This window comes from Shewanella sp. Actino-trap-3 (genome assembly GCF_002836275.1).
Classification (GTDB): Bacteria; Pseudomonadota; Gammaproteobacteria; order Enterobacterales; family Shewanellaceae; genus Shewanella; species Shewanella psychromarinicola.
The window spans coordinates 3748644-4554090 of record NZ_PJCE01000001.1; the positions used below are offsets into that span (position 1 = coordinate 3748644).

At 42.1% G+C, this 805447-nt stretch carries 739 protein-coding genes, 16 tRNA genes, 3 rRNA genes, 11 pseudogenes and 1 other annotated feature (1 of these 770 running past the window's edge); of the genes and pseudogenes, 463 read left to right on the forward strand and 306 right to left on the reverse strand.

Annotated elements, in window-relative coordinates; genetic code table 11:
- The 3 genes from CXF80_RS16165 to CXF80_RS16175 form a co-directional block, all read left to right on the forward strand.
- Positions 1-253 carry the 3' portion of a hypothetical protein gene (locus CXF80_RS16165; protein ID WP_101033958.1) on the forward strand. 2582 nt of this gene lie to the left of the window's left edge, so only the last 253 of its 2835 coding nucleotides appear in the window; its start codon lies beyond the left edge, outside the window; its stop codon occupies positions 251-253.
- Between the two features lie 84 nt (positions 254-337).
- Positions 338-3022: a TonB-dependent receptor domain-containing protein gene (locus tag CXF80_RS16170; protein ID WP_101033959.1), complete on the forward strand. Its 2685-nt coding sequence runs from the start codon at positions 338-340 to the stop codon at positions 3020-3022.
- A 287-nt stretch (positions 3023-3309) separates the two neighbouring features.
- Positions 3310-4284 (forward strand): hypothetical protein, encoded by a 975-nt coding sequence (locus CXF80_RS16175; protein ID WP_101033960.1) that lies wholly within the window; start codon positions 3310-3312, stop codon positions 4282-4284.
- 546 nt (positions 4285-4830) lie between these two features.
- Here CXF80_RS16175 and CXF80_RS16180 read toward each other — a convergent pair.
- The 5 genes from CXF80_RS16180 to CXF80_RS16200 all read right to left on the reverse strand — a co-directional run bounded on the left by CXF80_RS16180 (position 4831) and on the right by CXF80_RS16200 (position 11322).
- The gene (locus CXF80_RS16180; RefSeq protein WP_101033961.1) at positions 4831-5427 is read right to left on the reverse strand and encodes a protein tyrosine phosphatase family protein; all 597 of its coding nucleotides are present in this window, start codon (positions 5425-5427) and stop codon (positions 4831-4833) included.
- Between the two features lie 800 nt (positions 5428-6227).
- Complete coding sequence (locus CXF80_RS16185; protein ID WP_101033962.1) at positions 6228-6617, reverse strand: DUF3718 domain-containing protein; 390 nt, start codon at positions 6615-6617, stop codon at positions 6228-6230.
- A 753-nt stretch (positions 6618-7370) separates the two neighbouring features.
- Positions 7371-9305: a B12-binding domain-containing radical SAM protein gene (locus tag CXF80_RS16190; protein WP_101033963.1), complete on the reverse strand. Its 1935-nt coding sequence runs from the start codon at positions 9303-9305 to the stop codon at positions 7371-7373.
- 316 nt (positions 9306-9621) lie between these two features.
- Positions 9622-10299 (reverse strand): monofunctional biosynthetic peptidoglycan transglycosylase, encoded by a 678-nt coding sequence (gene mtgA, locus CXF80_RS16195; protein WP_101033964.1) that lies wholly within the window; start codon positions 10297-10299, stop codon positions 9622-9624.
- 381 nt (positions 10300-10680) lie between these two features.
- Positions 10681-11322, reverse strand: a complete 642-nt coding sequence (locus CXF80_RS16200; protein ID WP_101033965.1) for a DsbA family protein — start codon at positions 11320-11322, stop codon at positions 10681-10683.
- A gap of 205 nt (positions 11323-11527) precedes the next feature.
- Here CXF80_RS16200 and CXF80_RS16205 point away from each other — a divergent pair, with 205 nt between their 5' ends.
- From CXF80_RS16205 to CXF80_RS16220, 4 genes are all read left to right on the forward strand, one after another.
- Positions 11528-12805 (forward strand): glycerophosphodiester phosphodiesterase family protein, encoded by a 1278-nt coding sequence (locus CXF80_RS16205; RefSeq protein ID WP_101033966.1) that lies wholly within the window; start codon positions 11528-11530, stop codon positions 12803-12805.
- A gap of 331 nt (positions 12806-13136) precedes the next feature.
- The gene (locus tag CXF80_RS16210; RefSeq protein WP_101033967.1) at positions 13137-14090 is read left to right on the forward strand and encodes a TAXI family TRAP transporter solute-binding subunit; all 954 of its coding nucleotides are present in this window, start codon (positions 13137-13139) and stop codon (positions 14088-14090) included.
- 103 nt (positions 14091-14193) lie between these two features.
- Positions 14194-16251, forward strand: coding sequence for a TRAP transporter permease (locus CXF80_RS16215; protein WP_198554781.1), 2058 nt, complete (start codon positions 14194-14196; stop codon positions 16249-16251).
- Positions 16251-16652 (forward strand): DUF1850 domain-containing protein, encoded by a 402-nt coding sequence (locus tag CXF80_RS16220; protein ID WP_101033968.1) that lies wholly within the window; start codon positions 16251-16253, stop codon positions 16650-16652. The genes CXF80_RS16215 and CXF80_RS16220 overlap by 1 nt, the downstream gene beginning before the upstream one ends.
- A gap of 113 nt (positions 16653-16765) precedes the next feature.
- Here the strand turns inward: CXF80_RS16220 and CXF80_RS16225 are convergent, their stop codons facing one another.
- Together CXF80_RS16225 and CXF80_RS16230 are read right to left on the reverse strand one after the other, a co-directional pair.
- Complete coding sequence (locus tag CXF80_RS16225) at positions 16766-17689, reverse strand: manganese-dependent inorganic pyrophosphatase (RefSeq protein WP_101033969.1); 924 nt, start codon at positions 17687-17689, stop codon at positions 16766-16768.
- 361 nt (positions 17690-18050) lie between these two features.
- A complete protein-coding gene (locus CXF80_RS16230) occupies positions 18051-18512 on the reverse strand; it encodes a YhcH/YjgK/YiaL family protein (protein WP_101033970.1) in 462 nt (153 codons plus the stop codon).
- 614 nt (positions 18513-19126) lie between these two features.
- Between CXF80_RS16230 and CXF80_RS16235 the strand changes: the two genes are divergently transcribed.
- Positions 19127-19705, forward strand: coding sequence for an LON peptidase substrate-binding domain-containing protein (locus tag CXF80_RS16235; protein ID WP_101033971.1), 579 nt, complete (start codon positions 19127-19129; stop codon positions 19703-19705).
- A gap of 114 nt (positions 19706-19819) precedes the next feature.
- Positions 19820-20800 (forward strand): pseudouridine synthase, encoded by a 981-nt coding sequence (locus CXF80_RS16240; protein WP_101033972.1) that lies wholly within the window; start codon positions 19820-19822, stop codon positions 20798-20800.
- 74 nt (positions 20801-20874) lie between these two features.
- Here the strand turns inward: CXF80_RS16240 and CXF80_RS16245 are convergent, their stop codons facing one another.
- The 5 genes from CXF80_RS16245 to metJ all read right to left on the reverse strand — a co-directional run bounded on the left by CXF80_RS16245 (position 20875) and on the right by metJ (position 25972).
- The gene (locus CXF80_RS16245) at positions 20875-22269 is read right to left on the reverse strand and encodes a tetrathionate reductase family octaheme c-type cytochrome (RefSeq protein WP_101033973.1); all 1395 of its coding nucleotides are present in this window, start codon (positions 22267-22269) and stop codon (positions 20875-20877) included.
- Positions 22270-22325: 56 nt separating this feature from the next.
- Positions 22326-24038, reverse strand: a complete 1713-nt coding sequence (locus CXF80_RS16250) for a DUF3373 domain-containing protein (protein ID WP_101033974.1) — start codon at positions 24036-24038, stop codon at positions 22326-22328.
- Between the two features lie 150 nt (positions 24039-24188).
- A complete protein-coding gene (locus CXF80_RS16255) occupies positions 24189-24518 on the reverse strand; it encodes a c-type cytochrome (RefSeq protein ID WP_101033975.1) in 330 nt (109 codons plus the stop codon).
- A 317-nt stretch (positions 24519-24835) separates the two neighbouring features.
- The gene (locus CXF80_RS16260; RefSeq protein ID WP_101033976.1) at positions 24836-25582 is read right to left on the reverse strand and encodes a sulfite exporter TauE/SafE family protein; all 747 of its coding nucleotides are present in this window, start codon (positions 25580-25582) and stop codon (positions 24836-24838) included.
- 75 nt (positions 25583-25657) lie between these two features.
- On the reverse strand, positions 25658-25972 hold the full coding sequence (gene metJ / locus CXF80_RS16265) for a met regulon transcriptional regulator MetJ (RefSeq protein WP_101033977.1): 315 nt from the start codon (positions 25970-25972) through the stop codon (positions 25658-25660).
- Between the two features lie 209 nt (positions 25973-26181).
- Here metJ and metB point away from each other — a divergent pair, with 209 nt between their 5' ends.
- The 13 genes from metB to CXF80_RS16325 all read left to right on the forward strand — a co-directional run bounded on the left by metB (position 26182) and on the right by CXF80_RS16325 (position 38955).
- Positions 26182-27351, forward strand: a complete 1170-nt coding sequence (gene metB, locus CXF80_RS16270) for a cystathionine gamma-synthase (RefSeq protein WP_101033978.1) — start codon at positions 26182-26184, stop codon at positions 27349-27351.
- Positions 27352-27513: 162 nt separating this feature from the next.
- Entirely contained in the window at positions 27514-29907 is a 2394-nt protein-coding gene (locus tag CXF80_RS16275; protein WP_101033979.1) for a bifunctional aspartate kinase/homoserine dehydrogenase II, read from the forward strand.
- A gap of 538 nt (positions 29908-30445) precedes the next feature.
- Positions 30446-31045, forward strand: a complete 600-nt coding sequence (locus CXF80_RS16280) for a 3'-5' exonuclease (protein WP_101033980.1) — start codon at positions 30446-30448, stop codon at positions 31043-31045.
- 389 nt (positions 31046-31434) lie between these two features.
- Positions 31435-31920: a VOC family protein gene (locus CXF80_RS16285; protein WP_101033981.1), complete on the forward strand. Its 486-nt coding sequence runs from the start codon at positions 31435-31437 to the stop codon at positions 31918-31920.
- A gap of 469 nt (positions 31921-32389) precedes the next feature.
- Positions 32390-33274, forward strand: coding sequence for a methylenetetrahydrofolate reductase (metF, locus tag CXF80_RS16290; protein ID WP_101033982.1), 885 nt, complete (start codon positions 32390-32392; stop codon positions 33272-33274).
- Positions 33275-33488: 214 nt separating this feature from the next.
- Positions 33489-34076 (forward strand): c-type cytochrome, encoded by a 588-nt coding sequence (locus CXF80_RS16295; RefSeq protein WP_164839541.1) that lies wholly within the window; start codon positions 33489-33491, stop codon positions 34074-34076.
- 10 nt (positions 34077-34086) lie between these two features.
- Entirely contained in the window at positions 34087-35205 is a 1119-nt protein-coding gene (locus CXF80_RS16300) for a c-type cytochrome (protein WP_101033984.1), read from the forward strand.
- 252 nt (positions 35206-35457) lie between these two features.
- Positions 35458-35730, forward strand: coding sequence for a cysteine-rich CWC family protein (locus CXF80_RS16305; protein ID WP_101034798.1), 273 nt, complete (start codon positions 35458-35460; stop codon positions 35728-35730).
- A gap of 19 nt (positions 35731-35749) precedes the next feature.
- Positions 35750-36115, forward strand: coding sequence for a cupin domain-containing protein (locus CXF80_RS16310; RefSeq protein WP_101033985.1), 366 nt, complete (start codon positions 35750-35752; stop codon positions 36113-36115).
- A gap of 221 nt (positions 36116-36336) precedes the next feature.
- Positions 36337-36582: a hypothetical protein gene (locus CXF80_RS20540; RefSeq protein WP_232772132.1), complete on the forward strand. Its 246-nt coding sequence runs from the start codon at positions 36337-36339 to the stop codon at positions 36580-36582.
- A gap of 77 nt (positions 36583-36659) precedes the next feature.
- On the forward strand, positions 36660-36869 hold the full coding sequence (locus tag CXF80_RS20545) for a hypothetical protein (protein ID WP_232772133.1): 210 nt from the start codon (positions 36660-36662) through the stop codon (positions 36867-36869).
- Between the two features lie 202 nt (positions 36870-37071).
- A complete protein-coding gene (locus tag CXF80_RS16320) occupies positions 37072-38436 on the forward strand; it encodes an alanine/glycine:cation symporter family protein (RefSeq protein ID WP_101033986.1) in 1365 nt (454 codons plus the stop codon).
- Between the two features lie 120 nt (positions 38437-38556).
- Positions 38557-38955, forward strand: coding sequence for a hypothetical protein (locus CXF80_RS16325; RefSeq protein ID WP_101033987.1), 399 nt, complete (start codon positions 38557-38559; stop codon positions 38953-38955).
- Positions 38956-39091: 136 nt separating this feature from the next.
- On the opposite strand, the gene CXF80_RS16330 is transcribed toward CXF80_RS16325, so the two are convergent.
- Positions 39092-40444: a flavohemoglobin expression-modulating QEGLA motif protein gene (locus CXF80_RS16330; protein ID WP_101033988.1), complete on the reverse strand. Its 1353-nt coding sequence runs from the start codon at positions 40442-40444 to the stop codon at positions 39092-39094.
- 235 nt (positions 40445-40679) lie between these two features.
- On the opposite strand from CXF80_RS16330, the gene CXF80_RS16335 reads away from it, so the two are divergent.
- Positions 40680-41657, forward strand: coding sequence for a PDC sensor domain-containing protein (locus CXF80_RS16335; protein ID WP_101033989.1), 978 nt, complete (start codon positions 40680-40682; stop codon positions 41655-41657).
- A 108-nt stretch (positions 41658-41765) separates the two neighbouring features.
- On the opposite strand, the gene CXF80_RS20315 is transcribed toward CXF80_RS16335, so the two are convergent.
- The 5 genes from CXF80_RS20315 to CXF80_RS16355 all read right to left on the reverse strand — a co-directional run bounded on the left by CXF80_RS20315 (position 41766) and on the right by CXF80_RS16355 (position 45157).
- On the reverse strand, positions 41766-41942 hold the full coding sequence (locus tag CXF80_RS20315; RefSeq protein ID WP_164839435.1) for a PA3496 family putative envelope integrity protein: 177 nt from the start codon (positions 41940-41942) through the stop codon (positions 41766-41768).
- Between the two features lie 363 nt (positions 41943-42305).
- Complete coding sequence (locus CXF80_RS16340; RefSeq protein ID WP_101033990.1) at positions 42306-42992, reverse strand: TorF family putative porin; 687 nt, start codon at positions 42990-42992, stop codon at positions 42306-42308.
- Positions 42993-43380: 388 nt separating this feature from the next.
- Positions 43381-43653, reverse strand: a complete 273-nt coding sequence (locus CXF80_RS16345; RefSeq protein WP_101033991.1) for an HU family DNA-binding protein — start codon at positions 43651-43653, stop codon at positions 43381-43383.
- A 157-nt stretch (positions 43654-43810) separates the two neighbouring features.
- Positions 43811-44608 (reverse strand): response regulator, encoded by a 798-nt coding sequence (locus CXF80_RS16350; protein ID WP_101033992.1) that lies wholly within the window; start codon positions 44606-44608, stop codon positions 43811-43813.
- A 150-nt stretch (positions 44609-44758) separates the two neighbouring features.
- On the reverse strand, positions 44759-45157 hold the full coding sequence (locus tag CXF80_RS16355; RefSeq protein ID WP_232772135.1) for a hypothetical protein: 399 nt from the start codon (positions 45155-45157) through the stop codon (positions 44759-44761).
- A gap of 66 nt (positions 45158-45223) precedes the next feature.
- Here CXF80_RS16355 and CXF80_RS16360 point away from each other — a divergent pair, with 66 nt between their 5' ends.
- Both CXF80_RS16360 and CXF80_RS16365 read left to right on the forward strand, forming a co-directional pair.
- A complete protein-coding gene (locus tag CXF80_RS16360; protein ID WP_101033994.1) occupies positions 45224-45733 on the forward strand; it encodes a DUF4240 domain-containing protein in 510 nt (169 codons plus the stop codon).
- A 184-nt stretch (positions 45734-45917) separates the two neighbouring features.
- Positions 45918-46442, forward strand: coding sequence for a DUF3016 domain-containing protein (locus tag CXF80_RS16365; RefSeq protein WP_101033995.1), 525 nt, complete (start codon positions 45918-45920; stop codon positions 46440-46442).
- A gap of 232 nt (positions 46443-46674) precedes the next feature.
- On the opposite strand, the gene CXF80_RS16370 is transcribed toward CXF80_RS16365, so the two are convergent.
- Positions 46675-46983, reverse strand: a complete 309-nt coding sequence (locus CXF80_RS16370; protein ID WP_101033996.1) for a prephenate dehydrogenase — start codon at positions 46981-46983, stop codon at positions 46675-46677.
- Positions 46984-47035: 52 nt separating this feature from the next.
- On the opposite strand from CXF80_RS16370, the gene CXF80_RS16375 reads away from it, so the two are divergent.
- Both CXF80_RS16375 and CXF80_RS16380 read left to right on the forward strand, forming a co-directional pair.
- Complete coding sequence (locus CXF80_RS16375) at positions 47036-47944, forward strand: TraB/GumN family protein (RefSeq protein ID WP_101033997.1); 909 nt, start codon at positions 47036-47038, stop codon at positions 47942-47944.
- A 277-nt stretch (positions 47945-48221) separates the two neighbouring features.
- Positions 48222-49055: a MaoC family dehydratase gene (locus tag CXF80_RS16380; RefSeq protein ID WP_198554835.1), complete on the forward strand. Its 834-nt coding sequence runs from the start codon at positions 48222-48224 to the stop codon at positions 49053-49055.
- A 99-nt stretch (positions 49056-49154) separates the two neighbouring features.
- Here the strand turns inward: CXF80_RS16380 and CXF80_RS16385 are convergent, their stop codons facing one another.
- Positions 49155-50045 carry an aldo/keto reductase gene (locus CXF80_RS16385; protein WP_101033999.1) on the reverse strand — a complete coding sequence of 297 codons (891 nt, stop codon included), beginning with the start codon at positions 50043-50045 and terminating at the stop codon, positions 49155-49157.
- A 315-nt stretch (positions 50046-50360) separates the two neighbouring features.
- Complete coding sequence (locus tag CXF80_RS16390) at positions 50361-52004, reverse strand: mechanosensitive ion channel family protein (RefSeq protein WP_101034000.1); 1644 nt, start codon at positions 52002-52004, stop codon at positions 50361-50363.
- 124 nt (positions 52005-52128) lie between these two features.
- Between CXF80_RS16390 and CXF80_RS16395 the strand changes: the two genes are divergently transcribed.
- Positions 52129-52458: a hypothetical protein gene (locus tag CXF80_RS16395; RefSeq protein ID WP_198554782.1), complete on the forward strand. Its 330-nt coding sequence runs from the start codon at positions 52129-52131 to the stop codon at positions 52456-52458.
- A 5-nt stretch (positions 52459-52463) separates the two neighbouring features.
- Here CXF80_RS16395 and CXF80_RS20645 read toward each other — a convergent pair whose 3' ends face one another.
- Positions 52464-52589: a hypothetical protein gene (locus CXF80_RS20645; RefSeq protein WP_269801264.1), complete on the reverse strand. Its 126-nt coding sequence runs from the start codon at positions 52587-52589 to the stop codon at positions 52464-52466.
- Positions 52590-52817: 228 nt separating this feature from the next.
- Between CXF80_RS20645 and CXF80_RS16400 the strand changes: the two genes are divergently transcribed.
- The 6 genes from CXF80_RS16400 to rraB all read left to right on the forward strand — a co-directional run bounded on the left by CXF80_RS16400 (position 52818) and on the right by rraB (position 57476).
- On the forward strand, positions 52818-53108 hold the full coding sequence (locus tag CXF80_RS16400; RefSeq protein ID WP_101034001.1) for an ABC-type zinc uptake system zinc chaperone: 291 nt from the start codon (positions 52818-52820) through the stop codon (positions 53106-53108).
- A gap of 87 nt (positions 53109-53195) precedes the next feature.
- Positions 53196-54392 carry a hypothetical protein gene (locus CXF80_RS16405; protein ID WP_101034002.1) on the forward strand — a complete coding sequence of 399 codons (1197 nt, stop codon included), beginning with the start codon at positions 53196-53198 and terminating at the stop codon, positions 54390-54392.
- The gene (locus CXF80_RS16410; protein ID WP_164839436.1) at positions 54376-55281 is read left to right on the forward strand and encodes a metal ABC transporter solute-binding protein, Zn/Mn family; all 906 of its coding nucleotides are present in this window, start codon (positions 54376-54378) and stop codon (positions 55279-55281) included. Before CXF80_RS16405 ends, CXF80_RS16410 begins: the two co-directional genes overlap by 17 nt.
- Positions 55282-55285: 4 nt before the next feature.
- Positions 55286-56074, forward strand: a complete 789-nt coding sequence (locus CXF80_RS16415; RefSeq protein ID WP_101034003.1) for a metal ABC transporter permease — start codon at positions 55286-55288, stop codon at positions 56072-56074.
- 140 nt (positions 56075-56214) lie between these two features.
- On the forward strand, positions 56215-56949 hold the full coding sequence (locus tag CXF80_RS16420) for a 1-acylglycerol-3-phosphate O-acyltransferase (protein WP_101034004.1): 735 nt from the start codon (positions 56215-56217) through the stop codon (positions 56947-56949).
- A 101-nt stretch (positions 56950-57050) separates the two neighbouring features.
- A complete protein-coding gene (gene rraB / locus CXF80_RS16425; RefSeq protein ID WP_101034005.1) occupies positions 57051-57476 on the forward strand; it encodes a ribonuclease E inhibitor RraB in 426 nt (141 codons plus the stop codon).
- An 82-nt stretch (positions 57477-57558) separates the two neighbouring features.
- Here the strand turns inward: rraB and CXF80_RS16430 are convergent, their stop codons facing one another.
- Entirely contained in the window at positions 57559-58515 is a 957-nt protein-coding gene (locus tag CXF80_RS16430) for a GGDEF domain-containing protein (RefSeq protein WP_101034006.1), read from the reverse strand.
- A gap of 15 nt (positions 58516-58530) precedes the next feature.
- Complete coding sequence (locus CXF80_RS16435) at positions 58531-59526, reverse strand: response regulator (protein ID WP_101034007.1); 996 nt, start codon at positions 59524-59526, stop codon at positions 58531-58533.
- Between the two features lie 310 nt (positions 59527-59836).
- Between CXF80_RS16435 and CXF80_RS16440 the strand changes: the two genes are divergently transcribed.
- The gene (locus CXF80_RS16440; protein ID WP_101034008.1) at positions 59837-60643 is read left to right on the forward strand and encodes a crotonase/enoyl-CoA hydratase family protein; all 807 of its coding nucleotides are present in this window, start codon (positions 59837-59839) and stop codon (positions 60641-60643) included.
- 34 nt (positions 60644-60677) lie between these two features.
- Here the strand turns inward: CXF80_RS16440 and CXF80_RS16445 are convergent, their stop codons facing one another.
- On the reverse strand, positions 60678-61550 hold the full coding sequence (locus tag CXF80_RS16445; RefSeq protein WP_157822244.1) for a DUF3530 family protein: 873 nt from the start codon (positions 61548-61550) through the stop codon (positions 60678-60680).
- 179 nt (positions 61551-61729) lie between these two features.
- Entirely contained in the window at positions 61730-64636 is a 2907-nt protein-coding gene (gene rapA / locus CXF80_RS16450) for an RNA polymerase-associated protein RapA (RefSeq protein ID WP_101034010.1), read from the reverse strand.
- 326 nt (positions 64637-64962) lie between these two features.
- Here rapA and CXF80_RS16455 point away from each other — a divergent pair, with 326 nt between their 5' ends.
- The 3 genes from CXF80_RS16455 (at position 64963) to CXF80_RS16465 (ending at position 73143) form a co-directional block, all read left to right on the forward strand.
- Positions 64963-66357, forward strand: coding sequence for a PhoH family protein (locus CXF80_RS16455; RefSeq protein ID WP_101034011.1), 1395 nt, complete (start codon positions 64963-64965; stop codon positions 66355-66357).
- Between the two features lie 637 nt (positions 66358-66994).
- A complete protein-coding gene (locus CXF80_RS16460) occupies positions 66995-70705 on the forward strand; it encodes a response regulator (protein WP_101034012.1) in 3711 nt (1236 codons plus the stop codon).
- Positions 70706-70746: 41 nt separating this feature from the next.
- Positions 70747-73143 carry a zinc-dependent metalloprotease gene (locus CXF80_RS16465; protein ID WP_101034013.1) on the forward strand — a complete coding sequence of 799 codons (2397 nt, stop codon included), beginning with the start codon at positions 70747-70749 and terminating at the stop codon, positions 73141-73143.
- Between the two features lie 114 nt (positions 73144-73257).
- Here the strand turns inward: CXF80_RS16465 and CXF80_RS16470 are convergent, their stop codons facing one another.
- Positions 73258-75102, reverse strand: a complete 1845-nt coding sequence (locus CXF80_RS16470) for a serine/threonine protein kinase (RefSeq protein ID WP_101034014.1) — start codon at positions 75100-75102, stop codon at positions 73258-73260.
- A gap of 298 nt (positions 75103-75400) precedes the next feature.
- Here CXF80_RS16470 and CXF80_RS16475 point away from each other — a divergent pair, with 298 nt between their 5' ends.
- Together CXF80_RS16475 and CXF80_RS16480 are read left to right on the forward strand one after the other, a co-directional pair.
- Positions 75401-75748, forward strand: coding sequence for a hypothetical protein (locus CXF80_RS16475; RefSeq protein ID WP_101034015.1), 348 nt, complete (start codon positions 75401-75403; stop codon positions 75746-75748).
- Positions 75749-75846: 98 nt separating this feature from the next.
- Positions 75847-76506 (forward strand): thiopurine S-methyltransferase, encoded by a 660-nt coding sequence (locus CXF80_RS16480; protein ID WP_101034016.1) that lies wholly within the window; start codon positions 75847-75849, stop codon positions 76504-76506.
- 82 nt (positions 76507-76588) lie between these two features.
- Here CXF80_RS16480 and CXF80_RS16485 read toward each other — a convergent pair whose 3' ends face one another.
- Positions 76589-76837 (reverse strand): hypothetical protein, encoded by a 249-nt coding sequence (locus tag CXF80_RS16485; RefSeq protein ID WP_101034017.1) that lies wholly within the window; start codon positions 76835-76837, stop codon positions 76589-76591.
- Between the two features lie 156 nt (positions 76838-76993).
- Here CXF80_RS16485 and CXF80_RS16490 point away from each other — a divergent pair, with 156 nt between their 5' ends.
- Positions 76994-77872 carry a radical SAM protein gene (locus CXF80_RS16490; protein ID WP_101034018.1) on the forward strand — a complete coding sequence of 293 codons (879 nt, stop codon included), beginning with the start codon at positions 76994-76996 and terminating at the stop codon, positions 77870-77872.
- Positions 77873-77915: 43 nt separating this feature from the next.
- Here CXF80_RS16490 and CXF80_RS20185 read toward each other — a convergent pair.
- Positions 77916-78059: pseudogene (locus tag CXF80_RS20185) on the reverse strand (helix-turn-helix transcriptional regulator); the annotation flags it as partial.
- Positions 78060-78332: 273 nt separating this feature from the next.
- On the opposite strand from CXF80_RS20185, the gene CXF80_RS16495 reads away from it, so the two are divergent.
- Complete coding sequence (locus CXF80_RS16495) at positions 78333-79307, forward strand: nucleoside hydrolase (protein ID WP_101034019.1); 975 nt, start codon at positions 78333-78335, stop codon at positions 79305-79307.
- Positions 79308-79714: 407 nt separating this feature from the next.
- Here the strand turns inward: CXF80_RS16495 and CXF80_RS16500 are convergent, their stop codons facing one another.
- Complete coding sequence (locus CXF80_RS16500; RefSeq protein ID WP_101034020.1) at positions 79715-80548, reverse strand: mechanosensitive ion channel family protein; 834 nt, start codon at positions 80546-80548, stop codon at positions 79715-79717.
- 358 nt (positions 80549-80906) lie between these two features.
- On the opposite strand from CXF80_RS16500, the gene CXF80_RS16505 reads away from it, so the two are divergent.
- Both CXF80_RS16505 and udp read left to right on the forward strand, forming a co-directional pair.
- Entirely contained in the window at positions 80907-82082 is a 1176-nt protein-coding gene (locus CXF80_RS16505; RefSeq protein ID WP_101034021.1) for a type III PLP-dependent enzyme, read from the forward strand.
- 733 nt (positions 82083-82815) lie between these two features.
- Complete coding sequence (gene udp / locus CXF80_RS16510) at positions 82816-83574, forward strand: uridine phosphorylase (RefSeq protein WP_101034022.1); 759 nt, start codon at positions 82816-82818, stop codon at positions 83572-83574.
- A gap of 126 nt (positions 83575-83700) precedes the next feature.
- Here the strand turns inward: udp and CXF80_RS16515 are convergent, their stop codons facing one another.
- Positions 83701-84453, reverse strand: coding sequence for an outer membrane protein OmpK (locus tag CXF80_RS16515; RefSeq protein WP_101034023.1), 753 nt, complete (start codon positions 84451-84453; stop codon positions 83701-83703).
- Between the two features lie 473 nt (positions 84454-84926).
- On the opposite strand from CXF80_RS16515, the gene CXF80_RS16520 reads away from it, so the two are divergent.
- The 3 genes from CXF80_RS16520 to CXF80_RS16530 all read left to right on the forward strand — a co-directional run bounded on the left by CXF80_RS16520 (position 84927) and on the right by CXF80_RS16530 (position 87358).
- Positions 84927-85388: an NfeD family protein gene (locus CXF80_RS16520; RefSeq protein ID WP_101034024.1), complete on the forward strand. Its 462-nt coding sequence runs from the start codon at positions 84927-84929 to the stop codon at positions 85386-85388.
- Positions 85389-85490: 102 nt separating this feature from the next.
- A complete protein-coding gene (locus CXF80_RS16525; RefSeq protein ID WP_101034025.1) occupies positions 85491-86420 on the forward strand; it encodes an SPFH domain-containing protein in 930 nt (309 codons plus the stop codon).
- Complete coding sequence (locus CXF80_RS16530) at positions 86420-87358, forward strand: SPFH domain-containing protein (protein WP_101034026.1); 939 nt, start codon at positions 86420-86422, stop codon at positions 87356-87358. The genes CXF80_RS16525 and CXF80_RS16530 overlap by 1 nt, the downstream gene beginning before the upstream one ends.
- 127 nt (positions 87359-87485) lie before the next feature.
- Here the strand turns inward: CXF80_RS16530 and CXF80_RS16535 are convergent, their stop codons facing one another.
- Positions 87486-88364 carry a LysR family transcriptional regulator gene (locus tag CXF80_RS16535; RefSeq protein ID WP_101034027.1) on the reverse strand — a complete coding sequence of 293 codons (879 nt, stop codon included), beginning with the start codon at positions 88362-88364 and terminating at the stop codon, positions 87486-87488.
- A 433-nt stretch (positions 88365-88797) separates the two neighbouring features.
- On the opposite strand from CXF80_RS16535, the gene uvrD reads away from it, so the two are divergent.
- The 5 genes from uvrD (at position 88798) to CXF80_RS16560 (ending at position 94045) form a co-directional block, all read left to right on the forward strand.
- Positions 88798-90981, forward strand: a complete 2184-nt coding sequence (uvrD, locus tag CXF80_RS16540; protein WP_101034028.1) for a DNA helicase II — start codon at positions 88798-88800, stop codon at positions 90979-90981.
- A gap of 37 nt (positions 90982-91018) precedes the next feature.
- On the forward strand, positions 91019-91891 hold the full coding sequence (ubiA, locus tag CXF80_RS16545) for a 4-hydroxybenzoate octaprenyltransferase (protein ID WP_101034029.1): 873 nt from the start codon (positions 91019-91021) through the stop codon (positions 91889-91891).
- A 63-nt stretch (positions 91892-91954) separates the two neighbouring features.
- The gene (locus CXF80_RS16550; protein WP_101034030.1) at positions 91955-92497 is read left to right on the forward strand and encodes an alpha/beta hydrolase-fold protein; all 543 of its coding nucleotides are present in this window, start codon (positions 91955-91957) and stop codon (positions 92495-92497) included.
- Positions 92482-92874, forward strand: coding sequence for a hypothetical protein (locus CXF80_RS16555; protein ID WP_157822246.1), 393 nt, complete (start codon positions 92482-92484; stop codon positions 92872-92874). The genes CXF80_RS16550 and CXF80_RS16555 overlap by 16 nt, the downstream gene beginning before the upstream one ends.
- 154 nt (positions 92875-93028) lie before the next feature.
- Positions 93029-94045 carry a hypothetical protein gene (locus CXF80_RS16560; protein WP_101034032.1) on the forward strand — a complete coding sequence of 339 codons (1017 nt, stop codon included), beginning with the start codon at positions 93029-93031 and terminating at the stop codon, positions 94043-94045.
- A gap of 94 nt (positions 94046-94139) precedes the next feature.
- Here CXF80_RS16560 and CXF80_RS16565 read toward each other — a convergent pair whose 3' ends face one another.
- The 4 genes from CXF80_RS16565 to ubiD all read right to left on the reverse strand — a co-directional run bounded on the left by CXF80_RS16565 (position 94140) and on the right by ubiD (position 98846).
- Positions 94140-94718, reverse strand: coding sequence for a nucleoside triphosphate pyrophosphohydrolase family protein (locus tag CXF80_RS16565; RefSeq protein WP_101034033.1), 579 nt, complete (start codon positions 94716-94718; stop codon positions 94140-94142).
- A 98-nt stretch (positions 94719-94816) separates the two neighbouring features.
- Positions 94817-96358 (reverse strand): methyl-accepting chemotaxis protein, encoded by a 1542-nt coding sequence (locus tag CXF80_RS16570; protein WP_101034034.1) that lies wholly within the window; start codon positions 96356-96358, stop codon positions 94817-94819.
- 228 nt (positions 96359-96586) lie between these two features.
- Positions 96587-97285: an NAD(P)H-flavin reductase gene (fre, locus tag CXF80_RS16575; protein WP_101034035.1), complete on the reverse strand. Its 699-nt coding sequence runs from the start codon at positions 97283-97285 to the stop codon at positions 96587-96589.
- A 79-nt stretch (positions 97286-97364) separates the two neighbouring features.
- The gene (ubiD, locus tag CXF80_RS16580) at positions 97365-98846 is read right to left on the reverse strand and encodes a 4-hydroxy-3-polyprenylbenzoate decarboxylase (protein ID WP_101034036.1); all 1482 of its coding nucleotides are present in this window, start codon (positions 98844-98846) and stop codon (positions 97365-97367) included.
- 153 nt (positions 98847-98999) lie between these two features.
- Here ubiD and CXF80_RS16585 point away from each other — a divergent pair, with 153 nt between their 5' ends.
- On the forward strand, positions 99000-99584 hold the full coding sequence (locus CXF80_RS16585) for a hypothetical protein (RefSeq protein ID WP_101034037.1): 585 nt from the start codon (positions 99000-99002) through the stop codon (positions 99582-99584).
- Here the strand turns inward: CXF80_RS16585 and CXF80_RS16590 are convergent.
- The 16 genes from CXF80_RS16590 to CXF80_RS20325 form a co-directional block, all read right to left on the reverse strand.
- Positions 99554-100324 carry a diguanylate cyclase domain-containing protein gene (locus tag CXF80_RS16590; protein ID WP_232772137.1) on the reverse strand — a complete coding sequence of 257 codons (771 nt, stop codon included), beginning with the start codon at positions 100322-100324 and terminating at the stop codon, positions 99554-99556. The two genes, CXF80_RS16585 and CXF80_RS16590, sit on opposite strands and share 31 nt — an antisense overlap.
- The gene (locus tag CXF80_RS16595) at positions 100305-101318 is read right to left on the reverse strand and encodes an ABC transporter substrate-binding protein (protein ID WP_157822247.1); all 1014 of its coding nucleotides are present in this window, start codon (positions 101316-101318) and stop codon (positions 100305-100307) included. The genes CXF80_RS16590 and CXF80_RS16595 overlap by 20 nt, the downstream gene beginning before the upstream one ends.
- Before the next feature lie 1051 nt (positions 101319-102369).
- Positions 102370-102621 (reverse strand): transposase, encoded by a 252-nt coding sequence (locus tag CXF80_RS16600; RefSeq protein ID WP_101034039.1) that lies wholly within the window; start codon positions 102619-102621, stop codon positions 102370-102372.
- A 19-nt stretch (positions 102622-102640) separates the two neighbouring features.
- Complete coding sequence (locus CXF80_RS20190) at positions 102641-102793, reverse strand: hypothetical protein (RefSeq protein ID WP_157822248.1); 153 nt, start codon at positions 102791-102793, stop codon at positions 102641-102643.
- Between the two features lie 523 nt (positions 102794-103316).
- Positions 103317-104681 carry a magnesium transporter gene (mgtE, locus tag CXF80_RS16605; RefSeq protein WP_101034040.1) on the reverse strand — a complete coding sequence of 455 codons (1365 nt, stop codon included), beginning with the start codon at positions 104679-104681 and terminating at the stop codon, positions 103317-103319.
- 465 nt (positions 104682-105146) lie between these two features.
- A complete protein-coding gene (locus CXF80_RS16610; RefSeq protein WP_101034041.1) occupies positions 105147-105422 on the reverse strand; it encodes an HPr family phosphocarrier protein in 276 nt (91 codons plus the stop codon).
- A 16-nt stretch (positions 105423-105438) separates the two neighbouring features.
- Entirely contained in the window at positions 105439-106305 is an 867-nt protein-coding gene (rapZ, locus tag CXF80_RS16615; protein WP_101034042.1) for an RNase adapter RapZ, read from the reverse strand.
- The gene (gene ptsN, locus CXF80_RS16620) at positions 106302-106745 is read right to left on the reverse strand and encodes a PTS IIA-like nitrogen regulatory protein PtsN (RefSeq protein WP_101034043.1); all 444 of its coding nucleotides are present in this window, start codon (positions 106743-106745) and stop codon (positions 106302-106304) included. The genes rapZ and ptsN overlap by 4 nt, the downstream gene beginning before the upstream one ends.
- 2 nt (positions 106746-106747) lie before the next feature.
- Positions 106748-107035, reverse strand: a complete 288-nt coding sequence (gene hpf, locus CXF80_RS16625) for a ribosome hibernation promoting factor (RefSeq protein ID WP_101034044.1) — start codon at positions 107033-107035, stop codon at positions 106748-106750.
- A gap of 25 nt (positions 107036-107060) precedes the next feature.
- Positions 107061-108545 (reverse strand): RNA polymerase factor sigma-54, encoded by a 1485-nt coding sequence (locus CXF80_RS16630; protein ID WP_101034045.1) that lies wholly within the window; start codon positions 108543-108545, stop codon positions 107061-107063.
- A gap of 142 nt (positions 108546-108687) precedes the next feature.
- On the reverse strand, positions 108688-109419 hold the full coding sequence (lptB, locus tag CXF80_RS16635; RefSeq protein ID WP_101034046.1) for an LPS export ABC transporter ATP-binding protein: 732 nt from the start codon (positions 109417-109419) through the stop codon (positions 108688-108690).
- Complete coding sequence (gene lptA / locus CXF80_RS16640; RefSeq protein ID WP_101034047.1) at positions 109416-109997, reverse strand: lipopolysaccharide transport periplasmic protein LptA; 582 nt, start codon at positions 109995-109997, stop codon at positions 109416-109418. The genes lptB and lptA overlap by 4 nt, the downstream gene beginning before the upstream one ends.
- Positions 109984-110544, reverse strand: a complete 561-nt coding sequence (gene lptC, locus CXF80_RS16645; RefSeq protein WP_101034048.1) for an LPS export ABC transporter periplasmic protein LptC — start codon at positions 110542-110544, stop codon at positions 109984-109986. The genes lptA and lptC overlap by 14 nt, the downstream gene beginning before the upstream one ends.
- The gene (gene kdsC / locus CXF80_RS16650) at positions 110541-111107 is read right to left on the reverse strand and encodes a 3-deoxy-manno-octulosonate-8-phosphatase KdsC (RefSeq protein ID WP_101034049.1); all 567 of its coding nucleotides are present in this window, start codon (positions 111105-111107) and stop codon (positions 110541-110543) included. Before kdsC ends, lptC begins: the two co-directional genes overlap by 4 nt.
- 2 nt (positions 111108-111109) lie before the next feature.
- Entirely contained in the window at positions 111110-112087 is a 978-nt protein-coding gene (locus CXF80_RS20320; RefSeq protein WP_124012480.1) for a KpsF/GutQ family sugar-phosphate isomerase, read from the reverse strand.
- A 45-nt stretch (positions 112088-112132) separates the two neighbouring features.
- Positions 112133-113095: a calcium/sodium antiporter gene (locus tag CXF80_RS20325; RefSeq protein WP_124012479.1), complete on the reverse strand. Its 963-nt coding sequence runs from the start codon at positions 113093-113095 to the stop codon at positions 112133-112135.
- A 200-nt stretch (positions 113096-113295) separates the two neighbouring features.
- On the opposite strand from CXF80_RS20325, the gene CXF80_RS16660 reads away from it, so the two are divergent.
- The 10 genes from CXF80_RS16660 to CXF80_RS16705 all read left to right on the forward strand — a co-directional run bounded on the left by CXF80_RS16660 (position 113296) and on the right by CXF80_RS16705 (position 121986).
- Positions 113296-114120, forward strand: coding sequence for an ATP-binding cassette domain-containing protein (locus CXF80_RS16660; protein WP_198554783.1), 825 nt, complete (start codon positions 113296-113298; stop codon positions 114118-114120).
- Positions 114107-114892 (forward strand): lipid asymmetry maintenance ABC transporter permease subunit MlaE, encoded by a 786-nt coding sequence (gene mlaE, locus CXF80_RS16665; RefSeq protein ID WP_101034050.1) that lies wholly within the window; start codon positions 114107-114109, stop codon positions 114890-114892. The genes CXF80_RS16660 and mlaE overlap by 14 nt, the downstream gene beginning before the upstream one ends.
- 41 nt (positions 114893-114933) lie before the next feature.
- Positions 114934-115407, forward strand: coding sequence for an outer membrane lipid asymmetry maintenance protein MlaD (gene mlaD / locus CXF80_RS16670; protein WP_101034051.1), 474 nt, complete (start codon positions 114934-114936; stop codon positions 115405-115407).
- 79 nt (positions 115408-115486) lie between these two features.
- Complete coding sequence (locus CXF80_RS16675) at positions 115487-116086, forward strand: MlaC/ttg2D family ABC transporter substrate-binding protein (RefSeq protein WP_372491505.1); 600 nt, start codon at positions 115487-115489, stop codon at positions 116084-116086.
- Positions 116083-116382 carry an STAS domain-containing protein gene (locus CXF80_RS16680; protein WP_101034053.1) on the forward strand — a complete coding sequence of 100 codons (300 nt, stop codon included), beginning with the start codon at positions 116083-116085 and terminating at the stop codon, positions 116380-116382. Before CXF80_RS16675 ends, CXF80_RS16680 begins: the two co-directional genes overlap by 4 nt.
- A 27-nt stretch (positions 116383-116409) precedes the next feature.
- Positions 116410-116661: a BolA family protein gene (locus CXF80_RS16685; RefSeq protein WP_101034054.1), complete on the forward strand. Its 252-nt coding sequence runs from the start codon at positions 116410-116412 to the stop codon at positions 116659-116661.
- Positions 116662-116676: 15 nt separating this feature from the next.
- Complete coding sequence (gene murA / locus CXF80_RS16690; RefSeq protein WP_101034055.1) at positions 116677-117936, forward strand: UDP-N-acetylglucosamine 1-carboxyvinyltransferase; 1260 nt, start codon at positions 116677-116679, stop codon at positions 117934-117936.
- 154 nt (positions 117937-118090) lie between these two features.
- Positions 118091-119503: a sensor histidine kinase gene (locus CXF80_RS16695; protein WP_101034056.1), complete on the forward strand. Its 1413-nt coding sequence runs from the start codon at positions 118091-118093 to the stop codon at positions 119501-119503.
- Positions 119488-120123: a response regulator gene (locus CXF80_RS16700; protein WP_101034057.1), complete on the forward strand. Its 636-nt coding sequence runs from the start codon at positions 119488-119490 to the stop codon at positions 120121-120123. The genes CXF80_RS16695 and CXF80_RS16700 overlap by 16 nt, the downstream gene beginning before the upstream one ends.
- Before the next feature lie 189 nt (positions 120124-120312).
- Complete coding sequence (locus CXF80_RS16705) at positions 120313-121986, forward strand: Ig-like domain-containing protein (protein ID WP_101034058.1); 1674 nt, start codon at positions 120313-120315, stop codon at positions 121984-121986.
- Positions 121987-123156: 1170 nt separating this feature from the next.
- Here CXF80_RS16705 and degS read toward each other — a convergent pair.
- On the reverse strand, positions 123157-124236 hold the full coding sequence (degS, locus tag CXF80_RS16715) for an outer membrane-stress sensor serine endopeptidase DegS (protein WP_101034802.1): 1080 nt from the start codon (positions 124234-124236) through the stop codon (positions 123157-123159).
- Between the two features lie 201 nt (positions 124237-124437).
- Positions 124438-125787 (reverse strand): Do family serine endopeptidase DegQ, encoded by a 1350-nt coding sequence (gene degQ, locus CXF80_RS16720; protein ID WP_101034060.1) that lies wholly within the window; start codon positions 125785-125787, stop codon positions 124438-124440.
- A gap of 320 nt (positions 125788-126107) precedes the next feature.
- On the opposite strand from degQ, the gene zapE (CXF80_RS16725) reads away from it, so the two are divergent.
- The 8 genes from zapE (CXF80_RS16725) to rlmB all read left to right on the forward strand — a co-directional run bounded on the left by zapE (CXF80_RS16725) (position 126108) and on the right by rlmB (position 134358).
- The gene (zapE, locus tag CXF80_RS16725) at positions 126108-127220 is read left to right on the forward strand and encodes a cell division protein ZapE (RefSeq protein ID WP_101034061.1); all 1113 of its coding nucleotides are present in this window, start codon (positions 126108-126110) and stop codon (positions 127218-127220) included.
- 264 nt (positions 127221-127484) lie between these two features.
- Complete coding sequence (gene rplM / locus CXF80_RS16730) at positions 127485-127913, forward strand: 50S ribosomal protein L13 (protein WP_101034062.1); 429 nt, start codon at positions 127485-127487, stop codon at positions 127911-127913.
- Between the two features lie 17 nt (positions 127914-127930).
- Entirely contained in the window at positions 127931-128323 is a 393-nt protein-coding gene (gene rpsI, locus CXF80_RS16735; RefSeq protein ID WP_101034063.1) for a 30S ribosomal protein S9, read from the forward strand.
- 394 nt (positions 128324-128717) lie between these two features.
- Positions 128718-128906: a DUF2065 domain-containing protein gene (locus tag CXF80_RS16740; protein WP_101034064.1), complete on the forward strand. Its 189-nt coding sequence runs from the start codon at positions 128718-128720 to the stop codon at positions 128904-128906.
- A 69-nt stretch (positions 128907-128975) separates the two neighbouring features.
- Entirely contained in the window at positions 128976-130271 is a 1296-nt protein-coding gene (locus CXF80_RS16745; RefSeq protein ID WP_101034065.1) for an adenylosuccinate synthase, read from the forward strand.
- Between the two features lie 122 nt (positions 130272-130393).
- Positions 130394-131011, forward strand: coding sequence for a tetratricopeptide repeat protein (locus CXF80_RS16750; protein ID WP_164839439.1), 618 nt, complete (start codon positions 130394-130396; stop codon positions 131009-131011).
- A gap of 37 nt (positions 131012-131048) precedes the next feature.
- A complete protein-coding gene (gene rnr, locus CXF80_RS16755) occupies positions 131049-133610 on the forward strand; it encodes a ribonuclease R (RefSeq protein ID WP_101034067.1) in 2562 nt (853 codons plus the stop codon).
- Between the two features lie 7 nt (positions 133611-133617).
- A complete protein-coding gene (gene rlmB / locus CXF80_RS16760) occupies positions 133618-134358 on the forward strand; it encodes a 23S rRNA (guanosine(2251)-2'-O)-methyltransferase RlmB (protein ID WP_101034068.1) in 741 nt (246 codons plus the stop codon).
- Positions 134359-134468: 110 nt separating this feature from the next.
- Here the strand turns inward: rlmB and CXF80_RS16765 are convergent, their stop codons facing one another.
- Positions 134469-135893, reverse strand: a complete 1425-nt coding sequence (locus tag CXF80_RS16765) for an MFS transporter (RefSeq protein ID WP_101034069.1) — start codon at positions 135891-135893, stop codon at positions 134469-134471.
- A 111-nt stretch (positions 135894-136004) separates the two neighbouring features.
- Positions 136005-136757: a DUF481 domain-containing protein gene (locus CXF80_RS16770; protein WP_101034070.1), complete on the reverse strand. Its 753-nt coding sequence runs from the start codon at positions 136755-136757 to the stop codon at positions 136005-136007.
- 215 nt (positions 136758-136972) lie between these two features.
- On the opposite strand from CXF80_RS16770, the gene rpsF reads away from it, so the two are divergent.
- From rpsF to rplI, 4 genes are read left to right on the forward strand one after another with little or no spacing between them, the layout of a single operon-like run.
- Positions 136973-137365: a 30S ribosomal protein S6 gene (rpsF, locus tag CXF80_RS16775; protein WP_101034071.1), complete on the forward strand. Its 393-nt coding sequence runs from the start codon at positions 136973-136975 to the stop codon at positions 137363-137365.
- Positions 137366-137371: 6 nt separating this feature from the next.
- Positions 137372-137674, forward strand: coding sequence for a primosomal replication protein N (priB, locus tag CXF80_RS16780; protein ID WP_101034072.1), 303 nt, complete (start codon positions 137372-137374; stop codon positions 137672-137674).
- 12 nt (positions 137675-137686) lie between these two features.
- Complete coding sequence (gene rpsR, locus CXF80_RS16785; protein ID WP_101034073.1) at positions 137687-137914, forward strand: 30S ribosomal protein S18; 228 nt, start codon at positions 137687-137689, stop codon at positions 137912-137914.
- Between the two features lie 42 nt (positions 137915-137956).
- The gene (rplI, locus tag CXF80_RS16790) at positions 137957-138409 is read left to right on the forward strand and encodes a 50S ribosomal protein L9 (protein ID WP_101034074.1); all 453 of its coding nucleotides are present in this window, start codon (positions 137957-137959) and stop codon (positions 138407-138409) included.
- Between the two features lie 948 nt (positions 138410-139357).
- Here rplI and CXF80_RS16795 read toward each other — a convergent pair.
- Positions 139358-141547, reverse strand: a pseudogene (locus tag CXF80_RS16795) (S46 family peptidase); the annotation flags it as partial.
- Positions 141548-141677: 130 nt separating this feature from the next.
- On the opposite strand from CXF80_RS16795, the gene dnaB reads away from it, so the two are divergent.
- Together dnaB and alr are read left to right on the forward strand one after the other, a co-directional pair.
- Complete coding sequence (gene dnaB, locus CXF80_RS16800) at positions 141678-143084, forward strand: replicative DNA helicase (protein ID WP_101034076.1); 1407 nt, start codon at positions 141678-141680, stop codon at positions 143082-143084.
- Positions 143085-143230: 146 nt separating this feature from the next.
- Complete coding sequence (gene alr, locus CXF80_RS16805; RefSeq protein WP_101034077.1) at positions 143231-144322, forward strand: alanine racemase; 1092 nt, start codon at positions 143231-143233, stop codon at positions 144320-144322.
- A 160-nt stretch (positions 144323-144482) separates the two neighbouring features.
- Here the strand turns inward: alr and CXF80_RS16810 are convergent, their stop codons facing one another.
- Complete coding sequence (locus tag CXF80_RS16810; RefSeq protein WP_101034078.1) at positions 144483-144959, reverse strand: chemotaxis protein CheX; 477 nt, start codon at positions 144957-144959, stop codon at positions 144483-144485.
- An 825-nt stretch (positions 144960-145784) separates the two neighbouring features.
- Positions 145785-146462: a TorF family putative porin gene (locus tag CXF80_RS16815; protein WP_101034079.1), complete on the reverse strand. Its 678-nt coding sequence runs from the start codon at positions 146460-146462 to the stop codon at positions 145785-145787.
- Between the two features lie 567 nt (positions 146463-147029).
- Here CXF80_RS16815 and nrfD point away from each other — a divergent pair.
- Genes nrfD through CXF80_RS16830 form a run of 3 tightly spaced genes read left to right on the forward strand, consistent with a single transcriptional unit; the run spans position 147030 to position 151737 of the window.
- Positions 147030-147926, forward strand: coding sequence for an NrfD/PsrC family molybdoenzyme membrane anchor subunit (gene nrfD / locus CXF80_RS16820; protein ID WP_101034080.1), 897 nt, complete (start codon positions 147030-147032; stop codon positions 147924-147926).
- 9 nt (positions 147927-147935) lie between these two features.
- A complete protein-coding gene (locus tag CXF80_RS16825; RefSeq protein WP_101034081.1) occupies positions 147936-148652 on the forward strand; it encodes a 4Fe-4S dicluster domain-containing protein in 717 nt (238 codons plus the stop codon).
- 4 nt (positions 148653-148656) lie between these two features.
- Entirely contained in the window at positions 148657-151737 is a 3081-nt protein-coding gene (locus CXF80_RS16830) for a molybdopterin-dependent oxidoreductase (protein ID WP_101034082.1), read from the forward strand.
- Between the two features lie 262 nt (positions 151738-151999).
- On the opposite strand, the gene CXF80_RS16835 is transcribed toward CXF80_RS16830, so the two are convergent.
- Complete coding sequence (locus CXF80_RS16835; protein WP_101034083.1) at positions 152000-152962, reverse strand: LysR family transcriptional regulator; 963 nt, start codon at positions 152960-152962, stop codon at positions 152000-152002.
- Between the two features lie 448 nt (positions 152963-153410).
- On the opposite strand from CXF80_RS16835, the gene CXF80_RS16840 reads away from it, so the two are divergent.
- From CXF80_RS16840 to CXF80_RS16855, 4 genes are all read left to right on the forward strand, one after another.
- The gene (locus CXF80_RS16840; protein ID WP_101034084.1) at positions 153411-153926 is read left to right on the forward strand and encodes a hypothetical protein; all 516 of its coding nucleotides are present in this window, start codon (positions 153411-153413) and stop codon (positions 153924-153926) included.
- A gap of 1303 nt (positions 153927-155229) precedes the next feature.
- Positions 155230-155541 (forward strand): hypothetical protein, encoded by a 312-nt coding sequence (locus CXF80_RS16845; protein WP_101034085.1) that lies wholly within the window; start codon positions 155230-155232, stop codon positions 155539-155541.
- 858 nt (positions 155542-156399) lie between these two features.
- Complete coding sequence (locus CXF80_RS16850) at positions 156400-157665, forward strand: ATP-dependent nuclease (RefSeq protein ID WP_232772139.1); 1266 nt, start codon at positions 156400-156402, stop codon at positions 157663-157665.
- 351 nt (positions 157666-158016) lie between these two features.
- On the forward strand, positions 158017-159309 hold the full coding sequence (locus CXF80_RS16855) for a hypothetical protein (protein ID WP_101034087.1): 1293 nt from the start codon (positions 158017-158019) through the stop codon (positions 159307-159309).
- A 995-nt stretch (positions 159310-160304) separates the two neighbouring features.
- Here the strand turns inward: CXF80_RS16855 and CXF80_RS20195 are convergent.
- Positions 160305-160475, reverse strand: a complete 171-nt coding sequence (locus CXF80_RS20195; RefSeq protein WP_157822249.1) for a hypothetical protein — start codon at positions 160473-160475, stop codon at positions 160305-160307.
- A 214-nt stretch (positions 160476-160689) separates the two neighbouring features.
- On the opposite strand from CXF80_RS20195, the gene CXF80_RS16865 reads away from it, so the two are divergent.
- Complete coding sequence (locus CXF80_RS16865) at positions 160690-162846, forward strand: TonB-dependent receptor (RefSeq protein ID WP_101034088.1); 2157 nt, start codon at positions 160690-160692, stop codon at positions 162844-162846.
- 174 nt (positions 162847-163020) lie between these two features.
- Here the strand turns inward: CXF80_RS16865 and CXF80_RS16870 are convergent, their stop codons facing one another.
- From CXF80_RS16870 to CXF80_RS16935, 15 genes are read right to left on the reverse strand one after another with little or no spacing between them, the layout of a single operon-like run.
- On the reverse strand, positions 163021-163338 hold the full coding sequence (locus tag CXF80_RS16870; RefSeq protein WP_232772141.1) for a M20/M25/M40 family metallo-hydrolase: 318 nt from the start codon (positions 163336-163338) through the stop codon (positions 163021-163023).
- A 12-nt stretch (positions 163339-163350) separates the two neighbouring features.
- A complete protein-coding gene (locus CXF80_RS16875; protein ID WP_101034089.1) occupies positions 163351-163593 on the reverse strand; it encodes a hypothetical protein in 243 nt (80 codons plus the stop codon).
- On the reverse strand, positions 163590-163916 hold the full coding sequence (locus CXF80_RS16880; protein WP_232772143.1) for a hypothetical protein: 327 nt from the start codon (positions 163914-163916) through the stop codon (positions 163590-163592). The genes CXF80_RS16875 and CXF80_RS16880 overlap by 4 nt, the downstream gene beginning before the upstream one ends.
- Positions 163917-164192: a PapB/FocB family fimbrial expression transcriptional regulator gene (locus tag CXF80_RS16885; RefSeq protein WP_101034090.1), complete on the reverse strand. Its 276-nt coding sequence runs from the start codon at positions 164190-164192 to the stop codon at positions 163917-163919.
- Positions 164189-164791 carry a hypothetical protein gene (locus CXF80_RS16890; RefSeq protein ID WP_101034091.1) on the reverse strand — a complete coding sequence of 201 codons (603 nt, stop codon included), beginning with the start codon at positions 164789-164791 and terminating at the stop codon, positions 164189-164191. The genes CXF80_RS16885 and CXF80_RS16890 overlap by 4 nt, the downstream gene beginning before the upstream one ends.
- Entirely contained in the window at positions 164788-165486 is a 699-nt protein-coding gene (locus CXF80_RS16895; RefSeq protein ID WP_101034092.1) for a hypothetical protein, read from the reverse strand. The genes CXF80_RS16890 and CXF80_RS16895 overlap by 4 nt, the downstream gene beginning before the upstream one ends.
- The gene (locus tag CXF80_RS16900) at positions 165483-166100 is read right to left on the reverse strand and encodes a hypothetical protein (protein ID WP_101034093.1); all 618 of its coding nucleotides are present in this window, start codon (positions 166098-166100) and stop codon (positions 165483-165485) included. The genes CXF80_RS16895 and CXF80_RS16900 overlap by 4 nt, the downstream gene beginning before the upstream one ends.
- On the reverse strand, positions 166097-166633 hold the full coding sequence (locus tag CXF80_RS16905) for a hypothetical protein (RefSeq protein WP_198554784.1): 537 nt from the start codon (positions 166631-166633) through the stop codon (positions 166097-166099). Before CXF80_RS16905 ends, CXF80_RS16900 begins: the two co-directional genes overlap by 4 nt.
- Complete coding sequence (locus CXF80_RS16910) at positions 166630-166998, reverse strand: hypothetical protein (protein ID WP_101034094.1); 369 nt, start codon at positions 166996-166998, stop codon at positions 166630-166632. The genes CXF80_RS16905 and CXF80_RS16910 overlap by 4 nt, the downstream gene beginning before the upstream one ends.
- Complete coding sequence (locus CXF80_RS16915; RefSeq protein WP_101034095.1) at positions 166995-167561, reverse strand: ead/Ea22-like family protein; 567 nt, start codon at positions 167559-167561, stop codon at positions 166995-166997. The genes CXF80_RS16910 and CXF80_RS16915 overlap by 4 nt, the downstream gene beginning before the upstream one ends.
- The gene (locus CXF80_RS16920; protein ID WP_101034096.1) at positions 167558-168082 is read right to left on the reverse strand and encodes a hypothetical protein; all 525 of its coding nucleotides are present in this window, start codon (positions 168080-168082) and stop codon (positions 167558-167560) included. The genes CXF80_RS16915 and CXF80_RS16920 overlap by 4 nt, the downstream gene beginning before the upstream one ends.
- Positions 168083-168103: 21 nt before the next feature.
- Positions 168104-168439, reverse strand: coding sequence for a hypothetical protein (locus CXF80_RS16925; protein ID WP_101034097.1), 336 nt, complete (start codon positions 168437-168439; stop codon positions 168104-168106).
- 26 nt (positions 168440-168465) lie between these two features.
- Positions 168466-168726: a pyocin activator PrtN family protein gene (locus tag CXF80_RS16930; protein WP_101034098.1), complete on the reverse strand. Its 261-nt coding sequence runs from the start codon at positions 168724-168726 to the stop codon at positions 168466-168468.
- On the reverse strand, positions 168723-168890 hold the full coding sequence (locus tag CXF80_RS20200) for a hypothetical protein (RefSeq protein WP_157822250.1): 168 nt from the start codon (positions 168888-168890) through the stop codon (positions 168723-168725). The genes CXF80_RS16930 and CXF80_RS20200 overlap by 4 nt, the downstream gene beginning before the upstream one ends.
- Positions 168887-169210 carry a hypothetical protein gene (locus tag CXF80_RS16935; RefSeq protein WP_101034099.1) on the reverse strand — a complete coding sequence of 108 codons (324 nt, stop codon included), beginning with the start codon at positions 169208-169210 and terminating at the stop codon, positions 168887-168889. Before CXF80_RS16935 ends, CXF80_RS20200 begins: the two co-directional genes overlap by 4 nt.
- Before the next feature lie 159 nt (positions 169211-169369).
- Between CXF80_RS16935 and CXF80_RS16940 the strand changes: the two genes are divergently transcribed.
- Positions 169370-170206, forward strand: coding sequence for a hypothetical protein (locus CXF80_RS16940; RefSeq protein WP_157822251.1), 837 nt, complete (start codon positions 169370-169372; stop codon positions 170204-170206).
- A 91-nt stretch (positions 170207-170297) separates the two neighbouring features.
- On the opposite strand, the gene CXF80_RS16945 is transcribed toward CXF80_RS16940, so the two are convergent.
- On the reverse strand, positions 170298-170990 hold the full coding sequence (locus tag CXF80_RS16945; protein ID WP_101034101.1) for a S24 family peptidase: 693 nt from the start codon (positions 170988-170990) through the stop codon (positions 170298-170300).
- A gap of 84 nt (positions 170991-171074) precedes the next feature.
- Between CXF80_RS16945 and CXF80_RS16950 the strand changes: the two genes are divergently transcribed.
- The 25 genes and pseudogenes from CXF80_RS16950 (at position 171075) to CXF80_RS17070 (ending at position 187343) form a co-directional block, all read left to right on the forward strand.
- Positions 171075-171266 carry a Cro/CI family transcriptional regulator gene (locus CXF80_RS16950; RefSeq protein WP_101034102.1) on the forward strand — a complete coding sequence of 64 codons (192 nt, stop codon included), beginning with the start codon at positions 171075-171077 and terminating at the stop codon, positions 171264-171266.
- 21 nt (positions 171267-171287) lie between these two features.
- Entirely contained in the window at positions 171288-171857 is a 570-nt protein-coding gene (locus tag CXF80_RS16955) for a hypothetical protein (protein WP_101034103.1), read from the forward strand.
- Between the two features lie 2 nt (positions 171858-171859).
- Positions 171860-172063, forward strand: coding sequence for a hypothetical protein (locus tag CXF80_RS16960; RefSeq protein WP_101034104.1), 204 nt, complete (start codon positions 171860-171862; stop codon positions 172061-172063).
- Positions 172064-172146: 83 nt separating this feature from the next.
- Positions 172147-172554 carry a hypothetical protein gene (locus tag CXF80_RS16965; RefSeq protein ID WP_101034105.1) on the forward strand — a complete coding sequence of 136 codons (408 nt, stop codon included), beginning with the start codon at positions 172147-172149 and terminating at the stop codon, positions 172552-172554.
- Between the two features lie 58 nt (positions 172555-172612).
- Entirely contained in the window at positions 172613-173215 is a 603-nt protein-coding gene (locus CXF80_RS16970; protein ID WP_101034106.1) for a hypothetical protein, read from the forward strand.
- Between the two features lie 146 nt (positions 173216-173361).
- Positions 173362-174117, forward strand: a complete 756-nt coding sequence (locus CXF80_RS16975; RefSeq protein ID WP_101034107.1) for a helix-turn-helix domain-containing protein — start codon at positions 173362-173364, stop codon at positions 174115-174117.
- Positions 174114-174776: a replication protein P gene (locus CXF80_RS16980; protein WP_101034108.1), complete on the forward strand. Its 663-nt coding sequence runs from the start codon at positions 174114-174116 to the stop codon at positions 174774-174776. The genes CXF80_RS16975 and CXF80_RS16980 overlap by 4 nt, the downstream gene beginning before the upstream one ends.
- On the forward strand, positions 174769-174990 hold the full coding sequence (locus CXF80_RS16985; protein ID WP_101034109.1) for a hypothetical protein: 222 nt from the start codon (positions 174769-174771) through the stop codon (positions 174988-174990). The genes CXF80_RS16980 and CXF80_RS16985 overlap by 8 nt, the downstream gene beginning before the upstream one ends.
- 2 nt (positions 174991-174992) lie before the next feature.
- Positions 174993-176252, forward strand: a complete 1260-nt coding sequence (locus CXF80_RS16990; RefSeq protein ID WP_101034110.1) for a tyrosine-type recombinase/integrase — start codon at positions 174993-174995, stop codon at positions 176250-176252.
- Positions 176253-176306: 54 nt separating this feature from the next.
- On the forward strand, positions 176307-176525 hold the full coding sequence (locus tag CXF80_RS16995) for a helix-turn-helix domain-containing protein (RefSeq protein ID WP_101034804.1): 219 nt from the start codon (positions 176307-176309) through the stop codon (positions 176523-176525).
- Positions 176512-176870, forward strand: a pseudogene (locus CXF80_RS17000) (hypothetical protein). The gene CXF80_RS16995 and the pseudogene CXF80_RS17000 overlap by 14 nt, the downstream one beginning before the upstream one ends.
- Before the next feature lie 3 nt (positions 176871-176873).
- Positions 176874-177446 (forward strand): hypothetical protein, encoded by a 573-nt coding sequence (locus tag CXF80_RS17005; protein WP_101034111.1) that lies wholly within the window; start codon positions 176874-176876, stop codon positions 177444-177446.
- The gene (locus CXF80_RS17010) at positions 177447-177686 is read left to right on the forward strand and encodes a hypothetical protein (protein ID WP_157822252.1); all 240 of its coding nucleotides are present in this window, start codon (positions 177447-177449) and stop codon (positions 177684-177686) included. It begins immediately after the preceding gene.
- Positions 177687-177707: 21 nt separating this feature from the next.
- Positions 177708-178007 (forward strand): hypothetical protein, encoded by a 300-nt coding sequence (locus CXF80_RS17015; protein ID WP_101034113.1) that lies wholly within the window; start codon positions 177708-177710, stop codon positions 178005-178007.
- Positions 178000-178680, forward strand: coding sequence for an oligoribonuclease (orn, locus tag CXF80_RS17020; protein WP_101034114.1), 681 nt, complete (start codon positions 178000-178002; stop codon positions 178678-178680). Before CXF80_RS17015 ends, orn (CXF80_RS17020) begins: the two co-directional genes overlap by 8 nt.
- A gap of 640 nt (positions 178681-179320) precedes the next feature.
- Positions 179321-179869 carry a hypothetical protein gene (locus CXF80_RS17025; protein WP_101034115.1) on the forward strand — a complete coding sequence of 183 codons (549 nt, stop codon included), beginning with the start codon at positions 179321-179323 and terminating at the stop codon, positions 179867-179869.
- A gap of 107 nt (positions 179870-179976) precedes the next feature.
- Complete coding sequence (locus CXF80_RS17030; protein ID WP_101034116.1) at positions 179977-180474, forward strand: hypothetical protein; 498 nt, start codon at positions 179977-179979, stop codon at positions 180472-180474.
- Positions 180475-180589: 115 nt separating this feature from the next.
- The gene (locus tag CXF80_RS17035; protein ID WP_101034117.1) at positions 180590-181348 is read left to right on the forward strand and encodes a hypothetical protein; all 759 of its coding nucleotides are present in this window, start codon (positions 180590-180592) and stop codon (positions 181346-181348) included.
- A gap of 432 nt (positions 181349-181780) precedes the next feature.
- A complete protein-coding gene (locus CXF80_RS17040) occupies positions 181781-182314 on the forward strand; it encodes a hypothetical protein (protein WP_101034118.1) in 534 nt (177 codons plus the stop codon).
- Between the two features lie 357 nt (positions 182315-182671).
- Complete coding sequence (locus CXF80_RS17045; RefSeq protein ID WP_101034119.1) at positions 182672-183442, forward strand: competence protein CoiA; 771 nt, start codon at positions 182672-182674, stop codon at positions 183440-183442.
- 159 nt (positions 183443-183601) lie between these two features.
- Positions 183602-184579, forward strand: coding sequence for a DUF2971 domain-containing protein (locus CXF80_RS17050; protein ID WP_101034120.1), 978 nt, complete (start codon positions 183602-183604; stop codon positions 184577-184579).
- Between the two features lie 438 nt (positions 184580-185017).
- Positions 185018-185422 carry a DUF2513 domain-containing protein gene (locus CXF80_RS17055; protein WP_101034121.1) on the forward strand — a complete coding sequence of 135 codons (405 nt, stop codon included), beginning with the start codon at positions 185018-185020 and terminating at the stop codon, positions 185420-185422.
- Positions 185423-185839: 417 nt separating this feature from the next.
- The gene (locus CXF80_RS17060) at positions 185840-186163 is read left to right on the forward strand and encodes a hypothetical protein (protein ID WP_101034122.1); all 324 of its coding nucleotides are present in this window, start codon (positions 185840-185842) and stop codon (positions 186161-186163) included.
- Positions 186164-186210: 47 nt separating this feature from the next.
- Positions 186211-186582: a hypothetical protein gene (locus tag CXF80_RS17065; protein WP_157822254.1), complete on the forward strand. Its 372-nt coding sequence runs from the start codon at positions 186211-186213 to the stop codon at positions 186580-186582.
- 431 nt (positions 186583-187013) lie between these two features.
- Positions 187014-187343, forward strand: a complete 330-nt coding sequence (locus CXF80_RS17070) for a hypothetical protein (RefSeq protein ID WP_101034124.1) — start codon at positions 187014-187016, stop codon at positions 187341-187343.
- 134 nt (positions 187344-187477) lie between these two features.
- Here CXF80_RS17070 and CXF80_RS17075 read toward each other — a convergent pair whose 3' ends face one another.
- On the reverse strand, positions 187478-188065 hold the full coding sequence (locus CXF80_RS17075; protein WP_101034125.1) for a Rha family transcriptional regulator: 588 nt from the start codon (positions 188063-188065) through the stop codon (positions 187478-187480).
- Between the two features lie 671 nt (positions 188066-188736).
- Here CXF80_RS17075 and CXF80_RS17080 point away from each other — a divergent pair.
- The 5 genes from CXF80_RS17080 (at position 188737) to CXF80_RS17100 (ending at position 192364) form a co-directional block, all read left to right on the forward strand.
- Positions 188737-189357: a DUF2971 domain-containing protein gene (locus CXF80_RS17080; RefSeq protein ID WP_157822255.1), complete on the forward strand. Its 621-nt coding sequence runs from the start codon at positions 188737-188739 to the stop codon at positions 189355-189357.
- A gap of 356 nt (positions 189358-189713) precedes the next feature.
- Positions 189714-190703, forward strand: coding sequence for a hypothetical protein (locus tag CXF80_RS17085; protein WP_101034127.1), 990 nt, complete (start codon positions 189714-189716; stop codon positions 190701-190703).
- Positions 190704-190814: 111 nt separating this feature from the next.
- A complete protein-coding gene (locus CXF80_RS17090) occupies positions 190815-191432 on the forward strand; it encodes a hypothetical protein (protein ID WP_232772144.1) in 618 nt (205 codons plus the stop codon).
- A 32-nt stretch (positions 191433-191464) separates the two neighbouring features.
- On the forward strand, positions 191465-191677 hold the full coding sequence (locus CXF80_RS17095) for a hypothetical protein (protein ID WP_101034128.1): 213 nt from the start codon (positions 191465-191467) through the stop codon (positions 191675-191677).
- A 33-nt stretch (positions 191678-191710) separates the two neighbouring features.
- A complete protein-coding gene (locus tag CXF80_RS17100) occupies positions 191711-192364 on the forward strand; it encodes a hypothetical protein (protein ID WP_101034129.1) in 654 nt (217 codons plus the stop codon).
- Here the strand turns inward: CXF80_RS17100 and CXF80_RS17105 are convergent.
- Positions 192361-193422 carry a tyrosine-type recombinase/integrase gene (locus CXF80_RS17105; protein WP_101034130.1) on the reverse strand — a complete coding sequence of 354 codons (1062 nt, stop codon included), beginning with the start codon at positions 193420-193422 and terminating at the stop codon, positions 192361-192363. The genes CXF80_RS17100 and CXF80_RS17105 overlap by 4 nt on opposite strands.
- 98 nt (positions 193423-193520) lie before the next feature.
- Here CXF80_RS17105 and dusA point away from each other — a divergent pair, with 98 nt between their 5' ends.
- From dusA to CXF80_RS17115, 4 genes are all read left to right on the forward strand, one after another.
- Positions 193521-194561, forward strand: a complete 1041-nt coding sequence (gene dusA / locus CXF80_RS17110) for a tRNA dihydrouridine(20/20a) synthase DusA (protein ID WP_101034805.1) — start codon at positions 193521-193523, stop codon at positions 194559-194561.
- 585 nt (positions 194562-195146) lie between these two features.
- On the forward strand, positions 195147-195308 hold the full coding sequence (locus tag CXF80_RS20210; protein ID WP_157822256.1) for a hypothetical protein: 162 nt from the start codon (positions 195147-195149) through the stop codon (positions 195306-195308).
- A complete protein-coding gene (locus CXF80_RS20215) occupies positions 195305-195448 on the forward strand; it encodes a hypothetical protein (protein ID WP_157822257.1) in 144 nt (47 codons plus the stop codon). Before CXF80_RS20210 ends, CXF80_RS20215 begins: the two co-directional genes overlap by 4 nt.
- Positions 195449-195631: 183 nt before the next feature.
- Positions 195632-195832 carry a PspC domain-containing protein gene (locus CXF80_RS17115; protein ID WP_101034131.1) on the forward strand — a complete coding sequence of 67 codons (201 nt, stop codon included), beginning with the start codon at positions 195632-195634 and terminating at the stop codon, positions 195830-195832.
- Between the two features lie 33 nt (positions 195833-195865).
- Here CXF80_RS17115 and CXF80_RS17120 read toward each other — a convergent pair.
- Positions 195866-196185 (reverse strand): annotated as a pseudogene (locus tag CXF80_RS17120) (enoyl-CoA hydratase-related protein); the annotation flags it as partial.
- A 523-nt stretch (positions 196186-196708) separates the two neighbouring features.
- On the opposite strand from CXF80_RS17120, the gene CXF80_RS17130 reads away from it, so the two are divergent.
- Positions 196709-197020, forward strand: coding sequence for a hypothetical protein (locus CXF80_RS17130; protein WP_101034132.1), 312 nt, complete (start codon positions 196709-196711; stop codon positions 197018-197020).
- Between the two features lie 183 nt (positions 197021-197203).
- Positions 197204-197404, forward strand: a complete 201-nt coding sequence (locus CXF80_RS17135) for a PspC domain-containing protein (RefSeq protein WP_101034131.1) — start codon at positions 197204-197206, stop codon at positions 197402-197404.
- Between the two features lie 33 nt (positions 197405-197437).
- On the opposite strand, the pseudogene CXF80_RS20810 reads toward CXF80_RS17135, so the two are convergent.
- Positions 197438-197767: pseudogene (locus tag CXF80_RS20810) on the reverse strand (enoyl-CoA hydratase-related protein); the annotation flags it as partial.
- A gap of 531 nt (positions 197768-198298) precedes the next feature.
- Here CXF80_RS20810 and CXF80_RS17145 point away from each other — a divergent pair.
- Together CXF80_RS17145 and CXF80_RS17150 are read left to right on the forward strand one after the other, a co-directional pair.
- A complete protein-coding gene (locus CXF80_RS17145) occupies positions 198299-198610 on the forward strand; it encodes a hypothetical protein (protein WP_101034132.1) in 312 nt (103 codons plus the stop codon).
- A gap of 183 nt (positions 198611-198793) precedes the next feature.
- Positions 198794-198994: a PspC domain-containing protein gene (locus tag CXF80_RS17150; RefSeq protein ID WP_101034133.1), complete on the forward strand. Its 201-nt coding sequence runs from the start codon at positions 198794-198796 to the stop codon at positions 198992-198994.
- Positions 198995-199062: 68 nt separating this feature from the next.
- On the opposite strand, the gene CXF80_RS17155 is transcribed toward CXF80_RS17150, so the two are convergent.
- On the reverse strand, positions 199063-199800 hold the full coding sequence (locus CXF80_RS17155; protein ID WP_101034134.1) for an enoyl-CoA hydratase-related protein: 738 nt from the start codon (positions 199798-199800) through the stop codon (positions 199063-199065).
- 35 nt (positions 199801-199835) lie between these two features.
- Between CXF80_RS17155 and CXF80_RS17160 the strand changes: the two genes are divergently transcribed.
- Genes CXF80_RS17160 through CXF80_RS17170 form a run of 3 tightly spaced genes read left to right on the forward strand, consistent with a single transcriptional unit; the run spans position 199836 to position 202036 of the window.
- Positions 199836-200315: a copper chaperone PCu(A)C gene (locus tag CXF80_RS17160; protein ID WP_101034135.1), complete on the forward strand. Its 480-nt coding sequence runs from the start codon at positions 199836-199838 to the stop codon at positions 200313-200315.
- A gap of 12 nt (positions 200316-200327) precedes the next feature.
- Complete coding sequence (locus CXF80_RS17165) at positions 200328-201299, forward strand: DUF2333 family protein (protein ID WP_101034136.1); 972 nt, start codon at positions 200328-200330, stop codon at positions 201297-201299.
- 2 nt (positions 201300-201301) lie between these two features.
- Entirely contained in the window at positions 201302-202036 is a 735-nt protein-coding gene (locus CXF80_RS17170) for a TIGR04219 family outer membrane beta-barrel protein (RefSeq protein WP_101034137.1), read from the forward strand.
- Positions 202037-202149: 113 nt separating this feature from the next.
- Here the strand turns inward: CXF80_RS17170 and tolC are convergent, their stop codons facing one another.
- Entirely contained in the window at positions 202150-203445 is a 1296-nt protein-coding gene (gene tolC / locus CXF80_RS17175; protein WP_101034138.1) for an outer membrane channel protein TolC, read from the reverse strand.
- A gap of 446 nt (positions 203446-203891) precedes the next feature.
- Here tolC and nudF point away from each other — a divergent pair, with 446 nt between their 5' ends.
- The 7 genes from nudF (at position 203892) to parC (ending at position 211971) form a co-directional block, all read left to right on the forward strand.
- Positions 203892-204518, forward strand: coding sequence for an ADP-ribose diphosphatase (nudF, locus tag CXF80_RS17180; protein WP_101034139.1), 627 nt, complete (start codon positions 203892-203894; stop codon positions 204516-204518).
- Between the two features lie 39 nt (positions 204519-204557).
- The gene (locus tag CXF80_RS17185; protein WP_101034140.1) at positions 204558-204995 is read left to right on the forward strand and encodes a DUF1249 domain-containing protein; all 438 of its coding nucleotides are present in this window, start codon (positions 204558-204560) and stop codon (positions 204993-204995) included.
- 34 nt (positions 204996-205029) lie between these two features.
- Positions 205030-205869, forward strand: coding sequence for a 3',5'-cyclic-AMP phosphodiesterase (gene cpdA, locus CXF80_RS17190; RefSeq protein WP_101034141.1), 840 nt, complete (start codon positions 205030-205032; stop codon positions 205867-205869).
- Positions 205870-205934: 65 nt separating this feature from the next.
- Positions 205935-206507 carry a YqiA/YcfP family alpha/beta fold hydrolase gene (locus tag CXF80_RS17195; protein WP_101034142.1) on the forward strand — a complete coding sequence of 191 codons (573 nt, stop codon included), beginning with the start codon at positions 205935-205937 and terminating at the stop codon, positions 206505-206507.
- 70 nt (positions 206508-206577) lie between these two features.
- The gene (gene parE, locus CXF80_RS17200; RefSeq protein WP_101034143.1) at positions 206578-208464 is read left to right on the forward strand and encodes a DNA topoisomerase IV subunit B; all 1887 of its coding nucleotides are present in this window, start codon (positions 206578-206580) and stop codon (positions 208462-208464) included.
- Positions 208465-208519: 55 nt separating this feature from the next.
- A complete protein-coding gene (locus tag CXF80_RS17205) occupies positions 208520-209668 on the forward strand; it encodes a PQQ-dependent sugar dehydrogenase (protein WP_101034144.1) in 1149 nt (382 codons plus the stop codon).
- Positions 209668-211971 (forward strand): DNA topoisomerase IV subunit A, encoded by a 2304-nt coding sequence (gene parC, locus CXF80_RS17210; protein WP_101034145.1) that lies wholly within the window; start codon positions 209668-209670, stop codon positions 211969-211971. Before CXF80_RS17205 ends, parC begins: the two co-directional genes overlap by 1 nt.
- A gap of 289 nt (positions 211972-212260) precedes the next feature.
- Here the strand turns inward: parC and CXF80_RS17215 are convergent, their stop codons facing one another.
- The 6 genes from CXF80_RS17215 to rsgA form a co-directional block, all read right to left on the reverse strand.
- Positions 212261-212452 carry a bacterioferritin-associated ferredoxin gene (locus tag CXF80_RS17215; protein WP_101034146.1) on the reverse strand — a complete coding sequence of 64 codons (192 nt, stop codon included), beginning with the start codon at positions 212450-212452 and terminating at the stop codon, positions 212261-212263.
- A gap of 231 nt (positions 212453-212683) precedes the next feature.
- Entirely contained in the window at positions 212684-213634 is a 951-nt protein-coding gene (locus CXF80_RS17220; protein ID WP_101034147.1) for a D-2-hydroxyacid dehydrogenase, read from the reverse strand.
- A 36-nt stretch (positions 213635-213670) separates the two neighbouring features.
- Positions 213671-214405, reverse strand: a complete 735-nt coding sequence (locus CXF80_RS17225) for a glycerophosphodiester phosphodiesterase (RefSeq protein ID WP_101034148.1) — start codon at positions 214403-214405, stop codon at positions 213671-213673.
- Between the two features lie 24 nt (positions 214406-214429).
- Complete coding sequence (locus tag CXF80_RS17230) at positions 214430-217669, reverse strand: mechanosensitive ion channel domain-containing protein (protein ID WP_101034149.1); 3240 nt, start codon at positions 217667-217669, stop codon at positions 214430-214432.
- Between the two features lie 306 nt (positions 217670-217975).
- Positions 217976-218842, reverse strand: a complete 867-nt coding sequence (asd, locus tag CXF80_RS17235) for an archaetidylserine decarboxylase (RefSeq protein WP_101034150.1) — start codon at positions 218840-218842, stop codon at positions 217976-217978.
- Between the two features lie 103 nt (positions 218843-218945).
- Positions 218946-220007 carry a small ribosomal subunit biogenesis GTPase RsgA gene (gene rsgA / locus CXF80_RS17240; RefSeq protein ID WP_101034151.1) on the reverse strand — a complete coding sequence of 354 codons (1062 nt, stop codon included), beginning with the start codon at positions 220005-220007 and terminating at the stop codon, positions 218946-218948.
- A gap of 112 nt (positions 220008-220119) precedes the next feature.
- Between rsgA and orn (CXF80_RS17245) the strand changes: the two genes are divergently transcribed.
- From orn (CXF80_RS17245) to CXF80_RS17370, 25 genes are all read left to right on the forward strand, one after another.
- Positions 220120-220665 carry an oligoribonuclease gene (gene orn, locus CXF80_RS17245; RefSeq protein ID WP_101034152.1) on the forward strand — a complete coding sequence of 182 codons (546 nt, stop codon included), beginning with the start codon at positions 220120-220122 and terminating at the stop codon, positions 220663-220665.
- A gap of 126 nt (positions 220666-220791) precedes the next feature.
- A tRNA-Gly gene (locus tag CXF80_RS17250) sits at positions 220792-220867 on the forward strand.
- 178 nt (positions 220868-221045) lie between these two features.
- Positions 221046-221121: transfer RNA gene (locus tag CXF80_RS17255), tRNA-Gly, on the forward strand.
- A gap of 36 nt (positions 221122-221157) precedes the next feature.
- Positions 221158-221233 (forward strand) — tRNA-Gly (locus CXF80_RS17260).
- A gap of 681 nt (positions 221234-221914) precedes the next feature.
- A complete protein-coding gene (locus CXF80_RS17265; RefSeq protein ID WP_101034153.1) occupies positions 221915-222370 on the forward strand; it encodes a hypothetical protein in 456 nt (151 codons plus the stop codon).
- 172 nt (positions 222371-222542) lie between these two features.
- Entirely contained in the window at positions 222543-223001 is a 459-nt protein-coding gene (tsaE, locus tag CXF80_RS17275) for a tRNA (adenosine(37)-N6)-threonylcarbamoyltransferase complex ATPase subunit type 1 TsaE (protein ID WP_101034155.1), read from the forward strand.
- A 12-nt stretch (positions 223002-223013) separates the two neighbouring features.
- A complete protein-coding gene (locus CXF80_RS17280; RefSeq protein ID WP_101034156.1) occupies positions 223014-224342 on the forward strand; it encodes an N-acetylmuramoyl-L-alanine amidase in 1329 nt (442 codons plus the stop codon).
- A 1-nt stretch (position 224343) separates the two neighbouring features.
- Positions 224344-226209 carry a DNA mismatch repair endonuclease MutL gene (gene mutL / locus CXF80_RS17285; RefSeq protein ID WP_101034157.1) on the forward strand — a complete coding sequence of 622 codons (1866 nt, stop codon included), beginning with the start codon at positions 224344-224346 and terminating at the stop codon, positions 226207-226209.
- Position 226210: 1 nt separating this feature from the next.
- A complete protein-coding gene (gene miaA, locus CXF80_RS17290; RefSeq protein ID WP_101034158.1) occupies positions 226211-227137 on the forward strand; it encodes a tRNA (adenosine(37)-N6)-dimethylallyltransferase MiaA in 927 nt (308 codons plus the stop codon).
- Between the two features lie 84 nt (positions 227138-227221).
- Positions 227222-227479 carry an RNA chaperone Hfq gene (gene hfq / locus CXF80_RS17295; protein WP_101034159.1) on the forward strand — a complete coding sequence of 86 codons (258 nt, stop codon included), beginning with the start codon at positions 227222-227224 and terminating at the stop codon, positions 227477-227479.
- 19 nt (positions 227480-227498) lie between these two features.
- A complete protein-coding gene (gene hflX, locus CXF80_RS17300; RefSeq protein WP_101034160.1) occupies positions 227499-228806 on the forward strand; it encodes a ribosome rescue GTPase HflX in 1308 nt (435 codons plus the stop codon).
- Positions 228807-228839: 33 nt separating this feature from the next.
- Positions 228840-230000 carry an FtsH protease activity modulator HflK gene (gene hflK, locus CXF80_RS17305; RefSeq protein WP_101034161.1) on the forward strand — a complete coding sequence of 387 codons (1161 nt, stop codon included), beginning with the start codon at positions 228840-228842 and terminating at the stop codon, positions 229998-230000.
- A gap of 2 nt (positions 230001-230002) precedes the next feature.
- Complete coding sequence (hflC, locus tag CXF80_RS17310) at positions 230003-230881, forward strand: protease modulator HflC (protein ID WP_101034162.1); 879 nt, start codon at positions 230003-230005, stop codon at positions 230879-230881.
- A gap of 399 nt (positions 230882-231280) precedes the next feature.
- The gene (petA, locus tag CXF80_RS17315) at positions 231281-231871 is read left to right on the forward strand and encodes a ubiquinol-cytochrome c reductase iron-sulfur subunit (RefSeq protein WP_101034163.1); all 591 of its coding nucleotides are present in this window, start codon (positions 231281-231283) and stop codon (positions 231869-231871) included.
- Complete coding sequence (locus tag CXF80_RS17320; protein WP_101034164.1) at positions 231871-233085, forward strand: cytochrome b; 1215 nt, start codon at positions 231871-231873, stop codon at positions 233083-233085. The genes petA and CXF80_RS17320 overlap by 1 nt, the downstream gene beginning before the upstream one ends.
- Positions 233085-233822, forward strand: a complete 738-nt coding sequence (locus CXF80_RS17325; RefSeq protein WP_101034165.1) for a cytochrome c1 — start codon at positions 233085-233087, stop codon at positions 233820-233822. The genes CXF80_RS17320 and CXF80_RS17325 overlap by 1 nt, the downstream gene beginning before the upstream one ends.
- 96 nt (positions 233823-233918) lie before the next feature.
- Entirely contained in the window at positions 233919-234548 is a 630-nt protein-coding gene (gene sspA / locus CXF80_RS17330) for a stringent starvation protein SspA (protein ID WP_101034166.1), read from the forward strand.
- Positions 234548-235018: a ClpXP protease specificity-enhancing factor gene (locus tag CXF80_RS17335; protein WP_101034167.1), complete on the forward strand. Its 471-nt coding sequence runs from the start codon at positions 234548-234550 to the stop codon at positions 235016-235018. Before sspA ends, CXF80_RS17335 begins: the two co-directional genes overlap by 1 nt.
- Before the next feature lie 97 nt (positions 235019-235115).
- The gene (locus tag CXF80_RS17340; RefSeq protein ID WP_101034168.1) at positions 235116-235685 is read left to right on the forward strand and encodes an aminodeoxychorismate/anthranilate synthase component II; all 570 of its coding nucleotides are present in this window, start codon (positions 235116-235118) and stop codon (positions 235683-235685) included.
- A gap of 128 nt (positions 235686-235813) precedes the next feature.
- Positions 235814-238300: a S9 family peptidase gene (locus CXF80_RS17345; RefSeq protein WP_101034169.1), complete on the forward strand. Its 2487-nt coding sequence runs from the start codon at positions 235814-235816 to the stop codon at positions 238298-238300.
- Positions 238301-238402: 102 nt separating this feature from the next.
- Positions 238403-239545, forward strand: a complete 1143-nt coding sequence (locus tag CXF80_RS17350; RefSeq protein ID WP_101034170.1) for an HDOD domain-containing protein — start codon at positions 238403-238405, stop codon at positions 239543-239545.
- 336 nt (positions 239546-239881) lie between these two features.
- The gene (locus tag CXF80_RS17355; RefSeq protein WP_101034171.1) at positions 239882-241099 is read left to right on the forward strand and encodes an aspartate aminotransferase family protein; all 1218 of its coding nucleotides are present in this window, start codon (positions 239882-239884) and stop codon (positions 241097-241099) included.
- Between the two features lie 115 nt (positions 241100-241214).
- The gene (gene astA / locus CXF80_RS17360; RefSeq protein ID WP_101034172.1) at positions 241215-242234 is read left to right on the forward strand and encodes an arginine N-succinyltransferase; all 1020 of its coding nucleotides are present in this window, start codon (positions 241215-241217) and stop codon (positions 242232-242234) included.
- A gap of 9 nt (positions 242235-242243) precedes the next feature.
- Complete coding sequence (gene astD / locus CXF80_RS17365; protein ID WP_101034173.1) at positions 242244-243704, forward strand: succinylglutamate-semialdehyde dehydrogenase; 1461 nt, start codon at positions 242244-242246, stop codon at positions 243702-243704.
- 68 nt (positions 243705-243772) lie between these two features.
- Positions 243773-244570 carry a DUF1338 domain-containing protein gene (locus CXF80_RS17370; protein ID WP_101034174.1) on the forward strand — a complete coding sequence of 266 codons (798 nt, stop codon included), beginning with the start codon at positions 243773-243775 and terminating at the stop codon, positions 244568-244570.
- A gap of 60 nt (positions 244571-244630) precedes the next feature.
- Here CXF80_RS17370 and CXF80_RS17375 read toward each other — a convergent pair whose 3' ends face one another.
- From CXF80_RS17375 to crp, 4 genes are all read right to left on the reverse strand, one after another.
- Positions 244631-245965, reverse strand: coding sequence for a sensor histidine kinase (locus CXF80_RS17375; RefSeq protein ID WP_101034175.1), 1335 nt, complete (start codon positions 245963-245965; stop codon positions 244631-244633).
- A complete protein-coding gene (locus CXF80_RS17380) occupies positions 245962-246636 on the reverse strand; it encodes a response regulator transcription factor (RefSeq protein ID WP_101034176.1) in 675 nt (224 codons plus the stop codon). The genes CXF80_RS17375 and CXF80_RS17380 overlap by 4 nt, the downstream gene beginning before the upstream one ends.
- Complete coding sequence (locus tag CXF80_RS17385; RefSeq protein WP_232772146.1) at positions 246617-246967, reverse strand: PepSY domain-containing protein; 351 nt, start codon at positions 246965-246967, stop codon at positions 246617-246619. The genes CXF80_RS17380 and CXF80_RS17385 overlap by 20 nt, the downstream gene beginning before the upstream one ends.
- A gap of 120 nt (positions 246968-247087) precedes the next feature.
- Positions 247088-247723, reverse strand: coding sequence for a cAMP-activated global transcriptional regulator CRP (gene crp / locus CXF80_RS17390; RefSeq protein ID WP_101034178.1), 636 nt, complete (start codon positions 247721-247723; stop codon positions 247088-247090).
- A 297-nt stretch (positions 247724-248020) separates the two neighbouring features.
- On the opposite strand from crp, the gene CXF80_RS17395 reads away from it, so the two are divergent.
- On the forward strand, positions 248021-248800 hold the full coding sequence (locus tag CXF80_RS17395; protein WP_101034179.1) for a tetratricopeptide repeat protein: 780 nt from the start codon (positions 248021-248023) through the stop codon (positions 248798-248800).
- Positions 248801-249039: 239 nt separating this feature from the next.
- Here the strand turns inward: CXF80_RS17395 and CXF80_RS17400 are convergent, their stop codons facing one another.
- The 3 genes from CXF80_RS17400 to CXF80_RS17410 form a co-directional block, all read right to left on the reverse strand.
- Positions 249040-249936 (reverse strand): phosphoribulokinase, encoded by an 897-nt coding sequence (locus tag CXF80_RS17400; protein WP_101034180.1) that lies wholly within the window; start codon positions 249934-249936, stop codon positions 249040-249042.
- Between the two features lie 128 nt (positions 249937-250064).
- Complete coding sequence (locus CXF80_RS17405; RefSeq protein WP_101034181.1) at positions 250065-250319, reverse strand: YheU family protein; 255 nt, start codon at positions 250317-250319, stop codon at positions 250065-250067.
- Between the two features lie 10 nt (positions 250320-250329).
- Positions 250330-251346 carry a hydrolase gene (locus tag CXF80_RS17410; RefSeq protein WP_101034182.1) on the reverse strand — a complete coding sequence of 339 codons (1017 nt, stop codon included), beginning with the start codon at positions 251344-251346 and terminating at the stop codon, positions 250330-250332.
- A gap of 112 nt (positions 251347-251458) precedes the next feature.
- Between CXF80_RS17410 and CXF80_RS17415 the strand changes: the two genes are divergently transcribed.
- The 3 genes from CXF80_RS17415 to CXF80_RS17425 all read left to right on the forward strand — a co-directional run bounded on the left by CXF80_RS17415 (position 251459) and on the right by CXF80_RS17425 (position 255473).
- Positions 251459-251971 (forward strand): TAT leader-containing periplasmic protein, encoded by a 513-nt coding sequence (locus tag CXF80_RS17415; RefSeq protein ID WP_101034183.1) that lies wholly within the window; start codon positions 251459-251461, stop codon positions 251969-251971.
- Positions 251972-251995: 24 nt separating this feature from the next.
- Positions 251996-253585 carry a GMC family oxidoreductase gene (locus tag CXF80_RS17420; RefSeq protein WP_101034184.1) on the forward strand — a complete coding sequence of 530 codons (1590 nt, stop codon included), beginning with the start codon at positions 251996-251998 and terminating at the stop codon, positions 253583-253585.
- A gap of 526 nt (positions 253586-254111) precedes the next feature.
- Positions 254112-255473: a glycoside hydrolase family 5 protein gene (locus CXF80_RS17425; RefSeq protein WP_101034185.1), complete on the forward strand. Its 1362-nt coding sequence runs from the start codon at positions 254112-254114 to the stop codon at positions 255471-255473.
- Between the two features lie 667 nt (positions 255474-256140).
- Here CXF80_RS17425 and CXF80_RS17430 read toward each other — a convergent pair.
- Together CXF80_RS17430 and CXF80_RS17435 are read right to left on the reverse strand one after the other, a co-directional pair.
- Positions 256141-256671, reverse strand: coding sequence for a TIGR02444 family protein (locus tag CXF80_RS17430; RefSeq protein ID WP_101034186.1), 531 nt, complete (start codon positions 256669-256671; stop codon positions 256141-256143).
- A gap of 70 nt (positions 256672-256741) precedes the next feature.
- Positions 256742-258652: an ABC transporter ATP-binding protein gene (locus CXF80_RS17435; protein ID WP_101034187.1), complete on the reverse strand. Its 1911-nt coding sequence runs from the start codon at positions 258650-258652 to the stop codon at positions 256742-256744.
- Between the two features lie 160 nt (positions 258653-258812).
- On the opposite strand from CXF80_RS17435, the gene CXF80_RS17440 reads away from it, so the two are divergent.
- Positions 258813-259010, forward strand: coding sequence for a YheV family putative zinc ribbon protein (locus tag CXF80_RS17440; RefSeq protein ID WP_164839440.1), 198 nt, complete (start codon positions 258813-258815; stop codon positions 259008-259010).
- A 47-nt stretch (positions 259011-259057) separates the two neighbouring features.
- Here the strand turns inward: CXF80_RS17440 and CXF80_RS17445 are convergent, their stop codons facing one another.
- The 8 genes from CXF80_RS17445 to sfsA form a co-directional block, all read right to left on the reverse strand.
- A complete protein-coding gene (locus CXF80_RS17445; protein WP_101034189.1) occupies positions 259058-259576 on the reverse strand; it encodes a hypothetical protein in 519 nt (172 codons plus the stop codon).
- Positions 259577-259981: 405 nt separating this feature from the next.
- Positions 259982-260836, reverse strand: coding sequence for a pantoate--beta-alanine ligase (gene panC, locus CXF80_RS17450; RefSeq protein ID WP_101034190.1), 855 nt, complete (start codon positions 260834-260836; stop codon positions 259982-259984).
- A gap of 48 nt (positions 260837-260884) precedes the next feature.
- On the reverse strand, positions 260885-261682 hold the full coding sequence (gene panB, locus CXF80_RS17455) for a 3-methyl-2-oxobutanoate hydroxymethyltransferase (protein ID WP_101034191.1): 798 nt from the start codon (positions 261680-261682) through the stop codon (positions 260885-260887).
- Positions 261683-261744: 62 nt separating this feature from the next.
- Positions 261745-262236: a 2-amino-4-hydroxy-6-hydroxymethyldihydropteridine diphosphokinase gene (folK, locus tag CXF80_RS17460; RefSeq protein ID WP_101034192.1), complete on the reverse strand. Its 492-nt coding sequence runs from the start codon at positions 262234-262236 to the stop codon at positions 261745-261747.
- 5 nt (positions 262237-262241) lie between these two features.
- The gene (gene pcnB / locus CXF80_RS17465; RefSeq protein ID WP_164839545.1) at positions 262242-263543 is read right to left on the reverse strand and encodes a polynucleotide adenylyltransferase PcnB; all 1302 of its coding nucleotides are present in this window, start codon (positions 263541-263543) and stop codon (positions 262242-262244) included.
- A 252-nt stretch (positions 263544-263795) separates the two neighbouring features.
- Positions 263796-264677 carry a tRNA glutamyl-Q(34) synthetase GluQRS gene (gene gluQRS / locus CXF80_RS17470; protein ID WP_101034194.1) on the reverse strand — a complete coding sequence of 294 codons (882 nt, stop codon included), beginning with the start codon at positions 264675-264677 and terminating at the stop codon, positions 263796-263798.
- 120 nt (positions 264678-264797) lie between these two features.
- The gene (dksA, locus tag CXF80_RS17475) at positions 264798-265241 is read right to left on the reverse strand and encodes an RNA polymerase-binding protein DksA (protein WP_101034195.1); all 444 of its coding nucleotides are present in this window, start codon (positions 265239-265241) and stop codon (positions 264798-264800) included.
- Positions 265242-265356: 115 nt separating this feature from the next.
- Positions 265357-266061 (reverse strand): DNA/RNA nuclease SfsA, encoded by a 705-nt coding sequence (gene sfsA, locus CXF80_RS17480; RefSeq protein WP_101034196.1) that lies wholly within the window; start codon positions 266059-266061, stop codon positions 265357-265359.
- Between the two features lie 144 nt (positions 266062-266205).
- Between sfsA and pepB the strand changes: the two genes are divergently transcribed.
- The gene (gene pepB / locus CXF80_RS17485; RefSeq protein WP_101034806.1) at positions 266206-267480 is read left to right on the forward strand and encodes an aminopeptidase PepB; all 1275 of its coding nucleotides are present in this window, start codon (positions 266206-266208) and stop codon (positions 267478-267480) included.
- 56 nt (positions 267481-267536) lie between these two features.
- Here the strand turns inward: pepB and thpR are convergent, their stop codons facing one another.
- On the reverse strand, positions 267537-268085 hold the full coding sequence (gene thpR / locus CXF80_RS17490; protein WP_101034197.1) for an RNA 2',3'-cyclic phosphodiesterase: 549 nt from the start codon (positions 268083-268085) through the stop codon (positions 267537-267539).
- Positions 268086-268271: 186 nt separating this feature from the next.
- Between thpR and CXF80_RS17495 the strand changes: the two genes are divergently transcribed.
- The 3 genes from CXF80_RS17495 (at position 268272) to mrcB (ending at position 275619) form a co-directional block, all read left to right on the forward strand.
- Positions 268272-270536 (forward strand): putative bifunctional diguanylate cyclase/phosphodiesterase, encoded by a 2265-nt coding sequence (locus CXF80_RS17495; protein WP_101034198.1) that lies wholly within the window; start codon positions 268272-268274, stop codon positions 270534-270536.
- Positions 270537-270664: 128 nt separating this feature from the next.
- Complete coding sequence (gene hrpB / locus CXF80_RS17500) at positions 270665-273250, forward strand: ATP-dependent helicase HrpB (RefSeq protein ID WP_232772147.1); 2586 nt, start codon at positions 270665-270667, stop codon at positions 273248-273250.
- A 68-nt stretch (positions 273251-273318) separates the two neighbouring features.
- Positions 273319-275619, forward strand: coding sequence for a penicillin-binding protein 1B (gene mrcB, locus CXF80_RS17505; RefSeq protein WP_101034199.1), 2301 nt, complete (start codon positions 273319-273321; stop codon positions 275617-275619).
- A 255-nt stretch (positions 275620-275874) separates the two neighbouring features.
- On the opposite strand, the gene CXF80_RS17510 is transcribed toward mrcB, so the two are convergent.
- From CXF80_RS17510 to CXF80_RS17545, 8 genes are all read right to left on the reverse strand, one after another.
- On the reverse strand, positions 275875-276684 hold the full coding sequence (locus CXF80_RS17510) for a potassium channel family protein (protein WP_101034808.1): 810 nt from the start codon (positions 276682-276684) through the stop codon (positions 275875-275877).
- A 329-nt stretch (positions 276685-277013) separates the two neighbouring features.
- On the reverse strand, positions 277014-277349 hold the full coding sequence (locus CXF80_RS17515; RefSeq protein WP_101034200.1) for a hypothetical protein: 336 nt from the start codon (positions 277347-277349) through the stop codon (positions 277014-277016).
- A 23-nt stretch (positions 277350-277372) separates the two neighbouring features.
- A complete protein-coding gene (locus tag CXF80_RS17520; RefSeq protein ID WP_101034201.1) occupies positions 277373-278026 on the reverse strand; it encodes a hypothetical protein in 654 nt (217 codons plus the stop codon).
- Between the two features lie 6 nt (positions 278027-278032).
- Positions 278033-278722 carry a PspA/IM30 family protein gene (locus tag CXF80_RS17525; RefSeq protein WP_101034202.1) on the reverse strand — a complete coding sequence of 230 codons (690 nt, stop codon included), beginning with the start codon at positions 278720-278722 and terminating at the stop codon, positions 278033-278035.
- Between the two features lie 10 nt (positions 278723-278732).
- A complete protein-coding gene (locus CXF80_RS17530; protein ID WP_101034203.1) occupies positions 278733-279146 on the reverse strand; it encodes a YjfI family protein in 414 nt (137 codons plus the stop codon).
- A gap of 79 nt (positions 279147-279225) precedes the next feature.
- Positions 279226-280986: a polyamine aminopropyltransferase gene (locus CXF80_RS17535; protein ID WP_232772149.1), complete on the reverse strand. Its 1761-nt coding sequence runs from the start codon at positions 280984-280986 to the stop codon at positions 279226-279228.
- Between the two features lie 3 nt (positions 280987-280989).
- Entirely contained in the window at positions 280990-281889 is a 900-nt protein-coding gene (locus CXF80_RS17540; protein WP_101034204.1) for a DUF350 domain-containing protein, read from the reverse strand.
- 13 nt (positions 281890-281902) lie between these two features.
- Positions 281903-282865, reverse strand: a complete 963-nt coding sequence (locus CXF80_RS17545; protein ID WP_101034205.1) for a hypothetical protein — start codon at positions 282863-282865, stop codon at positions 281903-281905.
- Positions 282866-283026: 161 nt separating this feature from the next.
- On the opposite strand from CXF80_RS17545, the gene glnE reads away from it, so the two are divergent.
- Positions 283027-285882: a bifunctional [glutamate--ammonia ligase]-adenylyl-L-tyrosine phosphorylase/[glutamate--ammonia-ligase] adenylyltransferase gene (gene glnE, locus CXF80_RS17550; RefSeq protein WP_198554785.1), complete on the forward strand. Its 2856-nt coding sequence runs from the start codon at positions 283027-283029 to the stop codon at positions 285880-285882.
- Between the two features lie 439 nt (positions 285883-286321).
- On the opposite strand, the gene CXF80_RS17555 is transcribed toward glnE, so the two are convergent.
- The gene (locus CXF80_RS17555; RefSeq protein WP_101034206.1) at positions 286322-287275 is read right to left on the reverse strand and encodes a sodium-dependent bicarbonate transport family permease; all 954 of its coding nucleotides are present in this window, start codon (positions 287273-287275) and stop codon (positions 286322-286324) included.
- Between the two features lie 303 nt (positions 287276-287578).
- Between CXF80_RS17555 and CXF80_RS17560 the strand changes: the two genes are divergently transcribed.
- Positions 287579-287863: a DUF3081 domain-containing protein gene (locus tag CXF80_RS17560; RefSeq protein ID WP_101034207.1), complete on the forward strand. Its 285-nt coding sequence runs from the start codon at positions 287579-287581 to the stop codon at positions 287861-287863.
- A 50-nt stretch (positions 287864-287913) separates the two neighbouring features.
- On the opposite strand, the gene zapE (CXF80_RS17565) is transcribed toward CXF80_RS17560, so the two are convergent.
- Positions 287914-289116 (reverse strand): cell division protein ZapE, encoded by a 1203-nt coding sequence (zapE, locus tag CXF80_RS17565; protein WP_101034208.1) that lies wholly within the window; start codon positions 289114-289116, stop codon positions 287914-287916.
- Between the two features lie 113 nt (positions 289117-289229).
- Between zapE (CXF80_RS17565) and CXF80_RS17570 the strand changes: the two genes are divergently transcribed.
- Positions 289230-290000 carry a polymer-forming cytoskeletal protein gene (locus tag CXF80_RS17570; protein WP_101034209.1) on the forward strand — a complete coding sequence of 257 codons (771 nt, stop codon included), beginning with the start codon at positions 289230-289232 and terminating at the stop codon, positions 289998-290000.
- A gap of 165 nt (positions 290001-290165) precedes the next feature.
- Here the strand turns inward: CXF80_RS17570 and CXF80_RS17575 are convergent, their stop codons facing one another.
- From CXF80_RS17575 to CXF80_RS17585, 3 genes are all read right to left on the reverse strand, one after another.
- Positions 290166-291083, reverse strand: coding sequence for a L,D-transpeptidase family protein (locus tag CXF80_RS17575; protein WP_101034210.1), 918 nt, complete (start codon positions 291081-291083; stop codon positions 290166-290168).
- A 152-nt stretch (positions 291084-291235) separates the two neighbouring features.
- Positions 291236-292786 carry a nitric oxide reductase transcriptional regulator NorR gene (norR, locus tag CXF80_RS17580; RefSeq protein ID WP_101034211.1) on the reverse strand — a complete coding sequence of 517 codons (1551 nt, stop codon included), beginning with the start codon at positions 292784-292786 and terminating at the stop codon, positions 291236-291238.
- Positions 292787-292931: 145 nt separating this feature from the next.
- The gene (locus tag CXF80_RS17585; RefSeq protein WP_101034212.1) at positions 292932-295220 is read right to left on the reverse strand and encodes a nitric-oxide reductase large subunit; all 2289 of its coding nucleotides are present in this window, start codon (positions 295218-295220) and stop codon (positions 292932-292934) included.
- Positions 295221-295658: 438 nt separating this feature from the next.
- Between CXF80_RS17585 and slyA the strand changes: the two genes are divergently transcribed.
- The 3 genes from slyA (at position 295659) to CXF80_RS17600 (ending at position 298370) form a co-directional block, all read left to right on the forward strand.
- The gene (slyA, locus tag CXF80_RS17590) at positions 295659-296138 is read left to right on the forward strand and encodes a transcriptional regulator SlyA (protein WP_101034213.1); all 480 of its coding nucleotides are present in this window, start codon (positions 295659-295661) and stop codon (positions 296136-296138) included.
- A gap of 1 nt (position 296139) precedes the next feature.
- A complete protein-coding gene (locus CXF80_RS17595) occupies positions 296140-297198 on the forward strand; it encodes an HlyD family secretion protein (RefSeq protein ID WP_101034214.1) in 1059 nt (352 codons plus the stop codon).
- A gap of 143 nt (positions 297199-297341) precedes the next feature.
- Complete coding sequence (locus CXF80_RS17600) at positions 297342-298370, forward strand: DUF2955 domain-containing protein (protein WP_101034215.1); 1029 nt, start codon at positions 297342-297344, stop codon at positions 298368-298370.
- A 248-nt stretch (positions 298371-298618) separates the two neighbouring features.
- Here CXF80_RS17600 and CXF80_RS17605 read toward each other — a convergent pair whose 3' ends face one another.
- The 3 genes from CXF80_RS17605 to CXF80_RS17615 form a co-directional block, all read right to left on the reverse strand.
- Positions 298619-298834, reverse strand: coding sequence for a TIGR02450 family Trp-rich protein (locus tag CXF80_RS17605; protein WP_101034216.1), 216 nt, complete (start codon positions 298832-298834; stop codon positions 298619-298621).
- 94 nt (positions 298835-298928) lie between these two features.
- Positions 298929-299534 (reverse strand): HAD family hydrolase, encoded by a 606-nt coding sequence (locus CXF80_RS17610; protein WP_101034217.1) that lies wholly within the window; start codon positions 299532-299534, stop codon positions 298929-298931.
- A gap of 24 nt (positions 299535-299558) precedes the next feature.
- Positions 299559-300167 carry a CIA30 family protein gene (locus CXF80_RS17615; RefSeq protein ID WP_101034218.1) on the reverse strand — a complete coding sequence of 203 codons (609 nt, stop codon included), beginning with the start codon at positions 300165-300167 and terminating at the stop codon, positions 299559-299561.
- A gap of 379 nt (positions 300168-300546) precedes the next feature.
- On the opposite strand from CXF80_RS17615, the gene CXF80_RS17620 reads away from it, so the two are divergent.
- Positions 300547-301680, forward strand: a complete 1134-nt coding sequence (locus tag CXF80_RS17620; RefSeq protein ID WP_101034219.1) for an endonuclease/exonuclease/phosphatase family protein — start codon at positions 300547-300549, stop codon at positions 301678-301680.
- A gap of 257 nt (positions 301681-301937) precedes the next feature.
- Here the strand turns inward: CXF80_RS17620 and pepN are convergent, their stop codons facing one another.
- From pepN to CXF80_RS17650, 6 genes are all read right to left on the reverse strand, one after another.
- Positions 301938-304601, reverse strand: coding sequence for an aminopeptidase N (gene pepN / locus CXF80_RS17625; RefSeq protein ID WP_101034220.1), 2664 nt, complete (start codon positions 304599-304601; stop codon positions 301938-301940).
- 77 nt (positions 304602-304678) lie between these two features.
- Positions 304679-305272 carry a penicillin-binding protein activator LpoB gene (gene lpoB, locus CXF80_RS17630; protein ID WP_198554786.1) on the reverse strand — a complete coding sequence of 198 codons (594 nt, stop codon included), beginning with the start codon at positions 305270-305272 and terminating at the stop codon, positions 304679-304681.
- Positions 305273-305321: 49 nt separating this feature from the next.
- Positions 305322-306692, reverse strand: coding sequence for a COG3014 family protein (locus CXF80_RS17635; RefSeq protein WP_101034222.1), 1371 nt, complete (start codon positions 306690-306692; stop codon positions 305322-305324).
- On the reverse strand, positions 306686-307198 hold the full coding sequence (gene def, locus CXF80_RS17640) for a peptide deformylase (RefSeq protein ID WP_101034223.1): 513 nt from the start codon (positions 307196-307198) through the stop codon (positions 306686-306688). The genes CXF80_RS17635 and def overlap by 7 nt, the downstream gene beginning before the upstream one ends.
- Positions 307199-307415: 217 nt before the next feature.
- Positions 307416-307628, reverse strand: coding sequence for a SlyX family protein (locus CXF80_RS17645; protein WP_101034224.1), 213 nt, complete (start codon positions 307626-307628; stop codon positions 307416-307418).
- Between the two features lie 20 nt (positions 307629-307648).
- Positions 307649-308620 (reverse strand): WD40 repeat domain-containing protein, encoded by a 972-nt coding sequence (locus CXF80_RS17650; RefSeq protein WP_101034225.1) that lies wholly within the window; start codon positions 308618-308620, stop codon positions 307649-307651.
- Positions 308621-308788: 168 nt separating this feature from the next.
- Here CXF80_RS17650 and fkpA point away from each other — a divergent pair, with 168 nt between their 5' ends.
- On the forward strand, positions 308789-309541 hold the full coding sequence (gene fkpA / locus CXF80_RS17655) for an FKBP-type peptidyl-prolyl cis-trans isomerase (protein WP_101034226.1): 753 nt from the start codon (positions 308789-308791) through the stop codon (positions 309539-309541).
- Between the two features lie 315 nt (positions 309542-309856).
- Here fkpA and CXF80_RS17660 read toward each other — a convergent pair whose 3' ends face one another.
- Positions 309857-310822: a zinc transporter ZntB gene (locus tag CXF80_RS17660; RefSeq protein WP_101034227.1), complete on the reverse strand. Its 966-nt coding sequence runs from the start codon at positions 310820-310822 to the stop codon at positions 309857-309859.
- A 200-nt stretch (positions 310823-311022) separates the two neighbouring features.
- Between CXF80_RS17660 and CXF80_RS17665 the strand changes: the two genes are divergently transcribed.
- Positions 311023-311394, forward strand: coding sequence for a YacL family protein (locus tag CXF80_RS17665; protein ID WP_101034228.1), 372 nt, complete (start codon positions 311023-311025; stop codon positions 311392-311394).
- A 54-nt stretch (positions 311395-311448) separates the two neighbouring features.
- Here CXF80_RS17665 and CXF80_RS17670 read toward each other — a convergent pair whose 3' ends face one another.
- Complete coding sequence (locus CXF80_RS17670; protein WP_101034229.1) at positions 311449-312078, reverse strand: response regulator; 630 nt, start codon at positions 312076-312078, stop codon at positions 311449-311451.
- Positions 312071-313786 (reverse strand): nitrate/nitrite two-component system sensor histidine kinase NarQ, encoded by a 1716-nt coding sequence (gene narQ, locus CXF80_RS17675; protein WP_101034230.1) that lies wholly within the window; start codon positions 313784-313786, stop codon positions 312071-312073. The genes CXF80_RS17670 and narQ overlap by 8 nt, the downstream gene beginning before the upstream one ends.
- Positions 313787-314069: 283 nt before the next feature.
- Between narQ and nrfA the strand changes: the two genes are divergently transcribed.
- The 6 genes from nrfA (at position 314070) to aroG (ending at position 321505) form a co-directional block, all read left to right on the forward strand.
- Positions 314070-315458 (forward strand): ammonia-forming nitrite reductase cytochrome c552 subunit, encoded by a 1389-nt coding sequence (nrfA, locus tag CXF80_RS17680; RefSeq protein WP_101034231.1) that lies wholly within the window; start codon positions 314070-314072, stop codon positions 315456-315458.
- Between the two features lie 334 nt (positions 315459-315792).
- Complete coding sequence (gene glnK / locus CXF80_RS17685; RefSeq protein WP_011636110.1) at positions 315793-316131, forward strand: P-II family nitrogen regulator; 339 nt, start codon at positions 315793-315795, stop codon at positions 316129-316131.
- 10 nt (positions 316132-316141) lie between these two features.
- A complete protein-coding gene (locus CXF80_RS17690) occupies positions 316142-317392 on the forward strand; it encodes an ammonium transporter (RefSeq protein ID WP_101034232.1) in 1251 nt (416 codons plus the stop codon).
- Between the two features lie 168 nt (positions 317393-317560).
- Positions 317561-317902, forward strand: coding sequence for a hypothetical protein (locus tag CXF80_RS17695; RefSeq protein ID WP_232772233.1), 342 nt, complete (start codon positions 317561-317563; stop codon positions 317900-317902).
- Positions 317903-318093: 191 nt separating this feature from the next.
- A complete protein-coding gene (locus CXF80_RS17700; protein ID WP_101034233.1) occupies positions 318094-319314 on the forward strand; it encodes a tetratricopeptide repeat protein in 1221 nt (406 codons plus the stop codon).
- A 1135-nt stretch (positions 319315-320449) separates the two neighbouring features.
- Entirely contained in the window at positions 320450-321505 is a 1056-nt protein-coding gene (gene aroG, locus CXF80_RS17705) for a 3-deoxy-7-phosphoheptulonate synthase AroG (protein WP_101034234.1), read from the forward strand.
- A 42-nt stretch (positions 321506-321547) separates the two neighbouring features.
- On the opposite strand, the gene CXF80_RS17710 is transcribed toward aroG, so the two are convergent.
- On the reverse strand, positions 321548-321724 hold the full coding sequence (locus CXF80_RS17710; RefSeq protein WP_101034235.1) for a hypothetical protein: 177 nt from the start codon (positions 321722-321724) through the stop codon (positions 321548-321550).
- Positions 321725-322075: 351 nt separating this feature from the next.
- Here CXF80_RS17710 and CXF80_RS17715 point away from each other — a divergent pair, with 351 nt between their 5' ends.
- Together CXF80_RS17715 and CXF80_RS17720 are read left to right on the forward strand one after the other, a co-directional pair.
- Positions 322076-323869: an ABCB family ABC transporter ATP-binding protein/permease gene (locus CXF80_RS17715; protein ID WP_101034236.1), complete on the forward strand. Its 1794-nt coding sequence runs from the start codon at positions 322076-322078 to the stop codon at positions 323867-323869.
- A 557-nt stretch (positions 323870-324426) separates the two neighbouring features.
- Complete coding sequence (locus CXF80_RS17720) at positions 324427-324642, forward strand: hypothetical protein (RefSeq protein ID WP_101034237.1); 216 nt, start codon at positions 324427-324429, stop codon at positions 324640-324642.
- 254 nt (positions 324643-324896) lie between these two features.
- Here the strand turns inward: CXF80_RS17720 and CXF80_RS17725 are convergent, their stop codons facing one another.
- Positions 324897-325088: a hypothetical protein gene (locus CXF80_RS17725; RefSeq protein WP_101034238.1), complete on the reverse strand. Its 192-nt coding sequence runs from the start codon at positions 325086-325088 to the stop codon at positions 324897-324899.
- Positions 325089-325236: 148 nt separating this feature from the next.
- Positions 325237-326724 carry an FMN-binding glutamate synthase family protein gene (locus tag CXF80_RS17730; protein WP_101034239.1) on the reverse strand — a complete coding sequence of 496 codons (1488 nt, stop codon included), beginning with the start codon at positions 326722-326724 and terminating at the stop codon, positions 325237-325239.
- A gap of 410 nt (positions 326725-327134) precedes the next feature.
- Here CXF80_RS17730 and CXF80_RS17735 point away from each other — a divergent pair, with 410 nt between their 5' ends.
- The 6 genes from CXF80_RS17735 (at position 327135) to CXF80_RS17760 (ending at position 333999) form a co-directional block, all read left to right on the forward strand.
- Positions 327135-327767: a DUF5610 domain-containing protein gene (locus CXF80_RS17735; protein ID WP_101034240.1), complete on the forward strand. Its 633-nt coding sequence runs from the start codon at positions 327135-327137 to the stop codon at positions 327765-327767.
- Positions 327768-327811: 44 nt separating this feature from the next.
- Positions 327812-328561 (forward strand): ferredoxin--NADP reductase, encoded by a 750-nt coding sequence (locus tag CXF80_RS17740; RefSeq protein ID WP_101034241.1) that lies wholly within the window; start codon positions 327812-327814, stop codon positions 328559-328561.
- 215 nt (positions 328562-328776) lie between these two features.
- Complete coding sequence (locus CXF80_RS17745) at positions 328777-329784, forward strand: extracellular solute-binding protein (protein WP_101034242.1); 1008 nt, start codon at positions 328777-328779, stop codon at positions 329782-329784.
- Between the two features lie 130 nt (positions 329785-329914).
- Entirely contained in the window at positions 329915-331546 is a 1632-nt protein-coding gene (locus CXF80_RS17750; protein ID WP_101034243.1) for an ABC transporter permease, read from the forward strand.
- Between the two features lie 2 nt (positions 331547-331548).
- Positions 331549-332580, forward strand: a complete 1032-nt coding sequence (locus CXF80_RS17755) for an ABC transporter ATP-binding protein (RefSeq protein ID WP_101034244.1) — start codon at positions 331549-331551, stop codon at positions 332578-332580.
- 480 nt (positions 332581-333060) lie between these two features.
- Positions 333061-333999: a Dyp-type peroxidase gene (locus CXF80_RS17760; protein ID WP_101034245.1), complete on the forward strand. Its 939-nt coding sequence runs from the start codon at positions 333061-333063 to the stop codon at positions 333997-333999.
- Positions 334000-334062: 63 nt separating this feature from the next.
- On the opposite strand, the gene argR is transcribed toward CXF80_RS17760, so the two are convergent.
- Both argR and CXF80_RS17770 read right to left on the reverse strand, forming a co-directional pair.
- Complete coding sequence (gene argR, locus CXF80_RS17765) at positions 334063-334533, reverse strand: transcriptional regulator ArgR (protein WP_101034246.1); 471 nt, start codon at positions 334531-334533, stop codon at positions 334063-334065.
- A gap of 195 nt (positions 334534-334728) precedes the next feature.
- The gene (locus tag CXF80_RS17770) at positions 334729-335202 is read right to left on the reverse strand and encodes an META domain-containing protein (protein ID WP_101034247.1); all 474 of its coding nucleotides are present in this window, start codon (positions 335200-335202) and stop codon (positions 334729-334731) included.
- Between the two features lie 122 nt (positions 335203-335324).
- Between CXF80_RS17770 and CXF80_RS17775 the strand changes: the two genes are divergently transcribed.
- The 3 genes from CXF80_RS17775 (at position 335325) to CXF80_RS17785 (ending at position 336702) form a co-directional block, all read left to right on the forward strand.
- Positions 335325-335543, forward strand: a complete 219-nt coding sequence (locus CXF80_RS17775) for a hypothetical protein (RefSeq protein WP_101034248.1) — start codon at positions 335325-335327, stop codon at positions 335541-335543.
- Positions 335544-335546: 3 nt separating this feature from the next.
- Positions 335547-336107, forward strand: a complete 561-nt coding sequence (locus CXF80_RS17780; RefSeq protein ID WP_101034249.1) for a GNAT family N-acetyltransferase — start codon at positions 335547-335549, stop codon at positions 336105-336107.
- 238 nt (positions 336108-336345) lie between these two features.
- Positions 336346-336702 (forward strand): hypothetical protein, encoded by a 357-nt coding sequence (locus CXF80_RS17785; RefSeq protein WP_101034250.1) that lies wholly within the window; start codon positions 336346-336348, stop codon positions 336700-336702.
- An 18-nt stretch (positions 336703-336720) separates the two neighbouring features.
- On the opposite strand, the gene CXF80_RS20555 is transcribed toward CXF80_RS17785, so the two are convergent.
- Together CXF80_RS20555 and metK are read right to left on the reverse strand one after the other, a co-directional pair.
- Positions 336721-337401, reverse strand: coding sequence for a GNAT family N-acetyltransferase (locus CXF80_RS20555; protein WP_101034251.1), 681 nt, complete (start codon positions 337399-337401; stop codon positions 336721-336723).
- 121 nt (positions 337402-337522) lie between these two features.
- Positions 337523-338674, reverse strand: a complete 1152-nt coding sequence (metK, locus tag CXF80_RS17795) for a methionine adenosyltransferase (RefSeq protein ID WP_101034252.1) — start codon at positions 338672-338674, stop codon at positions 337523-337525.
- Positions 338675-339447: 773 nt separating this feature from the next.
- On the opposite strand from metK, the gene tkt reads away from it, so the two are divergent.
- The 8 genes from tkt (at position 339448) to CXF80_RS17840 (ending at position 349950) form a co-directional block, all read left to right on the forward strand.
- The gene (gene tkt, locus CXF80_RS17800) at positions 339448-341442 is read left to right on the forward strand and encodes a transketolase (protein ID WP_101034253.1); all 1995 of its coding nucleotides are present in this window, start codon (positions 339448-339450) and stop codon (positions 341440-341442) included.
- Between the two features lie 190 nt (positions 341443-341632).
- Positions 341633-342652 (forward strand): erythrose-4-phosphate dehydrogenase, encoded by a 1020-nt coding sequence (gene epd, locus CXF80_RS17805; protein ID WP_101034254.1) that lies wholly within the window; start codon positions 341633-341635, stop codon positions 342650-342652.
- A 79-nt stretch (positions 342653-342731) separates the two neighbouring features.
- Positions 342732-343907, forward strand: a complete 1176-nt coding sequence (locus CXF80_RS17810) for a phosphoglycerate kinase (protein ID WP_101034255.1) — start codon at positions 342732-342734, stop codon at positions 343905-343907.
- Between the two features lie 149 nt (positions 343908-344056).
- Positions 344057-345121, forward strand: a complete 1065-nt coding sequence (gene fba, locus CXF80_RS17815; RefSeq protein ID WP_101034256.1) for a class II fructose-bisphosphate aldolase — start codon at positions 344057-344059, stop codon at positions 345119-345121.
- Positions 345122-345988: 867 nt separating this feature from the next.
- Positions 345989-346729, forward strand: coding sequence for a DUF481 domain-containing protein (locus CXF80_RS17825; RefSeq protein ID WP_101034258.1), 741 nt, complete (start codon positions 345989-345991; stop codon positions 346727-346729).
- A 401-nt stretch (positions 346730-347130) separates the two neighbouring features.
- Positions 347131-347838, forward strand: a complete 708-nt coding sequence (locus CXF80_RS17830; protein WP_198554787.1) for a hypothetical protein — start codon at positions 347131-347133, stop codon at positions 347836-347838.
- Positions 347831-348418 (forward strand): hypothetical protein, encoded by a 588-nt coding sequence (locus tag CXF80_RS17835; protein ID WP_157822260.1) that lies wholly within the window; start codon positions 347831-347833, stop codon positions 348416-348418. Before CXF80_RS17830 ends, CXF80_RS17835 begins: the two co-directional genes overlap by 8 nt.
- An 89-nt stretch (positions 348419-348507) precedes the next feature.
- Entirely contained in the window at positions 348508-349950 is a 1443-nt protein-coding gene (locus CXF80_RS17840; protein ID WP_101034812.1) for a hypothetical protein, read from the forward strand.
- 142 nt (positions 349951-350092) lie between these two features.
- Here the strand turns inward: CXF80_RS17840 and CXF80_RS17845 are convergent, their stop codons facing one another.
- From CXF80_RS17845 to CXF80_RS17870, 6 genes are all read right to left on the reverse strand, one after another.
- Positions 350093-352351, reverse strand: coding sequence for a PAS domain-containing protein (locus CXF80_RS17845; RefSeq protein ID WP_101034261.1), 2259 nt, complete (start codon positions 352349-352351; stop codon positions 350093-350095).
- 88 nt (positions 352352-352439) lie between these two features.
- A complete protein-coding gene (locus CXF80_RS17850) occupies positions 352440-353057 on the reverse strand; it encodes a TatD family nuclease-associated radical SAM protein (RefSeq protein ID WP_101034262.1) in 618 nt (205 codons plus the stop codon).
- A gap of 135 nt (positions 353058-353192) precedes the next feature.
- Positions 353193-356345 (reverse strand): efflux RND transporter permease subunit, encoded by a 3153-nt coding sequence (locus CXF80_RS17855; RefSeq protein ID WP_101034263.1) that lies wholly within the window; start codon positions 356343-356345, stop codon positions 353193-353195.
- A 2-nt stretch (positions 356346-356347) separates the two neighbouring features.
- Complete coding sequence (locus CXF80_RS17860) at positions 356348-357547, reverse strand: efflux RND transporter periplasmic adaptor subunit (RefSeq protein WP_101034264.1); 1200 nt, start codon at positions 357545-357547, stop codon at positions 356348-356350.
- A 449-nt stretch (positions 357548-357996) separates the two neighbouring features.
- Complete coding sequence (srmB, locus tag CXF80_RS17865) at positions 357997-359217, reverse strand: ATP-dependent RNA helicase SrmB (protein WP_101034265.1); 1221 nt, start codon at positions 359215-359217, stop codon at positions 357997-357999.
- Positions 359218-359272: 55 nt separating this feature from the next.
- On the reverse strand, positions 359273-360031 hold the full coding sequence (locus tag CXF80_RS17870) for a tRNA1(Val) (adenine(37)-N6)-methyltransferase (RefSeq protein WP_101034266.1): 759 nt from the start codon (positions 360029-360031) through the stop codon (positions 359273-359275).
- Positions 360032-360508: 477 nt separating this feature from the next.
- Here CXF80_RS17870 and brnQ point away from each other — a divergent pair, with 477 nt between their 5' ends.
- From brnQ to recJ, 4 genes are all read left to right on the forward strand, one after another.
- Positions 360509-361840, forward strand: a complete 1332-nt coding sequence (gene brnQ / locus CXF80_RS17875; protein WP_232772151.1) for a branched-chain amino acid transport system II carrier protein — start codon at positions 360509-360511, stop codon at positions 361838-361840.
- A gap of 89 nt (positions 361841-361929) precedes the next feature.
- Positions 361930-362835, forward strand: a complete 906-nt coding sequence (gene xerD / locus CXF80_RS17880) for a site-specific tyrosine recombinase XerD (RefSeq protein ID WP_101034267.1) — start codon at positions 361930-361932, stop codon at positions 362833-362835.
- A gap of 127 nt (positions 362836-362962) precedes the next feature.
- A complete protein-coding gene (dsbC, locus tag CXF80_RS17885; RefSeq protein ID WP_101034268.1) occupies positions 362963-363685 on the forward strand; it encodes a bifunctional protein-disulfide isomerase/oxidoreductase DsbC in 723 nt (240 codons plus the stop codon).
- Between the two features lie 102 nt (positions 363686-363787).
- Positions 363788-365512 (forward strand): single-stranded-DNA-specific exonuclease RecJ, encoded by a 1725-nt coding sequence (gene recJ, locus CXF80_RS17890; RefSeq protein WP_101034269.1) that lies wholly within the window; start codon positions 363788-363790, stop codon positions 365510-365512.
- Positions 365513-365835: 323 nt separating this feature from the next.
- On the opposite strand, the gene CXF80_RS17895 is transcribed toward recJ, so the two are convergent.
- The 3 genes from CXF80_RS17895 to CXF80_RS17905 form a co-directional block, all read right to left on the reverse strand.
- Positions 365836-365922 (reverse strand) — tRNA-Leu (locus CXF80_RS17895).
- Positions 365923-365980: 58 nt separating this feature from the next.
- A tRNA-Phe gene (locus CXF80_RS17900) sits at positions 365981-366056 on the reverse strand.
- Between the two features lie 329 nt (positions 366057-366385).
- On the reverse strand, positions 366386-367147 hold the full coding sequence (locus CXF80_RS17905; RefSeq protein ID WP_101034270.1) for an outer membrane protein assembly factor BamD: 762 nt from the start codon (positions 367145-367147) through the stop codon (positions 366386-366388).
- A gap of 134 nt (positions 367148-367281) precedes the next feature.
- Between CXF80_RS17905 and rluD the strand changes: the two genes are divergently transcribed.
- The 3 genes from rluD to clpB all read left to right on the forward strand — a co-directional run bounded on the left by rluD (position 367282) and on the right by clpB (position 371712).
- Positions 367282-368256: a 23S rRNA pseudouridine(1911/1915/1917) synthase RluD gene (gene rluD, locus CXF80_RS17910; protein ID WP_101034271.1), complete on the forward strand. Its 975-nt coding sequence runs from the start codon at positions 367282-367284 to the stop codon at positions 368254-368256.
- Positions 368256-368984: a peptidoglycan editing factor PgeF gene (pgeF, locus tag CXF80_RS17915; RefSeq protein ID WP_101034272.1), complete on the forward strand. Its 729-nt coding sequence runs from the start codon at positions 368256-368258 to the stop codon at positions 368982-368984. Before rluD ends, pgeF begins: the two co-directional genes overlap by 1 nt.
- Before the next feature lie 154 nt (positions 368985-369138).
- Positions 369139-371712, forward strand: coding sequence for an ATP-dependent chaperone ClpB (gene clpB / locus CXF80_RS17920; protein ID WP_101034273.1), 2574 nt, complete (start codon positions 369139-369141; stop codon positions 371710-371712).
- Positions 371713-371774: 62 nt separating this feature from the next.
- Here clpB and CXF80_RS17925 read toward each other — a convergent pair whose 3' ends face one another.
- Positions 371775-372218 (reverse strand): DUF4124 domain-containing protein, encoded by a 444-nt coding sequence (locus tag CXF80_RS17925; protein ID WP_101034274.1) that lies wholly within the window; start codon positions 372216-372218, stop codon positions 371775-371777.
- A 99-nt stretch (positions 372219-372317) separates the two neighbouring features.
- On the opposite strand from CXF80_RS17925, the gene pssA reads away from it, so the two are divergent.
- From pssA to CXF80_RS17960, 7 genes and pseudogenes are all read left to right on the forward strand, one after another.
- The gene (gene pssA, locus CXF80_RS17930) at positions 372318-373166 is read left to right on the forward strand and encodes a CDP-diacylglycerol--serine O-phosphatidyltransferase (protein WP_232772152.1); all 849 of its coding nucleotides are present in this window, start codon (positions 372318-372320) and stop codon (positions 373164-373166) included.
- Between the two features lie 812 nt (positions 373167-373978).
- Positions 373979-375521: ribosomal RNA gene (locus CXF80_RS17935) — 16S ribosomal RNA — on the forward strand.
- Between the two features lie 381 nt (positions 375522-375902).
- Positions 375903-378806 (forward strand): 23S ribosomal RNA (locus tag CXF80_RS17940).
- A 128-nt stretch (positions 378807-378934) separates the two neighbouring features.
- Positions 378935-379050: ribosomal RNA gene (gene rrf, locus CXF80_RS17945) — 5S ribosomal RNA — on the forward strand.
- Together the 16S, 23S and 5S rRNA genes form the textbook arrangement of a ribosomal RNA operon.
- A gap of 843 nt (positions 379051-379893) precedes the next feature.
- Positions 379894-380127: pseudogene (locus tag CXF80_RS20815) on the forward strand (DDE-type integrase/transposase/recombinase); the annotation flags it as partial.
- A 460-nt stretch (positions 380128-380587) separates the two neighbouring features.
- Positions 380588-381595, forward strand: a complete 1008-nt coding sequence (gene dmeF, locus CXF80_RS17955) for a CDF family Co(II)/Ni(II) efflux transporter DmeF (protein ID WP_101034276.1) — start codon at positions 380588-380590, stop codon at positions 381593-381595.
- A 104-nt stretch (positions 381596-381699) separates the two neighbouring features.
- A tRNA-Trp gene (locus CXF80_RS17960) sits at positions 381700-381776 on the forward strand.
- Positions 381777-381869: 93 nt separating this feature from the next.
- Here CXF80_RS17960 and CXF80_RS17965 read toward each other — a convergent pair.
- From CXF80_RS17965 to CXF80_RS18015, 13 genes are read right to left on the reverse strand one after another with little or no spacing between them, the layout of a single operon-like run.
- Positions 381870-382886 carry a tyrosine-type recombinase/integrase gene (locus CXF80_RS17965; RefSeq protein WP_101034277.1) on the reverse strand — a complete coding sequence of 339 codons (1017 nt, stop codon included), beginning with the start codon at positions 382884-382886 and terminating at the stop codon, positions 381870-381872.
- Positions 382879-383097 carry a DUF4224 domain-containing protein gene (locus tag CXF80_RS17970; RefSeq protein WP_101034278.1) on the reverse strand — a complete coding sequence of 73 codons (219 nt, stop codon included), beginning with the start codon at positions 383095-383097 and terminating at the stop codon, positions 382879-382881. The genes CXF80_RS17965 and CXF80_RS17970 overlap by 8 nt, the downstream gene beginning before the upstream one ends.
- A complete protein-coding gene (locus CXF80_RS17975; RefSeq protein WP_101034279.1) occupies positions 383081-383389 on the reverse strand; it encodes a hypothetical protein in 309 nt (102 codons plus the stop codon). The genes CXF80_RS17970 and CXF80_RS17975 overlap by 17 nt, the downstream gene beginning before the upstream one ends.
- The gene (locus tag CXF80_RS20650) at positions 383389-383514 is read right to left on the reverse strand and encodes a hypothetical protein (protein WP_269801266.1); all 126 of its coding nucleotides are present in this window, start codon (positions 383512-383514) and stop codon (positions 383389-383391) included. Before CXF80_RS20650 ends, CXF80_RS17975 begins: the two co-directional genes overlap by 1 nt.
- Positions 383511-383753, reverse strand: a complete 243-nt coding sequence (locus CXF80_RS17980; RefSeq protein WP_101034280.1) for a hypothetical protein — start codon at positions 383751-383753, stop codon at positions 383511-383513. The genes CXF80_RS20650 and CXF80_RS17980 overlap by 4 nt, the downstream gene beginning before the upstream one ends.
- Positions 383750-384052, reverse strand: a complete 303-nt coding sequence (locus CXF80_RS17985; RefSeq protein WP_101034281.1) for a hypothetical protein — start codon at positions 384050-384052, stop codon at positions 383750-383752. The genes CXF80_RS17980 and CXF80_RS17985 overlap by 4 nt, the downstream gene beginning before the upstream one ends.
- On the reverse strand, positions 384053-384328 hold the full coding sequence (locus CXF80_RS17990) for a PapB/FocB family fimbrial expression transcriptional regulator (RefSeq protein WP_101034282.1): 276 nt from the start codon (positions 384326-384328) through the stop codon (positions 384053-384055). It abuts the gene before it with no gap.
- Positions 384325-384639, reverse strand: a complete 315-nt coding sequence (locus CXF80_RS17995; protein WP_101034283.1) for a hypothetical protein — start codon at positions 384637-384639, stop codon at positions 384325-384327. Before CXF80_RS17995 ends, CXF80_RS17990 begins: the two co-directional genes overlap by 4 nt.
- Positions 384636-385172 carry a hypothetical protein gene (locus tag CXF80_RS18000; protein WP_198554788.1) on the reverse strand — a complete coding sequence of 179 codons (537 nt, stop codon included), beginning with the start codon at positions 385170-385172 and terminating at the stop codon, positions 384636-384638. The genes CXF80_RS17995 and CXF80_RS18000 overlap by 4 nt, the downstream gene beginning before the upstream one ends.
- Positions 385169-385537, reverse strand: coding sequence for a hypothetical protein (locus CXF80_RS18005; RefSeq protein ID WP_101034284.1), 369 nt, complete (start codon positions 385535-385537; stop codon positions 385169-385171). Before CXF80_RS18005 ends, CXF80_RS18000 begins: the two co-directional genes overlap by 4 nt.
- On the reverse strand, positions 385534-386094 hold the full coding sequence (locus CXF80_RS18010) for an ead/Ea22-like family protein (protein WP_101034285.1): 561 nt from the start codon (positions 386092-386094) through the stop codon (positions 385534-385536). Before CXF80_RS18010 ends, CXF80_RS18005 begins: the two co-directional genes overlap by 4 nt.
- A 25-nt stretch (positions 386095-386119) precedes the next feature.
- The gene (locus CXF80_RS20230) at positions 386120-386269 is read right to left on the reverse strand and encodes a hypothetical protein (RefSeq protein WP_157822261.1); all 150 of its coding nucleotides are present in this window, start codon (positions 386267-386269) and stop codon (positions 386120-386122) included.
- Entirely contained in the window at positions 386266-386589 is a 324-nt protein-coding gene (locus CXF80_RS18015) for a hypothetical protein (protein WP_101034099.1), read from the reverse strand. Before CXF80_RS18015 ends, CXF80_RS20230 begins: the two co-directional genes overlap by 4 nt.
- Positions 386590-386915: 326 nt before the next feature.
- On the opposite strand from CXF80_RS18015, the gene CXF80_RS20820 reads away from it, so the two are divergent.
- The 3 genes from CXF80_RS20820 to CXF80_RS20830 all read left to right on the forward strand — a co-directional run bounded on the left by CXF80_RS20820 (position 386916) and on the right by CXF80_RS20830 (position 388486).
- Entirely contained in the window at positions 386916-387215 is a 300-nt protein-coding gene (locus CXF80_RS20820; RefSeq protein ID WP_101034286.1) for a sce7726 family protein, read from the forward strand.
- 493 nt (positions 387216-387708) lie between these two features.
- Positions 387709-387846 (forward strand): hypothetical protein, encoded by a 138-nt coding sequence (locus CXF80_RS20825; protein ID WP_443019094.1) that lies wholly within the window; start codon positions 387709-387711, stop codon positions 387844-387846.
- 415 nt (positions 387847-388261) lie between these two features.
- Positions 388262-388486, forward strand: a complete 225-nt coding sequence (locus CXF80_RS20830; protein WP_198554790.1) for a hypothetical protein — start codon at positions 388262-388264, stop codon at positions 388484-388486.
- Positions 388487-388786: 300 nt separating this feature from the next.
- On the opposite strand, the pseudogene CXF80_RS18030 reads toward CXF80_RS20830, so the two are convergent.
- A pseudogene (locus tag CXF80_RS18030) lies at positions 388787-389475 on the reverse strand (XRE family transcriptional regulator).
- A gap of 116 nt (positions 389476-389591) precedes the next feature.
- Here CXF80_RS18030 and CXF80_RS18035 point away from each other — a divergent pair.
- From CXF80_RS18035 to CXF80_RS18100, 15 genes and pseudogenes are all read left to right on the forward strand, one after another.
- The gene (locus CXF80_RS18035) at positions 389592-389783 is read left to right on the forward strand and encodes a Cro/CI family transcriptional regulator (protein ID WP_101034287.1); all 192 of its coding nucleotides are present in this window, start codon (positions 389592-389594) and stop codon (positions 389781-389783) included.
- A 21-nt stretch (positions 389784-389804) separates the two neighbouring features.
- Positions 389805-390396: pseudogene (locus CXF80_RS18040) on the forward strand (hypothetical protein).
- A gap of 349 nt (positions 390397-390745) precedes the next feature.
- A complete protein-coding gene (locus CXF80_RS18045; RefSeq protein WP_157822262.1) occupies positions 390746-391048 on the forward strand; it encodes a hypothetical protein in 303 nt (100 codons plus the stop codon).
- A gap of 208 nt (positions 391049-391256) precedes the next feature.
- Positions 391257-391754 carry a hypothetical protein gene (locus CXF80_RS18050; RefSeq protein WP_232772157.1) on the forward strand — a complete coding sequence of 166 codons (498 nt, stop codon included), beginning with the start codon at positions 391257-391259 and terminating at the stop codon, positions 391752-391754.
- A 388-nt stretch (positions 391755-392142) separates the two neighbouring features.
- On the forward strand, positions 392143-392349 hold the full coding sequence (locus CXF80_RS18055; RefSeq protein ID WP_101034289.1) for a helix-turn-helix domain-containing protein: 207 nt from the start codon (positions 392143-392145) through the stop codon (positions 392347-392349).
- A gap of 539 nt (positions 392350-392888) precedes the next feature.
- Positions 392889-393550 (forward strand): annotated as a pseudogene (locus CXF80_RS18060) (replication protein P).
- A gap of 24 nt (positions 393551-393574) precedes the next feature.
- Positions 393575-393763 (forward strand): hypothetical protein, encoded by a 189-nt coding sequence (locus CXF80_RS18065; RefSeq protein WP_232772158.1) that lies wholly within the window; start codon positions 393575-393577, stop codon positions 393761-393763.
- A 4-nt stretch (positions 393764-393767) separates the two neighbouring features.
- Positions 393768-394154 carry a hypothetical protein gene (locus CXF80_RS20565; protein ID WP_232772160.1) on the forward strand — a complete coding sequence of 129 codons (387 nt, stop codon included), beginning with the start codon at positions 393768-393770 and terminating at the stop codon, positions 394152-394154.
- Between the two features lie 127 nt (positions 394155-394281).
- On the forward strand, positions 394282-394983 hold the full coding sequence (locus CXF80_RS20570) for a tyrosine-type recombinase/integrase (protein ID WP_232772162.1): 702 nt from the start codon (positions 394282-394284) through the stop codon (positions 394981-394983).
- A gap of 118 nt (positions 394984-395101) precedes the next feature.
- A complete protein-coding gene (locus tag CXF80_RS18075) occupies positions 395102-395296 on the forward strand; it encodes a helix-turn-helix domain-containing protein (RefSeq protein WP_232772163.1) in 195 nt (64 codons plus the stop codon).
- Positions 395283-395642, forward strand: coding sequence for a hypothetical protein (locus CXF80_RS18080; protein WP_101034292.1), 360 nt, complete (start codon positions 395283-395285; stop codon positions 395640-395642). Before CXF80_RS18075 ends, CXF80_RS18080 begins: the two co-directional genes overlap by 14 nt.
- 403 nt (positions 395643-396045) lie before the next feature.
- The gene (locus CXF80_RS18085) at positions 396046-396294 is read left to right on the forward strand and encodes a hypothetical protein (RefSeq protein WP_101034293.1); all 249 of its coding nucleotides are present in this window, start codon (positions 396046-396048) and stop codon (positions 396292-396294) included.
- A 396-nt stretch (positions 396295-396690) separates the two neighbouring features.
- Positions 396691-397281, forward strand: coding sequence for a hypothetical protein (locus CXF80_RS18090; RefSeq protein ID WP_232772165.1), 591 nt, complete (start codon positions 396691-396693; stop codon positions 397279-397281).
- A 2-nt stretch (positions 397282-397283) separates the two neighbouring features.
- Complete coding sequence (locus CXF80_RS18095; RefSeq protein ID WP_101034294.1) at positions 397284-397625, forward strand: hypothetical protein; 342 nt, start codon at positions 397284-397286, stop codon at positions 397623-397625.
- Between the two features lie 362 nt (positions 397626-397987).
- Positions 397988-398668: a hypothetical protein gene (locus CXF80_RS18100; RefSeq protein WP_198554791.1), complete on the forward strand. Its 681-nt coding sequence runs from the start codon at positions 397988-397990 to the stop codon at positions 398666-398668.
- A gap of 99 nt (positions 398669-398767) precedes the next feature.
- Here CXF80_RS18100 and CXF80_RS18105 read toward each other — a convergent pair whose 3' ends face one another.
- A complete protein-coding gene (locus CXF80_RS18105; protein WP_101034295.1) occupies positions 398768-399352 on the reverse strand; it encodes a Rha family transcriptional regulator in 585 nt (194 codons plus the stop codon).
- A gap of 621 nt (positions 399353-399973) precedes the next feature.
- Between CXF80_RS18105 and CXF80_RS18110 the strand changes: the two genes are divergently transcribed.
- The 29 genes from CXF80_RS18110 to CXF80_RS18250 all read left to right on the forward strand — a co-directional run bounded on the left by CXF80_RS18110 (position 399974) and on the right by CXF80_RS18250 (position 429011).
- On the forward strand, positions 399974-400501 hold the full coding sequence (locus CXF80_RS18110; protein ID WP_101034296.1) for a hypothetical protein: 528 nt from the start codon (positions 399974-399976) through the stop codon (positions 400499-400501).
- Between the two features lie 393 nt (positions 400502-400894).
- On the forward strand, positions 400895-401449 hold the full coding sequence (locus CXF80_RS18115) for a hypothetical protein (RefSeq protein ID WP_101034297.1): 555 nt from the start codon (positions 400895-400897) through the stop codon (positions 401447-401449).
- Positions 401450-401511: 62 nt separating this feature from the next.
- Entirely contained in the window at positions 401512-401817 is a 306-nt protein-coding gene (locus CXF80_RS18120; RefSeq protein ID WP_101034298.1) for a hypothetical protein, read from the forward strand.
- 270 nt (positions 401818-402087) lie between these two features.
- Positions 402088-402993: a hypothetical protein gene (locus CXF80_RS18125; protein ID WP_101034299.1), complete on the forward strand. Its 906-nt coding sequence runs from the start codon at positions 402088-402090 to the stop codon at positions 402991-402993.
- Positions 402994-403329: 336 nt separating this feature from the next.
- Entirely contained in the window at positions 403330-403668 is a 339-nt protein-coding gene (locus CXF80_RS18130) for a DUF4406 domain-containing protein (RefSeq protein ID WP_101034300.1), read from the forward strand.
- The gene (locus CXF80_RS18135) at positions 403658-404125 is read left to right on the forward strand and encodes a lysozyme (protein WP_101034301.1); all 468 of its coding nucleotides are present in this window, start codon (positions 403658-403660) and stop codon (positions 404123-404125) included. The genes CXF80_RS18130 and CXF80_RS18135 overlap by 11 nt, the downstream gene beginning before the upstream one ends.
- Entirely contained in the window at positions 404125-404505 is a 381-nt protein-coding gene (locus CXF80_RS18140) for a hypothetical protein (protein ID WP_101034302.1), read from the forward strand. Before CXF80_RS18135 ends, CXF80_RS18140 begins: the two co-directional genes overlap by 1 nt.
- Positions 404483-404716: an Rz1-like lysis system protein LysC gene (gene lysC, locus CXF80_RS20835; protein ID WP_443019062.1), complete on the forward strand. Its 234-nt coding sequence runs from the start codon at positions 404483-404485 to the stop codon at positions 404714-404716. Before CXF80_RS18140 ends, lysC begins: the two co-directional genes overlap by 23 nt.
- Positions 404700-404984 (forward strand): HP1 family phage holin, encoded by a 285-nt coding sequence (locus CXF80_RS18145; RefSeq protein ID WP_232772167.1) that lies wholly within the window; start codon positions 404700-404702, stop codon positions 404982-404984. The genes lysC and CXF80_RS18145 overlap by 17 nt, the downstream gene beginning before the upstream one ends.
- A 3-nt stretch (positions 404985-404987) precedes the next feature.
- Complete coding sequence (locus CXF80_RS18150) at positions 404988-405521, forward strand: terminase small subunit (RefSeq protein ID WP_101034304.1); 534 nt, start codon at positions 404988-404990, stop codon at positions 405519-405521.
- The gene (locus tag CXF80_RS18155; RefSeq protein ID WP_101034305.1) at positions 405496-407478 is read left to right on the forward strand and encodes a phage terminase large subunit family protein; all 1983 of its coding nucleotides are present in this window, start codon (positions 405496-405498) and stop codon (positions 407476-407478) included. Before CXF80_RS18150 ends, CXF80_RS18155 begins: the two co-directional genes overlap by 26 nt.
- Complete coding sequence (locus CXF80_RS18160; RefSeq protein ID WP_101034306.1) at positions 407478-407681, forward strand: hypothetical protein; 204 nt, start codon at positions 407478-407480, stop codon at positions 407679-407681. The genes CXF80_RS18155 and CXF80_RS18160 overlap by 1 nt, the downstream gene beginning before the upstream one ends.
- A gap of 8 nt (positions 407682-407689) precedes the next feature.
- The gene (locus tag CXF80_RS18165) at positions 407690-409249 is read left to right on the forward strand and encodes a phage portal protein (RefSeq protein ID WP_101034307.1); all 1560 of its coding nucleotides are present in this window, start codon (positions 407690-407692) and stop codon (positions 409247-409249) included.
- Entirely contained in the window at positions 409170-411236 is a 2067-nt protein-coding gene (locus CXF80_RS18170; RefSeq protein WP_232772169.1) for a ClpP-like prohead protease/major capsid protein fusion protein, read from the forward strand. The genes CXF80_RS18165 and CXF80_RS18170 overlap by 80 nt, the downstream gene beginning before the upstream one ends.
- 104 nt (positions 411237-411340) lie before the next feature.
- Complete coding sequence (locus tag CXF80_RS18175) at positions 411341-411661, forward strand: DUF2190 family protein (RefSeq protein ID WP_101034309.1); 321 nt, start codon at positions 411341-411343, stop codon at positions 411659-411661.
- Positions 411654-411959 (forward strand): hypothetical protein, encoded by a 306-nt coding sequence (locus CXF80_RS18180; RefSeq protein WP_101034310.1) that lies wholly within the window; start codon positions 411654-411656, stop codon positions 411957-411959. The genes CXF80_RS18175 and CXF80_RS18180 overlap by 8 nt, the downstream gene beginning before the upstream one ends.
- Before the next feature lie 8 nt (positions 411960-411967).
- A complete protein-coding gene (locus CXF80_RS18185; RefSeq protein WP_232772171.1) occupies positions 411968-412519 on the forward strand; it encodes a hypothetical protein in 552 nt (183 codons plus the stop codon).
- A gap of 24 nt (positions 412520-412543) precedes the next feature.
- Complete coding sequence (locus CXF80_RS18190; RefSeq protein ID WP_101034311.1) at positions 412544-412972, forward strand: hypothetical protein; 429 nt, start codon at positions 412544-412546, stop codon at positions 412970-412972.
- Positions 412969-413688 carry a hypothetical protein gene (locus CXF80_RS18195; protein WP_101034312.1) on the forward strand — a complete coding sequence of 240 codons (720 nt, stop codon included), beginning with the start codon at positions 412969-412971 and terminating at the stop codon, positions 413686-413688. Before CXF80_RS18190 ends, CXF80_RS18195 begins: the two co-directional genes overlap by 4 nt.
- Positions 413689-413778: 90 nt before the next feature.
- Positions 413779-417252, forward strand: a complete 3474-nt coding sequence (locus CXF80_RS18200) for a tape measure protein (protein WP_101034313.1) — start codon at positions 413779-413781, stop codon at positions 417250-417252.
- 36 nt (positions 417253-417288) lie between these two features.
- Positions 417289-417666: a hypothetical protein gene (locus tag CXF80_RS18205; protein WP_101034314.1), complete on the forward strand. Its 378-nt coding sequence runs from the start codon at positions 417289-417291 to the stop codon at positions 417664-417666.
- A 21-nt stretch (positions 417667-417687) separates the two neighbouring features.
- Positions 417688-420126 carry a hypothetical protein gene (locus CXF80_RS18210; protein ID WP_101034315.1) on the forward strand — a complete coding sequence of 813 codons (2439 nt, stop codon included), beginning with the start codon at positions 417688-417690 and terminating at the stop codon, positions 420124-420126.
- A gap of 14 nt (positions 420127-420140) precedes the next feature.
- Positions 420141-421148, forward strand: coding sequence for a hypothetical protein (locus tag CXF80_RS18215; RefSeq protein ID WP_101034316.1), 1008 nt, complete (start codon positions 420141-420143; stop codon positions 421146-421148).
- A 273-nt stretch (positions 421149-421421) separates the two neighbouring features.
- The gene (locus CXF80_RS18225; RefSeq protein ID WP_101034318.1) at positions 421422-422276 is read left to right on the forward strand and encodes a hypothetical protein; all 855 of its coding nucleotides are present in this window, start codon (positions 421422-421424) and stop codon (positions 422274-422276) included.
- Positions 422273-424051 (forward strand): hypothetical protein, encoded by a 1779-nt coding sequence (locus CXF80_RS18230; protein ID WP_198554793.1) that lies wholly within the window; start codon positions 422273-422275, stop codon positions 424049-424051. Before CXF80_RS18225 ends, CXF80_RS18230 begins: the two co-directional genes overlap by 4 nt.
- 33 nt (positions 424052-424084) lie before the next feature.
- On the forward strand, positions 424085-424297 hold the full coding sequence (locus CXF80_RS18235) for a hypothetical protein (protein WP_101034319.1): 213 nt from the start codon (positions 424085-424087) through the stop codon (positions 424295-424297).
- A gap of 399 nt (positions 424298-424696) precedes the next feature.
- A complete protein-coding gene (locus CXF80_RS18240) occupies positions 424697-425683 on the forward strand; it encodes an extracellular catalytic domain type 1 short-chain-length polyhydroxyalkanoate depolymerase (RefSeq protein ID WP_232772173.1) in 987 nt (328 codons plus the stop codon).
- Between the two features lie 200 nt (positions 425684-425883).
- Positions 425884-428163, forward strand: coding sequence for a TonB-dependent receptor (locus CXF80_RS18245; protein ID WP_101034321.1), 2280 nt, complete (start codon positions 425884-425886; stop codon positions 428161-428163).
- A 176-nt stretch (positions 428164-428339) separates the two neighbouring features.
- Positions 428340-429011 carry a response regulator transcription factor gene (locus tag CXF80_RS18250; RefSeq protein ID WP_101034322.1) on the forward strand — a complete coding sequence of 224 codons (672 nt, stop codon included), beginning with the start codon at positions 428340-428342 and terminating at the stop codon, positions 429009-429011.
- A gap of 103 nt (positions 429012-429114) precedes the next feature.
- Here the strand turns inward: CXF80_RS18250 and CXF80_RS18255 are convergent, their stop codons facing one another.
- Complete coding sequence (locus CXF80_RS18255; RefSeq protein WP_101034323.1) at positions 429115-432621, reverse strand: hybrid sensor histidine kinase/response regulator; 3507 nt, start codon at positions 432619-432621, stop codon at positions 429115-429117.
- A 168-nt stretch (positions 432622-432789) separates the two neighbouring features.
- On the opposite strand from CXF80_RS18255, the gene CXF80_RS18260 reads away from it, so the two are divergent.
- Complete coding sequence (locus CXF80_RS18260) at positions 432790-433974, forward strand: MFS transporter (protein WP_101034324.1); 1185 nt, start codon at positions 432790-432792, stop codon at positions 433972-433974.
- Entirely contained in the window at positions 433962-434906 is a 945-nt protein-coding gene (locus tag CXF80_RS18265) for an alpha/beta hydrolase (RefSeq protein WP_101034325.1), read from the forward strand. Before CXF80_RS18260 ends, CXF80_RS18265 begins: the two co-directional genes overlap by 13 nt.
- 156 nt (positions 434907-435062) lie before the next feature.
- Here CXF80_RS18265 and CXF80_RS18270 read toward each other — a convergent pair whose 3' ends face one another.
- Positions 435063-435863, reverse strand: coding sequence for a 3-hydroxybutyrate dehydrogenase (locus CXF80_RS18270; RefSeq protein WP_101034326.1), 801 nt, complete (start codon positions 435861-435863; stop codon positions 435063-435065).
- 951 nt (positions 435864-436814) lie between these two features.
- On the reverse strand, positions 436815-437312 hold the full coding sequence (locus CXF80_RS18275) for a helix-turn-helix transcriptional regulator (protein WP_101034327.1): 498 nt from the start codon (positions 437310-437312) through the stop codon (positions 436815-436817).
- Between the two features lie 190 nt (positions 437313-437502).
- On the opposite strand from CXF80_RS18275, the gene CXF80_RS18280 reads away from it, so the two are divergent.
- The 5 genes from CXF80_RS18280 (at position 437503) to CXF80_RS18300 (ending at position 443690) form a co-directional block, all read left to right on the forward strand.
- Positions 437503-438744, forward strand: a complete 1242-nt coding sequence (locus CXF80_RS18280; protein WP_101034328.1) for a metal transporter — start codon at positions 437503-437505, stop codon at positions 438742-438744.
- Complete coding sequence (locus tag CXF80_RS18285; protein WP_101034329.1) at positions 438741-439772, forward strand: membrane fusion-like protein; 1032 nt, start codon at positions 438741-438743, stop codon at positions 439770-439772. The genes CXF80_RS18280 and CXF80_RS18285 overlap by 4 nt, the downstream gene beginning before the upstream one ends.
- Before the next feature lies 1 nt (position 439773).
- Positions 439774-442827, forward strand: coding sequence for an efflux RND transporter permease subunit (locus CXF80_RS18290; RefSeq protein ID WP_101034330.1), 3054 nt, complete (start codon positions 439774-439776; stop codon positions 442825-442827).
- A complete protein-coding gene (locus tag CXF80_RS18295) occupies positions 442824-443129 on the forward strand; it encodes a DUF3240 family protein (protein ID WP_101034331.1) in 306 nt (101 codons plus the stop codon). Before CXF80_RS18290 ends, CXF80_RS18295 begins: the two co-directional genes overlap by 4 nt.
- Before the next feature lie 123 nt (positions 443130-443252).
- Positions 443253-443690, forward strand: coding sequence for a copper resistance protein CopC (locus CXF80_RS18300; RefSeq protein ID WP_101034332.1), 438 nt, complete (start codon positions 443253-443255; stop codon positions 443688-443690).
- Positions 443691-443939: 249 nt separating this feature from the next.
- Here CXF80_RS18300 and CXF80_RS18305 read toward each other — a convergent pair whose 3' ends face one another.
- Complete coding sequence (locus CXF80_RS18305) at positions 443940-444836, reverse strand: LysR family transcriptional regulator (RefSeq protein ID WP_101034333.1); 897 nt, start codon at positions 444834-444836, stop codon at positions 443940-443942.
- Positions 444837-444934: 98 nt separating this feature from the next.
- Here CXF80_RS18305 and CXF80_RS18310 point away from each other — a divergent pair, with 98 nt between their 5' ends.
- The 4 genes from CXF80_RS18310 (at position 444935) to rimI (ending at position 450118) form a co-directional block, all read left to right on the forward strand.
- Positions 444935-446521, forward strand: coding sequence for an NADH-quinone oxidoreductase subunit L (locus CXF80_RS18310; RefSeq protein WP_232772175.1), 1587 nt, complete (start codon positions 444935-444937; stop codon positions 446519-446521).
- A 2-nt stretch (positions 446522-446523) separates the two neighbouring features.
- Positions 446524-448953, forward strand: coding sequence for a YbcC family protein (locus tag CXF80_RS18315; protein WP_101034334.1), 2430 nt, complete (start codon positions 446524-446526; stop codon positions 448951-448953).
- A 345-nt stretch (positions 448954-449298) separates the two neighbouring features.
- Positions 449299-449673, forward strand: coding sequence for a DNA polymerase III subunit psi (locus tag CXF80_RS18320; RefSeq protein ID WP_101034335.1), 375 nt, complete (start codon positions 449299-449301; stop codon positions 449671-449673).
- Entirely contained in the window at positions 449660-450118 is a 459-nt protein-coding gene (gene rimI, locus CXF80_RS18325) for a ribosomal protein S18-alanine N-acetyltransferase (protein ID WP_101034336.1), read from the forward strand. The genes CXF80_RS18320 and rimI overlap by 14 nt, the downstream gene beginning before the upstream one ends.
- 86 nt (positions 450119-450204) lie before the next feature.
- Here the strand turns inward: rimI and lipA are convergent, their stop codons facing one another.
- The 14 genes from lipA to leuS all read right to left on the reverse strand — a co-directional run bounded on the left by lipA (position 450205) and on the right by leuS (position 464512).
- Entirely contained in the window at positions 450205-451170 is a 966-nt protein-coding gene (lipA, locus tag CXF80_RS18330) for a lipoyl synthase (RefSeq protein ID WP_101034337.1), read from the reverse strand.
- Positions 451170-451823: a lipoyl(octanoyl) transferase LipB gene (gene lipB / locus CXF80_RS18335; protein ID WP_101034338.1), complete on the reverse strand. Its 654-nt coding sequence runs from the start codon at positions 451821-451823 to the stop codon at positions 451170-451172. Before lipB ends, lipA begins: the two co-directional genes overlap by 1 nt.
- Before the next feature lie 93 nt (positions 451824-451916).
- Positions 451917-452183: a DUF493 family protein YbeD gene (ybeD, locus tag CXF80_RS18340; RefSeq protein WP_101034339.1), complete on the reverse strand. Its 267-nt coding sequence runs from the start codon at positions 452181-452183 to the stop codon at positions 451917-451919.
- Between the two features lie 154 nt (positions 452184-452337).
- Complete coding sequence (locus CXF80_RS18345) at positions 452338-453549, reverse strand: serine hydrolase (RefSeq protein WP_101034340.1); 1212 nt, start codon at positions 453547-453549, stop codon at positions 452338-452340.
- A 153-nt stretch (positions 453550-453702) separates the two neighbouring features.
- Entirely contained in the window at positions 453703-454515 is an 813-nt protein-coding gene (locus CXF80_RS18350) for a septal ring lytic transglycosylase RlpA family protein (RefSeq protein WP_101034341.1), read from the reverse strand.
- Entirely contained in the window at positions 454505-455467 is a 963-nt protein-coding gene (mltB, locus tag CXF80_RS18355; RefSeq protein WP_232772235.1) for a lytic murein transglycosylase B, read from the reverse strand. The genes CXF80_RS18350 and mltB overlap by 11 nt, the downstream gene beginning before the upstream one ends.
- Before the next feature lie 65 nt (positions 455468-455532).
- A complete protein-coding gene (gene rodA, locus CXF80_RS18360) occupies positions 455533-456654 on the reverse strand; it encodes a rod shape-determining protein RodA (protein ID WP_283107445.1) in 1122 nt (373 codons plus the stop codon).
- A complete protein-coding gene (gene mrdA, locus CXF80_RS18365; protein WP_101034343.1) occupies positions 456636-458492 on the reverse strand; it encodes a penicillin-binding protein 2 in 1857 nt (618 codons plus the stop codon). Before mrdA ends, rodA begins: the two co-directional genes overlap by 19 nt.
- A gap of 129 nt (positions 458493-458621) precedes the next feature.
- Positions 458622-459092 (reverse strand): 23S rRNA (pseudouridine(1915)-N(3))-methyltransferase RlmH, encoded by a 471-nt coding sequence (rlmH, locus tag CXF80_RS18370; RefSeq protein WP_101034344.1) that lies wholly within the window; start codon positions 459090-459092, stop codon positions 458622-458624.
- Entirely contained in the window at positions 459092-459421 is a 330-nt protein-coding gene (gene rsfS / locus CXF80_RS18375) for a ribosome silencing factor (RefSeq protein ID WP_101034345.1), read from the reverse strand. Before rsfS ends, rlmH begins: the two co-directional genes overlap by 1 nt.
- A 161-nt stretch (positions 459422-459582) precedes the next feature.
- Complete coding sequence (gene nadD, locus CXF80_RS18380) at positions 459583-460218, reverse strand: nicotinate-nucleotide adenylyltransferase (RefSeq protein ID WP_101034346.1); 636 nt, start codon at positions 460216-460218, stop codon at positions 459583-459585.
- A 21-nt stretch (positions 460219-460239) separates the two neighbouring features.
- On the reverse strand, positions 460240-461274 hold the full coding sequence (holA, locus tag CXF80_RS18385) for a DNA polymerase III subunit delta (protein WP_101034347.1): 1035 nt from the start codon (positions 461272-461274) through the stop codon (positions 460240-460242).
- The gene (locus CXF80_RS18390) at positions 461274-461768 is read right to left on the reverse strand and encodes an LPS-assembly lipoprotein LptE (RefSeq protein ID WP_101034348.1); all 495 of its coding nucleotides are present in this window, start codon (positions 461766-461768) and stop codon (positions 461274-461276) included. The genes holA and CXF80_RS18390 overlap by 1 nt, the downstream gene beginning before the upstream one ends.
- Before the next feature lie 152 nt (positions 461769-461920).
- Positions 461921-464512 (reverse strand): leucine--tRNA ligase, encoded by a 2592-nt coding sequence (gene leuS / locus CXF80_RS18395; RefSeq protein ID WP_101034349.1) that lies wholly within the window; start codon positions 464510-464512, stop codon positions 461921-461923.
- Between the two features lie 120 nt (positions 464513-464632).
- On the opposite strand from leuS, the gene CXF80_RS18400 reads away from it, so the two are divergent.
- Entirely contained in the window at positions 464633-465133 is a 501-nt protein-coding gene (locus CXF80_RS18400) for a zinc ribbon-containing protein (RefSeq protein ID WP_101034350.1), read from the forward strand.
- Between the two features lie 223 nt (positions 465134-465356).
- Here CXF80_RS18400 and CXF80_RS18405 read toward each other — a convergent pair whose 3' ends face one another.
- The 8 genes from CXF80_RS18405 to CXF80_RS18440 all read right to left on the reverse strand — a co-directional run bounded on the left by CXF80_RS18405 (position 465357) and on the right by CXF80_RS18440 (position 472365).
- Positions 465357-465647: a DUF6482 family protein gene (locus CXF80_RS18405; protein ID WP_101034351.1), complete on the reverse strand. Its 291-nt coding sequence runs from the start codon at positions 465645-465647 to the stop codon at positions 465357-465359.
- A 226-nt stretch (positions 465648-465873) separates the two neighbouring features.
- Positions 465874-466059: a hypothetical protein gene (locus tag CXF80_RS18410; protein WP_101034352.1), complete on the reverse strand. Its 186-nt coding sequence runs from the start codon at positions 466057-466059 to the stop codon at positions 465874-465876.
- A 189-nt stretch (positions 466060-466248) separates the two neighbouring features.
- Complete coding sequence (lnt, locus tag CXF80_RS18415) at positions 466249-467760, reverse strand: apolipoprotein N-acyltransferase (RefSeq protein ID WP_232772237.1); 1512 nt, start codon at positions 467758-467760, stop codon at positions 466249-466251.
- 54 nt (positions 467761-467814) lie between these two features.
- A complete protein-coding gene (gene corC / locus CXF80_RS18420) occupies positions 467815-468693 on the reverse strand; it encodes a CNNM family magnesium/cobalt transport protein CorC (protein ID WP_101034354.1) in 879 nt (292 codons plus the stop codon).
- 45 nt (positions 468694-468738) lie between these two features.
- Positions 468739-469209 (reverse strand): rRNA maturation RNase YbeY, encoded by a 471-nt coding sequence (gene ybeY, locus CXF80_RS18425; protein WP_101034355.1) that lies wholly within the window; start codon positions 469207-469209, stop codon positions 468739-468741.
- Entirely contained in the window at positions 469206-470270 is a 1065-nt protein-coding gene (locus CXF80_RS18430) for a PhoH family protein (RefSeq protein WP_101034820.1), read from the reverse strand. The genes ybeY and CXF80_RS18430 overlap by 4 nt, the downstream gene beginning before the upstream one ends.
- Positions 470271-470439: 169 nt before the next feature.
- On the reverse strand, positions 470440-471864 hold the full coding sequence (gene miaB / locus CXF80_RS18435; protein WP_101034821.1) for a tRNA (N6-isopentenyl adenosine(37)-C2)-methylthiotransferase MiaB: 1425 nt from the start codon (positions 471862-471864) through the stop codon (positions 470440-470442).
- Positions 471865-471981: 117 nt separating this feature from the next.
- A complete protein-coding gene (locus tag CXF80_RS18440; protein ID WP_101034356.1) occupies positions 471982-472365 on the reverse strand; it encodes a hypothetical protein in 384 nt (127 codons plus the stop codon).
- Between the two features lie 254 nt (positions 472366-472619).
- Here CXF80_RS18440 and CXF80_RS18445 point away from each other — a divergent pair, with 254 nt between their 5' ends.
- From CXF80_RS18445 to CXF80_RS18500, 12 genes are all read left to right on the forward strand, one after another.
- Positions 472620-473843, forward strand: a complete 1224-nt coding sequence (locus tag CXF80_RS18445; RefSeq protein WP_232772177.1) for an FAD-dependent monooxygenase — start codon at positions 472620-472622, stop codon at positions 473841-473843.
- Between the two features lie 220 nt (positions 473844-474063).
- Positions 474064-474651, forward strand: coding sequence for an aminoacyl-tRNA hydrolase (pth, locus tag CXF80_RS18450; RefSeq protein WP_101034358.1), 588 nt, complete (start codon positions 474064-474066; stop codon positions 474649-474651).
- A gap of 77 nt (positions 474652-474728) precedes the next feature.
- Positions 474729-475820 carry a redox-regulated ATPase YchF gene (gene ychF, locus CXF80_RS18455; RefSeq protein ID WP_101034359.1) on the forward strand — a complete coding sequence of 364 codons (1092 nt, stop codon included), beginning with the start codon at positions 474729-474731 and terminating at the stop codon, positions 475818-475820.
- Between the two features lie 213 nt (positions 475821-476033).
- A tRNA-Met gene (locus CXF80_RS18460) sits at positions 476034-476110 on the forward strand.
- 45 nt (positions 476111-476155) lie between these two features.
- A tRNA-Leu gene (locus CXF80_RS18465) sits at positions 476156-476240 on the forward strand.
- Positions 476241-476285: 45 nt separating this feature from the next.
- Positions 476286-476360 (forward strand) — tRNA-Gln (locus CXF80_RS18470).
- A 23-nt stretch (positions 476361-476383) separates the two neighbouring features.
- Positions 476384-476458: transfer RNA gene (locus CXF80_RS18475), tRNA-Gln, on the forward strand.
- A 5-nt stretch (positions 476459-476463) separates the two neighbouring features.
- Positions 476464-476540: transfer RNA gene (locus tag CXF80_RS18480), tRNA-Met, on the forward strand.
- Between the two features lie 94 nt (positions 476541-476634).
- Positions 476635-476719 (forward strand) — tRNA-Leu (locus CXF80_RS18485).
- Between the two features lie 54 nt (positions 476720-476773).
- Positions 476774-476848, forward strand: a tRNA-Gln gene (locus CXF80_RS18490).
- 1014 nt (positions 476849-477862) lie between these two features.
- Complete coding sequence (locus CXF80_RS18495; RefSeq protein WP_157822264.1) at positions 477863-480214, forward strand: multiheme c-type cytochrome; 2352 nt, start codon at positions 477863-477865, stop codon at positions 480212-480214.
- 183 nt (positions 480215-480397) lie between these two features.
- Positions 480398-481771, forward strand: coding sequence for a winged helix-turn-helix domain-containing protein (locus tag CXF80_RS18500; protein WP_101034361.1), 1374 nt, complete (start codon positions 480398-480400; stop codon positions 481769-481771).
- Positions 481772-481894: 123 nt separating this feature from the next.
- Here CXF80_RS18500 and CXF80_RS18505 read toward each other — a convergent pair whose 3' ends face one another.
- From CXF80_RS18505 to lolB, 3 genes are all read right to left on the reverse strand, one after another.
- Positions 481895-482842, reverse strand: coding sequence for a ribose-phosphate pyrophosphokinase (locus CXF80_RS18505; RefSeq protein ID WP_101034362.1), 948 nt, complete (start codon positions 482840-482842; stop codon positions 481895-481897).
- Positions 482843-482932: 90 nt separating this feature from the next.
- Positions 482933-483802 (reverse strand): 4-(cytidine 5'-diphospho)-2-C-methyl-D-erythritol kinase, encoded by an 870-nt coding sequence (ispE, locus tag CXF80_RS18510; RefSeq protein WP_101034363.1) that lies wholly within the window; start codon positions 483800-483802, stop codon positions 482933-482935.
- Between the two features lie 52 nt (positions 483803-483854).
- A complete protein-coding gene (gene lolB / locus CXF80_RS18515) occupies positions 483855-484466 on the reverse strand; it encodes a lipoprotein insertase outer membrane protein LolB (RefSeq protein ID WP_101034364.1) in 612 nt (203 codons plus the stop codon).
- A gap of 237 nt (positions 484467-484703) precedes the next feature.
- Between lolB and hemA the strand changes: the two genes are divergently transcribed.
- From hemA to CXF80_RS18555, 8 genes are all read left to right on the forward strand, one after another.
- A complete protein-coding gene (gene hemA, locus CXF80_RS18520) occupies positions 484704-485954 on the forward strand; it encodes a glutamyl-tRNA reductase (protein WP_101034365.1) in 1251 nt (416 codons plus the stop codon).
- A 14-nt stretch (positions 485955-485968) separates the two neighbouring features.
- Entirely contained in the window at positions 485969-487054 is a 1086-nt protein-coding gene (gene prfA / locus CXF80_RS18525) for a peptide chain release factor 1 (RefSeq protein ID WP_101034366.1), read from the forward strand.
- 9 nt (positions 487055-487063) lie between these two features.
- Complete coding sequence (gene prmC / locus CXF80_RS18530; protein WP_101034367.1) at positions 487064-487918, forward strand: peptide chain release factor N(5)-glutamine methyltransferase; 855 nt, start codon at positions 487064-487066, stop codon at positions 487916-487918.
- Between the two features lie 141 nt (positions 487919-488059).
- Positions 488060-488455, forward strand: a complete 396-nt coding sequence (locus CXF80_RS18535) for a SirB2 family protein (RefSeq protein ID WP_101034368.1) — start codon at positions 488060-488062, stop codon at positions 488453-488455.
- Between the two features lie 9 nt (positions 488456-488464).
- Positions 488465-489253, forward strand: a complete 789-nt coding sequence (locus tag CXF80_RS18540) for a transglutaminase family protein (protein ID WP_101034369.1) — start codon at positions 488465-488467, stop codon at positions 489251-489253.
- 188 nt (positions 489254-489441) lie between these two features.
- On the forward strand, positions 489442-490689 hold the full coding sequence (locus tag CXF80_RS18545; RefSeq protein ID WP_101034370.1) for a DUF819 family protein: 1248 nt from the start codon (positions 489442-489444) through the stop codon (positions 490687-490689).
- Positions 490690-490706: 17 nt separating this feature from the next.
- A complete protein-coding gene (gene kdsA / locus CXF80_RS18550) occupies positions 490707-491558 on the forward strand; it encodes a 3-deoxy-8-phosphooctulonate synthase (RefSeq protein WP_101034371.1) in 852 nt (283 codons plus the stop codon).
- A 168-nt stretch (positions 491559-491726) separates the two neighbouring features.
- Entirely contained in the window at positions 491727-492599 is an 873-nt protein-coding gene (locus tag CXF80_RS18555; RefSeq protein ID WP_101034372.1) for a DMT family transporter, read from the forward strand.
- Positions 492600-492633: 34 nt separating this feature from the next.
- Here the strand turns inward: CXF80_RS18555 and CXF80_RS18560 are convergent, their stop codons facing one another.
- Together CXF80_RS18560 and CXF80_RS18565 are read right to left on the reverse strand one after the other, a co-directional pair.
- Positions 492634-493611, reverse strand: coding sequence for a ketopantoate reductase family protein (locus CXF80_RS18560; protein ID WP_101034373.1), 978 nt, complete (start codon positions 493609-493611; stop codon positions 492634-492636).
- Between the two features lie 3 nt (positions 493612-493614).
- Positions 493615-493974, reverse strand: a complete 360-nt coding sequence (locus CXF80_RS18565; RefSeq protein WP_101034374.1) for a VanZ family protein — start codon at positions 493972-493974, stop codon at positions 493615-493617.
- A 339-nt stretch (positions 493975-494313) separates the two neighbouring features.
- Here CXF80_RS18565 and CXF80_RS18570 point away from each other — a divergent pair, with 339 nt between their 5' ends.
- Together CXF80_RS18570 and CXF80_RS18575 are read left to right on the forward strand one after the other, a co-directional pair.
- A complete protein-coding gene (locus tag CXF80_RS18570; RefSeq protein ID WP_101034375.1) occupies positions 494314-494799 on the forward strand; it encodes a YajQ family cyclic di-GMP-binding protein in 486 nt (161 codons plus the stop codon).
- Positions 494800-495389: 590 nt separating this feature from the next.
- Positions 495390-497426: an invasin domain 3-containing protein gene (locus tag CXF80_RS18575; protein WP_101034376.1), complete on the forward strand. Its 2037-nt coding sequence runs from the start codon at positions 495390-495392 to the stop codon at positions 497424-497426.
- Between the two features lie 44 nt (positions 497427-497470).
- Here CXF80_RS18575 and CXF80_RS18580 read toward each other — a convergent pair.
- Positions 497471-497791, reverse strand: a pseudogene (locus CXF80_RS18580) (GTP 3',8-cyclase MoaA); the annotation flags it as partial.
- 951 nt (positions 497792-498742) lie between these two features.
- Between CXF80_RS18580 and CXF80_RS18585 the strand changes: the two are divergent.
- Together CXF80_RS18585 and CXF80_RS20575 are read left to right on the forward strand one after the other, a co-directional pair.
- Positions 498743-499120 carry a hypothetical protein gene (locus CXF80_RS18585; RefSeq protein WP_101034377.1) on the forward strand — a complete coding sequence of 126 codons (378 nt, stop codon included), beginning with the start codon at positions 498743-498745 and terminating at the stop codon, positions 499118-499120.
- Between the two features lie 129 nt (positions 499121-499249).
- On the forward strand, positions 499250-499462 hold the full coding sequence (locus tag CXF80_RS20575; RefSeq protein WP_101034378.1) for a GDCCVxC domain-containing (seleno)protein: 213 nt from the start codon (positions 499250-499252) through the stop codon (positions 499460-499462).
- Between the two features lie 823 nt (positions 499463-500285).
- On the opposite strand, the gene CXF80_RS18595 is transcribed toward CXF80_RS20575, so the two are convergent.
- From CXF80_RS18595 to CXF80_RS18610, 4 genes are all read right to left on the reverse strand, one after another.
- Positions 500286-501686 (reverse strand): AmpG family muropeptide MFS transporter, encoded by a 1401-nt coding sequence (locus tag CXF80_RS18595; protein WP_101034379.1) that lies wholly within the window; start codon positions 501684-501686, stop codon positions 500286-500288.
- 100 nt (positions 501687-501786) lie between these two features.
- Positions 501787-502119 carry a hypothetical protein gene (locus CXF80_RS18600; protein ID WP_101034822.1) on the reverse strand — a complete coding sequence of 111 codons (333 nt, stop codon included), beginning with the start codon at positions 502117-502119 and terminating at the stop codon, positions 501787-501789.
- Between the two features lie 334 nt (positions 502120-502453).
- Positions 502454-503038 carry a peptidylprolyl isomerase gene (locus CXF80_RS18605; protein ID WP_101034380.1) on the reverse strand — a complete coding sequence of 195 codons (585 nt, stop codon included), beginning with the start codon at positions 503036-503038 and terminating at the stop codon, positions 502454-502456.
- Between the two features lie 58 nt (positions 503039-503096).
- Entirely contained in the window at positions 503097-503663 is a 567-nt protein-coding gene (locus CXF80_RS18610; RefSeq protein ID WP_101034381.1) for a YajG family lipoprotein, read from the reverse strand.
- Positions 503664-503893: 230 nt separating this feature from the next.
- On the opposite strand from CXF80_RS18610, the gene CXF80_RS18615 reads away from it, so the two are divergent.
- On the forward strand, positions 503894-504961 hold the full coding sequence (locus CXF80_RS18615; protein WP_101034382.1) for a DUF2804 domain-containing protein: 1068 nt from the start codon (positions 503894-503896) through the stop codon (positions 504959-504961).
- 188 nt (positions 504962-505149) lie between these two features.
- Positions 505150-506028: a sterol desaturase family protein gene (locus CXF80_RS18620; protein WP_101034383.1), complete on the forward strand. Its 879-nt coding sequence runs from the start codon at positions 505150-505152 to the stop codon at positions 506026-506028.
- Between the two features lie 30 nt (positions 506029-506058).
- Here CXF80_RS18620 and CXF80_RS18625 read toward each other — a convergent pair whose 3' ends face one another.
- From CXF80_RS18625 to CXF80_RS18635, 3 genes are all read right to left on the reverse strand, one after another.
- Positions 506059-506832 carry a class I SAM-dependent methyltransferase gene (locus tag CXF80_RS18625; protein ID WP_101034384.1) on the reverse strand — a complete coding sequence of 258 codons (774 nt, stop codon included), beginning with the start codon at positions 506830-506832 and terminating at the stop codon, positions 506059-506061.
- Between the two features lie 119 nt (positions 506833-506951).
- Complete coding sequence (locus tag CXF80_RS18630; RefSeq protein WP_101034385.1) at positions 506952-507893, reverse strand: sugar kinase; 942 nt, start codon at positions 507891-507893, stop codon at positions 506952-506954.
- A gap of 220 nt (positions 507894-508113) precedes the next feature.
- The gene (locus CXF80_RS18635) at positions 508114-509298 is read right to left on the reverse strand and encodes a methyltransferase (RefSeq protein ID WP_101034386.1); all 1185 of its coding nucleotides are present in this window, start codon (positions 509296-509298) and stop codon (positions 508114-508116) included.
- Positions 509299-509629: 331 nt separating this feature from the next.
- Here CXF80_RS18635 and CXF80_RS18640 point away from each other — a divergent pair, with 331 nt between their 5' ends.
- Positions 509630-510040, forward strand: a complete 411-nt coding sequence (locus CXF80_RS18640; RefSeq protein ID WP_101034387.1) for a hypothetical protein — start codon at positions 509630-509632, stop codon at positions 510038-510040.
- Between the two features lie 527 nt (positions 510041-510567).
- Complete coding sequence (locus CXF80_RS18645; protein ID WP_443019067.1) at positions 510568-512373, forward strand: ABC transporter transmembrane domain-containing protein; 1806 nt, start codon at positions 510568-510570, stop codon at positions 512371-512373.
- A 222-nt stretch (positions 512374-512595) separates the two neighbouring features.
- Here CXF80_RS18645 and CXF80_RS18650 read toward each other — a convergent pair whose 3' ends face one another.
- Entirely contained in the window at positions 512596-514194 is a 1599-nt protein-coding gene (locus CXF80_RS18650) for an AMP-binding protein (RefSeq protein WP_101034388.1), read from the reverse strand.
- A gap of 496 nt (positions 514195-514690) precedes the next feature.
- Between CXF80_RS18650 and CXF80_RS18655 the strand changes: the two genes are divergently transcribed.
- Positions 514691-517264, forward strand: a complete 2574-nt coding sequence (locus tag CXF80_RS18655; protein WP_101034389.1) for a TonB-dependent receptor plug domain-containing protein — start codon at positions 514691-514693, stop codon at positions 517262-517264.
- An 82-nt stretch (positions 517265-517346) separates the two neighbouring features.
- On the opposite strand, the gene CXF80_RS18660 is transcribed toward CXF80_RS18655, so the two are convergent.
- Positions 517347-517877 carry a thioredoxin family protein gene (locus CXF80_RS18660; RefSeq protein WP_443019068.1) on the reverse strand — a complete coding sequence of 177 codons (531 nt, stop codon included), beginning with the start codon at positions 517875-517877 and terminating at the stop codon, positions 517347-517349.
- A 138-nt stretch (positions 517878-518015) separates the two neighbouring features.
- Here CXF80_RS18660 and CXF80_RS18665 point away from each other — a divergent pair, with 138 nt between their 5' ends.
- Positions 518016-518633: a LysE family translocator gene (locus CXF80_RS18665; RefSeq protein WP_101034391.1), complete on the forward strand. Its 618-nt coding sequence runs from the start codon at positions 518016-518018 to the stop codon at positions 518631-518633.
- A gap of 225 nt (positions 518634-518858) precedes the next feature.
- Here CXF80_RS18665 and CXF80_RS18670 read toward each other — a convergent pair whose 3' ends face one another.
- The 3 genes from CXF80_RS18670 to CXF80_RS20710 all read right to left on the reverse strand — a co-directional run bounded on the left by CXF80_RS18670 (position 518859) and on the right by CXF80_RS20710 (position 519807).
- Positions 518859-519185, reverse strand: coding sequence for a DUF3144 domain-containing protein (locus CXF80_RS18670; protein ID WP_101034392.1), 327 nt, complete (start codon positions 519183-519185; stop codon positions 518859-518861).
- Between the two features lie 92 nt (positions 519186-519277).
- The gene (locus CXF80_RS20705; RefSeq protein WP_332871116.1) at positions 519278-519598 is read right to left on the reverse strand and encodes a hypothetical protein; all 321 of its coding nucleotides are present in this window, start codon (positions 519596-519598) and stop codon (positions 519278-519280) included.
- A 26-nt stretch (positions 519599-519624) separates the two neighbouring features.
- On the reverse strand, positions 519625-519807 hold the full coding sequence (locus tag CXF80_RS20710; RefSeq protein ID WP_332871117.1) for a prepilin-type N-terminal cleavage/methylation domain-containing protein: 183 nt from the start codon (positions 519805-519807) through the stop codon (positions 519625-519627).
- A gap of 87 nt (positions 519808-519894) precedes the next feature.
- On the opposite strand from CXF80_RS20710, the gene ung reads away from it, so the two are divergent.
- Positions 519895-520554, forward strand: a complete 660-nt coding sequence (gene ung / locus CXF80_RS18680; RefSeq protein WP_101034393.1) for a uracil-DNA glycosylase — start codon at positions 519895-519897, stop codon at positions 520552-520554.
- Positions 520555-520657: 103 nt separating this feature from the next.
- On the opposite strand, the gene ispB is transcribed toward ung, so the two are convergent.
- Positions 520658-521629: an octaprenyl diphosphate synthase gene (gene ispB, locus CXF80_RS18685; RefSeq protein ID WP_101034394.1), complete on the reverse strand. Its 972-nt coding sequence runs from the start codon at positions 521627-521629 to the stop codon at positions 520658-520660.
- Between the two features lie 404 nt (positions 521630-522033).
- Between ispB and rplU the strand changes: the two genes are divergently transcribed.
- The 7 genes from rplU to CXF80_RS18720 all read left to right on the forward strand — a co-directional run bounded on the left by rplU (position 522034) and on the right by CXF80_RS18720 (position 526215).
- Entirely contained in the window at positions 522034-522345 is a 312-nt protein-coding gene (gene rplU / locus CXF80_RS18690) for a 50S ribosomal protein L21 (RefSeq protein WP_011638532.1), read from the forward strand.
- Positions 522346-522361: 16 nt separating this feature from the next.
- Complete coding sequence (gene rpmA, locus CXF80_RS18695; protein ID WP_006080527.1) at positions 522362-522616, forward strand: 50S ribosomal protein L27; 255 nt, start codon at positions 522362-522364, stop codon at positions 522614-522616.
- 199 nt (positions 522617-522815) lie between these two features.
- Positions 522816-523982 (forward strand): Obg family GTPase CgtA, encoded by a 1167-nt coding sequence (gene cgtA, locus CXF80_RS18700; RefSeq protein WP_101034395.1) that lies wholly within the window; start codon positions 522816-522818, stop codon positions 523980-523982.
- 20 nt (positions 523983-524002) lie between these two features.
- Positions 524003-524761, forward strand: a complete 759-nt coding sequence (locus CXF80_RS18705) for a threonine/serine exporter family protein (protein WP_101034396.1) — start codon at positions 524003-524005, stop codon at positions 524759-524761.
- On the forward strand, positions 524761-525231 hold the full coding sequence (locus tag CXF80_RS18710) for a threonine/serine exporter family protein (RefSeq protein WP_101034397.1): 471 nt from the start codon (positions 524761-524763) through the stop codon (positions 525229-525231). The genes CXF80_RS18705 and CXF80_RS18710 overlap by 1 nt, the downstream gene beginning before the upstream one ends.
- Positions 525232-525250: 19 nt before the next feature.
- Positions 525251-525733: a type 3 dihydrofolate reductase gene (gene folA, locus CXF80_RS18715; RefSeq protein WP_101034398.1), complete on the forward strand. Its 483-nt coding sequence runs from the start codon at positions 525251-525253 to the stop codon at positions 525731-525733.
- 95 nt (positions 525734-525828) lie between these two features.
- Positions 525829-526215 (forward strand): DUF3718 domain-containing protein, encoded by a 387-nt coding sequence (locus tag CXF80_RS18720; protein ID WP_101034399.1) that lies wholly within the window; start codon positions 525829-525831, stop codon positions 526213-526215.
- 326 nt (positions 526216-526541) lie between these two features.
- On the opposite strand, the gene CXF80_RS18725 is transcribed toward CXF80_RS18720, so the two are convergent.
- The 7 genes from CXF80_RS18725 to lptD all read right to left on the reverse strand — a co-directional run bounded on the left by CXF80_RS18725 (position 526542) and on the right by lptD (position 535529).
- Positions 526542-528563, reverse strand: coding sequence for a methyl-accepting chemotaxis protein (locus CXF80_RS18725; protein ID WP_101034400.1), 2022 nt, complete (start codon positions 528561-528563; stop codon positions 526542-526544).
- A 156-nt stretch (positions 528564-528719) separates the two neighbouring features.
- Positions 528720-529538, reverse strand: coding sequence for a symmetrical bis(5'-nucleosyl)-tetraphosphatase (locus CXF80_RS18730; RefSeq protein WP_101034401.1), 819 nt, complete (start codon positions 529536-529538; stop codon positions 528720-528722).
- Between the two features lie 3 nt (positions 529539-529541).
- The gene (apaG, locus tag CXF80_RS18735) at positions 529542-529922 is read right to left on the reverse strand and encodes a Co2+/Mg2+ efflux protein ApaG (RefSeq protein ID WP_101034402.1); all 381 of its coding nucleotides are present in this window, start codon (positions 529920-529922) and stop codon (positions 529542-529544) included.
- 48 nt (positions 529923-529970) lie between these two features.
- On the reverse strand, positions 529971-530777 hold the full coding sequence (gene rsmA, locus CXF80_RS18740; RefSeq protein WP_101034403.1) for a 16S rRNA (adenine(1518)-N(6)/adenine(1519)-N(6))-dimethyltransferase RsmA: 807 nt from the start codon (positions 530775-530777) through the stop codon (positions 529971-529973).
- Between the two features lie 9 nt (positions 530778-530786).
- The gene (gene pdxA / locus CXF80_RS18745; protein WP_101034404.1) at positions 530787-531770 is read right to left on the reverse strand and encodes a 4-hydroxythreonine-4-phosphate dehydrogenase PdxA; all 984 of its coding nucleotides are present in this window, start codon (positions 531768-531770) and stop codon (positions 530787-530789) included.
- Between the two features lie 9 nt (positions 531771-531779).
- Positions 531780-533084: a peptidylprolyl isomerase SurA gene (gene surA / locus CXF80_RS18750; protein ID WP_101034405.1), complete on the reverse strand. Its 1305-nt coding sequence runs from the start codon at positions 533082-533084 to the stop codon at positions 531780-531782.
- Between the two features lie 144 nt (positions 533085-533228).
- Positions 533229-535529, reverse strand: a complete 2301-nt coding sequence (gene lptD / locus CXF80_RS18755; RefSeq protein ID WP_101034406.1) for an LPS assembly protein LptD — start codon at positions 535527-535529, stop codon at positions 533229-533231.
- Between the two features lie 143 nt (positions 535530-535672).
- On the opposite strand from lptD, the gene CXF80_RS18760 reads away from it, so the two are divergent.
- From CXF80_RS18760 to CXF80_RS18780, 5 genes are all read left to right on the forward strand, one after another.
- The gene (locus CXF80_RS18760; protein WP_101034407.1) at positions 535673-536701 is read left to right on the forward strand and encodes an aminoglycoside phosphotransferase family protein; all 1029 of its coding nucleotides are present in this window, start codon (positions 535673-535675) and stop codon (positions 536699-536701) included.
- Positions 536698-537387 carry an N-acetylmuramate alpha-1-phosphate uridylyltransferase MurU gene (gene murU / locus CXF80_RS18765; protein ID WP_101034408.1) on the forward strand — a complete coding sequence of 230 codons (690 nt, stop codon included), beginning with the start codon at positions 536698-536700 and terminating at the stop codon, positions 537385-537387. Before CXF80_RS18760 ends, murU begins: the two co-directional genes overlap by 4 nt.
- Positions 537388-537446: 59 nt before the next feature.
- On the forward strand, positions 537447-538220 hold the full coding sequence (djlA, locus tag CXF80_RS18770; protein WP_101034409.1) for a co-chaperone DjlA: 774 nt from the start codon (positions 537447-537449) through the stop codon (positions 538218-538220).
- Between the two features lie 42 nt (positions 538221-538262).
- Complete coding sequence (locus CXF80_RS18775) at positions 538263-539216, forward strand: D-2-hydroxyacid dehydrogenase (protein ID WP_101034410.1); 954 nt, start codon at positions 538263-538265, stop codon at positions 539214-539216.
- A gap of 98 nt (positions 539217-539314) precedes the next feature.
- A complete protein-coding gene (locus tag CXF80_RS18780; RefSeq protein WP_101034411.1) occupies positions 539315-539773 on the forward strand; it encodes a hypothetical protein in 459 nt (152 codons plus the stop codon).
- Between the two features lie 70 nt (positions 539774-539843).
- Here CXF80_RS18780 and purT read toward each other — a convergent pair whose 3' ends face one another.
- The 3 genes from purT to CXF80_RS18795 all read right to left on the reverse strand — a co-directional run bounded on the left by purT (position 539844) and on the right by CXF80_RS18795 (position 543362).
- Positions 539844-541040 (reverse strand): formate-dependent phosphoribosylglycinamide formyltransferase, encoded by a 1197-nt coding sequence (gene purT / locus CXF80_RS18785; protein WP_101034412.1) that lies wholly within the window; start codon positions 541038-541040, stop codon positions 539844-539846.
- Between the two features lie 273 nt (positions 541041-541313).
- Positions 541314-541946, reverse strand: a complete 633-nt coding sequence (locus CXF80_RS18790; protein WP_101034413.1) for a peroxiredoxin-like family protein — start codon at positions 541944-541946, stop codon at positions 541314-541316.
- 114 nt (positions 541947-542060) lie between these two features.
- Complete coding sequence (locus tag CXF80_RS18795) at positions 542061-543362, reverse strand: DEAD/DEAH box helicase (RefSeq protein ID WP_101034414.1); 1302 nt, start codon at positions 543360-543362, stop codon at positions 542061-542063.
- 824 nt (positions 543363-544186) lie between these two features.
- On the opposite strand from CXF80_RS18795, the gene CXF80_RS18800 reads away from it, so the two are divergent.
- Entirely contained in the window at positions 544187-544957 is a 771-nt protein-coding gene (locus tag CXF80_RS18800; RefSeq protein ID WP_101034415.1) for a spermidine synthase, read from the forward strand.
- A 217-nt stretch (positions 544958-545174) separates the two neighbouring features.
- Positions 545175-545414, forward strand: a complete 240-nt coding sequence (locus tag CXF80_RS18805; protein WP_101034416.1) for a hypothetical protein — start codon at positions 545175-545177, stop codon at positions 545412-545414.
- 98 nt (positions 545415-545512) lie between these two features.
- Here CXF80_RS18805 and CXF80_RS18810 read toward each other — a convergent pair whose 3' ends face one another.
- Positions 545513-546871 (reverse strand): NCS2 family permease, encoded by a 1359-nt coding sequence (locus tag CXF80_RS18810; protein ID WP_101034417.1) that lies wholly within the window; start codon positions 546869-546871, stop codon positions 545513-545515.
- A gap of 1168 nt (positions 546872-548039) precedes the next feature.
- On the opposite strand from CXF80_RS18810, the gene CXF80_RS18815 reads away from it, so the two are divergent.
- Positions 548040-548801, forward strand: coding sequence for a hypothetical protein (locus CXF80_RS18815; protein ID WP_101034418.1), 762 nt, complete (start codon positions 548040-548042; stop codon positions 548799-548801).
- Positions 548802-549031: 230 nt separating this feature from the next.
- Here the strand turns inward: CXF80_RS18815 and CXF80_RS18820 are convergent, their stop codons facing one another.
- Entirely contained in the window at positions 549032-549841 is an 810-nt protein-coding gene (locus CXF80_RS18820; RefSeq protein ID WP_101034419.1) for a RecX family transcriptional regulator, read from the reverse strand.
- Positions 549842-550507: 666 nt separating this feature from the next.
- Between CXF80_RS18820 and CXF80_RS18830 the strand changes: the two genes are divergently transcribed.
- Positions 550508-552574: a methyl-accepting chemotaxis protein gene (locus CXF80_RS18830; RefSeq protein WP_101034421.1), complete on the forward strand. Its 2067-nt coding sequence runs from the start codon at positions 550508-550510 to the stop codon at positions 552572-552574.
- Between the two features lie 350 nt (positions 552575-552924).
- Entirely contained in the window at positions 552925-553761 is an 837-nt protein-coding gene (locus CXF80_RS18840) for a mechanosensitive ion channel family protein (protein WP_101034423.1), read from the forward strand.
- A 422-nt stretch (positions 553762-554183) separates the two neighbouring features.
- Here the strand turns inward: CXF80_RS18840 and CXF80_RS18845 are convergent, their stop codons facing one another.
- Positions 554184-555113 carry a LysR family transcriptional regulator gene (locus tag CXF80_RS18845; RefSeq protein ID WP_101034424.1) on the reverse strand — a complete coding sequence of 310 codons (930 nt, stop codon included), beginning with the start codon at positions 555111-555113 and terminating at the stop codon, positions 554184-554186.
- A 131-nt stretch (positions 555114-555244) separates the two neighbouring features.
- Between CXF80_RS18845 and xapA the strand changes: the two genes are divergently transcribed.
- The gene (gene xapA / locus CXF80_RS18850; protein ID WP_101034425.1) at positions 555245-556069 is read left to right on the forward strand and encodes a xanthosine phosphorylase; all 825 of its coding nucleotides are present in this window, start codon (positions 555245-555247) and stop codon (positions 556067-556069) included.
- An 804-nt stretch (positions 556070-556873) separates the two neighbouring features.
- Here xapA and CXF80_RS18855 read toward each other — a convergent pair.
- From CXF80_RS18855 to CXF80_RS18880, 6 genes are all read right to left on the reverse strand, one after another.
- Positions 556874-558478, reverse strand: coding sequence for a methyl-accepting chemotaxis protein (locus CXF80_RS18855; protein ID WP_101034426.1), 1605 nt, complete (start codon positions 558476-558478; stop codon positions 556874-556876).
- Positions 558479-558856: 378 nt separating this feature from the next.
- Entirely contained in the window at positions 558857-559948 is a 1092-nt protein-coding gene (locus CXF80_RS18860) for an NADH:flavin oxidoreductase (protein ID WP_101034427.1), read from the reverse strand.
- Between the two features lie 385 nt (positions 559949-560333).
- A complete protein-coding gene (locus CXF80_RS18865) occupies positions 560334-560654 on the reverse strand; it encodes a YbjQ family protein (RefSeq protein ID WP_101034428.1) in 321 nt (106 codons plus the stop codon).
- A gap of 123 nt (positions 560655-560777) precedes the next feature.
- On the reverse strand, positions 560778-561227 hold the full coding sequence (locus CXF80_RS18870; protein WP_101034429.1) for a phosphate-starvation-inducible PsiE family protein: 450 nt from the start codon (positions 561225-561227) through the stop codon (positions 560778-560780).
- A gap of 177 nt (positions 561228-561404) precedes the next feature.
- Complete coding sequence (locus CXF80_RS18875; protein WP_157822265.1) at positions 561405-561626, reverse strand: hypothetical protein; 222 nt, start codon at positions 561624-561626, stop codon at positions 561405-561407.
- A gap of 383 nt (positions 561627-562009) precedes the next feature.
- Positions 562010-563797 (reverse strand): aminopeptidase P family protein, encoded by a 1788-nt coding sequence (locus tag CXF80_RS18880; protein WP_101034431.1) that lies wholly within the window; start codon positions 563795-563797, stop codon positions 562010-562012.
- 293 nt (positions 563798-564090) lie between these two features.
- On the opposite strand from CXF80_RS18880, the gene CXF80_RS18885 reads away from it, so the two are divergent.
- Entirely contained in the window at positions 564091-565305 is a 1215-nt protein-coding gene (locus tag CXF80_RS18885; protein ID WP_101034432.1) for a M24 family metallopeptidase, read from the forward strand.
- A 113-nt stretch (positions 565306-565418) separates the two neighbouring features.
- On the opposite strand, the gene CXF80_RS18890 is transcribed toward CXF80_RS18885, so the two are convergent.
- The 6 genes from CXF80_RS18890 to CXF80_RS18915 all read right to left on the reverse strand — a co-directional run bounded on the left by CXF80_RS18890 (position 565419) and on the right by CXF80_RS18915 (position 570579).
- Positions 565419-565889: an FKBP-type peptidyl-prolyl cis-trans isomerase gene (locus tag CXF80_RS18890; protein WP_101034433.1), complete on the reverse strand. Its 471-nt coding sequence runs from the start codon at positions 565887-565889 to the stop codon at positions 565419-565421.
- Positions 565890-565993: 104 nt separating this feature from the next.
- Complete coding sequence (locus tag CXF80_RS18895) at positions 565994-566344, reverse strand: DUF1294 domain-containing protein (protein WP_101034434.1); 351 nt, start codon at positions 566342-566344, stop codon at positions 565994-565996.
- 26 nt (positions 566345-566370) lie between these two features.
- Positions 566371-567774 (reverse strand): hypothetical protein, encoded by a 1404-nt coding sequence (locus tag CXF80_RS18900; RefSeq protein ID WP_101034435.1) that lies wholly within the window; start codon positions 567772-567774, stop codon positions 566371-566373.
- 41 nt (positions 567775-567815) lie between these two features.
- A complete protein-coding gene (locus CXF80_RS18905; protein ID WP_101034436.1) occupies positions 567816-568967 on the reverse strand; it encodes a DUF418 domain-containing protein in 1152 nt (383 codons plus the stop codon).
- A gap of 202 nt (positions 568968-569169) precedes the next feature.
- A complete protein-coding gene (locus CXF80_RS18910; protein ID WP_101034437.1) occupies positions 569170-570057 on the reverse strand; it encodes a prohibitin family protein in 888 nt (295 codons plus the stop codon).
- Between the two features lie 36 nt (positions 570058-570093).
- A complete protein-coding gene (locus tag CXF80_RS18915; protein ID WP_101034438.1) occupies positions 570094-570579 on the reverse strand; it encodes a hotdog fold domain-containing protein in 486 nt (161 codons plus the stop codon).
- 179 nt (positions 570580-570758) lie between these two features.
- On the opposite strand from CXF80_RS18915, the gene CXF80_RS18920 reads away from it, so the two are divergent.
- The 13 genes from CXF80_RS18920 to CXF80_RS18980 all read left to right on the forward strand — a co-directional run bounded on the left by CXF80_RS18920 (position 570759) and on the right by CXF80_RS18980 (position 584304).
- Positions 570759-571649, forward strand: a complete 891-nt coding sequence (locus tag CXF80_RS18920; protein WP_101034824.1) for a DUF368 domain-containing protein — start codon at positions 570759-570761, stop codon at positions 571647-571649.
- Positions 571650-571876: 227 nt separating this feature from the next.
- Positions 571877-572839, forward strand: a complete 963-nt coding sequence (locus CXF80_RS18925) for a YbgA family protein (protein WP_101034439.1) — start codon at positions 571877-571879, stop codon at positions 572837-572839.
- Positions 572840-572851: 12 nt separating this feature from the next.
- A complete protein-coding gene (phrB, locus tag CXF80_RS18930) occupies positions 572852-574285 on the forward strand; it encodes a deoxyribodipyrimidine photo-lyase (RefSeq protein ID WP_101034440.1) in 1434 nt (477 codons plus the stop codon).
- Positions 574286-574563: 278 nt separating this feature from the next.
- Positions 574564-575775, forward strand: a complete 1212-nt coding sequence (locus CXF80_RS18935) for an NnrS family protein (protein WP_101034441.1) — start codon at positions 574564-574566, stop codon at positions 575773-575775.
- Between the two features lie 153 nt (positions 575776-575928).
- Positions 575929-577338 (forward strand): ammonia-forming cytochrome c nitrite reductase subunit c552, encoded by a 1410-nt coding sequence (locus CXF80_RS18940; RefSeq protein ID WP_101034442.1) that lies wholly within the window; start codon positions 575929-575931, stop codon positions 577336-577338.
- A 339-nt stretch (positions 577339-577677) separates the two neighbouring features.
- Positions 577678-578076, forward strand: coding sequence for a nuclear transport factor 2 family protein (locus tag CXF80_RS18945; protein WP_232772238.1), 399 nt, complete (start codon positions 577678-577680; stop codon positions 578074-578076).
- Positions 578076-578825, forward strand: coding sequence for an SDR family NAD(P)-dependent oxidoreductase (locus tag CXF80_RS18950; RefSeq protein ID WP_101034444.1), 750 nt, complete (start codon positions 578076-578078; stop codon positions 578823-578825). The genes CXF80_RS18945 and CXF80_RS18950 overlap by 1 nt, the downstream gene beginning before the upstream one ends.
- 87 nt (positions 578826-578912) lie before the next feature.
- Positions 578913-580181 (forward strand): NAD(P)/FAD-dependent oxidoreductase, encoded by a 1269-nt coding sequence (locus CXF80_RS18955; RefSeq protein ID WP_101034445.1) that lies wholly within the window; start codon positions 578913-578915, stop codon positions 580179-580181.
- Positions 580178-580999 carry a DUF1365 domain-containing protein gene (locus CXF80_RS18960; RefSeq protein ID WP_101034446.1) on the forward strand — a complete coding sequence of 274 codons (822 nt, stop codon included), beginning with the start codon at positions 580178-580180 and terminating at the stop codon, positions 580997-580999. The genes CXF80_RS18955 and CXF80_RS18960 overlap by 4 nt, the downstream gene beginning before the upstream one ends.
- 164 nt (positions 581000-581163) lie before the next feature.
- On the forward strand, positions 581164-582399 hold the full coding sequence (locus CXF80_RS18965) for an SAM-dependent methyltransferase (protein ID WP_101034447.1): 1236 nt from the start codon (positions 581164-581166) through the stop codon (positions 582397-582399).
- Between the two features lie 82 nt (positions 582400-582481).
- The gene (locus tag CXF80_RS18970; protein WP_101034448.1) at positions 582482-583012 is read left to right on the forward strand and encodes a DUF2878 domain-containing protein; all 531 of its coding nucleotides are present in this window, start codon (positions 582482-582484) and stop codon (positions 583010-583012) included.
- Complete coding sequence (locus CXF80_RS18975; protein ID WP_101034449.1) at positions 583009-583695, forward strand: chalcone isomerase family protein; 687 nt, start codon at positions 583009-583011, stop codon at positions 583693-583695. The genes CXF80_RS18970 and CXF80_RS18975 overlap by 4 nt, the downstream gene beginning before the upstream one ends.
- Positions 583696-583752: 57 nt before the next feature.
- Positions 583753-584304 carry a DUF3833 domain-containing protein gene (locus tag CXF80_RS18980; protein WP_101034450.1) on the forward strand — a complete coding sequence of 184 codons (552 nt, stop codon included), beginning with the start codon at positions 583753-583755 and terminating at the stop codon, positions 584302-584304.
- 199 nt (positions 584305-584503) lie between these two features.
- On the opposite strand, the gene CXF80_RS18985 is transcribed toward CXF80_RS18980, so the two are convergent.
- From CXF80_RS18985 to CXF80_RS19000, 4 genes are all read right to left on the reverse strand, one after another.
- Positions 584504-584848, reverse strand: coding sequence for a DUF3634 family protein (locus CXF80_RS18985; RefSeq protein WP_101034451.1), 345 nt, complete (start codon positions 584846-584848; stop codon positions 584504-584506).
- A gap of 770 nt (positions 584849-585618) precedes the next feature.
- Positions 585619-586341, reverse strand: coding sequence for a TorF family putative porin (locus CXF80_RS18990; protein WP_101034452.1), 723 nt, complete (start codon positions 586339-586341; stop codon positions 585619-585621).
- Positions 586342-586862: 521 nt separating this feature from the next.
- Positions 586863-588362, reverse strand: a complete 1500-nt coding sequence (locus CXF80_RS18995) for a CoA-acylating methylmalonate-semialdehyde dehydrogenase (protein WP_101034453.1) — start codon at positions 588360-588362, stop codon at positions 586863-586865.
- Between the two features lie 40 nt (positions 588363-588402).
- On the reverse strand, positions 588403-589755 hold the full coding sequence (locus CXF80_RS19000; RefSeq protein WP_101034454.1) for an aspartate aminotransferase family protein: 1353 nt from the start codon (positions 589753-589755) through the stop codon (positions 588403-588405).
- A gap of 303 nt (positions 589756-590058) precedes the next feature.
- Between CXF80_RS19000 and CXF80_RS19005 the strand changes: the two genes are divergently transcribed.
- From CXF80_RS19005 to CXF80_RS19050, 9 genes are all read left to right on the forward strand, one after another.
- Entirely contained in the window at positions 590059-591555 is a 1497-nt protein-coding gene (locus CXF80_RS19005) for an aldehyde dehydrogenase (RefSeq protein WP_101034825.1), read from the forward strand.
- Positions 591556-591923: 368 nt separating this feature from the next.
- Positions 591924-592160 (forward strand): VanZ family protein, encoded by a 237-nt coding sequence (locus tag CXF80_RS19010; protein ID WP_101034455.1) that lies wholly within the window; start codon positions 591924-591926, stop codon positions 592158-592160.
- 70 nt (positions 592161-592230) lie between these two features.
- On the forward strand, positions 592231-593064 hold the full coding sequence (locus tag CXF80_RS19015; protein WP_101034456.1) for a sulfurtransferase: 834 nt from the start codon (positions 592231-592233) through the stop codon (positions 593062-593064).
- Between the two features lie 1946 nt (positions 593065-595010).
- Positions 595011-595352 (forward strand): hypothetical protein, encoded by a 342-nt coding sequence (locus CXF80_RS19020; protein ID WP_101034457.1) that lies wholly within the window; start codon positions 595011-595013, stop codon positions 595350-595352.
- A 126-nt stretch (positions 595353-595478) separates the two neighbouring features.
- Complete coding sequence (locus CXF80_RS19025) at positions 595479-596099, forward strand: hypothetical protein (RefSeq protein ID WP_101034458.1); 621 nt, start codon at positions 595479-595481, stop codon at positions 596097-596099.
- A gap of 34 nt (positions 596100-596133) precedes the next feature.
- The gene (locus tag CXF80_RS19030) at positions 596134-596451 is read left to right on the forward strand and encodes a hypothetical protein (protein ID WP_101034459.1); all 318 of its coding nucleotides are present in this window, start codon (positions 596134-596136) and stop codon (positions 596449-596451) included.
- Between the two features lie 464 nt (positions 596452-596915).
- On the forward strand, positions 596916-597275 hold the full coding sequence (locus CXF80_RS19040) for a nuclear transport factor 2 family protein (RefSeq protein ID WP_101034460.1): 360 nt from the start codon (positions 596916-596918) through the stop codon (positions 597273-597275).
- 138 nt (positions 597276-597413) lie between these two features.
- Positions 597414-598070: an alpha/beta hydrolase gene (locus tag CXF80_RS19045; protein WP_157822266.1), complete on the forward strand. Its 657-nt coding sequence runs from the start codon at positions 597414-597416 to the stop codon at positions 598068-598070.
- Between the two features lie 332 nt (positions 598071-598402).
- Entirely contained in the window at positions 598403-598735 is a 333-nt protein-coding gene (locus CXF80_RS19050; RefSeq protein WP_101034461.1) for a hypothetical protein, read from the forward strand.
- A 213-nt stretch (positions 598736-598948) separates the two neighbouring features.
- On the opposite strand, the gene CXF80_RS19055 is transcribed toward CXF80_RS19050, so the two are convergent.
- Positions 598949-599527 (reverse strand): TetR/AcrR family transcriptional regulator, encoded by a 579-nt coding sequence (locus tag CXF80_RS19055; RefSeq protein ID WP_101034462.1) that lies wholly within the window; start codon positions 599525-599527, stop codon positions 598949-598951.
- Positions 599528-599743: 216 nt separating this feature from the next.
- On the opposite strand from CXF80_RS19055, the gene CXF80_RS19060 reads away from it, so the two are divergent.
- Positions 599744-600544 (forward strand): DJ-1/PfpI family protein, encoded by an 801-nt coding sequence (locus CXF80_RS19060; RefSeq protein ID WP_232772180.1) that lies wholly within the window; start codon positions 599744-599746, stop codon positions 600542-600544.
- A 113-nt stretch (positions 600545-600657) separates the two neighbouring features.
- Here CXF80_RS19060 and CXF80_RS19065 read toward each other — a convergent pair whose 3' ends face one another.
- Together CXF80_RS19065 and CXF80_RS19075 are read right to left on the reverse strand one after the other, a co-directional pair.
- Entirely contained in the window at positions 600658-601851 is a 1194-nt protein-coding gene (locus tag CXF80_RS19065; protein ID WP_101034659.1) for an IS4 family transposase, read from the reverse strand.
- An 812-nt stretch (positions 601852-602663) separates the two neighbouring features.
- Positions 602664-603971 carry an NAD(P)/FAD-dependent oxidoreductase gene (locus CXF80_RS19075; protein WP_101034464.1) on the reverse strand — a complete coding sequence of 436 codons (1308 nt, stop codon included), beginning with the start codon at positions 603969-603971 and terminating at the stop codon, positions 602664-602666.
- Positions 603972-604205: 234 nt separating this feature from the next.
- Here CXF80_RS19075 and CXF80_RS19080 point away from each other — a divergent pair, with 234 nt between their 5' ends.
- From CXF80_RS19080 to CXF80_RS19145, 14 genes and pseudogenes are all read left to right on the forward strand, one after another.
- A complete protein-coding gene (locus CXF80_RS19080) occupies positions 604206-604754 on the forward strand; it encodes a cupin domain-containing protein (RefSeq protein WP_101034465.1) in 549 nt (182 codons plus the stop codon).
- A gap of 444 nt (positions 604755-605198) precedes the next feature.
- On the forward strand, positions 605199-605963 hold the full coding sequence (locus CXF80_RS19085) for a gamma-glutamyl-gamma-aminobutyrate hydrolase family protein (protein WP_101034466.1): 765 nt from the start codon (positions 605199-605201) through the stop codon (positions 605961-605963).
- A 2-nt stretch (positions 605964-605965) separates the two neighbouring features.
- Entirely contained in the window at positions 605966-607321 is a 1356-nt protein-coding gene (locus tag CXF80_RS19090) for a glutamine synthetase family protein (RefSeq protein WP_101034467.1), read from the forward strand.
- 97 nt (positions 607322-607418) lie between these two features.
- Positions 607419-608819: an aspartate aminotransferase family protein gene (locus CXF80_RS19095; protein ID WP_198554795.1), complete on the forward strand. Its 1401-nt coding sequence runs from the start codon at positions 607419-607421 to the stop codon at positions 608817-608819.
- 255 nt (positions 608820-609074) lie between these two features.
- Positions 609075-610175, forward strand: a complete 1101-nt coding sequence (locus CXF80_RS19100; protein WP_101034468.1) for a polyamine ABC transporter substrate-binding protein — start codon at positions 609075-609077, stop codon at positions 610173-610175.
- Between the two features lie 158 nt (positions 610176-610333).
- Entirely contained in the window at positions 610334-611470 is a 1137-nt protein-coding gene (gene potA, locus CXF80_RS19105; protein WP_101034469.1) for a polyamine ABC transporter ATP-binding protein, read from the forward strand.
- On the forward strand, positions 611467-612366 hold the full coding sequence (locus CXF80_RS19110; protein WP_101034470.1) for an ABC transporter permease subunit: 900 nt from the start codon (positions 611467-611469) through the stop codon (positions 612364-612366). Before potA ends, CXF80_RS19110 begins: the two co-directional genes overlap by 4 nt.
- Positions 612363-613178: an ABC transporter permease subunit gene (locus CXF80_RS19115; RefSeq protein WP_101034471.1), complete on the forward strand. Its 816-nt coding sequence runs from the start codon at positions 612363-612365 to the stop codon at positions 613176-613178. Before CXF80_RS19110 ends, CXF80_RS19115 begins: the two co-directional genes overlap by 4 nt.
- 207 nt (positions 613179-613385) lie before the next feature.
- On the forward strand, positions 613386-614672 hold the full coding sequence (locus CXF80_RS19120; RefSeq protein WP_101034472.1) for an NAD(P)/FAD-dependent oxidoreductase: 1287 nt from the start codon (positions 613386-613388) through the stop codon (positions 614670-614672).
- 68 nt (positions 614673-614740) lie between these two features.
- A complete protein-coding gene (gene gabD, locus CXF80_RS19125) occupies positions 614741-616189 on the forward strand; it encodes an NADP-dependent succinate-semialdehyde dehydrogenase (protein ID WP_101034473.1) in 1449 nt (482 codons plus the stop codon).
- 11 nt (positions 616190-616200) lie between these two features.
- Entirely contained in the window at positions 616201-617475 is a 1275-nt protein-coding gene (gene gabT, locus CXF80_RS19130; protein ID WP_101034474.1) for a 4-aminobutyrate--2-oxoglutarate transaminase, read from the forward strand.
- 394 nt (positions 617476-617869) lie between these two features.
- Positions 617870-617992: pseudogene (locus tag CXF80_RS19135) on the forward strand (methyl-accepting chemotaxis protein); the annotation flags it as partial.
- Between the two features lie 72 nt (positions 617993-618064).
- Entirely contained in the window at positions 618065-618724 is a 660-nt protein-coding gene (locus CXF80_RS19140) for an RluA family pseudouridine synthase (RefSeq protein ID WP_101034475.1), read from the forward strand.
- 107 nt (positions 618725-618831) lie between these two features.
- Complete coding sequence (locus CXF80_RS19145; RefSeq protein ID WP_101034476.1) at positions 618832-619554, forward strand: DUF599 domain-containing protein; 723 nt, start codon at positions 618832-618834, stop codon at positions 619552-619554.
- Between the two features lie 67 nt (positions 619555-619621).
- Here CXF80_RS19145 and CXF80_RS19150 read toward each other — a convergent pair.
- Positions 619622-619698, reverse strand: a tRNA-Ile gene (locus CXF80_RS19150).
- 939 nt (positions 619699-620637) lie between these two features.
- Between CXF80_RS19150 and CXF80_RS19155 the strand changes: the two genes are divergently transcribed.
- Entirely contained in the window at positions 620638-623478 is a 2841-nt protein-coding gene (locus CXF80_RS19155; RefSeq protein WP_198554796.1) for an FAD-binding and (Fe-S)-binding domain-containing protein, read from the forward strand.
- A gap of 400 nt (positions 623479-623878) precedes the next feature.
- Here CXF80_RS19155 and rpoD read toward each other — a convergent pair whose 3' ends face one another.
- The 4 genes from rpoD to rpsU form a co-directional block, all read right to left on the reverse strand.
- A complete protein-coding gene (rpoD, locus tag CXF80_RS19160) occupies positions 623879-625699 on the reverse strand; it encodes an RNA polymerase sigma factor RpoD (RefSeq protein ID WP_101034478.1) in 1821 nt (606 codons plus the stop codon).
- Between the two features lie 150 nt (positions 625700-625849).
- The gene (dnaG, locus tag CXF80_RS19165) at positions 625850-627574 is read right to left on the reverse strand and encodes a DNA primase (protein WP_101034479.1); all 1725 of its coding nucleotides are present in this window, start codon (positions 627572-627574) and stop codon (positions 625850-625852) included.
- Between the two features lie 89 nt (positions 627575-627663).
- Positions 627664-628107, reverse strand: a complete 444-nt coding sequence (locus tag CXF80_RS19170; RefSeq protein ID WP_101034480.1) for a GatB/YqeY domain-containing protein — start codon at positions 628105-628107, stop codon at positions 627664-627666.
- Positions 628108-628114: 7 nt separating this feature from the next.
- On the reverse strand, positions 628115-628330 hold the full coding sequence (rpsU, locus tag CXF80_RS19175; RefSeq protein ID WP_006080725.1) for a 30S ribosomal protein S21: 216 nt from the start codon (positions 628328-628330) through the stop codon (positions 628115-628117).
- Positions 628331-628807: 477 nt separating this feature from the next.
- Here rpsU and tsaD point away from each other — a divergent pair, with 477 nt between their 5' ends.
- A complete protein-coding gene (tsaD, locus tag CXF80_RS19180) occupies positions 628808-629824 on the forward strand; it encodes a tRNA (adenosine(37)-N6)-threonylcarbamoyltransferase complex transferase subunit TsaD (protein WP_101034481.1) in 1017 nt (338 codons plus the stop codon).
- Between the two features lie 65 nt (positions 629825-629889).
- On the opposite strand, the gene plsY is transcribed toward tsaD, so the two are convergent.
- A complete protein-coding gene (plsY, locus tag CXF80_RS19185; RefSeq protein WP_418895993.1) occupies positions 629890-630483 on the reverse strand; it encodes a glycerol-3-phosphate 1-O-acyltransferase PlsY in 594 nt (197 codons plus the stop codon).
- Positions 630484-630763: 280 nt separating this feature from the next.
- On the opposite strand from plsY, the gene folB reads away from it, so the two are divergent.
- The 4 genes from folB (at position 630764) to CXF80_RS19205 (ending at position 633455) form a co-directional block, all read left to right on the forward strand.
- Positions 630764-631117 carry a dihydroneopterin aldolase gene (folB, locus tag CXF80_RS19190; protein ID WP_101034483.1) on the forward strand — a complete coding sequence of 118 codons (354 nt, stop codon included), beginning with the start codon at positions 630764-630766 and terminating at the stop codon, positions 631115-631117.
- 38 nt (positions 631118-631155) lie between these two features.
- Positions 631156-631683 carry a 2-amino-4-hydroxy-6-hydroxymethyldihydropteridine diphosphokinase gene (gene folK, locus CXF80_RS19195; protein ID WP_101034484.1) on the forward strand — a complete coding sequence of 176 codons (528 nt, stop codon included), beginning with the start codon at positions 631156-631158 and terminating at the stop codon, positions 631681-631683.
- 23 nt (positions 631684-631706) lie between these two features.
- Positions 631707-632507: an undecaprenyl-diphosphate phosphatase gene (locus tag CXF80_RS19200; protein ID WP_101034485.1), complete on the forward strand. Its 801-nt coding sequence runs from the start codon at positions 631707-631709 to the stop codon at positions 632505-632507.
- 105 nt (positions 632508-632612) lie between these two features.
- On the forward strand, positions 632613-633455 hold the full coding sequence (locus CXF80_RS19205; protein WP_101034486.1) for an SAM-dependent methyltransferase: 843 nt from the start codon (positions 632613-632615) through the stop codon (positions 633453-633455).
- Positions 633456-633825: 370 nt separating this feature from the next.
- On the opposite strand, the gene CXF80_RS19210 is transcribed toward CXF80_RS19205, so the two are convergent.
- From CXF80_RS19210 to CXF80_RS19220, 3 genes are all read right to left on the reverse strand, one after another.
- Complete coding sequence (locus tag CXF80_RS19210; RefSeq protein ID WP_101034487.1) at positions 633826-634014, reverse strand: hypothetical protein; 189 nt, start codon at positions 634012-634014, stop codon at positions 633826-633828.
- A 54-nt stretch (positions 634015-634068) separates the two neighbouring features.
- Positions 634069-634335: an Lpp/OprI family alanine-zipper lipoprotein gene (locus CXF80_RS19215; RefSeq protein ID WP_101034488.1), complete on the reverse strand. Its 267-nt coding sequence runs from the start codon at positions 634333-634335 to the stop codon at positions 634069-634071.
- A gap of 281 nt (positions 634336-634616) precedes the next feature.
- Positions 634617-635846 carry a multifunctional CCA addition/repair protein gene (locus tag CXF80_RS19220; protein WP_101034489.1) on the reverse strand — a complete coding sequence of 410 codons (1230 nt, stop codon included), beginning with the start codon at positions 635844-635846 and terminating at the stop codon, positions 634617-634619.
- A gap of 130 nt (positions 635847-635976) precedes the next feature.
- Between CXF80_RS19220 and CXF80_RS19225 the strand changes: the two genes are divergently transcribed.
- Positions 635977-637641 carry an ExeA family protein gene (locus CXF80_RS19225; RefSeq protein ID WP_101034490.1) on the forward strand — a complete coding sequence of 555 codons (1665 nt, stop codon included), beginning with the start codon at positions 635977-635979 and terminating at the stop codon, positions 637639-637641.
- Entirely contained in the window at positions 637641-638774 is a 1134-nt protein-coding gene (locus CXF80_RS19230; RefSeq protein WP_101034491.1) for a general secretion pathway protein GspB, read from the forward strand. Before CXF80_RS19225 ends, CXF80_RS19230 begins: the two co-directional genes overlap by 1 nt.
- Positions 638775-638930: 156 nt before the next feature.
- Here the strand turns inward: CXF80_RS19230 and nhaD are convergent, their stop codons facing one another.
- The 4 genes from nhaD to CXF80_RS19250 form a co-directional block, all read right to left on the reverse strand.
- Entirely contained in the window at positions 638931-640178 is a 1248-nt protein-coding gene (gene nhaD / locus CXF80_RS19235; RefSeq protein WP_101034492.1) for a sodium:proton antiporter NhaD, read from the reverse strand.
- 571 nt (positions 640179-640749) lie between these two features.
- Complete coding sequence (hemL, locus tag CXF80_RS19240) at positions 640750-642036, reverse strand: glutamate-1-semialdehyde 2,1-aminomutase (RefSeq protein WP_101034493.1); 1287 nt, start codon at positions 642034-642036, stop codon at positions 640750-640752.
- 26 nt (positions 642037-642062) lie between these two features.
- Positions 642063-643082 carry an aspartate carbamoyltransferase gene (locus CXF80_RS19245; protein ID WP_101034494.1) on the reverse strand — a complete coding sequence of 340 codons (1020 nt, stop codon included), beginning with the start codon at positions 643080-643082 and terminating at the stop codon, positions 642063-642065.
- 504 nt (positions 643083-643586) lie between these two features.
- Positions 643587-645311, reverse strand: coding sequence for a chloride channel protein (locus tag CXF80_RS19250; RefSeq protein ID WP_101034495.1), 1725 nt, complete (start codon positions 645309-645311; stop codon positions 643587-643589).
- A gap of 313 nt (positions 645312-645624) precedes the next feature.
- Between CXF80_RS19250 and CXF80_RS19255 the strand changes: the two genes are divergently transcribed.
- Entirely contained in the window at positions 645625-646398 is a 774-nt protein-coding gene (locus tag CXF80_RS19255) for a DUF6776 family protein (protein WP_101034496.1), read from the forward strand.
- Between the two features lie 20 nt (positions 646399-646418).
- On the forward strand, positions 646419-646769 hold the full coding sequence (erpA, locus tag CXF80_RS19260; RefSeq protein WP_101034497.1) for an iron-sulfur cluster insertion protein ErpA: 351 nt from the start codon (positions 646419-646421) through the stop codon (positions 646767-646769).
- Positions 646770-646920: 151 nt separating this feature from the next.
- On the opposite strand, the gene CXF80_RS19265 is transcribed toward erpA, so the two are convergent.
- From CXF80_RS19265 to CXF80_RS19280, 4 genes are all read right to left on the reverse strand, one after another.
- The gene (locus CXF80_RS19265) at positions 646921-647391 is read right to left on the reverse strand and encodes a hypothetical protein (protein WP_101034498.1); all 471 of its coding nucleotides are present in this window, start codon (positions 647389-647391) and stop codon (positions 646921-646923) included.
- Positions 647392-647396: 5 nt separating this feature from the next.
- Positions 647397-647783, reverse strand: a complete 387-nt coding sequence (locus CXF80_RS19270; RefSeq protein ID WP_101034499.1) for a DUF2750 domain-containing protein — start codon at positions 647781-647783, stop codon at positions 647397-647399.
- Between the two features lie 114 nt (positions 647784-647897).
- Entirely contained in the window at positions 647898-649010 is a 1113-nt protein-coding gene (locus CXF80_RS19275; RefSeq protein WP_101034500.1) for an anhydro-N-acetylmuramic acid kinase, read from the reverse strand.
- Between the two features lie 36 nt (positions 649011-649046).
- Positions 649047-650567 (reverse strand): peptidoglycan DD-metalloendopeptidase family protein, encoded by a 1521-nt coding sequence (locus tag CXF80_RS19280; protein ID WP_101034501.1) that lies wholly within the window; start codon positions 650565-650567, stop codon positions 649047-649049.
- Positions 650568-650692: 125 nt separating this feature from the next.
- Here CXF80_RS19280 and tyrS point away from each other — a divergent pair, with 125 nt between their 5' ends.
- A complete protein-coding gene (gene tyrS / locus CXF80_RS19285) occupies positions 650693-651889 on the forward strand; it encodes a tyrosine--tRNA ligase (RefSeq protein WP_101034502.1) in 1197 nt (398 codons plus the stop codon).
- A gap of 92 nt (positions 651890-651981) precedes the next feature.
- On the opposite strand, the gene CXF80_RS19290 is transcribed toward tyrS, so the two are convergent.
- From CXF80_RS19290 to CXF80_RS19350, 13 genes are all read right to left on the reverse strand, one after another.
- The gene (locus CXF80_RS19290) at positions 651982-652392 is read right to left on the reverse strand and encodes a nuclear transport factor 2 family protein (protein ID WP_232772239.1); all 411 of its coding nucleotides are present in this window, start codon (positions 652390-652392) and stop codon (positions 651982-651984) included.
- Positions 652393-652459: 67 nt separating this feature from the next.
- On the reverse strand, positions 652460-653086 hold the full coding sequence (locus CXF80_RS19295; RefSeq protein ID WP_101034504.1) for a trimeric intracellular cation channel family protein: 627 nt from the start codon (positions 653084-653086) through the stop codon (positions 652460-652462).
- Positions 653083-653472, reverse strand: coding sequence for a DUF2721 domain-containing protein (locus CXF80_RS19300; protein WP_101034505.1), 390 nt, complete (start codon positions 653470-653472; stop codon positions 653083-653085). Before CXF80_RS19300 ends, CXF80_RS19295 begins: the two co-directional genes overlap by 4 nt.
- Positions 653473-653680: 208 nt before the next feature.
- The gene (locus tag CXF80_RS19305; protein ID WP_101034506.1) at positions 653681-654688 is read right to left on the reverse strand and encodes a cobalamin biosynthesis protein; all 1008 of its coding nucleotides are present in this window, start codon (positions 654686-654688) and stop codon (positions 653681-653683) included.
- Positions 654689-654785: 97 nt separating this feature from the next.
- Positions 654786-655478, reverse strand: a complete 693-nt coding sequence (locus CXF80_RS19310; RefSeq protein ID WP_101034507.1) for a 5'-methylthioadenosine/adenosylhomocysteine nucleosidase — start codon at positions 655476-655478, stop codon at positions 654786-654788.
- Between the two features lie 182 nt (positions 655479-655660).
- Positions 655661-656473: a sterol desaturase family protein gene (locus CXF80_RS19315; protein ID WP_101034508.1), complete on the reverse strand. Its 813-nt coding sequence runs from the start codon at positions 656471-656473 to the stop codon at positions 655661-655663.
- On the reverse strand, positions 656470-657165 hold the full coding sequence (locus CXF80_RS19320) for a CDP-alcohol phosphatidyltransferase family protein (protein ID WP_101034509.1): 696 nt from the start codon (positions 657163-657165) through the stop codon (positions 656470-656472). The genes CXF80_RS19315 and CXF80_RS19320 overlap by 4 nt, the downstream gene beginning before the upstream one ends.
- Before the next feature lie 100 nt (positions 657166-657265).
- Complete coding sequence (locus CXF80_RS19325; RefSeq protein ID WP_101034510.1) at positions 657266-657922, reverse strand: ATP-binding cassette domain-containing protein; 657 nt, start codon at positions 657920-657922, stop codon at positions 657266-657268.
- An 8-nt stretch (positions 657923-657930) separates the two neighbouring features.
- Positions 657931-659637 carry an ABC transporter permease gene (locus CXF80_RS19330; RefSeq protein ID WP_101034511.1) on the reverse strand — a complete coding sequence of 569 codons (1707 nt, stop codon included), beginning with the start codon at positions 659635-659637 and terminating at the stop codon, positions 657931-657933.
- Positions 659634-660908: an ABC transporter substrate-binding protein gene (locus tag CXF80_RS19335; protein ID WP_101034829.1), complete on the reverse strand. Its 1275-nt coding sequence runs from the start codon at positions 660906-660908 to the stop codon at positions 659634-659636. The genes CXF80_RS19330 and CXF80_RS19335 overlap by 4 nt, the downstream gene beginning before the upstream one ends.
- 4 nt (positions 660909-660912) lie before the next feature.
- Positions 660913-661734, reverse strand: coding sequence for a DUF547 domain-containing protein (locus CXF80_RS19340; RefSeq protein ID WP_232772241.1), 822 nt, complete (start codon positions 661732-661734; stop codon positions 660913-660915).
- 219 nt (positions 661735-661953) lie between these two features.
- Complete coding sequence (locus CXF80_RS19345; RefSeq protein WP_101034512.1) at positions 661954-664107, reverse strand: FAD-dependent oxidoreductase; 2154 nt, start codon at positions 664105-664107, stop codon at positions 661954-661956.
- A gap of 11 nt (positions 664108-664118) precedes the next feature.
- Complete coding sequence (locus CXF80_RS19350; RefSeq protein ID WP_232772243.1) at positions 664119-666401, reverse strand: TonB-dependent receptor; 2283 nt, start codon at positions 666399-666401, stop codon at positions 664119-664121.
- A gap of 319 nt (positions 666402-666720) precedes the next feature.
- Here CXF80_RS19350 and CXF80_RS19355 point away from each other — a divergent pair, with 319 nt between their 5' ends.
- Positions 666721-667134, forward strand: coding sequence for a hypothetical protein (locus tag CXF80_RS19355; protein WP_101034513.1), 414 nt, complete (start codon positions 666721-666723; stop codon positions 667132-667134).
- A gap of 151 nt (positions 667135-667285) precedes the next feature.
- Here the strand turns inward: CXF80_RS19355 and CXF80_RS19360 are convergent, their stop codons facing one another.
- Entirely contained in the window at positions 667286-669286 is a 2001-nt protein-coding gene (locus tag CXF80_RS19360) for a cytochrome c/FTR1 family iron permease (RefSeq protein ID WP_232772182.1), read from the reverse strand.
- Positions 669287-669893: 607 nt separating this feature from the next.
- Between CXF80_RS19360 and CXF80_RS19365 the strand changes: the two genes are divergently transcribed.
- The gene (locus CXF80_RS19365) at positions 669894-670565 is read left to right on the forward strand and encodes a flagellar brake protein (protein ID WP_101034514.1); all 672 of its coding nucleotides are present in this window, start codon (positions 669894-669896) and stop codon (positions 670563-670565) included.
- 179 nt (positions 670566-670744) lie between these two features.
- Here CXF80_RS19365 and CXF80_RS19370 read toward each other — a convergent pair whose 3' ends face one another.
- Together CXF80_RS19370 and gltB are read right to left on the reverse strand one after the other, a co-directional pair.
- A complete protein-coding gene (locus CXF80_RS19370) occupies positions 670745-672151 on the reverse strand; it encodes an FAD-dependent oxidoreductase (protein WP_101034515.1) in 1407 nt (468 codons plus the stop codon).
- 5 nt (positions 672152-672156) lie between these two features.
- A complete protein-coding gene (gltB, locus tag CXF80_RS19375) occupies positions 672157-676605 on the reverse strand; it encodes a glutamate synthase large subunit (protein WP_101034516.1) in 4449 nt (1482 codons plus the stop codon).
- 522 nt (positions 676606-677127) lie between these two features.
- Here gltB and CXF80_RS19380 point away from each other — a divergent pair.
- From CXF80_RS19380 to oxyR, 3 genes are all read left to right on the forward strand, one after another.
- A complete protein-coding gene (locus tag CXF80_RS19380) occupies positions 677128-678096 on the forward strand; it encodes a TIGR01212 family radical SAM protein (protein ID WP_101034517.1) in 969 nt (322 codons plus the stop codon).
- A 291-nt stretch (positions 678097-678387) separates the two neighbouring features.
- Positions 678388-678753, forward strand: a complete 366-nt coding sequence (locus CXF80_RS19385; protein ID WP_101034518.1) for an Hpt domain-containing protein — start codon at positions 678388-678390, stop codon at positions 678751-678753.
- 191 nt (positions 678754-678944) lie between these two features.
- Positions 678945-679868 carry a hydrogen peroxide-inducible genes transcriptional activator OxyR gene (gene oxyR / locus CXF80_RS19390; RefSeq protein WP_101034519.1) on the forward strand — a complete coding sequence of 308 codons (924 nt, stop codon included), beginning with the start codon at positions 678945-678947 and terminating at the stop codon, positions 679866-679868.
- 402 nt (positions 679869-680270) lie between these two features.
- Here oxyR and CXF80_RS19395 read toward each other — a convergent pair whose 3' ends face one another.
- Positions 680271-681296, reverse strand: a complete 1026-nt coding sequence (locus CXF80_RS19395) for an adenylate/guanylate cyclase domain-containing protein (RefSeq protein WP_232772184.1) — start codon at positions 681294-681296, stop codon at positions 680271-680273.
- A gap of 233 nt (positions 681297-681529) precedes the next feature.
- A complete protein-coding gene (mutH, locus tag CXF80_RS19400; RefSeq protein WP_101034521.1) occupies positions 681530-682198 on the reverse strand; it encodes a DNA mismatch repair endonuclease MutH in 669 nt (222 codons plus the stop codon).
- An 818-nt stretch (positions 682199-683016) separates the two neighbouring features.
- On the opposite strand from mutH, the gene rppH reads away from it, so the two are divergent.
- The 3 genes from rppH to CXF80_RS19415 all read left to right on the forward strand — a co-directional run bounded on the left by rppH (position 683017) and on the right by CXF80_RS19415 (position 686689).
- Entirely contained in the window at positions 683017-683535 is a 519-nt protein-coding gene (gene rppH / locus CXF80_RS19405; protein WP_101034833.1) for an RNA pyrophosphohydrolase, read from the forward strand.
- 24 nt (positions 683536-683559) lie between these two features.
- The gene (ptsP, locus tag CXF80_RS19410) at positions 683560-685800 is read left to right on the forward strand and encodes a phosphoenolpyruvate--protein phosphotransferase (protein ID WP_101034522.1); all 2241 of its coding nucleotides are present in this window, start codon (positions 683560-683562) and stop codon (positions 685798-685800) included.
- Positions 685801-685888: 88 nt separating this feature from the next.
- Positions 685889-686689, forward strand: coding sequence for a sulfite exporter TauE/SafE family protein (locus CXF80_RS19415; protein ID WP_101034523.1), 801 nt, complete (start codon positions 685889-685891; stop codon positions 686687-686689).
- Between the two features lie 77 nt (positions 686690-686766).
- Here CXF80_RS19415 and CXF80_RS19420 read toward each other — a convergent pair whose 3' ends face one another.
- Positions 686767-687618 carry a thymidylate synthase gene (locus CXF80_RS19420; protein ID WP_101034524.1) on the reverse strand — a complete coding sequence of 284 codons (852 nt, stop codon included), beginning with the start codon at positions 687616-687618 and terminating at the stop codon, positions 686767-686769.
- Between the two features lie 245 nt (positions 687619-687863).
- Here CXF80_RS19420 and nhaA point away from each other — a divergent pair, with 245 nt between their 5' ends.
- From nhaA to CXF80_RS19445, 5 genes are all read left to right on the forward strand, one after another.
- The gene (nhaA, locus tag CXF80_RS19425) at positions 687864-689039 is read left to right on the forward strand and encodes a Na+/H+ antiporter NhaA (protein ID WP_101034525.1); all 1176 of its coding nucleotides are present in this window, start codon (positions 687864-687866) and stop codon (positions 689037-689039) included.
- Positions 689036-689425 (forward strand): hypothetical protein, encoded by a 390-nt coding sequence (locus tag CXF80_RS19430; protein WP_101034526.1) that lies wholly within the window; start codon positions 689036-689038, stop codon positions 689423-689425. The genes nhaA and CXF80_RS19430 overlap by 4 nt, the downstream gene beginning before the upstream one ends.
- A 106-nt stretch (positions 689426-689531) precedes the next feature.
- Positions 689532-690461 (forward strand): transcriptional activator NhaR, encoded by a 930-nt coding sequence (nhaR, locus tag CXF80_RS19435; RefSeq protein ID WP_101034527.1) that lies wholly within the window; start codon positions 689532-689534, stop codon positions 690459-690461.
- Positions 690462-690483: 22 nt separating this feature from the next.
- Positions 690484-690732, forward strand: a complete 249-nt coding sequence (locus tag CXF80_RS19440; protein ID WP_101034528.1) for an FAD assembly factor SdhE — start codon at positions 690484-690486, stop codon at positions 690730-690732.
- 37 nt (positions 690733-690769) lie between these two features.
- Positions 690770-691186 carry a protein YgfX gene (locus CXF80_RS19445; RefSeq protein ID WP_101034529.1) on the forward strand — a complete coding sequence of 139 codons (417 nt, stop codon included), beginning with the start codon at positions 690770-690772 and terminating at the stop codon, positions 691184-691186.
- A gap of 35 nt (positions 691187-691221) precedes the next feature.
- On the opposite strand, the gene nadB is transcribed toward CXF80_RS19445, so the two are convergent.
- Positions 691222-692835 carry an L-aspartate oxidase gene (gene nadB / locus CXF80_RS19450; protein ID WP_101034530.1) on the reverse strand — a complete coding sequence of 538 codons (1614 nt, stop codon included), beginning with the start codon at positions 692833-692835 and terminating at the stop codon, positions 691222-691224.
- A gap of 233 nt (positions 692836-693068) precedes the next feature.
- Here nadB and rpoE point away from each other — a divergent pair, with 233 nt between their 5' ends.
- The 12 genes from rpoE to CXF80_RS19510 all read left to right on the forward strand — a co-directional run bounded on the left by rpoE (position 693069) and on the right by CXF80_RS19510 (position 703623).
- Positions 693069-693647, forward strand: coding sequence for an RNA polymerase sigma factor RpoE (gene rpoE, locus CXF80_RS19455; protein ID WP_011638383.1), 579 nt, complete (start codon positions 693069-693071; stop codon positions 693645-693647).
- 26 nt (positions 693648-693673) lie between these two features.
- The gene (locus CXF80_RS19460) at positions 693674-694291 is read left to right on the forward strand and encodes a sigma-E factor negative regulatory protein (protein WP_101034531.1); all 618 of its coding nucleotides are present in this window, start codon (positions 693674-693676) and stop codon (positions 694289-694291) included.
- Between the two features lie 41 nt (positions 694292-694332).
- Positions 694333-695265 (forward strand): MucB/RseB C-terminal domain-containing protein, encoded by a 933-nt coding sequence (locus CXF80_RS19465; RefSeq protein ID WP_101034532.1) that lies wholly within the window; start codon positions 694333-694335, stop codon positions 695263-695265.
- Between the two features lie 198 nt (positions 695266-695463).
- Positions 695464-695934: a SoxR reducing system RseC family protein gene (locus CXF80_RS19470; RefSeq protein ID WP_198554843.1), complete on the forward strand. Its 471-nt coding sequence runs from the start codon at positions 695464-695466 to the stop codon at positions 695932-695934.
- 314 nt (positions 695935-696248) lie between these two features.
- Positions 696249-698039 carry a translation elongation factor 4 gene (gene lepA / locus CXF80_RS19475; protein ID WP_101034534.1) on the forward strand — a complete coding sequence of 597 codons (1791 nt, stop codon included), beginning with the start codon at positions 696249-696251 and terminating at the stop codon, positions 698037-698039.
- 188 nt (positions 698040-698227) lie between these two features.
- A complete protein-coding gene (gene lepB, locus CXF80_RS19480; RefSeq protein ID WP_101034834.1) occupies positions 698228-699142 on the forward strand; it encodes a signal peptidase I in 915 nt (304 codons plus the stop codon).
- Positions 699142-699822, forward strand: coding sequence for a ribonuclease III (gene rnc / locus CXF80_RS19485; protein WP_101034535.1), 681 nt, complete (start codon positions 699142-699144; stop codon positions 699820-699822). Before lepB ends, rnc begins: the two co-directional genes overlap by 1 nt.
- Positions 699819-700823: a GTPase Era gene (gene era, locus CXF80_RS19490; RefSeq protein ID WP_101034536.1), complete on the forward strand. Its 1005-nt coding sequence runs from the start codon at positions 699819-699821 to the stop codon at positions 700821-700823. The genes rnc and era overlap by 4 nt, the downstream gene beginning before the upstream one ends.
- A 45-nt stretch (positions 700824-700868) precedes the next feature.
- Positions 700869-701582 (forward strand): DNA repair protein RecO, encoded by a 714-nt coding sequence (gene recO / locus CXF80_RS19495; protein ID WP_198554797.1) that lies wholly within the window; start codon positions 700869-700871, stop codon positions 701580-701582.
- Between the two features lie 111 nt (positions 701583-701693).
- Positions 701694-702431, forward strand: a complete 738-nt coding sequence (gene pdxJ / locus CXF80_RS19500) for a pyridoxine 5'-phosphate synthase (RefSeq protein ID WP_101034537.1) — start codon at positions 701694-701696, stop codon at positions 702429-702431.
- Positions 702431-702817 carry a holo-ACP synthase gene (acpS, locus tag CXF80_RS19505; RefSeq protein WP_101034538.1) on the forward strand — a complete coding sequence of 129 codons (387 nt, stop codon included), beginning with the start codon at positions 702431-702433 and terminating at the stop codon, positions 702815-702817. Before pdxJ ends, acpS begins: the two co-directional genes overlap by 1 nt.
- A 284-nt stretch (positions 702818-703101) precedes the next feature.
- Positions 703102-703623, forward strand: a complete 522-nt coding sequence (locus CXF80_RS19510) for an Mpo1 family 2-hydroxy fatty acid dioxygenase (RefSeq protein WP_101034539.1) — start codon at positions 703102-703104, stop codon at positions 703621-703623.
- A 59-nt stretch (positions 703624-703682) separates the two neighbouring features.
- Here CXF80_RS19510 and CXF80_RS19515 read toward each other — a convergent pair whose 3' ends face one another.
- Both CXF80_RS19515 and CXF80_RS19520 read right to left on the reverse strand, forming a co-directional pair.
- Complete coding sequence (locus CXF80_RS19515) at positions 703683-704963, reverse strand: HlyC/CorC family transporter (protein WP_101034540.1); 1281 nt, start codon at positions 704961-704963, stop codon at positions 703683-703685.
- A 153-nt stretch (positions 704964-705116) separates the two neighbouring features.
- Positions 705117-705905: a cytochrome C assembly family protein gene (locus CXF80_RS19520; RefSeq protein WP_101034541.1), complete on the reverse strand. Its 789-nt coding sequence runs from the start codon at positions 705903-705905 to the stop codon at positions 705117-705119.
- A 281-nt stretch (positions 705906-706186) separates the two neighbouring features.
- Between CXF80_RS19520 and ffh the strand changes: the two genes are divergently transcribed.
- The 8 genes from ffh to CXF80_RS19560 all read left to right on the forward strand — a co-directional run bounded on the left by ffh (position 706187) and on the right by CXF80_RS19560 (position 712994).
- The gene (ffh, locus tag CXF80_RS19525) at positions 706187-707560 is read left to right on the forward strand and encodes a signal recognition particle protein (RefSeq protein WP_101034836.1); all 1374 of its coding nucleotides are present in this window, start codon (positions 706187-706189) and stop codon (positions 707558-707560) included.
- 229 nt (positions 707561-707789) lie between these two features.
- A complete protein-coding gene (gene rpsP / locus CXF80_RS19530; RefSeq protein ID WP_101034542.1) occupies positions 707790-708041 on the forward strand; it encodes a 30S ribosomal protein S16 in 252 nt (83 codons plus the stop codon).
- A 21-nt stretch (positions 708042-708062) separates the two neighbouring features.
- Positions 708063-708593 carry a ribosome maturation factor RimM gene (rimM, locus tag CXF80_RS19535; protein WP_101034543.1) on the forward strand — a complete coding sequence of 177 codons (531 nt, stop codon included), beginning with the start codon at positions 708063-708065 and terminating at the stop codon, positions 708591-708593.
- A gap of 15 nt (positions 708594-708608) precedes the next feature.
- Positions 708609-709355, forward strand: a complete 747-nt coding sequence (gene trmD, locus CXF80_RS19540) for a tRNA (guanosine(37)-N1)-methyltransferase TrmD (protein ID WP_101034544.1) — start codon at positions 708609-708611, stop codon at positions 709353-709355.
- 33 nt (positions 709356-709388) lie between these two features.
- Positions 709389-709745 carry a 50S ribosomal protein L19 gene (gene rplS, locus CXF80_RS19545; protein ID WP_101034545.1) on the forward strand — a complete coding sequence of 119 codons (357 nt, stop codon included), beginning with the start codon at positions 709389-709391 and terminating at the stop codon, positions 709743-709745.
- A 366-nt stretch (positions 709746-710111) separates the two neighbouring features.
- Positions 710112-711203, forward strand: a complete 1092-nt coding sequence (locus tag CXF80_RS19550; protein WP_101034546.1) for a 3-deoxy-7-phosphoheptulonate synthase — start codon at positions 710112-710114, stop codon at positions 711201-711203.
- Between the two features lie 11 nt (positions 711204-711214).
- Positions 711215-712354: a bifunctional chorismate mutase/prephenate dehydrogenase gene (tyrA, locus tag CXF80_RS19555; RefSeq protein ID WP_101034547.1), complete on the forward strand. Its 1140-nt coding sequence runs from the start codon at positions 711215-711217 to the stop codon at positions 712352-712354.
- 295 nt (positions 712355-712649) lie between these two features.
- Positions 712650-712994 carry a hypothetical protein gene (locus CXF80_RS19560; RefSeq protein ID WP_101034548.1) on the forward strand — a complete coding sequence of 115 codons (345 nt, stop codon included), beginning with the start codon at positions 712650-712652 and terminating at the stop codon, positions 712992-712994.
- Positions 712995-713170: 176 nt separating this feature from the next.
- Here the strand turns inward: CXF80_RS19560 and CXF80_RS19565 are convergent, their stop codons facing one another.
- Complete coding sequence (locus CXF80_RS19565; protein ID WP_101034549.1) at positions 713171-715117, reverse strand: chorismate mutase; 1947 nt, start codon at positions 715115-715117, stop codon at positions 713171-713173.
- Between the two features lie 58 nt (positions 715118-715175).
- Positions 715176-715297, reverse strand: a sequence feature (Phe leader region).
- Positions 715298-715421: 124 nt separating this feature from the next.
- Positions 715422-715775, reverse strand: a complete 354-nt coding sequence (gene hpf / locus CXF80_RS19570; protein ID WP_101034550.1) for a ribosome hibernation-promoting factor, HPF/YfiA family — start codon at positions 715773-715775, stop codon at positions 715422-715424.
- Positions 715776-716293: 518 nt separating this feature from the next.
- Here hpf (CXF80_RS19570) and CXF80_RS19575 point away from each other — a divergent pair.
- Positions 716294-716959, forward strand: coding sequence for a cytochrome b/b6 domain-containing protein (locus CXF80_RS19575; protein WP_101034551.1), 666 nt, complete (start codon positions 716294-716296; stop codon positions 716957-716959).
- 135 nt (positions 716960-717094) lie between these two features.
- Here CXF80_RS19575 and CXF80_RS19580 read toward each other — a convergent pair whose 3' ends face one another.
- Complete coding sequence (locus tag CXF80_RS19580; RefSeq protein ID WP_101034552.1) at positions 717095-717544, reverse strand: c-type cytochrome; 450 nt, start codon at positions 717542-717544, stop codon at positions 717095-717097.
- A gap of 300 nt (positions 717545-717844) precedes the next feature.
- Between CXF80_RS19580 and trpR the strand changes: the two genes are divergently transcribed.
- Entirely contained in the window at positions 717845-718123 is a 279-nt protein-coding gene (trpR, locus tag CXF80_RS19585; protein WP_101034553.1) for a trp operon repressor, read from the forward strand.
- A gap of 302 nt (positions 718124-718425) precedes the next feature.
- Here the strand turns inward: trpR and CXF80_RS19590 are convergent, their stop codons facing one another.
- Positions 718426-718803 carry a hypothetical protein gene (locus tag CXF80_RS19590; RefSeq protein WP_101034554.1) on the reverse strand — a complete coding sequence of 126 codons (378 nt, stop codon included), beginning with the start codon at positions 718801-718803 and terminating at the stop codon, positions 718426-718428.
- A gap of 249 nt (positions 718804-719052) precedes the next feature.
- On the reverse strand, positions 719053-719613 hold the full coding sequence (gene slyD / locus CXF80_RS19595; RefSeq protein WP_101034555.1) for a peptidylprolyl isomerase: 561 nt from the start codon (positions 719611-719613) through the stop codon (positions 719053-719055).
- Positions 719614-720331: 718 nt separating this feature from the next.
- On the opposite strand from slyD, the gene thrA reads away from it, so the two are divergent.
- From thrA to CXF80_RS19615, 4 genes are all read left to right on the forward strand, one after another.
- Positions 720332-722800, forward strand: coding sequence for a bifunctional aspartate kinase/homoserine dehydrogenase I (thrA, locus tag CXF80_RS19600; RefSeq protein WP_101034556.1), 2469 nt, complete (start codon positions 720332-720334; stop codon positions 722798-722800).
- On the forward strand, positions 722797-723756 hold the full coding sequence (gene thrB, locus CXF80_RS19605; RefSeq protein WP_198554798.1) for a homoserine kinase: 960 nt from the start codon (positions 722797-722799) through the stop codon (positions 723754-723756). The genes thrA and thrB overlap by 4 nt, the downstream gene beginning before the upstream one ends.
- A gap of 48 nt (positions 723757-723804) precedes the next feature.
- A complete protein-coding gene (gene thrC, locus CXF80_RS19610) occupies positions 723805-725088 on the forward strand; it encodes a threonine synthase (RefSeq protein ID WP_101034557.1) in 1284 nt (427 codons plus the stop codon).
- Positions 725089-725270: 182 nt separating this feature from the next.
- Complete coding sequence (locus CXF80_RS19615; RefSeq protein WP_101034558.1) at positions 725271-725813, forward strand: hemerythrin domain-containing protein; 543 nt, start codon at positions 725271-725273, stop codon at positions 725811-725813.
- A 134-nt stretch (positions 725814-725947) separates the two neighbouring features.
- Here the strand turns inward: CXF80_RS19615 and CXF80_RS19620 are convergent, their stop codons facing one another.
- The 5 genes from CXF80_RS19620 to CXF80_RS19640 all read right to left on the reverse strand — a co-directional run bounded on the left by CXF80_RS19620 (position 725948) and on the right by CXF80_RS19640 (position 733150).
- Positions 725948-726133: a DUF3545 family protein gene (locus CXF80_RS19620; protein ID WP_101034559.1), complete on the reverse strand. Its 186-nt coding sequence runs from the start codon at positions 726131-726133 to the stop codon at positions 725948-725950.
- Between the two features lie 246 nt (positions 726134-726379).
- Positions 726380-728017: a glucose-6-phosphate isomerase gene (pgi, locus tag CXF80_RS19625; RefSeq protein ID WP_101034560.1), complete on the reverse strand. Its 1638-nt coding sequence runs from the start codon at positions 728015-728017 to the stop codon at positions 726380-726382.
- A 15-nt stretch (positions 728018-728032) separates the two neighbouring features.
- The gene (gene tal, locus CXF80_RS19630; RefSeq protein WP_101034561.1) at positions 728033-728986 is read right to left on the reverse strand and encodes a transaldolase; all 954 of its coding nucleotides are present in this window, start codon (positions 728984-728986) and stop codon (positions 728033-728035) included.
- Positions 728987-729281: 295 nt separating this feature from the next.
- A complete protein-coding gene (locus CXF80_RS19635; RefSeq protein ID WP_198554799.1) occupies positions 729282-730394 on the reverse strand; it encodes an OmpA family protein in 1113 nt (370 codons plus the stop codon).
- Positions 730395-730783: 389 nt separating this feature from the next.
- Positions 730784-733150: a phosphoketolase family protein gene (locus CXF80_RS19640; protein WP_101034563.1), complete on the reverse strand. Its 2367-nt coding sequence runs from the start codon at positions 733148-733150 to the stop codon at positions 730784-730786.
- A 508-nt stretch (positions 733151-733658) separates the two neighbouring features.
- Between CXF80_RS19640 and CXF80_RS19645 the strand changes: the two genes are divergently transcribed.
- Positions 733659-735095 (forward strand): alanine/glycine:cation symporter family protein, encoded by a 1437-nt coding sequence (locus CXF80_RS19645; RefSeq protein WP_101034838.1) that lies wholly within the window; start codon positions 733659-733661, stop codon positions 735093-735095.
- A gap of 101 nt (positions 735096-735196) precedes the next feature.
- Positions 735197-735973 carry a peroxide stress protein YaaA gene (gene yaaA / locus CXF80_RS19650; protein WP_101034564.1) on the forward strand — a complete coding sequence of 259 codons (777 nt, stop codon included), beginning with the start codon at positions 735197-735199 and terminating at the stop codon, positions 735971-735973.
- A 106-nt stretch (positions 735974-736079) separates the two neighbouring features.
- On the opposite strand, the gene CXF80_RS19655 is transcribed toward yaaA, so the two are convergent.
- Positions 736080-737525 (reverse strand): M20/M25/M40 family metallo-hydrolase, encoded by a 1446-nt coding sequence (locus CXF80_RS19655; protein ID WP_101034565.1) that lies wholly within the window; start codon positions 737523-737525, stop codon positions 736080-736082.
- Between the two features lie 132 nt (positions 737526-737657).
- On the opposite strand from CXF80_RS19655, the gene CXF80_RS19660 reads away from it, so the two are divergent.
- Complete coding sequence (locus tag CXF80_RS19660; protein ID WP_101034566.1) at positions 737658-737954, forward strand: ArsR/SmtB family transcription factor; 297 nt, start codon at positions 737658-737660, stop codon at positions 737952-737954.
- 645 nt (positions 737955-738599) lie between these two features.
- Here the strand turns inward: CXF80_RS19660 and rpsT are convergent.
- Entirely contained in the window at positions 738600-738866 is a 267-nt protein-coding gene (rpsT, locus tag CXF80_RS19665; RefSeq protein ID WP_101034567.1) for a 30S ribosomal protein S20, read from the reverse strand.
- Between the two features lie 258 nt (positions 738867-739124).
- Between rpsT and murJ the strand changes: the two genes are divergently transcribed.
- The 12 genes from murJ to CXF80_RS19725 all read left to right on the forward strand — a co-directional run bounded on the left by murJ (position 739125) and on the right by CXF80_RS19725 (position 753128).
- Positions 739125-740684 (forward strand): murein biosynthesis integral membrane protein MurJ, encoded by a 1560-nt coding sequence (gene murJ / locus CXF80_RS19670; RefSeq protein ID WP_101034568.1) that lies wholly within the window; start codon positions 739125-739127, stop codon positions 740682-740684.
- A gap of 135 nt (positions 740685-740819) precedes the next feature.
- Positions 740820-741755, forward strand: coding sequence for a bifunctional riboflavin kinase/FAD synthetase (gene ribF, locus CXF80_RS19675; RefSeq protein ID WP_101034569.1), 936 nt, complete (start codon positions 740820-740822; stop codon positions 741753-741755).
- 32 nt (positions 741756-741787) lie between these two features.
- Positions 741788-744610, forward strand: a complete 2823-nt coding sequence (gene ileS, locus CXF80_RS19680; protein WP_101034570.1) for an isoleucine--tRNA ligase — start codon at positions 741788-741790, stop codon at positions 744608-744610.
- Positions 744611-744622: 12 nt separating this feature from the next.
- Positions 744623-745135, forward strand: a complete 513-nt coding sequence (gene lspA / locus CXF80_RS19685; protein WP_101034571.1) for a signal peptidase II — start codon at positions 744623-744625, stop codon at positions 745133-745135.
- A 2-nt stretch (positions 745136-745137) separates the two neighbouring features.
- Complete coding sequence (gene fkpB, locus CXF80_RS19690; protein ID WP_101034572.1) at positions 745138-745581, forward strand: FKBP-type peptidyl-prolyl cis-trans isomerase; 444 nt, start codon at positions 745138-745140, stop codon at positions 745579-745581.
- A gap of 12 nt (positions 745582-745593) precedes the next feature.
- Positions 745594-746553, forward strand: a complete 960-nt coding sequence (gene ispH / locus CXF80_RS19695; RefSeq protein WP_101034573.1) for a 4-hydroxy-3-methylbut-2-enyl diphosphate reductase — start codon at positions 745594-745596, stop codon at positions 746551-746553.
- A 269-nt stretch (positions 746554-746822) separates the two neighbouring features.
- On the forward strand, positions 746823-747380 hold the full coding sequence (gene pilV, locus CXF80_RS19700; protein ID WP_101034839.1) for a type IV pilus modification protein PilV: 558 nt from the start codon (positions 746823-746825) through the stop codon (positions 747378-747380).
- Positions 747377-748342: a PilW family protein gene (locus CXF80_RS19705; protein ID WP_101034574.1), complete on the forward strand. Its 966-nt coding sequence runs from the start codon at positions 747377-747379 to the stop codon at positions 748340-748342. The genes pilV and CXF80_RS19705 overlap by 4 nt, the downstream gene beginning before the upstream one ends.
- 97 nt (positions 748343-748439) lie before the next feature.
- The gene (locus CXF80_RS19710; protein ID WP_443019076.1) at positions 748440-748871 is read left to right on the forward strand and encodes a pilus assembly PilX family protein; all 432 of its coding nucleotides are present in this window, start codon (positions 748440-748442) and stop codon (positions 748869-748871) included.
- Positions 748872-748888: 17 nt separating this feature from the next.
- Positions 748889-752422 carry a pilus assembly protein gene (locus tag CXF80_RS19715; RefSeq protein ID WP_101034576.1) on the forward strand — a complete coding sequence of 1178 codons (3534 nt, stop codon included), beginning with the start codon at positions 748889-748891 and terminating at the stop codon, positions 752420-752422.
- A gap of 17 nt (positions 752423-752439) precedes the next feature.
- Complete coding sequence (locus CXF80_RS19720; RefSeq protein WP_101034577.1) at positions 752440-752829, forward strand: type IV pilin protein; 390 nt, start codon at positions 752440-752442, stop codon at positions 752827-752829.
- Complete coding sequence (locus tag CXF80_RS19725) at positions 752829-753128, forward strand: TapY2 family type IVa secretion system protein (RefSeq protein WP_232772185.1); 300 nt, start codon at positions 752829-752831, stop codon at positions 753126-753128. Before CXF80_RS19720 ends, CXF80_RS19725 begins: the two co-directional genes overlap by 1 nt.
- A 14-nt stretch (positions 753129-753142) precedes the next feature.
- On the opposite strand, the gene CXF80_RS19730 is transcribed toward CXF80_RS19725, so the two are convergent.
- Complete coding sequence (locus CXF80_RS19730; protein ID WP_101034578.1) at positions 753143-753667, reverse strand: GspH/FimT family pseudopilin; 525 nt, start codon at positions 753665-753667, stop codon at positions 753143-753145.
- 144 nt (positions 753668-753811) lie between these two features.
- On the reverse strand, positions 753812-754333 hold the full coding sequence (locus CXF80_RS19735) for a GspH/FimT family pseudopilin (protein WP_101034579.1): 522 nt from the start codon (positions 754331-754333) through the stop codon (positions 753812-753814).
- A gap of 226 nt (positions 754334-754559) precedes the next feature.
- Here CXF80_RS19735 and CXF80_RS19740 point away from each other — a divergent pair, with 226 nt between their 5' ends.
- The 3 genes from CXF80_RS19740 to CXF80_RS19750 all read left to right on the forward strand — a co-directional run bounded on the left by CXF80_RS19740 (position 754560) and on the right by CXF80_RS19750 (position 757398).
- A complete protein-coding gene (locus CXF80_RS19740; protein ID WP_101034580.1) occupies positions 754560-754898 on the forward strand; it encodes a P-II family nitrogen regulator in 339 nt (112 codons plus the stop codon).
- A gap of 274 nt (positions 754899-755172) precedes the next feature.
- Complete coding sequence (locus CXF80_RS19745; RefSeq protein ID WP_101034581.1) at positions 755173-756459, forward strand: NAD(P)/FAD-dependent oxidoreductase; 1287 nt, start codon at positions 755173-755175, stop codon at positions 756457-756459.
- 237 nt (positions 756460-756696) lie between these two features.
- On the forward strand, positions 756697-757398 hold the full coding sequence (locus CXF80_RS19750; RefSeq protein ID WP_101034582.1) for a SapC family protein: 702 nt from the start codon (positions 756697-756699) through the stop codon (positions 757396-757398).
- Between the two features lie 141 nt (positions 757399-757539).
- Here CXF80_RS19750 and CXF80_RS19755 read toward each other — a convergent pair.
- Positions 757540-757615 (reverse strand) — tRNA-Thr (locus CXF80_RS19755).
- A 7-nt stretch (positions 757616-757622) separates the two neighbouring features.
- A tRNA-Phe gene (locus CXF80_RS19760) sits at positions 757623-757698 on the reverse strand.
- Between the two features lie 1042 nt (positions 757699-758740).
- Here CXF80_RS19760 and CXF80_RS19770 point away from each other — a divergent pair.
- A complete protein-coding gene (locus tag CXF80_RS19770; RefSeq protein WP_101034583.1) occupies positions 758741-759295 on the forward strand; it encodes a cytochrome b in 555 nt (184 codons plus the stop codon).
- A gap of 124 nt (positions 759296-759419) precedes the next feature.
- Entirely contained in the window at positions 759420-759995 is a 576-nt protein-coding gene (locus CXF80_RS19775) for a YceI family protein (RefSeq protein ID WP_101034584.1), read from the forward strand.
- A gap of 164 nt (positions 759996-760159) precedes the next feature.
- On the opposite strand, the gene CXF80_RS19780 is transcribed toward CXF80_RS19775, so the two are convergent.
- A complete protein-coding gene (locus CXF80_RS19780; protein ID WP_101034585.1) occupies positions 760160-760438 on the reverse strand; it encodes an oxidative damage protection protein in 279 nt (92 codons plus the stop codon).
- Positions 760439-760472: 34 nt separating this feature from the next.
- Positions 760473-761546, reverse strand: a complete 1074-nt coding sequence (gene mutY, locus CXF80_RS19785; protein ID WP_101034586.1) for an A/G-specific adenine glycosylase — start codon at positions 761544-761546, stop codon at positions 760473-760475.
- Between the two features lie 250 nt (positions 761547-761796).
- Here mutY and trmB point away from each other — a divergent pair, with 250 nt between their 5' ends.
- The 5 genes from trmB to CXF80_RS19810 all read left to right on the forward strand — a co-directional run bounded on the left by trmB (position 761797) and on the right by CXF80_RS19810 (position 766194).
- Positions 761797-762513 (forward strand): tRNA (guanosine(46)-N7)-methyltransferase TrmB, encoded by a 717-nt coding sequence (gene trmB / locus CXF80_RS19790; RefSeq protein WP_101034587.1) that lies wholly within the window; start codon positions 761797-761799, stop codon positions 762511-762513.
- Between the two features lie 36 nt (positions 762514-762549).
- Positions 762550-762876 carry a YggL family protein gene (locus CXF80_RS19795; protein WP_101034588.1) on the forward strand — a complete coding sequence of 109 codons (327 nt, stop codon included), beginning with the start codon at positions 762550-762552 and terminating at the stop codon, positions 762874-762876.
- A 6-nt stretch (positions 762877-762882) separates the two neighbouring features.
- The gene (gene glsB, locus CXF80_RS19800) at positions 762883-763797 is read left to right on the forward strand and encodes a glutaminase B (RefSeq protein ID WP_101034589.1); all 915 of its coding nucleotides are present in this window, start codon (positions 762883-762885) and stop codon (positions 763795-763797) included.
- Positions 763798-764035: 238 nt separating this feature from the next.
- Positions 764036-764848 (forward strand): YggN family protein, encoded by an 813-nt coding sequence (locus CXF80_RS19805; protein ID WP_101034590.1) that lies wholly within the window; start codon positions 764036-764038, stop codon positions 764846-764848.
- Between the two features lie 404 nt (positions 764849-765252).
- Positions 765253-766194 carry a LysR family transcriptional regulator gene (locus CXF80_RS19810; RefSeq protein WP_101034591.1) on the forward strand — a complete coding sequence of 314 codons (942 nt, stop codon included), beginning with the start codon at positions 765253-765255 and terminating at the stop codon, positions 766192-766194.
- A gap of 954 nt (positions 766195-767148) precedes the next feature.
- On the opposite strand, the gene CXF80_RS19815 is transcribed toward CXF80_RS19810, so the two are convergent.
- From CXF80_RS19815 to CXF80_RS19850, 8 genes are all read right to left on the reverse strand, one after another.
- Positions 767149-769005, reverse strand: a complete 1857-nt coding sequence (locus CXF80_RS19815; protein ID WP_101034592.1) for a DUF885 domain-containing protein — start codon at positions 769003-769005, stop codon at positions 767149-767151.
- A 216-nt stretch (positions 769006-769221) separates the two neighbouring features.
- Complete coding sequence (gene hemW, locus CXF80_RS19820; RefSeq protein ID WP_101034593.1) at positions 769222-770361, reverse strand: radical SAM family heme chaperone HemW; 1140 nt, start codon at positions 770359-770361, stop codon at positions 769222-769224.
- A 3-nt stretch (positions 770362-770364) separates the two neighbouring features.
- Positions 770365-770931 (reverse strand): RdgB/HAM1 family non-canonical purine NTP pyrophosphatase, encoded by a 567-nt coding sequence (gene rdgB, locus CXF80_RS19825; RefSeq protein ID WP_232772245.1) that lies wholly within the window; start codon positions 770929-770931, stop codon positions 770365-770367.
- A 503-nt stretch (positions 770932-771434) separates the two neighbouring features.
- Complete coding sequence (locus CXF80_RS19830; protein WP_101034594.1) at positions 771435-771896, reverse strand: DUF4426 domain-containing protein; 462 nt, start codon at positions 771894-771896, stop codon at positions 771435-771437.
- A gap of 49 nt (positions 771897-771945) precedes the next feature.
- A complete protein-coding gene (yggU, locus tag CXF80_RS19835; RefSeq protein WP_101034595.1) occupies positions 771946-772245 on the reverse strand; it encodes a DUF167 family protein YggU in 300 nt (99 codons plus the stop codon).
- 99 nt (positions 772246-772344) lie between these two features.
- A complete protein-coding gene (locus CXF80_RS19840) occupies positions 772345-772893 on the reverse strand; it encodes a YggT family protein (RefSeq protein WP_101034842.1) in 549 nt (182 codons plus the stop codon).
- A 238-nt stretch (positions 772894-773131) separates the two neighbouring features.
- A complete protein-coding gene (gene proC, locus CXF80_RS19845) occupies positions 773132-773950 on the reverse strand; it encodes a pyrroline-5-carboxylate reductase (protein WP_101034596.1) in 819 nt (272 codons plus the stop codon).
- Between the two features lie 426 nt (positions 773951-774376).
- On the reverse strand, positions 774377-775072 hold the full coding sequence (locus tag CXF80_RS19850) for a YggS family pyridoxal phosphate-dependent enzyme (RefSeq protein WP_101034597.1): 696 nt from the start codon (positions 775070-775072) through the stop codon (positions 774377-774379).
- 27 nt (positions 775073-775099) lie between these two features.
- Between CXF80_RS19850 and CXF80_RS19855 the strand changes: the two genes are divergently transcribed.
- The 26 genes from CXF80_RS19855 to CXF80_RS20580 all read left to right on the forward strand — a co-directional run.
- Entirely contained in the window at positions 775100-776137 is a 1038-nt protein-coding gene (locus CXF80_RS19855; RefSeq protein WP_101034598.1) for a type IV pilus twitching motility protein PilT, read from the forward strand.
- 11 nt (positions 776138-776148) lie between these two features.
- Positions 776149-777261 carry a PilT/PilU family type 4a pilus ATPase gene (locus tag CXF80_RS19860; RefSeq protein WP_101034599.1) on the forward strand — a complete coding sequence of 371 codons (1113 nt, stop codon included), beginning with the start codon at positions 776149-776151 and terminating at the stop codon, positions 777259-777261.
- Positions 777262-777488: 227 nt separating this feature from the next.
- Positions 777489-778592 (forward strand): hypothetical protein, encoded by a 1104-nt coding sequence (locus tag CXF80_RS19865; RefSeq protein ID WP_101034600.1) that lies wholly within the window; start codon positions 777489-777491, stop codon positions 778590-778592.
- A 112-nt stretch (positions 778593-778704) separates the two neighbouring features.
- Positions 778705-779238 carry a glutathione peroxidase gene (locus CXF80_RS19870; protein WP_101034601.1) on the forward strand — a complete coding sequence of 178 codons (534 nt, stop codon included), beginning with the start codon at positions 778705-778707 and terminating at the stop codon, positions 779236-779238.
- Positions 779239-779461: 223 nt separating this feature from the next.
- Positions 779462-780475, forward strand: a complete 1014-nt coding sequence (hemH, locus tag CXF80_RS19875) for a ferrochelatase (RefSeq protein ID WP_101034602.1) — start codon at positions 779462-779464, stop codon at positions 780473-780475.
- A gap of 422 nt (positions 780476-780897) precedes the next feature.
- A complete protein-coding gene (gene yciH, locus CXF80_RS19880; protein ID WP_101034603.1) occupies positions 780898-781227 on the forward strand; it encodes a stress response translation initiation inhibitor YciH in 330 nt (109 codons plus the stop codon).
- A gap of 33 nt (positions 781228-781260) precedes the next feature.
- Entirely contained in the window at positions 781261-781821 is a 561-nt protein-coding gene (locus tag CXF80_RS19885) for a YqgE/AlgH family protein (RefSeq protein WP_101034604.1), read from the forward strand.
- Positions 781822-782186: 365 nt separating this feature from the next.
- A complete protein-coding gene (gene ruvX / locus CXF80_RS19890) occupies positions 782187-782606 on the forward strand; it encodes a Holliday junction resolvase RuvX (protein ID WP_059744132.1) in 420 nt (139 codons plus the stop codon).
- Between the two features lie 938 nt (positions 782607-783544).
- Complete coding sequence (locus tag CXF80_RS19895) at positions 783545-784405, forward strand: HAD-IIB family hydrolase (RefSeq protein ID WP_101034605.1); 861 nt, start codon at positions 783545-783547, stop codon at positions 784403-784405.
- A 1-nt stretch (position 784406) separates the two neighbouring features.
- Positions 784407-785627: a glycosyl transferase gene (locus CXF80_RS19900; RefSeq protein ID WP_101034606.1), complete on the forward strand. Its 1221-nt coding sequence runs from the start codon at positions 784407-784409 to the stop codon at positions 785625-785627.
- Between the two features lie 230 nt (positions 785628-785857).
- Entirely contained in the window at positions 785858-787594 is a 1737-nt protein-coding gene (locus CXF80_RS19905) for a sugar phosphorylase (RefSeq protein WP_101034607.1), read from the forward strand.
- A 493-nt stretch (positions 787595-788087) separates the two neighbouring features.
- Positions 788088-788645 (forward strand): DUF4136 domain-containing protein, encoded by a 558-nt coding sequence (locus tag CXF80_RS19910; protein WP_101034608.1) that lies wholly within the window; start codon positions 788088-788090, stop codon positions 788643-788645.
- Positions 788646-789328: 683 nt separating this feature from the next.
- Entirely contained in the window at positions 789329-789841 is a 513-nt protein-coding gene (rfaH, locus tag CXF80_RS19915) for a transcription/translation regulatory transformer protein RfaH (RefSeq protein ID WP_101034609.1), read from the forward strand.
- A gap of 684 nt (positions 789842-790525) precedes the next feature.
- Entirely contained in the window at positions 790526-793282 is a 2757-nt protein-coding gene (locus CXF80_RS19920) for an SLBB domain-containing protein (protein WP_101034610.1), read from the forward strand.
- A 278-nt stretch (positions 793283-793560) separates the two neighbouring features.
- The gene (locus CXF80_RS19925; RefSeq protein ID WP_101034611.1) at positions 793561-793938 is read left to right on the forward strand and encodes a four helix bundle protein; all 378 of its coding nucleotides are present in this window, start codon (positions 793561-793563) and stop codon (positions 793936-793938) included.
- A 222-nt stretch (positions 793939-794160) separates the two neighbouring features.
- The gene (locus CXF80_RS19930; RefSeq protein WP_198554844.1) at positions 794161-795144 is read left to right on the forward strand and encodes a Wzz/FepE/Etk N-terminal domain-containing protein; all 984 of its coding nucleotides are present in this window, start codon (positions 794161-794163) and stop codon (positions 795142-795144) included.
- Between the two features lie 244 nt (positions 795145-795388).
- The gene (gene wecB / locus CXF80_RS19935; RefSeq protein WP_101034613.1) at positions 795389-796522 is read left to right on the forward strand and encodes a non-hydrolyzing UDP-N-acetylglucosamine 2-epimerase; all 1134 of its coding nucleotides are present in this window, start codon (positions 795389-795391) and stop codon (positions 796520-796522) included.
- Between the two features lie 4 nt (positions 796523-796526).
- The gene (tviB, locus tag CXF80_RS19940; RefSeq protein ID WP_101034843.1) at positions 796527-797804 is read left to right on the forward strand and encodes a Vi polysaccharide biosynthesis UDP-N-acetylglucosamine C-6 dehydrogenase TviB; all 1278 of its coding nucleotides are present in this window, start codon (positions 796527-796529) and stop codon (positions 797802-797804) included.
- A 13-nt stretch (positions 797805-797817) separates the two neighbouring features.
- On the forward strand, positions 797818-798762 hold the full coding sequence (locus CXF80_RS19945; protein WP_101034614.1) for a Gfo/Idh/MocA family oxidoreductase: 945 nt from the start codon (positions 797818-797820) through the stop codon (positions 798760-798762).
- A gap of 2 nt (positions 798763-798764) precedes the next feature.
- Positions 798765-799343 (forward strand): acyltransferase, encoded by a 579-nt coding sequence (locus CXF80_RS19950; protein WP_101034615.1) that lies wholly within the window; start codon positions 798765-798767, stop codon positions 799341-799343.
- Between the two features lie 8 nt (positions 799344-799351).
- Positions 799352-800428, forward strand: a complete 1077-nt coding sequence (locus CXF80_RS19955; RefSeq protein WP_101034616.1) for a DegT/DnrJ/EryC1/StrS family aminotransferase — start codon at positions 799352-799354, stop codon at positions 800426-800428.
- Positions 800429-800430: 2 nt separating this feature from the next.
- Positions 800431-801705 (forward strand): lipopolysaccharide biosynthesis protein, encoded by a 1275-nt coding sequence (locus CXF80_RS19960; protein ID WP_157822267.1) that lies wholly within the window; start codon positions 800431-800433, stop codon positions 801703-801705.
- Between the two features lie 314 nt (positions 801706-802019).
- Positions 802020-803492, forward strand: coding sequence for a hypothetical protein (locus CXF80_RS19965; RefSeq protein WP_157822268.1), 1473 nt, complete (start codon positions 802020-802022; stop codon positions 803490-803492).
- Between the two features lie 21 nt (positions 803493-803513).
- Complete coding sequence (locus tag CXF80_RS19970) at positions 803514-804032, forward strand: acyltransferase (RefSeq protein WP_101034619.1); 519 nt, start codon at positions 803514-803516, stop codon at positions 804030-804032.
- 304 nt (positions 804033-804336) lie between these two features.
- Positions 804337-805263, forward strand: coding sequence for an O-antigen ligase family protein (locus tag CXF80_RS19975; RefSeq protein WP_157822269.1), 927 nt, complete (start codon positions 804337-804339; stop codon positions 805261-805263).
- On the forward strand, positions 805250-805447 hold a 198-nt coding region (locus CXF80_RS20580; RefSeq protein ID WP_232772186.1), incomplete at its 3' end, for a hypothetical protein. The genes CXF80_RS19975 and CXF80_RS20580, both read left to right, overlap by 14 nt.

Sequence of the window (805447 nt, forward strand, 5' to 3'; positions counted from 1 at the left end):
CTTTAAGTACAGCTCTGATAATGCCGCAACAGCAGACGCTGTCAATGTTGAAACCTGGTTCATGGGCCAAGAAGGTAACTCAACAGCTGCAGTGACTCTCACCGACGGTATGCCAGCAGCTACAGATATAACGCTACTTGGCAAAGGTAAAGACTTAAGCACAGATGATAGCTTCTTCGAATCAACCAACTTTATTGGTGCATTCGATGGCCAGAATGACTGGCGTCAAGGTTGGGCTTACTTTCCACAGTAATCACCTCGATAACATTAATCTGTGACCTATTAATAGCCGCCCGCAAGGGCGGTTATCTCTGAACCGCATACAGGATAGTTAAGTATGAAAACCAAGCCGAGTTTTACCGTTAATAAGTTAAGTCTTGCCATTATCTCTGTGATTTCTGCGGCGGCACTATTAACAGCTACCCCCGTATACTCGCAAGAACCAGCGCCTGCGCGCGATCCTGGTGAAGTGATCCCAATTGAACCGATAGAAGTGATTTCAGTTACTGGGCGTTTACGCAGCTCTGCATCAGAAGCAACTGAAGAACGTCGTGAACAAATTGCTGTAGCTGATATTATGGGCTCAGAACAAATTTCAAGAACCGGTGACGGTGATGCAGCCGCAGCGCTTCGTCGTGTGACAGGTTTAACCTTAAAAGATGGCAAATTCATTTATGTTCGTGGTTTAGGTGAGCGTTATTCAAGTACCTCACTGAATGGCGCGACAGTGCCGTCACCGGATCCAACCCGTAACGTGGTGCCTTTAGATATGTTTCCTGCATCGATCATTGAATCGTTATCGGTGCAAAAGTCAGCCTCTGCCAATTCTCCAGCCGCATTTGGTGGTGGACATGTGGATATTCGGACTAAATCTATTCCAGCAGATTTCTTTTTTAAAGCCTCTGTGGGCGGTCGTTATAACACCAATGATTCAGATGACAGCTTCACCTATAATGGTGGTGGCGATGATTGGACCGGCCAAGATGATGGCACTCGCAGCATGCCAAGCAACATTAATAACACCATTAATCAATATGGTGGAATTAGCCCAATTGATATCGTGAGCAATTCTAATGGCGCTATAAGTTACCCCGCAGCACAACAAGTTAACCGCGAATTGGCACTAGACATGTATCGCGATATGACGGTACAAAGTCAAAGTACTGATCCTGCAATGCGCGGTGATATCGCCATTGGTGATCGTTGGGACATTACTGACGACATCATCTTTGGTGCATTATCAGCGGTGTCGTACAAGCAGCAAGCCGAAAACTACACTAAACGCGAAGTTGAACTGGATGGTGATAGCAGCCAAGTACAAGTTGAAAACCAAAAAGACATCGTCGGCACCGACTCGATTGTGCAAGTGTCTGGCATGCTGAATTTAGGCTTAGAAATTGGTTATAACCATAAAATTGAAACCTTCACCACTTATCTGCAAGACACCTCTGATGATGTGTCTATAGGGCTTGAAGAAACCATCGATACTCTGGGTGAGCCTAATGCATTGCAAGTTTATGCTATTGATTACGAGGAACGTTCGTTAATCAGTAACCAAATAAAAGGTCATCATTTTATTGAGCTGTTAAATGATGCTGAAGTGAACTGGAAGTTTTCTGATGCCCGCTCAGAGCGCTATGCTCCTAATGAAGTGTCGTACACCTATAATGTGATTTTAGATGAAAACAACCAGTTATTGTCACGTAACCTCAACACTCAAGATGCGCCAAAGTATGTCTACAGCCGCTTAGAAGATGACAGCCAAAACTATGCCTGGGACTTTACTTACCCAATCAATTTAGACGGCGCATTGGTTAAACTGACAACCGGTTATGAATACTTTGAGCGTACCCGTGAAAGCTATGCCACCCGTTTAGGTTTTGATGTCGATTTAAGTCCAACTGATGCTAACGGTGGCATTTTAGCGAGTGACTTTAATGATATTTTTTCGGATAAAAACATTACCGACAATACCTTAGGGCTAGAGCTGAAAGACGCATCGACCGACACTGAAGACTACATTGCTGCAGAGAAAAACGATGCCGCCTTTGTGAGCATGGACATCGACTTTGATGATGTTTGGCGCGTATATGCCGGTATTCGCTACGAAGATTTTCGCCGCGTGACTTTACCTATCGACCCTGATGGTGAAATTTCAGATGAAGGCGGCCGTTACGACTTGGCTGATTATGTGATTGCTGAAGATGGTTGGTTCCCGTCGTTGTCATTAACCTGGAAACAAACCGATACTACCCAATGGCGTTTAGGCGCGAGCAAAACCATAGTACGACCAGATCTGCGTGAAGTGTCGCCCGTTCGATTCCAAGATCCCGTTACCGGTTTTGATTTCTTCGGTAATCCAGAACTTAAAAGCTCCGACATTCTTAACCTCGACTTACGTTGGGAATACTACTCAGATTCGGGCAATAATTTCAGTATGGGCGCATTCTATAAGGATGTAGACGCACCGATTGAACCTATTCAACGTATTTCAGAAGCGGGGCGTCAGCTTAAATTTTATAACGCCGAGTCGGGTTATGTGTACGGTCTTGAAACCGAGTTTTTGCAAGAGCTTGAGTTTTTGGGTAGCGATGGCAGTATTTGGGAGGACTTCTTTGTCGCAGGTAACTTAACCCTAGGCGACTCAGAAATCGATATCGCTGCTAACGGCGAAATCGACCCAACCAATAAAACGCGCCGCATGACCGGACATTCACAATGGGTGGCTAACTTACAGTTAAGTTACGACTCGCCAGACAGTTATCACAGTGCCACATTAGTGTATAACGTGTTTGGTGAACGCATTGCCTATGGTGGCCGAGGTGGTTTAGATGACGTATTTGAAAAGCCATTTCATAGCCTTGATTTTACCTATAGTTTCTTCCCGACCGATAGCGTTACCGTAAAAGTAAAAGCGAAGAATATCTTAGGTGAAACAACGGAATACGAGCAGCAAGATATTCAAGTGTATGCCAAAGACCCTGGCACAGAATACACCTTGCAGCTTAGCTATGAGTATTAATACGTTTAATGGTCATGTGTAATTATTACGCTCAATAGTCACGTTTAAAAGAGTACTGGTTTTTAGCGGTTTTTACTCATCATTTCAATCGCTAAAAACGTGCACGGCCACTTTCTTCGGAACAAAGAAAGTGGCCTTTTTTGTTTAATAACAATATAACGCTACACAAACTCAGCTTATCTAACTGATAAATAAATTAACCTCAGTGTAAACATTGACTCTTTTTAATACCAAATTGGGTAGAATACGGATTCGTTCATGCTTAATTTCTCAATGGAACCGCCTTAATGCCCACAATATCGCCCCTGTCTATTCACCTAAAACTGGGTATTTATGTAATATTAGCGTTATCGATCAGCGCATGCGCCATGCCACTGGGGATGACACAAGCGGGTAGCATTACCGCCCCGTCTATTGACGAGGCCAGCGGTTTGGCGGTATCGAGGCTCAATGACAAGATATTGTGGGTACATAACGACAGTGGTGATTCGGCAAGAATTTTTGCCATTGATACCCAAGGTCATCAACTCGCGACAGTAAACATTAGCGGTGTAAAGAACATTGATTGGGAAGACATCGCCTCGTTTGTTTACCAAGGTGAAGCGTACTTATTGATAGCCGATGTGGGTGATAACCAAGCGAAGCGATTTCAGTATCAATTACACCTGATCAAAGAGCCTGATTTAAGCCAATTGAATGGACAAAAAACACTGTCGGTTAAACCCAGTTGGAGCATGACATTTACCTACCCAGATGGCGCACACGATTGTGAATCCGTAGCCGTTGATGTGGCTAAGCAAAAAATACTGTTACTGAGCAAACGCGATAAACTGCCGATATTATACGAGTTGCCATTAATCGCTCCGTCGGCGCAAGGCGCATCAAAGAATGCATCGGTTCAAATGATTAACAAACAAGCCAAAAGGTTGGGCGAAATAGCGCCATTACCAACGGCTATGCTCGATTATGTCAGTATCTATACTTGGGCCGGTTTTGCCGGAAAACCGACAGCGATGGATATCTCCGCGGATGGTTTATCGGCTGTAGTATTAACCTACACTCACGCGTTCTATTTTACCCAATCACAGCCTGGCGATTGGTTAACGCTGTTTTCTACAGCGCCACAAGAGATTGCTCTGCCAGCGATAAAACAAGCTGAAGCGGTTAGTTTTAGCCAAGAGGGTAGCAGCATTTTTATTACATCAGAGATGCTGCCAGCGCCTTTGTATAAAATGGATTTGAAAGGTTTTCATACTCAATAGTAGGTTTTTTTCTTTATTTTTTAGATATTGCCTGCGGCCACTAAGGTCGTGGTGCTTCACCCACACCAGACCAAGAGGAAACCAACGGCTGTTTCCTCTTTACTTTTTATTCAAAGAATTGGCCCAGCCGCCACATCAACATTATCCCAATGTGATTTAAGCAATAGAAGCGATAATTTCGCGACGTGGTACGATCCAGCTTGTGACTTCGTTTGTAGACTGCTTCGGCCCATCTTGCAGTAAAGAGTGAAAATGTTAACGCTTCCGATGGGGATCTGATGTGAATGGACTCACGAATGTCGTGGTGGCATGGTCAATAATGTTCCCGACATCAAATGACATTCCCCATGTCCATATGGGTCAGATGCCAAAGAACGACCCTTCCCCTCGAAAGCTAGCCTGACGTCCTGTCAGGCTCACGCATTCTTTTATAAAGAGTCTTCAACGGCCTCAATTTATTGAATACTGAAGGTTTCAAAGCAAAATACGCAAAAGTCGCAAACAAAAAAATTGTCTGTTTCAGCTAATGGGCTCGCGGTATTTACATTACTGTTGCTTGGTTTGATATTGCTGTTTTGTGTCTTCTATCAGTTGTTGCCACTGAGGATATTCAGCAAAGCTTTGTTGTAAGTCGCCCCAAGGGGTGAGTGCTTCGGCCATCGTCGGTGCTTTGTTTTGGCGGGTTTGGTATAAATAATAAAAGGCTGATGCTCGATAATTAGCCGCGCAATGGACTAGCACAGGGGCATCGCCATTCTGGTCCATCAGGCTAAAAAATTGCTGTAGATTTTCTGGTGTAGGCTGCTGCCAGTCCACGCTAATATTGTGATAGTTCATACCGAGTTGAGTGACGATTTGCTGCTCATTTTGTAAGGCGTTTGGGTTGTCATTGGGAATGAGATTAATCACCGTTTTGATACCAGCTTGAGCGAGTTGTGCAAATTGTTGCTCTGTGGGTAAACCTGCAGTAATCACTTGTGGATTATTAAATTTAACTGCTTTTATGTCGCCAAGTGTGTTGGTGTCAATATTCGCCATGCTGCCTGTACTGTTCACATCGGCACTGAACACTCCCGCACTAAAAAAGAAACAAGATATCAATAAGCTGGCTGACAGTAGGCGATAACGTTGCAGTATATTCATGTGGATCCCTTAGATTAATTTGATGCGTGATAACGCGTAGCGAATTTTTACCCTAATGATAATAGCCTTGTTGAATCGTATCGACTAAAACTGAATATTGTGAGTAGCTAAGACGAATGCAACGACACAGTACATCACATCTGTCACTACTGGATGCGTGCTTAAGGCTAATTCCCTAAAAATAGAGTTAAAACTAGGACTAAAACTAAAATAATAACCTCATTACCCGCTTGATATCAATCAAGCCGCTAGTGCTGCTTTGAATCTGCCGCATTGCTCACTGTTTTCCATCTAGCGCTCAGTTCGTTGATGATTTCCTTTAATTTATACATTTGAATAGTGCTGAAGGCTATCGCAATCAAAGCTAAAAAGCAGTTATGTTAATTCATCATAAAAATGGGTGGCATAGTTTCAGCATAGTTTCAGACGAGTAACCGTTGGCTAGCGTTTCGCACATTTAGCCAAACTGTTACTCGTCGCTTTAAGTGGCGTTACGGCATACTGCTGGATTCAAGTAAAATTTACACTGCCATGCATGGCTAAAAGTAACCCCATATCTTTGAGTCTGACATATTGGGTTATAGCCCAAAAAACTATCGTCGCGAGGCCACTGGGGGGGAGTGTTAATAAAAAAAGTAGGTGGCGATGTTAGTTTTCTTAGGGCTGTATGCTCCACATCTTTCACCGAAAGAAACCATACCACCCTAAGTATTCGCTTCTTACATGTTCCGACTCAAGCGTCCCGTTTTAAGCTAAAGAGACGCTAAATCGAAACCTAATCTTACAGGCTTGTCCTCCTGCTATTTTGCAGATACATAGACGAACACTGTGATGTCGTCGCTAAATCTGTCATTTGTGGCTGCGATGTCCTCGATTGTTACCGTTCCCAGTACCTGATTACTGGCCTTACTGTGACGGTTTAAAAACGCCAAGTTGCCCCAAGCTTCATATTTGTGTGAAAACTGGGCCAGACTAAGGCCATTACAGGAAATACTGTTGACGCTGTACCTTAAACTATCGCTATCAGAAAGTAGCTGGCGTCTCAACTTGGCATTGTTGTCGTGACCCGCCAAGATGCAAGTCTTGGTTTCTTGACTGTTATCCTGGGCTATAAATACATAGTTTTCTGCTTGTGCACTCAGTGCTAAGCTGCTCAGCAGCAGTGCTGGAATGGTGAGTTGAATGTTCATGTTAACCTCCAATGATGAGATCGGGAGTCTTGTTTGCCCCGAGCCCAGTGCTTCATTCTTGCCTGGTTGTTACAAACGAATGCTATGCAACACCTTGCGCACAGGAAAAGTTCGCAAGAATCACGGTAACATCCACTCCATCTTCGCCAAGAAGCGCTGTCACAGATAACCTGTCCACGATAGAAACACTCGTTCGCCTTCAGTCCGTATTCCTCGAGGTCGATGCCATAGCCAAACCAACCACATAAAACTTAATTGTGTCTGCATTATGATGGCTTATACCGGCTTAGGCTGAGGCTGGCACACAAGTGCCACAGGTACACGTAATTCTAATTTTAGTATAGCCATAGCTTGCTAAAACTGTGTTGCTAGACTGTGTGCAAGTGTAACAAAGTGTGGTTTGCTACTACCATGGCCGGGCTACTAATAAAGAATCATAATGTCGAACCAAGAACTGTCGAACCAAGCGACCCATAGTTAAATTCCCATTGTGAAATATTGACTTAGCCTTTTAAAGGCAAAAGATTAGGAAAATATCGAAAGGTGCACCATAGCCATTTGCAAGTCGACTGTCGGTGACCCTTGTCTTACATAAGTAGGGCCATGATTAGCCTGTATAGCGAAATTTTGACTGACAAGTTTTTTAGTCTTAGCGATTAAGCAAGAAGCTCACTAACACGTCTCTACCCAGAAATATGCCATCGAGCTTCTTTGCTTTGCTTATTTCAATGCAATATCCCGAGCTGAGGTTATTTACTCTTCACTGCTCAAAATAAAATTGCTAATCGCTTTTGAGATCAGGTCTTTCTTCATCGTAGTGCGTGCGAGAGGTTGGTTAAACCAAAAGCTCATTGGTTGGTCAAAGCCGATACCGTGCATATAATTGTAGAGCGCCTTACGCAGTCCTTCGCCCAGCATGTCATGATCGGTGCCGGTTGGGTCGGTGAAATCCACATCGTTTTCAGCGAATAAGATCTCTGGGCGTTCAGCAAGGGTGATACCAAACTGCTCTGGGTTCAAGCCAATAGGGCTGTGGATGGTGGCCACAAAACGATGCCAGTAGGCGGACTGGAAACAGCCTTGCTGCATCAATTGGCGCACCATTTCCAGCGAATCGATAGTCTCTTGTTCGGTTTGTGTTGGAAAGCCATACATTAAATAGGCATGCACCAAGATACCGGCATCACTAAAGGCTTTGGTGACATGGGCGACTCGCTCAACACTCACGCCTTTTTTCATTAGTTTCAATAGTCTGTCTGACGCAACTTCAAGGCCGCCGCTGACTGCGATACAACCCGAGTCCGCCAGTAACTGGCAACGCGCTGGACTAAATGTACGCTCAAAACGAATGTTGCCCCACCAGCTAATCACCACGTTGCGTTCAATGAGCCGTTTTGCAAACGCGAATAAGGTTTTTGGCGGTAGGGCTTCATCGACAAAATGGAAACCTGTTTGTCCGGTTTCTTCAATAAGCGCTTCGATGCGGTCCACCAGAATATCCGCGCCAGCAGTATCGTAGCGGTCGATGTAGTCCAAACTGACATCGCAAAAGCTGCATTTACGCCAGTAACAGCCATGGGCTATGGTCAGTTTATTCCAGCGGCCATCACTCCAAATACGGTGCATAGGATTGAGCATTTCACATAAAGACAGGTATTCGCCCAATGGCAAGCCATCGTAAATGGGCGCGCCAACGTCGACCTGTGGAATGTCGTGTAGCAGTTCGTTTTGATTTAAGTGGACGTAGGCTTGACCATTTTCATCTTCTGCGAGGAAATAGGTTCGCACTAACTCGTCTATCTCGCGCTTGCCTTCAAAGTATTCCAGCAGGGTGATAAGTGGGCGTTCGCCGTCGTCAAGACAGATAAAGTCGACAAACTCAAATACGCGAGGGTCTTTGAGTGCGCGCAGCTCAGTATTGACAAAACCACCGCCCATGACGATGGGAAGCTCAGGATTGATGGCTTTACAGGTTTGCGCAATACGCAAAGCGCCGAGCATGTTACCGGGAAAAGGCACTGTTAACGCGACCACGCTAGGCTGAGTTTCTTCTAGATACTGCTCGACCAACTGTTCCAAAATTTCCGAGCTGAAACTAGGGTCTCCCATCAAGGTGTCGTAGAGGTTGTCAAAGCTTGGGTTGGCCGACGCTAATTTTTCGCCATAGCGGCTGACTTCAAAGTAAGGATCAACCCCCTGAGTAATCACGTTCGACAGATCATTAATAAACAGGGTGGCGAGATATTTGGCTTTATCTTGTACGCCTAAATTGCCAAAGGCCGCTTGCAACACATCGCCAGATATCTCTTCCATCTGGGCTATAGTGTCAAATGCTGGGCCTTCTGGTAAAAAACGCCGTGAGTTAATCCGCATTGCTAGGCTTGGATCTTTACCCTGCAAAAAGCGAATGGCAGGCTCAACGGCTAGATGGTAACGATCGTATTCGGCTAGAAAATTAAAGATCACATCAGGTAGCTCATTGTCTTCAAAATGCTCGAAGTTTTCTTCCACATGTTGACGGATAATCTCCAGCGCAGGCGCCGTCATCATCTCAAGGAAAAGCTCAATAGCAGGATCTCGCTGAACCGCCTCATAGCCTCGTGAGCGTAAAAAACCAGTCAAATACGCTGTTGCCGGATACGGCGTATTTAGCTGGGTCATAGGTGGAGTCATTAGAAGAACGGTCATAACCTGCCTTTAAATAGTAAAACCTGAATGCTTATTGCGAAACAGAATAATGGCAGCAAATGCCGCTGCCATAAAATAATAATGAATTCTAACAAATGACCTGTAAAAAATCCCAGTAGATTAGAAAATGGTTGATTGATCACTGGTTGATTGCGCCGTCTGGATTGATCATATGCTTCGCCATTTGAGGCGGAATAGTCGTCAGTGTCGACTTTATGCTTTTTAACCGTGCGATCAGGACTGCGAGGCACGCTGATTAAGCGGTCGAGTAAGTCGAGTCAGATGGACTGAATTTTCATCTGACCCTGCTAATGCTTTAATTAAGGATGGGCGCTAGATAACCAGTGCCAAGTTGTTGCATTTGCTGTTCAACCCAGACTACTCTCTGGCGAAAATAAGGGCTTAAATTACGAGGGTCGCGATTGCGAGGGCTGGGCAATAGCACGGCTAGGCGCGCGGCTTCATTACGGGTTAGATAGCGAGCCGATTTATTAAAATAATGCTGGCTAGCCGCTTCTACGCCGTAAATCCCTTTACCAAACTCTGCCACGTTGACATACACTTCTAAGATACGTCTTTTGCCCCAAATCGCTTCAAGGCTTAAGGCCAACATGGCTTCCAGACCTTTACGAACAAAGCTTTGTCCCGGCCATAGTAAGAGGTTTTTTGCGGTTTGTTGGCTGATGGTGCTGGCACCACGAAGACCTTCGCCGTCGTCGTACTGATTAAGGGCTTTACTGATGGCGGCAAAATCGACACCGAAATGCTCTGGAAACAGCTGATCTTCTGAGGCAACCATGGCTAGCGGTATCTGCGACGGCAACTCATCAATACTTATCCAGTGTTGGGTAACCGGATAAGGGCTTTGCAGCATAAATGACGTAGTCGGTGGCGCCACAAATCGAAACACCAGTAACAATAGCGCCAGTAATAGCAACAACCGCCACATAACAAACCATGTCCAACCCAAAAAACCTCGTTTACGATTTGCCATTCACTGCCTCTGGTTATGTCAGCCTTTGAGGCTTTGTCGTCTTCGACGTGCAAGAGTATAGGATATTGAGCATCAAGACCAAACGCTAATAAACGTCGTTCAAACTTTATCTCTCGAGGGAAGTTTACCTCATATCGGTATACAGATTCATTAAGCCGCAATAATGCCTAAGGTGGTCACAATGTGATACTCATTTTAAAGTGATCCAGCGTGGGCAATCCTGCGGTTATCACTTACTCATTATTAAACGTTAATGGGGTTAATCTCGGCAAGCTTGCCAGTATCTATATTGGCCATATAATTGCTACTTCAGGTTAAGTTAACCAACAATAAGCTGCTCAACAGTAATCCATAGCGATAAAATCTTTTCATATAAGTTCCTCAACAAGGTTTGATATTTGACAAGATAGTGCGGATGTCTGCCAAGCTGGTTTGCCATTGATGATAATCAAGCCTAATAGAATAGGCGTTGTTATCGACCATCAATACCAATGATGGAAACCCTTGAATAGGAAGTTGACCAGCAAGGTTAATTTCTTGCAACAGTTGTTTGTCTATGTCATTAGCGGTTAATTGTTCAACGAAAGGTGCTTCAGGGATGCCAACTTGAATCGCGATAGCCACTAAAGTATCGAGATCAGATGGGTTTTTCGCATTCAAGTAATACGCCTGTTGAATCGCATTAATCATTTGTTTTTCAAGCCCATATTGACGAGCAATGATACTGGCTCGACACGCTGGATAAGTCGATCGCCTGGGTTGGCAGAGATGCCAAAAGTCATGATTAAATTTAGTGCCCAGTTGTTGAGTAATCTTTTGCCACGTTTGTTGTAACATTTGCTGCATCGGTCGTGGCATTGGGAGATCTGAATCTGGCGCCAACCCCCCGACCAAGTATTTGATGGTTAACTGTTGGCCCAATTGCTGCTGCAGTTGAGCTTGCAGCGTGTCCCATGTGGGGCGATATCCCCAACACCAACTGCACATAGGGTCGTGAATATAATAGAGTGTTGTGTTAGGCATTATGGACCTCGTTGTTAAGCGTTAAAACGCTACTGCTGTTATTCGCTACTATCGTTGGTATCACTATTATCGTTTTATCTATTTAGGGTTATTATTGTCATATTAATTCTATATTTTAGTCATATTCATTGCGTAAGCTGGTGGCGATAATGAGTCAATCAACCCTGCATTACAACAGACATGCATGACAATATGGAGCAAAAAGATGACAAGGAAAAACAGTGTCACACTGGGTATTATTTCGATTTTGACCAGTATGTTATGGGTCTCAGGCTGTAACAGTAACGATAATAATACCAGCGTAGCAACAGAATTGAATAAAAGTGTCAGCGCTCAAGTGGGCCCTAGACCGCTATTTTTAGTCGGTCAAATGCAAGACAGTGAGTTAAAAGATCAATTAGCGCAATGTGCTTCAAATTCATTTTACCGGACTGATTTCTCGATTGGCCACCGTGGTGCATCGATGCAATTCCCTGAACACACTAAAGAAGCCTATCAAGCAGCCATCGATTCCGGTGCTGGTATTGTTGAATGTGATGTGACCTTTACCGCAGATAAAGCGCTCGTGTGTCGTCATTCACAGTGTGATTTAGCCACTACCACCAATATTCTGTCCATTCCAGCCCTAGCCAATAAATGTTCAGAGCCATTTTTACCCGCCGATGCTGTTAACGGTGTCAGCGCTACGGCGACTTGTTGTACTAGCGATATCAGTTTAGCTGAATTTAACACCCTAAAAGGCAAAATGGACGGCTTTAACCCCAATGCCACCACAGTCGAAGAGTTTATGGACGGCACGCCAAATTGGCGCACCGATTTATATGCCGGTAATGGCACTTTAATGACTCATGCTGAAAGTATTGCCTTATTCAAAGCGGCTGGAGTAAAGATGACTCCAGAGCTTAAGTCGGCTAGTGTCAGCATGCCCTATGATGGCTTTACTCAGCAAGATTACGCCCAGAAAATGCTAGATGAGTATGCCGCAGCAGGTGTCGATGCATCGCAAGTATTTCCGCAATCATTTAATTTAGATGACGTAAAATATTGGATAGCCAATGCGCCTGAATTTGCCGATCAAGCGGTATACCTAGATGGCCGTGACGAGCAGGCTGGATTTGACTCGCAAAATAGCGCGACTTGGTCACCGAGTATGGATACCTTGGCCGCTGATGGCGTAAAAATTATCGCGCCACCGTTATGGATGTTAGTCACTTTAGATAATAACAAGGCCATCGTACCTTCTGAATATGCTAAAGCGGCTAATGCAGCTGGCTTAAAAATTATTGCATGGTCACTTGAGCGTTCAGGCCCACTGAGCCAAGGTGGCGGCGGTTGGTACTATCAAAGTATTGCCGACGTGGTTGATAACGAAGGTGACACTTTTGAGCTGTTAGATGTACTGGCAAAAGATGTTGGCGTAATCGGTGTGTTTTCCGACTGGCCCGCTACCGTGACCTATTATGCTAACTGCATGGATATGTAACGATTAACAGTATTATTGTCCCTTATTTAGCAGGGATAAACTGAACTTATCAAGAAGGTGCTGACATTGTTGGCACCTTTTTTATTCTATTCACTATACTCGTTGTGATAGAAGATTAATTGCTCACGGCTCAACCAAGCTTCGAGCGAGTGGGCGATGATAAACGCTAATGTCACTTGTTGATGTATTATCGAAGCGACCGAAATAGTGACATAAATGAGGTTTATAGCGATGTGGCTAGCCTTTAGTCTATATAGCTCGCAGAGGATGTCAGTGGTAGTGTTATAGCACAATAAGACCTATAACCATATATAAAATAAGGATATTTAGGATGAAACTAACCAAACGTTTTTGCATGATTGGCGCGGCGGCCGCGCTGTCTATTAGTACGGCTGTTATGGCGGCACCGACATTTATTAATATTCTTACTGGCGGTACCAGTGGTGTGTATTATCCTATCGGTGTTGCTCTTTCACAACTGTATAGTAATGGTATTGAAGGCTCTAAAACCTCTGTTCAAGCGACTAAAGCGTCTGTTGAAAACCTTAATTTATTACAAGCTGGACGTGGCGAATTAGCACTTGCGTTAGGTGATTCGGTATCGGCTGCATGGGCGGGTGATGCTGAAGCAGGTTTTAAGACACCGTTGAACAAATTACGTGTCATTGCCGCAACATATCCTAATTTTATCCAAATTGTCGCCAATAAAGATGCAGGGATTAATAGCCTTGCCGATTTAAAAGGCAAACGTATTTCTGTGGGGGCGCCTAAATCTGGTACTGAGCTAAACGCTCGCGCTATTTTTAGTGCTGCAGGCTTAAGCTATGACGATATGGGGAAAGTGGAATTTCTGCCTTATGCCGAATCAGTTGAGCTAATTAAAAACCGTCAATTGGATGCGACCTTACAATCGTCTGGCCTAGGTATGGCGGCCATTCGTGATTTAGCCGCCACCATGGCGATTAACTTTGTCGAGATCCCCGCAGATATCGTGGCTAAAATTAATAATCCCGCTTATCAAGTAGGGGTGATTACTGCCAATACCTATGAAGGTCAAACTACCGATATTAGTACGGTGTCGATTCAGAATTTATTGGTAAGCCATAGTAAGGTATCTGATGAAATCGCCTATCAAATGACTAAACTCATGTTTGAAAACTTGGATCGTTTAGGTACGGCACACTCTGCCGCTAAGGCTATCAGTTTAGACACAGCGACCAAAAATCTGCCTATTCCAATGCATCCAGGTGCAGAGCGTTACTACAAAGAGGTGAATGCATTGTAATCTCATTTTTACTTTGCGAGCGCTTGCTTAACCTAAGCAAGCGCTTATGTGTTTTTGTCTTTCGGCATACCATTTTTAGCTGTAGTAAGGGTAGAGGTATACCATGAGCGAGCCATCCAATAACCAGACTATTATGTCGCAACAAGGCTTAAGTGCTGATACCCGAGATTGGCCAAAAGCCCTATTTTTCGTGGCACTCATTTTTTCTATTTTCCAAATTACCACCGCAGCATTTCATCCTGTTTCAACCCAAGTGTTACGCGCCGTGCATGTGGGTTTTTTATTATTAGTGGTATTTATTAGCTATCCAGGTATCGGCAAAAGCCAGCCATGGCAACCCTTAGCCTGGATACTCGGCTTAGCGGGTATGACTACCGCGGCTTATCAATGGGTGTTTGAAGCCGACTTAATTCAACGTTCCGGTGACTTAACTCAAAATGACATGATTATTGGTGTGGTATTAGTCGCTCTAGTGTTTGAAGCGGCAAGGCGAGTGATGGGCATTGCCCTGCCGATCATTTGTGGTTTATTTCTGGCTTATGGTTTGTTTGGTGAGTATTTGCCCGGTGAACTGATGCACAGAGGGTATGGTTTTGATCAAATTATTAACCAGTTAGCCTTTGGCACAGAAGGCTTATATGGCACGCCAACCTATGTATCAGCGACGTATATTTTCTTGTTTATTCTGTTTGGGGCCTTTTTAGAGCAAGCTGGGATGATCCGCTTATTTACCGATTTTGCCATGGGATTATTTGGCCATAAAGTCGGTGGACCCGCAAAAGTATCTGTGGTGTCATCGGCACTAATGGGCACCATTACTGGATCCGGTGTGGCTAATGTGGTGACCACTGGCCAGTTTACGATTCCGTTAATGAAGCGTTTTGGTTATCGATCTGCTTTTGCGGGCGGGGTTGAGGCCACGTCCAGTATGGGCAGCCAAATTATGCCGCCGATTATGGGCGCAGTAGCCTTTATTATGGCTGAAACCATTAACGTGCAATTTATTGAAATTGCAAAAGCAGCGATGATCCCCGCTGTACTGTATTTTTGCTCGGTGTTCTGGATGGTGCATTTAGAAGCTAAACGCGCCAATTTATCGGGCTTACCCAAAGATCAGTGTCCTGATCCGTGGGCAGCGATTAAGCTACGTTGGTACTTACTCATCCCGTTATTTATTTTGATTGGCTTGTTGTTCTCTGGTCGCACGCCACTGTTTTCTGGGATGGTGGGGTTAGCACTAACTGCTATTGTGATTTTAGGTTCGGCCATTATTCTCAATCTATCATCAGCTGCGATGCGGTTTGTTTTTTGGATAGCGCTAGGGGTGTTATGTGCTGGTTTCTTTCAATTAGGCATCGGGGTGATGTTTGGGGTTATTGCGCTGCTGGTGGTTATTTGTTGGTTTGTTAAAGGCGGTAAAGAAACCCTTCAACTGTGCTTACATGCCTTGGTAGAAGGTGCTCGTCATGCAGTACCCGTTGGAATAGCGTGTGCATTGGTTGGAGTGATTATTGGCATTGTGTCACTTACGGGTATTGCCTCTACCTTTGCCGGTTATATTTTGGCGGTTGGCCAAGATAACCTGTTTTTATCGTTAATACTGACCATGGTAACGTGTCTCATTTTAGGCATGGGGATCCCAACTATTCCTAACTACATTATTACCAGCTCAATTGCTGCGCCAGCGTTACTGGATTTAGGCGTGCCGTTAATTGTGTCGCATATGTTTGTGTTTTACTTTGGCATCATGGCAGACCTTACCCCGCCTGTTGCGCTAGCGTGTTTTGCGGCAGCGCCAATAGCGAAAGAGAAAGGCTTAAAAATCAGCTTGTGGGCTATTCGTATTGCTATCGCTGGGTTTATTATTCCCTTTATGGCGGTATACGAACCAGCGTTAATGCTCCAAAGTGGTGGCGTGTTGGATACCCTTTTTGTGGTGCTTAAAGCGACGGTTGCAATTGGGATTTGGGGAATTATCTTTACTGGGTATTTATTCCAAAACCTTTATTGGTGGGAGCGTATTTTAGGCTTTATTGCCGGTGGTTGTTTAATTATGGCGACGCCATTAAGTGATGAGTTAGGTTTTGGTTTGGCACTGGCGTTTATGTTACAGCACCTGTGGCGTGCACGTAAGTTACAACGTTTAGCACAGGACAAATAATGCTAGGATTATGTTTAGGCCTAGCGGGCACAATATGGGCTCAAGTACCTGCTGAGAAAATGACTTTATCGTGGACCCACACGATTGAAAAAATTCGTTGGGCAGAAGATTATCGCTTGCAGCCTGACGGGTTTATCTTAGAGCAAGCAAGGGTAAAAGGCAGTGGTGCAGGGATGGAGATACCGTTGGATGCCGTGTTAAACAATGGCAGCTGGCATTACACCCCCCATTTACCTATCTTGCCGATGCTAAAACTTGGTCGTACCCCAGAAGCAGGTGATTACCAGCTGTGTGTTTCATCTGCTCAGCGCGAGCAACAATGTCACCCAATGAGTTTTTGGGTCGGAGAGCCGACAGTTGAACAGCCATTGATAGAGTTATGGGGCTGCGATATTGGGTAGTGACATTGTGACGTCAGTTCGCATAATGCATCATGTTGTTTGCCTCGTTTTAGACATAAAAAAAGCTGAATCAAGGATCCAGCTTTTTCTTTATGAAGCGTTTTGACAAAGACTTACTTTGAAAAAATATCTTGCAGTGCGGGTACTACTTGTTTCTTACGGCTTAATACGCCGTCTAACCACACTTTACCATCGACGGTAGGCTTACCGTAAGCGCGCTCAGTTAAGTCTGCTAAGTCAGAAATTACCAACATTTCTGAGCCTTCTTTCATGATATCGGTTAGCAGTAATAATACGCTGTGGCGATTACCTTCGGCTTTCAGTTTAACGATATCCGCGGCTAAATCTGCTTTGATTGAGTCAAATACAGATAAGTCGATCACTTCTAACTGACCAATACCGACCAAGTTACCGTTCATGTTAAAGTCTTTAAAATCACGCATAACTAAGTCGCGCGCCGGCGTGCCTTCAACCGCTGATTTGACTTTAAACATATCCATGCCGAGTGCTTTAAAGTCTTCAATACCGGCGATTTTAGCTAATGCTTCAACACAACGAATGTCTGCAGTGGTGCAGGTGGGTGATTTAAAAATGACCGTGTCACTTAAAATGGCACACATCATAATACCAGCGATGTTTGCAGGGATTTCTACTTGGTAAAAATCGTACATCATTTTAATCACAGTGTTGCTGCAACCCACGGGGCGGATCCAACACTCTAGCGGAGTCGAAGTGGTTAGGTCGCCTAATTTATGGTGATCAACAATCCCCACAATAGTCGCTTGAGCGATATCATCTGGGGCTTGAGTAACTTCTGAATGGTCAACAATATAGACTTCTTCGCCAGCATAACTGGTTTTGTATTCTGGCGCTTCAAAACCAAATTTCTCTAGAATAAATGCGGTTTCTGGTGATAATTCGCCTAAACGGGCCGCAATGGCCGGTTCATCGATTTGGTTTTTTAAATATGCTAATGCGATAGCACCACAAATTGAATCTGAATCAGGGATCTTGTGACCCACTACATACATTGCCATTGAAACACTCTCCTATAAAGTTATGATGATTTTAACAAGGATTAATCTTCATCGCATTAAAAAACAACACTTGATTGATTCAACTTACCAGATCAAGCTTATCGTTGATGATATGAGCTATCAATGGCTCAAAAAAAAGCCCCAAGCGGAGAGTCTCGGGGCCTTTCTATCTTACCAAGGGTAAATGCACATTCGTCATTAGCTCAGGTATGACACATTTGTCTCTAGCTCAGATATCACAGGGATGTTAAGAGATATGGTGTGCATGGATTAACTTTAGCAGACTTTGGTTAGATAGCGATATTTTGCCATAATATCCATAGTTGGACTGAGCTGAGGCTATCTTGATCTCGCTATTTTGTTATAGCCGAACTTTAATCACCACTTTACGGACTTTTTGTGGCGTTGCACTGGTGCCTGGCATATGTATATCGCCGGGAAAAAACAGCGCGAACATGCCCGCTTTTAGAGGAATAAATGCCGCGTCATCTTTGTTAGATTCATAATCGTATTCAGCATAGTCATGTTTGTCAAAATAGGGCTTAGAAGGCGTTTGATTGGCCAAGGGTAAATAACCAAATTCTTCTTCACCGCTGACCACATATTGCACATCAATGTATTGTTGATGAACTTCAAACGGCTCTATTTCTTTGGGTTTGGTTTCATAATCATTGACGATAACGAAAATATTTTTGCCTTCAAGCGGGTAGGTTCCCACTTCAAGCTGACTAAAGTCTGTGTCGGCGAGATGGGTTAACGCTATGGCTAATCTCGGGTTGAGCGGTGTATAAAGGTGACGATTGGCTAAAGTATCAACAATCATAAAAAATTCCGTAAAGTAAAAGCCACAAAAACATCATAGCGTGTTAGCGCTAAAGCATACTGTTTTACAAACACAACAGCATTAAAAATATAATAAGAATTGTAAATTACCTGCACGACAGAGCTGAGTTAATATCCTCATTTTTATCCATACATGAGCCTTGATTGGTTTTATACATCCCTGTTATGGCGAAAAGCCTAAGCCAACCTCAGCGCGGCAATAAGGGGTGAGTAGACTCGACAAATTAGCTTGGGAGTGAGTCTTTCAAATCAAGCTTGCTCTATGCCTTGATAGCGGGGTGAATTCATGTGTTAACAGCCGCATTGTTTATTGGCTGCAATGTGCAATAAAGCCAGATATTGTTACCTTTGGCACCATAATGGATCGTATCGAGCGTTTATAGCGCCTTAGCATATTGGATGTTTTTTGTTCTTTTTTGAAATACAGTCGTATTGAATAAGGTCTATTGAAGTAGAGCGTAGCGAGTTTAGTGGTGATGTCGTTAGTTCGCATTATTTAACCCGCTTAAGTTGTTGAATTATTAACCACTGCTACACTTATTTTATTGATTCGACTTTGGTTCAGTATCGTCACCTATGGTGTTGGAGGCTGTTATGCAAACAAAAGAAGTGGCATTACTCATCCAAGATGCAGTGCTGTTGCCGGGTGGGCGACTTGAAATTCGAGTCGTGACACCTAGCGATTTATGTATGGTTGCAGATGTATTAAAAGGCCACTATGACCTAGCATTTGCGCCATTGAAAGTGAATAGCGAACTGCCTTGTTATATTGCGGCAACCCAATGCAATATTATTGACTTCAATCAGTTGGAGGATAGTTCGTTAAGCATTGTTATTGAAGGTTCACAACGTCTTAAAATCTTATCCGCCGCCAAAAAACGTGATGGTTGCTGGATTGCTCGTGCGCTACCTTGCGCTAATTGGTGCGATGAGCCCATCGCGGGTGAGTTTGAAATTATCAGCGCGGCACTTGAACAATTTTATCAAGTGAATCCGGATTTGCTTGAGTTGTACTCACAAGTACATTTAGAAGATGCCACTTGGGTTAGTCAACGTTGGTTAGAGGTTTTACCTATGTATAACCGGGATAAGTTGATTTTAGTTGAACAACCTAATTGCCATAAGACCATGGATTTTGTGCTGCAATTACTCAAGTCGCATGTGGATGTATAACGCTTATATTGTGTTATTTTCCTAGCGATAATTAAGATACAATCTAGATTCGGCCTGATAAGATAACACTATCATTTTGTCTTTTATCGTTATCTTTATATAGCCAAGTTATTTATGCCTAATTCATCAAATTATATCGCGGGTCACGTTCTGTCTTCTTGCCAAACATCAAGCGCTGCCATTGCTGCTCAGCCATCCTATATTGTGTTGCCACGTACTAATGAGTTAGCGGGCAAGCAATACCACACTGTGATTGATTTTTTGATCGATCATTTTAAACAAATTGATCCTAGTGTGTGGCAACAAAGGATCGAAGCAGGCAAAGTACATTGGCAGCATGGTGGGTTAATTGGTATTAATACTGCCTATCAAGCGACCCAAAGAGTGTATTACTATCGAGAAGTGGTGGCTGAAACTAAAGTGCCGTTTGCTGAGCAAGTGCTGTATCAAGATAGCAACACTATTATTGTCTATAAACCGCATTTTTTACCTGTGACCCCAGGCGGTAATTACGTTAACGAATGCTTGGTGCATCGATTACGTATCGCCACGCAAATTGACACAGTAGCACCCGCCCACCGGCTAGATAAAGATACGGCAGGGGTGATGTTAATGACGCTGGATCCGCAAACGCGGCATGCATATCACCAGTTGTTTTTAGATAACAAGATTACCAAAGATTATCAGGCCATCGCCAAGTTAACTCCACAGCTATTAGCACAGTTAGCCGATAATACTTGCACCTTGCCCATGTATTGGACCGTTAAAAATCGTATCGTTGCGGCTACCCCCAGCTTTACCATGCAGGTGGTTGAAGGTGAGGCTAACAGCCATTCTGAAATCAGTTTAGTGACGGTAAAAGGCGATTTAGGCTTGTTTACATTAAGCCCAATCACGGGTAAAACTCACCAATTACGAGTGCATATGCAGAGTTTAGGTATGCCTATTTTAAACGACCGCTTTTATCCGATATTACAGCCTAAAGGGCCTGATAATTTTGGTAAGCCGTTGCAACTATTAGCGAAACGGTTACGGTTTACCGATCCTATTAGTGGTATTGAACAAGACTTTGAGTGCCAAGGATTGGATTTTTAGCTGATTTTTTAGCTAATAAAAAACCGCCATCGTAAAAGTCGATGGCGGTTTTTTTGTTTCAGCTTATCGCATTTCTAGTCTGCTTTAGTGTGTTTAATACCTTTGCGGTTTTTCATTGGGTCGCCATCATAACCAAGGGCTTTCCAGTCTAAACGCTCGCCTTTGTTATGACAGTCATTACATTGTAATGCCTTGTCTTTTGGTGACACCATGTGGTTGATACGCCACCACATTACGGTTTCCACAAAACCATGATTACCACTGTACTTGAGTCCTTTCTCTATCATGGTTGGGTTAGCTTCCATTCCCAGTTTTGCGGCTAAGTCCCAATCAAATTCACTCCAGTAGCCACCTTCACCGTAAATTTTAGGCGTCAGTAAGATGTTGAGTTCAGTGTCATAAATTTGTTTGCCTGTATGCACTTTAAATGGGTAGATTTTGGCTTTAGGATCGTTAATATCTCCTAATGGATAAGCTAATTTAAGCACTTTAGCTGGGTCCATTTTGTCGCCAGGCATGTAAGCATCGGCGTAGCCATTAAACCAAGCATATTGTGGTTTCACGTCTTTTTGCCAAATAAAGCTACCTTTCTTTTTCATATAGGTGTGCTTGCCGTATTGATCTGTCGTTACAGGAATATCTTGACCTGCGGTTGACCAATCCCAACGCATTTTGGTGGTTAGATTTTTAGCAAATGATGGAATATGACATGTCTGACACGCCACGGCTGCTGTATGAGTGTTCAGTCTTTTATTTTGATGTGGAGCTGCATCATGGCAGTTTTCACAACCAATATGATTTTCACCACCTGGCGATACTCCCATCGCATTACCGGTAATTTGATGATTTTCGGTGACATGACAAGTTTGGCATTGGAAATCGTTACCATCGGTGTCCATGTGCACATCGGTGGCTTTGTCTGGGTAAGACATGGAGGAGTCTAAATCGCCATGTTTAACACCATCACCGCCGCCGCCGTAAAAGTGGCAACTGCCGCAATTATCGCGCACTGGTGCACCCACATTTTGTGCTACGCGGGCTAAATTGACTCTTGCTAAGGCCTCGCCGGCACCAACAGGGTCTTTTATGTAAGTGCCAGTCGTGTCGTGACAGACTAAGCAGTCCACTTTGCTCATGTCTTTAAAGTCGAATGTAGAATCTTTCCAACCATAACCCGCATGACAACTGGTGCAGCGCGGTTCATTACCCGCTATCGACACACAAAAATTGTTGATGCTGTTTTTCTTTCCTCTCTTAACGGTGCGACCAGGTAATTCTTGTTCCAATTCCCAAGTCCAATGTGAAGACTTCATAAACTCTTCAGCATGTTCTTTATGGCATGTTAAGCATTGTGTCGTCACTTCAGGGCCATTGGCAAAAGGCCCTTGCAATGCCTCTTTATGATCAAATGCAGCCTGCGCGCTACTGCTTAATAACAGTAATACAGCCAGTGCTGATAATAGTTTCATGATGTTTATCCTTACCCCTGAGCTTGTGCTCAGGGGGGCCAAGTTAGAGATTTAAGTTAGAAGTTAATCGTTAGTGAAGCATTAACGTCATAGGCGGTGTCGACCACTGGCAGCATGGAGTAAGCGTTACCGGCAATCACATCGTCAACTTTCAGAGGTGAACCTACTGGTGAGCCACTTCCGGTATATTCATAGTCGTAATACAAACCGGCTAACTTGATAAACATTTTTGGATTAATATCAAAGATATAATAGGCTTCGGCAACATGACCACGGGTGGCTAACTTACTGCCAATAGGGTCATCTTGAGCTTGGGTGAAGGGACTCCAGTATTTAGAACCGTAGTTATATTCCAAGCCGAATTTACCGTATGGTGCAGGTATTTGCATACCCACATAAATGCCATAGCCATCTTTGGTGTCACTATCAACCGTTTCTTTTGGTACCATAATAATTTCTGTACCCGTGCTGTTAAGTTCTGCTTCAAATACTGCATCGCTTAACATGCCACCGAACAAACCTGCATTACCGTTAGGTTCTGCACGAGTCCAACCGAGTGAAGCAAACACTTTCATGTCGTCATCGGATTCATAGGCATAACCTAATCCACCTAAATATATATCTCCAATTACACCACTAGGCTGTACTCGGGTGACGAAGTTAAAGTTGTCAAACTTTTGCATGTCTTGATACATGGTTGGGGCAAAGATACCCGCGAGTTGAGTTGGGAATGCCATGGTGCCTGTGAAGCCATCATTGACATCTTTAGCGCCGAATAAAGTGAACTGCAAGAAGTGGTTACCGTCATTGATAACGTCGATATTAAAACCACCGAGGTGAGTGTCTTTGGTGATGATGTCACCAAACAATTCGCCATTGCCGTATTGCGACTCAAAGCCTTGACCATAGCAAAAGCGTACTACTTGACCCTCAATGCCGGTGATATCACCCAGATTGTAACCTAAGGTTAGGCCATCGAAGTTGAAATTGACTAAGTGACCTGATGGCGTGCCGCCTCTGAGTTCATTTTCACGATAATGACTTGGTGGGCCGTACGTTGAGGGGCGACGTCCGATAGAAAGGTACGTGCCGCTACCGTTAATGTCTTTCCAGTTAAAATAGGCGCGTTCTACTTTTAATTCATCACCACTGGTGCTGCCGCTACTGGTGCCGTCCATGGTGAATGAGTTCCACGAGTCAAACACTTTAACCCCACTAGAGTCTCCCCAGCTCTTAAACATGGTCAAGCGTCCGGCAAAGCTGACGTTATCCCATACTTTAGCATTAATGTTTAGGCGCAACCGCGTGGTATAAAATATATCGTTATCAATATCTTGTTGAGTTTTTTGACCTAACAGCATTGGCATAACGCCATTTAGCGCACCGCTTTGAAACGCGCTGGCTAAATCAGGGTTAGCCATCATCATTTGGCCTAATGGTGAAGTGGCACTATTAGGATCGCCAAATACTCCTGACATGGCTTTAGCGCCAAAGTCAGAAAAATTGACATTCATGGCTGGGTTCCAAGTGACATTTTGATAATGTAATGAATGTGCTTTGGTTCTAAAATCACCTGTGATTGCGACTCTATCTAAGGCCGTATGACGCTCGGTTTTGTCAACCCGCGAGCTTAAGTAGTCAAGATCATCGGTAACGCTGGCAAGTTGTTGTTTCAGGTCGGCAATTTTTTGCGAATCAGTGTCTGCCGCTAGGCTTGCACTACTCATAAAAAGAGCGTTGGCAACTAATATTGAGATGAGAGTTCTCATGGTATTTCTCTCCGTTAATTACCAAATGGTCAGTTCAATTTGGCAATTTTTTGGTGTAAGTTTCCCTGAGGCTAAGCCCCACTATTTTTTTCGGTTTGTTTATTGGCTGATATTTTCGCTTAGGACGAAAAGGTGCTCAGCATTGATGATTTAACCGCAGGTTGCTGGTTGGTCTGAATCAGCTGCGTGATCATACAAAAACTGTTGAATGTCTTTCAGGTCTTTTTCTGATAAGGCTTCAAAAATGGCGGGTTTAGCTTTGTGCATGTCACGGGTAAAAAATCGATCCCACTGGCTCATGGTTTTTGTCATTGGAGTGAGTTCTACGCCTTCACTATTGACACTGTGGCACGCTTTACATTCTTTTTTGTACAGGTGTTTGCCTTTTTTAGGGTTACCACCATCGGCTGCCATTACTTGGCTACCGAGTGATAATGCAATGGCGATTGCGATACCAAGTTTAACGTATGTGTTCATCATTTTATCCTCTATAAGGCTTTTTATGGTTGGTGTGTTTGCAAACTTATGTCTATTTCTTTGCTGTAAAGAATGTTACCTAAAAGTAGGTACTGTTAATTTGAAGTAGATCATATTCATGAGAAAAATCTAATTGAAAAAAAGTTAATTGAAAAAAATCTAATGAACAACTGTGATGCAGATCTATTGTGCAGAGGATAAAATTTTGTTAGGTAACATGGTACTAGGTAATGATAGATGTTCGGCCACATATAAGAATGTGTTGTTGTTTATGTCTGAATCGTATGCGATAAAAAAAAGGGGCTGTTAATAGGCAGAGATTAATTAGCAGAGATTAATGTGTTGACCGACATGATGACCAATATTGTTGCGCTAATGCTACATAATATTAATGTCGCCATACGGGTTTTGTCTTTATCGATGCGGCCAATTAATCGGCCAGCGACAAGGTAGCCCGCAATCACTGAAGGCAATAACAACAGTGATAACCATAAGTGCTTGAGCTCTACTAAGCCAACAACAGCTAGAATAGCTAGCGCAATTAATGAGCTAAACACGAAAAATGCTGATAATGCGGCGCGAAATTGACTGGCATCTTTGCCTGCAAGCAATATAGCCATTGGTGGACCTCCAATGGCAGCGATATTAGCAAATATGCCCGAAAATACCCCGGCGATAAATAAACTGCTGCGATTTATTGGTGCGGTAACGCGATAGGTACTCAGGATCACGGCAATAAACACAATAGCCGCAATAATTAAGCCTAATATGGGTTGGGGCGCAAACAATAATAATCCAGCACCTAAGAATCCCCCAGGAATACGGCCTAATAGCGCATATTGCAGACCATTAAACTGTAAGTGTCCGCGCTCTCGAAAAAGTGTCATGGCAGAGATAGCAAAACCCATGACAATAATAGGCACTGGGACTAATTGAGGATTAACAATGTACAGCAGCGGGCTGGCAACAACGGCTAACCCAAAACCAATTAAGCTTTGGGTTAGTGCGCCAAAAAATACGATAACTGATGCCAGTATCAAGGTTGTTGGATCGATAAATGGCATCATAAATTCTCGTTAAAAACATCACTGCTTCTTAAAAGGGCAGTTTAACAGTTTGTGAGGTAATCACTAACCAGTGAATTATTCGAGCTCTTCCCACTCGATCCCCATATCATCCATTAATTTTTTCGCTTCACTTGGAATGCTGTCAGGTTGATCTTTTGATAAATCAATATCATAAGGCAAAGGTTGACCTGTGTACGCATGCAAAAATGCTTCGCACAGCAGTTCACTGTTGGTTGCATGACGCAGATTGTTTATCTGGCGTCTGGTACGCTCATCTGTCAGTATTTTTAGTACTTTTAGAGGTATAGAAACTGTTATCTTTTTTACTTGTTCACTTTTTTTGCCGTGTTCGGCATATGGGCTGATATATTCGCCATTCCATTCAGTCATTAACTTACCCTTAACGATAAATACGGTGCAGATTTTAAACCGTTACACTCTCTAGTCAAATTATTGCGAATATTTAATCTCGATGCAAATAGATTTCTTGATGTTTAGACGTCTAAGCGTCTATTTTTGTTGACGGATGAAGATCTCTTCGGTAGATTTAGACGTCTAGACATCTCTTTGTGTGTTTGTGACATTTTTAGGAGTCAATTATGACTAAGCATCAAAGCGCCACATTGGCCGTTCGCCAGGGTATTGAAACAGACACACAGCATGGCGCCATAGTGCCCCCAATTTATTTATCAACCAATTATTCCTTCGATGGTCACAACAATCCGCGCGAGTTTGATTACAGCCGATCGGGTAATCCGACCCGCTGTATTTTAGGTGACGCGCTGGCCAAACTTGAGCAAGGTGCAACAGGCGTAGTGACCTGCACCGGCATGGCCGCCATTACCTTAGTGACTAGCTTACTTGGTCCAGATGATTTATTAGTGGTGCCGCATGATTGTTATGGTGGTAGTTATCGCCTATTTACGCATTTGGCTAAAAAAGGTCAATTTAAGTTGTTGGTTGTTGATCAAACTGATGCACAAGCATTGAACCAAGCCATTGCCCAAAAACCGAAAATGGTCTGGTTAGAAACGCCATCGAATCCACTGCTGCGGGTGGTCGATATTAGTGCTATTAGCCGAGCCTGCCATGATGTCGGTGCGTTAGTGGCGGTAGATAACACCTTTTTATCGCCAATATTACAACAACCCTTGTTATTGGGTGCTGACATTGTTATTCACTCAACCACTAAATACATTAATGGTCACAGTGATGTGGTGGGTGGCGCTGTGGTGGCTAAAGATGCTGAAATGGGTGAATTATTGCATTGGTGGTCAAATACGTTAGGGTTAACGGGATCTGCTTTTGACAGTTACTTAACCTTGCGTGGCTTGCGCACTTTAGCGGTGCGAATTCGTGAGCATCAGCGTAATGCGCAAAAAATTGTTGCGTTATTGAGTGCCAGTGCTGTGGTGTCCAAGGTGTATTATCCGGGATTAAAAGACCATCCTGGTCACGACATTGCGGCAAAACAACAACAAGGCTTTGGCGCGATGTTAAGTTTTGAGTTGTTCGGTGGTGAAGCTGAAGTGGAGGCATTTTTACAGGCATTATCCCTGTTTAGTATTGCGGAAAGTTTAGGCGGAGTGGAAAGCTTAGTCGCTGTTCCGGCCACGATGACCCACAGAGCGATGGACCCACAAGCAAGGAAAGAGGCTGGTATTAAAGAGACTTTATTGAGATTATCGGTTGGCATTGAAGATGCTGAGGACCTTGTGGCCGACATTAAAGCTGGCTTAGCTGCTGTTAACGCGATTAAATCAGCTTAATTTGGCTTAATTTGGCTTAAATTAGCTTAATTCGAGTTTAAGTTAGCTGTGGTTTCGCCCAAATTAAGTAAAATAGTAAAAATATGCACTTGCAACACTATTCATTTCAAAATAGAAGTCTAGCAGTCGCAACACAAGTCGTAGTTGTTTAAGGAGTCAGTAATGGCGCGAAGTCATTTACACAAGTTTGGTGGTTCAAGTTTAGCGGATGCAGATTGCTATCGCCGTGTTGCACATATTCTTCTTACACATGGTCAAAGTGATGATTTAGTGGTGGTATCCGCCGCCGGAAAAACGACTAACTTTTTATACAAATTACTCAGCCTGCGTGACAGTAGTCAATTGTGGCAAGAGCAACTACAAATTCTGATTAGCTATCAACAAACGTTAATTGAACAATTATTATCCAATGAACAAGCGCGAGACTTGCGCGAACGTTTGTCTTCTGACCAATCTCAGTTAGTCAGTCTGTTATCCTTAGAGCAACGCAATGATTACCAATTTAATCAAGTGGTGAGTTTTGGTGAACGTTGGTCCGCGCGCCTGATGGCGGCTTTGTTACGAGAAATGGGGGTGGCAGCCAATCATGTTGATGCTTGCTCTATTCTTGTCGCTGAGGAAGGGGCTGTACCTAATATTTTAGTGCCGCAGTCGCGTCAGAAAGTTCAAGCCTTATTGGCAGAGCATCCACAACAACGTTTAGTTATTACCGGTTTTATATGTGCTAATCGTCAGGGTGATACCTTATTATTAGGCCGTAATGGTTCAGACTTTAGTGCGACCTTGATTGCCAGTTTAGCCGACATAGAAAGAGTGACAATTTGGACTGATGTTGAAGGGGTATTTAATGCTGACCCGAACAAAATTAATGATGCAAAATTACTAAAGAGTATGTCATTAGCGGAAGCGGATCGCTTAGCGCGATTAGGTTCGCCAGTATTGCATTCTCGTACCTTACAGCCATTGTTTAATACTGCAGTGAGTTTAGCTGTACGCTCTAGTTATGCCTCACACACAGATTTTACCTTAATTGCGCCACTGAGTTCATCAGCGAGCGCACCGGTAATCACCAACTTAAATGAAGTGCTGTTGTTTAGTTTTAAAATGAACTCAAATATTGAACCATTACTGACGATTTTAGATAAAGCAGGCATCACGCCGTTAGCTTATTGGTCGTTGGCACAGCATAAGTTTGAACTCGCCCTTACCCTTGAAAGCCAGAAACAAGTGCAATCTTTGCTTACTCGGTACCGCAGTGAATTTGCGATTGAAGAATTGAGTACCCAAACTGATTTAGGCCTGGTGGCGTTAGTCAGTGCTGATGCGCACCACTTTAGACGCAGTTTTGCCCGACTACTGAGTCGTGATGCGAAACCTATTTATCAAGATGCGTTAAGTTTAGTGACCTTAGTGCCGCAAGCTCAAGTGAGTTTATTGACCCAGAAAATACATCGCCGTTGTGCCGGTCCAAGAATGCGCATTGGGGTGTTATTGCTTGGGGTGGGTAATATCGGTGAGGCGTGGATTGATTTATTTAAACGGGCTAGCCCAGCATTAAATAGTGAACTTGAAGCCTCTGTTGAGTTAGTGGGTCTAGTGGGCTCGAAAAAAGCGTTAATCTCCAATGACGGTATTAACCTTGAACGGTGGCAACTCGATTATCAACAGCAAGGCATTGAATGGGATTATGACAAACTGTTTGAGCAGTTAGCACTATTATCATGCGATGAAATTGTTGCATTAGATATCAGTGCTAGTGCCGCCTTAACCTTACAATATCCACAGCTGTTTGCCCATGGTATCCATGTGGTGAGTGCCAATAAATTAGCCGGTTCTGGGCCATTGCCATTTTATCGTGAATTAAAGCAGCAATTAAGTAATCGTCGATTATTTTGGCGTTATAACGCCAGTTGTGGTGCAGGTTTACCTATTCAGCATGCGTTAAATGACTTACGTAATAGTGGCGACACTGTTGAGGCCGTTGGTGGCATCTTTTCTGGCACCTTGTGTTGGTTGTTTGAAAATTATGACGGCACTAAACCCTTTTCTGAATTAGTGCTTCAAGCTCGCAGTTTAGGGATTACCGAGCCGGATCCCCGTGATGACTTATCGGGCCGCGACATGCAACGGAAACTGCTTATTTTAGCCCGTGAAATAGGCTTGGCGGTAGAGTTAGACTACATTAGTCTTAGTTCTTTGGTGCCTAAAGCATTAGCTGAGTTGTCACTTGAGGATTTTTTGTCTCGTATCAGCGAGTTAGATGATGATTTATTACAACAATATGTAGCCGCTGCCGAGCAAAACAAGGTACTGCGTTATGTGGCTTCACTGGATAAGGTCGAAGGCAAACTACAAGCGGAAGTGGGCTTACAATGGGTTGATAGCAATCATCCTTACGCTAACTTAACCCCAGGTGATAATGTGTTTGTTATTCGCAGTGCATTTTATCAAGGTAACCCTTTGATTATCCGCGGTCCAGGGGCTGGGCGTGAGGTGACTGCCGCGGCGGTACAGTCGGATTTGGTGCATATTTGCAAAGACCTTTTGCAAGAGTAGGTTTGTTGAGGAAGACCATTGTTAATGGTCTTTTTTTGTCATTCTTTATGATTTAGCTTTGATGGCCTGCGGCCACTAACGTTGTGGCCCTTTGCCCTATCTTATTACAAAGAGTGAAAATGCTAACGCTTCTGATAGGCAGGATGCCTGAATGCCTTGAAGCACATGGTCAATGATGTTCCCGACATCATAATGACATTTCCAATATCCATATAGGTCAGATGTGCGAGAAAGGCCTGTCAGGCTCACGCATTCCTTTATAAAGAGTCTTCAACGGCCTCAATGTTATTGAGTCCTGCAACCTTTAGATAAAACACCTCAAAACCAGCCTTAAAAGCTCTAATCAGAACAAGCAATTAGCATAAATATTGTACAAAAAAATAACTACCTTAAAAAAGTGAATTCCTATAGCATCTTAGGTTAAGTAAAGCGTTACCTAATCATTTGGATGTGGCATCGGGCAAATCCAAGAAGCGATTTATGCCTTGCAAACAGCGCAATGGATGAATACTCACTCTGTGGAAAAGAAGGATACTCAATGGAAAGGCCAACAAAGGAGAAAATTCGAGATTTACCCATTTATGAAGGTATTAGTCTAGAGAATATAATCGTTGTCACAAACAAAGCAGACTCGATAAGTGCAATAGCGGAGTTAAGATCACACTCTTGTTTAGGGTTTGATACAGAGAGCAAACCTTGTTTTATAAAAGGTGAGGTAAGTGATGGACCTCATCTAATTCAGCTAGCCACAAAATCTAAAGTATTCTTATTTCCTACAAAATTTTATGAAAATTTTACTGCAATTGCAGAAATATTATCTGATCCAACAATAAGGAAGGTAGGTTTTGGATTGAAAGAAGATAAAAAAATTCTTTTTAGAAAATTTGGAATTAAATTAGTAAATACAGAAGAACTATCTTCAAAAGTGATGCGTTTTGCGCATGTGAAACAACGCGTTGGCGCTAGAGTTGCAGTTGCAATGTTTTTTAATCAACGGCTATCGAAGAGCGCACAACAATCAAATTGGTCAATATTTCCTCTACACGAACATCAGAAAAGATACGCAGCAAATGATGCACATACAGCACTATTAATAGAACTAGAAATTGAACTAGAAATAGAAAGACAGAGCCATTAATCTCCCTAAAGCATATGATCCTCTCACCAATCAATAGACAGCATTAGCTTATTTGACTAAGTAAATATGCCTGCTGACAATTAGTTAGGTTCATCAAATTCTCTGCACTGCCTCTGCACTTACCAGCCATTTATAAAACCCGTTACTGCATTTCTACCTGATTGATCTCAAGCTTTATTGCTGTGCTGGACTTGTCTAATTGTCTCAGGCTGAGCCATTGCTTGATTAACTTCTATTTTTTCAACTAACCAAAAAATCATAAATTAAAATCATAAATTAAAGTTATTAATTTAATAATATTTGATAATTTTTATTTATGCCTCGTTCGCCGTAAGATTACTCCATCGAAACAAATGACGAATTAATCAATAGTTTTTTAGGAGTAAGTTATGAAAATGAATCACGTAGGTTTGATGGTTGGCGACATGGATAAAGCGGTTGAGTTTTACACTAAAGCGCTGGGTCTAAAAGTGGTAATGGGTAACACTAAGGTTCAAGAAGAACGTGAAACTGCGATTGGCAGAATGTGTGTGGCCGTTTTTGGTGAAGGCTTTAAAGGCTTTAACATTGCACACTTAGTCACGACTGACGGTATTGGTGTTGAGATGTTTGAAATGAAAGATCGTCAAGAACGTCATGAAGTTGATTTCACCCGTATTGGTATCTTCCACTTTTGTTTGCAAACAGATGACTTTGAAGGTGCAATTGCACGTACTGTGCAATATGGCGGTAAAGCACGTATGGATATCACGCGCTACCACCCAGAAGACGACAACAATCTAACCCAAATGGTGTACTTAGAAGACCCGTTTGGCAACTTGTTTGAACTTTACTCGCACACCTATGAAGAAACTTACTCCACTGATTACGAGTAATTTCTTAAGGTTATCCGCACTGCTTAAAAGCTACCTAAAGGGTGGCTTTTTTATGCCTGACGATAAATTTTCTCGGCTGCGTTGGTTCATTGTCAACTTACAAACTCAGTTCATGTTAACCCATCAAACAAGTGGTAAAGCTTGATCAAGGTAATGCTTAGCTTCTCATCAATCGCATACGAAACTTCCTTAGTATTAGTCCCATGGTGTTAGTCCCATGGTAGTTCTTCATGGTGTCATAAAGACTTACCGACACACACCGATGTCTGCGTAACCCACTTAGTTAGCGCTATCTGTATTGCCTGCAATTTAGGCGTAGACTTAAATTGACCGCATTGATGGTTTTTTAGCTTGACTTAGAATACAGTTAAACTAGTATATGGACATACAGACGTCCAAACGGCTAAATAATGTAAGTTTGCTGATTGGTATAGACTCCGAAGTTTTACAGAAGTTGAAGGAACACATTATGGCTTTTCATCATGCACAACATGCCCAATCGTTAAACCAGAGCTTGTCTGAGCTAAATGATATTAATGTGTCTTTTGAGTTTTTTCCGCCTTCAACGCCAGCGATGGAAGAGATCTTGTGGAACTCTATTCGTCGCTTAGAACCGTTAAACCCTAAATTTGTGTCAGTAACTTATGGTGCCAATTCAGGCGTCCGCGACCGAACTCATAGCGTGATTGAACGTATCCAGAAAGAAACCAACTTAGTTGCCGCGCCGCATTTAACGTTGGTTGATGCCAGTGATGAAGAGTTAGTTGAATTGGCGAAACATTATTGGAAATCTGGCATTAAAGATATTGTTGCCTTGCGGGGGGACTTACCTGATGGCAGTCCAAAACCAACGCGTTTTGCTAATGATTTAGTGCGCTTATTACGCTCTGTTGCAGACTTTGATATTTCGGTTGCTGCTTATCCAGAAGTGCATCCCGATGCGCGTAATGCTCAAGCTGATTTAATCCACTTAAAAAAGAAAATTGATGCTGGCGCCAACCGTGCGATTACCCAGTTTTTCTTCGATGTTGAATCTTATTTGCGTTTTCGCGATCGCTGCGTCACGGCTGGCATTGATGTGGAGATTATCCCGGGGATATTACCTGTGACTAACTTTAAGCAGACCAAGCGTTTTGCTGATATGACTAACGTGGCCATTCCGCATTGGTTACACCGCCAGTTTGAAGGCCTCGATGACGATGCTGCAACGCGTCAGCTTGTCGGGGCTAATGTTGCGATTGATATGGTGAAAGTGTTGTCTCGTGAAGGGGTTAAAGATTTTCATTTTTACACCCTAAACCGCGCTGAGTTAACTTATGCTATTTGCCATACCTTGGGTGTGCGTCCGAAGTAACAGAGTGTAGCGTTTACTCAAATTACCCCCCGTTAATGGTCTCATTAGCGGTTTTTTTGTTTAATATTAACGGTTTTTTGTTTAAATATTAGACGTTTGCCGTATTCTTTTTTCAATTTTTTTGGCCTATGGTGGTATGACAATAATTAATGACTAAAGAGGTGTGATGATGAAAACATCCTTTTACGTGCTCAGTGTGTTGGCTGGCATAACGATGGTTAATGTTATGCAAGCTCAAGCCGCAGAAACATCTTCCCCACAACAAGCTATTCCGGCAGTCGCGCAGTTGTGTGCATCCTGCCATGGCGCTCAAGGTCAAGGCATCGATATTATCGGCCCTCGTTTAGCGGGGTTGTCGGCTGAATATATTAGCAATCAACTGAAGTTATTCCACGCAAATAAACGTCAAAATCCGATCATGTTAGCCATGGCTGCGACGGTGCAGGGCGACAATATCGCCGTGGTAGCAGATTATTTTAGTCACCAGCCAGTGGATGAGATCCAGCTGCAATTTCGTGGTGATAAGGTGGCCATTAGCGATCCTTTTGAAGCAATCGCCTTTCAAGGTGATTGGTCGCGGACTATTCCGGCTTGTACCAGTTGTCATGGTCCATCGGGAGTGGGTGGCGGGCAATTCCCTCGCTTAGCCGGTCAGCAAGCCAGTTACCTTAAAACCCAACTATTAGCCTGGCAAGATGGCACTCGCAGTGGCGATGTAGACAATATGATGGGCAATATTGCCTTGAAATTAACCGCAGCCGAAATTGATGGTTTATCTCAATATTTTGCCAATTTAAAATAAGGACATGGCTATGAAATTATTATTGCTAATGACCGTTGGTGTCCTGTTTAGTGTGCCTTTACAGGCCAATGAACTGTCAACCGATCCTGCGCCCAAGCTGACAGTAAAAGCTACTGAGGCCACAACCACATTGCCCGATCGTCAAACTGCCTTGCCATCGGTAGACAAAAAATCGGCTGATATCTATCTGCAACCTGCGCCATTAACTGATATTCCTGTAGGTGATTTTGGTGACAAAGTTCGACTGGGTTACCAATTGTTTGTTAATACTCAGCAGCTGCGCGATAAGTACGTTGGCAATCAACTTAATTGTGTTAATTGTCATATGAATGCAGGGCAACAAGCTAATTCATCGCCATTATGGGCGGCCTATTTTGCGTATCCTGCTTATCGTAAGAAAAATGATAAGGTAAACAGTTTTCAAGAACGTATTCAAGGCTGTTTTACTTACTCGATGAATGGTAAAGCGCCAGCATCTGGTTCGCCCGAATTAGTGGCAATATCTGCTTATTCGTACTGGCTCGGTATGAGTGGATTAATGCAACAATATAACCTCAGTGGCCCTGTGCCTGAATTGTCTGATGCTGAGCTGGTTAAAGGCGCTAAGCGGGATGATTTTCCTATGCCAGCCTCCATCACTAAACATCTAGATATCAAAGCGTTAAGCCAGCTACCTGGGCGTGGTTTTCCTAAAGCACCTCAACCAGAATTAGTTTATTCTCCAGAACGCGGCGTGGCAGTATATCAAGCACATTGCCAAGCATGTCATGGTGGCGATGGCCAAGGACAAATAATTGCAGGTGTTGCAGTATTACCACCATTATGGGGCCCTCAAAGTTTTAATTGGGGGGCCGGCATGCATAGGGTCAATACCGCGGCTGATTTTATTTATGAAAATATGCCTTTGGGTAAAAGTGTGCAACTCACTGTTCAGCAAGCTTGGGATGTAGCCGCCTATGTTAATTCGTTTGATCGGCCACAAGATCCTCGTTTTGACGGCGATGTGAGCAAAACGCAAGCTACTTACCATAAGCATCAAGGGTTTTACGGTCAATCCGTTGCAGGTAAGCCTGTTTTGGGGACTGAGTCGTATCCTGTTTTTCCGCTTAAAAAGAGTCTTACACCTTGATATTAGTTGTTCGTAAGCTTTGAGCTATATAGGCTTTAATTTATATAAGCTTTGATTTATATAAACTTTGATTTACAAACAATGAATCGCTGTAAATGATGCCCATTGAGTTAACGCTTGGTGGGTATTTTTGTAGGTATTCAATTTATTTACTCTAATGTCATACCCATAGCGCTTATTGAGCATAATGATGCTAAATGTCATTATAGTCACTCTACCTACTCATTTATTCTCACCATCATAGGCAGGGCGATGACATTACTAATACCCACAGCGCAGACTTGTCCATTATGCCAGCAAACCAATGGCTGTGCGATGGAGCAAGGATTAGACATCAATGCTTGTTGGTGTGCTAAGCAAGCGCAGCATGTGCCATCTGTCATTGCGCAGTATAAAGCAACATCCACTTTGCCTACTTTAGCGGATAACCAATGTATTTGTCAGTCATGTATGGCTAAGCTGGTGCAACAATTCAATATCGATCCCGTCGAAACTTACTTGCCATCGCCAGAACCAGAATCATAACTCATTAGGGGAAGCCGCTATGCAAGCAAAAGTCATCAACTTCAACGATAAGTTTAACCAGTTTAGCCAACATTGGTCGCCACGTGTTATTGCACAATTGAATGATTATCAATTTAAATTAGTCAAGGTGGCGGGTGAGTTTGTTTGGCATAAACATCTTGATACTGACGAAGTATTTATAGTGATTGAGGGGACCTTGCATATTGCTTTTCGTGACAAGGATATTACGCTTCAGGCAGGTGAGATGGTGGTTGTTCCCAAAGGTGTTGAGCATAAACCTATGGCGAATGATGAATGTAAAATCATGATTATTGAACCTCAAGGTGTGGTCAATACGGGCGAGGTTGAAAGCGATCTTACTGGGTTAAATGATCAGTGGATATAGTGGTGGCTGGCGCGGATCATTTAAGACGCTTCTTAGCCAATACAATCGCACTTTTAGTATTACTCGTTGCAGGAACTTAAGCGGCTTGTTTAATGATATAGTACTGTTAAATCGGTGTTAATTTTTGTTGTTAGCCTGCTGTTAGTCGGTATACTGAGATTATTAGTTTTTGGCGAAGCCTTAAAGACTGACCTATATCTTATGTACACCAGTGGATATTAATGCTGAGAAAAACGCTCGTTATCGCCGCGGCTATTATTGCGATACCTTTTGTTATCGCGCTATTTATTCAAAAAGATTATTTAGTTACCCGCACTCTTACCATAGATAGGCCGATTGCTGAGGTTTTTGATTATGTTAACTATCTAAAAAACCAAGATAACGTTAGCAAGTGGGCGCAAAAGGATCTCGATATGGTGAAAAGCTATCTTGGTACCGATGCGACAGTGGTTTTTGTATCAGCCTAGGCAAGTGAAAATCCCAATGTAGGTTTGGGCGAGCAACAAATTATCGCCATAGATAAAGGTAAACGTATCGACTTTGAATGACGGTTTTTTCACCCTTTGAAGCGACTAAACCTGCTTATATGACCACCGAAGCCGTTAACACTAATCAAACAAAAGTTAATTGGGGTCTTAGTGGTCATTGTGCTTATTCAACAAAGGTAATGTTTTTATTTGTCGACGTTGACACCTTGATAAGTGCTGATGTAAAGCAAGGTCTGGATACGTTAAACGTCGTTCTAGAACAATAAACTATTTATGTTGATCATAGCCAGATGTCGCTACAGCGTTGTTAAGTTAACGATGATTACTACCTGTGCATGCACAGTTGCTATGGTTAACTAATATAGGGGTCATCTAAAGGTTATTATATTCCAACGCAATTGAGCCGTTTAAAAAACAATAATAATGACAACTTTCGACATAAGTCGTTACTCAATAAGAGGTTTTTACATGGAAGCAGTTACACAATTTGTCAGTATGATTAATAGTATCGTATGGGGTGTTCCCATGCTGGTTATGATTTTAGGCGTCGGGTTGTTTTTGTCGATTGGGCTAAAGTTTATGCCTATTTTGAAGCTAAACCGAGGCTTTAAATTATTATGGTCGGGTCGTCAGGTCACTGATGAAACTGAAAAAGGGGATGTTAGCCCGTTTAACGCGTTAATGACGTCTTTATCTGCGACCATCGGAACCGGTAATATTGCCGGTGTGGCCACGGCCATTTTTATTGGTGGTCCAGGGGCATTATTTTGGATGTGGTGTACAGCGCTTGTCGGGATGGCGACCAAGTTTTCGGAAGCGGTACTGGCGGTGAAATTTCGTGAGACAGACGCTAATGGTAACCACGTTGGCGGTCCGATGTACTACATCAAAAATGGCTTAGGCAGTAAGTGGGCTTGGTTAGGTACTGCATTTGCCATTTTTGGATCTATTGCTGGTTTTGGTATTGGTAATACCGTACAAGCTAACTCTGTTGCCGATGCCATGAGCAGCAACTTTGGCGTACCTAATTGGGTCACAGGCGTGGTGTTGATGGTGCTGGTTGGTGCGGTGTTAATGGGCGGTATTAAGCGCATTGCTGAAGTGGCCGGTAAGCTGGTGCCCTTGATGACAGTGTTTTATATCACCGCGGGTTTAGCGGTATTGATTGTGAATGCTGATCAAGTACCGGCGGCATTTTTATTAATTATACACAGTGCGTTTAATCCAGTCGCGGCTCAAGGTGGTTTTGCGGGGGCGGCTGTGTGGGCTGCGATCCGTTTTGGTGTGGCTCGAGGCGTGTTTTCAAATGAGGCAGGCTTGGGTAGTGCGCCAATTGCTCATGCCGCTGCACAAACCAATAACCCAGTAAAGCAAGGCTTAGTGGCGATGTTAGGCACCTTTATTGACACGCTTATTGTGTGTTCAATTACCGGTTTAGCAATTATAGTCTCTGGTGCGTGGACCTCTGGTGAAAACGGCGCGGCATTGACTTCACTTGCTTTTTCTCATGCATTGCCCATGGGTAATTACATTGTGGCAATCGCATTGGCTGTGTTTGCTTTTACCACTATTCTAGGGTGGAGTTTTTACAGCGAAAAGTGTGTTCAGTACCTTTTAGGTGATAAAGCGATAAAACCATTTCGTCTTCTTTGGACCTTAGTTGTGCCTTTAGGCGCCGTCAGCTCATTAGAGTTTATTTGGCTACTAGCCGATACATTGAATGCGATGATGGCGATCCCCAACTTAATTGCGCTAGTGTTATTAAGCCCGGTCGTGTTTGGCTTAACCCGTGAGTATTTTATTAAGCAACGTGGATTAAAAGCCAAAGCCTAGATGTTGAAAATAGTTCGGCAAAATAGCTGCGCTATCTAGTTCGTTAATCTAGTTTAACAATAGTGACTATGAGCATGTTCATCAGCACATTGATGAGTATGCTTTTTAAAAAGGATTTTTATGAGGCAGATTGTTTTTACGGTATCAAGTGCTGCAATGTTGATCGCGGTGCTAGTGTCGGGTTGCTCTAACCTGTCACTGCGAACCAATGCGGGTACACTTGCTTTAGGCAACGCTACGATAGCAGGGGTTGATACCTATACCTCTACAGGAATATCCAGGTTCAAAGCGCAGTTTCTTGGCGATGTGACCACTTCATATTGTGAAATTTCATCGAATCCTGAGAAGTTAGATGATCTCCCAAGTACGTCTTCAATGATTAAGTCACTCAAATTACAAGTGACCCAACGAGGCGGTAATGCCATTGTGTTGAAGCAATGCGGCAAAGTTAATTACCCATCTTGTGCTGTTTATTTAGAGTGTAACGGCGAGGCGTATGTCATCGACCGTGGTTTTTAGCTCGATGAGTTTTTAACGTTTATTACAGCCATGCAATAGGCGTTAGTTCAACCTTTACTAAGGTGTCTTGCTGCTCTTTGTTTAATAGGCTAAGTGCGACTATGTCACATTTAGCCTGTTAGATTTCCAGTGTGGTTTATTCGAAGTTGTTGTCAAACTCTGAATCTTCAAATAAGTCGACCGCGGAGGTTGGCGTAACATTTTTGAATTGGCGGGCAAAATGACGCTGGACCCCTTTTAAATCGATGTTGCCAATACCCGAGGAAAAACCAAACCAAGCATAAAGGCCACTAATATCTGCAAACATACGCGGTAAATATTTCGGTTGAGCAATAATGCCTTCTTGGTAGGCCTGATACAGTACCGGAATATCTTCGATGGCGAGTTTACCTAAAAATAGCATTGGGATTAACTCAGGTAATCCGGTGCTAATCGCACTTCGAATAAAGTTAATGTTTTCAACATAACCGCGCACATAAGAAATATCTTTGGTGAAAAAACTACCGCCGCTGACCATGCCACCACGAAACACCCGTTGAGTAACCCGATAGCTGTCTTTTGAGCTTAGATTAAGGTTTCTAAAGTAGCGATAGACCTCAATAAAGTCAGCTCCTTGTTCAGCCATGTCGACGGCGGATACGCGGTCACTGATACGCCGAGCACGTCCAGGATTTGAGCTAAGCGTTAGCATCTCCATTAATACTGCTAAACCTTCTTGCGACGCTGTCACACGTGGCGAGCCGACACTGAGCCAAGTTGCATGGGGTTGAGCGCGACCGTTAAGTGTGGTGCCCACATGAACCCAGCCTTCATGTACCTCATATACATTAAGATCCGACTCACTAAACATGGCGCGAGTGTTCAGCTTTACGGTATCGCCACCCACCGACGCATCAGACACAATACCATCACTCAATTGAACGTGAATCTCGTCGTCGTGAAAATACTTTACTAAGCGTTCGCTCAATACATTTACCGCTTCTGGGGCGGTAACAATCTTAGGATGACGGCTACTCATGTGGCGCGCTGCTGGCAACGAAAAGATATGGCTTAAGCGATCGCCAAGTTGGCGTAAAGTGTGACGATCGCCATGTAACTTGTGGCTCGCACTGCCGTATAGCTCTTGGCTAAGTTTACCAAACATGGGGTTTCCACGATTGTGGAGCATGTCTATCACGATCCGATATTGATCAATGTTTGCCAGTAGAATTTTAGCTAATTTATCGCGTTTACCTAAACCACGCTCAACGGCACTTTTTAAGCCTTGCAGGTCGGTTTGGGTTTGATCTGCATTAAATGCCAGAGGAATAGACTGATAGAAATCATTGCTGACATTGGGCAACGTTTTACTTTGTTTCGCTAAAAAATCATCTTCAATTTGTCTTGGCCATTTTATCGAGTCTAAAATTTTAATGGGTGCTTGGATGCGAATCAATTCATCAGAAAAACGACGAATATCTTGTTGATAACGCAATAAAGAGTCAGACATTGTCTTTTCCTAATCTAGATAAGGTTGTAAGCAGTATTAGCACCCATATTAGCAGATGTTGATCACAAAACGGCAATGATAAAAGACAGCATATTCAGCACTGTTTTAGTGCAATTTATCACTGTATTTTGCCTTTTCTCGCTGATGGTTTTTTTAAGTGCCTGAAAATAATGAATTATTATTTATGGCATTAAAACTGCTTTGTCTAAAGTAATCATAATTAAAAGGAATATTTATGGCAGCGATGAGCTATTTAAGTGTGATTGAGCGTTATCATGAATATGAACATTTGGTACACGAATTATTAGAGTCTATTTTGATCGGTGTGGGAGATATTAATTTATTCGAACAACCTATATCGGCTAAAATTTTTGAAGATATGGCAATAAGCTATCCCTTCGTGGATCTTATCTATTTACTTGATAAAAAAGGGATACAAATGTGTCCTAATATCAGCGTCATTAATCAGCAAGTTAAGTTAATGACCTGCGGTCATCATGCTGATCGAAGTCAGCGACCTTATTTTACTCAATTAGCTGCCATCGACACAGTCCATATTACCCGGCCCTATTTATCTAATTCCGGTGCGGGATTGTGTTTGTCGGCATCGCAAATGATTAAATCGACCTCTGGGCAAGTGGTTATTGTGGTTATTGATGTTAACTTAACACGATTGATCGAGTTTATGATGGGTGACAGCGCTAGGCGCAAAATGTCGCCCTTTTTTAAAAGTATTTATACTGCGATTGTACTGTGCCTTTTTGTATTGGTTAGTGTACTCATGTGGACAGTGATCCGTGATATTTACACGTTATTTAGTCAAATATCTGCAACTCATGACCCGCTAGAGCCTTTTGGTATTATCATTTTTCTTACGTTGGCATTAGCGATTTTTGATTTGGGTAAAACCATTTTAGAAGAAGAGGTGCTGATGCATAAAGATATCTTCCGCCACAGCTCCACCCGAAGAACGATTACTCGATTTATTTCAACCATTCTGATTGCGATTTCAATTGAAGCCTTATTGACCATGTTTAAAGCGTCTCTGGGAGAGAAACAATATATTGAGCCGGCAATTTTAATGATGTTGGCGGTGGTGGGATTATTGGTGGGCTTGGGTATATATGTGTATTTAGGCGCAAAAGCTGAGTTGTTGCTCACGCAAACACAAGTTGGTAAACATACGCGCAGGATACAGGCTAATAATGAATAAGGTCTTACGAGTGCATTAAGATTGGCACTCACTGACATAGTTACTCACTGACTTAGTTACTCATTTAAATAGACAGGGATAAACGATACGAGCGTTTATCCCTATTTTTTAGAAGAAGTCGTCATCGCCAATTGCTTTACGTAATTGAGCTTGTTCGAGGAAATCTTCTAATCTTCGTTTTACTTGGCGTTTATGTTGTAATGCTTCAGCGGATTTAACGTTTCTAGGCGTTGTCATCGCGTCCATCTCTGTGTCATCAGGCACTCTTTCAGTAAGATTAGCCATAACAAAAACCTCAGGTTGAATAAAAGCGTGGTATTAATTCAATGAGCATTTTCTAACTAAAAAAACGTAAATAGGGAAGTAAAATATTTTTCCTCAATTGGACAGCTATTTTTACCTTTCTCTTTGAGCTTAGCAGTAAATGTATTTCTTGCTAGTAAAATATATAACCTTGTAGGTGCAGTGTATTTATCGCTAAATATTTTTGATGTTTTGATGTTATGATGTGATGTTGTGATGTGATGTGATGTTGTGATGTGATGTCCTGAGATAATGACTCCAGATCAATACAGATAAAAAAACGCCACCTTTCAAGTAGGTGGCGTCGATATACGCAAAAAAGTGAGTGTGGGAGAGTGTTACTCGTTATAGCGTAAACCCGTACGAGTAGCCTAGAACTACTTTTGCATCATTGTCTGGTAAGTCAGTGTCAGACGCCATAAACGATACTGTACCGATATCGGTTTCAGCACTTAATGTGACGTTGTAATCTGCATAAGTGTCACCGAATAAATCTTCAACCACATCGCCTTGTGAATAACCGTAGTGGAATGCGACGCTGAGTTTTTCTGTTAACGGAAAACTGGCATTGGCTTGAATATAGTTCCAGTCAGTTTCGTCATCTGCACCTGACACACCATTATCAGCATTGATCACTTGAGAATAGCCGACATCTAACCATTTCCAACCTAATACCAGAGAGACTTCACCAAAGTCAATGCTGCCACCGGCATCTGGATAGGCATAATAAAGGTAGCTGATGTCGTAAGTTAGGTCTTCAGTAAAGTTACCACCATAACCGCCGTAAAGATCTAACTCGTAGCTGGTTTCATCACCGAAATCGACATTAGATGCCCAAGTACCAGCATAAAATCCAGAGTCATGAGCATAGTCAATGCCACCTTGAATGGCTGCTTCATTATTGGTTTGCGTGGTGCCACGCCATAAATAGTTTGATGTTGCGCCAATATTGCCAGTGACTTCAGCAAGGGCAGAGCCGCTCAGTAATAAGCCAGTTGATAATGCAATTGCTTGATATAGTGATTTTTTCATCTTCATCCCTTAACGTTTTATTATCACAGAGGCATTTATTTTTATTAAATGAACTCAATGTTGGTTTATCTGAAGATTAAATAGCGAATCGCGTGCCAACTCTGTTTTTTTAAATTAATCATAAACTTATATATTTATGGATCATTTTGTTGCATCTTTGTTGCGGCTTAATGATGCAGGGTTGCACTTTTTTTGTGCAACAATACCTTGAGGTGTAGCTATTTGCTTATGTTGTGTAGGTTCGTTTTTTTCTCGATACGATAGGGTTAAGGATGGGATCTTTTATAGTGTGTAGCTCAGGCTCTCGCAGATAATCAACCTTGGGAAATTGGCAATAAAAAACCTCCATTGAGGAGGCTTCTATCAAAAAAAGTACTACACGTAAAAATTAATTAACGCTGTCTTTTAAGGTTTTGCCAGCTTTAAACTTAGGTACTGTAGCGGCTGCAATTTGAATTTCTTTACCCGTTTGTGGGTTACGGCCAGTACGAGCAGCACGTTGAGTGGTTTCAAAAGAGCCAAAACCAACAATAGAAATCTTGTCACCATTTTTCATCGCTTCAGTAACCGCTTGTTCGAAAGATTTTAGAGCGCGGCCAGCTTCAGCTTTAGTTAACTCAGCATTTTCAGCAATTTTTGCAATTAATTCACTTTTGTTCATATTGATATTCTCTGCTTTCCATAGAAGTGATTTTGTAAAACATTATTAACATGCCACAAGCTATGCTGGTTTAAAAGCACTTTATCCCATAAATTCAGTATCTGTAATAGTTTTAAAGCAAATTATGTTGAAATAATGGCTTTATTTACGCTGTCAGTTACTCATCGAGTAGTTGGTAAAGTATTTTCTTGACTAACTTTGGTTCAAAAGGCTTATCACATAAGGCGTTAACTCCTGCACTAAAGACATTACTTAAGTGAGTTTCATTGGCTTCAGACGATACCATTAGGATCGGGATATGTGATTGATGACTTTGATTGCGGATATATTGGGTTAATGCCAGTCCGTCTACTGAGGGCATGTTGTAGTCGGTTATCACTAAATCATACATATTATCTTGCATTAGGCTGATGGCTTGTTCACCGTCGACCGCTTCGGTGATCAGTTGCATCCCTAAGTTGCCTATGGTGCGTTTGATGACATTGCGCGCCATACGGCTATCGTCGACCACTAACACCCTGATGTTATGCACATCAAAATGGCTTAAATCTAGCTCGTCGTGGCTAAGTAAATCAATGGTTGAATTAAGCGCCGTCGCTAAATGTTCGGCATTAAATGGCTTAGGCAAAATAGCGACAACGCCTGACTGCCTAAATATGTCGAGTTGTTCACGTCGACACTCACTGGAAACGAGCATAAATTGAATGTCATTTAATGCTGGGGTGCTGTTGATGTACTGCAGTAGTTCAGTTGCTTCACCATCGACAAAATGCAGCGCGCTAGCAATTAGGTCGGGTTTATGGCGTTGGATAATCTCTTTGGCTTCGGTAATCGTTGCGGCAGTTTGAATACTGGTCACACCCTCTTGCTGAAGACGAGTAATAATAATTTTGCGTTGAGTCTCTGAAGGTTCAAGTAATAGGATGGATAACTCACTCGGGGATAAACTGGTCATATTTTACGTTCCAAAAATATATTTATTATTATATTTATTATTATATTTATTATTATTCTAATGTAGCATTTATGGGTAATTTATACCCTCAAAATACTTTAAGGATGACAATCAGACCTGAGTAATATCGTCTTATATTTATGTTTGTATTTACTTTTTAATAAGATAGTCTCGAGTCACATTCGACAGCCCTACCCACCATTGAAATACCACTAGGCTCAACAGTAATAACCATAGAGGGATCAGTGGAATGTTATAACCTTGAAAGACAAGTTTTACGTCATCAGGAGTGATTTGATAGGCAATCACCGCTGTCGTTGTCATAGCGGCAAGCCCGAGTGTTTGTAAGCTGACATAGCTGAGTAACAATATCTTTGTCCATGCCGCACGTTGCACTATACCGATTAACATCGGGATCACGCCCAGTGTTAATAAATCAAATGCTTGAAAGGTTATCGCCCGCCAAATTGCAATAAGGGTGAGTACAACATACAGTGAGATGAGGAGCATGACTCTAATTGGCATACGTGGGGCAGTGTTTTGGTTCATATTAGTCATCGAGTGGGACAATTTGAGGTAGAATATCGCACAAAATAGAGTGATGGGTACATTTAGATGACAGAAACACATTTTTGGGCGCTAGTGACACGTGATCATCCTGAGCAGTCTTCTGCTGAACTCGAGCTGCGTTTACGCCAACAATTACAAACGTTAGACGATGAAGCGCTCAAATCATTCGATAAAATGTTAGGCCAACAGTTACGTCGTAGTTACTTATGGTCAGTCTGGGGCGCGGCATACATTGTTACTGGTTGTGATTCTGATTATGGCTTTGCTGAATTTAGGTGTTTTGTATTATCACTAGGTCAACAATGGTATGAAAAAATACTGGTTAATCCTGATAGTTTGGGTGAGCTTGAACAGTGGCCTCTAGTGGATCATTATGCCTATCCGTTTGTGGAAGATTATGACCTAATCCCAGGGCAGATTTATGAAGACCGCACGGGTCATGAATTACCGTTTGTCCCTTCAGGACAAAACTCGCCTGTAGGCAAAAAGTTTAGTACCAAACCTAAAGTGATGCGCCAAACCTATCCATTACTGAGTGCACGGTTTCCTTTTTAGTCATATGAGTTCCATGAAACGCGAATTATGGGACTATTAAGTATTGGTTCAGCTTAAGAGGGCTATAGTTAATGTATAAAGATGATAGTACTTATCGCTAACATTTATGTTAATCATCAAAATGCATATTGCAGCATGACAAAAAGTTGTAATGAAAGCATTTTAAGTCCTTTGGAGGTGTATTATGAATGTAAAATACTTACTGCTTGCTTCGGCATTGATGTGTCCAGTTGCGATGGCAGAAGACGTGCCAGAACCTAATCCGGTTACCGAAGTGGGTGTGGTTAAAATTGAATGGCAAAACCCAAAAGATTTCCGTGATATTAAAACCTCAAATGAACTCCAATCACGATTCGAAACCCGTTTATTTGAAACCTTAACCAAAAATATCAACAAACAAGCGCAAAAAATCTTAAAGCCGGATCAGAAACTTGACATGAAAGTGACTGATTTTGATTTAGCAGGAGATATGCGGCCTACTTTTGGCGCCGCACCAGGTGATTTGCGTATAGTAAAAGATCTTTATCCACCACGCGCAACATTCAGCTACACCATTACCGAGAAGGGTAACGTCGTTATCGCTGGTGATGAAAAAATTACCGACATGAGTTTTATGCACAACACGCGTCGTTTCAATAACAGACCCTTTCAATATGAAACCACCTTGTTTACCGATTGGTTGCAAAAGAGTGTTGCGCCAAAACTATAAACCTTGGCTATTGAGCACTAAGTACGGCAAATAGACAGACAAAGGTGGCTTAACATACGTGTTGCCTGTTTTTTATTAAGGCTTGAATTTCATCTTTAGTGGTTTGATGAGACATTGCTGATAGCCAATTAGTTTGGCCATTGATTGTCGTTAATTATGTTAGTAAAAGCATGGCGAGAAAAGTCAAACAAGGAAGGTTGCTCCTGCATGAGGCTCAGCAGGAGCATAAAGATTATTTGGACAGTTTAAACACTTGCAGCGTTTGCAATAAGGTTGCAAGTTTTTTGACAAAGGCTTCGAGTGTTTCTGGTGCCACATGAGTGCTATTTTGCATGGCATCAAATTCTGCTACCAACTCTTGGACATAGGGTAAGAAGCGGTTGCTACTTTCTGTAAAACCTTGATCTTCTGCGAAAATCGCCACAAACTTACCGTGACCGGCCTTTCGTAACTCGTCTAGCCGAGCATCTGAATCAATGGCTTGTCTATAGGCTATTTGCAGGTTTTCTTTTATCTGTAGAAAAACATTTGTGTACGACATAGTTGCCTCATAGTGCATGTGCAAAGAATAACGTTAATTATAAGGAGCTGCTATGCCGGCAACAAGCAAAAGTCCGCTTATTTTCAATATCAGTTTGATTTATCGTCGCTTACAGCGAGATTGCTACGCTTTAGCCGCGCTTATGCTGTGGTTCATGTCGGCACCGGCAGCTGCGTTGGATTCTCCGGTATTTTATAAGATTGACTATCAACAACAGCAAGCGTACTTACTGGGCTCAATTCATATTGGCCGCCAAGATTTTTATCCTTTGGCGCAGCATATTGAGTCAGCATTTAGGCAATCGGATGCGCTAGTGGTTGAAGCGGACATCAGCCAAGGGGATACCGGCGCGCTATTGCAGCAATACGGCGGTTTGTCTGCCGATATTGCTGCAGATGTTAATGCTAGCAGAAGTGTTTTTTGCCAAAGTAATCAGACCCTGTGCCAGGCATTATCACCGTATGCACCTTGGCTGCAGTCGGCGCAAATTAGTATGGGCCGTTTTGCTCAGTTAGGTTACAGTCCAGAGCAAGGCGTCGACGCTTATTTTATGGCAAATCGTCATGATAAAGCCTTGGTTGAGCTAGAAAGTATCCAGTTTCAATTTGAATTAATTTCGTCATTTTCAACGGCGACTCAGCTGCAAATGCTCGACGATTCGATTAACGCTAGCGATGGTGAAATGCTTGATTTAATCCATGCTTGGCGACAAGGGGATGACAGTGCACTGGCGACTATTATGGAATCACAACCAGGCGATGCTGATGAATTACTCGAAAAGTTGCTGTGGCAACGTAATCACACCATGACGCAAAAAATCATCCAGTTGTTACAACATAAAACCCACAAGCAATTATTTATTGTGGTCGGCGCCGGACATATTGTTGGTCAACAAGCTATTCCTGACTTACTAAAGCAACAAGGTGCAACGGTCACTCGTTGTAGCTTGTTACAATGCTAATGTCGTTGTCGCGAGGTAATATTTCAACCCCATTAGCTTAAAACAATTAGCTCATGGTGATGCCGCTTGGCCAGTAAAGTGCCGGGAAATAGTGTGTTAGTTAAGTCAATATAAGCCTTAACGACACGCTGATTTAAATGAATTAAGTAATTAGCGGTTTAGCAACACCAAGACTCTAAGGTATAATGATCCACTAACCGTTTTGCAGCCCATGCTTTTTGCTGCCAATTAAGGGTACAACATTGTGAGTCACGACTACACTATCGAATTAAAAGCGATGCCTTCGCTTTTGTCTTTGTATCGCAAAATCCTGTTTGGACGTAAACCGGGATGGGACCAACAACCGCTTCCCAATATTTATGTGCAAGCACAGAATGTGGTGTTGTCTCAAGATAAAACTCGCCAATATGCTGCCGTGTGTGGTTTTGAATACGATGGAGTGCTGTTGCCGCCAACGTATTTGTATGTCTGGGCATTTCGTTTACATGCGATGATCTTTACCCATAAAGCAGTTACATTTCCGTTACTTGGAATGATCCACTTAAAAAATAGTATCCGTATATTACGCCCGGTGCGAGTCGATGAAACATTGACAGTACAGTGTGAGCTCACTGCAAGTCGCACTACCGATGCAGGACTTGAGTTTGAGCTGGCGTCAAAGGTATTTGTCGGTGAAGAGTTGGTATGGCAAGCATTATCAACTTATTTATATCGTATTGAGTCGACAGGGCGCCGCGCTCGCCCCCCTAAAGTCTCTGAGATGGCATGGGAAAACGTACAGCAATGGCGGTTAACTGATGACTTAGGTCGTCGTTATGCTAAAGCTTCTGGCGATTATAACTTAATCCATTTACACCCTTTGTTGTCAAAACGCTTTGGTTTTGAGCGAGTGTTGGCCCATGGTATGTGGTCTAAAGCGCGTGCGTTATCTCAGTTAATGACCTTTATTGGCGAGAGACCTTTTCAGGTTGATGTTGAATTTAAATTGCCGGTGTTTATGCCGTCGGATGTAACGTTTGCATTTGAAAGTATTGAGAACGGTAAACGTTTTGAAATGCGTGACGTTAAAGGTCGTCGATCGCATTTGCAGGGTAAAGTCACCTATTTATAAGCTGATAAACCTCAAATAGAGGGGCTCAAGCGTAAGTGGTTATCAAATAACGATGATAAAAAAGCTCAGGTTAATTCCTGAGCTTTTTTTATGACAGACTTAAGGTACCGAGTGGCCCATTGCCGCTTGCCAAATACTAAACCATTGTTGGCGGTCTAGCTGAATGTTAGCTGAATTTACCGCGCTGGTTATACGTTCTAGATTGCCACTGCCGATAATGGGGGCAGGGCGACTCGGATGCATACGAACCCAGGCGTAAATGACTTGGCTAATGTCTTGTGCGCCAACTTGCTGAGCAATATCGCGCAAAGTATTGCGAATTCGAAGTGCTTGAGGCGTGTTTGCTGAAAAGAGCTCCCCACCGCCCAAGCAAGACCATGCCATTGGGGTTATGCGGTGTTGTTGACACTGATCAAGTACCCCATCATGCAAGCTTTGCATGGTTAAAGGCGATATTTCTACCTGATTGGTAATCAACGGAGCGTTGAGGCGTGATTGCAATAAATCAAATTGGCTGGTGGTAAAGTTAGACACACCAAAATGACTGACTTTACCTTGCTTATGCAATTGCTCAAAAGCTGCTGCAATCTCGTCTGCATTCATCAATGGATCAGGGCGATGGATGAGTAACACATCTAAGTGATCGGTTGTTAACTCGGTGAGTGAATTTTCTACACTTTTAATGATATGCGCTTTACTGGTGTCGTAATGATTAACATAACGGCCATCATAACCATCAAACGCTGGCTTAATGCCACACTTACTGATCAGCTGCATTTGCTGACGTAATGATGGTTTTAGGGCTAAAGCTTCACCAAACAGCGTTTCACATTGATATATGCCGTATATATCGGCATGGTCCATACAGGTTACACCAAGCTCAAGATAATGTTCAATTAAGGCAAGTCGTTGCTGTGGTGACATATTCCAAGCATCAACACGCCAAAATCCGCCAATGAAATCTGAAAAGGTAAAGGTAGATTGGCTCATAGTTTACTGTTTAACCTCAGCTCGGGATAATAAACGCTTATCAAACCGTTCTTTGCCCTGCTATCTGCGTTGCATTGACTTGCAATAGTCCGCTATTGGCGCAGTGACTAATACGTGTGGGCGCCTTGTTAGCAAAACAAATTGCAAGTTTGATGTGAAATGGATGAACTACGCTGATTTCTAACTATTTACCTCATCTCTTAACCTGAGTTGAGGCTATTTAATCATTGTTGAATCGCACTATAACAAAATGTATGACTAAATCAGACTGCATATGGATCTTGCTGATTTAGCCATAATTAACTTGGCAGCGAGTTATTTTTGATAAATATGCACATCGCGTTGTGGGAAGGGAATGCTAATACCTTCGGCATCAAAGCGTATTTTTACTTCGCGAGTGATGTCCCAGTACACTTCCCAGTAATCATCGGGGGTAACCCAAGGCCTTACAATAAAGTCGACTGACGATTCGCCCAATGTGTGTAGTTTAACCATCGGTTCTGGATGCGCTTGTACTTTTGGATGTTGCTCGACAATACTTTTTAAAATGGTTTCAGCATGCTCAACATTGTCGCTGTAACTAATGCCAAAAGTCATGTCGACCCTGCGTTGATGCTCGGCGGTAATATTATTGATGGTGTCGCCCCAGATTTTATTATTAGGCACAATAAGCCGTTGATTATCTAGTGTTTTAATTGTGGTTGATACTAAGCTCATGTGGCTGACGCGACCTGTGACATTAGCGGCATTGATTAAGTCACCAACATCAAATGGGCGATAAATTAAGATCATCATGCCAGAGGCGAAGTTTGACAATGTGTCTTGCAGTGCAAACCCTATAATCACCCCCGCAATACCAAAACCAGCGAGCAAGGGCCCAAGCTCAAACCCAAGCTGTGATAAGGCAATTAATAACCCTACAGCAAACACCATTTTACTGGACAGCGAGATAAAGAACTCTTGCAGCAATTGACTAAACTGTAATTTAGATGCTCGCACCGTTTTAGCGATAATTTTGGTGACAATTTTGGCCACTAGACTGGCCACAAATAGAATGAATAGAAAGACTAGAATTTTAAACGTTAAACTGGGGCCATTATTAATCGTTTGATCTTTTATCACTTTAGCCCAACCTTGTAGCAAGTTAGATGCGACGCTAAAATTCAATACATCCTGGGTAATATCACCTGACACACTAAACAATGTTTGTTTAAATTGCGCCACATCTTGGCCTAATGTTTCCAGTATTGCCGCTGAAACCGCTAAGGTAGAGCTGCTTTGCTCCAAGCGCTCTTTTAACGCCACCACATTGGCTTTTTGTTCGGTCGTAATGTCGACTCCAGCACTTGATGCTTCGGCAACGGATTTTTGTAATTTATGTTGAGTGTAATGCACCAAACTGTTGAATTGATCGGCCCGTTCGAGCATAAATCCAGTCAATTTCTGCAGTTGAATACTGACATCCATATCCAGCGTTTCTGCCCATTGCAGTGTGGTTAGTTGCGCCTTAAGGTAATGGTCGCGTTCAAATTCACGTTGTGAAATAGCTAAGATAATTTTACTGTCATCTTCTTGGCTCACGCCAAGACGCATAGCCATAATTTGGTCGTCTAAGTAAGTCTCGACTTTCTCTAAAAAGGCCATTTGGCTTTGCACTAAGGCTACTAGGTATTGTTGGTCTGCGTCTGGTGCAGCAATTAACTTACCAATTTTTTCGTGTAATTCAGATGATTTATCGTTAATACGATACTCAGTAAATGCACGCTGTTCACCTTTAGTCTGGAGCAGTAATAGGCTTTCTTGCTCGATAGTTTGTTGTAAGCGGTTGATTTTATCTTGAGTATTGGTTAGCGGACTCGCGGCGACAATTGGAACCACGACGTCTTGTTCAGCACGAAGAGATGGCGACGTAAACATTGCCAAGGTGAATAATAATAACGAAAGTAAAATCCGTAGCATATAAGGTCGTCCTTTGACGCTGAGTTTTGCATATAATAGTCGAAAATTCCTGTCGGAGCCAAGTACAGTAATGGGTCGGTTAATTTGTTATACTTGCTGCCATTATTGAACCGAGGGAATTCTCATGTCGCTGCAATGTGCTCATTGCTATAAATCTTTTTCAATTGCGAAAGTGACTGGCAGTCGCGGCAAAGGTTTGTCGGTAGAAGTGCAATGTCCGCACTGTTTGGCTTGGCTTGGGCATAATAAATTACTGGCAATTGCCAAAATAGTAGGGTTTTATGGTGGCGTAATCTCAGCCGCAGTAGGCTATTTTGTTGAGGGTGTTGGATTTATCACCACGCCATTGATTATTTTGGCCGTTATCATGGTTGGTATCTCGCACGTTATGGACCATTTACTGCTGATTGAAGCCCCTGAAAATGATCCAAATCTAGCGCCTACTGTTAAATAAAAACGTTATTTAACCTCAATAACTTGGCTTGCGAGTGATGCTTCAACGTAGTAAATCCCGCCTAGCACGACCGTTGCAACAATAAGCATTACTAAAATAACCCCGATGTTTTGACGAATAAATTGTGGCATGGTGTTTGTCCTGTAATGGTGATGTTTTACACATGCTTTATGGTATGAGTAATAGCTTAAGCATATCTTAAAAATAACGCTTTAGTTACTCATTATAGTCGTTAATGTTATATGTTAATTATGACCATAGTGTATACGTCACATGAATTGTCACAATCTAAAGGTTGCTTTTCCGCGACGGTCTTTTACACTTGTGCTCACTTTTATTAACCTGATGGAGTTGTGCTGGTGAGTTCCCGCATCAAAATAAGACAAACTATCGCAATCTGGCTTAGTGCCATTTTGATTGTGTTGTCTATTGCGGCGTCTGCGCACTCAGTAAAACATCTCGATGACGGCGTACAAAATCATTGTACTTTGTGTTTTCATCAGCATCAGCTTAATAAAACGCTGCACTCTTCTCCTTTTGTGTTTGCCGTTATTAAGCAAACGTTCGAGCGCCAACAATATAGCCTGCCTTTTTTATTCAGTGTATTCCAATCTTACTACCACAGCCGTGCCCCTCCCGCATCTCGTTAGTCCAACATTGTAATTAATTAATTTCCGTTATCTGCTGGTTTATTTTAAACCCAGGTAGGCGGCTACTTGTTGTATTTTGGAGATATTATGTCTGCGTTAAACACACGTGTTTCGTTACTGGCACTGGCTTGTGCTGTGAGTTCTTATTCTGCAATGGCAGAAAATTCTAGTCTAACTAATCCTAGTATTAGTGCGGTACTCGATGGTTATTATCAAACCGGCGATCGACCATTGGCTGAACGTGCCGAAGGTTTTGGTTTAGGTGAAACTGAATTGGCCTTAAGCGCCAATATTGATGAGATGTTTTACGGTAAAGTAACTGCAGTGGTTGAGTCTCATGATGGCGAAACAGAGCTCAATTTAGAAGAAGCCTTTATCCAAACGTTAGCTATGCCATACGGTTTATCGGTTCGTGCGGGGCGGTTTTTATCGGATATTGGTTACTTAAATAACCAACATCTACATACAGATGCATTTTCAGAACGTCCTGCCGCATATCGTGCATTTTTAGGTGGTCATTATTTTGATGATGGTATTCGTTTAAACTATGTTGCCCCAACGGATCTTTACTGGACCATGGGTGTTGAAGCATTTAAAGGTGAAAGCCTACGCGCTACAGATGAACACGGTGAGCGTGATTTTGATGATGTTGGCGTTTATACCGCCTTAACCAAGATCGGTGGCGATATCGGCATTGAAAGTTCTTGGCTGCTAGGCTTGAGTTACCTTCGCAATCAAAACGGTCAAGCTTATGCAGAGGATGAGCATGAAGATGTCGTGGTTGATGAAGAAGGACACACTGAACATAGCCATAGTGCGTCATATACAGGTGAAAACACCTATATTGCAGACTTTGTCTATAAGTGGGCACCCAATGGCAATTACAAGTACCAAAATTTAACCTTGAGTGGTGAATATTTTAGAGTGACTGATATTTTTGCTGCAGAGCCAGGGCATATCCTTGATGCTGATGATGAGGAGATTAATTCTGATGATTACCATCAAGGTTGGTATGTAAGCAGTGTGTATCAATTCTCGCCAACTTGGTCTGCTGGTGTTCGTTATGGCCAAATTGATACTTATGAGAATCACGAAGATCACCTAGAACCACAGAAATTAAAAGAGTCTGAAGTGAGCCTTGCTTGGCACAGTAGTCATTTTTCTACCGTGCGCTTGCAATACACTCATCAGACTGGGACCAATTTCGATGGTTTTGAAGATGATAATATACTTACTATACAATATGTTATGTCATTAGGAGCTCATGGTGCGCATCAATTCTAAATTGCTTTTAGCAGTGACTTCAATGTCGTTGCTGTTTACCGCGACAGCCAAAGCGGAACTGAATGTATTTGCTTGTGAACCTGAATATGCAGCATTAGCGCAAACCTTAGCACCTGATGCGAGAGTCTATTCGGCGACCACAGCGATGCAAGACCCACATCAAGTGCAAGCACGACCGAGCTTGATTGCCAAAATGCGCCAAGCTGATTTGGTCGTCTGTGCTGGGGCTGATTTAGAAATCGGTTGGTTGCCTATGCTACAAATGAAGTCTGCTAATCCGAAGGTTAACTCAACGGATAAAGGACTGTTTTTTGCGGCCGACCAAATTGATACCCTTGATAAGTTAGCCAGCGTTGATCGTTCAATGGGCGATGTGCATGCAAAGGGCAATCCCCATTTGCATTTAGATCCCGAGCGGATGTTGACGGTTGCACAAGCGCTGAGTGCTAAGCTCGCTGAAGTCGATCCTGATAATGCCAGTCGTTATACCCAGTCATTGAGCGACTTTAGTCAACGTTGGCAAGCTAAAATACCCCAATGGCAACAGCAAGCTAAAAACTTAGCCGGTAAAAAGGTCATTGCGTACCATTCTAGCTTTCGTTATCTATTTAATTGGATCGGCATTGAACAAGTGGCCGACCTTGAACCTAAACCCGGTTTAGCGCCGACCAGCAGTCATTTAGCTAAATTACTCACCCGCGCTGAAAAAGGTGATGTGATGGCAGTGATCGTGGCGTCATACCAAGATGAGCGGGGGGCTAAATGGTTAGGTGAACGTGCCAATCTGCCGGTCTTGGTGTTGCCTATTTCGGTGGGGGGCAACGATCAAAGTACCGACTTAATTAGCCTCTATGACAGCTTGCTTACATTATTGAATGGAGTGAAATAACACTATGTTTGATGTTGAGTTACTGTCTATTCTATTGCCTGCGTTAGTGGCAGGACTATTAGTGTTATCAACCCATGTGTTGTTAGGTCAGCAAGTGCTTAAGCGTGGCATTATCTTCATAGATTTGGCTATCGCTCAAGTTGCTGCGTTGGGCGCAATCGTATCGCACATGGATCATAGAGTAGAAGCGTTACCGTTTGCTCATGTGTGGATGCCAGCCTTGTTTGCATTAGCCGGTGCAGGCGTTATCGCTTGGATGGCAAAGCATTTAGTTGGTGAGCTTGAAGCCTTTATTGGTTGCTTTTATGTACTGAGCGCAGTGGCGGCAATGTTGCTACTCGCCAATGATCCTCATGGTGCTGAGTTACTCAAGCAGTTAATGTCTGGTCAAATCTTGTGGGTCAGTTGGTCTCAGTTAGTGTTACCTGCCGTGGTTTCAGCGGCTATAATTGGGATTATTATCGTAAAACCACGGGTGTTAGATGGCGGCGGTTTTTACTTTTTATTTGCATTAGTGATTACCTTGTCGGTAGAGCTAGTCGGCGTGTATTTAGTGTTTAGCACGTTAATTTTACCCGCGTTGGCATTAAACAAATATCAAGGTAAAACCAAGCTTGCTTGGGCTTATGGGGTCGGAGTTGTTGGGTATATTGCAGGGCTTGTATTGTCTGCTAGTTATGATTTACCCAGTGGTGCAGCCATTGTTGCGACATTAGCGTTAAGCGCATTGTTGTTTAGAACCTTTCTAAAATTGCGCTCATCGACACAGGTTGGTCAACCTGCTAATAGCTGATAGCTAACCTGTCATATAAACGATGTTATTCTGCCCCACATCACAGGGGCAGAGTATTTCAGCTTACATATGTAAACAAAACGTTGAGTCCCTAGACTGGCATCGTTATACTGTCGCCAATTTTATTGCAGGAGTATGTTGTGCTGCTTATCGCTCGTTTAATTATTCTCGCCGTGCTGTTATTTTTAGCCTTTGTATTTGCAATTGTTATTTGCCTTTTTCGGCCAATGCATCGCGACAATGTACATCTGGTTGCCCGTTTTTTTGGTTCGGTTGCACCGGTATTAGGTATTAAGGTCATTAGACGTGCTCATCCAGTCAGTGCAACATCGCAACCGTGTATTTATTTAGCCAATCATCAAAATAATTTTGATTTATTTACTCATACGTCAGTTGTGCCTAAAGGGACTGTCAGCTTAGGTAAAAAGAGCTTGGTGTGGGTGCCCTTATTCGGGCAAATTTATTGGCTATCAGGCAATATCCTTATCGATCGTAACAATCGTCATAGTGCATTTGATACTATGGCTAAAACCGTTGATAAAATGAAAAATAAACTCCTGTCAGTGTGGATATTTCCTGAAGGGACTCGTTCACGTGGTCGTGGATTATTACCATTTAAAGTCGGCGCATTTTATACTGCTGTTGCGGCTCAGGCGACGATAGTGCCAGTATTGGCTTCTTGTCAGAACCACATTAAGCTTAATCGTTGGAACAACGGCGTGGTGATTGTAGAAATGCTTGAGCCGATTGCAACGACAGGCTTAAGCAAGAGTGATGTGAAAGCGTTAAGCGCTAAGGTGCATCAAGTGATGTCAGCGCGTTCGGTTGAATTAAACAAAGAAGCCAAAGCATTAACGCTGCAAGCGAGAGCATAACACGGTTATCGGTCGCCAAAGATCGGCCATAAGCTCGCAACTTGTGTCAGTTTGGGTATAATTGACTAAATTTTTTACCAGTCTTATTTACGGAGTAATCCATGTCTGTTGAGCGTCAGTTAAAAGAACAATTTGCTGAAAATCTTGAAATTGTTGATGCCTTACTTGCTGATGGTTCAGAGCCTGATGCGGAATATACTATTGAGCATCATTTTTCGGCGACTAATTTTGATCGCCTAGAAAAAGCCGCTGTTGATGCCTTTAAGCTTGGTTTTGAAGTGAACGATGCAGAAGAAATGGAACTTGACGATGGCTCAGTTATTTTCTGTTTTGACGCCATTGCCAAGCATAAGTTAGAGGTTCCATTACTGGATAAAGCCTGTGAACAGTTGATTCTATTAGCGGCCAAGCAAAAAGTGGATTATGACGGTTGGGGCACTTTCTTTGTCGGTGATGATGAAGATGAAGACGATGATCAAGACGACGATGATGCAGATGACGATGAAGTAGATGATAAATTTCATTAACAAATCGATTATTTAATAAGATAAAAAACGCCCATCATTGATGAGCGTTTTTTTTGGTGATAGGAGCGTCGTTGATAGTCGATTATTTATAGATAATGCTTTTATTACGGCCTTGTTGCTTAGCGACATATAGGGCTTTATCAGCACCAGATAACCAGTTTGAGCTACTGTCTATTGCTGAGTCTAAATCGTTAATCCCTAAACTTACTGTTACTTTTATAAGGCGATTTTCGAATGTCACTTCAGACGCTTCAATGCGTTTTCGTAAACGTTCGGTAAAGTTCAGGGCATCTTCTGCTGTCGTTTTAGATAACACCACCCCAAATTCTTCACCGCCATAACGGCCAGCACAGTCTGTTTCACGCAACGCTTGCGTTAACATATAGGCAACATGTTGGATCACTTTGTCACCGGCAGGGTGACCATATTCATCGTTAATACGCTTAAAATTATCGATATCAATCATCACCAATGACGCCGCATCACCGTAGCGTGAATAACGATCGAATTCTTTTTCCATGCAGCTTTGCCAATGACGACGATTATGCAATAGAGTTAACCCATCGGTTTGGCTGAGTTGTTCAAGTTGCTCGTTGGCTGATTTTAGTTGCAGTTTGTTGACCGCAATGTCTGTTACATCATAGACAATAATGCTGATATGAGTGATTTGGCCGGTTAATGACGCTAATGGTAATAAGGTAATGTTTTGAAACATAAAATCGGCTCGACCCGTTACTGGACGATAGTTTTTAAATTGGAATACATAGGGACGTTGTTCCCAACTAATAAACGTACGATTTTTAAGTAAAAAAACCGATTCCATTTTTTGTTTTAACCAACTGGCCGGTAAACCTGGAAACTTTTCAAAGAGATTATCACCTTTAATCGAATTGGGTGACACGCCACTGTGGTTTTCCATAAAACCGTTCCAAAGTTGGATGTTATAGTCGCGATCGAGCACCACTAAACCCACCTCGATGGTTTGTACCATATCGATTAGCCAGTGGAGTTCGTTCATCGCACTTTGGTCATTTGACATAAAAAGTATCCAAGGTTAATCGAGTAAATAGCCAAGCTTGTAGTTTAGCGTTGGAATTGAGTCCTCAGTAAACAGCAGCAGAAGATCACATTCAATATTGTAATCTTCTATCCGATATTTGATTTCCATCGCCAGTGTTCGTTGCCATTTGTCTGAGTTGTCGTGGATGAGCTCATTGACACTACAGTGTCTGCCAAGTACGACCGGATGTGACTGACTGAATTTCATATCGAGTTGTTCAGAAATGCCATTTAAAAAGGCCCCAATGAGCACATTGCCGGTGTCCATCATCACTTCAATTTCAGTATTAATGTCTTCTGGATTCTCTAATCCCATTAGCTTGGCCATATCTTCAAAGCTTGAGTCATGGAACAGTAGTAGTGCTTCGCCCGCAATTCCTGCGCCAATAAAGCCTTGGCATAGGCCTGAGACGGTTGAATTTCGTTCTGTGGCTTTTAAGGCCATGGTCAATTCGCTGACTTCAAGCACATTAACGTTAGGGATAGGTAATACAACAAATACATCAAGAAGCTTAGCGAGTAAGTCTGCTGCTCTGCCCATCGCGACGTTGGCTATTTCTTGGCATGCATCACGCATATCCACTTTCATCATTGGAGTGTCGTTAGCTTTATTGCCCTGGGTAAGGGTTAAAATACCGTACTCTTGAAGAATATGACTGATAGCCTCTGCACTCACGGGTTTTTGAATAAAGTCCAGAGCACCTAAGGCTTTGACCCGTTCGTGAGCCTTAATTTGAATATCACCTGAGACCACAATAATTAATGCAGGTAAATCTTGTTGTTGTACCGCTTGCAGAACTTCATAGCCATCCATAACCGGCATATTGAGGTCAAGAAAGACAATCTCACCTTTACCTGCGCGAATAACATCAAGGCCTTCTGCGCCATTGGTGGCGTAGCTGATCTCGACATCCCAATCTTTGGGGAGTGTTCTTGCCATTTGTTTTCTAGCGAGTGCTGAATCGTCGCATATTAATATTGGGATGGTCATTGTTGCTGGTTTTCCTTCTTTCGCCTTTAGGAAAAAAACACTCATTAATGCAGCCGCGAGTGGTACAAGGCGGATCGTCACTATTATAAGACTTTTTACTTCGATTTTTTGCTTGTTAGATAATTATACGTATTTGCTTACAATATCGATAACGTAGATTTAATATTTGAGCGATCACTTAGTGATATTTATTCAAAAAAAGCCTGGCAATATTTTGACCTGCATCGATTATTGGTCATGTTATTACTATTCGACAGAGAGTACAGATATGTTAGTCTAAAAACTGGACTGACCAGTAAAAGGATATTTCATGGAACGAGAGTTAATTAAATTCACGGTAGATAATGGTATTGCACATGTTTGCTTGAATCGACCCACTAAGATTAACGCGCTCAATGTTGAGATGTTTACCGCGATTGATAAGGTCATTAAACAGATCCGTGCTAATAAGCAGATTAATGCGGTGATTTTATCCGGCGCCGATGGTAACTTTTGCTCTGGTCTTGATGTGAAAAGTGTGGCTAATTCCCCCACAAATGTACTGAAACTATTATTCAAGTGGTTGCCTGGTAATGCAAACTTAGCACAGCGCGTGTCTTTGGGCTGGCAACGTTTACCTATTCCGGTTATCGCGGTATTAGAGGGTTGTTGTTATGGCGGCGGAACTCAAATTGCCTTGGGCGCCGATATCCGTATTGCGACGCCAAACTGTCAGTTGTCGATAATGGAAGCAAAGTGGGGACTGGTGCCAGATATGGCGGGTCTGGTGGCGTTAAGACAAGTAATGCCGAAAGATAAAGCATTAATGTTGACCTATACCGCGGATATTTTAACGGCTGAGCAAGCGCTCGATCTAGGCTTGGTGACTCAAATAAGTGACAACGCTTACGAGTGTGCGACCTTGTTAGCGCGAAAAATCATGCTTACTTCACCCGATGCGAACGCTGCGATCAAACGCAGTATTAATCAAAGTTGGACGGCTTCTGTGCGCAGTTTATTAGCGCGAGAGTCGCTGAGTCAAATTCGGTTATTATTGGATAAAAATCGAGTGATAGCAGCGATAAGACAAACCAAAAATCCTGACAAAGCCTATCGCGCCCGCCAATCTTGGTGGTAGCAGAGTTTTGGCCGAGATCTTATATTCGCAAATATTATCTACCGATAACGGTTCTGGCGAAGCCTTCGATTTGATCGAGGGCTTCTTCCCAGCCACTGGGGTTGCTTAAATCTAAACTCATCTGATATTGGCGATAATATCGAGCCGATTTAACTTGGTTAAAATGAAGCCGAGTCGGTGCTTGTTCAATTGAATTAGGATGCGCGTCAGATGACTGAATATCGAGGATTGGAATAGACATGGCGACTAATTGTTCTGCAATCGATTTACGCTGACTTTGCGGATCAATTAAATATTCATATTCACGATAAGGGTTGATCAACACCAACATATCAGGCGTGGGAATTTTTTTATCATAAAGTAAATTGGTGATCATGCCTGCACTGTCATCAATCACAATCAGAATTTGGGCTCCAGGAAATAAACCTGTGGTGGAGCTTAACTGATTAAGGGCTTCATTTAGACTAGCTTGTTGAAAGTGTCGTAGTTCAAGTAACTGAGATGAATCATATTTTGGTATGCTTTTATTGCTACTAAGTTGTAACTGTTGGGTGCCTGCCTTGGTGATATCTTCAGGTTTTGTGGCATAGTTGGGCCGGTATAGCCCTTTTGCCGGTGTTAAGCTAATACTTGCCCAGCCGCGGCTATTAATTGTTGTTCTTAGGTAGCTAGCTAAACCTGCGGCATCAGCATCGGTGTCGGATGCGGCAATAATGGTTACTGAACCGAAGTGTTTTTTGCTCTGCCAAGACCTAACGAGAACTTTACTTTGCTTGCCGTCGATAGTGACAAATTTAATTTCATCAGCAGACAGGTGAGCATATTGTTGCTGCGCCTGTGCGAAGGGCATCGTCGCCAATATGCTTATCGATACGATTAATAACTGACTAAGTCGACCTAGTTGCACGATAACCTCGAGCGAATAACATCATAATATGATTAGCTTAATGTATTTTGGTGGCAAAAAACAATGCCCTGATAAACAGGGCATTGTTGATACAAGATTGTTGCTACAAAATTGTTGATACAAGATTGTGTAATGCTAACTCACCCCCATGGTTAATCCGAGTTGAGGTAAGCGAGTTGTTATACGTGGCTGACAAGCACCATGCGTATTGCATCAAGTTGTAATTGACTGTTGTCCATGTAGCCCGTTAACTCGACCATTTGGTTGCGAATATGTTCTAACTCGTCTTCGCGAATGTTCGGGTTTACGGCTTTTAGGGCTTCAAGTCTTGCTAATTCACCCGTTAATTGCTGAGTCATTTTGCTGCGTGCATCGATCACCAGTTGCGTTAGCGCTTGTTTTGCATATTCTTCACCTTTGGCGAGTAACGGGTGCAAAATAGGCTGCGAGGCATTCACCAGTTTGCTGGCAATATGACGGTTAATGGCACTTAGCTGCTTGTCAAAACTGGCGTAATCAACTTTATCGGCCATATTTAAGCCATTTTTATCCAGCAACACTCGGATGGGTGTTGGTGGTAAATAACGGTATAGCTGAGTGGCTTTTGGTGCAGAGGCATCGGCCATGTAAATCAATTCTAAAAACAGCGTGCCAGCAGGTAATGCCTTATTTTTTAGAACCGCGACACTGGTGGTGCCGGTTTCTGAACCGGTAATTAAATCTAAACCTGTTTGTACCAAAGGATGCTCTTGGGAGATAAACGCAATGTCGTCACGTGCCAAAGCCGTTTCACGATCAAACGTCACCGTAATACCATCTTCATTTAATCCAGGATAAGTAGGGAACATCATGTGTTCACTAGGGCGCAAGATAATCGAGTTTTCACCGCGATCTTCTTGATCAACACCAATAATGTCCCATAAGCGGATCACCGACCCGATTAGATGAGTATCGTTATCGCTGTCTGCTAACCGCTTGATTAACGCGTTGGCACGCTCGCCGCCATGGGAGTTTATCTCTAGCAGTTTATCTCGGCCTTGTTCCATTGCCTGTTTAAGCTCTTTGTAACGATGTTGAGTATGGTTGAGTAATTGGATCATTACCTCTTCATCAGCGTCGCAAAGCACATTGATCAGCTCGTCGGCAAATTCATTGAACAACACATGACCGCTAGGGCAGGTCAGTTCAAACGCGTTCAATCCTTGGTGATACCATCGCATCAATCTTTCTTGCGCAGTACCGCGCAGGTAAGGTAAATGAATTTGGATGTCGTTTTGTTGGCCAATACGATCTAAACGGCCAATACGCTGCTCTAATAAGTCAGGATTTAGCGGTAAATCAAACAGAATTAAATGGCTAGCAAACTGGAAGTTACGTCCTTCAGATCCAATTTCAGAACAAATTAATGCTTGGGCGCCGCCGTCTTCTTGAGCAAAGTAAGCGCCGGCTTTATCGCGTTCGATAATCGACATATCTTCATGGAATACCGTAGCTTGAATACCTTCGCGGGTGCGCAGCGCTTCTTCAAGGCTTAATGCGGTTTCTGCTTGGCTAGCAATAATCAGTACTTTTTTACTGCGATGCGATTTTAGAAACTCAATTAACCAGTCTACCCGTGGATCAAACTTCCACCAACTTGCGCTGTCGCTTTCAAAGGCTTGATACAGTTTTTCAGGGCTTAATGCCTGGGCGGCTTTTTCTTTTGGTTGTTTGGCGCTGCCCATCATGGCGTTAACGCGTTCAGCAGTAACGTATTGTGGAGGCATCTCATGAGGATAAGCATTAAATAAACGTTTCGGAAAGCCTTTCACTGATGCGCGGCTATTTCGATAAAGAACACGGCCTGTACCATGACGGTCGAGTAATTCTTGGAGTAATTCCTGTCGTGCTGCTTGTTGTGCTTCAACGTCAACCTCTGTTGACTGGATTAAGCGAATGCTTGGCTGTATGTCTTTTTCGCTAAGCAATTCGGTTAAACTATTAATGGCACTGTCGGGTAATTTAGTGTCTTTAGTTAATGCTTCAGCCGCTTCTGCTACATCTTTATAGCCTGATTCTTCAGCTAAGAAAGCGTCGTAATCGTAAAAACGATCGGGATCGAGCAGGCGTAAACGAGCAAAGTGACTTTGATGACCAAGTTGGTCTGGTGTTGCGGTTAGTAGCAATACGCCAGGGACCACTTCACTTAAGGCTTCGACGGTTTTATAGGCGCGACTAGGTGCCTCTTCTGACCACTCTAAATGGTGAGCTTCATCGACAACCATTAAGTCCCAATCGGCATCTAAGGCTTGTTCAAGACGCTTTTTCTTACGCAGTAAATCAAGTGAGCAAATGATCAACTGTTCGGTGTAAAAAGGATTGTCATTGTCGGCATAAGCTTCAACGCAACGATCTTCATCAAATACTGAAAAACGCAGGTTAAAGCGGCGCAGCATTTCAACTAACCACTGATGGCGGAGTGTATCTGGCACTATCACCAAAATGCGTTCAGCACGGCCAGTGAGTAATTGCTGATGAATAATTAAGCCAGCCTCAATGGTTTTACCTAAACCGACTTCATCGGCCAGTAATACACGTGGAGCATAACGACGGCCGACTTCGTGAGCAATCCATTGTTGATGCGCAATTAAGCCTACTCGTGGGCCTTGTTGGCCGAGTAAGTCTGAGGTGGCTAATTTGTGGCGTAATAACTGACATTGGTAACGCACACCAAAGCGTTCTAAGCGATCAATTTGCCCAGCAAATAAACGGTCTTGGGGTTTATTAAAGCGAATGTTGTGGTTCAGCATTGTCTCACGAAGACTGACTTTTTCTTGAGTTTCGCTATGAATACCATGGTAAATCACCAATTGATTTTTTTCTTCAAGCTCTTCAATGGTGATACTCCAACCATCACCGCTTTCAACAGTGTCACCTGGGTTAAAAATAACTCGGGTTAAGGGAGCTTCACTGCGGGAAAACATCCGGTTTTCTCCAGTGGCAGGGAATAGCAGCGTAATCATGCGGCCTTCAACTTGAACGACTGTCCCTAATCCGAGTTCTGACTCGGTATCACTTATCCAGCGTTGACCTAAGGCAAACGACATCTATTACTCTCATTTATTGCGTGAAACAAAAAAGGGGGCGTATGTTAAACCAAACCCATCCAGATTGAAATTCTAGCATTGATTTATCGTTCAGATATTCATTTTTACATCATATTGACATGTTAGCGTTATATTGACGTCATAGTGTGAAACAAAGGCGATAGTGATGATATTGAGTTCTTACTCGACAAGTGGCATATTTTATTGAGGCAAGCATTGCGCATGGCAATGGCCTGTTTTCAAAGAGGCTTTAATTATTCCTTTAATGTTATACGTTTAGCTAAGTGATATTGATAACTTTTCATTGAGAGCACTCTGGAGGCACCATGGAACAAAACGACAGAAAGTTGTTTGTACTGGATACCAACGTGTTACTGCATGAACCTTTAGCGATATATTCGTTTAAAGAACATGACGTAATTATTCCCATGACTGTGTTAGAAGAACTCGATAGCATCAAGGATAGGAAGCGAGATGTCAGTCGTGATGCACGGGTTGCCATACGTGCATTAGAAGATATTTTGGGTGGTCCCACGACTCCGGAGCAAATTTTAAAAGGCGTTGCGTTGCCCACTCGTGAAGAACATTCAGACGTTTCTGGTCATTTGTCGATTTTCCCAGATCACCAAATAGAGTTTATTATCGGCTCACTACCCGGTGATAATAACGATAACCGCATTATCAACACCGCGCTGCATTTACAAAAAATCCATTCTCCCCGCACCGTGGTGTTAGTTACCAAAGACATTAACATGCGCTTAAAAGCCAAAGGCGCGGGTATTGAGCGAGTAGAAGATTACCGCAGCGATCAGTTGATTGATGATGTGCGATTTCTCGCCAAAGGCTTTTATCAATTCTCCGGAGATTTTTGGCAAAATGTCGATAAAGTGTCGACGGATCGTAAAGATCATCATACGGTTCATCAAGTGCCATTGGAGCATCTTGGTAATGAAAACTTTTACCTTAATCAGTATTTAATTGACGACAGTTCTGATTTTTGTGGCCGTGTTGCCAGTAAAACTGAGCAACATTTGCAGATAATTGATCGCGGCCGTGATCGCTTATTACATCATCAAGCGTGGGGGGTGAAACCGAAGAATATTTATCAAGGCATGGCGTTGGATGCTTTGCTGGACCCTGACATTGAATTGATTATTTTGACTGGCCCCGCGGGGTGCGGTAAGACGCTATTAGCCATGGCGGCGGCATTAGAACTGGTGGTTGAACGCAAGCGGTATGACAAAATCATTGTCACCCGTAACACTCCCGAAATTGCTGAATCAATAGGTTTTTTACCGGGCACCGAAGAAGAGAAAATGACCCCTTGGTTAGCCGCTATTACCGATACACTTGAAGTGCTGCATAAAAATGATGTTAATCCCAGTGGCAGTGTTAATTACATTATGGAGAAGGCTAACATTCAGTTTAAGTCGATTAACTTTATGCGTGGCCGCTCTATTCAAAACTCGGTGGTCATATTGGATGAATGCCAAAACTTAACCGCATCACAAATTAAAACCATGATCACGCGGATGGGCGAAGGGACTAAATTGATTTGCAGTGGTAATTTAGCCCAAATCGATTCGACTTACTTAACCGCGGTTACATCGGGATTAACCTACATGGTTGAACGTTTTAAAGACTTTGAAGGCAGTGCCAATATTTACCTTGATGGCGTGGTACGGTCGCGTTTAGCCGAGTTTGCAGAGAAACATTTGTAACCGTTTAACCGATTGAGATAGTGATCCCAAAGAGAGGTTCTCATATCCTGTGATATCAATAAGGTTACATTGCGTAACCTTATTAACTTTCTTATCAATGGCTTAAAATCAGTCTTAATCTTTGTTGTCTGTATTATAGCCATCGCATTCATTATCGCCGCTTATAGCGGCGATTCACATTGCGCTAATCAAGGCGAAGCCTTGAAGGCATAGTGTTGTTCAGCAACCACTGCTGCGTTGTTCTACCTCCTGCGTCAGACCTACATGGGAGGTTATTTTTTATGGCACAAAATAGACCATGCAATCGTACGTTTAAAAACGTCAACCCAGAGTCAAGTGATTTGAAACTTGGCCATTGCGCGGCTCAAGCGTTCCACTTCTGCGGTGGATTAACGTAAATGGTAATCGCCACGTTTGGATTAATTCACCTTAAACTGAAAGCTTGAGTGGCTCTGAATTGTTCAGATAATTAATGTGATTGGTATCACCTGCAGGTTGGACAAGTGCCTAAGGAGCCATTAATACATGTGCTTGAGCTTATCTTCCTGATATCATAATCATTCGTTTTTTATTGCCGATTATTTGGTGTTATTCGTTCGACAGCGAGTCTTCCTTTACGCTGTATCAAGGGTGGTTAATGAAACCGACTGAGCCAGACTTACAATTAAAATCTCCTATTCAACGTAATTATAACCGAGCGGTGTTTTACACCTATATCGGCGTGATTGTGATGGCCTTATTGACGGCAGGCATTATGTTTGAACGTCAAAAAGAGCAGCAAATTCAACAAAGAGAAGAACAAGTTGCTCGTCATGTTATGCAAATCGATTTATTGCTTGAGTCGAGTATTCGAGCGGTGAAAAGTTTGCGTGATGTGGCGGTGGATCATTTACGCTTGGGTGAATTTGTGCGTAAAGAGCGATTACCTCAATATGAAAAATTTAACGAAGATGGTCAGTATTTTACCTTAGAACCCAATTATGCCAACAGCGGCGTGCCGTTTACTAATATGGGGCGTATTACTGGCGCTGGGTCGTTAGATAATCGCAGTGAGAGCTTTTATCAAGAGCTTGAAATGCTATTTGAGCTATCATTATCCTTCCCTGTCGCCAAAGAAGCCGCCCCTAAAGCCTCATCGATTTATTATATTTCTAAGCGTCGAATGATGTCATTTTATCCATGGGAAAGTAATGACTTACGCTTTAGAGACGAACTGCTCAATAAGAAACAATTTCAACTATCAACGCCTTCAATGAACCCACAACGGAGTGTCTTTTGGAGCGAGGCATATATTGATTCGGCTCATCAAGGTTTAATTACCACGCTTGGGTTGCCAGTGTATCTAGCTGATGAGTTTATCGGTTCAATTAACCTCGACATGACCTTATCGTCGCTAGATAAGCAAATTCGCACCTATTTTAAAATGCCTGGCACAGTTATTTTGCTTGACCAGCAAAATAATATTTTATCTCACAGTGATTTCGACTCCAGTGAAATGAACAAGGTTTACCACATTAGTCAGCGTATTCCGGCTGAGTTACATTCATTATCTGAATCTGAGCTATTTGATGCCCACGAAGGCATTTTGCGAAACGGTTATTACATTCATAGTGTGGCACTGCATAACGCGCCTTGGCGATTACTGTATTTACAAGATGAAGATGATTTATTTAAAGACTCGTGGGACAAACTGCAACTGAGTTTTCTGTTCGTGGTGCTGGCCTTATCACTGTTAGTGACCATAGTGCATTGGCAGACTCGCCGTGCATTCGTCAGCCCTGCTTCTCGGTTGTTAACACACTTAGAAGCATGCTCACAAACACCGATCAGACCGCCTGAAAAAATAACCCGTGGTTGGGAGCCGTGGTTTGCATTAGTGAGCCGTATTTTTGAAGAGAACCGCCAGTATACTCTCCACTTAGCTGAACAAAATAAACGTCTGGACAACCTAGTGGCGCGGCGAACTCAGCGTTTACGCGAAACCACCGAACGACGCGAACGTGAATTTGCGTTATTGCGATCACTCATTGATTCGATCCCTGAAGCGATTGTGTTTAAAGACAAAGAAGGCAAATATTTAGGCTGTAATAAGTCAGCTGAACGAATGCTGGGCTACAGCGAAAATGAGATTATTGGCTTAACGTCATCAGAAGTGGTGAGCCCAGAGAAAGGCTTGCGCATTGGTGAAGAAGACAAGAAAGTACTGAGTCAGCAACATTCATTACGTTACCAAGAACGGGTCAATATTGAAGGCAAAGCGGTATTACTCGATACCTTTAAACTGCCATTTTATAATCGCCGTGGCGAACTATTAGGCTTGATTTCAGTTTGGCGCGATATTACTCGTGAATACGATGCTGCTGAGCAATTGCGTTTGTCTGAGCAGCGTTATCATCTTGCTATGGATGCGGTAGAAGATGGTTTGTGGGATTGGTATGTTGATTCCGAACAAATCATTTGTAATCCGGCCTTTTATTCGATGTTGGGTTATCAAGCCAACGAATTTCCACCATTACTGGCATCCATTGACGAATTGTATCACCCAGATGATCGTGATCGAGTGCAAGAATACCGCGCTCAGTATGTCCGCGATCCGGTTGGCACTTATGAAATTGAATTTAGAATGCGCGGTAAAAATGACCTGTATTACTGGGTGTTATCTCGTGGTCGTGCGGTTGAGTTTTCTGAGGACGGTTGCAGCAAGCGCATGTTAGGTACTCATAAAGATATTACTCGCCAGAAGAGTAATGAAGTTGCCTTGCTTGAAGCAAAACAAGAAGCCGAATTAGCCAACATGTATAAGAGTGAGTTTTTGGCCAATATGAGTCATGAAATTCGTACTCCAATGAATGCCATCATTGGGATGTTGCAGTTGGCGCAGCGCACAAGTTTAACCGTGCAGCAGCAAGATTACCTTAATAAAGCAGGGTTTTCGGCCCAATCGTTACTGCGAATTATTAATGATATTTTAGATTTTTCTAAAATCGAGGCTGGCAAATTAGAGTTAGAAAGAGTCGCTTTTCCACTGGATAAAGTGCTTGATCATGTGATTGATATTAATGCCATTAAAGCCCAAGAGAAAGGCGTTGAACTCTTGCTATATGCACCGGTAACGGCGGGATTAATTTTAAACGGTGATCCGCTGCGTTTAGGCCAAGTTTTAGTCAATTTATTGTCCAATGCGGTTAAATTTACCCAAACGGGTGAGGTTGAGCTGGGTTGTGAAGACGTGGGTGAGCGTGACGACCGTATTACGCTGAAGTTCTGGGTGCGTGATACCGGTATTGGTATTAATAAAGATCATCAAGCAATGCTGTTTGATGCCTTTTCGCAAGCCGATGGCTCAACCACGCGTAAATACGGCGGTACAGGCTTAGGTTTGTCGATTAGTAAACATTTGGTGTCCATGATGGGCGGCACTATGCAAGTTGAGTCTGAAATGGGCACGGGCAGTAAGTTCAGTTTTACGATTAGTTTTGAAATTGCCGAGGAACAAGTCGTCGAACCACTTGTGGTTCCAGAACAATTAAATAATCTCACTACACTGGTGGTTGACGATAACCCAAGCGCATTACAAATATATTCAGCATTGATGAAAGATTTTAGTTTTGGGGTGAACTCAGCTAACAGTGGCCCAAAAGCACTGGATATGTTGCGTAAAAAACCGGTCGATTTATTGTTGTTAGACTGGATGATGCCAGAAATGAACGGCAGCGAGGTTATCACGGCGATTGATAAAATGGTCGAAGATGGTAGCTTAGCAAAACGGCCGATCATTATGTTAATGACCGCTTATGCCGCAGAGCCATTAGACCATGAGCTGCAAACAAAGTCGGTTTATGCGGTGTTACAAAAGCCGTTTAAAGCGTCGGCATTATTTGATGAGATTATTAACGCCTTTGCCAAAGAGCCTAAGCTTAATTCCATGCCGGTGATTATTGAAGCTGAACCTACTAAGGCATCGGGTTTGATCCTGTTGGTCGAAGATAACGTGATCAACCAACAAGTGGCATCTGAATTACTCAAAAGTGCCGGTTATGAAGTGGTGATTGCTGATAATGGTCAAGTCGCATTAGATATGATTGACTCTCAGCCGTTTGATGCGGTGTTAATGGATATTCAAATGCCGATCATGGATGGATTAACCGCTACTGCTGAATTACGCAAACGTTACAACAAAGAACAGATGCCCATCATCGCCATGACAGCACATGCCATGTCGGGTGATAAAGAAAAAAGTTTAGCCGCAGGTATGAATGCACACATTACTAAGCCGATAGTGCTTAGCGAATTATTTGAAACTTTATCTCATTGGATTAATTATAAAAATAATCATAAAGACGATTAGTATTTTTCGACGATAGGGTATTAACGACAGGGAAATTAATTATGATCCGCCGCAGTATTTCATTGGCATTGTTGCTGGCTATTACACCAGTAACGTTACTTTCTCACAGTGCGATAGCGGCCAGCGATGCCGCTCGAAAAATCATTAAGAGTGCTGAAGCGGCAAAAGGCTTTATTAATCTGTTTTATGACGCCAAATCTGCAGAGTTGTACCTGCAAGCGGATAAGCTTAATCAACCCTTTCTATTGATCACAAGCTTACCCCATGGCGTCGGTTCAAACGATATTGGCTTAGACCGTGGCCAGCTAGGCCAAACTCGGATGGTACAGTTTGAGCAACATGGCCCCTATGTCGTGTTAAAGCAGCTTAATACCCATTTTCGCGCCTCCAGTGATAACGTTGCCGAACGTCAAGCCGTAACACAAGCTTTTGCCGAGTCGATTTTATGGCGGGGTAAATTAGTGCAAGGTAAAACGGCGATAGTCGCAATTAATGACTTAGTGATCCATGATTTACATGGGGTGTCTGATGTATTAGCGGCAACCAAACAAGGTGAGTACAGCTTAGACAGCAGCCGCTCAGTGATTTTACCCCAAGGGATTAAGTCGTTTGAACGTAATGCCGATATTGATGTTAATTTAACCTTTAAGGCCAACAAAGCGGGCAAACAAGTGGCGCAAGTTACTCCAGACGGTAAATTGTTATCGGTGCGGGTGCGTTATTCATTTGTGCAACTCCCTGATGTTGGCTACCAGCCTCGCCGTTATCATCCCATGAGCGGTTATTGGTCCGATGAATATCTTGACTATTCAACCGCCATCGATCAACCGCTGACGCAACGTTATTTACTGCGTCACAGATTAGAAAAAGTGACCCCAGGAGACGCGTCCAGTAAGGTGGTGACCCCTATTGTGTATTACCTCGACCCAGGCGTTCCAGAGCCTATTCGAAGTGCATTACTCGAGGGTGCCCGCTGGTGGGAAACAGCCTTTACAAATGCCGGCTTTATTGATGGCTTTAAGGTTGAATTACTCCCCGAAGGCGCAGACCCTCAAGATATGCGCTATAACATGATCCAATGGGTGCACCGTGCCACGAGAGGCTGGTCATATGGCGCAGTTGTTACCGATCCTCGTACCGGTGAGATCATTAAAGGTAATGTCACGCTCGGCAGCTTAAGAGTTCGTCAAGACCATCTCATTGCGCGCGGGCTTACCGCAGGCTGGCCAGATCGACACGCCGCGGATAATGCGGCAATGGCATTATCACTTGCGCGTATTCGTCAGCTAGCTGCCCATGAAGTTGGCCATACATTAGGCCTTGATCATAATTTTGCCGCATCAACAAACGATAATGCTTCTGTGATGGATTATCCGCACCCCTATGTGAGTATTCAAGGCGATAAAATAGATATCTCAGCGCCATACAGTGAAGGGATTGGCGAGTGGGACAAATACACCATAGCCTATGGTTATGGTGACCCTTCACAGGCTGATGCGTTGTTAACCTCGACCTTGAGTAAAGGTTTTCGTTATATTGGCGAAGCAGATTCCCGCAGCGCAAACGCCAGCAATGCGTATGCCAGCTTATGGGATCGTGGTAACGATGCTGTCGCGGAGCTACTGCGGTTAGAGGCGGTGCGCCGTAAAGTCATTGACGATTTTAATTCAGATGCTTTATTAGCGGGTGAGCCTAATGGCGAATTAGCGGATGTATTTGTGCCTCTTTACTTGCTCACTCGTTACCAAATAGAAGCCGCCGCAAAGTGGATTGGCGGTGCTGATTACAGCTATCAACAGGTCGGTGCTGGTGTTCGTTGGAATTATATTCGCCCCAAAATGCAACTTGCTGCACTCGATTCATTACTGGCGAGTTTACAAAACTCAAGCTTATTGGTACCCAATAATGTGTTACAAGCATTGGTGCCTAAAGCGGGTAATTATCAAAAAACACGCGAAAGTTTCGGATCAAACTTAGGTGTTATCACCGATCCGGTGGCCATGGCAGAAGTGATGAGTCGCCATATTGTGTCGCAACTATTAACGCCTGAGCGTTTAAATCGAGTCAGTCAGGCCTATATGGGCGATAGTCAGCAGCTGTCGGTGGTTCAATTAATCGATAAGCTTGTTGGCATGAGTTTATACCAAGATTTACCGAGTGGCCAAGGCTTAGCAATACAAATGCGGGTGAATGCAGTGGTTATTGACAGTCTATTAGCGGCTTACCACAATCCTAAAACCGCCCCGGAAGTAAAAGCGCAGTTGGCCGCCAGAGTCGACTATATTGTCAAGCAGCTTAAACGGCGCAGTAATCGTGGTAGTGATTATCAATCGGCGCATTATGATTGGCTGTTCCAAGGTATTACCAAAGGAATGACGGATTCGACCTACCGATTAATTGCCAAGCCTGTGGACATGCCACCAGGTTCGCCAATTTAAGCACTACTAACTTAAGCGCTGCTGATTTAAGTGTTGCTAATTTAAGCACTGATATTACGCGACCTATAGAGGTCGCGTATTTCTGTGTATCACAGCAATAACCTAGTTTGTGTTTTAAGAGTGTGACACTTTTGTATTGAGCAAAATAGGTTCGTGAGTGATGACTTTAGGATTTTTAGGATAGAAATCATCTGCTTTACGCTCGATATGGCTAAATTGGCGGGTATTTTTGTAGGGCAGTTTCATAAACCCCGAAATGCCATGACCTTGAATTTTATTCGCCTGAGCAATAATGCGATCTAAACTAGCTCGAAATGAAGCTTGTTTACGTGGATTTAATAAACGTAAATAACTGTGAATTTTTAAATGATTAGGTAACGCTTCAAAAATAATACAACCGGTGTGATGGATTTGATTTAACCACCCTAGCTCGGTCATAATTTCTGCTGGTAGTTCCAAGTTTTCTTCCGGATCTTTACCGTCTTCAAAGTACGAGTGAAGGCGAGATTTGTCTTCTAAGGTGGGCACATCGCCGACTTCAAAAGGCATTTGCAGTTCACCGGTTATTTTATATTGATGCTCAGTACTTTTTCGCTCAAGGTGTAAGGTGTCTTTGGCATTAAAGAAGCAAGCTTTAAACACCCCAATTCGTTTAATTCCCCGCGCCATCGTCACCATATTATTAACCGCCAATATTAACGGCGCTTTCGTATCGGGATCGTAAATCGCTAAATTTGAGTCGATATACACGCCGGATTTTTGCCAATGTATCACCAGTCCACCGACAATAGGATATTGTGCCAGACGACCCACAGCGGCAATAAAGCCTTTTTCGGTATCAGCCATACCCGCCATAAAATTACGATAATATTTATCTAATTGCACATCATCCATTTTGGCAATAGGATCTTGGGTATTGTGCTCTTTTAAAAACGATTTCCGCGAACTGTAACTCACTGTTTCAACTGTTTTTGATCGCGGTTGAGCCCACACCGGAATATCTGGTGCTAACGGAGGGGTTGATAATATCGGTAAATGCATTCTATGGCTGTGGCGCAGACTTTTGAGAAAATAATCACCCGCCAGATTACGGCGTTCAACATCATCACTGAGCATTGCATCAAGTGTTTTTGCCAGTTCGATGGGCAGTCCAATGCTGGTGGCGGGAATGACTTTTTTGCCGAAACGGCTAATTTGTCCTGATGCGAGTGCATACAAGGTTGCTGCAGCGCCTTGCTCGTCAAATCTAGGGGTTGATAACGCGCCACTAAGTTGTTCGTCACCAATAAAATACACATCCCCCATGCGCGCATTAGTATGCTGTTGATCGCTTGATAGTAATGACATGACATTGTCATCAACCGCGCGGTTGTGTTCATCTCGCTGAGCAAAGACCGCAGAGCCCCAATCGATTAATGATAATTTGTCGGTTTCAATGTCATAAACTAAGTTAGACGGCTTAATATCGCCATGAACTAACGGTTTACCCTTACGCAGATAATATAAAATATTCGCCAATTGCCTTGCAATACTGACGATCATTATCGGTGGCAAAGCCCCTAATCGCTGGCAAATTTTGTCGAGGTCTTCGCCTTTAGCCCGCTCCATCACTAAAATACCCTGCTTACCGACGCGTTCAAATTTAATCGCTTCGGGTACGTTTGGATGTTTTACTTGGCTAAGCATATAGGCTTCTTCTTCTAGCCTATCTTGGACACTTTGAGGTAAATTTACCCTTGAGAATTTAAACACGTGTGACTGGCCAAACTCATTGATCCCCGCAAAAACAAAACCATAGGCACCCTTACCAATAAACTCAATGTGCTGATATCCCAGCTTACTCAACTGTTGCTTACACAGGCGGATCCAAGCCTTATGCTTGCGAGCGTCATTGGCGCTTAGCAGGTAGATAGACTGTTCTTCATTGATATAAAAATGTTGGAGTTGCGGTGTTTGCAAAGTAAACCTCCGTTGACGGTTAGTTCATTAAACCTTGATTAGCCTTACTGCGGCAAGTGCTTCTTATTTAAAACAAGCCATTTTATTCAAACACCAGCGCGGTCTATTTAAATAAAGCCACCTGTTTATCTAAAAACCACCACAGTATTTTCACCAATCAACGCTTTTTATTTACCAATGGCAGCTTCCTAGCTAAAAAAAACCGATAAGTAAACCTTGACCTATATCAAATCAAAATGGATCTACACTCGGTACTATTACAGCAAGAGTTAATTAACGCTTATGGCGAGAGGTTATTATGAATAATATCAATAAAGCTGAGCTTATTCAGCTGTTTAAGTTCCCACGGCAGCGAATTTTACAATCAATGGAAGTGACTCACTGCCCCCATGCGGTGTTTTTTAATGATAGTGATGAGCAATGCATTACCTGTCATCAGGGTGAAGAGTGTTTGTGGATTAATCATAATGATGAAATGGTCGCACTTGAGTTGAAGTCGATTGAGCAATTAACGCAGCAAATATTAATAGCGGTTGATTATATTGACTCTAATTTAAGTCCACATCATATGTCGCGCCGAAAGTGTCAATGTGAAAACTGTCGTTGGTTAAAACAAGTGCAAATGACCCTAGGCGGTAAAGCCTAGTCAGCTGAATGCCAAATCATCACTGGAGGTTGCATCCGGTTTTTTTAGTCTTTAAAGTAGCCAGTATCTCATTAGCAACTTGACTGAAGAATAGCATCATGGAACCCAGCTTTTGGCATGAAAAATGGCAATTACAACAAATCGGTTTTCATCAATACCAAGTGAACCCTTTTTTAGTAAAATATTGGCCGCGTATAGGCTTAACTGAAAATAGTAAGGTATTTGTTCCTTTATGTGGCAAATCGTTGGATATGTTTTATTTGGCCGAGAAACGTCATGGGGTGCTGGGGTGTGAATTAAATACCTTAGCGGTTGAACAATTTTTTACAGATAATGATCTTGCTTATCAAGTTACCCATACCGATGATCACGCGGTATTCTCTACAGATCAAGTGACCTTATATCAAGGTGATATTTTTACGTTGCCCACAAGTGTAACAGCATCTATTAATGGTTTTTATGATCGCGCTGCGCTGATTGCGTGGCCAGAAGCAATGCGTCAACAATATGTTAAAGCACTCGCTGCGCTTATTCCTGCCAATGTCAGTGGATTACTCATTACCCTTGATTACCCACAAGATAGCCTAAAAGGGCCACCATTTGCAGTCAGTCCAAGTTGGGTTGAAACCTATTTAAGGCCTTATTTCAATATTGAATTACTGGAGTGCGTGGACGTGTTGGCCGATAATCCGAGGTTTGTTAATAAACAGGTTCCTTGGCTTAATGAAGCTGTGTATAAATTGACTCGAAAGCCATAACATCGACCTAAAAAAACCTACCGATAAGCTCTGTAGGTTTTAATATAACGCTGATGAGGGTTTTAAGCAGCGTCTAGTGAGATTATCTAAGGATTATTTGGGGCCGTAAATCGACTTCACCGTCAGCATAAATAGCAGCAATATCATCTTGCTGGCAAATGACAGCCACAGGTCCTCTGGGCATATGACGCACAAATAATAATCGGTAGCCATAGCGATGTAAGTCGTAAAGTGCGAGTTTTTGATCCGCGGTGGTTAAATCCCAATGCTCGTCGTGATTCAGTACATCCTTGTTACGTCGATCATTAATTTGATATGCAACTTGAGTCATAATCCTTTCACCTAAGTCTTTTAAATTGTTTATTAATTGTTGACTGTATTACTATAACGATAAAACTTTTGAATGATAGTTTTTTGAACAGTTTTAGTATAAAAACTCCGAGTTATGTTAAGGCGAGCTCACATTCACATCAATATGGATATTCAGATGCTTAATTACATTGAACCAGTATTTCGCCCACCTTCAGAGGGGAAGTCATTAATTTTACAGGTCACCAATGGTTGCAGCTGGAATCAGTGTAGTTTTTGCGACATGTATACCCAACCTCAAAAACAGTTTCGAGCACAAAAGCTCGATAGAATTGAACTGGATATACTTACGGCAGCCGCATCTGGTTATCCATTTAGTCGGGTCTTTTTTGCTGACGGTGATGCGATGACGTTACCGTTTAATCGTTTAAAAGCCATTTGCGAACTCATTAATACTCATTTACCTCGAGTGACCCGGATTAGCAGCTATTGTTTACCGCGAAACCTTAATAATAAAACGGTCGAGCAATTATCCGAATTACGGGAAATGGGCTTATCCATTTTGTATATTGGCTGTGAAAGTGGTGATGACGAAGTGTTAAAACGAATTAATAAAGGCGAAACGTTTGCCTCATCCATAGCTGCGCTGCAGAAAATTAACCAAGCAGGCATCAAATCATCAGTAATGATTTTAATGGGCTTAGGTGGGGTGCCATTATCTCGTCAACACGCGATTGCATCGGCTGAATTAATGAATGCTGCTCAACCCGACTATTTATCGACACTGGTGGTGACATTACCGCTGGGAACAGAGCGAATGGATGAGGTGTTTGATGGTCAGTTTATATTGCCAGATCAAAGCGGTTTGCTGTCAGAGATGCACACCTTATTAAGTCACCTTAAGCTGGATAAAACGATTTTTCGTTCTGATCACGCCTCGAACTACCTAGTGCTTAAAGGTATTTTAGGTAAAGATAAGTCTGCATTAGTCACCCAAATCGAGCAGGCATTACACGGAATGATCCCGTTGCGACAAGAATGGCAACGGGGCTTGTAGCGGCGTTTACAATAATATTAGCCAGTTTAATCGAATAGGTGAATTAACTGGCCAGTGTTTTTCCGCTTAGTGACAGCCTTGACGATTGCTCGTCTTCAAAAATATTTTCAATGGGTAACTTAAACAATCGCGCTGCTTTAAAGGCTAATGGCAAACTAGGATCAAACTTACCTGTTTCGATCGCATTTGTCATAGCCAGTTGCACACCTGTAGTGAACCATTAAGTTCACTTACAGGTAAAAGTTTGACGAGTAATCACACTTCTTACGGCACTATTTTTGTATAGTGCCAAGGGCTTTAATGAGTCTCAGGACCCTGTAACAGTTTGTTTGTTGCAGTCGCTAATCATCTTCGAATATCTTGTTGATATGCATTGAAGGGCCTGTGAGTATCATCGCAGGATATTCAGTAACACCTTATAGTGTATCGATTCACTAAATAAAGCAGGACAGTGCTCCCCATGAAAACTAAAATTATATTAGACACAGATCCCGGTATTGATGATGTATTTGCTATTTTGTTTGCCCAAGCACATCCAGATATTGAACTTAAGGCCATCACCACGGTTTATGGTAATGCAACCATCGAAAACGCGACCCGTAACGCGCTATATATTAAGCAGAAATATCAATTACAAGCCGATGTCGTTACTGGTGCGAGTCAGCCCATTATTCGACCTCCGGTAGGTCCAACTGTGGTGGTTCATGGTGAAGGTGGTTTGGGTGATGTAAAAGTACCTGAAAATATTGAGGGCCAAGCAGACCCTCGTCCTGCCTATCAATACATTATCGATACCATTAAGGCAGAACCAGGAGAAATTACCTTGGTGGCCATCGGTCCGTTAACTAACCTTGCACTAGCACTTCAAGCCGATCCCAGCATTGTTGATTTAGTTAAAGAGGTCGTTATTATGGGCGGCGCCTTTGGTGAGAATAATCACCACGGTAATGTGACTCCGTTTGCCGAAGCAAATATTCATGATGATCCCCATGCTGCGGATATCGTGTTCACTGCCTCTTGGCCTGTGGTAGTGATTGGTTTAGATGTGACCGAGCAAAGCTTCTTCACCCGTGAGTATCTTGATCAATTGCGCGATGATGCTGGTGAAGTAGGGCAGTTTATCTGGGACATTAGCCGGTTCTACTTGAGGTTTTATAGTAAAAAAGTGGGTCTAGAGGCTTGCCATGTGCATGATCCATCGGCTATTGCCTATGTGATCAATCCCGAGCTGTTCACCCTAAGAGAAGGACCAATACGGGTCGTTACCGATGGTGTTGCCGAAGGGATGACCATTCAGAAGTTGGATAGCCGTGTTTATCCACACGATGAATGGATGGATAAGGCACCACAAAAGGTCGGTGTCGCGGTCAACAATATCGCATTATTGGAATTATACCGTCGCAGTATTATCGATTATGCAACAAGTTTGAAATAATCCATCTGGCTGATTAACCTATATGAATCGTAACCCGAATTCAGATAATAACGAGGCTGCCTACAGCTGCTAGAGCGACCTTAGGTATGCTAGATTTTAGGAATAGAGCGCCTGCGGCTGCTAGGACGACCTGCGGTCTTCGAGGACGCTACGCTTCTAGATCCTAGGTGCCTAAAACCTAGCACCTAGAAGGGGCGAAGCACCGCCTTCTGGCGAGCTTGCGAGTTCCTAGAACCTATCAGTCGCGAAGCGACGCTCTCTTATCTTCAATCACTGCCTTGTTCCATTATCCTATGGGAGCTCTGAAACGAGCATGTTGAAGTGGCTTGGTTATTTGTGCTGGTCACCATGGGAGGTAGCTATAGTGGCCTTCACTGTTAGTGCTATAAATCCTAGTGCGGTAAATACTAGTGCTGTAAATGAATTTCCTTTACTGGGCAAGGGATAGTGATATTGGCTGCTGTTAACGCTTTAATGATGGCTAAATTAGTTTGGTACTTTTGTTCATAGTAGCTTTTTGTTGGCACCCAATAACGCACGCCAACCTCCATGCCAATAGGATTAAACCCATTGATACCGACCAACGGTTTTTTGTCTTTATAAATAGCAGGAGCAGTGGCAAGTACATGGTTAATTAATTGGATCACATGATCGGCATCAGCTTGGTAATCAATATTAAACTTGTTTTCAACCAGTTTGTAAGCGAATGAATTATGTAAAATCTCCCCGACAATATGTTTGTTCGGGATGCTGATCTGCTCACCTTCTTCATTGCTTAAAATGGTTTGGCCCAATTTAATGATTTCTACAACGCCGCTGACATCTTTAATTTCAATCGTATTTCCTACCACAAAAGGGCGGGTGACAATAATGGTAATGCCGGCGGCATAATTAGAAAGCATACCTTGCAATGCCAAGCCCGCACCCAGTGAAGCAGCACCAATCGCAGCCACCATTGGTGTTACGCTAATCCCCAGTTTACCTAAACAGATCACGGCGACCATCACAATAATAATGATTTTGACCAAGTTGGAGGCAAAGTTACTTAGGGTGATATCAATATGGTGTTTTTTCAGTTGCGCGGCGACAACATTGGCAGCTTTGTTTGCAACCCAAAGTCCCAATAAGAAAATTATAATCGCCCCAGCGATTTGAAAGCTGTATTCAATAACAAACTCAGTGATGACACTATAAACATTTTGAAGTTGTTGGAGCTCTTGATCTAAACTGGGTTCGTTCATTCTATGTTCCTTATTGAAACGTATTGAGTCGTTATCAACTTGGATGATAACCACTTTTCACACTTAGGGCTAAATCTTAGCCTACAGTTAAGTGTCATTAAAGTGAAAGTATTTTCTGTCATTTATCGCGCATTTTTTTCGGTAATGTCTATACTTTTCAAGCGGAGAAACAACTCAATAACCGGGGTCATTAAGCGGGTGATGTGTTGAATATTATTGATATTCCTTCAAGAATAAAAAAGTACACTTTTTGCATAAAAATTCGTTGCGTATTAGTTGAAAATATCGTTTACTGCGCATGTTTACACCGACGCTTAATGACACTTTTACCGCCCAACTAACAGGAGGCACCGGCCTAATGAGCCAATTTCAATCGATTGATGTTGCAGATTATTATGACAAGGACACGTTTGACCGCATTGAGGCATTTGCCAAAGATAAGCCAACGCCATTTGTAGTTATTGACACCCAAATCGTTGCGAAACAATTTGATGATATGGTTAACAATTTTCCTTTCGCCACTATTTATTATGCGGTTAAGGCAAATCCGGCCAAAGAGATTTTAACCTTGTTGCGCGATAAAGGCGCAAATTTTGATATCGCATCCATTTACGAGCTTGAAATGGTGACCTCGATTGGCGTTTCGACTGATCGTGTTAGCTACGGCAACACCATTAAAAAACGTGTCGATGTGCGATCTTTCTATCAGCAAGGCGTACGCATGTTTGCTTCAGATTCTGAAGCCGATTTACGCATGATTGCAGAAGAAGCTCCAGGTTCAAAAGTGTACTTGCGTATTTTAACCGAAGGCACACACACGGCAGATTGGCCTTTGTCACGTAAGTTTGGTTGCCAGAATGAAATGGCTTACGACTTATTGGTATTGGCAAAAGAGTTAGGCTTACAACCCCATGGCATTTCTTTCCATGTAGGTTCGCAACAACGTGATATCGGTGCGTGGGACTCAGCCATCGGCAAAGTGAAAAGCATTTACGACCGTTTAAAAGAAGAACACGGTATCGTGCTAAAGATGATCAATTTAGGCGGTGGTTTTCCTGCAAACTATATTGATAAAACCAATGAGTTAGGTGTTTATGCACAGCAGATTAAGCATTTCTTAGAAGAAGATTTTGGTGATGAATTACCCGAAATTATTCTAGAACCTGGTCGTTCATTGATTTCAAATGCCGGTGTACTCATATCAGAAGTGGTGTTGATTTCACGTAAGTCGCACACGGCATTAGAGCGCTGGGTATTTACTGATGTGGGTAAGTTCTCTGGTTTAATTGAAACCATGGATGAAGCGATTAAGTTTCCAATTTATACTGATCGTAAAGGTGAGTTAGATAAGTGTGTGATTGCAGGGCCAACTTGTGACAGCGCCGATATTATGTATGAGCAGTACAGTTACGGCTTACCTGTTGATCTTGCTATTGGTGACCGCATGTATTGGTTAACTGCGGGTGCTTACACTACAACATATTCAGCAGTATGTTTTAATGGTTTTCCACCTCTCAAAGACTATTACCTTTAACTAATGGATTAGTTTGACGACAACATTATTGACAGGCTCAAAGGGCGCGCTAGCGTCCTTTATTTCTATTTGTGGCTAAACTTAGCTTTATTGTTGATGGTGCTTTAAAATCTCAACTATTTGTTATTTAAGATGTAACCTGTCAGTTTGCTTCAATTTCCATCAGTTCCCATCAATTTTCTTTAGTTTTAACTCGGTTTCTGTATCACTGCTACTGTGTGTCTCTCGTTCAGTAACGTGCTCATCAAATCTCGCAACTTTGCAAACATAAGTGACTTCTTAACGTTAGTTAGAGGATTGCGACCTCATATTGAACCGATCAATAGTGCATTTACGGCATGCTATTTCAGTAGGAATGAGTTCTAGTTGTGAATCAATACATTTTAAAAAATGAGACCTGTTTGTTGAATCGAATACTGATTAACTTTATGCTCAGTGATTATGCTTACCTTCAGCCTGAAACCATTTTTGTGAGGTTAACTTGATGTAAATCACGTTAATGGTTTTCGTATTAGATAAATAATTTGTTGTTTTTGTCGGCCTTCAACTATGATGAAACCAATGTGTTATTTATGAATTTGGCGGGATTTGGACATATATTAGTAATAATTTAACGAAAGAATATTAACTATTATGAATATATATGTGATCAAGTTAACCTTATCCCCCTAAATACTAGGTTACAGTCTGGGTTATAAGAATTTAATATTCAAAACTGAAAGGGGTTTTCACAATGTCCGATGTATTTCATTTAGGATTAACTAAAAAAATGTTAGATGGTGCTACCTTAGCAATCGTTCCTGGTGATCCAGAACGAGTTAAGCGTATTGCCGAATTAATGGACAACGCAACGTTCTTAGCAAGTCATCGTGAATATACCAGCTATTTAGCTTATATTGATGGCAAAGCTGTGGTTGTTTGTTCAACAGGTATAGGCGGACCATCAACGTCTATTGCGGTTGAAGAATTGGCTCAATTGGGTGTGACAACTTTCTTGCGCGTCGGTACCACGGGTTCTATTCAACCAAATGTGCATGTGGGTGATGTGATTGTGACTCAAGCATCAGTGCGTTTAGATGGTGCTAGTCTGCATTTTGCACCGCTAGAATTCCCTGCAGCAGCTAACTTTGATTGTACTACTGCAATGGTTGCAGCATGTCGTGATGCTGGCGTGGAGCCACACGTAGGTATTACTGCATCTTCTGACACCTTCTATCCTGGCCAAGAGCGTTACGATACTGTGTCTGGTCGTATTACTCAGCGTTTTGTTGGTTCAATGAAAGAATGGCAATCAATGGGTGTGCTGAACTATGAAATGGAATCAGCCACACTATTTACCATGTGTGCGACTCAAGGTTGGCGTGCAGCCTGTGTTGCGGGTGTTATCGTAAACCGCACAGAGCAAGAAATTCCTGATGAAGCGACAATGAAGAAGACCGAAGTTAGTGCAGTGTCTATTGTTGTAGCAGCAGCGAAAAAATTGCTAGCTTAAGTTAACGCTTTTAACCACGCGTTATAACAAGCGATGTGTTAAAACTGTTAGCGTTAAAAAATAACCATTAAAAAAGGTGCCTAGGCACCTTTTTTGTTAGCTTATTTTTATCAATTGTCGCGCTGATTAGAAATGATACTGCGCAATGATTGAGTAGGTATTTTGGTCGATACCCGCAACGCCATATTTACTCTGCCAGTAATCATATTCAAAACCCACTAATAGCTTGTTTTGTTTGTGATCACCAAACAGCGTTTTGCCTAAGTCATATTTTATTTGCGGGTTGATGTGCAGGTTTTCGTCGTAGCCGTTGTTATCGGCAGAAAATACCCAATCAATAAAGCCATCAAAGATAATATTAGCATTACCAATAGGCATGTCTATTCTAAATACCGGAGTGAACTGCCAGCCATCACTGATGTTGCCACTGCTTATTGCATCTCGACGGTAAGTGTTCAATTGTAAGTAGCTAAAAAATGGCACGTCAAAGTCTAAACCGATACCATAAAGCATGCTGTTAACTGGGCCTTCACCTTCTTCGTAAGTTAATGCTAAAGAGACATCTTTTATCGCACCAAAGCTAACGGGCTGACCCAATATTTTGCTAGCACTAAAACGAGGTGAAATTTCGCCATAAGTCGTGCTATCAACCCCATTATTATTACCGTTAAAGTTAATAAAATCTTGAAACATAAACCAATCACCATACTTCCAGCCACCGGCAGTCTCTAGGGTAATGGTTGTTTGTCTTTCTGATGGGGCTAAGTCATAGTTTTCGCCATGCAGGACAGTAGCGCTAGCATCCCACCATTGGACTAAATCGTCAGCAAAAACATTTTGTGAGAGTACAAGTGTGGCTAAAAGGCAGAGTTTTTTCATTTTTCTTCCGGTTAGTTAGCTGGCCAGATACACCAGTTTTGACAGTTTAAGAGTAAGTTTTAGATCGACCGAGGGTAATTTTATGATCTATTATTCCCAATCGTGCACAATGGGGCGCAATATATTCAATATTTTGATAAAGCACAATTAAAACTGGCAAGAATGTGACGATTTCATTGTTTTCATCATCGATATAATCATGTGACAGGTATTCATGCTGTTAATTTGATGTTACACATAATGACTATTAGTTTGTGCTGTTATGTTATATCAATCGTATAGTCGTTATAAATAAGGTGTGACTCAGCAGAAATACTGACCTTGTTAGCGGCAGCTCATTTTCGAGGAAAAGGTAAATTGATGAATCGTTTATCACGTTTTATATTAGCTGACTTGTTTGACATAATATGTCGCATTAATAAATAAAGCTGTTATAGTCAATCTACAGACATTGTCATTTTATGGGGGAGAATATGGAGATTGCCAATCCAATCGCAGTCTGGCTAGTACTTGGACTGTTATTGATGCTATCAGAAATCATTATTCCGGGTGGCATTGTTATCTTATTAGGTGCGGCATGCGTTATCGTCGCATCAGCACTGGCGGTTGGTATTATCGATGGCTTGGTGCAAAGCATGACACTATGGTTTATGGCCTCGATGGTGCTGTTGCTGAGTTTTCGTCATGTGACTCAACGTTTGGTGGGGGGAGATTCTCATGTGGATAATACCGATGAAGAAGTGGATCTCTACAATCAAGTCGCTATCGTGAAGCAAGACATTGGCCCAGGCCAACAGACAGGTCGAATTAGCTGCTTGGGTTCTGAGTGGACGGCTTTAGGAGATGGTACTGTGATAAAAGAGGGTACCCAAGTAAGGATCATTTGTCGGGAAAATATTGCGTTTGTTGTTGAACCTATCATTGATTCGGAATAGCTATTTATTGTTATCTAAAATGTTAATGTTATAAATTTAGAATATTGTGTCGTGATGACTGTTAAGCGTTATCTAGGAAAGTCAGATTAAAAGGAAGTAGATATGTTTGTGTTAACAATCGTTTTTTTATTCGTAATGTTTATTTTGTTCAAACTCATGTTAATTGTACCAATGCGTGAAGTTCATGTGATTGAGCGTTTAGGTAAGTTTCGTAGCGTGCTCAACCCGGGGTTTCATTTTCTTATTCCTTTTGTCGATCGCGTTGCTTATCGACACGACACTCGTGAAGAAGTGCTTGATGTTCCACCCCAAAGTTGTATTTCAAAAGATAATACCCAATTGGAAGTCGACGGTTTAGTCTACCTTAAGGTGATGGACGGGAAACTGGCTAGCTATGGTATAGAAAATTATCGCCGCGCGGCGGTTAACTTAGCGCAAACAACCATGCGTTCAGAAATTGGTAAGCTGACCTTGTCACAAACGTTTTCAGAACGTGACAGTTTAAACGAATCAATTGTGCGTGAGATTGATAAAGCCTCTGATCCTTGGGGGATCAAAGTATTACGCTATGAGATTAAAAATATCTCACCTTCGCAGAAGGTTATTCACACCCTTGAAAAACAAATGGAAGCAGAGCGTCGAAAGCGTGCAGAGATCACCTTAGCCAATGCTGAAAAAGCGGCAATGATCAATATGTCGCAAGGCGAACGCCAAGAAGCGATTAATTTATCGGAAGGCCAAAAACAGAAGCGCATTAATGAAGCTTTAGGTACAGGTCAAGAAATCTCGATTATTGCTACCGCTAAGGCTGAAGCCATGGAAATGATCTGTAAAGCCTTAACCGTGAATGGCGGTAATGATGCGATGAATATGTTGCTTAAAGAGCAGTTTATTGACCAAGTCGGTAAGATCCTCTCTGAAGCTCAAGTGTCGGTTGTTCCTGCAGAAATGGCCAAGTTAGAAGGCTTTTTTGAAGGTATGGAGCAAGTGACTCATGCGGTATCAAATTCATCAGCCAAAGGAGCGCGCTAATGTCGATTAACGGAATTGATACTGATTTTATTGTAATGGCAATTTGGGGCGTTATTTTTGCTATTTTTGTGCTGAAATTATTTAAGTCTATCTGTCTTGTGCCGACAAAATCGGCTTATATTGTTGAACGTCTAGGGAAATATCACAGTACTTTAGATGCAGGCTTTCATGCACTGATCCCCTTCTTTGATAAAGTGGCTTACATCCACGATTTAAAGGAAGAAACCATTGATGTACCGCCGCAAGAATGTTTCTCCAGTGATGAAGTGAATGTGGAAGTGGACGGGGTTATCTATATTTCGGTTATCGATCCCGTTAAAGCCAGTTATGGGATTACCGATTACCGTTATGCTGCCATTCAGCTAGCTCAAACCACCACACGTTCTGTGATTGGTACCTTAGATTTAGATCGCACTTTTGAAGAGCGTGATGTGATTTCTGCCAAAGTGGTTGAAGTACTCGATGAAGCAGGCTCTATGTGGGGCATTCGAGTGCACCGCTATGAGATTAAAAATATTACCCCACCTGAAACGGTTAAAAATGCCATGGAAATGCAGGTAAATGCCGAGCGTGAACGCCGGGCATTATTAGCCAAAAGTGAAGGTGATAAGCAGAGCAAAATTAATCGCTCAGAAGGTGTTATGGCGGAAACCATTAACCGCTCAGAAGGTGAAATGCAGCGGCGCATTAATGAGGCAGAAGGTAAAGCTCAAGAAATTCTGACTTTAGCTAAAGCAACATCCGAGTCAATAGAACGATTAGCTGTGGTTATTTCATCTGATGGCGGACAAAGTGCATTGCGGATGCAGCTTGGTGAGCAATATATGAAACAACTTGATGGCTTAAGAAAACCTGATAGCCGTGTTGTGTTACCTGGTAATTTAGTAAATTTTGAGTACTGGATGGAAAGTATTGGTTTAAAAGAAGATAAAAAATAATCACTAATGCAGATGTATCCGTCACACGTTGTCAAAATTAAAACGATAAAAAGGTTAGCGATTTTGCTAACCTTTTTTATTGCCTACTGCAAGATGCCAATCAGAGATAGATTTTAACGATTAACGATTAATTAGTATCAATTTCTCGAAGTAAATGTTCGCAAAAGGCTTTTGCCACAGACGATTGAGGACTTTTGGTTGAATAGGTCAAGCTGATATCAGCAAAGCCGATGCTGTGTTGCGGTAGGATATTGACTAACTGCCCCAGATTAACAGCCTCGTGAGCAATAACATGAGGTAATAAAGCAATACCAGCCCCCGCTAAACAGAAGTGATAGAGCGAGTTAAAATCACTGCAGATGACTTTATACTGTGTTGGCACATTTGCGTGTTGAAAATGCCAAGTTTGCTCTAGTTGACCATGGGCATCTCTAAAGCCTAATAATGAATGATATTGTAAGTCATCGGTATTTTCGATCAGTGATGATTTTTCTAAATAACTGGGGCTAGCATAAATTTTACGTTCAAAAGTGGTCAGTTTATGAACGGAAAAGTGAGCACCATTAACCTCACCAGCATCAATAATGAGGTCGAGTCCTAAGCGATTAAGCTCTTTACTGCCACCAGACACAATTAACACCTCTAATTGGACTTGTGGATACGCATGAATGAAGTGAGCAATATATTTATCCATAAGCTTGTCAACAAAAGGCAGTAAACCAATGCGTAATTTGCCTTGAACTTCATCATGGCGATGTTTGAACACATCACTGGCATGATTGAATTGATTAACTAAAGGTTCGATTTGAACAAGATACTGTCGACCCGCTGAGGTTAATGTCATGACTCTTGTCGTGCGGGTAAATAGCGGCGCACCAAGCTGTTTTTCCATATCACCAATACGACGACTGACTAATGCTCTGCGAGTATCTAAAGATTTTGCAGCTTTAGAAAAACTGCCTAACTTTGCTACAGCAATGAATAGTTCTAAATCTTTTATATTCAATATGGCAACCTATACAGCTTAAACTGTGGGTAATAAATGCTTTTCAAATGGAATTTTGAGTATTAATGACATTGAATATATTGATAATAAGTAGGCATGCTCGCGAGCCTTATTCGCCACAAATAACAAACTTAATTCAGTTTGTTTAGCGATGAATTTAATGATTAATCAACTATTAGGTCCCTTACTCAAGGCTAAAATTAATTAATTACTTTATATTGTATAATAATTTTTGCTTGCTCTTTTGTCAATTTAGGCTCTCATTAAAGCAGTTAGATCATCACAAGTAAGTGATTTTAGTGACTTTGATATTACCTTAGTGAGTAGGTTATCTCTCTTGTTAGGGGAATTGTTGATATAAAATAGGTGAAGTATTGCACGCCATTATCTCGCTATTTAAGATATAATGCCTCGCAGATTTCTGGGAGGAAAAATGGACGTATCATCATTATTAGACGGCCTAAACGATAAGCAGCGTGAGGCAGTCGGCGCACCACTTTCAAATATGTTGGTGTTAGCGGGTGCCGGCAGTGGTAAAACCCGTGTATTAACCCATCGTATTGCGTGGTTAATGCAAGTTGAACAACAAAGTCCATATTCTATTTTGGCAGTCACCTTTACCAATAAAGCCGCAGCAGAAATGCGTGAACGGGTTGAGAAGGTCGTGGGCACTAACATGGGGCGGATGTGGATAGGCACCTTCCATGGTTTAGCTCACCGGTTATTGCGCACTCATTATCAAGATGCCAATTTACCACAAAGCTTCCAGATTATTGATTCAGACGACCAGTTGCGTTTACTCAAACGCATTCTTAAAAGCCTTAATTTAGACGAGAAGCAGTATCCTCCGCGTCAAGCTCAGGGTTATATCAATGGTAAGAAAGATCAAGGTCTTCGCCCTAAGCATATTGATGCAGGCAGCTTTCCGATTGAGCAAAACTTACTCAACATTTATAAGATTTACCAAGAGTCTTGCGATCGTGCCGGTTTGGTCGACTTTGCGGAAATCTTATTACGTGCTCATGAGTTATGGCTTAATAAACCGCATTTACTGACCCATTATCAAGAGCGCTTCCGTCATATTTTAGTTGATGAGTTTCAAGATACCAACGCGATTCAATACGCGTGGATCCGTGTGTTAGCCGGTAAAACAGCCAATGTGATGATTGTCGGTGATGATGACCAATCCATTTATGGTTGGCGTGGCGCGCAAATTGAAAACTTACATCGTTTCTTAAAAGACTTTTCTGAGGCTAAAACGATTCGGTTAGAACAAAATTACCGTTCAACAGCGAATATTTTGAACGCTTCTAACTCTGTGATTGCCAATAATCCTGATCGTTTAGGCAAAGAGTTATGGACTGAAGATAAAGATGGCGAGCCCATTTCAGTCTATTGCGCCTTTAATGAGATGGACGAAGCCAAGTTCATTGTCAGTCGCATTAGCGAGTGGCATGAAAAAGGCGGCAGTTTGAGCGAGTGCGCCATTCTATATCGTTCAAATGCGCAATCGCGAGTATTAGAGGAAGCCTTTTTACATAAAGGGTTAGCGTATCGTATTTACGGTGGCTTGCGCTTCTTCGAGCGTCAAGAAATTAAAGATGCGATGGGCTATATGCGTCTTATCAATAACAAAGATGATGATGCCGCATTCGAACGTGTGGTCAATACCCCAGCTCGTGGTATTGGCGATCGAACGTTGGACATTGTACGCTCAACCGCAAGACAGCATGAGCTAACACTTTGGCAAGCCTGTGTGCGTTTGGTCGAAGAAAAAGTACTCGCTGGGCGTGCAGCTAATGCCATAAATGGCTTTATGGAACTGATCATCTCGATGCGAACGGATACTGCAGATATGGTGCTGTATACCATGACTGATAATGTGATTGATCGTTCAGGCTTGCGTACTATGTACGAGGCTGAAAAAGGCGAGAAAGCCCAAGCGCGAATTGAAAACTTAAACGAACTCGTTACCGCTGCCCGCAGTTTTGAAATGCCTGAAGAGCTTGAAGACATAGGCGAGCTTAATGCCTTTTTATCCCATGCCGCACTAGAAGCTGGCGAAGGCCAAGCGGATGCCTTTACCGATGCAGTGCAGTTGATGACCTTACATTCGGCCAAGGGACTTGAGTTCCCAATGGTGTTTATGGCGGGCGTAGAGGAAGGATTATTCCCGAGTAAAATGGCTCTGGATGAAGGCGATCGGTTAGATGAAGAGCGCCGTTTGTGTTATGTCGGTATGACCCGTGCAATGCAAAAACTGTACATCAGTTATGCGGAGTCGCGTCGTATTTATGGCCGTGAAGATTATGCTAGCCCATCACGGTTTATTAACGAAATTCCTGAAAAGTTTGTTGAACAAATTCGTATCCGTGCTCAGGTGAAGCCATCGATTAGCAAGCGTTTTCCTGCTCGCCCTGCGACGGTTACCACTAAACCGAATGGTTTTAATGATACCGGTTATCGAGTTGGCTCTAAAGTGAAGCACTTTAAGTTTGGTGAAGGCAAGGTGATTAACTTTGAAGGCTCAGGTGAAAAAGGGCGAGTTCAGGTTGAGTTTGTCGATTTCGGCAGTAAATGGCTGTTGGTGTCGTTAGCAAAACTAGAGCGTTGCTAATCTGTTGCGTTTGCTAAATCATGGAGAGATGACACCAATGCCATTGCAAGACAAGCTGCATGCATATGCACGATTAATGCGGATCGATAGACCCATTGGCACCTTACTTCTACTGTGGCCGTGTTTAATGGCGCTGGTGTTAGCGGCTCAAGGTATGCCAGACATTAAGGTATTGCTGATATTTATTGTCGGTGTGGTGATTATGCGTGCTAATGGTTGCATTATTAATGACTTTGCCGATCGTAACTTAGATGCCCATGTTGAACGTACCAGTATGCGGCCGTTGGTGTCGGGTGTGGTCAGCGCCAAAGAAGCCCTAGGGTTGTTTGTTGTGTTGGGGCTCGCCGCATTTAGTTTAGTCTTATGGCTCAATCTACTGGTAGTGCAGCTATCTGTCGTTGGCATTGTGTTAACTGTGATGTATCCGTTTATGAAACGGATTACCAATATGCCGCAAATGTTTTTGGGCATTGTATGGAGCTGGTCTATTCCGATGGCTTATGCCGCTCAACTCGGCGAAGTCCCCGCTGAAGCTTGGTGGTTATTTATGGCTAATTGGTGTTGGACGGTGGCTTACGACACCATGTATGCCATCGTCGATCGCGACGATGATTTAAAAGTGGGCATTAAATCAACCGCCATTTTATTTGGCCGTTACGATAGGCAGATTATCGGCTTATTTCAACTTGCCGCCCTAGGGTGTTTTGTGATGGCGGGATTGATGGCTGAGCGTGGAGTGATTTATGGCTTGGGCATTATCAGCTTTGTTGCGTTTGCTGTGTATCAGCAAGGGTTAATTTATGGTCATGAACGTGCGCCATGTTTTAAGGCTTTTTTAAACAACAACTGGGCTGGTATGGTTTTGTTTATCGCGCTAAGTGCTGACTATGTTATTTCTGCAGCGGTATAATCACGACAAAGCATGAAATGGAATTGAGTTAATGGTTTATTACCATAGGACAGGGATGCATGAATGAAAACAACTCCTTGGTTAATCGGTGCGATAATGTGTTGTTGGTTATCCCTAGCCAGTGAGTCCGCTAACAATGATGCTTTACTGGCTGGCTTACCAAGCAACGCTGTCGATGTGCATTCCACCGCTGCAGTAGTCACTATTCCTCGTACCCGGCAATTTGTGTTTAACGATGGCGATCGCCACTATCAAGTGATGATCAAACTACCTAAAGATTACCGCAACAATCGTACTCATCATTACCCTGTAGTCTATATGACGGACTCCATGTATAGCTTGCAAGTGGTGTCTGGTGCGACGCGATTTCCAATGAACAGCAACATGATGCAACAAGCTATTTTAGTCGCCATAGGCTATCAGAGGCCGAGCAAAGGTTCGGCGAGTAGGATCCGCGACTATACCCCAAGTCACGATGCGAGTTGGAAACTACCCACTGGTGAGGCCAAGCGGCACGTTGCCTTTATCAGCGAGGTTGTTATGCCCTTTATTGAAAAAACTATCGAGTCGACACACAACAAAATACCTTTGTGGGTAATTCGTTAGGCGGGTTACTCGGCGCACATATTTTATTAGAACAGCCAACGCTATTTGCGTATTACGTGTTGGGTAGCCCATCTCTATGGTTCGACAATAAACAATTGTTGCAGCAGTTTGCTCAGCGTTTTAGTCAAACACCAGCAATATCTGCCAAGGTGTTTATTGGCATTGGCGAATTAGAGAAACCACCTTATACCCATGATGGTCATCAGATGATTGCAGATGCTGAGGCTTTTTATCAAATACTCCAATCTCACCCATCAGCTAAAACCGGCACTTTACAACTCAAGCTGCTGGTGATCCCCGAGGCCGATCATTCGATGGCTTTTCCTACTACCGCCATTCATGGTTTAACTTGGCTGTTAAAGCGCAATTTATCGTGATCCCCATCTACGGCAATTTTTAGTAACAATTTTCGCGCCAATCAATAGCAGTGAAACTAATGTTTGCTGATATGTTAACGACTTGTATCATCTCGTTTATATTCAGAATAATGATATGGCGTGGGTTAATAACATCTACAGGGATAAGTATTTAATGAGAGCCACAGTTAAGTATCGGTTAGTCTTTTTAGCCTTAATGGTGTTCAGCTTTGTGATAGGCGTTCAGTGGACGCCAGAGTCGTTAACGAGTGAAGCTGACAAGCGGTCGTTATACCTTATTTGTGCATTGTATTTTGTATTACTGCCTTTGAGCTACTGGTACTGCATTATTAAAATGGGTGCTCAGAAACTGTGGAAACTGATTGTCATTTTCAGTCTAAGCAGCTTGGTTGCTCGGTTAAGTTTCCCTGCCGAAGTCGCGCACTATTTTGAGTTTATTGCATGGTTACGTTATCCGATTATTGCGGTGTTGCTGGTCATTGAATTGTACTTGGTGGTGAGTGTTGTTCGTGGCTTGATTAAGGTGCGAAAGCTTAAGGGCGATCCTAGAGTCGGGGCGGTAGAAACGTATCGGGATGGCGATGAAAAAAGCTTAACTATCGCACTTATTATGGCCAGTGAAGCGACTAACTGGTTTTATTCAATCCCTTGGTTTTCACGTCATCATCCGGTGGCCATCGCTAATATTAACCTCAACAGTGCAACGCGCTGGCATGTATGGCTTATGCTATTTGGTTGTATTACGGCATCTTGTAGCAGTTATTTATTACTGGTTTCATGGAGCGAGTGGCTGGCGATTATTGTCTCGAGCATTATTGCCTATACCTTGATGTCTATCGTGGCTAACCATCGGCTATCACGTTATTACTCTTTGTATTTAATCAGAGATAACTTAGTGATCAATAATTCATTGTGGGGATTTATGGTGGTGAACATTGCCGATATTGCCAGTGTCGCTGCTCAAGAATCAACTGAATTAAATAAAGATGAGCCTGAAACCATTATTATTGGCCGTGGGCAGAGTAATGTCACTATTACCTTAAACCGTCCGGTCATTTATCATGGTGGTATGGGCCAGTTACCCGAACCCATGATTACGATACATTTGAGTGTGGATGAGCCAAAGCTGCTAATTCAGGCGCTTAATAATAAAGTCTCAGTGGCCGCGTAGTCATAAAAAGCTCATAAAAAATGCGCTGATAAAAGCGCATTTTTTATGAGTCAATCAGTACTACCAAGTGAAAACCCAGTCGCTGATTTGTTGATTAGTCTCGTACTAGTTTTGTTAAGTCTGCAGGGCGATAATAAACTGACTTTAATACTTTGCCTTGGCGCACAACTTTACCTGCCATTTCGACGTCTTTAGCGCACTTAGCAATAATAAACTCACCTTTAGTGCTACCGACAATCTCGACACCTTGTTTAGCGTAATGGGCAATGGTTTCGTCGAGTTCTTTGTGGTTGCGGCATACTTTACTCATGTTGCTTGAGTGCACTTCATCCCAGCATTGAATAAAATCAATTTGACGGTTTTTAGCGACGTTGAGCAATAAATCGATAAGGTAACTGATCTCAAGGTGATCGCTTACCTGAGTGGCGCCTAAGTGGGCTAAGCGGCCCATTAACACGTAAACAGAGTCAACAATCGCATCGGCTTGTTCGATGCGAGAGTCGGCTTCAGCCAGCTCGGTCATTTCTTCAATAATTAATGATGTGTGTAAGGTATCTGCCTTATCATCTAAGCTATTATTATCATTAACGGCTAAGTCAAAGGTACTACGAAACTCAAAAATGTCGCGGTATAAATGGTTATAAATAGGTTGAGTTAATTGACTGAGTTGCATTGGATTACCTTAACAATAAATGTGGGCTAATTTTAAAGAATTGATGAACATAATACAAAAATTATTTACTGTTTATAGCCGTGGGGCAATAACTCTGTTTATGCCCCAAAGGTATGACGTAGTTCTTGAGCTTTGTCTGCATGGCTTTTAATATTTAATGTCGCAATTTCAATAACTTTTAAGCTAGCAAGGTTACTATGGCTTAATTCAGTAATGGTATGGATATTATTGGTCATCTCTGCAGTGACCACTTTTTGTTGTTCTGTAGCGACAGTGTTTTGCTGAGTAAATTGATTTATTTCACTTACACTTTGATAAATAGTTTCAAATTGTATTGAGGATAATCCTATATCACTGGCACATTTTTCTGCTTCAAGTTTGCTAGCTTGCATTTGTTCGGTCCAATTACTGAGCATGGTGTGCATGGATTGAACGCTTTTAGAGATTAACTCTGTTGAGAGTTGAGTCCTACTTGATAAGGCCCGAACTTCATCCGCTACGACGGCAAACCCACGACCCTGTTCGCCAGCCCTTGCTGCTTCAATGGCTGCATTGAGTGCGAGTAAGTTGGTTTGCTCAGCAATGCTTTTAATTTCTAGCATGGCATTAGAGACATTTTCGGCTTCTTTATTTAATAAGTATGCATCGGATGCCGCTGCTGAAATGGATGTGGCTAAACACTCAATACTGTCGCGATTAGATTGCATTGCCGTTCTGCTATCAAGACATACCTGTTGTGCGTGGTTAGCATGATTTGATGTTGATATTGCATGTTGTGCCATCTCGGCGACGGTAGAGTTCATTTCATCAATGGCTGTGGCAATTTTATCTATTTGATTTTTTTGCTGTTCAATACTGTGGTTGGTTTCTTGTGCGGAGTTGACTAGCTCATTTGCGATATGGTTTAAGTTGCTACCTTGATCTTGAGATCGACCAAGAACGCCTTGCATTTTTGCTTGATTCAGAACTTGCTGGAATTCAAGCACTGAAATACTGTCATTACCACAATAGACTAATCGACTGACTGAGTCATATTGTTGTTGATACTGGCTAATTTTCTGAGGTATTGAGAAAAGTTCTTTGGTAAATAATATCATGTTAATCAGTGACAAAGACATTATGATTGCCGCCATCGTCCAATTAAAAAGTAAACCGGACCCAATGCAAGCGGTTAAAGTGATCATTGCACCTAGCCATCTTTTTTGTTGGCTAGAGATATTAAAAGCGATGGTTTTACCATGTTTTATTTGGTGATAAAGTTTTTGAGCACTAGTGATGTATTCTGGTTTTGCTTTAATGCGTACGGATTGGTAACCCGTAATTTGGCCTTTTTCGTAAAGCGGAGAGATAAAGGCATCTACCCAATAGTAGCTACCATCTTTACAGCGGTTTTTTACAATTCCACGCCAGGATTCACCCGCTTTGAGCTTATCCCACAATTCCTTAAAAGCTTCTGCTGGCATATCAGGATGTCGGACAATATTGTGATTGTGAGTGACGATTTCCTGTTCACTGAAACCTGATATTCTAATAAATGTCTCATTGGCATAAGTAATGATGCCACGTTTATCTGTAATTGATACTAGCTCGTCATTGTTGTTAAGACTGACTTCTCTATCTATTACATCCTTGTGTCTCATTGTAATACTTCCATTATTATTAGTTTTAAAAAGGCAGATTGATTTCGTGAATTCCCTCGCAATTATAAAGAATTACAAGACATGGGTCATGCTAATAATTAGGTATAGTCACAACTGGATACAAAATAGCTACTCCATTTGACAATAAAAAAACCGACAAAGATGTCGGTCTATTTATTGCTTAACTATCGATTCAATATTGAATAAATTCTAACATTGAGGCTAACGCTATTTGATGAAAGCGAACGCATCACCATATAAATGAGTTTCTTCAATCCCAAGTTCACGAAAAACTTCTCGTGCAGCCCCGACCATATCAAAGCGGCCGGCTATGTAGATGTCATAACCATTTAAGCTGACAAAATCCTGCTTTATTTGCTCAAGTAAATTTGCTTTTTTGCCTTGCCAAGTACTGCCTGCAAGTTCAACCACAGGAATAAACTCTAACCATGAATGGTCTGCATGCCATTGACGAGCAATGTCTTGATAGTACATAGCATCTTCGTTACGACAACCCCAATATAGCTGAGTTTGAATCGTTTCGCCGTTAGCAATCTGCGCTTCAACGATACTTTTAATGTATGAAAAACCCGTACCGCCAGCAATTAAAATTCGCGGTCTATGGCTATCGCTACGTAAAAATGCGTCGCCAGCGGGGGCTTCAATATCAATATGAGTCGCAGTTTGAAGGCGTTCAACAACTTGCATGGGATAACTTTCGCTGACCGCAGCACCAATGTGCAATTCAATTAACGCAGCATTAGGCGCCGAAGCGATAGAAAAAGGACGTTTGTCTTTTTCACCCATGATCACAGATAAGTATTGGCCAGCCTTAAAGTCAAAGGCGGCTTCGGGTTTAAGGAACACTTGATACACAGCATCATTAAACGGGGTGACTTTTTCAATCTGACAACGAATGGTTTTCATCTAACGTCCTTTAAACCTTTTTATAATTTTTATCAATGAGTTAATTATAGCTATCTACGCCTTAATCAGATCACTGTGGTTACAATGTTGGTACATCTTCTATGCCAAGATCATCCCAAATTTGGTCAATTTTTTGTTTAACCTTAGGATCCATCACAATAGGGGTGCCCCATTCACGGGTGGTTTCGCCTGGCCACTTGTTGGTGGCATCTAAACCCATTTTAGAGCCTAAACCGGCAACGGGTGAGGCAAAATCCAGATAATCGATAGGGGTATTATCTACCAGCATGGTGTCGCGTGTTGGATCCATCCGGGTAGTAATGGCCCAAATAACATCTTGCCAATCACGGCAATTGATATCTTCATCAACCACGATAATAAATTTGGTGTACATAAATTGGCGTAGGAATGACCATGCCCCCATCATGACACGCTTAGCATGACCCGGATATTGTTTACGGATTGAAATCACAGCCATACGGTAGGAGCAACCTTCAGGCGGCAGATAAAAATCAATAATCTCTGGGTACTGCTTACGAAGAATAGGCACAAACACTTCGTTTAATGCCACGCCTAACATAGCGGGTTCATCGGGTGGACGGCCGGTATAGGTACTATGATAAATAGCATCTTTACGGTGAGTAATATGAGTCACAGTAAATACGGGGAATGAGTCGGTTTCGTTATAATATCCAGTGTGATCGCCGTATGGACCTTCTACTGCTTTCTCATCTGGGTCAATATAACCTTCAAGAATAATCTCGCTGGTGGCTGGTACTTCAAGATCGCAGCTAATGGCTTTACAGACTTCGGTACGTTCGCCGCGTAGTAAACCTGCAAAGGCATATTCACTCATGGAATCTGGTACGGGAGTTACAGCACCTAAAATGGTCACAGGATCGCTACCTAATGCCACTACGACAGGATAACGCTCTCCCGGATGAAGCTGTTTAAAGTCTTTAAAATCTAAGGCGCCGCCACGATGATCAAGCCAGCGCATAATCAGCTTATTTTTGCCCAATAACTGTTGACGGTAAATACCTAGGTTTTGTCTTTTTTGACGTGGCCCTTTAGTGATCGTGAGTCCCCAAGTAACTAATGGGGCGACATCTCCAGGCCAGCAATGTTGGATTGGTAACGAGGTTAGGTCAACTTCATCACCGGTTTTAACCACTTGCTGACAAGGCGGATTACGCACTGTTTTAGGCGGCATATTGAGTGCCTGCTTATACATAGGTATTTTGGCGATGGCATCTTTAAAGCCACTCGGTGGCTCAGGTTCTTTTAAGAATGCTAATAATTCACCGACTTCACGCAAAGCCAAAGGATCGTCTTTACCCAATGCCATAGCAACACGTTTAGGCGTGCCAAATAAGTTAACCAGTACCGGCATGGTGTGATTGGTAGGATTTTCAAATAACAGTGCGGGGCCACCCGATCGTAAAACACGATCAGCGATTTCCGTCATTTCTAAATGAGGGTCAACAGGATAGCTAATGCGCTTTAACTCACCATTTGCTTCCAAATGATCGATGAAGCTGCGTAAATCTTTAAAACTCATGTTTACCGCCTGTAAATCAAATCCAATATGGCGCGCACTATAGCATTTTTCTAATATAGGGTTAACCAATTTGATAGACCTATATTACTGATATCGACTTTAGCTATACTTAGGCTAAAATGGTAATAGTCAATAATGTGGTAGAGGTGACTTATGCGAACGAATAAGCAGTGGACTTTGATGCCATTATTCGGGCTTGGTTGTGTTGTTATACTCAGTATGGCGAGTTCAGCCAGTGCTCAGCCGTCGTTAGCGAATGAGTATTCTAATCGTGTTTCGCATTCTGTCGGCTCTCAACATAATCATTATCGCCAACACAATAATCATCACCGAAATCGTGATCCTTGGCGTTGGGGATTTGGTTGGGATCAAGGCTGGGGAGTTAACCGGCATTGGGGCCCAAGTATCGGAATTAGTTTAAGTCATGGCAACAACTGGCGATATGGCTCATATTGGGGAAATGGTTATTCCCGTAGAAATAACAACGGTTTTTATCCCTATCAACATCAGTTAACTAGCGGATATCAGCCACAAAATATTAAGCTTATCGACACCATTGTTGCGCCTCAACAGCGGACTACGACCCATATTGAGTATGCTTCGGGCTTAAGCCACCTACCTGCAAATGCTAAAGTGATCCAGCGTGCGAACGGGACAGTCTATGAGTGGCAAGGGGTTGAATATTATTTTGATTGGAACACTCAAACCTATGAGGTTGCTAAAGCAGAGACACCATGATTGCTGGTATAGAAACAAAATTCTATGCTACCGTCTGCTTTAGCTTGATACATTGCAGTATCAGCTGCGCTGATTAGCTCCCGACTATTTAAACCATGCTTAGGCAGTATACTAATCCCAATACTCGCCCCCACGTGTAAAATATGTTGGCCGATGATAATAGGTTGCTTAATACAGTCCAATAGCTGGTGTATTTTATGTTCTATATCGATAGGCCCGGTGATCATATCGAGCCATACGATAAATTCATCTCCTCCGAATCGACCGACCATATCGGTTGCTCGCAAGTTGTTTACTAAGCGTGAGGCTATGATCATTATAACGTCATCGCCAATACTGTGGCCGAGTGAATCGTTAATGTCTTTAAATTTATTCAAATCAAGAAACAATAAAGCTGCTTGATCCTCGCCACGTAAATCTCTTGCGATCGCAGTATCTATTTTTTTTATAAACGCACGACGATTGTAAATCCCTGTTAGTTCGTCATGTTCAGCTAGGAAAATGAGCCTGTCTTGTTGTTCGATCAGTTTGTGGGTTTGACTGTCTACTTCTTGTTTTAACTCTTCTTTTTTGATCGTAATTTGGGCGAGTGATTGTTTCATTTTATTAAAGTTATCGGCAAGTGCAGATAACTCATCGGTATCAGTGAAATTAATCTGGCTGGTTAAATCCCCAGCAGCAAGCGCGTTCATCCCTTGTTTAAGTGAAGCTAATCCTTTTTTAAATCGAATCAGCGTCATAAAAGACCATGCCGTAACCAAAATCGCGAGTAGTAACAGTACGGCTCCAACGAGGTATAATAATTTTTGCTGTGTTTGACTCGCTCATTTCTGTCGGAACTAATTGATTGTCGATGGCCCATTGGCTTTGAATTTGAATGTTAGAAAAAAGTGCATTACTGAGGGATAATCTAAAAGTATAGTCATTCCAAGAATATTGCAGTTGGGAAGGATCGATATTCAAGATGCGACTAATGTCTACCTGAGCAAGATCTGAGTGTGTATGAATATAGTCTATTGCGTCATTAATTGCTTTGAGTAGAGCTAACTTTTCTGAGGCTGATAACGTCGTTTGTTTAAGCTCGATTAAGTTAAAGGATAAGTGATATAGACCGCGGCTATTGATGACTTTTGTATTTGAGGTTATTTGTTGTGTTAACAAATAACTTAATGGCTCCCAAGCTGAAATAATATCAACTTCATTATTTAATAATGCTGGAATAAGCTGATCTGCACGTAAATAAATGCGCTCGATAGGCTGTTGAGTTTTATTATACATAATCAGTAAACTATCGAAAAAAAACTCACTAGCACTGCTTTTTACTATCCCTACGCGGACGTTGGCTAGATTATTCAGCTGATGATATTTTTGCGGTACTAGGCTAAGTAATTTGAGATCGTTATCTGATTCGACAAAACTGGCTAATACGGAAAAGTTTGTTTGTTTAAAACTATTAAACATCACCACAGTTTCAGAGGCAGTGGCGAGATCCACTTGTTTATTGAGCAGCGCATTGAAGCATTTCACCCCACCATCTAATCTAACTAACTCAATATTAAGATTATTACGCTTAAAATAACCTTGTTGTTCGGCAATAAAAAAGGGTGCAGAAAGTGGCGTATTAGAAACAGCAATTTTAATCGGACCCTTTGCGGTTAAGGTCTCGATGGATGAGTTTTGATTAAGATCACAACCCGCAATGCCAATCGCGATTAGGCTCCAAAAAATAATCATTAACACTTTGTGCATAAGTGAGATTTCAGTCAAAAGATAAATAATGTTAAGTGTAGTTAATGTATTATTTTTTGTGAGAAATATTGGTCAATATAATCGTTTTTTTTTAATATTATCAATTAATAACGGAAATACTAAGCTTCTCGTTAATCATTAATTTACTGAGTAAAGTGATACATAGTGGCAACCATTGTGAAAATAAATATTATTTACCATTTGATTCAGATACTTATTTGTTAAATTAGTGAGACGATCACTGATGGCCACCGAGCCATAACGGCTATATTTCGGTTAAGCTGTTTTATGCATGAGCAGAGAATGAATTCGATTGGTATTACTCCGACTAAGGTTAACTTATGAGTATGAAAAAGCCCCAATGCATCCTTTGCATTGGGGCTTTTGTTTGCATAGTTTATTTATATTATTATTTATGCTGCGATGGTATCACCACCCTAACGCAATCATTGAGTATCAATTGAAGCTTTAGGGCGTTGCTCAAGCTCATTATTATTATTTTAGCTTTGAGCTATCAGCCAAAGGCTGAAATAAAAATGACGTTATTGGCTATTACATCTGGGGAACCAATAACGCCTGAACTGTCAATAAAGCGGCAAGGATGCAAGTATTTTGCGCTTATTATTAGAATGTTTGTTGCTCTGTTATCAACTTGCTGGGGGACGAGTTGCTAACACTATCAAACATCCTTGCCAAAACGGTTTTGATATTTAGCTCTGTTAATGGTGACAATCGCGCCGTCAATGGCTAAAGCTAAAACACCTTATTAAAAATGACGTTATTGGATAATAGAGTCTGGGGACCCAATAACGCCTTAACTGTTATGTTAGCCGACTTCCTTAACGACTAACGGTGGAGCAATAAAGCGGCAAGGATGCAAGTATTTTGCGCTTATTATTAGAATGTTTGTTGCTTTGTTATCAACTTGCTGGGGGACGAGTTGCTAACACCATCAAACATCCTTGCCAAAACGGTTAACTGAATTTCCAGTCATTATTGCTTAAGATAGTTTAAACGCTATCTCAAGCGTATATGCTTAGCTTGCCATCGTATGTAACTGTTGACTTAGCTGAGTGATTTTTTGTTGTAAATGGGCTATTTCTGACACGATAGCGCTTTTGCTTCTCATTTGGCGAAGATCATTACTTCTTACCCATTGGTAAACGGTTTTAGCTGATACACCGTATTGCTTTGCTACATCAGACAATAATCTGTTATGGTTTTTGACTTCATCAATTACTTGTCTTTGTAATTCCACTGGATACTGTCTCGCATTTGACATACTCATCAAATAACCTCCTGCTGATTTATTTATGTTTGCCTGAGCGAGTTTCAACATCATCCCACTGGCTGCAACCGAGATGCGCTAAGAAAAAAATATTTTGTCGGCATTGTTGAACGATATTATTGAGCATGATACTGACCGATTTAATCTGACGACTTAAGTTTATTTTCTTCATCGCTATCTCCTACAAGTACAATGGAATGCTTTACAATAAAACTACCTCTTAGTGGGTATGAGTTGTTATATGGAAACTTTGTGCCAACGTTATATAAAAATTTAAGTTGTTATTTATCAAGTATTTAAGTTTTTGTTGTCAATGGGTTATTACTAACCTATTGGTTAGTTTGGTGCAATTGCACTAAATTGGTGAAAGATGCTATGGCGATTATTTATCGCTGAAGTGGTCGATGCTGCACAGTATGGATGACCAATATGGCAGCAAAAGGCCATCTTAATGACAAGATGAGCAAGGCGTTATAGTCGAATGAGTTATTCCGAGTGGATGGTTTAAAAAATCATACAAGGAGTGGGTTTGATGATATGGCTTCAATGGACGTCATCTTGGTAAGTGATCCGGGCGTGAAGACGCATGTTAAACAGGCTAGCGATGTATGGCGGGGGCGAAGTCGTCCGGGGAATTGCGCTAGAGTTTGCAATTTTCACTGGACGACATGATGTGCACCAATCAAATGAATGAGCTAGTGGATTAAGAACAATGTGGCTAGGCCTAAAAATGCAAATAAGCCAACCACATCTGTCACCGTGGTTAATACCATGCCACCGGCTAATGCTGGGTCAATATTTAACTTTTTTAACATTATTGGAATAGTGGCGCCAGCAAAGCCTGCAACCGTCATATTAATCAGCATAGCACAACCAATTAACCCTCCTAACGCGATGTCATCTTTCCACAGCCATACTGCAAAAAATACCAATATAGACCACATTAAACCGTTTAATAATCCAATGCTGAGTTCTTTACCAATCAACCAACGTGAGTTACTTTGGCCAATATGCCCAAGTGCAATACCACGGATCACCAGTGCTAAGGTTTGATTACCGGCAACCCCGCCCATACTCGGAACTATGGTCATTAAAATCGCGATGGTGGCAAATTGCTCTAAGGTGCCTTCGAACATGTTACTGACAGACGAGGCAAGTAACGCAGCAAATAAGTTAATCGTTAACCACAGGGAGCGTCTTAGCGTACTTTTTAGCACTGGGCCAAAGGTATCCTCATCATCATCCATCCCTGCCATCCCCATCATTGAATGCTCGGCATCTTCGCGGATCACATCGATAATGTCATCGATGGTGATCCGGCCAAGCAATTTTGCTTGGCTGTCGACGACTGGGGCGGATAGCCAATCGAGTCGTTCAAATTTTTGGGCTACATCTTTATCAGACATCTCAACCGGAATACTTTCTAACTCTGTGTCCATAATGCTTCGGACGGTTACGCTTGGATCGCAGGTTAATAAATCGACTAATCTTACTCCGCCTAAAACATGATCTTGACGGTCAACAACATATAAGGTGTCGGTAGTATCGGGTAAGTTTCCCCGTTGACGTAAATAACGTAATACCACTTCGATATTGACATCGGGTCGTAAGGTGACGGTATCGGTGTTCATGATACTGCCTGCAGTATCATCAGGGTAGCGCAGTGCTTGTTCTACTCTATCCCTGTCCTGGCTGCGCATTGACTTGAGTACTTTCTTGTAAACTCCATCGGGTAAGCTGCGAAGAATATAGGCGAGATCATCTGTGTCCATACCTATTGTGGCCTGGGCGAGCTTTTCTGGTGTCATGCTGCTAATGAGTGAATCTTTAAGCTCTTCACCTAATTCGTCAAGAATTTCACCCGCATATTGTTGGTCAATCAGTTGCCATAACACTTGTCGGTTTTTGGGGGGTGATGATTCGAGAATTAGGGCGACATCGTTAGGTGACATGGTGTGCAACATGTTACGAGCATGAACAAACAAACCACTGTCTAGCGCTTGAACGAGTTGATTGAGGCGTTGTTCGGTTATCTCATTATCTAGGTACTCTTTACCCATATATCTACTTCCTATTCATCATACTTATATCATCAAGTATGTAATCATTCTGGGCTGCTCAGGTTTTTCTGTTTAAGGCGTATTGGTGCAATAATCGTTGTCTGCTTGTAAGACAATGTAACGCCAAAATGGGATACTTGAGTCGTTTCCTTTGGACGAAATTATGCATGGTCTACGCTGCTATACATCATATTGACGGACGACTACACGGATGCAGAGTCAAACTGGATCCGTTGCTGAAAGCGGCGATATATGTATTATGTTAAACGCTAAACTCCCGCAGAGTGAACTGATACTTAATCAGATGGGTATCAACTGCGTGAGATAAACTTAAGGGCTAATATTATCGAGGGACTGATGTCTACCGTTGAGCATCAATGTCGTGACAGTTTGGTTAGGCCACGTGTAATAAGAATAATAGTGGATTAAAAAGTGAGTGACTCGCGAATCGTACTCTTCACTAATTTAACAAGATTCATCAAATTTAGCATTAATCAGATCACACACTGCATTTAATGCTACTTCGGCATCTGGGCCCTTTGCGGTCACGGTGATCATTTTCCCTATTCCACTTTCAAGCATTAATAACCCGAGCACACTTGCGGCACTGGCGTTTTTTTCGCCCTGAGTTAAGGTGATGTTCGCGTCAAAATCGGCGGCTAATACCGCGAGTTTTGTTGCTGCACGGGCATGTAATCCTAATTTGTTGGAAATGGTAACTTGGCGTTCAAGTTTGATCATTCATGCAATCCTATGCTCACTTAGCGGTTAGTTCACTTATACTTAATTCTCTGTGGCGAGCATTAACAGTGTGTTTACTGCCTTGCCTAAATCGTTTTGCTAATTGGTCTGCAATATATACCGACCGATGCTGGCCACCCGTACAACCAATCGCGATAGTCAGGTAACTGCGATTGTTACGTTCTAGATGTGGCATCCAGGTTTCAAATAGGTTTTCAATTTGCCAAATGAACTTGTTGACCAATGGCTGACGCCCTAAAAATTCTTGTACGGGTTCGTCTAATCCTGTCATTGGGCGCAATTCTATTTCCCAGTGTGGATTGGGCAAAAAACGTACATCAAACATAAAATCCGCTTCAGTCGGCATGCCGTGCTTAAAGCCAAAAGACTCAAAGTTAATCACTAATTCTTTATCGACACTGCCTAATAGTATTTGCCTAACTTGGTCGCTTAACTCGTAGATATTTAGCGCCGAAGTGTCAATGTAATGGTCAACAATTTTTGCGGTAGGCTCAAGTAAACGGCCTTCTAATTTGATCGCTTCTTGCAGTGAAATATGATTTTTAGATAACGGGTGCAATCGGCGTGTTTCGCTGTAGCGTTTAAGTAACACTTTATCATTGGAATTTAGAAAGAAGCTGATAATTTCAGTGTCATGTTCAAGTAGGGCTAATTGGTCTTGAAGCACTTTGCCTTGTTCAGCAATGTTGCGGACATCAACACTAATCGCAACTAAATCATTACTGCCCTTGAGCTGAGCGAGTAATGTGCCAATGAGGGGTAGAGGCAAATTATCGACACAATAATATCCTAGGTCTTCTAATACTCTTAAGGCAACGGATTTCCCTGAACCTGAACGTCCCGATACTATGACAAGTTTCATGCAGTTATAACCCGATAAAGTTCTGTTGCGTTGTGGCTTTTGCGAAGCTGTTTCAATATTTGCTTATCGCTGAGCTTTTTAGCCATACTCGATAACGTGCCTAAATGTTGTTGGCACTGGTCTGCAGGTACTAACAAAGCAAATAAAATATCCACGGGCTGCTTATCAATTGCATCAAAGGCAATGGCTTCTTCACATTTAACAAATATCGCGATGGGGTGATCGATGGTCGTTAATCGACCATGAGGTATCGCAATGCCATTTCCTATACCTGTGCTACCCATTTTTTCTCTCGCTAATAGGCTTTCAAAAACCTCTTGCGAAGACAGGGTTGGATACTGGGCAGCGACTAAATTGCTGATGAGTTCCAGTACTTTTTTCTTACTGCCCGGTGTGGCACAGGTAGTGCATTCCGGCTGCAGAATGGTACAAAGTTCCATCGTTAGTGTTTTGTATACTTCTCTTTGTGTTTAATTACCTGACGGTCGAGTTTATCGATCAGGGCGTCTATTGCAGCATACATATCAGTATTTTCTGACATAGCAAAAATCTCTGCGCCATTAACGTGGATTTTGGCTTCTGCTTTTTGTTGTAATTTTTCTACATGGAGTACAACGTGTACATTATGGATCTGATCGAAGTGTCGTTCAAGCTTTGAAAATTTACCATTAACATACTCACGTAAAGATTCTGTTATTTCGACATGACGTCCAGTCAGATTTATATCCATAGAAAATCCTCCACAACCTTGTAGGTTATAAACTCTTACGTTGGTTTGAGGGCGGGATTAGCATTGCTTCTCGGTATTTTGCAATCGTACGACGAGCAACGTTTATGCCTTGTTCTGCCAGAAGTTGAGCCATTTTACTGTCACTCAATGGTTTTTTCTGGTTTTCTGCGGCAACCAGCTTTTTGATAAAAGCACGAATTGCTGTTGATGAGCATTCCCCGCCATCGTCAGTGCTGACATGGCTAGAGAAGAAGTACTTTAGTTCAAATAGTCCACGTGGGGTGTGCATATATTTTTGTGTGGTGACTCGTGAAATTGTCGATTCATGCATTTCTACTGCTTCAGCGATATCATTTAGCACCATAGGTTTCATGGCTTCTTCACCGTATTCAAAGAAGCCTTGCTGAAATTGCACAATGCAATTTGCCACTTTGAGTAGAGTATCATTGCGGCTTTCGATACTTTTAATAAACCATTTAGCCTCTTGCAAATGGCCTCGAATAAATTGACTGTCAGACTGATTTTTACTGCTTCTAGCCATGGCAGCGTATTGCTGATTAACGCCAATTTTGGGCATATTGTCTGGGTTTAACTCTACAACCCAACGGCCATTTTTCTTTAGTACCGTGACATCGGGAATAACGAATTCGTCTTCGGTGGCGGTGATCAATAAGCCTGGACGAGGATTGAGTGATTGGATTAGGGTGATGGCGTCACGTAACTCATTTTCTTTTAGCTTAGTTTTGCGCATCAATAATCTAAAATCACGCCCAGCAATTAAGGTTAAATAGTCTTTAATTAGCAAACGGGCATTATCGATATAGGGTGTGGTGTTAGAGAATTGCGCTAATTGGATCAATAAACATTCACTTAAATCACGTGCAGCAACACCAACGGGATCAAAGTGTTGAATTCGTTTTAATACAGCTTCAACTTCATCTAACTCAACATTTTCGTCACCCATGGCTTCGAGAATATCGTCGGTACTTTGGGTTAAATAACCGCGTTCATCCACGGCGTCGATGATCGCTGTGGCAATGGCAAGATCGGTCTCTGAAAATGGAGTGAGATTTTTCTGCCATTCTAAATGTTCATACAGACCTTCGGTGGTTTCACCTTGAAACGGCATGTCATCATCGCGCATGCTAGCACTACCTGAACCTGACATCGGCGAGGCGGTGTACACTTCATCCCATGTAGTATCCATGGCTAAATCATCCATGGTTTCTTTGGTCATAGATTCTGCTGTGTCGACTGTTGAGGTGTCTTTTTCAATATTGACAATGCTGTTGTCACTGAAGTCTGTATCAGCTTGGTCGCGATTTTCTTTTACGGGGTCTTTTGCTTCAGAAAACTCATCTTCTATTTCAAGTAATGGATTTGAATCCAATGCTTGTTGGATTTCTTGCTGTAGCTCCAATGACGATAATTGCAGTAAGCGAATGGCTTGCTGCAATTGTGGGGTCATGGTTAAGTGTTGACCCATTTTAAGTTGGAGTGACGCTTTCATTTACCGCTTATCCCTAGATGATTTCCATAAAAGTGACAATTTATAAAACTGTAATGGATTGTCACGTACATCAATGATGTTTAACGCTGTTTAGATATCGTTCAATCAAATGAGTTAGATAGACTAAAGGCCCGTAAAGTAACTATAGCTTGAATTGTTCACCTAAGTACACCGCCCGAACTTGTTGATTGCTCAATACCTCATCAGGTGTGCCTTCGGCAATTAAATTACCTTGGCTGACGATATAAGCTCGCTCACAGACATCTAACGTTTCACGTACGTTATGGTCGGTAATTAATACTCCTAGACCTCGGCTTTTAAGTTGTTGAATGATTTTTTTTATGTCGATGACAGAAATCGGATCAACACCAGCAAAGGGCTCATCGAGTAAAATAAATTTTGGATTGGCGGCTAAAGCGCGCGCAATTTCAACACGACGACGTTCACCACCCGATAACGACATGCCTAGGCTGTCTCGAATATGGGTAATATGGAACTCTTCTAATAGATGCTCAAGCTGTTCAATACGTTGGTCTGTACTGAGTTCTTTGCGCGTTTGCAACACGGCCATAATGTTGTCATACACTGTGAGTTTACGGAAAATACTGGCTTCTTGTGGTAAGTAACCAATGCCTTTGCGAGCTCGCAGATGCATAGGATCGTCAGTGAGATCGTCATCATCAATTAAAATTCGACCCTTATCACTTTTCACTAGGCCGACAACCATATAAAAGGTGGTTGTTTTACCTGCACCATTGGGGCCTAAAAGCCCAACAATTTGGCCTGTTTTAACCGTTAAACTGACATCTTTAACAACTTGACGATCTTTATAGCTTTTAGCCAGATTTTCAGCGGTTAAGGTTATTTGGGTCATGGTTTGATCTGCTTTTTAACTGGGATTTCAGGGAGTTTTTGCTTTGGCGCAGACTCGTCTTGGAAATTCTCAGGTTGAATAATGGTGATAACCCGATCTTGCCCTGTGCCCGAACTTTCAGCAATAAGCTCTTGCGCATTGATGTTGTACTTAATTCGATTACCGGTCACTTGGCTACCCGATTGATTAAGTTTGGCATTACCTGTCAATGTTAGCGTGGTAGTCGCAAGGTCATAGGATATTTCGTCGGCACTGGCAGTACCAATTTGACCGTCATCTAATTCTTGTGAAAACGTCGCGGGTTTGCCAGTGGCGATAAGTTTCTTACTGGTGCTGTTTTCGGGGGTAAACGCCCGTAATTCATCAGCATTGATATTAATACTGCCTTGGACAATCTTAACCGGACCATTAAAAATGATTTGGTTATTTTTTATGTCAGCAAATTGGCTAACCGCAACAATTTTTAATTCTTGTTTCAGATCACCTTGTTTCGCCGTAGCAGGCAAACTCAACAGGCAAAGCATGCTGCTCAATAAAATAACATTGGCGCGAGTGTGGAGACGATTAATGTGGCTCATATGTTCCTTCTACCTGGCTCAGTAGCGATAATTGTTGCGAATTCAAGTCAGCATGTAGGCCTAAGCCTTGAATAATAAACCCTTTGCCTTTGATATACACCATCTCTTGTGAGGTGCCTATCATAGTGGTTAAGTCTACCGTCACCGCTTGGGTACTCAATGACTGCAGGGGTTCTTCTATATCAATGGCATCAATAATAACATTGTTTTCTAATATGACTTTGCTGGTGTTTTTATTCAATTGTCCTCGATCTGCACTTAGTTGCCATTGTGCTTTACCATTTTCAGGGTAAATGAGGTATATCGGTTTGGTAAAGTGAGTGATGTCACTTGAAGCATAATGCTCCATGTGCTCGGCGCTGACTCGACTTTCGACAAAACCTTGTTGATTGAATTCCGTGGTGCGTAGGTTATCTGCAATAAAGTCAGGGCGCTCAATACCAGGTACTTTCACCGAGTCCATTTCACTGCGTTTTATTTGTGCTTGCCAGTACAACATAAAAGCAAGACCAAAAAAAGCCACAATACTTAGGGTGATCCGATTCATATACTCATTCCATGAGCACTGGCAAATTTATCTTGGCTTAAGAGCAATAAGTCAGTCAGTTCACGCAAAGCTCCATGTCCGCCGTTTAAGGTCGTTGTCATGTGACAATGTCGCTTTACAAACGGATGACCATCGCCGACACAAACGGAGAGACCTACGGCTTTCATTACGGGCAGATCAACCATGTCATCGCCAATGTAGGCTACTTGTTCGGCGCTTACATTATACAGCGACATAAGTTGCTCAAAAGGTTCAAATTTATTATCAATGCCTTGATAAATATGTTTAATTCCTAATCCGGTCATTCGGGTTTCGACAATTTTTGATTGACGACCTGTAATGACGGCAACATGAATATCGCTAGTGAGAACTGAGCGTATACCGTAGCCATCGCGAGTATGAAAGGCTTTGAGTTCTTCGCCAGCATTACTGAGATAAATACGTCCATCTGAAAAGACCCCATCGACATCACAGATTAACAGTTTAATTTTCTGAGCTCGCTGCCAAATATCATTACTGATAGGGCCGTAAAATCCTTGGTGACACGAGGTTGATTCTGACATGATTAAATGACTCCAGCTTTAACCATATCGAGCATGTTTAATGCCCCGATCGGTTGGTGTTTTTCATTGACGACAACCAGTCCGTTGATGTTTTTTTCATCCATAATTTGTAGCGCTTGTGCAGCTAAAATACCCGTAGGGCAGGTCACACAGTTTTTGGTCATCACTAGGGCTATCGAAGTGGTACGAAGGTTCACTTCGGCATCGATGACCCGGCGTAAATCACCATCAGTAAAAATACCCACTAGTTTGGCTTCATGGTTGACTACCGCCGTCATGCCTAGGCCTTTTTTAGATATTTCATAAAGCGCTTCAGTAATACAAATAGCATCACTGACGATAGGCAAATCATCGCCTTTATGCATGACATCGTCTACTTTTAGTAATAATTTTCGCCCCAATGAGCCACCAGGATGTGATAAGGCAAAGTCATCACGGGTAAACCCTTTTGCTTGCAACAATGCGATGGCTAATGCATCACCCATTGCTAGCGTAGCAGTGGTGCTAGACGTTGGCGCTAATCCTAACGGGCATGCTTCTTCTTGTACTTCAATGCATAAATGAATTTTAGATAAACGCGCCATGTTAGAGTCTGGTTTACCTGTTACGGCAATAACAGGCACGCCCATACGTTGTATCACAGGCATTAACGTGAGTATTTCGCTCGATTCGCCTGAATTGGAAATCGCCAGTACAATATCGTTCTTAGCCAATGCGCCTAAATCACCATGACTAGCCTCACCAGGATGAACAAAAAATGCCGGCGTGCCGGTACTGGCAAACGTCGCGGATATTTTATTACCGATATGACCCGATTTGCCCATTCCCATGACAATCACTTTGCCTTTGCACTGCATAATGAGTTCACATGCTTGGCCAAACTCAACTGAGTCCACATATTGATATAAATTATCTAAGGCAGCTTTTTCAATATCAATGACTTTACGGCCCCATTGACGAAATTGAGTTTGATTTACCATACGGCTCTCTCTTTTAGCTTAAGACTTTACCTTTAATGCTCCAATCTAATGGGATTGAAATACAATAATTTGGTACGCAATAAAGGTGATTAATAATAGTGCGCCATGCCAACGAGTCAGTTGTTGCTTGGTGCCACTGGATAATACTAAAACGGCTAATGCAGTACTGGTGCCCAATACCATATAAAAGTCTCTTCCACTGGCAGAGGCATCTATTTCGCCAGGGGCAATTAACCCTGGTAGTGCCAGTACGGCAAGAATGTTAAATAAATTCGATCCAACGATATTACCAATAGCGAGATCGTGTTCTTTTTTTAATACGCCAGCAATACAGGCTGCTAATTCTGGTAGGCTTGTTCCCACTGCAATAATGGTTAATCCAATGACAAGATCTGACAAGCCATAAAACTTTGCAATACCCACAGCACCATCTACCATCCAACTCGCTGATAGCGGGAGGAATATAATACCGACGATTAGCCAAATGATAGCATGAAAGGTTGAGACATTTTTAGGGATATCAGATCCAAGTTCAGTATCTAAGCTGTCGGTTGTTCTATCATGAGTCGCTTGCCAAATGAAATATCCCATTAACACGAAAAGTACCACGATGAGCATGATACCTTCTGCTCGTGTTAGCACATTATCATGCAGGGTATAGCCAGCAAATACCGTGGCGGCTAGCATAATAGGTATTTCGCGTTTTAAGGTCTTTGAGGCTACGCTAATGGCGCCAAGTAAGGCGGTTAATCCTAATATTAAGGTGATGTTAGCAATGTTTGAGCCCAGTACGTTACCCACGGCGGTATCACGCATGCCATCCATTGAGGCCGTAGCTGCAACAAACATTTCAGGTGCAGAGCTACCCATCGCAACAATGGTCAATCCAATTAACATGGGAGGCAAGCCTAAATTTCGCGCAAATGCCGCCGCTCCGTAAACAAATCTATCCGCACTCCAAACTAAAACAGCAAGGCCAGCAACTAACATTAGAATATTAACTAGCATGTGATTCCGATAGTGATCATTAATTAACGAGCATTTTCGCTGGATTTTTATCAAATTGAAAGTCAAATTGAAAGCATTGCACAGTAATTGTACTCGAAATGATGTGTGGTGATATGGATATAGTTGTCGCTTAATCGACAATTACAGTACAATTTACACCTCAACTTAATGCAAGGAAGGCAGTTATCTCCTCAACGCCAATGTCTGATATGAGTAAATCAAATAATAATCCTTTGGTCGAAGTCAACCATATGGCCTTTAGCCATGGTTCGCGCGTGATTTTTAACGATATTTCTTTATCGATCCCCAAAGGCAAAGTAACGGCAATTATGGGACCTAGTGGTATTGGTAAAACCACCTTGTTAAAATTGATTGGGGGACAGTTAACCCCTAATACTGGACATGTCTTGTTCGACGGTCACGATTTACATAAGCTTAAGCGCAAGGAACTTTTTGAATTGCGCAAGCGGATGAGTATGCTGTTTCAAAGCGGTGCATTATTTACCGACCTTAATGTATTCGATAACGTGGCATTTGCATTGAGAGAACATTCTGGATTACCAGAAGATATTATCCGCTCCATTGTATTGATGAAGCTGCAAGCGGTAGGTCTTCGTGGTGCAGCGTATATGATGCCTAACGAATTATCCGGTGGTATGCAGCGTCGAGCCGCATTGGCTAGAGCGATTGCACTAGAACCTGAAATGGTGATGTACGATGAGCCATTTGCGGGACAAGATCCAATTTCAATGGGGATGCTGGTAAAACTTATTCGTGAGTTGTCGGATTCATTAAAACTGACTTCTGTGGTGGTCTCTCACGATGTGGATGAAGTATTAGGTATTGCAGATTATGTCTATGTAATAGCAGACAAAAAAGTCATTGCTCATGGTACCCCAGAGCAATTACGTCAATCTGACAATCCGCAGTTGATCCAATTTATTCAAGGCGCACCAGATGGCCCTGTGCCATTCCATTATCCTGCAGAGGATTATCAAGAGGAGCTACTTCGTGGGCGCAATTGATTATATTGCCGATATTGGCGCATATGCACTGAAACTCGTGCAGGGCTTGGGTCGGGCTGGCATCATGTTATGGCGCGCGATCGTGCGTGTTCCGAATATCAAAAAAGGCACGCCATTACTTATCAAGCAGATTTATGTGCTTGGTGTCCGTTCTATGGTTATCATTATAGTATCAGGCTTGTTTATTGGCATGGTATTAGCCCTACAGGGATATAATATTTTAGTTGGGTTTGGTACTGAAGAAAGTTTAGGCCCAATGGTGGCGTTAAGCTTATTACGAGAACTTGGACCCGTTGTTGCCGCGTTATTATTTGCCGGACGAGCGGGCTCGGCGCTAACCGCCGAAATTGGTCTAATGAAATCGACTGAACAATTGTCAAGTTTAGAAATGATGGCGATAGACCCTTTAAGGCAAATCATTGCGCCGCGCTTTTGGGCAGGTGTTATCAGTATGCCATTACTCGCACTAATGTTTAGTTTGGTGGGTATTTTTGGTGGACATTTAGTCGGTGTGGAATGGAAAGGTATTGATAGTGGTGCGTTTTGGTCTATTCTTCAAGCATCGGTTGAGTGGCGACAAGATATTGTTAATTGCTTGATAAAAAGTGTTATTTTTGGTGTGGTGGTCACATGGATAGCCTTGTACCGAGGTTATGAAGTCGAACCCAATCCAGAAGGCATTAGCCGCGCGACAACCTCAACGGTTGTACAGGCAAGCTTAGCTGTTTTAGCACTGGACTTTTTGCTGACAGCAATCATGTTCGGAAATTAAGATTTTTTCATTATTTAGATTAATTTAAGTGGTTTAATAGTATGTTGACACGGAAAATTGAGTTATTAGTAGGCGTGTTTTTATTGTCAGGTCTATTGGCATTTTGTGTATTAGTATTCAATGTTGCTAATGTTAAAGTAAAAACCGATGCCCAGACTTATACATTAGTGGCTGAGTTTAACAATATTGGCGGACTAAAAGTACGTTCGCCTGTAAAAGTCGGTGGCGTAGTGGTTGGTCGCGTGACTGATGTTGCCCTTGATAGCCATAAATTAGTGCCTATTGTGACGTTAACAATGGATAAGCGTTTCGATAAATTCCCTGAAACGAGCAGTTTGGCCATTTTGACTTCAGGGTTACTCGGGGAGCAATTTATTGGCTTAACGCCTGGGTTTATGGACGATGATATTTCGATGCTTGCCGATGGCGATAAAGTACATGACACACGTGGAGCATTGATTTTAGAAGATTTGATTGGTCAACTTTTGTACAGTATGTCATCTGCAGATAAATAGGATCCCTATTATGAAATTATTTTTTAGTCGTGTTATTGCTTTATGCCTAGTGGGCAGTGTTGTGATAAGTCAAGGTGCTATGGCTGCCAATGATGAGGTTAATACCAATGACCCTTATGAGATGATCAAACAAGTATCTAATATGACTTTTGATCGATTTAAATCAGACAACACGTTAATTAATAATGATTTAAGTCACTTGAAAGTGATTGTTCGAGAAGAGCTTATGCCTTATGTCGATTATAAATATGCCGCTTACAAAGTGATGGGGCAGTATTTAAGTGATACAACGGTAGATCAACGTAATCGTTTTGTTGAAGCTTTTGAAGGCTATTTAGTGGCGACCTATGCGCAAGCATTAACAGAATATACTGATCAAAAAGTCGCTTTTGATCCGCCGAGAGATTTTAGCGATGAGAAAATAGTTGAAGTGAACGTCCAGATCCTTGAGCAAGGTCGTCCACCGATTAAAATTCAATTTAAAGCGCGTCGTTTAAAAGACAACACTTGGAAAGCATTTGATTTAGTGGCTGAAGGCGTGAGCTTATTGGCCTCTAAGCAATCTGAAATTTCGAATTTAATCCGTCAGCAAGGTATTGAAGCGGTCATTACCATGTTGAATGATAAAACCCAGCAGAGAATTGATCGTCAACCTGCAAAAGAAGCTGCAGCTGCGTGATTACCTTTAATCAACAAGATGACCGTTGCATTGTTAGCGGTCGGTTAACTCAAGATGAGGTGAAACAATTGTGGCCTAAACGCCATGAATTGTTTACTGCATCAACCCAAGTGGTAGACTTATCAGCAGTGGAATACGTCGACAGTGCAGGTGTTGCATTGTTATTAGCGTTAATCAAACTGCATGTTTCAAGCAGTCAGGAAACAAGTGTGTCACGTCAATTGGTTAATCCAAGTGTTCAGCTCAAGAAAATGATTGAGCTTTATGATTTAGACGCTTTTTTCAGCCAAGTATAGAATTGAATAGTAAAGGTAATTGATTTCATGGAATGCAAAGATATTGAACAACTTTTAACCGAGGCGTTGTCGCTAACAGAAGCGCATGTGACCTCTGATGGTAGCCACTACAAAGTGGTCGCAGTGGGCGAATGTTTTGACGGCATGAGCCGCGTAAAACAACAGCAGGCGATTTATACCCATTTAGCGGAGCAGATTGCCAATGGTGAATTGCACGCATTAACGATTAAAACTTTTACGCCTACCCAGTGGAAGCGTGAAAAACTTTTCAATATGTAACAACTGAGATTCACATTGGATAAATTAACTATTAAAGCCAGTAATCCTTTAGCTGGCGAAGTCGTGATCTCGGGTGCAAAAAACGCAGCATTGCCAATTTTAATGGCTGGCGTACTAGCAGAAACAGATTTTATTGTTTCAAATGTACCTAAACTACGTGACGTCATCACCAGTTGCGAACTGTTACGTTGTTTAGGCGCAGAGGTTGAAGACTTAGGCGATAGCCGCATTCGTATTTCAACCACTCATTTAAATAACTATTGTGCCCCTTATGACTTAGTCAAAACAATGCGCGCTTCTATTCTTATTTTAGGCCCACTGCTTGCCCGTTATGGTACTGCAGACGTTTCTTTACCCGGCGGTTGTGCTATCGGCGCCCGTCCGGTCAATTTGCATTTGCACGGCTTGGAGTTAATGGGGGCCAAGATTGAAGTTAAAGAGGGCTACATCAAAGCGCGAGTTGATGGCCGTTTAAAAGGCGCCCATATCTTTATGGATATGGTCAGTGTCGGCGCAACAGAAAACTTGCTTATGGCAGCCGCGCTAGCGGATGGCACAACGGTTATTGAAAATGCTGCTCGTGAGCCTGAAGTGACTGATTTAGCAAATTGCTTAATTGCTATGGGTGCGAAAATCACCGGTGTTGGTTCTGCCACGTTAACGATTGAAGGGGTGGAGCGTTTATCCGGTTGTGAATATCGCGTGATGCCTGATCGTATCGAAACAGGGTCATTCCTGGTTGCGGCGGCGGTAACGCGTGGCAAAATTCGTTGTGTGTCAGCAGACCCTATTGGATTAGAGTCGGTATTATCCAAGCTTGAAGACGCCGGTGCCGAGATCACCACAGGCGAAGATTGGATTGAGCTTGATATGAAAGGCCAACGTCCAAAAGCCGTAAACATTAAAACGGCACCTTACCCTGGATTTCCGACCGACATGCAGGCGCAATTTTGTGTGTTAAATGCGCTGGCAGAAGGGACGGGTAGAGTGACTGAGACGATTTTTGAAAATCGTTTTATGCATGTGCCAGAGTTAAGCCGTATGGGGGCTAATTTAGAGCTGGAAGGTAATACCTGCATAATTCATGGTATTGAGCGTTTAAATGGTGCCCAAGTGATGGCGACAGATTTACGTGCCTCGGCCAGCTTAGTGATTGCCGGCTTAATGGCTGAAGGAACCACCACAGTGGCTCGTATCTACCATTTAGATCGTGGTTATGAACACATAGAAGCAAAATTCAAAGGGTTAGGCGGTGAAGTTATCCGCGTTAGCTAACTTATTTAATACTTGCTAATTCACTAAGACCGCACTTAACCGTGCGGTTTTTTATTTGATATGTGTCAAAAATTCTTAAATAAACCTCACCGCATCGCAAAGGAATTGCAAAGCTGATCACTTCTTCATAATGATAAACTGTTAATGTGTTGTGATGACGACTTTCATCACGTTTAACATTTATTTATTTTACGGCCTCGTGTTTTTTGCGATTGGTTGCGTGGTGGTGTTTCGGAATTTTAAATATAGTCAGCTATCTATATCTGAGACGTTATGGGCGCTGGCGCTTTTTGGTTTCTTTCATGCTTTTCATGAATGGTCTGAGCTATACGCCATCTTATTCAGTGATGATATTTCGCCAAAATATCATTCTGTGGTGCAATGGTTAAGAGTGATAAAACTGTCACTTTCTTTTGCTGGCTTGATGATTTTTGCTTGGCTTTTATTCCGAATTTGCCCTAAAACGTGTGCAAGAATAGGCCAGTTTATTACCGCAGCAATTATGGTGATTTATATTCTGGTGATGTTGTTCTTATATCAAAGGAGTTCAGTGCTGACGGAAACATTTGCACAAGCTGCCAGCTACACTCGTTTTTTACTCGGCTTTGGTAGTGCCACCTTAGCCGGAGTGGGTATTGCTGTTTATGGTCATCAATTGCGTCAGGATAGTCACGAATATGGGCAGTATTTTATTGCCACTGGTGTTGGGTTATTTATCTACGGTGTATTGGCTGGTTTAGTGCCGACAGAGCTTCATTCTTCCGTTCCAGTGTATAGAACCTTAGCGGCCACTTTTGTGTTGATCACGCTCTACAAGGCACTCAATATTTTTGATATTGAGAAAGAAATGGCCACAGAGGCTAAGCTGAAGCGAGCTATTGAAGCGGATAAATATAAAGCCATTGGGCATTTAGCGATGGGAATAGCCCATGAGATTAATAACCCTTTGGCTTCTTCTACTTTGGCATTGGATTTACTCGAACGAAAACTTCCAGTGAAGTTGGATGAATTAACGGATTATATTAATAGAGCGCGCTTAGGCATTGATAGGGCATCTGTTATCAGTAAAGAATTACTGGCCTATGCTCACACCGATTTGGGTAACGCTCAAAAGGTGTATTTTTGTGATGTCATTTATGGCGCTAAGCAATTAATGAGTCATAAAATTGTCCCTTACGTTATCAATATTGATTGTGACCCATCCTTAAGTATCATTGGTCAGAAGGTGAAGTTGGAAGAGTTATTAATTAACTTACTTAATAACGCCATGGATGCCAGTGGTCATAACTCTCATATCGATATCAGCGTCACTAGAGATGAGCATCAGGTTTTATTTGAAGTCAGAGACTATGGCGATGGAATGGATGAGCAAACGCAGCAACAAGCCACAGAATTGTTTTACTCAACGAAACCTATAGGTAAGGGAACGGGATTAGGCTTGGCTATTTGTAAGCAAATTGTCAGTGCTCATAAAGGGAAAATGAACATTATCAGTGCCAAAGGCATTGGTACTAGAGTACTTATCCGTTTTGCCACAGGGGGGGAGTGTGAATGGTTAACGTGTTAATTGCAGAAGACGATCATGAACTTAGGCGAAATATGGTCGATATTCTTCAACTTGAAGGCTATCAAGTTACCGGTGTTGACAGTGGCGAAGCTGCAATTACTGCTTGTGAGCAGCAAAATTATGATATTGCTCTGTTAGATTTAGTGATGTCTGGTATGACAGGTGTTGAGGCCATTTCCAATTTACGCCAACTTAACCCCTATATGGCGGTGGTCATTGTGACGGCTTATGCCACGGTTGATACCGCTGTGGATGCGATGAAAAAGGGTGCCGATAATGTTATCACTAAGCCTTTTAGTAGTTCGGTGTTAATTGTCACTATAAAACGCAGCATTCAAGAAAAACTATTATTAAAAACAACCAATGATATCGATCCAGATTGTGTCTATTCTGCGTTAGCAAACGCGCTTCGACGCGAAACACTTAAGCAGTTAGGTACTCATAAGCAGCTAAAGTTTATGGATCTTTGCCGATTAGTGGGGGTTGCAGACCATACCAAATTTAATTTCCATTTACGCCAGCTAAAAAAAGCAGGTTTGGTAATGCAAAATGAGAGCAAGGTCTACATTTTAACAAGTACCGGCCAATTCGTGTTACAAAATCACAACTTATCGTTATAGTTTTAATGCATTTAAATCAGTGGGTTATGCTTGTTATGATAACAATAGTTCACAAGTTGTTAGAGACTGTGAACTATCGTTATCTATCTCTTTATAGGTAATCCGCAAATACTGAGCATATGTCCAAAGAGACATATCAATCACGCCCAACATTGTGCAGTGATTGAAAGCCAATTTGAGGATAAACTGATGAAAACAATAATTCCATACAAAAAATTACTCCTAGCCAGCATGATTACCATGCTTGTGGCCTGTGGTAGTGACAATGATGATGCGGTTACTCCACCACCAGCAGATGAAAATACCCCCCCAGTAGCAACTGCTGATATTGCCAATGTTCTGGCTGCACAAGTTGTGACCATTGATGTGCTAGCAAATGACACCGATGCCGATGGCGACACCTTGGCAATTGTTTCTGTTGATTCTGATAGCGCAGTGATTAAAGATGGCAAGGTTGACTTTACCGCTGGCGCAGAAGCCGGTGAAGTGACGTTTAATTACACCATTACTGATGGCACCGACGAAGCATCAGCTGTAGCCACGGTAACCGTAGAGGCTATTCCTGAGCCAGAAGCATTAAGCTATGTCGGGTCTTCATCTTGTGCTGCCTGCCACGCTGATACGCACGAGACTTTTGTAAAAACCGGTCACAACTTCAAAATTATGAAAAACCCGGGCAATGATGCTCCGGTATTTCCGTATACCCCTGCTACAACCATTATTGGCGCTATCGATCTGTTGGTCAATTCAACAGCCAATAATGATTTAGGTGCACCAACAAGTTATGACGAGGTCTCATATACTGTTGGTGGTTACGGTTGGAAAATGCGCTGGTTAGACAAAGATGGCTACATCGTTACCGGCCAAGACGTGCAATACAATATTCGTAATGCTGCTGGTGAATTGAATATTCCTGATAATCATCCAGGTGATGTGGATGTTATGGGCGATTACAAGGGAGACCAATTCAATGTTAAATATAGCTGTGGTAACTGTCATACAACGGGGTGGAAACGTACGACTGATGTAGCAGGTGGCGATACTCGCAGCCCATTACGTCAAGATGATCTTCCTGGCATGGATGGTACCTTTGCAGAGCAAGGCGTTCAGTGTGAATCTTGTCATGGCGCGGGTAGTGAGCATGTCAAAGCACCATCATCAGAAAATATCGTTAAGATTGCCGTTGCTCGTATAACCGAAGATTTCTTAGCCGATGATATGGGCTATGGTAAAGCGGTCACATGCGCCGAGTGTCATACTCGTGATGGTGAGAAAGATTACCCAACATTTATTAGCCATTATAACGATGCCTTCCCTGATGGAAGTAAAGTCGGTGGTCGTATCATCTCTAGTGGTGGATTATCAAAGCATCACCAGACTGGCGATGAAATGTTAGGCGTTGTACCTGAAGACCATGGCACTTATAAAGCCGGTGACGAAATTGGTCCTAAGAGCGGTATGGCGTGTACCTCTTGTCATGATTCTCACAAGTCTACCTTAAATGCAGACAGTGCTGATGGTTTGCATACTGGTGCAGTTAAAGAGTGTTCTTCTTGCCATACGGGTGAATACAAGAAAGAGTTTACCGTTGGAGTACATGAGTTTGTTGCAGAGTGTACCGACTGTCATATGCCAAAATTGGCTAAGAGCGCAGTAAAACATTTCGGAAAAGATGGCACAACGGCCTTTGGTGACGTCAAATCTCACCTGTTTACTATTGACCTCGACCCTGCCGCGAAGCAGTTCACTGAAGATGGTAAGTTCCAAATGCCTTGGGCAACCGCGCAGTACTCTTGCGGTGAGTGCCATGCTGATTATGCTGATAAAGCAGCAGCACTGCCTGATGGTAAAATGCATAAGTAAACATTAGCGCTACCTTAAAGCCATGCGGTATTCTGCATGGTTTTTTTTATTGTTAAATGATGAAGCCGTCAATAATCTGGTTTTAGATTATCCATGTAACTGTTGTGATGAAACTGTTTGAGTAACTTAAATGAATTAACGAATTAACCGCTTAATGAAAAAAGCCATCAATATTAATTGATGGCTTTTTTCATTAATGTTTAACTGCCGGGGTTTATGGATCAAAGACCTTATGTTGCTCACTATTCACCAAGGCAAAATAGTTTCAAACCATCATTTGGCGTTATTGAACCATCCAGCCAGTATTAAGCGAGTGTTATTACCCAGTAGCGCTAACATGAATGAATTTACACAATATAACCATGACTTACATTGTTGAACAAACTAAAGCTCAGCTGCAAGAAGATAAAATACTTACCCCGCACTAAAAATAGTGATTGAGTTGATTTAGGTTGTCGTGGTGATGCAGGCGAATAAATTAGCGCTCAACAGTAACAATAGTCCTATCCTTCATAAGATATTAATCAACACAAACAGTCTAAAGATAAATTAGATCAACAATCGGTGGGTAAAAAGCCGTGTGGGTAAAACATCAATGCAGACGGATACACCGATGCTATAAAGGTAATTATTGTTGACCGGGACATTATTCCCAAAGGGAATTATTAATAGTTTGGTTTTCAAAAACGGCATGTCGTCGGCATCGTTATTCACTGCATAGTCAAAGCGTTTCAAGTTCAATTATTGACGACGAACAAGGTAATCGTTTTGTTGCTAAATTCCCCTAAGGGATAAATAGCCCATGGTGAAGGCGTTAAAGCCTATGGCGTTTACTTATCGCTATATCCGTTATTGCCTTATTGAGTAATATGTTAGCCACAATTATGCTGAAAATGATATCAGGATGACAAAAGTGCATCAAAAGACCTGCCTGCTTTAGGCGTTGGCAGGCCACAGATGTTTTACTTAATTCGACGTCACTAATAGACTGAGTTAATCGACTTAGCAAAAAGCTAAAATTTCAGCAACACATGGCTTAGCATTTCAGTTAAAGAATAAATTGTCTTATATATTTATATTTATCTAAGAAAATGCGGAATCGTTAGCGCTAGTGTTGTACAAAAAAAGCCATTCAATTGAATGGCTTTTTTGTCGATATTTTTAATGGTATTACTCAGGGTTAGTGACTTTTTCTGCAATAATGACTGGCAGCGTCTGCTTTTTACCCTCACGTATAATGGTCATGTTGACTTTAGTGCCCGGTGGGGTTTCTGCAATTCGGTCCATCAACATTTCAACACCAGGCACATCTTCGTCATTATACTGAGTAATAACATCCCTAGGGGTTAAACGTGCACGGGCAGCAGGTCCGCCAGGATCAATACCTGTCACCAACACGCCTTTCAAATCTGGTAGGTTAAGTATTTGTGCCATGACAGCGTTAAGCGGTTCTCCCGAAATGCCTAACGCGCCACGAATAACCCGGCCATCCTTAATTAATTTGTCCATAATACTGTGGGCTAACTTTATTGGGATCGCAAAGCTAATGCCGTTACCACCATTATCGCCACCCACTTGGAATGCCGCGGTGTTGATACCAATGAGCTCACCACCGGTATCGACTAATGCTCCGCCAGAGTTACCGGCATTAATGGCCGCATCTGTTTGTAAGAAGTCTAAGTAACCAGAACTTAAGCCGTTACGGCCGGTTGCACTAATAATACCTTGGGTAATGGTTTGGCCAATGTTGTAAGGGTTACCAATCGCCAATACCACATCGCCGACTTGGGCTAGTTTATCAAGATTAACCGGTACGATAGGTAAATTATCGCCTTCAATTTTTAATACAGCTAAATCTGTTTCGGGATCGGAACCCACCACTTCGGCAGTAAATTTTCGCCCATCTTGCAGTGCAATAACAATTTCGTCTGCTTTTTTTATCACATGGTAATTGGTTAGTACATAACCTTCGTTACTCATTATCACCCCAGAGCCTAAGCCTTGAAGCGAACTTGAATTGAGCGGATTACCTTGATCAATACTAAGACTGTAAATATTAGCAACTGCCGGTGCGGCTCGACGAACGGCTTTAGCAAAAGATAATTCTGAGCCATTGGAGCTGACATTGGATAAATTATGATTGAACGAGGAATTTTGCATCAACGAGGTTATGGCTAAAAAAACAGCTGCCATTATCAGACCAAATACCACAGCTTTAGTTATATAAATGCAAGTGTCTTTTAAATTCATGGCTTGAATAATTGTTAAAAATAATAGTTGAAATATTAACATAGCTCAAAGAAATAAGCACCGACCAAAGGCTTGGCGATGCTTCATTCTTTAACTAACACCACAGACTATAACGTAATGGTTGTTATTGCTGTGTGACTCTGTTTATAGGCAATAATAATGTAATACATGTTAGTGTAATAAATGTTAGCGTAATATATGTTAGCGTAATACAAGGTAGAGCAAATGGTTGTCTCGTAATATTTTAAGTGCCGCAGAGCTTTGATTATCTTTCAACATTTCTGTTAATGCTTTAAGGCTGGTCACTTTACTGCGGTTTAGCCCCACAATTAAATCACCTTTCTCTAAACCGCTCATTGCCGCTGGTGAGCCTTGAGCAACCTCTGTGATCTGGATGCCTTTTTTGCTGTCTTCTAACGTGGCACCTTGTAGCATAGGATGCACATTACCCGCTTCTGCTTCGACTTTATCTGCTTTACCTAATGTCGCTTCAATAGTTTTTTTATCGCCGTCACGAATAATACCAAATTCTACTTCTGCTCCCTCGCCCATAGTGGCCACTTTTGCCCGTAATTCTTGGAAGGTTTTAATACTGCGACCATTGAGGCTGACTATAATATCACCCGCTTTTAGCCCTGCTTTATCCGCAGCACTTTTTGGCATGACTTCATTAACAAAACCGCCATGTAGAGTATCTAAACCAAAAGCTTTGGCGAGTTCATTATCAAGATCGCGTCCTGATACACCTAATACCCCACGTCTGACTTCACCATGTTCAATAATTTGATCAACAAGGTTATTCACCATATTGGCAGGGATAGCGAAACCAATACCGACATTACCGCCATTAGGGGCGACAATTGCGGTATTTATCCCGATGAGTTCGCCTTTTAGGTTAACCAATGCGCCGCCAGAGTTACCACTATTTATAGCGGCATCTGTTTGGATAAAGTTTTCGAGCATTTCTATGCCTAAACCACTGCGACCTAGCGCGCTGACAATCCCTGATGTAACGGTTTGCCCAAGACCAAATGGGTTACCAATGGCAACAGCAAAATCACCAACGCGGATTTCGTCAGAATCAGTTTGCTTAATAGCGGTTAAGTTTTGGGCTTCAATTTGCAGTAAAGCAATATCGGACTCTTTATCTGCACCAATGAGCTTAGCCGTTACTTCGCGACCATCATGTAAACCAATTTGAATGTCGTCTGCACCGTTAATGACGTGATTGTTGGTAATAATGTAGCCTTTATCAGCATCGATAATAACGCCAGAGCCTAAGCCTCTAAAAGGGCGCTCTTGAACTTGTTCTTGTGGTGCGTTGGGGCCAAAGAAATAGCGAAACACATCCGGTACACGTTGCTTTGACACTTGGGTGCCCGTTACTGCTACCGACACAACTGCTGGCGTTGTGCGTTCTAACATTGGCGCTAAGCTAGGTAGGGTTTGACCGTCAACGGCTTGTGGAATGGCCGCTAGCGACAGCGTTGGTGTCATGACTAACGATGCCGTTAATAACGCAGCAGAGAGTAAGCTTAATTTGGTTTTCATCTAGGGACAGCTCCTGTATACATTCAAGCTTGATGAGAAAAATATCTGGCTTGATGACATGATGTTAAAGTTAAATATCGTTAATCATTTTGCTGATGTGTTGCCTAAAGCTCGTTTTATGATGTTCTACAATGGCGAGCAAGTCAGTACAATTATAGGTAAAGAATAAGCAAATTTACGTTAATCAATCAGAGTGGCTGTTATTATGTTAGTTCCTTTTTTATTAACAAAGGTTAATTTGATCCTTTGAAGCCATTACTCGTACTTATTGTTTAATGTTATTATCCGCAGCAATTATTTGATGTAAGAGAGTCGTAATCGTGTCGCAGTTAACCCCTTGGCAACATTATCAGCAAGACCTTACCCGAGACGACTTTTCACATGATATCGCACAAGAACAAGCGGTTAAGTCATTGCAACGCGTATATGACGAGTTGATTGTCGCCGCTAAACCCGTTTCGGGCTTGAATCAGTTGTTTGCTGCGGTGGGGATAAAATCGACATCTGCCCCAGTAAAAGGCTTGTATTTATGGGGTGGGGTTGGCCGGGGTAAAACCTATCTGATGGATACCTTTTTTGATGCCTTGCCCACGGAAAGAAAATTACGTGCTCATTTCCATCGTTTTATGCATCAAATTCATCATGACTTAGGCGAACTCAAAGGGGTACAAGATCCTCTTCTGACGATTGCTAAAAAGATGGCGTCACAATATCAAATTATCTGCTTCGATGAGTTTTTTGTGTCTGATATCACTGATGCCATGTTGTTGGGCACCTTATTTCAAGCATTGTTTAAAGAAGGGGTCGCACTTGTCGCTACCTCGAACATCATTCCTGATGAATTATACAAAAATGGCTTACAGCGGGTACGTTTTTTACCTGCGATTGCATTGATTAACCAGCATTGTGAAGTCTTAAATGTTGATTCAGGGATTGATTACCGTCTACGGACCTTAGAGCAAGCAGAGATTTATCATTATCCACTCGATGAACAAGCTGATATCAATCTATTACATTATTTTGATCAACTCGCGCCGGAATCAGATAGATTTACCACGCCGATAGAAATCGATGGACGCGCCATTCGTATTCGTCAACAGTCGCAAGGTGTACTGTTAATCGACTTCCGTGATTTGTGTGATGGGCCTCGTTCGCAACGTGACTACATGGAAATGGCTTGCTTTTATCATACTGTGCTGTTGAGTGGGCTTGAGCAAATGGGGGCGCAGCAAACGGGTGATGATATCGCCCGGCGTTTCTTAGCTATGGTCGATGAATTTTATGAGCGAAATGTGAAATTGATTATTTCAGCGCAAGTGGAATTGGAGCACATTTATACTGATGGCCTGTTAAGTTTTCAATTCAGGCGTTGCCGTTCAAGGTTGATTGAAATGCAATCGAGAGAGTATCTCGCGTTGGAACATTTGCCTTAGTTTACCAGCGCTATTTTTTTAAAAAAAGCCGAACGCTTTTTGTTCAACGTGTATAGAGCAGTTAATTTAAAATATTATCAAAAAGCAGGTGATCTTTGCTGTGGCTTTGCGTATAATCTGCGACCTGCCCGCGTTAATCCGCCAATTGGGCGGAAGTTATAAGCCAATATTCATGTTCGAAGGGGCAAGAATCGGTAATTTTGTGTTGATTGCAATCCGCATTCAGCATGTAAGACAGAAAATTAACTTTGGGTTTTTGTAATAATGAAGACTTTTACTGCTACACCAGAAACTGTAACTCGTGACTGGTTTGTTGTTGACGCTGAAGGCAAAACTTTAGGTCGTATCGCAACTGAAATCGCAACTCGCTTACGTGGCAAGCATAAGCCAGAATACACACCGCACGTTGACACTGGTGATTATATCATCGTTATCAATGCTGAAAAGGTAACTGTAACTGGTAATAAAGCTGCTGGTAAGATTTACTACTCTCATTCAGGCTTCATTGGTGGCATTAAGCAGATCAGCTTTGAGAAGCTTCAAGCTCATAAGCCTGAAATGATCATCGAGAAAGCAGTTAAGGGTATGTTACCAAAAGGTCCTTTGGGCCGTGCTATGTTCCGTAAGCTTAAAGTTTACGCAGGCACAGAACATAACCATGCTGCACAACAACCACAATTTCTTGATATCTAAACGGGAGGAGTAATAAAATGGCTGCAACTCAGTACTACGGCACTGGCCGTCGCAAAACATCTACAGCTCGCGTTTTCGCTAAAGCAGGTAGTGGCAATATCGTTGTTAACCAACTTCCACTGGATGTGTATTTTGGTCGTGAAACGGCTCGTATGGTTGTTCGTCAACCATTAGAGTTAGTTGAAATGACTGATAAATTAGACATCTATGTAACTGTTAAGGGCGGTGGTACTACTGGCCAAGCTGGTGCAATTCGTCACGGTATTACCCGTGCACTATTGCAACTAGATGAAACATTACGTCCTTCTCTACGTACCGCTGGTTTTGTTACCCGTGATGCACGTAAAGTTGAGCGTAAGAAAGTTGGTCTACGTAAAGCACGTCGTAAGCCACAGTTCTCTAAGCGTTAATTCGTTTTTTGGATTCAAAAAACCCAGCTTACGCTGGGTTTTTTATTGCCTAAAATTTAGCGCGCAAGATGTGTTTTGTGTGCATATTAATGATGTTCTATAAAATCGCTGCAGATAAGCTCGAAAACATCGGCCGAAGATGTCATGCCAATCAAATTACTTTACTCTGTGTTGACGCATTTTAACGTACGACGGCATGATCTATTTTGTTCCATACAAGATAAGACATTTCCTCCATTGTCCATGGCGGTCAGATACAAAAGGTAGATCAATGCAGAGCAGTTGCCGAACAACACTATGCCTTTAAGTCTTGGTCTTGATTAAAACAACTTGAATTCCCGCTGCATGACCCAATATTGAACACGATTGGTGTCAGTTAAAGAGAGACTACAACATGAATATACAGCTGTTAATAACCGCATTTGGCTTAGTTTTAATTCTTGAAGGGCTTGGTCCGTTACTTTTCCCTAACAAGTGGCAAAAATATTTATTAGAGCTTTCAACACAAAAGCAAAATGTTCTCAGACGCTTAGGTGGATGTTTAGTGACTGTAGGTGTCGTTTTATTGATCATTGCGCAATAAAATACTTGCCTATAACCCCCTAAAATCTGTTAAAATTCTATTTTATACCACAAGACGTTGCAGCTAATCATGGGTAAGAATGTAGTCGTGCTCGGCACTCAATGGGGTGACGAAGGTAAAGGTAAGATTGTCGACCTTTTAACAGAACAGGCAAAATATGTAGTTCGTTACCAAGGCGGCCATAATGCCGGTCATACTTTGGTAATTGATGGTGAAAAAACCGTTCTTCATCTTATTCCGTCAGGTATTTTACGTGATAACGTAAAATGTATTATCGGTAATGGTGTGGTCGTTTCTCCTGATGCGTTGATGACAGAAATCAACATGTTAAAAAAACGTGGTGTCCCTGTAGAAGAACGTTTATTAATTTCTGAAGCATGTCCGCTTATCCTTCCATTCCATTGTGCATTAGATGTTGCCCGTGAGAAAGCTCGCGGTAATAAAGCCATTGGCACCACTGGACGGGGTATTGGTCCTGCATATGAAGACAAAGTCTCTCGTCGCGGTTTGCGCATTGGTGATTTGTTTAATGCAGAACTATTTGCGACTAAGTTACAAGAAGTTATGAAATACCATAACTTTATGCTAACTGAGTACTACCATGTTGAAGCCGTTGATTATCAGCAAACACTAGATGATGCATTGGCAATTGCTGATTATCTCAAAAGCATGTGTACTGATGTCAGTGAAATGTTAGATGTTGCCCGTAAAGCGGGTGAGCCCATTCTATTTGAAGGCGCTCAAGGAACATTATTGGATATCGACCACGGTACTTATCCATTTGTGACCTCATCAAACACAACTGCGGGTGGTGTTGCGACGGGTTCAGGTTTTGGTCCTCGTCATCTAGACTATGTGTTAGGCATCATGAAAGCGTACACGACGCGTGTCGGTGCGGGTCCATTCCCAACGGAATTAACCAATGAAATTGGTGATTATATTGGTGAGAAAGGCCAAGAGTTTGGTGCTACAACGGGTCGCAAACGTCGCCCTGGTTGGTTAGATGCTGTGGCCATGCGCCGTGCCGTTCAAATCAACAGTCTTAGCGGTTTTTGCTTAACTAAATTAGACGTTTTAGACGGTCTAAAAGAAGTTAAGATTTGTGTTGGCTATCAATATGCTGATGGAACAGTTTCAAAGGTGACCCCTTTAGCTGCTGAAGGTTATGATCTAGTTACCCCAATTTATGAAACTATGCCTGGTTGGAGTGAAAACACTTTCGGTGCCACAACCATCGAGCAATTACCTGCCGCGGCAATTAATTATATCAAGCGTCTCGAAGTGTTATTAGAAACGCCCATTGATATTATCTCTACCGGTCCGGATAGAAATGAAACCATGATTTTGGTGAGTCCGTTCAAGTAAACTAAAAAGGCCGCGATAAGCGGCCTTTTTAATGAGTGCGATTAACTGTCGTAGCAGTTTCTACTCAAGAAATACGCTATACTGCCGATGGGTTAGTCATGATAGTGTCATCGAGAATCCTTATGTTGCGTATCTCTTTATTGTTGTTGAGTGTTGTGTCCATCAATGTGTTTGCGGTCACCGAAGCCGTCGATATCTATAGCGATCAACAATTGATTTCGCTCATTCGTTCAAATCAATATTTGCAACGCGTCAAAGCTGACGACTGTCAGTTAGTGCAAGACATTGAAGCCCGTGCAGAAGTGTTGCAGCAACCCATGTACCAGTTTTTATGGGGTGAAATGCTCAATAACGGTGTGTGCGTAAAGGCACATCCCTCTCGCGGTATGGCACTACTGCAAACCGCTGCAGAGCAAGGTAGCCCCGAAGCGATGGTAAAATTGGCAGATTATTATTATCGCGGTAAACTAGTGGTTAAAGATCCTAATCGTGCCGTGCAATATGTGTTGCCTGCCGCAGCGAATGGGGATTTAACCGCAAAAATGATATTGGTTCGTTTATTTGGACAAGGCTACGGAAGTCCTGCCGATTATGAACTAGGCTATCATTGGTTATATAACAGTATATTTGACGACGACGCCCAACAGAAAAAGGCCTCGTCCTTATTGCAGATGCTAGCTGCAAAAATGCCTGCCAGTATTGTGGCCAGAGCACAGCAGCCACAGCTGTACACACGTTAAAGGCTCCACGATATGGAGCGAATTATTTGGAAATTGAATGATCAACGATCCTCATTTTGAGAGAGAACAAGACAAGTACGACAATCCTATTCCTAGCCGTGAGTATATTTTAGAATACTTGCGTGCACAAAAGTCTCCTGTTACCCGCGATAAAATTGCCGAAGCATTAACCATTACTGAAGAAGTGCCATTAGAAGCGCTTCGTCGCCGTTTACGCGCAATGGAACGTGATGGGCAATTAGTCTTTACCCGCGGGCAAAGCTATGGCTTACCTGAACGGATGGATTTATTGTCTGGTACGGTTTTAGGCCATCGCGATGGATTTGGCTTTTTTAAGCCAGATGAAGGCGGTGATGACTTATTTATTAATAATCGCGATATGCTGATGTATTTCCATGGTGATAAAGTGCTCGCACAAAAAGCGGGTACCGATCGTCGTGGTCGCCGTGAAGCACGTATCGTCCGACTAGTACATGAGCGAACCGCAGCGTTAGTTGGACGTTATCACGTCGACGGCGGTATGGGCTTTGTGATTGCAGATGACCGACGTATTACCCAAGAAATATTAATCGCCAGCGAAGATACGCTTGGTGCCCGCGCCGGTGATGTGGTTGTGGTTGAATTAACTCGTCGTCCAGGTCGTTTTGTTAAAGCAGCAGCGAAAGTGACTGAAGTCTTGGGTGAGACAATGGCACCGGGTATGGAAATTGAAATTGCGTTACGTAATTATGATTTACCGAATACTTGGTCAGATGTTATTGAGAAAAAACTCAAACGTATTCCCGACGAAGTCACCGAAGAAGATAAATTAGGCCGTGTCGACTTACGTCATTTACCCCTAGTCACCATTGATGGCGAAGATGCCCGTGATTTTGACGATGCGGTTTATGCTGAAGCTAAACCGAGTGGCGGCTGGCGTTTGTGGGTCGCGATTGCTGATGTGAGTCACTATGTACGTACTGATTCAGCATTAGATACAGAGGCTCGTGCACGAGGTAACTCAGTATATTTTCCGTCGCAAGTTATCCCAATGTTGCCTGAGAAAATATCAAATGGCTTATGTTCATTAATGCCAAAAGTCGATCGTTTGTGCATGGTGGCCGAGATGACCATTTCTGCTGCCGGTAATTTATCGGGAACCAAGTTTTTCCCTGCGGTAATGCACTCTCATGCTCGTTTTACTTACACCCAAGTTGCCGCGATGCTTGAAGGTGGGCCAATCGCCTCTGAGCACCAAGCACTATTCCCACATTTGAAGTGTTTACAGACGTTATATCTCACGTTAGATAAACGCCGTGCGGAGCGTGGGGCCATTGCATTTGAAACCCTAGAAACACAGTTTATTTTCAATGAACAACGTAAAATTGAAAAAATAGTTCCTAGCGTTCGTAACCAAGCACATAAGATCATTGAAGAATGTATGATTTTAGCCAACGTGGCCTCGGCTAAGTTTGTCAAAAAACACAAAGGTGAAGTGTTATACCGTGTTCATGAAGCCCCATCAGAGCAAAAGCTCGCCAATTTCAAAGAGTTTCTTGCTGAACGCGGCTTAAGCATGGATGGCGGGCTGGAACCGACAACCAATGACTATCAAAATCTGATGTTGAAAATAGCCGATCGACCCGATTTCGAGCTTATTCAGGTGATGTTATTACGTTCAATGCGTCAAGCAATCTATAGCCCTGATAATAACGGTCACTTCGGATTGGCATTAGAGGCTTATTCGCATTTTACCTCACCGATCCGCCGTTATCCTGACTTGATTTTACATCGAGTGATCAAATATTTGCTCGCAAAAGAGCTGGGCGAGGTAAACGATAAGTGGACCCAAGATGGTGGCTATTTCTATCAACTCGAAGAGTTAGATTTATTAGGTGTAGAATGTTCCACGACTGAACGTCGAGCTGATGAAGCCACTCGCGATGTCAATGATTGGCTTAAATGTGAATATATGCAAGATCATGTCGGTGATACCTTCGACGCGGTTATTGCCTCAGTCACTAGCTTTGGTTTGTTTGTTAGACTTAACACCTTGTTTATTGATGGGCTGGTGCATATTTCCAGTCTTGGCAGTGATTACTATCAATTTGATCCTATGCGCCAACGATTAGTTGGTGAAAATACCCGCCAGGTATACCAATTGGGTGATGAAGTGACGGTCACCGTCGCTGCGGTAAACCTTGATGATCGTCAAATTGACTTGTTGATGGTGGGTGACAACACTAAAGGCGCGGGTAAACCTGCACGCAAAGGCAGCAAACCTTCAACCGCTCGTGAACGAGTGAATGCAGAAGGGGCTAAATCGGCACGGGGTAAATCGACACGGGGTAAATCGACAGGTAAATCTGATAAACCTAAATCGGATAAGCCTAAATCCGATAAACCTAAGTCGGATAAGCCTAAGTCGGATAAGCCTAAGTCAGATAAACCTAAATCTGATAAGCCTAAGCCCAGCAAGCGTCGTTCAAGTGGAAAAGCTTCATCGCCAGCAGCCAAACCTGCGGTTGCTGACAACTCTTCCGCTGTGGAACAAAAAGCTGATGCCACAAAACCCAATTCTAGTGTTAAGAAAACCCCTGCCAAGCGCAGCAAGAGATAGTAATTAAATGAAAAAACAAGATACCATTTTTGGCATTCATGCCGTTGAAGCATTGTTAAATAATAGCCCTGAACGCGTCATTGAGCTTTGGCTATTACAAGGCCGTGATGACGAACGCTTAACACCGTTGATTAATATAGCGTCTACGTTTGGTACCACACTTCAGCGTGCTGCACGTAAAGTATTAGATGACAAAGCCGGTAGTTCACATCACCAAGGTATTGTTGCGCGAGTAAAAGCGCTTAAGCCTCTAACTGAAAGTGATTTAGATGCATTGCTTGATAAAACAGAAGTGCCTTTTTTATTAATTTTAGACGGTGTTACTGATCCCCATAACCTTGGTGCGTGTCTACGTAATGCCGATGCTGCGGGTGTGCATGGGGTTATCGTGCCGAAAGATAACTCAGTCGGATTAACCTCAACAGTAAGTAAAGTCGCTTGTGGCGCGGCCGAAATCATACCGTTATTTCAAGTGACTAACCTTGCTCGTACCATGCGTCACTTGCAAGATAAAGGTGTTTGGATAGTCGGCGCGGCAGGTGAAGCTGAGAGTAATGTATACCAAGCTGACCTTAAAGGGCCGCTAGCGGTTGCTATGGGTGCTGAAGATAAAGGTTTGCGCCGGTTATCTCGCGAAGGCTGTGATTCATTGGTTTCAATTCCGATGGCTGGAAGCGTGTCGAGTCTCAACGTGTCTGTTGCTTCAGGGGTTTGTTTATTTGAAGCGGTCAGGCAGCGTTTAGGTTAATGACCAACCATTAGCTTGTTTGCTATAAAGCGCGATCAAAAAACGGCGATATTTATCGCCGTTTTTTTATTGTTCAATACATTATTTATCACATATCAAAGTAAAGAAAATTAGCGTCTATCGATTTCGTTGTCGACATCCTCGTCATCCAATTCTTCCGCGATCAAATTATCAGCGCTCACAATGCTAGCATAAGCGGTATTATATTCTGCTGGCTCATCGGTATCATCAAACTCATCATCGGTTGATTCTGGCATGATATCAAATGCACCCTCAGCAGGATTGATCATTTGCTCGTTAACCATTTCAATATCCACGCGTGGATCTAACGAGGCTGCTAGCGGCGAGCCTACCATGTCACCCGCTGCCATTATATAATCTTCGGTAGTCGTGTGCTCAGCTTTTTGACGGACATTAATCCATAGTAGTCTTACGAGTAAAGTAAACGAACAGATGGCCATAAATCCATAGAGCATTTGGTCGCCTAACGCTTGCATTAAGCCAGAAGCAACTAAGGGGCCAATACTTGCGCCTATACCGAACGTGACTAATATTGTGGCTGACAGTCCTACTCGCTCGTGTTGCTCTACGCGCGAGTTAGCTAATGCGGTTGCTAATGGATACAAGGTAAAAGCTAAAATACCAAATAGGCTGGTTAATATTAATGAATATACTGAGTGGAATGGGACGACAGTAATAATTAATACGATAACACCCAATAAAGTGCAGTTAATTCGAATTAATAAGCTACGAGAGATCTTGTCGGATAATTTACCCATGGGCCATTGAGCTAACAATCCTGCAAAAATGGTACAAGACATGTAGATCGCAACGTGTTCAGGATCAATGCCTTTGGCAGTGGCGTAAGATGGCGCCAAACCATAAAAACACCCCACTATCATGCTACCTAATGCTATCGTTGTTAGGGCTTGAGGAGCGAGTTTCCAATAACGACCCATTTGTAACGGTGCTGGCGTTAACGGTTCAGGATGAATTCTGCGGGTGATTGAAATTGGCACAATACATAATGCGAAGCATATGGCTATTAATAGTAGCGGTTCTAACCCTAGATCAGGATATAAGCTAATGGCTCCCTGGCCAGCCATTAATGCTAAATAAGATACAATCATGTAACTCGCAAAAACAGTGCCGCGTTGATTGGTTTCAGCTTGTTCGTTCAACCAGCTTTCTAACACCATGTATTGGCACATCATTCCCATACCGACAGCAAAACGTAGCACTAACCAGACAGTTAAGTTGTCTATTAAGGCATGACCCAGTGCAGAGGCGGTAACGATCCCCGCACAAGCAACAAAAGCACGAATATGGCCAACTTGAGCAATGAGTTTATGACCCACTTTAGAGCCGCAGACAAGCCCAATATAGTAGGCTGACATCATGCCACCAATCCATATCTGTGGAACTTGCATGTTAGTCAGGCTTAAGCCTAAGTAAGTGGTTAGTAAACCTGCCGCCAGCACCATTAAAAAGGTGGTGCTATATAATGATGCAAAACTGCGAAGCGGGCTGTCCATAACTGGGCCTTTATTGGTTCAAAAAGGCTTCATGGCCTTATTTAGTGGTTCAAAAAGGCCATGAGGCCTTATTTATTGAGTGTATTGCTTCGCTTCAATGAAGATCAATAACTATTGAAACGTGTATAACAAGTTGAATGTGGTAATGGTATCGGTATTTCTACTTTCATCAGGAACCACCTCGGTGTACTTGATGTTCATGCCTATTTTAAATGCCCAATCCTGAATAAAAGTATTTTTATAACTCATATCAAGAGTTAATGTATTGTTGTCTTGACCTGTTTCAGCGGTCACATCGGCATTAAAGCTAGTGTACTCTTGTAATTTAACCGTGTACTTAGCCGCAGAACGCAGAATAATATCGCGGTTTGCTTCTGGGTCAGGCACTAAGGTACTTTCTTTGGCTAAGTCATAACGATAACCCGGACCGACTTCAAGGCTTAATTTGGTTTTATAGTTTTTAATTAAGTCAAAACCATAACCTGCTGAAATAGTTGAAATTTGTGTGTATGAGCCAAATTGGTCCCAGGTAAATTCACCACGACCAAACACATAACCTCGTTCCAACTTATAGTTTGACTGTAAAAACAGCTGATATCGCTCTGCGGTCGACTCGGTTCCATCAGCAGCATAATATGCTTTTATCGTCGCTTCCTGTTTGGTACTCGGCGAGTCATAAGTTAAATAAGTGCGGCCGTTGAAGTTTTTAGTTTCATTATTGCCACTATTTAACTGAAGTCCTGCTTCAATCTCAGCATTAAAATTACTGGGTGGCTCTTGGTAATCTGGTGGAACCAATGCCCATGCTGGTGCAGACAATAGAAAGAAGCAGCATGTGGTTACTATTTTTTTGATAGACATCATTAGAGTGTTTTATTCTTAACGGCGTAAACGCGATATTTTGGACTGCCGACATCATACCTTTAATCAAGATTGCTGAAAAGAGTGAGTTAGTGCTTGAGTTTACGGCGCACTTTATGTATCATCGCGCGCTCAAATCAGTCACTTTAATTCGTTCCTTGCCTCTAACTTGGTCTGACTGAGCCAAAACGAGGCTACCTAACCGTAAGGAGCAATAGATGCGTCATTATGAAATCGTATTTATGGTTCACCCAGATCAAAGTGAACAAGTCCCAGGTATGATTGAGCGTTGCACCGGTATTATCACCGCTGCTAATGGTACAGTCCACCGTTTAGAAGATTGGGGTCGCCGTCAATTGGCTTACCCAATTCAAGACCTACATAAAGCTCACTATGTTCTTATGAACGTAGAAGCATCTGCAGAGTCTATTGAAGCACTAGAAACAGCTTTCCGTTTCAACGACGCTGTTCTGCGTAACATGGTAATGCGCACTAAAGTTGCCGTTACTGAAGATTCTCCTATGGCAAAAGCAAAAGACGAACGTGAGACACGTCGTTCACCTGCTGATGACCGTAAGGTAGAAGAAAGCGCTGAAGAAAAGGCTGAATAATTTTTTGTGAATAACCACTTAACGTTGTCAGGAACGATAACTCGTTCAAGGCGATTTGATAGCCCTAGCGGTATTGCCCATGTGGTCATAACGGTAGAGCATAAATCACAGCGACAAGAAGTAGAAATGTTGAGAAACGTCTACTGTTTGATCCAAGTGGTATTAAGTGGCCCGCGCTTTAATAGCGTTGCAAATAAATTACAAGCAGGTGTGCAAGTTGATGTTGAAGGGTTTCTTTCACTACAACAAGGGCGAAATGGCCAAAACCGTTTAGTCTTGCATGCTGAAAATGTCGAATTGAAAACTTAGGAGACTGTCAAAATGGCACGTTATTTCCGTCGTCGCAAGTTCTGCCGCTTCACCGCTGAAGGTGTTGTACAGATTGATTACAAAGATATCGTTACTTTAAAGAACTATATCACTGAAAGCGGTAAGATTGTTCCTAGCCGTATCACTGGTACTAGTGCTAGATATCAACGTCAACTAGCTCGCGCTATCAAGCGTGCTCGTTATCTTTCTCTACTGCCATATACTGATTTACATCAGTAATATTGCAGTATTAATTCCTAATCGAATATAGAGGACTTGATAATGAACGTTATTCTGCTAGATAAAGTTGCAAACTTAGGTAGCTTAGGCAACCAAGTTTCTGTTAAAGCTGGTTATGCTCGTAACTACCTTTTACCTTACGGTAAAGCAGTTGTAGCAAATGCAGCAAACATTGAAGTATTTGAAGCTCGTCGTGCTGAATTAGAAGCTAAATTAGCTACTGAATTAGCAACAGCGACAGCTCGTGCTGATAAATTAACTGTTTTAGAAGGTGTAGTTATTACTTCTAAAGCGGGTGATGAAGGTAAATTGTTCGGCTCAATTGGCAACCGTGATATCGCTGATGCAGTTACTGCAGCTGGCGTAATTCTTGCTAAATCTGAAGTTCGTTTACCTTTAGGTGCTTTACGCACTACTGGTTTCTTCGAAATTGAAGTTCAAGTACACGCTGAAGTTAAAGCCGTAGTTAAAATTTCTGTAGTTGCAGAAGCTTAATTACCTTTAGCTCCATAAAAAACACCGCCCTAGGGCGGTGTTTTTTTATGTCTGTGATTTAATCCCTAGCCTTGCTAACCATAACTGTTTAGGCCGCACGGCCAGCTGTTTGGGATCTTTCAATGCCAGAGAATATTCCAGTGAACATCTATTTGATGGTCACTGGTATATTGTTTACCAGGGTTAGTTTGGTTCTTTTCCAGCTGTTGCTTCAGGGGCTACTACAACCACTGCTTTGGTAGGTGCTCTCGTTGTAACTTCGGGCGCTGCTTCAGGTGCGACTTCAACCGCCGCCTTGGCAGGTGTTTTAGTTACAACTTCGGGCACAGCTTCAGTCGCGACTTCAACCGCCGCCTTGACAGGTGTTTTAGTTGTAACTTCGGGCACGGCTTCAGTCGCGACTTCAACCGCTGCTTTGGCAGGTGTTTTCGTTGCTACTTCAATCACCGCATCTGCTTGTGTCTCGGTTGCCACTTCGGGCACGGCTTCAGTCGCGACTTCAACCGCTGCTTTGGCAGGTGTTTTCGTTGCTACTTCAATCACCGCATCTGCTTGTGTCTCGGTTGCCACTTCGGGTGCTACTACCGTTACTGCTTCAGCCGTCGCTTTGGTAGGAACTTCAGTTGCTACTTCAATTGCAACATCGGGCGCGACTTCAGTTACCACTTTGGCTGGTGTCTCAGTTGCCAGTTTGGGTGCTACTACCGTTACTGCTTCAGCCGTCGCTTTGGTAGGAGCTTCAGTTGCCACTTCAGTTGCTACTTCAGTTGCCACATCGGGCGCAACTTCAGCTACCACTTTGGCTGGTGCCTCCGTTGCCACTTCGGGTGCTGCTATCGTTGTTGTTTCTGTCGTCGCTTTAGTAGGCGTTTCAGATGCATTTTCTGGCAATATTTCAGTTGTCGCTATGGCAGTTGCTTCCTTTGCTACCTTTGCTTCTCCTTCAGCATTGGTCACTAATGCTAACTCTTTAATCAAATTATCAGCATGATCGACCTTGTCCATCATCCACAATATATAGCGAATATCGACATGTACTGCACGGGTTATCGTCGGATTAAAGAACCAATCTTTAGTAATGGCTTCATAAGTTGAGTCAAAGTTAAGACCGACTAATTCGCCTTTACCATTAAATACCGGAGATCCGGAATTACCGCCTGTAGTGTCAGCGCTTGATAAAAAGTTAACGGGTACTGAGTTAAAATCAGCTGGCTTGTCTAAACAAGACATAAACTGACAACTACTTTGCTGTCGATATACCGATGTGACGCGATGCTTGCCCAAGTCATCAGCTTTAATGGCTGCTAATAGCTTGGCTGGGACATAGTAAGGTTCTTCTCCGGTGTTTTTAGCAAGGATGCCTGCTAAGCGAGTAAATGGTTGCTTGTATAACGCATCTTTGGATTGGTAACCATCAACCATGCCATAAGTAATGCGTAAGGTGCGATTAGCATCGGGATATACTGGCCAGTTATTTGACTTGTAATAGTCAATAATCGCCTTCATGTATTCAGGATGAACGAACGACAGTTTACCTTCAAGCAACTTTTCACTTATCTCTAATGTCATGTTGGTTTCATGAATGGCGACAGCTAAACGAATAAACGGGTCTGCGCTAATTTCAAAATCTGCAGCCGATTTAGCCATCCATGCAAGGCGTTTAGTTTGATTAGTTAGCTCAGTTAGTGCATATAAACTTTCAACTTTTGACTCTAGCTGTTCAAAACTGTCTGAGATGCTTAAGGCATTATCAAACACTTCGTTTTTTAACGGTTGGCGGACATAAGCTTGTAAGTCTTGTAACCATAAAATTTTATCGACCACTGGATCAAAGCTGCTATCGATGCGTTTGAGTGCTGCTTTAAACATTTTCATATCACGAAGCTGAAACCCTGATTCACGTTGGTCATTGGGTTTCTTTCTTTCTTTAGCCAAACGGTAAAGTTTACTCGCTACCTGAAGCATTTCGCTTGATTGGGCATTTTTAAAGAAATAATTGGTTTGCATTTGCTGATGTTTTTCGGCAAGTAGCGCTTCAAGATCGCTGATTAGATTTTGGTTAGCATTAGGGTCTTTTTTAAGCCAAGCTAAAAAGTCATTCTCGCGTTGCTGCTTAATGCCGACAATATCGGTAGCGTTAAAGCCATCTAACAAGCCATTAAGTTTTTTCATTCGATTAGCCATTGAGGCCATAGTGCCAGCATATTTAAGCGCAATATCTTTATCGATATCACCCATCAAGGTAATGGTGTCAATTTGTAATTGGTAACGTTTAGCATACGTTGGATATATCCAATCATTGGCAAATTGCAGCTCGCTGGTTAAGTTGTAACGACTGGTCGCGCCTGGATAACCGGCAACAAAGATACCGTCGCCAGCTTTTACACCGTCAGCATTAATTTTAAGGTAGCTTTTAGGGCCATAAGGAATGTTATCTTCTGAATAAGAGGCCGGTTTACCGTTTTTACCGACATAAGCGCGTAAAAATGTAAAATCACCTGAATGACGGGGATATTCGTAGTTATCGATATCACCACCAAATCCGCCAACACTTTCAGGGGGGGCATACACTAAGCGTACATCACGAATGATTAACTGTTTAGTCAGATAATATTCTAAACCATGGTGAAAACTGTTAACCGAACAGCGATAGTTGTCATCTGCTTCGCAGCTTTTGATTAATGCTTTGCTGTTGGTTTGAATGCCTTTAAAGCGTGCCAAAGGTTCAGTACTTAAGTTAGCCATCACTTGGCTGGTCACGTTGGTGACTTTCTCGGTAATGTATAAGCGTTCGTTTGGCCCTGCTGAAGGTTCCTCTGCTTGAGTGTTTGCTAAAAAGCCATCTTCGAGGTAATTATGCTCTTTTTTACTGTTATATTGTATGCCGCGATAAGCACAATGATGGTTTGTGACAACTAGGCCTTGGGGGGATACAAAACTGGCGGTACAATACCCTAGGCTGACGACAGCATTCATTGGGTATTGTCCCAAATCGGCCAGTTGTGATGCGGGAATAGCAATACCGCGTTGTTGGAGTTTGTCGGCTATGGATGGCATTTGATACGGTTGCCATTGGCCTTCGTCGGCACAGGCAAAGCCAGATGTCAGCAAAAGTGCTGCAACAAGTGCGATACGCATGTATTTTCCTTAAATTATTATTTTATTTCCGTTTGACGGGGCCGTTATTTTAATTCGTAATGATGGCAAATTAAGCTTGATCACGGTGTTATACCATATTTTGTAAAGTCGTTGTAAATTGGGAGTGTTAATGTCACAGCAAGGTGCTTTTAAAGCAAGAAACAGGCAGAGAGATGTAGAAGTTAATGCATTAAAATTGCCTCCTCACTCTATTGAAGCCGAACAATCCGTTTTAGGTGGATTGATGCTAGACGCTGAAGCGTGGGATCGTGTTTCTGAAGCGGTTGTGGCCGAAGATTTTTATTCTCGTTCTCATCGAATGATTTTCATGGCTATGCAACGTTTAATGGAGTCTAGCCAACCTCTGGATTTGATTACCGTATCCGAGCAGTTAGAAATTGAAGACCAATTAGACGATGCCGGCGGCTTTGCTTATCTTGGTGAAATTGCCAAAAACACCCCCAGTGCAGGTAACATTTTATCTTACGCTGATATTGTTCGTGAACGTGCTGTTGTTCGTGACATGATCGCTGTTGCTCACGAAATTGCTGATGCGGGTTATAACCCAGAAGGCCGTGATTCAAGTGCATTATTAGATTTGGCTGAAAGCAAAGTGTTTAAAATTGCTGAAATGCGTACTAATGCCAATGAAGGCCCTGAAAACATTAAAAGCATTCTTGAAAAAACCGTCGACAGGATTGAGCAGCTTTACAATAATCCTCATAATGGGGTTACTGGTGTTTCAAGCGGTTTTAATGATTTAGATAAAATGACTGCAGGTTTTCAGGCTGGCGATTTAATTATTGTTGCCGCGCGTCCTTCCATGGGTAAAACGACCTTTGCGATGAACTTGTGTGAACAAGCGGCTATGAATGAAGATAAGCCGGTGCTCATTTTTAGTCTGGAGATGCCATCTGAGCAGATCATGATGCGTATGTTGGCGTCGCTGGGCCGGGTTGATCAAACCAAAATTCGTACCGGTCAACTAGACGATGAAGATTGGGCGCGCGTGTCATCGACCATGGGCATTATGCTTGAACAAGGTAAAATGTTTATCGATGACGGCTCAGGACTCACCCCAACAGATGTTCGCAGTCGTGCCAGGCGTATTGCTCGAGAGCATGGTGGTTTGTCTATGATAATGATCGATTACCTACAATTAATGCAGGTACCGTCGTTAAAAGATAATCGTACTTTGGAAATTTCGGAAATTTCTCGCTCGTTAAAAGCGTTAGCTAAGGAACTGGAAATTCCGGTCATCGCGTTGTCGCAGCTCAACCGCTCACTAGAGCAGCGTGCTGACAAACGTCCGATTAACTCTGACTTGCGTGAATCGGGTGCGATTGAGCAGGATGCCGATTTGATTATGTTCATTTATCGCGACGAAGTGTATAACGATAACTCTGAAGATAAAGGCACTGCTGAGATCATTATTGGTAAACAGCGTAACGGACCCATTGGGCGTATTCGTCTAGTATTCCAAGGTCATTTTTCTCGTTTTGATAATTATTCTGGTCCACAGTTCGACCAAGATTAATCATTGATTATGTTATATTTAGTTATAGTTTTCCGTTGTTTATGATAGCAACATATCGCTGTTAGTGTGGTTGCATGTGAAGCATCAAATCATCTAACAGGCAGTAAAACGTGGCGTGTTATTTATTGTTTAATTAGGGCTATCTATTGAAACCTTTTCCCCGTGCAGAAATTAGTCGTTGTGCTTTACAAAGTAACCTAGCGCAACTGCGTCTTATTGCGCCAAATAGCAAAGTGATGGCTGTGGTTAAAGCCAATGGCTATGGTCATGGCTTATTAAATGTGGCTGAAAGTGTCGGCAAGTATAATGGCGGCGCAGATGGGTTTGGTTTAGCAAGGCTTGAAGAAGCGCTGCAGCTCAGAGACGGCGGCGTAAAAGGTAAGCTTCTATTATTAGAAGGTTTTTTTCGTCAGTCAGACTTACCAATATTGGTGACTCATAATATCGACACTGTGGTGCATCATGAATCGCAATTGCAAATGCTGGAAACTGTCAGTTTAGAGCAACCTGTTACTGTATGGATAAAAATCGATACGGGTATGCATCGCCTTGGCTTTAGCTTGGCGCAGTTTGATGATGTTTATCAACGTTTACAAGCGTGCCCTCAAGTGGCGAAACCGATTCATTTTATGACTCATTTTGCTTGTGCTGATGAGCCTGATAATCAATTAACCCAGTCGCAAATAGATGCTTTTGAACGCAAGATAAAGTCGCTTGAAGGCGATTGCACTTTAGCGAACTCAGCTGGTACTTTATTTTGGCCGTCGAGCCAAGCCGATTGGATAAGACCCGGTATTGCGCTTTATGGTGTATCTCCGCTGGCTGGTGATAAAGGGAGTAACCATAAACTTGTGCCTGCCATGGAGCTGGTGTCTAATCTCATCGCCGTGCGCGAGCACAAAGCGGGTGACAGTGTTGGTTACGGTGCATTTTGGACAGCAAAAAAAGATACCCGTCTAGGTGTGGTAGCAATAGGTTATGGTGATGGTTATCCACGCAATGCGCCAGAAGGCACGCCAGTATGGATTAACGGACGCCGAGTGCCAATAGTGGGCCGAGTGTCGATGGATATGTTAACCGTTGACTTAGGTGCTGATGCGCAAGATAACGTGGGTGATAATGTACAACTGTGGGGTAAGGCGTTGGCGGTAGAAGAGGTTGCCGAATATATTGGCACTATTGCTTACGAGTTAGTCACTAAATTAACCCCACGAGTCTTGGTTGAGCTGCTTGATTAGTCATACCATGGTCTGGTGTTATGCCCAATACGCAGTCGCGGCTTGGGCATTTTAGTTTATGGCTGTTTGACAGCATTATTGAGAGTATTTTCGAGAGTATTCTTGATGGTATCAGAGTCGGTAATCTGGCCGGGTCATTTCAATCTATCTGCAACATTGATTACACCGATTGCACATCCTCAAAACAAATTTCGATAAAGGCATTACCGTATTCGTGGGTAAACGGCATTAATATTTTTTTACCACGTGCTTTGTGGGAAATCGTATGGTTTTTACCAGAGACTACGGCGGGTGTTGCCATATCAAACTCATAGCCTTTTTCGCTGAGTAAGTTTTTAGCGCCACCGGTGACCATGTTAGTGAGCTCACCGACTAAATCAGTCACTTCATCATTAATGACCCCAGGGTTTTCAGCTAACATTTTATTCATAATTTCAAGGATTAATGTTTTTTCGAAAGTAATTGAAAGCGAACCGCGAGTTTTAGGGCCCACCATACCAATCAAGCCAGATACATCACCTTTAGCAATATCATGATTTTTTAATTGAGGTTTACCAGGTTTTAAATCCATTGTTGCCATGGTAGAGATAACATTGATTAAAGACACAAGAAATGGGTTGATGAATTCAACATTCATAGGCTAAGAGATCCTTCTACATATAAAGAGTGGTGATAAGGAGATAGTTAAGGGAATAAAGAGGGCTCACGGTACACGTCCCAATCATCATAAACCATCAAAGGTGCTGATGATGATAAATCCTTAATATATCAGTAAAGTGGAATACTGCTTCCAGCTTAAAACACAAAAATGAAATGGAAAGAGACATGTGCCGCAGAAATTACTTTTGTATATCTATTCAGCTATTTAGCATCATAAATTCATTGCCCTGATAAAGCCGAGTGGTGTTGAATATTTAAACAAAAGGCTAGGGTAGATAACATAATGATCAAGATTAACGGTCGGTATTAACTAACAGCATTAACCATCAGTATTAATTAATAACATAGACGATAAGTATCAGTCAATAACGTTAACTATCAGTATTAACTAATAACATTATTTAATACTGGGGAGCACAGGATCATGGATCGGCTGTTTAAGTTGAGCGCATAAAAATGGGTGGCATCGTTTTAATTGTAAGTTAGGCAGCTAAAACGATGCAAGAGCATCTGGTTGTTTTTGCTATAATTTACCGAATGTTGACCAAATTAAAATGGGGCGTTAATGGTAAAGTAAAATATTTTTCCCGAAAAAGAGTATATTGAAGGTTTTAATCCTACAGTGCTCATGCTGATAATTGGCTATTACGTTACTCTTTCGAAACTTATTTTAGCTAATTTAATGCTGATATTATTACGTATTTTCTTGTATTAGGATTATAGTGGAGCACATGTTATGTGTACCCCACTAGAATACTTTTAGTACTCTGAACCTACTTTCAAAGTTCTATTCTAACTAAGGTTAAAAGCTGTAGGCTAAACCAATCATATAATGATCATTGTTAAATTCGTGATAGCTGACTTCCAGCATCAAATCCAGTTTTGACAGTAAAGGATAGTTATAACGCAGTGCAATATCATAAGCGCTATCAGCCACTTCTCCATCGTCATCAAACTCATAAGCTTCGGCATCGGTAAACAGCGCTGCATGTGCGACTAGGCTGCTATCGTTAAATAGCGACAATGAGTAATTTATTTCGGTATACCAAGTTTCTAGATCTTGGTCGTAATTAACCGCCAGATTCATTGCTTGGTAATCTACTGACAATGCGTACTCGATGGTATCGCCACCTGCGGCGTAAGTGTATTTCATGGCATTAAAACCGAAACCTAAGTCGTCATTGACCATTTGATAATAACCAGCATAGTAGTCGATTTCATAATCTTTAATGACATCATCCGCGTCTTCATAGCGATAGGTTTCAAATGCGGTGCCTAAATAAAAACCGCTGTCATGTTCCACCATAAGGTCGGCTTGAAGTGATGGCTTATCATCACTAATGGTTTGTCCTCGCCAAAGGTAATTGCTCAATCCCATCATCACTCCTGACGTTGTAAATTGGCTCTCTTCGGCAGCAACCGTCTGACTGGCACTTATAGCCATTGCCATAATGCACGATGACAGTATTAATTTTTTCATTATTAACCCTTATATTAAATAGTTTTCTATTTGCTAGTTAGTATATTTATTATGTTTAATTATTTCGCTATTCACTTTACAAGCTTTTAGTTTAATTTAATAAATTGATTTTTAAAAATATCGAAATGCTTGCAACTTTATATTCGTTTGTGATTTTGGTTTTTATTTTAACTTTTTAATAAATGCTTTTTTTGTTTTGTGGGATATGGTTTAAATATAAGTTGTTATTTTTTGTTTTAAGATGATTTTTTATTATTTATCTTAAGTCATTGATTATTTTTAATTTAATCTTAAGTGTGGTTTTATTGTTTTTCGGGAAATGGTTTTTTCGAAATTTATTAAACATGGGTAGAGTCTAATAAAATAAATTGAAATTATATTTTACGGCTTTGTGTGACTTAGTGCTATTTTCGTTTTTATTAATATTAGGTATTATTTTGTCAATGGTTAGTTTTTAATTTTACAGTTTTAAACTGGCCTTGATTAATTATGCTTTCCTTTAGTTGTCGGTTTTGTGTGAATAAATAATCGTCAGTAAAGGTATAAATATTATAATAAGGGATATTTATGAACGAAGTTCATTGGGGGTTGTTAGTCGCAGCCTATCTATTTTTAGCCGGAGCAGGAGCCGGAGCACTTTTTATTAGTGGTTGTCTCGTGCTATCTAATAAAATTCAAGTGCCGCATCACTTAGATACGGCAAAAATAAGTGCCATTGTGGGTACGCTGTTATTAATTATTGGTACGGGAATGATCGTATTCGATCTCACCTCATTCCAATACGGGATTGCTCATGCTGATATGAGTAAATTCTTCCGTTTCTATCGCCTATTTATGACTTTCGAGCCAAGCTCCATGATGAGCATAGGTACTTGGTTGCTGACGTTGGCGATTATCTTTGCCTCGCTCTTTTGCCTCTCATTTAGATCGAACGCTAATCAGCCTAGCTATAGCCGATTATTGGCAACGATTAATGTGATCTTGGCTATCTGCGTTGCTTCATATACTGCATTACTTATTGGTGATATCAGCCATAACTTGGTTTGGTCAAACAGTATTCTGGTGGTGATATTTTCACTGTCGGCCCTCTCTTGTGGCGCTGCTGTAGTGCTGATGGTCAAAACTCGTCTCAAGATAACCGATATCAACCACTCCTTCGCTAAATCAGATGCTGCACTGTTGGCGCTGGAGTTACTTACCGTGTGTGTGTTCGCCTACTCGATTCGTAACATCAGTATATTCAATGGAATAGACAACCTGTTGTCGATTTCAAGTGATGCCGGTGCTATTTGGTGGATAGGTGCCGTTTTAATCGGATTAATTATTCCATTATTGCTGAATGTAACGTCAATCATTGGCAAGACCGCGGCGTCTCATAGCAAAGAGTATCTGTTAGCTGTGTTGATATTAATAGGCGCATTTTGCTTGCGCTACTCGGTTTTACTCGCTGGTCAGTATTATTAGGAGTCTACGATGCTAGATAGAAGAAGAGCCCTCAAACTATTGGCTGGCGGTGCAATTGCGACAACTGGGGTGATGTTTATGCCTGCGGGCAACGCGATTGCAGCGATTCGTCAACAAGGTAAAAAGCGTCTGGCCATGGCGATCGATCTTAGCCGATGCAACGGTTGTAAAGCCTGTGTTGTCTCATGTGGCATAGAAAATGGTACCAAACCCGATGAACATCGCACTCAGGTGATCCAAACCAGTGCGGAAATTGGTAACAAACAGTACGCATTTAATCTGCCAATCATGTGTAACAACTGTGAGGATCCCTCATGCGTGTCTGTTTGTCCAACGGGCGCGACATTCAAGCGTGAAGAAGACGGCATAGTCGTCGTGGATTCTACGCTTTGTATAGGGTGTAACTACTGCATCCAGGCGTGCCCATACAGTGGGGTTCGTTTCACTAATTCGACAACGGGTACCGTCGATAAGTGTAACTTCTGCATTCAACGTACCTCTAGAGGCTTGTTGCCGGCTTGCGTAGAGACTTGTACCGGTGGTGCACGTGTTTTTGGGGATATTAACGATGTTAATAGTGAAATATCCAAACTGCTCAGTCAGAGTAACCCTATGGTGCTGCAGGCGAGCAAACAGACTTCACCGAATGTTTTTTATATTGGCTTGACGCAAGAAGAGAGCAACACCGCGTTTAGTATACATTCTCCTCAATTGTGGCAGAGGTAGCACCATGGATCGTAGAAAATTTTTAAAGGCGGGATCGGTTGCCGCAGTGATGACAGCAGGTGCAGCAAGTACCAATGTTATGAGTTCGGCTCGCAGTAAAACAAGTGATGCAGATATTAATAAATATGCACCCACTTCATTAACGCCTGAGTATAGCTTCGATGCTGACAACAAATTGATCGCAAATCCGGAACAGCGTTTCGCGTTTTCCAAGTGTTACGGTTGTTTCAATGTTTGTGGTGCGCGATTGAGTATCGATAATAAGACCGACAAGGTTTTACGGGCTGTGGGTAACCCTTACACCTTGACCAATAATGCTGGTCAACCAATGACAATGGAAACATCGCCTAAAGATGCCATGTTCCAGCTATCTGCGGCCAGTGGTCTGAGCCAAAGCAATCGGGCCACCCTTTGTGGTCGTGGTAATGCGGTTCCTGATGCGTTTGATGATAAACACCGCATTACCGCTTGCATGAAACGGGTCGGTAAGCGTGGGGAAAACAAGTGGCAAACCATCTCATATGAACAAATGCTGCAAGAGGTCGTTGATGGCGGGGATCTCTTCGATGAAGGGCACGTTGAGGGGTTGAAGGCCATTCACGCTAATCCGGCATTAGCCAATCCGGCTTATCCTGATTTTGGGCCGGTAAAAAACCAGTTGCTGGTTTCAACGTCATCAGAGCAAGGTGCGCGCGCCGACTTTATGCATCGTTTTGTTGCTGATGCCTGGGGTACACCCAATATCGGTACCAAGGACTCCTACTGCGGTCACCAACAGGTTGCGGGTTGTGCTTTGGGTTGCTTCGACGCCGTCGATGAGATGGCGCTGCCTCAAGCCGATTATGAAGAGTCAAAGTTTGCGATTTTCATCGGCACTAACCCTGGGACCAGCGGTAATGGTTTAAATGTAGGCTCTCGTCGTTTATCTAAGGCGCGTAGCGATCGTACTGACTTTAAATATGTCGTCATCGATCCCATTCTGCGCTCATTAACCTCGGAAACCGATACCACAAATGGCGAGTGGCTACCGATAAAATCCGGTGGTGATACTGCATTAATGTTCGCTATGCTGCAGTACATCATTAATCATGATCGCTACCGCAGGCCTTATCTGGAGGCGCCCAGCCAGGCAAGTGCCGATGCTGTTGCTGAGATGAATTACACCAACGCGACCTACCTAGTGGTAAAAGATAAAAAACACCCTCTTTATAACCAGTTTTTGACTGCACAGGCCTGTGGGTTAGGCGATGCGGAAGTGAAGATGGTGATCGATAAGCAAACTGGCAAACTGGTCACGGGTGATAGCGAGCTGGCGGCAACACTATTCTATAATGACAGCGTAACCCTAGGCGATGGTTCACAAGTGCTGGTCGAAACGGCGTTTTCACTGCTCAAAAAGCGCGTCAACAGTCACTCCATGCAAGCGCTTTCTACGCGCTGTGAAATACCCGTAGCCAAGATAGAAGAGTTAGCCAAGGAGTTTACCTCCCATGGTCGCAGTGTCTCTATTGAAACCAATACTGGCTGTAACGCTACCGATGGCGGTCAATTTGCCTTTGCGATGATCATGCTGGCGACTATGGTCGGCGCGCATAATGCCAAGGGCGGCATGATGCATATGGGCGGCGTGGGCTATGCCACCATGTATGATATCTATGACGGTCCCTTATACAACTTAATGGACTTTGAACACACAGAGGTGGTCGGATTTAATGCCGAGCGTTCTGGTGATTATGAACAAAGCCATGAGTATCAGCAGAAAGTGGCGCAAGGCCTGAATCCATACCCAGCAAATGAGGCATGGAACAACACCTTTGTGCAAGATAACAGTGGCGAATTGCTGGTGGCCCATGCTAATAAAAATCCTTTCAATTTTAAGGCGTGGATCACCTGGTCAACCAACCCCATTTACGGTTGCTCAGGTCTGCAAGATCAGGTTGAAGACTCCATCAAAGATCCTAAGCAACTGGGCTTGATCATTGCGCTCGACCCTTATATCAACGAAACCAATGTTTTCGCAGATTATATTGTCCCAGATACGCTTCAATATGAGGCATGGGCAAGTTCACGTATGTGGGGCAGCGAATATATTGGTGATGTGGCTAGCGTTCCGGTTGTCGAAGCGCGCACCGCTAAAACCGCCAAGGGTGAGCACGTCAATATGGAGCAGTTCATCATTGACGTCAGTAAAGCAATCGGCTTGAAGGGATTTGGCGATAACGCATTTACTGATGTTGTAGGTAAATCATACCCGCTCAATACGCCGGCTGATTTCTATGTACCGTTATTTGCAAACATCGCTCATACAGGCACGGTATTACCCACGCCGACGGAGGAGGACATTAAGTTCACCAGTGTCGATCGTGCTTTACCTATGTTCGAAGCACGCCTGAAGCCGCAAGAGATTGGACCAACAGCGTTCATGCTAACCCGTGGTGGACGTTATGAGCGTGTTAATGAGCGTTATGAAGGCGAGTTTTTCAACGCGGCGATGCGGATGGATACTCAGTTTCAGATCTATAACGAATCATTAGCCAGAGTAAAAGACTCCTATACCGGTGAGTGCAATGATGGTCAGCCTGTTTATGATGTTGATCGATTCTGGGATGGTTCAGCGGTTCGAGATCATTGGAATGAGAAGGACTATCCGTTTAACTTCTCCACCTTTAAGTTGCACCTGCGTAGTCCCTATTCAGTCTCCTTGCCTCGCATCACAGCGTTAGGAGATACAAACTATATTCAGTTACATCAAGATGATGCCGCTAAATATAACCTGAAATCAGGCGATAAGGCTCAGGTTCTTTCACCTAAGGGTAAATATTTAGAAGGGATAGTTCAGGCGGATAAGACGGTTGCTCGGAGCACTATCGTCGTGGGTATGGGTTATGGCCATACCGCATTCGGTGCCAGTGCTGTTGAGGTGGATGGTATGGTACGTCCGGGGATCAAAGCGCGTGGAACGGGTATATGCCCTAATGCGTTCAATGTTGTCGACCCAACCCGAAAAGGTGCCAGCCTTTACCGTGACAGAACCTTTGGTTCAACGGCAAGACACGGTGTTCCCGTAGGGCTCAAGAAAGTATAAAAGTGATTGATTAAACGATAGGGTCTCCTCGTTATTGAAAATGGTAATGAGGTTGGCCTGAATTGTGTTTATTTATCCTGAACTCGGGATAATGAGTGAATATTCATCTTTGTCTACATTTAGGCGTGGGTCGTTGTGCGCTTAGCTGACGGATAAATTACTTCTCCTCACCCGTCGGCTTAACAGCTGTTTTTATCCTATAGCCTCTATTTATTGCTTTGACGAATAAATAGAGGCTTTTTCCATGCCAGCATCTGCCGGACTAAGACTCCATCGCCAGAGACCATTCATCTCTAATGGTGTTAAACAGTTGCTGCTTGAGCCAGTGGTGAGTCGGTGACTGGTTAATTTCGGAGTAAATCAGATAATTTCCTACTGTGCGTCCTACGTTAATCATACCAAGCAGTTGTTCGGTAAGCTCATGGGGCAGGGTACAAGTTTGTATAGGCGAAACTAAGTCATAATACTCGCGGGTAAAGACATTACAGCTCATCGAAATTGAATTTGTATCGATAATATGACGACTCAATGCGGCGATATTATCTGTCGCACCAGAGATTTGAAGACTCTTTCCCTGTTGTTTAGCTATCTGGTCTAACAGTGGTGAGCAGAGGTCATTAAAATTATCTAACTCAAAATAACCATACTTACATAGGTTGTCGACAGTCAGTTCATCATCGAAAACCGGATGACCAGCCTTGGCGATTAAAAACATCTCTTCAGTGGGGGAGATCATTTCGCTGATGATTTTATGGTCTTTAAAATTTTCGTATACCACGGCAAAATCGATTTCACCGTACTCGATGGCTCGGCTGCAGTCGCTGGATAAGGTTCTTATCTCGAATGTTAAATTTGGAGCCTGTGGTAACACGAATTCATTGATGACTTTATTTATTACGTAGGTAAATTCGTTGAAGGCATAGATCTTAAAATGCCCCTTAGCAGTTAGAGGATTGAACTCAGTGTGGTTGTGCTTGAGAACCTGATATCCATGCAGAAGCTGTTTAACGCAAGGTAAAACTTGTATCGCTTTATCGGTTAATACAAAACCCTGAGCCCGACGAACAAACAGTACATCCTTGAATATGTCCCTTAATATACCGAGATGGCGACTTACCGATGAAATACTCATACCTAATTCGTTAGCAACTAAGCCTGCATTCAGGTGCCGACTTACTGATTCAAAAACTATTAAAGAGTGATAATCTAGTCGTTCAACATTCATATTTACTACGCATTAATTTTTTTATATTTATCATATGCTGATAGCTACTAACAGCAAGCTTGAGAGTCTAAATTTGAGCGGTGACATTGTATTTAGACAGTCCACGAGCTCATTGGAGTTGAATTCGTTTTTTTAATGCGGTTATGAGTTGTGTTAATTCATTATCGATTAATCTTTTGTTCCGGTTGTTACTTCGAACTATGAGTTTAAGTTCATGCAAAGCAGGATAAGCATCGATGATTGGCTTATCGTCAACATCCACGTTAAACATGGATTTTGCTATGCGTAATACTTCCTTATGCAACTAATATCAACCGAGATAGTTTGTGCCGCGGGGAAGGTTGGGCGACTTTTTTCGGTCTAAGCAAAAATTAACAACAGCTCTTAACATGGCCATCCACGATTGCTGGCTGTTGTACAATAAAAATAACTAAATAAGAGGTGTTCTATGGATGGAAAATCATTAATCGTTATTTTAATAATGGTGTCTGTGTCTGTGTCTGCTTCTGCAGAAGTATATAAGTGTGCGGATGGCAAGTATCAAGCAGACCCGTGCGACGACCAAAGCGAACCGTTAGATTTAAGTAATGTAGGCAGCGTGGTTGCACAATCAAGAGGTTACCCTGAAAACCTAACTAACGAGACAATAGATGCAAGGCAGCAAGATAGTCCTGTTAATGCGCGTGATAAAAAAGCAGAAATCGCTCAATACTTACGTAAACAAAAAATTGAACGTGAAATTAGAAACCTCGAAAAAGAAAGGACAAAAGCGTTCAAAGATCGTGATGACAAAATCGAGCAACTGCGCACAACAGGTAAGCGAGCGAACAATAATTTAGCGGGTGCAACTTGGCAGCAAAGTCTAGCGCAAGAAATGACCGCTGTAATGCAACAGGGAAATACAGAAGTCGAATCAATTGACCGTCAAATATCAGTGCTTAGGTCTGAATTAAAACAACTGTAAATCAAAAACGCTAATCAATGACCGCTGCTGCCAATCGGTAGCCTTTTTTTGCGAAAATATATAAATCCATATTATTTAATCCAAGTTAAGTCATCGAGACATCTCGGTCATTTAGCTTTGTGCTGTCTAAAGGATATGCCATGAGTTTTAGAGATAAAGTCATTAACCTGATCTGGTGAGGCCTGAGACTGATAGACCCTTGATCTCCAGATCCATTTTTTTCTATTTCAGCAACTCTTTACTTTTCCCAAGTATCAGCAGTTAACTTTTTGGTAAAAGTTCTTTGCTCCGTGTATGATATGTTGCCTTTTTTCTTTACGCAAATAAGCAACGGTACTTACTTCTACCATCAGCTTTGTCACGTTTTTGAATGCTATAAGAAGCCATAATTTCGGGTTCCCCATTTCCATTTTCCCAATGAATTATGGTTCCCTATTGGTTCCCCCGTGCAACTAAAAATATCTTAAAATGTGTAACAGTAACTCAAAATATGAGAGTAGTTAATTCAGTGAATACAACGCCTAAGCTAGCCACACCAACGGATACACTCGATCGCACCTTTTCCATTGCACCTATGCTGGATAGGTTTGATTTTAATTTAAGCTTATGATTTTAAAGTTTAATGTTTTGGTGAGGATTCCTATAGGATACCTTATAAATTTTATTTAAGTTTTGGATACCTGAAATCCACTCATTTGTTTTAGCACCTTTTAGACAAAAAAATCTTTGATATGAATTAACCCCCCGTCGTTCACTGCTCCTATACATTTAAAAAAGTTTTCACTGAAAACAAAAACACTCCACTTTGGTTTTTTTTAAGCATCTAAACACGTTTTTTAAATTATTTTTAGTGATGATGCATATTTCTCTAATTCTAGTGTTTTATATCCAGTGTTGGTCAATAACTCTCAACGCAGTTTAGTCATCTAGAACAGCAATAAGGACGTAATTTTAGCTATTTAATGTTGTAGAAAAATATCAAACCCTATTCAGGCTTATTGAGTAACACTGAATTGATTTCGGTGTTGTTAATATACTTTAAAGGTACTTGATAAGTATATTTTACTTATGAATCATTGGTTTGTTATTTTGGTCTAGTTGATAAGATGATTTTAATAAGCTAAATTATTTAAAGTGAAACTATAAATAGATGAGGGTAAATCGAATAAATCTGAGCTACTTGCTATTAGCAAGTTTCAGATTGAGGTGAAAATATATAGCTGTATTCTAAAAGGTGAGCCTCGAGTGCTGTAACACTCGAGGCTCTGAAAAATCACCTAAATTTGAGTAGAGGAAATCTTTCATGAACAGTTTAGAACGAGAACTAGGTATTGAGCAAATAGATCGAATGTTACCATTTTTACGTTATGACCATTATGGAATGCATTTTTGGTGTTTGCCTGATGCGTTAAATTACAATAACGCAGTTGAAATAGGTACTGATATGGGAGCTCGTTACAGTCATTTTGTGCAACGATATCCAAATATCAGTTTACAGTTGAGCGACATATTATTAGCAATGAATCTAAAGCATGAAAATAACATTGGTTATTTGATTGGATTTGCTTATTCAATAGACCGAGAACTTCGTCAGTGTGACCGATTAGTTAGTTGATTTATTATAGAAAGCGCGAGTGTTGATACTCTGCAGTCGCGTTGTTCTTGCACGTCGTATTGGTGGCTTTAGATGTTACTTCTTTTCTGTCTCGATCAATTTCCGCTCATTCACTAATGACAAAATAGGAGCCAGAGTCTTTAAGGTAATAGGTCATTTTGTTAAAGCATGTTCAGGTTCATATCAGCATAATGTCTAATATATTCCCCATCTATAAGGCTTAATAACCTTCGAATAATCTAATCGCTTTACATCAATAAGATAGCAAATGTAGGATGAGATAAATCAACAACTAAACGGCAGACTATATCTGGACGTCCGTTGAATAAACGTCAGATTTTCAAGGAGATTAATGTGCTACTAAAAGGTTTTGGTTTTTCAGGTTATCGAAGCATTGGTGATGAGCTAGTCAAGATCGGCCCGTTAAAAAGTAAACTTGATTATTGGTCAGAATAACGTAGGAAATCTAATATTATTAATTTTCTTAAGGATCAATATTCATATTTTGTTAGTAGAGTAAAAGATCAACACCAATTTGGTTCCAACAAGCAAGAGCTCCCTTTTAAAGACATTGACCATCACATTTCAAATGTAAGAGCACAACATAGAATATCATTCCCTTTATTTGAAGATAATATTGATGATTACATTAATAAGAAACTCCCTGATGGAAGGCATAATGTTGCATATCGTCAATTAGCTAAAAAAATACTTTATTCAGATTTATTTTTTTCTGGAGGGGCCGTCTGGTTCACATATCGATCCAGTACTCCAAATGGAACTTTTAATTTAGATATTGACGTTGAACAACTACTTCATGAGCTAAGTGAAAGCGAATGGCAGAATCTTTGGAATGGCTTGACTAATGCGACTGGCGGTGGCCTCCGCGAACACTGGATACCAGAGACAATTAAGGCACTTGCATATATCCCAGACACCATACCTAATGTTGAAATAATACCTGCAATTAGGAAAATTGGAAATGCAGGTAGTGAAGCTAGTGACTTTAGTGGTGAAGGCATTATCGAGAGAATTGCAAAAATCCAAAACCCACCATTAGCTGATCGGCAGTTAAAACAAAAGTTTATTTCTATCAATGGTTTCATTAAAGAGGTTCTTGAAAACCCGACCGCTGAGATAGAAATACCTTATGAAAGAAATATGATTCTAATTCATATGGACGGGAAAACTTTGCCATTAGAATCAATGGGTACCGGGATTCATGAAGTAGTAATTTTAGCTGCGGCAGCGACATTATTAGACAAAACAATTATCTGTGTAGAAGAGCCTGAATTGCACTTACACCCTTTGCTTCAAAGGAAACTTGTTAAATACTTATCTGAGAAAACAGACAATCAGTACTTTTTTACAACACACTCCGCCCACCTATTAGACGCTGTCGAATCTGAAATATTCCATGTTACACAGGTTGACGGGATCTCTAGTGTCGAAGCGATTTCCAGTACAAAGCAACGATCTAATATCTGTAATGACCTTGGTTATAAAGCTTCTGATATTCTACAAGCCAATTGTATCATTTGGGTGGAAGGACCCTCCGACAGAATATATTTGAATTATTGGTTAGTACATCATTCCTCAGATTTAATTGAAGGCGTTCATTATTCGATAATGTTCTATGGCGGTAGATTGTTTAGTCACTTAACTGCTATCGATCAAGATATTGCCGATGAAGCTGTAGATGATTTGATCTCAGTGAGAAAGCTCAATCGAAATACAGTCATAATGTTTGACAGCGATAAAGATAAGCCAGGAGCCCGTATTAACGCAACTAAGCAAAGGTTAAAAAGTGAATTTAATTCTGGCCCTGGGTTTGCTTGGGTAACAAACGGGCGTGAGATGGAAAACTATCTGGATTTCGATAAAGTAGAAGAAAGTGTAAAAGTTGTTCATCCATCAGCAGACCATCTCGTAAACAAAGGTGTGTGGGAAAATCTTTTAAAATATAGAAAAAAACGCAGTAAAAAAGAAATAACAGCAAATAAAGTCAAGGTTGCGCGTCATTATATAGAAAACAATCCCGCTGACTTTAGAAGTTTGGATTTGGCAGAGCGTATGAACCAACTCGTAGCGTTCATAAATTTAGCAAATGGCAATGAAGTCTAACAAGGTGTAAGGCTTTGAGTTAAATCGCTGTGCAGAGTTCAATGAGAAGGAATTGAGTGTATTAACCTCATTGAATAAGCTAGACTGAAATCAGTGTGATGGAACACAATAATGAAAAAGGCATTTCAATGAAAGACTTAAACATTTCTCAGTATCAATCATTTCAAATCAGCTCTGTAGTCGTGAGACTACTCTCAAAAAACAAAATCCCCAAGGCATACACTGTACCAATAAATCTGGAAAAGGCATCGGCAAAGTCTAACAAGCGATTGGTGTAATGAAAACGGCACAACGCATAAATACTAAAAAGTTAGCTATCCGTGTGACCCATTACTTGAATAAGGAAAAAGAATGATAGATCCAGAGAAAGGTTTTACATCGGATGTAATAACTGACGCAAATAGGTTCGTTGGTAGAATAGACCTAGTTAGATCTTGTATGCAAGCTCTAAATTCTCCTAATAGTTTAATCGCAATTTATGGGAAACGCGGTTTAGGGAAGTCGTCGCTTTTGCGTCAAGTACAACAAATGGCATTAGGTGATTATACACTTGCGTCGAATGCAGGGCTTCATCACGAGATTCCAGATAACCCTAGGAAATATTTAACAGTATTCTATACGTGTGATTCAATTATAGATTCTGGAGAAGGGTTGCTATCTAGGCTTTGCAACGATCAGAATGATGAGGATGGTTTGCTAAGGTTGGTTCCGCATGATGGTAAGGAAATTGTTGAATTTTCTAGAGCAAAAGAAGTATCAGCGGGCGCTGATCTAAAGGTTGTAAATTGGGGCGCAAAAGGGGTAGAAACGTCGACATATGCGAGGGTTGTTGATGGTGATACCGTGCAGACATTCAGGAATTTTGTATCTTCAATAGTTCAACACCAAGTGAAGGGGAGAATGAATCGGGACGGGTTATTAATTCTTTTAGATGAATTTGATGTTGTATCCAATAAAAATGGTATTGGCTCACTCATTAAATCCCTTAGTTCTAAAGATATAAAATTTGGCGTGTGTGGAATAGGGCAAGACTTGACAGATTTGATCGAAGATCACGCATCTGTAGAGCGTCTTTTAGAGCAGGGGGCTATACATGTAAAAACCATGCCTAAACCTGAAGCCAGAAATGTTCTTACAAAAGCTGAAGAATTATTTGAAGGCGAACTCACAATTGATAATACGGTTAAAACAAAAATTGTTTCGGCTTCTCAAGGGTACCCTTACTTTATTCAAATGATTGGTAAATCTTGTGTTAGTAAAGCCTCTCAATTAGGACTAAATGCAATTAATGAGAATGTTTACAACCGAGTACTAGAAGACATTAAAAGTGGTGTGGCCTTCCCTACATTAGAAAGCGCATATCAACGTGCAATCGGAAATACCGAGAACCGTCAAATGCTTCTCCATCTTCTTGCTGAGCAACCTGAAGAAAATACCCTCTTTCATGAAGATGTTGGGAGAATATTTTTAAAGAATGTCCGTAAAGATGCGGAGGAGTTTGAAGTTGATTATCTAGACCAAAATCTACCCAGGTTACTTGACCGAAAATTTGGACCAATTTTACGTCGTATCCCAGAAGGACAGGGTATTTACGAGTTTATAAACCCTGTTTTTAGGTTATATGTAAATCTAAGACGAATATAGTTAACGAAGCCATGAAGTGGACTTGAGTAGCAAGTACTGAGTGGCATTTTTCTAAACTGTATAAGGTATTTCAATAGGCAGTTTTGATTCTTGGATAACTGAATTTAAAAATTTGGTTGGTTTATTTCTCTTTATGTGACGAGGCAATCCCACTTGATGATATTGATATGAGTGCGTAATCGTTCGGTGGATACCTTTAGCTAGATTGGTTAACTCATTGCCGAGTGCTTGCCAGTAAAGGCTGTCCAGCGCGCCAAGAGCAGCTGCTATCTGAACTTTGTCACAGCTATTTATTTATTCGCAAATTCATCCCCATTTTATGGCTGCGGTAGTGACCTGATAGATGTTTAAATGCTGCTGAGCTCATTTAGGCCACCTTATTGGATTTAAGCTTTTGCCAGTCCAGTTCTTTGATTTGTTCGACAGTGAATGCCACTTGTTCTAATCGTGCGATTGCCCGTGATAGATTGCATTTTTTAACGTTGTTTCGAATGGCTGCAACCGTGTCTTGGTGGCATATTGTCGTGTGGTAAGTTCCTTGCGTGACAGCCTCTAATTACATTTTTTAGCTCCTTATCAGTCAAAATCGATGCAATAAAACTTAAAAAACACTGAGGTTGTTTCTAGACGACGGGTTAATTATATAATTACCTATTATTTAGCGCAGCCCAGTTATTTTAGCCTAATTTATGATTTCCTTACCGGCTCCTTGTGCAAAAACTATTACCTAAAATACACCTAAAAAGGTGTATCAATACCGCAAATTATGAGTATAAAGAATTCAGTGAATACAACACCAAAGCTAGTCATACCAAAAGATACGCTTGATCGCACCTTTTCCACAGCGTCGATGCTGGATAGGTTTTATTTTAATTTAAGTACTGATTATAAACTGAATGATTTTAGTTGGGATTCCTATTAGGTACCCCGAAAATTTTATTTAAGTTTTGGATACCTGAAATTCCCTTATTAGTTTTCGGTTAGCATACAAGTTATTAGACACCATTTAAAAGCTCAATTTGAGCACTCAATTTAGCTGCCAGTTTATCATTAATTGTTACAACAGAACCTCCAGCATGTGTAAATTTGTGTTGAATTTTAACTAGCCTATGCCCTCTGCCTTTATTTAAATGGTTAAAAATCATCCCAACACGATTCAAAAACATTCAGATAACACCGGCACCATTGATCTAAGTCACAATTATTATCATTCGCATTAAACTAATTGGACTTTACATAGACAGCAGAGATGGGCTTCGACATAATCACCACTAACAAGAATCATTATCATTTACAATATCCGGTTAACACACGTTAAAAGATTGTTCCCCCAAGGGAGGGATTGATTTATTACGGTGTCTCCGCTTTACGGGATCTATTATGAAGTTTAAGACCTCTTTAGTAGCACTATCGATTTCGGCTGCACTACTGCCACATATTGTTCAGGCTCAAGATGAAGATATAGAAGTCATCACCGTCACAGCAAGTCGAATGGATAAGCCTGTCAGCTCCATTCCTAATACTGTTACCATCATCGACCAAGAGCAATTAGAAGAGCAATTTCGTACCACTAAAGATCTCTCAACCATCATTGGCAATCTAGCGCCGAGCTTCTCACCAAGCCGCCAAAAAATGAGCAATTCCGGTGAGACACTGCGTGGCAGAGCCCCGTTAATCATGATAGATGGTGTACCTCAATCGAATCCACTGCGCAGCGGCGGTCGTTCAGGAAAGACGATCGATCCCGCGATGATCGCGCGTATTGAGATTATTCATGGTGCAAATGCCATGCATGGTTTAGGTGCCCAAGGCGGCATCATCAACTACATCACTAAAAAACCCACCGGCGACAATGAGCACCAAGTAAGTTTTGACGTCAGCGTGCCTAACAGCTTAGATGCTGACGGCATTAGCTTTGGTACCAGCTATGCCTTTTCTGGTGAATCAGAAAACTTAGACATGATTGGTTCTGTCAGTTACCGCAATAACGGTGTTTATTACGATGCTAACGACGACATGATTGGGGTTGATACCACTCAAGGCGAGTCGATGGACAGCCAAAGTACTGATTTCTTTATCAAACTTGGCCACGATTTCGACGAGTCTCGATTAGAGCTAATGGTTAACCATTACAATATGGAAAACAACGGCAACTATATGCCCGTTAAAGGCGATAAAGAAAATGACGTGCCTACCGGTGCAATCGAACAAGATCAGCCTTGGGAAGCTGCCAACAATCAAGTCACCACCACTAGCTTGACCTATATCCATGAAAACATTGGTGGCCAGCAGCTAAACCTACAGTTTTTCAATCAAAATTTTGAAGCGGTTTACGGTGGTGGTTGTTGGGCGAGCTTTTACGACCCAAGCATGGAAGGCAGCGATCAGGTCACAGTCTGTGGCACTGGCACCAATGGCGAGTCTCTCTACTATGAGCAATCGCGTAATAAGTCAGTTAAATGGGGCATGAAAGCATCAATGCTGGCCAAAAACATCGCCGATTCAGGTGTCAGTATTGCGTATGGCTTGGATGTCTTCCGCGACACAACTGAGCAAGATATGGTGGGCATTGGCGCCTCTTGGGTACCTGAAAGCACCTACGATAACATTGCGCCTTTCGCGCAAATAGATTACGACATCATCGACAATCTAACCCTATCGGGTGGCGTGCGTTATGAATACGCTAAGCTCAATGTCGATGATTACAAAACGTTATACGGTTACGGTGACAAACACATCGAGGGTGGCTCACCCGATTTTACCGAAACGCTATTTAATATCGGCGTTTCTTATAAACTGAACTCCGCGCTACGGATCTACACCAGCTACAACCAAGGCTTTGGTATGCCAGACGTTGGACGCGTACTCAGAGACGGCGATAACTTTCAAGGCGTGAACCCAAGTATTGAAGATAGCTTAGCGCTAGAGCCTATTGTGACTGACAATATTGAGTTTGGTGCCGATTACCAAGGTGACAACTTTTCAGCCAAAATCGCTTATTACCGCTCATCGAGTGATTACGGTGCACGGATGGTCGAAAAAGGAGATGGCAGCGGCTCGTTCATGATTAAACGTGAAAAGAGTGTTATTGAAGGCATCGAGTCGAACATCACCGCTTACCTTGGTGATCATGATGATGTGGGCGTTAATATCGCAATCCAAAATGGTGAGTACGATTCTAATAATGATCAAAGCGTAGATACTGATCTAGATGGTGCCAACATGTCACCCAATCGTATTAATCTATTTTGGACCCATAACTACGACAACGATATCTCTACCCGGGTACAAGCAAATTACTATATGGATAAAGACTTTGAAGATGCGAATAACGATGTGTACGCCAACTTTGATGGCTACACCACGGTTGATGCATCTATCGCTATTCCAGTCTACGAAGGCACCCTGAGCATCGGGATCCAGAACTTGCTCAACGAAGACTATTATACTTACTATTCGCAAACAGTCGGTCAAGACACTCGCTACTTCAAAGGCATGGGCCGCACAGCCACTATTGGCTTTACCCTGCCGTTTTAATAGACGTAAAAAAGACAGAAAAGACAGAACAACCCTATCTTTTGTCTTTTCTGCTATCCCCTACCAGGCTTTAAAGTACCTCCACTTGGCCCAGCATGGGATTGCAATTATGACCTCAGCTCGACGAAAAAAGGAGTCAGAGCCTAATTAGCTCTGACTCCTTTGTTCCTTTTATCAGCGCGTAAGGTAGCAGTGAACAAACTCTGTGATTGCTATCAGATCAGTGACAGCAATGAACTCATCGGTGGTGTGCACTTTCGACATCCCCGTCGAAAAGTTAACCGTCTTCAGACCTTTTTCATTAAAGATGTTGGCATCTGAGCCGCCACCCGTAGGCTTAGTGACGCCTTCAATGCCTATGGCTTCAAACGCGGCTTTAATCTCAGTGACGTGCGTGTCATCGTCCGAGATATGGTAGGCATTGTAAGAACGACTCGAGGTAATCTCTATACCAGCGCCATGCTTTTGTGCCGCCGCCTGCGAAATTATCAATGATTAAACCATTCATGATGCTTGCCCCTGTATGCGTAGTTTTGAATCTGCAGTGCAGGCAAATAGCTCGGCATCGGCTTGGGTGAACTCGGTAACTTCAATGGCGTTGTAGGTTTTACACATGCCCCAGCCGCTGTAGTTGTTTGGCTTATAGGTTGCTTCAACTTGTTGCTGTTCGTGCATTAGTGTGAAGAACGGTGTTGATAGCGTGACGACACCTCGGAGGGTGCTGAACACTTTGGCTGGTTCGTTCATGCTGCACCTCTGATTAAGTCTTCTATATCAATTTGAGTGCCCGGTTCTGAGTTATCAGGGCGAGTTTCAATCGTGCCTTTTATTTCCCATGGATGACCTGGTAATCTGACTTGATGATATTTGTAAGAATGGGTGATGGTCCGTCGTATCCCTTTTGCAAAATTAGTTAAGCCATTGCCCAGTGCTTGCCAGTAAAGACAATCTAATGCCCCTAAAGCTTGTGCCACTTTGATGCTGTTGCCGCTTTTAATGCGTAATGGCATGTCTATTTTGTGGCTACGGTAGTGGCTTAGTAGGTGCTTGAATGCTGCTTTAGATTTCATTTACGCCACCTCACTGGTTTCAAACTTATAACCAAACCGAGCCCAATCATGTTCCTTGAGCATTTCGACATTGTGTGCAACTTTTTCTAGTCGTTTTATGTCACGAGATAGATTGCTTTTTTTAACGCCATTACGAATTGCGGCTAATGAATCTTGGTATCCAAGGGTAAAATGGTCATGTAGAGCAGCAATAGTTTTTGGCGATTCTATTTTAGTGAATCGCAATAGTAGCTGCATGCGTTCGGCTGGTTCGCTACCTTGGATTAGGTATTTCATGCTGCACCGCAATTTGTGCTGAGTACTTTAAATTCGATAACCCAAACCCACTCATCAGGCTTACACTCACCATAAATAGTTTGCCAAACATGCTTAAATTGTGGAAAGTTTTCAAATCCTTCAGCTAATACATTAGTTTTATTTTTTCTTAGTGAGTTCATTTTCTCAACTCGAATATCTGTTACTTCTAGCAGAATGCGACTAGCCCATTTAGGCATGTGTATTGATGGTATAAAACCTCGATAATCTTCAGAGCGATAACTAAAATCTTCATCACCTGTACCGACACTTAAACCGCCGCAGACATAATGTAAATCTGGCCATTTTTCCATGGTCATCGTTTCTCTAACCCAAAGCTGATCACCAACCTTTGCCATAGGGCATAGGTTAGCGGTAAAACATTCCATTACCTTGGATTCTGTATCCTCAACAAATCCAAAACCAAAACGAGGGTCACGCTGACCAACTGCACCAAAGCTTCCATCGCTATGTTTAAAAGGTATCTGCCACTGGGGAAAAGGTCGGCGGGTTTGTGTTTTACGCCCATCAAGAATGGCGCGTACCATTTTAATGTTAAAAATAATTGGCCGTTGTTTCATGCTGCACTCCTTGCTTGCTTCACATCTTCACAGTCATCAAATCTGTTCCAGCCTAAGCTTTCGTTTTTAGCTTCTGCACATGTATAAGCTTCATAAGGATTGCCACCCCAAGTAACCTTGCCGCAATGTGGGCAGTTACCGCGAGTCAAGCCAGTAGTCGCTCTATTGCGCTTGCGAGGATGGTTGTTCTTAATGCCTGCGCCAGTGACCATTTTGCGCTTGTTAACATTGCTAACCTGAAACGTTCGGCGCGCAATGTGCCAAATTGATAGCTTTGAATAAATATCAGTCTTGACGTTGTACTTAGCTAAATGCTGGACTTTGTTAACTGCATCTGCATGTGATAATTCAAGCGCATCAGTTAATTCAATTGAGTGATAAGCATCAGTTAGCCAGTAAATATCATTACCGTTGTAATCACCGACAATGTGGATCACGCATAAGTCGTCATCTGCTGTGGCTAATGCATCTGGCAAATATTGATGATCAACTCTTACCGTGGCTAATTGGTCCACTTGTTCTTTACTGTATGGAATATCAGTATCACGACTATCAAAGTAACGCTGTGCTTGCTCTTTGGTGTAAACGTGCACCTTATTTAAGTCGCTGGTATAACCGGCACCGTCTTTAGCCCAAAACATGCAGCTATCACCAACATCGCTGCGGCTATCACGCAAGTAAAATAATTGGCTCATGCTGCCTCCTTACGCTTGTTTTCGTATACATCCCATGCGTTTAAATCGCTCTGACTTATACGCCACTCAACTTCTCCATCAGTTCCATAACCAACAATTCCACCATATTGAGCACAATCAAAAGTGAAAGATGCCGAGCAATAGCACTGCGGCCATTTACCTCTATATTCCTTAAAGGTTAGGTCGGGGCGTAGCGAGAGTAATTTTTGTTTGAAGTTTTCAGCTTTCGCATCATGTTCTGTTCGTACACGCATCTTTTCATCGAGACAATGCTGGCTGCAGTAAATGAAATGGTCATTTTCGATGGGATTTAATTTTATGATGTTGCCGTCATCATCTTCATAGCCATCTTCAATATCATCAATAGTGACCTTATGACTGCAATGAGCACATTCCTGCCACCAACCGTGTTTAATCATTGCAAGCGGAGGAACTCCGCCTTTAACGTCTGCATATTGGTCAGCCCATTGGGCACGTCTGCATGATTCAACTTCCTCAAATTCAAGATTAAGTTCGTTGCCACCTTCGCGTCGCGCTGTTGCAGAATTAGTTGCAAATACAATGCAGCCATACTCATCACCTTGAACTTGGTAGGCTTTAATTTTAGGGTTCATGCTGCACCGCCTTGTTCAAACATTGGTAACTTGGCAGCTTCTTCGCGAACCGCTGCTGCAGCTTCCTTGCCATAACCCCAAATATCGCCGTTATCAGGATTGCAACGAGTAGGGGCGATCCAACCGAGTGGTAACTTCTTGCCTTTAGTGACGTAATCGCGCATTGCTTCCACCAAGTTTCGCAAGGTTCCACCATTATTAAAGCCGCTCCATCTTCTAGAATAATGGGTATAAATACGCGCTTTGGTATATTCGTCTACAAACCACACTTTGCCGCGGCGGTCTAACTCCATGGTGGCCAAGTCGCCTTTGTGGTCGAAGAATTTACGACCATGTGACGCTATGATTTTTATTAGCGCATTAACGTGTTCAACACGCTCAGTAATAATTGGTGCTGGTAAGTCGTGAAATGAATCGCAACTGCAACGAGGGCAAATTGCTGTCATTAATCCGCCATCATTGCGTCTTTCTGTTTTGGCAAATGTGCCTGTCCAGCGACATGGACGGCGACTACATTCGATACGTTGGCTCATACAAAATCCTCTACGCCAATACCCAACTCAAAGGCTAGATTGATATCTTCAGAACGGAGGCGTGCAGCTGCGTTGTTTTTGCCTTGCGCACTAATGGCCTTGTTGATTGCTTTACGGTCGCGGTATTCTCTGTCGTCGTTGATCACGCTGTTGAAACCATTACCATTGTTTAATTGACCATCCCACTCGATGTCTGCTTTAGTCACCGAAGGCTGTTGCACTGCAGCTTTTGAGTTGGTTACCTTTAACACTGCAGGTTTATTGCGCTTTGGCACATGCTTGTTGCGCTTATCGGCTAGGATGCGTTGACGGTTTTCTTGATAGTAAGCCCGGGCTTTAATTTGCTTTTGGCTGAGTTGGCTCATGCTGCTACCTCTGCTTTGGTCAATGACATGATCCAGTTGCGCAACTCAATCATTTGAGGGCATAGGTACATTGACGCAGCATAGGTATACAGCTTTGGGTAATCATGCTGTTTACGTTGGATAAACCAGTTGGCATCTGCTTCGGTTAGGCAGGTTTTTACGACTTCTTCGGTTTCTTGAAGATGTATTTTCATCAATGAACCAGGTAGCGACTCATAATTGTTTTCAACATCAAAACACTCGTCAAAGAAAGCTAAAAACGCATCGTGAAAATCATGAAAACCACGAGTATCAAAATCAGCATCATCAAAAACGGTTTTACACCAATTAGTTTCACTATCTAAAAGCCATTCTGCTAAATTTGTTTTGTTGCATTCTTCGGAGTGATAAAGAGTCCCGCCATCATCAGGCTCTATAATTTCCCAGTGATGTTCGTTATAGCCCTCTGCAGTAACTAAATAATGCTTGTAGCGCACTTGAAAGATTGGTTCGGCAGTCATGCGATTGCTTTGCTCATGCATCTGCTGTGACATTTCAATTAAAAAAGCGGGTATTTGGCTCATGCTGCCACCTCAACTTTAGCCGTGTCATAAGCGTTTTTAGCAGCTTCATATTCGCTGCCAAATATCTCCACGGAATCAATAAGGCTAATTCTGGTATTAAGATAAATAACGTCATCGTGAAGAAACAGTGAAAGAGGTGTGAATAAACAATCGCCCCATTCGGTGCCGATAGCTTTAAGAAGTGGTTGGCGTGAAACTTCATCTGGCACCATGGCGTTATATTTAGTTCTGATAGCTTCTAGTGCCTCACGATCTGCCACCTTCTGCTTACCGAATTTAGGTGATGATGCAAACGAACTCGATGATTTAGGCTTTGACCATAAATGGTTGTTCTCAAGTTTGTTGAAGTTGTGGAAATTTATACCAGCAAATGAAACCCGCTCAACTCTATTGCTAAAAATGGGTTTCCCACCGAAGTGAGTCGCTAATTTAGTTGCTTGCTCAATCAACTCCGCTTTTCCTGCTTCAAATGTTTTGAATGCTTGTACTGCTTTATCGTTGGTAATTTTGTAGTAACTCATAATCGCTGCCCTCTTCGATTGTTAGCCTATATAAGTCGCCCATTCCAAAACTTCTTTCTTCGTTTTTGGGTTAATGGCGCCTGTTGGTTTTCGGTATCTAATTTCAATATCACGGCACTGTTCTTGTGCTTTTGTCAGTTCTGAGTATTGCTTCGCTAAACTAGGCGTCGATAAGGAGTGGCTTAACTTTTGCGGCTTCATCTTTTTAAACAGTTCAGCACGGGTTTTTGTGAGTTGATTCTGGTATTCGTCAGGCGTTAACTCACGCTTATTTGGGTAGGTACCAGTAAATTTGCTGCATTTTTTGGCAGCGGCTTTTTTCACTATCGCTTCACTCACTCCAAATACAAAAAACATACAACCCCCCAACTAATCAAATATGCTTAAGCCGCTTTTGGGCTATGGATATGGTCTTTTTTTGCCTTATCACGGCAGTCATCTAGGTACTTTCCTAAATCGCTTAGGTTGACCAACCAAGGTGCTTTATTGCTTTGTGTTGCTCGGTAAGCTGGGACGGGTAACGAGCCTGCTTTTGCTTGGTTTTTGGCTGTGCTTGGCAATAGGCCAAAATATTCTTGGCATATTTCGTCTAGCGGTATGACTGCTTTATTGAACTGCGCCATTAGTAAAAATGCTGTGTTCATTTTGCTTCCTTAGCATCGTGTTCGATGGGCTGTTGTAACTGCTGTTTGATGCGTTTCCAGCCGATGATTAATCGGTTAAAGCGCCATTCTGATTCTGGCCAACCGCGGATCATGTCTTGGCACTTGGCTATTTCACGATCGCAGTATTCAGTTGCGGCACTCATACATTCGCCCTTAGTTGGAAGACTTTGCCGCATTGGTGCAGAGGGGTGTTGCGCCAGATAGTCAGGCGGCTTGTTTGGTAGTTAAAGCGCATGGCGAGGTTGTCACCTAGTTCACCTGCTTTGCCTTCAAACTGTGATGAGAACAGTTGACTAGGGTTAGTTAGGTTTAAGTGGCGTTCTAGCTTGGCGATACGCTCTTGCACACGCTTGTTTTCCATTGGGTCTTGTTCAGTGCTTAGCAGACAGGCAAAACGGATACTGACCAGATGGAAGTGTTCAGCACGTTGTTTGTCTGTTGTAGGGGTGTTTGTCAGTATCATTTTGCCGTCCTCATAAGTTTTCCTAAATACAATTTAAGTAAACTTAAGCTAGCTGTCAATGATAAATTTAGTTTTTCTTAAATTTTGGCGTTTTAATGCTTTGAATACCTGTTGGTGGTATAAATGGTGTTATTAAAAAAGGAGTTCGAGGATATTTATATGGATATTACCTGCCCATCTTGCCAGTACATACGAAAAGAAAACTCACATCCTGAAACGCCAATATGGCGTTGCCCTGCTTGCGAAATTGTTTATGAAAAGTATGAAAAAAACATAAGTAAGATGAATGATCTATCTGAAGTCATTGCAGAGCGTCAAGCAACGACTGAAGCGATAGCACCACCAGAAAAGCCCTCAATCAAACCTATCTCTGAAGCCGAGCCTAGTAAGCTAGCTATCTTAATTAGTGATTATCTTCGTAGATTCAATGTGATTTTTAGAGAGTTTTTAACGCCAAAAGGTGGGTTGGTTGTTTTGGTGGTGTTTATTTTTGGCTTTTTTTCAGGCCGAGAATATTTTAGGTATGAGGTTAGAACGGCAATCCAAGATACTTTTACCGAAACCCGTAAAGGGCTTAGTTCAATTTGGAGTGGGATAGGTACAACTGAGGTGGCGGCATCTACTGAAGAAAAAGAGATAGTTTATTTTCCTATGGAGATGTCGGATAAATATTATAATGAGCATGGGCCATCTAAATACGATGATACGATTGATTTTACTATGTTTATTAAAAACCCTTATGATAAGGATATCAGAGCTTTTAGTGCTGTTATTATATTTACTGACATTCTTAACAATGAAATTAAACGGCTTAATTTTACTCATAAAGAAACGGTTGCTGCAGGTGACACTTTTGAATGGGAAGGGTCAATGGACTACAACCAGATAAAAAGTTCAGATAAAGAATTAAGGTATGCAAAGCTAGAAGATATGGACATAAAACTTAAAGTCAAAAGGATTGTTTATGCCGATGGAAGTGCCGAACAATTTGATTAGATTAGAATATTAAACCCGCTATTAGCGGGTTTAATATTCTGGTCCTGTGTAATCGCCTTGATACATAATTAATCCTATTATTGAGTAACTATTATAACAATACTGAATACCAGAACACTTTCCCAATAATTCGAATTTGCTTTATATTATCGCCTTCATAGCGTTCGTCTGGCCATTCTTCTGTGTTGAAGCTTCGTAGACGTAAACCACCACCAGGCAACTTGTATAAGGTTTTGATGCGCAACATACCATCGTGATTGATTGCATACATTTTTCCGTCGATCACGTTAGATTGTGACGTGTCTACCCCCACGGTTGAACCGTTTGGTAATACCGGTTCCATACTGTTGCCGTTAACACGCACGCAAGAGGCATTGGTTGGATCAACATTTGATTTCCGAAGTGTTGACTTAGCAAACCGTAATTTAGGTCCATGATACTCACTCGTCTCTACAATGCCTTGTCCTGCGGCTAGTTCTACTTCCATATAAAACGGTATCTCTACTTCATCATCACCTAGGGGTGTGCCACTGTCCCATGTTTCCATTGGGCCTGCCCATTCCGCATTACTAGATGGTTTCGTTACTTTACCAAACAATAACCAATCTGGCGTACATTTAAGAGCCCTTGCAAGCTTATGAAGATTTTCACCTTTCGGTGCAGTGTCACCTGACTCCCATTGTGAAATGGTCACGCCTGATACTCCAACTTTTTTGCTTAGCTGGATTTGAGTTAGGTTCGTTAGCTTTCTTCGCTCTTTAGAGCGTTCACCGAGTGTTTTCATATAAGTTATCTTAAATCAATTTGACTTAGGTTTTATTAAAGTTTAAAGTTTATAAAATTTAGGAAAACTTAAACTTGAGGCCGTATGAAAAAGCAAATAGCTGTAGATCATTTTAAAGGGAAGTCAAAGCTAGCTAAGGCGCTTGGGATTTCTCCGGCATCTGTTTCTCAGTGGCCAGATGATGTGCCTGAGTTACGCGCTTATCAGATTGAGCGCTTAACAAATGGGAAGTTAAAGGCGGATGTTCCGCGAATCGAGCAAGTGAATCCAGTTTAATAGTAAGTAGGGAATAAACACATGAAACAAGTATCACGTTTAGATTTATTGATGAAAGCCATTAACGCTTGGCTTGAGTTGCCCAAGGTTAGCCGTTCGGCACTGGCGACGGCAGTTGTTCAGGCTGTTGATGATTTAAAGCTTGCCACTGTGTTGGCTAAAGAGGGGATCACGTTTACGCATTCTGACGACATTTTTAACGACGCTAGAGTGAACGCGCAAAAGATATTCCGTTGGCTTGGGCAGTATGAAGGGCAACATGCAGTACCAGAGCTATTAGCCGCTATGCCTGTTGAGTTGCGCATTGGTTATTTAAACGACGTTTACGGCATGGTTGGTGTGACTGTTGTGGTTGATTATGTTGGCGATGGTATGTCGTTAAGTGCCTATGAAATGGCGGCAACGTTAACCAAAGAGAATTGTGATGCTCAGGTAGCGGTTATTCATTTAGGCATTAACCCAAGTCGTCATCAAGTTGAAACTGCTCACCGTGAACTGCGTGAATCCCGCGCAGTGACATCAATGTCTTTGGATATTCTTGAGAAGCATTATCCGTATTTGACTGAATCAAAATTAACGTCGGTAGGTTAGTTATGGCTGATAACGTTGATGAGGCAAATGAAATTGCTGATCTGCATTTAGCTTTTGAATTAGCCAATGCTAAGCCAAGCCTGCCACCGTTAACCGGGCGTTGTTTTTATTGCGACACTGCGACTACAGAGCGCTTTTGTGATGCTGATTGTCGTGATGATTATGAACGTGACCAACGCAGAACATTAATGCGTAAGCGGGGTTGATATGGGCTTTTTTGTGTTGGGTTGGTTGTTATTTGCGGTGATATTAACTGCTGGTTTTTGCTTTATGTTTAAAGGGGCCGCTTATGACTCAGTTAAGTGATAACAGTGAGCTGATTAATGAGTTTTTAGATGCACCTGATGATGCAGATGCGTATAGCAAGAACTTATTCGGTCAGATTTTTTGGGTAAAGGATATTACCGCCACGTCATATAAATACGTTTATGCGGATGAAATAAATGAGTCTTTGCCTGTTAAATGGACAAAATGCGGCAGATTAACTGGTCAGCCTTTGTGTGATTTAGTTCATCGACCTGGTGATGTAGTCGAGTCTCCAGAAGAGCGTGAATGTTTTGAGCGTTTAGAACGTGAACAGCAAATCAATGCAATGGCGGCTATTGCTAGAAAATGTCCCACCACGAGTTCAACCGGTATTGCAGAGTTTTTGTTTGATGCGGGTTGTCGAATTGAGTTATTGAGCGTTCAGATATAAGAAAACCCGCTTAAGTTTGGCGACCGAACGGGGTTAATACCTAAAGAGAGGCAATAGCATGTTTGATTCTGAATGTTTAATTTGTTGTTTAGAGGGCGGTAAAGCTTGTTCGGTTCATAGCCAAGTTGGCAGCAATGATGAACCGATTACACCAGAGTTTGCTGATTTTATGCGGAAGCAGGATGAAGCTGCCGATCCACAGGTTGCATTATTGGTTGCTCAGGCTGATGCGTTGATGATGAAGGCAGCCGCTTTAAGTAAAAATGCTTCAGCTATGTGCCAAGTTGATTTGCGACGTGATAGATCGACTTTATATGGGTTTAGTACCTTAGATAATTTTAGCCGTTCACAGATTGGCCGCATAGTTGAGCTGTTGCGGGTACAACCTGAGTTAAAAGATTTAAATACCGACCGTTTGGTGAATATCGCCAATAGAGTTGTCAGCAGAGTGATTTTAGGTGATCAAGATACCTTGGTATTACCGCAAGTATGTGTGGATTGGTTTTTGGGGTATTTGTTGATGCAAGAAAAGCGCGCCGAGTGTTCGATTGAAACAACAAGTGTTGACCCTGTTAATCAGGCCAAACATATCAAGCGCCGCAATATTTATTACCAGTTACGCACTAACTTGGCATGGAATATTTATGTGCGGAACAATTGATATCGGTGCAGTAGAAATAAGAAACCCCGCTTAAGTTTGGCGACCGAACGGGGTTAATACCTAAAGAGAGGCAATATTATGTTACTCAAGCATTTGTGTTTCGTCAATATAGCGATTGCTAGATTGAGTGCGTGGGAGTGCCCCGCATGAGTATGGAATTGATGGTTAAGGCCATGAAAGCGAAGGTGGGTAATCCTCTACGCAAGTTGGTTTTACTTAAATTGGCTGATAATGCGAACGACCAAGGCGAGTGCTGGCCTAGTTATAATTACATTGCTGAGCAGTGTGAAATGAGCCGTCGTAGCGTTATGGACCATGTTAAAAAACTTGAATTGTCGGGTTTTTTACGTCGTGAATATCGCAAGGGTGTTAAGGGTAATTCATCTAATGTTTTTCATCTAAATTTTGATGAGAAAAGCGGTTTAGGTGGTGAATCTCCTGCACTAGGTGGTGAATCTGCTGCACTACCCCCTAGTGAATCTCCTGCACTACCTAGTGAATCTCCTGCACTACCCCTAGTGAATCTCCTGCACCCAGAACCAGTCACTTTAGAACCAGTCAATGAATCTTTAAAAGATTTAGTCACCACATCATCAAAATCAGTTTTAGATTTTTCTCTATGGCCTGATTTGCCAAGCTACCAAGTTTTTCAAGATTGGTTAGCCGTTCGTAAGCAGAAAAAAGCCAAGTTAACCCAAACAGCGGTTAATCGCCTGGCACCGCATTTGGTGAAAGCGGTTGCTGCAGGTTGTTCGGTTGATGACGTGTTTGCGCTTTGTGTTTCGCGCTGTTGGATTGGTTTTGAATTTGAGTGGCTAACCAACGCCGGCTTGATTGCTAAGCAGGCGGTTAAGGGCGATTGGGGTAACTCAGTTTTTGACCCAGAGGATCCGTTGATATGAAGTCTATTCAAACATTGATTAATTCGACTCAAGTTGGCCTGCCTGCGAACGAACGTGTTAGCAAGCAGCCGTCGGCTATGGATATGGCCATTGTTGACAGTGTGTTTGCTAAGCTGCGGGTGCTGTTTCCTGTTGGGGCGCCTAAGTCTGAAGACGAAGTGGTGCACAAGAGCGAATGGCTTAAGACGTTGGCAATGCAGGACGTTAGAAGCAAAGAACAAGTACAAATGGGCCTAAATAGGGCAAGGCGTGAGCAGGGTGACCGCCAGTTTTGGCCAACACCACGCCAGTTTGCTTTGTGGTGTCAGCCAACGGCTTATGATTATGGTTTGCCTGATTTGGATTCGGCTTATCGTGAGGCTAAACGTCATTATCATAATTTAGCTGGCCATAAGTGGAGCCACGATGTGGTTGGCTTGGCGGTTCGTGAATGCGGCTCTTGGTTGTTTGCGACGGGCTTAGATAAAGATGTATTAACCATGTTTACTCGTCAGTACCAAATTTTATGCCGCAAGTACGGCAAAGGTGAGTTGGTTGATGTTGAGTTACCTAAAGCGTTACCCACTCGTGCTACCCGCCGCATTGAACCTGCTGAGGGTAAAGCGTTGGTGGCAAAGTTTAGGCGCCAACTTGGTTTAAGGAGTGCTAACGATGAGTAATCAATCTTTGACTCAAAAAGAGCGTTTGCTGCGGATTTTAAGCGGTGGCCGTTTTCTAACCTTGTACGAAATCCAACAACAGTGTTTTGACCAGTTTGGTGTTCATGATAGCGAAACTGCGTTAAGTGCCCGTTGGCGTGAATTGCCTGAGTCAGTTAAGCAAAAGCGCCGTCGTGAAAAGTGCACAGCTTGGGAATATAGGTTGGTGGCTTGAGTATGGTAAAGGCGGCATCTGGTGTTGAGGTTAGCAAGTTAAACGATGCGGCGTTAAGGCGTTGGTTACATGCTGGGGTGAGTCGTGATTATCGTGATCCGCAGTTTCCTGAAATTCGTTTACGTGCTGCAGCTGGCCGAACGCGGGCGAGTGTTCATTTGGTGTTGAATGAAAACGGTAAGACAGTTTGGCAAAAGGTGGGCACTTGGCCAAGCATGTGTATTAAGACCTTGTGCGCTGATTTACCGGTGATGTTGGCTAAACGCAATGTGGGCGGCATGGTGACGGGCCAGTTTGATTCAGTCGGTAGTTTGCTTGAGTGGTACCAGGAACATATTGCCAATAACACGACCTATAGCAAGAGTTGGCGCAGCAATATTAAGTCGATGATCAAGTGTCACCTGTTGCCGAGGTTGGCTGATGTTCGTTTGCATGATGTGAGTTTTATCGCGGTTGATGGCATTTTGGTTAAACCGATGTTGGTTGAGGGGTTTTCGCCTAAGTACATTCGTGAGGTGGTGAATAAGCTTAAGGCGGTGTTTGCTGCGGCTTCAAAGCTTAGATTGATTAGTGCTAATCCGTTAGCGGGTTATCGGGTGACGTATTCCATCAAAGTGAATGATGCCATGGATACGCGCTTGTTTGAGTCGGATTTGGCCGAGTTGTTTACTCGTTTAGGTGCAGTGGTGATGCCGGTGCAGATGTTGTTTGTGTTGATGATGATGTTTGGTACTCGCATTAACGAAACTCGGTTAGCGCGATGGGAACACTTTGCGGGTGATTATTGGGTTATTCCGGCCAGTAATGCCAAGAACAAAGAAGAACATCGTATACCGATGACGGAGTCGGCTAAGGCACTTATTCAGCATTATAAATGTTGGCAGTTAAAGCATGTTGGCAAACGCGCTTATTTGTTCCCTGGCAACGTTGGCGCTATTTCCATTCGTTGTGCCCATGATTGGCACACTCAAATCCGCTTTAAACATTTCACTAGTCATGATTTGCGTCGTTTATTCAGGACCATTGTTGCTGACTTGGGTGTCGATACGATGATTGGTGAACGTTTGCTTAATCATGCCTTGCCTGTGTTACTGCGTAAGTACGTTAAATCGACCTTGGATAAGGGCATGAGTTTAGCGTTAGAGCAATATCATCAATATTTAATTTATCGTGGATTTTCTTCTGTTGCGCCCGAGATATTGCCTAGATCGTCTGTTGAAGTTGAGAACGGTCAAACCATGACTGCGAGTGGGTGGCTGTGATGATCACTGCATCATTATTAGTAGAATATGCAATTAGAGGTTTTGGGGGGCGAAATGGCATTACGCGGGTTTGAATTTTTGAAAACGGGCAGGAATATTCGCGGGCTAACCCAGATCGAAGTAGCCGAGATTTATGGGGTAAGTGAACGGACTTATCAGCGTTGGGAACGAGGGGTGGTTAGGGTGCCGTTTGATGATGTTTCGGCAATATGCGCCCAGGTGTTTAAGTTAGGAATTGATGAAATAAGGGCAGTGATTAATGGCGAAGATTAATGTGCAGCATCAACAAGTGACGCTGAACATGAAGGCGTTACGTCATGGGTTAACACGTTGGGGTAAATATTGGGCATACCAAGAACGCGGCCAAGGGTTCGCAAGCCGAAGCCAGTGCGACAAGTTAGGCGAGGTGATTGTTTACGGAGTTCGGCAATGGCCGAGATAACGCCCCCGCGTGAAGTAAGGCAGTTCGATATGATGATTGAGCGGCTAGCACCGCAATGTATACGGGCCATTAGAGCCCACTACGTCTGCAAAGGGCAGTGGGCCTTGATGGGATTCGATAGTAAGAAGTCTTATGTGTATTGGTTGAGACGCGCAGAAATTGAGATAGTGGAGTGAGGTATGAAGCTTGTTGATGATATGACTCATGATGAAATCGCAGATTTTATCGCTCTAAGATTAAGGAGAATGAATTATCCTCTTTCATTTTCAAATATTACGTCAGCTAATGTTGGTGAGCAGCCTGATGTCCTTGGTGTTTCGCTTTGTGGTGAAAGCTTACTTGCTGAGGTGAAAGTATCAAGAAGCGACTTTTTAGCGGATAAAAAGAAACCTTGGCGTCAACCTGGTTCTGGCATGGGTGATTTTAGAGTGTATGTGACCCCAAAGGGCTTGCTCAAACCAAGTGAAATTCCATATGGCTGGATGCTTTGGGAAGTTCACGGAAAGAATAAGCCGGTAATAAAAATAATAAAAGGTAAGAAGATGGTGAGAGAGTCAAACCCTAATGTTCCTTGGACAATATCACTTCCAGAATATTTGAATTGTGATGTGGCTGAATACCATCACTTTCAGCAAGATGTCAGAACTAAGCGCTGTCGAAGTGAATTAATAATAACCGTTGAAATTATGCGCAGAGCGCTCGAAAAAGGCATTGAGCTAAATAATTTCGCAAACAAATATCAACATGCATAAGTGGCAGGAATTGAAATAGTAGAGTTAGGTATGAGTGGATTAAAAATGAAGATTCTTAAAGTGAAAGAAAAGGATTTATGCCCTTACGGAGACTATCTAAATAGAAGCGCATCTGATTTATTTGCTAGCGGATCATATACCCATATCCAGCATAGTGATGGCTGCATAAGTGAAGCAGAAATTACTGGGCAGATGAAAGAAGGATGGCCAATGGTGCTAATTGGGGAAGTTGTTAATTAATTATGTTTAAGTGAGGTTTCTATGGGTTGGGGTGATTGCGGAACAGATAAGGCAGGTCGTCCAATAGGGTATGTGTTCGCTGCTATATGTGACCATGTCGGGTGTGATAAGGAGATTGATAGAGGTCTGAGTTATGCTTGCGGTGGTATGCATGGTGATGACGAGATTAGTTGCGATAAGTATTACTGTGAAGAACATGCCGCCAATATCGTTGATCATTGTGATAAGTGGCATAGTGTTTGTGATGAGTGTTACGAGGCGTTAAAACAATCAGGTGATTGGTCTGATGATAACGATGATGGGGTATTAGTTTATGGTTAAACACTTCCTATTTGGTGATATTGAAACAGGTGGCCTTAATGGCCGCTTAGATAATGGCGTGTTGGGTATGGAGTATTACCCTATCCTTGAGCTAGCCTTTATCCTGACCGATAAAGACCTAAATCAAATAGGTGAGCCGTTACATGTAGTTGTTCATCACGGTGATGAAGCAATAGCAACATGTAGTGAGTGGGCATTGGATACGCACACGTCAAGCAGATTGATTGATGAAGTTCGTTCATCAACCGTATCACTCGAGCAGGCAGAGCTGATGGTGATTGATTGGCTTAAAGGTTTAGGTGTGACGAAGTATGATGGCAAGACTAAGCAGGGTATTGTGTTTGCTGGTAATTCAATTATGTTCGACCGTTCATACATAATGTGTCAGATGCCTATGCTTCATGACTTCATGCATTATCGTCAGTTAGATGTATCTGCTATTGCTTTGGCTGCACGCGCTTGGAACCCAGAGTTAGAGCGCAAGGCGGTATCGGTTAAGCTTTACGCTCATGAGGCCTTGGCTGATATACGTGAATCAATCGAAGAGTTGCGAGTGTATAAGCAAGTGTTAGGCGTGCTGGATAGCCAAAGCGCTTACGAACGATTCAGAGATGAGTGTAGAACATTCGCTAAGTCTTTGATTAAAAGTTTGATGCCTTGGATTAAGTGGTGATGGTTCACGGCTTGGGCTGGGTTGGTTTAATTGATATCGATTCTCATTTGTACCATAAAAATAAATGGGTCCTTCTGGCTCGGTGCACTGCGGGGGAGGACAAGCGCAGTGCTTCACTACATATGAAAATTTTAGGGGGTTATGTTGTTGTTTTATCAACCCTATGAAAGCTAATCAATCTCAACAACGTCAAAGCATAGTTAAGCTGCTGAATATATTTAATAATATATCGTTAAATGTGTTTATGAATATCGTATAATTTTTTTCCCCTCAAACACCAACTTTTGATCCCTCTCGATCTTTTTATTTTTCCAGATGAAAATGTTACTGCTGTATGTATTTTGAAGTTGGATTATAGTGGCACAAAATTCTCGGTTTTATCTTAAGAAAAACGCTAGCTAATTGAAATGGTTGATTTTTGTTAAAATTTATATTTAACATAACGAGTCAAATCAATTCTCGGTTATGCAAATTCTCGTTTCCACCCAGACTAAAACGTGATTGATTTTAACTTGTTAAGCTGATAACTTACTAAAATCATTGATAATTAAAGATATAGATATTAAGTTTCATGAGTCTCTCAGGATGTTTATCGGGATTCACGCTAATACGCTGTTAAGTCTATATATAGGAGAGACCATTGCCAAAAGAATGGATTGATGTTGCAGACACCGCGGTTAAAATTGGTTTAGGTTCGTTGATTACAGGTGTTTTCACATATATAGGCGTCAAGTTCTCACATAAATCTGAGAAGGGTAAATTTATGTTGGAACATAAAACCAAGTTGCTTGAACAGATAGCCGAAGATGTAGAAACATATTTCGCAGCATGGGATTCATATATTTCAAGAATATCAGGGATTGCCCGCTCTAGGAAGAACAATGAAAAAGAATATGAGGAGCTAAGCAAGGCTCAAAAATCTTCCGTTAAGGAAAAAGATTCTAATCTTATAGAATCATGGCCAAGGCGGGAGTCTGCCATCTCAAAGCTAAGACTTATGAAGTCGGTAAAAGCTTCAAAGGCTCTCTCGTCATGTAAGGGCTTAGAAAAAGAAATGAGAGACATGATTGTATTTGATAAAGTTATGCCGACTTATGAAGAAGCTGACAAATATAGAAAAAGAGTAATAGACAAGAAAAAAGAAGTTCATAAAGAACTGGCTGATTTCTACGAGTCTTTCGAGACTTAACAAGTTTGTCAACGATCGCCCTTCGGGCTGGACAGCCTTAAGCGTGGCTTCGCCACAGTCTGCCCGTTACAAAAGCATTTGGCATACACGCGGCACAAGGAGCTACTATGGATGCAATGACTTGGGGATTTGTTGGTACTGTCGTCGGTGCAACAGCAAGTATTGCTACTACAGCGATAACTAATTGGAACACCTTTAGAATTTCACAAAACTCTAAAATCCAAGATAGAGAGGAACGCGCTAGAGCATTTCAAAGAGAAACATTACTCGAGTTACAATTTGAAATTCGAAATTACTTGAGAGCTAGTGCATTAGCATATCGCGCAGACAACAAAAATTTTAAAGAGTCTGGTAATTGGGGACAGTATGCATTATCCGATGAGTTAAGCGATCAATTGCTAGAATTAAATTCTAAAACAGCAATTCTTATTCAGCGGATTTCAAATGATGAATTACGAAATAAATTAACTGAATTTAAAGATGTCGCAACTAAAAGTCAGCTCGCTAATAATGAGTTCGATGCAGGAGCATATCGTGTAGAGTATATAAACCTATATGAAAAAATTAGCGATAAATTAGGTAGAGTATTACGAGAGTCATATTAAAAGTATACCAACAAGCAATTTAACAGGGACAACAAACAGTTGGTGTTTGTTCCATGCAAACGGCGCAACGCACAAATACTAAAACGTTAGTTGCTCGTCAATCAATTGAGTCCATATGATAAATCCTTGGATTAAGTACGAAAAAATAGAAGAAAAAAGAAATGGCTTTTACGTCGAGTATAATCCTGTTTTTACTGGTCAAGAGTTTGCGATATTAAGCGTCAACATTTATGACACAAAGCTCTCAGGTAATATCAAAAACATAGCAGAATCAGAACTGGAATATTGGGCTCTAAAATATCCAGCTCCTATTATGTTGATGATCGATAATAAAACAGATGAAGAGTGGCGAACTAAAGATAAAATAGGTCATAGTTTTTTGCTAGGCTACCCTAAACTTGGGAAAGTAATTTTACATTGGGATGAGTATCCTAAAGCTGAAGAGCCTGATATAGACCTTTCAAAAGAGAGTTTAGCTAAAATTTACTCTGGGTTAAATTATTCTACATATGAAGAGGTTGTAGCTAAACAAAAAATAGAAGTTAAAGGAAGAAAGCTACTTTTGCTTGTTTTAACATTGTGGGCTTGCGTTATACCTGCTCTGATAGCATTTCTTGGTTGGTCTAATCCTATTGTTTCATTAATAGCGCTGGCTTATAGTTGGTATGTTGCATTTAATAAAGGCAGGAAACTATGGGGTCGTAAGAAAAAATCAGATAAAGATCTAGCCAAAGAAAAAGAACAATTAGCTAAAGATCATCACCACTATCATTGCCAACTTAATCCTGATGCGTTTCTTCGATTAAAAAATGAAAACTTCAAAAAAGAGCGTCTAGAAAAAGAAAAAACTAAAATCGAGAGTATGCGCAACTAACAAGCGCTTTAAACGGAACAAAAACAGTTTGTTAGGTTCCGTTGTTCTCCACATTTTAACCAGCTATTTTTTGCCTCTTAATGAGGCGTTGAACTAAGCCGCTGCGCGGAGCCAAATGCTGATTCAATCGAGTGTATTAACCTCATTGAATCAGCTAGATTTAAAAAAGATGTGATGGAACACCATTATGACAAGGGAATTTCAATGAAACACGTACAAACCAAGCCATGTTACCAGTTCAAAACTGCTCTACAGTCCAGAGCCTGCATCAAAAAAAGCAAATTCCTATAGCGCAAAGCGTACCAATTAACCTGGACTCGGCATCGGCCAAGTCCAACAAGCGATTTGTGCCATGCAAACGGCGCAATGCACAAATACTAAAACGTTATGTTTTTTTGTTATTACCTAGTTTGGAGGTTTAAACTAATCGTTATGGAACAACTTTTACAACTTATTATTAATGAAATTATAGATGATTCATCCAAGAGCAAGGTTGAATCTACCCTTGGAAACTTTAATAACTGTATCCCTTTATCGGTATTTTCTTCGAAATTATTAAACTTATTCGGTATTGAATCTTACCCGGTAGAAGCCTGTGCTCTAGTTTATCCAGATTCCACTAAAGATGAATTCCATATGGTTGGTGATGTAAACCTTAATGGTCATCAGTCTTATGGGCACATGGTTACATTTATACCAAAAGAAAACATGATTGTTGATTTTTCACTTTGCTTTCAGCAAGGAGATGTAAAACAAGCTCTCAAAGCTATGATTTCTTCAGCAGGTCAACGAACTGATGCAATATACTATTTTCCCTCTAGAGTTGGGAGTGCTGTGTCAGTTGGTTCAGGGATAATCAAATGGAATGTTTTTAAGGACGCACACGGTTGGGAACAAACTGAATGGGACTTAGACAAGATATTAAGCTTCGCAATTAAGCGCTTTGATGTACTCAAAACCCAATAAGCATATTTAGTATTTATGCGAGAATAAAAATATAACTAATAGGATAGGCCGCGCGGAGCCAAATGCTGACTCAATCGAGTATATTATTCACATTGGATCAGCTAGTATTAAAAAGATGTGATGGAACACCATAATGACAAGGGAATTTCAATGAGACACGTACAAATCAAGCTACATAATCAGTTCAAAACTGCTCTACAGTCCAGAGTCTGCATCAAAAAAAGCAAATTCCTATAGCGTAAAGCGTACCCATTAACCTGGACTCGGCACCAGCCAAGTCCAACAAGCAGTCTGTGCCATGCAAACAGCGCAACGCACAAATACTAAAACGTTAGGCATCTAAACGGGAGAGCGGTCATGCTCTGTGGAGTAAGAGTTCAAGACAATCTCAAAGTATTCGCAAGCAATAGCGAAAAAGAGCAAGGGCCATTCAATTGCCCTGGATGTAAGCACGAGCTTGTTCTCCGAAAAGGAAGGATTAAAGTACATCATTTCGCGCACAAACCTCCGTATAATTGCGAAAGAGGAGACGGTGAGTCAGATGTTCACCGTAAGTGCAAAGAATCCATTTACAATTCACTATCAAAATGCAGCCACGTTACAAATTTAGAAGTTGAAGCTGATTTTGGTTCGGTCATAGCCGATGTATATTGCTTAATAAACAATGTACCAGTTGCTATTGAAATACAGAGAAGTAAGTTAAGTGTAAATGAAATAACCGCGCGCACCTCTGCATATGAAAAACTAGGAATTCATGTTTTGTGGTTGGCTCTATTCAATAAAAATCTAGGCGAAGAAAAGTACAATCCCAAAGCATGGGAAAAGTGGTGTCACGCTACATATTTTGGTCGTGTGTACTATTGGGTTGCAGACTTAACTATTGCACCTGTCCATTTCTCTGAGTATCAAAATTATGTAGAATCATCAAGTTGGTACAATGAATGTGGTGAAGAACAATCAGCAGGCGGTTACTATAAATCATCTAAACGCTATAAAACACCATCTATAGGTACATACTTAAACTTGGCCACTGACTTTAATCCATCCTATAAACAAGCATGGACTCGCGGTACAGTTCATGTTCCAAATTGTAGGGTTTACAATGATAAGCTCAGAAAGTGGTGGTAAAAATGCCTATCAAGTAGTTGCACGCGGACTTGATACAGTTGTCGCGGTTTTTGCAAAAAGAAAAAGCGGCAAAAATAGTACCAACTTACTCGCCGGTGAACGAGGCGTTAGGCTTTTAATGCAAATCGTCAACATTTCACACAAAAATTGAAGGATTAAATGAAAACCTTTTACAAGTACATGTCGTACTCAACACTTATAAAGTTTCTGAATGATCCTTGCTTAAGAGTGACTCCTAGCAATTGTCAAAATGACCCTTTTGAGTTTGGATTCAGTTCAAGTGATATTGAGGCGCTAAATTTTAAAAGTGACTCAAAAGAATTTGGGATTAAACTTGAAGAATTTGCAAAACTTCATGGGATCATTTCACTTACAACATCAAATGATAACATCTTGATGTGGTCACATTATGCAGAAAACCATAGGGGAGCTGTAGTAGAAATTTATATAGATGACGAAAATCCTCAATCACTCTTTATTAACAGTACAGGGCCTAATTCACCGCCTTTTAATTATCAAGATTTTATATTTGATAAAGTTTCGTATAAACTGGTTAGAAGGTTTGAGCAAATTGAGTCCGAAATAAATTTAGATAAGATAAATCATCACTACTATTTCACAAAGGCACAACAATGGGAGTTGGAGGATGAATACAGGTTCATTACTCCTATGATTTGGATTAACAGAATACTATTTAACGAAGTAGGCTGCAATAAAGCTAAAAAAATTTTAGCGAGTTATTCTTCGTCAATTACTTGCCTTAACCCAAGAGATACTGGATATAAATTTTACGAGTTAAATCCCGCTGCATTAGAAATTATTTCTACAGAAAATATAGAATTAATTTCAAAATTATGGCTTCAATCAAATATAAATGAAACTATGTTTTTCATTCGTCTAAATAGTGGTGTTCCAGGTGTAAGTGGTAGTCACATTGGACGAATATTTCTTGGTTGCCAAGCAGATCATGATGATTTCATATCGCAGCTAAAGAATGACAGCTATGATACATTGTCAATTATGAATCAATATTCGAATCTATTAACCGGAGATCTATGCAATGTGTTCAAAGCTGAAATGGATAAGGACGAATATAAATTATTGTTTAAACCAATAATCGGTAATATTTACGAATGATTACAGTAAAGCCAACAAGTTAATTAACTAGACGCATAACGGTTGTCATCGTTTTTGCAAAATAAAAAAGCGCAAAAACAACGCCAACCTACGCGCCAGTTATTAAGGCGTTGAACTAAGCCGCTGCGCGGAGCCAAATGAGGAGTCAATCGAGTATATTATCCTCATTGAATCAGTTAAACTTAAAAACTGAGATGGAACACTACAATGACAAGAGAATTTCAATGAAAACTTACCCACTACTCGATATCAATTGACCCAGAGCTGCTTTGTAGCCCCGAGCCAGCATCAAAAAAATCAAATCCTTATGGCATAAAGCGTACCAATTAACCTGATGAACTAGGCATCGGCCAAGTCCAACAAGCGATTTATGCGTTGCAAACAGAACAACGCATAAATACTAAAACGTTATGAGTATCCACAAGTCTTGAGATAACTATGAAATTAGATTATGAATTGATAAATGAAGTTTTAACTATATTTGTTGAGTCAGAGAAAAGCACGGTTACTGTTGATTCCTTTCCTGATTTATATGAAAAAGATGCGCAGAAGTTAGCACATCACATAATTATAATGGAGGAAAAGAACCTTATAACTGGTGCATTTTCTCATGGAAAAATGGGAATAGAACTCGGGTACGATGATACAAATAATTATTATGAATTCACTTCTGGAATGCCGTGGCGAATTACCTCCGATGGTCATGATTTTGCTGCAGCTTTAAGTAAACCAAATATTTTAAGCACCATTAAAGATAACTTCCAAAAGGAAGGTCTTTCTGCTGTTATAGATATAGCTAAAAAAATTGCAGTTAAACAGGCAACTAAACTCTTGGATGATTAATAGTCATAACAAGTCATTGCAAAGGACTAAAAACAGCTGGACACTGCTCGTGCCTCGCTATTTTAGGCAACAATTTTTAGCCTCTGAATGAGGCGTTGAACTAAGCCGCTGCGCGGAGTCTAATGAGGCTTCAATTGAGTGTATAACCTTCCTTGAATCGGCTAGGTGCAAAGATGTATGATAAAAGGATACTATGAAAAGGGATTTTAATGAAAAACTTACCTACTACTCGATATTAATTGACTCTAAACTGCTCTGTAGCCCATAGCCAGCATCAAAAAAAGTAAATTCCTATCGCATAAAGCGTACCAATTAATCTGGACTCGGCATCGGCCAAGTCCAACAAGCAATTTATGCCCTGCAAACAGCGCAACGCATAAATACTAAAACGTTATTTTTCTTCATAAAGGGTTGCACTTGAAAAAATACAATGACTATTTACCAGAGTTCTTAGGAGTAGTGTTAGCTCTTTTACTTCTAAATCTTTGGTACTTATCTTCGCTAGCTATTGAGAATAAGGTTCTACCCGCAAATTTTGACTATTTATTTAAAGGCTTAACTGTCTTGATTGGCGCTTTTGTAGGTGCATTTGCTGCCTTCAAGTTAAAATCCAAAAAAGACGATGAAAAAAAGCATACAAAAGAAAAAATGGCTATGAACAAAGCTATTTTTGTATGTGTAAGGCAGATCCATGCAATTAAAATATTAATAGAGAATTGTCTAAATATAGTTCTGATTTAGATAGAGCATTTCAACTACCACCTATGAAACCTCCATGTTATGAGGACTTGAAGTATAATTACGACGAGTTAGGTTTTTTACTTGAAGAATATCCCCAATTAGTTATGAATTTAGTAATCGAACAAGAGCGATTCGAACAAGCTTTTAAATCAATTGAATTACGTAATGAGTTTTATGTTAATGAAGTACAGCCAGCTTTGAGCAGGCTTAACCTCAATGGTAAAAGCATCGTGATAACTGATTTTGCTAATGTGCTCGGCGAAAGGTTGTTCGAAGGCTCAATCGGCAGTGCTAAAACCATCTATTTTCATTTAGGAGAAGCAGATAAAAGTATTGTTGAAATATATGATGAATTGATAGCTGCTTCTCGTAAGGTTTTTCCTGGCGAGAAATTTATAAAGTGGAAACCAGAAACATAACTAGAAAATCAACAAGGACACGTAACAGTTGGCTATGTTTCGCTTCGCTACACAATTTTAGCCAACCATTACTTAGCCTGTTATTTAGGCGTTGAACTAAGCCGCTGCGCGGAGCCAGCAGAGGCTTCAATTTAGTGTATAACCCTCATTGAATCAGCCAAGCTTAAAGATGTATGATAGGAAATACGATGAAAAGGAATTTCAATGAAAAACTTACCCACTACTCGATGTAAATCAATTCAATATTGCTTTGCAGTCCAGAGCCAGCATCAAAAAAAGCAAATTCCTATAGCATAAAGCGTACCAATTATCCTGCACTCGGCATCGGCCAAGTCCAACAAGCGATTTATGCCTTGCAAACAGCGCAACGCACAAATACTAAAACGTTAACCGCTCAAATCGATTAGTCATAACTATAAAGGAAAATGAATATGGCATTGGTAAATTGCCCTGAATGTGAAGTGCAGGTAAGCGATACTGCCCTTAAATGTATAGGGTGTGGTTTTCAAATCCGCAAACCAAAGAGAGGCTTTTTTGGTAAGCTATTCAAGTGGACATTTATATTATTCAACGCTCTTATGGCATTTTGGTTGTTCTCTTACTTTGGTTCGATGGGAGAGATTGTTTCAGCTTCCGAGAGTGAAGCAGCTCAAGCTGGTGCAGCAATCGGTGCTACTATAGGCACTAGTATGATTATGGGTTTTTGGGTATTTGGCGACATTATTCTAGGGTTGTTAGTGTTGTTTACGAAGCCCAAATAGTAATATGCAATTACCAAAGCAAGTAATAGGAGGCACCAACGCACGCCTATTCTTGTAGCGTTATACCCTATGAAGTTTTCACACAAAAAATGGCTACTTGATGTAGCCATTTTTATGGGCGTTTAGCGGTGGTTTTATCGTAAACGGGCTTGTTTATCTGCCAATCTTGCTAATGTCGCAATCTGTTGGTTTGCGGCCTCACTAATTTCTAGCAATTGCTCAAGTGATAAAAAGCGTGGTTCGCGCATGTACTGCACTAATTTATCGCTGCTGGTGACAAACTGGTCATCATGTATAGGTTGCGAACTCACTATTTTGCCGCCTTCCCATGTAAACATCATGCGCTGATGCTCAAACGGATGTTGAGTGCGGCTAAGTCGTTTTTGGGTTTCATTAAAAGCATTAATGAAGTTGATCTTGAGTTCAGCAGCTTTGGCACCGGTAAACCCCATGACTAAAAACATAAAACCGTCTTTGGTCATTTCGTAGATTTTAGATTGACGACTACGATCAGCTCCAAGCTCAACGTTTATCGTATTAACGCAAAAATTCGTTGATACAAATTGCCTTGGTGCATCTTGCATTATGTAGTCTAGTTTACGTAAAACATCGGCATGCCGTTTGCCAAAATAATTGGCCACAACCTGTGAGTTGGTAATGGTTTGTTTGCCGTTAATAAAAACGAGTTGCGCAGGATGATTTTGATTTGTTAATGCAGACATAATGAAACTCCTGTGATCGTGAGATTCATCAACCAAGAAGGCTAAACTTGGGTGATGAGCTGAACAGGATTAGCCTTACCGCTCACAGGAAGCGGCGCACCGAAGTGCTCCCATCCAGCCCACCATAGTAGAGGTGCGCTGAATCACGCAATAAAAAACCAGCACTGGGCTGGCGACAATTGCGCCTGTGAATTGCGAGAGGCTAATCCCGGCATTGGATTTTGCCAATGCCCAGACAGTATCGCCCCACTCAGGTGCACTTGTCAATTTTACTTATGAGTTATCAGTTAAGTGAGTCATCGATAACCATTCACCCATTTTATAAAGCTAACATTGTGAAATCTAGAACCTTTGATCACACGGATTTCTGCTGCCTAAAGCAAAGCGTATGCGTTTTAAAAACTTAGAAAAATATGGGCAATAATCAGCGGTTATTTAGATTTCCGCTTTCGCCTAGACTAAAGAGTGATTGATTCGAGATATTTAAACTGATAAGTTACTAAAATTATTGATAAATAAAGCAATGTTGACGCTGGATTTTGATTGGTATTCTGTGAATGTTTATCGGATTCACGCTAAGACGCTATTAACCATATATGGAAACCTCTTGATTCATGAAGGACTGCCTTTTTAAATACTTACCGCCAGAACGTATTGATGTTTTGGAAAATATGAAAATTCGTTTTACTTCAGTAGTATCACTGAATGATCCATATGAGTCCCTAATGAGATTAGGGGATGTAAATGCATTCGTAGATCACAAACGTGGCGATAACGGTTTTAAGTTTGTTTCTTTATCTAGAAATAATGCAAATTTACTTATGTGGTCACACTACTCAGCTTCTCATGAGGGCTATGTTTTAGCTTTTGACCGCAATCATTCATTCTTTTCAACTGCTCAGGCCGTTAGGTATCGGCGTATTCGTGCAAACTTTAATGGTGCTAAAATGTCGTGTTGTAGTAAAGAGGATGTTTTGAAGCAAGTAGTTTTGGAGAAAGCTGTTGATTGGGCCTACGAAGAAGAGGAGAGGCTGTTTCTTCAGGATACACCTGACTCCGCAGTCAACATTGGAAATGATAAGTGGGGACAACCAATTACCTTAAACTCAATTCCAGAGGACTGTATTTTAGGTGTTTACCTTGGAGTTAAAGCAAGTGAAGAATTTAAGAAACAAATCATCGAAGTTCTAAAAAAGCATACCAATCATATACCTCTGTTTCAGTTTTCTACTAAAAGTACAGAGTTTGCACTTGAGACTAAAGAGGTTCTATATGCCATACAAGAGACTTAAAAATGGACGCAGTAAACTGCGCCCCTTAGCTTCACGTTGAACTAAGTCGCAGCACGGAGTTAAGATAGTGACTCAATCGAGTGTATTATCCTCATTGAATCAGTTAGATTTTAAAAATGTGATGGAACACCACTATGACAAGGGAATTTTAATGAAACAAGTACAAACCAAGCCACATAATCAGTTCAAAACTGCTCTACAGCCCAGATACAGCATCAAAAAAAGCAAATTCCTATAGCATAAAGCGTACTAATTAAGCTGGACTCGGCATCGGCCAAGTCCAACAAGCGATTTATGCGTCGCAAACCGCGCAACGCATAAATACTAAAACGTTATAACTTCAGAGGAATATCGTAGTGTCGGAAATTGAACAGGAAGAAAGCTCTGAAAAAACGGGGCGTTTAGAGAAACCATTATTTGCGAGCTTGTTTTTTAACCCTAAGGCATTGGGCGGAATAATGCTCGTGTATTTAGGTCTAGGCATCCCCTTTGCTATCAAGCAGGGTTTTGATATTTCTTATCTATTGAAGAGTCAGGCGCCTACGGTATTAGGTGTGATACTAGCATGTTTTGGCCTAATTCTTTCGTATTCGGAAATAAGCAAAATTCAGAGGAAGCGAAGAGATGAAAGGTTTGTGGATGTCGATGAAAATCGGTATAGCGAATCCAAAGGCTTCGAAAAAAGAGTTTTAAATGAAATCAAATCTATCAAGTCTCAGTCCGAGAGTCTAACGCCCGAACAAATTGAAAAAATGGTGTTAGAAATCGTTGAAAATAAATCCAGCGATAGTGCAGATGCATTTGATTCATTTGAAAACTATTTCAAAGAAATAAGAAATGTTCTTATTGAGCAAGCGCATACCGCAGACAAAAAAGCATCTATTTTACTTGATAAAGGTACTGCATACTCTAAAGGTGGAATTACATTTTTTATTATTTCAATAATACTATGGCAAGTGCTTTCTTGGTTTACCGAGTTTAAAGAGCAGTATATATATGGGATCGTATCTTGTTCACTGCTTTTTGTATTTCTAGAGTTCTTGTCTGCATGGTTTTTAAAGCAATATCGACACTTTGTTGACACTTCTACATACCATATAAAGGTGAAATCAATATTTGATAAATATATGTTGTCTTACTTGGCAATTAAAAGTCTGGGAGGGGATTGTGATGATAAAGATTCAAAATATAAAGCGATGCTTAAAGTTCTCGAAGATGATATCAAATGGCCAGAATCCTATCTCCTAAAAAATGGAGATGTTAGTTTTGCAAAAGAAGCTCTGGAAACAATGACTCACTTCGCAAAAGCTATGAAGTCGGAAGTAAAAAGTCAAGGAAAGTCGTAAACAGTTATAACAAACGGCTCCACGCAGATGCCCAAACCGTAGCCGTTTTGTGGATTTCGTTACGCTGCACATTACCACAAAAACAGCTGCGGCTTGGGCGCTGGTGAGCCCGTGGCATCAAATGGCATAGTTGATTTTAACGTACCTGCAGGCGCGTTTAGTGTCGGCAATAAATCGCCCATCGATGCCGTGCAACAGGCCGTAGCCCAATTGGGTTGCATGTTGTTATCTAATGACGAAACCAAAGCATTAACTGTGGTGCCTCGTTGGCCAACCGTGCCGTGGTTAATGGATGGCGTAACACCAGACTTAACTGTGCACGATGCGGTGATCACCAGTTACAGCGAGTCAAAAGAAATTAGCCCCGAGTGCAACGTGGTTTGGCTGCGTGGTGAGCAGCAGGGCATTAGCGCAAAAGTAAAACGCGCTGGCACTGCAGGCAATATCGCCGCCGATGACATCAACGCTCAACTGATAGTTGATAACCAAGCCGCCCGAACAGCCGGTACCAACGCACTGGCCGACACGGGCAATAAGCTTAATATCAATATGAGTTTACCCATCATGGGCGACTTACTGCCCGCAACACCTGGTATGTTGATTGGTATTCGTGAAGGTGTTGATGTGTTCAAAGGTACGTGCGATTCAGTGACGATTAGCGCATCGGTTAGCGACACCGGCGACATTGATATCGAGCAAACCATCACTGTCGTTCGGCATGTAGCATAACCTGTTGTATCAGCAATTTATAAGGAGGGATAATGTTAAAGCAGTTACAACAAAGCCTAAGCGCCCCGCGGGTGATCATGACGATTAACACAGTTAATACCGATGGCACCGTCACCGCCAGCACTGCCAGTAACCACACCCAACGGGTAATAGGTTCTGGCAGCGTTGGCGATCACATTTACGTTCAAGACGGCAGGGTGCTAGGAACTGCACCCACATTAGCGTTTGTAGAGATAGAGGTTTAGACTACTCATTCATATTTTTTAAAGGATTAAAAATTGTCTATTACTGAATCATTAAAAGAGCTTGTAAGTTCAATCATTGTATTTCTAAACACTCCAGAAATGATACCAGTTATTGCTGGTGCAGTTATTGGTGCTATCTTCGCCGTATTATTGACTTTAATAGTTGGTTTTTTTTCATCTGTAGTTAAACAAATTGAAACTAATCGAAGAGTTAGAGGTGTAATGACATTTTCGCTAAAAAACAATCAGCTGATGTGTCATAGTAATTTAGGCCTTTTAGGACATGAAATTGAAGGGATGACAAATAATCGAACATTTATTTTAACCCCTCTTTTCACATTTCAAACATCAGGAGCTAATCTAATATTTTCAAATGCTAGCTTTTCAAGATTTGAAGTTGAAAATTTATGGAATAATTTATCTGATATCGATGCTATTAACAGTCAGTTAAATATAATGGTTGAAAATCGACAATTCTTGCAATTGAAAATAAGAGGTGAATCTAAAAAATCGATTGAGTGGGAGTTGTCAGGTCTTCTTGTTGAGTATGATCGTTATCTTATTCAGCGTTATAATGAAGCGTTATTGATAATTAATAACGCCTTACACATACTCAATATGTCGTTTTTTGAAAGAGTTGTTTTAAGGTTTACATTTAAAAATACTAATTCAATGGCTACCAGCTAGCTGATATCTTTGTCATGCAATCGTTTTGGAAAAAGCTCAGTGTATACTTGCCACAGTGTATTAATGTTCCGGTGGCCAGTAACTTGGGCAACTTCGTCAATCGAATAACCCTTTTCAAATAACCGGCTAGCACCTTCACGCCGTAAATCATGGTAACGCAAATCTCCAATAGCTAATTCAGTTCTAACTCGTTGAAATCCGGCAGACACAGACCTTTCATTATAGGGAAATACCCTGTCATCTTTACGCGGTTGTTTTTGTAAAAGCTCCCACGCCCCACCCAATAGCGGCACCAGCATGTGATTACCGGCCTTTTTGCGCGGGTCTTTTCGGTCACGAACAGTCACAGCTTTTTGTGCTTCATCAACATCATCCCATCTTATGCGGCATACCTCACCAACACGCATGCAACTTAAAATAGAAAAGTCGAGTAAATCGACATAAGGAATATGGGCAGCTCTTTTACTTGCGCGTTCGTTAAGGCCAACCTTTAACCTTTCAATCTCATTTGATGTGGGTCTTCTAGAACGCCGTTGAGATTTACCAATAAGGTTTTGGCTATGTAACAGTTCATAGGATTCAATTACAGGGAGTTCTGTAACCGGATACCCATAACTTGGTTTAGCCATTTTTAAACACCAACGCAAGTAACTGACATCATGAGCTACAGTCGATGGACCTGCCCCTGCTTGTATTCTATTTTTGCAGTGGTCAACAATATGATGGGATCGAATATCAATAATATTTATTTTGCCAATATCACTATCGGCCAGGAGCTGCAGTACATACAATTTTGTGCGACCAAAAGTGATGTGCGGATCATCAATATATTTAGCGATAAGTTCACGCAGTGGAATAACCCCAGCTTGTGGATTTGGGACCCCGTTCGATTCCAGATTACCCACTTCTTTTTTAGCCCAAGACTCAGCAGGTGCTAACTTTGAAAATGTGCGGTGATCACTGTAAACTATCTTACCTTTTTGCTTCACCCGTACTGTGCATTTGTAGCGTATTGTGCCGTCAGCACGAGCTCTTTGATCTATTACGAAATAGGCCATCTTGGGTACTCAGTCCTATATTATTGGATACCTCACAGGATACCTGACTACCTGAAAATGTGCAAAAATGTATGAAAATAACCCAAAATGTGAGCTTAATGAATTCAGTGAATACAACGCATAAGCTAGATACACCAAAGGATACACTCGATCGCACCTTTTCCATTGCGCCTATGCTGGATTGGACGGATCGCCACTATCGTTACTTTGCGCGCCTTATGTCGAGCAAAGCCTTGCTGTATACCGAGATGGTGACCACGGGTGCCATATTGCAAGGTAAGGGCGACTACTTAGCCTATAACACTGCAGAACATCCACTGGCGTTACAGTTGGGTGGCTCTAACGCGGTTGATTTAGCGGCGTGTGCCAAATTGGCTGCTGAGCGTGGTTATGATGAGGTGAACCTGAATGTGGGTTGTCCGTCTGATAGAGTACAAAATGGCCGCTTTGGTGCGTGTTTAATGGCCGAGCCTGAGTTAGTTGCACAATGCGTTGATGCGATGAAACAAGTCAGTGATATTCCGATTACAGTCAAAACCCGTATTGGGATTGATGAGCAAGACAGTTATCAATTTTTAACCGACTTTATTGATATCGTCAGTGCCAAAGGTTGTGGTGCTTTTACTATTCATGCGCGTAAAGCCTGGTTGCAAGGCTTAAGCCCGAAAGAGAATCGTGAGATCCCGCCGTTAGATTATGATCGGGTGTATCAATTAAAGCGCGATTATCCACAGTTGAACATCAGCATTAACGGTGGCATTAAAACGTTAGACGAAGCAAAGCTACATTTAGCCCAGCTTGACGGGGTGATGGTGGGGCGTGAAGCTTATCAAAACCCGTATATGTTGGCGCAAGTAGATCAACAGTTGTGCGCAATCGATAAAGTGGTGATTACTCGCCAACAAGTGATAGAACAAATGTTACCTTATATTGAAGCGCATTTAGCCCAAGGCGGTCGTTTAAATCATATTACCCGTCATATGATTGGTTTATTTCAGGGCTTACCAGGTTCGCGTGGCTGGCGTCGGCATTTGAGTGAGAATGCTCATAAGCCCAATGCTGATATTGGGGTTGTGCTTAACGCCGCTGAATTTGTCGATGCAAAAGCACTCGCCAGTGACGAATCTACTTTGATATAATTCTCGTTATATAGAGGTTATGTCACCAGATTATGTCGCGAGCTTATGTCGTGAATAAGACGTGAAATAAACGGCCAGACAGACATGTTGAAAACAGCTGTTAGCATATAAAAAGCGCCTATTATTAGGCGTTTTTTGGTTTTGTCTCTCGCTAGAATCGCTAGCGGAACCATAAAGCCTGCTAAACAACAGTGTCTAATACCATAAGCTAGACAGTCACTAATACAGTCACCGACATTTTCACACTTCAACCACTAACCCAGTCACCAAGTTAACCACTAATCTCTGCTACAGCCTCTCAGTTGGCGGTGATATTTCGCTATTTATTGCTACTTTTTAGCCTTGCTATAATACTGCATAAAAATCGCTGGTCATTTTCACTAACTAGATGGTGATTTTTACTACCTGTTGGTTTTTTGTTCTATATTTTAGTTCATTTATATTAACGATAATTAATTAATTTAGTCAATTAATTAGCAGGTTACTGTTGTTTTTTAAAGTTGGCACGCTGCTTGTAATACCTATTGTATAATCAACTAGACGAGTGTTTAGTTGTCATCAACCAGCACAATAAAGGATTCCATTATGTCTATTTTAACTTCAACTAACGTTATTCGTCGTAGTGTTCAGTTATCAGTTGCTGCAGCATTATTGGTTACCGCCAGTGTTTCGGCACAGGCTGATGAAATGTCAACCGCTAATACAGTTGCTGCACTTGAGCAGACTATGACCCAAGCTAGTAAATGATTGCCAATGTAAAACAAGAGTTAATGTTGTCGTTGCAAACTCAAATAGCTGAACAGGTATTTGAAATGAATTCAGCCCTAGAGTTTGCTAGCTTTGAACAACCACAAACCACAACAACCTTAACCACTGAGAACAAGTAATGGATTGGGCAATGAATATAGCTTTGGTGCTGCCATTAATGTCGTTATTGTTATTGCCAGTGATCAGTTTTGCACTGTGTGCGACAGTAGTCAGCTGGCTATTATGGCCAAGCATTAATGACCAAGCTTAATCTGAACACCATTACTGACTAGGATAAACCTGGTTGAGTACGAGAGGATAATATGAAGCGTTTAATCAATAGATTACAAGATGAAACTCGGATCGTATGTGGCGTATCAGCTAAGTTGGCTAAACAATACGGCTGGTCATTACTTTGGACGCGTGTTGTGACACTAGGGCTCGTTGTCAGTAATCCCAGTATCGGTTTGTTAGCTTACTTTGTGATAGCCGTAGTGATGAGTCAAAAAACGACTCGATTTTAACGTCTACCCAGCACTAAATACTTCTCCGAGTTAGATGAGTTCAGCCGCTTTTTGTTGGCCCACGATTAAGGGTAACAATAAGCTTGATGCGGCTTCAGGAACCAAGGACAGACTAACAAATGGCATCTGAAATCTAGCCCTATTGTCGGCATACACTAAGTCGCAATGAAGTAGCAAGGTTGTACCCATTCCCACAGCAGCCCCGTCACAGCAGACACAACCGTTTTTTTTAGACCCAATAAGCAAAGCAAGAATGTAACCGTTGGATGCCCCTCGACTAATTGACCACTCTTGAGGACATCTGCTTTCTCATTACCTGATGTAAAGCCATTTTCTGTACCATGTACCATGTACCATGAAGCATAAAGGCACGTATTGGGATTAACGACCAAGACAGCCATCAATGTTTAACTGACTTTATTAGATCTATGAGTGGTAAAGGTTGCAGTGTTTTTACCATTGATGCGCGAAAGCATGGTTACAAGGCTTAAGCTCGAAAGCAAATTGTGACATCCCGCCGTTAGATTATGAGTGTGTTTACCCGCTAAAACGTTGACTCATTCACTCACTCATACACTCAGTCATTTCACTTAACACCCCGGTGATAGCTGGCCATTTATTTCAGCTGTTCACCCTTTTTACATGGGTTAACAAAAGGGCTGGTCATTCTCACTAAGGATATGGTTAATTTTACTACCTGTTGGTTTTTTGTTCGAGAGGTTGGTTCATTTATATGAACGACAATTAATTAATTTAGTCTATTAATTATTGGGTTACTGATTTTTTTAAAGTTGGCATGCTACTTGTAATACCTATTGTATAATCAACTAGACGAGTGTTTAGTTGTCATCAACTAGCACAATAAAGGATTCCATTATGTCTATTTTAACTTTAACTTCAACTAACGTTATTCGTCGTAGTGTTCAATTATCAATTGCTGCAGCATTACTCGTTACCGCCAGTGTTTCGGCTCAGGCTGATGAAATCTCAATCTCAAATACGGTTGCTACGCTTGAGCAGACTATGACCCGAGCTAGCCAACAAATGATTGCCAATGTAAAACAAGAGTTAATGTTGTCGTTGCAAACTCAAATAGCTGAACAGGTATTTGAAATGAATTCAGCCCTAGAGTTTGCTAGCTTTGAACAACCACAAACCACAACAACCTTAACCACTGAGAACAAGTAATGGATTGGGCAATGAATATAGCTTTGGTGCTGCCATTAATGTCGTTATTGTTATTGCCAGTGATCAGTTTTGCACTGTGTGCGACAGTAGTCAGCTGGCTATTATGGCCAAGCATTAATGACCAAGCTTAATCTGAACACCATTACTGACTAGGATAAACCTGGTTGAGTACGAGAGGATAATATGAAGCGTTTAATCAATAGATTACAAGATGAAACTCGGATCGTATGTGGCGTATCAGCTAAGTTGGCTAAACAATACGGCTGGTCATTACTTTGGACGCGTGTTGTGACACTAGGGCTCGTTGTCAGTAATCCCAGTATCGGTTTGTTAGCTTACTTTGTGATAGCCGTAGTGATGAGTCAAAAAACGACTCGATTTTAACGTCTACCCAGCACTAAATACTTCTCCGAGTTAGATGAGTTCAGCCGCTTTTTGTTGGCCCACGATTAAGGGTAACAATAAGCTTGATGTGGCTTCAGGAACCAAGACCAGAGTAACAAATAGCATCTGAAATCTAGCCCTATTGTCGGCATACACTAAGTCGCAATAAAGTAGCAAGGTTGTACCCATTCCCACAGCAGCCCCGTCACAGCAGACACAATCGGTTTTTTAAGACCCATTCTTGCAAAGCAAGAATGTAACTGTTGGATGCCCCTCGACTAATTGACCACTCTTGAGGACATCTGCTTTCTCATTACCTGATGTAAAACCGTTTTCTGTTCCATGAAGCATAAAGGCACGTATTGGGATTAACGACCAAGACAGCCATCAATGTTTAACTGACTTTATTAGATCTATGAGTGGTAAAGGTTGCAGTGTTTTACCATTGATGCGCGAAAGCATGGTTACAAGGCTTAAGCTCGAAAGCAAATTGTGACATCCCGCCGTTAGATTATGAGTGTGTTTACTCGCTAAAACGTTGACTCATTCACTCATTCACTCATTCATTCACTCATTCACTCATTCACTCATTCATTCATTCATTCATTTAACACCCCAGTGATAGCTGGCCATTTATTTCAGCTGTTCTCCCTTTTTACATGGGTTAACAAAAGGGCTGGTCATTCTCACTAACGATATGGTTAATTTTACTACCTGTTGGTTTTTTGTTCGAGAGGTTGGTTCATTTATATGAACGATAATTAATTAATTTAGTATATTAATTATGGGGTTACTGATTTTTTTTAAAGTTGGCATGCTACTTGTAATACCTATTGTATAATCAACTAGACGAGTGTTTAGTTGTCATCAACCAGCACAATAAAGGATTCCATTATGTCTATTTTAACTTTAACTTCAACTAACGTTATTCGTCGTAGTGTTCAATTATCAATTGCTGCAGCATTACTCGTTACCGCCAGTGTTTCGGCTCAGGCTGATGAAATCTCAATCTCAAATACGGTTGCTACGCTTGAGCAGACTATGACCCGAGCTAGCCAACAAATGATTGCCAATGTAAAACAAGAGTTAATGTTGTCGTTGCAAACTCAAATAGCTGAACAGGTATTTGAAATGAATTCAGCCCTAGAGTTTGCTAGCTTTGAACAACCACAAACCACAACAACCTTAACCACTGAGAACAAGTAATGGATTGGGCAATGAATATAGCTTTGGTGCTGCCATTAATGTCGTTATTGTTATTGCCAGTGATCAGTTTTGCACTGTGTGCGACAGTAGTCAGCTGGCTATTATGGCCAAGCATTAATGACCAAGCTTAATCTGAACACCATTACTGACTAGGATAAACCTGGTTGAGTACGAGAGGATAATATGAAGCGTTTAATCAATAGATTACAAGATGAAACTCGGATCGTATGTGGCGTATCAGCTAAGTTGGCTAAACAATACGGCTGGTCATTACTTTGGACACGTGTTGTGACAGTAGGGCTCGTTGTAAGCACCCCCAGTATCGGTCTGTTAGCTTACTTTGTGATAGCCGTAGTGATGAGTCAAAAAACGACTCGATTTTAACGTCTACTCAGCAGTGGGTAAACGGGGCCATGACTTTCCCCGTAGACAGGTTATATCGAGTAGGATATTTATTTTTGTAAGAAAGCTTGGAAGCGTTGTTTGGCTTCATCACTTTGTAAACGTTTAGAGAACTGAACTAATTCTAACTTCATTTGTGCTTTTACTTGTGCCTGATTATGGCGTAAAAGCTGTTTCGATGCTTGAAGTGACTGAGGTGGTTGTGCAGCAAGTTTTTTCGCTTGAGCTAAGCTGAAACTCAATAAATCGGCATCATCGACCACTTTATTAATAATATTTAATTCTGCCGCTGTCGTAGCATTAAATGCTTCTCCGAGTAAGATGAGTTCAGCCGCTTTTTGTTGGCCCACGATTAAGGGTAACAATAAGCTTGATGCGGCTTCAGGAACCAAGGCCAGACTAACAAATGGCATCTGAAATTTAGCACTATTGTCGGCATACACTAAGTCGCAATGAAGTAGCAAGGTTGTCCCAATTCCCACCGCGGCCCCTGTCACAGCAGCCACAACCGGTTTTTTAAGATCCAATAAGCAAAACAAGAATTTAACCGTTGGATGCTCCTCGACTAATTCACCACTCTTGAGGAAATCTGCGATATCATTGCCTGATGTAAAACAGTTTTCTGTACCATGAAACATAAAGGCACGAATATCGTTGTCGGCTTCACCTTGGATCAGGTATTCTGTGAATTGCTGATACATTTCTAGATTAAAGGCATTGCGCTTTTCTGGACGATTAAAACTGATGATCCGTACGCCTTGATCATCTCTTACCTGAATATGACTCATTCGTAGCTTCCTGTTGTGAACGCGAGTGGGATTACATGGAGTTTAAGACATTGAAAGCAATATTCAAACATCTGTTTAACTTTTTAGTGCTATCATCAATTTCATTCGCAGCCAGCGCTAACGTTGTGTTGGTTGATGGTCATGTCAGAGCAATGCCTGCGAGTGTGCCCAATACCGCGGCTTATTTTACGCTAGAAAATCATAACAACAGCGATGTTAAGTTAGTTGAAGTGAAGACGAGTGCGGCAAAAGTAGCGCAGTTACATACAATTATTGAAGAAGATGGCATGGTTAAAATGCGCCAAGTCGAAGGGTTTACTATACCGTCCCACGGTTCGTTAACGCTTCAACCTACCGGGGATCATGTGATGTTATTGTCGTTAACCGCGCCATTGGCTATTGATGATAAAGTGCCTTTAACATTAATTTTTGACGATGGTCAGCAACTTATGATTGAGCTTCCCGTGCTTAAGAAAGCCGAGACTCAACATGATGAACATCATCACCACAATTAAGGAGCAATATTGATGCAAGTAACAAGGAATAAAATATTAGCCGTTGTTGGTGTGCTTTGTTTAGTACTTTACTTTATGAGTGTGTGGTGGAGTGTTGCACCTGATCCAATTAAACCGGTATCGTCGAAAACAGATAACGGTAAGTTAATTGTGGGTTATGCGACAACAACGTCATTAATTGCCACAATGGAAACCTTGCTGGATAAACCCGGAGGTTGGCTCTCTAATGATATTATGCCTCCGTCGGTAATGATGGATAACATGCCTGCATTTGAGTTTGGTGCATTAGAACAGGCGCGAGATTTAGCGCTAACGATGCGTAAAGAATTTAGTCGTTCACAGTCGCAGTCCACTGCGGATGATGATTTATTAACGGCACATTCGAAGTTAAACATCGATAATACCAGTTGGTTAGTGCCAAGTGCCGAAGGTGAATATCGCGATGCGATCAAATTATTGAAACTTTATCGTGCTAAAATCAATGATGCAGAGAACAATAATGCGCAGTTTTATGCTCGTGCAGACAACCTCAATGAATGGCTGAAAGAAGTTCAAAAACGCTTAGGTAGTATCTCACAAAATTTATCTGCCAGTGTCGGCCAAGAACGGTTAAATACTGATCTAGCAGGTGATATTTCTGCGCGTCAATCGACCCCCGGTTTATCGAGCAATGAGATTAAAACCAGTTGGTGGAAAATTGACGATGTATTTTATCAAAGCCGTGGTTCCGCTTGGGCATTATTGAACTTTATGCGGGCCATTGAAGTTGATTTTGCCGATGTATTAGCAAACAAAAATGCTGCGGTCAGTTTACGTCAAATTATTCGTGAACTTGAAGCAACTCAACAAACAGTTTGGAGCCCTTTGGTTCTTAATGGAAACGGTTTTGGTTTAGTGGCTAATCACTCGTTGGTGATGGCTAATTATATTTCGCGTGCAAATGCCGCGGTAATTGATTTAACGAATTTACTCTCACAAGGATAATGATGAAAAAGACTCTTATTGCCACCGCTTTAGTGGGCCTGTTAAGCGTGTCATCGGCTCATGCGGCAACTGTATTAGGTTTTAAAGTCGGCGCTGATTACTGGCAGGCCGACACCACAAATGCATTTAATGATGATAGTGCTGTTGCCCACAGCTTTAATGATGATTCATCTCAAGGTAGCGTATGGATTGCTATTGAACATCCATTGCCGTTTGTGCCTAATGTTAAAATTCGTGAAAATCGCCTTGAGTCGAGCACGAGCATTAGCAATGCGGACTTTAATTTTAATGGTCACAGCTATAGCGGTGCGGCGTCGGTCATTAATGACTTAAGTAATACTGACTTTGTGTTGTATTACGAAATCCTAGATAACGACTTAGTGTCTGTTGATTTAGGTGCCGCCTATAAATTAATGAGCGGTTCATTACGAGTTGCTGATGCCGGTCATCCTGAAGAAGTGGATATCGACAGCGGTATCGTGATGGGGTACGCCAGTGCACAAGTTGGCATGATTGGTTTAGGCTTGTTTGGCTTTGCTGATGTGATGTTAGGAGTGGACGAATCTAATGTGCATGACTATGGTGCTGGTTTGGGATGGCAGTTTGACGGATTAGCTGTTGATACTGCTATTCGTGTTGGTTACCGTGAGTTTAATTTTGATGTGAGTAACTTCTCTGGTGTGACGCAAAACACTGACTTTAGTGGCGCATTTGCTGGTGTTGAATTAGTTTTCTAATTGCAGACTATGTTAAAAGATCGTGCTAAAAGATCGAGCAAAAATATTGTGTTAATAATTGTATGCTCACAAAAAAACCGCCTATTGGCGGTTTTTTTATAGGAGATTAATCACTACTGAGCAATTAGTCCGCTGTTAATCGAGATAACATCATCTTCGGATAATGTACCCGCAGCCTGTTTTAGGGCCAATATAGAATTGATATAGCCATAACGCGCTTCAGACAATTGACGCTTTGAATCGTATAAATCACGTGTACGGTTCAGCACATCAACAATCGTACGCGTACCCACTTCAAATCCAGCTTGAGTGGCTTTTAATGCGCTTTCAGATGAAATCACCGATTGCTCATAGGCTTTTATTGAACTGATAGAAGCGTTAACGTTATTAAAGTTATTACGTACGTTCTTAGTTACACTGCGATGAGTTTGTTCTAATCTCTCGCTTGCTTCCACATATTGGAACTGAGCCTGTTTCACTTGCGAAGTCACTTTAAAACCTTCGAAAAGCGGAATGCTCAAGGTTACACCAATATTGGTATTGTCATAATCTGGACCTGGAGTCTGGTCAACGCCTTTGTTATAGCCGGCATTTAAGTTAAGTGAAGGCATGTGGCCAGCTTTGTACAATTTAATCGTCTCATTGGCGATATCTTTGGCGATACGTTGAGTCATTAAATCGATGCTACTGGTTTCGGCCATTTTTAACCAAGCCGCAGATGATGCTGGGGCAGGTGTAACGGCTGAAAAACGGTTAGTATCAAGAATATCAATTGATTTATGATCTACACCAGTAATTTCACGTAATGCTTCGTAGCTATTGTCTAGGGTATTTTGAGCAAGAATTTCTAATGCTGATGCTAGGTCATATTGTGCTTGTGCTTCATGAACATCAGTAATTGCCGTTAAGCCTACGGCAAAACGTTGCTTAGTTTGCTCAAGTTGGCGTTCAATTGCTGCTTTTTCTGCACCTTGGAACTCGAAGTTATCTTTAGCCGTTAATACATCAAAATAGGCTTTAGTGACACGGGTAATCAGCGATTGTAATGTCGATGCATAAGCAGAGTCTGCTTGAGACGCTGCCATTTCAGCAAGGTCTAAACCTACCCATGCACTGTGATCGTAAATAACTTGAGTTAAGTTAACACCACCTATTAATCCGTCGCTATCTTCTAAAGGATCATTCCACGCTTTAGCGTAGCCAACGTTTGCACTGATACTTGGCAATAACGGTGCACGATTTTCTTCAATACTTTCGTATAAGGCATCACGTTGTGCTTTGGCTTGTAAAACGATAGGGTCGCTAGTGAGTGCTTTTTGATAAATTTGAAGTAAATCGTCAGCTTGTACTGCTGGTGCTGCAATAGCAAATGCTAATGCTGCGTATAATGAACCAATTTTGAATTTCATTTGCTGCCCTTTTTAGACAATTCCTCGGTAAGATGAGGTGTTGATTAACTTATAAATTTGGTCATGTCCTCCGTTAAGATAATGAGATAACATTATTCAGTCTTAACGCGGCAATCAGTGTTAACTTACTTGCTTAATGAGTATGCATAATAATTTACAGCAGATATCGTCGTTCAACATCCACAACGCATTGCTCATTGCATTTTATTCACCATATGTTTATTACTGCATATTGTGCACTACTTACATATTGTGCACTACTCACATATTGTGCGCTAACTGATAGTAGTGATTTTTTCATTTTCAAGTCAAATTTGAAGTGTAACAGATTTTATTTTAATTAAACCTGTTTTTGCTGATGCAAGCTTAAATGCTTAGTTATTAATTATGTTAATTTAAACTGTAAAATGACCAGATGGTTTACGTTTTGATAGATGAGGATAAATATGTCTGAGCAAGCCGCTATAACCACCTTTGACGCAGAGTCTGGGTTTAGTTTGATATCTAAAAAAGTATTATACAAAGGATTCTTCCAGTTGGACGAATACACCTTTAAGCATAAGCTGTTTAAAGGAGGCTGGAGTGGTGAGGTGAGGCGTGAGGTCTTTGAACGAGGCCATGCCGTTGTTGTAATACCTTATGATCCAATTCGTGATGAAATCGTATTGATAGAGCAAATCAGGGTTCCAGCATTAGCGACCACTAAATCAATCTGGCTTCTTGAGTTAGTGGCAGGTATAATTGAGCCCGGCGAATTACCCGAGAAAGTGGCAGAACGTGAATTAGCGGAAGAAGCCGGATTAAGTTTATTAGGCTTAACATTTATAAACAGCTATTTGGTCAGTCCTGGCGGCACAACAGAGCGTTTTCATTTGTTTTTGGGGCAAGTCGATGCCACCAAAGCGGCTGGAATACATGGGCTCGAACATGAAAATGAAGATATTCGGGTTCATGTTGTCAGTCGCGAGCAAGCTTATCAATGGGTAAACAATGGTCGTATCGATAATGCGGCGACGGTGTTGGGTATCCAATGGTTGATGCTGAATTACCAACAAATTCGTGACTCACTTTAACTTGTTGAATAGGATTGTGAGCAAGATAGGAATGATTGGGTGGCAGAGTTTAATCTGAAAAAAAAGCAAAAATATCAACCTAATGTCAGTGTTTTTTTAGCTGTGTGTGGTAGAAATTATGCACGTATTTTAAAATGGTTACCCGAAAAAATGAGCGTTAATGTGCCATGGCAGATTGAAGGTCAATTTGGTACCTTGTCGATCAATCTTCTTGAAAATACTAAGTATACTCAGCTAGTCGAAATATCTCGTCCTATACCCAATGGACATTTTTTTAAAACTCCCAAAGCAACTGTTCGTGTTTATCATGATGCTCAATTAGCAGAAGTGTTAACTAGCCAACAGATTTATCGCTTAAAGCCAATGTATGATTACCCTAATATACATATGCATCATAGCGATGAAAAATTTCAGGTGAATGCATTCCTTGAAGATCTGTTGAAGATTGGGTTTCGGAGAGTGACTTGCCAATCATAGCTATTTTATTCTTTTACCATGTTGGGAATCTTTAGTGCTTAAAGACGCAGTGCATTATTCTGTTACTGAAAATGAGCCTGTACGATTAGTACAAGTGACGGATCCGCATCTCTTTTCTGATCCAGAAGGACAACTGCTAGGTGTTAATACGGCCCAAAGTCTCCAAGCGGTGTTAAATACCTACATAGCCACTCAATATCCTGCTCATTTATTGTTAGCAACCGGTGATATTAGCCAAGATTACTCACCTGAGTCTTATCAGCATTTTGTGCAAAAAATTGAAATGTTAAATCTGCCTTGCCATTATTTACCCGGTAACCATGATGACCCTCGCTTGATGAGCTTGCGTATGCAAGGTGAAAAAGTGTTTGGCCAACAACGGGTGGTTATTGGTAAATGGCTGATATTAATGCTTGATTCTACTCTTCGAGGTAAGCCTGGTGGCCATATGGGCGAGCGACAATTTGCCTTAATAGATGCTGCAATTAACGCTGAACCCGATAAACATGTCTTGTTAGTGATGCATCATAATCCGATCTTAATGCAGTGCGCTTGGTTAGATCAGCACTGCATGATGAATGGAGAAGACTTTTTGCAACGGACCAGCCGTTACCCGCAAGTGAAAGGTATTCTTTGGGGGCACGTACACCAACAAGTGGATAATATTCATTTAGGGGCGCATGGTCCTATTCAATTAATGGCGACACCGTCAACGTGTATTCAATTTAAACCATTATCATCCTATTTTGCCTTAGACCATCTTCAACCCGGTTATCGTTTGCTGGAGTTGGCAGGCGATGGTAGCATTCGTACTAACGTGTATCGCGTGCCAGGAAATCTATTTGCGCCAGATAATGAGGCCAGCGGATACTAGTTTACCGCGCCATATTATGTTAATAAGGACGCCCTTAGTGCTAATTAACCGTCTCGCGAGGGAATATGCTGCTTTATATACATGGTTTTAATAGTTCTCCACGGTCAGATAAGGCCATTCAAACCGCACACTATATTCAGCAACATTATCCACAAGTCGATTTTCACCAACCACAATTACCTTCGTCACCCATTGCTGCAATTACTTTACTTTGCAATATCACTGAGCAAGCGAAACGGCAAGGGCAGACATTGCGCTTTATTGGCTCGTCGTTAGGTGGTTATTTTGCCAGTTATTTAGCCGAAACCTATGGTGGTAGAGCCGTGTTGATTAATCCGGCGGTAAAACCGTTCGAATTATTTGAACAGTTTATAGGTCCTCAATATAACCCTTATACTGACGAGCATTATCAAGTGTTACCGCAGCATCAATATGATGTTGCTCAGTATAATACTCATGTGATCCGACATCCTGATCGTTTTCTCGTGCTGTTGCAAACTGGTGACGAAGTGTTAGATTATCGACAAGCACTACATAAGTACCATAGCTGTGAATTACATTTAGAGCCCAATGGTGACCACAGTTTTGTTGGCTATGAACAACAATTAGACAAAATATGTAAATTTATTCAGCTGTAACGTTTTAGCGTTACAAACAACGATCAATTTGAGCTAACTTTGGCTCTATCTAACTCCAAATGTGTGGATTATGACCAACCAATATACTTCTGACGCTATTGAGGTCCTTAATGGACTTGACCCGGTAAAACGCCGTCCTGGTATGTATACCGACACCTCTAGGCCTAATCACCTTGGTCAAGAGGTTATTGATAACAGCGTTGATGAAGCTCTGGCGGGACACGCGACTAAAATTGAAGTTGTACTCCATGAAGATAATTCCCTTGAAGTGACCGATGATGGCCGGGGTATGCCGGTGGACATTCACCCAGAAGAAGGCATTCCTGGGGTTGAACTTATTCTGACTAAGTTACACGCTGGCGGTAAGTTCTCGAATAAAAGCTACCAGTTTTCAGGTGGTTTACATGGGGTGGGTATTTCGGTCGTCAATGCGCTTTCTCTGCGTGTTGAAGTCAGTGTTCGTCGTGATGGGCACGTATACGAAATGGCCTTTGAAAATGGTTTTAAGGTTGAAGAATTGGTCGTGACGGGCACTTGTGGGCGCCGTAATACGGGAACTCGAGTGCATTTCTGGCCCGATACCAGTTATTTTGACTCGGCTAACTTTTTGGCCAGTAAATTAATTTATATACTACGAGCTAAAGCGGTATTGTGCCCCGGTTTACGCATCAAGTTTACCAATAAACAAAATGGTGAAGTGTATGACTGGTTTTATGAAAGCGGCTTAACCGATTACCTCAAAGAAGCGATAAAAGATTCAGTATTGTTACCTGAAGAGCCGTTTGTGGGCAGTTTTAAAGGCAAATTAGACGCCGCTGAGTGGGCGATTACTTGGTTGCCTGAAGGTGGGGATAGTTTGAGTGAAAGTTACGTTAACTTAATTCCGACACCATTAGGCGGTACTCATGTAAATGGCTTTAGACAAGGTTTGCTTGAGTCTATGCGTGAGTTTTGTGAATTTCGCAATCTTGTTCCTCGTGGTATTAAGCTATCGCCCGAAGATATTTGGGATCGTGCAGCGTTTATCTTATCGACAAAAATGCAAGATCCACAGTTCTCTGGCCAAACCAAAGAAAAATTATCCAGCCGTCAAAGCTCTGCCTTTGTTTCTGGTGTTGTTCGTGATGCCTTTTCTTTGTGGTTAAACTCCAATACTGAGTTAGCAGAACAACTAGCAGAATTGTGCATTAGTAATGCACTGCGACGTTTAAAAGCAGCTAAAAAAGTGGCACGTAAAAAAGTGACTTCTGGGCCAGCATTACCCGGTAAGCTAACCGATTGCAGCGGTCAAGATCCGATGCGAGGTGAGTTATTTTTAGTGGAAGGAGACTCGGCTGGCGGCAGTGCAAAACAAGCTCGAGATCGTGAATTTCAAGCCATTATGCCGTTAAGAGGTAAAATTTTGAATACTTGGGAGGTCGATTCCTCGCAAGTGTTAGCCTCGCAAGAGGTGCATAATATTTCGATAGCGATTGGTTGCGATCCTGACAGCGATGATATTTCAGAATTACGTTATGGTAAAATTTGTATTCTAGCGGATGCGGATTCTGATGGACTGCATATTGCGACATTGTTGTGTGCGTTGTTCTTAAAGCATTATCGTGTATTAGTGAATAATGGGCATGTGTATATTGCTATGCCGCCGCTATTTCGTATTGATATCGGCAAAGAGGTTTTTTATGCTCTGGATGAAGCTGAAAAAACGGGGATCTTAGACCGTATTACCGCAGAAAATAAAAAAGGTAAGGTGCAAGTGACTCGCTTTAAAGGCTTGGGTGAAATGAACCCATTGCAACTGCGTGAGACCACTATGGATCCTAACACCCGACGCTTAGTTCAATTGACTATCGATGACGCCGATGAGACGGTAGCCTTGATGGATATGTTACTGGCTAAAAAGCGTGCTCCAGATCGTAAGACCTGGTTAGAAAGTAAAGGCGACTTAGCGTCACTTTAGTCGTGTTTGTTACTGCCAATAAGAATGTATAACATAAGGCAAAAAGATAATTAACATGCAGTATATTAACGTACGATTTTATCTTAACCTGGGCAGTAAATTTGCTTGCGCAGGTATAATATTATTAGGCTTTTTCCCCACACTCGCCATTGCCGCACAATCGGTGATGATCACTGTCACTAAAGGGTTTGGATTAAGCTTGTATGCCTCTGATTTAGGCGATATTAAGCAAATGACCGTGGGCGATAACGGCACTTTATTTGTCGGGTCTCAAAAAAGTGGCACTGTGTATGCGTTGGTTGATAGTGATCAAAATGGCCAAGTGGATAAGCGTTACCTTATCGCAAGGGGGTTAGATTACCCTGATGCGTTAGCCTTCCATAATGGTTCGCTATACGTCACTGAAGACGACCGTATCATTCGCTTTGAAGAAATAGAATCTCGTCTTCGCCGTCCTAGTCGAGCACGTGAAGTCTATTCAAATTTGCCAAGCTTAGATAAGAAATATTCTCGTTCGATGCACTTTGGCCCCGATGGACTGTTATATGTTGCCATTGGTTCGGCATGTAATGTCTGTGAATCACCTTCGCCATTTGGCAGTATTTTGGCCATCGATGTTGAACCCGGCGCCAGTGAGCAAGTTGCGTTAGGCCTTAGGAGTGTGACAGGTTTTGATTGGTCACCGGTGACCAACAAGTTGTGGTTTGCTGATTTAGGTCGTAATTGGATGGGCGATAATATTCCACCTGATGAAATAAACCGCTTAGACATTAAAGGTAGCCACTTTGGTTTTCCTTATTTACACGCCACAGATGTGATTGAGCCTGCCTATGATAAACCTGAAAATTTAAATATCAGCGTGCCTGAATTTGAACTGCCAGCACACGTTGCTCCAACCGGATTAAGTTTTTACCGAGGAGAGCAATTTCCTGAACGTTATCGTAACCAAATATTTGTTGCTGAAAATGGTTCATGGAATCGTTCAAGTAAAGTGGGCTATCAAATTGTGATGCTGAGTATTGAAGATAATAAAATTAGTAAACGTGAAACCGTGGTGAGTTTTTTGGATGGAGAATTTCCCGTCGCACGTCCATTTGATGTGATTAATGCGCCAGACGGCGCAATGTACATTTCAGATGATTTAAAAGGTAATATTTACCGTTTGTTTTATAACGCACCCGAACAATCACAGGATATGAAATAATGAGTGATGCGATTGAATTAAGTCTTGATGGCGTAGAGCAAATGCCGCTTAGGCGCTTTACTGAAGAGGCTTATTTAAATTATTCCATGTACGTGATTATGGATCGTGCTTTACCGCATATTGGCGATGGTTTAAAACCTGTTCAGCGACGTATTATTTTCGCCATGAGTGAATTAGGGTTATCGGCACAGTCTAAACACAAAAAATCAGCCCGTACTGTGGGTGATGTTTTAGGTAAATATCATCCACACGGTGATAGCGCATGTTATGAAGCGATGGTGTTAATGGCTCAGCCATTTTCCTATCGATATCCACTGGTTGACGGCCAAGGTAACTGGGGCGCGCCAGATGATCCTAAGTCATTTGCGGCAATGCGTTATACCGAAGCTAGACTATCAAAGTTTTCTGAAGTGTTACTGTCGGAATTAGGTCAAGGAACCGTCGATTGGGGGGTTAACTTTGATGGCACCATGAAGGAGCCTAAAACCTTACCTGCCCGATTACCGCATATTTTATTGAATGGCATTACTGGCATTGCGGTTGGCATGGCAACAGACATTCCACCCCATAACGTGCGTGAGTTAGTTTCAGCTTGTGTTGAGCTTATCGATAATCCAAAAACTGATTTAGCCCGACTCATGGAGTTAGTGCCAGGTCCTGACTACCCGACTGAAGCCGAAATCATCACCCCTAGAGCCGATATTGAGCGGATTTATGATACCGGGCGTGGTTCAATCAAAATGCGCGCGGTTTACAAAGAAGAGCATGGTGAAATTGTCATTACCTCATTACCGCATCAAGCAAGTAGCGGTAAGATCCTAGAGCAAATTGCCAATCAAATGCAGGCAAAAAAGCTGCCGATGGTGTCTGACTTACGTGATGAATCTGATCATGAAAACCCAGTGCGATTAATCATTGTTCCTCGATCAAGCCGTGTTGATTGTGATCAGTTAATGACCCATTTATTTGCCACTACGGATCTTGAAAAAAGCTTTCGGGTTAACTTAAATGTGTTGGGACTTGATGGCCTCCCTAAAGTGAAAGGGCTAAAGCAACTATTAACCGAATGGTTAGAGTTTCGGATGACCACTGTAACGCGCCGCTTGCAATATAGACTCGATAAAGTGTTAGCGCGATTACATATTTTAGAAGCCTTGATGATCGCATTTTTAAACATTGACGAAGTGATCGAGATTATTCGTTTTCACGATGAGCCTAAAGCTGAGTTGATGTCTCGGTTTACCTTGTCAGATAAACAAGCAGAATCAATTTTAGAATTAAAGTTACGTCATTTGGCCAAGCTTGAAGAATTTAAAATCAAAGCTGAGCAAGACGAGTTAGCCGCCGAGCGTGACAAATTAGAATTATTATTAAGCTCAGATCGTCGTTTAAAAACCTTAGTCAAAAAAGAATTGATTCAAGATGGCGAGATTTATGGTGACAATCGTCGTTCGCCTATTATTGAACGTATTGATGCCAAAGCACTGACTGAACAAGAGTTAACCCCAACTGAACCTGTCACTGTCGTGTTGTCAGATAAAGGTTGGGTACGTTGTGCTAAAGGTCATGATGTTGATGTAAAAGGCTTGTCTTATAAGTCTGGCGACAGTTACCTGTGCAGCGTAATGGGTAAAAGTAATCAGGCGGCGGTGTTTATTGACTCAACAGGGCGAGCATTTACAACCGACAGTCACACGTTGCCTTCAGCCAGAAGCCAAGGTGAGCCGATTACCACGCGCTTTAATATGGCGCCTAACGCGGTAATGCAACATGTATTAATGGGTGAGGAAGAGCAGTTCTTCTTGTTGGCAACCGATGCGGGTTATGGCTTTATTTGTGCTTATCCTGATTTAGTCAGCCGTAATAAGGCGGGTAAGGCGTTACTAAGCCTACCAACGAATGCGTTAGTCATGCTGCCAAAGTTAATTAATAAAACCGCAGGTCAATCTTTGTTAGCCATAACTTCTGAAGGCCGCATGCTGATGTTTAGCTTAGATGCTTTGCCACAGTTATCAAAAGGTAAAGGCAATAAAATTATCGGTATTGCTACTGATCGAGCTAAAAATCGCGAAGAATTACTATTGCATCTGTGTGTGGTTCCTCAAAATGCCTCAGTAACGTTATGGGCGGGCAAGCGTAAGTTAACCTTGAAACCAAGTGATCTAGAGGAATATCGAGGTGAACGCGGACGAAGAGGTGCTAAGCTACCAAGAGGTTTACAACGTGTGGATAGTGTTGATGTTGACAGTGCCCATGTAGACAGTGAGCCAGGGGTAGACGATTCTGCGCAAACGTTAGATTAATGCTTAGATTAATGCCTTAGATTAACGCTTAGATTAACGCTTAGATTAATGGCGTAGATTAACGCTTTAGATTAACGCTTTAGATTAATGGCTTATTTCAGGATCACATGGTTTCGTTAACCTTGTTGTTTGTCTGAACATTGCGAGGATCGCATTAATGGTTTGTCTGAACATTGCGAGGATCGCATTAATGTTAGTGAACCAGCCCTGAATTTTTCGGTTAGTAAATCGCTAAAGAATGAAAAAAAGCTGCTCATATGAGCAGCTTTTTTTATGAAAAGGAAATATTTTATGCAACTTCATAGAAATTGGGTTCGTACTCTAACTGAGTCTGAATGATTTGAGTTGCCATCCGAGCACATTTTCCACATTGGTCTGAAACGCCCAAACGCTTTCTCACGTCAGCAAGTGAGCAATCACCTTGGCTAACGGCTGCTTTAATTTGAGTGTCTGTAATGGCATGACAAAGACAAACGTACATAGAGAAAGCCTCTTCATTTAAAATGGGTCAGAGCTGAGAAAGTAACCTAATTCTAAATGAAAATAGTTATCATTGGCAATACCTTTCTTGTAAATATAATGATTATTTTTAATACAGTATGATCTACATCACTTTTTATGAAAAATTGAAGACTTGCAATAAAGCCGTATTTAACGAATTAGCCTATCTATTGTTCCGATCTGAGGTTAAACAATGCTATTTCAGCCCGTTTTAGTAGCCATGGCTAGCATCGACGACATAGTGCAATGATTTGGACTGTTGCCATCGGCAATAGTTTTGGCTAAATATTTGTACTACTTGTTCGGGAAAACTTGGCGCAGCGATATGCGGAGTAATAGTGACGTTATCGTAATGCCATAGTGGATGGTTAGCAGGCAAGGGCTCTTGTTCGAACACATCTAATATGGCTTGGCGCTGTGGGCATAGCATCAGTTCAGTTTGTAAAGCAGTCAAATCAATTGCGTTACCTCGGCCAATGTTAAATAACATGGCATCAGGTTTCAATAAGGGCAGATTTTCGGCATTTAATAGATGCTTGGTTTGAGGTGTATCGGGTAATACGCTGACAATGACATGTGCATGGGGCAAATAATCGGCTAATTTATCCATCGTGTCGATGCGATTAAAGCCACTCACGAGTGCGCCTTGGCGATTGAGCCCGCTGACTGTCATGCCAAAATGGTGGGCTGTTATCGCAAGGTGTTGAGCGATGGAGCCCGTGCCTAGTATTAATAGTTGTTGCCCTTGCAAAGTTCGGTAACTGCCTGGTCGCCAAAGCTGCTGGTGTTGTTGCTGCGTATACTGGGCATGGTGTCGATAATGGCTTAATAGGTAGCCAAAAACATATTCACTCATTAGCGGGCCAAAGACGCCGCGAATATTGGTCAGCAAATAATCATGTCGTAATGATGGTTGCATTAACGCATTGACACCCGCAAAGGTTGATTGTAACCATTTAAGCGCTGTTGCATGGGGCAGTAATGGTGCGGCTAAATGGGGTTCTGCTAACCAAATATCAGCATCATTAATATTGCTGAGCGTGTCATCGCCAGTATCAACGAGAATGTCATCGACAATTTCGAGATCTGGCAATGAATGCTTTGCCAATAATTGGCGATATTGATCGTTCTCTCTGGTCAGCAATAATAATTTATTCGCCATAGGGATTCCATGATTTAGTCTTGATACGTAGACGGCTTATTCAAACCAACCATGGTAGTCCACTGTGACCGGCATCATTGCTATTGCCATCGCTTTGTCTGGATAATTACTGAAAACACCGTCGACACCCATTGCTTTTAACGCTTGAATATCTTCATGATGATCAACGGTATACACAAATACTTTACCGCCGCGCTGATGGGCGTCATCAATAATAGCTTGATTAATAAAACTCACGTCAAGATTGATCGAATAGGCATTAAGCGTCGTCATTATTTGAGCTAAGTCTAGCGGGATCCCCGCCAGTAATGGGGCGATAATAGCTTGTGGGAAAGTGTTTTTTATCTGAGCCAAATAGGGGTGGTTAAATGATGATATTAACAGTTGTTCTGGGGTGTAATTGAGTTGCTCAAGGGCTTGAGGGTATAATGCAAGAAAGGGTTTTACGCAGCCAACGCCTTTTAATTCGATGTTGACGCTGCACAAGCCTTCGCTTTTTGTGCTTATCCGTTCGAGTGCCTGCCATAACGTGGGGATCGCTTGTCCGCCGACGGTAAATAGAGCCAGAGCTGCTTTTGTGGTTAAGTGGATCAGCCCTGTTCCGGTTGACTTACCTTCTAAACGGCGATCATGAAACACCACTAATTCACCTTCAACGCAATGCACATCAAGTTCAATGGCATTAACACCCAAATCGAGTGCTTTGTCTATAGCAATTAAGGTATTTTCAGGTTCATAACCGCTGGCGCTGCGGTGAGCAAAAACGAGCATAGCTTTCCTTAATTAAGACTTGAATTAGCCTTTATATAATCCGGTGGATTCTTTAGGCATATGATTAATATGAATGTCCATCTGCGGATAGGCAAGTTCGACATTATTTTCTTTAAGCTTTTTATTAATGAGTTTATGCAAGCTGTGGCGTAACGGCCAACGATCCGACATGTCTTTCGCATACGAGCGAATTTCGTAATCTTGTGTGTGTCGACCAAAACCGGCGAACCATACTTCTGGCTCCGGTATGGCTAATGATAAATCACATTCAAGCACGGCTTGATGAAGTAACATTTCGACTTTGGTTGGATCAGCATCACGAGATACCGATACTGTTACGATCACACGAGTGATCGGATCGGACAACGACCAGTTAACCAGTTGTTCGGTAATAAAGGCTTTGTTTGGCACAATAATTTCTTTATGATCAAAGTCGACAATCGTAGTCGCTCTGATTTGGATTTTACTGACTGTACCTGATAGGTCGCGGATAGTAACGGTATCGCCAATACGAATGGGTTTTTCAAATAGAATGATCAAACCAGAAATAAAGTTAGCAAAAATTTCTTGTAAGCCAAACCCTAAGCCTACTGAGAGTGCCGCAACTAGCCATTGCAATTTAGCCCACTCCATCCCAAGGGTTGAAAAACCAAATAGTATGCCAAAAAATACCACTAAATAACTGCTCACAGTGGTAATGGCAAACCCGGTTCCTGGCGATAAATCTAATCTTTGCAATAACGTCAGTTCCATCAAACCGGGGAGGTTTTTAGCAATAACTAATGAGAAACCAACTAACATAATTCCAAATAGAATTGATTTCAATGTAATGGGCACTTGTTGCTCAATACCATTTACATTGCTGTTGGTGGTCCATAAAGTAATGCCATCTAAAAACGAGAATACCGCAGTATGCGTTTGCGCCAAAATGCCCAATAAGCTGGCGAAGAAGGCCAAAATTAAAATTGATCTCACTAAGCCCAGTGACTGGCTGGAAATGGTTTCTAAATCAACAATCGGTTCTTCATAGGTATCTATCGGTTCATTGTTTTGTAATTCGTCTCTTTCTCGTTGTGCAAGTAACTCTGCACGCTTGGCTTTGGCGCGATCAAATGCGATTAAACGGCGTTCAATCAACATCCAACGCTTAATTAACTGATAAGTCAGCAAGAAGCCCAAGCCTAATAATACCGAAATTTGTAGCTGTAATAGAAGTTGGAATGCGGTGAAGTAGTAGCCGATCACCGCCAAGATTGCGCTAAAAACAGGGGTCCCGATCAGTATTGCCCATAGCGCTTTTTGAATGATAGCCATATTAGTGGCGCTAGGCTTATTTTTGCGATATTGGCCAATAAGTAACATGACTTCTTTATACAGCAGAAATAGCACAACACAGAAAACGATAAACGCACCACGGCCAAGACTGTTGCGTACTAATGAGGTATCTAACGCTTCGGTAAAGCCCATTAAACCTATTAATGGCGCAGATACCATGACAAACGAAGCCATGGTTTGTTGTGCTTGTTGGACAATTTTCTTGGGCCGTCTGAAATGACTGATCAAAATACCTTTATCAAGGGTTAACAAGAAAAAGAACTGATATATCAGATAACTGACACCAATAGCTAAAATGCCAATCCCCACGGCATAAACCAGATTTTGCTCTGAACGCGAGAAAATAATCCCTGCCATTATCACCGGTAACGGCCTTATTAAGGCGTACGTTAAGCTGATGATTAGGGTTTTAATGGTGTATTTAAATTTATCTTGAGTCACATTGCCAACATATATTGCATAGCGACTAATCGCTTCATTGAACTTAGGTGTCAGCATGTCCTGTGCCATTAAACAACACAAAAATAAAATTCCCCACCAAGCCCAATAATTACTTTGTTCAGACCAAGCTTGTTGTAACAACTGCCACTGACTCGGTTGCAGTAACCAGACACTACTGTGGCTTAAGTCAATTAACCATAAGGCGCCAATGCTAGGCGCATTAGGCACCCAAAATAGATGTTCGTTAAGGGTGTTTTTTAATGTGTTATGTAATTGATTTAATTGTTCATAACCAATGCGTAACTTAGCAAATTCAGCTAGATATTGATCGTAACTTTGCGATAGTTGATTGATTAGCTCTTGTTGTGATTGCAGTAATTTAATCTGGGTTTCATTAAACATGTCGCGGTTATCAAGTTGCTGGCTGTTCAGTGCTTGTTGCTGTTCTAATTTGTAGCGTTGTAAACGAGCATCGGCTAATTCTGTTTGCAGTTTGTCTAGATTGGGTGGCTTAGGTAATGATTGCAGCATCTGCAAAAAACGATCGCCAAAGGCGGAGTTAGTTTTAACCCAGGTAATTTGCTCAAGTACGTTTGATAGTTGGGCATTTTGTGATTGATAGCGTTTCTCAATTCGTTGTTGATTCTCGATCGCAGATTTTATATTACTGGTGAGGGTCTGTAATTGTTCAGCATAGTGCTGATTTACTTCGCTAAGTTCTTGAGATAATGGATCGGCTAGCTCTTGGGCATCAATTAAGTTATTGGCTATGGTGTCTGCGGTTTGCTGCTGGCGAGACTCAATGTTGTGTTTGTTGATAAGCTCAATAAAGATTCCTTGTTGGCTTAAAGACAAGCGATTGAGCTGCTGTTGTAGTTGAGTAATTTCTAACTGCTTAGGGTTAGCTAATTGTTCAGCTTGTAAGGTGACAATATGCTGCGCGAGCAGTTCTGCCTGAAGTTTGTTACGTTGGCCTAATGGAATATCAATCGGCGATTTTAGGGTTTTATTATGTTGGGTTAAGGCATTTTGTGCTTGAACAATTAAATCAGGTAATTGCGTTTGGCGTTGTGAAATCAGACGTAACTGCTGATTAAGGCTCGATTCGGTCTCTTTTAATTCCGATAAATGAAAATAGGCCATTGAAGCTTGCTGGTTAAGATCGATTTCAACATTTAGGCTTAACGGTTTCTGTGCTTCAGCAAGTTGCTCTGCCAGTGAGAGTTTTGCTTCGTTGTTAGAGCGTTCTATATTGGTATAGGTTTGTTGTTCAATTTGCAGCTTTTCAATGCTGCTTTCGAGTTCTGTAATTTGAGATTGTATATCAAGCGGCTGATTTTCAGATTGGCTATTGAGCCCCAAACGCTTATCTAGGGTTAGAGGGGTATTAGCAAATACAGAAACTGACAGTATATTTGCTATAAGAAAACACAGAAATAAACACGCTAAACGTAACATAATACTTGGCTCAGGCTGGAGTATGGTCATGGTAGCAAATTTGCGAGATTATGATCTATATTTTTGATGTCTTTGCTGAGTTTCAAATAAAGCTGTCGCAACAATCCTTATTTATTTAATCGTGGTTGGAGTGGTCTGTTGCTCGTCTAAAATGCTGCGTGCTAGCACCAATCGTAAAAGGGGGGGTAACACGAAACTACAGCGCTGTTTTTTCGCTTAAAAAGCGCAATGCAGTGGTAAATGAGCAATGAGTTTACAATATAAAGCCGTACCACTCAAAAGCAGTACGGCTCAATATAGCTCAATTAATTCAGGGTGTGGTTTAGTGGTGGCGAGTTATTGCTGGTTGAATTTGGCGAATGGTTGACCCATACGCGTGGTTTCACCTGGTTCGACACCATCAGCAAATGTTGCAATGGCATCTTGCGCAAATAACATCACCACAGTGCTGCCTAGTTTAAAACGACCCATTTCAGCGCCTTTTTCTAAGGTAACCGCTTCTGGGCCTGTGGTTGGATAGTCCCAGCTAAACACTTGCTTACCACCTGGTGGGGTCACTGTACCGGACCAAATTGTTTCAATACTGGCTACAATTGTTGCACCTACCAGTACCATTGCAAGTGGGCCTGCTTCGGTTTCAAAAATAGCCACCACACGTTCATTACGGGCAAATAGTCCGGGCACATTTTGAGCCGTAAGAGGATTAACCGAGAATAAATCGCCTGGCACATAAGTCATTTTTGATAATGTACCTGTGATTGGCATGTGGATCCGGTGGTAATCTTTTGGAGCCAAGTAAATAGTGGCAAAATCGCCATCATCAAAACGTGCAGCATCATTCTTATCACCCCCTAATAATGCTTCGGTCGTATAACTGTGACCTTTGGCTTGGAAAATGTTGCGAGCGTCAATTGAACCACATTGACTTATCGCCCCATCAACCGGGTGCGCCATGAAATGGCTGTCTTGGCAGATAGGTCGCAGTTGAGGCTTTAATGCCCGGGTAAAAAAGGCATTGAAGGTTTTGTAGGCTTCGGGCTCAGGTTGCAATGCTTCTGACATATCAACTTTGTATTGTTTGATAAACCATTTAATCCCTGCCGTGGTGATAACGCCTACTTCTGCAGCGGCAAATTTGCCCACTAAGCGCGACAGAAAGTGTTTTGGCAACATGTATTGCAAAGCAATTTTAATTGAGTCCAATGTGTTTCCCTTTTCTCTCATCTGGTTGAACGATATAGTTTTATTCTACAGCCTACTATTTCTACAGCCTAGTCTTTATAAAGAGTATTAGGCATACAGAATATTATTCATCAATTGCACGGAAATGTCGTGCATGACGTTGTTCATCTAAACTGGCAATAATACGTTGATAATTACTAAAACGGTCTTTGGTTATTTTTCCATCAGCTAATGCTTGCTGTAAAGCACAACCTGGGTCGTCGCCATGTTTACAATCGCGAAACTTACATGTTCCTAAAAAATCTCTAAATTCGATAAAACACCAACCAACCCTGATGGCATCTAAATGCCATAATGCAAATTCGCGTATACCAGGTGAATCAATTAAATCACCCCCGCTGATAAAATGCAGTAACTTGGCCGTGGTGGTCGTGTGTTGACCTAAACCTGAGTTATCGGACACATCGCCAATTAATAGTTCAGCTTCTGGCATTAAAGCATTGATTAAGGAAGACTTTCCAACTCCTGATTGACCAGCGAAAACACTGACTTTGTTATTGAGTAAATCTTTAATGTCATCTACGCCTTCGCCTGTGTGGCTACTGATCCGATAAACCGGATAACCAATATCTTGGTAGCGTGTCAAAGCTCGTTCGATTTCATCACGATTGGTATCATCTAATAAATCAATTTTGTTCAGAATGATGATAGGTCGAATATCGGTATCTTCAGAAGCCACTAGATATCGATCAATAATTTGGGTGGTAAAGCTAGGCAAAACCGATGACACAATTAAGATTTGATCGATGTTGGCGGCAATAATTTTTACGCCGTCGTATAAATCTGGTCGAGTTAAAGAAGATTTTCGTGGGTGAACGGCTACGACAATACCACCGATACTGGAGCCGGATTGGACTTCAGTCGCGAGTCTTACCACGACTTTATCACCCGTGACTAAACTGGTGACCGCGCGACGAATATTACATCGCGATACCATACCGTTTGCAGTTTCAATATCGGCATGCTGACCAAAGCGAGAAATAACCACACCAGCTTGCTCAGGACCTAACAGATTGTCCTGTAACTCGGCATGTTGAGTGTTATCGTCATTGCGCTTTAATCGCTTAGTCTGATTAGCGCGCATTCGGCGTAATTGGCCCTGACTTAGGGGTTTCTTTTTACTCACAGGCTTATCTTCATTAAATAGGTGTTTTTTTGTGTGTCAAAAAAACAGTATGATACACACTCTTTTATAAAAATGCCTGAATTTAGGCGACAGATAACATAAGGCGGCATAAATGGCTGTTGATGCGAATAATCTAATTTGGGTTGATTTGGAAATGACAGGCTTAGAACCCGCTGTGGATCGAGTTATTGAAATTGCCACCTTAGTGACCGACCAAGACCTTAATATCATTGCTCAAGGCCCTGTACTAGCGATTTACCAAACCGATGCTGCTCTAGCAGGCATGGATGATTGGAACCAAAAACATCACGGCCAGTCAGGATTAATTGACCGTGTGCGCGCCAGTAAATGTTCTGAACAAGATGCGATAACACAAACGATTGATTTTTTATCTCAGTACGTGCCTAAAGGCGCATCGCCAATGTGCGGCAACAGTATTGGTCAAGATCGTCGCTTTATGAATAAGTACATGTCGGAGCTTGAAGAGTATTTTCATTATCGCAATATCGATGTGAGTACCATCAAAGAGTTGGTTCGTCGTTGGAGCCCTGAAACAATGAATGGCTTCAGTAAGAAAAATACTCATCAAGCATTAGAAGATATCAAAGAGTCTATTGCTGAAATGCAGTTTTATCGCACAGAAGTATTTAAAATTTAACCAATTGAACAATTTTTTTAAAAAAGGGGGTTGCAGCGTAGTAAAATTTACCTATAATGCGGCCTCAACTTTCTACAGAGCGCCAAACTCTGAGTCATAGAAAGTTGTATTGAAATTTGAAAGTATGCGACATTAGCTCAGTTGGTAGAGCGATACCTTGCCAAGGTATAGGTCATCAGTTCGAACCTGATATGTCGCTCCAAATTTCTGTATGATTTTAAAAGAAAGTGAAATATGTGCGACATTAGCTCAGTTGAGTTAATTGTAAGAGTCGATACCAATCTTGTTCCAAGGTATAGGTCATCAGTTCGAACCCCTCTTTATTTATAAAGAAGGTCGCTCCAAATTTCTGTTAGATTTTAAAAGAAAGCGAAAAGTGTGCGACATTAGCTCAGTTGGTAGAGCGATACCTTGCCAAGGTATAGGTCATCAGTTCGAACCTGATATGTCGCTCCAAATTTCTGTATGATTTTAAAATAAAGTGAAATATGTGCGACATTAGCTCAGTTGGTAGAGCGATACCTTGCCAAGGTATAGGTCATCAGTTCGAACCTGATATGTCGCTCCAAATTTCAACATGATTTTGTAATGCCAAGGTATAGGTCATCAGTTCGAACCCCTCTTTATTTATAAAGAAGGTCGCTCCAATTTTCTACATGATTTTGATAGTACGCAACATTATCTCAGTTGCGCTTTTAGAAAATGCGATACCTTTTTGTTTGCCAAGCTAGACGTCATAAAGCGGTCATCAGTTCGAACCACTTTTTATTTATAAAGAAACGTCGCTCCAAATCACTTCCTTTGTTAAAAATCCTTGTAAACATTCCCTAAATTTTATCTAAATTAGCTCAGTTGCGTTTTTAGAAAATGCAATACCTCTTGGTTTGCCAAGCGAGAAGTCATAACAGCGTCATCAGTTCGAACCATTGTTTATGACGGGAAGGTCGTTTAACACTCCTTCATAAAACAACCTTATCGTCTTCACCACTTCACTCGTTATGCATTGACACTCAATTCATTTTTAACAATACCTGCTTAACTCGGTTCATTTTCAAGCGTTGTTAAGGCAAATTGATTTCTAATCAACCAAACAAGTGATCTAGCACTCACTTCTTTATGGATCTCTAAAGTAATGGTCTACTTGTGAAGTAAAACATGACATTGTTCAAATCATTTACAGTGATTATCTTTGATAATCAACTTAAGATAAATTTCCTAAGATGCTAGGGCGTTAAACGAGGTGAGTGTTATGCGGATCCAACAGCTAAGTGAGCTACTTGATTATGTTGCTAATTGCCATCTCGACATGGAGAAACTGTATAAGCGTTTAGATCGTAATGCGGATTCTACTCGCGTTAAAATGATGCTGACGTATTTCCAGCAACACCAGAGGCACATATACGAGACTTTAGAGCGTTATATTGACGATGCACCCTCAAGAATATTAAATACTTGGTATAAAGACATTACCTTTGAAGACTTTAGTAAACGTTGCATTGAAACATCATTCCCCGCCAATATGGATGAGAGTCAAGTGCTTGAGTTACATCTGGATTTGGAAAATCGCTTAATCGCGTTACTTGAAAAAACAGCTATTAGTAGCCCAACCGATGAAATTAGAAATACATTAATGGACTTAGTGCGAGTGGCACAAACTCAACAAAAACGTTTAGTTCACAGCACAATTCGTATGGATGACATTTAAACGACGCATTGAAACTTTGACATAACTTCCTGAAGTGTTAATTTGCCAGCTATTCCCAGTAGCTGGCTTTTTTTATTAACAAAAAATAACCGCATAACAATGGGAGTTCCCCGGTAACTTCTGGTATATTTAGCATTCTTATAACTCTTTTTAATAGATATAGACCTAAAACATGGCATCTCTGGTTAAAATCCTTGAAAATGAACAAGCTACAGTTATGCTTGGGCAACAAATTGCTCAGTGGATTGTACCTCCTTTAACGATTTATCTCACTGGGGACTTAGGCGCTGGTAAAACGACGTTTAGTCGAGGCATTATCCAAAGTTTGGGTCATCAAGGCGCGGTAAAAAGTCCGACTTATACTCTGGTAGAACCCTATGAATTTAACGATATGGATGTGTTTCATTTTGACCTATATCGATTAGCCGACCCAGAGGAACTTGAATATATGGGTATCCGTGATTATTTTACGGATCGAAGCGTCTGTCTAGTTGAATGGCCTGATAATGGTCATGGATTACTCCCTGGGGCTGACATCCAAGTGCATTTGCGTTATAAAGAATCTCAAAGACAAATTGAATTACAAGCCTTATCCCCAGCAGGACAGGCAATTTTAAATAAAATAAAATAAAATCAAATAATAATGACTTTAAAAAATACGTTTTTTACCACTGTACTTTACATGCTGTTGTTTTTGCTGCCTAACGTGGTTTGGGCGGCCAATCAACTTGATAGCGTGCGTATTTGGGCTGCTCCAGAATCGACGCGAGTGGTGTTTGATTTAACTCAAGCGCCCAAATATGACAGTTTTACCTTAACCGGCCCTCATCGTTTGGTGGTCGATATTCAAGATACTGGCGCTAAAATTAATTTAGATAAAATAGCCAACAACAGTAAAATTATTAAAAAAATCCGTTTTAGTTCTCCGCCTAGAAAAGGCATATTGCGTCTTGTTATGGACTTATCGAAACCGGTAAAATCAAGTTTATTTACTTTGCCGCCAACAGCACCTTACGGAAACCGTTTAGTGGTCGACTTAGAGGACTCCGATGGTGGGTCGTCAGCAGTGCAAACGGTTAGTCGATCTTCTAATCAGTCAGCTCGAGACATTATTGTTGCCATTGATGCTGGTCACGGAGGGGAAGACCCTGGCTCAATTGGGCCTTCTGGTATGCATGAAAAGCGTGTGGTACTTGAAATTGCTAAGCGCCTAGCGCGTAAAGTGGATTCAACGCCAGGTATGCGCGCTGTAATGACACGCAGTGGTGATTATTTTGTTAATTTGAATAAACGCTCTGAATTAGCGCGCAATAGTAAAGCGGATTTATTGATATCTATCCACGCCGATGCCTTTACTTCACCACAACCTAACGGTGCTTCCGTTTGGATCTTGTCAATGCGCCGAGCCAATAGTGAAATTGGTCGATGGTTAGAGCAAAAAGAGAAACACTCAGAGTTGTTAGGCGGTGCTGGTGAGATCATTCAAAACACCGATAGTGAACAATATTTAGCAATGACTTTACTTGATATGTCGATGAACAGTTCGATGGCGATAAGTCATTCTATCGCGGGTGATATTCTTAGCGATTTAGGTTCTATTACCCACTTACACAAAAGAAAGCCTGAATCAGCAAGCTTTGCAGTGCTTAAGTCTCCTGATATTCCATCTCTTTTAGTTGAAACCGGCTTTATCTCTAACCCAGGTGAAGAGCGGTTATTGTCTAATGGAAATCATCAACAAAAGCTTGCAAATGCTATTTACAAAGGCGTGTTACGTTATTTTCAGAGTAATCCGCCAGCCGATACTTTATTGGCTAAAACATTAAATATGAAACACAGTGTTAAACGTGGTGAGTCTCTATCCATTATCGCCCAGCGTTACAGTGTGTCGATCAGTAGTCTAAAAAGTGTGAATAATCTTAAATCAGACGTTGTTCGTATTGGACAAACACTTGTGATCCCTAGGACATAATATGGTCATTCAACTGCTACCTCCTCAACTTGCAAACCAAATCGCAGCCGGTGAAGTAGTTGAACGTCCGGCTTCGGTGGTCAAAGAACTGGTTGAAAATAGTCTTGATGCTGGTGCCACTAGAGTTGATATAGATATCGACAAAGGGGGAAGCAAGCTTATTCGTATTCGCGATAACGGTGCGGGCATCCCTAAAGATGAGTTAGCCTTGGCTCTATCGCGTCATGCTACCTCAAAAGTACATACACTAGATGACCTAGAAGCTATTTTAAGCTTTGGTTTTCGAGGTGAAGCTTTGGCCAGCATTAGCTCAGTGTCTCGGTTAACTTTAACCTCAAAAACCGCTGAACAATCTGAAGCTTGGCAGGCCTTTGCTGAAGGCTCGCAAATGGACGTTAAGGTCACGCCTGCCGCACATCCGCAAGGCTCAACGATTGAAGTGGTGGATTTATTTTTTAATACTCCCGCAAGACGTCGTTTTTTAAAAAGCGACAAAACGGAATTTACCCATATTGATGAGTGGTTAAAACGGATTGCGATTGTTCGCAACGATATTCACTTTACCTTGACACATAATGGTAAATTAGTTCGCCAGTATCGACCTGCCAATACCGAGATCCAGACCCAGCAACGATTAGCTCAAATTTGTGGGAAAGCCTTTGCAGAACAGGCGTTGAGCATTGAGTGTGAACATGATGGTTTATTATTAAGTGGTTATTTACAATCACCACATGACAGTGTCATCACAGATACCAGCTTTTTTTATGTCAATGGACGATTAATCAGAGATCGTCTGGTTAATCACGCCGTAAAACAAGCTTTTGCTGAATATGGCATTGAGCATCAGCCGGGATATGTGCTGATGTTATCGCTTGATCCACACCAAGTTGATGTGAATGTACACCCAGCCAAGCACGAAGTGCGTTTTCATCAATCTCGTTATGTACATGACTTTATTCTACAAACGGTACAGTCAGCGTTAGTGCAAATGCCTGTATTGTCTTTGCCTGATGTTGAATTACATCACCATGATAATGTCGCACCGATGCACACAGAGTCAACCTTGTTGCATAATGCCAATATTGTCGACACCACTGAAGACGCCTTTACACTTAATCATGAGCCTGACAAGGCGATTAACAGTGTTAGCCCATTCGGTTCGATGCATGTTCCGGGAAAGAATAATGACTTATCTGGTGGCTATTCAGCTGCAATTAAGCCTAGTTATGATAAAAAGCCCACCATTGCATCTTCCTCTGGGGTCAATAAGACGGCCATTGCCAATTATGGACATTTGCTGCATACCCCGATGAATACCCCAGTATCATATGTTAATGAAGTGACGACTCAAGTTGCAATGCCGCCCATATTAGCGGGTGAGCATTGGGTTATTTGTAAAGATGATAAGCTGTCATTACTGCCAATAAAACAGGTGTTGTTGACAGTGAGAAAGGAAGAGGCTGCAGCCAAGTTTGTTAATGGTTTAGTGTCTCAGCCATTATTAATGCCAGTGTCTATTGCAGCAGATTTGGATTGGACAGAAACATTAGTAATACGTGATCTGTTACTGCGCCAAATGGGTATTGAATTAACAATTCGCTTCCAACAGTTGATAATTAAAAAAGTGCCCCCATATTTGAGGGAAAGCCAACTTGCTATTGTGATCCCTGAGTTACTACAATGGATACAATTAGAACAACCGAAAGACAGTGCTATTGTGGCTTGGCTTGCACAACAAAGTTTATCGCAATTTGAGCCCGCGCCAGCCTTATGGCAGCGATTTTGTTCACTTGACGAAGAAACTAAACAAATTTGTTATGACCAAGAACACATATTGCCTTGGCACAATTGGATGAAAGATTATTAACGTGAACAGTGTCGATAAGCCAAAAGTGATTTTTTTAATGGGGCCCACCGCCTCAGGCAAAACGGCACTAGCCATTGAAATGGCGACGCAACATAATTGTGAGATTATCTCAGTCGATTCAGCATTGATTTATCGTGATATGGATATAGGGTCTGCTAAACCGAGTTTGCAAGAACTGCAATTAGCGCCGCATAAATTAATTGATATTCTTGATCCTAGCGAAAGTTATTCTGCGGCAGATTTTCGCCGTGATGCTTTATTGGCCATAGAAGACATTGTTAGCCGAGGTAAGACGCCTTTACTCGTGGGTGGTACCATGATGTACTTTAAGGCATTGTTAGAAGGTTTGTCACCTTTACCCGGTGCTGATGACGGCATTAGGCAGCAAATATTAGCTCAAGCTCAAACCCAAGGTTGGGACGCGCTGCATCAAGAGTTGTGTGACATTGATCCCGTCGCAGGAGAAAGAATTCATCCTAACGATCCACAACGATTGTCGCGAGCACTAGAGGTATATCGGATCAGTGGTAAAACAATGACTGAATTGACTCAAACGAAGTCAGCCGCTTTGCCGTATGATGTAGTGCAATTTGCTATTGCACCAACCGACAGAAAAATTTTACATCAATTAATCGCTAAACGCTTTAATATGATGTTAGAACAAGGTTTTATCGAAGAAGTTGCGCGCTTAAAAGCTCGTAACGATTTGCATTTAGAGCTACCGTCTATGCGTTGTGTTGGTTACAGACAGTGCTGGCAGTACCTAGATAATGAATTTGATCATACGACCATGGTCGAAAAAGCTACTGCAGCCACTAGGCAATTGGCCAAACGTCAATTAACATGGTTGAGGAGTTGGCCCGATTTACAGTGGCTTGAAAGTGGTGCAGAAGGAAATTTAGTTACGCTTATGCAACAAAGCAACTAGCTAATTTGGCGTTGCTGTATAATACTAAAACTAAACAATAAAACTTAATTCAACATATTTATAAAATAAAAAAAGGAAATTGAAATGGCTAAGGGGCAATCTTTACAAGACCCATTTTTGAACGCATTGCGTCGAGAGCGTGTACCCGTCTCTATCTATTTAGTGAATGGTATCAAATTACAAGGCCAAGTTGAGTCGTTTGATCAATTTGTTATCTTGTTGAAAAATACGGTAAGCCAAATGGTTTACAAACACGCTATTTCAACAGTCGTACCAGCACGCCCATTTAACGTTTCTGCTCACCAAGGTACTGCCAATGGTGAAGAAAGTGATGTTGAATAATTGAAAAGGAATATAATTTTTGTTTGATCGTTATGAAGCGGGTGAAACAGCTGTATTGGTTCATATAGACTTTTCTGATGAAGAGCGTCGAGAAGATCTTATTGAGTTACAGTTGTTAGTTGAATCTGCTGGTGCTCGCTCTATTGGGGTGATTACTGGCAGCAGACGTTCGCCGGATCGTAAGTTTTTTATTGGTACCGGTAAAGCTGAAGAATTGGCTGCTATGGTCGCTGCTACTGAGGCCAATGTAGTTATTTTTAATCATGCATTGAGCCCTGCTCAAGAACGTAATCTTGAATTGGTATGTCAGTGTCGAGTATTAGACCGAACGACACTTATTCTTGATATTTTTGCTCAACGAGCAAGAACTCATGAAGGTAAGTTGCAAGTGGAGCTAGCGCAATTGCGCCACATGTCGACACGCTTAATTCGAGGTTGGACTCATTTAGAGCGACAAAAAGGTGGTATCGGGATGCGAGGGCCGGGTGAAACTCAGCTTGAAACAGACCGACGTTTATTACGAGGCCGGATCAAGAATATTAATCGTCGCCTTGATAAAGTGGATAAACAACGTGAGCAAAGCCGCCGAGCTCGTAAGCGCAGTGACTTAGCGACAGTGTCTTTAGTGGGTTATACCAACGCGGGTAAATCGACATTATTTAATGCGTTAACGTCATCGGACGTTTATGCTGCCGATCAGTTATTTGCAACATTGGATCCGACGCTACGTAAGTTATCATTACCTGATGGTGCGGTAATTTTAGCGGATACTGTTGGGTTTATTCGTCATTTACCTCATGACCTTGTTGCGGCATTTAAGGCCACATTACAAGAAACTCGACAAGCAGAAATTCTTTTACATGTCGTTGATTGTGCAGATGAAAATATGGCTGAAAATTTTGACCAAGTACAAAATGTATTGGAAGAAATTGATGCAGATGAGATTCCTCAATTAGTAGTATGTAACAAGATTGATTTACTTGAAAATTTCGCGCCCCGTATCGATTACGGTGAAGACGGTAAACCTGATAGGGTTTGGGTCTCTGCGCAAAAACGCATTGGATTTGATTTGCTGCTTAAAGCTATAACCGAATTAATCGGTCAAGTTATTTGCGAGCTTACATTGAAAATACCTGCATCAGCAGGACATTATCTTGGCCAGTTTTATCGGCTAGATGCAATACAGCAGAAAGAGTATGACGATCTGGGGAACTGTATTTTGTCTGTTCGTTTATCGGAGGCCGATTGGCGCCGATTAGCTAAACAGAGTCAGGGGGAATTAGAGGCATTTATTTTTGAATCTTCAGAAGTAGACACCTCTTGTTAATCTCATTTATTTCATCCAATTATGGAGTGCTAAATGGCTTGGAATGAGCCCGGTAACAAGGGGAACAAAGACCCTTGGGGAAATAAAGGTGGTAACGATAAAGGGCCACCGGATCTTGACGAAGTCTTTCGTAACCTATCAAAACGTTTTGGTGGCAAGGGGGGCAATAGCGCCTCAGGTCTACCATTTAATTCATCTTTATTGATTGTATTTGTCGTTATTGCCTTAATTATTTGGGCATTGTCGGGTTTATACACGGTTAAAGAAGCTGAGCGTGGTGTGTTACTTCGTTTTGGTGATCACATCGGTGAAGTGAGTTCCGGTTTACATTGGAAAGCCACTTTTATTGATGAAGTGATTACCGTCGACGTGGAAACGGTCCGTTCGATTCCAGCATCTGGCAGAATGCTGACATCTGATGAAAACGTCGTGAATGTTGAACTCGTGATTCAATATAGCGTATCAGATGCTTATTCATATTTATTCAGTGCTGTTGATGCCAATTCGAGTTTAAGTGAAGCGACCGATAGTGCGTTGCGTTATGTCATTGGCCATAATCGTATGGATGACATTTTAACCACTGGACGTGATGGTATTCGTCGTGATACTTGGACAGAGTTAGAGCGTATTATTGAGCCGTATAAACTAGGCTTAAAAGTTCGTGACGTTAACTTTTTACCCGCTCGTCCTCCAGAAGAAGTGAAAGATGCATTTGATGATGCTATTTCAGCTCAGGAAGATCAACAACGCTTTATTCGCGAAGCTGAAGCCTATGCGCGTGAAATTGAACCTAAAGCGCGTGGCCAAGTAGAACGAATGACACAGCAAGCTAGTGCTTATAAACAGCGTGAAGTTCTTGAAGCTCAAGGTAAAGTCGCTCGATTTGAGAAGTTATTACCTGAGTATAAAGCTGCGCCTGATGTGACCCGTAATCGTTTATACATTAATGCGATGCAATCCGTGCTGGCTGATACTAATAAAGTACTCATTGACACGAAGAATAGCGGTAATTTAATGTATTTACCTTTGGATAAACTGATGGATTCTTCTAAGAATCCGCGCAATCAAGTACAACCTGAGACGGAGCGTCACATTAATTCGGGATCAGGTGATGGTGTCAATACGCCTATTACGAGCATGTCGTCTGATGGTCGTCTCAGCCGCGAAGATCGTCTTCGCCAAGGGAGGAACTAACAATGGGTAGATTAGCTCTGATCATTCTTGTGGTCATTTTAGGGGTTGGTTTTTCATCTATGATGGTGGTAAACGAAGGCGAACGCGCAATTGTAGCCCGCTTTGGTAAAGTCCTTAAAGATGAAGACGTCACAAAGGTATTTGCTCCAGGCCTTCACTTTAAATTACCCGTAGTGGATAAAGTGCGCTATATGGATGCTCGTATCCAGACATTGGACGGTGCAGCGGATCGTTTTGTTACTTCTGAAAAGAAAGACTTAATGGTCGACTCCTATGTTAAGTGGCGTATTCGTGATTTTAAAACGTATTATCTTTCTACCAATGGCGGTGTTAAAGCCAATGCAGAAAGTTTATTACAAGCCAAAATCAGTAACGATTTACGCACTGAATTTGGTCGCCGGACGATCAAGGAAATTGTGTCAGGTAAACGCGATGAATTGCAAAACGATGCATTAGAAAATGCTTCTGAAAGTGCTCAGAGTCTTGGCATTGAAGTGGTTGATGTACGTGTTAAGCAAATTAATTTACCTGCTAATGTCAGTATCAGTATTTATCAACGTATGCGCGCCGAACGCCAAGCTGTGGCGAAAGAGCACCGTGCAGAAGGTAAAGAGCAAGCTGAGATTATTCGCGCGACTGTTGATGCGAATGTCACGGTTAAGATTGCTGAAGCTGAGCGTAACGCCTTGACCGTTCGTGGTGAAGGTGATGCATTATCGGCAAAAATCTATGCTGATACTTACGGTAAAGATCCTGAGTTTTATAGCTTTTTACGTAGCTTAGAAGCCTACAAAGAAAGTTTTTCCGGCAAAAATGACATTATGGTGTTAGAACCTGAAGGCGATTTCTTCAAATACATGAAATCATCTAGCGGAAAATAGCGTTGATATTTTTTTAGCCTAAAAAAAGCTCGGTTTTTACCGAGCTTTTTTATGTCTGTAATTTGAATTTAGTTTTGCAAAAAACTTTGGTAAATGACAATAGTAAAGCTTTGAGACGTTTTTTACTGTCTAATGTCGATAAATTGCTGATTTAACTAAGTGTTAACGCGGTTTTTTTTACTAATTAAGTTGCTGCTAATTGTTGCGGGACGGTTGATTTATATGCGATTTTGAAAAAAATGTTAATATCCTCAACATAGATGTATGTTTTCACTATGATCTGGTTCTAATTTTTCGCTATAATGAGCACCGCCTCAAACTATGATTTTAGCGTTTTACCTTTTTGGTCGCTAAAGTATTGAAATATAAAAATTCCAACACCCTCTGGGAGATAAGTGGATGAGCAATGCGCCAGTCGATACCGGACGTCGCAGATTCCTGACAGCCGCAACCGCCGTAGTAGGTGGTGCTGGTGCTGTCGCTGTAGCGGTTCCTTTCATCAAGTCATGGAATCCGAGTGCCAAGGCGAAAGCTGCAGGTGCGCCGGTCGAAGTAAATATTAGTAAAGTAGAACCAGGTCAGTTAATTCGTGTCGAATGGCGTGGAAAACCGGTTTGGGTCGTTCGTCGTACAGAAGCTGTGCTAAATAATCTTAAAACATTAGACAGTCAATTACGCGATCCTGCTTCTTTAGAATTACAGCAACCAGAATATGCAACTAACCCTGCTCGTTCTATTAAGCCTGAATTCTTTATTGCAGTCGGTATTTGTACTCACTTAGGTTGTTCGCCAACTTATCTGCCTGATTCATTCGGTGAGCAGGTTGAAGGCGTGACATCTGGTTTCTTCTGTCCTTGTCATGGTTCTAAATTTGACATGGCTGGTCGGGTATTCCAGGGTGTTCCTGCACCATTAAACCTAGTGGTCCCACCGCACAAATATATCGGTGATGCTAACGTTATCATCGGTGTAGACACAGGAGCGGCGTAATGGTTAAGAATTTAATTGATTGGATTGATGCACGCATCCCAATGACGGCAACTTATAACCGTCATGTGGGTCAGTATGCGACACCAAAGAACTTTAACTTTTGGTATTTCTTTGGTTCATTAGCATTATTAGTATTAGTTAACCAGTTACTGACAGGTATTTGGTTAACCATGAATTACGTACCTACAGCAGAAGGTGCGTTTGCTTCTGTTGAATACATAATGCGTGATGTTGATTACGGCTGGTTACTTCGTTATATGCACTCTACCGGTGCATCGGCGTTTTTCTTTGTGATCTATATGCACATGTTCCGTGGGGTAATTTACGGTTCTTATCAAAAACCAAGAGAGCTCTTATGGCTATTTGGTATGTTGATTTTCCTTGTGCTGATGGCTGAAGCATTCATGGGTTACTTACTGCCTTGGGGACAAATGTCTTACTGGGGCGCGCAGGTCATTATCTCTTTGTTTGGTGCCATTCCTATTATTGGTGATGACCTAACATTGTGGATCCGTGGTGACTACGTTATTTCTGGCGCAACATTAAACCGTTTCTTCGCACTGCATGTTATTGCGTTACCACTTGTATTGGTTGTGTTGGTGTTCTTACACCTAATTGCATTACATGAAGTGGGTTCGAATAACCCAGACGGCGTCGAGATTAAAAAGAATAAAGATGAGAACGGATGGCCCATTGATGGTATTCCATTCCACCCTTATTACACTGTAAAAGATATTATGGGTGTAGCTGGTTTCTTGATCGTGTTCTGTTATGTGCTGTTCTTTATGCCTGAAGGCGGTGGTTATTTCCTTGAAAAGCCAAACTTTGAAGCGGCTAATCCAATGAAGACCCCTGATCACATAGCGCCGGTTTGGTACTTCACACCCTTCTATGCCATTTTGCGTGCAATTCCTGATAAGTTAATCGGTGTTGTTGCAATGGGTCTGTCGATTGCTGTGCTGTTTATTCTGCCTTGGCTTGATCGTTGTAAAGTGAAGTCTATCCGCTACCGTAGTTTGACTCACAAGATCAACATTGCACAATTTACTGTGTCGTTCATCATTCTTGGTTATTTAGGTGTCGTTCCTGCAACGCCTGAGTTAACTATAGCGGCACGTGTATTCACTTTCACTTATTTTGGTTTCTTTGTAGCCTTATGGTTCTACAGTAAAAATGAGAAAACAAAAGAAGTGCCAACGAGGGTGACACACTAATGAAAAAGTTATTAATTGCATTAGTTACATTACTGCCATCTCTCGCAATGGCAGCAAGTGGACATGGTGTTCATTTAGAAAGCGCTAACGTTGATTTACATGATAAAGCGTCATTAGAGCGTGGTGTGGATTTATTCCAACATTACTGCTCTGGATGTCACAGCACGCAATACCAACGCTATGAGCGTGTTGCCACTGACTTAGGCATCTCTAACGATGATATGCGTAACAAGTACATGTTCACCAATGCTAAAATCGGTGATCTAATGGAAAATGCCATTCCTACTGCAGATGCGGCTAAATGGTTTGGTGCTGCGCCTCCAGATTTAACGTTAGTTGCTCGTGTACGTGGAGCTGATTGGGTATATTCTTACCTAAAAGGTTTCTATGCCGATGAAACTCGTCCATTTGGTGCCAACAATACCGTGTTCCCATTAGTGGGTATGCCACATGTTTTACAAGACCTGCAAGGTCTTGCAACTCCTCATTATGAAAAGAAAGTAATCGACGGTGTTGAAACGATGGAATTAGTAGGTCTAAACCCTGCTACTGGTGGCAAAATGAGTGCAGAAGAATACGACCAAGCGGTGCGTGATATCACCGGTTTCTTAGTCTATTCTGCTGAACCTGTTCAGTTAGAGCGTGAAGCTTTAGGCTGGTGGGTACTTGGATTCCTGTTTATTTTCTTCATCATTGCTTATTTGTTGAAGAAAGAATACTGGAAAGATGTACACTAGCCATCAATAACGGTTAATATACACCATCCGCATATTGTAAACGGGGGGCTTAGCCCCCTCGTTTGTTTTGTTTTTTTTAGTTTCTGGAGGGTATCAATGGCTGTTGCTGCCAACAAGCGCTCTATCATGACACTTTTTTCTGGTGCCGATGATTTATATAGTCACCAAGTACGTATCGTATTGGCTGAAAAAGGGGTTACCGTTGATGTTTTACAGGTAGACCCAAGTGAGATGCCTGAAGATTTACTTGAAGTAAATCCATACAACTCAGTACCGACCTTAGTTGATCGTGAGCTAGTGTTGTACGAATCACGCATTATTATGGAATATTTGGATGAGCGTTTTCCACATCCTCCATTAATGCCTGTATACCCAGTATCTCGCGGCCAAAGCCGTTTAATGATGCACAGAATCGACACTGACTGGTATGCGCTTGTAGAGCGTATCCGTAAAGGTGAAAAAGCTGATGCTGCGCGTAAAGAGTTAACTGAAAGCTTGATTGCTCTAGCGCCAGTATTTGCTGAAATGCCATACTTCATGAGCGAAGAGTTTGGTTTATCTGATTGTTACTTAGGCCCATTATTATGGCGTCTACCAGTATTAGGTATTCACTTAGATCCTCGTACATCGAAAGATATCAGTGCTTATATGACCCGTATTTTTGAACGTGAATCATTTAAGGCATCGTTAACTGAGGCTGAGCGCGAAATGCGCATGGGCATGTAATGAAACCAATAACAGCTAATCGTCCATATTTGTTGCGTGCTTACTATGAGTGGTTGATGGATAACCATTTGACGCCACACGTAGTTGTGGATGCATTTGTTAACGGTACGCAAGTTCCACAGCAATTTGTCAAAGACGGTCAAATCGTCCTGAATATTGCCACCGGAGCTGTGTCTAATCTTCACATGTCCAACGATGCTGTTGAGTTTAATGCACGTTTTGGTGGTGTACCACAAAATGTCTATTTACCTATGGCATCTATCGTCGCCGTTTATGCACGTGAAAACGGCGCTGGCACGGTGTTTGATATGGAAGATGCGTACATGATCGAAGGTGAAGATGATGATTTATCATCTGTACCACCATCAATGAAATCTGTTGATGATACTTCGACATTGCCACCATCGCCTAAATCGACGGATCCAGATGATAAAGCTAAGCGTAAAAACCATTTAACTGTGGTGAAGTAACGATTAGTTATCAGCACATAAAACCAGTCGCAAGGCTGGTTTTTTTTAAACTAAAATTGATGTGCCACAAAAAATTTATAACTAAGTGGAACCCATAATGTTGTTGATGATTGATAATTATGATTCTTTTACGTTTAACTTAGTACAGTACTTCCAAGCGCTTGGGCAACAGATACTGGTTAAGCGAAATGATGACATCACCATTGAACAAATTGAAGCATTAGCACCGACTCATTTAATCATTTCTCCCGGTCCGTGTACTCCAAATGAAGCGGGTATTTCACTTGCGGCGATTAAACACTTTGCGGGTAAAATTCCCATTCTGGGTGTCTGTTTAGGACATCAAGCTATCGCCCAAGTGTTTGGCGTTGACGTTATACGTGCAAAACGTGTTATGCACGGTAAAACCAGCTTGATTGAACATAATCAACAGGGATTATTTTTTCAGTTAGCACTTCCGCTGCAGGTGACTCGCTATCATTCATTGTTGATTAATCATGTTCCCAATGGCTTTAGGCTGGATGCGTGGTTTGATGACCCAATTTATGGTCGTGAAATTATGGCAATGAGCCATGCTGATTTAGGTATTTACAGTGTTCAGTTTCATCCTGAGTCTATATTGACTCAGCAAGGTCATGAACTATTGGATAACTTTTTACATCTATAAAGTGTTATTCACAGTCTATTTTTAGGTTGATAATCACTTATTCTGTTACAACTTCTGCAACCAATCTGGCTAAAGTCACGCGGCAATTATGCTATAAATAGCGCTTAAAAATAATAAAAGGGATGATCATGACAAGCTTTATGCGAAACATTGCGCTGAGTGCACTTTCTTTGGCCATAATGAGTGGCTGTGCCGCCACGGATAATAACAATACCTCTGCTATCGTAACCCCCAGCGCAAGTGCATTGACCGTACCATTAGCACCGCCTCCAAAAGCCCAGCAGCCGTTGACACTTAATCAAATTATGGCCAATCCAGATTGGATGGGAATCTTTGCTCAAGGAGCTTATTGGAGCGATGACAGTCAATCGATATATTTCAGTCGCCAAGCACATCAATCTCCGGTCCGTGATTTTTATCAACAAGCTATTGGACAGTCTGAGGCAAACAAACTTGCACTCAATCAGCTACACCTTGCCGATCAACGTAATGGCGTATTCGATCAGGCAAAGACTCAAAAAGCCTATATTTATCAAGGTAACGTATTTGTAAAAGACTTATCAAATGGTGAAATAAAGCAAATTACCCGTCAAAATGATGCCATTAATGGGGTGCGTTTTTTAAAGGGTGGCGACCTTGCATTCTGGCAAGGTAATAATATTTTTCGGGTGCACCAGTCTAGCGGGCTAATGGAACAAATTGCCGCCATCCAAATAGAAAACGAACCTAAAGCGACGCAAGCACCCAGTAGCTTTATCGCTAAGCAACAGCACAGATTAATTAACTATGTTGCCAGGGAACATGATAACAGTGTCACACGTGATGAATACCGTGACTCATTGGCTAAAGCCGATCCTACGTTTTCAGCTAAACCTTGGTATTTAGGTGATGCCGAAGTGGTTTCAGAAATGAGCTTGTCACCTGATGGACGTTACGTGATATTGGCATTGACTGATAAAAATTATGATTGGCGTGCAGAACACGACATTATGCCCAATTATTTGGGCCAAGAGGGTTATGTCGTTCCCGTGCCTTCTCGTGCTCGAGTGGCTGAAGATGTCTTTCCTGGACAACGTTTAGTGCTACTTGATCTTGTTGAACACAATAAAAAAGACATTACCATCGAAGGTCTAACAGGTTTTGATCAAGACGTACTGGCAAGTGTCAAAACTGAAAATGCTAAGGCCCAAGGCAAAAGCTATAAAAGCGAAAAAGCACCACGTTTAGTCCAGTTAATGCAAGATTGGGAATGGAGTCAGAGTGCAATTCAGTGGCATGAGTCTGACGATAAATTATTAGTGATGCTGGAAGCCGTTGACAACAAAGATCGCTGGATCGCCAGTGTTGATCTTCAAAAAGGCAAGCTGATAACCGAACACCGATTACATGATGATGCTTGGGTAAATTATAATTTTAATCAATTTGGTTGGATAACCGGTACCGATAGCATGTACTACTTATCTGAAGAGTCTGGTTTTTCTCAGCTATATATCAAAACAGCCTCTAATGAAGTAACAGCCTTAACTAATGGCCAATTTGTGGTTGATAATGTGACTTTATCACCCGATGCAAAACATCTTTATTATCGTGCCAATAAAGACCACCCAGGTAGCTATAATGTTTACCGTGTAGAGATTGCCAGCGGCAAAACAGAACAACTGACTCAGTGGTTAGGCACATTGGATTACAGCTTAAGCCCTGATGGGCAATCACTGTTATTAACGGCTTCTTCTGCTGTGCACCCTGATGAGCTATACATTCAATCTATTGGTGGCGAAATTAGCCAATTAACCCATTATACCAGCACAGCGTTTACACAATATCCTTGGCAAGCACCGCAAATAGTCACAGTACCTTCAAGCCATGGCGCGGGGCAAATTTACGCCCGGGTTTATTTGCCACAAGATTATGATCCTCAACAAGCTGATAAATATCCAGCCGTGGTGTTTAACCATGGCGCCGGTTATTTACAAAATGCTCATTATGGTTTTTCAGGCTACTTCCGTGAATTTATGTTCAATAACTTACTTACCCAACAAGGCTATGTGGTGATGGACATGGATTATCGAGGTTCAAAAGGTTATGGACGTGACTGGCGTACGTCAATTTATCGTAATATGGGTCATCCTGAAGTTGAAGATTTGATAGACGGTGTGGCTTGGATGGCGAAAAATGCTAACGTTGATAGCAAACGTGTTGGCACTTATGGTGGTTCATACGGCGGATTTCTCACCTTTATGGCGCTGTTTAATGAACCTGAGTTATTCCAAGCAGGGGCCGCATTACGCCCTGTAACAGACTGGGCCCATTATAATGCGCCGTACACGTCAAATATTTTAAATACGCCTGACGTTGATCCTATCGCCTATGAGCGTAGCTCACCGATAGAATATGCTCAAGGTTTACAGAAGCCATTACTGATCATGAGTGGTGTAGTAGATGACAACGTATTTTTTCAAGATAGTGTGCGCATGGTTCAACGTCTGATTGAATTAGAAAAACCGATGTTTGAAATGGCAATCTATCCGGTTGAGCCGCATGGATTTAAGCAAGCTTCAAGTTGGTTAGACCAGTATCGTCGTATTTATAAATTGTTTGATCAAGAACTTAACTAATCGGCTCTGGATTCAAAAACACAAATAAATATCGATTATGGCTTCCTTTGAGAAGCCATAATTTTTATGATTAAGCGATAAAAACAGTAAAAGGCAATGTGAGTGGCAATATCAATAGCAGGTGGAGTTCGGCCCGGGAAAGTCATCGAGATTGAGCGCCGGCTCTATACACAACTGATTGTGGGTAAGCACAAAGCCAATGCTATGCCTGATGAGTTGAGCGTTGAGTTAGAACAGAGCGCCAATAAGCTTGATATTGAGCGTCAAGCATTAAAAGTGCGCCTCGAAAAACAAGCTAAAGAAAAAAATGTATATCTTGAGGTGTCTGCACAGTTAACCCATACGGTTAATCATGCGATAGAGCATCAATTAGCGCATCCACAAATGGTATTAGAGGCTTCGGGAATTAGTGAAAGCCAAATTTTACTGCTCGATTTATTATTACATTCAGACCTTAACATTAATCGACTTCGACCCATTATTGGAAGTATTAGCTGGTTATCTCGTGATTTAATCAATTTAATTAACAGTCCGGCATCAGGTCACCGACGGCCCAAACATACCGATGTGCAAGTGACTGACATTAAGCTGGTGCTTAACTATATCGGGATTGAGAACTTACGCTTACTGATCCCTTATTTTTGCTTACGTCATTGGTTACCTTCAGGTAATGCTAACTTATTGTGGATAACCAGAAAGCTAAGGCGATATAGCATGGTAAGTGCCATTGCGGCGCAAACGTTAGCTGAGTTACATAATGAAGCGCCGAGTTTGGCTTATAGCTGTGCCTTAATGTATCAATTTTCTACCTCCATCATACTCAGCCAAAGTGGGCATATGTTTGATAACACTTGGGGGACATGGCTCAGAGAGGCCAGTCACAGTGGCGAAAAACAAGTTTACGATGCCATTATGGCAACTGATTTTCCTGCGCAAGCGGTGTTAGATCAAGTGATACAACATAGCCATCGTTTAAATTGGCAATTGCTGACATTACTTAAATTTGAAGACTCTCCGATAACCTTAGTATTAAAAGAGTTAGATCACGATTACCATTTCACCGAGTTGTCAGCTGATGCCGCGATAGTGGCTAAGGCCAGTTGTTATGCCAAAGTGCTTTTGTTAGAAGAGCAACAACAAATCGATCCACAAGAAAAGCGAATTATGTTTGATTATTATCAATTTTCAGATCAAGAATTAATTCGGCTTAAAGGGCAAAATTTTCGTAAGCTTGATTTACTTTAAACCGACTATCTCTGTCATAGTTGGAAATGTTAAATCTGTGTAATTATTCACTTTTGATGAATAGCCACACAAAATCGAGTCAAATAAGTTTTTTTATGACTAGTTATGCTCCATACCCCTGAATAAGCGCATTGTTTAGGCATGTTTTTTAAATCTTTATGCACAATGCCAAGCAAGCCTGCACAAGTTAATTGTACTGAACTGGTATTTTGATCACATTTTCGCTAATAATGTCGCATAAATAATACAAACTTCCGCTAATGAACTAACAGAATATAAAGCAAACAGCGGAAACAGCGGCTTTGAAGCCGTTTACAACCTGAAGGATAAAATGCAATGAGTGTAGAAATGAATCTAACCCGTGCCCAATTTGATGAAGTTATGGTGCCTAATTATGCGCCTGCCGCGGTTATTCCTGTACGCGGTAAAGGTAGCCGAGTGTGGGATCAAGAAGGCAAAGAATTCATCGATTTCGCTGGTGGTATTGCAGTAAATTGTTTAGGTCATTGTCACCCTGCTTTAGTGTCTGCATTAAAAGAGCAGAGCGAAAAGTTATGGCATTTATCAAACGTAATGACTAACGAGCCAGCGCTTGAATTAGCCACAAAGTTAGTTAATGCCACTTTTGCTGAGCGGGTATATTTTGCTAACTCAGGTGCTGAAGCGAATGAAGCCGCCTTAAAATTGGCTCGTCGTTATGCACTAGACAACCATAGTGCTGATAAAGATCAAATCATCGCATTTGATAAAGCGTTCCATGGCCGTACATTCTTTACGGTAACCGTAGGCGGACAAGCTGCTTATTCTGACGGTTTTGGCCCTAAGCCACAAAGTATTACCCACGTGCCTTTTAATGATATCGCTGCACTTGAAGCGGTTATTTCTGATAAGACTTGTGCCATCATGCTTGAACCTCTTCAAGGTGAAGGCGGGATTATCGACGGTGATCCTGAGTTCTTAAAAGCGGTACGTCGTTTAGCCGATAAGCACGACGCATTAGTGATTTTTGATGAAGTACAAACGGGCGTAGGCCGAACCGGTGAGCTATTTGCTTACATGGGTACTGATATCGTGCCTGATATTTTAACCAGTGCCAAAGCGCTAGGCGGTGGCTTCCCTATCGCCGCAATGCTAACAACAGCAAAAATCGCCGCTCACTTTAAAATCGGTACTCATGGTTCTACTTATGGCGGCAACCCACTGGCTTGTGCTGTAGGAAATGCGGTAATGAATGTGGTTAATACCAAAGAAGTACTGGACGGTGTTAAACATCGCGAACAGCTATTTCGTGATGGTTTAGCGGCAATTAATGCCAAATACAACGTATTTAGTGAAGTGCGTGGTAAAGGCTTGTTAATTGGTGCGGTATTAAATGAGCAATATGAAGGTCGTAGTCGGGAGTTTTTGTTAGCCTCAGTTGCTGAAGGCTTAATGAGTTTGATGGCCGGTGCAAACGTTGTGCGTTTTGCTCCTTCATTAGTGATCCCAGAAGCTGATATCGCAGAAGGCTTATTGCGTTTTGAACGCGCTGTAGCAAAAGTGGTTGCAGGTTAATTAGCAAAAAGTGCACCCCCAGCGTGCACTTTTTTGTTTGGGTACGCTGACAACGTAAATATGCGCCGAAATGTATTTCAGCGCTGTTTGCTTGTGGCGCAATGAGGAGATTAAGATGTTAATCATACGTCCTATCCGTGCAAGTGATTACGATGCACTCTACAGTATCGCAGTCGAGTCAGGCCACGGTTTTACATCTTTACCAGTTAACGAAGAGTTACTGCGTTCAAAGATTGCTAGGGCAGAGGCATCTTTTATCAAGCATGTTGATAAACCTTTTGACGAAGGTTATTTGATGGTGCTTGAAGACATGAAAACCAATGAAGTTGTTGGTACCTGTGGTATTGAAGCGGCTGTCGGCATGGAAGATGCTTTTTATCATTACCGTTTAGGTACTGAGGTATACCACTCTCAACAAATATCGGTCCGTAATGAAGTTGAAACCCTGACATTATGCCATGACTACACGGGCGCCGCGGAACTGTGTACCTTGTTTTTAAAAGACGGTTATCGTAAAGGTAACAATGGTCGAATGTTGTCGCGATCACGTTTTTTATTATTAGCCCAACATCAGCATCGCTTTGGTGAAACTGTGATAGCTGAAATGCGCGGTGTTAGTGATGATCATGGCGACTCACCTTTTTACGAATGGCTACAGCATCATTTTTTAGGCATCGACTTTATTGAAGCCGATTATTTATCTGGCTTAGGCAAAAAAGCGTTTATGGCCGAAATGATGCCGCGAAACCCTGTTTACGTGTGTATGTTGCCTAAAAAAGCCCAAAAAGTGATCGGTGAAGTCCATAAAAATACTAAGCCAGCACTGCGTTTACTGCAAGCTGAAGGATTTAGGTTCCGCAATTACGTCGATATTTTTGATGGCGGCCCAACGGTTGAATGTTCAATTAGTGATATTCGCTCAGTAAAGAAAAGTCGCTTACTCACGGTTAACATCGGCAAAATGTTACATGCCGATCACCATTTTATTATATCCAACACTTCACTCGCTGATTATCGTGCATCAGCGATAAAATTATTGGTCTCTGATGAACACGACAATGTACTGCTTAGTCCTGAAATCGCCGCCGGTCTTATGGTTAGCGAAGGCGAGCAAATTCGTGTTTTAGCAATGTAGGAGCAAGAAATGACACAATATATTAAAGGTCAGTGGTTAGCTGGCGAAGGTCATGATATTAACTCAAAAAACCCTGCCAACGGTGACGTCATTTGGCAAGGTAACACTGCGACTGCCACACAAGTGAATGCAGCTGTCGATGCCGCTCGCGCGGCGCAGTTTGATTGGTTTATGTTGGGCTATGAAACCCGCTTGACCATTGTAGAAGCGTACCGCGCAGAACTAGAAGCTAATAAAGCCGAAATCGCTGAAACCATAGCCCAAGAAACGGGTAAGCCACAGTGGGAAACCGCAACTGAAGTGGGTGCTATGATTGGTAAAATTGCCTTGTCAGCGAAAGCTCACGACAAACGTACCGGTACTGAAACCAATGATTTACCTGCAGGACGCGCCGTATTACGCCACAAGCCTCATGGTGTTGTGGCCGTATTTGGTCCGTATAACTTTCCCGGGCATTTGCCAAATGGTCACATAGTGCCAGCATTATTGGCGGGTAACACAGTGGTATTTAAGCCGTCTGAATTGACGCCTAAAGTGGCTGAGTTAATGCTGAAATGTTGGGATAAAGCCGGTTTGCCACAAGGTGTGATTAACCTAGTGCAAGGTGAAGTTGAAACCGGTAAAGCGTTAGCGTCGCATCCACAAATTGACGGATTATTCTTTACCGGCAGTTCTCGTACTGGGCATATTTTACATGAACAATATGCTGGCCTCCCAGGTAAAATCTTAGCCTTAGAGATGGGCGGTAATAATCCCCTTATCGTTAAAGGCGTAACGGATACCAAAGCTGCAGTTCATGACATCATTCAGTCTGCTTATATTTCGTCTGGCCAGCGTTGTACTTGTGCCCGTCGTTTATACGTTGAAGAAGGCGCGCAAGGCGATGCGTTAATCGCAGCGCTAGTCAAAGCGGTTAAGCAAATTAAAGTCGGTCCTTGGAACGCACAACCGCAGCCGTTTATGGGGGCGATGATTTCTGAAACCGCAGCGCTTGGCATGGTTGGTGCACAAGCTACCTTGCAGTCACTAGGTGGCGTTTCATTAGTTGAGTTAGTGCAAGTTGAAGCCGGAACCGGTTTAGTCACTCCAGGTTTAATTGATGTGACTCAGATTGCTGAATTACCTGATGAAGAATATTTTGGTCCATTATTGCAACTCGTTCGTTATCGCGATTTTGACCAAGCGATTCATTTAGCCAATGCGACTCGCTATGGTTTATCTGCAGGTCTATTAGCGGATAGCCGTGAAGATTATGATTACTTTTTAGCGCGCATTCGTGCAGGTATTGTTAATTGGAATAAGCAGATCACTGGCGCATCAGGTGCGGCACCGTTTGGTGGTGTTGGCGCATCGGGTAACCATCGTGCAAGTGCATTTTATGCTGCTGATTACTGTGCTTACCCAGTCGCTTCAATGGAAGCTGACGCGGTGAGCTTACCTGCAACTTTAAGCCCTGGTTTATCAATTTAACTGATAAATTCATCGCATGATCAGTGCTGGCGATGTTAATCGCCAGCCTTATTTAGAAGGATTTAACCATGCATACTGACGTTAATGCTTTATTTGCTGCCTTATGGCAAGACTATATTCAGATGACGCCGTCAGCGGCGAAAATTCATCAGCTATTAGGCCACGGTGCTCCCATCATCAATGACCATATTGCGTTGCGGACCTTTAATATCGCCAAGGTGAATTTAAACGTACTGGCCAAGCATTTCACTTCTCTTGGTTATGTCGACAGTGGTGATTATCAGTTTGTGCAGAAAAAACTGATTGCCAAGCATTTTGAACATCCGGATCCTAAACAGCCAAAGGTGTTTATTTCTGAGCTGTTAGTTGAAGAGTTTAGCCCTGAGTTGCAAAAGACCATTCATGACTTAGTTGGCCAAGTGGATGTCGCAGCTACTACTGCAGATAATTTCATTTATTCTGGCTGTCATTGGGATCTAGATAAAGCGACATACCAAGCATTACTCGTTGAAAGTGAATATGCGGCGTGGGTTGCGGCATTAGGTTATCGTGCCAATCATTTTACGGTTTCAATTAATGATTTACCTGAGTTTGAGCGTATTGAAGATGTAAACCAAGCCTTAAAACAGGCTGGCTTTTTATTAAATAGCTCAGGCGGTGAAATTAAAGGGTCGCCAGAAGTGCTGCTAGAACAGTCTTCGACCATGGCCGATAAAGTGGTGGTGAAGTTTACCGATGGCGGTGTTGAAATTCCAAGTTGTTTCTATGAATTCGCCCGCCGTTATCCGATGGATAATGGTCAGATTTATACTGGTTTTGTAGCGGCATCAGCCGACAAAATTTTTGAAAGTACCAATGCGATGTAATGTTCATCTATCGACAAAGAACCTAATTGAGTCATCAATTAGGTTTTTTTATGGGTATTGTTATTGATTAATCAAAATACTGACGCTCAGGCCTTTTAACGTTTCACTGCGACTAAATTGCAATACAAAACCGTATTGGTCACAAATCTCTTTAACGATAGATAAGCCTAATCCATGACCCACGGTGGCTTCATCTAATCGAGATCCTCTGGTGGTTAGTGAGGCCATTTGGGCTGGTTCTACGCCAATACCATCATCTTCTACTTGCAGTAATATTGCCTCTGAATCTGTGTAGCCAATACTGATGTTAACTTGGGTGTTGGCCCATTTAAAAGCATTGTCGAGCAAGTTGCCAAATAATTCCATGCCATCTTCGCGATGAATTGGAATACGACTTATCTGCTGCGGATTGACTATGGTGCATTGTATATATTGTTGGTGATGCACTCTGTGTAGCGTTTGGATTAAGCTATCGAAATCTTTTGGAATGGCTAATTGTGCCGCGGGTAACATGTCCCCTGTTATGCGTGCCGCAGCCAATTTACGTTCAATCATTTTATGGACTAAATCCAATTGCTGCTGCATTGCCATTGCGGCATCGGGATGGCTGAGTCCGAGAGCTTCAACTTGTTGCTGCATCACCGCGAGTGGGGTTTTTAAGCCGTGACTTAAATTGCCTAAGTTATTGCGACTACGTTCAATCTGTTTGGCCGTGTAGTCTAATAATTCATTATAGGTTTCGGCGAGTGGGCGGATCTCCGCTGGAATTTGTGAAATGGATAGCGAGGCAATCTCACCTTCGCGCAGCTTAGCCAGAGCACCTTGGATTTGATTCACCGGCTTAAAAGACTGGCGTAAAATAATAAAAATACCGGCGATCATCGCGAGTAACATGCCAATATTGATTGCTAATTTAGCGCCAAACACTTCACTGAAGACACTACGGCCGATACTGAGGTCTTGGGCGACAGTCAGTGTTGCGGTGTTGGGGCTGTTTGGCGCGCCTATGCCGATAGATAAGAGCTGCATATCATTATTTTTGGGCCCTTTAGCCTGCCAAACGCGTTTTTGTTGCGCTTGTAAGGGTTCAATGTGTAACTCTGCATCCCACAAGGACCGAGAGCGAATAGTTCGGTCGGGCAAATTTAATTGGAAGTAACGTCCTGAATAGGCGGGTCGATAGAAACTGGATAATTGGCTTTGGTCGATAACTAACTCATCTTCATTGAGTTGAGTGGCGATAATAATATGTTCTAAATCTTCTTCTAGGCGGTTAATAATTGAGTCATGAAACGCATCTCGCAGCATCGACTCAAACAAAAATAAGCCTATGAGGGTGGCAATGATGATTAATCCACTGAGCCATAGACTTAATTTAAAACGAATTGAGATCATTCAATAATGCCATGAAAAATATAACCCTGGCCACGGCGGGTTTCGATAGCTGTTTTACCCAGTTTTTTACGTAAATGTGTCACGTAAACTTCAACGACGTTACTTTCTTTTTCATCATCAAACTGATAAAGCTTGTCTGTAAGCTGCTGCTTAGAAAGAAGTTTTTTTGGCGACATCAAGAAGATTTTGAGTAATCTAAACTCCATAGACGTCAGTTCATATTCTTGATCATCGACAGTAACTTTTTGTTCGTTTTCGTCGAGGTTGACGCCGGCATAACATAATTGTTTGGATGATGAGTTTATCCGCCCATGAGCGCGATGAATTAACGCTTGAATGCGAGCGAGCAGTTCTTGGGTATGAAAGGGCTTACCTAAGTAATCATCAGCACCCGCATTAAAACCTTCAACCTTTTCGTGCCACTGACTGCGCGCTGTCAACATAATTACGGGGGTATTGATGCCACGTTCACGCCATTGAGTCACTAATGACAAACCATTTCCATCAGGTAAGCCTATGTCTAAAATGACACAGTCATAATTGGTTTCTTTCATCAAATAATCGGCTTCAATAGCTTTGTCTGTGACATCGGTAATATAACCTGCTTGCTTGAGTTGTTTTTCAAGCTCGGCAACGAGTAATGGGTTATCTTCAACGAGTAACAGTTTCATGTTTAGTACATTCGCTCGGTAATTGAGTCAATGAATCTTGCATGCCATTAGCTGCATCTAACTGCAGATTAACAACATGCCCTTGTTTTAGCTTAAATTGTAGATTATAGCGCAATTTATCTTGGTGTTGATAAAGCTGCGCGTCGATTAAGTGGCCATCACAATACTGCGATACCCAGGCTAAGTAATCATCTAATGAACGTATATTACCAGAAGAAACCAATTTTTGGACATTGTCGTGATCCAGAGGGAGTTCTTTTGCGGGAATATCTTGTTGGTTAATGGTGATGGCCATTAAGCTGCTCATTACTGTGGAGAACAAGCTATTCATGGTCGCTCCAAAATAAAAAAAGTGGCGTTCAGAGTATGAACACCACTTTAAGTATCTTGGCTTAAATCAAGCTGAAGCCTAAATGATTAAGGCTTAAACATTTAGCCTTAGTCGTCGTTTTTAGCGAGTGCCATAAACCACGATTGTTTTACCGTGTGCTTGAATCAAATTTTGTTCTTCAAGCATTTTTAAAATTCGACCAACGGTTTCGCGTGAACAACCGACAATTTGACCAATCTCTTGGCGGGTGATCTTAATCTGCATGCCGTCAGGATGTGTCATTGCATCAGGTTGCTTAGCAAGATGTAATAACGTTTGTGCAATACGGCCAGCAACATCAAGGAAGGCTAAGTCGCCCACTTTTTGACTAGTGCTGTGTAAACGATATGCCATTTGCGCAGAAAGCTTCATGAGAATTTCAGGATTAACCTGAATGAGTTGCTTAAACTTCTTATAAGAAATTTCTGCAATTTCACATGCTTGCTTAGCACGAACCCAAGCAGTACGTTCAGATTGTTCTTCAAACAACCCAAGCTCACCGATAAAGTCGCCTTGATTAAGATAAGACAGGATCATTTCTTTACCTTCGTCATCTTTGATCAATACTGCGACCGAACCTTTGACGATGTAATATAAAGTGTCAGACTCTTCACCTGCGTGAATTAAAGTACTCTTTGCTGGGTACTTATGAATGTGACAATGTGAAAGAAACCATTCTAATGTTGGGTCAGGTTTTGGCTTACCAATCAGAGCCATATGATATTCCTCGATTGATTAAAAATGAAAGTAAGTAATGTCTAATTAAGCATTCTACGCTATTGAAACGGTGAAAACTTTGATAGAGATCGTATTTAGAAGTGTGGGTAGTGTATATTAACTTGTTAAATTTTAGATTAAATTTATCTCGTTTGTGATGACTGTCCACTTTTTTTGTGAATTAGTCTTCATCATCACTACGATTGGGTTACAGCCAATGGCATTTATCTATTGTATTAGAACTATGTCTTAGCTAATGTTATTTAATCAGCATCATTAATAGTTGTCGAGGTATGCGTGAAAAAACTGAGTCAAATCGGGGTTGTTATCTGTGTCGTTTTATTAAGTGGGTTAAGTTTGTCTGTAAAAGCGTTTGTGATCCCGCCCTCCATTCAGTCTCAGGCGGCGACTAAACTGGTTCATATTCAGATTAAAGCTAAACAGGGCAATGCTGATGCACAATTTTTATTGGGCTTAATGAACCTTTCAGGACGATTTGCTACTCAAGATACTCAACAAGGTTTGAACTGGATTAATCTTGCTGCTCTGCAGCAACACATAAAAGCACAACAAACATTAGCGGATTTAGCCTTTGAAGGTAAATTATTTCCGCGTGATTTAGCGCTTGCTGAAAAATGGTATCTGCAAATGGTTGAGCAAGGAGATAAATGGGCTCATTTTCGTTTAGGGTTTATTTATTCTGCTGGTGGCGATGGCGTGGTGCGTAATTGCGGTAAAGCAATGGAGCAGTTTAGTGTTGCGGGTGATGCTGTATCAATGGGCAATATTGCTTGGATATTAGCAACGTGCCCTGAAGCTGAATATCGAGATGGCTCGCGTGCGGTGTCGATGTCGTTAAAATTACTTGAGCATGATCAGAATGATCCGACGGTATTGGATAACCTTGCTGCTGCATATGCAGAACTCGGTGATTTTACTGCAGCGATTGATACGCAGAAAAAAGCCATTGATGCCTTGAAGGATTACCCGGAGATTGCGCGCAGCGATGAGTTTATTTTGCGCTTGAAACAGTACCAAAATAATCAAGCTTATCGAGAAATTATCCCGCTTATGTAATGCTCAGAGTGAGCAATGTGAGTCATTTACTATTATCAACCAATCAGTGTATTCACTTGTTTATCTGAAGGGATAATAGTTGATGTGGGTGCTTGAGCCGCGACGTTGTTTGGTTTCGTTAATGTGCTTAATGCACTAACAGAACAAAAAGGGGGATTAGCACTTTAAGCACATCAACTGCCGCTATTTCGCTTGAAATCACGATGTCACTATTCTAGCCACCATGACTTAAATCAAGCTTAATCGGGCTTGATATCATTTAGATTTTGTAACTCTATGCGTTTATCCATTAAGTCTTTAACCAATGGTGTCAAAATAAGCTCCATGGCCAATGACATTTTGCCACCGGGGACGACTAAAGTATTAATGCGGGACATAAATGAGCCTTGGATCATATTAAGATAATAAGGAAAATCAACATTATTTATGCCACGGAAACGGATCACCAGAAAGCTTTCGTCGAGACTCGGAATGTCTTTGGCGCTAAAAGGGTTAGAGGTATCAACCGTTGGCACTCGTTGAAAATTAATGTGGGTTCGCGAAAATTGCGGGGTCATATGTTTGATGTAATCATCCATGCTGCGGACAATCGAGCCCATCACTTTTTCACGGCTATGGCCCCTATCATTTGTGTCACGGATAATCTTCTGGATCCACTCTAAATTGACAATGGGCACCATACCAATCAATAGATCAATATGTTTAGCCACATCGGCATCTTCAGTCACCACACCACCATGCAGTCCTTCGTAATACAGCATATCGGTATTTTCTGGTAACTCACGCCATTGGGTGAATGTGCCAGGCATTTGGTTGAACGGAACCGCTTCGTCAAATGTATGCAAGTAACTGCGTGTTTGGCCATTACCGGTGTTACCGTAACTGGTAAAGCATTCTTCGAGTTTTTTAAAGTTGTTTGCTTCGGGGCCAAAATAACTTAGATTACGATTTTCAGCTTGGGATTTTCGAATTAACACTTCCATTTCTGCACGGGTAAAATTATGAAAACTGTCACCCTCAACAAATGCAGCATTGATGCCTAGCTGTCTAAAAATATGAATAAAAGCGGTAGTTGTTGTGGTTGTGCCAGCACCAGATGAACCGGTTACAGCAATAATAGGGTGTTTTGCTGACATGTTATTTGCCTACGTAAAGTTGTGGACGAATGAAAATCAAGTCACTAGTTATACGGTAATTATCACCTTTGGGTCAATTATTCACCGGTGGCATATGATCAATTTGTCGTAGTTCTATCATTTAGTTATCACGATTCATGGGTAGATGACCGTGAAATATGTTCGCGTTGTCTGATGGCGATAGACTCGTCGTCTTCACTAAACTCGACAACTAATTCGCCTTTTTTAAGCGCTAGTTTACATTGTTCCATCGCACTTATTAATTGCTGCTCGCTAGCATCACTAAAGCTGCCATCTTCAAGTTGCGAAAACAGATATTCTTTTATCATACGTTGAAGTATTTCTTGAGGTAGTGTCAGTAGGGCTTCATAAGGCACAAGCATGGCGTATTTCCTATAAATGACTTAGCGGGGAAGAGGGGACATCGTGCTCGGTTATTGTGTCACCTGCAGATAGAATAAACTCGATGATACGATGCTCGAGATAAAAACGTGGTTTCCAAGGCCATCCACCTTCAACAAATCCCACATGCCCACCAAACTCATGCAACTCGTATTCAACCATCGGCGACAATTGGTCTTGGTTTGGGATCACTTCATCGGTCATAAAGGGGTCATCTTTAGCGTGGATCACTAATGTGGGCTTAGTGATATGTTGTAAATAAGCAAGGCCGCTGGATTGCTGATAGTAATCATTGACGTCAGTGAAACCGTGTAATGGTGCGGTGACTTTATCGTCAAACAAATAAAAGGTATTCAGCATTTTGAGCTGCTTTTTAGTGATCGGCATTTGCTCGGTCAAATCTGCAGAGTTAATTTTGTCGAGCATTTTATCTTGTAAGCGTTTAATCAAAAAACGCTGATAAAGGGTTGAAAAGCCACTTTCTAGGCGTTTTGCACAGGCACTTAACGTGAGAGGGGCCGACACAACCACAGCACGTTCCAGTAAGCTATGTTGTTGTTTGCTACCTTGGTATTTGGCTAATACATTACCGCCCAGGCTGTAGCCGACAGCATACAGTGGCGAGTCTGGATAATAGTGTTTTAGTTGCTCAAGAGTGTAGGCTAAGTCGTTAACATCACCACTATGATAGCTGCGGGCTAAGCGATTAGGCTCACCTGAACAGCCCCGATGATGGTGAACCAATGCAGACAGTTTGGCTTTTTTTGCTTCGATGAGCATTCTGCGTGCATAATGTGATTCTGTATTACCTTCAAGACCATGAATAATCACTAATATAGGCTCGCCATTTTGGGCTTGGCCAAGCCAATCTAAATCGATAAAATCGCCATCGGGTAATTCTTGTCGTTGCCTAAAGGTTGCAGGTCTGGCTACTTTAAAAAGCAATGGTAGAATCGTTTGAACATGCGGGCTAGCAGCCCACCAAGGCGGTGTGAATAACGTTTTCATAAAGGGAATATTTCTATAATAGTTTGTTAAAATTTAAACATGTGTTTAAATGTTACTCATGCCACTCTACCACATAAAAAATAGAGACAACAATAAACTCAAGGGGAAGTAAATGAAGCGGCGTACCTTTCTCACTGGAGCGTTTGCTGGAACTGCAGCATTGGCTCTAGGCGTTAATTTATATTTGCCAAATATCACTACTTCTTCGGATGATATCCATCACCGAGTATTGTTCAGTGTGTTGATCCCAGTTTTTTTAGATGGCGCATTACCCGAGGTACCCAGCCATCGAGAAATCGCGATGAATCGGACTTTGGATGCAATTTCACAATCAATTACCCATTTAGCGCCAGACCAACAACAAGAGTTGATGGAGTTATTGGAATTGCTTGAAGGACGTTTGGGCTTGTTGTTACTCAGTGGCAGTATGACACCGCTTTTAATGCGTGACCCCCAGCAATTGGTCGAAATGCTTGAGTTTTGGCGTTACAATTATTTGGATATGTTAAAAACTGCTTACGGCGGTTTACGTGAATTGATTATGGCCAGTTATTACGCCTGTCCAGAACATTGGGGCAACTTACGTTATGAAAAACCTACTTTTTTAGTTAATAACCTACAATAACTCTCTCGTGTAAGGAGCATCCCCTTGGCTATTATTGATCCGATTATTACTGGATTAAACGACGGTTGGCATCATATCGATGCCAGTCGCTTAGAGGTCGATCGCCATTTTGAAGCCGATGTTGTTATTGTTGGTACTGGTGCTGGTGGCGGTACGGCGGCAGAAATCTTAACGGAAGCGGGTTTAAAAGTGATCATGATTGAAGGCGGAGCGCTTAAGTCATCGACTCACTTTGATATGGAAGAACGTCACGCCTACCCCAATTTGTACCAACAAGCGGCCGCAATGAAAACTGCCGATAAAGGCATTGGTATATTTCAAGGTCGTACGGTGGGCGGGTCGACCACAGTGAATTGGACCACATCAATAAGAACACCTGAGCAAACATTAGCTTATTGGGAACAAGAGAAGTCGGTTAAAGGACTATCTTCGCAAGACTTACTCCCTTGGTTTGAAATGATGGAACAGCGACTTAATATTGAGCAATGGCAGTATGAGCCCAATCGTAACAATGGTGCATTACTTGAAGGCTGTGAAAAACTGGGCTGGGATTACACGGTGATCAAACGTAATGTCAAAGGTTGCTGGAATACGGGCTACTGTGGCATGGGTTGCCCTGTCAACGCGAAACAATCGATGTTGGTCACTACTATTCCCGCGGCGCTGGATAAAGGCGCTACGCTAATTTCACGCGCTAGGGTGATTAAGCTTGAGCATAAAGGCGATCAAGTTGTAGGTTTAACGGCACAAGCGTTAACAGAAGGCCTAAAGCCAACGTCAGTGCAAATCACCTTTAGTGCGAAACATTATATTTTAAGTGCGGGGGCTATTCATACTCCGACTATTTTAATGCGCTCTAATACGCCCGATCCCCATAAACAGTTAGGCAAAACTTTCTTACATCCTTCATTGTTATCGGGAGGGATTTTTGCGGAACAAATTAATGGTCACAGTGGTGCACCGCAATCTATCTATTCCGATGAATTTGTTTGGCGTGATGGCGCCGTGGGTGACGTTGGTTATAAACTGGAAGTTGCGCCTGTGCACCCAGTATTGATCGCGTCTAAAACCATTGGTTATGGTGTTAGCCATGCACAGTTAATGGCTAATTTTAATCAAATGCAGGTCACCATTGCGCTTATTCGTGATGGTTTCAATCAGCAATGTCCTGGTGGACAGGTGAGGTTAACGGATACCAGTTTTGCATTAGATTATCCTTTAAACCAAGGATTTTGGGATGGTGCTCGTCGGGCATTTTTGTCGATGGCTGAGTTACAATTTGCTGCAGGTGCCAAAAAGGTGTTACCGATGCATGATGGTTTGTCATTTCTCAATTCGTGGAGTGAAGCAAAGCAGGTTATCAATAATGTCGATTTAGGTTTATTAAAAACCATAGTCGCATCGGCCCATGTGATGGGCGGTTGTGCAATGGGTGAAGATAAAGCCCTTGCAATGGTCGATGGTTTTGGTTATTCACACTATCTTGAAAATTTATCGGTGATGGACGGTTCGGTATTTCCAACCAGTTTAGGCGCTAACCCTCAGTTGTCTATTTATGGGCTTGTGGCTCGAAATGCGACGGCATTAGCCCAAAAACTGACTCAAACTAGCTAGCTGAATTTATGTTGTATACCGCTATTTGGCGGTATATTACTTTGATATTGTAGTAGTTTGTCGATATTAGAGTCGAGATAACTCACTTTTATTCCAACGGTTATTAATATTTGGACTTCAGTTCGAGTAATACCTTAACAATTTCATATTTTAAGGTTTTTTAGATCGTCAATTCAATTTTATCAATTGCTTTAAGCCGGTTACCTACAGGATGTCGCGAATGTCGCGATCACATGGATGTGAAAGAGCGGCCTATAGTGCAAGCACTTCGGTGACACTTGGCAAGTCCTTCCCGGTAAACTTGGCCATGTCATCGACGGCCGCGTTACTCCGATATTTATGCTGCTTCGATTTTGCTTGATATTGTTGCGAATAACATAATTAAGTGCTTTTATTGTGGATCACCCGAAAAGATCGTGCTCGCTTTATACTGCCCAAAGGTGACCCTATTATGGCTAGCCAAGATCGTTGGCGAATACTCAACCACTGGTCTAGTCTTTAATTACCTTTATTTTGCAGGTAATGAATGATGGCTAGACCAAGACAAACAATCGTGAGCTTAGAAGAGACACCTAATTATCATTGCTGCTCATGTGTTGTTCGTAAAGCGTTCTCGTGTGGCCTTGATGATGTGACTGATGAACACGTTGAGCATCGACGAGAGTGGGTTGATTCGCGGATCGTTAAACTAGCGACTATCTTTGCTATTGATATCCATGCTTGTGCACGCTTGTTAATACGCAAGAGTGTAACGCCTTTACTATTCGCCACAGTCATTTATAACTTACTCGGCTGTGGAAGTCCCAACGCTATTGCTAACGCAACAGATAATCCCGTGGTGCTATTAGACAGCTATTACAGCGACCTTTACGCATGGAATGAGCAAGGTGGCCTGGAACAGACGCAACTCGGCCGAGGAATCAACCTTGGCAATTACCTAGAGGCTCCTGTCGAGGGCGAGTGGTCTGGTGGTCGCGTGCTGATTGAAGATGATTTACAAAGGATTGCCGCTGCCGGTTTTAAAACCGTGCGCATCCCGGTTCGCTGGTCCGCTCACGCCGATTTAACATTCCCCTATGCCATTAATGCTAGATTTATGGCCCGCGTTAAAGAAGTGGTTGGCTGGGCCAACAATGCGCATCTAAAAGTTATCTTAAATGTGCATCACTATACAAAGATGATGCATGATCCAGAAAGTCAGCAAGCGGGACACATTCTTCGTTTACAGGGTATTTGGCAACAAATGAGTGAGCAATTTCCTCTCTCTGAATATGGCCATGATAATCTTATCTTTGAATTATTGAACGAGCCTAATAGCAGCATAGATCACAGTGATTGGAATAATATCATTGCACGATTATTGACGGTAATTTGGGGCGATATGGCAGCACAGCAAAATAATGGTACAACGCAGCGGACCGTAATGATTGGTTCGGCCAATTGGAGTCAGCCCGATGACTTAGCGAAATTGAGACTACCATCCTCGGTAAATGCGCGTAATACCATAATTACCATTCACTATTACAAGCCCTTTCATTTTACTCATCAAGGGGCTAAATGGGTTAATGGAGCAGACGATTGGATTGGCACTCGCTGGTTAGGCACACAAAGCGATCAGGCCCCCTTAATCGCTATGTTTGATAGAGTCACTCGTTGGAATGCGCAAGCTAATCGCGGTTTTGAAATATTTATAGGTGAATTCGGCGTTTATTCGCGTAGCGTTGATCCCGATCAGCAAAAAGCCTGGACCGCTTTTATTGCGCGCGAGGCTGAAAAACGTAATATGAGCTGGGCATATTGGGAATACGCATCAGGATTTGGCGCATACGATGCTAATAAAGGCCAATGGCGACCAAAGCTAATCGAAGCTCTGATCCCAGTGCAATAATGTGTAAATGTATGTATTGAGTATTACCTGATGGTATTACTCAATACCATTAATCATGCCACCAAGATTGTTGCTGGAAAAATCAAAGACCATGGTAATGATTATTGAAACCATCCATGTTACGAATTTGAAAATGGATGGTTTAGCTTTCCATCTACATATACGCCATTAGGCGATGGCCCAGGACTAGGACAAGGGGGATCGTTTGAATATCACGTTAGCGTTATAAATAAAGAAGACGAAGAAGCGGTTAGAACTTCTCAAAAAAATCGAGCTGATTATCTAGTAGGTCAGAATGTAAGCGTTAATATCAAATCTACCGCGTCAAAAGAAAAGTTAAATACCTATTGAAGGTGAATTAAAATCAATGACCGACTCGAAAAAGACATAATGTCTAAATCTTAATTTTATGCAATAAAAGCTAACATTCTAAGTGGTCGTAAGTGGTCGCGAAGTCAATAAAGATAGGCCGCGCGAAGCCGCGTCCTTATCCCAAGTGTTGAACATGCTATATATTGAGTGGGACTATGACTCTTCTTATTGTCACAACAGCCAGCCTAATTAGCATGTTAGACAATCTTTATTGTCTAAACAATGCTGTTATGGGTGAATCTTATTGTTAACCCATTGGTTTGCGTACAACTAGCTCAAACGAGGTGATGATGTATTACGAGTTAATAAGACCTGTTTGCGTGGTTAACCCAGCCATAATGCTTTCATCTAAGCCAAATAAACTTAGATAGTGTTGTATATTTCCTGGTTCAGTATTGTCTGTACTATCTGTACTATCTGTACTATCTGTACTATCTGTAGTATCAGTGCTTGGTGGTTGTCCTTGCAGTAAATTCAATTTGTGCAATAACATGTATTGAGATTTACGTTCCATCACCAACTCAACATCGAGCATTTTTTGATATTCGTCGTTGTCTAAATGCGCTTTAGCGATCCGACGTAAGCGTCGATAAGGTTGTAAGACACTGGTTTCCCATTGATCAACCACAAGGGTTAATATTTCCCACTGTTGCTGCGTCAAAACATAATGCTGTTGATCAAGGTATTGCGCTAATAATAGAATATTAACGTTTACGTGGTAACTGTCTTGTAGGTGTATGTAAAACTGAGGGTTAATTGAATAGCTTTGCTCGCAATGACGCCAAATTGTATGACTAAATGTTTGGCGATGAAAAGGTTGCGACATACAGAATCCCTTGCTGCATTTGTGCGGTTAATTAACAGCACAAATGCCAATAAATATTGAAATTAATCGCTTATTGAAAATCTTGTTCGATAAGCTCAATCTGTTCTTGAATCTCTAACCAATCCATTTCACTTTCATCCATGGTTTGAGTCAGCGTAGTACGCTCGTTGAGAACCTTGGTCATTTTAGCTTTGTTCTCAGCTTCGTATAAGTCGCCATCGGCTAATTCAATTTCTAGTTCGGCTAATCTTTTGTTGATTTTCTGCTGTTGGGTTTCTAATTTTATTTGTTGCTTTTTCAGTGGCGATACTCGTTGACGTAATTCAGCGTCCATCCTTTTTTGCTGCTTTTTATCCACCGAATCACTGCTAATGGCAGCATCCGTTTTGTTGCTGGCTTGGGCCAATTTAGCCGCATCGAGTAACCATTGATGGTAATCATCCAAGTCACCGTCAAAAGGTGTTACAACACCTTGATCCACTAAGTAATAGTCACTACAACTTAATCGCAATAGGTGACGGTCATGTGACACAATTACCATTGCACCTTCAAAGGTTTGTAATGCCATGGTTAGCGCATGGCGCATCTCTAAATCTAAATGGTTGGTGGGTTCATCGAGTAATAATAGATTAGGCCGTTGCCAAACGACTAATGCTAATACCAGACGCGCTTTTTCGCCGCCAGAAAACGGCCGTACTGGCGATAAAGCCATATCACCATTAAAGCCAAATCCGCCTAAAAAGCTCCGTAATTCTTGTTCGCGCGCATTGGATGGCGCTAGCCTAATCAAGTGTTGCATTGGGGTATCATCAAGGCTTAAAAATTCAACTTGATGCTGAGCAAAATAACCAATATTCAATCCTGGATTAGGTTGATATTTACCGGTTTTAGCTTTTAATTGGCCAGATAACAGTTTAATTAGCGTCGATTTACCTGCACCGTTTCTCCCCAATAAACCGATACGAGCGCCTGGAACAAGGTTTAACTCAACCTGTTCAAGGATGGTTTTATCTTCATAACCAATAGAGACATTTTCCATCACCACTAATGGATTTGGCAATGCTTCTGGTGTTCTAAAGGCCATTTGAAATGGATTGTCTACTTGCGATGGCAATAACTCTGCCATACGTTCGAGTGCTTTTAAGCGACTTTGTGCTTGTTTAGCTTTACTGGCTTTATAGCGAAAACGATCAACAAATGACTGCATATGTGAGCGTTCTTTTTGTTGACGCTCGAAGGCCACTTGTTGTTGTGCCATGCGTTCTGCGCGCACGCGTTCAAAAGATGAGTAATTGCCTTTGTAATAATTTAATTTTTGATTTTCGATATGAACAATTTCACCGATAATGCCATCGATGAAGTCACGATCGTGACTGATCAAAATTAACGTTCCTTGATACGTTTTTATCCAACCTTCTAACCAATACATGGTATCTAAGTCTAAGTGGTTGGTTGGCTCATCGAGTAACAATAAGTCAGAACGGCATAACAGTGCTTGGGCTAAGTTGAGGCGCATACGCCAGCCACCAGAGAAACTTTTGACCGGGTGACTCTGATCTGTATCTTTAAAGCCTAAACCGGCTAATAGTGAGCCGGCTCGAGCTTTAATAGCATAACCGCCAATAGCATCAATTTTGCCATGGATAAGCGCTATTGCATTGCCGTTATTATCATGTTCAGCTTGCTCTAATTGGGCTTCTAGTTGACGGTATTCGGTGTCGCCGTCAAGTACATACTCTAGTGCCGACACATTTAATGCGGGTGTTTCCTGAGCAACAGAGGCAACCTGCCAGCCTGCGGGGAAACTGAACTCACCTTTATCCAGCTGTAAATGACCCAAAATTAAGGCAAGCAATGTTGATTTACCTGTACCATTGGCGCCGACAAGGCCAACCTTGTGTCCGGGGTTAATCGTCAGTGAGGTTTCATCGAGTAAGATTTTACTGCCGCGAATTAACTGTGCTTGGCTTATCTTGATCATTAATTACAACTTGATTCTTAAGAATAGAATAATGGTGCAGATAATATCGCATATAGGATTTATTTCCCACAATCACGGGACTCATGTGGGCTAATCATGGCAAAATAGGCGTATAAAGCGGGTATAAACCTCATTGTGTAAACACTAAGTCGAGTAAATCATGACTAAAATTAAAAAGCGTTTTGTTGCAGGGGCTAAATGTCCTAAATGCAGCGCCAAAGACAGTATTCTATTGTTTAAAGAAAATGGCATTGAAACCATTGAATGCACAGAGTGTGATTACCGTGAGCAACAAACTGATGTAAAAGCACCTCAAAAGGCTAGCGGCAGTATGATCGGGGTGTTTAAACCAGACTAGAACAGTCTGCTTAGGGGAATAACCTCAACATTGGCATTGAGTTGAGGTTAATTACTCATATATTCATCAGGGGGTGTTTCAGCAGAGACCTTCATCTTATGCTGATTTAATACACGGATAACATTGATGTTGTTTTTAGTGAGATCATTGAAACGTTCAGAGATGCTTTGTAGTTCTAGGCCGTAACTTGGATCGTCTTTAGGTTTGGTCTGCCAATAACGTTTACGATCCAGTTTTTGGATTTCGCTCGCACGTAATATTTCAAAATAGCTATTTTCTTGTTTAAGTCGATAAATTTCGCCATCAAGTAATTGGAGTAATTTTTCTTTAGAAATCGTTTGTTTATTAAGCAATGCTTTTAATGGATCGTCTTTCAACTCGCGCTTGTCAGAGTCGATTTCGGTGGTAATACCTAATTGATATTCAATTTTATGCTGGCTATATTCTTGCGGGCAAACTGTTTGGCTGAAAATGACTTTTTCATCCTTCATGCACTTGTAGATAGTATTGGCTTGAGCAGTAAAAGCGCTCATGGCGAGTACGATGAATAACAGTTTTTTTGCCATGCGGCCACACATCCTTTTGTCATCACTATTACGATTTTGATATTAGTGGTTTACGGTAGACTGTTTCGGTTATGTATTGAGCCTAACAGCTGACCACAGTGTTTAGCTTTCTACTAACGAGCTTACTTAATTAGCTCGTGGTTTGGTGAACTTATTGACTTAAGCAGATTAGCATGTTTTTTAGCTACGTAACTAAGACATAACCCTTACTCGTTAGCGGAAAGTTGATACACAGCCATCATGCTTAAATAACAATATAGCAACAATGGCGTCGAAAAAATAATGGTATTGATTCAATATTATCGATAAAACCAGTTTTTTGACAACAGAAATTTCAATAAAAAATAATATTTATTTTTTATTTTATGGGCTTAAGCTGAAACTGAATAATTTTCTAGGTAGTGGCTAATTCGAATGACGAGAAAATAGCACGTTGTCAATTAAGCGCGTTTTACCGAGATACGCGGCCGCAATAACAATTAGCTTAGTGTCTGCTGCTGTCGCTTGGTGTAAGGTGTTTGCATTTCTCACTTGGAGATAATCGGGCGTAAAACCAGCACTAATCAAGACTCGTTCAGCTTTCGTGATAGCTTGTTGTGCTGCTTCACCGTGTTGAATAGCGTGAATAATATTATCTAATACTTGTTTTAACCTTGCTGCTAAGTATTTTTCATCGGCGGTTAAATAGCCGTTACGAGAACTCATGGCTAGACCCGATTTTTCTCGGATAGTCTCGACACCAATCACGTCAATTGGCATCGATAAATCTTCAACCATGGTTTTGATGATCATCAATTGTTGAAAATCTTTACGGCCGAACAAGGCAATGTCAGGTTGCACAATATTGAACAGTTTGGTGACTATGGTTGCCACGCCACGAAAATGCCCTGGGCGGCTTGCACCACATAATTGATCGCCAATGTCGGGTACTTCAACAAATGTTTGTTGTGCTAACCCTTTGGGATACATGATCTCAGGTGTTGGAGTGAAGAGTATTTCTGTTCCGGCAACCATCAGTTGCTCGCTGTCTTGTGCGAGTGTGCGAGGATAATTGTCTAAATCTTCGTTGGCACTAAACTGCATAGGATTAACAAAAATAGATACCACCACATGGTCTGCACGCTTTTTGGCTTCATCTACTAAGGCGATGTGACCTCGATGCAAATTGCCCATTGTTGGCACAAAAGCAACCGTTTCGCCCTTGCGGCGCCAAGCATTAACGTGTTCACGAATGGTTGAAATAGCGGAGGTGGTAATCATTTTCTGTTCAAACCTTAATGGAAAAACAATGCCGTTATTTAATGCGCATTATGAATTAAATGTGTGCTCTTCAGCTGGAAAAGTGCCGTTTGCTACTTCATCAATATACGCTTTAATAGCGGTACGAATTTCACCTGTTTGTTTAAGGTAGTTTTTTGAAAAACGAGGAATATAGCCACTGGAAATGCCTAACACATCATGCATAACAAGAATTTGGCCATCAGTGTCTGCACCTGCGCCAATACCGATAACGGGAATGGTTAGCGCTTCAGTAATGGCTTTAGCCAGCGACGCGGGAATACATTCAACCACTAATAACTGCGCGCCTGCAGCTTGTATTGCTTTGGCTTCATCTAGAATACGTTGAGCACTATCAACATCGCGACCTTGCACTTTAAATCCGCCAAACACGTGCACCGACTGCGGGGTTAATCCTAGGTGAGCACATACTGGAATGCCACGTTCGGTTAACATTTTTACGCTTTCAAGTAGCCAATGTCCGCCTTCTAATTTAACCATACTGGCACCCGCCTGCATTAGCGTTGTAGCGTTAGTCATGGTTTGTTCTGGGGTGCTATAACTCATAAACGGCATGTCCGCGATGAGCAATGCACGCGAAACGCCTCGTTTGACACAAGCTGTATGGTAAGCAATATCGGCAATCGTTACCGGTAAGGTATCATTATGGCCTTGAAGCACCATACCAAGTGAATCACCTACTAAAAGTACATCCACACCTTCGCTGTCAAAGGCGCCGGCAAAACTGGCGTCATAGGCCGTTAATGCGGTGAACTTTTTACCTTCTTGTTTGAACTTGATTAGGGTCGAGCTGGTGACTTTTGACATAATAGACTCTTAAAACAATATTGAAATACTAAAAGCCGAGCTTAATGTTCTGGCCGTTAAGATCAACTTAAATCGATAAGTTTTTGCAATTCATCACGCATTTTCACACTAATAAGACTTTCAAGGCTTGTATTACAGGGCAATGTTAGCGATGGCGCGATGTCTGCCAATGGTACTAACACAAAACTGCGTTGCTTCATGCCGTAATGAGGCACACAGAGTCGAGGTTTGCTTATGTGTTGATTACCATACAGTAACAAATCTAAATCTAGGGTGCGAGGTCCCCAGCGCTTAAGCCGAACACGCCCTTGGTGTTGCTCGATATCTTGCAAGGCATCAAGTAATTCAATCGGCAATAGGGTGGTATGAAACCCAGCGACAGCATTGACATAATCTGGCTGAACAACATCACCCATAGGCTTGGAACGATAATAAGCTGAGACCATGAGCGTGTCGTTTACCGCCAATGCTTTTAGCGCCGTTACTGCAACATTAAGTTGTTGTATTGGCTCTGCTAAATTAGCGCCTAAGGCGACATAAACTTGAACCGCCATGGTGGTTATTCTTCTGCAGGCTTGGCTGCTGGTTTGCGACGACGCTTACGCTGTGGTGCATTTCTGTTGCGACTATTACTGCTTTTGACACTTTTAGCTATGTCGCTACGGTCAGTTTCATCCGCTTCTACAAACGTTGTCCACCACTGAGCTATCTTGGCGGTATTGCCGGCTTCAGCTTCACCACGCAGTAGTAGCAAATCGTAAGCGGCTCTAAATTTAGGATGTTCTAGCAGTTTAAATGCCCGCGTGCCTTGACTCCGTTCTAAGCGCAGTTGCAGCTGCCAAATGTCGCGGGCAGGGGTACTAAAGCGTCGTGGTAAGCTAATCGTTAGGCATTGTTGTTCAAGCACATCGCCCATAGCGGCAACATGTGCATCGTAGTGGGTTAAACCGCTTTCAATGGCAATATCATCGGCTCGGTATTTTACCGGATACCACAATATGGCAGCAAAGAAAAATGCTGGGGTAACCGTTTTATCCTCATTAACACGGATATCGGTATTACGCATAACGGCTTGCAGCATTTTGGCGGCATGTCCTTTAGGCGACTCTTCAATGAGTGCGCTGACCTGTGCAAACAAGGGTGCGAATAAACCAAAGCGTTGCATCATGTTATAATTGGCTTCAGCTTTGCCGGCAAAAAACAGTTTTAACACTTCTTCATACATGCGTGCTGCAGGGATATCTTTTAATAATGGTGCGAGTGCTTTAATCGGGGCAGCGGTAACAGCGTCGATTTGCATATCAAGTTTAGTGGCAAAACGAACGGCGCGCAGCATGCGGACAGGGTCTTCGCGATAACGGGTATCGGGGTCGCCAATAAGCTTAATCGTCCGAGCCTTGAGATCGTCTATTCCACCGCCATAGCTGCGAATAGAATAGTCGCTGATGTCGTAGTACAGCGCGTTAATAGTGAAGTCACGACGTTCAGCATCTTCATCAATTTCGCCGTAGACATTGTCACGCAGTAAACGCCCTTCAGCATTTGATTTCGATACGTTGTCGTTTGTTTCACTGTGGTGGCCGCGGAAAGTGGCCACTTCAATGACGTCACGCCCAAAAACGATATGTGCCAGTCTAAAGCGACGACCAACTAAACGGCAGTTACGGAATAGTTTTTTAATGTCGTCTGGCGTGGCGTTAGTCACAACGTCGTAATCTTTCGGTTGAAGGCCTAATAAAATATCACGCACACCCCCACCGACTAAATAAGCTTTATAGCCTGACCTATTAAGACGATAGAGCACTTTGAGTGCGTTCTCACTAATTTGGCGACGTGAAATCGAATGGCCATCTCTGGAGATGATATCCAGACGTAAGCCATCTTCTTGAATGGGGTCTTCAAGTACTGGAGCTACTTTGTTGTCTTCAAATAGCTGTTTACAGAATTGGCTAATACGGCGAAAAATAATACACCTCGAAATGCTAGAATAATTTGATTAAAAATCTGGCGGGTATAATACATTAAATGTGACCAAATGAGTACACATGTCGCGGGGCTAAAATGGGCTTAATGCAATCTTAATGCAATCATGTACGCCGAACGATGACGATACTTAGTTGTTTGTTGTCGTTAAGACAATTTCTTTTTGTGCTGGAATGGTACTTAGGTCAAATTGTTCTATTGCCTGTTTAAGCATGACCTCTACCGAATCTACATCAACCATTTGTTGGCCTAAAAAGGCAAGAGCAGCATTAATACTGGCTTGTGGGCGAATAATATCGATGGCGGGCGCGTGATTCTGCTTTGATAATTTAACGCCTTTTTGTGCACAGACTAGCGGTAAATGAAGCCAATCAGGTGGGGTAGCATTTAATTGAGTAAATAAACTTATTTGCCTGCAACTGGCTTCAAGTAAATCACAACCTCTGACGACTTCAGTGATACCTTGATAAGCATCGTCGAGCACAACGGCGAGCTGGTATGCAAATAAACCATCGCTGCGTTTAATCATAAAATCTTCTTCGGCGAAGGTGTTATCGACCAGTACATGGCCTTGAAGCTGGTCAATAAAGCGATCGATTTTAGCGTAATTTCTAATCCGGATCGCACCTTGTGTCAACTTAGGCTGCAGTCGGCCACAATGGCCATCGTATACACCACCATTGGCTTGGATCATCTTACGTGTGCATTGGCAATAATAAGCATCATCGCTGGCAATGAGTTGGTCTATTTTATCTTGATAAGCCTGATGACGTTGATGTTGAAATAGTGCAGTGCCATGCCAATGCAAACCGTAGGCATCAAGTGTGCGGAGGATATTATCGCTTGCACCTTGGACTTCTCGTGGGGGATCGATATCTTCTATGCGGACCAGCCATTGGCCTTGCAGACTGTGGGCGCGAAGATAACTGCCTAATGCAGCCGTGAGTGAACCGAAATGCAGTGGACCTGAAGGTGATGGTGCAAAACGTCCAACGTAGGAAGTGATACTCATGTTATTTTGTGGAGTATTTTTTATTCATTAATATCGCACTGTCATTACCGTCACTTACATGTGATGTGACTAAATTACAAAGCAAATAGGGCGAGATAATCTCGCCCTATTGGTAACGGGTTAACCCGCCATTTGTTTTTCTCTTATTTCTGCAAGTGTTTTACAGTCGATACATTGATCGGCTGTTGGGCGAGCTTCGAGACGGCGGATACCTATTTCGACACCACATGAGTAACAGAAGCCAAAATCGTCTTCTTTGATTAACCGTAAAGTTTTCTCAATCTTTTTGATCAGTTTACGTTCTCTGTCACGAGCTCGTAATTCTAAGCTGAATTCTTCTTCTTGTGCTGCACGATCTACAGGATCAGGAAAGTTTGCAGCTTCATCTTGCATGTGAGTTAACGTACGGTCGACTTCTTCACGCAATTGGTTACGCCATGCATCGAGGATCAATGTAAAGTGACCACGTTGCTTGATATTCATATACTCTTCACCAGCGGATTCCTGGTAAGGATCTACTCCGGCGATAGCGAGTACGCCAAGTTTTTTCGTGCCTTCAGGCATAACGCATCTCCTGTAATCATTTGCGTTTTAAGGGCGTCTAAAATTTATCGCCGCTATCTATAGCAGAAACTCTATGGCTAGGCAAATTTTTTACTCAGTATTTGAGTTTTTTTATCTACACCATCACTTTACAAGGGGTGGTGATAAGGCTTCCCTGAGATGAACATTGTGTCTTATATGCTAGCACTTCAACGCCATTTGATACTGCTTGTTGAAGTAAGTCTGCGTACTGAGGGTCAATATGTCGTGCGGGTCTAACACTTGTTATGCCACTGTGTTGTACCACAAACAATAATATCGCACGATGTCCTAATGCCACCATGTGGCTCAGCTCCCGCAGATGCTTTTGTCCTCGCGTGGTCACGGCATCAGGGAAATAACCCTCTTGGCCTTCTAGCAAAGTACAACTCTTCACTTCAATATAGCACTCAGGTCGGTTTTGGCTAGTGAGCAAAATATCAATACGGCTATTTTCATTACCATATTTTACTTCACGTTTTAATTTGTCATAACCTTGCAGTTCAGTGATAACTTGCTTATGGATTGCTTCTTCTGCTAACGCATTGGCACGATTGGTATTAATACCAATCAGCTGTTGCTGATCTGTCTGCATAATTTCCCAGGTGTGGGCATATTTACGTTTTGGATTGTCTGAGGTGGAAAACCACACCTTTTCACTTGGAAATAAACAATTTTTCATTGACCCCGTATTAGGGCAATAAATCGTGATCGCTTGGCCATTTGGTAGCATGATATCGGCGAGAAAACGTTTATAACGTTTAATTAATACACCTGATTCTAATTCGGGGGTAAATTTCATCGATTACTCATTTAATGAGTTGATTTACAACAATGCTAACAAACTTTAGCGTGGTTTATCGATTATGTTTTGTCTACACTACTGCCATTAACTCGTGGTTAAGCGCGAGTATTGGTGTTATTAGACTTACAACAAGGGATTATTATGGACATTATGACAGTTACTCTCACCACCCAAGCCCCTGCTGCTCATTGGGGTAAGGCTGATGTGACCTTCCAAGGCGCTCAAGCGGCGATCCATTTATCTGGCAACGATGAACTGCGCCAAGTGCAAATGGCAGCAAGGAAAGTGCGTAATCAAGGTATTAATTATGTGCAATTAGACGGTGACTTGTGGAATTTACATTCACAGTGGGCATTTGCGCAAGGTTTTGCGACGGCTAAAGCGGGATACGAAGTGAACTGGTGTGGCAGTGATGCAGATAAAGCAACGTTGAAACAACGTGCTGAAGCGGCCCTGTTTGCCCGTAAGTTGATTAATGATACACCTGAAGATTTATCGCCAGTCGGTTTAGCAACACAAGCAGCTGCTTGGTTAAAACATATTGGTGGCGATCATGTCAGCTTCAGTATTGTTGAAGGCCAAGAATTATTAGCGAAAAAATGGGTCGGTATTCATGCTGTGGGTCGTGGTAGTGAACGTCCTCCTGCATTATTAGAACTCGATTTTAATCCATTGGGAGCCGATGCCCCGGTATCGGTTGCCCTAGTAGGCAAAGGTATTACTTTTGACTCAGGTGGTTATAGCCTTAAGTCATCAGAAGGTATGTTAGCGATGAAATGTGACATGGGTGGCGCCGCCACCGTCACTGCGGCATTGGGATTAGCGATGAAGGCGGGTTTGAATAAACGCGTAAAGCTATTTCTATGCTGTGCGGAAAACTTAATCAGTGGTCGTGCCTTTAAATTAGGTGATATCTTAACTTATAAGAATGGCACCACGGTTGAAATCGTCAATACCGATGCAGAAGGGCGCTTAGTCTTGGCTGATGGTTTACAAGCAGCATCAGAAACGGGTGCAGGCTTAATTATCGATGCGGCAACCTTAACCGGTGCAGCAGTGATGGCCGTGGGTTCAAATTATAATGCGATTTTTTCACCACAAACGGCAACATTACAATTAGCACAGCAGCGCGCGGCAGCAGTATCAGAAAATGTATGGCCATTGCCGTTAGATGAATGGCATAAAGATATGTGTCCATCAGCCTATGCTGATACCGCCAATAGCAGACCAGTCAAAGGTGGTGGCGCGGGTGGGGCATCAAATGCGGCCGGTTTTTTATGGCGCTTTGTGTCACCACAAGCTAACTGGTTACACGTAGACTTAGCTGCCGCATTTGAATCATCTGCCTCTGCATTATGGGCAGCAGGCGCGACCACCCATGGTGTATTGACCATAGCTGAATTATTAAAAGACTAGTTATTTTGTTTTAAACGTAATAAAAACCGTCGTTCACGTATTGTGGCGACGGTTTTTTATTTTTTGTGCAGTAACGGCCAACTTTTGAGGACTGAATAGTTAATTTGCTCCGAGCAATTTATGGATTGGTACAAATGTAAATGTGTCGGCGTTAACTGTAAGTTTGTCATGCATCCCAATATGGGTAAATCCGTCATGCTAACATGACGAAATAAGCTAATGTGTGGCGTGTATTGGTGCTGGCTGATGAATAAGTTGTGGTGTTTGGCAATCGATGTAAGCGATTGTGCCATGGCTAATAGCGGTTCGCTTGCTTGTCCTTTTAAACAGATTAACTGTGCTGATTGCCATAAAGCTAGGGTATCAAGCTGTTGATTAAAAATAGATTTAGGCATCAACCCAATCGCATCGATGACACTGGCGTAACGGGTAGGATCTACCGGACCTAAAAATCCAAGAGTCATGTGTAAATTGGTGTTGTTTATGGTCTTCGCATCATTGTTCAAAAATAGCTTAACCCTATGCTGTAGCGTAGATATTTGTTCTATTTGTGATTTTTTTAAGCTAAAACCGACAAACAATCTTCGCGAAGAGGTGGTTTGCATTCGGTTATCCTTAATTAGTAATAAGTTGTAACCCTAACCCGAATCGATTATCAATACAGCATGATATAAACATATATCGTTATTTGTGAGTGACTAAACTACACTTAGGCTAATGTTAACGATAATATAGCGCATGTTTTTTTATTCCCAAGCAAATTGAATTGCTAACCTTGACTGAGTTGATGAATGGCCAATAGTACCCAGCAACTATTGAAAAGTGTTTTTACAAATGGACCTATTGAAGGCAATAATACTTCGGTGTTATCACTGCTTAATCAGGCACTACAATTAGTCTGTGAAAGGCTAGAATGCAGTGCAGCATTTGTGCTGACGAGTCAATACGATAAATTATTTGCGGTTGATACTGATATTATCGATACGTTAGAGCAACAATGTGTCAGTCATTTTGGTGCTTCACCTGCATCTGAGGCCCTGTTTAGCCAACATTTACAAGATAATCGATCACTGTGCAGCTCCTTATTTTATAATCATCAACCCATCGTCTATACCTGTTCCCCTGAACAATGTTTTACTGCAGCCGACGAAAACCCAATATTAATTCCGCTTCTAGACACACTGACGACCCTGGATATTGATTGTAAGCACCTTGCTCTAAGTCCCGTTTTACACGTTGGCAATGTCAAAGTTGTTTTAGGGACTTTGTGTGTATCAGATGCTAATCATGATGTTTGTCAGCATGAAAATCCTTGTGCCTTTGTACAAAAGTTACTCGATGATACCGCATATGAATTGGCCTCTTCACTTGAGTTACGTCGTTTAGCCGTAGTTCTTGATAATAAAGATAAACAGTATCAAGAACTGTTTCAATTATTGCCGATGGCCTGTGCGCTGATTGATCTACACAATAATGTGGTACTGCAAAATGATGTGAGTAAACATAATTTGCCCATTACCATAGGGCAGAGTTTATTTGATTTGTTACTTAAAGATGATCATCCTCTGCTCCTAGATACATTGCATATTGTCCGAGAAGGTATTTTACGCCAAGCCTGGTGTGAAGTGCCGCTGCGAAATGGCGTTCAAATCCACTGGTATAAGTTTAGCTTTTGCCATGCGCTTAATAAACAGCAACAGTTATTGTTAATGATTGAAGATGTTACCGAGCGCTATCGACTTGCCGATGAATTATCGTTCCATTCAAATCATGATGTGCTGACCGGACTCCCTAATCGGCTACAGTTTGAAAATATGCTCGAAGAGTTATTAAACGACGAAGATCATCCACCGGCATGTATTGCCTTTCTCGATCTCGATCAGTTTCAGGTGGTGAATGATCTTAGTGGCCATCAAGCGGGCGATTTGTTATTGCAACAAGTGGCTACGCGGTTAAAACAATTATTGCGTAAAGGAGATATCGTCGCACGTTTAGGCGGTGATGAGTTTGGCTTATTGATGCTCCACTCAGATATGTCATCAGCACAACAAGTTGCCAAGCGGATTTGTCAGCAATTGTTTGATCATGAATTTATTTGGAAAGGTGTTAAACACAATATCAGTGCCAGCATTGGTATGGCCAAAGTCAATTATGTTGATCCAGATATATATGGTGTGATGAGTAAGGCTGATGCCGCTTGTCGATTAGCTAAAGAAGAAGGCCGTAACCGTTGGCATTTTTATAATCCTGACGATCCGCAAATGCACATTATGTATAACCAAATGCTTGCATCTGTTGATATTACTGGCGCGCTAGCATTGGATCAGTTTGAGTTGTTTTATCAATTAATTGAACCGTTAGTTAAATCAGAGACGGGTATACACATGGAAATCTTGCTGCGGATGGTTCGCAGCGATGGCCAATATATATCACCAGGGGTGTTTTTGCCTGCTGCTGAGCGTTATAACCTAGCGCCTCGAGTCGACCGTTGGGTGATAGATAATTTATTGAACTGGGGCGGAAATAATTTAGCCACATGGGAGCAGCTTTCTATGGTGTCAGTGAATTTGTCGGCGATGTCGCTGGCGGATAAAAAATTCATGAATTGGCTCGAAATGCGCTTAATGGTTGAACCTGAGCTGGTCAGTAAATTATGTTTTGAAATTACTGAAACCGCAGCTGTAAGCCAGTTAGATCAAGCCACCGGATTAATTGATTTATTACGACCTTTTGGTTGCAAGATAGCCTTAGATGATTTTGGTTCAGGTTTTTCGAGCTTTGCTTATTTGAAATGTCTTGATGTGGATTATGTTAAAATTGATGGCCAATTCGTGGTGAATTTATGCGAAAACCGCAGTGACAAAGCGATCGTTTCAGCTATTTGTCAGCTTGGCAAAGATATGGATTTTGAAGTTATTGCCGAATTTGTTGAAAACACAGAAATAGGGCTATACCTCAAAAATATTGGCGTCGATTATGCTCAAGGTTACGCCATTAATAAACCGACTCGATTAGCCCAATTACAACACGGTTTACGGACTCCTTGGTTAATATAAGTGTTGTGGTTTGCCGTGAACCGCTGAGTGACGTTAATTAATTTGCGGGTGAAATCGTCAATTAATGACAGATTAGTTCAAATGTGGGTAAAATGCCTGCCAGAGAATCGCCGTAAAAGTTAACCCCCTTGACCTCAAAACAAGCATTACTGCACCCCAAACCATTGGCCTCCACGACACTGCCTATTCAAGCCGTCCTTGAGCCGTTGCGAGTGCAGTTTGCTACTCACTCACAAATTATTCTCGAGGCGCCTACGGGGGCAGGCAAGTCAACCGCATTACCATTAGCCATGTTAGCTTGGCCTGAAATTCGCGGCAAAATTCTCATGTTAGAACCACGCCGAGTTGCTGCCCGAAATGTCGCCAAATTTATTGCTCAACAATTGGGGCAAGCCGTTGGACAAGCGGTGGGGTATCGTGTCCGCGGTGAATCAAAAGTCAGTTCACATACTCGATTAGAAATAGTCACTGAAGGTATTCTGACCCGAATGATCCAACATGATCCTGAGCTTAGCGGGATTGATGTGATTATTTTCGACGAAATTCATGAACGACACCTTGCTACTGATTTAGGCTTAGCGTTAGCATTAGAAGTGCAGCAATCATTACGTGACGATTTACACATTATCGCCATGTCAGCCACCTTGTCTGGTTTACCTTTAGACACGTTAATGCCCAACGCCGCGCAGATCCACAGCGATGGTCGCAGTTTTGCGGTTGAGATAGCGTATCAACCTTGCCCGAGCCAACAATTGTGGCTTACGCATATGTCTCGGGTCATTATCAATACTATTGAGTCGACTCAGTTAGCGGCCTATCAACAAGGCAGTATATTAGCCTTTTTGCCCGGTAAAGGTGAAATCCGTAAACTTGCAGGGTTATTGCGCCAACGCTTAGATGGGTCATGGCTTATCTGTCCTATGTACGGCGATTTGTCTTCTGCCGAGCAAGATCAAGCCATTCGTGCAGCAGAACCCGGTAAACGTAAAATCGTCCTCGCCACCAATGTGGCTGAGTCGAGCTTAACTATCGAAGGGATCACCCTTGTTATTGATAGTGGCTATCGACGTGAAGCCAGTTTTAACCCTAAAACCGGCGTGACACGCTTAGGGCTCAGGCGCATTAGCCAAGCCTCTGCTATTCAGCGTAGTGGGCGTGCAGGGCGTTTAGCTGTGGGGTATTGTGTGCGTTTATGGAGCCAAGAAGAACAAGGGCGAATGCGCAAAGTCGATGAGCCCGAAATCTCTCAAGCCGAGTTGACTTCAATGGCGCTTGATTGCGCCAGTTGGGGGGTGACATCATTTGCTGAGTTATCATTATTAACGCCACCACCACCGATCCACGAGCAAGTTGCCTGGCAATTACTTCAGCAACTTGAATTGATTGACCCGCAACGAAAATTAACCTCTTTGGGCCGTGATGCCTATGCATTAGGTTGCCATCCGCGCTTAGCGCATATGCTCCTAAAAGCCAAACAACTAGCGCGGCATAATGATCAGCCTCAACTTTGTTTACTGGCATGCGTATTGGCTGGCATTATTGAAGCCCGTGGCTTGCCTAAAAAAGGCGCTGATATTCATCATTATTTGACAGAGACCCTGCAGGGGCAGATTAAACAGCAAGTCAGGCAATGGCAACAATCCTTATCGATATCAGGTCAGGTGAGTGACGTAATACGTAATGCATCCACACGTGATATTAGCTATTTGTTAGCACTTGCTTACCCGGATCGTATTGCTAAGGCTCGCGGTCATGAGGGCTTTTTATTAAGTAATGGTACCGGCGTGGTGATCAGTGCAGATGATAGTTTGGCTCATGAACCTTGGTTAGTGGTTGCTGACTTCCAAGAGACTCAAGGTCGTAATGCTGGGCAAGTTTATCTCGCCGCAAGGCTGGATGAGCGCTTGTTTACTGCAGAGCTTGCATCGTTAGTCACCACTCACATTCAAGGTGGATGGGATGATGCAAAAGGGCGGTTCTTTGCTGAAAAACACACCAAAATCGGTGAGGTTATTATTAAAACCGACACTGGTATTACACCTGCTCGGGCACAAATTACCGCCGCATTATTAGCACAAATCCGCATAAAAGGGTTAACAATCCTTAATCGTGACGAAGTATTAATCCAGTTACAATATCGGGTTGAATTAGCTCGACACTATGCTCCAGAGCATGAGTGGCCTTGTTTAAGCGATGAGTACTTGTTGGCTACACTCGAAGATTGGCTTGGGCCCTATTTAGACAACGTCAGTTCATTGACTGCGTTAGCTAAGGTTGGTGCTTATGGATTGGTGAAAAACTTACTCAACTGGCAACAGCAACAATTATTAGAACAATTGGTTCCGACGCATTGGCCTATGGCTACGGGGACTCGTGCGCCGATCCGTTACCAGATGCCCCTTGACGCTGACGGACATTTTTATCATAACCATGAGCAACAAGGCCGAGCATTATTAAGTGTACGGTTACAAGAAGCGTTGGGCTTAGCGCAAAGCCCATTAATATTACACGGCAAAATGACCGTGACTATGGAGCTGTTGTCGCCAGCACAACGACCATTAGCCGTGACGGCGGATTTAGCCAGTTTTTGGCAAGGCCCTTACGTAGACGTTAAAAAAGAAATGCGCGGCCGATACCCAAGGCATTTATGGCCAGATGATCCGGTCAATACTGTGGCGACAAAATTTACTAAAAAGAAAACTCCAGGCGTGTAAATAAGCCATGTCGCTTATTAACAACATGTAATTAATTCAGTGTTATATGGAAAACGAAACCATTATTTATGACTAAAAAAACCAAAAAGTCTTCGGCAACCAAAAAAAACAGTGGCCCATCTTGGAGGCAAAAACTCTGGTCTCTCACATGGAAATTATCAATCGTTGGTATTGCTGTTGTGAGCTTTTATGCTATTTATTTAGATCAAATTATTGGGCAAAAGTTTGAAGGCCAAAAGTGGCATTTGCCTGCCCAAGTTTTTAGTCGCTCAATGGCATTATATCCAGGTGCTGCGATCAACCATCCTCAGTTAATGGCCGAACTTAAGTTACTGGGTTATCGTAAAGTGTCAAACCCACGTCAAGTTGGTGAGTTTTCTGCCTCTAGCACTCGTATTGAATTATGGCGTCGACCGTTTTTACATCCCGAAGGTAATCAAGCTGAACAGCGAGTGATGATCAGTTTTGACTCTGACGGGGTTAGCTCGGTTAACCGCATGTCTGATAAACGTGAATTAGCTGTATTTCATTTAGAACCGGTATTACTCGATCGGATTATTGCTGGCAATGGTGAAGACCGCTTATTTGTGCCGGCGTCAGAGATGCCTGCAATGATCATCGATGCGCTTATTTTGGTTGAAGACCGCAGCTTTTACGATCATTACGGCGTGAACCCACTGGCCATTGCTCGTGCTGCTATGGTTAACATTTCTGCCGGTCGCACTGTGCAAGGTGGATCAACCTTAACCCAACAGTTAGCCAAAAATTTCTTTTTAAGCAGTGAACGCTCAATTGTTCGTAAAGTGCGTGAAGCCATAATGGCATTGATTATTGATTTTCGTTATAGCAAAGATGAAATCCTAGAAGCTTATCTGAATGAAGTTTACATGGGCCAAGATAAGGCGCGTGGCGTACACGGTATGGGGTTAGCGTCACAATTTTATTTTGGTCGCCCAATCGGTGAGCTGACGGTGTCGCAACAAGCCTTTTTGGTGGCAGTGATCAAAGGGCCTTCTTATTACAATCCTTGGCGTAATCCTGATCGTGCTCAAGAGCGTCGAGATCTTGTGCTACGTATATTAATGGAAAATGACCAATTGACTGTTGCACAATATAAAGCCGCAGCAGAGTCGCCTATAGGACTACGCAGTGAGAAAAAGTCAATACACCAAAAATTGCCAGCTTTCTTTGCGGTAGTAAAACAGGAACTTCGTGAGCGCTACGGCGATACGTTATTACAGCAGTCAGGGGTGAAGGTATACACCACGTTAGATCCTATGGCTCAAGAAGCCGCAGAAAAAGCGGTATTGTCGACGATGGCGTCATTGGATAAACGGGCTAAAAATATTCAAGTTGGCATGGTGGTAACGGACAAATATACCGGCGGCATTGCAGCCATGGTGGGTGACAGACAACCCAGTTATGATGGCTTTAATCGTGCGGTAGAAATTAGACGTCCAATCGGTTCGTTAATTAAACCATTCGTGTATGCAAGTGCATTACGCCAAGGTGATCGATTCACTTTAGCGACCCCAATTGATGACAAACCGATCACGCTAACAAATGAGCAAGGTAAAACCTGGTCGCCTAAAAACGTAGATAAAAAGTTCACTGGTCAAGTACCTTTATTAAGTGCGTTTAAAGATTCAATGAACGTTCCGACAGTCAATGTCGGTTTGGCTGTTGGAGTGGATAACGTTGCTAACACATTGCAAAAGTCGGGTTGGACTGATGATATTTCACCTTATCCATCCATGTTGTTAGGCGCCGTAAATGGTTCACCATTAATGGTGGCTCAAGTTTATCAAACCCTTGCTGATGAAGGTCGTTACCGTAAGTTATCATCGATTACCGCGGTGTTAGACAGTCAAAACCAAGCATTAGATGTCAGTCGTGTGCCATCGTCAATGGCGATTGATCCTGCGACCGATTACTTAGTCCAATATGTGATGAATCAAGTGGTGCTTAGTGGTACGGCTAAACGCTTAGGCCGTGCGTTTCCTGGCGTGCGTTTAGCAGGAAAAACGGGCACCAGTAATGATAGTCGTGACTCATGGTTTGCTGGGTTTGATGAGCGTAACGTAGCGGCAATTTGGGTCGGTCAAGACGATAACAGTAAAACCGGTTTGTACGGCAGCAGCGGCGCAATGGCAGTGTATCAAGCCTTTTTACGTGAACGTCCTCCACTCAGTTTACGTATGTTGCCGGTTAATGGGGTGATCCATGGTTATTTTGACCGCACAACAGGCGCGGCTAAGCAAGGAAATTGTAATAATATTATTGGTTTACCTGCATTAGACTCTAGCTATCATCCGCTAGCCAATTGTGGTGAGTCATTATCTTGGTGGCAGAAGCTGGTTGGAAAGTAAATCGTTAGCTTGACCGTTGTTTAGCTGCAAATATAAAGCCCAAAGTAAGTGATTACTTTGGGCTTTATATATTTAACCTCAGTTTAGAATCATAACGATTATCAAACCGCTCTTCTTTTCTGCTGTTATTATTACATCGACTTGCCATAGATGCGTCAATGCGCTTTGTTAGCAACATCAATGGCAAGTGTGATATTGCCGACTTGAAATAATCCCATTTTATCGTTTTATCTAATCTCTTATCCCGAGTTGGGATTATTTTCGCTGATTGAGTTGGTTACGTAATGTGGTGATCTCTTTGAGCATTTGCTGCTGATTTTGTTCCATGCGTTCAAGGGCTAATTCTAGCTTGGTATTGATTTCTGCTTTATGGGCTTCTTGAGCCTCTTGTGCTTCATTACGTTCTTGCTCATCTGGGGCGACGAAAACAGATGCCATATAACCGGAGATAACCCCAAAAAAGCTAACACCACTGATAATCACCAGTCCACCAATGATATGACCGACCGTAGTGACGGGATAAAAATCACCGTAACCAACCGTTGATATGGTCACTAATGCCCACCAAATTGCTTGTTCTGCGGTTTGGATGTTGGCGTTAGGTTCTGCACTTTCTACCAATAAAATAAGCACCGATGCGGCGGCCAAAATTAATATCATTGCCACCAGTAAACTGGCTAGCGTTGTTTGTTTTCGTTGGCGCAATAATGGGATTAATAAAGATCGGCTCATGCGGATCAGTCGGATCACGCGTAATATTTGGAATATGCGTGCAAATCGCAATGGTTCAATGGCAGGGATGCTGGCAATAAAGTCTATCCAGTGATGCTGGAGGTAGTAGGTTTTACTGCGTGCTTTAAATAAGCCAACAAAAAAATTACTCATAAAAACCATGCATATTGCACTGTCGATATACAGCAGCACTTTGTTGGTTTCGGCGTCTAATCGACCAAAGGTAATGGTGAGCACTATGACCACTGACACTAATGATAACACCATCATCGCAAGTTCGAACGGGCTAGGACCATCGACATTTTTTAGCGACCAAGCTTTAGATCCAAGCATGTAGTTAACCTCAACTCTGGATAATAAATGGTTATCAAATAGCCTTTGTTGCGCGACCGGAGTGGTATCAACTAACAATAAGCCCGCTATTGATACGTCAATACACCTTGTTGGCAAAACAGATGGCAAGCTTAATATTGCAGACTTAAAACCAAACCGTTTTTAACGATTTATCCCCTCACTTATCCAGCGTTAGGGGTCGTTAAGTCCGCTTACGTTCGTTAACCGATAGGCTTTGTTAATTGATTAGCTTTATCATAACAAAAAAACGCACAAGACAGGAGTCTAGTGCGTTGTTTTTATTTGGCATAATTAGCGTAAAACCGTGTTTATTTTGCTGATTTAGTATCAACAAAATGGACTAGGTCATCTAATACCCGTTTCTTGATTTCCAGCTGTGATTCACTCTCTAAACCGTATCTTTGCGCTAAAATCACGTAGTCTTCAGCATTTAATGATACGGTCAAACGGGGGCGTTTAGGACGTTTAGATACTGACAGTCCGAGTATAGTGCGGATTTGGTCTGAAGGACTTACGCCTTTGTCTAAGGCCGCTTTTCGGATAGAGTATTGAAACTTCTCGTCCAGATCAAAAGCCACTTGAGTCGCTTTTGCCGCTTGTTGGTTTTTAAGCCATTTCTCTGGTAACGGTTTGCCTGAGCTCATTCGAAAATCGTCTCCTAGCTGTATCAGCTTGCTGGCCAGTACTCTCTAATATCGGTCAGTGGTCGATATAAAGTTAACATCACTTCGGTATCTCCACTTTCGTAAACTTCAATATCCACGGCGTGAGAGTCATCAGAATTAACTAAACTATAGCCTTCAAATCCTTCACCGCGGGCATCATCGTCATTTTGAGGCGGTTTAAGGTCTCGATAATCTTGACGATGAAAATAACCAAAACAGCCAAACTCGACTTGATGATATTCATCACTAAGCCATTTATCCCACTCAGCACTTAGCTCGGAGGGAAGCGTTTGCACGCTGAGTGTTGCTTTGCCTGGTTCTTCAAATATTTCAGCAAAGGCCTCAAGAGCAAACAATTGTTCAACCTCCGCGCGATTGATTTTCATTGAAATACTTAAGTAGGGTTCATCTTCTTTTATATAGGATAAATAAATTGCGCTGCCGCTATGGCCACGTAATAAGAATTCACAAAGCTGCGAGCGCTGGTATTCATAAGTATGAATACCCTCAACCTTAAGCTGTTGCCCGCGCAATTGCGTAGGCAAAGCAAAACTGTCATCAAAGGTGATCATATCACCCTTGAGCAGTTTATTGGGATGGTCAAGCTGGCGCTTCGGGGCTTCTTTTTTGCCAAATAGGCCGCTAAGAAATCCCATATTCGCCTAGCCTTTTCGTGCTTTGATGCGATCTAACACGGCATTGGCATTCGACTTTTGCTCACCAATACCTGCTTGAGCTAGTTTGGCATGTAATGACTTGTCGCTACTTTCATCCGCTAATGTTTCTGACGCCTTTAAGCGGTCATCAAACTGCTGTTGACGTGCTTTGATACGCTCAAGTGAATCTTTAGCATTAAGCAGTTTAGAGTTGCTTGAGGCAAACGAGTCAGTAATAGTCGCGGTTGCTTTTTGCACGCTTTCAGTGGTTTTAACCATGGTTAATTGACGTTGGTAATCATTTAACTGACGCTCGGTCTTTTTGACTAAGTCTTTTAAACGCAGCGCATGGGAACTAAAGCTGTCATTGGCAGTTTGTTGTTCGGATAACTCTTCGTCTAACTGAGCAATCTTTTCAGCAATTTCAATAGCTAATGCTTCATTACCTTTGTCTAGCGCTTGGGCCACATAACCCTCGTGTTCGGTAACGCTGCGCTTTAAGCGATCAATTTCACGACTGGCCTGCATTTCTTTTGCCATGACATCAGTTAACTCACGCTTTGCGCGAGTTAAATGCTTTTCTGCATCACGAATTTCTTGTTCAAAAATACGGGTTGAGTTTGCGTCAACGACAGTCTGGCCAACTTCGGTTGCACCACCACGAAACGCTGTAAGAATCTTGTTTAGAATGCCCATAATTGGCTCCTTAGTTTAAAAATTCGACGAGTTCGTCGATAACTTCCAGACAGTTGTCTGACAGAACGGCTAATTCTTGTTCAATTTCTTCCATGCTTGATTGCACAGACAAAGCACCGTAAACCACATATTTATCATCGATTTTCGCAAATGATGATAATGGCATTGGAATGTTGAGCTCTAACATGGTCTCAAACATTTCAGCGCGGCGATCTTGGTTTACTTCGTTTTCGCCCCACAGATAACTGATACACAATATTTGGTTGTCAGTTACTGATACAAACACCGGAATTTCTTCACGGCTGACAATATTGACTTGTAACACTTCAACATCACCGTCAATCGGATAACAATCAAACTGAAAACCGGTTTTGCTTTGATCGCAAAGTCCATTTAGGTGACTTGCAATGGTATGGATGTTCATATTTGTCCTTAATTGACATATTATGTCTGTGAGTAACGATAGCATCTAGACATAATATGTCAAGCGCTATCTGGTTCAATTAAAAAAGATTAATTACTTCATATTCTGACCAAGCTGCTAGGTGATAATGATACAGCTGTAATGAACCAATTTCGTTTACGTTAATGCTATCGATATCATCATAAAAATCACCCGGGAATTCAAATGAAGCCTTGATTAAGCCTGGGGTTAGCCACTCTTCTGGCACTGGTAGTGTCTGTAATGTCGCGAGTCGTTGTTGTGGGTTTTTGCCCATTTTACTGCCCATGCTCCAGCCCCATTCACCAAAGCTAGGCACATTATGATGATACTGTTTTACATTAAATCCTGCTGCAGTCAGTGTCTTGCCAACAGACATAAACGCTTTGCGTGCATGATAGGGGGAGGTTGATTGCACTGTGATGACACCATCGGCGCTGAGCAGCTCATTGAGTTTTCGGTAAAATAAATCCGAATAGAGTTTGTTTAAGTCAGGATGACTTGGGTCGGGTAAGTCAACAATGATGGCATCAAACATTTGGCCTTTTTGGATCAGCTTATCAACCCCATTAAACGCATCGTCAACGACCAGCGTTAATCGTGGATCGTTTAACGAATTTCCATTTAATGCCAGTAATGCATCGCTCAAACGTTGCGGCATATCTGCTGGAGGTGATGTAAATAAGCTCAACAAGTCTTGATCTAAATCCATCAATGTAACCGCTTTAGGTTGCCATTTGAGCACTTGTTTTAAGCCTAAACCATCGCCGCCGCCAATAATGAGCACGTTATTGTGCCGGGCACTGGCCGCTAATGTTGGATGAACTAAAAAACTGTGGTAAATATGCTCGTCGCTACTAGAGAATTGCAAACGCCCATTGATGTATAAATTATAAACTGGCGCTAACCCTCCACCACGTAAACGCTCAGTAAAATTGAGCTGCTGGAACCGGGTTGCTTTGGCATACACTACATGATCTTTATACAATAGATTATTAAAATGTTGTTCCCAATTAGGGCCTTTAACCGCTAAAATCCCAATCACAACACAGGCAATAATATGGCCAATAAGCAGCCATTTAACATGACGAATTTTGGCCCAAAAGCGCCAAATAAATACTAGTCCAGCGAGTAAATTAACACTTGCGGTTAGCGCAGCCGCTAATTGAATATCAATGGCTAGCATAAAGCCGACCCAAATAGCCGCGCCTATACCTGCACCAATGTAATCGGCACCATATATGGTGCCGGCATTATGCAGTAAGTGCGCTTCAGATAAGGATTGCCGAACGCGAGCAATAAGCGGAATTTCCATACCAATCATTAACCCAAGCAATACACCCCATACATAAGGTAAGTATTTGCTGAGGGTTTGCAGGCCAGCAATAAAACCGCCATTGGGTAAATGATCAGGAGGCAGACCCAGCGTATTGGCTATAGCTAAAGGAAGTTGTTGGCCAAACCCAATGACCGCAGCGGTAACAATAATGGCAAACGAGCCGCACAGTGCTACTGTTAACTCGAGCATGGCAAAGCCTGTGAATGCGCATTTTATTTTACGGGCGGCAAATGCTCCTACGCCCATAGACACAATCATCAAACCTATCATGGTGTAAATAGCGGCTTCTAGCGCGCCTAAAATACGCCCCGCATAGTGCGATAATAAGTATTCATAAATAAGACCGCATCCCGCCAGCGAGGCCATGATGCCGAGTAATAAGGCATCATCAAGCCACGATACTTCACGGGAGGGAAGGGAACTTTGCTGTGGGTCCCCCGGTGTTGTGTTAGCGGGAAGATCATCGAGCAAAGGTGTTGTCATAAATTAAGCCATTAACGCCGTAAGAATAAGAGCAACAGCAATACTAATTGCCATTTCAACGGCTGCAATACCAATGTTGTGCTGTTTTTCAACTTCTTCAGCCAGATTGATACCGGCTAACACCAGTTTTTTCACTATGGCGATCAACAGCGATAACACCACCAGCATGATCAGTGAAAAAACGCACCAACTAATAATGTTGCTTAAATGGGCGCTTGGGTCATAAACAATGAAATGGCTGGCCGCTTTAAAGCTTAACGCCATCGCTATCATATAGCCGCTGTGACGTAGTGCTAATGCGGTTTGATTTTGGGTTAATGCTTGTTGCATTGAGGCGCCTTGATTACGTTTAGCATAACGTTTTTCACGTAATCGAGTGAGTATGACTAGCATCAGTTGTGAGATTAAAAATGCACTAAAAATACCAATAAAGGTATCTAGGGTAAGATCTTCTGCCCACATTAATACTGCGCGAATAATAATCGCAGTGGCAATGGCAGCCGCGGCGTCAACCACAGCAACAGAGACATTACCTTTAAGAATTTCATCGTTCTTAGCAAATTCATTTAAGGCTATTTTATCATGTAAAAACCGGCCTAATTTAATTAGCACTAAGCCAAACAAGCCGTAAGCCGACATGCCAATAGCTTCGGTTAAATAAGACGGTGCAGCTTCGCCAGTGATGGCCCCTGTAAGCACAATCCCTAATGCAGCGATCGCACCTGCGGTACTAATACCAAACGCAAAATTGTCGCGCTCTGCAAGCTCAGCGCTGCTATTGACTTTAATGCTCCAACCTTGCAAATAACGCATCAACGCCAGTAAAATTATAGCGATGGTTAAATCAATGGCTAAAATAATCGCCAAATGTTGAGTTAAGCCATATTCTTGAAAAAATGTCATGGTGAGTCCTTACCTATTTTCCACGGCTAACACCGCGACTAGTGCGGCTGCTTGAGTTACGGAAACTACTGTCTTTTGAATAGCTCGAACGGAATTTTCTACTCGCGCTTTGGGTAGTGCTACTGGCTTTGGGTACGCTCGCACTTTGACGTGACAAGCTTGTTGAGCCTGTTCGAGTTTTGGCATAAGGGCTATCGAATCGTTTCCCTTGGCTGTTAAAACGTTTCTTGGTTTGTTCAAAGGTTTTTGCTTGCGAGGTCGCTTGGCTTGGTGATGTGTAACGGTAACGTCCTACATCATTGTAGTAGCTGTAGCCACGGTTACCTGACCAACGACCGTAACCTATTGGACGAGAGAAGTTAGAAAACATCGCATACATGCCATACCAAGCCCAGATTGAGGTGCCGCTTGAATTATTTTGCCAACTACCGTAAGACGGATTGCCCACCAGCTGACTACCAGCACCACTGCCTTCGGAGCCATTTGCCAGCGCTTCGGCTTCACGGCTGATAGCATTGACTCTGGCCAGTTGCCCATTAGACATATCGGCAACTACATTGACGGGATCGGACAGCATATCGTTATACAAACTGCTGTCGGCGGCTTGATAAATATTCTGTGCTTCAGCTAATTGCTGGTCTAAATCAATAAAGTTAGCGCTGTTGTTTAAGTCTTTATTACGACGGGTTAATGACGTAAACATCGGACCTTCTGTGCCAGCATCTTTAGCCAACTCTTCCAGCAATGGGGTTAAATCGGATTGACGCTGAGCGAGAATACGGCAGTATTGTTTGAGTAATGTCGCATTACGCAGCTGATTGTTGTTGAGCGAACTAGCCAACAGATCAAGACGTTGTTGGGCAAGTTGCTGGTACTGAGCAATTTGTTCCGGTCTGTTGTCACCGCAACCGCCAAGGGTTAACGTGACAAACAATACGGTTATCAATGTGAGTACACGGGGGAGGTGACCTACCATGTTTTCTCCAAATGTAGATTTTTCATGTGCTAATTCAATATGACACAGGTTATAGTAATCTGGGTGTCAATGATATTAATCTGAACATTAGACTGACTGATAGATATACCACTCGCGACATAATATGTCCAACACTCATTTCTTTAGGGATCATTATTGCCATGCAAAACCAAGGTGACAAGGTATTATCTGCCGCGATGTTAGCCAGTGCAGATCGTTACTGGTTACGACTCTGTGATGTTTGGCCTGAAGCTAAAACAGCACTGACCGCCGTGCAACAGCAAGAGTTAAAGACCGTATTTGGCTTGAGTGATTATATGGGTGAGCAACTTTGCCGTCATCCAGAATGGATTGTGCAGTTATTTAATGGCTTATTAGATGATGTTGTGCGCAGTGAGTTTGATGCTGGGTTACATTCGCTGTTAGCGGAATTAACGCAAGAAGAACAAGTTAAATCGGTTTTACGTCGTTATCGTAATGTGCAAATGGTTCGCTTAGCGTGGCGTGATTTTTTAAATTACACCCCAGTCGAAGAGTCATTACTCGATTTGTCTGCATTAGCAGAGGCATTGGTTATTGCTGGGCGAGATTGGTTATACCAAGAGATGTGTAAGCAATACGGTACACCGATGAGTGCAGAAGGTAAGCCACAACCTTTATTGATTTTGGGGATGGGGAAATTAGGCGGACGTGAGCTTAATTTTTCATCCGATATCGATTTAATTTTTACCTTTCCAGAACATGGTGAAACCGTTGGCGGTCGACGGACTCAGGACAATCAACAATTTTTTATTCGCATGGGCCAGCGTTTGGTTAATTTACTCGACCAAGTGACCGTAGATGGATTTGTATTTCGGGTCGACATGCGTTTACGTCCTTATGGTGAAAGTGGTCCTTTGGTGGTCAGCTTTAGTGGGTTAGAAGACTATTACCAAGAGCAAGGTCGCGATTGGGAACGTTATGCCATGGTCAAAGCGCGAGTGCTTGGTCCTTGGTCGGGCTATTGTGACGAGCTCCATGATTTATTACGCCCGTTTGTTTATCGGCGTTATATTGATTTTTCTGCCATTGAATCACTGCGTAAAATGAAGCAACTGATTGCCCAAGAAGTTAGGCGTCGTCAGTTAACTGACAATATTAAGCTTGGTGCTGGCGGGATCCGTGAAGTCGAATTCGTGGTGCAAAGTTTTCAGTTGATCCGTGGCGGACGCGAGCCTGCATTGCGACAGCAAAGTTTATTTGGCGCCATTGATACCTTGTACAGCCTAGGGCAGTTGGAATATTTAGCCGTCGATGAGCTTAAACACAGTTATATTTTATTGCGTCGCGTGGAGAATTTATTGCAGGCCATTGACGATAAACAAACGCAAACCCTGCCCAATAATGAACTCGATTGGCAGCGTTTATGTTACCCGCTAGGGGTAGAAGACGAAGCGGCACTTCGCCAAAAAATCAACAAAGCGATGGCAACCATTCATGGTCACTTCAATGACACAGTAGGCGGGGCTGACAGCCACGAACATAATGATCATTGGACCTGTTTATTTTGGAATATTCAGCAAGATGAACACGCTAATGCCTTGTTGCAAGAGCAACAAATCAATGATGCCGAATTATGGCCACTATTAAATGAGTGGCATCAAACGGTGTCCAAACGTTCTATCGGGCCGCGAGGACGTGAAACGCTCGATAAGCTAATGCCTAAGTTGCTGGAAGAATTAGTCAATCAAGTTAAACCGAGTCAAGCGTTTAAACCTGTGTCAAAAGTGCTGGATAAAATTTTAACCCGTACCACTTATCTAGAGCTTTTGTGTGAAAACCCGGGCGCTCGACAGCAGTTAGTCAGTTTGTGCTGTGCAAGTCCTTGGATTGCGCGCGAGCTGGCCAATTTCCCGATGCTGCTAGATGAGTTAATTGATCCGTCGCAGCTGTATGACATTACCTCGATTGATGATTACCCTAGCGAATTACGTCAGTACTTGTTACGGGTACCAGAAGATGACATGGAACAGCAAATGGAAGCGTTGCGGCAGTTTAAATTGTCTCAACAGCTCAAGATTGCTGCCGCCGATGTGACTGGCGTTTTACCTGTGATGCAGGTAAGTGATCATTTAACCTTTTTAGCCGAAGCCATTATCGAGCAAGTCGTGCTGCAAGCTTGGCATCAAGTGGCGTCTCGCCACGGTATTCCCGAGGAAACTAGCCCTAGCAACATGGGGTTTGCGGTGATTGGTTACGGTAAACTCGGTGGCATTGAGCTAGGTTATGGTTCTGATTTAGATTTGGTTTTTTTACACGGTCATACCGGTTCTGGCACTACAGATGGCAAACGCCCGATCGACAATGGCTACTTTTACTTAAAACTGGCTCAGCGAATTGTGCATTTATTTGCCACCCGCACAACCTCGGGTGAATTATATGAAGTCGACATGCGTTTACGACCCTCTGGCGCATCTGGCTTGTTAGTCAGTGAAATTGAGCATTTTGGTGCCTATTTACAACAAGAAGCCTGGACGTGGGAGCATCAAGCTTTAGTGCGGGCTCGTTTTGTGTTTGGTGATTATTCGCTGGCAGGACGCTTTAGTGAGCTACGCTCGCAAGTCTTGCAAATAGAGCGAGATAAAGTGGTATTGGCCAAAGCCGTCAGGGACATGCGTATCAAAATGCGTGAGCACTTGCTCCGCGTTGAGCCAGGGCAATTTGATTTAAAACAGAGTGCTGGTGGGATTGCTGACATCGAATTTATCGCTCAGTACCTAGTCTTAGCCTATGCCTACCAATATCAAGAGTTAACCATTTGGTCTGATAATGTGCGTATATTTGAAGTATTAGCTGAGTTGGAGTTATTGCCTATCATGCAAGCCCAGCAGTTAACTCAAACCTATTGCTGGCTCCGCGACGAGAATCATGAACTGACATTGCAACAATTACCCAGTAAATTATCCAAGCAAAGCGTGCAGCAAAAAACAGAAAGTGTGGTGGAGATTTATAATCATATTTTAGGGGTTGACGGTTAATTAAATGGATCCAGGTTGATATCTCGTCAGTTAATAGCTGTTTTCAGTATCGATTGGGTTGATAAGTTTAATCGACTCCCAGTGCTAATGATTTAAGTCTGTGCAATGTGAAGAGGTATGCGAAATCCACCAAGATATTTCATGTTGTGGTCATGCCATTAACCTGCAAGGTATTAGCGCGTTTTGAGCAGAAGGTGGTTCAACATCAGCTTGGATACAGCAAGCCATAGCGCCACGCGTATTAGTAAAGCTGTGGTGCATCGACAAGCAAAGCCGTGATTAACTTCATACCATTATCAGCTTAACGTCGATAACGCGATGTTGGTTGATAAAGCCGCTCATCATCAGGCTAAATAATACCGGATGAGATAAACCAATACTAACTTGAGGCATTCGTTTTGGTTCAAATAATATGGGCGTTAAGCTAATTTATAACGGTTTACCCTAGTATCTGCGCAATCCACAATTGGTAGACGGGTAGGCCTATTAATACGTTAATCGGAAACGTTATCCCCAGCGACGCCAACATAGCCAAGCCGATATTCGCATCCGGTATCGCCGCCTTAATTGCTGCAGGAGCCGCAATGTAAGATGCACTGGCACTCAGGGCTGCAAGCACCAAAATACTGCCAGAGGGTAAATCAAGTAACACCCCTAAACCGATACCCGCCCAAGCCAGTACAAATGGAATGACCGCTGCAAATAATAATAAACGCCATTGCTTGTATGGGATCGGTAAGCACACTTTAGCGGTACTAATCCCCATTTCTAATAAGAATAGTGCTAACAAGGTTTTAAAACCCGCCAATAACATTGGTGTGAGTGGTGCCATGCCGCTGGAGCCATATATCCAGCCTATGACCACCCCACCACAGAGCAACACTACTCCGCGACTTGTCAGGGCTTCGTGCAATACGCTGCCAGCCGAAGCGTGTTGACTATTTCCTGCGGTTTTGGCTTGTAAATAACGATGTAGCCATAACATGATAATAATCGCAGGCAGTTCAAGTAACACCAGATACAATGTTGTTTCAGGTCGTAAAGGCCATTGAGATTGATCGACCATGGTCATCACCACGGCAAATGTTCCCGCACTGACTGAGCCATAATGGGCCGCAATGCTAATGGCTTCTTTTTGTGGTAATTGAATTAATTTTCGAAGCAAAGGGTAAAGAGTCAGTGGGATAATAAACCCAAGTGCAATAATAGACAGTAATTCAGTGATCGCTAAATTTTTTGTTTCACCATGCAGTGCCATTCCGCCTTTAAGTCCTAGCGTCAGCATTAGCAAGATGGACAGGGTTTCGTAGGTGGCTTTAGGGACTTTTAAATCTGATTTGATCAGTCCAGCAAGCAAACCTAGGGCAAAAAAGGCAATCACAATATCAGGCATGGTATAGGTTCAGTCTGTTATAAAGTATGGTGATTTTGCCTTGTTGTGTTAACAAATGGAAATGTTTTAACTGAAAAAGAAACTGCAATACTGAGCCGCTTTAAACTAAGCCGTTCGATTAAGGACTGATCGATTCAATGCAGATCGATTACTGACGGATCTATTCAATGTAGATCGATTAATGACTGGCCTATTAAAAACTGATCCATATAAGTACTGATCTATCGAGGGCTGATCTATTAAAGGCAATAAGCGTATAGTATCTTTAAATAGCAACATAAAAAATTAACAGCAGAGCATGACATGAAAAATGAAATTGATATTCACCGTGCGTTAAAAGTATTTAACAAAGTCACCCAACATGGCGAAAAGCGTGCCATTGAAGACGGTCATTTTGGCCATGATTATTGGTTATGTGGCATTAGCGCGCAAACAGACCATGATGGTTATACTATTACCTTATCTGACGCTCAGGTCAGCTTAACGGTGTTTTTTCACAATAAATATCAGTTCGAATATCCGACCAGTGATGCCCTTGACAACTTCTTACGTCGTTTTAATGACGTTGAAAATTACCAAGCATCTTAGTCTAGCGCTAGGTGACTAAGCACCGTTAGCCTTAGTACTACAGGCTTATTTTACGCCCATTGTTGCATTTCAATAAGGCGACTATAAGTGCGTCGAAACTCAAACTGTAATGCCCCATCTAGATACAAATCTTCTAAGCTGGAATGGCTATTGAGGATTAACCTCACTTTTTGATCGTAGAGTTCATCCACTAAACTGATAAAGCGCCGAGTGGGATCGTCTTCACTGGCATACGCCAGTTGTCGTTCGCCTGTGGTCGTCGCTACCGCGCCATCTTCGGTGCCGCGCGCTTTAATCCAGCTGCGTACTTCGCCGCCTAATGTAGGCACATTGCTGAGTAAAATATGGCTAAATTGTCCCGCCAGTTCAATATAATCCAATGCCGATCGCGGACCTTGGCACAAGGCTGAAAATTCAAACCAAGCAAGCTGTCCATATTGGGCCGCAATGGCAATATCGCGATGACAAACCTCAATTGAATCTGGATGACTTACGATGCTCGCATTAGCTTGTGGATATTGTTGACATAATCGTTGAAAAACGGCTTCAGGCTTCGTTGATGAAGGCAGTTTCAGCCAAGCTGCTGGCGTTGCAATTGCAGATAGTGTTGCGGCATTGGTTGGTAAACGATGATCAACAGGGCCGTTTAAATGGATTGTCTGGGTGTATTTAAGCAGGAGATCGATCGTCGGTAAAAAACGATCGCGCTGTAAACCATTTTTATATAAGTCCACTATGGGCACATTTGAGGTTGCTACTAAGGTCACGCCTGATTGAAATAAGGTTTCAAATAATCGGCCCAGTAAAATAGCGTCGCCAATGTCAGATACAAAAAACTCATCAAAGCAAATTACAGAGTATTTCGCCGCGATCTGCTTAGCAATATGAGTTAAGGGATCGCGGATCCCCGATGTCTGATTTAATTGCTGGTGGAGCATAGCCATAAAACGATGAAAGTGTAGGCGTAATACCGTTTTTTTTGCTTTAAGTAACCCACCACACTCGCTCCGATCACACAGGCCCTGATACAACAAATCCATCAAAAAAGTTTTTCCTCGGCCGACATCCCCCCACAAATATAAGCCCCGAATGACCGGTTGTGCTGAAGTATATTGCTGATAGAGCGAATCTAAGGCGAGTATTGCTTGATGTTGCGCGGGATCATCAACAATATTTTGTTGAACGCGCTGCTGGTAGGCTTGTAATGGAGACATAACACTTAAGGTAAATTGTTGACCTGGGTAGTATACCATTAACTGTTCTCTTTATTATGGTGTGCATTTCCTTTAAGCTCTCGTGACAAAAAATAACAAATCATTAACTCTGAGCATTAACCCTGAGCATTAATCCTAACAAGGACCTAGAAATGAATAATAAAAATAAGGGGATGACCTATATTGGTGCCGATATGGCATTGGAAGGCGATGTCCGCATCCAAGGCCCTGCCATTGTCGCAGGCCAAACTAAAGGTACCATTAATTCAACTGATCAAATAAAAATTGAGCTGGGTGGTGTGGTTGAAGGTGACGTTTTTTGTCAAGAGATGCGTGTCTCGGGTTTATTTAAAGGCAAATTACATTGTAATAAGTTAGTCATTGTCAGCTCGGGCATTGTTGAAGGTGAGGTGTCGAGCTATCAAATGGAAATTTATGATGGTGGCCAATTTATCGGTATGCGCACCAAGGGACCCGATGCGTTGGGGTTACCTCAAGCTGACGAACCAACATCAGATCAACCGTCATATCAACATTCACATCAATCGAGTGCCGTTACTGCAGCTCATTCACCTTTTTATGCCCGTAAAAAATTCACTTACGCGGCAGTTGCTGCCATCGTGATTATTGCTGGCGTAGTATTACAGCCCACAATCAGTTTGGCGCTAGATAATGACCAAGCGCTATCTTTTGATATCACTCAAGCTAACGTGGCGCAATATCTGCAACCAACATCGAGTGTCACAGAAGACTCTGCGGAATTGGCTAAGCAGAGCGAAGCGTTAATCAATGTAGATCAAACTGACTTGAACATGTCCATGGAAGATTTACCTGCGTTAACGAAAACCACTGAGGCACTCGGTGATAGTCAGAATGTGAATGATAACGATAATGTAGAGCAGAGCGGGTCGGGTCGACCATAAGCACACCTGATAAGTAACCTCATCTCTTATCCGGAGTTGAGGTTAAGTCATAATTTTTGCTATCAAGCTTATAAAAAATGGCTTTGTTAATCACAGTGTTTACTGAATTAACAAAGCCATTGTTGTTATGTCTGCAGAAATCAAAACACCTTTATGGGTTAATGCTTACGGATTAATCCGAGTTGGCATTCCGGTGCGTTGTTCAAGCAAACGCTTTAATGTGAATGAGTCAGTGTCTGGGTGAGCAATAAAGCGAGTTATTTGCTTATCTAATAATAATGCCACGGGCTCTTGTGAATCAAATTCAGCTTGAGTGCGTGATAGTGGCTCATGCACTTCTAGATAACGGTTACCATCAGGCTCTTCAGTGGCTTTAATCGGTTGGTTAATAAACTCAACACGAGTGCCAACAGGTATGCTGTTAAATAAATATTCAATGTCTTCATCACGCAAACGAACACAACCAGAACTTACCCGTAAACCAATACCAAACGTGGCATTAGTGCCATGAATAGCATATAAGTTACCCACATATAGTGCGAATAAACCCATTGGGTTATCAGCGCCAGCAGGCCATACTGCCGGTAATGTTATCCCTTTTGCAGCGTAAGATTTACGAATGTTAACGGTGGGTGTCCAAGTTGGGTTTGCCCGTTTTCGTTGTATTGTTGTCACCCAATTTTCTGGGGTGTCTTTACCAATTTGACCAATACCGATAGGCAATACTTCAACAGTGTCTTTTCCTTTAGGGAAATAATATAAACGCATTTCAGCGCTGTTAATCACCACACCTTCATGCTTAGTGTTAGGTAGAATTAACTGATGTGGGATCAATAAAGTACTACCGACTTTTGGCAAAAATGGATCAACATCTGGGTTTGCTTCTAATAAGTTAGTTAACCCTAGCTGAAATTCTGAAGCAATTTGCTCTAGGGTTAGCTTTCCCTCAGGAACAACATAATATTGATTTTCACCCACTAAATTGCTGCCTTTGGCAGGTAGACGATATTCAACTGCTGCACAGGAAAAACTTAATATAATGGCAGTCGCTCCAATTAACGAAGCGCGTAACGAATTTATCATAAGGGTTATATCATTCCTAAAAACAGGCGTTAAGTTAGTCAGACTACAATATCTTACCAAGCATGACTATTTTGTACAGGTCATTTGTACAGATGATTAGGGCGCATCCTCACTTATTACGCCTAATAATTCAACTCATTTTTTCACTTTGGCTATTTTAATCCCAAGCGTTTAGCAAGCCGATGTAAGTTACCTGAGTCGATTTGCAATTGGCGTGCGGTTGCAGCCCAATTACTCCCTTGTTGGGTAAATATTTGTTGAATAAATTGATTTTGAAACTGATCGGTTGCATCGCGTAAGCTTGTTTGTGGTAAAGAGGTTATCGACTGTTTAACCGTGAGTTTTTTGTATGAGAACGCAACAGAGTGCGAGGTATCTGCAAATTCAAAATGGCTATTTTTAATCATACACATGCCATCTTTTTGGCTTTGGGATTTGGCTAATACGGCGGCTCTATGGATAGCATGTTCAAGTTCTCGCACGTTACCAGGCCAATCATATCGTTCAAGTAATTGCAGTGATGCAGGTTCTAGCCCTAAATGAGTTAAGTGTAACTGTTGGCGATAGCGCTCGATAAAAAAGCCTGCTAACAAGTGAATATCCTGCTGGCGCTCTCTTAGCGGTGGTACGACAATGGGAAACACGCTTAAGCGATGATATAAGTCGGCTCTAAATCGACCTGCTAATACTTCGCTTTTGAGATCTTTGTTGGTCGCGGCAATAATACGCACATCCACTTTTAGACTGCGATCATCGCCGACTTTCTGTAAATCTCCGAATTGTAGTACGCGCAGTAACTTGGCTTGCAAGTTAAGCGCGAGTTCACCAATTTCATCCAAAAATAATGTGCCTTTATCAGCCATTTCAAATTTGCCGCTACGATGACTAATGGCGCCAGTAAAGGCGCCTTTGACATGACCAAAGAGTTCACTTTCAGCAACGGATTCAGCCAGCGCGGCACAATTTAAATATACTAAGGGCTTATTGGCTCGCACAGAATGTTGATGGATAGCTTTAGCTATCAGCTCTTTACCCGTACCCGTTTCTCCTAAAATCAACACATTGAGTTCAGTTGCCGCGACCACATTAACTTCATTAAGCAGCGATAAAAGATTATCTGCTTGACCGATTATTTCGGTGTCTGGGTTAAGTTGTCCTGATGGTTTTGCGTCGGGGATTGTAAGGTTGCTCGCTTGTTTTTCAAGCTCATCAATCAGTAATGCATTGTTTAGAGACGCTGCCGCAATGGCGCTAAAACTGCGTAACTGATGATTACTGTATTGATCAAATTTATGGGGATCGATGGCATCAATGGTTAATGCGCCAATGAGTTGTTCATTGGCAAATAATGGTAGGCCAATACAGGCATGTACTTTTAAGTTACCTTCTACATTAGGAATTAAACCATCGTAAGGATCGGCAAGTTCGCTGTCGGCAGGAAATCTTACGATATCACCCGCTCTGGCAATGGCTTCAAGCCTTGGGTGTTCGTTTAAAATAAACCGCCGCCCCAGTACATCAGCACTGAGTCCATCAATCGCCAAAGGGGTAAATTGATGACCTTGAAATGATAATAGCGCCGCCGCATCGCAATCGAGGGTTTCTCTTACTGTGGTGACTAAACGTGAAAAACGATCGCGATTAGACAAGTTAGCGGTAATATCAAGTGCGATACGGGTTAAGTCTGCTTGACTCAATGCCATGTCAAACTCCAGTTAACTACAAGGTGATGTCATTATGACAAGTGTGAATATAACAACAAGGGTAAAGAGCATAATCTTGATACAAAAAGGGGCCTCGATGGCCCCTTATATGATATTTATCAAAACATGTTTATCAATGTATAGCTTAGCTATTGGTTAATACGGCAGCTTGGTTAGCTTTTACCCCTTTGCTGACGATAGCTTTCTTGATAAGGTCATATAAGAACGCCGCCATCAATAACCCACCAATACTGAAGATAATATCGCCAAACATTCGCATCCATACTAGGTTTTCAACCAAGTCGCTATGGATCACCGCTGGTGAACGGGCATACCAGTAGCCGTGGTCAATAACCGCAAAAAATTGCACGATACCCACAGGCAGTAGCGACATAAATACCATTGCCGCTAAACCAATATTTAAGGTCCAGAATGCCCCTTTAAGGTATTTGTGGTTCCATTGCATATTGCCGGTTAATCCACGAAGACAGAATAGCATTAGCCCAATGCCTAGCATGCCATACACTCCCATAAACGCAGCGTGAGCATGAGTTGCAGTGGTGTTTAAGCCTTGAATAAAGTACAACGAAATAGGCGGATTGATTAAGAAACCTAATACCCCAGCGCCAATCAAGTTCCAAAATGAAGTGGCCACAAAGAACATAATCGCCCAGTGATAACGCTCCATCCAAGGACTTGCTTTACGTAAGCGATAGGTTTCCATGGCTTCAAAACCAATTAACGCTAGCGGCACAACTTCAAGCGCAGAGAAAATGGCTCCCCATGCAATGACGGAAGTTTGGGTACCGGTAAAGTATAAGTGATGTAAAGTACCGATTAAGCCGCCGGTTAAAAACACTACCGTTGAGAACAATACTGCACCATTGGCGCTGCGGGCACGGATAAGACCTAAGCGAACTAACATAAGCGCAATGACAGAGGTGGCAAATGTTTCAAAGAAGCCTTCAACCCACAAGTGCACCACCCACCAACGCCAGTATTCTGCAATCGCTAGGTTTGAGTGTTTGCCCATAAACAGGCCAGCACCATAAAATAAGCCAATCGCGACACATGAAGCATATAGCACCCAAATCACCGGTTGCATGTCGTTGCTGACTTTTAAGGCTGGACGCATTGATGCGGTCACTAACGCTAACCAAATTAATAAGCCCGCCAGCAACAACACTTGCCAAACGCGACCTAAATCAATGTATTCATATCCTTGGTGACCGAATAGGTAGTTCATGTCCAGATCAAAGTATTGTTGTACGCCAAGCCATTCACCGGCCATAGAACCGAGTACGATAACAACTAATGCGCCCCACAGAATGTTTACTCCTAAGCGTTGATACTTAGGCTCGTATCCTGATAGTGCTGGCGCGATATACAGCCCTGTGCCTAACCAAGCTGTGGCAATCCAAAATACAGCTAGTTGAGTATGCCAAGTACGAGTGACCGAGTATGGGAGTATTTCTGATAATGGGAAACCATAAAACTCTTGGCCTTCAACTGCGTAATGCGCGGTAATACCGCCCACTAATATTTGCAGCAAAAACAGTCCAATAGCGGTTACAAAATACTTGCCGACGGCTTTTTGTGATGGCGTCGGTTTGGTAAAAAATAATGGATCATCTTTGGCCGCTTCCGGTAATGCTTCTTCTTTGCAGCAGGCATGGTGCCAAATCAACATGGCAATACCTAAGATCAATGTCACCAAACTTAATACTGACCAAACAATGTTATCTGAAGTCGGTATATTGCCGATTTGGGGATCATACGGCCAGTTATTGGTGTAAGTGTACTCATAGCCAGGACGTTCGGTTACTGCTGCCCATGCTCCCCAAAAGAGAAAACCGTTTAATAATTCACGATGCTCGGCATCAGTGATTGTCCCTTCTTTCATGGCGTATTGTTCGCGTAATGATGATAGGGCTGGGTCGTCACCAAAGAGTGATAAATAGTGTTGACTGACTTCATTTATCGCAGCAATACGCACATTTGATAATGCGACATATGTATTGCCATCAGCGCCTTCAATGACAGTATTATGACGAATATCATTTCTGAGGCCTTGTTCTAAACCTGCCTGCTGCTCAGAATCAAGTTCAGCAAAATCGCGATTATAACGATCAATTGCGGTGATTGATAACCAAGCTTGTGCTTCACGGTGTAACCAATCAGCAGTCCAATCTGGTGCTACATACGACCCATGTCCCCAGATCGATCCCAATTGATGACCGCCCATAGAACGCCACACAAGTTGACCTTGTTCAATATCATCTTTGGTAAATATGGGTTGGCCACTGGTGTCAGTAAAAGCCGTTGGAATAGGGGGTTTTTCTCGATATATGCCACTGCCTAAACTGAGTAATACAGTGAAGGAAGCAACGAGCACGATTAGCAGTGCAATGCCGGTGAGTTTGTTTTTGCTCATAAATCCTCTTAGCGCAAAGTCATTTTGATACAGATAGCATGTATTAGCATAAGTCGTGCCAACTACTTTTAGTTAATTAAAGTATTGATATATATAAATATTAATTTAATCCCAATTGGATTAAATTGTCATTTAGACATTGTTTAATAGTTGTAAATATGACACTGTTGTCATATTTACAATTATTAAATGTGATCATGGTCACCTTGTTTTATTACAAAGGGAGAATGGGTTGAACATGTCGAGTATGAATAGATAAAGCCGATGATAGGCATTTTAGGTCAGACTAATATTCAGTTAATTAATATTTTAAAGTTTATATATCAAGTGTTTAGTTAATTTATTAAGCTTTTTTTACTTCAAGTAAGCAACTGAGCTATTTACTTAGCATGCTAACTAGTTATAATGCTTAGCAAGCTAACTAAATGGCAAGTTAATATGTATAACGAATTAGAACGACTAAAAGAGCTGCATCTTGCGGAGCAACTAGGAAGATTGCATCGATTATGGCGCACAGCCGCAGATGTTGAATTAATTCCACTAGGGTTAACTCATCCTCGTTGGACTGCATTATGGAAACTATTACGTTTGGGTGACGATGTGAGTCAAAAAGTGCTAGCCGATGCGTTAGAAATAGAGCTGTCATCGTTAATGCGTACCTTGGGTCAATTAGAAGCGCAAGGCTATATTAAAAGGCGTTGTTGCGAAAACGATAAGCGCGCTCGAATAGTGAGTTTGACACCGCAGGGGATCGACATTCTTAAACAAATAGAAACACGGATTATGCAAATTCGTGCTGAATTACTCAATGGCATTAGCAGTCAAGAATTAAGTGAGTTTGAACGTGTGATCAGTCTGATTAGTGATAATGCCATGGCTAAACTTGATCCGTCTGCCGACCCTTTTGGTGAGAAATAACATGACTCCAGATCAACAATTTGCCCGCCTCGTTAAGATAGCCATTTTGATGTTTGTTATGGTCTTCGGCTACTTTATGTTTGCTGATGCCGTTATCCCTTTAACCCCTCAAGCGATGGCGACCAGAATAGTGACAAAAGTCACCCCCCAAGTCAGTGGGAAAATAGCGACTATTGCCGTAGCCAATAATCAAGTGGTAAAAAAAGGCGATGTGTTATTTAAGATTGACTCAGTTCCTTACGAGCTTGCCGAAGAACAAGCACAGTTAGCACTGGAACAAGCAAAACAAGATAACGCTGAACTTGATGCTGCCTTATTAGCGGCCAAAGCAGATGTGCAAGCCAATAGATCCAATGCCAAACAAAAGCGCAGTGAGGCGAAGAGAATTGACTCTTTATTTTTGACTCACGGAGTGTCTCAACAACTTAACGATCAGACTGGCAGTGATGCGACGACTGCAGAGGCCAACTTACAGGCCTCCAATGCGCGCTTAGCAAAACTAAAAGTCAGTCGTGGTCGTTATGGTGATGGAAACTTAAAAGTTCGCCAAGCACAGAATCGCTTAGAGCAAGCTGAGTTGAATCTGTCATATACTCAAATTCGAGCCGATCAAAATGGTATCGTGACTAATTTACAGCTGCAGGTAGGTAGTTTTGCTTCTGTCGGCCAACCATTATTAGCATTAGTGTCGGATAAGGTTGATATCATTGCTGATTTTAGGGAAAAAAGTCTTCGCGGCATTGATATTGAGTCGAGTGCTTTTATTGCATTTGATGGCGAACCTGGACGTTTATATCGTGCGCAAGTGAGTTCAATTGATGCTGGAGTCAGCGCCGGACAGTTTGAAGCGAATGGTCGTTTGGCGGCACCACAAGAATCTGCTCGTTGGGTACGCAATGCTCAGCGCTTACGTTTACACCTTGAGCTTGACCAGCAAGCCGTTAATCTACTGCCAGCAGGCGCGCGTGCCACTGTACAATTAGTGCCCAATAGTGGTTTGCTTGGCTTTATTGCCAAGGTGCAAATTAAGGTCATTAGTGTGCTGCACTATATTTATTAAATGACCTCTTACATTTAATCAGTATTTCTCTAATCCATAACAATGGCTGACTTTCTCTTTGGTGGTTGCTTTTTTTAGCAAACGCATCAATCAGGATGAGTTCTTTATTGTGGAATATTTTCCCCGACGCGTAGGTATTTCAGATGTTGTTACGCCATAGTCCTTTGACTACAAACGATTTACGTCAATGCTTGCGCATTGCAACAGGCGCAACGCTAGGGTTTGCGATTTGTAAGTTTTTCGACCTAAGTTATGGGGTGTTTTTTACCGTAACCCCAATGCTATTACTCGGACTTGTGCCCGTGATGAATGCGCATGCGATGCGTCAACTGTTGGCATCATCGGTCATGGCTGGGATTGAGGTCGGTATTCTAGGTGGTTTATTTGGTTCTCACCCAGGGATGATATTGCCCATCGTTTTTGGGCTTTTTTTGTATCGATTTGCGGCAATGTCACGTGGAAGCTTGTTTTTATTCGGTGCTAATGGGGTGATCAGCTTAAGTATTATGCTGCACTTTGCCAGTTATCCGAGTGTGGATATTAACAATCTTATTTTTAGCAATTTTTGGGCGACGGCAGCGTCGGTGATCATTGCTTATGCCATGACCGCCCTATGGCCCGATGTTGAACCTCGCTCGCCAATGGCAGCCGTGGTTAAAGCGCCTAACCGTATGCGCCACGAAGCCTTGCTGGGGGCATCAATTGCCACCGCATCATTTTTGGTATTTCAGGTGTTTAATTTACAAGATTCCATGTCAGCCCAAGCCACCACTTTGTTATTGTTATTCCCAATGCATTGGAATGGCGCACTCGGTTACGCCCGAAAACGGGCTATCGGCACCTTGTTTGGGGTAACATTTGGGTTGCTGGTGCAAGGATTACTTTATGATTGGTCTGGGTTACTTACTTTTGTTATACCACTATTGTGGATAGGCCTTATGTTATTTAGCCAAGTGCATGTGAGAGAGGCGAGTGGTTCAGGAGTAGGGTTTGGCGCTATGACGACCTTAGGTATTTTGTTTGGTCAGTACTTAACCCCCCAAAATGATCTGATTTTTAGTGCTTTATACCGTGTGAGTAGCATTTTGGTTGCGATAGTCGCGACATTATTACTGTGTTATTTGGTACATCGGCTATTAAATCGCTTTGAAGCAACTCGATTTGGTGTTTAGATTTAGTTGTTTCTAGTGTTATTTACTTACCTTAGCCGGGCATTATTACGCGTCTGGCGATATTAACGTAACGTTAAACGGATCCTCGTCCTATTTGTTTATTACCCCGTTATAATAAAGTAATCAACCCGCCAGCTAATGGCATAGGATTATGCAAAACGGGTATAAAAAAGTGACTCAAGGTTATCGGCCTGAGTCACTTTATTACTTTATCAACGGCGAAGGTTAACACGATTGTTTACAGTAGATTATTGCCAGCCGAGGGTCCAAAGCTGTGGGTCTTTAAGATCGCGCCAGTCAATGACAAACTCTTGTGCATTCATTTCTGCACGGATAAGACATTCAACCACGTTTTGTTGTTCGTCATACTCGACTTTAGCGACAGTAAAATGCTTCAGCTTTTGAACCACGTTAACCTTGGTCCACTTACTATTAAGTAATTTTTTAGGATGAATTAGGTTCATATTCGTTCTCATGTTCACAGTATTTCGTTGCCCGTATTAACACTCATGTTATGACTCATACAGTAACTCATGGCGTACCTGATCAGTACTGGTGTTAGTCACTGTGAGAGTGACTAACTAATAACTGCTGCAATTGGCTTAGATCATTGATAATAATATCGGCCAAATGTTGATAAGTACTGTCAATCCCATGATTAATAAAACAGGCGATCATGCCAGCATTATTAGCCGCTTGAATGTCGTATAGGTAATCCCCCACATAGATAATATCTTGAGGGGCTATTTGCCATTGAGCAGCAATCGCCAGTAGAGCATCGGGTGCCGGTTTTGCTGGGTAATCTTCGCGGGTTAGCACGTGGTCGATAGCAATATTATTCTGTTTTACCTTTAATGCGCTTGCGGCAAGACTGTTACGCGTTACGATGGCGATGGGTAATTTTGCCGCTTCAATGGCATTAATCAGCTCGGTCATTCCTTTGATGGGCTTGGCACTCAACGCATCTTGGTATTCATGATCCAGAATAATCTGCTTTGCATCGGCTTGAGAGACTTTACAGCTTAAGTCGTCGACATAGTTAAGTAAGTCTATGCCATCAGGGCAACCAATTTGCTGGCGAATTAAGCCGAAGTCTAAGCTAGACTCAACTAAGGTGCCGTCTAAGTCAAAAATAATGCCTTTTATTTGCATGGGTAAATTCAATGAATTCCTTTCTTTTCTCAATATTTATCGGTCAAACTGCATAGAGTGTAACTCAATTGCAAATGGACCTTGTTGTTTTTGTGCGACTAAAAATCCAACACGATGAATATCATTTAAATGTAATGTCGGTGCATTCGCGACTGCGCGTCCCCTAAAGCTGACCGTAAAATCTGCAGGGGTAAAAGCATGTTGAGTGAGTGTGTCTGCGCCAGTGGTAAAGTTAGCAACATAGGCTTCACCATAAGATAAATTCGGTGTTTTTAGCCGAATTTGATAGGTTTTTCCATCACCTTTAACCGCAATGACGAGTAATGATGCATCTGCAATTTGATGTAGTAGAGTCGACTCTATCGACGCAAAGCCGCCATTGTTTTCCAATGACACTGTGCCAGTAAATAATAACGCTTGCTGCGTAAGCTCAATTTGGCTTTGCGAGACGCCGCCCATCACTGTGTCATTATTGATGTTCCATTGTGTAAAGTGGCTCGGATCAGTAAAGTGAAATAGCATAGTGTCCTCACTTGCACTCCATACGGGTTGGCTAATTAATAATATAACCCCAACTGCAGCATGAATGCCTATTTGTATTATCCGGCTAATATGCCCGTTATGTGTATTGAGTAATGCCATCATATACTCCTGTAAATTATCGTTCGATAAACACTTACACTGTAGCAAACATTGCCGTAAAAAAAATGGCTTATCAGGGTGAGAGATAAGCCATAAAGGGTCATACGGATGATAATTGCATGCAGTACATCGGGTGTCAGTCAATTGGGGATTTAGTGCATCAAAAATTAGTGCATCAAATATTAGTGCATTAGGTGTTGTTACATCAGGTGTTATCTAACGGTTTATCTGTTCATGCATTACGCAAGCGAGTGAATTTAGGTTCATTTATTTCTTAGTTTATTTAGTTTTTGTGGATATTCACCAAATGAATGCCGTTATATTCGACAAATCAGAATGTTGCCAGTACCCTTAATGAAGGTTTTACTGGGAACAACATATTTTGCAAGTAAACAGCACATCATCCGCTCCATCACCCGGGCTTACATTCAGTGTGGTAAGCATCAATTTATTTAATTTTATTGAACCGCCTCATGCTTTCTACGACTTTGAAAACATCTATAGCGATAAACAGTGGCAAAAAAAGTGTGCTTGGTTAAGTGATTTTATTAACCAAAATCAACCTGATATTATTGCTTTTCAAGAGGTTTTTAGTCCTGACGCCTTAGCCAAACTGACTCAGTCGCTGGGTTATGAGCATTTTGTGGCGTTAGATTTACCTGAAGTGGTCAGTGACTATGTGTATCGCAGTCCTGTGGTGGCTATTGCATCAAAGTATCCTATTATCGATTCCGTCAATGTCACCCCAGATAAGCAATGGGTGAGCCAGTTAGGCTTAGCAGAGTCATTTAGTTTTAGTCGTAAACCGCTCAGAGCAACCATACAATTACCGATTTTTGGTCCATGTGATTGTTATGTTATTCATCTTAAGTCTAAACGTAGTGGCGTGAGTCGTGACGATATCAATGACAGTGGTTTACATGGCGGTGCAGATTTTGTTGCAAGGCAAGTGCTTGGGCGCTGGGCATCGAGTTTACAGCGAGGCAGTGAATCTGCATTGTTGTGCCATCAAATGCTGATGAGACGACAACAAAGTCAGCAACCTTTCATGTTAATGGGTGACTTTAATGACACCATGGGCAGTGAACTTTTAGCCGCGTTTAATCATCAATTGCGAGTGTATCGCAGTGACATTGAAGACCCCGGGCTGGCTAAGCTAGGCGAAACGTCATTGATGGCAGAATTACACCAAAGCAGTTTGTTTGACAGCTATGAGTTGTTTATTGCTGCAACCAAGTGTAATGCGACGTTGGCCCAAGATGAGTTTGAATCAAGCACATTAGTGGATGAGCACCCCCATCCTGCCAGACAGCCGACTCACTATTATGGCAACAGTGGATCTGTACTGGACTACATATTAGTGTCGAGTGAGTTTAATCCTACTCAGCAGCAAAACCTTGCTCATGTCATTGATTATCAAACCTTTGACCGACATCTGGTTCGGCCTGACTATGATCGGGATCGTGACAGTACCGATCATGCTCCTGTGATGATGAGCTTTCGCGTGCGTAATTAGTGGCTTGCAATAAGGATGATGACTGATGTGTTGTCAAACATCATGGTCAAATAAATGTGCTAAGAGCTAAGAGATAAAGATAAGAACTATGAGTTGAGAGCTAAGTTCATCTAATCAAAGTAAAAAAAGCGCTGATGTTTATCAGCGCTTTTTTGGGTTTAAGGCAAATTATTCGCCATTGAAAAGGACAATAAGTTGGCAATAGTGACTTTATTCTCAACTCTGAATAAGAGAGGGGATAAATCGTTAAAAACGGATTACTTTAACGTTTGTTTTATCTTTATGCAGCGCTGCTCTTGTTGGCGGGTTTCGAGTAGCGCGCGTCTCGCTAATTGCGATAAGCCCGTTTGCGTATCTAAGGCGTAGCTAATCGCATCAATGTTCACTGAACTACAATCTGTCGGAATTAATTGCGCAGCAAAACTGCGCATAAATACTGGGCCTTTGTCGTCCATTAATGCCAAGTTGGCAAAGCGTTGATCTGCGGTTGCGGCACTGAATAGTTTTTGTTCTGCAGGGTAGAGATTGTTCATCGCGATACGAATTTTAGAGAAAGGCATGTTGTCATTATTTTCAATGGTGTTTAACCACTGACGTTTAAGCGATGACTGCGGGCGGATCACTTCAGCTGCAATCGCCGCTTTTTCACCTGAGTCAGATTGATCAAGATGTTTTTCCTGGGCGAGTAACGCCTTAGCGTCGCCATAATCATAACGGTTTAACTGTCTGATCATTGCCCAGCGTATGTCTTGATCTATGTTTAGACCTTTAATATGGCTCTTACTTTGCAGTAAAGATTGAATATGTTTTAACGCATCACCATGGCTAGATAAACTAATGTAAGCATCGAACCAACGGCGTTGGAAGTCGCGATTGCGGTAGCTTTCCATACTCATACGCAGACTCATTTGGCTTAATGCTTTTGATATTCTGCTGTTGTAACTCCCATGCATTGGTGCCATGAGATCAAGGTAGTTTTTGGCTCGCTGCAGATTGCCAAGTACTTGACCTAAAATAGTGTAGTCTTTTTCCAGTGGGGCATTAATTAATGCGATATTGATGAACTGATCCAGTGATGTCTTACCATCAATTACGCTGTCCCACATACTTTGCCACAACATAGAACGTAATAGCGGATCGCTCACTTGGCCTAGAGACTGTTTGGCCGTGCTAAACGAACTAGAGTCTAGTTCCACTTTCACAAATCCCCAGTCTTGATAGTTTGGATAGACCAAGTCTGGGCAAGCCTCGCCAATTAATGGCTCTACTTCGGTGTAGGCGCCTTTGTACGTAACGGCAATTGATTGTTGTTTTTCTAGGCCATATCTATTTTGAGTAAATAATCCAATTTGCACCCGTTGTTCGCGCAGTGTGGGGTGTTGGCTATTATCAGCGGTCTGCACTAAAGCAAACGAGTCAATTTGCTTGTCTTGGCAAGTGTATTGCGCCTTGATGGTATTGACGCCAGCGGCATACAACCATTCTTGAGTCCACTGACGCAGATCGCGGCCACTGGCCTTGGCTAGACTGTTGATAAAGTCATTGAGCTCAGCATTTTGGTAACTGTACTGTTGTAAATATTGGCTCACACCACGGCGGAAGGTTTCTTCACCGAGTAAATGACGCAATTGTTTGATGGTCGATGCGCCTTTTTGATACGTAATGGCATCGATGTTATCAAAGGCATTTTGGCTGGTGGGCACGGGCACTTCAATGGGGTGAGTGGTCACTAAGCTGTCTTGATGGTAAGCGGCTTGTTTACCAGAGGCGTAGAAGGTGCGCCATGCATGACTAAATTCGGTGGCTTCACTCGTCGCCAGCGTGCCCATAAAAGAAGCAAAGCTTTCATTTAACCATAAGCCATTCCACCATTTCATGGTCACCAGATCGCCAAACCATTGATGGGCCATTTCGTGCATAATAACGCCAGCTAAACGTTCTTTTTGCTCACCCGTCATTTTGGCATTAAATAAGAAACGGTCTTCAGAAAAGGTAATCGCGCCGGCGTTTTCCATCGCACCATAGAGAAAGTCTGGCACTAATACTTGATCGTATTTTTTAAACGGATAGGCAATGCCAAAGTAGCGGTCAAAAAAGTCTAAACCTTGCTTGGTGTAGGTAAACCAATCTTGTGGTGTAACTTGGTTGGCAACAGATTGACGTGAAAACAGGCGCATGGGGTAACGGCCTGAATTGTCTTCCCACACATGGTACGGGCCGGCATGCATAGAGAAGTTATATGGACTTAATTTGGGCGTAACAGGGAAAGTCCATAAGTTGCTGTCGCCTTGGTCAACCACATTGGTTTCTCGCATGGCGCTGATCACTTGCCAGTCTTTTGGAGCATGCACATTAATTTGATAACTGGCTTTAAGATCCGGTTGATCAAATACTGCAAACATTTGTTGTGCCGCGGCCGGTTCAAAATGCGAGTACAAGTAAACTTTACCATCTACTGGGTCGACAAAACGATGTAGGCCTTCGCCATTGGTGCTGTGTTCACGGGTAAACTCAACTTCAATGGTGTTACTACCTTCAGTCAATAGGCTTTGATTAAGGGTAATATAAGCACCATTGTAATTAGGATAGACCTTGATACCGTTAATAAAAAACTGCTTAATATTGACTTTATTGAGATCGAGTGTGAGTAATTTAGGTACGCTGCTTAAGTCAAAGTGGGCTATGGATTTGGCACTGAATTGGCTGTGTTCACTTAAAAAGAAGGTTAGTTCATATTGTACATTCGATACTAGGCTGGATCTGGCTTGTGCCTGCCCTTGGCTGATGTAGGCTGAACCATTCCGTTGTAATGATGAGGTAGTCGGTGAACTGCTGCAGCTGATAACGCTGGCACAACATAATGCGATGAGACTGGTTTTGATGACTAGTGAACGAAACAATTGGGTGGATAACAATTTCACGTTAGTGTTCCTAACTTATTATTAAATGTATGAAGAAGCCGACAACAATGTCGGCTTTAGTGCTATGTGGTGGCGTTTTACAAGCCTAAAAATGACTTTGATTTTACTTTACGAATTTCTTTTTCATCTGACCATTCAATGAGGCCTGTTTCAAGATCCATTAAGCGCATGGTCATTTTGTAATATACGTCTTTGGTGCTGCCATCTTGTTTAACGATGCTCGATAAGTTGCCATAAAGCATATACTGCGCGCCAATTTGGCGACCAAATTTAATCGCAGTTGATGGGTCTACCATGCCAGCATTGTTTTGATAATCAAGTTGTTTACGTACGGTATCAACCTTAGTCATATCAATAAAGCGGAACTTACCAGAGCGTAATAACTTGTTGCTAATGGTGTCGGTCACTGATTCTGTATCGATATGCTCAGAGGTTTTGTTTTTGATTTTATCCACAAACACAATTGGGCGGTTACTTTGTGTCATCACCACCACAGGAGGGAATGCCATCATACTGTCGACCATCTTAGCGGCAATGTTTTGCAGATCGGTTGAGCCAAAGTTTTCATTGACGGTTTCGACTTCAGTGGCGTCACCATACTCGACTTTTGATTGGCAGGCGGAAAGTGCCATCACTGCAGCTAATACAAATATCAGTTTCAAATTTTTCATAATAAATTCCATTGGTGATGAGTGACAGTTGATAAACGATTATCGTCCATCAGATGATTATCGAATAAAAACGGGTACGATTGCCAGTCTCGATGACCCAAATTAATGTTGATCGCTGTGGTTTTACCTCTATTTTTACACTTTGGCTGTTATTTAAGCGAATATTATAGTTGCCGGCATCAATAAATTGTCTGGCGATTTGTGCTTGGCGTGGCAAGGTTAACCAGCTTCTGCGATCGGCCTGTTCGGTTATTACATTAAAAAGTTGCATCACAATGGCGCCGGCGTCAATTGGATTATTGCCACCTTGACCACTGCTTTGGACACTTCGGTTCATTTGGTATTTAGCATAAACTCTTGCGGCTTGGCGAAACAGAGCCGCGGGTAAATCTTCTTTTAACGCATTAATGGCTAAAGCATCAATGTTAGCAATAGTTTGAGCGGTTAGTGGCGCACCTAAACCTTGAATTTGGCTGTTATTGACTAACTGACGTTGCGCTTGATAAGTCGCTAATGAGGCGGATTGTAAATTACCGTTGATGGGGAACGGTACTGTAATACTTTGTTTTTCTGGTACAAAATCACGTTCAACAATAAATACGACTTGTCCTTGCTCCGGTGCCGGTAATACAGCATCTCCCCAGCGACGTTTAAATTCATCGTATTGAGGCATATTCAGTTGTTTGGCTAAACGGACTAAATCTTGTTGTAAAAAGACATTATCTGGGGTGATTTGGGCTGCTTTTCGATAATCAATAAACGCGTCGTTAGGTTCGCTAGCGAGTTCGTGTAATAACCCGGTGGTGTAATAACTGTAGGCGTTAAGAAACGAGCTGGTGACACTGCCAGCGTCCTTACTTAATTGCGCCATTTGCGAATTAATAGTGCCATTAGCCATATCTTGCACTGACTTTTGAGATTGTTGATAGCGAGCTTGTTCCATGCTTTGCAGTTCATTGCTGCGACGAACTTCCACTAATGCTCCTTGAGCATCGCCACTGAATAAATAATTAAGCGACTGATATTGATGCAGCATGATGCGCTCATATCCCGGACCTCGATAAGGTATGGCATTATCATTTAATAAAATACTGCTGGCCCCTGCGCCGAGTTTACTGGCACTGACAGTGGCTTTATCGTCAAAGACTTGATAGGCGTCTATGGCTTGCTGGTAATAAGTCTTACTGCGGGTAAAGTCACCCGCTATTTGCATAATACGTCCAGATTCTTGGGCATAAAGTAAGCCATCATTGCCACTAATATTGTCGGCCAAATCGGTGATGTTTGCGGTTGGCGTCTCGCTACTGAGTTGCTGCTTGTATGACGCTATTTGCGACGGATAATTAACAAAGACACTGTTAAAGGCGCAACCGGACAGGCCAAGACAGAGGATCAACCAAGCACAGAATGTTCTTAACATTGTGTCACCTGTACCTGCGTTGCGATAAGGTTGACCCGTTCAAGTAAGGTAATGCCTTGTAAGTGGTCGTATTCATGTTGAAAAATACGCGCCACAAAACCCGTTAATGTTTGTTGATATAACTGGCCATCAAGTGATTGATATTGAACCTCAATTTCACCATGTCGCCAAATAGATAACCGCTGACCTGGAATCGACAAGCAGCCTTCTATACCCGCTTCTGTTGCGGTAGACGCCGATAAAATTTGAGGATTTATTACCACAGTTGGGGCCATTAAGGGCGCATCGGGATAACGTTCGTTTGGATTTGATGCCATGATGAACATCGCCGCGCGACTGAACACTTGCGTTGCCGCAATACCGACCCCGTTTGCATTTTGCATAGTGCTGAGCATGCTGTCGGCTAAAGTGTGTAATGCTTGGTCAAAAACCGTCACGGGCTCAGCAATTTGAGTCAGTATTTCTTCGCCTGTGGTAGCAATGCTGAGTAATGGCTTTAGCTGCATAGGTGACGGCTATCCTTGTTGTTCGCGTTTAACGACGAGCTGCATTAATCTATCGTTTAAGATCGTTATTACTTGCAAATAGGTCATTCATACTTACTTATGATCCACTCGGTTTGATGACTGTCTATGCCACATTGGCTCAATATCAGCTTAAGATGATAGCCATCTATTAGCCTGAGTTATGCTAGCCTGAGTTATGCCGCTTCGCAGCAAGGCTTTAGTAATGCGGTGGCGGTGTTTCATCTACCTGAGACGCCATATTACTGGGCTCAATAGCATGTAGTTTATTAACCATTAATAGCATTTGCTGTTGCTGTCTGGCAACTAGTGCATTGAGTTTTATCACTTCTTGGTTTAACTCTTCAATGGTGATGTCTTGAAATGATAATCTCATTTCAAGATCATCAATCTTTTGTAAAACGCGATCCATGTTGACCTCTTATTGATTAATTAATGCTGCCAATACTCAACGAGACCTTGGCTGCTAATGCTGACTATTGATCCTGGTGCTATCATTGCGGCAGAGTATACTACAGCGCCTTTGTTTTGGGTGTTTTTACTCAGCTGAACTTGCCAACGTGAAAGTCGCTTGCCTGAGTTAATTTGCCATAAAAAAATTTCTCTTGATGGCGTGCCTGTCAGTAATTGCTGGTCATGATTAACAAAGCGAGCAGTTGAAAAGGTCATTTGGCGTCGGTTAATATCCAGATGACTGATTGGTTTACCTGTACCCGATTGCCATAGCGTTGCATTACCTGTGATATCGCTGGCAAAGCTGAGTGTTCCTGAATCATTAATCACGACTTTAGTGATACGAGAGGTTAACTGCCATTGCTGGATTGGTTGACCCGTTTGGGCTTGCCAAAGAAGCACTTTACCGTCATTACCGCCACTGAGTGCCTTATTACCATCGGCACTAATGGAGACACTATTGACTTTTTCTTGATGGCCCAAAAATTGGATTAGGCGCGCTTTTTCTGGTGACAATGACATCACTGAGCCATCGACTAAACCAACAAGTGTTTGGCCTGTATTGGCTATGGCGACGCTTTGTGCATAAGAGGGTAACGACCACCATCCCACGGAAGACCCATCGGTTAATCGCCATATTGCCAGCGAGTGACTGCTGATTGTCGCGGCATAGAGGTTATTAGCCGATATTGCGGTCTCAATGACGTTACTGGTATTTTTCTGCTGACCTTGCAGCCACTGATAGGACAGGGTTGAGGTGGTGAGATCCCATACTTGTACACCGTTGTGAGCCGTACTAACCAGGGCAATACTGGCATCATTAGATAGGCTTGCACTGTAACTGGCATCGGTAGTAATCACCTGTACTTTGGTGGCTGGAGGCTGGCATGCCGTTAATAGACCTGTTAGGACAAATATTGACCAAAAAAGCATCATTGGAACGCGTATCATGAACTTGCTCCTTGAATTGTTGTCCTAAACATTGTCATATAAGGTTTGCCCAATGGTATAACCGTTTTAACTAGTATAGAGTGGCAAATAAACATGACCACTTAAACATCTCATTGATTGAATGTATTAAGGTTATTGTAACCACTAAAGGATGCTGAGGAAGCTTTAATGAAATCTATTTACAAATTATCGTTAGTTGCATTAGCCGTTGTAGGCCTTACTGCGTGTAATCAACCACAAGACGTTGCCCAAAAGAAAGTTGAGCTAACAACTGATGTTCAGAAAGAAGCATATAGTGTTGGTGGTTCAATCGGTAAATACATGTCGGGCCACATTAAAGAGCAAGAAGAATTAGGTTTTGCTGTTGACCGCACCATGGTGATTAAAGGCTTTAGCGATGGCTTAGGCGAAGAAATGCAGTTAACTGAAGAAGAAATGAAGACTGTATTAGAAAACCTAGACAAAAAATTAAACGACAAGCGTTTAGAGCAAGCAGAAGCGTTAGCCGCTAAATCGATTGCTGAAGGCAAAAAGTTCTTAGAAGACAACAAAGCGAAAGAAGGTGTGACCACAACTGAATCTGGTTTGCAGTATGAAGTATTAGAAGCCGGTAGCGGCGACAAACCTGCAGCAGAAGACTCTGTTGAAGTGCACTACCGTGGTACATTAGTCGATGGTACCGAGTTTGATAGCTCTTATGCTCGCGGCGAAACGGCTAAATTCCCACTAAACCGTGTTATCCCTGGTTGGACTGAAGGTTTACAGTTAATGCCTGTAGGCGCTAAGTATAAGTTTGTTATCCCATCAGAATTAGCTTACGGCGAACGTGATACAGGCACTATTCCTGCTAATTCAACACTGGTTTTTGAAGTTGAATTAATCTCAGTAGAAAAAATGCCTGCAGCAACAGAAACCAAGTAATATCGTCTATGTTACCGTCACTCAGTGATTAAAATATGGATATCAAAAAGGACGCTCCGGCGTCCTTTTTTTGTTTACAATGTAGTGTGTTTAACCTTTAACCTTTCATCTTGGCTCAGGATAAATGATTCACTTAGCCTTTTGACATGACTCAACCTTAGGTGGTTTGCTACATTCGCTATACCGAGCTAATAATGGTATTGCCATTAGCTTGACCTTGTCGATCATCTTATAAAGATCACCTGGCCTCATCCCGCGAGTGCTTTATTGCGGTTCCGTGGTGCGTTATGAATAAAAAGGGCGATGACTCACTGATTATAGCCATTTCAAGCGGTAGAATAAGTACATTTGCAAGCCAATCAGCGCAAACAACCCGCCACAGAATGCAGCAAAAGCCCAGTTAGATTCAGCCCCAGGAATGCCGCCAATATTGACGCCCAATAACCCAGTTAAAAACCCTAATGGTAAAAACACCGCCGAAATCAACGATAAAAAATACAGTCTTTGGTTCACTTGTTCTGATTGTTGCGATTGCAGTTCTTCTTGGGTGACACTGGCACGATCTCGTATCGCATCAAGGTCTTCAATGACCCGAATCAGGGTTTCGTGAATTTCTCGCAAGCGGACCTTGTCATTATGGTCAAACAGTTCACTGGCTTCTTGTAGCATACGATAAAATGCTTCACGCTGAGGTGCTAAGTAGCGTCTTAACACTACCGTTTGCCTGCGCAGCTCAGCAATGTCGGTACGCAAGGTTTTGTTCACTTGAGTGACAACCCGTTCTTCTAATTCATCAAGCTGTTCTTCAAGCTTGCCAATAAACTCCACTTTACGCTGCGTCAGCCGCTCACAAATGGCCATAATAAACGCCGCACTATCAATGGGGCCTTTGCCTTGAGTAATCGCATCAGCAACATCAATCACCGATTGTAATTGACGCTCGCAGGTCGAAATGATTTTGTATTCTTCTGCGTAAATCCTCACCGCAACCATGTCTTCAGGATCGGACCCAGGGTTTAAATTAACCCCACGCAATGCTAGTAATATACCTTTTTCTGAGCTTAATACTCGTGGACGAGTATCGGTTGCTAGTAGGGTATCCATCTCAACTCTATCTAAGCCAGAGTTGAGGAGCCATTGACGAGCTTTAGGTTCACGATAGCGAAGATGTAGCCACAAAAGCCCATCAGTGGGCTGCCATTGTGCTATTTGTTCAATGGTAAGTGACTGGCCAGCATTTGGCCCTGTAAGCAACAAACTGTATATAAAACCATTATTCATTATCAGAGATTCCATGTGACCACTATCGCAATAATTTACGCTACTTTTTAATCATGCCCAAGTTTTAAACGAGCTTGTAGAATGACATTCTTTATTTATCGAACATTTAACCATCAAATACACGATTTGATCAGTTAACGATCAGCAGAGTGGCTAATCATCGGTTAAAATAGAAAAAATGCTAACAAAAGAGTACTAGTATGGAATATCAGTTTCGTCGTAACCGCCTAGAAGGCAATTTCTTTGCTGAATTTAGTATGGATCACGAGGTGCTAGGCCGATGGTTTGCTGAACAACTCGGTGATGATAATCGCAAAGCTAATTATATTCTTAGCCAAATAGCGGCCATTAAAAAAGGGACTCTCACTCATTGGCGAGATATCAGTGGGGATTTAACCATCGACATCGACACTGAGCAGGTTAGAGTCTTTGCCAATGTGATTGATTTTGATGAAAAATACCAACTCGAAGATGCTATGAACTTATATGATGCCGAGTCTGAGTCTTATTGTGGTTTGGAAGACTTTGAGTCAGTACTGCAAAGTTGGTTAGCGTTTATTAACGATAAATAACAACAAAACCACATTGAAGTGGCCTTGTTGAGTATGAACTTGGTTGTTAACGCGCTAATTATTAAGGTAGCGTACAGCCATTTCAGTGCGTGATTTCGCATTCGCTTTACGCAGTAAATTCTTCACGTGAACTTTGACCGTCCCTTCGCTGATGTGTAAATCATCAGAGATCATTCGATTACTTTTACCTTCGGCTAGTTCCTGTAATATTTGCAATTCACGAGGGGTTAAATTTTCTATCCAGCTATTATCGTCAATGGTGTTTTTTAACTCATAAATATAAGCCTCGACTTCATCACTAATGACTCTGTGACCCAGCATGGCTTTTTTAAGTTGCTCTAATAGTAAATCAGGCTCAGTGTCTTTGAGCAAATAACCATCAGCACCCGCGCGCAATAATCGAATGACATCTTGTTTTGCATCGGATACGGTTAAAATGACAATTCTTGCTGTCACTCCCTCTTGACGCATAGCGTTAAGAGTATCAAGGCCAGACATACCTTTCATATTCAAATCGAGCAAAATAATATCGGGTTCATTTTCGGCTACGGCTGTAAGAGCTTCTATGCCTGTGCCTGTTTCACCAAAAAGCGAAAAGTCGCTGTCGGAGGTGATTAATTGGCAAATACCACGACGTAATAATGGATGATCATCGACAACAAGTACGGAATACGGCTTACCCATTTAAAGGCTCCTGTTGAGGGGGGAAACTCAGCGTGACAGTAGTGCCGCCAAGCGGATTACTATTGAACGAAACGATACCATTCAGTTTGTTGGCGCGTTCATGCATGATACCAATACCAAAATGTTGGTCTCGTTCTGCTAAATGTGTCACGCCAATACCATCATCACAAATTGAAATAGTAATCATGCCATTCTCAGTCAACTGACAATCTACCACTATATGGGCAGGCTTTGCGTGTTTTATTGCATTTAATGTCGCTTCACGAATTAATTGCAAGATATGAATGTGTTGTTTAGCTTCAAGTAAATGTGCTGATAGTGTGTAGTTCAACTGGATATCGATATTGGTTTGATGACGTAATTGCTCCAACATAACTTCAATCGCTTGACTTAAATTAGGCTCTTTAATGGTTAACCTAAAGGTGGATAACAGCTCACGTAATTGTACATAAGCAGTACTGACACCTTCATTGATTTCCATCAACTGGCTTTCTACTTCAGGGCTACGACAACTATTACCAAGGCTTTTACGTAATAAACTGACTTGAATTTTCAAAAATGATAATAATTGCCCAATAGAATCATGTAATTCCCTTGCGATGACCGCTCGCTCTTCTAATAGCGCCAGTTGTTGGCGTTGCTCACTTGCATTATGGATGGTAATGGAGCGCGTTAACATCATGGCAAAGTTTTCAAACAATAATTGGTTTAATGGTCGGTTAGAAATGACATCTAAATAGCCCAACTGTGTCTTTTCTATCAATAGCGGAAAATGTACCGATTCAGCTTGCAACTCTTTCGGCCAACCGCCTTCTGCTTCAATGACATCTTCAGAGCCGTCATCATGTTCAACGATTAATCTGAGATAGGTTAAGTCTTCATAATATTTGAGTTGGTTGATTGCAGATTGTAATGCTTTATAGTCAAGTTTATCGGCATGTAGCATTACGAGGTTGTCGTATAAAAACTTTAACTCGTTATTTGCTCGGGTTAATGCCAAGGTTTTCTCAGTTACTTGGTCTTCTAAATCCTCATATAAGCTGGCTAATTCAGCCGCCGTTTTCTGCAATGCGTTACCTAGAGCCGTCAGCTCAATATAACCCGTTTTAGGCATTTCAACGTTGAAGTTACCTTTAGAAATCGTTGCGGCGCTGTCCATTAATAATTGCAAAGGTTTAACAACGCGTTTACGAGTGAACACTACAGCAAAGAAAGCGATAACTAACAAAATGGATAAGCCGATAATCTGTCCAATAACCAATAACTTAAGTTTAAAGGCCGCGAACTGTTCCATCTTAAATACTAAGGTGTTAATGGTGTCGACAAAGTCGGTCAATGAATTAGAGTAAAGCTGTGTATTCCCTTGTTCTATATAGACCTTCATTACTTGCCACTTGTCGATAACCACCAAGTATTGGTTTCTGAGTTCTTCAGGGCTATACCAAGCAAAGGAACGTTTAAGTGCTTCAGAGTTAAGTGTGTTTTCAAATTCAGTAATTTTTTTATCGGTATTATGACTGCCCGCATTGGTATACAACAAGAGCCGGTAACTTTGCATTCGCAGTGATCCCGAGGCATTAATCCCTTTGGCATCGCCTAAACTGAAGGTTAAATTGACGATAGAAAATACCGCTAAGCTTGATGACAACAAAATTAACATAAGCATTAAGCTTAAAATGGTGGAGGTAAGGCTGCCACGAGTAAACATAAAATCCTGTTGTTGATAGTGATTAGTGATTAGAAATAAGCCAAAAGTATTGTTTTATATCGTGTCCAATAGTGTGTTCTACATTAGGTATGGGTTGATAACATTAACAAGTTTACAAAACTGTGAAATACATCCTGTTTACATGTTGATCTGGCGCAAACTTTCATCGCTATACCCCATAAGGGGTATATTTAAAGTTGAATTAAATAGCTAACTTTGACCTTGGAGATGTCGTGATTATTAAATTAAATATAATGTAACACGGAGATAAAGGGTGATGAAGATGAATGTAAAATCAATTGCACTGGGTGCTGTGATTGCAGCCAGTTTTATGGCTGCAGGCGCAATGGCGAGTGATAAAACCGAACCGCGTAATGAGGTTTATAAAGATAAATTTTCAAAGCAATATGACAGCTGGCATGCTACTGAGGAAAGCAAAGAAGTTGTTGATATGTTAGAAAAAGTACCTAGCCTAGTTGTATTATGGGCAGGTTACGGCTTCGCTAAAGATTACAATGCACCACGTGGTCATATGTATGCGGTTACTGACGTAACTAACTCATTACGTACCGGTGCGCCAAAAAATGCTCAAGATGGTCCAATGCCAATGGCGTGTTGGAGCTGTAAAAGCCCTGATGTACCTCGGGTGATTGAAGAGCAAGGTGAAGATGGTTATTTCAGTGGTAAGTGGGCTAAAGGCGGACCAGAAATCGTTAATGTTCTTGGTTGTGCCGATTGTCATGAAAAAGGTTCTTCAAAGTTGCGCATGTCACGTCCGTTTGCGGCTCGCGCAATGGATACATTGAATACTCCATTTGATAAAGCTTCTCGTAAAGACAAGCAATCAATGGTATGTGCTCAATGTCACGTAGAATACTATTTCGAGAAAACCGCAGAACGTCCTGGTTTTGTTAAATTCCCTTGGGATATGGGGACGACTGTTGAGCAAATGGAAGTGTATTACGACAGCATGGAGTTCTCTGATTGGACTCATGCCGTGTCTAAAACTCCAATGCTAAAAGCGCAGCATCCTGGTTATGAAACTTGGAAAATGGGCGTGCACGGTCAAAATAACGTGAGTTGTGTTGATTGTCATATGCCTAAAGTGACTAACGACAAAGGCCGTAAGTATACCGATCATAAAGTGGGTAACCCATTTGACCGCTTTGAAGAAACCTGTGCAACGTGTCATAGCCAAAGCAAAGAGTTTATGGTTAAGCAAGTTGAAGAAAGCAAACACAAAGCACAAGACTTAAAAGCACGTGTTGAAACTCAACTAGTTAAAGCTCACTTTGAAGCTAAAGCTGCGTGGGATGCGGGTGCAACTGAAGTTGAAATGAAGCCAATCTTAATGGATATTCGTCACTCACAATGGCGTTGGGATTATGCGACTGCATCTCATGGTGCATCATCACATGCTCCTGCTGAAGTATTACGTATTCTAGGAACTTCATTGGATAAAGCTGCTGATGCTCGTGTTAAATTGGCTCAGCTATTAGGTGCTAAAGGTGTTAAGCAACCAATTGCTTACCCTGACACTTCAACTAAAGCAAAAGCACAAGCCGCTTTAGGTATGAACATGAAAACCATGAATGCTGAAAAAGCTGAGTTTAAGAAAACACTGGTTCCTCAGTGGAAAGAAGAAGCTAAAAAGCGTGAAGCGACTTACTAATAAGTTTTACGGTGAGCATTAACGCTCACCTCATGTAAAACCTGAAGCAATATAGCAAACAGCCCTCATTTGAGGGCTGTTTTTTTATGTGTTTGGCGTAGAAGTCGCTGATCAATCGATTGCTGTTATGTGGCATTAATGGTGGGTTAATCGTTGCACCAAAACAATGCGGCGCTGTTTTCTGTGCACTCGATTGGTGCTGTTCTGTTAACAAATAAAATACAAAATAAAATAAAAACCATATATAACAGACTGTTGAAAAAGTGGCCTAATGATTGAATTAACTCATTCAACAAAACAACAACCATTTTTTTTCACACTTTTGGAGGTCGAGATGAAACTCGTCAGCGCTATCATCAAGCCATTTAAATTGGATGATGTCCGTGAAGCTATTGCAGGCATGGGCATTGAGGGTATGACTGTAACTGAGGTAAAAGGCTTTGGACGTCAAAAAGGTCACACAGAACTTTATCGTGGGGCAGAGTATCAAGTAGACTTTTTACCAAAAGTAAAATTAGAAATTGCCACCAAGGATGAAAACTTGGACATGCTTATTGAAGCGATTACCAGTGCCGCTCATACCGGCAAAATTGGTGATGGTAAAATATTTGTAACTGATTTAGAACAAGCGATCCGTATCCGTACGGGTGAACTTGATAACGAAGCATTATAAGGGGGCGGTGATGGAAGAATTAACTCAATTAGGGCTGACGGTAACTGAATTACGTTTTGCACTAGATACATTTTATTTTCTTATTTCAGGCGCATTTGTGATGTGGATGGCAGCGGGTTTTGCCATGTTAGAAGCTGGCTTAGTTCGCTCAAAAAACACCACTGAAATTTTAACTAAAAACGTGTGTTTATACTCCATTGCGTGTGTCATGTTTCTATTAGTTGGCTATAACATTATGTATGTAAATAATGTTGAAGGTGGCTTTATTCCTTCTTTTGGCGCACTAATAGGCACGCAAGCTGAAGGTGCGGATCATGCTCTTGAATCTGACTTTTTCTTCCAAGTGGTGTTTGTTGCCACAGCAATGTCAATTGTGTCTGGTGCGGTTGCTGAGCGGATGAAGCTGTGGTCATTCCTTACTTTTTCAGTGGTAATGACCGCGGTTATTTATCCTGTTGAAGGGTATTGGACATGGGGCGGTGGTTTTCTCTCTGAAGCTGGCTTTGTTGATTTTGCTGGTAGTGGCATTGTGCATATGGCGGGTGCTGCCGCAGCCATCTCTGGTGTGTTGCTGCTTGGCGCTCGTAAAGGTAAATACGGTGAAGATGGTCAAATTCATCCAATCCCTGGTTCAAACTTGCCTATGGCTACCTTAGGTATGTTTATTTTATGGATGGGTTGGTTTGGCTTTAACGGTGGCTCGCAACTATTAGTTTCAGATGCAGAAAACGCCAGTGCAGTTGCTAAAATCTTTGTCAACACCAACTCCGCTGCTGCATTTGGTGCCATCTCAGCACTTATCGTGTGTAAAGTGGTATGGGGTAAAGCAGACTTGACCATGATTTTAAACGGTGCGTTAGCCGGGTTAGTGGCGATTACAGCTGACCCATTATCGCCGTCATTGTTAATGGCTGGTGTGATTGGCTTGGTTGCTGGTGCTGTGGTTATCTTCTCGGTCATCGCTTTTGACCGTGTTAAAATTGACGACCCTGTTGGTGCTATCTCGGTGCACGGTGTTGCTGGTTTCCTAGGATTAATGCTGGTGCCATTATCAAATGCAGACGCGAGTTTTGGTAGCCAGCTATACGGGGCCGCGATTATCTTCGCTTGGGTATTCTCAGCATCTCTTGTTGTTTGGTTTGTGATTAAAATGACCATGGGTATCCGCGTAACAGAAGAAGAAGAGTATAACGGTATGGATGCTTCTGACTGTGGTGTAGATGCTTACCCTGAGTTTGTTAGTGTTAAAACCGCTGGTTAAGTGATTAATACGCTTTATTCGTATTATAAAACATAACCCTAGAACAGAATCCTAACATTAGGATTCTGTTTTTTTATGCACCAGAATAAAGAGGTTATCAAGCTTTGTTGGGGAAGCTGAGACAATGTGCTAGCGTTATGAGGTAGCCATTTTGGGATAACAAGAGTGATGACATTATTAATGAAGCCATGGATGATTTGTCTGTTAGCTGGAGCCGTGTTATTAAGTGCCAATAGCTACTCTGGCACCGTTGTGGTGCGTCCGTCATCACAAGCCTTCGATGCATTTGCGGTTCGCGATTTGGTGTTACAACAGCATCAATGGCAAGAATTGTTAAGGCAGCAACAGCAAATTAACATTTTGCAATCATTACCCCTGGGTTGTGTCGCCGTGACGTTACCCTTTGACCACTTTAGCTGTGGCCTGCAATCTTATCGTCCCTACCAATACCAAGATAAACCCGTTTATATACAAATTGATCCGCCTATGAGTGATGGCCCATCTCAATAGTTAATCCCACTGGGATTAATAGAGGGGGCAAAGAGGGGAGAGTTCGAATACTTCACCTGTTTGATAAGCGTTTATTATCCCAATAGCGGTTGGTTAATAAGTCGTTACAACCTTGTGACGGTTCTTTTTGACCGAGAGGTCATCTGTTGACTATACTTTTAGATAGCTTATTTCTATCTAAGGGCTGAATTATGTTCACTTATCACTCAAAAGGAATAGAGATTGATCCCCCGCATTATGGTGATGATTTATTACCTACGTGGGTTAATATCTTGTTTTTGGTTGTGTTTTTTAGTTTGAGTGCCTGCCAATCAGCCCCATCGTCGGTCAACCAAATTGATATTGATAACTTGTTTCATGATGAACTGTTCACACCTGTTGACGTTGTGACTGTTGACGATATTTATCGATTGCCAGTAAATTTTGTGACACAGCTCAGGCGACAATTTCAAGCCGATAATACTATCCGTAGCCAAGGTGTGATGGCCAATGAGTGGTTGGCTCAGTATATCGGTGCACAAAATGGTGGCTTTGAATATCGAGACCATTTTACCCGCACAGCCGCTGAAACGGTACTCAGCCGCCAAGGTAATTGCATGTCTTTAGTTGTGTTGTCGGCTGCATTAGCGGATGTATTAAATGTGCCGGTTGAATTTCATGATATTGATGTTGAACCTATTTGGGATAGGCGCGGTGGTTTCTATTTAGTTAACGGTCATGTGAATTTAAGTTTGTTACCTCCGGTTAATAGCAACATTGTGCTATTTAGCAGATCTGAAATGCTAGTGGACTTTTTGCCTGAACGCTCTGTTCGTGCTTACCATAAAAAAAGAGTCAATAAGCATCAATTAACGGCAATGTTCTATAACAATATCGCCGCCGAAGCGTTGGTGAAAGCCGATTACGATTTGGCTTATGCGTTGGTTAAAAAAAGCATTCAGCTAGACCCTCAATTTGTTGCTGCGATTAATACACTGGCGGTTATCTATCGACATAAGGGCTATGAGGATGAGGCTGAAAATGTCTACCGTTCGGCGTTACACGTTAACGATCAAGATCTGTCGACACTGTATAACTTAGCGTTAATTTTAGGTGAACAAGGTCGTTTAGAGGAATGGCGTGAAGTGCATAAAGTACTTGAGTTAGCGAGAATTAATAATCCATTTTATTATTTTGACATGGCCCAACAAGCGTATTTTGATAAGCAATATCAAGATGCACTCGTATGGTATAAGCGCGCTGTTGAGAAAGCGGATTATCGGCACGAGTTTTATTTTGGTTTGTCTAGGGCTTATTGGGCAACGGGTGAGGAGCGACTCGCTGAGAAAAATCTTAAACGTGCATTGGCACTCAGTGACACCAATAATAAACAACGCTACCAAATTAAGCTGCAAGCAATGAAGCAGAACTAATGCCTTTTAGGGGCTTAATGATGTGGCTGAACATTATTTTTGTTATGCGAGTTCGAGTATTTTTAGGTCGCGGTATGACTGCTTGGGTGACGTAATGGCATTATCAACTCGATTAGTCATGATGGGTTGATGACAGACAATGTTGGTTGGGCAGGGTTGAACAATGCCATTTTGCTCAGGGGTAAGGGTGTCGAGTTTTAATTTTAGTTTATGGCGATAATATTCAAATATTTGTTTTTCTTATATAATTTCATGTACGTAACGATTAAATAACCTCACCACTTGGCTTTGTGATCAGTGATTTCACTAATATGAGGATTGGCATTGCTCAAATCGTTAAACATATCGACTAAGTATTGTTTTCAGTTTTGAAACCCTAAAAAAGATAAAGCATTAAGATCGTTAATTTATTCAATATGGAAGTTAATGCTTGATAAGCAGAACGCGCTATTTTTGATATTCACTCAAGTTTTGGGTATCAAATAGTCATTTAATATTATCGGCATAAACTAAATCTTCCGATGCCCGGAACCCATGTTCCACTGTCACTCAACGAGTTAAATTCGACTAATGGGTGTTAACCTTCGTTAGGCTCAATGGAAGCGGCCACTGAGGGGTTGATGTCCATGGTAACTTGCTGAATGTAATGGGTGTTTTTATTTTTTCAATCAGTGATTATCTTCTGGATAACGAGCTGAGTATTAAATGGTTCATCTTGTTTGTGTTGAGTTGAATGAGGTTAATAACCAAGGTAAAGCATATAAATATCATGAGTGTGTCTTTTCATAATACTGCTTATTGGCAGTGTTATTGGCAGTGTTATTGGTAGTGTTATTGGTAGTGTTATTGGTTACTAAAAATCTATAAATAGGCTTATTTAATACTCAGTTTACATCGGGGTACTGTGTCTCATTCGCTATTACTTCCTATTACCGTATTGCCCGTGACTTGCTACAGCATCTTTTATCGGTATCGATGAATAATACTTGATTGATTTGTCGATAAATACTGGTTAAATTGGAGATTCATGTTCATTTTTTTCGATGGTTTTTGATCATTTTTAATGAATCGTATCATCTGATTTACCTTTTAATGGATCAGATAAATAAAATGTTTTGCCGGAGCTGTAACCACTATGCATTACCAAACTGACGATATTCGTATTGATGAAATAAAACAATTGCTTCCTCCTATTGCGATTCTAGAGCGATTTCCGGCAACCGAAAATGCATCAGCAACCGTTTTCAATGCACGCAACAGTATTCATAACATTTTAGCCCGTAAAGATGATCGTCTGTTGGTGGTGATTGGTCCTTGTTCAATCCATGATCCTGTTGCGGCTTTAGAATATGGTCAACGCTTGGTTAAGTTACGTGAACAGTATATAGATCAGCTTGAAATCGTGATGCGGGTGTATTTTGAAAAGCCGAGAACAACCGTGGGCTGGAAAGGCTTAATTAATGATCCGTATATGGATAATAGTTTTCAACTAAATGATGGCTTACGCACTGCGCGCAAATTATTAGTCGATTTAAATGACTCTGGAATACCAACTGCAGGTGAGTTTTTAGATATGATCACGCCTCAGTATGTGGCCGATATGATGTGTTGGGGCGCTATTGGGGCTCGCACCACTGAGTCGCAAGTACACCGAGAGCTATCATCGGGGCTGTCTTGTCCTGTTGGATTTAAAAATGGTACCGACGGCACCATTAAAGTGGCTATTGATGCGATAGGTGCAGCCAATGCTCCGCATCATTTTTTGTCGGTGACTAAGTTTGGTCATTCAGCGATTGTATCGACCAAAGGCAATCCTGATTGTCATATTATTCTTCGTGGTGGACGCGCCCCAAACTATAGTGCTGAGCATGTTTCAGAGATTGCTAATCAGCTGACTAAGTCAGGATTGGTTGATAATATTATGATTGATTTTAGCCATGCCAATAGCAGCAAAGATTATAAAAAACAGATGGTGGTAGCAAAGGATGTTGCCGGTCAAATATCTCAAGGTAATCAGGCTATATTTGGGGTTATGGTTGAAAGTCATTTAGTCGAAGGAAGCCAAGATTTAATTGAAGGCAGTGCATTGTGTTATGGACAAAGTGTTACAGATGCTTGTATCGGTTGGGATGACACCGAGTCGCTTTTAGCGACCCTAAATCAAAGTGTACTAGACCGTCGTCAAGCATAGTCTTTGGCAAAATCACTCAAAAAATAAGGCGCAATGAGCGCCTTATTTTTTTGTATATTCAACGAGATATTCATTGGCCTTTGCTAGATTACCAAAGGCCGAGATAAGATTATTACGGCCTTTGTCTTGCAGTTCAGGGTTATCAGATTCAATCATCATCCATACCCATGTTTGTATTAGTTGTAATGGAGGGTACTGAATTTTTGTGTTATCCAACATAAAGCATCCTTTAAGTTAGTAAATCTTTGTCTGTTAATCATCAAACAGGCCTTTATTTGTACTCGAAGAGTAGCAAATTATGCTTACAGAAATAACTCTATTTAGCTTAAAAAAGCACAAAAAAACACAAATAAACCAAAAAATTATATCTTTGGCTAATAAGAATCTATTTTTAGTAAGCCTTAAGTATTACTAAACTTGACGTTAAAAAGATTAACATCAATAAAATTTGATAATATCCATTCCATTATAATGTGACGTAAGTCTGATAAGGAAATGGCATATAATAAGACAATCAATGTTTACCATTCGTAACACTGCCAATAACAGCGGTAATTAACTGGAGTAAAGATGAGACCTTCTGCGTATTTTGAAGGCCCGGTAGGGACGTTAAATTGGCAAGTTTTACGATTGTTATGGCCATATTTATTAGAATTTAAAGGGCGAGTATTGCTGGCGATGATTTGCCTCATCGTTGCTAAAATAGCGAGTGTTGGATTGCCATTTATCCTTAAAGACTTAGTCGATACGCTCGATAAACAATCAGCGACGCAGCTAATCGCCGTCCCTGTTGGTTTGGTGTTAGCCTACGGTGCGGTTCGCTTGCTCAATGTCATTATTGGTGAGGTACGCGATACCTTATTTGGTCGGGTTACCGAACGTGCTATTCGTCGCCTTGGACGGTCGGTTTTTGAACATTTACATCGACTCGATCTTGATTTTCACTTAGATCGCCGTACCGGCGGTCTGTCGCGTGACATTGAACGTGGCACCAGTGGTGTCAGTTTTTTAATGCGCTTTATGGTGTTTAATATCGTTCCTACACTGCTTGAAATTGTCTTAGTTATTGGTATTTTCTTTTATAACTATGGCGCGAGTTTTGCGCTGATCACCTTCTTCTCTGTTGTGACCTACATTGGTTATTCCGTCGTGGCGACAGAATGGCGTACAGGTTATGTGCGCGATGCCGCTAGAGCCGACTCGCTGGCAAATACTCGTTCAGTGGATAGCTTATTAAATTATGAAACCGTAAAATATTTTAATAACGAAGAATTTGAGTCGCAACGATATGACTCTGCGCTTGAGCAATGGGAAGTGGCAAAGCGCAAAAACCGTTTATCGTTATTTGCGCTTAATGGTGGCCAAGCGTTAATTATTGCCGTTGCTATGACTGCCATGATGGGGTTGGCGGCCTATGAAGTGAGCCAAGATTCCATGACTATTGGTGATTTTGTATTAATTAATGCGTTTATGATGCAGTTATTTATTCCGTTAAATTTTTTAGGGTTTGTTTATCGTGAGATCCGCGGTGCATTAGCCAATATTGAACGCATGTTTGATATTTTAGCCAAACAACCACAAGTATTAGATCAGGTTGATGCGATAGAAATTAGCCCAACCATTGGAGCGATAAAGTTCACTGATGTGAGCTTTCATTACGATCAACGAGCCATTTTAAAAAGTGTCAGTTTTGAGGTGCCAGCAGGGAAAAAAATTGCCGTAGTGGGCGACAGTGGCGCAGGTAAATCCACTATCATTAAATTGTTATTTCGCTTTTATGATGTTGCCAGTGGTTCGATCACTATAGATGGTATTGATGTGCGTCAGTTTAGCCAGCAAGCTTTACGCAGAGCAATCGCAGTAGTACCGCAAGATACGGTATTATTTAACGATTCTATTTATGAGAATATTCGCTATGGCCGTGCAGATGCTTCCCGTGATGAGATTATCGCGGCGATTAAATTGGCTCATTTGAGCGACTTTATTGAATCATTGCCAGATAAAGGCAATACCAAGGTCGGTGAGCGTGGATTAAAGCTTTCCGGCGGCGAAAAACAACGTGTTGCTATTGCTCGTGCTGTGTTGAAAGGTGCGCCTATTTTAGTGTTTGATGAAGCCACGTCTTCATTAGACTCACGCTCAGAGCAAGCTATTTTAAGTGCCTTGCGAGATGCTGCAAAAGGTCACACAAGTTTAGTCGTAGCCCATCGTTTATCGACCATTATTGATGCAGACCAAATAGTCGTATTGAGTAAAGGTAATATTGTTGAGCATGGCACTCATACTAGTTTATTAGCTCAGCAGGGTCTTTATGCTCGGCTTTGGCATATTCAAAATGAACAAGAAAATCTGGCGAAGGGCTAAGTGTCGATAAACATGTTTCTGCGTTATATAAACTAAAAGTGAGAGGATTAGAAGCTAGTACGCTAGCGGGGCTAGATCCTATACAAGCTAAAAACGAGAGGATTAGATGCCAGTACGCTGTGCGGCTAAATTCTAGAACCTAGCAGACTGAAGGTCGCTCTAGCAGGCCTATTCCTAGAACCTTGAACGCGGTCACTTCTTGATATGCTGGCTCCTCCATTTCAAGGTCGTTTAGGTATATATGATGATGTGGCGTAAAAACGGGCGTTTGGGTTTATCATTCTCTTACCATGAGTAAGAATTATCACCAGCGAAGTCGTTAAGTGGGGCATAAATAAAAACCTTTTTATAGCGTAAGCACTCTATAATGGAACACTTTAACAGCGCTGAATGGTGTTTAAACCGAATTGTTATATCTATGGCTAATGAATTTTTTGACGATAGTGATTAACGCAGTTAATCTATAGCCTTACTCGTGAGTTATATATCTCAGATAACATTGTTTTTCAATCAACTGGATTTTATTAAAGGTGCAGATTCGTGTATGGAGATGACTTGTGCATAATATTGCGTTAATTGCGGCGCTAGAAGGCACCCGGCATCAAGTGACAACAGATTGGTTTGCTATTATGGCAATGCTAAAAACGCGTAACATGTCTGATGATGCAATTAAAATAGTGTACAACGATTTGTGTGCTGGTTTAAGGGTGACGACTCGTGGCGTGACGTTAGCTAAGGCGATGGATAGTGATCTCGATAAGAGTATTGTATAACCTAGCCAATTAAACAAAATGATGACACGCAGGACACACTTTTGTTGTTTAACTCGCTCGAATCAACTCATACTGTTATATCGATTTGCACTGACTTATGATGCTAATGAATTGATATCAGTGTATCTTTTGGGATGCCATTATGGCTTTAATCGCTAATGTTAGGTTTTTTGGCGGATAAAACACTTGGAAGAAGATCGGGATATAGTAAGTTGCTTCTGTAATGACTAATTCGACTGTTGATTAACAATTGATTACTTTTTCTGCCAACTAATACACACCATTTTTATCAGTGCCGCTGGAGAAGGGTCTAGTGTTAAACGTTTAATTTTTCCTTGTTCAAAGCATACTAATTCTCCTTCGATTTCTGTCATTCGATTACAGTTTTTACAGCTTAAACTTAAGCTTTTTGCATTTAGATCTACTGCATTCGTTTTTATATTCAATACGAAACCCTCTGGATTGATGCCTCTTTAAATCACAATAAGACTACTTATTGTGATCAATATCAAGCATATTATACACCTTTTCTCATTTTCGGCAAAGTAATCCGCGCACTAGAGCCCTGTAATTTACTGGGGTTCATGACCTACACTATTGCATATGTCGGTAATGTTTATCGAGAGTGACTGCGACCCCAGACGATTGCACAATACGAGCATGGTGGCGGGTTAAATATCTTGGATCTGTTACGCCGCATGAATGTGCGATCATGATTAAATCATAGTGTAAAAAATGATTATAGTTTGCGACACGTACCGATTTATCTTTAGGATCTAAGCCTTTTTGTAGCCGTGTATTATGAGTTGTAATGCCAGTGGGGCAAGTGTCTTTGTTACATTGCAGCGATTGAATACAGCCTAAGGCAAACATATTTCCACGGGCGGAAGCAATAAAATCGGCACCAGTGGCTAATGCCCATGCCACATATGAGGGCATGATCATTTTCCCCGTAGCAATAATTTTAATGCGTTGCTTAAAGCCGCGTTCATTCAGTAAATCAACCAGTAACGGTAAACTCTGTCGTAGTGGTAAGCCCACATTATCCATCAGAGCTTGTGGCGCTGCGCCTGTACCGCCATCGGAACTGTCTAAGGTAAAAAAGTCTGGTGCATGCTCAATACCACGGCGCTCAATTTCATCCAGGAATTCGGTTACCCAAGACATATCGCCTAACACAGCCTTAATTCCTGTTGGTTTGCCGGTAATATCTCTTACCTGATTTATCATATCGACAATGTCAGCTACGTTGTTTAATTCAATGTGTCCATTGGGGCTAATTGAGTCTTGTCCCGCTGGGATCCCGCGAATAATGGCAATTTCTTCAGTCACTTTTATGGCGGGTAAAATACCACCTTTACCGGGCTTAGCACCTTGGCTTAACTTAATTTCAAACATTTTGACTTCAGGATGCGCTGCAATTTCGGTGAGTTTTTGTGCGTCTAAATGGCCTTGAGCATTACGGACACCGTATTTAGCTGTGCCTATTTGAAATACTAAATCACAATGACCTTTTAGATGGTAAGGGCTTAATCCTCCCTCGCCAGTATTGAGCCAACAGCCTGCTTTTGCTGCGCCATGGGATAGTGCTGTAATCGCTGGGCGAGATAATGCCCCAAAGCTCATTGCTGATATATGGCAAATTTTCTCGGTTATGTAAGGGTGATTACAATCGGGGCCAATGGTGACAGCGATGGTTTTATGGGTGTCATGATCATTGATGGGGAATGCTGAGTTCATGAACATTACTGCCCCCGGTTTATCTAAGATCTGAGTAGAACCAAACGCAATGGTGCGGTCAACATTTTTAGCGGCGCGATATACCCAACTGCGTTCGGCGCGATTAAATGGCAGCTCTTCGCGGTCTTGGGCAAAAAAGTATTGTCTAAAAAACTCGCCTTGTTTTTCTAGAATATACCTAAAACGGCCGATGACAGGGTAGTTATGCCGAATGGCTTGTTTAGTTTGCAGTTTATCAGCGATAAACATGTAAATTACCGCAATGAGCAAGAACCAGAATAACATTAATAAAAGACCAGAAAAAATATCTATTCCCCACATAAACCAATGTTGTTGCAGCATATTTTTGTCCTTAATTAAAATTCAGTGTGAGAGACTCAGTATGGGTGATAATGATAAAATTAATCTTATTAACTAGCCATATTAGCAATAACCAATACGAGGTAACTATATCGTTACACTTTTGACCTCGTTATCAAACGGTTTTCTTTTGCAGTAGTAAGGCATTAATTGATGCGATTGTGATGCGTTGAAGCTTACTTTTTCAATTTAGCGGGTATTGCTAATGTACACATTAACGCTGTTATTTGGGCTATCCTTTACATTATCGTTATGCAATATAGGCCTTTAGTTCGCCATTAATATCGTAAGGGGGTGAATGAGATGAATCGTTATATTTATCTATTATGACTTCAGAGATTCATTTTTTGGTCGATATTTAGGCTATCTATTATGCTAAATGAGAAATTATTATGGATGTTAACAATGCGGCTTCAACTAATGCGACCCCTGCACTAGAAAGTAAAAGCACTTCAACCCGTGCCGCCACTTCGTCAACTCAAGCCGCTTCCAATAACGCTAGCTCAGCGGTCAACTTATCCACCAAAATATCAGCGAGCCAACTCAGTCGTCAAATAATGAATAACAACATTCTGGCAGCACAAGAGGAAGTGAGCATTGCTGCCGGTGACAAGTCCATGGCATTACTTTATCGCGCCGCGATTGAAGCCATTAACGAAGAGCTTGCACCAATGCGAGGAGAAAACTCAGTCCAAAAGAGCCTTGCGAGTGGGGTTGATTACTCGCCAGAAGCAACTGCTGATCGTATTGTTAGCTTTGCAACAGCGTTTTTCTCTGTGCATCAACAACAAAACCAATCTATGGTGCTCGATGAACAAGTTGACAGCTTTATGCTCAAAATTGGAGATGCAATCGATCACGGTTTTAAAGAGGCAAGTGATATTTTGTCTGGTTTAAAAGTACTAGAGGGCGATATTGCTGCTGGTGTTGATAAAACATATGAGCTGATACAGCAAGGGTTAGCGCAATTTAGACAGGATAAGTCGACTAAAGATGGATCACAAAGCGTGACTCAAGCTACTTAGTCTCTTATGATTAAGATAGGCTTTCAGCGATAAGGATAGTGACTATGTGGACAACGGGTAAGGTAATTGAGCGCATTGATTGGAATGATAAATTATTCTCATTGCGCATCAAAGCCGATGTCGAACCTTTTATCGCAGGTCAGTTTATTAAGCTCAGCCAAATGCGTGATGAAAAGCGTGTCGCGCGGGCGTATTCACTGGTAAATTCTCCAGGTACGGATTATGTCGAAGTGCTGGCGGTGTCGGTAGAGGATGGGCAATTATCTCCAGATCTAAAAGCATTAAACCCGGGAGACACCATCGAAGTGACGCCCAAAGCGACTGGATTTATGACCTTAGATGAAGTGCCTAACGGCGTATTGCAAGGCAAACATTTATGGTTCTTTGCTACGGGTACCGCTGTGGGTCCTTTTATCTCTATGCTGGCAACGGCAGAACCTTGGCAACGCTTTGAAAAAGTCGTATTAGTTTATGGTGTCCGTTTCGCTGAAGATTTAGCTTATTTAGCAACCATTAACCAGTTTATTGAACAACATCCACAGCAGTTTGTGTTTATTCCGATTGTGACCCGTGAAGACTATCCTGAAGGGTTATCGTGTCGCATTCCTGATGGCATTAGCAGTGGATTAATTGAACAAAAAGCGGGGTTAGGGATTAATGCAGAACATTCTCAAGTGATGATCTGTGGTAACCCAGGGATGATAAGTGACGCTCAAATAGCCCTAGTAGATAAAGGATTAGCCAAAAATCTTCGACGTGCTCCTGGGCAAATAACGGTCGAAAAATATTGGTAATATCATAAATCATAAACACTAATGCCGTGATGGTAGATCCTCATCAGTGTTTACTGATTTGTGTGGGCATTCTTTCCCCCGCTTAAAAATTCACTATCCCGAGTGAAACAGCACTTGCTCCTTTTAAGATGATCACTTACCCTATTGCAATTGATAACCATTATCAATCGCGTCGACGATGGCGCAATATTGTTTCAGTTAGGGAGCGTTGATTAATGAAGTTGCTAAAAAGTGTCGCATTATTAGGGTTGGCTTGTGTGGCTTCTTCTGTCAGTGCAGCAGAGGCATTAACGGTTTATTCTTATCGTCAAGCTTTCCTGATTGAGCCCATTGTAGAAAAATTTACCCAACAAAGTGGTATCGACGTTAATGTCGTATTTGCTAAAGATGGCATTGCTGAACGGATAGCGCGTGAAGGTCGTTTATCTCCTGCTGACGTAATACTGACATCAGACTTTTCTCGCTTGATGGAGTTGGTGGATAAAGATCTTGTTTCTCCGGTCCAAAGCAGCATTATTGACCATAATATTCCGCCTCAATATCGCTCACAACAACACAATTGGTTCGCACTAACTATGCGCGTGCGTAATTTATATTCTTCTAAAGATCGTACTGGTAAAATTGATATTGATTACGAGGACTTAGCCTTAGCACAATACAAAGGTAAAATTTGTACTCGCAGCGGTAAACACCCTTATAACGTCGCATTAGTGGCCTCGATGATCGCTCATGATGGTAAAGCGAAAACTAAAACCTGGCTACAAGGGGTTAAAGCTAATTTAGCCCGTAAGCCTCAAGGTAATGATCGTGATCAAGTATTAGCCGTTAAAGAAGGCTTGTGTGATATTGCTATCGGTAACAGCTATTACTACGGCAATATGTTAATGGATAGAAACCAAAAAAGTTGGGCGCAAGCTGTCGACATTAATTTTCCTAATCAACAGAACCGTGGCGCTCATGTCAACGTATCAGGAATGGCATTAGCCAAACATGCTCCTCATAAAGACAATGCAATTAAATTAATGGAATTCCTTACCTCAGATGTCGCGCAAAAAATGTATGCTGAAGTGAACATGGAATATCCGGTAAAGGCTGATGTGGCGCCGTCTGAATTAGTGGCCTCGTGGGGTGATTTTAAGGCCGACAGCTTACCGATTTACACGTTGGCAGAATACCACGAAGCGGCAGTTAAATTACTCGACGAAGTGAAATTTGACCTGTAATTAAGGCTCGAACCTTAATAGACGATCAACCTCTAAGCCAAGCGCACGTAAACTTTTTTAGCGCACTATTGTTACGGTTAACAGTATCGATAAAATGAGTTGGGTGCGCTGAGTTAACTCGGTATTATTTATGATTTTAGGCCTAACCAGAAGCTGGTCGCTTACTGGTTATTTTATCGCGGTAATATTAACATTGCCGCTGATTGCCTTAATAGTGCAATCCACTCTTCCTGACGAAGCTGTATTTAGTCATTTGTTTAATACAGTGTTGCCGACATACATAGCCAATAGCTTATTACTGATGTTGTTGGTCGGACTTGGCTCTGTGCTATTAGCCATTCCTGCCGCATGGGTAATTGCCCGCTGTGACTTTCCTTTTCGACGATATTTTCAGTGGTTATTACTGCTTCCATTGGCTATGCCAGCTTATATTGTTGCTTATGTTTATACCGACATGCTCGACTATGCCGGCCCAGTGCAACGTACACTAAGGGACTGGTTTGAATGGCAATCACCTCATGATTATTATTTCCCCGCGATACGCAGCCTTGGCGGGGCGGCAATAATACTGTCGTTAGTACTATTCCCTTATATTTACTTATTAGCCCGAACCGCTTTTATGGAGCAATCTTCAAATTTGCTTTATGCATCACGGGTGATGGGTTGTAGTCCGTGGCGCAGTTTTTGGCGACTGGCATTACCCATGGCACGGCCTGCTTTAGCTGTTGGCGTTGCCCTAGTGGCTATGGAAACCGCAGCAGATTTTGCCACTGTAAGTTATTTTGCCGTTCCTACACTAACCACAGCTGTTTACGACACATGGCTTGGTTATGGCAGTTTAACGGCTGCCGCTAAGTTATCGGCAATTATGTTGTTGGTGGTATTTTCTATGATTGGTGTTGAACGGTTTGCCCGTCGCAAACAACAATTATTTCAAAAGCAATCATCCTTCAATGAAGCCGATCGATATGTGTTGTCATCAACTAAGGCCTGGATTGCGCTAGGCTACTGCACATTATTGTTATTTATTGCCTTCTTGCTGCCTTTTACCGTGTTATGTGTTTATGCCATTGATTATTTTAACGAGAGTTGGGATGCACGTTTTTGGCAATATAGCCTTAACAGCTTATACATTGCCGCTATCGTCAGTGCTGTGTGTATGCTGTTATCACTGATATTGATGTTTGTCCGTCGAGTCAGTCCGCGCAAAAGTGATTATCTTCCCTCTAGACTAAGCTCTACTGGTTATGCCTTGCCGGGCACCGTTCTGGCAATTGGTGTTTTGGTACCACTGACATTGATTGATTTTGCGATTAACGATGTTTACTATTGGCTGGGTGAACGTGGGCCGGGATTGTTATTGACTGGCAGCGTGTTCGCCCTGATTTTTGCCTTTTGTGTGCGTTTTATTGCCATATCTATCGGTAGCTTAGAGAACAGCTATAAGCGTATTTCGCCTTCTTTGGACATGGCGTGTATTACCTTGGGGCAACCCCCACTTCAACTGCTTTGGCGTGTTCATTTACCTTTATTGCGTAAAGGGATTTTTGCCGGTGCATTGTTGGTGTTTATTGAAAGTATGAAAGAGTTGCCCGCAGCATTATTATTACGCCCCATCGGATTTGAAAACTTAGCCACTTATGTGTTTCAGTTTGTCTCAGATGAAAAGCTTGAACACGGTGCATTAGCCGCGATTGTTATTGTGTTAGTAGGGCTTGTTCCGTTGATTTATCTTAATCGCTCCTTGGAGCAACAAGGCTAATTATGTCAACCTTAACCATTGAAAATATCTGTAGTGATTATCAAGGTCAAGTGATCTTGCGTCATTTGGATCTTACCTTGCTGCAAGGTGAAATTGTCGCATTATTAGGCCCCAGTGGTTGTGGCAAAACCACACTGTTGCGCGTGATTGCAGGTTTGCAAACTATTAGCCAAGGCTGTATCAGTATTAGTGGCCAGGTGATGAGCAGTGATGACGTGTTTGTGGCTAGTGAGCAACGTGGTGTCGGCATGATTTTTCAAGACTATGCCTTATTTCCACACTTAACCGTGGCGGATAATATTTTATTTGGCGTTAAAAACCTTAATGCAAAGGAGCGCCTAACTCGGTTGGATGAGATGCTTGATCTGGTTAAATTAACTGGCTTGGCATCTCGTTATCCTCATGAATTATCTGGCGGACAGCAGCAGCGAGTTTCGATTGCGCGTGCCTTAGCTTATCAACCTGAATTATTATTACTTGATGAACCTTTTTCCAATATTGATGCGCAGGTACGTAACGAGATGATGCTGGAAATTCGTGCCATATTGAAAAAGCGAAATGTGAGCGCGGTGTTTGTGACTCACAGTAAAGATGAGGCATTTGTATTCGCAGATAAACTGGCATTATTTAAAGATGGCGCCATTATTCAACATGGCAAAGCTGAAACCTTATACAGTTCGCCAAAAGAGCGCTACGTGGCTGATTTTTTAGGAGCGGGTAATTATTTACCTGTTACTGTAACGACTCGTTATCAAGTCGATTATGCTCTTGGCACTCTTAATAGTACTGAAAAATTACCTTGGCCTATTGGAAGCCAAGGGCAAGTATTATTAAGGCCACAGCAAATTGAAGTTCATCCTAATATCGATGGTCGTGGCTATATTGTTGAAAGGCATTTTCTAGGTACTGTATGCCATTATCAAGTTAAAATTGGCGCTGATATCTTGGATGTAAGTAGCCAATCAACGACACTAATACCAGGTCAACGAGTTGATATTCGCATTGCGCCACATCCGCTAGTCATTTTTAATTAACGATTGATGTGGTCATCTTAATTTTTGGGCATAATTGTTAACTTCCGCCCTGGATAATAACCCGTTATAAAATCGTTTACTGTCTAGTCCACTGTGCTGCATTAATTTAAAATAGACCATCACTTGCAGCAGCAGTCATAAGAGTCTGGGTCGGTTAATCAAATAAATGACAAGTTCGATAGCAAATAAGCTCAATACTATGATGTCGGCTTACGTAGAATATCCTGTAACTCGAGTTAAGTGAGTCATCAATTACAACAGATGTTCAATCTTTTACTTGAGATAATATGAGTACAATAGGTGATACAAATCAGCTAAATGTGAGTACACTTCGGGTAATGTATATTGAATTAAGATAAGCTATTAATTAGCGGAATTGATAAAAGATGCTATTGGTTATCTAATGACTACTTAATTACATCAAAGCGTTAAGTTATAACCATTTAGGCCGACATAAAGTATTAAGGTAGATGAGTTAATATGGGTAACCAAGTTATGCCTCGTGAACAGTTAGGGATTTGCGCAGAAGGGAATTTACACAGTGTGTACTTGATGTTTAATGCCAATGACGGTGTTGAAGATCAACTACGTCCGTCCATCGCTAATGTGGCGCAATACATTTACGAACTCACGGATCAGTATGCAGACAGTGCTTTTAATGGCTTTGTGGGTATTGGGGCCAATTTTTGGGATACTTTTTATCCAGAAGCTCGTCCAGCATTATTGAAACCTTTTCCTGCAATGAATGACGGTAATCGTGATGCTCCCGCGATGGAATATGATCTGTTTGTTCATATCCGTTGCGATCGTTATGATATTTTGCATCTTGTTGCTAATGAAATTAATCAAATGTTTGAGGATTTGGTTGAGTTAGTCGATGAAGAGCGCGGTTTTCGATTTATGGACAGTCGTGATTTAACCGGCTTTGTTGATGGTACTGAAAACCCTAAAGGGCGCCATCGTCAACAAGTTGCGCTCGTCGGTGATGAAGATCAAGACTTTGTATCTGGTAGTTATCTACATGTACAAAAATACATGCATAACTTAAGTAAATGGCATCGTTTACCACTTAAAAAACAAGAAGATATTTTTGGTCGAACCAAAGTTGATGATATTGAGTACGAGTCAGAAGATAAGCCATTAACCAGCCATACGAAACGAGTCAATTTAAAGGACCCACAGGGTAACGCATTAGAGATTTTACGCCAAAGCATGCCATATGGTTCGATTAGAGAACAAGGGCTAATGTTTCTTTCTGTATGCCGTACACCTGATAATTTCGAAAAAATGCTCCGCAGTATGGTGCACGGTGATGGTCATGGAAATCATGATCATTTAATGTCGTTTACTAAAGCGTTGACTGGGTCGTCATTTTTTGTACCATCACTGGATTTTTTAACTCAATTTGATGATGTGTAAACGCCGATTCTAGGCAATAAAAAAGCAATGCCATGGCATTGCTTTTTTATTGGAACAGTTTTTTTATTCACTATAGTTGAATAAGGATCTAACCGTTTCGAGAGTATCATCAATAGTTTTTATGCTTGCTGGGCAAATAAAAATAGTATCATCGCCGGCAATGGTACCTAATATGCCTTCTGGTTTGCCTATTGAATCGAGCAAACGTGCAATTAATTGCGCTGCACCTGGGCTGGTTCTTACCACAATCATGGCTTGGTTATGGTCAACATCCAGTACTAAATTCTTAACTGGACTACCCGCAGTCGGAACGCCTAGCTCGGCAGGGAGGCAATACACCATCTCTTGCTTAGCATTTCGAGTTCGCACAGCACCAAACTTGCTGAGCATGCGAGAGACCTTAGATTGATTAATATTACCGAATCCTTCGGCTTGAAGCGCAATAACAATCTCGCTTTGGCTTCCAAAACGTTCTTCTTTCAGAATCGCCTTAAAAGTTCGAACGAGCTCATCCTGATTTCTTGTCGCTGGCATAGTGATAATTCATCTTATAGTTGTTATTCAAAAAACTAGCACATTTTGAATATATTGGCTTGTTAAGTCAAGAAAGAATCAGATTTATTGAATAAAAATTCATTTTGCAGTGGAACTTTAAGCTGACACTTGGGTGAGTAATAAGTCTACCGACTTAAGTGAATAATTCACAGTATTGAGGTTATAAACCATAAATTAATATGGTGCTGTATTTAAAGAGGCTTTATCTGAAGATTCTTTATATAACGATCGTGGCGATGATTGTTTTGTTAGTACCAATAGCGTATCACCCTTTTCAGACAGCAGATTGAGTTTGCCTTTTGAGAAATCAATCTGTTGTACCTGTGCAATAGCGTGCATTAAATCCGCTTCTTGGGCCATTAAACTATCCACACAAGCTTTCATAGTTGATCCCGATGGTGCCATTTGGAGTCGATTTCCTTGTTGATCGTAATGACCAAAAAATTGATTACAGCTGTTATTGCCGCTTAACTCACCATTTTGGGCAAAAACTAATTTTGCTGGGCTATTATTGATGGTAGGAGTGTCAAGGACGACTTCTACATGCCAAGTACCAATTAATTGTTCATTTGAGACAATTTGAGTGTGGTTTTGACAAGCACTCAGGCCTAAAAATATAACGGTGGCGCCAAGAATATGCTTTATCATGCGAAGAGAGTTCCAAATACGAAAAAATTGCCGTTATTCTACTACTTGAAGGTGATTAAGAGCGTAAATAATTGTAATTTTTCGAATTAATGAACATTATTTAACGTATTAAAGAGTCTAAAATGATCAAAATACTCAAAGTGTTGCATATCGTTGGTTTAATCATGTTGCTGGTGGGCGTAGGATTACATTGGCAAAGTGATATAGGCCAGCAAGTCAGTGGTATATTAGTCATTGCCTTACTTATTGGTGTGGGGACATTAATTATGTCTCCGCTGCCTGTTGCGCTAGTGATAGAATGGTCTAAGAAACAATCTCCCAATTCAGGGTCAAAGGAATAATCATTGTCATTTATTATCCGTAAGGCGTTATTAACCGATGTTGCTGCTATTGTGCAGTTAGAACGTGCTCATGTAGATGATGAGTTGCTAGGTTCAAATAACCAACTTCATGCTCATTCACTCAGCAAAGGCGAGGTGATACAGCTTATCAATCAGCATTGGTTTATCGTGGCAGAAGAGCAAGAGCAAATCATTGGTTATGTGATGGCAGCCAAATGGTCCTTTTTTTCCGCGCAACCATTGTATCGCCATATTATTCAAAAAATTAAGTTTACCGATTTAGAGGGACAAACTTTATCGACCACTAATTCATGCCAATATGGGCCGGTTTGGATCCAAGAATCAAAACGTGGCCAAGGAGTATTTTCGGCGTTAGTCACTGAATTAAAAAAACAAGTAAGCAATACCTTTCCATTTATGATTACGTATGTCGCCGCAGACAATGCGCGTTCATTAGCCGCGCATCAACAAAAAGCGGCGATGACAGAGATTGATCAATTTAGTTTTGAACAACGTGATTATTGTTTACTGGCCACTGCCACTGCCACGGTAAATGGTATCTGATCAATTGTGTCGTTAAGGTGGTTATTTAACGTCAAGGCGGTATAAGGGATGGGATATATCGATAAAAACCGATTTATTTCAAGTCTGCAATATCAAACTGGCCATTGGCTTTGCTAACAAGGGGCATTGACGTGTTAGTTGTGGCCCTATTGTCAGTCAATGCAACACCGATAGCAGGACAAAGAGTTGTTTGATTATCGCTTGCTATCCCGAGCTGAGGTTATTTATTAGGAATATTATGAGTACTGACTTTGAAACACTTTTTTTACCTTACCTTGGCTTAAGGTTATCGGCGTTTGACAATATGAAGCTGATTGCTGCGGTATTGACTGACGCGAGTGAGACGTTTGAGTGTGTTGCAGCTGATTTACAAGATGAAGATGATCCACAGTTGCAGCAGTCGGGATATTTTGTGTGCTGGCAACAAACGTGGTTATTTTGTGGGGTAACCAATGATTACCATGCAGCGATTACATTGTTTACCCAAGTCGAGCGGATTAATAAGGCGTCAATTTGTGTCAAAGTGGTGCCGGTAATGACCATGCAGCAAGTATCGTTTATGTGTGTTGAAACGGCGCATTTTGACCATTGTTAACTGAGCATCACCCCGTATTTATGGCGCTGTCACTTCAGCGTCATGGAGTTGCATTATCACTAATGGCCGTTGTTCACTGTGATATCGATGATATAACTGCATTATCTCTGCCGGTAACCTAGCAAACGCACTCGGATCTATCACCACAAAGTGCTGCCGTTGATATAAGTCAATTAACCAGGGGTGGGCAAATAAGAAGCAATGTCTACTCGTTAATTTGGGTGCGATAAATTGCAATAACTGACTTGAAAGTTGTTGGCCACGATAGTGAGGATGGACTAATAATCCACTTATCAATTGATATTGGCCTATCGGTTTAATTCTTATTGCGGCAACGATTGTTTGCTGGTTTAAGTCTGTGCTATCTGTGTCAGAAGAGTGTAGGTGATGAATCACAGCAACCGCTTCTTTTTGGGCTAATCGAGCATAGGGCATATGCTGACGATAAAATAATTTGATTGCAGACCACGCTTTTATAACAGAAAGTTTACTGGCACAGTGCTTGATAGCCGTGAGTTCAATCGCAGTCGGATTAGTTACACTCGGGTTAGTTGCAGTCGGATTAGTTGCAGTCGGATTAGTTGCAGTCGGATTAGTTGCACTCGGGTTAACCGCAATGGATTTAGTCGCAACAGATGGCTGGTGGTTTGCCGTTATCTTTGTGTCTAGCCAAGTGGGGTGATACATAACGTGAGCCATTTGTGAGATCAAATAATTGTCTAATAAATCAGATAAAATAAAACCGCCAATGGCGGTTTTTTTTTTGATATCGTTTTGCTTAGCCTAAAGTCGCTAGGCTAAGACGATATTCGTTTCTTCATTATAGCCCTGCATCAGCCCGAAGCATTTCAGCTTTATCCGTTGCTTCCCAAGGGAATATATCGCGACCGAAATGACCATAAGCGGCTGTTTGTTGGTAGATTGGACGTGCCAAATCTAGCATTGCCGTTAAGCCATATGGACGTAACTCAAAGTGTTGACGAACCAATTTGATTAACACTTCTTCAGACACTTTACCGGTACCGAATGTTTCAATACTGATAGATGTTGGCTCTGCCACACCAATGGCGTAAGACACTTGAAGTTCACAGCGATCAGCAAGGCCAGCCGCAACAATGTTTTTAGCCACATAACGTGCAGCGTAAGCGGCACTTCGATCCACTTTAGATGGGTCTTTACCAGAGAATGCTCCGCCGCCATGACGGGCCATTCCGCCGTAAGTATCTACGATAATCTTACGTCCGGTTAAACCACAATCACCAACAGGTCCACCAATTACAAAGCGACCGGTAGGATTAATAAAGTATTTAGTGTCTTTATTTAACCATTGTGCCGGTAATACAGGCTTGATGATGGTTTCCATTACCGCTTCAATCAAATCAGCTTGTTTCACGTCTTCACGATGTTGCGTTGACAATACAATCGCATCGATACCGATGATTTTGCCATCGTCATAGGCAAACGTTACTTGGCTTTTCGCATCTGGGCGTAACCAAGGTAGGGTGCCATCTTTACGCACTTCAGACTGACGCTTAACTAATTTGTGCGCGTAAGTGATCGGTGCAGGCATCAATACATCGGTTTCATTGCTGGCATAGCCAAACATTAAGCCCTGGTCACCCGCGCCTTGTTCAGCCGGATCTGAGCGATCAACACCTTGATTAATGTCTGGTGACTGTTTGCCAATGGCGTTCAGTACAGCACATGAATCAGCATCAAAACCCATATCCGAATTGGTGTAACCGATTTCGCGCACGGTTTTACGGGTAATTTCTTCAATATCTACCCAAGCAGAAGTGGTGACTTCGCCGCCCACTAATACCATACCGGTTTTAACATATGTTTCGCACGCAACACGAGCTTTTGGATCTTGCTCAAGTATTGCGTCTAATACCGCATCAGAAATCTGATCGGCGATTTTATCTGGATGACCTTCTGAGACAGACTCAGAGGTAAACAAGTGCTTTGCCATAATAGGAAAATCTCGTTGGTTGCATTTGAATATACGTCTAGACGTCTATTTTAGTCGAAATCGAATCTGATAACACCCCCCCTATACGAATTTAACTTTATAATTGTGCAGTGATGCATGAATATTTTATATTCAAAATAACTATTTTTAGCTTCGTTGCTAATTAACTAATTGATTATAAATAATTTTAGATTTTTTTATAGTTTTTTATAATCACTTTAGTGCCAAAAATTGAACAATATCAGGGTTGATTATTAGGCTTTAAATGGCGATATAAGGTTATGTTTGACTGATATGGCGCTGTTTTCAAGCTCGACTGTCAATAAATAATGACTTAGCTCATCAATGCCCTTCATTGGTATTTGAGCATATGGCTAGGTACTAGGTCGCTTCGCTGCTTGATGCTATAAAATCTTAGCAGCGAAGCGGTCCCTATTCCTGAGATGACAAGCGGTGACGAGCGATATCAAGAGATGATAAGCCACGAGCCTAGGTGCTAGACCGCTCTATCCGTGAGCGCAGCGTTCGCTTGTTATCTCTTGTTATCGTTTCTGAAGCTGTCCCTAGTAGGACTGAGTCCGCTCCTAGCAGCCGCAGGCGCTCTATTTCTAGACCCTTGAACTGGGTCAATTCTGGACATGCACAATCCTGTCTTTCGAGGTCGTTTGGGTATAAATATGCAATGTGAGAAATTTTAATTTGCGTCACATCGCCTAGTAGGGGAAAATATGACTTCACAATTGTCAGCTACTCACAAACAAGCAGGAGAGAGCATGTCATCTCGTAAAGTACTCGCTAACGCCATTCGCGCCCTAAGTATGGATGCGGTTCAAAAAGCCAATTCTGGTCATCCAGGTGCCCCTATGGGTATGGCTGATATTGCCGAAGTGCTATGGAATGATTTTCTAAAGCACAATCCAACTAATCCTAACTGGGTCGATCGCGATCGTTTTGTACTATCAAACGGTCATGGCTCTATGCTTATATACTCTTTACTGCATTTATCGGGTTATGAATTGCCAATTGAAGAGCTAAAAAAATTCCGTCAATTACATTCAAAAACCCCTGGTCATCCAGAATATGGTTACACCCCTGGCGTTGAAACCACAACCGGTCCTTTAGGCGCGGGGCTCAGTAATGCTATTGGTATGGCAATTGCTGAAAAAACCTTAGCGGCTCAGTTTAATCGCCCTGGTCACGAGATTGTTGATCACTTTACCTACTGTTTCTTAGGCGATGGTTGTTTAATGGAAGGTATTTCTCACGAAGCCAGTTCATTAGCGGGCACATTGGGTCTTGGTAAGTTAGTGGCATTTTGGGATGACAACGGTATTTCTATCGATGGTCATGTTGAAGGTTGGTTTACCGACGATACGCCTAAGCGTTTTGAAGCCTATGGCTGGCATGTTATTGCGGGTGTAGATGGTCATGATCCAGACGCTATCCGTGCTGCAATTGAACAAGCCAAATCAGTCACTGACAAGCCATCGATGATTTGCTGTAAAACCATTATTGGTTTCGGTTCGCCTAACAAATCGGGTAGCCATGATTGCCATGGTGCACCATTAGGTGATGCTGAAATCGCCGCTGCTCGTGAGTTCTTAAACTGGCCACATGCTCCTTTTGAAATCCCATCTGATGTTTATGCTGGTTGGGATGCTAAGCAAAAAGGTGTGGCCAATGAATCATTATGGAATGAAAAATTTGGCGCTTATCAAGCTGCATTTCCAGAACTCGCTGCAGAATATGATCGCCGGGTATTAAAAGGTGATTTACCTGCAGATTTCGAATCTAAAGCACAAGATTTTATCCAACAAAGCCAAGATAAAGCTGAAGGTATTGCCAGCCGTAAAGCATCGCAAAATGCCATAGGTTTCTTCGGTGCCATGTTGCCAGAATTACTCGGTGGTAGCGCAGACTTAGCCGGTTCTAATTTAACACTTTGGTCTGGTTCAAAAGGTATTCAAGACGATCCTGCCGGTAACTACATCTATTACGGTGTACGTGAATTTGGCATGAGCGGTATTATGAACGGCGCATCATTGCATGGTGGTTTTATTAACTATGGTGCAACCTTCATGATGTTTATGGAATATGCGCGTAACGCAGTACGTATGTCTGCATTAATGGGTATTCAAAATATTTTCGTGTATACCCATGACTCAATTGGTCAAGGTGAAGATGGTCCAACCCATCAGCCTGTTGAGCAATTAGCTAACTTGCGCTTAACGCCAAATATGGCCGTATGGCGTCCATGTGATGCAGCTGAAACGGCTGTTTCATGGAAAGTGGCGATTGAACGTCGCAATGCACCAACAGCGCTAGTCTTTAGCCGTCAGGGTCTTAAAGCACAAGCGCGTAGCACCGAGCAATTAGCTAACGTGACTAAAGGTGGTTATGTACTGTCTGATTGTCAAGGCACTGCAGAGGTGATTTTGATTGCCACCGGCAGTGAAGTGCAATTGGCGATGGATTCTGCCGTCGAGTTAACCAAGTTAGGTCAAAAAGTGCGTGTGGTTTCTATGCCTTCTACGACTGAGTTTGATAAGCAAGATGCTGCCTACAAAGAATCTGTCTTGCCAAAAGGTGTCACTAAACGTGTTGCCATTGAAGCTGCACATACAGATTTCTGGTACAAGTATATTGGTTTTGATGGTGGCGTAGTGGGTATGACGACCTTCGGTGAGTCAGCCCCTGGTGGTGATTTACTTAAGCATTTCGGCTTCACTGTTGATAATGTAGTAAAAACTGTCCAATCTTTAGGATAATCATCTGAGATTAAACACTTATCTATTAGGTGGTTAATCTGTATAATAACGGCCTGCAATACTATTGCAGGCCGTTATTTTTATGTCTTTAATTCACACTAAATAACATTTACTAAGTCACTTATGTGTCAGTGTTTCTACAATAGTTGATGACACCATAGGTACCTCGGTGAATGATACTGGACCCTAAATGATTCGAGTTGCAATTAATGGTTATGGCCGGATTGGCCGCTCAATACTTCGTGCACTGTACGAATCTGGTAAACGTCAACAAATTCAAATTGTGGCGATTAATGAGCTGGCAAAGCCAGAAGCTATTTGTCATTTAACCCAATACGACACTACTCATGGTCGTTTCAAGCATAACGTTAAGCTAAAGGGTGAACAGTTGCTTATTGGTGATGACAGTATTTTGTTACTCAATCAAGCTGATGCTAACTTATTGCCTTGGGCTGAGCTTGATATTGATATCGTTTATGAAGCCACCGGCAGCTTAATTGATCGTCAAGCTTGCGAAGCACACATTCATGCTGGCGCTAAGCAAGTGCTGATTAGCCATCCTTCTTCTGCAGATGTTGATGCAACCATTGTGTATGGTGTTAATCATGATTTATTGCGTGCAGACCATACGGTTATTTCTAATGCGTCTTGCACTACCAATTGTATTGTCCCGGTTATCGATGTATTGGATAAGCATTTTGAAATTAAAAGTGGGGCTATTACGACTATTCACTCGGCGATGAATGATCAGCAGGTCATTGACGCTTATCATGATGATTTACGTCGAACGCGCGCCGCGGGCCAGTCCATTATTCCTGTTGATACTAAATTAGCTCGAGGCATCGAACGCATTTTGCCGCGCATGAAAGATAAGTTTGAAGCTATTTCTGTGCGTGTGCCCACCATTAATGTGACCGCGATCGATTTATCCGTCACCCTTGAGAAAAAAGTCAATATTGAACAGATCAACAGTGTGTTAGAACTTGCCTCAAACGGAAGTTTTAATGGTATTTTAGGCTATACTGACGAGCCTCTGGTATCGTGTGACTTTAACCACGATCCACGTTCAAGTATTGTCGATGGTACCCAAACCCGTGTTAGCGCTGGCCACTTGGTCAAATTATTATTATGGTGCGATAACGAATGGGGTTATGCCAACCGCATGCTTGATACCAGTTTAGCGATGATCCAAGCAAAATTAGATCGGTAACATAAACAGATTATGCCGTAATGGGTTAAGCCGGTTGCGCACAAAGACTTTGTATTAACTTAAAAAGGAACTGCTAATTATGGCAATTATTAACATGACAGATTTAGATCTACAAAATAAGCGGGTGCTTATTCGTGAAGATTTAAACGTGCCTGTCAGCGATGGTGTAGTGACAAGTGATGCGCGTTTACGGGCGTCATTGCCAACGATTAAACTTGCGCTGCAAAAAGGCGCCGCAGTCATGGTGATGTCACATTTAGGCCGCCCAACAGAAGGTGTGTTTAACGCCGAATTCTCAATGCAACCTGTAGTGGATTATTTAACGAAAGCGTTAGATTGCTCAGTGCGTTTAGTGAGTGATTATCTTGATGGTGTTGAGGTTAATGTTGGCGAAGTCGTCGTATTTGAAAACGTTCGCTTTAATATTGGCGAAGGTAAAAATGATGAAACATTATCTAAAAAAATGGCCGCATTATGTGATGTGTATGTTATGGACGCATTTGGAACGGCTCATCGTGCCCAAGCATCTACTCATGGCGTCGGTGTGTATGCCCCCATTGCCTGTGCTGGCCCGTTATTAGCCCAAGAATTAGATGCACTAGGCAAAGCGCTTGATAATCCAGCTCGTCCAATGGTGGCGATTGTTGGTGGTTCTAAAGTGTCGACTAAATTAACCGTACTTGAAAGCCTTTCAACTAAAGTTGACCAACTTGTTGTGGGCGGCGGTATTGCTAATACCTTTATTGCTGCAGCAGGCTATAAAGTAGGTAAGTCATTGTATGAAGCTGATTTAGTAGAAGAGGCCAAGCGTCTAGTGACCAATGCCCGAAGTCGTGGTGGTGATATTCCGGTTCCTACTGACGTGGTAGTAGCGAGTGAATTTAGTCCAACGGCTGCCGCGACGCTTAAATCGGTTAGCGAGGTGACTGACAGCGATATGATTTTTGATATCGGTCCTGACAGCGCAGAAGCCTTAGCTAAAATTATTGAACAAGCGGGCACGATCGTCTGGAATGGTCCAGTGGGCGTGTTTGAATTTGATCAATTTGGCGAAGGCACTAAGCGTATCGCCGAAGCGATCGCAAATTCCAAAGCATTTTCTATTGCTGGCGGTGGTGACACCCTAGCGGCAGTCGATAAGTACAATATTGCAGACAAAGTGTCTTATATTTCAACCGGTGGGGGGGCTTTCCTTGAGTTTTTAGAAGGCAAAGAATTACCCGCAGTAGCAATGCTTGAAAAGCGTGGCGCTTAGTTCACACATCAAGTATTTGTAGCGTAAACCTAATAATTATTATAAAAAAAACCGCTCTGTCACTGTTATTTTTTAGCCGCGACAGAGTAAAAAATCCGTCCAAACGATAGTGACCTAGGTGAGTAATCACCCTATTATTGGAGAACAAAATGGCTCTTATCTCTCTACGACAACTGCTTGACCACGCTGCAGAGCATGGTTATGGCGTCCCTGCTTTTAACGTTAACAACCTTGAGCAAATGCGTGCAATTATGCAAGCCGCTGAAGCCACTGACAGCCCTGTGATTGTTCAGGCCTCTGCCGGTGCACGTAAATATGCTCGCCCACAATTTTTAAAATACTTAATGGCAGCCGCTCTTGAGCAGTATCCTGATATCCCAGTTTGTATTCATCAAGATCACGGTACTGATCCTGACATTTGTCAGCGTTCAATTCAGTTAGGTATGTCATCAGTCATGATGGATGGCTCGTTAATGGCCGATGGTAAAACACCTGCATCATACGACTACAACGTAGATGTTACTCGTCGTACAGTGGCATTTGCTCATGCTTGTGGTGTGTCTGTTGAAGGTGAAATTGGTTGTTTAGGCAGTTTAGAAACTGGCCAAGCTGGCGAAGAAGACGGTGTTGGTGCTGTGGGAACGCTGAGCATGGACCAAATGCTAACGTCGCCTGAAGAAGCTGCTCGGTTCGTTGCTGATACTCATGTAGATGCGTTAGCGATTGCCATTGGTACCAGTCATGGTGCGTACAAGTTTAGCCGTAAACCTACCGGTGATGTATTACGTATCGACCGTATTAAAGAAATCCATGCGCGGATCCCTAACACGCATTTGGTTATGCACGGTTCATCTTCAGTACCGCAAGAGTGGCTGAAAATCATCAACCAGTACGGTGGTGAAATTCCAGAAACTTACGGTGTACCGTTAGAAGAAATCGTTGAAGGTATTAAGCACGGTGTGCGTAAAGTGAACATTGATACTGATTTACGTTTAGCATCAACGGGTGCCGTGCGTAAATTCTTGGCTGAACATCCTGCAGAATTTGATCCGCGTAAATTCTTGAAAGCATCAATGGAAGCGATGGCTGACATTTGTACCATCCGTTATGAAGCATTTGGTTGTGCTGGTATGGGCTCTAAAATTAAGCCTAAATCACTGCAAGCAATGTATAAAGCTTATCAATCTGGTGAGCTTGATCCTAAAATAATGTAAGCCAGTCTTACACTAAAACCACTAATCAGCTCATTTATCAATGAGCTGATTTTTTGTGAAAAAATAACCCAAAACGTTATTTTGTAAACCTTATCGAACATGGTTATCGGTTAAAAAATTGATGCTATAACGTCAACATTTATTGATTTACCTGTTATGGGCGAAAAATCACATGGATGTGGCCATTAATGGCCGCGACCTAATGTAAGACGCCATGGGTGACAAAGCTTTCGCGGCACAGTGATTCTATTGCCAAATTTGAATGTTTATCTTATTGTTCGGATTGTCGATTGTCGATTGGCATAGGTAACGAGATTATTATTGACCCTATGGTCGGTGCTAAACAGCTATGAGCTGCTAAGTCTCAAAGGTATCTTGTGCCAACATTAGGCTTAATCCTAACCAGTATTATGATGCTATTCGTGATGATATAGGGCCTAATATCATGGGGACCTAGTGATAAAAACGACCTTTTTTTCCTTATAGGATAATTATTTGTGCTGCCGTTAGTTATGGAAACCGCTAGGACATTTAACTTAGTAGTGATTAATGCGTTAAGAGCCTGCGGTGATGCCATGTTGGCTTTTTGCATGGGCCTGTTCCATGTGATGTATAGCGGGATCTGATGCGGTCCACTTAGCGTTTAGCTTGCTGGGTGTTTGGGCCGTTTTAGCGCTCGATGAATAGGTTTAGCCATGCTGTGGCTGTTAATGCACCGCATGTCGGCAAAGCAACAGCCTAGTGGCTTAATGATTGATGGGATGACTATTTTTTCAATTTTATTATCAAAGTGTTAATATTTTAGGGGTTAAACGTATAACCCCCCCACATTAGATTTTGTAAATCGTAAATAAAGGATGAAATGACATGAAGAGACTGCTACTTACTGCAGCTATTACACTAACCATGCCATTTGCAGCACATGCTGGAAGTGAGTTTGTTGAAGGCGATGCCACTTTTGCTGGTGAAGCAGAATTAGGTGCAACGTTAACCACCGGTAATACAGATACTTCTTCGTTTAAAGCGCGCCTAGCGTTGAAACAAGAATTAGACAACTGGGAGAACCAGTATGTGTTAGAAGGCTTGTACAAAGAAGACTCTGAAGAAGTGACTGCAAAACGTTATTTCCTAGGTGCGCAAGGCAACTACCAAATTAACGATGTGAGCTATTTGTTTGCTAACACTAACTATGAAGTTGATCCATTCACTGGTTACGATTTCACCTCAACGACTTCTGCCGGTTATGGTCAACACTTTATTGATACTGACAGAATGTCTTTAAAAGCTGAGGCGGGTCCTGGTTATATTTATCAACAACTGGATGAAGAATCCGCACTTGCTGAAGGTTATGATAGCGAAGATAGCGTTGTTGCTCACGCCGTGATTGATTTCCAAACTAAGATTAGTGATTCATCTAAGTTCCAGCAGAGGTTTGTTGCCGATTGGGGGAGTAAATTAGATGCTCGTTCTGAAACCTCATTAACAGCCAATATCGTTGGCGCACTGGCGATGAAATTTGCTGTTATTGTTCGTTATAACAGTGAACCGCTTGACGACAAAGAAAGTACTGACACTGAAACCAACATGACATTACTTTACGCATTTTAAGTTAACAGTATTTGTCATGTTAACTTGAATTTATGTATCGAAACGCTGGCCTTGCCAGCTTTTTTATAGCTGTTTTTTTGAATGACTACAATGTCGGCTTATTATCGCCTTAACGAATGGATCCCCCCAATCTTTATCCGTAAGTGATTAATTCAGCGTGTCCCATTATTAATCAGCAATGTCGTAAGTTAGCGATTTCTATATTTACTATCATGCAATTATACCTTGCGCAGAAAAACGCCATATTCGCGGGTTTGCTCACGAATTAGCAATCTTATCCAAAGGATAGTCGAGTTAGCATCCTTTCATCTCTCTCTTTGGGAGTATACTTTTTTAATCAGTCGATACACTAAGACAGTGCGATGCAAATAGGATGTTGTTGGTTCGACAATGCACAACGTTTGTTGACAGATCAGTCAACGGCGACTCAATGGCATTTAAACGATAATGAATATTGGGTGTTAAACCAATTGGTTCAGCATCGCGGGCAAGTAGTGCCTTTATCTTTGCTTGCAACTGTGGTGGCATCTGGTGACTGTGCGCATCAATTATCTCATGCCGAACTGCTAGGTATTATCAATAAAATTATCAATCATCTGTGTCATCGTCATATTAATCTCATTGAATATATCCCTGAACAGGGGGTGATTTTATATACCACTGTGACCACTAAGCGCAGCAAGATCTTGGAAATGCCTAATCGGCTATTATCGTTAGGTCAGTATCTGTTTATTATTGCCATTCTATTAAGTATATTGTTGTTTGTTTACGCTAACCTTAACCCTCCTCAGCTTGCTCAAGCCGATGTATTGCGGCAAGTGTTGACCTCTGATGGACATATTGTTCAACTGTTTGTTTTTGGGGGGGATAATCAGCAAAATGCGCTATTGCATGCAGACTGCTTATCAACACAATTACGCTTGTGTCACCATGCCCGCTGGGATTCAATTACGATGACGTTATCGGCTAATCAAGGTTACATGAGTTTCATTTTGACCGATTCCAGTGAAGCGATACCATTAGTTAATAGCATTAAAGTGAGTATCGATAACATGAGCACGCCATTTATCACTCAAGAATGGCTACAAAAGGTGCACATTTGTGGCTAGATTTATGTCCCTATTAATGCACATGAAAATACGCCGATTACTACAGTCAAAACGCGGCAAGCTTTTTTTTGTATTAAGTTTTTTGCTGATTACATTTATTGTGACCAGTGTGCTTAATCGCATTGCTAGCACCCATAATGTTTGGCATTTCGATTGCCATGCTGACGGTTATCTTAGTCATCAAGGAGAATTACCATTAACCGTTGATAAAAGTAACTTACGGTTAACCTTATACATTGAGCACAATCAAGCCGAACTGACTTATAGGGTAGAGTCATCAACTCATGATCTCGAAACGGTTCAATTATCAGGCAAGGTCGAAGAGGTTCATATGGGCTCATTTACTTATCATTTAGCATTATCCCTACCGCCGACCCGTTGGCAAGATAACAGTCTATTACGCCCATATTTACAGAATGAATTTGGTATTACTGCATCTCACTTTATGGATGGTTTTAGCATATCTCAGGAGGTTCAGGTGATCGACTTAGATGACACATTCACACGGGGAACGCTAAAATTTCTCCCAAGTAATAACGTTTGGGCTTGTCAGTTAATATCCCCCAATACTGCTGACTAATTTTCATTGAATAAATTAACTTTTAGCTTAATATTCCCTTTGCGGTATAGTAGGTAAGTGTCAATGAAAAAAGGTGTGTGAAAGATATAGTGGCAAAAGTTAAAGTAAAACAAGAAGAAGCGTTATCAATTAAATTTAGTCATCAAATGGGCCCTGGTGATCAACGGGTATTTGATCTGTATTTTTATTTGCCAACAGAAATGGGCATTGGTTCGCATACCTTAGATGAAGAGGATTATTATCACAGTAGTATTCTTGGACGTCGATCTTATTATTCTAAAGGACTGCATTTACCGTTAGTCCAGTCACGTTTTGTCAGTTTAAATAAACGAACGTTAGAAGAGTTTCGTTTATACCTTAACTTATTCGCTTATCAATTTGCTGTCGCCATTGAAACTGATGCCAAAGAGTTACAACAAAATACTGACACAAGTGAGTTTTATCCGGCATTAGATGAGCTGTGTGATGTGGTTACGCAACTATTTAAAAAGTTTCGGCGTAATGAACCGAACGATCCTAAGTGGAAATCTTATTTTGAGCATGCCGATAATTACCTGTCCTGGTTTTGTGAGCAGCAGCTATTAAAGACATTGGCTCGAAGCCCTAGAAGTGCTGACTATAGTGATGTTAAAGAAAAAGTATTAAATTTATGCCGTAGTGAGAATCACTATAGAGAGCAAGAGTGCAAATACAACTCGTTGCAGACTCAGCTTGATGCTAACCGGATCTCTAATAAAATGCTTCTTTTAAGACGCTTAATTCAACAAGGTGTTGTTTTAAAAGAAGAATTAAAGCCATTAGGCGTCGGTCTCAAAAAATTCGTAACTGGAGTTGCCACGGGGCTTGTGATGCTGGTGGTATCGGCATTGATAATAAAAGCCCAAGGTTTCTTTAATGGATTAACCTTGACCTTGCTGCTGACGTTAGCGGTTATTTATGGTTTTAGGGAAATCTTTAAAGAGGATTTTCGTAATGCGATGTGGCGGTTTATCCAACGAGGCCGTCCAAGGTGGAGCCGTATTTTACGTGATACTACCACCCAAACTGTGGTCGCTAAACAATTAGTTTGGCTCGAATTTATGCGCAGTCAAGATATCCCAAAAGCGGTTTCTGATATCATGAAGCAACGCCACAGTCAGAATAAAGTGGATTCAGAAGTTCTGCATTATCGTATTGCAACCAAGGTGACAAATAAGCCCTTTGAGGCGGATTATTCACAAATTCAAGAACAAGTGAATTTTAGTCTAGTGCCTTTTGCTCGTCATTTAGAACGTGGTAAAGCGAAGATATATAAAGAAACCGAAGGTAATATTAGCAATGAGTCTGTTGAGCGTCGCTATCAAGTCAATTTGGTTGCTGTGTTGCGTGATGGCAAACAGGAACCTGAATATGCCCGCTTTAAAGTGACCATGAACCGTTCAAGTATTATTGATATTCATGAAAGTAAGCTGCCTGATAATGTACAACCTTTTAGGCTTGAGTCTGACGAACTCCTTCCAGAGGTTGTTAGTCATTCTAATCCGCACACATAAGACTACAGATGAAGTAATTAAAAATAGTTTTCTTTTATGGCTTTATTTCTATTTATTAATAACTTGACGTTATTCATCTTCTGTTCAACGGTCAATATTGATCACCACCTGACGTTAAGCAACGCTGTGTCAGGTGATTGAATCAGTCAATTTTAGAGGATGTTGTGGCTTTGGTAGGGCGAGTAAATGCTTGGCAAATATTTTGGTCAACAGATTGTTTAGCACGTTTTAAGGCTATTTCAGCGTTAGCAAGGTATTGGTCCAAACTTTGTCGCTGTAAATAACTCGCGATACCAATGTTAATTCCTTCACCCAAATTCTTTTCTTCCAGACACTGCATCATATTAATCGCATATTGATGGGCTGAGTTTGCATTCGTTTCGGTCAACAATATGACTAGCTTTCCGAGCTGCCATTGCGCAATTTGATAATTAAGCGGTAACTCAATCAGTAACTGTAGCTCAATGTCTTTTTGACGCTTTTCAAGTTGGCTCATATTGCCCATATTGCTGAAAATGCCTTCTGGATTAATGTCCATTACGAGTAAGCTTGAATGTTCTTTAGTGAGCTCACTAAGGTTGATAAAGTAATTTTCAAGCTCATTTAAACGTAATACTATGGCGCTTCGATGGCCAATGACGTTACTGCTGTTTTGGGCCGACACCACTGGCGTGGTCTGTTCAAAAGTACAAATAAGGTATTCAATATCACCTTCGAATGTAAGTTGACCTGTTAATGTCGTTTTTAAGCAATGCTCATAACGGCCATGGTTAAATGGCATAATTTGCGCGGTCCACTCCCCCTGTAAGCTAATTTGCGCGGTTATGTTCTGCCATTGATTATGCAGTTCATCGCCGAGTAATTCTGTGATAGAAATATCAGTGTCTCCGTGTAAAGACATCAGCTGATCAAATTGCTTATTACATTTTATTATCATGCCACTGGCATCGGTTAGCGCCGTAGCGACAGCACAGTTGCTCATTAATTGATAGAGATAGGCCTGGCTCTGACTATCAAATAATGCGGTAATATCTTCAAATGTGACTAACCAATAATACTCATTACTGTTAGGGCATTTTTCTCTGCGAATATGAGTTTGTAACATACTACTATTAAGCGTTTCTAAATTGATCTCACCATTCCATTGCTTATGATGAGTTAATGCATCTTTAATGTGGTTGAAACGATCATCATCAAGATGCAGTACTCGTTGTAAACTGCGATCTTTGAGATCATCAATTGGTAAGGATAGTGCGGCAGCGGCTTTGGCATTAACGCTCTGGATACGGCCACTATCATTGACGATTAAGCAGCTTAATTCACTGCTAAACAAACTGTTACTCAATTGAAGGCTATTTTGCCTCGCGCGTCTCTCAAGTACAAATCGATGTCTTAATATAATCAGTAAACTGGCTAACAGAGCTATCAAGCATCCTGCAACTATGATGAGTATTCGCCATTGAGCATAGCGAGTGGCAATGTCGTCATGGCGAATATAAGACAATAAAAAGTATTCTCTTTTGTTTTCGTATTGGTTGGTTAACTCGACTTTTAAATACACAAAAGTGGAGTCTTGGCTGTGAAACTGACCAAAGTTATTCATTGCTATTACACGCCACAATTCTGGGTAAGTTTGTTTTAAACTTGCCCCAAGTGTGTTGGGCATACTGTCTAATGGCGCAGGTTGAGAGGCACCCGCATAGAGGAAACCTTGAGTATCAAGCAGGAGTAATGGTGAATTTTGATTAAAAAAAGCAGGCTTTATTGTTTCCAGTAGTTTAACGATAGAATTGTAAGTGACCAAATAACCTTTAATACTTTGGTCTGGGTTTTCTATCCACGATAACTGATAAAAATAAGGTTCTAATATGCCATCAATAGGAGTAAACGCCATTGGTGAAGTGTAAATATCATTGCCGCCCATATTTCTACCCGAGCCCAATAACGCGGCGGGTAGTTGCATGTTATTGAAACTACCCGTGGTGGCAAATTGGAGTTCTCCTTGAGGAGTAAATAATGCCAGCCCAAGTAGTTCAGGAATATTTTCAGTCAATGAATTCCAGTTTTCGATGGTCTTTAATTGCAGTTTGTCTGATGGGTTTTGCAGATATTGTCGCAGTAATTCACCTTTTGCGATGGTTTGGGTTCTAAACTGCAAAAATGAGACTTTATCAGAGGCTAAAGACGCTACCGTTTGCAACTCACTGTAGCGTTGATCTGCCCAATCTTCTTGCAGGCGACGCTCGCCTAGATTGACCACCATATTAGTGACGATAAACACCACAATTAATAAAATAATCAATTGGCTTAGCAGCGAAAGAATGTGCTGTTGCGACCAATGACTCGCTTGTGAAGAAATTAATAACGAGTTTGAAGAACCCACTGCTTTGTGTTTAGACATGGTGCCACTTTTTTAGCATTCTCTTACTGGCAATACTAGCATGAAGCCGACGTTGGCGAAAACGTCTAGGTATCAATAGCCCATTTATTTAACCGATTTTATCCAGTTCGCGTTGTTTAAATATTGCACCGTTTTGCTCTGCGATAACGCGGCAACGTTCGATGTTTACATTAGCCAGTCCGTTAATGGCACTGACTTGTACTTGCGGTATGTATTGAGGTGCGAGTTGAATAAATTCAAGCAGTGCCTTATAGGAATTTGCCAGCTTGGGGTGACAGTGTTGCTGGTAGCTTTCTGGGGTGTCGGCATTAAGTGAAATTGACAGGCTGTCTATGCATTGGCTGAGCTCTGGCAAAATATTACGACGATGAAAGTGGTTGCCCAATCCATCGGTATTAAGCCTTACACGCCCACCTTGTGCTTTTATGGCATGGGCAAGCTGCAGCAAACATTCAAGGTTTAACGTTGGTTCACCAAAGCCGCAAAAGACATATTCTTCCACGTCATGCACATTACCTAACAAGGGTAAAACATCCTCTGCGGTAATACGTTGAGTGAGTGATAAGTCGAAGTCGTGCACTTGTTTCGATCCATTATGTTTAGGGCAAAACTGGCATCTTAAGGTGCATCTTGCCGTAATATTGAGATAACGGTGATTGCCGATATCGTAAACTAAGGTTGGCGTGGGTGAGGTAGAGGCGTTCATGGCAGCTTTTTATTATGGAGAACAGGGTAAGTATTGTAGCTAAATATCGAATGTGACTATGTTGCTTAGCTCGCAGTTTTTACAGCAAAAAAAACAGAGCTGATTTAGCTCTGTTTCTGGGACTAACGATATGGGTTAATGGTGTTCATCAGAGCCTAATGGTTCCGCAACTGTTTTGGGTTGCCACCACCACATAAAAACGCGTCGTAATAAGCGCCTTATATCATCAAGAATAATGTACAAGATGGGCACCAAAATTAATGTCACTACCGTTGAGAATAAAATACCAAATGCTAGAGATGTCGCCATTGGGATAACAATTTTAGCCTGTAAGCTTTTTTCCATAATAATGGGCACCAAGCCAAAAAAGGTGGTTAACGAGGTTAGGATGATTGCCCTAAAACGATAACAACCAGAATCGATAGCCGATTGCATTAGCGACTTGCCTTCTTCGCGGGCTCGGTTAACAAAGTCGACCAAAATGAGTGAGTCGTTTACCACTACCCCGGCTAACGCCACAATACCGCATAAGCTCAACACACTCATGGATAAGCCTAGAATATAGTGGCCAAACAAGGCGCCAATCATGCCAAACGGGATGACCGACATAATGATTAACGGTTGCGTGTACGATTTTAATGGAATGGCCATTAAGGCATAAATGGTGAACATGGCAAAGAAAAATCCTTGCGCTAAACCAAGCATAGCATTTTGCTCGTCTAAGCTGCCGCCATCTAATGCTGACGTTACTTTAGGGAATCGTGCGGTTAATTCGGGTAAAAAATCTTGCTGAATTTCGGCGACCACTTTCGATGGTTCAACGTTGTTTTTATTCACATTGGCGCTGATGGTAATCGCTCGGCGGCCATCAACCCGGGTGATCGACGCGTACGACTCACCCATTTCGATATCTGCTACGGTTGAAAACGGCACTGCTGCGCCTGACGGGGTGCGGATCAGCATGTTTTCAAGGTCACCCACAGTGCGGCGTTGTTCGAGCGGGTAACGCACCATGACTTTGACTTCTTCTTTATTACGCAAAATACGTTGGGCTTCATAACCATAAAAACCGTAACGAACTTGGCGAGCTAAATCTGACAGTGTCAGCCCTTGCGCTTCGGCTTCAGGACGGATATTTAACCGAATTTCGTGCGAACCTGAAGAAAAGTTATCGGTAATATCAAATACGCCTTCATAAGTGGCCAATTTAGACTTAAGCACTTTGGCCGCTTCAGACAGTTGGTTTAAATCACTTGAGGTTAAGCGAAACGATAAATCGCCGCCAGCATCGTTGGTGCTGGCATTGATGTTAAGCTTTTTAACTGACAATAACTCGGGTAATTGTTTACGCCATTCTTCAGCAATAGCGACGCCGTCTACTTCACGGTCTTCGCCTTTAGTCAGCTCGGTAAACACAAAGGCACTGCTGCGTGAGCTCAGTTCGATGTAGCTGTGCTTCACCATGGGGTAACCGTATTGGTCTTCAAGTTTGGCGTTCATCTTGTATAACGCATCTTCGACTTGTTGCAGCACTTTTAAGGTGTTCTGCTCAGAACTGCCTTCTTCCATTTCAAGTTGCACTTGAATAAAGTCCGATGGAATATCAGGGAAGAAAACCCAGCGTACTTTGCCGCTTTGCACTAAAGCAAGTGACAGAATTAATACCCCCACAAATACCGCCACGACGTTGTAGCGACGCTTAATGCAGCGCTCAAGAAAATGACGATAGGTGTTGTGAATGAAATGCTGTAACCATTCGTTGATAGCAAATTTAAAGCGTGAGAAAGGATTCGTTGGGGCGGTGCGTTTTCTGATTTTCATGTGAGCTAAATGTGCGGGTAAAATCAGTTTTGATTCGATCAGCGAAAAGGCTAAACACAAAATCACCACCATACCGATGGATTTCCAAATAATGCCCATGGGCCCAGACACCATGATCATGGGTATAAAGGCTGCAATAGTGGTGAGCACCCCAAAAGTGGCTGGCATCGCCACTTTTTGTACCCCTTTTATCACATTATCTAAAGAGTGGCCGTTTTCCTCTAACTCGGTATAGGCACTTTCGCCGATGACAATGGCATCGTCGACGACGATCCCCAGCACCAGAATGAACGCGAATAAGGTCAGCATATTAATCGACATGTTAAACGGTTCAAGCGGCATTAATAACATGGTGCCCAAAAAGCACACAGGTAAGCCCATCATTACCCAAAAAGCGAGTTTAAGATCTAAGAATAAGGCCAGAATAATAAACACCAGCAGAGCGCCATAAAACATGTTCGACAACATCATGTTTAAACGCCCTTGCAGGTAGTGAGTTAAATCACCCCAGGTATCAAGTTGAATATTGCTTGGTAAGGTTTTTTTACGTTCGGCGACGTAAGCCTTAACTTGTGATGAAATATCTAAGGCATTTTGATCGTCAATACTGGTGATTTCTATTACCGCAGCCGGTTTGCCGTTAAAGCGGGTGTATTCCAGACGTTCTTCAAAATCATCATTAATTGTGGCCACTTGCGGTAACATAATACGACTGCCGTCTGGGCGCGTTTCTACCACAATCTGCGCAAAGTCATCTGCGGTATAAGCTTGGCCTTTTGTGCGCAGTAGGATGTCACCATCTTGGGCCCGAATAGAACCGCCGGGTAAATCAATCGACGAGTTTTGTACTGCTAAAGCCACTTGAGTAAAAGTAATACCGTATTCACGTAGTTTGTCTTCCGACAGTTCGATGCCTATTTCGTAGTCGCGAACTCCGGTGACTTTTGCGCGAGTCACTGCTGGTAAGTCGGTAATGTCGTCTCTGATCGCTTTAGCCATTTCTTTCATGTCATGCAGGTTCATGTCGCCATAAACAGATACCCAAATCACATTATTTTCTGGCTTTATTTGGTAAATATTGGGTTTTTCGATGTTGTCAGGGAAGGTTGCAATGGCATCGATACGTAGCTTAGCTTCATCTAGTACTTGCTGCACATCGTAACCGTCTTCGACCTCAATGGTCACTGAGCCCACACTATCACTGGCAACAGAAGTCACTTTTTTAATGCCGCTAATATCTTGAATCGCTTCTTCGATTTTTATATTAATCCCTTCTTCAATTTCTTGTGGCGCTGCGCCTGGATAGGCAACATTGATATTGATGAGATTTAATTCAAATGTTGGAAAGATTTCTTTATTAATGAGTACCGCACTAAACAAACCGCCAATAAGCAAGGCGGCCATCAGTAAGTTGGCTGCTACACTGTTGCGCGCAAACCAGGCGATGATCCCTTTATTAGTATCCATTCTTATTCACCTGCAGTCGTAGCGGCTTGGGCGTCAGTATCGACTGGAGCTGACTTGGTTTCTTCTCCGAGCACTTTAATGATCTGCCCAGAATTCAAACTATTAATGCTAGTCATGGATACTCGCTCATTTGCCTTGAAGCTGCCTTGAATATAAATGGTATCGGCATCTGAACGAATAACATTCACTGGGCGCATCTCAATAATATTGTCTGCACCAACAACGGCAACCTGACCATTTCGTACCACGTGACGTGGCAGTTTTACTACATCATTAACCGTGCGGCCTGTGATGACGGCGTTCACAAAGCTGCCATATTTTAAGGGTAATTGTCCTTCGGTTTTATTTTTGCGTAAATACGGGTCATGTATTTCTGCGACTAGATACACCATACGAGTTTGCTCGTCGATGACGTTTTCGCTGCGAACAATATTGCCTTGCCAAGTGACTTGTTTACCTGCCAGAAATGCGGTGAGTGTGACAGCGGTTTCAGGATTATCAACCGACTCTAAATACGCGAGATCTGCATTTGTTAATGGCAGTCTAATTTCAGCAATACTGGTGTTGTAGAGTTCACCTAAGTTAGTGCCCAAGGTTACGTACTGACCTAAGTCGACATTGCGTGCTTTGATAATGCCATCAAATGGGGCCCTAATTACTGTACGTGCTAAGTTGCGTTGTGCACGGGCTAATGCGGCTTGTGCATATTTGACGTTAGCTTGTTCTTTTTTTAGCTGTGGGATCCGTAATCCGAGCTCTGGTGGTAAACCGGTACCAAAATCTTTAAATTCAATTTTAGCGACTACACCACGGGCTTTTTCTTCATTCAATGCGGCGGTTGCTTGAGCAAGTGTCGCCTCTGCCTGTATTAGATCCGCTTCGTAATCAGAGGGTTCAATAATGGCAAGTTGTTGGCCTTGCTTTACGACACCGCCAGCAACAAAGTCTGCTGAAATGTTCAGTAAACGCCCTTGAACTTCGGTGACTAACTGGGTTTTATATTTGGGATTAACCACGCCGTATGACGGTAAGTTGAGCGACAAGGTTTGCGGCGTGATGGTTTGCACATCAATAATTGGCACGCTAATGGGTTCATCTTTTTGCTCGGGTGCTTCTTGTGTGCTGATGAGCAGCATGGCTGCGGCAACAAACACAGCAATGATAAGCAGTGGTGATGATCTTCTTAATATGGTTTTAATCATTTCTATTGCGTATCCATGCTGAAATAATGCTTTAGACAGTTAACTACGTTGGCTAACATGTTCATTCAAATTAATTTTATTACTCATAGCGTCTAAATTAACAGAGTATTACGTTTATCTAAATAGTTTGATGTAAATAAAATGTTTCATAAAGTTATGTTTTTCTGATTTGGCGATAAACGCTTAATAAACTGATTTTTGCCATGTTTGAATAGAGATAAAATAATCCATTATATTTTATCTCTTATTAATTAGTAGGTTATATTAGATTATTCGGGTGAGTGTTTTTTGTGCACAAATTGACATTAGTTGACACTTTCTGGCTGTATTATGTCTATTTAATGATGCGATATAGTGCTTTGAGGATAAAAAAAGCGAATTACTGAGTAATTCGCTTTAATAATCGTTAGTCAAGGTATTCTAGGACGAGGTATAGCTAAACCTGTAGGTTACTTTTTCTTGTACTTTTTCGATGTCACTCTAGCCTCTTTTGCATTGGCTTTTTTCTTACCTGGGACCTTGGCTTCTTTGTGTTTAGGACGAAGTTCTTCAATCACGCGGCGTTTAAGCGGTAATTCAATGTATCGTTCAATTTTAGAAATAATACGCATATCGTGCGCTTCAACTAATGAAATCGCGGTTCCTTTAGCGCCAGCACGAGCGGTGCGGCCAATTCGATGAACATAGGCATCAGCAGAGCGGGGCATGTCAAAGTTGATGACATGGGTAATGTCATCAACATCAATTCCTCGAGCAGCAACATCTGTCGCCAGTAGCACGTTGACTTCGCCCTTAGAAAAACGCCCCAGTGCTTGGAAGCGTTTTTTCTGTTCCATATCGCCACGCATAAATGCACAAGGGATATTCGCTTTTAGCAATAAGCCTTCCAAGCTGGCAACCATTTCGCGAGTTTTAACAAACACTATGGTGCGTTTAACGTTTTCTTGCTGAAGAATGTGGCATAACAACGCAAATTTATGTGCTTGATCATCGGCCAAATGCACCCACTGATGCACTTTGGCTTTTTCACTGCGTGGCGCTTCTACATCGACCACTACCGGATCGTTTAACAATTCGCGAGCGAAACGGTTAACCCCATTGCCTTCAAGTGTGGCAGAAAACAACATATTTTGTTTGCGGCCTTGAGCTTCAATGGCAATAGATTGCACTACTGACGAGAATCCCATATCAAGCATACGATCAGCTTCATCAATAATGAGAATCTCCACTTCAGTGGCATCAAATTTATCTTTATCTAAGTATTCCATTAATCGACCTGGGGTGGCGATCAATATATCAACATTGTCTGCAAGTGCTTCTTCTTGTGGGCCATATGGCACACCACCTGTAATGATGACGATATTAAGATCAAGCCCAGTGGCTAAATGACTTGCATAACGATGAATTTGACTGGCTAATTCACGCGTTGGCGTTAGCACCAAAATACGTGCTTGGCCTTCAAAACGCCGAGGGAAGTCGATTAAATGCTGTAATGCAGGCAGTAAAAAGCTAGCCGTTTTCCCTGTGCCGGTAGGCGCTCGCGCTAAAATATCCCGCTGGTCCATGGCCAATGGGATCGTTTGTTGTTGAATTGTGGTAGGGCTGTGATGTCCCATGGCCTTGAGTGACTCTAATAAGCTAGGGTCGAGCTGGAAATCTTCAAATTGCATGCACTTGGGTCTCGCTGAAAAATAGTTGAGTATTATAACTGACCTAATGAGCAGGCTAAAGCTTTAAGTAGAACTCGCGGCATAAATCTGCCATAGCTTGGCTGTATTGTCCGTGTTTGTCGCGGATCACTAGTTGTAGACATTGAGTTTCAATGGTGACCTTGTTATTGGTTTGTCGGGGATTAACCCTCATTGGGTCGTATTGTATTGCCAATAGTGCTCTATTGGGAGGCTTTCCCTCAACACTAATAACATCAAGGTGTTTTATAACGAATAAACCATGAGCGTTAAGTTGTTGCCTAAAACGGGCTAAACTTTGTTGCGGTAGAATAATACTAGCCGTGCCTTGGGGAGCAAGTAATTGACCGATCACGTACTGTAACTCTGCGAAAGACAAGGTGTTGGTATGCCTTGCGTCGGCTCGTGCGCTATTTTTGGCCTGCAAACCCTGTTCAAAGTAAGGCGGGTTACAAATGATATGATCGAATAACGGTGCTGATATTTGATTATGTTGTTGTTGAAAATGCTCAATAGCACCTTGAAATAGCTGAATTTTCTCAGGCCAAGGGCTTTGTTGAATATTATATTGGCAGGCATTTGCTGCTGCACCGTCTAATTCTACAGCAGTAATACTGGCGTTATGAGGGCTGCGCTGTGCAGCCATCAGGCTTAGCAAGCCACTTCCTGCACCAATATCGAGAATGTTGCTAGATTGCGATAATTCAGCCCAAGCACCGAGTAAAACCCCATCTGTACTGACTGACATTCCACACTGTTTATCATCGATATGAAATTGCTTAAACGTAAAAGACATAGATAATAGAGTACTCTTTGGGCTGTATGAACGACTCAATAGGATCATAGCGGCTTTGGTTTTTACTGTCGCGGTTTAATTGCCAGCGCTTGTCATCGTTGATTTTTTGTAATGCTAAATTAACTTAAAAACAATAGATGTGCTGAATATGTACACAAGCCTTGCCACAAATCGCAACTAAATAGGTTTTTTTAATTGTTTGGAGTGCTGAAGCTTGAGTATTAAGGCGATATTTGATATTAGTCTGCACACTTTTTTACGCATTAAATTGAGTAAAAAGTCTAATTTAAGCTATTTTGGCTGGAACATGACACTGAAAATAGAACTAACAGCTCGTTTCCGTTGTTGTCTTAACAAATTGAGTATTTTTCAAGTGTATTTTTAACTTTACAAATCATTGTTGGTTCAGTTTAGCAGTAGCTAATGATGGTGTAATCAATTAGGTTTGTAAAAAATAACAACAAAGCGGAGTGAGTAGTGCAAACAACCAAAATGAGTGTAACGGATACGCTTGGGTTAGGATTTATGACCTTTGCGTTTTTTTTAGGGGCGGGTAACTTAATTTTCCCTCCTTTTGCTGGCATGCTTGCTGGCGAGAATATGTCTTTTGCGATGTTCGGTTTCTTAATTACTGCAGTGGGTATGCCGTTGATAGGCTTAATTGCGGTTGCCAAATCCAACGGTAAAGTGATGGCATTATTACCTGGATTTGCTGCAACGGCATTAGCCATTGCTATTTATATTATTATTGGCCCGGCATTTGCGGCCCCGCGTACAGCTCTGGTGGCGTTCGAAATTGGTGCAAGACCTTTTATCGGTAATCCTGATGCACTGATGATGTTAGGCGGTAAAGAATTCAATATTGCCCAACTTATTTATACTTTAGTGTTTTTCTCCGTGGTGATGTTTTTATCTTTATATCCAGGCCAATTACTGGACAGCGTAGGGAAAGTGCTTACGCCAGTATTAATTTTATTATTGGTGGGATTGGCCAGTTCAGTGATTATTATTCCTGGCGCAGAGGTGAGCCAACCCGTTGGTGATTACATTAATAGTCCATTAACGAAAGGGATTATTGAAGGTTATAACACCATGGACACCTTGGCATCTTTGATGTTTGGTATGTTAATCATCGATTTATTACGCAAAAAAGGTGTCAATGAAGCCGCAGATCAAACCAAGTATTTAATTCGTGCCGCCTTTATTGCTGCTGGTGGTCTAGCATTTGTGTATATTTCTTTGTTTTATCTTGGTGCTTCTGCGGGTGATTTTGCCATTGGCGCTGACAATGGCGGGCAAATTTTAACCAACTACGTCACGTATCACTTCGGTAATCTTGGTTCACTATTGTTATCGACCGTTGTCACCTTAGCCTGTTTAACCACGGCAGTCGGTTTAGTTACTGCGTGTGCTGAATTTTTTAATGAATTATTACCGCGCTTGTCGTATAAATTGTTGGTTGTCCTGCTAAGTGCAGTGTGTGCCACCGTTGCAAACGTTGGCTTAGCGCAATTAATTAGTGTGAGTATTCCGGTGTTAATGACGATTTACCCAGTCGCTATTGCATTAGTGTTGGTCACTTTCTTAACGGAGCGTTTTGCTCGACCTGAGTTTTCGCACCGAATAGTGCTAACTGTGGCACTTTTTTTCGGCATTTTTGATGGGTTACAAACCGCGGGGATGGACATGAGCTTCTTAGATTTTATGCCATTACATGCTGAGGGTATGGCTTGGTTGCTGCCTACGGCGTTGACCGCGATTGTGTGTTTGTTTTTACCCAAAAAGAGGCTTCAAAAAGTGCAGGCTTAAACGTTAAATAGGCCATAATAAACGGATCAATATAACGGCGTTATGATAGATTATCTAACGTCGTTTTTTATTATTTATTGGAAACTGCTTTGGCCAAACCTGCTTATCAACCCGATCCATTAATTAACCAGTTTGTTGATGACTTATGGTCAACTAACGGGTTAAGTGATAATACATTGGCATCCTATCGCACCGACATACAACATTTAGAACGTTATGTGTTGTCTCACGGAAAAGACTTACTGCAAGTTGATCAAGCTGTGTTGCGCGACTACCTCGCAGAGCGTTTTGACAAACAATTTGCTAAAAGCAGTACCGCCAGGTTACTCAGTAGTTTACGGCGTTTTTATGCTTACTTATTGGTAAAAAAGCAAATTAGCCAAGATCCGACCTCATTGATTAAGTCGCCTAAGTTAGTTCGTCAGTTGCCTGATACCTTGTCTGAGGCACAAATTGAGTGTTTATTATCTGAGCCTAATACCGACGATCCGATTGAATGTCGTGATAAAGCCATGTTGGAACTCTTGTATGCCACCGGGTTGCGAGTGACTGAATTAGTGAGCTTAACGATGGAGCAAATCAGTTTGCGTCAAGGTTTAGTCCGAGTGATGGGTAAAGGCGGCAAAGAACGTTTGGTTCCATTGGGTGAAGTGGCCATTACTGAGGTTGAACAGTATATTAAGTTTGCTCGTACTGAATTGTTAAATATGAAACAGTCCGATGTACTGTTTCCGTCACGTCGTGGGCAAATGATGACTCGGCAAACTTTCTGGCATCGAATTAAGTTGTATGCGGCAAGGTCTGGAATTGAGTGCCATTTATCACCGCATACGTTACGACATGCCTTTGCCACTCACTTATTAAATCACGGTGCTGACCTAAGGGTTGTACAACTTTTGTTGGGACATAGTGATTTATCAACCACTCAAATATATACTCATGTGGCAAAAGTGCGTTTGCAGCAATTGCATAGCCAGCATCATCCGCGCGGTTGAGTGCGAGGTTGATCAAATCCTTACATTTAAGCCTGTGAGTTTAGTTGCGTTAGCTAAACTAAGCCTGTAAGTTTTATTGACAAAATCGGGTCTATTCACTTTGAACCCGTGTAATTTAGGAATTATCATGAAGTTAACCAAAACATTAGCCCTTGTTGCCAGCCTTGTTATCACTCCAATGGTGTCAGCTGCGTCTGATGTAGCCAACGAATCAGCATTAAAGCAAAAACTTACCGACACGCTAGGTGTCAACGTGATGACAATTCAGCAATCTCCCATCGACGGTTTATATCAAGTGCTGACCGACCGAGGTGTGCTATACGTCACCAAAGATGGCGCTAAGTTATTTCATGGTAATCTGTATGACATCGACAACGGCATGAAAAACTTAACCGAGGCAGCACTAGCCGGACCTCGTATCGCATTGCTCGAACCATTTGTAGATGAAATGTTGGTTTACAAAGCTAAAAATGAGAAGCATGTCGTCACTGTATTTACCGATGTCGACTGTGGTTATTGCCGTAAGCTACACAATCAAATGCAAGGCTATAATGATTTAGGTATTACGATTCGCTACTTAGCTTATCCGCGTGCAGGCATTCCTTCTGCAAATGCTGATGAGATGCAAGCCGTTTGGTGTGCTAAAGATCCTTTAAAAGCGATGACAGAAGCTAAAGCGGGTGGCAATGTTAAAGCCGCGAGTTGTGATATTGATATTGCGGCGCAATATAAGTTAGGTATGTCGTTTGGTGTTAACGGTACACCCGCACTGATTTTAGAAAATGGAACCATGGTGCCAGGTTATCAAGCTCCGGCAGAATTATTACGTACTATTGAATCAAACTTATAAATCAAAGTCGTATAGCCTGTGCTATAAACGTAAAATCAAGGTGAGCTTAGGCTCACCTTTTTGTTATGCTCCATTCTCTTATTGCCCGATTAAGGTTGCCTTTTGTCTCATAATATAGTCCGTCGCCCTCAGGTTGATGATAATCATTTACCCAGTTCTTTACCGCCATTACTGAAACAACTCTATGCCCGCCGTGGTGTTAATCAAGATAACTGTGAATTAGTGCTAAGTAAGTTATTGCGTCCCGAGACGATGAAAGGTCTAGCCGAGGCCGCAGTAGTGATCGCTGATGCGATTGTTGCACAGCAATCAATTTTGATTGTTGGCGATTTTGATGCTGATGGTGCGACCTCAACGAGTGTATGCATGCTGGCGTTAAACATGATGGGTGCTAAACGGCTTGATTACCTTATTCCGAATCGGTTTGATTATGGTTATGGTTTAAGTCCTGAAATTGTTGCGGTAGCCTACAAGAAGAGTGCCGATGTATTAATTACCGTTGATAATGGGATATCTTCCATTGAGGGGGTTGCGGCTGCCAAGTTACTGGGCATGACCGTCGTTGTGACAGATCATCATTTACCTGGTAATAGCTTGCCAAATGCTGATGTTATTGTAAATCCCAATCAGCCTGGTTGTCAGTTTGCCAGTAAGTCTATTGCCGGTGTTGGTGTGGCATTTTATCTGATGTCAGCTTTGCGAGCAGAATTAAGGCAACGTAATTGGTATCAACAGCAACAAATTACTGAGCCAAATCTGGCAACATTACTTGATATTGTCGCTTTGGGTACTGTCGCGGATGTGGTGTCGTTAGACACTAATAACCGTATTTTAGTTAATGCTGGTTTACAGCGTGTTAGAAGTGGCCGCTGTCGAGTCGGTATTACCGCGTTGCTAGAAGTCGCCAAACGCAGCCCTGCAAAGATGGTTGCTGCCGATTTTGGTTTTGCGGTTGGTCCCAGATTAAATGCTGCTGGCCGCCTAGATGAAATGGCGCTGGGGGTAGAAACCTTACTGTGTGAAGACATCATGTTGGCAAGAAGAATGGCTGCCGAACTGGATGGACTAAACCAAGAGCGGCGTGAACTTGAAACCGGCATGCAACAAGAGGCATTAAAGAGTTTATTGCAAGTGTCGCTTAATGAAGATGATTTACCCTGGGGCATCGCCATTTTTAAGGATGATTGGCATCAAGGCGTGATTGGTATTTTGGCATCACGGATTAAAGATCGCTATCATCGCCCTGTTATTGCCTTTGCTGATGCGGGGGATGGCCAAATAAAAGGTTCTGCCCGCTCGATTAAAGGACTGCATATGCGAGATTTACTCGAACGCATTAATAGTCGCTATCCTGGGATGATAACTAAGTTTGGTGGTCATGCGATGGCGGCAGGATTATCATTAAAAGCTGACGTATTTGAACAATTTAAACAAGCCTTTGATGATGCGGTAAGAGAAATATTGGATTATGAACAGCTGACCGGAGAGTTACTGTCAGACGGCGAGCTGTCAAGTGAGCTAATGACCCTTGATACTGCATTTATGTTACGTAATGCGGGACCGTGGGGACAGTCGTTTGAAGAGCCTTTATTTGATGGCATATTTAATGTTATCCAGCAGCGCATTGTCGGCGAGAAACATTTAAAGCTATTGTTAGAGACCCAATGTGGCAGTTCGATGTTAGACGGTATTGCCTTTAATGTGGATTTAGCAATATGGCCTGACGCAACCATTAAACATGCCCGAGTGGTCTATAAGCTTGATGTTAATGAGTTTAGAGGTAAACAAACCGTGCAGTTAATGGTGGATTATATTGAGCCGATGTAATTGCTTTTTTATGTGGTAGCGGATTGTTCTGGCGAGTTGAATGACTTGCCAGTGAAAAATGGTTTGATAGTACCTTGCGACATATTGATATTTAAGCGCTAACTTGCAACTGAGTTTTATGGCGAACTCACGGATCATTTACAGTGTGCTATTGCTGTAAGTTAGCTGCCGTAAGTTAGCTGCCGTAAGTGAAGAAGGGGTGATGTCGTACTATTTGAATAAACCAACATAGTTTGTCTTAACACATTTCGAAATGAGATAGACAATCAAAACAAAAAGGCCTCGCAATGCGAGGCCTTTTTGTTAAAACGGATAAAGTTATTTGGTACAGGTGAGAGGACTTGAACCTCCACGCCCTTACGAGCATCAGCACCTGAAGCTGACGTGTCTACCAATTCCACCACACCTGCAAAACATTATTGCAAAATAACTTTATTTTATTAGTCGCTGTAGCCACCAATATAAATATGGTGCCCGAACCCGGAATCGAACCAGGGACACGAGGATTTTCAATCCTCTGCTCTACCGACTGAGCTATTCGGGCGACGGACGCAATTTAAAGGGTTTTGACCTGCTGAGTCAACCTGTTTTTTTATATTTATATCAAAATTAGATTTGTTTGGATGTATTTTGGTCGTATCGAGTGTTATTCAGCCAAAGCACCATGGTGTAATAAATACTTCATTCCTATGATGGTTGCTAGGTTAAAAGGTGTTATGGTGCCTTTTTACTGGTGTGATAACAGCGCCAAGTAAAAAGAGTAAAATAAGTAGATATGAAATTTACTAATGCTGATGAGTCAGGTATAAAAAAACGCTCCGAGGAGCGTTTAATGCTAAATATTCGTTAACTGTCGTTGAGCTTCAATAATGACTAATTAGTTAATATCTCATTATTTGGAAAATTTGCTTTCATCACAGCTTTAACGTTTTGTTGTAATTTTTCCTGACCTAACTCGTCATACGCTTTAGCCATTATCTCTAATGCTCTTTCAGTTAAAGGTGTTCCTGGGAACTTCTCCATGACTGATTGGGCACGAACTGCCGCTGCACTCCATGCGTTCATTTTGATATAATATTCTGCAACTTGAATAGAATATTTCGCTAAACGGTTCTTTAAGAACTGCATACGTTGTTGTGCATCAGCAGCATACTTGCTATTTGGGTACGATTTAATCAATCGGTCAAAATCTTTAAATGCATCTTGGGCATTTTTGGGGTCACGATCGGTACGATCAATATTCATTAAATCGTGAAATAAGTAATTATCTGCCTGCATATTGGTTAAACCACGCATATAATAGACGTAATCTATATTAGGATGCGTTGGATTGAGGCGTAAAAAGCGATCAATATTGGCAAGTCCTGAGGCTGCATCATCCATTTTGTAATACGCAAAAATCAAGTCTAATTGAACTTGAGTTTTGTGCGGACCAAATGGAAAACGAGAGTCCAATGCTTCAAGTGAACGGACGGCTTTAGAGTAATTACCTAATTCCATTGACGTTCGTGCTTGAGAATACAAGACGTCAGGTGATGCTTTACTGGCAACATCAACGTCTTCTGGACTGCTACTACAGGCTGTAATAGCCAGTGAAAGTAATACTAGTGCGGCAACTTTGGCAATTTTATGCATACTTGAATTCAATTCTTTTTAAGTTGTTGTTAAGATTTTTTCTATTTCACGGTAAAATCACGGTAAAATAGAAAACATCCGATTGTAACAGATAGCTCATTCACTTTGGACCCCAAAACTGGGGTACGGTTCCTATGACACAAGAGATTAATCTAAAAAGCGAGATCACAGCAACACAAACCGGTCTGAGATTAGACCAAGCATTAGCTGGTTTGTTCCCTGACTACTCGCGCACACGCATCAAGGAATGGATCCTATCTGGTGCAATTACTATTGACGGTATCACAGTCGACAAGCCACGGGAAAAGGTTTTCGAAACTCAACAGATAGAAGTGACCGCGACTATCGAAGAAGAAGTGCGGGCAAAAGCGCAAGATATCGCCCTCAACATTATTTATGAAGATGATCATATTTTAGTGGTTAATAAGCAAGCTGGTTTGGTCGTCCATCCTGGTGCGGGTAATGCCGACGGTACATTGATGAACGCATTATTGCACCATTGTCCTGATATTGAGCATGTTCCAAGAGCCGGTATTGTCCACCGTTTAGATAAAGACACCACAGGGTTAATGGTTGTCGCTAAAACGGTTGAAGCACAAACCCATTTAGTTGCAGCTCTACAAGCTCGCGATATCGTTCGTGAATATGAAGCGATTGTATTAGGCACTATGACGGCGGGTGGTACGGTTGATGAGCCTATCGAACGTCATGCTACTCGTCGTACTCAAATGGCAGTGATCCATGGTGGTCGTCCATCGGTGACTCATTACCGAGTTGCAGAAAAGTTTCGTGCTCACACTCGTTTGCGTTTACGTTTAGAATCTGGTCGTACTCATCAAATTCGTGTTCATATGGCACATATTGGTCATGAGTTAGTGGGTGATCCGGTTTATGGTGGCCGTCCTCGTCCGCCTAAATCCGCTAGCCCAGAATTTTTTGAATTACTTAAAAGCTTTAAACGCCAAGCTTTACACGCCGTACGTTTAGAACTTGCTCATCCTTTTACCTGTGAGATCATGACTTGGCATGCGCCTATTCCTGATGACATGGTTGAGCTGACAAAAGCACTTCGAGTAGATACTGAGCTTCATCCGATAGTGTATTTATAATGCTCAAGCACGATTGGCCAATACCTGATAATGTCGCCATTGCGATGACTAATCGTTATGGCGGTGTCAGTTTAAGCCCTTTTGATAGTCTAAATTTAGGGCTCCATGTAGGTGATAAGCCTCAACATGTATTGGCTAATCGTGCCGTTTTACACCAACGATTGTCGTTGCCAGCTGAGCCAATCTGGCTCGAGCAAGTTCATGGTACTAACGTTGTTGATGTACAAACATTGATGCCAGGTAGCGCTATAGCATTAGCGGATGGCAGTTACAGTAATCAGTTTGGCCATGTTTGCACGGTAATGACCGCCGATTGTTTACCCATATTGTTGTGCAATCAACAAGGCAGTGAAGTGGCCGCTGTTCATGCTGGATGGCGAGGTTTGTGTGAGGGCGTTATAGAGCAGGCATTGGCGATGTTTCATTCTCCACCGTCAAGTTTGATCGCATACTTAGGGCCTGCAATTGGCCCTTCTGCTTTTGAGGTTGGCAGTGAGGTGCGTGATGCTTTTATCAATAAAGACCCACAAGCTTCAATGCACTTTGTTGGCCACAACAGCAAGTATTTAGGCGATTTGGTCGGATTAGCAAGGTTGCGTTTGTCTGCAGCTGGTGTAATTCAAACCTATAGTGCCAATGTGTGTACCTTTACCGATCCTGATTACTTTTCTTATCGCCGCAACAAACAAACGGGTCGAATGGCTTCGCTAATCTGGCTTAAGGCCTAAATTTTGTTATGGCGCTCAAAAAAGCAACATTTTTTTGATCTAGGTTATGTTTTAAGCTTGAATTTACATTAAATGCCCCCCATCTTTAAGTTAACAAATTATTCATTTCTGAATTAATTTCCCGTTCTATTAGTATCAGATCCTAGGAGATTGTATGAGACTCGATCGTATGACTAATAAGTTTCAAATTGCCATTTCTGATGCCCAATCACTAGCATTGGGACGCGATCATCAATTTATTGAACCTCTTCATTTAATGATGGCGCTATTAAATCAAGATTCTGGTTCTATTCATTCTTTACTCACCCAAGCGGGTATTCGCGTAAGCGCACTTCGCTCAGCTATTAGTCAAGAGTTAGAGCGTTTACCGCAAGTTGAAGGTACTGGTGGTGATGTTCAGCTGTCACAGGGATTAATTCGTTTACTGAATCTGTGTGACAAACTGGCTCAAAAGCGTAAAGATAAATTCATTTCATCGGAATTGTTTGTCTTGGCCGGATTGGAAAATAATGATCCCCTTGCCAAAGCATTAAAAGACTCTGGTGCAAGTAAAGAATTAATGGAGAAAACCATCGAGGACATGCGTGGCGGACAGAAAGTCGATGATCCCAATGCTGAAGATCAACGCCAAGCATTGAAAAAATTTACCGTTGATTTAACTGAGCGCGCTGAGCAAGGTAAATTAGACCCTGTTATTGGTCGTGATGAAGAGATCCGTCGCACTATTCAAGTATTACAACGCCGCACTAAAAATAACCCAGTACTTATTGGTGAGCCAGGTGTGGGTAAAACCGCCATTGTTGAAGGGTTAGCGCAACGTATTATCAATGGTGAAGTCCCTGAAGGGATTAAAAATAAGCGGGTATTATCATTAGACATGGGCTCGTTAATTGCGGGAGCCAAATACCGCGGTGAGTTTGAGGAGCGTTTAAAAGCGGTGTTAAATGAGCTATCCCAAGAAGAAGGCCGAGTCATCTTATTCATTGATGAGTTACACACTATGGTGGGAGCCGGTAAAGGCGAGGGCGCGATGGATGCCGGTAATATGCTTAAACCCGCGTTGGCTCGTGGTGACTTGCATTGTGTCGGGGCCACAACACTCGATGAATACCGACAATATATTGAGAAAGATGCCGCACTAGAACGTCGCTTTCAAAAAGTGATTGTAGATGAGCCCAGTGTTGAAGACACGATTGCCATTTTACGTGGTTTAAAAGAGCGTTACGAATTACATCACCATGTTGAGATTACCGATCCTGCTATTGTGGCCGCCGCTACGATGTCGCATCGTTATATTTCAGATAGAAAATTGCCTGATAAAGCCATCGATTTAATTGATGAAGCAGCGTCTAGTATCAGGATGCAAATTGACTCTAAGCCAGAAGCGCTAGATCGATTAGAACGTCGTGCGATTCAGCTTAAGTTAGAAGAACAAGCGTTAAGTAAAGAGTCCGATGAAGCCAGTCGTAAACGTCTTGATTTTTTACAACATGAATTGAGAGATGTTGAAAGTAAAGCGGCTGAGATGAATGAAATTTGGCATACCGAAAAAGCCGCATTGGCAGGCACACAGCACATTAAGGCCGATCTCGAACAAGCGAGAATGGACTTGGAAGTGGCTCGACGCGCCGGTGACTTAACTCGAATGTCAGAATTGCAATATGGGCGTATTCCTGAGCTTGAAAAACAGTTGGATTTAGCATCACAAGCTGAAATGCAAGATATGACATTGCTGCGTAATAAAGTTACTGATGTTGAAATTGCTGAAGTGCTATCAAAAGCCACCGGTATTCCGGTGTCAAAAATGCTTGAAGGTGAACGAGAAAAACTGTTACACATGGAGGATGCACTCCACCAACGTGTCATCGGTCAAAATGAAGCCGTTGATGCAGTATCGAATGCTATTCGTCGTAGTCGTGCTGGTCTTGCCGATCCTCAACGTCCAATCGGTTCATTTTTATTCCTTGGACCGACAGGTGTCGGTAAAACTGAGCTGTGTAAAGCGTTAGCTAAATTTTTATTCGATAGCGAATCCGCTTTGGTACGTATCGACATGTCTGAGTTTATGGAAAAACACACTGTGTCGCGTCTAGTCGGGGCTCCTCCCGGTTATGTTGGCTATGAAGAAGGCGGATATTTAACCGAAACGGTACGTCGTAAACCTTACTCTGTCATTTTGTTAGACGAAGTTGAGAAGGCGCATCCGGATGTATTTAATGTATTACTGCAAGTGTTAGATGATGGTCGCTTAACCGATGGTCAAGGCAGAACGGTCGATTTTAAAAACACTGTGATTATTATGACCTCAAACCTTGGGTCAGATATTATCCAAGAGGGCTTTGGTCATACGACATATGAGGAGATGAAAGCCGGGGTTATGAATGTTGTGACGCAAAGTTTCCGTCCCGAGTTTTTAAATCGAATCGATGAGTCTGTGGTATTCCATCCCTTAGACGCTGCAAACATCAAGCATATTGCCAGTATTCAATTTGAGTTGCTGCGCAAGCGTTTGATTGAAAGGGAGTTCGATATTGAATTGTCTGATGCGGCATTATCATTAATCGCTGAAGCTGGATTCGATCCTGTTTATGGTGCAAGGCCGTTAAAACGAGCATTACAACAAGAAGTAGAGAATCCATTAGCTCAAAAATTGCTTCGGGGTCAATTACTACCGGGTAAAATGATTAAAGTCATAGTGGAAGATGGCAAGCTAGCATTTATTCAATAATGTTATTGAGAATTATTAGATGACATCGGCATAAAAAAGGGAGCATCGGCTCCCTTTTTCTATTATTTACTCTGACAAAATAAGCTAACTCGTTCGGTATTTTCAGCAATGGCAGCTTGCCTTTGCTCTTCTGTCATTACGACCGACTCGCCAGTATCTTTATTTTGCTGATTTAATTTACTTTGACTCTTTAACACATTAAGGCTGTGCTTAGCACTTTCACAGATATCTTTGGCCTGTTGCTTATCTTTTTCATTAATGATTTTTGCCGATCGTTCTAATTCAGACTCCACTTTAGTTGAGACCTTTTTTTGTGGGGTGTGAGTTCCAATTTTCGATGGTTCTATATCTTCACTATAAATCTTGCGAGCATCTACACTCAAGGGTTGTTGCTGGCTGTAATGTACAACACCAGCAGTATCGACCCAAGTGTAAATCGTCGCCGCTAGTGTGGATGTACTAAATGCTAACGTGGCCAAACCAATCACTATCCGCATAATTCTCATGTGAGTATCCTAGAGCTAATTGACGTTATGCTTGAATGTTTCAAAATATGCTATCTTTGAGTATAAATTTAACATCTAAAACGGTAATGATTGAAGTGTATGCAAAAATCGCCTGATCACCCAGTAAAAAATAAAGGTATTTACCTATTACCTAACTTATTTACAACAGCAGGATTGTTTTCTGGTTTCTATGCTGTCATTTCATCAATGAACGGCCACTTTGAGTCTGCAGCAATTGCTATCTTTATTGCCATGATTTGTGATGGACTTGATGGCAGAGTCGCAAGGCTTACCAATACGCAAAGTGATTTCGGAGCTGAATATGACAGTATGGCCGATATGGTTTCATTTGGCATGGCGCCAGCCATTCTTGCCTACAACTGGGCCCTGCAGGATTTAGGTAAAATCGGCTGGTTAGCTGCATTTATCTATTGTGCATGTGCAGCATTAAGATTAGCTCGATTTAACACTCAAGTGGGTGTGGCGGATAAACGATTTTTTCAAGGGCTTGCAAGTCCTGCAGCTGCTGCATTAATTGCTGGTAGTATTTGGAGCGGCACTAAATATGAAGTCGACCCTACTGATATTAGCTATATAGTGGCAATCATCACTGCGTTAACGGGTTTACTGATGGTGAGTAATTTCCGTTATCATTCCTTTAAGGAAGTAGACTGGCGGGGGAAAGTGAATTTCATTGTAATGTTATTGCTGGTAGGGGTCTTCGTTATTATCTCTGTAGAACCTGCAATAATACTTTGTCTTGGTTTCTATATATATGCACTCTCTGGACCCGTGATCACTATCAAAACGATTAAGAAGCTAAAAGTAGAACACATAGTGGGTGATGAACCGATAAGCAAAAAAGCCACTCAGTCTGATAACCATAGCCGTTCATCTTCCCATTCAGCACCAACTGATAAAGTACAACAAAAAGATGATGTCCAATAAGACCTGCTATTAATGGAGCCTCATTGCTTTAAGCTCTGTTAAGTCCACCTCTAACTTCCAACTAGTCTTCTTTAATTGCTTAATGATGCCTGCTTAGCAGTAGGCATCTTTCATTTTAATATGATCAAATCGCCATTTGTGTTTTCATTCAGCAAATTTGTACTATAGTTAGTTTCCCTTTTATTGTTTCTTGTATGAGTAAACAAACAAGAACAAACAATAAAAGGACTAATTAAGTTATGAATTGATAGGTTTTGATGTGATTTTAATCGTTTTAACATCGCTTTGTTTGAATTGTGTTCGGTTGGGCGTTGTTTTGATAAATCCATAAAAAGGGCTTGCGCTAAATCTTGTATTGCCTATAATGCGCATCCACTGACACGGCAGACAGCGAAAGCAGTCACCGAGTTGGGTTGAATTAAGTGGTTCAAAACACTGAGTTCAAGGCGAAAAGAAAGTTTGAAAAAACACTTGACGCGAAACGGAAAATGCGTAAAATACGCACCCCAAGCCAACGACCTAGCGTCAACGGCCGCTGAATGAAAAATCGAAAGATGTTCATGTTAGCAACGTTCTTTAACAATCTAAACAAGAAATCTGTGTGGACATTCACAGGTATTGAGTTATTCGAAATTGTCTTCTGTTCTTCGGAATGTTGGCAATCAAAAAATTTCAACTCAATGCAACGATGAGTGTTCATAGTAATATGTACAAACATTATTTAGATTCTTCCGAGTCTAATTAATGAAATCAGAATTCATTGAGCCGAAAGCATCGTTCTTACTTGTAAGAGTGGGGTTTTCAAAAAACTTTAATTGAAGAGTTTGATCATGGCTCAGATTGAACGCTGGCGGCAGGCCTAACACATGCAAGTCGAGCGGTAACACAAGGGAGCTTGCTCCTGAGGTGACGAGCGGCGGACGGGTGAGTAATGCCTAGGGATCTGCCCAGTCGAGGGGGATAACAGTTGGAAACGACTGCTAATACCGCATACGCCCTACGGGGGAAAGGAGGGGACCTTCGGGCCTTCCGCGACAGGATGAACCTAGGTGGGATTAGCTAGTTGGTGAGGTAATGGCTCACCAAGGCGACGATCCCTAGCTGTTCTGAGAGGATGATCAGCCACACTGGGACTGAGACACGGCCCAGACTCCTACGGGAGGCAGCAGTGGGGAATATTGCACAATGGGGGAAACCCTGATGCAGCCATGCCGCGTGTGTGAAGAAGGCCTTCGGGTTGTAAAGCACTTTCAGTAGGGAGGAAAGGTAGCGTGTTAATAGCCCGTTACTGTGACGTTACCTACAGAAGAAGGACCGGCTAACTCCGTGCCAGCAGCCGCGGTAATACGGAGGGTCCGAGCGTTAATCGGAATTACTGGGCGTAAAGCGTGCGCAGGCGGTTTGTTAAGCCAGATGTGAAATCCCCGGGCTCAACCTGGGAATTGCATTTGGAACTGGCGAACTAGAGTCTTGTAGAGGGGGGTAGAATTCCAGGTGTAGCGGTGAAATGCGTAGATATCTGGAGGAATACCGGTGGCGAAGGCGGCCCCCTGGACAAAGACTGACGCTCATGCACGAAAGCGTGGGGAGCAAACAGGATTAGATACCCTGGTAGTCCACGCCGTAAACGATGTCTACTCGGAGTTTGGTGACTTAGTCACTGGGCTCCCAAGCTAACGCATTAAGTAGACCGCCTGGGGAGTACGGCCGCAAGGTTAAAACTCAAATGAATTGACGGGGGCCCGCACAAGCGGTGGAGCATGTGGTTTAATTCGATGCAACGCGAAGAACCTTACCTACTCTTGACATCCACAGAAGAGACCAGAGATGGACTTGTGCCTTCGGGAACTGTGAGACAGGTGCTGCATGGCTGTCGTCAGCTCGTGTTGTGAAATGTTGGGTTAAGTCCCGCAACGAGCGCAACCCCTATCCTTATTTGCCAGCGCGTAATGGCGGGAACTCTAGGGAGACTGCCGGTGATAAACCGGAGGAAGGTGGGGACGACGTCAAGTCATCATGGCCCTTACGAGTAGGGCTACACACGTGCTACAATGGCAAGTACAGAGGGTTGCAAAGCCGCGAGGTGGAGCTAATCTCACAAAGCTTGTCGTAGTCCGGATCGGAGTCTGCAACTCGACTCCGTGAAGTCGGAATCGCTAGTAATCGTGGATCAGAATGCCACGGTGAATACGTTCCCGGGCCTTGTACACACCGCCCGTCACACCATGGGAGTGGGCTGCAAAAGAAGTGGGTAGTTTAACCTTCGGGAGAACGCTCACCACTTTGTGGTTCATGACTGGGGTGAAGTCGTAACAAGGTAGCCCTAGGGGAACCTGGGGCTGGATCACCTCCTTACCTATACGACTAACTCAATACCTAAAAGTGCAGCGATGCATGTGAGTGTTCACACAGATTACTTGTTAACTTCTTCGGAAGTAGAGTGAAACACGCCGCCAGCCGGCTAGTGTTGTTCTTTAACAATTTGGAAAGCTGATAGTACTAACTAAAGGCGCATGAATAATGATTCGTTGTTATTGGTGTGATTACGTTAGTGCGAAAAATAATACTGATGCGAAAGCATTAGTATCTTGAGTTCTCAAAACACTGTTTAAGTGTCTTGAATATTCTAAAAAACTAAGGCGAGTCCACTTCCTACCCGGAGGTGAGACAAGTAAAAACCAGCTGGTCATGATATGACTCAGAGGTTCACGCAAGTGAAACTCATTTGGGTTGTATGGTTAAGTGACCAAGCGTATACGGTGGATGCCTTGGCAGTCAGAGGCGATGAAGGACGTAATAACTTGCGAAAAGCGTTGGCGAGCTAGTAATAAGCATTTGAGCTAACGATATCCGAATGGGGAAACCCGGCCACATAAGTGGTCATCATAACGTGAATACATAGCGTTATGAGGCGAACCTGGGGAACTGAAACATCTAAGTACCCAGAGGAAAAGAAATCAACCGAGATTCCCCTAGTAGCGGCGAGCGAACGGGGATTAGCCCTTAAGTCTATGGGGTGTTAGTGGAATGTGTTGGAAAGCACAGCGGCACAGGGTGATAGCCCCGTACATGAAAACTAACCGTAGATGAAAACGAGTAAGGCGGGACACGTGACATCCTGTTTGAATATGGGGGGACCATCCTCCAAGGCTAAATACTCCTGACTGACCGATAGTGAACCAGTACCGTGAGGGAAAGGCGAAAAGAACCCCTGTGAGGGGAGTGAAATAGAACCTGAAACCGTGTACGTACAAGCAGTGGGAGCGGTTCTTGAGACCGTGACTGCGTACCTTTTGTATAATGGGTCAGCGACTTACATTTTGTAGCGAGGTTAAGCGAATAGCGGAGCCGTAGGGAAACCGAGTGTTAACTGCGCGTTTAGTTGCAAGGTGTAGACCCGAAACCGAGTGATCTAGCCATGGGCAGGTTGAAGGTTGAGTAACATCAACTGGAGGACCGAACCGACTTATGTTGAAAAATGAGCGGATGACTTGTGGCTGGGGGTGAAAGGCCAATCAAACTCGGAGATATCTGGTTCTCCTCGAAAGCTATTTAGGTAGCGCCTCGAGCGAATACCATTGGGGGTAGAGCACTGTTAAGGCTAGGGGGTCATCCCGACTTACCAACCCTTTGCAAACTCCGAATACCAATGAGTACTACTCGGGAGACAGACAGCGGGTGCTAACGTCCGTTGTCAAAAGGGAAACAACCCAGACCGTCAGCTAAGGTCCCAAAGTGTATGTTAAGTGGGAAACGATGTGGGAAGGCTCAGACAGCTAGGATGTTGGCTTAGAAGCAGCCATCATTTAAAGAAAGCGTAATAGCTCACTAGTCGAGTCGGCCTGCGCGGAAGATTTAACGGGGCTAAACATACCACCGAAGCTACGGGTGCATTTCATTAGAATTGCGCGGTAGAGGAGCGTTCTGTAAGCGGTTGAAGGTGAAGGGGTAACCCACACTGGACGTATCAGAAGTGCGAATGCTGACATGAGTAACGATAAAGGGAGTGAAAAACTCCCTCGCCGAAAGACCAAGGGTTCCTGTCCAACGTTAATCGGGGCAGGGTGAGTCGACCCCTAAGGTGAGGCCGAAAGGCGTAATCGATGGGAAACAGATTAATATTTCTGTACCTTCACTAACTGCGATGGAGAGACGGAGAAGGCTAGGCTAGCGCGGCGTTGGTAGTCCGCGTTTAAGGTGGTAGGTTGTATTCTTAGGCAAATCCGGGGATACGCATTTAATTGCAAGACTGAGGACTGATGACGAGTCACTAAGGTGATGAAGTAGTTGATGCCATACTTCCAGGAAAATCTTCTAAGCTTCAGGTTAGTGGGGATCGTACCCCAAACCGACACAGGTGGTCGGGTAGAGAATACCAAGGCGCTTGAGAGAACTCGGCTGAAGGAACTAGGCAAAATGGTACCGTAACTTCGGGAGAAGGTACGCTGCCGACGGTGATAGGACTTGCTCCTTAAGCTGTTGGCAGTCGCAGATACCAGGTGGCTGCAACTGTTTATCAAAAACACAGTACTGTGCAAAATCGCAAGATGACGTATACGGTATGACGCCTGCCCGGTGCCGGAAGGTTAATTGATTGGGTTATCTTCGGAGAAGCTCATGATCGAAGCCCCGGTAAACGGCGGCCGTAACTATAACGGTCCTAAGGTAGCGAAATTCCTTGTCGGGTAAGTTCCGACCTGCACGAATGGCGTAATGATGGCCACGCTGTCTCCAGCCGAGACTCAGTGAAGTTGAAATTGCGGTGAAGATGCCGTATACCCGCGGCTAGACGGAAAGACCCCGTGAACCTTTACTATAGCTTGGCACTGAACATTGAACCTACATGTGTAGGATAGGTGGGAGACTTTGAAGCTTGGACGCTAGTCTGAGTGGAGTCAATCTTGAAATACCACCCTTGTAGTTTTGATGTTCTAACCGCGGCCCCTAATCGGGGTTCGGGACAGTGCCTGGTGGGTAGTTTGACTGGGGCGGTCTCCTCCCAAAGAGTAACGGAGGAGCACGAAGGTTGGCTAAGTACGGTCGGACATCGTACGGTTAGTGCAATGGCATAAGCCAGCTTAACTGCGAGACATACACGTCGAGCAGGTACGAAAGTAGGTCATAGTGATCCGGTGGTTCTGAATGGAAGGGCCATCGCTCAACGGATAAAAGGTACTCCGGGGATAACAGGCTGATACCGCCCAAGAGTTCATATCGACGGCGGTGTTTGGCACCTCGATGTCGGCTCATCACATCCTGGGGCTGAAGTCGGTCCCAAGGGTATGGCTGTTCGCCATTTAAAGTGGTACGCGAGCTGGGTTCAGAACGTCGTGAGACAGTTCGGTCCCTATCTGCCGTGGGCGTTGGATGATTGAAGGGAGCTGCTCCTAGTACGAGAGGACCGGAGTGGACGAACCGCTGGTGTTCGGGTTGTCATGCCAATGGCATTGCCCGGTAGCTACGTTCGGGATCGATAACCGCTGAAAGCATCTAAGCGGGAAGCGAGCCCTAAGATGAGTCATCCCTAGAGCTTTAAGCTCTCTAAAGGGCCGTAGGAGACTACTACGTTGATAGGCAAGGTGTGTAAGCGTTGTGAGGCGTTGAGCTAACTTGTACTAATGACCCGTGAGGCTTAACCATACAACCCAGATGGGTTTTACTGACCTTAGTGTTAGAATAGAGCGCTTAAACAGTGTTTTGTAGACTCAAAAAAATCAGCTTTCCGAATTATTATTTACGGCCTTAAAGGCGGTAGATATACAAATTTGTCTGGAAACCATAGCATTGTGGCACCACCTGATCCCATTCCGAACTCAGAAGTGAAACGCAATCGCGCCGATGGTAGTTTGGGGTCTCCCCATGCGAGAGTAGGTCATTTCCAGGCGCCTAATTTACTCGAAAGAGTAGTTCTGCAATTTAACAGCTTCGCTGCTAGGGCGGACTGCGTCCTGCTAGGGATAGCTTCAGAAACGATAACAAGCGATAACAAGCGAACGCTGTGCTCACGGATAGAGACAGCTTCGCTACCAAGATTTTATAGCCTCTAGCAGCGCAGCGTCCTAGCATTTAGGTATTTCGCTTTGAAACGAGCATGTTGAAGTGGCTTAAATAGATTAATAAGCTGTCATTACACAACTTATCAATATGACTTACCAAGGCAGGGTTAACAGCCTATCTAAAATAGGTTTATTGGCTTCAGGGAACTCATATTCAGAGATGGATTGTAATTCAACCCATTGTATTTGTTGTCCTCAAGAGCTTAAAGCTCAAATTAAGAAAATTGAATGGGAGAAAGATATCTTAAAAATATCCAAGGGGCACACCGAGGCTACCGCTCTCTTAATGCAAGACAACATCAAACGATAGTATTAATTGAATTGTTATCGAGAGAGCAGAACATCGTCAAACTGCGTGGATTAGTGAAGCGTGAACGATGATATCAACAAGCTATTAAGATACATCGTGACAGTCGAGACTCTGCATGGGCAAGAACGATAGATGGCCAGCTTAATCAACTTGGTGAAAATGTTGGCCGTTATAAGGCAGCAAGTTTAATGAGAGATGCAGGACTCATCAGTAGTCAACCCAGAAAACATCGTTACAAGATAGCCAATGATGAGTCAATAATCGCACCTAACGTGTTAAAACGGCAGTTTAACGTTAAGCAATAAATCAGGTTTGCTGTGGTGATATGACTTATGTTTGATCTGGCACAAAATGGCTTTATTTAGCGGTGGTAATGGGTTTATACGCGAGAAAGATTGTGGGTTGGGCTTGCTCTGACAGTCCTAATACCGATTTGACTTATGCAGCATTAAGAATGGCATTTGAAAACTGTGGGCGTGCTAGAAACCTAGTGTTTCATTCTGACCAGAGTTGTCACTACACTAGCCTTCAGTATCAACAAATACTGTGGAAATATCAGATAACTCAACGTATGAGCCGACGAGGAAACTGTTAGGGAACGTTTCTTAGAAGCTTTAAAACAGAATGGATGTTATGTATGGCTAAAATAGTTTTGATGAAACGAAGCATGATGTGCTGAATGATATACAGAAGCACTACAATATAAAACGAGGTCATAGTTATAACAATTATATGACTCCAACAGCAACCGAAATAGCAGCGTAAAGACGTAACTCCTGTTTGTATACAGATTTAGATGACCCGGACAGCGTCCTGCTAGAGACAGTTCCTCGACAGAGCCATTTGGTCACTTTTTTACGCCTATTAAAGTACAAAATACTAGATGAAGACGCTTTTATTGTTTATCTGTTTAGTTAAAGGAGAGTTATAAGTAACAATAACGATTACTATTGTTATTTATGCTACGGGTGTATCACTTTCAATGGTTTGGGCTTGATAATTAATAGTAAATACATAAATAATGGAGTCTTAATTTCTCCTTCATAAATGCTGATATGACTCCTCAATCTCATCCTATAAAGCAATGGCAACATCATCATCAATTTAGTCATAATAACTCTGATGGTGAGCGAAATACTCTTTATGTTCTTATATTAACGATCATTACTATGTTAGCCGAGATTATTGCCGGCTCAATTTATGGATCTATGGCACTATTGGCCGATGGTTGGCATATGGGAACACATGCCGCAGCGTTCATGATCACCTTATTCGCGTATCGATACTCCCGTAAAAATGCTGATAATCCGAAATTTGCTTTTGGTACTGGGAAGGTGAGTGTATTAGGTGGTTTTACCAGTGCAATTGCTTTAGGTATGGTTGCGTTGATAATGTTGATTGAGTCTTTAGTTAGAATAATTAATCCAGAACAAATCTATTTTAACCAAGCTATCTTTGTTGCCTTTATTGGTCTTACAGTCAATATTGTCAGTGTATTTTTATTGAAAGATCATCATACCCATGATCATGATCATCATCACGCTGAACATGATCATCATCACGCTGAACATGAACATGAACATGAACATAAAAGTCAGCCGAAACCTCATCATGACCATAATTTAAGAGCTGCATATTTCCATGTTCTTGCAGATGCTTTAACGTCAGTATTAGCTATAGTGGCTTTAGTCTTTGGTAAGTATATGGGACTCACTTTCTTAGATCCTGTAATGGGGATTGTCGGTGCGGTGATTATTACTCGTTGGGCATGGGGATTAATGAAACAAACTAGTCCAATCTTGCTTGATGGTTCAATATCATTACATCAGAAATCGCAAATTAAGCAATTTCTTGAACATGATGGTGTTATTGTTACCGACCTTCATATCTGGAAGGTCAGTGCTGAGCATTATGCTGCCATTGTTTCGATTCTGGTTCACAATGACATCAATGCTGCGCAAATAAAGCAACAACTTGAGCGTAAGTTTTCTCAACTTAGCCATGTCACCGTTGAGATTAACCAATGTCCAGAACCAACATGTAACAGCATCATCGACTCATAAACCAGTTAGAATGGCTAACTTGCCTGAAAAAACTGCAATTGAACGGTTTATTTAAAAAAGTACTTTACCTTTGGAGGGGGTTTTAGCATAATGCCCTCGTCAACAGGGGTGTAGTTCCAATTGGTAGAACAGCGGTCTCCAAAACCGATGGTTGCGAGTTCGAGTCTTGCCACCCCTGCCAAATAAAACAACGGCTTGCATAGAAATATGCGAGCCGTTTTCGATTCTGTAGAATAAAACGTAGAAAAAGAAACATTCAAACCTGCATTTTTATTCACTTCGCTTTACTGCCAATTGTCGGTACCACGCTTACTTTTCTGTCGTAAGTGTTTACTTGTGCTAACGTTTTATGTCCTGAGTATTGCTGTTTTTCCGACAGTGTCCCTTCGTAATCTGATATCCCCTTAGCTTTAATATCATGGAACGTAAACGTGCGCTCAATGTGCGGGTATTCCTGTTCCAGTTTTAACATTGCTCGTTTCCATGCGCTGCGTAACCCTTCTTGTGTGAGTTTTCCGCCTTTATTTTTATTGATCACGTAAATACTTGCCACGCCTTTGCGCAATGTTTTTGCTTGGTTGATCACTTCATGCAGTCTTTGCGACCATGCTTTAATTTGTTTCTTGCCTGTTTTGCCTTGCTGAATGTAAATACCATCATCGGTAATTTGCGCCCAAGTAAGCTGGACCACATCACCTTGTCTTGCTGCACATAGGTAGCTTATCTCGCAGGCTATCCCTAGCCGTGTTTCTGCGCATGCCAATAGGGCATTGTATTCAATGTCGGTGATATAGCGGTCACGGGCTTTAAGCTTAAACTTTTTAACCCCTTTAGCTGGATTATTGTTGCACCGTCCGCGCTCATATCCCCAAGCAAACATCACGCTGGCAGCGGCTAATTCGTGGTTAGCTTGCGTCTTACTGGTTTTTCCACGCAAGTCGATGTATTGGCGAACGTGAAACGGTTCGACTTGTTCAGGCTTCATTTCGCCAAACACTTTACTAAATAGTTCAAGTTCACGCGTTCGGTCCCGTTGCGTGCGTGGCGCCAGGTCGATAAAGTTTTGGCTTCCAAGGTAGTCGATCACCAATCGACTTACCGTGTATTCCAAACCTGTTTCAGCAACTTCACGTTCAAAGGCTTCCCATACGTCGGCTTTGGTTGCCGTGATTTTACACAGCACCTTAGTTGAGTTACGACGTTTAATGATGTAACTAACAGGCACACCGGCACGTTTATGAAGATAAACAGAAGGCGGCATCCATGCATCTTCTGGCTTGCGTTTACGCATGAGGTATAGCTCCAAAGTTTGGTTGTGCTGCTTTTGGCTGCATGTTCAATGATTTTCCATGAGGGTGATTAACAAATTCCCACGTTACTGACGGGTAACCATCGTTACGCACAAAGTAGCCAATACCTTGCCTTTTTAACCATCTAATTTGGGCAGACGGCTGAGTGAACCCACTAAGTTGTTCAAGGTCTTCTTTAGTTAGTAATGCCATTGGCTGTACCCCGTTGATGAATTAATGATAGAGCGAGTGATGAGGCCCTGCATTCACGTAACTCTTGCATGTCGTATGCGCTCAGTGCACTGTTAGCCGCTTTTTGTCTTAATGTATGTGCGGCTTTCGATGTTGACTCTTTTCTGCTTCTGGCTATGCCGTTATCACGCAAATATTTTTTTACCTGGTACTGGCTTAGGCCAAGGTAGGCGGCAACCTGATCGCCGCTCATATGCTGTTGTAGATAACAATGTTCTATTGAGTCAGCTTTATGTTCGATAGCCGTATTCATTATTTACCTTCCTTAGCTAGTTTTTCTGCTAGCGTTTTCATGAACTGTTGGCATGAACCGACCTGATCGCGTGGAAGGCTATACCACTGGCTTAGCGCTTGTTTGATTGTTTCTGACTGTTTCATGCTGCTTGCCCCTGTATGCGTAGTTTTGAATCCGCTGTGCTGGCAAATAGCTCGGCATCGGCTTGGGTGAACTCGGTAACTTCAATGGCGTTGTAGGTTTTACACATGCCCCAGCCGCTATAGTTGTTTGGCTTATAGGTTGCTTCAACTTGCTGCTGGTCATGTATAAGCGTGAAGAACGGCTCTGATAACGTGACGACACCTTGTTTGGTGCCGAACGTTTTAGTTACTTTATTCATGCTGCACCGCCCATTAACATTTCAATATCCATATTTGGGTAACCGTTAATGTTGTAGCCAGCCTTCGGGTGACTAGGTAATCGAATTTGGTGGTATTTGTAAGAATGAATAATCGTTCTGCCAATCCCTTTAGCTAGGTTAGTTAACCCATTTCCAAGCGCTTGCCAGTAAAGGCAATCAAGCGCACCAAGTGACATGGCTACTTTGATGCTGTCACCGCTTTGTATCTTCAATGGCAATCCAATTTTTTGGGCGCGATAGTGTCCGAGAAGATGATTAAACGCTGCTTTAGATTTCATTTATGCCACCTCGCGTGGTTCAAACTTATAACCAAACTTGTTCCAATCTAGCGCCTTAACTTTTTCAATCACTTCAGCGACTTCATTGATGCGCTGAATTGCTCTGGTTAGGTTTGATTTTTCGATACAGTTAACGGCTGCGGCATTACCTTTGCTTAGGCCGTAAATGTAGTGACTGCGCAATGCTTCAATTACTTCTACCGAATCAATGCGGGTTAGTTGCAATAGCAGCTGCAGGCGTTCGGCAGGTTCGCCGCCTTGGATTAGGTAATTCATGCTGCACCGCCTTGTGATGATTCCCAGTGTAAGAAATGTTTAAAGCTATCAAAGCAATCACCAACCTCTAAATAGCGCTGATATCTACGCTGTGATGCTGTCGGCTTTCTTATTTTTCCTACTGCGCCGTACTCAACGCGCCAAGTTGGATGGCAATTTGAAATTAAACCAGGCTTATCTTTGTCAAAGTTAACACCAATGTAGTGACCACAATCTTTAGCAATAACACCTGGCTCACCATCAACAATTACCTTTTTGCCAAACTCAGCATTTACGTTGTAGTAATTATTTATGTATTCAAATGGGCTCATATCTCACCGCCTTGTTCAAATATTGGCAACTTGGCTGCTTCCTCACGAACAACTGCAGCTGATTCTTTGCCATAGCCCCAAATATCACCGTTATCAGGATTACAACGAGTAGGGGCTATCCAACCTATTGGTAACTTCTCACCTTTAGTAATGTAATCACGCATAGCTTCAACCAAACCCCTTAACGTTCCGCCATGATTAAAGCCGCTCCATCTTCTCGAGTAATGGGTATAAATACGCGCTTTGGTATATTCGTCTACAAACCACACTTTGCCGCGTCGATCTAACTCCATGGTGGCTAAGTCGCCTTTGTGGTCGAAGAATTTACGACCATGTGACGCTATGATTTTTATCAAGGCATTAACGTGTTCAACACGCTCAGTGATAATTGGCTCAGGTAAGTCGTAAAAAGAGGCGCAACCGCACCTAGGGCAGATAGCTGTCATCATTCCGCCATCATTACGTCTTTTTGTGATAGAAAGTGTGCCAGTCCATCTGCATGGTCGGCGACCGCATTCGATACGTTGTCTCATACAAAATCCTCTACGCTAATACCCAACTCAAAGGCTAGATTGATATCTTCAGAACGGCGGCGTGCAGCTACGTTGTTTTTGCCTTGCACACTAATGGCCTTGTTGATTGCTTTACGGTCGCGGTATTCGCTGTCGTCGTTGATCACACCGTTGAAACCATTCCCCTTGTTTAATTGGCCATCCCACTCGATGTCTGCTTTAGTCACCGAAGGCTGTTGCGCTGAAGGTTTTGAGTTGGTTACCTTTAACACTGCAGGTTTATTGCGCTTTGGCACATGCTTATTGCGCTTATCGGCTAGGATGCGTTGACGGTTTTCTTGATAGTAAGCCCGGGCTTTAATTTGCTTTTGGCTGAGTTGGCTCATGCTGCCACCTCTGCTTTGGTCAATGACATGATCCAGTCGCGTAGCTCAATCATTTGAGGGCAGAAACACATTGACTCAACGTAGGTATACAGCTTTGGATAGTCGTGCTGCTTACGTTGAATAAACCAATTAGCATCAGCTTCGGTTAAGCAAGTTTTTACGACTTCTTCGGTTTCTTGAAGATGTATTTTCATCAATGAATCAGGTAGTTCATCAAAATCATTTTCAACATCGAACAAGTCACAAAAAGCAAAGACAACACCGTCTGATTTATCGCATTGTTCATCTTCCCACTGCTCCATGAACCACTTGCTACACCAATCACTTTCATAATCAACAAGCCATTCAGCTAACCGTTGCTTATCGCAAACTTCGGAGTGATAAAGAGTCCCACCATCATCAGGCTCTATAATTTCCCAGTGATGCTCGTTATAGTCAGGTGCAGTAACTAAATAATGCTTGTAGCGCACTTGAAAGATTGGATCGGCAGTCATGCGATTGCCTTGCTCGTGCATCTGCTTTGACATTTCTGTTAAAAAAGCGGGTACGTTATTCATAATCGCTGCTCTCTTCGATTGTTGGTTATGCGTTTTCACGCTGTTGTAACTGGTGTTTGATGCGTTTCCAGCCGATGATTAATCGGTTAAATCGCCATTCTGATTCTGGCCAACCGCGGATCATGTCTTTGCACTTGGCTATTTCACGGTCGCAGTATTCGGTTGCGGCACTCATACATTCGCCCTTAGTTGGAATACTTTGCCGCATTGGTGCAGTGGAGTGTTGCGCCAGATAGTCAGGCGGCTTGTTTGGTAGTTAAAGCGCATGGCGAGGTTGTCACCTAGTTCACCTGCTTTGCCTTCAAACTGTGACGAGAACAGTTGACTAGGGTTGGTTAGGTTTAAGTGGCGTTCTAGCTTGGCGATACGCTCTTGCACTCGCTTGTTTTCCATTGGGTCTTGTTCAGTGCTTAGCAGACAGGCAAAACGGATACTGACTAAGTGAAAATGTTCAGCACGTTGTTTGTCTGTTGTAGGGGTGTTTGTCAGTATCATTTTGCCGTCCTCGATTATTGGGTACGACACAAATATAACCAAGGTTAATTAACTGGTCAATAACTTTGGTTAATTATTTTTTGTAGGTGGTAAATTATAAATTAGATAAATTAGATAAATTATTAGTAAAAAGTGACAGTGCAAACTACAATCGCTTTCAATGTTAAAAGCTTTAAATATTAATTTTTATTATTTCTAGTTCAAATTTTGTCTGTTTATGAGTAAAAATGAAAATACAAGAAGCATCAAAATGTTTAGTAGCAATCACTTAGTGCGTTTAGCATCTGGAGATTTTCATTTTGTACCGTATAGCTAATGAATATCTGATGGTAGAGCCATCAACAATTTCAATTGTTGATGTTTTGAAAACATATGCCACTTTAGATAAACACTATAGGTATGAATATTTTTACAAAAACACCATAGCAAACAATAGATTGTTAGGGAGGCATTCTCTGCGAACAGCCGCAATGATTACAGAATTTAGAGTAGGAAGGAACATCGCTGATTGTGTTATTTTTAATGGCAGCTCAACATGTTATGAGATTAAAACTGAATTTGACTCATTATCGAGGTTGGATGCGCAGTTAGATTCTTATTTACAAATTTTGATAATACATATGTAGTCTCTGATTCTAAGTTCTTATCTACATTGAATGAGATGATACCTAAAGATGTTGGAATTATTGAGCTTAGCAAGCGTGGTTATTTATCAACAGTTAGAGAAGCAAACAATTTAAGTCATGTTCCAATTTCTGTAGATTTAATCATGAATTCTATGAGAGCTGTTGAGTACATGGCATTAACGGACTCGATTTTGGTTTTGTGCCTGATGTAGGAAATATAAGAATTTATTCAGAATGCCGCTCACTACTGGAGACAGTTGATTCGTGTCAATTACGTGAGCATTTTCGCATAGTAATGAAAAGGATGAGGTCTAATAACGAAAAGTATTGACAGCTTTCCCTCGCTCCTTTACTAATGCAGGGGTAAGTTATAAGTTACCTATCAAATTACAAGATAAATTGATTACTTTGTTTAACAATACTAGTGAAGGGAGTTCACATGTACTATCCGATTTTAAGAGGGAAGCAATTTGAGTTAGCTGCTTTAAGAGAAATGACAGAAGTCTTGCGAAATGATTTGGTTCGCCCCATCATAGAGCCTGTAAGAACTGACCATACAGCACTAATTCGAACAGTCACAGCATTGAATGACGCCGGCATTACCCCATTGTTATCATCAATCCTACTTTAGGTGATTTTACGGATACACCTCAACCAACTGCTATATCATTACCTGAAGATCTAGATTACCTGCCTTGCATTTTAACAAATGGTTTATCAACAATTGTTTTACAAGAACTTATGGCTGATGAGTGTGATTCTTACTCTGTTTATATTGAAGAGGAATAAGTCGCGAGCATATGGGGTTATTGAATGATGCAGAATTGATTATTACTAAAATTATCAGTCTGCTGTATTTAGTGATTGTTCAAATGTTGTGATTATTCACGACGGATTTAATCGACGATCTAGAAATGCTGATTACCCTGATTTTCATATTTTTCAGATACACATATCTCATTCCATGAACATGATAATGTTATAGGTTTTGGTGACTATACGATTACCGGTGATGATTTTCTGAATCTGGTGGGCCTGCATATGTTGTGACTATTCATTTATCCTATGTTAATCCAGATGAATTTAACTCAATATACATAAGGCATTTCAAATCTTATGATGATTCTACTGCCTCTAGACCGGGTGATAAGTTTGGTGATGCACTGCGGGGATTAATTTCATTTGTTGATACTAATCCACTTCATTTTGAATCAACTTTAGGTTTGTCTTGCTTTAGAGCTCTTCATACAAGTGATCACTATCCCGGCTAGAATTGTTAAAAGCATTCAATTCAACATCATATAGAGACTGTGGTTTCTTTCATACGGTAAATAAATTGAGTTTTAAGTTAAAATTAGACTTTATGTTTAAAACATAAAGTCTAATTTTATCGCCCTGCGGATAAGTTAATCCACAATAATAACTTTGGTCTTATTGATATTTACAGATTGTATTTATGCAAGTTTTTATCGTTTATTCACTATCACTATAATAGGAGTTAAGAATTAAAATTAACTTCTGTTTACTCAATAAAAATTTATTTAACACCAAGTGATGTAAATAAAAGATATTTAAATTAATACAGAATACCAAAAACTTTACCAATAATTTTTATTTGTTTTATGTAATCACCCTCGTAGCGTTCATCTGGCCACTCGTCGATGTTATAGCTGCGAAGACGTAAACCGCCACCGGTAATTTGTATAAAGTTTTACGCGTAACATTCCGTCGTGATTAATAGCGTACATTTTACCATCAGTCACTTCAGTTTTGATATGTCTACGCCAACAGTTGAGCCATTGGGTAATACCGGTTCCATGCTGTTGCCACTAACCCGAACGCAAGCGGCATTGGTTGGGTCAACACTTGATTTACGCAATGTTGACTTAGCAAATCTAAGTTTAGGGCCGCGATATTCCCTTATGTCAGATACGCCATGTCCTGCTGCTAATTCTACTTCCATATAAAACGGTATCTCTACTTCATCATCACTCAAAGGTGTGCTGCTGTCCCATGTTTCCATTGGGCCTGCCCATTCGGCGTTGCTCGTTGGAACATGCTTTTCTAATCCATACATTAACTCTTCTGCAGTGCAACCTAATACACCTGCTATAGCAACTAACTTAGATGATTCTTTTGCTTTCCCAGAAATAAGTTTATGCACCATCACCTGTGAGATGTTGGCGCGCTCGGCTAATTCCTTCTGGGTTAATCCTGAAGCCTTTAGCTTTTCTTGAAGATTTTGGGCAAGTGTTTTCATGAGTTAATTATATTACCTAAGTTATAAAGCTGCCACTAACCAAAGTTAATATTTCTAGTTGAAATTAATTAACTTTGGTTATATTATGACTTGAGTTAATCATTCATGAGGTTTTTATGAGAACAGCTGATGCTATTGCTTACTTTGGAAGTCAAGGCCGTTTAGCCAAGGCAATTGATATTTCACAACCAGCAATTTCAAAGTGGGGTGAGGATGTTCCCACGCTTCGAGCTTATCAAATCCAAGTTCTTACACTCGGTGAGTTAAAAGTTGATCTACCGCTAATCGAGCAAGTGAATCCAGTTTAATAGTAAGTAGGGGACAAAAGCATGAAACAGAAATCACGTTTAGATTTATTGATGAAAGCCATTAACGCATGGCTTGAGTTACCCAAGGTTAGCCGCTCAGCAATGGCCACTGCAGTTGTTCAGGCTGTTGATGATTTAAAGCTTGCCACTGTGTTGGCTAAAGAGGGATCTCATTTACGTATTCTGACGACATTTTAACGACGCTAGAGTGAACGCGCAAAAGATATTCCGTTGGCTTGGGCAGTACGAAGGGCAACATGCAGTACCAGAGCGTTTATTTCATGTTGAGCAAGCACTATTAGCCGCTATGCCTGTTGAGTTGCGCATTGGTTATTTAAACGACGTTTACGGCATGGTTGGTGTGACTGTTGTGGTTGATTATGTTGGCGATGGTATGTCGTTAAGTGCCTATGAAATGGCGGCAACGTTAACCAAAGAGAATTGTGATGCTCAGGTAGCGGTTATTCATTTAGGCATTAACCCAAGTCGTCATCAAGTTGAAACTGCTCACCGTGAACTGCGTGAATCTCGCGCAGTGACATCAATGTCTTTGGATATTCTTGAGAAGCATTATCCGTATTTGACTGAATCAAAATTAACGTCGGTAGGTTAGTTATGGCTGATAACGTTGATGAGGCAAATGAAATTGCTGATCTGCATTTAGCTTTGGATTAGCCAATGCAGCCAAGCCAGCCACCGTTAACCGGGCGTTGTTTTATTGCGACACTGCGACTACAGAACGCTTTTGTGATGCTGATTGTCGTGATGATTATGAACGTGACCAACGCAGAACATTAATGCGTAAGCGGGGTTGATATGGGCTTTTTGTGTTGGGTTGGTTGTTATTTGCGGTGATATTAACTGCTGGTTTTGCTTTATGTTTAAAGGGGCAGGTAATGACTCAGTTAAGTGATAACAGTACATTGATTAATGATTTGAATGTGAATTTTTAGATGCTCCACATGATGCAGAGGCTTATGGCAGAGCACTATTTGGTGAGATTTTGGATAAAAGATATTACGGCTAATTCATATAAGTTTATTTATTCGAGTGATATCAAGGAAGGTGAGCCGATTAAATGGTCAAGATGTGGCATCACAGGTCATCTTGAAGGATTAGTTTATCGGACTTTTGATGTGCTCGAGTCACCAGAAGAACGTGAATGTTTTGAGCGTTTAGAAGTGAACAGCAAATCAATGCAATGGCGGCTATTGCTAGAAAATGTCCCACCACGAGTTCAACCGGTATTGCAGAGTTTTGTTTGATGCGGGTTGTCGAATTGAGTTATTGAGCGTTCAGATATAAGAAAACCCGCTTAAGTTTGGCGACCGAACGGGGTTAACACTTAAAGAGAGGCAATAGCATGTTTTATTCTGAATGTTTAATTTGTTGTTTAGAGGGCGCTAAAGCTTGTTCGGTTCATAGCCAAGTGACAAGTAGTGATGAGCCGATTACCCCAAAGTTTGCAGATTTTTGAGGAAGCAGGATGAAGCGGCCGATCCACAGGTTGCATTGTTGGTTGCTCAGGCTGACGCGTTGATGATGAAGGCGGCAGCCTTGAGTAAAAATGCTTCACCTATGTGTGAAGTTGATTTTAGACGTGATAGATCGACTTTCTATGGGTTTAGTACCTTAGATAATTTTAGCCGTTCACAGATTGGCAGAATTATTGATGTGTTAAAGCGTGAACCCGAATTGCTTAAGGTTAAGGCAGACCGCTTGGAGGCTATTGCGGCCAAGATTGTGAGTAAAGTGCTTTTAGGTGATGACAGCAAGTTGTTGTTACCACAAGTCAGCGTTGATTGGTTTATGGGTTATTTGTTGATGCAAGAAAAGCGTGCCGAGCGTTCTATTGAGATAACAAGAATAGACCCGGTTAATCAAGCCAAACACGTCAATCGGCGAGATATTTATTGCCAGTTACGGACTAACTTGGCACTCAGCATTTATGTTGAAAACAGAAACGAATGAGCCGTTCTAAAGTTACATCCAGTGGCTTGAATGTAGACGTCGTGATCCTTTTGCCTGTTTTGTTGAAAATAAGGTTATCGCCTTCTTTTCAAGGCCACCGTAAAGGACGTCGTTTATCTCAAATTCTGATGTGTCTTCAACTTCAAGAATGCTGATATCGCCGGAATCAATTCTTAGGCAATGAGACTGGTCTTTGGGTTTATGCCAATTACGGTTCCGTATGTATTTAGATTCATTATAAACATCCTTGTTTAAAGTTAATAAGAAACCCCGCTTAAGTTTGGCGACCGAACGGGGTTAATACCTAAAGAGAGGCAATATTATGTTACTCAAGCATTTGTGTTTCGTCAATATAGCGATTGCTAGATTGAGTGCGTGGGAGTGCCCCATGAGTATGGAATTGATGGTTAAGGCCATGAAAACAAAAGTGGGAAATCCACTACGCAAGTTGGTTTTACTTAAATTGGCAGATAACGCTAATGATCAAGGTGAGTGTTGGCCTAGTTATAATTACATTGCTGAGCAGTGTGAAATGAGCCGTCGTAGCGTTATGGACCATGTTAAAAACTTGAATTGTCGGGTTTTTACGTCGTGAATATCGCAAGGGTGTTAAGGGTAATTCATCTAATGTTTTCATCTGAATTTTGATGATAAAAGCGGTTTAGGTGGTGAATCTTCTGCACTAGGTGGTGAATCTGCTGCACTACCCCTAGTGAATCTCCTGCACTACCTAGTGAATCTCCTGCACTACCCCTAGTGAATCTCCTGCACCCAGAACCAGTCACTTTAGAACCAGTCAATGAATCTTTAAAAGATTTAGTCACCACATCATCAAAATCAGTTTTAGATTTTCTCTATGGCCTGATTTGCCAAGCTACCAAGTTTTTCAAGATTGGTTAGCCGTTCGTAAGCAGAAAAAGCCAAGTTAACCCAAACAGCGGTTAATCGCCCGGCACCGCATTTGGTGAAAGCGGTTGCTGCAGGTTGTTCGGTTGATGACGTGTTTGCGCTTTGTGTTTCGCGCTGTTGGATTGGTTTTGAATTTGAGTGGCTAACCAACGCCGGCTTGATTGCTAAGCAGGCGGTTAAGGGCGATTGGGGTAACTCAGTTTTTGACCCAGAGGATCCGTTGATATGAAGTCTATTCAAACATTGATTAATTCGACTCAAGTTGGCCTGCCTGCGAACGAACGTGTTAGCAAGCAGCCGTCGGCTATGGATATGGCCATTGTTGACAGTGTGTTTGCTAAGCTGCGGGTGCTGTTTCCTGTTGGGGCGCCTAAGTCTGAAGACGAAGTGGTGCACAAGAGCGAATGGCTTAAGACGTTGGCAATGCAGGACGTTAGAAGCAAAGAACAAGTACAAATGGGCCTAAATAGGGCAAGGCGTGAGCAGGGTGACCGCCAGTTTTGGCCAACACCACGCCAGTTTGCTTTGTGGTGTCAGCCAACGGCTTATGATTATGGTTTGCCTGATTTGGATTCGGCTTATCGTGAGGCTAAACGTCATTATCATAATTTAGCTGGCCATAAGTGGAGCCACGATGTGGTTGGCTTGGCGGTTCGTGAATGCGGCTCTTGGTTGTTTGCGACGGGCTTAGATAAAGATGTATTAACCATGTTTACTCGTCAGTACCAAATTTTATGCCGCAAGTACGGCAAAGGTGAGTTGGTTGATGTTGAGTTACCTAAAGCGTTACCCACTGTGCTACCCGCCGCATTGAACCTGCTGAGGGTAAAGCGTTGGTGGCAAAGTTTAGGCGCCAACTTGGTTTAAGGAGTGCTAACGATGAGTAATCAATCTTTGACTCAAAAGAGCGTTTGCTGCGGATTTTAAGCGGTGGCCGTTTTCTAACCTTGTACGAAATCCAACAACAGTGTTTTGACCAGTTTGGTGTTCATGATAGCGAAACTGCGTTAAGTGCCCGTTGGCGTGAATTGCCTGAGTCAGTTAAGCAAAAGCGCCGTCGTGAAAAGTGCACAGCTTGGGAATATAGGTTGGTGGCTTGAGAGTATGGTAAAGGCGGCATCTGGTGTTGAGGTTAGCAAGTTAAACGATGCGGCGTTAAGGCGTTGGTTACATGCTGGGGTGAGTCGTGATTATCGTGATCCGCAGTTTCCTGAAATTCGTTTACGTGCTGCAGCTGGCCGAACGCGGGCGAGTGTTCATTTGGTGTTGAATGAAAACGGTAAGACAGTTTGGCAAAAGGTGGGCACTTGGCCAAGCATGTGTATTAAGACCTTGTGCGCTGATTTACCGGTGATGTTGGCTAAACGCAATGTGGGCGGCATGGTGACGGGCCAGTTTGATTCAGTCGGTAGTTTGCTTGAGTGGTACCAGAACATATTGCCAATAACACGACCTATAGCAAGAGTTGGCGCAGCAATATTAAGTCGATGATCAAGTGTCACCTGTTGCCGAGGTTGGCTGATGTTCGTTTGCATGATGTGAGTTTTATCGCGGTTGATGGCATTTTGGTTAAACCGATGTTGGTTGAGGGTTTTCGCCTAAGTACATTCGTGAGGTGGTGAATAAGCTTAAGGCGGTGTTTGCTGCGGCTTCAAAGCTTAGATTGATTAGTGCTAATCCGTTAGCGGGTTATCGGGTGACGTATTCCATCAAAGTGAATGATGCCATGGATACGCGCTTGTTTGAGTCGGATTTGGCCGAGTTGTTTACTCGTTTAGGTGCAGTGGTGATGCCGGTGCAGATGTTGTTTGTGTTGATGATGATGTTTGGTACTCGCATTAACGAAACTCGGTTAGCGCGATGGGAACACTTTGCGGGTGATTATTGGGTTATTCCGGCCAGTAATGCCAAGAACAAAGAAGAACATCGTATACCGATGACGGAGTCGGCTAAGGCACTTATTCAGCATTATAAATGTTGGCAGTTAAAGCATGTTGGCAAACGCGCTTATTTGTTCCCCGGCAACGTTGGCGCTATTTCCATTCGTTGTGCCCATGATTGGCACACTCAAATCCGCTTTAAACATTTCACTAGTCATGATTTGCGTCGTTTATTCAGGACCATTGTTGCTGACTTGGGTGTCGATACGATGATTGGTGAACGTTTGCTTAATCATGCCTTGCCTGTGTTACTGCGTAAGTACGTTAAATCGACCTTGGATAAGGGCATGAGTTTAGCGTTAGAGCAATATCATCAATATTTAATTTATCGTGGATTTTCTTCTGTTGCGCCCGAGATATTGCCTGAGATCGTCTGTTGAAGTTGAGAACGGTCAAACCATGACTGCGAGTGGGTGGCTGTGATGATCACTGCATCATTATTAGTAGAATATGCAATTAGAGGTTTTGGGGCGAAATGGCATTACGCGGGTTTGAATTTTGAAAACGGGCAGGAATATTCGCGGGCTAACCCAGATCGAAGTAGCCGAGATTTATGGGGTAAGTGAACGGACTTATCAGCGTTGGGAACGAGGGGTGGTTAGGGTGCCGTTTGATGATGTTTCGGCAATATGCGCCCGTGTGTTTAAGTTAGGAATTGATGAAATAAGGGCAGTGATTAATGGCGAAGATTAATGTGCAGCATCAACAAGTGACGCTGAACATGAAGGCGTTACGTCATGGGTTAACACGTTGGGGTAAATATTGGGCATACCAAGAACGCGGCCAAGGGTTCGCAAGCCGAAGCCAGTGCGACAAGTTAGGCGAGGTGATTGTTTACGGCAGTTCGGCAGTGGTCGAGATAACGCCACCTCGTGAGGTTAGGCTGTTCGACCAGATGATTGAACGGTTAGCACCGCAATGTATAAGGGCCATTAGAGCGCACTACATCTGCAAAGGGCAGTGGGCCTTGATGGGATTCGATAGTAAGAAGTCATATGTGTACTGGTTAAGACGCGCAGAAATTGAGATAGTGGAGTGAGTTATGCTGATAATTCAGGGTGTTGGGTTGACTCAACTCAAATGAGATCGATTATCATTTGTGGTTGAAATTAAATGGGTCCTTCTGGCTCGGTGCACTGCGGGGGAGGACAAGCGCAGTGCTTCACTACATATGAAAATTTTAGGGGGTTGTGTTGTTGTTTTATAGGCTTGATCTCTGCCAATCAATTTTACCTAAAAAATAAACCTATTAAGCTAATGAATTAATAGTGTTTTACCCTACATTTGATGATGCACAATTCCACTCAACTTTTGATCGTCTTAAACCGCAACTTTTGATCGCTTAAATCTTTGTGTCCATAGCTTTAGTTTGCTGCTACTTTTAATGCACTGGTTACATTGATGTAAATACTAGTTCACTAGTTCACTAGTTAAGGATGACTATGAGTAACGCCACAGAATTTTATTGTATTGAATCCACCTCTGACACGTCGATCATCGAAGAGATAATTCAAAATGAGTTGAAAAGGGCCGACGGCTTACCCCAAGAGTTAGCTGTAAAAGTTTTTACCAAGGACAATAGTATATGTTGGGACTACGATCCTTCTATTGCCATTTCTTTTGAGCAAGAAAAAGTATTAGTCAAAATCGTGCACTCTGCATTTAACTCAGTAAAGCAGATAACTTACTAAAAATATTAAAAAATACAGATTTATAGACGTTGGATTGTGATGAATGTCTTAGTCTGTTCAACTTCACGCTAGTATGCTGTTGAACTAAGCCGCTGCACGGAGCTAACAGTGGTTTCAATTGAGTGTATCCTCCTCAGTGAATCAGCCAAGCTTAAAAATGTATGATAGAAAAATACGATGAAAAGGAATTTCAATGAAAAGCTTACCCACTACTCGATATCAATTGACTCTAAACTGCTCTGTAGCCCATAGCCAGCATCAAAAAAAGCAAATTCTTATAGTATAATGCGTACCCATTAACCTGGACTCGGCATCGGCCAGGTCCAACAAGCAATTTATGCCCTGCAAACAGCGCAACGCATAAATACTAAAACGTTAAATTGCAAGGAGGCCGATGTGCCATTTACAAGTTTGATGAAAGATAAAGTATCAGTGTTAAAAGCAAATGGTGAAGTTTTCGAAGACATTCAAGCTAGTGTTCAAACAAAGAAGACATTTATTCAGCGTTCCGACATTTTGATAGAAACTGGTGACTTAATTCAAAGAGCTATGTCTAATGGAGCAATGCAAACATATGAAGTTATAGATCCTGGCTTCCACGAGGGTTTAGGTGGTATCCCCGCTGGTTATCAAATTGTTCACAAAAATCTTGGATTACCTGAAGCTGATAAAGCTATTCAATCAATTACATATAATTTGAATGGTGCAAACAATAGAGTAAACAATAACTCTGTCGATAACTCGACAAATATTGTCAATAATAATGGTGAGCTACTTGAAAGTGTATTCGCGCTACGCGAAGAAATTAAGCGCCTGAAACTAACTGAGCAAGAGACTCAAGATGCTCTAGAAGTTGTTGATGCTATAGATTCTCAGTGCCAATCTGAAAAACCAAGTAAAGTTGTTGTGGGCGCGCTGGTAAACTCTTTGCCAACATTTGCAAGTATTGCATCTATCGGTTCTTTAATCGTTTCATTATTGGGGTAGTCATGCAACTCGAAAACTTTGTATCACAAACTTTAAAACAGATCATTGACGGTGTTTCTTCAGCACAATCGTACAGTGAAACTAAAAATGCAAAAATAAATCCAAGTACCGCTCGAATGGATGGTAAAGCTACTGATTATAGCTTTTGCGTGGAAACGTATGTCCCTCTGCAAGGTGTGGAGTTTGATGTAGCTGTAACAGTTAAAGAAGTAAGTAGTACTTCTGAGGGGGGAGGAGATATGGGCGAAATTTCTGTAACTTCGGCATCTCAGGCTTCTAATCAAAACAGTTCAGTCAGCCGTATCAAATTTAAAGTACCTATTTTGCTACCTCTATCAAAGTAGATTGCAATTTAACAAGTTGCTTAAACGGACAAAAAACAGCTGGCTTTTGCTCGTACCTCGCTAACTATAGCCAGCTATTTTATTCCCGCTTAGCAAAGCGTTGAACTAAGCCGCAACGCGGAGCCAAATGCTGACTCAATCGAGTGTATTAACCTCATTGGCTCAGTTAGACTTAAAATATGTGATGGAACACCATAATGACAAGGGAATTGCAATTGAACACATACAAATCAAGCCTCACAAACAATTCAAAATTGCTTTGCAGCCCAGAGCTTGCATCAAAAAAAGCAAATTTCAATAACATAACGTGTAACTATTAACCTGGACTCGGAATTGCCCAAGTCCAACAAGCTGTTTGTGGTATGCAAACGGCGCAACGCACAAATACTAAAGCGTTAGAAGTTCAGGAGAATATCGTGCACATTTTCGTAAGTAGACCTACTTGGGTTTCCCCTGAGTTTGATGCTGGTTTAGAAGTCTTTTTAACTTCGATAAAAAATATGGGGTTAACACCGCGCACTCTTGGTAGTACAGATTATCCAAGTAAAGCACCATTAGACGAAGTGATTGAAATAATGGAAGAGTGCAAAGGAGCAATTATCCTTGGCTACCCACAATTATTAATTTCTGAAGGAAAGGTTAAAGGTTCTGATATTGAATCAGACCTTATACTTCCAACAGAATGGAACCATATAGAGGCTGCTTTAGCTTATTCAAAAGGCATCCCTATTATCATGTTTCACCACAAAGGTGTTTCCCGCGGTGTTTTTGATCGTGGTGTTATGAATGCATTTGTGCATGAGGTTGACTTTAGTTCTGCTACTTGGTCTATGGACTCTGCTTTAAATGGAGCAATCCAAAAGTGGAAATCTAATTGTGTTTCAGGTAATTCAAATTTTGGTGTTACAGTTAAGGCTGATCCAGACAAGAAGACTTGTCCCAACTGTACGACTAAATCTAAGCCTATTTACTTAAGTGCATTACCTCAAAGCTTTAGTAAATTTGGGAAGTGGAGGTGTTCTTTATGCAATTACATGGTGTAATAAACTTCTACAAGGCGTTCAAACGGACAAATAACAAGGCGCCACAAACAAAAAATGGCTACTTGATGTAGCCATTTTTATGGGCGTTTTACAGTGGTTTTATCGTAAACGGGCTTGTTTCTCTGCCAATCTTGCTAATGTCGCAATTTGTTGGTTTGCGGCTTCACTGATTTCTAGCAATTGCTCAAGTGATAAAAAGCGGGGTTCGCGCATGTACTGCACTAATTTATCGCGGCTGGTGACAAACTGGTCATCATTTATCGGTTGCGAGCTCACTATTTTGCCACCTTCCCATGTAAACAACATGCGCTGACGCTCAAACGGATGTTGAGTGCGGCTAAGTCGCTTTTGGGCTTCGTTAAAGGCATTAATGAAGTTGATCTTGAGTTCAGCAGCTTTGGCACCGGTAAACCCCATCACTAAAAACATAAAACCGTCTTTGGTCAGGTGGTAGCACTTTAAATCACGCTGACTCGTGCCAACCTGTTGATTTTGCACGTTAGCCGAAAAGTTGGTTGACGTAAATTCTTCTGGTGCATCGCGTTTTATCGCTTCGATTTTATCTAAAACATGGCTATGACGTTTACCAAAATAGTCGGCAATGATAAGCGAATTGGTAATGGTTTGTTGGCCGTTAATAAAGACCAATTGCGCAGGGTAGTTTTTAGACTGTTGTAAGTTCATGGGTGACACTCCTGTGTTCGAGAGCATTCATCACCAAATGGTACTAATCATTGGGTGATGAGCTGAATGAGGTTAGTACTACCGCCACAGGAACGGCCAGCCAAATGGCTGCCTCACCCAGCCCACCATAGTAGTGGTGCGCCGAGTCACGCAATAAAAAACCAGCACGAAAGGCTGGCGACAATTGCGCCTGTGATACTGCGGGGTACTAATCCCGGCATTGGATTTTGCCAATGCCCAATTAGTATCGCCCCACTTAGGCGCATTTGTCAATTTTACTTATGAGTTATCAGTTAAGTGAGTTAACGATAACCCTTCAGCCATTTTATAAAGCTAACATTGTGTAATCGAGAACCTTTGTTCACACGGCTATTTGCTGCCTAAAGCAAAGCGTATGCGTTTTAAAGGCCAAGCAAAAATAATGGGGGCGATATTAAGCGGTTATTTAGGTTTCCGCTTTCGCCTAGACTAAAGAGTGATTGATTAGAGATATTTAAACTGATAAGTTACTAAAATTATTAATAAATAAAGTGATATAGATGTTGAGTTTGGGTGAGCTTCTCAGGATGTTTATCGGTATTTTGCTAAAACGCTTTATGTTTCAATGCTGGGATCATACATATGACTCGTAAAATATTTGTTGCTGTAGTAATTGGGTGTAGCATAGCCTTAATTTTGCCAATAACTCTTTACATTTATAAGTTCGGATTTGGTCTATGGGATAAACATTCAGATTGGGCTTTAATGGGGTCGTATTTTGGTGGTGTTGTTGGTCCAATAATAACATCAATTTCCATTGTATTTCTTGGCTACCAATTGAGAGAGCAATTGATTCAGCGTAAGAGTGAAAATCTTGAAAAAGATATATTACATCTAATTCCAAAGTTATCAGATGCTTTACGTGAAGAGAGTTTTAATTCGGCCTTACGTATATCAGCTCTTTTATATAAAGAAAAAATTGCGTCAGATGACTCCGAGGGAGCAAAAGAAGTAATTAATAATTTAGTAGAGAGTTATTTTAAACAGTTTAATATTTGGCTTTCTGTTGATTCAAACTATAGAGAGTTAGCAAAAGTTAATTTTCCTCGTTATAAGAATGTTTCACTCTACCTTTTAAGTGAATGTGAACTAGAAGATCTTTTTACTTGAACAAATTAAGCGATATTTTTCAGTAATTCAGTAAATAAGCTTTGTTTGTATGTAAAAGAAACATGACAAAACCTCTAAACGGATAAAAAGTTTGGCATTTCGCGTTCTTCAACAATTTTAGCCCGCTTAATTTTGGTGTGAGCTATCAGCCGTTTTCTAGATTAAACATTAAATTAAACATGGTCGCCCACGATTATTTTTACATTTGACGTTGACACTTTTAACGTGCAATTTAAGTTTTTTATTTGTGTGTAAGAGTCATTAAATTGATTTACTTCAAAGACATATAAAATGTAAGGTTATACGCATCAATAACTTAAACAGTCGGCTTTATCGGTCGAACCGTTCAATAAGCTGTTAGGCATTCATCATATATTGGAGTTTTATCAGAACATGGGAAATATTTCTTTTTTGACAAGCAGCAGTTCGAGCTCACCTCAATCTGTTGATGAATCCATTTATCAATTAGAAATATCTTCTATTTCCTTCTTGAGAGCATGGCAACGAGTACCGCAAGATTTTCAACGAGCAGCCCGTTCAAGTCAGGAAGCTATGGTCCACTTAGACCATATAGTTAATGAAATCATGAGAGCTAGGGATCAGTCCCAAGCAGACGGCTCATACTTAGGGTCTACATTAGAAACACAATTAAATATAAATAGGTCATCTTCAGCAGTTCCTGTTACCCGAGTTCAACAATTAGCCCTGAGTTCATCTGGTTCTGGAGTTGGTTCTCTTCCGTTTACAGGTACTCCTATTACGATGGAAAAGTTACTGAATAAAATTAAGCACCGAAGACCTGATTCAGCTAATTTTAGAATTGGCGCTTCAGGAGAGCACATTTTTCTTATTGGTGTTGATAAACCTAATCGTCAACCTGACTCAATAGTTGAGTTCAATGTTGATGAGTTTTGTCAGCACTGTACCGATATCGCAAATATATTGTAAAAATGCCTAGCAAGGCGTTAAATGGCTAAACTAGTTAATCGCATTATTAAAAGGAGTTAGAAATGATCAGAGTTAAATATGAATATGAAGGAAATAAATCTGAGTTTGACTTGAAAGTTAGTGATGTCATCACTAATCACAAAGATGTAAATGAGCTAATTAAAGATCACGGCCATTTAGAAAATGAAATATTGATTAAAGCGGCAGAAAAAGCAGATTCATCCAAAGAGTTAGGTCCTCATAAGCATGCTTGTGAACGAGGCGGTGAAAGACAATTAACTTCTGATGAGATTGAGGCCAAGAAGTTTGGTTTTACTTTGCTCAGTTATGAAATTGATAACACTACGAAATTTATATTAAATAAATAATTTATGATTGGTTTTACAGCCATTTAGGACATATGAGCCACCCGCCAGTGAATAGGCGAGGAAAAAACATGGCCACGATTATGTTTACATTTAACGTTGACACTTTTAACGTGCAATTTGTGTTTTTTATTTGAGCGTAAGAGTCATTAAATCGCTTTACTTCAAATAAATAGAAAACGTAGGATGATATTAATCAATAACTTAAACGGTCGGCTTTATCGGTCGAGCCGTTCAGTAAGCTGTTAGCTGAACCAAATTGAGATCATTGGAATGAGTGAAGAAAAACAAGAAAAACAAGAAATTCAAGAAGGACATGAAGCAATAGGTCTTGCGGAGTTTCTAGAGAGTACACCTCCATCATCCTTAACTGAAATAAGTGATTTAGTTGAGGCAAATTACTACCAAAATGGAGAGTTTTCTGGTGCATATTTAACTAGACCAGAAATCCAATTGCATTGCCCAGATGATAGCTGCAACGGTACGAGATTCTTTCGGTGTACAACTAAAAAGCAGATTAGCGTTTCAGAGGAATTTTCTTTTGAGTACATATCTTACATTTGCTCAAATTGTAGAAAAACTGAAAAGACATTTTCTCTTGCAGTAAAGAGATCTGGGCTTGACGGCGCGGGTTCAAGCTACAAGTTTGGAGAGCTGCCGCTGTATGGTCCTCCAACACCATCCAAACTTATAAAACTTATTGGTCCAGACAGAGATATATTTCTTAAAGGTCGGCGTTGTGAGAATCAAGGTTTAGGTATTGGCGCATTTGTTTATTACCGCAGAGTTGTAGAAAATCAGAAAAACCGGATTCTAGATGAAATCATTAAAGTGTCTGAAAAGTTATCGGCACCTGCAGCAAGCATAGAAACACTTCAACAAGCCAAAAATGAAACTCAATTCAGCAAAGCACTCAGCTCTGTAAAAGATGCATTACCTCAGGCACTGCTTATCAACGGCCACAATCCACTTTCGTTATTACATTCTGCTTTAAGTGAAGGATTGCATAATCAAACAGATGAGTATTGCCTAGAAATTGCGAGTAGTGTTCGCGTAGTTCTAGGGGAGCTTTCAGATAGATTAGGTCAGGCACTTAAAGACGAAGCTGAATTGAATCATGCGTTATCGAAGCTTTTACAGGGAAACTCAGCTAACAATGCAAGTAAAGGGGCGCAGTAAACTGCGCCCCTCTTGCGAACTATACTCCGCATAATGTAATTCAGCGTGTTAAAGCGCTAGTGCGCAAACTCTTATATGTTGGCAACTCACTTAACCGATAACTTTTAAATCAAACCTAGAAATTATCGGTTTTACATATCACGAAAACCCAAACACCTCAACGCCATATGTGGCGTAAAAGACGCCATATATGGCGTGTTTGCGGCCCTTAAAAACGGGTATATTTAGATATGCTTGATACGACTACGTAACTGGCTTTGCTTCCTCTCTTGTTACATCCTCGCCGTTGGGCTCCTTTATAGGAGCCCATTTTTTTGCTCGTTATTTGGTGAACACATGATCCGTAAAAAAGTGTATATTGCGGGGCCAATGTCTGGTTTGCCAGATTGTAATCGCCACGCATTTAACTTGGCTGCACAAGTGCAAAAGTCGTTAACCCATATTGTGCTTAATCCAGCCGCCTTACCTGTGGGGTTATCTGAACCTGAATGCATGCAGATTGGGATAACCATGTTGATGTGTGCTGACATGATCTATCTGTTGGACGGTTGGGAGCAATCACACGGGGCAAGGGCAGAGCATGCATTAGCGCAAAAGCTTGGCTTACATATTGTTTACCAAGAGGGCATTGATCATGAAATAGCATTAATTGGATTATCAGCTGATGAATATTAAATCCCGACTCTTGGCGCTGGGTTTAACCGGTGCCTTACTTACTGGCGGTGTTTTAGTTGCTACTGGTGAAGGTGAAGTATTACGCACCTATGTTGACCCTGCAGGTATTGAAACGGCCTGCTTTGGTCAAACTGGGCATAACATCAAACAGGGCATGGTGTTCACTAACGAACAGTGCCTAGACATGCTGGCTACTAGCCTTAAAACCTTTGACCGTGAATTGGTTTCACTCACCCCGCCATTAAGCGAGGGTGAACACATTGCTTACCTGAGTTTTATTTACAACGTTGGGGCCGAGGCTTTTGGGGCTTCTACGCTTCGTAAAAAGTTGTGGGCAGGTGACCGCGTTGGTGCATGTAACGAGTTGCCGAGGTGGATTTATGCCAAACGTAAAAAGTTACCAGGCTTAATTAAACGCCGCTCAAATGAGCGGCGTTATTGTTTGAGGGACTTGTAATGTTTAATGATTTTAAAACCACATTGCTGTTATGTGCAGTGCTTGTTATGGCGACGGTGATTGTCGTTGGGGCCTTAGGTATTACCTCACTCAAAGCTAAGAACGGCACGTTAAGCCATGACTTGCTGCAATCGCAAGTGAGTGTTGAAGCGCTATTAAGCAGCAACGACAACAAAGATGAACGGATTAAAACGCTTGAACGTGATCACCGCATTATCACCGAGCTAAACACGTCGCACCGCAAGCAAGTAGCCGATCTTCAATCGACATTAGACCACAAACTAGTACGCGCTAATCAGCTAAGGACATCAAACCATGAGCCAACTAAAACATGGGCTAATACTGATTTGCCTGGTGATGCTCTGCAGCTGCTCAAGTAAACCAATTGTCAAAGTGGTAACAAAAACGATAACGGTTTATGTGCTGCCACCCCCTGACTGGCTTGAACTTTGTGATACCCCACGTTTTATCGGGTCCTCAAATCTCGATTTACTGAATCATTCCCTTACTCAAACCAACGCGCTAGCAACTTGTAATGCAAACATGCTGCGCCTACAACAATGGCGGCAGCAATATGAGCATAACGACTGACCTAAGTGCAAAACTCACATCGTTATTGTCTTACATCGCCTCGTTTTTTACCGCTGCAGGCAGTTATGTGAACGATATGGATATTGGGGTATTAGTCGGCGTGTTGTGTGCTGTGTTTACCGCGTTTATTAACTGGTTTTATCAGGCCCGTAAGAGACAGGGTGAAAAACACATACAAACGTTGCAAGCACAATTACTCGCCAAACAATTGCAGCATATTGAACAAGAACGATGTAGCCATGTGTTAGATGATATTCACAAGGACTAGCTAATGGCACGTATTCAATCACCCGACGCCGAGCCAGTGCTACTGAACAAAACCGACCTGTGCAAAAGTTTGGGTATTAGTACCCAGGCGTTCGATAAATGGGATGTGCCAATACACAGTAAAAAAGGCCGTGAGTGTTTGTACACCATGAGCGACGTGGTGGGTAATCGCGTGGCTAATGAGCGTAAAAAACATGTAAGCAATCCAACGCCCGAAGATAACGATAAACCCAATATCGAGTTTGAGCGTTACCGCTTAATCAAAGCGCAAGCCTACGGCCAAGAGCTAAAAAACGAAAAAGACGGCAAAGAAGTGGTCGAGGTGACGTTTTGCTCGTTTGTGCTTAGCCGAATAGCCGCGCAAATATCGCCGGTACTGGACCAAATACACATTCGTGTAAAACGTAAATTCCCCGATATGCCTGAACGAACCATAGACGCTATTCGCGCTGAAGTGATTAAAAGCCAAAACACCGCCGCTGAACTGGCCAACGGCATTGAGGATTTATTAGATGAATATATCAGAAGCACAGATTAAAAATTTGAAAGCTGCTGTCGCTGCTGGCCTTAAATCGTTTTATCGTCCACCTATGTTGACCTGTAGTGAATACGCCGACACGCATTTTTATATGTCGTCTGAATCGTCTTACACCGAAGGCAAATGGGAAAGCTTACCGTTTCAAATCGGCATATTAAATGCCATGGGTAACGACCAAATCACCACGCTGAACATTATGAAGTCTGCTCGTGTGGGTTACACCAAAATGCTGATGGCCAATGCGGGTTACAAGATAGAACACAAAAAACGTAACGTGCTGATATACCAGCCGCGTGACGGTGCCGCCAAAACGTTTATGAAAAAACACGTTGAAACCGCAATACGTGATATGCCGATTTGGAAAGCCCTAGCGCCGTGGATTGGCCGCAAGCATAAAGACAGTACGTTAGAAGATAAAATTTTTACCAACGGTAAAACCTTAATGGTGCGTGGTGGTACAGCCGCGGCTAACTACCGTGAAATATCAACTGATGATGTTATTTACGATGAGTTAGCCGGTTTTGATGAGTCAATCGAACACGAAGGTAATGCCACATCGTTAGGTGATACCCGTGTTGAACTGTCGTTGTTTCCTAAATCGATACGGGGTTCAACGCCTAAAGTATTAGGTACCTGCCAAATTGAAAAGGCCTGTAGCGAAAGCCAGTACCAATTTAGATTCAACTTGCCTTGCCCACATTGTGATGAGCTGCAGCATTTAAAGTGGGGCGGTAAAACTGAACCCTTTGGCATTAAGTGGCAAGGTAGCGACCCAAAAACCGCCTATTACGTGTGCGAGCACTGCGGTTGCTGCATTGAAAACAATCAACTGCACGACATGGAAGAGCACCCCAATGCTTTATGGATATGCGATAAAACGGGCGTTTACACCTCAGACTTTATTTCATTTTTCGACAAAGACGGCATCGACTTTTTAACCCCTGAAAACATCTCGATTTATATCTGGTCGGCTTATAACACGCTTAACAGTTGGGCCAAGCTAGTCACCGAGTTTTACAAAGCCAAAGGCGATAAGGAAAAGTTACAAACCTTTGTTAACACAAAATTGGGCCAGCCGTGGGACAACGACAACGGCGAACGCATTGAGTGGGAAGACTTAGGCCGCCGCCGCGAAATGTACCCCAACGGCAAAATGCCCGATTGGGTTGTGTATTTAACTTGTGGTGTCGATACCCAAGACGACCGATACGAAGGCCGTGTTTGGGGGTGGGGCGCAGGTAAAGAAAGCGCCCTAATCGATAGGTTTATTTTGTACGGCGACCCAGCAAGCCAAGTGCTGCTGGATAAAGTTGCGCTGCGCTTAAACCAAAGTTACCCCCGTAACGACGGCATTGTGTTGAGCATTGGCACAACGTGTTGGGATTCGGGCGGTCACTACTCCGATACCGTTTACTCAATGAGTAAAAAGCTGGGTTTGTTCCGCGTGGTACCCATTAAAGGCGCCAACATGTACGGCAAGCCGATCGCCAATTTTCCTCGCAAGCGAAGTAACAAAGGTGTGTATTTAACCGAGGTCGGTACCGACAACGCCAAAGAGTTGATCATGGCCATGATGCGCACTCAACCCAGTGTTGATACGCGTACACCTGGTGCAATTCATCTGCCACTTAACGACAGCATTTGTGATGACACCGAACTGCAACAGTTAACGTCTGAACGAAAATTGCCGACACGCCGCGACGGTCGCATTGTTTATCGCTGGGAAGCAGGCGGCAGACGTAACGAAGCACTCGACTGTTTTGTGTATGCCTTGGCTGCACTGTATATCGCTATTGATCGGTTCGGCATTAATCTCGAATCGCTCAGTAAAGTGATAACAACCGACAATCAAAACGAAGCATCAACCGAAACATCCCCACAACCCAAAAAATCGAAAAAGAGCCAAGCCAATAACTGGCTAAACGGTGGTTCGGTTAAATCAGGAGGCTGGCTGTAATGTCAAAGCAACAAGCGGCAGACATGGTCGCGCTGTATATCGAAGCCGAAAAAGATGTACTAGCGGGTAAGTCCGTCAGCATCAACGGCAAGATGATGAGTACAGAAGACCTAGAACAAATTCGCCGCGGCCGTATCGAATGGCAGCGCGCCCTAAGCATTTACACCCGTCCTCGGGGCACCACACTCGCCCGATTTGGCTAGGAATCAATATGAGCATTATTAACGATGCACTATCGTACATAGCCCCACGCTGGGCACTTAATCGTGAAGCGGCTGCAATGAGTTATCGCAACCTTAAAGGTTACGAAGCTGCCAGTCCAAGCCGAACCCATAAAGCTAATAAAGAGGGCCGCGGCGCAAACCAAGCGGTATTTGCTGCAGGTAAAAGCCTGCGCGAACAAGCGCGCTGGTTAGATGAAAACCACGACCTCAGCATTGGTATTTTAGACCGAATGGAAGAACGGGTAATAGGTGCCCAAGGCATTGTGGTTGAGCCTCAGCCCCGCAGTATCAGTGGTGAAATCCTTGACGAACTAGCCAATGACATCCAGCGCCGTTTTGCTGCATGGTCATTAAAGCCTGACGTAACAGGTCGCTACACACGGCCAGAGCTTGAACGCTTAGTTTTACGTACCGCATTGCGCGATGGTGAAGTATTCGGCCAGCAAGTGCGTGGCAAGATGGCTAAGTTTGGTCATCCCAACCCGCAAGGCACTCAATACAGTATTGAAGCGTTAGAACCTGATTACATTCCGTTTGAACTTAACGATGTATCAAGCCGTGTTCGCCAGGGGTTAGAGGTTAACGGATGGGGGCAAGTGGTTAATTACCATGTGCTGCTTGATCATCCGTCTGACCAAATTGGCTTTCGCTACAAAACTAAAATCGTACCCGCAAGTAACATGCTGCACCTTGGCATGTTTAAGCGTTTGCACCAGTTACGCGGTATCAGTATTTTTCACGGTATTTTAACGCGCCTTGGCGACATTAAAGACTATGAAGAATCTGAACGGGTAGCAGCTCGTATTGCTGCCGCCTTAGCGTTTTACATCAAACGCGGTGACGCCAGTATGTTCGGCCTAGATGGTGATGCCAAGGCTGACCGCGAAATCAATATTGCACCAGGCATGACCTTTGATGATCTCGCCGTCGGTGAAGATGTCGGCATGATTGAGTCAAATCGACCTAACGTGCATTTAGTCGATTTTCGTAATGGTCAGTTAAAAGCCTGTGCCGCGGGTACCCGTGGCAGTTACTCGAGCATTGCCCGTGATTATCAAGGCAGTTACTCAAGCCAACGCCAAGAACTGGTTGAACAAGATGAGTCGAACCGCATTATGCAGCAATGGTTTTGTGCCGGTTGGGCGCGGCCAGCGTTTCGTAATTGGTTGCAAATGGAGTTAATGAACAAGCAAGACCCCTTAGCAATGCCGCCAGACTTAGACATCCGCACCTTGTTTGATGCCGTTTATTACGGGCCTACCATGCCATGGATTGACCCCCGCAAAGAATCCCAAGGTTGGGAGATGATGATAGCCGGTAATGCTGCCACCGAGGCTGATTGGGCGCGAGCCCGTGGCCGTAACCCAAGCGAAGTTAAACGCCAGCGTCAACGTGAGGTGAAGTTTAACCGTGAAAACGACATGGTCACGGGTAACGACCCAGAACCAAAAAACGGAGAAACCCAAAGTGAAAAAGACACAACTAAGTCTAGTCGCGGCCGCCATGATGCTAATGCCAAGCGCATCAGCGAGCTTGACCGAGAGTAAAGAAAAACGCGGTATCTACAGCATGAAAGGTGCTGCAAATGGCGTGGTCGAATTGATTTTATATGGCGACGTTGGCTGGGACTTTACCGCTAAACAAATCGCCACTGACCTTCGCGCAATGGGAAAAGTGTCGCAGATTAAAGCTTACATTCAATCAGGTGGCGGCGATGTGATGGACGGCATGGCCATTTATAACATTCTTGCTCGTTGGCCTTGCCAAAAGTCGATTTGTATTGAGTCGGTAGCAGCATCAATGGCCAGCGTGATTTGTATGGCATTCGACACAGTGATTATGCCGTCAAATGCCTTTTTGATGATCCACAGTAATTGGGGTGGTGCAGTTGGTACCGCCGATGACTTACGTGAATATGCTGACTTGCTCGATAAGTGGCGCTCAAGTATGGGTAAGGCTTATCAAGACAAAGCCAGTGGCAAGTTAAGTGATGAGCAGCTCGCACAATTTTTCAAAGAAGATACTTGGTTGTCGGCACAAGAAGCGGTTGATCTTGGGCTAGCAGATGAAGTGATAGAACCGATGCAAATGGCTGCATCAATTAATTTTAAACGACTGAAGGACTTTAATAATATGCCTAAAGCATTACAAACCCTGCTAGCACAACAGGGCAATATCGGTGCTACCAACACGCCTGCGCCAGCAGCCACTATCACCCCAGCCGCATCGGTACCAGCACCAGCTGCACCGTCGCAAGCTGATATTCAAGCGGCGGCTATTGCATTTAATACTGACCGTATTACCGGCATTAATGCCGCGTTCGTAACGTTCCCGCAATTAGCTGAGCTTAAAAACAGCTGTATTGCCGATGCCAACATTAATGCCGAAAAGTCGAAAGACCTTATCTTGGCTAAGCTTGGTGAAGGTATCACGCCGTGCGCCCAGTTGCCTCGCTCCACTATACACTCGAGTAACGGTAACATCGTTGGTGACTCAATTCGTGCTCACCTAATGTCACGGGCTGGTTATGAAAAAGCCGAAGCATCGAACGGTTATACAAGCTATAACTTGAAAGAGTTAGCGCGAGCATCGCTTGGTGATCGTGGTATTGGTATGGCTGGGCTTAATCAAATGCAAATGGTTGCATTAGCGTTTACTCATAGCTCAAGCGATTTTGGCAATATCTTGTTAGATGTGGCTAATAAATCGGTGTTAAAAGGTTGGACTGCATCGCAAGAAAGTTTTGAGCGTTTCACGCGAAAAGGACAGCTTAGTGATTTTAAAGTCTCTAAACGTGTTGGCTTGGAAGAGTTTGGCAGCTTACGAAAAGTCCGTGAAGGTGCTGAATATAAATACATCACCTTAGGTGACAATGGTGCTGATATTGCGCTGGCTACTTACGGGGAACTGTTCTCTATTACCCGTCAATGTATCATTAATGATGATATGACCGTTTTGACGACCATCCCTGAAAAAATGGGCGCAGCTGCTAAAGCAACCATTGGCGATTTAGTGTTTGCTATCTTAACAGGTAATCCGATGATGGCAGACGGGAAAAACTTGTTCCATTCTGGACATAAAAACTTAGGGGCCGGCGCACCAAGTGCGGAAAGTTTAGCTGTATTAGCTGAGCTAATGGAAAGCCAAACCACAGGAGGTAAGAAGCCAAGGGCATTAAACATCATGCCTGAGTTTGTGTTGTGCCCACCTAACCTTAAGCGCACGTTAACTCAGATCATCAAGTCTAGTTCTGTTAAAGGCGCTGATATCAACTCAGGTATTGCTAATCCAATGCAAGATTTTGCGGAAGTAATTTCAGAATCTCGTCTGAAATTAGATAGCGATAAGGCATATTACCTTGCTGCAGGGCAAGGTAATGACACCATTGAAGTGGCTTACCTTGATGGTATCGACACTCCATATATTGAACAGCAACAAGGGTTCACTATTGATGGCGTCGCAACCAAAGTTCGTATCGATGCAGGTGTTGCCCCGCTTGATTACCGTGGTTTAGTTAAATCAACTGGTGTGTAACCTAGCTAAAAACCTCATACATTCCACAACAGAAAAGGCCGCGACCTCGCAAGAGTAGCGGCCTTTTTAATGGCAAATTTTTAACGTAATTGGGAAAAATCCTTATGAAAAATTGTGTAGCAGATGGTAATACCATCGACTTTATCGCCACGGCCGCCGTTGCCAGTGGTGAGCCCGTGTTATTAGGTAAATTGGTTGCTGTGTCGTTAGGCGCTGTTGCCATTGGTGAAGCGGGCGTCGGTGCAACCGAAGGCGTGTACGAATTGCCAAAAGTGACCGCCGATGACATTACCCAAGGCGGGCAGGTGTATCTAAAGGCAGATGGCATGATCACTAGCGTTGCATCGGGTAATACCTTAGCGGGTAAAGCATGGGCCGATGCGGCCAACCCGAGTGATAGCGTTTGGGTGAAAATCAATGCTTAGCATTGAATCGCGCTTTGCCACTAAGCTGGCGCGAGCCTTTAAAAAACTGGCAGCTCCCTGCCAGTTTATTCCCGCTAATGGCAACCCAGCTTACAGCCGAAGTGTTCACCTGCCGCCAACCGAAATAGATCGCAGTAATGAATACTTGCTTGAGCCTGTCCATCTTGCTGAGTTTTTAGCGCAAGAGGGTGCGGTAACGGCTGATGATGTGTTTGAGCTTAACGGCAAACAATACCGCATCACTCAATTGAACGAACGCGACGAGATAACAGTGAGTTTTGTTTACTTGGAATTGTAGGGGGAGTTGTGGCATTAACAATCACAGGTTTTGATGCCGTTGATCGCGAGCTTAAACGCATGCGGGCTGAGCAATCCCCTGCAATTAATAGTGCCATAGATGATGCTGTTAAATTTGGTAGTCAGCTTGCTGTAGATGCAATATTCAACAAATACGGCTTTAAGTCTAAGTCGTATGTTGAGCAGCATTTCAGTGTCAGCATTAACCCCAAAACCCTAACGGCATCAATTAGCGCAAGGATGCGTGCCAGCACCTTAACCCGTTTTGCTAGCCCTCGTTATAAAGTGGGTAAGCGGGCTGCAAGGGTAGCCGGTGGCTTTAGCATTAACGTTATTCGAAACCAACCCGTGTGGTTTAGCGGTGCGTTTACTGTTATTGGCCGCAACGGCAATCAATTAATGTTTAGTCGCAAAAAGGGTGACAACTCTTGGCGCAACTTGAGTGAACAAAAAGCGTTATACGGCCCTTCAGTGGCAGGCAGTTTTGGCTTTATGCGTGACGATTTAGAGCCACCCATTATCGCCCATCTGCGTAAAAAATACGGCCAATACGCTAAGTAGTCTTTACCAGGCATCGAGGTACCCATGATCCAAACTCTTTTAGACCGACTTAAATTGGTTGACGGTGCAACTGTGCGAGAAGGATTTTACACCCAAGGGTTAGCCAAAGAGTCGCAGTTTATTTTTTTGCAGCCCTATACCGATTTATTCGGTGCTAAAAATGGCATTAACCCTTACCGCGACGAGCTTAACTTACAAGTGGTTGCAGGTATCAATTTAAGCAAATCGACCACCCCAACCGCCGAGCTAATCAATTTGGTTCGCGACATTCGCGACGCGTTCTTTGAAGGCGAACGCACCGCCGAACGGCCATCGTGGTTACCACAAGTGATTAGCTTTAAAGAAGCTGAACCCTGTAAATACATTATGCCCGAAGCCCACGAAAAACATGGTCTGGCGGTCATCACCCTAACCCTAGTTCAAACCGTTAAATTCGGAGAAAAAACAACATGAACGAAACAGTAGTAGAGAGTTATATCGGCACGGGCATCGTGTATGTCAATGGCCGCGATGTGGGTAACGCCAGCGGCGTTAAAATTGCTATCGAGCAAGAAACCAAAGAGCAGAAAAACTATCGTGGCGGGGGCGGTAACACTGCTGAAATTACCGTTATTAAAGCCGTTGGCTTGTCGATGACACTAAACGATTTTAGTAACGCCAACTTAGCGTTAGCACTGCGCGGTAAAATCGATGTGTTAACGGCTGCACCTGTCACAGCAGAAGTGCTTATCGCCGTGTTAGACGGTTTAGCTGATACAGCCAAAATGATTGATACCGACATTCCTGCTGTGGTTACCGACACTGCAGGTACCACAACTTACGATGTTAACACCGACTACATTGTCAGTGCGGCAGGTATTCGCGCATTAAGCACCGGTGCTATCACGGCAGCTGAGTCGCTTAAAGTCACTTACACCAGTAAAGCAGGTAATGCATTGCAAGCACTGGTTGAGTCTGGCCAAGAAGTGAAGGTGGTGGTGGACGGTATTAACGACGTGACCGGCAAGCCAAGCGTGCTCAAGTTTTACCGCTGGAAGCCTACCCCAACCTCAGGACTAGACTTAATTGGCGACGATTTCGGGTCATTCGACATCGAAGGCGGCGTACTTGCCGACAGCAGCATTGTTGCGACTGGTAAGTCTAAGTTCTTTGTGCGTAGCGCAGCGTAAATCGTTTTACCTCAACGACCCACAGCACTTTCTTACCACTTGAGTGTTGTGGGTTTTTTATTTTATTTTTTAACGCTAATTTGGTGATGTATGAGTTTTAAAGACCAAGTCATTAACCTGATCATTCAGGGCAAAGATTTATTTTCAAGCGAAGCCAAAAAGTCTGAAAAGGCGGTTGCTGAATTAGCATCACAAAGCGAAATTTTAAATGCGCGCTTAAAAGAGTTAGAAGATTTACAAGGCGCGGCGGACTCAATTGATGGGTTAACAGCATCAATCAGTAAAGGTGAAAAAGCCTATAAAGATAATTCTGTTGCGCTCGACAAGCTGGTTACCGAGCAAAAGGCTGCAGTTAAAGAATTAAAGCAACTTGAGGCTGCTCAAAAGGCGGCAGAAGGTTCAACCAATCAACTTGAGCAAGAATACAATCAAGCTCAAGCGGCATTGGTTAAATATGAAACCGAGCTACAACAAGCCCGGGTTGAAGTAGCCAAGCTTAGTACCGAACAACAACAAGGTGCCACGGCCAGCAAAGAACAAGCCGCTGCATTAACCAAAGCCAGTACCGATTTACAAAAATTAACTAACGAACAAACAGGCGCAAAAAATGCCGCCACCGAACTGGCAACTGCATTAGATACCCAACGCCGCGAACTGCTGCAAGCCAGCGCCGCGACAGATAACGCTAGTCGCACTAAAGCGGAATACACGCTTAACGTTAAAACCGCCCGCAGTGAGTTAAATCAACTAGCTAGAGGCTTAAACAAAAATAAAACCGAACTAGATCAAAATACTGCCAGTTTAAAAACTGCCGGCATCAGCATGGACAATCTAGCTGATGCAACTAAGGATTTAAAGCAACAACAAGCTGCTGCCGAAACCGCATTAGGCGGGGTAAACACTAGGCTTGAAAAGCACAACAAGCTATTAAATGAGTCGAAAAAGCAAGCCGGTGATTTTGGTGGCAGCATTAAAAGTGCTACAGGGTCACTGGTGGCAATGGCCGGTGCTTACATTGGCGTCGATAAACTGTGGGAAAGCCTAAAGTCGATTTTAACCGCGGGCGATCAGGCCGCCGCGTTCGGCGCACAAATGACCGCCATGATGGGCAGTATTGCCAGTGGTGAGCAAGCAACCCAATGGATTAAAGAGTTTGCCAACAATACCGGAACCCGTTTAGATTCGGCTAAACAAGCTTTTGCATCGTTAAAGACATTCGGTATCGACCCCATGAATGGCAGCTTGCAAGCCATGGTCGATTACAACGCCCGCTTAGGTGGTAGTCAAGAAAAGCTTGAAGGCATCATTCTTGGTGTAGGCCAAGCGTGGGCTAAGCAGAAGTTTCAAGGTGAAGAAATACTACAGTTAGTTGAGCGGGGTATACCTGTTTGGGACTTGCTTGAAAAAGTCACTGGTAAAAATGCGGTTCAACTGCAAAAACTGAGTGCTGCTGGAAAGCTTGGCCGTGATGTTATGCAGAAGCTATTTGATGAAATGGGCAATCAGGCCACTGGCCAAGCATCAAAAAGCCTTGAACGATTAAGCGGTCAAGTTAACTTGATGTCTAACAAGTGGACCGAATTCAAAACCATTATTGCTGATTCAGGCGCTTACCAGGTGGCGGTTGATTTTATTCAATCGTTAAACGAAAAGTTTGACGAACTCAATAAAAGCGGCCAAATAAAACAAGCTGCGCAAGATATTAGCGACTTTTTTACCACCATGATCCGTGATGGTGGCGCCAGCATTACCGCCACGCTTGAAAACATTGCCGCGTTTGCTCGGGCATTAAATGTGATTAGTGGCTCTTTGCGCTTGGTGTGGAACGGCATCACTGCAGGCCTATCGGCTATTGCCTTGGTTGCTACATCATCGTTCGCAACGGTCATTGATGCCTATGCATTTATGATTGAAAAGCTCGGTGGTGATGAATTAGCCGCATCAATTCGCCAAGCATCGGGTGCGATTAAAGCGATTGCTGAAGGTTATAAACAGCAAATTGAGCAAGACAGCAAAGATATTAATGCTGCTTGGCAACAGATAACGGGTGAAGTTGAGAGTGCGGCAAACAGTGCCTATAAAGCAGCTGGTGATGCCGCAACCAAAAGCGCCAAGGTGCAGACTGATGCTGCTAATAAAGTGGCTGATGCTCAAGATAAGCTAGCCGAGTCAACTGACGATCAAACTAAAGCCATTGATGCTTATGAAGCAGCAATGAAAGAAGCAAATGTAACTACATTAAAGTCTTTACAGGATATAGCTGCTAAGGCAAAAACAGCTTACGACCAAGTTAATGAAGCTGTTAAAAATGGTGTTGGCTCCACTTATGACGCAGAACAAGCATTTTTAAAATACGCTGAAGCATCGATTAAAGCCGCTGCTGCTGGTGATACTCAGGTCGATGCGAGTATTCGCCAGCAAGCCGCTAACCTCGGGCTAGCTGATAATATTGATGGGTTAATTGCTCAATATCAAAAGCTAAAGCAAGCGCAAACGTCGATTGGTGAAAGCGGCCAACAAGCTGAACAGCATGTAGAAAGCTCAAGCACTAACATTGGTATTAGCATTCAGAATACCATGGGCGTGATTGTTAAAAGCGCTCAAGATGCTGGTTCTACATTAGCCAGTGTTGCCAAATTTTTCACTGACTATTTAAAAAGTGTTACAGCTGAAGTCGCCGAACTCAGTACGGGTGCAGTCGCTTACTTTAAGTCGATACTATATGGCCAAAGGCTGGTTACTGACTCGAGTAGTGAGTTAGAAAAAACCATTCAGGTTTATAAAAACCTGACGGGTGAGATTGGTGATCTGCTCGATGTGCAAGCCAAGTCTATCGATTTTACTGGCATTAGTAATTTTGCCCGTAAAGCCGAAATAGCAGGTAAGCAAGCCCAAGCAGCCTATTACAGTCAGCGTATTGAGCTGCTTAAAATGGTCGATGCCCTCAATGCTGCCGAAAGTGGCAACATTGGCTTAGTCGATAGCGCCCAACGTGCGGCTAACTCAATGAACTTGATGAACGATCAAGACTTGGGGGTGCTTAAGTCAGCTATTGATTCGGCAAAATCAAGCATGGACTCGTTGCGTGATAGTGCCCAATCAACCCTTGATACGTTGCAAGACGAACTAGACGGCTACCTTGGCCGTCAAGACGAAATCGAAAAGCGCCGTTATCAGCAAGAGCTAGCCGATATTAAAACCCAGTTAGCTAAGGCTGAATCAACGGGCGACAAGACACTAATCACCCAACTGAAAGAAGCCGAAAAAACGCTAAACAAGGTTTACGCTTATCGCACCGCTGAAATCAAAGCCCAACAAGCGGCCAGCGAAAAACAAGCCATTGCCGATGCCGCTACCACCAAACAGCAATCTACCGCCAGTTCGGTGCAAACCAATGTGACTACCCAAACCCAGCCAACCATTACAACGGCCGCCGCGAACAGTAGCGACACCGTAGTGCTGCAGCTGCAAGTGGGTAACCGCACATTTGATGCGCAAACCAAGCGCAGTATTGTGAATGAACTGGTGGCCGAGATTAAGCGTTTGCAGTCGGTGGGTGGTTAGCCGCTCGTTTGCAGTAACACTACATAAAGAGGCGCTATGTTTAACACCACTATCGACACTATTGTGTTGACCGAACCACTGCTGTGGCTTAATCGCAATAACACTCAACGAGTCGCGGCCAATATGAAGCGGGCACTTAACGGTGCCCCGCATATTCAACAAACTGTTATTCCCGCGGGTATTACGTTGGAGCTTGGCAGCAAAAACAGTTGGATGCTTCGCAGTGAGTTCGAGCAGCTGCAAGCCCACGCTGCCACCAAGCTAACCGAGTTTACGATTAACCACGACGGCACCGTCATTAACGTGATGTGGGATAACACCCAAAGCAACGTGATCACTGCCGATGATGTTGACGAAGAACTGGGCGCGTATCCGCTGCTAACCAATGTGGTTTTACGATTTATTACGCTTTAATTCACTTAGTACAGGTGGCCCATGACCATTTCCCGCGCCAATTTAAAAATATTTAAACCCGAATTATTAGGTTCAAGCGATGACGCTGGAGGCCAGCGTACAAAGTTAGAGGTTCAATCAGGTGAGCTTAATGAACTATTTAGAGCGATATCTGATATCGACCACTCTCAATCAGCGGTTGATATTGTTAAATGCTATCCAGCGTTAGCGACTGCAGACACCGCCGTTTTGCTTGATGGCCATGTGTTTATTAGTCAAAAACCAACTGATGATTTAGTGAGTTTATTACTCGCTGAAACTGAGCAATTAACTGATGCTGATCGCATGACTGATATGGTTGAAATCCTTGAATCATCGGTTGTGGCAGGGCAGTTAATACGCAATCGTTTAATTGGCTTATTAGATGGACAAGATAGCTTTCCACGCGCTTATCTGCAGTCGATTTATCAATTCAATGGTAAAGAATATTACGAAACCATTCGTTTGGCCCAAGGCCAAGTCATCGTTATTTCAGTTGAATACGAGGGCAATGAAAATGCAAGATGGCCTCGCTTTGAGCACTTTTGCCAAATTCAAGAAAGCGTATTCGGTGGCCAAGGTGGCGTGGTGAGCTTTAAGCCGCCAATCCCGTTAGATACTCCCAATTATGATGTGATTATCAATGGTGAATCGGGTTGCACTAAGCTGCGCTATGTTAGCGAAAATGATGGAATTACCTACCATGGGATCACTGAGTTAACGGCTGAGTCTACCAGCGCTGTAATAGCGGTTGCAGAAACCCAAACAGAGCTATTACCCAAGGTAAAAACGATTAGTCTAAGTGCAGGCAATAGTATTACCGTTGGCAATGATAATGATGTTGCCAGTGGGCTTATTTATAAGTCTGTTACTGTTCCTGCAGAAACAGGCAAAAGTACCTATTTATATACAGTCAATGATTTACTCGATGATCCATTTTTTGCCGCCAATGGTTTGCAAAATATTGCCGTGATTGGCGCTTACGAGTGGGCTGCAAATATCAGCATTACTGGCAATACGGTAAGCGTTGTTTATAGCCGCGATGTTAGAGATGGGCAAACCCTTGGTATCAGTTGGTATTCATCATTACGTTACAGTATTTATCACAGTGCTAATGTGTTACCAGGTGCGAAAAAATTAGTCGTTGGTAGCGTGTCTGCTATTGCCACCTTTAATGATGGTAATTACGGTACCAGTGAATTAATCGAAATGACCGGCGGTAACCTGCGTGAATCAAATGGCTATAAATTAGCTAGCATTGATTACCCCACAGGTGCTATTACTAAAAACATTGATGCTAGAGGTGATTTTAGTGTCACTTTTGATGCAATCATAGAAGATGAGGCCATTAGTGATAACACGGCATCATTTCCCCTCAGTGTGACTGAGCCCATTTTAGACACCTTTTATTTAACCATTTCAACTGTGGGTGATACGTTGCTCAGTGCAAGTAGCGATAGCAGCGGCACAGTGACGGGTAACGGTATTAGCGGCACGATAGTCGATGGTTATGTCAGCTTGTCATTTACGCAGAACGTTGACTTAACCACACTGCGCTATGACATAGCTGAAACTGTGACGTTATCGCCACCCCCTGAGCTTTATGGCTTAAATCCACTGCGAATTAAAAACAATGGTGTCGTGAATTGCTTTACTCCGTGGAAAAATATTTCAGTCCAACATACTCAAACTCAGCTAGTGAGCAACCCTGCAGCAGCACAAACCTATAACGTAAGAGTAAATGCTCGTTTTGTTGATATTACCGATGCGATGAGTAAAAGCCTGTGGACACTCGATAATCAGCATTACAGCGTAGTTAAAGCCACGGGTGTTGTGACGATTAACAGTGACTTTAGCGGCTTTACTGCGCCATTTTTACTGACAGACAGCATAGGTGAAACGGTATTAGTGACCGAAGTTAAACCCAATGCCTTAGTGCTTGCATCAGCATTAACCCAAACTTACCCCATTGGTTCAACCGTATCGAGTGTGCAAAACCTTGGCGACTTACAAGCCCGGGTTGGCATTGTTCGAGATATGACTTCTTGGTTAAATAATTGGGATCAAGATGGTAGCGGTGCAACCGGCAATTTAAACGTGGTCGATTTTCCGATTGAAGTGGTGAACAACAATGCGACTAATGAAGAATGGGTGTTGATATTCACTAGCCCCACTGCATTTAGATGTGTTGGTAAACGTCTTGGTCAAATCGCCACTGGCGACACGATAAATGACTTTGCGCCAATCAACCCGCTAACACTAGTGCCGTATTTTATTATTCGCGCAGGCGCATTTGGTGGCGGCTGGCAAGCGGGTGAAGCGATTCGCTTTGCCACTTATGCTAGCAGTAAACCTGTAATGCTACTGCGCTCAGTGCAAGCTGGGCACAGCGAAATTAATGAGGATCGCCCTGTTTTGGCGTTCCGTGGTAACGAATCTTAATAGGGGTTTATATTATGGGTTTACCAGTAAAAATATACCGTTGGGATGATGTGGGCGCTCCTGGTCTCACCGATGCTCGTACTAGTAGTATCATAAACGTATTTAAAAAAGTGTTGGTTGAGGGTTACGGTACTAAACAGCCGCTTGGTTGGACCATTGATCAAGAGGATGCTCAAAACTTTAAAATCGCTTTTCGCAACTCAACCGTGAGCGGTAGTGGTGGTCGTTTTATCCTTAGTGGTCACACAGGTTTCGATGATATCTTGGGTATGAGGTGCCAATCAGCAATTGATATGGTTGATTTTAATAATCTCATTACTGCTGGATACAAACAGGCTTTTAAAATATTTCCAAACTCCGTTCAATACCCTAATACAAAATGGATTGTTATTGGTAATAGCGTTGGTTTTATATTCATTAGTGATTATGAGGGTTCATATTCTAACGATAATGCACGACATATAGCCACAGTATACGCGGGTGATATCACACCAACAACCCCAGCAGATGTTGGTGTGTTTATAACATTTGCGTCACCTATATCAACTTCGCATACACCAGTGACAGACACCAGTGGTGCTGGTGGTGGTTACGGTCAGAATTTGGGGTTTTATTCAGGCGCTACCGCTGCTCAACTGATCGGGGGCGCTTTGTTAATGCCAGATACTGATTTAGCCTCTAATCAATCACAGTATTCTTTAGCTAGGTATTTGCGAGACACCCCCTGTGGTCGTGATTCACCAAGTGGTTTACCTAGTTATAACGTTATAACTAACATCAATGTTAATTATAATATCCCTTATGGCGGTGCGGTTGATAGGGATGGTATTTCAATAGAAGTTAGTAACACAAGGCCAGTTAGTCGAGGTTTTATCAAAGGTGTTTGTGAGATTCTCATACCAATGGATAAATCGAAAACATGGCCGTTTTTTGTAACATACGAAAACGTTGATTATTTTGTAATGCGAAACACACAACCTAACTCACCTAGTATAACGTTAATAAGCTTAGGTGATTGGTGATGATTAAAATTGTGCAATCAAACCAACCCCTGTACCGTGGTTTACTGCGATTAGACATTGACGAAAATTCAAAGTTATTATCAATACAAAATCGGTTAAATAGTGCCGTGGTCAGTGTTACAACTAAGGTTGGTTTGTTCTCGTGTATTGTACCGACCAAATATACGGTAGACCCAAGTTTAAGTTTAACGATGACTAGTGACTTAACTTACCAAGCAATAGTTACTGATGGTCATACAGCTGAATTAATAAACATTAGGGATGTAGTAAACAATGTCTAATTTAGTATTAGTTACACTATCGGCCTCGCATGGGGCAGTAACTCAGACAAAAGCTATGCTTGAGGGTTTGGGTCATACGGTGACGGTTGTGTTGTCATCAGCCGCAAGAACTAACCAGTTGGTAACCTATGACTTAATTGTATGGTGCAGGGGTGATGATAACGCTATTTATAGTGCTGAGGTTGTTGGTGCAGTAGATCAGGGAACCCCTTTGATTTGCGCCACAGCGGGTGCTGTAACTACATTTAATTACCTGCCTGTGCAGGAACTCGATTTAATCACAGCTTCATTTTCACAAGGCCCAAATGACCCCACTCAGAGTTCTATTTCGGTATTAATGGAACATGAGTTAATTAACGGACTTGGTTCAGTTGGTAGCGGAATTTCGGTTTACCCATCCAACACCTATTTAATACCAGCACAAGAATCTAAATTAGTTTCTGGTGCTATAAAGATAGCAGCAAGCGCAAGTGATAACACAACAATATCGCTTGCATTATTTCCTATGGGTACACTAAATTCCCAAGGTAACCCAATTGCCGCCACTGTGTCTTTTGTACCTTGGGTTTACGGTTTAAATGGTTATACCGCCGCCGCCAAAGAAATAATACGCCGTTTGATTTTATTATCATTAGCGGGGTCTAAGGTTATATCAGGCGTGATAACTGATAGTAACGGCAACCCCGCCCAACGTAATGTTATAGCGGTTAACCTTTTGACAAATAAGGTGAGTTTCGTAGCCCAAAGTGACATAACGGGTGCGTACTCATTAACGGTGCCTGATACCGCTAATTATGCCGTAGTGTGTGTTGATGATGTTGCTGCACCAATGGTTTATGTAGCATGATTATAAACTTTGATTTCACAGGTAAACCACCTTACGTTAAACCAGCGTTAACCCAATTTAATTTCAACTTTAGTGGTGTTGTAGAACCACCTGTTCCAGTTGGTGACCTTATAGGTATTGAGTGTGGCATTCGGTGGAGTCAGGCAAAAGATATTGAGCGTCAACTGGTATTAACTGAACATGCAGAAAAAATCGCTATTGCCGTTGATTTTGTTTGTTCTACACCTGATGTTATTGAACAATTCAGCCAATTGTATTGGATGTCATTCAATGGATTAGAGGTTAATTACAGCCCGTTTTGGGCGCTAAAGTCTAAAGTTAGGAGCAATATTACCGTTAAATGGTCACAACCTAATATTCATGAAATGAATACTACAGTAATATGGAAAGCACCTAATGATCATCAGTTAAACAATATTATTCCTTGGTTGAATATACCAGCATTACAACTGCTTTCTAGTATCGTATGGCATGATGGAAGCCCACAGCATATTAATTATGTTTTTCATTATCGTGGCCTAGTCTGTGATGGACAGCATCAAATAGGATGGGGGCTAAATGGGCCGCGCTGGATTTGTTCAACCAATTATCGCCCACCTCGGGCGGGGTTAATCACTATCCGTTTTGATGAGCCATTGACTCAAAAAAACAGTCCAAAAGTGATCCGCTTTACGCCATCATCCGAGTATTGCTACTTTGACGACGGCGGCGGTTTGATTGATGCCAACCCAAGCTTACCCAGCCTTGATTTTGAAATCCCCATTGAACCACAACTGCGCAGGTATTATTTAATGCAGCCAACCATAACGTGTGTGCGTGTGTCTGATGACGTACCGATTGTGATCAGTAATATCAGTATCAGCCGCAGCCGTGGCCAGTGGGCCAGTTCGGTGAGTATCGATTTTTCAAGTCACATCGATGCCAGCCGCGCTGAAAACCAACTGCTTAAAGTCGGTATTAACGGCTATGAGTTCTTTGCCTTAGTTGAACAAACCAGTGTAAGCAAAGTGTTTGGTAATGCGACCTATCGTGGAACGGGCCGCAGCCGCAGCGCCGAACTTGCTACGCCATATGTATTGCCGATCAGTTATACCAATGCAACATCACGCAGTTTTGCTGGTTTACTTAATGATATGTTGCAGTTTACAGGTTGGACAATCGCGCTTAATGGCATCGTTGATTTTAACGTACCTGCAGGCGCGTTTAGTGTTGGCAATAAATCGCCCATTGATGCAGTGCAAGAAGCCGTTGCGCAATTGGGTTGCATGTTGTTATCTAATGATGAAACCAAAGCATTAACCGTGGTGCCACGTTGGCCAACAGTGCCTTGGTTGATGGATGGGGTAACACCAGACTTAACCGTGCATGATGCGGTGATCACCAGTTACAGCGAGTCAAAAGAAATTAGTCCCGAGTGCAACGTGGTTTGGCTTCGCGGTGAGCAGCAGGGCATTAGCGCAAAAGTAAAACGCGCTGGCACTGCCGGTAATATCGCGACCGATGACATTAGCGCTCAATTGATAGTTGATAACCAAGCCGCCCGAACAGCCGGTACCAACGCACTGGCCGACACGGGCAATAAGCTTAATATCAATATGAGCTTACCCATCATGGCCGACTTACCACCCGCAACACCTGGTATGTTGATTGGTATTCGTGAAGGTGTTGATGTGTTCAAAGGTACCTGCGATTCAGTGACGATCAGCGCATCGGTTAGCGATACCGGCGACATCGATATCGAGCAAACTATCACCGTCGTTCGTCATGTGGCATAACTTGTTGTATCAGCAATTGTATAAGGAGGGATAATGTTAAAGCAGTTACAACAAAGCCTAAGCGCCCCGCGGGTGATCATGACGATTAACACTGTCAACACCGATGGCACCGTCACCGCCAGCACTGCCAGCAACCACACTCAACGGGTAATAGGTTCTGGCAATGTTGGCGATCACATCTATGTTCAAGACGGCAGGGTGCTAGGAGCAGCGCCCGACTTGGCGTTTGTCGAGATAGAGGTTTAGTAAGTTACACAGATGATCACAGGTTATTTATGCATTAACCTGTGAATAAAGCCGTAGAAATACGCAAACCTTGCCATTACAAATCAATAAGATACCCAACCTATTCAGTACGTTTTATTTCTACGCTTTTAGATTACTACATTGAATTTAATAACAATTAACTCTCACTCCAAAACCGATGGTTGCGAGTTCGAGTCTTGCCACCCCTGCCAAATTTAGAAGGCCTAGCAGAAATGCTAGGCCTTTGTCGTTTCTAATATACCCGTTTTCTAAACCTCTTTTCCCATTCCACTCGTATTATCCCGACCACACCGTTTAGAGTCATTTCAATATAATCTTTCTCCTATGTGGATCTAAAGTGCCATTGCAGTTTGCAGTAAAATTCAGCAAGTTATGATTATGACGAATTTGGATATTGCTGAAATGAGAAATAAAAAATACGGTCTAACTATGCAGCTTCTTGCTCTGTGTTGGACCTTTTGGATGCTACCTGTTCAAGCCGCTGAGATGCCCTATGTCCCGCTAACAAGTTTTGGAGATAACCCTGGAGCCCTAACAAGTTTTTATCTCCCGGTTAGTGAAAACTTGAATGTTCCGGGTACTGGTAATGCTTCTTTGATTGTCTTACTTCATGGCTGTATTCAAGATGGCGTGGAACTGGCTAATAAAAGTGGATTGACATCTTTAGCATTGGAAAATAATTTTGCGGTTTTAGTTCCACAACAAAGTTATCAAAATAATGTGAAACGTTGTTTTAACTGGTTTGCGAGTCAAGATACACAGCTTGATAGTGGCGAAATGCTGTCAATAAAAAATATGATTCTGGCTACTCAAGAGAAATTAGCTACAAAGCACGTATATGTGATCGGACTGTCTGCTGGCGGCGCTATGGCTAGTGCTGCACTCGTCAATTACCCAGACTTATTTCAAGGCGGCGCTGTTATTGCTGGGTTGCCATATCCTTGTGCCGATAATCTTATCAAAGCGATATCTTGTATGAAAGAAGGTCCGTCACAATCGGTTGAGGAATTAGCTCAATTTGCCAAAGCAATACATCCTCTGCAAACTCGCTGGCCTTCATTAAGCATTTGGACTGGAGACAGTGACAATGTCGTCAACGCTAATAATGCGCAAATGTTAGCTTTTCAGTGGCAAATATTGACTCAATCTGACACTAACCCAACTGTCACAAATGAAGCTGGCTACAGTATTTTTCGGTGGAAAAATGCTCAAAATAAGGCGTTAATAGAACTTATCACCATCAAAGATTTCGGACACGGAATTGCTGTCAATCCAGATATTAAACATGGTGGAGAAGAGAGTGACTTTCTACTCAGAGCGCCAATAAGTAGCGTTACTGAGATCATTAAGCTTTGGGGAGTTTAATTAAGGTATCTTGATAACTTAATGTTTTTAATATGTATTAGCTTAATATTTTTAGAATTTATAGACCAAAACACATACTACTATAGTACCGATTCAATGCTGTTGAAAATGCTATACAGTCAATATGTGAACAGTTAGTAGTAAACCAACACGAGTAGTAAACAAAACCATTAATAATAAATATTACCACGGGGATCTGTATGAAACAGAATACTATTAAAATGAGTTGTATTGCCTTAGCCATTTCGTCGGTATTAACTGCACAGTATGCCGTTGCTGCTGATGAAGAAAATAACAGCGGCGACAAGCAAGCTGTTTTAGAGCGCATTGAAGTGACTGCTCGTAAAACGGTTGAAAGTTTACAAAATGTTCCTGTTGCAGTGACCTCTGTCAGTGAAAGAGAACTGGCAGAAAACGGCATCAGCGTAATGACTGAAATTCAGCAGTTTTCTCCCAATACCACATTACAATCTAGCCGAGGCACTAATTCTACGCTTACCGCTTTTATTCGTGGCGTAGGTCAAGAAGATCCACTTTGGGGCTATGAGCCTGGTGTCGGTATATACATTGATGATATCTATATTGCTCGTCCGCAAGGTGCAGTGCTAGACATTCTTGATGTGGAGCGTATTGAGGTGCTTCGTGGGCCACAAGGCACGTTATACGGCAAAAACACTATCGGTGGTGCAATTAAATACGTCACAAAGAAAATGACCGGTGACGGAGAATTGAGCCTTAAAGGTACTGCAGGTAGCTTTGGTCAAAAGGATGTTAAAGTCGCAGGACAATTACCCATTGTTGACGACAAGCTCTATGTTGGTTTCGCCTTTGCCAGCTTAAATCGAGATGGTTTTGGTGAATTTAAAACCTCAGCATTAGAGGGCCAAGATACTGAAAACTATAACAAGGACGTCATGGCGGGTCGCTTAAGCGTTGAATATACGCCTACCGATGACCTGTTTATGCGCTTTACCTATGATAAAACCCAAGATGAATCAAATTCAAAAGGTGGTTATCGCCTGCTGCCTAGTTTATTAACCGATGCCCCAGTGCCTGACAGTAAATATGACTCTTATACCAGTTTACCTACCTGGAATAAGGTGGAAACAGAAGGCTGGGGAGCAACCATTGAGTATAACCTCAATGAGGATTGGAGTGTAAAGTCTGTCACAGCCAAACGTGAAGGTTACTCGCCAACAAACATCGATTTTGATAATACCAGTCTACGCATTTTTGACGTCCCCGCCATTTATGAAGATGAGCAGTTTAGCCAAGAGTTCCAAGCAAACTATGTTGGTGACAATCTCAATGTCGTCTCAGGAATTTACTATTTTGACGGTGATTCTTGTGGTGTTTTCGATGCTATTTTAGAAGAAGCCTTTAAAGCGTTTGGAGGGTTAACGCGTGAAGTGAGTGGTTGTAACAATAGTGAAAGCTATGCCGCTTATGTGCAAGGCTCATATGATTTCACTGAACAATTATCAATGACATTAGGTGGCCGTTATACCCGTGAGACTAAAGAAGCCACGGTTTATAACGGGGTGATATTCGACAGCATTTATCCTCAAACTGGTTGGTATCCAGGGTTTGTGCGCGATGAAGCGTTAATTGAATCTCAAATACCTAAAGTGCTTGATGACGAAGAAACATGGTCTAAATTCAACCCACGTGTGGGTCTGGAATATCAAGTTAACGATGACATGATGCTGTTTACCAGTTACTCACAAGGATTCAAGTCGGGCACCTTCAACCCTAGGGCAACCGGAGCTGAACCTGCTGTAGACCCTGAAACGGTCGATTCCTATGAAATTGGTATCAAGAGTGAGTGGAATGATAATCTTCGTGTTAATGCAACCGTATTTTATCTCAACCATAAAGACAGACAATTTGTGACTGTATTACCCGGTGATGATGCTTCAGACCTCAATCAGCGTTTAGGCAACATTGGTAAGTCTACAGCCAGTGGACTAGAGCTTGAAGTTGAATATGCTGCAACAGATTCACTTAATTTATTCGCAAATCTTGGCTTAATTGACGCCACGTTTGATGAAGTGATTTCTTATGATGAATTTGGTACTAAAATTGATATAAGTGATACTTACACAATTACCAACACCCCAGATACCACCGCAAACCTTGGTTTTAGTTATAGTATTGAAGCCGACGTAGGTAGTTTTATCATTAATGGTAATTACTATTACCGCAGTGACTATGACTTAGCGGTGGTGGATAACCTATTGAGCCAAGATGGATATGGATTGCTGAATTTTGGGGTGAATTGGTATAGCAATGACGGCCATTGGAATGCCGGCCTGCATTGGAAAAACGTCACTGATGAAGAGTATTTGGTTGGTAACTACGCTTTTGTCACGCCAACCGGCAACGGAGACTTTACGCCAGGACTTGGCGGCGATAACACCTTAATTGGTTATTATGGCGATCCGGAGACGATTTCGTTAACGGTTGGCTATATGTTCTAAGCGTTAATGAGTCAATTGCCTATTAAAGAATAGCCGGATCACTATAGAACCGGTTATTCTTTTTATAGATGATGAAGTCTGCGTGTGTTGGACGATCAATAATTAATAATCAATAATCAATAATCAATAATCAATAAATAATAAACAACACCAGCGCAATTTTTTAGGAGCCGACGATGTCTCAGATAAAAGTGGCAATTGCAGATGATCACCCGCTATTTCGTGCCGCTTTAACCCAAGCTGTACTTAAAAATTTCAATGATGCTGAAGTGTTAGAGGCTGAAAATTTTCCAGAATTAATCTCTATTGTGGAGCAACATTCAGATATAGAGATCATCTTTATTGATTTGCATATGCCTGGAAACGATGGTTTTACAGGATTAACCTTATTACAAAATCACTTCCCAGATATTGTCGTTATTATGGTGTCTTCTGACGATCAACCCGAAATTATTCGCAAGGCGATCAATTTTGGCGCCAGTGCATTTATTCCTAAATCTGCTAATTTAACCCAAATATCGACCGCCATTGAAACCGTGCTTGAAGGGGGAATTTGGTTACCCGAACACACTAATATCAGCGCCGATCAACATACAGCCGCTGAGCATCAACGTCTGGCAAAACAATTAGCTCAGTTGACCCCCCAGCAATACACAGTGCTAGCCAATATTGCAAATGGCCGCTTAAATAAGCAAATTGCCTACGACTTAAACATTAAAGAAACCACCGTTAAAAAGCATGTTTCAGCTATTTTGCTAAAGCTTGAAGTGTACAATCGCACTCAAGCAGGGCTGGTGTTTCAACAATTAATGATCACTTCAACTGAAAATCGGCAGATAAATGCTTAATATTCTGATTTAGATTGAAAACCGTTAAATAAAATGCCGCAACGTGAGGCCTTTTTGTCTAAGCGATGTCTACAACAAGCAACGTCTAAAAATGTACTCGTTATTATGGTGTCAGTTGTTTAATGATCCGTTTCAAGGCAATTGCCTTGAGCGGTTTACGTACAAAACTAAATTGAGCACTGCTCGTATGTTGTCGAACAGTTTCTGAGGGATCTGCGGAGCAAATAACACATGTGGTTTGCTTATTGGTCATTTCACTGTGGTTCGCCAATAAATATTGTACTAAATCGACACCATTTTTATCATCTTCTAAATGGTAGTCTGCAATGATTAATCTTGGTTGTGGATTATCCGCCAGTTGCTGCATTGCGCTAGATTGATCTTTGGCCGTAATCACATGACATCCCCAACCACTCAATAATGACGAGATTGCCTTTAGCATGAGATCATCATTGTCGATAACGAGCACAGTAATATTAAAGCTGTCGCTATTGATCTCATCTTCGACGGGGATGTTTAGTAAATTAACAGACTTTTTTTGTTGTGAGACACGGGGTATTTCAACACTGAAGCAAGTCCCTTTACCGACTTCAGAATGCAGCGATATTTTAATATCCAATAAGTTTGCTATACGATCGCATATCGCCAAGCCCAGACCTAAACCTGGAATTTCACGTGTGAGTTCTAAGCGTTCAAACTCGCAAAAAATTGCCTGTCGTTTATCAACAGGAATTCCAGGTCCATTGTCCCAAACTTGTATTAACAAAGCGTTCTCAAGTCGCCTGACACCTAATAGAACCTTAGGGACAAAATCGGCGTTCTCAATGGCCTCTTTTGCTTTATTGCCTGACTTAGTATCTTGAAGCGCTGGTTGGTGCTTGGTGTTACCTGAAGGGGAATAATGAAACGCATTAGACAAAAAGTTTTGAATAATTCGGCGTAATAGCCTTTGATCGCTGTGGACGAAACAGGAAGAGACCTGGTAATTAAAATCAATGCCTTGTTGAACCGATAACGCCTTAAATTCATTGACCAATGTTGAGAGTATATCATCAATTGCAAATTGACTTTTTTCGGTTTTTAACGAGTTACTGTCTAAGCGAGATATTTCAACAAGGTCTGATAGCAAACTTTCTACTACGTTTAATGAGTCTTCGATATGAGTGGCTAAATCCTGAAGTTCGGTTGATTTGACTCTTTGCTTCAGCATCTCAGTAAATAATGTTAACGCATTAAAGGGTTGCATTAAATCATGACTTGCAGCGGCCAAAAATCGTGTTTTACTGCTATTGGCCGCTTCTGCTTCTGCTTTTGCTTTTTCAAGTTCTTTGGTGCGGCTTTCTACCCGTTTTTCGAGTGTGTCATTAGCAAGTTGTAAGGCTTTTTCTGCTTCAATATGGGCAGTAATATCAGAAAACGTACTGACAAACCCACCGCCTGGCATGGCTTGGCCGCGAATTTCTAGCACTTTTCCGTCAAGCATGATGCGTTGAAAATGATGTGGACTGCCACTGCGCATATGATCTAAGCGCTTTTCAACTAGCTCGTGGGCAGCGTCGCCGACAATGATCCCCCTGTCGATGTTAAATCTAATCAGTTGCTCAATGTGTAGCCCCGCTTTTACAAAATCTTTTGGGTAATCGAGCAGTTCAATATAGCGTTGATTCCAAGCGACTAAGCGCATATCGGCGTCTACAACGCTAATGCCTTGCTCAATATTTTCAACGCCCGATTGCAGCAGTTCGCGGTTAAATTCAAAGATTTGGCTCGCTTCATCAACAATGCTAACCACATCTTCTAGTGGCACGTGTTGGCTGCGAGAAGCAGCGCTCATCACCATTCTAGTCGATGCAGAACCGAGTACGCCTGATAGTTTTAGGCGAGTGTAATCAACAAGTTGTTGCTGCTGATCTTTACCGCTGAGCTTTTTGGATTCTGCTAGCAGGGTATCGGCTTCATCTTTATTAATAAAACGATTTAATAAACTGGCTAAATCATCTATAGATAAGTGACGTTCTGACTGAACTTGTTTTCTGTTAACAAATAAATCGGCTTGTAAAACCTCGCCAACGCTTTGCTCTTTAAACAGTGAAATGACCACAAAGCAGCCGATGTTAGCCGCTAAACTGTAAAATACACCGTGGCTGATATTGTCCAAATGGGTTAATCCAAACAATGCAGTTGGCGTTAACCAAGTTATATCAAATAAACCAAAGTTAACCCATAGTGCATCAGGAAATGTAACGGGCAAAAGTAGGGTATAAAGCCAGACAATACTTCCCATCATTAAACCAATGAATGCCCCTTGGGTTGTTGCATTTCGCCAATATAAGGCGCCTACAGCGGCTGGCGCAAATTGAGATAACAGCACAAATGATAGTAAGCCAATACTGGCTAAATGATTTTGCTGATTGATAAAACGTTCAAATGCAAAGGCCGATAGTAAGATTACGGCGATAGATATACGGCGTAAATTTAATAAGATTCCTGATAATTGCGGGGTTTGTTGAGAGTTAAATTTTGGTAGACGTAACAGTAATGGGGTTAAAATTTCTGTCGAAATCATGGTGCTAAGCACAATAGCTGCCACAATAACCATTGCAGTGGCTGCAGCCAGTCCACCGATGTAAACCAATATTCCCAACCAAGCTTGCTGATAAAATAGCGGTAACGTCAGTACATAAGTATCTGCACCCACGCTGCCACCGGGGAAGCTAAGTTGTCCGGCTAATGCGATAGGTAATACAAAAATATTGATCAGTAATAGATATAACGGCACCATCCAGCGAGCCGATTTAAGTTCGTTGTCATGATTATTTTCAATCATCATCATGTGAAACTCTTGCGGCAACGCATAGATAGTAATCGCGCCCAAAATAACCTGTGATACCACAAGATAAGTGGAGTCTGATTGGGTGGTTTCTTTGATGTTTTGACTTTGAGTTAGCAAGTCGCCAAAACCATCGAAAACATAAAACGTGGCAAATATGCCCACGGCGGTAAGGGCAAATAATTTCACGATAGAACTAAACGCGATGGCAAGTACTAAGCCTTGATTGTGCTTACTGGCGGAGAGTTGGCGTGTGCCGAATAAGATACTAAAGATAATTAATACAATAGTGACCACAAATGCCGTGCTAATCCCAGACTGAAACGTGCCAGTAAGTAGATCGAAACTGGTACTGATAGCTCTTAACTGCAATGCAATATAAGGAATGGTCCCAAGCAGTGACACAATGGCGACGCTGGCGGCAATTTTAGGCGAGCGGTCAAAGCGACAGGCAATAAAGTCGGCAATAGAGGTGAGGTTCTGGCTTTTGATTATTTGTAACGTCCGCATTAGCATTGGCCAAGCAAGTACTAAACAAATGATCGAACCTATGTAAATGGGAGCAAGCCATGCCCCTGTTGTGGCAGCTTGCCCGACAGTGCCATAAAATGCCCACGAAGTGCAGCATACACCTAAGGATAAGCTATAGACCCATGGCTTTTGGCTTAACTTTTTTATAGCGCGACTTTGCCCCCACTGTGCGACCACAAATAGCATCGCAAGATAAGCAATCGAAATTGAACTGATCAACCAAGTATCAATAGATAACCAAGCCTGCAAGATATTCCCCAATGATTTTTATTTTATATCCTTGCGAAACTACACTAGACATCCTGTTTGATAAAGATTTTTAATATCGCGGTGCACTAAGGTAGTACTTATTTATCCATACCCATCAGATAACATGATTAAACTACATTAGTGTCATTTAAGGTACACATTACGCCTATGAAAATAACCCATAGATATTTGGTAGAAGGCCTGGTTTTTACGAGTTATGTTCTCTTTGCCATGGCATGGGTAGGAGGCACTGCCAGCATGAACAGCATCATGGCATCGATGCACATTGATAGCTTAGCTTCAGCAAGCTTTATCAGTGGTGCTGTCACTCTGGCTAAGATAGTGGGCACATTTGGCGCCGCTTATGTGGCGGTGAAGTGCGGGATAAAGTATGCATTTTTACTCGCGGCGCTATTAATTGTTATCGGAATAGTGACACCTTTTGCGACTAATTATGAATTACTTCTGGCCAGCCGTTTTCTAATGGGCTTAGGTGGGGCCTTCATGATTGTGTACTTCAACCCAATAGTGATGCTGTGGTTTGCGCCTGAAGATCGCCCGGTTATTAATGGTCTCAATGCGGTGGCATTTAACGTAGGTACTGCAATTATTTTATGGGGAATGACCAGTATTAACTCTCTCACTGGCAGTTGGCAAAACAGCTTGGTGTTGTTTTCTGCCGCTAGCTTGGTACTTGCAATGCTGTGGCTACTGGTTAAGTTTGAAACGCCATCGCCCGCTAACCATGTATCTGGTTCAGAGCTGGCAATATACGGTTATCTTGAAGGGTTAAAAGATAAATTTAATTGGGCTTATGCTTTTACCTATTCAGGACTGCTTTCTTTTTACATTTGTTTATTTACTTTCTATCCTCAAGCGGGAATAAGTCAAAGCAAATGGGTGATTGGTTTTGGTATTGTCGGCACTATTGCAGGAATGTTTTATAGTCGCAAAAACCCGTTACGCTTGCCTATTCTTCGCTGGAGTGGGTTGATTATTGTTATCACCGTTTTCGGTTTATCTTTTAGTCCCGAGTCTTGGTTGCAAACGTTATGTGCAATAGTGTTGGGCTTTTTTATCTTTTTCCCGGTGACGGCATTAGTGTCCATTCCTCACGAGCTCCCTAAGATGACAGGCCAAAAAATTACTGTGGTTTTTAGCCTATTTTGGTCAATCAGTTATCTTGTTTCTACTATCGTGTTGTGGGTATTTGGTAAGCTTGTTGATTTAAGCGATGGTAGCTATTTTAGCTCATTTGTGATGATCACCTTACTCAGTGGCACTGTGTTTGTAGGCAGTTATTTTCTACCAGAAACCGGAAAACCAAAGGAGTTAATATCATGCGAGGAATAGTATCCCCCAAACTCATTGATTTTCTAGCCTTAGCGAACAGTAATATTGCCTTGGCTAAGCAAAATAATGTTCAATTTACGCCGACAATATTGCGTGAAAACTTAAACAAACTTGGCGCGTTAATGAGTGACTCGCCATCGGTGAGCTATATTGCCGACGAAGCGCTTACGTTAACCGATCGTACCATTCCGGTTAGAGTTTATAGTCCTGCACCAGAGCTGCCTTTGCCTGTGTTAGTGCATTTTCATGGTGGTGGCCATATGTGTGGCAGTGTGGCGCTGTACGATCCTATTTGCCGTCACCTTGCCAGTATTGCGCAGTGCGTGGTGATATCTGTCGAGTATCGACTTGCACCTGAATATCCTTATCCTGCTGGGGTTGAAGATTGTGAATATGCATTAATACATTACGCGCAGTTACTCAATGATGTTAACCATCAAGACTCAGTCACCATTATTGGTGACAGTGCGGGTGGTGCTATTTGCACCAGTTTAAGCATGAAAAGCTTAACCGATAAACGGATTCATATAGACCAACAAATTCTGATTTACCCCAGTGTCGATTACACATTAACTAGCCCATCACTTGATAGTAATGGCTGTGGGTTTTTACTCGAGACTAGCCGCATCAAATGGTATTTTGAGCAGTATTTCAAGCAGTCCGATCAACGCTCTGATCAAATCAAACAGGCTTCACCTTTACTTGGCACCATTAACGCTAACTTACCTAAGACACTCATTTTTACTGCAGGTTGTGATCCGCTCAGAGATGAGGGCATAGCCTATGCTAAGGCTCTGAGCGCGGCAGGTGTGGATGTTGAGCATTATTCGTTTGACGGCATGATCCATGCCTATATGTTACTGCACGATTTGGTTAAACAAGAGTGCATGACAACCTATCAGCGCATCGCTGAGTTTATGGCCAAGGCCTAACTCATACTCATATTTTAAGCAACACTATCATCTTGGCTAGTACATCGATTGGTAAGGTCTGTGTCTCGGCAAATAAAACAACCCGTATTCGCACACAGCGAATACGGGTTGAATTTTTTGCTAAATACTAACGTTTAAACATAAGGTTAGCTAAGCTTATTGTGCCGTCCAAGCGCCGTCCATCGGAAGTGCTGAACCTGTAATGCCTCTTGCTGCATTGCCACAAAGGAATAACACGAACTCACCTATTTCTCTGGGGGCTAACATTTCTGGTAATGGCTGCTTGGAGGTCACCAGCTGGTATTTTGCATCTTCATAACTCAAGCTTTTATCCGTTGCTATTGTGTCAATTTGCTTACTGATAAGCGGCGTATCAACCCATCCAGGACAAATTGCGTTAACGGTAATACCTTGCTCCGCACATTCAATCGCGACCACTTTTGTTAATCCAATAATCCCATGCTTTGCTGCGCAATAGGCCACTTTATTCGCTGAGGCGACTAAACCATGGACTGAGGCAATATTGATGATCCGTCCCCACTTTTTTTCAGCCATTAAAGGCACGACTTTTTGAATGGTATGAAAAGCGGAGGATAAGTTAATGGCGATGATGTCATTCCATTTTTCTATCGGAAAATTAGTGATATCTTGTGTATGTTGAATTCCAGCATTGTTGACCAAAATATCGATACTCCCTAAGGCATTAACCGCATTATTGATAAACTCATGTATGCAGTTAGCATCTCTTAAGTCCGCATTGCTAAAAAAAGTGTTTATTTGGTACTGAGCTGCAAATTCAGAGGCTAAAGAGAGTCCATCATCTTGGTCCATTAGCCCATGTAACACGATATGACAACCCTGCTCTGCAAGCACGTGGGCAGTCGCCAGACCAATACCGCTAGTTGAGCCAGTAATAAGCGCCACTTTCCCTTTTAGTCCTGTTTGTAACGTCGACATAGTATCCGTTCCTCAATTCTATAGCGGCAATGACAGCATATGTGATCACCCACAGTTAATGTTTCATAGCGAAATTGTATTCACTACAATCCGATTTAGTACTCTCAGATTTAGTACCTCAGAGTAAAGCAATTACAGGACTATTTATTTGGCACCTTAGTACCATAGGAACGGTTACATTTTTCGGTAATTGTTATTAATCTCAGATCGGGATAATAAAAGGGTCATCAAACAGTCTTTTATCCCGCTAACTGTGTTGCATTAACTTGCAATAGGCTTGTTATTGACACGCCAATGCGCCTTGCTAGTAAAACAAATAACAAGTTTGATATGGAATAGGTCAACTATTTTGATTTTGGCTTACTTATCAGACCGCTTAACCAACCTTGTGGTTAATTAGTACGATTTGCTGGTTAATCTTCAAAATAGAGCGCTTTATGTGTGGATTTAATAAGGTCGTTGACAGCTACGCCGCAGCATTAGCAGGACGTTAAGTTGGTATAACCATCATTACGGGTGGTCTTGGATTATGTGGTATTCCTGAAAATATTATCAAAGAGTTCAAACCATCGGCACTGAAAATATGACCTTAGTGTCCAATAATGACCGCACAACAGATTATGGATTGGGGCTATTACGTCTTGATAAACAGAGAAAGAAAATGATTGCTTACTATGTCGTTGAAAATCTGGGTTAAATGCCAATTGTTAAGCTCAAATGATGGGGGGAGAATTTGACGTTTAATTAACACCTACAGACTGGTAAGGCCTAGGAATACTAGACACATTCGCTGAAAAATGACAGTCTCTGGGAATCCCGCTTTCTCTTTCTCTTTCTCAGTAAAAACTGATCTATCGCTATGTCTACGTTATCCGTTGAGCCAATAATAAAATGTAGCAGTGAGCACACAGGTAGACGTTACGTCTTACACCGAGTCCAGATCTTAAGTCTTTAGTCTTGAATAAAATCTTCCATAAACCAAGCACTGAAAGTGTGGCGGCCATCGACTTCAGCTTTACTATAAATCGTTGAGGCTTGTTGACGAACCGTTTTTTCTTTTGTTAGTCGCACTTCGGCAATCTCTTTAAAACTGAGCCCTTTTAACAATAAAAGGGCAACCTGCTGCTCACTTTTTGTAAAACCCCAAGTATCAAATTGAATGGCAATCGTTTGACTATATTCTTGTCTGGCTGCGCGCATTTTGCTCGACATGTTATTGATCTGTTTGTCAGCGTTTGCGAGTTTGAACCCCAGCGCTTTTACTTGGCGAGAACTGCGTATGAGGTCGTAACCTAAATAGATACTCCCCACGATGGTAAGCAATACCAAAATACTCTCTTGCGCTATATGCCAAGCAGGGATCTCGAGCTGCAAGTCAGCGATGATGTCAAACAGCTTAAACAGCGTTATCAGCAGTAATAATACAATAATGGCTACATCTTTTTTCATGGCAGAGATCCTGAAACGAATAAGTAATACAAATTAACTAAAAATGATGCTTATTAATTTAATTCAATAAAATCAGTTATCTAATTTATGGTACATATGTACTATACCCATCATTATGATACATATTCCCCATGTATTCTAGGGGGTAACCGTTACAATCTGTATACATTTGGGGTAAAAGAAATTACTTATGTCTGCGGTTAAGTTTAGTTTCAAAATATGTCTTTTAATTACTTTAGCTAGCGGTATTTTTAGCCATGTCGCTTTTAGCAATGAACTGCCACAACTTGTGCAAATAAGCCAAGCTAGGTTAAAAGCGACACAACTCAATGGCACGCCACTCAATGATGGTCGTGGTGTAGAGTTGAGCAGTTCGACTTGGTTGTCAGGCTTACCCATTATTAGTTTAAGTTACCTTAACGACCTTGATAATAATAACATTTACGAGCAAGAGGTATCGCTCAATCTACCGATGAAATCATTGAGTTTGCACAGCAGCGATAAACAGCTAAGGCAGTTGACGCAAGCTTTGCAAGGCCAACAAGTAGCGTTACAAAAATTGTACTTATCTGGATTGCTCAGACAAAGCATGTGGGACCATCGCATTGCATCGGTCAAGCTTAGTCAGCTGAATCGTAAAGCCAGTTTACTCGAAAAATTATATGCTCAGCAAAAGCAACTTTCCGATGTTGGAGAGTTACCTGTGGTGAATTTATTACTGCTCGAGCGTGAGCGCGTTGATATTGATTTAGCCCAGATTGATCTTAAGCAGCAACAAGCTGAGGCGCTTTCTCTTTTTCGTTCGTTAACTGGCCTTAACGAAATGCCCCAGAAAATAGAAGAAGACGGCCATGAAATCTCTCAACTTGAAACCAATAACTTTGATGCGATTCACGTGGCGTTAATGCAGCATCCATTGTGGCAATTGCAATCTTTGCAACAGCAACAACAGTTGTTAATGATTAAAAGTCAGCAAGCAGGAGAGCAAGATCCCTGGACACTGTCATTGACCGCAAAAGAAACCGCTGGCGATCAATTTAATGACCAACATTTAGGGCTCGGAATTAGCGTGCCACTGGGCTTTGGCTCGGCGTTATCACAAAGTGAGCTGTCCATTTGGCAAAAAGACCATCAAGAACAGAGTCTAAACAGTGAACGCATCTACCTTGAATTAAAAACTCAAACAGAAAAGCTTGCAATGCAACAGCAAAGTCTCCGCCAACAGCAGCAGTTGTTGCAGCGCGGGCTGACGCTAAGCCGAACCATTACTGAACATTTAGCTAAAGTGAAAGATCAAAATCAAATTGGCTATGAAATCTGGCTGCGCCGCTATATGGATGCGCTTGATACCGAATCGCAATTAGCGCTTAACCAAGTCTCTCAGCAACAACTTCACTCTCAGCAACTGCAAGCCTTAGGAATTTCATTATGATGGCCAAGTTTGGTGCCAGCTTTTTATGTATATCAATCTGTTTCTCAGTCAGTTTCGCGTCCGCGGAGTCGATATCACTTGCCGAATTGGGTAGCTTAGAACTGAGCTATATTCAGCCTCGAAAAGTGGCCAGTTATGAAGGTAGCTCTCTGCCAGCACAAATAGAGCGCTTACCCGGTAATGATTATTGGGTCAGTACACCTGAAAATATCCAACAAGTGACGTTTTTAGTGGGCCAAGGGCAAATTGTCACCAAAGGCCGGGCGATTGTAAGATTGACCGGGCCTGAAGTGTTTCATTTTCTGGCTCAAATAGAGGCGGCTAAAAGTCTTTATCAACTTGCTAAACAGCGTTATGACCGCAACAAGCCGCTATTAAACAATGGCAGTATTAGCACGGATAAATGGCGCGAGATCAGTCAAGACTATTTCAGTACTCATCTTGAATACGAGCATATGCAACATTTTATGGAGATGGTGCAAAGCATCGATGCTGATACAGAATCGTTAGTAGTGATGGCACCCGTTGCAGGCATAGTTAATCTTAATCATCTCAATAGCCCTTATACCGCCGGCGCCCAGTTATTTTCGCTGGTACCCACCGACAGTATTCGGGTTAAGGTGAATGTGCCCATGAGTCAATCAACCTCATTATCGGCGGTTAACATTAATCAGTGTCATATTGCGATAGATGAAGTATCGGCTATTGCGGATGGTGTTTTTTTAACTGCGTGGTCAATGCCGGTACCTCAAGAGTGTAACCTACTGTTAGGGCAGCAAATCACCGCGATACCTGAGTATCAAAAAGCCGTGTATCTGTTACCCAAAAATAGCGTATTTAGTTGGCAACAAGAGAGCCAAATCTTTATACAAACAACGCAAACATTGTCCGCGCTCAGTATCGATATTTTAGGCTCTACCCCTGATGAATATATTGTTGCGAGTGATCAAGACTTAAGCCAAATACAAGTGTTATCTCAATCTGTTGCTGCTGTTAAAGGGATATTACTTGGCTTAGGAGGCGAATAATATGCTCGCTTCCGTGATCCGTTTTTCGCTCACTCAGCGCCTGTTCGTGCTTATTGTGGCGCTGATATTAATGTTAGCTGGCGCTCGCGCTTGGTTTTTTATTCCGCTGGATGCGTTTCCTGATATTTCACCGACCCAAGTGAAAATCATCCTAAAAGCGCCCGGGATGACGCCTGAAGAAATTGAAGCTCAAATTACCGTGCCTATCGAAACTGAGTTATTAGGTATACCGAATCAGGCTATTTTACGCTCAACGACCAAGTACGCCATCAGCGACATTACCTTGGATTTTATCGAAGGGACTGATATCTATTGGGCAAGACAGCAGGTGAGCGAGCGACTAGCCGCGGTGTGGGACAGTTTTCCAGAGGGCGTATCGGGTGGTGTTGCACCTATGAGTACGCCATTGAGTGAGATTTTTATGTTCACTCTGGAAAACCCTAATTTATCTTTAATGGAACGCAGGCAGTTACTGGAATGGGAAGTTCGCCCACTGCTGCGCACCGTTGCTGGGGTCGCCGATGTCAATATTTTGGGCGGTTATGCTAAGAGCTTTAGCATTAATCCCAATCCTTCAGCGATGGCCGCCGCCGGGGTGAGTTTTGCCTCATTACAACAAGCGATTATTGATAATAACCATAATGAAGGCGCCGGCAAGCTCACTATTGGCACCGATACTATTATCGTCCGCGCTGAAGGGCGCATTGATGATATTGATGAACTTAAGCAATTGGTGATTAAGGCCGATGACGCCAAGGTGTATCGCCTTAGGGACTTGGCTGACATTCAAATTGGCCATCTGGCTCGTTATGGCGCTGTGACCAAAGACGGTGAAGAGGCTGCTGAGGCATTAATTATTGCCCTTAAAGATGCCAATACTGCCCAAGTGGTCAGCAGCATTAAAGATAAGCTTGAACAGATAAGCGTAACGTTACCTGAAGGCAGTGTGATTAATACCTTTTATGATCGCGCTAATCTAATTAATACCGCCATCGATACCATTTCAAGTGCATTGTTTGAAGCTGTGCTGTTAGTTATTGTGCTATTGGCTCTGTTTTTAGGTAATGTCCGCGCCGCTTTGGTGGTGTCATTGTCTTTGCCTCTCGCTGCATTGATGACTTTTTTGATGATGGATCTATTCAATCTTTCTGCCAATCTGATGAGCTTGGGGGGATTAGTGATTGCCATTGGTATGTTGGTTGATTCTTCAGTGGTGGTGGTTGAAAACATGGTCAACCTGATTGCGACTAAGCAACGTTTACCGCGCTTACATCTTATTTATCGTGCCACTAAAGATGTCGCCATTCCTGTGGTGTCTGGCACTGTGATTGTAATGATAGTGTTCTCGCCGTTACTGACGTTAACAGGGCTTGAGGGCAAATTGTTTACTCCTGTTGCGGTGACAATCGTGTTCGCCATGTTGTCGGCATTGGTGTTATCGCTCACCGTCATTCCGGTAGTTGCCTCTTATCTTGTTAATGAAAAGGCCGCTCAAGAACCCAAGGCCATTGAAAAACTCAAAGCCGCCTACCTCAGCAGCCTTAAAAGTACCTTTAATCATAAAAAGCCTTTTATGATCATCGCGTTTGTCTTACTCATTGTCAGCTTAGGCTTGTTTAGCTTAGTGGGTAAAACCTTTATGCCCACCTTAGATGAAGGTGACATCATTTTACAGCTAGAAAAATCGCCTTCTATCTCGCTTGAGGCCTCTATTGCGATTGATAAGCAAATTCAGCAGACCTTGCTTGCTGCAGTTCCTGAGATTAAGCAGATGGTTGCTCGCACCGGAGCCGATGAAATTGGTTTAGATCCTATGGGCCTTAATGAGACCGATGTATTTCTGGAGCTTGCTCCACGGGATGAATGGCGATTTGATCATAAAGAGCAATTAATTGAGGCGATTCGCAGCGAGCTGCTTAATTTTCCTGGGGTGAATTTTAACTTTACCCAGCCTATCCAGATGCGCGTCTCGGAAATGCTTACCGGCAGTATTGGTGATGTGGCCATTAAGGTATTTGGCACCGATATTGATACTCTTGGGCAATTAACCGCTCAGATAGAGCAGTTGGTCAGTACCACGAGCGGCAGTATTGATGTCAAAATGTCGATGATTGAAGGCAGTCCTTTTATCAATTTAACCTTAGATAACGAATTGGCTCGCGGTTTTGGCATGAGTACCATGGAGTTTGCTCGTTACCTCAAGAGTCAACTCGAAGGAGTGGTTGTCACCGAAGTGCTACAAGGTAAGAAGCGCACGCCAGTATTGATAGCCAATAATCAAAGTGGTTTAAGTAGCATTCATGAACTGCAAAACCAGTTGCTGGTGATGCCGGATCATTCACTGAAGCGCATTACCGATGTGGCCAAGTTAAGCTACAAAGAAGGACCGATTTTAATTGAACGAGAGCAAGGCGATCGTTTCTCGGTTATCACTACTAACGTGCAGGGACGCGATATCGTCAGTTTTGTAGAAGAGCTCAACGCTAAAATTACCGCCGAGATCAAGTTTCCTAGCGGATACAGTGTCAGCTTTGGTGGCGAGTTTGAAAACCAACAACGTGCGACCAATAATTTACTGCTGGTTATCCCAATAGCGATTGCATTAATTACGCTAATCTTGTTCACCACTTTTGGCTCACTGGCTAAAGCCGGTTTGATCCTCGCTAACGTGCCGTTTGCCATGATGGGCGGTATTGTGAGCTTATATTTTTCCGGTGAATATCTATCTGTACCAGCATCTGTCGGTTTTATTGCACTGCTTGGCGTGGCGGTACTCAATGGCGTGGTGATGGTGAGTTATTATGAGCAGACCAAACATCTATTCAGTGGTTTATTGGCACGAGTAGAGCAGGGCGCTGCCAGGCGTTTACGGCCAATCTTGATGACGGCCACCACGGCGATGTTTGGCTTAATGCCGCTGGTATTTGCTTCTGGACCGGGTGCTGAAATCCAAAAACCTTTAGCCATTGTGGTCATAGGTGGTTTGTTAACATCAACCATTACAACACTTTATTTATTGCCCATCCTTTATTACTGGCTGGAGAAACGTCAATGATCACCGAGCAACTGTTAGTGCTGATCGCCCAAAATGATATCAAGGATGATATCGTCGATACCTTAATTGAGCTTGATTTCTTGTCAGGTTTTAGCCTAGGTAATATCTGTGGTTTTAGTCGCGAGCACAGCCACTTTAATATTAAGGAGCAAGTTGAAGGTTACCGGGAGTTTTGTAAATTTGAAATTATGCATCCGCTTGAGCAGCAACAGGCATTATTGAGCGCCCTCGCTGTTGTGTGTAAAAACAATCCTTGTCGTTACTGGATCACGCCAATCGTACATAGCGGTACTTTATGTTAGCAGACAGTCAGTTGTTATATGAGTTAGAGGCTACTGCCGTAGCCTGTTGGTATTTCGAAGCTAGTATGCAACGGGTTTTACAGTCTGATTATCATTATTTAGCTAAATGATAAGGCGTTACAAATGACATTTTATAACTGTTTCGGACTATTTTTATTGACGATGTTGGCCTTTAACCGCGTTTCTGCCAATGAGCTAAGCCCAAATGATCGCACCGTAACTGATCGTAGTGTAGCCGTAGAGTTCATTATGGCTCCTGCGAGTATAATGAAGATTTCATTCGATGAGGCCGTTATCTTAACGTCAATGACTATTAAGGATAACGACGGTTACCTGATTAACTTAGGTGTTCAAGTCCCTAAGGGTGAGCATAAGGCATTTTCTTTTGAGATCCCCAAACTTGCTCCCGCTGACTATCTCATTTTATGGCGGATCTACAACCATGATAATTCAATTCAACAGGGGGATATAAAGTTAACAATACCAGATGATGACATCTATCCTCGACCATCAACTAAAACGCACAAATACGGAATATTGCATAAAAAGTTGCATCATTAGCCCACGGGGATGACCTTATCACTATCGACTATCGACTATCGACTATGTGCTATGAGCCAAGGGCTACGAGCCAACAAAACGTTAGTTAAGCGCCAGCGCCTAAACGGATGTTATGTTTGCCGATAAAGTTAAGTAAGCGTGCCAATATCGTTAGGCACGCTGGATTGAAGAGCGTCATTTATCAATGCTTGATGGCAATCTTATTGGCCGCGGTGGTCGTCATATACCAGGCGTTTGTATTGCTATCCGTTAATTGCTGACTTCAGTGTCTATATGTTGTTTTAACAGCGCTAATAACACCTCTGGGACAAACTTTCGTTGGGTCGTAATGGCATAGAAATTCTCGTACACATTGGGTAAGCGTTGATACACTTCTAAAATACCCTGTTCAATTTCATCTTTAACGACGACAGGGGGTAGCACTACCAATGCGCCACTGTCTCGGGCTAAAAGGCGAAGCATTGCCATGTCATCGGCTTCTGCTTGCACATCTGGTTGATATTGCCAGGTTGCACAGAAGGAGTTAAATGCAGCCCGAATTTCACTATTCTTACCGGGCAATACCCAACGCATATCCTGATAACCATTAGGAAAACTGTCGTTAATCACCTTGCCTTTTGGGCCAACAATCGCCAGGGGCTGCCGGGAGACTAGTTGGGTTTGCCATAATGGATCTTTTTTATCGACACTGATTGGTCGATTGGTTAGCACCAAATCAAGTTCATGATTAGCGAGTCCGTTTAAGAGATTACTCATTCCTTTAGCTGTTAAAGAAAAACTCACATCCGCATTAGCAAGTAACGGGCTGATAAAACTCTCTACAAAATTTCGTGATAACGTGGTTAATACTCCGATAGATAAATGCTGCTTTTCACTGATGCTGCCTTTACGTAAAAATGACTCAAGCTCTTCGCCTTTGCTAAATATATCGTTAGCATATGCCAACACGCGATGGCCATGAGCGGTTAGGATCAGGCGCCGACCTCTTCGCTCAAACAAGTTAACATTCATGTTGTGTTCAAATTGCTTAATTTGGGCCGACAATGCGGACTGTGAAATATGCAGGTCTTTGGCGACGTGGGTCAGGTTACCCACAACCGCTACGCGCCAAAAATAGTAAAGATGATGATAATTAAGACGGCTCATTAATAGTTAACCAAAACAGAACGTTTTATTAGTTTATATATGTTTTTATTAAAGATATAGCTCTGACATACTCTTACGACTAAAAGAAGAGGCTGTTTATGAATATAGCGTTATCATCCGTTTTTTTGTTAAGTATTCCAATCACGTTAATTTTTGCTAGCGGGTGGAGTGGTCGTGCTAGTTTAAAAAATAAAGCGACATGGTTAGTTAACGTAAGTGGCCTTATTGTGTTGCTCTTTATGGCTGCATTAGCTGCGATACTGGGCTTACCTAGTCTAGACGCCGATGCGCAATACATTAGCCAATCAAAGCTAAGCTTAGTGATGATGGGGCTGGTGGTATTTATGAGTGTCATCTTAATTGCATTTTCTCGCAATTACATGGCGGGCGAACCCCGTGGCGGTACTTATTGGCACTGGCTACTTAATACCCTTGCCGCTGTTTCGTTGGTGGTTATTAGCAACCATTTGCTATTGTTCTGGTTGGGTTGGGTATCGATTAGCTTAGCTTTGCATAAGCTGTTAACTTTTTATCCTGAACGTCCTCGCGCAGCGCTCGCTGCCCATAAAAAATTCTTATTAGCACGAACCGCAGAAATGTCGTTAATGGCTGCGATTATTTTGTTGTATCAGCAGCATGGTACGTTATTGATAAGTGACTTAGTGGCTCACTTTAATGCCGTTGCTATAGACAATAGTGTGCAACTCACCACCGTTGATCATATTGCTGCAGTACTCATCGCGGTAACGGCCTTGATTAAATGTGCGCAATTACCCGTTCACGGCTGGTTAATGCAGGTTGTAGAAGCGCCAACACCTGTCAGTGCATTACTGCACGCTGGGGTCATTAACTTAGGGGGATTTTTGCTGATTTTATTTGGCCCTTTGTTCATTCAATCTGCCGTTGCCCAGTGGCTAGTGATTATTGTTGCTGGATTGACCACGGTTATCGCCGCATTGATTATGGCCACTCGAATTAGTGTAAAGGTACGCTTGGCTTGGTCAACGAGTGCGCAAATGGGCTTGATGTTAGTTGAATGTGCATTGGGTTTATTTGAATTAGCATTAGTGCATTTACTCACTCATTCAGTCTACAAAGCGTATGCATTTTTGAACTCTGGGAGCGCAGTGTATCAAGACATGCAACGTCGTCTTGCGCCAGCGGCCAATCCTAACCTGATAGATTGGATAGTGGCAGCAGTCTTTTCTACCCTCATTGTATCGGTGGCAGTAATGGCATTGGACTATCAAGGTGTATGGAGTGTTTGGCTGTTGTTGGTTTTAGCCCTGACGATGTTAATTGCCCAACGCCATAGTGAGCGTTTACGCAGCAGCATTATGCCCGTCTTGCTATTAACCATCTTATTGGTGCTCAGTTACAGCGGGTTTAAGTGGGTGTTTGGCGAAATTATTACCACCTCGCCAGCATTGCAGGTTGAGGCTTTTAGTGCGGTTGATATTGTCGCGATACTGTTATTTGTCAGCTTGTTTGTTCTGAGTTGGATGCTGCGATATCAGCTACATAAACCGGCACTGCAGCACTTGTATATCGATTTGTTTGCCGGTTTATATTTAGATGAGTGGCTGACACGACTGACGTTAAAAGTGTGGCCTGTGCGGTTGCCTGTGCGCACCAATATTAAGGTTTTAGACAGCACCAAAGCCACTAAAATTGAGGAGTTATAAGCATGAATGTCGCGATTAAATCAACCTCGGTGGGGCAGCTGACTGAAACCCAAAAGGCACTATTGACCACTGCGGGTCAGAAAATAGCACCCACATGGCCGCTCGATCAAATGATTGCGGTTAATCCCTTTTGGCAAATGCGTGACCAGCCAATCGAACAGGTCTCAGCGCGAGTCTCTGCACTTGATCGGGTTGAGTGTTTAATGCCAAAAGCTCATTATCGCCATTTATATGCACAAGGCGAAATCAGCCAAGATGCGTTGCAATTAGCGGCTGAGCAACAAGGCATCGCGATGTCCGTCGAGCAACTCGCGATCTTTCTTAACCAAGAAGATGATCTTGCTCACTGGCATAATATTGCCGATTTATTGGATAACCAACGTGACCAGCACAAGATGGCATGGCGTGATGAAATTATTCATCAAATTAGTCAGTTTTGCGCTGCATACTATCAACAATTGCGCCCTATTTTTCCTGCTAGCGATATTTCAGCTCCGGCAGATTTATATCGTCACTGGCTCGATATGACACGTCGTGACCGAGGGATCAGTATTATTATGGATGAACCCGGTTTGCAGCAGTATTTTCAGCAATTGCCACCAGATGCTGAGACTTTGCTCGCTGAGGCGGTTGATGAGCTGGGTGTCGATGATACTGTGATAGAAGATTATGCCCATGCATTGCTACTCGATATTAATGGCTGGGCGTCTTGGGTTGCTTATTTGCGCTGGCAAGGTGACTTACATGCAAAGCCCTGCGATGAAATGTTGCAACTACTCGCGATCCGTATGGCTTGGGAATTGGTCATTTGGCGCTATTTAAAGGCACAACAAACAGATAGTTTCACTCAATTAGCTGCACTTTGGTTAGGTGAAAAAGACCAATTAGCGCTTTTAGTTGAGCAACATGAGCAAGTACAGAAACCCCTTTGGGTGTGGGCAAAGGCCGCTGAGTTGAGTTATCAAGCTTGGCTTAATACTCAGTTAATCAATGCTAAAAAACACCTGATGACAACATCAAGGCTACAAGCGGCATTTTGCATTGATGTGCGTTCAGAGGTGATACGTCGAGCGTTAGAAGATCAAAGTGATGACATTCAAACAATAGGGTTTGCCGGTTTTTTTGGTTTACCTTTAGAGTATCAACCGCACGATAGTGAACTGTCTCGACCTCAGTTACCGGGATTGTTAAAGCCGGTTATACAAGTGTCTGAATGGCGTGATACCCAAACGCAAGTCGATACGCTCAATATAAAGGCGCGGTGGCAAACATGGTCACAAGCTGCCCCTTCGGCATTCTCTATGGTGGAATCCATGGGATGGCTTTATGCCTTTAAGATGCTAAAAAGGTCATTTTTTGCTACACAAACTGATCATCCTGTTAATGCGCTGACCCATCAAAAAAGCTGGCTGCTACGAAAAAATGCTCAGGTACTATCAGTAACCGATAAAGCCGAACTGGCAAAAGGCATTCTACATGCGATGGGACTAGACCTGTTTGCCGCTACCGTGCTGCTGGTTGGGCATGGCAGCCATACAAGCAACAATTTGCATGCAGCAGGTTTAGATTGTGGTGCCTGTGGTGGGCAATCCGGTGAAGTGAATGTGCGTGTTTTAGCCCAATTGCTCAATGATCAAGAGGTACGCAAGGCATTGACAGAATTAGGTATTACGATCCCCGCGGCGACACGGTTTGTGGCTGCACTGCATAACACCACCACGGATCATATTGATTGTTTTGATACCAAACTCGATAAGACCGTCGCGTCATGGCTACAAGCGGCTACCGAAACAGCACAACGAGAACGTATCGTGCAAATCGCCCCGAGTTTGGCTAACAGCAGTGCAGCTGTGCTGGACCGATTTTATACTCAACGCAGTCATGACTGGTCTCAAGTGCGTCCCGAGTGGGGACTGGCAAACAATGCCGCCTTTATTGTTGCACCTCGGTGTTGGACCAGAAATATCAATCTACAAGGTCGTAGTTTTTTACATGACTATCAGTGGCAAAATGATGATGGCTTTGCGGTATTAGAATTAATTATGACGGCGCCCATGGTCGTAACCAATTGGATTAATATGCAATATAACGCATCGGTCAGCGATAATTTGAAATATGGTTGTGGCAATAAGTTATTACATAACGCAGTAGCAGGTCATATAGGGGTGTTTGAAGGTAATGGGGGCGATTTACGCATTGGCTTGTCGATGCAGTCGTTGCATGATGGTGAAAAATGGATGCACCAGCCACAGCGTTTAGCGGTTTATTTAGCCGCGCCGAGGGAACCTATCGAACAAATCACCGCAAAACATGACAATGTTCGTTGGCTGATAGATAACCAATGGTTGTATCTGCTGCGCTGGTCAGATGAAGGCTTGATAGAACGTTATTACCAAGGCCAATGGTTACCCCAAGAGACTGACAAGACATAAGCTATTTATCACGTTTAGATCAGTGTGAAGCCAAAGGTATTGATATTATTCAATCGATTTATAGGTGTGTTTGAGGTGCTTGAAACCTCGGTAGCGATGCCAAGACTAACAGACGTAGCACGAGAGTCGTGTATTTTCGATTCAACTTGCGACTCATCTATGGGCCAACATAGAAGCAACCTGAGTGCTGATAGAGGTTTTTACGTGCGGTTTTATGCTAATACCAACCTGAATTTGATTGCTATTAATTAAACCGTATATCAACAAAGCTTGATGTTAAATTACCATACAACCTCGTTTACTTAGCTGTTATGCTTAACACAGTATCGTTGTTTTGAGAGTCCGATGGATAAATTTGCTTATTTAGATGCGATGAATATTACTCGCTGGCTTAGTGCCGATAAACCGTTAAAGCCTTACTTAGTGTTACATGATCTTGATGCCGATTTGTCTGATCAAACATTCATTAATGATGTACTCGGTTTATTGGACGTTGAAATTGATCAGTGTGAATTTGATTGTGAAATGGTCAAAGGGCCAAAGGTGATATGGGATATGCGTAAGATAAAAACCCGTCCCCGTGTCGCTTGGATTGTAAGCGCCCCATTAACAGAACTCCATGCTCAGGCAGACGAAAAACGTCAACTGTGGCAGCAAATATCCCAGTATTTAGATAAAACTCAACCATTGAGCAAAGGCGAGCCCAATGAACAACATTGATGCTGACGTAATTGTGCCTCTTAGGGTTGAGCATGCTGTTGTAATGGCGAAGATTGAAAAGCTAGCGCATACTCATCCTTGGTCTGAAATGAGCTTAAAAGAGTGTTTTGGGCCTTTATATCGAGTAGTGGGCATTAAGCGCCAAGATGATTTGTGTGGTTTTGCGATAGTACAGCAGATTATTGATGAGGCGACCTTACTTGATATTTGTGTGGCACCTGAAAAACAAGGTTCAGGTTTGGGGGCGGCATTAATGCAGCAGCTCATTGATGATGCAAAAAATGCCGGCGCCTTGGTGTTGATGTTGGAAGTACGCCAGTCAAATAAGGCAGCAAAATACTTATATGATAAAGTCGGTTTTATTGAGGCTGGACGGCGTAAAAATTATTACCCTACCCATGATGGCTATGAAGACGCAATTTTAATGGATTTATCATTGGATTGATTTTTGAGTAAAGCATCAGGCTTGTTTCGAACTCATTGAAAAAAAACAGCGCTAATTTAGCGCTGTTTTTTTATTCAAGGAAAAGGTTACTTCACTTCTTTACCCTGTGCTTGTAAATCAGCATGGTAGCTTGAACGAACCAATGGGCCGCAGGCTGCATGGGTAAAACCAAGCTCATCGGCTAGTACTTTCAATTGATCAAATTCCGCTGGTGGAACATAACGTTCAACGGGCAGGTGGAATTTAGACGGTTGTAAATATTGACCAAGGGTCAACATTTCAACGTTATGGGCACGTAAATCACGTAATACTTGGGCAATCTCTTCGTTTGTTTCGCCTAGACCCATCATTAAACCAGACTTTGTCGGAATAGTTGGATGACGTTCTTTAAAGCGCTTAAGCAGATCTAATGACCACTGATAGTTAGCGCCTGGACGCGCTTTACGATAATGCGCTGGAGCCGTTTCTAAATTGTGATTAAAGACATCAGGTGGCTCTGTCGCTAAAATATCTAAAGCAGCATCAATACGGCCTCGGAAATCAGGAACCAGAGTTTCAATCTTGATTTCAGGGTTTAACAAACGAATTTCGCGAATACAATCAGCGAAATGTTGCGCGCCACCATCACGTAAATCATCACGATCTACAGAGGTAATCACCACATATTTCAGCTTCATGTCTTGAATAGTTTGCGCTAGCTTTTTAGGCTCGTTAGCATCGGCTTTGAGCGGGCGACCATGGGCTACATCACAAAATGGGCAACGACGGGTACAAATCGCCCCTAAAATCATAAAGGTTGCCGTACCGTGGTTAAAGCATTCTGCTAAGTTAGGGCAAGAGGCTTCTTCACACACTGAGTGTAATCCATTTTTACGTAATGCCGCTTTTATATCGAGAATGCGTTGATTTGATACGGGTAATTTGACTCTCAACCAATCTGGCTTACGCAGCATAGTTTCGCGCTCTGATGGCACTACTTTTACAGGAATTCGAGCGACTTTTTCGGCATCACGTAATTTGACACCTGGCTGTAATCTTTCAGGCCTATTCATTATTCTGCTAATCCTTGATGATGTAAAAGTTGTTGATAGCCCATAATTTGGCTAAAGGTTTGGATTAATTTATCGCCAGCTTCAAGCACGGTCTGTGGACCCCCCAATGCTTTACATTGCACCATTTCTAAACCGGCATATCCGCAAGGGTTGATGCGCTGGAACGGGGCTAAATCCATGTCGACATTTAATGCTAAGCCATGAAAAGAGCAACCTTTACGAATGCGTAATCCTAAAGAGGCCACTTTTCGTTCTGCTACATAAACACCCGGTGCGTCTGCTTTTGCGTACGCATTGATATCGTAATAAGTCAGCATATCCACAATACTTTGCTCTATATTGTTCACTAACTGACGAACGCCTATTTTATAACGTTTGATATCGATAAGTGGATAAACCACTAGTTGTCCAGGTCCGTGATAAGTGACTTGACCACCTCGGTCTACTTGAATAACCGGAATGTCACCAGGGTTGAGTATATGCTCGCTTTTACCTGCTTGACCCTGGGTAAATACTGGCTGGTGCTCAACAATCCAAAGTTCATCTTGGCTGTCGCTATCACGAGTGTCAGTATAGTCCTGCATGGCATGCCATGTTGATTCATAGTCTTGCATGCCAAGGTGGCGAATGTGCAGTGTTTGCAAGGGTAACATCTCCCCCAGATAAATTGGGTATATCCATCGAATGAATGGATTAATTGTTGAGTATTATACTCAAGTATATAGGTAATGATGACTTTTTGGCGTTTACAATACTCTTTTTACGCCTTCAATTGCGGCAAGATCCATATACGCTTTTTCAATATGCGCTTTGCTGGTTACCGTAATCCGAATGGTCACTGAATAGTAACTGCCTTTGCTCGATGCTTTAACGCTTGGAACATAATCATCTGGCGCAAGTTGTTGCGCCACGGCAACAACACGATCGGCTAAGGTATCATCTGCTTCACCAATCACTTTGAAAGGGCACGAATTAGGAAATTCCATTACTTGGTCAAACGTTGTATTTAACATTAGCTTACTCGATTCTGTTTTGGTATTACTTATATGGTGATAATTATACCCGATTCAAGCCTGATAGATCTGAAATATTAAAGCCGCTGATCAGGCGGCTTTAATTAGTTGATTCACTAATAGATTCATTAATAAATAATCTACATCAATTTAATTACTCAAACAGACTGGCGAACATTTGCTTAAAGTAATCCATTAATTTGCTAAACCAGCCGCCTTCTTGGACTTCATTCAATGTCACTAGCGGAAACTGAGCAATGTCTTTTCCATCAAGCTGGAAAAACACACGCCCTACGGTTTCGCCTTTTGCCAGCGGGGCCGTTAATGGTTTGGTTAATTCAAAGTTAGCTTGTAGATCTTTTGCCTGACCACGGCTAATGGTAATCGGAGTATTGGTCATGACACCAAGATCAACCGTTTCTCTATCGCCATACCAAATCTTTTGAGTCACAAAGGTATCGCCAGCTTTGTAAGGTGTGATGGTTTCAAAGAAACGGAAACCATAGTTGAGTAGTTTTTTACTCTCAGCCTTACGTGCAGACTCACTCGCGGTACCCATCACGACTGTGATAAGACGCATGCCTTCGCTGGTGCCTGATGATACTAAGTTGTAGCCAGCACCTGATGTATGGCCCGTCTTAATACCATCTACGTTTAAGCTTTTATCCCATAATAAGCCATTACGGTTATATTGCTTAATTCCGTTATAGGTAAATGATTTTTCAGCATAAACACGATATTCATCAGGCACATCACGGATCAGCGCAGCGCCTAAAATAGCCATATCATAAGCTGTTGTTTTGTGATTTTCAGAATCTAAGCCATGAGAGTTTTCAAAGTAACTGTCTTTCATGCCCAATTGCTTGGACCATGAATTCATTAGATCAACGAATGCACCTTCTGTTCCGGCAATATGCTCTGCCATCGCAACACAGGCATCATTCCCCGATTGAATGATAATACCGCGATTCAAGTCGTGTACTTTGACGGTTTTACCCACTTCAATGAACATTTTTGATGAATCAGGGAAATTCTTTGCCCAAGCATTTTTGCTAATGGTGACATCATCATCTAATGAAATATTACCGACACGGATTTCATGACCAATCACATAACTGGTCATCATCTTGGTAAGACTTGCTGGATTTAAACTTTCGTAGGCATTTTCTTCTGCAATGACTCTGCCAGAATTATAATCCATTAGCACATAAGCTTTGGCTGCAACACTGGGTGCATCAGGTGTCACCATAGGTACGCGATTAGGCGTTGGACGTGCATCTGGTTGTGGCGTTGCTGCGAGTGAAGAAAAACACACAACTGATGCAAAGAGCATAGTTGTTAATTGAGCAGTTTTGGAAGTTATCATGAAGTTAGCACGTCTCTAGTTAGTCGAAGAAAAGACAAAAATCAATTGGTATAATTTTATTGATTATACATTAGTAGGCCATCATTTCGCATTAAGGTTCATTCATCCGATATAAATGAACCTTAATGAGACTCTTATCGCCAGTATTATGGCTTACGGTACGATAAAGCTTTGCGGATAGCCATCAGCTTGCAAACGATCGAGCAACTTATTGGTGAGGTGAATTTGTCGGATCGGACCCAATTGTAATCTGTGAATACCCTTTGTGGAGGATACGCGTGAGGTAACCGCGTATTTGGTTTCTAATTGCTTTGCCAACATATTGATGCGTAATTTATCTTGGGAGGCCACAACTTGAATAAAGTGATTGTCGGCATCGTTTAAATCGCTAATGGCTCGCTCTTCTGGTGAGGGAATGTAAACGGTTTCCAGTGCTACTTTTGTCGTGCCTCTTGCCAGCATACCTAAGTGATAAGCCGCCGCATAAGAAAGATCAATGACTCGACCATGATGAAACGGTCCACGGTCATTTACACGGACGATGATTTGCTTATTGTTTTCTAAATTGGTCACTTTGACATAACTGGGTAAAGGCAAGTTTTTATGTGCTGCTGACATAGTATACATATCATAAGTTTCACCATTTGAGGTTAAATGACCATGAAACTTTGAGCCGTACCATGAGGCATGACCTTGTTCTTTGAATCCCTTTCCACTGTCGAGTACTTGATAGTTTTTGCCTAAAACCGTGTAATCACGATTGCCTTGCCTGCTATAAGGTTCGTATTTAGGTTGGGCATTTTTAACCAAGCTTACGTCTGGTGCGTCGTCTGGATAACGATCATTAGCCATTTGATAGCGGCTTTTTTGTTCTGAAGAGGATTTCTTACCCTCATTTGACGAACAACTTATGAGTAATAAACTGCTTAAAATGATCAATAGAATGAAACGGTAATTAATGGCCATTTTGATTTACCGATAAATGATGAGCGTTAAGTTGTTGGCTAAATTGATATACCGCCATTGCATATAATGGGCTTCTGTTATATCGAGTGATGACATAAAAGTTTTTCAGTCCTAACCAATACTCAGCATTCTCTACTTGGTCTAATTTGACTAACATAGCCGCTTGCGATGCATCAATATCTTGGTTATTAGCCAAGCTTAATGTTGGGCTTAATATATCAGAGACTTTGTAATGCAATTTCTCTTTGGTCCACACTTTAGCTTTTGGGGTCGAGGTTGACGTGTGGTTTAACAATAATGCCACGGGTTGGCCTTGTTGCCATCCATGCTGATGAAAATAATTAGCGACACTGCCAATAGCATCGGCTTTACTGGTTAACAAATCACGTCGACCGTCGCCATCAAAGTCGACCGCGTAATGACGGTAGCTTGATGGAATGAATTGTCCATAGCCCATCGCGCCAGCATATGAGCCTTTTAAGGTGTCATTATCGAGTTTTTCTTCTTTAATTAACGACATTAAGTTGGCGTATTCACTGCGAAAGAACGTGGCGCGTGGTGGGTAATAAAAGCCCAAGGTGTACAACGCGTCTTGGACACGATAATTACCCATGTAGCCACCATAAAAGGTTTCAATACCAATTATGGCGACAATAATTTGTGGGTCGACGTTAAATTTTTCAGCAGCTTGGCTAATCACTGCATGGTTTTCTTGCCAAAAAGCTAAGCCTTTTTCTAGGCGCTTGTCGGTCAAGAAAATAGGATAATACTGGTGCCATGGCTTGGCTTCCCATGGTTTAGTCATGGCATCAATAATGTTTTGGTCGAAGGTGGAAGTGGATAAAAATTGTTCCACCTCAGCCTTGCTAGCACCTTTTTTTACCTGTTCTTTTACAAATGCATTTTGTAATGCTTGGGGATCATTTTCAGTTGCAGCATTGAGATTGAACATGACGCTGCTAAGTAATGCTAGGCTGGCGATTTGAACGGTTATTTTTGTCATAGTTGCGGTTAATCCTATCGGTCGACAAATCGTCTGTGGGTGTGAATGCTCATTAAAATACCAAAGCCTGTCATTAAGGTCAGCATCGAGGTTCCACCATAGCTTATCAGTGGTAAAGGAACACCTACTACGGGTAAAATTCCTGATACCATGCCTATGTTGACAAAAACGTAGACGAAGAATGTTAGGGTGATACTGCCCGCCAATAAGCGTGCAAAGCTGGTCTGTGCTCGTGAAGCGATAACAAGGCCCCTGGCAATCACAAATAAATACATTGCCAATAAGAGTAAACTGCCAATGAGCCCAAACTCTTCTCCTATTACCGCAAAGATAAAGTCAGTGTGGCGCTCTGGTAAAAACTCTAATTGTGATTGAGTCCCATCAAGCCAACCTTTACCCCACAATCCACCAGAACCAATGGCAATTTTGGATTGGATAATATGATAACCCGCGCCGAGAGGATCTTGTTCAGGGTTAAATAAGGTTAATACTCGAGTGCGCTGATAATCGTGCATCAAGAAAAACCACATGATAGGTAAAAAGATTAAAATGGCGGTAATAAATCCGCCAACAATCAACCAGCTCATACCGGATAAAAACAACACAAACACCCCAGAGGCCGCCACTAAAATAGACGTCCCTAAATCAGGTTGTTTAGCGATTAAGAGTGTTGGGATCAGCAAAATAATGACACCACCCGCCAGATAGCGCTTTTTCGGCGGTAGCGGAAACTTACTGATGTACCATGCCATGGTGATCGGGAAGGCCAGTTTTATCAGTTCCGATGGCTGAAACTCCATAAACCCAAGATTCAACCAACGTTGTGCGCCTTTATTAATGGTGCCAAACCAGTCGACTCCCAGTAGCAAGAGTATTCCGGCGATATAAATCGGCAATGCCCAACGTCTGAGTATTTCAGGGTTGATTTGTGCAAAACAAAACATGACCCCCAGTGACAATGTGATACGGACCAGCTGGCGTTCCATCATCGCGGGATCTTCACCGCTGGCTGAATAGATAATAAAGAGACCAACCCCCATTAGTATTAACAGGCCGGTGAGTAATGGCACATCTATGTGTATCTTCTGCCAAAATGATTTTTGATATGGATGATTATTCACGGTTTTGCCGCCCATTCGTCTCGTAAAATATACTCATCGAGCAGTGCTCTTGCGACCGGCCCAGCGTTAGACCCCCCCCAGCCAGCATGTTCAAGTACGACTGCCAAAACAATACGAGGATTTTCATAAGGTGCATAAGCAACAACCAATGCATTGTCGCGCAAGTGTTCGGCGATGGTGTCGGCATTATATTTTTCATCTTTGCCAACACTAAACACCTGTGCGGTACCGGTTTTCATTGCGGCGGTATAGCTCGCATCCGTAAAGCGAGATTTATCGGCAGTTTGGCGCATCGCCTCATTAATAATGTCCCAATTATGCGGATCTTTAAGCTCAATTGGCGGCTGTTCATCAATGGGCGAATCCATTTTAACGGTACTATTTTTAAATGACTTTAATAGATGAGGCGTAAATCGCTTGCCTTTATTTGCCATGATCGTGACGGCATTAGCAAGCTGTAATGGTGTTGTGGTCCAATATCCTTGGCCAATACCGACCGAAATAGTATCACCGTTATACCAAGGTTGATTGTAACGCATTCTTTTCCAGTCTCGAGAGGGCATAACGCCATTTGATTCTTCGAAAATATCAACGCCAGTACTTCTGCCAAAGCCAAAACGGTCCATAAAGATAGCCATTCTATCAATGCCAACCTTATAGACGAGCTCATAAAAGAAAACATCACAGGAGTCGACAATGGCATGGTAGGTATCTACCCAGCCATGACCCCATTTTTTCCAATCCCCCCATTTGCGCTCCACACCTGGCATTTGCCAATAGCCAGGGTCCCAAATTCGAGTGCGTTCGTTAATGATTTTCTCTTCTAAACCGAGTAACGCCACATGCGGCTTGATGGTTGATGCTGGGGAATATTGTCCCTGAGTTGAACGATTAATTAATGGACGTGATTTATCATTTAATAGCCCATTATAAGCTTTAGAGCTAATGCCATGTACAAATGGGTTAGGGTCATATGATGGACTTGAGAACATGGCTAAAATATCGCCATTCCTAGGGTCTATTGCAACAATGGACCCTTTACGACCAGCTAACAACTCCATGGCTTTTTGCTGTAGTTTGAGGTCTAGTGTGAGATAGATATCTTGCCCCGGTGTCGGGGGGGTGACGTTGAGCGTGCGGATCACCCTGCCACGATTATTAACCTCTTCTTCGAGGTGACCTGGCATGCCGTGAAGTAAACTTTCATAAAATTTTTCAATGCCGATCTTACCAATGTCTTTAGTTGCCGCATAGTTTTTCCATTGGTCGCTTTTTTCAAGCTGCGACTTATTTCGGCTATTAATTTTGCCGACATAACCCAACACATGAGTCATTAACTCATTATAGGGATAGTGACGTTTTAAGCCTGCTTCAACATAAATACCGGGGAATTTAAATTGATTAACACTAAATATGGCTACTTGTTCGTCAGTTAATTTGTTTTTGATGGTTAACGGCTTAAAACGACGATGAAACTTTAGGGTTTCAGTGATGTTTTCGCGCTCATCATCTGAGAGTCCAATCAGGCTATTAAGCTCATCTAAGGTTGCCGTGATATCACTGACTTTTTCGGGAATAAGCTCTAAAGAATAGTAAGGTTGATTTTCCGCTAATAGTACGCCATTACGGTCATAAATTAACCCTCGGCTAGGCGGGGTCGGAACCACACGGATACGGTTATCATTTGAACGAGTTTCATAGTCTTTGTAAGAGACAATTTGAAGCTGATAAAGGTTTGAAAATAGTATACAGAGTAGCAATAACACGCAAATGAAAGTAAACAATGCACGGCGTTTAAATAGCGCAGCCTCTGCGGCGTGATCATGCATGGTAATGCGCTTTTTTGGCGACACTTATGCTATCCCCGTCGTTACCAAATGAAAGAATGGATGATAAAAGATCACTGTATCAGCTGATGAATATGAAACAAAGAGTTGCATGATAATCATTATCGATAAGCTTAGTTATTCATGCGACTGAATTTATTCTCTGTGATAGGGATGATTGTTATTGATGCTCCAAGCTCGGTATAGGCTTTCTGCCACAATAACCCTAACCAAAGGATGAGGTAAGGTTAGGGCAGACAAACACCAGCTTTGGTGGGCCACCTCTTTGCAAGCAGGTGAAAGTCCTTCTGGACCACCAATAAGTAAGCTGACATCTCTACCATCTAATTGCCACTTTGTCATTTGATCGGCAAGTTCTGGTGTTATCCAGTTTTTACCGGGTAAATCTAAGCTGACAATGTGGTTACCTTTGGCTACTGCCGCTAGCATTAATTCGCCTTCCTTATGTAAAATTCGGGCGATATCGGCATTTTTTCCGCGCTTCCCCGCAGGGATTTCGATGAGTTCCAAAGCCATATCTCTAGGGAAACGGCGTTGGTATTCTTCGAAGCCTCGGGTTACCCAATCGGGCATTTTGTTACCAACGGCAATAAGCTGTAACTTCATTAGGCGCTGTGTTCAGACCAAAGTTTTTCAAGCTCGTAATAATCACGAGTTTGTTCTTGCATCACGTGCAGAATAACTGAGCCCAAATCAACTAATACCCATTCACTGCTGTCACGTCCTTCAACCCCAAGAGGTTGCACGCCAGCGTCTTTGGCTGACACGATAACGTGCTCACCAATAGATCGAACGTGTGTTTTTGACGTACCAGTACAGATAATCATGGTGTCGGTGATGGTTGACCGTTTAGATACATCTAAAACAGTAATATTTTTTGCTTTTAAATCATCGATTTTGTCGATAACGAAATCTTTTAGTTCGGTGCCTTGCACTCGAAGTACCTCATAAGTAAAAATTAACGGAGTATTATACTCAAATTCATTGTTGATGCGCAATTAAGCGCAGCGAAACAAAGATAGAATTAATTTTGTGCTAGCGGATGATTTAACCGACAGTGCCAGCAGTTGAATCAATAATAGTGCTAATCGCAGTGTTAACGATAGAGTTTATGTTGACGAATATAATCGGTCGTTGTTTGCAGTAATACCGCGCTGATATCAATATCTTCAGCTAACCGCTGGCGTATTTCTGTCGAGGAAATATCGACTAACTGGCTGTTGATGCAAAATATTTTTCCATGTGTAGCATGGGAAGGTGAGTCGAGGTAGTTGGCAGCTGCCTGCCTTAATAATAATTGTTTGGTCATTTCGCTATGAGTGTCCATTGCCCAACCAGGGCGTTGACACAGCGCAATATGGCACAGGGTAAACAATGATTGCCATTGATACCACAGTGGCAATTGAATGAATGAATCCATTCCCATAATGAAAAAGAATTCATCTTTGGGGTGCTGTTGCCTGAGTAATGAGAGCGTTGTGGCACTATAAGACGGTGTATTGCGATTGATTTCGATATCGCATAGCTCAAATTCAGGGTATTGCTGGCAAATTAACTTCACCATTTCAAGCCGATGATGACTACTCACCACGGTGGTATTTTTGAGGGGTGAAATATGATTGGGCATTAACCAAATCTGGTCTAAATTAAGTTGCTGTTTAACATCTAGTGCAGGATTGATATGTCCTAAATGGATGGGGTCGAACGTGCCGCCCAAAATACCGATACGCATTCGCTGTCCTTACCTTTTATCTCAGTCCGTTAATTTAATATGGGCTAAACGATTATGTGCTCGTGGATCGAATAAAATGCATAAATGGCTAAGACCAATCCAATCTTCAAGCCCTTTTTGTTTAAGATTTAATTCTATTGTAGAGGCAAAAGCGAGCATATGTTCGATATGGTCTAAATCCAATCGCGTTATTGCAGCCTGATAGAGCGGTTTTCGCTTATCCCAAATTCGGTGTTGTCCCCACAGTTTACTGAGTTGTTCGCCATTCTGAACCGCCAGTTTTAAGGTGAGCAGTAGATTAATCTCTTTGAATAAAGCCCACATTAAAATGGGCATAGCGGTGCCTTCAGCCTTCAATTGAGCCAACATGTGTTGGGCATTTTTTTGATGATTACCTAAAATGGCATCACAGAGTTGAAACACACTAAAACGAGATTGGTCTTCGAAATATTCACTCAATTGTTCTGGAGTAATATTTTGCTTAGGACTGAGCAGTTGCAACAATTGCATCGCTTGCTCGGCTGCCAGTAAATTACCTTCAAATAAGCTAAACAACATGGCTTTTGCATCATGATGAACCGTGAGAGCATAATGAGCAATACGGCTGTCTAACCAGCGTTCAAACTGTTTACCTTCAGGTGTGGTGCAGGGTAGGTATATGCCTTTGGCATCGAGTGATTTAAACCATTTGCTGTTGGTTTGCTCTGCACTGGCTTTAGGTCCTTGTACAATCAACAACATATCTGGGTTAGGATGTTGTAAAAGCGTTTTAAATGCCGCTGCGCCTTCGATGCCTGGCTTACCGTGTGGCAGGGTTAACTCAATAATCCGTCGGCTAGCAAATAAACTCATTGCTTGCCATTCTTGGATCAAATCGCCCCAATTAAAGCCGGTTTCTTGGCTTAATTGCACGCGTTCTTCAAAACCTTGTTTTTTAGCGGCGTTAAGAATAAGTTGTTTACTGTTTTCGATTAGCCATGGGTCATCACCAAACAGTAAAAAACACTGGGGTAGCTGTTTGAGATGTTGCTTGAGTTGATCAGGATAAACCCGCATTACTCTGCCCCGATTAACGCCAGAGTTTGGATAATATAATCGGCTGCTTGTACGCGCATCTCTTTAACTAACAACTCCATTTCGCGGCTTTTTGCCAATGCGGTACGAGGATCGTCTTGATAGTCGCGGCGGATTTCTGTATCAAATTCTTGTGGTTCTTGTTCAGGTAAGGTGACAGAGTAATGCACTAAGTAGATGAGTTCATATTCTGCGACATTCCCGGTGGGATAAAGTGACAATGTGGCGCGTTCGAGTGAGTCATTGATAAGTCGCAACGTAGGCGTTTTTTCTGCTGCATCAACAAGGCTAATACGGTTGATCCGTAATCTGTCACGAACTAAGCGAGTTAACTCACTGTATTCATCGCTGCTGCTTAAATGCAATTCGGCTAATTCTGCAGGTATAGAATAACTGCGTTGGAGTGTAAAGCCGCAACCTGCACTGGTGAGTATTACCAATGTCATTATTGCCAAGCAAATCTTTTTGGCTAGCATAGTGAGGGTAGGCATCCTTGTTTATTGGTATCGGTTACATAAATAACTTACCGCGGTGTCACCCGCGGTAAGTTATGACACTGACAATACTAGGCGTTATGACTTAGCCCATAGGAGGTTTCTGTCGCCTCATATCAGGGCTGATATTGTCACTAGTTAGCCACAATACTTAATAGTTTACCAGGCACGTAAATTACCTTACGAACCGTTAACCCTTCAGTGTGCTTTTGCACATGTTCATCACTCATGCCTAAGGCTTCAACATCTTCTTTCGATGCATCGGCAGCGACAGTAATTTTTGCACGCACTTTACCGTTAACTTGAACCACAATGAGCTTGCTGTCTTCGACTAATGCTGACTCATCGACTTCTGGCCAACGGCTGTCTTCAATATCACCTTCGTTACCTAACTCATTCCATAACGTAAAGGTCATATGCGGAACGATAGGGTAAAGCAAACGCGTTACAGCAGACAAGGCTTCAGCAAGCAATGCACGGTCTTGAGTGCTTTCTTGCGATGCTTTGAGTAAATGGTTCATTAGCTCCATTACCGAGGCAACCGCAGTGTTAAACATTTGACGACGCGCAATATCATCACTGACTTTGGCGATGGTCTTATGTAATTCACGGCGCAATGCTTTCTGATTAGCATTTAATTTGCTGACATCTAGTGCTTCAGTTTTACCGGCGGCAACATGATCGCTGGCCAATTTCCAGAAACGTTTGATGAAGCGATGTGCGCCTTCAACGCCAGACTCTTGCCATTCTAGGGTTAATTCTGGTGGCGAGGCAAACATCATGAATAAACGGACTGTGTCAGCACCGTATTTTTCGACCATGACTTGTGGGTCAATGCCGTTATTCTTCGACTTAGACATCTTGCTCATGCCGGTATAAACCAGTTCATGACCTTGATTGTCGACAGCTTTGATAATGCGGCCTTTGTCGTCTTTTTCTACCACAGTCACTTCTAAAGGTGATACCCACACTCGGGCACCTTTTTCGTTGTTGTAGTAGTAAGCATCGGCTAAAACCATGCCTTGAGTCAGTAATTGTTTTGCGGGCTCATCACTGTTGACTAAGCCAGCATCACGTAGCAACTTATGGAAGAAGCGGAAATACAATAAATGCATGCAAGCATGCTCGATACCACCAATATATTGATCTACCGGTAACCAGTAGTTAGCTTTGGCTGGATCTAACATTTCATCTGCGTGAGGACTACAGTAACGCGCGTAATACCAAGATGATTCCATAAAGGTATCAAAGGTATCTGTTTCGCGCATTGCAGGCTGACCATTGACTGTGGTTTCTGCCCAAGCTTTATCGGCTTTGATCGGACTTTGAATACCGTCCATCACCACATCTTCAGGCAGAATGACCGGTAGTTGATCTTCTGGCGTAGGGATAACGGTGCCGTCTGCTAAGGTCACCATCGGGATCGGTGCCCCCCAGTAACGTTGACGAGATACACCCCAATCGCGTAAACGGTAGTTGACTTGACGTTTGCCTTTGCCTTCTGCGGTTAATTTAGTATCAATGGCTTCAAAGGCGGCTTTGAAATCTAAACCATCTAGCTCAGGAAAAGCATCACCTGAGTTAAATACCACCCCTTTTTCAATATAGGCTTCTTTGCTGATGTCCAATTCGCCTTCAACAGGCTTGATCACCGCTTCGATAGCGAGCTGGTATTTAAGCGCAAATTCATAATCGCGTTGATCATGAGCGGGAACCGACATTACCGCGCCCGTGCCATAATTCATTAATACAAAGTTAGCCACCCAAATAGGGACTAATTTACCAGAAATAGGGTGAATAGCCTGAAGACCGGTTGCTACGCCTTTTTTCTCCATCGAAGCCATCGCCGCTTCAGTGGTATCAGCATTTTTGCATTCTTCTATAAATGCGGCTAATTGAGGATTATTCAGCGCCGATTGTTCCGCTAATGGATGACCCGCAGCAATAGCAACGTAGGTCACGCCCATTAAGGTATCTGGACGAGTGGTATAGATATCAAAGGTGGCGTCACTGTCAGCTACGGCAAAGGTCATTTCAATCCCTTCGCTGCGGCCAATCCAGTTACGTTGCATGGCTTTAACCTGTTCAGGCCAGCCATCTAACGTGTCGAGATCGTTAAGCAGTTCTTCAGCGTAATCAGTGATTTTAATAAACCACTGAGGAATTTCTTTCTGAATGACTTCAGTATCACAACGCCAACAACAACCGTCTTGCACTTGTTCATTTGCCAGTACGGTTTCATCATTTGGACACCAGTTTACTGATGAGGTTTTTTTATACACTAAGCCTTTTTCAAACAACTGAGTGAAAAACCATTGCTCCCAACGATAGTACTCAGGGGTACACGTAGCGATTTCACGACTCCAATCATAACCAAAACCTAGTAATTTAAGTTGGTTCTTCATATAGTCGATATTTTCGTATGTCCACGGTGCAGGAGAGGTCTTGTTATTGATCGCGGCATTTTCTGCAGGTAGACCAAATGAGTCCCAACCAATAGGTTGCAAAACATTTTTACCTTGCAAACGTTGATATCGTGCTACAACATCGCCTATGGTGTAGTTACGGACGTGGCCCATGTGGAGACGACCTGAAGGATACGGAAACATTGAAAGACAATAGAATTTCTCTTTGCTTTCATCTTCAGTGACTTCAAAGGTTTTATGTTCGTGCCAGTGCTTTTGCACTAAGGCTTCAATTTCTGAGGGATTATATTGTTCTTGCATCAATCTATTTCCGGCCATGCCGCCTATTGTTTGATCTAACGCTCAGCAGCGCGATTTATAACTGCATAGAATAAACCAGAAGTGATCTATTAAAAAGGTGCGTATTAAGGAGTATTAATTATGAGTGGAAAAAGTTCAGCACTATTAGCCTTATATCAGTCACTATTCGAACAGGTGAAAGCCACGTTTGATCAAGATAACTCATTGACAGCTAAGAGTTTGTTTAAGTCGGTGACCAAGGGGAAAGAGTACTTGGCACTTAAATCTCATTCAGATGAAGAAGAGTTAGAATTAGTCGAAGAATTTTTAAAGCGTGACATTGCAGCCTTCTTAAATGAGGAAAATGCCGATAATTTGAGTTTTAGCCCGATGGTCATTGGGATTGAAAATACATTATGGCAGTGGTTAAGCCAGATAACCGATCGTAGCCAAGTGGAATGGCATGAACTATTACAAGATTTTAAACATCGTGGTGTTTATAAGTCTGGAGAAATTATTAACCAAGGTATATTGATCTGTAATAAGTGTGGTCACCAAATGCAAATCGATTTCCCTGGGGTCATCCCCGATTGTCCACAATGTGATTATAATGAGTTTTCACGGGAGCCATTAACGCCATAGTGTGTAACTGAGCTCAACTCTGGGTAAAAAGCGGTAATCGGACCGCTTTTGTCCCGAGCTCGAAGTAACTTAACCGGCAAGATCCACGCTATCGCTAGGTAAACTCGCCTTGTATACACTGTGATGCGTCATTTTCATATGCTTGACTGGAAAAAAGTTGACTCGAAATAGACTGCTTTTGATTAACTTTTTCCCATACCCTTATCCCAAATGAGGTTCGAGATTAAAATTCGACTCGGTAACGGCAATGGCTACCGCTACTCACACCTACCATCTCATCATATGCCGTTTGAATTTCTATTATGGCGTAATTAATGCCTTGTTGTTTCAATAGGTTTTCAGCTTGTTTGATTGAGTTAAGACTGAGTAAAACGCCAGCTTTATTGCGGGCGCTTTGAAAACTGCCATTTTCGTCTTTAATACCAAGTAAGTAATGATTGGAGTCGGCATAGCTAATAATCGTCGGGTGTTTAGCTTGTTGGGATATGGCTAACTTGATTTCAGATAATTGCATAATAACCTCCTGTAGTTGTTTATCAGAAGCAGTACGATGCAAACTCAAAGGTAGTTCAATTTTTAAACAGAAAAAGGTCTTTAAAATGACGTTATTTTAGCAATAGCTTAATATGGTTTGATATTGAGGTGTTGTGGCAGCGTTGGCGGCTCAAGGGTATAAAAACTAGCCGTTATCATTGTTGACTTGGACATTATCATTTTGGTTATATCTAAATAACAGCAATTTATTGATCTTGAAGGGTAAAATTTTTCTCAGCAACAATCCATCGTTCGATGTCAGTGTTATCTACATCACCCGGTCTTAACCGCGTGTCAAATACCCCCTCGTTGTCGATATCAATATCAATATCGATTAAGTCATCGCGGTTTGTTTGCCTTGCACTTGTAAGTGCGTCATTTTGAACGGGCATATAGCAGACAATTGCGGGTTTTCACACTGGCCGTCACGCCAGATTATCTGCCTTGTCGAGCATGGGTACTGAGCCTAATAAATGTAGGCGCGGCGACAATCGCTAACATAACGACAATGATGACCTCACCCCATGCCATTAGGCTAAATCTTGTGAAAAGCGTCTTTTTTGAGTTGGATCAATTGCCCGTTATTTACGTAAATAGTTTCTTACACCCAATAACAGTAATAAGCTGCACAGTATCAGCAAGGGGAATTGACCTATTTTTCTGAACCAAGTTTCACCTTGATAAAGGGCAACGTTGGTCACTAAGACACCCGTTTCAAACTGAGGGATTGCATCGGTAATTCGCCCGTGCGGATCGACCACTGCAGTAATGCCATTATTGGTCGCCCTCAGTAACGGTTTACCCATTTCAATCGCGCGCATTTGGGCGATTTCCATGTGTTGTAATGGCCCATTAGAGGCGCCAAACCAAGCGTCGTTTGATACCGTGAGCAGCATATCGGTTTCGTCGGTAACACTGGCTCTTACTTGCTCCGGAAAGACAATTTCGTAGCAAATTGCAGGCGCAATATGGTAACCCAGCGCAGTTAAATTAGCTTGAGTGTAGCCACCTCGCTGGAATGATGACATAGGTAAATTAAAAAACGGTGCAATAGGGCGCAATAAATCACCTAACGGCACAAACTCACCTATAGGCAATAAATGATGCTTTTTATACTCATTGCTGCCATCAATGACATAATCAGCACTTTGCTGCTGCTTCAGATGATGATTACCTAAAACGATTAATGAGTTATAAAAGTCTTTTTGCTGGTGGCTAATAATGCCGGTAATTATCGCCGTGTTATTGATATTGGCGACTTGATTGGCATTGATTAAAAAGTCTTCCACCATGGCTTCTGGCGCTGGAATAGCGGCTTCTGGCCAAATGATGATATCAACACTCGAGGCGTCATCAAACTGGCTACGGGTTAAATCCATGTATTTAAGCATAGTCGGCCACAATGCATCGGGTTCCCACTTCATGCTTTGGGCAATATTACCCTGCACTAAGGCGACTTTGACTGATTTCCCAGAGGTGGAAATTGGATTTACTTGTGGTGCCACCCATGCAAGCAGTGCCAGCGTAGGTAAAATAAGCAGTATCGGTATTATCCGCTTTTGGCTTAATAGCAGCAGTGAGCCAGCAACTAAAGCCACCACAAAACTTAGTCCCAACGCACCAATAAAGCTGGCAAATTCGCTCAGAGGTCCTAATGTTTGGCTATAGCCAGCCCAAATCCAAGGAAAACCCGTGAGTATCCAACCTCGTAACCATTCGGTGAGGACCCATAATGCAGGGAATAGCCCAAGATAGGTTATGTAAGGGTTTAACGTATGTTTTGATGTGCGGGATAGCTTACTGAGCAAGTATCCACAAATGGCGGGATAAATGGCAAGATACAGTGCCAGTAAAGCCATTAAAGTTATCGACACAACAATAGGCATGCCACCAAAAGTGTCAATACTGACATGGACCCAGCTAATACCAATAGCAAAACAGCCAAAACCGAAACTAAGCCAATAATACAAACTTTGTTTAGCGGTTAAGGTTTGGCTTTGCCATAAGGCAAAACTGAGTGCCAACGGAAATATGGCCCACATTTCATAAGGCGCAAACGATAATGCCGTACTGGCGCCAGCAAAAAATGCCATCACCAGACGGGCAATACTCAAAGGAGAGTATAAAGGTTGAGTTTTTAGCACGATTTAGTCGTTGAGTTCTTCACTAATATTTGGGTCTGGGAGTTTAACACGAAGTTGCACCAAGCGGCGGTTATCAGCATTAATGACTTTGAACTCAATATTGCTGATGACAATGCTTTCATTACGTTCAGGTAAGTGACCAAATGCATGGGACACCATACCTCCCACAGTATCAAACTCTTCATCACTAAACGCGGTGCCACACGCTTCGTTGAAATCTTCGATTTCAGTGAGCGCTTTCACCATAAACACAGTATTACTGAGCTTTTTAATTTCAGTGTCTTCAACTGAATTGTGGTCGAATTCATCTTCAATTTCACCGACGATTTCTTCCAGAATATCTTCAATAGTGACTAAGCCTGATACCCCGCCATATTCATCAACAACAATGGCCATGTGATAACGTTGTGAGCGGAATTCTTTGAGTAGCACATCGACTCTTTTACTTTCAGGAACGACCACTGCAGGTCTAATAACCTGGGCAAGAGTGAAAGATTCATCAGATTGTTTAAAACCGTATTTGATCAAATCTTTAGCCAGTAAAATGCCTTCAATATGATCTTTATCTTCATTAACAACAGGGAAGCGAGAGTGGCCTGAATCGATGACAATTTTTAAAAATTCATCGACAGTCGAGTCTATTTGAATGGTAACAATTTGCGCTCTTGGGATCATGATGTCGCGCACACGAAGGTCGGAAACCTCTAATACACCTTTAATCATTTCGCGAGTATCTTCAGTAATAAGGTCACGCATTTCTGCACCTGCAATGACGTCAACTAAATCTTCGCGATTTTGAGGTTCGCCCTGAAATAATTGGTTAATTTTATCGAACCAGCTTCTCTTGTGGGCGTTTGTACTCGGGGGGATATCGTCACTCATAATATTTACCTAAACAGGGATATCTATCAGATATAGCTTGTTTATTTATGCTTCCTTATAGGGATTTGTAAAACCTAAGCCTTCAACAAGTTGGGTCTCTAATGACTCCATCTCATCGGCTTCCTCGTCGATAATATGGTCATAACCCAGCAAATGCAAGCAGCCGTGTATGACCATGTGTGCCCAGTGCGCGTTTAGCGGTTTATTTTGCTCAATTGCTTCTTGTTCCACCACTTGCGCGCAGATAACGAGGTCACCTAATAACGGCAATTCAACTTCAGGCGGCGCTTCAAACGGAAATGACAACACGTTAGTCGGTTTATCTTTACTGCGATAGGTTAAATTGAGTTGCTGACTCTCGGCAACCTCAACGATACGAATGGTGAGTTCCACTTCTGGCATCGTTTGCCCCATCGCGGTGCGTACCCAAGTGTCAAACTCTGCTTGAGTCGGTAACCTTGGGTTATCAACTGCAATTTGCAGGTCGAGATCTAATGATATCCCTTGCTGGCTCATTGAGTATGTCCCTCTTTTTCCAGTTGGACACGTTTCTGCTCACGTTCGCGATAAGCTTGTTCTTTTGCGGCTTTTTCAATTTGTTCTTGTTGCTCAAAAGCTTCATAGGCTTCAACAATACGAGCCACTACTGGATGGCGAACCACATCTTGGGCAATAAAGAAATTAAAGCTAATTTCGGACACTTCACTGAGGACTTCAATGGCGTGTCGCAGACCTGACTTTTGGCTACGAGGCAAATCTATTTGGGTAATATCCCCGGTGATCACCGCGCGAGAATTAAACCCAATACGGGTTAAAAACATTTTCATTTGCTCAACGGTGGTGTTTTGGGCTTCATCTAAAATAATAAAGGCGTCATTGAGTGTACGACCGCGCATGTACGCCAGTGGTGCGACTTCAATCACCCCGCGTTCAATCAGTTTTTCGACTTTTTCAAACCCCATCATCTCAAACAAGGCATCATAGAGTGGGCGTAAATAAGGGTCGACTTTTTGGCTTAAATCGCCCGGTAAAAACCCCAGCTTTTCACCCGCTTCAACCGCGGGGCGAGTTAATAGAATACGACGTACTTCTTGACGTTCATAGGCATCAACCGCTGCTGCTACAGCAAGGTAAGTTTTACCGGTACCGGCAGGGCCAATCCCAAAACTGATGTCGTGACGGGTAATGTTATGCATGTACACACTTTGATTGGGTGTACGAGGTTTAATCACGCCACGTTTGGTTTTTATATGGATGCTACTGTCGTCTGGGTCTTGTTCAGCTTCAAGGTTAATGGCTTCTTGAATGGCGAGATGAACGATTTCAGGTTCTAAATCAGGCGTGCTGCCTTTTACGGTTTGGGTTTCAATGTATAACTGACGTAACAAGTTATTGGCATTGAGCACGTTACGTGGCAGACCAATAATAGTGAATTGATTATTTTTATGGATAATCTCAACACCTAATCGGCGTTCGAGTTGTTTGATGTTGTCATCAACTGGGCCACATAATGAGGCTAAACGGCGAGTGTCTGACGGTTCTAGATACACGTTCATGGTGGTGGCTTTAGTGGTCAAATAAGGCTCCAGATTTTGGTCAAGGGCAAAGAATAAGTGCTTAAACATGCCATATTACAATAATAACAGTTTACGAGTCTCTGTATTGAATTACCATAATATGACTCATTTTAGGCAAAATTAAAGGCGGACAAGCCGCCTTTAGTACTGCTTAAGCAACAAACATCAATTACGGCTTAAAGTGAGCAACACCCAATGCGTCATCTTGCTTGTGTTTAGCCATAATATCAGACGGATGTAAACTGCGACGTAAATCCATCTCATCTTCACCTCGGACAAATTCTCCGCGCAATGAGTTGGTATAAACATCAACAATTTTCACATCAACAAAACTGCCGATATGAGTGTGGGCAGCTTCAAAGTTAACCACACGACTGTTTTCAGTACGACCACGAAGCTCCATTGGATTCTTTACCGAAGGACCTTCTACTAAAATACGTTGAACAGTGCCTAGCATATGACGGCTATAACGCATCGCTTGCTGGGTAATACGTTCTTGTAAAATCGCTAAACGCTGCTTCTTTTCTTCATCGCTGACATTGTCAGGCAAATCTGCTGCAGGTGTTCCTGGACGTGCACTGTAGATAAAGCTAAAGCTGTGGTCAAAGGCGACATCTTCAATCAGTTTCATGGTATCAGCGAAATCTTGTTGAGATTCACCTGGGAAACCAATAATAAAGTCTGAGCTGATTTGAATATCAGGACGCGCTTTACGCAGACGACGAATAATCGACTTATATTCAATGGCCATGTGACCGCGTTTCATTTGGGTCAAAATACGGTCTGAACCCGATTGCACCGGTAAATGCAGGAAGCTCACCAATTCAGGTGTGTCTTCATACACATCAATAATGTCTTGGGTAAATTCAATTGGGTGGCTGGTGGTAAAACGCAGACGGTCTATACCATCAATTGAGGCGACTAAGCGCAACAATTCCGCAAAGGTGCAGATTTCATCATCGTGGGTTACCCCGCGATACGCGTTAACGTTTTGGCCAAGCAAGTTGACTTCACGAACGCCTTGGGCGGCTAATTGAGCCACTTCGAGAATAACGTCATCCAATGGACGGCTGACTTCTTCACCACGGGTATAAGGCACCACGCAGAAAGAGCAGTACTTACTGCAACCTTCCATAATGGATACGAATGCCGTTGGACCATCAGCGCGAGGCTCGGGAAGACGATCGAACTTCTCAATTTCTGGGAAACTGATATCAATCACGGCTTTTTCGCCACGTTGAATTTGTTCGATCATCTCAGGTAAGCGATGCAGAGTCTGCGGACCAAAAATAATGTCTACACATTGGGCGCGATCTTTTATTGCCTTACCTTCTTGTGAGGCAACACAACCACCGACCCCAATAATTAAATTAGGATTTTTATCTTTTAAAGATTTCCAACGCCCTAGCTGATGGAACACCTTCTCCTGTGCTTTCTCACGAATAGAGCAAGTATTTAGCAGCAGTACATCTGCTTCGCTTGCGTCGTCTGTCAAGGTATACCCTTGATAATCGTCTAATAAATCAGCCATCTTTGATGAGTCGTACTCATTCATCTGACAGCCCCAGGTTTTTATATGAAGTTTTTTACTCATCAGTGCTCGCCGGTAAACCAAAGTTAAAAAATAGCGCGACATTTTACCTTTTGTCAGGCTGTCTGGCTAGCACTAGTGCACATTTCACTAATTTCGATTTGAAATTTGCTATAACCCTCAAATCAGTAATATTTTATCGTTTGGGGTTAACTTGGCTGATTTGGCGACGGGAAAACCAAATTCAGCAGCCATTTGACGACTTTGCTGTTGAGCATCTAACGGAATCCTTTGGCTTAATTCAAGATTAAAACTCAGCAATATTTCCGTGGTTTGTTGATATAGGGCATAATCGAATGGATTACGGTATATCACGGTAATCGTTTCCATCGGGCTGGAATTTGTCGCAGCCATGACAGGTGTAACCAGCAGGTTTGTTTTGTTATTGGCCGACGCGTGGGCGGATAATGCTAGTGTGCAAGTTAGTATTGTAACAACCACACCACAACGAATGTAATGGCGTACAGGTAGGTAGTGTGAAGGTTGATGATGATGACTGTTCATGATGTCCTCTCTTGGTTAAGTAAAAGTGGCTCTATTAATGAGACAGTCTCAGTCTATAAACCGTTTATGGGTTTATTATTGTGGATTGTAAACAGATGTAAATAGATGTAAAAAAGGTGTTGTGACAACATTTGTTTATGCTTTAGCTGTTTTAGACATAGTTAGCTGTTTTATATGTAGTTATACATATATTTCCGTCCCGTTCACTGCCCTGTTCGGCATAAAGTCATCTTAAGATTATGGATGTAAACACAATGCAAGATGCTTCACTCACTTCAACGAATACCTCGGATAACGCGATTGATTATGATGTTGTCGTTGTTGGTGGCGGAATGGTCGGTGCGGCTGCCGCGATTGGCTTAGGTCAGTTAGGGCTCCGTGTCGCGGTGATTGAGTCTCGCCAACCGCAACCTTATGATCCAAAACAACCTTTGGATGTTCGTATATCGGCTATTAGTGTGGCGTCTGAGCAGTTATTAACACGTTTGGGCGTGATGGATAGCTTATTGACCATGCGCCATGCACCTTATACTGGCTTAGAAACATGGGAACTAGATGGCTGCCTTACTGCATTTAGCGCCGAGCAAGTTGGTCAATCGCACTTAGGCTATTTTTTTGAAAACCGATTGATCCAACTGAGTTTATGGCAACAAATCGAGCAAATGGACAATGTCACCTTGTTGTGTCCGCGAAACGTGACCCAATTCTCTCGCTCAAATGATCGTCATCAAGTGAGTATTCAGCTTGATAATGGCGCTACACTCTCGACAACATTACTGATCGGCGCAGATGGGGCTCATTCGCAAGTGCGCCAATGGGCCGGTATTGGTGTGACAGGTTGGGATTATGCTCAATCGGCGATGTTAATTAATATTAGCACTCAAACGCCTCAGCAATCCGTCACCTGGCAGCAGTTTACTCCTGTCGGGCCAAGAAGCTTATTGCCGCTTCCGGGGAATCACGCTTCATTAGTCTGGTATGACGATGCCAACCGAATTAAACAATTATCTCAACTGAATAATGTGCAACTGGCAGAGCAGATCCGCCAGCATTTTCCGTCGCGATTAGACCCTCATTTTACGGTTGATAATCGTGGCAGCTTTCCGTTAACCCGCCGCCACGCACAGCAGTACTATCAAGATAATCTCGTTATTGTTGGTGACGCGGCACACACGATTAATCCATTAGCTGGCCAAGGGGTTAATATTGGTTTTAAAGATGTCGATGTGCTGGTGGCCCAAGTCGCTAATGCCATTGGCAGTGGTGAAACATGGTGGGACAGGCGCGTGCTAAAGCGATATCAGCAAGCGCGTTATTACGATAATCAATTAATGATGACCGCAATGGATGCTTTTTATGCGGGGTTTAGTAACGATTTACTGCCGTTAAAATTACTGCGCAATGGCGCATTAAAACTGGCAAACATCGACTCACCGCTAAAGCGTAAAGTATTAAAGTACGCCCTTGGACTTAATTAGATATTCTATCGGCTCAATGTGTGGTTTGTTGCCTCGTTGAAGTAATGGAATAAGCATTACTTTAATAAGTCGTGGTGAACGGTAAAGCTTGAGTGGCTCTGAGTGATTACATTATGAGTGAAATTGGTATAAAATGCCGCGTTTTGCATCATGTGTATTTTGATGTACGCCATGAAAGGCATTTAGCGACATTGTTCGCTGATAAACTGACTAGGTTGGGATGAGTAACATTAAACTGATTGTTGGGTTGGCAAACCCCGGTGCTGAATACGCACAAACTCGCCATAATGCTGGTGCATGGTATGTGCAAGAACTGGCTCGTCTATGCAACGTATCATTGGTTGTAGACAGTAAATATTTTGGCGTCACTGCCCGCGTAACATTGCATGGAAGAGATGTGCGTTTACTGATCCCAACAACTTTCATGAATTTAAGCGGTAAGTCGGTTGCTGCCTTAGCTAATTTTTTTCGGATCCTGCCTGAAGAAATCTTGGTTGCCCATGATGAGCTTGACATGGACCCTGGCGTGGCTAAATTTAAATTGGGTGGTGGTCATGGGGGACATAATGGCCTAAAAGACATTATCGCCAGCTTAGGAAACGACAAAAATTTTCATCGCTTGCGCATTGGTATTGGCCATCCTGGTGATAAAAATAAAGTTAGCGGCTACGTACTGGGAAGAGCCCCAGCGTTAGAACAAGAACGGATAATTGCTGCGATCGATGAAGCGGTTCGTTCAACCGAGATTTTATTTAAACAAGACATGGCGAAAGCCATGCACAGATTACATACGTTCAAAGCAGAATAAGCCACGCGAGTTTTGTTTTAACACCCTTTCGACATCATTATCCAATAGGATAACTCTACATATATAAAGGTAAGCATATGGGTTTTAAATGCGGCATTGTTGGTCTGCCAAACGTAGGTAAGTCAACGTTGTTTAATGCGCTAACACAAGCAGGTATTGAAGCGGCAAACTTTCCGTTTTGTACCATTGAGCCAAATACCGGAGTGGTACCTGTACCAGACTCTCGTCTTGATGCGTTAGCAGCCATTGTCAAACCTCAACGCGTGTTACCGACTACTATGGAGTTTGTCGATATCGCTGGTTTAGTGGCTGGCGCATCGAAAGGTGAAGGTTTAGGCAATAAATTTTTAGCCAATATTCGTGAAACCGACGCAATTGGTCATGTTGTGCGTTGTTTTGAAGATCCTAATATTGTCCACGTAGCGAACAAAATTGATCCTGCAGGCGATATTGAAGTGATTAACACTGAGCTAGCCCTAGCGGATTTAGACGCATGTGAGCGCGCTATTTTTCGTCAAGCCAAACGCGCTAAAGGCGGCGATGGTGATGCAAAATTTGAAATCAGTGTGCTTGAAAAAATGCGTCCAGTATTAGACGAAGCCAAAATGTTACGTTCATTAGCGTTAACCAAAGAAGAATTAGCCGCCATAGCGTATCTAAACTTCTTAACCCTAAAACCAACGATGTACATTGCTAACGTTGCTGACGATGGATTTGAAAATAACCCTCATCTTGATGTTGTGCTTGCCATTGCTGCAACCGAAAATGCAATCGTTGTGCCTGTTTGTGCCGCGATTGAGTCAGAACTGGCTGAGATGGAAGCCGATGACCGTGACGAGTTCATGGCTGATTTAGGTTTAGAAGAGTCAGGTTTAGATCGCGTGATCCGTGCTGGTTATGAGTTATTAAATCTGCAAACTTACTTTACTGCCGGTGTAAAAGAAGTGCGTGCATGGACAGTACCTATTGGTGCATCAGCACCACAAGCTGCAGGTGTTATCCACACCGATTTTGAACGTGGCTTTATTCGTGCACAGGTTATGGCGTATCAAGATTTTATTACCTACAAAGGTGAAGCTGGCGCCAAAGATGCGGGTAAATTACGTGTAGAAGGTAAAACGTACATTGTTAAAGATGGCGATGTGATGCATTTCTTATTTAACGTATAAGCGTCATTTAGGTTAATTTGAAATTTAAAAGGGGCGTAAAGGTGTTTACGCTAAGTTAATAGGGTTTATTTTGTCGATTCGGCATTCAGTTTGGTGAAGTTATAGCCGAACAAGACGAATTGATGAAAATAGCGAAAAAAACCAGTTGACCTAGATAAGCTGAATAAGCATAATACGCCCCGTTCCTCGCCAAGAGGGATTGCAAGAAATAGTGGCAATATAGCTCAGCTGGTTAGAGCACAGCACTCATAATGCTGGGGTCGCAGGTTCAAGTCCCGCTATTGCTACCATCTATTTCTTACCCATCTACTCAAGATGTTAAACTAGAGTGTTGTGCGGGAATGGTGAAATTGGTAGACACGCCAGATTTAGGTTCTGGTGCCGCAAGGTGTGAGAGTTCAAGTCTCTCTTCCCGCACCATTTATTCGAGACATTGGCTCAGGCGGATGTTTTAAAAAGCTTAATTGGGATATCGCCAAGCGGTAAGGCACTGGGTTTTGATCTCAGCATTCCAAGGTTCGAATCCTTGTATCCCAGCCATTTATAAAGTTAGACAAGATTATTGGGATATCGCCAAGCGGTAAGGCACTGGGTTTTGATCTCAGCATTCCAAGGTTCGAATCCTTGTATCCCAGCCATCTTTGGCAATGTAGCTCAGCTGGTTAGAGCACAGCACTCATAATGCTGGGGTCGCAGGTTCAAGTCCCGCCATTGCTACCATATTTATTAGGTAGAGTGAGTATTATTTGCGCTAGCTGGTAAATCCAAAGTTTACTCTGAAATAAAAAGAGTATACTGTAAGTTAAAATTTGATGCGGGAATGGTGGAATTGGTAGACACGCCAGATTTAGGTTCTGGTGCCGCGAGGTGTGAGAGTTCAAGTCTCTCTTTCCGTACCATCAAATTTTAGTTAAATTAAATGGTTTCTCTGCTTTAAAATAAATAGTTGTTATTGGGGTATCGCCAAGCGGTAAGGCACTGGGTTTTGATCTCAGCATTCCCAGGTTCGAATCCTGGTACCCCAGCCAAATTCTGAAAAGCCCGTCTATTAAGACGGGCTTTTTGTTTTTCTAAATCCTCGCTTTTATCTACAGCCCTAATTAATACGGATCAAGTCATTATCTTAAGCAATAGCGATTAACTCTGGCCGTTACATCAAACTGTATAAACCGCTAACTTAAATTTGCTACCCATTAGCATGAGCTTTATCGCTATCATGGCGTTTATAGCCGCTCAGGTATGGAGTGCAGCAAAACTCTGACGTCTTCTCTTATGCTTTTTAAGTGCTTAGTAAAGAATTCACCGGATTCTGTATAAGATTAATAGCATTGAATATTGAGTCAATTCAGAACCGCTCAAGTGTGGCAATTCAAAGCGCTGCATGCAGCGTGGGAAACTCTTGATCCTTGATATAGAGCCACTATTAGCTTCGATCCCCGACTTGGCTTCAGTACGTTGAATTCCCAGTCATTGAACCGATACTTAATGCCATTGGTATCAGGGCGCATAATATGAATGCGTAGCAATTATAGGCGTGTTGTAGTGAGCTGAAAACTCGAGCTCAGGTAGAGAGACATACGGGAACTTAACAATAACCCTCTTCATTGGTTAAGTCTTCCGCCCTTGGCGCGAGCAAAATGTTACTTGTCGTGCCGGCTTTCTGAACTCATCTTGGTCCTACAGATTCCCTTTTTCTTAGCGTCATTCAGTGATTGTGGTCGTGCCGGCTGCATTTGAGTTGGCAAACTAGAGTGAATTCCTAATGATTGGTAACAAATCAGCTTTTTGTTAACTTTTGTTAGTCGCGATAGTGCTAACAATCACGCTTTTTCTACAAGATTTTACTTTTTATCAACTTATTTCTTGTTATCTGGCAACTGATGCGGCACATGTTGATATCAATAAGGGCTATGTTTGTGCTGTATTTCTCGTTAAGCAAGTTGCCTCAAAATGCAATCGAGGTTGTCACACTTAATTTACCGTCGTTTAGTTACATTTCGCTTGCCCCAAAAAAGAGGGCTAAATAAAAGTGAGTGGAAAAGATGATGAAACGAGTCGATATAAAAGTTGCTACATTAGCAGCCTTCATTGGACTGGCCTTAACCGGTTGTTCTGGTGATGATGGTAAAGATGGCGAAGCAGGTTCGCCTGGTCAACCTAGTATTACTGTTGCAGCAGATGCAAAGGCATTAACGGTAGCGGTAGATAAGATTGTTGTTGGGGCGCAGTCTGATATTACGTTTACCGTCACCAATGAAAAAGACCTTCCAGTTATAGGGTTAGAAAAGTTTGGTTTTATACTCTCAGGCCTTGAGCAAGGCGCTCAGGGTGATGCCAATAACTGGAAGTTGCTCAGCTCAGAAGCTTGTCCTGCCAGCAACCACGCTCAGTGTGGTCGCTTGCTTGATAATCAAGACGGTACTTATACCTATAGCTTTGACAAAGACGTTACCGCAGAAACAGCCTTTACTATCACTGATGAAAAGACATTAAGATTAGTGCTAAGAACCGGTGGCGAAGCTGTAGGCGCAACTGAGTTAAACTATGCAAATATGCACTATGATTTTAGAGGCGAAGACTTAGAGCCGCTCTATACCAAAAATGTGGTCAACAACCAAAACTGCGTTAGCTGTCATGATGATTTCTCTATTCATGGCGGTAAGTACACTGAAGTCGAAACCTGTGTGTCTTGCCATACGGACAACAAAGTCAGTGATATTAGCAAAGTATTTCCAATGCTGGCTCATGAAGTCCATATAGGCGTGATCCCTGCTCCAGTGGGTGGTTGTGATAACTGCCATGCTGAAAATGAGCAAGCCACTGATTTTGCAAACTGGAAGAGCGTACCGACTCAGGAAACGTGTATTACCTGTCATACAGACGTTAACTTCAAGGAAGGCGTTGGCCATTGGCCGTATAAAGACAATGCACAATGTGCCAATTGTCACACGCCTGATACCCTTGAAATGGTTCACTTGTCTACCTATAAAGGTCAGAACGAGCGCCGTGAAAATCTTCATCTGACTGTGACCGAAGCTAAGATGGTTGATGCTCCAGAAGCAAAAGCCAACATCGATGCCAATCTAGATACCAATAAGACAGGTTATGTACAGTTAACTGTCGACATTTTGGATAAAGATGGCAACACGCGTAATGAGCAGTTAGATCTGGTTAAGTATATGTACTACGCCGAGTTCTATATCAACTGGGGTGGCCAGGATATGGGCATGCCGCGTGGTAAGGTACTGCGTGTTCATACCAACAAAGAAAAGTTCCCAGGTTATGTCGATGAGCCAATCGTGCTTAACTATGAAAATGGTAAGACGACATTTGAAATTGGTCCATTCGATCTTGAAGATGAATTCGATGGTGACTTGAACGCTAGCTACGGCATGGTGACGCCACGGATCTGGTTCTGTGTCGACAAAGATGGTGAAACCATCCAGGACTGTGATGGCACCACTGATTGGAGTAATGGTGCGGCTGGGTACAACTGGCAACACTTCTTCAATAAGCAAGGCATGCTGGAAGAGCGTCCTCGTCGTCAGATCGTGACCAACGAGCTGTGTGGTGAGTGTCACGGTACAACTACCTCAGAAGAGGGTTTCGTACAGATGACGCTTAACTGTCGTAGCTGTCATTCTGTGGTTAAGAACGATAGTACTTACTTCGCTACCACTTGTGCTTCAGGCTCGGTCGATTCCGATGGCGATGGCGCTTTGGATCCAATGGTTATGATGAAAAATCTGATGCCACGCGGCGAGCGTGACTGGACGACAGCATCGAATGCGGGTGAAGAATGTGTGGCCTGTCATAACGCCAATAATATGCCAACTCAGGTGATACGTAATTCGCAAACCAAGCAAGGTGATGAGGATTACATCGAACAGTTGACTATGAGTCACCCGGATCAGAAAGTATGGATCCATGCTATGCATGCCAACAACCGTGCCAATCAAAGCGGTGAAGGCTGGAAGCGTAATGTTGAGTACTCTGCCGATCTAGCTAATTGTACTAAATGTCATATCGAAGATAGCTACGACGCCAAGTACCTAGTGGGCCGTAAGCCGTTAGCACTGGATCTTGACTACATGGATACCTATGATGGTCTGGACCCTGCAAATGGTAAAGACACTAGCGGTAACAAGCGTTATGCCGTCGATGCTGTTGCAGATGCTTTTGTATCGCCTACCGCCGCCGTATGTTTGAGCTGTCATGGTAAGCGTGCAGCAGAAGAGGGTGAAGACCGCCGTCAAGTCCGTAAGGATGTGGTCAGTCACATGAAGCAAAATGGGGCTCAGTTCGGTGTAGAGCTTGGTCAGTACACTGGCGAAGAGTCATGTGCTGTGTGTCATGACCTAAACAACCTAAAGGAATCACATCACCTGAAATAACGTTCACATCCCCCAATACTTTTTTGACCCTAGCATTTTGCTGGGGTCTTTTTTGACGGGGATCACAAATATTAACAAAGCATCAACTGTTTGATCAGAACTCAGCATTATGTCGATTTAGCATTAACAAAATAGCTTAAAATGTTGTTTGGGGATCTACTAAAAAGTAGTAGAGGTTAGGTTGTGAATATTACTGAATTTTTAATTATTGATTTAGATGCCAGAGAGTTGGTCGATATCAATAATTCAACGCGCTGCGCATTATCATTAGCAGAGCTAGAAGTACTAAAAAGCTTAGTCAACCATGTAGGTGAAGTGGTTAGCAAAGAGGCACTTAACGCCGCGGGCTGGCCAGGAAGAGTGGTTGCGCCCTCATCATTGACCCAATGCATGAGCAGTTTACGAAAAAAGTTGACTGGGCAAGCCGACGTTGAGTTAAAAAACATCCCCCGTTACGGCTATAGCTTATGCATTATTGAGCATGCCGAAGCCGTCACTTCTACCGATACCGATAATGTCAGTACTTTCGTTAAGCTGGCATCTGGCAAGGTCAACGCGCCGAACTCAAACCTAATAAACCCAAGAACCGCTAAAGTGGCTGGTCGGCTGGGTATATTAACCCCCAGATTCTATCGGCTTATTGGCATCGCTGTTGTCGTCACTTTTGTGGCTGGGCTGCACTTTACGGGAGGGCTTAAAACTATCGTTAACCAGCTTTCTTTACTCACCGAGCCGGATGTGGCGTCAATCACTCAAAAGCACTTTTCATTGGCACAAACCCCTTCGTTACTCAATACGGTTCAGTTAGAGAATCAACTTAAAGAGGCTATTACTGCTGAAAAACTGGTTGAAAATTGGTTTAATTATGACAACATCTTCAAAAATGCGACCGATAAACAACTGTTCTCTTTTGATAATGGCCGCTATGAATCAGTCGCTTTATGTAACCAATTCAGTGAAGTTTGTAATGATAAACAACCGCTTAACCTGGTTCGTTCGGTCAATGCGCCGACTACCCCATTAGATATTCAATGGTTAGCGGATACCAAGCTCAGAATGGAGCAGGTAACCTATAATAATATTTTATTAGATGAATTCGAGCCTGCTGATAAAGATTTGGTCGAGGATGTATTTCGGGCCGACGTGTACTATTACTCAGAGAGTAAAAATGTGGTGCGTGCAGATGTCAGATTGTCATTGATTTTTGATTCAGCGAATCGAGGCAAGCTGGTTGCCGCGGCCTGTATTACCGATGATATGCTTAAAGATATCTCCATTCGCTATCAGTTTAGCGGCGACTTTAAGCTGACTCAACGTCAGGTCGATGGCAAAGCTGTCAGCACTTTCTTAGTCGATGTAAATGAGCGATCCTTTACGAGTCCACAACAGATATCAAAAGAGTCTGCGACCATCTACCGTGAGATCCGTAAGAACGTTCTGCAAAATGAGCAAATGGTCATCAGGCAGTTTTATCAAGATGATGACAGTGGCGTTTGGATGCTACCACTATGGGGCGAGACTATGGTGTGGGCTCATAGAGAGCAAGTGTCACTCTAAGGTACTTATGACGAAAGGCTACCGCTGCTGAGTCACAAATACAGATGCATAAGCAGCAGATGCAAAAAACGCACTCAATTGAGTGCGTTTTTTATGTCAGCGTTAAGCCTAATCGAATAAAGATTAGTGGCGAAACATCGCAGAAATTGACTCTTCGTTACTAACACGACGGATCGCTTCGGCTAATACTGCAGACATGGTCAGCTGAGTCACTTTAGCCACTTTCATCATTTCAGGGCTTAATGGCACAGTGTCTGTGACGATAACTTCATCGATAACAGAATTAGTAATATTTTCAGCCGCATTACCTGAGAATACAGGGTGAGTAGCATAAGCGAACACGCGGTTAGCGCCATGTTCTTTTAATGCTTCTGCAGCCTTACATAAGGTGCCACCGGTATCGATCATGTCATCAACAATAATGCAATCACGGCCTTGAACATCACCAATGATGTGCATTACCTGAGCCACGTTTGCCTGTGGGCGACGCTTATCGATAATTGCAAGATCAGTATCATCTAATAGCTTAGCGACTGCTCGAGCGCGAACAACACCGCCAATATCAGGAGATACAACAACAGGGTTTTCAAATTTCCTGGCGAGCATGTCTTCAAGTAACACTGGGCTACCGAATACGTTATCAACAGGGACATCAAAGAAACCTTGAATTTGCTCAGCGTGTAAGTCACAAGTCAATACGCGGTCAACACCCACGCTTGACAAGAAATCTGCAACCACTTTCGCTGTAATAGGCACACGTGCACTGCGCACACGGCGGTCTTGACGAGCATATCCGAAGTAAGGAATAACGGCAGTAATACGACCCGCTGATGCACGACGTAATGCGTCAACCATAACAATAAGCTCCATGAGATTATCGTTCGTGGGTGCGCAAGTAGATTGGATAATGAACACATCCGCACCACGTACATTCTCGTTTATTTGAACACTGATTTCACCGTCGCTGAAACGGCCTACAACGGCGTCGCCAAGTTTGCAAAATAAACGATCGGCAATCTTAGCGGCTAGATTTGGGGTAGCGTTACCAGCAAAGAGCTTGATGTCGGGCACTTTATGAACCTCAGGTGTTTGCTTTACAATTAAAGGCTAGATCAATTTTATGTGTTGTCACTCAAAACTGACCCAGAAGATATTATGTTTTCAGAGTTGCTCAAGCCGTATTTGTAATGGCGACTTATTCATCCCTTTTGCGACAAACCCTCGCATATCAGCCGGTAATTCGGCTAAAGCGTCAAGGGCTTGTTGCGAATGTGTAAATTCCCCGAACACGCATGCGCCTGTTCCGGTCATTCTCGACGGCGCATATTCTACCAGCCAGCTTAAGGCATTGGCAACTTGAGGGTGCCTAGTTGTGACCAGTTTCTGACAGTCATTGGTCCATTTTCGAGTCATTAAGGTGTTTATATCAACTTTCGGGGTGTTGCGGGGCAAATCAGGATCTTGGAAGATATCCTTGGTTGACACATGCACATTCGGCACAATGACTAAGTACCACGACTCTGTTGGTTCTACTGTGATCAGCTTTTCTCCTACTCCCTCGGCAAACGCGGAGAAACCATTAATAAAAACAGGGACATCCGCACCAAGCGTTAAGCCTATTTCAGCCAGTTTACTGGGTGATAAATTGGTTTTCCATAAGGCATTTAGGGCCACTAATGTGGTTGCGGCATCAGATGAACCGCCCCCTAGACCGCCACCCATAGGTAATAATTTGTCTAGCCAGATATGTGCGCCGCCTTCATATTGGGCGTATCTCTGGAGTGATTTTGCGGCTTTAAGAATTAAGTTATCGCTGTCAGCAACAGAATCGCTAATATTTGAATGTAGAACCAAATCAGGTGTGTCGGTAATATGAAAATCAAGATAGTCACAATGGTCAATAAATTGAAACAGAGTTTGTAATTCGTGATAGCCATCGGCTCGCTGGCCAGTAACATGTAAAAATAAATTCAGTTTTGCGGGAGCAGGCCAACTTATTGATGCTGATTTGTGTGAGCTCGTGGATGTCATGTTCGTTTCACTACCTTGTTTAATAACCCGCGTAACATTAAGGATTAAACGCTTATTTTGTTCTGGCTGCTACCGCTGTCCATTGATTACTTTGAATCTTAATTTGTACATTTTCACGTTCAATTTTTAACAGCTTAGGCACTAATGCGCCACTTTGATGGTGCCAACTGAGAAAACTGACCGACCAATTTGCTTGGGGATCATGACTGATTAATTGTTTAATTGTGCCATCAGGATTATAGCTGACAATGTTATCATTATTGCCAATTTGGCCGGTGATCCATAACGGAAGGCTTTCTAGGGGGATTGACCATCCGCTAATCGCTTTCAGTAAATCTTGCGCATTACTGTCACGATATATTTTGCCGTCAACTTCAAGTGTCGCCATCCCCTGATCCGTCTTAAGGGATAATACCGTTGTGCCTAATACAGTTGTTAACCGTAAATCATTGGCTGCCGGTTGATGTAACCAGTATATATTGGTGCTGAATTTGTCTTCAGATGTCTTAACGGCAATTTTACCTTGAAGTTCCCATGCTTTAGCTTGAGCTGCGTTTTTCACCGTTATCGGGATAAAATCGTCAGATGGGGTGACACTACAACCGGCTAATAAAAGCACCGCGGTAATGAAAGCTATATGAAATAAAGAGGCAGATAAACGCAATGGATTGCCTAACAGTGGTTTAAGATTATCTTATGATACTGGGCTTAAGCCATTATGTAAAAATGCTTTTTACAAAATTAATGTGATATTAATGTACTGGTTTACATAATACTTATGTGAATAATAAATAAAAATTTAGACATTTATTCGGTTTTGTTAACCCAATTGTGTTTTTAGTTGGTTCAATTCAGTAGAATAGACTAATTAACGTCACCGAAAAGAACTTGATACTGTCAAATGAGCCTAGTAATAATCGGGATAAACCATAAAACCGCCACGGTAGATTTGCGTGAAAAAGTCGCTTTCTCTCCAGACCGCATTCATGACGCCATGAAAAGCTTGGCCAGTCGCACCCGCACGGGTGAGGCCGTTATTGTGTCTACCTGTAACCGAACTGAGCTGTATTGCAATAATGCCAATAAGGAAGACATTATTGAATGGTTAGAGGATTACCATAATTTAGACCATAGTGATTTAATGCCGTGTATCTACGCCTATGAAGAACAAGTTGCCGTCAAGCATTTAATGCGAGTGGCATCGGGTTTAGATTCTCTGGTGTTAGGTGAACCGCAAATTTTGGGACAGGTCAAACAAGCGTTTGTGAAAGCTAAAGAAGCTGGCACCATAGCGTTAACGATTGACCGTTTGTTTCAAAATACCTTTTCTGTGGCTAAAAAAGTGCGCACGGAAACTGAAATCGGTGCCGCAGCCGTCTCTGTTGCTTTTGCGGCAGTCAGCATGGCGAAACATATTTTCTCATCATTGAGCACCACTAAGGTGTTACTCATTGGTGCAGGAGAAACCATTGAGTTAGTTGCCAAGCACCTTAAAGATAACGGTGTCGCTTCTATGGTGGTGGCGAATCGCACACTCCAACGTGCCCAAGCCATGTGTGAAGAGTTTAATGCAACAGCAATTACCTTAGAACAAATTCCAGACTTTCTCGCTAAAGCCGATATCGTGATATCCTCTACCGCCAGTCCTTTGCCTATTTTAGGTAAAGGCATGGTCGAAAAAGCGCTAAAACAGCGTCGTCATCAACCTATGTTGTTGGTGGATATTGCAGTTCCAAGAGATATTGAAGCCGAAGTCGGTGAGTTAGACGACGCATTCCTTTATACTGTAGACGATCTGCATAGCATAATTGAACAGAACATGGCTTCACGTAAAGAAGCCGCCGAGCAAGCAGAATTAATTACTGAAGATCAATCACACTTGTTCATGGAGTGGATTAAGTCTTTAGAGTCAGTCAACAGTATTCGCGAATATCGCAGCCAGAGCTTGGCGATTAAAGATGAATTAGTTGAGCGTGCCCTGAATAAATTGTCTCAAGGCAGTGATAGTGAACAAGTGATACTAGAGTTAGCTAATAGGCTAACTAATCGTTTGATACACTCACCTACACAAGCGCTCACATCAGCAAGCCGTCAAGGTGATTTGAATACGTTAGGCCAATTAAGAACTGCGCTTGGTTTAGATAAAAACTAAGGTTAGCGAGCTAAATGAAAGAATCCGTTATCCGCAAGCTTGAAGGCTTGCTAGAGCGTAATGAAGAAGTATTGGCGTTACTCAGTGATGCTAGCGTGATAGCCGATCAAGACCGCTTTCGTGCATTATCCAAAGAATATGCTCAACTTGAAGATGTGGTAAAAGAGTTTACTGCATTCCAACAAGCCCAAAAAGATTTCGACTACGCCAAAGAGATGCTTGAAGAAGACGATCCTGAAATGCGCGAAATGGGCCAAGATGAGTATAAACAAACAAAGCAAGCGTTAGAGTTGCTCGAAGATAAGCTACAAGTTTTATTATTACCCACTGATCCTAACGATGATACTAATGCGTTTCTTGAAATTCGAGCGGGTGCAGGTGGTGATGAAGCGGCTATTTTTTCCGGTGATTTGTACCGCATGTATTCACGTTACTGTGAAGCCAACCGCTGGCAAATGGAAATCATGAGCGTTAATGAAGGTGAACATGGCGGCTTCAAAGAAATTATTGTTAAAGTCAGTGGTGACGGTGCTTACGGTAAGCTAAAGTTTGAGTCAGGTGGACACCGTGTTCAACGTGTGCCAGAAACCGAATCTCAAGGTCGTGTGCATACCTCTGCTTGTACTGTAGTGGTATTGCATGAAGTGCCCGAAGCCGAAGCTGTGTTGATTAATGCTGCTGATTTAAAAGTCGATACATTCCGCGCGTCTGGTGCGGGTGGTCAGCATGTTAACAAAACCGATTCTGCTATTCGTATTACTCATATTCCATCTGGCATTATTGTTGAGTGTCAGGATCAACGTTCACAGCATAAAAACCGTGCCCAAGCGATGAGTGTATTGGCCGCGCGTATTCAAGCTGTTGAAGATGAAAAAAGACGCAGCGCTGAAGAAACAACACGTCGTAGTTTAGTGGCCAGTGGTGATCGTTCTCAACGTATTAGAACGTATAATTACCCACAGGGTCGCGTAAGTGACCATCGAATCAACTTAACGCTATATCGCTTGAATGAAGTTATGGAAGGCGATTTAGATGTCTTGCTAGAGCCTATTATGCAAGAACATCAAGCAGATATGCTTGCAGCGTTAGCTGACGATTAAGGAGTGCTCTTGACTCAGTCTTCGTATTCAACGATTGCAGAAGTTCTACAATGGGCTTATTCACAATTAGCCGCAACCTCTGAATCTGCCCATATAGATGCAGAGGCACTGCTATTGCATTGTTTGAATAAAAAACGTAGTTTTTTATATACTTGGCCTGAGCGGCAGCTTACTAGTGATCAATTTAAAGCCTATAGCCAGATGATTGATAAGCGTCAAAAAGGGACGCCGGTTGCGCATATCATTGGTGAGCGCGAGTTTTGGTCATTACCCTTTATTGTTGATGACTCGACCCTTATTCCAAGACCTGATACCGAGATTTTAGTTGAAACAGCACTGAACTTAACAGTGCGTCACAATGCTAAAGTATTGGATTTAGGCACAGGAACAGGGGCTATAGCATTGTCTTTAGCATCGGAGCGACCTAAATGGCGCATTACTGCTATTGATAATGTTCTTGAGGCTGTCGAGCTTGCCAAAGCTAATCGCGGCAATCTTAATTTACTCGATGTGGAAATTATCCAGTCAGACTGGTTTTCTGCGGTTGAGCAGCGTGATTTTGATTTGATTGTGTCTAACCCGCCTTATATCGATGAAGCCGATGAGCATCTTCATTTAGGGGATGTTCGCTTTGAACCGCAAAGTGCGCTAACCGCAGGAAATGAAGGTTATGCTGATCTGTTTTACATTGCCGCTCAAGCGCGTGAACATTTACTTCCCGGGGGGTATTTATTGCTTGAACATGGTTATGAGCAAGCAATCAAAGTGCGTGAACAGCTCATCGAACTAGGCTATAAAAATGTTGCTACGGTGCGTGACTTTGGCAGCAATGATCGCTGCACGCTAGGGCAATGGGGTGATTAATATTCCTGCAATCAATAGGCGTTTCCCCCTCTCAAGATATAAACAACAAATAAATAACAACAATCGAGATATTGGTACACGGCTGATTGATAGCGTACACTAGCCGCCTTTTACTTTTACCTTCTCAATGAGACTTCATCAATGGAAACATTTTACAGTTTATATCCAGCGGTAAAGCATACTCACATGCTGTTAGTTGCCACAAGTGTGACCTTTTTTATTGTGCGTTTTGTTTTACATTTACGTCAGTCTCCTATTATGGAAAAAAAGTTTGTGAAAGTGGCGCCACATGTTGTTGATACTTTTTTACTACTGTCAGGCTTTACCCTTTGCTTTATGATCAAACAGTATCCTTTTGTCGATCCATGGATGACCGAAAAAATAATCTGTGTGGTGGCATACATTGCTTTAGGTGTCATGGCACTAAAATCTAACCGTAATAAGCTGTTTAAGTTTTTTGCTTTTATCGGCGCAATTGGTTGGGTAGTGTTAGCGGCCAAACTGGCTTATTTTAAACAAGTCGTCTTAATGGGTTAATTGGTTTTAATGGCAAAATATCTTCTTAATGATGCAGTTTCGATCCCCGAAACTGCATTTGAACTATCTGAACACCTTGGCTTTTCAACATCCAAATCTGCTATGTGGGCGTGGTATGAAATGGCCGGTTCAGTATTGAGTCACTATGTTGTTGACCAGCAAGCACGGCTTGATGGTCTGTTTAATTGGTTTTACAATGATCTCGGTTTTTGTGTTCGAGACGACTATTTTAGTGTCGAGGCAGCAGATTTAAGTTATTGCGTGTTAAAGCGTCAAGGTAACAGCACCACGCTATCAACATTGTTAATTTTATTGGCCAAGCAACTCGACATAACACTCGAGGCGGTTTTATTACCCAGTAATACGGTACTAAAAAGCCAGATAAATGATGTTGTTAGATACCATGACCCACTTACAGGTAAAGAGCTTAGCCGTCATCAGATGCACGCATTAGTGCGTGGTGAGCTGGGTAATGCAGCTAAATTAAAGCCCAGCCATCTAAAAACAGCTACACTAAAACGGCTAATTAGTCGCATGTTACATGAGCTAAAAGCGGGTTGTATTGTCAGTCATAAATATGAACAGGCAATGGAATGCTGTAATTTATTATTACAATGGCACCCTGACGATGTGCACCTTAATCGCGAGCGAGCTTTTATTGCCCAGCAATTAGGTTGTATTAAAGTGGCCATGTCTGATTTACAGCACTTCATTGATTTGAGTCCGCATGATCCGGTGATTGAACTGGTTAAGATTCAATTAAAGGAACTTAGTCAACATACGCAGGTTTATCATTAATCATTTGATAGTACTTGCTGCTTAGGCTGCTTTGGGTTAACTCAAAGCAGTTTTTATTCGCAGTGATGGTGTAGCTCGTTTATGCAGCGCTTACCTGTGAAACCATGCGAATTGAATCACAATTGATTTCACAATAATAATAACAATAACAACTAAAAATATAATGTATTTGTAAGGGAGAACACTGCATGACAACGTCAGCAATGGTGAGCAATGATGCCACCGCACTGGGTATACTCGCCGTTATTCTAGGTTTTGTTTTTTACACTAGTTCATCAACTCATCCTTTTTGGCAAAAATTCTATAAATACATACCTGCATTACTACTGTGCTATTTCTTACCCTCATTATTAAACACATTTGGCGTGATTGATGGCCATACATCACAACTGTATTTTGTTGCGTCACGCTATTTATTGCCAGCCTGTTTGGTTTTATTGATTTTAAGTGTCGATTTAAAAGCCATTCTGAGTTTAGGTCCTAAAGCGGTTATTATGTTTTTAACCGGTACTCTAGGGATTGTCATTGGTGGACCGATTGCATTATTGAGTGTGTCAATGATCGACCCATCACTGCTGGGTGGTAATGGTCCGGATGCCGTTTGGCGCGGCATGACGACCTTAGCGGGTAGCTGGATTGGTGGTGGTGCAAACCAAGCCGCGATGAAAGAGATTTATTCGGTCGGTGGTGAGATATTCTCGGTAATGGTGACGGTAGATGTCATCGTGGCCAATATCTGGATGGCTGTATTGCTATTTATGGCATCGAAAGCCAAAGAAATTGATGCCAGAACTGGCGCCGATACTAGCGCAATTGAAGCACTGAAACAGAAAGTCGAAAAGTACCACGCAGAAAACGCACGTATTCCTTCACTTCGCGACATTATGTTGATTGTGGCCGTTGGGTTTGGGGTGACGGGCTTCGCCCATTTTGCGGCCGATTTCTTGGGGCCGTTCTTCGAAGCCAACTATCCATGGACCGAAGATTACAGTTTAACCTCTAAATTCTTCTGGTTAGTGGTGATAGTGACCACCGTTGGTTTAGGTCTTTCATTTAGCCCGGTTCGTCATTTAGAAGCCTCTGGTGCCTCTAAAATTGCCTCGGCATTTTTATACATTTTAGTCGCGACCATTGGTTTACATATGGACGTGTCTAAAATAATGGATACACCGATTTATTTCCTAGTCGGCATAGTGTGGATGTTAGTTCACGCAGGATTAATGTTATTGGTGGCTAAGCTTATTAAAGCGCCATTGTTTTATATGGCCGTGGGCAGTCAGGCAAACGTTGGTGGAGCCGCATCAGCCCCTGTGGTGGCGGCAGCATTCCACCCTGCATTAGCACCTGTTGGGGTGCTGTTGGCAGTATTCGGATATGCATTAGGTACTTACATGGCTTGGCTATGTGGTCAGTTATTACAAATTGTCGCAGCGTAATGCGCTAAGAGGATCAAATGGATCAAAAAATTATTCAGTTATCTCATAACGTTCAAGTCGCTAACGATAAGCCGTTCGTTTTATTTGGTGGTATGAACGTACTTGAGTCGCGCGACTTAGCCATGTCGATAGCGGAGCATTATGTCGAAGTGACTCAAAAACTAGGCATTCCCTATGTGTTTAAGGCGTCTTTTGATAAAGCCAATCGTTCATCGGTTAACTCATACCGTGGTCCAGGAATGGAAGAAGGCTTACGTATTTTTGAAGAAATAAAATCAACGTTTAACGTGCCAATTATCACCGATGTACACGAAATCCATCAGTGTGCACCTGTGGCTGAAGTGGTTGATATTATTCAGTTACCTGCATTCTTAGCCCGTCAAACCGATCTTGTGGTGGCGATGGCCAAAACCGGCGCTGTGATTAATGTGAAAAAACCGCAGTTTTTAGCGCCACATGAAATGCGTCATATCATTACTAAGTTTAACGAAGCCGGTAATGACAATATTATTTTATGTGAACGCGGCAGCAGCTTTGGTTACAATAACCTCGTTGTCGATATGCTAGGCATGGACGAAATGAAGCAAACAGGTTACCCGGTGATCTTTGATGCCACCCATGCGCTGCAACGCCCTGGTGGACGTAGCGATTCAGCGGGCGGACGCCGTGCACAAGCAACCGAGCTTGCGCGCAGTGGTATGGCATTAGGCTTAGCGGGCTTATTTATTGAAGCGCATCCAGATCCTGACAATGCAAAATGTGATGGTCCTTGCGCGTTGCCACTGCATTTATTGGAGCAATACCTCACGCAGATGAAAGCAGTTGATGACTTGGTCAAATCATTTGAGTTTATTGATACCAGCAAGTAAACCATCAATGGCATTGAATAACTGAAACACCGGCGAGTTGATTTTTAATCAATTAGACATTTAATCAGTGTCTTTTAATGGTCGTAAACAGTAATCTAATTGCCCTTGTATAAGCCCTGACTTGTTACCAAGTTTCAGGGCTTTTTTATGTAAAGAGCAATAATAAATATGTGGATCATGTTTACCTTTCTCGCCGCGTTTATGCAGGCGTGGCGCAATGCATTTCAAAGTAAACTCAGTAAAGACGTGAGTATTGCTGGGGTCACATTAGCGCGGTTTATTTGGGCGGGCCCAATTGCCGCTGGTTACCTTTTTGCTTTACATCAATATCAACCCACAGCAATGCCAGAATTTAGTGGCAGCTTTTGGGGCTTTGTTATTGGTGCATCAACCATGCAAATACTGGCAACAGGGCTAATGGTTAAGCTATTTAAAATGCAAAACTTCGCCATAGGTGCCGGTCTTGCCAAAAGTGAAGCCTTAGTAGCCGCAATACTGGGTGTATTGTTTTTTGGTACTCAACTTTCGGCGTTGGGTTGGATGGGGGTCATTGTTGGTGGTCTTGCGGTGATGTTGCTTAGCAGCAAACAAGGCTTTAAACATTTGTCGCTTAAAACGGTGTTGTTAGGCCTTGCGTGTGGCAGCGCTTTTGCGCTGACATCATTATGGGTAAGAGAAGCCAGCTTAACCTTACAAGGCCCGTTTACGCATCGCGCTGCGTGGGTATTGTTGTGGGTGATAGGTTTACAAACCATAGTGCTAATAGGTTATTTACTGGCTAAAGATAAATCGACCTTAACCGCGTTGTGGCAACGACCCACATTAACCTTATCCATTAGTGTCACCAGTTGTATTGGTTCTATCGGCTGGTTTAGCGCCATGTCATTACAGGCGGTACCTTATGTCAAAACATTAGGCCAAGTTGAGGTGTTTTTTACTCTGATTATTGCGACATTTTGGCTTAAAGAGAAGGTTAAAATTAATGCTGTGGCTGGGTTATTGTTAATCGCCATTGCCGCGATTTTAGTGATGTGGAGCTAATTACCTCGAGTCGAGATTCGTTATCAAATTGCATTCAAGATTGACTGAGTTGTAAAACCTTGTCGACTAAAGATTGGTTGATGGGTACGTTAAGGTGATCCAACTTAGCTTGCTGGCAAATATAGCCATTAATCTCATTAATTTCAGTTGCCCTATTGTGGGCAATATCCTGATACATCGATGAAAAGTTTGCTGCTGTTAAATCGATTACCTGATAAACCCGTGCGCTGATGGCAGCCTTATCTAACGTGATGCCATCATATTTAGCCACTTGTACTAGCTCATCGATAATGGCGCGGATCTGTGGTTGATATTCTGCTCTGGCTAATTGGCCATTGGCACAATGGTTGAGTGCCGTGAGAGGGTTTATCACCGCATTAATCGCCAGCTTTTGCCATAACACAGGTAACACAGGCTGATGCCATTCAATAGGTTGATTGTCACAGTGTAGATTAGTTAAGCGCGCCTTTAGCTTGGCCGATATAAGCGCTCCACAATAATGCCCGAGTTGTGTCACGCCAAAACCGCTGTGTTTCACCTGCCACTGGCTTAGTTTTAACGCCGCTTGGGATGTCGTGCCTAAGCTTAATCCTTGGCCTTGGTGTTTTGCCAACGCAGCAGCGACAGGCAAGTGCGGGCCTAAACCATTATGCAGTAATACAATATGGCATTGAGGTGACAGTTTCACTAATAAGGGGATAAGCGCTTGCTCTACTTGATAGGCTTTAACACACACGAACAGTAATTCAATTCGTACTAAGCAGTCATCATTAGTTCCCAATATTGTCGCTAATGATTCATGAGTGTGCTGCGTGTGGTCAATAAAACTTAGCGGCTGTTGACGAGTCAACTTATCTCTACCAATAAACACCACATCGTTTGCTTGAACTGCTTGAGTATTAACACTCAGTTTGTGATACACCAGCTGTCCAATCGCACCCGCACCCAATACGGCAATATGCGCAGTATTGTCAGGTGTGGATGGCGGTGGCAACCTTGATGTTATTCCCATGGTCTATGCACGATTCGCTTTTAATTTACGGTATTGAGTTATTGAAAAATGCAGTAAGTAAAACAGTGCAATACCGACAAAATCGGCAATTACATCGGCAGCGGATGCACTGCGGTAAGGTAAGCGAGATTGGATCAGTTCAATTAACACAGCATAGGTAGCCAAAGAGGTACACAAAATATACCAACGGGGTTTGAAAGCGTAATGCGCAAGATATGCAAGGGCAAAAAAGCTGCCTAAATGGCCTACTTTATCCATATTAGCAAAAGCCTGCGGGTAATTTGGTTTTGAAAAAACAAGATAGCTAGTCACAATGACAGCGACAACTAACGCAAGTTTAAAAATATTTTTATAAGTGATCACGAGCGTAACATCAGCCTTGTGAAACGAGAATATTGCTAATAATAAGAAACCTGTTTTAAATTGTCACTAATTAACCTCTTTGGAAAGTAATAATTGTGCCATCAGGGCTATGTTTACGCTTGAAAATGATAAATGCTAAACCGTTAAACTCAATCACAATGGGTGTTTAAGCCAGATTATCAATGAAAATAGCTTGTTAATGATTTTTTGTTAATTAATCTGGGTTAGTGCTCAATAACTTCGCTAATGGATCTCAGGTTGTACTCTACTATCCTGATAATGACTCCTAGTGTAAAATAGTCGTATATACATTTGTGATGAACCAAAGAGGAAAGCAACATGCCATCTATGGATATTGTGTCGGAAGTTGACGAAGAAGAATTACGTAATGCGGTAGAAAACTCACGCCGTGAAGTGTCTGGTCGATTTGATTTACGGGGCAAAGAAATTGAAATTGAGTTGAAAGACAATGTCGTTACCTTAAAATCAGAAGACGATTTCATTTGTAAGCAGCTAGTCGATATTCTGCGCATTCAGCTCAGTAAACGTAACGTTGATCCATCTTCAATGGAAGTTGACGACAAAGCGGTTCACAGCGGCAAAACCTTCAGTTTAAAAGTGAGCTTTAAACAAGGTATCGAATCACTGATTGCCAAAAAACTAGTCAAAGCCATCAAAGACAGCAAGCTTAAAGTACAAGCTGCCATCCAAGGCGACTCAGTACGGATCACTGGCAAAAAGCGCGATGACCTGCAAGCCGTCATGCGCTTAGCCAAAGAAGCAGAACTCGGCCAACCCTTTCAGTTCGATAACTTCAGAGACTAATCCTGAAGTGATTAATGCTGCACTGACAAGTACTATAGAGATAACAAAGCCGATACGGGAAACCCTGTCGGCTTTTTTGTTGAATTGATTGAATCAATTTCATTAAGTTTATTTAGGATATGGCCTGCGGCCACTAACGTCGTGGCGTGTCGCCCATACCAGACCAAGAGGACATTAACGGCTATTCCCTCCTTAATTTTTATAGCAGAATTGGCCCAGCTGCCCCGCAATATTCCCCCTATTGACTTAAACAACAGATGCGAAAAGGTCGTGGTGCTTCGCCCACACCTGTGCCAAGGGGTAAAGTTGTTAAATCCCTTGGCAATCCCTCTGCGCCCCAGACGAAATTGTGATCCTTGCCATTATTCGAAATAGCCTAACGGTTCCAATGAGGAATCGATGTTATCTGCTCGTTAGGGAGTTCATCACTATCTCTTTGGACAATTTTCACTGCAGATTAAGGGGGGCCGGCAATTAAGCGAGTCGATACTCTACTGTTTAGTAAAATAAAATGTGAAAATCTAATGATATTCGCCTATACCTATTGAGTGCATAATTTTAATACACTTAAGATTTATATGGAGATAGGTATGTTGTCACTTAATAGAATAGTCGCGCTTATTTTTTTCTGCCTAGTATTAACGGCCTGTGGTGGGGATGATGGAGACGAGCCCATTTGCCCGTCAAATGTTCCTTGTGAACTATTAAATAATGGAACGGATTCCACTTCAGGTGAAGCCGTTACCTATGAGGTAGCTTTAAGTATCACTGATGCAGAAGGGAACAAGATCTCATCTATTTCTTCTATTCAACCTGGAAAATTAGTCGCGACAATAAGCGGCACGGCTGAGCCTGTTATTGTGACATTTAGTAGCACCTTAGGAGACCTACCAATAACGACAGCGGTAACCGATGCCGATGGGAATGCGACAGTTGTCATCTATTCGGGTACGTCACTTGGCGCTGGGACAATAACTGCGGCTTTGGTTACGGGCGAACAAGATACGGCTATTTTTGTGGTTGGTGCGACCAACTTGGAGATGGGTAGTGGTGACCCATTACAATCAGGTATAGCTGAAGTCAGTACAGACTCGTTGTCTGCTGGTGGTACAGCGAGTGTGTCAGTGACAATTGTCGATGAACAGGGGATGCCTTTTAAGGAGGCTGTCGATGTTGTGTTTAGTTCTAGTTGTTCCCAACTATCTACACCGCGGGCAGAGTTGAGCTCTCCAGTCATACTGGTAAATGGCGTTGCGACAAGTACCTATCTCGCTAAGGGTTGTGTTGGAGATGATGTTATTAATATCAGTGCGAACGCAGGAGGGGTAAATCTATTTGCAACCGGAGGCATCAATGTTCTGCCTGCAAAAGAGGGTAGTGTGATATTCGTTTCTGCTACTCCGAGCAATATTGGGATTTTGGGTTCTGGAGGGAATGAATCATCGACGGTTATATTTAAGGTGTTAGATACGAATGGCAATCCAGTTAGCAATGCTGCAGTAAGTTTCTCCTTGAATACTGATGTTGGCGGAATACAACTGCAGCCCGCAATGGCATCAACTAATGGTTCCGGTATGGTTCAAACTGTTGTGACATCCGGAACCGTAGCGACTCCGGTCAGAGTCACCGCCGTTGTTGATGGCACAGACCCATTAATAACAAGTCAGTCAAGTACATTGGTTGTTTCTACAGGAATACCGGATCAAGACAGTTTCTCTCTTTCAGCTGAAATATTAAATCCTGAGGGCTGGGACTATGATGGAGAAAAGGTGACGCTTGTAGCGAGGTTAGCCGATGCTTTTAATAATCCTGCCCCTGATGGCACGGCAGTTTCGTTTACCGCTGAGGGAGGTAAAGTCGGTGCCTTTTGTGTAACGACGAATGGAGAGTGTAGTGTAGATTGGTTCAGTCAGAACCCCCGCCCGCTGAATGGTCGTGCAACTATTTCGGCAACAGCTATTGGAGAGGAATCGTTCCCTGATTCAAATGGTAATGGCCGTTTTGACGCTGATGAATTTATGTTATTCAGTGGCAATGGCGTCGATGGTAAAGCATATGATATGGACGAAGCCTTTAACGACTACAATGAGAATCAGGTATACGATAAGGATGCCTTGGAGGAGTTAATTGATTTTGATAATGATGGTGCATTTACCCAGCGAGATAGTTTATATAACGGTGTGTTATGTAGCGACCCTGTACACAGTGGGTGTGCCGATGGAGTTTCTAATTCTAAGTCAATCAATGTTCGTAGTAACCTAGTGCTTGTCATGTCGGGAAGCACCGCATATGGGTCAAATCTGCTTGTGACTGATAGTAGCGCTGATAATAGTGATGGTACGTTGGATCTCTATAATACAGAGTCAGGCCAGGTTTCGCTGAATATAATGGATATCAATGGGCAACAAATGCCTGCAGGTACTAAAATAAATATTACTGCTACAGCAGGAGTCGTTGTGAGTAAGAATAGTTACATTTGGCCTTCGTCTAACCGTATCGGTGGCCTTAGCTTTGGCATAATAGTTAAAGGCGAAGAGGAACCTAACTCTGGGGCTTTGTTGATTGAAGTGCTGACGCCAAACGGAGTCGATACCTTGGTGGCAACGGTACCAATCACGATTCACTAGATATGTGCAATTGGTCATAATAAAGGGCGCATTAGCGCCCTTTATTATGCAATAGATCCACCACCTGTGGCATTCATAAACCGCAGGATCTGGGTTTGACCATTGGGATCAAAGTGATGATCTTTTGGCTTATGCTGTATGTCGTCTAGAATAGCGGTTTTGAGTTTTTCGATATCATCAGCAAACTCTCGCAAAATAGCTTTTAAATCGACAGAATGCTCATTGCCTAGGCAGAGTAATAAACGGCCTTCAACGGTCACGCGTACCCGATTACATTAGTGGCAAAAATTATTGCTGTGCGGTGAAATAAAGCCACCGTGAATATCGCTACCCGGCCGGCGTGGGGTATAGCGAGCTGGGCCGCCAAAGAGTCAACATGGCCATATATGGACGCTCCCGGTGAGTCAAGACAATACTCTGCTCACCCAAGGATTTTGACCTTAGTTTTCTTGTTAACCGCTCACTCTTGTTATTGCTTTTGAGGCGACTCATTTACCGCTAGAAGCGGTTGTACTGCCCTGATGTTTATAAAAGATTCGGGCTAACAGTCTAGCTGCGCCCCTAATGAAATCCGTACCACTGCGCCTGTATATGTGAAACACCCATGCGGATTAGGATTACCCTAACCTTGGCCTACTCGGGCTAGCACTGATTGGACTGAGCCATTTTTTCATCGTTAACAACAACCTTGGTGAGTTTTTAATGTGCTATTTCAACGACGGCCACAATGGTTATTGGTGCTGATGAAATTAGTCAAAGTATGCCATTTATTGTATCTATGGATGTTCTTAGTTTTTTTGTCGTTATTTGTGTATATTGACTTGGCTTATAAGCAAGTATCTAAACCCTATCAACACGCAGTTTGGTTGCTTTTATTTATTGGTTTATTATCCATACAAGTCACTCAAAATGACAAATAACCGTTGGCTATTTGCTCCTTCGTCGCTTATTTTTGCCAACCATTATTTACCTCTTAATGGGGCGTTGAACTAAGCTGCTGCGCGGAGCCAAATGAGGACTCAATCGAGTATATTATCCGCATTGGATCCGCTAGACTAAAAAAAGATGTGATGGTTCACCACAATGACAAGGGAATTTCAATGAAACACGTACAAATCAAGCCACATAATCAGTTTGAAACAGCTCTACAGCCAAGAGCCAGCATCAAAAAAGCAAATTCCTATAGCATATTACGTTAAGTAAAGACGTTACCAATTAATCTGGACTAGGCATCGGCTAAATCCAACAAGCGATTTATGCGTCGCAAACAGCGCAACCCATAAATACTAAAACGTTAGTTTAAAAGGAATTACATCATGTTTTGGCAGATATCTTTCTGGATATTAGTGGCATTAATAGTCTTACCGTTACCGTTTAAAATTTATGAATATGCTACAGGTAAGGATAAAAGCTCAATTGGTGTAAAAATAGAAGAAATGTCTAATGCACTTTTTATGGCTGTAGGACTAATTGCTTTCTATGGTTACTTAAATGATCAGGTTTATCTTTTTCCAATTTTCTGGATTACATGGTTAGTAATCTCCGTGATATGGTCTGTCAGCGCAATGTTTTGGTCACCTAAACTAACCTATGCAACTGAAGTTATGGGTAAGACTAAAATGCGTATATTTGCAGGTATTGGTTTGGTTTTATATTCACCATTATTTTTGGCCGTATACTTTTACGCAATTTAAACATAGCACATATGAGCCAACTTTTTGCAAAGAACAAAGACACAAAAATGTATCCAATTTACTCTGCTTCTTATGCGGGCGTTATACGAATAGCGAACATAATAAGCAATGCGTAACCTGAAGGTGAATATGATTGATATAACATTAGTTTCACAACTTAAATGCCCTGAGTGTGGATTTGAAAAAGAAGAGGTTATGCCTACAAATGCTTGCCAGTATTTTTACGAATGTACTTCTTGTCACGAGGTTTTAAAACCACTGAAAGGTGATTGCTGTGTTTATTGTTCATTTGGTACTGTTAAGTGTCCGCCAGTTCAAGAAGGAAATGATTGTTGTAAATAATTCGTATAACACATATGAGCTTTCCGTCAGTCAATAGGCAGGCTTAACTTATTTGGCTGCTTGTGCAGTCAAACTCAAATCAATCAATAATTAAATCAATAAGTAGGGGCCGGGTAACCTTTATTCACCGCCCTTAACCTGACAGTCAAAAAAGCTTTTTTCCAGGAATTAGCAAAAATAATGACATACCACATGCTGTGACTGACAGTGTTTGTCGATACCTGCTGGGCATACTTTCCCTAATGCAAATCGTCACTTTAAACGCGTTAACTCAAACGTGTTTCTGTGCAAAAGTGAGCCAGCTCATTAGTTTTCATCTTTTCCAGTATAGCCCTTACCTGCAGATAACTATGATGTTTAATCGAAGATAGTTAAATTACCGATGCATATGAGTCAGCGAGCATCCAAAACAGGGCGAAGTTTCACGGTGTAAACGTTTTGAGCGAGAGGCATGGATGCCGAACTGGCCGTTTAACAAGGATGTTATTGGTTTTGGTTAAGCCCACATGGATGCTTATTTTAAAAATCAACAGCCGGCGTCTCGCTTAATCATCTGCACTAAGGTCGCTTTTTCACATCCCTGTGATCGCGACATTCGCTACTTCCTGTAGATCACCTGCTGCAGGCAGTTAGTTACAGTGAATTCATAGTGTAGATAAACTTAGCCAATGTTAATTAGGCTAAATTTATCAAACCTGTAACTCTCTTTTGGGTCGTGCAGGGTGGAACCTTGCGGCCTTAACCCAAACGAAGTTTGGAGGTATAAAAGAATGACAACAAACTGGTCATACAGTTGCTACAGTTGTGGTTTACCCACATCCGTTCACACATCAATCGAACCATCAGATGATGCTAGTTTCGCTGCAATCACTTGTTTTTGCGATCGATCAACCAACACCACTAACAACAACACCGGAAAACCAATCAAACTCGCTGCAACAAAGAAATTGATATAACCAAAAGCATCAACATACAAACCCGAAAATCCAGCGATAAACTTAGGAAACAACAACATAATCGACGACAGCAAGGCATATTGTGTTGCGCTATAACCCGTACTGGTCAAACTCGACAAGTAAGCAATAAACGCCGCAGTCGCAATACCGGCACTAAAATTATCCACCGATATCGCCAAGGTTAAAAACGGCACGTCATAGCCAATATACGCTTGCCAAGCAAACAGCAGGTTGGTGACCGCGACTAGCAAGGCGCCCAAGAACAGAATTTTCATGGTGCCATAGCGCATGATTAATACCCCACCAAAAGCGGCACCGACTAGGGTCATGATCAACCCATAGACTTTACTGATAAAAGCGATTTCTTCTTTACTAAAACCGATATCGACATAAAACACATTGGCCATAATGCCCATGACAATATCTGAGATGCGATAGCATGAAATTAACAACAAAATCAGAATGGCGCTTTTGCCATGACGTTTAAAAAAGTCAATAAAAGGCAATACGCTGGCACTGTATAGCCAAGCTAATGCTCCGGCGACTTTTGCAGGATACTTGGCAGAAAACTCCGCCCTTAATTGGCGTTCTTTATCGTCAGCGTATTTAGTATCAACTTGAGGTTCTTTACTGCATAGGGTGGTAATAATGCCAATGCCCATTAACATGGCCATAGCAAAGTACGCCGTTTGCCAAGCTTGTAGGTTATAAGCATCATTACCTGGTGATACCCAAGCCGCGATGGTTAACGCACCAGCAGTAGCAATGATCATCGCGCTGCGATAGCCCACTTGGTATGCAGCGGCTAGCGCTGCTTGCATTTTTTCTGGAGCGGATTCAATCCGAAAAGCGTCGATTACGATGTCTTGAGTGGCAGAGGCGAAGGCTAAAAGCAGTGCACATAACGCCAGACGGTCAAGATTAACCACCGGATCGCTAACCGACATGCCGAGAATGGCACCCACTAAACACAGTTGTGCAAATAGCATCCAGCCACGTCGTCGGCCTAAAAAGCGGGTGAATAAGGGGAGCGACATGCGATCAACTAATGGAGACCATGCCCATTTAAAGGCATAAGTCAGCGCTATCCAGCTAAAGTAACCAATCGCGGCTCGATCGATACCCGCTTCACGTAACCAAAAACTGAGGGTCGAAAAAACGAGCATTAAAGGTAAGCCGGCAGAAAAGCCCATCAAGAGTAATATCAATACTCGTTTATGGTAATAAACCGATAATGCTTCACGGGTACGAGACAAAAAAACCGACATAAGCCAACTGGATGAAGGAGAATGGCTATAGCTTAAGTTGCAAGGGGCTTAGGTTCAAGCCATTCGAAGAGTTTATTCTATCAGTTTGGATTAATTAACCTTAAGGTCTGATGCCAATACAGCGATGTGGCACATTACCGCCAATATTGATGTAGTCGCAACATTCATGAACCTGCTGGCGTAAATACTGATTACCTTTAATGGTCCAACCAGACCAATGATCAAAACAATACAGTAAGTGCCAAAACACTTTTTCGGTATCGCTAGGTTGCTCGGTTAATTGATTGGGATGGTTTGATATAAATTGCCATTCTTCCAACACATCCCACATATACAGTTGTATTTCTTTGTAATCTAGCTGATTGTCTAAAAAAGCTTTGCCGTAATAGGCAAGCTGTGGGGCTTTGGTTTCAATAAAATCATTAGCCGTCATCATAAGTGCGTCCTTGAGTATTTGGAATGCGGTTGCGAATAATTGCGCAGCTAACTGAGTGAGTGAATAAAATAGAGTATAGACGTTAATAACGTTGTTGAAGGTGAAAATCTTAAAAAAAGTGTTATTTTGTCATTCTATAGTGCTATTAGTTGATTTATAAGCTAGTAAAAATATACAGGGTAATAAGAAATAGCATCATCATATGAGCTAAAGATAGTCTTATTATTAATGATAATGATGCTGGTATTGGTTAAAGGTGCTCGTGGGTAAAAAGCGAATACCGATGGTATGCGCGCATTACCGTCGATAGGTATAGACGAATAGCAGGAGATTAGTGAGGCAGTAAGGTGGCCTTTTTTAGCATAACAGTATTTACCGGAAAATCGGGCCAGTTTAGCGTAGTGTTATTTTCAGTCGGTACCAATGAAATAGCTTCTAATACCTCCATTCCTTGAGTCACTTCACCAAAAACAGTATAGCCCCAGCGACGTTTAGACGGGTCTAATTTGGTATTGTCAGCCAGATTGAAGTAAAACTGCCGTGTTGCTGAATGGGGGTTGTTATCTCGAGCCATTGCAATTGAACCAAGAGAATTTGATAAACCATTGCCAGATTCATTCACTACGGGATCGTGTGAAGGGCGTTCTTCTAGTTTAGTGGTTAACCCACCGCCTTGAACCACAAATTCGGCAATGACACGATGAAAAATCGTATTATCATATTCGCCTTTAACCACATAGGTTAAAAAGTTATCCACGGTAAGCGGTGCACGGGTGCGATCTAACTCAACCACAATTTTTCCCATTGAGGTGTCAAACTCAACTTGCGGATATAAGGTGTTTTTTTGAATATCAACCGCGGCATGGGTGTGTAAACTGGTTAATAGCAATAGACATGTGGCTAGCCATTTCAACATAATCTTCAGTCCTTTTATTGACATCTTTCGATGCCAATACGTGATAGCGCGAGTTGGGTTAACGTTGAATAAACTGGTGTAATTCTTCATCATTAAGCATTTCAGTGGTAAGTTTATCAACTAGTTTGGTGATATCTAATTCAAGCGTTGCAAAATCAGGGCTTAACGGGCCTTTTAAATAACCGTTAGCATTATACGATTTAGTGAATTCTTGCTGTGAATTTTTAGCCAATACGTTGATCACTAAGCGTGTTTTTGATTCAAAACTGAACGTGGTATCAGTGACATCAGCCAACAAATAATTTAGCTGAAACTGTACTGAATTACGTGCGGCAGGATCTATGACATAACCCGCTTTTTTTATCCCATCACGGAACAGCTTTTCCAGTTGTTGACGGATCGGCTCACTGGCGCTCACCAATCTAGGCGCTTTGCCTTCTTCATTAAAACGCACCACAAAGCTTGCTTCGCGAGTGTCGATGGTGTCTACCATCACAGGGAAATCCGCTTCAGTTTGTAACTGGATCCGACCCAGAGTGGGATTAAGACCAACATGAGTCGGTTCATGACTGGCGCAAGCTGTTAACAATAATGTAGACAGTAAAATAGTGATTAGTAACTTCATGAGACAACAATAACGAGCAATAGGTAGATAAATCATACCAGAATTTGTCTGGGTTTCCAGTATCGCTAGGGTTATGTTGTTATTAAAGATAACTCAAGTTATGTGCGTCACTATGCATACCGGTGTAACTAATAATCAATATTCCGTTTGCCCCCCCTTTTTACTGAGAGACACGGCATCAATGTTACTCGGTTGTTGACATTAATGACTGATCAATTCAGGTTAGTGTTATGCAACTTAAGTCAGATAAACAATGTGATGTAGGTAATGTAATGCAACATAAACAACCACAATTGGCTCCAGATAAATTGATCAATACTAATGGCCAGCCAGTATTTGGCCTATTTGATGGGATTATTGATTCACTCAATGTTAATCAATTTGTTTATTCGACGGTAATGGACAAACCCGCATCGACATTGGCTAAGCATTTCGATTTTAAGCAGTTCCAGTTTGTTAACATTATTACCCCTCATTATATTATTGCTGTTGCGATTGCCGATATTCGTTATGTCGCCAATGGTTTTTGTTACCTTTATGACATTAACACCAACAAGCTTACTCAAACGCAATGGTTAACCCCGCTAGGGCTTGGGTGCCAGTTAAGTGATTCTCCAAAACGTGGGCGCGCCGAGATTGGCCGTAAACAAAAAGGTATTGTTATTGATATTGTCGATGGTCAATGGCAAGTCGAGATTAATCTTGCAGACATACAAGCCAATTTACGTATTCAACCTGCGCCATTGAGTTTACCCATCAGCTTGTGTACTCCAACAGGTTATAACGGATGGACCTATACTCAAAAGCATAATGGCTTAGCCGTAACGGGGCAATTAACCATTCATCATGAACCGCAGCCTTTACAATATGCGCTGGCGGGTTATGATTTTTCGGCCGGATTTATGCGCCGCGAAACCAGTTGGCGTTGGGCTTCCATCAATGCCCAAACTGAAGACGGTGTTATTGGGTTGAATTTGGCGGCTGGGGTTAATGAAACTGGTCAAACCGAAAATGTCATGTGGGTAAATGGCGAGCGTCACTTGCTGGGCGGCGCGCAGTTTAATTTTAATCGACACTCACAACAAGATGTGTGGCATATCACCACCAATGATGGTCAAGTTGATTTGCATTTTAGGCCGTTAAATCAACGCAGCGAAAAGCTGAATTTAATCTGGTTAAAAAACAATTTTAGACAATACATTGGTTATTTTAGCGGGATGATTGGCGATAATAATGGCAAACAATATCGCTTAAAAAACCAGCTAGGCTTAACAGAAGATCATTTTGCCAAATGGTGATGACGACTAACGGTGTCGACTAGATAAGTGATTTTTTAGTCTATGGTCTATGGCCTATTAAAAACGGATTATTAAAAGCGGTTTACTAAAATGGGTTGTGCCGGAAGAGCGATTTGATTAGGAATGCGAAGTAGCGAAGCGTTATTACAAACGTTGTTAAAATAATAATAAATAGAAATGGATAACATATGGACATGGATTTACTGATAGCTCACCCAGAGTGGTTATTACTGGTGTTAGCGCCGATTTTTTTCGGCTGCATTTTATTGGAGTGGTGGTTTGGTGTTCGCGCCCAGCGATTGCCGAGTAATGCTCAATATCGCCCCGGCGAAGTGTTGTGTAATTTTGTATTGGCAGGCATGCATCAAGTGGCGGATATTATCGCGGGCTTATTGATTGCGAAGATCTATTTACACTTTTTTGGCTGGCGCTTATTTGATATCGAAATGACCCTATTCAGTTTTGGATTACTGATTATTGCCCAAGACTTTTGTTATTACTGGTTTCATCGTGCTAGCCATCGTATTCGTTGGATGTGGGCGGCGCATGTGGTGCATCACAGCTCTGAAAATATGAATTTCACTACTGCATTTAGACAAAGCTTAATGTATCCACTGGCGGGAATGTGGCTGTTTTGGTTACCGTTAGTGGTGATTGGCTTTGATCCTAATTGGGTGGTGTTTGCGGTGTTGCTCAATCTTGGATTGCAGTTTTTTGTTCATACCCAAGCGATTAAGTCGTTAGGGCCGCTAGAGTTGATTTTTAATACGCCGTCCCATCATCGTGTTCATCATGGGCGCAACCCACAATATATCGACAAAAATTATGCCGGTGTGCTGATTATATGGGACAAAATGTTTGGTACGTTCGAGCCTGAGATTGAAACTGTGGTATACGGTATTACTAAACCGGTAAACAGTTTTAACCCGATAGTGGTGACATTTAGCGAATGGCGCGAGATGTGGCGTGATGTCACCCAAGCGCAATTATCTCTAGGGCAGCGATTACGAATATTATTTGCACCGCCCGCAACCCATCAACAGTCTGCCACTAAAACGGATATTTGAGCCCACTGTAAACAGGATTCAGGCTGATACTTACCCCACTTTGCTTGCTTTAATAGAGTAAATCAGTGGGATGAGGTGGCCTTGATGTTTTAGCTGGTAACCTTTACCTGCCACAAACTCCAAACCTTCGACGCAGTTGTAGGGACTGTAAGGATGCTCGTTAAAGGCTTCGATGCTGAGCCCCGCATTAATGAGTGCGCTAATGACTTCGCTTATCGGATGTGGCCAAGTGACTACCGTTTCAATTTGGTCGTTGTGGTTTTCGGTGTAGGTTACTTCATCTTCGATATCCGGTTGTGTCTGGGGAAAGTATCCATAACCACACAACACATCATTAAAAGGGTGGAACTCAACCAAATGAAATTCACCGCCTGGACGTAATGCTCCAGCAATGGTTTGCGCCCAGCGGGTTAAGTCTGGTAACCAAGATAACACTCCATATGAGGTGAATATGATATCGTATTGCTTGGTATTGTTTTCACCAAATTGATAGATGTCCTGGTTAATGAATCTTGCCGATAATTGCAATTGGGCCGCTAGTTGCTTAGCCTTTGCTATCGACTCGCAGGATAGGTCTACGCCAGTGACATTGGCGCCAAGTCTTGCCCACGATAAGCTGTCTTGGCCAAAGTGACATTGCAGATGAAGCAAGGTTTTATTGTACACATCGCCGACTTGCTCAAGCTCGATTGGATTGAGTGATGACTTGCCGTTAACAAAGCCATTAAGGTCGTAAAATGTTGAGTCGAGGTGGATTTGAGTTCGCTGGTTCCATGCGTGTTTATTGATGGCTAAATAGTCCATGTTCAATGTCTTCTTATTACTTTTATAGGGTAAATGGTCCAAATGACTCAATAATATTACTTGGTTTAAAGCTAAAACACGAATGACTCAATAAGCGACAAAAGATGTCTCTTTAGCTGTTATAGCATGATTAATTTTTGACGTTCAATAAATTGATGAAACTCAATTTTAGGGGCCATAGCCCCTTTGTGCTGAATAACAAATCCTGCCGCTTGTGAGGCTAATTTAATGGAGGTACTGATATCAACGCCAGTTAAGCGCGCGCCTAAATACACCCCGTTAAACGAGTCACCCGCTGATGTGGTGTCGACAACATTTGTCACAGGTATGATCGAGAAATGCTGTTGCTGGCCATTAATCACATAGTGAATGCTGTTTTTACCGTTTTTAACCACCAGTTCGTTAATGGCGTAAGGCTGGCAGAACGCAATGATGTCTTCAACAGAACGAATACCGTAAAGTTGATTAAAGTCATCAACACCTGGGAGTACGACATCGGCCACACTAAACGCAATATCAAACTGTGCCTTTGCTTGGTCTGGACTGTGCCACATTCTTGCGCGGTAGTTAGGGTCAAATACAATACTGACACCCGCTTGCTTACATTGTTTAATCAGTAACCAAAACGCTTCGCGATCTTCTTCTTTAATAACCGCTAAAGAAATGCCTGAAAAAAACACCATATCCGCCTGAGAGATTTTACTGATGGCTGCATCGTCAATAAATTGCATCACTTGCCGTGCTGCGGAGTCGCTGCGCCAGTATGTAAAGCTACGATCGCCTTTACTGTCAGTTTGTATTGCATACAGGCCGGCAATTTTGTCAGTGCTTTGAAAGACTATATCGGTATTAATTTTTTCATCTTCAAAGCGTTGCAACATGGCCTGGCTAAAACTATCTTGGCCAATGGCTGTGACTAGGTGCGTGCTAATATCGCTAAAGGTGCGCTTAAGGTAAACCCCAGTGTTATACACATCACCAGCAAAAGATTGCTGTAAGCTGGTGGCCGTTACACGCTGTAATTCGACCATACACTCACCAAATAAAAAAATACTTTTCACGGTTATAACTTCCTTTTTAACGTAAAAATAACGTTTACATTTTCTTAAAGACGACTTTGTATTGGTTAATTTGCGTATTAGGTTAAGTTGGAAATGCTTTAGTGGACATTCGCTCTAAGGTCTGCAAAAAGCCATTCGTAGACCGGGTTGTCGCTTTATCAACATGGCTTCAGCCTCTTGGTCAAGCGACTGAAGGGCTCACTGTCAGTCGTTAATAGGGTTATTTTATCGCTTGTAAAATTACAAATTTACCATTGGATGCAACCGTGGTGCAGTTTTTAAAAATGCGGTTTATTTTAACGTGATAGGCCAAATGCCGGTTGCCGACGATATGTAATAAGCCACCTTTCTTTAAACGTTTATGGGCGTCAACAAACATTTGCCAAGCGATATGGTCGGTAATGGCTTCACCTTGATGAAACGGTGGATTGCATATCACTAAGTCTGGCTCAACATCTGTTGGCAAGTTACTCAGGCAATCGTCCCAATGGAAAAAGGCTTGAGGCGCCGCTGGGTTTTGACTATCTGGTTTTTGGGTCTGAGTGTTTGGGGTGTGAGTCTCTAAAGCGTTAGCTTGCCAATTATGCTTGGCCGAGGCTATTGCCATATCAGAATCATCCACAAAGTGAATATGCGCATCGGGATAACATTGCTTTGCGTGTAATCCTAAAATGCCGTTACCGCAGCCTAAGTCTATAATGTGGTTGAATTCACCTTTGGGCATGTTGTCGAGCATAATCCTTGCGCCGATATCGAGTTTATTGGCAGCAAATACATTAGCAAGATTACTCATAGTGAGTTTAAGCTCATCGACATTCCAACTCACCGCTTTTGCTAATGGGCGTTGTTTGCCATCGCTAATACAGCTGATAACCCGTGTGTTTTTCCACGCTAAACTGGCTGAGGCTGGGCCAAGGTTTTTTTCAATACTGGCCAGCAATGCTGGATTAATTGACTTGGCTTTAGCCCCAATCAGGACTTGGGTTCCTGCAGGTAGCACTGTGGATAAACGCGCAAGTTGCTGGCTAAAGTAGTGTAGGTTTTTCGGCAACTTCATCAGCACTAACTGAATATTTTGCGGCAATGTATCGCGGCTATTTAACCAATGTATGTCGCTTGGTGCCAGTTTGTTGTGTGATAAATTTTGCTGACAGCCCAGTAAACTGGTTTTTGCATCCGTTTCGACAAGCAATGTACTGTTTGGATTTTGGGTTACTAAAGCACACGTCAGCGCACCAAAATTGTCATTAAGGATGGCGGTAGTGGTTGCTGTTATTTCGGCGTCGATTAAATATTTGATTAGGTGTTCATCAGCGGCATCCCATGCTTGTAAGTTTGATGCTTGTTGGCTTGGATAACGAAAAAGCTCAAGCTCTATACCTGAACAAGCAAATTGGGTTGTCATAACGGTGTTACCTAATAAAAAGAATATCGATAAAATAGCCAGATATTATCTCAGATAACACCTAGCAGCGCGAGGCTTAGACTTAAACAAGTTAATAAGGACAATTAGCCTAGTGCCGCGATTTTATCGGTTATCTGTCTTTCCTCCTGAAATAGCTATTTTTAGACTCCATGTTGAATTTTTAATATAAACAAGGTGATATAAATATTCTGCTTTGATGGTAAATCATTATTCGGTAAAAAGACTCATGCAACAGAGATAATTGCTATTAACGGTACGGTTGAGTAATATCAATATATTGCCGTAAAATAATGGTTTTCAAGGGATAATGATGAAAGGTGCTGGTGGAACATCTGGTGGAATGGGTCAGTTCTTTATTGGGTTAGTGATGATCTGTGGTGGCTTTTATATGTTGTTAAATGCTATCAAAGTAACCAGCTCATTTGGTTTTAGCAGCCATTTATATCAGCTGGGCGGCTTTGGACTTACCAGTGGCATGGTGATGATCCCCTTTATGTTTGGCGTGGGAATTATGTTTTATAACGCTAAAAATATTCTTGGGTGGTTGCTGACATTTGGTTCGTTAGTGGCGTTGATTTTTGGGGTGATAAGCTCGATTCATTTTCGTTTTTCTTACATGAGCGCGTTTGATTTAATCGTTATTTTGGTACTCAGCGTGGGTGGTTTAGGCTTGTTTTTACGCTCTTTGAAAGCGATTGAAAAGCGTTATCCTGAATCTTAATGGTGTTTTGTTACGGTTAACAGGTGCTCGTTTCAACATTTATAATAGGGCGATCTGCGGCTGATGTTGCTTGACGGTAACGTAAATAACATGCTGCGGTGCCTGCATCTACAATGATCTCCCCATGCCAATGTAGCCATGCTCTAGTAAACACACTGGGGCGTTTGTTTCAATCACCTCTGGCAGATTGATTAATATTGTTATCCCCTCAGCAGCAGTCCCATTGGGATAACCATACGCCAGTTTAATAATCTACATCATCAATATTAAGCATGGTTGGCGCCAGCCTTTCAACGCCTACAATAGCGGCGTTTGAATCGCTTAATGTTGCCGCAGATCGCATCGCCGAGTCGATGGCAAGTCAATGCAACACTGACAGTAGGACAAGGAGCGGTTTGATAACCGTTTATTATCCCAAGTTGAGGTCAGTTAGGCCGTGGTATAGATGCCTTGTTGTTAAGACATCTACAATATTGTGTTTTGTTGTTATTATCAATACATCTTGGTTTTATACGCTGGTTAATACTGTGACGAATTTAACGACTACTTCAACCTCGGCTACCTCTGCTGCTAACCCGCGCTTACGACACCCTGTTTTACCTTGGATTTTACAATTTCTGTCTCCTTATCGTATGAAGGTAGTGGCGGCGATTGTATTTCTGTTTATTGGATCGCTTGCATGGCTATCGCTTGGGCAAGGTGTTCGGTTAATGGTCGATGAAGGCTTTATTGCTGATAATGCTGGGCGCTTGAATGAAATTATGTTGTTTATAGTTGCTATTACCGCGATCAGTGGCACTGCGGTTTTCTGCCGGTTTTATATTATGACCTGGCTTGGCGAGCGGGTCAGTGCTGATATTCGGTTACAGGTATACAATCATTTATTATTGTTATCACCTGCTTTTTTTGCGACTCAGCGAACGGGTGAGGTGATTTCACGATTTACCGCAGACAGCACTTTGTTACAAAGCGTTGTCGGGTCCAGTTTATCTATGGCGCTGCGTTCAAGTGTGACTGTGGTTGGTGGCATCGTTATGATGGCTTTTACCAGTGTTAAATTGACGGCTTTAGTGTTGTTAGCGGTGCCTTTGGTATTAGGGCCAGTCAGTTTTTTTGGACGGAAAGTGAGAACCTTGTCGCGGAAAAGCCAAGATAGGGTCGGTGATCTTGGTGCGTATATCGATGAGACATTACATGAGATTCATACTGTTCAAGCGTATACCCACGAAGCTAAAGACCGCCAACTCTTTGCCGACCGAGTTGAGGCGGTAATGGATGTGGCTAAAGGCAGGATCAAATATCGCGCACTACTGATTTCAACTGTGATGTTTTTAAGCATTGTGGCGATAGCTTTTGTGACTTGGATTGGGGCACAAGATGTTATGTCTGGCAGTATCACCGGTGGTGAGCTGTCTGCGTTTATGTTTTATGCCGTTATGGTTGCAGGCTCGGTGGCGACCATCAGTGAAGTGTTTAGCGAGATCCAGCGCGCCTCTGGCGCAGCAGAGCGGTTAGTTGAGTTAGTTAATACCCCTATTGATATACCTGAGCAAGTTACACCGAATCAATTAGTCGTGCCTGTTAATGGTTTGCTTAATTTTGATAAGGTGAGCTTTGCTTACCCGTCTGATCTGGGACAAGACGTGATCCGCCAGTTGTCGATAACGATTGCTCCAGGTGAAAGAGTGGCGTTAGTAGGGCCTAGCGGAGCAGGGAAGAGCACCTTATTTGAATTAATGATGCGTTTTTATCAGCCTAAACAAGGGCGAATTTTATTAGATGGTATTGATATTTCGACTCTGACATTGGCTGACTTACGCCAACAGTATGCGCTTGTGCCGCAAGAGTCGGTGATTTTTGCCATGAATGTCCTCGACAATGTGCGTTATGGTCGCTTAGATGCCAGCGATGAAGAGGTGAAACAGGCCTGTATTGCCGCTAAAGCGGATGAGTTTATTAGCGAGTTTACTGAAGGCTATTGGACCTACTTAGGTGAACGTGGAGTCCGTTTGTCTGGCGGGCAAAAGCAACGTATTGCTATTGCAAGAGCTATTCTTGCTGACAGACCAATATTACTGCTTGATGAAGCGACGAGTGCGTTAGATGCCATAAGCGAAATCAAAGTAAAGCAGGCGCTTGATTCACTTATGGCCAAACGGACTACGGTGATTATTGCCCATCGTTTGGCGACCGTGATCAATGCAGACCGAATTTTTGTGATAGATAAAGGGCTATTCGTTGCCAGCGGCACCCACAACGAATTAATGGCGAGCAATGAGCTATATCGTGAATTTGCCAGTTTACAGTTATTGATGGATAACGAGTCGTCATAATCGTTATCGCTTTAAGGTATGAGCTTGTGTGGCGAATAAAAAAGATGCCTAGGCATCTTTTTTATTCAAATCGATTAACCGTGTTAAATGACGTTAATCACAGCTTGATAATCACAGTTAGATAATCGCACTTGATAACGACAGCTTGATGAGTGCTTATTATCCTGAGTTGAGGTGATTGACCTGACGTTTTACCAACATAACGCTCTATTTACTCGCTCTCTATTTACGGAGCTCCCGACGCAAAATTTTGCCAACTGCACTTTTCGGTAGTTGTTCTGTAAACTCAATAATTCGTGGCACTTTATATGCGGTCAGTTGGCTGCGACAATAATCTTTAATGACTTGTTTTGTCTCATCAATATTCGTCGATTGTTGTTTTAGAACAATCACGGCTTTTACTGCTTCACCAGAACGTTCATCTTCAACCCCCACCACGGCACATTCGAGCACTAACTCATGGGTTGATAGCACATCTTCGATTTCATTAGGATAAACGTTAAAGCCAGAGACAATAATCATATCCTTTTTCCGATCGACAATGGTGTGATAACCATCTTCACTCTCAACCCCAATATCGCCAGTCTTAAAAAAGCCGTCTTTGGTCATGACGTTAGCGGTTTCTTCTGGCTTATTCCAATACCCTAGCATCACTTGCGGGCCACGCACGGCAAGTTCGCCAGCTTGTCCGACCGCGACCTCATTATCATCTATATCCAGTACTCGAACTTCAGTCCCTAATACTGGTTTACCAATAGTACCAAGGCGTTGATATCCTGGGGCATTAATGCTGACTACCGGAGATGTTTCAGACAAACCATAGCCTTCTGAAATCATACAACCTGTGGTTTGCTGCCATAAATCAGCCGCTGCACTGGTTAATGCCGTACCACCCGAAATGGTTATTTTCATTTTACTGAAATCTAGGGCTTTAAATTCTGGTTGATGGCATAGACCGACAAATAAAGTGTTTAAGCCGGCAAACCCGGTAAATGGATAGGCTTTCATGGTATTGATTAGCCCAGCAATATCACGAGGGTTTGGAATTAATACTGAGCAACCACCAGACTCAAAATACAACACTAAATTAACCATAAAAGCATAGATATGATAAATCGGTAATGGTGCGACAAATACATCATGTCCTTCGGTCATGGTGCTGGCAATTCGTGACTTTACTTGGCCAGAATTGGCTAAAAGGTTGCCATGGTTGAGCATAGCGCCTTTGGACAAACCCGTTGTTCCACCTGTGTATTGCAATGCAATTAAGTCATCGTGGGTTGGTTTTACGGGGTGGTATTGATGTTGGGCTCCTTCCGCTAACACGGCGATAAAGGTGACTTTATCGAATAACGTATCTGGCTGTTGTTGTGGCTGAATAAGATCCATTGCGTGGGTTGAAATAACCAACTCTACTGCTGTTTTGCTGATGACGTTGGGTAAGGTTGGCAGTAAATCAGATAACACAACTAAGGCTTTTGCACCTGAGTCGTTAAATTGATGAATAAGTTCGCGCTCGGTGTACATTGGGTTGGTATTGACTAACACCATTCCCGCACGAATCGCGCCATAAGCTGCGATAACAAACTGAGTAATATTAGGCAGCTGGATTGCGACTCTGTCGCCCGGTTGCAACGAGGTGCAATGCTGTAAATAACTGGCAAAATGGCGAGAATTTCGTTCTATTTCAGCAAACGTAGTGCCTTTTCCAAGACAGGCATATGCCGTGTTATCTGCATACTTGTCGCAAGCTTTTTCGATTAAATCAACTATGGATGTGTATTGGTGTAAATCAAGTATTGAATCTGCATCATATGCCATACATACCACCTTAGATATTTTTGGTTATTATTTTTGGTTATTAGTAATAAGTATAAATCAAACGTCTGTTTAGATTATTTTATTAAGCTACACGGGTCAATATTAATTGGCAAAGATTGACTGAAATCGAATCGGAATTAGATGATTCACTTTAGATGTTTTTATTTAAAACTCTCGTTATAAAAAACATGGTTTTAAACGTAAAATTATGGTTACAGTTGAGTTTTATGGAGATTGTGTTGTAAAAGTTTACTTATTGAAAATAATTTTTTGTGTGATCTATGTCACTAAAAATCAACTGCTTAGGTTATGTTTTTGTTAACCTCTATTTAGCATGTGCTTATTTATCCAAAAAAGTGTTAGCAATTGTAATTTAATTGTTATAAAAATGTATTAGAAATAGGGAGTATTTCGATAGGGAGAGACATGTTTTTCACTCATTTTTGTGAAAAATATCGTCGACAAACAACAATAATAAGCAATTGAGAACATAATAATGATTCAATCAAAAAAATCTAAATTTGGTATCAGCTCTCTGAGCTTAGCCATTTCATTTGCACTTGCCGGAACGGTTATTAGCTCTCAAGCTTTTGCTGAAGATGAAGACATCGCAAAAAAAGACAATGTCGAAAAAATCGCAGTCGTAGGTTCTCGTGCGGCACCTCGTTCGATTGGTGATTCACCAGTTCCAATTGATATTATCAGCAGTGATGACCTGAAAAAAAATGGTTCGACTGACATGATCGATATGTTAGTGACATCAGTGCCTTCTTTTAACTCTCGAGCACAACCTATTAGTGATGCCGCGACGCTTGTTCGCCCGGTCAACTTACGTGGCCTCCCGTCTGACAGTACGCTTATTTTGGTCAACGGCAAACGCCGTCATCGTGCTTCCGTTATTGCTTTCCAAGGTGGTGGTATTAACGATGGTGCACAAGGCCCTGATATTTCTGTGATCCCTGGTGTGGCATTAAAGCAAGTTGAAGTATTACGTGACGGTGCTGCGGCGCAGTATGGATCGGATGCGATTGCGGGTGTGATGAACTTCGTATTAAAAGATGACTCTGAAGGCGGATCAATTACTGTTAGTCAGGGTGAATATTACGAAGGTGACGGCGCAGCAACCACCATTGACGGTAATATTGGTTTACCTTTGACGGATGATGGTTTTATTAACATCAGTGCACAATATAAAACCGCTGATGCGACTAGCCGCAGTGTACAACGCCCCGATGCTTTTGATATTGCTGAGGCGGGTAACACATCAATTCCAGACCCTGCGCAAACTTGGGGTAACCCAGAAATCGAAGATGATTTTACTGTATTCGTAAATTCAGGCTTTGATATCAATGATAAGACTCATTTATACGCTTTTGGTAACGTATCCTCACGCGAAGCAACAGGTGGTTTCTACTACCGTAATCCACATAATCGCGGTAATGTTTACTCGGTTGATGATGGTGAAACATTATTAGTCGGTGACGTTGGTTTAGCTGAGAATGGCGTAGCATCGTGTTCTTGGGTTGGTAATGTCTCTGCAAATGTGCCTAATGTGCTAGCGACTGATGATTATCAATCAATGGTTGCCGATCCGAACTGTTTCTCAATGAACCAAATTCGTCCTGGCGGGTATACGCCTCAATTCACTGGTAAAATTGAAGATATGTCTTTCTTTGCCGGTGTTAAAGGCGAGTTAGGCGAGTGGATGTATGATGCCAGTGCGGGTACCGGCAGCAATAAAGCCAGCTTTGGTTTAAAGAACTCACTAAACCCTTCTCTGGGCTTAGATACTCCCACTGACTTTGATACCGGGTCGTACGAGCAAGTAGAAACAACTGTTAACATAGACTTTAGCCGTTTCGTGACTATCGGTAGCTTAGAAGATATTAGCTTTGCTACTGGTTTTGAATGGCGTGAAGAATCATTTGAAATTGGTCAAGGTGATGAAGCCTCTTGGATTGCTGGTCCTTATGCTAGTCAACAATTCAATATTGGCTCTCACGGCTTTAAAGGTTTTGGTCCAGAGTCTGCGGGTAAAAATGACCGTAGCAATATTGGTGTTTATACCGACGTTGAAGCGCATGTCACCGATGATTTGTTGTTAGGTTTTGCACTGCGTTACGAAGATTTTTCTACTTTTGGTGACACACTAGACTATAAGTTAACCGCGCAGTATGTTGCCACCGATGAAATATCATTTCGTGCTTCACACAGTACCGGTTTTCGCGCACCAACTGTGGGTCAAGAAAACGTAGTGAACACCCAAACATCGATTGTTAACGGTGATTTGATTCAAACCTTTATTGCGCCGCCAACCAATCCTTTAGCCGCTTTCTATGGTGGTGAAGTGCTCAATCCAGAAGAGTCTGTAAGCTTTGCTGCAGGTTTTGTGTATCAATACGATAACTTGTTCTTAACCGTTGATTACTACAACATTGAAGTAACCGGTCGTATTGCGCAGTCAAGCCAAATTTCGGTTGAAGCCAGTGACTATGATGCATTACGCGCTGCTGGTGTTGAATTCCCTGAGTTGATCTCGGCGGTAACCTTCTACACTAATGACTTTGACACAACGACTCAAGGTGTAGATATTGTAGGTACTTATACTACAGAAATGCTGTCAGGTGATGCCAAATTTAGTTTAGCCTATGGTTGGACTGATACCATTGTTGATAAATTTGACCCTGAAACAACGGACGCGGGTAAGGTTCGTCGTTTAGAAGATGGTATTCCTGCACACCGGGCCACCCTTACTTGGGGCCAAAGCTGGGATGATTTAAGCATGTCAGTTCGTGGTAATGTCTTTGGTGAGTACTATGCAACCCATGCTGATGATACTTCTGATTGGGGGTCTGAAACGGCAGACGCTGCCGTGACTATCGACCTTGAAGTCAGCTATGCAGTACTTGATAACTTAACCGTATCAGTGGGTGCAAACAACATCTTCGATCAAGAAGCGCAGAAGCTAAAAGACGGCACTTTAGGTGCGTTAGGTGCGGTGTACTATGAAAGTGGTCCATTCGATTACAACGGTGGTTTCTACTATGGCCGTATAAACTATCGCTTCTAATTAATTGAAGTGGCAATGAGCGTTATTGGCTCAATGACAAAAAGACTGCTGTGGCAGTCTTTTTTTATTTTCATACTGCCACTTAAGCACCGTTCGGGTTGGCTAACGATAAAGCATGGTAAAGGTCGTCAATAATAAGTGCTTTAGGCAGCTCAATACCATTTGGATAGGCTGGGCCATAGACTTTATTATATGGGGTACCAGCAACGGCTTGCAGGCCCATATACTGCTCAATAACAGTATCAGCTCGGGTCCAGTTACCTTGCATTAAGATAATGTGCCGTTGGTTTAATGTATTGACCACTTGCTCGCGATGAAGCACATTGGCTTTATTGGTTTGGCAGGGCACACACCAGTCTGCCGTAATATCAACCAACACGATATTTCCTTGTGCCACATAGTCAGCAATTTTTTGCGGTTCAAGTGGCTGCCAATTCAATGTTTGGTAGGCTTGATAGTCTTCACCTTTATTAATAAAGCCAATAACACCTGCAAAACAGATCCCCATGAAAATGAGCATAACTATCACTAAGGTCGGGATCGGTTTGCCCTTTATTTTTGCCCAAATCAGTATGACTACGGCGCTGAACATAACCAAAAGTAATATCATCATTAATGTCGCCATAGGTTTCCTGTGTAAATGCTTTATCATCTCTTGGAGTTTCAGTACATTAGCATTGTCGGCTTAACTGGTTGTTAAAATGTATTTTGCACAAAGACTCATGATTGTTCATTATAAATAAGAGGTGTTATGACGTTAAGTACTTGGCTGGGACTCCTCGCTATTTGTTGTTTGGGAGCCATGTCTCCAGGACCTAGTTTAGCAATGGTAGTGAGGCATACGCTCAGTGGCGGAAGATTACATGGCGTTGTATGTGCTTGGGCGCATTCGATAGGGATTGGTGTGTATGCGTTAGTCACTTTACTAGGACTAGCGGCAGTATTAAAGGCATCCCCATTAATTTTTAATACCATAGCCATCATCGGGGCGATTTACTTAGCGTGGATGGGGATTAAGGCTCTAGGGTCTAAAGGCGGTATGCAGCAAAAATTGGCTGCGGGCAAACCTACAAGCCTGTGGATTGCTGCAAGAGATGGTATTGCTATTTCATTATTTAACCCGAAGATATTACTGTTCTTTTTAGCTTTGTTTAGTCAGTTTGTGTTAGCGGCTCAGACCGTTACCGGTCAAGGTTTGATTGTGTTTACGCCGTTAATTATTGATGGCTTGTGGTATACCATTATTGCATTCGTGTTATCACATTCAGCAGTATTACCTAGGTTACGTGAAAAGGCCAAGCTGATTGACAGGCTTTCTGGAATTGTATTGATCCTGCTTTCTATTAGGGTTATCTACACTCTGTTATAGCGCGTGCGTTTGAGGTGCTTAGACTAATAAATGAGATTGGCTGCAATAAAATGCAATGGTTAGAGTGAAAATTGAAAAGTGAATTGGGGCGATGGCGTGTGACGCTTATATTTGGCAACAGTTCGTGGTCAGTGATGAGCAAGGCGGTTATTAACAATAATCCCTAGCAGTAATCTGCTAAGGATTATTGTTACAACTAATCATCTGTGGTGCGTAGAACGAATATTAGCCGCCTTTAAACTGTTGCACACTATCATCGCCTTTTTGTTCTTGTTCAGGTGCAGCTACTGGAGGGTTAGCGATATGGTCTTCTAAGTTTTCTTTTAGCATGGCTTTAAATTCATCAGAAAACCAAGCTAATGCATGATCTTTTTCAGCGGCAAGATCAGCTGATTTAATTGAGGCTTCGAACGCATTAAAGCGTGCAGAAGCAAATCTCATTGCTGTACCGACTTTACCAATATCATTTTCTTGTTGGCTTAGTTGGTTGGCTAGGGCAATAAATTGGTCCGCTACTTGATACATTGTTAATTCTGTTTTGGCTTCAGACATTAGATCCACTTTGTTGGTAAGTTAATTTTCTACTGAGTGTAACGTCTTTAATTGAAAATATCAGGTAAAAAATTATCGATTGGGATCTGAATCTACCAACACTTGGCCGTTAACTGAATCATAATATATCGATATAAGCGGTAGTAAGTTGAAGTAATAACGGCATTGGTCTGGGTTGATATATTGAGATTGGTAATCAGATGTATCTTTATTAGCACCGCTCGATACGCTGGGTCCATCCTGCCACGGGGTAGGCCAGACTGAGAGGCCGTCATGAGTATTTTCAACCTTGGCGAAGCTTCGAAAGGTGGATGATTTTGTGCAGGGTAACCCCATTGGTTCATATCAAGTTCGCCATCGGTTCCGGCTTGACTGAAAATAGCTAGGTTATCTGCTGGGCCTGAATACCCCATGGCGGCCCATTTTATATAGGCCAAAGTTATTGCTGAAGAACATGCTCCGCCAGGGGTTTTACCGTTGTGATTTTAGCATTCTGGCCTAAATCGATGAACTTAGGTAAGGCAATAATCGCAATAATCCCAAGTATGATGATAACCACGACGAGTTCAATAAGGGTAAAACCAATCTCAGTTGTGCTTTTGTTATTATGTAATGGCATCATTTTAATTATAAGAGTGATTGATCTGTTAATCGTAAACTAAAGACTGAGCTCACTCATTTATCGCTTACTTATAAAGGAATACATTGGATGACGTCCCATTGGCAAGAGCTTTTTGAACAACAACAATTGCAGCCGTACTATCAACATTTACAACACTTTATCACCTCACAAAGGGACGGTAGCAAGGTTGTTTATCCACCGGATGATGAAGTATTCGCGGCTTTTGATTTAACACCGCTGTCAAAGGTTAAGGTGGTGATATTGGGGCAAGACCCTTACCACGGACCTAATCAAGCACATGGGTTGTCTTTTTCGGTCAAAAAAGGCATAAAACCGCCGCCATCATTAGCGAATATCTATAAAGAATTACGTAATGATATTGAAGGCTTTGTAATACCCGAACACGGCGATTTGACCCCATGGGCTAAGCAAGGAGTACTATTATTAAATACCGTGCTTACGGTAGAGCAGGGGTTAGCTCATTCACATGCTAAATCAGGCTGGGAGGTGTTTACTGATAATGTATTGAGTCGATTGAATCAGCAATCATCGCCCATTATATTTGTGTGTTGGGGAAATCATGCGATTAAAAAAGGTCGATTGATTACCGCGCCTCATCATGTGTTGCAGGGGCCACATCCATCGCCATTATCTGCTTACCGTGGTTTTTTTGGCTGCGGTCATTTTTCAAGCGTAAATAAAATATTAATTGAACAGGGTAACAAACCCATTAATTGGCAAGTTTGATAACAAAAAAGAAGGCGTGAATATGATATTCACACCTTCTTTTGTCAATACATCGTCATCAGAAAACCAATGTCATCGCGAGCTATTCAGTTTTTAGCTACTGCTAATTATTGCGATTAACCGACAAGTGAGCTAATGAAATTAATGCTTGTTTGTAGTCATTGTCAGGGAAAATACTCAGTGCATCAATGGCTTTTTGTGCTTCGACTTGAGCTTTTTCTTGAGTATAAGTCAAGGCTCCAGACTCATCTAATGCGACTAAAATTTCATCAATTACTTTGGTTCCATCGCTATGCTTAATAGCGTCTCTAATCAATTTTCTTGCTTGATCAGAGCCGTTTTCCATTGCGTAAATTAACGGTAATGTTGGTTTCCCTTCAGCAAGGTCATCGCCAATGTTTTTGCCTAGCTCGTCGGCGTTAGCCGTATAATCGAGTAAATCATCGGTTAATTGAAAAGCCGTGCCGAGGTATTTACCGTAGTCAGCCAATGCTTGCTCTTGTTCTGGACTAACCTTAGCTAATACGCCGGCTAATTGAGTTGCCGCTTCAAATAACTTTGCCGTTTTACAGTAAATAACACGCATGTAGTTTGCTTCGGTGGTATCTGGGTCATTACAGTTCATCAACTGTAAAACCTCACCTTCTGCGAGCACGTTAGTCGTATGGGCAAGGACTTTAAGCACTTTCATGTTGTCGATCTCGGTCATCATTTGAAATGAGCGAGTGTATAAAAAGTCACCTACTAGCACGCTCGCGCTATTACCAAATAAAGCATTGGCAGTTTCACGGCCCCGACGCAGCGTCGATTCATCAACAACATCGTCATGTAATAAAGACGCTGTATGAATAAATTCAATAATTGCCGCAAGCTTAAGGTGATGTTCGCCTTGGTAGTCAACAGTTCGGGCGGCTAATACTGATAATAACGGGCGTAAACGTTTACCACCGCCATTGATAATGTAAAAGCCTAATTGATTGATTAGGGCTACATCAGATTCAAGTTGTTTGTATATCAGCTGATTGACTGCTTGCATATCAGTGTCAGCCAGTTGACGAATGGCGTTTAAATCCATAATAGTCTCTGGTTGTTGGGCGACAGGCTTTGCACCCTTAATTAATCATATCGAATTAGAGCGCATATCTTACAGGATATCAGTGCTATTTTTCAAAGTATGTATTTCCACAATTGAGCCGACAGAATCCTGATTTTGCGATAGTTTGCTGGATTACTCTCAATTCACTTATAAAACGTAGATCTAAATGAACACAACCATGTTAACTAAATTTTAAAGATGACACATTAGCTATTAATGAATAGTGTGCAGTAATAAGGTCTTTTTTATTTGAGAGTGAATTATGACTTGCCTGATGATAATTCTTCGCGTAGAATCCGCGCCCATTGTCATTAAAAGTTTTTTAGCACCTAGTCTCGTCAATAATATGAGTTAGTGTGTTAGTCATTTGGAGTAAAATAGCCATGTACGCTGTTTTTCAAAGTGGCGGTAAGCAACATCGTGTTGCTGAAGGTCATACAGTTCGTTTAGAAAAATTAGAAGTTGCTACTGGTGAAACCGTAGAATTCGATCAAGTTTTATTGATCGCTGATGGTGAAACAGTGCATGTTGGTGCTCCTTTAGTTGCTGGCGGTAAAGTCGTAGCTGAAGTAGTTGGCCACGGTCGCGGCGAAAAGGTAACTATTATCAAGTTCCGTCGTCGTAAGCATCACGACAAGAAAATGGGCCACCGTCAGTGGTTCACTGAAGTTAAAATCACTGCGATTAGCGCATAATTTAGGAGTCTAACTCATGGCACATAAAAAAGCTGGCGGTTCTACTCGTAACGGCCGCGATTCAGAAAGTAAGCGTCTTGGTGTTAAGCGCTTTGGTGGTGAATCAGTTCTAGCTGGTAACATTATCGTTCGTCAACGTGGTACTAAATTCCACGCTGGTGTAAATGTAGGTATTGGTCGTGACCATACTTTGTTTGCATTAACAGACGGTAAAGTAAAGTTTGAAGTTAAAGGCGCTAATAACCGTAAGTTTATTAGCATCGAAGCTTAACTCTTTACAAGCTAGATCTCGAAAGCCCTGCCTATGGTGGGGCTTTTGTGTTTTTTATATCACTAAACTATTATAGATAGTTTGATGGTTTTGTTATATGCAGTAGGCGATATCGTGATGAATACTATCTTCAGCGCTTTCCTGCAAACCCCATTGATTTGGGGCTATAATTACAGATTATGTGGCGTCAGGAGTCAGTATGAAGTTTGTTGATGAATCGAATATTCGCGTAGAAGCCGGTGACGGTGGAAGCGGTTGCGTGAGTTTTAGACGCGAAAAGTATGTTCCCGATGGTGGCCCTGACGGTGGTGATGGTGGTGATGGCGGCAGTGTATATCTGCAAGCTAACGAAAACCTCAATACACTGATTGATTACCGCTTTACTCGTTTTCATATGGCTGAACGTGGCACAAATGGCCGTGGTCGTGATTGTACTGGCCATGGTGGTAAAGATTTGGTTCTTCAAGTACCTGTCGGTACTCGTGCTATTGATCAAGACACTGGTGAGTCTCTGGGCGATTTAACTGCTAATGGGCAAAAGTTACTTGTGGCTAAGGGTGGTTTTCATGGTTTAGGTAATACTCGTTTTAAGACCAGTACTAACCGTGCCCCGCGTCAAAAGAGCTTAGGTACCCCAGGTGAAGTCCGTTCATTGAAGCTCGAGCTTTTATTGCTTGCTGATGTGGGTTTGTTAGGCATGCCAAATGCCGGTAAATCAACCTTTATCCGCTCGGTATCACGTGCGACGCCTAAAGTCGCTGACTACCCGTTTACCACTTTGGTACCCAACCTTGGAGTGGTTAATCCGCGTCCAGGTCAAAGCTTTGTTATTGCCGATATCCCAGGTCTAATTGAAGGTGCTGCTGAAGGTGCTGGCTTAGGTATTCGTTTCTTAAAGCATCTTGAACGTTGCCGTATGTTGTTACATATAATCGATATCGAACCCATTGATGGTACCGATCCAGTGTATTCTGCTCGTGCCATTGTAGGTGAGCTTGAAAAATATTCTCCAAAGCTAGCAGCAAAACCGCGTTGGTTAGTGTTTAACAAAATAGATTTGATACCTGAAGATGAACTTCAGCAAAAGATTGATCAAATCGTTAATGAATTAGATTGGCAGGGTGATGTGTACATCATGTCAGCGTTCAACAGAACTGGCACTGAAGAGTTAAGCATTAAAGTGCTTGATTATATTAGAAGTTTACCGGCCATTGTTGAAGAAATAATCCCTGATGCAGACGTCGAATTCAAATGGGATAATTATCATAGTGGTGAAGAAGAAATTACCAATGAAGATTATGATGATGACTTTGATGATGATTTTGATGATGATGATTATGATGTAGAAGTCATCTACCAACGCTAAATTGCTCATTTGAGGATTTCGTGTACGAAGATAGCCAAAATGAAATTACCCGCCTTGTAGTGCGCTGTGCGCAACTACTGTTGGCCTATGGTGCTGAGTCTGATCTTGTTGAAGAGATTAGCCAGCGCCTTGGTAAAGCGCTAGGTCTTGCTAGCATTGAGTTATCGATTTCATCTAATGCATTAGTATTAACTAGCTTAGTACAAGGACGATGCGTTACCACGACCCGTCGTATTCGTGCTCATGGCATTAATATGATGGTGATTTGTGAACTTCAACGCATCTGTATACTGACAGAAAAAGGTATTTATGGTGCTAATGAAGTTCGTAGACGCCTCGCTCATATCACTCCTAAATCGTACCCCGCTATTGCTGTAATTCCTATGATTGGTTTGTCATGTGCAAGCTTCTGTCATTTATTTGATGGTGATCTGATGGCGTGCCTAATCACATTTTTTGCCTCATCGACGGGAATGATGGTGCGGTTATTTCTTGCCTCGCGACATTTCAATTTATTAGTTAACTTCTCCCTGACCGCGTTTGTGATCACTGGCATTGCCCAAATTGGCTACATTTCCTCTATTACCGAAACGCCTCAAGCGGCAATGGCGGCAAGCGTGTTAATGCTTGTCCCAGGATTTCCACTGATTAATGCCATTTCTGATATGGTTAAAGGCCACATGAATGTGGGTATTTCTCGTTGGGGCCATGCGACCTTGTTAACCTTAGCATCGGTTATTGGTATTACCATTGCAATGCAACTGGGGGGCATTTTTTAATGTTATCCTTGCTGAGTTTACTGTTACATGATGCTTTTTTTTCGGCGATACCCGCGGTCGGTTTTGCGATGGTGTTTAATGTCCCTAAACGCTATTTAATCTACTGCGCCATAGCGGGTGCCATAGGTCATAGTTCAAGAACTTTTTTATTAAATTTTTCAATGCCAATTGAATGGGCGACCTTTGTTGCAGCTGCGATTGTTGGCCTGATCACCATTCAGTTCGCTAAACGTCACCTTGCGCCACCATTGATGTACGCCGTGGCGGCTATTATTCCTATGGTGCCAGGTACCTACGCATTCAATACTGTCATCGCATTAATTCAATTAACGGCACAAAGCCAAGTCAGTCCAGAGCTCAGTGCTCAGGTCATCGTAAACGGGTTGAAAACGGTGTTTATTCTAGGTGCGCTTGCTGTTGGGTTAGCGTTACCTAGCTTACTTTACTATCGCAACAGACCGATTATTTAACGACAAGGATTTTGATATAATGCGTATCGCGATGATAGCTGCTATGGCTAACAATCGAGTCATTGGTAAAGACAATAAAATGCCTTGGCATTTACCCGAAGATTTACGCCACTTTAAGGCCATGACGCTATCTAAACCCGTGGTGATGGGCCGCAAAACATTCGAGTCAATCGGACGGCCATTACCTGGACGGCATAATATTGTGATTAGCCGTGATAGCCAGCTGAGTTTTGAGGGTGTGTCCTGCGTGACAAGTTTTGATGAGGCTATTACCATTGCTGGTGATTGTGATGAAATCGTGGTGATTGGCGGCGGTCAGCTTTACCAACAAATATTACCTAAAGCCGACGTTCTTTATCTTACTTTTATTGATGTCGATGTAGATGGTGACACCGTCTTTCCTGATTGGGATGATGGTTCTTGGGTTTTACAGAACTCAGAAAATGCAACAAACGACAAAGGATTGCAATATAGTTTTAACACTTTACACAAAAAGTGTTAAATTAGCAGTGTTTAACCCTGAAATTGGATGAACTGGCTATTTACACAATAAGCTAAGTTCATTGCTATATAACTATAATTAGAAAGGAGTGTCAGATGCGTCTATTGCCTGTGGCTATTGCAGCCCTGATTGCAGCATCTTCTGTGTCAGCCCCTGTTATCGCCGATACAGATCAATTAGTTGCAAATATTTGTAATTATGTACAATCAGACGATAAAAACCGTTTACGTAAAAAAATGAAAGAGAACCGTGTTAAATTACGTAATGTTTACTCAAGCATTTCTTGTGATGGCAGCAGTTTATTGCGTACTGCCTACAAATCGAATGCTGATGATACCGGTGAATATATTGCGAAGCGGATGCCAACATCTGATCTTGCTGCACCTGAAGCTGATGGTAAAACCATTTTAGATTGGGCTGCAGAAAATGGCCATAGTGCAAGTGCCATTAGTGCTGCGATCAAGGAACGTATAGGCGGTTAAGCCGCCCCGTTGATGGATTCTGATGATGCATCATCAGTCATCGAATGAGTACGATAATATAAAAAAATGCCGACATTATTTGTCGGCATTTTTTATTCTACGGCAAGCATTTATCAGCACAATATACGTACATCGTAATAGGTATTAGATTATATTATGTATTTAGATCGCATTATGTATTTAGATCATATTATCTGTTTAGATCATATTATCTGTTTAGATCATATTATATGTGTAGATTATATCGTGTGCTTCACGACGTTATTCTACTAAACAAAAAAGGCCTTGTAGGCCTTTTTTGTTGTCGTGCAATACTATGATTGCTTTTACACTTTAAACTCGCGTACAGAGGCTTGTAGCTCTTCAGCAAGCACAGCAACTTGGTGACTCGATTGTGCTGTTTGGTCTGCTCCCGTCGATGTCTCTTCAGAAATCGCAGCAATGTGCTCGAGTTTTTCTGAGACTTGTTGGCTAACAATATTTTGCTCTTGTGCCGCTTGAGCAATATGGTTACCTGAATCGTAGGCTTTGTGAACAGACTTACTGATAGTTTCTAAGGCAATATTAGATTGCTCGTTCTTTTCAACACAGCTGTTAGCTTGGCCTCGACTCTGTTCCATTACTGCCACAGCTTCTTGAGTGCCGACTTGCAACACTTCAATCATTTGTTGAATTTCACTGGTTGAATGCTGGGTACGCGACGCCAAGTTACGCACTTCATCAGCAACAACAGCAAAACCTCGCCCTTGTTCGCCAGCCCTAGCGGCCTCAATAGCGGCGTTCAGGGCAAGTAAGTTCGTTTGGTCAGCAATACCACGAATGACATCTAAAATCGAACCAATAGAAGCACTATCGGAATGCACTTTGTTGATGACAATACCGGCTTTAGCGACTTCTTCAGCAAGCGCGAGAATGGTGTTTTTGCTTTCTTCTGCAAGCACACGCATGTGCTGAGCTTCCTGGTCGGCTTGTTTTATTTCATTGAGAGCTTGGTCTGCACTCATTGACACTTGTTGTGCACTTGAGCTCAGCTCTGTGGTTGCCGCCGCGACTTGATCAACTTGGCTTTTTTGCTCTTGAATACCAATGGTTGTCTGCGAGGTAATTGCAGAGGTTTCTTCAGCCGCAGCCGCTAATTGGTTTGAGCGATCAACAATTCCAACAATAAGACTGCGGAGACTGTCGACTAACCTGTTGCAGTTTTTGGCTAATTCTGCGAATTCATCGTGTCCCGTGTCATCCAATTTATGGGTTAAATCACCTGATGCCAGAACATTCAGGGCTTTATTGACTTTTTCTAACGAGCGGGTTAATGGTTTTACCACTGCAATACTGACAATAATGGCGACAATGATGGCGATTAATACCACTAATAAGGTTTTAATGGTTGCTGAATCGATAATTTCAATGGCTGCGTTACTGATCTCCATGGCAAAGTTATCGATTGATTTAGCGAGCACTGTCATTCTTTTATTGACTGTTTTTGCTGCACTTTGAGTGTTAGTAAGCATTTTAGCGGCAGTAAAATCATGATTTAGTTGCTTTTGTTTCAATGCCTGAATCGAATCTGCTCCATTCAGTAATTTAAGCACTTTCGCTGATTCAGTGGTGAGATCTTCTAAGGTTGAATTATTTACAATACCGTTACCTTGACGATTAATGTAGTCAAGTTTAGCCTTAGCTTCACTGGTTAAGTAATCCAACTCTTTGATGATAAGGTCATATTTGCTTTGTTCAGTAGCGGCCACAAGGTCATAAATAGTGGTGATCATATTGATAAAAGTACTGTCAATGGCGCTTGCTGTGGCAGCGAGGCTTTTCTCGGTATCGTTTTCACTGGTTTCAAGGTCAATGATATCCAGTAATATCGATGATGCATCGTCAGCGGAGTTTTCGAAATTGCTGCGTAGACTGAGTAATTGCTCTTGTTGACTTAGCGCTCTTTCACGCTCTGCGAGCATGGTTACGGCACTTTTTTCATAATCGCGGTAGCTTTTAGTGAGACCTATCAGAGGTGTTGTCAGTTGTGACTGGGATTTAACTAAGGTGTTTAGACGAGTCAGATCGGATTCAAATGTGTTATCTAAGTCGGTTAGCTTTTTTTCTATCGCTGGAATTTTCGATGAATGAGTACTGTAATAAGCAAATAGTGCTTCAATTTGCTGGGTGCTTAGGTTCTCACTTAAAATACTCGTGGTTTCAAGTGCAGGTAAACTGATAGTTTTAAGAATCGTCGTGCCATCTTTAATACTATTGTTACTCAGCATGTTCACACCACCGAGGACCATCAGTAACAGCGTCACCACAGTAAAACCGCCAATGACTCTGGTCGCTACATTTATTTTCATACAGTACTCCGGCTATTATTATTATTTGATGCTGATTTTTATCTTGTAAGTGCGATCGTATATTAGAATATCGAATTTATTAAAGGGTGGTTGTATCGATGGTAATGTAATAAACGCTACAGTTAACTATCGGCTAAATGCTACTTTAGTTTAACGTTAAATTAACTTTTTTTGAGTGATTTTTTCATTTTTTTCAAGATGCCATAAGGTTAAGTGTTCTCCCCAGCAGCAGCCAGTATCTAATGCGAGAATGCGCGCATTATTAGTCTGGCCCATTAAAGCAGCCCAATGACCGAAGACTAGGGTGTATTGTGGTACTGTTTTTGATGGGAGTTCAAACCATGGACGTAATTGGGCTGAGTGTTGTTCGCTTGGCGGTGATTTACACTTAAAATCAAGATGACCATCGAGGTGCAAAAATCTCATCCGAGTTAATGCATTAATACAGTAACGTAATCTGTCGATACCGGTTAATGTGGGCGACCACTGTTCTGCATCGTTGGTATACATTTGGGCAATTAATGCCGTTAAATAATCGTCTTGCTGCAATGCTAAGCTAACTTGCTTTGCTTCACGTTTAAGGGTTGCTATATCCCACTGAGGAGGCACGCCGGCATGGGTCATGATGATATTATGTTCGGGCAAGGTTCTGACTAACGGTTGTTGGCGGATCCAATTAACCAAACCATCAATATCGGGTGCATTGAGTAACGCTTCAAGATGATCTTGTGGATTAGCTCGCTTTAATTTTCCGTGCAGAGCCAATAGATGTAAATCATGATTACCGAGCACCACTTTAGCAGAATCTTGTAATGACTGGAAAAAACGCAGAGTGTCTAACGATTCAGTCCCTCTGGCAATAAGATCGCCCACTGCCCAAAGTTGATCTTTGGATGGATTAAACGCTACTTTTTGGAGTAATAGTTGTAATTCGGAATTACAGCCCTGAACATCGCCAACAAAATAATGGGCCATGAGTTATTGAAGTATCCCTGGGACAGCAAGGCGAAAAGGTGGGATTGTCGCTAAAAAACGCTCTCCTTTATGATCTTCCATACCATAAAATCCTTGCATAAAGCCCACTGGCGTCTCCATCACTGTACCACTGGTATATTGGTAAGCAGTATTAGGCGCAATAGTGGGTGTTTCTCCGACTACACCAGGGCCTTTTACTTCATTCTGTTTGCCGTCAGCATTGGTGATAATCCAATGACGGTCTTTAAGGGTCACTTTGTTATCACCTAGATTGATGATGGTAATGGTATAGCTAAAAAGATATTTATTATCAGCGACATCTGATTGTTGCTCTAAATATTGGGTGTCGATTTTAATTTTAATAGGCGATTTAACTTGGCTCATATTACATCCTAAAGCGAAAGGGCATGCTCTTTATGCATACCCTTATGATTAATCTTTTTTGTCACACAGCATATTAGCCATTGCCACATATTGCGGGACACTAATTTGCTCTGGACGCAAACTCGAATCAACTTGCAGTGTTACAAAGTCTTCGTCTGACAGTAATGTTTTCAAATTATTACGCAACGTCTTTCGACGCATATTAAATGCTGTCGTGACTAAGTGCCTTAATACGTGGACATCTTTACACGGCCAAGGTTTGACTTCAAAAGGCAATAATCTAATCACTGCAGAGTCAACTTTGGGCGCCGGGGTAAAGCTTTCCGGTGGCACTTCTAATACGGGTACCACTTGGCAATAATATTGTGCCATTACGGTTAAACGGCCGTAAGCTTTAGTGCCTGGGCTCGCCGATAAGCGCAGGACCACTTCTTTTTGCAACATAAAATGCATGGTTTCTATTTGTTCAGCAAACTCAAACAAATGAAACATAAGTGGTGTTGAAATATTGTAAGGCAGATTGCCAAACACTTTCATTTTTTTGCCAGCTTGTTGCAACTGACCAAAATCAAACTGTAACGCATCACCTTGGTGAATGGTTAGCTTGTCTTTAAGTATTGGATGATATTGTAAGCGTTTAACTAAGTCGCGATCTAATTCAACCACGGTTAGGTTATCAATCATATCTGCAACAGGCTCAGTTAAGGCGCCTAGGCCTGGTCCAATTTCAACCATAACATGATTATTATCTGGAGCAATAGCGCCTACGATACTGCTAATCACGCCTTGGTCGGTTAAGAAGTTCTGTCCAAAACGCTTTCTGGCCGTGTGGCCTAAATGTACTTTATTACTCATTAAAATGGGTTACTTACTTTTTGAGGCCAATTCGATGGCTTTGTTTAATGCACAGGTAAAACTGCCGCAATCTGCTTTACCACTTCCAGCCAACTCGAGCGCGGTGCCATGATCGACTGAGGTGCGAACATAAGGTAAACCTAAGGTGATATTGACCGACTTACCAAATCCTAATGATTTAAGCACAGGTAATCCTTGGTCATGATACATGGCCAATACGACGTCAGCTTGTTCAAGATACTTAGGTTGAAATAAGGTATCTGCTGGCAACGGGCCAACAATATCCATGCCTTGTTCTCGTAACTCATTGAGCGCCGGTATGATGGTATCAATTTCTTCACGACCTAAGTGACCGTCTTCTCCTGCATGTGGATTGAGCCCACAGACATAAATTTTAGGTGAGCCTAAACCAAATTTGCTGACTAATTCGCGGTGCAAAATAGTAATAATATGATGCAATCGGTCGCGAGTAATCGCTTTTGCAACGTAGGCCAGTGGAATGTGAGTGGTCATTAGCGCCACTTGTAGACCAGGCGCGGCCAACATCATCACCACATCAGCACAGTTGGCTTGCAGTGCAAAATACTCAGTATGACCACTAAACGGGATACCCGCTTGGTTAATAATCCCTTTATGTACGGGACCGGTTACGACGGCGTCGAATTCATTCGACATATTTTTTTCACCGGCATAACGCAAGGTTTCTACTACATAGGCACTGTTTGCTTCATTTAACACACCACACTTAGCCTCTTCGGCTAATGTAAAAGGAGCAATGGTTAATGTTCCTGCCGTTTGTGGTTTCGGTGGCTGCGATGGTTGATAAGGCCTGAGTTGTAAAGGCAGTCCAAGCATTTTAGCTCGTGTGATGAGTAAATTGGGATCGGCACAGACAACTAGCTCAACAGGCCAGGCCTGTTGAGCTAGTTTGATGACTAAGTCGGGACCAATACTTGCTGGTTCACCTGGGGTGATGGCAATACGTTTAGTCATTAATTTTGCTTAGCCTCGTTTGCTTGCTGGCTCAACGATTTCGATATACGCTTCAGAACGCATTTCGTCTAACCAGGTTTGTAACTCTTCATTAAACTTACGACGGAAGATCAATTGATGAGCACGGTTGCTGTTAAATTGCTCTGTTGCATCGGTTGTACGACGCGATTCAAGTTGAACAATATGCCAGCCGTGCGTTGAACGGAATGGCTCACTGAATTGACCTTCTTGAAGACTCGAAAGGGTTTGAGAGAACTCTTGCACATACATGCTTGGGTCTGCCCAACCTAATTCGCCACCTTTAGCAGCAGAACCAGGATCTTCTGAATACTGACTGGCTAATTTAGCAAAATCAGCGTCACCAGAACGAACTTGAGTTAAAAAGTTGGCCAACATTGCTTTAGCACGATCTTCCGATAGGATTGGCGATGGCTTGAGTAGAATGTGGCGTGATTTTACTTCCTCAACTTCTTGGGTTTGCAAACCACGAGTGTCTACTACTTTAATAATATGAAAGCCGGAACCCGATTTAATCGGACCAATAATGTCGCCTTTTTTTGCGGTATTAATCACTTCAGCAAACAAGGTCGGCATTTCGTTAATGTTCATAAAGTCCCATATGCCGCCTTCTAATGCTTTAGGACCTGATGAAGACGCGATAGCTGTGCTACGGAAATCCTCTCCACCATTTAAACGTTTAAGCACGATATCTGCACGACTGCTAGCACTTTCGAGTTGTTCACTGCTTGGGCTACTTGGCACTTCAATCAGAATGTGACCAATTTGGAACTCAACATCTTTTAAGCCTTGTTCTTGAATTAATTTAACTAAGCCGCTAATTTCTTGTGGCGACACTTGAATACGGCGTTGCACTTGGATGCGCTGAATTTCACCTAGGGTGACTTCTTGACGTAACTGTTCGCGATATTGGCTAAAGCTGGTGCCTTCACTTTCAATCGATTGTTGCATTTGTGCAACGGTCATTTTTTGTTCTTTAGCGATATTGGCAATGGTTTGGTCTAATTGCAAATCACCAATTTGTAAGCCGATACGTTCAGCCATTTGCATTTGCAAATGGGTTAAAATAAGGCGTTCAATAACTTGAGTGCGTAAAGCATCATCAGAGGGTAATGTTTGTTTCGCTGCTTTAGCATTGGCTTTAACAGTCGTAACCATGTTGGTTATTTCACTTTCAAGAATGATACCATCATTAATTTGTACTGATACGCGATCTAATGGCATTGGTGCTGCAACACTGGTATGGCTCACAGCCAGTGCTAGTAATGCAAAAATTAATTTTTTACTGTGTTTCATCCACAAAATCCTTGGCACATTCGATTCAATATAAACTGGCGATACATCGCCAAAATAAGGTTACTACTTCATACACAACAGCGTGTTTGTTGTTATTGGACTATGAGTTTATCGCTAGGTTCAGCAATCTATCACAAAAGAATGCTAATTCCTCAAGTAAAGTGGTTTACGGTAGTTAAATAAGCCTTCATTTAACATGTCGTCGACCCCTAACGGACCCGATCCCCCTAAGCCTTTAATGACAAAGTTCAGGTAAACACCGCTTTCAAACTCCTCACGTCCGTCAATGGTTTCTGATAAATCATCATCGTAGTTGGTTTTGATACGATAATGATAACTCAGACGCAATGCCCAGCAACATGATTCGTATTGCACGCCAGTGTAAGTTTCAATACTACGAGATTCATTGAGGTCGTAATAGTAGTTACCCACAAAATATAAGTTGTCACTAATGGGCCACGATGCACGCACACCAGCCTGCGAAATATCTACTTGGTCATTGGTGTTGGTATTGAGCAAGTCGGGTACATAACGATAACTTAGTTGCAATAATCTGTCATTACTTGGACGATAATCTAAGGTGACTTCATTCTTTTTATTTTTACCCGTTTCAGTATCGTGCTGAACCGAACCACTGACAAACCAATCGTTGTATAACTGGGCATCTAATTCAGCGGCCAAGACCGACGTTGACTGAGTTGCTTCTTCGTAGGTATTTTCAATGCTGACTTTTGAGTTTTCTAAATAGATGATTTGACCCACGCTAAACTTAAGTTTTTCGCGGTTAGTTTGATCAAACAAACGAGTGGTGAAACCTAAGGTAAACTGGTTGGCATCTGCCACGCGGTCTAAACCTGAATATTGGCGATCGCGGAATAAACCATAATAGTCTTCTTGCAATTGTGCGGTGTCATAAATACCAATATTGGATTGATCTTCATAGCCGACATAAAGATATTGGATCTGGGGTTCGAGCGTTTGACGGTATTGCTCGTCAAACAGTTGTGTTGCCCGCTCAAAATTGACCTGACCATGTAAACGCGCTTGTGGAATCGTGCGGCTTATACTGTCGTCTAATGTTGAGTCGTCGTCGATATTTTGTTGCCAATACTGAGTTTGCAGTAATTTAACTTCACTGGTAAACGAGCCTGCAGGTCCTTGAATTGGCCAAATTAAGCTGGGCACTAAGTGTAAGCGGGTTGCTGTATTGTTCTCGTTATCTTGATGGCGAAAATTGGTCAGTTCAGAATTAAACCTGAAGTCGATAGAATTAATAATGTCTGCAGAACGATAGTTAAAGTTTAACTGTGGCATCACTTGATACGGTTTTTCATCTTCGCCAAGTACTTTAATGTCTTGTACTCGCATGTTGAAGTCCCAGTCACGTTCAAAATAACTGGCTTCACCAATACGTGATAACTGGTTGTCGGTTGACTGATTGACGTCGGAATTTAAATCGTTGAAATAATTATTATCAGATACATCTGTATAATTTGCTCTTACCCGCCAATTGTCATTCACCGCACCTTGATGACTCCAGTGGTAAAGGTAACGATTTGCGTTATTAGTGAGCTTATTATCACTGCCTAAATATTCAAAATTAACTTGGCCATTCTGACGTTCACCCGCCAAATATCTGAATTCAGTTTTGGTGTATAAACCACGAGATGACATATAGTCTGGCGTAAACGTTAAATCAAATTCTGGCGCGATATTCCAATAATACGGGGTACTAATTTCAACGCCGTTGGTGGTACTCGTGCTAAAACTAGGGAATAGAAAGCCTGATTTACGTTTATCTGACACTGGGATCGTCATATACGGAATGTATAACACTGGGATGTTGGCAATACGCAGTTTGGCATTCCAAATTTCGCCCCATTCTTCTTCGCTATCAATTTTGATCATTTCAGCTTCGAGTAACCATGATTCATCACCGGGAGGGCAGGTAGTGAAGTTAGTTTTTGTCAGCAATAGATTATTGTCTGAAGTGATCTGAAGCTTTTCTGCGTCACCATGCACTTGTTGTCCATGTAACCAATATTGAGCTCCTTTCAGAGTGGCATTATTGGCGCTCATTTGTGCTTCTAATGAATTTGCGGTGATGGTAAATAACTCATCTTTAAATATAAGGTTACCGTTTGCATTTAAACGTTGCTGCTTTTGATCCAGCACGGCATTGTCAGCGGCAATATGACGACGTCCTTGGCTGAAACTCACATCACCCGAAAACTCAGCCTGGTTATTGTAAGCTACGGTGGATTGATCGCTAATGATAACAATCTGATCGTCTGAGATGCCAGTTAATGCTGCGCGGTCTTCGAATGAACGAGAAACCGGAGGAACTACAACGCATTGCAACGCAGGCGCTGGTGTCGTTGTTGGCTCATCAGCCAACACGATATTTGGGAGTAGGCATAATGCCAGAAAATAACGGATCTGCATTGTTGTCAATAATTTATGAATTCTGATGCTGGAAAAGTTTTGGAGAGAAAAGATACTCAGCTAAATGAAACATTCCATTCTTTAGCTGTTTCCAAATGTTATGCTGGCTATAATAAAGCAATTTTTAGTTAAGAGCCATTGAGATGATTTTATCTGATCCAAGATTTATCGCGTTAAGTGACTGGTTAAACCAATATTTCGGCGATGGAGTTGCCATTAACTTGATCTGTGGTGATGCCAGTTTTCGACGCTATTTTCGTATTCATCATCAAGATAACCATTATATTGTCTCTGATTCGCCCATCGATTTAGTGCCCATCGCCCCTTTTGTTGCAATAGCAAAGGCCTACCAACGCGTTGGGCTACTGGTACCCGAAGTGCTTGCAACCTGCGATGAGTATGGTTTTGTTTTGCAAACTGATGTGGGTGAGTTACAACTATTGTCGGTGCTCAATAAAGACAATGTAGCCGACTATTATCAGCAGGCATTAAATTTACTCCCGGTGATTGCGACTGTGACCGATACCGAAAATGGACCGTTAGCAGATTACGATGGTGCATTTGTGGCGAGAGAGTTAGCTATTTTTGTTGATTGGCTATTAAACAAACATTTAGATTACGTATTGACGGACAATGAGCAAAAAATGGTGACGTCAACGTTTAGTGCGTTGACCCAAAATGTGCTTGCACAACCCAAAGTGGGGATGCACCGTGACTACCATAGCCGTAATTTACTGATAAATGATCATGCATTAGCGGTTATCGACTTTCAAGATGCGGTGCATGGGCCGGTGACTTATGATGCGGTATCATTGCTGCGCGATTGTTACGTGCGTTGGCCAGACGATATTATTGATCACTTGATGAGGTATCACTATCAACTTGCAATAGATCATAAATTGATGGCTAAAGAGGTTAAGTTTTCAACCTATAAACAATGGTTTGATTTAATGGGCTTACAGCGCCACATTAAAGCGGCAGGTATTTTTGCGCGTTTATACCATCGTGATGGCAAAGACGGTTATCTAGCTGATATTCCATTAACCTTACAGTATATAGCCGATATTGGGATGCAATACCCACAAATTGCTGATTTTGGCGTATGGATTAAAAAGGTGATTTTACCGTTAGTAAACCATAAGATCATCAATGAGGCGGTAAGCGAAGCATGAAAGCGATGATTTTAGCTGCGGGACGTGGGGAGCGTTTACGACCATTAACCGACTCGTTACCTAAGCCGTTAGTGAGTGTTGCGGGTAAACCCTTAATTGAATATCACTTAGAAAAATTGGCGTTAATCGGTGTGACCGACGTGGTAATTAATCAAGCTTGGTTAGGGTATAAGTTACCTGAAATGTTAGGCGATGGGAGTCGTTGGGGACTGCAGATTAGCTACAGTGAAGAAACCACGGCTTTAGAAACCGCCGGTGGCATAAAGCAAGCATTACCTTTGTTGGGTGACGAGCCTTTTTTAGTGATCAATGGTGATATTTTTATCGATCACTTGCCCGATATGACCGCGGCTTATCAGCGAGTGAGCCAAGGTGATGCCTTGGGCTATTTATGGTTAGTCGACAATCCAGACCACCATCCGGTAGGCGATTTTTCGATTGCTGCGCAAGGGCAATTAACCTTGCAGGATGAACAAAGGTTAACATTTGCTGGACTGGGGATTTATCATCCTCAATTATTTAGCGCATTGCCTCAAGGTAAGCATGCTTTGGGACCGTTATTGAAACAGTCGATTACCCAACAGCGGATCTATGGTGAATATTTTAATGCTTATTGGTGTGACGTAGGAACACTCGAGCGGCTTGAACAGTTACAAACACGTTTAGTCTCTTTGTTGTTGCCTTAAGTTAGGTCAAATGATGGGCGCACAGTGGCGTAATTATTTTAAATATAGTGGAAGAAAAAATGCGAATTTGGGGTAAAATTTTTGGGTTTATCATTGGGTTTATGTTTGGGCGTTTTTTCGGGGCAATATTAGGGTTATGGTTAGGTCATGCTTTTGATAAACGCCAAGGATTTAAGTCGTTAATTCGTAAAGGTAGTGAACGTCAGGCGATGTTTTTTAATTCCACCTTTGCGGTTATGGGTCATGTAGCCAAAGCCTCTGGGAGGGTGACCGAAACTGATGTTCGCATTGCGACTCTGTTAATGGATCAAATGAAGCTGTCTGGGCAATCACGTGTCGATGCGCAAACCGCTTTTCGTCAAGGTCGCCAAGCGGATTTTGATTTACTCAAGCAGCTAGAACTGTTTCGACAAGCCACACAAGGCCGGGTTGAGTTGGCGCAGATGTTTTTGGAAATCCAAATTCAAACTGCTTTGACTGATGGTGAATTACATGCAAATGAAAAACAAATATTGTCAGTGATTGCCGCTAAACTTGGTCTTGGTGCACAACTTGATGCCTTACTGGCTCGTTGGCAAGCAGAGTTTAGCCATCATCAGGCGCCGCAAGGTAATAAAATTTCGCTGATTGATGCCTATTTGTTACTCGGGGTAAAAGAATCTGCTAGCGATCAAGATATTAAACGAACCTACCGAAAATTGATGAATGAACATCATCCTGACAAGCTTGTGGCAAAAGGGTTACCAGCTGAAATGATGGAGTTGGCTAAAACCAAAGCTCAAGATATTCAAGTCGCTTACGAACGCATAAAAACCTCGCGTGGTATGCGTTAATTTTACACTGAGAGTAGACCAAGCAAAGGACTGAAGTACGTGATGAAAATAGTGGTATTAGATGGTTATACACTTAACTCAGGTGATTTGAGTTGGCAGGCGCTTGAAGCGCTAGGCCAGTGTGATATTTACGATCATACAACACTCGAACAAGTGGTTAATCGCTGTCACGAAGCAGATATAGTACTGACCAACAAAACCCTGTTAAGCGCAGAGACCTTAAAACAACTGCCCAGGTTAACCTACATCGGTGTGCTCGCGACCGGCACCAATGTGGTCGATGTTGAGGCGGCGACAGAGCAGGGTATTAGCGTTACCAATATTCCTGCCTATGGTCCAGATGCTGTGGCACAAATGGTATTTGCGCATATTTTGCATCATCATCAACATGTGGCGTTACACAATCAAGCTGTTAAAGCTGGAGAGTGGGCTGCTAATAGAGATTTTTGTTTTACCTTAAGCCCATTAACCTCGCTAAAAGGCCTAACCTTAGGTGTTGTCGGTTATGGCGATATTGGCCAACAAGTGGCAACATTAGGCGTGGCGTTTGGCATGAAGGTGTTGATCACCAGTGCCAAACCTAAAACCGCTTTACCCGAGGGCGTTCACTGGTGTGAACTGGAGACGTTATTAACCCAAGCCAATATTGTGTCACTGCATTGCCCACTTAATCCATTAACCAAACACATGATGAATAAATCCAGTTTAGCTTTACTCCCATCCGGTTGTTTACTGATTAATACTGCCCGTGGTGATTTAATTAATGAAGCAGATTTGGCCCAATGGTTAAATGACCATAATGGCTTTGCCGGAGTCGACGTATTATCGACTGAGCCACCGAGTGCGAATAATCCGCTACTCAGTGCCGCCAATATTAGCATCACGCCGCATATAGCATGGGCGACATTACAAGCCAGACAAAATCTACTCAATATTGCCATTGAGAATGTGCGCCATTTCCAGCAAGGTAAAATGTTGAATATAATCAATGGCTAAAGTAGTCGATAACAATGAGTGCTCTTAGCCACTCGCATTCTTAGCAACGAGCACTAATCACGGTCGCTTAAACTCTCATTTAGAACGGAGTTCTGCACATGTCACTATGGAAAGTCCTGTTTGATTTTGTCGATAAAGAGCGCACCAGGTTTGATAACGTGCGTCATGATACCCATGCGCTGCAATTTGAAATTGAAGCCAACATTCATTTTTTTGTTGATGGCGTAGCGCAAGCTGTTAGCACCGCAGACATTATTAACGGCCTAGAAACCAAAGCGTTTGAACATGCGATGCTGTCGGGATTACATATTCGCCAGGGTAAGTTAGCGTCGCGCACCATTGAGGGTTATAAAGAGTTTGATAAGTATTTAGGTGAGCCAAGTGATGTGCTGGTTAAAAATCTGTACCTGAAAATAACGCTGCTGCAAAAACTGATTAACGCAGGTAAGCTTGATCAAGATCGTAAGCTTAAAGCACTGTTTCGTTTACTGATGTTAGTCCACTTTCATTTAGCCAATAAACCACTACCTAAACCACGGCCTAAAGCAACAAACTAAACCGCAGATAATCTGCGGCTTAGTTTGTTGTTAATTAACTTTAGTTTGATCCAGTTCACTCCAGCTTTGCTTAAAACAATACCTTAATCTTACTGGCAACCGTTTTGGCTTTTTCGATGGCTTCTTCAACCGTGTTGTCTCTGGCTAACGCTACCCCTAAACGACGGCGTCCATTAATGTCTGGTTTACCAAATAAACGCAGTTGAGTATCAACAGGCGCGAGTGCTTCAGCCATGCCTTGGTAACGGATATTGGTTGATGTGCCTTCAGCCAGAATAACCGCAGAGGCGCTGGGACCGTGTTGCACAATATTGCTGATGGGTAAGCCTAAAATGGCGCGCACATGTAAGGAAAACTCTGACAAATCCTGACTGATTAAGGTGACTAAACCGGTATCATGTGGTCTGGGTGACACTTCAGAAAAATACACCTCATCACCTTTAATAAATAGCTCTACACCAAACAGTCCATATCCACCTAAGGCTTCAACAACTCGCTGACTCATGGCTTGGGCTTTGTGCAATACCTTCGCGGGCATGGCTTGTGGTTGCCAAGATTCACGGTAATCACCGTCTTCTTGCCTATGGCCAATCGGGTCACAAAAGTGGATGCCATTGACCGCACTGATGGTCAGTAAGGTGATTTCATAGTCAAAAGGAATAAAGGCTTCAACAATCACCCGACCTTGACCTGCTCGGCCACCTTCTTGAGCATAAGCCCACGCCGGTTGAATTTGCTTTGCCGTCTTAATCACACTTTGGCCTTTACCCGATGAACTCATCACAGGTTTAACCACACAAGGCATTCCAATGGTGGCAACAGCTTGTTCAAATTCATCTTGGTTGTCGCAAAAAAAGTAAGCTGATGTGGGCACGGCTAATGTTTCTGCCGCCAAGCGTCGAATGCCTTCGCGATCCATGGTTAGTTGGGTCGCCTTTGCTGTCGGCACCACCCGCAAGCCTTGTTGCTCCAGTTCCAATAACGTTTTAGTCGCAATCGCTTCGATTTCAGGGATCACCAAGTCAGGCTGCTCGAGTTCAATAACCGTTTTGAGTGCATCGGCATCGAGCATGTTGATCACATGAAAACGATGAGCAATTTGCATGGCTGGTGCATTCGGGTAGCGGTCGACCCCAATCACCTCAATGCCGTAACGTTGTAATTCTATGGCGACTTCTTTACCGAGTTCGCCACAGCCTAACAACATCGCTTTGATTGTGCCTGGGGTGTTTGCTGTGCCAAAAGTCGTTGGGGTTGCTATGGTCATGTGCGGCCTTACTAAATAGGATATATTTTTATATGAAGAACAGTGTAACGAGATATGGTGTTATAAATCCAACAGAAAAAGCATTGTTTAGCTAAACCAAGGGGGATAAGGCGATAAAATGTGAGCGATGATTGTGTTTTATGGCGATAAGTAGGTGTTTGTATGCTTGAAATAAATGCTCTGCATGTGATAAAAAATAGCTGAATAAGCCAACATCATTGACTACATCGCTGATGTTGGCTGTGCCATTGGAATCGATTGCTCAGGGCGATATTAGTTAACCAACAGCTCTGCTGCAGTTAAAATCAATTCAGGAGCCGGGCGAACTTTATAGTTGGGATTAACATATTGAAAATGGATTAAGCCGGTTTTGTCTGCCACGTATACCGCAGGCACAGGCAACACCAAGCGTTTATCACCTTGTGGCGTGGTAAACAGGGTATTGTCGACATTCAGCTTAGCTTGGTAAGTCTGGGTGGTTTTTTCACTGGTGTAATACGCCAAACCAAAAGCTTGTGAAGCGGCCATTGATGCATCGGACAGCAGTAAATAATCCAGTTTTTTAGTCGTTATCGAGGCGCGCATTTTTTCTGGGGTGTCGGGTGAAATCCCCACCAACTGAAAACCTAGCTCAATGAGTTTAGGTTCAATGGCTTTGAGCTGACCCATTTGCGAATTACAAAATGGACACCAGCCGCCACGATAAAAGAAAAAGACCGTGGGTTTTTGGGCTACCAATTGACTCAGATCAACCGCTTTTCCATCAACATCTTGCAGTGTAATTGCCGGAATTTGATGACCATTAAGCAGGGGGATTACATGATTTTCGTCACTGGCAATGGGTTTAGCCACACTGGCTAAACTGGTTAGGGTCAGTGCGGTAGCGATAAGTAGCGTTTTTAGCATAGTAAGTCCTTGTGAAGTGATGTCCCAACAACAATAGACCATAGCATAAACAAAATAATTTCATCCAAACACAAAAAAGGCGCCTAAGCGCCTAGTTGATTAAATAGCGTGATGCTATTTAATCTTTTTGTATTTTACCGTGCTACTGGCTTTACCGACTTTAACCCGACGTCCATCCATGTTTTTCTCGGCAATCATCTGCTCGCCCACGTTATCGCTACGTTGTTGCTTTTTAGCAAAGCTACGGCGTTGTTCAATTTGCTTAAGCAATACCTCACGGCTGCCGACTTCGTAACCTGGCACTGTGACCCGGCGGATTTTCTGGCCGATTAATTTTTCAATGTCCGCTAAGGTGCGTTCTTCTTCGCGGCTCACAAATGAAATGGCAACACCGGTTTTACCCGCACGACCAGTACGGCCAATACGGTGGACATAATCTTCGGCTAAAAACGGTAAATCGTAGTTAACAACATATTCTAGATTTTGGATGTCGAGTCCGCGAGCAGCCACTTCGGTGGCGACTAATACGCGAATTTTACCTTCAACAAATTCACGCAGTGCACGACGACGGCTACCTTGGGCTTTCTCGCCATGAACCACACCAGAAACAATCCCGTCTAAGTTTAGCTCTTTCACTAATTTATCTGCCGCATCACGCGTCGCGGTGAACACTAAGACACGTTGCCAATTTTTAGTGCCAATTAACTCAGATAATAATTCATGTTTACGACGTTGCTCAACCGGATACACCACTTGGCTAACGGTGTCCGCCGTGGTGTTTTGCTTATCAGCGGCAATAATTTTAGGCTTATTAAGCATCTCATTGGCTAACTTTTTCACTTCAGTAGAGAAGGTCGCAGAAAACAACATGTTTTGGCGCTTTTTGTTTACCGCTTGGATAATTTTTTTAATATCAGCACTAAAGCCCATATCTAGCATGCGATCAGCTTCATCCAGGACTAAAAATTCAACGTTAGATAAACTTAAGTTACAGGCCACAATGTGTTCAAGTAAACGCCCTGGGGTAGCCACAATCACGTCAGCACCACGTTTAAGTTTCTGTGATTGAGAGTCCATTTTAACGCCACCGTAAATGGTTAATACCGTTACGTTAAGGTATTTACTGTAGGCGCTAATATTGTCGGCAACCTGCGCAGCAAGCTCACGGGTTGGCGTTAGAATTAAGGTGCGAGTGTTAGACGGTAGCGTCTCTTTGGGGGTGTCACACATTTTTTGTAAAATAGGCAATGCAAACGCCGCCGTTTTACCGGTACCGGTTTGGGCGCTGGCTAACACATCTTCACCACGACGGATCGCAGGGATCGCTTGTTGTTGAACGGGTGTCATAGCTTGATAACCGCACTCAGCGATCGCGCGTAGTAATTCTGGGGCGAAGCTAAAAGATTCAAATTTCATGGTGCAGTTCCTGTATGTACATCAAAACAAAGCGATTGATATGCGATTCAGTCAACATCAGTTAACAAAAAGTGTTCGCAAATTAATCTGGAATTTTATGGTTTAGAGCCCTATCTAATGGTCGATTCTATGCTTAATTTAGCGTGATTAACATCTTAGGATAGTTGAAAAACGTTAAGCCTGAATTAAGCGCCAATTTTGTGCCATAGATAAGCGGCCGCGGAGTATAACAAACTTTTGTATAAATCCTGAACTTTATCTGTGTCTGGCGCTAAGATTTTTTAGGCGATATCGTTCTAACGGAAATGACTCGATGGCAACGACATTGAGGTGTCGTGTTCTAGCAAAATCCGCGAACATGCTTTTTGACATTGAACTGCAGCCAGTACCCGTAGCAAATGTGCCGTGTCTAGTGATCCAAGCGCTTACCAAGGTAGCAATTTTTGCCTATTTCAACTGACAATTTTGGGCATCTTAGTGGTTTTTCTATCTTCATATTCGGTTCATATTTAGATTTAAATTTAAATTCACATTCAGCTTAAATACTGGCCATCCGTTATCAATGATTTAGCCGACACTCATTATGATACTTAACGAGATGGTCGATGTTCATCGCGGCCTAGACCCTCTTGGCTTGGTTAACAAGATATCTCCGATCCAAGCATCGTCCTTTGTCGCGTGATAGCGCAAGACATAAAAGTGGCTGTCCGCTAAAGGATTTTATTGATTAAAGCAGAAAAAATCACCGAGAAACACCTAGCCCTCTTTTTCGTTATAATGCTCTACCCGTTATATACCCGTATTTAAAAGGTATTAAAAAGATCATGGATATCAAAGGAAACTGCATCTCATCAATAAACGATGAGCACGGCCCAATTTATGTTTACCAAACAAGGACCAGCCGGATCCTCAGCTTTGATGGGAAAATCTATCAAAGTAGTATGAAACTAAAAGACATTAATGGATTAGCTCTGGGCTACACTCAGGCCATGATGGCGGGTTTATTGTTTATCCCCACAGTAAAAACTGCCACGATTATGGGGCTGGGCGCCGGCTCAATGGCAAAAAACCTACTCAGTAGTTTCTCCGAGTTGCAGGTCCATGCGGTCGAATATCGTGCAGCCGTGGCCAAGACTGCAACAGAATATTTTTACTTACCCGACACGGATCGCCTGTGTATTCATATAGATGATGCGGTGAACTACATGAAACACACCGACATAAAAAGCGATATTATCTTTTCAGATCTCTACAACGCTAAGGGCATGGAACCGAAGCAAGTACAACAATCCTACTTGCGTGATTGTAAACAGGCACTGAACCAACAAGGTGTCCTCGTGCTTAATATCTGGCATACGACAGTTAACTTACGAGAAGAGTTAGATGAATTACTCGCGGGCGTATTTGACAACCAACTACTCAGTTTCGAAGTCGATAGTGGAAACACGATTGTTCTTGCATTCAAAAATGACATTCCCGCGCTAAAAGAACAAGATCTACTGGCTAAAGGTCAATGGTTGCAACAGGAAATGAACATTCCGATGGAACCTTATGCCAAATTACTGTTAGAGACACAAGATTTTTGCGAAGAGTGATGCGGATAGCTATTTTTACTGGCTACGTTATTAAGATATATCTTTGGTTTTATGATTGCTAGAAAGGGTGAATGCCTCCTATTGGTCAAGGCAATGGTTTGCTTATGGGCCTTAGCGCTTTTGCTGTCTAGCTAACACTATAGTGTATTCATTGTGACGCTGGCGCTTTAAAAGCAAGGGGATTGCCCTGACATGGATAAGTGAAGCGGGCTTAGATGTGGGCTTAGATGTGGGCTTAGATGTGGGCTTAGATGTGGACTTAGATGTGGACTTAGATGTGGACTTAGATGTGGACTTAGATATGGACTTAGATGTGGGCCTAGATGTGGACTTAGATGTATCGCTGCGCCGCGATGAATTCCGTAACCCCTGCGCCTATTATGGTCAAACGCCCATATTGCTAGCGGCCAGCTATCACCTAGCACCTGCTGAAGATGAAAGTCGCTACGGTAGGTAACTAGAAAGTATCTCGTCTTTCTAGGCCTTGACCGTATTCCGCCGCTAATAAAAAGGCCAGCCTCTATGGCTGGCCTCACTATTGAGTCTATTATCGGGTTAAATTGCCCAACCACCTAGATAGAACGCGACTAAACCGAGTGTAATGGCGATGACGCCAAGTCGCAGTTTACGCCACTCGCCGCTGCATATGCGGCCAATCACTAAGGTAACAAACCCAAGCATAATCCCAGTGACGATATTACAGCTTAAAATGATAAATACTGCGCAGGTTAGGCCTGCCATCGCATCCACTTTATCGTCAAAATCAAGCTTAGTGACGTTGCTTAGCATCAGTAATCCAACATACATAAGCGCTGGCGCGGTCGCATAAGCCGGCACTAAATAGCTTAACGGCGCTAAAAACATCATCATCAAAAACAGCAAGCCAACTATGGTAGCGGTCAGGCCCGTTTTGCCACCTGCAGCGGTTCCTGCAGCGGATTCAATATAAACGGCCGCAGGGGCACCGCCGACTAGGCCAGCAACAATACTGCTGACAGAATCTGATGTCAGTGCTTTACCACCACCCACAATATTGTCATTTTCATCAAGAAGTTCCGCTTGGCCTGCCACCGCTCTAATCGTGCCAGTGGCATCAAATATTGCGGTCATCACCAATGCCAACACAATCGGCAGTACCACTGGATTCAGTGCACCCATAATATCGAGCTGGCCAATCAGTGATGTTTCCGACATCAAGTTAGGCAATGCAAATAAGCCTTGATATGTCACGTTCGGATCAAATATTAACCCAAAGACAGAGAGTCCGACAATCACCAGCAATATGCCACCTGGCATGCCTCGGCGCTCAAGCCCAATCGTCATAGCAAGGCCAATTATTGTTGCGATAACCGGTAAGCTATTAATATCACCAAGCTGTACGGGTAAACCGGCATCGTTGGAGACAATTAATTTCACGCTATTGGTCGCAATAAGCAGTAAAAACAAACCAATACCAATACCCGTACCGTGAGCGATACCGGTTGGCAAGTTCGTCAGTACCCACTGACGAATACCCGTGACACTCACAAAGGTAAATACGACACCCATAAGGAAAATAGCGCCAAGGGTGACAGGAATGGATATGCCTTGGCCCAGCACCATACTAAATGCCGTAAAGGCCGTGAGTGATATTGCACACCCTATGGCCATCGGCAAATTAGCCCATAGCCCCATGAGTAACGAACCAAAAGCGGCAATTAAGCAGGTCGCGATAAATACCGCAGCAGGGTCAAACCCTGCAGTGCCAAGCATGTTAGGCACTACAATTACCGAATAAACCATAGCCAAAAACGTCGTTAAGCCGGCAATGACTTCACGTTTTAAGGTACTTCCACGGGCAGAAATATTGAAATAGCTATCCAAAAATGGATCAGAAGCAGCAGTCGAGTTAGAGAGAGTCTGTTCAGACTTCATAGATATTATACCTTTTGATCTCTTAAATATGAGTTAACCAATGATCATTCATTGGCGACACAGCTATGGCAGGTAGAGCCCCAATCGAGATAGACTTAGGTGAGAGATCCACTTGGCGCTTATAGCGTTAGTGACCTGCGAGTATTGTGGTAAACAAATTTGTTATCCACATGTCTGGTAAAATTTACTCTTACCAACATAGCTTTTGTTGGCGCGGAGTTTACAACAATCGACCATAAGGAAACAGGAAGCAGTTAACAATTTTTGTTACATAGATAAAACAACGCCCATAAACACACAAAAGTAACCGGCTGTTTTACCTGCCGCATCATAAAATGACTCACTGCAGTGACAACCACTCTCCAGTATGTATTGCCAATAACTTATCAGCGGCCTTAGTCCGGCAACTCAATGCCGATATGAAGGCATAACAGTGTTTGCCGCGAGTGGGCAAATTAACTCGCTGTAGTCGATTATCGAGGTCGAACATCGTTAGCTATTATGCCGTGTATTTGTGAAGACGTGACAGTGAAGCGTTAATGCTAAATTTGTTAGTGGACCAAAGTTGGCTAGCCTTCGAATGAAGGCTGATTACATTTTTTGATTTAGCTTCTGGCTGAGTTGGTATTGGTCAGTTTGTGTGGAGGTTATACCTTCATTGATATCTATCACTTCCCAGCGGGGGATGTGCAGATATTTCTGCGAGACGCTGTGAATATGTCCCTATACGCTCTGCGATTTCATCCCTGAAATCGAAGCTCGCAGTCGCATCTACACTAGGGTATTTTATCTCTTCGATGTGGATTTATTGAATGAAGTTGCTAAAAAGGACATGTCGTCTACCCGACATAAATAGAAACGGGTCAGCTTGCCCAGACAATGATTTAATCAACAAGGCCAATCAAAGCCGTTAATGACACTTGATTAAGCCGGTTAATTCACTTAAGCAGCTTGATTCGCTCAAGCAGTTGAATTTAATTATGTAAAGATATTTAATTTACCAGAATTGAATCCTATGCCTGGTTTTTATCATATTTTAATTAAATAAAATTACCTGATTGGACTATGGTTAATTGGTGGTAATACGAATGAAAAACATTTCATTTATTCATATCTAGTAGAAATGCTACTAGAACATGCTACTAGAAATAGTTAAGGATGATTCAATATGAACCCTTTTAACGTTCTACCAAAATTTATAGGCGTACTGCTATTTTCTTTCACAGCGCTATGTGCTGCCGAAGAAGAGCCCGAAATGTATGTTTATTCAACCTATTTTAAATGCATACCTGAGCAAGAATCCGCTGTAGACGAGCTAGTTCAAAGAGCCTATGCCCCCATATATAATGATGGTGTTAACAATGGCACCATAGCGAGTTGGGGTTGGCTGAAGCATCATACCGGAGGCGAATGGCGTCGAATTTTATACCATTCAGCACCGAGTATAGATTCATTATTTGCTGCACAAGAGACGATGAACAAAAAATTTGAAGCTGTTTTGGGAAAAAATACTGATGCCCTTGGACGTGGTTGTCAATCTCATGAAGATTATATTTGGAAGTATGTGACCGGGAGTCGACCTACTTTGGGGGGCGAAACGCGTGGAAAAGTAAGCTTATCTGTTTACATGGAATGTAGTTTTTCGGGAGAAGAAAAAGCAGATGCTATTGTCAAAGAACATTTTGCTCCAGTATTCAATGCTCAAGTCGGTAAAGGAAAACTCACATCCTGGGGTTGGTTATCTCATGTCGTTGGCGGGAAATACCGTAGATTGCAAACGGCCACCGCAGATAACTATTCTGATTTATTAAAAGCACAAAAAAATATCCTTGATACCCTTTATGATAAAGACAATAAACACAGTGCCGAATTTAGTGAAATTTGCACTAGTCATCAAGATTATCTATGGGATATAAAAACAGAATTATAATGATATATCATTATTTATGAAGCCGAGAGCTATGAAGTAGAGAGTCGGTGTTTTTCAAGATATTTATGAAGTAGATCGTTATGACACAGATAGTTATGCCGCCACCCATAATTATAAATCAATATCATAATGGCTAGAGTTATTGATTGCGATAGCCTTTTATGGCTATTTAAATGCACAAATTGACCGCATTTTGCAGCAATAATCTTGGGTGGCAATCTTGTGTTTTGTTAGTCATCGTCTGAATCCATTGCTTCTTTTATTTCATCACTGCCGAACCCTTTACGGGATAAATAGGCATAGGCTTTGGACTTTTCTTTATAGATTGATAAGTCATAGCGCTTTTTCGCCAGCTCATTTTTACAGCTTTGATAAAAATCGACATCCTCTGTTAACGTTAATTGGTACACCGTATCTTCAAAGTCGCTCACATCAATCAGTCGCTGTTTTAGTTCTTGCAAGATGAGGGTTTTGCCTTTGCCTTTGTTAAATAGTTTGATTATTTCAGTGGTTAAGTCAACTTTGTCTGCTTTTATGGCTAATTTACTGCGCAGTGTTTCACGTTCAGGATGTTGTGCTAATGCGTGATCTATTTCGGCCCGAGAAAACCCTTTTGTGGTCATTTGGGTGTAGACTTTTTCTCTGCTGGTGCCATAAAAGTTAACAAATCGCCTTAGTAGCCTAGATGTGGCCATCGCAAAGGCATCGACTTTTTGCTCGTACATCACTTGCTCTATCGCGGTATCAATCACGGTAACGGGTACACCGCGCAGTTGTAATTTACGTCTTATCGCGCTGGTACCGAGTTCATTTCTAAAGGCTAACTCGCAATAGCGTACCGCAAAGTCATTGTCATTTTTTAAATAACCGTTCTCTATGAGTTTGGCCAGTACGGTTTCAATCCATTGTTGATTTTCTGTTTTACGCTCAAGCTTGGTGCGAATTTCATTAATGGTAAAATCTTGTTGGCCAAGGTGCCAATAGGCGCTATTAAAAACGTTATCGATGGTTTTGGCTTGACGTAGAGGAGGGCGCTGCATAAAAATTGATCTTAAATTAAAAAATAACCAACAGCAGTGTAGCAGTTCCCGGTGTTATTGAGTACGCGCTAGACGTATCCTTGTGCTTGAATACTATTTGAAAAAAGCCATATATGGTCTGATTAATGCCATTGGATTGATGGCCTATAGTAGATTTAAATATCAAAATGGTTTAGGTATTACTCGGGGGGAAAGCCCAAAGGCTAATAAGCTTTGGAGCATAAATTTGTTAGCGCCAAAGTTAAAAATTCAATAGTTCGCATTATTATAAGTATGGCTTCTTTGTTAAACACTAGGGGGGCTCTTATAGTCGATTTGTTATTCGGTGGCCAAATTCACTATGCCACTTTACGTGAGCTTGATGCTCAACAACCCCTCAATATTTATAGTGAATGTATTTGTTTTCATTTATATGCCATTGAGTCAGTACTTCTTGGGCACAGCTACTGCTACTTAAATTATCACCCAAGATTAGTCAGTTTTTTTTAAAATGTATTATTAATGATGAATGCTTGGATTGTATTTTGTTAATTAGCTCGCATTTTTTCTAATGCGTTAACGCCTAGATCACACTCCTGCAACACCCATGTTGAACTTAGCTGTTTTTTATCACCTAATGCCATTAGATTTTTCTTATGTACTATTGAGCTTATCTAAGGTTTTATTATGATAAATACTATTAAAGCTAAATTAATCATATTAGTAGGTACTTTACTAATCCTTGTATCTAGCTTTTTTATCGTCAACATGTTCATGGTTGAACAGGCTGTTCTTAAAAAAGAAAAGCTTAATATCAATGATAAAGTCGAAAGTTTAGTAAAGGATAACCTTATCGGTCAGGTGGATACTCTTAGCCGTTCAGTTAATGATTTCTATCAACAGTCCAAAGTCGAAAATATTAGGCTGGGCCTGAGCGATGAGATTGTCATGTTGCGTAATACAATTAATAACCTGTATGAAAATAATCTCACCGATGACCCCGATATGATGATCTATACCTTCATCAATGAATACCAATGGGGAAAGGGCCGTTATCTGTTTGCCTATGATGCAGATACTTTAACGAATGAAGCCGCTGGCAATGGCAGCGTTTCAATGGGAAATAGTCGTGATGCTATCGATGAAAAAGGCAACTATTACGCCCGTAATATTGTTGCAGCCGCCAAGGAAAACAAGATAGGTTTCACCAACTACTTCTTTTCAAACCCATCAACAGGACAGATCGAAGAAAAAATATCAGCTTCTTTCTATTTTGAACCGCTTAATTTAGTGATTGCTACGGGTGAGTACATCAGCACGCTAAAGCAGGGGAATGTCACTGCTGCTCTACAAACTATAATGGCAGCAAAATATGGTAAAAATGGTAAATTTTGGGTGCAGGATCTAAACGGTAATATTCTGGCTCACTCGCAAACAGATCTTATTGGTACTCAGACAAACAACACCGCTAAAGTTAACCAAGTCTTAGAGGGAAAATCTGATGCCTTTGTTCTGCTCTCTGAGTTTTCTTCTTTAACGAATGTGAATAAAACAAAAATTTCATACGTCAGAGAGATCCTACCTCAATGGGGCTGGATTATAGGAACGGGAACCTACGAGTCTGATGTGACCTCGATTCAACAGGGCCTTACGGATGGTACTCGTGAGATATTCGACAACAAAATTTTCCAGAGTATTGCAGTGGCAAGCATCATTATCATCGTTGCACTCATTTTCTGTGTCTGGCTTATAAGCAAACTAATCACCGATATGGTGGTGTTAAAAACACGTATAGACACCTTATCCACTGGCGAAGCCGATCTCACCTCCCGATTGGAAATCATTAATCATGATGAGCTTGGAGATATAAGCCATTCAGTTAATAATTTTATTGGTTACCTTCAAACCATGATGCTTGATATATCCCGTTCATCCAAAGACATTACTGAAGGCATCACACAACTTAACCGTCAATCAGAAAGTAACAGCATTGCTCTGAACAACCACAGTTCAGAAACGAGTCTCGCAGCTACCGCAATCACTCAGATGAACAGCTCAGCAGAGGCGGTGGCTAACAGTGCAGCGCAAACTGCATCGAGCACCCAGCAAGCCAACGAAGAAGCTAAAGCCTCTAAAATCAACGTTGTTGATGCATCAAATAGCGTAATAGCCCTTGTAGAAGATATGAATGCGGCGACCGACAAGATTAATACTATGAGCGAGAATACCGACCAAATCGTATCGATTTTAAGCGTAATTAAGGGGATAGCTGATCAAACCAATCTGTTGGCACTCAATGCTGCAATAGAAGCCGCACGTGCAGGAGAACAAGGGCGAGGCTTTGCCGTTGTCGCTGATGAAGTGCGCTCACTCGCCTCTCGTACCCAATCGAGTACAGCTCAAATTGACCAGATCTTAATAAGGTTACAAGATGACGCTTCGTCGGCAGTAAAGGTGATGATTGAGACTAAGCAGAGCTGTCAGAAGGTGGCAGATAACACCTTTAGAGTGACCTCTAACCTTGATTCAATGACAAGTTCTATCTTAAACATTAACGATTTAGGCGGTCAAATAGCCACTGCATCTGAGGAGCAAAGTGCAGTAACCAGTGAAATTAGTCGAAATATACACACCATCGAAACTATGGCGCTTGAGTTGTTGCAAAATGGTAAGCAAACCGCAGTGAGTACTCAACACCTTTCGACTGCAAATGATCATCTCAATTTGTTAGTCAATAAGTTCAAATTAGCCTAAGAGCTGGTTTGGTGGGTATCGATAGCCCAATGTCTGTCAGTATTTCGATATTTTTTGTCTTGCTTAACATGGCGTTAGATCCGTGAATAATCGCTTCCGTATTTAGTTGCTTAAAACGCTTCAATACTTTCAACTCCACAGCGCTAAAGGGGTTATTCCACTCGCTTGGTTTGACTTGGGCTGGATCTCCCGCAGTTGCTTTAATAACTCGATCTATCCCAACGTTAGCCCCCCTATTAGTTATCTGAAAATCACCTTGTTTTCTGGTAACATTCCCCATAGAGTGTCGGCCCAGAATCATAGCGATTCAGCACCATCAGTATTAAAAAATAACAATATAGGTAGCAGGTTTGGTAGATAAAATTGTATCAATAGTCGATTTCTTTCTCGAACACAAATTATTATTAACTGTGTTGATAGTAATGCTTATTTCAGTGATTAAGCGCTTTATCATTTCAAGTATTCGTGGCGATGTGGCTTTTCTTTCTGATGTGCAACGTAAATGGATGTCACGTACTAAAAATGGCACATTCATTTTAATCCTGGTTATTTTGTTCATGCTTTGGCAATCCGAAGTCAGCAAGTTTGCCCTGTCAGTTACCGCTATTGCCATTGCTTTAGTGATAGCTTCAAAAGAGATTATTCTTTGCTTTACTGGCTCGATACAACGAGCCAGTTCTCGTTCGTTTGTGATAGGTGATTGGATTGAAGTTGGCAAAATATATGGTGAAGTGATTGAACACAACTTAATGGCCACAGTGATCCAAGAGATCGATCTGGATCAGGGTCAATACCATTACACAGGAAAAACCGCGACGTTGCCAAACAGTATGTTTTTTACCTATGCGGTCAAAAACCTCAACTTTATGAAACGCTACGTTTACCATAACATTACGATTACCGTGGTCGAGTTTGTTAACCTTTATAAGCTTTTTCCTGAGCTAACCCGTCAAATAGAAGATCACTGCGAAGACTTTATTGAAGTGGCAAAGCGCTACAACGGCGTTATAGAAAAACATGCAGGTGTCGATTTACCGGGCAGCGAACCGCATATTCATATCACTAGTGGCATAAATGGTGAACAGAATGTTCATATAATGATTTTTTGCCCCACTGAACGCGCTATACAATTAGAGCAGCTGATAAGAGAAGATTTTATGGTTGCTTACCACCAACAATTTGGCTAGTACTATTTCAAAAGGGTTGCCAGTAGACCGCAGCGTGTCCAAATTGACTTAAGACCGAAAAATGGCCTGATTTTTTACGCCGTTCACTTCTCATTAATCAAATAGGACGTGCTAGGTTTACTGTTTATGAGTTTGTGTTCTTGGCCGACTACATTAGCCTCAGACATCACAAACAGGCCAACGATTATTCAGCCTCAAGGTCTCTGGGTGACATGGAACAAGGTATATCCTTGATTGTCGATATAACGAGTGAGCTGTAACCAATGATGACTGGCCAAAATGGAACGGGAACCTGACGTGAACAAAGACAGAACTGAAGACATGATGTAATACCATCTCACAAAAGCCCCCCATTTCTGCCGCCTAGATTAAGCGGATTAAATCCTCAACATTTGAGCGGGACACCTATTCGAATTCATTCGCTAATTGATATTTTGTAAACTCAGTAAAGCGGGTATTTCTGCTAAAAATACATTCACGGACTCTCTTTCACTCCGGCTGTCATAAATTGCGTAAATATCGGCTTGAATAGCCTCTTTTAACGGAATAAAACACACATTGTGCCATTGATGTTGACGATAACTTTGAGGCACAATCGACACCATAGTGCTCGTCGCCACAACAGCCATTAAGGTCGTAGGCTCAATAACTTCCTGAGTCACCTTAGGGTAAAAGCCGCTGTCTAAAAGTCGCTCAATAATCATATCGGTGGATGCAGAGTTAGTACGCTTCATAAACACAAACTCTTGATTAATAAGCTCATCCATACTGAGACTTTGTTTCATTTTCAATGGATGCTCATCCGACACCAAAACACACATGGGTTCTGCGTATAAAAGCCTTTCACTCAGTGGATAAATGTTACGGGTATCAGCGAATCGGGCTAATCCTATATCGATACGATGCTCGCTTAACGCTTGTTTCTGCATCTCTGGCGATAACTCAATAAAATTAAAGGTATATTGCGGATAACGCTTTTTGAACTCTCTTAGAACTGTGCCGAAACCGGTCCAAAAGACCGAGCTCATTAACCCTATGTTGATTGTGTTATCTAACTCCCGCCCCGCCTTAGCCACCTTGTTTACCGAATCACTAAACATATCGAATAATAGTGCACACTCCTGTTTTAATATCAAACCCACTTCAGTGAGCTGAACATGGCGGGTCGTTCGCTCAAATAAGGTCACATCAAGCACCGACTCTAAGGCTTTAATTTGAGCACTTAAGGGCGATGTTGAAATATTAAGCTGTTCTGCAGCTTGTCCAAAATGCATACATTGAGACACGGCATAAAAATAACGTAGCATTTTCAATGTTATACGACCATTTAGTACATTTTCATTAATATCCATTATCCGGTCCTCAATATTTGGCAATCATATTGTACTTAAAATCAGGATAATAGTGTTGAATTTAGTGATTAATTGAGAATAAAGCTTGGGGTAAATTAACCTTAAGATAATTAATCAGTAAGGAATAAACCATGAAGATCGATCCTGTAGACAATGCGCTAGCCACCATTTCAGATCGTAAACCACATTTTAGTCCCAAGGCTGCATTCATCTTAGGTTCCGGCTTGGGAAGCCTTGCCGACGAACTGGAAGACAAAGTTTGTATTGCCTATGAAGATCTTGATGGCTTCCCTGTCAGCACTGTCGAAGGTCACTCTGGCGAGTTAGTGCTGGGGCGAATGAATGGTATTGACGTTGTTTGCATGAAAGGCCGCGGCCATTACTACGAACACCAAAGCATGAAAGTCATGACCAATCCGGTGCGTACTTTTAAACGTTTAGGCTGCGAACTGCTCATTGTGACCAATGCTGCAGGGTCTTTACGGCCCGAAACTATTGACGTCGGATCCCTGGTTATCTTCAACGATCACATCAATACCATGCCAGGCACACCCATGACAGGTCGTAATGATGACACCTATGGCCCACGCTTTTTTAGCTTAGCGAATGCTTATGATAAATCCTTACGTATGCAAGCATTGGCGGTGGCAAAAAAAGAGGGTATTAATGCCACCGAAGGAGTTTTTGTCTCTTACAGTGGACCGAATTTCGAAACGGCTGCCGAAATCCGCATGATGCAGATAATCGGCGGAGACGTAGTCGGAATGTCTGTGGTACCTGAGGTCATATCAGCTGCTCACTGTAATCTCCCGGTACTGGCTATCTGTGCTATCACTAATATGGCAGAAGGCCTAGGAGATGTAGCCCTATCCCATGAACAAACACTGAAGTGTGCAAAGTTAGCGCAGAATGACTTTATCAATCTCATCAAAGCATTTATGGCAGAACATTTTTGATGTTATACCAAGAGGTATAAAAAACATCTACTTAGAGCATTTTGACAAACTAATTCAACACGAATGAATAAAAGAATGGCGCTCCCTTCTGAAGTCATTCAACGCAGAAGTAGGCAGCCAAACATACTCCTCAAAGATGAGTGTTAGCAATGTTAACCCGCTTAAGCGAGGAGTAACGCTGTTTTCACTCGTTTCGAACAACATGGATAATGAAATGCCCCATCCTCTTTTAATCGGCCTAACTATCGGCCTAACTATGGGCCACAGCGTTACTGTGACTGCCATATTAAATAATGCCAGAAAGACGTTAAGCTCTGTACGACAATTAATGTGATTACCGATCTTAATTGCAATGCCAACAAATCATACTCACTTATGATTAGCGCTGTTGTTAACCTCGATTTTAATAAAGATCATCCAAATAAGAAAATGTGAAGGAGTCATTATGCTAACTAATTTTCGGCAATTAACGCGTTAATTCACCTATCCCATATATGGATATAAACGATTTAGATCATTTGCTCCAACCTAAGGTATTCAGATAGTGCTGACCTTTTGGGGCACCATTTTAGAAACCCCAAGATAAGCTAAACAACTTGGGGCTTTTTTATTTGCCCCACGGCTATCATGTTGAATTAAAATCTAAAAAGAAGTACTTCAAAAAGCCTGTCGGCAGTTCCCGCTGGCTTAATAAAGACCGTCTATTTAATGAGTGTTAATCACATTATTTGCAAAGCCCACTGAGTAAAGTGGGTTTTATTGGGGTGGGTTAAGATGACTTATTTACGGCTAATTGAAACCTGCTTACTCGCTTAAAAATGAAGCTAGCTCATCAACATGAGATTGAGTTTCATTAATTAGACGGCCAATTTGAACCGCGGCGTCATTGGATGTTTTTGCAAGGTTACGTACTTCGTCCGCTACCACGGCAAAACCTCGTCCGGCTTCACCCGCTCTAGCGGCTTCAATCGCGGCATTAAGGGCTAAAAGGTTAGTTTGATCGGCGACTGCATTGATGGTTGTTACCGTGCTTTGAATTTTACTTAACACGGTCGACATAGCGTTATGGGTTTCGGTGACTAACTTATTACGAGAAGAGACATTACTACCAAAAACAATATACTTAGCAATACTGCCATTTAAATCTGTGATTGAAGAGATAATACAATCTAAAATTACTTCCACACCTTGATGAGTTAGTTTCATCATCACCGCAGTCGGTTCGCCTCGTTGTATCATTTGCGTCCGAGACTGGTCTAGATGATCGTTTAAATTGCCTACTACAGCTAGCATTTGTGCGGCATCGTATATTTTTAGCTGTGTTTGGGTGTACTCATTAGCTGAAATAAACTGGCCACTTTGATTAAATTCCAACACGGCTGAATGACTGCTGATTGCATCTCTTTGATTGATTTGTTCTAACACTAGGCGTTTTATTTCTCTCACATCAGAACTCACACCAACAAAGCCTGTATGTGCACCATTTTCATTGAAAATCGGATTGACCGACAACACAATCCAATAGGGCACTCCATTTTTATCAAAATTTAATATCTCTTCATAAAAAGCTTGTTTTGCTTTGAGCTTTTGCGATATCCGCTTAATCGTTTCTTTATCGGTTTGTTCACGCTGCAATAATACCCCGGGTTTTTTGCCCTTTACTTCTGCAAGGGTCAAACCTGAGAGCTTTTCAAAACCAGGGTTAACATATTCAACCAAACCATTTTTATCAGTGATCAACACGCTAGAGCTGGTATTGCTGACCACCTTTGATAGCATTTCAAACTGTTTTAAATCAGCATTTTGCGCTTGATGGGATAACACATAAGTGATGAGCTGTTGATTACCTGAATTAATCGTATTGCGAACTACCCGGAAATAAAGATTATCTTGCTCTGATAAGCAAAGTATTTGCTCTTTACTGTTAACCCCGCTTTGCAAAATTTTCTGTAAATTCAAATCCGCTTTATCTAAATACAGATCGTTAGTATTAACCGGATCCAAATTGGCCGTTACTAATTTTCCGTGGAGGTCAAAAACCACATAGGCCTTCTCGCCAAAGGCTAATAATTCTTGCCATGCTTTCTCGCTTAATAACGGCACTGTTACCGCCTTAAACGTATAAAGGGAACAAGATTCAAGGCCTTTATACGTTAGTGAGACAACTTGTTGGCTTAGGTGTAAGTCTTCGTCACAGCGAATGGTTTTACTGTCACGGTCATAACGTTTAAGCAATGTAGTAAAGGTTTGATTGTGATCAGATAGTGTTAAGCGTCGACTTAATTGGTTAAACGCTTCATTAACAGCAATAAGCTGTTGTTGACCATCGACCACAATAGCCGCTGATTGATGGGTGATAACTAGCTGTGCTGCCAGTGCTTTTCTATAAACTTTTGAACTAAACCACATAATCGCTCTCTACTGAAAAACGCTACTGAAAAATGATACCGATACTAATACTTAAGTTGTACGAAAATAGATCACAACAACATAGGATATAGAATATATTATCTTAAGATCAGAGTAATGGGGGTCAGCATGTGGTTGTCGCTGAACTCATGCTGCGGAATAACTATTTATTAATAAACAAGGGTATAGGGGCCTTATGCCTTAACATGAAGGGGCCTATGCCTTAGCATGAAATAGATTAATATCTATCAAATAGGAATGGGCTCTGATAGACATTAATGGGGTGATATCATTTTATAATACCTAGCCAGATGAGCCTTTCAGCTCATTTTTGGACATCAGGTGTTAATGCTTAGTTTAAAAGCGATCGAGTCTTTATTATCTCTTCTTGTGGACAACACAAAAATTGCCACGTCTTGTGCGACATTTTGAGCATCTTTCACAATCAACAGGTGCTCTGTTGCCTTCTTTCCAGCGCTTAATTAAATGAGGTTCAGCAAGCAAAGGTCTTGAGATCGCAAAACATTGAATATTGGTTGTATTGGCAATCTCTTCTATCGCACTAATATCACTTAATCCACCAACGGTAATAATGGGTACATTAACTTCTGCGCTAATAACTTGCCCATATTGATGAAAATAGCCTTGTTGTTGAATGTTATATCCATCAAAAGATTCGCCAATCATGGTGCTTGCTTTGCCATGTATATTCCCTGAGATGATAATGGCATCAACCCCTATGGCGGCTAATTTTTTACAAATAATGCGTGTTTCATCAAAGGTTAACCCACCATCAAAAAACTCCGATGCGGTCAATTTAACTAATATTGGATACTCATTACCCACAAGCTTTCTAATCTCAGCATAGATCTCTACTAAGAATCTGATCCGATTGTCTAGGCTGCCACCATATTCATCTTGTCTTTGATTGTAATATGGGCTCAAGAACTGATTGATTAAATAGCTATGTGCAGCGTGTATTTCTACACCATCAAACCCTGATTGTTGGGCTCTTCTGCTTGCTTGAGCAAATGCCTTAATGATGTAATCTATTTCATCCTTAGTCATCGCTTTGCCTAATGTTTGTGTGCTTTTTTCACACACTTCACTCGGCGCATAGATCACCCTTTCACCTACATTGTGAGTTGTTTTTGTGCCACCGTAAGCAAGCTGCATCACTATTTTAGCATCATTGCGGTGGACTAACTCGGTGAGCTTTTTGTATTCATCGATAAAGGAATCATTGTACATTCCCATCATGCCGGCATTTGGCTTCTCTTCTTCTACAATATTGGCATAACCCGTTACAATTAGGCCGACTTCGCCTTTAGCAAGTTCTTCGTAGATAGCGTATAGCTTATCCGTCATATGGCCATCTTCTGTTGCCAGATTTTCCCACGTCGCGCTTCTAATAAAGCGGTTTTTCAATCTCATTTTGCCAATACGAGTTTCTGTAAACAAAGTACTCAAGTCCAATCCTCTTAAAAATCGTTTTTAGTATTATTCATCAGCTTTATAAAGAACAAGATAAGAACAGCCATGCTTATTACATGGCTGTTCTTATCTTGTGTGTGTTTGGTATGTGCGATGAGCGATGGTAAATACTACCGATAATGTATATGAAAATCTTTAATCTGGATTAAGTTATTGTCATATACATCATGTAAAAAACGCTTCCAAAAGTCTGATTTATGTCATCCGAAAGAGTTCAGGAAGACTTATATCGCCACAGCGTCTTAGGCTCAAGGTGACCACAAGGAATTTCAGGTCGTGTTGGTATCGGAGAAACGTGATTGTCGTGCGAAGCAGCATCTAGAGTGGTTAGGGCTGGAGCTTAGAGACCCCAGCAACCCGATTAGCTTTTCTCTACAACAACGGCAGTTCCATAAACTAAAAGTTCTGACATGCCAACTGCAATAGCGCTTGTCGTAAATCTTACGTTGACAACAGCATTAGCACCTTTGCTTTTTGCTTGTGTCATCATTCGTCTCAATGCTTCCTCTCTGGCCTCGATCAGCATTTCAGTATAACCCGCCACTTCACCACCAATGATGGTTTTGAGTCTCGCCATAATATCTCTACCGATATGTTTTGACTGAACCATGCTTCCGGTGACAAGGTCGATTGATTCAACAATTTTATAGCCAGAAATTTCGGGGGTGTTTGAGATGATCATCATATTTCCTTATACCTGATAAATAAAGCTAACATCGGGTTCTTCAATTAGGTGCCGTTGTTGGCCCGTTAATGCCTAGCGCAAAAAGGGTGAGATCTGTATCCAATCTGTAGCAAGCACTTGTCAGGTTTGGGATGCGTTTCTTTGTTTTACTAACCAGTATGATATGCCCAATGCAATTGTTACCAAAGCAAGACCTATGATGTGTTCTGAAGAAACAAGTTTAAGATCTAACACGATAACTTTCCGCGCTACAGCCATAAGAGCGGTGGCAATGACTAATTCTACTGGGATAATATTTGACCCAAGGTATAAACGAATATTAATAAAGATTTCAACGGCTATGAGCACAAGCATAAAAGCGCCAAAAGTCTCAAGAATATCCTCAGCATCGAGGAGAAAATACGGGGGTACTATCACTTTGCTATAGATAACATAGACAACGTCTGCAACGCTCCAAAAAATGACTAATACCATCAACACGGCAAGTATTCTTATCGCAAATCGGATCGTGCGATGCAGTACTTTTAATAATTGATCAGAATGATCTTGTGGTAACTCTTCATGTTTCATAAATTTTCCCAAGATAGATATTATCAGTAAACGATAAGAGAGCTAAAAACCCTAACGTTTAGCACCGCGACAAATGATAGCGTCAGTTGCTGCTTTTGGTTAGGTGATTATTTTGTGAATTCCGTACCCAGTCATTTCCCTGTAGATAAGAAGGTTGAACAAGAGCAACCTGCGACATTATTGACTACTATTACTCAGCACATTATTGGTAGAACGGGTAAAATTTGTATATGCACTGGTGTTTGGTACTGAAGGATTTTTAGCAACCCACAACACTTGTCCATGACGATTAATGCATATTAACTGTTGAGCTGGCATATTGTTCGGGAACACCATGTAATCAAAAATGTCGACAATATTATTTTCAGCTTCCGATACCAATAAAACTGCGTAAGGCAATTCAAACACTTCAATAATAACCGTTTTTGTGTTGTTAACGATTTCAATTACTTATAGCATCTAAGGCTTATTGCACGGCTTGCCTGATAATATCCGACATGTAAGTTATTGATTTATATCATCCTATCTTAGCTTCAATTACCAGCAATCAGTTCACCTTGATGTCGTAGTCGTTTAGACATACATTTTTTGTGTACGTCCAACTAAGCTTTTGAACAACATAAGACAGCCATTAAACGTTAATAGATTGTAAATATCAAGAGTGATATCCGTAAGGTATTAATATCTAAAGTCATATCACATGTATAAAAAAGGCTTAGGTCAAATTACTTGTCCTAAGCCTTTGGTTATCGGTTATTGATGTTGGCGGTAGCGATAAAAGCTTACATGGCGATGGTGACTTTATTGAGCCACGCTAGCGCGTCGCCTTGCATCAGTGGTGCTAAGGTATTACGTACTTTTTGCTGATATTGATTAAACCAATTTACTTCAAATTCAGTTAATAACGACTTATCGACTAAACGTGCATCCATTGGAATATGGGTTAATACGTCAAACTCGTACATTTCACGCTCTGCACCGGCTAGGGCTTGGCAATGCTGCACGGTGACGAGGTTTTCGATGCGAATACCAAAACCATCGGCGCGGTAATAACCTGGTTCATTCGACAATACCATTCCCGGCAGTAAAGCCACGGCGTTGACGTTTTTACCAATGCGCTGTGGGCCTTCATGAACACTTAAAAAGTGACCGACACCATGGCCTGTACCATGGTCATAATCAAAACCGTGTTGCCATAAATGCTGGCGTGCAAAGGCATCAAGCTGCTGACCCGACGTGCCTTTAGGGAAGCGGGCCGTATCTAAGGCAATATGGCCTTTTAATACTAATGTGACCATTTTTCTCTGCTCATCTGTCACCTTGCCAATGGCGATGGTGCGGGTGACATCGGTAGTACCGTCAAGGTACTGGGCGCCAGAATCGACCAAGTAAATGCTGTCCATGGTCATGGTGCTTGGGGTGCCATTATTGTGGTTGTAATGGCACATGGCGGCATTGGCGCCAGTGGCTGAAATAGTGTCAAAGCTTGGCTCACGGTACAGCGGGTCTTGCAATCTAAAGCTTTCTAACTTGTCAGCCAGTTGTGCTTCATCATGCATAATGTGTTGTGCAACTTGATTGTCTAACCAAGCTAAAAAGCAGCTTACGGCTGCGCCATCACGAATATGACTCGCCCGCATACCGGCTAATTCGGCAGCATTTTTTTGTGCTTTAGGTAATGCAACAGGATCAAGTCCTGCAATCAGCTTAGCACCGCCTTTTTGTGCCAGTAACTGCGAGTATGCGTTGGCAGAATGTGGGTCGGCTAATAGCTTCACCCCATTCATTTGGGCTAATACCCTTGCCAGTTCCGCTTCATCTTTAAAACTAACACCTGCACCTACGTGATCTTCAATGTTTTGCGGTACTTTGGCTAAATCGGTAAAAAAGGTCATGTCGCCATTGGCTGATAATAACCCGCAGCCAAGGATCACTGGGAAGCGGGGCACGTCGTTACCACGGATATTGAGTAACCAACAACATGAATCTAATGCCGCGATAAGGGCGACATCTGCGCCTTGTTTTTTCACCAGCTGGCCAATTTGTTGGCGCTTCTCGATGCTATTGCGTCCAGCGCCTTGATGACTAAATAAAGTCATGATGGATGCTGATAACGCCGGGCGATCTAACCAACTCACATCAATCGGATTGTCATCAACTTCAACTAAATTAATGTGGGCTTTATCAAATTGCGCTTTGGTTTGTTGATACCAAGCCAGCGTATGTAAGCGACTGTCGATGCCGACGCTAGCGCCAGCAGGTAAGGTGTCGATTAACCAGTCAATTTGGGGATCGTCATGCAGGCTTAAATACTCAAATAGGTTGCCATCCACTTGTTGGCGTACTTGCACAGTGTAACGTCCGTCGGTAAATATTGCCGCGCGGTCTTTTAGCACTATGGCCATGCCTGCTGAACCGGTAAAGCCAGTGGCCCACTGTAAGCGCTCATTACGTGCAGGCACGTATTCTCCTAAATACTCGTCGGCGCGGGGAATAATAAAGGCATCGATTTGATTAACTTCAAGCTGCTGACGAATGGCGCTAAGGCGCTTAGCAATGATATTGGTCATGGTTTCTCCGTTGGAGGCGGCTGATGAACTCAGCTCTGTAGAATGAATAACGATTATCGCAAGTGTGGCAGTAAACTGGCAAGTGAAGTCGCCGACATTATGTTTAGCTAGCAGACTAAAATTGTAACCTTATATTGTATAAGATGGTAACAAAACGATGCAGACGGTATCGTTGGCTATGTTGATTATCTGGCATATTTAAATAAGGTAAGACGATACGTTATAAGCAATCTACTGTTAATCCGATAACAAAAACGATAACTAAAACGATAACAATAACCAAAGGAAATCCTATGACAATGGGTGTCGGCGGCGCAAGCCCACAACAAGCATTAGCCACATTAGCCAATATGACCGATGGCGTAGCGGCGATAAGTGGTGATGAGTTTACCCAACGTATTCAACATGCACAGCGATTAATGACACAGCATGGCTTAGATGCTATTTACCTCAATGCGGGTACTAATTTGTACTATTTTACCGGTACATCTTGGTTTGCGAGTGAGCGTATGGTGGGGGCGATTATTCCAGCTGTTGGTGAGGTGCAGTATATTGCCCCCGCTTTTGAACTCGATACCTTACAGGGGTACATGGTCATTAAAGGTCGAGTAAATACTTGGCATGAAGATGAAAGCCCATTCCAGCTATTTGCCGATGTGTTAGTTCACATGGGCATTAACCAAGCAAAAATAGGTATTGATGAGTCAACCGCCTTTTTTATTAGCGATGGCATGGCTCAAGCTGCGCCTCAGCAACAATTTGTGAGTGCAACAAGTGTGACGGCGGGTTGTCGGATGATTAAGTCGGTTGCTGAAATTGCCTTAATGCAGCGGGCTAAGGACATGACCCTTGAAGTGCATAAAGCGACGGCCAGTATATTACGTGAGGGCATCACCACCGCTGAAGTTGAAGACTTTATTAATCAAGCTCATTATGCTGTGGGTGCCGCAAAAGGCTCGTATTTTTGCATCGTATTATTCGGTGAAGATACTGCTTATCCCCATGGGGTTAAATCGCCTAAGGCGCTAGCACTAAATGACACGGTATTAATTGATACGGGTTGCCAGTTACAGGGTTATAACTCTGATATTACTCGCACTTATGTGTTTGGTGAAGCCAATGATCGCCAACGTCAATTATGGCAACTTGAGCAAGATGCGCAAATTGCGGCATTTGATGCGGCGCAAATTGGCACATCTTGTAGCGATGTGGACACAGCCGCTCGTGCAGTGCTAGAAGCGGCTGGCTTTGGTCCAGATTATAAGCTGCCGGGTTTACCTCATCGTACCGGCCATGGCATAGGTTTAGACATTCATGAATGGCCATACTTGGTTCGCAATGATATTACGCCGTTAGCCGTTGGCATGTGTTTTAGCAACGAGCCAATGTTATGTGTGCCAGGCGAGTTTGGTATCCGTCATGAAGATCATTTCTACATGACAGCCCAAGGGCCAAAATGGTTTACAGCGCCTGCAAAATCGATTGACGATCCGTTTTACCTAGCATGATAGTCAAATGGTGATGGGGTAAAGACTCATTTGCCAATAACCAAGAGCCAATAGCAAAAAGCCTCCAAAAGGAGGCTTTTTCATTTTCAGACTAAACTGATATTCATTGCTGATTAGTTAATCTCAAATAACTCGACATCAAAAATGAGCACTGCGCCACCTTCAATTTTTCCAGTGGAGCGATTACCGTAAGCCAATTGGCTTGGAATATAAAAACGGAATTTGTCGCCAATACTCATTAATTGTACGCCTTCAGTCCAACCTTTAATCACTTGATTTAAACCAAAGCTGATGGTTTCGCCGCGATCGACAGAGCTGTCAAATACAGTGCCATCGATTAGCGTACCGTGATAATGCACGGTCACTTTACTTTTTGCGCTTGGATGGTCAGTGTTTTCGCTTTTAACGAGCACTTCATATTGTAAGCCAGATAAGGTTTGCGTGACGCCTTCGCGTTGGGCATTTTCAGCTAAAAAAATCTTACCTTTCTCAATATTCTCTTTGGCGGCTTTTTGATTGTTCGATTGAGTGAAAAAATAAAAAATAACGCCCGCAATGACCACAATGGCCAAAATCATACGCATAGTTGCTCTCGAATGGTTAGTAATTGTGCGACTAGTTTAGCGTAAAAAGTGATGGGCTAATACTTATCACCTCGTTTAAAGAGATAATTGAACCAATAAGTTAATTAACGATACCCATCAAATAGCGGCTGCCATTGCTGGTAACACAATAAACTAACCCCGACTGAGTTGAGTACTATGCAACACCACAATAGCCGTTTAAAAGATGATTTTTGGGTTTTATGGCGTAAGTGATACTGGCCAAGTAGTGCTGCCGGCCAGCCTCCAATCAAAGCAAAAAATTGTAAGGTGCTTTCTTTTATGCGCCACTGGCCCTGCTTAGCGGCCGATTTGTCACGGTAATACAAACCAAATGTGATCACATTAATTAATCCATAAATACCTGCCAACCAGGGTTGGACGGCGCCAAAAATGGCGCCGATTAACAGCAACATCAACCAAGCAAATTTATTCATTCTAATATCAGTCCAGGGGGATTAATTCAGTCTAGGTAGCTTATTTCAAATTCAACCAAAAGGGCATTATCTTGCTCCGATTCAAATATGGCTTCAATAGTGAAATTATCCGCATCGATATTGACCGAATCATAGTTGTCTTCTGCATCGGGATAATGCGCCATAAATTCACTTTTAGTTTGCGGTAAATTTAGCGCTACCGCTGCTTGGGCAAATGTGCCTTGGGTATATTTTTCTGTCGTTAGGGGTGATGTGAGTTTGACTCGAGTGATCACTTCATTGGCTTGTTTGACCAAGATAAAACTCGATAACATAAACCACTGTTTATCTTGGGTTAGGTTAAAGCTGTTTTGCTGATCGTTATTGATATAACGCGCTGCAGAGCGGTCTGCTAAGGTGGCATTTTTACCGTTTACCACATTGGAAAAACCTTGAGTATCGATAGGGCTGAACTGAAGTTGAGCAATCGGTTGAGTGAAATGATTACTATGGAGAGTAAATTGAGTCAATTCAGTGTTAACGGGTTTTGTTGCATTGGGTTTGTAGTCAGCAAAATCCATTATTAAGGTGTTGTTTTGATGCTTAATGGCGTATTGATGCGAACTGATTTTTACCGCTTTGTGATCGCTCTGGGTTAACACATCGGCTAATTCATCTCTTATATTAATCTTGCCGAACAAGGTCCAAGGATTATCGTCGAAATTATCATTGAAACTGATCCAATTTTTACCATATGCGCTCAGTAGCGCGGTCGTTGAACTGGCAAATTCCACTTTATCATTAATCAAAATAAACCACAGATTACGGCCATATAACCAAGCTGACTGATTTTTTTCAAGCGACAGCTGTACACTTGCCGGACCAAGAGTGCTAAACAGTACTTGGCTTGATGCGCTCATGGGAATACCGTAAATATGTGTGAATGACACATCGGCTTGGGGCTTTTTAACCGTTTTTGCCAGAGAGGCTAACGATTCTTCTGATGTTTCGCTAACTTGCCAGTTGAAGGTCGTCACCGTCAGCTTTTTACCTAAGTGATTATAGGGCGTTGGTGTGGCAGATAATGATCGATCATCAGTACAAAACGTGACTAAGTCGGCTTGGTATTCAATTACCCTTTTGTAGTCACTGGTGTGACTGCTTTTAGTGATAGTGGTTTTATTCAACGCCATCAACATGATGGCGTCAGCATGTTGTTGTTTTGCTGCTCGCTGCAATTTGATCATACTGGTGTCGAACATACTCAGTTCTATTTGTTGATCGGTTTGGCTTTGAAAATCCTCAGTCAGATAAACGTCTCTTACTGCAAGCTGATTGATAATGGTTGGGCTGCAATTAGGCTTAAAATCTAAAATAGGCGGTAATGTCTCTGCGGCAATGGCACTCATACTGATGAGATTAATCAATATGGCACAGTATTTTAGTTGCATGCATTCTTCCTTGAGTGGTTATGATCCTAAGCTGAGATTGATTAACTTGTGCGGGAGACTAAGACGCGCCAAAGTTTTTCTAACGGACCTTGATTAAATTTGCGTAAATAGACATCGGCTAATAGCAACTGTAACACACTGTAAATAATGGCAATGGAGAGATAACCTATCCTGTCTAGTGAGTACAACCAGTCTGGTGCAATATAACGTAATAATAAAATACCAACAATAGACTGGAGAATGTACAAACTAAATGCCATTCGGCCGGCGTTTTGCAGAAGTGTTAGTCTGTGGGGGGCATTTTGACAAAATTTAACAATAATATGGATATAAATTAATGCCGTCGCAATAGCGCTGAACCATAATAATAGGTCTGACATCGCTTCCCACCTCGGATTGCCGCTGACACTGAATAGCGAATCTAATGATGACAATATGATGGCCCAAAATACGCATTGCCACAGGGTTTTTTTCTCTAATCCATTGGTAAAAATGTTGCGTTTATATAATGCCATCCCCAATAACATTAGACCTGCGATATACCACATTAGGGTTAACGGAATAACCGCTAACATGTAAGCCAACATGGTTAAATGCAGAGTGAGTTGTTGCTTGTAGCTGCCTGTCCAAGCTGACAGTTGCTCGATGAAAAATGCTGAGTCGCGTATATAAACGTGCTCGTCAGGCATAAGTGAAATGAGCGCAATGGGGATCAATGATAACAAGATAAACCCTCTGGCTTTGCGCAGTAGCTCATCAGCATTGAGATTGATGTAGCGAAAAGCCAATAACCCACTCACGCCATAAGACAATAATATATCTCCTGGGAAGATAACAATAGCGTGGATTACCCCAAAGACGATTAACCAATATAAGCGGGATTTTATCTGATTATTTTGGGATGGTGCCGCGACGGCAGATACCGGACTCGCTTGCTGGCGTTGATATTGGATTAATAATCCCACCCCAAAAAGCATGGCGAATAGGCTAAAGAAGCGTCCTTCTAAAAAAAAGTTGCTGAAAATGAGTATGACTATATCTGTTGTAGGTTGAATTTCATGAGGAGCATAGCCCAAAAAGCTATTGCCCATGAAATAGATATTAAGGAAGAAAATACCTAATACGCCAACACCTCTGATTGCATCAAGATTGGCTAAACGTATTGATTGAATGGGAGAACCATGCTTATTCATGTTAGTTGTACTTAATCTCTGAATTCCTCTCACTATTAGCTGTTTATAAGCCCTCTTTATTAAATAAAGATGCGCGACTAGAGATTAACAGCCAAACCTTGTAATGCCGCTAGAAAATATTGTTAAGTAGGGCAAAGCATCATAAAAAAACCAAACGATCCGCTTTAATACCGATCCCTTGGTTTTTTTACAATAGAGATATTTATTGGGTGGTTTGCACTTCAAGGAACGGGATTGTACCTGTCGGCAACATGGTGGTCGGCAATTTTCCATCCCAACGTTCAGCTTTGGTCAATTCAACTAAATTTTGATTTTGCGCTAGCGCTTCTGCACGAATTTTAATGGCTGATGCTTCTGCGTTACCTTTAATTCGGATACTTTCTGCTTCGGCAATGGCACGGGCCAGTTGCGAGTCTGCTTCAGCTTGCGCTTGAGTCACGGCAATTTGGGCACTCACGCGCTCTTTTTTAAGATTTTGTAATTGGGTTTGCACTTCTACTTCTGCGCGCATTCTGTCTTCTACCGATTTTTCGTAAGCATTGCTAAAGTCGATATTTTCAATTTGCACTGAGTTAATGGTCGCCGGGCCTTTAATCGATTGAGTAATGGCTTCGGTGACATCAATACCAAACTTGATCCGTTCTTGGACCGCAGAAATAGCGGTATATTTACCAAAAATATTCTCAATTTGAGTCGGCACTTGGCGGTCAAGTAAGCGCGATACCATTAAGTCTATGCTTTTGAATTTTGCATACACTTCTTCAACACGATCTGGCGGTATGCTGAATGTCACTGAGGCGCGTAAAGTTGCGGGTTGTTGATCGCGGCTATAAGCCTGTAAACCTTGGTAATTTGCTGTGTGAGTTTGAGTTGAAATTTTAACCACGGTATCCATAAGCGGAATTTTAAACCCAAGTCCTGGTTCTGCAGTATCGATAATTTTACCGTTACGTAGCACTACGCCACGTTCGCCCTGATCAATCGTATACCAGCTGCCATATAAACTGATAAGCATTATTAGCAAAATAGCGATCGGAATAATTTTTCCTAGATGATTTTTGTTGGCTTGCGCCAGATCATTCTTTAACATTATGCTTCCCTAGCAAAAGTGAATAAGGTGATTAATTTACTTCGTTATTTTTTGAGGTTTCTCTGAAATCCATAGCTTAATATGCCCTTGGACTACCACAACACCATTAGTGTCATAGGCCTTTACGTCAACTAACATATCACCCACTTGCCATTGTTCTGATTTTACCTGTGCAACACATAAAATGTCGCTACCCGCTTTTGCGGTGTAATCAACGCTCATGCCCTTTGGGATCCAACGTAAATGAGCCGGGATCGATGCTTCTGCCATCGTGCCCATGGCCATTTCTAAGCCATTACAAATGGCTATTACATGCACTGTACCAATATGATTTTGGACTTTTTTGCGTTTTTTTATTAAACATTCGCAGCGGTTAACGCGTAAATCGCTTATGTAAGGGTGTACTGTGCCAAAATAGGGCGCCATCCGAGACACCATTTTAGAGAAAATATGCTTACCCAATGGATAAGCAGTGACTTTGTGGTATAGCGACATGACTTTATTGGGTTTTGTGTGGGTCATAAATAAACTTTACTCGTTATTTTATCGGATGAGGTTAACATTGTTGTAACCTGTGGAAAAGCCCCGATCAATATTTTCCATCGCTCATTACACAGGGCACAGGTATAATTTACAGGTGTAGACACATTGAAGGATGAATTTTGAAAACTGACTCACTGTTATTGAATTATTTCAAAGGCATGGCCATGGGCGCTGCAGATGTTGTGCCGGGCGTATCGGGTGGCACTATCGCATTTATTAGCGGTATTTTAGATCCATTATTGGATGGCATTCGCAAGATTAACTTGTCTTTAGTAGGGATTATCAAACACAAAGGGATTAAAGCTGCTTTTTTACATATTAATGGTCCTTTTTTGCTGTGCGTGTTCGGCGGGATTTTAACCAGTATTTTTACCTTAGCTAAGCTAATTTCTTGGTTGTTGGTGACACATCCTATACCTGTGTGGTCGTTCTTTTTGGGCTTGATTCTGTTTTCCGTGGTTCACATGCTTAAACAAGTGAATAAATTCAGTGCTATTCGGGTTGCCATGTTTATTGTCGGCGTCGCCTTTGCGTGGGCCATTACCGTGTTGCACCCCATTGAATTGCAAGTGAGTTACCTTAACTTCTTTTTCTGTGGTGCGATTGCTATCTGCGCCATGATATTACCCGGTATTTCAGGCAGTTTTATTTTACTGCTTTTAGGGATGTACCCCGCGGTGTTAGCGGCGGCTAAAGGATTTGATATTGTGTATTTGGCCTGTTTTGCTATTGGGGCTGTGGTTGGATTATTAAGTTTTAGTCACGTGTTATCGGCATTGTTACGTAAATTCCATGATGCAACATTATTGTTTTTAACCGGATTAATGCTGGGGACATTAGGTAAGATTTGGCCTTGGAAACAAGTGATTAGCTGGCGCGAGAATTCTAAAGGCGAGTTAGTGCCATTGGTAGAGCAAAATCTATCCCCATTTCAATTTGAGCAAATCACCGGTGAGTCATCGCAACTGTTTGTGGCGATTGTGTGCGTGTTTGTGGGCATTGGTCTGGTATGGGGGGTAGAGCGTCTAGGGGCGAAAGCTCAGGCTTAATATGCACGATATGTCAATCGATCCCCATAAAGCAGAACTCGCGTTCTGCTTTATTTTTATGGCAAATATGCAGACTATGATTGCAAATACAGCCAATATGCTTGAATAATACAATAATGAACTTAATTGGTGTATTACACGTATTTTTTTAGCATATTGTATGGGTAAAGATAACCTCATTTTTCATCCCGCTTAGGGATATTACGGCCGCCACAGGAGTGCATAACATGCCAGATACCGATTCATTTGTGCCACAAAAAATCCAAATTGGGATCAGCAGCTGCTTGCTGGGTAATCAAGTCCGTTTTGATGGTGGACACAAAAATTCTTATTACTGTAAACAAGAAATTGAACCGTTTTTTGAATACATCACAGTCTGTCCTGAGATGGCCATTGGCATGGGCACACCGCGTAAAAGTATTCGCCAAGTGCGAGACGGCGATGTGGTGCATATTCGCAGTGCTGATGGATCGCTCGATGTGACTGACAAGCTTAATGAGTATTCCCAAGCCAAAGTGGAAGAACTAGATTACCTTGGTGGTTATATTTTATGTGCCAAATCACCAACCTGTGGCATGGAAAGGGTTACCGAGTACAAAATTGGTACCAATAATGGTAGCAAAACCGGCGTGGGTGTTTTTGCCAAAAAATTAATGGAACGCTATCCACTTTTACCGGTAGAGGAAGAAGGGCGTTTACATGACTTGCCATTAAGAGAAAACTTTTTTACCCGTGTATTTGCTTATAACGATTGGAAGAAAATGACTCAATCGGGTCTCACTAAACACAAGCTAATGCAGTTTCATTCGCGTTATAAGTATTTATTAATGGCCCACAGTCCACAGTGGTACAGAGATTTAGGGCCTATATTGGCCGATATTCAAGATGTTGAGCAAACCGCACAACAATATTTTGAAGGCTTTATGACGGCACTCAAAATTATTGCTACCCGCAAAAATCACACCAGTACTTTGCAGCATATTCAAGGCTATTTTAAGAAACAGCTCAATGCGAGACAAAAAGAAGAGTTGAGCGAATCGATTTTAAAATATCGCCAAGGGCTATTGCCTTTGTTAGTGCCTATTACCTTGATTAATCATTACGTACGCGAATTTCCCACAGCGTACATTGAAGAGCAAGTGTATTTAAATCCGCACCCAGAAGCGCTAAAGCTTCGCTATGCCTATTAGGTTGCCGGTAAAATGAGTAACGTAAATAGCTTAATGTGGTTTAGGCAAGACTTGCGGGTTGGCGATAATCCAGCCCTTGTGGCAGCGTGTCAATTTGCCCAACAACATCAAGGCAAGGTTCGGGCTGTGTATATTGTTACTCCGTCGCAATGGGCGCAGCATGATGTGGCGCCAATACAAATTGATTTTATCCAGCGTCATGTCAATCTATTAGCACAGTCGCTTGCTGCCTTAGGCATATCATTGGATGTGCTGCATCTTGAGTGGTTTAGCGATACCCAGACCGCTTTAAATGATTACTTACAACAACATAATATTGATGCTGTTTTCGCTGGTAACGAGCCGGAAATTAACGAACGTCGCCGTGATAGCGCATTAATTGGCCAGGGGTTGCCACTGACGTTAATCGATCAAGACTGCGTATTTGCAGCCGGACAAGTGCAAAATTTGTCCGGTGATATGTACAAGGTGTTTACCCCATTTGCTAAAAAATGGAAAAGTATTGCCAGTCAAAAAGCGATAGTGCCTTTAGCCGCGCCAGCACCTGTTGCTGCAGCGCTGGCATTGCCAGCGGCTATCGAATTTAATTGCCCAACACACAGCAGTGATCAATGGGCTGCAGGAGAGGGCGTTGCAAAGCGAATACTGGATCAATTTTTAGCAAGCCAAGTAGAAGATTATCAAGCCGAAAGAGATTTTCCTGCCCTAGAAGGTACTAGCCGCTTATCACCCTTTTTGGCCATCGGAGTAATGAGTTCGCGTCAATGTGTAGCGGCTATTTTAGCGCGTTACCCCCAAGCGTTAGTGGATGATACTTGCCTTGCTAAAACATGGCTCAATGAACTGATTTGGCGTGAGTTTTATCATCATTTGCTGGTGGCATTTCCACGTTTATCCATGAACCATAACTTTAATGAACTGGGTAAGGCGATTGCGTGGCGCAATAATCCTGATGAGTTTACTGCCTGGTGTGACGGGCAAACGGGCTACCCGATTGTAGACGCAGCCATGCGCCAACTAAACCAAACGGGTTGGATGCATAATCGCTTGCGTATGGTAGTAGCCAGTTTTTTAACCAAGCATTTATTGATCGATTGGCGTTGGGGCGAACGTTATTTTAGGCAAAAACTGATTGATGGTGATTTAGCCGCTAACAATGGCGGCTGGCAGTGGTCTGCGGGCACAGGCTGCGATGCGCAACCTTATTTTCGAGTGTTTAATCCGATGACTCAAAGCAGCAAATTTGATCCAGATGCCAGTTTTATAAAGCGTTATGTTAGTGAGGTATCAGGTTGGTCTTTGGCTGATATTCATCAACCTAAATCTATTAATGTTAATGATCTGTTTGCACAACGACAAGATGACCGATACCCAGAGCCTATTGTCGAACACAAGATGGCGCGACTTCGGGCGATAGAGGCGTTAAGTGCGCTAAAGCGTGGTTAAGCCTTTTTATTAACAACCAAGACCCATTGTTCAGTTAGCTTAGTTTGACTGCCTTGACTCGATACATCAGCAAAATCACGGTAAGGCCGCTATTATCTTTTAGGATAATAGCGGTTTTTTTTTGCGTTAGATCACACTATGAGCTTGGCTCAATAGCGAATATGTGAGTATTGATTGAAGCCGATCGATTAACAGCATAGAATAGCGCAATTAAAGATTCATATATTATACATGTTTAAATCTTGTTGATGTTAACCCACTAAGTGAGTGTACTGCTTATGCTGAATATTGATGATCCCGCTAAAATTGATAACACGCCTGCAATATGGCGTTTGGGCTTTAGGCCGTTTTTTCTTGGCGGCGCAATTCTCGCAGCCTTATACATTCCGCTTTGGCTAATGGGTTGGTTCACACCACAATATAGTTTATTTAGCACTGAGTTTTGGGCAAATGTGGTGCCGCTATGGTGGCATCCTCATGAAATGTTATTTGGCTTTGCGATGGCCATAGTGTGTGGTTTTCTGCTCACGGCAGTGCAAGCGTGGACCAATCAACCCACCATCACGGGTCGCGCATTAATGGTTACGTTTGGCTGTTGGCTCATTGCTCGCTTGATGTTGCTATTACCGATGAACATTCCGTTGGTATTACCGGCAATATTTGACAGCTTATTTTTAGGCTTGAGCGCTTATGCATTATGGCGCTGTATTTATCCTGTCAAACAATGGCGCAATATTGGTTTTCCCATCATGCTCATCGTTGCATTGCTGGTGAATTTAGCCAGTTATTATGCGTTGTCGGAACGTGATTTTTCGTTATCGACTCAGTTATGGCAAGGGATGATTTGGTGGTTCGCGATGGTGATCACCATAGTGGGTGGACGGGTGATCCCATTTTTTACCGCAATGAAAATTAAACAACCCAAGCCCGATCCCATTAATGCGCTAGAGAATACGTTAATATTTGTAATGGGTTTACTGTTTGTTCAAGCGATAAGCCATTGGTTGCCTAAGGGTGTTGAACAGATACTGCTTGCTGTTGCGGGCATATTACATTTACTTCGAGTTGCTCGCTGGCAAGCGCATAAAACCTTAAAAGAACCGATGTTGTGGTCGTTACATATTTCTTATTTATCGTTGCCGCTGACACTGTTATTAATGGCAATCAATATCGACAACGAATATGCCTATCGCACCTTGCTACATCTGTTTGCCATTGGTGGAATTGCATCATTGTGTTTATCAATGATTTCACGGGTTTCTCTCGGGCACACGAGTCGTAATATATACCAAGGCCCAAACATGACGTTGGCATTTTTATCTGTGCCTCTCGCTGCCGTGTTACGTGCCGGAATGCCGCTATTGATGCCTGAATATACCCAAGTCTGGTTGTGGGCTGCAGGCGCGTGTTGGTTTATTGGTTTTGGTTCGTTTGTGTGGTTTTATGCGCCAATTTTAATGCGTCCGCGTCTTGATGGTCGTCCAGGCTAGTTTGAGCGCAATTTAAATAAATTTATCCAAGCAACGAATTTGGTAAACGTTAACTAAAGCAGTTAACTAAAGCCGTTAATAAACGTAATGTTACAGACTTACGGTTCTATCTAGTGATTTTAATTAAGCGATTAACAGAGAAAGGTTAGCAATATGATGGTTCAACTTGTCGACGTGGTAATGAAAGCAACGCGGCCGATGCGAAGTAAGGTAGGGTTAAGTATTGTTATTTCCGCACTCGCGCTGCTGAGTCTGACATCTTGGTCGCTTAAAAGTGCTGAAGTGGATCCCAATCAACTTAAATTTCCACAACAATATGATTCTTGGCAAGCGACAGAAGAACAAACCGAACGAGACGATATATTGGCGCAATATCCTGCCAATATCATTTTGTGGGCGGGTTCGTCATTTGCCAAAGAATACCATAGCCCTCGTGGTCATCAATTTGCTGTGGCTGACGTGACACATACTTTGCGCACTGGTGTTGCAATAGCTGAAGGTGACAAAGGCTTATCTGCCAGTTGCTGGACCTGTAAAACACCCGATGCACCAAGATTGATCAAAGAAATGGGTATTCAAGGTTTTTCAGGTGCCAATTTTGTCGATTTAGGCCGTGAAATCAAATCCGTTGTCTATTGCAGCGATTGTCATGTTGATGGCAGCGCTGAACTGGCATTGCCTCGCCCTCATGCTCAAAATGCGATGGCTAAAATTAAATTACCGTTTGATCAACAAGACAGTAGCATGCAAGGGGCACAGGTTTGTGGTCAATGTCATGTGAGTTATTATTTCCAGCCTGAAAATAATAACAAAGTTAATATTCCATGGATTTTCGGTAGCACTGCCGATGCAATTGAAAAGTATTATGACACTCGCCGCTTTTATGAATGGATCCACCCCATTTCTAAAACCCCAATATTAAAAGCGCGTCATCCAGAGTTTGAGCATTGGAGTCGTTCGGTTCACGCTAAGCAAGGCGTGACCTGTATAACCTGTCATATGCCGCCTGCGACCGATGAAAAAGGCGCTACATTTACTGACCATAAGGTTGGTGGTGCATTAGACAATTTTGATCGTAGTTGTGCAAGTTGTCATAGTAGTGAAGCGGCCATCACCAAAAAGCTTGATAAAACCAAGGCTAATATTGATGCTAAATCGCGAAATGTAGAGTCATTACTGATTAAAGCACATTATGAAGCTAAAGCGGCATGGGATGCGGGGGCCACATGGCCGCAAATGAATGATGCTATTATGGCTATACGTCATTCACAATGGCGTTGGGATTTTGCGACAGCATCACATGGAATGTACGCTCATAATCCTAAAGAAGGCATTGAACTACTGGATAAATCGACTGAACAGGTTACTTATGCACGTGAAGCATTAGCCCGCATTTTGAGTCAATTATCCGTTACTGAGGTTGAGTATCCAGATTACAGTACCAAAGAAAAAGCCCATGCTGCTATTGGCTTTATTGAAGCCGACGCCATTAAAGCCAAGCAAGCTTTTATTAAACAAGAAGTTGATAAGTACTGGCATCCGGTAGCTAAGACCGGTTACTAAGCTTCTGAATAAAAGCACCCAAATTACTGACTTTATTAACGCCTAAGCCCTGCTTAGGCGTTTTGCTTTGTGACTGGTGTAAAACGGTGATCTACTTGCGCCGATAAGTCGTATCAATTTTAAGTTAGTTTTTATTTACTTCATGGATATTAATACTTTTATCTTGTTGTCATATAAGGCATTCTTATAAGTATGTTCCGTGAGTTTTCTGGGTCACGTAATAGGAGTTGGTAAATGCAAGGCGCACCGTCGATAGTTGATACTCAATCAGAACCATTAAATCCGGATAGCTCAGCGTCCATTAATGGTCATCCTGCTATTATTGATGCATTTATAGATATGTATCAAAAGCTTAATAAAGATAACTTATCAATGTTAGCGCAAGTGTATCGTGACGATATTCGCTTTCAAGATCCGCTCCATAAAGTGGAAGGCATTGCACCACTAACGCGTTATTTTGCTAACATGTACCAAAATGTCACCCACATTGAATTTGATATTAAAGAAGTGGTTATCAGTGCTAATCAGCAACAAGCTGGGTTATATTGGACCATGACCTACTCGCACCCTAAGTTAAACAAAGGGCAGAGTATCAATGTCGAAGGCATGTCACAGCTTAGGTTTAGCGATAAAATTTTTGCCCACCGAGATTACTTTGATGTAGGCCAAATGCTCTATGAGCAAGTGCCATTTTTAGGTGGCTTAATTGGATTACTCAAAAATAGGGCGGGCAAGTAATGACTAACACCAATGACAAACAGCTTGCAGTACTGATCACCGGTGCCAGCTCAGGCATTGGTCTTGCTTTAGCTCAGCACTATATCCGTGAAGGTTTTGCGGTAATTGCCTGTGGTCGCAACGAACAAAATTTGGCGAAAATTTCATCTGCAACCCCTTTGGTATTTGATATCACTGACATTGGACAAGTGTCTGCGGCATCTCTTCACTTGCAACAACTGCTAAAAGATAATGGCTGGAAGTTACACCATATCATCCTAAATGCCGGAAGTTGTGAGTACATTGACGATCCATTACATTTTGACTCGGCACTATTTTCCCGAGTGATCAATACCAATGTGGTGGCGATGGGTTATTGCCTTGAGCATTTTTTGCCTTTACTGAGTCGTGGTGCCCAACTTGGATTAATGAGTTCAAGTGCCACTTATTTACCATTTCCGCGTGCCGAAGCCTATGGTGCATCTAAAGCGGCTATTGGTTATTTAGGTCGTAGTTTACGGGTTGACCTTGCTCAGCATGGTATTGGGGTGAGTGTCATTTGCCCAGGCTTTGTTAAAACCCCGTTAACCGCCAAAAATGACTTTGCCATGCCAATGCAAATCAGTGCCGAGCAAGCTGCGACTGAGATTTTTAATGGCATGCAGCGTCAACGACGTGAGATCCATTTTCCAACTAAATTTACTTGGTTACTTAAATTAGCCTCTTTATTACCAGAAAAATTATTAGTGTATTTGTTGGCGCCCAAATAGCTGGAACAACTCAATTAACAATACAAGTAACAATAAAATTAACAACAAAATGTAACAATAATAATTATTAGGTCAAGGATTAACTTAATGAAAAATATCGCCGTGATTGGTTCTGGAATTTCCGGTTTAACCTGCGCCCATCTATTAAGCCGTGAACACACGGTAACTGTGTTTGAGGCCAATGATTATATTGGCGGACATACCGCTACAGTAGATGTGGAAGTGGCTGGGCAGCAATACGCCATTGATTCTGGTTTTATTGTGTTTAATGACCGTACCTATCCGCGTTTTGAAAAATTAATGGCGCAGCTTGAGATTAAGTCTCTCCCTACAGAAATGAGTTTTAGTGTTAATAATGCACTCACCGGGCTTGAATATAATGGCAATAATTTGTGGAGCTTATTTGCCCAACGTCGTAATTTACTCCGTCCGAGTTTTTATCGATTTTTGGGCGAAATTGTTCGTTTTAACAATGGTTGTAAAGTGATTTATGAGGCCGACAAATACCCTACCGCTTCATTAGGTGAGTACCTTAATGAACAAGGTTTTTCTGCCTTTTTCTGTGAGCATTACATTCTGCCTATGGGCGCGGCTATTTGGTCTGCCAGTATTGATGACATGCGTGGTTTTTCTCTGCGATTTTTTATTCGATTTTTCCAACACCATGGTTTATTAAATATTAATGATCGACCGCAATGGTATGTGCTTGAAGGTGGATCGCGCAGTTATATCCCCGCCTTAACCGCGCCTTTCAAAGATCGCATCCAGTTAAATTCAGCGGTTACCGGTATTAAACGCGCCGATGATGGTGTGTATGTTCAAGTCGCTAAAGGCGAATGGCAGCGCTTTGATGATGTGGTGTTAAGTTGTCACAGCGATCAAGCATTAGCCATGTTAACCGATGCTACTGAAGACGAAATAGACGTGTTAGCTGCGATGGAATATCAAAATAATGAAGTGGTACTGCACACTGACATTAATTTGTTGCCTAAGCGCAAAGCGGCGTGGGCAAGCTGGAACTATCGTTTGGATGGCAATAACCCGCAAGATGTTGCCCAGCGTCCAGCCAGTGTGACCTATAATATGAATATTTTGCAGTGCTTGCCTGCCAGTGCACCCACATTTTGTGTCACCTTAAATCAAACTGCATTAATTGACGACAGTAAAATTTTGCGCAAGTTTAATTATGCTCACCCAGTTTTTAATGATGCTAGCATGAAGTCTCAAGCGAAAAAGTCGCTTATTAATGGTAAACATAATACTTACTTTGCCGGAGCTTATTGGCATAATGGATTTCATGAGGACGGCGTTCGTAGCGCGGTTGAAGTATGTGATCTGTTTGGGATTAGTTTATGAATCAAACCACATCGGTAATGGAACATGATCAATTAAACAGTGGCATTTATTGCGGCAATATAAACCATCGCCGTCATACGCCTAAGTTGCATCATTTTGGTTATAATATTGCGATGATGGCGATTGATTTAGATGAACTGCCTGCATTAACGGCGGTCAGTAAGTTGTTTTCAACAGACAAATTTACCCCGCTTAAATTTAATCCCAGTGATTACCTCAATGCCCTCGATAAGCAATTTGGTGACAAGCTTGTCTTGAACCAAGCCTGTCATGGCAATGATGCTATGGCCTTGAAGCTGCGCGTTTTAGCAACCATTAAGCATCTTGGGGCCACACAAGTATGCGATAAAATTATATTTTCTGGACAAATACGCCACTGTGGTTTTTACTTTAGTCCGGTCAACTTTTACTTTTGCTATCATCAAAATGACATGGTTTATATGCTTGCTGAGGTGAGTAATACTCCTTGGAATGAGCGCCATTGTTATCTGGTCGATATTGCCCATACTATTCAAACCGACAAAGTATTTCCTGTGTCGCCGTTTATGAATTTAGAGATGCATTATCTGTGGCGTATTACGCCGCCAGCCAAGCATTTAAAAGTGATCATTGAAAATCGAAATGCTAATAATGATAAATTATTTGATGCCAGTTTAGTGTTAAAACGCCAACCAATTACTTCGAGTTCCATGCGTCAATTTATGCTGAGTTATCCATTAATGACCAGCAAAATTATGTTAGGTATTTATTGGCAAGCAATGAAGTTATTTATTAAACGGATCCCATTTGTCGGCAAACAAACTATTAAGGTGAGTTAGGCCTGTTGATCTATCGAGATGAATTTTACCAGCAAACAACAATCGGCCCCTCACTCTTGCAAAATGTGAATAGCAAAATGTAAACCAAATGGATGGTTACCACGTACTAAGCTGTAATGACGCCAATAAAGCGAATAATACAGTGTACGAACTGGAGAGATGACATGGAAAATATGGCGACGGAAAGTAGCATGACTCAAGCGAGTCTATCTGACAGTCTTGCAAGGAAAATTCTACTTCGCGCATTAGCCCATCTTGCTGAAGGGCATTTAACTATTGTTGACGGCAACCAAACGTCTGAGTTTGGTAACGTTAACAGCAACGTTCACGCCACCATGCAAGTCAAGCATGCTAACTTTTATCGTCAAGTGGTGTTTGGTGGATCAATTGGTGCCGGTGAAGCTTATATTCAAGGTCACTGGAGCAGTCCAGATTTAACCAAAGTGGTGCAAATTTTTGCTAAAAACTTAGCCTTGTTAGACAATATTGAACGCTATTTTTCATGGTTAAGTAATAGTGTTAACCGGATTAAGCATGTGTTTAATCGTAATTCTGAACAAGGTTCAAAGCGCAATATTCTGGCTCATTACGATTTAGGTAATGACATGTATAAACAGTTTCTTGACCCGGAAATGATGTATTCAAGTGCACTTTATCCGAACGATGATAGCAATCTAAATGAAGCGCAATTACATAAGTTGCAAACCATCTGTGAACGCCTAGACTTATCGCCAGGTCAAACATTACTTGAGGTTGGTACCGGTTGGGGGGCATTAGCTATTTATGCTGCAAAACACTATGGCGTAAATGTTACCACCACCACTATTTCCGATGCGCAATATGAGTTCGCTGTTGAGCGAGTTAAGCAACTAGGCCTTGAAGATAAGATCACCTTACTCAAACAAGATTACCGCTTATTGACTGGCGAATATGATCGCATTGTCTCTATTGAAATGATCGAAGCTGTGGGTCACGAATATTTAGGCGGGTTTTTTGAAAAGCTACAGCATTTACTTAAGCCTGAAGGGCGAATGCTGATCCAAGCTATTACCATTGCCGATCAACGTTATGACAGTTATCGCAAGAGTGTCGACTTTATTCAGCGCTACATCTTTCCTGGTGGCTGTTTACCCTCTGTCAGCGAAATGACCCGACACATTGCCAAGAAAACTGACATGGTTACCTGGTCAATTGACGACATGGGTAGAGATTATGCCCGCACATTAAAGCATTGGCATGAAAACTTTGATGCCGCTTACGATAAAATAAAAGCGTTAAATTACGGTGACGATTTCATTCGGATGTGGAAGTTTTATCTAAGCTATTGTGAAGGTGGCTTTTTAGAACGTACTACAAGTACAGTTCACTTGGTCGCGGTTAGACCGCTATATCGCCCTTGATAATTGCGTTTTATTGCCCTTAGTGATTTACATCCCCGGTAACGGCTTACCGGGTCGTATCCTCCTATTTGGGTGAGATATTATGCCTACTTACGCTTTGCCCTCAACATTATTTATCCTGATTAACGCCGTGTGTTTTCAGTTGGTGTGGTGGTCGGGTGTGATAGCCCAAAACCAACTTATCATATTGTCAATTTTACTGATCATCGGTCATTTTTTATTATCCAATTCTGCTCGCCATGATGCTCTGTTAATGGGTGTCGGTGGTGCCATTGGGATAGTCGTTGACAGCTTATTAGTATGGTTTGGCGTGTTTGAATTCAACATAATCCCTTATTGGTTGGCGATATTGTGGTGTTACTTTGCTCTCAGTTTAGATTACAGCTTAGCTTTTTTTAAAACCTTACCACTATGGTTACAATCAATACTCGGTGGCGTGTTTGGCTGTTTAAGTTATCTGACGGGCGCTAAATTTGATGCTGTGGTGTTGCCTTTAGGTTATGAAAAGAGTGCACTGATATTGGCATTGATCTGGAGTGGCTTATTTCCCGTATTGGTTTGGGTGAGTAAACGTATCGCACCAGCGAATATGGTCTTGGAGAACAATCAATGAAAACCTTACTTAGCACCGACAAGCTGCAGCAAGATAAAGGGCTGCAACCATTAACTCATTGGTTGAGCGAATTGTTATTTGGTGCGGGAGGGGCATTAGTATTAGTAGTGATCATCGCGACTAGTATTAACCATGCTGCTGCCAATGATAGCGACATTGGTTCGGCATTGTCGATGCAACCAGCCAATACAACCGATGCAGCCAATATAACCAATAGCGCCAAGACCACAAATAAAGCCAGCATAACGAATACGACATTGATTCAAGTGGGTTCTGCCGACATGAGCTTATTATGGTTCGATATCTACACTGCGAAGCTGTTTTCTCTTGATGGCAAGTACCAAGCCAATCGATTCCCAATGATCCTCGATATTCAATATCACCGTGATATCCAAGCCCCTGATTTAGTTGATGCCACTATCGAACAATGGCAACACCTTGGGTTAACCGAAGACGACATCAGCCTGCTAAGCCAGCAATTAGTGCGAGCATGGCCTGATGTTAAACAGGGCGACAGACTTACCTTTAGGGTCAACAATCCTAATGACGCTGCATTTTTACTCAATGACACGCCTTATTATCAAGTGAGTAATGCGCAATTTCCTGAAGCATTTCTCGACATTTGGTTGTCGGAAAAAACCAGCCACCCTAAATTACGCAAACAATTAATTGGAGCCAACTAAATGCCCACCATCCTATTCTCTATGCACCACAGAGGTCATCTTTTTGCACGAGGGTTGATGAAAAAGTTAGCTTATGTATGTTTATACACAGGATTACTTTTAGGCGTCATGTCATGCTCATCTGCATCGATTGAAGATTATCAAAACACCACCCCCCGGTTAGATTTAGCCACGTTTTTTGATGGTAAGTTAACAGCAGCAGGGATAGTACAAGACTTTTCGGGCAAGGTAACCCGCAAATTTACTGTCACTATGGAAGCAAACTGGACTGATTCTCCTGAAGGTAAGCAAGGAGTGATTAACGAATGGTTTATTTACGATGATGGTGAAAAGCAAACCAGGGTATGGAAAATTATTGATAAAGGTAATGGGGTTTATCAGGGTACAGCCAATGATATATTAGGCATTGCTCAAGGGGAGTCGCGCGGCAGCGCATTACGCTGGCGTTATGATATGCAATTAGCCGTGGATGGTAGTGAGTATCAAGTGCACTTTGATGATTGGATGTTTCTAGTTGATAACCAGACCATTATTAACAAAAGCGACATTATCAAGTTTGGTATTACTGTCGCTCAAGTGACCTTGGTCATCTCTAAGCAAGAAGACTAATTAACAAGGCTCACTAACAAGATTAAGTAACAGACTAAAGCAAAAAGTTAACTCATATATCTGACTCATATAGCTATATGAGTTGCTAAGCAATAACAGCCCACACAAGGCTAATTTAAAACAAGGTATTCTAACGCCTCTACGGACATAAAAAATGGACTCAATAGAGTCCATTTTTTATGTCGGCCAACAACTTTTACTAACCTTTAAGTTTAGACGCGTCTGACTGTTTCTTATCGTAATACTCAAACGGAAACTGGTTACGAATTTGCTGGACTAAGTTGTCGCCAATATTGGCCGACACATGCAAACGCACGTCACCAGACTTTTCTGCTCTGACAGTGCAAGTCAGTTTATTAGATTTAGCTATTGCACGACAATCACGTTCAAACTTCTCTGGTATTTTGCCTTTATGCTTATTGAGCTTGCCATCTTTAAAATGCATTTCAAAAAGTGTTAATCCACGGCTACCACTAAAAATTAGTTTATAGGCCAGAAAAAATAATACTGCAATGACCAGTATTTTAATAATGTTATCAGCCATAGTTTGCTCCTTTGTGCCGTTTAGTTATACGGTTGCTATAACAATAAGATACTCTCGTACGTCATGGATGCAACGCTATTTTGTTGAAATCTATGCGCAAGATCGAAGTTATGTTCTATCAATAATAGATCATTTAGAAATGCAGCACGCTTTTGTCTTTTAAGTGTGATACCCAAGCCACTTCAACATGCTCGCATTGTCTCCCGAAAGGTAAGCCGAGAAGCAAGCTATTTCTATCCCTATCCCTATCCCTGAGATGACAAGCGATAACGAGCGATAACGAACGATAACGAACGATAGCAAGCGGTGACGAGCTATGACATACAAGCTAAAATCTAAAATCAACAAGCCTAGAGCGCTGCGCTGCTAGGATGCTACGCAGCTAGATGCTATAAAATCTTAACAGCGAAGCGCACTATAGCAGGACGAAGTCCGTCCTAGCAGCGAAGCGCACTATAGCAGGGCGCAGTCCGCCCTAGCAGCGAAGCGACACTAGCTGGGCGTAGTCCGTCCTACTAGGTTGGTAAGTCGTGAAAACGCAAGCGGCAAGGGCAACCACTAATAGCGTTAACCACCAAGTAAGTTTAGTTTTATCCATTTATTCTACCCCTTAACCCATCGATTCATTCCCTCTTTATCCAGGGTTGAGGTTAAGTAATAAAAAAACCGCCCCATGGCGGTTTTTGTTTTTAATACTGAGCGACAAACATTATTCATCATCATTAGCTCAGATTTACACTGATTAGCATCACTTATTAACACATAGTGACTTAGAACGCGTAACTGACGCTCGCCAATAAGGTGCCTGAGTTTTTATATAGCCCAGAGCTTACTTCGTAATCACCATCAATGTCGGTGTCTAGATAGGCAACCGAGATGCCAAAGCCGGCGACTTCAGTTGATACTCCAACAGAGTAGTCTGAGTAGCTATCAAAGCCTTCGCCGTCATCAATCGCATCACCGAAATTGTAGCCATAATGCAGGTCTACGCTCCAGTTTTCAGCAAACGCCCAGCCATAATTGATTTCAGTGTAATGCAGGTCAAGATCGCTGCCGCCATAGTCATCGGTAAACCAATAGGCGGCTCTAAAACCACTAAAATCAATACCTGCGCTGACTTCTAAATAATCTAAATCGCTTTCTCCTGGGTAGTTATAACGGTACAAAGTTAAGTCATAACTTGTGTTGTCGTTAATCTCGCCGTAGTAGCCCGCGTACAGATCTACTTCTATGTCTGGGCCGTTATATCCGGGCTCATCAAAGTCGACATTACTGCCCCAAGCACCAACAAAAAAGCCGCTTTCATGGCTCCAATCAATATTGGCTTGTAGCGCTGGGTCACCGGCTGTTTGTGATACACCACGGAAACGATAATCGTTGGTTACAGTAACCGCACCAGACACTTCTGCCGTAGCTAACGGAGCCAGTAGGGTAGCTGATAACGTTAATCCGCTTAACAGTGCAATTCGCGTTCTTTTTAATGTGTTCGACACGATATTATCTCCATTTACATAAAATGCAGCCGCTGGTATCTAGGTACTCAACGACCGCGAATGCCACTTATCAGAACTAAAATCATAAAGATTTTGCCTGTACCGCATGGCGGTTAAACGTTTTGTTGTTCAAACATAACGTAGATTTTTATACAGTGGTTGACCATTGACCATTGACCATTGACCATTGACCATTGACCATGTGCCAGTAAGGCCAGCCGAAATAACACGTTTATCACCTACATTGGCCGCTACACTTTGGTCTTGGCTGTGGATAATAAGCTGCTTCCTTCGAGATTATCACCATACTCATATTCGCGATGATGAATGTTCCCACTGCCCGAACCGCTTTGCCAAATTCTGAGGTTAAACGGCTTATTCGGGCTTTGAAAATGATGTTGCACCAACGGTAATGTATAACCTGTAATCAGTGTTTCATCGACTAGATAATAAGACTAAACCAAGGTTGATGCATTACTAAAAAGGCTAAGACTATTAATATTTTGGCTGATTGCATTCATTTATGTCATCGTCGGCATAATAAAAGCCGAAGGTTCGTTACTGTCGGTTTTTGCTTGTGGCCAGCGGGCGGTAATGGCTTTTCGCTTAGTATAAAAACGCACTCCATCTGGACCATGCATGTGTAGCGGTCCAAATAGCGATCGTTTCCAACCGCCAAAGCTATGAAATGCCATCGGTACTGGGATCGGCACATTAACGCCGACCATGCCCACTTCAACATGGTGACAAAAGTGGCGTGCCACTTGGCCGCTTTGAGTAAAAATAGCGGTACCATTGCCAAATTCGTGTTGGTTGATCAGTGCCAACCCATCGGCATAGTTATCGACTCGGACGATAGCTAACACAGGACCAAAAATTTCTTGTTGGTAAATGCTCATCGTTGGCGTGACATGATCAAATAAGCACGCCCCTAAAAAGTAACCTTGCTGGTGATCGCTAATACTAATATCCCGGCCATCAACCACTAAGGTCGCGCCTTCATTCACGCCAGCTTCAACATAGTCGCGTACTTTAGCTAAGTGCTGAGCTGAAATTAACGGTCCCATGTCCATTTCTGGGGTAATACCACTGCCCACCTTTAAGGCACTAATTTGCGGTAATAATGCAGTGACTAATTTGTCGCCGACATCGCCTACGGCCAATACCACTGAAATGGCCATACAACGTTCACCTGCACTCCCATATGCCGCACCCATTAACGCATTCACGGCTTGATCTAAGTCAGCATCTGGCATTAATAGCATGTGATTTTTAGCCCCACCCAATGCTTGCACCCGTTTACCGTGAGCAGAGGCTGTGGTGTAAATGTATTCGGCAATCGGAGTTGAGCCAACAAAACTGATGGCGTGTACATCGGGGTGGGTCAGTAAGGCATCAACCGCTTCTTTATCGCCGTTGATGACATTAAATATGTCATTAGGCAAACCCGCTTGCTTAAGTAATTGGGCAAGGAACATCACTGCACTGGGGTCTTTTTCAGACGGTTTCATGATAAAAGCATTACCGCAGGCTATGGCGATGGGGAACATCCACATCGGTACCATGACCGGAAAGTTAAACGGCGAAATGCCCGCGACAACCCCCAAAGATTGGTTGACTGACCATGAATCAACGCCGCCACCGACTTGTTGAGTGTGTTCGCCTTTGAGTAAATGTGGAATACCGCAAGCAAACTCAACCACTTCGAGTCCTCGAGTGATTTCACCTTTGGCATCGTCTAGCACTTTGCCATGCTCAAGGGTAATAAGTTTGGCCAATTCATCAACATGTTGTTCGACTAAGGCTTTAAATTTGAATAATACCCGGGCACGATTCAGTGGTGTGACTTGCGACCAAGTTTGATAGGCATTTTTGGCAGCAGCTATCGCCAAGCTGACTTCATCGTGACTCGCCAATGATACTTGGCCACGGGCTTCACCGGTTGCGGGATCATAGATCCTTTGATTGCGCTGACTGGCTGGCGTGTGTTGCCCATCGACAAAATGAGTGATGTTAAGCATTAACAGGATCCTTTTAAGCCAAATATGTATTCAAAAAACATTAACCAACAGCGTTAATTGCATCGCTAATGTGATTAACCATGTCGTCGATTTGTGACTTCTCGACAATCAGTGGCGGCGATAATGCGATAATTTCAGCGGTTGCCCGCACCAACGCACCATGTCTAAAGCAGTGATCAAAAATGGCGTAACCTCGTTTACCCACGCCTTTATCGCTCGGCGCCAGTTGAATACCGGCAACTAAACCGGTATTACGAATATCAATTACGTTGGCTAGTCCTTTAAGGCTGTGAACCGCTTGCTCAAAATAAGACTCAAGACCTTTAGCGCGCTCAAATAATTTTTCATCTTCATATATCGATAAGGTTGCCAGTGCTGAAGCCGCCGCCACCGGATGGCCTGAATAGGTGTAACCATGGAAAAACTCAATTAATTCATCAGGGCCATGCATACAAGTGTCGTGAATGGTATTACTGACAAACACTGCGCCCATTGGAATAGCACCATTATTAATGGCTTTGGCAGTGGTGATCATGTCTGGGGTGACTTGCCAACGTTCACTAGCAAAAGCGGCACCAAGACGGCCAAATCCGGTGATCACTTCATCAAAAATAAGCAAAATACCGTGCTTTTGAGTGATTTCACGTAGGCGCTTTAGGTAACCTTCTGGCGGTAAAATGACCCCTGCCGATCCCGACATGGGCTCGACGATCACAGCGGCAATATTTTCGGCGCCGTGTAAGGTAATCAGTTGTTCAAGCACTTCGGCTTTATCTAAGCCATGTGGAGGCAAACCGTGGCTAAAGGCATTATTGGCAATGTCGAGGGTATGAGGTAGATGATCAATGCCTTGGAGTAATTGCTGGCTGAAGGTTTTGCGATTATTGCTAATGCCACCGACGGATATACCACCAAACCCCACGCCATGATAGCCAAGCTCACGGCCGATAAACCGAGTTCGTGTTGCTTGGCCATTAGCGCGATGATAACAAAGTGCCATCTTTAGGGCGGTATCAACCGATTCTGAACCTGAATTGGTAAAAAACACCTTATCCAATCCATCTGGACTTAATTGACAGAGTTTATGGGCTAATTCAAATGCGAGCGGATGACCCATTTGAAACGACGGCGCATAATCCATTTGACTGATCTGCTGGCTCACCGCTTGGGAAATCTCTTGGCGGCCATGTCCGGCATTGCAACACCATAATCCAGCTGTCGCATCGAGTATTTTATTACCATCGATATCGGTGTAATACATGCCTTGGGCTGATACTAATAATCTTGGATTGGCCTTGAATTGCTTATTAGCGGTAAAAGGCATCCAAAAATGTTCCATGTTGGGCCACATTTGCGATGAATTGCCGCTATTGTTTCGCTGATATTGGCTCATAAATTGACTCTATATTGATCGCTACAATTATGGGAGATCCATCTCACATTGGTTAAATTATGAGTGGTTAATATTTGCTATGCTATGTCAAAAATAATGAACGTTAAAGTGTTTTGTGCATTTATTTATACTAAATATGCTGTTTTTGTAAAATATATTGAAAACATCTTGCTGTTCAGCATAATCTGGTGACAATATTCACTAATATTATTGTGTCGATAATTGCTTTTATGCGACACAAATCTTGTGTTTGGCATCTACCTAATGGGTGCGTATCAATCCATTTATTATTTCGAGGTCACAATGAGTACTCCAACAAGCCGTCGCGATTGGGAAGCACTAGCAGCGAGTCTGACAATTACCGGGCAAGCTTTCATTAATGGACAATATCAAGGTGCCTCTTCGGGTGACACATTTGACTGTATCAGTCCTATTGATGGCCAAGTATTAGCCAAAGTGGCTAGTTGTGATATAGCCGATGCTAACCTTGCGGTGGCGAATGCGCGTGAAGTGTTTGAAGCGGGTACTTGGTCAATGTTACCGCCCGTTAAGCGTAAGCAAGTGATGATTAAGTTTGCCGATTTACTTGAAGCCAATGCCGATGAGTTGGCGTTACTTGAAACCCTCGATATGGGTAAGCCAATTCAATATTCCAAAGGTGTTGATGTGGTCGGTGCCGCCCGCGCCATACGCTGGTACGGTGAAGCGATAGATAAAATTTATGATGAAATCGCTCCTACTGCTCATAATGAGATAGGCATGATCACCCGTGAGCCAGTAGGCGTAGTCGCCGCCATTGTGCCATGGAATTTCCCGATGATTATGGCATGCTGGAAGCTTGGGCCTTCGCTCGCCACCGGCAATAGCGTTATTTTGAAACCATCCGAGAAATCACCGCTTACCGCTATTCGTATGGCGCAATTAGCGATTGAAGCAGGTATGCCCGCGGGGGTGTTGAACGTGTTACCCGGCTATGGCCACACTGTCGGTAAAGCGTTAGCTCTGCACATGGATGTTGATACTTTAGTCTTTACTGGCTCAACTAAAATTGCCAAACAGTTAATGATTTACGCAGGCGAGTCGAACATGAAACGCGTGTGGCTAGAAGCCGGAGGCAAGAGTCCAAACATTGTGTTTAATGATGCACCAGATCTAAAAGCGGTAGCTGAAGCGGCGGCTACTGCCATTGCTTTTAACCAAGGTGAAGTGTGTACTGCGGGCTCACGTTTATTAGTGGAGTCGGGCGTAAAAGATGAATTGATTAAGCTTATAGCCGAACAAATGCAAGGCTGGCAGCCTGGTCACCCACTTGATCCTAAAACCACTTGCGGTGCAATGGTCGATCAACAGCAGCTGACCAATGTATTGAACTACATTAAAAGTGGCAGTGAGCAAGGTGCCACCTTAGTCGAAGGCGGACAGCAAGTGATGGCTGAAACCGGCGGTATGTATGTGCAACCGACCATTTTTAGCAATGTTAACAATGACATGACCATTGCCAGTGAAGAGATTTTTGGCCCGGTATTATCCGTTATTGAGTTTGATGGCATGGAACAAGCCATCAAAATTGCCAACGATACCATGTATGGTTTAGCGGCTGGAGTGTGGACATCAAACTTAAGCAAAGCTCACAAAACGGCTAAAGCACTTCGCAGCGGCATGGTGTGGATTAATCATTATGATGGCGGCGACATGACCGCGCCGTTTGGCGGATACAAACAGTCGGGTAATGGTCGTGATAAGTCATTACATGCATTTGATAAGTACACCGAAATCAAAGCCACTTGGATAGTCCTATAACTGGGATTTTTTATAGTGATTGATATCAAGCCCTTTAGTGATAAAGGGCATTTTTATTAAGCAAAAATAACAGGTAACATTATATTTTGGCAGTAGAGTGATCGTTACTTGATAGCACTAAATTGTGCAGATCGCACCATATAAAGATAGCACTTCACATAACCATCATTTCATATCAATCATGTCATCCACAGATGAACATAAATGACCAATAAGACCTTTCCTCGATTGGCTATTATTGCCGTCGGCTTTTTAGTTTTATTGTGTTAGCTAGTTAGCTAGTTAGCTATTTAGTTAGCCAATACCGTCGGTCACAGACTATTTTTCGATTTGATAAAAAGAGCCTATATGGTGACAAGGCTGGCCATATGCTGTTATTTGGTCTATTAACCTATATGGCCAATTTAGCCTTGCACAGTCGTCATTTTAGACTCGGTCGTCTTCCGCTTTATTACGGCACTGTGTTAGTGTCAATATTCGTCTTAAGTGACCAAATTAGTCAGGGATTTATCCCGTCAAGAACATTGGACATCATCGACTTAGCAGCCGATGGCGTTGGCATTACTTTATTCAGTTATTTTAGCGGCTTAACGCAGCGATGTTGAGATAATAATCGCTTCAAGCGTAACTCAAGTTAACATCAATATTTTTCCTAACAGCAAAGAGAGGTTTAATGTGAATTTTCCTTTAGTGACCACCGATTGGCTAGCATTACATCTTGATGATCCAGACCTTGTGTTGCTCGATGCCAGTATGGAGGTTGTGTTGGGTAAAGAGCCACTAGTATATGATGAGCTTTTCGTTATTCCTGGTGCGCTATCCTGCCAAATTGACAAGCTACTTTTTGATCATCGTGCTTCGCAAACCCATGCTATGCCAACAGCAGTGCAATTTACCGATGCTGCGCAAAGGTTAGGGATAAACCATAACAGCACAGTGGTAATATACGACAATCAAGGTATTTATTCTGCGCCGCGTGCGTGGTGGACTTTTAAAGCGATGGGCTTTGATAAGGTATTTGTGCTTGACGGTGGCTTACCGCAATGGCAAGTAGAAGGGCGGGATACTGTGCGCCAGTTTGCCTCTGCTACTCATTCTGGCGATATTAAAGGCCGTTTGCAGCAACACAAGGTATGTGACACTGAGTTTGTGTTAACCCATCTTGGTCATGCCAACGTTGATATTATTGATGCTCGCGCAGCAGGGCGTTTTAATGGCACTTCACCAGAGCCCCGTGTTGGTATGCGCAGTGGTCACATTCCCAGCTCGCTGAGTTTGCCGTTTGCTCAGGTTTTAAGTCGGTTTAAAATGAAATCTACTCGTGAGTTGCATACCATTTTTGCGGCTTTAGATACTAGCCATAATGCTCAACGGGTGTTCAGTTGCGGTTCTGGGATCACAGCCTGTATTTTGATTTTGGCGTCCTATGCCGCAGGGCATCATCAAGCGGTGCTTTATGATGGTTCATGGGCTGAATGGGGCGGGGATGCTGCGCTTCCAATAGAGTAGGGCCAATTGAATAATTGGTGGGTATTTTTTGTTTTATGGCCTGCGGCCACTAACGCTTAAGATCGCAAGGTTCCACCCTGCACGGGCTATTAGATTATGGCCTGCGGCCACTAACGTCGTGGCGTTTCACCCACACCAGATTAAGAGGAAACCAACGGCTGTTCCCTCTTTACTCTTTATAAGAGAATTGGGCCCAGCCATTCCGGCAACAATTTCGCCATTGACTTAAACAGCAGCAGCGAAAAGGTCGCCATGGGGATTGATCCAGCTTTGGAGTTCGTATTTAACCATCTTCGGCCCTGTTTGTTGTAAAGAGTGAAAATGCTAAGGCTTCCAATGGGAGTCTGATGTGAATGGATTCACGAATGTCGTGATGGCATGGTCAATGATGTTCCCGACATCAAATGACATTCCCCATGTCCATATGGGTTAGATGCCAAAGAACGACCCTTCCCTTCGAAAGCTAGCTGGCATCTGATAGGCAGGATGCCTGAATGCCTTGGAGTATATGGTTAATGATGTTGCCGACATCACTATGACATTTCCAATATCCATATAGGTCAGATATACGTGAAAGGCCATGGCCAGCTCACGTATTCTTTTATAAAGAGTCTTCAACGGCCTCAAGTTCAGAGTTGAACCCGTCAATTTCCAAGTCAAGAAAACTAACTCGTTTTTGTCTGTGCGACGTGAAGTCGTATGAAGCGTTGTTCACCACGATAAGAGTGAACCATCTGTATCACCAGATGACCCTATGGCTCTGAATAAAGTAGCGAGCCAGACAATGTAACGAAGTCCATTGGACGGGAACAGAATCGTGAGAGGACGTTCTTCCTGATAACCACAATCGGGTGAGTGCTAGGGAGTCAGTATGATGAACATATGTGAATCCACGAAAGGTGCGTTATACGAGAAGCAGCGGAAGTGGTTTATACGCTGTGGCCAAAAGGCAACGAGAGCTGGAAAGAGATTGGGCAATGCTCTTTCGTGATCATATAGCTCTTCGCACTAGAGTGGGCATCTAAACTGACATTACGCTTCATACGGAACACGGTAAGCCTGAATCGCTCCCATTGGGAAAGTTATCTGTGAAGATAGCCGATAGTGGTGCAGGTAAAGGAGGCTGGAGAAAGCCAATGCTGCATTGTAATGATGCAGATACAGACCTTGTGTCTGGCACGAAAGTGAGCCCACTTCCAGCTGGTCTCCGTTGCAAGAAAATTAAAAGAACTTTGTTAATGGAGAAACGCAAATGATGACTTCGATTGAAGTTAGTGCCTCTCCTTGCTTTGCTCAACGATAATCCAAAGATTGGAAAGTCATGGAGCAGAAAGTATCAAAGCTTCGAGTGAGTATTGCAAAGGTAACCCCTGTGGTTACCGGGTAACATAGTACGCCTTAGTGGAGGCTTGAGCCGTATGCAGTGAAAGTTGCACGTACGGTTCTTAGGAGAGCGGCACTTGGTAACAGGTGCCGCTTATCCGACCAAAGTTTGTTAGGAAAATCAATTTTAGCTCTGCTCAAACGTATTTATTTCTAATTTATGAAAGCACCATTTTGATGTAAATCTATCTACGATGAACATCATAAAATCTTTGACAGCACACTGTGTTTTACACAGTTATAATTCATTTGTGTTAAAACAACAGTGTTGTTTCTCGTTATGTAATTGCGAAAATTCTCGGTTTTACCTAAAGGATAATTCTATCTAATTGAATTAGCTGATTTTGTTAATATATCTGCTCTACATAACGAGTTTGTATTATTCTCGATTATCTAAATTCTCGCTTTTGCCTAGACTCAAAGGTGATTGATTTGGGTTATTTAAGCTGATAAGTTACTAAAATTATTAATAATTAAAGTAGTATGGATGTTGAGTTTTGGTGAGCTTCTCAGGATGTTTATCGGAATTCTCGCTAATACGCTGTTATTTTTAGGAGAGTTTAGTGTCATTTTTCAAGGGTAGAAAACTTAAGAAGGTTGCGTTAGAAAATAGCATAGACTTTGATGCGCGCATGGGCTTATCAATAAATGGAAATTTAGTTCATGATTTTGGCTATTTATTAAAACATTATACAACTAATAATTTAGAAAGCTTTGATGATCGCTCAGCAATTTCAAAAATTAAAGATAAAACCATTGATGCTATAAACCTTGATCTTCAAAACCCTAAAACACAAGAAGAATTAACTTTTGGTGTGTCTAGGGCTACCGCTGAAGGTAACTTAAGAAACCTCATCAAAATATTAGAGTCACTATCAAATTACCATGCAGCAGAAGTTGCTTAAAAAATATAACAAGTTGCTTAAAAGGAAAAATAACAGTTGGCCATCGCTTCGCGATTATAGCCAACCATTATTTTCCTCTTAGCAAGGCGTTATCTTACTTATCAAAGTTTGGTGAAAGGATTCAAAATGAGTTGTGATTGGTTACCCATGGTAAAAGACATAGTTGTTGCTTGTTCAGCGTTTGGTGCTGCATGTATTGCATACAAAGGATTGGGCACTTGGCAAAAAGAGCTCAAAGGAAAGTCAGAATACCAATTAGCCAAAGATGTATTGCGATGTGTATACGAAGTTAGAGAAGGCTTCAAACATGTACGAAACCCTGTCATTTTCACGTACGAATACCCTGAAGATATGATTACAAATTCGGGTCATTTGAAAAAAGAATTTAAACACAAAGGCACTGCTCATGTTTATCAAGAACGTTTCAAAAAACTAGATTTAGCATTTATTAAATTAGAAGAGAAAAACCTTGAAGCACTTGTCGAGTGGGGTTCAGAACATCAAAATAAAATTTCTGAACTTAGGGAGCGCAGAGCAGAATTACTCGTTAGTATCCAAGACATGTTGAGAAGGTACGAAGACCCTGAGCAAGATGATTGGAAAACTAAAGAGGAACGTATCAAAGAAAAGTATGTCATTAATTATATGGGTGAAAATCCCAAAAATTGTGATTTCACTTCTAGCATAAATGATGGTGTTGCTGTCTTTGATACTTGGCTAAGATCTTACGTTTCGAGAAAATCGTAAGCTAACAAGAAAATCAACAAGGATAAGGGTTTACATGAAAGTATGTTCTAGCACCAAAACAATTAGATATGAGAGACCTTCCGAAGAAGGAGTTGTGAAAATTGAGTTCGCTATTCCAAAAGATGGAGGAAACTCTAGTGCAGGTGAAAAATATGATTTTATAGAAAAATCTGTACGCCTGTCTTGGTGGAGTGGCGATGGGCGTTTTGATCCAATCTCATCAGGTGAATTACCTGAATGGGCTCTAATGGATGTTGTGGAATCTTGTGCGAAGAAAGACTTCTTAACAACAGAGCAAGCGGCAACATTGATTTGTGAGTTATCCGAATCAATCAAAAGGCAAAATGCCTAACAAGGGTTTTCAAGTCAGACAAATTACAGTTGGCTTTTTGTTCGTGCCTCACTTATTTTAGCCAACTGCAATTTGCCGCTTAAAACGGCGTTGAACTAAGCCGCTGCGCGGAGCCAACGGAGGCTTCAATTGAGTGTATTATCCTCATTGAATCAGCTAGACTTAAAAATATGTGATGGAACACTACAATGACAAGGGAATTTCAATGGAATACATACAAATTACGCAATATATTCTGTTTAAAACTGCTCTACAGCTCAGAGCTAGCATCAAAAAAAGCACATTCCTATAGCATAAAGTGTACCGATTAATCTGGACTCGGCATCGGCCAAGTCCAACAAGCGATTTACGCCTTGCAAACAGCGCAACGCATAAATACTAAAACGTTATGTTTCACTGCTCGCTCACAATTAGTGGATACCTTCTATAGTTAATTTGTATTAATTACTTTAGGAGAATATACAATGAAATTAGCTGACATAGTACAGCGTGGTTGGGAAGCCGTTGGCACTGGTGATTTTGATGCCTTAGTTAAAGATTATGTTGATGAAATGAAATTCATTATGCCCGGCCAAGTCAATATTTTGGAAGGGCGACAGGAGTTTCGATCTGCCTTGAATGGTCTTGATTCAATCCTTCCTCCTGGTTTCGAAATCACGGAACTTAGGCAAATAGAGGGGGAAAGAGAAGTTGTCTCGATCGTTGAATGGAAATCCGATAAAATTACTGCTTCTCAGCTGTCAGTTTTATTCAAGTTTGATGATGAAAAAATCTATGAGGAGCGCTGGTTTATCGATACTCAACAATGGAAAAGCGCATTCTGAGTAGTAGGAGAAACATAACAAATAGGATAGGCCGCGCGAAGCCGCGTTCTTATCCCAAGTGTTAGGGCGCAATATTGAGAATGGCGTATGAAAATAATATTATTTTGTTTCATTTTGTACTTATGGAGTTCTTTTTCTATGTCTGAAGAGTGTGTTGTATTACTTCATGGGATGGCTCGTTCCGATAGCTCTATGAATAAAATGGAGACGAAGCTTAAAGAGGCAGGTTATACCGTCGTGAATTTTGACTACCCATCAACGCAGCATAATATTGAGAGTATAGCCACAGATTACCTTCCTAATGCTATAGCTCAATGTAAACCTAACGTAATCATAAATTTTGTGACACATTCTCTTGGTGGGATTGTGTTACGTAAATATTTAAGCGATAACAAACTAGAACGCCTAGGCCGTGTGGTAATGCTAGGTCCGCCGAATAAAGGAAGTGAGGTTGTTGATAAACTAAAAAATGTTCCAGGTTTTGAATTTATTAATGGCCCGGCGGGTATGGAATTAAGTACTGATAAAACAAGTGTTCCAAACTTACTTGGGGCGGTCACCTATCCAGTAGGAATAATAGCAGGCAGTTCAACTATTAACCCAATACTTTCTCAAATGCTTCCAAATCCTGATGACGGTAAGGTGTCAGTCGAGAACACAAAGGTGGAAGGGATGGCTGATCACATAATTCTCCCCGTTTCTCACCCATTTCTTATGCGAAATGACGAAGTGATTAGGCAAGTTAAAAGTTTCCTAAAAACAGGGAAGTTTCAGCATAGTATAGTTTCGCCCTAACACAGATGAGCCTCTCTTATTGTGAATTCTTTTATAATAAAGATTGCTGCCTGACGCTTTCCAGATCCTTTGGTACTTTAAAAAATGAGTGGCATATTTTTGCAAGATTCACTAAGTAATGGGAAACTCTATTTAACCTTAAAAAGGCCTTTAAAACCTCACCGATACCGCAATAAAACCCTCATAAGTTCACTGTTTTAAATATTATTACCCTCCAGACTAAATGATTGAATCAAAATAGAAACTCAGATATCGTTTGTTCATTAATAAAAATATATTTAAAACGAGTAATTCTACAGGCTCGTTATACGTTTATGAACCCCGGAGAGTTTATGCGCTATTTTTTATTAATTCTTGGCTGGTCATCTATTGTTGGCAGTTTTGGTGATGGTGCTTTAGGCATATATGCACTTTGGATTAACTTTACAAATGATTGGGTTTTATTAAACATATCGGTCAATGATTTTCTTCACGATTATGTCCCCGTCATTTATTGGGTAAAGCAACTCGCATTTTATGTTTTACCTGAAAGCATAGTTTTATGGTTGTTTAATTTATCCGCATTAGTTTATTTTCCTGCTCGTATTGTTATGAGTATATTTATAGGTTGGTGGGCTTTATCAAAAGCCAAAACAATGGCTAATCAAAAAAACGTATACAAATAAGGATAGGCCGCGCGAAGCCGCGTCCTTATCCCAAGTGTTGAACAAGCCCGAACACTTGGAATGTTACTCTTTATTATGTAAATAACAGACTGAGATTACGCTCTACTTAAAAAATGGGTGGCATTTTTTTTGATTACGATAATTTTTGTATTGAGGTATTAAAGCTTGAATTGAGGTTGATATCTGTATCTTTGATCGGAGTATTCGGTTTCTTTAATCTTCGATAGCCGCTCTTAGATTGGCATGAGTTAAACGTTGTAATGAGACAGCCTTCTCTTCTACTGAAGAAGATAGAGGGTCATTAAAAAGCTGGGTGATGAAATCCAGATATATGGCAGCAAGGGTGCTTGCCAAACTGGGTAAGGCGATGATGAAATCATCAGTATCAAATGCTGAGGTCAGTCGTTGTTCGATAAATTTTGTTAAATTTTGCTTCAATTTACGATGAGCTTGTGGTGCATCATTGCCAAGCTTATAAGACATAGATCGACGGAAACGACTCTGCACGCTAATTCTGCTCAGCATAGTGATAACTGACGGTCGAGGGCTCAAGCTTAGCCAATCCTCTCGAGCGGTTAAATCCTGAAAAAGTGAATCGAAGAGTGAATCGTGCATTGCAAGAAAAACATCTAACTTACGTTCATAGTGACGGTAAAAGGTGGTTTTCCCAACATCAGCTTTTTCAATCAATTCTGCCACTGTTATATCGCAATAGTCTTTATCTTTTAGTAGCTCAATTAGGGCCTGCTGTATGCGACTGTGAGAGCGGTTGATTTTGATAGACTCTGGCATAGGAGGGCTCTGATATCGATGTCATTACGATAAAAAATGGGACTATCAGTATAGGGTTTCTTAATGCTTAAGCAACATATAGGGAGAGTAAAGTTAGTAAAATGGAACCTTTTGGGTCAATTGTTCCATATGGTACTTATCTGCCGTCTTGTTCCTGTTGAATGACAATGGGATCCAGCAATATGAGTGCATCAATAACCAGTATTGGAAGACTCCATGAACTCATCGATGAATCGTTGCACTTTTGTTAAAACTAGCTTGATAGCGGCTTCCAGCACCAGCCTTTTAGGAGCAAGTGTAATGGCACAATCAAAAGATAAGACTTCTCCTAGTTCCGCTCGTTTAGATCCTGAAAAGCTGAATATCGGTATCTTTCTTTTCCCCGGCATGACGATGTTAGATGCATACGGGCCATTGCAGGTATTGGCCGTATGCCAGTTGTTCAACACTTTTACCTTTGCAAAATCCTCTGAGCCTTTACCCTCTGATGCCAATGTTGCTCTGTTGCCCAACTATGGTTTCTCTGACTGTCCACGGATCGATGTGTTAATCGTTCCGGGTGGTGCGAATCCTATTGGGCAGATTCAAGATGAGCAAGTTATCAGTTTTCTACGCGCCGCAGGGGAACAGGCTAAGTACGTGACATCTGTTTGCACAGGCGCCCTTATCTTAGCTGAAACAGGCTTGTTAGACGGCTATAAATCAACAGTGCACTGGGCTTATGCTGAGTCCCTCAAGCGTTATAATCGTGTCAATTACGTCGATCAGCGTATCGTTAAAGATCGAAACCGGATCAGTGGCGGAGGGATCAGCGCAGGTTTGGATTTTGCTTTAACTTTGATAGCTGAAATCGCGGGAGACCAGCATGCCATGACCATCGAGTTACTGCTTGAATATGATCCTCAGCCCCCCTTTCATTCAGGTAATCACAATTTAGTGGGGGATAAATTGAAGCAACAGGTTCAAGGTATGGTTCATCAAATTGCAAAAGAGCTGTTCTTACCCTTACCTGTGTAGCAGAATAATAGGGTCAGATGACCCTATTTGTCGTTATATCGCCACGATGCTGTCTTTAGCTGGTGCCTTTAAGTGAATTTAGTGGGGTCAGGGTCTGAGGGATCCCCACGAATTTAATAGCATGCTTGTGGATCCTTGATTAAATCTTGTAGCGTCTTGATCCCTGTTTGCCAGTGAGACTTCAGCAGCCTCAAAGACTTATCTTTGTAGGCTCTTAATCCTATAAATTGGTTTGATAAAACATTACGATGTTTGATCGAATTTGCTTGGTATTGCCTATGCTTATCAGCCGCTTTGACTGCCAATCCTAGCAGGTACAATATAAATTGAGATAGACAGGCGATGAGTAGCAATACGCTTAGTTTATGCATAATCCTTGAGCCACTCTCATTCATTTTCAAACCCGTTTTGACATCCCTAAAGCTCTCTTCTATCTGCATCCTTGTCGCATAAATTTTAACGACCCTTTTAGCGGTAGCACTTGAATTACATAGTGATGTCGCTAGTAGCCAAGGCTCTTTTTCTCGTTCTGCACTTGCACGAGACTGTTTACTCCGTCTAGCTTTGTCACCTGTGGCCACTTTATCTTTTCGACCTTTTGCGTTGCGCTTAAAAATAACTAAGCGTGATTTAAAAGACACTTTCTCACCTAACAAGTAAACGCCGAGACTTTTGGCCCTAGCACTTGCTTGAACATAGAGTTGCTTAACGGGATACCAGTCATCCACAAGGCATTTTTTGCAGTGTGTTCGGTTTCTAAATCGACCTACGTAATCCCAGTTAAGCGACAATATTTGCTTAAACCAAGGGATCCGAAAACCTGCGTCAGTAACGATAATAGGCTTGCAGTCATTGGGTAGCATAGCCTTAAGTTGAGTCAGGAAGAGTAAATGGGTTTTAGGCTTCTCTTTTTTGTTTAGTGGATGTATTTCTTCATAAAGTGTCAGTGAACGTCCTCGAGCGGCAAGAGATGCTCGAATGAGAAAATGCTGCTTTCGGTCATCAAGATCTGACCAGTCGATATGAATGATTGGCTGCTTCATTTTACCCACTAACAAATGTGTCATTCGAGTATAGACACACTCGATTTCACGATGAATATTAGCATTACTACAAAGCCTATCTACACGCTTAATCTTATGTTTTTCCTTCGCTTTATTCGTTATGTTACGGCCGAGTCCCGTGATAGAAAGTGGACCACCATTCATTGAGCTTTCAATGGCAGCAAACAAACTAGTACGAAGTGTTTTGTGCATTAATGGGGTGACAAGTGAGAGGCATTTTGATAAAACATGTTTAGCATTCATGGTATTTACTCGTGGTAATATTTGTTTGGCGATAAATTTGATCACCAAATGCCATGAATGTTCCTTTCTTTTTTACTTATCTCTTTATTTATTCAGTTCTTTTTGTGGGGATTCGTCAGGTCAGGGTAAACTTTTATAAAAAGTAAATTGAAACACTGGCTTTTCTAAAACGTTTATGTCCAAAAACGAGTTGTTCTTAGCTTTCAAATGCCCAAATTCAACTTTGAACTTGAGGTCGTTGAAGACTCTTTATAAAAGAATACGTGAGCTGGCCATGGCCTTTCACGTATATCTGAACTATATGGATATTGGAAATATCATAGTGATGTCGGGAATATCATTGACCATATACTCCAAGGCATTCAGGCATCCTGCCTATCAGATGTCAGGCTAGCTTTCGCGGTATAGGTCGCTCTTTGGCATCTAACCCATATGGACAAGGGGAATGTCATTTGATGTCGGGAACATCATTGACCATGCCACCACGACATTCGTGAATCCATTCACATCAGACTCCCATCGGAAGCGTTAGCATTTTTACTCTTTACAATAAGATGGGCCGAAGCAGTCGACAAATGAGGTTAAAAGCTGGATTCATTTCTGTCGCAACCTTTTCGCAGCTGTTGTTTTGGTAAATAGCGAAAATGTTGCCGGAATGGCAGGGGCCAATTCTTTTATAAAGAGTAAAGAGGGAACAGCCGTTGGTTTCCTCTTGGTCTGGTGTGGGCGAAGCGCCACGACGTTAGTGGCCGTAGGCCATAAAAAGATGTAAAGGTTGACCCTTTTGCCAACCCACAGCAAATCCATCAACCCTAAAGTAAATCCTTCATTCTGTGGTACAACATCCCTGCTGCCAGCAATGGCGATCGCAACATGGGCCCACCGGGGAAGGTCATGTGCTTAATATCATTAAACACATCAATACGCTGTGACTGCTGGCTAATCGCTTCTGCAATTAACCTTGCGGCCATATGCGTGGCGTTCACTCCATGGCCGGCATAGGCTTGGGCAAAGTAGATGTTGTCTGCGTCAGGTAAACGGCCTATTTGTGGCATGCGGTTGGCGCCGATACCCATCATGCCGCCCCATTCATAATCAATTTTGATGCCTTTTAATTGTGGGAAGACCTTTTCAAGATTAGGCCTTAATTCAGCTTCAATATTTTTGGGGTCTTTACCTGAATAAGTACATAAACCACCAAAGAGTAGGCGGCGGTCTGCTGATAAATGGAAGTAATCTAACGCCACACGCATGTCGGCAAAGGCCATATTTTGCGGAATAACACTGGCACATTGTTGCTCGGTTAACGGTTCAGTGGCTAATAAATAGGTGCCTGTTGGCAACACTTTCCCGCCAAGAAAAGGGCTTAATGTATTGCCGATATAACCATTGCCTGCCAATACCAGAGAGTCACAGATCACTTCACCTTCGGCGGTGATCACTTTGGGTTTACTGCCCTTGATGATTTTTTCTGCGGCGCTGTATTCAAATAATTGGGCACCAAGTTCACGTGCAACACGTGCTTCGCCTAGGGCTAAATTAAGTGGGTGTAAATGTCCGCTGCCCATATCGACCAAGGCGCCTTGGTAAAAGTCTGAACCGATAACTTCACCAATTTGTGAACGATCAAGCAGTTTGATTGATTTTTGATAACCTTGGTCTTGCAGATCTTGGTATTCTGCCGCTAAATCATCCATGTGCCGTGGCTTTACGGCTAAATCACAATAACCCATGTGTAAGTCGCAATCGATTTTGTGCTCGGCAATGCGCTCGGTAACGATATCAACCGCTTCAAAACCCATTTGCTGAATGGCTTTTACGCCTTCGTCGCCAATTTCATTACGGAACTGGGTGGCGTCATGACCGATCCCACGGATCAACTCACCACCATTGCGTCCCGAGGCGCCCCAGCCAATGCGTTTAGCTTCGAGCAATGCGACACTGTAGCCACGTTGTCTGAGTTCAATGGCGGTATTAATGCCACTAAATCCACCACCAACAATACACACATCGACAGTTAGCTGTTCGGTTAGCTTGGGATGCGAATAAAGCTCTTTTGCGGTCGCCACATAAAAGGAGTCTGGGTAGTGTTGGCTATGGATCGGGGATTTACGTGGCATAAATACTCCAAGCTATTGATTGCGATTATAATCATAACGTTTAAATGAATAGTCAGATGCAGTGTAAGTCATCTAGGGTGTGCATTTTATTTAACACTTATTTAGTGTAAAATACAATTGCTTTGATTTAAGCAAGTTATCATGCTTGATCGCTAGCATTTTTTTGTTAAAGTGTTAATAATCTGCAACACTTTAATAACAAGTCATGGGTCAACATTTACTAGGAGAACGAATTTGGATATTGGTGCAAACCTAAAAGCTGTTCGCAAATTGAAAGGGTTATCTCAACGCGAGTTAGCCAAGCGTGCAGGGGTTACCAACAGTACAATTTCAATGATTGAGAAAAACAGTGTTAGTCCATCGGTGAGTTCACTTAAAAAAGTGTTAGCGGGGATCCCGATGTCATTGGTAGATTTCTTCTCGATTGATGATGGCTCTATTGGTGATCAGAAAGTGGTTTACCGTGGTAATGAGTTATTGGATATCGGTACCGGTGAGTTAGTGTATAAACTTATCGGCCGTGACTACCCAAACCGTGCAATGTCGGTGATGAGTGAGACTTATCCTGTCAATGCTGATACGGGTGCTGAAATGCTGCAACATAAGGGTGAAGAGGGCGGTATTGTCGTTGAAGGTAAGATTGAGCTGACTGTTGGTGAAGAGGTGTTTATCCTTGAAAAAGGTGACAGTTATTATTTTAATAGTGAACACCCCCATCGATTTCGTAACCCATTTGAACAGCCTTGTCAGTTAATGAGTGCCACTACTTCAGCCGATTTTTAACGGTTTTCACTTTAGCTTTTACTGCTTATGTCTAACTCGACGACTTAAGGGAATAGTGTAAGATAATCAATAAATCAGGCTATTCCCAACGAGTTAGTCGCTGATGATTTTTAGGGTTTCATCTATTTTCGATGGTATTCCTAGCATGTCATTATTATCTTGTGTAAAGAATATTAAGCAATAGATTCCCTTTTTTTGTGCATTCCCTCCCCATTTTGGCGCATTTTTTGGCGAGATTTAAGCAAAGTCAGTCAGATAGTTTTTTTTGGCATTATGGTTATTTTAAAGTTATCAGTATGTTTCTAAAGTGTTTTAATTAATTTTTATTAAAAATTGTTTTTATCCTCAGTTATCCTCTTGCCTAGCTAAAAAAATCCGTGTAGTGTGTGAAAAAATGAACACGTAAATGATAAGTTCATCACTATTCTTTGCTTAAGGTGAGATATGTCTCAGTCAGGTCTTCCTCTTATTGGGGTAGTAGCGTGCAATCAGCAAATTGGTCTGCATCCATTTAACATTGTGGGTGAAAAATATTTGTTGAGTGTGGTCAATGGCGCGAAAGGGTTCCCTTTGGTGATCCCATCACTTGGTGTCGATTTGCCCATTGACGCTATTCTTGCTCGTCTCGACGGTATCCTTTTTACGGGCTCACCATCGAATGTTGAACCTCACCATTACCAAGGTCCTATTAGTGAGGACGGCACTCATCACGATCCTAAGCGTGATGCAACAACCTTACCGCTGATAAAAGCCGCCATTGATGCAGGGATCCCCGTATTCGGTATTTGTCGTGGTTTTCAAGAGATGAACGTGGTGTTCGGCGGCAGTTTGTATCAGAAGCTACATGACGTTGGTAAATATATTGAACACAGTGAAGATAAGAAAGCCCCATTAGATGTGCAATATGGTATTTCGCATCCAGTTAATCTGGTTGCTGGCGGGCTTCTTCACGATGCATGGGGCTGTGACACTGCAGAGGTTAACTCTGTTCATACTCAAGGCGTGGAGCGCCTAGGTGAGGGGTTGCAGCCAGAAGCATTTGCTCCAGACGGATTAGTGGAAGCATTTTCTGTTAAAGATGCTAAAAATTTTGCATTAGGTGTCCAATGGCATCCTGAATGGAAAGTAACCGAAAATGCATTCTATACTGCAATTTTCGAAGCATTCGGACAGGCCTGTAGACATCATGCGGCAACACAAGTGAGATAAAAATGGATAAGTTAATCGCTTTTTTAAAAGACAAAAAAATTACCGAAGTAGAATGTGTTATTAGTGATATGACAGGGATTGCGCGCGGCAAAATTGCCCCGGTGGATAAGTTTGTCTCAGAAAAAGGCATGCGTTTACCTGAGAGCGTGTTACTGCAAACGGTCACAGGTGATTTCATTAATGAGGATATTTATTATCAACTTCTTGATGATGCTGATATCGATTTTGTCTGCGTACCAGACGAAAATGCGGTGTTTATGTTGCCATGGACCGTTGAGGCTACTGCTCAGGTCATCCATGATTGTTATGATCGTATGGGCAATCCCATTGAATTATCACCGCGTAACGTGCTGAAGAAAGTCCTTAAGCTTTATGAAGATAAAGGTTGGCAACCGGTTATTGCACCAGAAATGGAGTTTTATCTCACCAAACGTTCTGACGATCATGACTTACCGCTTAAGCCGCCTATTGGGCGTTCTGGTCGCCCAGAAGCAGGACGTCAGTCTTTCTCTATCGACGCCGCTAACGAATACGATCCACTGTTTGAAGACATGTATGATTGGTGTGAAATCCAAGGGTTAGATATTGATACCTTGATCCATGAAGACGGTCCCGCGCAAATGGAGATTAACTTCAGCCACGGTAATGCATTGTCATTAGCCGATCAGGTGTTCATTTTTAAGCGTACATTGAAAGAAGCGGCCTTAAAACATGATGTTTGTGCCACCTTTATGGCTAAGCCAGTTACCGATGAGCCTGGCAGTGCCATGCACATTCACCAAAGCGTGCTTGATATTAAAACTGGTAAAAACATTTTCACCAAAGAAGATGGCACTCAAAGTAAATTATTCCTTAGTTATATTGCAGGGTTACAGCAGTACATTCCTGAATTGTTACCGTTAATGGCGCCAAGTCCTAACTCTTTCCGTCGCTTTTTGCCGGGTACCTCTGCGCCAGTAAATCTTGAATGGGGTGTTGAAAATCGCACCTGTGGTTTACGTATTCCTGAATCATCGCCACAAAATCGTCGTATTGAAAACCGTATCCCTGGTGCGGATGCTAACTGTTATCTCTCGATTGCTGCCAGCTTATTATGTGGTTATATCGGTATGGTTGATGACTTAAAACCTTCTACACCTGTGACAGGTAAGTCAAACGATAGCCGAACAAATAATGACAACTGCTTACCTTTGACCTTAGAAGAAGCCTTAGTGGCGATGCAAAGCAGTGATGCTTGTATTGAGTATTTAGGTCAATCCTTTACCACGGGTTTTGTGGCGGTAAAACAAGCGGAGCTTGAAAACTTTAGACGCGTGGTGAGTTCGTGGGAACGTGAGTTTTTATTACTAACAGTATAATGATGGTTGAGCCCGTTGGCTCACACTATGAATGTTTGTGGATAACAGCAGATAGCAAATACAAACGGGTTTGCTATCTGCTTGAAAGGATATAAGTATGACAAACCCATTATCGACAGATGCGATGAAGCAGCAGCACAAGCTTGAGCGTCTGCAAACGGCAGACAAACAGCATTTTATTCACCCATTTACCGATTCAAAGGGCTTAGCCCAAAAGGGAACTCGGGTGATAGAGCGTGCAGATGGGGTGTATTTGTGGGATGTCATGGGTCATAAACTGCTGGATGCTATGGCGGGTTTATGGTGTGTCAATGTGGGCTATGGTCGGCAGTCTATTGTGGATGCTGTCAGCCAACAAATGCAGAAATTGCCTTTTTATAATAGTTTTTTTCAATGTTCCCATCCTCCTGCTATTGAGTTAGCTCAAAAAATTGCTTCGCTAGCCCCAGCTCACATGAATAATGTGTTTTTTACGGGGTCTGGTTCTGAGTCAAACGACACCAATTTACGCATGGTGAGGCGTTACTGGGATTTAAAAGGCAAGCCGAGCAAGAAAACCATCATCAGTCGGGTGAATGCTTACCATGGTTCAACCGTTGCGGGTGCCAGTTTAGGCGGCATGTCGGGCATGCATGAACAGGGGGATTTACCTATTCCTGGTGTGGTGCATATCGCGCAACCTTATTGGTATGCCGAAGGTAAAGACTTATCTGTAGAAGCGTTTGGATTACAAACTGCACAGGAATTAGAAGCAAAAATTATTGAATTAGGCGAAGACAATGTAGCGGCTTTTATTGCTGAGCCTTTTCAAGGTGCGGGTGGCGTCATTATTCCACCGTCAACTTATTGGCCTGAAATAAAGCGGATTTTAGCCAAATACGATATTTTATTTATTCTTGATGAAGTGATCAGCGGTTTTGGTCGCACGGGTAAATGGTTTGCGGCTGAGTATTTTGATTTGCAGCCAGACCTTATCACTATCGCCAAAGGCATGACGTCGGGTTATGTGCCAATGGGCGGGGTGATTGTGTCAGACAAGGTGGCCGAGGTTATTAAGCAAGACTGCGGTGAATTTACCCATGGTTTTACCTATTCTGGCCATCCAGTTGCCGCGGCGGCGGCATTGGAGAATATTGCGATTATTGAGCGAGAAAAATTAGTTGAACGTGTGGCTAATGATACTTCGCCTTATTTACAGTCGCGCTTACAACAATTAGCTCAACACCCATTAGTGGGTGAGGTGCGCGGCCTCGGCTTGGTTGCGGCCATCGAGTTAGTTAAAGACAAATCGTTACGGCAGCGGTTTGATGCCAACGTAGGCGTGGGAACCTATTGCCGCGATGCGTGTATCACCCACGGTTTAGTGATGCGTTCAGTCGGCGACACCATGATTATTTCGCCGCCGTTGACCATCAGTCATGCTGAAATTGACGAGCTAGTCACTAAAGCGACGCATGCGCTAGATGATACTTATCAGTATGTAAAAGCGCTTAAATAAGGTTCAGTAACTGAATGGTGATTGTTTTATCGTGATTGTTTAACCCAATGCATTGCAAGGATCTAATCATTGAAAATGTGTTGATAACATTCATATTGAAGGGAAAAGCGATGTTGTTGTAACCATACCGATGCATAGTTAAGTTGTAGCATTGGATAATTTCTTTCATTAGAAAGAAGATTTTACACGCTGGTAAGGCTAGCGAAAAAAACGAATGTCAGTGTCATGCTGACCATTATCCAACAGGGAGAAAGTATGAAGCTACTAACAAAACTATCCACATTGGCCTTAATTACTGCAGGCGTATTTGCCAGCACTTCTATTCAGGCCGAGGAAGTGGTTAAAATGTACAATTGGTCGGATTATATTGCCGAAGATACCCTAGCCAATTTTGAAAAAGAAACCGGTATCCGTGTTATTTATGACGTGTTTGATAGTAATGAAGTACTTGAAGCGAAATTACTTTCTGGCCACAGCGGCTATGACATAGTCGTTCCCTCTAATCACTTTTTAGCCAAGCAAGTTAAAGCGGGTGCTTTTCAAAAGTTAGATCGCGCTAAGCTGACGAATTATGCCAACTTAAAGCCTGATTTAATGAAGCAGTTACAAAAAGCGGATCCGGATAACGAGCATGCTATCCCTTACCTATGGGGCACTAACGGTATCGGCTATAACATCGATAAAGTTAAAGCCGTATTAGGTGAAGATGCGCCATTTGATTCTTTAGAGCTTATTTTTAATCCAAAATATGCAGAGAAAATCGCCTCGTGTGGTTTTTCGATGTTAGATTCTGCCGACGATATGTTACCTCAAGCACTGATTTATTTAGGCTTAGATCCTAATAGTAAAAATCCTGCTGATTATCAAAAGGCCGCCGAAGTATTGGAAAAAGTGCGTCCTTACATCACTTACTTTCATTCATCGCGTTATATTTCAGATTTAGCTAACGGTGATATCTGTGTCGCGTTTGGTTTCTCTGGTGACGTGTTCCAAGCTGCCGCACGAGCTGATGAAGCGGGTAACGGCAATAAGATTGGTTACTCTATTCCAAAAGAGGGCGCCAACTTATGGTTTGATATGTTAGCCATTCCAAAAGATGCCACTAACGTAGATAACGCCCATAAACTGATTAACTATCTACTTCGCCCTGAAGTGATTGCCCCTATCAGTAACTATGTTGCTTACGCTAACCCTAACGTTCCCGCGCAAGCGCTAGTTGATGAAGCAATCCGTAACGATCCAGCCATTTATCCACCACAATCAGTGATTGATAAATTATACATTGGTGATATTCGTCCATTAAAAATTCAGCGTGTAGTCACACGTGCTTGGACCAAAGTGAAGTCAGGTCAATAATCTAACTCACTAGCACTAGGGCGAGAAGCCTCGCCCTGTTTTTATAGCAGTATTGATGTATTTATTGGCTCATTTAGCCACTTAACAGTTTGTTACGCGTGCCCTAAAACAGGCTGTTCTGTTGCGGTACGCATACTCCAAAAAGGCGGAGCAGTATTATGGTAAACACCTCGGGCGTCACCAATAAACCCACTACAAAGACGCAAGATAAAGTACTGCTTAGGATTGATCGCGTAAGCAAACTTTTCGATGATGTGCGTGCGGTAGATGATGTATCGCTTACCATTAACAGTGGCGAAATATTTGCGCTGCTGGGCGGTTCAGGTTCTGGTAAATCAACCTTACTGCGCATCTTAGCGGGTTTTGAAAAGCCAAGCGAAGGACGTATTTTTCTTGATGGTGTCGACATTACTGATATGCCACCCTATGAGCGTCCGATTAATATGATGTTCCAGTCGTATGCCTTATTTCCGCACATGACGGTTGAGCAAAATATTGCATTTGGACTCAAGCAAGACAAAATGCCCAAAGCCGATATTGAAGTGCGCGTCAAAGACATGCTGAAACTGGTGCACATGGAAAAATACGGTAAACGTAAACCGCATCAGTTATCGGGTGGACAACGTCAGCGTGTCGCTTTGGCTCGCTCGTTAGCAAAACGTCCCAAATTACTATTACTCGATGAACCCATGGGCGCGTTAGATAAAAAGCTGCGTACTCAAATGCAGTTAGAAGTGGTCGATATTTTAGAAGCGGTAGGCGTAACGTGCGTAATGGTGACCCATGACCAGGAAGAAGCCATGACCATGGCCGGACGCATTTCGATTATGCATGACGGTTGGATTGCCCAAACTGGCAGTCCAATGGATATTTACGAGGCGCCAGCTAGCCGCATGGTGGCTGAATTTATTGGTACGGTTAATTTATTTGAAGGTGAAATCATTGAAGATGAAGTCGATCACGCGATTATTAAGTCGCCGACCTTATCGCAGCAATTTTATATTGGCCACGGTATTTCAACCAGCCTAGAAAATAAAAATGTATTTTTGGCCTTACGCCCAGAAAAAACCATTATTAGCCGTCAGAAGCCCGAACGTGAATATAACTGGGCTCATGGCGTCGTTCACGACATTGCCTACCTTGGTGGCTTGTCGGTGTATTACATTAAGTTAGAAAACAACCAAATCGTTCAATGCTCAATGATTAACCGTGAACGTCGCTCCGATAACCCTACATGGGGAGACGAGGTTTACATCAGTTGGGAAGACACCAGCGGGGTTGTATTAAACTCATGAAGAATCCACTGAAACTATTCAAAGGTCGTTACCTCACCATGGGAGTCCCTTACCTGTGGTTGTTGCTGTTTTTTGCCTTACCGTTTGCCATTGTATTAAAGCTGAGCTTTTCGACTGCAGCGATTGCCATTCCACCTTACGAGCCAACGTTTAATTATGTTGATGAGGCGCTCAACATATTTGTCAATCTGGGTAACTATTTATTGTTACTTCAAGATTCGATGTATTATATGGCTTACCTCTCATCATTAAAAATTGCCTTTATTGCGACCCTTGGGTGTTTAGTCCTTGGTTTTCCCATGGCTTACGCGATTGCCCGCGCCCCGGTAAAAATACAGGCGGTATTGCTGCTTCTGGTGATGTTACCGTCGTGGACTTCATTTTTGATCCGCGTTTATGCCTGGATGGGTATTTTAAGTAACAACGGTTTAATTAATAATGCCTTGACCTGGTTAGGGGTGATTTCAGAACCGATTCAAATGCTCAATACTAATTTTGCGGTGTACATAGGTATTATTTACGCTTACCTGCCGTTTATGATTTTGCCACTTTATGCCACCTTGGTGAAATTAGATTTAAGCTTAATTGAAGCGGCTTCAGACTTAGGCTCCAGCAGTATTAATACCTTCTGGAAAATTACCCTGCCATTATCTATGGGAGGGGTCATAGCCGGTTCTATGTTGGTATTTATTCCTGCAGTGGGTGAGTTCGTTATTCCTGAATTGCTCGGTGGCCCTGACTCATTAATGATTGGTAAAGTGCTGTGGCAAGAATTCTTTAATAACCGCGACTGGCCAGTAGCTTCATCATTAGCGATTGTGATGCTGGCGTTACTGATTATCCCGATAACCTTATTCCATCGTTATCAATCACGTAATATGGAGAACGCGGTATGAAGAAGTTAAGTTTCTCTAAAGTGATGTTGTGGGTGGGTTTACTGTTTTTATATGCACCAATGCTTATTTTGGTCATTTATTCATTTAATGACTCTAAATTAGTGACTGTGTGGGGTGGTTTTTCTGCTAAATGGTATGGTGAGTTATTTGAGGATCAGCAAATACTCAATGCCGTCTGGACCAGTTTACGCATCGCCTTTTACAGCTCTACCATGGCGGTGATTATTGGTACGATGGCGGCCTTTGTGATGACTCGTTTTCGTCGGTCATGGGCTAAGTTAACCTTGTCTAACATGATCACCGCGCCTTTGGTTATGCCTGAAGTGATCACCGGTTTATCCTTGTTACTACTATTTGTACAAATGTCAGAGACCTTTGGCTGGCCTACTGAGCGTGGCATGTTTACGGTGTGGATTGCCCATTCCACTTTCTGTGCCGCTTATGTGGCGGTGGTGGTGTCGTCAAGACTGCGGGAAGTGGATTTGTCGATTGAAGAAGCTGCAATGGATTTGGGGGCAACGCGATTAAAAACCTTCTTTTTGATCACTATCCCTATGATAGCGCCATCACTTATCGCCGGCTGGTTATTATCATTTAGCTTGTCATTAGATGACTTAGTGATTGCCAGCTTTACCTCAGGGCCTGGTTCTACAACCTTGCCTATGGTGGTGTTTTCGTCAGTGCGTTTAGGGGTTTCACCCAAGATTAACGCGCTAGCGACGATTATTATTTTAGCCGTGTCTTTGGTGGCCTTCTTGTCTTGGTATTTCGCGCGTCGGTCGGAGATAAAAGCTAAAGAAGCGATGGAATAACAGCGTTGAATAAACAGACTATAGAAGCCACGCTGATGTCAGTGTGGCTTTTTATTTTTCAGAATTGATTTAAGGTATTCTGGCGATATGGGTGTTTAATATATTCAACAAAGTGTCAAAAATTATATGATAAATGCTAGTGTTTAAATTTGCTTAAGTGTAGGATGAGTGAGTTGTATTACGCTTTAAACCTATAAAGGAAGTGCTATGCCTGCCACACCTCATGCTAGTTCATATTATGCTGCATCGGCTAATGATAAAGTTGAGCGTCCTCGCTTAGAATCTACAATTGAAACAGATGTTTGCATTATCGGCGCTGGATATACTGGCTTGTCTTCTGCGTTACATTTATTAGAAAGCGGCATGAAAGTGGTGGTGCTTGAAGCGGCAAGAATTGGCTGGGGAGCCTCCGGTCGAAACGGCGGCCAAATCGTCAATTCTTTTAGTCGTGATATTGATTCTATTGAAGGCGTTGTCGGCAAAGAGCAAGCTAAGTTATTTGGTCAAATGGCGTTCGAAGGTGGTCAGATTATTCGTGATCGTATCGCCAAATACAACATAGATTGTGACTTAAAAGATGGTGGCGTTTTTGCCGCCATGAATGCCAAGCAAATGGGCCATTTGCAGAGCCAAAAATCATTATGGGAAGCTCATGGTCATAACAACCAATTGGAGTTACTCGATCAAGATGGCATTCGCAACGTAGTCAATACTGATATTTATGTCGGTGGTTTACTCGATAGAAGCGGTGGACATATTCACCCGCTAAACCTTGCTTTAGGTGAAGCCCGTGCGGTGGAATCCCTCGGTGGACTAATTTTTGAAGATTCAGCGGTCATTAAAGTGGATGACGGTGCATCGCCGGTTGTGCACACAGCACAAGGCCAAGTTAACTGTAAATTTGTGGTGGTAGCTGGTAATGCTTACTTAGGTAAATTACTGCCAGAGCTACAAGCTAAATCCATGCCTTGTGGTACTCAAGTGATTACCACTGAGCCATTGTCAGATGAAATTGCTGCGAGTTTACTGCCGCAAGATTATTGCGTTGAAGACTGTAATTATCTATTAGATTATTACCGACTTACTGGCGATAAACGCCTTATTTTTGGTGGTGGCGTGGTTTATGGTGCTCGCGATCCGGCCAACATTGAAGCCTTGATTATGCCTAAGTTATTAAAGACCTTCCCGCAATTGAAAGGGGTTAAGGTTGATTATGCGTGGACCGGTAACTTTTTAATGACCTTGTCGCGCCTTCCCCAAGTGGGCCGCATTGGTGACAATATTTATTACTCCCAAGGCTGTAGCGGTCATGGTGTTACCTATACTCATTTAGCGGGTAAGTTAATTGCCGAAATGCTCAATGGCCAGGCCACACGGTTTGATGCCTTTGCGGCGTTACCTCATTACCCTTTCCCGGGTGGACATGCACTACGAGTGCCATTTAGTGCGCTAGGTGCGTGGTATTACACCCTTAGAGATAAATTTGGTATTTAACCTACGTCGAGTGCGGGTAGATAGAGTACGAATAGGTTGAGTACAGCGAGTCAGTTTAGGAGAATATTGTGGAATTGAACGATCCAAGTTTATTACGTCAACAGTGCTACATTAATGGGCAATGGCGTAATGCCGATAATGGCCAAACTATTGCGATAGCCAATCCAGCAACCCATGAAGTCATTGGCCATGTCCCAGTGATGGGCAGTGCTGAAACGCTTGCGGCAATCGATGCTGCACAAGCAGCACTCCCTGCCTGGCGTGCATTAACGGCTAAAGATCGTGGCCAAAAGTTGCGTCGTTGGTTTGAGTTAATCCATCAACATAGCGATGACTTAGCGTTGTTGATGACCACAGAGCAAGGCAAACCGCTTGCTGAAGCTAAAGGTGAAGTAGGTTACGCAGCATCCTTTATTGAATGGTTTGCAGAAGAAGCCAAACGCATTTATGGCGTGACGATCCCTGGGCATCAAGCGGATAAACGCATTACGGTGATCAAACAACCTGTAGGGGTTACCGCGGCAATTACACCATGGAACTTTCCTGCGGCAATGATTACCCGTAAAGCGGCTCCAGCGCTGGCGGCGGGTTGTACTATGGTCGTGAAACCTGCGCCACAAACGCCGTTTACTGCACTGGCTTTAGCCGAACTAGCTGAACGTGCTGGTATTCCTGCCGGTGTATTGAGCGTGGTGACTGGTGACTCAATCGCCATTGGTAAAGCCATGTGTGAAAGCCCTATTGTGCGTAAGTTGTCGTTTACGGGCTCAACGCCAGTAGGCATTAAACTGATGGAGCAATGCGCTCCTACGTTAAAGAAATTGTCACTTGAACTGGGTGGTAATGCGCCATTTATTGTGTTCAACGATGCCGATATAAATGCCGCTGTTGAAGGCGCAATGATCGCCAAATATCGCAATGCCGGTCAAACCTGTGTCTGTGCGAATCGCATTTATGTGCAAGCGGGCGTTTATGATGAGTTTGCTAAACGTTTGGCCGTGGCGGTGACTCAGCTCAAAGTAGGTTTAGGTACCGATGCTGGCGTGACAACAGGGCCATTAATCAATGCAGATGCAGTGGCAAAGGTGCAGCGTCATTTAGATGATGCGGTAGCAAAAGGCGCGCAGATTATTGCCGGTGGCAAACCTCATGCTTTAGGTGGCTATTTCTTCGAGCCGACCATATTAACGGGCGTGAATCGTGAGATGTTAGTGGCAACCGAAGAAACCTTTGGTCCGTTGGCCCCCTTGTTTAAGTTTGATGAAGTGGATGATGTGATTAAGCAGGCTAATGACACTGAATTTGGCTTAGCGGCGTATTTTTATGGCCGTGATATTTCGCTAGTGTACAAGGTCGCTGAAGCTTTGGAATACGGCATGGTGGGGGTTAACACCGGATTGATCTCGACAGAAGTGGCGCCTTTTGGCGGCATTAAATCATCTGGATTAGGCCGCGAAGGGTCTAAGTTTGGTATCGAAGAGTACCTTGAAATGAAATATATCTGCATGTCAGTTTAAGAGAGCAGGCTATGACTAAAACAAATGATGGACTAATGGCACGGCGCCAAGCGGCAGTGGCACAAGGTGTAGGGCAAATTCACCCAATCTTTACTGAACGTGCTCAAAACGCCACAGTATGGGATGTTGAAGGTCGTGAATATATTGATTTTGCCGGTGGTATTGCGGTACTTAATACTGGCCATTTGCATCCTAAAGTTAAAGCGGCTGTGGCAGCACAGTTAGATGCATTTTCACATACTTGTTTTATGGTTTTGGGTTACGAAAGTTACATTAGCGTATGTGAAAAACTTAACCATTTAGTGCCGGGTGATTTTGCTAAAAAAACGGCCCTATTTACCAGTGGTTCAGAAGCGGTCGAAAACGCGGTTAAAGTCGCTCGTGCTTATACTAAACGTGCAGGCGTTATTGCGTTTACCTCGGGTTATCATGGTCGAACCATCGCTGCGCTAGCATTAACCGGCAAAGTGGCACCTTATAGTAAAGGCATGGGCTTGATGTCTGCTAATGTGTTTCGGGCTGAGTTTCCATGTGAAATGCATGGCGTGTCTGAAGATGATTCGATGGCATCAATTGAACGCATTTTTAAAAATGATGCCGAGCCTGCAGACATCGCCGCCATTATTTTAGAACCAGTGCAAGGTGAGGGTGGTTTTTACGCGGTTACACCATCATTTATGAAACGCTTACGTCAATTGTGCGACAACCATGGCATTGTATTGATTGCCGATGAAGTCCAAACCGGCGCGGGACGTACAGGTACCTTTTTTGCCATGGAGCAAATGGGCGTTGCTGCAGATATTACTACGTTTGCTAAGTCGATTGCCGGTGGTTTCCCACTGTCAGGTATTACCGGTAAAGCCGAAGTGATGGATGCCGTCACTGCCGGTGGTTTAGGTGGCACTTATGGTGGTAGTCCTATTGCTTGCGCTGCTGCATTAGCGGTGATCGAAGTGTTTGAAGAAGAGCAATTGCTTGCCAGAGCCAATCATGTTGGTGCCATGTTGAAGTCTGTTTTAGGCGATATGCAGGCTAAATACGCGCAGATTGCTGAAGTGCGTGGATTAGGTGCGATGATTGCTGTCGAGTTGATGGAAGATGGTGAGCCTGCGCCTCAGTACAGTGCTAAGATTTTAGCTGAAGCCCGTAACCGTGGACTGATTTTACTGTCTTGCGGCACTTACGGTAACGTTATCCGCGTATTGGTACCGTTAACGGCTCCTGATGAGCAAATCCATGCTGGGCTTGCCATTATGGATGCGACATTTAATAGTGTCTTCAATTAAATTTATCCTGATCTAGTCGTTTCGATAACATCCCGCATTAAGCGGGATTTTTTTTAATTCACGGTTTGGTTGAATATTGAAGGTTGTTGGCGATGGTTCACAACCACAAAGCATTAGGTCGGCAGATATTGCCAAACATACACGTGAGAGTGTTAATCGACAATATGGCAAAATTAAAAGTGTCGTCACCGCGGTCAATCAAATGAGTTCCAGCGCTTGAAGTGGCTAAAGCCTCTAAGCAAACTGTGATGGAAACGGCAATGGAAACAGTAATAAAAACAGTAATGAAAACATAGTCAATGACGGTCAATGTGAAAGAGGTCAGACGCGTCTAAGCCAAGCCATGGTGCTTGTTGAAGGTATGTCGACTGATTCGGCTCAAGCTCAATAAGCTGTGGGCATGGTATCCCACAGCAGCGCCAATATTAGCCGTATTGTAGAGGAGATTAGTGCTATTGCTGAGCAGACTAACCTATTAGCGTTAAACGCAGCTATTGAGGCTGCCAGAGCGGGAGAATAGTATCAAAGGTGGCTTATAGGCTACCTTTTCTATTATCATCTTGGCTTAGATAGTTATTACGAAGACATTATGGCCGAATTTATTGCTCCTCCCTGCGATGGGATCATTGAAGTATTATACCAAGATGAACATCTACTGCTGATCAATAAGCCGACAGGATTATTGAGTCTCTCAGGTAAAAATCCATTAAACAAAGATTCTGTACACTACCGTTTAGTGCAAGATCACCCCTCGGCAACGTTAGTGCACCGACTCGACTTCGGCACCTCTGGCATCATGCTGGTGGCACTCAATAAAGTGGTCAATGGATTATTAACTAAGCAGTTTCAGCAGCGCACTATTACCAAAAGCTATACCGCAGTGTTATATGGTGACTTGCTTAATGATTGCGGTGATATTGAATTACCGATAGCCAAAGACAGTGATCATTTCCCGTTAATGAAAATTTGCCACGACAGCGGCAAACCGGCTCACAGTCAATACCAAGTTATTGAGCGACATCAACAAGGATTATCGACGCGGGTGACATTTACCCCAATCACAGGGCGAACCCATCAATTACGTTTACACAGTCAACAAATTGGACATCCTATTTTAGGTTGTGATTTGTACCATAATGAACATTCGCAGCAGATGTCGAGCAGATTGATGTTACATGCCAATGGATTATCGTTTACCCATCCCATGACGGAACAACGGATTAATGCTGTTTGTCCAAGTCCATTTTAACGAGTTAGCTATTTAGTTATTTGGCTCTTTAGATAACAAACTGATTTGAGCCTGATGATAACTGATGCATAATCTATCTATTTTTCTTCTTACATAGGTGAATCAGCATGGTGATTTCATGGTTAGATGCGCTGGCCTTGACGGTATTTTTAGTCAGTTGGTTAGGCTATACCAGTTTTGCTCGTCGTAAAGCAAAAACCACCAATTGCATAGCGCGAGTGATGCATCAACAACGTATTCATTGGATGTCACAGGTGATTGCCAAAGAAATACGCGTGGCTGAAGCGGCGTTATTAGCTAATTTAGAACGTAACATTGCCTTTTTTGCTTCTACAACCTTACTGATACTTGCCGGGGTATTAACGCTTTTTTCTCAAGTTGAAAAGCTTGAAATCGTGATTGGTTCTATTCCCTTTACTGCATCACCTAACCATGCTCTGGTACAAGTCAAACTGGCTCTTTTAGCTGGGATTTTTGTGTTGGCTTTTTTCCAATTTACTTGGTCCATGCGTCAATATGGTTTTGTGAATATTATGATTGGTGCTGCACCACTGGATAAAACCGGTACCGATAAAAATATGCTCGGCTATGCAAGGCAAATGGCGGTCGTACAAGATCAAGCTGCCCATTCATATAATTACGGCTTAAGGTCTTATTACTTCGCGATGGCGGCATTGTGTTGGTTCCTGCATCCGTTAGCGTTTATCTTTGCTAACTTATTTGTGGTGTATACCTTGTATCAACGGGAGTTTAATTCCCGCGCGGTGCAAGCTATTACTCTTGCTCAAGCACATTTAGAGCAAGACCCAGCGTATAGGGTGAATGATTAAAGCGGAGTTTCAACGAATTTCAGACACAAAAAAGCCCATTAATTCAATGGGCTTTTTTGTTGTAAATTGGTGGCCCCTCCCAGACTCGAACTGGGGACCTGACGATTATGAGTCGTATGCTCTAACCAACTGAGCTAAGGGGCCGACTTAAGATAGTCGTCACTATCGAAAGCGTGTGCAGTATACGAAGTTTATTTGTGGTTGTCACCTCTGATTTTGCAAGAATTCTGTTGAAATGATTCAACTGGTTATCTGTTAATCAGTGCAACTAAATATCAAATAAAATTCTGGCAGATATTGGTCGCAGTTTAAGATGAAATAAATACTTTGATCACAGTTGTGGCTAATGATTTTTTTTAGTCGAAAAATAACGGGTTAGTGATTATGTCATTCCTTATGGATCTCGGGTGTGAGTGAGTCTATAAAGTCAGTCCCAAATGAGAACTATCCTCAATGACAGCTGTTCGGCGCAATGCTGCGAAAAAAGACAATACCCCTTCAATTAAGTGATGCTATAACGCATGTTTTTGCATGTTCTGTGACGACGATGTGCGTGCTGGGTTTTGCTTTGTTAGGTTTTGTGATCATGCGGGTCGATGGTGTTTTAAGATGCGGGTGTCGCTCACGTTAATCGTGCAAATTTCGAGCTGATTTAAAGGTTGAGACTAAGGTCTTAAGTATTTGCAGTATCTTGCGTTTATCTCTGTTAAAAAGGTAGTCAAGGTGTGATTGCGTCAGTCTGTAAACCCATGTACTGCCCCATAATAATGTCTTCTTAAATAGCGAGAATGGTTATGGATGCAAGTGACAATTATTTTTATTGTTTTTAGACGAAAAATTGGCTTGAGCTTGAAATCAAGGTAACAACAAAACAAGCACGAGTGTAGATTTGCGGTCTTAAATAGTGTGGGAATAAATGCTTGCATGATATCAGTAGAAATGAACATGCGGGAACGTCTGACCAAAAGCTCATCTTGGTTATGTCGAGGTCATCAAGTTTGATGCGTAGTCGGCATAAAGTTTTTTAGATGGGGTCTACTAGGACTCTGTTCACATAGAGATGACATGAATGGGGATACACACATGTTGCAATCTAATTTGAAAGTGCTTGCAGATAAGCTAGGCCAACTCCTTGAGCCTTCAAGAGTCAATACCGATTACATACGCCGCGTGGCATGGGGTACAGACGCTTCTTTCTACCAAAAACGTCCACAAATGGTAGTCCACACTAAAGATGAAGCTGAGGCGTCAAAAGTCTTGGCGCAATGTTATCAGAGCTCTACTCCTGTGACATTTAGAGCCGCAGGTACAGCGCTTTGTGGTCAGGCGATTTCTGATTCAGTTCTGATGGTCGCAGGTCTTCATTGGAATAATTTTAAGGTGTTAGAGGGCGGCAAGAAGGTACAAATGCAGCCCGGAGTGATTGGCTCTAGACTTAATGGTGCACTGGCACCTCTGGGATGGAAGTTTGGTCCCGATCCGGCCACGATTGCCTCGGCGATGGCCGGTGGTATTGTGGCTAATAATGCTTCTGGTATGAACTGTGGTACGCACCATAACTCTTATCAGTTAATTGACTCTGCTCGAATTATATTTGCTGATGGTTCGATTTTAGACACCGCAAGCAAGCAAAGTCGTCAAGTGTTTAAAAAACATCACCCTGAGATGATCAAAGGCATTGAAGCCATTCGTGACGAAATCATGGCTGATAAAGAATTAGTTAGTCGTATCAAGCGTAAGTACTCGATTAAAAACGTGACTGGCTTTGGTATGAATTCATTTGTAGATCATCAAGACCCTATCGACATTATCTTACACTTGATGGTTGGCTCGGAAGGTGCGCTCGGCTTCTTATCAGAAATCACCATGAAAAGTGTGGTGAAAAACAAATTCTCTGCGTCGTCTATGGTTTATTTCGATTCACTTCGCGGTGCTTGTGAGGCGATTGTTGAGCTGCGACGAGATGCCTTCAAAGAGACCAACGCGGCGGAGTTGTTAGATAACTTCGCTCTGAAAGCTGTTGCCCAGTCTAAGTATGAAACACCAGACTTCTTAAACAATGTGCACAAAGATGTGACGGCCGTATTATTCGAGACCTTTGGCGATAACCAAAAGCAGATCGATGCCAATGTTGCTAAAATGTCAGCGATTATGGCAAAACATGGTTTGTATCATGACGTCGAGTTCACCCAAGATCCTGCTGTAATTACCAATATGTGGGCTATTCGTAAGGCGATTTTCCCGCTCGCAGGTTCAATGCGTCCGGTCGGCACGTCTTGTATTATCGAAGATATAGCCTTCCCAATTGAAGTGTTGCCGCAGGCAACCATAGATTTACAAAACTTATCTTTTGCCCATGGTTATGATGATGCGGTGATTTATGGTCACGCACTTGAAGGTAACTATCACGTTATCTTCGCACAAGACTTCTCCTCTAAAGCTGAAGTGGATCGTTTCGAAGGCTTTATGCAAGGGATGTGTGATCTTGTTGTGGGATATGACGGCTCGCTTAAGGCAGAGCATGGCACCGGATTTGGTATGGCTGCCTTCGTTGAAAAAGAATGGGGCACAGCAGTCTATGACTTGATGAAGCGAGTCAAGAATACGCTTGATCCAAACGGTATTTTAAACCCTGGCGTCATCATTAATGACGACCCACTTTGCCATGCTAAAGGCTTTAAGCCTATGCCAGCAGTGCATAGTATTGTGGATAAATGTATTGAGTGTGGATTTTGTGAACCGCATTGTGTGGCTCATGGTTTAACCCTGTCTCCACGCCAACGTACCGCCGTTGCGCGCGTGATGAAAACGCTAGAAGCCACGGGCAACGAGCCTGATGTCTTGGCGGCGCTGAAAAAGGACTATCCTTACTTTGCTATTGACACCTGTGCTGCAGATGGCCTGTGTAAGCTAGGTTGTCCAATGGCGATTGATACCGGTAAATATATGAAGGTATTGCGAGCCGAAGGGGCCAGCAATATGGATAAGAAAATTTCTGATTTCACTGCCGATCGTTTTGGCACTATGGAATCGGTCGCTCGATTTGCTTTAGGTGCCACCGATATTACCCGTAAAGTGATTGGCGAGTCTGGTATGGGCGCTATAACCAAAATCGTGCGTAAAGTTATGCCAGGTATGCCGGTGCCGTTATGGACTGAAGGGATGCCGACACGAGGCAAAGCCTTGCCAACTCGCAAAACCAATGGTGACATGAAAGCCGTGTACTTCCCTGCATGTTTGAACCGCATGATGGGCACTAGTGCTAAACATGACGATCAGCGCTCTTTACCCGAAACCATCGTGAGCCTATTTGAAAAGGCCAATATTGAGATAATTCTAGGTGAGAAAACCAAAGGTTTATGCTGTGGGCAACCTTGGGAGTCTTATGGTCATGATGATGCGGCCGACCGTAAGTCTGATGAACTCTCGGTGTGGTTGTTAAAAGCCTCTAATAATGGTGAGTATCCTATCCTAGTGGCAACCACTGCTTGTCTTGAGCGGATGCGCCGTGCTTGTGATAGCCGTTTGCAGATGTATGGCCCTGAAGAGTTTGCTTTTGAATTCATGGTTGACCGTATGCAAATAAACAAAGTTGTTGAAAAAGTAGCTGTTCACCCAACCTGTACCACGCGTAAGCTCGGTATGGCAGGCAAATTAACTGAACTTGCCAAGCTTTGCGCCACTGAAGTAGTGGTGCCAGAGAATGTAGGTTGTTGTGGTATGGCGGGCAACCGCGGTATGAATTACCCTGAGCTTAATGAACATGGACTTCGTCGTTTAAAAGAAGAGACCAAAGATAAAGGTTGTACCCATGGTTACTCAGTCTCTGCAACCTGTGATGTTGGTTTAACGACGCACTCGGGTATTCCATATAAAAACATCTTAACGCTTCTTGATAAAGCAGCGAGCAGAAAACAGCAATAAACCGCTGATTTCATCCTTGATTAGCCCACGCAATAGCGTGGGCTTTTTTTATCTTAAGTTTGCAGGAACAATTGAATTATTATCGCTCAAGTCACTTGACGGTCTCATCGATGGCATGTGTTGACCAACATGAACTAATGCGGATAGTTTTTCTAAAATATCATCGCTCAAGTCACTTGACTATCTGATTGATGGCATGCTTTGACCAACATGAACTAATGCGGATAGTTTTTTTAAAATGTCATCAAGAGAGTGTTGTGAAGGCTATATCTTTGCATGGGCATAGGCATGAGCATTTAGGCCTAATCTGATAAGTCATTGTGCCGCGTAGATTAGAATGCAAATAAAAAAACCCAGCGTATGCTGGGTTTTCATGATCATAGAAGACTAAACCGTCAGTTTACTCGTCTAGGAAAGACTTTAATATTTCAGAGCGAGAAGGGTGACGTAACTTACGTAACGCTTTGGCTTCAATTTGACGAATACGTTCACGTGTTACATCAAATTGCTTACCCACTTCTTCTAAGGTGTGGTCTGTATTCATATCGATACCAAAACGCATACGCAGTACTTTTGCTTCACGAGCGGTTAGGCCTGCTAAGACTTCGTGTGTGGCGTTCTTAAGACTTTCGCTAGTTGCTGAGTCTAGTGGTAACTCCAGGGTCGTGTCCTCGATAAAATCACCCAGATGCGAATCTTCATCGTCACCGATTGGGGTTTCCATTGAGATTGGCTCTTTAGCAATTTTCAGTACCTTACGAATTTTATCTTCAGGCATCATCATACGTTCTGCTAATTCTTCAGGAGACGGCTCTCGGCCCATTTCTTGAAGCATTTGACGAGAAATACGGTTTAACTTGTTGATCGTTTCGATCATGTGTACTGGAATACGAATAGTACGTGCTTGGTCAGCAATTGAACGGGTGATTGCCTGACGGATCCACCACGTTGCATACGTCGAAAACTTATAACCACGACGGTATTCGAACTTATCTACGGCCTTCATCAAACCAATGTTACCTTCTTGGATTAAATCCAAGAACTGTAAACCACGGTTGGTGTACTTTTTGGCAATAGAAATAACCAAACGTAAGTTAGCTTCAACCATTTCTTTTTTCGCACGACGAGCTTTAGCTTCACCGATAGACATGCGACGGTTAATGTCTTTAATGCCTGCGATGGTTAAGTCGGTTTCGACTTCAATAGCCCCCAACTTTGTCACACAACGCGTTACGTCATCGGTGATCATCCGCAAACCTTCAGCATAAGGCTTGGTGCTGGCTTTTTCTTTGTTAAACCAATCTAAGTTTGTTTCATTGCCGGTGAATGCTTTAATAAAGTTTTTCTTTGGCATCTTAGCTTGTTCAACACTAAGCTTAATGACTAAACGTTCTTGAATTCGTACGCGATCCATCATGCTGCGCATGCTTTTGACTAAACGGTCAAATTGTTTAGGGATTAAGCGGAATTCTTTGAATAATTCACCGATAACAAATAATGAGCCTATCGCTTCAGGATGATCACGGCCTTTTTCAGCAATAATACCTAAGCTTTTTTCGTAGGCTTCTCTGAGTTGAGTGAATTTTTCTTTGGCTTGTTCAGGATCAGGCCCTTTGTTGCCTTCTTCCTCTTCATCATCGTCGTCATCATCATCTTTTTTATTGTCAGCCAATTCAGAACCAACATTGGTGGCAGTAGGTGCGACGTCATCGTCGTCAGGATTGATAAATCCAGAGATAATATCAGACAAGCGCAATTCTTCAGCTTCATACTTATCGAATTGCTCTAAGATCATTGCGATCGCTTGAGGGTATTCACTGACAGAACTCTGTACAGTGTTAATACCTTCTTCAATACGTTTAGCAATAACAATTTCGCCTTCGCGGGTAAGTAGCTCTACCGTGCCCATTTCGCGCATGTACATGCGGACAGGATCTGTGGTTCGGCCTAACTCACTTTCTACGGTTGCGAGAGCTGCCGCTGCTTCTTCTGCAGCATCTTCGTCTGTGTTGTCTTCCGACATCATCATGTCATCGGCATCTGGCGCTTGTTCAAAAACGCGGATACCCATGTCATTTATCATCTGGATAATATCTTCAATCTGATCGGAATCGACCATGTCTGCAGGTAAGTGGTCGTTCACTTCTGCATAGGTTAAGTAACCTTGCTCTTTACCTTTAGCGAGCAACAGTTTAAGTTGCGACTGCGGAGTGTGATCCATAGATATCATCCAATTTTGGGTAACTGTTAAAACGATAGGCCAGTTAGCTTTACTAAGTGGCGCGCAAATCGTCAATTATAGCTGTATGGGCTAACCTTAGCTAGTCCATGGCAATGTTTGTACGCACATTCTTGACGAATAAATTGCGTATTACTTCGCTATGCCTTTCATTATCGAAATCAGCTTTTTTAGCTGCATTTTTTCAACTTTCGTTAAAGCCTGTTTGAGACTCAATTCCTGATATCGTTGTTCAATATATTGGTTGTTTAACCAAATCAGGGTTTGCTTAAACTCTGGCAATACGTTTTCATCCGCCACTTGATGTTCCCATTGGGCTAGCTTAATTAGAGTGCTTTTTTTCTGATGCTCTCTATGCATTTCAAGTAGTTGTGCGCTGTTTAACGTTTGCTCTCGAGTTATATCTAACAAATGATTTAGCAATTCTATGCCGGTCATTTGTAATCGATCTAGTGCTGGCTGTTTTGCCAAACCAAAGCCTAAACTTGGGTTTTGGATCAGGAGGCCAATAGCCAATCTTAATGGCGTGCCACGACCTTGTAAGCCTTTCGCATTTAATGGTTTCTGTTTTGCAGAAAAACCTAACTTCTTTTTCAAGTCATCGGCACTGTTCATGCCTAACTTGTGTGCCAGATTTTCTAGCAATAAATTTTGTAGGACGGTATCTTGTACCTTTTCAATTAGCGAGATTGCTTGCTTGGCTAATGCCCCTTTATCTGTCCCGTGGTTAGCACTTAATGTGTCAAACAAAAACTCGGGTAGTAACATGGCTTTCTGCATTAAGGCTTCAAATGCTTCTTTACCAATTTTGCGGACCATAGTGTCTGGGTCTTCACCTTGCGGTAGAAACATAAACTTGACTTGATCACCCGGTTTTAACAGTGGCAATGCTGTTTCGAGTGCACGCCAAGCAGCTTCGCGGCCTGCACGGTCGCCGTCATAACAACAGACCACCTGTTTTGCACTACGCACTAAAAGCTGAAATTGTTCAGCAGTAGTCGAAGTCCCTAAAGATGCAACCGCATAATCAACCCCAAATTGGGCGAGTGCGACGACATCCATATATCCTTCAACAATTAACACATGCTGTGGATCACGGTGTTTTTGCTTTAGCTCATATAAACCATAAAGTTCATTACCCTTATGAAATATGGGCGTTTCTGGCGAATTCAAGTACTTTGGGGTTCCGTCACCCAAAACTCTACCGCCAAATCCCACAACACGACCGCGACGATCGCGTATTGGGAACATTAATCTGTCGCGAAAACGGTCATAGCGTTTACCGCTATCATTGGCAATAAGCATGCCTGCTGTCAGTAATTTATCTTGGGCGGGCAAATTTTGCCGGTAACGACCCAATAAACCATCCCAACCATCGGGGGCAAACCCGATACCAAATTGTTCAACAACGTCATTTGATAAACCTCTGAACTCTAGGTAATCAACAACTTTTTGTTTGTCTGTATGCTGCCTAAGTTGGCTTTGATAGAAGAGATTGGCTTCTTCCATCAGTTCATATAAATCGCGACTTAATCCTTGGTCGGGTCTTTTCCCTGTGCCTTGCTCCCGTGGTACGGCAAGACCAAGTTGACCTGCAAGCTCTTCAATGGCGTCAATAAATTCTAGTCGATCATATTCCATGACAAAATCAATGGCATTGCCATGAACACCGCAACCAAAACAATGATAAAACTGTTTATCTCTGCTAACGGTAAAAGAGGGTGATTTTTCGCTATGAAAAGGGCAGCAAGCCGAGTGATTCTTACCGGCTTTTTTCAACGGGACTTTACGATCAATTAGATCGACTATGTCTATTCGAGCTATTAGCTCATTGATAAAATCACGAGGTATCGCCATTGATTGCTGTTGTTCTCGAATTTACTTTATCAACTGATTAAAACAAACAAGCCGTGCAAGTGCACGGCTTATTCAACATTAAAACTTGATTACTTCAATTTAGCGCGGATCATTGTACCAATGGCACTCATATCTGCACGGCCTTGAACTTTAGATTTTAATGCTCCCATTACTTTACCCATATCCGCCATGGATGCCGCACCAACGTCAATGATCGTTGCATCGATAATCGCTGCAACTTCATCTTCGGTTAGCGGCGTAGGCAAAAAGTCTTCGATAACTCGAATTTGTTCTGCTTCTGCTGCGGCCAACTCCGGACGATTCGCGGCTTCATATTGAGCAATCGAATCTCGGCGTTGTTTTACCATTTTGGTTAATACAGCTATTGTCTGCTCATCAGTCAGAGTTTCGCGGGTATCCACTTCAATCTGCTTGATGGCAGAAAGCGCCATACGAATTGTTCCTAAGCGCACTTTTTCTTTAGCACGCATAGCATCTTTCATTTGGTCTTTTAGCTGATCGGTTAAGTTCATAATGAGATTAATATAAACGTACGCGACGTGCGTTTTCGCGAGAAAGCTTCTTTGCTAGACGCTTAACTGCAGCTGCTTTTGCACGCTTACGGGCAGTAGTAGGCTTCTCGTAGAATTCACGAGCACGCACGTCAGCTAGAATTCCAGCTTTTTCACAAGAGCGCTTGAAACGACGAAGAGCTACGTCGAATGGTTCGTTTTCACGTACTTTAATTATTGGCATACGCCATCACCCCTTAGGTGTAGTTATGCTGGATGACTAAATCGACTAAACATTTTTAGTGAGTTAGCTCAAACCAAAGGCTATTCAAAATGGTGCGGAATTTTACACCGAGCGACGACCATTTGTAAACCCCTGATTGATTTTCTCTTTAGCTAAGGTGTAACAGTTTCATTTTTAAGATTTTATAAAACGTTATTGGCTTAAATAGCCTCCACTGGAGATAACAAATGCATATCATACAGCCGTTTGCGCCGATAGAGGTCTTGAATCTACTGGCTGTAGACTTGCTATTGACGCATAAATTCGTCTTGTTATCAGACTAAAATTCAAGTTTGAGATCAAAATAGTCAATGTTAGCTCATTCAAAACAGTTTGTTGATCTCAAATCCCGAGTTGAGATCAAATACTGAAACATTGGAGTATTTACGCTGAGACGGGTAGAATTAGCGTCCATATTTTTAATGAAGACGAGAGATTATGCGGGTTATCGGTATTGAGACATCTTGTGACGAGACTGGGGTTGCAGTCTATGACGATAAATTGGGCCTGTTGTCAGATGTGCTATATAGCCAAGTTAAATTGCACGCCGATTACGGTGGTGTTGTGCCTGAGCTTGCCTCTCGTGATCATGTTCGTAAAATTGTGCCATTAATTAAACAGGCTTTATCCGAAGCAAATTCGAGTGTAGATGATATCGATGGTGTGGCGTACACCAAGGGGCCTGGGTTAATGGGTGCATTGCTTGTTGGGGCTTGTGTGGGGCGTTCGTTGGCCTATGCGTGGAACAAGCCGGCAATCGGTGTACATCATATGGAAGGGCATTTATTAGCGCCCATGCTGGAAGATAACGCTCCAGAATTTCCTTTTTTAGCCTTATTAGTGTCTGGCGGCCATTCAATGCTAGTACAAGTTGAAGGCATTGGCCGGTATCAAGTGTTAGGTGAATCTCTTGATGATGCTGCAGGCGAAGCTTTCGATAAGACCGCCAAGCTAATGGGTTTAGATTATCCGGGTGGTCCACGGTTAGCTAAATTAGCCCAAAAAGGCTTGCCTGCAGGGTATAAATTTCCGCGTCCGATGACGGATAGACCAGGATTAGATTTTAGTTTTTCTGGTTTAAAAACATTTACGGCAAATACAATAGCTAAAGAGCCTGATGATGAACAGACACGTGCTAATATTGCTCGTGCATTTGAAGAAGCCGTTGTTGATACCCTAGCCATAAAATGTAAACGTGCCTTGAAACAGACGGGTTATACCCGTTTGGTGATTGCTGGTGGTGTGAGTGCTAATACGCGCTTACGAGAGTCATTGGCTGAGATGATGACTAGTTTAGGCGGTCAAGTGTATTATCCTCGTGGGAAGTTTTGTACCGACAATGGTGCGATGATTGCTTATGCTGGATTACAACGGTTACGTGCTGGACATATAGAAGAACTTGCTGTTAAAGGTCAACCTCGTTGGCCTTTGGATACGTTACCTGCGGTTGATTAACCGATAAGTTTATGCGACTGATTTAAATGATTGTTCTGATCTTCAAATCCATAGAAAACCTAATACTAGTTGGTATTGGGTTTTTTTATAGCTTTTTTTCGTGAGACTTTGCTTTCTTCACCATGACGTAAACGGCCAATATTGTCTTTGTGGCGGATTAAAATCAGGGTTGACAACATGGCGACCGGAAGAATAAAGCGTTCGTCTAACCACCAAGTATACAAGGGAGCTAAGGTGGCAGTTGCCATTGCTGCAACAGACGAATAACGTGTTAAAAGCAAAAATACAATCCAAGTCAGGATTAGGCATATTGCTAAATCACCACCAATGGGCGCCATCGCACCAAAGGCTGTCGCAACACCTTTACCCCCTTTGAAGCCAAAAAATATCGGCAATATATGCCCTAAGCAGGCGCTGACAGCAATAAAACCTAATGATACGGCATCAAGTCCCATTTTGTAGCCCAGATAAGAAGGCAGAGCGCCTTTGAGCATATCGAAAAAAAGTACCATAGCAGCAGAACTTACTCCACCAATGCGTAGCACATTAGTGGCACCGGGATTGCCTGAACCGCTGGTTCTTGGATCGGGTAAACCTCTTATTTTACAAACCAGTACGGCACTTGAGATCGAACCCGCTAGGTAGGCGGCAATGATCATCAAAATGGTGACGGTAACGGCGTTCAAATTGGTTTCCTTACTCTTCTTAGGGTATCATCGCGCATTCATTTGCAAGACAAGTGATTTTCAGTAACCACTAAAGCCGCCTTTGCGTTAACATTAAAGATTTGATTGATGTTAATTGCATAATAGCGCCTATCCTACTGCGTTAACTCATTAGGAAAAAGCTTAAATGTGGATTATTAAGCATATAATCGGTAATAAAGTTTGTTTAGAGTGATCTTGTGGTTTTTTTGCGTCGATTAAGGTAGGGATTTATATGGATAAAGTACTCATCCGTCAGTTAGCGATAGAGACCATTATTGGTATCTATGAGTGGGAAAAAAAACTTCATCAAACATTACTCATCGATTTAGATATGGCGTGGGATAATCGTCTTGCGGCTGCCAGTGATAATTACCAACATGCATTGTGTTATGAAACGGTATCAAATCGTTTAACGACATTAATTACTGAAAATCCGATTGATCTGATTGAAACGGTTGCCGAAATGATCGCCCATTGCTTGCAAGATGAATTTAATGTGCCGTGGGTTAAAGTCGTGGTGATGAAACCTGGGGCAATACCCCATGCCGTTTCTGTCGGTGTTGAGATTGAACGCGGCAGCATTTAAGTCTTATTTCTTTTTATTGTTTAGCATTAGGTCAGTCAATGGCACGTATTTACATTAGCTTAGGCACGAATATTTCGCCTGCGCAACATCTTAGAGCTGGTTTGGTTGATTTACAGAAACATTTTGGCCCGTTACAGTTATCGCGCGTTTTTGAGAGTGAATCGGTAGGATTTAAAGGCACTAATTTTTTAAATATGGTGGCGGCCGCCGATACCGAGTTATCGATTACAGAGGTTGTGGCAACATTTAAACAAATTGAACAAGATAACGGCCGTATTAGAGGCGAGAAAAAATTTAGCCCAAGAAGTCTTGATATTGACTTGTTGCTGTATGACGATGTTATTTGTGAAATCCCCGTTGAATTACCCCGAGGCGAAATTTTGTTTAATGCGTTTGTATTATGGCCTTTGGCAGAGTTAGTTCCTAACTTATGTCATCCGGTGACGTTACAAACCTATCAAATACTTTGGCAACATTACGATAAACAGTGTCAGCAATTATGGCCTATCGCATTTGAGTTCCCAGCAGAATTATTAGCGACTAATCCGTTAATAATTACTCGATAAGTTAATTTCTAACAAGGACAAATATGGAAACGTTTCAAGTTATTCTGCTGGCATTAATTCAAGGGCTTACAGAGTTTTTGCCGATTTCTAGCTCGGCACATTTAATTTTACCATCACAAATTTTAGGTTGGGCAGATCAAGGTTTATCATTTGATGTTGCGGTCAATACAGGCTCTTTATTTGCGGTGATTATTTATTTCCGTTACGAGATTATCGCACTGGCTAAGGCATGGTTTACCAGCTTAGCCAGCAAGCAACAAACTCAAGAAAGTAAACTGGCGTGGTGGATTATTTTGGCTACTATCCCGGCTGTGATTGTGGGATTTACCGCAAAAGAATTTATTGAAACGCATTTTAGAAATACCTTGGTTATCGCGATAACCACCATTTTCTTTGGCTTACTGTTGTGGCTAGCCGATAGAATGTCAAAAGCCCAGTTAAGTGAATTTCAAATGGGTTGGAAAAAGGCGCTATTAATTGGTATTGCTCAAGCAATGGCATTAATTCCAGGTACTTCACGTTCTGGTGCCACGATGACGGCAGCACTGATGTTAGGCTTGACGCGTGAAGCTGCTGCTCGATTTTCATTTCTCATGTCTGTACCCGTGAGCTTTGGAGCAGCATTACTGGTGACTAAAGACTTAGTCAGTAGTCCAGATCCGATTGATTATCAAGCACTTGGTTTAGGGATTGTCGTATCATTTTTTGCTGCGTACTTATGTATCCATTTCTTTTTAAAGTTTATTAGCAAAATAGGTATGACACCGTTTGTGTTATATCGTCTTGCGCTTGGTGCAGTGTTGCTTGGATTGCTCTATATTTAAGATAAACACTTAAGCGACGTTTTTTTGCATCGCGGGTAGTCTTACCATACTAGGTATTTCTACCCGTTTTGTTTTACTCTCTTTCAATTAACTATCAGTGTAATTATGACTTTATCTTTATTATGTCCAGAGTGTTCGGCTTCACTAAAGCAACATCAAGCTTCATCGGGATTTTATTGTGAGAACAAACATCATTTTGATAAAAACCCTAAGGGCTACTGGCCACTGCTGAACAACACTAAGGCCAAAACTAAGCCAAAAGTGGAGTCTCGCCAGCAAATGCGTGGGCGACATTTTTTATTGGAATCAGGTTTGTTTGCACCGCTAATTAAACAACTTCAAACTGTGTTATTAGACTTGTGTGCAGCACGTGGCGAAACTCAGCTACAGCATATCGATTACCAATGTGCTGATGGTTATTATTTGCGCCAGCTTGTGCCTGCGTTAGCTCAAGCAAATGTATTATGTGAGCACTGGGGTATTACCGATGCTGAAAATGCTATCTTTGCAGCCGCTAAAGCTGAAACCCCGGCTAACTTATTATTGTTGGCACTAAAGAAATTACCTTTTGAATCACAATCTATCGATATTGTGACGGTACTTGACTCACCCTTGAAGGGTAAAGAATGTATTCGTATTTTAAAAGATGATGGTCGTATTGTGTTATTGCAGCCAGGTATTCGCCATTTATGGCAAATCAAGCAACAAGTGTATCCTGATTTAGTGGAAAAAACACTGCAGCTTAATTTACCCAATGATGTTGAAATTGATGCGCAACAACAGGTGACATTTACGCAGTCGGTGACCGGTGAGCAAGCAATAACATTACTCGACATGTCAGTATTTGGTTGGCGCGCGAATGATCAGCTAAAGCATCAAATTAAATCGACTGCCATTTCGGATTTAGAGTTTGATTGGCAGATTATAACGCTCAAGAAACGCTTATAAAAATGGCAAAATAGATAACAAGCGTGAAAGCTGATGGAAAACGATGACAAGCGATGACAAGCGATAAGGACGACAATGCGGTGAGAGCGTTAAAGCCTAAGGGCTAGGGCGCTTCGCGGCTAGATGCTATAAGAGCTAAGAAGGGTTGCGGGTATTCTGCGATGACAAGCGATAACGAGCGGTGAGAGCGTTTACAAGCCTAGGGGCTAGGGCGCTTCGCTGCTAGATGCTATAAGAGCTAATGCTAGGATTGAACGCTGTGTTAATGGTCAATCCAGATGATATCTGTGAGATTGTTTAGAAAGATTAAATGGTTGAACAATGTATAGATTAAAGAGTGAAAAAGCTGATGTGGAGAAGCTGTAGGTGTTTAGATTTTTCGCTTGATACCGCTTGATACCGCTTGATACCGCTTGATACCGCTTGATACCGCTTGATACCGCTTGATACCGCTTGATACCGCTTGATACCGCTTGATACCGCTTGATACCGCTTTTCTAAGTGAAGCACAAATAATTAAGGCTTGATGTTGAATGACTACTGCAAGTAGTGGTATCAACAATCAAGCCCTAATAATCAACCTATTAAATAAGCTAATTTATAATAGCAATTCTTACTTTTTGTAAGAAGAAGCCATGTTGTCTAAACGGTCATTAGCACGTTTAGCTTCGGCTTGTGCGTCCATAGAAGCAGCTTTAGCGCCTTTAACATCGGCAGATAGCATGCTTTGCTCAGACTTTAAAGAACCAACTTCTGCTGATAGTTGATCAACTTTGTTACCTAGATTTGCTACACTTTCTTCTAAAGCAGTAGTGTTAGCACAACCACCTAATAAAGCAGTCATCGCAACACCAGCAATCATCAGTACTTTCTTATTCATGGGTAAATCCCTTAATATAGGTTGTTAAATAGTGCAACGGCATGTGCCTTTGCAACGGCGTAATTATGTCACAGATTTTTTTATTTGCTATAGCCAAATAAAATATTGTTCATTTAAAATAGCGAAATAAATGAAAATTGCAAGTCTACTGGGCAAAAAGCATTATTATTTACTGATTTTATATAAATTTTAGTGATTTATTGCTTATTCCTCGCTAAAAAATGCATTTATCCGCTTTTATTCATAAAACGCTAAACAGGCGATCACTAATGAAATGCTAATTACTTAAGGTATTGTATTTTATATGTATTAATCGTTTCTATTCGTTTTAGCTGTAGTTGGTTTTTAATTTGTGAACCTTGGTAGCCCGCGGTAATAATCGACTGCACATCAACGTTGTTTGCTAACTGATAGCAATGTTGTAAATATTCAGCTTGTGGATAGTGTACTTGTTCGGATCCGCTGCGTCCTCTCATGTCGCCATGACAACATAATAATAGCTCTGTTAAGCGTTGAGGTTTACGCCAAAAATCACCTTTATCGAATATTTTTATGATGGTTTCAGCTCTTAGTTCAAATGCATTATGAACATTTTGGTGCTGATCACTGACTAATAGTGCTAGATCGCGATATTCATTGGGTACCCGTATTCGTTCACAAAGCTTTTTAATGACGCTTAAGCCTTTTTGGCCGTGACCATAATGTTTCGGCCAATCTTGTTTTGGCGTTAATGCTTTGCCTAAATCATGTACCAATGCGGCAAAACGTACGGCTTTATTGTCACTTAACAGGCTAGTTTGCTCGAGAACCATAAGGGTATGGATACCCGTATCTATTTCAGGGTGCCACTTTTCTGGTTGCGGTACCCCAAACAACGCATCGACTTCTGGAAATAATACCGCCAATGCTTGGCATTGCTTTAACACGTCGAAAAAGACCTGCGGACTTTGACTCGCTAATGCCTTGTCACATTCCTGCCATACCCGCTCCGGCGTGAGGTGATTGAGTTCATCGCTGTGGGCAATTTTTGTCATCAGTTGTAAGGTTTCGTTAGCAATAGTAAACCCTAAATGATGAAATCGAGCCGCGAAACGGGCCACGCGTAATACACGTAATGGGTCTTCGATAAATGCATCTGAAACATGGCGAAGTACTTTGGCGTTAATATCATCAATGCCATTGTAGGGGTCATATACGTTACCATCACTATCTTGTGCAATGGCATTGATGGTGAGATCGCGGCGCAGTAAATCTTCGGCGAGGGTGACACCTTTATTCGCATCACAGCTAAAACCTTGATAGCCGTTACCTGTTTTTCGTTCCGTTCTTGCTAATGCATATTCTTGTTGAGTTTTAGGATGCAAAAAAACCGGAAAGTCTTTACCGACTTGCTGATAGCCTTGTGCCAACATTTCTTCAATACTGCTGCCAACAACCACATAATCCTTGTCGACAACCGTTTGTTTAAGAAAAGTATCGCGCACTGCCCCGCCTACTAAATAAATCTTCATGGCGTACCACAACGTGTAATAATAAGTAGCTTAAATCTTATCAGAGTTAGATTTTTACAGCTAACTTTTGACAAGCTGTTGTACAAGCATTAACGTTAGTCGTCAGTTTCAAATAAGGATTTTTGGTCGAATGTATAAAGCCTTTTATGGATTAAACGATAATCCATTCTCTATCGCGCCTAACCCTCATTATATGTTCTTAAGCGATCGTCATCGCGAGGCCTTAGCACACTTAACTTATGGGCTAGGAGAAACCGGTGGGTTTGTGTTGTTGACGGGGGAAGTAGGTACAGGGAAAACAACCGTTTCACGTTGTTTGTTGCAGCAATTACCTGAAAATACCGACACCGCTTTTATTCTTAATCCTTCGTTAACAGAGCTCGAGCTTTTAGCTACGCTATGTGATGAACTCGCAATTCAATATGGTGACCACCCGACCTTAAAACAACTGACTGACTTACTCAGCAAGTACTTATTGGAGAATCATAAAAACGGTCGAAATACGGTATTAATTATTGATGAAGCCCAACATTTGCGTTCTGAAGTATTAGAGCAGCTGCGCTTGCTGACTAACTTAGAAACCAATACCAAAAAGTTGCTGCAAGTTATTTTAATTGGCCAACCAGAACTGCAGCAATTATTAAAGCGTCAAGATTTGCGTCAATTAGCCCAGCGTATTACGGCGCGATACCATTTATTACCCTTGGATCATGACGAAGTGGCACTGTATGTGTTGCATCGTTTAAAAGTGGCTGGTCGACAGGAACCTCTTTTTACCCAAAAAGCGATAAAAGTACTGCACAAGCATACCGGCGGCATACCAAGGTTGATCAATTTGTTGAGCGAACGGGCATTAATGGCTGGCTATGGTCAAGCTAAGGTGCCAATCGATCATAAAATGGTCAATCAAGCGGCGGTAGAAGTCTTGGGCCAAATCGATACACCCAACAACAAGCGTTGGCCTTTTGTGGTGGCGGTGGCACTAGTATTAGCGTTTGGATTGTCATTATATTTGTTCAATCGCTCGGCGATTGATAGTCGTTTTATGCCTAATACCGCTGATGCTGCGCAAACGCAAACGCAAGTTCAAACAAAAACGCAATCATCAGTCACTGCGAGTCTTACTCCTGCAGCGGTAAATCAAGTCACAGTACAACAACCTTCAGCAATCAATGCGCAGCAACAACTAATGCGCCAAGCTATGGCGCAAAGTACCAGTATCGAAAATGCCTTTGCTGGTTTATTTGGCTTGTGGAATAAGCAACCTATTATTGGCTTATCTGCTTGTCAGGCGGCGCAGCAGCAGGACTTAGCTTGTTATCAACAGCAGGGGAATTGGCACAGTATCATGCGCCTTAATTATCCTGCTGTCGTGTATTTGCAAGATGCACAAACCAATGTGTTTTATGGCGTAATGGTTGAACGTCAAGTGGATCAAATTTTATTGCAGCTTGGTGAGCAACAGTTTTGGGTGAGCAAAGATTGGTTCGATCGCCACTTTAGTGGCACGTTTGAAATTTTATGGCAACCTGATGCCGTTATTCCACGAGACATCAGCCAGTCTTCGAGCATGGCGCAAGTACAATGGTTAGAAAATAGCTTAGCACGAGTCAATAAACGTCCGGCACGATTGTTAACTCAATTTGATACTGAGCTTGAGCAGCAGTTGATGCATTTTCAACGTCAACATGGTCTTAAACCCGACGGGATTGCCGGGAATCAAACTTTGGTGCAGTTAAACTTGTATTTAAGCCAGCAAGGCCCGCGTTTGAGTGCTTCCGTGGAGCGCAGTTAATGTCGATTTTATTGGATGCGATTACCCGCAATAAACAGCAACAACAAACTAATATTGTTGATGTTGTTTCAACGCCGAGGGCCCATTATCCTTCACAGCCTAAGGTGTCGGCGACCACAAAAAAAATGACAGTGCTGACATTAGCTATTTCGTTGGGGATTGGTGGGGCGTGGAGCGTGAGTCTGTTATTGCAACCTGGGCCATCATCTATACAACTAGCGACATTACCCGTCATTAACCCTAATGTTGACCCGCAAGGGAGCCCCACGGATTTGGTGATGCCTGGCAATGGCAACATTGTTCAACCGTCGAGAGATCAGAGCGGTGATGCTCAGGCTCGTATTGATCAGGTTAGTGCAGATCAAAACCATATTGTTCAAGGCAATGATCAGGTTCGTTTGGCCGGCAAAGTGGCTTTGCCTATCGCACAACCTTATACTCCACGCGTCAACCAAACGGCTATGGGTGTCAATACTGATCCAAACTTCTTAGCTCCAAACGCTTTAGCGCCAAACTCCTTAGCATATAACGACACGGGTTCAAGCAATCAAGCGGTTGACCGTACCAATGTGAATCAGCAGCAAGTGAGTAATCGTGACATTCAAACTGTATCAGCCCAACAAATGCCTGATAGACGATATGAGCGCTCAAATACAGATTTTGCATCAAATCAGAGCCATGCGAACCGAAAAAGCCAAGCTGAAATAGAAGCGTTACGGCTACAAATTAATGCCGCGGCAAATGAAGTCGACTTTGCCTCAGTCAGCGCACCGAAAGTTGATCAAAGTAATAACTTGCTAGCCGCGTTTAAGACGGCCCTTAAAGACGTTGAATACGAACGGTCGGTTAATCAGCCAGTGACGCAGGAAGAACTGGATCCTATTCCTCGGCCTTCAAATCAACAAATTCCCAAATATGGCGATTTGCCTGCGAGTATTCAATTACAAGTGCCTGAGTTTAATATTAATGCTCATGTGTATTCATCAGAACCCAACAATCGTTGGTTAAATGTTGACGGGGTTGAATTACAGCAGGGTGACATGATTAACAATAAACTGACGATTATTGAGATCCGGCCTAGGGACATAGTGTTAGAAATTAGCGGTGAACAATTTAGAGTGCCGGCAATTTAGACGCTGCTTTTAAGCAGTCTCAACATATCGGTTTCAACATAGCTGTCTCAAAATATGTATATCAACACCTCTATTTTAATTCGTTAATCTCAATAGATAAATAACACCAAGGCGCTTATCGCGCCTTGGTGTTATTGGTTGCATTAAACCGCAATGTTAGCCGTGAATATGATTGGCTAAAAATAAGGTTAATCCATAACCTATGCAGTAGCAAAACAGTAATGCTGGGACATATTTTAAGTAGCTTACGAATGTCAGTTCTTCAACTTTACTCATGGCGATAATGCCTGAGGCTGAGCCGATGATTAATAGTGACCCACCGACGCCGACTGAATAGGTTAATCCTAACCATTGTGCTGTCGTCAGCACGGGATCTGCTTTTAATAATGCTGCCGTTAATGGCACATTGTCTAATAGTGCAGAACCAACACCAGTGAAAAAGTTAGAAATACTAGGGTTATACATACCATAGACTTCGGTTAATAAATTAAGGGTGCCAATCTCTTTAAGCATACCGACGAGTAACAAGATACCTAAGAAGAACAATAGGGTGTCGAATTCAACCTGACGAATATACTCTAATACTTGCACTTCTTCCGTGTTGCTTTTATTGGTGCGCCCGACTAAGAACATCACTGATAAGCCGAATAAAAAGGTTAATACTGGGGGAATGCCAAACAATACGTTAAGTACCATGGTCAAGACGATGGTCGTGAAGAAAATCACCCCGATGACAATATCAACCGTATTGTAATTTTGCTCAATCGGAGTGGTGCTAACCTGTCCTTCCGCTTTGAGTGAAAACAATATTGCTAGCATCATGACGCTAACACTTGCGGGAATAAACAAGATTAGTAATTCAGAAATATGCACTTTACCCGCAAGGAAAATCATCAAGGTCGTCACATCACCCGTGATTAATGCCACCCCACCGGAGTTGACAGCAAAAATAATTAACACCGCCATGCGGCGACGCATTTGCTTGTCTAAATTAAAGGTTGTCAGTAACCCCAATGACACCAATGTGGCAGTAACGTTGTCACAAAAAGTCGATAATACTAATGAAAATAATCCTACCTGCATCATCAACATTCTCACTGAGACTTGCTGCGGAAATATTTTCTGTACCAGTACTTGGATCATGCCTTTAGCATTAAGGTAGGCAACAAAGGTCATTGTTGACATTAAAAACAACCATAATGTGGCAATTTCTAATAAATTTTCATTGAGATTTTCCCCCACGAGTTTACTTTTCTCTGGGCTCCCAGAGGCAATGAACAAGGTGATCCAAGCAATGCAGCCAAGGAACAGGGTGGTTTTTGCTTTGTTAATATGGGTAACTTCTTCGAACACGATACTGAGTAACGCAAGCACCGCAAGTGAGATAAGAAAGGTATGTAGCATGACTGCAATTCCAACTTTGTGTTGTAGGTAATCAACATCATTACCCTGAATTTTTGCTAACCTAATTCAGTCCCTAATTTTAAGGTTAAATTAAGCTTTTGTTTGGCGGGCCGATCACATCACATAACGAGCGATTTCGCAACTTAGATCACATTTATTTTGCGGGTAATAGACCAAAGTAGCGCATTGAAAAATGGATATATTTGCGCTTTAACGCCCAATTGGGCCATTTACTATTGTTCTGATAGTGAGCATGAGCCGACGTTTGGTTATTGTGATGGATGTAGGGTAAGTCATCTGTCGATAAACGAGTTGTTTATTTGGTCAATCAAAGACCCTCTTTCATTATTAATGAGTCACTAATAAGGCGTCATTAATGGGTCATTTTAACTATGGGAGGTAGATAACCAACACTATGCTTGTTTGTTTATTTATGAGTGTATTTAACACAGCACAAGCATATGACTAAGAGGTGAGAGATTAATGCGGACGTTGAAGCAAATAAAAAGGGATAAACAGCTTAGCTGCTTATCCCTTTTTTATCACGGCTTGTTAGCTGTGATAGATAGACTTATTTCATTGCGGCAAAAATACGATCAACGGCGGCTAAAGTATACTCAATCTCAGCGTCGCCGTGAGCCATTGACATAAAGCCCGCTTCATATGCACTTGGCGCCAAGTAAATACCTTCATCTAGCATGGCATGATAGAAATGACGGAAGTGTTCCATGTTGCATTTTGTTACTTGAGCAAACGACGTCATTGGCGCTTTATCTTCAGTAAAGAATAAACCAAACATGCCGCCCACATAAGTGATGTTTAATGGAATACCGTGTTTATCTGCTGCAGCTTTAATGCCTTCTGCAACACGTTTAGTTTTGTCTGCAAGCGCGTCATACAAACCGGGTTCACACAAGGCATCCATTTGGGCTAAACCTGCTGTCATCGCAATCGGGTTACCAGACAAAGTACCTGCTTGATAAACTGGGCCTGTCGGTGCAATAAACTGCATGACATCTTTACGGCCACCAAAAGCGCCTACGGGCATGCCGCCGCCAATCACTTTACCTAGTGTGGTCAAGTCTGGTGTAACGCCATAATGGCCCTGTGCGCCACTCATAGACACGCGAAAACCGGTCATTACTTCATCAATAACCAGTAACGCTCCGAATTCATCACAAATAGCACGTAAGCCTTGTAAAAATCCTTCAACCGGTGGAATGCAGTTCATGTTGCCGGCAACGGGCTCAAGGATGATACAAGCGATACTTTCTGGATTCTGTTCAAATATAGCGCGGACAGAATCAAGGTCGTTATAGGTAGCGGTTAATGTGTGCTTAGCAAAATCTTCTGGAATACCAGGAGAGCTTGGTTGCCCTAACGTTAATGCACCAGAACCAGCTTTTACTAATAAGCAGTCAGCATGGCCGTGGTAGCAACCTTCAAATTTTAAAATATTGTCACGGTTAGTAAAGCCACGTGCTAAACGAATTGCACTCATAGTGGCTTCAGTACCAGAACTGACCATACGAACTTGTTCTATTGATGGCACCATAGAAATGACTTTTTCAGCCATTTTGACTTCAAGTTCAGTCGGCGCGCCAAATGATAGGCCATTTTCGACAGCGGCTAAAACCGCTTGGCGGATTTTAGGATGGTTATGGCCTAAAATCATTGGTCCCCATGAACCGACATAGTCGATATACTTTTTACCATCGGCATCAAAAATATAAGCGCCATCAGCTTTTTCAATGAACAAAGGTGAACCACCCACACCATTAAAAGCTCGTACAGGTGAGTTAACGCCACCAGGAATGGTTTTTTTAGCCTGTTCAAATAAAACTTCGGAACGGGTCATGTCTAATCCTTAATATTGTGTGCCAATTATCTATCGGCTTTACGTGAATACCAGTTTACTGGGCACTCATACTTGTCGAGTTGGTTTTCAACCCCAAGTGTTAATGCAAAAAGTGCCATGCGTATAAGTAAGCCGTTGTCGGCTTGTCTGAAAATAGCCAAACTTGGATGGCTGTTTAAATCATTGTCGAGTTCATTTGCTTGTGCGCGTGAGTCACGAGGTAATGGATGCATAATCACCGTATTTGATTTGCAATGCTGCGTATAAATATTGTGATTTAAGCGAAACTTACCGCGGTACTTATTGGCTTCTTCCTGTGAAGGAAAACGCTCTTCTTGAATGCGAGTCAGATACAAAATATCTGCTTGGTGCAAATTACCTTCAAGTTGTTCGGTTATTGTGATCTTATGGCCAGCATTTTCAATGTCGGCGATCACATAGTCAGGCATTGCTAGTTCACTTGGTGAGATCAATGTGAACTTAATGTCTTTATGCATGCAAAGTAAGCGTGATAGTGAATGTACTGTGCGGCCATATTTCAAATCACCCACCATCGCGATATGCATCCCGTCGATACTCATACCGGTTTGGCTTAGCTCTTTTTTGATGGTAAATAAATCGAGTAATGCTTGAGTTGGGTGTTCATTGGGACCATCGCCACCATTGATCACTGGCACGCGACTGCCTTCGGCAAATTCTTTGACTGAGTATGCGTCGGGGTGACGCATGGCAATCACATCTGAGTAAGTTGATAGCACTCTAGCCGTGTCATACAAGGACTCACCTTTTGATAATGACGATGATGCCATTCCAGTCGTTTCTCGGACATGTCCGCCAAGCAAGTTGAAGGCACAGCCGAAGCTAACACGGGTCCGGGTGCTGGGTTCAAAAAACAGATTGCCTAAAATAGCACCGTCTAATACTTTGGTGCGTTTTTCACGCAAAGCATAAGGGGTCATTTTGTTTGCGACGTTAAAAATAGTGTCAATTGAATCCAGATCTAACTGGTTTACTGAAAGGATGTGTGAACCTTCGAATTGCGTCATCAGCCTGATTTCCAAAGTTTGGGGCAAAATATTCACCAGAACAGCATGCTATTTTACCATATTATTATATAGGGTTTTATAGAGTTTTGTGTAGGGTGGCTGAGGCAAAATTGTAGCAGAAAATAACCGCTAGATAAATATAATAACCGTGCTGAACTTAGAGATTCACTTGCTGCTATAAAGAACATTGTAAGGACTTTAGCCTGCGCGTTAACTCCGCTTACTCGTGGGCTTTGTTATTGATTTCGCAGCGAATGAGCTTCATGATCTATGAAATGTTAAGTTAACCTTCACCCTAGCTCGGGATAATAAACGCTTATTCAAGCGCTCTTTGTGCCGCTATCTACTGGGTACTGCCTGTAATAGACACGCAATTGAAGCGTTAATGTACCTTGTTAGCAAATATGCCTGACTTGAAATAGACTGATTTCTATCATTTTATTCCATCGCTTTATTGCATCGCATATAGCAAGTAGAGGATAAACACGCTAATCGAGTATGAGTTTATATTTGCCCAGAACGAATTTCTTGCAATAAATTGGTCCAACTGATCACCCCAACGACGTGTTGATTATCACTGCGGTAGATATACACTTCACCTGCTCGTTTAGGGGCCAATGCTTCATAGGCTTCATTTAAGGTGGCGCTGTCGGGCAATCCTAGCATTGGTTGGCGTGACAGTGTGGTTGTGTCTTCAGCTGATTGAATTTCAAGGCGGAGCATTTCGATGACGCCCTTTGCATTACGCACCAGGACAGGCCGACCCGCTGCACGTTTCAGTACTTCAAGCAGCAGTTCGTCATCATCGTTAACAATGACGAAGCGTTTATTCATTAACACCCTAACGCCTTTCTGTTGCAGTCCTTGATTCAGTGGTGCAACCTTGTAACCAAGCTCCATAATATCGAGTTGCTTTAAAAGCATCGAGTTGGTGTTAAAACCTTGGTATGCCACCAAATATGCCGGAATGGTAACAAACATGGCCGGTAAAATAATCGAGGCATCGTTGGTTAATTCAAGTAGCGCAACTAACGCAGCCAATGGCGCACTTAAGCAAACTCCCATCATTGCTGTCATGCCGATCACAGTATATAAACCAATATAAGGCGCAACTGATGGAAACAGTAAACTAATGATTAACGCTAATATCGCCCCGATTAATGCGCCAATACCATAGAGTGGACCGATAAGTCCGCCAGGAACCCCAAAGCCAATGGCGGCGACGGTGGCCAGCATTTTTGCTAATAACAGTGCGATTAAAAACAATAGGCTAGGATGTTCACTAATGGCTTCAGTAATGGCTAAATCACCAGAACCTAAAGCTTGTGGCATGACTAATCCCACCACCGTAGTGATGGCTCCAGCTATAAGCAGTCGATAAAGTAATGGCCAGTGCTGGCCAGTCGCGGTGACTTTGACGAGTGAAAAATTAAACAGTGCAGCGGCACAGCCCAAAACTATGCCGCCAATTAACAAAATGGGATAGTGATCGAGTGGAATATGGATCACATTGATCAAGTCGTATTCGTGAATATTACCAAACACCAGTTGACTAGAGACGGCGCCGCAAATAGCGGAGATCATAATGGGGAAGAAATAGTGGATTTTGTATTCTCGAACAATGACTTCAAATACAAATAATACTGCCGCAAGTGGAGCATTGAAGATGGCCGCTATGCCGGCGGCGATTCCACTGGCGCACATAATGCGCACGCTATTATCTGGCAGCGAAAACTTCTCTGCTAGAACACTGGCGCTTACAGCGCCTAAGTGAATTGCCGGACCTTCTTTTCCGACAGAGAAATTGGTCATCAAGGCCATTAATGCTTGAAAAAACTGTCCTGGGGCAGACTGAAGCGGTACTTTACCGTAGTGCAGTTTAAATCGGTGCAATACGTAAGCAATTCCCATGCGTTGATAACGTTTGGACCCCAGTAATGACAACAGCCAAATAAGTAATGCACCGAGTATAGGTAAGTATGAACGCCAATCATAAAAAGTTGTGCCGATGTCTATGGCATCGGAATGCAGATATTGTTCTGCCCACACTAAGCTTAGGCGAAATAAGATAATCACCAACGAGGCTATGATGGCAAACAGCAATGCGAGGGCACAAAGTTGCACACTAATTTTGGCCTGAGATAATTTATCTCTAAATTCGTTATGCAGATATTTGCGCGTAGCGCGTTTGGCGTGAATAATAGCGGCTTTATTTATCTTAAATTGCACAGTTTGACTCTAGGGTCTGTTTATCTTTGAGGGTTATATATTGCAATTGTTTATTGATCTTTGGGAAGCGTACTTGTGTCATGCTATTACTCTCCATCAATAAGCGTTGAGTCAGTGCTAAAGGACAACAAACGTTGGCCGAAATTTCACTTGCAGCATCCTGGGTTGGACAATAAAAGTAAGATCACTATCACCTGTGGAGCCATATTAAACATATATGATTGACACAAAAGTTTTGCTTGATAGATGAAATAAGCCTAAGGCGAAGAAGCATTAGCAAGCATACTGTATTTTATTAGAAGGTTGTAACTTAATGTTAAATTATCACCGTTGGTTGGACAGACTGCAAGTTTTAGGACGTAAAAATCGGACATCGAGCATATACTTGATTAGTTTAATGCTAGTGTGCTTTTTACTGGGGGCGATAAGCTTTAATTTATGGCTTTCTTTTGCGCCAGAGGCAACACCCAATAGCGTTAGCGGTAAGCGTAAATTATTGCAAGAACTCGACACACAAGCACAAGCGCTTGCCAGTCGGAATTTAGCATTAAGTATTGCAGAAAATGCCAATAAAGAAATGCAACAGATGTTTAGTCGTCAATTAACCGAGCAAAAAGCGTTAGAAAAAGAATTAGCGTTTTATCGCAGCGTCATGGTGACGGATGCTGATGTTGAAGGCGTGGCGATTCATGGGGTGGAAATGTCCCAAGGGGTACTGCCAGAGCAATATCAATTACGATTAATTCTAACCCAGTTGCAAAAACGCAAAATGAAAGTTAAGGCCCGAGCTAACGTGATGTTGCTCGGTGTTCAAAATGACCACCCCGTCGAGCTATCACTAAGCAAGTTGGTGAATAATAAATTGGATTTCGAGTTTAATTATTTTCAAATTATGGATACTGATTTTGTCCTACCTAGCGGTTTTAATTTGCAAAGGATTTCCGTTAAAGTTAAGGTCTCCGCCAGCCGTGGCGTGAAAGGTGGTGAGATTGAGCAAACCTTTAATGTGCCGGAATTATTAATGGGTGAAAAAGAACTGCGGGTAATACTTGAACAAAATAGTCAGGTAAAGGATAATTCTCAGTAGAATCGAAGTAAGAGGTAGTAATGACTGAACATGTTGATGCAGCAATGCCGATCCAATTTACCGATGCGGCGGCGATAAAAGTAAAAGGGCTGTTGGAAGAAGAACAGAATCCTGAATTAAAGCTACGTGTGTATGTCACAGGTGGTGGTTGCTCTGGTTTTCAGTATGGCTTTACATTCGATGAAAAAGTCAACGAAGGTGATTTCACCATTGAAAAACAAGGTGTGCAATTGGTTGTTGATCCTATGAGTCTTCAGTACCTTGTTGGTGGTGAAGTGGATTATACATCAGGTCTTGAAGGGTCACGTTTTTTCGTTAAAAACCCTAATGCCACCACCACATGTGGTTGTGGGGCGAGTTTCTCGGTGTAATAGATTTTATTGTGACAATAACTATTGCGACGATAAATTATTGTGACGATAAACATAGTCACTAAAAATTGAGTGTAACCCTGTAATAAAAAGCCGTCTTTCGACGGCTTTTTGATTTCTGAACAATAATAATGAATTGGCTAACCTATGACTAGCTGCTCATAATATTAAGATTCATCCGCGGTTTAAACCACGCCTTCACTTTAGCATTAAAGCTAATCCATACTTGGATTATCCCCAGTACAATCAGTACCGAGTAGATCACCCAATCGGTCACTACGGTTTGAAAGAAACCAAAATCAAACGTGGTTGGACCGGCAACTAAATTATCAGGGTCATACATAATAATTGGCAGTACGCTGTATAACAAAAGTTGCAGCACACAATAAACCCGCAGTAAGTATAAGCCGGCTTTTTGGCGCCCGATAATTGCGAGTACCATCATCAAGGTCAAAATGCATAACATTGCACTTAACTCTGATATTGAATTTACGGCCATTAATCCGCTGATGGCCGCGAGGGTATAAATGATCATTAAGCCAATTAACCGTTTAGGTAAATGTGGCTTAACAGGGATCTTGGCTTCATCAACGTGGGTTGATCCAGAGCTGATATCTGTCATTACAATTAATGCTTTTGCTGTATCTTTGGTGAAACACGCTCGTTCACTTCAAACGGAGGTACCACGACACCTAAGTCTTCTTGAACCGGGAATACCGCGACAAATAAGTCATCATCTTCCATGCCGCTAACCCAACGTTCTTGAAACTCGTCTAGTGGAATGGCTAATGGTTCGCAGTCTTTCCATTCATCTACAGCCCAAAGCGTGGCCGTTTCTTCTGTTGGCCACATAGGGATGCAATCTTCATCTTCAGTGGTTAGCATCACGCAACCATCTTGATCTTGAAGTGTCCAGATGACTTTTTCAGATTTAATTTGCTCAACCATATAATCGTAACGACCTTCTGGCGTTAGATTCATTAGTTCAGATATACTTTTGTTTTTGTTGCTCATATTGACTCTCATCTTAAGTTACGGCTTTACTCAATTTCAAACGATTGAGCAAATTTGTGGGCATTATAACATTGAGGCCACAATTGCAAAAGTAAACCGCCCATATTGGTGTCTTTATCTGGCTTTAAAACGACCACCTAACACCGCAGGGCGTGACGCACCTGTGACGGCCGGTAAATTGGCCGGTAAATCATGGTGATGACGCATCGCTAACCACGCAAAGGCAATCCCTTCAACCCATTTAGCATCAACACCTAAGGCGCTGGTGGTATCGACTTTATACCCCGGTACCAGAGTGGCGAGTCGTTGCATTAAGGCTTTATTTAACGCGCCACCGCCACAAACAAACAATTCACCCTTTGGTGCTAGCTTATTAATATCATTGGCAATACTGTGACAAGTTAAATCAAGTAAGGTTGATTGAATATCTTGTTGATCTAAATGACTGTAGTCGGCGAGTTGTTGCTCAAGCCAAGCTTGATTAAACAGCTCTTTGCCAGTGCTCTTAGGGTAGGCTAATGCGAAATAAGGGTGTAATAATAAGTGTTTGAGTAAGTCTGGATGACTGGTGCCAGAATCAGCCCAAGCCCCGCCTTCATCGAAAGATTGCCCTAGTGCTTGTTGGATAAATGCATCTATTAAGGTGTTACCTGGGCCAGTATCGAAGCCTAACACTTGGTCTTTATTGCCGGGTAAATAGGTCACATTGGCGATGCCGCCAATGTTTAAAATCACTCTTGAATGGCCTGTCTGAGCAAACACTTGCTCATGAAATGCTGGCACCAAGGGGGCTCCTTGGCCGCCAAGGGCGATATCTTTACGTCTAAAGTCAGCAATAACATCGATATTAGTTTCAATGGCAATGGTATTTGGATCGCCAATTTGTAAAGTAAAGCCAATTTCTAAATTGGGCATGTGACGTACGGTTTGTCCGTGCGAACCAATCGCGATAACCTCAGCGGCAGTGACCGTCGTTTTGGCTAACAAGTTATTGACCGCTTGAGCGAACAGTTGGCCGACACTGCGATCGAGTCGACCTAAGCGGTTAATCTCGTCGGTTTCAGGTTGGCATAAATGCTGTAAGCCTTTTAATAAATGTTTAGGAATGGCTTCAGCATGACTGGCGATTAAGATTGGCTGCTTGGCCGAAAAATCGACCAATACGGCATCAACACTATCCATGCTTGTGCCTGACATTAGACCGATAAAATATTCTGGCTTAGACATGTGGTTTTTCTCTTGTAGCAGCAATCAAACAGACCATTAATTACTGGCTAATTGCTGTTGTTGATTTGATTTGAGTTGTGCCATCAATTGTTTGCTGAGTGCAGTGAATTTGTTTTTCTCTCTACGATCAATCGGCACCGATTTAGGTAAGTCAATCGTCCTTGGATTGCGATGTACGCCATTGACTATAAACTCATAATGTAAATGAGCGCCGGTTACTCGACCCGTTTTACCTAGAGTTCCGATTATTTGACCTTGCTTAACCGTTTCACCACGGTTAACTTTGCGCTTGGTTAAATGCAAATACTTAGTGGTATAGGTTTCGTTGTGCTTAATAAACACATAGTTACCATTATACTGGTTATAACTCGACTCAATAACCCGCCCCTTACCCGCAGATTTAATGGGTGTCCCAATGGCCGCCACATAATCTACGCCTCTATGGGCTCTAACTTGCCCTGTGACAGGATGTAAACGGCGTGGATTAAAGTTAGAACTGACGTATTTAAAGTCCACTGGCGAGCGTAAAAATGCTTTGCGCATACTACTGCCATTCTCCGAGTAGTATTCACCATCGGTATAACGAACTGCAGTATAACGTTCACCTTGGTTAATAAACTCAGCGGCTAAAATATTGCCATTACGTAAAAATTGGCCATCGGCGTATTCTTGATCAAACAATAATGAAAAGTGATCACCTTTGCGGATATCGAGTGCAAAGTCGACATCCCAACCAAAAATATTGGCTAACTCCATGATGTGGTTACCCGACAAGCCTGCATCGGCAGCGGCGTTCCAAAAGTTACTTTTAATCTTGGCGCTAATAAACGAAGTGCGATTTACAACGTCTTTAGTGTTAACGGTTTCTTTGTATTGGGCATTGTGTTGACTGATCACTAACGTCGACACTTGATCCATCCGATAAGTTAATTCTTGTAATTCACCTTGTGCATTTTTACTAATAGCGATCTCTTCGCCTGGCATTATTCTGAGTAGATTCTTTTTCGCTAGCGGCAATTGAGTAATGTCATAGACATCTTTAGGGCTGAGTCCTGCACGGCTAAATAGGCCGCCTAAGGTATCGCCTTTAACCACTTTATAGTATTCAACGCTATAGCCATCGTTAGCCGCTTGCTGTTTTAATTTGGTTTTTTGAGTGGCAACTTGCTGATCGATATCATTGATCATGCCATCAATATCCGATGTGCTGGTTTGCAACATAGCAAGATGTTGAGCAAAAACTTCATCGTCTGGGGTTTCAGCGCTGATCACATTTTCGCTGTCATTACTTGATATGAAATCAGCTGACTCATCTTGATCAATACTGCTGTCATTATTGACTGGTGTTGGCGCGTTAATGGCTAGCTGAACAGCATAACGCTTATTCGTTTCTAAGGCGGAGTTGTCATCCGATTGACTCACCGATCGGCTTTGCTTAGATGCCTGAGCATCTTCCGATGGGAACATCAGAATAAATGTCGTTAAAATTACCAATAAAGACAATGTAACTTGATGTGCTTTTGGCAACAATGTGAATAAAGTAAGAAGCTTTGCCATTGACTCAGATACCAATTTTTCTTTCTTGTTATGATCTGCTAAGTGTACACGCTTTCATTTGCTGTGGCTAACAAGTAACATAGACCTCTTTATTTTTTGTGCAGGCCCTGGGAGTTGCGGTAGAGATGGCGAATTTAGATCAAGTATTGGCAGAGATTAAGCGTGGTACCGATGAGATATTACTTGAGGCGGATTTACTTGAGAAACTCAAAGAAGGGCGGCCATTACGCATCAAATTAGGTGCAGATCCTACCGCGCCTGATATCCACTTAGGTCACACGGTTATTTTGAACAAAATGCGTACCTTTCAGGAGTTAGGTCACGAAGTGATTTTCTTGATTGGTGATTTCACTGGTATGGTCGGTGACCCTAGCGGTAAAAACAGTACCCGTCCGCCACTGACTCGTGAACAAGTGCTTGCTAACGCAGAAACTTATAAAGAACAGGTTTATAAAATTTTAGACCCAGCTAAGACTCGTATCGAATTTAATTCTAGCTGGTTAGAGCCGTTGGGTGCCGCAGGTATGATCCGCTTGGCTTCTCAACAAACCGTTGCCCGGATGATGGAACGTGACGACTTTAAAAAGCGTTATGCATCAGGTCAATCAATTGCGATTCATGAATTTATGTATCCTTTGCTACAAGGTTATGACTCTGTCGCACTTAACGCGGATGTGGAGCTAGGCGGTACCGACCAAAAATTCAATTTATTGATGGGTCGTGAACTGCAAAAAGTGGCAGGCCAAAAGCCGCAAACCGTGATCATGATGCCTTTGCTTGAAGGCTTAGATGGCGTTAAAAAAATGTCTAAGTCGGCCCACAATTACATTGGTGTGAGCGAACCTGCAAACGAAATGTTTGGCAAGCTTATGTCAATTTCAGATGATTTAATGTGGCGCTATCTTGAGCTGTTGTCATTCCGTCCCTTAACTGAATTAGCTCAATTTAAGTTAGATGTTGAAAACGGCACTAACCCTCGTGATATCAAGATATTGTTAGCTAAAGAAATTATTGCTCGTTTCCATGACGAAGCACAAGCGCAAGCCGCTCATCAAGCGTTTATTGACCGTTTTCAAAAAGGCGCTATCCCAGATGACATCGAAGAAGTGGTATTAGAAGCCGGTGAAGGCTTAGCGATTGCTAACTTACTCAAAGATGCTGGCCTTGTTGGCTCGACATCTGATGGTATGCGGATGATCAAGCAAGGTGCGGTAAAAATGGACGGCGAAAAAATCGAAGACAGTCGCATCAGTTTTAATGCAGGTCTTGAAGCGGTATTCCAGGTCGGTAAGCGTAAATTTGCAAAAGTTATCTTGAAATAAGCTTAACGAAATAAATAAAAAAACGGCTTATCAATTAAGCCGTTTTTTTATGTCTCATACATGGCTGACCATGTTTGATTTAAATGGTGACATTACTGAGATTCAAGTTGGTCAGACATGGTTTGATAATCCATTAAGTCCATTTGTTCTATCAAGCGTTCAGTATTATTATCAAATTTAAGTGTGGTCACACCTGGCACGGCTAAATCGATAATTTTACCGGGTTTTCCATATTGATCGCCAGGACCTCGTAATCTGTAACTGCCGATGATCACCACAAGAGAGCCAGTATTAAACATGTGTTCTACGTTTAAACGGTACTCTAATACGCCTTCATGAGCGCGTTGTAAAAACGCAATAATATGACGCCCACCGGTATAAGTGGTATTGGCTGTTTTGTCGTGAAATACCGTGTCGCGAGAATAAAATCGACGCAAGACAGTATAGTCATGGTCGGTGAGTGCTTCCATGTATTGCATTGCGAGTTGTTGCTCTCGTGGCATATCGCCAATATTGGCTTTGCTAGGAAAGCTCAATAGCAAACAGCATAATATGAAGATTATTCGCACATTAAATTCTCTTTGTTTTCAAATCAAAAGCCGGTAAAGATAAGTGCCAGCGGATAGCACTCAGACGAATGATTAGCGTGCTGAACATAGCGAACAACACCGATGTCATGCTATCCATGCCGACAATGATGCTTAAGGTATAACAGATCCCTCCAACGATGGAAGCGGTTGCGTAAATTTCTATTCGCAATACCATTGGAATTTGACGACATAACAAATCACGGATAACCCCCCCCCCAACAGCGGTTATGGCGCCCATTACCACAGCAACCATACTTGATAATCCTAGTGATAAGGCTTTTTCTGCACCAATGACGGTAAACACGGCTAAGCCTAGTGCATCTGCAATAGGTAAAGCATATGTAGGTATTCTATGGGGTTTACGCACTAAAATTAAGCACATTATGACCGTCGCAAGAATGACAATAATATAGTTAGGATCGCGTATCCAAAATACTGGTGTAGCGCCTATTAATGCATCGCGCATACTGCCACCGCCAATTGCAGTAACAAAAGCTAATACGATAACGCCGAATGGATCCATACGATATTTACCAGCCGCTAACACGCCCGCAATTGCAAATACAGAGGTACCACATAAATCTAAAAAGTAGATCCACTGATTCATTTACTTAACTCTTCGAGGTGAATAGTGAGTGCATCAACTGAAATCCGGATCTCGATTACCGATAAAATTAATGAATACAGTAACAATAATAGACTCAATCCAAAGACTATTGAGCCTATTTGATTAAAGCCGATATAAATCAGAATCATACATAAAACGCAAAACGCAAAGCTGCTGACACCGGTTTCTTGCATTTTACGGATGATAATAATGCGTTGGCGTAAGTTTTTAATTTGATCACCTTGCACAGGTTTTTTGTCATTGCTTAATTGACGGATCAATGCAGCCAATGAAAAAAATCGATTAGTGTAGGCCAGCAATAGCAATGAAATAGCCGGGAACAGCAAAGCTGGTGTCGTTAATGATACATGTAAATTGTTGAACAAAATGACATTCCTAAAAAGGTCTGCAAGCAGGTAAGAATCAATATCGAGTGACGATAAGTTTTTTGTTACCAAGATGTAAGCCGCATGTCGACATGATTGTCTCATGTTAACAACTGACTATGACATTAGGTCGTAACAGGTCTATATCAAACGGGCATAGATCCATTATCGCTAAATGATAGCCTGTTTAAAACAAGATTTATATGGTTTACATAAATCTTAATCCGGTCCAAATAAGCGGCAGTAGCAAGGTTAAGCTGATCCAAAAGAGGTTGGCCGTATGAGTTATCGTTATGGCTTGACTGATGTGGCGATGATCAGGCAAAGGGCCGGATTTTACCTTAGGTAAATCAACCCGAATGGATTTGCCGTTTTCAATAAATTGCTGTGGACCTCCAAGTTCTATTTTCAATAATTTAGCCGCCAATGCATAACTGCTGTAATAATTATTTAACTGATTTTTATCCGCTTGGGTCGATATTGGCTGCGATAAAATAGACCTAACACCCAGTTGACCAAACTGAATGGCTAATGAGCAATGCCATAACACGGTGGGAACAAAAAAAATCACTCGATTAAACTGACCGACAAAACGAGAAAAAATATGAAAATGTGGATGATACGGAGGCCAGCAATATTCTAATTGTCTTAACATTCGCACGACTAACGCCATCGTAGCCCCGCCCAAGCTAAAAAATAAGATAGTGGCTAAGGTGCCATAAATCGGGGTGGTAAACAGTTTTTCGATAGTGGTTTTGCTTAAACCCACTATCGATAGCACTTGGGTGTTTTGACTCACCCAAGGCGTGAGTAATTGCTTGGCCTCTTGTTTGTTGCCGGTGTTTATTGCAGCGACCACTTTTTCTGCCACGGGCTTAAAAGCAGAATCACATAAACAGAAATACAAAATGAGCAGTTCAAAAAACCATGGGTAAGCGGCAAAACTGAGTGAAAAGCTGACGATAATCCCGCTAGGCACAATCAAAATCAACGTCGCTAAAATCCCGGCGGTAAGTTGTTGACTCATAGTTCGCTCAGGGTGATTCACTTTAGCGGCTATCAGTGTGGCTAAGCGGTTGAACCATAATAAGGGTTGCAGATCTCTGGGAATAGGGGCAAATCGTGCCAATATTAAGGCACAAAATAAAATACAACAGCTTTGTAGTAACCCACCATCTTGGCTAAGTAATTGAGGATTGAATAATTGATTGACCATAGGGACTCAATAGCTTGGCTGTTGTTGATCTGTCGGACTTCGTTTGCTCTGCTCAGGTACTATGCAGATTATATAACCTGAGCAGAGCCTAGATGGATTATAGCTGTTGTAACAGTGCGATAACCATCATGGCAGAATGCAAACCCGCTTTTATAATGTAAGAGTCAAAATCAACCGGTGAGTCATTATTGGCATTGTCTGATAAAGAACGAATAACCACAAATGGGATCTTAAATTGGTGACAAACTTGCGCAATCGCCGCACCTTCCATTTCACAGGCCGCCATTGTTGGGAAGTTTTCGAGCATTACTTTAGTCCGCACCGGATCACAAATAAAACTGTCGCCAGTACAAATTAATCCTTCAATGGCGTTGACTTCGCCTAACGACGCCACCGCTTTTTTAGCGGCAGTCACTAAAGTGCTATCGGGCATAAATGCTGCTGGTTGTTGTGCCATTTGACCCATTTCATAGCCAAAAGCAGTCACATCGACATCGTGATGGCGCACTTCCGATGAAATGACAATATCTCCAATGGCAAGGGTATCAACAAAGCCGCCAGCAGAACCGGTATTAATCACATGAGTAGCGGCAAATTTTTCTATCAATAATGTGGTCGCGATGCTGGCAGCCACTTTACCGATCCCAGAACGTGTAACGATCACTTCTTTACCGGCAATGTTACCGCTAACAAATTCGATCCCAGCAATAGTACTATGCACTGGCGCGACGATGGCTTGGATTAAATGAACAACTTCTGGCTCCATTGCGCCAATAATACCGATTTTCATGAGTGAACCTTAACTGAATGAGCAAATACGAAAGGGCATTAATATATCACGAGCTCGATAAATTAGTGAAAACCCACAATGAATAGTTGGCGGGCTGGTTGGCTATTTATACATTAATTCAGTTGTTGGGTTAAATTTCAGCACAATACAACATTAGTATTGATTTACTTTGGCACAAGCGGTTATTTTTTCGTGGTGAAAGGCATCCACAATAATCCGCTTAGCCATGCGTTTTGTTTTGCATTGGGGTAATCCGTTAACCCAATATCAATTTGGTTATCGGTTTTGCTGGCATCACTAGTATAGGTGCCAAACAAGCGGTCCCACCAAATAATACTAAAACCAAAGTTAGTGTTACTTTCGGCCATAATTTGGCTGTGATGTATCCTATGCAGCGCTTGGGTCACAATGACATAACGAGCTACTTTTTCCAGTGGTTTAGGTAAACGGATGTTGGCGTGGTTAAAAATTGCAAATCCATTAAGTAAGATTTCAAACAGTATGACGGCCTCAGCAGATATCCCTAATAACATAATCGCCAGAGCTTTAATGCCAAGACTGGCGATGATTTCAAATGGATGAAAGCGCAGCGCGGTAGTGCTGTCGACCAGCCGATCTGCGTGATGCACTTTATGTAAGCGCCACAATAAAGGAATGCGATGAAATAGCCGATGTTGCCAGTAAATAAGCAGATCGAGTAACAGTAGGCTTATGGCAATATTTGCCCAATGCGGCAGGCTAATATAATGCAATACTCCCCATTGCTGCTGCGTGGTATACAGGGCAAAACCTGCTAAACCCAGTGGCAGTATTAATCTTGCCATCACAGAGGCAATGACCAATAAGCCAAAGTTGCCAAACCAGCGTGTTGCCATGGTGGCAGTTTGTGGGGTTTTAGCTAGGGTTCTTGCGGGGAATAGCAGTTCTAGACCCATCATCAATGCAAGAATTGTTATAAACACGCCTAATCGGATTGCTGCCATTTCATCTATCATATTCTAGGCTCCTCAATGGCCGTTTCCTTAACGGCAGGTTTGTTAGCTTCAAGTTTCTTTGAGCCTGATTCTTTAACGGTATGATTTTTCAATGTGTGATAACCGCCATGTATACGAGTAAAAATGGTAATCGCGCCTAAAAATGCAAAACTGTATGCCAGTTCTGGGAAATAGGCTGGCCATAAACAAAAGGCGACAAAAAAGGCGATGGTTTCTGTGCCTTCGGTTAAGCCATTTAAATAATAGAAACTCTTATTGGCAAATTGTGGTCGAGGCAGATTAAGCTGCTCTGCTGGTATCGCAAAAGCCAAAAAACTTGAGCCGGTACCAATAAACACGGTTAATAAAACAGCTGCGGCTAGGGCATTCTCATTAGGGTTGGCTAAGGCAAATCCTAATGGGATGGCGGCGTAAAATACAAAGTCGACGCAAATATCTAAGAAACCGCCTGCTGCGCTGGTGTGTTTTTGATAGCGCGCGAGGGCGCCATCAAGGCCATCAATAATACGATTGAGGGCAATAAAAAATAATGCCGTATACCACTGCTGCATTACGAGAAACGGCACGGCCAGCATTCCTAAACCAAAACCGACTAATGTCAATTGGTCTGGGTGCACTTTTTGCTTAGCGAGTAACACCACTACCGGGGATAATATTTGTTTAATCACTGGCGTAATAAATTTATCTAACATGGGTCGTTTCCAATTAAGCTGTGGTTTATGTCAAATCAGTGGCTTATATAAATTTAGTTCATATTGTTAACCATAAGGTTAATGACATCAGTACCCTTTATCAAAGTGAAATCACTTTGCCTTGGGCGGCGTCCGCATCGGTTTGATCGTGCGTTACCATGATGGCGGGTAACTGATGTTGGCGTATTTGATCAAACACCAATTGTCTGGTTTCTTGGCGTAATTGACTGTCGAGTTTACTAAATGGCTCATCCAATAAAATGGCTTTAGGTTGACTCAGTAATACGCGTAACAATGCCACTCTTGCTTGTTGGCCGCCAGATAAACTTTGCACACTACGTAGCTCTAACCCACCCAGACCCACTTGGGTTAATGCTTGGCTAATGGTAGTTTGTCGCTGTGCTTTAGGCCCTTTGGGCATAGCAAAACTAATGTTACCTGTCACGGTTAAATGTGGGAACAGCAAAGGGTCTTGGTACAATAAACCAATACGGCGTAAATGGCTGGCGGTATCAGTAATGTGTTGACCATTTAAGTACAGCTTTCCCGTCGCGCGAAAGCCTTTTGGTAGCATACCGGTTAACCAGTTTAACAAGGTCGATTTACCGCTACCAGACGGTCCCATGATGGTGAGAATTTCACCGCCTTGAATGGTTTCATTTAACGATAACAGCAACTGCTGTTGTCGATATAAGGTTAGATCATCAATGGATAGCGAAGGGACTTCCTCTGAGATCACCGTTGAACGAGTTTGCATTAGTTTCCTTATTCGCGATGTCTAAATAGCATTTTTGGCAGTAACCATGCCAGTAAAAAACCAAGGGCAGGGAGGGCCATTTGCACTAATGCATACACAGCACTGGTGCGACGACTGCCGCCATTGGCGAGCGAAACCGCTTCGGTAGTAATGGTATTAATGCGCCCACCCCCCGCCAGTAATGTGGGTAAATATTGACTAAAACTAATGGCTAATCCTAATGCGCAGGCAATCAAAATAGGCGCTAGCAACATAGGCAGTTTAATTTGCCAGAATATTTTTGCTTCGCTCGCCCCCAAACTGGCGGCGACGGTGCTAAAGCGTGGGTCTAAACGGCGGTAGCTACTGGACAGCGACAAAAACACATAAGGCAATACAAACAACAGATGCGCTAGCACCACATTGATGAAGCTGTGATGGCTGTTGATTTGCTCCAATAACCACACCAAACCAAATAGAAACGCAATGCTGGGGATAAGCAGGGGTAAATAAATGATCACACTGCTTAATCTCGACATGGTTTTACCTGTGTATTGCTCAGCCTCCAGAGTAAATAAGGTCAAAATGATTGCCAAGCTGGTGGCACAAACACCAATCAAAACTGTGTCTAGTAATGGCGTGTGCATTTGTTGTAATGCCGACTGCCAATGTAAACTGACAAATTGTTGCGGCAATACCGTAGGGAAATGCCAGAAACCGGCAACAGACCATAACATCATGCCGATTAATGCCAAACCAATGGCACTGATTATCACCACAGTAAGCACATGAGTGATGTTTTGCATAATGGCGCCACCATACTCACGTTGGCCGTTGATAAGCATGGTTTGGGAGGATTTTTTTATTAGTTTTTCGAGCAGCCACCAACTCAGTAGCAAGAGTAATGTCAGTACAATTTGTAATATGGCGCCTGCTGACGCTTTTATTCGTAAGCTTAAGTCAACATCATGGAACCACTGCATAATGGCAACGGCAAGTGTCGGTGGGCTATTAGGACCCAAAATTAATGGAATTTCGACACTGGCACTGGCATAGGCGAGCACGGCCAATATCGGTAAGCGTAAAAACGGGTATAAGCTCGGTAACACCACTTTGAAAAAAGCGGTCATTGGGCAATAACCTAGGCTTAATGCCACTCGATGTTGAGCGCGCAAGGTATGGCCTAATTCGGGTTGTGCTAATACCCCAAGTGCCATCAGTAATAGAAAGGGGAGTTCTTTTAGCGTCAGCCCAATAATAATGCTCAGGCCCATCGCATCGTGAGGATACAGCCAATCAGGCGGTGCATCCCATCCGCTTAGCCAAGGTGACACAATCCGAGATAACATGCCCGATGGGGTAATTAAAAAGCCAATGGCAATTGCGGCAGCCGCATGGGGGATGACTAAAATAGGCCCTAACAGCCGTTGAATATAGCCGAGCCAAGGGCTAGTAAAGTAACTGCCTAATATTAAAATGGTGATCACAAATGCCAGTAAGGTACTGATAAAACTGGTCGATACGCTGAGTAATGCCATATAGCCAAGACCCGGTGTTTGCCATAGATCGACAAAACCAGCCACGCTGAACTGAGTATGACCTAATACCGGAAACCAGCCAAAAGCAGGCAAAATAACGGCAATTAAGCCGCCCAGTACCGGGATCACCAATAACGCCATCATTAAATATGGACTGCTGCGCACTAAGGTTGTAAATCCACTGGTGGACGTCATCATCGCATTACCCCATAGCGTTGTAGCCACTGGGTTGCGATCACCTTGGTCCAACTTGGGTCGGGTTCGCTCAATGCTGGGCTACTATCTTGGTTGGCGATAATGGCACTGGGGTGAGACTGGGTTGGCGGTTGAAACCAGGCTTGTTGCGTTGCGGGTAGTTGCGATTGTGCGATGACACTGGTATCGCCCCATACGCCAGGTTGTTGTTTTTTCGCTTGAGCCTCTGGGCTGAGTAAAAAATTAACCACCAGTTTAGCGCTGTCAATATGCGTCGCATTATATGGAATGGCAATAAAATGGATATTACTTAAGCTGCCATCACGCATGCGATAACTGCGGATGCTGTCTGGCAAGTCAAAGCGCGCCACGGCTGCTGGAACATCGGCGGCTGAAAAGGTAAATGCCAATGCCAGTTCGCTATCACCCATTAAGCGGCGCAGTGCCATGCCGCTGGACATAAAGTGTTGGCCTTTACGCCATAAATTGGGATGTATTTTATCTAAATATTGCCAAAGCACAGGTAACAACAACGCTTGGCTTTGCGCTGTGGCAGGTTGATAAAGTAGATTTTTAATCGCCGCAGGTTGTGAACTATTGAGCACAATTAAGGCGTATTTTAAAAAGCTCATAGCCAAAAAGTCAGGCGGCTTAGGATACGTAAATCGGCCTGGATGTTGTTGTGTCCATTGGCTTAACTGTGACAATGTTTGTGGCGGCGTTTGGCTAACCAGATTGTCGTAATAAAAGGTTAACGCGGCTTTGCCCCAAGGTGCTTCCATGCCTAATGTAGGCACACCAAAGTCGCGGGTCATGGCAGGATTATTGTCTGGATCGGTTAAACTAAAGTTGGGTAATTGAGGCACCCAGTTAGGGGTGAGCAATTGATGTTTTGCCATCGCGGCAAAGTTCTCGCCGTTAATCCACACTAAATCGACTTGGCCTTGATGATCATTGTGTGCAGATTTTTCGGCTAATACTCGGCTGACCGCTTCACTGGTGTCGGTCAGTTTTACATGATGTAATTTGATGTGATATTGCTGGTCAAGCTGATCTGCAACCCACTGAATATAGCGATTGATTTGTGGATCTCCGCCCCAAGCATGAAAATACACCTCTTGATTTGCACCACGTGCTTCAATGTCTGACCATGCTGCTTGCTCATTAGTTTTGGCATAAGCCACACCAGCCCCAAAACTGGCGCATATAAAAAAGCCCAATGCGGTTGCTGCAACAATAGGCAGTATAGCTTTAGGCCTTTTTATTAAAAACATGATCTTATCGAGCGACATTAAGCGACCAATCATAATCTAAAAAATCGATATCCAATTGCTGCTTTTCTGCAGTGGTTTGAAGTGCTGGACTGAGCTTTAATGCGCTAGGATACAGTAATAAAAAGCCATCGATCGAATCCGCGCCGCCAAAGCCTTGGGTAAAATCTTCACCATACCATTTAAAAATGGCTGACAAATAGACCGTATCGCCTTTGGCGTAGTTTCGGCTGTTGTCGCTAAGAAAACGCTCAGTTTGTGCGTTTAGTTGCTGCTCAAGCTTGGCACCTGTGTAGGCTTCTTCACGCAGTGCAGGGCAACCTATGCTGGCACAGTTTACCGCAAAATGAATTCTAGGCTCATTGTATCGATCGCTACCGCGGATCAATTTATGTTCAATATCGTTGAGGCTGCGGGTTTTCCCCAATAAGGGGATAAAGCTTTTATCCCAAGGTGAGCTAAATAATCCGCCCAAGTCTTTGATGGAGTCGATATCAGGGTACTGGGTTAAGATAAGTTCAAGCGTCCACGCGTTGTAAGCATTGATTAACAATGCTAATTGTGACGATTTATCCCAAGCATCGAATTCAGTTTGAGTAATGTGACTGAGTTGTGTCAAATAGCCCTGCAATTTGGCATGGTCTTGTTGCATAGCAGAGTAATCTACCGCGCTACTGTGACCTTGGTTTATGGGTTGTACATGTTGGCTGACTAAGTACTGCCAGTCTTGGTGTAACGTCTGTTGCGCCGCTGACGCTGCAACTTGGGTCGTAACCGATGGCTGCGATTCAGCGGCAAAACTCAGTGAGTTAAAAACAAAAGCGAACATAACCACTGCAGTTGAAAATACCTTTACTATTTTATTCATCATGTTTTGCTCACTTACTGTTTGTGCCATTACTCTTGCCTATTCTGTGTGTACTCATTAATCAGTGTTGTCACACAATAGGCGTCAACTAATATTTCTTTAGCTGACGCCATGATTTGTTAGCCTCTAAAGCATTGATGTTTATGGGCATATAGCTTCATCAACACTATCTTTAAACCATTAACCACGACGCCATGTGTGGTATTTTTCTAACCAACCCAGCACTGTTTCTGGCGCGTGGTTACGCTTCCATTCACCGGCGGCGGATTTGTTACCTTCAGCCCAAGTCGGGTAGCTGTGAATGGTGCCTAAAATTTTATTCAGTCCTAATCCGTGTTTCATTGCTAATACAAACTCAGCAATTAAGTCACCAGCATGCTCCGAGACAATGGTAACGCCTAAGATTTTGTCCTTGCCTTTAGGGGTTATCACCTTAATAAAACCGTCGGTCGCACTGTCGGTAATGGCTCGGTCTAATTCGGCAAAATCAAACCGAGTGACTTCGTAATCAATGCCTTGCTGCTTGGCTTCATATTCGTTAATACCGACACGGGCTACTTCAGGGTCGATAAAGGTGGTCCATGGAATGACGCGGTAATCGACTTTAAACTTTTTAAATTGACCAAATAACGCATTCACTGCCGCGTACCAGCCTTGATGAGCGGCCACATGGGTAAATTGGTACGGACCAACAATGTCGCCTGCAGCGTAAATGTTAGGGTATAAGGTTTCTAAATATTCATTAGTGACAATGGTACGATTGGTTTCGATGCCTAATGCTTCTAAACCGTAACCGTCTAAGCGGGCACTGCGACCGACGGCGCACAGAAGCTCATCGTATTCGATTGCCAGTTCTTGCTCTTGATGCTTGACGATAATGAATTTTTTATCATCACGCAGCTCACAACGCAGCGCTTGGTGCGAGGTTAAAATGTTGACGCCACTTTTTTGCAGCGCTTGGGTGGCAAATTCAGACACTTCAAGATCTTCTTTGATCATGATGCGCTCGGCCATTTCAATTTGGGTCACTTTGGATCCTAAACGGGCAAAACTTTGTGCCAGTTCTGATCCAATTGGGCCGCCGCCTAATACCACTAATTTTTGTGGTGCGCTATCGAGTTTGGCAAATTCATCCCATAAAGTATCGCTGGTGACATAGCCGACTTCTTCAATGCCAGGTAACGGCGGCACAAACGGACGAGCACCCGTGGCAATGACAATACTGCGCGCGGTTAAGCGACTGGTGTTGCCGTCTGGGTCGCTAATTTCTACGGTCCATGGGTCGACTAATTTGGCATAGCCTTTTACTACGTCGACACCTAAATTGGTGTAACGCTCAACGCTGTCGTGTGGGGCAATATCGGCCACGACTTGATGCACGCGTGCCATGACTTTTTTAAACGAAAATTCAGGGGTGATGTCTTCTAAACCATAATGATGGGCGTTTCTTATCTGCTGGGCTATCTTGGCGCTTTTAATGATCGCTTTACTCGGCACACAGCCATAGTTTAAGCAATCACCGCCCATTTCACCGGCTTCAATTAAGGTGACTTTGGCTTTCACTGCAGCGGCAATGTAGCTGGTGACAAGACCACCGGCGCCGGCGCCAATCACAATCATGTTGCGATCAAATTTGGCGGGCTTGGTCCAGTTGCTGTATACGCGGCGTTTTTTGATCATATTAACAATCGCCTTAGCAATCAGTGGGAATAAACCTAATAGTGCAAATGACACAATCAGGTTAAATGATAAAATGTTCGCTAGGCTATCTATTTGTGCCAGTTGAGTTCCGGCATTAACATATACAAAGGTGCCCAAAAACATACCTACTTGACTGACCCAGTAAAAGGTCCACGATTTAAACCCGGTGACGCCCATCAACAAGTTAATCACGAAGAACGGGAATATAGGCACTAAGCGTAAGGTGAATAAATAAAAGCCACCTTCTCTTTCAATGCCGGCATCAATGGCCGCTAAACGTTCAGGAAAGCGCTGCTTGATGGTGTCTCGTAGCAAGTAACGTGACACTAAAAAGGCCAGTAATGCACCAATACTTGAGGCAAATGAGGCAATAATTAATCCTTCAACTATGCCAAATAGTGCGCCTGAGGCAATGGTGAGAATGGCTGCACCAGGTAGGGACAATGCCGTCACTGCAACATACAGTAAAAAGAACCCGCCAATAACCAGCAGCGGCGATTGCTCGCGCAATTGGTCGAAATCATTCATTGAGCCTTTTAAGCCATCTAGGGTCAGTAACTGATGTAGGTCAAAATAGAAAAACAGACCCACTAATATTGTGGCAATGAGTAATAAAACAATTTTTTTAAACATAAACAATAGCCTTAAAATGAATGCTGTAAGGTAAGTGTGGCGTTAACCGGTAATTCAGGGAAAACCAAGGTAGAACCGAAATAACCGCCTTCAAATACTGGGCGCCAGTTCTCTTGATTAGTAATGTTATTCACGTCTAGCCTTAAACTTGTTTGCTCGCTAAAGTCATAGCGAGTGTTGATATTTAGCGTGTACTGATCGCGAATATACACAGTCGCTAAATAATCCAATGGGTAACTCTTGGTATATAGACCGGAGAAACCGGCTTTCCATTTCTCAGTAATGGACATTCCGCCATTAATTGTGAACGTTTGTTCAGGTAAGCCTTGTACACGGCGGTCAGACGGTGCAAATGAAGCGAAGTTGGGTGCGCCAATACCTGTGCCTTGAATGATATCTGGTCTTGAGTTATCAAAGGTATCGGCAACTTGTACCGTATCTTGGCTACTGCCTGAATCATCATAACGAGCGTCTAAATAACTGTACCCCGCGCTTAACCAAAATGGGTCGGCATCATAAAAGGCTTGGGCTTCAAAACCTTTAGTGCGAACGCCTGTGTTGCTGCCGTCACGATTTCGCAGACTGCGTTTTTGGTCAAACACTGCCCCGTCGATATACCAAGCACTGTCAGTGGGTGAATATTTAATGCCAATTTCAGTAAGGGTATTTTCGGTGGCAAAATTTTGGCTACTAATCTGGTTATTAGCGCCTAACGTCGTGCCGCCTGCCATGCTATTTGAGGTTGATTCGTTATAACTGGCGCTTGCATAGGTGGTGATATCGTCAGTAATGCGATAGCTCAAACTGATTTGCCCAGATTCAAGCATTTCACTTATCGAATCGCTGGCTGCAACTTGTTCTTGGGGGGCAATGGCATCGCGCGCATCTACATTATAAAAATCGGCACGATAACCTACGCTGGTTGAGAACTTATCTGTCCATTGGCTGTTATGTTGAATGGCTAGACCCGTTTGCCAACTGGTTGAGTCAGTGGTGTCAGATAATGAAAAGTCGCCACTACCATCTGCATTGGTATCGTATTGGGCGCCAGGTGACACAAACACACCAGGGCGCAGTTCAACTAGCCTTGCTTGCTGCTCAGCAGTAAGTGGAATACGGCGGTTTGCAATTGGACCGGTTAAGTCGATAGGTAAGTCGGCTTCGGTGGTAAATTGGCTGTAACCTAACACCTTGTTGTAGCGAATATCGACCGCAGTAATGGTGCTTTGGGCGTCATTCCACTCATAAGCCAGTTCCACTCTGTTTTGAGCGGTATCTGCACCATCAATAATTTCAACAAAACTGTTTTGAGCAATTTCTTCACGCTCTAAGTGTTGATAATAAGTGATGTTTTTAAGCGTGGCCTTATTACTTAGTTTACGTACATAAGTACTGTGGAGTAACAAGGTTTGCGCGTCATTGATATTGTCGGGATCGGTTAATACTTGGCTGCGATCTATCTCAACTAACCCGGTAGGCGATACGATGGCATTGGCGCCAGCAATAGTACTGCCATTAGGCTGTACACCTTGGCCAGTCACGTATAAACCGTTATCGATTAATGCTTGAGTAGGGCGGTTAATCCCCGCGTTATCGGTAAACTTAACATCATAGTATTCGACATTAATGTCCCACGTGCTGACATCGTCCGGCAAAAATCTAAATGCGACAAAAATACTGTCGCTTTTAAAGCCTGAATAATCGTAGTAGCTGCCATTATCGATATGTTCTGCACTTAAGCGAACACCGCTTTGGTTGGCGACAATGTCGGTGCCAACATCTATTTGAGCTCGGTAATGATCCCAACTGCCGCCAGAGAGGGTGAGCTTAGTAAATTGCTCGTCAGTAGGCGCGACTTTAGAATGTATGTTAACAAATCCACCATTACGTTGGCTGGTGCCTAATAGCACTGGCGGCGCACCTTTTACCACATCAATTTGGTCGACTGCGTTAAATGACATAGGTACACCAAAGCCATTGTTGCCCGCTTGGCGACGCACACCGTCTTGATATAATTCACCTAATTGGCCGCGAATTGTTGGCAAACTTGATGCACCAAAACCACTGGCAGAATAGCTATTAGGGCTGACCTTTTGAATGTCTGATAAGTCAGTAATATTAAGCTGGTCAATCATCTCACTCGTGATGGGTGTAACAGAGCGGGCAATATCTTTAAGTGCTATGCCATCGCCAAATGGGCCATCTACCGTGGTGTTTTTAGGTGATAATCCTTGGTCATTAATCGTTTTACCTGAAACGTGAATGACTTCTATTGACGTGTCTTCAGCCGCCATCGTAATCGATGAATACAAGGCGACGCTAATGGCTAGCGCAATAAGTGAGCGATTTTGGTGGCGCTGAATAGACATAATATTTTCTGTAGTGATGAACATGGCTAAAGAGACCTTCTAATTAACGGTTTTATTTCAACGATGTTATGCCTATTTTTAAAGTGTTAGACCTAAATGGCATAAATATATTTGCAACATAGTGCCGCTTGACTCGGTCAATTGGTGGCTGATGAAATTTTTCAATAAAAGATCAGTTTAGCCTATTAAAAGCTGATTAGTTTTAGATAGATACCACTTTATTTTATATTTTTAAGGAATTATGATGCAAACAGCACTTAGCGGCGACGTTCAACGTAAATTGCAATGGTCTTTACTCTCTTTACGTCTAGGCGTGTTTTTGGTGTTGCTAGTGTGGACAGTGGATAAGTTTGTTAATCCTGGTCATAGCATGAAGATATTTGAAAAATTCTATGGCATTGGTGGCATGAGTGACGTCGCAGCGTATATTTTGGGTGCACTACAATTATTATTGGTGTTTGCGTTTGTACTTGGGATTAAAAAACGGATCACTTATGGGGTGATCTTTCTTATGCACGGTGCTTCAACGTTATCGGCATTCAATCAATATTTTGATGCCTTTAATAATTTATTATTCTTTGCTGCATGGCCAATGTGGGCCGCGTGTTTCGCTTTGTATATGTTAAGAGAGCAAGATACCAAATTTACCGTAAAATAAGTTCCTAAATTACCTCAACTCGAGTTAAATAGTTTTATCGATATAAAAAGGCTGGCTAAATATTATTAGCCAGCCTTTTTTATTGGGACACTCTGGAATTAAACGTTGAACTCCCCGCAAGATTAAACGTTAAAGTAGCTGGAATTAGGCATTATTTAGCCTCACGATTACGAATAACCAAAAAGCTAAATAACACTACAATTACCATTTGTGTGGTTAATCCTTGCCACGTTGAGGCTATGCCTAACCAGCTAATCGACACATCAACAGGGAAAGGTGTCAGGTTAATGATGGCAGCTTCTTGTAACGCTGAAATCCCTTTTCCTGCCAAGATAAAAGCTAAAATAAGCATGAAGTAAGAGCTGACGGCAAAAAAGCGTGCCAAGGGTAATTTCACCGAATATCGCATCATTAACCAAGCAATAACAGCCAAAATGGCCATGCCAGTGAACAAACCGTAGGCCAAATAAGTGACCTGCTCATTACTGCTGGCGGATCCAATGGCTTGTGTCAGTAACGATTGATAGAACAAAATGGTTTCAAATACTTCTCGATATACCGAAATAAAGGCCAGTCCAGTCAGTCCCCATAAGGTTCCGGTGTTTAAATGACGATCGACATTCTTTTTAAGGTAACTTTGCCATTTTGAACCTTGAGTTTTACTGTGCATCCAATAGCCTACATAAAACAGTACTAACGCGGCTAACAGTGCTGCACCACCTTCCATTACCTCCCGAGATGCACCGCTAATGCTGATGAGGTTATCTGCCGCCCACCAGGTTAATACGCCAGCGGCTAATGCAGATATCCAACCAAAATGAACAAATTTAATAGCGTCATGACGTTCGGTTTTGATTAACACTGTCATTAAGGCAATGATCACCAATAGGGCTTCTAAGCCTTCGCGTAACAGGATAATTAACGCCGCCGAAAACATAGCGTTATTTGATAGTGATTGTCCGGTTAAGACAGTGTCGGCTTGATTGAGCTGTGTCAGTATGCTGCTCAACTGTTGATTTACCAGCGTGTTTTGACCTGTTGTTTTCAATAAGTTTCTAAAATTAAGCAGCTTGGTTTCGATTGATTTACGCAGACCACTGTCGTGAGCATCTAAATTGTTTTCAATTAACTCAAAACCATCTAAGTAAGCACTTACCGCCAAGGTTTGTGCTTGTGCTAATTCATTAGCTTGATAGGCTTTTACTGCTGCCTGCAAGTTTGTGCGCGTTACCGAAATAGGTGACTCTGCATGTTGGAATAGCAACTCAGGTTGTGAGCGTAATCGTTCTAGTTGACTGCGATCAATGCCGACATTTTGCTGAAGTAATTGTGTTGGATTACTATTGACCCATTGTTGTAATTCAATATTAGCATCTTGCTTAATGTGCTTCGTTGTGACAGCCGTTGGCTCAAAAGCTAAGCTGCCAACATAGAAAGCCAGAGACCAACGCTGTTGATCATTTAACTCACTAAAAGCACGCATAGCACTGCCATCTAAGCCATCAGAAATCGCATCAAAAAGTCCCAATAACGAACGATTTAATGCCCGTTCTTGGTCAGTAAAATTAGTCGGCTGAGGTGATAAGGATTTAGCGAGTGGCCCATTCCCTTGGCCTAAATCACCATGACAGCTTGAGCAATTTTCAATAAACAGTTGCTTAACATTATCTTTGGCTATCAGCTGTGATGGCAGTAGTAAGGCGGGAGACTGGCTTAATAACTGTTTGCGAATTTTTTGACTAAACTGTTGAATAACATCCAGTGATGATTTGTCTGCTATGGCTTGTTGTAATTGCAGTGCATCTGTCATTAACGAATTTGGCTTATCATTAGCGAGCAGGCTGGTTTTTTCTATGATGATACTGGCGAATTGCTGCATTTCAGCAAACTCATCGGCATTATTAATTTCTCCTGCGCTGATGGCTTCAGAATAATCCACACCAATGTATTCCGCTAATTGGAGAATTTGTCGTGTTTGTTTTAGGCGATCTTGAGATGTCTCTGGTGATATCTCTTGTGACGTGACTGCCGGACTTTGCGCCCATAATGAGGTTGAAAACACCGAACTAATGACAATCAGTAGGCACTTATTGAAGACTGAAGATGTAAGCTGTTGTCGCCATAACGTGATGCTGCTTAAGAAAGTATTCAAGGTATTGCCTTAATAGGAATGAAAGAATTATTCTGTAAACTAATTGAATAAATGATAATGATTAGCATTCTACTTTCTTGTTGGCGGCTTATCAATCATTCTGAAACTGTGCTGGTGAGGGCGGTTAGTGGCAACAAGGGTTATCTGCGAGATTATTGTGGATAGAAAATAATTTAATAATCAGTTTTTGATTATTATTTAGATTTGAAACAGCGGGTTATGTTTTTTATGGGTGGGTGAGGTGATTCGCTTTGTGACGGATTGATAAACACTAGTCAGTATCCATTATCACTGTTTAGTATAAGTAACCTCTACTTGAGATAATAACCGCTGATTAAATAGGCCTTTGTTCTGCTGTCGGCATTGACTAAAATAGACACCTAATTTTGCAGCTTGTTAGCAAAACGAATGACATGGTTGATATGACTATCCTGAACATATTTGACCGTTACCTAGTTTCCCTAGCTTTTATTGTGAGTTGAGATTAACTAGAATTAACAAGGCTATCATTATTTTTGAGCTACATCTGATATGTTTACATTATTGATTTTTATGTTTTTTTGATAAAAAATAGCGCTATTATGACGAGTTACACTATGGCAGGTAAATGATGAAAAAACCCATAAGCGTTACGTTGTATGAAGACCTTCGCCTGATTGACATAGGCATGGAATTATTCATTGAGATTCATTTTGCCAATGGTAAAACTGTGCAATCACGTTCGAGCATGATTGGATATCAACTGGAGCGTTTTATCTTGATTGAGTATCCAAATAAAGGTTTTTCTGAGGCTTATCAGTACATGCTAGCTAACGCTGAAATTGTTGTCAGAGCGATAACTAATAGTGGCTTTAAAGACATTATTGCTTTTAAGTCGACCATATTATCTGTGGTAAATCATCCGATTAAAATGTTGTGTCTTAGTGTGCCCAAAGCCATCACCAAGAAAAAGGTCAGAGATCAGCCCAGAGTCAATATAGAGCAAGCAGTGTTTGTTATTCACAACGAGAGTAAAGTTAGCGCTACCATGGTTGATTTTTCATTTTCGGGTTGTTTACTGACATTAGATGCTAACGCCGTGAGTATTGAGCAGGGCGAGCAAATGCATGTGGCTATTTCGATTAATACTGATCTTTCTGGCATCTTAACTGGCAGTGCGGTTAAAATTCAACATGTCGACGGTATACTGCATGTTGGGATTAAATTCTCAGATGAACATCCTGAGTTAACCGACAATATTTTCAGTTATTGTTTGGTGAATTCGACTAAACAATCGTGATCTAAAATGAGTCATTTTTGCAAAAAAAAGATGAAAAAAAGCGCATCAGAAGATGCGCAAAATTCACAAGCAAACACGTTATGGCGACTTTTATTATCAAGCTAACTTATTAACTTATTAACTTGTTAACCTTTGAACGCTACCCTTTAGCCCATTGCAGGCTAGAGGTTAGTAAGTCGTTAATTTAAATAATTCAAAATACCTAATGCAGCGTCTCGGCCTTCAGCTATTGCTGTAACAACTAAGTCAGAACCCCGCACCATATCACCACCGGCAAACACTTTAGCATTCGTGGTTTGGAAAGGATTATCATCTGTTTTATTAGCTTTAACTAATCCCCATTCGTTGGTTTCGATACCAAACTCACTAAACCAAGATGCAGGACTTGCTTGGAAGCCAAAGGCAATGATCAGCGCATCGGTTGCTAATACTTGCTCACTACCTGCAATGATTTCAGCGCGTTGACGTCCGCTGGCATCAGCTTCGCCCATTTTGGTTTCAACGCACTCAATACCGACCACATGACCATTTTCAGCTTTAATTGCCACAGGTTGACGATTAAATAAGAAATTGACCCCTTCTTCGCGGGCATTTTTTACTTCACGACGTGAACCGGGCATGTTGGCTTCGTCACGACGATAAGCACATGTGACACTTTTAGCACCTTGGCGCACTGCGGTGCGTAAACAATCCATCGCAGTATCACCGCCGCCCAGCACAACCACATTTTTACCTTCAAGGCTTAAATACGGTGTAGCATCGTCTTGAGTGCCCATAATATGATGCGTATTACCGACAAGATATGGCAGCGCTTGGATCACGCCTTGCGCTTCTTCATTGGGCAGTTTCGCTTTCATGGCTGTGTAGGTACCCATACCAAGAAAGACAGAATCGTATTCGTCTAATAGACTCTGAAAGCTCACATCTTTACCAACGGTAATCCCCAATTTAAATTTAATCCCCATGCCTTCAAGTACTGAACGGCGAGTCGCCATCACATCTTTATCAAGCTTAAAAGAAGGGATGCCATAAGTGAGCAACCCCCCAATTTGAGGATATTTATCATATACCACTGCTTGCACGCCATTGCGAGCCAACACATCAGCACAACCAAGACCAGCAGGACCTGCTCCAATAATGGCAACACGCTCTGTGCGTGGTGTCACCTTGGTCATGTCGGGACGCCATCCTTGCGAGATAGCGGTATCGGTAATGTATTTTTCAACACTACCAATAGTGACAGCACCAAAGTCATCGTTTAAGGTACAGGCACCTTCACATAAACGGTCTTGTGGACACACTCGTCCACAAATTTCTGGCAGAGTATTGGTCTCATGTACCAAGTCTGCCGCTTCCATAATGCGACCTTCTTCTGCCAGTTTTAACCAGTTTGGAATGTAGTTATGCAGTGGGCATTTCCATTCACAATAAGGGTTACCACAGTCAAGACAACGGTCTGCTTGTTGCTTGACTTCAGGTTGCGTATACGGCTGATAAATTTCAATAAATTGTGTAGCACGTTTTTTTGCTTCATGTTTAATGGGGTCTACTCGACCCACTTCGATAAATTGAAAGTCATTACTCATGATGATTACCCCGCCTTTACCACTAATTCCGGACTCTTCTGCTCAATTTTTAGCAGGTCGGCAACGGCAATATTCTTTGGTTTTACTAATACAAAACAATCCAACCAGTTTTCAAAATCACTTAATATCAGGTTGGCATGCTCACTGCCTGTTTCAGCATAATGAGTTTCAATTAACGATTTTAAGTGTTGTTGGTGGATTTTTGATTCTATTTTATGAGTGTCGACCATTTCGGTGTTAACCCGGCGATTAAAACGACCAAATTGGTCGAATACATAGGCAAATCCGCCTGTCATCCCCGCGCCGAAGTTGACCCCAGTTTTACCTAAGATAACCACGATACCGCTAGTCATGTATTCGCAGCAATTATCACCAGAGCCTTCAACAACCGCGATGGCACCAGAATTACGAACTGCGAAACGCTCACCCGCTTGTCCCGCTGCAAACAATTTACCGCCCGTAGCACCATACAAACAAGTGTTGCCCATGATGGCGCTGCGTTCACTTTGGAACGGGCTACCAATAGGGGGGTGAATTACGATCTTACCGCCAGACATCCCTTTGCCAACATAGTCATTGGCATCGCCGCAGAGCTTAAGTTCAAGGCCTGGACTGTTCCACACGCCGAAACTTTGACCTGCGCTACCACTAAAGGCAAGTGTTAACGGCTGTTTTGCCCCTGCCACGCCTACGGTAGTTGCAATATAGCCTGACAATGTTGCACCCACTGAACGATCGGTATTATTGATTTGATATTGACAAGAGAAAGGCTCTCCAGTATCAACCGCTTTACGACAATCTGCTAATAGGGTTTGGTTTAACTGACCTACGTCTGACGGTGGGTTAGTTTCTTTCCAAGTGAGTGACGAGTTTGGCTGCACTTTAGGTTTATATAAAATCGGCGCTAAATCTAAACCTCGTTGCTTATCTGTTTGACCTTCGAGCGTATATAACCAGTCACTACGTCCGATCAGATCGTCAAATTGTGTCACGCCTAATGCCGCCATCCATTCACGCACTTCTTGAGCCACAAACTCAAAGTAGGTCATCACACGTTCTGGTAAACCATGGAAATGGTTTTCACGTAAGTTTTTATTTTGGGTTGCCACACCGGTTGCACAGTTATTGAGGTGACAAATACGTAAGTATTTACATCCTAACGCAATCATGGGCACCGTACCAAAACCAAAGCTTTCTGCCCCAAGTAAAGCGGCTTTAATCACGTCGGTACCCGTTTTTAAGCCACCATCAACTTGCAGACGAATTTTATGACGTAAGCCATTTTCTACCAGCGACTGATGCACTTCAGCTAAGCCTAGTTCCCAAGGTGACCCGGCATACTTAACCGAGGTAATTGGACTTGCGCCAGTACCGCCGTCGTAACCGGATATGGTGATCATATCGGCATAGGCTTTGGCGACACCCGTTGCAATGGTGCCAACACCCGGTTCAGAAACCAGCTTGACCGACACTAAGGCTTTTGGATTGATTTGTTTTAAATCGAAAATCAGCTGGGCTAAATCTTCAATTGAATAAATATCGTGGTGTGGTGGGGGTGAAATTAACGTTACGCCAGGACGAGCATGACGCAGCCCTGCAATTTCAACACTGACTTTATGACCAGGCAGCTGACCACCTTCACCGGGTTTAGCCCCTTGGGCCACTTTAATTTGCAGCACATCAGCGTTAACAAGATAGTGCGCTGTCACCCCAAATCGGCCAGATGCAATTTGTTTAATGGCAGAGTTACGCTCGCTATTGAAACGACGCGCATCTTCGCCACCTTCACCAGAGTTTGAGCGTCCACCAAGACGATTCATCGCAACGGCTAAGGCTTCATGAGCTTCAGGGCTTAAGGCACCAATACTCATGGCGGCACTGTCAAAGCGAGAGTAGAGCTTTTCAGCTCCTTCAACCGTGTCTTGTTCCACAGCGTCAAGTTGACCTTTGATGCCAATTAAGTCACGTAACGTTGCCACTGGGCGGTCATCAACTAAATGAGTAAACTTTTTATACTCAGCATAGTTTTTGTCTTTAAGTGATGCTTGTAGGGTATTGACTACGTCTGGATTAAAACAGTGATATTCACCGCCTTCAACATACTTTAATAACCCACCTTGAGGTAACGGCATATGCGCGCGATACGCAGCAGTATGAAGTATCTTTTGGTCATCGGCGATATGGGTAAAGGTGACGCCTTCAATACGGCTAATGACGCCTTTAAAGCATAATTCAATGACATCACTGGCTAAACCCACGGCTTCAAATTGTTGACTACAACGGTATGACCCCACAGTGCTGATACCCATTTTAGACATGATTTTACGTAAACCTTTTTCAATGCCAAAACGGAAGTTAAGCAATAAAGGCGTTACATCTTCTACTTGACGTGATTTCGCCATTGCAGAGATAGATTCATAGGCAAGGTAAGGGTAGATAGCTGTCGCGCCAAAACCTAGCAGCACGGCAAAGTGATGCGGGTCACGGGCAGATGCCGTTTCAACAATAATGTTGGTGTCGCAGCGTAAACTTTTATCCACTAAACGTGTCTGCACAGAACCCACAGCCATAGCGGCAGGGATGACTTGTGCATTTTCCGCTACTGCACGATCAGACAAGACTAATAATGTTGTGCCACTGCGCGCTAGGCGTTCTGCCTCATCCGTTATACGACGGATCGCCTGCTCTAGGGTTTCGTGGGTATCATAGTTTAAATCAACCATATTAGCGCGATAGTTGGTGCTATCTAAGCCAAGCAGTTGATTAAAGTCACTGAATAATAAAATCGGCGAATTAAACATCACTCGGTAAGCGTTGCCAGTGGTTTCGCTAAATAGATTTTGCTCGCGGCCTACACAAGTGGCTAATGACATCACGTGTTTTTCACGTAATGGGTCAATTGGTGGGTTGGTGACTTGAGCAAATTTCTGACGGAAATAATCATACAATGAACGCGATTTTTTCGACAATACTGCCATGGGAGTATCATCACCCATTGAGCCGACGGCTTCTTCACCTTTACTGGCGAGTACCCAAATAACTTGCTCTAATTCTTCACGAGTAAAACCAAACTGTTTTTGGTATTGCAGCAGTGTTTTAGCATCAAAGCCACTTGAACCTTGTTTGCTGGGAGGCATTTGCTCAGCAGGGATTAAAGTCTGACTGTTTTTAGCCATCCATTCTTTATAAGGATGACGACGTTTTAAGTCGTTATCAATTTCAAAAGAGTGGTGCAAATGACCGTTCAAGGTGTCTAATACTAATAATTCACCCGGCCCAACACGGCCTTTTTCAATCACTTCATCGGCTGCGTAATCCCAAATGCCGACTTCAGAGGCTAAGGTTAAGATACGATCCTTGGTTATAACGTAACGAGAAGGGCGTAAGCCGTTGCGATCAACCGCACAGGCAGCATGACGACCATTCGTCATTACAATGCCAGCAGGGCCGTCCCACGGCTCCATGTGCATTGAGTTAAAATCATAGAAAGCTTTTAACTCGTCGTCCATCTCTGGGTTTGATTGCCATGCTGGTGGAATAAGTAAACGCATAGCTCGGTATAAATCCATCCCTCCTGATAACAGCATTTCGAGCATATTATCTAAAGAAGAGGAGTCTGAACCGGTTTCGTTAACAAAGGGTGCCGCTTGTTGTAAATCGGGCAATAAAGGCGAATTAAACTTATAGGCACGCGCTCTAGCCCATTGACGATTACCGGTAATGGTATTGATTTCACCGTTATGGGCAAGATATCGAAACGGTTGGGCTAATGGCCACTTGGGATGTGTGTTGGTTGAAAAGCGCTGGTGAAATAAACAAATGGCACTTTTCAAACGTATGTCTGCTAAGTCTGTGTAAAATGACGGCAGATCGGCTGGCATCATTAACCCTTTATAGACAATCACTTGCCCAGAAAGACTGGCAACGTAAAAGTCTTCATCATCAGTGATTTGCTGTTCAAGTCGGCGACGCGCCATGTACAAGCGACGTTCAAGATCTTTTTCCCGCCAGCCAACTGGCGCGTTGATCAATACTTGATAAATCTGTGGCAAGCTTTCCCGACCAATCTCCCCCAAAACATCAGGATTAATCGGAACTTTACGCCAACCAGCGACACTTAACGTTTCTCGTTGTAGTTCTTTTTCTAAGATAAGTTTGGCTTCATCAGCGCGTTGTTTATCTTGGCTGAGAAATAGCATACCCACGGCAAACTTTCGGCTCAAATGCCAATCATTTTCTGCCGCAATAGCTTTAAAAAAACCTGTAGGCATTTGCATTAATAGACCACAGCCATCACCTGTGCGTCCGTCCGCTGCAATACCACCACGATGCTTCATTCGATCGAGACCATGAATCGCAGTACGCACAATGCGGTGACTCGCGTCACCATCCATTTGTGCAATTAAACCAAATCCGCAATTGTCACGCTCAAAACTGGGATGATACAAGCTCATACAAAAACCCCCTAAACCTCTACTAGATACGACTCGGGGTAAATTCAAAGAATATCCATAGATATGCACCCGAACCATTCAAAATAAACTGAGATTGAATAAAGGTCAAACCAAAAAAATGCAACAAACTGAAATATAATTACTCATAAAACGTAATACCCTACCAACCTTACGTTAACGTAAACTGTGATATATCACCTATAACCTTATGAATAAAAAGAATTTTAGAAAATGATAAAATGATCAGCTACTTTTTTGCAACAACAACAAAGAATTGTTTTTGAAACAAAAAGAGTGAATTTTATTTCAAACACAGTCTTTGAGTAAAAAATTATTCTAAATGACTAAATATTCATATCGAGTGTTTTGTAAGTTGATTAAATGGTGCTAACTGTTTTTAGCGTTAGCGCACAAGTTTACTGCCAGCGCCAATAGATAAACTATTTTATTGATTTAGCACCAAGACAGGTGTGTATCGGTTGACTAAACTGGCGAACTTTATAGTAATGTTGAGAGTAAATTTTGGGTTTAGATGACTACGTTAATACATTTGGTTTACATTGCAAGCAACGTTATGGTCAACGCATAAAAAAATTAACTATAGATGCCCAATTTACTTGTCCTAATCGAGATGGCACCTTAGGTGTAGGCGGTTGTACTTTTTGTAATGTGGCTTCATTTAGCGGCGAACAAGACAGTGCTCAACCCATTGCGGTGCAATTATCCGAAGGAAAAATACGTGCCCAGTCAGCCAAAAAAAGTGTGGTTCCCACTGAAGTAGCCCCAGCGTCGACAGCAAAATACATTGCTTATTTTCAGGCCTATACCAGCACTTACGATGAGTACAAAGTACTCAAACAAAAATATGATCAAGCCGTTGAAGATACCGATATTGTCGGGCTTCATATTGGCACTCGTCCTGACTGTGTGCCTAATGAAGTACTTGATTTATTGGTTGAGTATCAACAACGAGGCATCGAGGTGTGGCTGGAGCTTGGTTTACAAACGGCCAATAATCAGACCTTAAAGCGGATTAATCGTGGCCATCAATTATGCCAATACCGTCAAACAGTTAAAAAGGCTCGTGCTAGAGGGATTAAAGTGTGCACCCATCTGATACTAGGCCTCCCAGGAGAAACTTCCGTGGACTACTTTAATAGCTTACAAACCGTATTAGGGATAGGTGTTGATGGGCTAAAACTGCACCCACTACATATTGTAGAAGGCAGTATTATGGCAAAACAATGGCGTTATAATCCCATGCCATTGATCGGTCTGGACGAGTATGCTTCAGAGGTCGCAAAACTGATCCGTCACACCCCAAAAGACATTATCTTTCATCGCGTGACCGCTTATGCAAAAAAACCAATGTTGCTTGCGCCTGATTGGTGTGCTTTTCGTTGGGATGGTCTTGTTGCGATTGTTAATGAGTTACGAGACTTTGGCGGCCAAGGTAGTGCTTTAATGTGTAGCCAAAGTAAAACGGCTTAGTGTTAGATATATCGATAGATTGGTCGTGAGTCAGCTGAATACGATCAAAATAAAGGTCGGTTTTGATGACGTAATACAAGGTTGGTAACGATTATTTACTCATTATTGAATAAAACATTACCAATATGAGGTATTTTTAAACATTGGTAATACCAGTTGATCAGTTGTGTTAGTAAAATGTAATATTTATAATTAAATCGCAGCTAAATATTGGCAAGCCTTGCATAGGGTATTTTACTCGGTATCATATTTAAAATTCTAGAAAGTTATATTATTGATAGAGGTGCCTTTATGGCCACAACGCAGTTAGACTCAATATTGGATCTCAATACGCTTGAGCAATATATCAGTGCCATTGGTGCTGGAACGTTATTGAAAAGCGTAGTGTTATTCGAGCAGCTAATGCCTGAATATGTCAGTAGCCTAGTGAAAGCTGGCGATGCAAATGATAAAGAAACGTTATGTGCAGAAGCCCATAAATTTAAAGGCGCTGCGGGATCTGTTGGCCTTAAACGCATTCAGCAATTCTCACAGTTATTACAGCACGGTGAAGAAACCCAATGGGACACTGAGCATAAAGTATGGCTTGCTGTAATTGTTGACCACGCCGCTGAAGATTTACAGCAATTGAAAGCCTATTTAGAAGCAAAAGCGTAATTGTCCGTCATGTAGGTAGCATAATGGATAGATATTAACCTCCATTAGTGCCTAAAAGCGCTTTTTTGAAATGCCTCTTATTAAAGTGGCATTTTTTATGGGCGTCTATTGACTATTACACATAGACGTCTTGTTATTTTACCCGTTTTAATTCACTATTTGAATTAAAATAGATAAGGGCAATCGTTTATATGAAAAATCTTCCAAGCCTCAAAAACCTTTATTACTTGGTTCATTTACACCAAGAACAGAATTTTAATCGCGCAGCCAAAATGTGTTTTGTCAGTCAATCTACACTATCTAGCGGCATTCAAAATCTTGAAGAGCAACTCGGTTATCAGTTAATTGAACGCGACCATAAATCGTTTATGTTTACCGCCATCGGTGAACAGGTGGTGGAACGTGCTCGAAGTATTTTAACTAATGTTGATGATTTAGTAGAATTGGTTAAAAATCAAGGTGAACCTATGACCGGAGAGGTCCGCTTAGGGTGTATTCCGACTATCGCACCTTTTTTACTCAGTCGAGTGGTCAAGTTATGTCAGCAAGACTACCCCAAACTCAGTTTGTTATTAAAAGAAGACACAACTGAACGCTTATTAGGAGCGTTAGCAAAAGGGGAGTTAGATCTATTGATACTCGCTTTACCTGTCGACACAAGTGGTTTTCACAGCATGAAAGTCGGTATTGATCCATTTAAAATAGTAATGCATAAAGAGGTATCGCAACAATTTTTGCAACCGATTGATTATCAAAAAATGCCCGATGAAAGTATTTTTTTACTGCAAGCAGAACATTGTATTACCGGACACGCGATAACGGCTTGTCAGCTTGGTAATAGCGCTAAAATCAATCCATTTGCTGCCACAAGTTTGCATACCTTAGTGCAGATGGTAAATAGCAAACTGGGGACCACTTTTTTACCGCAAATGGCAATTGATACCGGGATTTTAACCGACACAGATCTTGTCGCAATGGATCCACCGGGTGAGGCACCCTATCGTGAGATTGGATTGGTTTGGCGACAAACGACTAGCCGGATTTCAACGTTTAGAACCTTAGGCCTAGCGATTCAGCAAAAACTGCTCGCACAATCGTTACCGAACAAACATTAACTAGGGTTGAGACATGGGCTAAATCGATAACAAAAGGTTTATTTACAGTCTCAATATCACAACTGGCCAGTTGTTTTACTAACAAGGCGCACCCAGGGGTTAAAAGCCCCATCAACGCATATCTATTACGCATAAGTCTTTGCACAGAGCAGGGCCAAGAGCTTTTGATAACCGTTTATTATGCCAAGTTGAGGTTAATTAACCTCTATGTCAGGTGATAGGTGGGAAAATGTTATCAACATCAGCACAGTGGCAAGTCTTGTTTAGCAAACTTTCATTGTCTGCAAACAAGGTACATTAGGAGTCTGTCGGTTATAAGTGATTGCAGTAACCTAAACTCTCTTCACGCAACCTTGAGCCGTTTGATAACCGTTTAATGTCGCGAGTTGAGATTAACTCACCTTAACGAGGGGGATTGGACTGTATCGGGGCAACACCATAGACTTGAGTAGGAAGTTGCTTACCTTTAAGTATTATTGGGCCTAAGTCAGTGAGCTTATATTTGCTGTTTTGTTGCTCAAGCCGATGCACCACATCTCCTGATAACAACATCCTTTGACCTAATGGATTACATTGATCTTGTAGCCGCGCCAAGGTATTAAGGACATCACTAAAAAAGCTAATTTCTTGTTTATGTACGCCAACCACCGCGGCTACCACTTGACCACAATGTGCAGCAGATTTGAATTTAGGCACAAACCCATATTGCTGTTCAAAATACTGTCTTTGCCACTGTAACTGCTGACAAAACTCAAAATAGATATTCATGCACCTATCTTGTTTAATGCCTTGTTCTAACGGCCAGTGAATTAATACGGCATCGCCCATATAGCGGTAAATTTCAGCTTCATTATCTGTCACTGTGTCCGCGAGCAAACTGAAGCTATCTTGAATTAAACGACTAAAACGATAATCACCTAAGGTCTCTGCGTGGGCCGTGGATGACACCATATCAATAAATAAGAACAATTGTTGCTCGTAACGTGGTTTGTGGTATTTACCCAAGCCAATATTAAGTAATACTTTGGGACCAACCAAAAGTGACATTTGTTCAATAAAAGCTAATCCGACCCGCACCACGACAAGATACACCACTAACGCCTGAAACGATGGGCTGTAAATAATGTGGACGGTGATCATTTGCCGTAACGTCAACATGTGGTTTTCAATCGCCCACATATTTAAAAACTGAGTGACATACGCCAATGTAGTTGCGCCGAGTAATAAAAATAACCCTTTAAACACGACTGAGAAAAGATAAGGTAGGCGGCTGATGGCGCTAAAGTCTGCAATTAAATTCGACATCCAATGCAAACTGCCAAATATAAACCCCATAAATATTGCTAGTGTGGCTAGATCAGCGTTACCAATAGCCCATTCGGGCAACTGCGATGATTGTGAGTAGCGAAAAAAAACGAAAGAAGCCATTGCTACACACCAGGCAAAAATAGCGAACAATAATTTTTGTGTTTGACGGCGTGCTTTCACGGAGTATGTGGTTGCCTAAATGACCTAGTATATAAGGGTGGTAGTCTATAGAAAATTTACTTACATGTGATAGTTTATTTGTGATTTAGATCAATAGAAATGAAAAAATATGTGCTCTAACGCAATATTTTTCCAATATTGCTAACAATACCAAGGATTGTGATTGCGACAGATTATGAAAATGCATTGGTTAAAATCTGTTGAGTAAAATCAATTTTGAGATAAAACCCTCGGGGGTTTGATAATTGAATACTGCCGTCTTCGGCGATGCTTTCGGTGAGTATTTGACTATTTGCTGCTTTTGGACGTAATTGAAGTACTTCACCCTGACGCGCGGTAATTTTATCAACCTGACCTAGCGCAATGAGCTCCATTATCTCTTCCCAATCTTGTTGTAATTGTTTGGCTTGTTTTTTGTTGGGTTGCCACAGTATGGGGGTGCCTATACGACGATCTCCCACCGGAATGCTTCGCTCCCCTTCAACCGGTATCCATAAAACCCGCTGCAGTTTATGATAAACCACACTGTTTTCCCAGGTCATACCTTGGATGTTTGTCAGTGGTGCGACTGTGACATAAGTGGTTTCAAGTGGTTTGCCTTTATGACCGATAGGGATCGTTTTGAGTTCAACCCCTAAATGGAGAAAGTCTTGCTCAGGTTTTGATCCCGCGAGCGCCCCTAATTCAGATTCAATAAGTTGGCCCACCCAACCTTTATCTCGGCGTAAATCCACCGGCACCAATATACGATTATCGGCTGCGATGTCAGCTAAACGAATACCTGCCATGTTGTGCGCTCTTTCCATTAATTCGCTAAGATTTAAGGGCGATGATTTAGCCATGAATGAGTCTTTGCCTCTGGGTAAATGGATTAGTCGACAATCAAAATCAACAGGTTATGCTATCAAGTAATATTCATCGATACCAAGTTTAGTTAATGTATAAAAAGGTCATAAATTTATACAAGGTTATTAATTTATAATAAGTTTAGTGAATTATCCACGAGCAGGTTATAAAGTAAACTATTATTGCTCACTTCAAACAGCTTGATTGAATTTAGTTCCAAGTGACTGTTTAATATTGTATTTTTAATGTGGCGTTGTTTTTTTAATATACTTGTCCCGAGTTACACTCATTTTCCCCCTGTATTTCACACATACTTATCCACAGATTTAATGGATAACTGTCATAAAATGTGTCTTTAACTGATTAAAAACACCAAGTCAACGCAATAAAATGGCTTTTTAAGGGGTTTAATTTAAAATAAGCCTTGTTATTTGTGTATAACTTAAGTTGCTAAATGAGTGGTTACCTATCTTAATTAGGCTTGTGTGTTTTTTGTACGATAGTGGCGATCGGATATTTTTATGGTTTGTAAATATTTATAAATCATTGTTAATATTGTTTTATTTATAGTTATGTGCTGTTTTTCTTAAAAAAATCTCAATGGTTTTTTACCCTGTTATCAAGCCTCACTAAAGTTTCGAACAGAGATATCCACAGATTTTGTGGATAATCCACAGAGTGGCTTTAATCAATTGTTGATAATTCTGACTTATTAACATTGTTATTCAATTATCCACAGTAAATAGAGGTTTGCCGATAGGCATGCTTTGTGAAACAATCAGACGATATAAAAATTGCTATTTTCGGAGTCCATGTGATTGATAGCGACGGCTTTCGCGCAAATGTGGGCATCATTATCTGTAATAAATTTGGACAAGTTATGTGGGCCAGACGTTTTGGTCAGCATTCATGGCAGTTTCCACAAGGTGGGTTAGATGATGGCGAGTCACCAGAAGAAGCCATGTATCGAGAACTTTACGAAGAAGTGGGACTCAGACCTGAACATGTTCAAATTCTAATGTCCACTCGTTCTTGGTTACGATATCGTTTACCTAAGCGTTTGGTACGCCAAGAAAGCAAACCTGTTTGCATTGGCCAAAAACAGAAATGGTTTTTACTACAATTGAAAGGTCACGATAATACCATTAACTTGAATTCTTCTGGTCATCCTGAGTTTGATGATTGGCGTTGGGTCAGTTATTGGTATCCTGTTCGTCAGGTAGTGTCTTTTAAACGCGACGTATATAGAAAAGTAATGAAAGAGTTCGCATCGACGACATTAGCGCTACAAACGCGCGAGTTTAGTAAAAAACGAAGCAAACAACGGAGTTAACTGATTTCAAAGAGGATTGGAACAGTGTTAAATATGCTCAGGGATATCACTCAAGCTGTTGCCAGAGCAAGCAGCCTTGAAAGTGCATTAAATATATTAGTGTCACAAACTCGATTAGCAATGGAGACCCATTGCTGTTCTATTTATATCCTTGAAAAACAAAATCTTGTCTTATCGGCCACTGAAGGGTTACAACAATCTGCTGTGGGCAGAGTCAGCATGCCAATATCAGAAGGCTTAGTCGGCTTAGTTGCAGAGCGTGAAGAAGCTATCAATCTCGCTGATGCACGTATTCATCCTCGTTTTAAATTATTTCCCGAAGCAGCAGAAGAAGAATATCGCGCATTTTTGGCTGTGCCGATTATTTTTCAAAAACAGCTTGTCGGCGTTATTGTCGTACAGCAACCTGAAGCCCGTCAGTTCAGTGAAAGCGAAGAAGCATTTTTAATGACCTTAGCCGCTCAACTCGCAGTGATTGTGCGCAGTTTGAAGCACAAAGCGTCAAATACCAGTGTACAACAACAAGTTGTTTTCAGTGGTATTAATGCATCTAGTGGTATTGCGATTGCTCATGGCCTGGTATTAGGTGGTGTTATTTCATTGGAACAAGCCGAGGTGGCTTGTTCCAATATTGATGTTGAAATTCAGCGCTTAAAGTCGGCTATGCAGCGTTGTAAAGACATCCTGTCGTCAATTTCGCAACGATTCGAACAAGAAAAATCGGCTGATGTTGCGTCTATTTTTACCGCATTTCAGTTACTGTTGGATGATTCTAGCCTTGGTGGCGAATATGCCCGTGAAGTCGCTTTAGGTTGGCAGGCAGAGTCTGCAGTAAGCCGGGTTTCATTGCGCTATATCCAACAGTTTCTAGAGATGGAAGATCCTTATCTAAAAGAACGCGCAAGCGATATTCGCGAACTTGGGCAAAAGCTACTACGACAGCTTATAGAGCCAGGCAGGTTAGTATTAGAGCCTGAAAAACCGGTGATTTTAGTCGCCAAAGAGGTGGATGCCACTTTACTGGCTGAGTTTCCTCGTCAAAAGCTGGCGGGTATTGTTACTGAGCGTGGTGGCGTTAATGCCCATGCGGCCATTTTAGCGCGTGCGCTGGGTGTACCAGCCATTGTTGGTGTTGATGATGTTTTATCAGTAGATATTGATCAAAAGCTATTAGTTCTGAATGCCAATCGTGGTCAGTTATTGGTGTCGCCATCGCCTGCAGTGATTGAAGAGTACCAACTACTGATCGATGCAGATGTCGAAAAGCAAAAACAATTTTCTGCGGAGTTGAGTCTACCTTCTGTAACCACAGATGGTGAGCGGATACATTTATATCTTAATGCTGGACTATTGAGTGGTATTGATTCTGAAATCGCTGAATGTGCTGATGGTATTGGGCTGTATCGAACCGAAATTCCCTTTATGTTGCATCAACGCTTTCCAAGCGAAAGAGAGCAAATCAATGTATATCGTCAAGTATTAAGTGCAGCAGGTGATAGACCTGTTGTGATGCGTACTTTGGATGTGGGCGGCGATAAACCGTTGCCGTATTTTCCGATTAAAGAAGACAATCCGTTTTTAGGTTGGCGTGGTATTCGTTTATCTCTTGATCATCCTGAGTTATTTTTAGTGCAATTGCGTGCGATGTTGCAAGCCGCTGGCAACGGCAATCAATTGAAAATATTACTGCCAATGGTCAGTAATCTCGATGAAATAGATCAAACATTAAGTTATTTAGAGCAAGCGTTTACTGAACTAAACCAAGAATTAAATACCCGTTTGGTTAGGCCTCAAGTAGGCGTTATGCTTGAAGTACCCGCATTATTGTACCAGTTGCAAGATGTGGCGAAGCGGGTCGACTTCGTATCGGTTGGCAGTAACGATTTAACCCAATATTTACTGGCCGTCGATCGTAATAATCCTAGTGTGAGTTCACTATTTGATAGCTATCATCCTGGTATTCTTCGAGCCCTTAAACGAGCCGTCGATGAGTGCAAACAGTATGACTTGGATGTGAGTGTTTGTGGCGAACTTGCTGGTGAGCCTTATGGTGCATTACTTTTGGTGGCAATGGGTTATAACAAACTCAGTATGAACCAGGGCAGCTTGGCCAGAATAAATTTTTTACTTAGACGAGTATCAAAACAAGAATTAACTGAGTTGTTGGAGTCTATTTTACAACAGTCAACGGGTAACCAGGTTCGAGGGTTATTAGCACATTTCTTGCGAAAACATGATTTATCAGATTTAGTTAACATAGATTAGTCATACGATTGGATCGGATTGGGAAATGCTTAGATGATCTTTCGTATGGTTGATAATATAGTCAAACGTCATTTTTAAGGATGTCATCGTGGATAGTTTGCTGCAGGTATTTTTAATTTGCCTTGTTTTAGGTTCCGTAGTGGGTTTTTTAGCTGGGTTGTTAGGTATTGGTGGCGGGTTAATTATTGTGCCTGCACTCTTGTACATTTTACCCTCAGTCGGGATCGATTCGACACAAATCACTCATGTTGCTATCGCTACATCACTGGCATCAATTATTTTAACTTCAATGTCTTCAGCTGCTGCGCATCACAAACGCGGTAATATACCTTGGGAATTGTTTAAGCCTATTTTCCCTGGCATTGTTATTGGATCGTTAGCATCGGCATTTGTTTCTGAACAAATTGCATCGGATGATTTACAACAGACTTTCGCTATTTTTGTCGTGTTGATGGCAGCACAAATGGCGTTTCCGTTTAAAGTCAAAACAGGTGGCAGTCTGCCTAGTTTTGCCGTGTTATTAACCATTTCAACGGCGATCGCGTTAATTGCTGGCTTAATGGGCATTGGTGGTGGGGTATTACTGGTGCCATTCTTGAGCTATTGCGGTTTACAAATGCGCCAAGCTGTGGGGTTTTCATCGGCAACCGGAATGCTTATCGCGGTATCCGGTACCATTGGCTATATCATTGCGGGCTTTGATGTCCCCAATTTACCTGAGGGTTCGGTAGGGTTTATTTATCTACCGGCATTAATCGGGATTATTATTAGCTCAATGCTGTGTGCGCCTATGGGCGTAAAAGCGGCAAGCACTTGGCCAACACCAGTATTGAAAAAGATCTTTGCTGGTTTGTTAGTCGTAGTGGGAGTGAAACTGTTATTGAGTTAACCTCAGTCAGGTTATAGACACGCCTTTGTTCAAGTATTTGAGCAAAGGCGTTTTTTTATTAATTAATAACGCCGTTATTACACCGCGAAAGGATACTTAATGGCGTCGTGATGCTCGTAACCTTCAACGCTAAAATCAGCTAAGGTCACCCAGGTTTCAATGTCTTTTAGGGTTTTAATCTTTGGATTAATTATCAACTTAGGAGAGGCAAAGGGCTCACGTTTAAGCTGAATATCCCGCATTGAGACAAGTTGATCTTCGTAAATATGAGCGTTAACAATTTTATGGTATGCCTTACCGGGCTTATGACCCGTTATTTGGGCCATTAAAGCCAACAATACATAGACTTGTACCATGTTGAAATTCAATCCTAGCGGAACATCACAGCTTCTCTGGGTACTATTGAGATACAGGGTATCACCGAGTAATGAAAAGTGATGCTCGTACATGCATGGACGCAAGCAACCTAGGTCAAATGCGCCTGGGTGAAAGAAGGTTAAAATCTCAGCGCGATTGTCTATGCCATTAGTTAAATCATCGACGATTTGTTGCAGTAAATCGACGTGGCCACCATCATGTTTTGGAAATGCACGTCCTAAAGCGCCGTAAATGAGCCCCATATCGTCGGGCCCTTTGCGGTTTGGGTTATCTAGCCAAGCTTGGTTTAGATTGGCATTGGCATCCCATGTTTTAGTGCCTAATGCTCTAAAATCGGCAGCATTTTGATAACCGCGTAAATAACCAAGGACCTCTGCGATGGCCGATTTCCAGAAGCTTTTACGTGTGGTGACTAACGGAAATTGATTGTTTGCAACATCATAAACGAGATCTGCATTTATCACGGTTAAGCATTTTTTGTTAGTGCGAGCATTATTGACCCATTCGCCTTCATCGACAATACGCTGGCACAGATCTAGATATTGTTTCATGTATTTAAATCCTTTTCTCTTTTCGAGATTATACCCAAATGATGGTTAATTAACACGACCTAATCTGTAGATAACGCGTTAATCAGAATTAAGCATCACCATGTCTGCATTACTTGCAATAAGACGGGAAACCGTCTTATTGCAGCTTGTTACCTCGGCAATTCCGAGGTAACATCAAGAAAGAATCGATTATTATTGTTTGAGTTTTCTCTATAGACTGAGCGATTGTTTTTTAGGAGTGTTATATGGAACGTACAATTAAAAACTTCTTAAGCCAAGAGTCTGCTGGTGGCATTTTATTAATGATCGCAGTGGCATTGGCGATGATTTTCGCCAATTCACCTTTAGCTGACGTATATCAAGGTTTCTTAGGCACAGAAGTACAGCTTCGAGTAGGTGATCTTGATATCGATAAGCCACTTTTACTGTGGATTAATGATGGCTTGATGGCATTATTCTTTTTATTAATCGGCTTAGAAGTGAAGCGCGAACTACTTGAAGGGGCGTTGTCGAGTGTGGCAAAGGCATCCTTACCCGGCATTGCTGCTATCGGTGGCATGGTCTTTCCGGCATTATTTTACTTGGCATTTAACTACTCTAACCCCGATACTCAGATCGGATGGGCTATTCCTGCTGCCACAGATATCGCCTTTGCACTAGGTATTATGGCATTACTTGGCAGCCGAGTTCCGGTGGCGTTAAAAGTGTTTTTGTTGGCGCTGGCAATTATTGATGATCTCGGGGTGATTGTGATTATTGCGCTGTTTTACAGTACTGATTTATCCATGCTCAGTTTGATTATTGCCGCGGTGTCGATTGTGCTTATGATCGCACTGAACAGAAAAGGGGTCAGTTCGATCCTGCCTTACGGTTTACTTGGTTTTATTTTATGGGTTGCGGTATTGAAATCTGGAGTACATGCGACATTGGCCGGCGTAATTATTGCGTTTTGTATTCCACTTCGTGCTAAAGATGGTTCATCTCCTTCTGAGTCGCTAGAGCATAGCTTACACCCTTGGAGCACCTTTATGATCCTGCCTGTGTTTGCTTTTGCTAATGCTGGTTTGTCATTAACGAATATGTCATTGAGTTCATTTGCGGAACCTATTACGCTAGGGATTATCATTGGTCTGTTGTTAGGTAAGCCTGCTGGGGTGCTTTTATTTAGTTATTTAGCGGTAAAACTGAAACTCGCTGAGTTACCTCCGGGAATTGGCTGGAGACACATTACGCCTGTTGCCGTTATGTGTGGGATCGGATTTACCATGTCGGTGTTTATTGCTTCCTTAGCATTTGAACATTCACCTGCTGCATTTGGTGACTATGCAAGGTTAGGGATTTTAACTGGGTCATTATTTGCGGCTACAATTGGATATTTTTGGTTAGCCAAGGTACTGCCTAAAAATGGAGAATCATCATGAAGAAATTGAGTGTTATGTCGGGTCTTTTTGTAACAATGGTGGCGATGCCAACATTGGCGGATTCATTTAACGTGTGTCAGCAATCACCAGAATCATTAACGTGTCAAAGTTATCTTGAAGGTGTGGTTGATGGGGCATTAATGTATCGCAATGATGCGACCGCAAATCGAATTGATCCCAATGATTATGCTTCCAGAGCATTAAAATTTCGGGCAGGGAAACGTTATCAAAAAGCGTATTTAAATTATTGTTCCAGCCATGTTCCGGTGAAGTCAGAAATCGTTTCGGCATTAGCGGAACAAGTCTCACTGAACAATGTCACTAACAGTGACGAACTGGAGTCAGTGATTAACAGCTTATTAGATTGTCGCCCTAGCCAACAGTAAGGTTTATGTATTGAACAATACGCAGCATAGACACTGCGTATTGATCAATATTATTTTTAATCAATCATATTTTGGTTGTAGTGATTTTGTTAGGTTATTTATTACTATGCAGCATTTAAATTATAACCATTTATATTATTTTTGGATGGTGCAAAAGAAAGGCTCTGTGACTAAAGCCGCTGAAGTATTATGCCTTGCTCCTCAGACGATTACGGGTCAGATACGCGCATTGGAACAAAGATTAAAAGGGGCGGTTTTTAAACGTGTAGGACGTAACTTGGAGGCCACTGAACTGGGTGAGTTAATCTTTCGTTATGCCGATAAGATGTTTAGTCTTAGCTATGAAATGCTCGATGTCCTTAATTATCAAAAAGATAATTCACTGTTGTTCGAGGTAGGGATTGCTGATGCATTGTCTAAGGCCTTAGTGAGTCGAGTGTTGTTAACCGTTATTCCTAACGATGGTTCGGTAAATTTAGCGTGTTATGAATCAACTCACGATAGCCTTATTGAGCGTTTACGTGAGCATAAACTGGATATGATTTTATCGGATTGTGCTGGCGCTTCATTGAAGTTTCCTGAGATTTTGTCGAAAAAACTAGGTGAGAGCGGCGTGAGCTTCTTCTCTGCTGAACCTATCTCATTACCGTTTCCTGCTTGTCTTGAACAGCGAAAATTACTGATCCCGGGTAAACGAACGTCATTGGGCCAACAATTACATGGTTGGTTCGCCGAAAAAAATCTTAATGTGAGTATTTTAGGCGAGTTTGACGATGCAGAAATGATGAAAGCTTTCGGTTATTTTAATCGAGGTATTTTTGTTGCGCCGTCTATTTATCGTCATGATATACTGTCACAAGGTATGGTATTACTTGGTGAAACAACCGATATAAAAGAAGAATACCATGTGATGTTCGCAGAGCGAATGATCCAACATCCGGCGGTAAAGTCATTGCTGGCAACGGATTTTAGTGATCTATTTGCTGGACGAGATCAATCCATAAAAGATTTAGGCAACCGTATAACTAGCTTGTGATATTGACATCAGGAGATTTGAGTTGGAATTAATGAATATAGCGCGTGTACGCTGGGCATGTCGTCGCGGAATGTTAGAATTAGATGTGTTGCTTCAACCTTTTATTGAAGCTCAATATGAAGCAATGACAGACGAAAATAAAAATACTTTTATTCGTTTATTAGAATGTGAAGATCCTGAATTATTTGCTTGGTTTATGGGGCATGAACAATGCCAAGATCCACTGCTAGCTGATATGATAGTCAAAGTCCGTGGAAGAGCAGCACCTTAACCCGCCGATTGACTCGTTGCTCAACACGAGCACTCAAATGCAACAATTTGCGTTGAGTGCTTCGTTTTTACAGCGTGGGGCGTTAATCGTCTCATTAGCGGTTGTGTTAAGCAGTTTTTTAGCTTGGCCCAGTTATCCCTCCCTGATATACCAAATTATCCAAACGTTACTTTTTATTGCCACAATACTGATTTTCATTTTCGAATGGCGCAGAGTGTCTCGCTGGCGTTGCTTGTTGTCTCTGGGCAACAAACAGGCTGGCACCTTATTATATGGTGTGGAGGGTCAATCGGATAACGTCAGGCTTTGTAAAAAACCGTTTATTAGCCCATTACTGTGCATCATTTTTTTGCAGTACACTAAAACCGAAGAACGTCGGCTATTGCTGGTGTGGAGTGATATGGTAGACGACACAGCATATCGTACTCTGTGTCGCCTGTTATTGAGCCAATAATTGAGCCATTCAGACTGGGTTAATCTTGATAGTGTTTAACGGCTTGGCTGCAATATTGTCGGTTTAGGATTATCGATTTGATCAGGATAATCCGCGTTATAATGTAGGCCTCGACTTTCTTTTCGCTCCATTGCACATCGAATAATCAACTCCGCGACTTGGACTAAATTACGCAGTTCTAATAGGTTATTGCTGACCCGGAAGTTTGAATAATATTCTTCAATTTCTTGCTGAAGCATCAAACATCTTCTTAGTGCCCGCTCTAAACGTTTGTCTGTGCGCACTATGCCAACGTAATCCCACATAAAGAGCCGCAGTTCGTGCCAGTTATGGGCAATAACCACTTCTTCATCAGAGTTAGTCACTTGACTTTCATCCCACATCGGTATTGGACTAGGCATAGGAATCTTATGTAACAGACCTTCGATATCTTGTGATGCTGCACGGGCAAAGACTAAACACTCCAGTAATGAATTACTCGCCAGTCTATTGGCACCATGTAAGCCTGTGTAAGCCACCTCACCAATGGCATATAAGCCATTAATATCAGTTTGACCATGAAGATCCGTCATTACGCCGCCGCAGGTATAGTGTGCCGCTGGCACGGCAGGAATAGGATCTTTGGTAATATCGATTCCGAATGTTAGACAACGCTGATAAATGGTCGGGAAGTGCTTAATGATAAAGTCCGCCGGTTTGTGGCTTATGTCTAAATAGACACAGTCAGATCCTAAGCGTTTCATTTCATAATCAATGGCGCGGGCGACAATATCGCGAGGGGCGAGTTCACCTCGTTCGTCAAAGTCAGGCATAAAACGACTGCCATCAGGGCGACGTAAATACGCACCTTCACCGCGTAACGCTTCTGATAATAGGAAGTTTCGGGCGTTGGGATGAAATAAACATGTCGGATGGAATTGATTAAATTCCATATTAGCTATGCGGCAACCCGCACGCCAGGCCATCGCAATACCATCACCGCTGGCAATATCGGGGTTAGAGGTGTATTGATATACTTTAGAACTGCCACCTGTTGCAAGAGCAACAAATTTTGCTCTGATGGTTTCAACATGTTCTTCATCACGATTCCATACATAAGCACCAAGCACCCTGTTACCTGGGCGAGCCAATTTGCGCGTGGTAATTAAGTCAATCGCATTGTAGCGTTCTAGTACTTGTATATTGGGGTGATCGATAGCTTGTTGTTGCAATGTAATTTGCACCGCTTTACCGGTGGCATCAGCAGCATGTAAAATGCGCCGGTGGCTATGTCCACCTTCACGGGTCAAGTGATAATGGGCTGTGCTATCGTCACCGGTAACGGTTTCTTCTTTATCAAATGCGACACCACAATTAATTAACCATTCCATTGCACTTTTTGCGTTTTCTGCGGTGTATGTCACTACAGATTTGTCGCATAATCCAGCTCCAGCGATTAAGGTGTCGTTTACATGTGATTCAATTGTGTCATCTTCATCAAAAACAGATGCAATTCCACCTTGGGCGTACAAGGTTGACCCTTCTGATAGTGGGCCTTTAGAAAGAAGAATTACTTTTGATTTTTCAGCAAGATGTAGTGCTAAAGTTAGTCCTGCAGCGCCGCTGCCGATGACCAAAATGTCAGATTGGTGTTCAACTGCTTGTTTCATCAGGTATCATGATATGGTTTAGTGGTTTGATCATAGTAAAACAAATTTCTTTAGCAGGGTACTTTTACAGCGTATTTTATTTGATTTTGCTTATATATTTTATTTATAAGTAAAATAAATTAACTTTTTTTAATTCAATATCGAACTTTCTTCATATCAGTAGGTCTATTTATATGAACAGGATTCGAGCGACTGAGTAATCAGTGTGACAGATTTAGGAGTAGTCAGCTCGGATGAGTGGACAATATAGTGATCAACAATTAGTTGAGCGAGTGCAGCAAGGCGATAAAAACGCATTTAACCTGCTAGTGCTGAAGTACCAAAATAAAGTGATGAGTTTAATTTCCAGATACGTGCGCAATCAAGCGGATGTTGCGGATGTGACACAAGAAGCCTTTATTAAAGCCTATAGAGCGTTAGCCAATTTTCGGGGTGAAAGTGCATTTTATACTTGGTTGTATCGCATTGCGGTAAACACTGCAAAAAACCATCTTACGTCGCAAGGGCGCAGAGCACCTGCAAACGATGTCGATATAGAAGATGCAGAATATTATGAAGGCAGTGATGCGTTAAAAGAGTTTGCATCACCAGAGCGATTACTAATGAAAGATCAAATGAGTAAAGTGATCTTTGATACGCTCGATACTCTGCCTGAAGAGTTAAAAATGGCAATATCGCTCAGAGAGCTAGAGGGAATGAGTTATGAAGATATTGCCAATATAATGGATTGTCCCGTCGGTACGGTAAGATCTCGAATCTTTCGTGCTCGAGAAGCAATCGACAAACAGCTCCAGCCTTTGCTGGAAAAGTAATAGCCTTAATCTTAGATAGGTGAATAATGCTTAAATCAAGTCAAGAGTGGGTATCTGCATCAGTTGATGGCGAAGTTGATGATAAAACATTGGCACAACTTTCTGCTGACGTTGATTCACATGATGAATGGCAACGCTATCACATGATAGGCGATGCAATGCGCGGTGAGACACCGGCAACCATTGACTTAGACCTTTTTGCTAGCATCGCAGCAGCGATTGAGCTTGAGCCAACAATTATAGCGCCTCAAGCCAAGCAGAGTGAATTAGCCGAGCAAGCTAGAACACAACAGCGAGCTGCATCGGGTTCAAACGTGGTACCATTTTTCAAACAGTTTGGCCAATATGCTATTGCTGCAACGGTTGCCATGGTTGCCATTGTTGGAGTACAAAACTATGATCAAAGTAATGATCCAGAGTCACCATTGCCAGTATTAATGACACGTCCTTTAGTGGGTAGTGTGTCTCCGGTAAGTTATCAAACTGGTGCAGTGAAAAATCAACAAAATTATTCTGATCAACAAGTGATAGAACAGCGTCGCCGTATTAATTCTTATATTCAAGATCACATGCTGCAACAACGTTTAAACCCAGGTGTTGCTGTTGATGATAATCGCGTGCAAGATGCTGCGGTAAATCCATAATCCATCGGCAGAAACCTTGTCTTACCATTTTAGGAGTTAGCTTGCGCCTTATCCTGCTAGCACTGTTAGTGTTAACCTTTCCAACACACGCTGAAGATGATTTATCTGCTAAAGCTTGGCTTAATAATATGAGCCAAGCAATGCGCGTTAAGCAATTTAAAACCTCTATTATTCAGCTACAAGCCGATCATATTCGTCCGCTTGTTTACATTCATGGCATTGTCGATAATAAAGAAATCGCATTACTTGAATACCTAAATGGCCCGCCTAAAAGTGCTGTTAGAGTGGGTAATACGGTTACGTTTATAGAACATGACCAATCGGCTTACAGCGTTCAAGCCCCTCGTATTCAGGGGGTTTGGCCTGCTGCTTTAGCGGGAGACTTACACCAGCTCGAAAAAGGCTACCAATTTGTAAAAGGTGGCCGCGGACGTATTGCTGGACGCCCTGGGCAAATGATCCGTTTATTGGCTAATGATGATAATCGTTATGACGCTCAAGTGTGGATCGATATGGACACTTATCTGCCATTACGTTTTGATACCCTTAATAAAGACAAACAATTACTTGAACAAACCATGGTCATTGAGCTGATTGAATTAGCCGAACCTGCGAAAATTTTAATTGAAGCCGCAAAGCAAGAGTGGCCAGCAGTAATGAACCAAGCGGAACGCACTGATGGCAAAAACTGGCAATTTACTTGGTTACCAGAAGGATTTGATGTCGTTGTTCGCGATCATCATCGGTTGATTGGTAGTCACGAGCCCGTTGAGTATGTTGCCTTAACTGACGGATTGGCTAATATTTCTGTTTATGTTGCGCGAGCGGGAGACAATCCAATGCCGAATGAATTACTTATTCGTAATGGGTTATCTATGGTCGTTGTTAAAGTCGGTACGCTTGAGGTGGTTGCTATTGGTAAAGTGCCTTCAGAGACCTTAGACAAAATTGCCAATAGTTTAGTGTTGAAATAAACCTTAGCTTATTGATTTGTAAGCCGTGACATGATGCTATTGTGTTGCGGCTTACGTGTTTTTATGATGAGCCATAAGCGATATAGCTTAGGCATAAACTGACTTAGCCAATGATGGTCATTGTGCTAAAATACCAACATATTTATTGGTTGAGTGTGTTAAATGATTAAGCATATATCTGAGTCATCTACTTCTTCAATGATGGAAGAAATTGCCCGCGTGGTTGATTATCAACAAGGCTGGGTCACCGTTGAAGTAGAATTAAAAAGTGCTTGTAATCATTGTGCCAGCAGTGAAAATTGCGGTACTTCAACCATCGCCAAGGCCTTTTCGGTTCATACACAGCGTTTTTCATTACCCAGTGAGAAACCTTGCCGTAGTGGTGATTTGCTTAAAATTGGCTTGCCTGAAAGTGTGATCATCAAGGCGGCTGCATTAGTCTATTTGTTGCCATTATTAGGCCTGTTTCTATCGGCTATTATTGGGCATATGCTGGCCGCGGGTTTAGGGCTAAGTACCAATGGTTTTGCAATGGCTTTTGGGGCTTCAGGGGCGTTGGTAGCATGGTTTATCGGCAAACACTTTGCTACTCAACTTGAAGCACTCGCTACGCCTGTGATCATCACCTATTTAGGCCAAGAAGTAGGGATTATTAGCGCGACTCGTTAGTCATGGGTCATTAGTGATTTTTCATAAGATATTGCGACGAAATATTTTCGGTGCAGTTTGAATGATCATTAACGATAGGCATACTGCTCAATCGCACTAGCATTCTGCTCAATCGAACTAATTCTGCTCAATCGAACTAAGAGTATGCTGATCTAGCCATTAATCCCATCAAGAGATGCTTAAAAACTGCTTTTTATGACCAATAAATATACCCAAACAGATACTATTAATTAATCTGATTGGTATTACCCCCCTAATCAGGTACACTTTGTCACCTTAATTTTCATCATTTTAGTAGTAGTCATTGCAGCATAATGAAACACATTAGAAACTTCTCGATTATTGCCCATATCGACCATGGTAAATCAACTTTATCCGATCGCCTTATTCAGGTATGTGGCGGCTTAACTGACCGTGAAATGGCTGCACAGGTTTTAGATTCAATGGATCTAGAACGTGAGCGTGGCATTACGATTAAAGCCCAAAGTGTCACCCTAGATTACCATGCAAAAGATGGTAAAACTTATCTACTTAACTTCATTGATACACCTGGCCACGTAGACTTTTCTTATGAAGTTTCACGCTCTCTGGCTGCTTGTGAAGGTGCATTGTTAGTGGTTGATGCTGGTCAAGGCGTAGAAGCTCAGACATTAGCAAACTGCTATACCGCACTAGAGATGAATTTGGACGTTGTTCCAGTATTAAACAAAATTGACTTACCTCAGGCTGAACCTGACCGTGTCGCCGCTGAAATTGAAGATATTGTTGGTATTGCTGCCATCGATGCAGTGCGTTGCTCGGCAAAGACAGGGGTGGGTGTTGATTTAGTATTAGAAGAAATTATTGCCAAAATTCCACCTCCAGAGGGTGATGAGACTGCACCATTACAAGCGCTGATTGTCGACTCATGGTTTGATGCATATCAGGGTGTAGTGTCTTTAGTCCGTATTAAGAATGGCGTACTTAAGAAAGGTGACAAATTCAAAGTGATGTCCACAGGACAAAACTATAACGCCGATCGCATCGGGATTTTTACACCAAAAGAAAAAGACAAAACAGAGCTTCGTGCCGGTGAAGTGGGTTATGTGATTTCTGGTATTAAAGAAATTCATGGTGCGCCAGTGGGCGATACCTTGACCCATGCAAAAAATGGTGCAGATAAACCTCTACCTGGGTTTAAGCGCGTTAAGCCTCAGGTTTATGCCGGTGTATTCCCAATCTCTACCGATGAATATGAGAGCTTCCGCGATGCGTTGAATAAATTAAGTTTAAATGACGCATCACTGTTTTTTGAACCTGAAACATCCTCCGCGTTAGGTTTTGGTTTCCGTATCGGTTTCCTTGGTCTACTCCACATGGAGATTGTGCAGGAGCGCTTAGAGCGCGAATACGATCTCGATTTGATCACCACAGCTCCCACCGTAGTTTACGAAGTTATTATGAACAGTGGTGAAACTGTTTATGTTGATAATCCATCGGATTTACCTGCGCTGAACAACATCGAAGAAATTCGTGAACCGATTGTTGAAGCCAATATATTAGTGCCAAAAGAATACTTAGGTAACGTGATTACCTTGTGTATTGAAAAGCGTGGTTCACAAACTAATATGGTATATCACGGTAATCAAGTGGCGGTTACTTATCACTTACCGATGGCTGAAGTGGTCATGGATTTCTTTGACCGTCTTAAGTCAACGAGTCGTGGTTATGCATCATTAGAGTATAACTTTATTCACTTTGAACCTGCGGACATGGTGCGATTAGATATTTTAATCAACAGCGATCGTGTTGATGCGTTAGCGATGATTATTCACCGCAGTAATATTCGTCATCGTGGTTTAGCTTTGGTTGATAAGATGAAAGAGCTGATCCCTCGACAAATGTTTGATATTGCGATTCAGGCCGCTGTTGGCAGTCAGATTATCGCTCGTTCAAGCATTAAAGCGTTGCGTAAAGACGTTACCGCTAAGTGTTATGGTGGCGACGTTTCGCGCAAGAAAAAACTGCTTAACAAGCAGAAAGAAGGTAAAAAGCGCATGAAGCAAGTCGGTAACGTAGAGGTGCCACAAGAGGCATTTTTAGCGGTTCTGAAGCTAAATAATTAATAATAATTAATTAAGTTAATGTGCAGAATAACGCCGCGTATTGCGGCGTTATCGTTATTTTCACGATATATTATGTAACACTCAACTGGGTGAATGTTTATACGTTTATCACCATACTTGATTGAGTTATTCTAAGCCTTGGCTCAAGCCATATGGATCCAACACACCCAGCAGGAGATAAATTAGTAATGGCAGCCTATTTTTCGCTTATTTTAGTGCTCGTAACCTTAGTCAGCGGTCTTATTTGGTTAATTGATGTGGTTTTTTTCGCGCCTAAACGCCGTGAAAATTTATTAGTTGCACATGCCAATTCGACGCAGTTGAGCGCCGATGCCATCGATAAAATCATTCGTGAACCTGTGTTAGTTGAAACTGCGCATTCTATTTTTCCGGTGATCGCGTTTGTGATGATTTTACGGTCATTTATTTATGAGCCATTTCAAATCCCATCGGGTTCTATGATGCCAACATTGTTGGTGGGGGATTTTATTCTGGTAGAGAAGTTTAGTTATGGGTTACGCGATCCAGTATGGCGCAGTAAACTCGTTGAAATTGGTGAGCCAGAACGCGGCGATGTTTTTGTCTTTAAATACCCAGAAAACCCGAAAATTGACTATATTAAGCGTGTAGTGGGATTGCCGGGTGACAAAATTATTTACCGTAATAAACAGTTAATGATCCAAGGTCCGTGTGACACAGGCATCGATTGCCCAGCACCAAGAGTCATTGCTCATACTGAAGTTAATCGGGGTGAGTTTAGTCAGGATAATGTGCCGCTTATTCGGTTAAGTGAGCAATTAGGCGATGTTAAACATGATATTTTGATGAACCCGTCGCGTCCTGATTTTAGACAACACTTTTATCCTCAAGCTGGGCTTCAAGTCGGTGAGTTTTTGGTGCCTAAAGGCATGTATTTTGCGATGGGTGATAATCGCGATAACAGTACCGATAGTCGCTTTTGGGGCTTTGTACCGGAAGAAAATCTTGTCGGAAAAGCTGTCGCAATTTGGATTAGTTTTGAATTTGATAGTAAGCCGAGTGATTGGTTACCGACGTGGGTGCCGACCGGCGTGCGTTTTGATAGAGTAGGTGGAATACATTGATGGAACCCATTAAAAATTTGCCGCGTTTGTGCCGTACTTTAGGTTATGAATTTAATAATATTGAATTACTTATCCAAGCACTAACACATCGTAGCGCAGCAAATAAACATAATGAGCGTTTAGAGTTTTTAGGCGATTCGATTTTGTCGATAGCCATTTCAGATGCCTTGTATCATCAGTTTCCAAAGGCGACTGAAGGTGATTTAAGCCGCATGCGCGCCACCTTGGTTAAAGGTGACACGCTGACATTAATTGCCATAGAATTCAAACTGGGTGACTATTTGTATTTAGGCCCAGGTGAGCTCAAAAGTGGTGGCTTTAGACGCGAATCTATTTTAGCTGATGCAGTAGAAGCCATTATTGGTGCGGTCTACCTCGATGCTGATATTGAAGTTTGCCGTAAGCTATTACTATCATGGTATAAAGAGCGTTTAGCTGAGATAAAACCGGGTATTAATCAAAAAGATCCGAAGACAATTTTGCAAGAACACCTACAAGGTTTTAAAAAGCCTTTACCTGATTACCAAGTTGTAGCGGTAGACGGTGAAGCTCATGACCAAACCTTTACGGTAGAATGTCGAATTAGTGAATTAGATAAAGTTGTCACCGGTGTGGCAAGTTCAAGAAGAAAAGCTGAGCAGCTTGCTGCAGCTCAGGTATTGGAGCTACTGAATAAATGACCAAGAAAACAGACTTGCCAGCAGGTGATAGCCAAGAACCTAGCTTAGATGAACTGCTGGCAAGGATGAACCAAGCAGCACCAATCGCCACGGCGAAATACGATGTGACCTATTGTGGCATGGTAGCCATTGTCGGTCGCCCTAATGTGGGGAAATCGACTCTTTTAAACAAGTTACTTGGCCAAAAAGTCAGTATCACGTCGAAAAAACCCCAAACGACTCGTCATCGTATTATGGGAATTCATACTAATGGCCCAAGTCAAATTGTATTTATTGATACCCCAGGCCTGCACATTGAAGAAAAACGCGCGATTAACCGTTTAATGAATCGTGCTGCTGCCAGTTCATTAGCCGATGTTGCTATGGTTATTTTTGTTGTGGATGGCATGACGTGGACTGCCGATGATGAGATGGTGTTACAAAAAATCCAACATCGTAATGATGAGCGTAAAATCATCTTAGCCATTAATAAAGTTGATAATATTAAAGATAAAGAATCATTATTCCCTTATTTAACTGAATTGGCTAAAAAGTTTGATTTTGATGAGATTTTGCCAATATCAGCCACCAAAGGCACCAACGTGCAGCGCATTTTAGATATGGCACGAGAATCATTACCTGCAGCGCCATTTTACTTCCCTGAAGATTATGTGACTGATCGCTCGCAACGATTTATGGCATCAGAAATTGTCCGTGAAAAACTGATGCGTTTTCTAGGCGACGAACTGCCATATGATGCGACAGTAGAAATTGAACAGTTTAAAATGATGGAAAATGGTGTTTACCAAATCAACGCGTTGATTTTAGTTGAACGTGAAGGCCAAAAACGTATGGTCATTGGTAATAAAGGTGAGCGAATTCGGACTATTGCCACTCAAGCCCGACTCGACATGGAAAAATTATTTGATAATAAAGTGTTTCTTGAAGTTTGGGTGAAAGTGAAATCTGGCTGGGCTGATGACGAGCGCGCATTGAGAAGTCTAGGTTATGGCGAAGACTAAATCGTCCTTAGTATTTTTGATTATTTGCTTTTAGGCATGGCCACCATGAAACGTGGCTATGTGCTTCATCATCGTCAATTTCGAGAATCGAGCGTGATTGTTAATTTGCTGGTCGAGGGCGTTGGACGTGTCGATGCCATCACTCGAGTCGGTTCAGGTAAACGGTCGATTAAAAGTATTTTACAACCTTTTCAACCGCTAATAATCCAGTTTAGTGCCCAATCGGAAGCCAGAAACCTAGGTTTAAAAACCATTACCCAAATTGAATCAGCAGCACCAGCTATACCTTTAAGCGGTAATAGTCTGTATTCTGGTTTTTATCTAAACGAGTTATTGGTTCGTCTATTATCAGTTGAACACCAAGCTGAAGGGTTATTTTTAGACTATCACCGTGCGTTACTGGCGTTAGCCAAACAGTTTTGCTCAAGTCACCTGCGTTATTTTGAAATGGCACTGTTATTAGAGCTAGGTGCATTGCCATCTCTTGCCCATGACACTCAAGGTGACCCATTAGATTGCCGTTGTCACTATCGGTTTATTGCACAAAGTGGTTTTATCCCTGTGGTAACAACCCAAGCGTCATCTTTTTCTCATGGCAAAGGCTGTTTATCTGGCTCAATGTTGCTAGCATTGGCATCGCAAGATTTACAACCTGAACAGTTTAATCAAGCCAAAGGGTTAATGCGGTATTTACTCACGCCATTGCTGGGTAATAAGCCACTATTAAGTAGGCAATTGTTCGCTAAGAAAGCCGATTAGTATAGAGAATTTCGTAAACTGAATACGCAAACCGAGCACGATCTCATTCGTGTTTAAACCTTGGTGAGCATATGTCGTTATTGTGTTATTTATTACCTTAAGGAGCTCGATGTGAGCGGAATACTGTTAGGCATTAACATCGATCATATCGCGACACTGCGTCAGGCTCGCGGTACTCACTACCCCGATCCGGTGCACGCCGCGGCAGTGGCAGAGCATGCTGGTGCAGATGGCATTACTATACATCTACGTGAGGACCGACGTCATATTCAAGATCGTGATGTGTATTTGTTAGCAAAAACATTGAAAACGCGAATGAACTTTGAGTTTGCTGTCACGGAAGAAATGATCGCCATTGCCTGTGATATAAAACCTGCTTACGCTTGTTTAGTGCCAGAGAAGCGTGCAGAGCTGACGACTGAAGGGGGTCTTGATGTTGCGGGTCAGTTGGAGAAGGTTAGTTTAGCCGTCATCCGTTTAGCCGCAGCAGGCATTAAAGTGTCATTGTTTATCGATGCTGATAAAAGCCAGATTGATGCTGCCGTTGCTTCTGGTGCACCCTATATCGAAATTCATACGGGTTGTTATGCAGATGCCAAAACCGATGCACAACAGGCTGTTGAATTAGCTCGTATCATCGAAATGGCAAAGTATGCCCATAGCCAAGGATTGGTCGTCAATGCCGGTCATGGTTTGCATTACCATAATGTTAAAGCGATTGCGGCAATACCAGAGCTTTATGAGCTTAATATTGGTCATGCTGTCATAGCAAGGGCGGCAATTGATGGCTTAGACACTGCCGTCAGAGACATGAAAGCATTGATGCAAGCTGGGCGTAGAGGCGAGTAATGGCCATTGTGGGAATTGGGACTGATATTGTTGAGATAGAGCGCATTCGCGAGCAACAAACTCGCTTGGGTGACAAACTGGCCAAAAGGGTGTTAACGCAAGCTGAGTTAGCTGTGTATTGTGCTTCTACATTACCGGAGCGTTACCTTGCTAAGCGTTTTGCGGCTAAAGAAGCTGCTGCCAAAGCCTTAGGTACTGGGATTGGACGTGGCGTATCATTCCAGCATATTCACACCAGCAATGATGAATATGGTGCACCTTTGGTGACCTTCACTGAGGGTGCCGCCAAAAGGTTAGCTTTGTTAGGTGGTGTAAAAGGTCACTTGTCTATTGCTGATGAAAAACATTATGCCACCGCAACCGTCATTTTAGAGTCAGCTGATTAGCGCCATCGGCTGACTAACTATCGTTAACAATGAACCGCCTAGAAATTAACCATCCCCATAGCTGCCATCCGCAGTAATCTTAGTCAATCTTCAGCCCTAAATCTTCAGTCTCAAATCTTCAGTCTCAAATCTTCAGGGATAAATCTAAGCCTGCATCAAGGTTAAACGACAAATGTTTTATGATGTTATTTACTCAGTAAATACGCTAAATTAACATTAGTATCGAATAGGGACATTTATATGAGCTTGGATATTCGTGATAATCATAAAGATATGGAGCAATGATGAAATCGGCAGTAGAACAACTATCAACTTATAAAAGTGTGCACTTAAACCCGCAAAACATTAACACGCACTTTGTCGGTGTGCCGATGATTGTTTGGTCGGCATTTCTAATGCTGGGGACACTTCGCTTTGCATGGCAAGATTATCAAGTCAGTCTAGCGATGATATTAGCTGTGGTGGTGTTGTGCTACTACATGGCGCTTCACATGCGCTTAGCACTTGGTCTAGTCTTGTTTATTGTGCCGGTGTTATATACCACAGAGCAGGTTGTTCATACTTCGCACCCTTTTATGATTGCCATGGGTATTTTTGTGATCGGTTGGATTATTCAGTTCATTGGCCATAAGTTTGAAAAAGCTAAGCCTGCTTTTATGGATGATCTCAATCAACTACTGATAGGGCCATTTTTCTTGATGGCAGAATTGTATTTTATGCTAGGTTTGGAAAAAGAGTTAGCCGCCGAAATAACCCCAATAGCACATAAAAAACGCCGTGCGTTGGAGGCTAAACGTCATCGTTAGCGATGACGCATTAACCGCAATAAAAAAGCGCATGCTGCGCCTTTTTTATAAGTGATAACCTATTCGTTATCATCAATGAGCTGTAAATTACTCGGTAACACTCTGACTGTTTTAATCATATTATCCGCAACATCGATGACATCTATTTGATAATCAACTATGCGTAAACTAGTATTTGCCACTGGGATCTCTTCAAGGAATTCAATAATCAGACCGTTTAAGGTTTTGGGACCATCAATGGGCAAGTTCCATTTCATTTCTTTATTAAGATCACGAATGTTAATCGTGGCATCAATGATGAAACTACCATCTTGCTGGATATTAATGTCTTCACTGGCAGTGCTAAGCATCGAGGTGGTAAAGTCACCGACAATCTCTTCCAGAATATCTTCCAAGGTTACTAAACCCTGAATATCACCGTATTCATCGACAACAAGCCCAATGCGTTCTTTATTTTGTTGGAAATTAGTCAATTGTACGTTTAGTGGTGTGCCTTCAGGAATAAAGTACAATTCTTTGACCGCACGTAATAATGATGACTTGCTGAATTGTTCTTTTGATTGCAAGCGCAATGCATCACGTAAATGGATAAATCCTACAGCATCATCAATATTGTCTCGATACACCAGTACTCTGGTGTGCGGACTTTGCACCACTTGCTTATTAATCAACTTAAAATCGTCATTGACGTTAATGGCATAAATATCTGAGCGTGAAATCATAATGTCTTCGACAGTGACTTTTTCTAAATCTAAAATCGACAGTAACATTTCTTGGTGACGCTGTGGGATGAGCGCGCCGGCCTCATGCACAACGGTGCGCAGTTCTTCTTGGCTTAATGCATCATTTGTTTTGACGGTTTTTATACCCATCAAACGTAAAAATATCGTAGTAATTAGGTTGATTGCTTTCACTAATGGTGACAGCAAGATTAATAACCAACCTAATAGAATGCTCGAGGGGAATGCAATACGTTCAGGGTGCAAAGCGGCAAATGTTTTTGGTGTCACTTCAGCAAACACCAGTATCACAAGGGTCAATACACCGGTTGCAATTGCAACGCCCATATCGCCAAATAAACGCATTCCAATAATCGTTGCTATTGCCGATGCCAGAATATTAACCAGGTTATTACCGATGAGAATGAGTCCGATGAGTCGGTCAGGGCGATCAAGCATTTTTAACGCACGAATCGCGCCTTTGTGTCCGTTAGCCGCAAGATGTCGTAAGCGGTAACGGTTGAGGCTCATCATTGCAGTTTCCGAGCCGGAAAAGTATGCAGACATTACGATTAAAACCAAAAGGAATATAAGGAGTGCGCTGGTAGATATAGCGTCCAAAAAAGGGGCCCCATGAAGTGGTGTGAAATTGACCAACAGGCCGAATTGTCATTAATTTAACGGCCATTATTTATTATTGGCCGTTAGTGTCAAGTTATCTTGTTAATCTATCAACACAATAGAATAAGTTAATGAGCTTATAAACTGTTAAAATTAGTTTAATATCAACTCTTTAACAATTCTCGCACCAAAATAAGCCAGTGAAAGTAAGCTAGCGCCAGAGAGACTGTATATCACTGCGGTACGGATTCTACAGCCAACAGTATATTGTTGCCACAACATAATCGCGTAAACGATCCAAGCGATCATGGATAATATGGCCTTATGCCCTTTACCGTCACCAAACATATCGTCTAAAAATATAAACCCAGTCACGAGTGACAAGCTCAGTAAAATAAATCCAATAATGATGAGATGGTAAAGCTGTTTTTCTACCGTCATTAATGGCGGCATTGCAGGGCTCATCATCATCTGCTTTTTCTTAAGCTTATTTTGGATTAACCACAGTTGAATGGCGTACATTGCCGCTATCATCAAAGCACTGTAAGCCATGAGTGATAAAATAATATGAGCCAGAATTTCAGGGTGCAAATCAAAATGAATAATATATTGCGGTGGTAGTAACCATAAAAGCGCTACCGATAAAATTGAGCAGGCGTAAACAACGGGTACAACAATGATGACTTTAAGTTTCGGCATCGTAATGGTGAACGTTAATGCAATAATCCAGTTAACCAATGAAATCACATTGGTTAAACTAAAATTTTGTCCATCGACGGTAAAAATTGCATTTGAAAGTGCAAAACCATGCATGATAACGGCAATACCAGAAGCCACCATGACAGCTTTACGATTCGGCCCTTTTACGTGAAAAAGTCGGCTCGTCACTAAAACCAACGCTAAGCAGTAAAAAAGCATAGCTGCCGCTGAAAAAATAACCATTTAGAATCAACCTATCATAGTAGTTAATGCTGAAAAACTGCGCCCTGATGGTTGAACAATACTACCAAAGCATCACATTTTCATTATTTGTATTAGATTAACATGATCATGGCCTAATATGGCAGTGACCTAAGACTCAAAATTTAACAGTTTCCTGCCTTTAGGGGCAATTAATTTACGTAAAGTTGATTAGTGTTTGAGTTCTTCGTGTTGCAAGTATCGTAATTTAGAGTGGCTTGGGTATAATGGGCTCAATTATTGATATGCTTAAAGAGCCGCCAATGTTTGAAAATTTATCTGACAGACTGTCAAGCACACTAAAAAACATTAGTGGCCGTGGTCGCTTAACAGAAGACAACATTAAAGAAACCCTGCGTGAAGTGCGTATGGCGCTACTTGAGGCGGATGTCGCTTTGCCTGTTGTTAGGGATTTTGTTAACAGCGTAAAAGAACGCGCTGTAGGACAAGAGGTGTCAAAAAGCTTAAGCCCAGGGCAAGCTTTTATAAAAATTGTTCAAAACGAACTTGAAAAAGCCATGGGTGAGTCGAATGAAGCCCTCGACTTAGCGGCAATACCACCGGCTGTGATCATGATGGCGGGTCTTCAAGGCGCGGGTAAAACAACGTCGGTTGCCAAATTAGGTAAGTTTTTACGCACACGTCATAAGAAATCTGTACTTGTGGTGAGTGCTGACGTTTATCGCCCAGCGGCGATTAAACAGCTTGAAACATTAGCCGCAGAGGTTGAGGTTGAGTTCTTTCCGTCTGATGTTAGCCAAAAACCCGTTGATATTGCTAAAGCAGCAATAAGCTATGCAAAATTAAAATTCATTGATGTGGTGATTGTCGATACAGCGGGTCGTCTGCATGTTGATGAAGCCATGATGGATGAGATCAAGCAGCTGCATGCCACTGTCAATCCTGTTGAGACGCTATTCGTCGTTGATGCAATGACGGGGCAAGACGCGGCCAATACGGCTAAAGTATTCAATGAAACGTTGCCTTTAACGGGTGTCATCTTGACCAAAGTTGATGGCGACGCTCGTGGTGGTGCTGCGTTATCTATTCGCAGTATCACGGGTAAACCGATTAAATTTCTAGGTGTCGGTGAAAAAACCGATGAATTAGAACCTTTCCATCCTGACCGAATTGCTTCACGCATTTTAGGTATGGGTGATGTACTGTCTTTAATTGAAGAAGTTGAACGTGGCGTCGATAAAGACAAAGCGATGAAGTTGGCTTCAAAAGTGAAATCAGGTGGCCGTTTCGACTTAGAAGATTTTCGTGAGCAATTACAGCAAATGAAAAACATGGGCGGAATGATGAACATGATTGAGAAGCTTCCTGGTGTGGGGCAATTACCACCAGAGGCATTGGCTCAAGTTCAAGACGGTAAGATGACTGGACAAATGGAAGCCATCATTAATTCGATGACATTTAAAGAACGTAAAAATCCAGATTTGATTAAAGGATCTCGTAAACGTAGAATCGCCTTAGGTTCTGGGACTCAAATTCAAGATGTAAACCGCTTGTTGAAGCAATTTACCCAAATGCAGAAAATGATGAAAAAAATGTCTGCAAAAGGTGGAATGAAGAAGATGATGCGCGGAATGAGCGGAATGTTACCTCCAGGAATGAAGTTACCTGGTCGATAACATCAGCATCTTTCAAGTACAAAATTAGTTAATCTTAAATTCAATCAGTAGGTTAGGTTATGCTGTTGACTTTATTGTAACAAAACTGGTGAGTTAAAAAACATCAGATTTGGTTGCATTAGTTCAAAAGTCAGGTAAAATCTTCCCGCTTTCTTTCTGGAACTCTTCGCGAACACGGAGTTCCAGTTTTTATTTTTGCTTCTGGCAAATCATTAGAGGAATAAAACGCATGGTCACCATTCGTTTGGCTCGTGGCGGCGCAAAAAAGCGTCCATTTTATAATATCGTTGTTGCTGATAGCCGCAATGCTCGTGACGGTCGTTTCATCGAACGTGTAGGTTTCTTCAATCCATTGGCTCGTGGCCAAGAAGAAACGTTACGTTTAGATCTTGATCGTGTTGAGCACTGGGTTGCTACTGGCGCTGCAACATCTGAGCGTGTTGCAAAACTGATTAAAGACGCGCGTAAAGCTACTGCTTAATCGCGTATAAGGTATAGATAGATGAGTAGTAACCAAGAACTCGTTGTACTGGGTAAATTAGGCTCCAGTCATGGTATTAAAGGTTGGCTAAAAATCACTTCCTATACCGATTCTGTTGAAGGTATTTTCGATTATTCGCCTTGGCTAATAAAAGAACAAGGCGTTTGGCGTGAAGTTAAGGTCGCTCAGTGGCGTTTTCAAGGTAAAGCTGTTGTGGCTGAACTTGAAGGTGTCGCTACCAGAGAAGATGCGCAAATGCTCACGAATTGTGAAATTGCGATCAACCCTGAGCAAATGAAAGAACTCGATGATAGTGAATTCTATCATCGTGATCTTATTGGCTGCGAAGTGACCAATATAAACGGCTATAACATGGGTATTGTTGAGCAGATCGTGGAAACAGGATCAAACGACGTATTACTGGTTAAAGCTAATGCCAAAGATGCCTTCGGCAAAGCGGAACGTATGATCCCCTTTGTCCCTGAGCAGTTCATCAAACAGGTGGATCTGCAAGGGAAACAGATTTTAGTGGATTGGGATCCTGACTTCTAAGTCGAGGTACAACATATGTGGTTAGGGGTAATCACCCTGTTTCCAGAGATGTTTCGTGCTGTTACAGACTTTGGGGTCACGGGTCGAGCCGTGAAAAACGGCCTGCTTGAGTTGCAAACGTGGAATCCTCGAGATTTCACCCATGATAGACATAATACTGTGGATGACCGACCTTATGGTGGTGGACCTGGTATGTTGATGATGGTGCAGCCCTTGCGTGATGCTATCCATGCAGCTAAAGCAGCTGCAGGTGATAGGGCAAAAGTGATTTATCTGTCTCCTCAGGGACGCAAGCTGGATCAGCAAGGCGTCACTGAGTTAGCTAAATCAGAACGTTTGATTTTAGTGTGTGGTCGATACGAAGGTGTTGATGAGCGCATTATTCAAACAGAAGTAGATGAAGAATGGTCAATCGGTGATTACGTACTTTCGGGTGGTGAATTACCGGCAATGACGTTAATCGATTCAGTGGCTCGTTTAGTACCCGGTGTACTAGGTAAGCAAGCGTCAGCAGAGCAAGATTCTTTCTCTGATGGTTTACTGGATTGCCCTCATTATACTCGCCCTGAACTATTGGATGGTCTTGACGTACCTGCAGTGCTGTTAAGCGGTGACCACGAAAAAATTAGACTTTGGCGTCTACAACAAAGTATCGGAAGAACTTTTTTGAGACGACCAGAATTATTTGAAAATCTAGCTCTGACTGACGAACAAACGACTTTATTAGCGCAGTTCGTGAATGAAACGGACAAGTCCGCATAGTCAATGCTCAGTTAATACTAGGATGGAGTAATTATGAACAACATCATTAAAATGCTCAACGATGAGCAAATGAAAACAGATGTACCTGAATTTGGTGCTGGTGATACAGTAGTGGTTCAAGTACGTGTAAGCGAAGGTGAGAAAGATCGTCTTCAAGCTTTTGAAGGTGTGGTAATCGCTAAGCGTAACCGTGGTTTGCATTCTGCATTCACAGTACGTAAAACCTCTAATGGCACAGGTGTTGAGCGTGCTTTCCAGACGCACAGCCCATTAATTGCTAGCATCGAAGTTAAGCGTCGCGGACGTGTACGTCGTGCGAAACTGTACTATTTACGTGAGCGTTCAGGTAAGTCTGCACGTATCCGTGAAAAATTGGCAACTAAAAAATAGTTACCGATACAGAATAAAGATGCAGTGTTCGCACAACAACCCGCCGAAAGGCGGGTTTTTGTTTGTGGCGCTTTTAAAAATGTAAAATCGAGAAAGCGACAAACGCGGTAAAAGCGAGAAAAGCGCCAGGAGCGGAAAATAAACTAGGCTACAGCTTAGTGCTTAAATAATTTGATTAAAATATCAGTGATGAAGTGATTATTTACGCTTTGGCTAAATAAGCCTTGATCTCATTCATTGCTACAGGCATAGTTGCATCTAAGGTGTAATGGTGTAGCGTTACAAAGGTACAAGTTGAACGATCCAATACCTAAAAAATAAATCTATTAGTGACCTTTGGTCAGTCGTCAAAAGAGAGTGATAAGTATGCAACAAGATACCATTAATAATGTGCACATTAGTTCAGAGCAAGTGCTAGTGACTCCTGCAGAGTTAAAGCAAGAACTTCCATTATCAACTCATGCTTATCAATATATTCTTAACGCGCGTAAGCAAGTGTCGGATATTGTCCACAAACGTGATAATCGTGTGCTTGTGGTGACAGGCCCTTGTTCTATTCACGATATTGCAGCGGCAAAAGAGTATGCATTAAAACTTAAAAAGTTACATGATGAACTCAGCGATGACTTTTACATCTTAATGCGAGTGTATTTTGAGAAACCGCGCACAACCGTTGGTTGGAAAGGGTTAATCAATGATCCTGATATGGATGAGTCATTCGATGTGGAAAAAGGACTCAGAATGGCCCGTGAGCTTATGATTTGGCTTGCAGAATTAGAGTTACCTATTGCGACCGAAGCACTTGATCCCATCAGTCCACAGTATTTATCTGAGTTGATTACGTGGTCTGCGATTGGCGCCAGAACCACAGAATCGCAAACTCACCGTGAAATGGCTTCAGGTCTGTCTATGCCTGTTGGTTTTAAAAATGGTACCGATGGTAAGTTAGAAGTGGCGATAAATGCACTTAAATCAGCCGCCAGTAGCCATCGCTTTATGGGGATTAATCAAGACGGTCAAGTTGCGTTACTGCAAACCGCCGGTAATCCCGACGGTCACATTATTTTACGTGGTGGCTTAACCCCTAATTATGATGCTGACAGTGTTGCTGTGAGCGAAGCTCAAATTCATAAAGCTAATCTCAGTGCGCGTTTAGTTGTTGATTGTAGCCATGGCAATTCATCAAAAGATCATCAACGTCAAAAAAACGTTTGTGAAGATGTATTTAACCAAATTGAAGCAGGTAACAAATCGATTATCGGTGTTATGCTGGAAAGTAACCTAAATGCTGGTAATCAAAGTGCAGACAAACCCCTTGCTGAACTTAAGTATGGTGTTTCTGTGACTGACGCATGCATTGACTGGGAAACTACTGAAATCATTTTAAAACAAGGCGCTAGCCAGTTGTCTGCAGTATTACCAACGCGTTTTGAGACGCTGCAGGTTGTCAACGGTTAATGGATAAACACATGAATGAAAAAACCACAGCAGGCTTAGAACATCTTCGTGATTTAATTGATGGCGTTGATCAACAATTACTGCATTTATTACGTAAACGCCTCGATTTAGTGGCACAGGTTGGTGCGGTAAAGCACTCGGCAGGTGTGCCCATCTATGCGCCACAGCGCGAAGCGTCGATGTTAGCGAAACGTCGAGATGAAGCGCAAAGCATGAATATCTCGCCTCAATTAATCGAAGATATACTGCGTCGACTTATGCGTGAATCTTACCTAAATGAAAAAGATGTGGGGTTTAAGCAGATTAAGCAAGATCTTGGCCATGTAGTGGTGGTGGGTGGGCAGGGCAAACTTGGGCAGTTATTCAGCCAAATGTTAGTTCTCTCCGGTTATGAAGTGAAATGTATTGATAAAAATGATTGGCAAGATTCCGCCGCTATTTTTGATGGTGCTGGACTGGTCATTGTTACCGTACCTATTAATGTGACCTGCGAGGTGATCCGCGACAAGTTAACCCAATTGCCTGAAAATTGTATTCTGGCTGATCTCACTTCTATTAAAGAAGCCCCTTTAGCGGCAATGTTAGCCGCCCATAGCGGCCCTGTAGTGGGTTTGCATCCTATGTTTGGCCCTGATGTTGGTAGTCTGGCCAAACAGGTGGTGGTAGTGTGCCATGGCCGTCATCAAGAGGCATATCAATGGTTGCTACAACAGATTGAGATTTGGGGTGCCCGTATTGTCGAAGCTGAAGCTGAACGTCATGATAAAGCCATGCAACTTGTGCAAGCTATGCGTCACTTTTCAACATTTGTATATGGCGTAAACCTGTGTAAAGAAGAAGCTGATATTGATAATTTATTACAGTTTAGCTCCCCTATTTATCGTTTAGAGTTAGCCATGGTTGGGCGTTTATTTGCTCAAGATCCCGAGCTTTATGCCGATATTATTTTTGCGCAACCTGGTAGCCAACACGCGATAAGTGATTATCTCGACAATTATCGTGATGCATTAATTATGTTACAAACTGGTAATAGGCAAGCCTTTGTGGAGCAATTCCAACGTGTTGCTGCATGGTTTGGTGATTTTGCGCCGCAGTTCCAACATGAAAGTCGCACTATGTTGCAATCGGTTAATGATATGAAAAGTAGTTAACCTCTGCTCGGGTTATAAACGCTTATCAAACAGCACTTTGCCCCACTACTAATTCGTCAATATGTCTTGTTAGTAGAACAAATAGCATGTTTGATATTGCCGACTTTAAAGAGACTCATTTTTATTAATTTAACTCATCTTTTATCCTAAATTGAGGTAAGTTAGGCTTAAATGAAGTATTATTAATGGGTGTAAATATTGCGAAATAATGACACAAAGCTTATGTTTAGCTACACGATAGCGTGAATAACGTCGTGTTAGATAGGTAATCTTAGTTACCTTTGGAGGATACCCCATGTCGATGATGCCATCGAATATGCTACCTATTCAACAGGTTGAAGATAATTCCTTAGGGCATTGTCTTTATGGTTTAATGAGTGCTTTTCCATTATTTTTTGTACCCGTATTATTGAGTCTTTGGCTTAATTTGATCCAGAAAAACGTTAATCCAGATTCCGTGCTGGGCAGCCATCTGCGTTGGCAACGTATGAGTATTATTGGTTTATGCCCATTTTTTATTGCGGGTTATTGGATCAGTCCATTATGGCTGAGTTTACCCATGTATATACTGGGTGTTAGCTGGTTTAGTTATCGTATTTTTAAAGGCTGGATTAGTCTTAATGATGGTATTGCTGTTTAAGCAAAGATGATGTGGACAAAAATGCCGAGATAATATCTCGGCATTTTATTTTGTTGATTTAACCTCAACTTAGGGTAAAAGATGGGCTAAAGCGATAAAAAGGGTTTATTCAAGTTGGCAATATCAAATTTGTCCCTTGTTTTGATCGGCGCTTATTATCCCGAACTGAGGTTGATTTAATCTGTCTGGTATAAGTCATGGATCAGCTCAGCATGGGACAATTGGTCTTGATGCAAAATGATAATGCCATCGCCTTTTAGCTGCTTAACGGCAATGGAATGAGTACCGATCAGTGCAGGGTTACTGCTAAAACTCGTATTAACGATAACAGGTAAATGACTGCGAGATTTCACTTCAACCAGTCCAGCTAAATCGAGGCTTAACTGCTCAGGGTGAGTGAAACTACGTACGCCTGACTCACACAAGCCTAGTTGTTGATTACCGTGGCTAAGGACAGTGTCAGCTGCTTGTAACCAATCATTGACACTCGCCATGGTGTTTCGTTCTAATATTACCGGTAAATTGACTGAACCTATTAAGGTTAACATGTCTGGGTTATACATTTGTTTACCGCTTAAGATCAGCATGTCTGCTAATTGACTCGCAATAATAAATTCTTGTTCTTGATCTATCTGCATTATGCACAATAGACCAGCTTGCTTAATGACCTTTGCATGTTGTTTTAACTGTGGTTCATTGAGTTGTTGTTTCAAATCATTTAATACAATGGCTTGAAAACCTGATTCCTTGATGTTTTTAGCTTGGGTTGCCAGCTCGGTATTATCAATCGGTAAGTTGATTTGGTGCAATGCGCTAAATTGTCCAGCACCTATTTGTAAGTGTTGGCAGAACAACTGAGTATCTTGTGATTTATAGTCGCGTGAATGTTTCGCTTGGCTGCTTGGCAAAGGTTTGAGCGGCTCTTGTTTTGAACTACCAGGTTCAATCAACAACTGAGCTTGCGATAATTGTGTCGGCTTAACGGTTTCACATGGATAGCAGCCTAATACTTTGATAAAACGGGTAAGGCGTTCTAGCTCTTTAATGGCTTGTTGTACCTCAGTAGTGGCTAAATTGCCATCGATATCGAGGTAAAACATTTCCTCCCATGGCGTACCAGGGATCGGGCGAGACTCTAATTTACTCATATTTAAATTATGTGCTTTCAGTACCAGTAACGCTTCCACTAGTGCTCCAGGTTTTTGTCCTGTCGCCATAATCAAGGTCGTTTTTGCCGGTAGCTGAGAGGGAACCGCTGAGGCTTTTCTGGCGACGACGATAAAACGACTTTGGTTAATTTTTTGGTTTGCCAAACCTTGTTCAATTGCAATCAGCTGGTATAAGGCTCCGCCTTCAGCACTGCCTATGGCCGCCACAGTGCCGCTGTCCGCCTCGATAACTTTAGTCATGGCTTCAGCACTACTAGAACAATATTCGAGTTTAATATGGGGATGCTGGCTTAAGTAACGACTGCATTGGCTGATCGGCTGCGGATGAGCGTAAATAGTCTTGATATCAGTTAGTTTGCTGTCTGGCTTAGTGAGCAAGCAATGACTCACTTCTATTGTGGTTTCGCCCACAATCGATAGCGTTGTATGTTGCAGTACGTCATACACTTCATTGATAGATCCTGAAGAGGTATTTTCGATCGGCAAAAAACCATAATCGGCATGACCAGATTCGACGGCATTAACAATGTCATCAAAACTTTGGCAACCAAAATCAAGCATTTCTACTTGGCGGCGAGAGCAGTAACGGCTGGCAGCTAAGTAAGAATAAGACCCTCGCGCACCTAAGTAAGCAACGGTATATTGCTGCTTTTGAGTGTCAGGATTTGCTCTGCCGTGAAGATAAGTTTGTTGAAATAAAACTGAGTCTTCAATAATGCTTTGATAAAGGGAGATGACAAAGTGAGCATCGAGACCTTGTTCACGTCCTTGTTGCACTAGTCGCTCAAGCAGTTCTTTTTCTCGTTGCGTGTCTCGTATCGGTCTAACATCAATTTCTTTACTGCGTGCAACATTTAAGCTCAATTGGCGGCGTTTAGATAACAGCTCTAACAGCGCTTTATCAAGAACAGTGATCTGTTCGCGAGTTTGACTTAACTCTGGTGGTTTTTGCATATTGACCTCAATGTAACGCTACAAACTGACGTATTGGAAGATACGGCAGTGTTAATAAGACAAAAAAGCCTCCCAGTTGGGAGGCTTTAGAATTTTCATTTTCGTTTTTACACAGAAAATCCGCCTCCGAAGGTGGGCTGAATAAAAAAGAAAATAAAAAGACTGAGTATTTGATTGTTCATGGATTAAAAATAAAGCTCTGACAGACGACTGTCAATGTAAATTTATTCATCAAGGTATTAAGTATCTGATTATAGACAAAAGAAAGCGCACCCGAAGGTGCGCTGGTGAAAGATAAATAATATCAAGCGGCGTTTTCCTCCTTATAGACATACTCAAATTCGCTTTCTGTGTCATTTGGTAATGATACATTACGTTGAGCCTGGGGTTTATGGGTCAGGCGATTTAGCTGTTTTTCCAGCTTTTGTCCCATTGCAGTAATCGCTGCGTATAGGTTTTCTCTTTTTGCCTGGGCGAATAACTCTCCACTAGGTAATCCAACTGATGCCTCTATTTTAAACAACTGCTTTTCTTGGGTGATAATAACGTGCGGGTTAATTAAATGGATATCATGTCGACTTAATTTTTCTAATCGTCCTTCGATACGTTCGCGGATAAGGGCAGTGACTTCAAGTTGTTTGCTAGTGATTTTCAGCATATTTCGAACCTTCTTGTTGTTTGCTTAACTCCAGATTACCAAGATTAACCATGTAAATTGTGATCTATGTCACACTTCTGCTGACTGTAACGTTCGGTTGATGCATATTTGATCGCTTAGACATTTTGGACAAAAAAGACCTAAAATATGCTTGTAATGCTGTGTATATAGGCTCATATTTGAATGGATAAGTTAACACTTAATTAGTCTTCAAAGTCATTGTTACTATTTTGGTAACGACAGTACAAGGGATAAGTCTGGCCTATTGCTGTTCACAACTGCACTAGATACACATTCTAAGTGGTATTTTACCGCCATGACAAAAAGGTCTCTGAATTTTTTTCATTTCTCTCTTCACTGTGTTCTTTCTCGGTAATCCCCCCTTTATTTGTCCAGTCGTTAGCCACATAAAGAAACAAAATCATCATTATGTCTATTAGTTTGTAAACTACTTGCTTTGTTTATTACTGATGAGTTTATAATTTGCCAGCAAAACAATAGTATTAAGCAGGTTATTAGTGAGTATAGAACAACAAAAAATAAAGGTATGGGATTTTCCTACACGCTTTTTTCATTGGGCAATGGTACTTTTACTCGGTGGCTTATGGTGGACAGCTGACGTGGGTGAGATGCAATGGCATCAAGTATTGGCTTATGTATTAATGGGCTTAATCGGATTTAGATTGATTTGGGGACTTGTTGGAAGTGAGACTTCTCAATTTAGACATTTTGTTGTCTTGCCTAAGCAAGTTATCAGCTACGTAAAAGCTCAACCAAAACCTTCGACACTGGGCCATAATCCATTAGGTGGTTATATGGTGGTCGTGTTGCTAAGCATTCTTGTGCTGCAATTAACCACAGGGCTATTTGCCACCGATGAAATCTTTACCGAAGGTCCATTGATGTATCTTGTGTCGTCTGATATTGCAGGGTGGTTAACATGGCTACATAAAACCAATTTTAATCTTATTCTAGCTTTGGCTGCGCTGCATATCATTGCCGTGATAGTGCATGTTTTTAAGGGCGACAATATACTTAAAGCCATGTTCAGTGGTTATAAAAAAATCAACAAGCAGGTAACGTCACCAACATTACGCTCACCTTGGATGGCATTAGTGATTGTATTCGTTATCTTTGCATGTATTTGGTGGCTATTACTCGAACCTGTGGTCAGTTACTTATAAGTTCAGCTTTATTATCAGCCAGTAAAACGCCCATATACATGGGCGTTAATCATTTTGCTATTGAACTGAGTTGCGGTTATTCAAGCTGAACTTACCAATCAAATTAGTGACAGGCTAACTTAGCGCCTTGTCACGTTAGTCTTTTTTGTAAACGTCGTGACACCCTTTACAGCTTTTGCCTGTGTTAGTAAAAGCTTGTTTAATGTTGTTTTCATCAGTTGTTTTAGCTGCAACGGCTAAAGCTGCGGCATTATCTTGAAATGCTGTCATTTTGCTATCAAAATCGGCCTTATCTTGCCAAACTTTTGCTAGCGCTTCAGTATCGCCTTTATCCGAACCGGCAATAAAACCTTCATGAGGTATTTTAGACAGTGCTGCAACATTATCAGCACGAGCACTAAATACAGCTGCATCAAAAGGCTTTTTACCTTTTAGCATCGCACCCATATCACCAAAGTTATAAGCAATTAAGCCAAAAGCCGCTTGGCGATATTCAATGGCATCTGCAGTTTCTTCGAAATTGTTGGCAAACACTGCGGGGATCATCATTGCGGTTACTGCAACGGTTAGTAATATTTTTTTCATCGTTATCCTTCACTTTTTTGTGGATGGTACCGGTTCCATTAGCACTAAATACCCACTTAGTTATGCCAAATCTTATGCAACTGTGCTAATACTAAATGTTAGCTAAATCTTTAACACTAAGTTATGAGGGTATTTATCCTATTCTACACAATTTTATTATCACTTTGTGATATGTTTTATCAATAGCTTACAACAGCTCTATTCATTTTTTATGACACGTTGATCGGGAGTAGTTTTGCACATCGGCGTTATTCCTTGATACAATTGTAATGTCTGGGCATTACTAAAAAGAGAAAAATAATGCGTGCCAATTGGAATTTAGTGGTAGAAAAAATATTAACCCATGCAAACGAAGATGATTTGTCTGTGTTGTTTCATTTATTATTAACTGAAGAAGAGCGGAGTGCGGTGTCTGGGCGTTTGCAGGTGTTTCAAACGTTATTAGCAGGGGAGTTGAGCCAGAGACAAATTGCTGCAGATCATCAAGTGAGTATTGCAACGATTACACGTTGTTCAAATTATTTAAAAAATATGCCGACAAATCAAAAAAACTTAGTCAAAAAATTGATTCTGGATTAGCTAAGATTCAAAGTCATAATCCTACAGCAATACCTTGCTAGTGACGATTATGGTAGAGCATCTGTAAGGTCCAGCTCAATAAACATGGTTAATACTGTAGTGTTTAAAAAAATGGGCAACGGCCCAACAAGAGATATGCATACCCCTTTGAGCCTAACGCATGCTCCGAACTACCAATCCAACACCAATCGACTTTAGTTACCCATAGTTGAGCTTAAGTCGCGAGTGATTAATTTATCAAGTGCTAATGCCCTTGTTTTACCAAGCGACGCTATTTTTCAAAGCGTCATCACAGTAACCGGTTATTGGCTAATGCCTCGCGGTAATCGGTGATGACGATAACTTAAACGACTTAAGAATAGGTATCCGCCATAGGTAGTTAAACACAAAGCAAAAAGTGTGCTGGAATTTTTTGGGTAGAAATTATAAAGACTCGCGGCTATCAATACATAAATAAATGGCAGTAATCCATAGAGTGTTTCAGGCATAAATCCTGATTTTCGCTTACGTTTAGGATCCGTGCGGCGATTTTTTGATCGTAAAGTATAGATATACGCGCCATATAAGTACACCACCACAGAAGCGATCAGTACATAATTGGGCTCAAGCAGGAAAATACTTACGCAGCCTATAATCATGTAAGTGAAAGGCAACGATTCGTATAGCGGTTTAATTAACATAAGCACTCCGTCGCTATGTATTAATTCTTATATAGAGGTCAATTAATAAGGATTATGCTACCTCTGTTGTCCCTAACAGCAGCATAATAAATCTTACTAGTTGATATGATTTAAGCTCAGACTATAACCTAAACAAAAAGGCACTGCCTAGTAACTAGGCAGTGCCTTACAACGTTTCAATCTTTCTACTGACAAATAGACATTAAATATGGGACGTACTACTTGGTTGTCTATTTATCCGACGATGAGTTAACTACAGCCACAGCCGCCATTGCCATCACAGCCAGGTTTTTCTTCACCGCATGATTCATGGTTATCATCGTGTCCATGGCTACCACATCCGCCTTCAGCATGGATATGTCCATGAGATAGCTCATCTGCAGTGGCTTCTCTTACAGCGAGAACTTCAACACTAAAGTTAAGCGATTGGCCCGCTAGAGGGTGATTACCATCAACAACAATGACATCGTCTTTTACTTCAGTCACTTGAACCGGGCGTTGACCCATTTCAGTTTCAGCGATAAAACGCATACCTGGAACGATATCTTCGACATCACCAAATGCACTGACAGGAACTTCTTGCTTTAAGCTAGGATGATATTCGCCATAAGCTTGTTCCGCAGGGATCTTCGCCTCAATGCTTTCACCAGCAGTTTTACCTTCTAAAACTGATTCAAGTCCAGGAATTAAATTTTCAGTTCCATGTAAGTAAACCATTGGCTCACTTTCAAATGAACTTTCAACTAATAAACCTTGCTCATCAGATAAACGGTAATGAATAGTGACCGCCGCATGTTTTGTAATTTTCATATCGCCTCCAATTGTAATGTGATCATGATAGCGTATTTTGCTATCAGGCTGCGATGGATAACATCAGTTTTTGCTTATTGAATCACAGCTTTTTTTATTTTGTATTGTGCTGCATGTTTTATGGTACTGATGTTGAAATTAACTCATCTTAATTGTGGTACAAGTTGATAAGACTTTTAAATCATCTTGGTAACACATTTATCGGCAATACCTTAACTGTTACATGTTATTCAACCATATGTATTTATTGTGCTTTATTGATTTTTGCGCCTTGATTGACGTTGACGTTAACGTTATTTGCTGATAGCGGTAATGGTTATTGATACTCAATTCTCATTTTAAATCTGTTGAATATTCAAAAATCAACTCAAGTTCTAAAATAACTGGTAAATAAAGCGTAAGGAGGGGTTGACAACCTTAGGTAAAAAAAGCAATTCTGTTAGCTGAAGTGGATCAGCTATTTAATCGGATTAAATAATATCGGCCGTTAACATTTAATAAAACAAAGAGAATCATCAAATGTTTACCCTCATGCTTGTTGTAATTACTACCATTACAACCACCACTATTACCATAGTGGGGGCGGGCTGATTTCACCCTAAAAGATTTGCATAACAAGCCCGCTTCTCATCACCTGAAGCGGGCTTTTTTGTTTTTAATTATAGTCATTTGATTTTAATTTAATGTTGTCACTAGTATGAGTGACAAGGAGAGCGACATGAAAGTAATGAAATTTGGTGGGACATCGCTGGCGAATTGGCCTCGCTTTTTGATGGCGGCAGACATTATTGCTGACACGGCTTCGACAGAATCAGTTGCTACGGTACTTTCAGCTCCGGCCACAGTGACTAATGCACTTTTAGAAATGGTCGATATAGCGGTTAAACAACAAGACTATCAACCCGTGTTAGACCATATTGATACTGTGTATAGCGAACTCTTTTCTGACGCAGCAGTATCACTTATAACGGCTCATCAGCATGGCTTACTGGTTGAAAAATTAGCTGCGCAGATGCAAGTTTGGAAAGACAAACTTTACGGCATTAAATTATTGGGGGAATGCCCTGATAGTGTTCGCGCAGAAATAGTGGTCACAGGTGAACGTTTATCTGCTGCATTAATGGAACAAGTTATGCTGGCAAAAGACATCACTTCAGCACAATTAGATCCAGTTGCGTTATTTTTAGCGCATGGACAGCCATTGGAATCGGTCGTCGATATTGCAGTGAGCAAACCTCGTTTTTCTGTTCTGCCTTTAGATCAGTATCGCGTGTGGGTTATGCCAGGTTTCACCGCTGCCGATGTTCATGGCAAAGTGGTGACATTAGGGCGTAATGGTTCTGATTATTCAGCTGCAGTGCTAGCCGCTTGTTTAGATGCCTCTAGTTGTGAAATTTGGACTGACGTTGATGGGGTTTACAATACTGACCCTCGAGTGGTCGCAGATGCTAAATTATTGTCACAATTAAGCTATCAAGAAGCCATGGAGTTATCTTATTTTGGTGCGAAAGTATTGCACCCCAAAACCATTGGACCGATTGCTCAATATCATATTCCTTGTTATATCAAAAACAGTTTCAATCCATCGGCTCCCGGCACGCTAGTGTCTAATGACGATGATAAAACCGGTTTGCAAGTAAAGGCTATTTCAAATCTCGATAACCAAACCATGTTTAATGTCTCTGGTCCAGGTATGAAAGGCATGGTTGGCATGGCAAGTCGTACTTTAGCGGCCATATCTCGGAGTGGTATCTCGGTATCTCTTATCACTCAAAGTTCATCGGAATACAGTATCAGTTTTTGTGTGGCTACCCTCGATGCTAGCAAAGCTAAATGGGCTTTAGAGCAAGAGTTTGAACTTGAAATTAAAAGTGAATTACTTGAACCAATTGAGTTACGTGAAGGCTTGTCGATTGTGTCATTGATTGGTGATGGCATGAAAACCCACAAAGGCGTAGCGGCTAAGTTTTTTACTGCGTTAGCTAAAGCCAGTGTCAATATTGTTGCTATTGCGCAAGGATCATCAGAGCGCTCAATTTCAACGGTAATCCAGCAGAAAAAAACCAAGCATGCTATTGGGGCATGTCATCAAGCCTTTTTTGATGTACAACAGTATCTTGATGTCTTTTTAGTGGGCAGTGGTAATGTTGGCGCGGGTTTATTAGAGCAAATTAAGCAGCAAAGCGCGATGTTAAAAGAGCAGCACATTAGTATCCGTGTTTGTTGTATCGCCAATTCACGTCAAATGCTGTTAAACAGTGACGGTCTTGAGCTTAGTGAGTGGCAATCATTATTGACCGAAAAAGGTCAACCGTATGATTTACCTAAGCTACTTGAGTGGGGGCAAGAGCAACAATTGCTTAATCCTGTATTGGTTGATTGTACTTCAAGCGAGCTAATCTCAGACCGTTATCTCGATGTAATGAATGCCGGTTTCCATGTCGTTACGCCAAACAAAAAGTCGAACACTCGTGATTATGCTTACTATCAAGCATTGCGTAAAACGGCATTAACTCAACGTCGTCAATTTTTGTATGAAACGACGGTAGGTGCAGGTTTACCCGTTATCGATAACCTTAAAAAACTGATGTATGCGGGTGATAAGCTACATAAGTTTAATGGTATTTTATCTGGGTCGTTATCGTATATTTTTGGTATGTTAGACGAAGGCATGAGCCTATCACAAGCGACCGCGATTGCCCGCGATAAGTGTTTTACTGAGCCCGACCCCCGAGATGACCTCAGTGGTATGGATGTGGCGCGTAAGGTGTTAATTTTAGCCAGAGAAGTGGGTTTACCTTTAGAACTCGATGATATTAATGTTGAGTCTGTATTACCGACTCATTTTGATGACTCAGGCGATGTAAACCAGTTTATGGCTAACCTTCCTTCATTGGATGCTGAAATCTCTGCCCGAGTTGCGGCGGCAAAAGCCGAGGGGAGAGTGCTGCGTTATGTAGGCCAAATCGAAGCGGGCTTATGTTATGTCAGAATTGTTGAGGTTGATGCAACCGACCCGCTATACAGCGTAAAAGGCGGCGAGAATGCGCTGGCGTTTTATAGCCGCTATTATCAGCCCATTCCTTTTGTGCTAAGGGGATATGGTGCAGGTATCGACGTCACGGCAGCTGGCGCCTTCGCTGACGTATTAAGAACCCTAAATTGGACCCGTGAGGTGGGTCTATGAGTCAGGTGTTAAATATTAGTCAGAAAATGCTAACTGTTTATGCTCCTGCATCAATGGGTAATGTTGGCGTTGGCTTTGATTTGCTGGGTGCTGCATTAGCGCCAGTCGATGGGTCATTGTTGGGTGATAGGGTGATGATTAGCGGCGCTGAAGAAGGTGTTCATTTTAGCCAAGTCGGTCCGTGGGCACATAAGTTACCGGCAGATGGCAAGGACAATATCGTCTATCAATGTGCTGAGTTCTTCTTAGATAAACTTCAAAGACAAGATGGGGTAACCGTTTGTCTGGAAAAAAACCTTCCTGTAGGCAGTGGCTTAGGCTCAAGTGCTAGTTCAGTTGTTGCTGGACTATATGCGTTAAATGAATATTTTGGACTACCGTTTGACCAGCAAGCCTTATTAGGATTGATGGGTGAGTTTGAAGGTAAAATATCCGGTAGCGTACATTATGACAATGTGGCGCCTTGCTACTTAGGTGGCATGCAATTAATGCTTAATTCTCGTGACAAAGCCTGTGCCGTTATTCCTAGCTTTGATAATTGGTATTGGGTGGTCGCTTATCCTGGCATTTCATTATCTACCGCCAAAATGCGAGCATTATTACCTGAACAATATGATAAATCTGTTGCGATTGATTTCGGTCGTCACTTAAGTGCATTTGTTCACGCAAGTTATCAGCAAGATGCTGCACTGGCGATTGAAATGCTAAAAGATGTCCTGGCTGAACCTTATCGAGCGGCGTCGATCCCTGGCTATACCGATGCTCGAGCAGCGTTAACTGAATTAGGCATGCTGACAACAGGGATTTCTGGCAGTGGCCCAACACTGTTTAGTGTGACCGACGATATGGCCACAGCAGAAAAAGCCAAAGATTGGTTAATGGAACATTATATTTCTGAGTCAGGTGGCTTTGCTCATGTTTGTAAATTAGATCAGCTTGGCACGCGCTGCGTGTAACTCACACTCTTTGGTATTATGCATATTGAAATTTAAAAGGTAGTCGCAATGGAATTATATAATTTAAAGCACCTATCGCAGGTAGTTAACTTCAGTCAGGCTGTTCAGCTTGGTTTAGGCCAAGATCGCGGGCTATTTTTCCCGACATCAATCCCTGTATTGGCTGATATCGATGCATTATTGGCATTACCCTTTGCTGAGCGTAGCAAAAAAGTGTTGGGCGCTTGGTTAGCCGATGAGCTAGGGCAGGAAAGTGTTGATAAGCTAGTGGATAAGGCCTTTACCTTTGATGTGCCGCTAAGCAAGGTTGATGAGAAACGTGCCTGTTTAGAGCTTTTCCATGGGCCAACATTGGCCTTTAAAGATTTTGGCGCGCGGTTTATGGCCCAATGCATTGATTTACTTGCCGGAAATAAAAAACTGACTATTTTAACGGCGACATCTGGTGATACTGGTGCCGCAGTAGCAGATGCCTTCTATGGCCTAGATAACGTCAATGTGATGGTGCTATACCCAAAAGGTAAAATCAGCGAGCTGCAAGAAAAGATGTTTACCACCTTAGGCAAAAATATTCATACTGTGGCGGTAACAGCTGACTTTGATGCCTGTCAGGATTTAGTCAAACAAGCTTTTGATGATAGTGATGTTCGTGATGATTTAGCGTTAAACTCTGCTAATTCAATTAATATCAGCCGATTACTGGCGCAAATTTGTTACTACTTTGAAGCTGTCGCGCAAGCCAAACAAGCTGGCTATGATGAGATTGTCATGGCAGTACCCAGTGGTAACTTTGGTAACTTAACCGCGGGTTTATTTGCTAAAGCCATGGGCTTACCGATTAAACGCTTTATTGCTGCCACCAACAGTAATGACACTGTACCGCGTTACCTTGTGGAGGGAAAATGGCAACCGCATAAAACAGTGGCAACCATGTCAAATGCGATGGATGTGTCTGAGCCAAGTAATTGGCCTCGTGTTGAAGCTATCTGCGGGCAAATGGGCTGGCCATTGTCTTTGGTATCGGGTTTAGCGTTGTCGGAGGACGATACCTCGGCGGCGTTAGCAGAACTGTATCGTTTAGGTTATCAATCTGAACCTCATGCGGCCATCGCAGCCCATGCATTAACACTCGGTCTTGATGGCAACGAAAAAGGTATCTTTCTTGGTACCGCCCATCCTGCCAAGTTTAAGGATGTGGTTGACCGTGAGTTATCAATTAATTTGCCCTTGCCTCCTGAGTTGGCTGCGGTTGTAGAAAAAGATATTTTGTCAGCACAGTTACCCGCAGACTTTGAGCAACTCAAAGCACATATGTTTGCTGTATTGAAATAGTCTACTTTTTCAAATGTCTACCACTTTATATCAATTTAATCGATATAAGGTGGTAGATATATTTCAATATTATGATCTTGGTCATACCTCAAAAGGTTTATACCAGTGTAGATTAGTAAATAGTGCGTTATTGGCTATTATTTATAGATTGGCGTTTGGAAAAGAGATTACGGGAGAAGACTATGTTGCAACGTTTAATGCAAGATCATAAGCATATTGCCATTTTGTTGAATATTCTTTCCAATAAATTGACTCGATTGGCCGATGGTCAAGGCGTAAATTTTAATCTGGTTAGAGATATTGTTGAGTACATGCAGGGTTATGCTGAACACAGTCATCATCCATTAGAAGATATCATTTTTGATTATTACAGTAATAAAACGGGCCAAGCAAATTGTGGTCAGTTGTATAATGAACATCATCGTTTAGCTGAAACATCAGGCGCTTTAGTGTATAGCTTGAATATGATTTTATCTGATGTGGTGATTTCACGTGAAAAGCTGATTAATGATCTACAAGAGTATATTGAACTACAACAACGACATATGCAGTATGAAGAGCAAGAAGTGTTTCCCAATTTTATTAAGACGTTGGACGATAGTGATTGGCAAAAAATCACCGTCTTATGCCAGAAACGGTTAATTGAAGATCCATTATTTAATGACAATGATAAAACGATTTTTGAAGATTTACGTGACTATATTGAACATGCGGATAATAAATGATGCGCTTATTCTTGTACTAGAGGGCTTTGATGTCCATTAATGGTCAAGCTGAATAAATCTTGTCAACAAAAAGAGCGCATTAAGCGCTCTTTTAATTGATTTTATCGTTAAGCTTTCATTGTGATTGGACCCAATTAAAGCACTAATGTGTTGACATCAAAATCGAATGAATCGTCAATATCTTGCAATTCCTTGAGTAAACGCTGTTTATCCTTAATGGCTTCAATTTCACGCCATTTTCGTTTTTTTGACGAGCTTTTTGAACGGCTTGGTCTTTCAACAACTTCGTCTAGCGCACCACCATAGTCTAATCTATCCATGGTAACCTCCCTTGTTATTATGATGTCTCTGTAAATAGATATCATATTTCAACCATAGGGTGCAACATTTACGTTTCATTTACGTTTCATTTGCGTTACTAAATAATTAAAGTTAAATGCGTTATATCGATGTTTTAGTTAGCCTTTAACGATATTTTTCAATATATATCCTGACAATAAAAAAACACCCTCAACAGTGTTAAAGGTGTTTTTGATAAATAAGTTTCCTATCGAGTGTGTTAAGTCTTAAAGCTGTCCCTGACGATACAGGTTGATTAACGCATTACTTGATGAGTCTAACTGTGTCGCTCCTTCTTTAGCGCCAATACGGTCTAATACGTCATTGCCTAGCTGTTTACCTAATTCAACTCCCCACTGATCAAATGAATTGATTTGCCATATAGCGCCTTGAACAAACGTTTTGTGCTCGTACAGCGCAATTAACGCTCCTAATGTCGTTGGCGTTAGTTTGTTCATCAGTAGAGTATTGCTTGGTTTGTTACCTGACATTACTTTATGCTTGGCAATAAGCGCTATTTGAGCATCGTCCAACGGACTATTACTGAGTTCAGCAAGAGCTTCATCATAAGTCCGGCCTTGCATTAACGCTTGGGTTTGGCCAAAGCAATTTGATGCAAGTTGGTCATGATGTTTACCGAGCGGATTATGGCTTTGCAACGGCATGATAAAGTCTGCAGGAATAAGAGCGGTACCTTGATGCAACAACTGATGATAGGCATGTTGACCATTAGTGCCTTCACCGCCCCAAATGACCGGGCCTGTGCTGTAATCAACATCTGTACCGTCCAGAGTCACTGATTTACCATTACTCTCCATGTCTAACTGCTGGAAATACGCAGGTAGTCCGCGCAGATTATGATCATAGGTCAAAATGACATGTGCTTGAGCACCATGGAAGTTGCCATATAATACCGATAACATCGCCATTATCACTGGCATGTTTTGCTCGATAGGCGTATTAACAAAATGCTCATCCATTTGATGAGCGCCCTCTAACAAGGCTATAAAGTTATCCATGCCGATAAGCAGAGCAATAGGTAAACCAATGGCTGACCATAATGAGTAACGTCCGCCAACCCAATCCCACATTGGGAATATGTTGTTAGCGTCCATCCCAAACTCTGTTGCTTTAGCCACATTTGATGTCACAGCCACAAAGTGTTTGGCGACATCTTGTTGGCTTGCCCCTTGGGCTAAAAACCAATCTTTAGCGCTAAGGGTATTGGTTAGTGTCTCTTGGGTATCGAATGATTTTGACGACATCACAAACAATGTGGTTTCAGCATTGAGGTGGATTAATTTTTCACAAATAGAGCTCGCATCAACGTTAGCGACAAAATGACAGTTAAGCCCATCTCGCCAATAGGGTCTTAACGCTTGAGAAACAATTTTAGGCCCAAGAAACGAGCCTCCAATGCCAATACTGACAATATCTGTAATCGCTTTACCGGTATAACCTTTCCAATCACCAGACTGAACCGAGCCAACAAATTTAGTCATTTTGGCTAATGTTTGTTGCACTTCAGGAACGATATTCGCGCCTTCAGCAATAATTGTTTGAGTGGCTTTACTGCGTAATGCAGTATGCAATACCGAGCGTTGTTCAGTATTGTTAATCACATCGCCATTGAACATTGCGCTAATTTTGTCACTCAGTTTTGCTTCTTTAGCGAGAGAGAATAGCAGTTTAAGTGTTTCATCGTTCACACGGTTTTTAGAGTAATCTAAAAATAGACCACAAGCCGTAACGCTCATTTGCTCAAAACGTAGTGGGTTTTGAGCAAACAATTCGCGCATGTGAGGAAGTTGACTTGTATGGTTTTTTAGCGCTTTCCAAGTCGTGCTTTGAGTCAGTGTAGTCACGAGTAAAGCCTCCAACTAGCTTAATTTGATTTTTAGCATAACTTCAAGTTTACTTTGGTCGATAGCAAAGTTACGAATACCTTCAGCTAATTTATCAACTGCCATTGGCTCTTCATTAAACGCCCAACGGAATTGTGCTTCAGTTAATGCTGTCGGAGCCGCATGCGTTGATGAAGTCGCCACTAATTTCCGGCTAATTTCCACATCAGTATTGGCTAACTCTTCTAATAATGCAGGGCCAATCGTTAGACGGTCACAACCTGCTAATTCGATAATCTCACCGATGTTTCTAAAACTGGCACCCATCACAACCGTGCTATAACCATGCTGCTTGTAGTAGTTGTAAATTTCAGTTACAGAGACCACACCAGGATCCGTTTCAGCGGTGTAATCTTGGCCGGTGTCTTTTTTATACCAATCTAAAATGCGGCCAACAAAAGGCGAAATGAGGTAAGCACCAGCTTCTGCACACGCTCTTGCTTGAGCAAAGCTAAACAGTAATGTTAGGTTGCAGTTGATGCCTTCTTGTTCAAGTACTTTGGCAGCGCAAATTCCTTCCCAAGTGGAGGCTAGTTTAATGAGAATACGTGATTTATCAATTCCGGCTTCTTGGTATAACTTGATTAGCTTGTGCGCTTTGTCAATTGAGCGTTGTTTGTCAAAAGATAACCGAGCATCTACTTCTGTTGAAATACGGCCTGGGACTATTTTTAAAATTTCTACACCGATATTCACGGCTAGTTTATCACCAGCATCTTCAATTTGTTGTTCAATACTGTGGCTTTGAGTTTTGGCCCATTCAATTGCATTCTCAATCAGAAAAGCGTATTGCGGGATCTGAGAGGCTTTTAAAATAAGTGATGGGTTGGTTGTTGCGTCTTGAGGCTGGTACCGCTTAATCGCCTCTATGTCGCCGGTATCTGCAACGATGGTAGTGAATGACTTGAGTTGCGCGAGTGTACTGGTCATGTAAATTTCCTCTCGATAAGCAATGAATATAGATCAATGCCTTTATTAGAAGCGATTTTAGTGATTATTCCAACTTTATTTGTAAAAAAATTACCAAATATTAGGTAATTTTTACTTAATTAACGCCGGTATTGTTGCTAAATAGACAGAATGGGTCGCTTAATATGATTAATACTTCCAGTTCTAGTATCGCAACGTCAGTGATAGCCTCTGCTACACTGTTTTTTACGTTGTTCTTAAAATAAAAAAGTCGCTGCGAGCAGCGACTGTAAAGTATAGCGTATCAATATTAAAATTAACGTAATACTACGCGCTTTTCGGTACCCGTCACGATAGCTTCGATACGACGGTTTACACGGTTAGCTTCAGCTGAACTACCTTGAATAACAGGTTTAGTCACACCATAGCCAATTGAATCAATACGGCTAGTGTTGATCCCGTATTTTTGGTTTAGCGCTTTAGCAACTGAATCGGCACGACGCTCAGAAAGCTTCATGTTATATGCTGCTTTACCTACGTTAGACGCATGGCCTTCAATCGATACCGTGTGTTGTGGATTCTTGTTTAAGAAATTGGCTAATTTATTTAAATCGTCCAATGAACCCTTACGGATAACCGCTGAATCGTTAGCAAACAAAATGCCGCCTAAGTCATGCTTAGTGGTGATGTATTCATAAACACTACAACCTGTCGCATCAACTTTGTGGGTTGAAGGGGTATTTGGACATTTGTCCATGTTGTCTGTTACGCCATCTTTGTCAGCATCACCAGGTGCTGCGACAACCATCGGTGCTGCCACTGGAGCGGCTGCAGGAGCGCTAGTACCAAAACGGTAACTTAGTTCAAGACCCCAGTAGTTGCTTTCCATTGACAGTGTATTCCACTTTTCTTCGTCAAGGTTTTCATAACGACGGTACTTAGCTTGTAACTTTAGATTGTCAGTAACGTTATAACCAATACCAGCACCTAAGTAGGGTGCAATACCGCTATCACTGTAGTATTCAGTGTTGTATTCTTTTTTGTTATAGATCAGATAGTTAAGTGCACCTGCTTCAGCAGATAAACTCCACTTGTCTGCCAGTGGGTAAAAACCAACAAAACCTAATGACATACCACGAGCACCAACATCATTACGCTTGTTTGAATAATCAGTCCATTCAGCACGGCCAAGGTCACGATAACCCAGTTCGATACCAACATAGTCGTTAAATAAATATCCACCAAATACATCCCATGCATATGGGTCATCTTCACCACACACTTTCATGGTTTTTTGATCGCAATTTGGTTCATAGTTGTTGACGCCTAAACCACCACCAACGTACCAAGGTGTTAGTTGTTCTGCCGCGGATGCAGCAAAAGGTAATAGAGAGGTAAGTAATACTACTTTTAATGTGTTCTTCATCATATATACGTCCATTGTTATTTTACTCCAAAAATGCATGTAACGGAGTTGTTACTGTTATGCATTACTGACGCTTAATGTGGGGTTTCTTTGTATTTTTAGTCAGCGGCGCAATTATGGGTGGTAATGAGAGGTTTATCTATAGTAAGAAAGATTAATTTTTGGTCATAATTAATTTAATGGCGCTGTTGATAAATAGATGTTTCATTGAAAAATTGCTAAAAAGAAGCTAAGTATGATTGAGTTTATATTTATAAAATATTGAATAATAATTGTTAAAATTATCTATGTTTTTAAGTTAGTTTTATCCGGTCAACATAATTATTTTTTTGAATGGTAAAAGCAAAAATACGCCCTAAAGGCGTATTTTTGTTGTCTAAAGTGACGTTTTTTTAACGAGTCCACACCCAGTTTTCGATCTCTTCTGGGTCAACACCGTTTGCTTTGATATAGTTTTTGTGATCTACCAAGCGTTGTAACATGTCGGTAGTGATGGTCACATGTTGTGTTTCATCAATCACGCCTTGCTGGAACAACTTGTAAGCCATATCGATAACTAAGTGGTAGCGAGAGGTACCGTTACGTACGCCCATATCAAATGGCGTAGTCGTTGAACCTTCTTCTTCATAACCCTTAATACGGAAACGACGGTTACCTTTATAATCGAATACCAGTTTCTTGATGGTATTTGGGTAACCATGGTAGTTAAATACCACGCCTTTGTCTTGGGTGAACACTTCGTCCATCATCCAAGGCTTGCTTTGGAACTTAAGATTACCTAAACCGCTGCTGTGAAGTTCTGACACACTCACAAAACGGATACGCACTCTTGGTAGGATCTCACGGATGAGTACTAGTGAGGCCATACATTCTTGAGTTGCATAGTCGCCACAACCCGCTAATACCACATCTGGATTTTCATCAGAGGCAAAGTCCCACACCATAACGCCGTCTTTAGCTTGCTTACGGGCTTCATCCAGTGATAACCACTGTGGTAGTGACTTTTTACCGGCAACAATAATATTCAATTTGTCTCTGTCAGCATAAGCTTTTTCGGTATAGACCAAGGTGCTGTTAGCATCTGATGGTAAATAAGCAGAGATAATGTTTGGGTGCTTCTCTAACATAGCGCCTAGGAAAGACGGGTTCTGATGAGAATAACCGTTGTGATCTTGACGCTCTAGTAGCGATGATAATACGACGTTACATGCTGGAATTGGCTTACGGAAATGGATCCCTTGGCTTGCATGGACATATTTACAGTATTGGTCAGCCATTGATGACACTACCTGAGAGAAAGACTCGTAGGTAGGGAACATGCCATGGCGGCCCGTTACTGTGTAACCATGTAACATACCAAACAACAAGTTTTCAGATAATAATTCAATAACACGGCCGTCGCGAGACATATCTTGGTCCCAACTTTCTATCGGCCACTGCCATGAACGGTCGGTTTCTTCAAACACAGCTTGTAGTTGATTAGAATAAGTTTCATCAGGACTGAAGATACGTAGGTTTCGTTGATCACGGTTTAGCTTGAACGCATCACGCATCCACTCACCCATTTTCAACATTGAGAAACCACGTTGACCACGAGGCGTTTCTGAACCATAACCTAGTTTATTTAAGTCTGGATTAGCTAAAGCACGAACCACTTCACCGCCGTAGCTTAGACGTTGACGACCACAGCATAAATCTTTTGGTGGCATTAATGATAAAATGTCTTTATCAAATATTAATTCACCGCTTTCAGTAGTTTGTACTAGTTCGTCGAACTTATAGCTCGCTAACCACTTATCAAGTGCTTCAAGGTGCCCTTTATCTTTAGCACAATTGCTCACAATAACTTGGTGAGATTCGCAGTTGCCTTCTAGTTTTTTACCCTCATATTCAGCGGTACCCGTCCAACCTTTTGAGGTTCTCATTAAAATAACCGGCCAGCGTGGTTTGACAACATCTTCGCCAGAACGGGCACGGCGTTGAATGTCATTGATCATGTCATAAGACAAGTCCATTGCCGCAGTCATTTGTTCAAAGATATCGGTTTCCATTTCATCATCAACGATGATTGGGTGATAACCAAGACCACGGAATTCTAAATCGAGTTCTTCATGGCTCATACGTCCCATACGGGTAGGGCCAGAGATTTTGTAACCGTTAATATGTACGATTGGCAGAACCGCACCGTTATTTTCAGGAGAAACTAAACGGTTGGCATACCAAGACGCAGCTAATGGACCGGTTTCTGCTTCACCGTCACCGATTAAACAGGCGGCAATAAGATTTGGGTTATCTAATACAGAGCCCCAAGCAACTGAAAGTGAATAGCCAAGCTCACCACCTTCTAATATTTGACCTGGCGCTTCTGGGTTTGCATGTGATGGATAACCGTAAGCGGCGGAGAATTTTTTACAGATATCTTCGATACCTGTTTCTGTAAATGGAATGGTCTCTGGATAGAAATGACTTAATGAGCCTTCCATAAATAAGTTAGCTTGCACCGCTGGGAAACCATGGCCCGGGCCTACAAGATAAAGAAACTCACGCTTGTGCTTAACGATTAGACGGTTTACGTTAGCATAAACAAAGTTGATCCCCGGGCATGTGCCCCAATGGCCCAAAAGGCGTGGTTTAATGTCTGTGTGCTCTAAATGGCGTTTATAAAGCACGTTTTGCTTTAGGTAAATTTGTGACGTTGCAAGGAAGTTCGTTGCTCTAACGTATTTCTTCAGCGCGATTATTTCATGTGAGTCTGTCATAGTTGCCTCGTTCAAAGGGAAAAGCATTAATAATCTATCTTAAGAATACTGTATTTGTAATTTAGTTACAATAACGTGGCCTTTATCTAACTTTTGAATAATGAATTTCGCTTTAGAGCGCATTTTGAGAGGTTTGTGGTTAATTAGTTGAAATTTAACTACACTTTTACGAAATTTTAAACATAGAGCATTTAGATGAGAAATGATAAAGTGTGATGGAACTCACTTGTTGCATTTCAATTAAGGTTTTCTGCAGCGCAGAAAAATACATCTAGTCGTATATCGCTTACAAACAAGTGGCCTTAGTATTCTCAGTCCTTGATAATCAATACCTATTTATACGCCATAGGTTGGTTTTTTATGGCAAGTTAGCCAAGGTATTTGAGTTTATTTTTATCGTTAGACTCATAACAGTATAGATTCTGTTTTATTATGTGGCTTATATTCAGTGCAATAGCCTGGACTAAAATAATAATATTATTCACGGGGAAGATTAGACAATATGGCAATGTTAGAAACGATTATTAATTTTATGAATAGCTTGCTTTGGGGCAAGTTATTGGTTTATGGGCTGGTGGGAGCTGGATTGTTTTTTACCATTCGTCTCGGTTTTATTCAAGTAACACATTTTGTTCATGGCATTAAAGTATTGACGATTAGCCGTCGTCCAGGCAAGCATGGCTTATCATCATTTCAAGTTTTTTGTACCAGTATGGCGGCGCGCGTGGGGGCGGGTAATATGGCCGGTGTGGCCGTTGCAATTGGTACTGCAGGCCCTGGTGCCGTGTTTTGGATGTGGGCTATTGCGGTACTGGGTATGGCAACAGCAATGATTGAGTCGACGCTTGCCCAAGTCTATAAAGTGACCGATAGTGATGGCCAGTATCGCGGTGGACCTGCATATTATATGGAGAAAGGTCTTGGCCAACGCTGGATGGGCGTGGTTTTCTCTTTATTGTTAATTGTAGCTTTTGGGTTAGTCTTTAATGCCGTTCAAGCCAACACCATTACTGGCGCGATGACTCAGGTTTTTGGTTTTGAGCCATTCGATGTCGGAATTGTTATTGTGCTCTGCAGTGCTTTTGTCATTGTTGGTGGCCTTAAGAAAGTAGCTAAAGTCTCTGAGTTAATTGTGCCTGTTATGGCGATTGCTTACATCGCGATCGCATTGGTTGTAGTGGCAATGAATATTGAAAAGTTACCCGACATATTTATGCTGGTAATTAATAGTGCATTTGGCTGGCAAGAAGCCGCTGCTGGTGGTGTTGCCTATAGTGTTGCTCAAGCAATGCAAGCGGGTATTGCCCGAGGATTGTTTTCAAATGAGGCCGGAATGGGCAGTGCGGCAAACGTTGCGGCTAGTGCATCGCCAAACCCTAATCATCCAGCGTCACAAGGTTTTGTGCAAATGATGGGGGTTTTTGTCGATACTATTGTTATTTGTACTGCAACAGCCGCGATTATTTTATTGTCAGGAGATGCTGCGGCGAGTTCTGATGGTATAGCCAAAACCATTAGTGCCTTGACGAGTCATGTTGGCGAGTGGGGTGGTGCATTTATTGCTTTTGCCATTTTACTGTTCTGCTTTACTTCTATTATTGCTAACTATTCTTATGCAGAAACCAATGTGATGTTTTTGTTTGGCAATAGTAAAAAGGCCTTACCGTTATTTCGTGTCGTGGTGTTAGGCATGGTGATGTTTGGCTCGCTAGCCAAAATTAGCTTGGTGTGGGATTTAGCCGATGTCTCAATGGGATTAATGGCCATTGTTAACATTGTTGCACTGGTGTTGTTATCTGGTCTCGCGATCCGAGTCATTAATGATTATCGTGAGCAGATTGATGCCGGTATAGATCCTATTTTTGATACCAGTAAGTTTCCGGAGTTAGCCGATCAGCTAGAAGAAAATATTTGGCCTAATTCCAGTGAACCTGTTAATAAATAAGTTTTGTCTATTAACCTAATCGAAAAAACCATGCGAGTACGGCATGGTTTTTTTACATCAATTTAGTATGATAACAATATGATTTTATCTGGAGCAGACTTATGTTGGTTTTAGTTTCACCTGCGAAAACATTAGATTTCGAAAACCCACCTATTACCAATACTCATACTCAGCCGAGTTTGCTTAAACAAAGCCAAACATTGATGGATGTATGCCGTGCATTAACACCAATGGATATTGCCAGCTTGATGAAGGTGAGTGATAAAATCGCTGGGCTTAATGCGGCTCGTTTTGCCGAGTGGCAGCCCCCATTTACGCTCGATAATGCCAAACAAGCTATTTTTGCGTTTAGAGGTGATGTATACACGGGGTTTGATGCAGATAATTTATCTGAGTCACAAATGGCTTCTAGTCAACAACACCTGCGTATTTTATCTGGCTTATATGGTGTGCTTAAACCGTTAGATTTAATTCAACCTTATCGTTTAGAGATGGGAACAAAATTGACTAACGCTAAAGGCAGTAACTTATATGCTTTTTGGGGGGATATTATTACTAGTGAAGTGAATCAGGCGTTAAAAGAGCAGGGTGACGATATCATTGTCAATCTGGCCTCGAATGAGTACTTTAAATCGGTCAAAGTGAACCAGCTTGAAGGGCAGTTAATTACGCCAATGTTTAAAGATTTCAAAAGCGGTCAATTTAAAGTGATTAGTTTTTATGCTAAAAAAGCCCGTGGATTGATGGCTCGTTATATCGTTGATACCAAACCCGCTACTGTTGAGCAATTAACTGAGTTTGATCTTCAAGGCTATTATTACAGCAAAGCACAATCAACCGCGACAGAACCGGTGTTTTTACGCGATGAACAAAAGTAACTCATTTGAAAATAATAATATTAGGACAAAATGAGTATAATAAAAAAGCCCTTAAATAAGGGCTTTTTGAGTTATTAAGATAGGTTCTTTGTAGAGATAAAACGGATTAGTGCTGTTGTTTTTTCTGGGTAACCGGTCTTAAAGTAATTTCTGATTGCGCCATCATATAAGCAAATTGAGCATAAGCCGCCGCACTTTGTGCCAGTTTTTTTGGATCAATTTTATCCAATGTATCATTCGGCGTATGGTGATAATCAAAGTAATCAGTACCATCTTGATTTAACGACGCGACCGGAACGCCTAATGCTGGCAGCATAGACACATCTGGTCCGCCTGAGGCTTGGTTATTACCGAGTTCAACCCCGTTTAGCGTTATGGCTGAGTGTTGTTGTTTCACCTGTTCAAATGTGGCGGGGTTAACATTAAAATCAATTTTATAGACAGGTCCTGCGCCAAAATCAGATTCTGCAGCAATATAATGCTTGTCTAACTCATCCGCATGCTGCGCTGCATAGGCTTTACCACCGACCATACCGACTTCTTCCGCAGCGTATAATACCACTCGAATTGTGCGTGCTGGCTTTTGTGGTAAGTCTTGGATAAGTTTAGCTGCGGTGGTAACAATCGCGACACCTGCACCATCATCAATCGCACCTGTACCTTCATCCCATGAATCAAGATGAGCGCCGAGAAGGACTATTTCGTCTGGTTTACTGCTACCAGTGACTTCTGCGATAACATTATAAGAAGTGGCAATTCCTAAGTTTTCTGAGGTCATGTTCAAGGATAGCGTGATGTTAGGATCTCGCTTTAACATCGCATTAATTAAATCGGCATCGGGATTCGACATCGCCGCGGCGGGTATTTTAGGCGTCCCTTCTTCATAACGCATCATGCCAGTATGGGCCATTCTGTCATGATCGGTCCCAATAGAACGGATCACGATTGCCACTGCACCTTTTTGTGCGGCAACGATAGCACCACGGGAACGACCACCAACGGCTTCACCATAACCTTTCCCAGTAATATGGCGTTCAGTTTTGTGGTCGATAAACACAATCTTGCCTTCGATGCGCCCAGGCGAGGCATTGGTTAACTCTTCTAAGCTATCAAAACGTACTATGGAAGCTTTAAGACCATTAATGGGCGTAGCGACACTGCCACCTAAGGCTGTGATCACCAACGGCTGTTCATAAGGAGATACTATGCTTGCGCGGGCGGTCCCTCTAGACCAAGCAGGCACTTGGACTGATTCTTTATAAACTCTATCAAATCCGAGTAACCACAGTTTTTCCATGGCCCAATCGACAGCGATAATATCTTTATCTGTTCCAGTCAATCGTGGACCCACTTCGACCGTCAGCGATTCAACAATGTCATAGCTCAAACTCGATGATAAGGCTTGTTTGGCTAACAGCAGACTGATTTGGGCATCATCTGACTGATTAATGATCAGATTATCGCCCACCGTTTTTGATGGTGAGGTTGCTTGGCAGCCAACAATAGCGACAAATACCGCTCCGACGAGAGTGGCTCTGTGATAGTTTTTCATGAGTTTCCTTTGATTATTATAGCTAAGTCTCATTTTTCACAACAATCTAGCAAAAAGTGTGCTTCATGTCCCGACTCTATTTGTAAGGGAACGCTATATTAGAGTGGGGATCGATGAGGAGAAGAGCGCGTGATGAATATAGAAAAAATGCAACATCAAGCAGATCATGCAGTCGTGTTGCTAAAAGCTTTAGCAAATGAACGTAGATTATTTATTTTGTGTCATCTTCTTAATGAAGGTGAAATGTGTGTTGGCGAAATGAATAAGAAGTTGGGCTTAAGCCAATCGGCTTTATCTCAACATTTAGCATGGCTTCGTAAAGACAATTTAGTCTGTACTAGGAAAGAAGCTCAAACTGTTTTCTATTCATTAAAAAGTGATGAGGTAAAAGAGTTAATTCAAGTATTGAACAATATGTACTGTTACTAAATTAACTCCGCAAACGTCTTAACTGATACATCTCATTAATGGTGTCTTAAGTTAAGGCGTTTAGTTTTATTAACGCTGTTATTAACCTTAATAATGTTGTGCGCGTTTATACCCAATAAATCCCAATACGTTTATATCTCATATTACCAATGTGTCAGTATGATAAATACTGTCAACGATCATCTCAAGCGCTTCATTTCAAATAGACATTGGCGAAAGTTTCCATTCTGTTTGCCGCCCACTCTGTACCCTTGCTTCCCTTGTTAAGTCGTTAGATCCTATAAAATCTTAGCCGCGAAGCTGTTCCTATCTCTGAGATGATAAGCGGTAGGGAACGATGACAAGCGGTGGCAAGCGATGGCAAGCGATACAAGCGATGACAAGCGATAACAAGCGATAACAAGCTATGACAAGCGATGACGAGCGGTGGCAAGCGATACAAGCGGTGACAAGCGGTGGCAAGCGATGGCAAGCGGTGACAAGCGATGACAAGCGATGACAAGCGATGGCAAGCGATGGCAAGCGATGGCAAGCGATGGCAAGCGATGGCAAGCGATGTAGGGACCTAGATCCTATAGCGAGGGTAAAATTTAGATATAAAAAAACCGGCCGAGGCCGGTTTTTTGGATCTTAATCTACAAAAAACTAAGCTGCAATAGCTTTGATTTTTGCGTTTAAGCGAGCCTTCTGACGAGCGGCTTTATTCTTGTGAATAATGCCTTTAGTCGCCATACGGTCAACAATTGGTTGTGCAGTAGCAAACGCTTCTGTAGCCGCTTTATGATCACCGCTTTTGATAGCAGCGATGACTCTTTTAACGTATGTACGTAACATAGAGCGACGACTAGCGTTATGCTGGCGACGCTTTTCAGACTGAAGCGCGCGCTTCTTTGCAGACTTGCTATTAGCCAAGGTGCAACTCCTAAAAACTGGATTTGATACTTTTAAGGCCGAGGAATATGCCTGCTTTTTGTCGTCTTGTCAACGACTATAGTTGAATAATAATCATAAAGATAAATTAATCCAACCTAGCATGCCAAACTTCAACCCAACTCGTGTAATATGTGGCGTAATTCTACCAGCTCTTCGGTCTGTGTGACAGCGTTAGAATAGAATATTTATTATAAATCCCATTAATTTCTTAGAAGTGACCGAGTGTCTGGGGGCTGTTTGAGCAAAAAATTATTTAAATCAGGTCTGATTGTCAGTGTTATGACGCTGATTTCCCGAGTATTAGGCTTAGTTCGCGATGTGGTAATCGCCAATTTAATGGGGGCGGGTAGTAGTGCGGATGTATTCTTTTTTGCTAATAAAATACCTAACTTTTTAAGACGTTTATTTGCTGAAGGGGCTTTTGCGCAGGCATTTGTGCCAGTACTGACTGAGTATCAGGAGAACATGACCCCAGAAGATACTCGTGAGTTAATCAGTAAGGTTGCTGGTACCTTAGGCGTACTAGTGACGATTGTGACTTTGTTTGGGGTCGTATTTTCACCTGTATTAGCGGCCCTTTTTGGTGGCGGGTGGTTCGTCGATTGGCTCAATGACGGGCCTAATGCCGAAAAGTTCGAACTTGCATCAGTTATGTTAAAAATCACTTTTCCCTATTTGTGGTTTATCACCTTTACCGCCTTGGCGGGCTCGATACTCAACACTCGTGGACGGTTTGCTGTATCAGCCTTTACGCCTGTTTTTTTGAATGTTGCAATTATTGCGGTGGCTTTATGGTATGCGGACACCTTAGAAAATCCTGAAATTGGTTTAGCTTGGGGGGTCTTTTTTGGTGGTCTTATTCAGTTTTTGTTCCAAATCCCCTTTTTAATTCGTGAGAACGTGCTCGTTAAGCCAACGTGGGGATGGAATCATCCTGGTGTGGTAAAAATTAGAACCTTGATGATCCCAGCCTTATTTGGTGTGTCTGTTTCACAAATTAATTTATTGTTCGACACTTTTATAGCCAGTTTCCTGATGACGGGATCGATAAGTTGGTTGTATTACGCTGACCGATTATTGGAGTTCCCTTTAGGATTATTTGGGATTGCCATCGCCACAGTTATCTTGCCTGCGTTATCGCAAAAACATGTTAATGCCCAAGGCAGTGGGTTTAATCAAACCATGGACTGGGGCGTTAAAGCCATTTTGCTATTAGGCACTCCGGCGATGTTAGGGTTAATTATTCTGGCCAAACCTATGCTGATGGTGCTGTTTATGCGCGGAGCCTTTAGTCTTAATGACGTTGAAATGGCGTCCTATAGCTTGGTTGCATACGGTTGTGGCTTATTGAGTTTTATGATGATTAAAGTGTTAGCGCCGGGATACTACTCGCGTCAAGACACTAAAACACCGGTTAAATATGGCATTATTGCCATGGTCAGCAATATGGTGTTTAACCTTATTTTTGCTATTCCATTTGGCTACGTGGGCTTAGCCATTGCGACATCAATGTCTGCACTATTAAATGCGAGTTTGTTATATCGCGGTTTACACAAAGCGGGCGTTTATCAAATGAGTCGACAAACGTTATTTTTCTCATTAAAAGTGATCATTTCTACAGCCTTAATGACCATTGCCATTATTTATTTTATGCCACAACAAAGCGTATGGCTTGAATGGCAAACCTTTGAACGTATGTTTATGTTGATTGAGCTTATTGTAGGCGGTGCAGTTATTTATTTGTTGAGTTTACTGGCATTGGGCGTTCGGCCTTGGAAAATTAAACGTCAGGGATAATTTCCTAAGGTGAACCGCCGACCGAGGATCGGCAGGTTATCCTAAATCCTGTGTAATAATCTGAGACTGAAACTCGCATCTAACATTGGTTTGGGTATATAATCTGCCGATTTGCTATAGGCAGTATTGAGCGTAATGGAATTAATCCGCGGTATACACAATATTTTACCTTCTCATCATGGTTGCGTTTTGACCATAGGGAATTTTGATGGTGTCCATCGTGGTCATGCGCAGGTGATCAGCTGCTTGGTTAGTAAAGCGCATCATTTTCAACTACCTGCAACAGTAATGACCTTCGAGCCTCAGCCACAAGAACGCTTTCGTGGTGCAGATGCTCCCGCTCGTCTCAGTCTTCTGCGCGATAAAATTAGATTACTCGATGAGCTTAAAATTGACCAGCTACTCTGTATCAATTTTACTGCCGCTTTTGCTAATCAACCTGCTGAAGCGTTTATTGAAGAGTTATTAGTCAAAAAACTCGGGGTTAAATATCTCGTCGTGGGTGATGACTTTTGCTTTGGTAAAGGCCGCGAAGGTACTTTTGACATGCTCGTTGCTGCAGGTAAGCAATTTGGCTTTACGGTTGTCAGTACACAAAGCTTTGTGGTTGGGTCGTCGCGAGTAAGTTCTACGGCTGTAAGAGAACAACTGGCGTTAGGAAATTTAGAACAAGCAAGACGTTTATTGGGACATCCGTTCATTTTAAGTGGTAGGGTTGCTCACGGACAAAAAATAGGCCGTACAATCGGTTTTCCAACGGCAAATATAGCATTAAAGCGTAACGTTGTGCCTGTTCGAGGGGTATTTGCTGTGCGTTTGTATTGGGATGGCAGCGATATTTATGACGGTGTGGCTAATGTAGGGTTCAGGCCCACTGTAAATGGCCAAACCTGCAGATTAGAAGTCCATTTGTTTGATTTTAGCGGTGATTTATACGGCAAACGAGTGGAAGTAGAATTAATAGCAAAAATCCGTGATGAGCAACCCTTTGAGTCATTGGATGCGCTAAAAAAACAAATTTTAAATGATGCAAATGAAGCTCGCGCTTTATTTAGCAACGATGCTAGCTGAAATGAATCAGCTTTAATAATGGTATGGGATCAATGAGCGACTATAAATTTACTTTGAATTTGCCGGAAACAGAGTTTCCGATGCGCGGTAATTTGGCAAATCGCGAGCCAGAAATGTTAACTCGCTGGACGCAAGATGGACTGTATCAACAGATCCGTGAAAGCCGAATTGGCCGTAAACCTTTCATACTGCATGATGGCCCTCCATACGCTAATGGCAGCATTCATATTGGTCACTCTGTTAATAAAATTCTTAAAGACATTATTATTAAGTCAAAAACCATGTCTGGTTTTGACGCACCCTATATCCCTGGTTGGGACTGTCATGGATTACCGATTGAGCTGAAAGTTGAGCAAAAAGTCGGTAAGCCTGGTGTCAAGATTTCTGCAGCGGAATTCCGTGAAGAATGTCGTAAATATGCTGCTATTCAAGTTGACGGTCAACGTGATGACTTCATTCGTTTAGGGGTATTAGGCGATTGGCAAAATCCGTATTTAACCATGGATTTTTCAACTGAAGCGAATATTGTTCGTTCACTGGCAAAAGTGATTGATAGCGGTCATTTGCACAAAGGTGTTAAGCCAGTGCATTGGTGTACCGACTGTGGTTCGGCACTCGCTGAAGCGGAAGTGGAATACGAAGATAGAAAATCTCCGGCTATTGATGTCGCTTTTGTGGCGGTTGATAGTCAAGCTGTTGCCGCTAAATTTGGCGTTGAAAATTATACTAAACCAGTAGCGATGGCAATTTGGACTACTACGCCGTGGACCATCCCTGCTAACCGTGCATTGTCGTTAAACGCCGAGTTAGATTACAGCTTGATTGAGTTTGTTAAAAACGGTGAAACCACAACATTGATTTTGGCTCAAGTGCTTGTTGAGTCATGTCTTGAACGTTACGGCGTTGAAAGCCATCAATTATTAGGCGAAGTTAAAGGGGCTGAGCTCGAGTTAATGCGCTTTAACCACCCATTCTATGCCTTTGATGTACCAGCTATTTTAGGTGACCATGTCACCACAGATGCGGGTACTGGTATTGTACATACCGCCCCAGGTCACGGTCAGGACGATTTTATTGTTGGCCTGAAATACGGTTTGGAAGTGGCCAACCCTGTTGGCGATAACGGTGTTTATAAAGCCGATACTGAGTTTTTTGCCGGTCAGCATGTCTTTAAAGCTAACGCCAATGTGGTTGAGCTGTTAAAAGAGAAAGGTGCGTTATTACTTCATGTTGCTTACCTTCACAGCTATCCACATTGCTGGCGCCATAAAACACCGATTATTTTCCGTGCGACACCACAGTGGTTTATCTCTATGGATAACCACGATCTGCGTTCGCAAGCATTAGAAGAAATAAAGCAAACCAAATGGATCCCTGATTGGGGTCAAAGCCGTATTGAAAAAATGGTAGAAAACCGCCCAGACTGGTGTATTTCACGTCAGCGAACTTGGGGCGTACCGATCACATTATTTGTTCACCGCGAAACGGATGAGCTGCATCCCGATAGCGTGTCATTAATGGAACGAGTTGCGCATCGCATTGAACAGCAAGGTATTCAAGCTTGGTGGGATTTAGATGCAAGTGAATTGTTAGGTGATGAAGCAGATCAGTACCGTAAAGTCACTGATACATTGGACGTATGGTTTGACTCAGGCTCATCATTTTCTTCAGTTGTTGCTGCGCGTCCAGAGTTTCAAGGACATGAAATTGATTTGTATTTAGAAGGTAGCGATCAGCACCGCGGTTGGTTTATGTCATCATTAATGATTTCAACGGCGATGAATGGTAAAGCACCTTATAAGCAAGTATTGACTCATGGTTTTACCGTTGATGGTAAAGGCCGCAAGATGTCAAAATCTGTCGGTAATGTGATAGCTCCCTTACAAGTGATCAATAAGCTCGGCGCTGACATTTTACGTCTATGGGTTGCCGCAACCGATTACAGTGGTGAAATGACAGTCTCTGACGAGATTTTAAATCGCAGCGCTGATGCGTACCGTCGAATTCGTAATACTGCCCGTTTCTTGTTAGCTAACTTAAATGGCTTTAACCCAGAAACTGACATGATCCCGTCTGAAGACATGGTCGCGTTAGACCGTTGGGTTGTGCGCCGTGCCGCTGCACTGCAACAAGAAATAATTGAAGCGTATGATCAATACAACTTCCATTTAGTGACTCAAAAGCTGATGCAGTTCTGTTCAGTAGAGTTAGGCAGTTTTTATCTTGATATTATTAAAGACCGCCAATACACCGCCAAGCAAGAAGGTCATGCTCGTCGTAGTTGCCAGTCAGCGCTTTATCATATTGCAGAAGCAATGGTACGTTGGATGACACCCATTTTAAGCTTTACTGCTGATGAACTGTGGCAGTTGCTACCCGGTAAGCGTGAAAAGTATGTGTTTACCCAAGAATGGTATCAAGGTTTAGAAGCGGTGACACTTGACAGTGATTTAAGTGATGATTACTGGGAGAAACTATTAGCTGTCCGTAACGAAGTTAACAAAGTACTTGAACAAGCTCGTCGTGATAAACGTATTGGTGGTTCATTAGAAGCGGAAGTGACATTGTTTGCTGATGCTGATTTAGCCGCTGAGTTAGCTAAAGTAGGTGATGAGTTACGTTTTGTACTGATCACCTCTAAAGCTGCTGTTGCCGATATGTCACAAGCGGGTAGTGACGCCATCGAAACTGAATTAAGCTCGCTTAAGTTAGTGGTTGCTAAAAGTGCGGCACACAAGTGCGAGCGTTGCTGGCACTATCGCGAAGAAGTTGGCACCATTGAAGCTCACCCAACATTGTGTCAACGCTGTGTGACCAATATTGAAGGTGAAGGCGAACACCGCGACTTTGCTTAAGGAAGCATATACATGAGTTCTGTACCATTAACGTGGAAAGACAGTGGCTTGCGTTGGTATTGGGTAGCTGCATTGGTGTTTATAGCCGATCAGCTCTCTAAACAATGGGTGCTCGCCAATTTTGATTTGTATGAGTCTATACAGCTTTTACCCTTTTTTAATTTCACTTATGTGCGAAACTACGGCGCGGCTTTCAGTTTTTTAAGTGACGCAGGTGGCTGGCAGCGGTGGTTGTTTACCGTTATTGCTCTCGGTTTTAGTACCTTGTTAACGATCTGGTTGCGTAAGCAGTCTTATTCGTTATGGCGCAGCAACCTCGCTTTTACGTTAGTTATTGGCGGTGCATTAGGTAATTTGATTGATCGTTTAATGCATGGTTTCGTGGTTGATTTTATCGATTTCTACTGGAATACCAGTCATTATCCAGCGTTTAATATAGCCGATGCGGGGATCTTTATGGGTGCCGCATTGATCATTTGGGACTCATTTAGACCCGAGACAAAGCCATTGAAGGAGCAAGATTAACTATGACAGATTTAACTAAACAAGATAGTCGTTCATTGTTGTGTCATATGAATATTGTACTGGAAGATGGATCTACAGCTGAAAGTACAAAATCATCAGGTAAACCTTCACGCTTAAACATTGGTGATGGTAGCTTAAGTCCGGCTTTTGAAGACCAGCTTAAAGACTTAAATGAAGGTGATAAGCACCAATTTACCTTAGTGGCAAAAGATGCTTTTGGTGAATCCAATCCAGATGCGGTTCATTATATGGACCGAAGCCGCTTTCCTGCAGATATGGAGCTTGAAGAAGGCGTTATTGTCAGTTTTGGCGGTCCTGGTGGGAGTGAAATACCGGGTATTATCCGTGATACTGCTGGCGATTCCATTACCGTCGACTTAAACCATCCACTAGCAGGACGCACGATAACGTTTGAACTTGAAGTTGTCAGTGTCATCACTGAGTAAAAAAGGTATCACATGCTAAAAGTTGATCCAACGTCTCCTGAGCTTAATATTCTACTCGCCAACCCTCGCGGATTTTGCGCAGGGGTAGATCGCGCTATCAGTATTGTAGAACGTGCTTTAGAGTTATTTGAACCTCCAATTTATGTACGTCATGAAGTCGTACATAATCGTTATGTGGTTGAAAACCTAAAACAGCGAGGTGCTATTTTCGTTGATGAACTTGAGCAAGTACCAGACAATAGCATTGTTATTTTTAGCGCTCATGGAGTATCACAGACAGTAAGAAAAGAAGCAAAACACCGTGGTTTAAAAGTGTTTGATGCAACATGTCCTCTAGTGACCAAAGTACATTTACAAGTGACCCGTGCAAGTCGCAAGGGTGTTGAGTGCATTTTAATTGGTCATGAGGGACATCCAGAAGTTGAAGGCACCATGGGGCAATATGATAACCCTAACGGTGGTGTTTATCTTATTGAATCTCCTGAGGATGTGAATAGTCTTCAGGTCAATAACCCAGATAACCTCTGTTTTGTCACTCAAACTACGCTTTCTGTCGATGACACCTTGGATATCATTACTGCACTAAAACAGCGTTTTCCTTCCATTGAAGGACCTCGTAAGGATGATATTTGCTACGCGACACAAAATCGCCAAGATGCGGTAAGAAGTATGTCTGCTGAAGTCGATTTATTGATTGTTGTCGGTTCCAAAAATAGTTCTAATTCAAATCGTTTACGTGAACTGGCTGAAAAGACCGGTACGCAATCTTATTTAGTTGATACCGCCGCCGATGTTGAAGCAATCTGGTTTAACGGGGTGAAGAAAGTGGCAGTAACAGCCGGGGCATCAGCGCCTGAAGTGCTAGTGCAACAAGTTGTTAACGCGATAGCGACACTTGCACCGAGTGTGATAACTGAAGTTGAAGGTCGTAAAGAAGACACTGTGTTTGCAGTTCCGGCGGAATTACGTTAATTATTTCAATAGTTTCAACTGTCTATCAATATTAACCCGCAACCTAACTTGGTTGCGGGTTTTTTGTACTTGCAAAATAAACCGAGTATAATACCGAAAAGACTGTATTGAGCTCTTAATCATGCTTAATATAAGAAATTATACAAAATTGATACTATCTGATTACATTTAAGTCAGCTATTATCAATACATAATAATAATTCAAGTTCAAGTAAAGGATCTAAGGTTGAAAGTATCTGCTATTGACCTTATTAGGGGAGTTGGCACTCATGTCATGTAAAAGGAATGGATTTTCCTTAATTGAAGTTATGGTCTCACTAGTGATCCTAGTGATAGGCCTTATTGGGATTTTTAATCTTCATATTATTGCCAAGAAAGGCAGTTTCGAATCTTTTCAGCAAACCCAAGCCTCATATTATGCCGACGACATTATTAATCGTATGCGTATCAATAGCGGTCAATTAGCTACTTATGCAGGGACCTACACAGGTACAACGATTACATCTGCTAAGTCTTGCGATGTTGCAGTTGGTGGTAATGTCAATTGTACTAATATTGAAACCAGAAACTGGGATCTATATCAATGGGAACGGGCATTTTTAGGTGAAAATGAACAATCACCTGACAATCAAAATGTGGGTGGCTTAGATTCGCCTACGGCCTGTATTGATATCGACGCTAGCAATAATGTCACCGTAGTCATGACTTGGAAGGGCGTAAGGGTTTCATCAGATGGTACCGAAGGACAAACTAGTTTTGTTAAAGGGTGTGGTTCTAGTAGCGATAGACGGCGAGCATTGGTTGTCAATACGGCGATTATAATATGATAAAAGCATTTGATAGTCAGCGAGGCATGTCGCTGGTAGAGTTAATGGTCGCTATGTTAATCAGCTTATTTTTAACGGCCGGCCTTTTCACTATGTTTAGCATGTCTTCAAGTAATGTGACTACCACAAGCCAGTTTAATCAATTGCAAGAAAATGGCCGTATTGCACTGGCAATTATGGAGCGAGACCTAAGTCAGCTGGGCTTTATGGGAGACGCTACTCGTCTAGGTATTAGTCTTGGCAATACTATTGTTTCTGCCACTGCAGTTAACGTAGATTGCATCGGTGGAGGACCTAATAATGCTAGTTTTCCTAATGGGCTGCAGGCTCACTTTCGTACATTATGGGGATATGAGCAAGGAGTCGGTGCTGGCTCCTTAACGTGTATAACCCCAAATAATAAAACCGATGTTATTCAAATTAAACGCCTAATTGGCCCACCAGTGACAGTATTAACTGCTACTCGCTATTATGCGGCTTCTAATTCTAGTGATATTGTCTTTTTTAATGGCAGCGTTGCAGCCCCTTCGCTTACCGATAGTCGATTATGGGAGTATCAGCATCATGTCTATTTTATCCGGGATGATGGTGATATACCCGTATTAAGGCGTCGCACCTTATCAATTAATAATGGCATGAACAACGAAGAGCAGCTTGTTGAAGGTATAGAAAATATGCGCATTTTATATGGATTTGACAACAATGGTGATGGTACTGCAGACAGCTATATGCCGGCACAAAATATGACTTCCTTAATGTGGGAGTGGAATAACATTATCATTAATCAGCGTTTAGTTGCCTTAAGGGTATTCTTGTTGGTTCGTTCAAGTGAGAAAGACAGAAGCTATAAAAACGATATTACCTATAAGTTGGGTGATAAAACTATTGAACCATTAAACGATAATTACCGTCGTAAAGTGGTTTCAACTACGATTATTTTAAAAAACCCTATTTTATTTTAAGCAAATTTAAATTTTATGTATGGTGTTTTTATTATTATGTGTGGTGTTTTATTATTAATTGTTGAACACAGTAGTTAAGTGAGTAAATGGTATGAAAATGATTAAATCGCAAAGAAAACAGCAAGGTATTGTGTTGTTTTTTTCATTGATAGTGCTTGTGCTTATGACCTTAATTGGTGTGGCATTAGCGGTTAATTCTACTCAGTCATTAAGAATGGCAGGTGCCGGCTCTGAGCGTTTAGACGCAATGGCATCAGCTCAAGGTGCACAAGATAAAACCATTGTTGCAAATGCAGACGCAATGGCGAATATGACGGCTATTTCTACAACGATCGATAATGAGTTAGGTGTGTCAAGTACTTTAACGCCGATGAGCATTGGTGATGTCGGCTGTCAACGAAGTCCTGCAGCAACGGGACAAAATTTAATCAATTGTCTTCGTTTCGAGATATCCAGCGCGGCGACATTCGGACGCAGTGAAATGGGGTTAGTTACCGTTATTTCTGGGATAGAAAAAGAAGTATTATGATGAACAGGGAGCTAGTCATGTTTTTTAAACAATTACAGTCAGCATTACTATTTACTATACTGGCTTACTCATCGATTAGTTTTGCCGATGATACTGAATTATATGTTTATGAATCCTCGGCACGGACAGGTGTAAGACCTCAAGTGTTAATTATCTTTGATAATTCAGGCTCTATGAAGACAATTGAAACAGATGCAGAGTCAGGTTATGACTCAAGTGTTACTTACCCAGCCGTCGGTAGTGATAACTCATTACAGGAACGCATGGTGTATTTTACCAAAGGGGGGATCGATAATACTTCATTGCCAGTCCCCGATAGTCCTTCAGAAAGTCGTCGATTTCTAAATGAAATAAATGGCTGTGAGACTTCTTGGGATTATCTTAATAAATATGGTGTCTTTACAGGATTTTTTCGCGAGTATTCTTTTAGCGGACAAAATGGTACTTGGCAAGAAGTTCCAGATAATAATGGGGCAAATATTACTGTCTTAGACTGCTTTGATGATATTGATACTGCTAAATGGCGTAATGCTCCAAATCAGCCTGATGGTTTTCCGGTTGATAGTGCCGGTAATAAGAAGGATCCTGTTAGATATACTGAAGTTAATGGTTCATCTAATCAAGCTACGATCGATGCTGCTTTAGTCAAAGCAAAGCAAACCGGTTTTGGTACTGGTAAGGCTCTGACTTTATATACTGATAATTACCTTCGTTGGTATAATGGCCCCAAAGTCACTGAACCAAAAAGTCGATTAGCAATTGCTAAAGAAGTGATAACCGAAACAATTGTAACCACACCTAGTGTCGACTTTGGCTTGGCTATTTTTAATATTAATGCTTTTAGTGAAGGTGATGCTGATGGCGGCAGAATCGTTTCTGGTATAAAAACAATGTCAGAATCAAACAAGATTAGTTTACTTAACACTATTTCAAACCTAGACCCTCAAACGAATACTCCATTATGTGAAACGCTCTATGAAGCATATAGTTATTTTGGCGGCAACGCGGTAACTTTTGGAAAAAAAGATAAAAAGCCCAGTGGATATTCCTATACTCCAAATCAACCACCAAGAGATATAACTATCGAGAATGGCAATAACTATATTTCGCCCTTCAAAGAGTGCCAAAATAGAGCATATGTTGTCTATATTACCGACGGTGTTCCGACTCTAGATAATAATGCCGATAGTCTGATTAAAAATTTACCAAACGTAAATAAGACCGGTTTTGTAAATGCAAATCCTGACTTTACTAGTTTCCTACCGAATCTTGCCGGTTGGATGAATAACAATGATGTAAATACTAATATCTCTGGAGATCAGAACGTTACTACTTTTACTATTGGTTTTAGTACTGGTGCTGATGACGCTGCAGAGTTGCTAACTAAAACAGCAGATGAAGGAGGGGGGAAGTATTTTGCTGCAAAAAGTTCAACAGAATTAAGCGCTGCATTACAAAAAGTCTTTACTAAAATATTAGAAGTTAATTCCAGTTTTACATCGCCCTCAATTGCGAATAATAATTTTGACAGAACTGAAACATTCGATTCTGTTTATTACGCAATGTTCGTACCTAACAAAGGGCCTCGTTGGCGGGGGAATTTAAAAAAGCTAAGAGTAACGGGCTCGGGAGATATCGTTGATAAAAAGGGTAATCCGGCAATTGATGCTGATGGTAATTTGAGTTCTTCAGCTTGTTCCTATTGGACACCCGATGCGGTTTGTTCTGCTTCTAGCGATAATGGCGATGGTAATGATGTGACTATTGGTGGTGCTACCTATAATATTATACACAACCCAAAAGCCAGAACCCTGTATGGTAACTTTTCGGCTAGTGGTGGTTTAACCAGTTTTACGAAAAATAATGCATCTTCATTTGCTGGGGGGGATTCAGAGTTAGCTGCCTATATGGGAGTTGATGAAGGTAACTTAGATGATTATTTTAAATGGTCACAAGGTTTCGATGTTGATGAGGAGTCTGGAAGCCTGTCTGAAATTCGTCTAGATGTCATGGGTGATCCACTGCACTCTAAACCTTTAGCGCTCAATTTTGGTACCTCATCTACTCCTGATATTAGAATCTTACTTGGCACCAATGCTGGTTTTATGCATATGTTTAAAGATTCAGGTAGTTCAGTTGAAGAGTCCTGGGCGTTTATGCCTTACGAGCTTCTGCCTAACATTCGTCCTTTAAGAGCAAATATTCCATCGGGTGTTCATTCTGTTTATGGGTTAGACAGTTCTCCGGTTTCATATGTCAAACAAGGGACTAATGGTATTGATAAAGCATGGTTATTCTTTGGGATGAGACGAGGAGGAAAATCTTACTACGCTATTGATATTACCAATCCCGATTTGCCTAAATTTATGTGGAAAAAAAGTGTAGATGACGTAGGGTTTGGTGAAATGGGCCAAACTTGGTCAGAACCTGTTGTTACTTACATTCCTAATTGGCCAAGTGGTTCTACTTCCAGGAATAATGCGAAACCGGTTATCATTGTTGGCGCCGGTTATTCCCCTGCAGCCAAAGATGGCGCTGAAGTCGGTACTGATGATACTTCTGGCCGAGGCGTTTTTATCCTTGATGCCGAATCTGGGAATTTAATACATTCGTTCGCCCCTTCAGGTTCATCAAATACCATAATTCCAGGGATTGTAGATAGTATTCCAAATAGTGTCGCGGTACTTGACAGTAATGGGGATGGGCTAACAGATAGGATTTATGCAACCGATACTGGAGCTAATATATGGCGTATCGACTTACCCAGTAATAAAACTTCAGAATGGTCGGCGTTCCAATTTGCAAGCTTAGGTGGCGATTCGAAAAGTGACGATAGACGTTTCTTTGCTGAAGCAACAGTTGCCCAAACATCGTTTACAAATATTTCCGAAGTTTCGGTAACTGGACCATCAGGGACTAGCACTGTGAAGTCTTATCAAAATGTGCCATATGATGCAGTTGCAATTGGCTCTGGTAATAGACCTCATCCGTCTGATAAGAATCGCTCTGATATGTTTTTCATGTTTCAAGACCGAAATATAACTTCAAAATCATATTCATCATCTAGCGGTAATACCATACCGACTACGTTAACTAAAGATGACTTATATGACGTCACTTCGGCTGCTCCAACAACAGAAGCTGACAATTTAAGCTTCGGTTCTAAGAGAGGTTGGTATTACCAATTTGCTGATGCCGGTGAGAAGTCTCTGGCGGCGGCTTCTATTATCCGAGGTCGAGTGTTCTTCACTTCTTATGTCCCTGGGGATATTTCTGCCGTGAACCAATGTTTAGTTCCTGGACAAGGTCGCTTATATGGATTTGACCTTCACAGAGGTACTCGTTCTTATGCTGCTACATACTATGAGCTGGGTGAGCGAGTGCCTGATACACTAACACTTGTTATTCCACCTAATGATAGTACTACTAGCGATGACAATGACGATGACGACGGGGGCTATGATAACGAGAGTCCTATGTACTTGATTGGCTTTGGTAAGGTTGGTAACGGATTAGGCGTTAACAAGAATTATTACTATATAGCCGAGTAAAAGTGAGTATAACTGTAATGATAAATCAGAAAGGATTCACATTAATAGAAGTGATGATCACCGTTGTGATAGTGGGCATATTAGCGGCTATTGCATACCCAAACTATACTCAGTTTGTTGCAAAAGGTGCGCGTGCTGATGGATTAGCTGGCGTTATGCATGTCGCTAACTTGCAAGAACAGTACTATTTAGATCATCGAAGCTTTGCTACTGACATGACAAAACTTGGACTTAAGGAAGACCCTTGGATTGTGGAGAATACCTATTATCAAATTGATACCACATTGAGCGGAGATGATTATACGGTCACTGCAACTGCAGTCGGGGTGCAAGCGACAAGAGATGCTGTTTGTGCAACCATATCGTTAACGTCAGTAGGTTCTAAAAGTCCCACGGAGTGTTGGTAATGAAAAAAATATTTATTTTGAGTATGCTAGGTCTAAGCTTTGTCTATTCAACTGGGCTTATGGCGACAGAAAAATTGATTGACTATAAATGCTACGTAGAATCAACTAACGGTTATGAGATAAATTTTTATAGCTGGAAACCTTCTAAAATACAGTTGATGATTGCAAAATTACCAGCAACAAAGTACAAATTAGGCAAGCTTGATGTATATATAAAAGAGGTTGTTGAGTGCGTTGAGTTAGATGATACATTTCAAAATATTAACGCTTTAGCTAAGGATTTATTGACGGTAAGATAGATGGAGTTTTTATATTAATTGCAATTTACTGTGGACGTTATTGTTGAAATACGTCCAGAGGAATTGATGCTTATCGCTTCAGATGAGCTGTTATCTGCTGACCCAGGGCAATAGCGAAATATTCCGCTACTGCCATTTGACATTAAGCCGTCAGAATTAAAACTTAAACGTGATAAGTCAGATTTAATAATATCATTACTATTAAACGCGTCTACTTTACGTAGAACCACATCAGCAATGCCATTGGTTGTATCCATTGACCCAACAGTACCATTATCAATAAATACACTAAATCCTTTTGTCCAGTCACCCCCACACGACGTTGTTGTCATAGGACAGATAGAAACTCTGCTTCCGTAACTAACGGCTTGACTACGGGCAAATACAAACGAGGATTCAATGGTGCTGATAACACTTCTTGCTCTTATACCTTCATAAAGGCTTGTTAACGATGGCACGCCAATAGCTAACAGTATTGCAGCAACGGTAATGGTCACCATCAATTCTATTAGGGTAAATCCAGAATGTATTTTTTTCATGCGCAATTCCTCTGCTATATAAAACAGAGTATAACCAAGCGCAACATGAATGACAGTGTTTTATTGACTATTTGCAGACATCACTGCTAATCAATTCTTTATCAATAATCTTTATTATTTTATATTTTGTCATTTTACATTTTGTTAAAATTTACATTCTATATTTTTCTTGTTTGACATTCTTACCCTACCAGCTTGATTAACAATTACCGCTTTTGAATAAGGACTGTCAACAGAGCCGGGGCAATAGGTTAATGTTCCATTAGTGCCTGAAGCTAATCCATCGGGTTGAAATCTAATCGCGGGACGGTTGTAGTCAATGTAATCATTTTCATGAAAAGGAGATGTTTGTTGGAGTAAGCGATCACTGGCATCAAGTTGGTTTTTTTGCCCATGGTCAATAAATACACTTAACCCAATACTCCAATCCGATGAACACAAGTTGTCGACTAAAGGGCAAATTGTTACCCTCGAGCCATAACTGATTGCCATATTTCGGCCTAATTGAATGGTCTGTTGGATCACTTTAATATTACTACTTGCCCTGACTTGTTCAATTAATGCAGTAAATGAGGGAATTGCGATGAGTGAAATTAGTGTGGCAATCAGCATAGTTACTATTAACTCAATCAGACTAAAGCCTTTTATGTGATTAAAATGAGGCATACTGGTTCATCCTTAAACGTTGTCGGCTGCGTCCTGCAGTAAAACTTAACCTAGTATAGAAAACGAACAGCAAGTTTGCTGCGAAATATCTTTTCATAAATACGTAAAATAGCCGCGACAATTGGCTGCGCTTTCAAGTAAGATATTTGAATGATATTAGTAAGCATATAAACTGTAATCAGGACAAATGCTTAATCAACAACTTAGCCGATGACAGGAGTATTTAATGAAAAAAGTCGAAGCGATTATTAAGCCATTTAAACTTGATGATGTGCGTGAGTCACTTGCTGAAATTGGCATTACGGGTATGACAGTGTCTGAAGTCAAAGGTTTTGGCCGTCAAAAAGGTCATACCGAGCTTTATCGTGGCGCAGAATACATGGTGGATTTTTTACCAAAAGTAAAAATCGAATTGGTTATTCAAGATGAAATTCTTGAACGTGCAATCGATGTTATTGTTGATATCGCCAGAACGGGAAAGATTGGTGATGGTAAAATATTTGTAACCGACGTTGAGCGAGTCATTCGAATTCGTACCGGTGAAGAAAACGAAGAAGCAGTATAAGGCCCACAGGGCCTTTTTTTTCACTTGTACATTTTGTTTAGTTAACCTCAACTCTGGATAAGAGAAGGGATAAATTGTTAAAAACGGCTTTATTTCAAGTCTACAACATCAAACTCGCCATGTGTTTTGATCGCAAGACGTATTGACGCGTCAATAGCGGGCCCATTTTAAGTCGATGCAACTTTGGCCGCGCAGCAAAGGGCTGTTTGATAACCGTTTATTATCCACAGTTAGGTTACATAGTTGCTGGCATAGGGTATCTCTGAGGTAATGTATGGTTCAACGAATTGTTATTGTGGGTGGTGGGGCTGCAGGGTTAGCATTGGCCTCCAAATTGGGACGGAAGTTTGGTAAAAGTCCGTTAATCGATATTAGTCTGATTGATAAAAATACCATCCATATTTGGAAACCCAAGTTACATGAAGTTGCCGTTGGTGTGATTGATCAATCAATTGAAGGCCTGCAATATCGAGATCACGGATTAAAGAATGGCTATCGATATATCCGTGGCGCAATTGAACAATGCGACCCAAGCACTAAGCAAATTCAACTTGCTCCAGTGTATAACGATGAAGGCGAGATGATCATTGCCGCGCGCAGTATTGAATACGATACTCTTGTGCTTGCATTAGGCGGGGTTTCAAATAGCTTTAATACACCGGGTGCTGAAAAACATTGTATTTTCTTAGACAGTTTAGACAGTGCAAATCTTTTTCACCATAAGCTTATGGATGCACTCTTACAGCTTAATGAAACTCAAGACCAATTAGGGATCGGTATCGTAGGTGCCGGTGCAACAGGCGTCGAGCTGGCCGCTGAACTCCATCATGTTATTGAGTCTGTGAGGGAGTACGGTTATCAAAATATCTCCAAAGATCATTTAGATATAAACCTAATTGAAGCATCCACTAAAATTCTTCCCCAATTACCTGAACAAGTCAGTTCGAGGGCACAAACTGTACTGTCAAAATTAGGGGTAAAGTTGCACTTAGGTGTGCAGGTTAAAGAAGTGACTAAAGAAGGCTTTGTTACTGCGACAGGTGAGACGATTAAAGCCAATATAAAAGTATGGGCAGCAGGTGTTAAAGGTCCAAAGGTCTTTGAAAATTTTACCCAATTACCTATTACGCCACGTAATCAAATCGATGTAGATGAGTGTATGCATGTTAAAGGCCTTAATGATATTTACGCCTTAGGTGACTGTGCTCAATTAATTTTACCATCAGGTAAACCTGCACCACCCAGAGCCCAAGCAGCTGCCCAAATGGCCGATCGCCTATATGACAATATTTGCTTAAAGATGAAGCAGCAACCAGAAAAACCTTTCGTTTATAAAGACTATGGTTCACTGGTATCGCTCAGTCGTTTTTCTGCGGTTGGAAATTTAATGGGTAACCTTCGTTCGGGAGACTTTTTTGTTGAAGGTCACGTTGCACGTTTGATGTATATCTCGCTTTACCAACGTCATTTAGCCAGTTTATATGGCTGGTTCTCCGCTTCTGTATACCGTATTGCGCAAAAGCTACTTCGCTGGCAACGTCCTAAACTGAAATTGCATTAGGTGATTACCCGGCCAATAAATCGATAATCAGCGCCCATTGTATTCTTTTTATTGAATACAAAGCCTTTTTTGGACAAGAATTGGTCACTTGGTGATTATTGACGCAATTTAGCCTAAATATACTTGAATTTAAGATTTAACTTGGTAGTTTCAGTTATTAATTATTTGTTAACCTAAGGTATGACAATGATGTTGTACTTAAATCAGAGAAGATAATCAGTGCTTCAAGGAGCCAAGATGCCCAACGAAATTACATTATTAGAACAAACCAAACATGGTGATTTAAAACTGACTCCAAGTGATTTTTCACACGTGGCAGAACAGCACATTGTGCCTGTAACCTTACATGAAATTAATCGCGCTGCCACTGAATATCCTATCGTATTCGTTAAAAATAGTGACACAAACGAGTTTCAATCAGTTGCTATGCTAGGGTTAAAGCCTGGTCAGAATCTAAGTGTAAAAGACGGCAAATGGCAAGGCTTGTATATTCCTGCGGTTGTACGAGATTATCCTCTTGGCTTAGTCGTTAACCCAGACGTTAAAGATAAAGTGTGGATTGGCATTCGTGAAAATGCTAAAGAAGTGACTAAAGAAGACGGCCAAGCATTATTTGAAGAGGGTAAAGAAACCCCATTTTTAGAAGCGCGTAAGCAAGCATTGATTAGTCACTATGAACAAGATCAAGCTACACGGGGTATTTTGAGCTTTTTAGATGAAAAAGGCTTGTTGATTAATCAGACTCTAACTGTTGATGTCGCCGGTGAAAAACGTAATATTAATGGTTTATATCTTATTGATGAAGCTAAATTAAATGCACTAACCGATGAAGAGTTCATTGAGCTTAAAAAGCGTGGTTTACTCGGTCCTATATACGGTCATTTAGGCTCACTTAACCAAGTTAATCGCTTAGCTCGAATTGAAGCGCTTGGTCGATAGTTTCGTAAGGTTATATTAAAACAGGCACTCAATTGAGTGCCTGTTTTGTTTTAAGAAGCTAAAATGCAATAAATAGAGCGCTTAAATCGAATACATTTCAGATACAAAAAAGCCACTCATTGAGTGGCTTTTTTGTTTTTATGGTGCCGGCACCAAGAGTCGAACTCGGGACCTACTGATTACAAGTCAGTTGCTCTACCAGCTGAGCTATGCCGGCTAAATTGTGGTGCCCGAACCCGGAATCGAACCAGGGACACGAGGATTTTCAATCCTCTGCTCTACCGACTGAGCTATTCGGGCAACTAACTAAGTGTCAGTTAACTACTACAGACTAAGTATTAACTTGGTAATCAATACCTGTCTCGTCTGGAGTGCGCACATAGTATAGTGATGGTTTTTATCGTGCAAGTGGTTTTTCAAATGTTTTCACTCGTTCGGCTAGTTAATGTGCAAACGGGTGGCTTTTTATAAGTAATTGATGGTTTTTAACGCGAAGGGAGGAATTAATATACTAGGGCCTGTTGATCTTTCAATGTTGTTTTTGCAGCGAATTGTTGCTCATTACTTAACATGAGCTACAAGGCAGAGGCTTTGTGGTGTAGTTATTCTACATAAAAAGTCGATAACGCAGTAGAAATGACCAACAAACGCTGCCCGAAGGGGTCGGCTAAAAACGTTTTACTCTTTGTTGAGTGAGTCTTTGATAAGCGAGTGTTGCTTAGATTGCTAGGCAGCAATCCACTCGCCTCAATTAAAACGTTTTCATCTCGAACAAAATTTAACCAGCGAAGATCAACAGGCCCTAGTCATGCAGTATATAGGTGAGCGTAACTGTGTCAGTTTCCTATAAAGAAAGGCAAAACCCAGCTAATAGCAGGCATAATCCATTTACTGATTTTCTTTAAGCCATTTTGAGGTTAACCATAGTCGTTAATAGCATTAAGAGGGGGGAGCGGTATAAGACATCCTAAGTAAGATGCGTTTAAGCGCTGACTTTGCTTGGCTCAATAAGCTAAAAAGACAATTATTATTACCTCATACTTAACGTTGAGTACTCGCTATTAACCTTGTATACCCCATATATAGAGTGTTTAATTCCCGTTGTGGGTTCGTTTTCTATCCTAGTTAACCGTACTCGAGCTGTTAACGGACAAGTGGATGCGTTTTTTCTTACTATAATGGGTATTTACCGCTCTTGTACCGACTAAAACGGTTCATCATCCTCACAGAGAATCTTTATTAACAATTCATTTCTATTTTATCGAATGAATACTCCTATATTTAGCGGTTTTCTTTACTAAAAATGACATTAATATGTTGTGAGTTTATTGAGGAAGGTAACATGTTAAAAAACACTTCAGCTGGCTATGGATTAATAACCATTTTGACCCATTGGTTGTCCGCCATCGCAGTTATTAGCCTTTTTATTGTAGGTTATTGGATGGTTGATCTTACGTACTACAGTAGTTGGTACCAAACTGCGCCACATGTTCATAAAAGTATTGGTCTGCTGTTACTCGGATTAACCTTGTTAAGATTAGTTTGGCGAGCTATGTCACTAACGCCTAGTGCATTACCTAACCATCAGCCATGGGAAAAACGTATGGCAACCTGGGCACATGCTAGTCTTTATACGTTAATGCTGCTGATTATGTTTTCAGGAATTATGATTTCTACAGCAGATGGTAGGGATATTTGGATTTTTGACTGGTTTGCCGTGCCGTTTCCTAATGCTTTTATTGACGAACAAGCTGATACAGCCGGTGTTATACATCAATACCTTGCTTATAGCTTAATTGGCCTAGTTGTGTTGCATAGCGCAGGTGCGATTAAGCATCATATTATAGATAAAGATAATACTCTGAAAAGAATGCTTATTCCCAACCATGTTCGTTAACAGTTGTATTGGTTAACAATCTAATTAATCGTCGGTTCAGCTAACGGTTATGTTCGATGATGATGACTCTATTTATTTACTCTACCTATTTACCATTAACGCTTAATTTAAAGGAATAAAAATCATGAAAAAACACCTTATTGCAGCCATAATCGGTTCAACGCTTATGTTACCCGTTGCAGCTAATGCGGCCGACTATGTTATCGACACCCAAGGTGCACATGCATCGATTCAATTTAGTGTTAACCATTTAGGTTATAGTTTTGTGGTAGGACGTTTTAATGAGTTTTCAGGTGACTTTAGCTTTGATGCTAACAAATTGGCTGATGCCAAACTGAACGTCAAAATTAACACTAACAGTGTTGATTCAAATCACGCCGAACGTGACAAGCATTTGCGCAGTGAAGACTTTTTAAATACCAGTAAATTCCCTCAAGCCACTTTTACGTCGACATCCATAGTGGATAAAGGTAATAACCAGTTTGTGATTAATGGTGATTTTACCTTAAATGGCGTGACCAAACCCCTAACCATAGATGCCGTTGCCATTGGTGAAGGTAAAGATCCATGGGGAGGTTACCGTGCAGGCTTTAGTGGTACAACGACTTTTGCGATGAAAGATTTCGGTGTCAAAATGGATTTAGGTCCTGCTTCTGCTAACGTTGAATTAGCATTAGTAGTGGAAGGCATTAAGCAATAATGAACACTATGAGTTCACTAACTGGCATCAGGCAAAGTAATAAATGAGCGCCCACCGACGTCACTTCGTGTCGAACAACGAGGTTTTTCGATGAAGGTGATATAATAAAGCCGCTTAGTAAAGCGGCTTTATTTTTATGTAAAACAATTGATTATATTGACTGGTTACTCGTCTTCAGCTGGCGGAACATAGCCTTCAATTTCAACGTCTTTACCTTCAAATAAAAAATTAGTCATTTGCTCTTCAAGAAATTTACGGTCATCAACATTCATCATATTGAGTTTTTTCTCATTAATGAGCATGGTTTGCTTCTGTTGCCATAAGCCCCAAGCTTCTTTACTGATATTATCAAAAATGCGCTTACCCAATTCGCCAGGGTATAGCTGAAAATCTAAGCCGTCAGCGGATTTGTTTAAATGTTGACAGTGAACGGTGCGAGCCATGATGATCCCTTACTAACTTTAATTACGATAAAAATTAATGTGTCGCGAAAAGTACGGCTAAATTAGCCAAAATACGTTCTGTGGCAGCTGCCAACCCGACTTTCGCAGGTTGTTCTATGTTATACCAGAGTGCCGAGGTTTGTTCCATGATACCGCTAGCGAGATCTGGAGATAGTTCAACTAATACCGGGTGAATATCCAGATGAAAGTGACTGAATGTATGCCTAAATCCTGCAAGCCCTTGCTCTGACTCTGTCAAATTATGCAGGCTTAAATAATCATTTATTTCTGCTTGGTGCTCAAATTGCGGAAAACACCATAATCCCCCCCATATCCCCGCGGGTGGACGTTGAATAAGCTGAACTTTCACTGAATCTTCGCTGCTATCGACTAAAACCAGCATAAAAGCAGATTTTTCTGGAGTGATTTTTTTAGGTTTTTTACCTGGATATTGACTTTGAAGACCGCTTTGTTGAGCCACACAATCAATTGCCACAGGGCAAGCTGCGCAATTGGGTTTACTGCGGGTGCAAACACTTGAACCAATATCCATCATTGCTTGGTTAAACTTTTCAACATCTTTGACTGGCGTTAATGTGTCGGTTAATTGCCATAATTGCTGCTCAACGTTTTTTTGTCCAGGCCAGCCTTCAATAGCACCATGTCTGGCCAATACCCGTTTTACATTACCATCTAAAATAGGGTGGTGTTGCCCGAGCGATAAGGATAATACCGCGCCAGCAGTCGATTTACCTATTCCAGATAAAGCCACTACATCATCAAACTGAGTAGGGAACTCGCCGTTAAAAGCATCGCGAATATGCTGAGCTGCTTTATGTAAATTACGTGCTCTGGCGTAATAGCCCAAGCCCGTCCACAAATGCAGCACCTCATCTTGATGAGCATTAGCAAGATCTATAATGCTAGGGAAACGCGCAATAAATTTTTGGAAATAGGGAATCACAGTTGCGACTTGAGTTTGCTGGAGCATGATCTCCGACACCCAAACACGATAAGGCGTTTTATTGATCTGCCAAGGCAGTGATTTACGACCATGTAGGTCATACCAAGCGATGATACGCTCAGAAAATGGAGTCAGATTTTTCATGGGCGCAGTGTAGCCATAGGCATTTTATTACACAAGTAGCCAGGCTATTTTAAATCACTCGTTTACACCAAATTAGCGTAAACATGTGCAATCAGTTTAGGTATAATGGCCCACTGACTTTAAAAATGATCTGTTACAGATAACAATTGCGTAATGTGCAGCTAAAAAGTGGCTACCATGGCATTTAGCCACTAACCCATTTAATCACTCGCTATAACAGCACAAGAAGTACGCAGACAATGAGGCAAAGATGAGCGACGTTACCACAGCTGAATTTAACGAAGACGGTAAATACATTCGTAAAATCAGAAGTTTTGTTTTACGTGAAGGCCGTTTAACCAAAGGCCAATCTCAAGCAATTGAAGCACATTGGCCAGCAATGGGACTTGATTACACTCCACAACCGTTGGATTTAAACCAAGTGTTTGGTCGCGATGCTGATACCGTTCTAGAAATAGGTTTTGGTATGGGTGCATCATTAGTGCAAATGGCAAAAGCAGCCCCAGAACAAAATTTTATTGGCATAGAAGTGCATAAGCCAGGCATTGGTACGTGTCTTTCTGAGGCCGGTGCTGCTGAAGTTACTAACTTACGTGTATATCATCATGATGCAATGGAAGTGCTAGAGCACAGCATTCTTGATGGTTCACTTGCGCGGGTACAATTGTTTTTCCCCGATCCATGGCATAAAAAACGTCATAACAAGCGCCGGATTGTACAAGCTGAGTTTGTACAGCTAGTCCGTCGTAAGCTTAAAATTGGTGGTGTGTTTCACATGGCCACTGATTGGGAAAATTACAGCGAGCATATGTTAGACATAATGAATGCCGCTGAAGGTTATAATAATCAATCAACAACTGGTACAGTTGTCGAACGTCCAGACCACCGTCCGCTTACAAAGTTTGAAGCAAGAGGCCACAGACTTGGTCACGGCGTATGGGATATCATGTTTGAGCGTATCGCTTAATCACTACTACACTTTTTAGCAATCGGAGAATACACCATGGCGCAAAATCGCAGTCGACGTTTACGTAAAAAATTACGAGTTGATGAATTTCAAGAATTAGGTTTCGAAATGAACTGGACATTTAATGAGTCAGTTTCTGAACAAGATATCGATAGTTTGGTTGATCAGTTTATTGCTCAAGTGATTGAACCACGTCAATTAGGTTTCCACGGTGGTGGACACAAGCAATGGGAAGGCATTATGGCTACCCAAACTATCGGTAAATGTACTGATGAAGATATTGCAGCAGTCAATGCATTCTGGAAAGACAAGCCAGTTTCTAACCTTGAAGTCAGTGATTTATATGATATTTGGTGGGGTTAAGCTAAATTGCCAGAGCAATTATTACTTCAAGACGCTGTCGATAAAGTAAGATCGCTATTGGGTAAAGGTAAGGTGGCAGGATATATTCCTGCTCTTGCCTGCGTTGACCCCAACAAAATAGGTATTGCAGTTACCACCATTGACGGTCAAACAATTGGTGCGGGTGATTATCTTGAACCTTTTTCCATTCAAAGTATTTCTAAAGTCTTTAGCCTGACTCAGGCACTTAATTTATATACAGAAGAAGAAATCTGGAGTCGAGTGGGTAAAGAACCTTCTGGGCATTCATTTAACTCGCTTGTACAGGTTGAACTAGAGCGTGGCAAACCGCGAAATCCATTTATTAATGCAGGCGCGTTAGTCATTGCGGACTTGTTGCAAGCACGCTTGGGTGCACCTAAACATCATATGCTTGAGGTGGTGCGTCAGTTGAGCCAAAATACCACATTAGCCTTCGACAAAGTGGTAGCAGATTCTGAGTATCAATTTAGTGCACGTAATGCTTCTATTGCCTATTTAATGAAGTCATTTGGTAATTTCAATGGCGACGTGAATACCGTACTTAAAAGCTATTTTCATTATTGTGCGTTAAGGATGAATTGTGCTGATTTGTCCCGGGCGATGTTCTATTTGGCCAATCGTGGTAAGACACTCGATGGCGATAGCTTAGTCTCACCAGTGCAAACTCGGCAGCTTAATGCATTACTCGCAACGTCTGGATTATACGATGGCGCAGGCGAGTTTGCTTACCGAGTGGGTATGCCGGGTAAAAGTGGCGTAGGCGGCGGTATTATTGCGATTATTCCTGGTGACATGTCTATCTGTGTGTGGTCGCCTGAACTCGACAATAATGGCAATTCATTGGCGGGTACAGCCTTACTTGAGCATTTAAGCCAGCAGTTAGGTCGTTCAATTTTTTAATTCCACATCACTATTTTTAATTTCACATCACTATTCGTAAAATAGACTACTTTTTGGTTTATTTTACGAAGAGGGTGATGTTTTTTGTTCATTTAGTAGATGTTAAATTTGAAAGTTTATAAAAATAACATATAAATCAAGCAACTATACTTGTTGGCATGACTAGTGCTTTATTGTGCTATAACTAATTATATTGAATAGATTTTATCGATATTCGTTTAACAAAAGGATTTTTATCATGACCAAACAGAAGTTAATTTGTGGTTTAGCGTTAACCAGCATGTTATTCACTGCAGGGGCATTGACTCCAGCCATGGCAAAAATGTCAATTAATGATGAAAAGTGTAACGTGACATTAAACTATGACGTGACCGTTGAACCGAAAAGTTTACAGATCAGTGATAATGGCAGCGAGAAATATCGCGTTCAACTGGGTCAATTGTATGTCGACGGTAAAGAAGTCGCATTAAATGACAAGCAACGGCTGTTATTAACTCAATATTCTGATGAGCTATCTCGCCAAGTTCCTGAAGTGATTGATTTAGTCACCGACGTTGTGTCGATGGCATCTCAGGCTGTCAATATGGCGCTAACACCAATATTTGGCGATGCCACAGGCGTTCAGATTGATAAGATGATGACAGGTATTCAACAACGCATTGATACTATGGCTTATCAACAAGGTGATAAATTTTATTTAGGCTCAACTGAATCTTCAATGGAACATGCCTTTAATGAAGAGTTTGAGCAAGAAATAGAGCAAATGGTAACGAACTCAATGGGCTCATTAATGATGACATTAGGTAGCCAGATCATGTCTTCTGAAGGTGGTTCGTTTGAAGAGAAAATGAATACTTTTTCACAAAAAATGGACAACGTCGGTAAAGACATCGAGCAACAACTTGAGTCGCAATCTCAAGGTCTGGAGCAACGCGCGACTGAGGTTTGTGATAATTTTGAAGGATTATTAGTGTTAGAAAGTCGAGTGCGTAAAGCCATCCCAGAACTTGCACCTTACACCTTAGCTACGCTAGGCGATATAAAAGAGTAACCTTGTTCAAGCTGTCTTCCCGGACACCTGACCTTCCCCTGTGCTTTTTTAAAGACACAGGGGCTTTTTTTTTCCGCCTATTTTAGCTATTTTGCCGCTATAGCTAGTGTTGCTTTGTTCTGATAAAAAAATTGTCAATTATAAATATACAGCTCGACAGGCTTTTTTTGTTATACTAATAAAAACTATAACAAAATTGCACTCTATTTTTGGATGTGGTTATATTTCGGAGTAGTCATTTGTTTGTGTTGATTTACAGTATTGGTTTGTTTCGATGCTCATTGAGCATCAACACTCTTAATAACTGAATGTTGATATTGTGCTTAGCAAGGTTTAGTTACCAGCAATGGCAAACAGACATCTGAAATTTTTATTAATGTCGTAACCAGCTTAAGGCGACTTTCATGTTAGAACTGTTAGAACCTATCGCAATTTTTACTCATGTTGCACGTGCAGGAAGTTTTAGTGCTGCAGCCAGACGTCTTGGCATTTCTAAATCTAAAGTGAGCACTCAAGTTGCAGATCTTGAACATAAACTTGGCGTTCAACTTATTCAGCGTACAACACGCAGTTTAAGTCTTACCGAAGCCGGCAATCTATTGTATCTTCAAGGCGAAGAACTACTTCGAGATGCAGAACAGGCAGTATCAAGTGTTCACAACTTAAATGATGCCACTCGTGGTGTATTGAAAGTCGGGATTTCGCAATCATTTGGTACTATGCATATTATTCCTGCTTTACCAGAATTTATGGCGAGACACCCAGATCTTGAACTACAAATCAGCTTGCTTGACCACAAAGTTGACGTTGTCAGCGAAGGTTTAGATCTGTTGTTAACCATGTCTGAGCAATTACCGCTGGGTATGGTGGCAAGGCCGTTGATGAAATGTCAGTTTTTGTTAGTCGCATCACCAGGTTATGTTGCCCAGCACGGAAACATTAGCCGGCCTGAACAATTGGTTGAACACAATTGCTTGGTGTATCAAGGCGAGTGGCATGAGCACAGTATGTGGCAATTTAAAAAGGGCGATGATTATTGCGAAATTGGCGTATCAGGCAATTTCCGTGTTGATAATGCGCCGGCATTAAAATCGGCGGCAGTGAGTGGTTTAGGTATTGTTTACTTAGCCAGTTATTTGCTGGAAGATGAAATTGCTGAAGGGACATTGGTTCCTTTGTTACCTGATTGGCAGTTGACCCATAATCTTCCATTACAAGCGGTGTATCCGCGTCGTAAACACCTGGCTCCAAAGGTGAGTGCGTTTATTGATTTTATTAAAACGCACATTAGTAGCCCACCTTATTGGGACGCTAAGTTTGAAAATTTGTACAAACAGCGTAAATAGCCTCAACTCTGGATAATAAACGGTTATCAAACAGCCCTGTGTTGTGCTAGCTGCATTGTATCGACTTTACATAGGCTGGAATGGCACATAGTTATTGAGGCAGCGCTTAACGCGGCTCTTAACATAGCGATTAATACGTCAATCCGCCTTGTTAGCAAAACACATGGCAAGTTTTATACTACGGACTTAAAAGACATCCGTTTCTAACCATTTACTCCCATCTCTTATCAAGAGTTGATGTTAACTAACCTCAACTCTGGATAATAAACGGTTATCAAACAGCCCAGTGTTGCGCTACCCGCCTTGTATCGACTTACAATAGGCCAGCTATTAATATAGTTATTGAGGCAGCGCTTAATGCGGCTCTTAACATAGCGATTAATACGTCAATCCGCCTTGTTAGCAAAACACATGGCAAGTTTGATACTGCAAACTTAAAATACATCCGTTGTTAACCATATATTCCCACTCCTGTTTAGAGTCGATGCTAGGTAAAAGCGGAAACACTGTTTCCTTTTTAAAACAAAGCCAAAAATTATCTTGCAGTTTAATATTAAAGTTATATTTATCAGTTTATTAAGCTTTTAATTTATTAGTTATTCATTAGGTAGCTAATCAAGGGGGCTGCTAAATACCAGAGTTAAGTTGTTGAAGTCTGTTCTGATATCAATACAATAGTTATTAGTTGATTCGAAATGATTTGAAGCATGCGTTTTCTGAGAAATGACCCCTTTTCAGTTAAGCGTACAAATCGGCAAGGTAGCAAATTTTGAATCAGTACTGGCAGTGGTTTTGAACTAATATAATGCCAGTCTTGAAACCATCATCCTAGTTTATTTGGTTACCCCAGACGTTGAGCTGGGGTTATTTTTTTGTGGCATTATGAAAGTAAAACCATAACCATAATCCAAGCTTGGTGCTTTACTTTATCCAGTACCAATAACCAACGCTAAATTACTGCGACTGAACCTGTTTAATCCACTTATTTACCTGCTCTGCAAGAATGTCTAATGGCAATGGCCCATTTTTCAAGATGGAGGTGTGAAATTCACGAAGATCAAACTTGGCGCCTAATTCTTTTTTGGCATGTTCACGTAGCTGAAGTATGTTAATCATTCCCACTTTATACGCGGTTGCTTGTGATGGCATAACAATATGGCGCTCGACCATTTTAATGGCATCAGATTGCGCATTTGGTGTGTTATCGACGTAATAGGCAATAGCTTGCTCACGAGTCCACTTTTTAGCGTGTATTCCGGTGTCAACGACTAAACGACATGCGCGCCACAGTTCCATTGATAGACGGCCAAAGTCTGAATAAGGATCTGCATATAAGCCCATTTCTTTAGGAAAATATTCAGAGTAAAGTCCCCAGCCTTCAGTATAAGCAGTGTAACTGCCAAATTTACGGAATTTTGGAATGCCTTGCAGTTCTTGTGCAATAGCAATTTGCATGTGATGACCAGGGATCCCTTCATGGTAGGCCAGAGCCTCCATTTGATATTTTGGCATCGCTTCCATTTTATATAAATTAGCGTAATAGGTGCCTGGACGAGATCCGTCTGGTGCTGGTTGATCGTAAAATGCTTTACCTGCCGACTTCTCTCTAAAAGCCTCCACCTTTCGTACCACTAAAGCGGCTTTAGGCTTAATGGTAAATACTTCATCTAAACGAGACTCCATAGTATCGATCAGAGACTTGGCTTGGGTGAGATATGCTGTTTTACCTTCATTAGTGTCAGGGTAATAAAACTGTTGGTCATCGCGCATGAAAACAAAAAACGCTGCTAAGTTGCCGTCAAAATGCACCTTTTTCATAATGACACGCATTTCATCATGAATACGCTTAACCTCGTTTAAGCCGAGCTCATGTATGGTGTCTGCTGTCATGTCAGTGGTGGTGGTGCGGGCGAGGGCATTATTGTAAAACGCTTCCCCGTCAGGCAGTTTCCAAACACCATCTTGAGTATCAGCAAGTGCTTCAAGTGACTTTGTATAGTTGATTAATTGCTCATAAGCAGGCTTTACCTTAGTAAGCAGAGCCTGTTTTACTTCGGCTAATAAGGCTTGTTTGTTGCCATCGGTTATATCGAGTTTATTTATCTTACGGTTCGCGTCAGCCCATAACGCGCTGTCTTTTCCCGTATTGGCAAATGGGGCACCAGTAATAATATTTTTGCTATCAGAAATCACATATGAGAATACAAATTTCGGCGCGATAATATACTTTTCGGCACGAATTTCTAATGAGGTTTGTAATTGTGATAACAGTGTCGGTATGGCGTTTAAACGACTGATATACGCTTTTGCATCACTCTCATCTGTTATTTGATGTTGATTAATAAGCAACGAGGCCACCATTGAGTGAACACCGTTCATTTGGTTAATCGGATAGGTGTGATAACGCCATTTATCATCGCTAATACTGTGTTCTAAACTGGCTTTTAATAGTTCAAAACTGAGTGAGGCCTGTTCATCGAGCTTAGTCGCATCAAGGCGGGTTAATCTTGCCAGTTGCTGTTTACTGCGGGCTAAATTTGCATCGGCAGCGGCTTCTGATAAGTCATTCCACTTGCCATAATCTTGTTTGATCCCAAGGTAAGTTTGGTTAACTGGACTTGCCATAACATTTTCCATAAAAATGGCTTCAAACAATGCATTGGCTTTTGCTGATTCGGTTTGCTGGCTTGTTGTTACTGTACTTTCTTGAGAGCTTAATTGCGGCATGTTATGCAGTTGTGCAATAGCTGATGTAGCGAATAAACTTGATAACGCAACAGCAATCAGAGTTGTTTTTGTTTTAATAGTCATTGATATCATCCCAAAGTTATAAGGGCACATCCTAATCAAGCTTTAGCTAAAGGTGTAAATATAAATGTTAGAAAATGTGTATGTAAGGTAGAGGTAATGGCGCGGTTATGTCGCTATTTGGGGTTTGCGACTCGCAGCATCTGGGTATAACAGTAAGCTGCGAGCCATATTTTTCTATTAAATCCAGTAATTAAATCCAGTAATTAAATCTAGTGATTAGATAAACTGGGATAGCAAATCATTGACAAACATGTGGCCTTTTTGCGTTAAGTGCCAATGTGTTGTGGTCTCGGTCAATAATCCGCGTTCAATTGATTTTTGCATCCCTTGCTTGACCACATCTGCCGATTGCCCTGTTCGCTGCTCAAATTCAGTTTTAGGGATTGGCGTCATCAATCTAAGACGATTCATTAAATACTCTAATGGGCGATCGTCTTCAATCACCTCTGTAGTTTCAAAGGTATATTTATCTGCTGAGAGGTAGCCTTTGGGGTGCTTTATTTTAACGGTACGGACAATCCGATTTGAGTCGGGCAGGGTGATTTTGCCGTGGGCCCCGCAACCGATGCCAAGGTAATCGCCAAATTGCCAATAGTTAAGATTATGGCGACATTGGAATCCAGGTTTTGCATAGGCTGATATTTCGTATTGCTCATAACCTAATGCCGCTAAGCGTTGCTGACCTTGCTCGTAAATTTGCCACAGGTTCTCATCGTCTGGTAATTGTGGCGGTTTTGAATGAAACAAGGTGTTGGGTTCAATGGTGAGTTGATACCAAGAAAGATGCGGTGGGGCTAAGGCTGTTGCCGTGTCGATATCATGCATGGCTTCATCAAAGCTTTGGTTCGGTAAACCATGCATTAAATCGAGATTGAAACTTAAATAATCAGCTTGCTTGGCTTTTTCAGCCGCCACTTTCGCTTCATCTTCGTTGTGGATACGTCCGAGTAAATTAAGTTTTTCTTTTGAGAAACTTTGCACCCCAATAGATAAGCGCGTGACACCCGCAGCACGGTAAGCACTAAAGTCATCGTGCTCTAGTGTACCTGGGTTGGCTTCCATAGTGATTTCAATATTATCGTCAAAAGGGATCAATGCTTGCGCCCCTTCAAGTATGCGTTGAATTTGGCTCGCATCAAATAACGATGGCGTGCCACCGCCGATAAAGATGGTATGCACCTTTCTACCTTGAACATAAGCCAAGTCTTGTTTTAAATCGTCTAATAACGCATCGACATATTGTTGCTGTGGTAACTCACCATTTTGGCCGTGAGAGTTAAAATCGCAATAAGGGCATTTTTGTACACACCATGGGATATGGATATACAAGCTAAGGGGTGGCAATTGCAATGTCATTTATTAATTATCATCCGTAGTATTGTTCGATGAAATGATACCTTGGGCTTTCATTGCACTCACTAAAAGTTCAAGTGCTTTGCCTCGATGACTGTGGGCATTTTTCTGCTCACGAGTTAACTCTGCTGCCGAGCAATCAAAACCTTGCGGGATAAATATCGGGTCATAACCATGGCCTTGCTCGCCTTGTGGGGTATGATTTATGGTCCCTTCCCATGAGGCTTGGCAAATAATGGGCGTCGGATCTTTTGCATGGCGCATATACACCAGCACACATTGAAACCGGGCATTACGAAGCGTTTCACCTTGCAATGCATCAAGTAATTTAAGGTAATTGCTGGTTTCAGTAGCACCGGGGCCAGAATAGCGCGCTGAATATATGCCTGGTTGGCCTTGTAATGCATCAACTTCAATACCTGAATCATCTGCAATAGCGGCTTTACCGGTAATTTCAGCGGCATGACGAGCTTTTATTATAGCGTTTTCAACAAACGTGGTGCCTGTCTCTGCAACCTCAGTCACGTTAAATTTATTCTGTGGTAATACTTCAATATTAAATGTTGTCAGCATTTGATCAAATTCGGCAAGTTTGCCTTTGTTGCCACTGGCAAGAACAATTTGTTGTTTCACTAGGGTATGCATAAGTTTTTTTAAGATGAGGATAAATTTGCGGTCATTATACGCTAACAAGGTTGCGATGCGCTACGCTGCTAAGATCCTAGGCCGCTACGCGGATAGTGCGCTTCGCTTCTAGGGCGTGACTTCGTCACTGCTAGGGACAGCTTTCGCTGCTAAGATCCTAGGCCGCTACGCGGATAGTGCACTTCGCTTCTAGGACGTGACTGCGTCACTGCTAAGGACAGCTTCGCTGCTAAGATCCTAGGCCGCTAGGCGGATAGTGCGCTTCGCTTCTAGGACGGACTGCGTCACCGCTAGGGACAGCTTCGCTGCTAAGATTGAGTCGCTGGGCGACTAGGCTGTTGATTTTATAGAATCTATCCGCGAAGCGTCCTAGCAGCGCAGCGCTCTAGGCTTTTATCGCTCGATATCGCTCGTTATCGAGATTTTAGGCCTTAATCTACATAGAACTTCTGTTTGAATTTCACCGAGGTATTTAATTGATTTTTGTACTTAATGGCAATGGTGAAATTGACGTCTTGATCGTCGCGGTAAGGCACTTCTGCGATGTAATAGATGGATTCGCCTTCACGGATTTCTTTAAAATCAAGCGTCATGCGTGCATCAATTAAGTTATTGGCGATGCCTGAAATTTCAACCGAGACCGCGGGATGTCCTTCTTGGCTGGTATTTAGCACGGTAATATTGACTAATCCATTGTAACTGCTGCGTTCTATGCCGTAGGTTTTAGCTATTTCTGGGGTAATAAAGGTGCTACTAAGCGCCATGTAATGAATATCAAAATTACCCACTTGTTGCTTTTGTTCTGCGTGAGCATTGCCAATATTGCTGATTGCGATGAGTGACAACAGCAATATTTGTAACAGTGAGCGAGATAAACGCAATGATTGAAACATAATCTGTCCTTAGTGTGCTTGAGCAATAACGTTATTATAGATGAGTCGGCTATAAAAGCGCGGCTATTTCCGCTGGGATAACTTTGGGTTGGCATATTTTAATTTGCTTATGACGACCTTGTTCACCTTTGATAATATGTACCTGACTTTTAGGGACTTTACAGGCTTTTGCGAGGTACTTAGATAAATAAGCATTTGCTTTACCGTCAATGGGTGGCGCTGTTATGGCTATTTTTAATTCGTTACCGTGTAAGCCGACAATTTGATCGCGGCTTGCTTTGGGTTGTACATAGACAAAAAGCAGCAAGTCACCTTGCTGCTCATCGTTAATATAGCTTACTGGGTTCATTGTTTAACCTCAGCTCGAGATATTAAATTGTTGAAATGGGCTAATTTTAGTTTATTTACCCCAACTCTTAACCCGAGTTGAGGTTGTTTAATTCGACAACTAAATAATTGACCAAAAAGGAATATATTGTGCACACAGCATGTTAATGAAGTTCATTGCAATAAACACCACCAATACCGATAAATCCAAGCCACCCATTGCAGGTATTATTCTACGCACTGGCGCTAAAACCGGTTCTGTTAATTGCGCAATAACCATAACAATAGGGTTATTGTTTTGATTGAACCAGCTTAATACTGCACGAATAAGTAACATCCAAAAAAACAATACGCCCGCTTGTTTTATCACAGAGATAAATGAGAACAATAACAAGGTAAGAATGTCTACAGCAGCACCTGCAATCAAAGTAAGTACTAACATTTTAACTAACACGACAATCAGTGCCAGTAAGATTGATGAAGTATCGATACGTCCTATCGAAGGTAATAGTCGACGCATTGGTGCGATAATAGGCTGTGTCGCTTTAATCACAAATTGACTAAATGGATTGTAAAAATCCGCTCTTGCAAGCTGCAGCATAAAACGAAGAATGACGATCATTAGGTATAAGTCAAACACGGTGTTGACTAAAAAACTCATTGCATTCATGGATATTGCCTTACGTTTATGTAAATTAGTGCCTAAGTTAGTACCTAAATTAGTGCTTAAATTAGTGCTTAAATAAATGCTTAAATTAACTGATCGCATATTTAACAGTTCAGTTAACTCAGCTGCAATATACCCGATTTTCACTCAGATTTCGTGCGTTTAAGCTGAGTTTTTACTAAAAACTATTTTAGCACTAAAGAGGTTAACGTTAAGTTAAATAATCATTCATCCCATAGCGTTAAAATGTTTTAGCCATCTCTTGGGCTCTGGCAACGCAGTTTGTCATGGCTTCGTCTACCAATTTAACTAAACCGCCTTGCTGGAGCGTTTCAACCGCTCTGGCTGTGGTGCCACCTTTTGACATAACATTTTGACGTAATTCTGTCACCGATAATTGTTGGTTTTGGATCACCATTTGCGCGGCACCTAAAGCGGCCTGTTCAGCAAGGAGTCTTGCTTTGTCCTCAGCCATGCCCATATTGACGCCAGAAGCGATCATTGACTCGATAAACAAGTAGAAATAAGCAGGAGAACTGCCCGCAAGCGCAATCACTTGATCTAATTCTGCTTCTTTATCAACCCAAACTACTTTGCCACCACTTTGCATTAATGTTTCGCAAATGGCCTTATTTTCGGCAGAAATACTGTCATCGGCATAAATACCCGTCATACCATAGCCAATTTGAGTTGGAGTATTAGGCATAGTGCGGATAAGCTTGATAGGTTGTTTAAAATAGACCGGATAACGAGACGCCGGAATACCTGCAGCGATAGTGATGATTAACTTATCCGCTAAATCCAGTGAACTTAAGTCTTCACAAACAGATGCCATTAATTGAGGTTTTACGCTTAACACGATCACCTCTGCTGCTTTGGCTGCTGCGTGGTTATCATGGGAAACCTCAATAGCAAAATCTTGCTGCAACGCATCCAATTTACCTTTGCTTGGATTGGTAGCATGAATAAGATCACTAGGATAGCCATGTGTAACTAAGCCACTGATAATGCTACGAGTCATATTGCCCGCACCGATAAAACATACTTTTGCTTGAGTCATTAAGTCTGTATCCAATAAAAGAGTGAATTTATGTCCAATTGCTGTGTATGTTACCTAATTCAGCTCTAGGACGCTACGCTTCCAGGTTCTAGGGTCGCTGCGCTGCTCGGTTCTAGTGTCGCTGCGCTGCTCGGTTCTAGTGTCGCTACGCTGCTAGGGCGGACTACGTCCTGCTAGGCCGCTGCGCGGATAGAGCGCTTCGCTTCTAGGGACAGCTTCGCTGCTAAGATTGAGTCGCTGTGCGACTAGGCTGTTGCTATAGATTGTATAGAATCTAGCCGCGTAGCGTCCTAGCAGCGCAGCGCTCTAGGCTCTTGCTATAGATTGTATAGAATCTAGCCGCGAAGCGTCCTAGCAGCACAGCGTTCTAGGCTGTTGCTATAGATTTTATAGCCTCTAGCCGCGAAGCGCTCTAGGCTGTTGATTTTATCTTTGACCAAAAATAGCACTGCCGATGCGCACCATGGTTGATCCGTTAGCGATGGCGATATCCATGTCGCCGCTCATGCCCATAGATAGAGTGTCGACGCTAGGATATTGCTGTTTGAGCTGCTCAAAAAGTTGTTTTAATTGACTAAATTCTTGTTGCTGAAGTTGTACATCATCAGTGGCAGTTGGGATCGCCATTAATCCGCGCAGTTTAAGGTGGGGCAAGGATGCGATAGTAAGTGCTAACGTGGCGACATCTGCAAAATCTGCAGAATTGATACCCGACTTAGACTCTTCCTGGCTAATATTGACTTGAATACACACGTTTAATGGCGACTTGTCGCTCGGCCGCTGTTCATGCAAACGTTGGGCTATTTTGCCGCGACTTAGCGTATGCATCCAATCAAAATGCTCGGCGACAATTTTGGTTTTATTCGATTGCAGCGGGCCAATAAAATGCCATTCTATATCTGGGTAATCTGCCTGCAAAGCGTTAATCTTAGTTTCGCCTTCTTGGACATAGTTTTCCCCAAATAAACGTTGCCCCGCTTGATAAGCTGCAATAATGTCACTTATGGGTTTGGTTTTGCTCACCGCCAGTAGGTTTATCTCATCTGGAGAACGTGAACAATTTTGCGCCGCTTGATTAATTCTGCTCTGGGCGATTGATATTCTGTCTGCTATTGTTGTCATAATGTTGGTTTAATGGATGTCTCTACAATGGAAATCACTGAATTACTGGCCTTTAGTGTCAAACACAAAGCATCAGATCTACATCTTTCAGCAGGCGTATCCCCCATGATCCGTGTTGACGGTGAAGTGAGGAAAATTAATTTACCTGCGTTAGATCATCAAGGCGTTCATAGTCTTGTTTATGACATCATGAATGATAAACAACGTAAAGACTATGAAGAACACTTAGAAATCGATTTTTCATTCGAAGTCCCCAATCTAGCTCGCTTTCGTGTTAACGCATTTAATCAGTCTCGTGGTGCAGGCGCGGTATTTCGTACCATTCCTTCTGAAATTTTATCTCTTGAGCAACTTGGTGCACCAGAAATTTTTAAGAAAATCGCCAGTTACCCACGTGGATTGGTATTAGTGACAGGGCCAACGGGGTCGGGTAAATCGACTACATTGGCCGCGATGGTCGACTACGTTAATGAAAATCGACATGAACATATTTTAACCATTGAAGACCCGATAGAATTTGTCCATCAAAACAAACAATGCTTAATCAATCAGCGCGAAGTTCACAAACATACCCATAGCTTTAATGCGGCGCTGAGAAGTGCACTGCGTGAAGACCCTGATGTTATTCTTGTGGGTGAAATGCGCGACCTTGAAACCATTCGTTTAGCCATGACGGCCGCAGAAACGGGTCACTTAGTGTTTGGTACTTTGCATACCACCTCGGCAGCCAAAACCATTGACCGTGTGGTCGATGTATTTCCTGAAGGTGAAAAAAGCATGGTACGCACCATGTTGTCAGAGTCACTTCAAGCCGTTATTTCGCAAACATTGATTAAGAAAATTGGTGGTGGCCGAGTAGCCGCTCATGAAATTATGATGGGTACACCCGCGATCCGAAATCTTATTCGTGAAGACAAGGTCGCGCAAATGTATTCAGCCATTCAAACGGGTATGTCTCACGGCATGCAAACCCTTGATCAATGCCTGCAAAATTTGGTCAATCGTGGCTTAATTACCCGCGAAGATGCGATGCAGAAAAGTTCGAATAAACAAGCTAATTTCTAAGGAACTGGATCATGGATGTTCGTCCGTTTTTAAATATGATGGTTGAGAAAAAGGCGTCTGACTTATTTATCACCGCCGGTTTTCCACCGAGTGCCAAAATTGACGGTGAGTTACGTCAGCTATCTGAAGACCGATTAACACCAGAGCAATCGCTGATGTTTGTTGAGTCGTTAATGAGTGATATACAAAAGAAAGAGTTTCACGACAGCAGCGAATGCAACTTTGCTTTTGCGGCAAAAGATTTAGGCCGTTTTCGTGTCAGTGCCTTTTGGCAACGAGAATCAGCCGGTTGTGTTATGCGCCGTATCGAAACCCAAATTCCAGAAGTGGATGACTTAAAGCTTCCCGCCATTTTAAAAGATTTGGTCATGAGTAAACGTGGTCTTATTATCATGGTCGGCGGAACAGGTACCGGTAAGTCAACCTCGCTAGCTGCGCTGGTGGGCTACCGAAACGCTCATTCTCGGGGGCATATTCTGACCATTGAAGACCCGGTTGAATTTGTGCATAACCATCGCAAAAGTATAGTTACTCAACGAGAAGTGGGTATTGATACCGATTCATTTGATGCCGCGCTTAAAAGCTCACTGCGCCAAGCGCCAGATGTGATCTTAATTGGTGAAATTCGTACTCAAGAAACCATGGAATTTGCACTGTCGTTTGCCGAAACCGGTCATTTATGTATGGCGACTTTACATGCAAACAACGCCAACCAAGCACTCGATCGTATTATGCATTTGGTGCCAGAAAGTAAGCACAATCAGCTGCTATTTGATTTGTCATTAAATTTACGCGGTATTGTGGCGCAACAGCTTATTCCTAAATCAGACGGAACCGGACGTCGAGCCGCCATTGAGGTGTTAATTAATACTCCACGTGTGGCCAGTTTGATTGCTAAAAACGAGTTGCATTTACTGAAAGAAACCATGGCTAAGTCTCGCGAGCAAGGCATGCAAACTTTCGACCAGGCATTGCTTGATTTATATCTAGAAGGTGAGATCAGTTACGCCGATGCATTACATCATGCCGACTCACCTAATGATTTGCGTTTAATGATTAAATTGCAAAACAACGAAGCGGCTTCATCGGGCGCCATGGAAGGCATTACACTCGATATGGATTAGGCGTGATATGAACAAAATGTTCAAATAGTAAGCCAGTTGGTGGTTTTTTAGAGGTCGAGCGTCACATAATGTGTGTTTTTTTGTTATAATCAACGTTGGATTGTCATTACGGATGCTGTAATGATAAAAGAGGGTTAAATTTTCAGCGATTAATCCACTTCGTGTAAGTACATTATACGTTACTAATTTTTATCACGTTTTATAACAATATGTATCAAGGATGTATTATGCAGTTATGGCAAAAAGTCACTGTTTTATCTTCGCTAATCTTGTTTCCATTTTCGGCTTCGGCTGTAAAAGTTACCGATGAAGTCGATATTGGCGGCGCAGTAAGAATCAACTACGGTTGGAAAGATTACGATAATAACTCCAAACTTAAATTTGAACTGTTCCGTGCCGATGTCAACTATAAGAGTAAAGATGGCTTGTTCGCCTCAGCTCAGTATCGTTGGTACGAAAGCATGGATGTAGTGCATCATGCCTACATGGGTTATCAATTTGACGAAGCACAATCAGTACAAGTGGGTGTAACCCAAGTACCATTTGGCTTATTACCTTATGCAGCACATTCATTTTGGTTTGGTGCAACGTATTATCTTGGTTTTGAAGATGATTACGATGCAGGTATCCATTATAAAAATGAAAAAGATGGTTGGCGCTACGACCTAGCTTACTTTAGTAATGATGAATACGGTAATGGTGCGCGTGTCGATCGCTACTCATTTGACGTTGCTACAACGGATCAATCTCCATATGAAGAGTCAGGCCAAATCAACGCCCGAGTTGAGCGTGAATTTACTTCTGGTGACGTCACTCATAAGTTAGGTGGCTCATTACAGTTAAGCCAATTAGATTATATGGCCGATATCTCTAGCGTAGATGGTGAAGATGTCGATAGCCTTGCAGCTGCAGCTCATTGGCAACTTGACTGGAAAAAATGGCAATTACAGTTACAGTATATTCATTACGACTATGACGTAAAAGACAGTGAACGTATTACTCTTAGTGCGTTTCAGTTTCCATTCGAAATTGCTGCTGAAGCCGATGTTGCGACAGTTAACTTAGCTAAATCGTTTGATGTCGACTGGGGTCCAATCACTAATGTAAATTGTTACAACGATTACAGCCAAGTAATGGCATCAGGCGACGGGCTAGATGATTCTGTCCAAAACGTGACGGGTTGTGCCATCACTGCTGGTAAGTTTTATTCTTATGTCGACTGGATTGCCGGTAAAAATATGTGGTTTGTTAAAGGCCCAGGTGTGGGTATCGATAATGGCGACACAGCATGGCATTCTCGTTTGAACATCAATGTTGGTTTCTATTTCTAAACATTTTTGATCTCAATAAAAAAGTATTACGTACAATAGTGTGATACTTCATTAGGCACCGATAAAGTCATTTATCGGTGCCTTTTAACTTTGAGTAAAGGACAAACTAAAAATGATTAAATACCTAACAGCCATTGGCTTATTCACATTAAGTTCTGCTGCTTTTGCCACCAATTGTCCTGACTACCTCAATGTTGAAGCGCGAAAATTACACTCAACAGAAAACGTTAATTTATGTGAACTCACTCAAGGCAAAGCGGTGTTAATTGTTAACACGGCTTCTCATTGTGGTTTTACACCTCAATTTGAAGCACTTGAAACATTACATAAAGAGTATGCTGACAAAGGATTAGTGGTCATTGGCTTTCCTTCAGATGATTTTTTCCAAGAAGAAAAAGATGAAGCCAAAACCGCCGATGTTTGTTTTATTAATTATGGTGTCACCTTCACCATGGTGGCAACATCACCCGTTAAAGGCAGCAGTGCTAACTCGGTATTTAAATACCTAGGCGACAACAGTGCTGAACCAAAATGGAATTTCTACAAATATGTTATCTCAGGTGATGGTCAAACCGTACAGCAATTTAATTCGCGGGTTAAACCTGATAGCGATGAACTGAAAAAAGCGATTGAATCAGTTTTGTGATCATTAACTCAAGTGAGTTATTTTACAGCATTCTTTAACTGAGCTCTTTCAATGAGCCTTCTAGCTTAAATAAATATTTACAGATTGCGGGGTATTTTGATATAAAATCGATACCCAGCACTCTTTATGTTTTAAATGAATGCGATACAATTTTAATTTAAACTCATGAGTTATTCAGCGTGAGATATATTTGTCGATCAAAATCAATAACGGAGAAGATACTTTGGCTAGATTTTCAGGGCTAGATAAAGACACCGGCCATAAAGCACGTGGCAAAACTGGCGTATTACTATTAAATCTAGGTACACCAGATGCGCCAACGGCATCTGCTGTTCGCATTTATTTGGCTGAGTTTTTAGCAGACCCTCGAGTGGTGGAAATTCCAAAACTAATATGGATGATTATTCTTCACGGCATTATTTTGCGTATTCGTCCGGCTAAATCAGCAGCGTTATATCAAAAAGTATGGACCGATGCGGGTTCGCCTTTACTCGATATCAGCCAGCGTCAACAAGCAAAACTAGCCAAACAATTACAAGCACAAGGCTACGATGCCAGTGTGCATTTGGCGATGCGTTATGGATCGCCATCAACGTCTAGCACCTTGCAAGCTATGCACAAACAAGGTGTAGACAACTTAGTGGTTTTGCCTTTGTATCCGCAGTATGCAGCGCCAACAACCGGGTCTGCGTTTGATGCTTTGGCCAAAGAACTGATGAAATGGCGTTATATTCCGGCACTGCATTTTATTAATACCTATCATGACAACAGTGATCTTATCGATGCCCTTGCCGCATCCATTCAAAAAGACTTTGATGAACACGGTAAGCCACAAAAATTGGTGATGTCATATCATGGTATGCCAGAGCGAAATCTACATTTAGGCGATCCCTATTACTGCTTCTGTTTGAAAACGACTCGTTTAGTGGTTGAAAAATTAGGCTTAAGTGAAGACGATTACGTTGCAACATTCCAGTCTCGCTTTGGCAAGGCTAAATGGTTACAACCTTATACCGACGCAACAATAGCCAGCCTACCAGCCAAAGGTATCACCGATATCGCCGTTATCTGCCCAGCATTTAGTGCCGATTGCCTAGAAACCTTAGAAGAAATCAAAGGCGAAAATCGTCACGTATTTGAAGATGCCGGCGGCAAAAACTTCAGATACATTGAATGTTTAAATGATAACGATGACCACATCAACATGATGGCCAATCTGGTAAAACCTTTTCTATAATTATAGGGCGTGACTTCGTCACTGCTAGGGCGCTTCGCTTCTAGGGCGGACTGCGTCCTGCTAGGGCGTGACTCCGTCACTGCTAGGGACAGCTTCGCTGCTAAGATTGAGTCGCTGCGCGACTAGGCTGTTGATTTTATAGAATCTAGCAGCGAAGCGCTCTAGGCATCGAGATCCTAGGCCGCTACGCGGATAGTGCGCTTCGCTTCTAGGGCGTGACTTCGTCACTGCTAGGGACAGCTTCGCTGCTAAGATTGCGTCGCTGCGCGACTAGGCTGTTGATTTTATAGAATCTAGCCGCGAAGCGTCCTAGCAGCGCAGCGCTCTAGGCTGTTGCGCACCTAGGCTTTTAGCTTTATATCCTCGCCTCTGCTTTTATGATTTGTTAAACTCAAATAATGTTTCGTCGTTAAAGAAATAATATGAGAATAGATCCCAATATCGCATTAGTTTATAGCACTGATAAAGGTCGTATTGATCAACCTAAACCACAAGCTGAAATTCCAACTGGTGACGGCATAGTGCGGATCCACAAAGATACTAAAGGTCGTAAAGGTAAGGGCGTGAGTGTGATAAAAGGGCTCGCATTAGATGAAAAAGCCTTAAAAGATCTTGCGCAAAAACTGAAGAAACAATGTGGCTGCGGTGGTACAGTAAAAGACTTCTGCATTGAAGTACAAACCGACAATCGCGAACAAATAAAATCCATATTAGAAAAGTTGAATTTCACAGTGAAATTAGCGGGTGGATGATACATATCGCTGAGACACGATTTGGGAGAGTATATGGATAGCTTCAAAGACCATTTTTTAATTGCCATGCCATCACTAGATGAGACATTTTTTGAACGTGCGGTGATCTATATTTGTGAGCATGATCAAAAGGGTGCCATGGGAATAATGGTTAACCGACCCATTGGCGTTGAAGTTGAAGATCTGCTTGAACAAATGGAATTATATTTATCGCCAGAGTTTTCATTCTCCTTAGACAATCAAGTACTCATAGGTGGCCCAGTGGCGCCCGAACGTGGTTTTGTGCTGCATACGCCTCAAAAACATTGGATCAATAGCACTGAGATCAGTGAAGAGACGATGTTAACTTCTTCACGGGATATATTAGCCGCGATTGGTTCAGATAAATCTCCCGAGCAATTCATTGTTGCTCTTGGCTACGCTGGTTGGAGTAAAGATCAGCTTGAACAAGAAATTGCAGACAATACCTGGTTAACGATTAAAGCCACACCAGAGTTACTTTTCAACATTGATCATGAACACCTGTGGCAAATGGCGACTGAAGAACTGGGTTTTGATATTTGGCAAATGTCTAGTCAAATAGGTCATGCTTAAAAATAGTTCGCTACGCTTCTAGGGCGGACTACGTCCTGCTAGGATCTAGGGCGTGACTTCGTCACTGCTAGTGTCGCTGCGCTGCTAGAACGGACTACGTCCTGCTAGGATCGCTTCGCTTCTAGGGACAGCTTCGCTGCTAAGATTGAGTCGCTGCGCGACTCGGCTGTTGATTTTATAGCCTCTAGCCGCGTAGCGTCCTAGCAGCGCAGCGCTCTAGGCATCGAGATCCTAGGCCGCTACGCGGATAGTGCGCTTCGCTTCTAGGACGGACTACGTCCTGCTAGGGACAGCTTCGCTGCTAAGATACTAGGCCGCAGCGCTCTAGGCTGTTGCTTTTAAAGTGATTAAACAAAGAGATAAACATGCAACCACAAACCGTTTTAGGGTTCGACTACGGCACCAAAAGTATTGGTGTCGCTATAGGTCAAGCCATTACTGCTAGTGCCACGCCTTTACTATCAATTAAAGCGGTTGATGGGATCCCTAATTGGGATGATATCGATAAATTATTAAAAGAATGGCAACCAGACCTTGTCGTCGTCGGCCTACCGTTAAATATGGATGGCACCGAACAAGAGATGACGCAACGAGCCCGAAAATTTGCTAACCGAATTAATGGTCGTTTTGGGGTTAAAATTGCCACCCAAGATGAACGCTTAACCACTGCCGATGCTAAAGCTCGCTTATTCGAACTCGGTGGCTTTAAAGCGTTAACCAAAGGTCAAATTGATGCGGTTTCAGCGGTATTAATTATCGAAAGTTATTTTGAAAATCAGTTTTAATCTAGATCCTAGGCCGCTACGCGGCTAGGCTGTTGATTTTATAGAATCTAGCCGCGTAGCGTCCTAGCAGCGCAGCGCTCTAGGCTTTTTTGGCTCGCTACCGCTCTAGGCTTTTGGCTCGCTACCGTTTAATTCGCACCAACATGGTGCAACCGCTTGTCTTTGTTGCACAATTATCAAGCTTATTCTCCGCACTACTTTTCATATCATGACTTGACGTGTTTCAAATACGTTATATATATCAAAGGCTAAAGTCTATTTGTGCCATTAAGGTGCAAAGTCATTATGCTTGGCATATATCCTGAATCAATCAATAACTAAATCCATAACTAAATCGAGTAAGTGTGAGGTCGCTACGCTACTAGGGCGTGACTCTGTCACTGCTAGGGCGGACTTCGTCCTGCTAGGACGCTACGCGGATAGAGCGCTGCGCTTCTAGGGACAGCTTCGCTGCTAAGATTGAGTCGCTGCGCGACTAGGCTGTTGATTTTATAGCCTCTAGCCGCGAAGCGTCCTAGCAGCGTAGCGTTCTCGGCTGTAGCTAAGATTGAGTGACTAGATTCTAGGCCGCTTCGCTACTATGCTTTAGTTTTTATAGAATCTAGTCGCGAAGCGCTCTAGGCATCGAGATCCTAGGCCGCTACGCGACTAGGCTGTTGCTAAGATTTTATAGAATCTAGCCGCATAGCGTCCTAGCAGCGAAGCGCTCTAGGCATCGAGATCCTAGGCCGCTACGCGGATAGTGCGCTTCGCTTCTAGGGCGGACTACGTCCTGCTAGGGACAGCTTCGCTGCTAAGATCCTAGGCCGCTACGCGGCTAGGCTGTTGATTTTATAGAATCTAGCCGCGTAGCGTCCTAGCAGCGCAGCGCTCTAGGCTGTTGATTTTATAGCGTCCTAGGCTTTAGCGAAGCGTTCATTGGTTAAAAGGGAGATGATATGACAACACGACCACTTATCTTTACTGACATAGATGGCACTTTACTTGACCATTATGACTATAGCTTTAGTCATGCAATAGACGTGATTGAAGCATTAAATGAACGGCATATTCCTATTATTGCCAATACCAGTAAAACCTTTGCCGAAATGGAAAAGCTCCAACAAACCATCGGTTTTAATTCGCCATTTATTTCAGAAAATGGTGCGGTAATTTATATCCCTATTGGTTACTTTGACCAACAGCCACAAGATACGTTTACCCAAGGATATTATTGGGTAAAGGAGTTTTGTCAGCCGCGAACATATTGGCTCGAATTGTTAACAGAGCATGCACAAGCCTTTGACGATGACTTTATTGGTTTTTCAACGTTGTCGGTTGAAGCGTTATGTGAAGTCACCGATCTGTCACCAGACAATGCCAAGCTGGCATTAATCAGGCACTACGGCGAACCACTACTTTGGCAGGGTGATGAAGCCAGTAAACAAGCCTTTATTAAGTTGATGACAGGTGTTGGTGCTCAAATGCTCCAGGGCGGACGATTTCTACATGTTGGCGGTGATACCGATAAAGGCAAGGCCATGAAATGGTTAGCCGATGTGTATGCCAAGCAATATCACGCACCTGTTATTACCATTGCACTGGGTGACAGTGGTAATGACACAGCCATGCTCGAAGCTGCCGATATTGCCATACAAATTAAGTCACCTGTTCATGACTTTCCTACCTTAACGACAAAAAAACAAAGTATTAAAAGCAGTCTATACGGTCCTAAAGGGTGGGCTGAATGTATAACCCAAACGCTATTGTCGTCATCGGTTGAATCACAGAAAAACCAACTAACATTTGGAGGGGCGTAATATGGCCGATTTTTATCAAAATGGCATTGTCACCACAATGCACAATTTAACCCGACGTACCCATGAAGAGCTTGAAAAAGAGTTAATTAAGTTTTCAAAAACACGTCCATTAGGATTAATACTGCCCTCTCTTTATTCTGAGTTAGAAGGTGACGCGCTTAAAGATATTGTTAGTAAATTGAAAGAGGTACCATACTTAAACGAAATTGTGATTGGATTAGACCGAGCCGATCTCAAGCAATATAAACATGCACTGCGCTTTTTTGGCGATTTACCCCAACATCACCGCATTTTGTGGAATGACGGCCCACGTTTACAAGCGCTGGATGCAAAACTGCAAACCTTAGGTTTAGCGCCTAAAGAATTGGGTAAAGGCCGTAATGTTTGGTATTGCATGGGCTATATTCTGGCCTCTGGAAAAACCGAATCGGTTGCTTTGCACGACTGCGATATTGTCACCTATGAAAAGTCATTGCTGGCACGTTTACTTTATCCTGTGGCCAACCCGAAGTTTAATTACGAGTTTAGTAAAGGCTATTATGCGCGTATTTCCAATGGGCAAATTAATGGCCGAGTGTCACGGCTGTTAGTCACTCCGTTGATTAAAGCGCTTAAAAAAGTGGTCGGTTATAACGAATATTTAGACTACATGGACAGTTTTCGTTATCCATTAGCGGGCGAGTTTTCATTTAGACGCGATGTACTCAACGACCTACGGATCCCAAGTGACTGGGGATTAGAAATTGGTGTGTTATCAGAAATGCAGCGCAATTATGCCCATAATCGTATTTGTCAGGTCGATATCGCCGACAATTACGATCATAAACATCAAGACCTATCATTAGATAACGAAGAAGAGGGTCTGTCTAAAATGTCGATCGATATCACCAAAGCATTCTTTCGTAAACTAGCCACTCAAGGCAATACTTTTAGCACCGAATCGTTCCGAACCCTTAAGGCGACTTATTACCGTATCGCCCTAGATTATGTCGAAACCTATCATAACGATGCAATAATGAACGGCTTAACCACGGATATTCATTTAGAAGAAAAAGCCGTTGAAATGTTTGCCCAAAATATAGTAACGGCAGGGCAGCGCTTTTTAGATAACCCAATGGAAACCCCCTTTATGCCAACATGGAGCCGAGTAGTCAGTGCCATGCCAGACGTACTTGAGCAACTAAAAGCAGCCGTTGAAGCCGATCACGCCGAGTTTAGTTAACCGGATCACGACTTAATCGTTGGGATAATAGCCGGGATAATAATCCTCGGGTTAATAGTTGGGATAATAGCAGTGTAAATAGCTGCATCAAGATCTGGCCTATTGTAAGTCAATGCAACCAAACGTATCGAAGATAGCGGGGAGGATTGCTGAATAAGCAGCTGTCTAATGACGTTTTATCACCATAAGTCGAGGCTGGAACCTCGAACATCGAACAACAAGGACACCTTATGTCAGTAATGGAAGTATTACAGCAAAAGCTGCAGCAACAACTTAGCTTTATTTACAATGATATCGAACTCGACATGAGCACCTCAGAGTTGGCGGTTCAACTCATCGACATCATGCGCATAACTGAGTATTGCCAAGTACCAGCACCTTTTGTTAATCATTGGTCCGAAAAAGACATCATTATGATCACTTATGCTGACAGTGTGCTCCAACAAGGTGAGCGTCCACTCACAACCCTGGCGCAATTTATCGACAGCTATTTAAGTTGCATCAATGCGGTGCATATATTACCGTTTTTTCCCTACAGCTCAGACGATGGTTTTTCCGTTATCGACTACTCAAGCATTAACGAAGGTCTAGGCTCGTGGGCAGACATTAGTGCCATTGCCAGCAAGCGACGATTAATGTCAGATCTAGTCATCAATCATTGTTCCAGCCGCAGTTTATGGTTTGAACATTTTTGTAAAGGTGAGGGCGTGGGCCATGACTACTTCTTTACCGCCGATCCGGAGGATGATTTAAGCGCGGTGGTTCGGCCCAGAACCTCAGCCCTACTCAGGCCAACTGAGACACCTAACGGCACTCAACATGTATGGTGTACCTTTAGCCACGATCAAGTCGATTTTGATTTTCGTAATCCACAAGTGTTAATTGAGTTTGTGCGAATAATTCGGCAATATTTAGATGCTGGGATCAGCATTTTTCGCCTAGATGCGGTGGCTTTTTTATGGAAAATAGTGGGCAGTAAATCAATTAACTTACCGCAAACCCATGAAATAGTCCGTTTGTTGCGTACATTAATCGAGCACGCCCAACAAGACGCCATTATTATTACCGAAACCAATATCCCTAACCCTCAAAACTTGACCTATTTTGGTAATGCTAACGAAGCCCACAGCATTTATAACTTTTCACTGCCACCATTGTTGATCAACAGCCTTATTACCGGTAGTTGCTTGTACTTAAAGCGTTGGCTTATGAGCATGCCGCCCGCACAAGATGGCACAACCTACTTTAATTTTATTGCCTCCCACGATGGCATCGGCCTTCGCCCGGCAGAGGGGTTACTCGACGACGATGAGATAGATACACTCGTCGACACTATGCAACAATTCGGTGGCCAAATATCATCACGAACGACAGAAGATGGTCAGCAAAAGCCATACGAAATGAACATAGCCCTGTTTGATGCGCTGCAAGGCACCACTAAAGGCAAAGACGCTTGGGGCATGCAACGTTTTGTGTGTGCCCATACCATTATGTTAGCGCTAGAAGGTATTCCAGGTATTTATATTCACAGTTTACTGGGAACCCGCAACGACTATGAAAAGCTGGCAAACACGTCACATAATCGTGCTATTAACCGTCATCGTTGGGACCTCAATCAATTAACTGAGCAGCTAAGTGATACCAACAGCGACCATAGCCAAGTGTTAACCGCGCTGACCCATTTAATTAATATTCGCACCCAACAAAGTGCTTTTCACCCCAATGCCACCCAGTTCACCTTGCACTTAGGCTTACAATTATTTGGTTTCTGGCGTCAAAGTCGTAACCGTAAACAGAGCATCTTCTGCGTCAGTAACGTATCTGATCAAGTCACCACGCTACCCATTAATGAACTTAATCTTACTATTGCCGACTACTGGATAGATCTATTAACCGGCCAACAGATTGAAGACATCACCCAACCTATGCAACTGCAACCCTACCAAACAGTGTGGATTAGTAACTAGTATCCTAGGCCGCTACGCTACTAGGCCGGACTACGTCCTGCTAGGCCGCTACGCTGCTAGGGCGGACTACGTCCTGCTAGGATCGCTACGCTGCTAGGGCGGACTACGTCCTGCTAGGATCGCTACGCTGCTAGAGCGGACTACGTCCTGCTAGGCCGCTACGCTGCTAGAGCGGACTACGTCCTGCTAGAGCGGACTACGTCCTGCTAGGCCGCTACGCTGCTAGGCCGCTACGCTGCTAGGGCGGACTACGTCCTGCTAGGATCGCTACGCTTCTAGAGCGGACTACGTCCTGCTAGGGACAGCTTCGCTGTTAAGATTTTATAGCCTCTAGCCGCGAAGCGTCCTAGCAGCGCAGCGCTCTAGGCTGTTGCTTTTAATGCGTCCTAGCAGCGTAGCTCTAGGCTCTTGGCTATTAGCAAGCTTTTGCTTTTTACAATGTCTTAGCTCATTATAAGCTTATAAGCATATACACATTGTTATTGGAGCCTGTATGAAAAAATTATTTATAGCCGTTGCGGTATTAGCGTTGAGCGCATGTAGTACCTTAAAATCGACTTCAGACTTCGATCCATCGGTATCATTTGATCAATATAAAACTTACTCATGGGTAGTGAAGAAAAATAACGATGCGGGTTATCATTTAGACGGACTCATGGATCAACGTATCCGCGCCGCTATTGAAAGCCAATTAAACCAAAAAGGTATCAGTAAAACAGACAAGCAAACCGCAGATTTATTGGTTAACTACATCACTAAAGTCGATAAAAAAATTAATATCGACACCTTTAACAGTCATTATGGCTATAACCCATATTACGGTCCTCGTTGGGGGTTAGGTGGTAGCATACAAACTGAAACCACAGTGCGCGAATATGAAGTTGGCACCTTAATGGTTGATTTAGTGGATAATAAAACCGGTAAATTGGTTTGGCGTGGCACTGTGGCCGATACAGTACGAGAACAGAATACTCCAGAAGAACGGATTCAAATCATCAATAAAGCCATTGATGCAGTAATGATGAACTACCCACCCAAGCCAATTCAGTAACCTCTAGGTCCTAGATTTTAGGTCCTAGGCCGCTACGCGGATAGTTTGCTTCGCTTCTAAGATCCTAGGCCGCTATGCGGATAGTGCGCTTCGCTTCTAGGGCGTGACTTCGTCACTGCTAGGGACCGCTTCGCTGCTAAGATTCTAGGCCGCTACGCGGATAGTGCGCTTCGCTTCTAGGACGTGACTTCGTCACTGCTAGGGACAGCTTCGCTGCTAAGATTGTATAGCATCTAGCAGCGAAGCGTCCTCGAAGACCGCAGGTCGTTCTAGCAGCCGCAGGCGCCCTATTCCTAGCATCTAGCAGCGAAGCGTCCTCGAAGACCGCAGGTCGTCCTAGCAGCCGCAGGCGCCCTATTCCTAGCATCTAGCCGCGCAGCCCTTCCTAGAATAGACTTAACATGCCAGTGCGATGAAACATAAAATAAAATTAACCAAACTGCGTGTGTTAAAGACGTCAAGTGTACGTCGAATGATAAATCAATTAGTTACTCCCAGATTCAGATCACAATTGATAGTACTTTTGCTTAATATAAAACCAATTAATGACTTAAACGCAGTATTTATAGGCATTAAGGCTTAAAAATCCATTCAAATAGGTAAGGAATTTTGCTACTATCTTGGGTCGTGAATGGGATGTCACATGTTCAGACTAATGAGCAAATTTAAACAAGCGAGTCATAATGAAATCTTGGTATTTACTGTATTGCAAAACGCGTCATGAAATACGTGCACAGCAAAATTTGGCGTTGCAACAAGTCGATAGTTATTTACCTATGATCACCCAGCAAAAAACGGTACGTAACAAGCAAAAAATGGTTACAGCGCCTCTTTTCCCTAGCTACCTGTTTATCTATTTCGATCCTCAAATCACTAGCGTGAGCAAAATCCACAATACCCGTGGCGCTAACCGCATTGTTGGTTGTCGAGAAGTGATGACGCCCATTGACGAAAGAATTATTTCAGCGCTTAAACGACGAGTTCAAGATTATGTGCCAGAAGAAGCCAAACCATTAGGCAAAGGCGATAAAGTCAAATTTGTCGACGGACCGTTTAAAGACCTTGAAGCCATATTCGATGAGAACAACCCAGATAAACGTTGCCATGTGTTATTTAACATTATGGGACAACAGAAACGAATTTTAGTCGAACTTACCAATTTACAAGCTATATCAAAAAATGACGCATTAACTTAAATGGCTAAAGTGTCAGACAATCGCGATGTTTTTTGTAGGATATTGTCCATTCGTAAAATGAGTATGGGCAATTAACTGAACGATTTTAAGCTTGAGAGGTTGAATTTTAACCGTTCAGGCGACGTGGATACTATTTTAGAAAAAATTACAACGGATAGCGACTTTTACTCAAGCATCCAAGTCGATTTTTGAGTATAATCTTGCGCTCAATTATTGACTGCTATGGTTTTTAGCCAATAAAAATGAATATTTCGCACAGCGAAGGGCACTTTGGAAGCCGTAATCTATGGGCGGTAGCGTGCCTATAAATCGATAACAGCAAGGGCCTAGAGCGCTGCTAGGACGCATTAAAGGCAAAAGCCTAGAGCGCTTCGCTGCTAGGACGCTACGCGGCTAGAGGCTATAAAATCTTAGTAGCGAAGCGGCCTAGAACCTCGATGACTAGAACACTACGCGGCTAGAGGCTATAAAATCTTAGCAGCGGAGCTGTTCTTAGCAGGACGAAGTCCGCTCTCTGGCGAGCCTGCGAGTTCCTAGATACTAGCAGGACGAAGTCCGTCCTAGAACTTAGCAGGACGTAGTCCGCCCTAGAAGCGAAGCGCACTATCCGCGTAGCGGCCTAGAATCTGGCGAGCCTGCGAGTTCCTAGAACATTAATTACAATAATAATATTGGAGATACCTGGTGTTACATAAAACCAAAAACGCATTGATAGCAGGCATGACAGCCTTTATTATTTTAACCACGCAAGCGCAAGCCATCACCCCAACACCGCAAATGATTGAGCAGTTTAAACAATTGCCCAAAGCAGAGCAGGAGCGAGTGGCAAAACAGTATGGTATAGACCCTTCATTGTTATCAGGTAAAGCTAGCAATTCAGCTACTGTGACTAATCCTAATTTAGTTAACCCTCGAGATGATGGTAGCAATGAAGGACAAAACATCGATGGCGAGCAATACACTGACAAAAAGAAAAAGAACGAGTTTGATTTTAATGAAGACAGTGATAAAGACGCCCTAAAACGTTTTGGTTACGACATGTTTGCCGGTGAACCAACCACCTTTGCTCCTGTAACAGATGTTCCGGTGCCAAGTGAATATATGGTCGGCCCTGGCGATGTCATTAAGGTTCAGTTATACGGCAAAGAAAGCAACGAATACAGTTTAACCATTAATCGTGATGGCACAGTGCAAATACCCGATTTAGGCCCTGTATCTGTTGCCGGATTAAGTTTTGCCGATTTACGTCAAGAACTGTCTAAACGCATACAGCAGCAAATGATCGGCATCGAATCGAATATCACCATGGGTGAATTACGCTCAATTCGCATTTTTATCGCTGGCGATGCTTACAAGCCCGGTTCGTACACAGTATCAAGTTTATCCACCATTACTCAGGCGCTATTTGTCGCGGGGGGTGTTAATGAAATCGGTAGCCTGCGTAATGTGCAAGTTAAGCGCAACGGTAAGTTAGTTGGCGCATTTGATTTATACGATTTACTGCTCCGTGGTGATGCCTCTGGCGACATTAACCTTCGTTCAGGTGATGTAGTATTCATTCCATCAATTGGTGGTTTAGTCAGCGTGGCGGGTGAAGTACAACGCCCGGCAATTTACGAGCTGAAAAAGCACGAAACCATTAGTGATGTTATCAACATGGCAGCGGGCATCAAGCAAGGTGCTTATCCTAAAAATAGCAGTATTGAGCGTTATAATGCCAATGGCTTAAAAACCATTATTAATGTCGATTTAACGTCTGCAAAAGGCAACAACACCTTAGCTAAAGCGGGTGATTATATTCGGGTTAAAAATGCCTCTAATCAATATGAAGATGCTATCACCGTTGTGGGTGCCGTTGTTCGCCCAGGTAAATACCAGTGGAAGCAACAGCGAATAAGCGATCTACTGCCGTCTATTTGGGGTGATTTATTATTATCTGCCGATCTAGATTACGGCTTGATTGTGCGTGAAATAAACAAACATGGCGACATCGAAACGCTGCAATTTGCCCCTGGCGAAGCCATTACGTCACCTAATTCCGTGCAAAACCTACGCTTGCAGCCACGCGACAAGGTGATGATATTCAATTTTAATGATGATACTCAAAATCGCTTTGAATTAAATGCACTGGTTAAAAAACGGGTTAATAAAGTTGAATCACTTAAAGGCGATTCATTACTGGATGCAGACCTTTTTAAAGCAGGATTTGAAACCTTAGACAGTACGGTAACAAGCAAATATACCAATCAAATAGCGGGCGTGGTATTAAATGTAGAAACATCTGTAGAGCAAACGCTGGTTGGCAGTGAAGTGTCTCAGATGCTGTCAAATTTATTTGAGGACAGAGACTTAATTAAACTCAGTCATGTTATGTCACGCAAAGAATTATTGTACCCCATAGTGACCAAACTGACCCAGCAGGGCGATGCACAACAAGGCATACAAATTGTCGCCATCAGCGGTAAAATTCGACATCCAGGTGTTTACCCGTTAACAAACTCTGCCAAAGTTACCGACTTACTTAAAGCGGCTGGTGGACTGTTAGAAGGGGCTTATACTGAACGCGCTGAATTAACTCGCACCCGTACTACTGCCGTCATTTCAGATATTATCCATAAACAAATTGACCTACATGCCGTCATTAATGGCAGCCAAGTAGAGAATATCAAGCTAGAAGGCCGTGACATGGTCACTATTCTAACCACGCCTGAATGGCAAGAAAGAAAAGTTATCGAAATTAAAGGCGAAGTTAAGTTCCCGGGTACCTATAACATTAGACGCGGTGAGACACTCTCTGATGCCATTGCTAGGGCGGGTGGTTTTACCGAGTTTGCTTATCCTGCCGCATCAGTATTTGTACGTGAATCCGTACGGATGCAAGAACAGCTCGAAATTAAAAAGTTAGCCAACCAACTTCGCCGAGACCTTGCTACTCGCGGAGTATCAAAAGATGGTTTAAACATTAATTATTCCGAAGCGCAGTTAATGTTAACCGACTTAGAAAATATAAAAGCGGTAGGCCGGTTAGTGGTAGATTTAAATGCGCTTAAGTTAGGCATTAAAGAGGCTGACCTGCAACTGGAAGACAGCGACGTATTGTACGTGCCAACCATTAAGCAAACCGTCGCCGTTATGGGTGAGGTGCAACATCCTACGACGCATCGATTTAAAGAAGGCTTAACCCTAGACGATTACTTATTGATGTCTGGTGGCCCAAGAGAACGCGGCGATGAAGATAGAGTCTACGTCATCAAGGCCAATGGTTCGGTGATGATGCCGACTCACAGTAGTTGGTTTAGCAATGAATCAAAAATCTCAGCCGGTGATACGGTTATTATTCCTTTAGACACAGAATATAAAGATAACCTAACGCTTTGGTCGCAAGTCACCCAGATTATTTATAACACCGCCGTAGCATTTGCTGCTGTATCAGGGATCTAGCCTTCTAGGGCGTGACTTCGTCACTGCTAGGATCGCTTCGCTGCTAGGCCGCTACGCGGATAGTGCGCTTCGCTTCTAGGGCGTGACTTCGTCACTGCTAGGATCGCTTCGCTGCTAGGCCGCTACGCGGATAGTGCGCTTCGCTTCTAGGACAGCTACGCTGCTAAGATTTTATAGCAGGCCGTAGGCCGCTCTAGCCGCGAAGCGTCCTAGCAGCGCAGCGCTCTAGGCTGTTTGTTTTATAGCGTCCTAGATTTTCAACTTCAGAAGGAACTGATATGCGTTTCGAACAACTGGATGTGTGGAAAAGAGCTTCTAGATTGTCTTGTCAAATTTATCAGTTGACGGAATCAGTCAGTAACTGGGGCTTCAAAGATCAAATTACACGTTCAGGATTATCTGTTCCCTCAAACATAGCGGAGGGCGAGGAACGTGAAACCCTAAAAGAAAAGATAAGGTTTCTGTATTACGCAAAAGGGTCTCTAGGTGAGCTTGTAACTCAGTTATATATCGGAGCGGAAATCGAATACCTTGATAAACAAATGGCTATGTCGATGGTAAAAGAAGCTAAAGAGTTAGCCAAAATTTTAGGTGCTCTTATAAAACAAAAACAAGCACAGATTAAAGAAGATAACGCCGATTACCAAACAAAGTGACTAATACGCAAGCTTGTGATTTCCGCTTGTATAGCAGCGAAGCTGACATCTTTTGACCTTATAGCAGCGTAGCGCTCTAGCCGCGAAGCGTCCTAGAATCTAGGCTTTTGCTTTGCTTGTATAGCAGCGAAGCGCCCTAGCCGCGAAGCGTCCTAGAATCTAGGCTTTTGCTTTTATGGCATTTAGAAGCGAAGCGCACTGCTTCCCAACAGACAAGAAATGATGAATAACAAAAACAAACAATTAAATCCAGATGCACAATTTCAACCCTATGCCACCCAACCAATGGGAAGTGCGCAAGACGACGAAATCGATCTTCGTGAGCTTTTTTCTGTAATTTGGCAAGGTAAGTGGTTAATTATTGCCATCACTGCAGTGTTTGCTATTGGCTCGGTTATTTTTGCCATTAATCAGCCGAATATTTATAAGTCAGAAGCGCTATTAGCGCCTGCTGACTCAGAGCAAGGTGGCGGTGGTTTAGGTGCGCTGGCCGGACAGTTCGGTGGTCTAGCAAGTATGGCTGGCATCAACTTAGGTGGCGGTGGTGGTGTCGATAAAACACAAATGGCAATCGAGGTGATGAAATCACGTCAATTTACCAGTGACTTTATTCAAAATCACAATATTTTGCCTGACTTAATGGCGGCGAAAAAATGGAATATGGCTGATAACAGTATCAGTTATGATGACGATTTATACCAAGCAGCTGAAAGTAAGTGGATTCGTGAAGCCAAACTGCCATATAAGCCTGAGCCATCAATGCAGGAAGCTTACAAAGAGTTCAGTAAAATTATTGCCGTTAATGCTGCAAAAGATACTGGCATGGTTAATGTGTCAGTAGAGCATCTATCCCCTCAAGTTGCACAGCAATGGGTTAGTTGGTTAGTTGCGGACATCAATAACGAAATGAAGCAACGCGATGTTGCTGAAGCCAATCGAAGTAAAGCTTTTTTACAAACACAGATACAACAAACGAATGTCGCGGATATACGCACAATTTTGTATAAATTAATCGAAGAACAAACAAAAACAATTATGTTTGCAGAAGTGCGTGATGAGTATGTGTTTAAAACCATCGATCCTGCGTTTGTTCCAGAAGAAAAAGCAAAACCGAAGCGCGCATTAATCTGTGTACTAGGCACCATGCTAGGCGGAATGTTAGCCATAATGTTGGTGTTAATTCGGTATTTTGTCAGAAAAGATTAACACTCTCTGCTTTTATAGTTTCTAGCAGCGAAGCGCTCTAGCAATCTAGGCTCAACTCTTTATTAGAGCCTATTGGGACTGTTTTAAAGAAAACAGCAAAACCTAGGTTTTATGCAGGTTAGCGACGATTAACCTGTCTCAAAATGGACAAAAAGTGTCTCAGCGTGGTTTAAAGTGCTGAGATTGGTAATTGAATGAAATCAATTCCTGACAGTAGATATTAATCATAATTGGATTAGAAGTAATGTCAAAAAAGAAAGTACTTACGGTTTTTGGTACCCGGCCCGAAGCAATCAAAATGGCTCCTTTAGTTCATGCACTCGCTGCAGATGAGCGTTTTGAAGCAAAATGTTGTGTGACTGCACAACACAGAGAAATGTTAGATCAAGTGCTTGAACTCTTCGACATCACTCCTGATTATGACCTTAACTTGATGAAAGCTGGCCAAACATTAAATGACATTACATCAAGGGTCGTCCAAGAGCTCAAGCCTGTACTTCAAGAGTTCAAACCTGATGTTGTGCTTGTTCATGGTGATACAGCAACAACCTTTGCAGCGAGTTTAGCTGCTTATTATGAACAGATTGAAGTGGGTCATGTTGAAGCTGGACTTCGAACTGGCAATATTTATTCACCTTGGCCGGAAGAAGCGAATCGACGCCTAACTGGTGTACTTACGAAATATCATTTTGCACCTACCGAAACATCAAAAGAAAACCTCCTTAAAGAAAACTTTAACTCAGAAAACATCATTGTAACGGGTAACACTGTTATTGACGCTCTGTTTATGGTTAAGAACAAAATAGAAACTGATGATGAATTAAAGCTAACACTTTCTTCTCAGTTTCCATTCCTCGATGAAGCTAGAAAGTTAATTTTAGTCACCGGTCATCGCCGCGAGAGTTTTGGTGGGGGATTCGAACGGATTTGCGAAGCATTAGCAAAAACCGCAAAGGCGCATCCAGATTGTCAAATATTGTATCCTATGCATCTAAACCCGAATGTCAGGGAGCCCGTTAATAGAATGTTAGATGGGATCGATAATATTTATTTGATTGAGCCACAGCAATATCTACCATTTATATATTTGATGATACGCGCTTATATTATTTTAACAGATTCTGGTGGAATTCAAGAAGAAGCGCCTTCATTAGGTAAACCTGTTTTGGTCATGCGTGATACCACCGAAAGACCAGAGGCTGTAGATGCTGGCACTGTTAAGTTGGTTGGAACAGACATAGAGACGATTATTCAAAGCTTGAATGAATTATTGTGTGATGATTCGGCTTATCAAAAGATGAGCTTTGCACATAATCCATATGGTGACGGTCAAGCATGTCAAAGAATTATTGATTTATTACATTTTAAAATTAGGTAAAAATATGTTTCATTTGAGAGATTTGAGAATAGGAATTATTGGACTTGGTTATGTTGGATTACCGTTAGCCGTAGAGTTTGGTAAAAAATATAAAACAATAGGTTTTGATATTGCACCAGTTAGAGTTGCAGAACTTATGAGTGGTAAAGATTCGACTCTAGAGTGTGAAAATGAAGAGTTGCTAGAAGCCACATTACTCACATATACCACTTCACTTGAAGGTATTAAGGGTTGTAACTTTTATATTGTAACTGTCCCTACTCCAATCGATGATAATAATGCACCAGATTTAACCCCTTTGGAAAAAGCTTCACAAAGTCTTGGTCAAGTTATTTCCAATGGTGATGTCGTTGTTTTTGAGTCAACTGTTTATCCTGGTGCGACAGAAGAAGTTTGTATTCCTATAATCGAAAAAGTTTCAGGGCTTAAGTTTAATATTGATTTCTTTGCTGGCTATTCACCAGAGCGTATCAATCCTGGTGACAAAGTAAATAGATTAACAACCATTGTCAAAATAACATCAGGATCAACATCTGAAATAGCAGATTTTGTTGATAGCGTATATTCATCTATTGTTACAGCCGGTACGCATAAAGCATCCTCAATTAAAGTAGCTGAAGCTGCAAAAGTGATTGAGAATACACAGCGAGATTTAAACATTGCAATTATAAATGAATTCGCAAAGATTTTTAATCGCTTAGGTATTGATACTGAAGAGGTATTAAAAGCAGCTGGTACTAAATGGAATTTTTTGCCATTTAAGCCTGGATTGGTCGGTGGACATTGCATTAGTGTTGACCCTTACTATTTAACATATAAAGCGAAAGAAGTTGGATATCAACCTGAGGTTATTTTGGCGGGTCGTCGCATCAACGATGGTATGGGTGAGTATGTTGCTACACAAATGGTTAAAAAACTATCAAGTCAAAAAATACATATTGATGAAGCAAATATTTTAGTACTCGGTTTTACCTTTAAAGGTGATTGCCCTGATGTACGTAACACTAAAATAATTGATATTATTAACGAGCTAAAAGATTTCAATATGAATGTTGATGTATACGATAACTGGGCTAACCCTGAAGATGTGCACCATGAATATGGCATACAGTTAATCAATACTTTACCTAAAAATCACTATGATGGAATTATTGTTGCTGTTGACCATAGTGAATTCAAAAAAATGGGCGCTGAGACTGTTCGTAAGTTAGGTAAAGAAAAGCATGTATTATACGATGTAAAATATGTATTTAGCCTTAATGATTCAGACATAAGATTATAATCAGGAATATATAATGAAAAATTTTGCTCTTATCGGTGCGTCGGGTTATATCGCGCCTCGTCATTTAAAAGCTATTAAAGAGACTGGTCATAAACTATTAGTTGCAATGGACATTAATGATTCAGTAGGAATTATGGATAGCCATTTCCCTGATGCTGAGTTTTTTACAGAGTTTGAAGACTTTACTGCCTTTGTTGAAGATCAAGCGATGAAAGGTAAGAAGCTAGATTATATTGCCATTTGTAGCCCTAACTATCTCCATGCACCACATATGAAGTATGCACTCAAAAATGGCATTGATGTTATTTGTGAAAAACCATTAGTGCTTCATTCTGAAGATATGGATATTCTTAAACTGTATGAAGAAAAATACGGTGCAAGGGTAAATTCAATTTTGCAACTTAGATTACACCCGTCAATCATCGCGTTAAAAGAAAAGATTGCAGCTGCGCCAACAGATAAAATTTTTGATGTTGACTTAACCTATTTGACATCACGCGGTAAGTGGTACATGAAGTCATGGAAGGGGTTTGATCAAAAATCTGGCGGTGTCGCGACCAACATAGGAGTTCATTTTTACGATATGTTACATTTTGTATTTGGTGCATTAAAGTCAAGTGAAGTTCATTATCGTGACGAAAAAACGGCCAGTGGTTATCTAGAATACGAGCGAGCCCGCGTTAAATGGTTTTTATCAATAGATGCAAATAATTTACCTGAAAATGCCGTTAAAGGTGAAAAGTTAACCTATCGTAGCATCACCGTTGGTGACGAAGAGCTTGAGTTTTCGGGTGGTTTTACTGATTTACATACACAAAGTTACCAGAATATTTTGGCTGGCAATGGTTTTGGTATAGACGAAAACCGTGTAGCTATTGAAACGGTAGAAAAAATCCGTGAAATGCCAATTTCCGTAGCTGGTGATAAAGCACATCCATTACTTTCAAAGGTACTGTAGCGATGGACTATCATGTGCATGAAAGCGCCGTTATTGATGATGGCGCAAAAATAGGCAATAACACGAGTGTTTGGCATTTTGTGCACGTGTCTAGTGGTGCGCAAATAGGTAACGGCTGCTCTTTAGGTCAAAATGTGTTTGTTGGTAATAAAGTCACCATTGGTCACAATGTCAAAATTCAAAATAACGTTTCAGTTTACGATAACGTACATATTGAAGACGACGTGTTTTGTGGGCCGAGCATGGTGTTTACTAATGTGTATAACCCACGCTCCTTCATTGAGCGAAAAACAGAATACCGCGACACATTAGTTAAAAAAGGCGCCACATTAGGTGCCAATTGCACCATTGTGTGTGGCGTTGTTATTGGTGAATACTCACTCGTTGGTGCTGGTGCAGTTATTAATAAAGATGTGCCAGCATTTGCATTAATGGTGGGCGTGCCGGCCAAGCAAATAGGTTGGATAAGCAAATACGGTGAACAACTTAACTTGCCATTAACAGGTGAAGGCACCGAGATGTGCCAGCACACGGGCGATACTTATCAGCTCTCAGATTCAATATTGACATTAAAAGAGTAGTAATTTAAATGCAATTTATAGACTTAGCCGCCCAATACCAATATCTTAAAACCAAAATAGACAAACGCATTCAAACAGTGCTAGACCATGGTCATTATATTATGGGACCAGAAGTGCAAGAGCTTGAAGAAGAACTGGCGAAGTACGTTGGCGTTAAGCATGTCATTACCTGCGCAAATGGTACAGATGCATTAACACTTGCAATGATGGTGCTTAATATTAAAGAAGGTGATGTAGTTTTTTGCCCTACGTTTACTTTTTTTGCAACAGCAGAAGTCATTGCGTTTGAAGGCGCTACACCTGTATTCGTAGATTCTGATGAAGCAACGTTTAATATTTGCCCAATTGATCTTGAAAAGCGCATCCAAGCAACTATAGCCGAAGGTAAATTAACCCCTAAAGCTATTATTGCAGTCGATTTATTCGGCTTACCTGCAAATTACCCTGAAATCAAAAAAATAGCCGATAAATATGGCCTTAAACTTGTAGAAGATGCTGCACAAGGATTTGGCGGATCAATTAATGGTCAAAAAGCTGGTAGCTTTGGTGATATTGCTACTACCTCTTTCTTCCCAGCGAAGCCTTTAGGTTGTTATGGTGATGGTGGTGCTGTCTTTACTAATAATGATGAATATGCCGAGTTATTAAAATCTTATAGAGTCCACGGAAAAGGTACTGATAAATACGATAATGTCCGTATTGGTGTTAATAGTCGCTTAGATACTATTCAAGCTGCCATTTTACTTGAAAAACTAGCAGAGTTTCCAACTGAGCTTATAAATCGTAACAAAGCCGCTGCAAACTACGAACAAACACTCGCGTTAAAATATAAGACCCCTCAAGTACCAGAAGGTTATGTAAGCTCTTGGGCGCAATATACGCTTGTTGATGAATACCGTGATATAGCTATGGCTAAATATAAAGCGCAAGGCATTCCAACGGTTATTTATTATGCAACTTGCATGCACCAACAGTCTGCATTTAAGTATTTAGGATACCAGCTTGGTGATTATCCAGTAGCAGAAAGATTAGCTAAACAAGTTTTTAGTCTACCTATGCATGGATATCTTGACTTAGAGATATGACTATGTCCAATAAACCTCAAATCTTTCGCTCATCATTTAGTCGCAATATCGGAAAACTGATGGGGTCAGGCATATTTGTGGGCATATTAGGTGCTTTATGTTTACCTATTATTTCCAGAATTTATGCCCCAGAAGATTTAGGCAGCTTACAATTACTTATCAGTATGATTCTAGTTTTGTCTAGCTTAAGTACTTTTAGATTGGAAGAGGCATTAATTTTACCAACTAGAATGTACAGAACTGAAATATTATATATTCTGTCCATCCTTGCGTTAATTGTATCGACTGTTTTTTTTGGATTTGTTTTTTATATATTTTCAGACTATATATTCACGTTTTTTAATCTACCAATGTACAGTAATTATGTTTTAGTTGTTCCGTTTGGTTGTTTTGTTGTGGGTTTATCGCAAATAACTCAAATGCGATTTGTCGCCTCCGGTTCGTATAGCCAACTGTCTATAAATAAGATTTCACAATCGCTAACCAATAATATTGGTTCAATTGGCTTAGGTTATAATGTAGCATCGTTGACATCCCTCATTGTGTCTTATCTTATGTCATTTCTTTTGGTGGTGATGATTTATTTTCTTACAAATAAAAGCCGTAAAATTAGTGCTAAATGCTATTCTAAGAAAATGTTATTTAGGTATCTCGTGAAGTATAAAAAATACCCGACAATTAACTTGGCAGGAAGTTTTTTAAATAATTTGTCATATCACATGCCTGTTTTTGTTCTATCTAAATCTTTCGGTCACGAGGCTGTTGGTTTCTATATGATGGCAAATAAGTTATTAGATATGCCTATGGCGTTGGTAGCTAGTTCTATTAGTCAGGTTTATATGAAGTATGCAGCCGATGCATTCAATAAGGGGGGGGGCGAATTGATGCTGCTATACAAGTCAACTTTGAAAAAATTATTAATAATTTCAGTGCCTTACTTATTTGTTTTTTTGGGATTGTATTTTATAGGGGTCGAATTAGTTTTAGGTCGCAATTGGCATGGGGTTAATGTGATCATTATACTATTGTTGTGTTCAAAGGTTGCGCAGTTAGTCACCAGCCCTATTAGTACGACATTAAACGTAGTTGACAAGCAAGAGTACGGTCTTTTTTTTATTTGTATATTCCTTGTTTTAAGATATGCGTTATTAGAGTCGGGTCAAAGTTTAAATGTTGCAATTATTCTGTATTCACTTGCAACCTCAATCTTTTATTTAGTTATTAATTATTTTGTTATCGTTCAATTACTAAAGTTCAGTGTGGGAATTAATTTATGAAATATCCTGATGTAGTGAAATTAGTCATTTGGGACCTAGATGAAACATTCTGGACGGGCACTCTTTCAGAAGAAGGGGTTATTCCGATTGTCGAAAATATTAATCTTGTTAAGTTTTGACTGAAAGAGGGTTATAAACTCAATTTGTTCTAAGAATAACTATTTTGACGTAGAGCGCAAGTTGAAAGAACTTCAAGTTTGGGACTTCTTGTTTTTAACAAAATATCTTGGAACCCGAAAGGGCTACAAGTTAAAAAAACAATAGAAAATATGGGCCTAAGATTCGAGAATTGTGTCTTTATAGATGATAATTTAATGAATTTAAATGAAGTAGAAGATATTTGCCCTGGGATTTATGCATATCACCCTGACGATATAATAAACAAGATAAATACCGTAGACGCATTTAAGGGTAAAGTTGACAAAGACTTTTCTAGGTTGAATCAGTATAAGGTTTTGGAAAGTAAGGTATTAGACCAAGAAGGTAATGGTCTTTCTAATGTTGATTTCTTGAGGAAAAGTCAAATTGAAATATATATTGACTATGACTACAAATCAAATCTAAAAAGAATTTATGAGATAATTGAGAGAACTAATCAACTTAACTATACGAAAATTCGACTGGGATCTGAAGCAAAAAAAGAAATGTTTCTTAAAGAAATGGAACACTTTCAAAGTAGTTCAGGTGTTATTTGTTGTCGAGATAAATATGGTGAATATGGGGCCGTAGGTTTTTATTTGTTGAAAACAACTACAGATGATGGCAAGCAATTGAAGCATTTCTCATTTTCATGTAGAGCTATGAATATGGGGGTGGAAAGTTTTGTATATGAACTTTTAGGAAAACCTCAACTAGATGTAGTACAGCCAGTTGCTTACCCATTATCACAATATGAGCTTGTCGATTGGGTCAAGTGTATAACTACCCCATTTACTGAAAAAACAAAACATAGCCACGACCTAAATGTAATGACACTTGGTCCTTGTCATTTGCTCCAGTTAACAAATTTTATACCTAATTCAACTAACTATGTTCATTTTGTTAAACATGGTCACGTTATAAAATTTGATTGCCCTAGTTTCATTCTGAGTACTAAGGAACAAGTTGCTAGTTCTGAATTTATATCAAAAGGATATTCCTGGAGCCACGAAGACTATTCAAAATTTCATAATGAACTGCACACATTCGATAAAGTAGTTTTATCACTTGATGATATATTGATGAATGATAATTTAATTAAAATTGACGGTATGATTTTTCGAATTCCCAAAGCACAGAAAATTGAAAATATAAAGTATGAAAACATTACTCTAGATATAAATTCCAGAGTGATAATTTTGAAAAACATATTAATATATTTATTCGGAGCTGTTAGTGAGAATTGTAAAATTTATATTTTAGATAGTATTTATAATAGCAAAACCCCGAGTGAACTATCTATGAGGCGTCTTATATTTTCTCATGTAATAAATAAGCTTAAAAATGATAATTTAGAAATAATTGATATGAATTCATTGCTGGACTCGATAGCTTTCAATGATGGGATACATCTAAATAGAAGTGGTTATTATGAGTTATCTAAAATCATCATGTTTAATCAACATGCCGGGAATATATGTACTGATGATTATAAGCCATTTCTTAATGTAAAGTTTAAGGATAATACAAAATTTATTAGAGTGAGACAATATCTTGTGAATTTTTTATCCCATGCTCCAATTGTCCTAAAATTAACCCGTTGGTCTTTGAATAAGTGCCGGGAACTAACTATTGGGCTTCGTAAATAAAAATATATCAAGGTAATAATCATGTTCTATTTTAAAGTGTTCAATTTTATATTTTTCTTTTTGAGTAAATTCCCATCTAATTCTTCTGCATCTTTTATTTCAAAGGCTAAAGTTTTTTTTTTGAAACTTAATGGCGCCAAAATTAATGATGGTGTAGCGATCTACCCTTATTCAGAAGTTAGAAATCCAATTAATTTTTCTATCGGAACTAATAGCGGTATTGGTCTCAGGTGTGTTTTTAACTGTGAGGCACAATTATCTATAGGGGCAAGAGTCCTGATAGGCCCTGAGGTAATGATTTTCACTGCAAACCATATATGGTGCGACAAAGATAAAACGTTTTATGGTAAAGGTATCGTTACTGATGATGTGTCAATTGGTGATGATTGTTGGCTAGGTGCTAGGAGTATTATATTACCGGGAGTATCTTTGGGTAAGGGGGTAACTGTTTGCGCAGGGGCTATAGTTACAAAAAGTTTTCCTGATTATTCTGTTATTGCTGGGGTACCAGCCAAAATCATGAAATTTAATAATGTCTAAAGGTATTAATCCCGAACTAAGGATGAACTCGTTATATCTTTCGTATCTATTCTTGATTTTTTTTCTTTGTATTTTTCCTATCTCATCTACTTTTACATCCGTTTTGAATGGTTTCCTCCCTTTTACGCTAATTGAAAAAGTATTTATCTATTTATCCTTTGCAATTCTGATGACTAAAAGTTTCTGCAATAGAACTTATGTTTTTATTGCTGTTTTCGTTTTTTATTCATTATTTATGCTGTTGATTCAGCTATTTTTTTATAGTCAAAACCTTCATTTGTCACTTAACTCTTGGCTTAGGTTGATGATTCCTTTTTTTCTATTTGTTTCACTTGGTTCATTATTTAGGTTTTATGAAGCAAAGATACGCTATGCACTATACTTATCGCTAGGAACTCTGATATTTTTGGCTATATTTTCGATTTTATTAGGTGCCTTTAGCGGAATGGGAGCTGAAATAGGTGGTCGAGGTACAGATATTGCGGGTAATAAGGGGTTTTTTATTGGAGCAAATGAAGTCGGAATCTTGCTTTTAATACTGCTAATTTTCGTTAATAGAATGAGGTCAGACTATATAAGAATTTTTTTATTGCTAGCTATTTGTGTTTGTGGTGTGATTGTTTTAACTAAAAGCTCTCTTGTTGCAAGTTGTTTTGCCGCAGTCTTTATTGTTAATCGGTATGTGTATGTTAAATTTTTTCTAATGTTGGGTTTTACTTTACTATTTTCTTTTTACTGGTCTACGATTTTTGAACAAGCTATCATTTTTACTACAGGTACTTTTTTTGATTTAAATCAAGGTATTGTTCAGTTTTTGTTTCGTGGAAGGCAAGTGTACATGAATGCTTTTTTTAGTGGGATTGATTTTGATTCATATTTTAATTTGATAAGATTATTTTTCTTCGGGTTTGGCGAGAATTTTGTTGCCGATGTTATTGCCAAAGGAATTGATATTCCCGTGGGCAGAAGAAGTACTTTCGAAGCTGATTTTCTCGACTTGTTTTTTTCTTATGGTTTATGTTTTTTTATTCTCTATATCTCACTCGTCTATGTATTTGTGAAAAACTTTTTTTCTTCTCTTTATTTTTTAGAAAAAACGGTAGTTTCTCTTATTTTAATCCATTCTGTAATGGCAGGGCATGTAATATATTCACCCCTAGTTACAATTACTATTGTGTTAATGTATTTTTATTTATCTAAAAACCAAAAGACAACCTATGATAAAATATGACAACCTTATAATTATTATTTACAGCGACCTTGCTAAATCAGGGGGCGGGAGAGAAACATGGCTAGCTCAGTTTTTGAATAATGAAAGGATATTGAATAGTTTTAATTATTTCCATGTTATTTCTGCTACTTCTATAAATGAATCTTCTGAAACAATAGATTTTAATGATGAAATCAACGTTCAT

What these genes read in the sequence shown, in the direction of transcription:
- CXF80_RS16170 (WP_101033959.1), top strand. Translation starts at nt 338, where the DNA reads ATGAAAACCAAGCCGAGTTTTACCGTTAATAAGTTAAGTCTTGCCATT.
- CXF80_RS16175 (WP_101033960.1), top strand. Translation starts at nt 3,310, where the DNA reads ATGCCCACAATATCGCCCCTGTCTATTCACCTAAAACTGGGTATTTAT.
- CXF80_RS16180 (WP_101033961.1), bottom strand. Translation starts at nt 5,427, where the DNA reads ATGAATATACTGCAACGTTATCGCCTACTGTCAGCCAGCTTATTGATA.
- CXF80_RS16185 (WP_101033962.1), bottom strand. Translation starts at nt 6,617, where the DNA reads ATGAACATTCAACTCACCATTCCAGCACTGCTGCTGAGCAGCTTAGCA.
- CXF80_RS16190 (WP_101033963.1), bottom strand. Translation starts at nt 9,305, where the DNA reads ATGACCGTTCTTCTAATGACTCCACCTATGACCCAGCTAAATACGCCG.
- mtgA (WP_101033964.1), bottom strand. Translation starts at nt 10,299, where the DNA reads ATGGCAAATCGTAAACGAGGTTTTTTGGGTTGGACATGGTTTGTTATG.
- CXF80_RS16200 (WP_101033965.1), bottom strand. Translation starts at nt 11,322, where the DNA reads ATGCCTAACACAACACTCTATTATATTCACGACCCTATGTGCAGTTGG.
- CXF80_RS16205 (WP_101033966.1), top strand. Translation starts at nt 11,528, where the DNA reads ATGACAAGGAAAAACAGTGTCACACTGGGTATTATTTCGATTTTGACC.
- CXF80_RS16210 (WP_101033967.1), top strand. Translation starts at nt 13,137, where the DNA reads ATGAAACTAACCAAACGTTTTTGCATGATTGGCGCGGCGGCCGCGCTG.
- CXF80_RS16215 (WP_198554781.1), top strand. Translation starts at nt 14,194, where the DNA reads ATGAGCGAGCCATCCAATAACCAGACTATTATGTCGCAACAAGGCTTA.
- CXF80_RS16220 (WP_101033968.1), top strand. Translation starts at nt 16,251, where the DNA reads ATGCTAGGATTATGTTTAGGCCTAGCGGGCACAATATGGGCTCAAGTA.
- CXF80_RS16225 (WP_101033969.1), bottom strand. Translation starts at nt 17,689, where the DNA reads ATGGCAATGTATGTAGTGGGTCACAAGATCCCTGATTCAGATTCAATT.
- CXF80_RS16230 (WP_101033970.1), bottom strand. Translation starts at nt 18,512, where the DNA reads ATGATTGTTGATACTTTAGCCAATCGTCACCTTTATACACCGCTCAAC.
- CXF80_RS16235 (WP_101033971.1), top strand. Translation starts at nt 19,127, where the DNA reads ATGCAAACAAAAGAAGTGGCATTACTCATCCAAGATGCAGTGCTGTTG.
- CXF80_RS16240 (WP_101033972.1), top strand. Translation starts at nt 19,820, where the DNA reads ATGCCTAATTCATCAAATTATATCGCGGGTCACGTTCTGTCTTCTTGC.
- CXF80_RS16245 (WP_101033973.1), bottom strand. Translation starts at nt 22,269, where the DNA reads ATGAAACTATTATCAGCACTGGCTGTATTACTGTTATTAAGCAGTAGC.
- CXF80_RS16250 (WP_101033974.1), bottom strand. Translation starts at nt 24,038, where the DNA reads ATGAGAACTCTCATCTCAATATTAGTTGCCAACGCTCTTTTTATGAGT.
- CXF80_RS16255 (WP_101033975.1), bottom strand. Translation starts at nt 24,518, where the DNA reads ATGATGAACACATACGTTAAACTTGGTATCGCAATCGCCATTGCATTA.
- CXF80_RS16260 (WP_101033976.1), bottom strand. Translation starts at nt 25,582, where the DNA reads ATGATGCCATTTATCGATCCAACAACCTTGATACTGGCATCAGTTATC.
- metJ (WP_101033977.1), bottom strand. Translation starts at nt 25,972, where the DNA reads ATGACTGAATGGAATGGCGAATATATCAGCCCATATGCCGAACACGGC.
- metB (WP_101033978.1), top strand. Translation starts at nt 26,182, where the DNA reads ATGACTAAGCATCAAAGCGCCACATTGGCCGTTCGCCAGGGTATTGAA.
- CXF80_RS16275 (WP_101033979.1), top strand. Translation starts at nt 27,514, where the DNA reads ATGGCGCGAAGTCATTTACACAAGTTTGGTGGTTCAAGTTTAGCGGAT.
- CXF80_RS16280 (WP_101033980.1), top strand. Translation starts at nt 30,446, where the DNA reads ATGGAAAGGCCAACAAAGGAGAAAATTCGAGATTTACCCATTTATGAA.
- CXF80_RS16285 (WP_101033981.1), top strand. Translation starts at nt 31,435, where the DNA reads ATGAAAATGAATCACGTAGGTTTGATGGTTGGCGACATGGATAAAGCG.
- metF (WP_101033982.1), top strand. Translation starts at nt 32,390, where the DNA reads ATGGCTTTTCATCATGCACAACATGCCCAATCGTTAAACCAGAGCTTG.
- CXF80_RS16295 (WP_164839541.1), top strand. Translation starts at nt 33,489, where the DNA reads ATGGTTAATGTTATGCAAGCTCAAGCCGCAGAAACATCTTCCCCACAA.
- CXF80_RS16300 (WP_101033984.1), top strand. Translation starts at nt 34,087, where the DNA reads ATGAAATTATTATTGCTAATGACCGTTGGTGTCCTGTTTAGTGTGCCT.
- CXF80_RS16305 (WP_101034798.1), top strand. Translation starts at nt 35,458, where the DNA reads ATGACATTACTAATACCCACAGCGCAGACTTGTCCATTATGCCAGCAA.
- CXF80_RS16310 (WP_101033985.1), top strand. Translation starts at nt 35,750, where the DNA reads ATGCAAGCAAAAGTCATCAACTTCAACGATAAGTTTAACCAGTTTAGC.
- CXF80_RS20540 (WP_232772132.1), top strand. Translation starts at nt 36,337, where the DNA reads ATGCTGAGAAAAACGCTCGTTATCGCCGCGGCTATTATTGCGATACCT.
- CXF80_RS20545 (WP_232772133.1), top strand. Translation starts at nt 36,660, where the DNA reads ATGACGGTTTTTTCACCCTTTGAAGCGACTAAACCTGCTTATATGACC.
- CXF80_RS16320 (WP_101033986.1), top strand. Translation starts at nt 37,072, where the DNA reads ATGGAAGCAGTTACACAATTTGTCAGTATGATTAATAGTATCGTATGG.
- CXF80_RS16325 (WP_101033987.1), top strand. Translation starts at nt 38,557, where the DNA reads ATGAGGCAGATTGTTTTTACGGTATCAAGTGCTGCAATGTTGATCGCG.
- CXF80_RS16330 (WP_101033988.1), bottom strand. Translation starts at nt 40,444, where the DNA reads ATGTCTGACTCTTTATTGCGTTATCAACAAGATATTCGTCGTTTTTCT.
- CXF80_RS16335 (WP_101033989.1), top strand. Translation starts at nt 40,680, where the DNA reads ATGGCAGCGATGAGCTATTTAAGTGTGATTGAGCGTTATCATGAATAT.
- CXF80_RS20315 (WP_164839435.1), bottom strand. Translation starts at nt 41,942, where the DNA reads ATGGCTAATCTTACTGAAAGAGTGCCTGATGACACAGAGATGGACGCG.
- CXF80_RS16340 (WP_101033990.1), bottom strand. Translation starts at nt 42,992, where the DNA reads ATGAAAAAATCACTATATCAAGCAATTGCATTATCAACTGGCTTATTA.
- CXF80_RS16345 (WP_101033991.1), bottom strand. Translation starts at nt 43,653, where the DNA reads ATGAACAAAAGTGAATTAATTGCAAAAATTGCTGAAAATGCTGAGTTA.
- CXF80_RS16350 (WP_101033992.1), bottom strand. Translation starts at nt 44,608, where the DNA reads ATGACCAGTTTATCCCCGAGTGAGTTATCCATCCTATTACTTGAACCT.
- CXF80_RS16355 (WP_232772135.1), bottom strand. Translation starts at nt 45,157, where the DNA reads ATGAACCAAAACACTGCCCCACGTATGCCAATTAGAGTCATGCTCCTC.
- CXF80_RS16360 (WP_101033994.1), top strand. Translation starts at nt 45,224, where the DNA reads ATGACAGAAACACATTTTTGGGCGCTAGTGACACGTGATCATCCTGAG.
- CXF80_RS16365 (WP_101033995.1), top strand. Translation starts at nt 45,918, where the DNA reads ATGAATGTAAAATACTTACTGCTTGCTTCGGCATTGATGTGTCCAGTT.
- CXF80_RS16370 (WP_101033996.1), bottom strand. Translation starts at nt 46,983, where the DNA reads ATGTCGTACACAAATGTTTTTCTACAGATAAAAGAAAACCTGCAAATA.
- CXF80_RS16375 (WP_101033997.1), top strand. Translation starts at nt 47,036, where the DNA reads ATGCCGGCAACAAGCAAAAGTCCGCTTATTTTCAATATCAGTTTGATT.
- CXF80_RS16380 (WP_198554835.1), top strand. Translation starts at nt 48,222, where the DNA reads ATGCCTTCGCTTTTGTCTTTGTATCGCAAAATCCTGTTTGGACGTAAA.
- CXF80_RS16385 (WP_101033999.1), bottom strand. Translation starts at nt 50,045, where the DNA reads ATGAGCCAATCTACCTTTACCTTTTCAGATTTCATTGGCGGATTTTGG.
- CXF80_RS16390 (WP_101034000.1), bottom strand. Translation starts at nt 52,004, where the DNA reads ATGCTACGGATTTTACTTTCGTTATTATTATTCACCTTGGCAATGTTT.
- CXF80_RS16395 (WP_198554782.1), top strand. Translation starts at nt 52,129, where the DNA reads ATGTCGCTGCAATGTGCTCATTGCTATAAATCTTTTTCAATTGCGAAA.
- CXF80_RS20645 (WP_269801264.1), bottom strand. Translation starts at nt 52,589, where the DNA reads ATGCCACAATTTATTCGTCAAAACATCGGGGTTATTTTAGTAATGCTT.
- CXF80_RS16405 (WP_101034002.1), top strand. Translation starts at nt 53,196, where the DNA reads ATGTCTGCGTTAAACACACGTGTTTCGTTACTGGCACTGGCTTGTGCT.
- CXF80_RS16415 (WP_101034003.1), top strand. Translation starts at nt 55,286, where the DNA reads ATGTTTGATGTTGAGTTACTGTCTATTCTATTGCCTGCGTTAGTGGCA.
- rraB (WP_101034005.1), top strand. Translation starts at nt 57,051, where the DNA reads ATGTCTGTTGAGCGTCAGTTAAAAGAACAATTTGCTGAAAATCTTGAA.
- CXF80_RS16430 (WP_101034006.1), bottom strand. Translation starts at nt 58,515, where the DNA reads ATGTCAAATGACCAAAGTGCGATGAACGAACTCCACTGGCTAATCGAT.
- CXF80_RS16435 (WP_101034007.1), bottom strand. Translation starts at nt 59,526, where the DNA reads ATGACCATCCCAATATTAATATGCGACGATTCAGCACTCGCTAGAAAA.
- CXF80_RS16440 (WP_101034008.1), top strand. Translation starts at nt 59,837, where the DNA reads ATGGAACGAGAGTTAATTAAATTCACGGTAGATAATGGTATTGCACAT.
- rapA (WP_101034010.1), bottom strand. Translation starts at nt 64,636, where the DNA reads ATGTCGTTTGCCTTAGGTCAACGCTGGATAAGTGATACCGAGTCAGAA.
- CXF80_RS16455 (WP_101034011.1), top strand. Translation starts at nt 64,963, where the DNA reads ATGGAACAAAACGACAGAAAGTTGTTTGTACTGGATACCAACGTGTTA.
- CXF80_RS16460 (WP_101034012.1), top strand. Translation starts at nt 66,995, where the DNA reads ATGAAACCGACTGAGCCAGACTTACAATTAAAATCTCCTATTCAACGT.
- CXF80_RS16465 (WP_101034013.1), top strand. Translation starts at nt 70,747, where the DNA reads ATGATCCGCCGCAGTATTTCATTGGCATTGTTGCTGGCTATTACACCA.
- CXF80_RS16475 (WP_101034015.1), top strand. Translation starts at nt 75,401, where the DNA reads ATGAATAATATCAATAAAGCTGAGCTTATTCAGCTGTTTAAGTTCCCA.
- CXF80_RS16480 (WP_101034016.1), top strand. Translation starts at nt 75,847, where the DNA reads ATGGAACCCAGCTTTTGGCATGAAAAATGGCAATTACAACAAATCGGT.
- CXF80_RS16485 (WP_101034017.1), bottom strand. Translation starts at nt 76,837, where the DNA reads ATGACTCAAGTTGCATATCAAATTAATGATCGACGTAACAAGGATGTA.
- CXF80_RS16490 (WP_101034018.1), top strand. Translation starts at nt 76,994, where the DNA reads ATGCTTAATTACATTGAACCAGTATTTCGCCCACCTTCAGAGGGGAAG.
- CXF80_RS16495 (WP_101034019.1), top strand. Translation starts at nt 78,333, where the DNA reads ATGAAAACTAAAATTATATTAGACACAGATCCCGGTATTGATGATGTA.
- CXF80_RS16500 (WP_101034020.1), bottom strand. Translation starts at nt 80,548, where the DNA reads ATGAACGAACCCAGTTTAGATCAAGAGCTCCAACAACTTCAAAATGTT.
- CXF80_RS16505 (WP_101034021.1), top strand. Translation starts at nt 80,907, where the DNA reads ATGAGCCAATTTCAATCGATTGATGTTGCAGATTATTATGACAAGGAC.
- udp (WP_101034022.1), top strand. Translation starts at nt 82,816, where the DNA reads ATGTCCGATGTATTTCATTTAGGATTAACTAAAAAAATGTTAGATGGT.
- CXF80_RS16515 (WP_101034023.1), bottom strand. Translation starts at nt 84,453, where the DNA reads ATGAAAAAACTCTGCCTTTTAGCCACACTTGTACTCTCACAAAATGTT.
- CXF80_RS16520 (WP_101034024.1), top strand. Translation starts at nt 84,927, where the DNA reads ATGGAGATTGCCAATCCAATCGCAGTCTGGCTAGTACTTGGACTGTTA.
- CXF80_RS16525 (WP_101034025.1), top strand. Translation starts at nt 85,491, where the DNA reads ATGTTTGTGTTAACAATCGTTTTTTTATTCGTAATGTTTATTTTGTTC.
- CXF80_RS16530 (WP_101034026.1), top strand. Translation starts at nt 86,420, where the DNA reads ATGTCGATTAACGGAATTGATACTGATTTTATTGTAATGGCAATTTGG.
- uvrD (WP_101034028.1), top strand. Translation starts at nt 88,798, where the DNA reads ATGGACGTATCATCATTATTAGACGGCCTAAACGATAAGCAGCGTGAG.
- ubiA (WP_101034029.1), top strand. Translation starts at nt 91,019, where the DNA reads ATGCCATTGCAAGACAAGCTGCATGCATATGCACGATTAATGCGGATC.
- CXF80_RS16550 (WP_101034030.1), top strand. Translation starts at nt 91,955, where the DNA reads ATGAAAACAACTCCTTGGTTAATCGGTGCGATAATGTGTTGTTGGTTA.
- CXF80_RS16560 (WP_101034032.1), top strand. Translation starts at nt 93,029, where the DNA reads ATGAGAGCCACAGTTAAGTATCGGTTAGTCTTTTTAGCCTTAATGGTG.
- CXF80_RS16565 (WP_101034033.1), bottom strand. Translation starts at nt 94,718, where the DNA reads ATGCAACTCAGTCAATTAACTCAACCTATTTATAACCATTTATACCGC.
- CXF80_RS16570 (WP_101034034.1), bottom strand. Translation starts at nt 96,358, where the DNA reads ATGAGACACAAGGATGTAATAGATAGAGAAGTCAGTCTTAACAACAAT.
- fre (WP_101034035.1), bottom strand. Translation starts at nt 97,285, where the DNA reads ATGAAAACCATTCGTTGTCAGATTGAAAAAGTCACCCCGTTTAATGAT.
- ubiD (WP_101034036.1), bottom strand. Translation starts at nt 98,846, where the DNA reads ATGAGTTTTAAAGATTTACGCAGCTTCATCGATCATTTGGAAGCAAAT.
- CXF80_RS16585 (WP_101034037.1), top strand. Translation starts at nt 99,000, where the DNA reads ATGCGAACGAATAAGCAGTGGACTTTGATGCCATTATTCGGGCTTGGT.
- CXF80_RS16590 (WP_232772137.1), bottom strand. Translation starts at nt 100,324, where the DNA reads ATGACGCTGATTCGATTTAAAAAAGGATTAGCTTCACTTAAACAAGGG.
- CXF80_RS16595 (WP_157822247.1), bottom strand. Translation starts at nt 101,318, where the DNA reads ATGATTATTTTTTGGAGCCTAATCGCGATTGGCATTGCGGGTTGTGAT.
- CXF80_RS16600 (WP_101034039.1), bottom strand. Translation starts at nt 102,621, where the DNA reads ATGAGTATGTCAAATGCGAGACAGTATCCAGTGGAATTACAAAGACAA.
- CXF80_RS20190 (WP_157822248.1), bottom strand. Translation starts at nt 102,793, where the DNA reads ATGAAGAAAATAAACTTAAGTCGTCAGATTAAATCGGTCAGTATCATG.
- mgtE (WP_101034040.1), bottom strand. Translation starts at nt 104,681, where the DNA reads ATGGGTAAAGAGTACCTAGATAATGAGATAACCGAACAACGCCTCAAT.
- CXF80_RS16610 (WP_101034041.1), bottom strand. Translation starts at nt 105,422, where the DNA reads ATGATCAAACTTGAACGCCAAGTTACCATTTCCAACAAATTAGGATTA.
- rapZ (WP_101034042.1), bottom strand. Translation starts at nt 106,305, where the DNA reads ATGAAACTTGTCATAGTATCGGGACGTTCAGGTTCAGGGAAATCCGTT.
- ptsN (WP_101034043.1), bottom strand. Translation starts at nt 106,745, where the DNA reads ATGGAACTTTGTACCATTCTGCAGCCGGAATGCACTACCTGTGCCACA.
- hpf (WP_101034044.1), bottom strand. Translation starts at nt 107,035, where the DNA reads ATGGATATAAATCTGACTGGACGTCATGTCGAAATAACAGAATCTTTA.
- CXF80_RS16630 (WP_101034045.1), bottom strand. Translation starts at nt 108,545, where the DNA reads ATGAAAGCGTCACTCCAACTTAAAATGGGTCAACACTTAACCATGACC.
- lptB (WP_101034046.1), bottom strand. Translation starts at nt 109,419, where the DNA reads ATGACCCAAATAACCTTAACCGCTGAAAATCTGGCTAAAAGCTATAAA.
- lptA (WP_101034047.1), bottom strand. Translation starts at nt 109,997, where the DNA reads ATGAGCCACATTAATCGTCTCCACACTCGCGCCAATGTTATTTTATTG.
- lptC (WP_101034048.1), bottom strand. Translation starts at nt 110,544, where the DNA reads ATGAATCGGATCACCCTAAGTATTGTGGCTTTTTTTGGTCTTGCTTTT.
- kdsC (WP_101034049.1), bottom strand. Translation starts at nt 111,107, where the DNA reads ATGTCAGAATCAACCTCGTGTCACCAAGGATTTTACGGCCCTATCAGT.
- CXF80_RS20320 (WP_124012480.1), bottom strand. Translation starts at nt 112,087, where the DNA reads ATGGTAAATCAAACTCAATTTCGTCAATGGGGCCGTAAAGTCATTGAT.
- CXF80_RS20325 (WP_124012479.1), bottom strand. Translation starts at nt 113,095, where the DNA reads ATGCTAGTTAATATTCTAATGTTAGTTGCTGGCCTTGCTGTTTTAGTT.
- CXF80_RS16660 (WP_198554783.1), top strand. Translation starts at nt 113,296, where the DNA reads ATGTCTGATATGAGTAAATCAAATAATAATCCTTTGGTCGAAGTCAAC.
- mlaD (WP_101034051.1), top strand. Translation starts at nt 114,934, where the DNA reads ATGTTGACACGGAAAATTGAGTTATTAGTAGGCGTGTTTTTATTGTCA.
- CXF80_RS16675 (WP_372491505.1), top strand. Translation starts at nt 115,487, where the DNA reads ATGGCTGCCAATGATGAGGTTAATACCAATGACCCTTATGAGATGATC.
- CXF80_RS16685 (WP_101034054.1), top strand. Translation starts at nt 116,410, where the DNA reads ATGGAATGCAAAGATATTGAACAACTTTTAACCGAGGCGTTGTCGCTA.
- CXF80_RS16695 (WP_101034056.1), top strand. Translation starts at nt 118,091, where the DNA reads ATGACGACTTTCATCACGTTTAACATTTATTTATTTTACGGCCTCGTG.
- CXF80_RS16700 (WP_101034057.1), top strand. Translation starts at nt 119,488, where the DNA reads ATGGTTAACGTGTTAATTGCAGAAGACGATCATGAACTTAGGCGAAAT.
- CXF80_RS16705 (WP_101034058.1), top strand. Translation starts at nt 120,313, where the DNA reads ATGAAAACAATAATTCCATACAAAAAATTACTCCTAGCCAGCATGATT.
- degS (WP_101034802.1), bottom strand. Translation starts at nt 124,236, where the DNA reads ATGAATTTAAAAGACACTTGCATTTATATAACTAAAGCTGTGGTATTT.
- degQ (WP_101034060.1), bottom strand. Translation starts at nt 125,787, where the DNA reads ATGAAAACCAAATTAAGCTTACTCTCTGCTGCGTTATTAACGGCATCG.
- rplM (WP_101034062.1), top strand. Translation starts at nt 127,485, where the DNA reads ATGAAGACTTTTACTGCTACACCAGAAACTGTAACTCGTGACTGGTTT.
- rpsI (WP_101034063.1), top strand. Translation starts at nt 127,931, where the DNA reads ATGGCTGCAACTCAGTACTACGGCACTGGCCGTCGCAAAACATCTACA.
- CXF80_RS16740 (WP_101034064.1), top strand. Translation starts at nt 128,718, where the DNA reads ATGAATATACAGCTGTTAATAACCGCATTTGGCTTAGTTTTAATTCTT.
- CXF80_RS16745 (WP_101034065.1), top strand. Translation starts at nt 128,976, where the DNA reads ATGGGTAAGAATGTAGTCGTGCTCGGCACTCAATGGGGTGACGAAGGT.
- CXF80_RS16750 (WP_164839439.1), top strand. Translation starts at nt 130,394, where the DNA reads ATGTTGCGTATCTCTTTATTGTTGTTGAGTGTTGTGTCCATCAATGTG.
- rnr (WP_101034067.1), top strand. Translation starts at nt 131,049, where the DNA reads ATGATCAACGATCCTCATTTTGAGAGAGAACAAGACAAGTACGACAAT.
- rlmB (WP_101034068.1), top strand. Translation starts at nt 133,618, where the DNA reads ATGAAAAAACAAGATACCATTTTTGGCATTCATGCCGTTGAAGCATTG.
- CXF80_RS16765 (WP_101034069.1), bottom strand. Translation starts at nt 135,893, where the DNA reads ATGGACAGCCCGCTTCGCAGTTTTGCATCATTATATAGCACCACCTTT.
- CXF80_RS16770 (WP_101034070.1), bottom strand. Translation starts at nt 136,757, where the DNA reads ATGATGTCTATCAAAAAAATAGTAACCACATGCTGCTTCTTTCTATTG.
- rpsF (WP_101034071.1), top strand. Translation starts at nt 136,973, where the DNA reads ATGCGTCATTATGAAATCGTATTTATGGTTCACCCAGATCAAAGTGAA.
- rpsR (WP_101034073.1), top strand. Translation starts at nt 137,687, where the DNA reads ATGGCACGTTATTTCCGTCGTCGCAAGTTCTGCCGCTTCACCGCTGAA.
- rplI (WP_101034074.1), top strand. Translation starts at nt 137,957, where the DNA reads ATGAACGTTATTCTGCTAGATAAAGTTGCAAACTTAGGTAGCTTAGGC.
- dnaB (WP_101034076.1), top strand. Translation starts at nt 141,678, where the DNA reads ATGTCACAGCAAGGTGCTTTTAAAGCAAGAAACAGGCAGAGAGATGTA.
- CXF80_RS16810 (WP_101034078.1), bottom strand. Translation starts at nt 144,959, where the DNA reads ATGAATGTTGAATTCATCAACCCATTTCTTGTGTCTTTAATCAATGTT.
- CXF80_RS16815 (WP_101034079.1), bottom strand. Translation starts at nt 146,462, where the DNA reads ATGAAAAAATTAATACTGTCATCGTGCATTATGGCAATGGCTATAAGT.
- nrfD (WP_101034080.1), top strand. Translation starts at nt 147,030, where the DNA reads ATGAACGAAGTTCATTGGGGGTTGTTAGTCGCAGCCTATCTATTTTTA.
- CXF80_RS16825 (WP_101034081.1), top strand. Translation starts at nt 147,936, where the DNA reads ATGCTAGATAGAAGAAGAGCCCTCAAACTATTGGCTGGCGGTGCAATT.
- CXF80_RS16830 (WP_101034082.1), top strand. Translation starts at nt 148,657, where the DNA reads ATGGATCGTAGAAAATTTTTAAAGGCGGGATCGGTTGCCGCAGTGATG.
- CXF80_RS16835 (WP_101034083.1), bottom strand. Translation starts at nt 152,962, where the DNA reads ATGAATGTTGAACGACTAGATTATCACTCTTTAATAGTTTTTGAATCA.
- CXF80_RS16840 (WP_101034084.1), top strand. Translation starts at nt 153,411, where the DNA reads ATGGATGGAAAATCATTAATCGTTATTTTAATAATGGTGTCTGTGTCT.
- CXF80_RS16845 (WP_101034085.1), top strand. Translation starts at nt 155,230, where the DNA reads ATGAACAGTTTAGAACGAGAACTAGGTATTGAGCAAATAGATCGAATG.
- CXF80_RS16855 (WP_101034087.1), top strand. Translation starts at nt 158,017, where the DNA reads ATGATAGATCCAGAGAAAGGTTTTACATCGGATGTAATAACTGACGCA.
- CXF80_RS20195 (WP_157822249.1), bottom strand. Translation starts at nt 160,475, where the DNA reads ATGTTTTTGAATCGTGTTGGGATGATTTTTAACCATTTAAATAAAGGC.
- CXF80_RS16865 (WP_101034088.1), top strand. Translation starts at nt 160,690, where the DNA reads ATGAAGTTTAAGACCTCTTTAGTAGCACTATCGATTTCGGCTGCACTA.
- CXF80_RS16875 (WP_101034089.1), bottom strand. Translation starts at nt 163,593, where the DNA reads ATGAACGAACCAGCCAAAGTGTTCAGCACCCTCCGAGGTGTCGTCACG.
- CXF80_RS16880 (WP_232772143.1), bottom strand. Translation starts at nt 163,916, where the DNA reads ATGAAATCTAAAGCAGCATTCAAGCACCTACTAAGCCACTACCGTAGC.
- CXF80_RS16885 (WP_101034090.1), bottom strand. Translation starts at nt 164,192, where the DNA reads ATGAAATACCTAATCCAAGGTAGCGAACCAGCCGAACGCATGCAGCTA.
- CXF80_RS16890 (WP_101034091.1), bottom strand. Translation starts at nt 164,791, where the DNA reads ATGAAACAACGGCCAATTATTTTTAACATTAAAATGGTACGCGCCATT.
- CXF80_RS16895 (WP_101034092.1), bottom strand. Translation starts at nt 165,486, where the DNA reads ATGAGCCAATTATTTTACTTGCGTGATAGCCGCAGCGATGTTGGTGAT.
- CXF80_RS16900 (WP_101034093.1), bottom strand. Translation starts at nt 166,100, where the DNA reads ATGAACCCTAAAATTAAAGCCTACCAAGTTCAAGGTGATGAGTATGGC.
- CXF80_RS16905 (WP_198554784.1), bottom strand. Translation starts at nt 166,633, where the DNA reads ATGAGCCAACGTATCGAATGTAGTCGCCGTCCATGTCGCTGGACAGGC.
- CXF80_RS16910 (WP_101034094.1), bottom strand. Translation starts at nt 166,998, where the DNA reads ATGAGCCAACTCAGCCAAAAGCAAATTAAAGCCCGGGCTTACTATCAA.
- CXF80_RS16915 (WP_101034095.1), bottom strand. Translation starts at nt 167,561, where the DNA reads ATGAGCCAAATACCCGCTTTTTTAATTGAAATGTCACAGCAGATGCAT.
- CXF80_RS16920 (WP_101034096.1), bottom strand. Translation starts at nt 168,082, where the DNA reads ATGAGTTACTACAAAATTACCAACGATAAAGCAGTACAAGCATTCAAA.
- CXF80_RS16925 (WP_101034097.1), bottom strand. Translation starts at nt 168,439, where the DNA reads ATGTTTTTTGTATTTGGAGTGAGTGAAGCGATAGTGAAAAAAGCCGCT.
- CXF80_RS16930 (WP_101034098.1), bottom strand. Translation starts at nt 168,726, where the DNA reads ATGAACACAGCATTTTTACTAATGGCGCAGTTCAATAAAGCAGTCATA.
- CXF80_RS20200 (WP_157822250.1), bottom strand. Translation starts at nt 168,890, where the DNA reads ATGAGTGCCGCAACTGAATACTGCGATCGTGAAATAGCCAAGTGCCAA.
- CXF80_RS16935 (WP_101034099.1), bottom strand. Translation starts at nt 169,210, where the DNA reads ATGATACTGACAAACACCCCTACAACAGACAAACAACGTGCTGAACAC.
- CXF80_RS16940 (WP_157822251.1), top strand. Translation starts at nt 169,370, where the DNA reads ATGGATATTACCTGCCCATCTTGCCAGTACATACGAAAAGAAAACTCA.
- CXF80_RS16945 (WP_101034101.1), bottom strand. Translation starts at nt 170,990, where the DNA reads ATGAAAACACTCGGTGAACGCTCTAAAGAGCGAAGAAAGCTAACGAAC.
- CXF80_RS16950 (WP_101034102.1), top strand. Translation starts at nt 171,075, where the DNA reads ATGAAAAAGCAAATAGCTGTAGATCATTTTAAAGGGAAGTCAAAGCTA.
- CXF80_RS16955 (WP_101034103.1), top strand. Translation starts at nt 171,288, where the DNA reads ATGAAACAAGTATCACGTTTAGATTTATTGATGAAAGCCATTAACGCT.
- CXF80_RS16960 (WP_101034104.1), top strand. Translation starts at nt 171,860, where the DNA reads ATGGCTGATAACGTTGATGAGGCAAATGAAATTGCTGATCTGCATTTA.
- CXF80_RS16965 (WP_101034105.1), top strand. Translation starts at nt 172,147, where the DNA reads ATGACTCAGTTAAGTGATAACAGTGAGCTGATTAATGAGTTTTTAGAT.
- CXF80_RS16970 (WP_101034106.1), top strand. Translation starts at nt 172,613, where the DNA reads ATGTTTGATTCTGAATGTTTAATTTGTTGTTTAGAGGGCGGTAAAGCT.
- CXF80_RS16975 (WP_101034107.1), top strand. Translation starts at nt 173,362, where the DNA reads ATGAGTATGGAATTGATGGTTAAGGCCATGAAAGCGAAGGTGGGTAAT.
- CXF80_RS16980 (WP_101034108.1), top strand. Translation starts at nt 174,114, where the DNA reads ATGAAGTCTATTCAAACATTGATTAATTCGACTCAAGTTGGCCTGCCT.
- CXF80_RS16985 (WP_101034109.1), top strand. Translation starts at nt 174,769, where the DNA reads ATGAGTAATCAATCTTTGACTCAAAAAGAGCGTTTGCTGCGGATTTTA.
- CXF80_RS16990 (WP_101034110.1), top strand. Translation starts at nt 174,993, where the DNA reads ATGGTAAAGGCGGCATCTGGTGTTGAGGTTAGCAAGTTAAACGATGCG.
- CXF80_RS16995 (WP_101034804.1), top strand. Translation starts at nt 176,307, where the DNA reads ATGGCATTACGCGGGTTTGAATTTTTGAAAACGGGCAGGAATATTCGC.
- CXF80_RS17005 (WP_101034111.1), top strand. Translation starts at nt 176,874, where the DNA reads ATGAAGCTTGTTGATGATATGACTCATGATGAAATCGCAGATTTTATC.
- CXF80_RS17015 (WP_101034113.1), top strand. Translation starts at nt 177,708, where the DNA reads ATGGGTTGGGGTGATTGCGGAACAGATAAGGCAGGTCGTCCAATAGGG.
- orn (WP_101034114.1), top strand. Translation starts at nt 178,000, where the DNA reads ATGGTTAAACACTTCCTATTTGGTGATATTGAAACAGGTGGCCTTAAT.
- CXF80_RS17030 (WP_101034116.1), top strand. Translation starts at nt 179,977, where the DNA reads ATGGATGCAATGACTTGGGGATTTGTTGGTACTGTCGTCGGTGCAACA.
- CXF80_RS17035 (WP_101034117.1), top strand. Translation starts at nt 180,590, where the DNA reads ATGATAAATCCTTGGATTAAGTACGAAAAAATAGAAGAAAAAAGAAAT.
- CXF80_RS17040 (WP_101034118.1), top strand. Translation starts at nt 181,781, where the DNA reads ATGGAACAACTTTTACAACTTATTATTAATGAAATTATAGATGATTCA.
- CXF80_RS17045 (WP_101034119.1), top strand. Translation starts at nt 182,672, where the DNA reads ATGCTCTGTGGAGTAAGAGTTCAAGACAATCTCAAAGTATTCGCAAGC.
- CXF80_RS17050 (WP_101034120.1), top strand. Translation starts at nt 183,602, where the DNA reads ATGAAAACCTTTTACAAGTACATGTCGTACTCAACACTTATAAAGTTT.
- CXF80_RS17055 (WP_101034121.1), top strand. Translation starts at nt 185,018, where the DNA reads ATGAAATTAGATTATGAATTGATAAATGAAGTTTTAACTATATTTGTT.
- CXF80_RS17070 (WP_101034124.1), top strand. Translation starts at nt 187,014, where the DNA reads ATGGCATTGGTAAATTGCCCTGAATGTGAAGTGCAGGTAAGCGATACT.
- CXF80_RS17075 (WP_101034125.1), bottom strand. Translation starts at nt 188,065, where the DNA reads ATGTCTGCATTAACAAATCAAAATCATCCTGCGCAACTCGTTTTTATT.
- CXF80_RS17080 (WP_157822255.1), top strand. Translation starts at nt 188,737, where the DNA reads ATGAAAATTCGTTTTACTTCAGTAGTATCACTGAATGATCCATATGAG.
- CXF80_RS17095 (WP_101034128.1), top strand. Translation starts at nt 191,465, where the DNA reads ATGTTAAAGCAGTTACAACAAAGCCTAAGCGCCCCGCGGGTGATCATG.
- CXF80_RS17105 (WP_101034130.1), bottom strand. Translation starts at nt 193,422, where the DNA reads ATGGCCTATTTCGTAATAGATCAAAGAGCTCGTGCTGACGGCACAATA.
- dusA (WP_101034805.1), top strand. Translation starts at nt 193,521, where the DNA reads ATGAATTCAGTGAATACAACGCATAAGCTAGATACACCAAAGGATACA.
- CXF80_RS20210 (WP_157822256.1), top strand. Translation starts at nt 195,147, where the DNA reads ATGTCTATTTTAACTTCAACTAACGTTATTCGTCGTAGTGTTCAGTTA.
- CXF80_RS20215 (WP_157822257.1), top strand. Translation starts at nt 195,305, where the DNA reads ATGATTGCCAATGTAAAACAAGAGTTAATGTTGTCGTTGCAAACTCAA.
- CXF80_RS17115 (WP_101034131.1), top strand. Translation starts at nt 195,632, where the DNA reads ATGAAGCGTTTAATCAATAGATTACAAGATGAAACTCGGATCGTATGT.
- CXF80_RS17130 (WP_101034132.1), top strand. Translation starts at nt 196,709, where the DNA reads ATGTCTATTTTAACTTTAACTTCAACTAACGTTATTCGTCGTAGTGTT.
- CXF80_RS17135 (WP_101034131.1), top strand. Translation starts at nt 197,204, where the DNA reads ATGAAGCGTTTAATCAATAGATTACAAGATGAAACTCGGATCGTATGT.
- CXF80_RS17145 (WP_101034132.1), top strand. Translation starts at nt 198,299, where the DNA reads ATGTCTATTTTAACTTTAACTTCAACTAACGTTATTCGTCGTAGTGTT.
- CXF80_RS17150 (WP_101034133.1), top strand. Translation starts at nt 198,794, where the DNA reads ATGAAGCGTTTAATCAATAGATTACAAGATGAAACTCGGATCGTATGT.
- CXF80_RS17155 (WP_101034134.1), bottom strand. Translation starts at nt 199,800, where the DNA reads ATGAGTCATATTCAGGTAAGAGATGATCAAGGCGTACGGATCATCAGT.
- CXF80_RS17160 (WP_101034135.1), top strand. Translation starts at nt 199,836, where the DNA reads ATGGAGTTTAAGACATTGAAAGCAATATTCAAACATCTGTTTAACTTT.
- CXF80_RS17165 (WP_101034136.1), top strand. Translation starts at nt 200,328, where the DNA reads ATGCAAGTAACAAGGAATAAAATATTAGCCGTTGTTGGTGTGCTTTGT.
- CXF80_RS17170 (WP_101034137.1), top strand. Translation starts at nt 201,302, where the DNA reads ATGAAAAAGACTCTTATTGCCACCGCTTTAGTGGGCCTGTTAAGCGTG.
- tolC (WP_101034138.1), bottom strand. Translation starts at nt 203,445, where the DNA reads ATGAAATTCAAAATTGGTTCATTATACGCAGCATTAGCATTTGCTATT.
- nudF (WP_101034139.1), top strand. Translation starts at nt 203,892, where the DNA reads ATGTCTGAGCAAGCCGCTATAACCACCTTTGACGCAGAGTCTGGGTTT.
- CXF80_RS17195 (WP_101034142.1), top strand. Translation starts at nt 205,935, where the DNA reads ATGCTGCTTTATATACATGGTTTTAATAGTTCTCCACGGTCAGATAAG.
- parE (WP_101034143.1), top strand. Translation starts at nt 206,578, where the DNA reads ATGACCAACCAATATACTTCTGACGCTATTGAGGTCCTTAATGGACTT.
- CXF80_RS17205 (WP_101034144.1), top strand. Translation starts at nt 208,520, where the DNA reads ATGCAGTATATTAACGTACGATTTTATCTTAACCTGGGCAGTAAATTT.
- parC (WP_101034145.1), top strand. Translation starts at nt 209,668, where the DNA reads ATGAGTGATGCGATTGAATTAAGTCTTGATGGCGTAGAGCAAATGCCG.
- CXF80_RS17215 (WP_101034146.1), bottom strand. Translation starts at nt 212,452, where the DNA reads ATGTACGTTTGTCTTTGTCATGCCATTACAGACACTCAAATTAAAGCA.
- CXF80_RS17220 (WP_101034147.1), bottom strand. Translation starts at nt 213,634, where the DNA reads ATGGCGAATAAATTATTATTGCTGACCAGAGAGAACGATCAATATCGC.
- CXF80_RS17225 (WP_101034148.1), bottom strand. Translation starts at nt 214,405, where the DNA reads ATGCTCGTTTTTGCTCACCGCAGCGCCAGCGGTTATGAACCTGAAAAT.
- CXF80_RS17230 (WP_101034149.1), bottom strand. Translation starts at nt 217,669, where the DNA reads ATGACCATACTCCAGCCTGAGCCAAGTATTATGTTACGTTTAGCGTGT.
- orn (WP_101034152.1), top strand. Translation starts at nt 220,120, where the DNA reads ATGGCTGTTGATGCGAATAATCTAATTTGGGTTGATTTGGAAATGACA.
- CXF80_RS17265 (WP_101034153.1), top strand. Translation starts at nt 221,915, where the DNA reads ATGCGGATCCAACAGCTAAGTGAGCTACTTGATTATGTTGCTAATTGC.
- tsaE (WP_101034155.1), top strand. Translation starts at nt 222,543, where the DNA reads ATGGCATCTCTGGTTAAAATCCTTGAAAATGAACAAGCTACAGTTATG.
- CXF80_RS17280 (WP_101034156.1), top strand. Translation starts at nt 223,014, where the DNA reads ATGACTTTAAAAAATACGTTTTTTACCACTGTACTTTACATGCTGTTG.
- mutL (WP_101034157.1), top strand. Translation starts at nt 224,344, where the DNA reads ATGGTCATTCAACTGCTACCTCCTCAACTTGCAAACCAAATCGCAGCC.
- hfq (WP_101034159.1), top strand. Translation starts at nt 227,222, where the DNA reads ATGGCTAAGGGGCAATCTTTACAAGACCCATTTTTGAACGCATTGCGT.
- hflK (WP_101034161.1), top strand. Translation starts at nt 228,840, where the DNA reads ATGGCTTGGAATGAGCCCGGTAACAAGGGGAACAAAGACCCTTGGGGA.
- hflC (WP_101034162.1), top strand. Translation starts at nt 230,003, where the DNA reads ATGGGTAGATTAGCTCTGATCATTCTTGTGGTCATTTTAGGGGTTGGT.
- petA (WP_101034163.1), top strand. Translation starts at nt 231,281, where the DNA reads ATGAGCAATGCGCCAGTCGATACCGGACGTCGCAGATTCCTGACAGCC.
- CXF80_RS17320 (WP_101034164.1), top strand. Translation starts at nt 231,871, where the DNA reads ATGGTTAAGAATTTAATTGATTGGATTGATGCACGCATCCCAATGACG.
- CXF80_RS17325 (WP_101034165.1), top strand. Translation starts at nt 233,085, where the DNA reads ATGAAAAAGTTATTAATTGCATTAGTTACATTACTGCCATCTCTCGCA.
- sspA (WP_101034166.1), top strand. Translation starts at nt 233,919, where the DNA reads ATGGCTGTTGCTGCCAACAAGCGCTCTATCATGACACTTTTTTCTGGT.
- CXF80_RS17335 (WP_101034167.1), top strand. Translation starts at nt 234,548, where the DNA reads ATGAAACCAATAACAGCTAATCGTCCATATTTGTTGCGTGCTTACTAT.
- CXF80_RS17340 (WP_101034168.1), top strand. Translation starts at nt 235,116, where the DNA reads ATGTTGTTGATGATTGATAATTATGATTCTTTTACGTTTAACTTAGTA.
- CXF80_RS17345 (WP_101034169.1), top strand. Translation starts at nt 235,814, where the DNA reads ATGACAAGCTTTATGCGAAACATTGCGCTGAGTGCACTTTCTTTGGCC.
- CXF80_RS17355 (WP_101034171.1), top strand. Translation starts at nt 239,882, where the DNA reads ATGAGTGTAGAAATGAATCTAACCCGTGCCCAATTTGATGAAGTTATG.
- astA (WP_101034172.1), top strand. Translation starts at nt 241,215, where the DNA reads ATGTTAATCATACGTCCTATCCGTGCAAGTGATTACGATGCACTCTAC.
- astD (WP_101034173.1), top strand. Translation starts at nt 242,244, where the DNA reads ATGACACAATATATTAAAGGTCAGTGGTTAGCTGGCGAAGGTCATGAT.
- CXF80_RS17370 (WP_101034174.1), top strand. Translation starts at nt 243,773, where the DNA reads ATGCATACTGACGTTAATGCTTTATTTGCTGCCTTATGGCAAGACTAT.
- CXF80_RS17375 (WP_101034175.1), bottom strand. Translation starts at nt 245,965, where the DNA reads ATGATCTCAATTCGTTTTAAATTAAGTCTATGGCTCAGTGGATTAATC.
- CXF80_RS17380 (WP_101034176.1), bottom strand. Translation starts at nt 246,636, where the DNA reads ATGAAACTGTTACTCGTTGAAGATAACCCATTACTCGTTGCCGAGCTT.
- CXF80_RS17385 (WP_232772146.1), bottom strand. Translation starts at nt 246,967, where the DNA reads ATGAATAGCTTGTTCTCCACAGTAATGAGCAGCTTAATGGCCATCACC.
- crp (WP_101034178.1), bottom strand. Translation starts at nt 247,723, where the DNA reads ATGGCTCTGATTGGTAAGCCAAAACCTGACCCAACATTAGAATGGTTT.
- CXF80_RS17400 (WP_101034180.1), bottom strand. Translation starts at nt 249,936, where the DNA reads ATGTCAGCAAAACACCCTATTATTGCTGTAACCGGTTCATCTGGTGCT.
- CXF80_RS17405 (WP_101034181.1), bottom strand. Translation starts at nt 250,319, where the DNA reads ATGCTTGTGCCTTATGAAGCCCTACTGACACTACCTCAAGAAATACTT.
- CXF80_RS17410 (WP_101034182.1), bottom strand. Translation starts at nt 251,346, where the DNA reads ATGAAAACGTTATTCACACCGCCTTGGTGGGCTGCTAGCCCGCATGTT.
- CXF80_RS17415 (WP_101034183.1), top strand. Translation starts at nt 251,459, where the DNA reads ATGAAGCGGCGTACCTTTCTCACTGGAGCGTTTGCTGGAACTGCAGCA.
- CXF80_RS17425 (WP_101034185.1), top strand. Translation starts at nt 254,112, where the DNA reads ATGATGGCTAGACCAAGACAAACAATCGTGAGCTTAGAAGAGACACCT.
- CXF80_RS17430 (WP_101034186.1), bottom strand. Translation starts at nt 256,671, where the DNA reads ATGTCGCAACCTTTTCATCGCCAAACATTTAGTCATACAATTTGGCGT.
- CXF80_RS17435 (WP_101034187.1), bottom strand. Translation starts at nt 258,652, where the DNA reads ATGATCAAGATAAGCCAAGCACAGTTAATTCGCGGCAGTAAAATCTTA.
- CXF80_RS17440 (WP_164839440.1), top strand. Translation starts at nt 258,813, where the DNA reads ATGACTAAAATTAAAAAGCGTTTTGTTGCAGGGGCTAAATGTCCTAAA.
- CXF80_RS17445 (WP_101034189.1), bottom strand. Translation starts at nt 259,576, where the DNA reads ATGGCAAAAAAACTGTTATTCATCGTACTCGCCATGAGCGCTTTTACT.
- panC (WP_101034190.1), bottom strand. Translation starts at nt 260,836, where the DNA reads ATGATTACCACCTCCGCTATTTCAACCATTCGTGAACACGTTAATGCT.
- panB (WP_101034191.1), bottom strand. Translation starts at nt 261,682, where the DNA reads ATGTCAAAAGTCACCAGCTCGACCCTAATCAAGTTCAAACAAGAAGGT.
- folK (WP_101034192.1), bottom strand. Translation starts at nt 262,236, where the DNA reads ATGGCGGTTCAAGTTTATGTCGCCTTAGGCGCTAATTTAGCAGAGCCA.
- gluQRS (WP_101034194.1), bottom strand. Translation starts at nt 264,677, where the DNA reads ATGAGTATCACTTCCTACGTTGGACGTTTTGCACCATCACCTTCAGGT.
- dksA (WP_101034195.1), bottom strand. Translation starts at nt 265,241, where the DNA reads ATGCCTGAAGGCACGAAAAAACTTGGCGTACTCGCTATCGCCGGAGTA.
- sfsA (WP_101034196.1), bottom strand. Translation starts at nt 266,061, where the DNA reads ATGAAATTTACCCCCGAATTAGAATCAGGTGTATTAATTAAACGTTAT.
- pepB (WP_101034806.1), top strand. Translation starts at nt 266,206, where the DNA reads ATGGACATTATGACAGTTACTCTCACCACCCAAGCCCCTGCTGCTCAT.
- thpR (WP_101034197.1), bottom strand. Translation starts at nt 268,085, where the DNA reads ATGCAAACCACCTCTTCGCGAAGATTGTTTGTCGGTTTTAGCTTAAAA.
- CXF80_RS17495 (WP_101034198.1), top strand. Translation starts at nt 268,272, where the DNA reads ATGGCCAATAGTACCCAGCAACTATTGAAAAGTGTTTTTACAAATGGA.
- mrcB (WP_101034199.1), top strand. Translation starts at nt 273,319, where the DNA reads ATGACTAAAAAAACCAAAAAGTCTTCGGCAACCAAAAAAAACAGTGGC.
- CXF80_RS17510 (WP_101034808.1), bottom strand. Translation starts at nt 276,684, where the DNA reads ATGCTTGGATCTAAAGCTTGGTCGCTAAAAAATGTCGATGGTCCTAGC.
- CXF80_RS17515 (WP_101034200.1), bottom strand. Translation starts at nt 277,349, where the DNA reads ATGAGCTCAGGCAAACCGTTACCAGAGAAATGGCTTAAAAACCAACAA.
- CXF80_RS17520 (WP_101034201.1), bottom strand. Translation starts at nt 278,026, where the DNA reads ATGGGATTTCTTAGCGGCCTATTTGGCAAAAAAGAAGCCCCGAAGCGC.
- CXF80_RS17525 (WP_101034202.1), bottom strand. Translation starts at nt 278,722, where the DNA reads ATGGGCATTCTAAACAAGATTCTTACAGCGTTTCGTGGTGGTGCAACC.
- CXF80_RS17530 (WP_101034203.1), bottom strand. Translation starts at nt 279,146, where the DNA reads ATGAACATCCATACCATTGCAAGTCACCTAAATGGACTTTGCGATCAA.
- CXF80_RS17535 (WP_232772149.1), bottom strand. Translation starts at nt 280,986, where the DNA reads ATGACAACACCTTTGCTCGATGATCTTCCCGCTAACACAACACCGGGG.
- CXF80_RS17540 (WP_101034204.1), bottom strand. Translation starts at nt 281,889, where the DNA reads ATGACATTTTTTCAAGAATATGGCTTAACTCAACATTTGGCGATTATT.
- CXF80_RS17545 (WP_101034205.1), bottom strand. Translation starts at nt 282,865, where the DNA reads ATGGTAGGTCACCTCCCCCGTGTACTCACATTGATAACCGTATTGTTT.
- glnE (WP_198554785.1), top strand. Translation starts at nt 283,027, where the DNA reads ATGCAAAACCAAGGTGACAAGGTATTATCTGCCGCGATGTTAGCCAGT.
- CXF80_RS17555 (WP_101034206.1), bottom strand. Translation starts at nt 287,275, where the DNA reads ATGCCTGATATTGTGATTGCCTTTTTTGCCCTAGGTTTGCTTGCTGGA.
- CXF80_RS17560 (WP_101034207.1), top strand. Translation starts at nt 287,579, where the DNA reads ATGAAAAATGAAATTGATATTCACCGTGCGTTAAAAGTATTTAACAAA.
- zapE (WP_101034208.1), bottom strand. Translation starts at nt 289,116, where the DNA reads ATGGTATACTACCCAGGTCAACAATTTACCTTAAGTGTTATGTCTCCA.
- CXF80_RS17570 (WP_101034209.1), top strand. Translation starts at nt 289,230, where the DNA reads ATGAATAATAAAAATAAGGGGATGACCTATATTGGTGCCGATATGGCA.
- CXF80_RS17575 (WP_101034210.1), bottom strand. Translation starts at nt 291,083, where the DNA reads ATGATAAATTCGTTACGCGCTTCGTTAATTGGAGCGACTGCCATTATA.
- norR (WP_101034211.1), bottom strand. Translation starts at nt 292,786, where the DNA reads ATGGCATTGAGTCAAGCAGACTTAACCCGTATCGCACTTGATATTACC.
- CXF80_RS17585 (WP_101034212.1), bottom strand. Translation starts at nt 295,220, where the DNA reads ATGAGCAAAAACAAACTCACCGGCATTGCACTGCTAATCGTGCTCGTT.
- slyA (WP_101034213.1), top strand. Translation starts at nt 295,659, where the DNA reads ATGTATAACGAATTAGAACGACTAAAAGAGCTGCATCTTGCGGAGCAA.
- CXF80_RS17595 (WP_101034214.1), top strand. Translation starts at nt 296,140, where the DNA reads ATGACTCCAGATCAACAATTTGCCCGCCTCGTTAAGATAGCCATTTTG.
- CXF80_RS17600 (WP_101034215.1), top strand. Translation starts at nt 297,342, where the DNA reads ATGTTGTTACGCCATAGTCCTTTGACTACAAACGATTTACGTCAATGC.
- CXF80_RS17605 (WP_101034216.1), bottom strand. Translation starts at nt 298,834, where the DNA reads ATGAACCTAATTCATCCTAAAAAATTACTTAATAGTAAGTGGACCAAG.
- CXF80_RS17615 (WP_101034218.1), bottom strand. Translation starts at nt 300,167, where the DNA reads ATGATGGCATTACTCAATACACATAACGGGCATATTAGCCGGATAATA.
- lpoB (WP_198554786.1), bottom strand. Translation starts at nt 305,272, where the DNA reads ATGAAAAATTTGAAACTGATATTTGTATTAGCTGCAGTGATGGCACTT.
- CXF80_RS17635 (WP_101034222.1), bottom strand. Translation starts at nt 306,692, where the DNA reads ATGTTAAGAACATTCTGTGCTTGGTTGATCCTCTGTCTTGGCCTGTCC.
- def (WP_101034223.1), bottom strand. Translation starts at nt 307,198, where the DNA reads ATGCAGCTAAAGCCATTACTCAGCATTGCTACCACAGGCGAAGAAATA.
- CXF80_RS17645 (WP_101034224.1), bottom strand. Translation starts at nt 307,628, where the DNA reads ATGGATCGCGTTTTACAAAAGATTGATGATCTTGAAATGAGATTATCA.
- CXF80_RS17650 (WP_101034225.1), bottom strand. Translation starts at nt 308,620, where the DNA reads ATGATACGCGTTCCAATGATGCTTTTTTGGTCAATATTTGTCCTAACA.
- fkpA (WP_101034226.1), top strand. Translation starts at nt 308,789, where the DNA reads ATGAAATCTATTTACAAATTATCGTTAGTTGCATTAGCCGTTGTAGGC.
- CXF80_RS17660 (WP_101034227.1), bottom strand. Translation starts at nt 310,822, where the DNA reads ATGAATAATGGTTTTATATACAGTTTGTTGCTTACAGGGCCAAATGCT.
- CXF80_RS17665 (WP_101034228.1), top strand. Translation starts at nt 311,023, where the DNA reads ATGGAATATCAGTTTCGTCGTAACCGCCTAGAAGGCAATTTCTTTGCT.
- CXF80_RS17670 (WP_101034229.1), bottom strand. Translation starts at nt 312,078, where the DNA reads ATGGGTAAGCCGTATTCCGTACTTGTTGTCGATGATCATCCATTATTA.
- narQ (WP_101034230.1), bottom strand. Translation starts at nt 313,786, where the DNA reads ATGTTTACTCGTGGCAGCCTTACCTCCACCATTTTAAGCTTAATGCTT.
- nrfA (WP_101034231.1), top strand. Translation starts at nt 314,070, where the DNA reads ATGAATGTAAAATCAATTGCACTGGGTGCTGTGATTGCAGCCAGTTTT.
- glnK (WP_011636110.1), top strand. Translation starts at nt 315,793, where the DNA reads ATGAAACTCGTCAGCGCTATCATCAAGCCATTTAAATTGGATGATGTC.
- CXF80_RS17690 (WP_101034232.1), top strand. Translation starts at nt 316,142, where the DNA reads ATGGAAGAATTAACTCAATTAGGGCTGACGGTAACTGAATTACGTTTT.
- CXF80_RS17695 (WP_232772233.1), top strand. Translation starts at nt 317,561, where the DNA reads ATGACATTATTAATGAAGCCATGGATGATTTGTCTGTTAGCTGGAGCC.
- CXF80_RS17700 (WP_101034233.1), top strand. Translation starts at nt 318,094, where the DNA reads ATGTTCACTTATCACTCAAAAGGAATAGAGATTGATCCCCCGCATTAT.
- aroG (WP_101034234.1), top strand. Translation starts at nt 320,450, where the DNA reads ATGCATTACCAAACTGACGATATTCGTATTGATGAAATAAAACAATTG.
- CXF80_RS17710 (WP_101034235.1), bottom strand. Translation starts at nt 321,724, where the DNA reads ATGTTGGATAACACAAAAATTCAGTACCCTCCATTACAACTAATACAA.
- CXF80_RS17715 (WP_101034236.1), top strand. Translation starts at nt 322,076, where the DNA reads ATGAGACCTTCTGCGTATTTTGAAGGCCCGGTAGGGACGTTAAATTGG.
- CXF80_RS17730 (WP_101034239.1), bottom strand. Translation starts at nt 326,724, where the DNA reads ATGCTGCAACAACATTGGTTTATGTGGGGAATAGATATTTTTTCTGGT.
- CXF80_RS17735 (WP_101034240.1), top strand. Translation starts at nt 327,135, where the DNA reads ATGGATGTTAACAATGCGGCTTCAACTAATGCGACCCCTGCACTAGAA.
- CXF80_RS17740 (WP_101034241.1), top strand. Translation starts at nt 327,812, where the DNA reads ATGTGGACAACGGGTAAGGTAATTGAGCGCATTGATTGGAATGATAAA.
- CXF80_RS17745 (WP_101034242.1), top strand. Translation starts at nt 328,777, where the DNA reads ATGAAGTTGCTAAAAAGTGTCGCATTATTAGGGTTGGCTTGTGTGGCT.
- CXF80_RS17750 (WP_101034243.1), top strand. Translation starts at nt 329,915, where the DNA reads ATGATTTTAGGCCTAACCAGAAGCTGGTCGCTTACTGGTTATTTTATC.
- CXF80_RS17755 (WP_101034244.1), top strand. Translation starts at nt 331,549, where the DNA reads ATGTCAACCTTAACCATTGAAAATATCTGTAGTGATTATCAAGGTCAA.
- CXF80_RS17760 (WP_101034245.1), top strand. Translation starts at nt 333,061, where the DNA reads ATGGGTAACCAAGTTATGCCTCGTGAACAGTTAGGGATTTGCGCAGAA.
- argR (WP_101034246.1), bottom strand. Translation starts at nt 334,533, where the DNA reads ATGCCAGCGACAAGAAATCAGGATGAGCTCGTTCGAACTTTTAAGGCG.
- CXF80_RS17770 (WP_101034247.1), bottom strand. Translation starts at nt 335,202, where the DNA reads ATGATAAAGCATATTCTTGGCGCCACCGTTATATTTTTAGGCCTGAGT.
- CXF80_RS17775 (WP_101034248.1), top strand. Translation starts at nt 335,325, where the DNA reads ATGATCAAAATACTCAAAGTGTTGCATATCGTTGGTTTAATCATGTTG.
- CXF80_RS17785 (WP_101034250.1), top strand. Translation starts at nt 336,346, where the DNA reads ATGAGTACTGACTTTGAAACACTTTTTTTACCTTACCTTGGCTTAAGG.
- CXF80_RS20555 (WP_101034251.1), bottom strand. Translation starts at nt 337,401, where the DNA reads ATGGCTCACGTTATGTATCACCCCACTTGGCTAGACACAAAGATAACG.
- metK (WP_101034252.1), bottom strand. Translation starts at nt 338,674, where the DNA reads ATGGCAAAGCACTTGTTTACCTCTGAGTCTGTCTCAGAAGGTCATCCA.
- tkt (WP_101034253.1), top strand. Translation starts at nt 339,448, where the DNA reads ATGTCATCTCGTAAAGTACTCGCTAACGCCATTCGCGCCCTAAGTATG.
- epd (WP_101034254.1), top strand. Translation starts at nt 341,633, where the DNA reads ATGATTCGAGTTGCAATTAATGGTTATGGCCGGATTGGCCGCTCAATA.
- CXF80_RS17810 (WP_101034255.1), top strand. Translation starts at nt 342,732, where the DNA reads ATGGCAATTATTAACATGACAGATTTAGATCTACAAAATAAGCGGGTG.
- fba (WP_101034256.1), top strand. Translation starts at nt 344,057, where the DNA reads ATGGCTCTTATCTCTCTACGACAACTGCTTGACCACGCTGCAGAGCAT.
- CXF80_RS17825 (WP_101034258.1), top strand. Translation starts at nt 345,989, where the DNA reads ATGAAGAGACTGCTACTTACTGCAGCTATTACACTAACCATGCCATTT.
- CXF80_RS17845 (WP_101034261.1), bottom strand. Translation starts at nt 352,351, where the DNA reads ATGTCTAAACACAAAGCAGTGGGTTCTTCAAACTCGTTATTAATTTCT.
- CXF80_RS17850 (WP_101034262.1), bottom strand. Translation starts at nt 353,057, where the DNA reads ATGAACGCCTCTACCTCACCCACGCCAACCTTAGTTTACGATATCGGC.
- CXF80_RS17855 (WP_101034263.1), bottom strand. Translation starts at nt 356,345, where the DNA reads ATGGATACTAATAAAGGGATCATCGCCTGGTTTGCGCGCAACAGTGTA.
- CXF80_RS17860 (WP_101034264.1), bottom strand. Translation starts at nt 357,547, where the DNA reads ATGATTAAAACCATATTAAGAAGATCATCACCACTGCTTATCATTGCT.
- srmB (WP_101034265.1), bottom strand. Translation starts at nt 359,217, where the DNA reads ATGCAATTTGAAGATTTCCAGCTCGACCCTAGCTTATTAGAGTCACTC.
- CXF80_RS17870 (WP_101034266.1), bottom strand. Translation starts at nt 360,031, where the DNA reads ATGTCTTTTACGTTTAAGCAATTTCATATCGATGATAAACAGTGTGGA.
- dsbC (WP_101034268.1), top strand. Translation starts at nt 362,963, where the DNA reads ATGAAGTTAACCAAAACATTAGCCCTTGTTGCCAGCCTTGTTATCACT.
- CXF80_RS17905 (WP_101034270.1), bottom strand. Translation starts at nt 367,147, where the DNA reads ATGCATAAAATTGCCAAAGTTGCCGCACTAGTATTACTTTCACTGGCT.
- rluD (WP_101034271.1), top strand. Translation starts at nt 367,282, where the DNA reads ATGACACAAGAGATTAATCTAAAAAGCGAGATCACAGCAACACAAACC.
- pgeF (WP_101034272.1), top strand. Translation starts at nt 368,256, where the DNA reads ATGCTCAAGCACGATTGGCCAATACCTGATAATGTCGCCATTGCGATG.
- clpB (WP_101034273.1), top strand. Translation starts at nt 369,139, where the DNA reads ATGAGACTCGATCGTATGACTAATAAGTTTCAAATTGCCATTTCTGAT.
- CXF80_RS17925 (WP_101034274.1), bottom strand. Translation starts at nt 372,218, where the DNA reads ATGAGAATTATGCGGATAGTGATTGGTTTGGCCACGTTAGCATTTAGT.
- pssA (WP_232772152.1), top strand. Translation starts at nt 372,318, where the DNA reads ATGCAAAAATCGCCTGATCACCCAGTAAAAAATAAAGGTATTTACCTA.
- dmeF (WP_101034276.1), top strand. Translation starts at nt 380,588, where the DNA reads ATGACTCCTCAATCTCATCCTATAAAGCAATGGCAACATCATCATCAA.
- CXF80_RS17965 (WP_101034277.1), bottom strand. Translation starts at nt 382,886, where the DNA reads ATGCGTAAACGCAAGCCAGAAGATGCATGGATGCCGCCTTCTGTTTAT.
- CXF80_RS17970 (WP_101034278.1), bottom strand. Translation starts at nt 383,097, where the DNA reads ATGGCATTACTAACTAAAGAAGACCTTGAACAACTTAGTGGGTTCACT.
- CXF80_RS17975 (WP_101034279.1), bottom strand. Translation starts at nt 383,389, where the DNA reads ATGAATACGGCTATCGAACATAAAGCTGACTCAATAGAACATTGTTAT.
- CXF80_RS20650 (WP_269801266.1), bottom strand. Translation starts at nt 383,514, where the DNA reads ATGAAACAGTCAGAAACAATCAAACAAGCGCTAAGCCAGTGGTATAGC.
- CXF80_RS17980 (WP_101034280.1), bottom strand. Translation starts at nt 383,753, where the DNA reads ATGAATAAAGTAACTAAAACGTTCGGCACCAAACAAGGTGTCGTCACG.
- CXF80_RS17985 (WP_101034281.1), bottom strand. Translation starts at nt 384,052, where the DNA reads ATGAAATCTAAAGCAGCGTTTAATCATCTTCTCGGACACTATCGCGCC.
- CXF80_RS17990 (WP_101034282.1), bottom strand. Translation starts at nt 384,328, where the DNA reads ATGAATTACCTAATCCAAGGCGGCGAACCTGCCGAACGCCTGCAGCTG.
- CXF80_RS17995 (WP_101034283.1), bottom strand. Translation starts at nt 384,639, where the DNA reads ATGAGCCCATTTGAATACATAAATAATTACTACAACGTAAATGCTGAG.
- CXF80_RS18000 (WP_198554788.1), bottom strand. Translation starts at nt 385,172, where the DNA reads ATGAGACAACGTATCGAATGCGGTCGCCGACCATGCAGATGGACTGGC.
- CXF80_RS18005 (WP_101034284.1), bottom strand. Translation starts at nt 385,537, where the DNA reads ATGAGCCAACTCAGCCAAAAGCAAATTAAAGCCCGGGCTTACTATCAA.
- CXF80_RS18010 (WP_101034285.1), bottom strand. Translation starts at nt 386,094, where the DNA reads ATGAATAACGTACCCGCTTTTTTAACAGAAATGTCAAAGCAGATGCAC.
- CXF80_RS20230 (WP_157822261.1), bottom strand. Translation starts at nt 386,269, where the DNA reads ATGAGTGCCGCAACCGAATACTGCGACCGTGAAATAGCCAAGTGCAAA.
- CXF80_RS18015 (WP_101034099.1), bottom strand. Translation starts at nt 386,589, where the DNA reads ATGATACTGACAAACACCCCTACAACAGACAAACAACGTGCTGAACAT.
- CXF80_RS20820 (WP_101034286.1), top strand. Translation starts at nt 386,916, where the DNA reads ATGGTAGAGCCATCAACAATTTCAATTGTTGATGTTTTGAAAACATAT.
- CXF80_RS20825 (WP_443019094.1), top strand. Translation starts at nt 387,709, where the DNA reads ATGACAGAAGTCTTGCGAAATGATTTGGTTCGCCCCATCATAGAGCCT.
- CXF80_RS18035 (WP_101034287.1), top strand. Translation starts at nt 389,592, where the DNA reads ATGAGAACAGCTGATGCTATTGCTTACTTTGGAAGTCAAGGCCGTTTA.
- CXF80_RS18045 (WP_157822262.1), top strand. Translation starts at nt 390,746, where the DNA reads ATGATGCAGAGGCTTATGGCAGAGCACTATTTGGTGAGATTTTGGATA.
- CXF80_RS18055 (WP_101034289.1), top strand. Translation starts at nt 392,143, where the DNA reads ATGAGTATGGAATTGATGGTTAAGGCCATGAAAACAAAAGTGGGAAAT.
- CXF80_RS20565 (WP_232772160.1), top strand. Translation starts at nt 393,768, where the DNA reads ATGGTAAAGGCGGCATCTGGTGTTGAGGTTAGCAAGTTAAACGATGCG.
- CXF80_RS18080 (WP_101034292.1), top strand. Translation starts at nt 395,283, where the DNA reads ATGGCGAAGATTAATGTGCAGCATCAACAAGTGACGCTGAACATGAAG.
- CXF80_RS18085 (WP_101034293.1), top strand. Translation starts at nt 396,046, where the DNA reads ATGAGTAACGCCACAGAATTTTATTGTATTGAATCCACCTCTGACACG.
- CXF80_RS18095 (WP_101034294.1), top strand. Translation starts at nt 397,284, where the DNA reads ATGCAACTCGAAAACTTTGTATCACAAACTTTAAAACAGATCATTGAC.
- CXF80_RS18100 (WP_198554791.1), top strand. Translation starts at nt 397,988, where the DNA reads ATGCAAACGGCGCAACGCACAAATACTAAAGCGTTAGAAGTTCAGGAG.
- CXF80_RS18105 (WP_101034295.1), bottom strand. Translation starts at nt 399,352, where the DNA reads ATGAACTTACAACAGTCTAAAAACTACCCTGCGCAATTGGTCTTTATT.
- CXF80_RS18110 (WP_101034296.1), top strand. Translation starts at nt 399,974, where the DNA reads ATGACTCGTAAAATATTTGTTGCTGTAGTAATTGGGTGTAGCATAGCC.
- CXF80_RS18115 (WP_101034297.1), top strand. Translation starts at nt 400,895, where the DNA reads ATGGGAAATATTTCTTTTTTGACAAGCAGCAGTTCGAGCTCACCTCAA.
- CXF80_RS18120 (WP_101034298.1), top strand. Translation starts at nt 401,512, where the DNA reads ATGATCAGAGTTAAATATGAATATGAAGGAAATAAATCTGAGTTTGAC.
- CXF80_RS18125 (WP_101034299.1), top strand. Translation starts at nt 402,088, where the DNA reads ATGAGTGAAGAAAAACAAGAAAAACAAGAAATTCAAGAAGGACATGAA.
- CXF80_RS18130 (WP_101034300.1), top strand. Translation starts at nt 403,330, where the DNA reads ATGATCCGTAAAAAAGTGTATATTGCGGGGCCAATGTCTGGTTTGCCA.
- CXF80_RS18135 (WP_101034301.1), top strand. Translation starts at nt 403,658, where the DNA reads ATGAATATTAAATCCCGACTCTTGGCGCTGGGTTTAACCGGTGCCTTA.
- CXF80_RS18140 (WP_101034302.1), top strand. Translation starts at nt 404,125, where the DNA reads ATGTTTAATGATTTTAAAACCACATTGCTGTTATGTGCAGTGCTTGTT.
- lysC (WP_443019062.1), top strand. Translation starts at nt 404,483, where the DNA reads ATGCTCTGCAGCTGCTCAAGTAAACCAATTGTCAAAGTGGTAACAAAA.
- CXF80_RS18145 (WP_232772167.1), top strand. Translation starts at nt 404,700, where the DNA reads ATGAGCATAACGACTGACCTAAGTGCAAAACTCACATCGTTATTGTCT.
- CXF80_RS18150 (WP_101034304.1), top strand. Translation starts at nt 404,988, where the DNA reads ATGGCACGTATTCAATCACCCGACGCCGAGCCAGTGCTACTGAACAAA.
- CXF80_RS18155 (WP_101034305.1), top strand. Translation starts at nt 405,496, where the DNA reads ATGAATATATCAGAAGCACAGATTAAAAATTTGAAAGCTGCTGTCGCT.
- CXF80_RS18160 (WP_101034306.1), top strand. Translation starts at nt 407,478, where the DNA reads ATGTCAAAGCAACAAGCGGCAGACATGGTCGCGCTGTATATCGAAGCC.
- CXF80_RS18165 (WP_101034307.1), top strand. Translation starts at nt 407,690, where the DNA reads ATGAGCATTATTAACGATGCACTATCGTACATAGCCCCACGCTGGGCA.
- CXF80_RS18175 (WP_101034309.1), top strand. Translation starts at nt 411,341, where the DNA reads ATGAAAAATTGTGTAGCAGATGGTAATACCATCGACTTTATCGCCACG.
- CXF80_RS18180 (WP_101034310.1), top strand. Translation starts at nt 411,654, where the DNA reads ATGCTTAGCATTGAATCGCGCTTTGCCACTAAGCTGGCGCGAGCCTTT.
- CXF80_RS18190 (WP_101034311.1), top strand. Translation starts at nt 412,544, where the DNA reads ATGATCCAAACTCTTTTAGACCGACTTAAATTGGTTGACGGTGCAACT.
- CXF80_RS18195 (WP_101034312.1), top strand. Translation starts at nt 412,969, where the DNA reads ATGAACGAAACAGTAGTAGAGAGTTATATCGGCACGGGCATCGTGTAT.
- CXF80_RS18200 (WP_101034313.1), top strand. Translation starts at nt 413,779, where the DNA reads ATGAGTTTTAAAGACCAAGTCATTAACCTGATCATTCAGGGCAAAGAT.
- CXF80_RS18205 (WP_101034314.1), top strand. Translation starts at nt 417,289, where the DNA reads ATGTTTAACACCACTATCGACACTATTGTGTTGACCGAACCACTGCTG.
- CXF80_RS18210 (WP_101034315.1), top strand. Translation starts at nt 417,688, where the DNA reads ATGACCATTTCCCGCGCCAATTTAAAAATATTTAAACCCGAATTATTA.
- CXF80_RS18215 (WP_101034316.1), top strand. Translation starts at nt 420,141, where the DNA reads ATGGGTTTACCAGTAAAAATATACCGTTGGGATGATGTGGGCGCTCCT.
- CXF80_RS18225 (WP_101034318.1), top strand. Translation starts at nt 421,422, where the DNA reads ATGTCTAATTTAGTATTAGTTACACTATCGGCCTCGCATGGGGCAGTA.
- CXF80_RS18230 (WP_198554793.1), top strand. Translation starts at nt 422,273, where the DNA reads ATGATTATAAACTTTGATTTCACAGGTAAACCACCTTACGTTAAACCA.
- CXF80_RS18235 (WP_101034319.1), top strand. Translation starts at nt 424,085, where the DNA reads ATGTTAAAGCAGTTACAACAAAGCCTAAGCGCCCCGCGGGTGATCATG.
- CXF80_RS18240 (WP_232772173.1), top strand. Translation starts at nt 424,697, where the DNA reads ATGACGAATTTGGATATTGCTGAAATGAGAAATAAAAAATACGGTCTA.
- CXF80_RS18245 (WP_101034321.1), top strand. Translation starts at nt 425,884, where the DNA reads ATGAAACAGAATACTATTAAAATGAGTTGTATTGCCTTAGCCATTTCG.
- CXF80_RS18250 (WP_101034322.1), top strand. Translation starts at nt 428,340, where the DNA reads ATGTCTCAGATAAAAGTGGCAATTGCAGATGATCACCCGCTATTTCGT.
- CXF80_RS18260 (WP_101034324.1), top strand. Translation starts at nt 432,790, where the DNA reads ATGAAAATAACCCATAGATATTTGGTAGAAGGCCTGGTTTTTACGAGT.
- CXF80_RS18265 (WP_101034325.1), top strand. Translation starts at nt 433,962, where the DNA reads ATGCGAGGAATAGTATCCCCCAAACTCATTGATTTTCTAGCCTTAGCG.
- CXF80_RS18270 (WP_101034326.1), bottom strand. Translation starts at nt 435,863, where the DNA reads ATGTCGACGTTACAAACAGGACTAAAAGGGAAAGTGGCGCTTATTACT.
- CXF80_RS18275 (WP_101034327.1), bottom strand. Translation starts at nt 437,312, where the DNA reads ATGAAAAAAGATGTAGCCATTATTGTATTATTACTGCTGATAACGCTG.
- CXF80_RS18280 (WP_101034328.1), top strand. Translation starts at nt 437,503, where the DNA reads ATGTCTGCGGTTAAGTTTAGTTTCAAAATATGTCTTTTAATTACTTTA.
- CXF80_RS18285 (WP_101034329.1), top strand. Translation starts at nt 438,741, where the DNA reads ATGATGGCCAAGTTTGGTGCCAGCTTTTTATGTATATCAATCTGTTTC.
- CXF80_RS18290 (WP_101034330.1), top strand. Translation starts at nt 439,774, where the DNA reads ATGCTCGCTTCCGTGATCCGTTTTTCGCTCACTCAGCGCCTGTTCGTG.
- CXF80_RS18295 (WP_101034331.1), top strand. Translation starts at nt 442,824, where the DNA reads ATGATCACCGAGCAACTGTTAGTGCTGATCGCCCAAAATGATATCAAG.
- CXF80_RS18300 (WP_101034332.1), top strand. Translation starts at nt 443,253, where the DNA reads ATGACATTTTATAACTGTTTCGGACTATTTTTATTGACGATGTTGGCC.
- CXF80_RS18305 (WP_101034333.1), bottom strand. Translation starts at nt 444,836, where the DNA reads ATGAGCCGTCTTAATTATCATCATCTTTACTATTTTTGGCGCGTAGCG.
- CXF80_RS18310 (WP_232772175.1), top strand. Translation starts at nt 444,935, where the DNA reads ATGAATATAGCGTTATCATCCGTTTTTTTGTTAAGTATTCCAATCACG.
- CXF80_RS18315 (WP_101034334.1), top strand. Translation starts at nt 446,524, where the DNA reads ATGAATGTCGCGATTAAATCAACCTCGGTGGGGCAGCTGACTGAAACC.
- CXF80_RS18320 (WP_101034335.1), top strand. Translation starts at nt 449,299, where the DNA reads ATGGATAAATTTGCTTATTTAGATGCGATGAATATTACTCGCTGGCTT.
- rimI (WP_101034336.1), top strand. Translation starts at nt 449,660, where the DNA reads ATGAACAACATTGATGCTGACGTAATTGTGCCTCTTAGGGTTGAGCAT.
- lipA (WP_101034337.1), bottom strand. Translation starts at nt 451,170, where the DNA reads ATGAATAGGCCTGAAAGATTACAGCCAGGTGTCAAATTACGTGATGCC.
- lipB (WP_101034338.1), bottom strand. Translation starts at nt 451,823, where the DNA reads ATGTTACCCTTGCAAACACTGCACATTCGCCACCTTGGCATGCAAGAC.
- ybeD (WP_101034339.1), bottom strand. Translation starts at nt 452,183, where the DNA reads ATGTTAAATACAACGTTTGACCAAGTAATGGAATTTCCTAATTCGTGC.
- CXF80_RS18345 (WP_101034340.1), bottom strand. Translation starts at nt 453,549, where the DNA reads ATGATAACTTCCAAAACTGCTCAATTAACAACTATGCTCTTTGCATCA.
- CXF80_RS18350 (WP_101034341.1), bottom strand. Translation starts at nt 454,515, where the DNA reads ATGGCCATTAATTACCGTTTCATTCTATTGATCATTTTAAGCAGTTTA.
- mltB (WP_232772235.1), bottom strand. Translation starts at nt 455,467, where the DNA reads ATGTTCAATCTCAATGCTGCAACTGAAAATGATCCCCAAGCATTACAA.
- rodA (WP_283107445.1), bottom strand. Translation starts at nt 456,654, where the DNA reads ATGGGCGGCAAAACCGTGAATAATCATCCATATCAAAAATCATTTTGG.
- rlmH (WP_101034344.1), bottom strand. Translation starts at nt 459,092, where the DNA reads ATGAAGTTACAGCTTATTGCCGTTGGTAACAAAATGCCCGATTGGGTA.
- nadD (WP_101034346.1), bottom strand. Translation starts at nt 460,218, where the DNA reads ATGCGTATCGGTATTTTGGGCGGCACGTTCGACCCCATCCATTTAGGA.
- holA (WP_101034347.1), bottom strand. Translation starts at nt 461,274, where the DNA reads ATGCGGGTTTATCCTGATCAACTCAAGCAACATCTCAAACAGCTACCC.
- CXF80_RS18390 (WP_101034348.1), bottom strand. Translation starts at nt 461,768, where the DNA reads ATGCTAGCCAAAAAGATTTGCTTGGCAATAATGACATTGGTAATACTC.
- leuS (WP_101034349.1), bottom strand. Translation starts at nt 464,512, where the DNA reads ATGCAAGAACAATATAATCCCTCAGAAATTGAAGCCTTAGTGCAAAAG.
- CXF80_RS18400 (WP_101034350.1), top strand. Translation starts at nt 464,633, where the DNA reads ATGAGTGGAAAAAGTTCAGCACTATTAGCCTTATATCAGTCACTATTC.
- CXF80_RS18405 (WP_101034351.1), bottom strand. Translation starts at nt 465,647, where the DNA reads ATGCAATTATCTGAAATCAAGTTAGCCATATCCCAACAAGCTAAACAC.
- CXF80_RS18410 (WP_101034352.1), bottom strand. Translation starts at nt 466,059, where the DNA reads ATGCCCGTTCAAAATGACGCACTTACAAGTGCAAGGCAAACAAACCGC.
- lnt (WP_232772237.1), bottom strand. Translation starts at nt 467,760, where the DNA reads ATGGCATTTTTTGCTGGCGCCAGTACGGCATTATCGTTTGCGCCTTAT.
- corC (WP_101034354.1), bottom strand. Translation starts at nt 468,693, where the DNA reads ATGAGTGACGATATCCCCCCGAGTACAAACGCCCACAAGAGAAGCTGG.
- ybeY (WP_101034355.1), bottom strand. Translation starts at nt 469,209, where the DNA reads ATGAGCCAGCAAGGGATATCATTAGATCTCGACCTGCAAATTGCAGTT.
- miaB (WP_101034821.1), bottom strand. Translation starts at nt 471,864, where the DNA reads ATGAGTAAAAAACTTCATATAAAAACCTGGGGCTGTCAGATGAATGAG.
- CXF80_RS18440 (WP_101034356.1), bottom strand. Translation starts at nt 472,365, where the DNA reads ATGAACAGTCATCATCATCAACCTTCACACTACCTACCTGTACGCCAT.
- CXF80_RS18445 (WP_232772177.1), top strand. Translation starts at nt 472,620, where the DNA reads ATGCAAGATGCTTCACTCACTTCAACGAATACCTCGGATAACGCGATT.
- pth (WP_101034358.1), top strand. Translation starts at nt 474,064, where the DNA reads ATGAGTAACATTAAACTGATTGTTGGGTTGGCAAACCCCGGTGCTGAA.
- ychF (WP_101034359.1), top strand. Translation starts at nt 474,729, where the DNA reads ATGGGTTTTAAATGCGGCATTGTTGGTCTGCCAAACGTAGGTAAGTCA.
- CXF80_RS18495 (WP_157822264.1), top strand. Translation starts at nt 477,863, where the DNA reads ATGATGAAACGAGTCGATATAAAAGTTGCTACATTAGCAGCCTTCATT.
- ispE (WP_101034363.1), bottom strand. Translation starts at nt 483,802, where the DNA reads ATGACATCCACGAGCTCACACAAATCAGCATCAATAAGTTGGCCTGCT.
- hemA (WP_101034365.1), top strand. Translation starts at nt 484,704, where the DNA reads ATGAGCCTAGTAATAATCGGGATAAACCATAAAACCGCCACGGTAGAT.
- prfA (WP_101034366.1), top strand. Translation starts at nt 485,969, where the DNA reads ATGAAAGAATCCGTTATCCGCAAGCTTGAAGGCTTGCTAGAGCGTAAT.
- CXF80_RS18535 (WP_101034368.1), top strand. Translation starts at nt 488,060, where the DNA reads ATGGAAACATTTTACAGTTTATATCCAGCGGTAAAGCATACTCACATG.
- CXF80_RS18540 (WP_101034369.1), top strand. Translation starts at nt 488,465, where the DNA reads ATGGCAAAATATCTTCTTAATGATGCAGTTTCGATCCCCGAAACTGCA.
- CXF80_RS18545 (WP_101034370.1), top strand. Translation starts at nt 489,442, where the DNA reads ATGACAACGTCAGCAATGGTGAGCAATGATGCCACCGCACTGGGTATA.
- kdsA (WP_101034371.1), top strand. Translation starts at nt 490,707, where the DNA reads ATGGATCAAAAAATTATTCAGTTATCTCATAACGTTCAAGTCGCTAAC.
- CXF80_RS18555 (WP_101034372.1), top strand. Translation starts at nt 491,727, where the DNA reads ATGTGGATCATGTTTACCTTTCTCGCCGCGTTTATGCAGGCGTGGCGC.
- CXF80_RS18560 (WP_101034373.1), bottom strand. Translation starts at nt 493,611, where the DNA reads ATGGGAATAACATCAAGGTTGCCACCGCCATCCACACCTGACAATACT.
- CXF80_RS18570 (WP_101034375.1), top strand. Translation starts at nt 494,314, where the DNA reads ATGCCATCTATGGATATTGTGTCGGAAGTTGACGAAGAAGAATTACGT.
- CXF80_RS18575 (WP_101034376.1), top strand. Translation starts at nt 495,390, where the DNA reads ATGTTGTCACTTAATAGAATAGTCGCGCTTATTTTTTTCTGCCTAGTA.
- CXF80_RS18585 (WP_101034377.1), top strand. Translation starts at nt 498,743, where the DNA reads ATGTTTTGGCAGATATCTTTCTGGATATTAGTGGCATTAATAGTCTTA.
- CXF80_RS20575 (WP_101034378.1), top strand. Translation starts at nt 499,250, where the DNA reads ATGATTGATATAACATTAGTTTCACAACTTAAATGCCCTGAGTGTGGA.
- CXF80_RS18595 (WP_101034379.1), bottom strand. Translation starts at nt 501,686, where the DNA reads ATGTCGGTTTTTTTGTCTCGTACCCGTGAAGCATTATCGGTTTATTAC.
- CXF80_RS18600 (WP_101034822.1), bottom strand. Translation starts at nt 502,119, where the DNA reads ATGACGGCTAATGATTTTATTGAAACCAAAGCCCCACAGCTTGCCTAT.
- CXF80_RS18605 (WP_101034380.1), bottom strand. Translation starts at nt 503,038, where the DNA reads ATGTTGAAATGGCTAGCCACATGTCTATTGCTATTAACCAGTTTACAC.
- CXF80_RS18610 (WP_101034381.1), bottom strand. Translation starts at nt 503,663, where the DNA reads ATGAAGTTACTAATCACTATTTTACTGTCTACATTATTGTTAACAGCT.
- CXF80_RS18615 (WP_101034382.1), top strand. Translation starts at nt 503,894, where the DNA reads ATGCAACTTAAGTCAGATAAACAATGTGATGTAGGTAATGTAATGCAA.
- CXF80_RS18620 (WP_101034383.1), top strand. Translation starts at nt 505,150, where the DNA reads ATGGACATGGATTTACTGATAGCTCACCCAGAGTGGTTATTACTGGTG.
- CXF80_RS18625 (WP_101034384.1), bottom strand. Translation starts at nt 506,832, where the DNA reads ATGGACTATTTAGCCATCAATAAACACGCATGGAACCAGCGAACTCAA.
- CXF80_RS18635 (WP_101034386.1), bottom strand. Translation starts at nt 509,298, where the DNA reads ATGACAACCCAATTTGCTTGTTCAGGTATAGAGCTTGAGCTTTTTCGT.
- CXF80_RS18640 (WP_101034387.1), top strand. Translation starts at nt 509,630, where the DNA reads ATGAAAGGTGCTGGTGGAACATCTGGTGGAATGGGTCAGTTCTTTATT.
- CXF80_RS18650 (WP_101034388.1), bottom strand. Translation starts at nt 514,194, where the DNA reads ATGGCATATGATGCAGATTCAATACTTGATTTACACCAATACACATCC.
- CXF80_RS18655 (WP_101034389.1), top strand. Translation starts at nt 514,691, where the DNA reads ATGATTCAATCAAAAAAATCTAAATTTGGTATCAGCTCTCTGAGCTTA.
- CXF80_RS18660 (WP_443019068.1), bottom strand. Translation starts at nt 517,877, where the DNA reads ATGATGATATTACTTTTGGTTATGTTCAGCGCCGTAGTCATACTGATT.
- CXF80_RS18665 (WP_101034391.1), top strand. Translation starts at nt 518,016, where the DNA reads ATGACGTTAAGTACTTGGCTGGGACTCCTCGCTATTTGTTGTTTGGGA.
- CXF80_RS18670 (WP_101034392.1), bottom strand. Translation starts at nt 519,185, where the DNA reads ATGTCTGAAGCCAAAACAGAATTAACAATGTATCAAGTAGCGGACCAA.
- CXF80_RS20705 (WP_332871116.1), bottom strand. Translation starts at nt 519,598, where the DNA reads ATGGGGTATTCAGGCCCAGCAGATAACCTAGCTATTTTCAGTCAAGCC.
- CXF80_RS20710 (WP_332871117.1), bottom strand. Translation starts at nt 519,807, where the DNA reads ATGATGCCATTACATAATAACAAAAGCACAACTGAGATTGGTTTTACC.
- ung (WP_101034393.1), top strand. Translation starts at nt 519,895, where the DNA reads ATGACGTCCCATTGGCAAGAGCTTTTTGAACAACAACAATTGCAGCCG.
- ispB (WP_101034394.1), bottom strand. Translation starts at nt 521,629, where the DNA reads ATGGATTTAAACGCCATTCGTCAACTGGCTGACACTGATATGCAAGCA.
- rplU (WP_011638532.1), top strand. Translation starts at nt 522,034, where the DNA reads ATGTACGCTGTTTTTCAAAGTGGCGGTAAGCAACATCGTGTTGCTGAA.
- rpmA (WP_006080527.1), top strand. Translation starts at nt 522,362, where the DNA reads ATGGCACATAAAAAAGCTGGCGGTTCTACTCGTAACGGCCGCGATTCA.
- cgtA (WP_101034395.1), top strand. Translation starts at nt 522,816, where the DNA reads ATGAAGTTTGTTGATGAATCGAATATTCGCGTAGAAGCCGGTGACGGT.
- CXF80_RS18710 (WP_101034397.1), top strand. Translation starts at nt 524,761, where the DNA reads ATGTTATCCTTGCTGAGTTTACTGTTACATGATGCTTTTTTTTCGGCG.
- folA (WP_101034398.1), top strand. Translation starts at nt 525,251, where the DNA reads ATGCGTATCGCGATGATAGCTGCTATGGCTAACAATCGAGTCATTGGT.
- CXF80_RS18720 (WP_101034399.1), top strand. Translation starts at nt 525,829, where the DNA reads ATGCGTCTATTGCCTGTGGCTATTGCAGCCCTGATTGCAGCATCTTCT.
- CXF80_RS18725 (WP_101034400.1), bottom strand. Translation starts at nt 528,563, where the DNA reads ATGAAAATAAATGTAGCGACCAGAGTCATTGGCGGTTTTACTGTGGTG.
- CXF80_RS18730 (WP_101034401.1), bottom strand. Translation starts at nt 529,538, where the DNA reads ATGGCCCATTATTTTGTTGGCGATGTTCAGGGCTGTAATTCCGAATTA.
- apaG (WP_101034402.1), bottom strand. Translation starts at nt 529,922, where the DNA reads ATGAGCCAAGTTAAATCGCCTATTAAAATTAAAATCGACACCCAATAT.
- rsmA (WP_101034403.1), bottom strand. Translation starts at nt 530,777, where the DNA reads ATGAGTAATAAAGTACATTTAGGCCACACGGCCAGAAAGCGTTTTGGA.
- pdxA (WP_101034404.1), bottom strand. Translation starts at nt 531,770, where the DNA reads ATGACTAAACGTATTGCCATCACCCCAGGTGAACCAGCAAGTATTGGT.
- surA (WP_101034405.1), bottom strand. Translation starts at nt 533,084, where the DNA reads ATGAAACACAGTAAAAAATTAATTTTTGCATTACTAGCACTGGCTGTG.
- lptD (WP_101034406.1), bottom strand. Translation starts at nt 535,529, where the DNA reads ATGCAGATCCGTTATTTTCTGGCATTATGCCTACTCCCAAATATCGTG.
- CXF80_RS18760 (WP_101034407.1), top strand. Translation starts at nt 535,673, where the DNA reads ATGATTTTATCTGATCCAAGATTTATCGCGTTAAGTGACTGGTTAAAC.
- murU (WP_101034408.1), top strand. Translation starts at nt 536,698, where the DNA reads ATGAAAGCGATGATTTTAGCTGCGGGACGTGGGGAGCGTTTACGACCA.
- djlA (WP_101034409.1), top strand. Translation starts at nt 537,447, where the DNA reads ATGCGAATTTGGGGTAAAATTTTTGGGTTTATCATTGGGTTTATGTTT.
- CXF80_RS18775 (WP_101034410.1), top strand. Translation starts at nt 538,263, where the DNA reads ATGAAAATAGTGGTATTAGATGGTTATACACTTAACTCAGGTGATTTG.
- CXF80_RS18780 (WP_101034411.1), top strand. Translation starts at nt 539,315, where the DNA reads ATGTCACTATGGAAAGTCCTGTTTGATTTTGTCGATAAAGAGCGCACC.
- purT (WP_101034412.1), bottom strand. Translation starts at nt 541,040, where the DNA reads ATGACCATAGCAACCCCAACGACTTTTGGCACAGCAAACACCCCAGGC.
- CXF80_RS18790 (WP_101034413.1), bottom strand. Translation starts at nt 541,946, where the DNA reads ATGCTAAAAACGCTACTTATCGCTACCGCACTGACCCTAACCAGTTTA.
- CXF80_RS18795 (WP_101034414.1), bottom strand. Translation starts at nt 543,362, where the DNA reads ATGAAATTTGAATCTTTTAGCTTCGCCCCAGAATTACTACGCGCGATC.
- CXF80_RS18800 (WP_101034415.1), top strand. Translation starts at nt 544,187, where the DNA reads ATGGATATCAAAGGAAACTGCATCTCATCAATAAACGATGAGCACGGC.
- CXF80_RS18810 (WP_101034417.1), bottom strand. Translation starts at nt 546,871, where the DNA reads ATGAAGTCTGAACAGACTCTCTCTAACTCGACTGCTGCTTCTGATCCA.
- CXF80_RS18815 (WP_101034418.1), top strand. Translation starts at nt 548,040, where the DNA reads ATGAACCCTTTTAACGTTCTACCAAAATTTATAGGCGTACTGCTATTT.
- CXF80_RS18820 (WP_101034419.1), bottom strand. Translation starts at nt 549,841, where the DNA reads ATGCAGCGCCCTCCTCTACGTCAAGCCAAAACCATCGATAACGTTTTT.
- CXF80_RS18830 (WP_101034421.1), top strand. Translation starts at nt 550,508, where the DNA reads ATGATAAATACTATTAAAGCTAAATTAATCATATTAGTAGGTACTTTA.
- CXF80_RS18845 (WP_101034424.1), bottom strand. Translation starts at nt 555,113, where the DNA reads ATGGATATTAATGAAAATGTACTAAATGGTCGTATAACATTGAAAATG.
- xapA (WP_101034425.1), top strand. Translation starts at nt 555,245, where the DNA reads ATGAAGATCGATCCTGTAGACAATGCGCTAGCCACCATTTCAGATCGT.
- CXF80_RS18855 (WP_101034426.1), bottom strand. Translation starts at nt 558,478, where the DNA reads ATGTGGTTTAGTTCAAAAGTTTATAGAAAAGCACTGGCAGCACAGCTA.
- CXF80_RS18865 (WP_101034428.1), bottom strand. Translation starts at nt 560,654, where the DNA reads ATGATCATCTCAAACACCCCCGAAATTTCTGGCTATAAAATTGTTGAA.
- CXF80_RS18870 (WP_101034429.1), bottom strand. Translation starts at nt 561,227, where the DNA reads ATGAAACATGAAGAGTTACCACAAGATCATTCTGATCAATTATTAAAA.
- CXF80_RS18880 (WP_101034431.1), bottom strand. Translation starts at nt 563,797, where the DNA reads ATGACCAATATCATTGCTAAGCGCCTTAGCGCCATTCGTCAGCAGCTT.
- CXF80_RS18885 (WP_101034432.1), top strand. Translation starts at nt 564,091, where the DNA reads ATGACAATGGGTGTCGGCGGCGCAAGCCCACAACAAGCATTAGCCACA.
- CXF80_RS18890 (WP_101034433.1), bottom strand. Translation starts at nt 565,889, where the DNA reads ATGCGTATGATTTTGGCCATTGTGGTCATTGCGGGCGTTATTTTTTAT.
- CXF80_RS18895 (WP_101034434.1), bottom strand. Translation starts at nt 566,344, where the DNA reads ATGAATAAATTTGCTTGGTTGATGTTGCTGTTAATCGGCGCCATTTTT.
- CXF80_RS18900 (WP_101034435.1), bottom strand. Translation starts at nt 567,774, where the DNA reads ATGCAACTAAAATACTGTGCCATATTGATTAATCTCATCAGTATGAGT.
- CXF80_RS18905 (WP_101034436.1), bottom strand. Translation starts at nt 568,967, where the DNA reads ATGAATAAGCATGGTTCTCCCATTCAATCAATACGTTTAGCCAATCTT.
- CXF80_RS18910 (WP_101034437.1), bottom strand. Translation starts at nt 570,057, where the DNA reads ATGTTAAAGAATGATCTGGCGCAAGCCAACAAAAATCATCTAGGAAAA.
- CXF80_RS18915 (WP_101034438.1), bottom strand. Translation starts at nt 570,579, where the DNA reads ATGACCCACACAAAACCCAATAAAGTCATGTCGCTATACCACAAAGTC.
- CXF80_RS18920 (WP_101034824.1), top strand. Translation starts at nt 570,759, where the DNA reads ATGGCCATGGGCGCTGCAGATGTTGTGCCGGGCGTATCGGGTGGCACT.
- CXF80_RS18925 (WP_101034439.1), top strand. Translation starts at nt 571,877, where the DNA reads ATGCCAGATACCGATTCATTTGTGCCACAAAAAATCCAAATTGGGATC.
- phrB (WP_101034440.1), top strand. Translation starts at nt 572,852, where the DNA reads ATGAGTAACGTAAATAGCTTAATGTGGTTTAGGCAAGACTTGCGGGTT.
- CXF80_RS18935 (WP_101034441.1), top strand. Translation starts at nt 574,564, where the DNA reads ATGCTGAATATTGATGATCCCGCTAAAATTGATAACACGCCTGCAATA.
- CXF80_RS18940 (WP_101034442.1), top strand. Translation starts at nt 575,929, where the DNA reads ATGATGGTTCAACTTGTCGACGTGGTAATGAAAGCAACGCGGCCGATG.
- CXF80_RS18945 (WP_232772238.1), top strand. Translation starts at nt 577,678, where the DNA reads ATGTATCAAAAGCTTAATAAAGATAACTTATCAATGTTAGCGCAAGTG.
- CXF80_RS18950 (WP_101034444.1), top strand. Translation starts at nt 578,076, where the DNA reads ATGACTAACACCAATGACAAACAGCTTGCAGTACTGATCACCGGTGCC.
- CXF80_RS18955 (WP_101034445.1), top strand. Translation starts at nt 578,913, where the DNA reads ATGAAAAATATCGCCGTGATTGGTTCTGGAATTTCCGGTTTAACCTGC.
- CXF80_RS18960 (WP_101034446.1), top strand. Translation starts at nt 580,178, where the DNA reads ATGAATCAAACCACATCGGTAATGGAACATGATCAATTAAACAGTGGC.
- CXF80_RS18965 (WP_101034447.1), top strand. Translation starts at nt 581,164, where the DNA reads ATGGAAAATATGGCGACGGAAAGTAGCATGACTCAAGCGAGTCTATCT.
- CXF80_RS18970 (WP_101034448.1), top strand. Translation starts at nt 582,482, where the DNA reads ATGCCTACTTACGCTTTGCCCTCAACATTATTTATCCTGATTAACGCC.
- CXF80_RS18975 (WP_101034449.1), top strand. Translation starts at nt 583,009, where the DNA reads ATGAAAACCTTACTTAGCACCGACAAGCTGCAGCAAGATAAAGGGCTG.
- CXF80_RS18980 (WP_101034450.1), top strand. Translation starts at nt 583,753, where the DNA reads ATGAAAAAGTTAGCTTATGTATGTTTATACACAGGATTACTTTTAGGC.
- CXF80_RS18985 (WP_101034451.1), bottom strand. Translation starts at nt 584,848, where the DNA reads ATGGCTGATAACATTATTAAAATACTGGTCATTGCAGTATTATTTTTT.
- CXF80_RS18995 (WP_101034453.1), bottom strand. Translation starts at nt 588,362, where the DNA reads ATGCTTAACATCACTCATTTTGTCGATGGGCAACACACGCCAGCCAGT.
- CXF80_RS19000 (WP_101034454.1), bottom strand. Translation starts at nt 589,755, where the DNA reads ATGAGCCAATATCAGCGAAACAATAGCGGCAATTCATCGCAAATGTGG.
- CXF80_RS19005 (WP_101034825.1), top strand. Translation starts at nt 590,059, where the DNA reads ATGAGTACTCCAACAAGCCGTCGCGATTGGGAAGCACTAGCAGCGAGT.
- CXF80_RS19010 (WP_101034455.1), top strand. Translation starts at nt 591,924, where the DNA reads ATGCTGTTATTTGGTCTATTAACCTATATGGCCAATTTAGCCTTGCAC.
- CXF80_RS19025 (WP_101034458.1), top strand. Translation starts at nt 595,479, where the DNA reads ATGAGTTGTGATTGGTTACCCATGGTAAAAGACATAGTTGTTGCTTGT.
- CXF80_RS19030 (WP_101034459.1), top strand. Translation starts at nt 596,134, where the DNA reads ATGAAAGTATGTTCTAGCACCAAAACAATTAGATATGAGAGACCTTCC.
- CXF80_RS19040 (WP_101034460.1), top strand. Translation starts at nt 596,916, where the DNA reads ATGAAATTAGCTGACATAGTACAGCGTGGTTGGGAAGCCGTTGGCACT.
- CXF80_RS19045 (WP_157822266.1), top strand. Translation starts at nt 597,414, where the DNA reads ATGTCTGAAGAGTGTGTTGTATTACTTCATGGGATGGCTCGTTCCGAT.
- CXF80_RS19050 (WP_101034461.1), top strand. Translation starts at nt 598,403, where the DNA reads ATGCGCTATTTTTTATTAATTCTTGGCTGGTCATCTATTGTTGGCAGT.
- CXF80_RS19055 (WP_101034462.1), bottom strand. Translation starts at nt 599,527, where the DNA reads ATGCCAGAGTCTATCAAAATCAACCGCTCTCACAGTCGCATACAGCAG.
- CXF80_RS19060 (WP_232772180.1), top strand. Translation starts at nt 599,744, where the DNA reads ATGAACTCATCGATGAATCGTTGCACTTTTGTTAAAACTAGCTTGATA.
- CXF80_RS19065 (WP_101034659.1), bottom strand. Translation starts at nt 601,851, where the DNA reads ATGAATGCTAAACATGTTTTATCAAAATGCCTCTCACTTGTCACCCCA.
- CXF80_RS19075 (WP_101034464.1), bottom strand. Translation starts at nt 603,971, where the DNA reads ATGCCACGTAAATCCCCGATCCATAGCCAACACTACCCAGACTCCTTT.
- CXF80_RS19085 (WP_101034466.1), top strand. Translation starts at nt 605,199, where the DNA reads ATGTCTCAGTCAGGTCTTCCTCTTATTGGGGTAGTAGCGTGCAATCAG.
- CXF80_RS19090 (WP_101034467.1), top strand. Translation starts at nt 605,966, where the DNA reads ATGGATAAGTTAATCGCTTTTTTAAAAGACAAAAAAATTACCGAAGTA.
- CXF80_RS19095 (WP_198554795.1), top strand. Translation starts at nt 607,419, where the DNA reads ATGACAAACCCATTATCGACAGATGCGATGAAGCAGCAGCACAAGCTT.
- CXF80_RS19100 (WP_101034468.1), top strand. Translation starts at nt 609,075, where the DNA reads ATGAAGCTACTAACAAAACTATCCACATTGGCCTTAATTACTGCAGGC.
- potA (WP_101034469.1), top strand. Translation starts at nt 610,334, where the DNA reads ATGGTAAACACCTCGGGCGTCACCAATAAACCCACTACAAAGACGCAA.
- CXF80_RS19110 (WP_101034470.1), top strand. Translation starts at nt 611,467, where the DNA reads ATGAAGAATCCACTGAAACTATTCAAAGGTCGTTACCTCACCATGGGA.
- CXF80_RS19115 (WP_101034471.1), top strand. Translation starts at nt 612,363, where the DNA reads ATGAAGAAGTTAAGTTTCTCTAAAGTGATGTTGTGGGTGGGTTTACTG.
- CXF80_RS19120 (WP_101034472.1), top strand. Translation starts at nt 613,386, where the DNA reads ATGCCTGCCACACCTCATGCTAGTTCATATTATGCTGCATCGGCTAAT.
- gabT (WP_101034474.1), top strand. Translation starts at nt 616,201, where the DNA reads ATGACTAAAACAAATGATGGACTAATGGCACGGCGCCAAGCGGCAGTG.
- CXF80_RS19140 (WP_101034475.1), top strand. Translation starts at nt 618,065, where the DNA reads ATGGCCGAATTTATTGCTCCTCCCTGCGATGGGATCATTGAAGTATTA.
- CXF80_RS19145 (WP_101034476.1), top strand. Translation starts at nt 618,832, where the DNA reads ATGGTGATTTCATGGTTAGATGCGCTGGCCTTGACGGTATTTTTAGTC.
- CXF80_RS19155 (WP_198554796.1), top strand. Translation starts at nt 620,638, where the DNA reads ATGTTGCAATCTAATTTGAAAGTGCTTGCAGATAAGCTAGGCCAACTC.
- rpoD (WP_101034478.1), bottom strand. Translation starts at nt 625,699, where the DNA reads ATGGATCACACTCCGCAGTCGCAACTTAAACTGTTGCTCGCTAAAGGT.
- dnaG (WP_101034479.1), bottom strand. Translation starts at nt 627,574, where the DNA reads ATGGCGATACCTCGTGATTTTATCAATGAGCTAATAGCTCGAATAGAC.
- CXF80_RS19170 (WP_101034480.1), bottom strand. Translation starts at nt 628,107, where the DNA reads ATGAACTTAACCGATCAGCTAAAAGACCAAATGAAAGATGCTATGCGT.
- rpsU (WP_006080725.1), bottom strand. Translation starts at nt 628,330, where the DNA reads ATGCCAATAATTAAAGTACGTGAAAACGAACCATTCGACGTAGCTCTT.
- tsaD (WP_101034481.1), top strand. Translation starts at nt 628,808, where the DNA reads ATGCGGGTTATCGGTATTGAGACATCTTGTGACGAGACTGGGGTTGCA.
- plsY (WP_418895993.1), bottom strand. Translation starts at nt 630,483, where the DNA reads ATGATCATTGCCGCCTACCTAGCGGGTTCGATCTCAAGTGCCGTACTG.
- folB (WP_101034483.1), top strand. Translation starts at nt 630,764, where the DNA reads ATGGATAAAGTACTCATCCGTCAGTTAGCGATAGAGACCATTATTGGT.
- folK (WP_101034484.1), top strand. Translation starts at nt 631,156, where the DNA reads ATGGCACGTATTTACATTAGCTTAGGCACGAATATTTCGCCTGCGCAA.
- CXF80_RS19200 (WP_101034485.1), top strand. Translation starts at nt 631,707, where the DNA reads ATGGAAACGTTTCAAGTTATTCTGCTGGCATTAATTCAAGGGCTTACA.
- CXF80_RS19205 (WP_101034486.1), top strand. Translation starts at nt 632,613, where the DNA reads ATGACTTTATCTTTATTATGTCCAGAGTGTTCGGCTTCACTAAAGCAA.
- CXF80_RS19215 (WP_101034488.1), bottom strand. Translation starts at nt 634,335, where the DNA reads ATGAATAAGAAAGTACTGATGATTGCTGGTGTTGCGATGACTGCTTTA.
- CXF80_RS19220 (WP_101034489.1), bottom strand. Translation starts at nt 635,846, where the DNA reads ATGAAGATTTATTTAGTAGGCGGGGCAGTGCGCGATACTTTTCTTAAA.
- CXF80_RS19225 (WP_101034490.1), top strand. Translation starts at nt 635,977, where the DNA reads ATGTATAAAGCCTTTTATGGATTAAACGATAATCCATTCTCTATCGCG.
- CXF80_RS19230 (WP_101034491.1), top strand. Translation starts at nt 637,641, where the DNA reads ATGTCGATTTTATTGGATGCGATTACCCGCAATAAACAGCAACAACAA.
- nhaD (WP_101034492.1), bottom strand. Translation starts at nt 640,178, where the DNA reads ATGCTACATACCTTTCTTATCTCACTTGCGGTGCTTGCGTTACTCAGT.
- hemL (WP_101034493.1), bottom strand. Translation starts at nt 642,036, where the DNA reads ATGACCCGTTCCGAAGTTTTATTTGAACAGGCTAAAAAAACCATTCCT.
- CXF80_RS19245 (WP_101034494.1), bottom strand. Translation starts at nt 643,082, where the DNA reads ATGACGCAATTCGAAGGTTCACACATCCTTTCAGTAAACCAGTTAGAT.
- CXF80_RS19255 (WP_101034496.1), top strand. Translation starts at nt 645,625, where the DNA reads ATGTTAAATTATCACCGTTGGTTGGACAGACTGCAAGTTTTAGGACGT.
- erpA (WP_101034497.1), top strand. Translation starts at nt 646,419, where the DNA reads ATGACTGAACATGTTGATGCAGCAATGCCGATCCAATTTACCGATGCG.
- CXF80_RS19265 (WP_101034498.1), bottom strand. Translation starts at nt 647,391, where the DNA reads ATGACAGATATCAGCTCTGGATCAACCCACGTTGATGAAGCCAAGATC.
- CXF80_RS19270 (WP_101034499.1), bottom strand. Translation starts at nt 647,783, where the DNA reads ATGAGCAACAAAAACAAAAGTATATCTGAACTAATGAATCTAACGCCA.
- CXF80_RS19275 (WP_101034500.1), bottom strand. Translation starts at nt 649,010, where the DNA reads ATGTCTAAGCCAGAATATTTTATCGGTCTAATGTCAGGCACAAGCATG.
- CXF80_RS19280 (WP_101034501.1), bottom strand. Translation starts at nt 650,567, where the DNA reads ATGGCAAAGCTTCTTACTTTATTCACATTGTTGCCAAAAGCACATCAA.
- tyrS (WP_101034502.1), top strand. Translation starts at nt 650,693, where the DNA reads ATGGCGAATTTAGATCAAGTATTGGCAGAGATTAAGCGTGGTACCGAT.
- CXF80_RS19290 (WP_232772239.1), bottom strand. Translation starts at nt 652,392, where the DNA reads ATGCCACGAGAGCAACAACTCGCAATGCAATACATGGAAGCACTCACC.
- CXF80_RS19295 (WP_101034504.1), bottom strand. Translation starts at nt 653,086, where the DNA reads ATGAATCAGTGGATCTACTTTTTAGATTTATGTGGTACCTCTGTATTT.
- CXF80_RS19305 (WP_101034506.1), bottom strand. Translation starts at nt 654,688, where the DNA reads ATGGTCAATCAATTATTCAATCCTCAATTACTTAGCCAAGATGGTGGG.
- CXF80_RS19310 (WP_101034507.1), bottom strand. Translation starts at nt 655,478, where the DNA reads ATGAAAATCGGTATTATTGGCGCAATGGAGCCAGAAGTTGTTCATTTA.
- CXF80_RS19315 (WP_101034508.1), bottom strand. Translation starts at nt 656,473, where the DNA reads ATGATAGATGAAATGGCAGCAATCCGATTAGGCGTGTTTATAACAATT.
- CXF80_RS19320 (WP_101034509.1), bottom strand. Translation starts at nt 657,165, where the DNA reads ATGTTAGATAAATTTATTACGCCAGTGATTAAACAAATATTATCCCCG.
- CXF80_RS19325 (WP_101034510.1), bottom strand. Translation starts at nt 657,922, where the DNA reads ATGCAAACTCGTTCAACGGTGATCTCAGAGGAAGTCCCTTCGCTATCC.
- CXF80_RS19330 (WP_101034511.1), bottom strand. Translation starts at nt 659,637, where the DNA reads ATGATGACGTCCACCAGTGGATTTACAACCTTAGTGCGCAGCAGTCCA.
- CXF80_RS19335 (WP_101034829.1), bottom strand. Translation starts at nt 660,908, where the DNA reads ATGTTTTTAATAAAAAGGCCTAAAGCTATACTGCCTATTGTTGCAGCA.
- CXF80_RS19340 (WP_232772241.1), bottom strand. Translation starts at nt 661,734, where the DNA reads ATGTTCGCTTTTGTTTTTAACTCACTGAGTTTTGCCGCTGAATCGCAG.
- CXF80_RS19345 (WP_101034512.1), bottom strand. Translation starts at nt 664,107, where the DNA reads ATGTTTAAAAAAATTGTTTTATTACTCATTGCCACAATATTAGTGGGT.
- CXF80_RS19350 (WP_232772243.1), bottom strand. Translation starts at nt 666,401, where the DNA reads ATGGCGGCTGAAGACACGTCAATAGAAGTCATTCACGTTTCAGGTAAA.
- CXF80_RS19355 (WP_101034513.1), top strand. Translation starts at nt 666,721, where the DNA reads ATGCAAACAGCACTTAGCGGCGACGTTCAACGTAAATTGCAATGGTCT.
- CXF80_RS19365 (WP_101034514.1), top strand. Translation starts at nt 669,894, where the DNA reads ATGATGAAAAAACCCATAAGCGTTACGTTGTATGAAGACCTTCGCCTG.
- CXF80_RS19370 (WP_101034515.1), bottom strand. Translation starts at nt 672,151, where the DNA reads ATGAGTAATGACTTTCAATTTATCGAAGTGGGTCGAGTAGACCCCATT.
- gltB (WP_101034516.1), bottom strand. Translation starts at nt 676,605, where the DNA reads ATGAGCTTGTATCATCCCAGTTTTGAGCGTGACAATTGCGGATTTGGT.
- CXF80_RS19385 (WP_101034518.1), top strand. Translation starts at nt 678,388, where the DNA reads ATGGCCACAACGCAGTTAGACTCAATATTGGATCTCAATACGCTTGAG.
- oxyR (WP_101034519.1), top strand. Translation starts at nt 678,945, where the DNA reads ATGAAAAATCTTCCAAGCCTCAAAAACCTTTATTACTTGGTTCATTTA.
- CXF80_RS19395 (WP_232772184.1), bottom strand. Translation starts at nt 681,296, where the DNA reads ATGGCTTCTTTCGTTTTTTTTCGCTACTCACAATCATCGCAGTTGCCC.
- mutH (WP_101034521.1), bottom strand. Translation starts at nt 682,198, where the DNA reads ATGGCTAAATCATCGCCCTTAAATCTTAGCGAATTAATGGAAAGAGCG.
- CXF80_RS19420 (WP_101034524.1), bottom strand. Translation starts at nt 687,618, where the DNA reads ATGAAACAATATCTAGATCTGTGCCAGCGTATTGTCGATGAAGGCGAA.
- nhaA (WP_101034525.1), top strand. Translation starts at nt 687,864, where the DNA reads ATGGAACGTACAATTAAAAACTTCTTAAGCCAAGAGTCTGCTGGTGGC.
- CXF80_RS19430 (WP_101034526.1), top strand. Translation starts at nt 689,036, where the DNA reads ATGAAGAAATTGAGTGTTATGTCGGGTCTTTTTGTAACAATGGTGGCG.
- nhaR (WP_101034527.1), top strand. Translation starts at nt 689,532, where the DNA reads ATGCAGCATTTAAATTATAACCATTTATATTATTTTTGGATGGTGCAA.
- CXF80_RS19445 (WP_101034529.1), top strand. Translation starts at nt 690,770, where the DNA reads ATGCAACAATTTGCGTTGAGTGCTTCGTTTTTACAGCGTGGGGCGTTA.
- nadB (WP_101034530.1), bottom strand. Translation starts at nt 692,835, where the DNA reads ATGAAACAAGCAGTTGAACACCAATCTGACATTTTGGTCATCGGCAGC.
- rpoE (WP_011638383.1), top strand. Translation starts at nt 693,069, where the DNA reads ATGAGTGGACAATATAGTGATCAACAATTAGTTGAGCGAGTGCAGCAA.
- CXF80_RS19460 (WP_101034531.1), top strand. Translation starts at nt 693,674, where the DNA reads ATGCTTAAATCAAGTCAAGAGTGGGTATCTGCATCAGTTGATGGCGAA.
- CXF80_RS19470 (WP_198554843.1), top strand. Translation starts at nt 695,464, where the DNA reads ATGATGGAAGAAATTGCCCGCGTGGTTGATTATCAACAAGGCTGGGTC.
- lepA (WP_101034534.1), top strand. Translation starts at nt 696,249, where the DNA reads ATGAAACACATTAGAAACTTCTCGATTATTGCCCATATCGACCATGGT.
- lepB (WP_101034834.1), top strand. Translation starts at nt 698,228, where the DNA reads ATGGCAGCCTATTTTTCGCTTATTTTAGTGCTCGTAACCTTAGTCAGC.
- rnc (WP_101034535.1), top strand. Translation starts at nt 699,142, where the DNA reads ATGGAACCCATTAAAAATTTGCCGCGTTTGTGCCGTACTTTAGGTTAT.
- era (WP_101034536.1), top strand. Translation starts at nt 699,819, where the DNA reads ATGACCAAGAAAACAGACTTGCCAGCAGGTGATAGCCAAGAACCTAGC.
- recO (WP_198554797.1), top strand. Translation starts at nt 700,869, where the DNA reads ATGAAACGTGGCTATGTGCTTCATCATCGTCAATTTCGAGAATCGAGC.
- acpS (WP_101034538.1), top strand. Translation starts at nt 702,431, where the DNA reads ATGGCCATTGTGGGAATTGGGACTGATATTGTTGAGATAGAGCGCATT.
- CXF80_RS19510 (WP_101034539.1), top strand. Translation starts at nt 703,102, where the DNA reads ATGAAATCGGCAGTAGAACAACTATCAACTTATAAAAGTGTGCACTTA.
- CXF80_RS19520 (WP_101034541.1), bottom strand. Translation starts at nt 705,905, where the DNA reads ATGGTTATTTTTTCAGCGGCAGCTATGCTTTTTTACTGCTTAGCGTTG.
- ffh (WP_101034836.1), top strand. Translation starts at nt 706,187, where the DNA reads ATGTTTGAAAATTTATCTGACAGACTGTCAAGCACACTAAAAAACATT.
- rpsP (WP_101034542.1), top strand. Translation starts at nt 707,790, where the DNA reads ATGGTCACCATTCGTTTGGCTCGTGGCGGCGCAAAAAAGCGTCCATTT.
- rimM (WP_101034543.1), top strand. Translation starts at nt 708,063, where the DNA reads ATGAGTAGTAACCAAGAACTCGTTGTACTGGGTAAATTAGGCTCCAGT.
- trmD (WP_101034544.1), top strand. Translation starts at nt 708,609, where the DNA reads ATGTGGTTAGGGGTAATCACCCTGTTTCCAGAGATGTTTCGTGCTGTT.
- rplS (WP_101034545.1), top strand. Translation starts at nt 709,389, where the DNA reads ATGAACAACATCATTAAAATGCTCAACGATGAGCAAATGAAAACAGAT.
- CXF80_RS19550 (WP_101034546.1), top strand. Translation starts at nt 710,112, where the DNA reads ATGCAACAAGATACCATTAATAATGTGCACATTAGTTCAGAGCAAGTG.
- tyrA (WP_101034547.1), top strand. Translation starts at nt 711,215, where the DNA reads ATGAATGAAAAAACCACAGCAGGCTTAGAACATCTTCGTGATTTAATT.
- CXF80_RS19560 (WP_101034548.1), top strand. Translation starts at nt 712,650, where the DNA reads ATGTCGATGATGCCATCGAATATGCTACCTATTCAACAGGTTGAAGAT.
- CXF80_RS19565 (WP_101034549.1), bottom strand. Translation starts at nt 715,117, where the DNA reads ATGCAAAAACCACCAGAGTTAAGTCAAACTCGCGAACAGATCACTGTT.
- hpf (WP_101034550.1), bottom strand. Translation starts at nt 715,775, where the DNA reads ATGCTGAAAATCACTAGCAAACAACTTGAAGTCACTGCCCTTATCCGC.
- CXF80_RS19580 (WP_101034552.1), bottom strand. Translation starts at nt 717,544, where the DNA reads ATGAAAAAAATATTACTAACCGTTGCAGTAACCGCAATGATGATCCCC.
- trpR (WP_101034553.1), top strand. Translation starts at nt 717,845, where the DNA reads ATGCGTGCCAATTGGAATTTAGTGGTAGAAAAAATATTAACCCATGCA.
- CXF80_RS19590 (WP_101034554.1), bottom strand. Translation starts at nt 718,803, where the DNA reads ATGTTAATTAAACCGCTATACGAATCGTTGCCTTTCACTTACATGATT.
- slyD (WP_101034555.1), bottom strand. Translation starts at nt 719,613, where the DNA reads ATGAAAATTACAAAACATGCGGCGGTCACTATTCATTACCGTTTATCT.
- thrA (WP_101034556.1), top strand. Translation starts at nt 720,332, where the DNA reads ATGAAAGTAATGAAATTTGGTGGGACATCGCTGGCGAATTGGCCTCGC.
- thrB (WP_198554798.1), top strand. Translation starts at nt 722,797, where the DNA reads ATGAGTCAGGTGTTAAATATTAGTCAGAAAATGCTAACTGTTTATGCT.
- thrC (WP_101034557.1), top strand. Translation starts at nt 723,805, where the DNA reads ATGGAATTATATAATTTAAAGCACCTATCGCAGGTAGTTAACTTCAGT.
- CXF80_RS19615 (WP_101034558.1), top strand. Translation starts at nt 725,271, where the DNA reads ATGTTGCAACGTTTAATGCAAGATCATAAGCATATTGCCATTTTGTTG.
- CXF80_RS19620 (WP_101034559.1), bottom strand. Translation starts at nt 726,133, where the DNA reads ATGGATAGATTAGACTATGGTGGTGCGCTAGACGAAGTTGTTGAAAGA.
- tal (WP_101034561.1), bottom strand. Translation starts at nt 728,986, where the DNA reads ATGACCAGTACACTCGCGCAACTCAAGTCATTCACTACCATCGTTGCA.
- CXF80_RS19635 (WP_198554799.1), bottom strand. Translation starts at nt 730,394, where the DNA reads ATGATGAAGAACACATTAAAAGTAGTATTACTTACCTCTCTATTACCT.
- CXF80_RS19640 (WP_101034563.1), bottom strand. Translation starts at nt 733,150, where the DNA reads ATGACAGACTCACATGAAATAATCGCGCTGAAGAAATACGTTAGAGCA.
- CXF80_RS19645 (WP_101034838.1), top strand. Translation starts at nt 733,659, where the DNA reads ATGTTAGAAACGATTATTAATTTTATGAATAGCTTGCTTTGGGGCAAG.
- yaaA (WP_101034564.1), top strand. Translation starts at nt 735,197, where the DNA reads ATGTTGGTTTTAGTTTCACCTGCGAAAACATTAGATTTCGAAAACCCA.
- CXF80_RS19655 (WP_101034565.1), bottom strand. Translation starts at nt 737,525, where the DNA reads ATGAAAAACTATCACAGAGCCACTCTCGTCGGAGCGGTATTTGTCGCT.
- CXF80_RS19660 (WP_101034566.1), top strand. Translation starts at nt 737,658, where the DNA reads ATGAATATAGAAAAAATGCAACATCAAGCAGATCATGCAGTCGTGTTG.
- ribF (WP_101034569.1), top strand. Translation starts at nt 740,820, where the DNA reads ATGGAATTAATCCGCGGTATACACAATATTTTACCTTCTCATCATGGT.
- ileS (WP_101034570.1), top strand. Translation starts at nt 741,788, where the DNA reads ATGAGCGACTATAAATTTACTTTGAATTTGCCGGAAACAGAGTTTCCG.
- lspA (WP_101034571.1), top strand. Translation starts at nt 744,623, where the DNA reads ATGAGTTCTGTACCATTAACGTGGAAAGACAGTGGCTTGCGTTGGTAT.
- fkpB (WP_101034572.1), top strand. Translation starts at nt 745,138, where the DNA reads ATGACAGATTTAACTAAACAAGATAGTCGTTCATTGTTGTGTCATATG.
- ispH (WP_101034573.1), top strand. Translation starts at nt 745,594, where the DNA reads ATGCTAAAAGTTGATCCAACGTCTCCTGAGCTTAATATTCTACTCGCC.
- pilV (WP_101034839.1), top strand. Translation starts at nt 746,823, where the DNA reads ATGTCATGTAAAAGGAATGGATTTTCCTTAATTGAAGTTATGGTCTCA.
- CXF80_RS19705 (WP_101034574.1), top strand. Translation starts at nt 747,377, where the DNA reads ATGATAAAAGCATTTGATAGTCAGCGAGGCATGTCGCTGGTAGAGTTA.
- CXF80_RS19710 (WP_443019076.1), top strand. Translation starts at nt 748,440, where the DNA reads ATGATTAAATCGCAAAGAAAACAGCAAGGTATTGTGTTGTTTTTTTCA.
- CXF80_RS19715 (WP_101034576.1), top strand. Translation starts at nt 748,889, where the DNA reads ATGTTTTTTAAACAATTACAGTCAGCATTACTATTTACTATACTGGCT.
- CXF80_RS19720 (WP_101034577.1), top strand. Translation starts at nt 752,440, where the DNA reads ATGATAAATCAGAAAGGATTCACATTAATAGAAGTGATGATCACCGTT.
- CXF80_RS19725 (WP_232772185.1), top strand. Translation starts at nt 752,829, where the DNA reads ATGAAAAAAATATTTATTTTGAGTATGCTAGGTCTAAGCTTTGTCTAT.
- CXF80_RS19730 (WP_101034578.1), bottom strand. Translation starts at nt 753,667, where the DNA reads ATGAAAAAAATACATTCTGGATTTACCCTAATAGAATTGATGGTGACC.
- CXF80_RS19735 (WP_101034579.1), bottom strand. Translation starts at nt 754,333, where the DNA reads ATGCCTCATTTTAATCACATAAAAGGCTTTAGTCTGATTGAGTTAATA.
- CXF80_RS19740 (WP_101034580.1), top strand. Translation starts at nt 754,560, where the DNA reads ATGAAAAAAGTCGAAGCGATTATTAAGCCATTTAAACTTGATGATGTG.
- CXF80_RS19745 (WP_101034581.1), top strand. Translation starts at nt 755,173, where the DNA reads ATGGTTCAACGAATTGTTATTGTGGGTGGTGGGGCTGCAGGGTTAGCA.
- CXF80_RS19750 (WP_101034582.1), top strand. Translation starts at nt 756,697, where the DNA reads ATGCCCAACGAAATTACATTATTAGAACAAACCAAACATGGTGATTTA.
- CXF80_RS19770 (WP_101034583.1), top strand. Translation starts at nt 758,741, where the DNA reads ATGTTAAAAAACACTTCAGCTGGCTATGGATTAATAACCATTTTGACC.
- CXF80_RS19775 (WP_101034584.1), top strand. Translation starts at nt 759,420, where the DNA reads ATGAAAAAACACCTTATTGCAGCCATAATCGGTTCAACGCTTATGTTA.
- CXF80_RS19780 (WP_101034585.1), bottom strand. Translation starts at nt 760,438, where the DNA reads ATGGCTCGCACCGTTCACTGTCAACATTTAAACAAATCCGCTGACGGC.
- mutY (WP_101034586.1), bottom strand. Translation starts at nt 761,546, where the DNA reads ATGAAAAATCTGACTCCATTTTCTGAGCGTATCATCGCTTGGTATGAC.
- trmB (WP_101034587.1), top strand. Translation starts at nt 761,797, where the DNA reads ATGAGCGACGTTACCACAGCTGAATTTAACGAAGACGGTAAATACATT.
- CXF80_RS19795 (WP_101034588.1), top strand. Translation starts at nt 762,550, where the DNA reads ATGGCGCAAAATCGCAGTCGACGTTTACGTAAAAAATTACGAGTTGAT.
- CXF80_RS19805 (WP_101034590.1), top strand. Translation starts at nt 764,036, where the DNA reads ATGACCAAACAGAAGTTAATTTGTGGTTTAGCGTTAACCAGCATGTTA.
- CXF80_RS19810 (WP_101034591.1), top strand. Translation starts at nt 765,253, where the DNA reads ATGTTAGAACTGTTAGAACCTATCGCAATTTTTACTCATGTTGCACGT.
- CXF80_RS19815 (WP_101034592.1), bottom strand. Translation starts at nt 769,005, where the DNA reads ATGACTATTAAAACAAAAACAACTCTGATTGCTGTTGCGTTATCAAGT.
- hemW (WP_101034593.1), bottom strand. Translation starts at nt 770,361, where the DNA reads ATGACATTGCAATTGCCACCCCTTAGCTTGTATATCCATATCCCATGG.
- rdgB (WP_232772245.1), bottom strand. Translation starts at nt 770,931, where the DNA reads ATGCTGACAACATTTAATATTGAAGTATTACCACAGAATAAATTTAAC.
- CXF80_RS19830 (WP_101034594.1), bottom strand. Translation starts at nt 771,896, where the DNA reads ATGTTTCAATCATTGCGTTTATCTCGCTCACTGTTACAAATATTGCTG.
- yggU (WP_101034595.1), bottom strand. Translation starts at nt 772,245, where the DNA reads ATGAACCCAGTAAGCTATATTAACGATGAGCAGCAAGGTGACTTGCTG.
- CXF80_RS19840 (WP_101034842.1), bottom strand. Translation starts at nt 772,893, where the DNA reads ATGAATGCAATGAGTTTTTTAGTCAACACCGTGTTTGACTTATACCTA.
- proC (WP_101034596.1), bottom strand. Translation starts at nt 773,950, where the DNA reads ATGACTCAAGCAAAAGTATGTTTTATCGGTGCGGGCAATATGACTCGT.
- CXF80_RS19850 (WP_101034597.1), bottom strand. Translation starts at nt 775,072, where the DNA reads ATGACAACAATAGCAGACAGAATATCAATCGCCCAGAGCAGAATTAAT.
- CXF80_RS19855 (WP_101034598.1), top strand. Translation starts at nt 775,100, where the DNA reads ATGGAAATCACTGAATTACTGGCCTTTAGTGTCAAACACAAAGCATCA.
- CXF80_RS19860 (WP_101034599.1), top strand. Translation starts at nt 776,149, where the DNA reads ATGGATGTTCGTCCGTTTTTAAATATGATGGTTGAGAAAAAGGCGTCT.
- CXF80_RS19865 (WP_101034600.1), top strand. Translation starts at nt 777,489, where the DNA reads ATGCAGTTATGGCAAAAAGTCACTGTTTTATCTTCGCTAATCTTGTTT.
- CXF80_RS19870 (WP_101034601.1), top strand. Translation starts at nt 778,705, where the DNA reads ATGATTAAATACCTAACAGCCATTGGCTTATTCACATTAAGTTCTGCT.
- yciH (WP_101034603.1), top strand. Translation starts at nt 780,898, where the DNA reads ATGAGAATAGATCCCAATATCGCATTAGTTTATAGCACTGATAAAGGT.
- CXF80_RS19885 (WP_101034604.1), top strand. Translation starts at nt 781,261, where the DNA reads ATGGATAGCTTCAAAGACCATTTTTTAATTGCCATGCCATCACTAGAT.
- ruvX (WP_059744132.1), top strand. Translation starts at nt 782,187, where the DNA reads ATGCAACCACAAACCGTTTTAGGGTTCGACTACGGCACCAAAAGTATT.
- CXF80_RS19895 (WP_101034605.1), top strand. Translation starts at nt 783,545, where the DNA reads ATGACAACACGACCACTTATCTTTACTGACATAGATGGCACTTTACTT.
- CXF80_RS19900 (WP_101034606.1), top strand. Translation starts at nt 784,407, where the DNA reads ATGGCCGATTTTTATCAAAATGGCATTGTCACCACAATGCACAATTTA.
- CXF80_RS19905 (WP_101034607.1), top strand. Translation starts at nt 785,858, where the DNA reads ATGTCAGTAATGGAAGTATTACAGCAAAAGCTGCAGCAACAACTTAGC.
- CXF80_RS19910 (WP_101034608.1), top strand. Translation starts at nt 788,088, where the DNA reads ATGAAAAAATTATTTATAGCCGTTGCGGTATTAGCGTTGAGCGCATGT.
- rfaH (WP_101034609.1), top strand. Translation starts at nt 789,329, where the DNA reads ATGAAATCTTGGTATTTACTGTATTGCAAAACGCGTCATGAAATACGT.
- CXF80_RS19925 (WP_101034611.1), top strand. Translation starts at nt 793,561, where the DNA reads ATGCGTTTCGAACAACTGGATGTGTGGAAAAGAGCTTCTAGATTGTCT.
- CXF80_RS19930 (WP_198554844.1), top strand. Translation starts at nt 794,161, where the DNA reads ATGAATAACAAAAACAAACAATTAAATCCAGATGCACAATTTCAACCC.
- wecB (WP_101034613.1), top strand. Translation starts at nt 795,389, where the DNA reads ATGTCAAAAAAGAAAGTACTTACGGTTTTTGGTACCCGGCCCGAAGCA.
- tviB (WP_101034843.1), top strand. Translation starts at nt 796,527, where the DNA reads ATGTTTCATTTGAGAGATTTGAGAATAGGAATTATTGGACTTGGTTAT.
- CXF80_RS19945 (WP_101034614.1), top strand. Translation starts at nt 797,818, where the DNA reads ATGAAAAATTTTGCTCTTATCGGTGCGTCGGGTTATATCGCGCCTCGT.
- CXF80_RS19950 (WP_101034615.1), top strand. Translation starts at nt 798,765, where the DNA reads ATGGACTATCATGTGCATGAAAGCGCCGTTATTGATGATGGCGCAAAA.
- CXF80_RS19955 (WP_101034616.1), top strand. Translation starts at nt 799,352, where the DNA reads ATGCAATTTATAGACTTAGCCGCCCAATACCAATATCTTAAAACCAAA.
- CXF80_RS19960 (WP_157822267.1), top strand. Translation starts at nt 800,431, where the DNA reads ATGTCCAATAAACCTCAAATCTTTCGCTCATCATTTAGTCGCAATATC.
- CXF80_RS19965 (WP_157822268.1), top strand. Translation starts at nt 802,020, where the DNA reads ATGAATTTAAATGAAGTAGAAGATATTTGCCCTGGGATTTATGCATAT.
- CXF80_RS19970 (WP_101034619.1), top strand. Translation starts at nt 803,514, where the DNA reads ATGTTCTATTTTAAAGTGTTCAATTTTATATTTTTCTTTTTGAGTAAA.
- CXF80_RS19975 (WP_157822269.1), top strand. Translation starts at nt 804,337, where the DNA reads ATGATTCCTTTTTTTCTATTTGTTTCACTTGGTTCATTATTTAGGTTT.